This window comes from Burkholderia semiarida (genome assembly GCF_029268935.1).
Lineage (GTDB): Bacteria > Pseudomonadota > Gammaproteobacteria > Burkholderiales > Burkholderiaceae > Burkholderia > Burkholderia semiarida.
The window spans coordinates 553,097-1,475,842 of sequence record NZ_JAHLCL010000007.1; the positions used below are offsets into that span (position 1 = coordinate 553,097).

Here is a 922,746-nt window from a genome sequence, read left to right on the forward strand (position 1 = left end):
TCGGCCGTCGCGCGCTGCGCGTGCAGGACCTGTTCGACGCGAAGACCTTCGCCGATCGCCTGCGCGAAAACCTCGATTTCCACAATTTCGTGCTGACCCAGTATTTGGGCGGTGCGGCCGTCGACTTCCAGGCCACGCTCGACACGATGCTCGGCTATGCCGACCGCCTGAAGCCGATGGTGGCCGACGTGTCGCGCCGCCTGTACGACGCGAACAACGCGGGCCAGAACCTGCTGTTCGAAGGCGCGCAAGGCACGCTGCTCGACATCGACCACGGCACCTATCCGTTCGTCACGTCGAGCAACTGCGTCGCGGGCGCGGCATCGGCCGGCGCCGGCGTCGGTCCGCAGAAGCTGAACTACATCCTCGGCATCACGAAGGCGTACTGTACGCGCGTCGGCTCGGGCCCGTTCCCGAGCGAACTGTACGATGCGGACAATCCGCAGCGTCAGGACCAGGTCGGCGTCACGCTCGCGAACGTCGGCAAGGAATTCGGCTCGGTCACCGGCCGTCCGCGCCGCACCGGCTGGCTAGACGCAGCGGCGCTGCGCCGCTCGATCCAGATCAACGGCGTGTCGGGCCTGTGCATGACGAAGCTCGACGTGCTCGACGGTCTCGATGAAGTCAAGCTGTGCGTCGGCTACCAGGTCGACGGCAAGGACGTGGACATTCTGCCGCGTGGCGCGGTCGACGTCGCGCGCTGCGAACCGGTGTACGAAACGTTCGCCGGCTGGAAGGAAAGCACCGTCGGCATCAAGACGTGGGACGCGCTGCCGGCCAACGCGCAGGCTTACCTGAGCCGCGTCCAGGAAGTGGCTGGCGTGCCGGTCGACATGGTGTCGACGGGCCCGGACCGCGACGAAACGATCCTGCTCCGCCATCCGTTCAAGGTGTAATTCCCAAGATGACGCAGCAAATCACGATGACGGCGGCAGACTTGATGACCGATCCGCGCAACGACGACAAGAACCTGTGGGTAGGCTGGGACGAGTATCACCGTCTGATCGAGCTGCTCGCGCTCCAGGTGCATGCGTCGGGCTGGAAGTTCGACCAGATCCTGTGCCTCGCGCGCGGCGGCCTGCGCGTCGGCGACCAGCTGTCGCGCATCTATGACGTGCCGCTCGCGATCCTCGCGACGAGCTCGTACCGGGAAGCGGCCGGCACCCAGCAGGGCGAGCTCGACATCGCGCAGTACATCACGATGACGCGCGGCCATCTCGCGGGCAACGTGCTGCTGGTCGACGATCTCGTCGATTCGGGCGTCACGCTCGCGCGCGTGCAGGAGCACCTGAAGGAGCGCTATCCGGCGGTCACGGCCGTGCGTTCGGCCGTGCTCTGGTACAAGGGTTGCTCGAAGGTCAAGCCCGACTATCACACGCAGTTCCTGCCGACGAATCCGTGGATTCATCAGCCGTTCGAGGAGTGGGACACGGTTCGTCCGCACAACCTCGAGGCGTGGATCAAGCGCGGTCGCGCGCAGCGCGACGGTTCGGGCGCGTAAGCGGCCGGCCGATCGAAGGAAAGCCTGGTACGGCGCCGCTTGCGGCGCCGTTTTTATTGGTGCGCGCGTTGCGCCGCGCGGCCCGTCTTGCGCACCCCGATAGGCAGGCGGCGCGGTCCCGGCTATGATGGCAGCCCTGCCACAGGTGGCGCCGGATTGCATGCGCGGCGTGGATCACGTGGTTCCACGGCAACACGGCAGGGCGGCGTTTCACGGGGGCGCGAGTAGAATAGCGCTCGTTTTGTCCGACCCGGACCCGATTATTACGCTTCATATGAACGACACGACTCACGCGACCGACGCCGCACACGCGCCGCATTCGACGCAACAACATTCGATGCGGGCGCTAGCGATAGCAGCCATCGGCGTCGTGTTCGGCGACATCGGCACCAGCCCGCTGTATTCGCTCAAGGAGGCGTTCAGCCCCGCACACGGGATTCCGCTGACCGAAGGATCGATTCTCGGCGTGATCTCGCTGCTGTTCTGGGCCATCGTGCTGGTGGTCGGCGTCAAATACCTGCTGTTCGTGATGCGCGCCGACAACAACGGCGAAGGCGGCGTGCTCGCGCTGATGGCGCTGTCGCTGCGGCCGCTCGATTCCAAAACCCGTGTCGCGGGCGCGCTGATGGCACTCGGGATATTCGGCGCGTGCATGTTCTACGGGGACGCGGTGATCACGCCGGCGATCTCCGTGATGTCGGCCGTCGAAGGTCTCGAGATCGCGACGCCGCACCTGTCCCATCTCGTGCTGCCGATCACGATCGTGATCCTGATCGCGCTGTTCTGGATCCAGCGGCACGGCACCGCGCTGGTCGGCAAGCTGTTCGGCCCGATCATGGTGCTGTGGTTCGTCGTGATCGCGGCGCTCGGCGTGTACCACATCGTTCGCGTGCCGGGCATCATCGCGGCAATCAATCCGTATTACGCGGCGTCGTTCATGGCCGACCACCTGCTGCAGGCCTACGTCGTGCTCGGCTCGGTCGTGCTGGTGCTGACCGGCGCGGAAGCGCTCTATGCGGACATGGGCCACTTCGGTGCCAAGCCGATCCGCTACGCCGCGTACGGGCTCGTGATGCCGTCGCTCGTGCTGAACTATTTCGGCCAGGGCGCGCTGCTGATCCAGAATCCGAAAGCGATCGAGAATCCGTTCTTCCTGCTGGCGCCCGAATGGGGGCTGCTGCCGCTCGTCGTGCTGTCGACGGTCGCGACCGTGATCGCGTCGCAGGCCGTGATCTCGGGCGCGTATTCGCTGACGTCGCAGGCGATCCAGCTCGGTTACGTGCCGCGCATGAAGGTGCTGCATACGTCCGAGCTCGCGATCGGTCAGATCTACGTGCCGGTCGTGAACTGGCTGCTGCTGTTCGTGATCCTCTGTATCGTCGTCGGTTTCAAGAGTTCGGACAATCTCGCGGCTGCGTACGGTATCGCGGTGACGGCGACGATGGTGATCACGACCGTGCTCGCGTGCGTCGTGATGGTGAAGGTGTGGAACTGGAACCGGCTGCTGGTGGGCGCGATCATCGCCGTGTTCCTCGCGATCGACCTCGGCTTTTTCGGCGCGAACCTGCTGAAGGTCGCGCAGGGCGGCTGGCTGCCGCTCGGCATCGGCGCGCTGCTGTTCTTCCTGCTGATGACCTGGTACAAGGGGCGCCACATCGTCAAGGAGCGCACGGCGGCCGACGGTATTCCGCTGGAGCCGTTCCTGCAGGGGCTGCTCGCGCATCCGCCGCATCGGGTGTCGGGCACCGCGATCTACCTGACCGGCAACGACAAGCTCGTGCCCGTCAGCCTGCTGCACAACCTGAAGCACAACAAGGTGCTGCACGAGCGAACCATTTTCCTGACGTTCGTCACGCGCGATTTTCCTTACGTGCGCGACGACAAGCGCCTGAGCTCACGCGATGCCGGCGGCGGGCTGTACATCGTCAAGGCCGAGTACGGCTTCAACGAGACGCCGGACGTGAAGGCCGTGCTCGAGGAATTCGGCCGCTCGCACGACATGACGTTCGAGTTGATGGATACGTCGTTCTTCCTCGCGCGCGAAACGGTCGTGCCGACGCATCTGCCGGGGATGTCGATCTGGCGCGAGCGCGTGTTCGCGTGGATGCATCAGAACGCCGCGAAGCCGACCGACTTCTTTTCGATTCCGGCTAACCGCGTCGTCGAGCTCGGCACGAAGATCGAGATCTGACCGGTGCGGTGGGGCCGCGCATGCGGCCCATGCCGGCCAGGCTGCGCGTTTCGCCGAAGCAATAAAAAACCCGCCGGAAGGCGGGTTTTTTATTGCTTCGGGCGCCTTCGCGCGCTCAGCGCTTGAGCTTCGCGAATGCTGCGGCCATCGCGCCTGCCGGTTCCGGCTCGCGGGAACGCTGCGGGCGGGCGGCACCGCGCCCCGCGTTGCCGCGATCCTGGCCGCCGCGCGACGACATGCCGGGCGCTGCCGCGTCGTCGTCGAGGCGCATCGTCAGCGCAATGCGCTGGCGTTTCACGTCGACGTCGAGCACCTTCACCTTGACGACCTGGCCGGCCTTCACGACTTCGTGCGGGTCCTTGATGAACTTCGTCGACATCGCCGACACGTGCACGAGGCCGTCCTGGTGCACGCCGATATCCACGAACGCGCCGAACGCGGCGACGTTCGTCACGACGCCTTCGAGCGTCATGCCCGGCACGAGATCCGATACCTTCTCGACGCCTTCGCGGAACGTGGCCGTCTTGAATTCCGGACGCGGATCGCGACCCGGCTTTTCCAGTTCGGCCAGGATGTCGCGCACGGTCGGCAGGCCGAAACGTTCGTCAACAAATTCCATCGGAGACAGGCCCGACAGCGCTTCGCGGTTGCCGAGCACGTCGTCGATGCGCTTGTTGATCTTCGCGAGCATCCGTTCGACGACCGGATATGCTTCCGGGTGCACCGACGAGCGGTCGAGCGGATTCTCGCCGCCGTTGATGCGCAGGAAGCCGGCGGCTTGCTCGAAGGTCTTGTCGCCCAGGCGCGGCACCTTGCGCAGGTGCTCGCGCGACGGGAACGGGCCGTTCGCATCGCGGTAGTCGACGATGTTGCGCGCGAGCGTCGCGTTCAGGCCCGACACGCGGGCGAGCAGCGGGACGGACGCCGTGTTCGCGTCGACGCCGACCGCGTTCACGCAATCCTCGACGACCGCGTCGAGCGAGCGGGCGAGTTCGCGCTGGTTCACGTCGTGCTGGTACTGGCCGACGCCGATCGCCTTCGGCTCGATCTTCACGAGCTCGGCGAGCGGGTCCTGCAGGCGGCGGGCGATCGACACGGCGCCGCGCAGCGACACGTCGAGCTCCGGGAATTCCTTCGCGGCGAGCTCGGACGCCGAGTAGACCGACGCGCCGGCTTCCGACACGACGATCTTCTGCAACCGCAGTTCGGGGTGCTTCGCGATCAATTCGCTCGCGAGCTTGTCGGTTTCACGGGACGCGGTGCCGTTGCCGATGCTGATCAGTTCGGCCTGCGTCTGCGCGGCGATGCGCGCGAGTTTCGCGATCGAGCCGTCCCAGTCGCGGCGCGGTTCGTGCGGGTAGATCGTGTCGGTCGCGAGCAGCTTGCCGGTGCGGTCGACCACGGCGACCTTCACGCCCGTGCGCAGGCCGGGGTCGAGACCGATCACCGCCTTCGGGCCGGCCGGCGCGGCCAGCAGCAGGTCGTTGAGGTTGCGGGCGAACACGCGGATCGCCTCGGTTTCGGCCGTTTCGCGCAACTGCGTGAGCAGTTCGTTTTCGATGTGCGGCTGCACCTTCACGCGCCAGCACCAGCGGCAGACGTCGGACAGCCATTTGTCGGCCGGGCGATTCCGGTTCGCGATCCCGAAATGGCGCGCGATCATCGCTTCGCCGGGGTGCGGCACCTGCGCGTCGAGCTCCTCGCCGAGGCCGAGCTTGATCGTCAGCACGCCGGCGTTGCGGCCGCGAAACAGCGCGAGCGCGCGGTGCGACGGCACGGTCTTGATCGTTTCCGCGTAGTCGTAATAGTCGCGGAATTTCTCGCCTTCCTCGTTTTCCTTGCCCTCGACGACGGCCGACGACACCACGCCCTGGTTGTGCAGGTAGTCGCGCAGCTTGCCGAGCAGCTCCGCCGTCTCGCCGAACTGTTCGGACAGGATGTCGCGCGCGCCGTCGAGCGCGGCCTTCACGTCGGCGACGCCCTTGTCGGCGTCGACGTACGCGGCCGCCTCCGCCTGCGGGTCGAGCAGCGGGTTCGCGAGCAGCGCGTGCGCGAGCGGCTCGAGGCCGGCTTCGCGGGCGATCTGCGCGCGCGTGCGGCGCTTCGGCTTGTACGGCAGATAAAGGTCTTCGAGCACCTGCTTGCTGTCGGCCGCGTCGATCGCGGCGCGCAGTTCGTCGGTCAGCTTGCCCTGTTCGTCGATGCTCGACAGGATCGCGGCGCGGCGATCCTCGAGCTCGCGCAGGTACAGGAGGCGTTCCTCGAGCTGGCGCAGCTGCGTGTCGTCCAGGTTGCCGGTCACTTCCTTGCGGTACCGGGCAATGAACGGAACGGTCGAGCCTTCGTCGAGGAGTTGCACGGCCGCCGCGACCTGGCGCGGCTGGACGGACAGTTCGGTGGCGATGCGCTGTACGATCTTGAGTGCTACGGTTTCCGTCATGTCGTGGATGGTCTGTCTGCCTGCTGGAATCGCGGCGCGGGCCGGCAGGCCCGCAGCGGCGGACTGCACGGCGGGCCCGCCGGGGCAAGGCCGCGGGTGAATGGAGCGGGGCATTTTGCCATAAATGGCGGAGCGTCCAGCCGGGGGTGATAGAATTTGACACATGTCCCGCAGCTTTCCTACGACGTTGCCAACTTCCCGTATTTCTCTCGTCGCGCTCGGCGCAGCGCTCGCCGCGGCTTTGTCTGCCGGGTCTTCCGGCGCATTCGCGCAGGCCTCGGACGCCGCCGCGTCCGCGCCCGTTGCCGCCTCCGCCGCCCCGGATTTCGACGCCCGTCAAAAAGTGCTCAATCAGCGCTCCGCGGAAAACGATTATCGTTATGCGGTGGCGGAGCACGATTGCTACAGCAAATTCTTCGTCAATCACTGTCTCGGCAAGGCGCGCGACCGGATGCGCGAGGAGCGGGCGAGCATCCGCCAGGAGCAGCTCGCGCTCAACGACGAGCAGCGCGCGGTGCGGGCGCAGCAGCGCGACCAGCAGCAGGCGCTGAAGCAGGCGCAGAACGCGGCGGAAGCGCCGCAGCGGGCGGCGAACGACGCGGCGAACGCGGCTGCATTCCGCGACAAGCAGGAGCAGAATGCACTGAAGCAGGCGCAGCGCGGCGCGGAAGGGCCGCAACGCGCGGCGAGCAAGCAGGCATACGACCAGAAGCAGGCGGATTTCCAGCGCAAGCTCGACCAGGCGCACCAGCAGGCGGCGCAGAAGGCGCAGGAGCGGGCGGACAACGCCGCGCGCTACGAGCAGAAGCAGAAGGAAGCCGCGCAGCACAAGGCCGATGTCGAGCGGCGTCAGCAGGAAGCGGCCGAGAAGGCCAGGCAGCAGCAACAGCAGGGGCAGTAACGTGTTGAATTGATCGGGATCAGTCTCGGGCGCGTCGGCACGCCAGTCGTCGCGCTGCTTCGATGAGGAGGCAACTATGCAAAACCGTCACACGGAACAGCAGCAGGAATTGCACAACCGTTTGGCTGCATTGCAGGAGCAGCACCAGCAGCTCGCTCGGGAGATCGAGCTGAAGGAAGGACACTCCGACATCGACGACATCACGCTGCACCGCCTGAAGAAGGAAAAGCTGGCGGCCAAGGACAAAATCATTTTGCTGCAATCGCAGCTCGAACCGGATAAGCGCGCCTGAGCGCGGCCTGGCAAGCGCCGGCGCCGCCCGGGCGCTGGACACAGGAACGCTTGCCTTGAATTCACCGCTTGAAGCCACCCCCGATGCCCGGCGTGACACGACGTCCGCCGGGCGCGCTCGTGCGCCCGAAGGCACTTTCGAGCTGAGCCGCAAGCGCGTCGACGAACTCGACACGATCTTCGGCGAAGGCGGATTGCTGGCGCGTGCGCTCGACGGTTACCGGCCGCGTACGTCGCAGATCGAGATGGCGCGGGCGGTCGCGTCCGCGATGGAGGCATCCGCACGCCGGATGCCGGAGCCCGAGATCTTCGAAACCCGCAAGCGGCCGGCGCGCCGCCTGGGCGAGGCCGACAAGACGGCCGCGCCGACCGCGGACGACGCCGCGGCCGCAGAATCCGACCACGACGCAGGCGACAACACGCTGATCGTCGAGGCCGGCACGGGTACCGGCAAGACCTACGCGTATCTGGTGCCCGCGATGCTGTGGGGCGGCAAGGTGATCGTGTCGACCGGCACGAAGCACCTGCAGGACCAATTGTTCCTGCGCGACATCCCGACCGTGCGCAACGCGCTCGCGGTGCCGGTGTCGGTCGCGATGCTCAAGGGCCGCGCCAACTACCTGTGCCACTACTACCTGCAACGCACGGCCGACAACGGCCGGCTGCCGTCGCGGCAGGACACGGCCTATCTGCAGGAAATCGTCCGCTTCGCGAAAATCACGAAGAGCGGCGACAAGGCCGAACTCGCGAGCGTGCCCGAAAACGCGCCCGTGTGGTCGATGGTCACGTCGACGCGCGACAACTGCCTCGGCCAGGAATGCCCGCACTACAAGGAATGCTTCGTGATGCAGGCGCGGCGCGAGGCCCAGCAGGCCGACATCGTCGTCGTCAACCATCACCTGTTCTTCGCGGACATCATGCTGCGCGACACGGGGATGGCCGAACTGCTGCCGAACGCGAACACGATCATCTTCGACGAAGCGCACCAGTTGCCGGAGACGGCGACGCTGTTCTTCGGCGAGACGCTGTCGACGACACAGATTCTCGAGCTCGCGCGCGACACCGTGGCCGAAGGCCTGAGCCATGCGCGCGACGCGGTCGAGTGGGTGAAGCTCGGCGGTGATCTCGAGCGCGCGGCGCGCGACTTGCGCCTCGCGTTCGCGAACGACCAGATCGTGCGCATGTCGCTCGCGCAACTGGGCGACGATCACCCGATGTTCGGTGCGCTCGACGCGCTCGACGTCGCGCTCGATGCGCTCGCATCGGCGCTCGCGAGCCAGGCCGAGCGCGCGGAATCGCTCGGTGCGTGCCTGCGCCGCGCCCGCGAGCTGCAGGACCTGCTGGCCGGCTGGGTCGCGCCCGGCGCGGCGGAAGCGGCCGCGCAGGCCGATGCGGCAGCCGCCGGCGACAACGCGGCATCCGAAGGCGATCCGAACGAGAAGGTGCGCTGGGTCGAGGTGTTCGCGCATACCGTGCAACTGCACGAAACGCCGCTGTCGGTCGCGCCGATTTTCGCGAAGCAGCGTGCGGGCGTGCCGCGTGCATGGGTGTTCACGTCGGCCACGCTGTCGGTGCGCGGCGATTTCACGCACTACGCGGCGCAGATGGGCCTGAGCTCGCGCCGTTCGATGACGCTCGCCAGCCCGTTCGATTACCAGTCGCAGGGGCTGCTGTACGTGCCGCGCAACCTGCCGCAGCCGTCTTCGCCCGCGTTCACCGATGCCGTGTTCGATGCCGCGTTGCCGGCGATCGAGGCGTCCGGCGGCGGCGTGTTCATGCTGTGCACGACGCTGCGCGCGGTCGACCGGATCGCATCGAAGCTGCGGGACGTGATCGAATCGCGCGGCTGGAACACGCCGCTGCTCGTGCAGGGCGACGCAAGCCGCACGGAGCTGCTCGACCGCTTTCGCGCCTACGGCAATGCGATCCTGGTCGGCAGCCAGAGTTTCTGGGAAGGCGTGGACGTGCGCGGCGATGCGTTGTCGCTGGTCGTGATCGACAAGCTGCCGTTCGCGCCGCCGGACGATCCGGTGCTGGCCGCGCGGCTCGATGCGTTGACGAAGAAGGGGCTGAGCCCGTTTGCGGTGCATCAATTGCCGCAGGCCGTGATCACGCTGAAGCAGGGCGCGGGCCGGCTGATTCGTGCCGAGACGGATCGCGGCGTGCTGATGATCTGCGATACGCGGCTCGTCGACAAGCCGTACGGGCGCCGGATCTGGCAGAGCCTGCCGCCGTTCAAGCGCACGCGCGAGATCGCGGTCGTCCAGGATTTCTTCGACGAGCACCGCTCGGACAAGCGCGCGTGACCGCATGCGCGGCGCTGGCCGCGCGAACGCGCCGGCGCTGCCTGCATGCGGCGCCAATAAAAAACCCGGCTCGTTGGCCGGGTTTTTTGTGTGCGCGCCGGGGTGTTACGTCGCGCCGTGCTTCAGAACTGCCACCACGACTTCTTCGTACCGGGGCGCGAATGGCCCGTCACGTACGGGCTGTCGGGGAACGTGCCCGCAAGCACGCGCTTGGTGTCTTCGGCGAGTTCCGGCTGGTTCAGCTTGCCGTACGACAGGATCATGATGTGCAGCGCATCCTCGATCGCCGGCGCACCCTTGTAGTCCTTGATCGCGAGCTGCGCGCGATTGATGGCTGCGACATACGCGCCGCGGCGGTAGTAGTAGTCGGCCGCATGCACTTCGTGCGACGCGAGCGCGTTGACGATGTAGCGCATCCGCGCGGCCGCGTCGGGCGCGTACTTGCTCTTCGGGAAGCGGTCGACGACCACCTTGAACGCATCGTACGATTCGCGCAGCGCCTGCGGATCGCGCTCGCTCATGTCCTGGCCGGAGAAGCGCCCGAACAGGCCGAGATCGTCGTTGAAGTGGATCATCCCCTTCAGGTAGTACGCGTACGGGATATCCGGGTGATCGGGGTGGAGCTGGATGAAGCGATCGACGGCCTGGTCGGCCGCTGCCGCTTCGTTGTCCTTCCAGTTGCAGTATGCAACGTTGATCTGCGCCTGCTGCGCGAAATGGCCGAACGGATCGCGGCCCTGCAGCGATTCGAAATATTTCGCGCACTTGCCCCAGTCGCCGCCGGACAGTGCGTCCTGGGCCTCTGAGTATAATTTGTTGTTCGACCAGGTAGCCGTCTCGTCCTGCTTCTGCGGCAAGCCGTGGCAGCCGGCGATGAGGGCCGCGGCCGCTACCGCCGCAGCCCGGGCGGCGACGGTTCTGGCCGTGCGTTTGGTCGAATTCATCATGCTCGCATGTCCTAGCTTCAAGTCTCGGTGACCCAGTCTAAATGACCCGTTCAAGTTCGCAGAATGCCCAGCCGGGCACACCAAATCGCGAAGATTATAGCCCAAGCGATCGGCCCGCCGACGCTGCGTCGGGGGATTCCCTCGATGACGATCTGGCCGGCGACGCCATGCAGCCGCCCGTGGTGCCGTCCGCGGCGGGCGACGACGCGCCGCGCATCGTCGAAGTGCCGCTGTCGCTCGCCGGCGAACGGCTCGACAAGGCGCTCGCCCAACTGTTCCCCGAATTCTCGCGCAGCCGCCTGCAGAGCTGGATCGAGGCGCAGCGCGTGCTCGTCGACGGCTCGCCGGCGAAGATCCGCCAGCCGGTGCCGCTCGGCGCGAAGATCGCGCTCGTGCCCGACCTGCTGCCCGAGCAGCTCGCGTTCACGCCGGAGCCCGTGCCGCTCGACGTGATCTACGAGGATGACGCGCTCGTCGTCATCAACAAGCCGGCCGGCCTCGTCGTGCATCCGGCCGCCGGCAACTGGAGCGGCACGATCCTCAACGGTCTGCTGCACCGCTACGGTGATGCGGCGGCCGGCCTGCCGCGGGCAGGGATCGTCCACCGGCTCGACAAGGAAACTTCCGGCCTGATGGTGGTCGCACGCACGCTGGCCGCGCAGACGGACCTCGTGCGCCAGTTGCAGGCCCGCACGGTGAAGCGCCGCTATTTCGCGCTCGTGTGGGGCACGATGCCGGAGGAGGGCACGATCGACGCGCCGATCGGCCGCGACCCGCGCGAGCGTACGCGCATGGCCGTCGTCACGGGGGCGTCGGGCAAGCCCGCGCGCACGCATTTCCGCACGGTTGACACATGCCTGTGGCAACGTCAGCCGGTGTCGGCGATTCAGTGCGATCTCGAGACCGGCCGCACGCACCAGATCCGCGTGCATTGCGCGCACGCCGGGCACCCGCTGCTCGGCGATCCGGTCTACGGGCATGCGCGCGGCAAGCGTTCGGTCACGCCGCTGCCGGACGGATTCGCACGGCAGGCGCTGCATGCGTGGCGGCTCGGCCTCGTGCATCCGGTCACGGGCAAGGCGATGCAGTGGCGCTGCCCGCTGCCGGACGACATGAACGCGCTCGTCGCGGCGCTCGGCTTCGGGCAGGGCGACGAGGAATTCGACGACGACGACGGTGTCTACGACGATGACGATTTCGGCGGCGAGTATCACGACGACGAGCCGTATCTGGACGATGAGGAGGAGTGAGTGCCGATGACGAACCTGGCGCCGTTGACGTGGCGGGACTGCGTGCAGCCCGACTGGCAGGTGTCGCCGCGCGTGCGTGCGCTGATCACGACGCGCAACGGCGGTGTGAGCGAAGGTCCGTACGGGCGCTGGCAGGACGGCGCCGCGCTGCCGGGCGGGATGAATCTCGGCCTGCATACCGGCGACGATCCGGACCATGTCGCCGTCAATCGCGCGCGCGTGCTCGCGCTCGCGGGCCAGTCGAGCGCCGCATGGCTCGAACAGGTTCACGGCGCGCAGATCGTGCAGGCGGACGCGGTGATCGCCGCGGCGCCTGCCGCCACGGCGCCGGTGCAGGCCGACGCGAGCGTCACGGCCCAGCCAGGCGCCGTCTGCGTCGTGATGGTGGCCGATTGCCTGCCCGTGCTGCTGTGCGACGCGCAGGGCCGCGCGGTCGGCGCCGCGCATGCGGGCTGGCGCGGGCTCGCGGCCGGCATCGTCGAGCAGACCGCGGCGCGCGTCGCGGCGCTCGCGGGCGGCGCGGCGGACACGCTGCATGCCTATCTCGGGCCGGCGATCGGCCCGCAGGCGTTCGAGGTCGGCGCCGACGTGCGCGATGCGTTTCTCGACACGGCTCCGCAGTCGGAGCATGATGAAACCCGTCATGCGTTCGTCGCGATCGACGGCGCGCCCGGCAAGTTTCTCGCCGATCTCTACGCGCTCGCGCGCCTGCGACTCGCGCGTGCGGGAGTGGCGCACGTGAGCGGCGGGACGGCTTGCACGGTCGCCGAACGCACGCGCTTCTATTCGTATCGACGCGACCGCGTGACGGGCCGCATGGCCGCGGCAATCTGGCTCGCCGATTGATCGCATGCGCATGCGCGGGTTTTGTTGCGCCGCGAAATCGCTTTATCTCGATATTGAGGCGGCAATGCGGCGTTGCATGCGCGACTGAATGAAAAATCCCGACGTCAAGCCAGAAAAAATGTTTTATGTTTTGTCGGAACCCTTGTCCCGTCTGTTGTGCGAGGATTATCTCCGGGCAGAAATGTTCAGTGGTTTGATCGCGCATCACATGGGGAAAACGATAATGATAAAAATACCGCACTGCGGCAGAATCTGGAGACGCCTCTCCAGAGCATGACGGCCCGGCTCGCAGCCGGCACGCCGCGCGCGAGCAGGATTTCACGATTGACGCTCACGAATCACCGGTAAGGCAGGTAATGACAGCATCGAAAAATTCGTCGACGTCCGCGCATGCGGGCACTTCCGCGGGCAGCACCGGTTTCGATCCGGCTGCCCAGCCGATGCAGCAGATGTTCGAGTCGTGGTTGAACGCGTGGCGTGGTTTTGCGGATCCGGCGCGCGCCGCGACGGCGTCGGCCTCCGTCAATCCGTTCGCGACATTCCAGTTCCCGACGTCGTTTCCGTTCCAGATGCCGTCGATGCCCGACCTCGGCGCGATGGCGTCGCCGTTCGCGGGGCTGAAACTGCCGGTTGCCGCGATTCCGCCCGAACGGCTCCAGGCATTGCAGGCCGACTACGCGCGCGATTGCATGACGCTGATGCAGCAGGCGAGCGCCGCGAAGCTCGAGTCGCCGGAGTTGAAAGACCGCCGCTTCAGCGGCGACGCGTGGAAGGCGTCGCCCGCGCATGCGTTTGCGGCCGCCTGGTATCTGCTCAACGCGCGTTACCTGCAGGAGCTGGCCGACGCGTTGCAGACCGATCCGAAGACGCGCGAGCGCATCCGTTTCACGGTCCAGCAGTGGACGGCCGCCGCCGCGCCGAGCAACTTCCTCGCACTCAATCCCGAAGCACAGAAATCGATCCTCGAAACGCACGGCGAAAGCCTGCGGCAGGGGATGATGAACCTGCTCGGCGATCTACAGCGCGGCAAGATTTCGCAAACCGACGAATCGCAGTTCGTGGTCGGCAAGAACCTCGGGTGTACCGAAGGCGCGGTCGTGTACGAGAACGACCTGATCCAGTTGATCCAGTACACGCCGAAGACGGACAAGGTGTTCGAGCGGCCGCTGCTGATCGTCCCGCCGTGCATCAACAAGTTCTACATCCTCGATCTGCAGCCCGAGAATTCGCTCGTCGCGCACGCGCTGTCGAACGGCCATCAGGTGTTTCTCGTGTCGTGGCGCAACGCGGATGCGTCGGTCGCGCACAAGACGTGGGACGACTACATGAACGAAGGGCTGCTCGCCGCGATCGACGCGGTGCAGCAGATCAGCGGCCGCGAGCAGATCAACACGCTGGGCTTCTGCGTCGGCGGCACGATGCTCGCGACCGCGCTCGCGGTGCTGGCCGCACGCGGCGAACATCCGGCGGCGTCGATGACGCTGCTCACCGCGATGCTCGACTTCACCGATACGGGCATCCTCGACGTGTTCGTCGACGAGGCGCACGTGCAGATGCGCGAGCAGACCATCGGCGGCAAGAACGGCGCGCAACCGGGGCTGATGCGCGGCGTCGAGTTCGCGAACACGTTCTCGTTCCTGCGGCCGAACGATCTCGTGTGGAACTACGTCGTCGACAACTACCTGAAGGGCCGCACGCCCGCGCCGTTCGACCTGCTGTACTGGAACAGCGATTCGACGAGCCTGCCGGGCCCGATGTACGCGTGGTACCTGCGCCATACCTATCTCGAGAACAAGCTGCGCGAGCCGGGGGCGCTGACCGTGTGCGGGGAATCGGTCGACCTGTCGCTGATCGACGTGCCGACCTTCATCTATGGTTCGCGCGAGGATCACATCGTGCCGTGGCAGACGGCCTACGCATCGACGTCGATCCTCTCGGGCCCGCTGAAGTTCGTGCTCGGCGCGTCGGGGCACATCGCCGGCGTGATCAACCCGCCGGCGAAGAAGAAGCGCAGCTACTGGGTCAACGACGACCTGCCCGAATCCGCGGACGACTGGTTCGCCGCGGCGACCGAGCAGCCGGGAAGCTGGTGGCCGACGTGGGTCGAGTGGCTCGACGCGTACGGCGGCCGCAAGATCGCGCCGCCGGCCCAGCCCGGTTCCGCGCAATTCCCGGTGATCGAGCCGGCGCCCGGGCGCTACGTGTTGCAGCGCGATTGACGAAAACCGGACAGCGGCGCACGCTGTCCGGTGCACCGCAGTTTTTTTAACAGGGCCGGTAACGATGCGCCGTGTCGTGCGGGCCTGGAGGAAAGGGAAATGACGGACGTAGTGATCGTATCGGCCGCGCGGACCGCGGTCGGCAAATTCGGCGGCTCGCTGGCGAAGGTGGCGGCGCCTGAACTGGGCGCGACGGTGATCCGCGCGGTGCTGGAGCGTGCGGGCGTGAAGCCCGAGCAGGTCAGCGAAGTGATCATGGGCCAGGTGCTGACGGCCGGCTCCGGGCAGAACCCGGCGCGGCAGTCGCTGATCAAGGCGGGGCTGCCGAGCGCCGTGCCGGGCATGACGATCAACAAGGTGTGCGGCTCGGGCCTGAAGGCCGTGATGCTGGCGGCGAACGCGATCGTCGCGGGCGACGCGGACATCGTGATCGCGGGCGGCCAGGAGAACATGAGCGCGGCGCCGCACGTGCTGCCGGGCTCGCGCGACGGCTTCCGGATGGGCGACGCGAAGCTGGTCGACACGATGATCGTCGACGGCCTGTGGGACGTGTACAACCAGTACCACATGGGCATCACGGCGGAGAACGTCGCGAAGGAATACGGGATCACGCGCGAGGAGCAGGACGCATTCGCGGCGCTGTCGCAGAACAAGGCGGAAGCCGCGCAGAAGGCCGGCCGCTTCAACGACGAGATCGTGCCGGTGTCGATCCCGCAACGCAAGGGCGAGCCGCTGCAGTTCGCGACCGACGAGTTCGTGCGTCACGGCGTGACGGCCGAATCGCTGGCCGGGCTGAAGCCGGCGTTCGCGAAGGACGGCTCGGTGACGGCGGCGAATGCGTCGGGGCTGAACGACGGCGCGGCGGCGGTGCTGGTGATGTCGGCGCAGAAGGCGGCGGCGCTGGGCCTGACGCCGCTGGCGCGGATCAAGGCGTATGCGAACGCGGGCGTGGATCCGAGCGTGATGGGCATGGGTCCGGTGCCGGCCTCGCGCCGGTGTCTGGAGCGTGCGGGTTGGACGCCGGGCGACCTGGACCTGATGGAGATCAACGAGGCGTTCGCGGCGCAGGCGCTGGCGGTGCACAAGCAGATGGGCTGGGACACGTCGAAGGTGAACGTGAACGGCGGGGCGATCGCGATCGGCCACCCGATCGGCGCGTCGGGCTGCCGGATCCTGGTGACGCTGCTGCACGAGATGGCCAAGCGCGACGCGAAGCGCGGGCTGGCGTCGCTGTGCATCGGCGGCGGGATGGGCGTCGCGCTCGCGGTCGAGCGTCCGTGACCGGCCGTCCGTGACCAGCCGTCCGTAACCGGCCGTCCGTAACCGGCCGTCCGTAACCGGCCGTCCGTAACCGGCCGTCCGTAACCAGCCGTTCGCCATCGGCGAACCGAATCCGTGCGCCGGCCGATTGCGGCTTCGGCCGGCGTCACGTGAAGTCAGAGGGGGCTCCGGCAGCTCTCGAAACCAAAAAATGGAGTGAGATTTATGTCTCAGCGAATTGCGTACGTAACCGGCGGGATGGGCGGCATCGGCACCAGCATCTGCCAGCGTCTGTCGAAGGACGGCTTCAAGGTGGTGGCAGGTTGCGGCCCGAACTCGCCGCGCCGGGTGAAATGGCTCGAGGACCAGAAGGCGCTCGGGTACGACTTCATCGCGTCGGAAGGCAACGTCGGCGACTGGGACTCGACCAAGGCAGCATTCGACAAGGTGAAGGCCGAAGTCGGCGAGATCGACGTGCTGGTCAACAACGCGGGCATCACGCGCGACGTCGTGTTCCGCAAGATGACGCATGAAGACTGGACGGCGGTGATCGACACGAACCTGACGAGCCTGTTCAACGTGACGAAGCAGGTGATCGACGGGATGGTCGAACGTGGCTGGGGCCGCATCATCAACATTTCGTCGGTGAACGGCCAGAAGGGGCAATTCGGTCAGACGAACTACTCGACCGCGAAGGCCGGCATTCACGGCTTCACGATGTCGCTCGCACAGGAAGTCGCGACGAAGGGCGTGACGGTCAACACCGTGTCGCCGGGCTACATCGGTACCGACATGGTGAAGGCGATCCGTCCGGACGTGCTCGAGAAGATCGTTGCGACGATTCCGGTGCGGCGTCTCGGGGGGCCGGAGGAAATCGGTTCGATCGTCGCGTGGCTCGCGTCGAACGATTCCGGCTTCGCGACGGGCGCCGACTTCTCGCTGAACGGCGGCCTGCACATGGGCTGAGCGTCCGGGCCGCGCGGGCGGATGGTCGCGCGGCCGGGCGTTTTCCGAAGGCCCCCGCCTCCCGGATTCGGGCGGCGGGGATTCGTCACTTGCGCTACGCTGCACTCAAAGGCGTTACATGACTACTACAAAGAAGACGGCCGAACGGCTCATCAAGAAGTATCCGAACCGCCGGCTCTACGATACCGAGACAAGCACGTACATTACGCTGACCGACGTGAAGCAGCTCGTGCTGGAGCAGGAGGATTTCAAGGTCGTCGATGCGAAATCCAACGAAGACCTGACGCGCAGCATCCTCCTGCAGATCATCCTCGAAGAGGAAAGCGGTGGCGTGCCGATGTTCTCGTCGTCGATGCTGTCGCAGATCATCCGTTTCTACGGTCATGCGATGCAGGGCATGATGGGCACGTACCTGGAAAAGAACATCCAGGCGTTCATCGACATCCAGAACAAGCTCGCGGATCAATCGAAGAACCTGTACGAAGGGAACGCGATGAATCCGGAAGTCTGGTCGCAGTTCATGAACATGCAGGCGCCGATGATGCAAGGGATGATGACGAGCTACATCGAGCAGTCGAAGAACATGTTCGTGCAGATGCAGGAACAGATGCAGAACCAGGCGAAATCGATGTTCAGCACGTTCCCGTTCAAGCAGCCGGGAGCGTCGGAACCGGAGAAGAAGTAAGCGGCGATCCGGCGTGGGCGCGCAAAGTGTCGCGCCGGCATCGCGCGGGACGGCAACGGGCCGTTTCGCGGAACGATTGTCCGCACGGTGGCATTGCCCGCGAGTGCATGGGCGTTGTCGTACCGTGGCGCATCAGTGCAAATTAAAAAGGCCGACCGGCAAAGCCCGGTCGGCCGAATATCAGATAAAGCGCTGATTGTAAAAGATGCCGATGGCCGGATTTTCGGCCGGCTTATCGAACCGCGAAGCGGCTTGCCGCCGATCCGTTCGAGCAGTTGTTTCCGTAAATAAAGATATTTCTATTTTCGGAAAATGCCGAGTAGATGATCGGAAAAACTTCCTTTGCACTGAACGAATAAATGCCATCGTTGATGGATACGAGGAGATTGCCGCTCGTATCGGTTTCGATCTTGTCGATCTTGCCTGCCTTGCAAAGCGATTCCGCAGAGGCGTACGAGGATGCAGCAAGCATCATGGCCGAAACGAGGGCGGCCGCGAGTTTTCTCATGGTCTTTCCTTGGTGAATGGATGACTTGGTTGTGGTACGGGTAATGCGCGGTTCAGTGTTGCCAGGCTGAATAGGTGTCGAATATATTGGAGATTGATCGGGTGTTGGATGGGGGTGGCGGATTTGGAAATGATTTTTGTGGATTATTGACTATTTCAAAATATTTTTGTGAATTGTGTGTTGTGATGGTTTGCAAAGAATGCGGTGATTGGGTGGTCGTAAAAAATAAATTTATGGATTATTTCGAGTTGTGGTTTTGAGTCGTGGTGTGGTTTGGTGATTTTCATGTGGTTTGTTTTTCTATTTTTATTTTGTTGGTCGGATTTTTTGAATACGATTCATCGACAAACCCGAGGCCAGCGACGAGCGAGCCGCCGTGCCGGCCGATCGGTCGGGCAAGCGCTGATCGCGCTGGCGCGGGCCGAGCATCGGTGCTCGGGAAATAGACGGGCGGCCCGTTGGCGGGCTTCGACGTGAACGGCGACTTCGTACCGGGCGATGCGCGGGGTGCGCACGTTTCGTATGCGCGTTTCGGTACGCTACAGGCGATCGCGGGAAGAGTCGCCCGGCGGCGTGCTGCGACGCGCAGGCATGCGATAACGGTGGCGCACAGGCTGGGTGCGTGCGGGGACGGCCGATAGCGATAGTCGCGCGCCTGCGCCGACAACCGGCCGACCGCAACGCGACGTGGCGCTGTGGTCGATCGGCGATGGCGACGATGCGGTCTGGTTCAATCGGTGCTTGACGGCAGCAACGTATCCGGCGCGAGCATCGGAGCGAGTACGGGCCTGCTGCGGCGGATTTTTGGCGATTGCGTCACGGAACTGGAGGCGTCAAGATTCTGGATCGAACCCGTGTTCGTCATCCGACGGCGGTAGATCGAGAACGAGCTTGACCGCGCTGTAGTTCGCCTTGAGCGAGAACACGCGGCCGATCACGAGAAACGTCTGCCGGGAGTTTTCGAGCTCGACGAAGTCGCCCGGTTGCGGGACGTGCGCGCCCTGATCATACGAAAAGCTGGTGCTCGTTTGCTCGCCGATGGCTTCCGCCGCGTGCTCGGTGAATTCGATCGTGATGTGCGTGGTCATGCGAACCCCGTTGGGTCGATTGAAAAGGGTGGAGGGTTCGATTTTCGCATAGCGGCCGGCTGGGTTCGGGCCGATTTCGGTGTGGCATGTGGCGCCGATGGCGCGCCATGTCGCCTTTGCAGAAGGTGAAGCAGATCATCAGGCGGTGGCACGCATGAGAGAACAGGGTCGCCAGGAAGCGATGTATCCATGGCGCGTTAGCCGTTGTGCCGGGCAGAATCGCTCAGCGTGCTCGTCGCGCCACCGCCCGAATGTGGCGCGACGACACGCTGATGAATGGTTGCCGCCTGATCGGCGGTGTCGAGCGTGCCGGTCCCTGACAGGCGTGCCCACTCGACCGAAGCGAGCACGTGTCACGCAACGCGCACGCTTCGGCTCACAGCGCCAAGGTGGTGATCGTCGGATCCCATTCGTAGTAGCTATGGAACTTTTGCGTTTCCCCATCGGGCGCGAGCGTATACAACGCAAACCGGATCCAGAAACTCTCCGTTCCGTTTCCAATGACGCGCGTGTCGAAGAGCGAGAACGACCTCGGGACATGAATCGCATCAAGGCCGTCCTTCGTCTCCGGATTGGGCTCCGCGGCCCGCGCCAACGTATAGCCGCGGTGGGTCAGCCCGATTCCCGGGCGCAAATCCAATACGTTATCGCCGCTCTGATGGACAAGATCGTAGACAATGACGGCGTAGCGTGAATTGGTGTGAATCGTGGTTCCGGTAAAATTGACGGAATCGAACTTTTTTGCATAGAACTTGATATTCCATGCCCCTTGGTTTTCGGATGGGCGATAGGGGTCGTCGCATAGCAGGTACTGGTGATTGTGCCCGACCTGGACGGGGCGGCTTTTGTCGGACGACACTTTCCCATTCGCTTCTTCTATTACTTTTTCTGCATTAATAACCGAGAGTAACGTGATTTCCTGAATGCTGGCGTCAACGCTGGGTCCCTTGTACATTTCATTTCCTCGGTAAGTAGATGGTTCGCATTCCTGGTAGGCGCATATGGATTTGCGGCGTGCTGTTCGATGCTCACGCACGACAAACCGTACATGCTGGAAAACAGTCGATCCATTACAGCCAATTACGCGCGGACGGCATCGAAACGCAGCGCAATTACGAGAAGTCGAGGCGTCCCGATATTTCGACACATCGCCTTGTCGGCATAAACGGGAATGGCACCATCAGGAGCCGTGGTGTCGTGAAGATCTGGCCGAAGGTTTCGACCTCGCGCCAGCGCGCCCGGGGCCGGATAAAGCCCGCAATTTCGGTTTTCTGTCCCCATTAACACGCTTTGCCCGCGCCGTGAGGTGCGCGGGATGCGGACCGTCCGCCCCCCGACGCGATCGTCAATGACCGGCACGGAGCCGACGAGCACCCGGCATGGGCGCGCGCCGGCTAGCGCTGCGGGATTTTGCCTCGCGGTCCCTAAACGGCTGTAAACTCACGCTTTTGCCGCCACGCCCCCACACCCCAGATGTCTCAGTCCCCCAAAGTAGGTTTTGTCAGCCTCGGGTGCCCGAAAGCGCTCGTCGATTCCGAACAGATCATCACGCAACTGCGCGCCGAAGGTTACGAAATCTCCGGCAGCTACGACGGCGCCGACCTCGTCGTCGTGAACACCTGCGGCTTCATCGACGAAGCCGTGCAGGAAAGCCTCGACGCGATCGGCGAAGCGCTGACCGAAAACGGCAAGGTGATCGTCACCGGCTGCCTCGGCGCGAAGTCGAGCGCAAGCGGCTCGAACCTGATCGAGGAAGTCCACCCGAAGGTGCTCGCCGTCACCGGCCCGCACGCGGTGGGCGAAGTGATGCAGGCCGTGCATTCGCACCTGCCGAAGCCGCACGACCCGTTCGTCGACCTCGTGCCCGCGGCCGGCATCAAGCTCACGCCGCGTCACTACGCATACCTGAAGATCTCCGAAGGCTGCAACCACCGCTGCACGTTCTGCATCATCCCGTCGATGCGCGGCGACCTCGTCTCGCGCCCGGTCGCCGAAGTGATGCTCGAAGCCGAGAACCTGTTTAAGTCGGGCGTGAAGGAACTGCTCGTGATCTCGCAGGACACGAGCGCATACGGCGTCGACGTGAAGTACCGCACGGGCTTCTGGAACGGCAAGCCGATCAAGACGCGCATGACCGACCTGGTCGCCGCGCTCGGCGAACTCGCCGCGCAGTACGGCGCGTGGGTGCGCCTGCACTACGTGTACCCGTATCCGAGCGTCGACGAAGTGATTCCGCTGATGGCCGAAGGCCCGTTCAAGGGCCACGTGCTGCCGTATCTCGACGTGCCGTTCCAGCACGCGCACCCGGACGTGCTGAAGCGCATGAAGCGTCCGGCGAACGCGGAGAAGGTGCTCGAGCGCGTGCAGAAGTGGCGCGAGATCTGCCCGGACCTGACGATCCGCAGCACGTTCATCGCGGGCTTCCCCGGCGAGACGGAAGCGCAGTTCGAAACGCTGCTCGACTTCATCCGCGAAGCGGAACTCGATCGCGTCGGCTGTTTCGCGTATTCGCCCGTCGAAGGCGCGACCGCGAACGACCTCGATGGCGCGCTGCCGGACGAAGTCCGCGAGGAACGCCGCGCACGCTTCATGGAAGTCGCCGAGGAAGTATCGGCGAACCGCATGCAGCGCAAGGTCGGCAAGACGCTCAAGGTGCTGATCGATGAGGTGAGCGCAGAAGGCGGCATCGGCCGCACGGCAGCCGACGCGCCGGAAATCGACGGCGTCGTCTACGTCGAGCCGGCGGCGAAGGCATCGAAGCGCTACAAGGTCGGCGATTTCGTGTCCGTGAAGATCACGGGCGCCGACGGGCACGATTTGTGGGGTGAGGTGTAAGCGATGGCCGCCGCATTCCCGGAGATTCTCGCGCTCGGCGAGGCGATGATCGAATTCAACCAGTCGCAGCCGCGGCGTCCTGAATTCCTGCAGGGCTTCGGCGGCGATACGTCGAACTTCTGCATCGCGGCGGCGCGCCAGGGCGCGTCGACGGGCTTCGTGTCGGCGATCGGCGACGATCCGTTCGGCCGCCTGCTGGCCGACATGTGGGCGTCGGAACGCGTCGACACGACGTACGTGCGGATCGACCGTTCGGCGCCGACCGGCGTGTATTTCGTCACGCACGGCGCCGACGGCCATCAGTTCGACTATCTGCGCGCGGGGTCGGCGGCGAGTCGCTATGTAGCGGCCGATCTGCCGCTCGACGCGCTCGCGGCCGCGAAGGCCGTGCATTTGTCGGGCATCAGTCTTGCGATCAGCACGGCCGCGTGCGACGCGGCATTCGCGGCGATCGATCATGCGCGCAGCAACGGCGCGCAGGTCAGCTTCGACACGAACCTGCGGCTGAAGCTGTGGCCGCTGCCGCGTGCCCGCGCGGTGATGCGCGAGGCGCTGCGGCAGACGGACATCTGCCTGCCGAGCTGGGACGACGTCACGGCGCTCACGGGCGCGAACGATCGCGACGCGATCGTCGACGCGATGCTCGAACACGGGCCGCGGGTCGTCGCACTGAAGCTCGGCAAGGAAGGCGCGTATGTCGCGACGCCGAACGAGCGGCGCGTCGTGCCGGGCTTCGCGGTCGAGGCCGTCGACGCGACCGGCGCGGGCGACTGCTTCGGCGGCGCGTTCGTCGCGCGGATCGTCGCGGGCGACGATCCGTTCGCGGCCGCGCGCTATGCCAACGCGGCGGCGGCGCTGTCGACGACCGGTTACGGCGCGGTCGCGCCGATTCCGCACCGCGATGCGGTGGAACGCCTGATGCAGGGCTGACGCGAAACGCGCACGCCGGCGCATTGGCCGCGCCGGTTCGCGCGGCCACGCAGGAACCGGGTCTCGACCCGGCACGGTCCGCGGTTGTCGGGCGAATCTGAAGCAAGGAGCAACACAACGTGGGTCGATATTCGGAATGGCAACGGGCGCTCGTCGTCGCGGGTGCGCTGGCAGTAGGCGTCGCGATGCCGACGGTGGTCGCGGCGCAGGCGGTCGCACCGGGCGTGCAGCAGGATGAACCGGCGCCGGCGCGGCCGCTGAAGCCGAATCCCGAGTTCGCCCGCCTGCCGCGCTACGAAGGCACGCTCGGCGATCGGCCGATCGTCGTGCATCTCGGCCCGAAGACGGACGAGGAAGGCGTGCACGGCGAATACCAGTTCGCCGACACGGGCGAGGTCGTGCTGCTCGCCGGCGATCGCGACGGCGATACGCTCGAGATCGAGGAGTCGAACGACGGCACGAACATCACCGGCGTGTGGATTGGCCGCTTCGACGCCACGGGCGACCTGAAGGCCGACCGGATGAATTCGGACGAATCGGATCCGCAGCCGGTCGTGCTGCGTCTGGCGCCGGGCAAGCGCGCGGCGCTGCAGGTGCGCGACGGCCGTGTGAACGAAATCGAGACGGTGGGCGGCATCGTCAACCTGCGTACCGACGACTGAGCGCGTGCTGGCTCGGTGTGCGCGGCGCGCATTGTACCGGGCCAAGCGCGCCGATTTTGGCTACTCTAACGACATATTCCGCAACCGAACGGCCTCGTGCCCGGCTCCCCGTCATGACTGCATCCACTCCCAAGCGCGCGCTGCAAACCCGCATCGTTCAACCCGACGACGTCATTCCGGAAGGCTTCCGTTCGTTCGTGCCGCCGGTCGCGCGCGCGTCGACGGTCGTGTTCCCCGATCTCGCGACGATGCGCGCGCTGGTCTGGCACGACGACAACCAGTGGCGCTACGGGCTGCACGCGACGCCGACGTCGCTCGCGCTCGCGCAGCGGCTCGCCGAGATCGAAGGCGGCACGCACGCGCTGCTGCAGCCGTCGGGTCTCGCGGCGATCATGAACGTCTACTTCGGGATCGTGAAAGCGGGCGACGACGTGCTGATTCCGCATAACGTGTACGGCCCGAACGCCGATTTCGGCAACTGGCTCGCGAAGGATTTCGGCCTGACCGTGCGCTTCTACGATCCGCTGATCGGCGCCGGCATTGCCGGGCTGATCCAGCCGAACACGCGACTGATCTGGCTCGAGGCGCCCGGCTCGGTGACGATGGAAGTGCCCGACGTGCAGGCGATCACGGCGGCCGCGAAAGCGCGCGGCGTACTCACCGCGATCGACAACACCTTTTCGGCGGGGCTCGCGTTCAAGCCGTTCGAGCACGGCGTCGACATTTCGGTGCAGGCGCTGACCAAGTATCAGTCGGGCGGCAGCGACGTGCTGATGGGCGCGACGATCACCGCGAACGCGGAACTGCACGCGAAGCTGAAGCTCGCGCGGATGCGCTGCGGGATCGGCGTGTCGGTCGACGATTGCTCGCTCGTGCTGCGCAGCCTGCCGAGCATGCAGGTGCGCTTCGACGCGCACGGCAAGAGCGCGCTCGCGCTCGCGCAGTGGCTGAAGGCGCGGCCGGAGATCGCGGCGGTGCTGCATCCGCAGATCGCCGATTGCCCGGGGCACGCGTCGTTCATGCGTGATTTCACGGGCGCGGGCGGGCTGTTCTCGGTGGTGTTCGACGCGCGCTACAGCGCGGAGCAGGTCGACCGTTTCGTGGAGTCGCTCGAGCTGTTCGCGATCGGCTGGAGCTGGGGCGGCGCGTGCAGCCTCGCGATGCCTTACGACGTCGCGTCGATGCGTCCGGACTGGCCGCATCGCGGCACGCTGGTGCGTTTCTACGTCGGTCTGGAAGACGAAGCGGACCTGCGCGCGGACATCGAGCGCGCGATGCAGGCCGCCCTCGGCTGATTCCAGGCCGGCAACGTCCGGCAGAAAAACGAAACGCCGGCGCGATGCGATATCGCGCCGGCGTTTTTCATTGACGGTGCGGCGGGATCAGAACAGTCGCAGCAGCCCGTCGAGGCCGACATGGTCGAATGCGACGGTGGCGGCATCGCGCACGACGGGCTTCGCGTGGAACGCGACCGACAGCCCGGCTTCGGCCATCATCTTCAGGTCGTTCGACCCGTCGCCCATCGCGATCGCGCGGCTCGGCTCGAGGCCGAGCGATGCGCACGTCTCGCGCAGCAGGCGCGCCTTCACGTCCGCGTTGACGATTTCGCCGAGCACCTTGCCGGTGAGCTTGCCGTCGACGATCTCAAGCGTGTTCGCATGCGCGTAGTCGAGGCCGAGGCGGGCTTTCAGCCGCTCGGTGAAGAACGTGAAGCCGCCCGACACGAGCAGCGTCTTCAGGCCGGCGGCCTTCACGCCGGCCAGCATCGTCTCGGCGCCCGGTGACAGTTGCAGCCGTTCCTCGTACACGCGCTCGAGCGCGTGCGCGTCGAGCCCGGCCAGCAGCGCGACACGGCGCGTGAGGCTTTCGTTGAAGTCGCGGATCTCGCCGCGCATCGCCGCTTCGGTGATCTCCGCGACCTGCGTTTTCAGCCCGCAGAAATCGGCGATCTCGTCGATGCACTCGATCGTGATCAGCGTCGAATCCATGTCCATCACGGCGAGCCCGAAATCGCCGAGCGTGCGGCCGGCCTCGACGAAGCCGAAGTCGAGCGCATGCGTGCCGCAGTACGCGTCGATGTCGAGGCGTTGCGCCGGGTTCGCGTCTTCGATGCGCAGCGCGTGATCGTCGGTCTGCACGACGCGGGTGCCGCGCGACAGCGCGAGCAGCGGTTTGTGATGGGCGTCCGACAGCGGCGCAAGACTCTGGATGACGAGATTGTGGGTCATGACGAGTGGTTGGGAGGCGAATGAATGACGTGCGCGGCCCGCGGGCGGCCGCCTGCGAACGCGGGCCCCGTGCGGCTGCGGGCCGTTGCGTCGCGAACGCGCCATTGTAGCCGGTTGGCCGCGCAGGGCGGCCGGCGCCGGAGCGAAAACCGTGCGCGCAGCGGTGGCGCTCACCCGTTTGCTCGATCCCAGTACGGCGGCTCGCCGAAATGCTCAGCCAGGAACGTGATGAACGCGAGCGTTTTCAGCGGCACGTGCGCGCGGCTCGGATAGACGGCCCAGATCGCGACGTCTTCCGCGAACGGGTAATCGTCGAGCACGGTGACGAGCGCGCCGCTCGCGAGCAGCGGGCCGACGTCCCAGGTCGACTTGATCGCGATCCCGAAGCCGTCGACGAGCGCTTCGCGGATCGCCTCGCCGTTGCTTGCAACGAGCCGGCCGCCGACCCGCACGGTGAACGGGCCCTGCGGCGTCGCGAACGACCAGTCGCGCTGGTCGCCGAGGATCACGCACTCGTGCTGGGTCAGGTCGGCCGGATGGCGCGGCGTGCCGCGTTGGGCGAGGTAGGCGGGCGAGCAGCACAGCACGCGGCGGTTGACGGCGAGCTTGCGGGCGACGAGCGTCGAATCCTTCAGCGCGCCGAGGCGGATCGCGACGTCGTAGCCGTCGTCGACCAGATCGACGATCTCGTCGGACAGCCGCAGATCGAGCGATACGGACGGGTAGCGGCGCAGAAACGCCGGAATTACGGGCGCGACGTGCTGGCGGCCGAACGACGACGACATCGACACCTTCAGCCACCCGTACGGCTCGCTGCGGCCGCGGCCGACCGATGCGCGCGCGGCGTCGGCGGCCGCCAGCAGCGCGTCGGCGCGCGCCATGAAGATTTCGCCGTCCTGCGTGAGGCTGATGCGGCGCGTGGTGCGATGCAGCAACCGCGCGCCGAGCTGGCGTTCGAGCTGGGCGATGCGCGCGCTGGCGACCGCGGCCGACACGCCGAATTCTCGGCCGGCCGCGCTGACGTTCGCGAGTAGCGCCGCGCGCACGAACAGCGCGACGTCGAGCAGGTCGAGCGGCTTGTCGGGCGCAGGCATCGGATCGGACGTCATTATTCTGAAATTCCTGAAAATGTTTCAGGAAATATAGCGGTTTTCTCGAATGATCGGGGTGTCTACGATGGCACGCATGGAGGTTGCGCCGCAGCCTGTCCGAATTCCGTTGAAAGGAGTATCGAAATGAAAGCCGTTGGATTGACCCGTTATCTGCCGATCGACGACCCGCAAGCGTTGCTCGACGTCGAACTGCCGCAGCCCGTGCCGGGCCCGCGCGATCTGCTCGTGAAGGTCGAGGCGATTTCCGTGAACCCGGTCGACACCAAGGTGCGCGCGCCGAAGCCGCAGGTCGAGGAGACGCCGCGCGTGCTCGGCTGGGATGCGGCCGGCACGGTCGTCGCGGTCGGCGCCGACGTCACGCTGTTCCGGCCCGGCGACGAAGTGTTCTACGCGGGCAGCATCACGCGGCCCGGCGCGAACAGCGAATTCCACGCGGTCGACGAGCGGATCGCCGCGCTGAAGCCGCGCACGCTCGACTTCGCGGCGGCGGCCGCGCTGCCGCTCACCGCGCTGACCGCGTGGGAAGCGCTGTTCGACCGGTTGCGCGTGTCGCCGCAGGGCGCGGACGCCGGCAAGTCGGTGCTGATCATCGGCGGCGCGGGCGGCGTGGGCTCGATCGCGATCCAGCTCGCGAAGACGCTCGGCAAGCTGCACGTGATCGCGACCGCGTCGCGGCCGGCGTCGGCCGAATGGGTGCGCGCGCTGGGCGCGGATGCGGTGGTCGACCATTTCGGCGACCTGCCGGCGCAGTTGCGCGAGCTCGGGCATCCGACGGTCGACTACGTGCTGATCTTCAACGATACCGACCATCATTTCCCGGCCGCGGCGGAAGTCATCCGGCCGCAGGGCGGCATTTGCACGATCGTCGAGAACGCGAAGCCGGTGCCGGTCGAATTGCTGAAGGCGAAGAGCGCCGCGTTTCATTGGGAATTCATGTTCACGCGCGCGATGTTCGAGACGCCGGACATGATCGAGCAGCACCGGATCCTCGGCGAAGTCGCGCGGCTCGTCGACGGCGGCACGCTGCGCACGACGCTCGGCGAACAGCTCGGCACGATCAACGCCGAGAACGTGCGGCGCGCGCATCGGATGCTCGAGGGCGGGCGCGCGATCGGCAAGCTCGTGCTGAGCGGGTTCTGAGCCGGGTACGCGCGATTAAGGTCGCGGCGCCGCGAACGCAAGCGGGGTAACACCCGATGCGTTTGCGGCGCATTGCGTCCCGCTTGGCGGTAGACTGGCAGCGCATCATGCATCTAAAACCGCGCGGCACGCGCGTGCCGCCGCATGACAAGGAGGTCAGCATGAGCCAACGCAGCTTGTCGGTCGCCGCATCGTGGTCGGTCGTGTTCGCGGCGGCGTGCGCCAGCGCGAGCGTATTCGCGGCGCCGCCGGTCAAGGGCAGCCTGAAGGGCGGCGGTACCGGACAGCTCGAATACACCGTCAAGGTCGACTCGAAGACCTTCGGCAACACGCAGGAGACCCGCAAGATCCGCTCGGGCGAGACGGACGATTTCAACTGGAAATCGGTGCCGCCGAGCGGCGCGGTCGCGATGCCGGATGGCTGCCCGAACGCCGACAACCTGCCGCGCGACGCGAACGGCGCGATGGTGCGGCAGACCCAGGTGCGGCTCGCGCCGTCGGTCGACGCGAAGGGCGTCGCCAACGTGCAGTTGAGTTTCCAGGCGGCCGCACCGAAAGGCGCGCGCAGCGTGACGGCCGGCGGCAAGTCGCTGCAGTGTCCGGACGTCGTGTCGGTGAGCCAGGTGAAGTGGGTGTCGATTCCCACCAACGGCGGGTCGAAGTCCGTGACGATGAGCGACGGAACCAAGGTGACGGTGTCGATCAAGCATTGAGCGGTGCGCGCGAGCCGGGGCCTCTTCGGTGCGCGCGCAACCGGTTCGATTGGCGTGACGAGCAGGGCGGCGCGCGAGCAAGTCGCGCCGTGCCGCCGTTGCAATGCGTCCTGCTGCCCACTTCGCGGTACGGCTCGCGCCGTCGCCGCCGCGCGTCACTGCGTGCGCTCTTCGAGCCGCGACGCGAGAAAGCGGTGATCGGCCGAGAACAGCCGGCGATAGGTCATCAGCACCGCGCCGACGGTGCCGAGCGCGGACGCCGCGGCGATCAGGAACATGATCACGATCTGGTAGCGCACGGCCTGCAGCGGCGACTGGCCGGCGAGCACCTGGCCCGTCATCATCCCCGGCAGGCTCACGACGCCGACCACCGCCATCTGGTTCAGCGTCGGCAGCATGCCCGCGCGCACGGCCTGGCGTGCGGCGTCCTGCGCGGCTTCCCAGCGCGTCGCACCCAGCGCGAGCGCGGTTTCGACGCGATCGCGGCGTGCCGTGAGTTCTTCCATCATCCGCTCGACACCGAGCGAGACGCCCGTCAGCGTATTGCCGAGAATCATCCCGAGGATCGGGATCGCATACTGCGGCGCGTACCACGGATGGATGCGGATCACGACGAACAGGCCGACCGCCGCGACGAACCAGCTGCTGAACCAGATCGACGCGATGCTGTCGACGCGCTGGCCGCGGTACGTGCGCTTGCCGCGCCCCGCGCCGGCGAAGCCGGCGATCAGCGTCATCAGCGCGGTGAGCGGCAGCACGACGTACCAGTGCGGATGACCGAACACCCAGCCGAGCACGTAGCCGATCGCCAGCAACTGCACCACGGTGCGCACCGCCGCGAGCGCGAGCTTGCGGCCGAGGCCGAGCGACAGCGCCGCCGAGATCGCGCCGTTGACGGCGACGAGCGCGGCGGCGATGCCGACGTCGACGAGGCTCAGATCCTGCAGTGCCGGACTCATTGCGCGGCCTCCGTCGGGTTGGCCGCGTGCAGGACGCCAGCCTGCATCACGAGTCGCATCGTGCCGATCCGCGCGGCCTGGGCCGGATCGTGCGAGATCCACATGTAGGCCCGTGCGTCGGGCGCCGCGTCGAACCACGCGCCGACGAGCGCCTCGATCGCGCGCGCCGATTCGGGATCGAGCGCGGAGGTCGGCTCGTCCAGCAGCAGGACGTCCGGGTCGAGCTGCAGCACGCGCAGCAGCGCGGTAATCTGCGCTTCGCCGCCGGACAGGTCGCTCGCGCGCTTGTCGAGAAAGTCGGCGCCGCGGCCGGCCTGCGCGGCGAGCGCTTCGGCGCGCGCGCGATCGAACGCGACGTCGCGATAGATCGCGAGCGAGTACGGGTAGCGCAATTGCGATTCGACGGTGCCGTCCATCTGCGCCGGGCGCTGGCGGACATAGGCGATGCTGCGCCGGTAACGCGGGATCGCACTGCGCCGGATCCGGCGGCCGCGCCACAGGAGGTGACCGCCGTCGAGCGGATCGAGCAGCGCGAGCGCGCGCAGCAGCACGCTCTTGCCCGACCCCGACGGTCCGGTGATAGCAATTCGCGATCCCGCGGCGAGGCTGAAATCGGTCGGGGCGAGCAGCGTCTTGCCGCTGCTGGCGTCGCGCCGCGTGATGTGCCGCGCGTCGATGAGGCCGGTGGGGGAGGTCATGTCAAAAATGAAAAAAAGCGTTAATGGCGCCGAAAGGCCGCCATCTCGTGCGCCATAATACCGATTGAAAAGCCGCAGTTGTCGTGCGCCGTTCGTCCACGCAAGCGGCCCGGCATGGTGCGGCAACACTTCAGAACAACAACGGAACCGCCATGACGCTAGCCCGAACCATCGGCAAATCGGCTGCATGGATTGTCGGTATCGTCGCGGTGCTCATCGCGGCGGCCGGCATCTTTCTCTTCACGTTCGACTGGAACCGCGCGAAACCGTGGGTCAACGAACAGGTGAGTACGGCACTTGGCCGTCCGTTCGCGATCAACGGCGATCTCAAGGTCGGCTGGCGTCGTCCCGATGGCGAGACCGGCTGGCGCGCATGGGTGCCGTGGCCGAGCTTCTCCGCCACGCAGCTCGAGATCGGCAATCCCGACTGGGCGCAGGCGCCCAAGTTCGTCACGCTCGACGCCGCGCACTTCGACCTCGCGATTCTGCCGCTGCTCGCGCATGAAATCGTGATCCCGTCGATCGACGTCGTGAATCCCGCCGTCGATCTCGAGCGGCGCGCGGACGGCAGCAATACGTGGACGTTCCAGTTCAAGCAATCGTCGCAGCCGTCGCGCTGGAAGGTGCGGCTCGACAGTTTCGGTTTCGCGAAGGGCACCGTCACGTATCGCGACGCGATCACGAAGGCCGATCTGACCGTCGCGATCGATACGCTCGGCCAGCCTATCCCGCTCGGCGACGTGCTGAAGGAGCAGGAGCAGACGTCGCGTGCGGCCTCGGCGCAGCGCGTCGGCAAGCACGGCGCCGCGCAACTGGGCGCGAAGGTCGATGCGCAAGCCGCGTCGGGCGCGTCGGCGGCAAGTGCGGCTGCGGCCTCGGGTGCGTCGGCGGCGAGTGTCGTTGCTCCGGCTGCTGGCGGTTCGTCGGGGGCATCCGCTTCGTCCGCGCCTTCCGCGTCAGCGGCTGCCGCGTCCGGCGCGAGCGGGGCCGCGGCGCCCGCGAAGCCCGCCGGCCCGACCTATGCATTCGGCCTGAAGTTCGACGGCCGCTACAAGAACGTGCCGGTCAGCGGCACCGGCAAGGTGGGTGGCGTGCTGGCGATCGAGAACGCGACGCGGCCGTTCCCGCTGCAGGCCGACGTGAAGGCCGGCGATACGCGGCTCGCGATCGTCGGCACGCTGACCGACCCGAGGCATCTCGCGGCGCTCGACCTGCGGCTGTGGCTGCAGGGCACGTCGATGTCGCACCTTTACCAGCTCACCGGCATCACGCTGCCCGATACGCCGCCTTACGCGACCGAAGGGCGCTTGATCGGCAACTTCAAGCCGAACGCGAGCACGTTCCGCTACGAGAACTTCAACGGCCGCGTCGGCGGCAGCGATCTCGGCGGCACGCTCACCTGGGCGCAGCGCGAGCCGCGGCCGAAGCTGTCGGGCGAACTCGTGTCGAACCTGCTGCAGTTCTCTGACCTCGCGCCGGTGATCGGCGCCGACTCGGCCGCGAGCAAGAAGAAGCGCGGCGACACGACGCGCCAGCCGCCGGACCGCGTGCTGCCGGTGGCGACGTTCCGTACCGAACGCTGGAGCGCGATCGATGCAGACGTGAAGTTCACCGGCCGCAAGCTGATCAAGAGCGCGCAGTTGCCGATTACGAACCTGTACACGCACATCCTGCTGCAGGACGCCGTGCTGACGCTCGAGCCGCTGCAGTTCGGCGTCGCGGGCGGCACGCTCGCGACGAATGCGCATCTCGACGGTAGCCGCACGCCGCTCAAGGGGCACTTCACGCTGAGCGCACGCCACCTGAAGCTCAAGCAGCTGTTCCCGACTCAGAAGGTGATGCAGACCGCGCTCGGCGAGATCAACGGCGACGCGTCGCTGTCGGCGACCGGCAATTCGCCGGCCGCGCTCGCCGGGACGTCGACCGGCGAAGTGAAGGCGCTCATCACGAACGGCCGCATCAGCCTCCTGCTGATGGAGGCCGCGGGCCTGAACGTCGCGAACGTCGTCTACGAGAAGCTGTTCGGCACGCGCGACGTCAACATCAATTGCGCGGCGATCGATTTCGTCGCGAACGACGGCATGCTCGAGCCGAAGGTCTTCGCGCTCGATACCGACGATGCGCTGATCAACGTCGACGGCCCGATCAACCTGCGCGACGAATCGCTCGACCTGAAGATCCATCCGCACACGAAGGGCTTCCGGATCTTCTCGCTGCGCTCGCCGTTGTATGCGAAGGGCACGTTCAAGAACCCGAAGGTCGGCGTCGATGCGGGCGCGCTCGCGCTGCGCGCCGGCGCGATGGTCGGGCTCGGGCTGATCAACCCGTTCGCGGCGCTGATCCCGCTGATCGCGCCGAGCAACAACCGCGACGTGCCGTGCTCCGAGTTGTTCGGGCAGATGAAGGCGCAGGCCGCGCAGAAGGCGGCCAAGAAGGCCGGCAAGTGATGCTCAGCCGCCGGAGCGGCTTGCTCTGGTGCGCCCGGGGCGGTTGCGGCGCTCGAGCGCCCGCTGTGCGACGCCGCCGGGGGGCGTTCAGCGGCGCGCGCGGGCCCAGACGAGCACCGGTTCGACCTCCCGGCCGCCGATCCGGATCGGGGCGGTGGTGCCGAGTTGCAACCGGCCGCCGTCCAGGCTGACGACACGCTGCTGGACGTTGCCGATCCAGTTCGGATACAGGCTGACGTCCATTTCATGAGTCAACGTGCCGTCGTCGTCGACGTTGAAGGGGCCTGAATACGCAATGTAGCCGTGCGCCGCGGCCGCGCGCTCCTCGACGCTGCCGCCCTGCAGGTCGCCGTCCGCGTAAGGCGGGCGGCCGGCCGCCATCAGCTGCGCGGACATGTAGCCGTCGGGCGTATAGAGGATCCAGCCCCGCGCGTCGCGGCCGAGCGGATAGGTGATGGTCCCGCCGTCACGCGGGCGGATTTCGTAGGACACGAAGCGCCATGCGCCGACGAGTCGTTCGCGAAGCTGGCTGGCGAGCATGCGGGATTCCGGTAGGACGGCGGTGACGCGCGTGCCGTCGTGTTGACGGGCCGCCGGGCGGCCGGCTGGCGTGGCCGGAATGCGCTGCCGGGGCGGGGCGGTCGGCAGTTTCTCCGACACCTGCTAAAATACACGGTTTTCCGTCGATTTCTCTCTTACGGGACCTGCCGTGCTTTCTACTGCCAACATCACGATGCAATTCGGGCCGAAGCCCTTGTTCGAGAATATCTCGGTCAAATTCGGCGAGGGCAACCGCTACGGTCTGATCGGCGCGAACGGCTGTGGCAAGTCGACCTTCATGAAGATCCTCGGCGGCGACCTCGAGCCGAGCGCCGGCAACGTCGCGCTGGAGCCGAACGTGCGCCTGGGCAAGCTGCGCCAGGACCAGTTCGCGTACGAAGACGTGCGCGTGCTCGACGTCGTGATGATGGGCCACACCGAGATGTGGGCCGCGATGACCGAGCGTGATGCGATCTACGCGAACCCGGAAGCGACCGACGACGACTACATGCACGCGGCCGAGCTCGAAGGCAAGTTCGCCGAATACGGCGGCTACGACGCCGAAGCGCGCGCGGGCGCGCTGCTGCTGGGCATCGGCATCGAGGAAAAGTTCCACAACGGCACGATGGCCGACGTCGCGCCGGGCTGGAAGCTGCGCGTGCTGCTCGCGCAGGCGCTGTTCTCGAAGCCGGACGTGCTGCTGCTCGACGAACCGACCAACAACCTCGACATCAACTCGATCCGTTGGCTCGAGCACACGCTCAACGAGTACAACTCGACGATGATCATCATCTCCCACGATCGTCACTTCCTGAACTCGGTGTGCACGCACATGGCCGACATGGACTTCGGCACGCTGAAGGTCTGGCCGGGCAACTACGACGACTACATGCTCGCATCGGCGCAGGCGCGCGAGCGCCAGGCCGCGGCGAACGCCCGCGCGAAGGAGCGCGTGGCCGAACTGCAGGACTTCGTGCGCCGCTTCTCGGCGAACAAGTCGAAGGCGCGCCAGGCCACCAGCCGCGCGAAGCAGATCGACAAGATCAAGATCGAGGAATTCAAGCCGTCGTCGCGCCAGAACCCGTTCATCCGCTTCGAGTTCGAGAAGAAGCTGCACAACGTCGCGGTGGTCGCCGAAGAGATCACGAAGAAGTACGAGCGCACGATCTTCCAGAACTTCAACCTGTCGGTGCAGCCGGGCGAGCGCATCGCGATCATCGGCGAGAACGGCGCGGGCAAGACGACGCTGCTGCGCTCGCTGCTCGGCAACCTGCCGCTCGATCACGGCACGGTGAAGTGGGCCGAGAACGCGAATGTCGGCTACATGCCGCAGGACACGTACGAGGAATTCCCGGACGACATCACGCTGATGGACTGGATCGACCAGTACCGCAAGGACGGCGACGACGAAACGATGGTGCGCGGCACGCTGGGCCGCCTGCTGTTCTCGTCGGACGACATCAAGAAGTCGGTGAAGGTGCTGTCGGGCGGCGAGAAGGGTCGCATGATCTGGGGCAAGCTGATGCTCGGCCGCCACAACGTGCTGCTGATGGACGAGCCGACCAACCACATGGACATGGAGTCGATCGAGTCGCTGCAGATCGCGCTCGAGCAGTTCGAAGGCACGCTGATTTTCGTGTCGCACGACCGCGAATTCGTGAGCGGGCTGGCGAACCGGATCATCGAAGTGCGCACGGATGGCACGCTGTTCGACTTCGGCGGGAATTATGAGGAGTTCCTGACGAGTCAGGGGCAGGAGTAACTGTCCTGAGGTTTCCTCCGGGCGTGGGCCAGGTCGGGCATCACCGTACGGAGTGAACCGCCGGAAGTGCTACGGGCCCGCATCGACAGCCATGTCGATGCGGGCTTTTTCATATCCGCCGCGCCCGAACCCCGCCGTGCCGCGCATGCCGGTTTCCTCTGCTTGATCGACTTCGGGTAAATTACCCACCCAACACCCCCATCATTCCCCATTTCACCCGGTGCCGCCCTCGATGCAGGACCATCCTCTCCCGCTCGACCTGTCCGGCCTTGCGCCCAGCCTGTACGCGCAGGGCACCGAGGAGGGCATCCTGTCGCGCCTGATGGAGCGGATCGCGCCGACCCACCGCTTCTGCGTCGATATCGGCGCGAGCGACGGCCTGCGCAACAGCAATACCGCGCGGCTGCTGCGCGAACAGGATTGGGCCGGCGTACTGGTGGAAGGGAGCGCATACCGGTTCGGCAAGCTTGCCGCGCACTACGCCGGTGCGGAGCGCGTCCGCCTGCATCACGATCGCGTCCAGCCCGACACGGTCGATCAGTTGCTCACCGAGGCGAACGTGCCGACCGACTTCGACCTGCTGTCGATCGACATCGACGGCAACGACTACTGGGTGTGGCGCGGCCTGCAAGCGTTCCGGCCGCGCATCGTCGTGATCGAATACAACCCGTACTACACGCCGCCCGAGCGCTGGGTCATGTGCTTCAATCCGGACCACGAATGGGACGGCTCGACCTATTACGGCGCGAGCCTCGAATCGCTCGTGCATCTCGGCAGGCAGAAGGGCTATGAGCTCGTGTGCTGCGACGACATGGGCAACAACGCGTTCTTCGTGCGGCGCGACCTGTACCCGCTGCTCGGCATCGCGAACAACGACCCGTCGGTGTTGTTCCGGCCGGCGATGTACAAGCTGCGCTACGTCGGACACAACACGTTCCTGACCGGCCATCCGTATCGGCACGGGCCGGCCGAGCACATCTGAATGGATTCGCTCGCCGCCACCTTCGACGAGATTCGCGAAGCCTACGGGCTCGGTCGCGGCGGGCTGCCGACGCAGGTCAGCGAGCGGGTGTGGCATCTGCCGACCGACAGCAGCGCAGGCGTGGCGGTCAAGCGCTATGCCGGCGAACACCATGCGCGTGCGGTGAAGGAAACCGCCGTCCTCGCGCATCTGGAAACGCACCGCGATACTCGCTTCCATGTGCAGACGCTGAAGCGTACAAGGTCCGGCGCATCGCTTTGGTCGGGACAAAACTCCCACGCGATGCTGACGCGCTGGGAGGCCGGGCAATTCAAAACCTACGATACGTTCTCGACAACCGAATGGGATGCGCTCGGCGCCAGTCTGGCCGCGTTGCACGCGAGTCTCGAACAACTGCATCTGCCGTCGCTCGACACGATCCATGCGCGGCTGACCTCCATCGACGCGGATGCGGTACGCGGCAGCCTGCTGGAGGCACTCGATCGAGCCGATGCGAACGCTGCCGCCGCCGCGAACCTGCGCCGCTACGTCGATCTCGCGCTGCGCATGCTCGACCGCTACTATCCGGGCAGCATCGAAGCGTTTCCGGCCGACGACCCGCAGCATCCCATTCACAACGACTACAACCAGTTCAACTATCTGTTCACGGGCACGCTGCCGCCGCTGATCCTCGACTGGGAAGCATCGATCGGTGCGCCGCGCGAATACGAACTGGTGCGATGCCTGAATCATTTGCCGCTGGAGGCGCCGGACCGCGCGGAAGCGTTCGTGCGTGCGTACCAGCGAGTGCGGCCGGTGAACCCGGCAAACATCGCATGGGCGGTCGATGCCGCCTGCTTGCAGCACGCGCTGAAGCTGTGGGTCGTGCAAGGCTGGCTCGACGATCCGTCGCGCTTCGCGTCGCACCTGAACGGCGCGGTGACGATGGCGTCCGCGATGGTGGACGCGCGTGACCATCTGATCGATTTCTTTTCCCGTTGCGTGGAAGCAGGAAGCTGATGTGAGTACGAGCCCGAACGAGATCCCGAATCGGCCACGCGCCGGCGAGCGGCAGCACGTGTTTCCGCCGCCGCTCGATCGCGATTACCGCGTCGAGGACGGACGCGTCCAGACGCGCTCGCTGGAAGCGCATATCGTCGATCACTGCAACCTCACTTGCGCGGAATGCTGCTCGCTGTCGCCGCTCCTGCCCGAGTGGCATGCGAGCCCCGCATCGATCGAAGCCGATTTGCGCAAGGCCGCGAAGGTGTTGCGCCCGCGCATGTTCAAGCTGGTTGGCGGTGAGCCGCTGCTGCATCCGGCGCTCGTCGAAATCGTCGAGCGCGCGCGCGGCACCGGCATCGCGCCCGTGATCTCGGTCACGACGAACGGCCTGAAACTCGGCGAGATGCCCGACGCGTTCTGGCAAGCGGTGGATGCGCTGACGATCTCGCGCTATCCGAAGCCGGCGCTTTCCACCGATCTGGTCGCGCATGTCGAGCGCCAGGCCGCACGCTTCGACGTGCGTCTGAACTGGAAAGTGCAGGACGTGTTCACGACGATGAACCGCGCACAGCCGGGCACGGATCGCGACGAAGCCCGACGCCTTTATCACGATTGCTGGATCCGGGAGCGCTGCCATATGATTCGCGACGGCATGTTCTACACGTGCACGCGCCCCGCGCATTTCCATACGTTGTACAAGGGCGAGAAGGACTTTCAGGCCGACGGCCTGCCGCTGCGCGACGACGCCGGCATGCTCGACGCGATGCTCGCGTATCTGCAACGCGAGACGCCGCTCGAAGCATGCCTGCATTGTCGGGGCGGCAGTGCGCCGGTCGCGCCGCATCGCATCCTGAAACGCATTGAAGTGGACACCTTGAAGGCTCGTTATCCATGATCGTCGGCACGCGCGACCCGTTCGGTTTCGATCGGCTGTACTACCATCCGCGCAGCGGCGTGTCGGCATCCGGCATCCGCGCCGTATTGCGGGCGTCGGGGCAACCGGCCGGCGCGCCGGACGCGGCCGCCATCGCGGGCTACCTGAGCGGCGAGCGTCTCGTCGGCCGTACCGTGCTGCGCGACGTGCGCGCGGTGCCGCCCGGTCATGCATTGACCCGGTCGCCGCAAGGGCTGACGGTGCAGCCGGCGCCCGAGCGGCCACGGCGAGCCGATCTCGACACCGTGCTGCGCGCGTCGCTGCAGCGCGCGCTCGACAGCGGCAAGCGGGTCGCGCTGGCGCTGAGCGGCGGGCTCGATTCGGCGCTGCTGCTCGCGTTGCTGCGCGAACTCGGCGCGTTGCGGCACGTGACGGCCTACATCCTTGCGACCGACATGCCCGATTACTGCGAACGCGACGCGGCGCTCGAACTGGCCGCGCAGATGCAGGCGAACGTGACGATCGTGCGCGCGAACGAGGCCGATTTCGTCGCGGCGCTGCCGAGAACGACCCATGCGGTCGAGGAACCGATGTTCAACCTGCATCCGGTCGCGAAGCTGCTGCTGGCCGACGCGATGGCGGCGGACGGCGTCGAGGTGGCGATTACCGGCGACGGCGCGGATCAGGTCTTGCGCCGCGACCGCTCGGCCAACTATCTGCCGCTGTGCCATGCGCTGTTCGACGAGGCCTCGGTCGACCTGCATCCGCCGTTCGTCGATGCCGCCGTCGTCGCGCATCTGACGAGCATCGCGCCCGACCCGAACAAGCAGTGCCTGCGCGATCTCGGTGCGCGCCTGAACCTGCCGGACCGTCTCGTGCACGGCCCCAAGCGCGGGCGGCTCGCGCCGGCGATGAATCTCGCGACGCTGCTCGATCGCGGCCGCACGCAGGCACTGGCCGATACGCTCGGCCTTGCCGCGCCCACGTTGCAGGCGGATACCGAACGCGTGCTGTGGACGACGCTCACACTGCTTCTCGAGCATCTCGATCGCCTTCACTGCGATGCCGCGCATCGCCCAACCTGAGCCGCTCATGAAACGCATCCTGTTCTGCGTGGTGCCCGAGAAGGGCCACGTCAATCCGTGCATCGGCCCGGCCCAGCATCTGCGCGCCGCCGGCTGCGACGTCGCGTTCTATGCGCCGGCCGACATCAGCGCGCAGCTCGACGGCGCGGGCGACTTCGCGTTCGTCGGGCCGCGCGAGACGCCCGAGCGCCACGACCTGTCGCGCGGCGCGAGCTTCGCCGCGAACATTCGCGACGCCGACTGGCTGCGGCACTGGATCCGCACGCTGCTGATCGACCTCGCGCCCGCGCAGGTGGACGGCATCCGCGCGGTGCTGCGCGAATGGCAGCCCGACGTGGTCGTGATCGATCCGCTGCTCTATGCGGCGGCGATTGCCGCCGAGCTGGAAGGGCTGCCGTGGGTGTCGATGTCCAATTCGCTGAATCCGGTGCTGCCGGACGATCTCGATTCGGAACTGCTGCGCACGGTGCGATGGCTCGAGCCGGAACGCACGCGCCTGTTCGCGCGCTACGGTCTCGACGCGCGCTTTCGCGGGTGCGACGTGCTGTCGCCGCACCTGACGCTCGCGTTCACGACCGACGCGCTGGTCGGCGCGCCGCCGCCCGGCGTCGAGCTGGTCGGCCCCGCGATGCCGTCGGGCCCGCGCGGTGACGAGACGGTGTTTCCATGGGAACGTCTCGACGCGGATCGCCCGCTCGTCTACATGTCGCTCGGCAGCCAGCTTTACTACCATCCGGACGTGTTCGCGAAGGTAATCGACGCGACGCGTGCGACGGCCGCGCAACTGGTGCTGTCGGTGGGCGAACTGGTCGATTCGGATCTGCTGCCTGCCGGCGACGCACGCGTGATCGCGGTGCGTTACGCGCCGCAACTGACGCTGCTGCGGCGCACGCATGCGTTCGTCAGCCACGGCGGCGCGAATTCGGTGATGGAGTCGCTCGCGTGCGGCGTGCCGATGCTGCTGTCGCCGTTCTGCAACGACCAGTTCCATTCGGCGCATTTCGTCGAGCGGGCCGGCGCCGGATGCGTGCTCGATCTGCGGCAGGCCGGCGTCGCGGCCATTACCGACGCGCTCGAACGCCTGTTGCGTGCCGGATCGTTGCGCGAGCAGGCGGCGCGGATCCGCGACAGCTATGCCGCGTGCGACGGCTCGGCGCGAGCCGCCCGCCTGATCAGCGCACTCGCTTCAGGAAGCCGCCTGGCGACAGCGTCATGAGCACGCGGTCCTCGATGTCGTGGTCGACTTCGAACCGGTCGTCGCGGCCAAGAAATTCGCGCGCGGCCGTGGCCGGGTTGTTGCCTCGGCCGTACGGCTTGCCGTCGAACATCGACTCGGGCAGGTACTCCATGATCGTGTCCATCACGATCGCGTAGCTGCCGGGCGTCACGAACGGCGCATAGCATTCGAGTTCGCGCAGCACGTGCGTGTGCGTATGCGTGAGATCGAGAATCGCCATCACGCGCGCGCCGTCGCCGATCTGCGCGCGCACCGACGCGAGCGTGTCGGCCGCGCACGATTCGCCCTCGATCAGCACCATGCGGTGGGCGAGCCGGTGCGCGTGCAGGCGCTGGCGGACCTCGTCGCGCAGGCGCGGCTCGATCGCGACGACGCGGCCATCGGTGCCCGCCAGCTCCAGCATCGACGCGGTGAACACCACGCCGCCGCCCGCCGCGATGCCGGTCTGCACGATGCAGTCGGGACGCTCGCGCCAGATCAGTTCCTGCAGCGCGAGCATGTCGCCGGGCAGATGGAAGAAGCGCTCGCCGAGCCAGCGGGTCTGGAACAGATGGCCGAATTCGGCGGCGCGCGTCAGCCATTCGATGTTGATGTCCCGCATGCGGGCCGAAGGACGCTCTGACATGGTCGATGCAACGAGTAGGAGTGACGTGAAAACGCTGGAATCGTGGCTTCACCGGTACTGGAACACCGGGCCGGCGCGCCTGCAGGCGCTGGCGTCGGGCCATACTAACAAAACGTATCTCGTCGAGGGCGATGCGGGGCGCACGGTGCTGCGCGTGTCGTGGTCCGGCAAGCCGGTCGCGCAGATGCGGCGCGAGGCGTCGATACTCGCGCGTCTCGGCGAGGCGCGCACGGTGTCGACGCTGCCCGCGCTGCCGCGGCTGCGCCCGACCGTCGACGCGCAACCCGGCGTGCAGAGGCCCGACGGGAGCTGGTTGCATCTGTTCGACCATATCGACGGCCGTCCCGGCCTGCCGGACGACCCGCATGCGGGCGCGATCGATGCGATGCGCACGCTCGCGCATCTGCATGCGGCGCTGGCCGCGATACCCGCCGGCGAAGCGGCGCCGCTGGCGTGGCTGTCGGCCCGTCATGCGCGCGTCGCGGCGCGCGCGATGCCGTCGCTGCCGGCCGGCTTGAGCGACGACTACGGCACGGTGATCCGGCGGATCGGCACGCATCTCGACGCGGCGGCATCGTGGTTGACGGGGCCGGTGCATTGGCTGCACGGCGACTATCACGCGGGCAACCTGCTGTATGTCGGCAACGCGGTGAACGGCGTGCTGGATTTCGACGACGTGGGGCAGGGGGCGCAATGGCTCGAGGCGGCCTTTGCGTCGTTCGCGCTGTCGCGCGATGCGGGCCGGGACGATGGCTTCGTGTTCGACCGCGGGCGATGGACGGCCGGCCTGGAGGCTTATGCGGCGACGCGGCCGGATGCGGCGCCGGCGTGGCTGCGCGACAACCACGACGCGCTGATGACGCTGTTCTGCGCGGATCAGACGCTGATCCATCTCGAGGCCGCGCAGCGCGGGCTGTGGATGCCGGGGCCCGGGATCGGTTTCCTTGGCGGCTGGCGCCAGTTGCTGGACGGGGCGGTGCCCGCCGGTTAGCGGTGCGTCGCGTCGGCGCGCCGCCGGTTCAGGAACAGGCGCACGGCTTCGACCGTGTTGGGCCGCGCTTCGCCATGCCGCGACCCGTCATGCAGGCACAACAGCACGTCGCGCTGCCGCGCCGTGCAGGCGTCGACATGCGCGCACATCGCGTCGAACAGTGCCTGGGGTGACGGGGGCGGCCGCTGCCAGTCGTTCAGTATCGCGGTCCAGCCGGTGTGTTCGCGCCGCAGGCGCGCGAGCACGGCCGCGCGATCGTCGTGCGGCATCAACCCGTACGGAAGGCGCAGCGGGATCGTGCCGGGCGCGGCAAGGCCGGCGCGGCGGTAGACGTCGCGGATCAGCGCATCGGTTGCATCGATCTCGTCGATCAGTGCGGCGTCCGCGAGCGTGCCCGGCCTCGCATGCGAATAGGTGTGATTGCCGAGCCGGTGGCCTTCGCGCGCGATTCTCGTCGCGACATCGAGCGCGCCTGGCAAGTGCTGGCCGAGCACGAAGAACGTCGCCGCGCACGCGGCGTCGCGCAGCACGTCGAGCAGCGCGGGCGTCGACGGGCCGGGGCCGTCGTCGAAACTGAGGTGAATGGACGTCATGATTGCCAGGGTCGCTCACTGAACTGGCTCGACGGCCAGCGGGCAGGTGCCGACCGGACGCAGCCGGGAGCCGGTCCATTCGTAGAAGAAGCGGGCCGCTTTCGCGTGGCCGTCGCCGCAATCGTCGTTGAAGCAGCCGGCGACGATCAGCAGCCTGCTGCCGGCACGGAAGTCGACGCGCTCGTCGTCGTTGCCCATCACGCCCGAGATGGCCGTCACGCCGGGCATCGTGTACGTCGCGCCCGTGTTCTTGTCGAGGATCGCGAAGTTTCGGCAATCCGTTCCGCAACCCCAGATCGCGACGCGGTAGTGACCGGCAAAATTGGCCGGTTGCGCGAATGCGTCACGAATGACGGTGCGATACAGGCGCGCTTCGCTGCCGGCGAGCCGAGGCGCGGCAGCCGGCTTGCGCGGCGCGCGGATGGCGGCCGGCGCCGGATAACGGTCGAACGCAGGCGAGGCGCAGGCCGCGGCCGGCGAGGCCGCGGGTGCCGCACCGGCCATCGGCGCGATCGAGGCGCCGGCGATCAGCAGAAGTCGATGGGCGAGCGTCACGCGCGTGTTCTTCATGTTCGAGAGGGATGTCGGGCCGCAGCGGCCGAGCTGCCGGCGACGACGATTCTATGACGCTTCGCGCGGGGCGGCGACACGGAATGGCGGTCGTGCGCTTGCCGCCCCCGCGACGCCGCGCGGAATCGCTCCGTCGAGCCTCGTCAAACCGCCGCGATATCACGCTGCCTGACGTTTCATGCCGCCTTTGCGCGGCTCAATCGGCCAGCCGCTTGTCGGCGAGCGCCTTGCAGCAGTCCTCGTACACCCACTGCACAAGTTTGGCCCGATAGTCGAGATCGTCGGTATCGACGATTTCCTCGACCGCGTCGCGCGCCCACGACGCGTCGACGAAGCCTGCATGCCGCTTCGCGATGTCCTGCGCGAGCGCCGCGAGCCTGGCGACCGCGAGCCAGTCGGCCTGGCGATGATGGCGGTCGAGCCAGCGGTGCGCGGCCTGGACCTGGAACGCGGCGTCCGGCCAGGATTCGTTGAGGTAAAACGCGCCGAGGTTGCCGCAGGTGAGCCAGCAAAGCAGCTCCAGGCGGTCTTGCGAGCCGAGGGTATGGGATGCGTCGGACATGGCAGCGCTCACGAAGTGCGTCGATTCCGGGCGGCGCCGGCCGCAACGGGCCGATGCCGATAGTAAAAACATAGCACGATGCGGGCCCGGCCGCGCACCCGGGTGGACGCTGACGCGGCGTTGGCCGGACGAAGGCGCCGCCGGCCATGCGCGCGGGCGGCGGAGCACCGGCGCGGGGCCTCGCCGGTCCTTTCGGACGGCTGTCATTCGTCACACCAGCCACCGAAACGCTCGCTAGAATGGCGGCTTCCCTGGAGGCGGAACACGATGAAAATCTACGACCAGTTCTACATCGACGGCGCATGGCGCAAACCGGCCGGCACGGGCACGATCGACGTGATCGATTCGGGCACCGAAGCCGTGATCGGCCGGATTCCCGAGGGCGTCGCGTCCGACGCGCAGGCCGCGATCCGCGCGGCGCGCGCGGCCTTCGACGCGTGGGCGGCCACGCCGGCCGCGACGCGCGCGGGTTACCTGCGCAAGATCGTCGAGCATCTGCAGGCGCGCAGCGAGGAACTCGCGCAGTCGATCACCGGCGAAGTCGGCATGCCGATCAAGCTGTCGCGCGCGATCCAGGTCGGCGGTCCGATCTACAACTGGAAGGCGTATGCGAAGCTCGCCGAATCGTTCGAATTCGACGCGCGGGTCGGCAATTCGCTGGTGGTGCGCGAGCCGGTCGGCGTCGTCGCGGCGATCACGCCGTGGAACTACCCGCTCAATCAGGTCACGCTGAAGGTCGCGCCGGCGCTCGCGGCCGGCTGCACGGTGGTGCTGAAGCCGTCGGAAGTCGCGCCGCTGAACGCATTCATGCTCGCCGAAGCGATCCACGAGGCCGGGCTGCCGGCCGGCGTGTTCAACCTGGTGTGCGGGTATGGCCCGGTCGTCGGCGAGGTGCTGGCCAGCGATCCGGACGTCGACATGGTGTCGTTTACCGGCTCGACGCGCGCGGGCAAGCGCGTGGCCGAGCTGGCGGCCGCGGGCGTCAAGCGCGTCGCGCTTGAGCTGGGCGGCAAGTCGGCGTCGGTGATTCTCGACGATGCCGATTTCGCGACGGCCGTGAAGGGCACGGTCAACGCGTGCTACCTGAACGCGGGCCAGACCTGCTCCGCGCATACGCGGATGCTGGTGCCGCAAGCGCGCTACGAAGAGGCGCGCGAACTCGCGAAGGCGGCGGCCGAGTCGTACGTCGCGGGCGACCCGCGGCACGAGGCGACGCGCCTCGGCGCGCTGGCGTCGGCCGCGCAGCAGCAGCGCGTGCAGGCGTACATCCAGCGCGGCATCGACGAAGGCGCGGAACTCGTGACGGGCGGCACCGGATTGCCGGCAGGGCTCGAAAAGGGTTTCTTCGTGAAGCCGACCGTGTTCGGGCGCGTCGATCCGAAATCGACGATCGCGCAGGAAGAGATCTTCGGGCCGGTGCTGTCGATCATCACGTATCGCGATGAAGACGAGGCCGTGCGGATCGCGAACGATTCGCCGTACGGGCTCGGCGGTGCGGTGTGGGCAGGCAGCGACGAGCGCGCGATGCGCGTCGCGCGCCGCATCCGCACGGGGCAGGTCGACATCAACGGCGGCACGTGGAACGCCGCCGCGCCGTTCGGCGGCTTCAAGCAGTCGGGGTACGGCCGCGAGAACGGCGTGTACGGGCTCGAAGAGTATCTCGAGTACAAGTCGATACAGTTGAAGCCGGCGAAGCCGGCCTGAACGCCGCTCGCGGCCCGAATCGGAAACGGCACGCTCGCGTGCCGTTTTTTTCTTGACGGCCGTCAAGGTGCGCGGCGGTGGATCGTCGATCATCGCGGTTCCGATGTTCCGACGAGGTTTCAGATGACCGTACGCACTTCCTTTCCGCCGCTGACGATCCGCGGCCGCACCTTGCTGCCCGTCGTGCAGGGCGGCATGGGCGTCGGCATCTCCGCGCACCGGCTGGCGGGCAGCGTCGCGCGCGAAGGCGCGGTCGGCACGATCGCGAGCATCGACCTGCGCCACCATCATGCGGATCTGCTCGCGCGTTGCCGCGCGCAGCCCGATCGCGCGACGCTCGAGGCGGCGAACCTCGACGCGCTCGCGCGCGAGATCCGTCTCGCGAAAACGTACAGCGAAGGGCGCGGGATGATCGCGGTCAACGTGATGAAGGCGGTGAGCGCGCATGCGGACTACGTGCGGGTCGCGTGCGACGAGGGCGCGGACGCGATCGTGATGGGCGCGGGCCTGCCACTCGATCTGCCCGACCTCACGCAAGGGCGCGACATCGCGCTGATCCCGATCCTGTCGGACAGCCGCGGCATCGCGCTGGTGCTGAAGAAGTGGATGAAGAAGGGCCGTTTGCCCGATGCGATCGTGATCGAGCATCCGGCGCACGCCGGCGGCCACCTCGGCGTCACGCAGCTCGACGACATGCACGACGGCCGCTTCGATTTCGCGCGCGTGCTCGACGAGACCGCGCAGGTGATGGCGTCGCTCGGTGTCGCCCGCGACACGATCCCGCTGATCGTGGCCGGCGGGATCAACAGCCACGACACGGTGCGCGCGGCGTTCGTGGCCGGCGCGAACGGCGTGCAGGTCGGGACGCCGTTCGCGGTGACCGAAGAGGGCGATGCGCATCCGCGTTTCAAGCGGGTGCTTGCCGATGCGACGCCCGACGACATCGTCGAATTCGTCAGCGTGACGGGGCTGCCGGCACGCGCGGTGAAGACGCCGTGGCTCGATCGTTACCTGCGCAACGAGACGCGCATTCGCAACAAGCTCGGCGCGTTCAGGCAGCGTTGCCCGACCGCGCTCGAATGCCTGAGCGTATGCGGGCTGCGCGACGGCATCGAGAAATTCGGCCACTTCTGCATCGACACGCGGCTCGCGGCCGCGCTGCGCGGCGACATCGCGAACGGGCTGTTCTTCCGCGGCCGCGAAGCGTTGCCGTTCGGCCGCGCGATCCGCAGCGTGCGCGATCTGCTCGACCTGCTGCTGACGGGCAGTGCGACCGAGCCTGCGGCAAACCGTCCCACGTTTACGCTGGCTTGACCAATATCAAGATGACGAAAAGACCCTACAGGGAGAATGGAAACCATTCTTTGGGGGTCCGTACCATGCATAAAACGATTCGAACTTGTGTCACCACCGCCGCCGTCGCGGCAAGCGTCCTCGCGATGCCGTCGCTGTCGTACGCGGCATCGCCGGGGGACGGCATCAACCAGGGTGACGTACTGGTTCGGCTTCGCGCGATCAGCATCCAGCCGAACGAGCGCGCGAGCGACACGCTCGGCGCGATCAACACGGGCGTGAACAACGCGATCGTGCCCGAGCTCGACTTCACGTACATGATCCGCGACTACCTCGGCGTGGAACTGATTCTCGGCACGTCGCGGCACCAGATGACGTCGAGCCTCGGCAATCTCGGCGGCGTGGGCGTGTTGCCGCCGACGCTCTTGCTGCAGTATCACTTCAACCATGCGGGCAAGGTGCGTCCGTACGTCGGCGCCGGGTTGAACTACACGTACTTCTACAACAACGGGCTCAACGTCGGCGGGGAGGGCGTGTCGATCAACAAGAGCAGCTTCGGCCCCGCGCTGCAGTTCGGCGTGGACGTGCAGTTGACGAAGAAGGTGTTCATGAACGTCGACGTGAAGAAGATCTGGATGAGCACCGATGCGACGTTGGGCGACAAGGGCATCGGCACGCTGCACATCGATCCGCTGATCGTCGGCGTGGGCGTCGGGATGAAGTTCTAGACGCGACAGTAAAAGAACAGAGTTGGGGTTGGCGGCATGGCGGTCGGCATGCCGCTCTTTTTTTGTGCGCGCGGATTTACAGCTTGTCGTACTGGAAGCGCATCGCGGTGCCTTCGCGCGTGATGCGTTCCCACACCGCCCGCTTTTCGTCGTCGCTCAGGAACACCCAGTTCGAGACTTCGGCGGCCGTGCGGCCGCACCCCTTGCAGACTTCGTCGAAAAGCGTCGAGCACACGCCGATGCAGGGGCTGTCGGGGAGGTCGTGAAGATTGGAGGCCATCGGCAGGGTTCGCGCAGTTGAATCGTCAGCCGCCATTTTAATGCATCGCGGCGGCCCGGCCGGACGTTGCCGCCCGCATGCCGTCCCGGCGCGGGAGCGCGACAGTACGGCCCGGCGTTGCGCGCGGCCGTCGAACGGGCCGTGCGTCATGCAAACGCGGATTCTCCGTCGTCCGTTTTTGCCGGTGGACAACCGCCGATTACCCGATAGAATTCCCCCGGAACGCCCCGCTGCACGGGCGGCTCGACCGACCGGCGGCGGGAATCTGTTCCGTTTGCGCGACACCGGCATGATTTTTTTGTGACGGGGCGCGAATGATGGTAGTTTTCGGGGTTTTCGAGGGGCGGCGCGCCGGAATGCGCCGCCATGACGAGGCAGACGGCAGCCGGGCAATGCGTCCGGCCGAAGGGAGAACGGGATGAAAGCAAAGGTAGTGGGCCGGTTCGCGGCGCTCGCGCTGTGCGTGGGCGCATCGGCGGCAGCGGCGAAGGATACGCAGCTCAATGTCTATAACTGGTCGGACTACATTGCGAAGGACACGATCCCGAACTTCGAGAAGCAGACGGGCGTCAAGGTCCGCTACGACAACTACGACAGCGACGACACGCTGCAGGCGAAGTTGCTGACGGGCAGCTCGGGCTACGACATCGTCGTGCCGACCAGCAACTACGCGGGCAAGCAGATCGCCGCCGGCATCTTCGCGCCGCTCGACAAGTCGAAGCTGCCGAACCTCAAGTACCTCGATCCGCAACTGATGGCGCTCGTCGCCGGCGCGGATCCGGGCAACAAGTACTCGGTGCCCTGGGCGTACGGCACGACCGGTCTCGCGTACAACCTGACGAAGGCGCAGCAGGCGCTCGGCAAGGTGCCGCTCGACAACTGGGACATCCTGTTCAAGCCGGAAAACATCGCGAAGCTGAAGACCTGCGGCGTGTCGGTGCTCGACGCCCCCGACCAGATGTTCGCGGCGACGCTGCACTACATCGGCAAGGATCCGATGAGCACGAACCCGGCCGACTACAAGGCCGCGATGGACGTGCTGAAGAAGATCCGCCCGTACATCACGCAATTCAACTCGTCGGGCTACATCAACGACCTGGTCGGCGGCGACATCTGCTTCGCGTTCGGCTGGTCGGGCGACGTCGTGATCGCGAAGCATCGCGCGATCGAGGCGAAGAAGCCGTACAAGGTCGAGTACTACATTCCGAAGGGCGGCGCGCCGGTGTGGTTCGACGTGATGGCGATCCCGAAGGACGCGAAGAACAAGGAAGCCGCGCTGCAGTGGATCAACTACATCGAGGATCCGAAGGTGCACGCGGCGATCACCAACGCGGTGTACTACCCGAGCGCCAACGCCGAGGCACGCAAGTACGTGCGGCCCGACGTCGCGAACGACCCGGCCGTCTACCCGCCGGCCGACGTCGTGAAGACGCTGTTCCTGCTCAAGCCGCTGCCGCCTGAAATCCAGCGTCTGCAGACGCGTCTGTGGACCGAGTTGAAGTCGGGCCGCTGACGCGAGCCGAAGTGAACCCGCGGTCATGAAGCCCCTGGTGCCCCCGGGGGCTTTGTTCGTCTAACGCAGGAGAGAAGCAGCACATCATGAATAGCCAGTCGGGCGCGCCGGTTGCGGGCGCGCCGTTCTCCGTTTCCTCCTCCGGCGCCGATGCGCGCGCCGAGAACTTCATCCAGATCGTCGACGTCGTCAAGAAATTCGGCGACACCGAAGCCGTGCGCAGCGTCAACCTGACCGTGCGCCAGGGCGAGCTGTTCGCGCTGCTCGGCAGCTCGGGCTGCGGCAAGTCGACGTTGCTGCGGATGCTCGCGGGCCTCGAGACGGTCACGTCGGGCAAGATCCTGATCGACGGCGAGGACCTCGCGCAGATGCCGCCGTACAAGCGGCCCGTGAACATGATGTTCCAGTCGTATGCGCTGTTCCCGCACATGTCGGTCGAGTCGAACGTCGCGTTCGGGCTCAAGCAGGAAGGCACGCCGAAGGCCGAGCTGAAGGCGCGTGTCGCGTCCGCGCTCGAACTCGTGCAGATGGGCAAGTACGCGAAGCGCAAGCCGCACCAGTTGTCCGGCGGCCAGCAGCAGCGTGTCGCGTTGGCCCGCTCGCTGGTCAAGCGCCCGAAGCTGCTGCTGCTCGACGAGCCGATGTCGGCGCTCGACAAGCAGATCCGTCAGCGCACGCAGATCGAGCTCGTCAACATCCTGAACAAGGTCGGCGTCACGTGCATCATGGTCACGCACGACCAGGAAGAGGCGATGACGATGGCGAACCGGCTCGCGGTGATGAGCGAAGGCCAGATCGTGCAGATCGGCTCGCCGAACGAAGTGTACGAATACCCGAACAGCCGCTTCTCGGCCGAATTCATCGGCTCGACGAACCTGTTCGACGGCGTGACGGTCGAGGACGAGCCCGATCACGTGTACATCGAATCGCCGGAGCTGCCGAGCCGGCTGTACGTGAGTCACGGGATCTCGGGCCCGCTCGGGATGCCGGTCACGGTGTCGGTGCGCCCCGAGCGGATCGCGCTCACGCGCAAGCCGCCCGAAGGCGCGTTCAACTGGGCGCGCGGCCGGATCAGCAACGTCGCGTACATGGGCGGCTATTCGCTGTATCACGTGAAGCTCGACGGGGGCAAGACGGTGATCGCGAACGTGTCGAGCCTCGCGATTTCCGAACTCGACACGCCGGCGCTCGCCGACGAGATCTACGTGCGCTGGAGCGCGACCGCCGGCGTGGTGCTGACGTCATGAACGCGTTCAAGTCCCTGCTCGAGTGGCCGGTGCGGCGCTTCAACCTGACGGGCGCCACGGCGGTCGTGGCCGGCCCGTTCACGTGGCTCGTGCTGTTCTTCCTCGTGCCGTTCGTGCTGGTCGTGAAGATCAGCTTCGCGGAGCTGCAGCTCGGCATCCCGCCGTATACGGAACTCACGTCGTACGCGGACGGCGTCGTGCACATCGCGCTGAACCTGTCGCACTACGCGTTCCTGTTGACCGACAGCCTGTATTTCGCGACCTACGTGAATTCGGTGGTGGTGGCCGCGATCACGACGCTGCTGTGCCTGCTGCTCGGCTATCCGATGGCGTATTACATCGCGCGCTCGAACCCGGCCACCCGCAACCTGCTGATGATGGGCGTGATGCTGCCGTTCTGGACGTCGTTCCTGATCCGCGTGTACGCGTGGATCGGCATCCTGAAGAACAACGGGCTGCTGAACAACTTCCTGATGTGGATCGGGCTCACCCATGCGCCGATCGAGCTGTACCGCACGAACTACGCGGTGTACATCGGGATGGTGTATTCGTATCTGCCGTTTCTCGTGATGCCGCTCTACGCGCACCTCGTGAAGATGGACCTGCGCCTGCTCGAAGCCGCGTACGACCTCGGCGCGAAGCCGTGGAAGGCGTTCGTGCAGATCACGCTGCCGCTGTCGAAGAACGGGATCATCGCGGGCTGTCTGCTGGTGTTCATTCCGGCGGTCGGCGAATACGTGATTCCGGAGCTGCTCGGCGGCGCGAATACGCTGATGATCGGCCGCGTGATGTGGAACGAGTTCTTCAACAACGCGGACTGGCCGATGGCGTCGGCCGTGACCTGCGCGATGGTGCTGCTGCTGCTCGTGCCGATGGCGATGTTCCAGCACTTCCAGGCGAAGGAACAGGGAGGCCGCCGATGAAGCCGAATCGCTACCTGCAGTTCGCGGCGCTGTTCGTCGGCTTCGCGTTCCTGTACATCCCGATCCTCAGCCTGATCGTCTATTCGTTCAACGAGTCGAAGCTCGTCACCGTGTGGTCGGGTTTTTCGTTCCGCTGGTACGCGGCGCTCGTCGAGGATGACGAGTTGCTGACGGCTGCGTGGCTGTCGCTGAAGATCGGCGTGCTGACCGCGTTCGCGTCGGTGTTCATCGGCACGTGGGCCGGCTTCGTGCTCGCGCGGATGGGGCGCTTTCGCGGCTTCGCGCTGTTCAGCGGGATGATCAACGCGCCGCTCGTGATCCCCGAGGTGATCCAGGGGATCTCGCTGCTGCTGCTGTTCATCGAGCTCGCGAAGTGGATCGGCTGGCCGGCCGAGCGCGGCGTGTTCACGATCTGGCTCGGCCACGTGATGCTGTGCATTTCCTACGTCGCGATCATCGTGCAGTCGCGCGTGCGCGAGCTGAATCCGTCGCTGGAAGAAGCCGCGCTCGATCTCGGCGCGACGCCGCTGAAGGTGTTCTTCACGATCACGCTGCCGCTGATCTCCCAAGCCTTGATCGCCGGCTGGCTGCTGTCGTTCACGCTGTCGATCGACGACCTCGTGCTGTCGGCGTTCCTGTCGGGCCCCGGCTCGACGACGCTGCCGCTCGTCGTGTTCTCGCGTGTGCGCCTCGGCCTGAACCCGGAGATGAACGCGCTCGCGACGCTGTTCATCATCGCGGTGACGGCCGGCGTCGTGATCGCGAACTTCGTGATGCTGCGTCAGGAACGCAAGCGGATGGCGGGATTCGCCGCCTGACGGGCCGATTGCAGCCGTCATGAAAAACGCCCGGTGCCGACGACGAGTCGGGCCGGGCGTTTTGTTTGGCGGCGCGTCACGATCGCTGGCCCGTCGCCGGCGTTCATGCGCCGAACGCCGCCTTCGCCAGCAACCCCAGCGCGACGCACACGAGCACGGCCGCGAACCCGGCCTGCACGTGCCGCGCGGCGAGGTGGCGCGACGCGCCGCGGCCGATCGCCATCCCGATCGCGGTCGCGACGGTGAACCACAGCGTCACGTCGAGCGGCGCGCGCGTGCCCGACACGAGCGTGGCCAACACGCCGCCGGTGCCGACCAGCGCGATCACCATCAGCGACGTCGCGACCACCCCATGCATCGACACGTTCGTGAACTTGCGCAGCATCGGCACGATCACGAAGCCGCCGCCGACACCGAGCAATCCCGTCATCAAGCCCGTGACCGCGCCGGTCGACGCCAGCGCGATGCCCACGGGCCACGACCACACGAGCCGGCCCGTATCGGGATTCACGCGGCCGACGCACAGCGGCGACGCGTCCGCATCGGCCGCCTGCCGCCGCAGCGCCTGTCGCAACAGGCGGCCGGCGACGACCAGCATCGTCAGCGCGAACAGCGTGAGCAGCAGGCGCTGCGGCAGCACGTGCGCGAGCCGCACGCCGAGCGTGGTCAGCGGCACGCCGGCCACGGCCATCAGCAGCGCGGCGCGATAGCGCACGAGCCCGCGGCGAAAGCCTTCGAGCGCGCCGAGCGCGGCGCTGCCGGCCACCGCGACGAGCGCGACCGGCGTGGCCTGCTGCATCGGCCAGCTCATCCCGACGACGAGCGCCGGCACCGCGAGAATGCCGCCGCCGGCGCCGGTCAGGCCGAGCACGGCGCCGACGAAACCGCCGAGCACGAGGGAAATCAGCATGACGTCATCGCGCTCCGGTCAGCGTGCGATCGCGGGCTTCGCGAGCCATTCGCGGCCCTTGAGCATCGCCTTCCAGTAGAGCGGCGGCAGCACGCGCTCCTTTAGCAGCCATGCGAGCCGCGACGGGCGCTTGCCGTCGATCAGCCATGCGGGGAAGGTCGGCGCGACCTTGCCGCCGTACAGGAACTCGGCGAGCACGATCTTGCCGCGCTCGACGGTGAGCGGGCACGAGCCGTAGCCGTCGTACACCGCGTCGCCGTGCGCGCGGCCGAGCGACGCGAGCAGGTTGTGCGCGACGACGGGCGCCTGCTTGCGGGCGGCCGCGGCGGTTTTCGCATTGGTCGTGTTGGTGACGTCGCCGAGCGCGTAGATGTCGGCAAACTGCTTGTGCCGCAGCGTCGCCGGATCGACGTCGATCCAGCCGGCCGCGTCGGCGAGCGGGCTCGCGCGCACGAAGTCCGGCGCCTTCTGCGGCGGCACGACGTGGATCATGTCGAACGCGCGCTCGACGGTTTCCTTGCCGCCTTCCGGCAGCGCGCGCGAGAACGTCGCACGGCGCGCGGGCCCGTCGATCGCGACGAGGTTGTGGCCGAACGACAGCGCGATGTCGTAGCTTTTCACGTACTCCATCAGCGCGGGCACGTAATCGGCGACGCCGAACAGCGCGCCGCCCGCATTCAGGAATTCGACGTTCGCGGCCGCGAGTCGGCCCGTGCGCCGCCAGTGGTCGCATGACAGGTACATCGCCTTTTGCGGCGCGCCCGCGCACTTGATCGGCATCGGCGGTTGCGTGAAGAGCGCATTGCCGCCGCGGAACGCCCGCACGAGTTCCCACGTGTACGGCGCGAGATCGTAGCGGTAGTTCGACGTGACGCCGTTGCGGCCGAGCGTGTCGGCGAGGCCGTCGATCGCGTGCCAGTCGAGCTTGAGCCCCGGACAGACGACGAGCTTGCGATAGCCGATGCGCCGGCAGCCGTCGAGCACGACCGCATGCGCGTCGGGCTCGAAGCCCGCGACGGCGGCCTGGATCCGCTGCACGCCGCGCGGCAGCACGTCGGTCATTGGCCGCGCGGTGGTGCCGGGCTGGAACACGCCCGCGCCGACCATCGTCCACCCGGGCTGGTAATAGTGGGCGTCGGCCGGATCGATCACCGCGATGTCGAGCGACGCATCGCGCGCGAGCAGGCTCGACGCGACCGCGATGCCCGCCGCACCGGCGCCGACGATCACGATGTCGTGCCGTGCGTCCACCGTCGGCGCCGTCCGGCGGCCGCCTGGCGCGATACGCGAGGCGAGTGCGCTCAGATCGTAGCCAGCCGCGCCGGCGGCTGCCACGAGGTCGTCCAGCGGCCGCAGCCCGGCTTGCGACAGCGCCCACAGCGTGGCCGAACGCGTGCCGCTGCGGCAGTACGCGAGCACGGGCCCGTCGAGCGACGCAAGCAGCGCACCGAACTGCGCGGCCTGGTCGTCGGTTACCTTGCCGGTATCGACCGGCAGGTAATGCACGTCGATGCCGAGCGGCGCGGCGGCCGCGCGGATCTCGGTGACGGTCGGCTGGTCGGCGCCTTCGCCGTCGGGCCGGTTGCAGATGATCGCGCGGATGCCGGCCGCGTGAAGCGCGGGCAGGTCGGCCGCCGCGATCTGCGGCGAGACCGACAGCGTGTCGGTCAGCTTGCGGATGGTCATGTCGGGGTTCTCCGGATGGGCGGGGCGCGCGGCTCAGATCGCGTCGAGCGGAATCTTCAGGTAGCGCACGCCGTTGTTCTCGGGTTCGGGCAGGTGGCCGGCGCGCATGTTGACCTGCACGGACGGCAGCATCAGCACGGGCATGTCGAGCGTCGCGTCGCGCGCGGTGCGCATCGCGACGAAATCGTCCTCGGTCACGCCGTCCTTCACGTGCACGTTCGCGCGGCGCTGCTCGGCGACGGTCGTCACGAACTGCACGTCGCGGCCGCCCGGCTGGTAGTCGTGGCACAGATACAGGCGCGTGTCGGGCGGCAGCGCGAGCATGCGCGCGATCGAGCGGTACAGCGTGCGCGCGTCGCCGCCGGGGAAGTCGCAGCGGGCCGTGCCGTAGTCGGGCATGAATAGTGTGTCGCCGACGAACGCCGCGCGCTGTGTCGCATCGTCCACGCAGTAGGTCATGCACGCGGGCGTGTGGCCCGGCGTGTGCAGCGCGCGGATCGTCAGCGCGCCGAGCGCGAGCGTGTCGCCGTCGTCGATGAGCCGGTCGAACTGGCGGCCGTCTTCCGCGAAGCCGGGGCCCGCGTTGAACAGCGTGCCGAACACGTGCTGCACGCGACGCACGTGCGAGCCGATCGCGATCCGGCCGCCGAGCCGCGCTTTCAGGTACGGCGCGGCCGACAGGTGGTCGGCGTGCACGTGCGTTTCCAGCAGCCAGTGCACGGTCGCGCCGAGTTCGGCGACGCGCGCGATCAGCCGGTCGGCGCTGGCGGTGCGCGTGCGGCCGGATTTCGGGTCGTAGTCGAGCACGCTGTCGATCAGCGCGCACGCGCGGCTCGCCGTATCGAGCAGGAGATAGCTGACGGTGTGGGTCGCCGGGTCGAAAAATCCTTCGACCGACAGGGCGGGGGCGTGGCTCACGGGGTGTCCTCGATCGGGTTCTGCATCTGCAATCGCGGTCTTTGCTTCAAGAAGCGTGCCAACCTGCGGTGCAACGTCCACCGATGTGGCAAAGACTTGATTCGGCTCGGTTTTTCGGTGCATCGGCGGCCCGCCGAAGGCAGCGTCGACATCCGGTTGACGACGATGACTGCCACAACTGGCAGTGTCGTGGCAGAATTGGCAGCCTGCCTGGCAGTCCGTCCGGGCGCCCCTTCGCCGAGCGAGCCGCCGCATGAATCCGCACGACACCATTCCGATCGTCCCCGCCCCGCGCCACGACGCGATGCCCGACGTACGCGCACTCGTCGCGTATCTCGAGCAGGACCCGCAGCCGATGATCGTCGTCGATCCCGACTACCGGATCCTCGCGGGGAACGACGCGTACCGGCGCCAGTTCGGTGTGGCCGGCGTCGAGCACGTGGGCCGGCACTGTTTCCAGGTGTCGCATCACTACGACGTGCCGTGCGATCAGGCCGGCGAGCATTGCCCGATGAAGCAGGCGCTCGAATCGCGCGGGCTGAACCGCGTGCTGCACATCCATCACACGCCGCGCGGCCCCGAGCATGTCGACGTCGAACTGCGGCCGATCTTCGATGCGCACGGCAACGTGATCGCGTATGTCGAGCGGCTGACGACGGTGCGCAGCGCGTCCGCGCAGCCGAGCGCGGAAGGGCTCGTCGGCGGCTCGGACGCGTTCAACGCGGCGCTCGGCGCGCTGCAGCGCGTGGCGCCTTCGACGCTGCCGGTGCTGCTGCTCGGCGAATCGGGCACCGGCAAGGAACTGTTCGCCCGCGCGCTGCACGAGGCGAGCGACCGCGCGATGGGGCCGTTCGTCGTCGTCGATTGCTCGGGGATCGCCGAGACGCTGTTCGAGAGCGAGCTGTTCGGCTACGAGAAGGGGGCGTTTACGGGCGCGAACCAGCGCAAGCCGGGCCTCGTCGAAACCGCGCAGGGCGGCACGCTGTTTCTCGACGAGATCGGCGACGTGCCGCTGCCGATGCAGGTGAAGCTGCTGCGGCTGATCGAATCGGGGACGTTCCGGCGTGTCGGCGGCGTCGAGGCGCTGCGCGCCGATTTCCGGCTCGTCGCGGCCACCCACAAGCCGCTGCGCGAGATGATCGACGACGGCCGGTTCCGGCAGGATCTCTACTACCGGATCAACGCGTTTCCGATTCCGCTGCCGGCGCTGCGCGAACGGCGGGGCGACGTCGCGCTGCTGGCCGAATCGATCCTGCGGCGAATCGCGAACGCGCGCGGCAAGGCGGGCGACGCGAATGCCCGGCCGTTCAGTTTGACCGAACGCGCGCGCGCATGCCTCGACGCGTATGCGTGGCCCGGCAACATCCGCGAGCTGCGCAACGTGCTCGAACGCGCGTGCCTGTTCGCGGACGACGGGACGATTCGCGTCGAACACCTGCCGGCCGAGCTGGTCGCGGCCGCGGCCGCGCCGCACGTGCAGGCGGCGGACACGCGCGCCGTGTCGGACGCGGAGCTCGTGCGCATCGCGCGCGCGTTCGACGGCACGCGCAAGGCGCTCGCCGAGCGGCTCGGATTGAGCGAACGGACGCTGTACCGGCGGATGAAGGCGCTCGGTCTCGGTACGCGGGAGCGCTGAACGGCGGGTGTCGCGCGAGGCTGTCGGCGGCACGCGGCTTCGTCGATAATGGCGCGTTCGATTCTCACCCCGTCGCCGATGAAAATACGCTTCCTTTTGCCTGGCCTGTTTCTCACGGCGGCAGTGCTGTCCAGTCCCGTACAGGCGGCCGATTACACGTGGACCGACGCGGCCGGCGCGCATGCCGTGACGCTCGCCAGAACCGTATCCGGCGACGACGTCGAGCTCAAGGTATCCGCGACGCTCGACGGCCGCCCCGACTGGACGGTGCGCGACTACGTGAAGGATTGCCCGGTCGACGTGGTTCTCGACGTCGTGCCGAAATCGATCGAGATGCACGACCTGCTCGGCACCGGCCGCAAGCAGTTCCTGTTCGCGTACAAGATCGGTTGCCGCGGCGACGTGAGTGCCGATCAGGTCAAGTATTTCCTGATCGACGCGGGGACGAAGTACGTGCTGCGCGGCGAGGAAACCGTGACGGTCAACGGCAAGTTGGTCGACGGCGGCGCGGCGCCCGTGCCGAACGCGGACCTGAAGGCGCAGCCCGCGTTTCTGCGTTACATGACGAAGCGCTGGCGCGGGATCAGCATGCGCAGCGACTAGGGCGCGTTATTGGCGTGAACGGGCCCTGGCCGGACGCCCGGCCGGTGAGCGCGCGATACCGGCCGCCAATGGCGAAACGGGCGGCAAACGGGAAACCGCTCGCCGCCCGCCCGTCATGCGATCAACGCACCGGCGCCAACTGCGCCATCGCTGCGCGCATGAAACCGAGCAGCGTGTCGTCGGTCCACGAGTCCTTCGACAGCGCCGGCTCGTTCATCAACGCCTGACGGAATTTCGCGTGCGTGGCCGGATCGTCGCCCGCGTAGCTGCGGAACAGCTCGAGCCAGCGCTGCGCGAGCGCGCGGCCTTGCGGCGAATCGGGCGGCGTGCCCGCATCGATCGCGTCGCGCACGTCGGCCATCAGTTGCGGCCATTCCATCGCGCGTTCGGCGTAGTGCGCCCGCATGAAGCGGATCTCGTCCGGCGTGAGGTACTTCTCGAAGAGCCGCATCTTCGTTTCCGATGATGCGCGCAGCACATAGTCGCGCAACGCGGTCGAGATGCCGAACTTCGACTGCATCGACGGCTCCTGCTCGTGCATCAGGTTCAGTTTCGCGAGCAGCCGCGGATCGTTGTTCGTGTCGCGCACCAGCAGCGCCATCCAGCGCGCGGCGAGCGCACGGACGCGCTCGTCCTCGGCGGGCACGCCCGCCTCGTGCAGCGCACGAACTTGCGCGACGAGCGCGATCCATTCCGCGTCGCCGGCCTGGCTCTTCTGGTACATCGGCAGGCGCGCGAGTTCTTCCTCGGAGAAATATTTGTCGTACACGGTCATCAACTCCAGTGTGGTGAGCCAATCGGCCAGTTCCGGCTCGGTGCCCGCCGCGAGCTGCGCATGCAGGCTCGCGAGCCGCTCGCGCAGCTGCGCGGTTTGCGCGAGCTGGCGGTCGAGCGACGCGATCTGCTTCGCGACGAGATCGACGAGCGGGGTGCCGGGCTGGTTCAGGTAGTCGCCGATTTCGGCGAGCGACAGTCCGAAGCGACGCAGGGCCTGGATCTGGTGGAGCCGGGCGATGTCGTCGCGGTCGTACAGCCGGTAGCCGTTGTCGGCGCGCGCCGAAGGCGTCAGCAGGCCGATGGCGTGATAGTGATGAAGCGTGCGGACGGTCAGCCCGCTGCGTTTCGCCAGTTCTCCCACTTTCAGCCGCATTCGTTCCTCCGTTCGGTGCGCACACTGGAGTCTCGAACGTTACGCTACGTGAGGGTCAAGCGGAAGATCGGCGATCGGACGCGCGTGGCGGGTAGCCGCACGCGCGTCCGATCCGAGGGGGCCGGTTATTGCGCCGAAGGCGCGGCGTCGGGCGCGGCGGCGCGTGCTTCCTTGCCGGCGGCAGTGTCGCCGGCGGCGTTGCCGGCCTTGTCGGACGGCGCGTCCTTGCCGGCCGGCGGCGTGCCCATCGCCTGGTAAAGCCGCGCGGTATCCGCGAGCCGCGCACCGGTCGCGCGAATCTCGTCGAGCCGCGCATTGCGGTACTGCAACTCGCTCGCGCGCGCGGCCGACGGCGGCAGCGCGCCGAGCCGCACGCGGGCGGCCGCGTCGTCGTATGCGCCCCGTGCGGACAGCGCGGCGCGCGACGACGCGTCGAGCGCTTGCGCGTCGTGCTCGAGCGCCGCGAGCGAATCGGCGACGTTCTGGAACGCGCCGAGCACCGCCTGCTTGTACTGATCGACCGCGGCCTCGTAGGTCGCCTTCGCCGCGCGGCGCTGCGCGAGCAGCGCGCCGCCGTGAAAGATCGGCTGGCTCAGCGACGCGCCGACGTTCCAGATCGCGCCGGCGCCCGACAGCATCGCCGGCCAGCTGAAGCCGCCTTTGCCCATCGCCGCCGACAGCGACAGTTGCGGGAACATCTGCGCGGTCGCGAGGCCCACTTCGGCGGCGGCGGCCTTCAGCCCCGCATCGGCGGCCTGGATGTCCGGGCGGCTTTGCAGCAGGTCCGACGGCACGACGACGGGCACCTGTTCGGGCAGGTGCAGGTCGGCGAGCGCGAGATCGGCCGGCGGCCGGTCGGGCGTACGGCCGACCAGCACCGCGAGCGCATGGCGCGCCGAGTCGCGCTGCTGGCGCAACGCGGGCAGGCTCGCCGAGAACGTGTCGGCGCTTTGCCGGGCATTGAGCGCGTCGCTGCGCGATGCCGAACCGAGCGCGTAACGGCGCTCGGCGTCGTGCGCCTGGTCGTTCGCGAGCGCGACGAGCCGCTCGGTCGTGTCGATCTGCGCATTGAGCACCGACACGGTGATCGACGCGGTGACGATGTTCGCGGCCAGCGCACGCCGCGCGGATTCGAGCTGGAACGCGCTGACGTCGACGCGTTTCGCGAGCGCGCGGTTCCCGAAGCGCGACACGCCGAACAGGTCGACCGTGTAGCTCGCCTGCAGTTGCCCGACGAACGTGTCGTACAGCAGCGTCGGCGCGCCGAGCGCGGGAATCGGCACGCCGAGCGCGCGCTGGCGCGCGGCCTGGCCGACCGCGTCGATCGACGGCAGCATCGAGCTGCCGATCTGCCCGCGCAACTGTTCGCGCGCGGCATCGAGCGAATGCGACGCCGCGCTCAGCGTCGGGCTGTTGCGCAGCCCTTCGTCGACGAGCGCGTTCAGCGCATCGGAACGGTACTGTTTCCACCAGTCCGGCACCGGCTGTGCGCCGACCTCGAACTGCTGCGCGACGCCTTGCGCGGACACGGTCTGCTCGACCTGCGGCGCGGCGCCGTAGTGCGCGGGCGACGGCATCGCGGGCGGCTCGCCGCTCGGCGCGAACCACGCGCAGCCCGCGAGCGGGCCGGCGAGGCTCGCCGCCGCGAGCGCCCGAACGGTTTTCGTTTTCAGGGTCATCGATCGATTCATGGTCAGGTTCCCGACGGCGCGGCAGACGTGGCGCCTGGCGGCGGGCCGTCCCGAGGGTCGCGTTCGTCGCGCTTCACGCGGAACCACGTCGCGTACAGCGCAGGCAGATAGAACAGCGTCAGCACGGTGGCGCTCGTGATGCCGCCCATCAGCGCGGTCGCCATCGGCCCGAAGAAATTCGAGCGCAACAGCGGGATCAGCGCGAGCACGGCGGCCGCGGCCGTCAGCGTGATCGGGCGGAAGCGCCGCACGGTCGCGCCGATGATCGCGTCGACGCGGCCGTGGCCGACCGCGATGTCCTGCTCGATCTGGTCGACCAGGATCACCGAGTTGCGCATGATGATCCCGAACATCGCGATCACGCCGAGCATCGCGACGAAGCCGAACGGCTGGCCAAATAGCAGCAGCGTCGCGACCACGCCGATCAGCCCGAGCGGCGCGGTCAGCACGACCATCAGCACGCGCGAGAAGCTTTGCAGCTGGATCATCAACAGCGTGAACACGGCGATCGCCATCAGCGGCATCTGCGCGTTGATCGATGCCTGCGCCTTCGCGCTTTCCTCGACCGAGCCGCCGATGTTGATCTGATAGCCGACCGGCAACTGCGCGCGCAGCGCGTTCAGCTTCGCGTCGACCGCGTGCGTGACGTCGATGCCCTGTGCGCCGGCGCGCACGTCGGATTGCACGGTGATGGTCGGCTGGCGGTCGCGCTCCCACACGACGCCGTATTCGAGCGTCGGCGTGAAGCGGCCGAGCGAGCCGAGCGGCACGGGGCCGTTCGGCGTCGGCAGCGCGAGGCCCGCGAGCTTCGCCGGATCGACGCGGTCGGCGCGCGGCGCGCGCAGGTCGACGGCGATCAGCTTGTCGCGCTCGCGATACTGCGTGACGGTCGTGCCGGACAGCGTCATCGCGAGGAAGCTCGACACGTCCTGCGACGTGACGTTCAGCTCGCGCGCCTTCTTCTGGTCGAGCTCGAAGCGCACCGAGCGCTCGGCCGGCTCGTCCCAGTCGAACTGCACGTTGACCGTGCGCGCGTCGCCGCGCATCGTCGCCGCGACCTTCTCGGCGATCGAGCGGACCGTCGCGATGCTGTCGCCGCTCACGCGGAACTGCACCGGATAGCCGACCGGCGGGCCGTTCTCGAGCCGCGACAGCCGCCAGCGCACGGCCGGGAACTTGTCGCGCAGCGTGGTTTCGAGCCAGGCCGCGAGCTTCTCGCGATCCTCGACCGATTTCGCGGTGATCACGAACTGCGCGAAGTTCGGCAGTTGCAACTGCTGATCGAGCGGCAGGTAGAAGCGCGGCGCGCCGCTGCCGACGAAGTTCACCGCATGGTCGATCTCGGGACGCTTGTCGATCACCTTCTCGAGGCGCTCGGTCTCGCGCAGCGTCGCCGCGAACGACGCACCTTCGGGCAGCCGCAGGTCGACCAGCAGCTCGGGCCGGTCGGAGCTCGGGAAGAACTGTTGCGGCACGAGCGTGAAGCCCATCAGCGCGACGACGAACAGCGCGCCCGTGATCAGCAGCACGACGAAGCGCCGCTCGATGCACCAGTCGATCCAGCCGCGCAGCCGCCGGTAGAAGCGGGTGTCGTAGATGTCGTGCTCGTGATCGTCGGGCAGGTGCGCCTCGTGCGCGTGCCGCTTGCGCTCGGGCAGCATGTGATAGCCCAGCAGCGGGATCAGCACGACGGCCGCGAACCACGACGCGATCAGCGCGATCGCCGACACCTCGAAGATCGAGCGCGTGTATTCGCCGGTGCTCGATTTCGCGAGCGCGATCGGCAGGAAGCCCGATACCGTGACGAGCGTGCCCGTCAGCATCGGGAACGCGGTGCTGGTGTACGCGAAGGCGGCGGCGCGCGCGCGGCTGTAGCCCTGTTCGAGCTTCACGGCCATCATCTCGACCGCGATGATCGCGTCGTCGACGAGCAGCCCGAGCGCGAGCACGAGCGTGCCGAGCGACACCTTGTGCAGCCCGATGTCGAACAGGTACATGAAGAGGGCGGTGACCGCGAGCACGACCGGAATCGAGATCACGACGACCATCCCGGTGCGCAGCCCGAGCGACACGAGGCTCACGACCAGCACGATCGCGACCGCTTCGGCGACGGCTTCGAGGAAGTCGTCGACCGAGTGCGAGACCGCGTGCGGCATGCTCGATACTTCGGTCAGCTTCAGGCCGGCCGGCAGTTGCGCCTGCAGATCCTTCGATTCGGCGTCGAGCGCCTTGCCGAGCCGGATCACGTCGCCGCCCGGCTGCATCGTCACGCCGATGCCGAGCACCGCATGGCCGTTCGCGCGCATCTGCGTAACCTGGGGATCGTCGTAGCCGCGCCTGACCGTCGCGAGATCGCCGAGCCGGAACGTGCGGCCGTTGATGCGGATCAGCGTGTCGGCGATCGCGGCGACGTTGTCGAACTGGCCGCTGGGCCGCACGAACACGCGATCGTCGGCGGTCGTCAGCACGCCGGCCGACGAGATGTCGTTCTGCGCGTTGATCGCCTGCCCGAGCTGCTGCGGCGAGATGCCGAGGCGCGTGAGCTGCGCGTTGTTGACCTCGATGAAGATCCGCTGGTCGGGGTCGCCGAAATAGTCGACCTTGCCGACGCCCGGCACGCGCAGCAGCACGGTGCGCAACTGGTCCGCGTAGTCGTGTAGTTGCGCGGGCGTGAAGCCGTCGCCCTCGAGCGTCCAGATGTTGGTGTAGACGTCGCCGAATTCGTCGTTGAAGAACGGACCCTGCACGCCGGGCGGCAGCGTATAGCCGATGTCGCCCACCTTCTTGCGGATCTGGTACCAGGTCTCGGGCACGTCCTTCACGGGCGCCGAATCCTTCATCGTGAAGAAGATCAGCGATTCGCCCGGGCGCGAATAGCTGCGCAGGAAGTCGATGGCCGGCGTTTCCTGCAGCTTGCGGCCGATCCGGTCGGTCACCTGTTCCTGCACCTGCCGCGCGCTCGCGCCGGGCCAGAAGGTACGGATCACCATCACGCGGAACGTGAACGGCGGGTCTTCGGATTGCGCGAGCCGCGTGTACGCGAGGATGCCCGCGAGCGTCGCGAGCGCGATCAGGTAGACGACCAGCGCCTGGTGGCGCAGCGCCCAGGCGGACAGGTTGAAGCGGCCTTCTTCGTGGGAGACGCTCACGATGCGAAGTCCTCCGGATGCAGCGGCGCGATCGCGCGCACCTTCTCGCCCGCGCTGACCGTATGCACGCCCTGCAGCACGACGCGCTCGCCCGGCTGCAGCCCGCGCGACACGGTGACGGTGCGCTCGTTGAAGCGCGCGACGTCGACGCGGCGCAACTCGAGCGTGTCGTCCTTGGTGCGCACGACCCACACGGCCGGCTGCGCGCCGTCGTGGAACAGCGCGGTGGCGGGCAGCGTGATCGGCTGCGCGTCGCCGGCAACCGGCGCGCCGGCGAACGCGACGTCCGCGGTCATCCCGAGCCGGATCGCGGGGTCGGGCGTGCCGAGCGTGAGCTTCACGCGCCAGGTGCGGCTTTGCGGATCGGCGGCCGGCGCGATCTCGCGCACCTTCGCGGCGAACTGACGCCCCGGCAGCGACGGCAGCGTGACGGTGGCCGCATGACCGGGCGCGAGCGACGCGAGCGCGGCCTCGGGCACGTCGCTCACCACGTCGACGTCGCCCGACCACGCGAGCTGGTAGACCGGCTGGCCGGCCGACACGTTCTGGCCGGTGTCGGCCTGTTCGGCGGTGATGGTGCCCGCGTGATCGGCGACGAGCGTCGCGTAGCGGAGCTGGTTCTTCGCGAGCGCGAGCTGCTGCTGCGCCTGGTCGCGCTGCGCGAGCGCCGACGTGTAGCTGTTCTGGGTCTGTTCGAGCTGCGCGGTCGCGATCAGGTTTTCGCGGGCCTGCGCGCGATCGCGGTCGAGCTGCTGCTTCGCGAACGCGAGGCTGTGCGTCGCGGCATCGAGTTGCGCCTGCGCACTCGCGGCGTTCTTCTCGACGTCGGACGGATCGAGCAGCGCGACGACCTGGCCGACCTTCACCGTATCGCCGAGCCGCACCCGGCGCTCGATGATCTTGCCGGCGATGCGGAACGACAGCGGGGTGGCATAGCGCGGCTGGATGTCGCCGGGCAGCGTGCGCGCGGCCGCGGCGGTGTCGGCCCGTGCGGGCAGCGCGACGACGGGGCGCGGGGCGGGCGGCGCGGATTCTTTCGGATGACAGGCGGCAAGGACGAGCGCGGCGCCGATCAGCAGCGCGGCGCGGGAACCGGAGCGATTCACGAAACCCCCAGGTGAGGTGGAGCGGAACGAAGCCGGCAAGCGCGGCGGGCGCTTGCCCCAAAACGGCGCCGGCATCGGCGCACGCGGACAGACGGACAACATTGTCAGAAACTGTGGCGGATTCTAATACACACCTGTATCTGAATGCAAAGATGAATCTGAAAGGGAAAGGATGCTAGACTGCGCGCCATGAAACCACAGCGCTTAACTCGAGAGCAGAGCCGGGACCAGACGCGCGAACGTCTGCTGAAAGCCGCGCATCGCATTTTTCTGAAGAAGGGCTATGTGGCCGCGAGCGTCGAGGACATCGCGGCGGCGGCCGGCTATACGCGCGGTGCGTTCTATTCGAATTTCCGCAGCAAGTCCGACTTGCTGCTGGAGTTGCTGGAGCGCGATCACGAGGAGGTGCGGGCCGACTTCGAGGCGATTTTCGAAGGCGGCGGCACGCGCGAGCAGATGGAGTCGATGGCGCTCGCGTATTACCGGACGCTGTTTCGCGACGACGAATATTCGCTGCTGTGGGGCGAGGCGAAGCTGCAGGCCGCGCGCGACGCGAAGTTCCGCGTGCGCTTCAACCAGTTCCTGCACGGCAAGCGCGTGCAGATGGCCGAATTCATCGAGCGCTTCGCCGAGCGTTCGGGCACGCCGCTGCTGCTGCCGGCCGACACGCTCGCGTTCGGGCTGATGTGCCTGTGCGACGGCGTGCAGTCGTACTACACGGCCGATCCGCAGCACGTGTCGGCCGACGTGGCCGAAGCGGCGCTCGCGGGGTTCTTCGCGCGGGTCGTGCTGGGGCGCGCGCCCGACTGACCGGCGCGCGCGGTGCGGCGGCGCGCGTCAGCGCTCGCCGGTCATCCGCCGGTACGCATCGAGCAGCGACGTCTTGTAGACGACGCCCGCGAGCGTCGGCTCGGCTTCGCTCTCGATCACCGGCAGCCGTTCGCCCTGGAACGCCATGAAGCGTTCGAGCGCGGTCGCGAGCGGCATGTCGGGCGTGAGCAGCGGAAACGGCGTATGCGCGTAGTGCGCGGCCGTCTTGTCGGCCGTGTCGCGCTTGTCGAGCAGGTCCGACGTGATGTCCTTCAGCGCGACCGCGCCGCGAAAGCGCCCGGCGTCGTCGGTCACGTACAGGTACTTCACCGGATATTCGAGAAACACGCGCGTCATGTCGGCGACGCTCGCGGTGAGCGGCACGACCGTCTGCGCGGGCTGGATCAGCGTGCGCATCTGCGTGGTGCGCAGCCGCTGCCGCTCCTGCGCGTCCTGGTAGTGATGCTGCGTGATGTCGTACATCGACGTCGTGCCCGTCGCGCGCGCGACGAAATACGCGAACACGCACGACACCAGCAGCGGCAGCACGACCTGATAGCTCAGCGTCATCTCGAAGATCATCAGGATCGCCATCAGCGGCGCCTGCGTGGCGCCCGCCATGAATGCGCCCATCCCGACGATCGCGTACGCGAAATAGGCCGACGTATGGCCGGGCCACAGCGCGTCCATCGCGAGCCCGAACAGCGAGCCGAACACGGCGCCGACGAACAGCGTCGGCGTGAACACGCCGCCGATCGCGCCCGAGCCGGCGGTCGCGGCGGTCGCGATCACCTTGAACACGAGTACCGCGACGAGCGCCTGCCAGGTCCACGGCGAATGGAGGATGTGGTTCACGACGCTGTAGCCGTTGCCCCACACGTCCGGAATCCATACCGAGATCACGCCGACGACGAGGCCGCCGAGCGCGAGCCGCACGGGCAGCGGCACCGGCAGCCGCTTGAACTGCGTCTTCGACGCGTCGAGCAGGTGCAGGAACTGCGGCGCGAGCACGCCGCACAGCGCGCCGAGCACGACGAACGGCAGCACCTCGGCGCCGGTCACGGCCGGAAACACCGGCATCTCGTACGGCGGCCGGTAGCCGGCGAATTCGCGCATCACGATGTTCGCGACGACCGATGCGACGACCATCGGCCCGAAGCTCTCCATCGCGATCGTGCCGAGCACGATCTCCGACACGAAAAAGGCGCCGGCGATCGGCGCGTTGTACGCGGACGTGATGCCGGCCGCCGCCCCGCACGCGACCAGCAGGCGCAGGCGCGGCGGGTCGAAGTGCGCGAAGCGGCCGACGAGCGACGCGGCGAGCGCCGCAAGCTGCACCATCGGGCCTTCGCGGCCGATCGAGCCGCCGCTGCCGATCGTCAGCAGCGACGACACGCTGCGCCACAGGCTCTGGCGCACGGGCACGACGCCGTTGCCGAGCGCGACCGATTCCATGTAGTCGGTCTTGGCTGCCTCCTTGTCGCCGCGCGTCGCGAAGAGCAGCACGCAGCCGGCGAGGAAGCCGCCCGCGGCCGGCATCCAGAACCGCACGTACCACGGCAGGCTCCTGGCCATCTGCACGAAGCTGCCGCTGTGCCCCGAGATCAGGCGCTGCATCAGATCGATGCCTTCGCGGAACGCGATCGTCGCGAAGGCGCCGCCGACGCCGACGATGGCCGACCAGATCAGCATCGTATGGGCGTCCGACAGGCGGAGCAGCGTTCGGGCGCGAGTGCGCAGCTTCAGCAGGAACGAGAGCACGGCTGAAAGGGGGCGATGGAAAACGACGCGAAGCATAGCACCGCGCCGCGCCCGCGGGACTCTCCCGTCGGGCGCGGCGCGCGAACCGTCGCGGACGTGCGGCTCAGCCAAGCCAGTGCTGCACGGCCCAGGTGACGCCGTAGCCGCCGACGATCAGCCACACGTACAGGATCAGGCCGGTCATCAGCGCTCGCGGGCCGGCCGCGCGGATCTGCGCGACGCGCGTCTCGATGCCGAGTGCGGTCATGGCCATCGTCAGCGCGAAGGTATCGAGCACGTTCAGCGTGTGCGTGACGTCCGCCGGCAGCACGTTCAGCGAATTGACGATCACGAAGCCGAGGAAGCCGAGCGCGAACCACGGCACCGCCACCTTGCGCCTGCCTTGCGTGCCGCCGGCCGCGTCATGCGCCGACCGGGCGAGCCACCAGCCGAGCGCGAGCAGCACTGGCACGAGCAGCATCACGCGCGTCATCTTGACGATCGTCGCGACGCGCACGACCTCCGGGCTGATGTCGCTCGCCGCGCCGACCACCTGCGCGACTTCGTGGATCGTGCCGCCGAAGAACAGGCCGAGGCCCGCCGGATCGAGGTTCAGCAGACCGGCGTGATAGGCGAGCGGATACAGGAACATCGACAGCGTCCCGAACAGCACGACGCTGCCCACGGCCATCGCGCTCTGGTGCGGCTTCGACTGCAGCGTCGACTCGAACGCGAGCACGGCGGCGGCGCCGCAGATCGCGCTGCCGGCGGCGGTCAGCAGCGCGGCGTCGCGGTCGAGCTTCATCAGCTTCATGCCGACCCAGGTGCCGATCGCGAGCGTGCTGACGACGACCAGCACCGATACCGTGAGGCCCGGCAGCCCGACCTGCGCGATTTCCTGCAGGCTCACGCGCAGGCCGAAGAACGCGACCGCGATGCGCAGCAGCTTGCGCGCGGAGAAATTGACGCCGGCCGCCCAACTGGCCGGCATGCCGTCGCGCAACGCGTTGCCGTACAGCGCGCCAGCGACGATGCCGACGATCAGCGGCGACAGGCCGAGCCCCGCGATCGCGGGGAGCTCGGACAGGCTCGTGACGGCGGCGGCGAACAGCGCGACGAACAGCACGCCGTTCAACTGGCCGCGCATCGATGGCGCGGCATGGCTGAGATGGGGAGTCGGAGCAGTGGACATGGGGGCACCGTGATGGAGCGTGTGGCGATGGTGTAATCCTAATTTCGTTATATCGATATGAAAAATTGTGATTTGTGACGTAAACTATCCGGAAAGCCGATAATTCATCGCCATGACCCCGGATCAACTGATAACGTTCGCCGCCGTCGCCGAGCATTTGAACATCAGCCGCGCCGCCGTGGCGCTGCATCTGTCGCAGCCTGCCGTGTCGGGCCAGTTGCGGCTGCTGCAGGACGAGTTCGGCGAGCCGCTGTACCAGCGCGACGGCCGCGGCATCCGCCTGACGCCGGTCGGCGAACAGCTCGCGCAGTACGCGAAGGCGCAGCGCGACACGTTCGCGCAGGCGCGTGCGTTTCGCGACGCGGTGCGCGGGCTGGAAGCCGGCACGCTGCGCATCGGCGCGAGCACGACGCCCGCGAGCTACCTGCTGCCGTACCTGATCGCGGCGTTCCAGCCGCGCGCGCCGCGCGTGTCGATCCAGACGATGAGCGGCAATACGGCCGACGTGGTCGCGGCGCTGCCGTCGCTCGACATCGCGCTGATCGAAGGGCCGCCCGGCGAGGCGCTGCCGCCGGGTACGGCCGTGCACGCGTGGCACGAGGACGAGATCGTCGCGATCGTGCCGGCCGGCCATCCGCTCGCGGCGCCTGGCCACGACGCGGGCGTGACGCTCGATGCGCTCGCCGCGCATCCGCTCGTGCTGCGCGAGGCGGGCTCCGCGGTGCGGCAGCTCGTCGAGCGCGCGTTCGCGCACGGCGGCGCGCCGATGCGCGTCGCGTTCGAGATCGCCGGGGTCGAGGCCGTGAAGGAAGCCGTGCGCGCGGGAATGGGCGTCGGGTTCGTGTCCGCGATGTCGCTGCGTCACGAGGATGCGGCGCTCGTGCCGCGCTCGCTGGCGCCCGCGCCGCTCACGCGGCATTTCTCCATTCTCGTGCCGCACGGCGGCGCGCCGTCGCGAATCGCCGCGCAATTCCTCGAAATGAGCCTCGCGCAGGGCCTCGCATAGACGCTCGACGCTGCGCCGGGAACAGGTGTTGCATGCGTTCGGGCGCGTATTCGTGTGACCAGCGGGCCTTAGGGATTTCCTCTATGGCGTGGGTCTGAAGCGAAGCGCACCATCCGTCTCAAGCAAATGGAACCGGTTCCATTCCGGTTGAAAAAGGGCAACATGGCAGACATCGTGATCGTGGCGAGCGCATTCGGGATGGACTGGGTGCGCCAGGAGGGCCACAGTGCATTCATCGCGACCGTGGCGGCATCCGGTGCGACCGGGTTCGAGGTGCGGCGCGAACTGTTCGCGTCGGACGGCGACACGGCGCCCGGCGCGCTGGCCGCGCTCGGCGCGCAGATCGCCGGCCACGGACTGTGGTCGGTCTATTCGACCCCGGACTCGCTGTATACGGAAACGGGCGCGCTCGATGCCGACGCTTTGCGCGACGCGCTCGCGCAAGCCGATGCGCTCGGCGCGCGCTTCGTGAAATTGCAGCTCGGCGGCTTCGCGGGCGACGCGCACGCGGCCGAGATCGTCGCGCTGTCGCGCGGCGCGCGGGCTCGCGTGGTGGTGGAAAACGGCCAGCTCGAGGTCGGCGGCGCGCTCGAGCAGTTCCGCGCGCTGTTCGATGCGCTGGCCGATGCCGGCATGCGCGAGGCGCTCGGCATGACGTTCGACATCGGCAACTGGCTGTGGCGCGGCGAAGCGCCGCTCGACTGCGCACAGGTGCTCGCGCCGCACGTGGAATACATTCATTGCAAGACCATCGAAGGCGAGGGCGCGCGTCGTTTCGCCGTCGCGCCGGCGCCGGACGATGCGCTCGTGACCGGCGTGCTCGCGGCGCTGCCGCGGCATGCGCCGCGCGGCATCGAGTTCCCGTTCGACGCGGCCGACCTGGCCGGCGATGCGTGCCGGCGCGTCGCGTGGCTCGCGACCGCGTGACGGCAGCAGGATCCTGAGGAGTTCAGTCATGAAAGCAGCACTCGATGTCGTGACCTACGGTGAAGCGATGGCGATGTTCGTCGCGACGGAGCCCGGCCACCTCGCGCACGCCGGGCAATTCGCGAAGCGGATCGCCGGCGCCGATCTGAATGTCGCGGTCGGCCTGTCGCGGCTCGGCTTCCGGGTCGGCTGGATGAGCCGGGTCGGTAGCGATTCGTTCGGCCGCTACGTGCTCGACACGCTGGCACGCGAGGGCATCGACGCGTCGTGCGTGACCGTCGACCCGCGTTACCCGACCGGTTTCCAGCTGAAGTCGCGCAACGACGACGGCAGCGACCCGACCGTCGAATATTTCCGCAAGGGTTCGGCCGCGAGCCACCTGTCGTGCGACGACTACGTGGCCGACTACGTGCTCGGCGCGCGCCATCTGCACCTGACTGGCGTCGCGCCGGCGATCTCGGCGACGTCGTGCGAACTGGCATTCCGGCTCGCACGCGAGATGCGGGCGGCCGGCAAGACGATCTCGTTCGATCCGAACCTGCGCCCGACGCTGTGGCCGTCCGCCGACGTGATGGCGAAGACGCTGAATGCGCTCGCGACGCTCGCCGACTGGGTGCTGCCGGGCCTCGCCGAAGGGCGGCAGCTCACCGGGCACGACACGCCGGCCGACATCGCGGGCTTCTATCTCGCGCAGGGCGCGCGCGGCGTCGTGATCAAGCTCGGCGAGCAGGGCGCGTATTTCCGCACGGCCGACGGCCGCGAAGGCATCGTTGCCGGCGAGCGCGTTGAAAAGGTCGTCGATACGGTGGGCGCCGGCGACGGCTTCGCGGTCGGCGTGGTCAGCGCGCTGCTCGAAGGCCGCAGCGTCGAGCAGGCGGTCGCGCGCGGCAACCGGATCGGTGCGCTCGCGATCCAGGTGATCGGCGACTCGGAAGGGTTGCCGACCCGCGACGCGCTCGACCGGCTCGAAAATGTCAGCAATGACGCCGATCGCTTAGAGGAAACCATCACCGCGCAATGAGAGGCCGGACACGGCACAATCCGCGGATCCATTTCGTGCGCGACGCACAGCAGTTTTGTTCGAGGCCGGGCAGGCGCCAGCGCGTCCACTCCGGTCCATATACGGAGACACTCACATGGCAGCCAATCTCGCAGCCCGTCGGTGGTGGACGATCATGCCGATCGTCTTCATCACGTACAGCCTCGCCTACCTCGATCGCGCGAACTACGGGTTCGCGGCGGCGGCCGGCATCAACCAGGATCTCGGGATCAGCAAGGGCCTGTCGTCGCTGATCGGTGCGCTGTTCTTCCTCGGCTACTTCTTTTTCCAGATCCCCGGCGCAATCTATGCGGAACGCCGCAGCGTGAAGAAGCTCGTGTTCGCGAGCCTCGTGCTGTGGGGCGGCTGCGCGGCCCTGACCGGCGTGGTCAGCAACATCCCGTCGCTGATGGCGATCCGCTTCGTGCTCGGCGTCGTCGAGGCGGCCGTGATGCCGGCGATGCTGATCTACATCAGCAACTGGTTCACGAAGAACGAGCGCTCGCGCGCGAACACGTTCCTGATCCTCGGCAACCCGGTCACGGTGCTGTGGATGTCGATCGTGTCGGGTTATCTCGTGCATGAATTCGGCTGGCGCCACATGTTCATCGCCGAAGGCATCCCGGCCGTCATCTGGGCCGTGTGCTGGTGGTGCCTCGTGCAGGACAAGCCGGCCGATTCGCCGTGGCTCAACGCACAGGAAAAGCGCGACCTCGACGCCGCGCTCGCGGCCGAGCAGGCGGCGATCAAGCCGGTGCGCAACTATGGCGAGGCGTTCCGCTCGCCGGCCGTGATCAAGCTGTGCGCGCAGTATTTCTGCTGGAGCATCGGCGTGTACGGCTTCGTGCTGTGGCTGCCGTCGATCGTGAAGAACGGTTCCGACCTCGGGATGGTCGCGACCGGATGGCTGTCCGCGCTGCCGTACCTCGCGGCGACGATCGCGATGCTCGCCGCGTCGTGGGCGTCCGACAAGGTCGGCTCGCGTCGCGGCTTCGTGTGGCCGTTCCTGCTGGTCGGCGCGGCCGCGTTCGCCGCGTCGTACGCGCTCGGCTCGTCGCATTTCTGGATCTCGTATGCGCTGCTGGTCGTCGCGGGTGCCGCGATGTATGCGCCGTACGGCCCGTTCTTCGCGATCGTGCCGGAACTGCTGCCGAAGAACGTCGCGGGCGGCGCGATGGCGCTGATCAACAGCATGGGCGCGCTCGGCTCGTTCGTCGGCTCGTACTTCGTCGGCTACCTGAACGGCGCGACCGGGTCGCCCGTCGCGTCGTACGCGTTCATGAGCGCCGCGCTCGTCGCCGCGGTGATCCTCACGCTGTCCGTCAAACCCCAGGCGCGCGATGCGCATCCGCTCGCCGCGCCGCTGCAAGGAAAATGAAACGATGAAGCCCCGTATCGTCGCGTACAAGCCGCTGCCCGATGACGTTCTCGCGTACCTGCGCGAGCATGCGGACGTCGTGCACGCCGACGGCGCCGACGCGCTCGCCGCCGCGCTCGGCGACGCCGACGGCGCGATCGGCGCGAGCCTGAAGATCACGCCGCAGATGCTCGACCGTGCGCCGCGGCTGAAGGCGTGGTCGACGATCTCGGTCGGCTACGACAACTTCGACGTCGCCGATTTCACGCGGCGCGGCATCGTGCTCGCGCATACGCCCGACGTGCTGACCGAGTCGACGGCCGATACGGTGTTTTCACTGATCCTGGCCTCCGCGCGGCGCGTGGTCGAGCTCGCCGAGTGGGTGAAAGCCGGCCATTGGCATCGCAGCATCGGCCCCGACCTGTACGGCACCGACGTGCAGGGCAAGACGCTCGGCATCGTCGGGCTCGGGCGCATCGGCGGCGCGGTCGCGCGCCGCGCGGCGCTCGGCTTCCGGATGCAGGTGCTGTACGCGAACCGGTCCGCGCATGCCGAGGCCGAGACGCAGTACGGCGCCCGGCGCGTGACGCTCGACGAGTTGCTCGCGCAGTCGGATTTCGTGTGTCTGCAAGTGCCGCTGTCGCCCGACACGCGCCATCTGATCGGCGCGCCCGAGTTCGCGAAGATGAAGCGCGGCGCGATCCTGATCAACGCGTCGCGCGGGCCGGTGGTCGACGAGGCCGCGCTGATCGACGCGCTGCGTGCGGGGACGATCCGCGGCGCGGGGCTCGACGTGTTCGAGAAGGAGCCGCTGCCGGCCGATTCGCCGCTGCTGCGGATGAAGAACGTGGTCGCGCTGCCGCATATCGGCTCGGCGACGCACGAGACGCGCCATGCGATGGCGCGCTGCGCGGCGGAAAACCTGGTCGGCGCGCTGGCCGGCACGCTGCGCGCGAATCTCGTCAACCCGGATGCGCTGGCGCACGCCTGAGCCGCCTGCGATAACCGCCCTGCGCGGTTAGAGTCGATGGTCTTGGTGCCCGAGGGCTGGCTGCGTTATGATCGCCCGCGCTCGTCGCATCGACGGCCGGCCACGCGGCCGGCGGCGTCGCGCGACGGGCTTCCGCGCCAGGTCCGGTGCGGCCGACTGCTGTAACGCCATTGGCGGGCGCTGCTCGAGCGTGAAGCACCGGGCCGGCGCAGGCGCCGACGCGCCAGGACAGGGGAGGCCGCCGGCTGGCTTACGTTTCCAACAACAATGGTCCGTCTGCTCACGAAGCGGCGCGGATCGTACGTCGCGAGGCACGACAGTGACCGATTCGCAATCTTCCACGACGCGTCCGGCGACGATCAGCGACGTCGCGCGCGAGGCCGGCACGGGCAAGACCAGCGTTTCGCGCTACCTGAACGGCGAGACGCATGTGCTGTCGGTCGATCTGCGCCAGCGGATCGAGGCGGCGATCGCGCGGCTCAACTACCGGCCGAACCAGATGGCGCGCGGGCTCAAGCGCGGCCGCAACCGGCTGCTCGGCATGCTCGCGGCCGACCTGACCAATCCCTACACCGTCGAAGTGCTGCAGGGCGTCGAGGCCGCGTGCCATGCGCTCGGCTACATGCCGCTCATCTGTCACGCGGCGAACGAAGTCGAGATGGAGCGCCGCTTCCTGCAACTGCTCACGACCTACCGCGTCGAAGGGCTGATCGTCAACGCGCTCGGCGCCGAGGAAGACGTGCTGCGCCCGCTGCGCGGCGCGGGCATTCCGGCCGTACTCGTCGATCGGACGGTCGAGGGCTTCGAGGCCGACCTGATCGGCCTCGACAATACCGATGCGATCGAGACGGCGCTCGCGCATCTGGTCGCACAGGGCTTCGACGCGATCCATTTCGTCGTGCAGCCGTTCGAGCACGTGAGCTCGCGGCGCGTGCGCGAGGCCGCGTTCCGCGCGGCGCTGGCGGCGCGCGGGCTGGCGGTGCCGTCGACGGTCGTGCTCGACCTGAACGAGCCTGGCGCGGCCGCGGCGGCGCTCGCCGACGTCGATGCGCGCATCGACGATGCGGCTCGGCGCGGCGTGCGCGCGGCGCTGTTCGCCGCGAATGCGCCCGTCGCGCTGGCGATCGCGCGCCACCTGCGCGCGCGCTTCGGCGCCGCATGGCAGCAGCAGGCGGCGCTGCTGTCGATCGACGATCCGGAATGGGCCGAGCTGATCGGCATCACGACGATCCGTCAGCCGACCTACGAAATCGGCTACAAGGCCGTCGAATTCGTGCACGAGCGGATCGACGGCGCGGCGGGCGACGTGCGCGTCGCGATGCTGCCCGGCGAGTTGATCGCGCGCGCGTCGACCGCAAGCTGAGTATCATTCGGGGCACGCAGCGCGCCAGGTGCGCTGCCTCGAACAAGGAACTCCATGACTGTCGCTCCCGTCACGCTGGCGGCGCTGATCGCCGCCACGCTGATCATCGCGCTGCTGCCGCTCGTCCTCTACCGCATCCTGCGCAAGCCGCTCGTGCTCAATCGCCGCGACACGATCGTCGGCGTCGCCGTCTTCACGCTGTTTGCCATGATCGTCGAGCGCGCGTTCCACGGGCTCGTGCTGAGCCGCACGCCCGAGGACGGCTGGCTGACGCAGCCGCTCGCGTTCGTCGCGTACAGCGCGCTCGCGACCGCCGTATTCGAGGAAATCGGCCGCTATCTCGGCATGCGCGTGCTGAACCGCCGCTATGGCGCATCGGCCGGCGACGGCCGCGGGATCGGCTACGGGATCGGTCACGGCGGCGCCGAGGCGTGGTTCGTCGGCGTGCTCGTGTGGGGGCAGTGGTCGTATCTCGCGTGGCTCGCGAGCCGCGGCCAGCTCGAGACGCAGTTGTCGGACCTGCCGGTCGACACCGTGGTGCGGCTGCACATGATGCTCGCGACGCTGTCGGCCCAGTCGATCCTGCTGTTGCTGCTCGAACGCTGCGCGGCGTTCGCGGTGCAACTGGCGCTGTCGGTGCTGATGTGGCGCGGCGTGCGTGCCGGCCGCATCGCCGTGTTGCCGCTCGCGATCGTGCTGCATGCGCTCGCGGCGACGCCCACGCTGCTGTACCAGGTGCGCGTGCTGCCGGTCGCGTGGGTCGAGGCCGCGTATTTCGTGCTGGCCGCGATCCTGGTGGCTGTGCTGGTGAAGACGTGCCGGCCGTCGCGTGCGACGGCCTGACCGGAGAGACGCAATGGACGACTATCTGATCGAATGCCCGAGCGCGGAATTCGACGCGCTTGCGCGCGTGATCTGCGAACTCTTTCCGGAGCAGACGCGCTTTGTCGAAAACAGCGACGAACGCGGGCGATTCCTGTCCGTGCAGTGGCTCGCGATGCGTTTCGGCGCGACGCCGAAGCGGATGACGCTGGACATCCGGATCGTGCCGGCCGCGCTCGCGCGCTACCTGGCGCTCAAACCGATGCAGCGCGCGCGCAGCCATGCGGTGCTGCATGCGTATACGGAAGCGATGCTCGGCTCGCTCGAAGAGCGGCACGCGGCCGGCGAGGCCGTCGAGCGCGACGCGGAACTCGAACTCGACGAAGACTTTGCGTGAGCGGCGGCGCCGGCCGCGGGCCGGCGCGGTGCGTCACGCGTCGCGGTAGACCTGCGCGAAGCGCTGCGCCTGCACGACGCCGTAGTCTCCCGGCGCGTATTGCATCACCCAGTCGCCGGCGACGCCGCGCAGCGTGTCGCCGTTTTCCGAGCGGGCGATCGTGAACGGCTCGTCCATCCGGCGCGCGAGCACGACGGCCGGCCGGTTGCGGTAGGCGCCCGGCGTGCCGTGCGCGAGCGCCGGATCGGCGGGCAGGTATTTGGCGTCGAAACGTGCGCGCGACACGACCCAGCGGTCGCCGGTCGAGCCGGTGATCAATGCGTCGCCCGTCACATAACGGTTCGGGCCTTCGAGGCTCATCAGTTCGCCGTCGGCGTCCGCGAAGGACACGGCGACGGTTTCGTCCTTGACGACGCGACGGGCCTGCGGATCGGTACGCAGATCGAGTTGCTTGAGTTCGAGCATGGCGGGGAGGGGCGGGAAAGCGGGAAAAGCCGGGAGCTTATCCCGAATTCGGCGCGCCGTGTGACGCGCCGGTCGCCGATCGACGCGCGGCGCCGTTCGGCCCGGGTGGGCCGGCACGGCGCCGGCGGGGAAGGTGTCAGGGCTGCGCGCTCGCGGCCGGCGCGGCGGCTGCGTTGCCTTCCTTGCCCTTCGTCTTGCCCTTGCCGCGGTGCTCGCCGCCGTGGTGCAGCCAACTGCGGAACGTCGTGTCGGCCAGCGCCTTCTGCTCGGCCGGGAAGCTCTCGTAGAGCGGCGCGAATGCGTCGGCGAGCTTCTTCGCGCCGTCGGCGTTCGCCTGCGACAGTTCCGCGTACTGCTTCATGTCGTCGATCGCGGACACGTCGTGTTTGGCCATCCGTTCGCTGTAGAGGCGGCCCATCGTTGCGCCGTTGTCGCGCATCGTGTCGGCGAACGTCTTCCATTGCGGCTCCTGCGCCGACGTGATCTTCAACTGGTCGTGCAGGTACTTGATGCGCTGCTCGATGCGCGCTTCGTGGCGCGCCGCGCGCTGCTCGGCGCTCGGCGCCGACGCCGCGGCCGTCGTTGCCGGCGCTTGCGGCTGTGCCGGGGTTTGCGCGAAGGCGCTGGCTGCAACGGCGAGCGTAGCGAGGGTGAGCGAGATTTTCTTCATGGTTGGCTCTCCGGGGTGGTGTCTGGCGAGCGGGCGCGGCGGCCATCGCCGCCAGCGCGCCTCTCGCGTCGCCCGTTATTAGTAGCACGTTGCCTGCCGCGCGGCAGTGAATGCGACACTTGCTTACATCCGATACGAATCGAAATCGAAGGTGCGAATCCGGGCGATGCCGGTTGGGCGCGCCGGCGTTCGGCGCTATCATCGCGTCACTTTCCACTCCGCCGGCACATCGCGCGCCGGCTCAGCGTCATGCGTCCACCCCGTCTCGACCAACTCGACGATCTCGACCGGCAACTCGTCGCGCTGCTGCAAGCCGATGCGCGCGCCAGCGTCGCCGATCTCGCGCGCCAGCTCGACGTGGCGCGCACGACGGTCGTCGCGCGCATCGCGCGGCTCGAACGCACCAACGTGATCGCCGGGTACAGCGTGCGACTCGGGCAGGACGTGCTCGACGCGAGTATCTATGCGTACGTCGGCATCATCCTCACGCCGAAGTTCGGCAAGGACGTATTGCGCAAGCTCGACCGGATGCCGGAAGTCCAGCTGCTGTGCGCGGTGAGCGGCGAGTACGACTACGTCGCGTGGCTGCGCGCCGATTCGCCGGAGCGGCTCAACGACCTGCTCGACCAGATCGGCACGCTCGAAGGCGTCGAGCGCACGACGACGTCGATCATCCTGTCGCGCAAGATCGATCGCGGAACGATCGGCGGCTGACCTGTTGGATGCGGCGCCGCGCGGGCGTCGCTGCGTCACGGCTGCCCGGATTGAAGTCGAGGTACCTGCCCGCACGCATTCGTATCGGCCTTCGCTGTCCTTCGTGATCGTCACGGGCCCCCGCCGTTGTCCTTTCGCGCCTCGCGCGCTTCTTTCCAGAATCTCCTTTCGTATTCAGCTTCGACCGGCGTGTCGTACCCGATGCATGTGCGGTTCGTGCGTCCGGTGCGACGCCGTGCGTCGTCTTCATCCTCGCAATGCGCGGCCGCCAACGGCCGGCGTGCGACATCTGCTATACGCGATTTTTATGTGAATCGGTCGTTTCGACGAAATTTATCGTCATAACGTCGAAATTATCGGTCGTTTCGCATCATTCTTCGTCTTGGAACTGATTTTGCGCGTCCCTACACTGTGTTCATTGGCTCAACGCCGTTCACAACACCAAACCCATCATCAGGAGATAAGCGCATGAAAATCGCCATCGTCGGCGCAGGTCTGATCGGCCACACCATTGCTCACATGCTGCGCGAAACCGGCGACTACGAAGTCGTCGCGTTCGACCGCGACGCGGATGCGCTCGCGAAGCTGTCGCGCGAAGGCATCGCGACGCAACGGGTCGATTCGGCCGACGCGAACGCGATTCGCGAAGCGGTGAAGGGCTTCGATGCGCTCGTCAACGCGCTGCCTTACTACCTCGCGGTCAACGTGGCCGCGGCCGCGAAGGCGGCCGGCGTTCATTACTTCGACCTGACCGAAGACGTGCGCGCCACCCATGCGATCCGCGAACTGGCCGACGGCTCCGACCGCGCGTTCATGCCGCAATGCGGCCTCGCGCCGGGCTTCATCGGCATCGCCGCGCACGAACTCGTGAACGGCTTCAGCGAAGTGCGCGACGTGAAGATGCGCGTCGGCGCGCTGCCCGAATATCCGACCAACGCGCTGAAGTACAACCTGACGTGGAGCGTCGACGGCCTGATCAACGAATACTGCCAGCCGTGCGAAGCGATCCGCGACGGCCGCAAGCAGTGGGTGCAGCCGCTCGAAGGCCTCGAACACTTCTCGCTCGACGGCACCGAATACGAAGCGTTCAACACGTCGGGCGGCCTCGGCACGCTGTGCGAGACGCTGTCGGGCAAGGTCGAGACGCTCGACTACAAGTCGGTGCGCTACCCGGGCCACCGCGAACTCGTCCAGTTCCTGCTGGAAGACCTGCGCCTGTCGACCGACCGCGACACGCTGAAGTCGATCATGCGCCGCGCGGTGCCGTCGACGAAGCAGGACGTCGTGCTCGTGTTCGTCACGGTGACGGGCGTGAAGGACGGCCAACTGGTTCAGGACGTGTTCACGCGCAAGATCTTCGCGAAGGACGTGTGCGGGATGCACATGAGCGCGATCCAGATCACGACGGCCGGCGCGATGTGCGCGGTGCTGGATCTGTTCCGCGAAAAGAAGCTGCCGCAGAGCGGTTTCATCCCGCAGGAGAAGGTGTCGCTGAAGGCGTTCCTGTCGAATCGTTTCGGCAAGCTTTACGACGGCGGCACGATGGAGCGCATGCACGCGGTTGCCTGACCGCGGTTGCCAGACAGTAGTTACCAGACGATTCGCCAGACACTGGCACGAGGGCCGTACGACGCCGGGAGCGCAGCAGCGCTTCCGGCGTTGTTTTTTGGGCGAGAAGAGGAAGGGCGCCGGGGGCGCGCGATCAGGCCGGCAGCGGCGGGACCATCGTCGCCGGTTGCGGCGGCGGCACGATGCGGTACAGCAGCGCGTCGATGTCCGCGTCGGACGGCGCGGTGTTGTCGAACATCACGATGCCGTCGCATTCGCGGCCAGTCGGCACGAAGCGGCGCTGCCGGTATTCGTCCCAGTGCGCGAGCTTGTACGCATCGTTCGGGTTCGCACGCGCGACGATCCGCTGGTGCGCGACGTCTTCCGACGTATGGACCCAGACGACCGTCAGCGTGACGTCCGGCGCGATGCCGAGCCACGCGCGATCGAGGATGCGCCGGTCGCGCACTTCGCGCGACAGCGGGCCGACGACGAGCGCGCCGATGCCGAGCGCGAGATTTTCACGGGCCGTGTCGAGCAGGCCCTGGTATTCGGCATCGCGAAGGTGCTTCAGGTAGAGCGGGCTGTCGCGGTCGTTCGGATCGTCGGTGAGCGCCCCCATCGCGGCCGCACTGTAGCGGCCGTACAGCGTGTCCTTGTCGAGCAGGCAGAACGCTTGGCCGGTCGCGCGCATCAGCGGCCCGATGAGCCGCTTCGCAAGCGTGGTCTTGCCGGTGCCGGCGTGACCGCAGAAGAACACCAGGTGCGTCACGAATGCCGGCTCCCCGACCGCTGGCCGGACGTGTCGCCGCGCTTGTCGCCGCGCGAGAACACTTCCGCTTCCAGCCACATCGCGTTGATGATGCCGAAGCCGAGCGCCACGCCGATGCCGAGTATCCACGAGAAATACCACATAGGTCTGTCTCCTTGACGGTTGGGGCGCGCGGCCGTTGTGCAGTGCGCAATGCAGGCCCGGCGAGCCTGTCGAAGCGCCCGGGGCGCGTGCTGCGGTGCACGCAGCCCGATCATGACCAATATCGGCGTGCCGCGCAAGCGGGCCCGTCCGTGCAGCAAACCGGTAAACTGATGCGCAAACCGCAATATCGTGAACAACATGCTGATCAACTGTGCTGCTTACCAGGACGGCCGCAAGCTGGCCGATATCGACATCGACGCCATCAGCGATTACGTGTCGAAGCCCGAATGCTTCGTATGGGTCGCGCTGAAGGATCCGACGCCCGAGGAAATCGACCTGATGGGCGAGGAATTCGGGTTGCACGAGCTGGCGCTCGAGGATGCGCGCAAGGGCCATCAGCGGCCGAAGATCGAGGAATACGGCGATTCGCTGTTCGCGGTGCTGCATACGGTCGAACTCGACGAGGACGGCGAATTCAAGGTCGGCGAATTGAACGTGTTCGTCGGCCCGAATTACGTGCTGTCGATCCGCAACCATACCGAGCACGATTTCCGCGACGTGCGCAAGCGTTGCGAGCGGGAGCCGCATCTGCTGCGGGAGGGGTCGGCGTTCGTGTTCTACGCGTTGATGGACCAGGTCGTCGACCGGTATTTCCCGATCCTCGAAACGCTCGGCACCGAACTCGAGGAACTCGAGGACCGCATCTTCGCGAAGGCCACGCCGGCGTCGTCGCGCGCGATCATCGAGGATCTCTATTCGCTGAAACGCCGGCTCGTGCTGCTGTACCAGCACACGGCGCCGCTGATGGAGCCGCTCGCGAAGCTCACCGGCGGGCGTGTTCCGCAAGTCTGCAGCGGGATGGCGGCCTACTTCCGCGATGTGTACGACCATTTGCAGCGGATCGTGAAAACGATCGAAGGGCGGCGCGAGATGGTCGTCACGGCGATCCAGGTCAACCTCGGAATGATTTCGCTCGCGGAGAACGAGGTGACCAAGCGGCTCGGCTCGTTCGCCGCGCTGTTCGCGATACCGACGATGATCGCCGGCATCTACGGGATGAACTTCGCGAACATGCCCGAACTGCACCTGAAATACGGGTTCTACGGCTGCATCGCGGTGATGGCCGCCGCCGACCTCGCGCTGTGGTGGCGTTTCAAGCGGGCGGGGTGGCTGTAGGGCGGCGTCACGCCGGACGCGGCGCGTGCTTGCCGACCACGACGCGCCACGGCCGCACGCGCCACGATTTCACGAGGCCGTTCTGCACGTACGGATCGGCGCGCGCGAACGATTCGGCCGCTTCCGGCGAATCGCCTTCGAACACGAGCACGGCCTGGTCGGCCGGGTCGGCCAGCGCACCGGCGAGCACGAGTTCGCCGCGCTCGGTCGCCGCCTGCGCGAGCGCGAGATGCTCCGCACGAAGCGGTTCGCGGCGCGACAGGTAATCGTCGACGAGTTCGTAGATCAACTGGTAATGCATGATCGCTCCAGGAATCGGTTTCCGCCTCGGATAGTGGGCGGCCAGGTCAGTATAGGGCAGCGGGAAAGCCCTTGGCGGCGTGGTTTGCCGGCGGGATGGCGGGCATTGGGCGGGGGCGCTTCATGACCCGCGCATCCCGGCCGATATCCCGCTGGCTTCCTTAAAAACGCAACTAACGGTCGAGCTTCCAGACATCGGCGAATTGCCGGGCGCTTCGCGTCCACGGCCGATCCGCGTGGAATTCGTCTACAGGAAACGAGGAGGCGCCGGCCTATGCCGGGTCCGGATTTCGCATGCCGGCGAAGGCAGGGGAGCGGGTGAAAACGATAGGCGCCGGCCCGGGGGCGGGGGGCGTGCGAGGGGTGTTTCCATTGGGCCGGAATGCGACCTATGCTGAACGAATCCGGAGCGAACGCCGTTCGCCCGATTCGCCCAGACGAGGTGTGCCATGCCGGTCTCAGCCACCCTGCAGGATTGCCTGCGCCAGAAGTCATCGCGGTACGAAGTCGTGTACCACCCCTATAGCCATACGAGCATGGAGACGGCCGCCGCCGCGCACATTCCCGGCGATCGTCTCGCGAAAACGGTGCTCCTCGAGGACGCCGAGGGCTACGTCGCCGCCGTGTTGCCGACGACGCACGCCGTGCGTCTGTCGGATCTCTGGGTGAAGACGGGACGCCATCTCGTGCTCGCCCGGGAGGTCGAATTGCGCGACCTGTTCAAGGATTGCGACATGGGCGCGCTGCCGCCCGTGTGCATGGCGTACGGGATGAAGACGTTCCTCGAGGAACACCTCGCGCAGCAGCCGGAAGTCTATTTCGAGGCCGGCGACCACGAAGCGCTGATCCACATGATGCAGGACGAATTCCTGGCGCTGATGGAGACGGCCGAGCGCGCGCATTTCTCGCATCGTATGCAGGGGATGATGCTGTCCTGAGCGATGCCGGCCGTGCATCGATGACGCATGCGCGGGCATTTTTCCCACCGGGCCCGGTGAAGTGGAGATGCCCGTGCGCGCAGAGGGGCGGGCAACGAATTCACGCTGGCGCAGCGGTACCCGGTTTCGGAAAATAGGTTCGTTGTGCAGACGATTATTTCAACCATGCCAGTAGGAAGGTTTGCTTATTTTAATTTGGAATCCTTTGCAAAAATGCGGCGGGCAAATCCTCGGAATATCGCGTCAACGGGCCCTGGCTCCGCGTGACAACGGTCAATCGGCTTCCATCCTTGCATGAGACAACCAGACGCATCCGGCGGCGCTCATTCCAGACGCGCCAATGCAGTGCGCCGCACTAAATCGGTGATTATTTATGAGAGGCACTGAATTAGTGCGACAGCCTACAAAATAATTACCGAATTAATGGAAAATGTTTGTTGAAGCTTACTAACTTGTTATTCGAGTAAGGCCTCCAAACTTTGTATTTGGGTATCAAATAAAGTTTGACGCCCAAATTTTTTCCTTGCTATCTTCTGCACCCAAGACGAACGGCCTGGCTGACGTCGGCGTGTAACGAAGATTCAATCGTCATACGAGAACGTGCCTGCGCCGACGAAGCTGACAATTGCCTGAACGCGCTGGTGCGGGGCGGACGCCGGATAGGGCGGCTATCCCGCGGTGGTTGAAACGATTCCTTGAAATTGAATGAATTCGGATCCGAAATCGATGCTTTCGATTCGGATTACTAATTGCATTGAAAATGAAATTTCGGGTTGAGGCGGAGGCGGAACCGACCGGTTCCGGCGCCGGCCATCATCGCGAAACTGGGCGATTCGCTTGGGGGGATGGATAGTGGGCATGAAAGTCGAAGAGCATCTGGTTGCTTCGAACAGCGGACTGGCCACGCTCGGCCGTCCGCGGGAATTCGGCAAGAAGCAGCAGAATCCGGTGCGCCGTTTCGGCGGCATCGCAGTCGTCCTCCTGTTGCATGCAGTGCTGATCTACGCATTGCTCAACGGCCTCGCGACGAAAGTCGTGCAGGTGATCCAGCATCCGATCGAAACCCGCATCATCGAGCCGGTGAAGCCGCCGCCGCCCCCGCCGATGCCGGTCGTCAAGCTTCCGCCGCCGAAGTTCGCGCCCCCGCCGCCGCCGTTCGTGCCGCCGCCGGAAGTACCGGTGCAGGCGCCGCCGCAGGCGACGATCACGCACCAGTCGGCACCGGTGCCATCCGCACCGGCCGTGCAGGCGCCGGTCATCGCACCGCCCGCGCCGGCGGCCAAACCGGTCAGTCACGAAGTAGGTGTCGTCTGCCCGAATTCGGACACGATTCGCGCGTCGATGCAGTACCCGAAGGAAGCGCAGGAAAACAACATCACGGGTGACGTGACGATCGAGTTCGTCGTGGATGCGGAAGGGAACATCACGAACGAACGCGTGGCCCAGTCGGCCGACCCCGTGCTCGATCGTGCGGCCTACAACACCGTGAAGCGGTTCAAATGCGTGGCGCAAGGCCAGGCGGTACGGGTGCAGGTGCCGTTCTCGTTCAACCTGAATTGATGCAGTGGGCGGTCCGGCGGGAGCCGGACCGGTGAAAACCGGCTCGAACCTTAATCGTAAGTTCAACGAAAGAATTGGAGTGGGGTATGACGAAGCGTTCTCTGGCCGCGCTGGCGGCAAGCCTGTTGATGTCCGTCGCTGCAATCGACGGGCTCGTTGCACCGCAGCCCGCCTATGCGCAGGCGAGCGGATCCGCGGCGGCATCCGACGCGTCGCAACAGGCCGCGGCGCCCACGCAGGCGCCTTCCGCGGCCGAGCCGGCCCCGCCGCCGGCGCCTGCTACGACCGAAGCGGTCGAGAATCCGTACGGGCTCGGCGCGCTCTGGAAGAACGGCGACTTCGTCGCGCGCTTCGTGCTGATCCTGCTCGTGATCATGTCGATGGGCAGCTGGTACATCATGATCACGAAGTTCGTCGAGCAATTGCGCGCAAACCGCCGCGCGAAAATCGCGGACGCACAGCTCTGGAGCGCGCCGTCGCTGGCCGAGGGCGCGAAGCTGCTCGACGAGGCGTCGCCGTTCCGCTTCATCGCCGAAACGGCAATCGAGGCGGGCGAGCATCACGACGAGGCGCTGCTCGAAGCCGTGGACCGCAACACATGGATCGACGTGTCCGTCGAGCGCTCGATCACGAACGTGTCGAACCGCCTGCAGGACGGGCTCGCGTTCCTGGCGACGGTCGGTTCGACCGCGCCGTTCGTCGGGCTGTTCGGCACGGTCTGGGGGATCTATCACGCGCTGACGGCGATCGGGATCGCGGGCCAGGCATCGATCGACAAGGTCGCGGGCCCGGTGGGCGAGGCGCTGATCATGACGGCGATCGGCCTGGCGGTCGCGGTGCCTGCCGTACTTGGCTACAACTTCCTCGTCCGGCGCAACAAGTCGGTGATGGAACGCGTCCGCAACTTCGGCGCCCAGCTGCATACCGTGCTGCTGGCCGGCAGCAAGCGCGCGGTGCGCGCGCCGTCGCCCGCCGCGTCGCTCGTGAACTGACCGGCTGACGGAGGCGCGCGATGGGCATGAACGTCGGGCAGGACGAAAGCGACGAGGTGATCGCGAACATCAACACGACGCCGCTCGTCGACGTGATGCTGGTGTTGCTGATCATCTTCCTGATCACGATTCCGGTCGTCACGCACACGATCCAGCTGCAGTTGCCGAAGGAGATCGTGCAGCCGCTGCAGACCACGCCGAAGAGCGTCGAGATCGCGGTGAATCGCGACGGCGATTTCTTCTGGGGCGAACAACGGGTGGATGCGTCGGCGTTGCTCGCGAAGCTGAAGGGTGTGTCGCAGCAGCAGCCGCAGCCGAGCGTGCACGTACGGGGCGACCAGAACACGCGCTACGAGTTCATCGGCCGGGTCGTCACGATGTGCGAGCGAGCGGGTATCGCGAAGGTGTCGTTCATTACGGAACCGCCGGCGCGGGGTGGTTAGCCTTGCATGGGAACGGCATACGCGCCGATTCCGATTGACGACGACGCATGGGATCAGATCAGGCATCGACAGGAGCAGACGATGGGAATGAACGTGCCTTCGGGCGGGAGCGGCGGCGAGCCGGACGTGATGGTCGACATCAACACCACGCCGCTGATCGACGTGATGCTGGTGCTGCTGATCATGCTGATCATTACGATCCCGATCCAGATGCATTCGGTGAAGATGGACCTGCCGGTGGGCAACCCGCCGCCGCCCGCCACGCCGCCGGAAGTGGTGCAGATCGACATCGACTTCGACGGTACGACGACGTGGAACGGCGCGCCGGTGCCGGACCGCGCGGCACTCGAGACGAAGCTGACGGCGGTCGCGCACGAGCCCGTGCAGGCGGAGATCCATCTGCGGGCGAACAAGCTGGCGCCGTACAAGGACGTGGCGGCCGTACTGGCGTCCGCGCAGCGCGTGGGCGCGACGAAGATCGGCCTGATCGGAAACGAGCAGTTCATGCAATGACGGGACAGGCGGACCGATGAACCAGCGACGATGGAAACGGATGATGGCGCTGACGGCGCTCGGTGCGGCCTGCGTGCTCGGCCGGCCGGCGTGGGCGGCCGACGCGTTGCGGCCCGACGTGGCGAAGCCGCTGGCCGCGGCGCAGGACCTGTATCGCGCGCACAAGTATCGCGATGCGCTCGGCAAGATCGCGCAGGCGGCTGCCGTGCCCAACCGCACGCCGTACGAAACCTACATGGTGGAAGCGACGCGCGGCGCGGCGGCGATGGCGGCCGGCGATACCGGCGTGGCCGCGCAGGCCTACGAAACCGTGCTGAACTCGGGGCGCCTGTCGGGCGCGGACGAGCAGCGGACGACGGCGGCGCTCGCGGGAATCTACTTCCAGCAGAAGAACTATCCGCAGGCGATCCGCGTCGCCCAGCGCTACCTGAAGGCGGGCGGCACGGATCCGGACATGCGCACGCTGCTCACGCAGTCGTATTACCTGTCGAACGATTGCGGCCAGGTCGTGAGCCAGTTGAAGGCGAGCACGGAGGCACAGGCGAAGGCCGGCCACGCGCCGGACGAGGGCCAGCTGCAGATGCTGGCGACCTGTGCGCAAAAGAGCAAGGACGCCGTTGCCTATCGCAACGCGCTCGGCATGCTGGTGGCTTTTCATCCGAGCCCCGCGTACTGGGAGGACATGATCTCGGCCATTCGCGGCAGCCCCGGTTACCTGTCGTCGCTCGACCTCGACATCTACCGGTTGCGCAGGGCGACGGGCTCGCTGACGACGGCCGACGCCTACATGGAGATGACGCAGCTCGCGCTGGTGGCGGGAACGCCGGCCGAGGGCAGGCAGGTGATCGACCAGGGATTCGCGTCCGGCGTGCTGGGCAAGGATGCACAGGCGGAGCGCGAGAAACGGCTGCAGGCGCTGGCTGCCAAGCGTGCGCAGTCGGGTGCGGACGCCGCCAACCCGGTGGCGCCGATCGATGCCGGCATGAATCTGGTGTTCGCGGGCCATGCGGCGCAGGGGCTGTCGATGATGGAGCAGGTGATCGCGAAAGGCGGACTCGAGCATCCCGATGCCGCGCGGCTGCGGCTCGGCGAGGCGTACTACGTGGCCGGCCAGAAGGCGCATGCGGTCCAGGTGCTGCGCACGGTGAAGGGTAACGACGGGTCGGCGGATCTGGCGAAGCTGTGGACGGCGGTGGCGTCCCGGTAGCGCAACGCAAAGCCGCGACGGCATGCGACGCGCACGCAATCGACGAGCAGCGTGGCGCGATGGAAGTACAAGTCCTTGACGGTCGGACATGAAGAGAGACAGGGGAAATGTTGTTGATTAGTAACGCGAATGAAATAGGCGAAACACTCGCGGGCGCGCGGCGACGGTGCCGCGCCGCGTCGGCCGCGTCATCGCATCGGCCAAGGCTGGCCGACATCAAACCGGTTTCGACTGCGAGGCTCCGCACTTCCATGACTGTGCCCCCTGATGAGTCGGTTCTGGTCGCCGTATCGCTGGGCAGCAAGATCCGGGCGCTGCGCCAGCGCCTGAAGCTCACGCTTGACGAGACGGCCGGGATCGCGGGTATTTCGAAGCCGTTCCTGTCTCAGGTCGAGCGTGGGCGCGCGACGCCGTCGATCACGTCGCTGGTCCGGATCGCGCACGCGCTGGGCGTCACGATGCAGTACTTCATCGACACGCCGACGGAAGCGCGTTCGGTGTGCCGCGGGAACGCGCTGCAGTACTTCCAGTTCGCGAACTCGGCCAGCCTGTTCGCCAGACTGACGAACCTGGTGGATGGCCGCAAGCTTGACGCGATTCTCGTCAGGATGCCGGCGGGGCAGTCACCGTCCGAGATAACGACGCATGCGGGCGAGGAATTCGTCTACGTGATGCGCGGGCAGATCGCGCTGACGCTCGAGGATTGCACGTTCACGCTCAACGCGGGCGATACCGCGCACTACGAATCGACGATGCCGCATGCATGGCGCAACACGGCCGACGAAGAAGCGGTGATCGTCTGGGTCGGCACGCCGAGACTGTTCTAGCGGAGGCGGCAGGCGCCGCATGTCGAACGGGAAGCAGCAGGAAGTGCGCTCATGACATGTAGTAAGTATGACGAAGTAAATATAAAGAAACGGTGATGCCGGGCGGAACGGGTGCCCAAGGCCGATCCGTTCGAGTCGTGGCGGTCGGAAGGGTGGCTATTGCGGGTTCCGTTACACGGGCGCCCAGGACGCGCAAGGAATTCACAAGGTTCCGGCGTACAGCAGGTGGGGTCTTACTACGAGCGAGAGGGAACGAGATGAAGCAGAGAGTATTGGCGTTGGCCATCAAGAGGATAGTCTGGGCGGAACTGGCGCTGACGGCCGCGCTGGTGCCGCCGGCGTTTGCCCAGAGCCAGCCGGCGCCGGGCGCCGCATCGATCGCGGATGCGGTCGCGAATGGCGCACCCGTGACCGTTGCGCAGGCGAACGGTACGGCGGGCGCTGTCGCCGCCACGGGCGCCGCGGCATCCGGTGCGGCAGCCGAGGCGACGCCGGCCGCTCCCGGCGCGAACGGACAGGGCAAGGTCGCGCAGATCAAGCGGTTCGAAGTGACGGGTTCGCTGATCCGGCAGGCCGACAAGGTCGGCTTCAACCAGGTTCAGACCATCACGAGCAAGGACATCGAGAACAGCGGCCACACCAGCGTCGCCGACTACCTGCGCAGCACCTCGGCGAATTCGGCAAGCAGCTGGAGCGAAGGGACGACGAACAGCTTCGCGCCGGGCGGCGCAGGCATCGCATTGCGCGGCCTCAGCGAGAAGTACACGCTGGTGCTGATCGACGGCATGCGGGTGTCACCGTATGCGTTCGCGGTGAACGGCAGCGATCAGTTCTTCGACCTGAACACGCTGCCGCTGAACATCATCGACCGAATCGAAATCGTCAAGACAGGCGCGGTGTCTCAGTATGGTTCCGACGCAATCGCGGGCGTGGTGAACATCATCACGAAGAAAAACTTCCAGGGTCTCGAGCTGGGAGGCAGCTACGGCGGTGCGACGAACGGTGAAGGCGGCCAGGGCACGACGAAGTTCAGCATCCTCGGCGGCTTCGGCGACCTGAACGCCGACCGCTTCAACGTGACGGCGGCGCTCAGCTACTACAAGTCGAACGGCATCTCGATCGCCGATCGCGACATGACGCAGAACCAGGATTTCTCCAATTTCCCGGGCGGCCTGTCGAACCAGAGCGTGTCGTACTGGCGCAATCCGGCCACCGGCGCGAAGGTGCCGCTGAGCCCGTGTCCGAACGGCGGTCAGGCCGTGCCGGGCACCTCCGTCGCGCAGGTCAACGGTCCCGGCACGGTCTGCGCAAACAACACCGCGTACGCATCGTCGCTGTCACCGTGGACTGAACGCCTGAGCGCGAAGGTGCACGCTGACTTCAAGATCAGCGACGCGATGCAGGCGTTCGCCGATCTCTGGGAAAGCAACAATACGACGGTCACGAACAACTTCGTCGGCCGCCTCGGCAACAGCACGCAGACCTATGATCCGGCGACGGGCGGTCTCAACCCGATTTCGAACCTCGTGCCGGGCAGCAACCCGTATAACCCGTTTGGCGTGCCGGCCAAGCTGGTTTATGCATTCCCGGCCACGCAGGCCGTGCATACGAGCTCCAACTTCTGGCGTGCCGCGACGGGTGTGAAAGGATCGTTCAGCACGCCGCGCGTGGGTGACTGGGACTGGACGGCGTCCTACACGCATTCGCAGAACACGGTGTCGAACAACTATTCGAACCTGATCAACGCGGCCGCGCTCGAAAATATCGTCCAGAACGGCGTATTCAACTTCGCGAATCCATCGTCGACACCGAACGGGTTGAACGGGCTGTACGGAAGCACGTCGACGCAGGCCATCACGAAGCTCGACGCCGTCGATGCGACGCTGTCGACGCCGAACCTGTTCACGTTGCCCACGGGTAACGTCGGTCTGGGTCTCGGTACGCAATTCACGCACCAGAGCCAATACATCGGGACGGGCGCGGACTACGCGAACGGCACGCTCATCCAGCCGTCGCTGCAATCGGTCAACGGCGAGCGCAACGTCGCGGCGGTCTACTACCAGATCGACATTCCCATCCTGAAGAACCTGACGTTCAGCCAGTCGGGGCGCTACGATCACTACAGCGACTTCGGTGGCGCGTTCTCGCCGCGCTTCGCGTTGCGCTTCCAGCCGATCCGCGAGCTGACGATGTACGGTTCGTACAACCGTGGCTTCCGCGCGCCGACGCTGATCGAAAACACCTCGTCGAGGACCTACGCCGCGCAGGGCGCGGTCGATTCGAACGATCCTAACAATCCGAACGCATACAACCTCGTCGAGGAAGTGCAGGCCGGTAACAGCAAGCTGCAGCCGGAGCGGACCAAGAACTACAACATCGGCTTCCAGCTGTCGCCCACCCGCAATACCGATTTCGGCTTCGACTGGTACAAGATCCACATCGACAACGTGATCGGCACGGAAGACATCCAGACGGTGGTCGACCAGAACGATCCGTCGAAGGTGATCCGTAATCCGAATGGTTCGATCGCGTATGTCGTGCTGCCGTACATGAACCTGTCGTCGCTCGATACGGACGGCTTCGAGACCACCTTCCGCCAATCGGTGTCGACCAAGATCGGTACTTTCACGCTGTCGGGCGACTGGGCCTACGTGTGGCACTTCAAGATGCCGGTGGGCGGCGAGACGACCGACTTCGCGGGCAACAACGGTTCGCTGAACGAGCCGTTCGGCGGCAGCTTCCCGCGCTGGAAGGGCAACACGAGTCTGAACTGGAACTACCACAACCAATGGAACGCGACGTTGACGTGGATGTTCACGGGACCGTACAGCCAGGCCATCCTGTCGCCGGGCCAATATCCGAACATGCAGGACAGCGTGGCGTCGTACAGCCAGTTCAACCTGATGGTCAGCTACACCGGCTTCAAGCATTGGACGATCTACGCGGGCATCGACAACATCTTCAATCGTGCGCCGCCGTTCGACCCGGTTTTCATGAACGCGAGCTACCAGACGGGCTACGACACGTCGCTGTACACGTATGTCGGTCGATTCGCGCAGGTTGGCGCGACCTACAAGTTCTGATGCCGATTGCGATGCACGGATGGGCTTTAGACCGGCCGCTCCACGTCCACCTCCCCATTTTTTGGAGCGGCCCTTTTTCGCCTGGCGCCACGACGGCCTGCAACCGGGACGTGCGGCGATGCAGTTCGCAGGCGCGTTTTCAGCACGAACAACCAGTGGGATGCAGGTGGCACGCGGCATCCTGCACCGGCATCTACCGCGCGCAGGCATCACGCCCGCACGCTTTCGGACAGACCGACCATGAAACTGTTGAAATGGCGATGGACAGGCGTGCCGCGCGCGGCGCTGTTCGCATGCGTCGTGCTGCTCGTGTCGGGTAGCGCCATGCCACGTGCGGCGCTCGCGGTGTCGGCGATCGCGCAATACGATCAGCCGAAGTACCCGACCAATTTCGCGCATTTCGATTATGCCGATCCCGACGCGCCGGACACCGGCACGCTCAATTTCGAAAACTACGACACAGCGCAGAGCTACGACTCGCTGAACCCGTTCCTCGTGCGCGGCTCGCCCGCGCCGGACATCAAGAACCTGATGTTCGACACGCTGATGCAGCGCAGCTGGGACGAGCTCGCGTCCGAATACGCGCTGATCGCCGACGACGTCGAGGTGGCGCCCGACGGGCTGTCGGCCACGTTCCACATCAATCCGGCCGCGCGCTTCTCGAACGGCGACGCGATCACCGCGGCGGACGTCAAGTATTCGTTCGACACGCTGACGAGCCCGCAGGCGTCGCCGATCTACAACGCGCAGTTCTCCATCATCAAGCGCGCGGTGGTGATCGACCGGCACGCGATCCGCTTCGAATTCCAGCACGCGGAGCGCGACGCGGCGCTGATCGCGGGCGACCTGCCGGTGTTCTCGCCGAAGTGGGGGCAGCGCGCGGACGGTACGCGGCCGCCGTTCGACCAGATCGCGAACGTGCCGCCGATCGCGAGCGGCGCGTACCTGATCGAGCAGCGCAGGAACGACAAGCAGATCACGTACGTGCGCAACCCGCACTACTGGGCCGCGAACCTGCCGTCGCGGCGCGGGATGTTCCGCTTCGCACGCGTGTCGTTCAAGTTGTACCTCGACCAGTACACGGCGCTCGAGGCGTTCAAGGCCGGCGACGTGGACGCGCGGGTGGAGTACAGCTCGACGCAGTGGGCGCGCAAGTACGTCGGCAAGAATTTCCGCAACGGGCTGCTGAAGAAGGGTGAATTCCCGGATGGCCCCGCGCAGATGCAGGGTTTCCTGATGAACCTGCGCAAGCCGATGTTCCAGGACGTACGCGTGCGGCATGCGCTCGCGCTGGCATTCGACTTCGACTGGATGAGCCGGATGATGTTCTACGGGCAGTATCGCCGCACCAACAGCTTCTGGGACGCGAGCCCGTTCGCGGCATCCGGCATGCCGAGCGCGAAGGAACTCGCATTGCTGGAGCCGTTCCGGTCGACGTTGCCGCCGGAGGTGTTCGGCCCGATGGTCAAACAGCCGTCGACGCTGCCGCCCGGCTCGCTGCGCGCGAACCTCAGGCAAGCGCGCGACCTGCTCGCGCAGGCCGGTTGGCACTATCGCGACGGCGCGCTGCGCGACGCGAACGGCACGCCGATGACGATCGAGATCATCGACGACGAGCCCGGCATGGATCGTCTGATCCTGCCGTACACGCAGGCGCTCGCGACGCTCGGCATCCACGCGTACCTGCACGAGATCGACAGCGCGCTCCACCAGAAGCGGCTCGACAATTTCGAGTACGACATGACGACGTATATCTACTCGCCCGTGACGATCCCCGGCGCGGAGCTGACGCGCCGCTTCGGCAGCGCAGCCGCCTCGCAGCCCGGCTCGGAGAACTATCCGGGCGTGAAGTCGAAGGCCGTCGACGCGCTGATCCGCGCGGCGCTCGCGGCAGATACGCTCGACGATCTCGAGACGGCCACGCACGCCCTCGACCGCGTGCTGATCAACCTGTACGTGCTGGTCCCGCAGTACTACCTGCCGAACGCGCGGATCGCATACAAGACGACGCTCGGCCATCCGGCGGTCGTGCCGGCTTCCTATCAGTACGAGGACTGGATCGTCGACTACTGGTACGTGAAGAAGCCGGCCGCACGACCACAACCCGCTCCGGCGGCCTGACGGGGGAGCAACGATGCTGGCATACATAGTGAGGCGGCTGCTGCTGATGATTCCGACGCTGATCGGCGTCGTGACGATCACATTCGCGGTCACGCAGTTCGTGCCGGGTGGCCCGGTGGAGCAAATGCTCGCGCAGTTGCGCCACGGCAGCGCGCGTGGAGGCGACGCGGGCGGAGGCGGGGGCGGCTACCACGGCAGCCAGGGTGTCGATCCGCAGCAGATCGAGCAGATCCGCAAGCAGTTCGGTTTCGACAAGCCGCCGCTCGAACGCTACGCGCTGATGCTGAAAAGCTACGCGACGTTCGACCTCGGGCAATCCTATTTCGCGCACCGCAGCGTATGGGCGGTGATCCGCTCGAAGTTGCCGGTGTCGATCACGCTCGGGCTGTGGACGGTGATTCTCACGTATCTCGTGTCGGTGCCGCTCGGCATCGCGAAGGCGGTGCGCAACGGCTCGCGGTTCGACACCGTGACGAGCGTGCTGGTGCTGACCGGCTACGCCGTGCCGGGCTTCGTGCTCGGCGTGCTGCTGCTGATGCTGTTCGGCGGCGGCACGTTCTGGCAGGTGTTCCCGATGCGCGGGCTCACGTCGGACAACTTCGACGACCTGACGCTGATCGGCCAGATCCTCGACTATCTGTGGCACATCGCGATGCCGGTCACCGCGTCGGTCGTCGGCAATTTCGCGATCGTCACGATTCTCACGAAGAACACGTTCCTCGAGGAAATCGGCCGGCAATACGTGCTGACCGCGCGCGCGAAGGGCGCGCCGGAGCGCGACGTATTGTGGAAGCACGTGCTGCGCAATGCGGCGATTCCGCTGCTCACCGGGCTGCCGGCGGCATTCGTCGGCGCGTTCCTGAACGGCAACCTGCTGATCGAGACGCTGTTCTCGCTCGACGGGATGGGGCAACTGTCGTACGACTCGGTGATCCGCCGCGACTATCCGGTCGTGCTCGGCTCGCTGTTCCTGTTCACCCTGATCGGTCTGCTGACCAAGCTTATCGCGGATATCTGCTATGTCCTCGTCGACCCCCGTATCCAGTTCAGCCGGCTGGACCACTGATCCGGCCGCCGTCGCGTGCGCGGCGTCGCCGTCGCCGTGGCGACGCACGTGGCTGCGGTTTCGCGCGCAGCGGCTCGGCTACTGGAGCCTCGTGATCTTTGCCACGCTGTTCGCACTCAGCCTGCTGGCCGACGGATTGTCGAACGACCGGCCGCTCGTGGTGCGCTATGACGGGCACCTCTATTTCCCGATCGTGAAAGACTATCCGGAGACGCAGTTCGGCGGCGATTTCCCGGCGAAGACCAACTATCTCGATCCGTACATCCGCGCGAAGATCGAGTCGCACGGCAACTTCGCGATCTACCCGCCGAACCGCTACCGCTACGACACGATCGATTATTTCGCGTCGCGGCCGTACCCGGCGCCGCCGTCCGCGAGCAACTGGCTCGGCACCGACCAGTTCGGCCGCGACGTGCTCGCGCGGCTGCTGTACGGATTTCGGCTGTCGGTGCTGATGGCGTTCGCGCTGACGGTCTCGGGCGTCGCGATCGGCGTGCTGACGGGCGCGCTGCAGGGCTTCCACGGCGGACGTACCGATCTCGTCGGGCAACGCCTGATCGAGATCTGGAGCGCGCTGCCCGACCTGTACCTGCTGATCATCTTCGCGTCGATCTTCGAACCGTCGCTGTGGCTGCTGTTCATCCTGCTGTCGATGTTCGGCTGGCTCGTGCTGTCCGACTACGTGCGCGCGGAGTTCCTGCGCAACCGCGCGCTCGACTACGTGAAGGCCGCGCGCACGATGGGGCTGTCGAACTGGCAGATCATGTGGCGGCACGTGCTGCCGAACAGCCTGACGCCGGTGATCACGTTCCTGCCGTTCCGGATGAGCGCGGCGATCCTGTCGCTGACGAGCCTCGACTTCCTCGGCCTCGGCGTGCAGCCGCCGACGCCGAGCCTCGGCGAGCTGCTGCAGGAAGGCAAGAACTACCTCGACGCGTGGTGGATCTCGATCTCCGCGTTCTCGGCGCTGGTCGTCACGCTGCTGCTGCTCACGTTCATGGGCGACGCGCTGCGCAACGCGCTCGACATGCGCGCGCGCGGCTCGGCCTTCGGCGGGGAGCAACGATGACGACGCCATTGTTGGAGATCCGCCAGTTCTCCGCGCACTTCGGCGCGAAAGCCGCCGTGCAGGACCTTGACCTCGCGGTCGCGCGCGGCGAGCGCGTGGCGCTCGTCGGCGAGTCCGGCTCGGGCAAGAGCGTGACGGCGCTGTCGATTCTGCGGCTCGCGCAGCAGGCGACGCTGTCGGGCCAGATGCTGTTCGACGGCGAGGATCTGCTCGCGAAGACCGAGCAGCAGATGCGCGGCATCCGCGGCGCCGATATCGCGATGGTGTTCCAGGAGCCGATGACGGCACTCAACCCGTTGTATACGATCGGCAAGCAGATCGCCGAGAGCCTGCGGCTGCACGAGGGGCTGCGAGCGGGCGACGCGCGCGAGCGCGGCATCGCGCTGCTGCGGCGCACCGGAATTCCGGAGCCGGAACGGCGCATCGACAGTTTTCCGCACCAGTTGTCGGGCGGCCAGCGGCAGCGCGCGATGATCGCGATGGCGCTCGCGTGCCGGCCGCGGCTGTTGCTCGCGGACGAGCCGACGACGGCGCTCGACGTGACGGTGCGCCAGCAGATCGTCGACCTGCTGATCGAGCTGCAGGAGCAGGAGGCCGCCGCGCGCGGGATGGCCGTGCTGCTGATCACGCACGACCTGAATCTCGTGCGGCGCTTCGCGCAGCGCGTGGCCGTGATGGAGCGGGGCGTGCTCGTCGAGACGAACACGACCGGCGCGCTGTTCGCCGCGCCGCGGCACGCGTACACGCGCCGGCTGCTCGACAGCGCGCCGCAACGCGCGGTCGAGCCGGTCGCGGCCGACGCGCGGACGATCCTCGATGTCCAGCAGCTTGCCGTCGATTACCGCATCGCGGCGAAGGGTTGGCGCGCGGCGTTCGGCAAGACGGCGTTCCGGGCCGTGCACGACGTGAAGCTGAGCCTGCGGCGCGGCGAGACGCTCGGGATCGTCGGCGAATCGGGGTCGGGGAAATCGACGCTGGCGGCGGCCGTGCTCGGCCTGCAGCGGCCGGCGTCGGGCGGCATCGAGATCGACGGCATGCCGCTGGCGTCGCTGCGCACGACACGCGGCCGGCGCGCGCTGTACGGCCGCATGCAGGTCGTGTTCCAGGATCCGTTCGGCTCGCTGTCGCCGCGCATGACGGTCGAGCAGATCGTCGGCGAGGGGCTCGCCGTGCACCGGCCGACGGTGGCCGGCGCCGCGCGGCGCGCGCGCGTCGCGGCCTTGCTGCAGGAGGTCGGCCTGCCGGCCGAGGCAATGCTTCGCTATCCACACGAATTTTCCGGCGGCCAGCGCCAGCGCATCGCGATCGCGCGCGCGCTGGCGGTGGAGCCTGAGTTGCTGGTGCTGGACGAGCCGACGAGCGCACTCGACGTGTCGATCCAGAAGCAGGTGCTGAATCTGCTGACGAATCTGCAAAAGAAGTATGAACTGAGCTATCTGTTCATCACGCACGATCTCGCGGTGATGCGTGCGATGGCCCATCGGGTCATCGTGATGAAGGCGGGGCGCGTGGTCGAGGAGGGCGATACGCTCGACGTGTTGCACGCGCCGTCCCACCCGTATACGCAGGCGCTGCTCGCGTCGTCGATGCTCGCGCCGGAACCGGGGCCGCGGCAGCGGGAAGGGGACGCGGATGATTGACGTGAAGCGGGCGCGGCGCGCCCGCACCGTTCGCTGACGCACGCCGATGCCGTCGTTCTTCATCGACCGCCCGGTGTTTGCGTGGATCGTCGCGCTCGCGATCGTCGTCGCGGGCGTGCTCGCCATTCCGCAATTGCCGGTCGCGCAGTATCCGCGCCTTGCGCCGCCACGCGTCGTGATCACGGCGGCCTATCCGGGCGCGTCGACCGAGACGGTCGACGGCGCCGTCGGCAGCATCATCGAGGAAAGCCTCGACGGCGCCGACGGGCTGCAGTACTACGAAACGAGCAGCGACGGTCACGGCAATCTCGAGATCGACGTGACGTTCGCGCCCGGCACGGATCCGGACATCGCGCTCGTCGACGTCAACAACCGGCTGAAGCAGGTCGAGCCGCGGCTGCCGCAGCAGGTCGTGCAGCAGGGCATCGGCGTGTTCAAGGCCGCCAACACGTTCCTGATGCTCGTCACGCTGACGTCGACCGACGGCACGCGCGACTCCGCCCAGCTCGGCGACTATCTGAACCGTTACGTGCTGCGCGAACTGAAGCGTGCGCCGGGCGTCGGCGCGGCCCAGCTGTGGGACGCCGACGAGGCGCTGCGGGTCTGGCTCGATCCGAACAAGTTGCGCGAATACGACCTCGGCGCCGACGACGTGATCGCCGCGATCGGCGTGCAGAACGCGACGGTCACGGCCGGCGCGATCGGCGATGCGCCGTTCGAGCGCGGCCAGCAGCTCACCGCGACGATCGTCGTCAAGGGGCAACTGACGTCGCCGGAGGAGTTCGGCCGGATCGTGCTGAAGTCGAAGCAGGACGGTTCGGTGGTGCGTGTCGCCGACGTCGCCCGCGTCGAAATCGGCCGCGACGACTATTCGTTCTATTCCCGGCTGAACGGCCGCCCGGCGGCTACCGTCGGGATCCAGCTCGGCCCGCGCGGCAACGCGCTCCAGACGTCGAACGCGATTCGGGCGCGGCTTGCCGAGCTGTCGAAGACGCTGCCGCCGGGCGTCGCGGTCGAGATTCCATTCGACGGCGCGCATTTCGTGACGATCGCCCTTCGGGAAGTCGTGCTGACGCTCGTCGAGGCCGTCGTGCTGGTGTTCTGCGTGATGTGGCTGTTCCTGCGCGAGCTGCGCTACACGCTCGTGCCGACCGTCGTGATTCCGGTCACGCTGATGGGCGCGTTCGTCGCGATGTGGGCGTTCGGGCTGTCGATCAACGTGTTCACGATGTTCGGCCTCGTGCTGGCGATCGGCATTCTCGTCGACGATGCGATCGTCGTGGTCGAGAGCGTGCACCGCGTGATGGAGGAGGGCGTGTCGCCGCGCGAGGCGACGCGCCTCGCGATGAAGCGGATCGGCGGGGCGATCGTCGGCGTGACGGCGGTGCTGACGGCCGTGTTCGTGCCGATGGCGTTCTTCCCGGGCAGCGTCGGCGGCATTTACCGGCAGTTCGCGGTGTCGATGATCGCGTCGATGCTCGTGTCGTCGTTCATGGCGCTGTCGCTCACGCCGGCGCTGTGCGCGAATCTGCTGAAACCGGTCGGCCGTCGCGAAGGCGCCCACGTGCCGCGACGCAGCCTCGGCGCGCGCCTGGCCGACCGCTTCGGCGTCGCGTTCGCGCGGGCCGAGGCCGGCTATCGGCGCGTGACCGTGTCGGCGGTACGCCGCACGGGCACGGTCGCGGGCCTCTATGCCGCGCTCGTGGCCGTGTGCGGGCTGCTGTCCTGGATGATGCCGGGCGGCTTCCTGCCGACCGAAGACCAGGGGCAACTGCAGGTGATGATCCAGTTGCCGGCTGGCGCGACGCAAGCGCGCACGGTGGCGGTCGTCCAGCGCGTCGAGGCGATTCTGCGCGCGGAGCGGGCCGTCGCGAACGTGACGAGCGTGATCGGCTGGAGTTTCGCGGGCAGCGGACAGAACGTCGCGATGGCATTCGTCGAGTTGAAGGACTGGACGCAGCGCGACGTCGATGCGATGACGTTGCGTGATCGCCTCAACCGGCGCTTCGACGGGATTCTCGACGGCGACGTACAAGCGACGCTGCCGCCATCGGTGCCCGGCCTCGGTCACGCGGACGGCTTCACGTTCCGTCTCGAGGATCGTGGCGGGGTCGGGCTCGACACGCTGAAGGCCGCTCGCGAGCAGATGGCCGCGCGCGCGAAGGCGGACCCGGCGCTCGCGTCCGTGCATTTCGAGGACTTGCCCGATGCGCCGCGCATCGAGCTCGACGTCGATCGCGCGAAGGCGTATGCGCTTGGCGTGCCGTTCGAGCGTATCGCGGGGCTGCTCGGCGGTACGTTCGGCTCGAACTACATCAACGATTTTCCGGCGTCGGGCCGGATGCGCCGCGTGATCATCGAGGCAGATCCGGCCGCACGCGCGACCGACGCGCAACTGATGGCGCTGACGGTGCCCAACCGCACGGGGGACATGGTGCCGCTGTCGGCCATCGCCGCGCCGCACTGGACGGTCGGCCCCGTGATGCTGAATCGCTACGACGGCTATCCGTCGCTCGACGTCAGCGGCCGGGCGGCGACCCACACCAGTTCGGGCGCGGCGATGGCGGAGATGGAGCGGCTTGCCGCGATGCTGCCGGCCGGGATCGGCTACGACTGGGTGGACGCGGCGCGCGAGGAGCGGATCGCCGCGCGGCAGACGCCGCTGCTGGTCGGGTTGTCGGTGCTCGCGGTGTTCATGGCGCTTGCCGCGCTGTACGAAAGCTGGACGATTCCGTTGTCGGTGCTGACGATCGTGCCGCTCGGCATCGTGGGGGCATTGGCGGCGGCGCTCGCGCGCGGGATGCCGAACGACGTGTACTTCAAGGTCGGGATGATTACCGTGATCGGGTTGTCAGCGAAGAATGCAATTCTGATCGTGCAGTTCGCGCGTGAGCTCGTCGGGCGCGGCGTGCCGCTGCGGCAGGCGGTGGTGGAGGCGGCGGCTGCGCGGTTTCGGCCGATCGTGATGACGTCGATGGCGTTTCTGCTCGGCGTCGTGCCGTTGGTGCTGGCGACCGGCGCGGGTGCGGAAAGCCGGCGTTCGATCGGAATCGGCGCGTTCGGGGGCGTGCTGGCGGCGACAGTGTTCGGGCTGGTGTTCGCGCCGGTGGCGTTTCGGGTAGTCGTGTCCATAGGCCGGCGCGGGCGGCATGCGGCGGTGACGAAGCGCGACGCGCAGCGCGTGGAAACGCCCGGGAATCTGGAGACCGATTGATGGTCGCGACGGGTGTTCCACACGAAGGCTGTCAACTCGCCGGTGCGCGACGCCGCGCACGTGCGCGAAGAGCTGCTCCATCAAGAGTCCGATCTGTTCTCAGGATGAGTGCCCGCTCTTTGCTAAACAAAAAAGTTTTGGCTGACGAGTACCGGCCGTGTGCTCCATTGCGGCGCATTCGCGAGGGGGTGAAAAGCAGCCAAACAAGGAAGACAAGACAACGGTATCGGCTGGTGAACCATATCGCTTTCATTCGGCACCAACCGAGTGCGCTCAATGCACCTAAACAAAGTTATGTGGCATCAAATATTTTTTGACGCATAGATTCTGTCCTGCTATGTTCGCGTCCAACGTAAAACTTTGGTAGTGAACGGTAATGAAGATTCCGTGTATTAAGGCTTTCAAAGTGAAGGCGTAAAGCAGTCATTCAACGAGCGGCTGCCTTTCCTGGCAACGCGTACGGGCCAATTGACGAGGCGCCATGGTGCGAATGTTCCAGGGTGCAGCTTTTTTGCAGCCGTTCGATGCGCGGAAAGATCGAATCATGTAATTAGGTTTCCTAACTCAATAGGGATGCCGTTTCTTGTAATTCAAGTTCATTCGGCGTGGCAGTAGAAGAAATAACGTTGAAAGAAATGAGCGGGCGAACGGAATGGTTGCGATCGCCAGATGATGAATCAGGAAAGCGGGGCAGCGCTATTTAAAGGCCGGCGAATCTCCGTGCATACAAAAAGGTCAGGCCTTGCGACGACAGAGGGGTGTTATGAAACCAACGGCTTTGGGGTCGGCAATACGCAGCATCGTATGGGCTGAAGTCGCGTTGACGGCGGCTTTGGGTACCTCCGCTTACGCGCAGACAACGCCTGTCGACGGGAGCGTCGCCGCCGAGCAAACCGGCAGCGCTGCCGCCGCCGCGCCCGCGCCGGCATCTGGCGCCACCGCGGGCGGGCAGACCGTGAAGAAGCTCGACAAGTTCGAGGTGACGGGCTCGCTGATCCGCACATCCGACAAGGTCGGTCACACCGAAGTGCAGGTCATCACCGCGAAGGAAATCCAGCAAAGCGGATACACGACGGTCGCCGATTTCCTGCGTTCGACCTCGGCCAACTCCGCAAGCAGCTGGGGCCAGACGACGATGAACAGCTCGGCCCCCGGCGGCGCCGGCATGGCGTTGCGCGGGCTCAGCGAGAAATACACGCTCGTGCTCGTCGACGGCCAGCGCGTCGCGAACTATGCGCAGTCGGTGAACTTCACCGACACGTTCTTCGATGTCAACGCGATCCCGCTGAACATGGTGGAGCGCGTCGAGATCGTCAAGACCGGTGCGGTATCCGTCTATGGCTCCGACGCGATCGCGGGCGTCGTCAACATCATTACGAAGAAGAACTTTCAGGGCCTGCAGATCGACGGCCAACTCGGCAAGGCGCAGCATCCGGGCGACGGGCAGGGTAACTTCAGCGTACTGGCCGGCTTCGGCGATCTGAATTCGGACCGCTTCAACGTCACCGCGGCCGCCAGCTATTACCGCGATTCGGGCTCGACGCTCGGCGATCGCGACATGACGTCGGCGCAAGACTTCACGCAATATCCCGGCGGGCTGGCAGCGCCGCTCGGGCCGAACCAGCAATCGTACTGGTCGCTGGCGGACGGCTCCAAGGTGCCGCTTTCGCCGTGCCCGCCGGGCAGCAAGACGAGCGCGACCAATTGCACGTACAACCCGGCCGCGTCGACATCGCTCGTTCCGTCCACGACGCGCCTGAACGCGAAGGTGCGCGCCACCTTCAAGATCGACGACAACACGCAAGCCTATGCGGGCTTCTGGGTGAGCCGCGATGAAACCGTCCAGCTGCAGGGACCGGCCTCGATCTCGAGCACGACGAACGTCTACAACCCGGCGACCGGGTCCGTTTCGCCGCTGCCGCGCACCGTACCGGTGAGCAACCCCTATAACCCGTTCGGTGTGCCGACGGCGATCAACCTGACCTTCCCGGGCAACGTCGTGGGGGCGGACACGGTATCGACGTTCTGGATGGCGAACACGGGCGTCAAAGGTTCGTTCGATGCGGGCAGATTCGGCGCATGGGACTGGTCGGCCGATTACGGTCATTCGCAGAGCACGGTCGATACGACGTATCGCAACCGGATCAACGTCGCGGGCCTCGAGAACATGCTCGCGAACGGCACCTACAACTTCTCGAACCCGGCCGCCACGCCAAACGGCCTGAACGGCGTTTTCACGGACGACGATCAGCAGGCCATCTCGAAGATCGACAGCGTGACAGCCAAGGCCTCGACGTCGAATCTCTTCACGCTGCCCGGCGGCCCGGTCGGCCTGGGCCTGGGCACCGAGTTCCGCCACGAATCGTCGACGATCAACCCGCAGACGCTCGCGTCGCAGGGCGTATCCGCGCCCGCGAACGTGCAGACGGTGGAGGGGTCGCGCAACGTCGCCGCCGCGTTCTACCAGGTCGACATTCCGATCCTGCGCAACCTGACGTTCACGCAGGCGGGCCGCTACGATCACTACAGCGACTTCGGCGGGGCGTTTTCGCCGAGTTTTGCGCTGCGTTTCCAGCCGGTGCAGATGCTGACGACGTATGCATCGTACAGTCGCGGCTTCCGCGCGCCGACCCTCGTCGAAAACTCGCAGGCCGTCTATCTCTCTCACCAGAACCTCGTCGATCCGAACGATCCGAGCGGTGTGCCGACGAAGCACTTCACGACGGAGCAAGTCGCGGGCAATCCGAATCTTCAGCCCGAGCACACGAAGAACTACAACATCGGCTTCCAGCTTTCGCCCGATGCGATGACCGATATCGGCGCGGCGTTCTACAAGGTCCGCATCGACGGCGTCATCGGCACCGACGATCCGAACGCGGTGCTCGTCGCCAACGATCCCTCCCGCGTCGTGCGCAACGCCGACGGATCGGTGCGTTACCTCGTTCAGCATTTCGTGAACCTCGGTGCGCTCGACACCGATGGTTTCGATCTCAACTTCCGCAAGGCGGTGCGCACCAAGTACGGCACGTTCACGCTCGCAGGCGACTGGGCCTATGTGTGGCACTTCAAGCTGCACAGCCCCGGAACTGCACCGCAGGACTTCGCCGGCAACAACCTTGCGCTGCTGCAGCCGTTCGGCGCGAGCAACCCGCGCTGGAAGGGCAACACGAGCCTGAGCTGGGACTACCGGCAGCTGACCACCACGCTGACCTGGCAATACACGGGACCCTATACGAACGCCGTGGCCGCGGAATTCGGCGACGGCGGTACGGGATCGGTGGCGTCGTACAGCCAGTTCAACCTCATGTTCAACTATCGCGGCTTCAAGCATTGGACGATTTACGGCGGCATCACGAACCTCTTCGACAAGAAGCCGCCGTTCGACGTCGAGTGGCAAGCCGTGCCCGACATCACTGGCTATGACCAGTCGCTCTACACGGACCTTGGCCGCTTCTTCCAGATCGGGGCGACGTACCGGTTCTGACAGGGAGGAAACCGCCAGGCGGCAACCGGTCCCGGCGCGCGGCCCGCGCCGGGACGACGAGGAATGAGCTGGACTAGCAGGCGGCTTTACTCAAGGCAAAGGCGGAGGTGCAAGGTTCGAATGCGAGGATGCTTGGCTAGCAGCACGCCGTGCAGTCGACTTTATCGTATTTGACATAATCATAATTATCGATAGTTCACGTTGTAGCGGCTAGATAGAAATGTCCGCTTTTGGCTACATAGAGATGTCCGCATTCGGGCCGCGTAAGCTGACCGGCGGCCGGCTGGTCATCGGTTTCGTCGCGTCCCGTCAAATCGCCACTTCCGGCGGTGCCTGCCGAAACAGCCGCGTAATCCAGCACAGATACACGAGCCCGAGCGCGAACCACACGACGCCGAGCACGAGCGCCGTCTTCTCGAGGCTGACGAGCAGCCATATATCGGCCACCGCGCCGATCACCGGAAAGACGATGCCGCCGAGCACGCCGATCCTGCGCTCGCCGCCGTGATTGCCCGACAGGTACAGCCGAATCACGCACAGATTGACGGCCGTAAAGGCAAGGAACGCACCGAAGTTGATGAACGACGTCGACGTGGCGACATCCAGCTTCAACGCGATCAATCCGACGACGCCGGCCAGCGTGATGTTGATCGCGGGCGTCTTGAAGCGCGGGTGAATGAACCCGAAGATCCGCTTCGGCAGGATTTCATCGCGGCCCATCGCATACAGCAGCCGGCCGACGCTCGCCTGCGCGGAGATGCCCGATGCGAACTGCGCGAGGATCAGGCCTGCCAGGAACACCGTCACGAACAGGTCGCCGCCGATCATCCTCGCGACTTCGAATGCAGCCGAATCCGTGTCCTTGAACTCGACGCCGGGGTGTGCGAGCTGCATCGTGTACGCAGCGATCACGAAGATCGCGCCACCGATCAGCGCAATCAGCAGGATCGCGCGCGGCATGTTCTTTTTCGGATCGATCGTTTCCTCGGTCAGCGTCGATACGGCGTCGAAGCCGAGGTACGAGTACGCGGCGATCGCGGCACCGGCCATCGTCGCGCCGAACGGCACATGCGGCTTGAAGAACGGCTCCGCCATCGCGATACCGCCCGCGCCTGCCGCCGCCGACGCGTAGTGCCAGCACAGCACGACGAACATCGCGACGATCGCCAGTTGCACGATCATCAGCACGATGTTGAAGCGTGCCGCCAGTTCGATGCCGACGATGTTCAGGCCGCTCGTCAGCACGATGAACGCGACGATCCAGATCCACGTCGGCACATGCGGAAATGCCGCGTTCAGATAGGCCGCGCCGATCAGCCAGATCACCATCGGCAGGAAAAAATAGTCGAGCAGCGTCGCCCAGCCGATCATGAAGCCCAGATGCGGGTTGAACGTCTTGCGCGTGTATGTGTAAGCGGAACCTGCCGCCGGAAAGAGCCGTGCAAGCTTGCCGTAGCTGAGCGCGGTGAACGCAATGGCCACCAGAGCGAGCAGGTACGCGAGCGCGGCCGTGTCGTCGCTGGCCTTGGCGAGCACGCCGTACGTACCGTAGACAATCAGCGGCGCCATATAGGCGAGGCCGAACAGCAGCACGGAGGGCAAGCCGAGCGTGCGCTTCAGGCGCGCGGGTTCGTGGGATGACGACGCTTGCATGTTATCTCCTGGGCCTTCGAGGCCGATCGAGTGCCTGTGGCAGGCCTTTCAATGGAATGAGCCGGCACCGCCGGGCGTGACGCCCGTGCGATGTCGCAGAGGAACAGCGAGTGAGCCGGATTACCCGGTGCGGTGACGGCGCGCGCCGATCATCAGCGCGCGGCGTCCGTTCGGCTCCTCGATGGGCGCGAGACCGAGTGTCACGCGTGCGTCGTGCAGATAGCTGTAGTGTTCGCGGCTTGCTTCGAGACGCGTCAGATCGAGGCTCGTCTGCACGACGGCTTCGTCCCGGCCGAGCTCGAGCCTGCTCTCGCCGAACGGATCGACCAGTGCGGACTGGCCGGCGAATGTCAGGTCGTCATCACCGGAGCCGCAGCGATTCACCATCAGCGCGAACATCTGGTTCTCCATCGCACGCGCCGCGATGGCACGGCGATGCACGGGGCCGAACGGATCCATGTTGCCGTTGGTGACGATCAACAGATCGGCATCGAGCGCACCGATCGCGCGCGCCGTCTCAGGGAATTCGATGTCGTAGCAGATCAGCAGGCCCACCGTCAGGCCATTCCACGGACAGGTTACGAAACGGTCGCCCGGCGTGAATACGCCGACATCCGACGCCCACAGATGGGTCTTGCGATAGCGCAGCACGAGGTCGCCCTGATCGTCGACGAGCACCGTGCTGTTGTAGAACCGTCCGCCGTCGCGTTCCGCGAGGCCGACCGCGACGGCGACGCCCTTCTGTCGTGCCGCATCGCGTACCGCGGACAACGCGGGACCGTCGAGCGTCTGCGCGACATCGGCGACGTTGTCCCGCGTCGGGAAGCCCGACAGTGTCGTTTCGGGGAACACGACCAGCTTCGTGCCACCTGCCACATCGACGCGCCCGATCGTGTCGATCACCTTGCGCGTGTTGTGTGCGACGTCGCCGTCGACCAGCGCGAGTTGTGCGAGTTCTACCTGCATGAAGCCCACTCCTTCCAATACCCTTTCATTCGCGTGTCGTATCCATTGCATCGCGCATACGACGCTTCGTCGAGCAAAGCAGCCTCCACCGCCGCCTGCCGAAGTGAGGTCGATTATCGGGTTATTATTTTTGACCAGAAATTCCCCACCAGGGTTACCCTCACCGGAGCACACGATGGACCTCGAATGGCGAGATCTCGCTTTTCATCGGGAGATTGGTTCGGCCATCGACGCGCTCGATGGCCCGCATTTCTGGGCGCGCCTCACGCGCGTGCTCGAACGGCACCTGGATTTCGACAACTGGGTCGCGCTGCGTTTCGCACGCGATGGCGCGCCGCTCGTGCTCGCCGAACAGGCGATGCCGGACGGCAAGATCGACCTGATGTTCCAGGACTACCTTGCCGCGCTCTACCAGCTCGATCCGTTCTATCTCGCCGCATTCGAAACGCAGGCGTCGGGCTTCTACACGCTGGCCGACGTCGCGCCGGACAACTTCCGGATGACCGAGTACTACCAGCGCTATTTCAAGAAGAACATCGTCGGCGACGAAGTGCATTTCAACGTCGTGATCGATCGCGATCACACGCTGGGTTTTTCGCTCGGCAAGACGAGCAAGTACGACGAGCGCGAGATAGCCTTGCTGACGCTGTACACGCCGTGGGTGCTGTCGTTGATGCAGCAGCGCCTGCGCTTCGAGACGTTCGCCGCGAAGGAGGCGCCGCGTGCAACGGAAAGCGAGCTGCCCGATCCGCACGCGCGCTTCGGCACGCTGACCGGCAAGAGCGGACGCGGTGCGTTGACGACGCGCGAAATCGAAGTGGCGATGTTGTCGTTGAGCGGGTTCTCGTCGCGCGCGATCGGCGAGAAGCTGTCGATCTCGTTCGAGACCGTGCGTGCGCATAAAAAGCATATCTACGCAAAGCTCGGTGTCGGGTCGCAATCCGAGCTCTTTGCGTTGTTCTACGATCCGGCAAGAGCGGGTGAATCCACGTGATTTGCCGCGTGTCCTGACGGCCCGGATGCCTGCAAGCGCCCTTCGTCAGGCTCCCCAACGGTATCCAGGTCGAGCCGCAGATCCGTCACGAATGCACTCCCCGGCTGGCGCGACAGCGTGAATCCGACGGAACGCGCAAGGCCTTTCATCGCATCGTTCTCGGTCAGCATCGTGCCGACCATCTGCCGCATGCCCGAGCGCCGCGCGAGATCGATCAGGCTCGACAGCAGCATACGGCCGAGCCCTTGCCGCTGCCATGCGTCGTCGATCACGATCGCGCATTCGACGATCTCGGTTGCTCCATCGTCAATCGCATAACGTGCAACGCCGATCAAACGCTCGCGACCGCCGGCGCGGATCGTCGCGATCACCGCGCCTTCCCGCCGGCGATCGATGCGGGTCCATCGGATCAATTCGTCTTCGGTCGGCTTACGTGCGGACATCAGCCTCAGGTAGCGGCTGCGGCTCGACAGCCGGTCGACCAGTTCGCGTTCGATGTCGAGATCGCCGGGCTCGATCGCACGCAGGAGGATCGGCGTTCCGTCCCGCGCGTCCCAGACGCGCCGGACGCCGAGCGCCGGCGCATCCTGCCTGGCCGTGACGCAGGCCGCCCATTCGGGCGCCATCGTATCCATCGTGCCCTCCGCCTTTTCCTGCCGGTCGGGCGCGTCGCCACCGGATCGCAGCGTACGCTGCCCTGACCTTATGCATCGATTATCGGGACGGCCGCCCACCCGATAAATGCCTGGCGGAAGACTTCACAGTTGGTCGTGCGGAAACAATGGACCGGCAACGCGAAGCCGGCACGCCATGTGCCGGTGTCATCGCCGTCATTGGCGCGGCAACTACCACTACTGCCAGTACCTGCACTGTCCGTGCCCCCTTAACCTTGTCGTCATCGCTGGCGCGCCGTCGAAGGCCGCGCCGCTTCGACCGGAGACACGACAGATGCCATTTGACTGGACGCAGGAGCAGCACGCGACGCGGGCGCGGTTTCGCGACATTGGCGCCGGAATCGCCGCCGCCGTGGAACGCGACGGCCGCGCGCCCGCCGGATTCGACGAAGCCGGCTGGATGAAGCTCGGGCAGGAAGGACTGTGGGACATGATCGTGCCGCAGACGTATGGCGGCGACGGTCACGGCTGGTGGCACTTTTCCGCGGCGCTCGAAGGGCTTGCGTCATCGATCCGCCGCCCGGCGCTGCTGCTGTCGGTGATCGCGCAGGCCGGCATGGTGCGCGCACTCGAACGGTATGGCACGGCCGCGCAGCAGGACCGCTATTTCGGTGCGATCCTGCGTGGCGAACTGAGCGCGACCGCGATTGCCGAGCCGGGCACCGGCACCGACGTGCGCAGCATCGCGACGACGCTCGCCGAGCACGGCGACGGCTACAGGCTGACCGGCAGCAAATTCAATATCGCGCATGCGCCGCTCGCGCGTTTCATCCTCGTCGTCACGCGCATCGAAACGCCGGGCCGGCGCAACACCGCGCTCGTGATCGTCGATCGCGACCAGCCGGGCATCACGGTGAGCCCGCCCGACCGCAAGCTCGGCCTCGACGACCTGCCCACCGGCGCGCTGCATTTCGACGACTGTCCGATCACGCGCGGGCAGCTGCTCGGCGAACCGGGCGCCGGGCTCGGCAACCTGATCGACATCATCTCGCTCGGCCGGCTCTATTACGGCCTCGTCGCCGCCCAGGTGACGGCGCCCTATCTGCGCGACGCGATCGGCTATTGCCGCGAGCGACGCAGTTTCGACAGCACGATCGATGTCCACCAGTACGTGCAGCGCCGCCTCGTCGATTTGCAGATCGGCATCGAGCGCGGCACGTGGCTCGCGCGCGGCGCGCTCGCGCAATTGCTGACGGATCACCCGCACGCGCTGATGACATGCTCGATCGCGAAGCTCGTCGGCGCTCAGGATCTCGTCGACAGCGCGCTCGGCCTCGTGCGGCTGTACGGCAGCCTCGGCTACCAGGCCGGGCCGGTGGCCGCGTTCGCGGCGGACGCACTGGGCTTCATGAGCGTCGGCGGCACCGAGGAAATGCATCGCAAGAACATCTTCAACCAGATGATGCGCGCCGGCTGATCGCCCGCGCCATCGCCACGCGCACCGCGCGCCTTACAGGAAACCACGCATGACACCGACGAACCGACGCCCTTCCCGCCTGCGCCGCTCCTGGCTGTTTCTCGCCGGCGCCGATCACGATGCGCTCGTTGCCGGCACCGCGAGCGGTGCGGATGTGCTGATCCAGGAACTCGAAACCTTTACGCCGCCCGACCGGCGCCCGGCCGCGCGCGAACTGAGCGAGCGGGTGCTCGCGGGCTGGCGCGATGCCGGCGTGCTGGCGTCCGTGCGCGTGAATCCCCTCGACGCGGGCGGCATCGACGACCTGCGCGCCGCGATGCGCGGCCGCCCGGACATCGTGATGATGTCGTACGTCGCGACGCCCGAGCAGGTCGTCGCGCTCGACGAAGCCGTCACGCGCTTCGAGCGCGAATACGACATCGTGCCGGGCTCGACCGAACTGGTGCCGAACGTCGAGACGACGCTCGGCCTCGTGAACACGATGGCGATCGCGCGCTCGAGCCCGCGCGTGTCGGCCGTGCTCGTCGCGACCGAGGACATGGTGGCCGACATGGGCGCCGAGCGCACCCGTGCGGGCCGCGAGCTCGACTACGTGCGCTCGCGCTTTCGCGTCGAATGCGCGGCGGTCGGCGTGACCGCGATCGACTGCCCGTACAGCTATGCCGACAACGAAGGCGCGGAACTCGACATGCGCGTGTCGCGCGGCCTTGGCTACCAGGCGAAAGCGATCGTCAACGCGCAATTCGTGCCGGTCGTCAATCGCGTGCTGACGCCGACGGCCGACGAGGTCGCCCTCGCCCGCCGCGTGATCGACGCGTTCGATCACGCGCGGCGTACCTCCGGCGGCCGCCGCGTGGCCGCCGCCGTCGTCGACGGCTTCCTCGCGGAAGTCCCCGACTATCTCGCCGCGCATCGGCTGATCGCCCGCGCGACGCAATTCGGCATCGCATGAGTATCGCCATGGATACGATCGCCACGCGCCTGAAGGCGCTGAAAACCCTCGCGCATGCCGCGCCGCACGTGCCGGCCGACCACTGGGCCGACACGCCGCACGCGCAGTTCGAACGCTGGCTCGACGAGGCCGTGACCGCCGGCGCGCTCGAACCGCAGGTGACGACGCTGTCGACGGTCCGCCCGGACGGACGGCCCGATGCCCGTTCCGTCGTGCTGCTGAACGTCGACGCGCGCGGCTGGCATTTCGCGGCGAACGCACGCAGTCCGAAGGGCCGCCAGCTCGCGAACCGGCCGTTCGCGGCGCTGACGTTCTACTGGCCCGCGATCGCGAGCCAGATCCGGCTGAGCGGCCCGGTCGAGCGGTTGCCGGACGCCGAAGGCCATGCCGATTTCGCAAGCCGCCCCGAGCGGTCGCGCGCGAGTATCCTGGCCGGACGGCAAAGCGAACGGCTCGACGATCCGGCCGACCTGACGCGTGCGATCGACGCGCAGCTCGAACGGCTGGCCGCCGATCCGGCGCTCGTGTCGCCCGACTGGCACCTGTATGCGCTGGCCCCCGACGAAGTCGAGTTCTGGCGAGCCGACAGTTCGCGCCGTTTCGCGCGGCAGGCTTATCGTCGCGCGGGCGCGCGCTGGGAACGGTGTGCGCTATGGCCGTGAAGCGTGACGAACCGCCGCCGCCGCGCGACGGCGCGCATGACGGCCTGCACGACGACACGCGGCTCGCGCACGCGGGCCGCGACAGCGCCGCGTGGCACGGCTTCGTCAATCCGCCCGTCTACCATGCGTCGACCGTGCTCAGCCCGACGGTGTCGGATCTGCTGAACCGCACGCAGCCGTATATCTACGGCCGTCGCGGCACGCCGACGACGGACGCGCTCGAGCGCGCGGTGACGAGCCTCGAAGGCGGCGCCGGCGCGGTGCTGTGCCCGTCGGGCCTGTCCGCGTGCACGCTCGCGCTGCTGTCGTGCCTGAAGCCCGGCGACCATCTGCTGATGACCGCATCGGTCTACGGCCCGGTGCGTCACGCATGCGAAGGCGTGCTTGCGCGGCTCGGCGTCGAGACGACGTGGTACGACGGCAGCACGCCCGTCGCAGCCGCGTTTCGTCCGAACACGCGTGCACTGTACGTCGAGGTGCCCGGCTCCTACACGTTCGACATGCACGACATTCCCGCGCTCGTGCGGCTCGCGCATACGCACGGTGCGCTGGTCCTCGCGGACAACAGCTGGGCCACGCCGCTGTTCTTTCAGCCGCATGCGTTCGGGATCGACCTGTCGATCCAGGCCGGCACCAAGTATCTGGTCGGGCACTCGGATGCGATGCTCGGCATGGTGTCGGCCAACGCGCGCGCATGGCCCGCGCTGAAGCAACTGCATGGCGATCTCGGACTGTGCGCCGGCCCCGACGACGTGTATCTCGCGCTGCGCGGGTTGCGCACGCTCGGCGTGCGGCTGCGGCAGCATCAGCGCAATGCGCTTGCGGTCGCGAGCTGGCTCGCGACGCGCGCCGAAGTGCAGCGCGTGCTGTATCCGGCGTTGCCGGGCGACGCGGGCCACGCGCTGTGGCGCCGCGATTTCCGTGGCGCGTCGGGGCTGTTCTCGATCGTGCTGCAACCGGCTCCCGCGCACGCGATCGACGCGTTTCTCGATCATCTGGCGCTGTTCGGGCTCGGTTATTCGTGGGGCGGCTACGAGAGCCTCGCGTTGCCGTTCGAACTGGACGCGCACGGCCTCGCGGCGCGCTGGCCGGCCGGCAGTTGCGGCGTGCGCCTGCACATCGGACTCGAGGATGCGGACGACCTGATCGCCGATCTGGCGGCGGGCCTCGACCGCTACGCGGCATGCGCGTCGACCGCCGCCTGCGAGGATGCCGCGCGATGCTGACCGTCTGGGGCCGCCGCACGTCGTTCAACGTGCAGAAGGTGTTGTGGCTCATCGGCGAGCTCGGCCTGCCTTACCGGCATATTCCGGCCGGCGGCGAGCACGGCTCGCTGCAGACGCCCGCGTTCGCGGCGCTGAATCCGACCTGCCGGATCCCGGTGATCGACTGGGACGGCGACGTCGTGTGGGAGTCGCACACGATCCTGCGCTATCTGGCCGCGCGCGTGCCGAACAATCCGTTCTGGTGCCGCGACACGTTCGCCCGTTCGCGCGCGGAGCGCTGGATGGACTGGTCGCAGACCGCGCTCGAACCCGACGTGATGACCGGGTTGTTCTGGGCACTCGTGCGAACGCCGCCGGAGCGGCGCGACGATGCGATCGTGCGCGACAAGGCCGCGCGCAGCGCGACGCATTACCGGCTGCTCGACCGGCTGCTGTCGACCCAGCCGTTTCTCGGCGGCGCGACGCCGGGCCTGGCCGACATCCCGGCCGGCGCGACGCTGTTCCGCTATTTCTCGCTCGACGTCGAGCGGCCGCCGTTGCCGCACGTCGAGGCCTGGTACGCCCGCCTGTGCCGACGGCCCGCCTACCGCGAACAGGTGATGGTGTCGTTCGACGCGTTGCGCGGCCAGCCGGGCTGACCTTCTACCGACCTCACGACATGACGCATTCCGCCCTTCGCCCGATCCTGATCGTGCTGCATCGCGAACAGTCGAGCCCCGGCCGGATCGGCCGGCTGCTCGCCGCCCGCGGCCATCCGCTCGACATCCGGCGCCCGCCGCTCGGCGATCCGTTGCCGGCGACGCTCGCCGACCATGCGGGCGCCGTGGTGTTCGGCGGCCCGATGAGCGCCAACGACGGCGATCGCTGGATCCGCGACGAGATCGACTGGATCGGCGTGCCGCTGCGCGAGGCGGCGCCGTTTCTCGGCGTCTGCCTCGGCGCGCAGATGATGATCCGCCATCTGGGCGGTCGCGTGAACGCGCATCGCGACGGGCGCGCGGAAATCGGCTACTGGCCGATCGCCGCGACGCCGGCCGGCCGGCGGCTCGGTTCATGGCCGTCGCACGTGTATCAGTGGCATCGCGAGGGCTTCGAGCGCGTCGCGGGGCTCGAGATCCTCGCGACCGGCGAGCATTTCGAGAACCAGGCCGTCCGTTACGGGCCGCGCGCGTACGGTGTCCAGTTCCATCCGGAAGTGAGCTATCCGATGATGCGGCGCTGGAGCACGGCGGCCGCGCACAAGCTGGGGGTGCCCGGCGCGCAGGATCTCGCGACGCAGGCGAACGAAGGCTGCCGGCACGACCGCGCGACGGCCGCGTGGCTCAGCGCGTTTCTCGACCGCTGGCTCGACGGGACGCCGGCATCAGGTCTGCACGGTCACGTCGGAGATGCTGATCAGCCCCCACTCGACCGCGCGCAGCACGGCTTCGTGCCGACGTGACACGTTGAACTTGCGGCGGATGTTCATGAAGTGGAAGTTGATGCACGACTCGGTCACGTTCAGGATGTGGCCGATTTCCCACGAGGTCTTGCCGGCCGCATGCCAGCGCAGGCACTCGACCTCCCGTCGGCTCAGACGCGGCACGCTGTCGGGCGGTGCGTGGCAGCGCGTGCCGGCGATCGCTTCGCAGGCGATGTCGCGCAGCAGCGTGAGCGCCGCCAGATGCCGGTCGCAGCGCTCGCACGTGGTGGCGAGATCGTCCGCGCTCGCGCACGACAGCATGCCGACCTCCCCCTTCGGGCCGCGCACGGGCAACACGACGCCGCTGCGCATGCCGTACGCGGCCGCCGCCTCGTAGCATGGCCGTTGCCCGGGCAGCCCGAACAGCGCGCCGTCCCAGACGAGCGGCAGCGCCGAACGGAAGCAATGCTGCAGCATCGGGTCGATGCGGTCGAACTGCCGCTGCCGGTACAGCGCCGTCCAGCCCGGCACGCCGCTGCTCCACTTGCGCGCGAGATCGAACGATGCGCCGGCAAACGGCAGCACGATCAGCACGACCTTGTCGAACCCCATGCCGGCGGCCGCGTCGGTCATCCGCTGCCATGACGCGTCCGTGTCGCCGGGTACCAACCATTTCAGACAATCCAGTCCTTTCATACAAGCCACCCCGTTTATTAGTTGGAATCTGCAATCAGGCGGACTTGCGCAACCGGTTCGAGGCGTTGCGCGCGAACGGGCCGCGCTAGACCGCCTCGGTCAGACGTCGCCGACCCGCCTGCTTCGCGTCGTCGAGCGAAGCCGTCACGTCGAACGGGATCCCGAACGCCTTTTCGATGCCGGATGCGTTCGCGATGGCCGCTTCGCGCTCGTTCGGGTCCGGTTCGACCGACACGAGCGCGCGGCAGACCGCGGCGAGCGCGGCGCGGTTCTGCTTGAGCCACATGCCGCGCTCCTTGCGGTCGTCGTGCGGCTCGTCGGGGCGGGCCGGCGGAAAGATCATGACAAACGGCTCGCCGTGCCGCATCAGCGCGTGCATGTCGTCGAGCCAGCGCTGCGCGTAGCCGCGGGAGGCAATGGCGTCGTTGCGCACGACGACGAGCGGGAATTCCGTGACGTCGAACACGGCGAGCGCCGCCAGTGCGGACGGCGCGTTTCCAGCGTGGTGGGTAGGCATCGGGTCAGTCTCCATCGAGTTGAACAGCATGGGTCGGAACGGGCCGCGCGGCGCCCGCTTCATCGTTTCGCGGCAGCGCCGGGGCCGAACGGCGGGCGGGCGAACCACACCACCGCGATCACGGCGAGATACACGCAGCCGAGCGCGAACGACACGTCGTTGAACGAGATCTGGTACGCCTGCGCGTCGACCAGGTTGCCGAGCAGCGCTGCCGCGCGTTGCGGATCGCCGCCGCCCAGCTGCGCGAGTTCGGCGCGAACGGCCGGATCGAACCTGCTCAGGTGTTCGCTGAGCTGCGCGTGATGCAGGATCGCGCGCCGGTCCCACAGGAACGACGTGATCGACACGGCGAAGCTCGCGCCGAGCGTGCGCAGGAACGTCGACAGGCCGGAGCCCGCGGCGATCTCGTCCGGCTTCAGGTCGGACAGCAGGATGCTGTTGATCGGCATGATGAACAGCGCGAGGCCGAGGCCTTGCAGCAGCTGGATCAGCGCGATGTGCGTGAAGTCGACGTCGGGTACGAAGCCCGCGCGCAGGAACGACGACGTGCCGAGGATCGCGAACGCGCAGCACACGAGCACGCGCATGTTGAAGCGCGGCGCGTACTTGCCCATGAACGGCGTCATCAGCACGGGGATCACGCCCATCGGCGCGACGGCCAACCCGGCCCAGAACGCCGTATAGCCGAGCGTGCGCTGCAGCCACTGCGGCACGATCACGTTGACCGCGAAGAACGCCGAGTACGCGAGCACGAGCGTCAGCGTGCCGGCCGCGAAGTTGCGATGCGCGAACAGCCGCAGGTTCACGATCGGGTTCGGCTCGTTGAGTTCCCAGATCAGGAACAGCGCGATCCCGAACGCGGCGACCACCGACATCACGACGATGAACGTCGAATTGAACCAGTCGGCTTCGTTGCCCTTGTCGAGCACGATCTGCAGCGCGCCGACGCCGACGACGAGCGCGGCGAGCCCGACATAGTCGACGCGCGCGGCGACCGTCGTCTCGACGCGCGCGCGCATCTGCGCGAACACGCACATCGCGGCGAACACGCCGATCGGCAGATTGATCAGGAACGCCCAGCGCCACGAGTAATGTTCCGTCACCCAGCCGCCGAACACGGGGCCCGCGATCGGCGCGACGACGGTCACCATCGCGATCATCGACAGCGCGAAGCCGCGGCGCTGCGGCGGGTAGATCGACAGCATCAGCGCCTGGGTGGTCGGGATCATCGGCCCGGCCACGAGGCCCTGCAGCGCGCGGAACGCGACGAGCTGCGGCAGGTTTTGCGCGAGGCCGCACAGGAGCGACGCGAACGTGAACGCCAGCGTCGCCCACACGAACAGCCGGACCTGCCCGACACGCTTGACGAGAAACCCGGTCAGCGGCAACGCGATCGCATTGCTGACCGAGAACGTCGTGACGACCCATGCGCTCTGCGTCGTGCTGACGCCGAAGTTGCCGGCGATCGTCGGCAGCGAGACGTTCGCGACGGTGCCGTCGAGCACCTGCATGAACACCGCGAGCGCGAGGCCGAACGTCGTCAGCGCGACGCTCGACGGGCGAAAACCGGCGTCCGCGGCCGGCATCGGGCCGCTCATCGCACACGCTCCGCACGCACCGCCGCCGGCAGGTTCGCATGCACGACGTCGGCGATCAGGCTGTCGGCGCGCGCCAGCTCGTCGCGGTACACGTCGGTCCTGAACACCGGCGCGTCCTGCGCGCGGCGCGACAGCATCGCACCGCTGCGGTCGTGCTGGTCAACGCGCGCGTGCATCGACAGGCCGATGCGCAGCGGATGCGCGTCGAGTTGCGATGGATCCGTCAGTTCGATTCGCACCGGCAGGCGCTGCACGATCTTGATCCAGTTGCCGGTCGCGTTCTGCGCGGGCAGCAGCGAGAACGCGCTGCCGGTGCCGACGCCGAGGCTCTGCACGCGGCCCTTATAACGCACGGCGTCGCCGTACAGGTCGGCCGTCAGCTCGACCGGTTGCCCGATCCGCATGTGCTCGAGCTGCTTTTCGGTGAAGTTCGCGTCGACCCACAGCTCGCGCAGCGGCACGACGGCGAGCAGCGGCACGCCGGGCGACACGCGTTGCCCGACCTGCACCGTGCGCTTGGCGACATAGCCGGTGACCGGCGCGACGATGTCGGTGCGCGCACGGGCAAGATAGGCCGCGCGCAGCCGCGAGGCCGCGGCCTCGACGTCGGGATGCGACGCGACCGCGGTGTCGTCGACGAGCGCCTTGCTTGTCTGGTGCTGTTCGCTCAACGTCGCGAGCGCGCTTTGCGCGGCGGCGTACGCGCTTTGCGCGGACGTCAGCGTATCGAGCGCATGCGCGAGCTCCTCGCGCGAGATCGCGCCGGAGCGGCCGAGATCCTCGCGGCGCCGGTAGTCTGCCTTCGCCTTGTCGAGCGCGGTGCGCCGCGCGTCGAGATCGGCACGCGCGCCGTCGATGCTGTTCGCGAGCCCGCGCTCGTTGCTGTACAGGCCGCGCACCTTGCGCACCGTGGCCGCGAGGTCGGCCTGCGCGGCCGCGAGCGCGATCTGCGCGTCGCTCGCGTCGAGACGGACGAGCGGCGTGCCGGCGCGGACGAGGTCGCCGTCGTCCGCGTCGATCGACACGACGGTGCCCGTCACCTGCGGCGTCAGCTCGACGACGTTGCCTTGTGCGTATGCGTTGTCGGTGGACTCGTACCAGCGGCCGACGAGCCCGTACCAGATGCCCCAGCCGACGATGCCGAGCGCGAACGCGGCGACGAGCGCACGCACGAGGTGCTTGCGTCTTGCGGGCGGCGGCGTGGCCGGTGCGGCGCCGCCCGGTGCCGGTTGCGTGCGGGCGTCCGACCCGCCTGGCGCGCGCGGCGCGCCGGTGTGGTCGGCCGACGGTTGCTGGCGGGCGCTGGCCGGATCGGCGGCTGCGGGCCGCGCGGGAGTCTGCAGGGTGTTGTCGCTGCTCATGGTTCGATGTCAAGGACGGTGGGAAGGAGTGGCGGCGAGCGCGACGTCGTCCGGCTCGGCGCGGAAGCCGCCGCCGAGCGCGGCAACGAGCTGCAGCGACTGGTCCGCGCGCTGGGCGCGCAACGCGGCGACTTCGCGGCTCGCGATCAGGAGCTGCTGGCGCACGACGAGCGCGTCGAGGTAGCTGCCGACGCCCGCGCGGTAGCGCGCGTCCGCGAGCCGCCATGCATCGGTGGCGGAATCGAATGCGCGCTGCTGCGCATCGGCCTGCACGGCGAGCGAATGCAGCCGGTGCAGATCGTCGGCCACCTCGCCGATCGCGCCGATCAGCGTCTTGTTGTAGCTGGCGACCGCGACGTCGTATTGCGCGTCGCGCTTGCGCAGCACACCGCGCCGTTCGCCGCCGTCGAAGATCGGCAGGCTCACGGCCGGGCTGACGTTGTAGGTGCGCGACGCTGCCTGGAACAGCGATGCGCCGCCGCGCGTCGCGAGACCGATCAGCGCGGTGAGGCTCACGTCGGGCAGGAAGTCCGCGCGGGCGGCCGCGACGTTGCGACTCGCGGCTTCCACCCGCCAGCGTGCGGCGACGAGATCGGCGCGCCGGCCGAGCAGCGCGGCCGGCAGGTCGGCCGGCACCGCGAGCGCGGCGGTGGGCAGCGGCGCGGGCCGCGCGAGCGCGAGGCCGCGATCGGGGCCCGCGCCGAGCAGGATCGCGAGCGCGATGCGCGCGCTGTCGATCGCCTGCGCCGCGCGTGCCTGCTCGCGCATCGCGGCCGCGACTTCGCTTTCCGCCTGGCGCTGCTGCGCGACGTTGTCGATGCCTTTCGTGACACGCTGACGCGTCAGCGACAGTGCTTCGTCGGCCCGTTCGTATTCGGCCCGCGCGACGTCCTGCTGATCGAACGCATAGGCGAGATTCACGTAGGCACGCGCGACGTTGACGGACAGCAGCACGCGCGCGGCCCGTGCATCGATCTGCGCGGCCCGCGCTTCGCCGAGCGCGGCTTCCCACGCCGCGCGGCGGCCGCCCCACAAATCGAGATCCCAGCTCAGGCCGAGATTGATTTCGCGCGTGTGGCTGAAGACGCCGCCGCCCTCGCCTTTCGAGAACTGCGTGCCGGACGTGCGTTCCCCTTTCGCGCCCGCGCGGCCGACCAGATGCGGCAAGCGGGCAGCCTGTGCTTCGATCACGAGCGCCTGCGCCTCGCGCGCACGCGCATCGGCGGTCGCGAGATCGGGATTGCCGGCAAGCGCTTCGTCGATCAGCGCATTCAACTGCGCATCGTTCAGCGCAACCCACCAGTCGGCGGCCGGCCAGTCGGCGGCCGGCGCATGCGCGAGGCTGCGCGCTGCGGCGAGCGTATCGGCGCCGCGCAGCGTGCCGGCCGGCGTGAGCCCGTCGCGGCTCGCGCATGCGCCGAGCATGACGAGCGCCACGACTGCGGCCATGCGCGACAGGACGCGCCGCGCGACGGCATCGCGTGGCGAGGGAGCAAGTGCTGCGTGCATCGCGTTCCTCTGCTTCGTTTGGGTTTGAACACGACACGCATTGTTGGACGCTCCCGGGTAAAGCTGATAATGTTGTTTAGACAAAAAATAATGAATTCCGGCCATGCCCATCCGAGAAGCCTCTCCCGCCCGCGCGGCGCAACGCGCCGACGCCGATCCGAGCGAACGCGCGGACGGCCCATCGCTGATCGCCGTCTGGGGCGAGGACGACGGCAGCAATACCTACCAGCTCGGCACGCGCGAGGTCGACTGGCACAGCCATCTGCGCGGCCAGGTGTTCTGCGTCGAAAGCGGGTTCGCGCACGTGCGCACGCCGCACGGTTCGTGGCTGCTGCCGCCGCATCGCGCGGGCTGGATTCCGCCGGGCGAGCAGCACAAGGTCAGCATCAGCGGCGCGTTGAGCGGCTGGAGCGTCGTGATCGCGCCGGCCGCGAGCCGCCGCATGCCCGACCAGCCGTGCGTGATCGCGATCACCGATCTGATGCGCGCGCTCGTGCGGCGCGCGGTGTCGTGGGCCGACCAGGACCGGCTCGACATCGAACAGGCGCGCATGAGCGTCGTGCTGCTCGACGAGATGCGCCGCGCGCCGCACGAACCGCTGCACTTGCCGATGCCGCACGACCGGCGGTTGCTGCGGATCGCCAATGCGATCCTCGGGCAGCCGCACGACAGCCGCACGCTCGACGCGTGGGCCGAGTGGGCCGGGCTGTCCGCCCGCACGCTGAGCCGGCTGTTCGTCGCGGAAACCGGCACGAGCTTCGCGCAGTGGCGGCAACAGGCGCGGCTCACGCATGCGCTCGAACGTCTGGCGAACGGCGACAGCGTCGCCAACATCGCCGACGCGCTCGGCTATGCGACGCCGAGCAATTTCATCGCGATGTTCCGCCGCGCGTTCGGCGATTCGCCCGCGCATTACTTCGCGAAGCGCAAGCAGCCGTAATGTCGCGCGGCCTCGCACCGCCCCTATCACCCCTGCCAGTACTGCGCGCGCATCGACGTCGCTATAGTCGCCGTGCGACCGGCCGGTCGGTCGCCCAATGTGACCTGTGGAGGATGTCGATGTCGAACGCCGTCGGATCGGACAACACGCCGATCGTCTCCGAGCAGCAGCTCGCCGATCATCTGGCCGCCGGCTGCAAGCCGGCCGCGCAGTTCCGGATCGGTACCGAGCACGAGAAGTTCGTCGTTTCCCGCGCGACGCATGCGGCTGCGCGTTATGAAGGGCCGTCCGGCATCGCCGAGGTGCTGGCGCGGCTGCGCGGCGACGGGACGCCGATCGTCGATGCCGGGCAGACCGTCGGCGTGATCCAGCGCGACGGCGCCGCGATCTCGCTCGAGCCGGCCGGCCAGCTTGAACTATCGGGCGCCCCGCTCGATACGCTGCACGACACGCACGCCGAGCTGCACGCGCACCTCGCCGCGGCCCGCGCGGCATGCGATCCGCTCGGCCTGCGCTGCGTGCCGCTCGGTTTTCACCCTCACCTGTCGCGCGACGCGCTGCCGTGGATGCCGAAGCAGCGCTACGCGATCATGCGGCGCTACATGCCGCGGGTCGGCACGCGCGGGCTCGACATGATGCAGCGCACCTGCACCGTGCAGGTCAACCTCGATTTCGCATCGGAAAGCGACATGGCGCGCAAGATGCGCGTGTCGCTCGCGTTGCAGCCGGTCGCCACCGCGCTGTTCGCGAATTCGCCGTTCCGCGACGGCCGCCCGTCGGGCCTGCTGTCGACGCGCGCGCACACATGGCTCGATACCGACGAGGATCGCTGCGGCGCGCCGGCGCTGTTCCTGTCGCGCAGCTTCGGCTTCGAGCGCTACGTGAGCTGGCTGCTCGACAACGTGCCGATGTATTTCGTGCGGCGCGGCGATCGTTATGCGGACGCGACCGGGCACACGTTCCGCGATTTCATGCGGCGGCGCATTCCGCACCTCGAAGGCGAGACGCCGACGCTGGGCGATTTCGCGGACCATCTGACGACGGTGTTCACCGAGGTCCGGCTCAAGCGCTATCTCGAGATGCGCGGCGCCGATGCCGGCTCGCCCGACATGATGGTCGCGCTGTCCGCGTTCTGGACCGGCCTGCTGTACGATCCGGCGGCGCTGTCGGATGCCGGGACGCTGGCTGCCGAGATCGACCGCGGTACGCTGCTCGCGCTGCGTCGCGACGTGCCGCGTACCGGGCTCGATACGCCGGCCGGCGGCCGGTCGTTACGCGCGATCGCGGCCGATGCGCTCGCGATCGCGCATCGCGGCCTGCGCGCGCGGGCGCGCACGGATGCGGCCGGCCGCGATGAATCGATGTATCTCGCGCCGCTCGACGAGATCGTCGCCGGTGCGCCCACGCAGGCCGAGCACTGGCTGGCCCGCTATCGCGACGCGTGGGCCGGCGACGCGACGCGCATCCTTGACGAAGCCGCCATCTGAGCGTGTCGCGCCGGGCCGCTCACGCGCAGCAGGCGAGCAGCGGCTCGTGCGCGAACTCGGCGCCGAGGGGCAGCGGGTGGCCGCGTCGCCGCGTACGCACCGCGTGCGCGAGCGTCTCGAACAACTGCGCGGTATCGGCGAACGACAGGCACGCATCCGTGATGCTCTGCCCGTAGCGCGGCGGCACGCCGGGCACGAGATCCTGCCGCCCTTCGATCAGGTTCGATTCGATCAGCACGCCGACGATGCGCGTATCGCCGGCCGCCACCTGCGCGGCGACTTCCGCGCCGACGGCGAGCTGGTTCCGGTACTGGCGGCGGCTGTTGCCGTGGCTGACGTCGATCATCACGCGCGGCGCGAAGTGCGCGGCCGTCATGCGTTCGCAGGCGGCGTTCACCGCGGCCGCGTCGAAATTCGGTTCGCGTCCGCCGCGCAGCACGACGTGCGTATGCGGATTGCCGGGCGACGCGCTCGCGCATAGCCGGCCGCCTGCATCGATCGACAGGAACCGGTGCGCGTGCGCCGCCGCGCGCATCGCGTCGACGGCGACCTGGACATTGCCGTCGGTGCCGTTCTTGAAGCCGATCGGAACCGGCAGCGACGACGCGAGCTCGCGATGCACCTGCGACTCGACGGTGCGCGCGCCGATCGCGCCCCAGGCGATCAGATCGGCCAGGTAGCGCGGCGACAGCGGATCGAGCAACTCGGTCGCGGCCGGCATCTCCGCGCCGTTGATGTCGCACAGCAGCGCGCGGGCCGTATGCAGTCCGACGTCGATCCGGTCGCTGCCGTCCAGCAGCGGATCGTTGATCAGCCCCTTCCAGCCGACCGTCGTACGCGGCTTCTCGAAATACACGCGCATCACGATTTCCAGCTCGTCCGCGAAGCGCGCGCGTTGCAGCGCGAGCCGTGCCGCGTAGTCGCGCGCGGCGTCGGGATCGTGTATCGAACACGGGCCGGCGATGACCACGAGCCGGTCGTCCGCGCCGTCGAGCACGTCGACGATCGCGCGGCGGGTCGTATGAACGGTGCGCGACGCGCGCCACGCCGGCGGCAGCGCGCCGGCCAGATCCGCAGGGGACGGCAAGCGCAGCACGGCGTCGCGGTTTGTCGTCCAGGCGTTTGCATGCATGGGGACTGCCCTCCTGTCGATAATGAACGTGACTTTTTACTACAGCGCGACTGTATTGAATGGTGCTTTCGGCGCGCAACTAACATAGTTATCAGTTTCTAATTCATAACCTTATGAATGAGGTAAATAAGCGTCGGATTCGATAATTGAGGATCCTGTCGTCATGCCTGTTCGCGGGTGTCGAATGGAACGTTCATTGGGTTTTCGTTCGAAAATCAGGCTGTGATCTTGCAGCGGCGAATGCGTCCGCATGCGGCTTTCCGCCACGCTTCGCTATTCGTTCTGATAGTGGCGGCCCGATAGTCGTTCGATTAATTTTCGGATGCCCGACAGGCCATTCGGGCTCGAAAATATAAATCAACCCAGTCATTGCGGAGAGTCACCATGTCGAAACGGCATTACGAAACCCCCATTCACGTCAAGTATCGCGATACGGATTCGATGGGGCATGTGAGCAGCCCCGTCTATTACGACTATCTGCAGCACTCGTACCTCTGCTACATGTTCGATCTGCTCGGCCTGCCGCGCACCGAGAAACTGCCGCACATCATGGTGAAGACGCAGTGCGAGTACCTCGCACCGGCCCAGTTCGGCGACAACCTGACCGTCCGCTCGAGCATCGTGCGCTTCGGCAGCAAGAGCTTCGATCTCGAACACCTGATGGAGCGCGACGACCAGACCATCGTCGCGCGCGGCGTGTCGACGCACGTGATGTTCGATTACGCGAACAACACGACGCTGGCCGTGCCCGACGAATTCAAGACGCGCGTGCTCGAATTCCAGGGGTCGCTGTGATGCGTGCGCGCGCGCTCGGGAGCGACACGTGAGCTGCGCGGTGGCGCGCGCCCGGCGCCGCATCGGTGCGATCGTCGAGCGGCGGGACGATCGCGCGATCGTGATCGTCCGGCATGCGGCGCAGGCGCTGCTCGAGCCCGCCGCGCTCGAGCGGCACCGTGCGCTCGCGTGCCGCCACGAGGACGAGCTGGAAGTGCTGCTGCAGCCGTGCGGCGGCGCGCACGACGGCGTGCGGACGCTGCTCGGCCGGCTGCGGGATGCCGGCGTGGCCGTGGCGCTCGACGCGGCCACGGTTGCCCACGACGCGTCGCTGCTCGAATTCGCGAGCTGGGTCACACGGTGTACGACGGCCGACGGTCTGGCCGCGGCACCCGACGACACGGCCGTGCCGGGTGGTGCGCTGCTCTACGGGCTCGTCGTGCGATGGCGCGATCTGCACGGCAGGTGGCGGCGGCCCGAGCGCGACGCGGCGCCTGAACGCGCGCCGCGGACCATCGCGGCGGATGCGGCCGAGCACATCGCGGCCTGCGATCCGGACGAGCAGGTGCTCGGCGCGCTGCTCGACGCCGATGACGCGTCGACCGGCGCGGCGCTCGACACGCTGTCGGACGCGGTGCGCGCGCGACGGATCTGCCTGGCGACGCGGGCCGGCTGGTCGCTCGCGCGACGGTTATGAGCCCCGCCGTCGAGACGGCCGGCGGGCGCGCGTTTCTGGTCGGCATGATGGGCGCGGGCAAATCGACGCTTGGCCGCGCGCTCGCGGCTTCGCTCGGCTGGGCGTTCGCCGACAGCGACGACGAGATCGAGCGGCGCACCGGCCGCTCGGTCGCCGCGCTGTTCGACGTGGTCGGCGAAGGCGGCTTTCGGCTGCTCGAAGCGCATATCGTCGACGAGCTGACGCAGCGCGCGAACGTGGTCGTGGCGACCGGCGGCGGCTCGGTCCTGAATCCGCACACCCGCGCACGCCTGAGCGAGCGCGGCAGCGTGATCTATCTGCATGCGGATCCCGATGTGCTGTGGCGGCGTACGTGCGACGACACGCGGCGGCGGCCGCTGCTGCAGGCGGGCGAACCGCGGCAGACGCTCGCCGCGCTGTACCGGACGCGCGACCCGCTGTATCGCGAATGCGCGCATGCGCTGGTCGATACGACCGCACACGATGTCGCTCGCGCGACGGCGGAGGTGTTGACGCTGCTGTTTGCGCGGAGGAACGCGCCGGCGTGACGGCGCGGTCGCTTCCCTGCCCTTCGATTCGACGACGCGCTCGACGTCATACGCGTTTTTGAAGTGGCGAGTTTGGATTTTCGATAGTGCTATCGTGATAAGAAAAGTTATCCGGATAGAGGTATTTTCTTATCCAACCTCGTGTTTTCGTGGCAAACGAATCGACGCTTCAAGCTCCCGGAAAATCGGTCCATCAGGCACGATCCCGCCCCGCGCCGACATTCTCCCGTAGCGCACCGACTTGGCGAGCACCCGGCGCGGCGGTGTACCCGACTCCAGCGCGGCGATCGCCGCAGACCCTCGCCTTTCCCGTCATTTGTTCCCGCGACGCAAGACTGTTGCTCCATGGCGGGTGTTCGAAATCGTGACCGGCACGCCTACAGTCTGCCCATCGGATTCATCGATCCGGTCGGCATCGAGGCCGAACATCATTCACCCGTCGAGGTACATCATGAGCGCATCCAAAGTCATCATCGTCACCGGCGCATCGCAAGGCATCGGGGCGGAAACGGTCAACGCATTCCGGGCACGCGGCCATCGCGTCGTCGCGACGTCCCGTTCTATCGGCCCGTCGCACGGTCCCGATCTCGTCACCGTCGCGGGCGACATCGGCGATCCGGCCGTCGCGCACCGTGTGGTCGATGCGGCAATCGAACATTTCGGCCGTGTCGACACGCTCGTCAACAACGCGGGCATCTTCGTCGCAAAGCCGTTCACGCAATACACCGCGGACGACTATGCGCGGATCACGAGCGTCAACCTGAACGGCTTCTTCCACGTCACGCAGCGTGCGATCGCCGCGATGCAGAAGCACGGCACGGGCCATGTGGTCAGCATCACGACGAGCCTGGTCGATCACGCGAACAGCAATGTACCGTCGGTGCTGGCGTCGCTGACGAAAGGCGGATTGAATGCCGCGACGAAGTCGCTCGCGATCGAGTATGCGAAGGCCGGCATTCGCGTCAATGCGGTGTCGCCCGGCATCATCAAATCGCCGATGCATGCGGCCGACACGCACGCGACGCTCGCGTCGCTGCATCCGGTCGGCCGGATGGGCGAGATGAGCGATATCGTCGGTGCGATCCTGTATCTCGATTCGGCGCCGTTCGTCACCGGCGAAATCCTGCACGTGGACGGCGGTCAGAGCGCCGGGCATTGAGCGCCGGCGTCGAAGCCGCGAGCCGGCGTGTCTATCGCGATGCGCCGGCGCGTTTGCCGCGTGTGCCGGCTGTCCGGTTGGCAGGCGCCTGCGCGAGCTGTTCGACGAGAAAGTCGACGAACACCCGCACGCGCGACGACAGAAAGCGTGCATGCGGGTACAACAGCACGAAGGGCCGCGACCGGCCGCCGACGCTGGACAGCACTTCCACGAGCGTGCCGGCGCGCAGATCGTGCTCGACGATGAAGCGGTAGGTCTGGAACAGCCCTGCGCCGCTGCGCGCGAGCGTCACGCCGGCCAGGACGTCGCCCGACGTGCCGTAGCTGCCGGCCGTCGTGACGTCGATTTCATCCGCGCCGTCGTCGAACAGCCAGGGAATCGTCCGTCCGCTGCTCGGCAGCTCGAACTGGATGCATTCGTGCGCGTGCAAGTCGGCGATCGCGGTCGGCGTACCCGCGCGCTTCAGATAGTCGGGCGTCGCGACGACGACGAGTTCGGCGTCCTCCAGCTTGCGCGCGACCAGGCTCGAATCGGCCGGCGCGCGGCCGCGGATCGCGAGATCGTAGCCTTCCTCGGCGAAGTCGACGTTGCGGTTGCTCAGGTGAGTTTCGATGCGTACCGCCGGGTAGCGCTCGCGAAACGCCGGCAGCAGCGGCAGCACGCGATAGTGCCCGTACGGCGTCGGCATGCTGATCCGTAGCAGGCCGGCGGGCGTGGCCTGCTGGCCCGTGGCTTCGCGCTCCGCGTCGACGAGCTGCGACAACGCATCGCGACATTGCTCGAAATAACGCCGGCCGGAATCGGTCAGCCGGATCTGTCGCGTCGTGCGGACGAACAGGCGCACGCCGAGACGCTCCTCGAGCCGTGCGACCGACCGGCTGACCGCGGCGGGCGTGACGCCGGCCGCATTTGCCGCAAGCGTGAAGCTGCCGAGCTCGGCAGCCAGACAGAACAGCTCGATGCTGCCCAGCAGCAGATCGTCGAATTGTCGTTGCATGGGGCGATTCCTGCCGTCTCGGCCATGGGGGACGCGGTGAAGCAACGAGTGTGCATGAATCTCGTGCGGGAAACCAGCCGGTGCGGCGGGCGCGATTCGTTACATGACGTCCCGACTCAATTGCGCGGCCGGCATTTACCGGCTTCGGCCGCGTGACTACAGTGATTCACGGGCCATGCGGCCGCCCGATCCCTTTTACCGCAAGGAGCACGACATGAGCGTCGAACAGAACCTGGCCGAACTCGGCCTCGCATTACCGGAACCGCCGAGTCCGCTCGGCAGCTATACGGCCGTCGGCGAAGCCGGCAACCTGCTGTTCGTGTCGGGACAGTTGCCGCTCGCCGACGGCAAGCTTGCTTATACCGGCCGTGTCGGCGAGCAGTTGAGCGTCGACGACGGCAAGCATGCCGCGCGGCTGGCGGCACTGAACGTGCTTGCGCAAATCCGCAAGCATCTGGGCGGGTTCGATCGCCTGCGCAAGATCGTGCGCGTCGAGGGGCACGTGAGCTCTGCCGACGGCTTTTTCGGACAGCCGGCCGTGATCGATGGTGCGTCCGACCTGTTCGCCGCCGTGCTCGGCGCCAAGGCCGGACATGCGCGTTCGGCGTTCTCCCAGCACCAGTTGCCGGCCAACGCCGCCGTGATCCTGGTCGTGATCGCCGAGATCGAGGTGGCGTGATGACAGGCCGGACGTGTGGGGCGGCATCCGGTCCCGCAAGTGTTCTCGCGCGCCCTACCCGGCATCCGGCACGCACGTCGGCGCACCGTGCAATCGGGGGCCGGATCGTCTGAAAAGCTTGTCAGGAAAGGCGCTACACGATCCGGATACATTGAAATACAAAATATCGCATGCGATTTAATCGAATCCGCTTGACGAGAGAGGTCGTCAGGCGGAAACTGCGTCGCATGCGATCGAATCGCATCTGAGACAAACCAACCGACGGAGCAAATGATGAGCAAGATCGACAAGGTGCTGTACACGGGCAAGACGCATACGACTTCCGGCGGCCGCGACGGCGCGGCGCGCAGTTCCGACGGCCGCCTCGACATCCAGTTGTCGTCGCCGGGCAGCGCCGGCACCGGCACCAACCCGGAACAACTGTTCGCAGCCGGCTGGTCGGCCTGCTTCATCGGCGCGATGCAGCTTGCGGCGCGTGCCGCGAAGGTGACGCTGCCGGCCGACCTCGCGGTCGATGCCGAAGTGGATCTCGGCACCGCGGGCAACGCGTACTTCCTGCAGGCCCGGCTGAACGTGAGCGTGCCGGGGCTCGAGCGCGACGTCGCGCAACGCATCGTCGACGCCGCTCACCAGACCTGCCCGTATTCGAAGGCGACGCGCGGCAACATCGACGTCGACATCCGGATCGTCTGAACGTTGCATCGGGCGGCCGAGCGCCGCCCTCCCGAATTCCCGATTCCTTTTCCATCGAGGTGAATGATGAAAACCCAACTGATCGCTACCCTGCTCGTCGCTGTTTCGGCCGCTGTTGCCGCACCGGCGTTCGCCAACGAAACCACCGTGACGCGTGCGCAGGTGCGCGCCGAACTCGCACAGCTTCAACAAGCCGGCTATCCGCTGAACCGCGCGACCGACGCCACCTACCCGAACGATCTGCAGGCCGCGCTGACGCGGATCCACGCGGGCGACGCCGTCGCCGCCAACGCAGCGGGTGCCGGCTACGGCAGCGACGGCGGCGCCGCGACGCAATCCGGCCGCCGCGATGTCGCAAGCGTGGCCGAGCGTTCGGTGTACTTCGGTCACTGAGCACCACGCCGGTACGTGAACCCTGAGTCCTTTTATTCCTGATTCCATTTTGTCGAGGTGAATGATGAAAACCCGCCTGATCGCTGCCCTTCTCGTCGCTGTTTCCGCTTCTGCCGCCGCGCCGGCGTTTGCCGACGCAGCCGTGGTGTCCCGCGCGCAAGTACGCGCCGAGCTCGTCCAGCTGGAACAAGCCGGTTATCGGCCGGGACGCGCGAACGATCCGCATTACCCGGACGACCTGCAGGCCGCGTTGACGCGCATTCATGCGAACGACGCGGTGGCGGCCGACGCATCGGCATCCGGTTACGGCAACGATGCCGCTGCCGCGACGCAGTCGGGCAGCCGGCCGGCGATGCGTGTTGCCGAACGCTCGATCTACTTCGGTCATTGAACGAACGCGCGAACGGCGCCGATGGCCGGCGTGCGGTGCGCCCCCTGAATTCCTGAATCCCTGTCGAGGTGAATGATGAAGACCCAACTGATTGCCGCCCTGCTCGTTGCCGTGTCGGCCGCCGTCGCCGCGCCGGCTTTTGCCGGAGAAAGCACCGTCACGCGTGCGCAAGTGCGTGCCGAACTGGCCGCGTTGCAGCAAGCCGGCTACCAGCCGAATCGCCCCAACGATCCGCACTATCCGGACAATATCCAGGCGGCGCTGAAAAGGATTCGCGACGATGGCGCCGTCGCGGCCGATACGCAGACAGCCGGTTACGGCGGTGATGCCGGCGGCGCCACGCAGTCCGGCAGCCGCAGCGCGATCCACATGGCCGAGCGCTCGATCTATTTCGGGCATTGAGCGTGGTACGGCGAATTCTGTCGCTGAAGTCCATCATATAAAGCGCATGCGATGTAATCGCATGCGCTTTTATTTGCATTGCCGCAGCCTGCATTCCCGCCCATCCCGGATTATTCTGTGCGGCACCCCCATCTTTCACGAAGGAGCCGCCGATGCCGGATGCCATGACCGGAAACGCGACAAGCGATGCGCACGTGCTCGATCGCGTTGTCTGGAACGCGCTGACGGGCAAGCAGCACCGCTTTGCGCTCGGCAATGACCGCGCATGGCGGTTTCCGGTGGCCGTGGCGCCGTTTGCCGCGCTCGCCGACACGAGCCCGGCGTCGTTCGACGCGCTGCGCGCGCTGGTCGCCGCACACGGGCCGGCCGCGCTCGTCACGCCGGACGAGATCGCGCCACCGGCGGGATGGTCGGTGATCCGGCGCGCGACGCTGCTTCAAATGATCTGGCAACGGACGTTCGACCCGGCACATGAATCGGAACATGTCCCGCTCGGCGAAGCCGACGTGCCGGACATGCTTGCGCTGACCGCCGCCGCGCAGCCGGGCCCGTTCGGCCCTCGTACGTTCGAACTCGGCCGCTACATCGGCGTGCGCAGCGAAGGGCGGCTGGCCGCGATGGCCGGCGAGCGGATGCAGTTGGACGGCTATACGGAAATCAGCGCCGTGTGCGTGGATGCCGCGTTTCGGCGGCAAGGGCTGGCGGCGAGGTTGATCCGGTCGCTGATTGCGTCGATCGACGCACGATCGGACACGCCGTTCCTGCACGTGCTCACGACGAACCAGGTGGCGATCGAGCGCTATCTCGCGCTCGGTTTCGTCGTACGGCGCGACATGCACCTGCTGGTGCTGGGCGATGCGCACGCGTGACAATGCGGCCGGCGCGATTCACGCGCCGGCCGCTCGTCATGCCTGAGTGCCTGAGTGCCTTTATGCTTCGGTCGACCGGATCAGGTTGCCGCGCAGCGTGACGATCGCCTTCTGCACCTTCGCGAACTCGTCCGGCTTCAACCCGGTGGCTTCGACCAGGTTCATGTCGAGCCCCTTCTCGCGCACGCGGCGGCCGCTTTTCGTCAGGCTGACGAGCACCTGGCGTTCGTCGGACGGATCGCGGTGCCGCTCCAGGTAACCCATTGCCTCGAGCTTCTTCAGGATCGGCGTCAGCGTATTGGATTCGAGGAACAGCTTCTCGCCGAGCTGGCCGACGGTCTGGTTGTCCTGCTCCCACAGCGCGATGATCGTGATGTATTGCGTGTACGTGAGGCCGAGCTCGTCGAGGATCGGCTTGTACGCCTTGCCGAACGCGAGGTTCGCCGAGTAGATCGCAAAGCACAGGAACTCGGACAGCTTCGGCGCGGCGGGCGACGGGGTTTCGGTCGGTTTCATGGACTTCCTCCAGCGACGCGAACGGTCGCAGACAATCGCATTATATATCGCATACGATCTTATCGGAAGCATGATAATCGGGGTCGATGGGCTGGCGCGCGCCGCGCTCAGCCCGGCTTGCGGCGCTTGCCGGTTTGCTGACGGCTGACCGACAACAACGTGCACTGTACCGGATGCGCGATTTCGGTCGCGAGCCCGCCCGCGGCAAACAGCAGGATCATCAGCCAGCGTTTCATGCGTCCTCCACGACCGAGAGGCTCGCACCATCGGCCACCGTCGCGTCGAGCGTGTACGGATCGACGCCGTCGAGGCAACCGAGGTTGACGCGCCAGCAGGCCGGGTCCTTGCGGGTCTGGTGGAACGGATAGACGCCGCACCGGCTGCAGAAATAGTGACGTGCGGTGTGCGTGTTGAAGCGATAGCACGTCAGTGCGCCCTCGCCTTCGACGATCGTCAGGTTGGCGGCGGCGAACATCGGGCTCATCAGCGCGCCGCGCCGGCGGCACAGGCTGCAGTTGCAGCGAACGGCCGGCGCAATGGCCGTGCTGACTTCGAATTTGACGGCCCCGCAATGGCAGGATCCTTTGAACCGGGTGGCAGACATAACGGGCTCCGAAAGAGGTCACGCCTGCTTTATAGCGAAGCCGCGCGCGGGCGGTGTATCGCACTGTATCGGCCGTCGGGGCGGATACAGGACATTGCAAATCTACAGCGCGCGGCGACACGTATCGCATTTCCGGTTTCGGCCCTAGAATGGCGGCCGGAGAAACCGCATCCAGGGCCGTCAGCGCGCAGCGTTCGTCGAACGCTTCGCCGACATTCACGCGGTTCCGCCGAATAACGAACAACACCATTACAACATTCATGAAAAGAAGAACATTTCTCGCGCTGCCTGCCATGGCGGCGTCCGGCATGCTGGCCGGCTGCGCCGATTTCGGTCCCGTCACCAAGGAGTGGATGAAGGATTCGAAATACGACGAAACGTTGTCGACCTTCCTGATTACATCCGACGGCAAGCAACTCGTCGTGCTCGGCAAGCGGTATCACTACATCTTCGAAATGCCGCCGGGCCTCGCGACCGTGCTCACCGCGCCGTATCGCCCGAAGCTCCACACGGCGTTCAACGATTTCGAGGCGCATGGCGACACGATCACCGGTCATTACACGATGATGCTGGACTACGCAGATGCGCCGACCGGCTCCGACACGCGCCAGCGTGCGCTTGCGGACGGCTTCAGGAAGGACTCGGGCCACCTGGAGTCGGAAGGCACGATCAGCGGCAAGCGCTACCTGCCGAACGATGTCACGCCGTCGGCAGTCCCGCAGGCGTTCAATCATGCGTATGGCGTCACGGTGACGGAGAAGCTGTCGGCCGTCGGCAAGGGCGCCAAGCTCGCGCTGTCGCCGATCACGATGGCGGCGGACGGCGCGCTGGGCCTGCTTGGTCTCGCGCTGTTCCCGATCGCGCTGACGGTATTCATCGTGATGGCGAGCTAGGGTCGCCGCGTCAGACTTCGTAGCGCACCGCATGCGCTTCGGTCGGCAGCGGCAGATCCCAGCGCAGCAGCATCGCCTCGAGCGCACGGTTCGTCAACGACGTGTCGCGCCGTGCATTGCGGCGCAACAGCTCCGCGCGGGGCCGTTCGAGGTACACGAGCGTCACGTCGGCGCCGTACGCATACAGCAGGTCGAGCGTCTTCTTGCGCATCAGCGGCGACAGGTTCGTCGCATTCCACACGAACGGCCGCTGGTCGCGCAACAACACCTTCGCGGCATCGATCGCATGGTGCGCGACCGCGCCTTCGTTGCGGCCGTGACGCAGCCCCAACGCATCGCGCGCATCGTCGAACGACACGACCGGCAGATCCGGATGATGGCGCGCCACCCACGTGTTCTTGCCCGATGCAGGCAAGCCCGCCATCACGACGACCGACGAGCCCGGCGTGCGGAACAGCGGATAGTCGGGATGCACGTCCGCGCCGCGGAAGTAGCTGAGTGCGGTATGCGCGTCGGCGAATGCACGCGGCTGGCCGTAACAGCCGTCCTCCCGCGCCAGTTCGCGCCACAGCTCGATGTTGTCGAGCACGCGCTGCGTGTCGTGGCAGATGCGGCCGCGGATGTCGGCTTCGGCGAGCAGGCACAACAGCGGCAGGCTGACCTGCCACGACAGTTCGCGCGCGATGAACTCCGGCGTGCCGCGGCGCGCACCGCTCATCGCGAAGAACGGCACCTGATGCACGGCGATCATCCGGCAGATGGCCTCGCGCACCGCGAACGGCACGCCGGCATCCCATAATGCGATGCGCGCATCGATCGCCCCCTTGCGCGAGTGGCCGGGATGGCCGATCGCACCGGTGACGGGGTCGAGCACTGTCGTGCTCGACTTGGCGATGTCGTGCAGCAGCGCGGCCAGGAACACGATTTCCTGATCGGCGCGCGACGCTGCCTGATAACCGGGCAGTTCCAGCAGCGCATCGATCACCATCATCGTATGCGTCCATACGTCGCCTTCGCCGTGATGCGCCGGCTCTTGCGGCGTTGTTTTCGCATGTTCGAGCGCGGGGAACGCCGCGAGGCACGCGCGATAGTCCGGCTGTCGTCCGGGCGCAGGCACGAGCGCCTGCAAGTTTTCGTACTTCATGATCTGGACTCCTGTCGACGCGGCGCGCAGCCGCTTCGTATTCATGGGTTCGAATGCGCAGCCGGACACGACGCCCACGTCACCGTCGGGCGCGGCGCATACAGGTCGACACCCGGCGCGAGCAGGTTCGGGATGAACGGCTGCTCCGAGTGATGGCGCGCGGAATCGAGAATCGCCTGCACGAAATCGGGGCGCACCCACTTCAGGCGCGCGGTCGTCGTGTCGTCGGTCTCGACCTTCACGTAGAGCCCTTCGGAGCGCTCCGACTTGTCGCACTGCTGCCAGGCACGCGCGAGATCGAACCCTTGCCGCCGCACGGTGTGCTCGAATGCGCGGCGCCAGTCCGGCGTCTTCGCAAGCGACGGACCGAGCAGCGCCTTGAGGTCCGCAAGCCGCGCCGGCGCCACGCCTTCGTACAGCACGGGCACCGACAGCACGGGCCCGTCGGCGAGCAGTGCGCGCCGCGCGGGCGTCGACAGGAAGCGGCCCGTCGCGCGGTCGAACACGTCGAATTCGAAGAAATGATGCGGCAGCGCGTCGTAGAACACCGCGTGCTTCTTGCTCATCGTCTCGCCGTACATCACGTAGCGATCGCCGAGGCGCTCGAGCAGCCAGCCGGCATGGGCCGCTGCCCAGGTCTTCACGAAACCGAACTGCCGCTCGCGGCCGCCGCCGGCCAGATAGTGGCCGCGCGACTGCAGCAGCAGTTCGCCAGCCGGGCTGAAGCTGATGCCCGTGTTCGCGCCGTCGAGCTTTTCCTCGACGACGAGGTGCGCGCCGGCGAGCGTGCGATAGGGAACATGGTCGTGACCTTCGTCGCCGTCCTGCAGGCGTGAGCCTTCAAGGTGCGGCGTGCGCGGGTAGCGGGCGAGGTCGAACGATTGCGCGTAGGCGCGAAAATCCAGCGTCATGGTCTTTCTCCGGAAACAGGGAAAAAGCCGACGACGTGAACGAACGGATTGGAGTGCGTTGCGGTGTCAGTGCGAGTCCGGGCGCGGCCCTGCGATCACTGTTCCGACGCGATGGCGCAAACGGAAACGGGCAGGACGACACGCGGCCGGGACGGCAGTCGTCGGCGTATCAGGCGAAGGGACGAATGATTGCGGGCACTTGGATCACCGGTTCGATGAGGGTTCAGGGATGAAGCAGGCGGATGCTACGAAACGGTTTTTGCGGTGTCAAGCGCGACCGGGTGCGTCCATTGCGGCCTGCCGAACGCGTCGAACGCCTGCTGCGACGCGCCGCACCGGTGATCGATACATGAACGATCCGGAATCCTATGTGTGTGTTTTTCGCCACATCGCGCGCCGAATCGATCGCCGGCATCGCGTCGTCCGCTTGCTGCGCCGGTTGCGTGCATGCTAGAGTCGCCGCCATTCCGATCAACCCCTCACTCGCAAGGAGAAGAACATCATGACGTCACGCCAACGCTCCTCCCGTCGCGGGTCGTAGTTCGGGTTTTTCGCGTCCGCTCGTTTCATCGCTCACGCCACGCAGCACATCGCATCGCCGTCATCGCGATGCGCCGGATCGTTCCGGTCCGGTCGTGCCGCCCTCCTCCCGACTTCCGATGTCGGACAGCGCATGTGCGCTGTCCGCGCCATGGCCCGCCGTTCTTCCTTTTCATCGAACGGAAACCTCCATGGGCAATTCCATGCAATACCTGGCCGAGCGCATCACGCTGTGCGCTTGCGCCACCACCTGGATCGAAGGTGAGGCCATCCGGCAGCTCGAACAGGCTGCCACCCTCCCCGGCATGCGGCGCGTCGCCGGCATGCCCGATCTTCATCCCGGACGCGGCTACCCGGTCGGCGCCGCGTTCTTTTCGACCGGCCGGCTCTATCCGGCGCTGATCGGCGGCGATATCGGCTGCGGGATGGCGCTCTGGCAAACCGCGCTCGATGCGCGGCGCGTCGGTGCGTCGAAGCTCGCGAGCCGGCTCGGCTCGATCGACGCGACGCCCGATGCCGGCTGGCAGCCGCTGATCGCGGCTGCGGGCTTCGCGGATCATGCGTTTGCCGCGTCGCTCGGTACGATCGGCAGCGGCAATCATTTCGCGGAGGCGCAGCGCATCGACACGGTGTACGACGCCGAGGCCGTCGAGGCGCTCGATCTCGATCGCGACCGCCTGCTGTTGCTCGTGCACAGCGGGTCGCGCGGCTTCGGCCAGTCGATCCTCGAGCAGCACATGCGCGAGCATGGCTACGACGGCCTCGGCGAGTCGGACGCCGCATGCGCCGCGTACCTTGCGCGTCACGATGCGGCGTTACGTTATGCCGTGGCGAATCGCGACCTGATCGCGCGGCGCATGCTGGCGCGCTGGCGCAGCGATGGCCGCTGCGTGCTCGACGTGAACCACAACCTGGTGAGCCGCGCGACCGTCGACGGCGAATCGGGCTGGCTGCATCGCAAAGGTGCGACGCCGGCCGACGCGGGGCCCGTCGTCATTCCCGGCTCGCGCGGCGACTACAGCTATCTGGTCGCGCCGGGGCGGCCCGACGATGCGGCGAGCCTCGCGTCGCTCGCGCACGGCGCGGGCCGCAAGTGGGCGCGCGGCGATTGCAAGGGCCGCCTCGAGCGGCGCTTCACGCCGTCGCAGCTCACGCGCACCGCGCTCGGCAGCCACGTCGTCTGCGAGGATCGCGACCTGCTGTACGAGGAAGCGCCGCAGGCGTACAAGCCGATCGACAGCGTCGTCGACGCGCTCGAGGCGGCCGGCCTGCTGCGTCGGCTCGCTCGGCTCGCGCCGGTGCTGACCTACAAGACCTCCGGGGCGGGCGACCGATGCTGATGCAGATTTCTTCGGCACAGGGGCCACTCGAATGTCAGCTCGCCGCGGCGCATGCATTGCGGCGTCTGCAGGCGGAAGCCGATGCGCGGTGCGTGATCGTCACGGTGCTCGATGTGCAGCCGGGCGACCTGCCCGGCACGCTGCGTTCGGCACTGGTCGATCTCGACGGCGATGCCGCGCAGGCGCTCGCGCAGCGGTGGACGGGCACGCTGCAATGGATTTGCGCGAGTCTGTACCGGTCACGCCATCCACGCAAGAACTGGTTCATCGGCGTCACGCGCTGTGCGGACGCGCAGCCGCTGCCGGACAGCGACGTGCGGTTCGAAGCGATGCGTGCGCGCGGGCCCGGTGGCCAGCACGTGAACAAGACGAGCTCGGCCATCCGCGCGACCCATGTCGCGACCGGCCTGTCGGTACGCGTGGAAAGCGAGCGCAGCCAGCATGCGAACAAGCGTCTGGCGTTGCAATTGCTGCACGTGCGTTTGCAGCAGGAAGCCGATCGTCATGCGTCGGACGCGCGCCGGCAGCGGCGGATGCAACACTTTGCGCTGGCGCGCGGGAACCCCGTGCGCGTGTTTCATGGGACGGCGTTCGTGCCGGCCGATTGAGCACGACCGTGTGGTCGTCGGCGGCGGTTGCGCCGGCGGCCACGCCACCGGCGTCATGGTTTTCCCGGCCTCGCCGGATGGCGCGGGTGCGCATCGTTTTCGATACGCACTCGCCCGCCACGCAGGCTGCAACGGCCTGCCGCGCGAATCGTGTCCACCGCGCGCTCCCTACCCTTTCTGCTCGGGAAAGGATGCTTGAAACATCCTCAATTATCACGTGCCGCCGATTTGCCCACCATGTGTCGGACGATCGGCGCAGCCCGCATGGCCGCCTCTTGCACCTGCCCGGCGATGCCTGGCGTCGCATCGTGCGGCCGACGCGTGACGCCGGCTAAGAACGGCCAGCCCCGCGCCCCCGCATATCGATAATCAGGAGACACGATGAACAGCCAATCCCTCGACCTCGACGGCCACGCGGGCGCACGCGCATCCGCCCGCACGTCGGCTGCCTCCGCAGGCACCGGCGTCGACGCAACGACCCTCCCCGCCCGCCGCGTCACGCTCGGCGATTTCATGGACGATCTGCCGGTCGGTGCGTTGCACCGCTTCGTCGTCTGGGTGATCGGCATCGGGCTGTTCTTCGACATGTACGAGATCTTTCTCGTCAGTACGATCGGCTCCGCGTTGCAGCACGAATACGGGCTGAGCCGGCAAAGCGCCGATTTCAAGCTGCTGCTGGCGTCCGCGTTCATCGGCATGTTCGTCGGCGCGATGTGCCTCGGCAGCCTGGCCGACCGCATCGGCCGGCGCAAGGCGTTCCTGCTCACGCTCGGGTGGTACAGCGCGTTCTCGCTGGTCGGTGCGTTTTCGGTGAGTGCCGACATGCTCGTGGCCTGCCGGTTCCTGACCGGCATCGGCGTCGGCGCGATCTATCCGGTCGCCGACAGCTTCCTGTCCGAAATCCTGCCGAAGGACAAGCGCGGGCGGCTCGCCGCGTGGGCCTACACGACTTCGTATGTCGCGGTGCCGCTCGTCGGCTTTCTCGCGCTGTGGCTGAACCCGCTGCATGTGGCGGGCGTCGCGGGCTGGCGCATCATCCTCGCGGTCGGCAGCCTCGGCGCCGTGTACGTGCTGCTCGTCCAGCACCGGCTGCCGGAAAGCCCGCGCTGGCTGCTCGCGCAAGGCCGCACGGCCGATGCGCACGCGGCGCTGCGGCGTTTCGCGCAAAGCGCCGGCGTGCCCGTGCCCGAGCATTTCGCGGAACCGGTCCAGCCGCAGCGGCCGCTCGGGCTCGGCGAGCGCATCGCGCTGCTGCGTCGCCGTCCGTACGGCGCGCGCTACGTGATGCTGGCGATCTTTCACCTGTTCCAGGGCTTCGGCTATTACGGGTTCGGCACGCTGGCCGGCACCGTCGTGAAAAGCCGCGGCTTCGACGTGACGGACAGCACGTTGTTCATCGCGCTGTCGTTCATCGGCTATCCGATCGGCTCGCTGCTGTCGATTCCGCTGCTCAACTGGATCGAGCGCCGCACGCTCGTGATCGTGTCGATCCTGTCGATCGCGGTGTTCGGGCTGTGCTTCGCGTATTCCGGCAATACCGTGCTGATCGTCGGCTTCGGGTTCCTGACGACGTGTGCGTCCAACGTGTTCAGCAACGCGTATCACGTGTACCAGGCCGAGATTTTCCCGGCCGGCGCGCGTTCGACGGCGATCGGCAGCACCTATGCGCTGTCGCGCATCGTCAGCGGCGCGCTGCCGTTCGTGTTGCTGCCGGTGCTCGTCGACTACGGCGCGGGCGCGATGTTCGGCGTGATTTCGGTCGCACTCGGCATCGTCGCCGTCACGCTGCGCGTGCTCGGCCCGCTCACCACGCGGCGCAGCCAGGACGAGATCAATCCGGTTTGACGCGGCGATCGGCACGGGGCGCACGCACGCGTGCCCCGTGCGTCGCCGTTTCATCGCCTCATCGCATTCAGCGCGCCGACATGAAATCGAACAGCTTCGCGACGTCGGTCGTCAGCACCGCGCCGGCCTTCACGCCGACCCATAGCGTGCGCGTCGCCCACGCGTCGTCGAGCTTCACGACACCGAGCCGCGCCGCGCGCTCGCCGGTCACCGCATCGCGCGGCAGCACGCCGATGCCGAGCCCCGCCTCGATCATCCGGCTCACGCCGTCGAAATTCGATACCTGGATCCGCAGCTTCAGCGAGCGCTCGGCCGCGAACGCGGCGTCGGTCATGCGCGCGAGCAGCGAGCTGCCGTCGCTCAGGCCCACGTAGTCCTCGTCGAGCGTATCCGCGAAGCGGATGCTGTCGCGCACGGCGAACCGGTGCGCGCGCGGCACGAGCAGCACGAGCTCGTCGCGCCGGTACAGCCGCCGGTCGATGCCGGGCGCCGGCACGTTGTCGGCGAATACACCGAGATCGGCCTTGCCCGACGCGATCGCGTCGACGATCTCGTGGCTCAGCCGCTCCTCGAGACTCACCTTGATGCCGGGGTTGCCGGTGAGGAACGCGGCGAGATCGGCGGGCAGGAACTGGACGATCGCCGACGTGTTGGTCCATACGTGGATATGGCCGCGCACGCCTGCGACGTAGTCGCTCATCTCGTGCGCCATCCGGTTCACCTGCTCGATCACCTTCGCCGCATGATCGAGCAGCGCGCGGCCCGCGGGCGTCAGCTCGACGCCGCGCGCGTGCCGGACGAACAACGCGCTGCCGGTCACGCTTTCGAGTTCGGCGATGCGCTTGCTGACCGCGGACAGCGTGAGCTGGCCGTGTTCGGCTGCCTTCGTCAGGCTGCCGTGCTCGGCGACGAGCGCGAACACGCGCAGCGACTGCAGATCGAAATGAAGCGGGTTCACCATGTCGGGGGTCCTGGGAAGGCCGTGCGGGGGACGTCGTCATCGCGCCGGCCTGACGCCGATCATACGCCGGGCCGTGCGCATGCGATACGCACGATACGGCGCGGCTAGCGCGGCGCGATGGCGTGCAATGCGGCGAGCATCGCGCCGTCCGGCGTCGCGAGATCGTCGAGCACCGCGAAGTGCTGCATGCCGGGCAGCCACGCGCGGGCGATCCGCTCGCCGGCGGCTTCGCACGCCGTCGCGTATTCGTCCGCCTGCCGAACGAGTTCGGGCAGTTCGGCGTCGCCGACCGCCACGACGGTCGCCGCGCCCGGTCCGACATGGCGCAACGGGCTGTACGCGTCGACCTCCCGCGCGGTGAGCTGCAGCTTGTCGTTCAGGCAGCACAGCGCGATCGGTTCGAGATCGACGAGCGGACTGATCGCGAGTGCCGACACGACGGCCGGATGCGCGCGATGCATGGCCGTCAGATGGCCGCCCGCCGAATGGCCGCTCAGATGGATCGGCCGCCCCGCGATGCCGAGGCCGTCGCGGTCGGCCGCGAGATGGTCGAGCAGCGCGCCGATCTCGCCGACGATATCGGTCATCGTCGCGACCGGCGCGAGCGTGTATTCGGCGAGCACGACGTCGTAGCCGCACGCGAGCGGCCCGCTCGCCGCATACGCGAAATCCTCTTTCGTGCAGTGTTGCCAGTAGCCGCCGTGGATGAACACGAACAGCGGCGCGTCGGGCTGCCCGCACGGCAGCCAGTCGAAGCGCTGCGCGGGTTGCGCGCCGTAACGCAGGTCGCGGCGGCCGGGCGTCGCCGCGTACAGCGCCGCGCTGCGTGCCTGGCATGACGCGAGCAGCGCGGGGAAATCGGGAACAGCCCTCGTGTTCAGGTACGCGGCGTCGAGCGCCGCACGGTCCATGCCGCGATAGAGGATCGTCATTCGGGAAGCGTCTGGATCGGGTTGCGGATGCGCGCGGCACGTTTGTCCGTGCGCGCGGCGAAGGCGGCGGTCGGGCCGACGCCGTTGCGCCATTATCCGCGGCGCGGCCGCGCACGGCTATCCGGAATCGGCGGGCGCGGCGCGTGCCTGTCCGCTTTCGGCGAAGGACTGCGACGCCGTGCGCGCGGCGGCCGGCGCTCGCGCGGGCGACCGAGCCCGGCAAGTCAGATCGGTTCGGAAATCTCGATCAGGTTCAGGTCGGGATCGCGCACGTAGATCGAGCGGATCTTCTGCGTCGCGCCGGTGCGTTCGACGGGCCCTTCGACGATCCGCCAGTCGACGCGCCGCAGGTGCGCGATTACGTCGTCGAGCGGGACCGACGCGATGAAGCACAGGTCGAGCGCGCCCGGCACCGGCACGTGCGCTTTCGGCTCGAATTCCGCGCCGCGCACGTGCAGGTTGATCTTCTGGTTGCCGAAACGGAACGCGAGCCGGCCCGCGCCGAAGGTTTCGAGCTGCATCTGCAGCACCTCGGTGTAGAAATGCTTCGTCCGTTCCGGATCGACGCAGGTCAGCACGAGATGATCGAGGTGGTCGATCAGCGCCATGGCATTCGCTCCTGTTTATGTTTCTGTTGCTGTTCACGAGAACGCGCGTTGCGCGGGCTTGCCGCCGGCATCGGCGCGCGGCGGCGGATGAAGGTCCGAGCGGCGCCCGGCCTTCAGGATCTGGCTCGGCACGTCATGCCCGATCAGCGCGGGCAGCCGTGCGGCCGCGGCGAGCACGGCCGCGAGGTCGATGCCCGTATCGTAGCCGTCGAGTTCGAGCATGTGCACGAGTTCCTCGGTGCAGACGTTGCCGGTCGCGCCCGGCGCATACGGGCAGCCGCCGAGCCCGCCGAGCGACGCGTCGAAACGGTCGATGCCGGCGTCGAGCGCGGCGAGCGTATTCGCGAGCGCCATCCCGCGCGTGTTGTGGAAGTGCAGCGTGAGCTGCAACGCAGGGAAGCGCTCGCGCGCACGTCCGGACAAGTCGCGCACCTGCGACGGAAACGCCATGCCGGTCGTATCGCACAGCGTGAAGCCGTGCACGCCGAGATCCGCGAAGCGCTGCATCCATGCGAGCACGGTTTCGGCCGGCACGTCGCCTTCCATCGGGCAGCCCATCGCGGTCGACAGCGACACGTTGATCGCGACACCCGTGCCGCGCACCGCGTCGATCACGTCGCGCAACTGCGCGAACGACTGCTCGCGCGTCATCCGCAGGTTCGCGCGGTTGTGACTCTCGCTCATCGACATCACGAGGTTCACCTCGTCGACGCCGCACGACAGCGCGCGCTCGGCGCCGCGCACGTTCGGCACGAGCGCCGTATAGACGACGCCCGGCGCGCGCGCGATGCCGTGCATCACGGCTTCCGCGTCGCGCAGCGCGGGAATCGCCTTCGGCGACGTGAACGACGTGACCTCGATCTTCGCGTAGCCGCAGGCGCTCAGCGCGTCGACGAGCGCGATCTTGTCGTCGGTGTCGACGAACGCCGCTTCGTTCTGGAAACCGTCGCGGGTCGCGACTTCGTGGATGTGGAGTCGTTGCGGATGCGCGTTCATGTATTCGTCCCGGTGGCTGTTTCAGATCACGCCGCGCGTGCGCCAGTCGTCGCGCGTCGCCGCATCGATGCCGAGCGATTCGAGCACCGCGTCGGTATCCGCGCCCAGCGCGGGGGCCGGCCGCTCGATGCGCCCGGGCGTGGCATCGAGTTTCGGCACGATGCCCGGCACGAGCACGGGCGTGCCGTCGGGCAGCGCGGCGTCGACGATCATGTCGCGCGCACGGTAGTGCGGATCGGCCGCGATGTCGGCCACGTCGTAGATGCGTCCGGACGGAATGCGCGCGTCGTTCAGCGCGGCGAGCACGTCGTCGAGGTCGTGGCGCGCGCTCCATTCGCCGATCGCCGCATCGATGTGCGCGACCTGCGCGACGCGCCCGTCGTTGTGCGCGAGCGCCGGATCGTTGCCGAGATCGGGCCGGCCGATCAGTTCCATCAGGCGCCGGAAGATGCTGTCGCCGTTGCCGGCGATCAGCGCGTACCGGCCGTCGCGGCAGCGGTACGCGTTGGTCGGCGCGATCCCCGGCAGGCTGCTGCCGGCCGGCCCGCGCACCGCGCCGAACGCCGCATATTCGGGCAACAGGCTTTCCATCATGTTGAATACCGATTCGTACAGCGCGACGTCGACGACCTGCCCCTTGCCGCCCTGCTGCTCGCGATGCCGCAACGCGAGCAGCACGCCGATCACGCCGTGCAGCGCCGACAGCGAATCGCCGAGCGAGATGCCCACGCGCACCGGCGTGCGGCCCGGTTCGCCCGTGAGGTGGCGCAGCCCGCCCATCGCCTCGGCGATCACGCCGAAGCCGGGGCGGTCGCGATACGGGCCGGTCTGCCCGAAGCCCGACACGCGCAGCATCACGAGCCCCGGGTTGAGCGCGGACAGCGTGTCCCAGCCGAGCCCCCAGCCTTCGAGCGTGCCGGGCCGGAAGTTTTCGATCAGCACGTCGGTCTCCGCGACGAGGCGGCGCACGACGTCCTGCCCTTCGGGCGTGCGCAGATCGAGCGTGAGCGAGGTCTTGTTGCGCGACTGCACGGCCCACCAGACCGACGTGCCGTCGTGCAGCAGCCGCCACTTGCGCAGCGGGTCGCCGACGCCGGGCGGCTCGACCTTGATGACGTCCGCGCCGAATTCGGCGAGCATCCGGCCCGCGAGCGGCCCGGCGATCAGTTGGCCGAGTTCCAGCACGCGGATGCCGTCCAGGGGGCGTGTCATGACTGTCTCCGATGAAATCGCGTTGTCGATGACGGCGATCATGACGGCGTTCGCGCCCGGCGAAAATCGCTCGATGGTCAACCTGCCTTTCCGAAACGGAAAGGCGGGCGACGGCGCGATCGCGGTATCGGCCAAGCGGGACGCGCCAGCCTTTCCGTCCGGGAAAGCGCGCTCGCGCAACGGTCAAACGACGGCGCGCGCGCCGCCGGCAGAATCGGGGCCGTTCCGCGCCATCGGGCGCTTGCCAGCGAGACCGCCATGTTTTCCGTTTCTTCTCCCGCGAAGATCGTGTTTCTCGACCGCGCGACGCTGTCGCCCCAGACCGTGCTGAAACGATTTCCGTTTCCGCACGCCTTGCAGACATTCGACCGGACGGCCGCGCACGAGGTCGCGGCGCGCATCCGCGACGCGCACATCGTCGTGACGAACAAGGTGCGGCTCGACGCGACGGCCCTCGCCGATGCGCGGCAGATACGGATGATCGCGATCGCGGCGACCGGCACCGACATCGTCGATCTCGATGCGTGCGCGGCACGCGGGATCGTCGTGAGCAATATTCGCGGCTATGCGGTGCGCACGGTACCCGAGCACACGTTCGCGCTGATCTTCGCGCTGCGCCGCAGCCTCGTCGCTTATCGCGACGCGGTGCGCGCGGGGCGCTGGCTCGACAGCGGACAGTTCTGCTTTTTCGATCACCCGATTCGCGACCTGGCCGGTGCGACGCTCGTGATCGTGGGCGACGGCGTGCTCGGGCGCGCGGTGGCCGCCATCGCGCGGGCGCTCGACATGCGCGTGCTGTTCGCGGCACACGGCGACACCGCGCGCGACGGCCATGCACCGTTCGACACGCTGCTGCGCGACAGCGACGTGATCACGCTGCACTGCCCGCTCACGCCCGCGACGCGGCACCTGATCGACGCCCGCGCATTCGCGCGGATGGCGCGCCGGCCGCTGCTGATCAATACCGCACGTGGCGGGCTCGTGGACGAAAGCGCGCTCGTCGAGGCGTTGCAGTCGGGGCAGATCGCGGGCGCGGGGTTCGACGTCGTCACGCAGGAGCCGCTGCCGGCCGCGCATCCGTTTCACGCGATCCTGTCGCATCCGGCGTTCATCCTGACGCCGCATGTCGCGTGGGCGAGCGACGAGGCGATGCAGACGCTGGCCGATCAGCTCGTGGACAACGTCGCCGCGTTCGTCGGCGGCGAGCCGCGGCATGTCGTGTGACACGCACGAACGGAACGGCCCCGCTCGATTGCTCGAAGCGGGGCCGACTGAATGCGGGGCTGCTTGCGCCAGCGACCCGGCACATGAAGGGTTCGTGCCTCGGCCCTGTCTGGCGGCGGGTTTCCGACTATCTGATGGGCGCTACTTCAACGCGTTCAGACCGGCAAGGATGCCGATATCAGGCCAGTCCGAAAAGCGGAAAGCCGGCTCAGTAGGCGGACATCTCGACGCAAGGGTCGACCTTCGACGGCGAACAGATGACCGAGTACTTGGCGCTCTCGCGCATCAGCGCCTCGCCTTCGTGCAGCGCGATCTTGATCTCGGGGTGACGCTCGTACGCGAGGAAGGCCGAGCACACGACCGCGGACATCACGACGAGGGAAAACACAAATTTTTCAAGGGCTTGGAAACGTTCAGGCATGATCTTGACCTTTCTCTCAGCCCGGAATTATACCTTGAGATAAGGGTTTTCCCTATAACCCTGCCCGCATACCGAGGATGCGTTCAAATCAAGATAGGCGCGATGGTCGCGCCCTTTCATCAAAAACATGTCGCCGCGGCCCGCGCGGATGGGGCCGCATACACGAGGAAGGAGAAGAAGGTTCGCCGCCGGCGCGTCACTGCGGCGTCGAAGCGCCGCTCGCCGCATTGCCCGGCCACGCCTTGCCGATATGGTCGATCAGCGACTTCGCGGTGCCCGTCACGAGCGCCGCGTCGACGCCCGACGTCTGCCATGAGCCGTCGGCCGCCTTCACGAAGGTCAGGTTCGCGCGCGACGGCGAGTAATCGGCGTTGCGCCACGTGACCACGACGTCGCACGAGTACGTGCGATCGCCGAGCTTCTTGCAGTCGCCGTCGGGTTTCGCCGATACGACGTCGGCCGATACGGGCAGCGGCTGGCCGAACAGCGCGTTCAGCCCGCCGTGGTTTTCCGCTTCGAGCGCGCGGCGCACGGCGGCGTCGACGTCGCTCGATCCGGGACCGTCGTGAAGCAGGTTGCAGGCCGCCAGCAGCGTCGACGCGCCGGCGAGGGTCAGCAGCAGTTGAAACTTCATGGATATCCGTCGATCGGGGGAACGCCGCGTAGTCTGCAACGTCCGCGTGTCGTGCGCGGTATCCATTTGTAACCAATTGCACGACGGCTGGGCGGCACGGCGGCCGCGCGCGATCGTGCGACGCCCCCGCCTACTGCCGTTGCTGCTTCACGCGGCTCACGAGTTGCGTCGGGCTGACGAACTGCAGCGCGATCACGACCCACACGAGCGTGATCGCCATGTAGATCATCGCCATCGCGTCGATCGACTGCGGCGCGCGCACGCCGGTCGAGAACACCGCGTAATACAGCGCGACGACAAGCGTCTGCGTGCTCGGGCCCGCGGTGAAGAACGTCAGCTCGAACATCCCGATCGTGCGCACGAGCACGAGCAACCCGGCCGCGAGCATGCCGGGCACCAGCAGCGGCAGCAGCACGTAGCGGAAATAGCGCCACGTGTTCGCGCCGAAGATGCGCGCGGCGGCTTCGAGGTTCGGATCGATCTGCTCGATGAACGGTGTCATCACGAGGATCACGAACGGCAGCGCCGGCACGAGATTCGCGAGGATCACGCCCGGCAGCGTGCCCGCGAGCCCGATCTTGTACATCACGGTCGCCATCGGGATCCCGTAGGTGACGGGCGGCACCATCAGCGGCAGCAGGAACACCAGCAGCGCGAAGCGCTTGCCGCGAAACTGCACGCGCGCGAGCGCATACGCGGCCGGCACGCCGAGCGCGATCGACAGCAGCACGACCGCGCCGACGACCTCGACGGTCACCCACAGCACGCTCGCGAGCTGGAAATCCTCCCATGCCTTCGCATACCAATGCAGCGTGAAGCCCTGCGGCAGCGGCGTGCCGAACCAGCGCGTCGCGACCGAGTTCACCGCGACGGTCGCGATCAGCAGCATCACGTTCAGCAGGAAGAACGCCATCAGCCCCCAGACGAGCGCCTTCCATGCGCGGCCGGCGAGATTGCTTTTCATCCGATGCGGTTTCCTTGCATCGACGGGCCGCGCATCGGGGGCGTCGTGCTTCGGCGGCCACGTGCGAGCGGCATGATTGTCGGTCGCCATCAGCCCTTGCCTCCCGTTACCGCACCCGTGTAGAAGAAGCGGCGCGCGCCGAGCATCGACGCGACCACCAGCAACTGCGCGAAGCCCATCACGATCGCGATCGCCGATGCGAGCGAATAGTCGTAGCTTTCGAACGCGGCTTCGGCCGCCGCGATCGAGATCACGCGCGTCGGCCCGGCCGGCGCGCCGAGCAACACGGCCGACGGGAACACCGAGAACGCCTGCACGAACGACAGGCACGCGGCCATCGTGAGCCCCGGCACGAGCAGCGGCAGGTAGATCTGCCGGAACTGCTGCCACGGGTTCGCGCCGAGCGTCGCGGCCGCGCGCGCGAGCGTCGGGTCGATGCCGCTGATGTACGACAGCATCAGCAGGAACGCGAACGGAAAGCCCGACACGATCAGCGACAGCAGCACGCCCCAGTAGTTGTGCGTGAGGCGCACTTCGTCGGTGTACAGGTGCAGCCCCTGCAGCGCCTGCGGAAACCAGCCGTTCGGCCCGAAGTACGTGAGCATCCCGTCGGCGACGAGCACCGTGCCGAGCGTGACGGGAATCACGAGCAGCGTCGTGACGAACTTCTGGTACGGCGAATGGCGGCGCAGCGCGAACGCGACCGGCACCGCGATGCCGACGTTGAGCAGTGTGGCCGGCACCGCGAGCTTGAGCGTGACGAGCACGGTCGGCCACATCGCCGTGTCGGTGAAGAACTGCACGTAGTTCGCGAGCGCGCCGCCGCCGTTCATCGGCTGGAACGACAGCACGAGGCCGTACGCGAACGGATAGATGAACAGCGCGGCGATGAACGCGAGCGCCGGCGTGACGAGCCAGGCTTTCGCGTCGCGCGCCGCGCCGCCGGTCGCGAGCGTGCTCATGCGGCCTCCGGGCGGGACGCCGCCGAGCGCGCCGCGTGGCGCAGCCCGTTCATTGCCCGTCTCCCGCATAGACGAGCGTGCGCGCCGGCGCCACGCGCAGCCTCAAGCGCTCGCCTTCCGTGAACTCGCAGGCCACGCGCGCCCAGATCGCGCCGAACGGCGTGATCGCGCGGATCAGCGAGTCGCGCCCGCCGTACTCGACCGTCTCGACGGTCGCGTCGAATGCATTGTCGGCGCCTTGTTCCGCGCGCTCGATGTCGTCGGGGCGCAGCGCGACGACGACCTCCTTCGCGTCGAAGCCGGCCATCGGCACGCCCGCGAGGCGCACGCCGCCCGACGCGACGTTCACGTAATCGCCGGCCATGCCTTCGAGCGTGAACGGCAGCACGTTGCGATAGCCCATGAAACGCGCGACATGCAGATTGTGCGGGCGCGTGTAGACGTCCTTCGGCGACGCGACCTGCTGCACGACGCCCTCCTTCATCACGACGATACGGTCGGCCATCGACAGCGCCTCGTCCTGGTCGTGCGTCACGTAGATCGTCGCGCGTTCGAGCTGCGTGTGGATGCGGCGGATCTCCGCGCGCATCTCGATGCGCAGCTTCGTGTCCAGGTTCGACAGCGGCTCGTCCATCAGCACGAGCGGCGGCTCGATCACGATCGCACGCGCGATCGCGACGCGCTGCTGCTGCCCGCCCGACAACTGCCCGGGCAGCTTGCCTTCGTGACCGACGAGCTGCACGAGCTCGAGCGCCTGCTGCGCGCGCCGCCGCGTTTCCTGCTTCGGCACGCCGCGCATCTTGAGGCCGAAGCCGACGTTGTCGAGCACCGACATGTGCGGGAACAGCGCGTAGTTCTGGAACACCATGCCGAAGCCGCGACGCTCGGGCGGCAGCACGTCGATGCGCGTGTCGTCGAGCCAGATGCCGCCGCGCGTGAGCGGCTGCAGCCCCGCGATGCAGTTCAGCGCGGTCGATTTGCCGCAGCCCGACGGGCCGAGCAGCGCGATGAACTCGCCGCGCCGGATCTCGAGGTCGAGCCCGTCCAGCGCGGCGACCTGCGCGCCTTGCGCATTGGTGAAACTGCGGCACACGCCGTCGAGCCGCAACCGTTCGAAACTGTGATTCATTCCACGAACTCCATCGACGCGGACGCCGCGGCGCCCGCCGGTTCAGGCGTCACTTCGATTTCTGCGAACCGATCTCGCGATCCCATTTCTGGAACGCGGCGACCATCGCCTGCGCATTGAGCGGCTGCACGTGCGGACGATCGGCGAGCAGCTTCGCGTATTCGGGGCGGCCGAACTTGCGCACGACTTCCTGGCTGTGTGCTGGCGCCATCTCGAGCGTCACGCCCTTCACCGCCGGGCCCGGATAGAAATAGCCGTCGTCGTAGGTCATCGCCTGCTGCGCCGGTTCCAGCAGGAAGTTCATCAGCTTGAACAGCACGTCGAGCTTTTCCTTCGGCACGCCCTTCGGGATCACCATGTAGTGCGCGTCGTTGACCCACGTCATGTTGTCGAACGCCTGGATCTTGAATTCGGCCGGCACGATGCCGAGCGCGCGCGGGTTGAGATCCCAGCCGGTGACGGTCACGGTCATGTCGCGTGTGCCCTCGCCGAGCTCCTTCATCACCGCCGACGTGCCGCCCGGGTAGTACGGCACGCATTCGTTCAACTGTTTCAGGAACGCCCAGGTCTTGTCCCAGCCGTTGATCGGGTCCTGCGGATTCTTGTCGCCGAGCACGTACGGCAGCCCCATCAGGAACGTGCGGCCGGGGCCGGAGTTCGCCGGGCGCGCATAGATCAGCTTGTTCGGGTGCGCCTTGCACCACGCGAGCAGCTGCTCGGGCGTCTTCGGCGGGTCGCTGACCTTCGCCGGGTTGTATTCGAGCAGCGGGCCGGCCGGCATGTAGGTCACTACGAGGCCGAAGCCCTGCGCGAGATCCTGCATCTTGCGCGGGCCGGGCGCGTATTTGTCGAGCACGCCGGGGAGCGCGGCCGCGTTGTCGGGCAGCAGCTTCTGCCACAGGTTCTGTTCGATGCCGGCGGCCAGCGCGTCGGTGCCCGTCAGCACGAGATCGATGTCGGCGCGCCCCGCCGCCTGCATCGCCTTGATCTTGCCCGGCAACTGCGGCGCGGGTGCGTTCGTGAACGTGACGTTCGCGACGAGACTCGGGTTCTTCTCCTTGAACGCCTCGATGGCCTTCTGCGTGAGCTGCAGATTGCCTGCGACGTCGACGATGTTCAGCGATACGGGGGCGGCAACGGCCGCGGCGGCCGACAGCGCGAAGCCCAGTGCGAGTGCGATCCGGCGGACACGGCGAGCGATCGGGGTGGTGTTCATGTCTCCTCACTTCGGTCGGTGGATGGGACCGTTCTTGTCAGGAAATCATGACGGCGTTATACGATGTCGGTCAACAAAAAACCGCGGGATGCGGGGCGGGACTTTCCCTGACAAAAAGCTTCCGTGCGCCGACGAATTGTGCACCGCGCGACGGCGTCCGGCGTGGGCCCGCCGCTCGCGCAGGGTGTTAGGACGTCATATATCGAGGTGAGACGAACCGCGTTGGGCCGTATACGTTTCCCCCTGCCGCGCGAGAAGCGTTGCCGTCATGTCTTGCGGCACCGCGCGCGACGCCGGGCATGGCCGTCGCGCCGAACCACGGGCGGCTGCCTACGCCTGCATCGTTTTCCCGGATCGGCTACAGTGGGCGCTTTCGGCGCGCGCCGCCCTGCCGCCGCGAACCGTGCGCGAGCGCGGCGGCACGGGCGGAGCGCGGATCATTCACTTCGACGAGCGAACCTTCATGCCCGATCTGTCCGCCTTCCCGATCACGCAAAAGTGGCCGGCCCAGCATCCCGACCGCCTCCAGCTCTACTCGCTGCCGACGCCGAACGGCGTCAAGGTGTCGATCATGCTCGAGGAAACCGGCCTGCCGTACGAGCCGCACCTCGTGCGCTTCGACACGAACGACCAGTTGTCGCCCGAATTCCTGTCGCTGAACCCGAACAACAAGATCCCGGCGATCATCGATCCGAACGGCCCAGACGGCCAGCCGCTGCCACTGTTCGAATCGGGCGCGATCCTGATCTATCTGGCGGACAAGACGGGCCAGTTGATCCCGAAGGATCTCGCGGGCCGCTACGAGACGATCCAGTGGGTGATGTTCCAGATGGGCGGCATCGGGCCGATGTTCGGCCAGGTCGGCTTCTTCCACAAGTTCGCCGGCCGCGATTATGAGGACAAGCGTCCGCGCGATCGCTACGTCGCCGAATCGAAGCGCCTGCTCGGCGTGCTTGACGCGCACCTCGCGAATCGCCAGTGGGTGATGGGCGATACCTACACGATCGCCGACATCGCGATCTTCCCGTGGGTGCGCAATCTGGTTGGCTTCTATGAAGCGGGCGATCTGGTGGGCTTCAGCGAATTCCGCAACGTGAAGCGGGTGCTCGACGCGTTCGTTGCGCGGCCGGCTGTCGAGCGCGGGCTCAATATTCCGGCGCGGGGTTGATCCGCTGCGCGGGTACGCGCCGTGCGAGCCACGGCCCATGATTTGTGCCGCCCGCCGCCCGCCGCCCGCCGCCCGCCGCATTGCGCGGCGGGTTTTTTTTGACCATTGCCGATCTCCGGGGAACGCCGGGAGACCGTCGGTATTCGGCCATGAAGCATCATCGGCTTGCGTCGACGGCGAGACGTCGAGGCGTCCCGTTTGGTTCAGGGAACGGACACCCAAGTCATGCCATGAGACGTATTCGATCGCCCCTGGCCGACTCTTGGTCGGATAGATCGCAAAATGCAGCGCCTGCGCACCCCAACGAAGATCCGCGTCGGGACAGATCCCAACGCGAGCTGGCAGCCGAATTTCGCCGCTGTGTCTGCGCAAGCTTGCGGCCTAAACTCGTCTATCGACGCTGGTAGACAACGCCTTGAATCGAGACCTGATCTGGCTCCGGCTTCTCGTCAAAACGTTTATGCGCCTCGGCAATGGCGACTTGATTCTCGCTCGCCCAATTGACCAACGCCATGACAGGCTTCAACAGCGTTCTTCCCATGTCGGTGAGTTCGTAATCGACGCGAGGCGGAATCGTTGCATACATCGTTCGCGTTATCAGTCCGTCGCGTTCCAGTCCGCGCAAGGTCAGCGTCAGCATCCGCTGGGAAATGCCCTCGATGCGGCGCTTCAATTCGTTGAAGCGCCGCGGGCCGTCGGCCAGCATAGCGACAATGTAGAGGCTCCACTTGTCGCCGATGCGATCCAGGATTTCACGAGTTGCCAGGCAGCCGCCTGCGTCAGGGGCAGGCATATCGGCAGGCAGCTCGGGGGGACTAAGTGACATGCGTGTGCCTTCTTGTGGGGAAACGGCAGGAACCATACCATCCTTTGTATGAATTCATAAGTCAGGTCACTTAATCGACTTGGTTCTTATTTTATACTTGGGAGCCGCTATGAGCCACACTCTGCTTGTCACGTCCAGCCCGCGCGGGGCCGACAGCCTTTCCACCCGCTTTGCCACCGAAATCGCAGAGGGCATCCAAGCCCGCGCGGGCGGCCCGCTGACCGTGCGCGACCTTGCCGCGAATCCTCCGCCCCATATCGCACCGGCCTACATCCAGGGTCGGGTCACCTCGCCCGCGGATCGCACGCCGGAACAGGTCGAGGCGGTGAAGATCGCGCAAGAGCTGGTCGATGAGTTGAAGGCCGCCGATGTGATCGTGCTCGGTTCGGGCATGATCAACTTCAGTCTGTCGTCGCAGCTAAAGGCTTGGTTCGATCACGTCACCTGGCCGGGCGTCACCTTCGGTTACGGCGATATTGGGCCGAAGGGGCTGCTGACCGGCAAGAAGGTCTATCTCGTTACCGCTGCCGGTGGCGTGTTTTCGGAAGGTGCATGGGCACCGTTCGACTTTCAGACCAGCTATTTGCTGCACCTGCTCGGTTTCATCGGCCTGACCGACGTTGAAGTGGTGCGTGTCGAAGGCACGGTTTTCGGCCCCGATGCGGCGAAGGCCGTAATCGCCAACACCGAAACGGTCATCAAAGCCTTGTTGGCGAAGGCTGCGTGACCTCATGGCCCGGAAAAAACCTCGCGCCGTTCGGTGCTTCGGTGCAACCGGGCTGGCCTGAAGGCACATCATCGAGGAAGCCTTGAAGCTGGGCTACAACGTGTCCCGGCGACGACGTGAAGAAACGCGCGTCGTTCGCGGGAAGGGTCGAATCGTTGTCGGCGATCCGGTCACGAGAACAGGGTTATGCAAATAGACCTCTATACTGAAATCACATGCCCGTGGTGCATCGTCGGGCATCACCGTCTCGACAAAGTGCTGACGGAGCGTTTTCCCAACCTGATCGTTGACATTCGGCAGCATCCAGTCCTGCTGCTGCCAGATGCACCGTCAGGCGGTCTCTATATTCCCGATTTGCTGCGTTCGCGCTACGGCATAACCGATCCGAAGGTCGCCTTTGCTCGCCCCGAGGGAGAAGCTCGCGCATCGGGCTTCGACCTGGATCTTGGTCGCCAGCTCTGGGCCTATCCGACCCAGGCTGCTCATGCCGTGATTCTGGCAGCCGCTGGGCGTGACACGCAGCACAGGCTCGCCGTTGCAATCACCGATGCTTACTTCATCGCAGCGAAGAACATCGCCGATGCGGATGTGCTGGCTGACATTGCCGCCGACTACGGTTTTAACCGCGATCAGGCGCGTGCCATCGCTCTTGATCCTGAACAGCACCATCGCGTCGAAGCGGAGGCGTTCAAGTCAGCGAATGCCGGCGTTCGTTCGGTTCCTCATTTTGTCTTTGGGGAAAGCATTGCCATCAATGGGGGGCGCTGTGAAGACGAGATTGCTGCGGCAATACAAGCGGCTTCCGGCGCAATCCCTCTCTGACGCGGCTTCCTCAAATCCAATGACTCGGAAGTCGGCGTACGCCGCGTCGACAAGGTTCTGCGGCGCTGTTCACTGTGTTGGGCGATGCCCGACCAAAAAGACCGGCCGTCGGAAGACCGAAGTACTTCAAGAAGCGACGAAGGGAGCGTGATCTTACGACCGACCGCAATGGGCCGACACGCGACGTCCACGAGAATTCACGAAGAACTTTTTGCCCGCGCGTACGTTTCCATCACGCATTGTTCAACGCGAGTTCCCTTCCTCCCCTTCCGGCGTTCCGGCTTCCAACCCCGCCAGCAGCTTCCCCAACAGCCGCGACAACTGCGCCTGTTCGGTCTCTGACAACGCAGCCAGCACCGCCCGCTGGTTATCGATATGCGCGACGACCGCCTCGTCGATCAGCGCGCGCCCGGCATCCGTCAACGCGACGAGCGTCCCGCGCCCGTCGGCCGGATTCGGCCGGCGCTCGACCCAACCGGCCTTCTGCAGCCGGTCGATGCGCGCGGTCATCCCGCCCGACGACATCATCAGCGCGTCGTACAGCGCGGTCGGCGTCAGCGCGAACGGCGCGCCGCTGCGCCGCAGCGTCGCGAGCACGTCGAATTCCCCCGGCTGCATGCCGTAGCGCGCGAACAGCGGATTGAGACGATCGCGCGCGATCACGAGCGCGGCTTCCTGCAGCCGCCCCATCACCACCATCGACGTCGCGTCGAGATCCGGGCGCTCGACCCGCCATTGCGCGAGCGCATGCTCGGCTCGATCCATTAACCCTCCTCGGCTCACCAGTTATCTTGACGTCGAGATAAATCGACATATATCTTGATGTCGAGATACTTTACCTGAAAAACGTGCGGCGCCTGGCTGGCAGCCGCGCATCGATATCGAGGGCCTTGCAATGAATCGCTTCACCTCCCCCGGCTGGCGGCTCGCCGCGATCGTGCTCGTCGGGCTGAACCTGCGGCCGGCGCTTGCCGCGATCGGTCCGCTGCTCGACATGATCCAGCGCGCGACGGGCATCGGCGACGGCGCGGCGAGCCTGCTGACGACGATCCCGATCCTGCTGATGGGGCTCGGCGCGCTGAGCGCGCGGCGCCTGCAGTGCCTCACCGGGATCGCGGGCGGCGTGTGGCTCGGCGTCGCGTTGATCGCGCTGGCCTGCGCGTCGCGCGTCGGGGCGCAGCACGCATGGCTGCTGCTCGCGAGCGCGTGCTGCGCGGGCGTCGGGATCGCGATGGTGCAGGCGTTGCTACCCGGCTTCGTGAAGGCGCATTTCGCGACACGCATCGGCGGCGCGATGGGCGTCTATTCGACGTCGATCATGGGCGGCGCGGTGCTCGCGAGCGTCGTCGCGCCGTTCGCCGCGGTGCGCTGGGGCTGGCTCGCCGCGCTCGCGGGCTGGGCGTTGCCGGCGGCGCTGACCGCACTGGCCTGGCCGCTGGCCAGCCGGGGCGGCGACGCGCTTGCCTCCGGCCCGGTGTCGGTATCGGGTGCGCAGCCATCGCGTTCTCCGCGGGCGTGGCGGCTCGCACTGTTCTTCGGCATCGCGACGGGTGCTTACACGCTCGTGCTCGCGTGGCTGCCGCCGTACTACACACGGCTCGGCTGGTCGCCGACCGCGGCGGGCAGCCTGCTCGGCGGCGTGACGTTCGCGGAAGTCGTCGCGGGGCTGACCGTTTCCGCGACGATCGACCGCCTGCCCGATCGCCGGCCTGCGCTGCATGCGGCGATCGCGTCGCTGCTCGTCGGGTTACTGGTGATGCTGGCCGCGCCCGACGCGCTCGCATTGCCGGCCGCGCTGCTGCTCGGCGCGGGCATCGGCGCGCTGTTTCCGCTGTCGCTGATCGTCACGGTCGACCACGCGACCACGCCGGCCGATGCCGCGTCGCTGACGGGGTTCGTGCAGGGCATCGGCTATCTGATCGCCGGCCTGTTTCCGTTCGCGGCCGGCATCGTGCGCCAGCATCTGGCGGATCTCACGCCCGCGTGGATCGCGATGGCGTGCCTGTGTATCGCGCTGTTCGCGCTGGCGGCCGGCTTTGCGCCGAAGCAGATGCGGCAGATCGCGCGGGCCTGACGGGCCTGACGGCCGGGCGCGCCGATGCCAAGGCCGGCGCGCTCAGCCCGCGCTCGCGTAGAGCGTCGAATCCGCGAACCCTTCGGCGTCGAGCACGCGCCCGATCAGGATCAGCGCGGTGCGCTCGATCTGCGTGCCCTGTACCTTGTCGACGATGTCGGCCAGCGTGCCCGTCACGCGCTCCTCGTCGGGCCAGCTCGCGCGATAGATCACCGCCACCGGGCAATCGGCGCCGTAATGCGGCAGCACTTCGTCGACGATGCGCGCGAGATGGCGCACGCCGAGATGGATCGCGAGCGTCGCGCGATGCGCGGCGAGCGCGCCGAGCGCTTCGCCCTCCGGCATCGTCGTCTTGCCCGCGAAGCGCGTGAGGATCACCGTCTGCGCGACGCCGGGTAGCGTCAGTTCGACGCCGAGCGTGGCCGCGCATGCGGCCGTGGCCGTCACGCCCGGCACGATTTCGTATGGAATCCCGAGCGCTTTCAGGCGGCGGATCTGCTCGCCGATCGCGCCGTACAACGAGGGGTCGCCCGAATGCACGCGCGCGACGTCCTGCCCTTTCGCGTGCGCGGCGGCAAGCAGCGCGACGATCGCGTCGAGATCGAGTTCGGCCGTGTTGACGACCTGCTCCGCGCGATGACCGTCGAGCACGGCGGCCGGCACGAGCGAGCCCGCATACAGGATCACCGGGCACGTGCGCACGAGGCGCTGGCCCTTTACCGTGATCAGCTCCGGGTCGCCGGGGCCCGCGCCGATGAAATACACCGTCATCGAAATTTCTCCGTCAATTCGTGGGATGAGCCGCTGCGTTGCGTCACGCGCGCGCGGCCGGATCGAGTGCGTCGACGAGCGCCGTGACCGAGTCGAACGCGCGGTCGGCATCGGGCAGCGGCGGCCGGCGCAGCATCACGACCGGCAGCCTGCGTTCGCGCGCGACGTCGAGCTTGGCCTCGGTGGCCGCGCCGCCGCTGTTCTTGCTGACGACGACGTCGATGCCGGCCAGCGCGAACAGCGCGCGCTCGCCTTCGGGCGTGAACGGCCCACGCGCGGCGACGACCTGCGCGCGGGCGTTGCCGGGGTGCGCGTCTAGGCAGCGCACGAGCCAGAACTGGTGCGGCGGGATCGCGTCGAGATGCGCGAGCGGCTCGCGGCCGAGCGTGAACAGCGGGCGCCTGAACGGCGCGAGCGCGGCCTCGATGCCGGCCCAGTCGTCGACCATCCGCCAGTCGTCGCCCGGTTGCGGCGTCCACGGCGCGCGTCGCAGCGCCCAGAGCGGCACGCCCGCGGCGCGCGTCGCCGCCGCGGCGTTCGCGCTGATTTGCGCGGCATACGGATGCGTTGCGTCGATCACGAGACCGATGCCGGCGTCGCGAAGATACGCGGTGAGCCCGGCCGCGCCGCCGAAACCGCCGACGCGCACGTCGCAGCGCAGATCGTCTGGCGTCTTGCCGAGACCGGCGAGACTGTAGACATGATGCGGGCCGAGCGTGCGCGCGATCTTCAGCGCATCGCCGGTGCCGCCGAGCAGCAGGATGCGCGGGCTCATCGCGCCTCCCCGACGAAACGGCCCTGCCGGTCGATCGCGAACATCTCGACCGAGACCGACGGCGGCACGATGTCGCGCGCCACCCGCAACGCATGCGCGCAGACGAGATCGCCGAGCGGCACGCCGTCGGCCTGCGCGAGTTTCAACGCTTCCTGGCTCGTGTTCGCGGCGCGCATCGCGGCCTGCAGCGCATCGCTCGCGCCGGCCTCGGCCGCCCACTGCGCGAGCAGCGGCAGATCGATGCTCGAATGGCGGCTGTGCAGGTCGAGATGGCCGGCCGCGAGCTTGCTGAGCTTGCCGAAGCCGCCGCACATCGACAGGCGCGCGACCGGCGCGCGCCGCAGGTGCTTGAGCACCGCGCCCGCGAAATCGCCCATTTCGATGAGCGCCATGTCGGGCAGACGGTAGTGCGCGCGCATCGCGTCCTCGCTCGCGTTGCCCGTGCAGGCGGCGATGTGCGCGATGCCGTTCGCCCGTGCGACGTCGATGCCCTGATGAATCGACGCGATATAGGCCGAACACGAGAACGGCCGCACGATGCCGGTCGTGCCGAGGATCGACAGCCCGCCGACGATGCCCAGGCGCGGGTTCATCGTCTTCAGCGCGAGCGCCTCGCCGCCTTCCACGCCGATCGTCACGTCGAAGCCGCCCGCGTAGCCGTGTTCGGCGGCGAGCGCTTCGAGGTGCGTGGTCATCATCTGGCGCGGCACCGGGTTGATCGCCGGTTCGCCGACCGGCAGCGTCAGCCCCGCACGCGTGACCGTGCCGACGCCCGGCCCGGCATGAAAGCGCACGCCAGGCGCGGCCGCGAGCGCGACACGCGCGAAGATCAGCGCGCCGTGCGTGACGTCCGGATCGTCGCCGGCATCCTTGATCGTGCCGGCTTCGGCGCCCTCGGCCGTGGCGCGGCAGAATTCGAGCCGCATCATCACGCGCTGCCCCTTCGGCAGCACGATCTCGACCGCGTCGTCCGCGTGACCCGCGAGCAACAGCCGCGCGGCCGCGAGCGACGTCGCGGTCGCGCAGCTGCCGGTCGTGTAGCCGAAGCGTAGCGGCGCGGGCTGTTCGGGGGTTTCGTCGCGCATCACGCGTCCATTGGGTTCGACGTGTTCGACATATGCGACGAGCCGGCCGCGTCTGTCGCGTCGGGCTTGCGCACGTCGTACAGCGTGACGGGCAGCGGCTGCCGCCACGTGTCGAAGCGGCCGAGCGGCTCGGCATGCGCGAGCGACACGCGCGTGAGCGTGCCGCCATGCGCATCGCGCCACGCGGCGAGCGCGATCTCGCCCTGCAGCGTGACCGCGTTCGCGACCAGCCGCCCGCCGGGTTTCAGCGACGCCCAGCACGCGTCGAGCACACCCGGCGCCGTTGCGCCGCCGCCGATGAAGATCGCGTCGGGCGCGGCGAGCCCCGCGAGCGCAGCGGGCGCGCGGCCCGCGACGAGTTGCAGGCCCGGCACGCCGAGCGTATCGCGGTTGTGTTCGATGAAGCGCTGCCGCTCCGCATGCGCTTCGATCGCGATCGCCTGGCAGGATGGATGCGCGCGCATCCATTCGATGCCGATCGACCCGCTGCCGGCGCCGACGTCCCACAACAGTTCGCCGGGGGCCGGCGCAAGACGACCTAGCGTCATCGCGCGCAGGTCGCGCTTGGTGAGCTGGCCGTCGTGGCGGTATGCGTCGTCGGGCAGGCCGGGCGTGAGCGCGCGGCGCGGCGCATCGGGCCCCGCCTGGCAGTCCAGCGCGACGAGATTGAGCGCGGCGGTTTCGTCGACGTTCCAGTCCTGCGCGAGGCCGTCGATACGGCGCTCGAGCGGCCCGCCCAGATGCTCGAACACGCTGACGCGCGTCGGCCCGAAGCCGCGTGCGGCGAGTTCGGCCGCGACGGCGGCCGGCGTGCGGCCGTCGGCGCTCAGCACGAACAGGCGCCGGCCCGGCAGCAGGTGGCGCGCCAGCGTCGCGAGCGGACGCCCGACGAGCGACACCGCGCCGACGTCCTGCAGCGCCCAGCCGAGGCGCGCGGCGGCGAGCGACAGCGACGACGGCGCGGGCAGCACGCGCCATTCGTCGGGAGAAAGCTGGCGGGCGAGCGTCGCGCCGACGCCGAACAGCATCGGGTCGCCGCTCGCGAGCACGCATACGGGCGCGCCGCGGCGCGCGAGCAGCCCCGACAGGTCGAACGGCGACGGCCAAGCTTCGCGCGCGGCCCGCAGCCGGGCGGGCAGCATGTCGAGATGCCGTTTCGCGCCGACCACATGCGTCGCGTCGAGCAGCGCGCGCCGCGCGTGGCGTCCGAGCCCCGCGTAACCGTCGTCGCCGATGCCCACTACCGTCAGCCACGCCGTCATGCACCCTTCCCCATCGTTCGATTCCATCGTGTCGCCGCGCGGCCGTGAAAGCGCCGGTGCAGCCGTCCGCATTGCGAAAAACGGCATGGTACCGTGTTCCACCCGGCGTTTCATCCGCCGGCCCGCCAGCGCCCGATCGTTGCCCGCTTCGCCCGCCGCGAGCGGCCGGCCGGTCGCGAATCGCGGCCGAAATCGGGTATCCTACGGCCGTTCGTTCGCCGGTGCCCCTCGGGGCCGAAGAGGGAACACAGGGCGCCTCGAGCGCCGCTGTGGCTGCCCCCGCAACTGTAGACAGCGAGCCGATCTCCCCCTCATGCCACTGGTTTCACCGGGAAGGCCGGGAGCCGGCGCCGACCTGTCAGCCAGGAGACCTGCCGGCCAGAAAGTGCGTGCGTGCCAGTCGGCGTCGGGCGGGGTGTACCGATGCGTTGGCCGCGGCGCCACACTGTCCCGGTATCCCGTTGAATTCCGCTCCCGATTCGATTCCTGCGTCGCCCGCCGTGCGCCCGTCGGCTTGCCCGGGGCTCGTGCGCGTGGTCGCGGCCGTCGACGGCGGGCTGTGCCGGATCAAGCTGCCGGGCGGGCGGCTCGACGCGCGCCAGGCGCGCGCGATCGCCGCCGCCGCGCGCCTGTACGGCTCCGGTGCGATCGACGCGACCAATCGCGCGAATCTCCAGCTGCGCGGCATTCGCGACGGCGCGGCCGATGCGCTGGCGCACGCGCTGCTCGACGCGGGGCTCGGCCCCCGCGCAAGCGCCGACAACGCCACCGTCGATGCAGCCGCGCTCGCGGCGAGCGACGACGTCCGCAACGTGATGGTGAGCCCGCTCGCCGGGCACGACCCGGCCGCGCTCGTCGATAGCCGCGCGCTCGCCGAGTCGCTGCTCGACATGCTGGCGAGCGAGCCGCGCCGCGGCGAACTGTCGCCGAAATTCTCGATCCAGCTCGACGGCGGCGAAACGGTCGCGGCGCTCGATCATCCGCACGACATCTGGCTGGCGGCGTGGCGTCGCGGCGACGGTGCGATGCGTGTCGCGGCGGGGCTGGCCGGCTGTCCGCCGGTTGCGCGCGGCGACCGGCCGGCTTCGGTCGACGTATCGCCCGATCAGGCCGTCGCGCTGGTTCGCGCGCTGCTGCGCGCGTTCCTCGATCTCGCGCCGGCCGAGGTCACGCGGATGCGCGCGTTGCTGGAGACGTGCGACGAACGCACGCTGCTCGAACGCGCGCAGCACGACCTGCCCTTCCCGCTCGCGGCCGATCCGGCGCTTGCCGACTGGCGGCGCACGCGCACCGACCCCGCGTTGCGCTTCGGCGCCCGCCCGTCGCGCGACGCGGCGCGCTGCAGCATCGGCGCGCAATTCGCGCTCGGCCGGCTCGACGCGGCGCAACTGGAACGGCTCGCGGCGCTGGCCGAAGCCGACGGCGACGGCACGCTGTCGATGACGCCGTGGCAAGGCGTGTTCATGCACGGCGTCCCGAACGCGCGTGCGGCCGCGATGCGCGAAGCACTCGCGTCGCTCGGCCTCGTGTGCGCGTCGTCCGAACCGCTGGCGGCGCTCGTCGCGTGCACCGGCAGCGCCGGCTGCGCGAAAGCGCACGCCGACACGAAACTCGACGCGCGCGCGCTCGCCACGCGTCTCGGCCATCCGCTCGACGTGCATCTGACCGGTTGCGAACGCCACTGCGCGCTGCCGCACCCCGCCGCGCATACGCTCGTCGCGGTGGCGCCCGCGCACTACGACCTTTACCGGCGCGACGCGACCGCGGGCCTCGGCGCCCCGCTCGCGCGCCATCTGACGATTGACCAGGCCGCGGTCCGACTCATGGACGCGCGGCACACCCAGGACACCACCGATGCTTGACTACATTCGCGACGGGCAGGAAATCTACCGCCAGTCGTTCGCGACGATCCGCGCCGAGGCCGACCTGTCGCAGATCCCGCCCGATCTCGAGAAACTCGCGGTGCGCGTGATCCATGCGTGCGGGATGGTCGACATCGTGTACGACCTGCGTTTTTCCGCCGGCGCCGGCACGGCCGGCCGTACCGCACTCGCGGCCGGCGCGCCGATCCTGTGCGACGCGAGGATGGTCGCCGAAGGCATCACGCGCGCACGGCTGCCCGCGGCCAATCGCGTGATCTGCACGCTCGGCGAGCCGGAGGTGCCCGATCTCGCGCGGCAACTGGGCAACACGCGTTCGGCCGCGGCGCTCGAACTGTGGCGCCCGCATCTCGCGGGCAGCGTCGTCGTGATCGGCAATGCGCCGACCGCGCTGTTTCATCTGCTCGACATGATCGACGCCGGCGCGCCACGCCCCGCGCTGATCCTCGGCTTCCCGGTCGGTTTCATCGGCGCGGCCGAATCGAAGGCGATGCTCGACGCCGACAGCCGCGGCGTGCCGTACGTCGCGCTGCTCGGCCGGCGCGGCGGCAGCGCGATGGCCGCCGCCGCGGTCAATGCGCTTGCAACGGAGGTCGAATGACGACGGCGCGCGGACGGCTGTTCGGGGTCGGCGTCGGCCCGGGCGACCCCGAACTGATGACGATCAAGGCGCTGCGCGTGCTGCAGGCGGCGCCGGTGGTCGCGTATTTCGTCGCTAAAGGCAAGAAAGGCAACGCGTACGGCATCGTCGAGGCGCACCTGCTCGACGGGCAGACGCAACTGCCGCTCGTCTACCCGGTGACGACCGAGGCGCTGCCGCCGCCGCTGTGCTACGAGACGGTGATCGCCGATTTCTACGACACCGCGGCCGAGATCGTCGCCGCGCACCTCGATGCGGGCCGCGACGTCGCGGTGATCTGCGAAGGCGACCCGTTCTTCTACGGCTCGTACATGTATCTGCACGACCGCCTCGCGCCGCGCTACGACACCGAGGTGATCCCCGGCGTGTGCGCGATGCTCGGCGGCACGGCCGTGCTCGGCCAGCCGCTCGTCTATCGCAACCAGAGCCTGTCGGTGCTGTCGGGCGTGCTGCCCGAGCACGAACTGCGCGAGCGGCTCGCGCGGGCCGACGCGGCCGTCGTGATGAAGCTCGGCCGCAATTTCGACAAGGTGCGGCGCGTGCTCGACGAACTCGGGCTCGCGAAGCGCGCGCTGTACGTCGAGCGCGCGACGATGGCGAACCAGCGCATCGTGCCGCTCGACGAGGTCGATCCGATGGCGTCGCCGTATTTCTCGCTGCTCGTCGTGCCGGGGGAAAAATGGCAAGGATGACGACGCCGCCCGCGATCGTGATTCTCGGCGCGGGCGCGCTCGATACCGCACGGCGTATCCAGGCGCGTTACCCGGGCGCCCGCGTGCACGGGCTTGCCTCGCGCGTCGACGCCGACGTGTCGTTCGACGAACTCGGCGCGCACCTGCGCGAACTCTATGCACGCGGCTTGCCGATCGTCGCGTTGTGCGCGGCCGGCATCGTGATCCGCTGCCTCGCGCCCGCGCTCGCCGACAAGGGCGTCGAGCCGCCGGTGCTCGCGGTCGCGGAGGACGGCTCGGCCGTCGTGCCGCTGCTCGGCGGGCTGATGGGCGTCAACGTGATCGCGCGTGAAATCGCCGCATGCGTCGGCGTCGCGCCGGCGATCACGACGAGCGGCGAACTGCGCTTCGGCGCATGCGTGCTCAATCCGCCGGAAGGCTATGCGCTCGCCGACCTCGCGCAAGGCAAGCGCTTCGTGTCCGACCTGCTCGCGGGCGCGTCGACGCGCATCGACGGCGCCGCGCCGTGGCTCGACGGGGTCGCGTTGCCGCGCGATGCCGCGGCCGCGCATGCGATTCGCGTGACGCCCGATGCGTGGCGCGGCGCGCGCGACGAACTCGTGATTCATCCGCGCAGCGTGGTGGTCGGCGTGGCGGCGGATGCCGTGCATGCAGCGCAAGCGCTCGCCGTGCGTATCGAAGCCGCGCTCGACGCGCAAGGCCTCGCGCGGCTGGCGCTCGCGGCCATCGTCGCGCCGGCGTCGGCGATCGGCGACGCCGCACTGGAAGAAGCGGCGAGCACGCTCGACGTGCCGCTGCGTTTCGTCGATAGCGGTGGCGATCGTGACCGCGACGCGCCCGCGGACGCCGCCACGCTGCTCGGCCGCGCATTGCGCGTCACGCATACGTTGCATGACGCATCGAACGGTCTCGCGTGCGCGGTCGCATCGCAGCCGGTCGATCCGGCCACGCTCGGCCGCGCACGCGGCCGCCTGACGGTGCTCGGCCTCGGCCCGGGCGGCGCAGCATGGCTCACGCCGGCCGCGCGCGCGGCGCTCGCGGACGCGACCGACATCCTCGGCTACACGACCTACGTGAACATGGCCGGCCCGTTTCGGGCGGACCAGCGCGTGCACGGCACCGACAATCGCGAGGAAATGCAGCGCGCGCGCCATGCGTTCGAACTCGCGGCCGAGGGCCGCCGCGTCGCGGTCGTGTCGTCGGGCGACCCCGGCGTGTTCGCGATGGCCGCGGCCGTGCTCGAAGCGCTCGACGAAGCACGCGACCCGCAATGGGCCGCGGTCGACTTGCGCGTGGAGCCCGGCATCTCCGCGTCGCTCGCGACGGCCGCGCAGGCCGGCGCGCCGCTCGGCCACGATTTCTGCGCGATCTCGCTGTCGGACAACCTGAAGCCGTGGGACGTGATCGAGACGCGCCTGCGGCACGCGGCGCAAGCCGATCTCGTGATGGCGTTCTACAACCCGATCTCGCGCGCGCGGCCGTGGCAGCTCGACCGTGCGCTCGATATCGTGCGCGCGCATCGCGCGGCCGATACGGTGGTCGTGCTCGGCCGCGACATCGGCCGGCCGGGCGCGACGCTCTCGACGACGACGCTCGGCGCGCTGCGCGGCGAGCAGGTCGACATGCGCACGATGGTGATCGTCGGCTCGTCGACGACACGGCGTTTCGCGATCGGCAACACGCGCGAATGGGTCTATACGCCGCGCTGGTATCGGTGAACGCGGCTGCGCGCGGCGTGGCGCGTACCGCATCCGGGGCGACGCTCGCGTGAATGCGCATGCACGCGCGCCGGCGATCGGCATGCCGGCGCGTCGCCGGTTCGCTGGAACCGGTCCATGCGCACTGCGTCGCGCGACCGGTCGGAAAAAGTGCCCGCCCCGCGTTTCGAAACGCGAACGAATCGGCAAGTTCGTTACGTATCGGAAATCGAATAGCAAAAAGAAGAACACCTAAATTCCCTATTCGACGCGAATCCTCCAAGATAGGCACGCCGCCGGTGGGACACCTGCGTTGCCCGCCGGCGGCGATACGCAGGCCAGCGTATCCCTCTTCCACTTGGAGAACACAGAATGAACAACAATGTGTTGCCGCGTTTCGTTCCGCGTGCGTTCGCCGCGGGTTGTCTGCTCGCGATGGCGAGCGTGTCGCACGGTGCCGGCGTCTATGCACCGTATGTCGACGTGACGCTTTATCCGACACCGCTGGTCGACCAGATCGGCGTACGCCAGGGCATCCAGCAGTTCACGCTCGCGTTCGTGGTCGCGGGCAACGGCTGCGTGCCGTCGTGGGGCGGCGTGCAGCCGATCGGCAACGGCGCGAGCGGCGGCCTGCTGACCGCGCTGTCCACGTCGATCGCGAGCTACCGCGCGAAAGGCGGCGAAGTCGCCGTGTCGTTCGGCGGCGCGAACGGCACGCCGCTGATGCAGGCGTGCTCGACGGTTCCCGCGCTGAAGACTGCATACCAGACGGTGATCGATACGTACGGCCTCACGCATGTCGATTTCGACATCGAGGGTGCGTCGCAGCAGGATACGGCGGCGGTGGCGCGCAACTTCCAGGCGGTCGCGCAACTGCAGGCCGACTACGCGGCGAAGGGCAAGCCGCTGCACGTGACGCTGACGCTGCCGACGATGCCGACCGGGCTCACGCAGGACGGCGTGAACGTCGTCAACGCGGCCATCGCGAACAAGACCACGTTCGATGCGGTCAACGTGATGGCAATGGATTACGGCCCCGCGAACATCGACATGGGCGCCGCGGCGATCAGCGCCGCGCAGGCGCTGTATTCGCAGCTCGATACGGCGTTCAAGTCCGCCGGCCAGCCGAAGACCAACGCGCAGCTGTGGCAGATGGTCGGCGTCACGCCGATGATCGGCGTGAACGACGTGCAGGGCGAAACCTTCACGCTCGCGAATGCGCAGACCGTGCTGAACGCGGCGGTCGCGAACGGCTATGGCTTCTTCGGCAACTGGTCGGTCGGCCGCGATCAGGCGTGCCCGTCCGGCGGCACGTATGCGTCGCCGACCTGCTCGGGCGTCGCGCAGCAGCCGTACGCGTTCGCGGCGATCTTCAGGAAGCTCGACGGCAAGTGGGGCGCGGGCGTCACGCAGGACCCGAACTACGGCGGCGGCTCGGACGGCGGCACGCCTCAGCCGGGCGCACCGTGGGCGGCCGGCCAGGTCTATACGGCCGGCGCGACGGTCACCTACCAGGGCACGACGTATCAGGCGCAGTGGTGGACGCAGGGCGACGTGCCCGGCCAGGCCGCCGTGTGGAAACCGATCGGCGGCGGCACGCCTGCGTGGTCGGCGACGACCGCGTACCAGGGCGGCACGTGCGTGACGTATCAGGGCGCGAAGTATTGCGCGAAATGGTGGACGCAGGGCGACAACCCGAGCGCGGGCGGCGTGTGGGTGAAGTCGTGACGGTGCGGCGCGCTCGCGCGTGACGCGCGGCGGGCCGTTTTCGGCGTGGCAGGGCCGCACGCCGGCGACGGCCCGCAGCCGGCGCCCTACCCGCGCGCGTGCTCGGCCAGCAGCCGCGCCTTCGCGTCGACGAGCAGCGCCGCATGCGTGTCGCGATGCTGGCGGATCCGCTCGGTGGGCCCAACGATCGACAGCCCGTACCAGTCGCCGTCGAGCGTCAGCGCGACCGCGATCGCCGACAGTTCGGGCGCGCTTTCGCCGAAGTTCTCCGCCCACCCGAGTTCGCGAAACCGCGCGGTCTGCGCGACGAGCGTCGGCAGGTTGGCCACCGTCGCGTCGGTGAAGCGTTCGAACGGCAGTTGCGCGCCGAGTGCCTGCTGCGCATCGGCGGCGAGTTCCGCGAAGATCGCCTTGCCGATCGAATTCGCATGCAGCGGCCGCAGTTCGCCCGGCTGGCGCGTATAGCGGATCGCCTGCTCCGATTCGACGACGTCGAGGTACGTGACCGACGCGCCCTGGATCTTGCCGAGCACGGCCGTTTCGCGGCTCGCGTCGCGCAGCGCGACGAGGTGCGGATGCACGATGTCGACGACCGGATCGGTCGCGTCGATCGCGGCGGCGACCGTCTGCAGGCGCCGCGTCGGATAGTAGCCGCCGCGCTTGCGCACTTCGTACAGATAGCCGCGGCTCACGAGCGTGCGCGCCATCGCGAGGCAGCTCGACGCCGGCACGTTGAGCAGGCGCGCGAGTTCGGTGAGCGGCAGCGGCCGCCGTTCGGCGGCGAACAGCTCGAACAGGTCGAGCGTGCGGGCAACGAGTTTGACGTCCATGACGAGCGCTTGATTCGGAACGGGAACCCGCGCGCCGGGCGGGCCGCCGGGTCGGTACGGTCAGTACGACTTCGGCAGCCCGAGCACTTTCTCCGCGATGTAGCACAGGATCAGTTGCGGACTCACGGGCGCGAGCCTCGGAATCATACACTCGCGCAGGTAGCGCTCGACATGGTATTCCTTCGCGTACCCCATCCCGCCGTGCGTCGCGATCGCCGTCTGGCACGCCTGGAACGCCGCTTCCGCGCCGAGGTATTTCGCCGCGTTCGCCTCCGCGCCGCACGACTGGCCTGCGTCGTAGCGTGTCGCGGCCTTCATCACCATCAGCCACGCGGCCTCGAGCTGCATCCATGCCTGCGCGAGCGGATGCTGGATCGACTGGTTCTGCCCGATCGGCCGGCCGAACACCACGCGCTCGCACGCATACTGCGTCGCGCGGCGCAGCGCGGCCTGCCCGAGCCCGATCGCCTCGGCGGCGATCAGGATCCGTTCGGGGTTCAGCCCGTGCAGCAGGTAGCGGAAGCCGTCACCTTCGTTGCCGATCAGGTCGTCGCGCGGCACGCGCAGATTGTCGATGAACAGCATGTTCGAATCGACCGCCTTGCGGCCCATCTTCTCGATTTCGCGCACCTCGACGCGCGAGCGGTCGAGGTCGGTATAGAACAGGCTCAGCCCGTCGGTCGGTTTCGCGACCTGGTCGAGCGGCGTCGTGCGCGCGATGATCAGCATCTTGTTCGCGACCTGCGCGGTCGAGATCCAGATCTTGCGCCCGCTCAGCACGTAGTGATCGCCGTCGCGGCGCGCCTGCGTGCTCAGGTGCGTGGTGTCGAGCCCGGCGTCGGGTTCGGTCACCGCGAAGCATGCCTTGTCGCGCCCGGCGATCAGCGGCGGCAGGAAGCGCGCCTTCTGCGCATCGTTGCCGAACACCTGCACCGGATTCAGCCCGAAGATGTTCATGTGGACGGCCGACGCGCCGGACAGCCCGGCGCCCGACGCGCTGATCGTGCGCATCATCAGCGCCGCCTCGGTCATCCCGAGGCCGGCGCCGCCGTAGGCCGGATCCATCGCGATGCCGAGCCAGCCGGCCTCGGCGAGCGCCGCGTGGAAATCGGCCGGAAACCCGCCCGCGCGATCGCGTTCGAGCCAGTAGTCGTCGCCGAAGCGCGCGCAGATTTTCTCGATCGCGCTTTCGATCGCGCGCTGGTCGTCGGTCAGGTCGAACTGCATGGACTGCTCTCCCGGCAAGCGTGAACGGCCGCGCCGCTCACAATGGAAACACGCCCGTCGCGACCGCGGCGAAGACCATCAGCACGGTGGCGGCGAACAGGAACGGAATCGTGAATTTCTGGTGCTCGGCGAGCTCGACGCCGGTCAGACCGACGATCAGGAACGTCGCGGGCGTGAGCGGGCTCACCGGAAAACCCGTCGTCATCTGGCCGAGCAGCGCGGCCTGCGCCATCTGGATCGGTGGCACGCCGAGCAGCTTGCCGCTCTCCGCGAGCACCGGCAGCACGCCGAAGTAGAACGAATCGGGATCGAACAGCAGGCTGAGCGGCATCGACAGCAGCCCGAGCACGAACGGCATGTGGCGCGCGTGCTCGACCGGCACGTGCGCGACGACGACCTCGGCCATCGCCTTCAGCATCCCGGTGCCGGACATGATGCCGGTGAACGCGCCGGCCGCGAGCAGCACGCTCGCCATCATCAGCGCGGCCTTCGCATGCGCGTCGATCCGCTCGCGCTGCGCGTGCACGTCCGGATAGTTGATCACGAGCGCGGCGACCGTGCCGAGCATGAACATCACCATCGGGTCGACGATGCCCGACACCAGCGTGACGAGCACGACCAGCGTCAGCGCGACGTTGATTCCGAAGCGGCCCGGCCGGCGCAACGCGCGCTCGGCGTCGGTCAGCTCGCGCGGTGCGATCGCGAGCGCGGCCGCGCCGGCGCGGTCGAGCCCGAGCCGCTTCGCCTCGCGCACGCCGAGCACGTACGCGGTGCCGAATACGAACACGAGCCCGACCATCTGCACCGGAATCATCGGCATGAAGATCGCCGAGCCGGGAATGTGCAGCGCGGCCGACGCGCGCAGCATCGGCCCGACCCACGGCAGGAAATTGACGCCGGCCGCCATCGACGCGACGCACGCGAGGATGCGACGATCCATCCCGAGCCGCGTATAGAGCGGCATCATCGCGGGCAGCGTGACGAGAAACGTGACGGCGCCCGAGCCGTCGAGATGGATCAGCAGCGCGAGCAGCGCCGAGCCCATCACGATGCGCGGCGGATGGCAGCCGATCACGCGCAGCACGCCGGCGATGATCGGATCGAGCATCCCCGCATCGGTGAGGATACCGAAAAATAGAATCGCAAAAACGAACATCCCGGCGATCGGGCCGATGTTCTGTACGCCGTGCACGACGAACTTGCCGGTCTGCAATCCGAAGCCGGCCGCGAGCGACGCGGCCACCGGCACGACGATCAGCGCGACGAGCGGCGACAGCCGCTTCGTGATGATCAGGCCGAACAGCGCGACGATGGCGATCGCGCCGATCCATGCGAGCATGATGCGTCTCCTCTTCAGCCGGTGCGCGTGTCGGTGCGTGTCGATGCGCGGGCCGGCGTGATGTCCGAATTGTTGGTGTGCCGGCGCGCGCGGCCGTGCGCCGCAAGGCGGCACGGCCGACGGCGGCCAGGCCGGTCACGTCCGGCGGTTGTCGTCGTTGCCGTTGTCATCCGCAAACACCTGTGCCGCATGTTCGTTCAGCGCGGGCGGCGGCCGCCGGTACGTGGCCGGCGTGCGGCCGAGCTTGATCGGCGACGCGATGCCGCGATGCCGGCCCAGCTCGACCTTCATCTGCCGATGCGCGACATGCGGGTGGTCGAGCGCCGCGTCGAGCCCGAGCACGGGCGCGCACGGCACGCCGCGGTGCATCAGTCGCTCGGCGAGCGTCGCGCCGTCGTGCGCGGCCAGCGCCGTTTCGAGCAGCGTGCGCAGCGCGGCCCGGTTACGGCTGCGCGCGCGGTTGTCCGCGAAGCGCGGATCGTCGAGCCAGTCGCGCGTGCCGAGCACGTCGCACAGCGCGGCGAACTGCCCGTTGTTGCCGACCGCCAGGAAAATGTCGGCGCCCGCCGTCGGAAACCTGTCATACGGCGTGATGTTCGGATGCGCGTTGCCGGTGCGCACGGGCGCCTGGCCCGAATGGAAGAAGTTCGGCGTATGCGGATGGAGGATCGACAGCGCGCAGTCGAACAGCGTCGATTCGACGAATTGGCCGCGCCCGCTCGCATCGCGCTCGCGCAGCGCCATCAGCACGCCGAGCGCCGCGTTCAGCCCCGTGACGAGATCGACGATCGGCACGCCGACGCGCAACGGTGCGCCGCCGGCTTCGCCGTTGACGCTCATCAGCCCCGCGAGCGCCTGCACCGCCGCGTCATAGCCCGGCAGCCCGCCGAGCGGACCATCCGCGCCGAAACCCGACACGCGACAATAAACGAGGCGCGGAAACCGCGCGTGCAGCGCATCGAAACCGAGCCCCCAGCGCTCCATCGTGCCGATCTTGAAGTTCTCGACCAGCGCGTCCGCGTGTTCGAGCAGCCCGAGCAGCCGCTCGCGATCGGCCGGCTGCGTCAGGTCGAGCGCGATGCCGAGCTTGTTGCGGTTCACGCCGAGGAAGTACGACGCTGTGTCGCCGTCGAACGGCGGGCCCCACGTACGCGTCTCGTCGCCGGAAGGCGGTTCGACCTTGATCACCTCCGCGCCGTGGTCGGCGAGGATCTGGGTCGCGTACGGGCCGCCCAACACCCGCGACAGATCGATGATGCGCAATCCCGCCAGCGCGCCCTGCTGCTCGTGTTCCGCCATGCGTCTCGCTCCTGGTTCCGGTCGATCGGACTGCCGGTTCCGGTGGGCCGGCGCTTGCGCTCGGCCAGTCCGGATTCGATGAATAATTCTTGTGTGTGAATTTATATTCACACTCACGAATTATGTTGTCAAGCCCGGATGGACCCGCTTGCCGTCCGGATCACGCCGTCGCGTGCAAGTGGGGATGACACCGAACGCGCGCCGGTTGCGGTGGCGCCCTGCGCTTCGCTAAGCTGGCGGGCAACCTTCATCCCTATCCATACAAGGCAGAACATTCATGAAACGGTTGTGGCTGGCGGCCCTCGTGCTGGTGTCGTCGCTGGGCGTCGCGCACGCGCAGAACCAGACTTTCCACTTCGGCGAAGGACAAACCGGGATGCCGGGCGCGGCGCCGCATGCTGCGCGGCCGGCCGCCCGGCCCGCGCCCGCGCGCCGGCACGTCACCGCGCCGTCGCGTCATCACCGGCGTGCCGTTGACAAGCGCCGCCATTCGCGCCGGGCGAAACCCGCGCGCAGCGGGATTTACACGCACGCGTGAACTGTCGTCCGTGGGCGCGACCGCGGCGCATGGAACGGTCACGAACGGCCGGTCACGTCGGCGCTGCGGGCTGCATGCCGTCGCCGCCGGGCGGCGCACGACACGCCGCTCGAAGCCGCGCAGCGGGAGCTTGCGGAGGAAACGCGGCCGGAGGGGCTCGCACTCGACTACGTGGTGCGGTTCGGCGGCCTGACGAAGCTGCGTCACGTGTTGGTGGCCTGGCCGACGTGCCGGCGAACCTGACGCCGTGCGCGAGCAACGAGATCGCGCGCTGCATGTGATTCACCGTCGACCGGCTCGACACGCTCGGGCGAGCGTACCGACGCGCGAGATCATCGAACTGCCGCGGCTCGACTGTTTTTCAGAGTGCACGAGCGAGCCGCTTCGCCGAGCTCGACGCCGGCTCGGGCTCGGGTACCGACCGCGGCGATTACGCGCGCAGGAACGGGCCGGCCTTGCGTTCGAGTAGCGCGACGAGTTCGGGCTGCATGAACGCGTAGCGGTCGGGGATGTCGAGGCAGACGATCTTCCGGTGCTTCAGATGCGCGCCGAATTGCGCGGACAGTCGCGCCTTGTGTGCGCGCTCCATCACGAACACGATGTCCGCCCAGTCGAGCTGCTCGGCGGTGAGCCTCGCGTCCGCATCGGGCGCGAGGCCCGCGGAATCGGTTTCGATGCCCGGCCACGCGGCGAATACCGCTTCGGCCGTCGGGCTGCGCAGCCGGTTGCGGCTACAGATGAACAGTGCGCGCGTCATGTCGCTTCGCGGCCGCCCCGGGATGGCCCGCTCAGCCTTGCGGAATCGTGCCCGGCCGCACGTACGCGAGCATGTGCGGCACGTAATCGGCCTTGCCGAGCTCGACGCCGTGATGGCGCAGGATCGCGTACGCGGCGATCGCGTGAAAGTAGAACTGCGGCAGCGCCCAGTCGCGCGCGTACTGTTCGCCCGTCATGTCGAACGCGGTCCCGTTCGGCAGCTCGAGCGAGATCGGCAGCGCCGCGCCGCCGTCGAGCGCATCGGGCGCGAGTTCCCCGAGAAAGGCGAGCGTGCCGGCGATGATCGCCTGCGCGTCGGCCGGCGAGCCCGGTTGCGCATCGGCGTTCCAGCCGGCCTCGCGCAGCGCCAGCAAGGCAGCCGGCAGCGGCTCGCCACGCAGCCGGTGGACCGGCTCCATCGCCTGGAAACACGAGAAACGCACCTGGGCGGCGAGCGGATACATGTCGGGCGCCAGCCTCAGCGTCATCGCCGCGTCGGTTTCCTCGCCCGCGGCTTGCCGGTGCGCGACGGCCTTGTCGAGCCACGCGGACTGCGCGCGCAGCATCTGGGTGTACGTCGGAACGAGAAGTTGGGTCGGTGACACGCGTGCGCTCCTGTGCTGGGGGTTCGCGCCACACGATAGCAGCGTCGGCGCAAACCTGCATCCCGGCGGGGGCGCCGACGTGTCGTTACGGCTTGCCGTGCCGCGCCAGAAAACGGTCGAGCTGCGATGCAAATGCCTTGCCGTCGCGTGCGCTGAATGGCGCCGGCCCGCCCGTGTCGATGCCCGCGCTGCGCAACTGGTCCATCATCGCGCGCGTCGACAGGCGCTCCTCGATGTTTTCGCGGCTGAACCAGTTGCCGCGCGGGTCGAGCGCATGCGCGCCCTTGTCGAGCACCGCGGCGGCCAGCGGGATGTCGGCCGTGATCACGAGGTCGCCGGCTTCCGCCAACTCGACGATGCGCGCATCGGCCACGTCGAAGCCGGCCGGCACCTGCACGGCCTTGATGAACGGCGACGGCGGCGTGCGCAGAAACTGGTTCGCGACCAGCGTCACGCAGATTTCGGCACGACGCGCGGCGCGAAACAGCATGTCCTTGATGACGGCGGGACACGCGTCGGCATCGACCAATACTTGCATGGCGGGAGTTTCCAGGGAGCAGAAGCGGTGATCATAGCGCACCGCCGGGCGGCCATCAGCCCGCGAGATCCGTGCGAAGCGCGTCGGCCGTCACCCACTGCGCGCCCCACGCCGCGGCAAGCCGTGGGCCCTGCCCGATCCGCACGGCCGCATCGTCGAAGTCGACGAACACGACGTGATCGGCTGCCGCGGGTCTCGCCGGCATCTCGCGCGTGCGCCCGTCGGACAGCACCCACAGCCAGCGCTGCCTGGCCGGCTCGCGGCGCGCCGCGCGGGCGAGCAACTGCGCGGCGGCCGCGATGCCGTCCGCCAGCGGCGTGCCGCCGCCGCCGTTGACCGGCTCGAGCCAGCGCGCATTCCACCAGCGCGGCACGGCCGGGCCGAAGCGCCGCGCGGCGCCGTTGCCGCCGAAGCAGACCAGCGCGGTTTCGGCACGCTCACGCGCGGCCTGATCGAAATACGCGACGATCAGCCCCTTCGCGAGCGCGAGCCGCTCGTGCGACAGCATCGACGCCGAACAATCCAGCACGAAGCAATGCAGCGCGTGCGGCGTGCCCGCGCGTTTCGCGAAGCGCAGATGGTCGCGATGCAGCGGGCTCCCGCGTTTCGCGGCGAGCGTCGCCGGCCACGCGACGGCCGTGCCGGCACGCAACGTACCCGGCACGCGCGCCGCTGCGCCTGATTGCCATCGAGGACCGCGAATCGCGTTCGCGGCGGCGCCGGCTCGATGGCTCAGCGTTTTTTTAGCGGCAGCGGCACCACGCCTTTCACGTCGCGCAGCCCGGCCGGTTCGGGCGGCAGGTAGCCCCAGTCGCCCTGCGATGCCGACGCGCCGGCCTGTGTTTCGCCCGATCGGTCGCCGGGCCGCTGGCGCGTATCCGGCGGCGAACGATCGTCGCGTTCGCCGCCGTGTTGCGACGACTGGCGCGACGACTGATGCGGCGGCTCCGCATGGCGCCGATGCCGCAGGACGGCTTCGGCCACGCACTCCACGTGCGACACCGTCACCGCGTCGGCCTGCTCCAGCGCGGCCAGCGCGCGCGCGGCGCGCAGCATCACGAGATCGGCGCGCAACCCGTCGACGGCCGCATCGATGCACAGCGCGCTGACGCGTGCATGAACCGCGTCGTCGAAATCCAGCGCCGGCAGCCGCGCGCGCGCCGCGTGAATCCGGTCCGCGAGTGCGCGCTGGGCAGCCGCATGACGCGCGCGAAACGCGTCCGGATCGAGATCGAATGCAAGACGCGCCTTCACGATCCGCTCGCGCTGCCCAGCGTCGAAGCAGTTCTCGAGTTCGACCATCAGCCCGAAGCGGTCGAGCAACTGCGGGCGTAGCTCGCCCTCCTCGGGATTCATCGTGCCGACCAGCACGAATCGCGCGTCGTGCGCGTGCGACACGCCATCGCGCTCGACGATGTTCACGCCGCTCGCGGCGACGTCGAGCAGCGTATCGACGAGCCCGTCGGCAAGCAGGTTCACTTCGTCGACGTACAGCACGCCGAGGTGCGCGCGAGCCAGCAGGCCCGGCCGGAAGCGCACGCCGTTTTCGGCGAGCGCATGCGCGAGATCGAGCGTGCCCGTCACCTGCTCGTCGCTCGCCGACAGCGGCAGCGTGACGAACTGCCCTTCCGGCAACAGCTCCGCGAGGCCGCGCGCGGCCGTCGATTTCGCGGTGCCGCGCGGGCCGCTGACGAGCACGCCGCCGAGCGACGGGTCGATCGCGGCGAGCAACAGCGCCTGCTGCAATGCGTCCTGCGCGACGAGCGCCGCGAACGGAAAAACCGCGCGGGCGCGGTGCATCGTCGGATCGGTCATCGCCGTCCTCCTTCCTGGCGTTGTTCGCTGGCGAGCCAGACCGCTTCGATCCGCTCGCGATAAGGGCCCGGCTGCTGCCACAGCCCGCGCTGCATCGCTTCGACGAAGCGTTCGCAGATGCCGTGCAGCGCCTTCGGGTTGTGCCGTTCGAGGAACGCGCGGGTGGCGTCGTCGAACAGGTACGCGTCGGCGACGAGTGCGTACTGGTGATCGGACAGCACGCGCGCGGTCGCGTCATAGCCGTACAGGTAGTCGACGGTCGCGGCCAGCTCGGCCGCGCCCTTGTAGCCGTGACGCTTTACGCCGTCGAGCCATTTCGGGTTGACGACGCGCGAGCGGATCACGCGCGCGATTTCCTCGCGCAGCGTGCGCATCTTCGGCGCGACCGGGTTCGCATGGTCGCCGTGATAGATGCTCGGCTGCTGCCCCGACAGATGGCGCACGGCCGCCGTCATCCCGCCCTGGAACTGGTAGTAGTCGTTCGAATCGAGGATGTCGTGCTCGCGGCTGTCCTGGTTCTGCACGACGACGTCGATCGTCGCGAGCCGCTCGCCGAACACGTCGGCCGCCGCGTCGCCCGCGCTGTTCTGCGCGTACGCGTGGCCGCCCCATTGACGGTAGGCATCGGCGAGATCGGCGTCGGTCTGCCAGCGGCGCTGGTCGATCAGGTCCTGCAGGCCCGCGCCGTAACTGCCCGGCCGCGCGCCGAACACGCGCCAGCCGGCGCGGCGCCGCGCGTCGTCGGGCGCCACGCCCTGCGCGACCCACTTCTCGCGTTCGCGCTCGATGCGCGCGCGGATCGGGTTCAACTCCTCCGGCTCGTCGAGCGCGGCAACCGCCTGCACGGCCGCGTCGAACAGATGCATCAGGTTCGGAAACGCGTCGCGGAAGAAGCCCGACACGCGCAGCGTCACGTCGATGCGCGGCCGATCGAAGATCTCGATCGGCAGGATCTCGAAGTCGGTCACGCGGTGGCTGCCGTGCGCCCATTTCGGCCGCACGCCGATCAGCGCGAACGCCTGCGCGATGTCGTCGCCGCCGGTGCGCATCGTGGCCGTCCCCCACACCGACAGCCCGATCGCGCGCGGATAGTCGCCGTGATCCTGCAGATGGCGTTCGATCAGTTGCTGCGCGGATTTCAGCCCGAGCGACCACGCGGCTTGCGTCGGCACCGCGCGCGTATCGACCGAGTAGAAGTTGCGGCCCGTGGGCAGCACGTCGGGGCGGCCGCGCGACGGCGAGCCGCTCGGCCCCGGCGGCACGAAGCGCCCGTCGAGCCCGCGCAGCAGTTGACGCATTTCCTCGCGGCCGCACGCGTCGAGTGCGGGCAACAGCGTCGACCGCACGCGCTCGATCACCGCGAGCGTATGCGGCCATTCGCCGGGCGGCGGCACGTCGATACCGGAATTCTCCGAAGCGGTTCCGCACACAGTGGCCAGCCAGTGCTGCGCGAGCCGTTCGAGCCGCTCGCGCGTATCGCCCGCATGCCGCCACGGCGACGCGTCGAGCGTTTGCAGGATGGCCGGCCGCGGCCCCGTCCACGGCGCGGCCCAGTCGGCCGCGAGCGGATCGAACGCGTCGCCGAGCGCAAGATCGCGCGCGAGCGCGCCGATCAGCCCGGCCCGTTCGCCCTTGCCGTCGCCGACCGGAAAACGTGCGAGCGCGAGCAGCGTGTCGCGCCGCTGGCGCTCGACCGGCGACGCGCCGAACACGTGCAGCCCGTCGCGAATCTGCGCTTCCTTCAATTCGCACAGCCACGCGTCGACCCGCGTGAGCAGCGCATCCTCGTCGCCCGCATCGCGCGGCGGCGACACGCTCAGCTCGTCGTGCAGACGATGCTCGGCGATCGTCGCGAGGATCGTCTTGCGCAGCAGCTTCGCGCGCCGCGCATCGACCATCAGCGCTTCGTAGTATTCGTCGACCTGCCGTTCGAGATCCTGCAGCGGCCCGTAGTTTTCCGCGCGCGTGAGCGGCGGCATCAGGTGATCGACGATCACGGCCTGCGCGCGGCGCTTCGCCTGGCTGCCCTCGCCCGGATCGTTGACGATGAACGGATACAGGTGCGGCAGCGGCCCGAGCGTCAGGTCGGGCCAGCACGCGTCGGACAGCGCGACGCTCTTGCCCGGCAGCCATTCGAGATTGCCGTGCTTGCCGAGATGGATGACGGCGTCGACGCGATACGCATCGCGCAGCCAGAAATAGAACGCGAGATACGCGTGCGGCGGCACGAGGTCGGCATCGTGGTAGCTCGCGTAGTCGTTCTCGTCGCGCGAGCGCGACGGCTGGATGCCGACGAACACGTTGCCCGCGCGCCAGCCGGCGATCGTGAAACGCTGTTGCCGCAGCGTCGGATCGGCTTCGGGCGGCCCCCACCGTTCGTTCAGCGCATCGCGCACGGCGGCCGGCAGCCGCGCGAACCGCGCGACGTAGTCGGCCAGCGCGTAACTCTGAAATGCGGGACGCAGCGTACGCACGGCGGGATCGTTGGTGACGCCCTCGGTGAGCCGCGCAATCAGCGCGTCGCCGTCGGGCGGCAGGTCGGCCACGGTATAGCCCGCGTCGCGCAGCGCCGCGAGCACGCGCAGCGCGGAGGCCGGCGTGTCGAGCCCGACGCCGTTGCCGATCCGCCCTTCGCTTTGCGGATAGTTCGCGAGAATCAGCGCGATGCGCTTGTCGGCGTTATCCAGCGTGCGCAGCCGGCACCAGCCGCGCGCGAGCGCCGCGACGAACGCGATCCGCTCGGCATCCGGCTGGTAGCGCACGACGTCGACCTCGGTATGCGGGCAACGATACGCGAGCCCCTTGAAGCTCACAGCGCGCGTGACGATGCGCCCGTCGACCTCGGGCAGCGCGATGTGCATCGCGATGTCGCGGGCGTGCAGGCCCTGGCTGTCGGCGAGCCACGCGTCGCGATTGCCGCCGGACAGGATCACCTGCAGCACCGGCGCGTCGCCCGCGAGCACGTCGTGTTCGGGGCTGTCGATCGCGCCGGCCGCGAACGCGGTGGTATTCAGCACGAGCGCGACGCCATGCGTGTCGCACAGCTGCGTGATGACCTCGCGGCTCACCGCGTCCTTCAGCGACGTGACGGCGATCGGCAGCGGATTGAGCCGTTCGTGCACGAGCGCATCGGCCAGCGCGTCGAACACGGCCGTGTTCGCGGCCTGCCAGTGCGCGCGATAGAACAGGATCGCGACCACGGGTGCGCCCGGCGTCCAGCGCGCGCGCCAGTCGTCGACGCTCGCCGGGTCGCGCGCCGGGTGATACAGCGCGGCGGCCGGCAGCGGGCGCGGCGGTTCGGGCTCGTCGCCGAACCCGAGCGTGTGAAACGCGATGCTGCGCAGCAGCGCGTCGGCGTTGTGCACGCCGCCCTCGCGCAGATAGCGCCACCACAGCCGGCACAGGTCGGGCCTGACCGTGCTCTTCGCGACGAGGTTCGGGTCCTCCTGCAGGTCGCCCGAGAACATCGCGAGTTGCTGCCCGCGCTTCGACGCGAGCGACACGGCCTGCTCGATCCCGTACGGCCAGTATGCTTCGCCGCCGAGATGATCGATCACGACCGTCTTCGCGTGACGCAGCACGTCGTCGACGTAGAAATCGACCGACGCCGGCTGCCGCAGGAACGTGACGTTCGCGAGCCGCACGCTCGGAAATCCTTCGGGCAAGTGCGGCACGACGCTCGCGAGCAGCGACAGCGTCGTGTCGGCCGAACTCAGGATCACGATGTCGGCCGGCTGCTGGTCGATCCGGACGACGCCCTGCGTATCGTCGACGAAGCCGCCCGGCGTGGTGCGCAGCAGATGCATCGTGCGTTACGCCTGTTGCGGCTCGGCCGCGCACGCGGCGTCGAACGCGCGTTGCAGCTCGGCCGCGTCGAGATCCTCGCCGATCAGCACGAAGCGGCTCGCACGCGTTTCGCCGTCCTGCCAGCGGCGGTCGAAATAGCTGTCGAAACGGCGCCCGACGCCCTGGATCACGAGCCGCATCGGCGCGCCGGGCAGCGCGGCGAAGCCTTTCGCGCGATAGATCGTGTGCGCTTCGACCACACGCTGCAGCGCGGCGATCGTCGCTTCGCGCGTGCCGGCGTCGCCCGACACCACGACCGAATCGAAATCGTCGTGATGGTGATCGTGATCGCCGTCGTCGGCCGAGCCGTGATGGTCGTGACGCAGGTGGATCGTTTCCTCCGACGCCGATTCGAGGCCGAGCAGCATCGCGAGATCGAGCTCGCCGCGCGTCGCACGCACGATCTTCACCTGCGGCGGAATTTCTTCGCGGATCGCGGTTTCGATCCGCGCGAATTCGGCGTCGCCGACGAGGTCGGCCTTGTTCACGATCACGAGATCGGCGGACGACAGTTGATCGGCAAAGAGTTCGTGCAGCGGCGATTCGTGGTCGAGGTTCGGATCGGCGCGGCGCTGCGCGTCGACGGCCTGCGGGTTTTCCGCGAACTGGCCGCTCGCGGCGGCCGGCCCGTCGACGACGGTCACGACCGCGTCGACCGTGAAGCTGTTGCGGATCGTCGGCCAGTTGAACGCCTGCACGAGCGGCTTCGGCAGCGCGAGGCCCGACGTCTCGATCAGCACGTGATCGATGTCCGCGCGGCGCTCGACGAGCGCTTCCATCACCGGATAGAACTCTTCCTGCACGGTGCAGCACAGGCAGCCGTTCGCGAGTTCGTACAGCTGGCCCGCTGCTTCGCCCTGCGCGCCGTCGGCCTCGTCGCAGCCGATGCCGCAGCCCTTGAGGATTTCGCCGTCGATGCCGAGTTCGCCGAATTCGTTGACGATCACCGCGATGCGGCGGCCTTCGGCGTGCTGCAGGATGTGGCGCATCAGCGTCGTCTTGCCGCTGCCGAGAAAGCCCGTGACGATCGTGACGGGCAGCTTGCGTAGGGTCATGGTAGGTCCGGTGTCGAAGAGGGAATCAGGACGGGCTCGTCGCGTCGGTGGCGGCGCGGCCATTCACGGGACGGTACGCGCGAAGGTCGCCGCGCAGTCCGGCCGGACAGCCGCGGGACGGGCGGAACAACGAATCGGGCATGGTGCTTCCTTGCGAACGGTCGACATCGTGAATGCCAACACGGCTGCTGCCTGCCCCGCCCGCGTCGCGCCGTTCGCCGTGCCGGCCGGGCGCGTTCGCGCGCCGGCGGATCGGAGGTGACAGCGGGAAACACCGGGCGTCGGACCTGCTGCGGCCGTGGACGATGCGCCGCCTCCCCGCGGCGCTGAACCCCAATGTTTAGGCCGGTATCCGGGCTGACGAACACGCCGCTTCGCCTTCCCGGATGCGCGGCATCCAGTGGCGGTCGTCCGCATGCGCAGGGCATGCGGCGAAGCGGCGCTGCGTGGCGCTTGCGCGCGACGCGTTCGCTTACCGTTGCGGGGGCAGCACAGGTTGGCTCGACTGCGGTGCAGGCAGGCTCCCTGTTTCCCGTTTAACTGCGTGCGCCGGAGCGGCGCGCGCGAGCACCAAAACGCGTGCGAGTGTAGGCGGCGGGGCCGGGAGCGTCAAGGCGAGCGGTGCGCAGCGAACGCGAATGATTGTCGTTTTCAACTAAGCGAGATAAACTTCACCCGATAACAACGCAACCACCGCGCAACGGCAATGTGAGGCAATCACTCAGTCATCCTTAAATTTTCATGTCGAAACGACAGATATCCGGGCGGCGCTTTCCTGTGCTCGCCCTGTCGCTGTGCTCGATCGCCGGCGTTGCCTCCTTTCCTGCCCCGGCGGCCGAGTTCGACGACGAACTGCCCGCGCTCGAGGTGCGCAGCCGCCGTCATCCGAACGATCCGCGCGCCGAAAGCGTGAGTACGGCGACGCGCACCGCGACCGATCCGCGCGACGTCCCGCAAACGATCGACAGCGTGCCGGTCGAGGAAACGCTGTCCTATGGCGGCCGCACGCTGGCCGACGCGCTGGCCGGCGTGCCGGGTGTGTCCAATACGTCGGACACGCGCTTCGATTCGTTCCGCATTCGCGGCTTTTCCGCCGCGGGCGACCTGCTGCTCGACGGCATGCGCGACGACGCGCAATACGTGCGCAGTCTCGGCAACATCGAACGCGTCGAAGTGCTGAAGGGGCCGGCGGCGGCGCTGTACGGGCGCGGCAGCGGCGGCGGCGTCATCAACCGGATCACCAAGCAGCCGCTGCCGGAAAACTTCGGACATGTGTCGGCGGCGACCGGCAGTTATGGACGACTCGGCGCGTCGGTCGATCTCAACCGGATGCTGTCGGGCGCATGGAGCGTGCGGCTCAATGCCGGACGCGAACACGCGGGCAGCTTCCGCGACCACGTCGACGGCACGCGCCAGTACGTCGCGCCGTCGATCAAATGGCAGGACGCGCGGCGAAGCTGGCTGCTGCAGTTCGAATACGACACGTACCGGCGCGTGCCCGATCGCGGCATGCCGGCGTCGGTCGCCGCGGTCGATGCAGCCGGCAAGCCGCTCGCGTACGCGCTGCCGTCCGCGCCGCGCGCGACCTTCTTCGGCGCGGCGGGCCGCGACACCATCCGCGACGAAAACATGAACTGGCGCTCGGTCTTCACGCACGCGTTCGATGGCGGCTGGGAACTGCGCCATACGCTGGGCGTGCTGGATCTGCGCAGCACTTTCGACAACACCTACGTCACGCAAAGCTACGTCACGAAGCCGCGCGACTACCGGCGCGTGCAACGGGCGCGCTACCTTCAGGACATGACGCATCTGAACGTGCAGACCGGCGTCGAACTGGGCGGCAAGGTCGCGACCGGCCCGGGCGTGCATCACCTGCTGTTCGGCATCGAATACGGCTGGCAGAAACGCGCCCCGACGCTCTGGCAGGCCGACGCGGCGCCGGTCCCGATCACCGGACCGGATCGTCTCGCCCTGGCCGGCTCGACGCCGCGTCCGTATGCGATGAATCGCCACCGTGTCAGCGATTACGCGATCTTCGCGCAGGATCGCATCGACTTCGGGCGAGCATGGAAGCTCCTCGGTGGCGTGCGGGGAGAACGCTTCGACGTCGATTCGACCAACGCGCTGAACGATCTGCATGCACGGCGCACGACGACGGCGTGGAGCCCGCGGCTCGGCGTCGTGTGGTCGCCGGTGAGCGCGCACAGCCTGTATGCGTCGTACAGCAAGAACTTCGCGCCGGTCGGCGGCGACCTGATCGGCATCACGCCCGGCGCGCGCGGCAACGCCAACGATCTCGGCCCGCAATACACGCGTCAATACGAGATCGGCGTGAAAAGCGACTGGCGCGACGGCGCGCTGAGCACGACGCTCGCGCTGTTTCAGCTCGATCTGTACAACCGCCGCGTCGCCGACCCGGTTCGGCCGGGATTCTTCGATCTCACCGGCCTCGAGCGCAATCGCGGTATGGAACTGGGCGTCGCCGGCCGGCTCACGGGCGACTGGTTCGTCCGCGGCGGCATCGGCTGGCAACACGCGCGGGTGGTCGACGCCGAACCGAAGTACGCGGGCAAGCGGTCGGCGGGCGTGTCGGCGTCGAACGGCAGCCTGTTCGTCGGTCATGCGCCGCTGCGCGGGTTTTTCGCCGAACTCGGGCTCGTGTACGAAGGTGCGCGCTACGCCGATCGCGACAACCTGCTCGAACTGCCCGCCTACGTGCGCTGGGACGGCAAGGCCGGATATCGCACGCGCGACCTGGAGGTGACGCTGGCGGCCGTCAACCTGACCGATCGCGACTACTACGCGAATGCGACGAGCGTCGCGCAGATCATGCCCGGCGCGCCACGCACGTTCACGCTGACGGCGACGTACAAGTTCTGACCGCGTGCATGGTGCCGCCGCCCCGCGCCGCGGGCGCGCCGGGGCCGCTCGCGCGGCGCACGCGTGTGCTATCGTATGCGCCGCGTTCGGTGCTCGCATGCGCATTCCGTGCATGCAGTTAAACGGGAAACAGGAGGCGAAGATCCGCCCGGCCTGTGCTGTCCCCGCAACGGTACGCCGCCCGCGCAACGCGCTCAGCCGCGCGTGCGCCCAGGCCGCCCGCGATGCCACTGCCCTTCAGCCGGGCGGGAAGGCTGCGGCCTGGCAAGCGGCCAGCCCGGATACCGGCCGACGCAAGGGGCGAGCGCACTGCTCGCCGAACGCCCGATCCGCGGGGAACGGATCGGGTGCGCATTCCACCCGCGTTCGCGCGGGTTTCGCCCCGATCCGCCATGCACTGCCTGCCCGCCGGCCGCCGATGCGCCGCCCGCCTGCCCTGTTCCACTGTTTCGACACGGTGCGCGCCGTGCCGCGCGCGATGAGCCGCGCCTGGCTCGTCGGCGCCGGCCCCGGTGACGCCGACCTGCTCACGCTCAGGGCCGTACGCGTGATCGGCGCGGCCGACGTGCTGCTCGTCGACGATCTCGTGAACCCCGACGTGTTGCGCCATGCGCGCGCCGATGCGTCGATCGAGCACGTCGGCAAGCGTGGCGGCCATGCGTCGACGCCGCAGGAGACGATCGTCGCCGCGATGCTCGCGCACCTGCGCGCGGGCCGCAGCGTCGCACGGCTCAAGGGCGGCGATCCGTTCGTGTTCGGCCGCGGTGGCGAGGAACTGATCGCGCTCGGCGCGGCAGGTTTTCCGGTGGAAGTCGTCAACGGCATCACGGCCGGCATCGCCGCGCCGGCCGCGCTCGGCATCCCGGTCACGCACCGCGGCGACGCGCAAGGCGTGATCTTCGTCACGGGCCACGGCGCGGGCGCCGACGAGCCCGACTGGCGCGCGCTCGCGGCCACCCGCATGACGATCGTGATCTACATGGGCATCCGCCGGCTCGACGCGATCGCCGCGGCGCTGCGCGACGGCGGCCTGCCCGGCGACACGCCGTGCGCGGCGATCGAGAACGCCACGCGCGCCGAACAGCGCCACGTACTCGCGACGCTCGATACGCTCGTCGCGCGCATCGGCGAAACCGGCATCGGTTCGCCGGCGATCGTCGTGATCGGCCGTGTAGCCGCGCTCGCCGACGATCCGGCGGTGCGTGCGGCGTTCGGCGGCCGCGCATGATGCGCGTCGCGCTCGGCGTCGGCTTCCGCGCAGGTGTCACGCCCGCGCAACTCGATGCCGCGATCCGCGCCGCGCTCGCGCGCCATCCGGGCGCCGAACCGGCGCTCGTCGCGACGCTCGCCGACAAGGCGCGCGCCCGTGCGCTGCGCACGCTGTGCGCGCGCCGTGGCTGGCCGCTCGTCGCGTTCGATGCGGCGCAACTCGCGAGCCGTCCGGAACTGGCCGCGAGCGGTCCTTCCGACGCAGTGCTGGCGCGCTTCGGCGTCGCGGGCGTGGCCGAGCCGTGCGCGCGGCTCGCGGCGCCGCATGGCCGGCTGCTCGGCCCCAAATCCATCCGGGACGGCGTGACGGTCGCGCTCGCCGGCCCGCTTTGAACCCATTGTTTCGCTTTCGACAGGACGATTCCCGATGAAGACCGATTCCGAATCCCATCAGCGGATGGCCGAACGCCGCCGCGCCGGCCACGAGAAGAAGCAGGCCGCCGCCACGCAGGAGAAAGGCCTGCTGATCGTCCACACCGGCAACGGCAAGGGCAAGAGCACGGCCGCGTTCGGGATGGCCGTGCGCGTGCTCGGCCACGGCATGCGGCTCGGCGTCGTGCAGTTCATCAAGGGGGCGCTGCACACGTCCGAGCGCGACTTCCTCGGTGCGGTCGCGCAATGCGATTTCGTGACGATGGGCGACGGCTATACGTGGAACACGCAAAACCGCGACGCCGACATCGCGACCGCGCGCAAAGGCTGGGACGAGGCGCGCCGGATGATCGAAAGCGGCGACTACCGGATGGTGATCCTCGACGAGCTGAACACCGTGCTGAAGTACGAATACCTGCCGCTCGACGAAGTGCTCGCGACGCTCACGGCTCGACCGGAGTCGGTGCACGTCGTCGTCACCGGGCGGCACGCGCCCGATGCGCTGATCGATGCGGCCGATCTCGTCACCGAAATGCGACTCGTCAAGCATCCGTACAAGGAGCAAGGCGTGAAGGCGCAGCGCGGCGTGGAGTTCTGAGCATGCCGGCCTGCCCCGCGCTGTTCGTCAGCGCGCCCGCGTCGGGCCAGGGCAAGACGTCGGTGACGGCCGCCCTCGCGCGGCTGCACCGCCGGCTCGGCCGCCGCGTGCGCGTGTTCAAGACCGGGCCCGATTTTCTCGATCCGATGCTGCTCGAACGCGCGAGCGGCGCGAGCGTGCATGCGCTCGATCTCGGCATGGTCGGCGAGGCCGGCTGCCGCGCGCTGCTCGCCGAAGCCGCGCGCGACGCGGACCTGATCCTGATCGAAGGCGTGATGGGCTTGTTCGACGGCACGCCGAGCAGCGCCGATCTCGCGGCCGCGTTCGGCGTGCCGGTCGTCGCGGTGATTTCGGCGAAGGCGATGGCGCAGACGTTCGCGGCGATCGCCTTCGGGCTCGCGCGGTTCCGGCCGGGGTTGCCGTTTCACGGCGTGCTGGCCAACCGCGTCGGCTCGGCGCGGCATGCGGAGTTGCTGCAACAAGCGTTGCCCGGCGACCTGCGCTGGCTCGGATACGTGCCGGCCGACGCGGGCATCGCGCTGCCGGAGCGGCATCTCGGCCTGCATCAGCCGGCCGATATCGACGATCTCGATGCGCGGCTCGACCGCGCGGCCGACGTGCTCGCGCAAACCGCGCTCGCCGAGTTGCCGCCTGCCGTCACATTCGCGGAACCGGACGTGGCCGCGCCGCTGCCGCGTGCGCTGGCCGGCAAGCGGATCGCGGTGGCGCGCGATGCGGCGTTTTCGTTCATCTATCCGGCGAATCTCGCGTTGCTCGACGCACTCGGTGCCGAGCTGCGATTCTTCTCGCCGCTCGCCGACGAACCCGTGCCCGACGATTGCGACGCGCTGTTTTTGCCGGGCGGCTATCCGGAACTGCATGCGGCGACGCTTGCCGGGAATGCCGCGACCGCACGGACGATTCGCGCGCATGCGGCCGCCGGCCGGCCGATCGTCGCGGAATGCGGGGGGATGGTGTATCTGTGCGAATCGCTGACCGATGTGGATGGGTCGACGACGCCGATGCTCGGCGTGCTGCCGGGCCACGCGACGATGCAACGCCGGTTCGCGGCGCTCGGCATGCAGCAGCTCGATACGCGCATGGGGCCGATGCGCGGGCATACGTTTCACTACTCGCGGCTCGCGACGCCGCTGGTGCCGATTGCGAACGCCACGCGCCCCGACGGCACGCCGGGCGGCGGCGAAGCCGTCTATCGCAGCGGCGCCATCGTCGCGACGTACATGCACATGTACTGGCCGTCGAATCCGGATGCGGTCGTGGCGTTGTTCAGCGGGGACGTGCTCTGAACGGATCAATGCCGCGCCTGCATCGAGGCGGCATCCTGTCGGCTTTGAGCGTCGCTTTGTAGCGACTACGGCATTCGACGGGCGCGGCTACGGATGCCGTTCGATGTCCATTCGCTGATGCAGGAGCCGAATCACATCGATCGCGTCATCCGTTTCACGGTAAAACACAACGTGAGATCGAGCGGGGTAGCGAAAATACCCGTCGCGAACGACGCAAGTTCGCCCCGTTTTTTTGCCGCGCGCAGCGCTTCGATGGTGCCGCTCAGATCACGGTGATGGTGCTCTGCCTGCTCAGGAGACCCACGCTGTCTAGCCTCGTCCGTCACACCAGAAACGCCTCGGCCAACTTCACCCAGTACGACGCACCGGTCGGCAACGCCGCGTCGTTGAAGTCATAGCCGGGGTTGTGCACCATGCAGCCGCCCTCCCCGTCGCCGTTGCCGATGATCAGGTAGCAGCCCGGCCGCTTCTCGAGCAGGAACGCGAAATCCTCGCTGCCGGTGAGCGGCACCATTCCGTCGATCAGATTGGCTTCGCCGACCCATTCACGCGCGACGCCGCGCGCGAACGCCGTCATCTCCATATCGTTGACGAGCACGGGGTAGCGGCGCTGGTAGTCGATCGTCGCGGTCGCGCCGAACACGGCTGCCTGCGCATGCACGACCTCCTTGATGCGCGTCTCCAGCAGGTCGCGCACGTCGGGCTTCAGCGCACGCACCGACAGGCGCATCTGCGCGCGATCGGGAATCACGTTCGGCGCGTCGCCCGCATGGATCGCGCCGACCGTGACGATCGCCATGTCGAGTGGCGACACATTGCGCGACACGATCGTCTGCAGCGCCAGCACGATCTGCGCGCACACGACGACGGGATCGATCGCCCGGTGCGGCACCGCGCCGTGTCCGCCGCGGCCCTGCACGTCGATGACGACCGTATCCGACGACGCCATGAACGGCCCCGGCAGGAAACCGAACGTGCCGGTCGGGAAGCCCGGCATGTTGTGCATCGCGAAGATCGCGTCACAGGGAAATTGCTCGAACAGCCCGTCGTCGAGCATCTTCTTCGCGCCGCCGAGCCCTTCCTCGGCCGGCTGGAAAATCAGATTCAGCGTGCCCGAGAAGCGGCGTTCGCGCGCGAGGTGCTTCGCGGCCGCGAGCAACATCGCCGTGTGGCCGTCGTGGCCGCACGCGTGCATCTTGCCCGCGATCGTGCTCTGGTACGGCAGGCCCGTCGTTTCGTGGATCGGCAGCGCGTCCATGTCGGCGCGCAGCCCGAGGCGCTGCTGGCCGTCGCCCACTTTCAACTGCGCGACGACGCCAGTGCCGCCGAGCCCGCGATGCACGGTGTAGCCCCATGATTGAAGTTGCTCCGCGACGAGATCGCTCGTCGCGAATTCCTCGAAACCCAGTTCGGGGTGGGCGTGGATGCGATGCCGGATCTCGATCATTTCGTCGGCAAGGCCTGCGGGGATCACGCTGTGCGTCACGGTGTCGTCTCCTGTTGTCCAGTGGGGAACGTGCAGGCAAGGATAGTTCGTTGAGCAGCAACCGGACAGACAGAAAGTCGTCGCGGTGGCAACCGTTGATTGTCGGTCGATCGCAGGACGCGGGGCAAAGCGCGGCCGCCCGTATGGGCTATCCCATACGAACGACTGCCGCTAGCGACAGGCATGCCCGACACGGGGTGTTCCGGCTCGATTTTCACACGGAGGTTATCGTTGGCAGTCGCCCAACATCCCGGAATAATCTCTTTACATCAACGGGTTGAAATGATTTGTTCATTTTTTGACGGTTGTACATTTTTTGTGTACGCTGACAAAACAGTGAACAAGCGATTCTCCGTGATGCCCGCGAACGTCCCCCTCCCCATCTCGGAACAGCATGTGCTCGACGAGGCTTGTGCCGCGTTCGGACGCGCGACCCGGCGCTTCGCCGCGCGGCCCGTGCGCGTGCCGCAGGCGTACCAGGCGCGCGCCGACGCCATGATTCGCTTCGACATCGCCGGGCAGACCTTCGAGATGCCGGCAGCCGTGAGCGTCGGCGTCGAATCGCTGCAAGCAGCGCTCGCGGCGCTGCGTCGCCGCGGCGGCCCACCGGTGCCGGGCGAGCGGCCGCTGATGCTGGTCGCACCTTATTTTTCTGCCGAACTGGCCGCCCGCCTGACCGAGCACGACATCCCGTTTCTCGATACCGCCGGCAATGCGAGCCTGATCCAGCCGGAGGCCACCCTGATGATCGCCGGCCGACCGAAACCTGCGCGTACGCCGCGCCGTCAGGCGTCGCGCGCGACCACGCCGAAGGGGCTCGCCGTGATGTTCGCGCTCGCGACGCAGCCGGGCCTCGTCGCACAGCCGTACCGGGCGATCGCCGCCGCGTCGGGCGTCGCGCTCGGCACGGTCAATCTCGCGATGGACGACTTGATCGCGCGCGGCCTCGTCGCGCAGCGGCGCAACGGCGAAAGGCTGATGCCGGACTGGCCGCGCTTCCTGCAGGAATGGGTCGCGCTGTACCCGAGCCGCCTGCGCCCGAAACTGCCGGCCCGGCGGTTTGCCGCGATCGCACCCGACTGGTGGCGCGGCTTCGATTTCGCCGCCTTCGATGCGCGGCTCGGCGGCGAAGCGGCGGCGGATCTGCTGACGCACGACCTGAAGCCGGCGGCGATCACCGTCTATACGCACGGCGCCGTGCCGAACCGCCTGCTGCTGCAGGCGCGCCTGCGCCCGGACGAGCACGGCGACGTCGAGCTGCTCGAAGCGTTCTGGCCGCGCTCGCCGGCGCTCGACTGGGGCGAGCAGGATGTGCCGCTCGTGCCGCCGCTCCTGATCTATGCGGATCTCGTCTCGTCCGGGGACAGCCGCAACCTTGCTGCCGCCGAACGGATCCATGACCGATACCTCACCCACCCGCCCGCTTGAAGTCGAGGCGAGCCGGCCGCTCGAACCGGCGGCGGTCGCGCTGCTGCGAGCGGTCGGCACGACCTGCGCGCAACTCGACGCGGCCTTCGTCGTGGCCGGCGCAACCGCGCGCGACATTCTGATGTGGCATGTCCACGGCATCCGGCCGGCGCGCGCGACGCGGGACGTCGACGTTGCCGTATGCGCGGTGAGCTGGCCGTTCCACGCGCAGCTCGTCGATGCGCTCGTCGCGACCGGGCGATTCACGCGAGCACCGAAACAACAGCAGAAACTGCTGTTCGAAAGCGGCATGCCGGGCTTTCGCACCGAGCTCGATCTCGTGCCGTTCGGGCCGCTCGAAGCGCCGCCGGGCGAGATCGCGTGGCCGCCGGCCGGTGAATTCGTCCTGAACGTGCTCGGCTTCCAGGAAGCGGTCGACACGGCGCAGCCGGTATCGATCGACGCGCGGACCGTGGTGCCGGTCGCCCGTTTGCCCGCCCTCGCGCTGCTCAAGCTGCTCGCGTGGAAAGATCGGCGCGCGCGCCAGAACAGCGACGCGTACGACCTGCTGTTTCTGCTGCGCCACTATCATGACGCCGGGAATCGCGAGCGCATCTGGGACGCGGCGGCCGATCTGCTCGAGACACATGCGTTCCAGCCCGGTCTTGCCGCAGCCGGGTTGCTCGCGCGGGATGCGAAACGCATCGCCCTGCCGCAAACGCGCGACGCCATCCGCGCATTGCTGTCCGACGAAGCAACCTATGCGGCACTCCGCCAGGATCTGCTCGCTCGCGCGTTCGCGCTGCTGCCAGGCGAATTCAGCGACGACGCCGAACGGTATCTCGACGCGTTCCGCCGCGCGTTTCTCGTCGATTCGCCTGCGCCGCACGCATGATGCGCCAAGCAGCGGCGACGGCATCGCACTTGCAGCCCGACGTATTCATGCCGCCCAATCCTCCAGCGACAACCCCGCGACACGGCCGAATTCGCGGCCGTTGTGCGTGACGAGCACTGCACCGGCCGCGATCGCATGCCCGGCGATCGACGCATCGTTTGCGCCGATCGGCGTGCCGCGTACGGCGAGCGCCGCGCGAATCGCGGCCGTGGCGTCCACCGCCGCGGAATCCCACGACAGCACGCCATCCAGCCGGGAAACGAAGGCCGTCACGAGTTCCGCATGCTTCGGGGACGCTCGTTTGCCAACCGCGCCGAAGCGCATCTCGGCGTAGGTAACGGCCGACACGACGATCCGGTGCTGCGCGTTGACGCACGACTGCAACCGCGACAGCACGACGGGTGGCCGCTCGCGCATGATGAACGAACAGATGTTCGTATCGAGCATGTAGAGCGTGGTCACCGGTTGGACTCCGTCGGGGCGTCGGCGTCGCCGGACAGATCGAAGCGACCGGACTCGATGACGGCCGGGCGTTCGGCAAGGAAATCGGCATCGGCCAGCGGTTCGTTCGCGAACGACAGCCACGTGGGACGTACCGGCCTTAACAGCAGCGTATCGCCCTCGCGGCGGATCTCGAGTTCCGTGACACCCTCGAACTCCATGTCCTTCGGGATGCGGATTGCCTGGTTACGGGCGTTCTTGAAAATGGAAACGGTGCGCATGAGCCACTCCGTGGAAGTACGATGCGCCCATTCTAGACATATGTCGGCATATGTCAATTTGGCGGGTGGCGAACTCGCGGTTGCGTCCCACGTTGTCGAGGATGTCTGATTCATGCTGGCGGCCTGTCGTCGATGAGAGAAGTGACCCATTCTTCATGACGCAGGCCGCGCGGTCCATATACCGGACGGCCGATGCATGCGCATCGCAAGGCTGCGCGCACCGTCGCAGCGACGCCGCGTGCCCGGCCCCGTCAAGGCAACCGGAAAGTGTCAAAAAACGTATCGCGCTCGATCACGGTGAGCGCCGCGCGCTTGTGCGGGAAATCGAATTCCTTCAGCGTGTAGAACCCCAGCCGGTGCATGTACGCGATATGCCGCACGTGATCCACGCGCGGCTCGCCGACGAGCCGCTGCGTACGCGGCTCGTCGACGAACATGTAGTGCAGCACCCCGCTCCACCACGCATGCAGCTTGCCCGCGCTCTGGAAACGCGAATCGCCGATCAGCAGGTGCAGCCCGCGATCGTAGTCGTGCGCGTCGTAGAACGGCGCGAGGCGGTCCTCCTTCGCCCAGTAGAACTCGAAATAGCCGAACGGCGTGTCGTCGAAATAGCCGATCATCGGGTGCATGTGCGGGTCGGCCAGCCGTTCGGCGAGATACGCCGCATGCTCGTCGCGCGTGCCGCGCTGGTCCCAGAAATGCGCGACACGGTCGAGGTTCATCCAGCCGCTGAACAGGTCCGCGTGTGCATCGATGTCGACGGTGCGCAGGCTGAACGTCATCCCGACCTGCGGCATGTGGCGCGCATAGATCTCGCCGGCGGGCGACGGCGGCCGCACCGGATGCCGATGGCCGTTCGTGATCGCGTAGCGCAGCGGCATCCCGCCCGACGCGCTCGCCTTCAGCCACGGCCGCGGATTCTGCCAGAACGTCGTGCGCGACACGGTGAGCCGCAGCGTGTCGCCCGCGACTTGCGCGCCGTCGATCACGCCCTCGCGCACCGCACGCGCGACGTACGCCGCCACGGCCGCCGCATCGGCGCCGCCGCGCGGCACCGAGATCGTCGCCGCGTCGTACCGCGTGTCGGTGTTGAACAGCGCGACGAACGTCGCGAGCAGCGCGTCGGGCGCGTCGTTGGGCCGCCATGCGTCGAGCGCATGCTCGACGACGGCCCCCGCCTGCCCGTGCGCGGCGCCGTCGAGCGCGGCGGCCGCTTCACCTTCGACCGCGTCGGCGGCGCCGGCCGGTTTCGTCAGCGTGTCTTGCATCACAATGCTCCCGCGTCGTGGCGGTCGGCGAGGACGTGCAGCCCGCGCTCGAGCGCCGGAAACAGGCTGCGCTGGAAGTTGTTCCAGCGCAGTTCGAGAATCGTGTCGTCCGGCGCGATCGGCGTGTCGAGCACGTCGCAGATCACCTCGCCGGAATCGATACCGTTGTCGACGTAGTGGAACGACGCACCCGTCATCGTCACGGGTTCGACCGCCGACGTGGCGCCCGTGGCCCAGTCGACGCGTTCGCCGCGCGCGCCGTGCAGCGCGTCGAGCGTCGCCCACGCGCCGCGCCGCTGGTACTGCGAATCGTCGGCCGTGATGCCCGGGTGGATGTTCGCGATGCGCCGGTGAAAGCGCGCGCCCGGCCGCACGAGTTCGTCGAGGATCACGAGCAGCCCGTCGAGCACGACGATGTCCGCTTCGAGTTCGAGCAGGCGTTCGAGCAGGCGGCGCTCGAACGCCTGTTTGCCGGCCACGCGCTCGCGCGCGTCGCGCGGCAGCCGCCGGTACGTCGACGCAATCGTGCAGAACAGTTCGTCGACCGGTCTGCCCTGCACCGTCAGGCCTTCCGGCAGGATCCACGGGCGGCCCGGGGTGCGCGCGAAACCGTAGTCGGCCACTTTCGCGCGGTCGGCGGGCGAGCCTTCGTCGTCGTCGACGATCACGCCCTGGAGCGTGTAGCGTTCGCCGAGCGGCGAATCGTTCAGGCGCTCGACGAGGAATTCGAGCGGCGCCTTCATGTAGCGCGTGCCGCCCCGATAAGCGACCGGCTGGCCGGCACGATCGGCCGCGCCGTTGCGCAGCGACTGGATGTAGACGAGATTTTTCTTCGGCATGGATGCGTCGTGGAAAAGCGGACGAAGGCGCCGCGGCCGCCCGCGCCGGCCACGAAGGCCGGCCGGCGAGCCGCGGCGCGCGACGTCACCAGTTGTATTTCGCGGTCGCGATAACCGTGCGGTCGGTCCCGAAAATGCAGACGTTGTTCGACTGGCAACCGCTGATGTAATGGCGGTTGAACAGGTTCGTCCCGTTCACGGCGAAGCGCCAGTTACGCATGTCGTAATGCAGGCCCGCGTCGAACAGCGTGACGCTCGATACCGTCAGCGAGTTGTCGGCCGCACCGGCCGACGCGCTCTGGTAGCGAATGCCGCCGCCGAGGCCGAAGCCCGCGAGCGGCCCCGTGTGCCACGTCCAGTCGGTCCACAGCGACGCCATCTGGCGCGGCCGCGGGATATCGACCGGCCAGTTGTTCAGCGAGACGTCGTTGGCCTGCACGTTCTTCACGTCCTGATAGACGTACGACGCGATCACCGACAGGTTGCGCGTGACCTTGCCGGTCGCGCTCAGCTCGATCCCGCGCGAGCGTACCTCGCCCGTCTGCACCGACTTCGTGCCGGTCGGGTCCTGGCTCGGCAGCGCCGACGTGAGCACGTTGGTCTGGTTGATCTGGTAGATCGCCGCGTTCAGCATCAGGTTCTTGCCGGGCGGCTGCCAGCGCAGGCCGGCTTCGATCTGCTTGCCGCGCGTCGGCTGCGGCAGCCCGCCGCCGACCAGGTTCACGCCGATCAGCGGATTGAACGACGTCGCGTAGCTGACGTACGGCGACAGCCCGTAATCGCCCTGGTACGTGAGGCCGACGCGGCCCGTGAATGCCGTCACATCGGCCTTCGTCGACGTGCCGGCCGCGCGGTCGTCCTGCCGCAGGTTGACCCAGTCCTCGCGGCCGCCGAGCGTCAGCGTCCAGCGGTTCCACTTGATCTGATCCTGCGCGTACAGGCCGAACGTGTTCAGCGTCGTGTACGTGTTGGTGCGGATCGTCGCGTCGGGCGTGAACACCGCCGTCGTGACGGGCTGGTACACCGGGTTGTAGATGTTCAGCGGCGGCGCGGCGGCCAGCCATTCGCTGTCGGTCGCGGTCTGCCGGTTGTACTGGAAGCCGAGCAGCAGCGTGTGCTGGAGCGGGCCCGTGGCGAAACGGCCCTCGAGGTTGTTGTCGATGTCGAAGCGGCTGTAGTTCATCTGGAACACGCCGGCCCAGCGCGACACGTCGGTCGTGCTGCCGTCGACGAAGCCGTTGCCGAACACCGAACCGTTGTCGAGCGACAGGTGCATCAGCCGCGTATTCTGGCGGAACGTCCAGGCCGGCGTCAGGTTGCGCTCGAACTGGTAGCCGACCGACCACTGCTTCTTGCGGTAGTAGTTGAAATTCGGGTCGCCGCCGTAGACGTCCTTGTCGAGCTGCCCGTTCGGATTCGGCAGCACCGTACCCTGCGCGGGCAGGAAGTTCGACGAGATGTCGCCCCAGTCCTGCAGGTAGGTCGCGGACAGCGTCAGCGACGTATCCGCGTCCGGGCGCCAGCGGAACGACGGCGCGAGCGCGACGCGCTGGTCGTTGTTCGGGCCCGTCAGCGCGTTGCCGTCGCGCGCGACGCCGACGAACCGGTACGCATACTTGCCGTCCGGATCGAGCTTGTCGCCGACGTCGATCATGAACTGCTTGCGCGCGTAGTTGCCGATCTGCACGCCCGCTTCGCGCACGCGCTCGCCGTCGGCGAGCTTGGTGTGCACGTCGATGATCGCGCCCGGATCGCCCGCGCCGTACAGCACCGAGGTCGGCCCGCGCAGCACGCTGATGCTGTCGATCATGTACGGATCGACGCGCCAGCTCGCGAGGTTGATCGTGTTCGGCACCTGCAGCCCGTTCACGTAGGCGGTCGGCGTGAAGCCGCGCAGCGCCGCGTACCAGTCGGAGCGGTTGTCCGAGCCGTACGACGAGAAGCCCGGCACGTAGCGCAGCGCCGCGTTCACGTCGGTGGCGCCGGTCATCTCGATCTGCTGCGCGGTGACGACGTTGATCGTCTGCGGGATCTCGTTGAGCGGCGTGTCGGTCTTGGTGCCGGTCGTGCTGCGCTTCGCGACGAGCCCGACCGTGCCGTCACCTGCCGAGGCCGCGTTGACGGTGATCGCCGGCAGCGTGCCGTTTTGCGCGCTGGTCGACTCATTCGCCGTCGCGCCGTTTTGCGCACTGCTGGCCGACGCCGCGGCGCCCGCGTTCACGGCCGGCGCCGTCTGGGCGTATGCGTGCCCTGCCGCCGTACCGAACGCCACGCTTGCCGCGGCTGCGATCGCACGCAAACGCGTGCCTGTTGCCCACTCCATCTTCTTCTGCTCCACTTTTTCGTGCGGTCTCCGACCGCGCCTTTGTCAAAGAGCGAAAGCCATCCGGCCCGCGCTCACCCCGTTGTTCGGTCGTTTTTCTTGCGTTGCCCGGGCCGCGCCGTCGTCCTCGGCGAGCGCGATCCCGTCTTCGAGCGACGCGCAGATTTCGTCCGCGCGGCGCGCCAGTACCGACAGCAACGTGTCGGACAGGCCGTGGCTGTCTTCGCAGCAGCCTTGCAGGTAGATGCGCGGCGCGAAGTGCTCGGGCGTCGCGAGCAGGTAGTCGCGCGTCACGTCGCCGCGCGTGAGCGCATCGCCCAGATGCGGCGCGAGCCCTTCGAGCAGCGCCGAATGCGTGTCGCGGCGATAGCCGGTCGCGAGCACGAGCGCATCGAAACGCTCGACGCGCGTGGCGCCGCTCATCCGGTCGCGCAGCGTCAGCTCGATGCGGCCGTCGGCGGCGCGCACCGCGGCCTCGATCGCGCTGTTCGCGAGCAGCGCATGGCGCGGCGTGCCGTCGATGCGCTGCAGGTACAGCATTTCGTAGATCTGCTCGATCAGCGGCCGGTCGACCACCGCGTAGTTCGTGTCGCGATAGCGCTCGAGCAGCGCACGACGCGCGTCGTGCGGCTGCGCATAGACGACGTCGGTGAATTCGGGGCTGAAAATTTCGTTGACGAACGGGCTGTCGTCGGCCGGCTTCAACGCGCCGGCGCGCATCACGAGACTCGCGTCGACGTGCGGGAAGCGGCGCGCGAGGTCGATGAACACCTCGGCCGCGCTCTGCCCCGCGCCGATCACCGCGACGCGGCGGCGTTCGCCGTCGGGCGACGCGACGAGCCGGTCGATGTCGGCCAGGTACGACGACGAATGGATCACGCGGTCGCGGCCGAGCGCGGCGAATGCATCCGGAATCGCCGGCGTGCCGCCGACGCCGACCGACAGCGCGCGCGTGACGCGCTGGCGCTCGTGGCCGGCCGCGTCGCGCGACAGCACGCGCAGCGCGTCGATCTTCGCGCCGTCGCCGCGCACCGGTTCGATCCCCAGCACCGTCTCGCTGTAATGGACGCGGTCGTCGAACGCATCGGCGACCCAGCTCAGGTAATCGTGGAATTCGACGCGGGTCGGGTAGAAATTCTTCAGGTTGATGAATTCGTTCAGGCGGCCGCGTTCGAACAGATAGTTGATGAACGTGTAGCGGCTCTTCGGATCGCGCATCGTCACGAGATCCTTCAGAAACGAAATCTGCATCCGGCAGTCGTCGAGCAGCATCCCGCGATGCCAGCCGAATTCCGGCTGGCGCTCGATGAAGCAATGGGCGAGCGTGTGCGCGCCGCCGCGCTCCGCGAGGCGCACGGCCAGCGCCAGATTCGACGGCCCGAAGCCGACGCCGATCAGGTCGAATACGGTTTCTCTCTGCATGTCTCAGCTCCCTTGTCGGTGAATCCGGCCCGTCAGACGTGACGGCCGGAGAAGAACGTCTCGCGCAGCGTGCGCATCCACAGCGGCTGCGCGTCGGCCAGCGCGAGACGGCGCTGCCGCGCGAAGCCATGCCGCGCGAGATGGTCGGCAACCCGCGTGTGGCCGGCCGGAACGGCACAGCCGACCGCTTCGGTACGCAGGTCGTCGAGAAACAGGTAATGCACGACGGACGGCAGCCAGCCGGCCACGCGGTGCGCGCCGCGCCAGCGCGACTCCCCGACCAGCATCCGCAGCCCGCGGTCGTAGTCGCGCGCCGCGACGTGCGGCGCGAGCGCGTCCTCCTTCAGCCAGAACGCCTCGAAATACGCGAACGGCTCGCCGTCGAAACAGCCGACGAGCGGCGTCACGTGCGGATCGGCTTCCTGCGGGCCTTGCGCACCGCATTGGTCAGGCTGGGCCCCCGGCCAGCCGTCGCGCACGCGCGGCTCCGTGAACCAGCGCGCGAGCCGTTCGGCGTCCTCGGCCGGCTGCCAGCCGCGCAGCGTGAAGCGCACGCCGAGCGCCGGCAGGTCGCGCGCATAGACGTCGCCGCGCGGTGCGGGCGGCCGGCGCGGATGACGCCGGCCGTCGGTGATCGTCGGCAGCGTCGCGCACGGCAGAGCCGGGCCGACGCGCCACAGGTCGGCCTGTTGCGCCCAGCCGTCGCGCAGGCAGCGGCCGCCGTCGGCGAGGACGCCGCTCGCGCGCAACGCATCGAGCGCGACGGCCGGCCAGGCAGCCGGGTCGAGCCGGACCGCCGCGTGGCGCGCGCTGTCCGAAAACACCGCGGCCAGGGCGGCCAGCAGCGCCCGCCGCTGGTCGGCCGGCGCCGCGCGATGGTTGTACGCGACGAGGCGCAGCGCGCCGTCGTCACCGAGCTGCGCGCGCAGCAACTGCGCGCCGATGCCGTCGCCGTGCGCGACACGGATCTCCGCGCCGTCGCGCACGGCGAACAGGCCGTCCGCGAACGCGAGCCGGTAGGTATCGAGCATCGTGAATCCGTCCGGACGCACTTCAGCCAGCATGGCGCGCCTCCTGTCCCGTTTCCGCTCGCGCGTCGAGCCGCGCGGCGAGCGCCGCGAGCGTCGGCGCCGCGAACACGTCGGCGACCGTCAGCGCGTGACCGGCGCGGCCGGCCGCGTCGACGAAGCGCACGACGTCGAACGACGTCGCGCCGGCTTCGAACAGGTCGGCATCGGGCTCGGGCGCGGCCGTCGCGAACGTGTCGGACCACAGCGCGGCGAGCGCGGCGGCGGCATGCGACGGCGTTGCATCGACCGGCGCTGCCGCGTGAGCGTGGGTGCCGAACGCACCGTGCACGGCTGCGCGCGCCTCGGGTGCGCCGAGCGCCGCTTCCGACGCGCCGGCGAAACGCGCGACCTCGTCGTGATACAGCTCGACGAGCGCGTCGACGAAATCGCGCGCGAGCAGTTCGTCCGCATATGAGAACGCGGCGCTCACGCGGCCGTCCGGATGCTCGACGACGTCCAGCTCCAGCGTGAACACGACGCGATGGCGCGTCTCGTTGAATCCGGCCAGCGACAGGCCGGCCCAGTCGCGTGCGGCGGCGCCGGTCGGGCGCAGATAGTTGAACATCACCTGGAACAGCGGATTGGCCTGCGCGGCGCGCGGCGCACGCAGCGCGGCCACGACGTCGGCGAACGGCACGTCGGCATGCGCATACGCGGCGAGCGCCGTGTCGCGCACTTGCGCGAGCACGTCCGCGCGGCGCGCCGACGGGTCGATCCGCGTACGAACGACGACCGAGTTGATGAACAGGCCGAGCGCGGCGCGGGCCGCGTCGCCCGTGAGCTCGCGCGTCGACGCGAGCACGCCGACCGGCTGGTCGGCCGCGCCCGTCGCACGGAACAGCGCGGTGTTGAGCGCCGCGTGCAGCAGCATCGGCAGCGTCGCGTGCGAGGCCGATGCGGCGTCGCGCGCCGCGCGAATCAGTTGCGCGTCGAATTCGAACGCGATACGGGCCGCGCGCCATTGCGGCACGGCCGGCGCATCGGCGCGCTGCGGCAACACGCGCGACGGCAGATCCGCGAGCGCGTCGCGCCAGTACGCGACGCGCGCCGGATGGCACGGCGCGGGCAGCACGAGCGGGAGGGCCGGTCGGGCGGCTTGGTCGGCCGGCGCGCCGCTGCCCTGCACGCGGGCGACATAGCGGGCACGCACCGCGTCGAGCCACAGCTCGATCGATTCGCCATCCGACACGATGTGATGGATCGTCACCGACAGCACGTGGTCGTTCGCACCGAGCCGCAGCACACGAGCGCGCCACAGCGGCGCGTCGGCCAAGAGATCGAACGGCGCGAGCGCATCCTCGTCGGTCAGCGCGGCCGCGCGGGCCAGCGCATCGGCTCGGGCCGACAGGTCGATCACCGGCAGCGCGACGGCCACGTCCGCGTCGATCCGCTGACCCGGCAGCGCGCCGTCGCGGGCGACGAGCCGCGCGCGCAGCGCCGGATGCACGGCCGCCGCATCCGAGAACGCCGCGCGCAGCGCATCGACGTCGAGCGGGCCGCGCACGCGCAGCGCGACCGGAATGTTGTATGCGGCGCTGTCCGGCTGCGCGCGCCACAGGAACCACAGGCCGAGCTGCGCGGGCGACAGCGGCCACACGCCATGCGCGTCCGGTTTGGCCACGGCGATACCCGGCGCCGTGGCGCCCGACTGCGCGGCGCGCGGCGCGTCGGCCACCTGCAGCGCGTACTGGGCAAGCACGGGCGCCTCGAACAGCGCGCGCACCGGCACGTCGCGGCCGAGCCGTTCGGCCACGCGCGTCGCCACGCGCACGGCCGCGAGCGAATGGCCGCCGAGATCGAAGAAATGATCGCCGCGACCGACGCGTTCCAGGTTCAACACGTCGCACCAGATCGCCGCGAGCGCGGCTTCGTCGCCGTCGCGCGGCGCCTCGTACGCGCGTTCGACACGCACGGGCGCCGGCAGCCGTGCACGGTCGACCTTGCTGTTCGCGTTGCGCGGCAGCGCGTCGAGCACGATCAGTTGCGCGGGCACCATATAGTCGGGCAGCGTGCGGCGCAGATGCGCGTCGAGCGCCGCGGCTTCGACCGGCTGCGCGGCCGCCCGCGCCTCGGCGGTCAGCTCGACGTACGCGACGAGCTGCGCGAGCGCGCCCTGCCCGTGCACGACCGCACAGGCTTCGCGCACCGCGTCGTGCGCGGCGAGCTGCGCCTCGATTTCGCCGAGTTCGATGCGCAGGCCGCGCAGCTTCACCTGGTGGTCGACGCGGCCGATGAAGTCGAACACGCCGTCCGCGCGGCGCCGCACGAGGTCGCCGGTACGGTACAGCCGCGCGCCCGGCGCGCCGTACGGATCGGGCACGAAACGCTCGGCCGTCAGCGCCGGACGGTCGAGGTAGCCGCGTGCGACGCCGATCCCCTCGCCGCCCAGATACAGTTCGCCGATCACGCCGACCGGCAGCGGATGCAGTCGCGCGTCGAGCACGTGCGCGGTGCGCGCGCCGACCAGCGTGCCGATCGGCAGATACGCGGCGTCGCCGAGCTTCGCGAGATCGTCGCCGGGACGGAACATCCACAGCGTCGGCGTGATGACCGTTTCGGTCGGGCCGTAGCCGTTGACCACGCGCACGTTCGGCAGCGCGCGGCGCAGCATCGCGAACGCCTCGCGCGACGTCGCCTCGCCGCCGACGGTCAGCGAACGCAGCGTCGGCGGCGCGCCGTGCGCGAGCGCCCATTCGGCAAGCTGGGCGGCGCAGCCCGGCGGCACGTAGGTCATCGTCACGCCGTCGCGGATCATCATCGCGCAGGTCTGCGCGGGCGGCCACAACACGTCGGCCGTCACCGACACGGCGGCGCCCGACATGTATTGCGAAAACCAGCCTTCGTGCGCGCCGTCGAAATTGACCGACTGGAACAGCAGGAACACGTCGTGCTCGCCCGCGCCGTAGCGCTCGGCGATCGCCGCGCAGTGCCGCGCGAACGACGCATGGTCGACGATCACGCCCTTCGGCTTGCCGGTCGAGCCCGACGTGTAGATTGCATACGCCGCGTGGCCGGGCAGCACGTCCGGCAGCGCGACGTGCGCGGCTTCGTCGAGCGCATCGATTTCGTCCGCGCGCCAGATGCGCAATTCCGGCAATTCGGGCAGCGACGCGGCGCTCGCGGCGTCGGTCAGCACGTGCGCGATGTTCGCATCGCCGACGATCTGCGCGAGCCGCTCGCGCGGGTGCGCCGGGTCGAGCGGCACGAACGCGGCGCCCGACTTCAGCACCGCGATCAGCGCGACGAGCAGATCGACTGAGCGCTGCAGCGCGACGCCCACGCGCATCTCGGGCCGCACGCCGGCCGCCACCAGATGGCGCGCCAGGCGCGCGGCACGCGCATCGACTTCGCCGCGCGTCAATGCGCGATCGATATCGGCGACACCGCGTGCGTCGGGCCGCGCGTGCGCATGCGCGGTGATGCGCACGTGCACCGGCACGAAAGGCTCGGCATCGGTCGCGCCGGCCGGCGCGTTCCATGCGAAAAGCTGCGCGCGTTCGTCGGCGGGCAGCCAGTCGAGATCGCCGATCGGCATGTCGGGGCGCGCGAGCGCATCGGTCAGCAGCGTGACGAAGCGCGCGGCCAGCCGTGCGATCGCGTCCGCGTCGAACAGGTCGAGCGCGTAGATGAAGGCCGCGTCGAACGTGCCGTCCGGCGTCGCTTCGACGGATAGCGTCAGGTCGAATTTCGCGGACGGCGTGCCCGACGGCAGCAACGCGGCCGACGCCGCGCCGAGCGGCGGCAGCGCGCGGCGTTCGCCATACGCGGCCATCACCTGGAACAGCGGATGGTGACTCGCGCTGCGCGGCACGCCAAGCGCGTCGACCACCTGCTCGAACGGCACGTCCTGGTGCATCTGCGCGTCGACGAGCGCGCGCTGCGTACGCGCGACCAGCGACGAGAAATCGCCGTGCGCGGGCACGTCGACGTCGATTGCCAGCGTATTGACGAAGAAGCCGATCAGGCCGGCGACTTCCGCGCGCTCGCGGTTCGCGGCCGGCACGCCGACGCAGATCCGCGCGTCGCCGGTCGCACGCGCCAGCAGCGCGTCGAGCGCGGCGAGCAGCACCGCGAACGGCGTCGCGCCCGACGCGGCCGCGAACGCGCGCAACTGCGCACCGATGCGCGCGTCGAGCGAAAACACGTGACGCGCGCCGCGCGCACTGCGGCGGGCCGGCCGTGCGGCCGCGCCCGGCAGCGTCAGCACGCCGCGCTGCGGATCGAGCCGCTCGCGCCAGAACGCGAGCTGGCGGTCGCGCTCGCCGGCATCGAGCCAGCGGCGCTGCCACAGCGCGTAGTCGGCGTACTGGATCGGCAGCGGCGCGAGCGGCACCGGCTCGCCCGACGCATACGCGCGATAGAACGCCGCGAGCTCTTCCAGCATCACGCCCGACGACCAGCCGTCCGACACGATGTGATGCACGGTGAGCGCGAGCCAGTGATGCGTCGCGTCGAAGCGCACCAGGTGCGCACGCACGAGCGGCGCGGTACCGAGGTCGAACGGTTCGGCTTCGTCGGCCGCCGCGACGGCTTCGGCGCGCGGCACGCGCTGCGCGTCCGGCAGCGCTTCGAGATCGGTTTCGCGCCACGGGCAGCGCAGCGGCGCGTGGATCGTTTGCGCGACGCCGTCCTGCGCTTCGTCGAAAGTCGTGCGCAGCGCCTCATGGCGCGCGATCAGCGCATCGCACGCGAGACGCAGCGCATGCCCGTCGAGCGGGCCCGTGAGCGCCAGGCGCTCGGTGATGTGGTACGCGTCCGGCGCATCGATCAGCCGCGCATGCAGCCATAGCCGCGTCTGCGCGAACGACGCCGGCACGCGGTCGCTGCGCGGCGTGCGCGGCGGAATCGGCAGCACGCGGAAATCGATGCCGGCCGCGCCGAGCTTGTCGATGAAGACCGCGCGCTGCGCGTCGGGCAGTTGCGCGAAACGCGTCGCGAGCGCGAGCCAGTCGGGTTGAACCTTCGTCATCCGTCGTCCTTATTGGGTTTCCAGTTCGCCGAGCAGCGCGTCGATCGCGCTCGCCGCATCGGTCTCGCCGCGCGCCGCGCAGGCCGCGTCGATCGCTTGCGCGCAGCGCGCGAGCGTGCGCGTGTCGAACAGCGTGCGCAGCGGCAGCGCGAGCCCCCAGTGCAGGTTCGCCTGCGCGTGAGCCTGCGTCGCGAGCAGCGAGTGGCCGCCGAGCAGGAAGAAATCGCCGTCGCGGCCGATCGCGTCCACGCGCAACACGCGCTGCCAAATCGCCGCGAGCGCGCGCTCGGTATCGGTCGCGAGTTCGACGGCTTCGGCCGCTTCGCGCACCGGCGCCGGCAGCGCATGGCGGTCGCACTTGCCGTTCGGCGTGACGGGCAATGCGTCGAGCTCGATCAACTGCGACGGCACCATGTACGCCGGCAGTTGCGCGCGCAGCGCGTCGAGCAGCGCCGCACGGTCGAGCGCGCCCGCGTCGCCGCGCGCGACATAGCCGATCAGTTGCTCGTCGCGCACGATCACGACCGCATCGTTCACGCCCGGCGCCGCGCGCAGCAGCGCCTCGATCTCGCCCGGCTCGATCCGCTGGCCGCGCAGCTTCACCTGCGTGTCGACCCGGCCGAGGTAGTCGAGCGCGCCGTCCGCGCGCCGGCGCGCGAGGTCGCCGGTGCGGTACATGCGCGCGCCCGGCACGAACGGATCGGGCACGAAGCGCTCGGCGGTCAGCGCCGGCCGGCCGAGATAGCCGCGCGCGAGGCCCGCGCCCGCGAGATACAGTTCGCCGGTCGCGCCGGCCGGCACCGGCTGCCACGCGGCATCGAGCACGTGCAGTTGCAGGTTCGCGATCGGATGGCCGATCGGCACCGCGACCGCTTGCGCGTCGTCGGGGCCGCAGGTCCAGTGCGACACGTCGATCGCGGCCTCGGTCGGCCCGTACAGGTTCACGAGCGTCGCGTTCGGCAACAGGCGCGCCATCTTCGCGACGAGTTCGGGCGCCAGCGCCTCCCCGCTCGCGACGATCAGACGCACGCTGTCGCATTGCGCGGCGGCCGAGAAATCGTCGAGATGCGCGGCGAACGCGGCGAGCATCGACGGCACGAAATGCAGCACCGTCACGCCGTGCGCGTGGATCGCCGCGGCCAGACGCGCCGGATCGCGGTGGTCGCCCGGCGCGGCGATCGCGAGCGTCGCGCCGATCGCGAGCGGCCACACGAATTCCCACACCGACACGTCGAAGCCGAACGGCGTCTTGTGCAGCACGACGTCGTCGCGCGTCAGCCGGTATGCGTGCTGCATCCACGCGATCCGGTTCGCGAGCGCGCCATGCGTGTTGCCGGCGCCCTTCGGCTTGCCGGTCGAGCCGGACGTGTAGATCAGGTACGCGAGCTGCGCGTCGTCGACCGCGGCGGTTTCGCCACCGATATCGCCGGCCTCGTCGGCCAGCAGGTCGGCGACCGTCAGCAGTCGCGTATCGGCGCCCTCGCCCAGCGCGGCCTCGACCTGCTCGCGCAGATGCGCCTGCGTGATCGCGACGGCCGGCCGCGCGTCGCGCAGCAGGTACGCAATGCGCTCGGCCGGATAGTCGGGATCGACCGGCAGGTACGCGGCGCCGGCCTTCAGCACGCCGACGAGCGCCATCACCATGTCGAACGAGCGCTCGACGCACAGCGCGACCGGCGTGTCCGGCCGCACGCCGCGCCGGCGCAGCGCGGCGGCGATGCGCGACGTGGCGGCGTCGAGTTCGCGATAGGTCGCGCGCTGCACGCGGCCTTGAGCGTCCGCGTATTCGAGCGCGATCGCGTCGGGCGTCGCCCGTGCCGCGTCGGCGAATTGCAGGTGTAGCGGCTGGCGTCGTTCGATCGGCCAGACATGTGCGGTGTCGTGCGCGCGGGCCAGCGCGTCGCGGGTCGCATCGTCGGCGATCGACAGCGTGCCGAGCAGCGCGTCGGGCGTACGGGCCAGCGCGTCGAGCGCGCAGGCGAACGCGCGATGCCAGGTCTCGACCTGACGTGCGTCGATGCGGGCGGTGTCGTAGCCGTAGTCGATCGTCAGTTCGGCGCCGCTTTCGATCACGAGCGTCAGTGCGAAATCGGTCGCTTCGATGCTGCGTACGTCGCTCAGCGCCAGCGCGCGCGGATCGGCAACACGCGCCGTGTCGTCCACCGGATAGTTCTCGAACACGACCAGCGTGTCGAACAGCGCGCCGCCCGACCCGCGCGCCCAGCGCTGGATGTCGGCAAGCGGCGTGTGCGCGTGTTCGGCGGCCGCCGCGTTCTCGCGTTGCAGCGTTTGCAGCCAGTCGGCCGCGCGTTGCTGCGGCGCCGGCGCGGTGATGACCGGCAGCGTGTTGATGAAGAGACCGAGCACCGAATCGACGTCCGCGAGCGCATCGGGACGGCCGGCGACGGTCGCGCCGAACGCGACGGCCGGCTGGTGCGTCATCCGCTGCAGCGCGAGCGCCCACGCGCCCTGCACCAGCGTGTTGACGGTCAGCTTCAGCGCGCGGGCCGTCTGCGCGACGCGCGCCGTCGTGTCGGCGTCGAGCGTCGCGCGCCACGTGGCCATCTCGGCCTCCGCGCGATCGGCCGTGCGTTCCGCGATCAGCGTCGGTGCGTCGAGGCGCGCGAGGCGTTCGGTCCAGAAGCGTTCGTCGGCGTCGCGCTCGCGCGTGCCGAGCCATGCGATGAAGTCGCGATAGCGCAGCGCCGGGCGGCTCGCGAACGGCGACACGGCATCCGGGTCGCGATAGTCGCGCAGCACGTCGGCGAGCAGCCGCGCGGTGCTCCAGCCGTCGAGCAGCACGTGGTGGCGCGTCCAGACGACGCGCCACGCGTCGTCCGTCACGCGGATCAGCGTGAGCCGCATCAGCGGCGGCTCGCGCCAGTCGAAGCCGCGCGTGCGGTCGGCCGCGAGCCATGCATCGAAATCGGCGTCGAGCGTGTCGCCGCGCGTACGCCAGTCGAGCTGCTCGACCGGCATGCGCGCGTGACGATGCACGCATTGCAGCGGCGCGGCTTCGTCCGGCATCACGCTCGTGCGCAGGATGTCGTGACGCGCGACGGACGCGTCGAACGCGGCCGCGAGCCGGTCGGCGTCCAGCGCGGTCGCGGTCGCGACGAGCTGGTTCACGTAGCTCGCGTGGCCGGGCGCGAACAGCGCATGGAACAGGATGCCCTGCTGCATCGGCGACAGCGGATACACGTCGTCGATCGCGCGCCAGTCGAGCGGTGCGCGTTCGATCGCGGCCTGCGTGAGGCCGGCGGCCTGCGCGAGCGGGAAATCGCCCGGCGTCGCGCCGGCGCCGCGATGCGCGATGCGTGAAGCGCATGCCTCGACGAGTTCGCGCAGCGCGGTTGCGAAGCGTGCGGCGAACGCGTCGATCGTCGCGCGTTCGAATTGCGGCGCACCGTAGACCCAGTGCACCTTCAGCGTGCGCGCGCCGTCGCCGTCCGTGTCGAGGTACGCATGGATCGCGAGCGTATTGCCGAGCGGCCCGTTCGGATCGCGCTCGACGCCGGTGCCGCCGAAACGCGGGACGAGCGTCGCATCGCGCGGCGCGTCGAACTGGCCGAGATAGTTGAACGTGACGCGCGGGCGCGGCACGGCGGCCAGCGCCGTGCGCGTGGCCGCATCGCCGTAGTGCGCGAGCACGCCGAAGCCGAGCCCCTTGTGTGGCACCGCGCGCAACGTATCCTTGACCGCGCACAGCGTGTCGCGGGCCGTTGCTGCGACCGGCAGCGTCACCGGGTAATGGCTCGTCAGCCAGCCGATCGTGCGGCTGGCGTCCGCGTCGTCGAACAGCGCTTCGCGGCCGTGCCCTTCGAGTTCGATCCGGCACGACGCGGCGCCGCGCGCGCCGGCCAGCGCCAATGCGAGCGCCGCACCGAGCAGTTCGATCGTCTGCGTGCGATAGGCCGCGTGCGCGTCGGTCAGCGCGGCGCGGGTCAATGCCGGGTCGATCGTCTGCACGACGACGGCCGCATCGGCGTTCGTCGCTACTGCGTCGGGGTGATCGGGCACGATGTCGTCGCCCTGCGCCATGCCAGCCCAATAGATGGTTTCGCCCGAGAACAGCGACGCCGGTTCCGTTGCCGCGCGGGCGAGCCGTGCCGCCCAGGCGTCCGCACGCAGGCCCGGCTGCGACAGGCGAACCGGCGTGCGTTCGCATGCCGCGCGGTAGGCGGTGTCGAGGTCGTCAAGCAGGATGCGCCACGACACGCCGTCGACGATCGCGTGGTGAATCGCCAGATAGAGTCGCGTCGAACCGTCCGGCAGCCGTGCCGCGCACGCGCATGCGAGCGGCCCGCGGCCGAGATCGAGACGGCGTTGCAGCGCGTCGAAGCGGGCCAGCGCGTCGGCGTCGTCGCGTGCGGCGACTTCGACGAACGGCAGCGCGTCGTACGGCTTCGCCGCGTCGCTCGCGTGCCACGTGCCGTCGGCGCCGCGTGCGAAGCGCTGGCGGAATGCGTCGTGATGGGTGAGCAACGCGTCGAAGGCGCGTGCGAATGCGTCTGCGTCGAACGCACCGCGCACGTCGAACGACACCGACTGGTTCCAGTGGCCGCGGTGCGGAATATCGAGCGCGAAGAAGCGTTGTTGCGCGGGCGTCAGGATCGGCGTGGCAGCCGGCGTGACAGCCGTGGTCGCTGCCGCCGCGCCCACAGGTTGAGCGGCGCCGGCCGCGTCGTCCGTTTTCGCGACGCGTGCGAGTTCGGCGACGGTCGGCCCGTCGAACAGTTGCTTCGGCGTGAAGCGCACGCCGCGCTTGCGCGCCCGGGCGATCACCTGCAACACGAGGATCGAATCGCCGCCGAGCTCGAAGAAATTGTCGTCGCGGCCGACCTTCGGCGCTTTCAGCACGGCCTGCCAGACGTCGGCAAGCACCGTCTCGACCGCACCCTGCGGCGCATCGCCCGGCGCGGCCGCGACCGGCACCGCCGCCCGTTCGCGCAATGCCGCGCGATCGATCTTGCCGTTCGCCGTCACCGGCAGGCGTGCGAGCGCGACGAACTGCGCGGGCACCATGTAGTCGGGCAGCGTCGCGGCGAGTGCTGCGCGCACCGCGGCTTCGTCGAACGCCGCGCCGTCGCGCATCACGACGAACGTCGCGAGCCGCAGGCGGCCATCGTGCTCGATCGCGAGCGTTTCGGCCTGCGCGATCGGGCCGGCCGCGCGCACGGCCGCGCTCACCTCGCTCGGCTCGACGCGGTAGCCGCGAATCTTCACCTGATCGTCGATGCGGCCCAGGAACGCAAGGCGGCCGTCCGCGCGCAACCGCACGCGGTCGCCCGTGCGATACAGCCGCGCGCCGGGCGTGAACGGATCGGGCACGAAGCGCTCGGCGGTTTGCGCGGGGCGCCCGAGGTAGCCGCGCGCGACGCCCGGCCCACCGAGGTACAGTTCGCCCGTCGCACCGGCCGGCACGCACGCGCCGAACGCGTCGAGCACCAGCGCGCGCGCATTCGGCAGCGGCAGCCCGAGCGGCACACCGCTCGCGGGATCGCGCGCGTCGGCGGCGATCGACGCCGTATCGCACACGATCGCGCCGACCGTCGCTTCGGTCGGCCCGTAATGGTTGATCACGCGGCAGGCCGGCGCGAGCGCGGCCAGCCGCGCGACGAGCGCCCACGTGAGCGTTTCGCCGCCCGTCACGAGCGCGTGGCGCGGCAGCACGTCGGCCGGCACGCGCGCGTCGAGCAGCGCTTGCAGATGGCTCGGCACGATCTTCAGCACGCCCACTTCACGGCGGCGCATTTCGTTGGCGAACAGGTCCGGATCGAATGCGCACGCGGCCGGCAGCAGGTGCAGCGTGCGGCCCGCGCACAATGCGCCGAACAGCGTCGTGTGGCCGAGATCGGCCGCGACCGTCGAGACCATCGCGAACGATGCGTCGGGCGCGAACGCGAGTTCGTCGAGCATCCCCTGCACGTAATCGGCCAGCGCGCCGTGCGAGACGACGACGCCCTTCGGCGTGCCGGTCGAGCCCGACGTATAGATCAGGTACGCACCCTGCTCCGGGTGCGGCGCGACGCGCACGCCGGCCGCATGGGCGAGCGTCGCGTCCTGCGCGAGCGCGTCGACGTCGAGCGGCTGCGCGTCGATGCCGGCCGGCCACGCGGCCGGCTGCGCGACGAGCGCCCAGCGCGCGCCGCAGTCGGCCGCGGCCGCGGCGAGGCGGGCGGCCGGCTGCGCGGGGTCGAGCAGCACGGCCAGCGCGCCGGCTTTCAGCGCACCGAGCAGGCCGACGACGAAACGCGCCGAACGCTCGATGCAGACGACGACCGCCGCTTCGGCGGTCACGCCGCGTTGCGCCAGCGCGCGTGCGATGCGGTTCGACGCGTCGTCGAGTTCGGCGAACGTCAGCGATGCCGATGCGTCGGAAAGCGCGACGCGATGCGGATACGCGGCCGCCTGCCGTGCGAACGCGGCGACGATGTCGGCATGTTCGACGCGCAGCGCACGGCCGTCGCGCGGCTGACGCGACGCAGCCGACGCATCGCACGGCAGCGCGGCCGTCGTGGCGTGCGGTTCATGCGCGGCGGACGCGACGAGCGCCGCATAGCTGTCGAGCCACGCGCGCGCGGTATCCGCATCGATGCAGTCGGTCGCATACGCCGCGACCAGCTCGATCCCGTTCGCGTCGTCGGTGAAATCCAGCGCGAAGTCGAAGCGCGCGGCGAGATCCGGCCCCGGCGTCGCGACCGCGATCGCGCCCGGCAGCACGCTGTCGTGCCGCGCGTCGAACTGCTGCGCGAACTTCACGCGCAGCCATTCGTCGCCGCGCTTGACGGGCGGCTTCACCGCATCGACGACGCGCTCGAACGGAACGTCCTGATGCGCGACCGCATCGAGCGCCGCGGTACGCGCCGCATCGACGAGCGCGCGGAACGGCAGCGTCGGCGCCACGCGCACGCGCAGCGCGACCGTATTCAGGAAAAGGCCCAGCAACGCACGCGTTTCGGGGCGCTGGCGATGCGCGACCGGCACCGCGACGACGACGTCCGTTTCGCCGGTCACGCGCGACAGCCATGCGTCGAGCGCGGCCAGCAGCACCGTGAAGACGGTTGCGTGCGCGTCGCGTGCGAGTTGCCGCACGTCGGCCGCGACCGCATCGGGCAGGCGCACCGACACGCGCGCGCCGTGCAACGTACGCACGGCGCCCGGCTGGCGATCGACCGGCAGCGCGAGCGGGCCCGGCACGTCGCGCAACGCGCCGCGCCAGTAGTCGAGCTGACGCTCGCCCTCGCCGCCGGCCAGCATGTCGCGCTGCCAGTCCGCGTAGTCGGCGTACTGGATCGGCAACGCAGGCAGCGACGGTTCGCGGCCTTCGGCATAGGCGCGATACGCAGCCGACAGTTCGTCGAACGCGCAGCGCGAGCTCCAGCCGTCGGTGATCGCGTGATGCGCGGTCAGCAGCAGCCGGTGACGGTCGTCGGCGAGCACGACGAGCGTCGCGCGCAGCAGCGGGCCGCGCGCGAGGTCGAACGGCGCGGCCGCGTCGCGCTCGGCGAGACGCGCGGCTTGCGCGTCGCGGGCGGCCGGCGGCCGGTCGCGCAGATCGACGGCGGCGATCGACACCGGCAGATGCGCATGAATCCGCTGCATCACGACGCCGTCGTCGTTGTCGACCAGCGTCGTGCGCCATGCTTCGTGACGGCCGATCACGTGATCGAGCGCGCGCTGCAGCGCGTCGCGGTCGAGCGCCCCGTCGATCGTCCAGTGCGCGGCGATGTGATACGCGGCGCTCGCGTCGCGCGTCTGCGCGAGCACCCAGAAGCGTTGCTGGGCAAGCGATGCCGCGCGATCGACGTATGGCGCGCCCGATACGGCCGCATCGGCCGGCGTGCGGCGCGCGGCAATCGTGGCCAGCGGTTCGCCGGTCTCGCGCTCCGCGCGATCGACTGTTTCGGCCAGTTCGGCAAGCGCCGGATCGGCGAACAGCGTGTCGAGCCGAAGGTTCACGCGGATGGCGGCACGGATCGCGGCCTGCAACTGCATCGCGGCGAGCGAATCGGCGCCGAGCGCGAAGAAGCGATCGGCGCGCGATGGCGTGACGTCGAGGCCCAGCAGCGTCTGCCAGAGGCCCGCGATCTGCTGTTCGGTCGGCGTGCGCGGCGCATCGCCCGCGGCTTGCGTCGTGTCGCGCGCGGTGGCAACCCGCTGGGCGGCAATCCGCTCGCGCAGCGCGGCACGGTCGAGCTTGCCGTTCAGCGTGTACGGCAGCGCATCGCAACGCACGAACCGGTGCGGCTGCCACGCGGCCGGCAATTGCGCGGCCACGTGCGCCTTCAATGCGGCATCGTCGGCCGCCGCGCGCAGCGCGACGCACGCGATCAGCCGCGTCGGCCCGCTGGCGGTTTCGGCCAGCACGGCCGCGTCGGCCACGGCCGGGTGCGAGCGCAGGCATGCGGCGATTTCCGCCGGCTCCACGCGCACGCCGCGCACCTGGACCTGATCGTCGAGGCGGCCGAGATAGTCGAACGCGCCGTCGTCGCGCAGCCGTGCGAGGTCACCGGTGCGATAGACGCGCGCGCCGGGCTCACCGTCCGCATCGGGAATGAAACGTTCGGCCGTGAGCGCCGGGCGACCGTGATAACCGCGAGCGACGCACACGCCGCCGAGCAGCAGTTCGCCCACCCCGTCGCCGTCGGCGCCGTCGATGCGCGCGACGCGCGGGCCGATCGCGCGGCCGATCGGCAGCGACGCATACGCGTCGTCGGCGGCCAGCACCGGCGTCTCGCCCGGCTCCACCGGCCACAGCATCGGCGAAATCACGGCTTCGGTCGGCCCGTAACCGTTGATCAGGCGCACGGCCGGGAACGTGCGGCGCACGAATTCGAATGCCTGCTGCGGCAGCGCTTCCCCGCCGAACGCGAGCACGCGCAAGGCCGGCGGCACGCCGTCGCGCGCGGCGACGGCTGCGAACTCGCGCAGGTACGCAGGCGGAAATGCGGCGACGTTGACCGCTTCGCGCACCATCAGCGCATGCGCGGCGTCCGGCGCGAACGGTTGCGGCGGCGCCACGACGATGCCGGCGCCGACCGCGAGCGGCGCGAGCCAGCATTCGTGCGCGGCGTCGAAGTTGACCGACGCGAAATGCAGCAGACGGTCGCCCGCCTCGATCGGCAGCGCGGCCGCGAGCGCGTCGCAGTGCGCGGCAAGCGGCCCGTGCTCGACGACCACCGCCTTCGGCGTGCCGGTCGAGCCCGACGTATAGATCATGTACGCGGCCGAACGCGGATGCACGGCCACGGCATCGTCGTCGAACGCGTGAACCTGCGCGACGCCCGACGCTTCGGCCGTCACGTCGAACGCGTGTTCGAACGGCGTGCCGAGCGCCGCGCGGCCGGCGGCGTCGACGATGCCGTGCCGCAGTTGCGCATCCTGCACGATCCAGTCGAGGCGCGCGGCCGGATGGCGCGGATCGAGCGGCACGAACACGCCGCCGGCCTTCAGCACGGCCAGCAGCGCGACGAACAGTTCGCCGGAACGCTCGACGCACACGCCGACCCGCACTTCGGCGCCGACGCCGGCCGCGCGCAGTTGCCGGGCGAGTTGCGATGCACGTGCGTCGAGCGCACCGCGCGACAGGCGCAGGTCGTTCTGGAAAGGCACCGCGATGGCGGGTGCGTCGGGCGCGAGGCGCGCCAGTTCGCGGATTCGGTGATGCAGCGCAGTCGGGAAACTCGTCATGTGCGTGAAGTCCTTCGGTCCGGCCGCTTCGGCCAAGTCTCGGGGCCGCGAGGGGCGGCTTCACTGGTGTGACGAACGACGCAGCCGATTTTTTACCGTTTTGCGCGCAAAGTGCGTGCGACCGCTTTTTTTGACGATGGGACTAAATATTTGCGCGGCCCGTTCGTCTATCAGGGAGGAAAGCCGCAACGGGGCTCGCCCCGCCCGCCGCTTTCGCGTCAGATTTGCCGTTTTCGCGTTATTGCCTGCCCTCCCTTTACCGACGTTGCCGATGACAGCCGCCCACGAGCCTTCTTCCCCGCCGTCCCTCGACGCTTCCCCCGGCCGCCCCGCGGCGCGCCTGATCCTCGCGCTGCTGCGCGAAAGCCGCGTGTCGCTCACGCTGGCGCTCACCGCGTGCGTGCTGAACGGCGTCGCGAGCGTGCTGCTCGTCGCGACGCTGAACCGCGCGCTGTCGCAACCGGGCGCCGCCGACGCGGCGCTGGCGTGGCGTTTCGCGCTGTGCGCGGTGATCGCGCTCGTCACGCGGATCGTGTCGGGTACGCTGTTCGCCCGCCTGTCCCAGGACACGATGGCGCGGCTGCGCGTGCATCTGGCGCGGCGCGTCGGCGCGGCCGAACTGCGCGACATCGAGCGCATCGGCGCGGCGCCCGTGCAGTCGGTGCTGACCGACGACGCGACCAACGTGTCGATGCTGTTCTTCGCGCTGCCGAACCTGGTCATGCACGGCTCGATCGTGTTCGGCTGCCTCGGCTATCTGGCGTGGCTGTCCTGGCCCGTGTGCCTGCTGGCGCTGGCCGCGATCATCGCCGGCTCGCTCGGCTATCACACCGGCGACCGCCGCGCGATCGCGGCGCTCGAAGCCGCCGGCCAGGCGCAGGACCGGCTGTTCGGCTATCTCGGCTCGCTGTTTTCCGGCGCGAAGGAGCTGAAGCTGCACGATGCACGCGCCCGCCAGTTCGTCGACGGCCAGCTCGGCGCCGCCATCGGCGAGGTGCGCGACCACCGCCGCCGCGCGTTCAGCGCGTATGCGGTCGGGGTCGGCTGGATCATCTTCCTGTTCTACGTGTTTCTCGGCGTCGCGTCGTTCTGGCCGCAGCTCGGCGTGCATGCCGACCCGGCCGCCGCCGCCGGCTACGTCGTCGTGTTCCTGTTCATGCTCGTGCCGCTCGACGGCCTGCTGAACAACTTGCCGACCGTCAACGCGGCGCGCGTGTCGCTCACGCGGATCGAAGGCGTGATGGCCGAATTCGGCGCGCTGCGCACGGTGCCGCCCGCGGCCGATGCGCCCGACGTACCGCCGGCCGGCGCCGTCACGCTGCGCGGCGTCACGCATGCGTATTTCCACGAACGCGACGAACGGATGTTCAGCATCGGGCCGATCGACCTGACGATCGAGCCGGGCGAGCTCGTGTTCATCGTCGGCGGCAACGGCAGCGGCAAGACGACGCTCGCGAAGGTGCTGACGGGGCTCTACGAGCCCGAGCAAGGCACGATCGAGGTCGACGGCCGCACGATCGGCTGGCGCGAGCGCGCGGCCTACCGGCAGCGCTTCAGCGCGGTGTTCAACGATTTTCACCTGTTCGATGCGCTGCTCGGCATCGTCGACCCCGACGACCCGTCGCGCGCGCAGGCCGATGCGCGGGCCAACGCGCTCGTCGCGAAACTCGCGCTCGACCACAAGGTGAAGGTCGTCGACGGCGCGTTCTCGACGCGCGCGCTGTCGACCGGGCAGCGCAAGCGGCTCGCGCTCGTCGTCGCGTATCTGGAGGATCGCCCGTTCTACCTGTTCGACGAATGGGCGGCCGACCAGGACCCGTCGTTCAAGGCCGTGTTCTACGAACAACTGCTGCCCGAGCTGCGTGCGCGCGGCAAGGCCGTGATCGTGATCACGCACGACGACCGCTACTTCGATCTCGCCGACCGTCTGCTGAAGCTCGACAACGGGCGCATCGTCAGCGATACGCAGCCGGCGCGCCTGCGTGCGCAGGATGGCGTCGATGCGCTGAGCGCGTAACCCGACACGACCGTCGACGAGAAAAATCGCCGGCACGCTGCATTCATTGGCAGTGTGTCGGCGATTGTCGTTTCAGCGGGGAACGTTGCTGACGCGCGGTGAAAAGGAAAGGTGGCAACCGCGCGTCGTGAGGTCGGTCGCAACGCCCTGCCCGTCAAACGCAGCATCGTCCGCGGCTCGACGCGCGCCGCGCGCTCAACGCACGGCCGGCAGCTTCAGCATCGTATCGGTCATCACGTCGGCCAGCTTCAGCGCCGACATCGGGCCGCCGAACCCCCAGATGTTGCGCTCGATCAGCGCGATCCGGTGCGCCTTCAGCGCGGGCACGAAACGCCACACCGGCGAATCGAGTTTCGCCGACAGTGGCACGTCCACCCCCGACGCGGTCACGAACAGCACGGCCAGGTCGCGCTGCCGCAGCAGATCGGCCGACGTCACGTACAGCGTGCCTTCCCGCGTCGGCTTCTTCGGCCACGGATCGAGCCCGAGCGCGCGCGCGAGGCCCGCCGACGTGCTGTTGCCCGTATAGGCCCAGTAACGGTCGGGCAGGCCGAGATCCTGCAGCAGCGCGACGCGCTCGCCGTGGCGGCCCGCGGCCGCGAGCCGCGCCGCATTGCGCGCGATGCCGGCATCGAGTTGCGCTTCGACCGCCTGCGCGCGCGCGTCGCGGCCCGTGACCGCACCGATCGTCCGGAAGATCTGGCGCATCCAGTCGAGCTGCGTGACGGGCACGCCGCCTTCGGACACGTTCGGGCTGAACTGGAACAGGATCGTCGGTGCGATCCGGTCGAGCGCATCGAAGATCGGCGCATGCCGGAAACCGACGCCGATGATCAGGTCCGGCTTGACCGCCGCGATCGCCTCGAGCCCCGGCTCCTGCCGCGAGCCGATGTCGGTCACGTGCGCGAGCTGCTCGCTGCGATAGCCGAGCCAGCCCGGGTAGAACGCGGTATCGGCCATCCCGACCGGCACGAGGTCGAGCGCGATCACGCTTTCCGCGAACATGAAGTCGAGCGCGACCACGCGCTGCGGCCGCACGGGCATCTTCGTGCTGGCCTGCGACACGACGGGATTGCCGGCCAGCGACACGGCGCCCTGTGTACCACGTGCATCGCCGGCGACGGAAGCCGCAGCGGCCGATGCGGAAAACGCGCCGCAGCATGCGGCGCCGAGTGCCGCCGCGAGCGTGCCGAGCGCGTGACGGCGGCCGGCGTGCGTCACCGGCACGCGTCCTGCTCGGCCAGCGCCGCGTCGTCCATCGTCAGTAGCAGGGGGCAGCTTCCACACAGTTGCGTTTCTCCAGGAATTTCGTAGCGCAGGCAGCACACGCGGCGCGCGCGAAACGGCGTCGGCAGCAGCGGCGAGCGCGGCACCGCATCGCGCACGGGCTGGCGCAGCGGATTCGGTTCGCCGCGCACGCAGGTCGAACCGAACAGCCAGTCCGCATCGCGGACGGGATCCACCGCGCACGGCAGCGAACGATACGTATCGAGCAGATAATCGAGCAGATTGCCCGCGTTGCTCCACAGCACGCGCGGCGTGACGCGGCCCATCGCCGCGAGCCGCTCGATCACCGCGCCGAGATGCGCGATGAGCCCCGCATAGCGCGGCTCCGGTTCGTCGCACGGCGCGCCGAGCGCATCGTTCGCGAAATACAGCGCGGCCGGCATCCCGTCGTCGAGCGCGACGAACGTGCGCTCGGGCGTCATGTCGAGCGGCCGGCCGAGCGTCAGCGCGGCGACGACGCCGGCCGGCGCCGCGCGGCCGAAATAGTATTTGCTCCATTGCGACATCAGCGCGCGCGCATGCTGCGCGGGATCACCGCCGTAATGGTCGACCATCGCGGCGAGCACGGCGTCGCGATGCGCGGGCAATTCGGCGACGGGCACGACGATACGGCCCGGCGCATGCACGTGTGCATCGTCGGGCATGCCGAGCCAGACGACGTCGAGATGTTCGGCGAACGGTTGCGGCGCGAACACCGAAAAGCGCGTGGCGCGCGCACCGTCGAGCGCGGGCGTCATCGCCCCGCGCGCCGGGCGCGGCGCCCCTCGAGAATCAGCAGCCCGAGCAGGTACGGCGCGCCGATCAGCGCGGTCAGCACGCCGGCCGGCACTTCGCGCGGCGCGACGACCGTGCGCGCCGCGAGATCCGCGACGCCGAGGATCAGCGCACCGCACGCCGCCGCGAGCCACAGCCGTGTGCGATGCCGGCGCGCGCCGAGCATCGTCGCGACGTGCGGCGCCATCAGCCCGATGAAGCCGACCGGCCCGACCGCCGCGACGGCCGCGCACGCGGCGAGCGTCGCGATCGTCAGCGCGAGCGGCCGCAGCGCGGCCACCGGCAGGCCGAGCGCGGCCGCCTGATCGTCGCCGAGCGCGAGCATGTCGAGCGGCTTCGCGAGCCACGCGAACACCGGCACCGCGAGCACGCACCACGGCAGCAGCATCGACACCTCGCCCCAACTGCGGCCATACGTGCCGCCGACGAGCCACACGACGAAGCGCGCGGGCTGCACGCTTTCCTGCGTGATCAGCCATTGCGCGAGCGTGGTCCACAATGCGCCGATCACGATGCCGGTCAGCGCAACCGCGAGCGGCGCGTAGCGATGCCGGTGATTCAGCGCGAGCGTAATCGCGAGCGACAGCCCGCCGCCGACCAGCGCGGCGGCGGCAAGCGTCACATGGCCCATCAGCGGCCACGTCGACAGCGCGAACAGCGTGACGAGCCCCGCGCCCTGCGTGACGCCGAGCACTTCGGGGCCCGCGAGCGGATTGCGTACGACGCTCTGCATCGCGACGCCGCTGACGGCCAGCAACGCGCCGGCGAGCAGCGCGCACAGCAGGCGCGGCATGCGCAGGTCGATCAGCATGCGCGCGAGCGCATCGTGACCGGACAGCGCGGCCGACCAGCGCGCGGGCGACAGCCACTCGGGGCCGGCCGACACGCCGACGAAGACCGCCAGTACGCCCGCCACGACGAACAGCGCGGTGCGCAGCGGCCAGCCGAGCCGTTCGAGCCAGCCGACGAGCCGCGTCGCGCCGCCGCCCGCCGCGCGTTCGGCATCCGCGTGCAGCACGCCCGACCACGCGGCGCCGCGCCGGATCATCGCGAGCATCAGCGGCGTGCCGACCAGCGCGATCGCGACGCCGGTCGACAGCGTTGCGTCGAGGCCCGACGCGAGCACCGCGCTGTCGGTGACGAGCACGAGCGCGCCGCCGGCGAGCGCCGACAGCGGCACCAGCACGCCGAGCCGCGCCGCACGCGCGCCGCGGACCTGGCGCAGCAGATTCGGCGCGACGAGGCCGACGTACGACAGCGGGCCCGCGATGCTGACGGCCACGCTCGTGAACGCGACCGCGACGATCGTCGCGGCGAGCCGCGTCGCATCGACGCGCACGCCGGCCGCGGCCGCCGCGTCGTCGCCGAGCGTGAGCGGATTCAGCGGCCGGATCACGAACGGCAGCGCGGCGAGCGGCACGACGAGCCAGCGCGCGGCGAGCGCGAGGCCCGTCGCGCCCGGCTGGTACAGGCTGCCGTTGGTCCACAGCGCGGCGCCCGCGATGTTCTGCTCGAAGAACGCAAGCACGAGCGTCGACAGCGCGGCAAACAGCAGCATGCACACGCTGCCCGCGAGCACGAGCCGCAACGGCGTCGCGCGCCAGCCGCCCGCCGCGACGATTGCGCACGCGGCGGCAGCGAGCCCGCAGACGAACAGCAGCGGCACCGACGCGACACCGGCCAACGCCGGCACCAGCATCGCCGCGAGCAGGCCGAGCTGGGCGCCGCCCGTCACGCCGAGCAGGTCGGGCGACGCGAGCGGATTGCGCGTGAGCGATTGAAACAACGCGCCGGCGATGCCGAGGCAGCCGCCCGCGACGAGCGCGGCCGCGACGCGCGGCAGATTCAGGTCGAACAGGAACACGTGCGCGAGCGCGGCGGCATCGCTGCCGGGCGCCGCGTCCCACCACACGCGCAGATCGGGGGCGATCCGTAGCGCGGCGAGCAGCGCGATCAGCACGACGAGGCCGAGCGCAATCGCGCCGGCCCGCCCTGCGGTCGCCCGCTTGCCCGTCGCCGCGAGGCGCTTGCGCATCGCGAACGTCGTCATACCGCGAGATCCCGGTCGAAAACGCCGGCCGCCTGCGGCGCGCCGTCGGTCGACGGCCCGTAGGCCGGCACGCACATCGGCGCGCCCGTCTGCGGATGCGCGAGCTTCAGCATCTCGACGCCGAACGCCGCACGCAGCCGCGCCGGATCGAGCATCGCGTCGGGTGTGCCCTGCGCGACGAGGCGACCCGCGCGCATCAGCACGATCTCGTCGCTGTACGCGGCCGCCTGGTTCAGGTCGTGCAGCACCCACACGATCGTCAGCCCGCGCGCGCGGTTCAGCGCACGCAGCGCATCGAGGATGTCGAGCTGGTGATGGATGTCGAGGTAGGTCGTCGGTTCGTCGAGCAGCACGATCGGCGCCTGCTGCGCGAGCGCCATCGCGATCCACGCGCGCTGGCGTTCGCCGCCCGACAGCGCGCCGACGTCGCGCTCCGCGTCGCCCGCGAGGCCGCTCGTGTCGAGCGCCTCGTCGATCGCCGCATGATCGGCCCGCGACAGGCCGCGCAGGAAGCCGCCGTACGCATAGCGCCCGTACGCGACGAGCTCGCGCACCGTGAGGCCCGACGGAATCTGGTTGAACTGCGCGAGCATCGTCAGCTCGCGCGCGAGCGCGCGGCGGCGAAACGACGCGAGCGGCCGGCCGTTCACTTCGACATGGCCGGCACGCGCGGGCTGCAGGCCCGCCAGCGTGCGCAGCAGCGTGCTCTTGCCGCAGCCGTTCGGTCCGCACAGCGCGGTTACGCGGCCGGCCGCGATCGACAGGTCCAGCCCGTCGATCACGACATGGTCGCGATATCCCACCGACAGCCCGCGCGCGGCAAGCGCGGCGGTACTACGCGTCATCAATCCTCCGTTCGGTCGCGCGGGACCGTATAACTCTGCGCCATCGCGACGACGACCTTGCGCGGCCCCTCGAACGGGTCGCGCGCATGCGCGGTCAGCATGTTGTCGAGCATCAGCACGTCGCCGGTGCGCCACGGGAACACGATGCGCTGCTGGTCGAGCACGCCGCGGATCTGCGCGAGCACGTCGGCCTCGAGCGGTTCGCCGTCGCCGTAATACACGTTGCGCGGCACGTTCTCCAGCCCGACCGCGTCGACGAGCGCTTCCTGCATGTCGTCGTCGAGCGCCGACAGGTGAAACAGGTTCGCCTGGTTGAACCATACGCGATCGCCCGTGCGCGGATGACGCGCGACGGCCTGACAGCGTTCGCGTGTGCGCAGCAGCAATTCGCCGTCGTCGTCGGTGCGCCATGCGCATTCGATCCCGCGCGCCGCGCACATCCGCTCGACCTCGGCCGGCTCGTCGGTGCCGAACGACTGCTGCCACGGCAGGTCGAGGCCCTGCCCGAAATTGCGCACGTACAGCAGCTCGCGCTTCTCGAAGCGCGCGACGAGCGCGGGATCGAGCGCGCGATACACGGCGCGGCTGTCCGCGATCGGCGTCGCCCCGCCCTTCGGCGCGGCGAGCGCGCAGTGGAACCAGATGCGCAGCGGCCATTCGCGCGTGTACGACTGCTCGTTGTGCAGCGGAATCGCGCGGTGCGGCGGGTATTCGGTCGACGTGTAGACCGCGCCCTCGACCTGGCTGCGCGGCGTCGACGCGTATTCATAGCCGATCAGCGGATCGCCGAACGAGGCCGCGAATTGCTGGAATGCGTCGATCGACGGCACGCGAAAGCCCGTGAACAGCACGCCGCCCGCCCTCTCGAGCGTGTCGGCCGCGATCTCGCGCGCGAGCGGCGCGACCTCGTCGATCGACATCCCGTCGTTGCCGCGCGGCGACACGACGGTGGGCAGTCCCGGCTCGATACGCAGGTCGTCGAGCGTCGGCAACGAAAGCAGGGTCATGCAACGTCCTCTTCAGGTGGCGCGCCGCGCATGCGGCGCAACGGGTCACGACGCGCGCGTCGCGCGCTCGCCGTCCATCGCGCGGCGCAGGCTCGCGGGGCGCATGTCGGTCCAGACGGTCTCGATGTGCGCGAGACAGTCAGCCTTCGGGCCGCTCACGCCCACTTCGCGCCAGCCGGCCGGCACGGGCCGGAACGTCGGCCAGATCGAATACTGTTCTTCGTCGTTGATGACGACCGTATAGACGAGATCGTCGGTGTCGGCGGAAGGCGTCGGGGCTTGCGTCATGATCGGAAATCGCTGGGCGGTTGAAGGAGGCGGAGCGGCGAATTGGGCCGCTCCTGTCTGATAGACGGTTGGCCGGCGCGTTTTTTTACCGCCGCCGCGCGCGGCCGCCCAGGAACACCGGGCAGGCGACGCCGCGATGGCACGCGTCAAGGCATTCCGCGCAGTGGCGCTCCGCGTCGCGCACCATGAAATGCACGAGCGTCTGCGACACGTTCAGCGCGCGCGCCGCGGTCTGCAGCGTCTCCTCGCGCAGCCGCACCATCTCGAATGCGGCCCGGCTGCGCGCCGGCAGGTCGTCGAGCGCGGCCCACACGCGCCGCAGCGTGTCGCGCGTCATCAGCGCGGCTTCCGGCGTCGGCTCGGGCGACGGCACGTCGAAGCCGTCGTCCTCTTCCGTGTGATAGATGTTTTCGAGGCTTTGCCGACGGCACGCGTCGATCGACGCATTGCGCACCATCCGCGTCACGTACGCGACCGGCTGACGCACCGCGTCCTGGTTCGGGAATTCGACGAGCTTCACGAACACGTCGTGCACGACGTCCTCCGCGCGGCTCGCGCAGCCGACGAAGCCGCGCGCGACGTTGACGAGCATCGCGCGATGCGAGATCAGCACGTCGAGCAGCGCGCCCTGCGCACGGGGCTCGGCCGCCCGGCGCGCACGCGGCGCGGCGCGCGGCGGCAGGTCCGGATAACTGCCGAGGAACGGGTTCGCCGCTGCCGCCGCCGGTCGGTCGAGCACTTCCGCCATCGCCATCGATCTGCTCCGTCAAATTCCGAGATAGCGCAATTTAACGTAAACGCAAATCATTCTCAATCCGATTACAGGATGACCCTTCCGGTTGTCGGGATTTGTCTGAACAATCGACGGAATCCATGTTTTGACGGATGGGACGCATCCGGCCGCACCATCTGGCGGCGAGTTTGAAAAAACGCCGACACGCCGCCGTTTCCCTTGATCCGCGTGCCGCCGCTTCGGCCGTGCCCGCCGCCGTCCGCCGTCAGTAGATAAACAACCGAATCGTCGCCGTCGCGTCGAATCGTCCGATCTTCGGCGGACCGAACGACTTCAGCACCGCGTCCATCAACACGCTCTGATTCATCACGTTGGACGCGAACTGAGCCAGCGTGAACTGCTGGTTGAACGGAATGGCCCTGCCCTGGCTGTCCTCGATGCCGATCCCGAAATTGCTGTCCTTCGCCGGCACCAGCAAACCGTTCTGGACCGGAAAACTCGTTTCGAAATACCCGTCCACCCGCACCGCGACGTTGCACTTCTTGGTCAACGACAACGAGAACCGCTTGCGCGGCACCGCCGGCAGGAAGCCGCTACCCGCCGCCTGCACCTGTCCGAAATTGACGATGCCCGGTTCGGGCGTCACGAGCACGTCGACGAAGCACGGCGTCGGCTTGAGGTTGCGCAGGCCGCTCAGGCGGTACTGGAAGCTCGTGCCGAACGCATTCAGTCCGAACTCGCCGTCGAACTGGAACACCGTATAGATATCGCTCGGCGGCTGGATCCAGTTGCCCTTCTTGCGCACGACGACCTGGTAGTCGATGCTGATGTTCGTGCGCTGGCAACGGCCCCGATCGAAGTCGTACCGGCTGCACGGCGGCACCGCATACCCGGTAAACACCCCGCCGCCGCGATTGCTGGTCTTGTCGAAATAATCGACGCCCTTGTAGCGGATGCCGATCTCGAGCCCCCATGCGGCAGGGTCCGTGCGATTCGGATTCGCGTAGAAGTAAATGTTGTCGACGACCTTCAGGCTGCCGGCGTCACCCAGATCCTTGTAGCAATACCCCGACGTCGTGCGCACCGGCGACACCCAGATCACATAGCCGTCCGGCGCATCGGTCGGGTACGACGCCACGCCGCCGATCGGCTCGGTCAACGAAGTCGCGCCGCTGTTGGTCAGGCAGCGCAGCGCCCACGCCGGCTGCACCGCCGCGACCAGCAGCGCGAGGACGACCCAGCGCAACCATGCCGCCGGCGACACCCGTTGACGCATGCCCCCGCTCATCGCTTCACGCTCTTGCACACACCCGCGTCGCACGCATATTCGACCGCCACCTGGCCACCGTAATCGTCGATATGCGTGACGAACAGCGTCGACGGCGTCGCCGCCTTGAACGGCACGTCGGCCGTGCTCATCGGGCTCACCATCACCGGGTCGATCGGCACCGGCGTCTTCTGCGCGCCCGCGCTCACGTCGACGACCGTCACGTGGTACGGCGTCGGGTTGTCGAACACCAGCCTGTGCGCGGCCGCGTCGACGCGCAGCGTCATCGGCAGCGTCCAGTCCTCGTCGCGGGCGGGCTGCACGGCCTTCGGCCGGTAGAACAGCTTCATCTGCGTATGCAGCGCGATCTGCAGCGTGTTCGGCGTGTCGGTCTTCGGCGGCACTTCGCGGATGTTCAGATAGAACACCGTTTCGCGATCGGCCGGCAGCTCGGCGCCCGGCAGCTTCGCGATTCGCAGCACGTTGCGCTCGTTCGCCTCGATGCGCTGCAGCGGCGGCACGACCATCAGCGGCGACGTGACCCTGTTGCCCTTCGCGTCCTCCAGCCACGACTGCACGAGATACGGATACGTCGTGCTCTTGTTGGTGATCGTCACGATCGCGGCCTGTTCGCCTTCGTTGAAGATCACGCGCGTGCGATCGGGCACGATCGCCGCATGGGCGGCGCCCGCGAGCAGCGCGCCGGCGGTCGCGAGCGCGCACAGCGCGCGCCGCGGGAAAGAAAGGGCAAAGGAATTGTTCATCGCTGGATCCGTGAAATCATCGTTCGACGCGCGCGGCCGCCGCATGCGACTCGCCGGACGTCCGGCACGTCACCGGAATCGGCGTGCCTTCGAGTTGGAGCTGGCTCGGCAGTGCGTCGATCGTGCAGAGCGTCCGTTCGCCCGCCCGCACCGCCAGCGTGGATTTCGGCTGAACCTGGGTCAGGAACGCCGCACCGCCCTCGCCGACGATGCCGAGTTCCTTGCCGTTCGCCGCGTCCTGCACCGACGCGCCGAACGGCAGCGGCTTGCCGGCCGGGTCGGTCAGCGTCAGGTACAGATTGCTGCCGCGCGCGGTGGAGAATTCGACGAAGCCGATCGCGCCGTCGGTCAGCACCATGCGCTGGATCGGGTTCGTCACCTGCACTTCGAGCGGCAGCTTCTCGACGTTGACGGTCGCGTCGTACACGTTGTACGGCGAGATGCCGTCGAGCACCGCGTAGCCGCGCGAATCGGTATGCGCAAGCGTGCCCGACAGCGGCACGTCGGGCACGCCGTCGGTCGACACCAGCAGCCGCGTATCGCCCGCATTGCCGTTCGCGTGCGCGGACACGCCGTACTGCGTCGCGACGAACGAGCCGTCGACCTCGAGCGACGCGGCCGCATACGCATTGGCGAGCGTCGATGCCTGCGCGGTGAGCTGGTACGCCGACGTGCGCTGGCGGAAGCTCGCGTTCGCCGATGCACGCCCGTCGGTCTCGCCCGCATTGACCTGATACGTGCGGCCGGCCGGATCGTCGTAGATGTAGCCGGCGTTCACGCTGGTGCTGCCGCTGCCCGTCGTCAGGTTCGACGTGACGGTGTGGCGGCCGCCGATCGGCAGCGTCGCGGTGACCGAGAACTGATTGCCGCTCGCGCCCGCGCTCTGCGTGCGAAATGCCGACACGCTGACGTTCAGGTTGCGCAGCGTGCCGATCGAGAACGCACGCGTGAGCGTCAGGCCGACCCGCTGCTCGGATGCGCGCGCCCAGTAGGTCGTCTGGTCGTACGAGAAATAGGTCGACGTGTCGCCGAAGCGCTTCGACAGCGTCGCCGAATAGCGCTGCTTGCTGTTGGCGAGGCCGTACGCGGTCGGATCGCCCGAGAATTGCGCGAAGTTCGTGTACTCGCGCTCGGAGAAGCGGTAGCCGAAAAAGCGCACGTCGGCATCGAGCCCGTCGAAGTGCTTCGAATAGTTGACGCGATACGAGTTGCCGTTGCGTGTCGCGCCGTTCCACCACAGGCGCGCCCGAGCATGCGTGACGTCGGCCGACACCGCGCCGAACGCGCCGAAATCGCGGCCGACGCCGAGCGCGACCGACGTGTAGCCCGACGCGGCGATGAAACCGCCATAGGCGGTGATGTCGAACGGCAGCCCGTACGCGATCTCGCCGAAGCCGAAGAACGGCGCGATGCCGGCGCCGCCGAACAGGCGCGGCTTGCCGACCGCGGCCTTGTAGCGCAACTGCCCGGTGCGCGCGAGGAACGGCACGGCGGCCGTCGTCACCTGGAAGCGCTGCACGCTGCCGTCCTCTTCCTCGACCGCCACGTCGAGCGTGCCCTGCACGCTCGTATTGATGTTCTGCAGCGCGAACGCGCCCGGCGACACGCGCGTCACGTACAGCACGCGGCCGGCCTGCGACACCGTCACGGTCGCGTTGGTGCGCGCGACGCCCGAGATCAGCGGCGCATAGCCGCGCAGCGACGGCGGCAGCATGCGGTCGTCGCTGCGGATCGACGCACCCGTCAGCGCGAACGTGTCGAAAATGTCGGAGCTCAGGTAGTCGTCGCCGAACGTCACCGTCGATTCGATCGACGGCAGCGCGCGAAAGGCATACAGCCGGCTGAAGCGGAACGTGCGGTCCGCGTACGCGGTATTCCCTACGTTCGATTGCGCCTGGTAGTCGCCGCGAAAGCGCCACGCATCCCAGTTCGCGCCGACCGTCCCGTACGCCTGGATCGAATTCGTCTGGCCGCCGCCCGAGCCGAAGTTGCGGTTCGTGTTCGCGATCACGCGATAGTCGAGCATCGCACCCGGAATGCCTTCGGACCAGCGCGCCGGCGGCAGGTAGGTCGAATCGGTGAACTCGAGCGCCGCCTGCGGAATCGTGATCTTGAGCCGCCCGTCGCTTTTCAGGTAACGCACGGTCGCGCCCTCGATCGCGCCGAGGTCGACGCAACGCCCACCCTGGAAGCGCGGCAGATCCTTCACGAGCGACGGCTTCAGCCCGAACTGCGCGACGAGCTCCGGCCGCAGGCACGGCTTGCCCGCGCCTGATGCGTCGAGCGCGATGAACTCGATCGATTGCAGCCCGTAGAACAGGTCGTTGACCTGCACGTCGAGCATGTATTCGCCCGGCAACGTGAAGTCGGGCTGCGAGAACTGCGACAGGTCGACGTTGTTCGTACCGCCGATGTCGAGGAACGACGAATTGAATTCCGTCGCCTGGCTCTGGCTGCCGACGACCAGCACGGAGACGCAAAGGAAGGAATGTCTGATTCGCACGCGGCGCTACCGGGAGTCCAGGGAGAAGGAAAACGGGGGAAAGATGACGGAGGAAGGGATGCACGCCTCCCTCCTCCGGTACGGACGCTTACTGGTAGCGGACCGTGAAGTTCGCGACGCCGTCCGCGGTACCCGGCGTCACGCCGGCTGCCGTCGCTTCGTACATCGCCGCGAAGCGCGCGATGTTCGTGCCGTTCTGCAGCACCGTCGGCGCCTTCTGTTCGGCGCCGTTGTCGAGGTACTCGCCCGACGCGGCCTGCAGGCGGATGCCGACATTGGTTGCCGAACCGATCGTGGCGAGCAGCTTCGGCTGGCCGGCGCTCGACGTACCCGTGAACGTGAAGTACGCGTTCTTCGCGACGCTGGTGTCGCAATCGGTCAGCTTGATGTCGAAGTTGGTCGGCGTGGACTTGTCGCCGGCCTGCTTGAACACGTTGGTCGGCACCTTGCCGAGGTTCACGGTCTGGTTGACCGAGCCCGAGTCGATGCCGCATGCGCCCGCGACGATCTCGCCGGTGAAGTTGATCGTGCCGGTGCCCGCCGCGAAGGCCGAGGTGGACAGGGCCGCGAGTGCGACAGCGGTCAGGATGGGTTTTTTCATGAAGTTTCCCGTAAGGAGTGCAAATGGAATGGATGACGTGGCGGACGCAAACGGCAGCGTGTGGTGGCTCCCGTCCGTCACGAGGCGGCATTATCGAGATAACCATGAAAGATTTCTGTAAATCATTGTCAAATCCGCCTGACAATGTTCGATTTACCCCTCTAAACCCGCATTCTTTCCTTTCCATTTTCAATTATCGAATTTTCATCCGCAGTCCTTTTTTATTTTTCGGAACTGGTTGAAGATTAAGGGAATTTCTTGCCGATAATCGCTGTCGCGCCACCAGCCCTTGCCTGCATTGGTTTGCATGGGAGCGCCATTCAAAAGACAAAACATTGTCCAAAGCCGCCACCGTTGTCATATTGCAACGCGAATATCGCGCCATTTTCAACTGACAGGAAATTAACGACGGCACTCCATCGATATGGATTTATCGCGCAAACGATTGCGAAAAGCATACAAACGTTTTACCGCGACACTTTGTCGCCGCCATTAATTCCAATGCATTGATTAATTCGATCGTCAATTGCCGATCGTGAAACCGCATGCACGCGCGGCCGCTGGAACGCGGCTGGCATGCCGGATTGGGCGAAATGAAAAGCGCGGAGACGGTCCGCCGAACGGTGAAAGGAAGCGCCGACGACGATCGGCGGCACGGCGGGCGGTACGCCCTGTCGAAGCGGCGGCCGAACGTCGAAGCGCGTGGCCGCCGTGAAGTCGCCCGACACGCCGCGGCGTCGGGCGACGAATCGCACGTCACGCGGAAGCCGCGGCCTCCGCCGTTGCCGGCGCCCAGCCGCCGCCGAGCGCACGGTACAGCGCGATCGCGTTCGCGAGCCTGAGCTGCCTGAGCCGGATCTGTTCCTGCCCCGACTCGTACGTGCTGCGCTGGGCGTCGAGCAGTTCGAGATAAGTCGCGACGCCGCCCGCGTAGCGACGCTCCGCCAGCTTCAGCCGCGCGCCGTCCGCCTCATATACATCCTGCTGCGCGGCGAGCTGCCGGTCGATCCAGTCGCGCGCGGCGAACGCATCGGCCACTTCGCGAAACGCGGTCTGCACCGCCTTCTCGTATTCGGCAACGGCGATGTCCTTGCGTGCGTTGGCGACGTCGAGGTTCGCGCGATTGCGGCCGCCCGCGAAAATCGGCAGCGTGATGCGCGGCGCGAACGTCCACACGCTCGTGCCAGCCGCGAACAGGCTCGAGAACGCGTCGCTCACCGAGCCGTAGTCCGTCGTCAGCGCGATGCGCGGGAAGAACGCCGCGCGCGCCGCGCCGATGTTCGCGTTCGCGGCCTTCAGCCGTGCCTCGGCCTGCCGGATGTCCGGCCGCCGTTCGAGCAATGCGCTCGGCGCACCGGGCGCCACGGGCGCGATCGACAGCGCGTCGAGTGCGGTCGCGTCGCCGGGCACGCTGCGCGCGAAGTCGCCCGCCAGCAATTGCAGCGCCCGTACGGCCTGCGCATGCTCGCGCCGCAGCGCGGCCTGCGACGCGCGCGCGGACGCCACCAGCATCTCGGCCGAGCGCAGCTCGATCGCGTCGCTCGTGCCGGCCGCATAGCGGCGTTGCGTGAGCGCGGCCATCCGCTCGCGCGCATCGAGCGTGCGCTGAGCGAGCGCCAGTTGCTCGTGCAACGATCGTTCGGAAACGTACGCGCCCGCCACTTCGGCGATCACGCCGATGCGGACCGTACGCTGCGCGTCGGCCGTCGCGAAATATTCGGCGAGCGCCGCGTCGGACAGGTTGCGCACGCGGCCGAACAGGTCGAGCTCGTATGCGCTGACGCCGACGCCCGCGCGGTACAGCCCGCTGATCGCGCTTTCGCGCACGACCGGATCGTACTGGCGCGCGCGTTCATAGCCGAGATTCGCATCAACCGACGGCATCAGGTCAGCACGCTGCACGCCGTACAGCGCGCGCGCTTCCTCGAGCCGGCCGGCCGCGATCCGCAGGTCGCGATTGTTCGCGAGCGCCGCGTCGATCCACGCCTGCAGCGCCGGATCGGTGAAATACGCATGCCAGTCGTCGAGCAGCGCCGCATCCTGCGCCGCGGCCGACGCGCCGGCCGGTGTCGTATTGCCGTCGACCGGCGCATAGGTCGCCGGCACCGGCGCCGCCGGGCGTTCGTAACGCGGCGCGAGCGAGCACCCGGCGAGCGCGAGCGCGGCGGCGAGCGCCGCCGGAAGCCGCCGCGCGGCGCGTGCATTCAGCGCGAACATCATGGTTGCGAACCCTCCATCGTCGTCGGCTGCGCGCCGCCGCGCCGGCGCGGGCCGACGTCGAACAGGCGGCCGACGATCACGAAAAACAGCGGGACGAGAAACACCGCGAGCACGGTCGCCGTGATCACGCCGCCGAGCACGCCGGTGCCGATCGCCGTCTGCGCGCCGGACGCGGCGCCCGATGCGAACGCGAGCGGCAGCACGCCGACGCCGAACGCGAGCGACGTCATCACGATCGGCCGCAGCCGCAGGCGCGCGGCCTCGAGCGCCGCGTCGACGAGCGACATGCGCTGCGCGACGAGATCCTTCGCGACTTCGACGATCAGGATCGCGTTCTTCGCGGACAGCCCGATCGTCGCGATCAGCCCCACCTTGAAATAGATGTCGTTCGGCATCGCGCGCAGCGTGACGCCGAGCACCGCGCCGATCACGCCGAGCGGCACGACCAGCATCACCGCGAACGGAATCGACCAGCTCTCGTAGAGCGCCGCGAGCGCGAGGAACACGACCAGCACCGACAGCGCGAACAGCATCGGCGCCTGCGCGCCCGACAGCCGCTCCTCGAACGACTGCCCCGACCACGCATAGCCGATGCCGGCCGGCAGTTTCGCGGCGATCCGCTCGATCGCGCTCATCGCCTCGCCGCTGCTGTGGCCGGCCGCGGCCGAGCCGTTGATCGTGAACGACGGATAGCCGTTGTAGCGCGTGAGCTGCGGCGGCCCGAGCGTCCAGTGCAGCGTCGTGAACGCCGCGAGCGGCACCATCTCGCCGCGCGCGTTGCGCACGCGCAGCTTCTTCACGTCGTCCGGATCGAGCCGGTGCCGCCCGTCGGCCTGCACCATCACGCGCCGCACCTGCGTGCCGTGCATGAAGTCGCCGATATAGTCGGAGCCGAACATCACCGCGAGCGTCGTGTTGATCTCGTCCATCGACACGCCGAGCGCGGACGCCTTCGCGCGATCGATGTCGAGCTTCAGTTGCGGCGCGTCCTGCGTGCCCGCGAACATCAGATCGGTGAGCGCACGATCCTTGCCGCCCGCCGCGAGCAGTTGCTCGCGCGCGGCGCTGAACGTCGCGTAGTCGAGCCCGCCGCGGTTCTGCAGCCGGAAGTCGAAGCCGCTCGACGAGCCGAGATCGGGCAGCGCCGGCGAGTTCATCGCGAACACCGTCGTGTTCGGCGTGCCCGCGAAGCGTTCGTTGATGCGCGCGACGATCGCTTGCACGTGATCGCGCGCGGCCTTGCGCGCCTTCCAGTTCTTCAGCGTGACGAAGATCATCCCGCCGTTCGGCCCTTCGCCGTAGAGGTTGAAGCCGCCGAGCGCATAGGTATAGGCGGCCGGCTCGTCGCGGCGGATGGCCGACTCGACTTCGCGCACGCTCTGCATCGTTTCCGCGAGCGGCGTGCCTTGCGGGCGGATCACCATCACCATGAAGTTGCCCTGATCCTCGTCCGGCAGGAACGCGGTCGGCAGTTGCGTGAGCATCAGCGCGGCGGCCGCGGTCAGCGCGCCGTACACGACGAGCCAGCGTACCGGCTTCTTCAGCATCGCGCCGACCCGCGCCGCGTAGCGCTGCGTCGCCCGCGCGACGAAGCGGTTGAACCCGCCGAAGAAGCCGCGCTTCTCGTGATGGTCGCCGGACACCGGCTTGAGCAGCGTCGCGCACAGCGCGGGCGTCAGCGACAGCGCGAGGAAGGCCGAGAAGCCGATCGACACCGCGAGCGACAGCGCGAACTGCCGATAGATGTTGCCCACCGCGCCGCCGAAGAACGCCATCGGCACGAACACCGACGTGAGCACCACGGTGATCCCGACAATCGCGCCGCTGATCTGCCGCATCGCCTTGACGGTCGCGTCGTACGGCCCGAGCCCTTCCTCGACCATCAGCCGCTCGACGTTCTCGACGACGACGATCGCGTCGTCGACGAGAATGCCGATCGCGAGCACCATCCCGAACATCGTCAGCACGTTGATCGAGAAGCCGGCCGCGTACATCACGCCGAACGTGCCCGCGAGCGCGACCGGCACGACGAGCGTCGGAATCAGCGTCGCGCGCAGGTTCTGCATGAACAGGAACATCACCAGGAACACCAGCACGCCGGCCTCGATCAGCGTCGTGACGACCTTGTTCATCGACACGCGCACGAACGACGACGTCTCGTACGGGATCTGGTATTTCACGCCCGGCGGAAAGTACTTCGACAGCTCGTCCATCGTCGCGCGCACGCGCTTCTCGGTGGACACCGCGTTCGAGCCCGGCGCGAGCTTGATGCCCATCCCGGTCGCGACCTTGCCGTTCACGTACGACGGATAGTTGTAGTCGTTGCCGCCGAATTCGATGCGCGCGACGTCGCGCAGGAACAGCGCGGAGCCGTCCGGCCGCGCGCGCAGCGCGATCGCGCCGAAATCGGCCGGCGTCTTCAGCGGCGCGTCCGCGAACACGGTCGCCGCGATCGGCGCGCTGTCCGGCACCGCGCTGCGGCCGATGTCGCCGATCGTCACGCGCGCGTTGTGCGCGCGCACGGCCGACGCGATGTCCGACGCGGTGAGGCCGTGCCCGGCCAGCTTCACCGGGTCGGGCCAGATCCGCATCGCATATTCGGCGCCCCAGAACTGCACCTTGCCGACACCCTCGACGCGGCGCAGCGCCTGCACGACGTTCGCCGACGCGTATTCGCCGAGCTGCACGTCGGTCATCCGGCCGTCGTCGGACGTCAGCGACACGACGAGCTGGATGTTGTCGGCGGCCTTCTCGACCTGGATGCCGTCGCGGCGCACGGGCTCGGGCAGGCGCGCATCGACCGTCTTCAGCCGGTTCTGCACTTCGACGGCCGCGAGATCGGCGTTCACGCCCTGCTTGAACGTCAGGTACAGCGACGCCGCCCCGGCGCTGCTCGTCGCGGACGTATACAGCAATCCCGGCGCGCCGTTCATTTCGCGCTCGATCAGCGCGGTCACCGATTCCTCGACGACCTGCGCGGACGCGCCCGGGTACGCCGCATAGATGCTGACGACGGGCGGCGCGATGTCCGGGTACTGCGCCACGGGCAGCGCGCGGATCGCGAACAGGCCGCCCAGCATGATGAAGATGGCGATCACCCACGCGAAGACGGGGCGATCGATGAAGAAACGTGCCATGTTGGTTTGAACCGGTCAGGTTTGACGGGCGGCCGCCCGCGAAGCGGCCGCTGCCGGCGCCGCCTTCGACCGCGGCGCCTTTTCGACGGGCTTGACGGTGGTATCCGGCGCGAACTGCGCGGCGTCGTCGACGATCACGCGCTCGCCGCCCGCGAGGCCGCGCGTGATGCGCCAGTCGTGGCCGCTCATCTGGTCGGCCGTGACCTCGACGTCCTTGACCTTGCCGTTCGCGCCCACCACACGCACCGACGTACGGTCGGCGGTACGCAGCAGCGCGTCGCGCGGCACGAGGATCGCCCGCTGGTCGACCGCCGTGTCGAGCGCGATCCGCACATATGCGCCGGGCAGCAGCTCGCGCTCCGGATTCGGGAACAGCGCGCGCATCGCGACGGTGTCGGTGGTCGGATCGACCGCGAGATCGCTGAACAGCAGCTTGCCCTTCAGCGGATACGCGGTGCCGTCCGCGCGCAGCAGCGTCACCGCGATGTCGTGCTGCGCGATGCCCGTCGCGCGCCCGCTCTTCACCGCGCGACGCAATGCGTCCACGTCGGCGGCCGGCTGCGAGAAGTTCACGTAGATCGGATCGAGCTGCTCGACGGTCGTCAGCGGCGTCGCCTGGTCCTGGCCGACGAGCGCGCCCTCGGTCACGAGTGCGCGCCGTGCGCGGCCCGCGATCGGCGCGGTGACGGTCGCGTAGTCGAGCTGCAGTTGCGCGCGTGCGAGTTCCGCCTTCGCCGAAGCGACCTCGGCCTTCGCCTGCGTATCGGCCGCGACGGCCTCGGTGTGGTCGCGCTCGCTCACCGCGCGATCGCGCACGAGATCGTCGTAACGGCGGCGCTTGTCGGTCGCCGCGAGCGCGGCGGCCTGCGCCTTCGCGAGCGCGCCCTGCGCGGCGTCGCGGGCGGCCTTCAGCGGTGCGGGATCGATGCGGAACAGCACCGCGCCCTGCTTCACTTCCTGGCCTTCCTCGTAGGTGCGCGCGGTGACGATGCCTGCGACCCGCGCGCGGACTTCCGCCTGCCGGTATGCGTCCAGCCGGCCCGGCAGTTCGACGGTCATCGGCACCGCCGTCGGGCGCACCGTCACGACGGCGGCCTGCTTCGCGGCCTCCGGCGCGGCGTCCTCGTCGCCCTTTCCGCATCCACCCACCGCCAGCAGGGCCGCGAGCGCGAACGGCGCCAGCCGCGTGCGGCGCCACAGGGTGCGTTTGTTATTCATGTTCTGACCTCGGAACGTTCGCCGCCGATACAATGCGGCGGCTCAGGGTGGCCGATTATAATCAGTCATGTCTGATTAAATACAGGCTCCTTCAATCTGACCGACACACTGTCTCAATAAAACGACAGCGAACTGTAAGGAATTTCACGACATGGCCCGCAAGACCCGGGAAGAATCGCTCGCCATCAAGCACCGGATCCTCGACGCCGCCGAGCTCGTGCTGCTCGAGCGAGGCGTCGCGCAAACCGCGATGGCGGACCTCGCCGAGGCCGCCGGGATGTCGCGGGGCGCCGTCTACGGCCATTACCGCAACAAGATGGAAGTCTGTCTGGCGATGTGCGACCGCGCGTTCGCGCGCACGTCGGAAGGTTTCGACGCCGGCGACGGCCTGCCGCCGCTCGCGACGCTGCGGCGCGCCGCGTCGCACTACCTGCAGGAATGCGGCGAGCCGGGCCCCATGCAGCGCGTGCTCGTGATCCTCTATACGAAGTGCGAGCAGAGCGAGGAAAACGGCGCGCTGCAGCGGCGCCGCATGCTGCTCGAGCTGCAGATGCTGCGGATCACGAAGGCGCTGCTGCGTCGCGCGATCGCGGCCGGCGAAATCGCCGCCGATCTCGACGTGCATCTGGCTGCCGTCTATCTGGTGTCGCTGCTCGAAGGCGTGTTCGCGTCGATGATCTGGACCAACCGGCTGCGCGGCAACCTGTGGAACGACGCCGAGGCGATGCTCGACGCCGGTTTCGACGCCGTCCGCACGTCGGCCGCGCTGCGCCGGCGCGCGCAAAAATTGCCGGACTAACGAAAATCGTCGTAACAAATGCTGATTTAACCCGACTTACCGCACTGCGAAACGAATGAGCTGACCCTCTTTAAAATTTTTAACGTTTCGCGGAACATCGGTAGACTGACGCTGTCATCTTTCTTTAGCGTCTTCGTGATAACCGGGTTCGACCCGGCATGCACGCCGCCGTTCGAAGCGGGGCCCGCCCCGCGAGTTGGGTCGAACGGGAACGATACAGGCCCCTGGCGGGGCCTGTTTTGTTGCACGCCCGTCGCCCGCCATGTCGCCCCCCTGACGCATGGACCGCCGACGGCTCCTGCCCACACCTCTTTGAACCGCTTTCCTGGATGTGGACACCTTTGGTCAAGCCTGCCGCAACCCCTGATGCTTTCGCGCCCGGCCGCGCGCAGCGCCTCGTGCGCGCGCTCGTGCCGGCCGCCGTGCTCGGCGCCCTCGCCGCCTTCGGGCTCGCCGCCGCGCTGCCTGCCGTATCGCAACTGCCCGGCGCCGTCGACTCGGGCACGGCCGCGCTGCCGCAGCGCGTGCTGTCCGATACGCCGTTTCCCACCGCGCAGCATTTCGTGACGAGCGAGCTTGCACGCACGCTCGGCGAGCGCAACGACTACCTCGAGCGCAACGATCGCAGCCCGCAGCCGGGCCTGTTCGCGCCGCTCAGCGCGCATCGCAACGACATGCTCGGCTACGCGAGCCTGTTCCAGTTCGCGTCGCCCGATCACCGGCAAGGGATGCGCGCGGGCGACATCGAGCTCACGCTGTCCGATACGCTGAATCGTCTCGACGTGCCGCCCGAAGTGCGCATCCAGCTGGGCGATCTCGTCACCGGCAAGGTCGCGATGCGCGCGAGTGCGCAGCGCGGCGACTATTACCGCCTCGCGTTCGACACGCACGACGGCACGCCGCGCCTGACCGCGCTCGAGCTGCGCGTCGCCGGCCGCACGTTCGGCGCGATCTGGTTCCACGCGCCGGGCGCCGAACACGGTGCGTACTACACGCTCGACGGCTCGCCGCTCGAAGCCGCGGCGTTCACGATGCCGGTCAAGTGGACGCGCATCAGCTCGTTCTTCGGCGAGCGCATCCATCCGCTGTCGCAGGCGATGGCGTTCCATACGGGCGTCGATCTCGCCGCGCCGAGCGGCACGCCGGTCGACGCGGCGGCCGATGGCGTCGTGTCGTTCGTCGGCACCGATCCGGGCGGCTATGGCCGCTACGTGATCGTCGACCATGCGGATGGCTATTCGACCTACTACGCGCACCTGTCCGCGTACGCGCGCGGGCTGAAGGTCGGCGAAACGGTGAAGCAGGGCCAGCGCATCGGGTCGGTCGGGATGACGGGCGCAGCCACCGGCCCGCACCTGCATTTCGAGGTGCGGGTCGCGAACGATCCGGTCGATCCGCTCGTCACGCTCGCGAACGCGCAGACGGGGCTGTCCGACATGCAGCTCACCGCGTTCCGCCAGGAAGCCGCGCAATGGCGCTTCCGGCTTGCGTCGATCAAGACGACGCCGTTCGCGTTCGCGCAGAACGACGGGCCGCTGTGGGGCGATTTCGCGACCGGTCCGTCGACGCTGCGTGCGGTTTTCGATACGCACTACTCGGCGGAGCGAAGCTGATTCGGGGGCACACGATCCTGGTGGTTGCGGAAGAGCGTACGGTCAAGTGCTCCGCCACTCTTCTCTACACCGTCCGCTGGTCACGGGCTTGAGCCGATGTTTTGGCGCGGGGTAAAAGCAGACTTGCGCCTGATACCGAAGGCGGCTCGCACTACATCCCCTCGTGGTCATAGCGCCGGCGCAATACCGGATCCCGAGTGATTCGCAACCGAAAACAGTTCGGGCACCACGCACCGCGATTGACCACCGTGTTCGGCATCGAGTCCCAAACATGTCCGTGTGCGCATTGCCACGTCAATTTGACTCGATTGCCGTGATATTCGGTACTCAAGCATCGACCACCGCGCTCCGCGGCAATTGCCTGCATGTCCTCTATCGTTCGGCGTTTCGCGAGATTGGCGCAATGCCGACACCATGCCCCGCCGAGCACCAAATGCCCCCACGTCGTCCATTCATGTCCACGTGCGCATCGGAATCGGTACTTCGAATTTGTCACGTGATACTCCGTCGAGAGAAGCTGTCCACCGCGTAGTGCCGCTGCGGCCTGCAATCGCTGGAGCCCGTTCGGATCGCGTTGCTGTTCTCCATGCCTGATTCGAGCACAGTGCGGGCACCATCCGCCGTCGACGATTCTGTGAGCTACGGCTGTCCATCGATGGCCCTCGGCACACTCCCATTCGTAATGCGCGGCGATACCGATATACGTGTCAGTCAGACAACGACCGCCGCGCTCCGCCGCCGCCTCATGAAGACGTTCCAAGCCATCGGAATGTAGGAGACACGCGGCCAACTCGATTTTTGCGCATCGCGGACACCCGTGGCCGTCTAGAATCTTGCGAGCCTCGGTCGTCCATTCGTGTCCAGAACGACAGGTGAAATGTTGCCGCGCCGTTTGACCGAGATAGGTTCCTTCATGGCAAACAAGACCGCGTTCACTCAATAGTTCCTGAAAGCGGTGCTGCACGCGCACTTGTTCGCACTGGAGGCAGGTTATCGTGCCGCGCATCGCGACAGTGCCTATGCGCGTGAAGTCATGGCCCGATTCGCAGCGGAATTCATAGTAGGACTTCAGCCCTCGCCATTCGAGCGTTAGAAGCGTATGCCCCCGTTCGGCGGCAATCTCGACCAGACGGGCATATGCAACGTCGGGCTTGCGACGTGTACGTGTCGGAGAAGTACCTTGGCTCATTGTCTTCAGAACTGAGCAGTCACCTGAAAACCGAGCGTCACTCGCGCGGTCGGAAAACCCGACGGCTTGTAGACAGGCGTACCCGCGAAGAGATCGTAGCCGTATCCGCCGAACCGAGTCGCGACACTGCCCTTGAAGCCAATCACTGCACCGGCGAGCTGCGTGCCGACCAAGGCAACCGGCTCCGGTCCCCAGACCCGACCGTAGTCGAGACCTGCATAGGCCGATGCCCCGGTCTGCGCGATGGGTACCTGCAATTCGTTGCGCCAGTAGAACCCGCGTGATGCCGCCAGCAGCGTTTCACCGTCGAATCCCCGCACGGTATAACGACTGCCGATCGTGACGCTATCGAGGTATGAAACCGTGTTGCCGGTGTACTGACCATGAAAGGTCGTCACGTATTTGAACGGCTGCGCCCCAATCGCAAACGGTGTCGACAGATTCGCATCGAGCACGATCATCTTGAATCGGTACGTCTGCCCTCCCTCTGCCGCGAACATGCTATCGGTCGAGCCGAGCCAGCCCAAGCCCTGACGATAGGCAAGCGAGCCGTCGAACTGCGACGAGCCGAAATAGTGCCGGTCAGTCAACCCGAGTTCGAGAAAGGTCGCGTTCTGGTGCGACGACGGTATCGTCGTGCCTTCGATATAGCTGTCGCCGAAACGGCGCGTCAGGCGAACCTGTGCGCCGAACACATCGTTCCGGCTGCGCGTCAGCACACGATTGAGCCTGAAATCGATCGTCTTCATGTTGCCGCTCGCAACGAACGTCTGATTCACGGCCGCAAGTGGTTGAAAGTACGTGTTGGTGTAGGCGGAGAGCGTGCCGGTCCAGTAGCCCCAGGGGATCGAATAGAACGCGTTCCATCCGTGCGAGCCGAAGCGCTTGTCGCCGAATTCCAGATCCTGGTTGAAGCCGACGTTGAAGATGTCGTTCAGGCCCAGCGGGTTGTCGATGCCAAGCGATACGTTGCCTTGCAGTTTGCCCGTCGCACGCGTGCCGGAATTGTCGATGGAGGCGACGACGGTCCATGGCTTGCCGCGCTTCACGTCGAGTACGACATCGCTTTCGCCAGGCGTATCGCCCGGTGCGATCCGCATCGACACATCCTGGCTTGAGACGCGCTTCATCTGCTCAAGCCCTTGTTCGATGTCGCGCAGGTTCAACACGTCGCCGTCGCGCGTCGGGAATGCGGTCTTCCACGTTCCGCGTAGCTTCTCGTCCTCGAAACGCACGTGGCGGATCACGCCCGGAATCAGCGCAAGCTTCAATGTGCCGGTGGACAAATCCTGCTCGGGCACGAGTACGCGGGTCGTGATGTAACCGCGTGCGAGGATGGCCTGCGAGAGTCCCTTGACGATCAGGTCGACGCCTTGCTTGCCGACGCATTGGCCGGCGTAGTGCGCAAGCCAGTCGCGCGCAAAGGCGAAGCGATCCATCGGCAAGGCGGATGCGCCCTGCATCTTCGCGGCGACCGGTAACGAGTCGGGCACGTCGAGCGTAAAACGATCGATTCGGAAACACGACGTCTCAGTCGGCAGTACGGGGTAAGATTCTGGACGCGGCACATCGGAGCGCACGCCCGGCGCTTGCACGGTGGCTTCGCGCTGCTGGGCATCACGGCGCTGTTGCACCTGTTGATTCTGCTCGGCATTCGCGCGGGCGGCGGCCTGATCAGGCGGCGTCGGCGCTTGTTGTGCCTCCGCGACACACGAAATGAAGACAGAAAGCAAGCAAACCCAACACCGCTTCATATTTTTCATTTTTCGAGACAATCTATATTCAAAGCGGTTTTTGATGAATTTTCAACAACAACTCCCTCCTAAATTCATTAGGCGAGAATTCTCGTCCGGGATACAAATACCCAGCATCATCATAAACTTGACCACCAAACATCGATGCAATTGCCGATACAACAATCGCAGAAAATAAATCGTCACCGCGGCTTTCTATAGAACAGGAGTACGGATACCCATCAGAAATACTTTGCCCCGGCGGCCACTCAATTATATTGACCCAGCACCATTCGTCCTCCCGCCCTCCTCGCACGTATAGCGCCTCATTGCCTCCCCCATAATTTCTCGAGTCAATGATCGGGCACGAGCTTCCGAGTTCGAGAAATAGCATTTCAATGCATTTCGCCATTCGCTCGCCCGACGGACGTTCTTTCATATCCACCAAAGAGCTGTTCATTTGCTTCCTCCCGGGGGAGTGGTGATTGCAGATCTGGTCAAATTAACCCAGCCATTGAGGGTTTTAATGACGATATTGTTAACCATCCCCTCATTCAAAATATTGGAGACCGGGGTTCCGGGTTGAACCCACTTCGTCACATCTTGAATGTTGACACCAGCTTTTGTTGCGTCGACATAGATGTTTCCAACTTCACCGGCATTTTTCATTTGATTTGCACCGGTTACGATATTTCTCTGAACAGCATTCATTCCATTCCCGGTCACACTCTTCAGGCTTGCAGGAACTCCGTCTATCCAGCCATCAATGCCTGGATAGTTGTTGGTTGGTGCACCGACAAATTTCCCCCCCTGCATTGCAACAATGTCATTTGCTTGCGATACCTCGGTGGGGTTCATCGCATTTGCCACTACGATACCGGGCTTAGCGGCCGGCAGTAGCGCGGTAGCCTTCGCGCCTCCTGTTGCCTTACCGCCAGCGAACACACCCGCCACAGCAGTGGCCGGCACAGTTGTCAGTCCGTCCTCTTGGCGTTGCGTCAGATTGACTTGACCGATCATCGCGCGCTCTTTATCCAGCGCCTTCTTAAGCTCCGCGATTTCCTTCTGATCCTCGCCTCGGTTCTTGTCTTCGCTGGCATTGTAAAGCTCGACGTTCGATGCGGCGGCCGCTCCGGCGCTGCCGCCGACTAGTGCACCACCCACCGTTGCCGCCACGTTCGCAGCGATGCTGCCGACCAACGACGAGCCGGTCGTATCACCGACCGATTTGCTGATCCTCTCAGCCTGGTTCGCCAGCAGTGATGACGTGCCGGCCCCCGCTGCACCACCTATCGCCGTGAGCGCGCTGCCGCCGCCGAGCCCGCCGATCAGCGCACCACCGCCCATCTGCAATTCCGCGCGTGACGCCCCGCCCTCATCCCAGCTCTTCGCCTGGTCAATGTACGACTGCATCGCAACGAGGTCGCCGCGCTCGTAGGCGGCCTTGGCAGCGTCGATCGCGTCCTTGCGCTTGCCGTCAGCATACGCACCGATCGCCTGCGACACCGTCTGCCCGGCCGCCTGCGCCGCATTCATCGTATCGGCCTGCTGCGACAGCGTTTTCTGAACGTCGGGCGTCTTCGAAACGGTCCCGTTCAAGTTCGTCGCGTCGCGGTTCAGATTCGCGACATCCTGCGTCTGCTCACCCGGCTTCGTGATGTTGATCGTGCCGGCGCTCACCGCGCTCTTCGTCGTCGCGCTCTGGTCGCCGCTGTCGTTCTGGAACACCATCGGCGTGACGCCGCCCGAGCCCGATACCGACGACGGGCCGACTGCCTTGTTGCTCGACCCGACCGACGCGCCCGCGCTGAAGCCCGCGCTGTTCGCGCTGTAGTGCGAGTGGTTCTCGATGTCGCTCGTCGTGAGCGTGCCAGTCGTCAGGTTGTTCTTCGACGCGTCGGCCGTGCTGGCGATATACGCGCCCTTCAGGTCGGTATTGCCCTTCACGGCCACGTCGAACCCGCCAGCACCGGCCTGGATGCCCGCCTGCTCGTTCACGCCCGCATAGTTGCCGTCTGCATGGCCATTCTGCGCACTGAAACTCGCTCCGCCGCCGGTCTGGCTGATCGTGAAACCGCCGCCCGCGCTCGATTGATGCGCGGCGCTCACGGTCGTATCCTGAACGCTCGCCACGTTAAGGTTACCGCCCACGTCAGCCACAACCTTGTTCGCGTTCACGTTCGCGCCGATCACGTTCGTGTCGCCGCCGCTCACGATGGTTGCGGTCTGGCTCGCGTTGATATGCGTGTTGTTCTGGATCGCCGCGTCCGAATTGCCGTCGCCATGCGCACGCTGCATCGACGCGGACACGCCGATGCCGTTCGTGCCGATCGATACGCCGACGCTCGACCCCGACGACGAGTTCGAACTCTGTGTCTTGTCCGTATCGGTCGTGTTGACGAGATTGACCTGGTTATTCGCGATCAACGCAACGTTGGCCGCGTTCACGTTCGAACCCGCGATCGTGATGTTGCCGTCCTTCGGCGTACCGTTGCCCGTCGCGATCAGCTTCGCATTGCCGCCCGCGTTAATGCTGGAGCCGCGCTGAATCCTCTGGTCTTCGGACGACTGCATCGAACTATGGCTCGAACCGACGCTGACCTGCACGCCGATGCTCGGGGCCTGTGGCCCCTTTGCGCCGTTCAACAGCGCTGCGCCGCCCATGCCGCCGAATGCCACGTCTCCGGCCGCCGCGATGCTATGCAGTGCCGATGCGCGGCCGTTGCTGTCCTTCGCCGATTCGCGCGCGGCCTGCGTCTCGCCGATCGCGTTGTTGATCGCATCGCCTACCGAGCCCGACAGGCCGACCGTCAACCCGCTCTTGCTCGTCTGCTGCTGTTGCGCCTGATGCGTGGTGTCGGTGGCCGAATCGACGACGATGTTCGCCGCCTTCCCGGTCACGTCCTTGCCTGCAACCAGATCGCTGCCTTGCACATGCAGCGTATTGCCCGCGTTGACGGACAGATTGCCGTCGACCGAGCCGACCGTACTGGCGTTGTTCGTCACGCTCGACGATTGATTCTGCTGCGCAAGCTTGCTGTTGCCGACCGAGAACGACAGGCCGCCGCCCGACATCAGGCCCGAGTGCTGCTCCTGATAGGTGGTTGATGATTGGCTGGTGTCCTGCGACGTCGTGATGTTCACGTCGTGCGCCGCGTTCAGCGTCACGTCGTGTGTACCGACGACCGTACTACCCTGAACGTTGATGTCCTTGCCGCTACCAATTGACACACCGTCCGCCGAAATCAGGCTGCCGTTCGCGACAGTGCTGGTCGCGTCCTGGCTGCTGGCGATTTTCGTGCCGCTCACGACGCCGCTACGGCTATGCGTCTCGTGCGAGTTGTACACATGCGTTTCGGTCGCGGCCCCGACATTCACATCGCCGGCCGCCAGCAAGTTCGCATCGCCCTTGTTCAGGTCGATCGTGCTGCCGATGACATTGATGTCCTTGCCCGACACCACGTTGAGCGTATCGCCGCCCTTGACGGTCGTGCCCGTCAGCGCCTGGTCCGCCCCATGCCGGGTTTCCGCATAGCTGCGATTGCCTTGGTCGCCCGAACTGTTGGCGTTGATGGTCGACGTGGTGCTCGCCGCGCCAAAGGTCACGTTGCCCTTGGCCGCGACCGTGCCGCCCTGACCGAAGTTGAGTTGCGCACCCTGCGCCGTCAGGTCGCCGCCCACACCGATGGCCGACTTGCCACCGACGTTTACGGTGCTGCCGGTCGCGCTGTTGAGGTCCGTATCCGACACGCCGTTCGCTCGCTGCACGACCTTGTGCTCGCCGGTCTGCTGCGCGCCGAGGTTCCAGTTCCCGCCAATATTGGCGTTCAGATTCCCGCCGACGTTCAGGTTGCCCGCGTTCTGCTGGAAGTCGCCGCCGGTCTTGATCGACGCGTCGCCGACCACGTTCAGGTTCGCGGCCGGCCCGAGCGCCGTCTTGTCGCTCTTCGCGCCGTCGCGGCTGACCTGGTGCGTCGTCTGCGTCGCGGTATCCAGAATCAGCTTGTTGCCTGCGTTCAGTTCGAGGCTGCCGGCCTTCACGTTGGCCGACGTGAGATCCACGTTGCCTGTCGTATCGAGCGACATCAGCCCGCCGCTTTGCAGCGCACCGAATGCGTTGTCGATCTGCTTGCCCTGAAGCGCGAGCGTCGTATCCGCCTTCACGGTGCCGCTGTTCGTGAAGACCTGCGTGTTCTTCAAATCGATATTGCCGGCCGTGATCAGCGGACCGTTCGCATTTTGCTGATCGGCCTTCGCCAGATACACGACCGGCACGAGCACTTGTTGACCGCCGACCGTCTCGGTCTGCATGATGATCACGTTGCTCGTGAGCGCGGCCACCTGCTGCGCCGACAGGCTCATGCCGAGCGGCAGGTTCAGCGACTTCGACAATTCAGCGCCCGCGGCCATCAGCGACTGATACATGCCCTGAAGGTCCGTATACGGCCCCAATACCGCCTTGCCCGTCAGTTGCGTTACCTGGTTGCGCACGAGCTGCTGCTCGTAGAACCCGTCTCCGAGCCGCTTTTCGGTCGTCAGCGGATTCACGCCGATCTGCTGAAGGTAATAGTCGCTCGACAGGAAATTGTTCATCCGCGTGAACGCGGGGTTCGTCTCGATCAGGTACGTCGGATTCGGAGCCGGATTGGGCCGGTACAGGCCGCCCTGCGGAATCGTCAGGTTGTTCAACACGCTCACAGCGGTCGCGCTTGCGATCACCGGATCGACCCAGGTGGGCGTACCACCCTTGATCGCGGCGGCTCCGGATTGCGTGCCGCTCGCGTTACCGCTCACCGTGCCGATCGTCAGTCCCGGCACGGCCTGACCGGGCAGCAGGCCGAGCGACGGAATGGTCGCATTGGCCGCCGTGTTGTTCACGCTCACGCCATTGCCCGAGATCGCGCCGTTCGCGCCCCACGTCGAGCGATAGTCGGGCAAGCTGTATTGCCGCACGTCGGCCGGCGCCGCCTGCGTGTATCCACCCGGGCCGCCGACGAACGGCTTGTCGCCGAACGGCAAGGTCCAGTTGTGTTCGGTGTTGTCGTAGTTGTTGTAGTGGTAGTACCCGGAATACGTGACCGTCACGCCCGGCGCTTGCTGGCTCGTTGCGCCCCAGCCGTCCATGTCGAGACTCACGGGCTGCTTGATGTCGCCGGCCGCCGTCACGCTGCTCCAGTAGTTCTGGAACGTCTTGACCGTCGACGCGTCGAGATCACCGCCCGACGCGATCTGCGCGCCCGGGCTCAGCTTCGTCACGGTGTTGGCGGTCGCCTTGCCCTCGTAGGTCGTGTACTGATACCCGCTGTTCCACTGGCCGCCGTCCGGCGGAACGGTGAACACACCACCCGGCTGCAATTTGAGCGCGGCGATGATCGGCGCGGGATCGTAGCTGGGATCGTTGGGGTCGTGAAAGATGTTGACCCAGTGAACGTCCTGACCGCTACAGGCTGCCATGAAGTAAGCAGCGCACCCTGACATGCTGATGCCGAGCTGTTGCAGCAGCGCGGGATCGACCTGACTCGTGTTGCCCGAGGTCTGCATCACGCGCCGCGTGTTCGTAACCTTGTCGGCGTGCAGTTCCATCGAGCTACCCGACTGGATCGCTGCCGACGAATTGTTGATCAACGCCGCGTTCGTGTAGTTGCCGTTCGCGTCCTTGCCGCCCGCCAAAGCCACTTTGCCGAGCCCGAAGATCGTCGTGGTCGGCATCGAATCGCCCAGCGTCGTGTCGTCGCGGTTCTCGATGTCGTGTGCGAGGATTTCCAGCAGGCCCGACGTGTCCGATGCGCCGATCAACGCGACAGGGCCGAGGTTCGACACGGTACCGCTAGCCTGGATGGCGACGCTGCCGCCCACCATCGCGCCATAGTTCGTCAGGTCGCCCGAATGCGTCCTGAGCAAGCTACCGGCCGTGATCGCGCCCGTGTTGACGATGTTGCCGGCGTTGAGCGTCAGATTGTTGACCGATTGCAGGTTCGCGTTGTTCGTGAACGTGCCCGGCAACGCGAAGGTCAGGTCGTGACCGATGTTGAACTGCGTTTGCGGTGTGGTCGTGAAATCGCCTTGCAGGTTGATCGTCGCGTCGTGCGCCGCGCTGTATGTGCCACCGCCGAACAACGTCGAAGCCGCCACCGTCAGGTCGCGTGTCGAGCCGATCGAACCACCGGTGTTCGAGATCGCGCCTGTCGTGTTTACGTTCACGTCGCCCGCTGCATTCGCAACATTGCCGATCTGGCCTCCGGTGTTGTCCAGCGTATCGCCTTGAACCAGCAGGTTCGCGCCCATCAACTGGCCGCCCTGCGTGTTCGAGATCGAGGCCGCGCCGATCGTCACATCGCCTTGCCCTGTCATCTGCCCCATGCCGGCGACGCCGCCCGCGTGGCTGTTCACGATCTGGCTGCCGCCCCGCACGTTCATCGCGCCGCTACCGAAGTCGTGCACCGCACCGTCGGTGTTGTCGATCGACGCGGCCTGAATCGACAGCGTGCTGGCGTCACCCGCTTGGCCCGCCTCGATGTGCCCTTGCCGGTTCGACAACGCGCCGCCGCTGATCATCGACAGGTGCGCGTTCGAGCGCATCAGGCCCTGAGCGTTGTTCATTGCTCCGGCAATCATCGCAGACAGACCCAGCTTCGCAGCGATGACGCCGCTACCATTGTCCAGACTGCCGGCCTTCAAGATGGCTTGGCCGTTGGTGCCGATCGTGCCGCCACTGTTGTTCAAGGCCCCCGCGCCGTTACCGGGCATGAGCGTCAGCGTGCCGGTGCCGCCGTGCGTGAGGGTGCCTTTCGAGTTGTCGAGAACGGCTGGTGTGAGCGTCAGATCCGCACTGTTGGTCTGGATGACACCGCCATTCGAATTATCAAGCGTGCCGGAAATGGCGAGCGTGGTCGGCCCGTTCTGCCATTGCGAGATGCGGCCGCCCTCGTTTTTCAGGTTCGCGGCTGTCAATGCAAGCCGATTGGCTTCGATGTCGCCGTTCTGACTGTTGTCAATCAGGCCGGCGACGGTTGCCGCCAGCACGGGCGACGCGATTTTGCCGCCGAGGTTCGACAGCGACGCACCATGAATTGTCGTGGTCGCCGTCTTCGAACCGAGTTCGCCGCCGTCGTTGATCAGTGCGCCGCCGGCGTTTACGTCGACGTTGGCGTTCGACGTGAGCTTGCCGCTCGTATTCGTGATCGAGTCGGCCGCATTGACGCTCAGGCCCGTTTGGCCGGACGCTGAACCGGCCGAGTTGTCGATCGTCTTGCCCTGCAAGACCGTGCGGCCGTTGCTGGCGATGGCCCCCGCTTGGTTGTTGACCGTGCCTGAAGCGTTGCCGACCGTCAGCGCACCCGTGCCGACGTGCGTGATCGTGCCGCCGTTGTCGTTGATCAGCGTAGCAGGCGTGAGCGACAGATCCGTGCTGCGCGTCTGAATCAGACCGTTGTTCGAATTGTCCAGCGTGTCGGTAATCGCGACCGTCATCGGGCCAGTGCCGGTCTGCGTGACCGTACCGCCGTGGTTCAGCAGCGTCGAACCGTTCAGCGAGACTGTCTCCGCATTGATCGTGCCTTGGGAGTTGTCCAGCGTCGTGCCGTTCAACACGGCGCTTTGGCCCTCAACCCGGCCGTTCGCATTCGCAAAATGAGTGCCGGCTTCGACTGTCGCAGTCTGCCCGGCGTGCAGGATACCGTTGCCGTTGTCGACGCTCTGGCCGATCACGTGCAGGTTCGCGTCGGCCGACACCGAGCCGCTGTTCGTGACCGTGTTCCCCTGTACGGTCACGTCGCCCTTGCCGCCGATGACGCCGCCCGGATCGCCGCTCACATTCGCGCCGGCCGCGTTCGTGAGTGCGCCCGTTGCCGTCACCGACAGGCCGTCCGCGTTCAGGGAAATCAGCCGACCGGCGCTATTGTCGATCGATGCGCCCGCAATCGTTTGCTTGCCCGCGCTCTGAATCAGCCCGGCATTGTTCTGGATCGCACTCCCGAGAACGTCGACCGTGCTTTGCGAACTCAGCATGCCGTTTTGGTTCGACACGGTGCCGGCCATCTGCACGGACAGCGGGCCTTGCGAATAGGCGCGGCCGCCCTGATTCGACAGGTTGCCGCCGCCGAGCGTCATGCCCGCGCCGCTGGACAGGTTGCCCCGATCGTTGATGATCGTGCCAGCCGCATTGGCATTCACTGCACCTTTCGCGGTGACGGTCGAGCCCGCCAGATTCGCGTCGCCTGCCGTGGCGCTCACCATCAGGTTGCCGTTGGCGGCCGTCGCGCTGTGCGACAGATCCACACCGCTACCGATGAACGTCGCGTTGCCGCCCGCGCTGTTAGTCCCCGTCGCGGTTAGCTGTCCTGTGCTCGTCACGCTCAGATCGCCACTCGTGCCGACCGTGCTGTCGGCGTTGATGCCTGCGCCGAATGTGCCCGTCGAGTTGAGGCTGCCGACGTTGGCGGTCAGGTTCTGTTGGGCGGTCAACGCACCGCTGTTAGTCAGGTCCGCGCCGGTGTCGACCGTGACCGACTGTTTGCCGTAGGTGACCCCACTGTTCTGGATACCACCCGCGGCCGACAGCGACATATTGCCGGCCGCATTGGTCTGCCCCGACAGCACGAGACGACCGTTCGCGAGCAGCGTCAGATCCCCCGCTTGCGCGGCGATGTCGCCCGCATTGGCAACACCGACGCCCCTCTCTGAAGACACCAAAAACACCCTATTGGCGTACATACCGCCGAGCTGGCTGACATCGATCGCGATGCTGGGTGCTGCGCCGTTGCCGGCGATCGGCGTGGCGTTCAGGGTGGTGTAGTCGACCTGATTCGATCCGGCGACGACATTCAGCGTCTTCGCGTAAGCCTTCGCGTTGATCTGTACGGCGCGCGCCAACAAATCCACCTGATCGACATTGGCGGTATCGAGACCCGCGCCGGCCACGGTAATCAGACCCTGGTTCACGTTGAAGCCCGTGAGCGAACCGTCCGGCCCGAAGTTCGGATTGCCTGTTGTCAGCGTGGCTCGGCTCGTATTCAGGAAGCCGCCTCCATCCACGACCAAGCCGGCCTGGTTCGCGATCACGAGCTGCGCGGCTGCGCCTCCAATCTCGACCTTGCCGCGAATAAAGCTCGGGTTGTTGCTGTTGACCTGGTTGACGATCAGACGCGCGGCGTCGCCAGCGCGGTAATTAGGATTGCCGCCGATAACGCCGCCCAATTGAGTCTGGACGTTGATCGGGGAGTTATTGAGAATAATCCCGGGCTTGGGTACGTCGAACTGGTTGTACGTGTTCATCGACACGCCCGACGAGCCGGGACGGTTGATGTTCACCTGTTGAAGTCCGTTCTGTGTCTGGATTACCGATGGCGCATGCGCACCGCCCGCAACAACCTGGGCATTGGCCCATATCGGCACCACGCCGACTGCAACCAGTGCAGCGAGTGCTACCTGACGAAGCGCGCATCTTGCGAATGTGTGCGGCGAACGAATGGCGAAACCGATTTCGCCCCGCCCAGCGTTACCCGATGCACTTGCGGTTTCTTCCACCGCAACCAACATACCCCGCACGCGGCTGAATACCAGCCGATAATGGTTTTTGTTCATGATCCTGGTCTACTCGCGATTCGTCCGATCCGCTCTCACGGCCGTCGAACATCGCACGGAATCTAATCGAACAGCGTCAACAAGTGTCAAGCGTTGCCGAGAAGCGACGAGCCGGTGATCTCTTCACAGTCGTATTAGCGACGAACGCGCCGATCGGCGGCCCCAACCGTGCAGACTGAACAGTGAATTCGGTTAGTCGCAAATATTGACGGTATTGGCTACGGCAATTCGCGCGAATATTACCTCACCCATCATCTCAAAAATCCCTGACAGAATTGCGAGGGCGAATCGGCGCATGACCTGAAATTAGCCTTCTTTCAGCCACATATCAGCTTCCTCGGCGCGGCCAGATACGGCACCTCCGGCGATGCATTTCCGCATCGGCGCACTTACCACAGGAGTTTCCGCGATCGCTGCCCCCCACCATTGTGTCGATCGGGCTGGGCCTCGCGTTCATCGCAATGTTCACGGTGAGTTTCTATTTGCTCGCCACCGAGGACCGGCCGACACACCGACGCGCGCCTGTCGTTCGCTCACCGGTTTCTGGCACTGCCGTCCGGTGTTTCCTCGACTATCGCATTCGTGGAACGGGAGCAGGATCACTCGAATCGGCATGCGACCAGTAATCGGCTCCCTTGCAACCGCGTATCGGGATTACATCATCGGAGGGATTTGATCCGTTCAACCGCCGTGCTCTCGACACGCCGCCCCCGCGGCCGCCACGACAGCAACCACCGCGCCGCGCCGTCGAGCGACGTGCACAGCACCAGATAGATGACCGCGACGAACAGGAAGATCGGCGCCGGATACACCATCAGCCGGTTGTTCACCTGCGTTGCAACGAACGACAGTTCCGGCACGCCGACGATATACGCGAGCGACGTGTCCTTCACGAGCGCGACCCACTGGTTGACGAACGACGGCGTCATGATCCGGATCGCCTGTGGCAACAGCACGTAGCGCACCGTCTGCCAGCGCGTGAGCCCGAGCGACAGGCCGGCCTGCCATTGCCCGTCGCCGGCCGCGACGATCCCCGCATGCACGGCATGCGCGAGATACGCGCCACCGATCAGCGCCAGCGCGCACACGACCGTCGCGAGCCCCGGCACATCCATGTGCAGCAGCACCGGCATCAGGAAATACGTCCAGAAGATCAGCATCAGCACCGGAATCGCGCGAAAGAAGCCGATGAACGCGAGCAGCAGCACGCGCGCCGGGCCGCGTACAAGCGCCATCGCGACGCCGAGCACCACGCCGAGCGCGGCCGACGCGATCGCGGACGCGAGCGCCAGCACCAGCGACAGCGCGGCGCCGCCGAGCGGGCCGTCCGGAAACGCGCCGACGAGCAGGTACGGCAGATTCGAGAAAAGCAGCGAAAGATCCATCGTCAGCGCCCCGCTCCGAGCCGGTCGCGCCATTGCGTGGCCGCATACGCGCCGGCCTCGATCGCGGCCACCGCCGCGACGTACAGCAGCGTCGCGACGCCGAATGCGGCGAACGTCTTGAACGTCTCGGTCTCGACCTGCCGCGACGCATACGACAACTCGGCGACGCCGATCGCCATCGCGAGCGACGAGTTCTTCACGAGATTCATGTATTGGCCGAACAACGGCGGCAACGCGATGCGCACGGCCTGCGGCAGCACCACGTAGCGCAGCGACTGCATCGGCGTGAGGCCGAGCGCGGCCGCCGCATCGTGTTGCGCACGCCGCACGCCGCGCAGGCCGGCTTCGCATTCCTCGGCGACGAAGGCAGCCGTATAGGCGCTCAACCCGACCCACCCGGCCACGAATTCGAACGACGGCCACGCGAGCGTGAACGGGCCCACGCTCGCGGCATGGCGCGCATTGAGCCACGCCGTCCACGTATCGGGCAGCAACGACGCGACACCGAAATACCAGAACAGCAACTGCACCAGCAACGGCGTGTTGCGAAATGCAATCACGTACGCGGTGGCGGCCGCACGCGGCGCCCTGCCGCGCGCATGCCGCATCACGGCGAGCAGCAGCCCGCCGACGGTCGCGGCGACGGCCGACGCGGCCGCGAGGCCGAGTGTCAGCAGGAAGCCCTGCCAGAGCCAGGACAGATATTTGGGAGCCAACCCGAGCATGCTGGGAAGCGCGCACGAAGCGCGCGATCGGAGGTATGCGAACAACGCCGCGCGGCCGATCTTCCGGCCGGTCGCGGCGTGCGTGCGGAAGCGGTCAGGTCTTGTCGCCGATCCGGAAAATGCGCGTGAGCGGCGTCTTCGTCGTCGGCCCGAACCATGCGTCGTAGATCTGCGTGGCGCGGCCGCTCGCCTCGAGCCCCTTCAGCGTGTCGTTGACGAAGCCGAGCAGGCGCGTCTCGCCCTTCGGCACGCCGACGCCCATGTAGTCGTTCGAGATCGTGAACGCCGGGATCTCGTAGTTCTGCTTGTCAGGCACGTTCGCGAGCAGGCCGATCAGCTTCGGGCCGTCCTGCGTGATCGCCTGCACGTTGCCGGCGCGCAGCGCGGCGAATGCGAACGGCGTGTCGTCGTATGCGACGATCGTCGCCTTCGGGAATTTCTCGCGCAGCGTGATTTCGTTGGTCGTGCCCTTGTCCGCGCCGACGCGCAGGCCGTTCAGCTGGTCGGCCGATTTCAGCACGCCCTTCTTCGCGAGAAACTGCTGGCCCGACGAGAAATACGGGATGCTGAAGTCGACTTGCTTCGCGCGCTCGTCGGTGATCGTGAAATTCGCGAGCACGAGGTCGACCTTGCCGGAGGTCAGGAACGGAATGCGGTTCGCGGGGTTGGTCGGCTGCAGTTGCAGCTTCACGCCGAGCTTGTCGGCAAGCGCCTTCGCGTAATCGACGTCGAGACCGACGATGTGGTTGCTTTTCGCGTCGACATAACCGAACGGCGGGTTGCTGTCGAACGTCGCGACGCGCAGCACACCGGCCTTCCTGATGTCGTCGAGACGGTCCGCATGCGCGACGGTGCCTGCGGTAATGAGCGCGACCCCGACGAGCCACGTAGCGAGCGTGTTGATTTTCATGAGCACGACCTGATTTGTTATGAGGCCGCCGCGGATCGCGCGGCGGCACGGTTCGAAAAACATCGCGGCGAAGTGTGTCGTCGCGAAGCCGCTAACGTATCAGCGCGTGCGGCGAATCCGAACCAACAAATGGTGCTTTGCTCTGCGGGTTTCGTGATGAGACGCGCGAGCTACGAGAACACATTGCCGCCGCACAAAAAAACGCCCGCTGCAAGCAGCGGGCGCGAATCCCAGTCAAGGAGGTGTCACACGAACTACGGGTTCAGAGTAAGGAAATCGCCCGCAACAGGCAACGAATCGATTTCCATATCGATATGACGGCGTACGCTCATGCCCGCGCCTGTCCAGGCCCCGGCACCGGATCCCGACCGTGCGTCGCCCCGGCAGAATCGCGCGCACCAACGAAAACGTCCCGCCGGCTGGCGGGACGTTCGTCACGATGCACATGCGCGCACGGCGCAATCGATCACGGCTCGTGACGCAGGTACCCTTCCTTGCTCGGATCGCGCATCCGCCACGACACGATCAGCGAGATCGCGCACAGCACGGTCACGTACCAGTAGAAGGTTTCCTCGCTGCCGATCGACTTGAACCACAGCGCGACGTACTCGGCCGAGCCGCCGAAGATCGCGTTCGCCACCGCATACGACAGGCCGACGCCCATCGCGCGCACTTCCGGCGGGAACATCTCGGCCTTGATGAGGCCGCTGATCGACGTGTAGAAACTGACGATCGCCAGCGCGACCGTCACCAGCACGAAGGCGGCCACCGGGCTCGTCACGTCCTTCAGCGCATGCATCAGCGGCACCGTGCCGATCACCGCGAACGAGCCGAACAGGATCATCGACGTGCGGCGGCCGATCTTGTCCGACAGCGCGCCGAACACCGGCTGCATCAGCATGTAGACGAGCAGCGCGACGGTCATCACGTTGCTGGCCGTCTTCGCGTGCATGCCGGCCGTGTTCACGAGGTACTTCTGCATGTACGTCGTGAACGTGTAGAAGATCAGCGAGCCGCCGGCCGTGAAGCCGACCACCGTGAAGAACGCTCCCTTGTGCTGCCACACGCCGCGGATCGTGCCCGCGTCCTTCTTGTCGCGCGACGCGCTCGTCGACGTCTCGTCGAGCGACTTGCGCAGGTACAGCGAAATCAGCGCGGCCGCCGCGCCGACCACGAACGGAATGCGCCAGCCCCATGCCTTCAGCTCGCCGGCCGACAGCGTCTGCTGCAGGATCACGAGCACCAGCAGCGCGCACAGCTGGCCGCCGATCAGCGTCACGTACTGGAACGACGCGAAGAAGCCGCGACGGCCCTTGAGCGCCACTTCACTCATGTAGGTCGCACTCGTCCCGTACTCGCCGCCCACCGACAGGCCCTGGAACAGCCGTGCGACCAGCAGCAGCGCCGGCGCGAGCGCGCCGATCTGCGCATAGGTCGGCAGCACCGCGATCACGAGCGAGCCGCCGCACATCATCAGCACCGAGATCATCATCGCCGCGCGCCGGCCATGACGGTCGGCGATGCGGCCGAACAGCCAGCCGCCGATCGGACGCATCAGGAAGCCGGCCGCGAACACGCCGGCCGTGTTCAGCAGCTGCGTCGTCGTGTTGCCGCTCGGGAAGAATGCCGGCGCGAAGTACAGCGCACAGAATGAGTAGATGTAGAAGTCGAACCACTCGACGAGGTTGCCCGATGAGGCGCCGACGATGGCGAACACGCGCCGCCGGGTGTCATGCGCGGACAGCGCAGCTTGGTCGGTCTGGACGTCCATGGGTTGGTCTGTTCCTTTTAGTACTTTCTGGGCGAGACGGCCGGGGCCGCCGCGTGCGGTCGCGCGTGGCACCGGTTCCGGCGCACGGCGCTACGGGATTTTAGCGAAATGTAAAGTAACAGGCTTTGCGGGTTCGTCCGGATGTAGAAAATTTTTCTCCCGCCACCCGTTCGTCATATGAAAACGCCAGCCGGCAGGCTGGCGTCGGATGCAAACATGCTCGACCGCGACGATCACACGCGAACCTCCGGCGGCACGTAGCGGCACTCGTAGCGCTTGCGCACGGTGCCGGCCTCGTCGACGCTTTCCAGGTACACGTCGAACTGCCAGAGCCGCGCCATGTGCTTGAGCACTTCGTCGCTGTCGTTCGACAGGTGGCGGTTGTCGGTCATGAAGTGGCGCAGCGTGAGGCTGCGGTCGCCGCGCGTGTTGACGGCCCATACCTGGATGTTCGGCTCGCGGTGATGGATGTCGTACTGCCGCGACAACGCCTGCCGCACGTACTGATAGCCGGAATCGTCGTGGATCGCCGATACCTCGAGCGAATCGCGCATGTCGTCGTCGAGCACCGAGAACAGCCGCATCTCGCGGATCAGGTTCGGCGACAGGTACTGCGCGATGAAGCTCTCGTCCTTGAAGTTGCGCATCGCGTAGTGCATCGCCGGCAGCCACGGCGTGCCCGCGATCTCCGGAAACCACTTGTAGTCCTCTTCCGTCGGCGCTTCGCAGATCCTGCGAATGTCGCTCATCATCGAGAAGCCGAGCGCATACGGGTTGATCCCGCTGTAGTACGGCTTCGTGACGGGCGGCTGATAGACCACGTTGCTGTGCGAGTGCAGGAACTCCATCATGAAGCCGTCTTCCAGCTTCCCCTGGTTGTACAGCGTATTGAGCAGCGTGTAGTGCCAGAACGTCGCCCAGCCTTCGTTCATCACCTGCGTCTGCCGCTGCGGATAGAAATACTGGCCGATCTTGCGCACGATACGGATCACCTCCCGCTCCCACGGTTCGAGCAGCGGCGCATTCTTCTCGGCGAAATACAGCAGGTTCTCCTGCGGCTCGGGCGGATAGCGGTCTTCCTGCTCCTCCGTCAGTTCGGGCTTCTTGCCCGGCAGCGTGCGCCACAGTTCGTTGACCTGCGACTGCAGGTACGCCTCGCGCTCGCGCCGCAGCGCCGCTTCCTTCGACAGCGACGGCTTCTGCGGCCGCTTGTAGCGGTCGACGCCGTAGTTCATCAGCGCATGGCACGAGTCGAGCAGTTCCTCGACGCGATCGAGGCCGTAGCGCTCCTCGCATTCCGCGACGTAATTCTTCGCGTACACGAGATAGTCGATGATCGCGTGCGCGTCCGTCCACAGCCTGAACAGGTAGTTGCCCTTGAAGAACGAATTGTGCCCGTACGCCGCATGCGCGATGACGAGCGCCTGCATCGTCATCGTGTTCTCTTCCATCAGATACGCGATGCACGGGTTCGAATTGATGACGATTTCGTAGGCCAGGCCCATCTGCCCGCGGCGGTAGCTCTTCTCGGTCGCGAGAAAGTGCTTGCCGAACGACCAGTGACGGTAGTTGACGGGCATCCCGACCGACGCATACGCGTCCATCATCTGCTCGGCGCTGATCAGTTCGAGCTGGATCGGGTAGATGTCGAGCTCGTATTGTTCGGCGACCTGCGAGATGTGCGTGTCGTATTCCTCGAGCAATTCGAACGTCCAGTCGGACGGGCACGGCAGCGGCTTGCGTTCGGCAACGTTCATACGCGCTTCCTTTTGCCCGGAACCGGGCAAGTCGGCGGCCGGCGGCGGCTCGGCCTGCCCGGGTTGCTGCGATGCGGCAGGGCCGGCCGTGTCGTCGCCGGAAGGGCGCGGCTCGTAGCCGCGCGACTCGTTGTGCAGATGGCGGCTCGTCATGACATTTCCACCTGCTTTTCGAACAATTCGCGAAACACCGGGTAAATGTCCGCAGCCGATTCCACTTTTTTCATCGCGAGATGCGGTTGCGACAGGGCCAGTTGCGCGTATTCCAGCCACAGGTTCTGCTCTTCCGGCGCGACCTGGATATACGCGAAGTAACGCGTCTTGGTGAGGATATCCTCTTCCAGGATTTTGCGACACTTGGGCGAATCGTCAGTCCAGTTGTCGCCGTCGGACGCCTGCGCGCCGTAGATGTTCCACTCGGTCGGCGAGTAGCGCTCGTCCATTACCTTACGCATCAGTTCGAGCGCGCTCGACACCACCGTGCCGCCGCTTTCGGTCGAATGGAAGAAGGTGTCCTCGTCGACCTCCTCGGCGCGCGTATGGTGGCGGATGAACACCACTTCGATGCGCTCGTAGTTGCGCTTGAGGAACAGGTAAAGCAGGATGAAGAAGCGCTTTGCAAGATCCTTGCGCTGCTCGTCCATCGAGCCCGACACGTCCATCAGGCAGAACATCACGGCCTGGCTCGACGGCTGCGGCTGCTTCACGCGGTTGATGTAGCGCAGGTCGAAAGGGTCGATGAACGGAATCCGCCAGATGCGCCCTTTCAGGTGATGGATCTCGGCTTCGAGCGTCGCGATTTCCGCGCGGCGGTCTTCGGGGTCGCTCTTCAGCGCTTCGAGCTGCGCCTCGAGCTCGCGCAACTCGTTGACGAGCGGCGAGCCGAGCGCGATGCGCCGGCCGAGCGCGCTGCGCAGCGAACGCACGACGTCGATGTTGTTCGGCGTGCCTTCCGCCGACCAGCCCGCGCGCACGTTCTTCCAGCTCGGCACCGTCAGCAGGTGCGTCTTCACGAGGCGCGGCAGTTCGAGATCGTCGAAGAAGTACTGCATGAACTCGTCGCGCGACAGCTCGAACACGAAGTCGTCCTGCCCTTCGCCCTCGTTGCTCGCCTGACTGCCGCCGCCCCCCGAGCCGCCTTGCGGACGCGGGATCTTGTCGCCGCGCACGTAGTCCTCGTTGCCGGGGTGCACGTATTCACGACGCCCGCCCGGCGCGTGCCGGAAATTCGGCTCCGCGATGTCCTTGCGCGGGATCGTGATGCTCTGCGTGCTCTGGATATCCTTGATGCTACGGTCGCGCACCGCGTCGGACACGGCGCGACGAATGTAGTTCTTGACGCGACGCAGGAAGCGTTCGCGATTGGCGATGCTCTTGTTCTTGCCGGCCAGCCTGCGGTCGATGATTTGATGAAGCACTCCCGGTCTCCCGCTCGAAAGTCGATCTGCCGGGGCACTCGCCGCGCATGCCGTCTGCCGTCATGCGGGTGGCGCCTCTGAAAGTGCCCGTACGGACTCGCCGTACGGGCGCGATACCGCGCGTGTCATGACGACTTGCGCACGCGCAGGTACCAGTCACAAAGCAGCCTCACCTGCTTCGGCGTATAGCCCTTCGCGACCATCCGGTTCACAAAGTCCTCATGCTTGCGCTGCTCCTCCGCCGAGCCCTTCGCGTTGAACGAAATGACCGGCAACAGTTCCTCGGTATTCGAGAACATCTTCTTCTCGATCACGACCCGCAACTTCTCGTAGCTCGTCCACACGGGGTTCTTGCCAGCGTTCGCCGCCCGTGCGCGCAGCACGAAGTTCACGATCTCGTTGCGGAAATCCTTCGGATTGCTGATCCCGGCCGGCTTCTCGATCTTCTCCAGCTCCGCATTCAGCGCGGCGCGATCGAAGCTCTCGCCCGTGTCGTGATCGCGGAATTCCTGGTCCTGGATCCAGAAGTCCGCATACGTGACGTAGCGGTCGAAGATGTTCTGGCCGTACTCCGAATACGACTCGAGATACGCCGTCTGGATCTCCTTGCCGATGAACTCCGCATAGCGCGACGCGAGCACGTCCTTCACGAACGACAGGTACTTCTGCTCGGTTTCCGGCGGGAACTGCTCGCGTTCGATCTGCTGTTCGAGCACGTACATCAAATGCACCGGGTTCGCCGCGACCTCGCTCGTGTCGAAGTTGAACACGCGCGACAGGATCTTGAACGCGAAGCGTGTCGACACGCCGGTCATCCCTTCGTCCACGCCCGCGTAATCGCGATACTCCTGGTACGACTTCGCCTTCGGATCGGTGTCCTTCAGATTCTCGCCGTCGTACACCTGCATCTTCGAGAACAGGCTCGAGTTTTCCGGCTCGTGCAGGCGCGACAGCACCGAGAACTGCGACATCATCTTCAGCGTGCCCGGCGCGCATACGGCCTCGGCCAGCGACGAATTGCGGATCAGCTTCTCGTAGATCTTGATCTCTTCCGACACGCGCAGACAGTACGGCACCTTCACGACGAAGATCCGGTCGAGCAGTGCCTCGTTGTTGCGGTTGTTGCGGAAAGCCTTCCACTCCGACTCGTTCGAGTGCGCAAGAATCACACCGTCGAACGGAATCGCGCCGAAACCTTCGGTACCCTTGAAGTTGCCTTCCTGCGTCGCGGTCAGCAGCGGGTGCAGCACCTTGATCGGCGCCTTGAACATTTCGACGAATTCGAGCAGACCCTGGTTCGCGAGGCACAGGCCGCCCGAGTAGCTGTACGCGTCGGCATCGTCCTGCGCGTATTGCTCAAGCTTGCGGATGTCGACCTTGCCGACCAGCGACGAGATGTCCTGGTTGTTCTCGTCGCCCGGCTCGGTCTTCGCGATGCCGACCTGCCGCAGGATCGACGGATAGCGGCGCACCACGCGGAACTGGCGGATGTCGCCGTTGTATTCGTGCAGGCGCTTGACGGCCCACGGACTCAGGATGCTTTTCAGGTAGCGGCGCGGAATGCCGTACTGTTCCTCGAGGATCGGACCATCCTCGTCGTAGTCGAACAGCCCGAGCGGCGACTCGTTGACGGGCGAGCCCTTCAGCGCATAGAACGGCACGCGCTCCATCAGTTGCTTCAGGCGCTCGGCGATCGACGACTTGCCGCCGCCCACCGGGCCCAGCAGATAGAGGATCTGCTTCTTCTCTTCAAGACCTTGCGCAGCGTGGCGGAAGTACGCGACCACCTGCTCGATCACCTCCTCCATTCCGTAGAACTCACGGAATGCCGGATACACCTTGATGACCTTGTTCGCGAAGATCCGCGACAGGCGCGGGTCGTTGCGGGTATCGATCTGTTCAGGTTCCCCGATTGCTTCCAGCATGCGTTCACCAGCCGTCGCGTACGCGGATGGATCGTTCTTGCAGAGCGCGAGATACTCCTCCAGCGAGAGCTCTTCCTCTCGCGTTTTTTCGAAGCGGTTCGCGAAGCTGCTGTAAATATCCATGCTACCTCCCTCGCCTGAGTCTGAAGACGTGCCTGCCTTCGTATGACTGCGCAGAAGCAAGCGCGTTCGAATTCATCCTAAACCCTTTCTTATTTTTTTTCACGAACTCTTCGTATGAAGTTCGTCATTCTCGACAACACCGCTTGGACAACGCATTTCGTCGTTTTACAATCGATCTCCCGAGCCGCAGAAACTGCATCCGCCGCGTCTCGTCGAACACCGAAACGTCTCGTGCGTTGGACACCGCCGACGTCGCCACCTCCTCCCTTCATCCCTTTACGTTCGAGCGGCCGCGTGCGATGACACGCCGCGCGAACCGTTACAAATTTTTTTCGCAGTCCCTTACGGACATACCCGTACGACGAACGCGGGAACATGACGCGCACGCAGCGCATTCCGGCGAATCTCTCGGTGCGCGACGCTCGGCACACCTGCCGATGCGCGATCGACTCGTCCGCACCGTCACATTTCGTCCGCCGCAGAAACGGCAACGCCCGCGGATCGCGGGCGTCGTCACCAAATGGGGATAGATACGCGGCGCACGCGAATCAGAACGTCTCCCAGTCGTCGCCGCCGGCGGTCGCGGCGGCCGGCGCGGGTGCGGGGGCGGCCGACACGGCGGCGGGCTTGCGCGCCGGCATCGCGGCGCTCGCGCGTTTCGGCGCGGCCTCGCGCTCGACGCGCGCGGCAGCCGGTGCGGGCGCAGCGGTCGGCGCGGAAGGCGCACGCGTTGCATGACGTGCGGCAACGGCAACGACGGTGCCCGCACGTGCCGCCTCGTCGTCGAGCTGGAATACCGCCGCCGTTTCGCGCAGGCGGGCCGCCTGCTCCTCGAGCGACTGCGCGGCGGCCGCGGCTTCCTCGACGAGCGCGGCATTCTGCTGCGTGACCTCGTCCATCTGCGCGACCGCGCGCGCCACCTGGTCGATCCCGCCACTCTGTTCCTCGGACGCCGCCGCGATCTCGCCCATGATGTCCGTCACGCGCTGGACCGCGCCGATCACGTCGCTCATCGTGCGCCCCGCCTCGTCGACCAGCGTCGAGCCCGTCCGGATACGCTCCACCGACGCGTCGATCAGCGCCTTGATTTCCTTCGCCGCGCTCGACGAGCGCTGCGCGAGGCTGCGCACTTCGCCCGCGACGACCGCGAAGCCGCGGCCTTCCTCGCCCGCCCGCGCGGCTTCGACGGCCGCATTCAGCGCCAGAATGTTGGTCTGGAACGCGATTCCCTCGATGATCGCGATGATGTCCGCGATTTTCGCCGAGCTGTCGTTGATCTCACCCATCGTGCCGACCACCTGGCCGACCACCGTGTTGCCCTTGTTCGCAATTTCGGACGCATTCGCGGCCAGCGAGCTTGCCTGACGCGCATTGTCCGCATTCTGCTTCACGGTGCCCGTCAGTTGCTCCATGCTGGACGCGGTTTCCTGCAGCGCAGCAGCCTGTTCCTCGGTACGCGACGACAGGTCGATGTTGCCGGCCGCGATCTGGCGGGCCGCGGTCGCGATCGACTCGCTGCCGCCGCGCATGGTGCGCACCGTGTCGACGAGCCCGCGCTGCATCCTCGCGAGGCCTGCCAGCAACTGGCCCATCTCGTCGCGCCGGTCCACGACGATCGGCCGGCGCAGGTCGCCCGCGGCGATCGCGTCGAAATGCGACAGCGCATCGGCGATCGGGCGGCCGATCGCGCGGCTCAGCGTCAGCCACGACAGCACCGCGGCGCCGATACCGACCAGCAGCACGACGATCGACAGCACGCGCATCGTCTCGAACACCGATTCGGCCTGATCGAAGCGCGCTTGCGCATTGGTGAACTGGAAGCCGCGCAGCGCTTCACCGGCCGCGGCCAGCTCGGTATAGCGCGCCTGAAGCTGCTTGGCGCCGTCGCCGATCCGCTCGTGGTCGCCGGCCGCGACCGCGCTCGCGAACGCGTCGCAACTGCTCTGCAGCACCTTGCGCCGGGCGACGACGTCCTGTGCGAGCCGGTCCTCGTCGGCGTCGCGCGGCAGCGCAAGGTACTTCTGCCACCAGGCGTCCGATTGCGCCCGCATCGCGCGGCTGCGCTCGATGGCCGCCGCCGAGTCGGGCGTGCCGACCAGCAGCGCGGCACGGTCGAGCGCGAGGCGCTCGCGCGCGGCGAACATTTCCGCCATCGCCACGTCGACCGCGCTCGGCATCTGGTTCGTGAAAATCTCGCGCGTCGAATCGTTCGAACGCGTCATCCCGTGCAGACCGAGCACGCCGGTCACCGCCAGCAGTACCGCCAGAAACGCCATCGTGAAACCGATGCGCGCTCGAATCGTCAGGTTCCTGAACACCATCATCCATCCTGTGTTGCGTCGTCTTGAACGGGCCTGGCCCGTTGGCTCGAAGCATTGCTTCACTTGGTGCATTTACGACCGCACGACGCATAACTTGATGGTTTTAGCGTGTTTATTTCGAATTATTCGTCTGTTTATTTCATAAGTCTGAATAAATGACGGAATTCGGGTCGGGATGGGGAATCGCCAAAGGCCAGTGGAAACGCCAAGCATTGCGGGGCCGCCGCCAGCCGTCTCATGCGACGGACCGGCAGCGCGATGGAACCGGAAAACCGGGGATCCGGCCCTAGTCGGCCAATTCGGCGCGCGTCGGAATCGACGGCTGCGCGCCCGCGCGCGTGACCGACACCGCCGCCGCGCGTTGCGCGAAGCGGATGGCCGTGTCGACGTCCGCGCCGGCCGCGAGCCGTGCGGAAAAGCCGCCGATGAAGGTGTCGCCGGCCGCCGTCGTGTCGATGGCCTGCACGACGGGCGCCGGATAGTGGCGCGCGGCGCCGTCGGCCGTCAGCGCAAGCACGCCGCGCGCGCCGAGCGTGATCAGCACGTTGCGCGCGCCACCGGCCTGGAGCGCCCGCGCGGCGGTTTCGGCCTGCGCCGGATCGCGCACCGGCAGCCCGGTCAGCGCGGCCGCCTCGACCTCGTTCGGGATCAGGTAATCGACGAGCGGCAGCCAGCCGTCCGGCAGCGGCGCGACGGCCGGCGCCGGATTGAGCACCACCGTGCGGCCGAGGCGGCGCCCGGCCGACAGCGCCGCGAACACCGCGTCCGGCGGCGTCTCCAGCTGGCAGATCAGCACGTCGGCCGCCGCCAGCGCGGCCTCGTGCCGCGCGATCGTATCGGTCGTGACCTCGCCGTTGCCGCCCGCGACGATCACGATCGCGTTCTGGCTTCCGTCGTCGACGACGATCAGCGCGACGCCGGTCGACGCCGACGCGCTCGTCGCGAGCCCCGCGCAGTCGATTCCCTCGGCCTCGAGGCCCGCGCGCAGCGCGGCGCCGTGCGCATCCGCGCCGACGCAGCCGATCATCGCGACCTGCGCGCCGAGCCGGGCGGCGGCGACGGCCTGGTTGCCGCCCTTGCCGCCCGCCGCCTGCGCGAACGCATGTCCGGCGAGCGTTTCCCCCGGCAGCGGCAGCCGAGGCGCCCGCACGACGAGATCCATGTTGAGGCTGCCGACCACCGTCACGCGGCCGGCGCCCGTTACGCTCGCCGTCATGCGCGAGCGCCCGGCGCGGCCGGCTCGCGATAGACCGCCGTCGATTCGCGCAGCACGAGGCGCGGCGACACGACGCGGCGACGGCTTGGCACGGCCGTGGAACCGCCGCCGATCCGTTCGATTAGCGTCTGCGCGGCCATTTCGCCGAGCGCGCGCACCGACTGGCCGACCGTCGACAGCGCCGGATACGTGTAGCGGGAAAATTCGATGTCGTCGAAGCCGATGATCGAGCAGTCGTCGGGCACGCGCAGCCCGCGCTCGGCCGCCGCGCGCAGCGCGCCGACGCCCATCAGGTCGTTGCCCGCGAAGATCGCGCTCGGCCGCACCGATTCGAATAGCCGCGACGCCGCGTGATAGCCGCCCAGGCACGAAAAATCGCTTTCCGCGATCGCGCCCGGCACGATGTCGACCCCGCGCTCGGCCATCGCGCGGATGAAGCCGTGCACGCGCATCGCGCTGACGGCGGTGTCGGTCGGCCCGGTGATGCAGCCGATCTTCGCGTGCCCGAGCTCAAGCAGGTGGCGCGTCGCCAGGTACGCGCCGCGCTCGTGGTCGATCTGCACGAGATCGGCCGCGAGCCCCTCGATGTTGCGATCGACGACGACGAGCGGCGCATGGATATCGGCGAGCGTCTGCGCGAGCACCGCGTCCTCGCCCGCCGACGCGACGATCAGCCCGTCGATGCGCTTTTCCTGCAGCACGCGCAGGTAGTTGCGCTGCTTCACGGGATCGTCGTCCGAATTGCAGAAGAACACGCAATAGCCGTTGGCCGCGCACTGATCCTCGATGCCGCGCGCCAGCTCGGCGAAGTACGGATTCGTGCTGTTCGGCACGACGAGGCCGATCGTCGCCGTCGCCCGCGCCTTCAGCGAGCGCGCCACGGCCGACGGCACGTAATTCAGCTCGCGGATCGCGCCCTCGACCTTCGCACGCACATCCGCGGACACCGGCCGCGAATTGTTCACCACGTGCGAGACGGTCGTAAATGACACGCCCGCCATGGCCGCCACATCCTTGATCGTCGCCATTTCCCGTTTCTCTCTGGTCTGTTCTGTCTGTCTTTTTACCGCACGCGCGTACGCCGGCTGCGATACGTATCGAGCACGACCGCCACGACGATCACCGCGCCCGTGATGATCCGTTTGGTCGGCTCGTTCGCACCGATCTGCGCCAGCCCCGCGGCCAGCACGGAAATGATCAACACGCCGAAGAACGTGCTGATCACCGAGCCGCGCCCGCCCATCAGGCTCGTGCCGCCGATCACGACGGCGGCGATGACCTGCAGTTCGAGGCCCGCGCCCGCGTTCGGATCGGCCGCCTCGAGCCGCGAAATCTGGAACAGCGACGCGAGCCCCGCGAGCGCGCCCATCAGTGCGAATACGAGGATTTTATACGGCCGCGGGTTAACCCCTGCAAGTCGGACCGCTTCCTCGTTCGTGCCGATCCCGACCAGATAGCGCCCGAACACGGTGCGCGTGAGCACGAACTGGGCGGCGATCATCACCGCGACCGCGATCAGGAACGCCGGCGAGATGCCCAGCGCGATCGGGTTCGACAGGAAATCGAACGCGTCGCCGATATACGCGGTGCGCGAATTCGTCAGCTGGTACGCGAGGCCGCGCGCGGCCTCCAGCACGCCGAGCGACACGATGAACGACGGAATCCGCCAGCCGACCGTGACCGCGCCGGTCAGCGCGCCCGTCGCGGTCGCGACCGCGATCCCGATCAGCGCGGCCGGCAGCGGCCCCCACTGCCACTTCAGCGCGGCGACGCTGACCATCGACGCGGCGAGCGCGAGCACCGAGCCGACCGACAGGTCGATCCCGGCGATGATCAGCACGAAGGTCATCCCGACCGACATCACGACGAGATCGGGAATCTGGTTCGCGATCGTGCTGAACGTGTCGTAGGTCAGGAAATGCGAGCTCAGCGCCGAGAACAGCGCGATCATCGCGGCCAGCGCGCCGGCGAGCCCGAGATAGTTCGACAGGCCGAGCCGCGTGCCGGACAGCGTGCGCGCGCGGCGCCCGGTCACGTCCTGCTGCGCGCCTGCATCGGTCGGGGATACGGGAGGCTGGGTCATTGCTGTCGTCCTGTCGTCGAAGTGCCCGAAGCGGCGCCGCGCGCCTGCTCCGCGTCCGGATGCTGCATGGCGGCGGCCGGCGTCTCGCGGCCGAAGCCGGCGAATGCCGCGGCCAGCAGCGCATCCTGGGTCCAGTTGCCGCGCTCGAACACGGCGGTCATGCGCCCGGCCGACATCACGCCGATCCGGTCGCAGATCAGCATCAGCTCGCGCAGGTCGCTCGATACGACCACGAGCGCGCGGCCTTCGCGCGCGAGCGCGCCCATCAAAGTGTAGATCTCGAATTTGGCGCCGACGTCGATCCCGCGCGTCGGCTCGTCGAACAGCAGCACACCCATGTCGCGCGCGAGCCAGCGGCCGATCACGACCTTCTGCTGGTTGCCGCCCGACAGCTCGCCGACCGCCTGCGCCGCGCCGTGCGTGCGGATCCGCAGCGCCTCGATCTGCTGCTCGGCGAGCGCCGTTTCGCGTGCGGAATCGACGATGCCGCCGCGCGCGAGCCGGTCGAGCTGGCCGAGCGAAACGTTCGCGGTGATCGACTGCGACAGCAGCAGCCCTTCCCCCTTGCGATCCTCGGTGATCAGCGCGATGCCCAGCTTCACCGCCTCGACGGGCGACGCGATCCGCGCCGGCTTCAGCGGCTGGCCGACCGCGATCGTCCCGGCGTCCGGCGTATCGGCGCCGTAGATCAGCCGCAGCAGCTCGGTGCGCCCTGCGCCGATCAGCCCGGAGATGCCGAAGATCTCGCCCGCGCGCACCTCCAGCGACACGTCGCGCACGGCCGTCCCGCGCGTGAGGCCCGATACCGCGAGCCGCGGCGCGCCGAACCGGCGCTCGCCGAGATCGATGTGTTCGCCGATCTCGCGCCCGACCATCAGCGTGACGAGCCCGTCGGACGTCGTCGCCGCCATGTCGCCCGCATGCACGAGCCGGCCGTCGCGCAGCACCGCGACGCGCTCGGCGACGCGCGCGAGCTCTTCGAGCCGGTGCGAGATGTAGACGATCGCGACGCCGCGCGCCTTCAGCCGGTCGATCTGCTCGAACAGCAGCTCGACTTCGCGCGCGGTCAGCATCGCGGTCGGCTCGTCGAGAATCAGCACGCGGCAGTCGCCGATCAGGTTGCGGGCGATCTCCACCATCTGCTGGTGGCCGATGCCGAGCGCGCCGACCGGCGTATCGGGGTCGACCGCGTCGAGCCCGACCTGCGCCATCGCCGCGCGCGCGTCGTCGCGCAGCCGCGCGCGATCGATGATGCCGAAGCGGCGCGGCAGTCGGTTCAGAAACAGGTTTTCGGCGACGGTCAGCGTCGGCAGCAGATTCAGCTCCTGCATCACCATGCGCACGCCGAGCGCCTCGGCCTGCGTGCGGCTCGCCGGCGCATAGGCCTCGCCGCCGAGCTGCATCGTACCGGTGGTCGGGTCGACGAGCCCGCCGATGATCTTCGACAGCGTGCTCTTGCCCGCGCCGTTCTCGCCGGTCAGCGCGAGCGCCTGGCCTGCATCGAGCGTCAGCGTGACGTCGGCGAGCACGGGTTCGGCATAGGTCTTTCCGATGCCGGAGACGGACAGCACGGGGTGGGCTGAACGGGAGGGTTGGAAGGTCGGTTCCATCGCGATCCTGATTGCGGCCGCGCGCACGCGGCGCGCGGGTATGACGCTCACAAGTGCATGTGCATGCAGTGGCCGTGATCGCGCTCACACCGGATAACGGCCGCCGCGCCGGATTCTTGAGGCCGGCGGCCGGACCGGTGCGGCGTTACTTCGTCACGAGATCCACCGGCGTCTCGACCACGCCGGACATCTCGGCCTGCTTGCGATGCTCGGCAATGGCCTTGAGCGCCGTGTCGATGCCGAACACGGCCTGCTTCGCCGCGTACTGGTCGGCGGTCGCGAGCACGCGGCCGTCCTTCAGCATCGGCTTGATCGCGTTGATGTTGTCGTAGCCGACCACGAGCACCTTGCCCTGCTTGCCGGCCGCGCGCACGGCCGACACGGCGCCGATCGCCATGTTGTCGTTGCCGCACAGCAGCGCCTTCAGGTTCGGGTATTCGTTGAGCATCGCGGCGGCCACCGCATTGCCCTTGTCGATCTCCCATTCGCCCGACTGCACCGACACGACCTTCATCCCGCCCGCCTTCATCGCGTCCTGGAAGCCGGCCGTGCGCTGCTGCGCGTTGGTGGTCGTCGACACGCCTTCGACGATGCCGACCTGGTCGCCCGCCTTCAGCCGCTTCGCGAGGTAATCGCCGATCTTGCGCGCGCCCTTGCGGTTGTCCGGGCCGACGAACGGCACGTTCAGGTTCTTCGACTTCAGCACGTCGGGATCGAGCCGGTTGTCGATGTTCACGACGACGATGCCGGCGTCGACGGCCTTCTTCACGACCGGTACGAGCGCCTTCGAATCGGCCGGCGCGAGCACGATCGCGTCGACCTTCGACACGATCATCTGCTCGACGATGCGGATCTGGTTCGCGGTGTCGGTCTCGTCCTTGATGCCGTTCGTGATCAGGTCGAACTGGTTCGCGTTGTGTTTCTGGTATTCCTTCGCGCCCGTTTCCATGGTCAGGAAGAACTCGTTGGCGAGCGACTTCATCACGAGCGCGACCTTCGGCTTGGCCGCGGACTGCGCGTGGACAACCGGTGCCGCGGCCACCGCGACGGCGGCGAGCGCGGCGGTCAGGAAGCGACGGCGAAAGCGGACATTCATACACATCTCCTGGCGACGGCCCGAAGGCCGGATTGTTGTTTTAATGTGAGCAAACGTTTGCGCCACACTACCCGGGCAATGGCCATCGATGCTGCTGTCGGTACCACGGAATGGAAGCGAGGCAGACGGCCGACTGCCTGGCGCGTGCTGTCGTCGACGCGCCACCGCCGGCGGAACGCCGGCGGAGTGAAGGCTATGCTGTACCGATTCGCTTCGGCGCGCAACCTGTCTGATCAATATTTAAGGGTTTATTCGGAGCGCGCGAGCGGGCTTCGCGACGCGCAAATGCGACACTCGCGACGGCTGCTCGCCGAAGCGCTCGCTTCGCGGGCGGCGGCCGACGATGGCGCGGTTCGTCGTGGACAACGCGCTTTGCGCCGACGATATCGACGCGCGGCGCGCGGGCATTCGTCGTCGCGACCTGTCGCCGACCATGACGGAAGCGGCGAGTCGGACGGCGCTGTTGCGTGAATGGGGAAACTGCCGGTTCGTGTGCCGCGCCGAGGTTCGGCAGGTCGTTCCTGTTTTTCCGTTGGCGTGGGAACGTGTATCGATCGCCGTCTGGCGTGAAGCATCGGATCGAAAACCTCGGCCGAGGCTTCGATCGTGACGGCGCCTCCCCCTGCCGCCGCCCGGTGCGTCGGACGGCAAGGTAAGCGTGTCGCGCGGCATCCGCGGCATCCGCCCGGACGGCGCGCGACGCGCAATGGTCAAACGGCTTCGCGCAACAGCCCGGCGATTTCCGCTTCGTTCAGGTGCGGCGCGAACATTTCGATCAGCCGGTACGCATACGCGCGCAGGAATGCGCCCTTGCGCAGCCCGACCCGTGTCGTGCTCGCCTCGAACAGGTGCTGCGTATCGAGCGCGACGAGCCCCGTGTCGCGCTGCGGATCGTAGGCCATCGCCGCGACCACGCCGATCCCCATCCCGAGCTCGACGTAGGTCTTGATCACGTCCGCGTCGATCGCGGTCAGCACGACGTCGGGTACGGCGCCCGCCTGCGTGAATGCCTGGTCGATGTGCGAGCGGCCCGTGAAATCCTGGTCGTACGTGATGATCGGGTACTCGGCGATTTCCTCGAGCGTCAGGTTCTCGCGGCCGACGAGCGGGTGGCCTTTCGGCACGACGACCGTGTGGTGCCACGAATAGCACGGGAACGTGACGATGTCCGGATAGCGGTCGAGCGCCTCGGTCGAGATGCCGAGATCGGCCTCGCCGTTCAGGATCATCTGCGCGATCTGCTGCGGGCTGCCCTGGCGCAGCGCGAGATGCACCTTCGGAAACACCTCGGTGAACTGCCGGATCACCTTCGGCAGCGCGTAGCGCGCCTGCGTGTGCGTCGTCGCGACGACGAGGTGGCCGCTGTCCTGATCGGCGAACTGGCGCGCGACGCGCCGCAGGTTCTCGGCGTCGAGCAGCATTCGCTCGATCAGCTGGTGCACGGCCTTGCCGGGCTCCGTGAGCCCCGTCAGCCGCTTGCCGCGCCGAATGAAGATGTCGACGCCCAGTTCATCCTCCAGATCCTTGATCTGTTTCGACACGCCCGACTGCGACGTGTACAGCACGTTCGCGACTTCGGTCAGGTTCATGTTCTGGCGCACCGCTTCGCGCACGAACCGCAATTGCTGAAAATTCATGGGTATGCCTCTTAGGCTGTCGTTGTTTGATTGTCGAATCGGAGCGAATCCCGCCCTTTGCCCCACATTGCCTCGTCAACGCGCGGGAAATACCCGCACGGCACGCGGCACGGCCGTCGCGCCGTCGCCGACCTGCAGCGAGAGCGCCCGCCAGGCGTCGCGGTCGAGTTCCGCCTCGAGCGCGCCGCCCGCGCGTGCCTCCAGCTCCACGCGCACCGAACCGCCGAGCGGAATCACGCGCCGCACGTCCACCGCGATGCCGTCGCGGTGCCCTTCGCCCGCCGGCCACAGCTGCAGATCGTGCGGCCGCACGTACGCATTCGCGGGGCCCGCGAAATCGGCGTCGACCTCGATCGGCGCAGCCGCGCCGTCGGCGACGAAGCCGCGCCCGGCGACCGTGCCCGGCAGCCGGTTCGCCGCGCCGAGAAACTCGTACACGAACGCGCTTTGCGGATGATCGTAGACGTCCTGCGGGCTGCCGACCTGCTCGACGTGGCCGCGGTTCAGCACGACGATGCGATCGGCCACCTCGAGCGCCTCCTCCTGATCGTGTGTGACGAAGATCGTCGAGATGTGCAAGTCGTCGTGCAGGCGACGCAGCCAGCCGCGCAGTTCCTTGCGGACCTTCGCGTCGAGCGCGCCGAACGGTTCGTCGAGCAGCAGCACCTTCGGCTCGACCGCGAGCGCGCGGGCGAGCGCGATGCGCTGGCGCTGGCCGCCCGACAGCTCGGACGGGTAACGCTGCGCGAGCCAGTCGAGCTGCACGAGCTTGAGCAACTCGTGCACCTTCTCGCGAATCGCGGCTTCCGACGGCCGCTCGCGGCGCGGCTTCACGCGCAGCCCGAACGCGACGTTCTCGAACACGGTCATGTGGCGGAACAGCGCGTAGTGCTGGAACACGAAGCCGACCTGGCGGTCGCGCGCGCCGACCGACGCGACGTCGAGCCCCTGCAGCACGACCTGGCCGGCGTCCGCGTGCTCGAGGCCCGCGATCACGCGCAGCAGCGTGGTCTTGCCGCAGCCGGACGGCCCGAGCAGCGCGACCAGTTCGCCGGGCGGGAAGTCGAGCGATACGTTGTCGAGCGCCGTGAAATCGCCGAAGCGCTTCTGAAGGTTACGGACGGTGATACCCATTCTGGTTGCCTCTTTACGATTTCGACGAAACGGCGCCGACAGGGCCGGCATGTGCGGGAACGGCGTCGGCCAGTTCGGCGGCGAGATGACGCTCGGCGATCAGCTTCAGCGCGAGCGTGACGAGCGCGAGCAGCGCCAGCACCGACGCCACCGCGAACGCCGCCGCGAAGTTGTATTCGTTGTACAGGATCTCCACGTGCAGCGGCATCGTGTCGGTCACGCCGCGGATGTGGCCGGACACGACCGACACCGCGCCGAACTCGCCCATCGCGCGCGCATTGCACAGGATCACGCCGTACAGCAGGCCCCATTTCACGTTCGGCAGCGTCACGCGGCGGAAGATCTGCCAGCCCGATGCACCGAGCACGCGCGCCGCTTCTTCCTCGTCGGTGCCTTGCGCCTGCATCAGCGGAATCAGCTCGCGCGCGACGAACGGGAACGTGACGAAGATCGTCGCGAGCACGATGCCCGGCACCGCGAAGATGATCTGCACGTCGTGATCCTGCAGCCACGGCCCGAACCAGCCCTGCGCGCCGAACAGCAGCACGTACACGAGGCCGGAGATCACCGGCGACACCGAGAACGGCAGGTCGATCAGCGTCGTCAGCAGCGCCTTGCCGCGGAATTCGAACTTCGCGATCGCCCACGATGCGCACACGCCGAACACGAGGTTCAGCGGTACCGCGATCACGGCGACGGTCAGTGTCAGCTTGATCGCCGACCACGCATCGGGATCGGCCAGCGATTCGAGATAGAAGCCGACGCCCTTGCGCAGCGCCTCGACGAACACCGCGGCGAGCGGCACGACGAGGAAGAACGCGAGGAACGCGAGCGCGATGCCCGTGAGCAGCCAGCGCACGACGCGCGACTCGCTGACGGGGTCGAGCCGCTTCGTGGCGCGCACGGCGGACGACGGGGTTTTCAGCACGACGGTGGCCTCCTGGCTCATTGCTGGCCTCCTGCCGCGACGGCGTTGACGGTGGCGGGCGCCGGACCGCTCGCGCCCTTGCTCGTCCTGCGCTGCAGATACCACTGCAGCGTGTTGATCAGCAGCAGCATCAGGAACGACACCACCAGCATCACGACCGCCAGCGCGGTCGCGCCCGCGTAGTCGTACTGTTCGAGCTTCGTGATGATCAGGAGCGACGTGATCTCGGATTTCATCGGCACGTTGCCGGCGATGAAGATCACCGATCCGTATTCGCCGAGCGCGCGCGCGAACGCGAGCGCGAAACCGGTGAGCAGCGCCGGCAGCACGGCCGGCAGCACGACGCGGCGGAAGGTCAGCCAGCGCGACGCGCCGAGGCACGCGGCGGCTTCTTCCTGCTCCCGCTCGAAATCCTCGAGCACCGGCTGCACGGTGCGCACGACGAACGGCAGCCCGATGAAGGTCAGCGCGACCAGCACGCCGGCCGGCGTGAACGCGATCTTGATGCCGAGCGGCGCGAGATACTGGCCGACCCAGCCGTTGGTCGCGTAGACGGCCGCGAGCGAGATGCCGGCCACCGAGGTCGGCAGCGCGAACGGCAGGTCGACGACCGCATCGACGAGGCGCTTGAACGGGAACGTGTAGCGCACCAGCACCCACGCGACGAGAAAGCCGAACACGGCGTTGATCAGCGCGCCGCCGAGCGCGGCCGAGAACGTCAGCCGGTACGACGCGAGCACGCGCGGCGACGTGACGGCGGTGACGAACTGGTCCCACGACAGCGTCGCGGTCTTCAGGAACGTGGCGGCGAGCGGAATCAGCACCACGAGGCTCAAATAGGCCACCGTGATGCCGAGTGTCACGCCGAAGCCGGGCAGCGCGCTCGGCTTGCGAAAGGTATACGTCGTCATCGGATGCGCTTGCTGGGTCGATGCTGCTCACGGGTCCGACGCAAACGCCGGCGCAGTGCATCGCGCCGGCGGCCCGTCGGGGATGCGGCGCGCTGTCGTGGCGCGCCGCTTGGTCGTTATGGTGTGACTGCGTGCGTTACTGCGGCTTGTAGATCGAATCGAACACGCCGCCGTCCGCGAAATGCGTCTTCTGTGCATTCGTCCAGCCGCCGAACGTGTCGTCGACCGTGTACAGCTTCAGCTTCGGGAACTGCCTGGTCAGTTCAGCCGGCACGTTCTTCGAGCGCGGCCGGTAGTAGTTGCGCGCCGCGATTTCCTGGCCCTGCGGGCTGTACAGGTAATTCAGGTACGCCTCCGCCAGCTTGCGCGTGCCCTTCTTGTCGACCACCTTGTCGACCACCGCGACAGGCGGCTCGGCCAGGATGCTCACCGACGGCACGACGATCTCGAACTTGTCGGTGCCGAATTCCTTGACCGACAGGAACGCCTCGTTCTCCCATGCGATCAGCACGTCGCCGATCCCGCGCTGCACGAAGCTCGTCGTCGCGCCCCGCGCGCCGGAATCGAGCACGCCCGCGTTCTTGTAGAGCTTCGTGACGAATTCCTTCGCCGTCTGCTCGTTGCCGCCCGGCTTGTGCAGCGCGTACGCCCATGCGGCCAGGTAGTTCCAGCGCGCGCCGCCCGACGTCTTCGGGTTCGGCGTGACGATCGAGATGCCCGGCTTGGTCAGGTCGTCCCAGTCCTTGATCCCCTTCGGATTGCCCTTGCGCACGAGGAACACGATCGTCGACGTGTACGGCGACGCGTTGTCGGGCAGGCGCTTCTGCCAATCCTTGTTCACGAGCCCCTTGTTCGCGAGCGCGTCGATGTCGTACGCCAGCGCCAGCGTGACGACGTCGGCCTGCAGGCCGTCGAGCACCGAGCGCGCCTGCGCACCCGAACCGCCGTGCGACTGCTTGAAGTTGACGGTTTCGCCCGTCTTCGCCTTCCACTCCTTGCCGAACGCCTGGTTGAAATCCTGATACAGCTCGCGCGTCGGGTCGTACGACACATTCAGGAAAGTCGTATCGGCCTGCGCATGCGTCGCGACGCCCAGCGCCGCCGCCGCGCCCAGCGCGAATGTTGCGATCAGGCGGCCCACTCCGCCCACCAGCCCCGTGTTGCGCTTGCCCATCCTTGGTTCTCCAGTGTTGTCGGTATTGCGATGTCGGGCCAGTCTATCGAACGGGTTACATGATTAAAAATAATCCTTCCTCATTTTTTAATACTCAAAAGTGCTAACGCATACGGGACGGACGGTTGCGGCGGACAAACCGGCGTCCGGGCGTCGCGAAATCACGCCGGAATCGACGCAATCGCGTCGAACCTCAAGTAACACTTGAAATTCACGAAGTACTGTATAAAAATACAGCTCACTGTCTATCCATACAGTTGAGCCATGACCAAACTCACCGCCCGTCAGCAGCAAGTGTTCGACTTGATCCGCCGCGCGATCGAGCGCTCCGGATTCCCGCCCACCCGTGCCGAGATCGCGGCCGAACTGGGCTTCAGCTCGCCGAATGCGGCCGAGGAGCACCTGCGTGCGCTGGCGCGCAAGGGCGTGATCGAGCTGGCCGCGGGCGCATCGCGCGGCATCCGGCTGCTCGGCATCGACGACGCCCCGCATCAGTTCACGCTGCCGCACGCCGGCCTGATGCAACTGTCGCTGCCGCTCGTCGGCCGCGTCGCGGCCGGTAGCCCGATCCTTGCGCAGGAGCACATCTCGCAGCACTACGCGTGCGATCCCGCGCTGTTCACCAGCAAGCCCGACTACCTGCTGAAGGTACGCGGGCTGTCGATGCGCGACGCCGGCATTCTCGACGGCGACCTCCTCGCCGTGCAGAAGCGCACGGAAGCGAAGGACGGCCAGATCATCGTCGCGCGCCTGGGCGACGACGTCACGGTCAAGCGCCTGATGCGCCGGCCCGGCGGCCTCGAGCTGATCGCGGAGAACCCGGATTACGAAAACATCTTCGTCAAGGCCGGCAGCGCGGATTTCGCGCTGGAAGGCATCGCCGTCGGGCTGATCCGCTCGGGCGAACTCTGACATTCCGTCTCGCTAGGAGAACATCATGGAACGCCTTGCCCGCCTGCTGCCTTTCCGTCAATTCGGTCGCCTGCGTCATCTGCGCGGCCGCACGCCCTGCGCTCCGCTGTCCGCGGCGGCGCCCGTGCAAGAAGAAGTCGCAGTCGAACGGCAGGCGTCCCTGCTGCCGTCAGCGCTCCCCGCGTTCGCGCGCGTATCGCTGAACGCTGGCCTGAATCACGCGGAACCCGCGCGTCGCGCGCCGGTGCGCGTCTATCACGGTCGTTCGCGCCTGATCATGGTGGGCACGATCGACGCCGTTTGCCGGATGATCGATCGCTGCATCGCGGAGGAACGATCGGCCACGCCGGGCGGTCTCTGATTGCGGAACCTTCCCGCACCGGAGGCAACGTGACTGGTTCGTCGCGCCGTGCATGGCGACTCAAGCCCCTGTTGATCGTCGCGCTCGTCGTCGCTGTTATTGCGGCGCTCGGCTATGGGTACGCGTCGCCGTATGTCGCGCTCGGCCGCCTGAAATCGGCGATCGATGCGCGCGACGCGCAGGCGATCAGCGAATATGTGGACTTTCCGTCGCTGCGCATCAGCCTGAAGCAGCAGGTCACGGAAGAATTGATGCGCCGCGTCGACGCCGTAAAAAAGGACAATCCGTTCGCGGTGATCGGCGCGTTGATCGGGTCCGCGCTGATCGGCCCGCTCGTCGATGCGTACGCGACCCCGGAAGGCGTCGCCGCGCTGATGAGTGGATTGCCGCCGCGCGGCAATCCGGGCGAGCGTCCGCCTGACTGGTCGAATCAGCCGCCGGCGGGCAATGCGCCCGGCAACACGCCTGCCGCGCCACCCGCCCATCCGGCGCCGGCAAGTAACGGCGTACCGGGCGGCACCGCGGCCGCTTCGGCGGCATCGTCGCCGGCCCCCGCGCCGGCCGCACCGGCCAGCCCGAGCGAAGCAACGCAAGCGCCGCGCCAGCAACAAACCAGCGCGGGCTACCGAAATATCGATGAATTCGTCGTCACGTATCAGCGCGGCGCCGACGGCACGCGCTATGCGGCGATCTTTCACCGCTTCGGGCTGTTCTCGTGGAAATTGTCCGGGATCGACCTGCATGCATAGCAGGCCGCGCTGGACGCCCGCTCCGCCGATCCAGCGCGATGCCTGACCGGCATGCATCGCCAGTCAGGTCGTCATCCAGTCTTTAGATCATTGGCCGGTCGCCATGGCCGCCTCGCGCTCGCGCGCGATTTCGGCCTTCTGCTCTTCCGCCGACGAACACGCCACCAGAATGCTGCAGTTCACGCGATCGAGCAGTTGCGTATTGCCCGAGCCCATCCACCATCTCGACAATCCGCTGCGGCACCGGTGGCCGACGACGACGAGGTCGACCTTCAGCTCCGACGCGAGATTCGCGATTTCGTCGATCGGATAACCGAAGGCGAAATGGCCCTCGGCTTGCACACCGCGCTCGCGCAGCCAGTTCACGCCTTCCTGCAGGATTTCGCGCGCGGTTTCCTCGAAGCGGCCGCATGCGACATCGGTCAGCAAGCCGGCGCTTTGCGCAATGCTCGAACGCATGTCGACGACCGACAGCAAATGCGTTTCCGCCTTCAGGTCCATTGCGAGATTGGCTCCGCAGCGTAGTGCCTTGCGCCCTTCGAGCGTGCCGTCGTAACACAGCAAAATCTTGTTGTAGCTAGCCATGAAGCCTCCCTATCGCGACAACGAGCCGACGCATTCATCATGGTGCGCCGCAATTCAGGACGCAAGGGATGGAAAACGCTGATTCGCCCCGCGTCGCGCGTGCGCGATGATGCGGTGCATGATCGGTGCGCACATGCATCGCACCGGGCGGGCGTGCCCTGAAGCGACGCAGCCGATGCACTAGAATGGCCCATTCGTACACCAGCGAGCCGCGTCGCGCCGGCATCGTGCGCTTCGGTCACGCCCGTGTGACACGGATTCGTGCGATCCGTTCGGAAACCGGCCACGCACGGGGCAGCAGCACACGCCCGCTTACAACGACAAGCGCCCATGTCCGTCGCACCGATCGATTTCCGCAACGTCGAAAAACGCTATGGCGACAAGCTCGTCGTCAACGGCCTGTCCTTCCACGTGAAGGCCGGCGAATGCTATGGCCTGCTCGGCCCGAACGGCGCCGGCAAGACCACGACGCTGAAGATGCTGCTCGGCCTCGCGCATCCCGATGCCGGCACCATTTCGCTGTGCGGCGAACCGGTTCCATCGCGTGCCCGACATGCACGCCAGCGCGTCGGCGTCGTCCCGCAGTTCGACAATCTCGATCCGGACTTCACGGTCCGGGAAAACCTGCTCGTGTTCAGCCGCTATTTCGGGATGTCGGCGCAGGCGGCACGCGCGCTCGTGCCGCCGCTGCTCGAATTCGCGAAGCTCGAGAACAAGGCCGATGCGAAGGTGGGCGAGTTGTCGGGCGGCATGAAGCGTCGCCTCACGCTCGCCCGCGCGCTCGTCAACGATCCCGACGTGCTCGTGCTCGACGAGCCGACGACGGGCCTCGATCCGCAGGCGCGGCATCTGATGTGGGAGCGGCTGCGTTCGCTGCTCGCGCGCGACAAGACGATCCTGATCACCACGCATTTCATGGAAGAAGCCGAGCGTCTGTGCGATCGGCTGTGCGTGATCGAGCAAGGCCGCAAGATCGCCGAAGGCGCGCCGCATGCCCTGATCGCATCGGAGATCGGTTGCGACGTGATCGAGATCTACGGGCCCGATCCGGCCGCGCTGCGCGACGAGTTGTCGGCCTTCGCGAAGCGCACCGAGATCAGCGGCGAGACGCTGTTCTGCTATGTGACCGATCCCGAACCGCTCGGCGCGCGCCTCAAGGGCCGCACAGGATTGCGCTATCTGCATCGCCCCGCCAATCTGGAAGATGTGTTCCTGCGGCTCACCGGCCGCGAGATGCAGGACTGAACGACCATGGACGTCCGCAACTATTCCGCCACCACGCCGTCGGCCCCGCCGCGCGAATCACGCTTCGCGATCGCGATGCCGGCCAATGCAGGCAACTGGGTCGCCGTCTGGCGACGCAACTACCTCGTGTGGCGCAAGCTCGCGCTCGCGTCGATGTTCGGCAATCTTGCCGATCCGATGATCTATCTGTTCGGGCTGGGTTTCGGGCTCGGCCTGATGCTCGGCCATGTCGACGGCGTGTCGTATATCGCATTCCTCGCGGCCGGCACGGTCGGCTCGAGCGTGATGATGTCCGCGAGCTTCGAGTCGATGTATTCGGGTTTCTCGCGGATGCACGTGCAGCGCACGTGGGAAGCGATCATGCATACGCCGCTCGCGCTCGGCGACATCGTGCTCGGCGAAATCGTGTGGGCGGCCAGCAAGGCGATGCTGTCGGGGGGCGCGATCATGCTCGTCGCGGGCGTGCTCGGCTATGCACGCTTTCCGTCGATGCTCGCGGTGCTGCCGGTGATCGCGCTGGCCGGTCTCGCGTTCGCCAGCATCGCGATGATCGTCACGGCGCTCGCGCCATCCTACGATTTCTTCATGTTCTATCAGACGCTCGTGCTGACGCCGATGCTGCTGCTGTCGGGCGTGTTCTTCCCGATCACGCAGTTGCCACCGATCGCGCGGCATGCGGCGCAGGCGCTGCCGCTTGCGAATGCGGTCGAGCTGATCCGGCCTGCGATGCTCGGCCGGCCGGCGACCGACATCGCGCTGCACGTCGCGGTGCTCGCCGGCTACGCGGTCGGCGGATTCCTGCTGTCCGCGTGGCTGTTCCGGCGGCGGATGATGCGCTGACGGCCGGCGCGTCGGGCACCACGCACCGGCCGCCGGCCAAATGCGACGACGTTACTCGTCGTCGTCGCTCCACGGAATTTCGACGTCGGTCAGGAACGCGACGGTCGCGAGCGGGCCGCCTTCGTGGCGGCCGAGCTTGCCGTCCGCGCGATGCCATTCCACGCGGAACTGCGTGCCCGGATCGTCGGCCACCAGATACACCGTGCGCAGCTCTTCCTTGTCGGCTTCGTCCACCGGGCCGTCGAACGACACCAGCATCTTCTGCGGCCACAGGCCGTTGACGGGATCGTAAATGCGATCGCCCTGCGGAATGTCGATACTGGCCTCGACACCGATCGTGGCGGAGGCCTCGATGATCATCGTGCCGAGTGCGTGCAGCACGGCCGTCGCCCGCGCGGAATTGGCCTGACGAATCGCGAGATCGCCGCGCGTCAGCGCCTTTTCGAGTCGAGGATGAATCTTCGGTTGGGTCATGCGTTTTCCTGTTTGCTTCTTGTAAAGGGCGCCGCACGCATGAAGCGGCGGCGCCGGGTGAATACGACGATGGCGCGCGACGGGCGCGCCGTTGCGCGCGTCAGAACCCGAACGCGATCGCGAGCAAGCCGCTCACGATCCCGAATACGACGACGAGCGTCGCGACGATCGCCAGCATGTACGGCTTGAACGAACGCGCGAGCATCGCGAGCGACGGCACGCTGATCGGCGGCAGCGTCATCAGCAGCGCGGCGGCCGGACCGACGCCCATGCCGAGCGACAGCATGGCCTGGATGATCGGCACCTCGCCGGCCGTCGGAATCACGAACAACATGCCCGCGACCGCGAATGCGACGATCCAGCCGAGCTGATTGCCGATGTCCGGGCCGATATGCGGAAACAGCCACGCGCGCGCGGCGCCGAGCAGCAGCACGAGCACGATGTATTCGGGCACGAGCCGCACGGCCATGCGTGCGAGCAGCTTCATCCAGCGGACGAACGGATTGCCGGCCGCGGCCTGTTCGGCCGCCAGCGCGGCAAGCTGCGCATCGTCGATGCTGCGGTCTTCGGGACGTGCGACGCGATTCAGCAGATAGCCGATCCCGAACACCATCGCGATGCCGAGCACGAGGCGCAGCGCGCTCCAGTGCCAGCCGAGCACGAAGCCCATGAACACCAGCGCCGCCGGGTTCAGCACCGTGTTGCCGAGCCAGAACGCGACCGCGCCGCCCGGCGACGCATGACGCGCACGCAGGCCCGCGACGACCGGCGCCGCGCAGCACGTGCACATCATCCCGGGCAGCGACAGCAGCCCGCCCGCGGCGACGCTGCCGAAACCCGTGCGACCGAGCACGCGCGCCACCCAGTGCGCGGGCAGCAGCGCCTGCACGGCCGAGCCGAGCAGCAGGCCCAGCACCATCGCCTGCCAGATCGCCTTGCCGTATGCCCACGCGTAGTCGAGCGCCGCCTTCAGCGACGGCTCGGGCGCGGCCGCCGACGTGCCCATCAGGATCGACTGGCCGATCGAATGGTGCTCGGCGGCAACGAACGCCTTGTTGTAGTACGGAAACCATTTTACGTAGAACAGTCCCGCGACCGCGATCAGCAGGAAGGTCATCCAGCCGAGGGCCGGGTTGGGTTGGGTGCGTGTGGTCGTCATCGTGTGATGGTCGTCGAGTGGTTTTTATCGATTTCGGATGTCGTGCCGGCCGCAAATGCGGCCGATGCGGGCAGCCCGGCTTGCGCGAGTTCGGCCAGCAGCGTGCGCGCCTGATCGTGCACGTCGGCCGCGTTGGGCCGGAACGTGAACGTCAGCACCCGGTTCGGCTTGTTGTACGTCGCGCGGTAAGTGCGCGCATAGGCGGGATCGTAATGCCTGTCGATCAGTTCCGTGAACAATTCGGCTCGCGCGCCGGCATCGATCAGCCCCTTCCAGCGCGTCACCGCTTCGCGGCTGTGCAGGCCGATCAGCCGATGAAGCTGCGCCTTGAACGCGTCCGGCGCGTCGAACAGATGGGCGTAATCGTCGAGAAGGAACGCGATCCGCTCGTCGTGGGCGGCTTCGACCTGAACCCACGGCCCCGCGTGAAATGCCTCGATCAGCGCGATCGGCAACTGCACGAGCCCGATCCTGCGGCTTTCCGACTCGACGAACACCGGCCATTGGGGGTCGAAGCGTCCGAGCGCCTCGACGAGCCCCGAATCGAAGCCCTTCTGCGCCGGCTGCGGCTTGCCCGGCAGCGCGCCGAGCAGCGAGCCGCGATGACACGCGAGCGCTTCCAGATCGAGCGTCTGCGCGCCCACGTCGCCCAGCGCGTTCAGCAGGCGCGTCTTGCCGCAGCCCGTATGGCCGACGAGCGCGATGTAGCGAAAGCGTGTAGGCAGCGAATCGAGCGTCGCGCACACCGACCGGCGGTACGCCTTGTAGCCGCCGTCGAGCTGGCGCGCCTTCCAGCCGATCAGGTTGAACCAGGTCGTCATCGAGCCCGAACGCTTGCCGCCGCGCCAGCAGTAGATCAGCGGCCGCCAGTTGCGCGGACGGTCCGCGAACGTCGTGTCGAGATGGCGCGCGATGTTGCGCGCCACCATTGCCGCGCCGACGCGCGTCGCCTCGTACGGCGACACCTGCCGGTACATCGTGCCGACGAGCACGCGCTCCTCGTTGCCGAGCACGGGCGCGTTCAGCGCGCCGGGGATATGGTCCTCGGCGAACTCGAGCGGCGTGCGCACGTCGATGATCTCGTCGAACTCGCCGGCGCGATCGAGGGTGACAATCAGGTTCTTCAATTTGGCGTCGAACAGGGGCGATGCGGCTCGAGAAGCCGCATGGGCGCGGAAGGCGGATTGACGATTATCTCACGGGCCGGCGTCCCGGGCCTCGCGCGGCGGTCGGCGGCGACGAAGCGGCCTGCATCGCGTCGATCAGATGGTCGCGGAACGCGCGCACCGACGCGGGCAGATCGCGCCCCGCCATCGTCTGCACCTGGATGCTGCGTTCGCGCAGTTGCGGATTGGTCACGGGCACGACGACGAAGCCGTCCGCCTCGGAGCGGCCGCGCACCGACAACAGCCCCGTGAACATCACCGCGCCCGTGCGCCGCGCGTAGCCGTACATCGCCGCGGTATTGTTGCTCGTCAGCTCGGGCTCGAGCAGCAGCCCGTCGAGCGCGCACGCGATGTCGATCAGCTGCCGCACCGTCGTGCCGGCCTCGGGCAGCACGTGCGCGTACCGGGCGACATCGGCAAGCGACACCGCGTCGCGCGCCGCGAGCGGATGATCGTGCCGGACCAGCGCAAAGACCGGCGCGCGCTCGGTGTGGTCGACGCGCACGCCCTTCTCCGGCGCGAGGCTGAAGGTCAATGCGATGTCCGCATCGCCGTCGCGCACGCGCCGGGTCGCGTCCGCCGGCGACACGACCCACACGATGAAATCGACGCCCGGGTGGCGCGCCTTGAAGCTCGCGAGCACGCCGGGCAGGAAATCGATCGCGAACCCTTCCGAGCACGCGATCTTCAGCAGGCTGCCGTGCAGCGCGTCGAGCCCGCCGATGTCCTTCATCACGTGCTCGGCCTCCAGCAGGCTGCGCTGCGCGAACGCCAGCAACCGCTCTCCCGCCTCCGACAACGCCATCCCGCGCGGCCGCCGCTCGAACAGCGGCGCGCCGAGCCCGCTCTCCAGCTTCGCGATCTGGCGGCTGATTGCCGATACGGCCACGTGCAGCCGCGCGGACGCGTCGCTGATCGACCCGGTACGCGCCACCTCGACGAAATATCGCAATGCCAGGCCATGCAGGAAAGCCGCCATCGTTCTGTCTCCGCGCCGCATCCGGCCGCGCTGCTTTGCCTTTTCGGCAAAGAAAGGTTCGAAATTCGATCATTGTGACAAAAAAACCGGCTTTCTAGAATCGATCGCACTTCACGCTGCCTGCGCGCCCGCGCACGGCGAACCCGACCGAGGAGACCCGACTTGAGCCGTACCGCCGCCATCCAGCACGCGCTGAACCAGTTCGAATCCGGTGCGTTCTTCACGACCCTGAGCCGCCGCGTCGGCCTGCGCACCGAAAGCCAGGAAAGCGGCAGCGAAGCCGCGCTGCGCGCCTATCTGACCGACGAAATCGCGCCCGAGGCTGCACGCCTCGGCTTCACGTCGCGGATCGTCGACAACCCCGTCGCTGGCGGCGGGCCGTTCCTGCTCGCGTCGCGCCACGAAGACGACGCGCTGCCGACCGTGCTGATCTACGGCCACGGCGACGTCGTGCGCGGCTACGACGCGCAGTGGCGCGCGCCGCTGTCGCCGTGGACGCTGACGGCCGACGGCGACCGCTGGTACGGCCGCGGCAGCGCCGACAACAAGGGCCAGCACACGATCAACCTGGCCGCGCTGGCGAGCGTGCTCGAAGCACGCGGCGGCCGGCTCGGCTTCAATGCGAAGCTGCTGATCGAGATGGGCGAGGAAACCGGGTCTCCGGGCCTCGACGCGCTGTGCCACCAGGAGCGCGACGCGCTCGCGGCCGACGTGCTGATTGCGTCCGACGGCCCGCGCATTGCCGCCGCGCGCCCGACGGTATTTCTTGGCTCGCGCGGCTCGGTCAACTTCAAGCTGAGCCTGCGCGCCCGCGACGGCGCGCATCACTCGGGCAACTGGGGCGGACTGCTGCGCAACCCGGCGATCGTGCTCGCGCATGCGCTCGCGAGCCTCGTCGACGCGCGCGGCGCGATTCGCGTCGACGGGTTGCGCCCGCCGCCGATCCCGGCCGCGGTGCGCGACGCGCTCGCCGATCTTTCCGTCGGCGGCGGCCCCGGCGACCCGGCGCTCGACGCCGACTGGGGCGAGCCCGGCCTGTCCGCGGCCGAGCGCGTGTTCGGCTGGAACACGTTCGAGATCCTCGCGTTCAAGGCCGGCAATCCGGAGCATCCCGTCAACGCGATCCCGCCCGCCGCGTACGCGCACTGCCAGTTGCGCTTCGTCGTCGGCACCGACTGGGAAGCGGTGCAAGCACACCTGCGCGCGCATCTCGATGCGCACGGCTTCGCCGACATCGAGATCGACGTCGAACGCGGCGCACCGGCGACGCGCGTGCCGCCGGACGATCCGTGGGTCCGCTGGGCCGTCGCGTCGCTCGCGCGCACCACCGGCAAGAAGCCCGCGATCCTGCCGAATCTCGGCGGCACGCTGCCGAACGAGGTGTTTGCCGACACGCTCGGGCTGCCGACGCTGTGGGTGCCGCACTCGTACCCGGCGTGCTCGCAGCACGCGCCCGACGAGCACCTGCTCGCGAGCGTCGTCAGCGAGGGGCTGCAGATGATGGCCGGCCTCTTCTGGGATCTCGGCGAGAACGCGCCGCCCGTTCGCCGCGCGGCATCCGCCGCGGCCGGCGCCGCCCTGTAACGCGCTTCGCCCCTTTCACGGGACCTGCACACACGATGAATACGACCACCCTGACCTCACAGGACGCCGCGCGCCCCAGCGCCGCGCAAATCCGGCGCATCATCTTCGCGGCGTCGATCGGCAACGCGCTCGAATGGTTCGACCTGATCGTCTACGGCTTCTTCGCGGTGACGATCGCCAAGCTGTTCTTCCCGGCCACGAGCGAAGCGACGTCGCTGATGCTGACGCTCGGCACGTTCGGGCTGTCCTACCTGATCCGGCCGATCGGCGGCTTCGTGCTCGGCGCGTACGCGGATCGCGCGGGCCGCAAGGCGTCGCTGCTGCTGTCGATCGCGATGATGATGGCCGGCACGCTGCTGATCGCGCTGATGCCGACCTACGCATCGATCGGCATTCTCGCGCCGCTCGGGATCATGCTGTCGCGGCTGATGCAGGGCTTTTCCGCCGGCGGCGAATTCGCGAGTTCGACCGCATTTCTCGTCGAGCACGCGCCGCAGCGGCGCGGCTTCATGTCGAGCTGGCAGTTCGCGAGCCAGGGCCTCGCGACGTTGCTCGCGTCGGGCTTCGGCGCGCTGCTGACGGCCACGCTGACCTCCGCGCAACTCGAAAGCTGGGGCTGGCGCGTGCCGTTCCTGTTCGGGCTGGCGATCGGCCCGGTCGGGCTGTACATCCGCCGCTACGTCGACGAAGGCGTCGAATTCAAGACGCAGGCACGCTCCGAGGCGCCGGTGCGCGAGCTGTTCGCGGGCCAGAAGGTGCGGCTGCTGCTGTCGATCGGCGTGCTCGTGATCTCGACCGCGATCAACTACATGATCCTGTACATGCCGACCTATGCGATCAAGCAGCTCGGGCTGCCGGCATCGACCGGCTTCGCGGCGACGCTCGCGACCGGCTTCGTGCTCACGCTCGTCACGCCGGTCGTCGGCCATCTGTCCGACCGCACCGGGCGGATCCGCATGATGGCGGTCGCGGCCGTGCTGATGCTCGTGACCGTGTGGCCGACGTTCGCATGGCTCACGCGCCACGCGTCGTTCGCGACGATGCTCGCCGCACTGGTCTGGATCGGCGCGCTGAAGGCGATGTACTGCGGCGCGCTGCCGGCACTGATGGCCGAACTGTTCCCGTCGCAGACGCGCGCCACCGGGCTCGCGGTCAGCTACAACACCGGCGTCACGCTGTTCGGCGGCTTCGCGCCGTTCGTCATCACCTGGCTGATCAGCGCGACCGGCAACCGGCTGTCGCCGGCGCTCTATCTGATCGGATGTGCGCTGCTGAGCCTCGCCGCGCTGTTCGTCGCACGCACGCGGCTGAAGATGCGCTGACGCGAGCAACGACGGCGCGGCGCGGCGCCGTCGAAACCGCCCGATGCGGCCCGTCGCGGCATCGCTGCCGCGCGGGCCGCGCGCCGCTTACGGCGCCGGATTCGGCTGCCGTTCGTGCAACGCGTCGATCTCGGCGAGGATCTCGTCGGACAGCGTCACGTCGATGCTGCCGATGTTCTCCTTCAACTGCTCGAGCGACGTCGCGCCGACCAGGTTGCTGCGCACGAACGGGCGGCTGTTGACGAACGCGAGCGCCAGTTGCGCGGGCGACAGCCCGTGACGTCGCGCGAGCGCGACATAGCGCGACGTCGCCTCGACGGCCTGCGGCTTGCTGTAGCGCTGGAAACGCTCGAACAGCGTGATGCGTGCGCCGGCCGGACGCGCGCCGTTCTCGTACTTGCCGGACAGCCAGCCGAACGCGAGCGGCGAATACGCGAGCAGACCGACGCCGTCGCGATGCGTAAACTCCGACAGCCCGTTCTCGAACGTGCGGTTCAGCAGGCTGTACGGATTCTGGATGCTGGCGATGCGCGGCAGCCCGAGCCTTTCGGCCGCGCGCAGGAACTGCGCGACACCCCACGGCGTTTCGTTCGACACGCCGATCGCGCGCACCTTGCCGGCCTTCACGAATTCCGCGAGCACGCCGAGCGTTTCCTCGATCGGCACCGTGTACGCGTCGTCGACCCACGGATACGCGGGCCGGCCGAACGTGGTCGTGCTGCGATCGGGCCAATGCAACTGGTAGAGATCGACGTAGTCGGTCTGCAGGCGCTTGAGGCTGCCGTCGAGCGCTTCGGTCAGGTTCTTGCGGTCGAACTGGTTGCCCTCGCCGCGAATATGGCGTGGATTGTGCGGCTGCCGCGCCGGCCCCGCAATCTTCGTCGCGAGCACGATGCGATCGCGCTGCGCGCGATGCCGCGCGATCCAGGTGCCGATGTATTGTTCGGTGCGGCCTTGGGTGTCGGGCTTCGGCGGCACCGGATACATCTCCGCGGCGTCGATCAGCGTCACGCCCTGCCCGAGCGCGTAGTCGATCTGCTCGTGCGCGTCGCGCTCCGAATTCTGCTCGCCCCACGTCATCGTGCCCAGACCGATCAGGCTGACCTCGATACCCGAATCGCCGAGTGTGCGGTATTCCATGCTGTTCCTGTCGCGTCGGTGGAAAGCAGGAACGCTATCACATTGGAGCGACTGCTTCAGACCGGCGCGGCACATGCTTACAAGCGGCCTGCGGTGCCGCCCGGCACGCTCCTGCGCTCCTTCGCCCGCTCCGTCAAGCGTGAGGCCGCCCCAGGTTACTGCGGCCGCTGGATGAAGCAGGTCGCCGACGCATGCGCGACGATCTTGTCGTCCGGCGTCTTCAGCGTGCCCTCCGCGACGCCCAGCGAACGCGACAGGTGAATCACCCGCCCTTCCGCGATCAGATCGACGTCGCGCGGCACGGGCCGCAGCATCTTCACGTGCAGATCGACGGTGCCGTAACCGACACCCGCATCGAGCATCGAATGCACCGCGCACCCGGTGACCGAATCGAGCACCGTCGCGGCGAACCCGCCGTGCACGCCGCCCAGCGGATTCAGGTGCCGGCCGTCCGCCCGCGCCGAGAACTTCACGTAACCGAGCTCGACGTCGAGCGGACGCATCGGGATCGTCTCGGAAATCGACGCGAGGGGCGCGTCGCCCGACACGGCGGCACGCAGCAGATCGAGGCCAGACAAGGAAAGCGGATTCATCGGGTTGTCTCCGGGTTGAAAGCGCGTCGCCGCGCGAGTAAGTTCTAAATTGGAACTCATTATTGTCAACGACGCCGGCCGTTGTCAACGCGGCTGCGCCCGTTGCGACCGAAGGCGGGTTCTATAATCGAACCCGCTATTTCGCTGAACCGCCGCAAGACCGCCGCAAGAGGCAAGAGACTCGACGATGAAATGGGATGACGTCGGCACGCTGAACTGTTCGGTCGCCCGCACGCTCGCCGTGCTGGGCGACCGCTGGACCATGCTGATCCTGCGCAACGCCTTCCTCGGCTGCCGCCGCTTCGATGCGTTCCAGGCCCAGCTCGGCCTGACGCGCCACGTGCTGGCCGAACGGCTCGCGCGGCTCGTCGACGAAGGCGTGCTGGTCAAGCGCGCGTATCAGGAACGCCCGCCGCGCTTCGAATACCGGCTGACGGAAAAGGGCCTCGACCTCTACCCGGCCCTGCTCGCGCTGATGGCGTGGGGCGATCGCTGGAAGGACGATGGCCACGGTCCGCCGGTGCAATTGCGCCACCGGGCCTGCGGGCAGCTGATGCACGCGGTCACCGTGTGCTCGGCCTGCGGCGAACCGCTCGACGCTCGCGACGTGCAGCCCGAGCCCGGGCCCGGCTGGATCGCGTCCGACGAAGCCGGGGCGCGTGCAGCGGCGGATTGACGATGCGTTGCGTGCGGATGCCCGAGCGGCATGCCCGCCAGACGTACGCCTGAGCCGCGGGCCGCATTGATTGGGCGCCCGTCCGACCGGGCGCGCGCATTGCTCGCACGCGCGTGCTCGGCAACGGTACACGCAAAACGCACACAATCGTCGGGCCTACTCCTGTCCGTTGATCGCCGATCGCACACGGACCGAACAACGCAACTTTGCGTCACCCTTCTCCACCCCTACCGATCATCGCGTGGCCCGTCGCTTCGCATCCGCACGTGACCGGGCCGTCACGCGTGCGTTACACTCACGGCCCGCTGTCTCGAAATCATTCGCTGTCCAACATGTTGTCGCGCAATCGCCTCGCTGCCGCCTGTCTCGCCGCTTCCCTGCTCGCCACACCCTTCGCCGCCTTCGGCAAGACGCAAAGCGAATCGCTGCTTCAGCAGGCGATCGATCTCGTGTCGCGATGGTTGCCGGCTCCGACTCATGAAGCCCCCGCGACGCAGGTCGTCGAATCGGCCTTCTCGCCCGACGGCGGCGCCGAGGCGCTCGTGCTGAAAGCGATCGGGGCGGCGCGCAGTTCGATCCGGGTCGCCGCCTACTCGTTCACGTCGCCGCCCGTCGCGCGCGCGCTGCTTGCCGCCAAGCGCCGCGGCGTCAATGTCGCGGTGGTCGTCGACGACAAGGGCAACCGCGCGAAGAGCAGCAAGCAGGCACTGAACCTGCTCGTCAACGCGGGCATCCCGACCCGCACGATCGACGCCTATGCGATCCATCACGACAAGTACCTCGTGATCGACGCCGAGCACGTCGAAACAGGCTCGTTCAACTACAGTGCGTCGGCGGCCAGCCGCAATTCCGAGAACGTCGTCGTGGTCTGGAACAACCCGCAACTCGCGTCGCGCTACCTCACCCACTGGCAAAGCCGCTTCGATCAGGGCACGCCGTACCGCTCCAGTTACTGACGCGCCGCACGCCCTTTCGCCCGTCGGCGCTCGTCCGCTCGCCTTCCCGCCACCATGGTGCAGATGATCGACCAGCGCGGCGCGATGTTCAATTCGGCCGAATGGCCAGTGCACCGCCGCGCGAAGCGCCCGTCACGCGCGATGCCGCCATGCTCAATGGATCTCCGGCGCCCGGCCGGTCGCGACGCCGGCATGCGCGCTCGACGCACAGCGATTCGCATGTCCGTCCGCACCGCTCGCCGAATTCGCCGACAAGCCGTGGGCGCCCATCGGCAGCGCACTGCGCACGCAATCGGTGCTGAATGTCAGTGTGTTCTGAACCAGCGGGTAAAGGAAATACAGCGCGAACGCGAGATAGCCCGCGTACAGGATTCGAACCATGGTGCGATGGGATGAACGATTGGACTTGTCCTGTTTACGGCGCGGCGACGCGCGCCTTGAGGTTATTGCGTGTCCGATTCCGCAGCGGGACGAAACCCGGGCCGGTGACACGCGCCTTTCACGGCATCGTCACCGAATCTCACGAACCCGGTCACCGCCGCGGCGGAACATGCAGCGTGGCGATGCATCGACGAATGCGCGATACTGTTCCGCGTACGACCCATCACCGGCCCGACGGCCGGGACAAGAGGCAAGGCCCATGCAAATCGCACCGAAATCGGCCGACGAGGCGGCCCGGCTCGATACGCTTCATTCGCTCTCGATCCTCGATACGCCGCCCGAAGAGCGTTTCGATCGCCTGACGCGCCTCGCGCGGCGGCTGTTCGACGTCCCGATCGCCCTCGTCAGCCTCGTCGACGAGAACCGCCAGTGGTTCAAAAGTCATCCGGGCCTCGACGCCGCGCAGACGCCGCGCGACGTGTCGTTCTGCGCACACGCACTGCTCGCGCCCGATACGATGGTGATCCAGGACGCGCTGAACGACGACCGATTCCACGACAATCCGCTCGTCACCGGCGCGCCCGGCATCCGCTTCTACGCCGGCCGGCCGCTCGCCGCACCGGACGGCGCGCCCATCGGCACGTTGTGCCTGATCGACACGCGGCCCCGCTCGCTCGAACCCGACGAACTCGCGCTGCTGGGCGATCTCGCCCACATGACCGAGCGCGAGATCGCCGCGCTGCATTTCGCGACCACCGACGAACTCACGCAACTGACGAACCGGCGCGGCTTCGAGCTTCTCGCCCGCCACGTGCTGAGGCTGTGCGATCGCGTCGGCCGTCATGCCGTGCTGCTGTTCTTCGACCTGAACGATTTCAAGGCGATCAACGATCGCTTCGGCCATGCCGAAGGCGACCGCGCGCTCAAGGCGTTCGCCGAAACGTTGACGGGCGCGCTGCGCGACAGCGACGTCATCGCACGGCTCGGCGGCGACGAGTTCGTCGTGCTGTTGAGCGCCACCGATCCGGCCGACGTCGCCGAGCCCGTCGAGCGCGTCACGCAGGCGCTCGCGCAGCGCAACGCCGCCGACGCACGCGGCTACGCGATCCGGTTCAGCGTCGGGCACGTTGCCTACGATCCCGCACACCATCGCACCGTCGCCGACCTGCTGGCATCGGCCGATCGCCGGATGTACGAACACAAGCAGCACGGCAAGACGGCCGGCGCATGACCGCGAACGCGCCACGCGGGCCGCGGCGAGATCGCGCCGCCGCGCAGCGCGCTCGCCCACGGTCGTTCGACGCGGGCCGGTTCAACTGCCGCAAGGCGGCGCGCTGGCCATGGCATCCGCGATCTGCTCGGGTGTCAGATCGCGCTGATGCGTCGCCAGCGACCAGCGATGCCCGAACGGATCCTCGACCTGCCCGTAACGATCGCCCCAGAACATGTCCGCGGCCGGAATCGTGACCGTCGCGCCGGCTGCCACCGCCTTCGCGATCGCCGCATCGGTGTCCGGCACGTACAGATGCAGGCAGACGGGCGTGCCTTTCAGCGCCTTCGGCCCCAGCGCACCGTGCTCGGGCATTTCATCCACCAGCATCAGCGTCGAATCCCCGATCGCGAGGCACGCATGCGCGAGCCGGCCGTCGGGCATCGCGAGGCGGAATCGTTCGGTCGCGTCGAATGCGCGCTTGTAGAAATCGATGGCTGCGGTCGCGCCCGCACAGATCAGATGCGGGGTCAGCGTGCGCATCCCTTCCGGGATCGGCTTGACGGACGTGGGCATGGTGTCGCTCCTTCAGTCGGTTGTCGTATCGAAAATCGGGACGGACGCGCGTTGCGCACGCCTCCGATGCTACGACGGACGACTCCGGCGAAAATCGACATGGCGCCCGGGATTTTTTTGTTTGCTCGTGTGACAGGGGCGCGGGACAACGCGGCTTCGGGCGTCATCGGCCCGTTCGCTCGGCCTGCTCGTCCGGCAGGCCGAACTGACGACGGCAGGCTTCAAGCAACCCGGCCACCGCGCCGAGCGGAAAATCGGCAAACCGGGCGATCGGCAGCATCACGCCACCCGGCACCTTCGTGCGCGACGAATGCGCGGAGAACTGGTAGCCGATGTAATGATTCCCGGCGACGCTGACGATCCGGAATTCGGTGACGTCCCGCCACGGCGTGACGGGTTTTTCGCGCGCGGCGCCGATCAGCCGGAAGCCCGTCTCGTCGATCTGCAGCGCGAGCTTGCGCCGCGACGACACGAACAACGCCGCACTAGCCAGCCCAAGCAACGCGGCCAGCGCCGCCACCGGCCAGAGCGCCGGCGCGGCCACGTAACCGCACAGGCTCGCCGCGGCCAGCCCCGCACACACGATCGCCCTGCTTTTCAGGCTTCGGCTGTCGACTGCCAGCGTGACCGGCAACGCGCCGATGAACGTTTCCGCGTCGGGATCGACGCGCCGGCCGGAATCCGTTGGTTTCTGCTCGTCGATCATTGCACGCCCGCTCGTGCCGACGGCCGCCGGCCCATCGACGCGGCCGGCATGTGAGGATTCCGATACCGATGGCGCGGATCACGCGCCGCGGCGCCGACATCGGTCAATTGCATACGTTGACGGTACCGCTGGTCGTGCATTGACCGGTGGCCCGGTGAGTCTGCTCCGCCAACCGAGGCGCGAGGCCCATGCCGCGATCCGGCGCGGCCGCCGACGACGAGGCAGGATCGGTCGTCGACGCGGTCTCCGGCGACGGTTGCACGGGCGCCGGCCCGGACGCGGTCTGGCAGGCGGCAAGCGCCAGACACAGCGCGAATGCCGACGGGACGATGGAAAATCTGGACAGGGTCATGGACGCGCTCGCTCGATTCGTTTGGGGTAACGGCCCGCAGTCAGATCTGCGGCAGATCGCGCAACGTGCGCGACTCGCTCGTTGCATCGATGTCGAGCTCGATGCCTTCCGACGCATCGCGATACAGCACGCGTTTCAGCCTGGGCCCGATCGCGGTGGTATCCGATGCCGAGAAGATCGCGCGGACATCGTTACCGGACGCAAGCGCACGCGCCACGTCCGCCACCGGGGCTTCGCGCGGCGTCTCCGCCCACGAGCGATCGGCCGGGTTCACGGCCGCCCAGCGCACGTGCGTCACGCGCGCGCTGAGCGGATCGATCCGCACACCATTCACCGCAAACGTAGACATCGGCATCTCCTTTGAATTTTTGCGGCCTGCCGCCTGCACGCGGCAAGCGGCAAGCTGCTGACAACCGGATCTCGCGACCATGGCCCGCACGTGCCGGCGATCATGCGCGCTTGCCCGGCCAACGCGATTTTCGATGATACATTGGGACGCTTTGCAACCGTCAACAGACAATCGTGTACGGGAGAAACACATGAGCGACGCCTGGGGAACCTTCCCTGCCAGAATGGGCGACCATCAGGCTTTCATCAGCTTCAACCATGGCTTTGCGGAAATCGCCGAAGGCGATCCGCGCACGTCGCTGCTGAGCGTGCGCGTCCCGTTCGCGCGCCCGTCGCCCGAAGGCCTGCCGACCGGCGACGAATTCGCCGATCTCGCGAAGATCGAGGATCTGCTCGACGCGGCGATCATCGCAAAAGGCGGCGTGCAGGTCGGCCGCATCACCGTCGACGGCAACCGGGATTTTCTTTTCTACGTGCCGTTCGACGAGGAGGCAGCCGCGGAGATCGTCGATTCGCTGGCCGACCAGACGACCTATGCACTTCAGTACGCGCATCAGGACGACCCGGACAAGGCCACTTACTGGCAGACGCTCTACCCGACCGACGACGACTGGCAGATCATGCGCGACATGCGCACGCTGGATGCGCTGCGGCAGCAAGGCGATGTCCCCGACGTGAGCCGGCGCGTGATGCACTGGGCGTACTTCCCCGACCCGAGCGACGCGCACCAGTTCGCGGACTGGGCCGAAGCGAAAGGCTATCCGGTCGAATCGGTCGCGCCGACCGAAGACGGCAAGTCGGCCGTGCGGTTTTCGCACGAAGGCACGATGGCGCTCGCCGACATCACGCGCCATACGATCGCGCTCAATCGCGAGGTACGCGCGCTCGGCGGAAACTACGACGGATGGGAAACCAGCGTCGAACAGGCGGGGTGAGCGAAGCGCCATGCCCGTGGCGCGCGATGTGACGTCACGCCATCCGACGCAAAAAACATCCCGGCAGCGATGTTGCCCGCCGCCGGGATCAAGGCATCGCCGGCAAAAACCGGCGATGGGCCTGAGGGTTCGCTCAGGCACGAGGAAAGCGATTCGTACGGATCAGGCGAACGGATGTGGGGACGCGAACGAATGCCGTCGCGCAGCCCGCCGGACGCCTGTCCGGTTCCGCCGACGCAGCCTTCCGGCGTCGGGGGGCAAAAAGCCCCCGCTCCTGCGCGAGCGAGCGGGGAAACGGTTGACCGGGCCGGGGAAGAACGGTCAACCGGTCAAATTGTGATCGCGGGTCACGCGACGGTCTGTGCGGCAACTCACCCTTTGGTGACAATGTGACGATAACCGGCATGCTCGCGTGCCGACGAATACCTTCATGGTTCAAGCGCGACGCATTGCTTGTGGACTTCGCTGACGAAGAGCCGGCCGACAGCGTTCGCCTTCCCATCCAGCGGTTTATCCCGTCTTAATTCAATTCAATTTTTCAGCACCGAGCGCAGTTTCCGGTAAGTCGCCGGTATTGTCAAAGCAGGATTATTCTATTTTTTGACGCGAAGTGATTTTCGCTTCATTTTTTCGCGAGGAATTTCACGCACGCAATGATCTGCGTCACGAAAACCCGAGTTCGTCACTACAACGAGCCGCTGAAAAACCAGTCGGTAACCATATCGATCCAGTCGAGATTGCTGACGATCTCGACAGCGGCATCGCCGACGATCTCGATAGCGGCGTCGCCAACGATTTCGGCCGTCGACGAATCTGCCGCCACCGCGCCGGTCGCCACCGCGCTCGCCTTCGCAATCGCGGTCGATGCGACGGGCTTCGGATCGGCAAGTCGCTCCAGCCAGTCGATGATATTGGCGCGCGCGTCTTCCGCATCGGCGAAATCATTGCGCTCCAGAAAGCGATCGAACACGATCCACGCGAGCGTCCTGCTTCGCACCGCGGATTCGAGTTGCCTGTCGACAACGGCGGTACGGCCCGACGCCGTGATGTCGAGCGTTGCTGTGAAACAGTAATCGAGATATTCGATCTCGAGTTTCGACGACATGGCTTCTCCGCTCAATCCGCCCTCTCTATTTTTATGACGCCCGGCACCCGACGGGCTTCGCGGCACAATGTGAATCTTGCGTGAATTTAGCGCAGCGCTTCATTTTCACCGGCAGCATCACGATATTCTCGCAACCTGTCGATATCGACCGCAGCCATATGACCGCTCTCATTCCTTTTGCCCTTCCGATGGCACCGGAAGTTGCCCCGCCTTGCTATTTCCGTTGTCGACCTGCTCCGCGGCCGTCGTCGCGCTGCTAAACTCGGATCACAACGACCGCGCGCCACCAGAGGAAATAATGACGCTCGCTCACGCAAAACAAAGCGGCGTAGATGTCTGGATCGTCCAGCTTCCCGGACACGCCCCCTATACCTACACGCAGCTCAAGCGAGTATTCTCGTCCGACGACTCGCGGCATCGGGTCGTGACGGTCGACCTGAAGAAATTGCTGGCCTGCGCCGACCGCGACACCACCGACTACGTACTGCCGTCGGTTCAGTACTGGGCCCCTGGCAAAGCCGCCGGCATCCGCGAATTCCTCGATCCGAACCGCAGCAGGATCCCGGACATGCCGTTCATCACGTTTCGCGAGACGAGAACGCGAACGCTACTCGGTATTCCCGGCCTGTCGAAAATCGGCGTCGCGTCGTTCCGTAACGGCCAGCATCGCGCGCGCTATCTGGCCTATGCCGGTGCGACGACCTTGCCCGTCGAAATCCACGAGACCGAAGCCGATTTGCTTGTGCGGTATTGCGGCGAATGATAGCAATGTCCGTTCGGCTTTCCCCTCGCGCGATGCCATGGCGGCCGGGTGCCGCCGCCCGCGCCGAAGCCGCAAGCGTTCAAGCCTCGATCGCGTAAATCCGGTCAATGACTTCCGTTTGGCCGAGGCGACACGTTTCGACGCCGGCCAATCGCCAGCCGTTGTGTTCGTAGAACCCGATCGCGCGCACGTTGCCCTCCAGCACCTGCAGATGGACCTTGCCCACGCCGATCGACCTGGCCCACGCGCGAACGGCTTCGATGATGCGCTTGCCCGTGCCGCCGCCGTGATGCGAGGGATGAACGTGCAGGCAGTCGAGCAGCACGCCAAGCGCCGGATCGACGGGGCGCTCGGCGCTGACGAAGCCGACCGGCTCGCCGTGCGACTCGGCGATCAGCACGAAGCCCCACTCGCTCTCGTCGCGATCGAAATACTTGCGCCAGCGAACCGCGTGCTCAGTCGGCACCTCGTCGGTCAGATAGGCGGCCGGAAGGATATGGCTATAGGCGGTTTGCCAGCTCAGCGTGTGCAGGCGAGCAATGTGGTTCGCGTCGTGCGCCGTCGCGACGCGCAGTGTGGTCCGGGTGCCCGGCATCGGCGGCAACTCCTTGTGCTGGTTTTCGTGATCGGCATGCGTCATCGCAAAATATACCGTGCTTTGCGGGATGCATTTCATGCGGCGCGTTGTCGGGACCTCGGCGTGCGGGCAAAAAAAATCCCGACACCTTCATCGGTCATCGGGATCGAACGGCCCTGCAAAGCATGAGGGCACGAGGAAGGTCCTACATTACACGCATGCAAGACTGTTGCACTTTGTCGGTTTGCGCCAAGCCCCTGTTCGATTCCGCCAATCAGCCGGTTATGCGCAGCCGTAAACGAAAAAAGCCTGCTCGCGTTTGGCGCGAGCAGGCAAGAAAACGGATCAGCATTCGAGGCACGAGGGCTGTCCAGAGAAGATAACGGCACGGCGCGCGGGAACCTTAGGCGGGAAAGAAAAACGTCGTGGGCAAACGGGTACGAACGTTGTCAGCGCAACGACACGGAAGCGCGATACGAAACGGGCCCGGGGCCTCGTCGCCATCTCCGTCATCCCCGTCGGCGATGCGAGTCAAGCTGTGCTATCGGTCGATACCACGCACGATCACGCGCCCGATTTCAATACCTGCCCGTCTCGCCCACGATCTCATATTCGGCATCGAAGCCATATCGTCGGGGCGACTCGATTTACGCAACCGCACTTTCGAAGCGCACGAGCGCCGACATGGTATCGCGGTCGCTTCGTTGAATACGGGATGCCGTTTCGTTAAAGACGCCGCGGGCAAGACACGCCGAGGCTCTATCCGAACGCCGAAAAGCAAAAAGCCCGGTTCAACGAACCGGGCTTTTTGCTTGAATTTGTTGGGGTGGCTGATGGGACTCGAACCCACGACGACAGGAATCACAATCCTGGACTCTACCAACTGAGCTACAGCCACCACTGATACTGCTTGCTTCGTTTCGCTGTTTTGTTTCAGCAGCGAAGAACAAGATTATACGAAGTCTTTTGAATCTTGCAAAGCATTTTTTTCAAAAATTTCTTCGGCCGCGTTCAGATGCGCACGCGCCTCGTCGAACACGGCCAGATCGCCGCGTGCGAGCTTCTTGTTGTCGGACAGCACGCGACGCCAGCCGCGCGCGCCCGGCATGCCGCGATACAGCCCGAGCGCGTGCCGCACGATCGCGCCGAGGTAGGTGCCGCGCTTCAGCTCGGCCGCGCAATACGCGATCAATTGCGCCTCGGCCTCTTCGCGCGTCGGCACCGCCGAGGTCGCTCCGTAGAAGCGCGCATCGACCTCCGCCAGCACGTACGGGTTGTGATAGGCCTCGCGGCCGAGCATCACGCCATCGACGTGCTCGAGATGCCGCGCAACCTCATCGAGCGTCGTGATGCCGCCGTTGATCACGATCTCCAGCGACGGAAAATCGCGCTTCAACCGATACGCATAGTCGTACTTGAGCGGCGGGATCTCGCGATTCTCCTTCGGCGACAGCCCTTTCAGGATCGCGTTGCGCGCATGCACGACGAACGTTTCGCACCCGGCCTCGGCCACCGTGCCGACGAAGTCGCGCACGAACGCGTAGTCCTCGACCGCGTCGACGCCGATCCGGTGCTTGACCGTCACCGGCACCGACACTGCATCGCGCATCGCCTTCACGCAGTCGGCGACGAGCGGCGGCTCGTTCATCAGGCACGCACCGAACGCACCGCGCTGCACGCGCTCGGACGGGCACCCGCAGTTCAGGTTGATCTCGTCGTAGCCCCACTGCTCGCCGAGCTTCGCCGCGCGCGCGAGATCGTCCCGCTCGCTGCCGCCCAATTGCAGCGCGACCGGCGATTCGCTCGGCGTGAACGCAAGATGCCGCTGGGCGTCGCCGAACAGCAGCGCGCCCGTCGTGATCATCTCCGTATACAGCCACGTATTGCGCGTCAGCGTGCGGTGGAACGACCTGCAATGGCGGTCGGTCCAGTCGAGCATCGGCGCGACGGATACGCGGCGGGGAGGAAGCGAGGGTGGAACGGACATGGAATTCGGGTACAGGCCAGACGGCACGGAACAACCCGACATTTTACCGCAAGACCGGCCCTGCCCGCCCGACACGCGCACTACCGGCCGCCCAATTCAGCATCGACCGCGCGGCGCGCCTCGTCGAACACGCGCTCGATCACGCGCCGTTCGGTGAGCAGCATCCCGTCGATCTTGACCAGCCGCCAGTCGATCCGCACGGCATCGCCCTGCAGCACGCGATAGTGCGCCCGCTCGCCGTCCCAGACCTGCTCGGTCTTCACCTCGATCTCGAAGCCGCGGTACGGCTCGCTGAAATCGCCGAGGTCGCTCCCTCTCGGTTCCATCGCACGCTCCGTGGTGATGCCGCGCCAAGCCGCCCGCGCGGCCGGCGCCGCGCGCTCAATCGTATTCGTCGGACAAAAACGACCGGCCATCGGCCGTCAGATCGACCCGGTCGGCCGTCGCCTGATAGATCAGCCCGTCATTCAGCAACGCGTAGACGACGTCGTCGAACGCGGCGGGAACCGGCCGGCTGTCGCCGAACTGGTCGATCCATTTCAGCGCCTCGATGGCTTCGGGGGAAAGGATGGGGGTCATGCGTTGGCCTCCGGCATCGGTGTCGTTCCATCCTAGCACTTCGCCCGGAAGCCGAATACCGTGGCAAACGCGCCGCGCGAAATGCAATGCGGCGCCGGCGGGCACGCTGCCCGGCGGCGCCGCACCGAGGCGCGACCCGCGCGCTCAGAGACGCGCGATCGAGACTTCCGTCGACTTCACGAGCGCGACGACTTCGGCGCCGACCTTCAGTTCGAGTTCGTCCACCGAACGGGTGGTGATCACCGACGTGACGATGCCGAACGGCGTCTCGACGTCGACTTCGGAGACCACGGAACCGCGGATGATCTCCTTGACCTTGCCCTTGAACTGGTTACGTACGTTGATTGCAGTGATGCTCATCGGGATGATCGCTCCGAAGAAAAAAGTCTCAGAACGGGCGGCCGAAGCCGCCCGGAATTAAACGGCCCAGCGGATCTGCCCGACCGGTCGAACCTTGTCTGCTTCATGCGCCGCGTCGTGCTCGCCCGCGCCGGGGCCGCCGGCGAGCACGCGTTTCAGCACGCGGTCCTCCAGCGCCGCGAAGGCGGCCGACGCGCGGGCGCGCGGCCGGTCGAGCGGCACCGACTGGTCGAGCGCCACCCGCCCCTGCTCGATCAACAGGATGCGGTCGCCGAGCGCGACGGCCTCCTGCACGTCGTGCGTGACGAGCAGCGCGGTGAACCGGTGTTCGCGCCACAGGCGCTCGATCAGCGCATGCATCTCGATGCGGGTAAGCGCGTCCAGCGCGCCGAGCGGCTCGTCGAGCAGCAGCAGTTGTGGCCGGTGCACGAGAGCGCGTGCCAGTGCGACGCGCTGCCGCTGGCCGCCCGACAGTTGCGCGGGCCAGTCGTTCGCGCGTTCCAGCAGCCCGACTTCGTCGAGCACCGCGCGGGCCTGGTCGCGCGCGCCGCGGCCGAGCCCCAGCATCACGTTCTGCAGCACGGTCTTCCACGGCAGCAGGCGCGCATCCTGGTACATGATCCGCGTATCGAGCGCGCCGCCGCCCTCGCCGCGCGTCACGAGCGCGCCGCTGCTCGGTTGCTCGAGCCCCGCGACGAGACGCAGCAGCGTCGATTTCCCGCAGCCGCTGCGGCCGACGATCGCGACGAAGCTGCCGCGCGCAATGCCGAGCTCGACGTTGTCGAGCACCGTGCGGGCGCCGAAGCGCTTGCTGACGCCCGACAGCGTGACCGCGTCGTCGGGAGCCGGGCTGCCCGGGCGCCGCCGTGCCAGCGGCACGACCGATGCGCTGCCGTCGCGTTCGAGGATCGCCGCATCGCGCGCGTCGCCATCCGCGACGCGGGCCTGCGCGAGCTCGGCCTCGAGGTCTGCGCCGGCGAGCGGGCCGTAGGCGGCCGCCGAAGTCGTCGCATTCATGCCTTTGCTCCTGATTGATAGGCGGGGTGCCAGCGCAGCGTCACGCGCTCGATCGATTTCGCCAGCACATCGGCCAGCTTGCCGAGCACCGCGTACAGCAGGATGCCGACCACCACCACGTCGGTTTGCAGGAATTCACGCGCGTTCATCGTCATGTAGCCGATGCCCGACTGCGCGGAGATCGTTTCCGCGACGATCAGCATCACCCACATCAGCCCGAGCGCGAAACGCACGCCGACGAGGATCGACGGCAACGCGCCGGGCAGGATCACGTCGCGGTACAGCGCGAAGCCGCGCACGCCGTAGCTCTTCGCCATCTCGATCAGGTTCGCGTCGACCGAGCGGATCCCGTGATACGTATTGATGTAGACGGGGAAGAACACGCCGAGCGCGACGAGGAACAGTTTCGCCTTCTCGTCGATGCCGAACCACAGGATCACGAGCGGAATCATCGCGAGCGCCGGAATGTTGCGGATCATCTGGATCGTCGAGTCGAGCGCGACCTCGGCCGCTTTCGACAGCCCGGTCGCGAGCCCCAGCGCGAGGCCGACGCCGCCGCCGATCGCGAAGCCGAACAGCGCGCGCCACGTACTCACTTTCACGTTCGCCCACATTTCGCCCGACGTCACGAGCGACCACGCCGCGCGCACGACCGCCACCGGCTCGGGCAGCACGCGGGTCGACAGCCAGCCGGTGCGCGCACCGACTTCCCATACCACCAGCAACGCGAGCGGCACGAGCCACGGCGCGACGCCGCGCCACGCGCGGGCGGCCACGGCGACGCCCGTCGTCGAGGTTTTCGTTGTCATCGCAGGCCTCCGTCGCTCAGCTCTGGCTCGTCTTCGGCAGATAGTTGTTGCCGACGATCTCGCCGAACGGCCCCGACAGCGGGCCGGCCGCTCTCTCCACGCCCTTGCCCTTGATCAGCGGGAACACGAGCTCGGCGAAGCGATACGACTCCTCGAGGTGCGGATAGCCGGACAGGATGAACGTCTCGATGCCGAGCTCCGCGTATTCGCGCATGCGTTCCGCGACCTGCTCGGGATTGCCGACGAGCGCCGTGCCGGCGCCGCCGCGCACGAGCCCCACGCCGGCCCACAGGTTCGGATAGACCTCGAGCGCCTCGCGGCCGCCTCGCTTGCCGCCGTGCAGCGCGGCCATCCGGCGCTGGCCTTCCGAATCCATGTTCGCGAACGCCTTCTGCGCACGTGCGATCGTGTCGTCGTCGAGCCGGCTGATCAGCCGCTCGGCGTCACGCCATGCTTCGTCCTCGGTCTCGCGCACGATCACGTGCAGGCGGATGCCGAACTTGATCTTGCGGCCGCGCGCGTCGGCACGTGCACGGATGTCGGCGATCTTCTTCGCGACGGCCTCGGGCGGCTCGCCCCAGGTCAGGTAGGTATCGATGTGATCGGCGGCGATCGCGTGAGCGGCCGGCGACGAGCCGCCGAACCACAGCGGCGGATGCGGGCGCTGCACGGGCGGGTAAAGCGCCTTGCCGCCTTTCGACTGCAGGTGCTTGCCGATGTAGTCGAACCCGCCGTTGTCGTGCGACGCGGCAAGCAGCCCGCGCCAGATGTTCAGGAAATCGTCGGTAATCTCGTAGCGCGTGTCGTGATCGGCGAAGAGGCCATCGCCTTCCAGCTCGGCCGCATCGCCGCCCGTGACGACGTTGATCAGCAGGCGGCCGCCCGACAGGCGGTCGAACGTCGCGGCCATCCGCGCGGCGAGCCCCGGCGAAGCGATGCCGGGGCGCACGGCGACCAGGAACTTCAGGCGCTGCGTCGCGGGAATCAGGCTCGACGCGACGACCCACGCATCCTCGCAGGAGCGGCCGGTCGGCAGCAGCACGCCGTCGTAGCCGAGCGTGTCCGCCGCCACGGCGACCTGCTTGAAGTAATCGTAGTCCGCGGCGCGCGCGCCTTCGGCCGTGCCGAGATAGCGGCTGTCGCCATGCGTGGGGATAAACCAGAACACATTCATCTGCTGCTCCTGCTTGACTGTCACTGCCGAAATTTGAAAAAAACATCGCCCTGCTCGCGTCGCGGATGAGCGACGCATGCATGGTGTGCATTCGAATCGGGATGGCTCGCCGGTCACGCCGTGCAGCGGACGAGGACGCGATCGCACGGCTGTTTCTGGGAAATCAGTCTAGGGATCGGTACCAGGCTTTGGAACGATTTTTTTGAGCTTAGGTTTTCCGCTTTCGTGATTAGCACGACGCTGGAGCGAATATCGCCGCGGCCGGGCCCTATAATGGCGCACCTATCCGAATAACTCCGCGCGCCCGGCCCCGGCCGTGCGCGCCTGCGGTGCACTCATCGATGCAGAAAGTCATCCTGCCCTTCCTGTCCGGCTTCCTGGCCGCCCTGTTCTTCCGCGAGGCCACGCTCGCCCTTCTCCACACGGCCGACCTGATCGCCGCAACCGGTTTCTCGACACAACCGTTCGCGCCGCTCGGCATTCCTGAATTTGTCGCGAACGCACTGATCAGCGCGTGCTGCGCGATTCCGATGGCGTGGCTGTTGCGCGTCTCGCCCGAGCGCGAAGCATCGTGGATCGGCGCGCTGGTGTTCGGCGGTATCGTGCTGACGGCCGCCCGCGTGTTCGCGATCGATCCGCTGCGCGGCATCTGGCCGTCGGGCAACATGCTGCCCGTGCTCGCGGCCGGCTTCGCGGCGAATGCGGTGTGGGGCTTCGGCGCGCTCGTGTTCATGCGCGCGTTCATGTCGGACGACGCGGGCGACGAATAACGCCGGCGCGCGCGACGCGTCCTTCGCGACCAGCCGACTTCCATGAAAAAGGCCGCGTGCATCTGCACGCGGCCTTTGCGTTTCCGTGTCGCGCGCCGGTCGGCCGCGCGGGCCAGCCCGATCGGCGTCAGTCCTTCAGCTTGCGCAGCGGATGCGTGTCGGGCGTCCACGGACTGTCGAACATCGCGAGCACGTCGGCGCGCGCGACGTCGGCGGCCGACTTGAAGCGCCACACCGGCTGATGATCCTTGTCGACGATCAGCGCGCGCACGCCTTCGATCACGTCGCCGTGCGCGAAGGTCGAGCGCGTGAGGTCGAGATCGCGCCGCAGGCAATCGGCCATCGTCGCGCCGCGCGCGCGTTCGACGACTTGGAGCGACACGGCCATCGACAGCGGCGACAACTGCTCGCGCATCGCATGGGTCGCCTTCTCGACCCACCCGTCCACCGCCGCGCAATCGGGCTCGGCGTCGAGCGACGCGAGGATCGCGTCGAGGTCGGGTTGCGCGAAATGCCGGTCGATCCCGGCGCGCGCATCGGCAAGCGCCGACGTGTCGGGCGTCGGCACGACCTTGTGCGCGGCAGCCGCGTCGGTCACGCACGCGACGGCCTGCGCGCCGCTGTCGATGCGCGCGCCGCGCAGCGTGTCGAGCAGCGCCGGCAGCGCGGCATCGGGCAGATAGACGTCGGCGAGTTGCGCGTACAGCGCGCCGGCCGCGTCGAGCGTCGCGCCCGTCACCGCGAGATAGCGGCCGATCGCGCCGGGCGTACGCGCGAGAAACCAGCTCATCCCGACGTCCGGGAACAGGCCGATGCGCGTTTCGGGCATCGCCATCTTCGTCGAATCGGTCACGACGCGCAGGCCGCCCGTGTGCCGCGCCGCCTGCGAGATCCCCATGCCGCCGCCCATCACGACACCGTGCATCAGCGCGATGTACGGCTTCGGATACGTGAAGATCGCATGGTTCAGCGTGTATTCCTCGATGAAGAACGTGTCGACCGCGTCGCGGTCGCCGCGCTGCCACGCGTCGTGGAAGAAGCGCACGTCGCCGCCCGCGCAGAACGCGCGCGGATGCGGGCTGTGCACGACGACCGCGACGACGTCGGGATCGTCGCGCCACGCGTCGAGCGCCTGCTGCATCAGCCGGATCATGCCGACCGACAGCGCGTTCAGCGCCTTCGGCCGGTTCAGTTCGAGAAAGCCGATGCGGTTCGCGACATACGCGCGCACGTCGGGCTGGGCGGATTCGGCGGAAACGGCGGCGGAAGTGGAGTCGGTCATGAAGGTCGTCCGGCAAACGGCAGTCGCACGCTCAGTGCGCCTGCATCTTCGAGAACAGGTTCAGCACCACGACACCCGCGATGATCAGCCCGAGGCCGATCACCGCCGGCACGTCCGGCACCTGACGATAGAGCAGCATCGCGACGAGCGTGATCAGCACGATGCCGGCGCCCGACCAGACTGCATAGATGATGCCGACCGGCATCGTGCGCAACGTGAGCGACAGGCAGTAGAACGCAACGCCGTAACCGGCGACGACGAGCACCGACGGCCACAAGCGCGTGAAACCGTCCGCCGCGCGCAGCGCGGACGTGCCGATCACTTCCGCGACGATCGCGATCGCGAGCCATGCGTAGCCGGGCAATTGCATCGCTCAGCTCCTTGCGAGGGCCAGTACCGCGTAGTCGTGGCCGAGCTCGGCGCACAGCGCCTCGACGACGAACTCGTGATCCGCGCGCTGCGGCAGCCCGGACGCGGTGATCGAGCCGATCACGCCGGCGCCGGCGACGGTCAGCGGAAACGAGCCGCCGTGCGACGCATACTCGGCGACCGGCAATCCGTGCTTGTCCGCGAGCGTCGCGCCGGCCTGCTGCATGCGCAGGCCGATCGCGTACGAGCTGCGGCGAAAATGCGCGACGACGTTGCGCTTGCGGCGCACCCAGTCGGCGTTGTCAGGCGTGGCTCCGGCGAGCGCCGCGTAAAACAGCGGCTGGCCGAACGTGACGATGTCGATCGCGATCGCATGACCGCGCGACGTCGCGAGCGCATGCATCCGGTTGCCGAGCGCCCATGCGCGAGCCGGGTCGAAATGGGGAAACACGAGCGCCTGTTCCTGCGCGCCGATCGATTGCAGATCGTGAGCGATGTCCATGAATCCGTCGATGCAGTAAGGAGAGCCGCAACGGCGCCGATGCGATCGCGCCGGGCCGCTGCCGGGATGACGACACAAACCGCTCGATTCTAGCGCACGTGCCTGCCCGTACCGGCCCCACCAGCGCTCGCCATGCGATTGTCACAAAACACTTGCACGCATTCGGGATAGCCCCTATAATTCAATTCTTCGACGGACGCGGGGTGGAGCAGTCTGGCAGCTCGTCGGGCTCATAACCCGAAGGTCGTAGGTTCAAATCCTACCCCCGCAACCAACCGTCCAGAATTTCGCAGAAAGCCCGGCCTCGCGTCGGGCTTTTTGTTTTTGCGCGTCCGGGCGCCGCGCGCCCTTCGCTTGCGCACCCGCCGTTTCGCACGACACGCCGCCGCATGCGCAGGCGTTCAAGAATGCCGCGGCCCGGTGATACACTCGCATCACCTCGTCCCTTCCACTCGACATGAAATTCTGCTCCGTCTGCGGTCACGAAGTCCTCGCGCGCATTCCTCCGGGCGACAATCGTGAGCGCTTCGTCTGCGATCACTGCGGCACGATCCACTATCAGAATCCGCGCAACGTCGTCGGCACGGTGCCGGTCTGGGGCGACCAGATCCTGCTGTGCCGCCGCGCGATCGAACCGCGCTACGGATTCTGGACGCTGCCGGCCGGTTTCATGGAAATGGGCGAAACGACCGCGGAAGCCGCCGCGCGCGAAACCCTCGAGGAGGCCGGCGCGCGCGTCGAGGTGCAGAACCTGTTCACGCTGCTCAACGTGCCGCACGTGCACCAGGTCCACCTGTTCTACCTCGCACGACTCACCGACCCGGGCTTCGAAGCCGGCGAGGAAAGCCTCGAGGTGAAACTGTTCGACGAAGCGGACATCCCGTGGGACGAGATCGCGTTCCCGACCGTCAGCCAGACCCTGCGGTTCTTCTTCGCCGATCGCGCCGCCGGCGACTACGGCGTGCACACCGGCGATATCTTCCGCTCGCTGCGCAACGGCTGAGCCGCGCCCCATGGTTCCCTGGCTCGGCCCGGACGATCCGTTCCCGCCCATCGAGCGCGCGCTCGGCCCCGCGACGGGTGCGCCCGGGCTGCTCGCCGCGAGCGCCGACCTGCTGCCGTCGCGCCTCATCGACGCCTACCTGCGCGGCATCTTCCCGTGGTACTCGGACGGCCAGCCGGTGCTGTGGTGGAGCCCCGACCCGCGCATGATCCTCGTGCCGGCCGAATTCAAGGTGTCGCCTTCGCTGCGCAAGACGCTCAAGCGCGTGCTGCGCGAGCCTCAATGGGAAGTGCGCGTCGATCACGACTTTCCCGGCGTGATGCGCGCCTGCGCGCAGGCGCCGCGCCGCGGGCAGCGCGGCACCTGGATCACCGCCGAGATCATCGACGCCTATACGTCGCTCTACCGCTCCGGCAACGCGCACAGCATCGAGACGTGGCACGACGGGCGCCGCGTCGGCGGCCTGTACGGCGTGTCGTTCGGCCGGATGTTTTTCGGCGAGTCGATGTATGCGGACGTGACCGACGCGTCGAAAATCGCGCTGGCCGCGCTCGTCGCGCACCTTCGCGAGCACGGGCTGGAAATGATAGACTGCCAGCAGAATACGTCGCATCTAGCGTCGCTCGGCGGCCGCGAGATCGCACGCAAGGCCTTTGTCGCTCACGTGCGCCGCGCGGTAGCCGAACCGCCGATTCCGTGGCACTTCGACAAGCGCGTGCTCGCCGCGCTGACGAGCCCCGCCGAAACGGCGGCGCCCACCGGGACCGAGCGCTAGCGCGGCACTCCTTCCCTGCATCGAGAGCTGCCCATGACTCATCCGACTGAGCTGCCGCTTTCACCGCTTTCGGCGCTGCAATTCTATGCAACGGCGCCCTATCCGTGCAGTTATCTGGACGGCCGCATCGCGCGCTCGCAAGTCGCGACGCCGAGCCACCTGATCAATTCCGACATCTACACCGAGCTCGTGAAGGCCGGCTTCCGCCGCTCGGGCGTGTTCACGTACCGCCCGTACTGCGACGGCTGCCGCGCATGCGTGCCGGTGCGCGTGCCGGTCGCCGCGTTCGCGCCGACGCGCACGCAGCGCCGGATGTGGAAACGGCATCGCGCGCTGGTCGCGACGGTGTCGCCGCTGCACTACGACGAAGAACACTACGCGCTCTACATGCGCTACCAGTCCGCGCGCCATGCGGGCGGCGGCATGGACCGCGACAGCCGCGACCAGTACGAACAGTTCCTGCTGCAAAGCCGGATCAACTCGCGCCTCGTCGAATTCCGCGACCTCGACGCGCCGGGCGGCGAACCCGGCAAGCTGCGGATGGTCAGCATGATCGACATCCTCGGCGACGGCCTGTCGTCGGTCTATACGTTCTTCGAGCCCGACGACCGGCACACGAGCTACGGCACCTACAACATCCTGTGGCAGATCGAGCAGGCGAAGAGCCTCGGGCTGCCCTACGTGTACCTCGGCTACTGGATCCGCGAGAGCCCGAAGATGGCCTACAAGGCGAACTTCCATCCGCTCGAAGGGCTGATCGACGGCCGCTGGAAGACGCTCGATCCGGAACGGGTCGACCTGCCGCCCGTCGACGCGGCGCTCGCGCGCGCGCCGTTGCCGGGCGGGCATTCCGGGTCGAGCTGACGCGCGTCGCGGCGGCTACGAAGCGAAGCGCGCCCGTGCCGCGCAACTCCCGGTAAAATAGCGGGTTGTCATTCATTCCGGCCGTCCGCCCCATTCCCGTGTTCAGTTCCCTCTACCCGCTGGCCCGCGCATCCCTGTTCAAGATGGATGCGGAAGACGCTCACCACCTTACGCTGCGCGCGCTCGGCGCGGCCGGCCGTACGGGCCTCGCCTGCGCGCTGTCGGCGCGCGTGCCCGACGCGCCGCGTACCGTGATGGGGCTCACGTTCCGCAACCCGGTCGGCCTCGCGGCCGGCCTCGACAAGGACGGCGCGGCCATCGACGGCCTCGCGGCGCTCGGCTTCGGCTTCATCGAGGTCGGCACGGTCACGCCGCGCCCGCAGCCCGGCAATCCGCGCCCGCGGATGTTCCGGCTGCCGCAGGCGGAAGCGCTGATCAACCGGATGGGCTTCAACAACCACGGCGTCGACCAGTTCGTGAAGAACGTCCAGGCCGCCCGCTATCGCGGCGTCCTCGGCCTGAACATCGGCAAGAACGCCGACACGCCGATCGAGCGCGCGGCCGAGGATTACCTGTACTGCCTCGAGCGCGTGTATCCGTTCGCGAGCTACGTGACGATCAACATCTCGTCGCCGAACACGAAGAACCTGCGCCAGTTGCAGGGCGCGGGCGAGCTCGACGCGCTGCTCGCCGCGCTGAAGGACAAGCAGCAGCGCCTCGCCGACCTGCACGGCAAGCTCGTTCCGCTCGCACTGAAGATCGCGCCCGATCTCGACGACGAACAGGTCAAGGAAATCGGCGACACGCTGCTGCGCCACAAGATCGAAGCGGTCATCGCCACCAATACGACGCTGTCGCGCGCGGCCGTCCAGGGCCTGCCGCATGCGGACGAAGCCGGCGGCCTGTCGGGCCGCCCGGTGTTCGACGCATCGAACGAAGTGATCCGCAAGCTGCATGCGGAAGTCGGCAACGACGTGCCGATCATCGGCGTCGGCGGCATTTTCTCGGGCGAGGATGCCCGTGCGAAGCTGGCGGCCGGCGCGGCGCTCGTCCAGCTCTATACCGGCTTCATTTATCGCGGCCCGGCGCTCGTGTCGGAATGCGTGAAGGCGATCGCCAGCGAACGCGGCGCGTAATATAGCCATAAGCAAAGTATATTTAGCTATCGATAGCATTTTTGCTATCATCGCCGTATGACGAAAACCATTGACCCCACCAGGGCAAGGACACACACGATGAAATTTCCGCTGTTGAAGAAGCTGCTGGTTGCCGGCGCGATCGGCATGTCGTTCGCCGCGGCAACCGCGCATGCGGCCGACCTCCTCGACCAGGTCAAACAACGCGGCACGCTGCGCGTCGGCCTCGAAGGCACGTTCCCGCCGTTCAACTCGAAGAGCCCGCAAGGCGACCTCGTCGGCTTCGACGTCGACATCGCGAAGGCCGTCGCGGCGAAGCTCGGCGTGAAGGCCGAATTCGTGACGACCGAATGGAGCGGCATCATCGCGGGCCTGCAGGCCGGCAAGTTCGACGTGATCGTCAACCAGGTCGGCATCACCGACAAGCGCAAGGAAACGCTCGACTTCTCGCCCGCATACACGTACTCGTCCGCGCAGCTGATCCAGCGCAAGGACGACACGCGCGCGTTCAAGTCGCTGGAAGACCTGAAGGGCAAGAAGCTCGGCGTCGCGCTCGGCACGAACTACATGGACATGGCGAAATCGGTGCCGGGCATCGACGTGAAGACGTACCCGGGCGCGCCCGAGTACCTGCGCGATCTCGCGGCCGGGCGCCTCGACGCGGCGCTCAACGACCGCCTGATGCTCGCGTACCTGACGAAGAATTCGCAGCTGCCGCTGCGCCCGGGCGCGAACGTCGGTTCGGCGAACCCGTCGGGCATCCCGTTCAAGAAGGGCAACCCGAAGTTCCAGAAGGCGATCGACGACGCGATGGCGCAACTCGAAGCCGACGGCACGTTCACGAAGATCTCCGACAAGTGGTTCGGCATCGACGTGACGAAACCGCTCAAGTAAGCACGCCTGCATTTCCCGCCTGACGGCGGGCCGGAAAGGGCGGCATCCGCAACGATGCCGCCCTTTGTTTTATCGGTCCGGTTTATGATTGCGCTTTCGCGCACGCATTCGCTTCGTATTCCATGTCGACAACGTCCCTGCTCGTCCAATCGCTGCCGGTGCTCGCCCAGGGTGCCGTGCTGACCGTCAAGTTCGCCGTGCTGTCGATGGTGTTCGGCCTGCTTGGCGCCGTCGTGCTCGCGATGATGGGCATCCGGCAGAGCGAAGCGCTCGACGGCTTCGAGCGCATCTGGGTCAACGCGCTCGCGTGGCTGGCGCGCGCGTACGTGAGCCTGATGCGCGGCACGCCGCTGCTCGTGCAGATCTTCGTCATCTATTACGGGTTGCCGAGCCTCGGCATCTCGCTCGATCCGACGCCGGCCGGCGTCATCGCGCTCTCCGCGAACGTCGCGGCCTACATGTCGGAAAGCATGCGCGGCGCGATCAACGGGATCGCGCGCGGCCAGTGGCTCGCCGCGTACAGCCTGGGGCTGTCGTGGGGGCAGACGCTGCGCTACGTGATCGGCCCGCAGGCGCTGCGCATCGCGGTGCCGAGCCTGTCGAACAGCCTGATCAGCCTGATCAAGGACACGTCGCTCGTGTCCGTGATCACCGTGACCGAACTGCTGCGCAGCGCGCAGGAAGTGATCGCCGCGACCTATCAGCCGCTGCCGCTCTATCTCGCCGCCGCGGCCGTGTACTGGATCCTGTGCCAGATCCTCGAATGGGTGCAGCGCTGGTACGAAAAGCGCCTGTCGCTGCCGTCGCGGCACTGAGCCACGCGGTTGCACCGGGCCGGCGCTCGCCGGCCCGACGCCCGCTTTCCCGTCTTCCCGTCTATTCGCCCGAATAGCGCACGCCGAGCACGGCGCGCGCCGCATCCGTCATCGCGATCATCCGCCGCGAATGGTCGTGCGTCATGATCGGGCTTTCGGTCTCGCCCGCACGCAGCAGATCGCAGAAGTGCTCGGTTTCGTAGTTCAGCCCGCCGCCGTCGACCGGCGCATCGAGCTCGACGGTGCGCCCGTCCGCGTAGCGGATCGTCGCACGCGCGGGGTTCCACCACTTCTCGTGTATCGTCACGTGGCCGCCCGCCGCGGCGATCAGCGCGTCGCCGCGCCCCATCACGTCGAGACCGCAAAAGAGCTGTGCGATCCCGCCGTTCTCATGCACGCTGTTCAGGCTCGCGAACAGGTCGACGCCCGTCGCGCCGACGCGTCCGAGCGTCTGCACGTCGCGCGCCGCGCCGAGCCAGTCGACGGCAAGGAACGCCTCGTAGATGCCGATGTCGAGCAGCGCGCCGCCCGCGCGATCGAGCCGATAGACGGAATGCGCCTCCGGCACCGACGACGATGCGCAGCCCGCCCGCACGAGCCGGATCTCGCCGATCGGATCGTCACGCAGGTGCGCACGCAACTGACGGTACAGCGGAAAGAATGGCGGCTTCATCGCCTCCATGAAGAGCCGCCCGGCAGCGCGCGCCGCGTGCAGCACCGTGTCGAGTTGCGCGGCGTTCAGCGCGGCGGGTTTCTCGCACAGCACCGCCTTGCCGGCAGCCAGTGCGGCCAGCGTGTACTGCGCATGACTGTCATGGAGCGTCGCGATGTAGACCGCGTCGATATCGCTCGCGAGGAGCGCGTCGAGGCTCGCGGCAGGCGTGCCGCCGCATGTCTCGCAGAAGGCGGCCGTTGCGTCGGCGCGGCGGGCCCAGGCGCCGGCGAGCGTGGCGCCCGGCACGTGCGCGAGGCTTTGCGCGAAGCGGCGCGCGATGCTGCCTGCGCCGACGATGCCGAAGCGCACCGGGCGATGGTCGTTGTCGTTCATCCTGATCTTCCGTGTCGGTCGTATGGCGGTTGCCGGCACGCTGCCGGCCGGCCGTCATGATAAACGGCCCCGCGGCACACGGATGGACGACACGCGCGCCGTCAGGCCCGCACCGGCACGTCGACCGAGAAATCGCGCGAAATCTCGTCCGCGCTGAAATCGATCAGCGCGAGGGACGCTGCTTCGGCTTCTCGCGGGTCGCGCCGCTCGATCGCGTCGACGACGCGCGCATGCGCCTTCACCGCGATGTCGTGCGCGCCTTCCTTCTGCACGACGCGCGGATTCACGAGACGCACCGCCCCGCGCACGATCGCCGCCATCTGCTGGAAGAACTGGTTGCCGCTTGCCTGGACGATCCGCGTATGCAGCAACTCGTCCGCCGTGTCGTAGCCGGAATCGCCCGGCTGCAGCACCTTGAACGCATCGAACGCTTCGCGAATGCCCGCGATGTCGGCGGCCGTCGCACGCACGGCCGCCTGCGCGGTCGCGCGTGGTTCGATCAGCATCCGGAATTCGATGACGTCGCGCATGAACTGCGGATCGGGCTTTGCCCGAAATCGCCAGCTCACGACGTCTTCGTCGATCATCCGCCAGTCGCGCATCGGCCGCACGCGCGTCCCGACTTTCGGACGCACGTCGAGCATGTCGCGCGCAAGCAACATCGACAACGCCTCCCGCATCACCGTGCGGCTCACGTCGAACTCTTTCGACAGCACGTCCTGCGGCGGCAAGATGCCGCCGTACTTGTCCTCGACGATACCCGCGACAAGCCCATCCATCACTTTGGCGACCAGTGACCGGTCTTTGCCCTGCTCCATGACACCTCCCCGTGCGTCGATTTGCGAACACCTGCTCCGCAGTTCCGCCGGCCCTGGTTACTACTCTGTTCTTATGATCTATAAGTTGATGAGTTCGACGATATTTCGCTATCTGGTAAACACCTGACAGGGTTATCCCTCTTTTGAACGAGGTGATTTATACGGCTAAAAAAAAAGCCCGGGAAGCGCGCCGCGCCTGCCGGACCCCGGTTTCCACAAGATTTAACTATGCAATCCGTGACGACCGATACCGCGCCGTTACGGACTGCTTCTCATTCAGTTTCAGCCAGCCGGATAAGCGATCGTTTCAACGCCGTTTTCCGTGCCGAGCAAGCACAGATTCGCGCCGCGCTCCGCGAACAGGCCGACCGTCACGACGCCCGGCCATGCGTTCACCTGTGCCTCGAAACCGCGCGGATCGGCGATCTGCAGGCCCTTCACGTCGATGATCTCGTTGCCGTTGTCGGTGATGTAGGGTGCGCCGTCCTTCGTCACGCGCAGCACGGGCACGCCGCCGAGCGCGGTCACGCGCCGGCCGATCGCCGTGCGCGCCATCGGTACGACCTCGATCGGCAGCGGGAACGCGCCGAGCACCGGCACGCGCTTGCTCGCGTCCGCAATGCAGACGAACGTGTCGGCCACCGACGCGACGATCTTCTCACGCGTCAGCGCGCCGCCGCCGCCCTTGATCATCGCGCCGCCGGCGTCGATCTCGTCGGCGCCGTCGACGTACACCTGCAGCGAGTCGATCTCGTTCAGGTCGAACACCTTGATGCCGTGCGATTTCAGGCGTTCGGTCGTGGCGACCGAGCTCGACACGGCGCCGCGATAGCGCGACTTGACGGCCGCGAGCGCGTCGATGAAGCAGTTGGCGGTCGAGCCGGTGCCGACACCGATCACGGCGCCTTCCGGCACGTTCTGGATCACGTAATCGGCGGCGGCCTGGCCGACGAGGCGTTTGAGTTCGTCTTGAGTCATGGCGTGGTAATGCTGCGGGATTGCTGAAAACCGCCAGTTTACCGGAGTCGGCGGACGCCCCCGCGTTTTTCGGCGTGCAATGCGCCGCGCATTCAGCGCGTGTCGGCCACCGGAGCGGGAACCGCCGTTTGCGCGCCGGGGAAGTACTTGTCGAGCAGCGCCTGCGCGATCGCGTCGCTTTCCGCGTCCGGGTCGCCCGCGTAGTCGGACGGCCGGAAATGCATCTGGAACGCCGCGAACACGCGCCGCGTGCGCGTGTCGAGCACGCCGTCGGTCGGCACGTCGTAGCCGTAGCGCGCGAGCTTGAGCTGCAGTTCGCGCACGTCGACCGGCGCGTGCGGGTCGCGGCCGCCGAGCCGCGCGGCAACGGTGGCGTCGTCCGGCCACGCGCCGATGCCTGCTTGCGCGAGCGCATGCCACGGGAACAGCGGCCCGGGATCGATCTTGCGTTGCGGCGCGATGTCGCTGTGCCCGACCACGCGCGTCGGCGCAATCCCGTAGCGCGCGACGATGTCCTTCGACAGGCGGATCAGCGCGTCGACCTGTTCGGGTGGATACGGCTGCCAGGTGCGCTGCTGCGGGTCGAGCGGGCCGCGGTTCACGTTCTCGATGCCGATCGACACCGCGTTCAGCTCGGTCGTGCCCTGCCACTCGCTGACGCCCGCGTGCCATGCACGCCGCGCTTCCGGAACGAGTTGGTGGACGACGGGCATCCCGCGCTCGGTGGGCGGCCGCGGCGGAACGACGTAGTGCACGCTGACCGAATCGCCGGTCAACGTGCGCAAGGATTTCGTCTCGTCGCTTTCGGTGTAGTGCATCACGAGAAAGCGAATCCGCGAATCGGCGCCGCGCGCGTGCAGGCTCGTGTCGGCGTAGTAGGTGCCGCGCTCGACGAGCGACGGCGACGTGCAGGCCGCCAGCAGGCCGAGCACGGCGCAGGAGATGCCGGCACGAAACAGGGTCATCGGTCGCGGGTTCCGGGTAGCCGCGTGCCGCCTTGCATCGGGGCACGCGTCGCTTGGGTGATTCGACGCCCGCGCATCGCGCGCGGGACGGGCGGACCCGGGGCTCAGCCCTTCACGCGCCGCTGGCGCACGGCTTCGTACAGGCAAACGCCGCTCGCGACCGACACGTTCAGGCTTTCCACGCTGCCGGCCATCGGGATGCTCATCACTTCGTCGCAGGTGTCGCGCGTGAGCCGGCGCATGCCTTCGCCTTCCGCGCCCATCACGAGCGCGACCGGGCCGTCGAGCTTCGTTTCGTAGAGCGTCGCCGGCGCCTCGTCCGACGTCCCGATGATCCACACGCCGGCTTCCTTCAGCTCGCGCAGCGCACGGGCGAGGTTCGTCACGGTGATGTAGGGCACGGTATCGGCTGCACCGCTCGCCACCTTGGCGGCAGTCGCGTTCAGGCCGACCGCGCGATCGCGCGGCGCGATGACCGCGTGCGCGCCGGCCGAATCGGCGACCCGCAGGCAGGCGCCGAGATTGTGCGGATCGGTGACGCCGTCGAGCACGAGCAGCAGCGCAGGCCCGTTGATGCCGTCGAGCAGCTCGGACAGGTTCTGCGCGAGCGGCATGTCCTCGACGCGTGCGACGACGCCCTGGTGGCGCTCGGTATGCGCGAGACCCCACAGGCGCGTTTCGTCGGCTGCGATCAGCCGCACGCCCGCTTCCTTCGCGGCGTGCAGGAACTCCTGCATGCGGCGGTCGCGGCGCGTCTGGTCGTACAGCACCTCCGCCACCGTCGATGCATCGTGCCGCAAACGTGCGGTCACCGCATGAAAACCGTAAAGAACCTTCAGACGTGACATGACTGGAACAACCTTCGATCAAACAGGCGGCCGCGCGATGCGCGCAGCCGCGATCCATGGAAAAGGAAAGCGCCGCGTGGCCGGCCGATGGCCGATAACGCGGCGTCTCTCGATACTGCAGGGCGTGCGCACACGCCGCCCCGAACGCTCAGTACTTCTTGCGGGCGCGGGCCTTCTTCGCGGTCGGCTTCGCCGGCGCGCCGCCGCCACCGCCGCCCTTCTTCTTCGCGGCGCCACGTGCGGCGCGCGCTTCCTTCACCGCGACGCTCGGCGCGCTCGCGGCCTTCTTGCCACGCGGCACGGTGTCCTCCACCGGCGGCAGCGCACGCACGCGCGGGCCGCTGCCGTTGCGATCGACGCCGGCAGCAGGTGCGGGCGACGGACGCGGCGCCTTCACCGGCGTATCGCGCACGAGGCGGAAATCGATCTTGCGCGCGTCGAGATCGACGCGGCTCACCTGCACGCGCACGCGGTCCGACAGGCGATAACGGATACCCGTGCGTTCGCCGCGCAGCTCGTTCTTGATCTCGTCGTACTGGAAGTAGTCGGAGCCGAGCTCCGTCACGTGCACGAGCCCTTCGATGAACAGCGTGTCGAGCTGCACGAAGATGCCGAACGACGTCACGCCGTTCACCATCCCGCCGTACTCCTCGCCGAGCTTGTCGCGCATGAAGTAGCACTTGAGCCACGCCTCGACGTCGCGCGACGCCTCGTCCGCACGGCGCTCGTTCGCCGAGCAGTGCAGGCCGAGCTCCTCCCAGATCGCCGTGTTCGAACGCGAGCGGCCGCGCGCCTCGTCGTCGGCCTGCTGCATCGCGCGGGCGCGCGGCGACAGCGCGGTGTTCAGCTCGAAGCCTTCAGGCGCCTTCGGCACGTACTTCTTGCCGGACAGGATCGCGTAGATCGCGCGATGCGTGAGCAGGTCCGGGTAGCGGCGGATCGGGCTCGTGAAGTGCGCGTACGCCTCGTATGCGAGACCGAAGTGGCCGATGTTGTCCGGGCTGTAGACGGCCTGCTGCATCGAGCGCAGCAGCATCGGCTGCAGCATCTGCGCGTCCGGCCGGTCGCGGATCTGCGCCATCAGCGCCGCGTAGTCGCTCGCGTGCGGCTTGTCGCCGCCGCCGAGCGACAGGCCCATGCCGCGCAGGAACGCGCGCAGGTTCTCGAGCTTCTCCGGCGTCGGCCCCGCGTGCACGCGGTACAGGCCCGGATGCTTGTTGCGCTTCAGGAAATCGGCCGCGCAGACGTTCGCGGCCAGCATGCATTCCTCGATCAGCTTGTGCGCGTCGTTGCGCTGGCGCGGCACGATCTGCTCGATCTTGCCTTGCGAGTTGCAGACGATGTAGGTCTCGGTCGTGTCGAAATCGATCGCGCCGCGCTTTTGACGTGCGGCGAACAGCGACTTGTAGACGCCGTACAGATCCTGCAGGTGCGGCAGCAGATCCGCGCGGCGCGCGGCCTCCGGCCCCTTCGTGTTCGACAGCACGGCGGCGACTTCGGTGTATGTGAGGCGCGCCGCCGAATGGATCACGGCCGGATAGAACTGGTATGCCTTGATCTCGCCGCGCGCGGTGATCACCATGTCGCATGCGAGCACGCAGCGGTCGACCTGCGGGTTCAGCGAACAGAGCCCGTTCGACAGCTTCTCCGGCAGCATCGGGATCACGCGGCGCGGGAAGTAGACCGACGTGCTGCGCTCGAGCGCGTCGGCATCGAGGCCGCTGCCCGGCTGGACGTAGTGCGACACGTCGGCGATCGCGACGATCAGCCGGTAGCCGTCGCCGCGGCCGACCTTCACCGGCTCGCAATAGACGGCATCGTCGAAGTCGCGCGCATCCTCGCCGTCGATCGTCACGAGCGGCACGTCGCGCAAGTCGACGCGGAAACGCAGGTCGGCCGGACGCACCTTGTCGGGCAGCGCGGCGGCTTCGTCGAGCGCCGGCTGGCTGAATTCGTGCGGCACGCCGTACTTGCGCACCGCGATCTCGATTTCCATGCCCGGATCGTCGATATCGCCGAGCACCTCGACGACACGGCCGAGCGCCTGCGAATGGCGGCTCGGGAAATCGGTCAGCTCGACGACGACGACCTGCCCGACCTTCGCCTTCTTCACGTTCTGCGTGATCAGGATATCGTGGCCGATACGCTTGTCTTCCGGCGCGACGATCAGCGCACCGTTCTCGTTCAGCAGGCGGCCGATCACGCGCTTGTTCGCGCGCTCGGTGACTTCGACGACATGCCCTTCCGGGCGGCCGCGGCGATCGTAGCCGACGATCCGCGCGAGGACGCGATCGTTGTGCATCACCTTCTGCATTTCGCCGTTCGGGAGGAAGAGGTCGTCCTGGCCGTCGTCGCGGATCACGAACCCGTAGCCGTCGCGATGCCCCTGCACACGCCCCGCGACGAAATTCGACGGATGGGTCAACTGGTAGTGGCCGCGCTTGTCGAGGCGGATCTGGCCATCGCGCTCCATCGCGGCGACCCGCCGGAAGAACCCCTCGCGCTCCTGACGCTTGATCGACAGGGCTTCGGCGATGTCGTTGGCGGCTAGCGGCGCGTCGCTCGTACGCAGCACGCCGAGAATTTCTTCACGGCTCGGAATGGGGTACGGATATTTGCTCAAGGGTTTGTCGATGATTGTTCTCGTTGCGTTGACTGATGGTGCACGGCATCAACATAGAGGTGTCCGTCTGACAGTTCTATATTGACGGCGGCGGGTCATTCTATCACCCGCCCGTGTCGCCAAATGTCGGGAATGCCGCGCGCAGGCGCGGCGGCGGCCGGTTTGCGGTGCATCGCAAAAAAGTGTTGACAGGGATAATTGGGGCGCTATAATTTCGCTTCTTTGCAGCAAGCAGCTACTGCAAAACGTGCCCAGGTGGCGGAATTGGTAGACGCACTAGGTTCAGGTCCTAGCGGTGGCAACATCGTGGAGGTTCGAGTCCTCTCCTGGGCACCATCTGTTTTTTAAAAAGGTCGGCTTCTAGCCGGCCTTTTTTCATTTCAAGCCCAGGAAGAAAAGTGCTTCCTGCATTCAAAAAGGTCAGCGAAAGCCGACCTTTTTTCGTTTGCCCGGCGGACGCGGCCGGCCGTACCTACGCGGTCGCGCGCCAGCCCTCCCTTTCACCGGCTCAGGCGGCACGCGAGCAACCCGTTGCGTGTCGACACGAAACGCCAGACATCCGGCTGGTAATGAAGAGCAGCGAGCATCCGGCCACCATCGTGCACGGGATCACGACCGCGAAGATCCAGTGGAATGCACGGGAAAAGCGATCGTCGTTCTGGATCTTGAACTCGCCTTTGTTCGAGAGGGCCGCGGCCGGCAGCGACATCCCCGCGACGCGAATCGCCTGCAGCGCGACATGCGACAGTTCGTGGTCCGAATTGCCGGTCCGAGCCATGGATCGCGTCGATACGGGGCCACGGGCACCGGAACCTCGCCGCGCAACGTTTTAGGAGGTGCGAGCGGGCGATCGAGCGCGACTGAATATTTTGGGAGCTCCGATGAAATTGTGTTGACAGCCACTCGGGACCAGCTATAATTGCGGTCTTTCGCATCGCAGCAAGCGAAACGTGCCCAGGTGGCGGAATTGGTAGACGCACTAGGTTCAGGTCCTAGCGGTGGCAACATCGTGGAGGTTCGAGTCCTCTCCTGGGCACCATCTGTTTTTTAAAAAGGTCGGCTTCTAGCCGGCCTTTTTTCATTTCAAGCCCAGGAAGCAAAGCGCCTGCGCGCTTTGCACGAGGACTCGAAAGGCTGCGCTTGCAAGCGCAGCCGGGGTCGCGCATGGGTGACCGAGCCCTCTCCTGGGCACCATCTGTTTTCGAAAAGGTCGGCTTCTAAGCCGGCCTTTTTCATTTCAAGCCCAGGAAGCAAAGCGCCTGTCTTCGGCCCTTATGTCGGCCGCTCCGATCGATAGCAGAATTTATCGGTTATCAATCACCCTCTCCCGTTGTTACGTTAGCCGCCTCGCTTTCAACGCATCCAACGAGGAACCCTTCATGACGTCGATGAACCGCCGCGCATTCGCACGCGCAATGCTGGCCGCAGGCCTCGCTGCCGCCGGCGTCCGCGCGCACGCCGAGAATGCGCCGGGCACATTGCGCATCGGCTACCAGAAGTCGTCGACGCTGATCACGCTGCTCAAGACGCGCGGCACGCTTGAGCAGGCGCTGACGCCGCTCGGCCTGCGCGTGTCATGGCATGAATTCGCGAGCGGATTGCCGCTGACCGAAGCGCTCAACGTCGGCGCCGTCGACTTCAGTGCCGATGTGGCCGATACGGTCCCGGTCTTCGCACAGGCCGCGCATGCGCGTTTCGTGTACGTCGCGCAGGAGGCGCCTTCGCCGAAAGCGCAGGCGATCGTCGTCAAGCAGGACAGCGCGCTGCGCACGCTCGCCGATCTCAAGGGCCGGCGTATCGCGGTCACCAAGGCGGCCGGCAGCCACTACCTGCTGCTTGCCGCGCTCGCACGCGCGAAGCTCGCGCCCGCCGAGGTGGCGATCCATTACCTGACGCCCGCGGACGGCCGCGCCGCGTTCGAGCGCGGCAGCGTGGACGCATGGATCACGTGGGACCCCTATGTCGCGTCGGTCGACCGGAATCCCGACGTACGGATCCTGGCCGACGGCAACGGACTCGCGTCGTACCAGCGCTATTACCTTGCATCGAGCAGCTTTGCCGCCGCGCGCCCCGACGTCGTCCAGATTCTGTTCGACCAACTGTCGCTGGCCGGCGCGTGGCTGCGCGACCATCCGCAGGAGGCCGCGAACACGCTCGCACCGATCTGGGGGCTCGATGCCGCGACGATCGCGCGGGCGAATGCGCGACGCAGCTACCTCGTCCGCGCGGTGACCACGCAAAACTTCGGCGAACAGCAGAAGATCGCCGATACGTTCCTGGCGGCTGGACTGCTACCCGCCCGCGTCGATACGAGCCAGGCGCAGCGCTGGAATTTCGCCGCGAAGCGTGCGGAACCGGTCGGCGCGTGACGGGCTCGTGGCGCATTATTTTTACCGTCCCGAATGAAATTATGTTGACAGGCTCAATCAGCACGCTATAATTTCGGTCTTTCGCATCGCAGCAAGCGAAACGTGCCCAGGTGGCGGAATTGGTAGACGCACTAGGTTCAGGTCCTAGCGGTGGCAACATCGTGGAGGTTCGAGTCCTCTCCTGGGCACCATCTGTTTTTTTAAAAAGGTCGGCTTCTAGCCGGCCTTTTTCATTTCAAGCCCAGGAAGCAAAGCGCCTGCGCGCTTTGCGCGAGGACTCAAAAGGCTGCGCTTGCAAGCCCGCGCATGCAGGCCCGAGCGACAATCGCGACGCGCGGCCGGCCCCACATTCACCAGACAAATCCGAAATTCCCGGCCTCGCGGCGAGCCGCGCGTGCCCTGCCCGGCGCGCCTTCCCCCGCCGCAACCGGGATTTCCCTAGGCTGACAGGTCGCCGCTCACGCGGTTAAATAAATCAACGTGATTTATTTAATGCGCCGCCGCACGGCGCGCCATGGAAGGAGACGCCATGAGAAGCCCGCACTTCGGCCAGGGAAGCAATTCGGCCAACGTGCGCCGTTACAACGAGCGCCTGCTGCTGAAGACGCTGCGCCGCGCGGGCAGCGCATCGAAGGCCGATCTCGCCCGTCTCGCGAGCATGACGGGTACGGCGGTTGGCAGCATCATCGCATCGCTCGCCGACGCGAAGCTGATCCAATTCGCCGGCCGCACCGAAGGCCAGCGCGGCCAACCCGCTTCGCTGATCCGTCTCGATCCGCGCGGCGCGTTCGGCATTGGCGTCCATCTCGACCGCATGCGCATCGAGACGGCGCTCGTCAACTTCGCCGGCGACGTGCTCGGCCGCCGCTCGCACGACACGCTGCTGCCCCCGCCCGCCGACGTGCTCGAAATCGTGCGTCGCGACATCGACGCGATGCAGGCCCTGCTCCCCGACCATGAACGCGCGCGCCTGACCGGCGTCGGCGTCGCGCAGCCGTACAACCTCGGCGCGTGGATGCGCGAGCTCGGTCTCGCGCCGGACACGTTTCACGCCTGGGAAGACGTCGATTTCGCGGCCGACCTCGGCCGCACGCTGTCTCTGCCCGTGTTCGGCGAAAACGACGGCAACGCGGCCGCGATCGCCGAACTGTTCTACGGGTACGGCCGGCAGTGCGACGACTTCGTCTACCTGTTCATCGGGCCGGCGATCGGCGGCGGCATCGCGATCGACGGCGACTGCCTGCGCGGCGTGACCGGCAATGCGGGCGACATCGCGGTGATTCCGGTGCCGCCGAGCCGGCTGGCCTCCGCGCCGCCGCCGCGCGGCCCGTGGGACATCCTGCTCGCGCGCGCATCGCTGCATGCGCTCGTGCGCCACCTGCGCCATCACGGCGAGACGGTCGAGAACCGCGCCGATCTCGAAGCATGCATCGCCCGCGGCCTGCCGGCCGTCGACGAATGGATCGACGACTGCGTCGACGCGCTCGCGCCGGCGTTGCGCGCGGTCCTGTGCGTGATCGACGCACCGGTGGTCGTGATCGATGCCGACACCGACGCGGGCCTGCTCGACGCGGTCACGACCCGCCTGCGCGCTGCGCTCGTGGCCACCGCGCCCGAGGCGCGCGGCACGCCGGTGCTCGTACGCGGCACGTTCGGCGCCGACGCCGGCGCGATCGGCGCCGCCACGCTGCCGATGTTTTTCAACTTCTCCCCGCGGGCCGGCATCCTCAAGGGCGCCCGCACCGACTCGCAGGAGGTCAACCATGTCGCGATCTGAGTCGCCCCGTCCGCTGCTCGAAATGCGCGGGATCAGCAAGACGTTCCCGGCCGTACGCGCGCTCGACAACGTCAGCCTGACCGTCTATCCGGGCGAGATCCATTCGCTGATGGGCGAGAACGGCGCAGGCAAGTCGACGCTGATGAAGATCCTGTCGGGCGCATACCGCGCCGACGCCGGCGGCGAGATCCTGATCGACGGCAAACGCATCGACATCGACGGCCCGCTCGCCGCGCGCGATGCCGGCGTCGCGGTGATCTACCAGGAGCTGTGCCTGTCGCCGAACCTGACCGTCGCGGAAAACATCTACGTCGGCCGCGAACTGCGCCGCGGCAACCGGCGCTGGGGCACGATCGACCGCGCGGCGATGGCGCGCGGCTGCCAGGACGTGCTCGCGCGCCTGGGCGCGCCGTTCGGGCCCGACACGCTCGTCGACACGCTGTCGATCGCCGAACAGCAGCTCGTCGAAATCGCGCGCGCCGTGCACACCCGCGCCCGGATCCTCGTGATGGACGAGCCGACCACGCCGTTGTCGTCGCGCGAAACCGAACACCTGTTCCGACTGATCCGCCAGTTGCGCGAGGAAGGTCTCGCGATCATCTACATCAGCCACCGGATGGCGGAGATCTACGAGCTGTCCGATCGCGTGTCGGTGCTGCGCGACGGCACGTACGTCGGCACGCTGGAGCGCGCGGCGCTGTCGGCCGACCGGCTCGTCGGGATGATGGTCGGCCGCGACATCTCCGGTTTCTACAAGAAGGAACACGCACCGTACGATCCCGGCCACCTGCTGCTGTCGGTCCGCGACATCGCCGACGGCGCGCGCGTGCGCGGCTGCAGCCTCGACTTGCACGCAGGCGAGGTGCTCGGCATCGCGGGGCTCGTCGGCGCGGGCCGCACCGAGCTCGCGCGGCTGATCTTCGGGGCCGAGCCGCGCGTGCGCGGCGACGTGAAGCTCGGCGAGCGCACGTTCGGCGCGCACTCGCCGCGCGACGCGATCGACGCGGGCCTCGTCTACCTGACGGAAGACCGCAAGCGCCAGGGCCTGTTCCTCGACATGAGCGTGCGCGACAACATCAACATCTCGGTGTGCAACCGCGATGCCCGGCTCGGCGCGCTCGACCTCGCGCGCGGCGCCGAACGTGCGCGCGACGCCATCGCATCGCTGTCGATCCGCGTCCCGCACGCGAACGTCAACGTCGGCGCGCTGTCGGGCGGCAACCAGCAGAAAGTGCTGCTGTCGCGCCTGCTCGAGACGAAGCCGCGCGTGCTGATCCTCGACGAACCGACACGCGGCGTGGACATCGGCGCGAAATCCGAGATCTACCGGATCATCAACGAACTGGCCCGCGCTGGCGTGGGCGTGATCGTGATCTCCAGCGAGCTGCCGGAAATCATCGGCGTCGCCGATCGCGTGCTCGTGATGCGCGAAGGCGAGATCGCGGGCGAACTCGGCGGACACACGCATACGCCGATCACGCAGGAAGCGATCATCGCGCTCGCCACCGGCTCGCAGGCCGAACTGGCCGACGCGCACTGAGCCGCCCTTTTCATTTCACTCTTACCTTCAGGCTACCGAAATGATCAACCCGACCAAGCAGCGGAACCTCGCTTCCGCGACCGCCCAACCGGTCGCCAACCGCACGCCCCTGATGCGCGGCGCCGATCATCGCGCCCGCATGCAATCGCTGATCCGCACGGCCGGCATGCTGCCGGTGCTGCTGGTCCTGTGCGTCGGCTTCGGCTTCCTGACCGACGGCTTCTTCACGTGGCAGAACCTGTCGATCGTCACGCAGCAGGCGTCGATCAACATCGTGCTCGCCGCCGGCATGACGTTCGTGATCCTGACGGGCGGCATCGACCTGTCGGTCGGCTCGGTGCTCGCCGCCGCGGCCGTCGCGGCGCTCATCGCGTCGACCATTCCCGGTTGGGGCTGGCTCGGCGTGCCGTTCGCGCTCGCCGTAGGCCTCGTGTTCGGCGCGATCAACGGCGGGCTGATCTCGTTCCTGCGCCTGCCGCCGTTCATCGTCACGCTCGGCGCGATGACGGCCGTACGCGGCGTCGCGCGCCTGATCGGCAACGACACGACCGTGTTCAATCCGCAACTGCCGTTCGCGTTCATCGGCAACGGCTCGATCCTCGGCGTGCCGTGGCTCGTCGTGATCGCGTGCGCAGTGATCGCGATCTCGTGGTTCATCCTGCGCCGCACGGTGCTCGGGATGCGCATCTATTCGGTCGGCGGCAACCCGGAAGCCGCGCGCCTGTCGGGCATCAACGTGCGGGCGATCCAGATGTTCGTGTATGCGGCGTCGGGCCTGCTCGCCGGCCTCGGCGCGGTGATGTCGGCCGCGCGCCTGTATGCGGCCAACGGCCTGCAGCTCGGCCAGTCGTACGAGCTCGATGCGATCGCCGCGGTGATCCTCGGCGGCACGAGCTTCGTCGGCGGCGTCGGTTCGATCGTCGGCACGCTGATCGGCGCGCTGATCATCGCGGTGCTGACCAACGGCCTCGTGCTGCTCGGCGTGTCCGACATCTGGCAGTACATCATCAAGGGGCTGGTGATCATCGGCGCGGTCGCACTCGACCGCTATCGCCAGCGCGACTCGGCCCGTACCTGACACGCTTGCCTCACCGCGCATTCCTTACCGTTCCACCATCGCGGCGCAGGCAGGTCCTCCTGCGTCCGTTCGCCAACAGACCTCTCGGAGACACAACGACATGTTCAAGCACACCGCCGCCCTGACCGCCGTCGCCTGCGCACTCGCCTTCGGCGCCACCGCCGCCCAGGCAGCCGACAAGCCGCTGAAATCAATCGGCGTCACGGTCGGGTCGCTCGGCAATCCGTACTTCGTCACGATCGTGAAAGGCGCCGAAGCGCGCGCGAAGCAGCTCAACCCGAATGCGAAAGTCACGGCCGTATCGGCCGACTACGACCTGAACAAGCAGTTCACGCAGATCGACAACTTCATCTCCGCGCACGTCGACATGATCCTGCTCAACGCGACCGACCCGAAGGCGATCGAGCCGGCGGTGAAGAAGGCGCAGGCGGCCGGCATCACGGTCGTCGCGGTGGACGTCGCGGCGGCCGGCGCGAACGCGACCGTGCAGACCAACAACGTGAAGGCCGGCGAACTCGCGTGCGACTACCTCGCGAAGAAGCTGAACGGCAAGGGCAACGTGATCATCGAGAACGGCCCGCAGGTGTCGGCCGTGATCGACCGCGTGAACGGCTGCAAGACCGTGCTCGCGAAGAACCCGGGCATCAAGCTGCTGTCGAGCGACCAGGACGGCAAGGGCTCGCGCGAAGGCGGGATGAATGCGATGCAGGGCTACCTGACGCGCTTTCCGAAGCTCGACGGCGTATTCACGATCAACGACCCGCAGGCGATCGGCACCGATCTCGCGGCGAAGCAGCTGAACCGCCCGAACATCGTGATCACGTCGGTCGACGGCGCACCCGACATCGAGGTGGCGCTGAAGTCGAACACGCTCGTGCAGGCGTCGTCGAGCCAGGATCCGTGGGCGATGGCGCAGCAGGCCGTCAACGTCGGCTACGGGATCATGAACGGCCAGAAGCCGGCCAATCCGATGATCCTGATCGAGCCGACACTCGTCACGCGCGACAACGTGAAGACCTACAAGGGCTGGAGCTCCCCGCGCTGATCGCGGCGCCCGCGCCCGCCCGCCCGCGAGGCCGGGCGGTGCCGGGCCGCGTCTGCGCGCGCGACGGCCGGCACTGCCCGCCTGTTCAGATCAACCGCTGTACGGCCGCGTGCGATGCCGCGGCACAAGGTTTCCCCATGACGACGACGTTTCCCCGCCTGATCGTGTTCGGCGAAGCGCTGACCGACTTCATCCGCGACGACGCGCAGCACTGGCGCAGCATCGCCGGCGGCTCGTGCTGGAACGTCGCGCGCGTCGGCGCGCGGCTCGGCGCGCCGACCGCCTTTGCCGGCACGGTCAGCCGCGATACCTTCGGCGACGAGCTGATGCGCAAGAGCGCCGACGCGGGGCTCGACATGCGCTTCATCCGGCAGGTCGACCGCGCACCGCTGCTCGCGATGGTCGTGTCGAAGCAGCCGCCCCACTATTTCTTCATCGGCGAAAACAGCGCCGATCTCGCGTTCGATCCGGCCGACTTGCCGGCCGGCGCCTTCGACGCGGCCGACATCGTGCACGTCGGCTCGCTCGGCGTGGTGCGCGAGCCGCTCGCGTCGCGCCTGATCGAAGTCGCGCAGGCCGCGCGGGCGGCCGGCAAGCGGATCTCGTTCGATCCGAACTTCCGCGCGCCGATGGCCGCGCCGTCGTACCGCGACACGCTGCGCCGGCTGAGCGCGCTCGCCGACTGGATCAAGGTATCCGACGAGGACCTGCGCGGGCTCTTTCCCGAACTCGACGAAGCGGCCGCGCTCGCGCAACTGCGTGCATGGGCGCCCGACGCGACGATGCTCGTCACGCGCGGCGCAGCCGGCATGCAACTGCTGCATCGCGATACCGTGCTGTTCCAGCCCGCGTTCCCGACCGAGGTCGCCGACACGGTCGGCTGTGGCGACGCGAGCATCGGCGGCTGGCTCGCGAGCCAGCTCGCCCGGCCCGACGCGTCGGCCGCCGAGCATCTGCGCTACGCGGCCGCTTGCGCGGCCGTCGTCTGCGAGCATGCGGGCGCCTATGCGCCGACGGCCGCGGAAGTGGCCGGCATGATCGAGCGCACCGGCGCCAGCGTCGGCGCCGCGCTTTCGCAATAGACGGCGCCGACGCGCGGCGCGGGCGGTGCGTCGAGCGCCGCGAAATGATCGGGCTGCGGCGAGTCGGCGTCGGGGCGGATCGTCCTCGAGCCCCGTCAGCGCCTTACGCGTGATCGCGCGAGCCGTTAATCCGTCACGACCGCGATACGCATCCGGTTGACGATCTCCGACATCCGCCACGTGCGCGACGCCGCGCTACGCGCGCAAATCGTCGCGTTCGAGGCGATGACGAATGTAAGGAATGCCATCGTGCACGACGCTCACACGCCGCATGCCGAGCTTGCGCGCCACGTTCAGCGAGCCGCCGTTGGCCTCCGCGATATCGGCGATCACGCGCGGCAGGCGCAAGGTATCGAACGCGTGCCGCACGACGGCCGTCGCGGCCTCGCTCGCGATGCCGCGCCCCCACGTCGCCCGCACGAGCCGCCAGCCGATCTCGACGTCGCGCGAGCCGTCCTTGTAGTCGGGAATCAGCAGGATCCAGCCGACGAACACCTCGGGCGCGGCCTTCTCGAAGATCGACCAGTAACCGAGGCCCGGCGGATAATCGCGCGTGATCCGGTGCGTGACGAAGCGGCGATGCTCGACGGGGTCGTGCCACGGGCCCGCGATATGCCGCGTGACCTCGGGATCGCGATCCATCTCGAGGCATGCATCGAGATCGGCCAGCACACGTGGACGCAGCCACAGCCGCGCGGTTTCGAGCACGGGCAACGGGGCGGCGGAATGGTCGTTCATCCGGACTCCTGATTCGGTGACGATGCGCATCGAATGCATTACAGAACTGATACAAAAAGCCTTCCGGAATGATACAGGCACCTGACGCGTGCCTCGCGCGGTGCCGTTTCCGTTTCCGAAACAGTGCATTTCGTAGGGATTATTCCCGATTCGGGCGTATCGCGCCCCACGTCGCGCGGTGCGCAAGCCTACACTCGATCAGTGCGCCCGCACCGCGCGCGAGCGGGCCGGCATCCGCATGCCTGTCGCGAGCGCGCAAGCCAACGAGGAGACCCGGACATGAGCTGGACCCGCGAGCAACGCAACGTCACGATCGCCGCCTACCTTGGCTGGACGCTCGATGCGTTCGATTTTTTCCTGATGGTTTTCGTGCTGAAGGACATTGCCGCTGAATTCGCATCGACGATCCCCGCCGTCGCGTTCGCGCTCACGCTCACGCTCGCGATGCGCCCGCTCGGCGCGCTGATCTTCGGCCGGCTCGCCGATCGCTTCGGTCGCCGCCCGACGCTGATGGTCAACATCGCGTGCTATTCGCTGCTCGAACTTGCGTCGGGTTTCGCGCCGAGCCTGACCGCGCTGCTCGTGCTGCGCGCGCTGTTCGGCATTGCGATGGGCGGCGAATGGGGCGTCGGGTCCGCACTGACCATGGAAACCGTGCCGACCCACGCGCGCGGCGTCGTGTCCGGGCTGCTGCAGGCCGGCTATCCGAGCGGCTATCTGCTCGCGTCGGTCGTGTTCGGCCTGTTCTACCAATACATCGGCTGGCGCGGGATGTTCATGGTCGGCGTGCTGCCCGCGCTGCTCGTGCTGTACGTGCGCGCGCACGTGCCCGAATCGCCGGCGTGGAAACAGATGGAGAAGCGAGCGCGCCCGAGCCTCGGCGCCACGCTGAAGCAGAACTGGAAACTCACGCTCTACGCGATCGTGCTGATGACCGCATTCAACTTCTTCTCGCACGGCACGCAGGATCTCTATCCGACCTTCCTGCGCGAACAGCATCACTTCGATCCGCATACCGTGTCATGGATCACGATCGTGCTGAACGTCGGCGCGATCGTCGGCGGCCTGGCGTTCGGCGCGATCTCGGAGCGGATCGGCCGGCGCCGCGCGATCTTCATCGCCGCGCTGATCGCGCTGCCCGTGCTGCCGCTGTGGGCGTTCTCGAGCGGCGCGATCGCGCTCGCCGCCGGCGCGTTCCTGATGCAGATCTCGGTACAGGGCGCGTGGGGCGTGATACCGGTTCACCTGAACGAGATCTCGCCCGACGAAATCCGCGCGACCTTCCCCGGCGTCGTCTACCAGCTCGGCAACCTGCTCGCGTCGGGCAACGCGACGATGCAGGCGTCGCTCGCCGTGTCGAACGACAACAATTACGGCTTCGCGCTGGCGCTCGTGGCCGGCATCGTCGCCGTCGCGATCGCGGTGCTGATCCTGTTCAGCCGCGAACGGCGCGGCATCGACATGACGCAATCGGTCAATACGCGTAGCACGGTCGCGTGAACCCGCATGTTGCGGCACCGCATCATCGCTCGCGCCCCGCCCGGCCGCGAGCGGATGCCGCGCTTTCCGCACCTGCACATCGAACTAGAGGAATTGGTCCAGATTCCGCGCTTGCCCCCTCCACCCGCGTTTTTTTATCTTAATAAAAACGACTGTTTGAATCGAACAATCAAAATCACCTGTTCGCGGCCGGGAAACCGGCATGGGAGGCGGAACATGGCAGTAAGTCAGGAGGGGCGGCCATCTTCGGGACGGCCGTCCGGGGCACGGTCATCCGGCACGCGGCAGACCGGCGGGACGAAGGCCCGCATTCTCGATGCGGCCGAGGATCTGTTCATCGAACATGGCTTCGAGGCGATGTCGATGCGGCAGATCACGTCGCGCGCGGCGGTCAATCTCGCCGCGGTCAACTACCACTTCGGCAGCAAGGAGGCGCTGATTCACGCGATGCTGTCGCGCCGGCTCGATCAGTTGAACCAGGAACGCCTCGGCATCCTCGACCGCTTCGACGCGCAGCTCGGTGCGCACATCACCTGCGAGCACGTGCTCGGCGCGATGTTCATTCCGGCGCTGAAGGCGTCGCGCAACCCCGAACGCGGCGGGCCCGGGTTCCTGCGGCTGATCGGCCGCGCATACACCGACCCTTCGCCGTTCGTGCGCAACTTCCTGACCGCGCACTACGCGAGCGTCGCGGGCCGCTTCTTCGACGCCTTCCAGCGCGCGCTGCCGCACCTGCCGCGCACCGAGCTCGGCTGGCGGCTGCACTTCGCGATCGGCGCGCTGTCCGGCGCGCTCGCGGGCGCCGAAACGGAAAGCCTGATCGACGAATTCTCGCAAGGCCGCACGATGAACGACGTGCAGATGATCGCGCGGCTGTCGTCGCTGATCGTCGCCGCACTGAAGGCGCCGATGCCCGACAGCGCGCAACTGTCGATCTTCGCGGCCGTGCTCGACGACGCGGGCGCAAGCGAAGCGTTCGGGCTGCCGCAGTCGTGCGCGGCGACGACCGCCGAGACGGCCACGCTGCATTCCACGAACTGAGCGCGCGAGGCCAACGCGCGGCTGCCTGTTCGCGATTTGATTGATACGCGCGGTCAGGCGCGGCGTCGAGACGCCCGCGCCGGCCGGCCGCGAAGCACGGGGCATGGGCACGCGCTGACGCGCGGCCCTCGCCGAGAGCCAAGACCGGAGACACGTCATGTCATCTTCCGCAGCACCCACCTCGGCCCAGCTTCCGCCGAACACCGACGGCATCTGGTACGCGTCGTACCCGCCCGGCGTCCCGCACGAGATCGACGTCACGCAATACGCGTCGCTCGTGCAGTTCTTCGACGAATGCACGACCCGCTTCGCCGAGCGCGTCGCCTACGTGAGCGCCGGCGCGTCGATGACCTACCGCACGCTCGCGCGGAAGGTCGACGCGTTCGCGTCGTATCTGCAAAGCCTCGGCGTGAAGCCCGGCGACCGCGTCGCGATCATGCTGCCGAACACGTTCCAGTATCCGGTCGCGCTGTTCGGCGCGCTGAAGGCCGGTGCGATCGTCGTCAACGTGAATCCGCTCTATACCGTGCGCGAGCTCGCGCACCAGTTGAAGGACAGCGGTGCGCAGACGATCGTCGTGTTCGAGAACTTCGCGCGCACGCTGCAGGACGCGCTGCCCGAAACGCAGGTGAAGCACATCGTCGTCACCGCGCTCGGCGACCTGCTCGCCGACGGCTTCAACGCGAAAGGACGCCTGATCAATTTCGTGCTGAAGCACGTGAAGAAGCTCGTGCCGGCCTACCACCTGCCGCAGGCGATCCGGCTGCGCTCCGCCCTCGCGCTCGGCGCGCGCGGCAAGCCGCAGCCGGTGCCGACCACGCGCGACGATCTCGCGTTCCTGCAGTACACGGGCGGCACGACCGGCGTCGCGAAAGGCGCGATGCTCACGCACGGCAACCTGATCGCGAACCTGCTGCAGGCGAAGGCCTGGATCGCCGACCAGGTGTCGGGCGAGATCGAAACCGTGCTCACGCCGCTGCCGCTCTATCACATCTATTCGCTGACGGTGAACGCGTTCATCTTCATGGGGCTCGGCGGACGCAACATCCTGATCGCGAACCCGCGCGACATGAAGATGGTGATGAAGATCATCCGCCATGAAACGTTCACGGGAATCACCGGCATCAACACGCTGTACAACGCGTTCCTCGACAACGAGGAATTCCGCAAGCGCGACTTCTCGAAGCTCAAGCTCGCGATGGCGGGCGGGATGGCGATGCAGCGCGCGGTCGCGGAGCGCTTCCAGCAAGTGACGGGCCGGCCGGTGGTCGAAGGCTACGGCCTCACCGAATGCTCGCCGATCGTCACGATGAACCCCGTGGACCTGAACGACATGGCCGCGTTCAGCGGTTCCATCGGCCTGCCCGCGCCGTCGACCCTCGTGCGCTTTCGCCGCGAGGACGGCACCTGGGCCGCCATCGGCGAGCCCGGCGAGCTGTGCGTGCACGGCCCGCAGGTGATGCGCGGCTACTGGCAGCGCCCCGACGAGACGGCCAAGGTGCTGGATGCCGACGGCTGGCTCGCCACCGGCGACATCGGCGTGATGGACGAGCGCGGCTTCATCCGCCTGATCGACCGCAAGAAGGACATGATCCTCGTGTCGGGCTTCAACGTGTATCCGAACGAGATCGAGGAAGTGCTCGTGATGCATCCCGGCATCAGCGAGGCCGCGGCGATCGGCATTCCGGACGCGGTACAGGGCGAGCGGATCAAGGTGTTCGTCGTGCGCCGCGACCCGTCGCTGACGACCGAGGACGTGCTCGCCCACTGCCGCAAGAACCTGACCGGCTACAAGATGCCGAAATTCGTCGAGTTCCGCGACGCACTGCCGCAGACGAACGTCGGCAAGATCCTGCGCCGCGCGCTGCGCGACGAGGAACTCGCCAAACTCAATGCCGCGAAGCAGAGCTGAACGATCCATCGCTCCGGGAGACGCCGTCGATGAACGAAGGAATGAAACGCCGCGCGCGGCATGCCGCGGCGGCAGCCATCGCGGGCGTGCTGTCGCTCGCACAGGCAGGACTGCATGCACAGGAGACGGCAGGCGCCGCGAGCGCGGCACAGGAAGTCGCGCTGCCGGCAGACCTCGCGAAGGTCACGCACGAGCCGCTCGCGCAACAGGCGCGCTGGCTGCGCGCGGCGGCCCAGCGAGGCACGCTCGCGCAACTCGACGACGCGACGCTCACGGCGCTCTTCAAGGCGCTGGACCCGCTCGCCGTGCCGCTTTACATCCGCAACGGCCCGAACGGCTATCCGTCCTACCAGTTCACGATGGTGCGCCAGGAGCGCATCGGCGGAAAATGGTCCGACACGCCCGACCGCATGCTCGTGAAGACGACCCGCGAACCGCTGCGCGTGTATGCGAAATGGCTGCCGGGCGGCGCGCATGCCGGACAGGAGACGATCTACGATACGACCCAGCGCAAGGACGAGATGTATGGCCACCTCGGCGGCCTGCTCGGCAAGATTCCGCTATGGACGGCGATCGACGGCGCGCTGGCGCGCGCCCAGTCGAATCATCAGGTGAAGGACCTCGGCACCGAATTCATCGCGAACCTGTACCTGGCCGAAGGGAAGAAATACCTGGAAGCCGGCGTGCAGCGCCCGACGGATGTCGAAGCCAGGACGATCGGCGGCGTGCGCGTCGTCGCGCTCACCTACGAAACGCCGACCGGCCGGCCGCAGTTCTATGCGAAAAAGGAAGTGCTGGGGCTCGATCTGCACGCACCCTATTTCCGGACCGTCGAGTCCTATGACAACGACGGCAGAATCTTCGAGCGGATCGTCATCGAGAAAATCGCGCCGGCGCCGCTCGACGACACCGCATTCGACCCGAAAAACCCCGACTACGCGTTCTGACGCGCGCTGGCCGGCCGGTTTCGGGCTCAGTCGTCATCGTCGTCGTGGTGCCGATGCCGGTGCTTGTAGTAGTGCTTGCGCCACTTGCGGTAGCGATCGTCGTCGTCATCGCCGTAATAGCCGTACCCATAGCCCGGATAGGCGACGACGGCGGGTTGCGGCGCCACATAGACCGGCGCCGGCTCGACATAGACCGGCGCGACCGGTACGCCGATGCCGACCGACAGGTCCACATGGCCCGCCATTGCACTGCCCGAAACGAGCAACGCCATGCTCCCGATCACCCCTGCCACTTGCGTCTTGTTCATGCTCCGCATCCCTGATAAGCCGGCCCGCCCGGCTCGCGCGACCAATGTAAGCGCGGTGTGCGCGCCAAGGTGATACGGGGCGGCGAGAGTCGTAACGCGACGTAACCGAACGGCTTTCGCCGTTCGGCCGAATCGCGAAAATGCGCGGGAACGTCTATAGTGGGTTACGGTTCGACACAATCACGACTGCGCGCTTCCCTATCGAACAAGGTAGAATTCCGCCAAACACCATGTGGACGAACACGCCACACACACGCACAACATATTCTCTGACGCAGGCTCCTGCCGCACCTCAATGGCCAATCCCGCAGAATCCCATCCGCAAAACGACTTCATCAATTCGGCGCGCAAGGAACGTAAGCGTGTTGAAATCTATCTCGTCAACGGCATTCGTCTGACGGGGTGTATCGAGTCGTTCGACCAGTATCTGGTGATGCTGCGCACCCCCGTGGGTCTGCAAGGCATCTACAAGCGTGCGATTTCCACGATCCAGCTCGACACGGGCGGCTCGCGCCCGGGCGGCGGCCCCCGCGGCCCGCGCACCGGCGGTCGCCCCGGCGGCCGTGAAGGCGGCGGTCACAGCCCGTACGGCTCGCACGGCGGCCCGCGCGAATCGCGCGGCGACGGCGGCTACGGCTCCCGCGAGCCGCGTGAAGGCTACGGTTCGCGCGAACCGCGCGAGGGTTACGGCTCGCGTGAGCCGCGCGAAGGCTATGGCGCGCCGCGTGAACCGCGCGAAAGCTACGGCGCGCCGCGCGATACCGGCGACGCATCCGGCAACGCCGCACCGTCGGATTCCCGTGGCGGCAACGGGCCGGTCATCGTGACGCGCCGCCGGCGAATCGTGCCGGACGGCCAGTAAAACAAAAAGGGCAAGCCAACCGGCTTGCCCTTTTCACTTGTACGACCGGCGCGGCACGTCGCCGCACCGCCGCTACCGCGTTCAGCGTGCCGTCGTCGGCAGGCCCGCGTTGGCCTCGCGCTGCAGCGAACGCACCTGCTGCTGCAACGCCCGCAGTTGCGACTGGAGCTGGGCCTGTTGCGCCTGCAGCGCCGCCGTTTCGCTCCGCACGCTCTTCTGGCGATCCGCCACCGCCGCCTGCTGCTGCCGGGCGATCGAGATGTCCGCCTGCAGGCGCCGCGCGCGGTTCTGCGCGACTTCGATCTGCTTGTCCATCTGCGCCTTCTGCGATTCCAGCTTCGCCGCCCGCAGTTCGTCGACGGCCAGCCGCTCGGCCTGGCGCGAGAAATCGCGGTAGATCGCTTCCGCCCGTGTTTCGTCGTAAGTCTTGATCACGCGCCAGAACGCCTTCTGCTGGAACAACGCGACGAAGTACGCACCGTCCTTGACGTTGAACAGCAGGCTCGCGCCATAGCTGCCGTTGTAGCTCGTGCGCATTTCCGTCAGCGAATGCGCCTGGATCTGCCGCTGCAAGTCGTCGACCGTGCTCGGCCCAGTCGTCTCGCCGGCCTGCGGCTGCACCGACGTCTGAGCCTGCGAGTCGATCACCGGAATCGCGGCCACCGGCGCCGACGCCGGCTGCACCGCCGACGAATCGCTGCCTGCCAGCCCTTGCGCGAACGCGCCGTGCATGCCTCCCACCATCGCGAGCACCATGCTCACCCGCCCCAACCCCGTCATATGGCTCATGAAGTTTTATTCCCGCCCGAGTCGTTGTAATTCACCGCGATTTTATCTCATTAATTACTCGCTTTCGCGGGTCTCGGGCTCTTCGTCGAAGATCTGGTATTTGCGCATTTTTTCCCACAACACCTTGCGGCTGATGCCGAGCTGCTGGGCCGTGTCCTGACGCCGCCAACCATTTGCGTCGAGCGCCGCGATCACGCGATTGCGCTCGTTCATGTCCCACTTGCTGCGATCGACGAACACCTCGGCCGCGCTCTCCGCCGGCACCGGCTGGGCCGAACTGCGTGCGTGCGCGATCAGCCGCTGCAGCCGCGCGGCATCCCAGCCGCCCGTCTGCCGCACCGTCACGCCGACGCGCTCGGCGAGGTTGCGCAGTTCGCGCACGTTGCCGGGGAAGTAGCTGTCCGCGACCGAATCCGTGAGCCAGTACGGCAGATCGGACAATTCGGCGAGCCGCTCCGCGCCCACGACCTGCGCGACGAACGACTTGAACAGCGCGATCTTGTCCACTGCACCACGCTCCTCCAGCGACGGAATGCTCAGCTCGATCACCGCGAGCCGGTAGTACAGATCGGCGCGGAACAGACCGTCCTTCACGAGCTGCGGCAGTTTCTTGTTGCTCGCCGCGACCAAGCGGAAATCGACCTTGACCGGCGCCGTCGCGCCGACGCGCAGCACGGCGCCGTCCTCGAGCACGCGCAGCAGCTTGACCTGCTGGTACAGCGGCAGATCGCCGACTTCGTCGAGGAACAGCGTGCCGCCGGCCGCCTGCTCGAAATAGCCTTTATGCGCAACAACCGCGCCGGTGAACGATCCTTTCGCATGGCCGAAGAACAGCGATTCGAACAGGCCGTCGGGAATCGCGCCGCAGTTCACCGGCACGAATTCGCCGTGCCGGTAGCGTGAATGCTTTTCGTGCAGCAGTTGCGCGATGCGCTCCTTGCCGACGCCGGTTTCGCCGTGCAGCAGCACGTTGGTGTCGCAGTCGGCGAACGTATCGACTTCGTGCAGCAGTGCCTGCATCGATTCGGAGTGCGCGACGAGTTCCGACGGCTGCAACGTTTCGGCTGCGTGCGCGCGCAGTTGCGTGACGAGCTTGCCGATCATGCCGCGCAGTTCGGCGCACGTGAAGTCGAGCGGCAGGATGTGCGAATACTCGGGCGGATACTGCGACGCGTCGTGGTCGCGCGCGGCGCCGACCCAGACCACCGGCATGCCGATGTTGGCCTGCCAGTCGCGCAGGAATGCCGCGCCGCCTTCGATCATCGTCACGCTGATGATCGCCAGCGACCGCCGCAACGCGGCGCGCTCGGGCGAGACCGTCGCGTTGTCGGCACGGATCACTTCGACGTCGAAGCTCGCCATGCATCGGGCGACACGGTCGACGATGTCCGCCTTGCCTTCCCAGACGTACAGGTCGAGCTCTTCGATTGCGGGCGTGGTTCTCATGTTTCGGGTGCGGCTTCAGTAATTGACGGGTTGCGTGGCGCGGCGGACCAGTAGCCGGATGCAGGCGGCCATACCGCCTGCTTCGGTAACGGCACGTTCAGGTGTTCATTGAACCAGCATGGGATCGCCGCATTTGATCGAATCCGGTGTGTTGGTGACATAGGCATTCCCCAGGCTCAGGCCAAGGAGCCCCGTGACGGAAGTCAGGAGCGAATCGATCGGTTGCAGGAGCAGCGGAACGAGTGTGTTCCCGAGCGCGCTCAGAAGCGGACCTAGCAGCTTACTCAACACCTGACTCAGTACTCCGCTCAGATCGATGCCAACTGCCTTCAACGCCGCAAGCAGTCCACTGTCACCCAGCGTCAACGACACGGTCAGACCATTATTCGTGATGCCTGTCACTGCGGGCGGCAGAAACTGGTCCGTTCCGACGCCCAATGTGTACGGCGCCGGCGGATTCGGCGCAGCGGACGACTGCGGCCCGGGATACGAGAACAGCAACTGCGTCGGACTTTGGTTAGCGACGGGCACTGTCGTCATTTGCCCGGGCCGCAGGCCGATGTTGACCGAAATTGCGTTCAGGTCGACGATGCCGAGCGTCAGGGTCTTGACCAAGACCGCCAGCGTGGACGATAACCCGCCAAGGTTCAGCAGATTGAGCAGGCTGCTTAGATTGACGGACACCAGTTGAATCGGAGCCGCGCTGCTGTCGGGCGAATAACCCGACGGCGCAGAGAGATTGATCTTCGTACTTGAAGAACCACCGACATAGACGGCGACGACGCCGGTCTGTACGTTCACTGTCGCGCTTTTCGTACCGTTCGCAGAACAACTGACAGACGCCAAGCCGGCCGTGGCGGGCGCCACGTATGCCGTAATCGGCAATTGAACGGCGGCAAGCGGCGTCGCGCTACCCGACGGGCAACTGCCACCCGGAAAGACCAACCCGCCAGTAGGGCAGCTCGACAGCAGCGAGATCGACGTATTGAGGAACACGTTGCCCTGTGCGGTCGACGTGTTCGTTGTGCAATCGGATGTTCCGCAATTCGATGGCCCGGGCTGACCGCTCGCAGTGGACGGCGGATTGGCCCCCAACTTGACTGAACCCGAGACGGTCACGTTCAGCAGCGGTGACAGCACCGTAGGCGTCTGAACCGTGACGCTCGGAATGTCGACGGAATTCGTGCCGTTCGCGATCTGCAACGCCGTCGACAGCAAGCCGAGCGCATTGACGCTGGCGTTGACGGCGGAGCTTCCCGTCGCGGTCGCGGCGGAAACGAGTTGACCGAGCGCGATCTGCGGGCCGCCGCAGGCTCCGCCCGGACAAAGGGCGATGACCAGTGCGTTCAGCACCTTCAGGTTCGCCGCCGCCACGCCTTGCTGCGTCGCTGCCTGCACCGCGGCATTGGCCAGTTGACCGAGCGTCACGGTGCCGTTCAGCACGCCCGTACTGGTGCCGACCGGGAGATTGGCCAGAATGCCGGCCAGCTTCAAGTTGACTTGTGCGAGCCCCTGATAGTCGACCAGTTGAAGATTCAGCGCATTGTCGTTCGATCGGGTCAGCGCCTTGAGCAATTGGTTGGCCAATCCACCGTTCAACGCTGCAAGCGACGTGGTCAGCGTAAAAGTGTCGGTGGGTACGCTCTTGGCAATGGCAGATCCGCCAATCGTGACGCCACCGCGAAAAACCCCGTCGACCGGCTCGGTCACCGTGACGCAAACGGCGTTGATCGACTGGCCATTGACCGCTCCGGCCGACAGACCCGCGCACTGGTTTCCGCTGATCGGGTCACCCGACACCGGTGTGAACTGCGCGCTGCCACTGCCCTGGGGCGCGGTCCAGATGCCGCACGACACGGAAACTTTCGAACCCGCCGGCAATGCATTCGTCGCGGGGTTCGCGATTTGACTGGCTGCGGTCCTCGCCGCCTGACAAGTCGAGTCGGTCGTGACCTGAGAGACCGCCGACAACGCGGCCAGATCGGCCGCCGCTTGCATCCGGCGTCTTTCGGCATAGAAATGACCGACGTCGATCGCCCCCAGGATAATGATCGCGGCCAGCGTCCAGATCGTCGCCACGATCGCGACGCCACCGCGCTGGCGACTTCCGCCGGGACTGCCGGCGCTCACCCGCCGCCCCGCGTGCGATTGATCTGCGCGCATGGTCATCCCGCTTATTGCGCGCCCTGCCCGCCGCCCGACATGCCACCCACTGCGCCGAGCTGCGAACTCATCGAATCCGGAATCTTGTTCTTGAACGAATCCAGATAGCGCTGGTACGCAAGCGACGCGACGTCGCCGAATACGGGTTGCGTCGGGGCCGCCGCGCGGTTGTCGCGTTGCATCGCAAGCCAGTCTTTGGTCGAGCGGCCGACCTCGGACGCACCCAGTGTCACGGCGTCTTGACCGTATGCGGCAGCAGAACCCGTTACGATGCAGACGATAGCGGCCAGCGCCGCCATCCGCCCCGCGCGTGCGCTTCGATTGTGTGCGTTGTCGTTCATATCGTTCCCCGATAGCTGTTCATTGCGCAAACCGTTGCAGCAGCGGCACAGTCTGGTCGTAACCGAAGTTGTTCGCCATCGGCGTGATCGCCGTCGTCGCGCCGGGCCGCGACACCACCGGTGGCGTCGCGATCGCGCGCTGCTGCGCACGCACTGCCGCGGCAATCTTCGCGGCATCACCATTGATGTCCTTGCGAATTTCCGGCGGCAGATGCTGCTGGTTCATCAGCCGTTGCGCATCCTGCGCACGTCCTGCCGCAAACAGATACAGCACAAGGTTGCTGACGATTTTTGGATTGCGCTGATCGAGTTCGGCAGCTTTCATCAGCGGCACTCGCGCGCCGACGACGTCGCCGCTGCGCAACTTCGCATAAGCAAGGTCGGACAGTAGCGACGGATCCGTCGGGGCGAGCTCCGACGCTTGCGTCAGCGCCTGCACGGCACGGTCGAAATCGCCTGCGGCGCCCGCAAGCAACCCCAGCCCGCGATAGCCGCGTGCCGCAAGCGGCGTCTTCAGCAATTGTCCATACACAGCGGCACTTGCGGCCGGCTGGTCGGTCATCCGCAGCGCGTCCGCACGCAACAGGATCGATTCCGGCATGACACCGTATGTCTTGTCATATGCATCGATGTGCGCGAGCGACGCGTAATAGAGTCCCTGCGCTTGCATGCGCTGAATCAGACCGAGATACATCCCCGGCGTATCGGGCACGGACTGCTTCTGATCTGCTGCTTGCATCAGTGCCGCACGCTCGGTCTGCGCGCCGACGCCATACCCGCTTTCCTTGGTCGCGCATGCACCGAGCAGCAGCGCCGCCGCCAGCATGCCCGCCCGGGTTACCGCTTCGCCGATTCGCTTCATCGTCTGTCCTTCCATCCTTCAATGCTGCGACGACAACGCGCGCATCACCGCCAGCATGCCCGGTCCCGCCGTCACGATCAGCAAGGCCGGCAACAGCGTCAGCACCATCACGCCCGTCATCTTTACCGTCAATCTGCCGATCCGTTCGCGCAGCATCGCACGACGCGTCTCGCGCAAACGATCGCCGAACTGCTTGAGCGGTTCCTGCACCGCACCGCCATGCTTGTCGACCTGAATCATCAATCGCACGATCGCGCGCAAATCCTCGTTGTCGAATCCACTGGACAGCCGCTGCAGCGACTGCTCGCGCGTACGGCCCGCGGCGAACTGACGCTGCGCGATTCCCACCTCCGACGACAAGACCGGCAGCATCCCCCGAAAATCGTTCGTCACGACCTGCAGGCTTTGATCGAGCGACAGGCCGACGCCTTGCAGCAAGCGCAACATGTCGACGAGTAGCGGCAATTCGTCGACGACGCTCTGTCGCCGCGACGCGGCGCGGCGCTGCACGTAGAGTTTCGGCAGCATGAAGCCGAGCCCGAAGGCAGCGCACATGCCGACCATCCAGATGCTGCCTTTCATGCGCCCGCTCGCGAAAATCGCGAACAGCAGCGGCAACACGATCCCGCATGCCACCCGCGCGCTCAGAAACAGCCCACGCGTGCGTGCATCGACATACCCGCACTGCTCCAGCAGGCGACGATCCTCTTCCGCGACGGCATATTTGCCGAATCCGGTGTCCAGCCAGCGCATGCCTGCCGCCGACAGGCGATCCAGCCAACGTTCGACGCGCCGCCCGCGACGCGCGTTGGCTTTCGCCTGCGCATCGCCATCCTGCGCGGGCCGCGCTTTCGCCGCCTCCAGTGCAGCCATTCGCCGATCCAGCGCATCGACCAATGCTCGTTCCGCCCGCGCCGCGGCATTCGCACGTAACGTCACGGCCATCCCGAGGAGCAGCACCCCGAGCGCGCCCACGGCCAACGCAATCGCCCCGATCTGAGTTGCTGTCATAGCGTCACCTGAGCCGAGCCATTCGATACAACCATATGCTGCCGACCACTTGAGCCAGGAACGCGATCATGAGCAGCGACCGCCCGCTCGGATCGCCCCACATCCCGTACAGGTACTTCGGATTGGTCATCACGACAAAGCTCCCGATTGCGATCGGCAGCATGACGAGGACGAACGCGGACAGCCGCGTCTCCGACGACATCGCGGTCAATTCACGCTCGGCCTGCTCGAGATCGCGCATGAATACGGCCATCCGCTCGAGCATCACATCCGCACGACCGCCATATTTGACCGACAAACGCAACACCGACCCGACGAGCTCAAACTCTTCGGTCCGGTAGATCTTCGCGATGTGCATCATGGCGCGGTCGATCTCGATACCGCCGCGCAGCATCCGCGACACGACGTCGAGACAGCCGCGCAGCGGCTCCTCGGTCGTCAACAGTGACGACTGGAAAGCAGCCGGTACGCTGTTGCCCAGTGTCACGAGACGCACGATCCCATCGAGGAACGACGGGATCTGCCGGACGATCTTCAGCCGTCGCCGCTGGATCCGCGACGCGAGCCAGACACCGAGTATCGCGCTACCGCAAATAATCGCCGCGCAACACGCCAGCATGCCGCCGTGACTGCCGGCAATGACTGCAGCCGCAACGAGCACGGCCAGCGCGACGACCGCCTTGCCGCGCGCATCGTCTATCCCCGCACGACTTGCAAGGTTGGACAGATATTCGGATGCGGTCGCATACCAGTGCGCCCAAAAGGCATCCGACGATACCTTCCGTGCCGCCCCCGGCTGCTGTACGGCACGCACTGCACCAGCCGCCGGCGCACGCTTCGCCGGTGCGTCGACACGTGCGCCAGGCTCGAGCCGGCTGTCGATGAAACGCTTCGCGTCGGTCCGTACGCGCCGGGTCTGCGCGTGATGCCACAGCATCATCGCAGCCGCGACACACAGCATCGCGAGCGCCAGCGCCCATACCATCCCGCTATACATTGAAGCCCCCGCCGCCGCGGCCGAACCCGCCACCGCCAAAGCCGCCGCCACCGAATCCGGCATCGCCGAACCCACCGCTCGTCAGCGTCTGACGGAAGCGCGCAAGCTTCGGTGAATGCGGATGAATGCCCAGGGTTTCCCAGTGATCGACTTCCTCGCCCTCCGGCGTCACCCGCGCTTCATAGCGGTAAAGCTCCTGGGTCGCGATGATGTTGTCGGACAGCCCGGTCACTTCGGTGATCGACAGAATCCGTCTCCGCCCGTTCGACAGGCGTCCTATCTGCACGATGAAGTCGATGGCGTTCGCGATCTGCCGACGCAGGCTCGACTCGGTGCCCTGGAAACCTGCAAAACCGGCAAGCATCTCGAGACGGTACAGACACTCGCGTGGAGAACTCGCGTGCACCGTGCCCATCGAGCCGTCGTGGCCTGTGTTCATGGCCTGCAGCATTTCAAGCACCTCGCCGCCGCGTACTTCGCCGACGATGATCCGGTCCGGACGCATCCGCAACGTATTGCGCAGCAAGTCGCGAATCGACACGATACCGGTGCCGTCGAACCCGCCCGGACGGCTCTCGAGCCGCACGACGTGCGGGTGGTTCAGCGACAACTCGGCCGTATCCTCGATCGTCACGACACGCTCGATTTCCGGAATATGGAACGCGAGCGCGTTGAGCAGCGAGGTTTTACCGGAACTCGTACCGCCCGACACGAGAATGTTGCAGCGCGCCTCGACCGCCGCCTGAAGCAACGTGTTGATCTCTTCGTTGAATGTCCCGTTACCAAGCAGGTCGGACGGCTTCAGCGGATCCTTGCGGAATTTTCGGATCGACACGACCGGACCATCGATCGACAGGGGCTCGATCACGACGTTCACGCGGCCGCCGTCGGGCAGCCGTGCATCGACCATCGGATTCGACTCGTCGAGCCGGCGACCGATCGGCGCGAGTATCCGCCGCACGATGCGCAACAGGTGCGCGTTATCGGTGAAACGCACCGGCAGCTTGGCAAGAATCCCGTGACGCGACACATACACGTCGTTGTAGCCGTTGATCAGGATGTCCTCGACCGCCGGGTCCGCCAGCAAATCCTCGATCGGGCCGAAACCCGCGAGTTCCTTCGTCAGCGCCTCCGCGATCGTCCGTACCTCGTTTTCATTGAGCGGAATGCGGCGCAGGCGCACGAAGCTGTCGATCTCGAGATCGACGAACTGGTTGATCGCCTGGCGGGACCATCTGCCGAACTCGGCGCCCAATTCTTCGATGCGCGTCAGCAAGTGTTCGTGCGCGGCATTCTTGATGTCGTGGAACTGCTGAGTCTGGGAGAACGGCGCTGCGCCGTCGGCAAATTGAATGTCGTGTGCCATCGCTTACGACCGCTTGGACAAGGGTTGAATGAAACGCTTCAGCGCGGACAATCCAGACGCCGGACCGGGTGCCGCCGGACGAATCGACACGCCCGGCAGCCGCGCGGCGAGCGACTCGAGCGCGCGCACGTACGGATCGCGCTCCGCCATATCGACGATGAGTCGCCCCTGGTTTGCCGCATGACCGATCGCGACGCGGCGCGACGGCAACGTGCCGGCCAGCGACAGCCCTAGCCGCTCCGCGATCTGCCCGGGCGTCAGATCGAGCGCGGGGTCGTACTGGTTGACGACGAGCCGCATGCGATCGGTCTCGACACCCGCATCGCGCAGCCCGGTGAGCAAATCGGCCGCCGATACGATCGACGCGACGCCCTGATCGCAGACGAGCCATGCTTCGTCGGCGGAGCTCGTGATTTGTGCAACGAATTCGCGATTCGAAAAACCGCCGAGGTCGACGATCTGCTGATCGAAGAATGCGCGAAACCGGTTCAGCAAACCGGCGCACGACGCGTACGACACGTCGCGCAGCGCGCCAAGATCCGCCGGCAGCGTCGTCAACGCAACGCCGCTCTCATGCCGGGTCAGCGCAGTATTCACGAAGGTCCTGTCGATGCGGCGCAGGTTGTGAACCGCATCGATGAAATGGAATTCACAGCGCGTATTCAGGAACAACGCGCCATCACCCGCTGGTAACCCGAGGTCGACGAGCGCGGTCTGGCGACCGGCCGGCGTCCCGCCGTTCGGCACGCCGCTCCCGTCCGGGCTCACCGAGCGCTTCTGCAACCATACGGCCAGATTCGCCGCGAGCGTGCTCACCCCCATGCCCGCACGCGCGCCGAGCAATGCAACGAGCTTGCCGTGGCGGCTCGCCGGCTCGCCGACGTTCTCCAGCAACCCGCGCGTGGTGCGCAAAGCATCTTCCGCCGGAGCCGACACGTCGATGAAATCGCGGACGCCGGCGCGCAATGCAGCCAGCGTGCTCTCCGGCTGTGCGAGCGAACCCAGCGCGACAATGGGCAGCCCCGGATGCGTGGCGCGAATCGCAGCCGCGGCAATGCTCGCCGCCGCGCTGCCGTCGGAGAAATCGATAAAAACGAGCGTCGGATTGAGGCCCGTAATGCGTTGCGCCAGCACACCCGGATCGAGAGATGCGGCCTCGACCGCGCCGGCCGATACGAGCGTATCGGCCAGCCAGCGGACATGTGCCTCATGCTGCGACGCACAAACGAAATAGTCGGTCACGGCGGGTTCACACAAGGATTGAATTCGCGCATTCATGTCGAACACCCCCGATTACACAAGGCGTGGCGTTGCATCGCAAGCCGCGAGACATTCCACTCATTTCGAAAATCCGGGAGCAGCGTCGGGCGACGCAACTCCGCCCAGATACGATTTCCAGACCGGCCCGTCGCGCTGCTCGGACAACTCGCCGGGCGTCGCGGGCAACACTGCACCCTTGGCAATCGGCGCAACGAGATGCGGCGTCACGATGATCAGCAGTTCCTTGTCGTTCTGCTGATAGCTCAGATTCTTGAAGAAGGACCCGATGATCGGCAGATCGCCGAGCAACGGCACCTTGCTCACGTTCGACATCGTCTGGCGATCGATCAGCCCGCCAATCACGAAGCTCTCGCCGTCGCCCAGTTCGACGGTCGTATCCGCGCGGCGCGTCGTAATGCCGGGCACTGCGACGCCGCTGATCGTCACGCTGTTCACGAAGTCGAGCTGACTCGATTCGGGCGCGACCTTCAGCGCGATCCGGCTCGGACTCAAGACCGTCGGCGTCAACGAGAGCCCGACGCCGTATTGCTTCCACTGGATCGCCGTCGAACCGAGCCCCTGCGGCGATGGCACCGGAATCTCGCCTCCCGCGAGGAAGCTCGCGCTCTGCCCGGACAGCGCGACCAGTGTCGGCTCGGCCAACACGCGCGCGAGATTGTTCGCCTCCAGTAGAGACAGGTCGGCAAAGATGCCGCGTCCGGCCGCGTTCACGACCAGGTTGAATGCGGACGCGACTGGCGATCCGAGCGTGGGAACGTATCCCCCGGTCCCCGGGCCCGACCCGCCGCTATAAGATTGCACGCCACCCGGCGAGAACGATCCGAACGAAAAGCCGTTGCTTTGCTTGAAGAAATTGAACCCGACCTGCTTGAGCACCGAACGGCTGAATTCGACGACCCGCACATCGACTTGCACGACGCTCTTGCCGGGCACCGTCGAGCGGTCGATCACGGCGCCCTTGCCGCTCATGTTCTTGCCGACCGCGGCCGCACGCGCATGTGCCTCGAGCGACGCGGCCGAGCCTTGCAGCACGGCCGTGCCGCCGTATGCATTCACGCGCGGCGTAGCGCCGTCGAGCACGGCTTGCGCGGCCGCGTCGACCACCGCGACGTTCCAGATCCTTGGTTCATCGTTCCCGCGCTCCCACAGCATCACGTTGGTTGCGCCGGGAGCCTTCGCAGTGAGCAGCACGGAACCGGAGCGGCTACCCTTCATGATCAGCACGTCGGCAATTGCCGGATCACCGACTGCGACGCGCTGGAGGGTGCGACCCGCCGAAATTTGCCGTTGTGCGCCGACGGCGAGTTCGATCGTAGCGCTCGCGCTTGCGAACGAGGCGAAGGTCATGATCCAAATGGCAATCGCGAATGCAATCAGTGTGTTTTTCATCGTTTGGTAGACCGGCGCGCGGCCTTTTGCTTGTCGTCGCTGGTATCGATGGCCGTCGACCTGGTTCAATAAGCAACCGTTTCCGACCGGCCGCCGCGAATCACTTCGATGCCGCCCCCCCCGCTCGGCCGTACAGGCGGCGGCAGGTGCGACGGCAACGGAGGCAGGTTCGTACTGGCTACGGGCGTTCTCGGTGTGCCTGACAGTTGCTGCAGCGAGACGCCTGCTGCGGCCAGCGCCGACGGCGACAGCTTGTTATCCGTACGTACTGCGACCGTCTGCAGCGCAAGATCGTCGTCACGCGGGTTGCGCAATGCCAAGGTCAGGCGGCCGGTCGCCTCGCCGAGCGTCAGCGCATCGACCTGCGCGGTCGGCACCGCGAGCACCGCGATGCGGGCGCCGGTCGGTTGCCCATTACCACCGTTGTTGTTGCCGCTGTCGCGCTCGGCGGTCGCATCGCCGAACGACAGCACCCTGACCTTCGACAACAGAAGCCGCGCCTGTGTCTGCGAAACCTCGCCGTCAAGCATCGTGCTGCCGACTTCGCGTTTCAGGTTCAGGAACACGTCGACGAAATTTCCGGGCCGCAGGCGGTTGCCGACCGCGTTCGTTTCGTCGACCCGAACCGCAACCGCGCGCTCGCCGGGCTGCACGTCCTCGGCAAGCCCCGACACGAGTGCATCCGCAACGACCGGGGTCGAGGCCGGAATGTCGCGAATCGGCACGCGGCCAGCCAGCGCAGCGGGGTCGCTGAAGGCGCCTGCCGGTGCCGGCGCCGTCGCCTGGATCTTCAGCGCATCGGCCGGGATCGGCTGTCCACCGGACAAAGCACGCGTTGCAATGACGATCGGCACCGCCGTGGCCGCCACCATCGGCTGTGCCGGCGTGGGACTTGACACGCTGCGTCCAAGCACCCATGCATAGATTCCGAGCAGAACGGCGATCGCAATCAGCAGCCCCGCGATGATCTTCGTTATGTTGTTGGCCATGTTGTCGTATGGATGCCGGATTGAATCCAATCAGTTTCTTCTTGTCGCGCGATTTGCACGTGACAGATCTATCGCATCATGATGCCCAACTCACAGCATCGACTGCGGAATTTGCACCACTGCCGTACCCGTCAGTGGTTTGGTCATGATCGTCCCGAGGAACGGCATGATCGTCATCCAGCTATCAGGCGTATAGCTCACCGTGACCGTCAGGCAGTACAGCAACGGCGTAGGCGTTCCGTTGTAGTTGCACTGCTGCGCCACCACGTTGGGCGGACTGCTGTTCAGCCAACCTAGAACGTTCTGCGTGGTCGTCTTGGCGTTCGCGACGCGCGTCGAGAGGTCCGGTGCATAAGCCAACCCAGCACGCGCGCCCTCGCTTGCAGCCAGCGTCAAGCTCTGCTGAATAAGGAAAATCATCCCGAAACTCAGAATCGCGTAGAAAATCACGAAGAACAGCGGAAACACGATTGCAAACTCCACCGCTGTCGCTCCACGTTGCCGTCGCCATCTCCGGCATGCGTTCTGTCGTTTCATCGCACGCCCCCGATTGCGACCAGATAGACCAACCAGGCGGCAGCCGGCACCGCGAGGCATGCGGCATAAGGCGTCGCGCGATACCCGCCAACTGCCAGCACTGGCGCGCGCTGCCGCCACAAGCCTCCGAGCGACGTGCGCGACAACAGCATCAGCACGAGCGCGTGCAGCCCTGCAGCCAGACTGGCAGCCACCCAGAGCCAAAGCAGCGCATGCGCACCGCACCAGATGCCGAGCACGGCGAAAATTTTGACGTCTGCTGCGCCCATGACGCGCAGAAGGAAAAACGGCATCAATCCGATCAGGCCGATCAGCATGCCGACCACTGCCTGATGCACGGAAATGCCAAATGGACTCGCGGCCACGCATGCAGCGCCGACCCCGCCGATTAATCCGGCCACGACAAGGGTGTTCGAAATACGGCGGAAACGAATATCGCTGACCACGACCGAGCCGGCCCAGGTCAGAAATACCCCGCTAAAAATGAGATGTCCCATCGCACCACGATCCGCAGCAGATGCAAGGGCGGGCGGATTACCGAGGTAGTCCGCCCGCTACTGCGCCACGACGACTTCCGGAAAAGAAGAAGTCGGCTTAGCCCGCCGTGGTTGTCGGAGTTGCCCGAATCGCGGAGGCGGAACAGTTCGTAGACGAAGGAGACGACACGCACGTGCCGAGATTGGTGAACATGTTGCCGAGACTGCTGCCGATGTTCGTCACCCCGGCGACGATCGCGACAGCGATAAGACCCGCGATCAGCCCATACTCGATCGCGGTAACCCCGTCTTCTTCCTTAAGGAAACGCTTGATGATTGCTTTCATTTTATTCCTCGTGCCTGTATTTACGTTTTCTGGCCTTTTATACGTATACGTCCCCGCATATCTGGCCGTTTGCCCCGGACCGTTCGTCACATCTGCTGTAACGACAACCGGGTGCGCTTTCTTTATAGGTCGCCCCGAAGGGCATTGCTCACGATTTGATGCAAGTTAACATTCGCGATAGCGCTCCTCCTCGAACGTAGTGTACCGAACCGTACATACCCTTACATCTGCTCCGGATTCTATATCCGATCCTATTTGAATTCCAACCTCTTTTAACCACTCTGCCGGAAAAAAATGACCAGGAGCACGACGTATTTGTACGGCGTTTCGGTACGACTTACACATAGGATTTACGATAGGTTAGATGTGCACACCTAATCCACCAGTAAAACAATTGCCGCGTCCACCAAGCCCGTGTGGGCCCCGCGTTACGCCCCACGCGTAACGCCATTGTTGTGACGTTACGTTACGAAACGGGCGAAACCGTTCTCATTCCTCTGCACTTAAACAGATTCAACAATCTTTCAATTTCCGGAACTTCCTTTGCCGACAAGGAATTGCCTCGTTTAAAACCTGTTGCCGAACCGTCGGGCATCGAAATGGCACGACAGTTGCAGAGTAGTCCTCGCACCACTCAACACAACGCAGTTCACAACACACTTTTAATGCGAGGACGAAATGGACATTAAGGTTATCCCTCATGGCGTGTTCCGGACGACTCTGATCGCGGCCACCGTTGCAGCCATGCTTTCCCTCTCCGCATGCGGCGGCTCCGGCTCCATCAGCCAGGGCCTCGGCGGCGGCTCGAGCTCGGGCGGCGGCGATACGATCTCCACGTCGGGCGGCAATGGCTCGAGCGGCACGTCGGGCACGAGCGGTACGTCCGGCACCAGCGGCACCTCGGGCACGAGCGGCACGTCCGGCACTAGCGGGACCTCGGGTACGAGCGGAACGTCGGGCACCAGCGGAACTTCGGGCACGAGCGGTACGTCCGGCACCTCGGGTGTGTCGGCGAATCCAGTGGGAAATGTCCTCGCAAGCACCGGCAACATCATCACGAATGCCGGCGGCACCGTCTCCGGCCTCGGCTCCGTCATCGGCAGCCAGACGCTGCCGGGCGTCAATCCGGCCACCACGCAATCCGCGGGCGGCATCGTACAAAGCGTCGGCGGCGCGGTCACCGCCCTGGGCAACGGCCTCGGCAGCGGTCTCGGCCAGTTCGGCGCGACGAAGGATCCGGTCGGCACCACGGTTGCCAGCACCGGCGGCGTGGTCAATCAGCTCGGCGGCGCAGTCACGCAAACGGGCAACCTGGTCACGAGCCTCGGCAGCGGCCCGCTGTCGCCGCTCGCGCCCGTCACGGGCGCCGTCGGCGGCCTCGTCTCGACGCTCGGCGGCGCCGTGTCGAACGGCGGCACCACGCTCACCAACGCGCTGTCGACCGGCCCGATCCAGCAAGTCACGCAAACGGTTAGCTCGGCCATCACGCCGATCACGACGATGGTCGGCCAGACGACCCAGACGATCGGTTCGGCAACCGGCCTCGGCGCACCGGTCAACACGCTGCTCGGCACGGTCGGCAACGGCCTGAACCAGGCCGGCGCCCTGCTCGCATCGACGGGCGGCAACCCGGTCACCACGGGCCTCGGCAACACCGTCTCGTCGACCGGCAACACCGTGAAGGCGGTCGGCGGCCTGCTCACGGGCGGCACCGGCGGCGTGACCAACCCGCTCGCTCCGCTCACCGGCATCGTCTCGACGGTCACCGGCGCACTCGGCGGCGCAACGGGTGGCGGCAGCGGCCCGCTCGCGCCGGTCACGGGTCTCGTCTCCACGGTCACCGGTGCACTGGGTGGTGCAGCAGGCGGCAGCGGCGGCCCGCTTGCGCCGGTCACGGGTCTCGTGTCCACGGTCACCGGTGCACTGGGCGGCGCAGCGGGCGGCAGCGGTGGTCCGCTCGCGCCGGTCACGGGCCTTGTCTCGACGGTCACCGGTGCACTGGGTGGCGCAGCAGGCGGCAGCGGTGGTCCGCTCGCGCCGGTTACCGGTCTGGTCTCCACCGTGACAGGCGCGCTCGGCGGCGCAACAGGCGGCAGCGGTGGCCCGCTCGCCCCGGTTACGGGCCTCGTCTCCGCGGTTACCGGCGCACTCGGCAGCGTAGCGGGCGGCGGTAATCCGATTGCCGCCCCGGTCCCCGCTGTCACCAGCACGGTCAGCGCACCGGCACTGAGCGGCGGCACGGGTGCCGTCACGAACTCGGGTTCGTCGTCGAATCTGCTTGCGCCCGTCACGTCGCTGATCGGCGGCCTGCTCGGCGGCACGCACGGCAAGTAATCCGACATCCATTCATCGAAAAGACAGCGAGGAGTCCATCATGTCCCAGCAACGTTCCATCACGACCGCCGCCCTGCGCCAGTGGCGCGTGCCCCTCACCGCCTTTGCCGCGGCGTGCCTGCTGGCCGCCTGCGGCGGCGGCGGCGTCAGCTCGCCGCCGACCAGCAGCAACGACAACAACAACCCGAGCACGAGCGGCACGCCGGGCACGAGCGGCACCAGCGGCTCGTCGACCGGCACCAAGGGCGTCATCAGCACGGTCGGCCAGACGGCCAGCGACCTCGGCAGCACGGTCGGCAACATCAGCCTGCCGGGCCTCGGCGACGGCGTGACGAAGGGCGTCGGCAGCACACTGGCGAGCACCGGCACGATCGTCGGCGCGGCAGCCGACGCGGTGAGCAACGGGCTCGGGCAGATCGGCTCGACGAAGGACCCGGTCGGCACCACGGTGGCCGGTCTCGGCAACGTCGTCGGTGCGACCAGCAACACGGTGTCCGGCCTGAGCTCGACGGTCAAGGCGCTGGGCACGGGCCCGCTGGCACCACTCGCACCGGTCACGACGCCGGTCGGCACCGTGCTGGACACGGTCGCCAACGGCCTGACGGCCGCCGGCACGACGATCGGCTCGACGCTGTCGTCGGGCGCCGTGCAGCAGGTCACGCAGCCGATCAGCTCGGCGATCACGCCGCTCGTGATCACCGCCGGCCAGGTCACGCAGCAGGTCGGCACGACGACCGGCCTCGGCCAACCCGTGTCGGGCCTGCTCGGCCAGATCGGCGGCGCCATCAGCTCGGCCGGCAAGCAGGTCGGCGCAACGTCGAGCCAGCCGCTCGTCGGCGACGTCGGCCAGCTCGTGACCGCGGTCGGCAATACCGTGACCAACGCCGGCGGCCTCGTCAATCCGAACGGCCCGAACGGCGCGGCACCGATTCCCGGCCTGATCACGAGCCTCGTCGGTGGCTCGACGGCAACCGTCCAGAACGGCTCGTCATCGGGTTCCGGTTCGACGAACCCGCTCGGCGGCCTGTTGTCGGGTCTCGGCTCGACGCCGCTCGGCTCACTCACGGGCGCGCTCGGCGGCGCAACGGGCGGCTCGGGCAGCAGCCCGCTCGCACCGGTCACGGGCCTCGTCTCGACGGTCACCGGCACGCTCGGCGGCGCAACGGGTGGCGCAGGCAGTGCAAACCCTCTCGCGCCCGTCACCGGTTTGCTGAATACTGTCACCGGAGCAGTGGGCAGTGCGGCAGGGTCCGGGGGCTCGAGCCCGCTCGCGCCGGTCACGTCGCTGGTCGGCAGCGTGTCGGGTACGGCATCGTCCGGCAGCGGTTCGACGGGCCTGCTGGCGCCGGTCACGGGGTTGCTGGGTACGCTGGGTAGCGTCGGCAAGTAAGGAGGACGGTCGCGTCATCGCAGCCGGAGCGACTGACGCGGCCGTACCAACACGCCCGGCATAGCGGCACGCGGCGCGCGACACCCTGGTGTCGCGTGCCGGCATTACAAAGAAGACGAAAAGCAAGGCCTACGAGGAAGAACAATGAAATCCAGACTCGACAGATGGATGATGCTGCTCGCCATCGCGGCAGCAGGCACGGCACAGGCACAAACGCGCGTCGGCGGTAACCCGCTCGACTCCCTCCCCCAGATCAACGCACCGAAGACGGGCCCGAACGTCACCGTTCAGGTCGCGCCGCAGGCCCCGCAATTGCAGGAGCTGCTGTCGCGGCACCTGACGCCGAAGACGTTCCAGGTCGAAGGTGTGAAGTCGATACCGTTCGAGGAAATCACGCGCCGCTTCACGCCGCTCGTCGGCAAGGACATCACGATCGGCGAGCTGATCGAAACCGCCAACGGTGTGACGAAGCTGTATCAGGAACGCGGCTACGCGCTGTCGTTCGCGTTCGTTCCCGCGCAGACGTTCGAGAACGGCGTCGTGCGCATCACGGTGGTCGAAGGCTATGTGTCGGACGTCAAGGTCACCGGCAAACCCGGCGCGATGGAACCGAAGATTCGCGCGATTGCCGCGCACATCACGGCCGATCGTCCGCTGCGCCGGGCCACGTTCGAGCGCTACGTGAACACGTTCGGCCTGCTGCCCGGCCTCACGGTGAAAGCGAACGTCCCGCCGCCGCAAACCACCGACGGCGCGACGACGCTCGAGCTCGCAGTCGATCGCAAGCCATTCAACGTCAGCACGGGGGTCGACTTCAACCACCCGGGCGTCCAGGGCCTCATCACCGCGACCGAAAACGGCCTTACGCGGTTCGGCGAGCAGTTGAGCATCTCGGCGCTCGCACCGCCGGGACGCGACAAGCAGACCTACTTCGCGTTCAGCGGCGCGCTGCCGGTCGGCAGCAGCGGCCTGATCACGCGTCTCGATGCGAGCACGTATCGCGGCAAGCCGACCGACAACCCCGGCCTGCCGTCGTCAGTCGAGCGCACGGTCAAGAACGAGAAACTCGGTCTTTCGGCTTCCTATCCGATCTTGCTGAACAACCAGCGCAGCCTGCTCGGCACCGTGTCTGGCTATGCGTCGCACAACGAAGATCGTTACCAGAGCAAGATCAACGGCAACAGCATCGACACGCGCTCGCAAGTCCGCGTGCTGCAGATGCAGCTCGACTACACGAGTGTCCAGCCGAAACAGGTGCAGAAGCTGAGCGTCAACGTCGCGAAGGGCTTCAATATCCTCGGCGCATCGAAAGCGCAGGACATTACCGTCGGCACGACGACGACCTCGGTGGACAGCCCGATCTCGCTGACTTTCGTTCGCACCGGCGCGACGTTCACGCAGACGAACGAATGGCCGTTCCGGATCGGCACGTCGGTTTCGCTGACCGGGCAATACAGTCCCGACTCGCTGCCGACGTCCGAACAGATCTCGTTCGGCTCGACCCGTTACGCGCTCGGTTACCAGCCGGGCGAAACGTCGGGCGACTCGGGCTGGGGGATGTCGCTGGAAGTCAACCGCGGCTTCACGCCGGGCTGGACGTATCTGAAATCGATCACGCCGTACATCGCGTACGACATGGCCCGCGTGTATCTGCACGCGGGCACGCCATCGCCGAACCGCATGTCGTCGGTCGCCGTCGGCGTGCGGCTCACGGACAGCCGCTACTACAGCCTCGATCTGAACGTCGCGAAACCGGTGGGCGATGCGCCGGTCGAAAGCGCGTCACGCAGCCCGCGCATCAACGCCGCGTTCTCGTATCAGCTCAACTGATCGGTCACCCAAACCACGAAACGGCCGGCGCCATGCCGGCTGTTTCGATTAGAGTCCCCTCTATCAAACGTAGCGTGCTGTTTCACGTATTCTGGCGAAGCTCGCAACATGCCCGCCCCATGCAGACGGTCGTGCGAGCGAATCGAACAGACATGCAAAACAAGGAGGAAGACAATGATTCACCTGACCCGCCCGTTGCGTGCAATCGCCATCGCCGGCGCCCTGCTCGCGTGCGCAGCGCCCACGTTCGCGCAGGCCGACAGCCCGATCGGCATGTGGCAGACGATCGACGACAACACCCATCAACCGAAGGCACTGGTACAGATCGCCGAGGACGGCGACGGCTCGCTGACGGGCAAGGTCGTCAAGGGACTCGGCGCGAACGATACACCCGATCGCCGCTGCACCGCGTGCACGGACGAGCGCAAGGATCAGCTCATCAAGGGCATGACGATCATCAAGGCGATGAAGAAGGACGGCGACCACTGGGACGGCGGCAACATCCTCGACCCGGAGAACGGCAAGGTCTACAAGTGCAAGATGACGCTTGAAGACGGCGGCCAGAAGCTCGTGGTGCGCGGCTACATCGGCGTGTCGCTGCTGGGCCGGTCACAAACCTGGGTTCGCCAGCAATAACGCGGTACGCGCCCGAACGCGCGATTAGCACGACTCAATAAAAAATCGGCCTGCGACGACGTCGCTAGGCCGATTGCTTTTGGTGCGCGCACAACGGAAACCGATGGCCATCACGCTGCGTGCTTCATCGTATCCGGTGCATAGCTGCCCGGTGCGCGATATGCGGGCGCCGCGTTGCTGCGCGCCTGCGCCGCCTTCGATTGCGTGTGCTTGCGCATCCGCGCGGACAGTTCATTGCAAAGATTCATGCCGGCGTCGCCATAGAGCTCGCGCATCACGTTCATCAACGTGCCCGTTTCGTGCCATACCTTGAAGCGGCGATGACATGTTTGATACGACGGGTAACGGCGCGGCATGGCCGACCACGTTGCGCCGCTGTAGATCACCCACAGCACACCGTTCAGCACGGCGCGCGTATTGGCTAACGGCCGGCCGCGCAACTCGGTGCGCGGCTGCATTTCGGGCAGAAGCGGCGCGACGCAGCGCCATTCGTGGTCGGTCAAATCGCGATACGGTGTCATGGACATCTCCAGCCTTAATAACCATGACACCACAATATCGGCTCACCTCAACGATGAATATAAGACAAATCCGAAAATACCCGAAGATTGACGAAATTTAACCGAAATTGATGTTTAAACCCCGCCACTTTCCCGACCGGCAACCGGTTCAGGTCAACGACGTATCGACGATACGGCGCGGCGTTTCGAGATACTCCTTCGACTGCATCTCGACGATGCGCGAGACCGTACGCGCGAATTCGTTGGCCATCGGGCCTTCGACGTACAACGCCTCCGCCGGCACCGCCGCGGACATCAGCAGCTTGACCTTGTGATCGTACAGCACGTCGATGAGCCACGTGAAGCGGCGCGCTTCGGACGCCATCCGCGGCGACATCTGCGGCACCTCGGACAGCACGATCGCATGGAAGCGGCTCGCCAGTTCGAGGTAATCGTTCTGCGAACGCGGGCCGCCGCACAACGTCGCGAAATCGAACCACACGACGCCGTCCGCCTTGCGCAGCGCCTTGAGCTCACGCTTCTCGATATGCAGGATCGGGCTCTCGTCGGGCACGGCCGCGAGCTTGCCGAATGCATGGCGCAATTCGCGATCGGCGTCCGCGCCGAGCGGCGTGTGATACATCTTCACCTGCGCGAGCGTGCGCTGGCGATAGTCGACGCCCGCATCGACGTTGAGCACGTCGAGCTTCTCCTTGATCAGCGCGATCGCCGGCAGCATGCGGTCGCGATGCAGGCCGTCCGGATACAGGTCGTCGGGATCGTAATTGGACGTCATCACGAACTGCACGCCGTTGTTGAACAGGCGATCGAGCAGCCGGTACAGGATCATCGCGTCGGCGATGTCCGACACGTGGAACTCGTCGAAGCAGATCAGCCGGTAGCGCTTCGCGATGCGTCGTGCGAGTTCGTCGAGCGGATCGGCCTGCCCTTTCAGCTCCTCGAGCTCGCGGTGCACTTCGCGCATGAATTCGTGGAAATGCAGGCGCGTCTTGCGCTGCACGGGCACCACCGCGTAGAAGCTGTCCATCAGGAAGCTCTTGCCGCGGCCGACACCACCCCACATATAGACGCCGCGCGGGAGATCCGGATGATTGATCAGCTTCTTGAACGCGTTCGAGCGGCGCGCCTTGTACTCGACCCATGCGTCGAAACAGCGCTGCAGGCGATCGACGGCCGCGCGCTGAGCGGGATCGGACTGATAGCCGCGCGTGGTCAGCTCGCGCGTGTAGTATTCGGTGACGTTCATCGGGCAAACCGGAAAGGACGAAGGCGAGCGGGAAACCCCGCCCGCCTTCGTCATGAGACGGCTGCGCCGGCCGACGGCCGGCAGGCGCTACGCCGTGCTCAGCTGTTCAGCGAGCGCTTGTCGACGGCGAGCGCCGCTTCGCGCATCACTTCCGACATCGACGGGTGCGGATGGCAGATGCGGGCGATGTCTTCCGACGCCGCCTTGAATTCCATCGCCACCACGGCTTCCGCGATCAGGTCCGACGCGTTCGCGGCGATCACGTGCACGCCGAGCAGTTCGTCGGTCTTCGCATCCGCGATCATCTTCACGAAGCCGTCCGGCGCGTTCATGCCGAGCGCGCGGCCGTTGATCGAGAACGGGAACTTGCCCGTCTTGATCTCGCGGCCTTCCGCCTTCAGTTGCTGCTCCGTCTTGCCGACCCATGCGATTTCCGGGTACGTGTAGATCACCCACGGAATGCAGTTGTAGTCGATGTGCGGCTTCTGGCCGTCGATCACTTCCGCGACCAGCACGCCTTCGTCTTCCGCCTTGTGCGCGAGCATCGGGCCGCGCACCACGTCGCCGATCGCGTAGACGTTCGGCACGGCCGTACGGCAGTGGTCGTCCACATCGATGAAGCCGCGCTCGTTCGCCTTCAGGCCGATGGCCTCGAGGCCGAGGTTGTCGGTGTTCGGCACGCGGCCGACCGACACGATCAGGCGGTCGGCGTCGAGCGTCTGCGCATTGCCGTCCTTGTCCGTGTAGGCGATCGACACACCGTTCGCGGTCGTCTTCACGTCACCGATCTTCACGCCGAGATGGATGTCGAGGCCCTGCTTCTTGAACAGCTTGGCCGCTTCCTTCGCGAGCGCTTCGTCGGCTGCGCCGAGGAATGCCGGCAGCGCTTCGAGCACCGTCACGTCGGCGCCCAGGCGGCGCCACACCGAGCCGAGCTCGAGGCCGATCACGCCTGCGCCGATCACGGCGAGCTTCTTCGGCACCGAGTCGAACGTCAACGCGCCTTCGTTGTCCGACACGATCTTGTTGTCGACCGGAATGCCCGGCAGATGACGCGCCTTCGAGCCCGTCGCGATGATCACGTTCTTCGCGGTGACGACTTCGGCTTCGCCCTCGCCGCTCACTTCGATCTGCACGCCGGCATCGGTCTTGCCGGTGAACTTGCCATGGCCCTTCAGCCAGGTGATCTTGTTCTTCTTGAACAGGAACTCGATCCCGCTCGTCATCTTCTCGACGATCGCATCCTTGCGGCCGAGCATCTTCGCGACGTCGATCTTCACGCCGTCGACGGTGATGCCGTGGTCGGCCAGGTGATGCGACGTGTTCTCGAACTCTTCCGACGAAGCCAGCAGCGCCTTCGACGGAATGCAGCCGACGTTCAGGCAGGTGCCGCCGAGCTTCAGCGCGCCGGCCGGGTTCTTCCATTTCTCGATACAGGCAACGGTCTTGCCGAGCTGCGCGGCGCGAATCGCGGCGATGTAGCCGCCAGGGCCGGCGCCGATCACGACGACGTCAAATTCCTTGGACATGACAATCCTTTCTACTTGTACGCCTGCACGTTCGCGCGTGGGCGCGAACGTGCAGAACGGGTCGATGCAGTGAGACTCGGCTTACAGGTCGAGCAGCAGGCGTGCCGGATCTTCCAGCGCGTCCTTCATCGCGACGAGCGACAGCACGGCTTCGCGGCCGTCGATGATGCGGTGGTCGTACGACAGCGCGAGGTAGTTGATCGGGCGGATCACGATCTGGCCGTTTTCGACGACCGGGCGCTCCTTCGTCGCGTGCACGCCGAGGATGGCCGACTGCGGCGGGTTGATGATCGGGGTCGACAGCATCGAGCCGAACACACCGCCGTTCGAGATCGAGAACGTACCGCCCGTCATTTCCTCGATCGACAGCTTGCCGTCCTTCGCCTTCTGGCCGAATTCGGCGATCTTCTTCTCGATCTCGGCGAGGCTCAGCTGATCCGCGTTGCGCAGGATCGGCACGACCAGGCCGCGCGGCGAACCGACCGCGATACCGATGTCGAAGTAGCCGTGGTAGACGATGTCGTTGCCATCGATCGACGCGTTCACCAGCGGGAACTTCTTCAGTGCATGGACGGCCGCCTTCACGAAGAACGACATGAAGCCGAGCTTCACGCCATGTTCCTTCTCGAACTTGTCCTTGTACTTGTTACGCAGCTCCATGACCGGAGCCATGTTCACTTCGTTGAACGTCGTCAGGATCGCGTTGGTCTGCTGCGACTCGAGCAGACGCTCGGCGATACGCGCACGCAGGCGCGACATCGGCACGCGCTGTTCCGGACGGTCGTTCAGCCAGGTCGCTGCCGACGCCGGCACCTTCACTTCCGGCAGCGACGGCTTCGCGGCGGCGGTCTTCGCCGGTGCGGCGGCCGGAGCAGCCTTCGGTGCGCTGCCTGCCGCCAGCGCGTCGCCCTTCGTGACGCGGCCGTCGCGGCCCGAACCCGCGACGTCGCCCGTCGACAGGCCCTTCTCGGCCAGCAGCTTGGCCGCGGCCGGCGACGCGGCCGCCGAGCTCGATGCGGTGGCGGCAGCCGGTTGCGCAGCCGGTGCGGCCGCGGCGGGCGCGGCCGCCGGCTTGACTTCGGCGGCGCCTGCCGCGGCTTCGGCGGCACCTGCCTTCGCTTCGGTGTCGATCGTCGCGATCACCTGATCGGCGACCACCGTGTCACCGTCGTTCTGCAGCACTTGCGCGAGCACGCCCGCCGCCGGCGCCGGCACTTCGAGGACGACCTTGTCGGTCTCGAGTTCGATCAGGATTTCGTCCTGCGCGACTGCTTCGCCCGGCTTTTTCTTCCACTGCAGCATGGTGGCTTCCGACACCGACTCCGACAGCTGGGGGACTTTGACTTCTACGATAGCCATGTGATTTTCCTGGATGCTTAATCTGGGGTATGACGAGGTTCGTGCGATTCCTTCGGCCGGTGCGGCGCGCCACGCGCCGGCGGGCCAAAAGGAACGGGAAAGCGCCGTGCGCCTTCCCGTTTCGCTTGACGTCGGTTATTTCGCGATCGATGCGCTCTTCAGGCGGCCGAATGCACCTTCGATCAGGGCCTTCTGCTGCTCGTAGTGCTTCGCGTAGTAGCCAACCGCCGGCGAGGCCGAAGCCGGACGGCCGCTGTACGCCAGCTTCTGCCCTTCCTTCATGCCTTCCTTCAGGTGGTGCTCGACGTAGAACCAGGGGCCCTGGTTCTGCGGCTCGTCCTGCACCCAGACCACTTCAGTCGCGTTCTCGTACTTCTTCATTTCGGCTTCGAACTGCTTGTGCGCGAACGGATACAGCTGCTCGATACGGATGATCGCGACGTCGTTCGCCTTCGCTTCGCGGCGGTGCGCGACGAGGTCGTAGTACACGCGGCCCGAGCACACCAGCACGCGCTTGACCTTCTTCGCGTCGATGCCGCCGTCGATTTCGCCCAGCACCGGCTGGAACGAGCCCTTCGCGAGTTCCGACAGGTCCGACACCGCTTCCTTGTGGCGCAGCAGCGACTTCGGCGTCGCGACGATCAGCGGCTTGCGGAACAGGCGGATCATCTGGCGGCGCAGCAGATGGAAAATCTGCGCCGGCGTCGTCGGCTGGACGACCTGCATGTTGTGATCGGCACACAGCTGCAGGAAACGCTCGATACGCGTGGACGAGTGTTCCGGACCCTGGCCTTCGTAGCCGTGCGGCAGCAGCATCGTGAGACCCGACACGCGGCCCCACTTCACTTCGCCCGACGAGATGAACTGGTCGATCACGACCTGCGCGCCGTTGACGAAGTCGCCGAACTGCGCTTCCCACAGCACGAGCGTGTTCGGCTCGGCGGTCGAGTAACCGTATTCGAAGCCCAGCACCGCTTCTTCCGACAGCACCGAGTCGATCACCGTGAACTTCGCCTGGCCTTCGGCGATGTTCTGCAGCGGCACGTACGTGCCGTCGTTCCAGCGCTCGCGGTTCTGGTCGTGCAGCACCGCGTGACGGTGCGTGAACGTGCCGCGGCCCGAGTCCTGGCCCGTCAGGCGCACCGAGTAGCCCGATGCGACGAGCGACGCGAATGCGAGATGCTCGGCCATGCCCCAGTCGAGCGGCTGGTCGCCGCGCGCCATGTTGCGGCGGTCGTTGATCACGCGCTCGACGAGCGGGTGAACCTTGAAGTTTTCCGGGACCGTCGTGATGCGTTCGCCCAGGCGCTTCAGTTCGGCGAGCGGCACGGCCGTGTCGGCTGCGTCCGTCCACTTGCGGTTCAGGAACGGCACCCAGTCGACCGCGTACTTGCTCTTGTAGTTCGACAGGACCGGGTCGACGGTATGGTGGCCGTCGTCCATCGCCTTGCGGTACGCCTTCACGTAGTTGTCGGCGTCTTCGGCGGTGATCACGCCCTGCTGCACGAGCTTCTCGGCGTACAGCGCACGGGTGCCCGGGTGCTGCGCGATCTTCTTGTACATCAGCGGCTGCGTAACGGCCGGCGTGTCCTGCTCGTTGTGACCCAGCTTGCGGAAGCAGACGATGTCGATCACGACATCCTTGTGGAACTGCATCCGGTAGTCGATCGCGATCTGGATCGCGAGCACGACGGCTTCCGGATCGTCGCCGTTCACGTGCAGCACCGGCGCTTCGATCATCTTGACGACGTCGGTACAGTACAGCGTCGAGCGCGCGTCGCGCGGGTCGGACGTCGTGAAGCCGATCTGGTTGTTGATGACGATGTGCAGCGTGCCGTGCGTGCCGTAACCGCGCGTCTGCGCGAGGTTCAGCGTTTCCATCACGACGCCCTGGCCGGCGAAGGCCGCGTCACCGTGGATCTGCACCGGCAGCACTTGCAGGCCGTCCTCGTCGCCGCGGCGGTCCATCCGCGCCTTCGCGGAACCTTCGACCACCGGGTTCACGATTTCGAGGTGCGACGGGTTGAACGCGAGCGACAGGTGGACCGGGCCGCCTTCCGTCGACACGTCCGACGAGAAGCCCTTGTGGTACTTCACGTCGCCGGCCGGCAGGTCGTCGACGTGCTTGCCTTCGAATTCGGCGAACAGGTCGGCCGGCATCTTGCCCAGCGTGTTGACCAGCACGTTCAGACGGCCGCGGTGCGCCATGCCGATGATGATTTCCTGCACGCCGCTCTTGCCCGCGTGCTGGACGACTTCGTCCATCGCCGCGATGAAGCTTTCGCCGCCTTCGAGCGAGAAGCGCTTCTGGCCGACGTACTTGGTGTGCAGGTAGCGCTCGAGGCCTTCGGCGGCCGTCAGGCGATTCAGGATGTGCTTCTTCTTGTCGGCCGAGAACGACGGCGTCGCGCGGGTCGACTCCAGGCGCTCCTGCCACCAGCGCTTCTGTTCCGGATCGCTGATGTACATGTACTCGGCGCCGATCGTGCCGCAGTACGTGTCGCGCAGACCCTTGACGATGTCGCGCAGCGACGCCTGGTCGAAACCGAAGTACAGGTTGCTTGCGCTGTACGTCTGGTCGAGATCGCCCTCGGAGAAGTCGTAGAAAGCCGGTTCGAGCTCGGGGATGGCGGGACGTTCGCGGCGCTTCAGCGGATCGAGATTGGCCCATTGCGAGCCGAGGAAGCGGTAGGCGCTGATCAGCGACTGGACGTGCACCTGCTTGCGTGCGGTCGCGAGGTTGCTGGTGCTTTCGCGCGGGATGAAGGCATTGGCCTTCGCACGCTCGGCGAACGATTCGACGATCGGGAAGTGAGCGACGTCATTGGCGTTCGAGCCGTCCGTTGCAGGCACGTTCTGCAGCGCGTCGAAATACTCTCGCCAGTTCTCCGGCACCGACGCCGGATTGTTGAGGTATGCATCGTACAGTTCTTCAACGTACGAAGCATTGCCGCCGAACAGATAGGAGTTCAGCTGAAACTGCTTCATTACATCTGACATTTTACGCTCACCTTTCTTCGAGCTTCTCGAGAAATAGCGGGTTACTCAACCTTCCGCGACACGGCCTGACCGTTTAGCGGATTGCGAATCAAGTCTTGCTTGGAAGGACCTAAAACTTGCGTGCGCGCAGCATATCACAGAACCGATACCGGAGTTCGCGGCGAAATGTGCGTGAAAGCACCGCGCGACGGGGTTTTGCCGGATTGCGGCGGCCCGCGGGAACAGTGTTTTGCAGGCAATCCGGCTGCACGATGCGCGGATGCGAAAAAGGCTGCCCGAAGGCAGCCTTTTCGTCGTGCTCGGGAACGGTCGATGCTCAGTCGACCGCGCCTTCGCGGCTCGCGCGGCGACGCTCGTGCTCCTTCAGGAAGCGCTTGCGCAGGCGGATCGACTGCGGCGTCACTTCGACCAGTTCGTCGTCGTCGATGAATTCGACCGCGTATTCCAGCGACATCTGGACCGGCGGCACGAGACGCACGGCTTCGTCGGTACCCGACGCACGCACGTTGGTCAGCTGCTTGCCCTTGATCGGGTTCACGACGAGGTCGTTGTCGCGGCTGTGGATGCCGATGATCATGCCCTCATACAGCGCGTCGCCCGGCTTCACGAACATGCGGCCGCGATCCTGCAGCTTCCACAGTGCGTAGGCGACCGCTGCGCCGTCGTCCTGCGAGATCAGCACGCCGTTGCGGCGCTCGAACACCGAGCCTTCCTTGACCGGCGCGTACGAGTCGAAGATGTGGCTCATCAGGCCCGTGCCGCGCGTGAGCGTCAGGAATTCGCTCTGGAAGCCGATCAGGCCGCGTGCCGAGATCTTGTATTCCAGACGCGTACGGCCGCGGCCGTCCGACGCCATGTCCAGCATTTCGCCCTTGCGGCGGCCAAGCTCTTCCATCACGCCGCCCTGGTGTTCGTCTTCGACGTCGACCGTCAGCAGCTCGTACGGCTCGTGCCGCACGCCGTCGATCTCCTGCATCACCACGCGCGGACGCGACACGGCCAGCTCGTAGCCTTCGCGACGCATGTTTTCGACGAGAATCGTCAGATGCAGCTCGCCACGGCCCGACACTTCGAACACCGTTTCGTCGCCGGTATCCTTCACGCGCAGCGCGACGTTGTGGTTCAGTTCCTTCATCAGGCGGTCGCGGATCTGGCGGCTCGTCACGAACTTGCCTTCGCGGCCGGCGAGCGGCGACGAGTTGACGAGGAAGTTCATCGTCAGCGTCGGCTCGTCGACGGTGATCATCGGCAGCGCTTCCGGCGTGTCGACCGCGCAGATCGTCGCGCCGATGCCGACGTCTTCAATGCCGTTGATCAGCACGATGTCGCCCGCTTCGGCCGACTCGACCTGCACGCGCTCCAGGCCCTTGAACGACAGCACCTGGTTGATCTTGCGGTTCAGCACCTCGCCTTCCGGGCCGAAGCGCATCACGACCGGCTGGCCCGGCTTGATGCGGCCGCGCGTGATGCGGCCGACACCGATCCGGCCGACGTACGTCGAATAGTCGAGCGACGTGATCTGGAGCTGCAGCGGGGCTTCCGGATCGGCCGGGCGAACCGGCACGTGCGCGAGGATCGCTTCGAACAGCGGGCGCATGTCGCCTTCGCGCGTGGCCGGATCGAGCGACGCATAGCCGTTCAGGCCCGACGCGTAGACGATCGGGAAGTCGAGCTGCTCTTCGGTCGCGCCGAGCTTGTCGAACAGGTCGAAGGTCTGGTTGATCACCCAGTCGATCCGCGCGCCCGGACGATCGATCTTGTTGACGACGACGATCGGCTTCAGGCCGAGCGCGAGCGCCTTCTTCGTGACGAAGCGCGTCTGCGGCATCGGGCCTTCGACCGCGTCGACGAGCAGCAGCACCGAGTCGACCATCGACAGCACGCGCTCGACTTCGCCGCCGAAGTCCGCGTGCCCCGGCGTGTCGACGATGTTGATGTGCGTGCCTTCGTACTCGACCGCGCAGTTCTTCGCGAGAATCGTGATCCCGCGCTCTTTTTCGATGTCGTTCGAGTCCATCACCCGCTCCGCAATCTGCTGGTTCTCGCGGAAGGTGCCGGACTGGCGGAGCAGTTGGTCGACGAGCGTGGTCTTGCCGTGGTCGACGTGGGCGATGATGGCGATATTGCGAAGGGCGCGGGTCATAGAAACCTGGAAATCGTTTGAACGCGCAAACGCGCGCGCTCGTGTTTTTCACGGGCGCGCGCGTTGCAGCTTGGAAAGCCTCAAATTATAGCACGTGCGCGTGTCGAGAGCCGACCCGCCCGTTGCAACGCAGCAAAACGGGAGCGCCGCGCGGCGCTGCCGAACTGCTCAAAGGTCCGGCGCACCGGCACCGTGCGGCGAAGAAACCTTACCCGGACAAGGGACTCTCGCGGGACACAGCACGCGTTTTGCCGTTCGATTAACATTTGCCGCGGCAAGCAATTGTGCCTATACTACTGCCTAGTCAACTATTGCAGCTTCAGGGTTTTATGTCGGATTCTTCTACCCCACCGCCCGTTTCGCCGCTGTCTACGTATCAGATGAACGATAGCGTCGGTTATCTGATGTCCCGCGTGAAGTCGGTGATGACCAACCTCGTCACGCAGCGCACGCAGGAAGAACTCGGCATCACGGGCACGCAGGCGAGCATGCTGTTCATGATCGCGGTCGGCAAGTGCTCGACGGCCGCCGAACTCGCGCGCGAATACGGGATCGACGCCAGCGCGGTCACGCGCCTGCTCGACCGGGTCGAGAAACGCGGCCTGCTGTCGCGTGTGCGCAGCATCGAGGATCGTCGCGTCGTGCGCCTCGAGCTCACCGACGAAGGCCGTGCGCTGGCCGAACGGCTGCCGCCCATTTTCCGCAGCGTGCTCGACCAGGTGCTGGACGGGTTTACGCCGGAAGAAGTCGGGTTCCTGAAGAGCATGCTGCGCCGCATTCTCAGCAACTATTGCGAGACGGCCGGCGGTAGCGTCACGTAATAGTTGCCATAACAATTACTTTTGACAGATTAATGTAAGGAAATCCTTGCAGTGTCCATCATTCATTCCGAGTCAGGGGTTAGCGCGATGAAATCCTCCCCGTTGTCCGTGCGCGCCGGGTCGTGCCGCGCCGCCGTCGCCGCCGCGGTCGCCGCGCTGGCGCTCGCGGGCTGCGCGAATTACATCGGCATCAAGAGCGACAAGCAGATTGCCCCCGCGTCGCAATTCGAATCCGCCCAGAGCCTGCCGGCCCAGGGCGGCCAGTGGCCCGCGCTCGACTGGGCCAGCCAGTTCGGCGACCCGCAGTTGCCGAAGCTGATCGACGAAGCGTTGCAGGGCAACCCGTCGATCGCGCAGGCGCAGGCGCGCATCGCGAAGGCTTCGTCGTACATCGAGTCGTCGCGCTCGAACCTGATGCCGAAGGCCGAAGCCAGCTATTCGTGGACGCGCGAGCTGTACTCGTCGAACGCGCTGTTCCCGCCCCCGTACGGCGGCCAGTGGTACAGCGAGAACAACGCGCTCGCGAGCGCCTCGTGGGAACTCGACCTGTGGGGCAAGAACCGCGAACGCCTGCACACGGCCGTATCGCAGGAAAAGGCCGCCGAAGCCGACCTGCAACAGGCGCGCATCACGCTCGCGTCGTCGGTCGCGCGCACCTACAACTCGCTCGCGCAGCTCTATGCGCTGCGCGACATCGCGCAGCGCGAGATCACCAACCGCGAGACGGTCGGCAAGATCACCGACGGCCGCGTATCGGCCGGCCTCGACACCAACGTCGAGCGCCAGACGGCCCGCGGCAACATCGCGACGACGCAGGCTTCGCTGTCGGACCTCGACGGCCAGATCACGACGGTGCGCTACCAGCTCGCCGCGCTGCTCGGCAAGGGCCCGGATCGCGGGCTGCAGATCGCGGCGCCCGTGATGAACCCGAGCGGCGACGTCACGCTGCCCGGCAACCTGCCGGCCGACCTCGTGTCGCGCCGCCCCGACATCGTCGCCGCGCGCTGGCAGGTCGAAGCCGCGATGCACGACGTGAAGGAGGCGAAGGCCGAGTTCTTCCCCGACGTGAACCTCGCGGCCGGTTTCGGCTTCGATGCGTTCGGCTGGGGCAAATTCCTGAATTTCGCGAGCCGCCAGGCGCAGTTCGGGCCGGCGATCCACCTGCCGATCTTCGATGCCGGCGCGCTGCGCGCCCAGCTCAAGGGCCGCTATGCCGACTTCGACCTGTCGGTCGCGAACTACAACCAGACGCTGATCAGCGCGCTGAACGACGTCGCGACGCAGGTCGCGTCGATCCGCGCGGTCGATCGCCAGATGGGCGACGCCCAACGTGCGCTCGACGCGTCGACGCGCGCGTACGATCTCGCGGTCATCCGCTACAAGGCCGGCCTGTCGCCGCAACTGCAGGTGCTGACGGCGGACAGCAACCGCCTCGCCTCGGAGCAGACGGTGACCAACCTGAAGATGCGCCGGCGCGACATGCAGCTCGCCCTGATCAAGGCGCTCGGCGGCGGGTTCGACGCGACCGGCACGCCGCTCGCCGCACCCGATGCCGCCGCGCCGACCAAACAGGCCGCCAACTGATCCGGCGCCACCACTACGCAGACACTCGAAATAACGGACGGAGAAAATCGCCATGAGCGACCAACAAAACGCCGCCAGCGCGCAGCCGCAGAATAACGGCAAGCGCAAGCGAATGATGACGCTGCTCGTCGCGGTCATCGTGATCGCGGCCATCGCATACGGCCTCTATTACTTCCTCGTCGCTCGCTTCCATGAAGACACCGACGACGCATACGTGAACGGCAACGTCGTGCAGATCACGCCGCAGGTCACCGGCACCGTGATCGCCGTGAAGGCGGACGACACGCAAACGGTCAAGGCCGGCGATCCGCTCGTCGTGCTCGACCCGGCCGATTCGCAGGTCGCGCTGCAGCAGGCGGAAGCCAACCTCGCGCAGACCGTGCGCCAGGTGCGCGGCCTGTTCGTCAACGACGATCAGTACCGCGCGCAAGTCGCGCTGCGCCAGTCCGACCTGTCGAAGGCCCAGGACGACCTGCGCCGCCGCCTGGCCGTCGCGCAGACGGGCGCCGTGTCGCAGGAAGAAATCTCGCATGCCCGCGACGCCGTGAAGGCCGCGCAGGCATCGGTCGACGCCGCGCAGCAGCAGCTCGCCTCGAATCGCGCATTGACCGCGAACACGACGATCGCATCGCACCCGAACGTGATGGCCGCCGCCGCGAAGGTGCGCGACGCCTACCTCGCGAACGCGCGCAACGTGCTGCCGGCGCCGGTCACCGGCTATGTCGCGAAGCGCTCGGTGCAGGTCGGCCAGCGCGTGTCGCCCGGCAACCCGCTGATGTCGGTGGTGCCGCTCAATGCCGTGTGGGTCGACGCGAACTTCAAGGAAGTCCAGTTGAAGCACATGCGCATCGGCCAGCCGGTCGAAATGACGGCCGACATCTACGGCTCGTCGGTCACGTACCACGGCAAGGTCGTCGGCTTCTCGGCCGGCACGGGCTCGGCGTTCTCGCTGCTGCCGGCGCAGAATGCGACCGGCAACTGGATCAAGGTCGTGCAGCGCCTGCCGGTGCGGATCGAGCTCGACCCGAAGGATCTCGACAAGCATCCGCTGCGCATCGGCCTGTCGATGCAGGTCGACGTCAACATCAAGGACGAACGCGGCGACCAGCTCGTCAACGCGCCGAACACCGTCTACGAGACCAACGTGTTCGCGAAATACGGCGACGAAGCCGACGCCGAAATCGCGCGCATCATCGCCGAGAACGCAGGCGGCAATGCATCGGCGCCGGTCGCGGCGAAGCAGAGCACCGCCGCGAAAATGATGTAACCGTTCCGACTTCGGAAAGGCAACCGACATGGCACAGGCTCCCGCCTCCTACCCGCCCCTGCAGGGCGGGCAACTCATACTCGGCACGATCGCGGTGTCGCTCGCGGTGTTCATGAACGTGCTCGACACGTCCATCGCGAACGTCGCGATCCCGACCATCTCGGGCGACCTCGGCGTGTCGTCCGACCAGGGTACGTGGGTCATCACGTCGTTCGCGGTCGCGAACGCAATCTCGGTGCCGCTGACCGGCTGGCTGACCGACCGTTTCGGGCAAGTGCGCCTGTTCCTCGCGTCGATCATCCTGTTCGTCATCTCGTCGTGGATGTGCGGGCTGTCGCCGAACCTGCCGTTCCTGCTCGGGTCGCGCGTGCTCCAGGGCGCGGTCGCGGGCCCGATGATTCCGCTGTCGCAGGCGCTCCTGCTGTCGAGCTATCCGCGCGCAAAGGCACCGATGGCGCTCGCGCTATGGGCGATGACGACGCTGATCGCACCCGTCGCAGGCCCCATTCTCGGCGGCTGGATCTCGGACAACTATTCGTGGCCGTGGATCTTCTACGTCAACATCCCGGTCGGCGTCGCCGCCGCCGCCGCGACGTGGATGATCTATCGCAATCGGGAGTCGGCCGTGCGTCGCGCGCCGATCGACGGCGTGGGCCTCGCGCTGCTGGTCGTCTGGGTCGGCTCGCTGCAGATCATGCTCGACAAGGGCAAGGATCTCGACTGGTTCGCGTCGACGACCATCATCGTGCTCGCGCTGACCGCCGTCATCGCGTTCGCGTTCTTCGTGATCTGGGAGCTGACCGCCGAGCACCCGGTCGTCGACCTGTCGCTGTTCCGCATCCGGAACTTCACCGGCGGGACAGTCGCGCTGTCGATCGGATACGGCCTGTACTTCGGCAATCTCGTGCTGCTACCGCTGTGGCTGCAGACCCAAATCGGCTATACCGCGACCGACGCCGGCCTCGTGATGGCGCCGGTCGGGCTGTTCGCCATCCTGTTGTCGCCACTTACCGGGAAGTATCTGCCGCGCACCGATCCACGCTTCATCTCGACGGCGTCGTTCCTGACGTTCGCGCTGTGCTTCTGGATGCGTTCGCGCTACACGACGGGCGTCGACGAATGGTCGCTGACGCTGCCGACGCTCGTGCAGGGTATCGCGATGGCGGGCTTCTTCATCCCGCTCGTGTCGATCACGTTGTCCGGCCTGCCCGGCCACCGCATTCCCGCGGCGTCCGGCCTGTCGAACTTCGTGCGGATCATGTGCGGCGGCATCGGCACGTCGATCTTCCAGACCGCGTGGGACCACCGCAACAACTTCCATCACGCGCAACTGGTCGAGCAGGCGAACCCGTACAACCCGACGTTCAACCAGGCCGTCACGCAGATGGGCAATCTCGGGCTGTCGCAGAACCAGGCGCACGGGCTCATCAACAACATGGCCACGCAACAGGCCGCGCAGCTCGGCGTGAACGACCTGTTCTACATCTCGGCGGTGATCTTCGTGCTGCTGATCGCGCTGATCTGGATCACCAAGCCCGAACGCGCGGGCGGCGGCGATGCCGGTGCGGCGGCGTCGGCGGCACACTGAGCACTACCCGGCAGCGCATCACTGCGCGGTCACGCGAAACAAAAAGCCCGGTCGAAATCGACCGGGCTTTTCTTATTCCGCCGCGTGCAGTCATGCGCGCTGCTGCGTCATTGAGCCGTCACGACGAGCCGTTCCGGTGCGAGCACGCCATTCGCCTTGCGTGCCACGCCGAGCAACCGCGTTGCGTCGTACACGCGCACGCGCTCGCCCTCGGCCGCGTCGATCGGCTCCAATGCCGACAGCGGCAGGCGCTGGCCGTGCAGAAACCGCTTCGCGCACGCGTCGTCGAGCCGAACGGCGGGGAACGTCGACAGCAACGCATCGACCGGCTGCAGCCATGCATCGCGCGCCGCCTCGGCAGCGTCCGACAGCGCATCCAGCGTCACCGCATGCTCGAGCGTCAGCGCGCCGACGCCCGTGCGACGCAGCATCGTCAGATGCGCGCCGCAACCCAGCGCCTCGCCAATATCCTCCGCGAGCGTGCGCACATACGTGCCCTTGCTGCAGGTCACGCGAAACGTCACGTCGGGCAGCTCGCACGCAAGCAGTTCGAGCGCGTGGATCGTCACGTTGCGGCCTTCCCGCTCGACCGTCTGGCCGGCCCGCGCATATTCGTACAGCGGCTTGCCGTCGCGCTTGAGCGCCGAATACATCGGCGGCACCTGCACGATGTCGCCGGTGAAGCGCACGAGCGCCGCTTCCACCGCCGCACGATCGCATTCGACGGGCCGCGTGTCGATCACGTCGCCTTCCGCGTCGCCGGTGGCCGTGCGCTGGCCGAGACGCATCGTCGCTTCATAGGTCTTGTCGGCGTCGAGCAAATCCTGCGAGAACTTGGTCGCCTCGCCGAAGCACAGCGGCAGCAGGCCCGACGCCAGCGGATCGAGCGTGCCGGTGTGACCGGCTTTCTTCGCGAGAAGCAGGCGCTTTGCGCGAATCAGCGCATCGTTGCTCGACAGGCCGACCGGCTTGTCGAGCAGGAGAACGCCGTCCAGCACGCGCCGGGGCACGCGCGGACGTTGGGGTGCTGCATTCGTCATAGGCCGGTCGAGCTCAATCGTCCTTGGCAGGCGCATCGGCCTCGCCGTCGTCCTTCGCGCGCGTCGAGTTCGCTTCCTTGATCAGGCGCGACATTTCGACGGCCTTCTCGATCGTCTGGTCGTAATGGAAATGCAGCGTCGGCACCGTATGAATGTGCAGGCGCTTGAACAGCAGGTTGTGCAGGTGGCCCGACGCGTGGTTCAGCGCCTCCTGCGTCTTGTCCGGATCGCCGGTGAGCGCCGTGAAGTAGACCTTCGCGTGCGCATAGTCGGGCGTGAGTTCCACGCTCTGGATGGTCACGATACCGATGCGCGGATCTTTGACCTCGCGCATGATGAGTTCGGACAGATCGCGCTGAATCTGATCGGCGATCTGAACGTTGCGATTGGGGGAAGTACGTTTCCTGGACATGATCGATCCGTGATCCGTTTATCAGGATGAAGCGGCGGCCATTTTCGGCACGCCACCATGAAAATGGGCGGGACAGGCCCAAGCCTGCCCCGCCCATGAGCCGATACGCGACGATTACAGCGTACGCGCGACTTCGGTCACTTCGAAGACTTCGAACTGGTCGCCTTCGATGATGTCGTTGAAGTTCTTCACCGACATACCGCACTCGAAGCCTTGCTTCACTTCCTTCACATCGTCCTTGAAGCGCTTCAGCGATTCGAGTTCGCCCGTGAAGATCACGACGTTGTTGCGCAGCACGCGCACCGACGACGAGCGCTTGACGATACCGTCCGTGACCATACAGCCTGCGACCGTGCCGACCTTCGGTACCTTGAAGACCTGGCGCACCTCGACCATGCCGGTGACCACTTCGCGCTTCTCCGGCGCCAGCATGCCCGACATCGCCGCCTTCACCTCATCCACTGCGTCGTAGATGATGTTGTAGTAGCGGATATCGATGCCGTTCGCCTCGGCCAGCTTGCGCGCCTGTGCATCCGCACGCGTGTTGAAGCCGATGATGACCGCCTTCGATGCCGTCGCGAGGTTGACGTCGTTTTCGCTGATGCCGCCGACCGCGCTGTGCACGATCTGCACGCGCACTTCGTCGGTCGACAGCTTGAGCAACGACTGCACGAGCGCTTCCTGCGAACCCTGCACGTCTGCCTTGATGATGAGCGGCAGGTTCTGCACTTCGCCTTCGCCCATCTGCTCGAGCATGCTTTCCAGCTTCGCGGCCTGCTGCTTCGCGAGCTTCACGTCGCGGAACTTGCCCTGACGGAACAGCGCGATTTCACGCGCCTTGCGCTCGTCCGGCAGCACGATCACTTCCTCGCCCGCGCCTGGCACTTCCGACAGACCCTGGATCTCGACCGGGATCGACGGGCCGGCTTCCTTCGTCGGCTTGCCGTTCTCGTCGAGCATCGCACGGACGCGGCCGTAGGCCGTACCCGCCAGCACGATATCGCCGCGGTTCAGCGTACCGGACTGCACGAGGATCGTCGCGACCGGGCCTTTACCCTTGTCGAGCTTCGCTTCGATCACGATGCCCTTGGCCGGCGCTTCGACCGGTGCCTTCAGTTCCAGCACTTCGGCCTGCAGCAGCACGTTTTCGAGCAGATCGTCGATACCTGCGCCCGTCTTGGCCGACACCGGCACGAACGGCGAATCGCCGCCGTATTCTTCCGGCACGACGCCTTCCGCGACCAGCTCCTGCTTGACGCGATCGGGGTTCGCTTCCGGCTTGTCGATCTTGTTGATCGCGACGACGATCGGCACGCCACCCGCCTTCGCGTGGGCGATGGCTTCCTTCGTCTGCGGCATCACGCCGTCGTCGGCCGCCACCACCAGCACCACGATGTCGGTCGCCTTCGCGCCGCGTGCACGCATTGCCGTGAACGCTTCGTGACCCGGCGTATCGAGGAACGTGATGACGCCACGCGGCGTATCGACGTGGTAAGCGCCGATGTGCTGCGTAATGCCGCCCGCTTCGCCCGCGGCAACCTTCGCGCGGCGGATGTGGTCGAGCAGCGAGGTCTTGCCGTGGTCGACGTGACCCATCACCGTGACGACCGGCGGACGCGGCAGTTGCTCCGCATCGGTACCGGTTTCGCCCTCGACGAGCAGCGCTTCCGGATCGTCCAGCTTCGCGGCGACCGCGCGGTGGCCCAGCTCCTCGACGATGATCATCGCCGTTTCCTGGTCCAGCACCTGGTTGATCGTGACCATCTGGCCCATCTTCATCATCACCTTGATGACTTCGGAGGCCTTGATCGACATCTTGTGCGCGAGATCGGCAACCGACACGGTTTCCGGCACGTGCACTTCACGGACGATCGGTTCGGTCGGCGCCTGGAACGACGATGCGCTGTCCTGGTGACGGCCGCGACCCTTCGGGCCGCCGCGCCAGCCGCGGTCGACGCCGCCGCTCGAATCGCCGCGCGTCTTGATGCCGCGACGCTTCGCTGCGTCGTCCTGCCAGCCGCCCTTGCCTGCGCCCGGCTTCTTGTTGCGGTCGCCCGCGCCTGCCGGCGCCTGCGTCGCGGCCGGTGCCGCGGCGCCGGCCGGCTTCTTCACGGCCGGACGCGCCTGCGCACCTTCCGGCTTCGCCGGCTTGTGCAGCGTGCCCTTCGCTTCGGCCGGCTTCGCCGGTTCCGCCGGCTTCGGCGGCTCGACTGCCTTGACCACGGCCTTGCGCGGCGTGTTCATCATTTCGCGGATCGCGCGTGCTTCGGCTTCGGCCGCCGCGCGGCGCTTGCTGATCTCTTCCTGCTCGGCGCGCGCCTTGTCGGCCGCCTCGCGAGCAGCGTCCTCGGCCTTCTTCGCCGCTTCGCGCTGCGCCGCACGTTCCGCGGCTGCACGCGCTTCGTCCTGCGCGGACTGCGTCGGCGCCGTTTCCTGCTCGGCCGCGGCGGCCTGCCGGGCTGCCGCCTGCTGCGCCGCGGCGGCTTCCGCCGCTGCACGCTTCGCCGCCGCTTCTTCCTCGGCGCGACGGCGCTCGGCCTCGGCCGCTTCCTCGCGGGCGCGACGCTCGGCTTCCTCGCGTTCGAGGCGTTCCTGACGCTCGCGCAGCTCCTGCGCCTGCTTCTCGAGCAGTTCGGCCTCGCGGCGCGCCTCTTCCTCGCGACGCTTCAGTTCCGCATCGTCGTCCGCTTCGGCAACCTGCGCCTGACCCTGTTCCGCACCGTCGGCCACGTCGTCGCGCTTGACGAACGTACGCTTCTTGCGAACCTCGACCTGAATGGTGCGAGCCTTGCCCGTCGCGTCAGATTGCTTGATCTCCGACGTATGCTTGCGGGTCAGCGTGATCTTGCGCTTGTCGCCGTCGGTTGCGCCGTGCGACTTGCGCAAATGATCGAGCAGACGCGCCTTGTCCGCTTCGGACAGCGCATCGTCTTCACTCGCTTTCTGGACGCCCGCTGCCTGCAGCTGTTCGAGCAGCACACCAGCAGGCATTTTCAGTTCCGCGGCAAATTGGGCTACGTTGTTACTCGCCATTCATTCCTCTTAGTGCAAGGACCGATTCCTTGCGGTTAGCATCGGGTCAGGCCATACGGCCGCCATCAAATCAGTGCGCCATGGTCATTTCTCACTGGAACCAGTGTTCACGTGCTTTCATGATCAACGCCTTAGCGGCATCCTCTTCCATCCCGGTCATGTCGACCAGTTCATCCACAGCCAGCTCGGCGAGATCGTCGCGCGTCTGCACGCCATGTTCGGCCAGCTTCGCGAGCAACTCCGGCGTGATGCCGTCGAGGCTCTTGAGATCCAGCGCCGCGTTCTCGACCTTTTCTTCGTTCGCGATGGCCATCGTCAACAGCGCGTCGCGTGCGCGGTTGCGCAGTTCGTGCACGGTGTCCTCGTCGAACGCTTCGATTTCGAGCATTTCGTTGAGCGGCACGTACGCGATCTCTTCGAGGCTCGTGAAGCCTTCGTCGATCAGGATGTCGGCAACTTCTTCGTCGACGTCGAGACGCGCCATGAACAGTGCACGCAGCCGGTCGCGTTCTTCGCCCTGCTTCAGCGCGGATTCGTCCGGCGTCATGATGTTGATCTGCCAGCCGGTGAGCTCGCCGGCAAGGCGAACGTTCTGACCGCTGCGGCCGATCGCGACAGCCAGTTCGTTCTCGTCGACGACGACGTCCATCGAATGCTTTTCTTCATCGACGACGATCGACTGGACGGCTGCCGGCGCGAGCGCGCCGATCACGAACTGGGCGGGATCCTCCGACCATAGCACGATGTCGATGTTTTCGCCACCGAGCTCGTTGCGTACGGCCTGCACGCGAGAGCCGCGGATGCCGACGCAGGTGCCGATCGGATCGATCCGCTTGTCGTAGGCGATGACGCCGATCTTCGCGCGCACGCCCGGGTCGCGGGCAGCCGCCTTGATCTCGAGCAGGCCCTGCTCGATTTCCGGCACTTCCATCTCGAACAGCTTCATCAGGAATTCGGGCGCCGTGCGCGACAGTTCGATCTGCGGGCCGCGCGCGGTGCGGTCGACCTTCGCGATATACGCACGCACGCGGTCGCCCACGCGCAGGTTTTCCTTCGGGATCAGCTGATCGCGGCGCAGCAGCGCCTCGACACGGCCCGATTCGACGATGAAGTTGCCCTTGTCGAGGCGCTTCACCGTGCCGGTCATGATCTTTTCGCCGCGCTCGAGGTAGTCGTTCAGGATCTGCTCGCGCTCGGCGTCGCGCACCTTCTGCAGGATCACCTGCTTCGCGGCCTGCGCACCGATGCGACCGAATTCGATGGACGGAACGGGTTCCTCGACATACTCGCCGACTTCGACGTCGGGATTCTGCTCACGTGCCTCGAACAGCAGGATCTCTCGATCCGGCTCCTGCAAGCCTGCCTCGTCGGGCACGACGAGCCAGCGACGGAAGGTTTCGTGCTCGCCGCTTTCGCGATCGATATGGACGCGGATTTCGGCGCCTTCGTCGAACAGCTTCTTGGAAGCGGAAGCGAGCGCGGCCTCGAGGGCGCCCAGCACCACATCCTTGTCGACGTTTTTCTCGCGCGCCAGCGCATCCACCAGCATCAACACTTCGCGACTCATTATTTGCGGCTCCTAAAGTCAACTTGCGGAATCAGGCGGGCTTTGTCGATATCGGCCAGCGTGAAATCCAGCATGGCTGCCTCGCCCTTCTTCCCCTCAAATTCCAAACCGATCGTTTCGCCATTCGGCGCGTGCAGAATGCCCCGGTACGTCTTGCGCCCGTCCAGCGGCTTTTTCAAGGTCACGGAAGCTTCGCTGCCGGCGAAGCGCTCGAAGTCGGCCAGCTTCTTCAACGGGCGGTCGAGCCCCGGGGACGAGACTTCGAGCCGTTCGTAATCGATGTTTTCGACCGTCAAGACGTGCTGGAGCTGACGTGTGACCTTTTCGCAATCTTCGAGCGAGATGCCGGCAGGCTGATCGATATAGATGCAAAGCATGCCGCGCCCGGTGCGCTCGAGATCCACCAGCTCGTAGCCGAGCCCGGTGACCGTGGTTTCTATCAGTTCCGTCAGTTGCACAGTGTCCTCTCAGGTGTTCGCGCCCGCCGCTCGCGATTCACCCGCGGGCGCGCGCCTTAGCCGGCGCAGGAAGCGCTACCCGAGATGCCTAACCGTTTCAGCAAAAAAAAATGGGCGGAACGCCCATCTTCTTACTGGTGGTCGCACCTGAGCCGCACATTGAATCCGTACGCCCAGCGACTCCGCGATTATAGCGATTTTTGGCGCAAACGCCAAGCCAGCCGGTAAAAGCAGCGCGTCGGCTGCCTTTACGGACCGAAAATGCGAAATCGGGCTGCCCGATCGACCGATATCACCCTGCCGTACCGGTGATCGCCGTTGTCGCGGCACGCGACATCGATGCAGCCGAACCCCGTCAATACAATGCGTCGCGTCGACACAACCGGCCGGATGCCGGCCAGACCGACGAGCCGGCGGCTTTACGCCGCCGTACGACGCCAATCAACAGCGACTTAACGGCTGCGCGTGCGGCTGCGCTGCGGACGCTGGCCGCCGCGCGGGCCGCCGTTGCCTGCGCCGTCGGCACGATTGCCGCCCGGATTGCGATTGCCGCCGCCCTTGCCACCGCCGCGCTTGCCGCCCCCGCCATCGCGCTTGGGACCTGCGCCATACGACGCGCGATTGCCGTCGACATCGCGACCGCCGCCGGCGCGGTTGCCGTCGCGCCCCATGCGGTTGCCGTCGCGGCCGCCGCCCGTGCGATTGCCGTAGCCCGACGGCGCAACCGGCAGGCTGCCGTAGCCGCTCAGACCCGGCAACCCCGGGCCGCCGCGCCGGCCACCGCCGCGACGCGGCTGGTCGAGTTGCCCGTGCGTCGTCAGCACCGGCTCGCGGCTGATGAAGCCCATCGACGTCTGCATCGGATCGGGCTGGCGACGCTCGGCCGGACCGGCAGCGCCGCGCTTGCCCTTCTCCTCGGACGGCGCCTTCAGGCCGACGGTCGCCATCAGCTTGCGCACCTGCGCGTCGTCGAGCTCCTCCCAACGACCACGCTTCAAGCCGCGCGGCAGCGGAATCGGGCCGTGACGCGTACGGATCAGCCGGCTCACCATCAGGCCGACCGCCTCGAACATCCGGCGCACTTCGCGATTGCGGCCTTCGGCCAGCGCGACGTGATACCAATGATTCGTGCCTTCGCCGCCGCCATCGCGGATACGCAGGAAATTCGCCGGACCGTCGTCGAGCTCGACGCCGTGCAGCAACTTCTGCCGCATGCCTTCGGACAGCTCGCCGACGACGCGCACCGCGTACTCGCGCTCGACGCTGTAACGCGGATGCATGAAGCGGTTCGCGAGGTCGCCGGAAGTCGTCAGCATCAGCAGACCTTCGGTATTGAAGTCGAGGCGCCCCACCGCAAGCCATTTCGCCGTCTTCATCGGCGGCAGGCGGTCGAACACCGACGGACGGCCTTCCGGATCCGCGTGGCTGACGATTTCGCCGGTCGGCTTGTGATACAGCAGCACGCGCGGCGGCTTGTTCGGCAGCTTGCGCTTGACCGGCTTGCCGTTGATCCGCACCTGGTCGGTCGGCATGATCCGCTGGCCGATGTGCGCGGGCTCGCCGTTCACCGACACGCGGCCGGCGACGATCAGCTCTTCCATTTCGCGACGCGAACCCATGCCTGCTTCCGCCAGCACCTTGTGGAGCTTCGGCGCGTCGTCGTCCGGCGACAGCACGCGCTTGTTCGCCGGCTGGTTGCGCCCGCGCCGCAGCATCGGCGCACGGACGCCGCTACCGCCCGCGGAGTTGTCCGCATCGAAGGCGGGCGACGTCACGTACGCAAACAGTTCGTCCTGGGACGCATCGCCTTCAACGGGTTTCGCCAAGCCACCTTCTGCCTTCGATGCCCCGCGACGGCCCTGGCCGCCCTTGGCCGCGCCTTCGCGCTTGCCGGCCGGCTTGCGAGTGCCCTTGGCCGCGCCTTCCTTGCGAGGCGCACGCGCCGGCTGCGCATCGGCAGCCTCGGCCGGCTGCGCATCCGCGCCCTCGGCGCCCTGCTGCTCGCCTTCGGCGCCCTTCGACTTGGCCGCCGCGCGACGCCGCGCGATCAGGCTGCGCGGACCGCGCCGCAGACCGCGGCGGGGACGCTCGTCGCCACCCGCGGCCGAAGCATCCTGCTCCGGCGCATCGTCGGCACGCGCTGCCTGCACGGCAGGCGCGGACGATTCAATATCGTGGATATCTGTCAAAACAACCTCAAAATGTCAGGTCTCGCGCCCGGCGCGGGCGCGGCAAGAAGTTGGCCGCGATCAGGCGCGACGCTGTTCGGGTTCTGCTTCGTCGTCCGGCAGCGCGTCGGCGCCGATGGGCGCACTGGCGCTTCGTACGGCATCCGCGAGACTGTCGGACGTGTCGTCCAGCGTCTCGTCGTCCGCAGGACGGGAGCGGGGGGCGTCGGCCTGATCGGCCTCGCCGGGCGTGTCGCCGGCCGCTTCCGCTCCGTCTCCGGCAGCCGCTTCGGCGGCCGGCTTGCGATCTTCCTCGCTCGAATCCGCACGCTGCGGCTCGGGCTGCACATCGGTCGACACGGCTTCGGCGCCGACCTGTTCCGTCCGTTCCGCGTGCCCACGATCAGCATCGAGCGTATCGCGACTCGGGAATTCCTGCGTCGACGCGACGTCGGCCACGGCATCGCCCGGCACCTCGGCCGACTCGCCGGCGGGCACGTCATCCGCCTGCGCCTGCGGCACGTCGGCCGCAGCCTCGTCGGTCACCGGCACGTCGCCGTCGAAATCCATGGCCTGCTGCGCGAGCAGCGCGGCCTCGATGTTCGCGGCCGGCTCTTCGAGCGCCGGCAGGTCGTCGAGCGCCTTCAGGCCGAGATCGTCGAGGAATTGCTTGGTCGTCGCATACAGCGCCGGACGCCCCGGCACGTCGCGATGACCGATCACCTCGATCCAGCCGCGATCCTCGAGTTGCTTGACCACCTGCGTATTGACCGTGACGCCGCGAATCTCTTCGATGTCGCCGCGCGTGACGGGCTGCCGGTACGCGATGATCGCGAGCGTTTCGAGTACCGCGCGCGAATATTTCGGCGGCTTCTCGGGATGCAGCCGATCGAGATAATGACGCATCGCCGGCTTGCTCTGAAAGCGCCACCCGGTCGCCAGCGCCACCAGTTCGACACCGCGACCGGACCAATCCTGTTTCAGATCTTCGAGCAACGTGCGGACCGTGTCAGCCGACACGCCGTCGGCAAAGAGCTTGCGCAAATCGCCGAGCTTCAGCGGCTCCTGCGCACAGATCAAAGCAGTCTCGAGGACGATCTTCGCCTCTTGGGTATTCATGCAGCTAGGCCAGACCCTGTGGTCAAACGAACCGGATCAACAAACAGACGAAAGGAACGGAAGACGCGCTCGCCCGATTCTGATCGGTCATATTGATGGGAGCACGAACCGGGGGCGGCGAACCAACTTCAGGCCAGGCCCAAACCGGACGGAACAGCACGGCTCAACGACGGAACCGCGTGACTGAACGCCATATTACGCAAAATTGCCCGGTGCGTAAAGATGAGCGGAACAGGCCGCCGCCCAGGCCGCATGCCCGCTCCGGCCCCGCTTCAGCGAGCGCCGGCGCCGCGTGCCAGGAACCGGCGCAGCCGCTCCACGCCCGCGTCGAGTCGCGCCGGATCGCACGCATAGCACCAGCGCACGAACCCTTCCCCCTCGGGGCCGAACGCGCGCCCGGGCGCAAGGCCGAGCCCTGCCTCGCGCACCAGCGTCGTGCAGAACGCCAGGCTGTCGGCCGCGCCCGGCAGCCGCAGGAACAGGTACATCGCGCCCGGCGGCGGCGGCACCTCGACGCCCGGCAACGTCCGCAGCGCGGCGACCAGATGGTCGCGCGCGTCGCGCAGCGCCGAGACGAACGACCGCACGAACGGCTCGCCGTCGCGCAACGCGACCACGGCCGCGGCCTGCACGAAACCCGGCGCACACGACGTGTTGTATTCGACGAGCTTCGACAGCTCGCCCATCACCGACGTCGGCGCAACCAGCCATCCGAGCCGCCAGCCCGTCATCGCCCATGCCTTCGAGAAGGAATTCACGACCACGACGCGCTCGTCGCGCGACGCGATATCGAGGAACGACGGCGCACCGCCCTCGCCGAATGCAAGCCGCTCGTACACCTCGTCGGCGACCAGCCAGATGCCGTGACGACGGCAATGGGCGAGCACGGCCTGCTGATCGTCGCGCGACATCGTCCAGCCGGTCGGGTTGTTCGGCGAATTGATCAACAGCATCCGCGTATCGGGCGTCAGCGCCGCGAGCAACCGGCCGACGTCGAGCTGCCAGCCCGCGTCGCCGTAATCGAGCGGCACGCAGTCGACCCGCGCGCCGAGAATCTTCGGAATCTCGACGAGATTCGGCCACAACGGCGTGACCGCGACGACACGCTCGCCCGGCCCGACGAGCATCTGCGCAGCCAGCATCAGCGCATTCACGCCCGAGCTCGTCACGGCGACCGTGCCGGCCGCCGTCGCGCCGTGACGCGCGCTGACATAGGCCGCGATCGCGTCGCGCAGCGGCGCCGTGCCGAGATTGTGCGTGTAGAAGGTCGCGCCCTCGCGCAGCGCCGCCGCTGCGGCGTCACGGATGAAATCCGGCGTCACGCGATCGGATTCGCCGAACCAGAACGGCAGCACGTCCGGCACGCCGAAGCCGGCGTTCGCGACTTCGCGGATCAGCGACGGGCGCAGCGCGTGCACCGCGGCGCGCGCCGCAGGCTCATCGTTCACCGGGAAAAAACCTGCGGAATGCGTCATCGAGAACCACCGCCAACGAACACGATCCACGTAGTGTACCGGCCGGCAAGCCGGGCCGGCTCACGCCGATGCGCATCACTCGAGGTCCTCGGCCCGCGCCGGCATCTGCCGCACGAGCTCCCAGATCGCCTGCGCGGCGGGCGACAACGACCGGTCGCGGCGGCGCACCAGCTCGACGGTGCGTTCGGTGCGCGGCGTGAGCGGCCGCGCGACGAGCGTCGAGCCGGCGGGCAGCGGCAGCGACAGCCATGGCTGCACGCTCACGCCGACACCGGCCTCGACCAGCCCGAACACGGTCGCCGAATGCCCGAGTTCCTGCATGACCGTCGCGTTGACGCGATGCGTGGCCAGCGCCGCATCGATCAGCGGCCGGCTGCCCGACGCATGGTCGAGCAGCACGAGGCGCTCGCCGTCCAGCGCCGCCCACGGCACCTCGGACCGCGCCGCGAGCGGATGGTCGGCGCGCGCGACAAGGCAGAACGAATCGGTCATCAACGGTTCGCAGACGAGATCGGCGACCGTCAGCGGCCCGATCACGACGCCGAAATCGACTTCGCTCGACTTCACCTTGCGCAACACGTCGCTCTGTACGTCGTCGCGCAGGCCGAGCGTCACGAACGGGAACTGCCGCTCGCACGACGCCACCACGCGCGGCATCAGCCTGCATGCGATCGTCGGGCTTGCCGCGACGATCACGCGCCCGCGGCGCTGCTCGCCGATCTCGCGGATCTCGCGCAGCGTATCGTCGAGATCGTCGAGCAGGCGCGACACGCTCGCGATCAGATTCGCCCCGACATCGGTCAGTTGCACGTCCCGCGTCGTGCGGTCGATCAGCTTCAGCCCGAGTTCGGCCTCGAGCTCGCGCACGCAGCGGCTGACCGCGGACTGCGTGAGCCCGATCTCGTCACCCGCCCGGCTGAAGCTCTTGAGCCGCGCGACTTCGATGAACACGCGAAGCTGGCGCAGCGTAACGTTCATCCCCTGACCTCATCAATCGTCGATATCGATGCGCGATTTTAATGCGCGAAACCGGCTTCGGTGACGAATCCGGCGTCCCTCGCCCATGTTTCGCTGCGGTGCAATACGTTCGCAAACGCACGTGACATGGGCGAATTGCACAAGATTGGTGATTGTCCCGATTTGCTCACGGGTTATTTTGGCGTCTTATACGCCCCTAGCTGACTTAGCCGTTAGCTCGCTGCCAAGCGGCTCTCGAGGGATTCACCTCCGACATGGCACGCTTCGTGCATTACCTTGCGCACAGGGTGCAGGTTTCGTCGGACGGAAGAGCAGAAACACCGCTGCCGGCCAACCGGACGCCCCCACCCGGCACTCGACGATCGAGTGCTTGAAGAGTGCGCGGCGCAGGGCAGCGCACCGGAGTTAGCTTCGCTGAGGTGAGGACATGATGCTGTTCGACGATTTGAGAGATAACGAATGGGCGCTGGTCGAGGGTCTGTTTTGCTCGGAACCCGCACGGAGTGAGCGGCGCGGCCGTCCTCGCGTGGAGGCTCGTTCGGTGGTCAACGCCGTGCTGTGGGTGCTGTCGACGGGCGAAGGCTGGTCCAAACTGCCGGGCCGCTATCCGTCCCCGCCGACCTGCCGCCGCCGCTTCGACGAATGGCAGGCGGACGGTACGCTCGCCGAAATCGTGAAGCGACTCGGCACGAGCGGCCGGCAGATTTCGCTGCGTGGACGCATCGGCGCAAGCGCGGCGAAGCCACCCGCGCCGCCGAGCCGCGATCGGTTGCGCGGCGCCTTCTGGACCAATCCGGAATCCTGGCGCGCGCCCGTCAAGATGGCGTAACGAATGCTCGATCGGGCGGCTTCGGCCGCCCGGTTTCTTTCTGCGACGCGATCTTGTTGCGCCGCATGCATTGCAGTCGATTACCGTTGTCGTGCCGCGAAACATCTATTTACCAATATTTACAGCAAGCCTGCACTCCCACGCTTACCTTAGCGACATATCAACAGGCCGCACGGACGGCTTGAAGGGAGCCCCGCCATGAAAACAATGTCACTGCTCGTTGCATGCGGCATTGTCGTTTCCGTGGCGCTCGCCGCTCCGGCCCATGCCGACGATCGCGTGAAGCCGCCCCATCGCCAGCAGGATCACCGCAATACCCTCCGCCAGCCGCCGTCAGGCAACCCGTCCAGCCGGCAAACCGTGCCGCGCGGCGACTTGCGCGGCGACATCGCCAGCAACGCGCGGGCGCGGATCGGCTCTCAGTCGCCCGGCGTGCCACGCCATCCGTAGACGTCCTGCCGATTTCGAGATTTCGCGAAAGAAAATGTCCGCATCCGGGAACTGCGCCGCATGCGGCGGGTCAACATCGTTGCCATGAGCACAGCGTGGCAGCAGCAAAAGTATCCGGTACGCCCGTATCTTCGCGATACGGGCTTTTTTTGCGTCGCGGGCCCGCGTGGCGATGCACGGGGCGGGATGGAATACCGCTACAGACGGCTTTCGAGAATCGCCACGGCGCTCGCTTCGCTCAACGCGTAGTCGTCCATGCGGCGATCCGTCCAGGAAAGTAATTTCTCTTCGCGCTCGAGGCGCGAGAATTCGGCTCGACCGCTGTCGGTCAGTACGGCAATGTCGACCGGTGCATGGAAGCCCGGTGCGGGGGCAACGGTCTTCTGCCGGACCGTGTCCATCAGCCCGAGCGAACGGAGATACTCGAACACGCCCGGGCGGCGTGCCCACGGTACCTGGCGGTACTGCACTCGTCTCAATGCGTCGAGCACCGCTTCGTTGGAATACGTGGCCATCTCGATTCTTTCTTAAAGTGCAGCGACAATGCGAAGCGGCGCGCCGGGCGGGGTCTCCGCCCGCCCCAACCGCCACCGATTCTGGAGGCCGACGTTCTCCGGCGTCGCGTCAGGGCCAGATCGTCAGTCCTCCATAAAAAGACACCATACCCCAATCAAATTGATTCTGTTCGATTCATTTGTACTTCTCTTCATCGGTTTCATGCTCTGCCGCAAGCAGCGTAGAACCATTTCGATCGCCGCCGTCGCGCTGTTCTGGCTGCTGGCGACGGGCTGGCTTGCGGCGCCGCTGATCGCCTGGACCGAGGCCGGCGTCACGCCGGTCGAACATCCCGACATGCACGGGCGAACCACGCTGATCCTGATCGGCGCCGGCACGCGCCGCACCGACACCGGATTGCAGCCGCCGCCCGATGGCGTCGCGCGCATCCGCAAGGTTGCGGCGCTCTACCGCACGTGCCGGCAACAGGCCGAACGCTGCACCGTGGTGATGTCGGGCGGCGACCCGCAGCATCACGGCGACACCGAGGCGGCCGTCTACGGGCGCCAGCTCGTCGCGCAAGGCGTGGCGCCGGCCGATCTCGTGCTCGAACCGAACAGCCGCACAACCTACGAAAACGCGAAATTCACTGCATCTATACTACGCCCACAGTGTGACGACGCGCGCATTCTCGTCACGTCGTCGTACCAGATGCGCCGGGCCCTGCTCGACTTCCGCCATTTCGGCATCGATCCGCAACCTGTTTATGCGAATCGCCGACGCGCGCAAACGGGCTGGCTGCCGCGCTGGCGCAACGTGGCCAACGCCGAGCAGGCGTTGCACGAACTGGTCGGGATCGCGCAATTCCACGTATATCGTTGGCTCGGCTGGTTTTGACGACATCGTGAAAATCGGCGCGAAAATCGCGGCTCCACCCTCGATGGCCGACGCGTGACGAACTGCGCGGAGTGTTGCGCGACTTCAACGGGGCCTTGCATCGTGCGACGATCCGGTGCACATTGATCCGTCACTTTTGTTACACTCGACACGCACTCGATTGCAGTCGCCAGACAAAACGGCAACACTCGGGTTCATCACCACTTAGCGGAGGTAAAGCAATGAAGAAGACGTCCCTGGCTATCCTGGTAGCGATGTCGGCGCTGACTGGCGCAGCGTATGCGCAAGAGAGCACGCAGATCCAGACCATCACCGATCCGGCCAAGATCGCCGAGATCGAGCAGCGCGCCCAAGCGCTGCAACAGCAACAAGCGGCCGAAGCGGCTCAGCCGGCGGCGCAGGAAGAGCATCACCACGGCAAGAAGGCTGCGCATCACAAGGCAGCAGCGAAGAAGGCCGCCAAGAAGGCGAAGGCTGCAGACGCTGCCAGCCAGTAAGTTCGGCGGCACCGCTCCAGCGAAAAGCCGAATCCGGGCAACCGGGTTCGGCTTTTTTGGTTGCGGCGCCCGCGCGCTGTGCTAAAGTCGCGCACCGAAATTTTCCACCCGTGCGCACCCCGGTGCGGAGGACAGCATGAGCAACATTCAACTCGACATCGAGTGGACCGAAGCCGCCACTCGCAAGATCAAGCAACTGATGCCCCGCGGCTCGGACGACGCGTTCCTCGCGCTGCCGCCGATCGAGTGTCTGCCGATGGAGGGCGACGTGCTGTTCCTCGGCCCGCAAGGCAAGCAGCAGCCGTTCATCGTTGCCGAGCGCCAGTATCACCACGACGGCGACGCCGACTGGACGATCATCCTGATCCTCGACGTACCCGGCGCGTCACACTGACGCGCCGCCGCGACCGGACACGTCCGGTCGCCCCACTCCGCCGCACTCCGGCTCAGATGAGTTTCGACAGCACGCGGATTTCGGAACGCTCGATCCAGTCCGCGGCCGCTTCGCGATAGGCGAGAATGTGCGCGGAACGCGCATGAGCGGCCAGCGCCTCCTCGCTCTCCCAACGCTCGACGAATACGAATCGCGCGGGCTCCCTCAGATCCCGGTGCAGGTCATACTGCAACGCCCCCGCTTCGTTGCGGGTTGGTTCGACGATTCCCTCGAGCACGACGCGCAGTTTTTCCTCGGCGCCCGGCTTCGCCACGATCAGCGCCACGACTGCGATTTCCGCCATTCCCGCCTCCTTCATTCAAAAAGTCCGAGAATACGCGCATCGCGCACCAGCGACGCCGATAAGGCATGACGACGGCACAAAAAAAATAGCCCGCGCTTCAGAGAAGCGCGGGCGAAACCGTCGCCCTACGAGGATAGGCGACGGGGCCATCGAGATCCGCACGCTGGCGCGGATCGTCATCTGTTAACCGACGCTTGTCGCGACGGCATTTGAAAGGCGTCGATACCGTTGTTCAGGCGCTCGCGGCGCATTCCGGACTCTGACGCCATCCTCCCTGCTCTAACGATTCGAACATATAAAGCAGGTTGCGTGCCAAGCATCCAATCCACCTTCACCCCCTTGATTCATAAGGATAATTTTTATATCGGCGACAATGTGACACGTGTTCCGTCGTCGTAACGCGACGGATGTTACGTAACGTCACGAGGCGGGGCCGAACCACCCGAACGCGCGCCCGCGCTGGCGAGCGGCGATGAAAAAAGCCCGCCGAATGGCGGGCTTTCCAAGGGTGCGGGAAACGCCGGAATCAGCGGAGCTGATTCACGAGCAACCCCATGATCTGGCGAGCCGCCGACGACGTGTCGATCGCCCCCGAATCGTCGACGACCGCGACGCGCGTCTGATCGGCCGTGAGCGCCTTCACGTTGACGCGATACTGCTTCGCCTGCTTTTCCTTCTTGCCGTGGAACAGCTGGCTCCAGAAGCCCTGCTCGGCCGAGCTCAGATCCTTCGGATCGACATAGCGCACGAAATACAGGCCCTTCGAGCGATCGCGATCGTCGACCGTGAAGTTCGCGCGATCGAGCGCGAGACCGACGTGCAGCCACGACCGGTCGTACGGCTCGCCGAGCGTGACTTCGGACGGCACGGCTGCTTCCGCCGCGTCGTTGCCTTGCGCCGACGTGCGCGAGACGTTCTGCGCCGCAATCGCCGCGGCAGCCTTCGACGACGCGTCGGTATCCGCCTTCTTGTCCTTCGGTACCACGTTGTCCTTGATGTTCGCGATCGGAGCCTCGCCGTTCTTCGCGCGCTGCTCGTTCTGCGCGAGGACAGCCATCAACCGCTTCAGGTATTCCGTCTCGAGCGCCGGATCGTTCGGCTTCGGTTCCCACTTGCTCGAATCATTGTTCGCGCCGGTGATCGCCTCGCGCATGCCCTTCTGGCTGATGAACACATAGGTGCCGCCGTTCGGCGCCGAATCGAGACGCGTGCGGTACTTGTTGCGCTCGGCCGTCACGTACGAATTGCCCATCGCCTTCGAGATCACGCTGCGGATCAGGCCGTCGTTGATCTGCGGATGGGTTTCGTTCCAGTCGGTTTCCATCACGCCCTTGTCGCGCTGGTCGACCACGAGCAGGAAGCCCTGCTCCTGCCAGAAACGGCGAACCTGCGGCCAGATCGCGGCCGGCTGCTTGCCGTCGATCACGAGCCAGCTTTCCGTGCCGTCGCGCTGGATATGCATGCCGGCCACGGCCGGCGCGACGGTGTCCAGCGCAGGCGCGGCCTGCTGGACCTGCTGGAGCGCGGACAGGGAAGTCGCGCCGCCCTGGGGCGGCAGCGAACGCTGATCGGCCGTCTCGTCGAGCATGTTGGGCGGCACTGCGAGCGACGCTTCCTTCGATTTCGAATCGCTCTTGTAGTCCACTTTCGTGGGCGACGACGTACCGCAACCGGCGACGAGCGCGCCGGTGGCGAGCACTGCAGCGAACCGCATGGTAAGACGAAGATCAGTCATGTTCGGGGAATCCTCTTCCGCTAAATCACGGCGCTTTCCGTGGATCAACCTTGCATTTTACCGGGGCCGCGCTGCGATGTGCAAAAAAGCGACGGCCAAGAAAAAACCCGCGTCAGCCTGAGCTGACGCGGGTTCTTGTCTGGTCGGGGCGAGAGGATTTGAACCTCCGACCACCTGCACCCCATGCAGGTACGCTACCAGGCTGCGCTACGCCCCGAAAGAAAAAAATTATAACAGACAGTTTCCCGATTTAGAACGGGTCGCATGCATTTTGTGCGTGTTCCCGTGAAATTTTTTGGTTCGATGGCGCGCATGCAAGCGACCTGCGGCGGTGCCCCCGTCGCCGTCACCGCTTGCGCGCGACACAGATGACCGTCAGGCCGGCAACGCGATTGAAGCGGAACATCGGCAACTCGATGCGGCAGATCGTCTTGAGCAAGCCGTTGACGAACGGATGATGACGACGCAATTGCGACGCGGGCTCGCGCGGATGCGAACGTGCCCGCTCGCCGAGCCGCAGTGCGGCCGCGAGCGGAAACGTGAGGCCGAAATAATAGGCGCCGTGCTCGACGTCGAGCCCTGCACGCCGGACCACGTTCTCCAGCCCACCGAGCGTATACCTGCGCTTGTGCTCGAGGAAATCGTCGTGGCCGCTCCACAGGAACTGGAACGCGGGCACCGTGATCAGGAACCGGCTGCCCGAAGGCGCGCCCTGCACATACTGCGTCAGCAGTCCGACGTCGTCGTCCACATGTTCGAGCACGTCCATCAGCAACACGAGATCGGCATCGAATCGATCGACGGAGCGCCGAAAGTGAATGGGCTTGCCGGCCGCCTCGCCGTCGCTGTCGTCGGCATAGCTCGTATCGACACACCATGCTTCCGTCGCCTGCGTGCGTTCGAGCAGATGCTTCGAGAAAAACCCGGAGCCCGCCCCGACGTCGAGTATCCGGTTCGTGCCTGACGCGCCGAGGAACCGGCGAATCGCGCTCGCCTTCGACGCGTAGTACCAGTGATCGCCCACCCCCGCACCCAGTACGTCGACTTCCTTCAGGTCCATGGCGCTTCCCCGTGATGGCTGCCGTGTTGTGATGTCGAACCCGCCACTGATGCCGATCTTACCCCGCCGCCGTCGCCGATCGTATCCGTCGATGCCCGGGGCCGCGCCGCCTCTGCATCGGGCGAAACCCGTGCCGCCCAACGCGGGCCGCGAGTTTTCAGGATCGCTTCGAACGATAGCCACCGGCGGCCCGCACAAACCAAACGACCGTTTGATCCGGCCGTACCCCCGGCGCGAATCCGTTGTCTGGCCGCCCGCCGGCGCGGCGCGCCGGGGCGGCGGTTGTTTGGTGACGCCGCTCTAGCGCGCTATGACACACTGCACGGCATCGACGCTCTCGCCGGGCACTGGCGCGCCGCCGTCGATGAAGACAAGACATGGAGACAGACGATGCGGAATGCGGTCCGGCGCGGCCATCGCTCGCCTTTGGCAATTTTCGACTGGTTTTCCGGCCGGCGACGCACGGCCGCCCCGCGGTCGCACACGACATCCCGCCTGTTCGGCTGCGGCGCGCTGGTGCTCGCACTACTCTGCGCCGGCTGCGCGGAATCCGCCGCGCAGCGCGACAGCAACACATCCATCGCATCGACGAAGATCGAACGCGCCAAGGCCGAGCGCCTCGCGCGCGAACGGCAGCTCGCGCGCACCGTGCCGTCGCTCGCGTCGATCAGCCTCACGCAGCCGCGCCCGTTCACGCTGCGCGACTCGGGCCAGAACGGCGCGATGACGTTCCTGCGCGACGTCGATTTCCGCGTCGTCAACAATCTCGGCTTCTTCATCCACCAGTTGTCGGCCACGCTCGTGCCGACGCAAGCCGGCGCGCCGATCGTATTCGACGATCCGACCAGCTTCGAGATCGACGTGCACGAAGGCACGGTCACGCTCGACAACGCGAAGCTGACCGCCCTCTTCAACACCTACATCTTCGGCTATCGCAACGCGCCGCTGCGCAAGCTCGCGGTGTCGGCCGGCGACGGCGTGATCCATCTGCAAGGCGAGATGCGGCGCGACGGCTGGGTACCGTTCTCGCTGACCGGCACGCTCGCGGTCCGCAACGGCAGCCAGCTCGTGTTCCACCCGACCGGCGTACGCGTGTCGGGCCTCGACGCGCAGCCGGTGATGCGCGCGGCCAACGTGAAAATGGCCGACCTGTTGAAGGTGCAGACACCGATCGCGCAACTCGCCGGCGACGATCTCGTGATGGCCGTCGACAAGCTGATGCCGCCGCCGCGCCTGAAACTCACGATCACCGCCGTGCGCGTGACGCCGGCCGGCCTCGACCTGAAGCTCGACGACGGCACGCATGCCGGCTTCGCGATGCCCGCGAACGCGCCGCAGCAGGCGATGGTCATCCGCGGCGGCGACGTGAAATTCATGCGCTCGATGCCGATGAACGCAGACATCCTGATCGCGCCGGTCGACCCGTCGAAGCGCGACCAGACGTTCGTGTTCGACCTGTATCACTATCGCGACCAGGTATCGGCCGGCTACTTCAACTTCGACGAAAGCGGCGCGATGACGATCCGGATGCCTTCGTATACGGGCCCGGCCAGCGGCGCGGCGCTCGGCAACGCGGCCGCGCGCCTGAACGACAGTTTTCTCGCCGCGCAGCAGAATGCGCTGCGCGACGTGCGCCAGCACTGGGAAGCGTCCGCGCTCGCGGCGGACGCGACGCGGCCCGGCATGCAGAAGGTCGCGATGCGACGCACGTCGACGACGCCGTTCAACGAACGGTACGTGTCGAACCGCAACCCGACGATCCATCTGCGCAACGTCGATTTCAACCTGTCCGGTGACATCGGCTTTCATGTCGACGATCTCGACGTGGAACTCGTGTCGAAGCGCCCGGGCGAACCCGTCGATCTCGACGACCCGAACCAGTACGACATCCGCATTCTCGGCGGCACGGTCGTCGAGTCGTGGAAGGCGATGTCGGCGCTGTTCAACGACTACCTGCTCGACTATTCGCCGCGCTCGCTGAACGACCTGCAACTGAGCGCGGACGGCCAGGACCTGCGCGTCCAGGGCGGCATCAAGCTGTGGAATCACGTACCGGGTGTCTGGCTGCCGACCGACATGAAGGGCTCGCTGACGGTGCTCGACGACCGGCATCTCGCCTTCACGCCGTCGCAGGTGTCGGTGCTCGGCATCCCGCAGGCCACGCTGCTGCGCTCGCTCGGCATCGAGCTCGCATCGCTGACGCCGTTGCGGCGACGCGGCGCGGAACTGCGCGGCGACACGCTCGTGCTCGACCAGTACACCGTGTTCCCGCCGCCCGTGCTGAACGGCAAGCTGGCCCAGGCCACCGTCGAGCGCGATGGACTGCGTCTCACGTTCCGGCGCGCGGCGGGCGCGCCCGCGCCGAAGCGGCCGCAGATCGACGCGCCGAGCTACATGTGGATGGAAGGCGGCGACATGAAGATGTTCAACGTCCTCGAACTGAACGTGCGCGCGCTGATCCGGAATTCGGCCGAGGCCGGGCCGATGCGGTTCGACCTGTACGACTATCGCAGCCAGGTCGCGCAGGGCTCGGTGCGGATGCTGCCGGACGGCACGCTGGTCGTCGACATCGGACAGAAGAATCCGCTTGCGTCGCGCTGATCCGCAAGCAAGCACGGCCCGCATGAAAAAAGCCCGGTGGCAGATCGCCAACCGGGCTTTCCAATGCATCCTGCGCGGCGCGCACTCAGTCGTGTTTCAGTCCGTCGATCACGTCCAGCAACGCCTGCCGCAACGCGATGACGTCGACGTTTTCGCCGGGCTTGCCCGCCCCACGCGCATCGTTTGCCTGCGCGTCGGATTCGACCGGCTCCGCCGCGGCCCGCTCGCTGCCCGGCGAATCGAGCCGGTTGCGCGCGCCGTTGATCGTGAAGCCCTGCTCGTATAGCAACTCGCGAATCCGCCGGATCAGCAGCACCTCGTGATGCTGGTAATACCGCCGGTTGCCGCGCCGCTTCACCGGCCGCAACTGAGTGAATTCCTGTTCCCAGTAACGCAGCACATGTGGCTTGACCCCGCACAGCTCGCTGACTTCGCCGATCGTGAAGTAGCGCTTCGCGGGAATCGGAGGCAAAACGACTTTCTCAACCGTGGTGGTCATCGTCGGTTAACCGTCGGTAAGGGATGCGCGGGGCCGCGCAGGGGCGCCGGCGCGTGTTACTCCGCGCCGTTTTCGACCAGCGCCTTCAGTTTCTGGCTCGCGTGGAAGGTTACCACCCGGCGGGCCGCGATCGGAATCGCCTCGCCCGTCTTCGGATTGCGGCCCGGACGCTGCGGCTTGTCGCGCAACTGGAAATTGCCGAACCCCGACAGCTTGACGCTTTCACCGTTTTCGAGCGCGTCGCGGATCACTTCGAAAAACGCCTCGACCATGTCCTTCGCTTCACGCTTGTTCAGCCCGACGCTGTCGAACAACAGCTCCGCCAGTTCCGCCTTCGTCAGCGTCGGCGTCTCGGTGGACGCCGGCGCCGAAGCGTCGCGGTTCATCGCGCTGCGTTGCGCCGTCAGGAGGGCTTCGAATTCACTCGAGGTCATGTCGTTCATATCTGCCATACAGCGCGTTGAATCAAAACTTACGATGGAAAAAAGCCGCCCGCGAACGGGCGGGCCCTCTCCCTAGCCGCGCAGACGCGCACCGGCACGCGCCATCCGCTCGACCAGCGTCTGGATCGCCTGATCGACGACCTCGTCCTGCAGCGTGCCAGCCGCGTCCTGCAGCGTCACGCGGAAGGCAAGGCTCTTCTCGTTCGCGGCAAGGCCACCGGAAGTATTTGATTTTGCACGAAATTCGTCGAAGAGTACAACCTTCTGAACGAATCGGCAGGCGTCTTCCGCAAGCGCCTTCTTCATTTCGTCGAAAAGGGCCTGTACCTCGACCGCCTGATCGACGACAACGGCGATATCGCGACGGACCGGCGGGAATTTCGACACGTCGGTCGGCGCGGGCAGCGCACGTGCGATCAGCGCGTCCGCGTCGATCTCGAACATCACCGGCGCGTGCGGCAGCTCGTACTTCTGCATCAGACGCGGATGCAGTTCGCCGATCCAGCCGACCGCGCGGCCGTCGACCTCGATGCGTGCGCTGCGGCCCGGATGAAGGGCCGGATGCTCGGCCTTCACGAAGCGTGCCACCGCCGGCGCGAGCAGCGCTTCGAGATCGCCCTTCACGTCGAAGAAATCGACCGCGCGGGTCGCCACGCCCCACTGCTCGTCGAGTGCCGGACCGTACGCAAGCGCACCGACGCGCTTCGGCTGCGCATGACCCTCGACCGCCAGCTCGCCGGCCTTCACCGACGGATCGGCGACGAACACGCGGCCCGACTCGAACACGCGCACGCGATCGGCGCGCCGGTTCAGGTTGTGGCGCAGCACGGCGATCAGGCTGCCGAACAGCGTCGTGCGCATCACCGAAAGCTGGCTCGCGATCGGATTCAGCAGACGAATCGGGTTGTCGTTGCCCGCGAAATCGCGCTCCCACTCCGCATCGACGAAGCTGAAGTTGACGGTTTCCGCGTAGTCGCGCGCGGCCAGCGCGTGACGGATGTCGTGGATCGAACGCCGCGTCTCGTGGGTCGCGCGCATTTCGCTCGTCGCGACCGGCGGCCGCGCGGGGATCTTCTCGAAGCCGTAGATGCGCGCCACTTCCTCGATCAGGTCTTCCTCGATCTCGATGTCGAAGCGGTGCGACGGCGGCGTGACGAGGAACGCGTCGTCTTCACGCTCGAACGGCAGGCCGAGGCGCGTGAAGATGTTCGCGATCTCGTCGGCGCCGATCTTCACGCCGATGATGCGATTCGCGCGCGACACGCGCATCTTCACCGGCGCGCGCTGCGGCAGGTTCACCGCCTGATCGTCGACCGGGCCGGCCTTGCCGCCGCAGATCTCGAGGATCAGTTGCGTGATGCGCTCGACGTGTTCGACGGTCGTCGCGTAATCGACGCCGCGCTCGAAGCGATGGGCCGCATCGGTCGAGAAGTTGTACTTGCGCGCGCGGCCGCGGATGCTGTCCGGCCACCAGAACGCGGCTTCCAGGTAGATGTTGGTCGTATCGAGCGTGACGGCCGTGCTGTCGCCGCCCATGATGCCGGCCAGGCTTTCGACCTGACGGTCGTCCGCAATCACGCCGACCGTTTCGTCGAGTTCGACCGTGTTGCCGTTGAGCAGCTTCAGCGATTCGCCGCGCTTGCCCCAGCGAACCTCGATGCCGCCGTGGATCTTGTCGAGATCGAACACGTGCGACGGGCGGCCGAGCTCGAACATCACGTAGTTCGAAATGTCGACGAGCGCGGACACGCTGCGCTGGCCCGAACGCTCGAGGCGCTCCACCATCCACTGCGGCGTCTTCGCGCGCGCGTTCACGCCGCGGATCACGCGGCCCGAAAAACGGCCGCACAGATCCGGCGCGGCGATGCGCACCGGCAGCGTTTCGTCGAGCTCGACGTTCACCTGGCGGATGTCGACCGGCGTCAGCGGCGCGCCGGTGATCGCGGCCGTCTCGCGCGCGATGCCGAATACCGACAGGCAGTCGGCCTTGTTCGGCGTCAGCTTGATTTCGAAGATCGTGTCGTCGAGATTGAGGGTCTCGCGGATGTCCTGGCCGATCGGCGTGTCTTCCGGCAGGATCAGCAGCCCGCTGTGGTCTTCCGACAGCTTCAGCTCGCGCGCCGAGCACAGCATCCCCTGGCTCTCCACGCCGCGCAGCTTCGACAGCTTGATCGCGAACGGCTTGCCGCCCTCTTCCGCCGGCGGCAGTTCCGCGCCCACCAGCGCGACCGGCACCTTGATGCCGGGCGCCACGTTCGGCGCGCCGCAGACGATGTTCAGCGTCGCGCCGGTGCCGGCGTCGACCTGGCAGACATTGAGCTTGTCCGCATCCGGATGCTTGACGACTTCGAGCACGCAGCCGACGACGATCTTCGACGTCGGCGGCGCCGCCTTGCTCAGCGATTCGACTTCGAGCCCCGCCATCGTCAGCGCGTGCGACAGCTCGTCGGTCGTCAGCTGCGGGTCGACAAAGGTTCTCAACCAGGATTCAGGGAATTGCATGGATGTCTACGTTCGAAACAGGTTAGATCGGCGCCCGGGCCCCTTCGGAAACGTCCGGCGGGGGCATGCACGGGCACATGTCGGCGCGGCGAGCAGCGTTACGCGAACTGGCGCAGGAAACGCAGATCGTTCTCGAAGAACAGCCGCAGATCCTGCACGCCGTAGCGCAGCATCGTCAGGCGCTCGAGACCGCTGCCGAACGCGAAACCGATGTAGCGCTCGGGGTCGAGGCCCATGTTGCGGATCACGGTCGGATGCACCTGGCCCGAGCCGGAAATTTCGAGCCACTTGCCGGCGTTCTTGCCTTGCTCGAACATCATGTCGATCTCGGCCGACGGTTCCGTGAACGGGAAATACGACGGACGGAAGCGCACGAGGATGTCGTCGCGCTCGAAGAATTTTTTCAGGAAGTCGGTATAGACGCCCTTGAGATCGGCGAAGCTGATGTTTTCGTCGATCCACAGCCCCTCGACCTGATTGAACATCGGCGAGTGGGTCGCATCGCTGTCGACGCGATACGTGCGGCCCGGCGCGATCACCTTGATCGGCGGACGGCTCATGCGCGCATAACGCACCTGCATCGGGCTCGTGTGCGTGCGCAGCAGCAGCTGGCGGCCGTCGGCATCCTTGCCTTCGACGTAGAAGGTGTCCTGCATCGAACGCGCCGGATGGTTCTCCGGGCTGTTCAGCGCCGTGAAGTTGTACCAGTCGGTCTCGATTTCGGGGCCGTCGGCCACGTCGAAACCGATCGAGCCGAAAATCCGTTCGACCCGCTCCCACGTGCGCATCACCGGGTGCAGGCTGCCTGTGCCGGCGCCGCGGCCCGGCAGCGTCACGTCGATCGCTTCGGCGGTGAGGCGCTGATTCATCAGCGCGTCGGCCAGTGCCTGGCGACGGGCGGTGAGCGCGGCTTCAACCTGCTGCTTCGCGACGTTGATGCGTGCGCCTTCGGTCTTGCGTGCTTCGGGATCGAGCTTGCCGAGGCCCTTGAGCAACTCGGTCAGCGCACCCGATTTACCGAGAAATCGAGCTTTCTCGTTTTCGAGCGTGGTGATGTCGGCAGCCTGTTCGAAGGACTGCTGCGCGTCGGCGACAATCTGGTCCAGATCCATAGATCCCATCATTTCCAACGTCATTCGGTCTTGGCGAGAAAATCTACCCACCAAACAAAAAAGGGGCTCGGAAGAGCCCCGTTTTCGCTGCAGCGGCCGAGACTACCGGAACCTCGCTGCAACTAACCACGCAGTGCTAATTTCGCAATTAGGCTGCAACGGCGGCTTTCACCTGCTTGACGATCGCAGCAAAAGCAGCCTTGTCGAACACCGCCATGTCGGCCAGCACCTTACGGTCGAGTTCGATCGACGCCTTCTTCAGGCCGTTGATGAACACGCTGTAGGTCATGTCGTGCTGGCGAACTGCCGCGTTGATACGCGTGATCCACAGTGCGCGGAACACACGCTTCTTGTTGCGGCGATCGCGGTACGCGTACTGACCAGCGCGCATCACCGCCTGCTTGGCGATGCGGTAGACGTTATTGCGACGGCCGCGATAACCCTTGGCCAGGTTGATGATCTTCTTGTGGCGGGCCCGTGCGGTTACCCCACGTTTGACTCGAGGCATGTTTCTCTCCTTGGAGTATCAGTTGAGGGGTTACGCGAACGGGAGCATCGCGCGGACGGAGTTCAGATCGGAATCGTGAACTGCCGTTGCGCCGCGCAGATGGCGCTTGTTCTTCGTGGTTTTCTTGGTCAGGATGTGGCGCTTGAAGGCTTGACCGCGCTTGACGGTACCGCCCGGACGCACCACGAAGCGCTTTGCAGCGCTCTTCTTGGTCTTCATCTTAGGCATGACGAACAACTCCAGTTTATTAGATGGCGATGGGTGTGCGGTTGGCTTGCGCCCTTGACCCGCCCTTCGAAACCCAGTCCACTTGTGTACGGCGAACCGCTTGCGCAGCCGCCGTCGTTGCTGGCGCGCCGCCCTGACCGGGCAACGCGCCGAACCACTGTCGAACCTGCGCGCGATGCGCGCGGGCCCGTTACTTCTTTTTCTTCGGCGAGAGCACCATGATCATCTGGCGCCCTTCCATCTTCGGCATCTGCTCGACCTGGCCGACTTCGTCGAGATCCGTGCGCAGACGCTCGAGCATCCGCATACCGATTTCCTGGTGAGCCATTTCGCGGCCGCGGAAACGCAACGTGATCTTCGTCTTGTCGCCCTCTTCGAGGAAGCGCACGAGATTGCGGAGCTTGACGTTGTAATCCCCGTCATCGGTACCCGGACGGAACTTGACTTCCTTGACCTGGATGACCTTCTGCTTCAGCTTCGCTTCGTGCTGCTTCTTCGATTCCTGGTACTTGAACTTGCCGTAATCCATCAGACGGCAAACCGGCGGCACCGCTTGCGGCGCGATTTCCACCAGGTCAACATCCAGTTCTTCCGATTTACGGAAAGCGTCAGCGAGTTTTACGATACCGAGCGGTTCATTCTCGATCCCGACCAGGCGCACTTCCGGCGCAGTGATTTCACCGTTGATGCGGTGCGACGACTTATCAGTAGCGATGTTACGTTTCCTCTAAAAATTAAAAAAACGAGCCGCGCTGCCAGGGCGGTTACTTGAACGAGCGCAGGTCTTCCTGCAGACGCTCAACGAAGGCTTCGACCGGCATAACGCCAAGGTCGACGCCGCCACGGGCACGCACGGCTACCGTTTGCGCATCACGCTCCTTATCGCCCACGACGAGGAGATAAGGCACCTTTTCCAGCGTGTGCTCGCGTATTTTATAGCTAATCTTCTCGTTGCGCAAATCGGCCGCCACTCTAACCCCTTGTTTTTGCAACGATTGGGCCAGAGACTGCGCATATTCGGCCTGACTTTCGGCGATATTGAGCACAATTGCCTGGTACGGCGCGAGCCAAACCGGCATTGCACCAGCATGGTGCTCGATCAAAATGCCAAGGAAACGCTCCATCGAACCGACGATCGCACGGTGCAGCATCACCGGCCGGCGGCGGCTGTTGTCTTCCGCCACGTACTCGGCGCCCAGGCGCTCCGGCAGCACCATGTCGAGCTGCAGCGTGCCGCACTGCCACGAACGGCCGAGCGCATCCTTGATGTGGTACTCGATCTTCGGGCCGTAGAACGCACCCTCGCCCGGCAACTCTTCCCACGTGAGGCCACAGGCGGTCAGTGCATCGCGCAGACCCTGCTCGGCGCGATCCCACGTCTCGTCCGTGCCCGCACGCTGATCGGGGCGCAGCGACAGCTTGATGTCGATGTGATCGAAACCGAAATCCTTGTACACGCTCATGGCCAGCGTGTTGAACGCGATCGATTCCGAGATGAACTGGTCTTCCGTGCAGAAGATGTGCGCATCGTCCTGCACGAAGCCGCGCACGCGCATCAGGCCGTGCAGCGCACCCGACGCCTCGTTGCGGTGGCACGAGCCGAATTCCGCGTAGCGCAGCGGGAGATCGCGGTACGAGCGCAGGCCGTGCTTGAACACCTGGACGTGGCCCGGGCAGTTCATCGGCTTGATCGCGTAGTCGCGCTTCTCCGACTCCGTCGTGAACATGTTCTCGCGATAGTTCTGCCAGTGGCCCGACGCTTCCCACAGCGAGCGGTCCATGATCATCGGCGTCTTGATCTCGAGATAGCCGGCTTCGTTGACGCGGCGGCGCATGTACTGCTCGACCTGCTGCCACAGCGCCCAGCCCTTCGGATGCCAGAACACCATGCCCGGCGACTCTTCCTGCATGTGGAACAGGTCGAGCTGCTTGCCCAGCTTGCGGTGGTCGCGCTTTTCCGCTTCCTCGAGCATGTGCAGGTACTGGTCCTGGTCTTCCTTCTTCGTCCAGGCCGTGCCGTAGATCCGCTGCAGCTGCTCGTTCTTCGAATCGCCGCGCCAGTACGCGCCGGCGACCTTCATCAGCTTGAAGACCTTCAGCTTGCCGGTGGACGGCACGTGCGGGCCGCGACACAGATCGGTGAAGCCGCCGTGCGAGTACAGCTTGATTTCGTCGCTTTGCGGAATCGACTCGATGATCTCGGCCTTGTACTTCTCGCCGATGCTGCGGAAGTAACCGGCGGCCTCGTCGCGCGACACGACACGGCGCGTGACCGGCTCGTCCTTCTTCGCGAGTTCCTGCATGCGCTTTTCGATCTTTTCCAGATCTTCCGGCGTAAACGGGCGGTTGTACGAGAAGTCGTAATAGAAACCGTTGTCGATCACCGGGCCGATCGTCACCTGCGCGTCCGGATACAGTTCCTTCACCGCATACGCGAGCAAGTGGGCGGTCGAATGGCGGATGATGTCGAGGCCGTCGGCATCCTTGTCGGTGACGATCGCGAGCGACGCGTCGCGGTCGATTACCGTCGACGTGTCCACCAGCTCGCCATCGAGCTTGCCACCAAGCGCAGCCTTCGCAAGACCGGGACCGATCGAGGCCGCAACCTCGGCGACTGTCACCGGATGCTCGTATTGTCGAACTGAGCCGTCAGGCAAGCGTATCGAAACCATAGCACTCTCCGTGATGCCGACAGTGGGCGGCAGACCAGGTACGCGAGATCGAACTCACGCATGAAAATTTCGCGACAAAAAAAATGCGGCCCCGCTTTCGAGGGGCCGCATTCGATACTTCACTCAAACTGAAAGGGCGAAAACGTTCCTCGACTAGCGTCGCTCCGAAGTGGTTTCGGTCAACGTTCGCGGTGTCATAACCGTATTCGCCTTGTTCGCGTTGAGTTGTGTACTGCTTCGAACACCCGGAGGCCGGGCATTCTCAATTCGTTGGTAGGCTCGATTGGACTCGAACCAACGACCCCCACCATGTCAAGGTGGTGCTCTAACCAGCTGAGCTACGAGCCTAGAGAAGCTAAGATTATATGGGGCGGCGGCCGGCTTGGCAAGTGTTTTATGCGGCCGCAGCAAAATGACGCCGTTCCAACCCCATTACGACTTCCGCCCCGCCCGCACGACGCCCTGCACCTCGCCGAGCAGCGTGCACGCGCGCTGCACCTGCGCCGAATTCGATACCTCGACCGTGAACTGCATGAACGCCGCATTGCGGCGGCTCTGGGTCTTCACGCCCACGACGTTGATCTTTTCGCGCGCGAACACTTCGGAGATATCGCGCAGCAACCCTTGCCGGTCGCTCGCCTCGATCATCAGGTCGACCGGATAGACGGACGCGCCGCGCCCGCCCAGCACGTCGGCCGACCAGGTCGTCTGCAGCACGCGCTCCGGCGCGCGTTCGACCATCCGGCGAAACGTCGGGCAGTCGGTGCGGTGGATCGACATCCCCTTGCCGCGCGTGACGAAACCGCTGATCGGATCGGGCGGCGCCGGACGGCAGCAGCGCGCCAGTTGCGTCAGCAGCGCGTCGACGCCCACCACCAGCACGCCGGTCGACGCGCCGTGCGCGACGCTCGCACCGCTGCTGCGCTTCTCGAAATCGGCCGGCGCCTCGGGCGCCGGTTCCGGCGGCGGCGCATCGGACAGCGCGTGCTCGACGTTGCGCAGGCTGAACTCTTCCTTGCCGACGACCGAGAACAGTTCCTCGGGCGACTTGAAGCCGAGCTTCGCGGCGAGGTTGTCCAGGTTGACCGACGTCTTGCCCTCGCGCTGCAGCGTCTTTTCGACGAGCGCGCGGCCGTGCGCGACGTTTTCTTCCTGCTCGATCGAGTTGAACCACGCACGCACCTTCTGTCGCGCGCGCGAGCTCTTCAGGTAACCGAGCTGCAGGTTCAGCCAGTCGCGCGACGGCCCGCCTTCCTTCACCGCGACGATCTCGACCGTCTGGCCGTTGGCGAGCGGCGTGTTCAGCGGCACCATCGCCCCGTCGACGCGCGCGCCACGGCAGCGATGGCCGAGCTCGCTGTGCAGGTGGTACGCGAAATCGACCGGCGTCGCGCCCTGCGGCAGCGCGATCACGCGCGCCTGCGGCGTCAGCACGTAGATGTGGTCGTCGTCGAGCGACGTCTCGCGCAATTGCGCCCACGCCTGGTCGCCCGACACTTCGGCGCCGTCCTCGACGTCGTCCTTCCATGCGAGCAACTGGCGCAGCCACGCGATCTTCTCGTCGTACTTGTCGCTCGCCGAGAACTGGCCGCCATAGCCGCGCGCGCCGGCCTCCTTGTAGCGCCAGTGCGCGGCGACGCCGTACTCCGCGAAACGATGCATCTCCTGCGTGCGGATCTGCACTTCGAACGCGCGGCCGTCGTCGCCGATCACGACCGTATGCAGCGACTTGTAGCCGTTCGGCTTCGGCCGCGAGATGTAGTCGTCGAACTCCTTCGGCACCGGCTGCCACAGGTGATGCACGATGCCGAGCACCGCGTAGCAATCCTTGATGTCGGGCACGATCACGCGAAACGCGCGCACGTCGTACAGCTCGGAGAAATCGAGCTCCTTGCCGCGCATCTTGCGCCAGATGCTGTAGATATGCTTCGGCCGGCCGCTCACGTCGGCCTGGATGTGCGCCTGCGCGAGCTCGTGCTGCAGCCGCGCGATCGCCTGCGTGACGTACGCCTCGCGCTCGATGCGCTTTTCGTCGAGCAGCTTCGCGATCCGCTTGTAGGTGACGGGATCCTCGAAGCGGAACGCGAGATCCTCGAGTTCCCACTTCAGTTGCCAGATACCGAGACGGTTCGCGAGCGGCGCATAGATCTCGAGCGTCTCGCGCGCGACGTCGGGCGGCGGATCGAGCTTCGCGGCCGCGTAGTAGCGCAGCGACTGCAACCGCGACGCGAGCCGGATCAGCACCACGCGGATGTCCTGCGCGAAGGCGAGCAGCATCTTGCGCAGCGCCTCGATCTGCGTGCGCCGCTCCTCCGCCGCGTCGCGCCCGGCGTCGGGCTTCGCGTTCTGCGCGGCGCGCAGGCTGACGGTACCGAGCCGCAACAGCTTGCGCACGTCGGCCACGAGCCGCGCGACCTCGTCGCCGAAACGCTCGGTCAGCTCGCGCTCGGGGTCGCTCAGGTGCGGCGTCAGCACGAACAGCGCGGCGGCCTGCATCGCGTGCGGATCGACGTTCAGCGTGCGCATGATCGCCGCCGTGCCCGCCGAGTGATCGGCGAGCAGCTCGCCCGACGACAGGCGCGCGTCGCCGGCCCGCTCGCGCACGAACGCGAGCACGTCGTCGAACGACGGCGCCGCGACGGGAGAAGCGGAAACGGATTCGGTCATGGCACGGCCTGCCGGAATACGGTCATCGTCGGATAACGCTCAGCTCCGCTGCGCGGCGACGACCACGATCTCGACGAGCAGCGCCGGATCGGCGAGCTTCGCCTCGACGGTCGCGCGCGGCGGCGTGTTGCCCGGTGCGACCCATGCGTCCCACTCCGCATTCATGCCTTCGAAGTTCGCGAGATCCGAGATGTAGATCTGCACCGACAGCAGATGCGCCTTGTCGCTGTTCGCTTCGGCGAGCAGGCGATCGATGTGGCCGAGCACTTCGCGCGTCTGGCCGCGGATGTCCTGCGTGGTGTCTTCGGCGATCTGGCCGGCCAGATACACGGTACCGTTGTGGATCGCGGTTTCGGAGAGACGGGCCCCGACGTGGTGACGAATGACTGCCATGAAATGTTCCGGTCGTGATGGGTAAGGAATCGGGCGGCGGCACGGCCCACGTGCCGCCGAACCGCATATTATGACGCGTTTATGCGTCGCCTTCGACGAAAAACCGCCGCGCGAGCGCAATCTGGTCGGCGCTGACGAACGCCGGCGCGTGGCCCGCGCCCGGAATCTCGACCTGCGTCACATGCCGGCCGCGACGCACCATTTCATCCGCCGTCTCGCGCGACAGCAGGTCGGACGTCTCACCGCGCACGACGAGCAGCGTCGCGTCCGTCGTCTCGATCGCGCGCCACAGCGCGGCCTCGCCGAGCGCGGCCAGCTCGGGTGTCGTCGCCTTGAACGGCTCGGCGATGCGCGGGTCGTAGCGCATCGTCCAGCCGCCTTCGGGCAATTCGTGCAGCAGCGGCCCGTTGATCTCGCGCCACTCGTCGGCGCTCAGCGCACCGAACGGCAGCGACAGCGACGTCAGATAGTCGATTCCCTCCTGCTCGGTCGCAAAGCGCGGCTGCACGCCGAGGTACTCGCCGATGCGCGTCAGCGAATCGGGCTCGATGCGCGGGCCGACGTCGTTGACGATCATCCGGCGCAGCGGCGAACCCGGCAGCCCGGCGAGCGCCATGCCGATCAGCCCGCCCATCGACGTGCCGAACCAGTCGACCGATTCGACGTCGAGCCGTGCAATCAGCGTCACCATGTCGGCCACGTACTGCGGAATCGCATAGAGCCGCGGATCGGCCAGCCGATCGGACCGGCCACGCCCGGCGACGTCGGGGCAGACGACGCGATACGTATCCGACAGCGCAGCGGCAAGCCGGTCGAAATCGCGCCCGGACCGCGTCAGGCCGTGCACGCAGACGAGCACGCGCGGATTCGCGGGATCGCCCCACTCGGTATAGGCGACATGGTGAAGGCCGGCCGCGCTCGCGCACTGCACGCGCCGCTGGCGGGGAACCGCGGGATTCGCTGGGGTCGTTGGCATCGTTGGCATCCTGTCGAACGGGGGCGACGCGCAGGGCAACGCTTGCGGCGCCCGATGCAAACGATTGTAAACCGCTTCGGAATCACGAGGCGCCACGCGCCCGGCTCACCGCCCGGGACGGGTTCAAGCGTCGCGGCGCCACGCGTGGCGCAACTGCTCGCGCAGGAAATCGACGAACGTCCGCACGCGCAACGGAACATGGCGGCCGCCGGGATAGACGGCATGCAGCGGCGCCGCGGGCGCCTCGAAGGCCGGCAGCACGCGCACGAGCCGGCCGGCATCGAGATCGGCGCCGACGTCCCAGATCGACTTCAACGCAATGCCCGCGCCTTCGAGCGCCAGCGTGCGCGCCGCGCCGCCGTCGTTCGTCAGCAGCGCGGCCGTGACCTCGACCGCCACGCCGCCTTGCGCGCCGTCGAACCGCCATTCGGCACGCGGCTGGTCGCCCATCACGATGCATCGGTGCGCGCGGAGCTCGGCCGGATGAGCCGGCCGCCCGTGCGCCGCGAGATAGCCCGGTGACGCGCACAGCACGCGATGATTCGGCGCCAGCTCGCGCGCGATCATCGTCGAATCGGCAAGATTGCCGATTCGCACGGCGACGTCGATGTCGGCTGCGAGCAGATCGACGACCGCATCGGTCAGCACCAGCTGCACGGTCAATTGCGGATGTCGCTGCTGAAAGGCCGCCACGAGCGGCGCGATGCGCAGGCGGCCGAGCTCGCCGGGCGCCGTCACGCGCAGCACGCCGCTGACCGTGCCGCGACGATCGCGCATCAGCGTTTCGGCATGCTCGACCTCGGCCAGGATGCGCAGCACCTGCGCGTGAAACTGCGCGCCGTCGTCGGTGAGCGTTTGCTGCCGCGTCGTCCGGTGCAGCAGGCGCACGCCGAGCCGCGACTCGAGATGCGCGAGCCGCTTGCTGACGACGGACAACGACAGGTCGAGCTCGCGCGCCGCCGCCGACAGGCTGCCGGCCGACACGATCCGCGCGAAGGTATCGAGCGCCGGGAAATCGTCGATGAGCGTCATGGTGCCAGCCTCGCTTCAATCTTTCCTTTTTTCGAAGAATCCATTCGCCTTTTGCCCGTATTTGCATGTAGAACGGAAACCTACCATACCTGTTCCGCGTCGTCGCATGACGCTCTTCACAGGACCCTCGAAATCATGTCGATCCGCCTTCGTTCGGCCGCCCGCCCCGTCGCGCACGCATTCGCGGCAGCCGCTTGCGTCGTGGCACTCTGGCCCGCCGCGTCCCAGGCCGCCGATCTCGTCTCGCCGCACAGCCTGACCGTCGCGGCAGGCTTGCCGGCCGCGCAGGCTCGCGCGCAAATCCTGGCCGCGCGCCGCTACGGCAGCTTCTGGGATACCGGCGACCCCGCCCTCGCCCGCGCGGCGCTCGCCGACGACTTCACCGACCAAACCCTGCCGCCCGGCCGCGAACAAGGCATAGCGGGGCCGATCGCGGCCTCCGGCACGATGCGCGGCGCGATCCCGGACCTGCGCTGCGACATCGAACAGATGATCGTGGCTGGCGACCGGGTCGTCGTGCACCTGCATTTCCGCGGGCATTTCACCGGCGCATTCAACGGAACGGCCGGGCGCGGACAGGCAATCGACTTCATCGCGACCGATATCTACCGGATCGATCACGGCCGGATCGCGGAAAACTGGCACATCGAGGACAACCTGACGCTGATGCGTCAGCTCGGGCTCGTCGGCTGACGGAGAGGACGATGACTCACGATAACGACACGCCCGCGACACCCCTGCCGCGCCGCACGTTCCTGGCCCAGGCCGGCGCCGGGCTCGCTGCCGGCGTCGCGCTGGCCGCAGGCACGCCCCTGCCTGCCACCGCCGCGCCGACGCCGGCGCCCGCGGCGCCGGGCGCTACGCCGTTCTGGCCCGACGGCGCGCGGCTCGTGATCTCGATCTCGATGCAGTTCGAGGCGGGCGGACAACCGTCGACCGGCGCGGACAGCCCGTTTCCGGCCGTCGCGTTTCCGCCGTCGGTGCCGATCGATCTCGCGTCGGCCACCTGGTTCGCGTATGGCTACCGGGAAGGCATTCCGCGCCTGCTCGACCTGTGGGATCGACACGGCGTGAAAGTGACGTCGCACATGATCGGGGAAGCCGCGCGCCGGCACCCCGAACTGGCGCGCGAGATCGTGTCGCGCGGCCACGAAGCCGCCGCGCACGGCCCGACGTGGCGCGCGCAATTCGCGATGAACCGCGACGACGAGCGCCGCTTCCTGACCGAAGCGCGCGACATGGTCGAAGCGGTGACCGGCCAGCGCCCGACCGGCTACAACTGCAACTGGCTGCGGCGCGGGCCGCATACGTTGTCGCTGCTGCAGGAACTCGGCTACGTGTATCACATCGACGACGTCAGTCGCGACGAACCGTTCATCGAGACCGTCGATGGTCGCGATTTCGCGGTGGTTCCGTACACGCTGCGCAACAACGACATCCTGCTGATCGAAGGCCGCAACTACTCGCCGACGATGTTCGTCGAGCAAATCAAGCTCGATTTCGACCAGTTGTACGCGGAAGCCGGCCACAGGCGGCGGCTGATGTCGATCAGTGCGCACGACCGGATCAGCGGCACGCCGCAGATGGTCCGTGCGTGGGACGACTTCCTGCACTACGCGCGATCACACCCGGGTGTCGCTTTCATGCGCAAGGACGACATTGCGCGCTTCGCGCTGCATAGCCCGTCGACGCTGCGCGAAACCGAAACGATCTGACCGGATGCCGTTCAACTCATCACCCAGGAAAGACCTTCATGAATGATCCGCTCCACGGAAAGAAAGTACTCGTCGTCGGAGGAAGCTCCGGCATCGGCGCCGCCACCGCGACGGCATTCGCGCAACGCGGCGCGCGCGTGACGATCGCGTCGCGCGATCCGGGCAGGTTCGATATCGACGCCATACCGGGCGAGCACGTGCGAACCGAAACGCTCGACATCACAGATACGGCGAACGTCGATGCATTCTGCGCCCGCGCCGGCCAGTTCGACCACGTCGTGATTTCTGCCGCGAAGACGGCCACAGGACCGGTCCGCGCGCTGCCGCTTGACGACGCGCAGGCGGCGATGGACAGCAAGTTCTGGGGCGCCTACCGCATCGCCCGCGCGATCGATATCGCGCCCGGCGGTTCGCTGACGTTCGTGTCGGGCTACCTCAGCGTGCGGCCGAGCGCGTCGTCGGTCCTGCAAGGCGCGATCAACGCGGCGCTCGAGGCGCTCGCCCGCGGGCTGGCGCTGGAGCTCGCGCCGGTGCGTGTGAATACCGTGTCGCCGGGCCTGATCGCGACGCCGCTATGGGACAACCTCGCTCCCGACGCACGCGACGCGATGTATGCGGGCGCCGCGCAGCGGCTGCCGGCACGCAGGGTCGGTCAGCCGGAGGATGTCGCGAATGCGATCGTGTACCTGGCGGCAACGCCTTATGCAACCGGCTCGACGGTGCTGATCGACGGCGGCGGCGCGATTGCGTGACACATGCGGTCATGACAAAACGCCCCGCGTTCCGTCGGGAACGCGGGGCGTCGAGGATGACGCAACGAGGTAATGTCAGGCCACGGCACTGACGTCGAGCGGTGCGCCCGTCTTCGCCTGGATCTCGTCGACGCTCACGCCGTCGGCGAGCTCGAGCACCTTCAGCCCGGCCGGCGTCACCTCGATCACGCCGAGATCGGTGATGATCAGGTCGACCACGCCGACGCCCGTGAGCGGCAGGTTGCATTCGTCGAGGATCTTGTGCTGATCGCCCTTCGCGACATGCTCCATCAGCACGACGACGCGCTTCACGCCCGCGACGAGGTCCATCGCGCCGCCCATCCCCTTGATCATCTTGCCCGGGATCATCCAGTTCGCGAGATCGCCCTGCTTGCTGACCTGCATCGCGCCGAGGATCGCGAGGTTGATGTGACCGCCGCGGATCATCGCGAACGAATCGGCCGACGAGAAGATCGACGAACCCGGCAGCGTCGTGACGGTCTGCTTGCCGGCGTTGATGAGATCGGCGTCGACTTCGTCCTCGGTCGGCGACGGGCCGATGCCGAGCAGGCCGTTCTCCGACTGCAGCCACACCTCGACGCCTTCCGGCACGTGGTTCGCGACGAGCGTCGGCAGGCCGATGCCGAGGTTCACGTAGAAGCCGTCCTGCAGTTCCTTCGCCGCGCGCGCGGCCATCTGGTCACGATTCCAGGCCATGTCAGTCTCCTTTCGCGCGTACGACGCGTTGTTCGATGCGTTTTTCAGGCGTCGCGTTCAGCACGATGCGCTGCACGAAGATGCCAGGCGTATGGATGTGGTCCGGATCGAGCGCGCCGTTCTCGACGATCTCCTCGACCTCGGCCACGGTGATCTTGCCGGCCATCGCGCACATCGGGTTGAAGTTGCGCGCGGTGCGGCGGTAGATCAGGTTGCCGGACTTGTCGGCCTTCCACGCCTTGACGAGCGCGACGTCGGCCGTCAGCGACGGCTCGAGCACGTAGTGGCAATCGCCGAACTGGCGCGTTTCCTTGCCTTCCGCGATCACGGTGCCGTAGCCGGTATTCGTGAAGAACGCGGGAATGCCCGCGCCGCCCGCGCGCAGCTTTTCGGCGAGCGTGCCCTGCGGCGTGAATTCGAGCTCGAGCTCGCCGGCCAGATACTGGCGCTCGAACTCCTTGTTCTCGCCGACGTACGACGAGATCATCTTCTTGATCTGGCGCGTTTCCAGCAGCAGGCCAAGGCCGAAACCGTCGACGCCCGCGTTGTTGCTGATGCAGGTGATGCCCTTGACGGCCGAATCGCGCAACGCCGCGATCAGCGCCTCGGGAATGCCGCACAGGCCGAAGCCGCCCACCGCGAAGGTCTGTCCGTCGCGGACGATTCCCTCCAGCGCGGCAGCCGCGCTTGGATAGACTTTGTTCATCTGTTGTCCCTTCCTCTATGGAAACCAGCAAAACCGGTTCACGCGCCACGTGGCGCAAGCCCGCCGCACCATTCTATGCATGCGCGGCGATGCCTGCGTCGAAGCGCGCTGTTTTTATGTCGCGACACACCGCCGCGAGATGCCTGAAAGGGTACGATGTGACGCCGATGCGGCACAATACGCAAAAATACATAAGCATTTGCCTCCGCTTGCCTGCGCCATGCCCGAGCTCGATTACCAGACCGCCTTCCACCTCGCGCCGCTCGGCCTCGTGCTGTCGCGCGACCGGGTGATCGAGGATTGCAACGACGCGCTCGCGTCGATCTTCCGCTGCGCACGGGCCGACCTGATCGGGAAATCGTACGCGGTGCTCTACCCGTCGACGGACGAATTCCAGCGCATCGGCGAGCGCATCGCCCGCGTGATGGTCGCGAACGGCGTCTACTCGGATGACAGAATCATGAAACGCGCGGACGGCGAGCTGTTCTGGTGCCACGTGACGGGCCGCGCGCTCGACCGCACCGCGCCACTCTCGGCGGGCGTCTGGACCTTCGAGGATTTGAGCGCGACGCGCCGCGTCGCGGTGGAGCTGACCCCGCGCGAGCGCGAGATCGCCGCCCAGCTCGCGACCGGCAAGACCAGCAAGCAGATCGGGCGCGTGCTCGACATCAGCTCACGCACGGTCGACATCTATCGCGCGCGGCTGATGCGCAAATACGGGACGAACAACACGCCGGAACTGCTGCAGCGCCTGCTCGGGCAGTAAACGCGCATTGCATAGCATCGCGACGCGCGAATGACGATCGGCCGCGCGCGGCGGCCGATCCGGGGAAACATCGGGCACGGCGCGCCACCGGCGGCCTTGCGCAGGCCTGCCGGTATCCGCGCTCAGCCGACTTTCGTCGCGAGCGCGCGCTCGATCGTGTCGCGCAGCAGTGGCGGCAGCGGCACCGACTTGCCGAGCGCGTAGTCGACCCACACGCAGCGCGCGTTGCCGCGTGCATAGACATGCTGCGGATCGTCCGCGCGCGTGAGCTCGAAGCCGGTGTCGAAACTGCTTCGGCCGGGCTTTGCAGCCGACATCTTCGCGATCACGTCACCCGGATAGTGCAGTTGCTTCAGGAACTCCATCGACGCGGTGACGATGACGGGCCCCTGCCCCTCGCCGTTGCCGCCCGCAATGCCGAGCTGCTCGAACCACGAGATCCGCGCCTGCTCCATGTAGCGGAAATAGACCGTGTTGTTCACATGGCCGAACGCGTCCATGTCGCCCCAGCGGATCGGCATCGACATCTCAAAAACGGGAGAGTAATCGCTTGTTGCGCTCATTGCAGTCTTCTTTGTTGCGAAATGTCATCCGCTCACGCGAGGCCGAAGCCGTCGTCCGCGGAGATGATCGAGCCATTGATGAACTGCGACTCGTCGGCCGCGAGCAGCAACAACAGCCCGTCGAGATCCTGCGGCTTGCCGACGCGCCGGCGCGGCAGCATCGACTGCAGCTTCTGGCCCTGCTCGGTTTCCCACAGGTAATGATTGATTTCGGTATCGATATAGCCGGGACAGATCGCGTTCACGTTGATGCCGTGGCGGCCCCACTCCAGCGCCATCGCGCGCGTCATCTGCACGACCGCCGCCTTGCTCATCGCGTACAGCCCGATCTGCGGAAACACGCGCAGCCCGGCCACCGACGCGATGTTGATGATCCGGCACGGCGGCTTGCCGTTGCCGCCGCCGTTCGCGCGCATGATCATCCGCTTCGCGACTTCCTGCGCGACGAAAAACGCGCCGCGCGTGTTCGTATCGAACACGAATTCGAAATCCGCCGGGGTGACGTCGACGAGCTTCTGCATCGTCGACACGCCCGAATTGTTCACGAGGATGTCGATCGTGCCGGCTTCCGTCTCCGCATGCGCGACGGCCGCCTTGATGCTCTGGACGTCGGTCACGTCGAGCGACACGACGTGCGCGGCACCGCCCGCCGCCTCGATCTCCGCACGCAGCTCCTTCAGGCGCTCGACGCGGCGGCTCGCGAGCACGACCTTCGCGCCGGCCTGCGACAGCACCTGCGCAAAACGCTGCCCGAGGCCGCTCGACGCGCCCGTGACCAGCGCAACCTTGCCTTCCAGATTGATCGATCGACCCATTTGCACATCCCCTTTCGATGTCGTTGCGCCAGCCCGGGCTGGCACAGCCCGAGCGGCATTACCCTAGCACAAAAAATAGAACGATCGTGCTAATCTACCTGCATGTTGTTGCGGCAAGCGTTTCGTTTCGCAGACAATACGCTCCCGAATAAAAGCATTCTAACGGTTAGAGGAACGCCAATGACCCCCGCAAGCCTCATCGAGCAATACGGCCCGCGCGAATCGATGGAATACGACGTCGTGATCGTCGGCGGCGGCCCCGCCGGGCTGTCGGCGGCGATCCGGCTCAAGCAGCTGGCCGCCGAGAAAGGCGCCGAGATCGGCGTGTGCGTGCTCGAGAAAGGTTCCGAGATCGGCGCGCACATCCTGTCGGGTGCGGTGATGGACCCGCGCGCGATCACCGAGCTGTTTCCCGACTGGAAGGAACGCGGCGCGCCGCTCGACGTCGAGGTGACGGAAGACCGTTTCCTGTTCCTGTCCGAGAAGAGCGCGGTCACGACGCCGAACTGGGCGCTGCCCGACAACTTCAAGAATCACGGCAACTACGTGATCTCGCTGGGCAACGTCACGCGCTGGCTCGGCCAGCAGGCCGAGGCGCTGGGCGTGGAAATCTTCCCTGGCTTCCCCGCCGCGGAGATCCTCTACAACGACGACGGTTCGGTCAAAGGCGTCGCGACCGGCAACATGGGCGTGGGCAAGGACGGGGAGCCGACCGAGAACTTCCAGCTCGGCATGGAGCTGCACGCGAAGTACACGCTGTTCGCCGAAGGTTGCCGCGGCCACCTCGGCCGCCAGTTGATCGCGAAGTTCAAGCTCGACGCGAACGCGGATCCGCAGGCGTACGGGATCGGCATCAAGGAACTGTGGGAAATCGATCCGGCCAAGCACAAGCCGGGGCTCGTGATCCACACGGCCGGCTGGCCGCTGAAGTCCGATACGTACGGCGGCTCGTTCCTGTATCACATGGACAACAACCAGGTGGTGGTCGGCTTCGTCGTGGGCCTCGGCTACACGAACCCGTACCTGTCGCCGTTCGAGGAATTCCAGCGCTACAAGACGCATCCGTCGATCCGCGCGTTCCTCGAAGGCGGCAAGCGCGTGTCGTACGGCGCGCGCGCGATCACGGCCGGTGGCCTGCTGTCGCTGCCGAAGACGGTGTTCCCGGGCGGCGCGCTGATCGGCGACGACGCGGGCTTTTTGAACGCATCGCGGATCAAGGGCAGCCATGCGGCGATCAAGACCGGGATGCTGGCGGCCGATGCGGCATTCGACGCGGTGCAGGCCGGGCGTCAGTCGGATGAGCTGAACGCGTACCCGGACGCGTTCAAGCAATCGTGGCTGTACACGGAGCTGTACCGCGCGCGCAACTTCAAGCAGTGGATGGCCAAGGGCCTGTATCTGGGCACGCTGATGGTCGGGATCGAGCAGAAGGTAATGGGCGGCAACGTGCCGTGGACGCTGCATCACCAGCACGCGGACCACGAGATGCTGAAGCCGGCGTCGCAATGCGAGCCGATCGACTATCCGAAGCCGGACGGCAAGCTGACGTTCGATCGCCTCTCGTCGGTGTTCATCTCGAACACGAACCACGAGGAGAACCAGCCGGCGCACCTGACGCTGAAGGACGCGAGCGTGCCGGTGAACGTGAACCTGCGCACGTACGCGGGGCCGGAGGCGCGTTTCTGCCCGGCGGCGGTGTACGAGTTCGTGAAGAACGACGACGGCGGCGATCGGCTCGTGATCAACGCGCAGAACTGCGTGCACTGCAAGACCTGCGACATCAAGGACCCGACGCAGAACATCGTGTGGGTCACGCCCGAAGGCGGCGGCGGGCCGAATTACCCGAACATGTAACGACCGGAACGCGCCGCCACGAGCGGCGCGTTTTGCGTGGGTCACGGCATACCGCCGCAAACGAAACGGGGCGCTGCATCACGCAGCGCCCCGCTTGCATTCATCGTTTGCCGGACGAGGCGACACGCGCCGCGCCCCAACCTGCTTCGTATCAGGTCGCGCTGCCGGCGATCTTCGGCGTCGACGTCTCGACGTCGCCGCACTGCGCACGATGGCGCAGCGCATGGTCGATCAGCACCAGCGCGAGCATCGATTCGGCAATCGGCGTCGCACGAATGCCGACGCACGGATCGTGGCGGCCAAAGGTTTCGACCGTCGCCTCTTCGCCGGACTTCGTGATCGAGCGGCGCGGCGTGCGAATGCTCGACGTCGGCTTGATCGCGATCGACACGGTGATGTCCTGCCCCGTCGAAATCCCGCCGAGCACGCCGCCCGCGTGGTTGCCGACGAAGCCGGCCGGCGTCAGTTCGTCGCCGTGCACCGAGCCGCGCTGCGCGACGCTGTCGAAGCCCGCGCCGATCTCGACGCCCTTCACCGCGTTGATGCTCATCATCGCCTTCGCGATATCGGCATCGAGCCGGTCGAATACCGGTTCGCCCCAGCCGACCGGCACGCCCGACGCGACGACATCGATGCGCGCGCCGATCGAATCGCCGTCCTTGCGCAGCGCATCCATGTACGCCTCGAGCTCCGGCACGACCGCCGCGTTCGGCGAGAAGAACGGGTTCTCGTGCACATGCGACCAGTCGACGAACGGCACGTCGATCTCGCCGAGGGCGCTCATGTAGCCGCGCACCTCGACCCCGAAGCGCTCGCGCAGCCACTTCTTCGCGACCGCGCCGGCGCCGACGATCGGCGCGGTCAGGCGCGCGGACGAGCGGCCGCCGCCGCGGTAGTCGCGGATGCCGTATTTCTGCCAGTAGGTGTAGTCGGCGTGGCCGGGACGGAACGTCTCGACGATGTTGCCGTAATCCTTGCTGCGCTGGTCGGTGTTGCGGATCAGCAGCGCGATCGGCGTGCCGGTCGTCACGCCTTCGAACACGCCCGACAGGATCTCGACCTCGTCGGCCTCCTGCCGTTGCGTCACGTGCCGCGACGTGCCCGGCTTGCGGCGATCGAGTTCGACCTGGATGTCGGCTTCGGTCAACCCCATCCCCGGCGGGCAGCCGTCGATCACGCAGCCGATCGCGGGACCGTGCGATTCGCCGAAGGTCGTGACAGTGAAAAGCGTGCCGAGGGTATTGCCGGACATGATGGAACCGCCCAAAGAGAAATGGGCAAACCGATGCGCTGCCGGGGCCGCGGGCAGGTCGATCGTTTGCCGGTCGAAAAAGAGGTAAACCGCTATTATGCCAGCCGTCCCGGGCCCGCGGGCCGTGTGAACCGTTCAGATCACCCGGGCAGGCCGTGGCCGCGGCGTGGCCTGCGGTCGCTCGGCCGCACCGGGGCCGGGCAGGCCGTGCGGCTCGCCGCGCTCGTCGCTGCGCGGCAACCGGCAACCCGCACCCGGCCGCCCCGCCTACTTCCGCGCGCCGCGCAGCTCGGTCACTGCCGCCTGCAGCGCTTCGGGCGTCGCCATCGACGCCGGGATCGGCTCGCCGACCGCCAGCGTCAGCCGGCTCATCACGCCGCGCTTGATCGGCCGCGGCATCCGCGCATCGGCATGCCGCGAAAAATAGCTGCCCCACAGCCCGCGCAGCGCCATCGGGATCACCGGCGCCGGCGTGCGGCTCAGGATCTCGGTGATGCCGTGGTGAAACGTGTTGATGTCGCCCGTCTTCGTCAGCTTGCCCTCGGGGAAGATGCACACGAGTTCGCCGTCCTTCAGTGCTGCCTCGCACAGGTCGTACGCACGCGCGAGCATCGCGGCATCCTCGTGGCGCGGCGCGATCGGGATCGCCTTCGCGTGCCGGAATACCCAGCTCGCGAAACGCGTCTTGAAGATCCGGTGATCCATCACGAAACGAATCGGCCGGGGGCTCGCGGCGGCCAGCACGAGCGCATCGACGTAGCTCACGTGATTGCACACGAGCACCGCCGCGCCTTCCGCCGGAATCCGCTCCGCGTGCACGAGGCGGATCCGGTAGAACGTATGCACGAGCACCCACGCGACGAAGCGCAGCAGGAACTCGGGCACGAGCAGGTAGATATACGTCGCGACGACCACGTTCAGCAGCGCGGTGACGAGGAACAGCCCCGGGATGTCGACGCCGGCCTTGGTCAACCCCATCGCCATCACGGCCGACAGGATCATGAACAGCGCGTTGAGGATGTTGTTCGCGGCGATGATCCGCGCGCGGTGGGTCGGCGCGCTGCGGCTCTGGATCAGCGCGTACAGCGGCACGCTGTAGAAGCCGCCGAACATCGCGAGCAGGAACAGGTCGGCGAGAATCCGCCAGTGGCGCGCACCGGCCAGGAATTCGCCGACCGACAGCAGATGGCCGGGCGACGGCAGCGCGTGGCTCGCGAAATACAACTCGATGGCGAACACGCTGATGCCGATCGAGCCGAGCGGCACGAGGCCGATCTCGACGCGCCGCTGCGACAGCCGCTCGCACAGCAGCGAGCCGAGGCCGATGCCGACGGAGAAGGTCGCGAGCAGGATCGTGACGACGTCGGGGCTGGCGGACAGCACGTCCTTCGCGAAATTGAAGAACGACGTGAGGAACGTCGCGCCGACGAACCACAGCCACGAGATGCCGAGCAGGCTCAGGAACACCGTGCGGTTCTGGCGCGCGAGCTTCAGGTTGCGCCAGGTCTCGCTGACCGGGTTCCAGTTGATCACGAGGTCGGGCTGCGGCGCGGGCGTGGGCGGCACGCGCTGCGCGACGAGCCGCCCCGCCAGCGCGATGACGACGACGCTCACCGCGAGCACGCGTTCGCCGCTGCCTTCGATGCCGGCCGCCGCGCCGCCGATGATCGTGCCGATCAGGATCGCGATGAACGTGCCCATCTCGACGAGCCCGTTGCCGCCGACCAGCTCATGTTCGCCGAGATGCTGCGGCAGGTACGAATACTTGACGGGCCCGAACAGCGTCGAGTGCATGCCCATCATGAACGTGCACAGATACAGCAGCGTCGCGCTGTGCGTGACGAAGCCGGCCGCGCCGACCAACATCAGCACGATCTCGAACGATTTCACGAAACGCGTGAGAGTCGCCTTGTCGTATTTGTCGGCGATCTGGCCGGAGGTGGCCGAGAACAGCACGAACGGCAGAATGAAGATCGCGGAAATCAGGAATGCGGCCGTCTTCGCATCGACGCCGGAAAACCGTGCGGTGTGATACGTGACGAGCGACGTGAAGCCGATCTTGAAGACGTTGTCGTTCAGCGCGCCGAGGAACTGGGTCGTGAAGAACGGCGCGAAGCGGCGCTCGCGCAGCAGGTCGAACTGCGATGCGTGGGCGCGCCGTTCGTCGCGCCGCCCCGAAGTGGCTTGCGTGTGATCGCTCATGCGGAATACGCGCGCATCGTCTGGGCGAAGCTGCGCGGGCCTCGTGTCGTTGTTGAAAAAAAAAACGGCGCAGGCCATGCCTGCGCCGCCGCGTGCCGGATGGCGGCGCCCATGCATCGACGTGCCGGGCGCGGCGCGATTCACGGCTTGTGCGCTTCGGCTTCCGATTCCGGCCAGTCGCGGATGTATGCCTTCAGCATCCGGTTCTCGAAGCTCTGCGCCTCGACGACCGTCTTCGCGACGTCGTAGAACGAAATGACGCCCATCAGCACCTTCTTGTCGAGCACCGGCATGTAGCGTGCGTGACGCTCGAGCATCATCCGGCGCACTTCGTTGACGTCCGTTTCCGGCGTGCACGTGAGCGGCTCGTCCATCACCTTGCGCACCTGCACGTCGCCGATCGCGCCGCCATTTTCGCGCAGGCGCAGGATGATCTCGCGGAACGTCAGCATCCCGACGAGATCGCCGTACTCCATCACGACGAGCGAACCGATGTCGTGTTCGGCCATCGTATCGACCGCTTCGCGCAGCGGCTTATCGGGCGTCACGGTAAACAGCGTGTTGCCCTTCACTTTCAGAATATCGCTGACGCGCATCGTAGTCCCCTCATGCTTGAATGCAAAATCTCTTTCGATCCTATCGGAAAGCCTGCCAAAAGGAAAGCACGGGCCCGCGCGGCGGCCCGCCGCCGCTTGCGGACGCCGGCCGCCCGCCGCACAATGGCCTTGTGAACGGCGGCCCGAGGAGACGGCCATGGCGCATACGCATACGGAGCAATTCGCCAGCTTCGCTGACTTCTACCCGTATTACCTGAACGAGCACCGGAACCTGACGTCGCGGCGGCTGCACTTCATCGGCTCGCTCGGCGTAATCGGCTGCGTCGCGATGGCGGTCGCGACCGGCCACTGGCCGTGGCTGCCGGCGGCGGTCGTGTGCGGCTACGGGTTCGCGTGGGTCGGGCACTTCTTCTTCGAGAAGAACCGCCCGGCTACGTTCCGGCACCCGATCTACAGCCTGATGGGCGACTGGGTGATGTTCAGGGATATCTGCACCGGCAAGATCCCGCTGTAGCCGCCCGCCCCGCCTTCACGCAGGCCGCGGCGGCCGCGCGTGCGGATCGTCCACGCGCGGCGCCGGGCCGGCGCTCCCGGCCGGCTGCCCGCCCGCGAGCCGGTGCGCGGCGATCAGCGATGCGAGCGTCACGTCGAACCGGTCGCTCGACAGCACCGCGAGCAGCGCCGCGCCTTCGACGTGGCTGCGGCGCCGCTCCAGTTGGTAGGTCAACTCCGCGCGGTCGATCACCAGCACGTCGAACAGTTGCGCGAGCGTCAGTTGCTCCGGGTTCGCGAGCAGGATGTAGCGCGGCGTGGCCTCGTCGCCGCCCTCGAGCCGCGCGACCCATTCCCGCTCCTCCATCGTCGTCAGCAAGCGCTGCGCGGTTTCCATGTCGCAGCGCAGCATCGTCGCGAGCCGCATCGCCGTGTAGCCGCGCTTGCCGGCCGCGCGCGCTTCGGCGAGCCGCGCGAGCAGTTCGAGCGCGTCGAGCAGGTCGCTCCCCGGATAATGGATGCGGTGGAACTGGCCCACCCGAATCGCCGGCAGCGCCGACGCGACCATCGCGCCGAGCAGCGCGATGAACCAGCTCAAATACACCCACAGCAGGAACACCGGCAGCGCCGCGAACGCGCCGTAGACAGCCGTATATGTCGGAATGCGCCGGACGTAGTAGCCGAAGCCGCGCTTCGCGAGTTCGAACGCGATGGCCGCGAACAGCCCGCCGATCACTGCATCGCGCCATGCGACCGTGCAGTTCGGCAGGTACACGTACAGCAGCGTGAACGCGAGCACCGTCAACGGCAGCGACGCGAGCGCGAGCAGCCACTCGACGATCGACGTGGACGGCCCCGCGCCGGTGAACGCGAGCGATTGCGTGAACAGATACGACGAGATCGACAGGCTCACGCCGAACAGCAACGGCCCGAGCGTGATCAGCGCCCAGTACGCGAGCACGCGCTGCGCGAACGGCCGCGGCTTGCGCACGCGCCAGATCAGGTTGAACGCCGATTCGATCGTCATCATCGTCATCACCGACGTGACGACGAGCACGATCAGGCCGGCCGTCGTCAGCCCCTTGGCCTTCGATGCGAACTGGTTCAGGTACTTGAAGATCTGGATGTTGAACTGCGCGGGCATCAGGTGATCGGCGAGGAACCCCTGCAGCGAGATCTGGAACGACGCGAACATCGGGAACGCGGTGAACAACGCGAACGCGACCGTCAGCAGCGGCACGAGCGCCAGCAGCGTCGTGAAGGTCAGGCTGCCCGCCACCTGCGGGATGCGATCCTCGGCGCTACGCCGGGCCGCGAACTGCGCGAGGCGCTTGATGGTATCGAGATCAACGCTCAACTTCGGCAAACGGCTTCTCCTTCTTGATGCCGCGCGCGTCACGGCGCGCCGCCGCCGCGCTGCGCGACGGCTTCAGCCCCTATAATAGCTGCTCGATTCCAGCAGGGGCCGACTGCACCGGGCATGCGCGCGGCCGCACGCGGCTCCGTCGCCCATGAAAGACATTCTCGTCCTCTATTACAGCCGCCACGGCGCCACGCGCGATCTCGCGCTCGCGATCGCGAACGGCATCGACAGCGTGCCTGGCATGCAGGCGCGCATCCGCACCGTGCCGCCCGTGTCGGCCGTCTGCGAAGCCACCGCCCCCGACATCCCGGCCGACGGCCCGCCGTACGCGGAACTGCGCGACCTCGAGGAATGCGCGGGCCTCGCGCTCGGCTCGCCGACCCGCTTCGGCAACATGGCCGCGCCGCTCAAGTATTTCCTCGACGGCACGACGCCGCAATGGCTGTCGGGCGCGCTGACCGGCAAGCCCGCGAGCGTGTTCACGTCGACGGGCAGCCTGCACGGCGGCCAGGAATCGACGCTGCTGTCGATGATGCTGCCGCTGCTGCATCACGGGATGATGATCGTCGGGATCCCGTACACCGAATCCGCCCTCAGCACGACCCGTACCGGCGGCACGCCGTACGGCGCGTCGCACGTCGCGCAGCACGATCGCTCGTCACCCGGCGGACTGTCCGCGGACGAGAAGGCGCTCGCGGCCGCGCTCGGCGTACGGCTCGCGCGCGCCGCCGCGGCCCTTTCCAGCGCCCAGGCCGCCGAGGCGGCATGAACGCCCCCGCCCGCCCCGCCGTCGCGGCCCGGCCGCACTACGCGCTGGCTGCCGCCGCGTGTCTCGTCGCGCTGATCGCGCTGTCGCTCGCCTGGGAGCTGTGGCTAGCGCCGCTGCGCCCCGGCGGCTCCGCGCTGATGCTCAAGGCCGTGCCGCTCGCGCTCGCGCTGCCCGGCGTCTGGCGGCGTAACATCTATACGATGCAGTGGGCGAGCATGCTGATCCTCGTCTATCTTGCCGAAGGCATCGTGCGCGGCATGTCCGATCGCGGGCTGTCCGCGACGCTGGGCTGGTGCGAGACCGCGCTTGCCGTCGGCTTCTTCGTCGCGGCGCTGGCTTACGTCGCGCCGTTCAAGCGCGCGGCGAAAAAGCCGCGCGCCACGTCCTGACCCTTCCGCGACAAGGTGATGATGTCCTCCGAAGCTTTCGTTTCCGCGTGCCGCGACGCGATCGGCGCCGACCACGTGCTGACCGATCCGCACGATACCGAACCGTTCCTCACCGACTGGCGCCGCCGCTACAAGGGCGCGGCGTGCGCGGTGCTGAAGCCCGCGAACACGGCCGAAGTCGCCGCACTCGTGAAGCTGGCCAACGCGCACGGCATCGCGCTCGTGCCGCAGGGCGGCAACACGGGGCTCGCGGGCGGCGCGACGCCCGATGCGAGCGGCAGCCAGGCCGTGCTGAGCGTCGCGCGCCTGAACCGCGTGCGCGCGCTCGATCCGCACAACAACACGATCACCGTCGAAGCCGGCGTGATCCTCGCCGACGTGCAGGCGCGCGCCCGCGAGGGCGGCCGGCTGTTCGCGCTGAGCCTCGCGGCGGAAGGCAGCTGCACGATCGGCGGCAACCTGTCGACCAATGCGGGCGGCACCGCGGTGCTGCGCTACGGCAACGCGCGCGAGCTGTGCCTCGGGCTCGAGGTCGTGACGCCCCAGGGCGAAATCTGGGACGGGCTGCGCGGGTTGCGCAAGGACAACACGGGCTACGACCTGCGCGACCTGTTCATCGGCGCCGAAGGCACGCTCGGGATCATCACGGCGGCCGTGATGAAGCTGCATCCGCTGCCGGCCGCGCAGGTCACGGCACTGGCCGCGCTCGAATCGCCGCACGCGGCGCTCGATTTCCTCGCGCTCGCGCAGCGCGCGGCCGGACCGCTGCTGACCGGCTTCGAGCTCATGTCGGATTTCTGCATGCAGCTGGTCGGCAAGCACTATCCGCAACTGCGCTACCCGTTCGCGCAAACGCATGCGCAGACGGTGCTGCTGGAGCTGTCCGACAACGAAAGCGAAGCACATGCGCGCGCGCTGTTCGAGAAGCTGATGGAAGAAGCGTTCGAGGCCGGGCTCGTGGTCGACGCGGTGGTCGCGGAGAACCTCGCGCAATCGCGTGCGTTCTGGGACCTGCGCGAGCACATCCCGCTCGCGCAGGCCGACGAAGGGCTCAACATCAAGCACGACATCGCGGTGCCGATCTCGTCGATCGCGCGCTTCATCGACGAGACCGACGCGGCGATCCAGCAGGCCGCGCCGGGCGCGCGGATGGTCACGTTCGGCCACCTCGGCGACGGCAACCTGCACTACAACGTGCAGATGCCCGAAGGCGGCGATGCGAAGGCGTTCCTGGCCGCGTTCCAGGCGCCGATCAACCGGATCGTCTACGACAACGTGCACCGCCACCACGGCACGATCAGCGCGGAGCACGGCATCGGCCAGTTGAAGATCGACGACGCGCAACGCTACAAGTCGCCGGTCGAAACGGCGCTGATGCGCACGCTGAAGACCGCGCTCGACCCGCGCGGCCTGATGAATCCCGGCAAGGTCCTGCGCTGAAGCCGCCTACTCCGGAGCCAATCCCGTGAAAGTCCGCGTCCTGTCCGACCTGCATCTCGAAAGCAACCTGCCCGACGCGATCGCGCATGCCGACGCGGATCTCGTCGTGCTGGCCGGCGACATCCACAATCACGCGGAAGGCCTGCGCTGGGCCGCCGAGACGTTCGACCCCGCGGTGCCGGTGATCTACGTGCCCGGCAATCACGAGTACTACGACGGGGAATTCGGCGCGCTGGAAACGGCGATGCGCGACGCGGCGCACGCGCTCGACAACGTGCACTACTTGAACAACGGCGTCTACGTCGATCCCGCGCAACGCTTTCGCGTGCTGGGCACGACGCTCTGGGCCGATTTCTCGCTGTTCGGCCGCGACGAAGCCAGCGTCGCGCGCGCGATCGATGCCGCGCTGCGCGTGATGCTCGATTTCAAGGGATTGATCCAGGTAACCTGGCCGCACGACGCGGCGTTGCATGCGGCAGCGAGTGCGCCGGACGCACCGGACCGGGATTTCTCGCCGGCCGACGCGATCGCGCTGCACCGGCAAGGCCGCGCATGGCTGGAAGCGCAGCTGGCGGCGCCGTTCGCGGGCAAGACGATCGTCGTCACCCATCATGCGCCGCACCGGCGCTCGCTGGCACAACGCTATGCGGACGATCTGGCTTCGGCGGGGTTCGTGACGGATATGGCGGACCTGGTGCGACCGCCCGTGGATCTGTGGTTGCACGGCCACACGCATACGTCATTCGACTACGTGACGGACAGCGGCACGCGCGTGGTATGCAATCCGCGCGGCTACTTTCACCGGCGCACCGGCGAATGGGAAAACCCCGCGTTCGCGTGGGACAAGGTCGTCGAGCTCGGCTGAGCGCCGAGCCCGGCCCGCCGCGTGGCGCGGCCTGCCAGACCAGAAGCGTGACGGCGGGATCAGCGGCCGGGGCGGCGCGGCTCGCGCACACGGACCGGCACGGGCTTCATTTGCGCCTTCGCCTTCATCGCACGCAGCAGGTCGCGGCTCGCCGCCGCGGCGGCAACCGCGCCCAGCAGGACGCCAAGGCCGATCATCAGGTGCGTATCCATCGCTACTCCGGTGTGATGTATCTCGTTAATTCCAACAGTATCAAACTGTCCGACACACGTTCGTAAAAAAATGTTGCGTGAAGGACAAATCTCGTCAGATTGCGGCCCACCGCGCTGTCATGTCGCATGCGTGTACTGTTCGAGCGCCGCTTCGTCCGCTTCGAGCGTGACCGGCAGCTCGTCGCGCAGGAAATCGACCCAGGTCCGGATTTTCGCGTCGAGGTACTGCCGCGACGGATACAGCGCGTAGATGTTCATCACGTGCGACCGGTACTCGGGCATCACGCGCACGATGTGCCCGCTGCGCAGCCAGCCGATCGCCGAATAGAGCGGCAGCCCGCCAACGCCCATCCCTTCCCGCACGGCCACCGCGAGCGCCTCGGCGACGTTCACGCGAAACGGCGGCGCCTTGATCGGCACGACTTCGTCGCCGTTCGGCCCCGCCAGCGCCCATTCATCGAAGTGAAAGCCCGGCGCGACCATTCCGAGGCACACGTGCTGCGCGAGGTCGGCCGGCCGCTGCGGCACGCCGTGCGACTCGATGTAGCCGGGCGATGCGCAGACGACGCTGTAGCTTTCGCCGAGCCGCTGCGACACGAGCCCCGAATCGGGCAGATCGCGGCCGACGACGATCGCGACGTCGTACCCCTCGTCCAGCAGGTCAGGCATGCGCTGCGCGAGCGTGAGCTCGACGTGCACGTCCGGATAGCGCGTGCGGTAGCGCGAGATGGCCGGCACCAGGTAGTGCTGGCCGAGGCTCGTGAAGCAATGGACCTTCAGCTTGCCGGACGGGCGCGCATGCGCGTCGCCGGCCTCGGCTTCGGCCTGGTCGACGTAAGCGAGGATCTGTTCGCAGCGCTGCAGATAGCGCTCGCCGGCTTCGGTCAGTGCGATCCGGCGCGTCGTGCGGTTCAGGAGACGCGTGCGCAGGTGGGCCTCGAGATCCGAGACCGCGCGCGACGCGTAGGCGGTGGTCGAATTCATCTGCTGGGCGGCCGCGGTAAAGCTGCCCGCGTCGACCACGCGGACGAATACCCGCATGTTTTGTAACGTATCCATCCCACTACCCGTTTGAATGCGGAGGGATTGTTGCACATCCGCTAGCCAATATTATCCCAGGATTCGTAAAAATGAGTTTCGCCGTTGCCGGTTTATTCAGGAATCGCTGAAAAATATAATCCCCCCCGACCCATCTATGTCCGAAAGGGAGAAAATCGTGCAGTCTCGGGGAAAAACAGGGACGCTCGCACTGGCGGTTCTTGCAATCTCATTAATAATGGCCGGCTGTGCGAGCATGGGCGACAACCGGACCCAGTCCACGCGCATCGAAGCGAACGCGCTCGACGCCGGCGCGGCCATCCGCGCGGCGGACCGCGACGCGGGCTGGCCCGCCGCCGACTGGTGGCGCGCGTACCGGGATCCGCAGCTCGATGCATGGATCGCCGCCGCGCAGGCCGGCAACCCCACCCTGGCGGCGGCGAGGGCACGCGTGCGCGAAGCGCAGGCCATGGCGCGCGTCGCCCGTTCGGCCGAACTACCGCAGATCAACGGCAATCTGTCGCTGATGCGCGAGCACTGGCCGGACAACGTGTACTACGGCCCGGGCCCGCTCGCGAACGCCGACACCTGGAACAATACCGGCACGCTCGGCCTGTCGTACCACCTCGACCTGTGGGGCAAGGACAAGAACGCAACCGAACGCGCGCTCGACACCGCGCACGCGACCGCCGCCGACGCACGGGCGGCGAAGCTCGAACTTGAAGTGAACGTGGTGCGCGCGTATGTCGGCATGTCGATGAACTACGCGCTGCTGGATCTCGCGCATGAAACGTTCGAACGCCAGCGCTCGCTCGCCGATCTCGCGCGCAAGCGGCTGCAGGCCGGCATCGGCACGCAGCTCGAAGTCAGCCAGGCGGAATCGACGCTGCCCGACTACGAGCGCCAGATCGACACCTATGAAGAAGCGATCCAGCTCGCGCGCCACCAGCTCGCCGCGCTGGCCGGCAAGGGCCCGGGCGCCGGCGACGCGATCAAGCGGCCGCAGCTCGCGCTCGATGCGCCGGCCGGCCTGCCGTCGGCGCTGCCGGCCGACCTGCTCGGCCGCCGCCCCGACGTCGTCGCGGCGCGCTGGACGGTCGACGCGCAGGCGCGCGGCATCGACGTCGCGAAGGCGTCGTTCTACCCGAACATCGACCTGCTCGCGACGGTCGGCGGCTTCGGCGTGACCGCGCCGTTCACCGACTTCCTGCGCGCGATGAATGGCGGCTGGACGGCCGGCCCCGCGCTGTCGCTGCCGATCTTCGAAGGCGGCCGGCTGCGTGCGCAGCTCGGCGCCGCGAATGCCGGCTACGACCAGGCGGTCGAGCGCTATAACCAGACGATCGTCGGCGCGCTCAAGGACATCGCCGACCAGGTCGTGCGGATCCGCTCGCTCGATACGCAGAAGAAGGACGCCGCGCGCTCGGTGGCGGCCAACAATCGCAGCTATCAACTGTCGCGCGAAGGCTTCCGCCGCGGGTTGACCGATTACGTGAACGTGCTGGTCGCGCAACAGCAACTGCTGCGCGCGCAGGAGACGGCCGCCCGCATCGACGCGGAACGCCTCGCCGCGCACGCGCAGCTGATGGCCGCGCTCGGCGGCGGGGTCGAGACGGGCACGGATGGCCGGGGCGACCCACCGCCGAAGGACGAAGCCGCCGTCGGCGCCGCCGCGCCAGCCGCCGCATCGGGCACGAAGCCCGCGGCCCGCGTCGGCCGGCCCGCGCAGGTCGCAACCGCCGACGCGTCCGCCGCGCCGGACGCACGGTAACGCGGAGCGCCGCCATGTCAGCCTCCTCCCCCGCTTCCACGCCCGCCGGCGGCCCATTCGCGGCCTGGTACGCCGCGTTCGGCGACTGGGCCCGCACCGACGGCGCCGCGTGGCTCTACCTGTTCAAGGCGCTGCTCGCCGCGTTCATCGCGACCGGCGTGTCGATGCGGCTCGACCTGCCCGCGCCGAAAACGGCGATGACGACCGTCTTCATCGTGATGCAGCCGCAAAGCGGCGCGGTGCTCGCGAAGAGCTTCTACCGGGTCGCCGGCACGATCTTCGGGCTGATCGCGACGCTCACCTTCGTCGGGCTGTTCCCGCAGCAGCCGCAACTGTTCCTGCTGGCGATCGCGCTGTGGATCGCCCTGTGCACGGCGGGCGCCGCGCGCAACCGCAACTTCCGCAGCTACGGCTTCCTGCTGGCCGGCTACACGACCGCGCTGATCGGCCTGCCCGCGTCGCAGCACCCGGACGGCGCGTTCATGAGCGCGCTGACGCGCGTGGCCGAAATCATGGTCGGGATCGTGTCGGCCGGCGTCGTCAGCGCACTCGTGTTCCCGCAGTACACGGGCGAGCAGATGCGCACGACGGTACGCAAGCGCTTCGGCACCTTCGTCGATTACGTCGCGTCGACGCTTTCGGGCCAGCTCGACCGTGCGCATATCGAAACCATCCATACGCGCTTCGTCGCCGACGTGGTCGGGTTCGAGGCCGCGCGCAGCATGGCCGTGTTCGAGAATCCGGACACGCGGATGCGCAGCGGCCGCCTCGCGCGGCTGAACAGCGAGTTCATGAGCGCGTCGAGCCGTTTCCATGCGCTGCATCAGTTGATGAACCGGCTGCATGCGACCGGCGCGCAGGCCGCGATCGACGCGATCGAGCCGTACTTCCGCGAAATCGCGCCGCTGCTGCTGACGCCCGCCGGCGAACCCGTGCGCACGGCAACCGACGCGGCGCATACGGCCGAACAATTGCTCGCGTGGCGCGACGCGCTGCCGCGCCGCATCCGCGCGACGCGCGCGACGCTCGAAACGCAGCCGGCGTTTCCGCTGCTCGACTTCGATACGGCCGCCGAGCTGCTGTACCGCTTCATCACCGACCTGCGCGAGTACGCAGCGACCTACGCGTCGCTGTCGAGCGCGACGCACGAGCGCGAACGCTGGATCGAACGCTACGAGCCGCGCACCAACGCGACGGCGACGGCGATCGCGGCGATTCGCACCGCGATCGTGATCCTCGTGCTCGGCTGGTTCTGGATCGAGACCGCCTGGCCAAGCGGCGTGACGATGACGCTGACGGCGGCGTCGGCCTGCGCGCTCGCGTCGTCGGCGCCGCGCCCGACCGCGATGGCCGCGCAGATGGGCATGGGCACGGCACTCGCCGTCTGCACGGGTTTCCTGCTGATGTTCGGCATCTACCCGCACATCGACGGCTTCCCGCTGCTGTGCGTCGCGCTCGCGCCGCTGCTCGCCATCGGCATCTACATGTCGTTGAAGCCGAAGCTCGCGGGCTACGGGATGGGCTACCTGATCTTCTTCTGTTTCCTCGCCGGCCCGGACAACGTCACGCACTACGACCCGACGAGCTTCATGAACGATGCGCTCGCACTGGTGCTGTCGATGCTGGTGTCGGCGATCGCGTTCGCGGTACTGTTCCCGCCGACCGCGCCGTGGCTCAAGAAACGGCTGTTCGCCGATCTGCGCCATCAGGTCGTCGCGGCAGGCCACGCACGGCTCGCGGGCCTGCGCACGCGCTTCGAAAGCGGCGCGCGCGACCTGATGTACCAGGCGCATACGCTGTCGGCCGACCAGCCCGACGTGCAGCGCGACGCACTGCGCTGGATGTTCGCGGTGCTCGAAGCCGGCAACGCGACGATCGACCTGCGTCACGAGCTTGCGGCGCTGCCGCCCGACCCGCGCTATGCGAGCACGATGCCGTGGCGTCGCGCGATCGAGACGATGCGCACGGCGCTGTCGGCGCTGTTCTCGAAGCCGAGCGCCGCGCGCTTCGACGCGACGCTCGCCGCGACCAATGCGGCGATCGACGCGACCCGGCAAACGCTCGACGCGGTCGAGCCGTCGCGTGAAGAGCGCCACCGGCTGCAGCGCATCCTGAGCCATCTGCATTTCGTGCGGACCGCGCTGCTCGACCCGGAATCGCCGCTCGAGCCGCTCAACCGCAACCGCCCCGTGCGTCCCCAACCAGGAGCCTCGTCATGATGCCGCGTGAAATCGCCATTCTCGATGCCTACATGCCCACGGTGGTGCTGATGTTCGTCCTCGGCGCGATCGCGACCTGGGCCGTCGACCGCCTGCTCGCCTACACGGGCCTCTACCGTCTCGTCTGGCACCCGTCGCTGTTCAGGGCCTGCCTTCTCGTCTGCATTTGCGGCGGACTGAGTCTTGCCGTTTACCGTTGATTCCGAACCATCATGATGCTCAGAAAACTCTTCGGCTTCGTCGCGACCGCCGTCATCCTTCTCGTCGCGATCCTGATCGGGCGCTCGCTGTGGGTGCACTACATGGACGATCCGTGGACGCGCGACGGGCGCGTGCGCGCGGAGATCGTCAACGTCGCGCCGGACGTGTCGGGCGCGATCGTCGAGCTGCCCGTGCATGACAACCAGCTCGTGAAGAAAGGCGACCTGATCATGCAGATCGATCCGTCGCACTACCAGATCGCGGTCGAGCAGGCGCAGGCGGCGGTGGCCGCCCGCCGCGCGGAACTGCAGATGCGCCGCGACGATGCGGCCCGCCGCGCGGACCTCGATGCGCTCGTGGTATCGAAGGAAAACCGCGAGAACGCGGCGCACAGCGCATCGAGCGCCGAAGCACAGTACCAGCAGGCGCTCGCCGCGCTCGACGCCGCGAAGCTCAACCTCGAACGCACGCGCGTCGTCTCGCCGGTCGACGGCTACATCACGAACCTGCAGACCTTCAAGGGCAACTACGCGGTGGCCGGCCAGGCGAAGCTCGCGATCGTCGACAGCCACTCGTTCTGGGTCTACGGCTACTTCGAGGAAACCAAGCTGCCGCGCGTGAAGATCGGCGCGCCGGCCGAAATGCGGCTGATGAGCGGCGGCGTGATGAAGGGCCACGTCGAGAGCATCTCGCGCGGCATCTACGATCGCGACAACCCGCAAAGCCGCGACCTCGTCGCGGACGTGAACCCGACCTTCAACTGGGTGCGTCTCGCGCAGCGCGTGCCGGTGCGCATCAAGATCGACGAAGTGCCGGCCGACGTGGTGCTGTCGGCGGGCACGACCTGCACGGTCATCATCGATCCGGACAAGCAGAAGAAGCGGTAATCGGCGGGGCGCGCCGCACGCTCAGTGTGCGATGCGGAAGCGCCCGACCAGCGCCTTCAAGGCCTGCGCCTGCTCGTCGAGCGCGTTCGCGGCCGCGGCCGCCTGTTCGACGAGCGCCGCGTTCTGCTGGGTGCCGGCGTCCATCTGCGTGACCGCGCGGCCGATCTCGTCGATCCCCGCGCTCTGCACGTCCGACGCCGCCGAAATCTCGCCGATGATGTCGGTCACGCGCTTGACCGCACGCACCACGTCGTCCATCGTGCGGCCGGCGTCGTGCGCGAGCGCCGCACCGTTCGCCACGCGCTCGACCGACGCGCCGATCAGTTCCCGGATCTCCTTGGCCGCGGTCGCCGAGCGCTGCGCGAGCAGCCGCACCTCTCCGGCGACCACCGAGAAACCGCGCCCCTGCTCGCCGGCGCGCGCGGCCTCGACCGCCGCGTTCAACGCGAGAATGTTGGTCTGGAACGCGATCCCCTCGATCGTGCCGATGATGTCGCGGATGTTCTTCGCGCTGTCGTCGATCTCGCTCATCGTCGCGACCACGCGCCCGACGACTTCCCCGCCCGTCTCCGCCACCGCCGACGCATTGGCCGCGAGCGTGCTCGCCTGCCGCGCGTTCTCGGCGTTCTGCCGCACGGTCGACGTGAGCTGCTCCATGCTGGCCGCGGTGCGCTCGAGCGCGACGGCCTGCTGCTCGGTGCGCCGCGACAGGTCGAGGTTGCCGGTCGAGATCTCGCCGGACGCGGCCGCGATGGCTTCGGCGCTCACCGCGATCTCGCCCACGGTTGCCGCGAGCCCCGTCTGCATCTCGGCCAGCGCGCGCACCATGCTGTCGCGATCGTGCCGGCCGAGCGTGATCGGCCGCGTCAGGTCGCCGCGCGCGATGTCCGCGGCAATTTCCTTCGCGAGCGCGGGCTCGCCGCCGAGCTGCGACGCGAGGCGTCGTACGACGCGTTCGGCGATCGCGACGGCCAGCACGATCAGCGCGGCCGTCATTGCCGCGATCATCGCGAACGACGACGAAAAAATGGTCGCGGACGCATCGAGCGTCGCCTTCGACTTTTCGCCGCGCGTCTTCACGAGTTCGGCGACGAGTTTTTCGAGCTTGCTGGTTTCGACCAGCAGCGACACGTCCTGCGTGCCGACCTGCCAGTTCATCTGCGACAGGTCGAGCGGCTGCGCGCGCACCAGCGTGACGAAATCGCGCAGATGCGCGCTCCACGTGCCAACCGCCGTCGAGAACGCGCGCAGCCGCGCCGAATCGCCAGCGTCGGCCGGATCCGCATAGCGCTGCAGCGTGCCGAGCGCCTGGCCGATCGACGCGAGCCCCGCGCTCACTTCGGCGCCGAGTTCGTCACGCTCCTTCGCGGTGGTCGCGGTCAGCAGCATCTTCTGCGCGCGGCTCGCGCGCAGCACCTCGGCCCGCACCTCCGCCGCCGCCCGGCTCGCGACGTGGCCCTGCTCGTAGACCGACGCGATCGACGCGTTCAGCCGGCTGATCTGCCATAGCGAGAACACGCCGATCGCGAGCGTACCGGCCAGCAGGATCGCGAATGCGGCGCGCAACGTCGCCTTGACGGTCCACGGCCGGCGCTCTCGGCGCGCCGCTCGCGCGCGTCGCGTGACGCGACCGGCGGCGACGTCGGATGCGGCGGCTGCCGCACCGGGCTGTGGATGCAAAGATGCTGCTTTCATCGAACTATCCCCGTATGGATCACGCTGCCGGAAAGGTCGGTCCGGCTGTCCCGCGATGGCAGGCCATCCCGCGCGTCCTGCGCCCGCCCGGCGGGTAGCCGGCGCCAGGCGCGGCGCGCGTGTTGTCATTGGGTCGTTCTACGGCCGCCACCGCCGTTTCTTGAGTCCGGAAAAACACGCACCGGGCCCCGGCGCGGCCCGCCGAAGGGCGGACGCGCCGCCAGCGTTATACCCGTCCAAAAAAGCACGCAGCAGCCGATCCGTCCGACGAATGTCCGATTCGCGATAAAACTTGGCCTGACATTCTTGATACGCCACATTACACTTCATTGACGCATCAACGAATCAACCCACGCGCCGATCCCCAACAGAGCGCGCCTGCCACCTCAACTCGTTCAGTTCACATGGAAACCAGCCTCGACTCCCGGGCCGGCGCAGCCGCCGCCCAGCCGTCCGCACCACCCGTTGCCCGCACCGTCTACCCGGTGCTCGGCGCGATCAGCTTCTCGCACATGCTCAACGACATGATCCAGTCGTTGATCCTCGCGATCTACCCGATGCTCAAGAGCCAGTTCGCGCTGTCGTTCGCGCAGATCGGCCTGATCACGCTCACTTACCAGATCACCGCGTCCTTGCTGCAACCGCTCGTCGGCCTCTATACCGACAAGCGTCCGAAGCCGTATTCGCTGCCGGTCGGCATGGGCTTCACGCTCGCGGGGCTGCTGCTGATGTCGGCGGCGTCGAATTTCCCGATGCTGCTCGTGGCCGCCGCGCTCGTCGGCTGCGGCTCGTCGGTGTTCCATCCCGAATCGTCGCGGGTCGCGCGGATGGCGTCGGGCGGCCGGCACGGGCTCGCGCAGTCGGTGTTCCAGGTGGGCGGCAATGCAGGCTCCGCGCTCGGGCCGCTGCTCGCCGCGCTCGTGATCATTCCGCACGGCCAGCACAGCATCGCGTGGTTCTCGGCGGCCGCGCTCGTCGCGATGATCGTGCTCACGCAGATCGGCCACTGGTACAAAAAGCATCCGTCGATGAAGAAGAAGGCCGCGTCGGCCGGCCACCCGACGCTGTCGCGCGGCCGCGTGATGGGGGCGATCGGCGTGCTGGTGTTGCTCGTGTTCTCGAAGTACTTCTACCTCGCGAGCATCAACAGCTATTTCACGTTCTACCTGATCGACAAGTTCCATCTGTCGGTGCAGGCCGCGCAGATCCACCTGTTCGTGTTCCTCGCGGCGGTGGCGGCCGGCACGCTGATCGGCGGCCCGGTCGGCGACCGGATCGGCCGCAAGTACGTGATCTGGGTGTCGATCCTCGGCGTCGCGCCGTTCACGATGCTGCTGCCGTACGCGAACCTGTTCTGGACGAGCGTGCTGACCGTGATCATCGGCGTCGTGCTGGCGTCGGCGTTCGCCGCGATCCTCGTCTATGCGACCGAGCTGATGCCCGGCAAGGTCGGGATGGTCGCGGGCCTGTTCTTCGGCTTCGCGTTCGGCCTGGGCGGCGTGGGTGCCGCCGTGCTCGGCCAGCTCGCGGACGCGACGAGCATCCCGTTCGTCTACAAGGTGTGCTCGTTCCTGCCGCTGATCGGCGTGCTGACGGTGTTCCTGCCGAACCTCGAAGGCAGCGGGCGCAAGCAGGCATGACGACCGGCCGGCCGCGGCACACGCGCCGCGGCCGGCCGATTCGAATGGAGAAGGGTTCGACGGCGGCTTCAGGCCGCCGTCGTCGCATGCAGCGTCAGGAAACGCTTGAGGATGCCGGACGAGTAGCTGCCCGCGATCGCCGACAGGAAGTGCGAGAACGATTGCGTCGCGTGGTCGTCGGCCGTATCGGAGATCGTGCGCACGAGCGCGAACGGCACGTCGTGTTCGGCGCACACCTGCGCGATCGCCGCGCCTTCCATTTCGACCGCGAGCGCGTCCGGCAGCGCGTCGCGCAGCGCGAGCACTTCCCGCTCGCTCGACACGAAGCGGTCGCCGCTGATGACGAGCCCCGCGTGCAGCGCCGCGCCGGCGAGCCCGAAGCGCTCGGCGAACCGCGCGCCCTCTTCGTCGACGAACAGCGCGCACGCGGCCCGCAAGCGGGCCGTCAGCGCCGCGTCGGTCGCGAAACGCGTGATGCCGAGCAGCGGCACCTCGTAGCGCGGAAAGAGCGGCGATGCATCGAGATCGTGCTGCAGCAGCGTATCGGCCACGACGACGTCGCCGACGCGCACCGCGCGCGACACGCCGCCCGCGACGCCGGTAAACACCACGCCCGACACGCCGAACACGTGGATCAGCGCGCTGACCGTCGCGGCGGCCGCGACCTTGCCGACCCGCGCGAGCGTGACGACGCAGGCCGCGCCGTGCACGGTGCCGACGTGATAATCGCGGCGGCCGAGCGTGACCGTCTTCATCGCGCCGTCGGCGCGCATCGCGGCGATCAGGTCGCCGAGTTCCTCCGGCAGCGCGGCCAGAATGCCGAGCGGACGCGCGGCAGGCGCAACACCCAGGTCGACGTCCATCATTCCACCGCCTGCAGTTTCGCGACCGCGAGCGCGAGCCACTTCTCGCCGTGGCGCTTGAACTTCACCTGCGCCTTCGCATCGGTGCCGTTGCCTTCGAGCGCGGTGACCGTGCCTTCGCCGAACTTCGTATGGAATACCTGCTGGCCGACCCGGAAGCCGGCGTCGGCCGCGCGCTGCTTGTCCGCGAACGCGGGCAGCGGCGCGGACACGGCCGCATCGACGATCTGCTCGCGACTGCCGCCGCCGGGGCGCGCGAACCAGTCGCGCCCGTAACCGGCGTTGTCCGAGCGCCCGCCCCAGCGCGAGCCGGCCTCGACCTTCGGCGTGAGCCACTTCAGCACGTGCTCCGGCAGTTCGTCGAAGAAGCGCGAGCGCACGTTGTAGCGGGTCTGGCCGTGCAGCATCCGGCTTTGCGCGAACGACAGGTAGAGCCGCTCCTTCGCGCGCGTGATCGCGACGTACATCAGCCGGCGCTCTTCCTCGAGGCCGTCCGATTCGAGCACGCTGTTCTCGTGCGGGAACAGCCCTTCCTCGAGCCCCGTGATGAACACGGCCGAGAACTCGAGCCCCTTCGCCGCGTGCACGGTCATCAGCTGCACCGCGTCCTGTCCGGCCTGCGCCTGGTTGTCGCCGGCCTCCAGCGACGCGTGCGACAGGAAGCCGGCGAGCGGCGTCATCGTGTCGGGGTTCTGGGCGGGGTCGGCGGGCGACGCCGCATCGAGCACGTCGAGCGCCGGATCGTCGGTCGCCGTGCCCAACTCGGGCGCCGCGATCGCGCCCGCGCGCAGCGGGATCGAGCGAGCCGGCGTGTCGAGCCCGTAGCCTTCCTCGGCGATGAACGCGGTGGCCGCGTTCACGAGTTCCTGCAAGTTTTCGAGGCGATCCTGGCCTTCGCGCTCGCCCTGGTAGAAATCGGCGAGACCGCTCGCGCGCACGATGTGCTCGACGGTGTCGGGCAGATTCATATGCTGCGTGTCGGCGCGCATCTTCGCGATCAGGTTCGCGAACCCGCCGAGGCTCGTGCCGGCCTTGCCCGTCACGTACGGAATCGCGGCGGCCATCGAGCAGCCGTACAGGCGCGCCGCGTCGGCCAGTTGCTCGACCGAGCGCGCGCCGATTCCGCGGGTCGGGAAGTTCACGACGCGTGCGAATGCGGTGTCGTCGTTCGGGTTGTCGATCAGGCGCAGGTACGCGAGCGCGTGCTTCACTTCCTGCCGCTCGAAAAAGCGCAGGCCGCCGTACACGCGGTACGGAATGCCGGACGACATCAGCGTGTGCTCGATCGAGCGCGACTGCGCGTTGCTGCGGTACAGGACGGCCACTTCGCTGCGCGCCATCCCGGTATTGATCAGCGAACGGATCTCCTCGACGATCCAGCCGGCCTCCTGCGAATCGGTGCTGGCTTCGTACACGCGCACGGGCTCGCCATGGCCGGCGTCGGTGCGCAGGTTCTTGCCGAGGCGGTGCGCGTTGTTCGAGATCAGCTGGTTCGCCGCATCGAGAATGTTGCCGTGCGACCGGTAGTTCTGCTCGAGCTTGATCAGGTTGCGCACGCGGAACTCGTCTTCGAAGTCGCGCATGTTGCCGACGTTCGCGCCGCGGAACGCGTAGATCGACTGGTCGTCGTCGCCGACCGCGAAGATCGCGTTCTCGCCGCCTGCCAGCATCTTGAGCCACGCGTACTGCAGCTTGTTGGTGTCCTGGAATTCGTCGACGAGGATGTGCCGGAAGCGCGCCTGGTAATGCGCGCGCAGCGGCGCGTTGTACGCGAGCAGTTCGTAGCAGCGCAGCAGCAGCTCGGGGAAGTCGACGACGCCTTCGCGCTGGCACTGCTGGTCGTACGCCTGGTACAGCTCGACGAACTTGCGGTTGAAGTTGTCGGTCGCGTCGACCTTGTCCGGGCGCAGCCCCTGCTCCTTCGCGTTGTTGATGAAGTACTGGACGTTCTTCGGCGGGTACTTTTCGTCGTCGACGTTCGCCGCCTTCATCAACCGCTTGATCGCGGACAACTGATCGGCCGTGTCGAGGATCTGGAAAGTCTGCGGCAGGCCGGCGTCGCGCCAGTGCGTGCGCAGCATCCGGTTGCACAGGCCGTGGAACGTGCCGATCCACATCCCGCGCGTGTCGATCGGCATCATCGCCGACAGGCGCGCCATCATCTCGCGCGCGGCCTTGTTCGTGAAGGTGACGGCGAGCACGGTGGGCGGCGATGCGTAGCCCTGCTGGATCAGCCACGCGATGCGCGTGATCAGCACGCGGGTCTTGCCGCTGCCCGCCCCTGCGAGGATCAGCGCCGGTTCGTTCGGCAACGTGACGGCGGCGAGTTGTTCGGGGTTCAGATTGGCGAGCAGATCGGGCATGGAGCGGCAGCTGACGGGCGAGAAAAATGCGGACCCGACATTATAAGTCCGTCGCGTGCAATGCCGTGGCCGACCGATGTGGCATCGCGTCCCGACGATGCCACTTTCCTGCCGGCGACGGCTTCGGCGCCCGTCACCCGCGTTATTTCCTGGGCCGCCTGGCGGGTTTGTCGCCGATCCAGTCGGGATGTCGGACATACCGGCGAACTTGTTCGTCGAGCTCGGGGCCGTGATACAGGTCCAGGCATTTCAGCAGAGCAAATTCGGCCCCGGCGTAACCTTCCACGGGATTGCCGTAATCGCGGTGCAAATAGTGTTCAGCAAGGCGCTCGACCGCCGGATCGCCCTTCTCGTCATCGTAATAAGTCCATTCCAGGAACGCACTCTTGGTCATTTCGGCATCCTTGCCTGCCGGCGATCCTCGGTAAGCGATCGACAGGCAGGCCGCCAACGCCCTGTCCTTGTAATTCTCCGCATTGGTGCGCCGCACGGCCATGACGGAATCGGCCGCTTCGGCAGACAGTGCCGAACATAGCGCGACGGCGCAGACTGCCCGAAAAACGTTCATTTGAGCGTCCAGAAACAAGCGCGGCTAGTGCGATAGTTCGCCCCCGGCTCGTTGAAATAACAAGCGTCGTAGCGCTGGCGCCCATTGAACAGCGTCGCATGCCCGCTGGCGTCACTCCACCCATGCACCTCGAAAAGGCCCTACTTACATCCACAGCCAGACCCGCAAGTTAGCGCTCGCAACACGCGTCAGCAATTGGACACGTACGAACTGACCGCAGGCCGCGAACGGCTCACTCGACGCCTGGCGATTTATAATGTCGGGTTCAAGTCTCCAACACGCATTTTTCGGCAAATTTCCACCATGAGCGACAACACGCTGGCGAAGAGCTTCGAACCCCACACCATCGAGTCCCAATGGGGGCCCGAGTGGGAAAAACGCGGCTATGCCGCCCCGGCATTCGATCCGGCGCGCCCCGATTTCGCGATCCAGTTGCCGCCGCCGAACGTCACCGGCACGCTGCACATGGGCCACGCGTTCAACCAGACGATCATGGACGGCCTCGCCCGCTACCACCGGATGCTCGGCGAGAACACGCTGTGGGTGCCCGGCACCGACCACGCGGGGATCGCCACCCAGATCGTCGTCGAGCGCCAGCTCGACGCGCAGGGCGTGTCGCGCCACGACCTCGGCCGCGAGAAGTTCGTCGAGCGCGTGTGGGAATGGAAGCAGAAATCCGGCTCGACGATCACCGGCCAGGTGCGCCGCCTCGGCGCGTCGACCGACTGGTCGCGCGAATACTTCACGATGGACGACAAGATGTCGGCCGCCGTGCGCGACGTGTTCGTCACGCTCTATGAACAGGGCCTGATCTATCGCGGCAAGCGCCTCGTCAACTGGGATCCGGTGCTGCTCACCGCCGTGTCGGACCTCGAAGTCGTGAGCGAGGAAGAAAACGGCCACCTGTGGCACATCCGCTACCCGCTCGCCGACGGTTCGGGCTCGCTGACCGTCGCGACCACACGCCCCGAGACGATGCTCGGCGACGTCGCTGTGATGGTCCACCCGGAAGACGAACGCTACGCGCACCTGATCGGCAAGCTCGTCACGCTGCCGCTGACGGGCCGCGAGATCCCGGTGATCGCCGACGACTACGTCGACCGCGAATTCGGCACGGGCGTCGTGAAGGTCACGCCCGCGCACGACTTCAACGACTATCAGGTCGGCCTGCGCCACAACCTCGCGCCGATCGAGATCCTGACGCTGGACGCGAAGATCAACGACAACGGCCCCGAGCAGTATCGCGGCCTCGATCGCTTCGACGCGCGCAAGGCGATCGTCGCCGACCTCGACGCGCAGGGCTTCCTCGACTCGGTGAAGCCGCACAAGCTGATGGTGCCGCGCGGCGACCGCACGGGCGTCGTGATCGAGCCGATGCTGACCGACCAGTGGTTCGTCGCGATGACGAAGCCGGCGCCGGAAGGCACGTTCAATCCGGGCAAGTCGATCACCGAAACGTCGCTCGACGTCGTGCGCAGCGGCCAGATCAAGTTCGTGCCGGAAAACTGGACGACCACCTACTACCAGTGGCTCGAAAACATCCAGGACTGGTGCATCTCGCGCCAGCTGTGGTGGGGTCACCAGATTCCCGCGTGGTACGGCGAGAACGGCGAGGTGTTCGTCGCGCGCGACGAGGAGCAAGCGCGTGCGCAGGCCGCGGCGAAGGGCTATGCGGGCGCGCTCAAGCGCGACGAGGACGTGCTCGACACGTGGTTCTCGTCCGCGCTCGTGCCGTTCTCGTCGCTCGGCTGGCCGAACGAAACGCCCGAACTGCAGCACTTCCTGCCGTCGTCGGTGCTCGTCACCGGCTTCGACATCATCTTCTTCTGGGTCGCCCGGATGGTGATGATGACGACGCACTTCACCGGCAAGGTGCCGTTCCACACCGTGTACGTGCACGGCCTCGTGCGCGACGCGGAAGGCCAGAAGATGTCGAAGAGCAAGGGCAACACGCTCGACCCGATCGACATCGTCGACGGCATCGATCTCGACACGCTGGTCGCGAAACGCACGACGGGCCTGATGAACCCGAAGCAGGCCGCCACGATCGAGAAGAAGACGCGCAAGGAATTCCCGGACGGCATTCCGGCGTTCGGCACCGACGCGCTGCGCTTCACGATGGCGTCGATGGCGACGCTCGGCCGCAACGTGAACTTCGACCTCGCGCGCTGCGAAGGCTATCGCAACTTCTGCAACAAGCTGTGGAACGCGACGCGCTTCGTGCTGATGAACTGCGAAGGCCATGACTGCGGCGCCGACAAGCCCGAAGTGTGCGGCGCGGGCGACTGCGGCCCCGGCGGCTACCTCGATTTCTCCGCGGCGGACCGCTGGATCGTGTCGCTGCTGCAGCGCACCGAAGCCGACATCGCGAAGGGTTTCGCCGATTACCGCTTCGACAACATCGCGAGCAGCATCTACAAGTTCGTGTGGGACGAGTACTGCGACTGGTATCTCGAACTCGCGAAGGTGCAGATCCAGAACGGCACGCCGGAACAGCAGCGCGCGACGCGCCGCACGCTGCTGCGCGTGCTGGAAACGGTGCTGCGCCTCGCGCATCCGGTCATCCCGTTCATCACGGAAGCGCTCTGGCAGAAGGTCGCGCCGCTCGCCGGCCGTTATCCGCAGGGCAAGGCCGACGGCGAGGCGTCGCTGATGACGCAGGCCTACCCCATCGCGAACCTGCAGAAGATCGACGAGGCGTCCGAGCAGTGGGCGGCCGACCTGAAGGCGATCGTCGACGCGTGCCGCAACCTGCGCGGCGAGATGAACCTGTCGCCGGCCACCAAGGTGCCGCTGCTGGCCGCCGGCGACGCCGAGCGCCTGCGCTCGTTCGCGCCGTACGTCCAGGCGCTCGCGCGCCTGTCGGAAGTGCAGATCCTGGCCGACGAAGCGTCGCTCGACCAGCAGGCGCACGGCGCGCCGATCGCGATCGGCGGCCCGAACAAGCTGGTGCTGAAGGTGGAAATCGACGTCGCGGCCGAACGCGAGCGCCTGGCGAAGGAAATCACGCGCCTGACGGGCGAGATCGCGAAGTGCAACGCGAAGCTCGGCAACGAGGCTTTCGTCGCGAAAGCGCCGCCGGCCGTGGTCGAACAGGAGCAAAAACGCGTCGCGGAATTCCAGAGCACGCTCGAAAAACTGCGTGCTCAGCTCGATCGGTTGCCTGCGTAACAAAGGGTAAGGTCATTTGCGTTCACTATAATGCGGACGTGAACATAGACCGTCTGACAAGTCGATTACAGGAATAAAGGTTCGATCATGTTGAAAGTCACCAAGGCGGTATTCCCCGTGGCCGGTCTCGGCACGCGGTTCCTGCCGGCAACGAAGGCGAGCCCGAAGGAAATGCTGCCGGTCGTCGACAAGCCGCTGATCCAGTACGCGGTCGAGGAAGCGATCGCTGCCGGCATCACCGAGATGATCTTCGTGACCGGGCGCAGCAAGCGCGCGATCGAGGACCACTTCGACAAATCGTACGAAGTCGAGGCCGAACTCGAGGCGCGCGGCAAGGAAAAGCTGCTCGAGCTGGTGCGCAGCATCAAGCCGAGCCATGTCGACTGCTTCTACGTGCGCCAGCCGGAAGCGCTCGGCCTCGGCCACGCGGTGCTGTGCGCGGAAAAGCTGGTCGCCGACAATCCGTTCGCGGTGATCCTCGCGGACGACCTGCTCGACGGCAACCCGCCGGTGATGAAGCAGATGGTCGACGTGTTCGACCACTATCACAGCTCGGTGATCGGCGTCGAAGAGATCCCGCCGTCGGAGACGAAATCGTACGGGATCGTCGACGGCAAGGAATGGGAAGAGTCGATCGTCAAGATGTCGGCGATCGTCGAGAAGCCGGCGCCGGAAGTCGCGCCGTCGAACCTCGGCGTGGTCGGACGCTACATCCTGAAGCCGCGGATCTTCGAGCACCTGCGCGCGCTGAAACCGGGCGCGGGCGGCGAACTGCAACTCACCGACGCGATCCAGGCACTGCTCGCCGACGAACAGGTGCTGGCCTACAAGTATCAGGGCACGCGCTACGACTGCGGCAGCAAGCTCGGCTACCTGAAGGCGACGGTCGAATTCGCGCTGCGCCACCCGGAAGTCGGCGCGGAGTTCGAAACGTACCTGCGCACCCGCGACGGCGGCCAACCGGCCGTCTGAACGCGGCAAGGGCCTGCCCCGGCGGGCCCGCCCTCACGTTGCGGCCGGCGCCTTCAGCGCGCGTCGGCCGGCTTCACCGAGACGACGCCCGGCATGCCGCCCGCGTCGTCTTTTTTCGTCTTGACCAGCCAGCCGGTGCCGTCGCCGAATGGGACCTTCGCCAGCGCACTCTTCACGAGCGCTGGCGCGGCCTGCTGCGTGCCCGGATCGCGATCGCGCAGCGACGCCGACACGCGATAGACGTCTGCGCCCGATTTCGCATCGACGAACCGCAGCGTCAGCACGTGGCGGTACACGCGGCCCATGAACGGCAGCGCGAGCGGCGCGGGCCCGTCGACCGTCACGCATGCGCTGCTTGCCGCGCCGCAGCGCTCGGCGCTTGCCGCGACCGCCGCCGGCTGGGTCGCGTACGCGATCGACAACCGGTAACGCGCGTCCTTGAGCGGCTGCGCATCGAAGCCGCGGCGCGCGAGCTCGTCGCGCACGAGCGTCTCGATCTGCCGGTACTCGGCATCGCCCGCCTGCGCGGCCGTCCGCACGAAATCGTAGCCGTGCGCACCGGAAGCGAACGCATCCGACTGCCCGACCGCACTCACGCCGCTCGTGACGCCGGCGCAACCCGCCAACAGCGACGCCGCCAGCGCGGCCGCCGCCCATTGCTTTCTCATGGCTTTCCCCAAATGCCTGCCGTCGCGCCCGGCCCTGTCAGGCGGACGGCTCGTCGATCGCGGGCAGCGACACCGTCACCGCGGTGCCGACACCCACTTCGCTGTCGACCGACACGCTGCCCCCATGGCGCGTGACGACCGTCTTCACGAACGCCATGCCGAGCCCGGAACCCGAGATTTCGGGCCGCTCGCCGGCATGGAACCGCTTGAAACGCTCGAACAGATGCCGCTGATCTTCCGGCGCGATGCCGTACCCCTGATCGCGAATCGTACAGAACATCCGCTTCGTTGCGTGCTCGACCGTCAGCGTACACGTGATCACCGTGTCGGACGGACTGTATTTGACCGCGTTGTTCAGCAGGTTCACGAACGCGCGCGTGATCAGCGAGCGGTCCGCGCGCACCCAGCACATGTCGGCGCCCACGTCGGTCTCGATCCGGATGTGTTTCGCCTGCGCCTGCGGCCACACCTCGTCGCTCGCATCGATCAGCACGTCGACGAGGCTCGTCACCTCGAGCTGGTACGCCTGCGACTCGGCGCGCGCCAGTTGCACGAACTCGTCGGCGAGCGACAGCGCGCGGTGCGCATAGCGCTCGATCCGCGCGAGCAGCCCGCGCATCGCATCGCTCTCGACGCGGTCGCGCTCGATCTCGACCAGCGCGAGGATCGACGACTGCGGCGAACGCATGTCGTGCGACAGCAGGTGCAGCGCTTCCTCGCGCTGCCGCTCGGCCGCGTGCAGCTCGGTCACGTCGACGAGGCCGGCGATCCAGCCGGTCACGCGACCTTGCGCGTTCGTGCACGCGGCGTAGCGTAGCAGATGGTCGAGCCCGTCCCGGTCGCGCACCTCGATGCCGCGCGCCATCGCGTCGTGCTCGGCCTCGAGCGTCGGGTCGAGCGCGGCCGGCCAGTGCTCGCGGATCGCCGCGTCGTGCTCCGCGTTGCCGTCGACCGTCTTCATGAACGTCAGCTCGCCGAGCGCGATGCGCAGCGGCCGTCCTTCCGGCAGCGGCAGCGCGAGCCGCGACCCGTAGCGTTTGGCCGCATGATTCGCGATCAGCACGGTACCGGCGAGGTCGGTCACGAAGATCGGTTCGGGCATGCTGTCGAGGCTGTCCCACACGAAGCGCTTCATGTCCTGCACGCGCTGCGCGGCCTGCGCCATCAGCGCCATCTGCCGCTCGAGCACGTCGCCGCCGACGTTGCGCGTGCGCGGCGCCTCGGGCAGCAGGTGCGGCTCGTCGGCGAGCTTCTGCAGCTCGCGACGCAGATACGACATCGTCATTTCCAGCCGCCGCCAGTTCCAGATCGGGTAGACGGCGATCAGCCCGAAGATCGCCGGCGCCGGCGTCAGCCAGATGCGCGCCTCGAACAGCAGCGCCACGCTCGCGACCACGGCGAGCGCGGCCAGGCTCAGCGTCAGCAGCAGCGCGCGCCACGGCGACAGCATCAGGAAGCCGCCCAGCAACACGGCGAGCGGCAGCAGCGACGCGATGAACAATCCCGCGCGCGACGCGGGCGAGATCGCGCTGCCGGTCGCCAGCATGTCGAGCACGTTCGCATGGATGTACACGCCGGCGAGCGGACCGAACTCGCCGGACACCGGCGTCGCGAAGCGATCGTACAGCCCGGACGCGGTCACGCCGACGACGACGATCTTGCCGCGCAGGGCGTCGGGCTTCACGCGCCCTTCGAGCACGTCGTCGAACGACAGCGTCGGATACGCGGGCGTGTTGCGGCTGAACGGAATCAGGTAGCGGCCCTCGCCCGCCGCATCGCGCGACAGGTCGTGCGCGTTCGCGCCGGGCACGCCGCCGACCGGGTGCAGCCGGCCGGCCTGGATCGCGCGGTACACAGGCACCATCAGTTGCGGCCAGCGCACGCGGCCGTCGCTTTCGAACAGCGCGACGCTGCGAACGATCCCGTCGCGATCGACTTCGAGATTGATATGGCCGAGCCCCGTCGCGCGCGCGGCGAGCGCGGCGACCGGCGGATCGACGGAACGCGCGCCGTCCGCCTGCTCGGGGCTCAGCAGCACCGGCAGAAAGGTCGGCACGCGGCTCATCGCGTCCGCGAACGCGCGATCCTCGGGCGACGGTTCGGTAAACAGCACGTCGTAGACGACGGCGGCCGGCTGTGCGCGCGCGAGCGTGTCGAGCAGCCGCGCGTGCACGTCGCGCGGCCACGGCCAGCGACCGAGCGCGGATACGCTCTGGTTGTCGATGTCGACGACGACCACGTCGGGTGACAGCGGCAGGCTGCGCAGCATCAGCAGCCGGTCGTAGATCAGCCCGTCGACGCTCGACGACAGGCGGCCGAGCGCGCATGCGAGGATCACCGCGATCCCGAGGCAGCCGATCGCGATCCATTCGATCAGGAAGCGGCGGCCGAGGCGCCGCCGCGGAGAAACGGAGTCGTGTCTCATGCGCCGCGGGTCAGCGCGACAACGTGAACGCGCTGACCGGACTGGTCTTCTCGTAGAACCTGCCGCCTTCGAAATCCTCGACGGTCACGGCCCAGAAATAGTCGCCCGGCGGCAGGTGCGCGACGGTGATCTGGCGCGCGTGCAGGCCGACCTGATCGACGACCGGCGCGCTCAGGTCCTTCGAGCGCGACAGCACGAAGCGGTAACGCGCGTTCTTGCCCGAGCCATTCGGCGACCAGCGGAACTCGTAACCGCCCGCGCCCTGCGACGCGCTCGCGTCGAGCCCCATCACGCGGCGTTCGAACGCATAGGTGCGCGGCCGCCCCTCGAGGCCGTTCGCATCGATCGCGGCGATCCGCACGAAGTAATTCCCGTTCGGCACGTCGCGGAACACCGCGCGCGGCGAATCGGTACGCGTTTCGCGGAACAGGTCGAGCAGCCCCGCATCGTGCGCGAGCTGCACGCGATACGCATGCGCCTGCGCGAGCGGCGTGACGTCGAAGGCGACGTCGGGCTCGTCCTGCACCTTGTCGGGATGCGCGAGCGTTGGCGCGCCCAGCAGTTCGACGGGCGCGCCGACCGCGCCGGACGACGTCGCGACGCTGCCGAAATTCGCATGCACGAGGGTCGCGTCGGCCGGCCGCCGGCCGCCCGCGACGCCGACGGTGCCGTCGAGCACTTCGACGCGCGTCGTCGCATTGCCGGCCGCGTCGTAGTTCACGCGAAAGCGCGTGCCGCGCACGCCTGCCACGACCGACGGCGAGCGGATCTGGAAGCGGTCGTCGCGTTTCTTCAGGTGGGTGACTTCGCTGTCGACCGAGCCGCGCGTGAGCTCGAACTCGCGATCGAGCGTGCCGGTCAGCACCGTGCGGCGCAACGACTTCAGGTCGAGCTGGCTGTCGGGCGGCAGGCTCATGTGCGTGCCGTCGCTCAGCTCGATCGTCACGAAGCCGTTCGCGCCCGTGCGCACGCGGTCGCCTTCGGCGAGCGTCGCATCGTTCGCGAGCGGCGCGAAGGCGCCGCCGGACGCGCGCTCGGCCGTGCCCTGCACCGCGACCACGCGTGCGGTGAGCTTTTCCTTGCGCAGCCGCGCGACCGGCAGCTTCAGCGCGATGCCGGGCTGCAGGTGCTTCGGCGCCGGCACGCCGTTGATCTGCTGGAGCAGTTGCCAGTCGTCCGCGCCTTGCAGGTAGCGCGCGGCGACGTCGTACAGCGTGTCGCCCGCCTGCGTGCGATAGACGACCATCTTTCCCGCGGCGGCGGGCGGCTGCGCGACGGCGGGCTGCACGGCGAACGCCAACGCCGCCGCGCAGGCCGCTTGCAGCGCCGCCGTACGCAGGCTCGCCGTGCGCGGCGCGATTCGCGTGATCACTCCGGTTCCCCCTGGCCGACCCGTTCGAGCCGGTAGCCGTACCCGTAGATCGGCGCGAGACGGTAGCCGTTTTCGGGCCGCAGGCCGAGCTTGGTGCGCAGCATCGAAATGTGCGTATCCATCGTGCGCGACGGGATGTCGGTCGCCTGCTTCCACACGAGGTCGAGAATGTGCGCGCGCGACAGCGGCCGGTCGAGATGCTGGAACAGCAGCAGCGCGAGCTCGAATTCCTTTTGCGTGAGGCTCACGGCCTTGTCGCCGACGTACGCCTGCTTCAGGTTCACATCGAAACGGAACTGGTCGAACTCGCGAACGGTCGCCTCGGCGTTGACCGGATACGCGCGGCGCAGCAGCGAACCGATGCGCGCGCGCAGGATCGGGCCCGACACGGGCTTGACCACGTAATCGTCGGCGCCGGCGTTGAGGATCTGCGTGATACCCGCCTCGTCGTCGCGGCTCGTCATGAAGATGATCGGCAGGCTGTGCTCGGTCTGGTTGGCGCGCACCCACTTGAGCACTTCCTCGCCGGACATGTCGGGCACGTTCCAGTCGAGCACCAGCAGATCGAACGTCTCGCGCTGCAGGCGCTTTTTCAGGGCCTTGCCTTCCTTGAACGCGTAGCACGTGTGGCCGATGGCCGTCAGCGTTTGACTGACGAAATCCGTCTGGGCCGGATCGTCATCCAGTACAGCAATTCTCATAGCACCCCGCAAATCGAAGTCGGTTCGTCCATTCGGCTCCCGCGCCTGCCCCGGCCGCGCAGCATGCGCGCGGCGTTCCGGATACCGGCCGGCGAGCCGTCGTTCGCCGCTCGCGCCTCCTGCGCACCCCGGCGACCCCGGCTAAATATCTCAAAAACGGGGCACGGACGAACCGGCGATTTCATCATAGTAGTATGAAATTCGCCAAGAAATTGCGCGGACTATCGCCCTTTCTTCGAATAATCCCTTCTGTTGCGCAACCGGACGCCTATTCGGCGCCCGCGATGCCGGCCACCGGCTCGGCACAGTCGTCTGTCGGCACGCGCGGCGACGGCGGCTCCGCCAGCGGCCGTTGCGCAAGCATCCGCTGCAGCTGGTCGCGCACACGCTCCCACGCGCCGGCCGCGTAGTCGGGCTGGCCCGCCGCCCATGCCTGCGCCAGATCGAACACGCGCTCGATCGTCGCGCCGCAGTAGGTCGGGCCCGAGCCGTCGTCCCGCGCGGCATCGCGCAGCCGTTCGTCTAGCCACTCGGCCAGCCACGGCATCTCGGCCGCGGCCGAATCCGCATACGCCTCCAGCGCGGCACGCGCGTGGCGGTCCTGTTGCGGATCGAGCTCGATCCGGCTCAATTCCGACGTGCGCACGGGCGCAATGCTTTCCGCTCCGGACGGGCTTCCAAAGGTCCCTGGTCTGAAGGACATGTCCTCTCCCCGTTGTACGACGGTAGCGTCAGGCATGGCCCCCGAGCCCGCCGTGCGACGTACCGTGGCCGGCGCCTCCGCTGGGAGCGGACGACCGGCCGGCTCAGTATACGCAGCCGGTCGCGCGACGAGGTTTAAGAATTGTCAGAAAGGAGCGGCAAGACACGGCCGGCCGGAAGCCTGCCGCGGCGGGATGGGGAATGCGCGCCTTCAGCGGCGGCGCATCAGGAACACGAAGGTCTTGTCCTGCGTCGTCGATTCGACGATCTCGTTGCCCGTCTGCTTCGCGAACGCGGCGAAATCGCGCTGCGAGCCCGGATCGGTCGCGAGCACCTTGAGGATCTGCCCGCTTTCCATATCGGCAAGCGCTTTCTTGGCACGCAGGATCGGCAACGGGCAATTGAGCCCGCGCGCGTCCACTTCCTTGTGAATCTGCATCGGCTGTCGACCTTCGAATGACGCGCCACACCTGGCGCGGGAGGAAGCCGCGATTTTACCGCAGCGCCGCCGCGCCTGCCCGGGCGCCCACGGCCCGGCGCCCGCCGGCATCCGGCTCATGCGCCGGAGAAACCGCCCGCGAGCCGTTCGCGCAGGTGCCGCACGAGCGCGCGCACCGCGCTCGGCACGACGGGGCTGTACGGGCGGATCGCGAAAATATGGTCGCCGAACGCGCCCGACGGCCGCCAGCCGTCGAGCAGCGCGACGAGGCGGCCGGCATCGAGATCGCGCCGCGCGCTGAAATCGGGCAGCAGCGCGATGCCGAGCCCGCCGAGCGCGGCCTCGCGCATCGCCTCGCTGTTGTTCGCCGCGAAACTGCCGCGCACCGGCACGCTCACGCGCTCGCGCCGGCGGCCGTCCGGCTCGAAGCTCCACGCGGCCGGCTCGTTCTCGCGCAGGTAGCACAGGCAGCTGTGATCGACGAGCTCGCCCGGGTGGCGCGGCGCGCCGCGCGCGTCGAGATAGTCGCGGCTCGCGACCAGCAGCGAACGCGTGTCGCACAGCTTCCACGCGACGTGGGTCTGCGGCGCGGTGGTCGTATGGCGAATCGCGAGATCGAAGCCTTCCTGCGTCAGCGAGTGCAGGCGATCCGACAGGTCGAGCTCGATCTGCACGCCCGGATGCCGGCGCAGGAAATCGGGCAGGTGCGGCACGACCTGCTGGCGCCCGAGCGCGACCGGCACCGTCACGCGCAGCAGCCCGCGCGGCTCGCCGGCGAGATCCTTCACGCGCGCGAAATGCTGGCCGATCGACTCGAACGCGTCGCGCGTGCTGTCGACGAGTGTCTGGCCCGCATCGGTGAGCCGCACGCTGCGCGTGGTGCGGCGCACGAGCGGCACGCCGGCCGCCTTTTCGAGATCGGCGATGCGCTGGCTCATCGCGGCCTTGCTGATGCCGAGCCGCTGCGCGGCAGCCGTGAAACTGCCCGCCGCGGCCAGCACCGTCAGCGAATGGATATGCGGCCAGAGCGCCTGGACATTTTGCTGATTCATCCGCCGATTATTCAGAATTCTGAACAGTGAATCAAGTTTGGCGGACTTCTCCCGCCCTGCCGGTTTCCCTAGACTGGGCGCTGTTCGCCTTCATCCCCAGGAGACACGCATGACCACGGTTCCCGCGTATACGTCCGACGCCGACGTCGGCCACTACATCGACGGCGCGCCCGTCGCCGGCCGCAGCGGCCGCTTCCAGGACGTCCTCAATCCGGCGCTCGGTCGCGCGGTGCGTCGCGTGGCGCTGGCCGACGACAGCGAAGTGCGGCAGGCCGTCGCCGCCGCCCACGCCGCGTTCCCGGCCTGGGCCGACACGCCGCCGATCCGCCGCGCACGCGTGCTGCACCGTTTCCTGCAACTGATGAACGAGCACCGCGACACGCTCGCGGCGATCATCACCGCCGAGCACGGCAAGGTGTTCTCGGACGCGCAAGGCGAAGTCGCGCGCGGCATCGACATCGTCGAATTCGCATGCGGCGTGCCGCAACTGCTGAAGGGCGACTTCACCGACCAGGTCAGCACCGGCATCGACAACTGGACGATGCGCCAGCCGCTGGGCGTCGTCGCGGGCATCACGCCGTTCAACTTCCCGTGCATGGTGCCGTGCTGGATGTTCCCGGTCGCGATCGCGACGGGCAACACGTTCGTACTGAAGCCGAGCGAGCGCGACCCGTCGGCCGCGCTGTTCATCGCCGACCTGCTCACGCAGGCGGGCCTGCCGGCCGGCGTGTTCAACGTCGTGCAGGGCGGCAAGGACGCGGTCGATGCGCTGCTCGACCACCCGGACGTGCAGGCCGTCAGCTTCGTCGGCTCGACGCCGATCGCGGCGTACGTGCAGCAGCGCGCGGTGCAGTCGGGCAAGCGCGTGCAGGCGCTCGGCGGCGCGAAGAACCACCTCGTCGTGATGCCCGACGCGAACATCGAGCAGGCCGTCGACGCGCTGATCGGCGCCGCGTACGGCTCGGCCGGCGAGCGCTGCATGGCGATCAGCATCGCGGTGCTGGTCGGCGACGTGGCCGACAAGATCGTGCCGGCGGTCGCCGAACGCGCACGCAAGCTGGTGATCGGCGACGGGATGTCGCCGGAAGTCGAGATGGGCCCGATCGTCACCGGCGAAGCGCTCAAGCGCATCGAAGGCTATATCGAGCAGGGCGTGAACGAAGGCGCGCAACTGGTGGTGGACGGGCGCGGGCTGCGCGTGCCGGGCCGCGAGGCCGGCTTCTTCACCGGCGGCACGCTGTTCGATCACGTGCGCCCCGACATGCGGATCTACCAGGAAGAGATCTTCGGGCCGGTGCTCGGCTGCGTGCGCGTGAAGGATTTCGGCGAAGCGGTCGACCTGATCAACGCGCACGAGTTCGGCAACGGCGTTTCATGCTTCACGAGCGACGGCGGCATCGCGCGCGAATTCGCGCGGCGCATCCAGGTCGGCATGGTCGGCATCAACGTGCCGATCCCGGTGCCGATGGCGTGGCACGGCTTCGGCGGCTGGAAGAAGAGCCTGTTCGGCGACATGCACGCGTACGGCGAGGAAGGCGTGCGCTTCTACACGCGCCAGAAGTCGGTGATGCAGCGCTGGTCGTCGAGCATCGGCAAGGGCGCCGAATTCGCAATGCCGACCGCGAAGTAAGCCGGCCGGTGCGCAGCCCGTCGAGCCGTTCGGCGGGCGGTGCGCAGCCCGTCGAGATCAACCGGCTTTCGTGCCGTGCGCGCCGTCGGCGGTCGGCATATAGGACAGCTCGAGCCGGTACGCGAGCGCGACGAACAGGCTCTGCGCGAGGCCCATCGTCGCGGTCAGCGCGCGGAACCCGAACGTCGCGCTGTCCTGCACCATCAGCGTCACCTCGGCCTCCCGCGCGAGCGGGCTCATCCGGCTGTCGGTGATCGCGATCAGCCGCGCGCCGCGCTGCGCGGCCTGCTGCGCGACCTGCACGGTCTCGTCCGCGTACGGCATGAACGAGATCGCGATCATCACGTCGCCCTCGCGCACCGACCGGATCTGCCCGAGATGCATGCTGCCGAGCGCGCTGAACAGCCCGATGCGCTTGTCGGTGTGCTGCAGCGCATAGTCCAGATACACGGCGATCGGAAACGCGCGCCGCGACCCGGCGATCCAGATCGCCTGCGTATCGGCGAGCAGGTCGACGGCCCGCGCGAGCGCCTGCGAGTCGAGCGTCTGCCGCAACTGCTGCATCCCGGCGATGCTGCCCTTGATGAATTCGTCGGCGATCTGTTCGGGCTGCAGGCTCGACGAACCGGCTTCGATCACGTCGCGCAGCCGCAGGTTGTATGCGCGCCCCGGCGCGATCTGCTGCGCGAGCCCTTCGCGGAACAGCCGCTGCATCTCGGAGAAGCCGGAAAAGCCGAAGTGCTTCGCGAAGCGCACGACGGCCGACGGCTGGACGCCGCAGGCCTCCGCGAGCGACTGGATGCCTTCCAGCCCAAGCTGGTCCCGATGCGTTTCCACGTGGCGCGCGATCACCTTCAGGCGATTGCTGAGGCCGTCGTACTCCTGCGTCAGGTGCTGCAGGAACGCCTCGACGGTGGCGGGAGGTTTCTCGGATGAACTCATCGGATAGCGCGAAGTTGACGGCCCCGATGCGCGCGCGTGGCTGGCGGGCGCGGCCCGGGGCTCGACTGGATACATGCATGAAGGGCGAATTTAATCACGTTTGCGGCACGGCCCGTGCCGCGTGCTCGCTCCCACGCGCTCGATCATCACCAGGGTCTGTTGACGTACGCTCCACGGCAAGACTGGAACCGATTGTCCAACGCGCGCGCGGCGGCGTAAAGATCAGGGTGTGTACCGAGGCCGGCTGCCGCGGCGAAGCGCGGCGCAGCGGGCCTTGCCCGCTTCAACGATAGTCGATCCACACGCCGCCCGCATCGGCCGAACGCACGCAGTTCTCGACCCAGCGCACGCCCTCGACGCCCGCGTGCACGTCCGGAAAGCGAATGGTCTTCAATGCCGCCGTGTCGCCGCGATCGGCCGCGTCCATCGCGAGCGCGAAGCGCGCGTACAGGTTCGACCATGCGTCGAACAGCCCTTCCGGATGCCCGGCGCCGATGCGATCTTCGCGCAATGCGTGCGGATGCAGGTACGGCATTCCGCGATCGAGCACCTGGGCAGGCTGCCCCTGGATTTCGTAGCGCAACTGGTTCGGGTGCTCGTCCCACCATTCGACGCTCGCCTTCGAGCCGATCACGCGCACCTTCTGCCCGTGCATCGAGCCGGCGTTCACCGCGCTCGACCACACGTAGCCGATCGCGCCGGTGTCGTATTCCATGATCGTGAACGCGTTGTCCTCGAGCGGCGCGCGGCTCTTCACGAAGCTCTGCCGCGAACACATCAGCCGCCGGATCTTCAGCTCGGGCGCCATCACTTCCGAGATGTACAGCGGGTGCGTGCCGATGTCGCCGAGCACGTAGCTCGGGCCCGCGAACTTCGGATCCACGCGCCAGCGCGCGGCCGCGCTCGCGGCCTCGACGCCCTCGCTGTGGAAGCCGTGCGCGAACTGCATCTGCACAATGCGGATCTCGCCGAGGTCGCCGCGCGCGATCATCTCGCGCGCCTGCTCGATCATCTGGTATCCGGAATAACCGTACGCGACGCCGACGATCCGGTTCTTCTCGACCGACAGCCGTTGCAGCGCCTCGGCCTCCTCGGTCGTGAAGCACAGCGGCTTCTCGCAGACCACGTGCAGCCCCGCGTTCAGCGCGGCGCGGCAGATCTCGAAGTGCGTGTTGTTCGGCGTCGCGATCGACACCGCGCGGATGCCGTCGGGGCGACGCGCCTCGGCGTCGAACATCGTCGCGTAATCGGGATAGCAGCGCTCGGCCGCGACGCCGAGCTTCACGCCGAACTGGCGGCCGCGTTCGGGATCGATATCGAATGCGCCGGCAACCAGCTGGAAGCTGCCGTCGCGCAGTGCGGCCGACCGGTGGCTGTAGCCGATCTGGCTGCCGAGCCCGCCGCCGACCATGCCCCAGCGAATCGAATGTCCAAGCAGAATCTGTCCGTCAATCATGATGGTGATGTTCCTGGTGCGTGTTCATGGGTCATGCAAAACCGGCCGACGCGAGAAACGCGCGGCTCGCGGCGACGTCGCGCAGGCTCGTGCCGACGTTGCGCGGGTCGCGCTCCTGCTCGATCGTGATATAGCCCGCGTAGCCGATGGCGTCGAGCGCCTCGCGGATCGCGCGGTAGTCGAGCACGCCGGCGCCGATCGGGCACATCACGCCGCGCGCGCAGGCGGCGAAGAACGCGATGTGCTCGCCCATCACCGCGTCGTATACGGCCGCGTCAATGTCTTTGAAATGCACGTAGTCGAGCCGTGCCGCATGGCGGCGCAACCACGCTTCCGGGTCCATGCCCGAGTAATACAGGTGGCCGGTATCGAGACAGAGGCCCGCCGTCTCGGCCGGAATGTCGGCAACGATCCGGTCGATCTCGTCCGCGAATTCGATGTAGCCGCCCGCATGCGGATGAATCACCGCGCGCACGCCGAACTCGTCGCGCGCGATCGTCGCGATCTGCCGGATATGGTCGACCATCCGCGCCCAGCGCGTGTCGGACAGCCGCGGCGCGCGATCGCCGTGGCCGGCCGCGTAGTCGCGCTCCTCGTGGCCCCAGTCCATCACGACCAGGTACGGCGCCGCGTAGTGCTGGCCGTCCTGCGTCGGCAGCTTCGGCAACTGCGTGATCAGCGCACAGATGTCGCGCGTCTGGCGCAGCAGGTTCGGCAGGTTCTCCGGCGACACGAGATCGTCGAAAATCGTGCCGGCCGTGATGCTCAGGCGCTGGCGCTCGAGCTCGGCGCTCACCACGTCGAGCTCGAGCGGGATATAGCCATAGGGCCCGAGCTCGATGCCCGAATAACCGGCCTGCGCGGCCTCGGCGAGCACGTGCCGCCACGGCGGCAGATGCGGGTTCTTCACGTCGTCGACACCCCAGCAGCACGGGGCGCAACCTATCTTCATCGTCATCTCGGTCGGTCCGGCAGGTCAGCGGCGGGCGGTCGCTGGTCAGCCGCGATAGAACGCGGGGCGCTCGGCCATCGCGATCGGCTCGACCGCGCCGGTCTTCTGCGCCCGCACGCACGCGTCGGCCGCGACCGCCGCCGCGTAGCCGTCCCACGCGGACGGCCCGGTCAGCACGCCCTGCCGCACGCCGTCGATGAACGCCTGCAGCTCGACGTCGTACGACGCGATGAAGCGCTCCTTCCAGTCGGTCATGATCTCGACCGACTGCCGCGCCGCATGCTTGAGCCCGACGGCCGGCGGATCGGGCAGCTTCGCGATGCCCTGCTCGCCGACCACCTCGCACTGGATGTCGTAGCCGTACTGGCAGTTCACGAAGATCTCGACGTCGATGCGCACGCCGCTCGCGGTTTCGAGCAGCACGATCTGCGGATCGGCGAGATGCGCGGATGCATGGCGCGTCTTCTTCGGATAGACGACCTGCGCGCTCGTGTAATCCTCGCCGAGCAGCCAGCGCAGCACGTCGAGTTCGTGGATCAGCGTGTCGGTGATCGCCATGTCGGTCGTGTAGCGCTCGCCGACCGACTGGTTGCGGTGCGCGCAATGCAGCATCAGCGGCGCGCCGATTTCGCCGCTGTCGATCACGCGCTTCAACGCGCGATAGCCTTCGTCGTACGGCCGCATGAAGCCGACCTGCACGAGCCGCTTGCCGTGTGCGAGCTCGGCTTCGACGATCCGCATGCAACCGTCGGCCGTGACGGCCAGCGGCTTCTCGCAGAACACCGGCTTGCCGTGCGCGATCGCGTCGAGCACGAACGCTTCGTGCGTCGGCCCCCAGGACGTGACGAGCACGGCCTGCACGTCGGCGGCCGCGATCACTTCGTGGCCGTCGCCGTAGATCTCGGCGTCGAGCCCGTATTTCGTCACCGCGTCGCGCGCCTGCCGCGGATCGATGTCGTTGACGGCCACGACGCGCGCGCCGGACAGCGTGCGGGTCAGTCTGCGAATGTGGTCCTGGCCGATCGCGCCGCAGCCGATCACGCCGATTTGCAAGGTCATGCAGTTGTCTCCGGTGGTTCGTTCATCAGCGGCGCGGCCCATGCCGCGCCGGTCGCTTCCCTCTCGAATGCGGGCGGCCCGCGCGCTCAGCGGCGCGACTTCTTGTTGCGGTACTGGTCGGCGATCACGGCCGCGACGATGATCGCGCCCTTCACCATCTCCTGGTAATACGCGTCGATGCGGATGAACGTGAAGCCCGACGTCATCACGCCGAGGATCAGCACGCCGATCACGGTGCCCGTCACGCGGCCGAGGCCGCCCGACAGCGACGTGCCGCCGATCACGACGGCCGCGATCGCATCGAGCTCGTACATCACGCCCATGCCCGACTGGCCGGAGATCGCGCGCGCGGCCGTCACGGTGCCCGCGATGCCGCTCAGGAGGCCCGCGATCGCATAGACGAAGATCAGGTGACGCGTGACGTTGATGCCCGACACGACGGCCGCGTGGCGGTTCGCGCCGATCGCATAGGTGTACTTGCCGAAGCGCGTATAGCGCAGCACGACGTGGAAGATCGCGGCGATCACGACGAAGATGATCACCGGATTGGCGCCCGCGCCGATCGCCGCGAACGGGTCGGTCAGCATCGACACCGGCATCCCGTTGGTGAACCACTTCGCGAAGCCGCGCGCGGCGACCATCGTGCCGAGCGTCGCGATGAACGGCGGGATGCCCGTCATCGCGATCAGCGTGCCGTTCAGCAGGCCGACCAGCAGCCCGACGCACACGCCGGCCAGCACCGGCCAGATGACCGGCAGGTCGGTGAGGTGCGGAAACACCGCGCGCGGGAAGTCGGACACCTGCGCGAGGCTCGCCGACACGACGGCGGCGGCCGCGACGACCGACCCCGACGACAGGTCGATCCCGCTGGTGATGATCACGAGGTTCACGCCGACCGCGATGATGCCGATCACGGCCATCTGCAGCACGATGATCTCGAGCCGCTCGGCATTGAACAAGAAGCTCTGGCCGACGACGACCCAGCCGACGATCTCGAAGAACAGGCTGATGCCGACCAGCACGAGGAAGATGCTCAGTTCGGGCGGCCACTTCGCATGCCGCGACTTGAGTGTCATGGTCTGCGCATCCGCGACCGGGTTCAGGTTGCCCATTTCAGTTGTCTCCAATCTTGTTTCGGCTCAGCGCGACGCGAGATCCATGATGCGGACCTGGTCGGCGTCCTTGCGATCGACGATGCCGGTCATGCGCCCTTCGTGCATCACCATCACGCGATCGCTCATGCCCAGCACTTCCGGCATCTCCGACGAGATCATCAGCACCGCGACGCCCTTGCCGGCGAGCGCGCTGACGAGCCGGTGGATCTCGGCCTTCGCGCCGACGTCGATGCCGCGGGTCGGTTCGTCGAGGATCAGGATGCGCGGCTGCGTGAGCAGCCACCGGCCGATCAGCACCTTCTGCTGGTTGCCGCCCGACAGGTTCTGGATGGTCTCGTGCAGCCCGGGCGACTTCACGCGCAGCATCCGGCTCATTTCCTCGCAGTCGCGCTTCAACTGCGCGTGCTGCACGAAGTTGAACTTCACGTAGCGACGGCTGAGCACCGCCGCTTCCATGTTCGCGAGCAGGTCGAGATTCAGGAAGCAGCCGGAGTCCTTGCGGTCCTCGGTGAGGAACGCCATTCCGTGCCGCATCGCCTGCGCGGGCGTCGAAATGCGCACCGGCTTGCCGTCGATGCGGATCTCGCCCGACGTGGCCGGCACGACGCCGAACAGCGCCTCCGCGACGTTCGAGCGCCCGGAGCCGACGAGGCCCGCGACACCGAGAATCTCGCCCGCGCGCAGCTCGAAGCTCACGTCGCGGAACACGCCGTCGACGCAGAGATCCTTCACCGACAGCACGACGTCGCCGATCGGCACGTCTTCCTTCGGGAACATCTGCGTGATCTCGCGCCCGACCATCATGCGGATGATGTCGTCGCGCGTGACGTCGCTCGATGCGTGCGTGCCGATGTACTTGCCGTCGCGGAACACCGAGAATTCGTCGGCGATCTCGAACAGCTCGTTCATCTTGTGCGTGATGTAGACGATGCCCTTGCCCTGCTCGCGCAGCTGGCGAATGATCCGGAACAGGTGCGTGACTTCCCTGTCGGTCAGTGCGGAGGTCGGCTCGTCCATGATCAGCACGTCCGAGTCGAACGACACGGCCTTCGCGATCTCGACCATCTGGCGGCTCGCGACCGTCAGCGTGCGCACGTCGGTTTCCGGATCGATGTCGATCGACAGCCGCTCGAACAGCTCGGCCGTGCGGCGGCGCAGCTCGGCGTGATCGATCAGGCCGAAGCGGTTCTTCGGTTCGCGGCGGATCCAGATGTTCTCCGCGACCGTCATGTAAGGCATCAGGTTGAGCTCCTGATGGATCATCGCGATCCCGCGATCGAGCGCGTCGAGCGGCCCGTTCAGCACGACGGGCTCGCCGTTGATCAGGATTTCGCCCTGGTCGGGCGTGTAGACGCCCGCGATGATCTTCATCAGCGTGGACTTGCCGGCGCCGTTCTCGCCCATCAGCGCATGAACGGTGCCACGGCGCACGCGGAACTGCACGCCGTCGAGCGCGACGACGCCGGGAAAGGACTTGCCGACGCCGCGCACCTCGAGCACGCAGTCGGCCATGGGCGCACCGGACGAACCCGGCGCGGCGGACGACGCGGCCGGCGCGCTTTCGCTGGCCATCGAGCGCGCGATCCTGGCTGTAAACATGGACGTTCCTCGAAAGTCGCGCGCGAGCCCGGCCGCGCCGGGCCCGCGCAGTTCAGCGGGAAAACCGGTCAGTGCTTCGCGTACTGGTTCATGTTCTCCGGCGTGACGAGCTCGAACGGCACGTTCACGTAGCGATCGACCGGCTGCTTCTTCGCGAGCTTGAGCGCCGCGGCCACCGCTTGCGCGCCCTGCCCGGTCGCGTTCTGGTAGACCGACACCTTCAGCTCGCCGGCCTTCATCGCCGCGAGGCCGTCCGGCGTCGCGTCGATGCCGGCGACGACCGTCTTCGGCGTCAGCTTGCGCGCGGCCTTCAGCGCGTTGATCGCGCCGATCGCCATTTCGTCGTTGTTCGACACGATCGCGTCGAACTTCGTCCCGGAGCTCAGCCAGTTCATCGTGATGTCCTGGCCTTGCGTGCGGCTCCACTTGCCTTCGCGCTTGTCGACGATCTTCATGCCCGCGCAATCCTTCGTCGCGATCACGTCCTCGATGTCCTTGGTGCGGGCGCGCGCCGACTCGTTGGACAGCTCGCCCATCAGCACGAGGATGTCGCCCTTGCCGCCGAGCAGCTTGCACACCTGGCGCGCCTGCAGCGTGCCCGACTGCTTCTCGTCGGAGGCGACGACCGCGACGCCGGCCGGCAGCTTGTCGAAATCGACCGGCTTGCGGTTCACGTAGACGAGCGGGATCTTCGCGGCGGTCACCATCTTCGTGATCTTCGGCGTCGCGTCGGTATCGACCGCGTTCACGATGATCGCGTCGACCTTCTGCGCGATCATGTTCTGGACCTGGCTCAACTGCTTGCCGACGTCATTGCCGCCGTCCTCGATCTGCACGGTCACGCCGTCCTTCTTCGCCGAATCGGCAATGCTGTTGCGCAGGATGGTCAGGAACGTGTCGTCGAACGATGCCATCGTCACGCCGATCTTCTCGGCATGCGCGAGCGGCGCGGCCAGGATCGCGGCGGCCGCGACGGCCATCAGCTTGGTCTTCATGATCAATCTGTCTCCTCATCTCCGGGGGCGGAAGACGGCGCGTTGCGCGCCGCCGGGCCGAGTCCGATCTGGTCCGATCGGGACTGAAGCATCCGGATGAAACTGTAGATCACTTCCTCGAAAATTTGGAAATTTATTTCTACGTGATTTCACCTAGGGAACTGTATTTCCAAAAAGTCTAGACTCCGTTCCGTAGCCCGATTCCCGGCGGCAGGCAGCCTCGCGTCGTGCGGCACGTGCCGCGGACAGCTGCCGCTGGATCGGTCCCTAATCTGCCGGCAGCGCCGAACGCCGGCCGCGAGCGTGACACGTGATATGAGCCTGAACTTTCCGAGTGACCGCCCCATCGATCTCGCCTGCCTCGGCCGCGTGGCCGTGGATCTCTATGCCCAGCAGTACGGCAGCCGCCTCGAGGATGCGCGCAGCTTCCAGATGTATCTCGGCGGTTCGTCGGGCAACGTCGCGTTCGGCGTCGCGCGGCTGGGCCTGAAGACCGCGATGATTTCGCGCGTCGGCGACGAGCAGATGGGCCGCTTCCTGCGCGAGACGCTCGAGCGCGAAGGCTGCGACACGAGCCAGTTGCAGACCGACCGCGAGCGCCTGACCGCGCTGGTGCTGCTCGGGCTGAAGGATCGCGACACGTTCCCGCTGCTGTTCGTGCGAGAGAACTGCGCGGACATGGCCGTGCGCGCCGACGAGATCAGCGAGGACTTCATCGCCGGCTGCCGCGCGCTGGCGATCACCGGCACGCATCTGTCGACGCCGGGCACGCGCGAGGCGTCGCTGACCGCGTTGACGTATGCGCGCCGCCACGGCGCCGTGCGCATCCTCGACATCGACTACCGGCCGGTGCTGTGGGGGCTGACCGCGCGCGGCGCCGGCGAAAACCGCTATGTGCCGGACGCGCAGGTGACGCGCCAGTTGCAGCAGGTGCTCGGCGAATTCGACCTGCTGGTCGGCACCGAGGAGGAATTCCTGATCGCGGGCGGCGTGCCGCACGACCTGATCGCGTCGTTGCACGCGGTGCGCGCGATCACGAACGCGACGCTGGTGGTCAAGCGCGGCGCGCTCGGCTGCTGCGTGATCGAAGGCGACATCCCGGCGCGCATCGACGATGCGCCGACCTTTCTCGGCGAGCGGGTCGAGGTGCTCAACGTGCTCGGCGCGGGCGACGCGTTCCTGTCGGGCCTGCTGTCGGGGCTGCTGCGCGGGCGCGACTGGGCCGAATCGACGCGCATCGCGAACGCGTGCGGCGCGATCGTCGTGTCGCGCCACGCGTGCTCGGCCGCGATGCCGACGCCGGCCGAACTCGCGCACTGGTTCGACGGCGGCCGCAATCCGGCGGTCGATGCCGACCGCACGCTCGCGCACCTGCATCGCGTGACGGTGCCGCGCCGCGACTGGGACGACCTGTGCGTGATGGCGTTCGACCATCGCAGCCAGTTCTACGAGCTGGCAGTGCAGGCCGGCGCGGACGAAGCACGGATCAAGACGTTGAAGCGCCTGCTCGTGCGCGCGGTCGAACAGGTCGAGCGCGATCGCGGGATCGCCGGCCACGTCGGCGTGCTGATCGACGGCGGCGCATACGGCAGCGACGCGCTCGCGTCAGCCACCGGGCGCGGCTGGTGGGTCGGCCGCCCGGTCGAGCTGCCCGGCTCGCGGCCGCTGCGTTTCGACGACACGCGCTCGGTCGGCTCGTCGCTCACGCACTGGCCGACCGAACAGGTCGTGAAGTGCCTCGTTCACTATCACCCCGACGACCCCGTCGACCTGCGCGTCGAGCAGGAGCAGCGCGTGCTGGAACTGTGGGAAGCCACGCGCGCGAGCGGCAACGAGCTGCTGCTGGAAATGATTCCGCCGCGCGCGGTCACGCCGGCCGGCACCGAGGACGACGCGGTGCTGCGCACGGTCGCGCGCTTCTACAACCTCGGCGTGAAGCCCGAATGGTGGAAGCTCACGCCGCTCACCGCCGACGGCTGGGCGCGGCTCGCCGCGCTGATCGCCGAGCGCGACCCGTACTGCCGCGGCGCGGTGATCCTCGGCCTGAACCAGCCGCTGCAATACCTGGTCGACAGCTTCCGCTCGGCGACCAACCCGATCGTCAAGGGCTTCATGGTCGGGCGCACGCTGTGGGCCGATGCGTCGCTGAACTGGTTCGCGGGCCGGATCGACGATCAGGCGCTGATCGACGAAGTGGCCGGCAACTTCGCGCGACTGGTCGACGCGTGGCTCGGCCGCCGGGCCACCGCGCGGGCCGCCGCGGCCTGATGCCCCGTGTTCGTGACGACCACCCGACTCCTCTCTATCGATCGACGATGACCACCACCGTAAGACTGACCGTCAGCCAGGCACTCGTGCGCTACCTGGCCGCCCTGCGCGCCGAAGTCGTCCAGCCCGACGGGCGCACCGAGATCCTGCCGTATTGCGGCGGCGTGTTCGCGATCTTCGGCCACGGCAACGTGGCCGGTCTCGGCGAAGCGCTGCATGCGGAGAAGGACCGGCTGCCGACGTTTCGCGCGCACAACGAGCAAGGGATGGCCAACGCGGCCGTCGCGTTCGCGAAGGCGCATTTCCGCCAGCGAATGATGGCCGCGACGTCGAGCATCGGCCCCGGCGCGACCAACATGCTGACCTCCGCCGCGCTCGCGCACGTCGGCCGCTTGCCGCTGCTGTTGCTGCCCGGCGACGTGTTCGTGTCGCGGCTGCCCGACCCGGTGCTGCAGCAGGTCGAGGATTTCGAACAGGGCGACGTCAGCGCGAACGACTGCTTCCGGCCCGTCACGCGCTACTTCGATCGCATCACGTCGCCCGAGCAACTGCTCGTCGCGCTGCCGCGCGCGATCCAGGTGATGACCGATCCCGCGCAGTGCGGGCCCGTGTGTCTCGCGCTGCCGCAGGACGTGCAGACCTTCGCGTACGACTGGCCCGAGGATTTCTTCGCGCCGCCGGTGATCCGGATGCGCCGGCCGCCGGCCGACGCGCTCGAGCTCGCCGACGCGCTCGACGTGCTGAAAGCCGCGAAGAAGCCGCTGATCGTCGCCGGCGGCGGCGTGCTGTACAGCCAGGCGTGGGACGCGCTGCGCGCGTTCGCCGACACGCACGGCGTGCCCGTCGCCGAATCGCAGGCCGGCAAGGGCAGCCTCGCGTGGGATCATCCGCTGAACCTCGGCTCGATCGGCGTGACGGGCTCGCCCGCCGCGAACCGCGCGGCCGCGCAGGCCGACGTCGTGTTCGCGGTCGGCACGCGGCTGCAGGATTTCACGACCGGCTCGCACGCGCTCTACGGCGACGCGACGCTGCTGAGCCTGAACGTGCAGCCGTTCGACGCGGGCAAGAAGCGCGGCCGGCAACTCGTGGCCGATGCGCGCACGGGCCTTGGGCAGCTATCGGCCGCGCTGGCCGGCTGGCGCGCCGATGCGGCGTGGACCGCCGCGAACCGCGACCAGGCCGCCGCATGGAACGCGCGCGTGACCGAGCTGACCACACGGATTCCGAAGGACACGCTGCCGTACGACGCGGAAGTGATCGGCGCGGTGCGCGACTCCGCGGCCGACGCGGGGCGCGACAGCGCGCGCGACGATCTCGTCGTCTGCGCGGCCGGCACGCTGCCGGCCGAACTGCACAAACTGTGGCGCAGCGGCGTGCCGGGCAACTACCACATGGACTATGCGTATTCGTGCATGGGCTACGAAGTCGCGGGCGGCCTCGGCGCGAAGCTCGCGCGCCCCGAGCGCGAAGTGATCGTGATCGTCGGCGACGGCTCGTACATGATGCTCAACGCGGAACTCGCGACGTCGGTGATGCTCGGCCGCAAGCTGATCGTCGTGATCCTCGACAACCGCGGCTACGGCTGCATCGAGCGGCTGCAACGCCACTGCGGCGGCGCGAGCTTCAACAACATGCTCGACGACTGCGTGCCCGAAGGCGGCGAGCGCTCGACGATCGACTTCGCGATGCATGCGCGCGCGATGGGCGCCGAAGCCGTGCACGTGCGCGACGTCGGCGAATTGCGCGATGAAATGAAGCGCGCGCGTGCGGCGACGAAGAGCCAGGTGCTCGTGATCGACACCACGCACCATCGCACGACCGACGACGGCGGCGCGTGGTGGGAAGTCGCGGTGCCGCAGGTATCCGGACGCGCCGGCGTCGAAGCGGCGCACCGCGCGTATCTCGACGCGAAGACGCGCCAGCGACGTTGAGCGCGCCTGCCCCGCGCCTCTGCCGCACCGGTAAAACAACATTCGAACCAAGGAAGCACGTCATGAGCTGGAACGTTCGTATCGGTATCAATCCCCTGTCGTGGATGAACGACGACCTGCCGTCGCTCGGCGGCGAGACGCCGCTCGAAACGGCGCTGAAGGAAGGCGCCGAGATCGGCTATGCGGGCTTCGAGCTCGGCAACAAGTTTCCGAAGACGGGCCCCGAACTGAAGGCGAAGCTCGCCGAATTCGGGCTCGTGTGCGTGTCGGGCTGGTATTCGGGCTTCCTCGCGGAAGTCGCGCCGGGCATGACGGACGCCGACGCGGTGGCGGCGGAGATCGAGCGCTGCCGCGCGCACATGACGAAGCTGCAATTCAACGACGTGAAGGTCGTCGTGTACGGCGAATGCGCGGGCACGATCCAGGGCAGCATCGACACGCCGGTCGCGAAGCGGCCGCGTTTCGTCGACGACGAAGCGTGGCGGCGCTATGCGGCGCGCCTCGACGCGTTCGGCGCGCACCTGCTCGACACGTACGGCATCAAGCTCGCCTACCATCACCACATGGGCGCGTACGTCGAATCGCCGGCCGACGTCGACCGGCTGATGGCGCTGACCGATCCGGCGAAGGTGTTCCTGCTGTTCGACACCGGCCATGCGTATTTCGGCGGCGCGGCCGACCCGGTGGCGCTGCTGAAGAAGCACGTATCGCGCGTGGCGCACGTGCATTGCAAGGACGTGCGACCGCAAGTCGTCAACCAGGCGCGCAACGACGGCTGGAGCTTCCTGAACGGCGTGATCAACGGCACCTTCACGGTGCCGGGCGACGGCGCGCTCGACTACGACGCGACGCTGCGCACGCTGAAGGACGCCGGCTACGAAGGCTGGCTCGTCGTCGAGGCCGAGCAGGATCCGGCCGTCGCGCCGAGCTATCAGTATGCGAAGAAGGGCTACGACGCGCTGCGCGCGATCGTCGACCGGTTGAGCGCTTGAGCACGCGCGCAAGCGCCTGGGCGGTCGCGCCCCACCCTATTGCGGAGACCCATCTCATGACGATTTCTCCCCTCCTGGTCAAGGCATCCGCCGACCGCGAAATCTGCAACGTCACGCCCGAATCGGCCGGCTGGAAACACGTCGGCTTTCGCGCGCTGCGCCTGAAGGCCGGCGACACCGAGACGCTCGACACCGGCACGCGCGAACTGTGCGTCGTCGTGCTGACGGGCACGGTGCGCGCCGAAGTCGACGGCGAAACCCACGACGCGCTCGGCAGGCGCGACAGCGTGTTCGAGGACGTGTCGCCGGACGCGCTGTACGTGCCGGGCGGCAAGACGGTGACGCTGGTCGCGACGCGCGATGCGGAAGTCGCGCTGTGCACCGCGCCCTACGCGAGCGGCGACAAGCGCGTGCTGCGCCTCGACGGCGAGCGGATGCGCCGCTCGGTGCGCGGGCAAGGCACCAACACGCGCTACGTATGCGACATCCTGATGGGCGACAACCCGGCCGCCGACCGGCTGCTCGTCGTCGAAGTCGTCACGCCGGCCAGCCATTCGAGCAGCTATCCGCCGCACAAGCACGACCGCGACGCCGCGCCCGACGAAACCTCGCTCGAGGAAACCTACTATCACCGGATCGATCCGCCGCAGGGTTTCGCGTTCCAGCGCGTGTACACGGACGACCGCAGCCTCGACGAAGCCTGCGCGGTCGAGAACCACGACGTCGTGATGGTGCCGCGCGGCTATCACCCGGTGGTGGCGCCTCACGGCTACAACCTGTACTACCTGAACGTGATGGCGGGCCCAAGCCGTGCGTGGGCGTTCAAGAACGATCCCGCGCATGAGTGGATGCTGGACGCGGCGCCCCATCGTTGAAGCACTGAAACGCCGAAGCACCGAACGGAAGACGGGCCCGCGCGCGGCCCGTGACGATGCAACGCCCGGCACGCGCGTGCAGCGCCGGCAATGCGACGGAGCCGCCATGGTGACGCCCCCCTTTCGCCTCGAACCCCACGCCTTCGACGACGATGCGTCGAACCCGGCGCTGCCGCACTTCAATGCAGCCGTCGCGCGCCGCATCGGAGAAATCGCGGTCAACCTCGCGACGCGACGCGGACTGCCGATTGCGGTCGGCATCGTCGGCGGGCACGCGCCGCTGTTCTATTGCGCGCTCGACGGCAGCGACGCGCGCGACGGCGATGCGATCCGCCGCCGGCAGAACACGGTGCTGCGTTTCGGCCAGAGTTCGCTCGCGGTCGGCGCGTGCTTTCGGCGTGCCGGCTGGTCGCTGCGCTCGCAAGGCCTGTCGGACGACGATTACGCGCTCGACGGCGGCGGCGTGCCGTTGCGGCTCGTCGGCGCCGGCATCGTCGGCGCGATGACGATCGCGGGGCTCGGCTCCGAAGACAATCACGCGCTCGTCGTCGAATGCTTGCGGTGGCACGTCGGCGCGACCGCGCTGGCGATGAGCGCATAGCGGGCGTCGCACCAGCGCACGCAGGCCGTCACGAACGGCGCGTCGGCAGCGCGTCGAGCGTGCCGGCCGGCCGGTTCGCCACGGCCGAGTCAGCTTGCTCGTCCGGGATATCGTCGAGCGACCGGTTGTTGGTGCGCGGCCCGAACGCGCCGATCGACAGCATCACGATCAGCATGCTGCCGCCGATCAGCGCGAACACCGCGGACACCCCCGCGCGCTCGAGCAGCAACGCGACGATGAAACTGCTGGCCGCGCCGGTCAGGCGGCCGATCGAATGCACGAAGCCGAGCGCGCGCCCGCGGATCGCGGTCGGAAACAGTTCCGACTGGTACGCGGTGCCGTTGCTCGCGAGCACCGTGCTCGACAGCGTGACGAGCAGGCCGAACGCGATCACGAACGGCGCCTGCGCCGACGTCGCGAACGCACTGCCGAACAGCGCGACGCCGAACGCCGACGCGACGATCAACCACTTGCGCTCGATCCGGTCGGCGAGCAGGCCTGCGACGAGCGGCGACACCGGATACGCGAACGCGATCACGAATGCATAGCCGAGGCTTTTCGCGACGGTCGCGCCCTGCGCGGCGAGCAGCGTCGGCAGCCATTGGCTGAAACCGAAGAAGCCGATGCTCAGGAAGCCGTTGAACGCGATCAGCATCGCGGTGCGGCCGCGGTGCCGCGCATCCCACATCGACGGCGCGCGTGGCGCCGGCTGCACGTCGGCGGCCGGCGGCCGGACCGCCGGCAGCGGCCGCCCCGATTCGCGCGCGACGATCCGTTCGAGTCGCGCCACGATGCGTTCGGCCTCGGCTTCCCGGCCCACGCCGACGAGCCAGCGCGGCGACTCCGGCAGGCGCGCCTGCAGCCACCAGACGACCACCGCGCCACTTCCGCCGAGCAGCACGACCCAGCGCCATCCCGACCAGCCGAGCGGATCGCGCGGGACCCAGAGCCACGATACGAACGCGAGCACCGGCATGGCCAGATACCCGACGGCGAAGCAGACGGCAAATGCACGGCCACGCACCGCCTTCGGCACCAGCTCGGTCAGGAACGCGCCGATCGTGATCAGCTCCGCGCCGACGCCGCAGCCCGCGACGAAGCGGCACGCGAGCACGCCGATCGCGCTCCACTGCACGCACATCGCCAGGCTCGCAACGGTATAGAGCAGCAGCGCGCCGGTAAACAGCGCGCGACGCCCGTAGCGGTCCGCCAGGCGCGACACGAACATCTCGCCGACGAACAGCCCGATGAACGTCGCCGCGCCGAGCGCGCCCTGGTCGGACATGCCGAGCACGCCGCGCGCGCCGGTGTGAAAGATGCCGTCGCGAATCAGCCCGGGCGGCAGATAGGTCATCTGGAACAGGTCGTAGACCTCGAAGAAGCCGCCCACGCTCAGGAACAGCACGAGCTTCCAGATGCTCGCCGTGGCGGGCAGGCGGTCGATGCGCGCGGCGAGCGATGCCGCAACAGAGTCAGACATGGCGTGTCCTCGGTAGTCCGCCCGCGCGCCGCGCGGGACGTCGATCAACGCGCGGCGCGGGCCGCGCGGCAGGCAATCACACGGTGGCGACCGGATTGACCGGCGAGCCGACGAGCCCGCGCAGATGCAGCGGCGGCGCGGTCAGCAGGAAGCGGTTGCGACGGTGTTCGTGCAGCCAGTCCGCCAGCGGCGTCAGGTGCCACAGCTCGCCGAGATGGATGCCGAGCTTGAACAGGCACAGCTCGTGCAGCGGCATCAGCGCGCCGGGCCGCGCGCGCGGCGGCGCGTCGCGCGGGCGCTCCTCGACCGCGTGGTTGTCGGCCGCGAGCGCGGCGAGCCCCGACGCGTCGATCCAGTTCAGCAGACGTTCGTCGGCGCCGTCCAGCACGCAGCATGCTGGCGGCGCACCGGTCTCGCCGCGCGCGTCGGCGGCGAGCAGAAGGTCCGCGAAACCCGTGTGCAAGCAGACGATATCGCCGCGCTCGACGCTCACGCCGTCCGCGCGCAGCACCGCCATCCAGTCGTCGAAACCGATCTTGCGCCGCGCGTCGCCGAAGTGGCGGCGCAGGTCGACCATCACGCCGCGCCCCTGCACGCCGGTGCGCGCCATCACCTCGATGCCGAGCGCGTGCGCGCCGCCTTGCGCGGCGCCCGCTTCCGGCACGCGGATATGCTCGTCCATCCGGTAGCCGTTGTAGAACACGCGGGTCTTTTCGCCGTCGCCGGCCGGATCGAACAGCGAGCCGACGTGCGACAGCGCATCCCATTGCGTCGAGAACTGCGAATGCAGGCAGAACGCGTCGTCGCAGACGACATCCGTTGCGTTCGCAACCTGTTCGTCGGCGCGGTAGCCGAAGTACGGCTTGTCGCCCAGCAGCGCCGGCATGATCGCCGGCGGGCGCCGTCTCGCGTTCAGTCCGCCGCCGCGCGGCACGTCGAGCGGCAGGCTCAGCGAGAACACGCGGCCTTCGCGCACTTCCGCGACGCCGCGCAGCACGGCGTCCGGCGTCAGCCAGTTCAGGCGCCCCTTCTGGTCGTCCGGGCCGAAATCGCCCCAGTTCGAACCGGGCGGTCGGTGGGTCCAACGCGGATTCATGATGCCTCCTCCACTATGCGGTGCATCCGGTCTCTGCCGGTGCGCGGCCCGCTTACTGCGAGCGGATCACGCCCAGCGCGGCGAGCCGTGCGTATTCGTGCTCGCCGAGCAGCGGCTGCAGGATTTCGCGGTTGTGTTCGCCGAGCGCGGGCGCGGGCCGGCGGAAGGCGCCGGGCGTACCCGACAGGCGCGGCGTGACGTTGTGCATCGGCAGGCTGCCGACGTCGTCGTCGGGCAGCTCGACCAGCGCCTCGCGCTCGATCACGTAGCGATCGGCGACGATCTGCGCGATGTCCTGGATCGGCCCGACCGTCACGCCCGCCTCCTCGAAGAACGCGAGATTGGCGTCGAGATCGCGCGCGGCGATGAATTCGCCGACGATCGCATCGAGCGCTTGCGCGTGCCGCACGCGCAGTACGTTGGTCGCATAGCGCGGATCGTCGATCAGATCGGCGCGCCCGATCGCGCGGAACAGCCGCTCGGCCATCGCCTGCGTCGAACTCGACAGGCACAGCCACTTGCCGTCGCGCGTGCGATACGCGTTGCGCGGCGCGGTGTTCGTCGAGCGGCTGCCGGTGCGCGGCTTGATCTCGCCGGTCATCACGTAGTTCGCCGCGGCCGGCCCGAGGATCGACAGCAGCGGCTCGAACAGCGACACGTCGATCACCTGCCCGGCCGCCCGCTGCGCGCCGCGCGCATGCAGCGCGACCAGCACGGCGAGCGCGCCGGACATCCCGGCCGTCATGTCGGCGAGAAACATCGGCGGCAGCACCGGCTCGCGATCGGCGAACCCGTTGATCGCCGCGAAACCCGCATAGCCTTCGGCGAGCGTGCCGAAGCCCGGCTTGTGGCGATACGGCCCGGTCTGTCCCCAGCCGGAGATCCGCGCGATCACGAGTTCCGGGCGGATCGCGAGCAGGTCGTCGGGGCCGAGCCCCATCCGCTCCGCGACGCCCGGCTTGAAGCTTTCGACGAACACGTCCGCGTCGCGCACCAGCCGGCGCACGATGTCGACGCCCTCCGGCGTGCGCAGATCGACGCACACGCTGCGCTTGTTGCGCCCGTACACCTTCCAGTTCGTGCTGATGCCGCCGGCGCCGACCGCGCGCAACGTATCGCCGCGCTCGCTTTCGACCTTCACGACGTCCGCGCCGAAGTCGGCCAACTGCACGCTCAGCATGTTGCCGGCCATCAGGCGCGACAGATCGACCACGCGCACGCCGGACAGCGGCCCGGTGGCGTTGGCATCGAACGATTTCGGATGGATCGGGCCGGTGGACGCGCGACGATGCGCGCCGGCCGCGCGAGCGGCCTGCGGGTCGGGTACGGACATGATGTCTCCTGGTAGTTGTCGGTCAGTCAGGCATGCGCGCGTCGCGCGCCGGCGCTACTCGAGCAATACGCCGAGCCGGTCGGTCGCGGGAAACGCCGCACCCGTCGCGGGCAGATCGCCGCCGAGCGCACGCGTCAATTCCGCGGCGGCGGCCTGCACATGCGGCAGGTAATCGGCCAGCACTTTCTTGTTGAAGCGATAGCGCGGCACGCCGAGCGAAATCGCGCCGCTCAGCACGCGGCCGACACCGAACGCCGGGCACGCGATCGCCGCGCTCTCCGGATCGCGCTCGGCGATCGACACCGCATAGCCCTGCTCGGCCGTCTTCTCGTACTCGCCGCCGCGCGTGCCGGAAAACGCGAGCAGCACGCGCCCCGCCGCGCCGACGTCGAGCGCGAAGCGGTCGCCTTCGCGCAGATGCGTGCTCACCGCGCGCTGCGCCTGGATGCGGAACAGGCAGACACGCTGGTCGCCTTCGCGCACGTAGAACGCGGCGGTCTCGCCGGTCTGCGCCGACAGCGTCGACAGGATCGGCATCACGTATTCGCGCAACTGGAACGACTCGCGATACATCACGCCGAGCTGGAACACGGCCGGCCCCAACACGTAGCGCCCGTCGGGCAGGCGCTTGATGAAGCGGAATTGTTCGAGGGACTCGAACATCCGCAGCAGCGTGCTCATGTTGAGCCCCGTCGCGTCGCTGACCTGCGCGAGCATCAGCCCGCCGGGCGCGCCGGAGAAGGCCAGCAGCGCGGTCAACGCACGATTGACCGCGGCCACGCCGCCTTCCGCCTGATTAGTCGTCTCCACCTTGCTCATGTCCGCCTCGCGCTGTGCCGGGCGGCGCGAACGGCGCGCCCGGGCTCACACAAATTGAAAGTCACTTTCATTATACGCAGGATGGCCGTGACATCAACATGAATCCGCAGCGCTTCCTTCGTTCAACTTCTTTCAACTCCTCATAAATATAGGCGTTAACGATAATCTTGACGAATGGCCCCATCGATCACAAAAATAAAAGTGACTTTCATTTTTATAGAACAACGATGAATCCCACCTCCCAACCGGTCTGGCGCTCGCTGCTCTACGTGCCTGCCCACGTCCCCCGTTTCGTCGAGAAGGCCGCGACCAGCGCGGCCGATGCGCTGATCCTCGACCTGGAAGACAGCGTCCCGTTCGCGTGCAAGCGCGACGCGCGGGACGGCCTCGCCGACGCCGTGCCGAGGCTGCGGGCCGCCGGCCACGACGTGCTGGTCCGCGCCAACGGCCCGCTCGACCTGCTGGTGCCCGACCTGCGTGCGGCCGTGCAGGCGGGCGTGCACGGCGTCGTGCTGCCGAAGGTGCGCGGCGGCTCGCACGTCGAGGCGATCGACGAACTGCTGGCCACGCTCGAGGATAAAGCCGGCGCCGCGCCCGGCGGCACGCGCGTCGTCGCGATCATCGAGACGCCGCGTGCGTTCCAGGCGATGGAGCGGATCGCGCGCGCGTCGCCGCGCGTCGTCGCGATGATGCTCGGCGGCGCCGACTTCGCGCTGAACTGCGAAAGCGGCACCGGCGCCGACGTGCTGCGCGTGCCGAAGCAGTTGCTGATCATCGCCGCGCGCGCGGCCGGCATTTTGCCGCTCGGCCTGCTCGACGGCCTCGACGAACTGCGCGACCTCGATGCGTTCGAGCGCATCGCGCGCGCGTCCGCGGCATTCGGCTATGCGGGCGCGACCTGCATTCATCCGCTGCAGGTCGATGCGCTGAACCGCGCGTTCCGGCCGGACGACGACGCGGTGCGCGACGCGCGCGCCGTGCTCGCCGCGTACGACGACGCGCGCGCCAACGGCCGCGGCGCGCTGCGCATCGGCGGCCGGATGGTCGACGCGGCGGGCGTCGCACAGGCCACGCGCGTACTCGCGCGCGACGCGGCCGTGCGGGCCCGCGCACGCTGACCGACGATGCGCACGCCCGACCGCGTGACCCAGCCGCCAGGCGTCGCCCGCGTGCGCCGCGCAACGCACGCGAGCGGCCCGGCACGGCACGCGCCGTTCGCCTTCCGCCCCGGATAGCGACGCCGCGCCGCGCGGGCCGACCCGCGCGGCGCCCATGACGAACAACAACCCCAAAACAAGGAGACAGCCCCATGGGCAAGCGAATGTCCGCATTGTGCGGACTGGGCCTCGTATCGGCCGGCGCCTGCGCGCAGACCAGCCTCACGCTGTACGGCGTCGCCGACGTCTACACCGAATTTCTCACCAACCAGGCCGGGCCCGACGGCAAGTCGTCCGCGTCGCTCGCGCGGATGGCGTCGGGCGGCAAGAGCGGATCGCGCTGGGGCCTGAAGGGCGTCGAGGATCTCGGCGGCGGCTGGCAGGCGGCGTTTCGCGTCGAAAGCAGCATCAACCTCACCAACGGCGCCGGCGCCGGCGGCTTCGACCGCTCCGCGTGGGTCGCGCTGCAACACGAGCGCTGGGGCGCGCTGCGGCTCGGCCGTCAGTACACGACGCTGTTCGACATCATGGAGCGCTATTCGCCGACGGGCGCCTATTCGACGCTGTACGAGCCGGACGGCGCGATCGTCGGCATCAATTATCGCGAGAACAACGTCGTCAAGTATCTGGCGAAGCTCGGCGCGCTGACGCTCGAAACCCACTACGCGTTCGGCGGCACGGCGGGCGCGTTCCAGTCGAACGCCGCGTACGGCGCGGGCTTCGACTACGCGGGCAGCGCGTTCTCGTTCGCCGCGGCGTTCGACGACGTCCACACACCGCGGCCCGGCGGCTTCGCGCACTTCCGCCGCTACGCCGCTTCCGCGCTCGTGCCGCTCGGGCGCGCGCAACTGCTGGCCGGCGTCGAGCACGCGCACAGCGACATCGCCGCGCCGTCGGTCGTGACGAACTTCACGTTCTGGTGGGCCGGCGTCCGCTATGGCATCACCGATTTTCTGCAAGCGATCGGCGCCGTCTATTACGAACACATCCGCGCGCGGAATCCGGCGAATGCGCAAACGCCGGCATCGCAGCCCGTCAGTCCGCAGCAGGTCACGCTGCAGTTGAACTACTTCGTGTCGAAGACGGTGACGCTGTACCTGGCGGCCGGCTACGCGCACCGTGCCGCGCTCGATTTCGACAACGACAACTACAACTTTCTGCACTACTCGCTCGCGGCCGGCCGCTCCGGCAGCGCGGGCGTCGCGCTCGGCCTGCGCAAGGCGTTCTGACAGCGTCGCCCCTTCCCGCCCCTTAAACATTCGGAGACCGAACCATGAATCGCCGCCACTTTCTTTCCGCGCTGACCGGCGCCGCCGTCGCGCTGCCGTTCGCTCGCGCCCGCGCCGCCGCGACCGCCGACAGGCAGAACGCCGGCCAGCCGGAACTCGCCCGGCAACTCGCCGACTACGCAGCCGGGCTGCAGTATCGCGACCTCGACGAGGCGACCGTCGAAACGATCAAGGCGCATCTGATCGACGCGCTGGGCTGCGCGATCGCCGCGCACGATGAGGCGCCGGTACGGATCGCGCGCGACGCGGCGCTCGCGTCGCCCGGCGGCGTCTCGACCGTGATCGGCACGAACCGCCGCACGCGCGCCGATCTCGCCGCGTTCGCGACCGGCACGGCGCTACGCTACTTCGATTTCAACGATGCGTATGCCGGCAAGGAAACCGGCCATCCGAGCGACAACGTCGCCGCGTGTCTCGCGGTCGCCGAGGCGCGGCACGCGAGCGGCCGCGACCTGATCCTGTCGATCGCGATCGCGTACGAGATCGCATGCCGGCTGATGGACGCCGCCGCGGTCAGCCCGCGCGGCTGGGATCACACCTGCTACAGTCTGCCGGCCGTCGCGCTCGCGGCGGGCAAGCTGATGGGCCTGCACGCGCCGCAACTCGTGCAGGCGGTCAACCTGTCGATCAACAGCCATCTCGCGCTGAACCAGACGCGGGTGCAGCAGTTGTCCAACTGGAAGGCGCTCGCCGACGCCGACGCGGCGCGCAACGCGGTGTTTTCGACCGAACTCGCCGGCGCCGGCCTCACCGGCCCCGCGCCGATATTCGAGGGAGCGGCCGGGTTCTTCGCGCAGGTGTCCGGACCGTTCGCGCTCGACATCGCCACGTTCGGCGGGCGCGGCGGCGCGTTCCGGGTCGGCCGGTGCTTCGTGAAGTTCTATCCGGCGCAAGGGCTCACGCAAACGGCGATTCCGGCCGCGCTCGCGGTCGCCGCGCAGGTCGGCGACCTGCGGCGCATTCGGCGCATCGAGGTCCGCACGACCGAAGTCGGCTACGTGACGGCCGGCCGCGATCCGGAGAAATGGGCCCCGTCGACCCACGAGACCGCCGACCACAGCCTGCCCTACATCGTCGCGCGGGCGATGCTCGACGGCGACATCACAACCCGCAGCTATACGGGCCCGGCGTTGCGCGACCCGGCCTTGCACGCGCTGATCGGCAAAATCACGGTCGACGCGGACCCGGCGCTGACGGCCCGCTATCCCGCGCATGCGCCGAATCGCGTGACGGCCGTGTGCGACGACGGCGCGACCTATACGAAGCAGGTGGACGATCTGCCGGGCTCACCGACGCAACCGATGCAGCGCGCCGACTACGAAGCGAAGTTCACGAAGAATTGCCAGCGGCACGGAAGCGCGGCGCGAATGCGGGCCGCACTCGATTATCTGTGGCGACTCGACGAGCAGCCCGACGTCGCGACGCTGCCGCCGCTGCTCGTCGTCGGCTGACCGCGAGCGGCCCGCGGCGCACGACATCGCGCTCAGCCCACGCTGCACGCGTCCACCGTGACGTCGTCCACGACGGATTCCGCGGCCGCGAGGATCGCGCGGCGCATCCAGCCGTGCGCGTTGCTGCCGTCGTACCGGCGATGCCAGTACAGCGACCACGTGACGGGCTCCATCGCGAGCGGCAGTTCGCGGATCACGAGACGCGGATCGCCGAGGCTCAGCGCGTGCCGCTCCGACATGATCACGGCGTACGGCAGCGCATCGAGCATGTTCGGCACGACGAGCCAGTGCGGCACGTTGAGCACGATGCGGCGCGTACAGCCCATGTTCGCGAGCAGGTTGTCGATCAGGCTGTGGTCGACCGGGTTGATCGACACGTTGAGGAAGTCGAGCGCGAGGAACCGTTCGAGCGTCAGCGGCTTGTCCGCATCGGGATGGTTGCGGCTCAGCACGCACACCATCCGGTCGTGAAACACGGTTTCCGACGACAGCGAGCCGGAATGCTCGAGGCCCGCGCTGATCGCCATGTCGAGCCGCCCGGCTTCGAGCGCTTCGGCCGTCTTCGCCGCGCTCGGGTGCACGACATCGAGGCTGATATTCGGCGCCGTCGTGCGCATGCGCCGCAGCAAGGCGGGCAGCAAAAGCAGTTCGGTGAGATCCGACATCCGGATCGTAAAATGACGCTCCGACGTAAAAGGGTTGAATTGATAATCCGATTCAAATAATTCTTCGATTTGTTGCATGATTTGCCGCACCGGCGCGATCAACGCCTGCGCGCGCGGCGTCAATTCCATCCCGATCGTGCTGCGCGCCAGGATCTCGTCCTTGAACAGATACCGCAGGCGCGACAGCGCATTGCTGACGGCCGGTTGGGTCAGACCGACCTTCAGCCCGGCCCGCGTCACCTGTTTCTCCGTCAGCAGCGCATCCAGTATGACCAGCAGGTTCAAGTCGATCGAACGTAGATTCATGATTGTGACCATCCACTAAACGGGTTAATCGCCATCCCCGGTTCGCGATTATCGCAATGGGGAAATCCCCTGATATTTAGTGCAATAAATGAGAATAGTCCAATCTTGACGTTTCAATATTTTTTATATACCCCGCGCCATTGATTCTATTTTTCGATCTGAACGACCCGATTTTCAGTCATTTTTTCGATAATCGGCTCAATCGACGATCCCGGATCGACGCATGGAAACGGTTCCCGCTGGCCGGGCGCGCGCCGGCGCCCGCGGCCTGCGCGTCAAACGGTCGCGACCGGGTTCACCGGCGCACCGACCAGCCCCCGGATATGCAACGGCGGCGCGGTCAGCAGGAACCGGTTTCGCCGATGCGCGCGCAGCCAGTTCGCGAGCGGCGTCAGGTGCCACAGCTCGCCGAGGTGGATGCCGAGCTTGAACAGGCACAGCTCGTGCAGCGGCATCAGCGCCCCCGGCCGCGCGAGCGGCTGCGCATGCTGCGGCCGCTCCTCGATCGCGTGGTTGTCGGCCACGAGCGCCGCGAGCCGCGACTCGTCGATCCACTGCAGCAGCCGGGCGTCGCTGCTGTCCAGCACGCAGGCGCTCGCGACGGTCGCGGGCGAACCGTGCTCGTCGTTCAGCAGCAGATCGGCGAAACCGGTGTGAATGCAGACGATGTCGCCCTGCTCGACGTGCACGTCGTCCGCTTCCATCACGCGCATCAGTTGCGCGTAGCCCACTTTCGTGCGGGCGTCGCCGAAGTGATGCCGCAGGTCGATCAGCACGCCACGCCCCTGCACGCCGGTGCGCGCCATCACCTCGATGCCGAGCGCGAGCGCGCCGCCGGTGGCGTCGCCCTCCTGCGGCACCCGCAGATGCTCGCCCATCCGGAAGCCGTTGTAGAACACGATTTCGGGCACGCCGTCGTCGTCCGCGTCGAATACGCCGCCGACGTGCGCGAGACCGTCCCATTGCGTCGAGAACTGCGAATGCATGCAGAACGAATCGTCGCAGACGACGTCCGTGGCGTTCGCCACCTGTTCGTCGGCGCGATAACCGAAGTACGGCTTGCCGCCGAGCAGCGCCGGCAAGATCGCGGGCGGCCGACGGCGCGCGTTCAGCCCGCCGCCGCGCGGCACGTCGAGCGGCAGGCTCAGCGAGAACGACAGGCCTTGGCGCACCTCGGCGACGCCCTGCCGCACCTTGTCCGGCGTCAGCCAGTTCAACCGTCCCTGCTGATCGTCCGGGCCGAAATCGCCCCAGTTCGAGCCCGGCGGCCGCTTCTTCCAGCGTGGTGCGTTCAAGATGGCTCTCCTCCTTTCCGGTTCGGATGCACGTCGGACGTCAACGCCGCCAGCGCATCCAGCGGCGTGTCGTCGACGAGCGCCTGCACCGCGTCGCGCAGCTCGAGCGCACGCGGCGTGCCGATCGTCGAACTCGCGGCGAGCACGAACTTCGCGACGAGTTCCTGTTCGGTCAGCGGCCGCGAACGGGTGCCCTTGCTCGACTCGACGCGCGCCTCGCGCGTCTGCCCGTCGCGCAGCGTCACGCGCAGCACGGCAGGCAGGCTGTGCGGGAACCGCGCGTCGCACCACGGATCGGCGACGCAGCGCACCTTCGCGGCCAGCGCGCGGCGCGCGGGGTCCCGCACGAGCGCATCGTCGAAATCGTCGAACCAGACGCCGAGCCCGCCCCCGCCGAGCAGCGCGGCCGCGATCGTGTACGGCCCCGAGAACGCGGCCGCGTAACCGTTCGGCGGGCTGGCCTTCAATTCGGCAGGCTCGCCGATCGTGCGCAGCGTCGACGTCGCGACCCGCAGTTCGGCCGACACCACGTCGTCGGCCGTCACGCCCTGCGCCTTCAGTTGCAGCGCCGCGTCGATGCCCGGATGCGTGAAGTGGTTGCACGGATACGGCTTGAAGATGATCCGGCTCGTCTCCCAGTCGTCACCGAGGCCGCGCAGCACCGCGTCGACGTCGGCCAGCTCGCCGCACCATGCGTGAAAGAAGCCGAAGCGGCCTTCGAGCGCGGTCGGCGGCGCGGTCACGCCCGCATCCGCCAGTTCCGCCGCGCTCACGCCCGCATGCGCGGCCCAGCCGCAGTGAATCCGCTTCACGGAGCCGCCGGTGCGGTTCGCCTCGAGCAGGCCCGCGCCCATGCTCGCGGCAATCCCGAGCGCCGCGGCGATCCGCGCGGCGTCGAGCCCGAGCAGCATCGCCGCGGCCGCGGCCGCGCCCACTGTCCCGCAGATCGACGTCGCGTGCTGGCCGCGCTCGAAGAACACCGAATTGCCGAGCCGCTCGTTGTAGGCCGCCACGCCGAGCCGGATGCAGATCTCGGTGCCGACCGTGATCGCATCGAGCAGCGCTGCGCCCGATGCACCGCTCGCCTGCGCGGCGGCGAGCGCGGCCGGAATCACCGACGCGCTCGGATGCAGCACCGACAGCATGTGCGAGTCGTCGAAATCCATCGCATGCGCGAGCGTGCCGTTGACGAGCGCGGCGCTCGCGGCCGGCAGCCGGTCGGCCGCGCCGATCACGCTCGCGCGGCCGTGCCCGCCCCAGCGCCGCGCGACCTGCAGCACGGACTGCGCGACGGGTTCGTCGTGCGCGATCAGGCTGTTGCCGACGAGGTCGAGCACGCGGGCGGCGGCCTCCACGCGCAGCGTGCGATCGAGCCCGTCGACGCGCACCGCCGACGCGAAGCGGCCGAGCACGCCGACGATGCCGTCCGGATTCGTGGGCCTGGCGGCGACGGCCGGTGCGGAAAGCGTATCGGGCGCGCTCATGCCGCGACTCCATCGCGCCGCAGGTGGGTCGCCAGCGCCAGCGTCACGCGCGCGTTCGCGATCAGCGGCGGCGCCACCACGCGGCCATCGGGCAGCACGAACACCGACGATTGATCGTCCGCCGCATCGACCGCCTCCAGCACGCGCTCGGCCGCGCGGATTTCCTCGTCCGACGGCGTGAACACCGCGTTGATGACCGGCAGTTGCGACGGATGAATCGCGAAACGGCCGACGAATCCCATCGATTTCGCGCGCAACGTCGATTCCTTCAGGCCGTCGAGATCGCCGAGCGTGTGATAGACCGTCTGGATCGGCCCGTTCAGCCCCGCCGCGCGCGACGCCACCACGCAGCGCGCGCGGCACACTTCGAGCGTGAAGTTGTCGACGCCGATCCGCAGGTCGGCGCGCAGGTCGCTTTCGCCGAGCCCGATCCGTTCGAGCCGCGGCGACGCGGTCGCAAGCTGATAAGCGGTTTCCACCCCATAGGCGGATTCGATCAGGATCTGGATCCCGGCGTCGCTGCCGAGCGCGTCGAGCCAGCCCGCGACTTCCTGGATATGCGCGGGGAAATCGCATTTCGGCAAACGCAGCGCCTGCAATGCGGGCAACGCGATCGCCTCGACGTCGTCGCGGCACCACGGCGTCCCGATCGGGTTCACGCGTACGTAGGTCGGCTTCGGCGGGCCGCCCGCCAGGATGTCGGCGGCGGCCTTGCGGGCGTCGACCTTGTGGCTCGCCGGCACGGCGTCCTCGAGATCCAGCACGATCGCGTCGGCCTCGCTCGCGTAGGCCTTCTCGACCACCTGCGTCTTGTGCGCGGGCACGTACAGGTAACTGCGGCAGGTTGCACTCGGTTTCAAATCACACCTCGTTCGGTCAGGTCGGCGAGGTCCCGCGATTCCAGGCCCAATGCGCCGAATACTTCATCGTTGTGCGCGCCGCGCGACGGCCCGCCCCAGCGGATCGCGCCGGGGGTGTCGGACAGCCGGAACGGCACGTTGTGCGTGCGGAATGCGCCCAGTTCGGCGTCGGGCACCGATACGATCGAGCCGAGCGCCGCGTACTGCGGATCGCGCAGCACGTCGGCGACGTCGTAGATCGGCGCGACGGCCGCCTCCGCGCGCTCGAACGCGTCGATCACCTCGTCGCGCGTGCGCTGCCCGATCCAGCCGCCGACCGCCGCGTCGAGCTCGTCCGCATGCTTCGCGCGCTCGACGCCGCTCGCGAACCACGGCTGGTCGATCAGGTCCGCGCGGCCGACGAGCCGCATCACGCGCTCGGCGATGCTGTGCGCCGACGTCGACAGCGCGACCCACTTGCCGTCCGACGTGCGATACACGCCGCGCGGCGCGTTGTTCGGCGAGCGGTTGCCGGCGCGCTCGGGCACGCGCCCCGTCTGGTCGTAGCTCGCGACCTGCGCGCCCATCGCCGCGAGCATCGTCTCGATGATCGCGAGATCGACCACCTGTCCGCGTCCGGTGCGTTCGCGCGCCTTCAGCGCCGTCATGATCGCGAACGCGGCGGTGAGCCCCGCCACCGTGTCCGCGAGCGGAAACGACGGCAGCAGCGGCGGCCCGTCCGCCTCGCCGGTGGCGGCCGCCAGCCCGCTCATCGCCTCCGCGAGCGTGCCGAAACCGGGGCGGCGCGCATACGGGCCGAACTGGCCAAACCCCGTCACCCGCACCAGCACGAGCCGCGGATTGATCGCGGACAACACGTCGTAGCCGAGCCCCCAGCGCTCCAGCGTGCCGGGCCGGAAATTCTCGACCACCACGTCGGCCTGCGCGGCCAGCTCGCGAAAGATCCGCTGGCCGTCGGCCGTGCCGAGATTCAGCGTGACCGCCCGCTTGTTGCGCGCGACCACCTTCCACCACAACGGCACGTCGTCGCGACGCGCGCCGTACTTGCGCGCCGGATCGCCCGTCGGGTGTTCCACCTTGATCACGTCGGCGCCGTAGTCGGCGAGCATCGTCGCCGCGAGCGGGCCGGCAAACAGCGTCGCGGCGTCGATCACGCGAATGCCGCCGAGCGGCGCGCGGCTGGAGGTGTCCGACGCCGTGCCGGCGTCGACCTCCCCGGTTTCCACAGAGGCCATGGCGTTCTCCTGCCAGATAGGTTGCACGGCGCGCCATGCACCACCATCGTTTGCATGACTAATCATCATGCAACGATGCAGGCATGGCGCGCGACCGGCGGCTCAGACCGCGTTGATCCGATAGATCGGGAAATACGTCTCGATCTTTCCGTTCAGGTAATCGGACGCAAGCTTCGGCACGTCGTCGAAATCGAAGATTTCGGTCGGTTCCTGGCCGATCCAGCCGGTCGACTCCTGGAAGTCGCGGATCGTGATGCTGTCGTCGTAGCGCCACGCGTGCGTGTGGATGTGCAGGCGGCGGTTGATGCACTCCGTCGCGCGCAGGTTCCACAGGCGCATTCCGGTTTTCCAGCCGACCGTCGCGACGATGCCGGTGCGGCCCGTCACGCGCATCGTCGCGCGATACAGCGCGCCGCCGAGATTGTCGAGGAAGATCGCGACGCCGCGGCCGCCGCTCAGCTCGGCGATCGTCTCGGCGAAGACGCGCTCCGACTCGCGGTAGCGTGCCTGGTAGTCCGGATCGGCCCGGTAGCGCGCCTCGTCGTACGCGAGATCCGGAAACTTGCGCCGGTCGACCGGCGTGATGCCGAGCTTCGCGAGATCCTCGAGGCGACGGTCGTTGCTCGCCGTCATCGCGACGCGAAAGCCTTCGCGCTTCGCGAGCTGCAGCTCCGCCAGCGTCGTGCCGCCGCCCCAGCCGAACACCAGATAGTCGGCCGGATCGACGTCCGGCAGTTGCGAGCGCCAGCACGTCGACGCGACCTTCCAGTTGTCCCACGCGGTGAAGTAGCGGCCGTAGGTCGCCCATTGCAGCAGCGAGTGACGGCTGTCGGTCGGCACCGGCACCAGGTTGTCGGCGCGCATCTTGGTGCGTTGCGCCATCACGCCGATCGTGCCGGGCGCGTCGTACGCGTAGACGAGCTCGGCGAATCCGTATTCGTCGCGCTTGCCAAACGGCATCACCATGCAGATCTCGCCGTCCTTCAGCGCGTGGACCGCGCGTCCGCGCTCCACGACGCGCACCAGCGCGCCGTTGCCCAGCACGATCTTGTCCTCGCGGCGCTGGCGGCAGATGTCGACCGGATTGCGCGACAGCGCATGGTCGAGGTTCGCTTCCCACGATCCGTACAGCGGCTCGACGAGCACCTCGTCGGCTTCGAGCGGGGAAAATTCGAAGGTTTCGCGGCGCAGCTCGCCCGCGACGGGCGGCTGCTGGCGGGTCGGTTCCGGGCCCGCGTAGAGAACCCATGCATCGGTTTTGATCATCGTCATTCCTCGGTAAACGACTGGTATGTGAAAAAGCGCGCCGAACGAATCGCCGGCTTCAGCGCGACTGCGCCTGCTCGAGTGCCGCCTCCACGTCCGCCGCCGCGGCGACCTGCCCGAGCTTCGGGAAGATCTGGGTCAGCGCGAACGTCTGCGCATCGGCCGACGACGTGCTGACCGCATCGCTCACGATCACGACGTTGTAGTTGTTTTCGTATGCCTGGCGCGCGGTCGATTCCACGCCGATGTTGGTCGCGATGCCGGTCAGCACGACGTCGGTGATGCCGCGGCGACGCAGCTGCACGTCCAGGTCGGTGCCGGTGAACGCGCCCCACTGATGCTTCGTCACGACGATGTCGGACGGCGACACGCCGAGCGCCGGCGCGAACGCGCTCCATTCGGGATCGAGATTCGGCGGCTGCGACGGCGCATCCGTCTTCACCTTCAGCGCCACGCCGCCGTCCGGCAGGTAGCTCGTGTGCACGTAGATGACGGGCAGCCCCCGCGCGCGGAAAGCCGCCGCCAGCCCGACCGTCTTCGCGACGACCTGCGCGCCGGTATAAGGCGTGACCGGCAGCGCGACGATGCCGTTCTGCAGATCGATGGCGACGAGCGCGGCGGTGCGATTGAGCGTCGGAATGGACATGTATCACCCTCACTTTTGTTGTGGAACGGAAGAAACGGCGGCGTCGAGGTGCCGGCTCGATACGGCATTGAGCAACAGCAGCACGCTGATCACCGCCAGGACGACGGCAAGCGCGCGCAGGCCGCGGTCGCTCGCCGGATGGCCGAGCGCGAGACCGACGAGCGCGAACGACAGGCTGCCGCCGACGTACTGCGCGGTGCGGTACAGGCCGGACGCCGTACCGATCCGGCCGTGCGGCGTGCTCTGGTAGAGCGTGGCCTGATTGCCGAGATTGTTGAAACCATTAGGAATACCGAACACAACCGACAGCACAACGATCGCCGCGATCGGCAGGCTGCTCGTCAGCTGGCTCATCACGACGCTGCCGATGCAGAGCAGCGCGGAACCGATGACGAGCACGGGGCGCGCGCCGTGGCGGTGCACGATGCGGGTGGCGAGCATCGTCGTGACCGTGCCGATGCCGGCGACCGGCAGCATCACGAGGCCGGCGTCGGCGGCCGACAGTCCCCTCGCCTCCTGCAGCCACATCGGCAGCGCATAGAAGATCGCGTAGAACACCGCATAGGTGCCGACGCAGCGCAGATACGTGCCGAGCAGCGGACGGTTGTCGGCCAGCATCCGGATGTCGATCAGCGGCGCCGCGGCCCGGCGTTCGCGGCCGATCAACAGCGGCGCCAGCACGAGCGTCGCGGCCAGCAGCAGCCAATCGGGTTCGCGCGACACCGATTGCAGGAACAGCAGCAGGCTCGCGAGCGTCAGCACGAACAACGCCACGCCCGGCAGATCCAGTTCCGTCAGCGTGGCGCGCAGCGTGGTGCGCGCCTGTGCGTCGCGATAGGCCGGGTCGGCCGGGATCCACAGCCAGGCGAACACGAAGGCGGCCAGCACGATCGGCACGTTGATCCAGAAGATCGCGCGCCAGCCGGCGAACTGCACCAGCGCACCGCCGAGCGGCGGGCCGAACGCGACGGCCACCTGCGCCGCGATCGAGATCGCGCCGAGCCCGCCCGTCGGCGTCGCGCCGTTCGCATGCCGCTGCGACCACGCGCGGATCATCGCCATGCCGGCCGGATACGCGGCCGACGTGCCGATGCCGAGCGCGACGCGCGAGGCGACCAGCCAGCCGAGCGTCGGCGCGAACGGCGCGAGCGACGACGCGAACAGCACGATCGCAAGGCCGATGCAGAAGATCCGCTTCGCGCCGAAGCGATCGGCGAGGCGCCCCATCGTCGGCTGGCCGGCGGCCGTCGCCAGATACAGCCCCGACACGAGCCACAGCGTATCGATGCGCGCGTGCGCGGCGTCGGCCGGCGCGAACGCCTGCTGGATGCTCACGAGCGCGACCGCGATCATCGACGAATTCAGCGCGTTGAGCAGCGTGCCGAGCACGATCGGGCCCACCAGCTTCGCCGGCAGGCGCAGGCCTGCGTCGCGTCGGTCGCCGCCGCCTTCGGGCGCGCGGCCGGCGGTCGCACGTGGCGCGCGGCCGGCGGTCGCACGTGGCGCGCGGCCGGATCGATCGTGAGTCGTTTTCATGGCGTCTTCGCGTGATGAATGGGCATCGGTCGGTGAATATCGAACGTGCGTTCACCATACCGCTCCAATCGCCGCGAATGAAATGGATTGTTGCGATGCAAACATTCGCAACTTGAATGGGGAATGTGCGCGGCACGCATGCGAACGGCATACGACGAGCCGACCGCGCACGGCGGGATGCGCCCGTCAGCCTTGCGTGACAGGCGTATGCGCAGCATTCGGGAGGATGGTTTCGGTCGGCGCGGCGCGCGGCGCGCAGCGTCACCGCGCGCGCGGCATGACGGTTTTATGCCGCGCCGCGACACGGGATCAGAGGGGGGGCTCTACCGGGATCGCAGACGTGCCGTTCGTGCAGCGAATGCGAAGGCTGCGTGGCAATGGACGATACGCCGCGCGATCTGCCGAAGCAGATTCGACGCAGCGTGCGGGGATTTCGCTACCGCCGCGGTCCGGGCGGCGGCACGGTCCGGTCAGCGCAGCCCGCCGCTCGCGACGAGGCGCTCGCCGGTCAGCCAGCGTGCATCGTCCGACGCGAGGAACACGGCGACCGACGCGATGTCGTTCGGCTCGCCGAGGCGGCCGAGCGGCGTCTGGCCGAGCACTTGCGTTTCAAGCTCGGAGCCGATGATGCCCGCGCTGTGCGTGCCCTCGGTCACGACCATCCCCGGGTTGATCGCGTTCACGCGGATCTTGCGCGGCGCGAGCTCGAGCGCGAGCACGCCGGTGATCGCGTCGACCGCGCCCTTCGTGCCGCTGTATACGGCGCTGGCCGGCGGCGTGATGCTGGTCACGACCGAGCTGATGTTGATGATGCTCGCGCCTTCGCCGAGATGCTTGGCGGCCGCCTGCGTCGTCAGCAGTACGCCGAACACGTTCGTGTCGAACTGCCGGCGATAGTGTTCTTCGGTGATCGCTTCGATCGGCGCGAATTCGTACACGCCGGAATTGTTGACGACCACGTCGAGACGGCCATACGTGTCGATCGCGGTATCGACGATGCGTTGCACGTCGGCCGCCTTCGACACGTCGCCGCCGACCGCGACCGCGCGGCCGCCCGCTTCGGTGATCGCGCTCACGACCGCATCCGCGCCCGCCTTGCTGCTCGCGTAGTTGACGACGACCGCCGCGCCTGCGTCGGCCAGTGCCTTCGCGATGGCCGCGCCGATGCCCTTCGATGCGCCCGTGACGATCGCGACCTTGCCTGCCAGCTTGCTCATGATTTCATTCCTCAGTCAGAAGACCTTCGATGGATGGCGCCGGTCGCCGCGACGATGCGTCGATGCATCGATGCGTTGCGATGGCGACCGGCCTGACTGGCAATTTACGTTGCCGCACCGCAGCGATAAAGCGGCTCGACGCGAATTGACTGGCGGAGTTTGCCGAACAATCGACCGGGCGCCGTCAGCCCGCGCTCAGCCATGCGTGGACGACCTCGCCGTCCAGCCCGTCGAGCGCGCCGTCGTAGACGATCCGTCCCCGCCCCATCACCGCGACGCGCCGCGCGAGCCGCGGTGCGAGCTGCAGCCGCTGCTCGATCAGCACGATCGCGACGCCGTCAGCCTGCAGCGCGGCGAGGCACGCGCCGACCTCGCCGACCGCGAGCGGCGCGAGCCCTTCGGCCGGTTCGTCGACGATCAGCACGCGCGGGCGGCCGGCAAGCGCGCGCACCAGCGCGAGCACCTGCTGCTCGCCGCCCGACAGCCGCCCGGCTTTCACGTCCGCGCGCGCGGCCAGCAGCGGAAAACGCTCGAACAGGCGGTCGAGCGCCGTGCGTTCGGCTGCGCCGCTCGCGCCGCGCAAACCGAGCCGCAGGTTGTCGCGCACGCTCAGCAATGGAAACACGTCGCGGCTTTCGGCAACGTAAGCCACGCCGCGCCGCGCGATCTCGAAGGTGCGCGTCCCCGCGCATTCGGCACCGGCGACGCGCACCGAGCCGGCCGTGCGCACGAGCCCCATCACGGCCTTCGCGAGCGTCGAGCGACCCGAGCCGTTGCGGCCGAGCAGCGCGAGCGTCTCGCCCGGCGCCAGCGCGAGATCGACGCCGTCGAGCACGGGCTGCATCCCGTACCACGCGCGCAGCCCGCGAATGTCGAGCACGGCGCTCATGTCGCGCCCTCGCCCAGGTACGCGGCACGCACGCGCGCATCGGCGCGGATCGCGTCGGGCGCGCCGGTCGCGACCACCGCGCCGCGCACGAGCACCGTGATGCGCTCGGCGAAACCGAACACCGCGTCCATGTCGTGCTCGATCATCAGCACCGTGCGGCCCTGCGTCGTCGCGCGGATCAACGCGATCATCCGCGCCGCCTGCACGCGGCTCATGCCGGCCGTCGGCTCGTCGAGCAGCAGTGTACGCGCGCCGCTCGCAAGCGCGATTCCGAGATCGAGCGCGCGCTGCTCCGCATAGCTCAGTTCGCCGGCCGGCGTGTCGCGCCGCGCGTCGAGGCCGATATCGTGCAGCACGCGCGCGGCCGCGAGATCGACCGACGCCGATTCGCGCAGCCGGTTCCACCAGCGCCGCCGCTCGGCCGGCGCATGCAGCGCCGCGCAGCGCAGGTTGTCGAATACGCTCAGGCGCGCGAATACGCTCGTCTGCTGGAAACTGCGGCCGATGCCGAGGCGGCTCGCGACGACCGGTCCGCGCCCCCGCAGCTCGACACCGTGCAGCACGACGCGCCCGCGCGTCGGCCGCGTCGCGCCGGCGATCACGCCGAACAGCGTCGACTTGCCCGCGCCGTTCGGCCCGATCAGCGCGTGGCGCTCGCCGGCCGCGATGCTCAGATCGACACCGTCGAGCACGGTCTGCGCGCCGAAGCGCTGCACGACGCCGTGAAGCGCGATCGCGTTGCCGTTCATCGCGCGTTCTCCCGCGTGGCGACCGCCGCGCCGTGCCCGAGCCGCGCGCGCCAGCTCCACAGCAGCGTGCCGATGCCGGCAGCCGAAACCGCGACGGCCCAGCCGACCGGCGTATCGGCGTCGATGCCCCATGCGCCGAACGCGAGGCGTGCGCCGTCGTCCTGCGCGAAGCGCCATGCATAACCGAGCTCGGCCGCGCAGACGATCGCGACGCTCCAGAACGCGCACGCGGCGACGCCGCACAGCGCACGCCACCGCTCGACCGCCGGCGCGCCGCGCCGCAGCACCCGCGCGAGCGCCTGTGCCATACCCGCGATCCCGCCCGGCGCGGCCACGACGATCGCGACGAACAGCACGCCGAGATACAGCGCCCACGCGCGCGACACGCCGGCGACGCCGATACTCAGCGCGGTCAGCACGGCCGCGCCGGCCGCCGGCCCGAAGAATGCGCCGGTGCCGCCGATCACCGCGGCGATCAGCACGGTCGCCGAGCGCGCCATCGACACGCTGTCGGGCGTCGCGATCTCGACGTCGATCAGCGTCAGCGTGCCGGCGATACCCGCAAAGAACGATGCGCAGACAACCATCGCGAGCCGCACGCGACGCGGATCGGTGCCGAGCGCCGCGACGCGCGCCGGGTTGTCGCGCACCGCGTTCGCGAGCCGTGCGAGCGGCGTGCGCGTGAGCGCATGCATCGCCCACGCCGACACGACGCACCAAGCGGCGATCACCGCATACGCGTGCGCCGGCGCGCCGAAATACCCGTTGCCCCACGGCGCGCCGCCCGCACGGTCGATCGGCACGCCGCCGATCCCGCCGAACCACGCGGGCACGCTCCATGCGGCCGCCGCGACGCATTCGCCGAGCCCGAGCGTGATCATCGCGAACGCGGTGCCGGAACGGCGCGTCGCCAGCAGCCCGGCGACGCACCCGAAGCCCGCGCCGGCCACGCCGCCAACGAGCGGCAACAGCGGCAGCGGGCCGCCGACGCGATTGAACCAGTGCGCGGCCGCGAACGCGCCGAGACCCGCGAACGCCGCATGCCCGAACGACAGCAGCCCGGTCGTGCCGAGCTGCAGGTTGTACGACAGCGCGAGCACGACGAGCGCGGCCGTCTGCGCGAGATAGCCGAGCACCGCGCCGTGCGGCCACAGCCACGCGGGCAGCGCGAAGCAGGCGGCGAACAGCGCCCAGCGCGCGCATCCGGCCACTGCGCGGCTACGCATCGGCACGCTCGCCGAACAACCCGCGCGGCCGCGCGACCAGTACCGCGACGAGCAGCAGGTACGGCACGAGCGGCGCCAGTTGCGCGATCGACACGGCGGCCACGCTGTCGGGCAACGCGAGGCCCGTCCATTGCGCGAGGTCGCGCAGCGACGTGTCGCTCGCGGCCGCGAAGGTCTGCGCGAAGCCGACCGCGAGCGACGCGACGAATGCGCCGCCGAGCGAGCCGAGCCCGCCGATCACGACGATCGCGAACACGACCGACCCGACGGTCTCGGCCAGCGCCGGTTCGATCACCGCGAGCGGCGCGCCGATCACGCCGGCCAGCGCCGCGAGCGCGGTGCCCGCGCCGAACAGCGCCGTCATCACGCGCGGCACGTCGTAGCCGAGCGCCTCGACCGCGGCGCGATGCGTGAGCGCCGCGCGCACGACGAGCCCGAGGCGCGACGCGCGCAGCAACACGCCGAGCGCGATCAGCATCGTCGCGGACATCGCCATCATGAACAGCCGGTAACGCGGCAGCGCGAGGCCGAACACGTTCGCCGGCGCGCCGTCGAACAGCGGCGGCACGGGCGCCGGCAGCGGCGCGAGGCCCCACGCGAGTTTCGCGCCCTCGCCGATCAGGTACGCGAGCCCGAAGGTCAGCAGCAGTTCGCTCGTATGGCCGCGCGCCTGCACGCGGCGCAGCAGCACGCGCTCGCAGCCGGCGCCGAGCAGCCCGACCGCCAGCGGCGCGAGCACGAGCGCGGGCCAGAAGCCCGCATGGGCCGCGATGCCGTAGCCGACGTACGCACCGAGCATGTAGAAGCTCGCATGCGCGAAGTTGAGTACGCCCTGCACGCTGAAGATCAACGTGAGGCCGGCCGACAGCATGAACAGCAGCAAGCCGTAGCTGAGGCCGTTGAAGGCCTGGAGCACGAACTCGTGCACCGCGCGTCGTCAGGCGGCGAGCGGTTCGAGCGCGGCGCGCAGCGCGTCGGGCAGCGGCACCGGGCGGCGCGTGCCGCGATCGACGTACACGTGCACGAAATGCCCCTGCGCGGCGGGCGACGCATCGCCTTGCGCGAACAGCCCGACTTCGTAGCGCACGCTCGACGTGCCGAGCTTCACGACGCGCAGGCCCGCATCGACCGATTGCGGGAACACGAGCGGCGCGAAATAGTTGCACTGCGTCTCGACGACCAGGCCGATCGTCTGCCCGTGCTCGACGTCGAGTACGCCCGCGCGGATCAGGTACTCGTTCACGACGGTGTCGAAGTAGCTGTAGTAGACGACGTTGTTCACGTGCCCGTAGACGTCGTTGTCCATCCAGCGGGTCGTGATCGGCAGGAAGTGGCGATAGGCGTCGCGCGGACGCGGCTGCGGCTTGTCGGACATGGCGATGGCGCTCAGGACGATGGAAGCGAAGGGAACGATGCGGACGATGGGGACGACTGGAACGACGCGCGGCGGCCGAAGCACGCGGCGCGCCGGCCAGCAACGCCGTGCCGCGTCGCGATCGCGCGCGGCACGGCGAACGGCGCGCGGCGGGCAGGCCGGCCCGTCACTGCCCCGGCCGGTCGACGAATTCGAAATCGAGGCCGCGCGCGCGCATCCAGTCGGCGAGCGCGACGCCCGTGCCGGCGCGCCACGGGCGCAGCAGCGGCGGATCGACGAGCTTGTATTCGAGCAGTTCAGGCGACAGCGATACCGTGCCCGACGCCCGCACGTGGTACGCGATGATCAGCTCGTTCTTGCGGATGAATTCGTACACGCCGACGAGCGATACCTGCTCGGCCTTCAGCGCGGTTTCCTCGAACACCTCGCGCGCGATGCCGTCCTCGGGCGTCTCGCCGTTTTCGAGGAAGCCGGTGATCAGCGCGAACATCCCCTCGGGCCACGCCGCGTTGCGCGCGAGCAGGATCTTGCCGTCGAGTTCGACGATCGCGGCGACGACCGGCAGCGGGTTGTTCCAGTGCACGTAGCCGCAGGTATCGTCGGGGCAGGCCTGGCGAATGCGGCCGCCTTCGTGGTCGGGATCGGGCCGCTCGGTCAGCGGGCTCGCGCAGCGCGGGCAAAAACGGTAGTCGGCGGTGGTCATCGATGGGGCATGGCGAGCGCCGGACGGTAGCCTGCAGGCCGCGTCGGGCACCCGCTCGGCGCGGGAAAGGCTTCATTCTAGCGAGTTTGCCCGCGCCGGATACGATCCGGCCCCGCTGGCGTCAGGATGACCGGCGCCCACGTGCGGCGGTCGCCGCGAAACCGGCCGCACCCGCCAGCAGCGCGGCCGCCGCGACCCACAGCGCGGGCGTAAACGACCCGAAGCGCGCGGCCAGCGGCGCCGCGACGAGCGGCCCGAGTATCTGCCCGACGCCATACGACGCGGTCGCGTAGCCCATCAGTCCGGCCGCGCGCTCGCCGTGCAGGCGCCGCGCCTCGCGCATCGCGAACAGCGTGATCGCGGTGAACGGCAGGCCGAGCAGCGCGCTGCCGATCGAGAAACCGGCCGCGTTCGGCCACACGATCCCGGCCGCGATGCCGAGCGCCTGCGTCGCGCAGCCGGCCGCCAGCAGCAGCCGGTTGTCCCAGTGCCCGGGCAGCCGCGCGGCGGTGATCGCGCCGACGATCAGCGCCGCGCCGAACATCGGCCAGAACAGGTCGGGCCACGGCGAGCCGGCCGGCAGCGCGGCGCGCGCGATCACCGGCAGGAACGTCGCGGTGATGATGTAGCCGAAGCCCGGCGCGCCGTACAGCACGACGAGCCACGCGGCGTCCGCGCGACCGCTTCGCGTGCCGGCCGGCGCCGCCGGGGCGGCGGGTGCGCCAGGCGCCGCATGTGACGCGGCGGCCGGCGGCATGGCCTGCGCGCGCGGGGCCGCGGTCGAATCCGGCGCCGCACCGAACGTGCGCCAGATCGCGACCGACAGCACGGCCGACAACGCCGCGAAGCCCAGCCAGCCCACCGCCGCGCGCTGGCCGGCCAGCGCGCTGCCGATCAGCCCGGTCGCCACGATGCCGACGCCCGGCCCCGCGTAGATCACCCCGCTCCATTCCGGCGCATGCAGCTCGGCCAGGCGCCGCAGCCCCCATTGCGACATGAACACGAACGTCCACGCGCTGACGACGCCCGCGACGAAACGCACGACGAGCCACGCCGGCAACCCGTGGCCGACGCCCATCGCGGCGGTCAGCAGCACGGTCGCCGCGAGCCCGAAGCGCACCATCCGCGCGGGCGCGACGCGCAGCGCCGCGCAACTGACCGCGCCGGCGAAGTAGCCCGCGTAGTTCGCCGATGCGAGCCAGCTGCCAGCCTTCAGCCCGATCGAGCCGTCCGCGAGCATCAGCGGCAACAGCGGCGTGAACGCGAAACGGCCGACACCGAGCACGACGGCCAGGCCGACCATGCAGGCGAGCGCGGCCGCGCGGGCGCGGCGGTCGGCCTCGTCGGACGAAAACGCGCGGGCGGCGGCGGTCGAAGCATCGAAGCGGGACATGGCGGCATGGGCCGGCACGTCGCGCGCCGGCCGATCGGAAATCGGAATGGATCCATCCTAGCTTGACCAAACGTTCTCGAAAAATGAATAATTGAGAATCGACTCATCCTCTGGAGAGAATCATGGACCTGTCGGCGCTGGCGATCTTCCGGGCGGTCGTGCGCGAGAACGGCGTGACGCGCGCGGCGGCCAAGCTCAATCGCGTGCAGTCGAACGTCACGACGCGCATCAAGCAGCTGGAGGAGGAACTCGGCGCGGCGCTGTTCGTGCGCGACGGCCGCCGGCTCGTGCTGACGCCGGCCGGGCATACGCTGCTGCCGTATGCGGAGCGCCTGCTCGCGCTCGCCGACGAGGCGCGCGACGCGGTGCGCGAGGACACGCCGCGCGGGCGGCTGCGGCTCGGCACGATGGAAAGCACGGCCGCGAGCCGGCTGCCGACCATCCTCGCGCGCTACCACCACGCATGGCCCGACGTGTCGCTCGAACTGGTGACGGGCACGACGGGGTGCCTGATCGACCGCGTGCGCGACTTCGAGATCGACGCCGCGCTGTTCGCGCGCCCGCCCGAGCCGGACACGCTGCCCGACACGTTCGAGACGGCGCCGATCTTCCGTGAGGATCTCGTGCTGCTCACGCCGCGCGGCCATCCGCCGGTGCGTACGCCGCGCGACGTGATCCTGCCGACGCTGATCGCGTTCGAGCGCGGCTGCGCGTATCGCAAGTACGTCGAGCAGTGGTATGCGGCGCACGGCGTGAAGCCGGCGCGCGTGCTCGAGCTCGGCTCGTATCACGCGATCGTCGCGTGCGTCGCGGCCGGCGCGGGCATCGCGGTCGCGCCGCGTTCGGTGCTCGATCTGCAGCCCGAGACGGGCAACGTCGCCGCGCACACGATTCCCGAACTCGAAGGCATCGACACGCTGCTCGGGTGGCGGCGCGGTCATGCGTCGGCGGCGCTCGCCGCGCTGCGCGATGCGCTCACCGACGCCGCGTGGCGGCCCGGCGACGTGGCGCAGCCGAGCCCGACCGTGCCGGCGTGACCCGTGCGCACGCGCGCCGCCTCGAGCGACGCGCATGAGCCGCACAAACAAAACGACCCGACCGGCATCTGCCGATGGGGTCGTTTTTCGATTCACGCGATGCCGTCATTGCGACCGCATCGCGTCGGTCGTGCAACGATCAGAGCCGTTCCTCGATCCAGCCCTTCACGCCGGCCAGCGCGCCCGGCAGGTTCGCCGGCTCGGTGCCGCCCGCCTGCGCCATGTCCGGACGGCCGCCGCCCTTGCCGCCCACTTGCTGCGCGACGAAGTTCACGAGCTCGCCGGCCTTGACCTTCTTGCTCGCGTCCGGCGTGACGCCCGCGATCAGGCTGACCTTGCCGCCTTCGACGGCCGCCAGCACGATCGCCGCGCTCTTCAGCTTGTCCTTGAGCTTGTCGACCGTTTCGCGCAGCGTCTTCGCATCGGCGCCGTCGAGCGTCGCGGCCAGCACGTACACGCCGCCGATTTCGACGGCCTGCTGCGCGAGCTCGTCGCCCTGGCTCGACGCGAGCTTCGACTTCAGCGCGCCCAGCTCCTTCTCGAGCGACTTCACCTGCTCCTGCACCTGCGCGATGCGCTGCGTGAGTTCCGACGGCTGCGCCTTCAGCGCCGCTGCCGCTTCGTTCACGCGCGCGTCGAGTTCCTGCACGTAGCGCACCGCGTTGTCGCCGGTGATCGCCTCGACGCGGCGGATGCCGGCCGCGACGCCGCCTTCCATCACGATCTTGAACAGGCCGATGTCGCCGGTGCGGTGCACGTGCGTGCCGCCGCACAGTTCGCGCGAGAAGCCGAGATCGAGCACGCGCACTTCATCGCCGTACTTCTCGCCGAACAGCGCCATCGCGCCGCCCTTCACCGCTTCGTCGTACGGCATCACGCGCACGATGCCCGGCGCGTTGGCCAGGATCTCGTCGTTGACGATCTGCTCGACGCGACGGATTTCGTCGTCGGTCATCGGTGCGTTGTGCGCGAAGTCGAAACGGGTCTTTTCCGCGTCGACGAGCGAACCCTTCTGCTGCACGTGCGCGCCGAGCACTTCGCGCAGCGCCTTGTGCATCAGGTGGGTGGCCGAGTGGTTGCGCTGCGTGCGCGCGCGGCGATGCGCGTCGATTTCCGCGCGCAGCACGTCGCCGACCTTGAGCGTGCCCTGCTCCAGCGTGCCATGATGGCCGATCACGTCGGCCTGCACCTTCAGCGTGTCGGCCACCGAGAAGCGCGTCGCGGCGTTCGCGAGCACGCCCTGGTCGCCGACCTGGCCGCCCGATTCCGCGTAGAACGGCGTGTGGTCGAGCACGACGACCGCATCCTGGCCGGCCTTCACTTCGTTGACGGCCGAACCGTCGACGTACAGCGCGACGACCTTCGCGTCGTCGAACGCGATTTCCTCGTAACCGTGGAACGTGGTCTTCGCGCCCGAGTATTCGAGGCCCTGCGTGGCCTTGAACTTGCCGGCCGCGCGCGCCTGCTCGCGCTGACGCGCCATCGCGTCGTCGAATGCCGGCTCGTCCACCGTCATCCCGCGCTCGCGGCACACGTCGGCCGTCAGGTCCAGCGGGAAGCCGTACGTGTCGTGCAGCTTGAATGCGAGCTCGCCGTCGAGCACCTTGCCGCCCTTCGCGTCGACGTCGGCAAGCGCGGCCTCGAGGATCGACATGCCGTGCTCGATCGTCTCGAAGAAGCGCTCTTCTTCCTGACGCAGCACGTCGGTCACGCGCTGTTCGGCTTCCTTCAGCTCCGGATAGGCGGTGCCCATCTCGGCGACGAGATCGGCCACCAGCTTGTGGAAGAACGCGCCCTTGCGGCCGAGCTTGTAGCCGTGGCGGATCGCGCGGCGCACGATCCGGCGCAGCACGTAGCCGCGGCCTTCGTTGCCGGGAATCACGCCGTCGACGATCAGGAACGAGCACGCGCGGATGTGATCGGCGATCACCTTCAGCGAGTTGTTCGTGAGGTCGCTGATCTCGGTCACGCGCGCGGCGGCCTTGATCAGGTTCTGGAACAGGTCGATCTCGTAGTTGCTGTGCACGTGCTGCAGCACCGCGGCGAGACGCTCGAGGCCCATGCCGGTGTCGACCGACTGCTTCGGCAGGCGCGTCATGTTGCCCTGCGCGTCGCGGTTGAACTGCATGAACACGAGGTTCCAGATCTCGATGTAGCGGTCGCCGTCTTCTTCGGGCGACCCCGGCGGGCCGCCCCACACGTCCGGGCCGTGGTCGTAGAAGATTTCCGTGCACGGGCCGCACGGGCCGGTGTCGCCCATCGTCCAGAAGTTGTCAGACGCGTAGCGCGCGCCCTTGTTGTCGCCGATCCGGATGATCCGCTCGGTCGGCACGCCGACCTCCTTCGCCCAGATGTCGTAGGCTTCGTCGTCTTCCTGGTAGACGGTCACCCACAGCTTGTCCTTCGGCAGCTGGTAGACCGTGGTCAGCAGCTCCCACGCGAACTTGATCGCGTCCTGCTTGAAGTAGTCGCCGAACGAGAAGTTGCCGAGCATCTCGAAGAACGTGTGGTGGCGCGCCGTGTAGCCGACGTTCTCGAGGTCGTTGTGCTTGCCGCCCGCGCGCACGCTGCGCTGCGCCGTGGTGGCACGCGAGTACGGGCGCGGGTCCGTGCCGAGGAAGACGTCCTTGAACTGGACCATGCCCGAGTTCGTGAACATCAGCGTGGGGTCGTTACCGGGCACGAGGCTCGACGAGCGGACGATCGTGTGGCCCTTCGATTCGAAGAATTTGAGGAATTTCTCGCGGATTTCGGCAGCTTTCATGGCGTGCGGGGACAGTCTGGCAAAGACGGCTTCAAACGCCGGCGCCCCAGGCGGGGCGCGCGGCGGCATGGATTCGGAAACGATCGATTATACGGGATCGGGGCCGGCTTCCGGGCAAAGCGCCGGCGAGGCGGCTCGACCCTCCGGACGACCGGTCGGAGCCTGTTCCCGCTGATAACGGGCTTGCGCTGAGCACGTTATCAGCGGGAACAGGCTCCAGGCCACCCGCGCGGCCGATTCGCCTTAAGATGCTCGGCATGCCAATCGGCCTTGCCCGACAACGCAGGCCCGCCATGAAAGGAGACGATTCGACGATGGGTGCCCTGAGCCATATCCGCGTGCTGGACCTGACCCGCGTGCTCGCGGGCCCGTGGTGCGCGCAGACCCTTGCCGATTTCGGCGCGGACGTGATCAAGGTCGAGCGCCCGGGCGCCGGCGACGACACGCGCCACTGGGGGCCGCCGTACCTGAAGGACGCGGACGGCGCGGATACCGCCGAGGCCGCGTACTACCTCGCGGCGAACCGCAACAAGCGCTCGGTGACGGTCGACATCGCGACGCCGGAAGGCCAGCAGATCGTGCGCGAGCTTGCCGCGCAGAGCGACGTCGTGCTCGAGAACTACAAGGTCGGCCAGTTGAAGAAATACGGGCTCGACTATGAATCCCTTCGCGCGGTGAAGCCCGATCTCGTCTACTGCTCGGTCACGGGCTTCGGTCAGACCGGCCCGTACGCGCATCGCGCCGGCTACGACTTCATCGTGCAGGGGATCGGCGGCTTCATGAGCATCACCGGCGAGCGCGACGGCGAGCCGGGCGGCGGCCCGCAGAAGGCCGGCGTCGCGATCGCCGATCTCGCGACCGGCCTCTATTCGACGATCGCCGTGCTCGCCGCCCTCGCGCACCGCGACCGCACGGGCGAAGGCCAGTACATCGACATGGCGCTGCTCGACGTGCAGGTCGCGCTGCTCGCGAACATGAACACCAACTTCCTCGCGAGCGGCAAGCCGCCGGTGCGCTGGGGCAACGCGCATCCGAACATCGTGCCGTACCAGACGTTCCAGACGAGCGACGGCTGGATCATCGTCGCGGTCGGCAACGACGGGCAGTTCCGCAAGTTCGTCGAGGCGGGCGGGCGGCCCGAGCTGGCGGACGACGCGCGCTTCGCGACGAACCCGTCGCGCGTGCGCCATCGCGACACGCTGGTGCCGATCCTCGCGGAGATGGTGAAGGCGCGCGGCAAGGCCGACTGGATCGGCGCGCTCGAAGCGGCCGGCGTGCCGTGCGGGCCGATCAACGATCTCGGCGAGGTGTTCGACAACGAGCAGGTGGTCGCGCGCGGGATGCAGGTGTCGCTACCGCATCCGTGCGGCGCGGACGTGAAGCTCGTGCGCAACCCGATCCGGATGAGCGCGACGCCGCCCGACGCGCGCACGGCCCCGCCGCTGCTCGGCGCGCAGACGGAAGACGTGCTGCGCGACATGCTCGGCTACGACGATGTGCGGATCGCCGCGTTGAAGGCGAAGCAGGCGATCTGAGCGGCGCGGCGGCGGGCCGGAACGGGGGCGCCCGCCGTCCGGTCAGCGCCGGGCCAGCGTATCGCAGCCGCCGGCCAGCGCCGCAAGCGCCGCGCGCGATGGCGAACGCACAACTGCCGCGTAGCCACCGTGCCCGGCCCACAGACCGTCGACGGCGATGGCGACCGCGTCCGAATCCGCCGCGGCCAGGAAGACGACCGGCGGCGGCGGCTCGGACGCAATGCGATCACGGATATCCAGCCGCCCGATCTGCTGCGGAAATCCGCGCGCGAGGTCGGCCGGGTCGAGCTGCCGTTGCGCGACGATCGTCGAAAAGGACTCGAGGTGCGCGGCCAGATCCGCCGACGCCACGCATTGCCGGGGGGCACGCCCATCCGCATAAGTCACCTGCACCGCGAACCGCGCCGCGGGCTGTGAGCGCTGCGCGGTCAGCGTGAGCGCAGCGGTCGTATAGGTCAGCGACATCACTTCGTCGGGCAGCACGCTGAGCAGGTCGGTGCCGGGATCGATCCGTATGGGGCTGTCGGTCCAGTCGGCGACGCTGCGCCAGCCGAAACCGGCGAGCAGACCGATCAGCATCGCCAGACACGGGATCGCGAATCGCGTTGCCGATACGATCTTCACGATACCTGCACCGCGGTTCCCATCGGAGCCCAGTCGAACAGTTGCTTCGCGTCGGCCTCGCCTCGAGCCGCTCGACATGGCCCCTCCTTCCAATCGAATTGAACAGGCCGTCACTTTATCGGCCCGGCCGATCAGAAAGTCATGGGGTTGGTCACAACACGCAGTCGGTTGCGCGTCGCGCCCAAGACAATCGGACGCGCAGCAAGGCGCACGTCGCGCCGCGACGCATCGCATGAAATTCGCGCTTGGTTAAAAAATGTGTCCGATTCGGTGAACCACGACCGGCAGTCAGCCCGTCGTCCCCAGCGCCTCGAGCCAGCCGCGCGCTTCCGGCCATTCCCCGAGCCCGCTGTCCGCGTTGATGTGGCCGCGCGGGCCGAGGTCGTGAAAGGCGCTGCCCCACGCGTACGCGCAGCCGCGTGCGAACGCGAGCGAACCGTACGGATCGTCGCTGCTCGCGACGACGCAGGTCGGAAACGGCACTCGCTCGTGCGGCACCGGGCCGAAGCCGTGCGCGTCGGCCGGAAACGCCGGCCCGGCAGGATCGGGCAGCGCGACCAGCAATGCGCCGCGCACTTTCGCGAGCGCGGCCGGCCGCGCGTAGCGGGTCGCCCACCATGCGGTGGTCAGGGTGCCGAGACTATGGGCGGCGATGAGCACGGGCCCGCGCGCGGCTTCGACCGCACGATCGAGCGCGAGACACCAGCCATTGCGGAACGCGTGGTTCCAGTCCGGCATCGCAATCCGCACGAAACGCGGATCGGCGCGCTCCCAACGGCTTTGCCAGTGAAGCGAGCCCGAATTGGCGTAACCCGGCAAGACGAAAACGACGGAGTCGGTCATGGAAGGATTCGTCGACGAATGGAGTCATGTAGTAGCGTCGACGAAGTGTCGCACACCCGCCTCTCCCTGATGGTGCCTGTCAAAATCCGGGGGATGTGCTTGAACTTCGAGCGGGTCGTGACGCGTTCAGGCAGGCGCACGACCGCGGCCGGCGGTCAGGGCGCCCGCATCGCGGGCGCCTGCCGGCGTGGATCAGCGTACGCCGGCCCCGACCAGGCCGCCTGCCGCCGCGCCGGCCACCGTGCCGACCGGGCCGCCCGTGATCAGGTAGCCGAGCGCGCCGCCCGCGGCCGCGCCGATCCCGGCGTTACGCTGCGTATGCGTCATCGCGCATGCGCCGAGTTGCGACAGGGCCGCGACGATTACCGCGGTACGAACGAGAAAAGTGGTCTTCTTCATCATGGTTGTTGGCTTCCTTCCACCGCGCAAAATTGCGACCGGCGGCGTTGAATCGGTAGAGCCATCATAGGAAAAGCCGAACGGCGCGGGCAATCCGATTTACGTCGTGTTACAGCCGACACACACTCGATATATTGCGACACGCATCGCGACTGGACCGCGGCCGACCGGCGGGCCGCGCGGGACGGACCCCGGTCAGGTAGAATTACAGGATTAAACCGGCGCGACGCGCCGACACAACCCTGACGCCAACCGCATGAGCACCGAACGCAACGACGCCCCCGCGGCTTCCAATTTCATCCGCAACATCATCGACGACGACAACCGCACCGGCAAATGGGGCGGCCGCGTCGAGACGCGCTTCCCGCCCGAGCCGAACGGCTATCTGCACATCGGTCACGCGAAGAGCATCTGCCTGAACTTCAGCGTCGCGCGCGACTACGGCGGCGTGTGCCACCTGCGCTTCGACGACACGAACCCGGAAAAGGAAAGCGTCGAATACGTCGACTCGATCGTCGACGCGGTGCGCTGGCTCGGCTTCGACTGGCGCAAGGACGCGGTCGATCACCAGTATTTCGCGAGCGACTACTACGACAAGCTGTACGAGTTCGCCGAGCTGCTGATCAAGCGTGGCAAGGCGTACGTCGACAGCCAGAGCGCCGACGAGATGCGCGCGAACCGCGGCTCGCTGACCGAAGGCGGCAAGCCGTCGCCGTTCCGCGAGCGCACGCCGGAGGAAAACCTCGACCTGTTCCGCCGGATGAAGGCCGGCGAGTTCAAGGAAGGCGAGCACGTGCTGCGCGCGAAGATCGACATGGCTTCGCCGAACATGAACATGCGCGACCCGGTGATCTACCGGATCCGCTACGCGCACCACTACCGCACCGGCGACGCATGGTGCGTGTATCCGATGTACGACTACACGCACTGCATCTCGGATGCGCTCGAAGGCATCACGCATTCGCTGTGCACGCTCGAATTCGAGGATCACCGCCCGCTGTACGACTGGGTGCTGAACGAACTCGCGGAAGCCGGCGTGTTCACGCGCCCGCTGCCGCAGCAGATCGAATTCTCGCGGCTGAACCTCACGTACGCGATCACCAGCAAGCGCAAGCTGCTGCAGCTCGTCACCGAAGGCCACGTCGACGGCTGGGACGACCCGCGCATGCCGACGATCGTCGGCGTGCGCCGCCGCGGCTTCACGCCCGAGAGCATTCACCTGTTCTGCGAGCGGATCGGCGTGACGAAGATCGATTCGTGGATCGACATGAGCGTCTTCGAAGGCGCGCTGCGCGACGACCTCGACGACAAGGCCGCGCGTACAGTCGCGGTGCTCGATCCGCTGAAGCTCGTGATCGACAACTATCCGGAAGACCTCGAGGAAGCCTGCACGGCGCCCGTGCATCCGCATCATCCGGACCGCGGCGTGCGCACGTTCCCGATCTCGCGCGAACTGTGGATCGAGCGCGAGGATTTCGTCGAGAACCCGCCGAAGGGCTATTTCCGCCTGTTCCCGGGCAACAAGGTACGCCTGCGCTACGGCTACGTGATCGAATGCACGGGCTTCGACAAGGACGCCGACGGCAACGTGACGGCCGTGCACTGCAACTACTTCCCGGACAGCAAGTCGGGCACGGAAGGCGCGAACAACTACAAGGTCAAGGGCAACATCCACTGGGTCAGCGCGAAGCACGCGCAGCCGGCCGAAGTGCGGATCTACGACCGCCTGTTCAAGGAGCCGCATCCGGACGCGGGCGGCGCGAACTTCCTCGACGCGCTGAACCCCGATTCGAAGAAGATCGTGCAGGCGTACGTCGAGCCGGGCAACGGCGACATCGCGCCGGAAACGCGCGTGCAGTTCGAGCGCCACGGCTACTTCGTTGCGGATCGTGTCGATTCGAAGCCGGGCAAGCCGGTGTTCAACCGGATCGTCGGGTTGCGCGACAGCTGGGGCAAGCCGGCTTGACGGCCTGTTCCGCGCGGCGGCATGCGGATTCGCAAACCGCCGTTGCCTGATCATGAAAAAACCGGCTCCAGGGCCGGTTTTTTCATGTGAGTCGAAGCGAAACGCGGCAGCGTCCGTTCACGCACCCGACAACCGCCGATGCAGCTCCACCAGCGACAGCTTCGTGCGAAACAGCCGCGCGAGACTGCGGCTCGCATACGCATCGATGTCGCCCGGCACGGTCCAGCGATACGCATCCATCTCCGGAATCATCGAGCCGTCGCGGCGGCTCGGAAACAGCGACGTACACGTGCAGTGCGCGGGGTCGATCTCGCCTTCGGCCGCCAGCACCGCGAACAGGTGCAGGTCCTTGTCGTGCCGGTACGCGAAGCGGCCGAGATCGAGCAGCCGCGCGGCGTCCAGCTCGATGCCGGTTTCCTCCAGCAGTTCGCGCAGCGCGGCGTCGGCCGGCGTCTCGCCCGGCTCGCCCTGCCCCTTCGGGATGTCCCAGTGCGTGGTGTCGGTCGCGTGCGCGAGGAACACGCGGCCGGCCGCATCGAGGATCACGACGCCGCATGACACCGTGCGCGGCGCGCCGCCCCGCTTCGTCACGCGCGTGCTCAGCGCTTCTGCAACTGCCACTTGCCCGCGGCCGTCTTGCAGTAGACGGGCTTGAGCGTCATCGTCTGGCCCTTCGCCGTGATTTCGGTCGCGATTTCGCGGCAGGTCTTGCCGTCCGCCTCGGTCGTGCTCGGCGTGAGCTTCGCGTCGATCTGCGTGCCGCGGCCGCTGCTCTGCCACGTCGTGGTTTCGCCGTCCTTGCCTTCGTCGCGCGCCTGCACGACCGCCTTCGAGAGCGACGCGCGGTCGGCCTTGCTGAAATAGCTGATCGGCGTGTCGTTCAGGAAGTTCAGGTTGTTCTGCGCATGGGCGGGCAGCATCGCGGCTGCGCACGCGGCGCCGGCCAGCACGCGCGTGACGACGGAAAGGGATGCACGCATCGACATGTTTTTCTCCTTGGATGTTCGATCGAACGGCGCGGTGCATGCCGGCCTTCCGGCGGCCGGCGCTCCGGCACGCGCCACGCCCGTCAGCGAGCGAGCATAGCATGCGTGCTGCGATGAATGCCTTCTAGGGCTTGGCCGGTGCGCCCGTTTGCTGATATCCGTCAGTCAGCGTGCCAAGGAACGCGATCACGTCCTTGATCTCGGCCGCATTCAGCGCCGGCTGGTCGCCGCGCTTGCGGTCGAACGGCGGCTCGCGGTTGATGTTCGTCCAGTAGCGCTTTGGCAAATCGTCGTAAATCTGCACCTTGCCGTGCACGACCGGATAGAACTTCTCCGGATGGATGTCGCGTTCGACGTAGAAGCGCATCACGTCCTCGAGCGAGTGATACACGCCGTTGTGGAAGAACGTCTTGCGCAGCGCGACGTTGCGCAGCGACGGCGTGCGGAACAGCCCGCAGAATTCGTCACGCCCTTTCAGGTCGGTGCGCTCAGGCCCGCACGCGCCGAGATCGTAAAAGCGCGGGTCGCGATTGACAGGCAACGCGCGGTTGCGCGGCACCGCGATCGCGATCAGCCCGAAATCGCTGAACTGCGGCGGGCCGCCTTCGAGCGTGCGCTGGCTGATGTGGCAACTCGCGCAGTTGCCCTTCTTCTCGTCGTTGAACAGCTGCAGCCCGTGCAACTCCGCGGGCGTGAGCCGCGCGTGGCCGGCCAGATACGCGTCGTATTTGCTCGTGTACGGATCGAACAGCGCCGGCTGCTGCTGGAATGCGTCGAGCGCGCGCAGCACCGCATCGAACGTCGCGCGATCGTCGCCGAGCACCTGATCGCCGAACGCCTTGCGGAATGCGTCGGCATACGGCGCGGCGCGCACCGCCTTCGCCACGCGCGCGGGCGAGCTGCTCATTTCGAACGGCGACGTGAGCGGAATGCGCGCCTGCGCATCGCGCGTATCGACGCGGCCATCCCAGGTCAGCCCGCCGGTCGGACCCGCGTCGACGCTTTCGTCGCCTTCGTCCGGCGAATCGTGGAAGTGCTCGCTGAACGGCGGGATGCCGCGCAGGTACTTCAGCGACGGCACCGCGCGAAAGCCGGTGCGGTGCATGTCGTCGCCGCCGAGCTGCACCGACAGCGCATTCGGCGGCCCGAACGCATGCTCGGCGCTGTGGCAGGACGCGCAGGCCAGCTTGCCGGACCCGGACAGCGACGGATCGAAGAACAACTGCTTGCCGAGCGCCGTCATCTGCTTCACGCCCTCGAACACCTGCGCGCGCGTCTGCGGCTGGGTGGCCGGCGCGACCGCCGGGGCGGCCGGGGCCGCCTGAGCCGCCGGTACGACGGACGCGGCCGATGCGGTCGTGCCGGGCCGCGCGTCGCAACCGGCGAACGCCGCGAGCGCGCCGACCACCGCGAGCGTCGCCGCGGCGGAGATCAGCGATCGCGCGGACGCGCAGGATTTCAGAAGGGTGTGCATCGTCGTTGTTCTGGTAGCGGTGGGCAATCGGCCGGAGCTTATGTCAGTTCCGTGACCGTTCAATGACGTTCCACCGACAGTCAATTGAAAGCGCCCCTACACCCTGCTGTCAAATCGGTTCCAGATAATGCGCGCAGCCGGGCGATACCGCGAGGTTCGCGCGCCGGCCCTCCCGCCCCGGTTCCCACACGCGACCAACGACGAATGAGAGAGAACATCGCATGAAGAAGCACGCCTGGATTCGCTACACGCCGATCGCCCTCGCGGCCGCGCTCGGCCTGACCGCCTGCGGCGGCGACGACGTCACGCAGCAGGGTCTGTCGGCCGTCAAGAACGTCGTCGTGATTTACGCGGAAAACCGCAGCTTCGACAACCTGTACGGCAACTTCCCGGGCGCGAACGGCCTGCAGAACGCGACGGCCGCGAACTCGGTGCAGAAGGATCGCGACGGCTCGACGATGGCGACGCTGCCGAAGATCTGGGGCGGCCTGACCGCGACCGGCATCACGCCGGCGGTGACCGAGGCGATGACGGCGAACCTGCCGAACGCGCCGTTCGCGATCGACGACCCGAAAGGCTTCAACCAGTCGATGAGCATCGCGACGCGCGACATCGTGCACCGCTTCTACCAGGACCAGATGCAGATCAACGGCGGCAAGAACGACATGTACGCCGCATGGACCGACGCGGGCGGCCTGACGATGGGCCACTACACGGCCGATCCGTCGAAGCTGCCGCTGTGGAAGATCGCGCAGCAGTACGTGCTGGCCGACAACTTCTTCATGGGCGCGTTCGGCGGCTCGTTCCTGAACCACCAGTACCTGATCTGCGCGTGCGCACCGTACTACCCGAACGCCGACAAGAGCCCGGCGGCCGGCAAGATCGCCGTGCTCAATGCCGACGGCAAATCGCTGAAGGTGGCGACGAACTCGCCGGCCTCCGCGCTGAGCGGCCCGCCGAAGTTCGTCAACGACGGCGCGCTCACGCCCGACTTCTACGGCATCAATACGATGCAGCCGGCGTATCAGCCGAGCGGCAACAAGGCGGCCGCGGGCGGCGACCCGCTGCTCGCCGACCCGGCCAATCCGTCGACGATGCCGCCGCAGACGGCGACCAACATCGGCGACCTGATGACCAACGCGGGCGTGTCGTGGGCGTGGTATGCGGGCGCATGGGGCCAGGCGCTGCAGGCGAGCCAGAACGGCACGTCGAACGTGATCTACGGCGCCGACCTGTCGACGCCGAACTTCCAGCCGCACCACCAGCCGTTCAACTACTTCGCGAACCAGGCGCCGGGCACCGCGAGCCGCGCGCAGCACCTGCTCGACGGCGGTGCGAACGGCGCCGAGTTCATCAAGGCGATCGATGCGGGCACGCTGCCGCAGGTCACGTTCTACAAGCCGCAAGGCAACCTGAACGAACATCCGGGCTACACGGACGTCACGTCCGGCGACCAGCACATCGCCGACGTGATCGCGCACCTGCAGGCCAGCCCGCAATGGAAGAACATGGTCGTGGTCGTCACGTACGACGAAAACGGCGGCTTCTGGGATCATGCGACGCCGCCGAACGCCGACCGCTGGGGCCCGGGCACGCGCATTCCGGCGCTGATCGTGTCGCCGTTCGCGAAGAAGGGCTTCGTCGATCATACGCAGTACGACACGGGCTCGATCCTGCGCTTCATCACGCGCCGCTTCTCGCTGCCGCGCCTCGCGGGCCTGCAGCAACGCGACGACGCGCTGAAGGCGAACGGTGCGCAGCCGATGGGCGACCTGACGAACGCGCTCGCGCTGTCGCCGAACCTGTAATCGCATCGCGTCCACCGCGAACGGGCCGGTCGCACGGCCGGCCCGGACCCCGGACGAACGAAGGGCAGCCCCGCGGGGCTGCCCTTTTTCATGCCGCGTGCGGGTTGCCGCGCGCCGCCGTCACCACCCGTACTTCAGCTCGACACCGACGTAATCCGCGTTGTGCCCGCCCGCCTGCCGGATCGCGTCGCCGACCTGGAAGTGCACGGCCTCGACCGCGCCGATCAGGTTCGCGGCGATCGTCCAGTCCGCGCGCAACTGCACGTACATGCCCGTCCACAGGCCGCCCTTGCCTGCCGTGCCCGGCACGGGGATGTTCGGCTGCTGATAGACGGCGTCGCCGGTCGTCTCGCGCCACTGGAAGCCCAGCGCGCCGAGCAGCGACAGGTTCGCCGCCGGTTTCAGCGTCACGGACGGCTTCACGTGGATCAGGTTCGCGTAACTCGTATAGCCGGCCAGCGTGAAGTAATAGCCGTTCGGAAACAGCGGGTTGAACGTGCCGACGCGGCCGTCGCGCGAATGCCGGTCGCCCGATGCCGCATCGACCTGCAGCGCGATGCGCGGCGACCACGGCGCGTCGAGCCTGTAGCCGGCGATCGATCCGACGGCCCACGCGCCGATCGTGGCGTTGCCGACCGTGCCGGTCTGCAGCATCGTTTCGAGATCCCAGTCGAAGCGCCCGTGCGTGCCCGCGTAGCGAACGTCCCATACATCGCGATGCTCGGGGCCGCTCGCATCGAGGAACCGCGCATTGCGGCGGTTGTAGCGCGACCAGTAGCCGGACAGGTCGCCCGGCCCGACCGATTGCCGCTCGAAGCGCACGCCGCTGAACGTGAGATCGCGATTCGACACGTCGTCGAAATCGGACGCGTTGCGGTTCTGCACCGGCTGCGTCGCATAGCCGATGAAGCGCCACTTCCCGTATTCGTAATCGGCCCACACCGCATCGAACGCGAGCCGCACGTTCGGGCCGTCGCGCGCGGCGATGAAGCGCTGCAGGTCGAACGCCATCTCCTGCCGGCCGACGCGAAACTTGACCGTGCCGCCGCCGAGCGCGCCCGTGTAGGTCGCGAATGCCTGTTCGAGATCGAGCGGATTCCTGTCGACGGGCGACGCCGTGTTCTTGCCGAACGCGCGTGCGTCCTGCAATTGCACGAAGAACTGCCAGTGCGGGCCGAGATGCGCATCGGCATGCACTTCGACGCGCTGGATCACGTACGTATCCGATTGCGCGGAGCCGATGCCGAACAGCGGCGCGTCGTTGGTCTCGAGCCGCTCGCGCAGGTTCACGCCGAGCGACAGATAGGATTGCGGATCGTTGCCGAGCGGGAGGTACTTCAACCCGTCGAGCGGCTTGCGCGGCACGCACGGATTCGCGAGCACCGACCAGTCTTCCTGCCAGCGGTTGAACAGGACGGTCGGGCGTTTGACGGTGCAGGTCGGCGCCGACGACGTAGTCGAGGTCGACGCGGCTGCCGTTTCCGCAACCGCATCGGCGCCCGCGAACAGCAGCCCGGCTACGATCGACAACCGCGCGGCCCGCTCGACGCGTCGGCTGCAGGACCTCGTTCGCCTCCGCTCGATCATGCGCGCTCCGGGGTGGTCGTACCGGCCGCCCGCGACGCACACAGCGCAAGCACGGCCAGCGCACCCACGGGCGCGAGCAACGCCAGAAACCCGACGTAGCGGAACCCGAGCGCACCGCCCGCCGCACCCAGCGCGAACGCGACGATCGCCGGCAGCATCTTCGCGAAGCGCGCGCGCGCCGTTGCCCGCGCACCGTCGGCCGTGCGGGCGGACAGCATGTCGACGACGTCGAGGATCGCCTGCGTGACGTTGCCGGTCATCACCGTGTTCGGCACGCCGCCCGCACGCGCGATCACGCGCGGATGCGCGTTCTGCACGCCCATCGCGAACGTGCCAACGATGCCGGCCACCAGCGCCGGCAGGCTGTCGGGCTGCGTGACCGGCGTCGCCCACACGCCGGCCGCGCAGAAGCCGAGCAGCAGCACGGCCTGCACCGTGTGCAGCACGCGCATGCCCTGCCACGCGGGCCGCGCGGCCATCGACCGCGCGATCAGGCTCGCCGCGATCACGCCGCACACGAACGCCGGAAACACGCTGAGCTTCAGCACGACGCCCTGACCGAAGCCCGCGATGCCCGCGCCGATCAGCACGAAGTTGCCGGTCACGTGCGCGGTGAACAGCCCGAACAGCGCGACGAAGCTCAGCGTGTCGACGAAGCCGGCCACCGCGGCAAGGATCGTGTCCTCGTGCTTCATCGCGCCGCGCTCGCGTGAATCTCGGCGACGTAGCCGCCCGGGAACTGCACGAGCGCCGCGTCGCGCCCGTCCGACTTGAACGGCGGCACGAGCACCGTCACGCCCGCGGCTTCGGCCTGCTTCAGCGTCGCGGCGAGATCGGGCACTTCGTAGCCGGTCATCTCGCGCCCGAACGGGTACGGCAGGTGGCCGTCCGTCACCAGCACGGTCATCTTGCCGAAGCCCGACTCGATGCGAATGCGGCGGTACGTATCGTCCGGCCGGCCGATTTCGATGCCCGGCGCCTTCGGGTCGTCGGACACCACCTTGCCTTTCGAGAACTTGACGAAATCGTGCACGAACTTGCGCACGCTTTGCGGCGACACGTAGACGCGATTCTCGGGAATGGTCTGCAATGCATCGTAGTGCGGCGCCTGCGTGTGCCAGTACAACTGCATGTTCACGCCGCCCGCCCAAGCGATGATCGCGTCGCGGCCGATCGGGTCGGGGAACGTGTCGACGATCACGTCGGCGCCATGCTCGCGCGCCGACTTCACGGCCGCGTCCATGTCGGTCACGAGATAGCCGGTGCGCTCCGCGCAGAACGGATACGGAATCGGCGTCTTGAAGCCGAACACCGAGATCGTGCCGACCGGCGTCAGCACGAGCTGCGACATCGTCTGGCTCGGCGTCGGCGTGACCTGGAACACGCCCTGCTTCGACTTCTTGCCGCCGAACGTCGCGACGAAGCTGTCGGTGAAGCGGTCGAAGTCTTCGGGGGCGACGCACACGTGCGTCGTGTCGTACTGCGGACCGACGGCCACCGTGGGTGTGACTGCCGGCGGCACCGGCGGTTTCGCGAACGCCGTCGGCGCGCCGGCAAGACCGCCCGCGAACATCGCGGCGAGCAGCAGGGAACGAATGGACTTCATCAATGGATTTCCTGGTTGTTGCATCGTCATCGAATGGAACGGCCATCATCGGCCGATTGCCGCGCATCGTCGAGCACCGTCGCGAGCACAAGTGCCGCGATCAGCCCGAGATGCTCGAAAAAGCTGTTGAGCGCCATGAAACGCTCGGCGCCCGTCCGGTTCCAGAAATCGTTCGCCACGACCATCGCGACGAGCGTCAGCATACCGAGGCTGCCGGCGCCGAGCCACGTGAAACGGCGAAATACCACGCACAGCGAGCCGGCGATCTCGACCGCGATCGCGAGCGCCGCCCACAGCGCGGCCGGCCGCAGGCCGAAATGCGCCTGCTCCGCAACCGCGCCGTGAAAGTCGAGCGCCTTCGCGACGCCGCCGAGCAGGTAAGCGGACACCAGTGCGAGCCGCACGAGCGGCGGCACCCACGGCTGCGCGAGCAGCGCGCGGACCCATGCCGGGTTGCCGGCGCCGCCGCGATGGATCGGGGCCGCCATATCAGACCGCCCAGCACGAACAGCCGAACGCGCCCCAGAAACCCTTCGCGTCCGACGTCGGCAATGCGTTCGCCCATGCGCTCGCGTGCGCATGCTGGTGAACGTTGCATTCGTTCGCGCAGCCGCACATCGCGGCGGCCGCCGCACGCTGCAACGGCGCGCCGGCCCGCTGCGTCGCGCCCCAGCCGCCATAGCCGCCGAACTCGCGCACCGGCGACCAGTCCGGCATCGCCGGCGGGATCGGCGCGTCGTGCGACGCGAACGGCCCCGCGCCCCACACGATCTTCCCGTCGACCACCGTCAGCAACGCGGTCGTGCCGGCGATGTCGTCTTCCGCGCACGCGAAGAAATCGCGATCCGGGACCACGAGGTCGGCAAGCTGCCCCACCGCGATGCGCCCTTTCTTGCCTTCCTCGTTCGAGAACCACGTCACGTACTCGGTCCACATCCGCAGCGCGGTTTCGCGATCGAGCAGGTTGCGCTGCGGATACAGGCGCATGCCGCCGACCGTCTTGCCCGTCACGAGCCATGCAAGCGACACCCACGGGTTGTACGATGCGACGCGCGTCGCGTCGGTGCCGGCCGACACCTTGAGCCCCTTGCCGAGCATCTTCGCGACAGGCGGCGTCGCCTCGGCGGCCTGCGCGCCGTAACGCTCGACGAAGTATTCGCCCTGATACGCCATCCGGTGCTGCACCGCGATGCCGCCGCCGAGCGCGGCGATCCGGTCCATCGATTTCTCGGAGATGGTTTCCGCATGATCGAAGAACCAGTTCAGCCCGTCGAGCGGGATGTCTTCGTTGACCTTCTCGAACACGTCCAGCGCGCGGCTGATCGTTTCGTCATAGGTCGCGTGCATGCGCCACGGCCAGCGGTTTTCCGCGAGCACGCGCACGACGCCTTCGAGGTCGTCCTCCATCTGCGCGGGCAAATCCGGCCGCGCGACGCGGAAGTCCTCGAAGTCGGCCGCGGAAAACGCCAGCATCTCGCCCGCGCCGTTATTGCGGAAGTAGTCGGTGCCATCGTGGTACTTGACGCTCTTCGTCCAGTTCACGAAGTCTTCCTTCTCCGCGTTCGGCTTCTGCGTGAACAGGTTGTACGCGATCCGGATCGTCATCTCGCCCGCGTCGTGCAGCTTGCGGATCACTTCGTAATCGTCGGGATAATTCTGCGAGCCGCCGCCCGCGTCGATCACGCCCGTCACGCCGAGCCGGTTCAACTCGCGCATGAAATGGCGCGTCGAGTTGTACTGATACTCGAACGGCAGCTTCGGCCCCTTCGCGAGCGTCGCGTAGAGGATCGTCGCGTTCGGGTTCGCGAGCAGCAGGCCGGTCGGATTGCCCCCGGCATCGCGCAGGATCGTGCCGCCCGGCGGCTCCGGCGTGTCCTTCGTATAGCCGACCACGCGCAGCGCGGCCGCGTTCAGCAGCGCGCGGTCGTACAGGTGCAGGATGAACACGGGCGTGTCGGGCGCGACCGCATTGAGTTCGTCGATCGTCGGCAACCGTTTCTCGACGAACTGATGTTCGGTGAAGCCGCCGACCACACGCACCCACTGCGGCGCGGGCGTCACGGCGACCTGGCGCTTGAGCATCTCCATCGCGACCGCGAGCGACGGCACGCCGTCCCAGCGCAGCTCCATGTTGTAGTTCAGGCCGCCACGAATCACGTGGCAGTGGTTGTCGATCAGGCCCGGCAGCACGCCGCGGCCGCCGAGATCGACCACCTTCGTCGCGCGGCCCGCGAGCGGCATGACGTCCGCGTCGCTGCCGACGGCGACGAAGCGGCCGGCGGCAATCGCGACGGCCGTCGCGACGGGGTTTGCGCGGTCGAGCGTCGTGATGCGCCCGTTGTGCAGGATGAGATCGGGTTGAGTATCGGTTGCGCTCATGATTTTGTCCTCGATGCGGTCAGAAGCCGAGCCAGTGACGAACCGGCGCGATGGCCTGCGCGCCGACCAGCATGCCGGCGAGGCCCACCAGCGCGATCAGCGGCGGTGCCGGCGAGCGCACCCTGATCACGCTGTACACGACGCCGATCAGCACGCCGGCGCTCAGTGAAAGTAGATAAGATTCCATAACGATTTTTCTCCCGGCCGGATTAGAATGACCCGCATCGCATCGGCCGCATGCTTCGCCGCCCTCGCATCCCCTTCGCTTTCCCGTCATCCCGTCCGACCATGCAACACCTTCCTGATCTCGAAGCCTGGGCCATCTTCGCGCGCGTCGCGGAGACCGGTTCGTTCGCAAAAGCCGCGGAAACGCTCGGCGTATCGCAACCCACCGTATCGAAAGCGATCGCACGCCTCGAAAAGCGCCTCGGCGCGATGCTGCTGTACCGCACGTCGCGCAGGCTGTCGCTCACGCCGACCGGCGAACTGCTGCGCGACCGCGCGATCCGGCTGCTCGCCGATGCGGAACTGATCGAAAACGAAGCATCCGCGCAGGCGCTCGAGCCGCATGGCCTCGTGCGCGTGAATGCGCCGATGTCGTTCGGGCTGCGCCACCTGTCGCCGGTGCTGCCCGCGTTTCTCGAGCGCTATCCGCGCGTCGACATCGATCTCGTGCTGACCGACCACATCGTCGACATCGTGTCCGGCGGCTTCGACGTCGCGATCCGCATCGCCGAGCTCAGCGATTCGACGCTGCGCTCACGCCGCCTCTGCGCGGTGCGCCGGCCGCTCGTCGCGTCGCCCGCGTATCTCGACCGGCGCGGCCGTCCCACGCATCCGCGCGACATCGAACAGCACGTATGCCTGACGTACACGAACCTGCCGACGCCCGAGCACTGGCGCTTCCGTCATCCGGCATCGGGCGAGGATTTCGGTGTGAACGTGCACGGCCGCATTCGCACGAACAACGCGGACGTGATCCTCCCCGCGCTCGTCGGCGGTCATGGTCTCGCGCTGCAGCCCGAGTTCCTGGTATGGGACGAACTGCAGCGCGGCGAGCTCGAGGAAGTGATGAGCGACTGGAAGATCGCGGACATCAACGTGAACCTCGTCACGCCGCCCGGCATGCTGCGCGCCGCACGCGTGACGGTACTGCTCGATTTCCTCGCCGACCATTTCTCGCACGCGCCGTGGGCGCTGCCCGCCGCCTGAACGCGCGACGGCCGACGGCCGGCAATCACCGCATCCCGTCCGGCGATCGCGGCCGGCGGCCCGTTACTTCGCCGGCACCGGCGGAATCGACTCGTGCGGCGTCGCGGTGCGCTGCGGCGCCTTGTGGAGCATCGTGTACGCGTAGTCCACGCCCATCCCGTATGCGCCAGAATGCTCCTTCGCGATCGCCATCACCGCGTCGTAGCTGTCGCGGCGCGCCCAGTCGCGCTGCCATTCGAGCAGCACCTGCTGCCACGTGACCGGCACCACGCCGGCCTGCACCATGCGCTGCATCGCGATGTCGTGCGCGGCCTGCGACGTGCCGCCCGATGCATCGGCGACCATATAGATCTCGTAGTCACCTTCGAGCATCGCGCACAGCGCGAACGTCGTATTGCAGACTTCGGTCCACAGGCCCGACACGACCACCTTCTTGCGGCCATTCGCGGCGAGCGCATCGCGCACCTTCTGGTCGTCCCACGAGTTCATCGACGTGCGTTCGAGCGTCTTCTGGTTCGGGAACACGTCGAGCAGCTCGGGATAGGTGTGGCCCGAGAAGCTCTCGCTTTCGACCGTCGTGATCGTGGTCGGGATGTTGAAGACCTTCGCGGCCTTCGCGAGCCCGACGACGTTGTTCTTCAGCGTCTGCCGATCGATCGACTGCACGCCGAAGGCCATCTGCGGCTGCTGGTCGATGAAGATCAGCTGGCTGTTCTGCGGCGTCAGTACTTCAAGCTTCGGGTTGCTCATGGCGGATGGGTCCTGTGAACGGAAAAAGGGGGGCCTGCCTCGACCGTGACAACGGGAGGAGCCCGGAATGCATCGGCGCCGGATCGTCGTCATCCGGACCCGAACATTTAAGCCGCAAACGCGCGGCACGAACACCCAAGGAATGGAATCGATCCGATTCCCGAATGGATGGCCGTTCCGGGCCGCCCGCCCTTTTTTTCTTCACGCAAACCCGATACGCTCTCAAGACTTTGACGGCGCCGCTCCGGCGCCGCTCGGCCCTCACGAGGCGCACCCCATGAAACCGTATGTCCTCTCGCTGCTCGCCGGCATCCTCGCCGGCGTCATCTACGGCGCGATCGGCGTGAATTCGCCCGCGCCGCCGATCATCGCGCTTCTCGGCCTGCTCGGCATGCTGGCCGGCGAACAGATCCTGCCCGTCGCGCGCCGGATGCTGTCCGGCCATCGGCTGAACACCGCATGGCGCGACGCGCGGTGCAGCCAGCACATGTTCGGCGCGCTGCCGGGCGGCGCCGCGAACGACCGCAAGCCTTCTTGATCCACCCCTTCGCCGCCGGCCGCGCATGACCAACGTCGAGCTGTTCCATTACCTGTTGCTGTTGATCTGCGGCGCGGGCGCGCTCACGTGGCTCGCCGAACGCGTGTCGATTCCGCCGGCCGTCGTGCTGCTGCTCGGCGGCTGCGCGGTCGCCGTCGCCGGCAAGCGCGTGCCCGACATGGACCCGGCGCTGCTGCTCGCGGCCGTGCTGCCGCCGCTCCTGATGTCGAGCGGGTTCTACACCGCCTGGAAGGAATTCCGGCAGGAGCTCGCATCGATCGCGTCGCTCGCGCTCGGGGCCGTGGCCTTCACGACCGTCGCGGTCGCGCTCGCCGTGCATGCGGCGAATCCCGCACTGCCGTGGGCCGCGTGCTTCACGCTCGGCGCGATCGTGTCGCCGCCCGACGCGGTCGCCGCGAAGGCGATCCTGCAGCGCCACCCGCTGCCCGCGCGGCTCGTCGCGGTGCTCGAAGGCGAAAGCCTCGTCAACGACGCGTCGGGCCTGCTGCTGTACCAGATGGCCGTATCGGCCGCGCTCGCCGTGTCGATCACGGCGGCGAGCGCCACCGGCCTGTTCTTCTCGCTCACGCTGATCGGCATCGCGGTCGGCCTCGCGTGCGGCCACGCGATGTGCTGGGTGCTGCCGCGCCTGCGCGACCCGATGCTCGGCATCGTCGTGACCTTCGCGATGGCATGGGGCAGCTACGGAATCGCGGAAGCGGTCGCCGGCTCGGGCGTGCTGTCGGTCGTCACCTGCGGCCTCGTGCTCGGCGTGCGCCAGCATCGCGTGTTCGACGCCGACATGCGGATCAAGGCGAAGGCGACGTGGGAAGCGATCGTGTTCGTGCTCGACGCGCTCGTGTTCATCCTGATCGGCCTCGCGCTGCACGCGATCCTCGCGGGCGTGAACCACGAAGGCGCGGTGCTGATGGCCGGCCTGCGGGTCGCGCTGCCGGCGACGGCCGCCGCGATCGGCGCGCGCATGATGTGGGTGTTCGCCGCGATGTGGCTGCCGGGCCGCCTGCGCGCGCGGCGCGCGGGCCACGCGGCGTGGTCGTGGCGCGAAGCGGTCGTGCTCGGCTGGTCGGGCATGCGCGGCGTCGTGAGCCTCGCGGCCGCGATCGCGCTGCCGGCCAATTTCCCCGGCCGCGACCTGATCCTGTTCAGCACGTTCTTGCTGATCATCGCGACGCTCGTCGTGCAGGGCGGCACGCTCGCGCCGCTGATCCGCGTGCTGAAGCTGCGCCCGGCCGCGCGCCGCACGATGTCCGAGCACGCGGTGCGCGCGCACACGTTCGGCGCGGCGCTCGCCGAACTCGATGCGCGCGAACAACGCGGCGCCGGCCTCGAACGTGCATCGCTGGACCGGCTGCTGACCGAATACCGCAACCGCGTCGCGTTCAACGAGCGCGCACACCGCGACGGCGCGGCGCCCGCCGACGTGCGCGCGCGGATGCTGCGCGTCGAACTGGAGCTGGTCGGCGTGTCGCGCGACGCGCTGCTCGACCTGCATCGCGACGGCCGGGTCGACGACGCGGTGCTGCACCGCATAGAATCGGAGCTGGATTTCGAGGAGCTGCGGCTGCAGCGCCTGCTCGAACCGTAACGTCCGGCCCGCGGCATGCCCGGCCGGCCCGGCCCCTTTCCCCACCTGGAATTGCAATGAGCGAACTCACCGTCGAAGCGAGCATCGGCCCGGTCGATTACCTCGTCCACTTCACCGACGGCGTCCACCAGTGGCGCGCCGACGAACCCGCGTCGCTCGGCGGCGGCGATACAGCGCCGACGCCCGTCGCGCTGCTGCTGTCGAGCCTTGGCGCGTGCACCGCGATCACGCTGAAGATGTATGCGCAACGAAAAGGCTGGCCGCTCGACGAAGTGCACGTGAAGCTCGCGCACGAATCGGGCAGCGCGGGCAGCACGATCGTGCGCCGCATCACGCTCGACGGCGAGCTGACCGACGAACAGCGCGAACGCCTGCTGCAGATCGCGAATGCATGCCCGGTGCACAAGATCCTCACGCACCCGATCGCGATCGACACGGCGATCGCTTGAGTATTCCCGCCCCCGTCACGAGATTCCCGTCATGTCCGCCTCGATCAAGACCCTGCTCACGCCGCGCGAAAGCGACATCGGCAACCTCGTCGTGCGCCGCGTGCTGCCCGCGCGCGCCGCGCGCCTCGTCGGCCCGTTCATCTTCTTCGACGAGATGGGCCCGGCCGTGCTGCCGGCCGGCCACGGCATCGACGTGCTCCCGCATCCGCACATCGGGCTCGCGACCGTCACCTACCTGTTCGACGGCTCGCTGATGCATCACGACAGCCTTGGCTTCCGGCAGAAGATCGTGCCGGGCGACGTGAACTGGATGACCGCCGGCCGCGGCATCGTGCATTCGGAACGCTCGCCCGACGAGGATCGGCCGCGCGAGCAGCCGGTGCACGGAATCCAGACCTGGGTCGCGCTGCCGGTCGAGCATGAAGACACCGCACCCGCGTTCGTTCACCATGCGGCCAACACGCTGCCGTCGTTCACGCGCGACGGCGTGACCGTGCGCGTGATCGCGGGCACCGCGTTCGGGCTCGTGTCGCCGGTCGCCGTATTCTCGCCGACGCTCTATGCGGTTGCGGAGTTCGCGTCGGGCGGTACGCTCACGCTCGATGCGGAACATGAAGAACGCGGCGTGTATCTCGTCGACGGCGACCTCACCGTCGACGGCACGCCGCTCGCCCCGGCGACGATGGCCGTGCTCGAACCCGGCGCGAGCGTGGCGCTCGCCAGCGCGAACGGCGCACGCGTGATGTTGCTCGGCGGTGCGCACCTGCCGGGCGAGCGATTCATCGAATGGAATTTCGTGTCGAGCGAACGCGCGAAGATCGACGCGGCGCGGGCCGCGTGGGCCGATCAGACCTTCGGCAAGGTGCCGGGCGAAGAAAACGAATGGACGCGGCAGCCGGAACGCAAAGCGCAGTAGGCAGCCTGCCCCGACAAGGCGACGACGGCCGGCCATCATGCTGGCCGTCGCGCGTTTACCGCTTCAGCCCCATCAGCTTCGCGAGCACCGGCCAGCGATCGAGCGACGCGTCGAACGCGCGGCGCGCCTGCTCGTCGACGTAGCGCTCGGGATCGAGCGCGGGCAGATGCCGCGCGAGGCCGATCACGTCGTTCGGTTGCGACAGGCGATCGTCGTCGCCTTCGCCGGTAATCGTCACTGTTCGTCGATCCATACGCCATCCGGAGTTTTCACCGCGTAACCCGCGGCCGTCTGCATCGTCACCGTGCCCTCGTTCTCGCCGATCATCCGCGTGCGCGGCAAATCGGCCGCGTATTGCGCAAGCGTCGCGCCCGGCTTGAACGGGCTGTTCGACACGAGGTTCGACAGCAACTGCGCGAGCGCGAGGAAGCTGGTCGGCTGCTCGATCACGGTCGTCGCGCCGTGGTTGCCGGCGAAGCCGACGAGCCGCACACCGACCGGCCCGTGCACGATGCGCGGCGTCGGAATCTCGCGCAGCCCCGCGATCTGGTTCTTGTCGCCGCGCAACGCGGCGCCGTGCTCGGGCACGAACACGATCACCGCGCGGCGGCCCGATTGCGCGATCAGGTCGGCGAGACGGTCGAAGTCGGTCATCAGTTTCGTCGCGCGCTGCGGATACGAGTCGATGCTCGTCAGCGCGCTGCCGACGACGCGGTTGCCGTCGTGCAGGCTGATCGTGTTGTAGTACAGCGCGACCGGCCCCGGCACCGACGCGCGCTGCGCGTACCAGTTCGCGAGCGTCGCATAGTCGTCCTTGATCCCCGAGCCGTCGAACGCATGCATCGCGACGGGCGCGGCCGCGTTCGAGATCATCGGCGCATCGGCCACGCCGATGTTGTCGTGGATCACCTGCAGGAAGTTGTCGAAATGGCCGTCGTGGTTCAGCAGCGACTGCACCGTGTAGCCGGCGCCGGCCAGTTGCGAGAACAGGTGGCACTGCTGCGGCGCGGGTTTGTACAGGTCCGCATGCGCCTCCTGCCCGCAACTCGCGCGCAGCACGCGGATCGCCGCCGGGCCGCTGTAGCTCGCGGCCGTGCTGAAGTTCGTGAACAGGTAGTCGAAGTGGCTCAGCATCGGATGGTTGCGCACCTTCGCCGCATCGAGGTCGTCCCACGACAGCGAACAGACGTGCAGCACGATCACGTCGAACTGCGCGGCCGGGTCGCTGCCGAGATGACCGAACGCGACCTGGCGCTGCGATTCCTGCGCGCGGAACGTCGCGAGCGCCGCGTTGTGATCCTCGGGTGCGTCCACGCGCGTGGCGCCCGCCGCGTTCGCCTGCGGCTGGGCCGGCGCGACGACGCGCGCCATCAGCCCGCTGCCGGCCTGCCACAACGGCATGACAACGAGCACGGCCACCACGAACGTCGCGACGCGCAGCCAGCGATTGACGATGAAATAGACGATCAGTACACCGACGATCGTCAGCGCGAGCACGGGCGGCAACAGGCGCGGCAGCAGCTCCATCCAGTAGTCGAGCCGGAACGTGCTGACTTCGCGCGCGGCCTCCGCGAGACGGGCGAGCGGCGGCGCATGCAGCTCGCGCGCGAGCAGCGGCACCGCGATCGCGATCGCCACGACCTGCCGGACGATGCGCCATGCGCGCGACCGGATCGGCGCGCTCGCCACCAGCGCCACCGCGAACGCGAGGTTCGCGAGCCAGAACGGCTGCAGGCGCCCGGTCGCGAACAGCGCGAACTTCAGGATGAAATACAGATTCCAGAACGTCATCTAACCCACTCCATGATGCGCGCCGCGTCAGTCGCGCGCGCGATCGAGTTTCGGCGCGAGCATGGCCTGCACGCCGCGCGCCGCACCCTTCCACATTCGTACGTAACCGTCCAGCCCGATCCGCAGCACTTCCTTGAGCCCGCCGAGCGGCGTGTCGGGCCGCGCGCCCTCGTGCCAGTCGAGCCACGCATCCGCACGGCCGAACGTGCATTGCACGAGCTGACGCTCCTGTTCGAGCGTCAGCGCCTCGAAGCTCACGCCGACGTGGGTCGGCGTCACACGGGTCACGCGCACCGGGAACGGAAACGCGCGGTCGCCGCGCGTCACGCACACCGTCAGCGTGTCGCCGACCGCGAGCGGCAGCCCCGGCACGGCTTCAAGACCGAGGCCGCCGGTCGAGTAGTCGCTCGTGAAGCACGCGGCGGTCGAGCCGTCGGCGAGCAGCAGCATCGCCGGCACGCGCATCGCGATCCGGTGCGTGACGCGCACCTGCTTCGTCTCGCGCGCGACGGCCAGCGCCGCGCCGAGCATCGCGAGGTTGTACACGGTCCAGCCGAGCGTGATCAGGATCGTCGACGCCTCGTCGCCCTGGTCGGCCACGAGCCGCCACAGGCCGGCGACGATCGCGAGCACGTTCAGCGCGAACAGCACGAGATACGGCTTCGACGTCGACCAGTCGACGTAGCCTTCGTCGATCTTGCCGCCCTTGTCGGTCACGTTGAACTTGCCGTGCTTCGGGCTGAAGAACGCGACGGTGGTCGGCAGCGCGATGTACCACGCGAGCACCGATTCGTAGACCTCGGCCCAGAACGAATGCCGGTAGCGCCCCTGCATCCGCGAGTTCGCGATGTTCGCGAGCACGAGGTACGGGATCACGTAGCTCGCGAGCGCGAGCGACGACGCGTTGATGAAGTACAGGTGGAAGAACAGGTACGCGAGCGGGATCGTCAGGAATACCAGGCGCGGAATCCCGTAGAAGAAGTGCAGCATCGCGTTGCCGTAGCAGATCCGCTGGATGAAGCCGAGCCCGCGCCCGAGGAACGGGTTGTCGATGCGGAAGATCTGCGCCATCCCGCGCGCCCAGCGCGTGCGCTGCTTCACGTGGCCGGCGAGGCTTTCGGTCGCGAGGCCGGCCGCCTGCACGGTCGGCAGGTACGCCGACGTATAGCCGCGCCGATGCAGCTTGAGCGCCGTGTGCGCATCCTCGGTCACGGTTTCGACCGCGACGCCGCCGACCTCCTCCAGCGCGCTGCGCTTGAGCACCGCGCACGATCCGCAGAAGAACGTCGCGTTCCACAGGTCGTTGCCCGACTGCACGAGGCCGTAGAACAGGTTGCCCTCGTTCGGCACCTCGCGGAACGTGCCGAGGTTGCGCTCGAACGGATCGGGCGAGAAGAAATGGTGCGGCGTCTGCACGAGCGCGCACTTCGGGTCGCGCAGGAACACGCCCATCGTCGTCTGCAGGAACGAGCGCGTCGGCACGTGATCGCAGTCGAAGATCGCGATGTACTCGCCGTGCGTCTTCGGCAACGCGCGGTTGATGTTGCCGGCCTTCGCGTGGAGATTGTCGTCGCGCGTCAGGTAGTCGATGCCGGCCTCGGCCGCGAATGCCGCGAATTCCGGGCGCCGGCCGTCGTCGAGCAGGTACACGCGCAGCTTCGCGGCGGGCCAGTCGATGCTCTGCGCGGCGAACACGGTCGGCTTCACGACCGACAGCGGTTCGTTGTAGGTCGGGATATAGACGTCGACGCTCGGCCAGGTGTCCGGATCGTCGGGCAGCGGCACGATCGGCCGGTCGAGCGGCCATGCGGTCTGCACGAAGCCGAGCAGCAGGATCATCCACGTATAGGCTTCGGCGCCATACAGCAGGTAGCCGGCGACGGCCTCGATCGGGCTGCGGAAATCGAGCGTCTGCGTCGTGCGCCACCATACGTAGCGCACGGCCGCGAGCAGCGCGAGCGACGCGAGCGCGAGGGTCGGCAGATGGCCCGGCAGGCGGCGCAGCGCGAGCGCGAGCACCGCGACGATCGCGAAGAACGCGAACTGCGCGCCGGGCATCAGCGGCGACATCCCGGCCGCGGCCCACAGCACCGCGCCGGCCACGAGCAGCAGCGGCGCGAGCCAGCGGCGCCGGCCGACGCCGTTCGCGCGCGCATCGAGCCAGCCGCCCCAGCGCGCCCACGGCAGACGTTCGAGCATCGCGTTGATGCGCCGGCCGACCGCGCGCCCGGCCACGTAGACGGGCACCACGAACCTGTCGAACCACGCGAGCGGATCGCGCGCGGGCCGGCCGTCGGCCGCGCGCGGCGCGCGCACGATCGCGCGCCACAGCCATTCGCGCACGCTGAGCGGCTGCAGCACGCCCCAGTCGTGCGCGAGCTGCAGGAACGCGACGCGCACCCAGCGGCGCACATGATCGGGCCGCCCGGCCGGCGGCGCGTGGAAGAACAGCCGCACGAACCAGTCCAGCCGCGTGCGTTGCGCCGGCAGCCCGATGCCGCGCGCGCACCAGTCGGCCGCTCGACGGCCGAGCGCGCGCAGTCGCGACGCGAACGCGGCCTTCATCGCATGGCTCCCGCGCGGCCGGCGACGACCGCCTTCAGCCACGTATCGACCCAGTTCGCGACGCCGTTCAGGTCGTGCGACGCCTGCGAATACGGCGCGTCGTCGAAGATCCAGCTGCCGCGCGCGAGCGCTTCGGGCACGGCCGCGTCGACGTGAATGCGCTGCTCGAGCATCGACGCCGGCCCCGCGACCGCGCGCAGCATCGCCAGCGCGTCGCGCTGCATGTCGCGCGCCGGGTTCAGCCGGTTCACGACGATCCGCAGGTCGCCGCCGCCGGCCCGCAGCGCGCCGAGCCGCGCGGCCGTCGTCGCGCAGGCGACCGGCTCCGGCGGCACGACGACGAGCGTCAGGTCCGCGCATCGGATCGCCTGCTCGGCCTGCGGCGACGGATAGCGGGCGGTGTCGATCAGCACGACGCCGTCGGCCGGCAGCGCGATCTCGTGGAGCGCGCGCGCGAGCCACGCCGGATCGGCCACGAGCCGCGCATCGCACGCGGCCGCGCCGGCCGCGTCGACCTGCCCGTACGGCACGAACAGCACGCCGTCGGCGTTGCCCCACGTATGCGTGTGCCACGGTTCGGCGCCGCCCAGCAGGCCGTGCGCGAGACCGTGTTCGGCCAGCGTATCGAGGCCGAGCGCCGCGCCCATCAGGTTCTGTGCATCGAATTCGACGGCGACGACCGGCCGGCCGCGGCGCGCGAGCAGCACCGCGAGCGCGGCGGCGAGCGTCGTGCGGCCCGCGCCGCCCGTCGTCGATGTGAGGGCGATCGTCTTCATCGTGCCGCCTTGCTGTCGCGCGTGCCGCGCTGGTCGCCTTCATCGCCTCCGTCTCCGCCCGCGCCGGGCAGCAGGCGGCCGCGCAGCGCGACGGGCACGAGTTCGCACGGCACCGCGTCGCGCCGGTCGATGCCGCGCGGTGCATGAAAGCCGCGGCCGATGCCGAGGTGCTGCGCGACGATCCACACCGGCACCGCGATCACGATACCGACGATGAAGCCGATGACGAGTTCGGCGATCATGCGTCCTCCTGCTTGCGCAGCGGCATCGCGCTGCGAATGGCGCCGCGCGCACGCACGGCGGGAATGACGGGGTCCGGCGCCGCGGCGGCGTCGGCAGCCGGCGCGGACGCCTGCGGCACGCCGATCGCGTCGAGCGCGACGACGGTATCGATCGCATCGATCGCGTCGCTCACCTCGCTCGCGTCGGGCAATGCCGCGCCGGGCGCGACGGGCGTGGCCGCTGCGCGCGCGGCGCCCGGCGGCCGCGCCGCCGCGAACAGGTCGCTGTAATCGGCGATCGGCGCGCGCCGGTTCTCGGCCTTCAGCGCGTCGAGCTCGGTGTCGATGCTGCCCTGCCCGAGGCACACGACGCGGTCGGACAGCGTATCGACCGGCACGTCGAAGATCCGCGCGAGCGCGTCTTCGGCATCAAGCGGCTCGCACGCGAACAGGAACACGAACAGGTGCCCGGCATCGGCCGTCACGACGTCGCCCGCGCGACGCGGCCGGCAATGCCGCAACGCGTCGACGTGCGACACGCCCGGCAGCAGCGTGAGCTTCGCGAGCGTATGCGGCAGCGCGAGCACCGCGCCGCGATCGAGCACCGCGCGAATCCGCTGGCAGAACGCGCCGACCGGCAGGTAGCCGAGCACCGAATCGCCGAGCGCGGCCGCGAGCGCCGCGCGATAGTCGGCCGCGACGGGCCGCGCGTAGAGCTGGCCGTGCAGCGCGTGCACGGCGGCCTGCATCCGCGACACGGGCAGGTCGCGCGCGACGACGCGGTTCGCGCCGACGCTCAGCACGAGCATCTCGAACTGCTGGCGCAGCACCTCGCCGCGCTCGACGACCGCGATCTTCAGCGCGCCGCCGCACTGCCGGCGCAACGTATGCACGTCCGCGCACAGCGCTTCGAGCTGCGCATGCGAGCGGAACACCAGCACCGCGGTCGCGGCCTGTGCGTTCGCGCACGCGGCGACGACGGCCGCGTTGTCGTCGACGATCTCCCAGCCGTCCGGCACGCGGCTCGCGCCGTCGAGCACCGCGCGGCTGACCACCACGCGATCCTCGTCGCTCGCGAGCTTCATCCGGTGCGCCGGTTCGGTCGCGCCGCCATCGACGCTGGCGGTCAACCGGCCGCCCGGCGCGAAGCGCAGCGGCCGCACCTCGCCGGCCGCGAGCGTGTCGCCCGCGCGCCAGAAATCGACGACCCACAGCAATTCGCCGTGCGTGCGCTGCAACTGCGCGACACCCGAGCAGATTCCGTGGAAGGCGCTGCGCGGCGCGCGCTGCGCATCGCGCACGAGCGGCGCATCGTCGGCACGCGTGTCGCCGCCTGCCCGGGCCGCTTCCGGGTCGAGCAGCAGCACGAGCGCGATCCGGCGGGTGCGGCACCAGCCGGCCAGCGCGTGCGCTTCCTCCGCGAGCGCGACCGGATCGTCCCAGCTGAACCAGCGCTGCGCGCCTTCGACGAAATACAGCGACCGGGCATGCAGCCCGTAGCGCTTCATCGCGCGCAAGCCGCCCGTCAGCCGCGCGAACGGGCCGGGCGCCGCGCGGCCCGACGCGCCGCCGGCCACGCCGGCATCGGCGCCGGCGTCTGCAGGCTCGGCCGCCGGCGGCATCGCCAGCACGTTCAGGTTGCGCGGCCAGCCGGCCGGCTGCGCACCGCCCGCGAAGCCGAGCGACGCCATCTGCGCGGCGACGCTCGCCGGATCGCGCGCCAGCACGATCGTGACGTCGCGCGTGCGCGCCTGCCGCGCGCTTTCCCACACGAGCGCGTCGCACCCCGGCGTGCCGCCGGCCGCGTAGATCGCGTAAAGGCCGCCGGCGTCCAGTTGCGTCCAGGCGTCGGGCAGGCCGTCGATCGCGAGCCGGCTCGATGCGCCGGCACGGCCGCCCGCCGGCCCCATGCGCAACAGCGCGCGCACGCGATCGACCAGGCCGGTGGCGCCGGGCGCGAGGCGGGTAGCATCGAATTCCGTAGTCACGCGTTCCCCTAGTAATCCGAATACAGCCGCACGGGCGTAGGTGTCACGAGCCAGCTGCGCGGCGCGCGCGCATCGAACGCATAGCGCAGGTAGACGAGCGCCGAGCTCGGCGCATAGTCGTGCGACCGGTCGATGTGCAACTGCGCGCCGACGCTCAGGTGCGGGTTCACGCGATATTCAACGATGCCGTTCACGCCGTACGAGAACGACACGCCGCGCGTCGAACTGCCCGCGTACACGAACCCGGCCGCCACCTGCGCGGCCCGCTGTCCGGAGAGCGTCGGGTAATACAGCGAATCCTTCTCGTAGCTGTTCGAGATCCCGCCCGTGACGGTCAGGTCCCACGACAGCGCATCGTGCCGCCCCGCCCATTCGACCGGCACGCCGAGCGACAGGTAGCGCTGCGGGCTGTAGTAACCGCCCTGCCCGTACGTGTAGTAACGCAGGTTCTGCGCGTAGTGCCACGCATTGCCGACGAGCCCGGTGCTGACCTTCATCGTCGCGCGCTCGTACACGGGCACCGTGAAGCCGGTGCGCAGCGTGACTTCCGCATTGCGTTCGACGTTGCGGCCGGACAGCACGCCCGCGCCGAGTTCCGCGAACAGGTTCGTGCGGCCGACGTCGACCGACGCGCGCAGGTTCACGCCGTCGCGGCGCACGCCGCCCCACACCGCGCCCGTCCACGGGTCGCGCATCCCCGCGTACGACAGCACGCTGCTCGTTTCCGGCCGGCGCGACGCATTCACGGAGAAACTCGCCGGGCCCGCGTCGAAGCGATAACGCACGCCGCCGACGAGGTAATGCACCGGAAAGCCGAGCGGCGACGTGCCGAGATCGAAGCGCCATGCATCGGACAGGTAACCGGCACCGAGCGCGACCCCCGTCACCGACTGGTGCAACGAGCCCGACGGATTCGCGAGCAGCGCGGCAGCCTGCGGATTCGGCTGGAACGGCGGCGGCAGCCCGTTCGGCGCCCTGAGCCCCGCGTACGTGCCGAACGTCTTCAGCGAATACGCGTTCGGGTCGCTCGTATCGAGCGTGCCCGGGTCGAGATGCACGGTGTCGATCTGCGCGAATACGTGCCCGTCGTAGCGGACCGGCATCTGCATGTAGATCGGCACCTGCTGCGCGCGATACGACGAGATGCCTTCGTCGCCCGATTTGTACGCGGGTATCCAGCCGGTCTCGATCTCGGGATTGCGCCGCTGCGCCAGCTCCGCGAACGCGGCCTGCGCGGGTGTCAGCCCGTCGCGGCCCGGGCCTACCCCCGTCGCGCGCTCCTGCGACTGCGACAGCCGGTACAGCGACGCCGCGTCGTCGTAGCGGCCCTGCGCCTCGGCCACGCGGCCGGCCGCGACCGTCACGTCGGCGCGCGCCGGATATGCGGCCTGCAGCCGCCCGGTCACCTGCGCGGCTTCGTCCGGCCGGCGCAGCGCGTTCAGGCGCCGCACGGCCGACAACTGCGTGTCGACGTCGTCGTCCGGCGTGCGCGCCAGCACCGCCTGCACGCGCTCGCGGGCGGCCGCACGGTTGCCGCTGTCCTCGTCGATCCGGGCGAGCGCGAGCTGCGTATCGGCATCGTCGGGCGTACGCGCCACGACCGGCGCGAGCGCCTCGCGCGCCGCGTCGTAATGCCCCTGCGCGCGTTCGAGATCGGCGAGTTCGAGCGCATGGCGCTTGTCCGCGCGGCCGGCCGGGCTCGCGCGATCGAGCAGCGTGCGCGCCTGCGCATAGTCCTGTCGCGCGATCGCGTCGTCGGTCTGCCGCAGCACGAGCCGCAGCGACTGGTCCTCCAGTCGCGCCGTCTGCGCGGGCGTCAGCGCCGGGTCGCGGCGCAGCGTGTCGAGCCACGCGGCGAGCGCGTCGTCGCGCCCCGCGCGGCCGAGCAGGTCGCCGTAGCGCAGGCGCACGTCCGCATCGGCTTCGCGCGGATGCGCGGCGATCCAGTCGTGGAGCGGCGCGAGGCCGCGCTCGGGTTCGCCCGCGTCGATCCACTGCGCGCCGATCGCGGCGAGCATGTCGGGATCGTCCGGCGCGCTCGCCTGCGCGTGCGCGAGCGTGGCGGCGAATGCCGCGCGGTCGCCGCGTGCATGCGCGCCGCGCGCGTCGGCGAGCGCATTTTCGGCATCGAGCTTGCGCGCGAGCGCACGCATCCCGTCCGAACGGTGCGCATCGTCGACCGGCGCCAGTGCGGCCTGCGCGCCCGCGACATCGTCGAGCGAGTTGCGATACAGCGCGTTCGCGTAGCGCATCTCGGGCGTATCGCTCAGCGCGAGCCCGTCGTCCATCACCGTGCGGCCGAGCTGCGGCAGCCCCATGTCGCGATAAAGGCGCGCGAGCGCGAAGCGCGTCCACGGCGCGTCGGGCGTCGCGCGCACGGCCGCCTCGTAGCGTTGCGCGGCCGGCCCGCGTGCCCCCTTGTCGGCCAGCGCGCGCGCTTCCTTCGCGAGCAGGTCGCCGCGCAGGCCGTCGAGCGCGCGCCGATCGTCGGCGCCCGTCACACGCCCTTGCAGCGCGTCGAGCAACGGGCCGATCCGGTCCGCGCGGCCGGTGTTTTCATACAGCGTGGCCGTGTCGCGCACGGCCGACACGCTCGGCGAGCGCGCGGCGAGCAAACCGCGCAGCAATGGCTCCGCCTGCGCCCAGTCGCGCTGCGCGAGCAGCGCATCGGCAAGCTGAAGCTTCGCGTCCGGGTTGTCCGGCTGCATCGCGAGCGCCGCGCGCGCGGCGCGCTCGGCATCGCGCGGGCGGCCCGCACTGGCCGCCTCGCGGCCCTGGGCGAGCAGCCCCCAGAACTGCGCGGTACGCGCGAGGCCTTGCCATTTGCCGCGCTGGTCGGTCGCACGCGTCGCGGCCCGTGCGAACAGCGCGCGCGCTTCGTCATGCCGCCCTTCGCGCAGGCGCAGCAGGCCGAGCCCGCCCAGCGCATCGGCGTCGTCCGCCCGCGCCCGCGCGGCGCGCGCGAGCAGCGGGTCGGCGGCGGCCAGGTCGCCGCGCGCCAGCGCCTGCAGCCCGCGCTGCTGCGCGATGTAGTCGGGATCGCGCTCGAGCCGGCGCTGCGCATCGCGCTGCCGATCGAGGCCGGCCGCGCGATCGCGGAATTCGGTATCGTCCGGCGCGAGCGCGAGATACGCGTGCAGCGCATCGAGATACGCGGGATCGCTGCCGGCCGACTGCAGCACGCGCCGCCACAGCGCCATCGCTTCCGTATGGTCCGCGTCGGCGCGCGTCGCGAGCGACGACGCGATCCGGTTCGCTTCCGCGCGCGTGTCGTCGCGCTGGTTCAACAGCCGCGCGAGCGCGATCGACGCGCTCGTGTCGCGCGGATCGGCGGCGATCGCGCGGCGCAGCGCGGCGATCGCCGGCTCGCGCCCGCCCGGCGCATTCGACACGATCTGGTAATACTCGGCGCCGAGCGCACCCGACGGCGCGCCGTTCGGAAACAGCGCGACGATCCGCCGGGCCGCCTCGTCGGCGCGGCCGCTGCGCGCGAGCAGCCGGATCTGCGCCATCTCGCCGCGCGCGCTCGTCGCGACGCGGTATTCGTCGGCCACCCGCCGCGTGGCCGGCGCATTCGGCGACTGCGCCTGCAGCCGCGCCAGCGACGCCTGCGCGCCTTTCGCGTCGCCGAGCCGCAGCAGCACGCGCACCTGTTCGGCCAGCAGCTCGGTGTCTCCCGGCGCGATCAGCAGGCCCTTGCGCAGCGCATCGCGCGCGAGATCGTCGCGATGCTTGATGCCCCACATCCGCGCGGTGTCGAGCTCGCGCCGCGCATCGCCGGCAGCCGCGGTCGCCGGTGCCGCGGGGGTCGCCGCCGCGGCGCCCGGCGCCGCCGCGCACACCGACGACGCGAGCCACGCGAATCCCGCGACGTGCGGCGCGGCGCGCTTCAACGGGCGGCGCACGAACGGCCTCCCCAACGGGTGTCGAGCGTGCCGTCCGCTTCGAACCGGTAGCGGCCGTCGCGCCAGCCGAGCCCGAACAGCGTCAGCACGCTGGAGTAATAGCCGGGCGCCGACTGGCGCGCGAGCGTCTCGACGCGCGCCGCCTGCGCATCCGCGAGCGCGTGCTGGCCGCGCGCGTCGAGGAACGGCACGGCCGCCGCGGAGAAGCCGCCGTTGCCGTCGTTCGGGCCCGCGACGCCCGTCGTCGTATCGACCTTCTCCGGCGGCGCGCCATGCGCGGCGATATGGTCGGCAAACGGCGCGAACTTCGCGAGCAGCGGCGCGGCGAGCGGATCGGCGCGGTCGAGCATGCCGGCCCACAGGTACACGCGGATCGCGTTGTACGCGCTCTCCGCGTGCGTGTCCGGATCGGGCCCGAACCCCTTGCCCGCGCGATACAGCGCCCAGTCGGGCGAGAAGCCCTTCGGCGCGGTGTCGAGCAGCACGCGAGCGGTGCTGGATGCGAGCGCGGCCCAGCGACGGTCGTCGGGCAGCCGCGCGCCGAGCGCGCGAATCACCTGCGGCGGCGAATAGCTCGGATTCACGCGCCATTGGCCGTTGGCCAGCTTGAACCCGGTCGGCCCCGGCAGCAGCGTGAGGCCGAGGCCCGGCACGGTCGCCGTCTCGTCGTCGAGCACGCGCTTCGCGAGCAGCGCGCCGCGCGCCGTATAGCTGCGCTCGCGCCACAGCCGCCCGGCCTCGACGAGCGCATAGGCGATCCACAGGTCGGCGTCCGACGCCGCGTTCGCGTCGAGCACGCGCCATGCGCCGTCGGGCGCGCGGCCCCACAGCCAGGCCGGCAAGCGTGCGCTCAGGTCGCCCTGCGCGAGATTGTTCTCGGTCCACGCGAGGATCGTGTCGAACATGCGCCGGTCGTTCGCGACCAGCGCGAAGAACAGCCCATACGCCTGCCCCTCCGATACCGTGCGCGAATCGGCCGAGCCGACGTCGATCACGCGGCCGTCGGCCGAGATGAAATCGCGCTTGAACGCGTCCCAGCGCGGCCACGCGGCGCTGCATCCCGCGGCGGCGGCATCGGCTGCACTGGCCGGCGCGGCCCGCGCGTGCATGGCCATGCCGGCCGCCGCGCACGTCACCGCCACCGCCAGCGCGAGCGTCGCGCCGACACGCCGCGCCGGCTGCGTCGCCCGTCGCTTCGTCATTGCCCGCGCCATCCGTTACATCCCCCGTCGACGCGCGGCGATTCGCTGCAGCACGCTGAACACGCCGAGCGCGAGCAGCAGCCCCGCGACGACGCCCACCGCGCCGAGCACGACCGGATGCCGCGCCGCCTCCGTCCACACGCGCGCATACCACGGCACGAAGCCGACCACGTAAGGCTCGCCGACCCGCAGGCTGTCGACCTGCCCCGGCCGCACCAGCGCGAGGTCGCCCTGCAGTTGCGCCACGAGCCCCGCGTTCTCGAACACGTCGAGCAGATCGCCGAGGCGCGGCTGGTCGGTCGCCGTCAGCGCGACGACGCTGCGGCCGCGGCTGCCCGGCAGCTCGAAACCGGCGAGCGCGGCGAGCGGGCCCGTCTGTTCGATGTGCGCGCCGCCGTCGGCGACGCCCACGCCGTTGCGCCAGCGCTCCTTCACCGTGAACGCGACGCGCGTCGCGCCGCCGCCGCCCGCGCCGCCCGGCTCGCCGATCGCGAGCGGCAGCGACGCACGCCAGTTCGCGAGCAGCGGCGACGCCGGGGAGCCATCGATCACGAGCACATCCTTGTGCCCCGACAGCGCGGCGACGTCGCCGGGCCGCGCGACCTGCACGCGCAGCGCCGGGAAGCCGGTCCATTCGCCCATGTGGCCGAGCATCGTCAGGTACGCCTCGAGCTCCTGCGGCGAGGGCCGCTCGGGCAGCACGACGGCCGTCTGCGACAGGTCCGCGAAGCGCGTGAACGGAAAGCCGCTGTTCGCGAAGAACGCGAGGTTCGGCAATTGCGCGTAATGGACGAAGTGCGAGAAGTCGATCGTCGAATCCGGATCGATCGCCGCGCGCTGCGGCTCGGTGGCCGTGCTCGAGCACAGGCCCGTCTTCTGCGAATCGAGCGTGAAGCGGAATTGCAGCTGGTTGCCGCTGCCGACGCGAAACGCGGGAATGTCGACGTCGCTCGTCACGCGCCCTTCCGGCACCGACAGCAGCGGCAACTGCATGCGCCCGTGCGCGTCCTCCGCGTGGGCCGGCCCGAGCCGGTACGACTTCACGAGCTGGTCGTTGATCTCGACCGCGAGCGTCGAATTGTCCTGCACGGTCGGCGCCGTGTAGCGGTAGCGCAGCGTGATCGGCACGCCCGCGCCGTTCCACGAATGCAGATCGGCCGGCACACGCAGGTTCAGCCGGATCGCGTCGGGCGTCGTGCCGCGCACTTCGAGCTGGCGCGGGTCGTTCACGAGCTCGCGGAACGCGATCGGCCGGTTCACCGGCAGCCAGCGCGGCGCGTCGTACGGCTTGCGCGGCGCGCCGAGATCGACGTGCGCGACCGTCGCGGCCGGCCCGGACAGCGCCGCGCGGCCGAGCACGAGCGTCGCGACCGCGTCGTCGACCTCGGCCGCCGTGCGGCCCGTGACGATCAGCAGCTTGCGCCCCGGCGCGGCCGGATTGTCGGCGACCGCGAGCAGCGGACCGTTGATGGGCGGCAGCGCGAGACCGGCCGGCAGCGTCGCGGCCGTGCCGACCACGACGGCCTGGTCGTCGGCCGGCAGCGCGGCCGATACCGGGAAGCGCGCATGCCGGTAGTCGGCCAGCGCGCCGAACCACGACGCGAGCACGCCCGCGCTGCGCAGCGTCGCCGAATCGGGCGTGGCCGGCAGCACGAACGGCAGCCGCAGGCGGCCGTTGTCGCGCCGGTCGAAGAACGGCGCGGGCAGCAGCGCGAGATCGTTCGGCAGGCGCACCGGCGATTCGTCGAGGATCAGCTCGCTCGTCGGGCTCACGTCGGCCCACAGCGCCGAGTTCGCCGGATCCTCGCAATGGTCGAGCGTGTAGTGCGCGATCAGGCGCAGGCCGATCTGGTTGAAATCGGAAAAGTAGCGCGGATCGATCGGGATCTCCTGCGTGACCGTACGCCCGGCGCGTGCCGCATCGAACGGAACGGTCGCGATCACCTCGCCGTTCACCGACACCTTCAGGTGCGACAGCGGAAAGACCAGCGACGGCGAATACGCGTAGGTCAGGCGCAGCCGCGCGCCCGTGATCACGCGGTCGAGCCGCACGCCGGCGTTGATCGTGCGCGCGTCGTCGGCGCCGCGCAGGCGCAGCGGATCGAACGCGCCGAGCGATGCGAACGGCATGCGCACGGTCGTGGCCGGCAGGCCGGCGGCCGGCGCGCTGGCCGCCGTCGGCGCGGTAGCGGGCGTCGCGGCCGGCGCCGCGTCGGTCGCCGCCGCGCGATCCGCAGCGGACGTCGAAGCGGCGGCCGGCACCGCCGGCATCGGCGCGGCCGACAACGCAGCCGCGTGGAAAGCGCCGGTCATCGCGGCCGCGAGGACGAACAGCGACACGGCCGGCCTCATGCGCCGCTCTCCATCGTCACGATCGTCGGGTCCATCCGCGCGTCGAAACGGACGCGCGCAAAGCAGCTATGCCCGTGAGTGCACATCCCCTCTGCTTCCTCTCATCTATATGACCTGATTGCATTTGTCGGTACGACGCGGCGGATGCTTCAGCGGCCGGTTCGTCGCGTTGCGGCGCGCCTGGCACCGGCGCCCGCTCATTCGTCACACTATCTCAAAAATAGAACAAAACTTACCGTGATTCGCGACTGTGAAGCGAAAAAACCTCAATTCGGTCGGAAATGCCGCGCGGGAAGAGGGAATGGCAAGAATTGCGCCGTTGCCAGCGGGACGGCTGGAACGGCATACTGCCGGCGCGATACGGCTGGCCGGGGGCCGGGCACCGGCCGCGGTCCGTGGCGGACCGCCCCGCCACGCGCGCTGCCGCAGGCGGCGCGTATGCTACCGCAAGTACGTGTCGCGCGACGTACTTTCTTCATGGAAAACTGACTTGAATCAAACCGCCGACTCCGCCACCCCGTCCGCCGACACGTTGCTGCGCATCATCGCGGCACAAGCCGAAATCGCGAAACTCGGCATGGACCTCGGCAGCGTGATCGCGTACGTGGCCGAACAGATGCCGAAGCTCACCGGCGCGAGCGCCGCCGCGGTCGAATTCGCCGAAGGCGACGACATGGTGTACCGCGCCGCGTCGGGCACGGCGGCCGGCATGCTCGGCCTGCGGTTGCGGCGCTCGGGCAGCCTGTCGGGGCTGTGCGTGCAGCAAGGCGAGTTGCTGCGCTGCGTCGATTCGGAAACCGACCCGCGCGTCGATCGCGATGCGTGCCGCCGGGTCGGCCTGCGCTCGATGCTCGTGATGCCGCTCACGCATGCCGACACGACGGTCGGCGTGCTGAAGGTGATGTCGCCGGACGTCGACGGCTTCTCGCCGGCCGACTCGGCCACGCTGCGGCTGATGGCCGACCTGATCGCCGCCGCGATGTTCCACGCGGCGCGCAACGAAGCGAACGAGCTCTACCTGCGCGCGACCCACGACGCGCTCACGGGCTTGCCGAACCGCGCGCTGTTCTACGACCGCCTGCGCCAGTCGATGCACACGGCGCTGCGCGCGAGCGGCCGGCTCGGCATTCTCAACATCGACATGGACGGGCTGAAACCAATCAACGACGGGTTCGGCCACCGCGCGGGCGACGCCGCGCTGCGCGAGGTCGCCACGCGAATGCAGGCCGCGGTGCGGCGCTCGGATACGGTCGCGCGCATCGGCGGCGACGAATTCGCGGTGATCCTGCCCAATATCGGCACCCGCGACGATGCCCATGCGCAGAGCACGCGGCTCGCGCGGCAGGTCGGCGAGCCGTTCGAATTCGACGGACATGCGCTGCAGCTCGGCGTCAGCGTCGGCATCGCGGTGCTGCCGGACGACGGCACCGACATGAATGCGCTGATCGAGCACGCGGACCACGCGATGTACGAGGCCAAGCGCACGCGATCGCGGCGCTCCGCGCAAGCATGACGCGTCGCATGCGCCGGACGGGCCGTTCCCGCCGATAGCGCGCTTGCGCTGGCCCTAACCGATCGGCGACACCGCGATCGCGAGCCCGACGACGAGCCACTGCACGATCGCCACGAGCACCGCGGCCCGGCACAGCCCGACCGCGCCGCGCACGCGTGCGTCGAGCGTGCGTCCGGCCTTCGCCGCGTCGATCCAGCCCAGATCGGCGAGCGCACGGTCGAGCGCCGCGAGCCCGTCGTCGACCGCCCCGTCGCCTTGCGCCGCCCGCGCCAGCGCGGCAAACAGCCGCCGATCGATCTCGATGCGCACCGCGTACCACAGCGCCGCGATCCCCGATCCCGTGCTGACGACGGCCAGCAGTACCCGGGCGAGCGTCGCGGGCGCCCAGCCCGCCGCGATCCACCCGCCCGCGCCGGCCGCGGCCAGCGCGGCCGCGAGCGCCCATGCACCCGCATCGAGCGCGCCGCGCGCGGCGGCGATCCTGAACGGCGCGGACGGATCGCGCATCACACGCGCCCCGCGTCGCACCGGCGATCGATCCACTGCTGCAGCACGGCCACGCCGTCATCCGACCAAACCGCGCGCGGCCGAACCGCGCGCACCGCGGCCAGCGCCTCGCGCGCATCGGTGAACCCGCGCCGCGCGGCGAGCCACGCGGCCGCGCACAGCACGCTGCGCCCGTAGCCGAGCGCACAGCAGACCAGCACGTCGCGCCCTTCGCCGTGCAGGCGCTCGAGCGCCGCTACGGCCTGCGCGAGCTGCGCCGCCGTCGGCGCGACGAGGTCGAGCTGCGGCACGCACGCATACGCGAGCGATGCGTCGGCCGTCGCCCAGCGCGGCATCTCGGCAGTCAGGTCGACCAGCGCGGAGAAGCCGTGGCGCCGGATGTCGCGCGTCGTCGGCGTCCGGCCGATCGACACGCGTTCGTCGATCCGCACCGGCGCCGGCTGGCGGAACGTCCACAGCCGCGAATTGACGAACGCGCCGGCGATCGTCGGCGCGAGCAGCGCGCCGATGAAGACCGGAAACCGCCCGTGCGCGTCCTTCTGGAACGCGCCGGGCGCGCCGCGCCGGTAAGCCCACGCAACGCAGGCGAGCGCCAGCGCGACCCACCCCGCCGCCAGCGCCCCGGCCGGCGCACGCGGCACGCAGGCCAGCGCCGCGCATGCGACCAGCGCGGCGCCGAACGCATAGCGGCGCGCGAGCGCGCGGCCGGCCTGGCTCGGCGATGCATCGGCGCCCGGCCACCGGCCCGCGGCATCGCGCAGCGGAAACAGGAACAGCGCGAGACAGCCGACGGCCGCCCCGGTCGGCACGTCGATCGCGTGATGCTGGTAGGTCGTCAGCACCGACACGCCGATCACCGCGAACCACAGGTGCAGCACGCCGCGCGCGAACGTGCCGCGCAGGTGCTTCGCATAGACGGCCCACAGCACGACGAGCAACCCGATATGCAGCGACGGCGCCTGGTTGAACGGCTTGTCGAAGCCCATCAGCAGCGTGAACAGCGCGCCGGCCACGCCGCCCGCGTCGGGCCGCTCGAAGCCGAAGCGCAGCGGCCACGCGATGAAGCATGCGACCGACACCAGTTGCACCGTCAGCAGCCGTTTCACGTGATCGAGCAGATCGTCGCGGCGCGTCCAGAAGAAGAACGACAGCGCATACAGCAGGTCGATCGACCAGTACGGCACGATCGTCCACGGCACGAACGGGATCGCATGCTCCCAGCCGAACGCGAACGTCGGCACCGCGGCGCGTCGCGCGGCGAGCCAGTTCGCGAAGCCGTACGTCGAGAAGAACACGGCGCCCATCGCCGCGAGCCAGCCGAAACGCAGCGCGAACGACGCGCCGCGCGCGCCGGCCGCCGGCTCGGCCAGCCCGCCGCCCGCACCCGCGCCCGCGCCGCCGCCGAGCGCGCTCATGACGCGTCGACCCGCTGCGCGAGACTGACCGTGAAGATGCCCATCTCGTCGATCCGCTGGTCGAGCTTGCGGAAGCCGGCCCGCGCGACGAGCTCGTCCATTTCGGCCTGCGAACGGCGGCGCATCACCCACGTCGACTCGCCGCGGTGATTGTTCAGCGCGCGCGCGATGAATTCGAGCTGCGGATGCCACGGCTGCCCCGTGTAGACGAGATAGCCGCCCGGCGGCACGGCCTGCGCGAGCCCGCGCAGCGAGCGCTCGATCAGCGCGTTCTCGCCGAACAGCTCGTACAGGCCCGACACGATCGCCAGCGTCGGCCGCGGCTCGAGCGTCGCGAGCGACGCCTCGTCGAACGCGTCGCCGCGCTCGAAGCGCGCGATCGGCTCGAGGCCGCGCTGCGCGATCAGCACGCGCCCAGCCTCGACGTTCGGCGGGCTGTAGTCGCGCAGCGTGATGTCGTCGGGCGCCGCGCCGTCGCGCTCGGCGGCCATCGCGATCGCGTCGAGCACGTAGCGCCCGTGACCGGCCGCGATGTCGACGATCCGCACCGGCGTGCCGTGCGCGCGCAGCCGGCCGATCGCCGTGCCGATCAGCTCCTGCAGATGCACCTTGCGCTGGCGGATGCCGACCCAGCCCGGCGAATCGAGATACGTGCGGTCGATCAGCGCGCCGATGCCGAACCGCCCCTGCGCGCGGTTGCGGTACACGTAGTCGAGCGTCGAGCCCGAATCGAAGCCGAGTCGCAAGCCGAGCGCGATGCCGTCCGACAGCGCGCCGCCGGCTTTCAGCCCGGCGCGCGTGAGCGCCCAGTACGCCCGGGCGAACACGTTGGCCGGCGGCCGGCCGAGCGCCGCGTATTCGTCGTGGAACGCGCCGCGCCGGTCGGCATCGGCGAGCGACACGCGCGGGCTCGGCGCATCGAACTCGCGCAGCACGAACGCGCGCAGCGGCGCGAGCGCCTGGGCCCGATCGCGCTCGCCGAGCGTGTCGTGGTAGAAGCCCGGCAGCACGATGCGCTCCTTGCGCGCCGAGCCGAGCCGTTCGAAGAAGCGGTCCTGCGGGCCGCGATGCACGACCCAGTCGGCGCCCGAGATCAGCAACTGCGTCGGTACGGTGATCGCGGCCGCGTCGGCGACGATCCGCCGCGCGGTATCGTGCAGGTCGAGCAGCATGTTGACCGCGATCGGCCGCGTGATCAGCGGATCGGACGCGTAGCTCGCGATCCGTTCGGGATCGTGCGTGAGGAATTTCGGCTTCACGTAGCTGTTCACGTAGAACAGCCCGCGCAGCTTGTGCATCAGCCGCAGCCCCGGCCGCGCGAACGGCACGTAGAGCTTGATGTGGAATGCCGGCGACGCGACGACCAGCGCGCGGATCGGCGGCGCGTAGTCGTGCACCCAGGTCGCCGCGAGCACCGCGCCGACGCTCTGGCCGACGATCGCCATCTCCTCGATCGCGATACCGTGCGTGTCGCGGATATGCTCGACGAAGGTCTGCAGGTCGCGCACCGACGCGGCCGCGCTCGGGCTGTAGCCGCGCGCGCCCGGCGAGCGGCCGTGGCCGCGTGCGTCCCACGCAAAAAAGGCGAAATCCGGCAGGTCGAGCTCGTCGACGAGGTGCGCGACGCGCGCCGAATGTTCGTGCCCGCGATGCAGCAGCACGATCGCGCCGCGGCAGCGTGCGCCCGTCGCGGGCCAGTGGCGGTAGAACAGCGTCGCGCCGTCGTGCGTGATGAAGTCGGCCTCGCGGGCCGTGCGTGCGTTCATGCGATCTCTCTCGTTTCGTTATTCGAATCATGCGGCGCCGCCCTCCGGCGCCGGTCCCGCCCCGCGTCGACGGCCGATCAGCCGCCCGCTTCGGCGATCCCGGCCTGCACGCGCCGCACGGCCGTCACGATCGACAGCACGATCAGCAGCCGCCACAACCACGCGGCGGCGCCGCCGACCGGCAAGCCGAGGCCGATCCACAGCGCGAACGCGCCGAGGGCCAGCGCCCGGTCGCTCTTGCCGAACGGGCCGTCGTAGCGGCGCGTCGCGCCGACGAGCGGGCCGATCAGCCCCGCGCATTCGACGATCACCGCCGTCAGCGCGAACAGCCAGACGTCCGCCGGCGCGAACGCGGGAATGGCGAGGAACGGCAGCACGAGCGCGACGTCGGACACGATGTCGCCCAGCTCGTTCAGGTATGCGCCGAGCGTGCTCTTCTGCCCGTGCTCGCGCGCGAGCATCCCGTCGATCGCGTTGAGCGCCATCCGCGCGAACAGCCACAGCGGGATCAGCAGGAACAGCGCGCGGGCGAACACGCCGAGCCCGGCAAGCGCGCCGACGACGATCGAGCCGCCGGCCGCGAACAGCGTGACCTGGTTGGCCGTGACGCCGCGTTCGGCGAGCGAATTCGCGAACGGGCGCAGACGGTTCTGAAATTTGGGTTTGAGTGCGTAGAGGCTCATCGTTTCGTATTCGTATTATTCGCGCGGCACGGTCGGATAGTTTCCCGCCGCCATGCCCCGGGCGGCGAAACGGCCTTCGTCGGCCTGGATTGAACGGCCCTCATCGTCGCCGAGCGGCCTCCATGCGTCAAGCATGGCGGCGCGAACCGCCCGCGCGGCGGCAATCTGGCGTTTTTCGGCGAAACTCGCGATAATCCGCTGGCCCGATCGCGGCGAGATCCATTCGAGCGGCAGCGGGCACTCGTGCAACAGCCGATTATCACGCCGCCGACCGGCGCATTCGCCGCGACGCAGCAGCGTGCGACGGCGAATCGTCCGATTATCGCGGACCTGCGACAGGCAGCCACGAACTTTGAAAAAATTTAAACAAGAGCCGTCCGGCGCGCATCCTGCCGCGCCGGCATTCCGGGGTTCCGCCCACCGCGCGTGCGCGGCGGGCCGGGCATGCACGCAGGAGGCCGCGCGCCGATGAACATCCTCAACGTCTGGCAGCGCGATTTCCTGCTGTCCATCGTGCGGCTCGTCGCCGGCGCGTATCCGGTCTGGCATCAGGCGCCGCCGTCCCCGACGCAGAAGATCTATTTCTCGAACCATACGAGCCATATCGACACGCTCGCGATCCTCGCCGCGCTGCCGCGCGACGTGCGCGCGGTCGTGCGGCCGGTCGCCGCGCGCGACTACTGGGACAGCAGCGACCTGAAGCGTCACATCGCGCAGAAGCTGCTGAACGTCGTGCTGATCGACCGTCATCGCGAATCGGGCGGCGACCCGCTGGAGCCGGTACGCGACGCGCTGCGGCAGGGCCACTCGATCATCATCTTCCCGGAAGGCACGCGCGGCGCCGACGTACTGCCGCAGCCGTTCAAGAGCGGGCTGTTCCATCTCGCGACCGAATTCCCCGACGTCGCGCTCGCGCCCGTCTACCTCGAGAACCTGCAGCGCATCATGCCGAAGGGCGCGATCTGGCCCGTGCCGCTGATCTGCAAGGTACATTTCGGCGCGAACGAAGCGCTCGGCGCGCAGGAAGACAAGCCGACGTTCCTCGCCCGCATGCGCGACGCGGTCGTCGCGCTCGCGCCGCCGCAGCGGCCGGCCGGCTGAGCGCGCCTCCTTCTCCCTTTTCCGGATACCAACCATGCGAACCCTCTTCTGGGAACTGGTCGCGGGCGTCACGGGCGTGCTCGTCGTCGCGACCGTGATCGGCGCGATCCTCGGCGCGCGCAGCGGCGGCGCGAGCCCGACCATCGTCAACCTGAACCAGCGCATCCGCGCATGGTGGGCGATGATCGCGATCATGGCCGTCGCGATCGGCCTCGGCAACAACGTCACGTACCTGGTGTTCGCGCTGCTGTCGTACCTGACGCTGCGCGAGTTCATCACGCTCACGCCGACCACCGCGAGCGACCATACGACGCTCTTCATCGCGTTCTTCATCGCGATTCCCGTGCAGTACCTGCTGCTCGGCATCAACTGGTACGGGATGTACTCGATCTTCGTGCCCGTGCACCTGTTCTTCGCGATGTCGCTCGTGTCGGCGCTCACGCAGGACACGCGCGACTTCCTGAGCCGCAACGCGAAGATCAACTGGGCGCTGATGGTGTGCGTGTACGGGCTGAGCCACGCGCCGGCCGTGCTGATCCTCGACATTCCGCGCTACGCGGGGCAGAACGCGCTGCTGCTGTTCTTCTTCCTGTTCGTCGTGCAGATCAGCGACGTGCTGCAATACGTCGTCGGCAAACTGTTCGGACGCCGCAAGATCGCGCCGCAGTTGTCGCCGTCGAAGACGGTCGAGGGCTTCATCGGCGGCGGGCTGCTCGCCACGCTGTGCGGCGCGTCGCTGTATCGCGTGACGCCGTTCGGCTTCGGCGCGGCGTTCGGGATCTCGCTCGCGATCGTGATCGCGGGCTTCGTCGGCGGGCTCGTGCTGTCGGCCGTCAAGCGCTCGCTCGGCACGAAGGACTGGGGCTCGATGATCGCCGGCCACGGCGGCATGCTCGACCGCGTCGATTCGATCTGCTTCGCCGCGCCGGTGTTCTTCCACCTGGTGCGCTACCTGTACGTGTGAATGCGCGGGCGGTGCAATGCCGCCCGTTCCCGCGCGAAGGATCAGTACCCGTCGCGCAACGCCTTCGGCACGACGTAGCGGCCGCGCGCGGCGTCGAACTTCACCGTGTAGCGTGCATGGATGGCCTTGTCGCCGCGCGTACCCGTTTCCGTGACCGTTAGCGGATAGACGTCGCCCGTGCCGGCCGTGTCCGGCGCGATCTCGAAGCGGCGTTCCTCGCAGCGCGCGCGGGCGTTCGCGCATTCCGTCGACTCCGCGTTGTCGAGCGCCTCGTCGATGCGTGCCGCCGCATGCACCAGCGCATTACCGACCGGCAGCCAGATCGAGCGGAAGCGTTGCGTATAGCCTTGCCGCGTGTCGCTTTCGCCGATGACGAACCCGAACAGGTGCGGCCCGAGCCGCTCGATGCGCACCGTACCGGGTTCGCCACGCCCGCCCGATGCGATCTCCGTTTTCTTCGCGACCGGCTCGAGCGTCCTGCCGTCCGGCGAAGGCTTCAGCACGTACAGGTCGATCGCGCCCGGCGTCGCGTCCGAATCCATGGCCGGCATCCCGTTCTGCACCGCCGCCTCGGTCTCGCCGCACATCGCGAGCAGCGTGCGCGGGCCGTCCGCGGTCGCCACGCGCAGCACGCCGCACGGCGAATGGATGAAATCGTCGCCGTCCGCCTGCCAGCCCTTGCGGCTCGCGCGCCAGTTGCCGTACGTGTCGTGGATGAAGGTTTTCAGTTGACGGTCGGGCTGGGCCGGCTCGGCGGCATGAACGGGCGACGGCGCGGCGAGCGCCGTGAGTCCCGCGAGCGCGCCAAGGGCGGCGAGCGAAGCCAAGAGCGGCTTGAGACGTATGGTCGGGTTCTGGGCAGTCATGACGAGATCAGGTCGGATGGGTGTGCGGCGGATTGTTGCAGAATCGGCGGGTCCCCGTCGATCCTTCACACGTCGTCCGGGGCGGAAAAGAATGGCGACCGCCCGTTGCCGACGACGACGCGCCCTGCATCGTTGCCCATCACGTCATCGCCTCGTGCCTGCGCACATCGCCGGCGCGCGCATCGAGCACGCGCACGGGCCGCGAACTGCCGATTCCGTGCGCGCCCGGCCGCGTCCCGACCGCGACGCCCGCCGTCACGCCGGATCCGGCACCTCGATCGCCAGCAGCGCCGAACTGACCGACTTGCCGTGCGCATCGAGCGCGAGCGAGCGCGTCACGCCACCGCCGAGCGCATCGCTCAGCACGAAGTTGAACGCACCGAGCGTCGGCAACTCGTAGCGCACGACGTCGCCGTGCACGATGCCCGCGAGCCATGCCTTCACCGCCTGCGCATCGAGGTGCGTGCGCAGATGATCGTAATGACGCGGATCGCGGCAGATGACCGACACGTTCAGCGTATTGCCCTTGTCGCCGGTGCGCGCATGCGCGAGTTCACGCAGTTGCATCAGGCCTCCACGAATGAAAACGACGGCGTCACGGCCGCGCGCGGCAGCAGCACCGACTGCACGGCGATCACCTCGCGCGTCGACTTGAACGCGCCGCCGCCGCCGGCCGGCCCGTTCGTATAGAGCGTCTCGACTTCGTTGCCGATTCGCGCGGCCTCGGCGGCGTTCGCCGCGCGGCCGGCCACCCGCACGCGCACCTCGGCCGGCTCGCCGCGCACGGCCGGCGTCGCGTCGCCGTACAGCGCATCGACGCCGATCAGGTCGAAGCGCAACTCGCTCGCCGCGACGCCGGTCAGCGCGAGCCGCTCGCGAACGATGTCGAGCGCAAGACGCGCCCGCGCGAGCGCGCCCGGCCCGCCGTACGAGATCTGGCCTTCGCCGATCCAGCCGTCGACATACGCGACCGACACCTTCAGCGTGTCGGGCCGCGCGGCGCCGCGCCCGCCCGTCACGCGCACGCGATCGGTCGCCTCCTCCGCGACCGCCACGCGCGTGAAATCGGCCACGACATCGGGCTGCAGATACCGCGCCGGGTCGTGAATCTCGTAGAGCAGTTGTTCCTTGCAGGTCGCCGCGCTCACGCGGCCGCCCGCGTGCGGCACCTTCGTGATCACGACCGAGCCGTCGGCCGCGACCTCGCCGATCGGGAACCCGAGTCGCGCCAGATTCGGCACGTCCTTGTAGCCGGGATCGGCGAAATAGCCGCCCGTCACCTGCCCCGCGCATTCGAGCAGATGGCCGACGACGGTCGCCTGCCCGAGCGTGTCCCAGTCGTCCATCCGCCAGCCGAATGCGTGGATCAGCGGCGCGGCGAACAGCGACGGATCGGCGACGCGCCCGGTCAGCACGACGTCCGCGCCGGCCGCGAGCGCGTCGACGATCGGCGCGGCGCCGAGATACGCGTTCGCGGATACGATACGGTCGCGATACGCGGCGACCTCGTCGCCCGATTCCTCGAAACGGAACGCGCCGCGCAGCACGACGTCGAGCACGTCGTCGCCTTCGACCGCCGCGACTTTCAGCCCCGCGATGCCGAGCGACTGCGCGATCCGCGCGGTACGCCGTGCGGCCGCGCGCGGGTTCGCCGCACCCATGTTCGACACGATCCGCACGCGCTTGGCCGCCGCGACCGGCAGCACCGCCTGCATGCGCGCGTCGAGCAGCGGATCGTAGCCGAGCGCCGGATCGTTGCGCCGCGCTTGCTGCGCGATTGCGATCGTGCGCTCGGCGAGGCATTCGAAGACCAGGTAGTCGAGTTGCCCGTGTTCGGCCAGCTCGACCGCGGGCTCGATCCGGTCGCCCGAGTAGCCGGCGCCCGCGCCGATGCGCACGCGCCGTTCATGTGAAGGCTTTGCTGTCATGTCCGTACCGTCGTCCGGCGGAGCACGCCGCCGGGAAGAATCAAAAGACGCCGAGCACGACGCAGGCGATCGTCATCACGATCGACGCGCCGAACAACAGCGGAAACGTGAATTTCTGGTGCTCGGCGAGCTCGATCCCGCACAGGCCGACGACGAGGAACGTCGCCGGCGTGAGCGGGCTGACCGGGAACCCCGTCGTCATCTGGCCGAGCAGCGCGGCCTGCCCGACCTGCACGGCCGGCACGCCGAGCTGCCCGGCCACTTCGGCGATCACGGGCAGCACGCCGAAGTAGAACGAATCGGGATCGAACAGCATGCTGAGCGGCATCGACGCGAGGCCGAGCGCGACCGGAATGTGGCCGGCCATCGACGGCGGCACGAAGCCGACCGCCGCCTGCGCCATCGCCTTCAGCATCCCGCTGCCCTGCATGATCCCGGTGAACACGCCGGCCGCGAGCAGGATGCCGGCCATCATCAGCGCCGCCCGCGCATGCGCGTCGATGCGCTTCCGCTGCATGTCGACGTCGGGGTAATTCACCATCAGCGCGATGCACAGCCCGACCATGAACATGATCGCGGGCGGAATCTTCTCGCCCATCACGACCATCGTGCCGAGCACGACGAGCGTCAGCACGAGGTTGAACCAGAACAGATGCGGCCGACGCAGCGCCTGCTCGTCGGCCGTCAATTCGCGCCTGGGCAGCGGGATCGACGCATCGTCGCGCGACAGGCCGAGCCGCTTCTCCTCGCGCCGCCCGAGCCAGTACGCGACGCCGAACACGAACACGAGCCCGATCGCCTGCACCGGAATCAGCGGATTAAACAGCGCCGACACCGGCAGGTGCAGCGACGCGGACGCGCGAATCATCGGCCCCGTCCACGGCAGGAAGTTGATGCCCGCGGCCATCGACACGGCGGCGGCCAGCACGCGCCGGTCCATCTTCAGCCGGTCGTACAGCGGCAGCACGGCCGGAATCGTCACGAGAAAGCAGACGGCGCCCGAGCCGTCGAGGTGGATCAGCAGCGCGAGCAGCGTCGTGCCCATCACGATGCGCGTCGGCCGCGTGCCGACCGCGCGCAGGATCCGGTCGATGATCGGGTCGAGCGTGCCGGCATCGGTGATCGTCCCGAAATAGAGGATCGCGAACACGAACATCGCGACCACGGGCGCGAGACCCTTCAGCCCGTCGATGACGAACTTGCTGGTGTGCAGCCCGAAGCCGCCGATCAGCGACGCGGCGATCGGCACGATGATCAGCGCGACGAGCGGCGACATCCGCTTCGACAGAATCGCGGCCAGCAGCACGACGATCGTGCCAAGCCCGAGTAACGGCAGCATCCGTGTCTCCTACCTTGTCTTTTGTTGGAGACGAGCGTAAGGTCGGCGCAGCGATAGCACAATTGAAATGATTTGATTGTAGCAATCACGAATCGTTATGGATCTGAATCTTCGGGACATTCGCGCGTTCGTCACCGTCGCGCACGCCGGCAACTTCACGCGCGCGGCCGCGCGGCTGCACCTGTCGCAGCCGGCGCTGACCGTGCAGATCCGCCGGCTCGAGGAAATCGTCGGCGCGCGCCTGTTCGACCGCAACAGCCGCAGCGTCGCGCTCACGCAGACCGGGCGCGAGTTGCTGCCGCTGTTGCAACGCTCGCTCGACGACATGGAGCGCGTGCTGCGCGATGCGCGCGCGCTCGGCGAAGGCGCGAGCGGCACGGTGCGGCTCGCGTGCCTGCCGACCTTCGCATCGAGCATGCTGCCGGAGTTGATCCAGTCGTTCCGGCGCGACGTGCCGCGCGCGGGCTTCGAGATCCGCGACGGCGTCGCGAGCCTCGTCACCGCGCTCGTGCGCAACGAGGATGCCGATCTCGGGCTGACCGGCGGCGACACGTTCGATGCGTCGTTGGAAGTGCTGTATGTGGGCGCGGACCGGCTCGTCGCCGTGTGCCCGAAGGATCATCCGCTCGCGCGCAAGCGCCGCGTCGGCACCGCCGACGTCGCCGGCGTGCCGCTCGTGCTCACCGCGCAGGGCACGAGCGTGCGCAGCGTCGTCGATGCCGCGCTGGAAGCGGCCGGCTGCACGGCCGACATCGCGTGCGAGCCGACCTACATGATGACGGCCGTCGCGATGGTGCGCGGCGGCCTCGGCGTGACGATCCTGCCCGCGACCGCCCGCGATGTGCGCGCCGAGCCCGATCTGGTCGCGAAGCCGATCGACGATCCCGCGTTCGTGCGGCCGATCGCGCTCGTCGTCAAGCGCGGGCGCACGCTGCCGCGCGTCGCGCAGGCGTTCGCCGACCTCATGCTGGCGGAATTGAAAAAGCGCACGTGAAGCGCGGTTCCCACATCGGGACGGTTCGCGCGTCGCTTACTTACCGCGCGTCCGGGTCGACGTGCAGCGATTCGCCGATCGCATAGAAATTGCCGCCCGCGATGTAGTGCAGGCTGCGCAGCGCGGGATCGGCCGATTCGAAATACCAGTGGCCGTCGCGGAACACGCGCGTGTCGGACCACGCGGCGACCACCTCGCCGATGAACAGGTCGTAGGTCTGCTGGTTGTGCGGCTCCGGAATCAGCCTGCACGCGAGCCAGCCCGAGCAGCCGGCGACGAACGGCAGGTCGTGACCGTCGACGTCGAACAGCGTGACGCCCGCCTCGCGCAGCTTGTCGGGCCGCTCGGCCAGACTGTGGCTGCCGACCGCATGCGTGAGCCGCAGTTGCGCGGCCGTCGGCACCTGGATCACGAACGTGCCGCTGCGCTCGACGAGCTCGCGCGTCTTCGCGGATTTGTCGAGCACGACCGTCAGCTTCGGCGGCAGGAAATCCAGCGCGCACGCCCACGCGGCGGCCATCACGTTGTCGACGCCGTCGTGGCGGGCCGACACGAGCACGGTCGGGCCGTGATTGAGGAGACGGTAGGCTTTGTTGAGCGCCACCGGCGCGATGTGACTGTTCATACGGGCTCCCTGGAGAACGGCGCGCACGGACGGATGCCGTGCGGCGCGGCGCCGGCCGTCGCACCCGCGCGCGGCAGGATCCGAGGCCGCATTCTCGCACCCGATTTCGGTCGGCGCAGGCGCCGCGGCAAGTCACTTCGCGAACAGTTGGCCGATGTCGCGAAACGCCTTGAATTCGAGCGCATTGCCGCACGGATCGAACAGGAACATCGTCGCCTGTTCGCCGACCTGCCCCTGGAACCGCACGTACGGCTCGATCACGAACGTCACGCCGAACGAACGCAGCCGCTCGGCCAGCGCCTCCCAGCTTGCCCAGTCGAGCACGATCCCGAAATGCGGCACCGGCACGTCGTGACCGTCGACCGCATTCGTATGCGCGCTTTCCTGCGACGCGGTTTTCGGGTGTTCGTGGATCACGAGCTGATGGCCGTAGAAGTTGAAGTCGACCCACTGCGCGCTCGAGCGCCCCTCTTCCAGCCCGAACACGCGGCCGTAGAAATCGCGCGCGGCCGGCAGGTCGTGGACGGGAATCGCCAGGTGAAACGGGGAAAGACTCATGATGGCCTCGTGAAGGAGCGCTCGCAGGGCGCGAGGACGGCACCATGGTAGACAAGCCCGGACAAAAATTAAATCAATATAAAATTGGCTGATTCACAAACGGAATTGATGAATGATCCGCGAACTGAAAACCCTCGTCGCCGTCGCCCGAGAAGGCACCTTTGCCGCCGCCGGCAACCGTATCGGGCTCACGCAGGCGGCCGTGAGCGCGCAGATGCAGCGCCTCGAAGCCGAACTCGGCTTCGCGCTGTTCGACCGGCAAGGGCGATCGGCCCGGCTCAACGAGCGGGGCCATCACGTGCTCGACCAGGCGCAGACGCTGATCGGCCTGTACGAGAACCTGAGTTCGACCGCGGCCGGCTCGCCGGACGCCGTGCGCGTGACGATCGGCGCGATCGCATCGGTGCAGAGCGCGCTGCTGCCGGCCGCGCTGGCCGATTTCCATCGCCGGCACCCCGCATGCCGCACGCGCGTGATACCGGGGCTGTCGATCGAGCTGGTCAACCGGGTCGACGCGGGCGAGATCGACATGGCCGCGATCATCCGGCCGCCGTTTGCGCTGCAGAGCGACCTGCACTGGACGACGCTCGCACAGGAACCGTTCCGGCTGATTGTGCCGCGCGGCGTCAAAGGCAAGGACTGGGCCGCCCTGCTCGCGAGCGAGCCGTTCGTGCGCTACGATCGCGCGTCGTTCGGCGGCCGCCAGGTCGACCGCTTTCTGCGCAAGATGCACATCGCGGTGCGCGACACCTGCGAACTCGATGAGCTCGACGCGATCGTCAAGCTGGTCGAGAACGGCGTCGGCGTCGCGATCGTGCCGCAGACCGCCGTGTATCGCCGCTGGCCGGCCGGCGTGCGCGCGATCGACCTCGGGCATCACACGTTCCATCGCGACATCGGCCTCGTGCATCGCGCGCGGCGCACGATGTCGGAACCCGCGCAAACGCTGGCGCAACTGATCGAGGCGGCGTCGCGGCGACGCTCGCCGCCGCAAGCCGCGTGATCGACACGTGGCGGCTCGGCGCCGAATGGCAAGCAGCGATGCCGTCCACCCGACGCGAATCGCACGCCTTTATCACACTCATTCCGACTGAGCCAATTCAATCCATTAAATAACGATTTGACGAAACGTTAACAATGTTGGGAATGAGGCAATTCGCCCGAAAACTACCTCGAATTATCACTCGACACGCAAAACTCAACGACACCCCACCCAAACTCGGCCCCCTATTGATACGCAACGATCAATAATCCAAATCCCTCAATGATGAATTTCATAAAACAGGCCTGTCTGCCCCAGGCCACAATGGAGAATTTCATTTTTGCGGTTTTATCGCGGCTCTGTAGTCTCCTGCCATTCCGGATCACGAACCCACACCAATGCGCAAGGAGATGACATGAAACGCACGACCCTCTCGCTGATTTCGCTCGCGTCGTTCGCGGCGATGCCCGTCGCGCATGCACAGTCGAGCGTCACGCTGTACGGCGTGATCGACACGTCGATCACCTATGTGAACCATGCGCAAGGCAAGGACAACGCGTGGATGCTCGGCAACAGCAGCGCGGGCAACCTCGCCGGCAGCCGCTGGGGCGTGAAAGGCACCGAGGATCTCGGCGGCGGGCTGAAGGCGCTGTTCCAGCTGGAGAACGGCTTCGACCCGAGCAACGGCCGGCTGGGCCAGGGCAACCGCCTGTTCGGCCGGCAGGCCTTCGTCGGGCTGGCGAGCGACCGCTACGGCACACTCACGTTCGGCCGCCAATACGACCCGCTCATCGATCTCGTGCAGGGCATCACCGCCGACAACTATCTGGGCAGCGCATTCGCGACGCCGGGCGACGTCGACAACTACGACAACAGCTTCCGCGTCGACAACGCGGTGAAGTACACGTCGGCCGTCTATTCGGGCCTGCAGTTCGCGGCGATGTATTCGTTCGGCGGCATCGCCGGCAGCACCGGCGCCGCGCAGTCGTACTCGGCCGCCGTGTCGTACAACAACGGGCCGTTCAGCGTCGCGGGCGGCTACTTCCACGCGACCAACAGCCCCGCGTCGAGCGGCGTGCGCAACGGCTGGACGAGCTCGTCGGACGGCACGTTCGACGGCCCGATCAACAACGGCTACGCGAGCGCCCATTCGATCGGCATCGCGCGCATCGCGGGCCAGTACGTCGCCGGCCCGTTCACGTTCGGCGTCGGCTACAGCAACGCGCAGTACCGCCGCGACGCCAGCTCGGTGTTCGGCTCGAACGAGCACTACAACACGGGGCAAGGCTTCGTGAACTACCAGGCGACGAATGCGCTGCTCGTCGGCGTCGGCTACAGCTACACGCGCTCGGGCGGCGACACGTCGGCGACCTATCACCAGGTATCGGCCGGGGCCGACTACAACCTGTCGAAGCGCACCGACGTCTACCTGACCGCCGCGTACCAGCACGCGAGCGGCCAGACCGGCGACGGCAAGGGCGGCTCGATGGCCGCGCAGGCATCGATCGGCTCGTACGGTTATGCGGGCACGAGCTCGCAGACGATGGTCAACCTCGGCCTGCGTCACCGTTTCTGATCGCGATACGGCAGGACGGCCGGCCGCGCGCGGCGCGACCGGCCGAATCCGCATTGCGCAAACGGCGGCTTCGGCCGCCGATTTTTTATCGCTTTCCATCGCCCCGCCAACGGCCCCCGGCCGATTGTCCCTGTCGCGCCGCTTATCGCCGGCTTTACCACGCAGCTGACGCAGCACGTCAGGTTTCCGTCGCCGCCGTTGCATTCGCATGCGCGCAATTTCCGGCCATTTTTACCGATCATGCATCGTCCCGGCCGCTGATCCGGCGCGATAAAAATGCCCGGCGAACGCGCGGGCAAATGCAAAGGAAAGTTTGACGCGAACCATTTGCCCGCCTGCTATGGCACACTTCGCGTCTGCGTAATTTCCTTGCACCGGGCGGCCGGATTCCGCCCCATCCTGCCATGCCGCGTCATACTTCTCGCCCGCTCGGTCGCGCCACGCTGACCATCGCCTCGACGATCGCGCTCTCCTGCGCGCTCTGCGGCGTCGCGCGGGCCGACTGCCTGGACGACGCGGCCGCATTCCAGCACGTGAGCGTCAGCCTGATGCGCGGCATCGCGCAGGTCGAATCGGGAATGAATCCGAACGCGATCAACACCAATACCAACGGCACGGTCGACATCGGGCTGATGCAGATCAACAGCACGTGGCTGCCGACGCTCGCGCGCGAAGGCATCACGCGGGAAAGCCTGTTCGATGCGTGCACGAACGCGTATGTCGGCGCGTGGATCCTGTCGCAGAACATCCGCCAGCTCGGCCCCAACTGGAACGCGATCGGCGCGTACAACTCCGCGTCGCCCGACAAGCGCCTCGCGTATGCGCGCAAGGTCTATGATGCAATCCGGACCATGCCGGATTCGCCGGATACTCCCATGCCCATCCTTCCACCGTCCTTCACGCCGCCGCAACAGGCGCAGACGTACAACCCGTTCGCGAGCCTGAGCGTGTCGGCGCCGCCCGTCACGCGCGCACGCACGATATCGCCGGCCTCGCCGCCTCCGCCGCCGCAGGGTGGCCCCGCCGGCCCGGCCGGTACGTACAACTTCGGATGGACGGTCACCGGCGCCGACCAGGCCAAGCCGACCCAGGTGTTCGACGACGGTGCGCGGGTCTACGTGCAGTTCAGCGACATGAAGCACGTGCCGGCGATCTTCACCGAAACGTCGGCCGGGCGCGTGCTGATGTCGTGGGAGCTGCAGTTTCCGTATGCCGTCGTGACGCGTCCCGCGCAAACGTTGATCTTCCAGCTCGGGCCGTTCGAAGCGCGCGCGCAGCGGGGGGCGGCGGCCGCCGGCATGACCGCGCAGGCCGGGACGGCGGGCACGGCAACGGCCGGGGCATCGAAGAAATCGGCCAGTGCGGCCGCGAACGCGGCGACGAACGCGGCGCCCAATACGGCAGCGAAACGCACGGCCTCGGCCGATGCGCTGTGGTACGTGAATACGCCATCGACGTCGGGCACGGCGGCGGCCTCGCCTTCGACCGCGAATATTCCCGCCACGCTGCCGACGGCCATCACGTCGAACACGCCGCCGCCCGCGCCGGCTCAGGCACCGGCCGCTCAGCCGTCGCGCGCCAGCGCGGACGCGCTGTGGTACATCTCGAAGTGACGCGCGTCCGACCGCACGCGCATCGCAGCGATCATGGGCCCGCGGTCGGCCGCGGTTCGGGCGCGTTCATGTCGTCCACCCGTTGCAGCTCGGCCGTGCCGTTCTGCCTGAAATACACGCGCAGATAACGCGACGTCGACGATTCCGGCTGCGGAATCGTCACACGGCCTCACCCGCGCCGCACCCAGATCACCTTGCCGTCGCGAATGCCGAGATTGCGGCGCTCCTCGCGATAGTCCATCGTGCCCGGCAACGACTTGCCGTCGCGCTCGAGCACGCGCCACAGGCAACCGTCGAGCAGCGCGGCCGCATCGGTTTCGGTCTTGCCGACCAGCGCGTCGTCCGGCGTGGCGTCCGCCTTGCACGCCGGCGCGGCGCCCGGCTGCGCGGGAATCGTCGCCGCGCCGCCGGCGGTGGCGTTGCGGTGCTGCGTGTTCATGTCTGCACATCCTGCAAAAGTTGCGCTCGCAACGAGTGCGACGAGCATCGCGATCGTGTTCTTCATTGGTTTCTCCTTCTCTCGGCCCGGCGGTCCATGTGCGGCATTCGTGCACGACCGGGCACCGCATGCGTGATCGGTTCCGCACGCTGCCGGCCGTTTCCTGACGGAGCCGGCCCGCGAACGGCGGCCGTTTTCGACCTGGCCGAGCCGTCTCGGCGCACCTGCGTCGCGGGCCGGCCTGACGCCGGACCCGAGCGCATGTTACCGCACGCGGTTCGCGGCGACCGCGCGACGCCGACGCAACGCATGCGCCCGGCACACGCCGGCCCGCGTCGGCATCCGTTCAGAACTTGTAGGTGACGCCCGCGATGCCGTAGTAGTTGCTGCGCGACTGCACGATCGGGCTGTCGCCCGCGCGGCCGAGCAGCCGCGTCACGCCGCCGGTCGCGAGCACCGACCAGTGCCGCGACAGCGTCCAGTTCCATGCCACCGCCATCGACGCGCTGTCGATCCCGCCGCTCGCCGAATACGGCCGGAAGCGGCTCGTCAGCGACTGTGCATCGGTCACGCCGTAGAAGGTCTGCATGTAGCGTCCCGTGCCCGCGTGCACGGTGCCCGTCACGATGATCTCGTGCCGCGACGTCTTGAGCACCGGCACCGCGAGATCCACGTGCCCCGACACGCCGCGCGACGTGTGCGTCACCGGCGTATCGATCGTGACGCTCAGTTCCGCCGCATCGAAGAACGTCACGCCGGCGCGCACGCCGACGAGCACCGAGCCCGGAATCCGCCCCATTCCCTTCAGGTAGTCGGAGCCCGGCAGATCGAAGCGGTTCTCGTCCGCGCGGCCCGCGTCATAGCCCACCGCCGCCGACACGAACGCACCGTGCGGCAGGTTCAGCCGGTAGCCGGCGCCCTGCGTGCTGTCGATGAAGAAGCCGTTGCCGAACGTGGCGGAAAACGACGGCGCGACGACGCCGCGATACTGGTTGCTGCCCGCGTAGCGCGGTGCGAACCCGCCGCCGAGCGACAACGCATACTGGTTTTCCGCGTGGGCGGCGGCGGCGAGGGTCAGGCCGGCGAGCGGCATGCAATAGCGGTAGCGTCGAAGTAATGGGCGCACAATATTGAGATAAGAGTGACGAAGCCGGCAGTCTAGGTGCCGCCCTGCGCCGAGACTGTCCCGAATGTGCGGCGAATCTGTGCGCAATTGTGTTCGATTGTTCGAGATTGTCTCCCCGCTGCCCCGCCGGCCGATCCGCCGGATAGAATTCGCGTGCCGCGTCGCGCACCAGCCTGCCGGGTGCGAAATGGCGCGTGCGCTCTGAGGAGACCATGAACGAAGTTCCGCTCAAATACCGTGTGCTGCTGATCGAGGACGACGATCGCCTCGCGCAGCTCGTCCGCGAATATCTCGACGGCTACGAATTCGCGGTGACGGTCGTGCGGCGCGGCGACCTCGCTGTCGCGGGCGTCCGCGAGCACCAGCCGGCCCTCGTGATACTCGACCTGATGCTGCCGAATCTCGACGGCATGGAAGTCTGCCGGCGCATCCGCGCGTTCACCAACGTCCCGGTGCTGATCCTGACGGCGCGCGCGGACGTGTACGACCAGGTCGCCGGGCTCGAGACCGGCGCCGACGACTACGTGACGAAGCCGATCGAGCCGCGCGTGCTCGTCGCACGCGCCCGCGCGCTGTTGCGCCGCGCGCAGCCGGCCGCGGTGGAAGCGCCGGCCGTCGCGCCCGACGCACTCGTATTCGGCGAACTCACGATCTCGCCGCCGAACCGCACCGTCACGTGGCGCGGCGAGCCGGTCGAGCTGAAGACCGCCGAATTCAATCTGCTGCTGATCCTCGCGCGCGCGGCCGGCACCGTGCTGAGCCGCGACGACATCCTGAAGCAGTTGCGCGGGATCGAATTCGACGGGCTCGACCGCTCGGTCGATTCCGGCATCTCGAAGCTGCGCCGCCGCTTCGAGGACGCTTCGTCGGAGCCGCACAAGATCAAGACGATCTGGGGTCGCGGCTACCTGTTCAGCCCTTCCGCATGGGACGAGTGAATGCTGCGCCCGCTACTCCGGTTGTATCTCGTCGTGATCCTGTTCGTCGGCGCGTCGATCATCTTCATCCAGCTGTCGTTCGACCGGATCTTCTACGAGCGCGGCGCGCAGGCTCAGCGCGACTCGCTGACGACCTACTCGTTCGTGCTGAACGACTATCTCGAACGCCATCCCGGCGCGCAGCGCGAGCTTGCGTTGCGCGAACTCGCGCTGCACGGCCGCGAAGGGTTCGGCTTCATGTCGATGGCCGACGCGCGTGCGCAATTGAGCGGCGCGCCGCTGCGCGATCTCGATGCCGGCCGGATCGCGATCAGCTACAACGGCAAGGATTACTACATGCCGCTCGCGGACGGCTCGGTGCTGCATGCGCGCCCGATCGAGGCGCCGGACCTCGACATCCGCATCTATGCGTACATGCTGCTCGCGCTCGCGACGCTGCTCGCGGTGGTGCTGTGGATTCACTATCACTGGCGCGACATTCGCCGGCTGCAGGATGCCGCGCGCGCGTTCGGCGCCGGGATGCTGTCGACGCGCGTGAAGCTGTCGGGCAAGTCGAACATCTACGAGCTGTCGCAGCAGTTCAACGACATGGCCGCGCGCATCGAGGCGTCGATCAAGCAGCAGCGCGAAATGATGCACGGCATCTCGCATGAACTGAAAACGCCGCTCGCCCGACTCGAATTCGGGCTCGCGCTGCTCGCCGACGCCGACGAAACGGGCCGGATGCGCGAGCGCCGCGACGCGCTGCGGCGCGACGTGCGCGAACTCGACGAGCTCGTCACCGAGCTGCTGACGATCGGCCGGCTCGAACAGGGGGCGAGCGAACTCGCGCCGATGGAAGTCGACGTCGACGCGCTGATCGACAGCGTCGCCGGCAACGTCGCGGACGACATCGCCGATCGCGGCATCGCGCTCGACGTGTCGACGCTCGATGCGCCCGCGACCCATGTCTGCGATCCGAAGCTCGTCGCCCGCGCGCTGCTGAACCTGATTCGCAACGGCGCGCGCTATGCGTCGCGCAAGGTCGTGCTGGCCGCCACGCGAGACCGGTCCGGCGCGCTCGTGCTGAGCGTCGACGACGACGGCCCCGGCATTCCGGCCGCCGAGCGTGCCCGCGTGTTCGAGCCGTTCCAGCGGCTGGACTCGAGCCGCGACCGGCAGACCGGCGGCTTCGGGCTCGGGCTCGCGATCGTGCGGCGCGTCGCGCAGGTGCACGGCGGCGACGTGCGGCTCGAGGATTCGCCGCTCGGCGGCGCGCGCTTCGTGATCACGCTGCCCGTGCGCGCGCTGCCGGACACGCTCTTCGACGTCGCGCAGGGCGCGGCGAGCACGCATGCCGACGCGCGGCGCCGCAGCGGCGCGGGTGCGGTCATCCCGCTTCGATAAAACACGCGGCGTGCGTCGGCCTGCCCCGCCCGACCGCGCCGCCGCTCAGCGCCGGCGCAGCAGCGCGACGAAGAACAGGCTGCCGAACAGCGCGGTCACGATGCCGATCGGCAGATCCTCCGGCGCCGCGAGCGTGCGCGCGGCGACATCGGCCCATACGAGCAGGATCGCGCCCGCGAGCGCGGCGACCGGCAGCAGCCGGCCATGCTCGGCGCCGGCGACGCGACGGCACAGATGCGGCGTCACGAGCCCGACGAAGCCAATCGCGCCGCTTACCGCGACCATCGCGCCCGTCGCGAACGACGCGACGACGAACACCTCGCGCCGCATCCGTGCGCTCGGCACGCCGAGCGACGCGGCGGCGACGTCGCCCGACATCAGCGCATTCAGTTCGCGCCGGCGCGCATGGAGCGCGCCGACGGCGAGCACCGCGCACACGGCCGGCACCGGCAGCAGGTCCCAGCGCGCGAGCCCGACGCCGCCGAGCATCCAGAACAGCACCGACGATGCGGCGCGCTGGTCGCCGAGATACAGCAGCAGGTTGCCGAACGCGGCCATCATGAACGACACCGACACGCCCGCGAGCAGCAGCCGGTCCGATTCGAGCCGGCCGCTCCGGTAAGCGAGCGCGACCACGCACGCCGTGGCCGCGAGCGCCCCCGCAAAGGCGGCGGCCGACAGCGTGAACGGGCCGAACGCCGCGCCGGCCACCACCGTGACCGCGACCGCGCCGAGCATCGCGCCCGCGCTCACGCCGAGCAGGTGCGGATCGGCCAGGCGGTTCGCGGTCGCCGCCTGCAACGCGACGCCGACCGTCGCCAGCGTCGCGCCGACGATCGCGGCCAGCAGCGCACGCGGCATCCGGATCAGCCACACGATGCTGTCGTCGCCCGCTGCCGCGGCGAACGCGTCGGCGCCGCCGAACGCCGACGCGACGTGCGCGGCGACGATCCGCACCGCGGCCGGCATCGCGATCGGCGCCGGGCCGAACGCGGCCGACACGACGATCGACGCGATCAGCAGCACGGCCAGCGCCGGCAGCACCACGCGCATGCGGGGCCGCGCCACCTGCCCGCGCACGCTCATCGCGCCGCTCCGGCAAATGCGGCCGGATACAGCGCGCGTGCGAGCGTCTCGACGGCCGCGACGTTCTCGGGGCCCGGCGTCGCGGCATCGTACGGAATCACGACGAAGCGCCGGTCGCGGATCGCGGCCACGCGCGCGAGCGCCGGCTGGCTCGACAGGAACTGCTGCTTCTGCGCGGCCGTGACCGCCGAATAGTCGACGATCACGATCACCTGCGGATCGCGCGCGACCACGCTTTCCCAGCTCACCTGCGTCCAGCTGCGCGGCAGGTCGTCCATCACGTTGCGTGCGCCCGCCGCCGCGAGCAGCGCGGTCGGCATCGCGAGCCCGCCCGCCGTCATCGGCTTGTCGGTGCCGCTGTCGTACACGAACACGCGCACTGGCGCCGGGCGCCCGATCGCACGCGACACCGCCGCGAGCCGCGCGCGCATCGCGGCGACGACCTGCGCGGCGCGCGCATCGACGCCGAAGATCCGGCCGAGATTGGTCAGGTCGCGGAACACGTCGTCGAACGATGCGGCCGACTGCTTCATCACGTGCGAACACGATTCGGTCAGTTCGTACGTGCGGATGCCGAACGGCGCGAGCGTCGCCGGCGTCACCGGCCCGCCGACATGCATCCCGTAGTTCCAGCCGGCGAGATAGAAGTCTGCGCGCGCGGCGGCCAGCACTTCCAGCGACGGATACTGGCTCGCCAGTTCGGGCACGCCGCGCAATGCGTCGCGCACGCGCGCGGTGCCCGTCTTCCAGCCGCCGATGCCCGTATAGCCGACGAGCCGGTCCTTCAGGCCAAGCACGAGCATCATCTCGGTGAGGTTCACGTCGTTGCTCACCGCACGCCGTGGCGCATGCTCGAACGTCACGTCGCGGTCGCAACTGCGCACGGTGACCGGATAGGCGAGCGCGTGAACGGCCGCGCAGCCGAGCACGGCGGCGGCAAGCAGCCGGCGGGACACGAAGGACAAGAGAGTAAACGGCATGGCGGTCATTCCGGATGAAGCGGCGTGATGCGCGGGCGGCCCGTGACGGGATGGCGATCGACGAGCGCGGCGACGCCGAACACGTCGCGCAGCAGCGCTTCGGTCAGCACGTCGTCCGGCGCGCCGGACGCGACGACGCGGCCGTGCGCGAGCACATGGAGCCGGTCGCAATACGCGGCCGCGAGATTGAGGTCATGAATCGTCGCGAGCGTCGCGATGCCGAGGCGGCGCACGCGCGCGAGCAGTTCGAGCTGGTGACGCAGGTCGAGATGGTTGGTCGGTTCGTCGAGCAACAGCAGTTCGGGCTGCTGCGCGAGCGCGCGAGCCAGCAGCGCGCGCTGCTTCTCGCCGCCCGACAGCGACGCGAAACGCTGGGCGCGGCGCTCGACGAGGCCGACGTCGTGCAGCGCGGAATCGACGATCCGGCGATCGTCGGCCGATTCCCCGTCGAACGCCCGTTTGTGCGGCGTGCGGCCCATGCCGACCAGTTCGTCGACCGTCAGCCCGAAATCGTCCGGCGTTTCCTGCTGCAGCACCGCGATGCGCCGCGCGACCGCGCGCGGCCGCATGCGCCACACGTCCTCGGCGTCGAGCGCGACGCGGCCCGCGTCGGGGCGCGCGTAGCGGAACACGCAGCGCAGCAGGCTCGTCTTGCCGCTGCCGTTCGGGCCGACCAGCCCGACGAATTCGCCTTCGGCCACCGTCAGCGTCACCGAATCGAGCACGTCGGCCGCGCCGCCGGGAGACCAGCGCACGCGTTCGATGTCGAGCATGTGGGTGACGGCACGCATGTCGTGCCGGCCTAGAAGCGCATCGTCGCGACGAGCTCCGCCGAGCGCGACGGGCCGAGCAGCCATTGCTCGCCGCCGTTCGACGTCGTCGCCGCGTACGTGCGGTTCGCGAGATTGCGCAGCGTCAGCGCGAGCTCGGTGCGCGACGTCGGCTGCCAGCGCAGCGACGCATCGAACACCGTATACGACGGCACCTGTATGCGATTGGCGTCGTCGCCGTAGGTCGGCCCGACGTAGCGCACGCCCGCATTCGCCTGCCAGCGCTCGGCGAACGCCCAGCCGAGCCACAGGTTCGCGGTCCGCTGCGGCACGCCGGACGGCACGTTGCCGGCCCGCGACACCGTCGCGCCGCCGGCCGTCTGGTTGAATGTGTCGTAGCGCGCACGCAGCAGCGCGACGTTCGCATCGACCGTCCAGCCGTGCGGCAGCCGCGCGCCGCCCGTCAGCTCGACGCCGCGCGACGACTGCCGGCCAACCTGCTGGCGCAGCGCCGGATTGAACGGATCGGTGCTGAGCAGGTTGCGCTTCGTGATGTCGTACACGGCGAACGTCCAGTACGCGCGACCGTCGAGCAGCGTCTGCTTGAGGCCGGCTTCCCACTGCTCGCCGGTCGCGAGCCGGTAGCCCGCCTGCGACGCCGACAGCGTCAACAGCGAGCCGACGCCCTCCGCGCCCGTCGTGTACTGCGCATACGCGCTGAACGTCGGTGCGATGTCGAACACGAAACCGGTGCGCCAGCCGACGTTCGCGAATCGCTTGTCGAAGCGCGCGCCGGTCGCCGCCTGCTCGCGGCTGAACGCGATGTGGTCGTAGCGCAGGCCGCTCACCCACGCGAGCCGCGGCAGCACCTCGAGCCGGTTCTCGGCGAATACCGCCGCCTGCCGCGCGCGCGTGCTGAACTGCGGCACGGTCGGGTTCGGGCTCGTGAATACGCCGGGATCGAAGCCGTGCGCCGGTACCGTCGTTTCGCCGCCGTACGGCGAATTGTTGATGCCGTTGAACGTGGTCTGGCTGAATTCCGTGCCGACGACGAAACGGTTCGCGCGACCGAACAGCATGCCGTCGAAGCGCGCGCTCAGCCGGTCGCCGATCTGTCGCTGATGGTGGCCGATGTCGAGATAGTCGCCGCGCGTGACACGTCCCGTCGCGCGGTCAAGCACATACGATTCCGCGTTGCGCCAGTGGCGGTTCGAGGTCAGGTAGTAGAGCTGGTTGTCGATCGTCACGCCGGCCGCGGGCCGGTAGCTGGCCGACAGGCGCGTCCACTGGTCGTAGTACGAAATCGTCGCGTCACCGACCGTGTAGTTCAGCTTGCGCAGCGACGGATCGAGCACGCCGTTCGGCGCGGGCACGCCATAGTACGTCGCGGGCATCTGGCGCCCGTAGTCGTAGTCGAGCGTCAGCGTGAGCCGGGGGCTCACGTCGACTGTCAGCGCGCCGCCGATGGCCGTCGTATGCGTATCGGCCCGCTCGGCGAGACCGTTCGCGCGCGCATCGCTCGCGTAGAAGCGGTACGACAGCCGCGGGCCGAGCGCGCCCGTCGTATCGAACGCGAAGCGCTTCGCGCCGTCGGGGCCGATGCCGGCCTGCAGCGTCGTCTCGCGCGCGCGCCGGGGCCGCTTCGGCACCACGTTCACGACCCCGCCGATCGCCCCTTCGCCGTACAGCACCGATGCCGGCCCGCGCAGCACCTCGATGCGCGCGACCGACCACGTGTCGAACGGAAACGTGATCGTGCCGGCCGCCGGCATCAGCCGCACGCCGTCGAGCAGCATCATCACCGATTCCTGCCCGCTGAAGCCGCGCACGCTCGATGCGGTGCCACCCGTGCCTGGTGCGATCGCGCTCGCAAAGCCGGCCGTGCGCGTGACCGCGTCGAGCACGGTGCGATCGCCGCGTGCTTCGATCGTATCGGCCGTGACGGTTTCGACGCTCGCAGGCGTGTCGAGGCTCGCGAGCCCGAGCCGCGAGCCCGTTTCGAGCGGTTGCGTCAGCGGGTCGGCCGGTGCGGACGAAGCCGTGACGCTGATCGCCGGCAGCGCGTGCCGGTCGTCCGCCGCCGATGCGGCGGCTTCGGCGGCCAGCGCGCCGGTGGTCGCGATCGCGCAGCCGACCAAGGTCGTGCAACCGCGTGCCGCGCGCGTGCGCCAGGCGCTCGCGTTCCGGCGCGGCGCGGCATGGCGCCGCGCCCCGCGCGCCGGGGTGTGTCCGATTCTCGTCACGTCGTATCGATCTTCGCAGGATGTCGTCGCACACGAGCGGCCCGGGCAGCCCGCCCGGCCGGCGACGAAAACCTCGGATGATACAATATATCAACTTGATTCGTCAGGATTTTGACAGCTTGGGATGCCGCTCCGCGCGTCTGCGGCGGGAAACCGAACTGCATCCGCGGCTTGTCGGCCTGCGGCCGATTGCGTGCCGTGAACGCGTGCACCCGCACACGTACGCGCTTGCCGTGCGCGTCGTCGACGCTGCGCCCGACCTCGCGCGGGGCCGGCAACGCGGCCGCAAGCCGGTTGCACGCTAGCGCGTGTTCCCGCTCACCCGCCGGTCTTGAACGCCGGCAACTGCTGCCCGAGCCGTGCGCCCATTTCCGCGCCGAGCGCCTGCAGCGCATTGAACGGCCGGATCATTACCTCGAATTCGACGATCCGCCCGTCGTCGTCGAAGCGGATCATGTCGATCCCCTTCAGCGCCTTGTCGCCGACGGTCGCGTCAAACTCGAGCACGACGCTCTTGCCGTCGTCGGTCGCGAACTGGCGGTGATACGTGAAATTCTCGAGGATCGTGATCACCGTGCGCAGCGCCATCAGCAGCGCGGGCGCCGGCCCGTACGGCTTGAACGCCATCGGCGAACGGAACACGGCGTCCGGATGGACGATCGATTCCAGCGCGCCGAAATCCTTGCGCTCGACCATCGCGTGCCACGCGTCGAGCGATTTCGCGACGGCGGGATGAACATTCAGCAGTGAGTGCGTCATCGCGGTCTCCAGTAACGTTGTTGGATCGAATGGAAACGAGTCGGTATCAAAGCGTCGCGGCCAGCGTCGTGCCCTGGTGAATCGCGCGCTTCGCATCGAGTTCGGCGGCCTCGTATGCGCCGCCGATCAGATGCACGCGGCATCCGGCGGCTTGCAGTTGCTCCGCCAGCTCGCGCGACGGCTCCTGCCCCGCGCAGATCACGACGTTGTCCACCGGCAGCGTCTGCTCGACGCCGTCGATCGTCACGTGGAAACCGTCGTCGTCGATGCGGCGGTACGTGACCGCCGACGACATCCCGACGCCGCGCGCCTTCAGCGCCGCGCGGTGAATCCATCCGGTGGTCTTGCCGAGCCCGTCGCCGACTTTCGACGCCTTGCGCTGCAGCAGATGCACGTGCCGCGCCGCCGGCTCGGGCCGCGCGGCGCCGAGCCCGCCCGCGGTCGCATACGTGCTGTCGACCCCCCATTCGCTGAAGAAACGGTCGGCATCGACGCGCTCGCCGCCGTCGCGATGAACGAGATATTCGGCGACGTCGAAGCCGATGCCGCCCGCGCCGACGATCGCGACGCTGCGGCCGACGGCCATGCCGTCGCGCAGCACGTCGAGATAGCCGAGCGCCTTCGGATGGTCGATGCCTTCGATCGGCGGTGTACGCGGCACGATGCCCGTCGCGATCACCACTTCGTCGAATTCGCGTTGCAACAGCATCTCGGCGCTCGCACGCGTATTGACGTGCAGCGTGATGCCGCGCAGCTCGATCTGCCGGCGGAAGTAGCGCAGCGTCTCGTTGAACTCTTCCTTGCCGGGCACTTTCTTCGCGAGGTTGAACTGGCCGCCGATCTCGGCGCCGGCCTCGTACAGCGTGACCGCGTGACCGCGTTCGGCCGCCGTGACCGCGAAGCCGAGGCCCGCCGGCCCCGCGCCGACCACCGCAATCCGCTTGCGCCGCGGCGCGGGACGAATCACGAGCTCGGTTTCATGGCACGCACGCGGGTTCACGAGGCACGACGTGATCCTGCCGCTGAACGTATGGTCGAGACACGCCTGGTTGCAGCCGATGCACGTGTTGATTTCGTCCGCGCGCCCTTCCCGCGCCTTGCGGACGAATTCGGCATCGGCGAGGAACGGCCGCGCCATCGACACCATGTCGCAATAGCCGTCGGCGAGCAGTTGCTCGGCGACTTCCGGCGTGTTGATCCGGTTGGTCGCGACGAGCGGAATGCCGACCTTGCCCATCAGTTGCCGCGTCACCCACGCATACGCGGCGCGCGGCACCTTGGTCGCGATGGTCGGAATGCGCGCCTCGTGCCAGCCGATACCGGTGTTGAGGATCGTCGCGCCGGCCGCCTCGATCGCCCGCGCGAGCCGGATCACCTCGTCGAGCGTCGAGCCGCCTTCGACGAGATCGAGCATCGACAGCCGGTAGATGACGATGAACTTCGCGCCGACGCGTTCGCGCACGCGCCGCACGATCTCGACCGCGAAGCGGATACGGTTGTCGTACGCACCGCCCCACGCATCGTCGCGATGGTTCGTGCGCGCGGCGATGAATTCGTTGATCAGGTAGCCCTCGGAGCCCATGATCTCGACGCCGTCGTAGCCCGCATGCTGCGCGAGCGCCGCGCATCGCACGAAATCGGCGATCGTCTCGTCGACCTCGTCGCTCGTCAGCGCATGCGGCGTGAACCGGTTGATCGGCGCCTTCAGCGCGCTGGGCGCCGCGAGCGCGGGGTGATACGCATAGCGCCCGAAATGCAGGATCTGCAACGCGATCCTGCCGCCTTCCGCGTGCACCGCGCGCGTCACGACACGATGGCGTTCGGCGTCCGCTTCGGTCGTCAGCATCGCGCCGCCGGGCGCCGGGCGGCCACGCTCGTTCGGCGCGAAGCCGCCCGTGACGATCAGCCCGGCCTCGCCCCGTGCGCGCTCCGCATAGAACGCCGCCATCCGCTCGAAGCCGTTCGGCGCCTCCTCGAGGCCGACGTGCATCGACCCCATCAGCACGCGGTTCCGGAGCGACGTGAAGCCGAGTTCGAGCGGGGTCGTCAAATGCGGATAACGGGAGGTCATCGGGAGCGTCTCCAATTTTTATGCAACAAGTTGCACGGATGGTAGCTCGCCGCCCTCGTTTATGCAACATGTTGCATAAACAGGGTCCCGTCGTTTGTGCCGTGGCCCCGATATGGCAAGATGCAGGCCATTGCGCAGCCTCCTTCGATCCGACATGTCCCTGCCTCACGCGCTTCTCACCGCCCTCGCCGAACGTCCCGGTTCGGGGTCCGAGCTCGCCGATCGCTTCGATCGCTCGATCGGCTACTTCTGGCAGGCGACGCATCAGCAGATCTATCGCGAACTCGGGCGTCTCGAGGAAGCGGGCTGGATCGAATCGCTGCCGGCCGAATCCGGTCGCGGCCGCAAGCGCGCGTACCGGATCCTGCCGGCCGGCAAGAAGGAATTGCGGCGCTGGATCGCCGAACCGGAAGATCCGACGCCGTTGCGCGAAGCATTGATGGTGCGCCTGCGCGCGGAGGCCGTGCTCGGGCCGGCCGGCCTTGAGGACGAGATCCGGCGGCGCATCGCGCTGCATCAGGAAAAGCTCGACCTGTATCTGCAAATCGAGGCGCGTGATTTTTTGGCGGCCGGCGATCTGGCGGCCGGCGACCCGGCGGCCGGCGAGTCACGCACGAAGCGCCTGCAGCATCTGGTGCTGCAGGCCGGCATCGCGAACGAGCGGTTCTGGGTCGAGTTTTCGCAGCACGCGCTCGATACGCTGCGTCTGCCGAAGGATTGACGCCGCGGCGCGGCGGTTCGCTTCACCGCCGCTCGACATCGTGCGTCTGACTACATGGCGAGGATGCCTTTACAACGCTCGCCCCGCGCCCGTCGTCATGAAGAACCCGCCGCGCGGCCCGCGTTGAATCGCCGCGCGGCGAAACCGGATCACGCGTCCGGGAAAATCACCACCTTGCCCTTCACCTGCCGGTTCGCCATCCGCGCGATCGCGTCGGCCGCACCGTCCAGCGACACGCGCTCGGTGATCGCGGGCCGCACCTTGCCGGCCGCGAACCATTCGGCGAGCAGCCGCATGTTCGCGGCATGCTGCGCCGGATCGCGCCGCACCGCATCGCCCCAGAACACGCCGAGAATGTCGCGCTCCTTCAGCAGCGCGAGGTTCAGCGCGATCTTCGGAATCTCGCCGGCCGCGAAGCCGACCACGAGAAACCGGCCGCGCCACGCGGTCGCACGCAGCGCCGCTTCGCTGCATGCGCCGCCCACCGGATCGTAGACGACGTCGGCCCCGCGCCCGCCGGTCAGTTCGTCCACGCGGCGGCGCAGATCCTCGGTCGCATAGTCGATCGTTTCGTCGGCGCCCGCTTCGCGGCACAGCGCGAGCTTGTCCGCGCTCGACGCCGCCGCGATCACGCGCGCACCGAGCGCTTTCGCGATCTCGATCGCGGCGAGCCCGACGCCGCCGGCCGCACCCAGCACGAGCAGCGTCTCGCCCGCCTGCAACCGCGCACGCTGCTGCAACGCGTGCAGCGACGTACCGTACGCGAGCACGAGCGCCGCGCCCTGCTCGAACGTCATGCCCGGCGGCAACGCGGCGAGCTGGTGCGCATCGGCCACGCACTGCTGCGCGAACCCGCCGTGCCCGGTAAACGCCATCACGGAATCGCCGGGCCGCCATGCGGTGACGCCGTCGCCGACCGCATCGATCACGCCGGCAAACTCGGCGCCCGGCGAAAATGGCAACGCCGGTTTCACCTGATAGCGCCCCTGGACGATCAGCGCGTCGGGAAAATTGAGCGACGCCGCCTTCACCTGGATCCGGACCTGCCCGGCAGCCGGTTCGGGAATCGCGACGTCCTCGATGCGCAAGCGGTCGATCGGGCCGAATGCGGTACACAACAGGGCTTTCATGCGCTTCTCTCTCCTTGCGCGGCGTGGCCGGGCATCGGTATGGTTCGCGGGATCCGCCCGCTCGGCCGGTTCGCGACGCACGCACGATGGCCTTCGGCATCGGCACGATCGTCAGCATCCCGGCCGGCAGAAATTTAGCACGGTCGTTCGCAACCGACAACGACGCACACGCGAGTCCGCGCACCGGGAGGCGGGCCGGGCCGCGCGATGCGGCCCGGCGCCGCCGCCACGAACGGCCGTTGCGTCAACCCGCCCGCGGTTTCGCGAGCTGATCGGCCACCGGCAGGCTGCGGATGCGCGTGCCGGTCGCCGCGAAGATCGCGTTGGTCAGCGCCGGCGCGACGGGCGGCAGGCCCGGTTCGCCGACGCCGCCGAGCGGCGTCGAGTAGTCGTCCGGCGCGACGAGATGCACGCGGATCTCGCGCGGCGCCTCGTTCATCCTCAGCACCTGGAAGCCGTTGAAGTTGCTCTGCTCCGGGTGGCCGTCCTTGAACGTGATCTCCCCGTGCAGCGCGATGCCGAGCCCCATCACCACCGCGCCCTCGAGCTGCGAGCGCACGCGCTCCGGATTGACCTGCGGCCCGCAGTCGATCGCGATGTCGACGCGCGGCACCGAGATCCCGCCGTCCGCGCCGACCTGAACCTCGCACACGGCGGCCGTGTACGACACGAAGCTGCGATGCGCGGCGATCCCGAGCCCGTGCCCCTTCGGCAGCTTGCGGCCCCAGCCGGCTTCGCGCGCGACCGTCTCGACCACGCGCCGCAGCCGCCCCGTATCGACCGGATACAGCGCGGGATCCTCGCCGTAGTTCACGTTCTTCACCGTGATGTGCGGTTCGAAACGCCGCGCGGGCCCGATCAGTTCGAGCAGGAAATCCTTCGGATCGCGGCCGGCCGCATGCGCGAGCTCCGACACGAAACTCTGGTTCCCGAACGCATGCGGGATGTTGTACACCGAACGGAACCAGCCGATCCGCGTGTGCGCTTCGGCGGCCGGATTCTCGATCCGCACGTTCGGAATCGCGAACGGCAGATCCGCGATGCCCTGCGCGAGCTCGCCCGGCTGCTCGTGCACGACGCCGGCCCGGAACGTCGACTGGATCGACGGCGCGACCGTGCGATGCTGCCACGCGACGACCTTCCCCGACGCATCGATCCCGCCGTCGAACGCCTCGAGCGACACCGCGTGGAAGTAGTCGTGCGCGATGTCGTCCTCGCGCGTGAAGGTCAGCTTCACGGGCGCGCCGACCGCCTTCGACAGCAGCGCGGCTTCCACCACGTAATCGGGCTTCGACTTGCGCCCGAAGCCGCCGCCGAGCAGCGTCACGTTGACCGTCACGCGCTCGGTCGGCAAGCCGAGCGCCTTCGCGATCTCGTCGCGCGTGGTCTGCGGCGCCTGCGTGCAGGTCCACACTTCGCAACGGCCGTCGGCCACGCGCGCGACGGCCGCGGGCGGCTCCATCGTCGCGTGCGCGAGATGCGGGACGTAGTACGTCGCACGCACGCGTTTCGCGGCGCCGGCGAGCGCGGCCGCCGCGTCGCCGTCGTTGCGGATCACGTCGCCCGGCTGCGCGGCGGCCGCTTCGAGCGTCTTGCGATAGGCGGCCGAGTCGTAGCCCGCATGCGGCCCGCGCTTCCAGTCGATCTTCAACTGCGCGCGTGCCTGGATGGCCGTCCACGTATCGCGCGCGACGACGGCCACGCCGCCGAGCGGCTGGAAGCCGGACGGCAGCGGCGTCGACGCCAGTTGCACGACCTTGACGACGCCCGGCAGCTTCTCGGCGGCCGACGCATCGAACGACGCGACCGTGTCGCCGTAGGCCGGCGGTCGCGCGACGACCGCATACAGCATGCCGTCGAGCCGCGTATCGATCCCGTACTGTGCCCGGCCGGCGACGATGTCGCGTCCGTCGATCAGCGCCGTCCTGCCCTTGCCGATATAGCGGAATTCGGCCGGCGCCTTCAACGCGAGCGTCGTCGTATCCGGCACCGGCAGCGCGGCCGCTTTCGCCGCCAACTCGCCGAAGCCGAGGGCGCGTCCGGTCTTCGGGTCGACGACCTCGTGCACCGTCACCTTGACCTGGCGCACGTCGACGCCCCACTCCGCGGCGGCCGCCTGCGCGAGCATCGTGCGCGCGGCCGCGCCCGCGCGGCGCAGCGCGGCGAAGCTCTGGCGCAAGCTGCGCGACCCATCGGTGTTCTGGTTGCCGTAACGCGCCTCGTCGCCGACCGCTTGCGCGACCTTCACGCGCGCCCAGTCCGCGCCCAGCTCGTCGGCCACCACGAGCGCGACGCTCGTGCGCACGCCCTGCCCCATCTCGGAGCGGATGCAGGTCACCGTGACGGTGCCGTCCGTTGCGATCGCAACGAACAGGTTCGGATCGTCGCGCAAGCCGTGCGGCATGCCCGCGCCGCCATACCGCGGATTCGCGCTGACGGGCGGCTGCACCGGCGCGGCCGCCTGCGCGAGCGACGGCACGCCGAACGCGAGCAGCAGCCCGCCTGACGCGAAGCCGAGCAGCAGCGCGCGGCGGCTTTCGTTGTGGACGGAGAGTTCGGATGCGCTCATGCGGCACCTCCGCGGCGCACGGCCAGCCGGATCGCCGCGCGAATGCGCGTATAGGTGCCGCAGCGGCAGATGTTGCCGGACATCGCATCGTCGATGTCGGCGTCGCTCGGATGCGGATTCGTCTTCAGCAGCGACGCGGCCTGCATGATCTGCCCGGACTGACAGTAGCCGCACTGCGCGACGTTCAGTTCCTGCCACGCCTGCTGCAGCGGGTGCGTGAGGTCCGTCGACAGCCCCTCGATCGTCGTCACGCGCTTGCCGGAAGCCGCCGCGACCGGCGTGATGCAAGACCGGATCGCCACGCCGTCGAGATGGACGGTGCACGCACCGCACAGCGCCATGCCGCAGCCGAACTTGGTGCCGGTGTGGCCGAGGACATCGCGCAGATACCAGAGCAACGGCATGTCGGGATTGCCGTCGAAGTGCTGCTCGCTACCGTTGACGGTCAGCGTGATCATCGTTCACCTCCTGGTTGCGATGCCGGCCGGGCAGGCATCGGGTGGGGATTCGAACGGCGCGGCGCACATTCCGAACGATCAGGCAGGCGTGGCGCCGTTTCGTCGGCCGTTGCCCGTGCAGGCACGGCCGGGCGGATGCCGCGAACGATGCTGTCGGCCGTTGCCCGTGCAACCTTTCAACCGAACGCCGGCCGGCCGCTCGTCCGCATGGATCGCCGTCGGCATTATCGAACCATTTCGGATTTGACGTCGGATCGGGGCGATTCGGAGTTTTAGGCAAGCGGGAAGAAAACACGGCCGGGAACGGGGCGTGTCGGTGACGCGACTGGCGAATGCAACGGGACGATTCGTGCCGGGGCGCACACGTGCAAACATCCGGCCGACCTCGCGGCCGGACCGGATGCTCGATGGATGCGCGCGAACGCGTCGAAACGCGTTACCGCATGGTCTTCCTCACGGCGAGCGCAACGCCTGCAACCCGAGCGTGAGCGCGTTGAACGGCATTTCGGCGGCACCCATCGCGAAACTCGTCGTCTTCGTGGGCACGCCGGGCGTACGCATCAACGCGTGCACGATCCGCTCGCTCGCATGGCCGTCGCCATACGGATTGCTCGCGCGCGACATTTCCTCGTAAGCGCTCTCGCTGTCGAACAGCCGCGACGCCTCCCACACGATCCTGTCCTGGTCGGTCCCGACGAGCCGCGCGGTGCCGGCCTGAATCGCCTCGGGCCGTTCGGTCGTCTCGCGCGTGACGAGCACCGGCTTGCCGAGCGCCGGCCCTTCCTCCTGAATGCCGCCCGAATCCGTGATGATGAAATACGCGCGCGACATCAGGAATACGAACGAAAGATATTCCTGCGGCTCGATCAGGTAGATGTTCGGCACGCCGCCGAGCCGCGCGCGCGCCGGTTCCCTCACGTTCGGATTCAGGTGCAGCGGATAGACGAACTGCGCATCGGGATAGCGGTTCGCCAGCGTGCAGAGCGCGTCGCAGAAATTCCGGAACGGTTCGCCGAAACTTTCGCGGCGATGGCCGGTGATCAGCACGACGCGCCGCGACGGTTCGAGAAACGGGAAGTACGCGGCGATCCGGTCCGTTAGCGCGGCGGTGCGATCGAGCATGCGCTTGACCTCGTGCAACGCGTCGATCACGGTATTGCCGGTCAGCGAGACCGCCCCGCCCGGCACGCCCTCGCTCAGCAGGTTGTCGCGTGCCTGCCCGGTCGGCGCGAAATGCCATGACGACACCGCATCGGTCACACGGCGATTCAGTTCCTCCGGCCACGGCGACCAGATGTCGCCGCTGCGCAGCCCGGCCTCCACGTGCCCGACGGGCAGATAGCGATAGAACGCCGCGAGGCTCACCGCGAGCGTGGTCGTCGTATCGCCGTGCACCAGCACGACGTCCGGACGCAATTCGTCGAAGACCATGCCGATCGCCTGAAGAATGCCGGTCGTCACGTCGGTCAGCGTCTGGCCCTGCCGCATCAGGTTGAGATCGTAGTCGGGCTTGATGTCGAACAGCGTCAGCACCTGGTCGAGCATTTGCCGATGCTGCGCGGTCACGCATACCCGGGCGTCGACACCCGCCTGCGCCTTCAGCGCGCGCACCAGCGGCGCCATCTTGATGGCCTCCGGCCGAGTCCCGAACACAAGCAAGATCTTCTTCATCGTTGTCCTCGTTTAGCCGCTTCGCGCGTGGCGATCCTGCACGTGGCGCGAAGCATGTATTCGGGCGGCGCACCCCGTACTCGCGCGCGATCGACATGCCGTGGTGCTGCGGGGCGAGCGGGCCACCTCGTCCGCGCGGTCCGGGCCGCGCGAATCGTCGTACTACCGGCCGGTTGCGGTGGATCCATCACGTCATGAGCAGCTCCTCGCCGTGTCGAGCGTCAGGTCCTCCTGCTACAGCAATATTCAAACCAGCCGGCCCGCATCCCGGCCCGCTTCGTTTCACGGCGATCGTATGCACGCGGCGCGTTGCGGAATGTTTCACAACTGCTACGGGCGCCCGCATCGCCGCCCCCCGCGACAACGACAAACAGCGGGACGCACGCGCGATCCGTCCGACGACGTCGTCCGACGAATCGCGCATGCCTGTCGTCACGCGTGACGCATCGAAGCGCGCGCATCTTTCGACGCGCGTTGCGTCGTCTCGATTCGCCCCTTTCGTCGGTGCAGCGCGTGGCGCGCGCGCGGCCGTCGGTCGCCGTCGCGCGTACGGAATTTCTCCGGCGCAAGATGGTGCTTGCGTCACACGAATCGGTGCGCGGGAAATGTTGCGAATGTGTAACGCGACGCCGAATCCGGCAAATACATCGGAGTGCGCTCCATTTTCCTCATGCGAAACCGGCGCGCGTTTCGACCGCCATACCGCCGCCCACGCCCCAACGGACGGGACGAACCGGCCGCCACGCGAAATGCGCAACGCTTGCCGCCGGCGCCGCGCGGGCCGAATGCGATCCGTGCACGCTGATTCGTCAGTGAATCAAAACGCGCCGCCCACGCGCGTCCCGGATCCGCTTCCCCGGCACGGCGCCTTGCCGCACGGGGCATCCGGGCAGATGGCTCACGCCTTGCTTGATGTCGGACAGGTGTCCCGAAGCACTCGCACGGCAACAGACGGACGGGGACGCCAAGGCAACGAAGCCGGGAGGCGACGCAACGCGTCCGTCCGGGGCACCCGACCACGGCCCCTGCGCGACGAACGCGCCACCGCTTTCCATTGACATCCGCGCGATCCACGCAGCGCTTCGGCGCTCACCGGTCGTCGTTGCGGGACCGGGGACCAGACATGAAGAAAACGCGCACGGCGTCACTCTGCGAGCAAGGCATCCTGCTGCTGATCGTGCTTGCCTGCTCGCTGATCGTGCGCGACACCGACACCGCCTCGCAGGCAATTGCCGAACCCGCCCGGTTCGGCGCGCCCGCTGTCAACGCCGCGAACGCCGCACACATCGCGATCGCGGTGGAGCGCGCCGCGCTCGACAGCGTGACGCTGTCCCGCTCCGCGCAGGCGTCGCCCGATCCGGATGCGTCGCTCGCGCCGCCGCCCGCCACCCCGCCGGACCTCACGTTCGATCCCGAGTTGCTGCTGATGCCGTGCGTTGCCTACCTGTGGCTGTTCACGCTGCTGACGTGCGCGTATGCCGCACGGCACTACGTATTCAGCATCGACCGCCTGTTCAAGCCGCAGCATGCGCCCTACCGGACGATGACCCACGGCGATTGGCCGCGGCTCACGGTCTTCGTCGCCGCCCACAACGAGGAAACCGTCATCGTCGATTGCCTGATGGCGCTGCTGGCCACGACCTACCCGCGCGACCGGCTGACGATCATTCCGGTCAACGACCGCTCGACCGACAACACGCGCGCGCTGATCGAGGAAGTCCGGGCGCTCGCGCCCGAGCTGATCCAGCCGTTTCACCGCGAGACCGGCAAGCCGGGCAAGGCGGCCGCGCTGAAGGATGCGCTGCGCTTCATCCGCGGCGACATCATGGTGGTATTCGACGCCGACTACTTGCCGCGCCCCGGGCTGCTGAAGGAGCTCGTCGCGCCGTTCTTCGACCCGGAAGTCGGCGCGGTGATGGGCCGCGTCGTGCCGCAGAACGCCGACAGCAACCTGCTCGCGCGGCTGCTCGATCTCGAGCGCGCGGGCGGCTACCAGGTCAACCAGCAAGCCCGCAACAATCTCGATCTGGTGCCGCAGTATGGCGGCACGGTCGGCGGCATCCGCAAGAGCGCGCTCGACGCCGTGGGCGGCTGGTGCGACGACACGCTCGCCGAAGACACCGACATGACCTACCGCCTGCTGCTGAGCGACTGGCGCACGGTCTATCTGAACCACGCCGAATGCTACGAGGAAGTGCCGGAGCGCTGGGCCGTCCGCGCCCGGCAACTGACGCGCTGGGCGAAGGGCCACAACCAGACGATGCTGCGCTATCTGCTGCCGGTGCTGCGCAATCCGCTGATTTCGCGGCGCTGCCGGCTCGACGGCGCGCTGCTGCTCGGCGTATTCGCGATGCCCGCGCTGCTCGCGATCGCCTGGAGCGCCGCGCTCGCGCTCTACCTGTTCAACGGCGTGAACTCGACCGCGCTCGGTTTGCTGCTGTCGCTGTTCGCGCTGTTCTCGTTCAGCACTTTCGGCAACTTCGGCGTGTTCTTCGAGATCGTCGTCGCCGCGCGGCTCGACGGCCGCGCGACGCGCCTGCGGCTCGTGCCGGTCAACGTCGTCGGCTTTTGCGTGACGATTGCGGCGGTCGTCTCCGCGCTCTGGGGGCTCCTGCTCGACGCCGCGTTGCGCCGCGAACTGAAATGGGACAAGACCGAGCGTTTCCGCCGGCAACTGAAACCGGAGCGATGAGCGATGACGACCTTCAACGTGATGGTGCCGGTGGCCGGCGTGCTCACCCTGCCGTTCCTGCCGCTGCTGCATGAACTGATCCGGCGCAGCGACGTCGCGGCGCTGCCGATCGGCGACGGGCCGTTCGTCGATCAGGCGCTGCTCGCCGCGCGCTGGCACGACGCGCTGCGCGCGCACGTGGCCGGCACGCCGCCGGCGGAGGCGTCCGTCGCCCCGCCGTGGCAAGCGCTCGGGCTGGCCGTGCAGCACGCGGACGCGATCCACGTCGCACGCGACGCGCATCGCGACGACGTGCTCCACGCCGATCGCACGATCACGCTCGACGACGGCGCGCGGGCGGCGTACGCATTCGCCGACGAGCGCATCGACATCCGTGGCGGCGCGACGATCGGCACGCTCGCGCATGCGCCGCTGGTGGACGTCGACGGCGCGGTGCTGCGCGGCGTCGTGGTCGGCGGCACGGTGCGCCTGCGCGGCGCCGGTGGCTTCGCGTGCCTGTATGGCGAGCCGATCGTCTTCGGCGCGGCGCCGGACCCGCGGCCCGCGGACACGGCGGCCGCGCCGCGCCGCGCGATCTCGCTCACCCGCCACTTCGCGTCGCTGCCGCATCGCTTCCTGCACGGCCGTTACCTGCTGCCGTGCGACGTTCGCCTGCCCGCGCATACGGTCGTGCAAGGCAACCTGATCGTCGACGGGACGCTCGTCCTCGGCGAAGGCTGCGTGCTGCGCGGCAGCGTCAAGGCGCATCGCGTCGAGCTCGAACCTCATGCGTTGCTGCACGGCGCGGTGTTCGCGCGCGACGACGTATTGCTCGCCAGCGCGAGCTGCATCGACGGCGTCGTGTCGGCCGGCGGCCTGCTGCGGCTTACGGGTGCGCGCATCGGTGTCGCCGGTCATCCGGTCAGCGCGTGCGCGCGCGACGTGTCGATCGTCAATCATGCCTGCGTGCATGGTGACCTCGTCGCGTGGCGCAGCGGCTGGTTCCATACATCCCGTCAAGGAGCGCCTCATGTCTGATCGCCCCAGCCATCGCGGCCCGCGCGCGCCGGTTGCCACTCTCGCGATGCTGTGCGGCGTCGCCTTCGGCGCGCCCGCGGCGCTGGCGGAGCAGCCGGACGATGCCGCCGCCGTGCAGCCTCCGCCCCCCGCGACCGTCATCACGCCGCGCATGCGCGACGAGTCGATGTTCGTGCGTGTGGACGCCGAAGGCCTGCCGGACGGCGTGCTGCTCGCCGAATTCACGCCCGAGGATACGAACCGGCCGCCGCTGCCCGATGCCGTCGTCGCCCATGTGCAGGCGCCGCGGGAAACGCATACCGAACTGACGCTCGGCTATTCGAGCGCGCACCTGACGCACGGCTACGGCGACTGGTACGGCGTCCACCTGCGCGGCGTCTATCAGGATGGCGGCCGCACCATCCTCGGCGAACTGGCGCAACTGCACCGCTTCGGCGAGAACACGCAGCTCGGCGCGCTGACCTACGTGCAGGATCTCGGGCCGGACTGGTTCGGCGGGATCGGCTTTTCGGGCACCACGTCGGGCACGATCCTGCCGAGTGCGCGCATCGACGCGTCGATCAACCGCAAGCTGTTGCCCGATCGTTCGCTGGTCGTATCGCTCGGCGCCGGCTACGCATGGAACCGCAGCGGTCACCGCGATCAGCTCTATCACGCCGGGGTGATCTGGTACGCATTGCCGAAGTGGATTTTCGAGGCAGGTGCGAACTATACGGTCGATTCGCCCGGATCGGTGAAGGCGCCCGGCTACTACGGCGCCGTCACCTACGGCGAAGCCGGCAAGAGCGTGATCGTGCTGCGCGGCGGGGTCGGCCGCGAGGCGTATCAGGTCACCGGCTCGGGCACGCAGATCGCGGATTTCCGCAGCCACGAGATCACCGCGAAATGGCGCTACTGGTTCACGCGCAAGTGGGGAACGCAGCTCGAACTCGCCTATTACCACAACCCGTACTACTCGCGGATCGGCGGCGAGCTCAGCGTGTTCTATCGCTGGTAGGCGGGCGGACGCCGTGCACACGCATCCCGTCCGTCCTCCCGTCGATCGTTCTCTGCGCATCCACGCGCATCCGCAGCGCTGGCTGTGGTCGATCGCGCTGCTGACGCCCGCGATGTACGCGTCGCTGTGGTTCGGATTGCCGCTGGCGTGGCGCTACTGGCGCGCGGTCATGGCGTGGGGCGCGCGCGAGATCGATCCGGCGCTTCACGTGATCGTGATCGGTTATCCGCCCGACGCGCCCCGCGTGCCGCTGCTGTCGATCGACGTCGCGGCCAGCCTGCCGGGCGGCATGCTGCTGGCCGCCACCGCCGCGCTCTGTGCGATCGGTTTCGCCGCATCGTTCATCCGGCGCGCGAACTGGCTGCCTGTTGCATATCTGTTACGTATCGCGAGCTTCACCCAGTTGCTGATTTGCGCGTACTTCTGGCTCGCGCCGGGCACGTTCCCGTATGTCCCGCAACTGCATCTGCGCGACATGTTCGTGCTGCACGGCGCGGCGATCGCGCTGATCCCGCTGGTGATGGCCGCGCTGTACTACCCGCTCGATTTCTCGCTGCTGCAAAAGGCCGCCGCATCGCTGCTGGTGCTCGGCTACTTCGTGGTCGCGCTGCCGTTCGTGATGCTGCTGCATGCGACGATCATCCATTACGGCTCACTGCTGTTTCTGCCGTTCTGCTATTTCCTGCTCGGCGGGCCGCTGCTGATCGGGCTGCTGGTCACGCTCTATACCTACTGCGCGAGCTGGCCCGGCGCACTGACGCGCGATCGCGATTCCGTCTGCTGATAGTGCCGTCAAACGCGCCGTATCAGCGATGAAACGAATCCGCCGCGTTTGCGACCGCGCCGCGCGACGTGCATCGCAGGAAGCCAGCAGGACCGGGCCTCCTGCGCCAATGGCACGTTGTTCGCTTCTTTCAACGTGTCGCATCGAGTCCTCTCGTCGGCGAAGGCAGCGCCGCGCACCGACGCATGTGCGCGACCGGCTGCCGTCGACACGCACCGCTCGATACCCGACGAACCGGACAGCCGCACACACCTACGGGGCTGGATTGGTCGACCTGGCGGCACGCGGATCACGCTGCCGCACGCCCCCATTCCTTGAGCGAGGAGCACACCATGTTGGCAAAGTCAGGCAAGTTCTTGCGGATCCTGTTCGCGCTGTTCGCGCTCGCGTTCGCATTCAGTCCGGGCGGCGCTCAGGCGGCCACCAACCAGCTTCTGCTGTTGGTGCCCGACACGCTGACGCTGCCCGATCCGCGCGTATCCGCATGGCTCGACAGTGCGCAGGAGGAAGGGCTGCAGATCAAGGTGATGACCGACAGCCAGTTCATGGCGGCCGGCGCGTCGCTGTCGCAGTATCCGGGCCTGATCCTGCCCGATCAGGTACATACGACCGCGGCCGACTCGCTGGTAACGGCGATCCAGAACTATGCGCTGAACGGCGGCAAGGTGATGCTCGTCTACGATTTCGGCGTGCTGAATTCGGCCGGCTTCTACGTCAGCCCGAAATCGCGCTTCAGCAGCATGGTCGGCGTGGACTACGTGCTGTATGACCAATACGGCGGCAACATGATCGGCCTCGGCAACGTGACCGGCATGAGCAGCTGGCTGCGCACGCTTCAGGTGCCCCCCGGCAAGTCGATGCCGTGGACCACCGCTTCGTCGAGCACCACGACCGCGAGTGCGCTCGCATCGACGAGCACGTCGGGTACGTCGGGTACGTCGACGAATTCGACGTCGGGCACGGCACAGTTCCTGACCGCCAGCCGGTCGAACCCCGGTGGGCTCGCCAACTACAACCATGGCGCATGGTTCCAGTACACGACGCCATCCAAGGGCAGCGGCATGCTGAACCAGACGGCCCCCAAGCTGACCGGCACCGTGACCGGCAAGCTGAAGAAGACCACGACGTATACCGCCAATTCGCTGCTGAGCACGTCGACCGGCAACACGGCCAACACGCTCGCATCGACACTGGCCACCACCACCGACACGCTCGAAGGCATCTCCGGCTACGTGTACGGCTTCCTCACCTATCCGAGCTTCGTCACGCAGGGCACGTATACCGGCACGACCATCCTGACCTCGCCGACCTTCGGGCTGGTATCCGGCTACAACACGTACGGCAACGGCGGCGTGCTGTTCGTCAACCTGCCGCTCGCGTACCTCGACGGCCAGACCGACGGCATGCTGATCCACGGCTACCTGCATTATTTCGGCACGCAAATGCTGAACCTGCCGTCGCTGTCGCCGCTGCCGAAAGCGATGGCCGGCCTCGTATTCAACTGGCACTTCTGCGCGGGCGATCAGCTCCAGCCGGCGCTCTACCTGAAGAGCCTCGGCGTGTGGAACAACGGGCCGTTCTCGCTCGTGGTCACGGCCGGCCCCGATGAAGCGGCGTTCGGCGACGGTGGCGGCCTCAATCTCGCCAACAACCCGCCCGCGCAGAATCTCCTCAAGTATTTCGTGAGCAAGGGCCATCGCGTCGGCAGCCACGGCGGCTGGATTCACGACTACTGGGGCGCGAATGCGAGCGAAACGAACGCGAGCACGTTCACGCAGTACCTGGTGATGAATCACCAGGCCGTTCAGGCCGTGACGGCCCAGCCGGACGTCGAGTACGCGGCGCCGGAAGGCAATACGCCGACCTGGTCGGTCAACTGGCTCGAAAGCAACGGCTTCAACGGCTACTACTTCACCGGGCACACCGGCTCGGCGCCGACCCGCGCATACCGCAACGGCGCGCTGCTGAACCCGGGCCTGTGGGCCTACCCGGTGATGCCGTTCGGCAAGTACGCGACGTTCGAGGAGTTCCAGCAGTACGCGGTACCGACGGCCGACGTGAACAACTGGTATGCATCGCTGATGAACTTCGTCGTCGCGAACCGCACGAGCCGGCTGATCTATGCGCACCCGCTCGGCGCGTCGTCCTATACGTCGACGCTGTCCGCGATCTTCTCGCAAGCCAATACGCTGAAACTGACGGGTCAGTTCAAGTGGTACACGATGAGCGACATCACGACCTTTGATCGTGCACGCCTGAACGTCACGTGGTCGGCCACCGACACGGGCAGCGGCTGGGCGTTCGCCGCCAGCCACCCGACGAGCCTCGCGAACATGACGTGGCTGCTGCCGAAGAAGGGCTTCGCACTGCCGGTCATCACGCAAGGCTTCGGCAGCGTCGTCATCACCGACTCGACGTACTGGCTCGTGACCGCAAACAGCGGCACCAGTCTCAAGTTCACCAGCGCCAAGGTGCACTGAGCCGCGACATCGACATACCCGCCGGCGCGCGACGCGGCCAACGCCGCGCCCGGCGGGATTTGCGCAGGACCACCGCGCAGGAGCCCCCCATCATGAACCGGCCCGCGCTGTTCCCGGCCGCACGCGCACGCGTGACGGCCATCGCCCGGCTATGCCGCCTGTGGTGCGTCGCGTGCGGTGTCGCCGCGTGCGGCGTCGCGCCGCACGCGAGCGCCGCCGAACTCCAGCTCAACGGACTCTACCAACGCCCGGACGGCGCGATCACCGTGCGCCTGAACGGCGCCGGCATCGATCCTTACTTCGCGTCGAAGGCGCTGCTCGCCGCCGCCGACGCCGGGCTCGACGCCCATCAGGCCGCGCTCGCGTGGATCGCGTGGCTGTTGCCGCGCCAGCGTCCGGACGGCGGCTTCGATCGCTACTGCATGAAGAGCGGCCAGTACAGCGCATGCGCCGAAGCCGATGCCGACGACGCGATGATGGCGACCTGGATCGAACTGCTCGCCCGCTTCGCGCCGCCCGACGGCCTGCCCGCCGCATGGGAGCTCAGCCTGAATCGCGCCAGTGCGCATCTGGACACGCTGCTCGCCAAGCCCACGGGCGTCTATCAGATCTCGTCGACGCTGCGCGTCGCGCTGCTGATGGACAACGTCGAGGTGCACAGCGCGTTCCAGGCGCTCGCGGCGTACTACGTCCGGCATGCCGACTACGCGCACGCCGGCCCGTGGAGCCAGCGCGCCGACCGGCTCGCGTCCGCGATCCTGAAGGTGTTCTGGCGCGGCACGCAGTCCGGCTTTCGCGCGAGCACGCAGCGCATCAGCGACACGACGTTCTACCCCGCGAAAGTCGCGCAGATTTTTCCGCTGCTATCCGGAATTCAGGTTCCCGAACAATCGAACGACACGATCTACGCGCAGTGGATGCAGAAGTACGGCAAGACCTGGCTGCAACTCGCCGGCTCCGATTATCCATGGGGCTTGATCGCACTGGTCGCACTCAAGATGAACGACAGGAACACGGTCGCGTGCTGGCATGCACGATCGGGCCCGTACCGGCACGGCGCACACTGGAACGTACTGGAGGAAGCACTTTACCTGGCATTCGAAAGCCGGATGGCCGACCCGGTCGCGCCCGCTCAATGCGGCTTCACGACGGCGGCGACAACGGAGACCGCGTCACGCTGATCCACGCGTGCGCACGGTCCGGGGGAATCTACAGGGAAGGAGACGTGTCATGTGTGGCATCGTCGGCGCGGTCGCGCAACGGGACATCGTCCCGATTCTGATCGAAGGTTTGCGCCGCCTTGAATATCGCGGCTACGATTCATGCGGGGTGGCGACCGTCGTCAACGGCCAGGCACGCCGCGAGCGCAGCGTGTCGCGCGTCGCCGACCTCGACGCCCACGTGCGCAGCGCCGGCCTGGCCGGCAGCACCGGCATCGCGCACACGCGCTGGGCGACGCACGGCGCGCCGGCCACCTGCAACGCGCATCCGATCTTCTCGCGCGACGAGATCGCGCTGGTACACAACGGCATCATCGAGAACCACGAAACGTTGCGCAGGCAACTGGCCGACGAACACTACGAGTTCGACGGACAGACCGACACCGAGGTGGTCGCGCACCTGATCCACAGCAAGTATCGCGGCGACCTGCTCGCCGCCGTGCGCGACGCGACCTCGCAACTGCACGGCGCGTATGCGATCGCGGTGTTCAGCAAGCACGAGCCGCAACGGCTGATCGGCGCGCGGGCCGGCTCGCCGCTCGTCGTCGGCGTGAAGGACGGCGAATGCTTTCTCGCGTCCGACGCGCTCGCGCTCGCCGGCATCACCGACCGCTTCATCTTCCTCGAGGAAGGCGACATCGTCGAGCTGACGCCCGGCGGCGTACGGGTGCTCGATCGCAACGGCGCGCCGATCGAACGCGCGATCCAGACCGTTTCGTCCACGCAGGGCGTGGTCGAGCTCGGGCCGTACCGGCACTTCATGCAGAAGGAAATCTTCGAGCAGCCGCAGGCCGTGGCCGCGACCATTCCCGATGCCGGGCTGTTCGACCCCGCCGTATTCGGCCCGGACGCCGCGCGCGCGTTCGAACAGATCGACAACGTGCTGATTCTCGCGTGCGGCACGAGCCACTACTCGGGCCTGACCGCACGCCGCTGGCTCGAGACGATCGCGCGCCTCCCCGCGCAGGTCGAGATCGCGAGCGAATACCGCTACAGCGACGCGCTCGCGACGCCGAACACGCTGGTGGTCAGCGTGTCGCAATCCGGCGAGACCGCCGACACGCTCGCCGCGCTGAAGTACGCGCAGGCGCTCGGCCACATCGACACGCTGGCGATCTGCAACGTGCCGACCAGCGCGATGATGCGCCAGACCAGCCTGCGCTTCCTGACACGAGCGGGCCCGGAGATCGGCGTCGCGTCGACCAAGGCGTTCACGACGCAGCTCGTCGCGCTGTTCATCCTCGCCGTGACGCTCGGGCGGCTGCGCGGCTACGTAGACGACGCGCAGCTCGCGCGCTATGCGCTGCAGTTGCGGCGCCTGCCCGGCGCACTCGAGGACGTGCTCGGGCTGGAGCCGCAGATCGCGCGCTGGGCAGCGGAATTCTCGCAGCATGAAAACGCGCTGTTTCTCGGGCGCGGGCTGCACTACCCGATCGCGCTCGAGGGCGCGTTGAAGCTGAAGGAGATCTCGTATATCCACGCGGAAGCGTATCCGGCCGGCGAGCTGAAACACGGGCCGCTCGCGCTCGTCACGCATACGATGCCCGTTGCCACGATCGCGCCAAACGATGCGCTGCTCGAAAAGCTCAAGTCGAACATGCAGGAAGTGCGCGCGCGCGGCGGGCAGCTCTACGTATTCGCGGATGCCGATACGCGGATCGACAACGGCGAAGGCGTGTCGGTGCTTCGGATGCCGGATTACTACGGGCTGTTGTCGCCGATTCTGCACGTCGTGCCGTTGCAGTTGCTCGCGTATCACGCGGCGTGCTTGCGGGGCGCGGATATCGACAAGCCGAGGAATCTGGCGAAATCGGTGACGGTGGAGTGACGGGCGGTTGCTCGACGCGCGCGGGCCGGTGAAGATCGCCAACCGATCGAGCCGGCCCGCCCTGCACGATTCGCCGTCGATTCGTGCCTTGTCGAATCCCGAATACTTCGTACAATACTTAAACCCTATGCCGGCCAGTCCACCGTGGAAAGGCTGGCCGGGACCGCCTTCGCCCCGAATCGGGTAACCCCCGTTCGGCGAACGACAACGGAAACCTACCGCGCAACGCAGGCCGAATCTCTCCGGGGGCCGCAACGTGTCGACGCATGCCAGGAAGCCGCTGATATCGCTCGTCGTGCCTTTTCATGACGAAGAAGAAACGATCGACGCATTCTTTGCCGAAACGCTGCCCGTTCTGGAGTCGGTCGGCTCGGTGCGCTTCGAGATCGTCTGCATCAACGACGGCAGCCGCGACGGCACGCTGGACCGGCTGCTCTCGGTCGCCGCCGGCGACGGGCGCGTGCACGTCGTGGATCTCACCCGCCGCTTCGGCAAGGAGGCGGCGCTCACCGCCGGCATCGACGAAGCAGCCGGCGCGGCCGTGATCCTGATCGACGCCGATCTGCAAGATCCACCGGCCCTGATTCCCGCGATGCTCGAACGCTGGCACGCGGGCGCCGAGGTCGTCGCCGCGAAGCGCACCGACCGGATGTGCGATCCGCTGATGCAACGCGTGGCGGCCTCGCTCTACTACCGCGTGCACAACCGGCTCTCCGAAGTCGAGATGCCCGAAAACGTCGGCGATTTCCGGCTGATGGACCGCGAAGTCGTCGACGCGCTGCGCGCGCTGCCCGAGCGGCGGCGCTTCATGAAGGGGCTCTTCGCGTGGGTCGGCTTTCGCACCGAAATCGTCGAATACGCGCGTGCGCCGCGCAGCGGCGGCCGCTCGAAGTTCTCCGGCTGGCGGCGCTGGAATTTCGCGCTCGAGGGCATCACGAGCTTCAGCACGGTGCCGCTGCGCGTGTGGACCTACGTCGGCCTCGCGTTCGCCGCGCTGTCGTTCGTCTACGGAGCGTACATCGTGATGCGCACGCTGCTGTACGGCAACCCGGTGCACGGCTATCCGTCGCTGATTTCCGTCGTGCTGTTCGTCGGCGGCATCCAGCTGATCGGTATCGGCGTGATCGGCGAATATCTCGGCCGCATCTATCACGAATCGAAGCAGCGCCCCGTCTATCTCGTGCGGCGGCGCTACCGCGCCGAGCGCGATGCGGCCGCGCGACCGGCATCGAAGCTGCTGCAGTTCCCGCTCAAGCGCACGCACCCGGCACGCCGCCGGGCCGCGACGCCGGCGGCCGCGGGCATCGCCGCGCGCAAGGCGTCGTTCAAGTAAGCCCGGGCCACGTCAATTGGATATCCTCCGGCAATCGACGCGGCCGACGGCGCGGCCCGTCGCCGCGTGGCTGACGTCGCGACGCGTCGTCCTGTACAGCGCGCTGATGCTGGTGTCGTACGCGCTGTTCATGTCGATCTGGATCGCGGTCGTTCGTCACGCGTCCGGCAGCGGCGGCGTCATACCCCGCCCGGGGGCGGACTTCTCGGTGTTCTGGTCCGCGTCGTACGTGATGCTGCACGGCACGCCGTCGCACGCATACGATTTTTCCGCATTCTCGCGGCTGACGACCGGGCTGTTTCCGACCCTTCCCCGCGACGTCTTCGCACCGTGGCTGTACCCGCCCACCTATCTGCTGCTCGTGACGCCGCTGGCGCTGCTGCCGTTCGCGCTTGCTTATCCGCTGTTCGTCGCGTTCGGCGTGCTCATGCTCGGCCTCGCCGCGTGGTGCGTATCCGGCCTCCGCGCGATGCCCGGCGCATCGCACGCCGGCGCATTCGCGCTGGTTGCCGCGCCATGCGTGTTCGTCACCGCGACGCTCGGGCAGAACACGTTCCTGACCGCCTCGTGCGCGGCGCTGGCCGTTTACTGGGCCGATCGGCGGCCGATATATGCCGGCCTGTGCATCGCGCTGCTGTCGGTCAAGCCGCAACTGGCGCTGATGTTCCCGTTCGTGCTGGTCGCCGCGCGCGCATGGCGCACGATCATGTGGGCCGCGCTCGCGACCGGCGCGTTCGCCGCGTCGAGCGTGCTCGTCTGCGGCGTCGAGTCGCCGCGCCTGTTCGTCGCCAGCGCCGGCATCGCCCGCTCGATCGTCCTCGAGCATGGCGTCGGGTTCTGGCTCGCGTCGCCCACGCCGTTCGCGGCGTTTCGTCTCGCGGACGTGCCGCTCGGCGCCGCGTATGCCGCGCATGCGTGCATCGCCGCGATCGCGATCTCCGCCGCTTGCATCGTATGGATGCAGTCGCGCGACACCCGCGTGCGTGCGGCCGTACTGGCGGTCGCGACGCTCGTGGCGAACCCGTACGTGTGGCACTACGAACTCGCATGGCTCGCCATCGCGATCGCGTGCATGCTGTCGATCGGCTGGCGCGACGGCTGGCTGCGCGGCGAACAGGCCGCGATCGCGCTGATGTGGGCGCTGCCGATCGTCGAATACCTGAACCCGTGGCTGCAACTGCCGCAGATCGGCCCGGCCGTGACGCTCTTCGCGCTGCTGGTGCTGCTGCGCCGCGCCCGCCACGATGCTCGCAATAGTCACAACGCAAGCCGCGGCGGCACGTACACGCCGTAGTACGGCCCGACGCCCGTCGCGACGCCGGTCATCTTCACCCCGGCGACGAAGTGCCCCTGGATGTACTTGTATGCGCCGCCGAGCGACACGTCGATGTGGAACGCGGCAAATGCGACGATCGGCACGTAGGTGCTGCTCGACGTCTGCGTGACGACCGGCAGCACGACCGTCGCGCCGACCGGCACCGACGTGTAGAGCGTCGCCTTCACGCCGGTCGCGAGATAGATGCTGTCGCCGATATTGAGCGTCGTCGGGTTGCCGGTCACCATCAGGCCGCCCATCGTCGTCGTGTCGGTCGCGGTCGACTGGAACGACGTCCACTGACCGCCCATGCACAGCGCGCCATACGTCTGGCCGTTCGTGATCGAAAACTGGTACGGCAGACCCGTGAGCGGATTGATCAGCGGCTGGTTGGTCTGTGCGTTCCAGTACTGGTTGTACACGCACTGGTCGATCGCGATCGGAAACAGCCCGCCCGCCGCGACGCCGCCCGGCGCGGCGAGCACCGCGATCGCGGTCGCGCCGCCGGATGCGCCGGCGATGCCGAGCAACCCGCCGAGCAGCAGCGGAATCGAGCCGCCGTTGATGCCCGGCGCGCGCGACACGGTCACCTGCACCGCCGGCACGTCGTACGGGCCGGGCGTGATCGTGGTCGGCTGCATCGATGCGGGCGTGCGCGTCACGTTCCAGTAGCCGGTCGTCACGGTGCCGCTCGCGAGCCGCGCACCCGCCGCCGAATTCAGCGCGATCACGCCGTTCGCCGCCGGCGCGGCCTGCGACCAGTTCAGCGGCCCGCCCGTCGGCGACATCATCGCGTCGGCCGCGGCGAGCGCGGCCGCGTCCGCCGCATTCTGCAACTGGTTGCGCACCGTGGCGATCCACGCGATGTCGATCGCCAGCGCGCCGAACGACAGCAGCGGGATCAGGAACATCAGGAAGAACAGCGCGACGGAACCGCGTTCGCGCGCGGCGCCGATGCATCGCGTGCCGGCCGCGTCATTCATAGAGCATCACCGAGGTAGCCGAGATCGTCACGGGGCCGGTCAGCGCGCTGAACGCCGAACCGAGCACCAGCCCCGCATACGTGTAGGTCACCGTGACCGTCAGCGCGGTGCCCGCCGTCGTGCCGTTCGCCTGCGTCACGGTCACTGTCGGCGTCGTCGGCGTGCCGCCGGTGATCAGGCTGTTCTGCGTATAGCTCAGCGCGACGTTGGCGATCTGCGTCGGGGTCAGCATCGGCACGCGCAGCACGACGCCGGCCCGCGCGGCTTCGCGGCTCGCGTTCGTGATCACGGCCTTGTCGCATAGCAGCAGGCTCGTGTCGATGATGCCGATCAGCACCATCAGCAGGAACGGCAGCATCAATACGAATTCGAGGGATACGACGCCGCGCGCGTGGCGGGCGCCCGTCGCCCCGCGTGTCATTTTACGGCCCCCGCGGCGGGCGGCACGGCGCGCGGCTCGAGCGCGGCGCCCTTCGACGGCCGCGACGCATCGCCGACTGGACGCGCCGCGAGCTGCGTACGCACCGCCTGGTACACGCGCAGATTGTCGGCCACCGCCGACGCGGGCAGGTCCGCGGACAGCAGCTTCTTCGCCGAATCGGTGTTGCCGAGCACGCCGTACGCGAACGCGAGGTTCTGGCGCGCCTGCCACGGCGCATCGGGCAGCCCGGCCACGTCGAGCAGCACGTTCACGCCTTCGCGCGGACGATTGCTCAGCACGAGCGACAGCCCGAGGTCGACCCGCAGCCCCTGCGCGTCCGGATGCGCGCTCAGCGCGTCCCGGTACACGGTCTGAGCGTCCTCGTGGCGGCCCTGAAGATCGAGCACCGTGCCGAGCCCCTGCGCCGCGAGCGGCAGGTTTGGCTGCGCGGCAAGCAAGTCGCGATAGCGGCGCGCGGCCTCGTCGAGTCGCCGCTGTCGCAACGCGACGCGCGCGAGCCCGACCTGCGGGCCCAGTTCGGCCGGCGCAAGCTGCCGCGCCTGCTCGTACAGAATACGCGCGCGCTCCAGATCGCCGGCGCGATAGTTCACGTCGGCAAGCCCCAGTTGCGCGGCGAGCGAATCGGGATGCCGCGCCAGCACCTTCGCGTACAGCGTCGACGCGAGATCGACGTTGCCGCCGGCCAGCGCGCTGTCGGCGATGCGCAATTCGGCCTGCGGGTCGTCGCTCTTGTGCGACAGCGCCGGCCGCGTCTGGATACCCGGCGCGCAGCCGCCGGCGAGCAGCGGCAGCACGGCCGCGAAGGCGAACGCACGGAGCGCGGGGCCTGTCATTTGAACACCTCGAGCAAACGGATGGCCGCCGGGCCCGCCGCGATCAGGCCGACCGTCGGCAGGATGAACAGCATCATCGGCAGCGTGATCTTCGGCGCGAGCTTCGCGGCCTGCTCCTCGAGCGCGACGATCTGCTCGGTGCGCTCGCTGCGCGACAGCGTTCGCAGCGCCTGCGTGATCGGCGTGCCGAACCGCTGCGATTGCGTGAGCGTCGTGGCGAGCGACCGCGCCGACGCGAAGTCGACGCGGATCGCGAAATGCGTGAGCGCTTCGGACACGTTGCCGCTCAGCGTCAGCTCGTCCGCGCACACCGTCAGCTCGTCGGCGAGCGGCGGGCAGATACGCCTGAGTTCGCGCGCGACGCGCCGCACGCCCGACACGAGGCTGTTGCCGGCCATCGTGCAGATCACGAGCAGGTCGAGCGCATCCGGAAAGCATGCGGCGATGATCCGCCGGCGCCGCCGGATCATCGCGCCGAGCACGTATTCCGGCACGATCACGCCGACCACGAACGCGGCGACCATCGCCACCGCCCGGATCACGAAGTATTCGCCGAAGCGCGGAATATACGGACTGAACACCATCGCGACGCCGGCGAGCAGCACGCCGCAACTGAGCTTGATGCCGATCATCGACGACACCGCGCGCCGTTCGCGAAAGCCCGCGCGCGCCAGTTGCAGCCCGAGCTTCGCGCGCTGCATCGGATCGAGCACGGGCAGCCGCTCGCCGAGCTGCGCGAGCCGCCGCGTCAGGTCCCGACGCACGTCGCCCGGCTGCAGGCGCCCCGCTCCCAGCGCGGGCGACCGCTGTCCGGCGGCCTGCTGCACGCGCATGGCGATGCGCCGGCGCGTGCCGCCGCCCGGCGTCGCGAGCGCCGCCGCGACGCACGCGAGCAGCAGCAACAGTTCGAGGCCGCGGGCGGCCAGCATCGACATCGTCATCGTGCAGTATCCAGTTTCGAGATCTTGCGAATCGTCAGCAGTCCGATCGTCAGCAGCGTCGCGGCGATCGTCAGCATCACGCGTCCGGCATGCGTATCGAACAGCAGCATCACGTATGCGCGGTTCACGAGGAACAGCGCGCCGATCATCACGAACGGCACCGCCGAGATGATCTTCGTCGTGATCCGCCCCTCGGCGGTCAGCGCGCGCGTCTTCAGGCGGATGTCGCGGCGCGTGCGGATGATGCTCGACAACTCGTCGAGCGTCTCGCCGAGGCTGCCGCCGGTCTCGCGCTGCAGCAGCAGGTAGACGGTGAAGAACGAGAAATCCGCGATCATCAGCCGGTCCGCCGCGTGCGTCAGCACGTCCTTCAGATCCGCGCCGACGCGCAGGCTGTCGCCCATCGTGCGGAAGGTCGAGCGCACCGGCTCGGCGGCGCTGTCGCCGACCGTGCTGATCGCCTGCGTGACCGGAATGCCCGCGCGCACCGCCCGCACGATCAGGTCGATCGCGTCGGGGAACCCCTCCAGAAAGCGCAGCCGGAAGCGCTCGACCAGCGCGCGATAGCTCGCGCGCATCGCGATCAGCGGCAGCCCGACGTATATCGCCGGATGCGCCACACGCGGCAGCGCCACGAGCTTCACCACGACGATCCCCGCGATCGCGCCGGCGATCATGCTCGCGACGACGATCCGCAGCCCGCGCTCGCCGCCGACCGCGCGCACGCGCGTCACGTAGCGCTGCGCCCATGCCCGCACGCGGGTCTGCCGGCGCGGCAGGTTGAACAGCGCGACACCGGCCCCGGCTGCCGCACCGGCGGCCCGGCCCGTCAGCGATGGCGCAATGCGCTGCATCCGCGCGCGAATGCGCTGCTCCGGCGTCTGGCGCGCACGGTCCAGCAACGCCGACAGGCCGAGCCCCACCGCGAGGATGACGACGAAGGCGCCGAGGGCGAACAGGTCCGCGGTCCTCATTGCCGGAACGCCTCGTTAAGCGCGTCCTCGACGCCGTAATACGCGGCGCGCGGCGCGAAGGCGGGCCGCAGCGACGACGCCTCGAACACGCCCTTCACCGCGTCGCGCGTCGTGTCGCCTTCCTGGCGGAACGCGAACAGGTCCTGCGTGATCACGACTTCGCCTTCCATCCCGACGATCTCGGTGATCCGCGTCACGCGGCGCACGCCGTCGCGCATCCGCTCGACCTGCACGAACAGATGCACGGCGCTCGCGATCTGGCGCCGGATCGACAGCAGCTGCAGGTTCGCGTTCGCCATCATGACCATGCTTTCGAGCCGGCTGATCGCGTCGCGCGGCGAGTTCGCATGGATCGTCGTCATCGAGCCGTCGTGGCCCGTGTTCATCGCCTGCAGCACGTCGAATGCCTCCGCGCCGCGGATTTCGCCGAGGATGATGCGGTCGGGCCGCATGCGCAGCGCGTTGCGCACGAGATCGCGCTGCGAGATGCCGCCGAGCCCTTCCGTGTTCTCCGGCCGCGTCTCGAGGCTCACCACATGCGGCTGCAGCAGTTGCAGCTCGGCGGCGTCCTCGATCGTCACGATCCGCTCGTGCTCCTCGATGTGCTGCGACAGCGCGTTGAGCAGCGTCGTCTTGCCCGACCCGGTGCCGCCCGAGATCACGATGTTCAGCCGGCACGCGCATGCGATCTTCAGGACCTGCAGCATCCCGTGCGAGATGTTGCCCTGATGCGCCATCCGCGCGAGCGTGATGTCGCGCTTCGCGAACTTGCGGATCGAGATCGACGCGCCGCGCATCGCGATCGGCGGCAGCACCACGTTCACGCGGCTGCCGTCGGCAAGACGCGCATCGACCATCGGGCTGCTCTCGTCGACGCGGCGCCCGACCGCCGCCGCGATCCGCTGCGCGACGCTCGTCACGTGCGCGTTGTCGCGAAACTTCAGCGGCGTGAGCTCGAGCCGGCCCGCGCGTTCGACGTACACCTGGTCGGGGCCGTTCACGAGGATGTCGGACACGGTGTCGTCGGCAAGCAGCGGCTCGATCGGCCCGACGCCGAACATGTCGTTCAGGATCGCGTCGACGATCAGCACCTGCTCGCCCGTGGTGATCTTCAGGCGCTCGCGCTCGACCGTGTGCGCGGCCACCTGTTCGATGCCGGCCCGCACTTCGTCGCGCGTCTTCATCAGCGCGGCCGACATGTTCATCGACGCGAACACCGCCGAGCGGATCGCGTCGAACTTGCCGGAGCGGATGAGCGCCTCCTGGGTATCGGCCGCCGCGGCCGCACGCGCCGACGTGGACATGGACGCAGGCACCGGGCTTACGGCCGGCGCGGGCGCGGTGTCGTGCGGCGCGGTGCGAGAACCCGCCGGCGCAGGGTCCGGTGTCGGCTGCTTGCGGGTACCGAACGTCACGATCCCTTCCTCCATTTGATGAAGCGCGCATACCACGGCTCGGCGACGGCCATCGATTCGCCGGTGATGCCGTTCGCGAGCAGCCGGATCTCGTCCAGGAAGCCGCGGCGTTTCGAGCGTTCGATCGGCTCGCCCAGGTTCTCCGCGATCGCGAGCGACTGCGCCTCGTGCGGCAGCTCGCGCAATTGCACACCGCCGAACGCATCCTCGAAATCCGACTGCGCGACGCGCCCCTTGACCGGCTCGAGCGGATTGTTCAGCACCATCGACAGCAGCCGCTCGCCCGGCATTTCCTTCACGAAGCGCGCAAGCCGTGCGGCCTCGTACGCGGCGTGCACCGACCGGTCGGCGACGATATAGACGAGATCGGACGCCGTCAGCGCATCCTCGAACAGCTTGCCGGCGCGGTAGCCGACGTCGAACAGCACGTAATGGAAGCGGTCCTTCAGCATGTCGACGAGCTGCGCGATCGCATCGTCGCGCAGCAGCGCGTCTTCGCCGTATGCGAGTTCGGCCGACAGCACGTGCAGGCGGTCGCCCTTCGTGACGAACATGCGGTCGAACAGCGCGTCGTCGGGGCGCAGCTCCATGTTCAGCAATTCGATCAGCCCGTTGTTGCTCGACAGCCCGAGCATCGAGTTCGCGCCGCCGCCATGCAGGTTCAGGTCGACGTACGCGACGCGCCGACGCTTCTCCCCCGCCAGGCAGCGCGCGAGGCTGACCGCGATCGTCGTCGCGCCGACGCCGCCGCGCGCGCCGACGAAGCTCACGATCTTGCCGGTGCGCACCTGCACGACCGACTCCGTCGTGGTCAGCGCGCGCCGCATCAGCTCGACGGTCAGCGGCTTGACGATGTAGTCCTGCACGCCGATGCCGAGCAGGTTGCGGAACAGCCCGACGTCGTTCTGCGTGCCGATCGCGACGACCCTCACCGACGGATCGCACACGTCCGCGAGCCGCATCAGGTCCGACACCGGCAGCACCGAATCCGACACGTCGACGATCAACTGGCGCGGCGAGCGCTCTTGCTGCTGCAGCAATCGGATCGCGTCGTCGCAGTCGCCCGGGTGCACTTGGGCGCGCGCGATCGACAGATCCTGCGCGACGCGGCGGATCACGTCCTCGCTGCCCGCATCGGACACGACCGCGAGGAGATCCGCCGCTCCGGCGGAGGCGGCGCGCTTGGCGTTCTGGCGGTCGAGGACGTTCATGGGCGGCATCGCGATCGCATCGTGAGTGGGTCAATGACCGGGCGAGCCGGTCGTCGTCTGCGTCTTGCCCGGCGCGGGCTGCTTCACGCGGTCCTCGACGTAGCGGCGCACCGCGTCGGCCGCCACTTGCGCATCGGCGCCGCCGTACGGCACGGGCGCGACGAGGTCTTCCGGGCGCGCGAGCATCGTCGCGAGATTCGTGTAGGTCGCGCAGCCGAACGGCACGCCGGGCCGCCCGAACCCTGCATCGACGAGATGCGACGGCTGCATCAGCTTCGCGCAGTCGGGCGGCACCGCGCGCACGCCGTCGAAGCCGATCGCGCGCGCATCGGGCAGGTTGATCGGCGGCGGCGCCGACAGGCAGGCCGCGAGCGCCAGCGGCAACGGTGCGGTGAACAGGGTTCGAACTCGCATGCGCGCTCCTTGGCTCAGTACACGAAGCCCGCGGCGCCGACGAGACGCGGCGTGTCGCCCGACAACAGGTCCAGCCCGAGATTGCGCTGGATCGCGAACTCGAGGTCGCTGCTCGGCCGCGCGACGGTGTCGAGCGCCTGCTCGAGCTGGCCCGGCCCGGTCGGCTGCACGATGTAAGGCGTCACGATCACGACGACCTCGGTCTTGTGGTCCTGGAAGTTCTTCGATGAAAACAGCCGGCCGATGATCGGCAGCCGGCCGAGCCCCGGGACCTGCGACACGGTATCCGCGGTCTGGCTCTGCAGCAGGCCGCCGATCGCGAAGCTCTGCCCGCTCGACAGCTCGACCGTCGTCTCCACGCGCCGCACGGAGAGCCCCGGCACCGTGATGCTGCCAGTCGTCACGCTGTTGCTCGTATCGACCTCGCTCACTTCCGGGCGCACCTTCAGGCTGATCCGGTTGTCGGCGAGCACGGTCGGCGTGAAGTCGAGCGACACGCCGAACGGCTTGTACTCGACCGTGATCGCGCCGGTCGTGTTGCCGGCCTGCGCGACCGGAATCGGAATCTCGCCGCCCGCGAGGAAGCTCGCGGTCTGCCCGGACATCGCGGTAAGGTTCGGCTCCGCGAGCATCGTGATCAGCCCTTCCTGGTCGAGCGCATCGAGCACGACGTCGATCGACCAGCGCCCCGTATGGAAGCCGCCGAGCACCGAATACGCGCCGCTCGGCGACAGGTTGAACAGCTTGTTCGTCGGATCGAACAGCGTGCGTCCGTTGAACAGCCCGCCGACGAAGTTGCCTGCCGCGCCGAGCGAACTCCAGTTGATGCCGAGCTGCTGCGTGATGTTGCGGCTCACTTCCGTCACGCGCACGCGCAGGTTCACCTGGATCGGGCGCGACAGCGTGAGCCGGTTGACGATCTTTTCCTTGTCGCTCACATAAGGCGCGAGCGACTGCATCACGGCGTCCGCGTCGGCCGCGCTCGGCACCTTGCCCGACACCATCAGCGAGCCGGGCGCGCCGGACACCGACAGCTTCAATTGCGGGAAGCGGCTGTCGAGCACCGTCTGCAGCGATGCGGTATCGACCTGCACGATCACGGTCCGGCGCAGGATCGGCCGATGATTCGCGCCGAGCGCGATCAGCGAGGTCGTGCCGGCCTTCTTGCCGAACACGAACACGGTGCGCGGCGACGGCACCTGGATGTCCGCGATGCTGGGGTCCGCGACGAACATCGCGGTCGCCGGTTCCGGCAACGACAGCATCTCGCCCTTGCCGGTCGCGATCGACAGCGCCGCGACGGCGTCCGCCGCCTGCGCGCGCTGCGCGAGCGCGGCGCCCGGCGCGACGACGCAGGCCACGCACCAGAAAGCGATCCAACGAACCGTGCGCACCATTCGTGTTCCCGTCAAATGCCGGCCGCCGGGCGGCCGGTTCCGAATCGACACCTCGTCATCGCGTCACTGCGCGACCGCCGCCCGCGGCACCTGCGCCGTCGCGTCGGCGGCGGCAGTGCCCGCTGCGGGCGCAGCCGGCGCAACCGGCGTGCCCGGCCAGCCGGATGGCAACGGCGGAAGGCCCGGCGTACCGACACCACCGCCGCCGCCACGCGAGCCGTCATCCACCGATGAACCGCGATAGATCACCACCGTATTGCCCTGCGGTGCCGGCCGCGCGCCCGTGTCGGCTTTCGCGGACGGCGAGCGCGCCGCGTCGCGGAACGCGCGCGATACGTCGCCGGCCCACACCGGCGGCGTATCGGGCTCCTGTTCGGCGCCGCCCGCCGCATCGCGGCGGTCGCTCGTCGCGAAGCTGCGCAGCGCGAGCGACAGCGAACCGAGGCGCGTCGCGACCAGCACGACCTGCGCCGTGCGCGGCGCGACCTCGAGCGTGACCGTGCGCGCGCGCACCGGTGCATCGGGCGCGCTCGCGGGCGCCTTCGCGCGCTGGAATTCCGAGCCGACGGCGAGCACGCGAGCACGGCGCACGACCGTCTCCGCTTCGAACGTGCCGGGTGTCGTCGCGGACCCCCCGATCTGCTGCGTGAGCACGACGTCGACGAAGTCGCCCGGCTGGATCAGCCCTGCGTTGCCCGACACGTCGTCGACCGGCACCGAGATCGCGCGCATGCCCGGTTGCAGCGCGGCCGCGAGAAAGTCCGGCGCGCCAGCCGGAATCACGTTGTCCGCGCGGATCGGCGTACCGGCGTCGACGCGGTTGCGCAGCAGCGCACCCTTGAGCTCCGCGCCCGGCTGGGACTCGACGAATGCACCGGCCGGCACCTGCGCGCTCGGGATGCGCTTCCACGCGAGATCGTTGTCGCGCAGCAGCAGCCCTTCGGGCAGGTCGGCCGCCGCGACGCGCACGTTGACGTCGCTCGCCGCGCCGGGCGCCGCCGGCGTCGACGCGGCGACATAGAGCTGGCGCAGGACGAACGCACCGACGGCGGCAGCGATGATCAGCACGGCCATTCTCAGAGGTTTGGGCATGGCGGCGTGCGTCCCCGCTAGGTGAGCGAAACCGCGTGTGGAAACGGCGCCCAGACGGCCAGTGCGCCGCCGAGCGAAAGCGCGACGCCGTACGGCACGCCGCGCGTGTCGATCGTGCGCGCCGGTGCGATGCGCCAGCGCTGCCATGCGACGGCCGCGAGCACGGCGAGACCGCACGCCGCGCCGCTCGCGCCGACGATCGTCAGCACCGGCAGCGCGAGGCCCGGCCCGGCCCACAGGAAGACGGCCGCCGCCAGCTTCACGTCGCCGCCGCCGATCCAGCCGGCGTGACGCAGTCCGGCGAACAGCAGCAGCATCGCCGCCGCGGTCCCCACGTGAGCGGCGAGCTGCGCGAGCCCGTCGCGCGCGAGCGCGGCCGCGACGAAATACAGCATCGCGAACGTGAGCACCGTGCGGTTCGACAAGCGCCGCGTGCGCACGTCCTGCAGCACGAGCGACACCAGCACGAGCGTCGCCGCCGACTGTACGAGATGGAGCATCGGAGAGCCGTCCGTCGGCGCGCCCCGGCTGGATACGGTACCGCTGCGGATCCGTGTATTCGTCGGCGGCGCGCGGGTTCAGGGAGGTCAGATCAGCGCGGTGACCTTGTTCATCAGCGACGTGAACACGGCCGGCAGGCCACCGGTGTTGCTGCTCAGGATCACCCCGACCGCCGCCAGCGCGACGACCACGATGCCGGCGAGTACCGCGTATTCGAGCGAGCTGACGCCGCGTTCATCACGCAGCAGGGATTTGACGTAGTGCAGCATGCCAACCTCCGTGTGACGGGGTCGTTGATCGACCGTTGAATGTAAAGACGCGGTGTTGCTTCGGTGGCGCACTGCGTTCGCCCATTCATGACTCATGCGACAGCCTGGCAACGGGCCGTTCGCATCCCCCGGAATCCATTCGATCGCTGCAACGCGCGGACGTCGGCAACGGCCATTGCCAGCGCCCGCTTGTTGCGTGCCCGCATCGGCATGATGCGGATCAGCCTGATTCGTCTAGGGTATAGACAATTTTTTCGGCGTTTTCAAATAATTTAGCGTCGAAATGTATTTATGAAAATGCCCGTGCACAAGTGAATCCGGAACTCGACGCGCGGGGTAATTACTGCGCCCTCCATGATGTCATCGTGAGCCCGATTAAGAATCCTTACTGCTTCGGATGGGCGATTTCCGGAACCGGGAACAATTTACGCATTTGTTCAATTTTTGACCGCCGCGCAATCCTCCTTATTACCTGGGTATCGATCCTTGGCGATCGATCCGGGCACCACGTGCTGCTCGATCGGCGTCGCACGGCGTGATCCACGATTGCACTTTCCAGGTCCATTCACGTGCCGTCACGACTGCGGACAATAACGCGCGGCGGCGCCTTCCGGTCAAGGGCGATTGCGCGGTTCCGCCACGTCGAGAGACCGCGGCGGAGACCGGCGAATGCCGAGACGCGCCACCCCGAGATCCCCGCCGCTCAGCGACGTGTGCTCGAACCGCTGGAACGACTCGGCAATGTGCTTGCGCAGCAGCGCGACGTCCCATGGCTTGATCAGCAGCTTCTGAACGGACCCGTTGCCGGACGCGTCGGCGATCGACGCGCCGTCGCCGTAGCTGGACAGCAGGATGCGCACGATGTCCGGGTACAGCGCCTTGACCCGCTGCAGCAGGTCGAGCCCGGACACGCTCGACATCCGGAAGTCCGACACGATCACGCCGACGCGATGCTGGGCCAGCAGGTCGAGCGCTTCGTCGGGATCGGTGGTGTCGAGAATCTCGTAGCCGTCGCGGCCGAGCGCCTGCCGGAGCATCTGCAGCACCGCGCGGTCGTCGTCCACCAGCAGCAGCGTGCGGTGCAGCAGTTCGCGCTGCCGGCAGTGCTCGGGCAGCTCCGAGCCGGCGGACAGCATGTCGGCGATCTCGTCGCCGGTGACCGGATGGCTGAAGTAGTAGCCCTGCATCGCATGGCAGCGATGCCGGTTCAGGAACGACAGCTGGGCTTCCGTCTCCACGCCCTCGGCCACCGTCTCCATGTGCAGCGACTCGGCCATCGCGATGATCGAGCGCGTCAACGACGCGCCTTCCGCGCTGGTGGTGACGTCGCTGAGGAACGAACGATCGATCTTGACGACGTCGATCGGCAATTCCTTCAGGTAGGACAGGCTCGAATAGCCGGTGCCGAAATCGTCCAGCGACAGCACGACGCCGAGCGCCTTCAGTTCGCGCAGCGTATGGGCGATCGCATTGGAGTCCTCCATCAACACGCTTTCGGTCAGTTCCAGTTCGAGCGAGTCCGGCTCGAGACCGGTTTCCGCGAGCGCGGTGCGCACCAGGTGGGCCACGTCCTGCTGCCGGAACTGGCGCGCGGACAGGTTGACGGCAATCCGGATCGGCGGATGCCCTTCCCGGCGCCACGCGACGGCCTGGGCGCACGCGGTGCGCAACACCCATTCTCCGATCGGCAGAATCAGCCCGGTTTCTTCGGCGATCGGGATGAAGCGGTCGGGCGGAATCACGCCGATTCCCGGACGTCGCCAGCGAATCAGCGCTTCGACGCCGCTGATCTGGCCGGTCTTGAGATCGACCTTCGGCTGATAGTACAGCTCGAGTTCGCCATTCGACACGGCCTGGTGCAGCGCGTTTTCGAGGATGGCGTGCTCCTCGACGCGCGCGCCCAGTTCGCGCGTATAGAAGCTGTAGCAGTTGCGTCCGTGTTCCTTCGCGCAATACAGCGCGGCATCGGCCGTCTTCAGCAGCGTCTCCGCGTCGGTGCCGTCGGTCGGGTAAAGGCTGACGCCGACGCTCGTCGTCACGTGCAGGTCGTGGCCGTCGAGCACGAACGGCGCGACGAAGGTGTCCAGGATCTTGCGGGCGATCGCGTCCGCGTCCGACGCCGTCGACAGGTTGACCAGCATCACGACGAACTCGTCGCCGCCAAGCCGCGCGACCGTGTCGCCGTCGCGCACCGAACTCTTGAGCCGCGCGGCGACGACCCGCAGCAGCCCGTCGCCCGCCGAGTGGCCGAAGCTGTCGTTGATGTGCTTGAAGCGGTCCAGGTCGAGCACCATCACCGCGATCAGTTGCCCGGTGCGCCGCGCCTGCGACATCGCCTGCTCCATCCGGTCGCCGAGCAGGTTGCGGTTCGGCAGGCCGGTCAGCGCGTCGTGATTGGCGAGGTATTCGATGCGGCCCTGCTGCATCTTGCGCTCGGTGATGTCCTGGACGATGCCGCGCAGGATGATCGCGTGATTCGGATCGCGGCCGGACTCCGCCTGATGCAGCACGTAGCGCTCGGTGCCGTCCGCATGGATCAGCCGATGCTCGATCGAGAACGCGACGCCTTCGGTGCGCAGGCTCGCGTAGGACTGCACGAGGAGCGGCTGCTCGTCGGGCGGAACGGCCTGCACGAGGCGTTCGAACGTCGGCGGCGTGTGGGCGGCGTCGAGCCCGAGAATCCGGTACAGCTCCGGCGACCAGTAGCCGTCGGTCCGCCCCGCCTGGTATTCCCAGTTGCCGAGGTGCGCGAGCGCCTGCGCATGCGTGAGGCTGACTTCGGTCGTCGCCAGCTTTTCGACCGCCGCGGCCGCGCGCAACAGATAACGGACCCGATAGCCGAGCAGTTTCCACCGCATCGGCTTGGACACGAAGTCGGTCGCGCCGGCGTCGAACGCGCTGGCGATCGACGCGTCGTCGTCGTTGCCCGTGAGCATGACGATCGGCACGCGGCGGCCCTCGGGCAACGCGCGCAGCGCCCGGCAACAGTCGAATCCGTCGCCGCCGGGCATTTCGACGTCGAGCAGCACGACGACCGGACGATGACGCAGGAACGCATCGATGCCCGCCTGCGGACCCGTCGCTTCCTCGACGCGAAAGCCTTCCTGTTCGAGCGTTTCCACGACCAGCAGGCGCGTCATTGCATCGTCGTCGATGATCAGAATCGTCGGTACATCGGCATGCTCGTCGTTCACGACCGTCCTCCTGTTGTACTGCCGCGCGATCGTCATGGCGATCGGCCGGCGTCCCTTCAACCGTCCACGCGCTCCGCGATCAACGCCGCATGCGCGTGCCCGAACTCCGCTTCCGTGCCGGCGACCAGTTCCACCGCCGCGTCCACGTCGGCGGCGCGCGCGAGCCGCTCGATCTCGCGGCAACGCGCCGACAGCAAGTGCGCGCCGACGTTCGCGCTGCTCGATTTCAGCGTATGGGCGGCCAGCTTCAGCGCATCGGCGTCGCCCGCTTCGACCGCCGCATGCATGTCGCGGATCAGCCGTGGCGCATCCGCCGTGAATTGATCGATGATCCGCGTCAGGACATCGGGGCGGCCCGGCCGCTGCAGCGCGCGCAACGCATCGAGCGCCTTATGGTCGATCACGCTTGCTTCGTCATCCGGATCGATGGCGGCGCCCCCCGTCGCTTCCGGCTTCGCTTCGACGCCGCCGCCCGTCGTTGCCGCATCGGTTCCGGTAGCCGGCGCGCACGCCGCGCCGCCGACATGGCGCGCGAGCATCTGCAGCAACGCATCGCGGCGAAACGGCTTGCCGAGATAGTCGTCCATGCCGGCGGCCAGACAGCGCTCGCGGTCGCCGCTGAGCGCATTGGCCGTCAACGCGATGACCGGCATGCGCGGCGCGCCGGCTTCGGCTTCGCGACGGCGCAACTGCCGCGTCGCCTCGAAGCCGTCGAGCCGCGGCATCTGGCAGTCCATCAGCACGACGTCGAATACGTCGTCGGCCAGCCGATTCAGCGCCTGCTCGCCGTCGTCGGCCACCGCCACCTGATAGGCGGTGTCCTCCAGCATCGCGAGCGCGATCTGCTGATTCACGACGTTGTCCTCCACCAGCAGCACGCGCGCCGAAATCGCATCGAGCGGCCGGCCCGGGCCGGCGCCGGCGTCGGCGCCGGCGTCGTCGGATAGCGGTTCCGGCGAAGTCAGCCGCGGCGGCATCACGTGCATCGCCGACGCGATGGCCGTGTGGAGAGCGGCGCCACGAAGCGGCTTCGTCAGCCGGGCGGCGATGTCGAGTTCGTGCGCGACCAGGACGCTGTCCATCATCTCGAACGCGGTCAGCGTGATGATCCTGAGCGCACGCAACGACGGATCGCGGCGGATGTGCTGCACGAGCGAGATGCCATCCATGCCCGGCATCCGCACGTCGACGATCGCCAGATCGAACGGCGCGCCGTCGGCGACCGCCGCGCGCAACTGCGACAGTGCGTCGTCGCCGCCGATCGCCGTGGCGACGCACAGCTGCCATTCGATCGCGTGTTCGAGCAGCACGCTGCGATCGGTCTCGCTGTCGTCCACGATCAGCACCTTCAGGCCCGCGAGCGACGGTCGTGCATCGGCTGCTACGCCGACCTCGCCGGATGCCGGCTCGAACCGGGTCGTCACGGTAAATACCGAACCCTTGCCGGGCGTCGATTCGAGCGTGAGCTCGCCGCCCATCATCTCGGCCAGCTGGCGGGAAATCACCAGACCGAGCCCGGTTCCGCCGTATTTGCGCGCGATCGAGTTGTCGGCCTGCTGGAACGGCCGGAACAACTGCGCGGCCACCTCGGGCGCGATGCCGATGCCGCTGTCGGCGATCGTGAACACGATGCGGCCGTCGTCCGAATACGATGCGCCGAGCGCGACGTGCCCGTGCTCGGTGAACTTGATCGCGTTGCCCAGCAGGTTCGTGAGCACCTGGCGCAACCGCACCGGGTCGCCGCGCATCCACTCCGGAACGGTGTCGCCGCGCCGGAACTCGAGCGCAAGCGCCTTGCGCTGCGCGTTGGGCTCCAGCAGCGCGACGACATCGTCGAGCAATTGATGCAGATTGAAATCGATGCGCTCCAGCGTCAGCTTGCCCGCCTCGATCTTCGAGAAATCCAGAATGTCGTCGATGAGGACGAGCAGCGTCTGGCCCGATCGATACACGGTGTCGACGAACTTGCGCTGCTTCGACGTCAGCCGCGTGCGCTGCAGCAGTTCGGTCATGCCGAGCACGCCGTTCATCGGCGTGCGGATCTCGTGACTCATCCGCGCGAGAAACTCCGATTTCGCCGAATTCGCGGCTTCGGCCGTGGCGATCGCCGCCTGCAACGCGACGTCGCGGCGCTCGATTTCGTCGAGCATCATGTTGAAGCCGGCAATCAGCACGGCGACTTCGTCGCTGCCTTTGTGCGTCATGCGCAACGACAAGTCGCTGCCGCTGCGAATGCGGGCCATCGTGCGCGTCAGGTTCGACAGCGGCCGCGAGATCGACGTGCCGAGCCGATGGCTGATCACCAGCCCGCCGATCGCGAGCAGGAACGATACCCCCACGATCATCAGAATCGCGGTCGCCACGGCCCGGTAGACGTCCGATACGATGCCGCGCTGCTGAAGATCGACACGCACGGCTTCCTGCTCCGTGTAGGCCGCGAGGCGATTGGCCGTCGTGTCGACGTCCGCGACGATGCGCTGCATGGCCACGTCGTTGGACAGCATGTCGGACTTCACGGCGAGGATGCGGCGCGCGGATCCACCGAGCGCCGTGGTCAGCCCGACGACATCCTGCGCGCGCTTCGCGTTGCCCGGGCCGTCCGCGGCGAGCGCATCGCGCAGCGCGCCGGCGGATGCGGTCAGCGCGCCGATACTCTTGCGCAGTTCGTCGTCGGCGCGCTTCAGACGGTCGGCGCTGTCGCTTTGCGCGATCATGCGCAGGTCGAACGCCAATGCGTTGATGCCGCCGCTCACGACCGCCGACAGCGACGCAACCCGCGCGGCTCGCCGCCGGAATTCGATCGCGTCGTCGAGGCGCCATCGCGCCTTGACGATCTGCAACGCGAACGGGTCCGCGATCTCCGCGAGCTTCGCGTCCAGCGCATCGAGCGACTGCAGCACCCTGTCCTCCTTCGCGCGGTAGCGGGGCGCGACGGCGGATTCGGCGAACAGGGCGCCGCGCAGCGCGACGAGGCCGTCCTGGCCGTCGAGGATGTCGGCCGCCGCGCGCCCCAGCGCGCTCGTCACCCCCTGTGCGGTTGCGGCATCGAGGTTCGGCGCCGCGATCGCGAGCGCATTGCGTGCGCCGTCGAGCGACGCCTGCATGCGCTCGCGCAGCGGCGCGAGCCGGTACCGGTTCGGCGCGACGTCGACGCGGCCGGCGATCGTCATGATGTCCTTGACGTTCGTGCGAACCTGATCCAGTGCATGAATCGTCCGGTTGTAGGCGGTGTTGGCCGCGAGCGCGCCGCTCACCGCCGCATCGGCATCGTCGTCCAGCCGCTCGATTTCCTTGCCGATCTCGGTCAGCAGCGTGGCGCCCCGTGCCTGCAGGCCTTCGATCAGCCGGCGCTCGGCGACGAGCTGCGCATCGCCGCGCAGGCGCTTGTCGATCCCTTCGTTCATCGAACGGAACATCGTCCGCAGGTCGGTGGACGGTTCGGCGATGCCGTGCCCGTCGATCGCGCGCACGGCGGCCGTGATGCCGGCAATCCGCTGCAATTGCGTTTCGATCTCCGACGACGACTGCTGTCGCTCCGACGCATCCTGCGCGTGCTGGAGCCGGCCGAACTCCACCGCAAGTTCCGCATAGGCGCGCTGGAGTTCGTTGCTGCGCATCTGCAGCGGCAGCGATTCCGTCGTCAGCGTGCGCACGCCGGACGCGATGCCGTGCACCGCGATCAGGCTGGTCACCGAAATCGCCACCGCCCCCAGCAGCATCAGGCTGGTGCTGGTGACGAGTTTCGCCTTGATGTCCATGCAGCCTCCAGGATCGGGATGGCTCGGCGGCCATCCGTCCGCTCATTGCGCCGGCACGACGAGCGGCGTGACGCGGCCGTGCGCGATTTCGGTGAGGAACACGTCGTTCAGCGCCTGGTGATCGTCGGTGCTCAGATTGGCCACCAGACCGCCGAGATCGAGATGCCGGATCGACTCGAGCGCCTGCTTCAGCGTCGCCCGGGTGGGTGCCGGCCCCGCGCGTTCCAGCCCGATCAGCGCGACCTTCGCGTCGAGACAACCCTCGATGTGCACCACGCCGATGTGCTCGTCCGGAAAGCGCCGCGCGATCAGCCGTGCACAGTCCCGGATCACGGGGCGCTCGCTCTGCGGCAGCGGCACGACCTGCGAGATCACCGTGCCGTTCGCTTCGTCGCCGATCAGGCGCAACAGGTCGTCGGTGCCGACGAACGACACCGCCGCGAGACGGGCCGCGAAGCCTTCGCGGTGCGCCGCGCGAATGAATGCGGCGACCGGCGTATACGGGCCGACCATGACGACGACGTCGGGCCGCGCGTCGAGTACGGCAGCGAGCCCCGTGTCGACCGCCGTCGTGCCGCGGCGAAACGTGCCGGTGGCGACCACGTCGAGGCCATGGCGACGCAGGGCCAGTTGCGTGCCGGCCAGCACCGCGAGCCCGAAGCCGTCGTCCTGGTAGAACACCGCGAAACGCTTTGCGCGGTCGTGCGCGATCAAATGATCGACCAGCGCGCGCGTTTCGTCGTCATAGCTCGCCCGGATGTTGAAGACCTCCGGAATCACCGGCCTGCGCAGCGCCATCGCGCCGCTGAATGTACCGACGAGCGGGATGCCGGCGTCCCGGATCATCGGCAGCACCGCGGTGGTTGTCGGCGTGCCGACGTAGCCGAACAGCGCGAGGACGTTGCCCCGCTCGATCATTTCCAGCGTGTTGTCCACCGTCCGGTCGGGTTCGTAGCGGTCGTCGGCGACGACGAGATCGATTTTCCGCCCGTGCACGCCGCCGTGAGCGTTCGCGTCGTCGAATACGGCTTGCGCACCGATCAACAGCCCGCGCCCGAGGCCGGCGGAATTGCCCGACTGCGCGTTGACCATGCCCAGGCGGATCGTGTCGTCGGTCACGCCGGGTTCCGATGCAAAGCCCGCGCCCTGGCCGCTCAGTGCGGTGCAGCACGCGAACAGCACCAGCACGCGCCGGCCGCCGGGACACGCGAGCGCGTGCAGTACGTTCGAGAACCAGATGCCGGAACACATCCGTGCGACTGACACACCCTCGTCCATGTTGGGCTCCCGTTCGGCACCGGTTGTTCTGATTCGATGGTGCGCCCCGCCGCATGCCGCACCGCTGCCGTGGTACGAGTCAATTAGTCATATATATAGGTGGCATCCCTTGCGACTGCAAGCCAGAGGAGCGGATCGACGCCGTTTGTCGAGATCGTTTCGCTGGGGCGACGGAATGCGGGTGGACGCGGTCGGGCGGGATCGCCTTCCAGCATTTCGATACAGTCGTCAGTGCGGTGATTTGTTGCGGAAATCGATGCGCCAGGGCACGGCGCGGCGATCATCTCGCGCGTTGCGAGCATCGTGAACGTCGTGGCCTTGTCGTGTCCGGACCGCCCGAGCGGCAAGCGGATTTCGGGGGCGCCCGGTTCGATGTCGATGTCCTCGACAACTAGTGCGCTGTGCCGTATCCGTGACGATGGATGAATACGCGCCAGCGTTTCGGGTTGACTGCCGCGATTCGGTCCAGTTGGAATAAGCAAAGGAATGCAAAACAAATGGACGAGGCTGATGCGGTTCGTCCGTGCGGTGTCTATCGACCGATGGGATGATTTCCGGCACGACGGTAGCAATAGAGTCCATCTACCTTGGATATGACATCGGTTTCCGATGCAATCTCCCGCTCTCAAGCCGTGATCCTTCAACTCGTGCGTCAAGTTTCAGAGGCCGCGCGCTCCGCTTAATACTGATCATCGGCTTCCCCCGCACTCCGTCAGCCTACTCCTGGGATACAGACTCCTGGCCGTCATTCGCGCCCATCGGAATGGGCGCGAGCCGATCACACCAAGTCAGGCCTGCTTGATGTAGAAAGTGACCGTCGCATTGTCTCCTGAGCCTCCGTCGTAACCGACTTTGTAACCGGCAGCGCTCACGGTTATCGAGTATCCGTTTCCGCCGTAATACGGGTTGTCCCAGTAGATCCGCAAGTTTTCGATACCGCCACCGTCGGCAAATTGATATTGAAGCTTCCCCTCGGTTCCGGTCATGAAGCCGTCGGAATCGCTCTCCCATTCCCCCGTTTGTCCATTCGGGATCTTCTCCGGCGGGTACGTGACCCATTCGCCATGCAGCAGATTGATCGATGCCGAGTCCAGAAACAACGTGCTGCCCGAGTTGTTTTGCAGCTTCACAACAGTGCTTCGTGCGGACATTTCGTTCTCCACAATAAAGTGTGATTACGCATCGCAGCCGTTTTTGAATGCATACCCCGCAATGCATTTCAAACATAGAACGCGAACATCGGCACCGAAAGCTGATACTTATGACAGTCGAATTTTATGGAATAGTTGAAGAAATTATTCAAACAATTGTGACATCAAAAATCACAACGCAAAAACCACAAAAATAGAATCGAGCAGCATTTGATTCGCAAAATTAACCGCATTGCTTCCTTAAAAATCGCACGAAACACCACGGTTTCATGACAACGACACCGCGCCGCGTTGAGAGCATGGCACTTCAGGTGTCAAACGGTTCGCTGCGGGAGACCAACCGTGAATGGGCACTGGCAAGCGCTTGTGGCTGGCCCAGCTCCACTTTCGTGACAATCCCGCCCTGTGGATACGAAATCTGCGGCCCTGTCTTGGTGGTGTCGTGCGACCGGCTCGACATTGCGGCGTACGGCGCCATCAAAATAAGCATTTTTCAGTGAAAACTTCCGGTCTCACATGGATTTGTTGTGTTCCGGACTGACTGCAAACATCTACACGCTGCCTACAAGAGCATACCGACAGACGACGATGGGAAATTTGAAAGCCATCAGCCAACACGCTGATTTCATTGGCCCGCCCTACACGATTCGAACGTGTGACCTACGGCTTAGAAGGCCGTTGCTCTATCCAACTGAGCTAAGGGCGGTCGGGGAGAAAAGACACGGCCGGACACGGACCGGCATTCGGCATCGGGCTCTGAGTAACGAAGCAGCAGCAACACCGCCCACTGCCCCACGACAACTCAAATCCCGAAACCAAAACGGGCCCGGCACGAAGCCGAGCCCGAAATTATACCCGATCATCGCGCCGGATCACGCGATACCGGCGCCCGCCGCATCAAACCGGCTGCGGATGCAGCATGAACCAGCCGAGGCAGACTACCCCGGCGATCACGCAATACACGCCGAACGACGCGAGCCGGCCGCGCCCTTCGAAATAGCGCATCAGGAACCGCACGCTGAGGTACGCGGCGATCGCCGTCAGCACACCGCCGAGCAGCGCATCGGCGAGCTGGTCGCGCGCATGGAACAGCTTCGGCAGTTCGAGCACGCCCGCGGCAAAGATGATCGGCGTGCCGAGCAGGAACGAGAATTCCGCCGCCTTCTCCGCCGTCAGCCCGGCCGCGTTGCCGGCGATCATCGTCAGCCCGCTGCGCGAGAAGCCTGGAATCAGCGCGCCGATCTGCGCGAGCCCGACGAAGAACGCCTGCTTGAACGTCATCTTCTCGGGCGGCTGGTGCGCGCGGCTACGCTGGATGCGATCGCCGAGCCACAGCAACACGCCGTTGACGATCAGCGCGATCGCAACGATCCGCAGGTCGTGAAACACGCGTTCGATGCGCTTCTCGAGCAGCAGCCCCACGATGCCGGTCGGGATCGTGCCGATGATCAGCGCCCACATCAGGTGCCCGTCGTCGTTCTTGCGACCGCCGAGCTGCGCGAAGAAACCGCCGATCAGCGCGATCCACCGCGCGCGGAAGTACCACAGCAACGCCAACGCGGTACCGAGGTGGAGCGCGACGAGGAATGGCAACAGCTGCGGCGCATGCTTGTCGATGTGCATGCCGAACAGCGCCGGCACGAGCAGCGTATGGCCGAGGCTGCTGACGGGGAAGAGTTCGGTGACGCCCTGCAGGACGCTCAGGAATACCAGAAACCAGAGGCTCACGCGTCGGTCCTTTCAGTGAAGATTAAGCGGGAAGGAAGGCGGACGACGCGATGCGCGTCCTGAAAAACGCGCCCCGATTATGCCGAGCCAGGATTACCGCGCCAAGGCATTTGGCAGGATATTGCGGCAATGCACACAAACGCTTGCAATTTGTAAGCACTCAGAAAGCAAAAAGCCCGCCATTTGCATGGCGGGCCTGTCGGTTTCGGCAGAAATTGCCGTCAGCGGCCGAGCTGATAGAAAAATAGTACCGTGCTGCCGGTAAACATGCCGAACAGTGCGATTCCCATTGCCATTGCCAGATCCATGGCCCCCTCCACGAAGTGTCATGACCCGGCAACATCACCGGTTTAGAGGCATTATCCCGACGGTTGACAGCGTTAAAAACTCGCAATTTCCCGAGAAGGGTTTTCCCGGACCGCCCGCGGCCCGATAATGGAATGCACGTTGCTCCCCTCACCCGCCCAACCCGATTCGCCATGCCGATCTTCCAGCAACACGACATTCACGAACTTCATGCCGGCCCGTCGCTCGTCCGGGTCGCCCCACAATTCGGCGGCCGCCTGCTGTCCTGGCACGTCGATGGCGAACCGGTGATCTTCTGGCCGGAAACCGCCGACTGGAGCAATCTCGCCCGCGTGCGCGGCGGCAATCCGCTGCTGTTCCCGTTCCTCGGCCGCCACCGCGTCGACGGTGAAATCGGCCGCTGGCGCGATGCCGCCGGCGTGGTCCGCGACCTGCCGATGCACGGTTTCGCCCGCGATCTGCCGTTCGATGCACACCCGTCGGCCGACGGCGCCGCGCTGTCGATGACGCTCGACGCGAACGACGCGCTGCGCGCGAGCTACCCGTTCGATTTCCGGTTCGAAACGACCTACCGGCTGGCCGACGCGCATACGCTCGACGTCGCGCTGGCGACGACCAATCGCGGCGACACGCCGCTGCCTTACTACGCCGGCCACCATTTCTACTTTGCGCTGCCGCACGGCGAGCGGGCCGATACCCTCCTCGAATTGCCGCCCACCCACCGTTGCCACCAGCGTGCCGACGGCTCGATCAGCCCGCTCGAACCGGGCGAGGCCCGTTACCGTCTCGACGATGCGGACATCCTCGACCGCTTCCACTGCCTCGACGGCGAACCGTCCACGCCGGTGCGCCTCGTGATGCCGGGCCGCCGCCGCACGGTCGAGATCGCGCTGGACGTGCCGGGCTCGATCCCGTGGTACGCAGTCACGACGTGGACCGAAAAGCCGGATTCGGACTTCTATTGCGTCGAGCCGTGGCTCGGTCTGCCCGATGCGATCCACAACGGCCGCGGGCTGCGCATGCTCGCGCCGGGCGCGACGGAAACGGCGACGCTGCGGATCCGCGTGATCCCGTTCGCCGGCTGATTCGACACGCATCGGACCGGGGCCGCTACGGCCGCGCCCGCAGCCGAAACTGCGGCGTGCGGGTCGAACCCGTTAAAATCGGACGTTTTGTGTTGCCTGCCGCGTCACGCGCGGCAGGGTTTTGCGAGGTTCAATGTTCGGAACAACAACGAAGCGACTCTTCGCAGCCGCCTGCGCCGCCCTGCTCGTCGCGTGCGGCTCCGCACCCGTCGGCCCCGGGTTCTATCGCGTCGAGCGTGGCGACACGCTGTACAAGATCGCGCGCGCGAACCGCACGTCGGTCCAGAGCATCGTGCGCTGGAACCAGATGACGAACCCCGATGCGATCGAAGTCGGGCAGGTGCTGCGCGTCGCGCCGCCGCCCGGCTCGGCCACCGCATCGACGCCGTCGACCACCGGCACGGGCAGCGCGGGTCGCGCGCGGCCGGCTCCGTCCGCGCCGGTCGAATCGGCGGTGAAGCCGGCCACGAGCATTGCGCTGATCTGGCCGGCAGCCGGCAACGTGGTGCGTACGTTCGATGGCTCGAAATCGAAGGGCATCGACATCGCGAACTCGCCGGGCACGCCGGTGGTGGCGGCCGCGCCGGGCGTCGTGGTCTACGCCGGTAACGGGCTGCGCGGCTACGGCAACCTGATCATCCTGAAGCACAACGCCGACTACCTGACGGCCTACGCGCACAACCGCGCGCTGCTGGTGAAGGAAGGCCAGTCGGTCACGCAAGGGCAATCGATCGCGGAGATGGGCAACAGCGACAGCGATCGCGTCGCGCTGCATTTCGAACTGCGCTATGGCGGCCGCTCGATCGATCCGTCACGCTACCTGCCGCCGCGTTGAGCGCACGACAGACGACACACGATGCCGGTGCGCATCGCGTGTCGTCACGGCGAAAACGGAAAAAATCGAGTCAGCGCTTGCGCAGACGTCCGGTGAAACGGCCGGACAACGGATCGACGTGGCGGGCAAACGCCACCAGCCCGCCGATTCCAATCAGGCTGAACCCCGCAGCTATCAGAAGCAAATCCATGATCACACCACTGTTTTGTCTTGATCTTATGCGTCATTGTGGAATCGTGCACTGAGCCCCGCCTATTGGACGAGTCCGAACATTCCCTATCAGCAAACACCATTGTGGATGCGTCCGAGTGAAATCCTGATGTAAGCCGTTCACCCAGCGCCACGTTCGACACCCAGGAGACCATGCGATGCTGCCCGCCGCCGACCGCTACGACCTGCTCCTCTCCCGCTTCCGCTGGGACATTCCGGCGCGCTACAACATCGGCGTGGACGTGTGCGACAAATGGGCCGACGGCAGCGGACGCATGGCGCTGATCCACGAAACGGCGCAAGGCGACGTTTCCCGCATCACGTTCGACGAACTGAAGCATGCTTCTAATCGGCTCGCGAACAGCTTTGCGCGCGCGGGCCTGCGGCGCGGCGACCGGATCGGCATCTTTCTCGCGCAAGGCCCTGAAACGGCCGTCGCCCATCTCGCCGCGTACAAGTTCGGCGCGATCGCGGTACCGCTCTTCACGCTGTTCGGCGTCGACGCGCTGGAGTACCGGCTCGCGAACAGCGAGGCGGCCGCGCTCGTCACCGACGCGGCCGGCTACGCGAAGATCGCGCCGCTGCGCGCGCAGCTGCCGGCGCTGCATACCGTCTACTGCATCGGCGACGACGCGCCCGACACGCCCGGCGTGCTCCGCTACGACGCGGCGCTCGCCGCCGAAGCGCCGGATTTCGTGCCGGCGGATACGGCCGCCGACGATCCGGCCGTGATCATCTACACGTCCGGCACGACCGGCAAACCGAAAGGCGCGCTGCACGCGCATCGCGTGCTGCTCGGCCACTTGCCGGGCGTCGAGATGTCGCAGCAGTGCTTCCCGTGCGACGCACGCCTGTTCTGGACGCCCGCCGACTGGGCATGGATCGGCGGGCTGCTCGACGTGCTGCTGCCGTCATGGCATCACGGCGTGCCGGTGCTCGCACGTCGCTTCGAGAAATTCGACGGCGAAGCGGCGTTCGCGCTGATGGCGCGGCACGGTGTCACCCATGCGTTCCTGCCGCCCACCGCGCTGAAGCTGATGCGCACCGTCGCGGCGCCGCGCGAACGCTACGCGCTGTCGCTGAAATCGGTCGCAAGCGGCGGCGAATCGCTCGGCACCGAACTGACGGCGTGGGGCCGCGACGCGCTCGGCGTGACGATCAACGAGTTCTACGGGCAAACCGAGTGCAACATGGTGCTGTCGTCGTGCGCGGCGCTGTTCGATGCGCAGCCCGGCGCGATCGGCAAGGCGGTGCCCGGTCACACGGTCGCGATCGTCGATGCGGACGGCACGCCGCTGCCGCCGGGTGTCGAGGGCCGCATCGCGGTGCGCCGCCCCGACCCGGTGATGTTTCTCGAATACTGGCGCAACCCCGCCGCGACGCGCGACAAGTTCGCGGGCGACTACCTGCTCACCGGCGATACGGGCACCATCGACGCCGACGGTTTCGTGCGCTTCGTTGGCCGCGACGACGACGTGATCACGAGCGCCGGTTACCGGATCGGCCCGGGGCCGATCGAGGACTGCCTGCTCACGCATCCGGCGGTGCGGATGGCGGCCGTCGTCGGCGTGCCCGACGCGACGCGTACCGAGATCGTCAAGGCGTTCGTCGTGCTGAACCCCGGCCACGTCGGCGACGACGCCCTCGTGAGCGCGCTGCAGGCACATGTGCGCACGCGGCTCGCCGCGCACGAGTATCCGCGCGCGATCGCGTTCGTCGACAGCCTGCCGATGACCGCGACCGGCAAGATCGTGCGCCGCGCGCTGCGCGACGCATGAGCCGCCCGCCCGCGCTCGGCCCTCCCGACCGGATGGTTTATAGTGGCGCCACGCAGTCTTTCCAAGAAACCGATGTCCTCTGATCAACACCCCGCCGCGGGCGCGTCGCACAGCCCGCTCTACGCCAAACTCCTCGGCGAAACCGCCAAGATCGACTGGTGCGATCTCGAACGCTTCTTCGCGCAGGGCAAGCTGCTGTCGATCGCGCGCGACCTCGATCTCGTGAGCGTCGCCGAAGCAGTCGCCAACGACGATGCCGAACAGGTCACGCGCTGGCTGTCATCCGGCCTCGTCGCGCGCATGCCGGCCGAAACGGCTGCCGACTACGCCGCGCGCAATCCGGAGCTGTGGGCGGTCGTCGTCTCGCCGTGGGTGTGCGTGCAGGAACGCGCCTGACGCGTCCGCCATGTCCGGATCCGCGGTACCGCACGGGGCCGGCAGCGCGTCGGCCGCAGTCACGCATCGGCGCGTCCTCGCACTCGCGTTCCCGATCGTCGTCGCGAACCTGACCCAGCCGATCCTCGGCGCCGTCGACACGGCCGTCGCCGGCCACCTCGACGGCGCGCAGTATCTCGGCGGCGTCGCGCTCGGCGGGCTCTTCTTCAATTTCGTGTTCTGGGGCTTCGGCTTCCTGCGGATGGGGACGACCGGGCTCGTCGCGCAGGCGCATGGCGCCGGCGACGCCGCCGGGATCCGCCTGAACCTGCTGCGCGCGCTGATCGTCGCGTTCGCGCTCGGCGCCGCGGTGCTGGCGCTGCAGGTGCCGCTGCTGTCGTTCGCGCTGTCCGCGCTCGGCGGCAGCGATGCCGTCCGCACGACGGCGCTCGCATACAGCCACGCGCGGATCTGGAGCGCGCCGTTCGCGCTCGCGAATTACGTGGTGCTCGGCTACCTGCTCGGCGTGCAGCGCGTGCGGCTCGCGCTCGTCGCGCAGGTGTTCATCAACGCGGTGAACATCGGCGCCGTGCTGCTCTACGTGTACGGTTTCGGCTGGGGTATCGCCGGCATCGGCGCCGCGACCGCCACCGCGGACGCATGCGGCTTCGCGCTCGGCGCGTGGATGCTGTGGCGGCTGCGGCCGAGCGGCCTTGCGCCGCTCGCGATGCGCGCGCTTGCCGACCGCGTCGCGCTCAAGCGGCTGATCGCGCTCAACCGCGACATCTTCCTGCGCACGCTGTGCCTGCTCGGCGCCTTCGGGTGGTTCGCGCATCTCGGCGCGAAACAGGGCGACGCGACGCTCGCCGCGAACGCGCTGCTGCTGAATTTCCAGACGTTCATGGCGTATGGCCTCGACGGCTTCGCGCATGCGGCCGAGGCGCTCGTCGGCGCGGCGGCCGGCGCGCGCGACCGCCGCGCATTTCGGCAAGCCGTACGCGTCACACTGTTCTGGTCGGCACTCGGCGCGCTGCTGTTCGCGCTCGTTTACTGGGCGGCGGGTGGCTGGATCGTCGCGCGCCTGACCGATCAGGCCGAGATCCGCGCCGTCGCGCTGCGCTACCTGCCGTGGGCCGCGATCTCGCCGATCGTGTCGGTCTGGGGCTTCCTGCTCGACGGCGTGTTCATCGGGGCCACGCAGACGCAATCGCTGATGCGCGCGATGGTCGTGTCCTTGTCGATCTTCATCGTGGCCACGCTCGCCGCCGTCGGCCCGTTCGGCAATCACGGCCTGTGGTTCGCGCTACTGTTGTTCATGGCGGCGCGCGGTGCGACGCTCGCGCGCCACCTGCCGGCGCTGGTGCGGCGCATTGGCGCCGACCCGCCGGTCGCTTCCGCGGCCCGTGCGTGACGGCGGGGCCGCCGGCCGTTACTGCACCGGCTTCGGTGACGGCGCGTCGAGCATCGACGGCGGCGTCATGTCGGTCGGGACGCCGTGATAGTCGGCCGGGTCTTCCGGCGGGTGGCCACGGCGCGCCTGGCGCGGATCGCTGCTGCACGCGGCAAGGAGGGATGCGGCCAGCACGGCCAGCAGGAAACGGGTCATCAGGGAGGGCTCCGGAAAACGGCGCGCCCATCGCGCGCCGGAACCGCGCCGAGTCTAGCGGAAATCCGGTTTCGGGGTTGCGCCGCGCATGTCCTACTATGTACGCATGGCGCTGTGCCGTCGAAAGGAGGCTGCCATGTCGTCTGAGGAAATTGCGGGCCTGATCGGCCTGATCATCGGTCTGATGGTGCTGGTTGCCTTGTCGTACTTCGAGTCGCGCGAATACAAGCGCAGCCACGGAGGCGAAGGGATGATCCATCACTGGATGACGGAACACCACCTGCTCGACTGGCGGCGCAAGCACTGAGCGCGCCGCTGCCGCTCGGTCCCGCCTCGGGCCGTCGCGAACGTGCCGCTCTGCGGCACGGTGATCGTTGCGTGCCGCGGAAATTATCAGGGCCGGACATGCATGCATGGGCCGGACACACGAACGCCGTCGCGCGGCTAGCGTGCGACGGCGTTCGCTTGCGGGCGCCGCACCTGACCGGCGCGACGCGATTCGGACCGTTCAGCCCAGGAAGTGGCGGGCGTAGCGCGCGTTGATGTCCGACAGACGGAACAGCGTCAGGAAATCCGCGCAGTTGAAGTCGGGATCCCAGGCCGGGGCGCCGCAGATCTTCGCGCCGAGACGCAGATAACCCTTGATCAGCGGCGGCGGCGCGACGACGGTGCCCGTCTGCAGTTCGTCGACCGGCAACGCCGTGTGCGGGAACGCGCGATACTCGGGTGCCGTCAGCGCGCCTGCCGACAGCGACTGGTACAGGTTCGCCGCATAGTGGCCGCCATCGGCCATCGACACGCTCGCGCAGCCGAGCATCGTCTCGTAGCCGTTCTGCATCATGTACGCGCCCAGGCCGCCCCACAGCGCCATGATAACGGCGCCGCTCCGGTAGTCGCTGTGCACGCACGAGCGGCCGACCTCGACCATCTTGCCGCGCAGATGCGTGAGGCGCGACAGGTCGAATTCGCCTTCCGCGTACAAACGGCCGACACGGGCCGCCTGGTGCGGCGGCAGCACGCGGTACGTGCCGACGACTTTCAGCGTGTCGAGATCGCGGACCAGCAGATGATCGCAATACGCGTCGAACGGATCGACGTCGAGACCGGACGGTCCGCTGACCTGCGCGCCCATCTCTTCGGCGAACACGCTGTAGCGAAGGCGCTGGGCTTCGCGCAATTCGTCTTCCGTACGCGCCCATGCGGCGCGCAGGCGATACTCCGATGTGACGGTTTCACTGGCGCGCGGCAGATGGCGCCGCGACGTGTCCAGGGGCAGCGAGGCAAAAGGGAGCGTAGGCGTCGGCAGTTCTCGCATTAGGCTTTCCTGATCGTAAGGAATAGGACGACATGCCCGCCAATGTAGTAACCGGCCGTGACCGTTATGTGGCACGACCGTGTCCTTTCAATGACGTGTCGCCGAATTGACTTTAGCAGAAAGCTTGCAAAACCGTATGACCAATCCCTTCAAACCTGCTCAGTCGGGCTTTACACCAGTTCGGGCGTCAGTACCGCCCGCAGCACGGCCTGCGGGCTGCCGTCGCGCGTGCGGCTCGCCAGCCACACGATTCCGCCCTTCCTGACGCTCCAGCCGTCGCCGCCGCCGGCGACGAGCTGCGCGGCGACGCTGCCGAGCGTCGGCTGGTGGCCGACGATCACGACCGTCGGCGCGATGCCTTCCGGCCAGCCGGCCGCCGTGAGCACGTCGTCGACGCTGCCGCCCGGCGCGAGCGCGTCGACGGTCCGGTACTGGTCGGTCAGCGCCTCGACGGTCTGCACGGTGCGCGCCGCCGGGCTCGCGAGAATCACGGTATTCGTCTCGAGGCGGCCGCGCAGCCATTTGGCCATCGCCTGCGCGTCCTTGCGGCCGCGCACGGTCAACTGGCGCGCGAGATCGCTCGTCGCGTAGTCTTCGGCTTCGGCGTGGCGCCACAGGATCAGGTTCATCATGATGTTCTCCTTGCATCGGCAGGCGGCCGCGCGCGAATGCGTGAGGGGCGGCCGATCATCAAGGGAATTGTCGCAAATCGTGGCAGATTCGCCGCCGCGGCATTTACCCGCATATCGTGATTGACCGAATAGGTCGTTCAACGTTATTATCTCTGGCTCGTCGGAGCGTAGCGCAGCCTGGTAGCGCATCTGATTTGGGATCAGAGGGTCGAAGGTTCGAATCCTTTCGCTCCGACCAAGGGAATCAAGGGGTTAGCTGATGCTAACCCCTTTTTCTTTACTCGGTCCACGCTAGGTAACCCGATCCAGCCTAGGTCAATCTACATTGATCCATTTCGGCCCGGCCAATTTCCTCCCTGCTCTCCTCCTCTCGGAACGATCCAGCCAAGTTTTCGATGCGATTCCAGCGTTTATGGGGCCGGAAACTCCGATTGCCACCAGAGTGCAGTCCGGGGCTGCGACGCCAAAGATACTGACCGCAGATCATGCCGATGTGCCGCCACACGCATGGCCCGAGCGCCCCTTCGCCATCCTCGTCTTGACATGCCTGCGGATACGACGGCTCGCCGACGTATTTGGCTGGGATTAAACAACGGCCCCCGGCTCGCCACGCTGGAGCGAATAGCCGCGACTTCCCCACGTTGTCGTCCCGCACGTTCATCACGGTGCGCATGACGCCTGGCGTCTTGCCGGCCGCCCTGGCCGCTTCAATCCGCTCCTTCTGGATCGCGCGCGGCAGGAAGCCGAAGTTGGCGATCAGCGGCTTGAACTGGTCGTCTACGTAGCCGACGATCGGCACGTCGTAGTCCTGACGGATCTGCGGCTTCCACGGCGTCCAGTGGTACAGATCCCGAAAACTGTCGATCTTGATCGCTCTGGCCCGGATCCTCGCCCGGCGCTACCTAGTTCGCGCACATCCCGGAGATACCTCCAATGATCCGTGCCTTGTTCAGTAGCGGTCATACGAGACTCGATATCAGATGGCAGCCACACGTGGCGCGATGACCGTGACGCGCGATTGGAAGGCCGTCATCCATCATCGATCCGCCACCCTCTTCGATGACGTTGGGTGATACGTCAGGATGCCGAGGGCACGACACATAGTCGCCTTTTCGCGCGACGTAACGGCCGTCAAAAGACATTGTCGAAGAGGCTGTAATGACCTTGCCTTCGTGATCAGAGTCATCGTGAAGGCGGATTAAATTTATCATGATATTTCGTCGTGACGAATAAATGACTCTAATTTTCTGTTTTGCAAGAGGAGAATGAATTTGGGATGGCGACTATCTTAATATTGTCGTCGACAATGAATTTCCGCTGCCGGCACTCGGTAGGCTTTCCGTTTGATGCGTCGATATAGTATTTTGCGACAAGCATCTTACTCTCTGCCTTGCTTAGCAATTCGGCGATATATGATCTGCCATCCTGGGTTTTGTTCGGCGCTTTGCCGTTTGACGAAAACATATCCAGGGAGTTTAAATCCCTTCCCGTCGAAAGGTCTGATAAAGTGTAGTAACGACACTCCATGCCGCAACTATGGACCCCGATGTGATATTTTCCCGCGAAATTTATTACTGGAGGCCCCACTAGCTTGCCATCATCATCCCGCCAGCCGGAATCGGTTTTTTTGTAATACTTCGGTATATGGAGGGCACCTCGATAAAGAGTGGAAGGATGATTTGCGAAATCGACATCCTGCCCCCAGCACAAGGCATGGCTCATTGCTGCAACTACAATGGCAAATTTCAGTAAAATATCGCTCTTCATTGTTCGTTTTTTATTTAATCAAATCATCAAGACCACCAACAGGAACTGCAAGATCACTATTTCCCGCTAGCTCGTCCGCCACATATTTTTCAAAATGCTCCTTCACTGATTTGATGTTGACGCCGCCTTGACCATACTGATCGCCTGGCAGGCTGGCCCACTCGTTATTAGCATGATGCGTGAAGATTGCTCGCTCCAAATCAGCATTTTTCACGTCATCAAGACAATTTCTTTTGTATTTCATGATCGCAACAATATATCTATCTTGAGAAATTGGAGAGAAATCTTTAATCTTTGCCAATCTTCTGGTAAGCGCGTCACCAGCACCGTCGTGACGGAGTTATCGATTACCCCATCGATTGGTCGCGAGTCGCATCAACGCGGCGTTGGCAGCACGCAAATCGAATAGCTCCGGGTCGAATCCTGGGCCGACCCATTGACGATAGTTATCCGCTTCTTCGCTGTCAGGACTGTCGCGCAACGTGGTCAGGAACGTTTCATACCCTGGCGCACCGCCGACGTCTTCCGGTGGGCAAGCGCGAGCACCATCGATCACCCTGGACTCGCCCCACGACTCGTCTGCAATCGTCTCAACGCTTTCGACCACGATCTGGTGATCCCAGCCGTCTCCGAAGTCATAGCGGTAGAGAATGCGCGAGTCAGGTCGCAGGACTTTGTTCAGTTTGGTTTTCCGGTCGTCGAATGTCTTCGATCGATCCATGAACTCTAGTGCCGCATCGACATCGAACATGGCGTAGGTTTTGCCGTCGATCAGGAAGTCGTGCATGTGTGTGCTTTCCCATCCGAAGGCTGCTTGCAGAATGTGGTGTAACTTGCGCAGCGAGTCGGGTCCTTCGACTGTGATCCGGCGCCAGATAGGCGGTTGGATATACAGTAATTGCACGTGCAAGGTATAGCGCTGGAACGACTTGGCCATCTGATCTCCGAGGTCTGGGCATCAGTGGCATTATCCCTTCACGGCGTGGGAGGGGTCACCGTCCAGGGCAGCAGTTCGTCGATTCGGTTGATCGGGTGAGCGGCGATGCGCGCCAGGACATGACGCAGGTACGCCTCGGGATCGATACCATTGAGCTTGGCCGTGCCGATCAGGCTGTAAATCGCGGCCGCACGTTCGCCGCCGGAATCCGCGCCGGCGAACAGGTAGTTTCGTCGGCCCAGGGCAACGCCGCGCAGTGCCCGTTCGACCGGCAGATTGTCGATTTCCAATTGTCCGTCGTCACAGTAGCGAGTCAATGCTTCCCACCGGTTCAGGACATAGAGGATGGCCTGACTCGTGTCCGATTTGCGCGAGAGTGTTGCCAGCGCGGCGTTTAGCCACACATGGAACTGTTCGAGTAATGGTTTGGCGTTCGTCTGCCGGTGCGCTTGCCGCTCGTCTGGCGGTTTGCCCCGGATCGCTTCTTCGACCTCGTAGAGCGCGCCGATGCGTTCCAGCGCTTCCTTGTTCAGCGCGTTGGGCCGCGCCGCGTACAGATCGTAGAACTTGCGCCGGGCATGCGCCCAGCAAGCCGCCTCAAGTACCTTGCCGGTCTCGTAGATCTTCTGATAGCCGCCATAGGCATCGGCCTGCAGCGTCCCCTTGAACTTGGCCAGATGCTGTTGCGGATGCTCGCCTTTGCGATCAGGGGTGTAGGCGAACCAGACTGCCGGTGGCGCCTTGTCGCCCGAGTATCGGTCATCGCGCACATAGACCCACAGCCGCCCGGTTTTCGTCTTGCCATTGCCCGGCGCGAGCACCGGAACGGGCGTATCGTCGGCGTGCAGCTTCGTGGCTGCCATTACATGCAGGCGCAGCGCATCGACCAGCGGTTGCAGTAGCTTGGCACTGTGCCCCACCCATTTCGCCAGCAACGAGCGATCCAGTTCCACGCCTTCTCGGACCAGATTCGCATTCAGGCCGTGCTCCATTGCCAGGCGCGCGACCGACACGCCGGGCTCGCATGCCAGCCTGGCCATCTCGCGCCGGAATTCGAGCGGGTGATTCGGGATGCCTTTGCGGCCAATCCTCTTTGGTGCTTCTGTTGTCAAAGTAGTCCCCGCTACTTGAAGTGGTGGGGACTACTTTGGCAATTTCTGGTCAGGCCGTCGAGACGGTGCTGGAGACTCGCTTACTGCAGACCGGACGCCACACCGGATCGGGCTCGCACGCCTGCTCACGGTCCACAATCCGGCATGTAAATCCGAGCTAAGTCGATCACCGAGGTGACACTAGTCTCCGACCTGCGTAGCGGTGCTGCCAATCAACATGCAACCGCATTCGGTGTGGTGGCCATGTAGCGCCACACGCTCGCCGCCAATTGTCAATGTTGGATGTGCTTCAATGATCTTGTTAATGCCGTGCGATTTGCCATCGGGATATTTCTCTGGGCAGTCAACGAGATCATGCAGACGAGCAATCGCCTTACCTCCAATCGTATGGATATCCGAGCCGCTGATCACGCGCCCCCCATGCGATGTCATATCTCCGACCACGATGATAGCTAGTGCCATTTTGCACCTCAACAAAGTTGAGAACGAGTTTCTGCGTGTTGTCTGGACAGAGGTGCGCGTGCATCAATCACCTTCTTGATTGGATTCCTCGTCGGGATAAGACGGGTAGGCGTTTGCTATCCTACCTTTGATGTAGGCTATGCGGCCGTTATATGCTTTCATCAAACAAGCGTTATCACTACAGGAATTCCGTACTGTCCTGATCCAGTTGATTTGATTCAGTCTCACTGGATCTTGGTATGAAATTTCTTTCGAATTGGTCAGCATCATCGCAACGTAGCCACGATTGACGGTCGCATCGAGTTTAATCAGATCTGGATTCTTGCATATAAGGTGTTCGACATTCGTTGCGGCTTTACTGCAGTCGAAACTTTGCTCCGCATTTGCTGGCGCATGGGTCTGACGCGCGAAGGCGTACGCCCAAGAACCGTCGAGCAACACCATCTCGTCCTGCGATCGATAGATCATCGCGGATCGGAGGCCCGAGCAGAGCGGTGCGTCGACATCACCCAGAATATAGGTATCAGTCAGCGCCGCGCCTTTCGCATGGAACTTCGCGCTCAGAAAGGCATTGAATTTGTCTCTGGAACCGAACGAGTGAGAGATGACCGGGTCGACATAGAAGTTCATTTTCTTGTCGATCTTTACGTTGCAACTGTGCCCGGTGTAATGAAGTGCAAACGCACTGTCATCGAAAGTGAGAAAAGCTGCGGTCTGGGGATTGACCGGAAAGGGCAACTGGTGTGTGTCATGTCCTTGTTCGAACTGCGCTGCACCTATCATTCGATATATTTCCTCGGCCGATGCATGCGCCGGCCCAAAGACCACCGACATCAGGAGGATTAAGCTCAGTGTGATTTTCTTCATAAAAAAAGACATCGTTCGTTTAATGGTTTGAATTGTAAGTGCCAAGGCAAAACATGTCGTGCTCTCGTTCGCGGCGCGTCTTGTTTTCGATATCCAGGAATTCGACAGGTGCTCCAGTGTAGTCACCGTTGTTCAGTTTACGACACAGACTTGGCGCTTTGCTCAGACTGCCCATGTTAAAGGCGAGCGAGACCAGTGCATCGTACTCGTGCTGGTAGAGGGGTACACTGATCGCATTCTTGACACGACCTTCGATCACCGCGACATCGTTGTCAAAAAGTGTCTGAGCCTCAGCAACGGTTATCTTGCTCGACATTGCAATGTACCCGTTCGCCGCACAACTGCTTTCGGCAATCAGGTGACCCCAGCCAACCGTGCAGTAGCCCTTACTGTCGTTGTAATAGTAAGTATTTGCCTTCGCAGTGTCATAGTGCACACCCTCCCACCCCTTGATAAATGCCTTGCCTTGATCCGAAATTTTCAATTGCGCTATCGGGATCCGTTGACCAGTAGGCTTGAGCGGAGGGGCATCGAGAAATGTCGCCTTGTAGCCCTCCTGCAGAATCGCAAGCGAATCGATCAAGTCGCTGCGACGCTGGAACGGAGCGGCCAACGATGATCCGTTCAGTTTCGAGTGGGGATCGAATCCGAGAGCGCCCGAATACGTCTCGAAATGGAGCATCGACACATTTTCGCTTCCGACGACATGCAGCGGGGTACCGTTGCCCTTCAACAGCACTCCGCTGTTAGCAAGAACTTGCCCCTGGCTTACTGTGTCTCCGATTTTCACCTTTGTGGACGATGGATCGACTTCGCCGTACAAAGCGATAAACTCTCGGCCATCAGAGGTCTTGTGATGAATACTGATTTGCCAAGTTTGGCAATAGAAAAATTCGCATTTGATAACAACACCCGGTGCAATCGCTACGATCGGAGTGTGTGCCTGCACGTAAAGGTCGCGGGCCGCATGCTTCCGACCGCCAGCGCGATTCGCACCAAATCTTGCTTGATCATGACCACCGCCATGTAAAGGTTTGGTCCATGTATAGTCCGACGACGTCGTTCCGTATACGCCACCCTCGTCATTTAGCGGGCGGGTTTGTATCGGAAAAATTATAGGTGCAGCGCCCTGACGAGGTACCGAAGTCGGCGCTCCGCTATCGTTGTTCGGATGATCGTTCTGCGGTGGGCTACCCGGTGGATTTGGTTTCTTTGGCGTCGGCTCATCCGATTTCCGAGTCTCGGCCGGGGGGACCTTCAATTTTTGGCCTACGACGATGAGGTCTGATTTCAGTCCGTTCACCCGCTTGAGCAAATCAACGCTCGTATGATATTTCTTCGCGATTGTCGTCAGATTGTCGTGCGACTTGACAACGTAAGTGCCGCGCCAGTAATTGCCTTTCGCCGTATCGTCGACTTTGGTCGGCAACTCATGCTTGGTCTTCGGACTGGTCAGATTGAAGTAGGCCTGGGACAGAGACGCGTTCAAACGCGCGACTTCCTTCATCGTATCGCTAGTCCAACGCTTCACATGCACAGATAGCGCAGTGCCCATTTGAACCGAGAACCGGATGGCACCCTCCGCATTTGTCGATGCGGCGTGATAGACCTGATTCGCGCGGTCTTCCATACCCTTGATCTCGATTTTCAAATCCTGGATCGGTCGGCCAAAGTGATCCTTGAAATAGACCGTTACGGCGGACAGAGGATCAGTGTTGGTATTCGGGGCGGTCATGAATTTTCCGGATTGGCTCGAATGGCGTTCAGGCGCTGTGATTGACGTAATGGTCCGGATCGTCTGGAGTAGCTTCGCCGGAATCGCTGGACGATGGGGCTACCGATTCGACTAGCCAGGACCCTTGAGTGCCGACGAGTACCTGGAGGGTCTCGGGTTGGTCGGTCGTCAAGCGTGGCGTGCGACCATGCTCATCGAGAGTACCCTGAGCGACCACCTCACCATTCTCCCGTCGCGCCGTATATTCGACCTCGCCGAATTCTCTCTGCCAGTAGATATCATAGACATCGAGTCGGTTGCTGAATGCTTTGGGCATGTCAAAACCGGGTACGACGACAGGTAGCGACTTCGGGCCCGGCAGCGCATGGTTGCCTGCATAGGCGGTCCATTGCGCGGGCGTACCATGCTCGATTCCTGCACCGCTGATTCGGATATAGCTACCGCGCGCGTTGAGCAGGATTTCCTCGGCGGCGGTGATCTCGATCCGACGCTTTGCGCTGATCAGTTTCAGAACCTGATCGGCGATTATTTCGACATTATCCGACTGCGCCTGGATTTCTACCTTACCCTTTGCTGCGAATAGCTTCATCCCCGCATTCTTAACGAATAGGCTGACTTTTTCGGCCACGCTTGCGATCAATGATTTCCCTGCAGCCAGATGCGTGCTTTCACCGCTGACGATATTTACATGCTGGTCAGCCGTGATCTGCGTCGACTGTTGCGTTGATGTCGCGATACCGGCCGGGCTCGCGAACAACATGATCGGGGCCTTGAAACCGTTCGCACTGCCGGTACCGCCACCGGCGGTGCGACCTCCGGTAGAAGTGCCGGCAACACTTGCCTGCGTCGCGTCGGTAAATGCACGCAACGCATCATAGCCTGCGCTGAGACTCTCAGCGCGATGCCCTGCACTTGCATCAGAAAGCGACTGGACAACGCTTTCCGCATTGACGAGCTGGCTGGTCGCGTGACGCGCATCCATGGGCTGTTTGACCGATGCGTCGTAGCTTGAGACGAAAAGCCCCTGCGCCGCACGAATTGCGCCGTGAGCGTCCGATTTCAAATCGAAACCGCTGCCGAGATAGGGGCCGCGGGTGTTACCATCCTGATCGATGAGATAGCCGAGGTGGAGAAGCGTGTTCGAACTGCTGCTGAACAGCCGAACACGATTCTGCGCAGTAGCGTCGTCCAAGACCATCTCGTTGTAGCCAGCACCTGCATACTCTTTCGATCGGTAGCCCGACAGGATGCCATTGCTGTGCCATTGCGGCTGAACGCTCCCGTTGTAAACGCGATGCAGCACGATGGGTCTGTCACAGTCACCTCCGACATAGCCAACCAGCACTTCCTCTCCGACTCTCGGAACGTGTACGCTCCCGTAACCACCGCCCGTATCCGATTGTGCGACTCTCACCCAGCACGAGGCATTCGCGCCCCCCGAACTTTGGCGGTCCCACACGAACATGACTTTGACGCGGTTCAATGCGTCCGTATACACCTCTTCGCCCTGCGGCCCGACGACGATTGCCGTCTCCAACTCCATCGTCGGCTTCTTGTGTTCGAAGGGACTCCGATACGGAACTGTGACACGCTGCGCCTCGACTTCGACCAGATAAAAACCGGCCGAGCCATCTTCATGAGTGACGATCTCACCCGATTGCTCAAACTTTGCCTGTGCTAGTTCGCTCTGCAAGCTATATGGAAAGCTCGCTTCGTGATTCGATAGCGGCAGATTGTTTTCGACGTACCGACGCACTTTGATCGATGCGAATTCTCGGTGCCCGGCTTGATCACGATCGTGCTCAGGATGGCCAGTCAGTACGAAACGGCGGCCGGCATCAATGGCCCGAACGCCCCCCATACCAAGAAATCTCTTCGCTCTCGATTCCCATTCCTCTAGATGAATCTTCGAGAGATGTTCACCGCGATCCCGGTTCAGATACGTGTAGGCGCCGGTATATTCGTAGACTTCCGTCTGTTCCGGCAAATTTCCCTGACCGGCCATCGTCGGCAGCATCGTACCTTTCGGGTTGGCAATAGACGATGGTGCCTTGTAGTCAAACGTACGCGTCGTATGTACGGTACTCTGCAACGTCCGCGAGCCTGCCCATCGCGTAAAAGCATCCGTTTCGCCAGTCGCGCCCGATTTGGAGAACTCGACTGGATTGGGAGATACCTCATCAAGCGAGTAAATGTCATCGGTTACGATGAGCCTGTGTGACTTCCCCTCGTTGTCCTGGCGCCAAAAACCGAACAAGCCTTCTTCTTCCATCAATCGATGGACAAAATTCCAATCGGTTTCACTCTGACGGCAGTACGAGCGCGAGGGTAACGTCTTCAGCAAGGCGAATTCGAATTGTCCCCGCGCTTGTGGATGCGCATTGAATACATCGGTGAGGATGGCGTCAACGCTCTGGTCCTGCCAGTACCGCATATCGCTGCGGAACTTTAGGAAATGCATCCATGAAGCGAAGGCCAACTGATAGCTTGAAAGGCTTCCGTCAGCACCGAGTCTGCGAGCTGTATGAATGTATCCGTTGATCGGTAAATAAGACTTGTTCGCTTGCTGCAACCAAAGGGTCATCGGCTGAGCAATCAACGTTTTGAGCTCAATATCACCTGCTGTGGATACCATGTCGAGCGTGACACCGAAGTCACGGCCAAGCTCGGAGTAAGTCACCGCCCGACGCGGGACAAGCGCATTCTCCGGCAGCGATGGGATGCTCGTCTTGAGCAGGCGATCTTGCTGGATCAGGCCGCCACGAATTGCCTGAGCCACTTCGGTCATGTTCATGCGTTATCCATCTTGTTGTTTTTTGCAAGCCCCAATGGCCTGCGCTCTCACAGGAACGGCTTCCCGTTATGTCGCCGCAATTTTAGCGATACCGACAGGCCTTGAGAATGTATCTTGACCGTGAAAACAATATGATCTGACAAAAATTCATACACTCGTCTGCGAGAGGCCAGGCTTAATGCGCGTAGCGCCGCCATTTATTACTCATTCAACACAATTTCCTTTCATATACATTTCCAAATCGCGGTGTAGTCGAGTGTCCGTGCAATCATGATTCCGGCGGCCGCACCGGACAGATGCTAGTGATGCGGGGGCTCGCGTTTAGACGCAATCGGCGACAGTAAATCGTTAGTGAGAAATTCTCTGAGTCGCGCTTGAGCATCAGCAATAACGTAGGGCGGGGAATTCAGTAATTGCTCATCGCGGAATATGCCAATCGTATCCGTCGCGGCACGCCACGCCCTGTACGCGAAGGCGCGAATATGGGCGCGTCCGATTATCTTGGGACACGCGCACCGGACACCGATCGATGCCGTGGCGCTTGACCCGCAATGCGACTCGGTCGCCGCTCGCCGCTACCGATAAACGGCCCGTGGCTGCACTGGCGGGGCGACAACTAGCGTCCTTGCCCGCCCGCTGCTTTTTCTCGCTATCGCTCATCGTTCGACTCGGAATCAGAGAGCCACAGGTTCGAACCCTTTCGCTCCGACCAAGGAATCAAGGGGTTCCGGCTGTAGCCCCATTTACGTTTACGGGCGCTTTTTTCCTGGCCCTCGAATCGCACACCCGTTTTCCGTGTCCGCGGCAGTACGGCCCGGCACGGACCACCCGCCGCATCGACGCGCCCGCGCCTCCCCACCCAGGCCCGCGCACGGAACTTGCTGGAACACGCGATAATACGTGTGAACAACCCGCAACCGCGCATGAAAAACAACATTCTGGAAACCTCCCTGTGTGCGTCGCTACTCGTGCTTGCGACCACCGCCGGCACTGCGTCGGCGAAAGCGCTCGACGACGCGCTCGACTGCCATTCGACCGGGCACAAGTTCGTCGCGCCGCTGCTCGCCGCCGGCGACATCCAGTCGGAGCCGATGCACGTCGAGTCGAATTCGGTCAATGCATTCCGCACGAACCACCCGCTGACGGCGTACGGCTTCGGCGTCTATGTCGTGCTCGGCTATCAGGCGAACGACCCGATCTTCCGTCCGGGCGACGGCACGCCGATCGGCGACTGGGCCTACGGCGTCGTCGTACGCGGCACGAAGGGTTCCGTGGAGGAAGCCGTACGCAAGGCCGGCAGCGACGCAACCGTCAAGCAGGCGTTCCCGTTCCTGACAGCGATCGTCTGCTCGTCGGATTGAGCAAATCGGCAGCACGACCCCGCCCGCGCGCCTGACGAGCGCCGCCGCGGATCACCCACGACCACCGGGCCTCGAGCGCCTTCCGAGGCCCGCTATCGCCCCCTCACGCGCCGGTATACACCACCCGATACGGAATACCGACCTTCTCCCACTCCGCCGCCTCCTGGCTGAGGCTATAGTCGGTCAACGGGTTCTGCTCGACCCATGCGTTCGGCAAACGCACCTCGTACCCGCCCTTCTTCATCTGCGAAACCGAGATGTCGGGCAGCCCCGCATCGGTCCGGCGCCGGCACAGCAGCGCCGCGAGCCGCAGACAGAACAGCAGCGGCCACTCGACCTCGCGCGCCTGCGACAGCTTGCCGAGCTTGCCTGCATGGCCGAGCACGAGCGCCGCGAGCCGCGCCTGGTCGGTACGCGAAAAACCCGGCATGTCCGCATTGCTCGCGATATAGGCCGAATGCTTGTGATACGCGCTGTGCGAAATCGACAGGCCGATTTCGTGCAACGCGGCCGCCCAGCCGAGGAACATCCGCCCTTCCTCGCGCGCTTCCTCGTCACCTTCCTCGAGCTCGTCGTAGAAACGCACGGCGAGCGCACCGATCCGCTCGGCCTGCGCGCGATCGACGCCGTAGCGGCGCGTGAAACCCTCGACGGTCACCGCCCGCATGTCCTCGTGCTGCGTCCGGCCCAGCAGGTCGTACAGCACGCCGAGGCGCAGCGCGCCGTCGGTCGTATCGACGTAGTCGACACCCAGTTCCTCGAACACCGCCAGCATGATCGCGAGGCCGCCCGCGAGCACCGGCACGCGGTCGGGCTTCAGCGCGATCAGCTTCAGCCGGTTGACGTTCTCCGCCTTGATCAGCGCACGCTTGAGCCGCTCGAGGCCGCCGCGCGAAATGCCGTGCGTGATACCCGGATCGTTGAAGCCGTTCGCCTCGACGAGCTCCGCGAGCGCGCGCGCGGTGCCGGACGAGCCGATCGCCTGGTCCCAGCCGGCCTTCTTGTACTCGCTCGAAATGATCTGGATCTCGCGCTTGGCCGCGAGCTCGGCCTGCCGCATCGTGTATTCGTCGACGTTGCCGGCCGGGAAGAACGTGCGGCTATGGCTCACGCAGCCGATATAGAGGCTTTCCATCACGATCGGCGTGTAGTGCGAGCCGATGATGAATTCGGTCGAGCCGCCGCCGATATCGACGACGAGCCGCTTGCCGGCGCTCGCCGGCACCGAGTGCGCGGCGCCCGCATAGATGAGGCGCGCTTCTTCGCGGCCCGCGATCACTTCGATCGGGAAACCGAGCGCCGCCTCGGCCTCGCCGAGAAATTCGGCGGCGTTCTTCGCGACGCGCAGCGTGTTGGTCGCCACCGCGCGCACATGGTCGGGATGGAAATCGCGCAGGCGCTCGCCGAACCGCTTAAGCGCCTCCCAGCCACGCTCCTGCGACGCGCGGTCGAGCATCTTGTCGCTCGACAGCCCCGCGGCCAGCCGAACCGGCTCGCGCAGCGCATCGACGGGGTAGATCTGGCTGCCGGCCGGCGTTTCCTCGACGCGCCCGACGATCAGCCGGAAGCTGTTCGAGCCGAGATCCACGGCAGCCAGCAAGTGGGGAGTTGTAACCATCAGAAGGGGCTCCGTGCGCGTTCTTCCGCGGCAGCCGTTCCGGCAACCGAGGGCGGTCAATCAAAGGCGACATTTTAAGCGTGGAACGCTTGCCGTTGCCACGCTTGACGGGCATGCACGCCGCTCGATTCCATATAGCCGAAACATTTATGCGACGAAAGGGTTACGGCGTAGAATTTCCGGATATAAAGGCATTATTGTCATCAGCACGTCATCGTACCGTGAGAGTTTCCGAGCGTCTGTTCGAATCATCGCCTGAATTACCCTCTACCCTGCCGATGTCCGTCCGTTACCCGCTTCTCAATCGTGAACTCGGCATCCTCGGTTTCAACGAGCGCGTGCTGGCCCAGGCGGCCGACCCGCATGTCCCGTTGCTCGAGCGCCTGCGTTTCATCTGCATCACCAGCAGCAATCTCGACGAATTCTTCGAAGTCCGGATGGCCGGCCTGCAGGAGCAGATTCGCGACAACCCCGGCGCGCTGACGCCCGACGGCATGTCGTTGCAGCACGCTTACGATCTCGTCGTCGAGCGCGCCCAGCGGCTCGTCCATCGACAGTACACGATGCTGCACGAAACCGTGCTGCCAGCGCTCGAACAGGAAGGCATCTACTTCCACGCGAGCGACACGTGGAACGACGAGCAGCTCGAATGGGCGCGGCGCTACTTCCTCGACGAACTGCTGCCCGTGCTGACGCCGATCGGCCTCGATCCGGCCCACCCGTTCCCGCGCGTGCTGAACAAGAGCCTGAACTTCGTCGTCGAGCTCGAAGGCCGCGACGCGTTCGGCCGCCAGGCCGTGATGGGCATCGTGCAGGCGCCGCGCGCGCTGCCGCGCGTCGTGCGCATGCCGCACGCGCTGTCGGGTTTCGAGCACGGCTTCGTGCTGCTGAGCTCGTTCATGCAGCGCTTCGTCGGCGAACTCTTCCCGCAACTCGTCGTGAAGAGCTGCAATCAGTTCCGCATCACGCGCAACAGCGAGCTGTTCGTCGACGAAGACGAAATCACGAACCTGCGTGTCGCGTTGCAGGGCGAATTGCCCGCACGCCACCTCGGCAATGCGGTGCGCCTCGAAGTGTCGGCCGACACGCCGGCGCACATCGTGCGGCGCCTGCTCGACGAAAGCGAGCTCGGCGACAAGGACTGCTATCGCGTGGCGGGATCCGTGAATCTCGTGCGCCTGATGCAGATTCCCGACCTCGTCGATCGTCCCGACCTGAAGTTCACGCCGTTCACCGCGTCGACCCCCGCGGCAATCGCCAACGCGCCGACGATGTTCGACGCGATCGACGCCGGCGACATCCTGCTGCACCACCCGTACGAGAGCTTCCAGCCCGTGCTCGAACTGCTGCAGCAGGCCGCGAGAGACCCGAGCGTCGTCGCGATCAAGCAGACGATCTACCGCACCGGTACCGACTCGCCGCTGATGGACGCGCTGATGGAAGCCGCGCGCAACGGCAAGGAAGTGACCGTCGTCGTCGAGCTGCTCGCGCGCTTCGACGAGGAAACCAACATCAACTGGGCATCGCAGCTCGAAGCCGTCGGCGCGCACGTCGTATACGGCGTGGTCGGTCACAAGTGCCACGCGAAGATGATGCTGATCGTGCGCCGCGTCGTCGAGGGCGGCAAGGCATCGCTGCGCCGCTACGTGCACCTCGGCACCGGCAACTACCATCCGCGCACCGCACGCCTGTACACCGACTTCGGGCTGATGACGGCCGACCAGAAGATCTGCGAGGACGTTCATCACGTATTCCAGCAACTGACCGGGATCGGCGGCGAACTGACGCTGCACGAACTGTGGCAGTCGCCGTTTACGCTGCATCCGCGCATCATCGATTCGATCCGCGCGGAGATCGACAATGCGCAGGCCGGCAAGCGCGCGCGGATCGTCGCGAAAATGAACGCGCTACTGGAGCCGTCGGTGATCGCCGCGCTGTACGAAGCGTCGCAGGCCGGCGTCAAGGTCGACCTGATCGTGCGCGGCGTCTGCGCGCTGAAGCCTGGTGTGCCGGGGCTGTCGGAAAACATCACGGTGCGCTCGATCGTCGGCCGCTTCCTCGAGCACCACCGCATCTACTATTTCCACGCGGGCGGCGCCGAGGACGTCTATCTGTCGAGCGCCGACTGGATGGACCGCAACCTGTTCCGCCGCGTCGAAGTCGCGTTCCCGATCCGCGATCGCAGGCTGAAGCGTCGCGTGATCGCCGAAGGGCTGTCGGTGTGCCTCGGCGACAACCAGTCGGCCTGGCAGATGCACAGCGACGGTCACTATCGCCGCCGCCGCACCGGCAAGACGATCCGCAACGCGCAGCTCGGATTGCTCGCGAAGTTCTGTTCGTGAGCCGCCGGCGCGATGCGGGTCGCGCGTCGCGTCGGAATGAAAAAAGCAGCCCGCGGGCTGCTTTTTTCAACGCCGGGCCGCTACGCGATCATGCTTCGTAAGCGGCCGGCCGGATCGCGATGACGCGCGAGCCCGGGAACCGCGCGGTGAACGTACTGCCGCGCCCTTCCTCGCTCTGCACGTACAGATGCGCGTCGTGCCGCTGCAGCACGTGCTTGACGATCGCGAGCCCGAGGCCCGTGCCGCCCGTGTCGCGCGAACGGCTGCGATCGACCCGGTAGAAGCGCTCGGTGAGCCGCGGCAGGTCGGCGGCCGGGATCCCGAAGCCGCTGTCCGTGACGGAAAACACGCCCTGCGCGCCGTCGCGCCGCCACGACACGGCGATCTTGCCCCCGTCCGGCGTATAGCGGATCGCGTTCGTGACGAGATTCGCGAACGCGCTGAACAGCTCCGTCTGCGCACCGGTGACCCCGAGCGTCTCGTCGATCGAGAACGTGATGTCGTGATGCCCGTTCGACAGCGTGTTCGCATCTTCCTTCAGATGGTCGAACACCGCCCGCATGTCGATCGCGCGATCGACCGGCGGCTTGCTCTCGCCTTCGAGCTTCGCGAGCACCAGCAAGTCGGTCACGATGTGCCGCATCCGCGACGCCTGCTGCTCCATCATGTCGAGATAGCGCGCGCGATCCTCCTCGTTCAGCGGCAGCTCGCGCATCGTCTCCAGAAAGCCCGACAGCACGGTAAGCGGCGTCTTCAGCTCGTGCGACACGTTCGCGACGAAGTCGCGCCGCATCGCGTCGGTGCGCTCGAGCTCGGTGATGTCCTGCGTGAGCAGCAGCTTGCGGTTCTCGCCGTACGGAAACACCTGCACGGCCAGCACGTTCTGCCGCGAATCGCCCATGCCGCGCATCAGCAGCGTGTCCTCGTAGTGCTGCGCATTCAGGTAGCGGACGAAATCGGGATGACGCACGAGGTTCGTGATGTGCTGGCGCAGGTCACGCTTCGCATCGAGGCCGAAATGGACTTCGGCGATCGCGTTGCACCACTCAATCTGGTCGTGGTCGTCGAGCATCGCGACGCCGTTCGGCGACGCCTGGATCGCCTGGATGAAGCGCGAGTGCTGCTGTTCGACCTGCCGAACCTGCGCATGCCATTGCTTCGCGAGCTTGTGCAGCCGGTAGTAGATCTCGCCCCAGATGCCCGGCGCGCTCGGCACTTCTCCGTAGACCGGCGCATCGAGCAGCCGCCACAGACGCTGCGTATGGAAGGTGCTGAAAAAGCCCTGCGCGACCAGCATCACGACCACGAACACGAGGCCCGCGGTCGGGCCGGCGAACACGCCGACCAATACGCCGATCAGCACGAGCAGCACGAGCGACACCAGAAAGCGCGCCCAGATGATGTTCATGATTCAGCGTCCGAAAGAATGAACGGCATGCCGCGGCACACAGCACGCCCGAGTACGTTACGCGTGCTTGGCGAGACGGTAGCCGCTGCCGCGCACGGTTTCGATCATCGCATCGCAGCCGGCCGGTTTCAAGGCCGCGCGCAATCGCTTGATGTGGACGTCGACGGTGCGCTCCTCGACGAACACGTGGTCCCCCCACACCTGGTCGAGCAATTGCGTGCGGCTGTGCACGCGCTCCGGATGCGTCATGAAGAAATGCAGCAGGCGGAACTCGGTCGGGCCGAGATCGAGCTTGATCTCGCTGCCGTCCCCGTGCGCGGCGACGCGATGCGTGGCCGGATCGAGCCGCAGCCCGTTGATCGACACGACGTCCTCGGTCAGCTGCGGCGCGCGGCGGCGCAGCACGGCCTTGATGCGCGCCATCAGCTCCTTCGGCGAGAACGGCTTCGTCACGTAGTCGTCCGCGCCGATTTCGAGGCCGAGCACCTTGTCCTGCTCATCGCCGCGGGCGGTGAGCATGATGATCGGGATGTGCTTGGTCCGTTCGTTGTTGCGCAGGTCGCGCGCGAACGCGATACCGGACTTGCCCGGCAGCATCCAGTCGAGCAGCACGAGATCGGGCAGCACGTCGCTGATCAGGTTCTGCGCCTGTTCGGCGTTGTACGCGCGGATCGGGCAGTGACCGGCGTGCTGGAGATTCACCGAGATCAGTTCGGAAATCGCGGGCTCATCTTCAACGACGAGAATGTTGCTGGGCATCGGCACCTCTGTTCTTCCTGTACGGAGTCGATTAACTGTTGGCTTCGCGATCGAGCGTGTCGCGCGGCTGGTGCCGCACGTCGGTGCCCTTCACGATGTAGATGATGAATTCGGCGATGTTCTTCGCGTGGTCGCCGATCCGTTCGATCGCCTTCGCGATGAACAGGTATTCGAGGCCGACCGAGATCGTGCGCGGATCTTCCTGCATGTACGACACGAGCTTGCGCACGAACGCACGGAATTCCTGGTCGATCTCCTTGTCGTCCTTGACGATCTGCGCGGCGGCCACCGTATCGAGGCGCGCGAACGCGTCGAGCGCGCGGCGCAGGATCGTCACGGCCATCTCGCCCGACACCTTGATCTCGGCGATGTTGACCGTGCGCGCGGCCGGCTCGTCGATCAGGCGGCGCACGCGCTTCGCGATCTTCTCCGCTTCGTCGCCGGCGCGCTCGAGGTTCGTAATCGTTTTCGAAATCGACATCAAAAGACGCAGGTCACGCGCGGCAGGCTGCCTCCGCGCGATGATGTTGCCGCATTCCTGGTCGATCTCCACTTCCATCGCGTTCAGCGTTTCCTCGGCCGCGATCACCTTCTCGGCCCGCTCGCGATCGAATTCGTTCAGCGCGTGCATCGCGCCGACGATCTGCGACTCCACGAGTCCGCCCATTTCCAGCACTTTCGACGACACGGCATTCAGGTCCGCGTCGAACTGGCTCGACAGATGTTTATCCGACATGACTGTTGTTCTCCGTCATCAGCCGAAGCGGCCGGTGATGTAGTCTTCCGTTTCCTTGCGCACCGGCTTGATGAAGATCTTTTCGGTTTCGCCGAACTCGATCAGCTCGCCCAGGTACATGTAGGCCGTGAAATCCGAGCAGCGCGCGGCCTGCTGCATGTTGTGCGTGACGATCACGACCGTGTAGTCGCTCTTCAGCTCCGCGATCAGTTCCTCGATGCGGCCCGTCGAGATCGGGTCGAGCGCCGAGCACGGTTCGTCGAGCAGCAGCACTTCCGGCCGGATCGCGATGCCGCGCGCGATGCACAAGCGCTGCTGCTGGCCGCCCGACAGCCCGTAGCCGCTCTGGCCGAGCTTGTCCTTCACTTCGTTCCACAGCGCGGCCTTCGTGAGCGCCCACTCGACGCGGTCGTCCATTTCCGAACGCGTGAGCTTTTCGAACATCTTCACGCCGAACGCGATGTTGTCGTAGATCGACATCGGGAACGGGGTCGGCTTCTGGAACACCATGCCGATCCGCGCGCGCAGCAACGAGATGTCGCGCTTCGTCGTCAGCAGGTTCTCGCCGTCCATCAGGATTTCGCCTTCGGCGCGCTGCTCCGGATAGAGCGCGAACATCTTGTTGAACGTGCGCAGGAGCGTCGACTTGCCGCAGCCCGACGGACCGATGAACGCCGTCACCTTCCCTTCGGGAATGCGCAGGTTGATGTTCTTCAGCGCGTGGAACTTGTTGTAGAAGAAGTTGAGGTTGTTGACCTCGATCTTCGCGTTCAGCGGCGCGAGCGGACGGCCGTGCGCCGCGTCTTGCGTGCCGGCGGGCGCAGCAGTGCGCTCGACGGGATTCAGGTGGCTTTCTGCCATATTCATCGGATTGCTCCGCCGTTACTTTTTCGAGAAGATCGAGCGCGCCAGGACGTTCAGTCCGAGCACCCCGAGCGTAATCAGGAACACGCCCGCCCACGCGAGCGACTGCCACTCCGCGAACGGGCTCATCGCGAACTTGTAGATCGTGACGGGCAGGTTCGCCATCGGCTGGCTCATGTCGACCGAGAAGAACTGGTTCGACAGCGCGGTGAACAGCAGCGGCGCCGTTTCGCCGGCAATCCGCGCGACCGCGAGCAGCACGCCCGTCACGATCCCGCCGACCGACGCGCGCAGCGTGATCTTCAGCACCATGCGCCACTTCGGCGTGCCGAGCGCGACGGCCGCTTCGCGCAGCGCGTTCGGCACGAGCTTCAGCATGTTCTCGGTCGTGCGGATCACGATCGGAATCTGCAGCAGCGCGAGCGCGATCACGCCGGCCCAGCCCGAGAAGCGCCCCGACTTCGCGACGACGATCGCGTACACGAACAGGCCGATGACGATCGACGGCGCCGACAGCAGGATGTCGTTGATGAAGCGGATCGTGCTCGCCAGCAGGTTCTTCTGCCCGTATTCGGCGAGATAGACGCCCGCGAGGATGCCGATCGGCGTGCCGACCAGCGTGCCGAAGCCGCACAGCAGCAGGCTGCCGACGATCGCGTTCGCGAGACCGCCGCCTTCCGTGTTCGGCGCCGGCGTCGATTCGGTGAACAGTTGCAGCGACAGGCCGCCGACGCCGAGGTGCACCGTGGTGTAGAGAATCCACACGAGCCACAGCAGGCCGAATGCCATCGCGGCGAGCGATGCGGTGAGCGCGATCGCGTTGATGGCCTTGCGCTTGCGCTGCAGGCGGTTGCGCATCGCGTCGAGCACGGCGCCGTCCGGCCCCGGGAAATTCATGATGGGCTCGCTCATTTCTTGCCCTCTCCCTTCTCGAGACGAAGCAGCAGCAGTTTGGAGATGGATAGCACGATGAACGTGATCACGAACAGGATCAGCCCGAGTTCCATCAGCGCGGACGTATGCAGGCCCGGCTGCGCTTCCGCGAATTCGTTCGCGAGCGCCGACGTGATGCTGTTGCCCGGCGCGAACAGCGACACGCTGTCGAGCAGGTTCGTGTTGCCGATCACGAAGGTCACGGCCATCGTTTCGCCGAGCGCGCGGCCGAGGCCGAGCATCACGCCGCCGATCACGCCGGTCTTCGTATAGGGCAGCACGACCTTCCACATCACTTCCCAGGTCGTGCAGCCGATTCCGTATGCCGATTCCTTCAGCAGCACCGGCGTGACCTCGAACACGTCGCGCATCACCGACGCGATGTACGGGATGATCATGATCGCGAGAATCACGCCGGCCGCGAGGATGCCGATGCCGATCGGCGCGCCGGACGTCAGCGGGCCGAGCACCCACACGTCCTTGAGCAGGCGGCCGATCGGCTTCTGGAAGTATTCGGCGAAGATCGGCGCGAACACGAGCAGGCCCCACATGCCGTACACGATCGACGGGATCGCGGCGAGCAGCTCGATCGCGATGCCGAGCGGACGGCGCAGCCACACGGGCGCCAGCTCGGTGAGGAACAGCGCGATGCCGAAGCTGACGGGCACCGCGATGACGAGTGCGATCAGCGACGTCACGAGCGTGCCGTAGATCGGCACGAGTGCGCCGTAAATGTCCGAGTTGGGATCCCACTCGGATTGCCACAGGAAGCCGAGGCCGAACTTCTGGATGGTCGGCATCGACGCAATGATCAGGGAAACGATGATCCCGCCGAGCAGCAGCAGGGTCACGATCGCGGCGAGCCGCGCAAGGCCGCCGAACAGGACATCCCCGAGACGGCTCGGCGCGCGCTGCTGCGCGGTGTCGGGCGATCGTGAGGACGTGTATGAAATATCAGACATGGGTGCCTGCTTTGGATCGCCGGGCGCCGTAACGCCCGGCCTTACCGCACACACTGCCCGACCGGCGCAGCCGGGCAGCGAACCGCTGGATCGCTTACTCGGCGGCGACCGGCTTGCCCGAGGCGTCCGTCACCTTCGTCTTCCATTGCTTGCGGATTTCCGTCTCGACCGTCGCCGGCAGCGAGATGTAGTCGAGGCTGTCGGCAGCCTTCTCGCCGTTCTTGAACGCCCAGCTGAAGAACTTCAGCGTTTCCGCGCCCTGCTCCGGCTTGTCCTGCTTCGCGTGCAGCAGCACGAACGTCGCGCCGACGACCGGCCAGGCTTCCTTGCCCGGCTGGTTCGTCAGGATCTGGTAGAACGACTTCGACCAGTTCGCGCCTGCCGCCGCGGCCTTGAACGTCTCCGTCTTCGGCTCGACCACCGTGCCCGTCGAATTCTTCAGGGCCGTGTAGACCATGTTGTTCTTCTTCGCGTACGCCCATTCGACGTAGCCGATCGCGCCCGGCAGGCGCTGCACGAAGGCCGCGACGCCGTCGTTGCCCTTGCCGCCCGTGCCCGTCGGCCAGTTGACCGTCGTGCCTTCGCCGATCTTCGACTTCCACTCGTCGTTGACCTTCGACAGGTAGTTCGTCCAGATGAAGCTCGTGCCCGAACCGTCGGCGCGGCGGACCACGGCGATGTCCGTATCCGGCAGCTTGACCTTCGGGTTCAGCGCGGCGATCGCCGGGTCGTTCCACTTCTTGATCTTGCCGAGGTAGATGTCGCCGAGCACCGGGCCCGACAGCGTCAGTTCGCCGGCCTTCACGCCCGGCACGTTGACGACCGGCACCACGCCGCCGACCACCGTCGGGAACTGGAACAGGCCTTCCTTCGCGAGTTCTTCATCCTTCAGCGGAGCGTCCGAACCGGCAAAATCGACCGTCTTCGCGACGATCTGCTTCAGGCCGCCCGACGAACCGATGCCCTGGTAGTTGACCTTCGAACCGCCGGACTGCTGGTAGTCGGCAGCCCATTTCGTATAGATCGGCATCGCGAACGTGCTACCTGCGCCCGTGATGTCGGCAGCGTGGGCGGCGACGGCGAAAAGCGCGCCAGCCAGGCCGGCAATCGCGGTTTGCATCAATTTCATGAGACCTCCAGTGTGTGAGCGGATGACTACGGCACCGCGAAGGTTAGGGGCTGCTCATGACGGTAATGTGACAATCGATGAAACTGGCGTGACAGTAACATGACTGGTTGAAAGGGAGTATGGGGTGGCGCGCCGGCGGCGCAGCAGCGGTGATGGCGGCAAGAATTGCCTGCCTCGGAGGGCGGGACGGACGCCGTTTTCACCGGTGTGCGGGCGCGTCGTGGCGTGGCGTCAGCCGGGGCGGGAAGCCCGGTGCGGAGGCAGGCCGGCTTCCGGGGTCGGATGCGTGATTTGAGCGGAAGACTGCGTGGGCGGAAGGTCACCTCTATCAGTACGGCAAACCTTTGCGTCCGACAAAATTACGGCGCCCGAAGGCGCCGCATGCAAATTCGTCAGAGCCGGCGCGCGGGCGGTCGAACCGCCGCGCGCCGCTGACATGGATCAGCTCGTCGCCGCCCGCACCGCGTCGGCAATCGCCTCCGCATGGCGCGCCGCATCGGCCGCCTGCTGCGCTTCGACCATCACGCGCAGCACGGGCTCCGTGCCCGATGCGCGGATCAGCACGCGTCCGCTACCGGCAAGCGCGGCTTCGGCGGCATCGATCGCGGCGCGAATCGACGCGCTGCCCTTCCAGTCGGCGCCCGGCTTCATCCGCACGTTGATCAGCTTCTGCGGGAACAGCGTGACGCCGTCGAGCATCTGTGCGAGCGTGCGGCCGCTGCGCTTCAGCGCGGCCAGCACGAGCAGCGCCGACACGATGCCGTCGCCGGTCGAATGCCGGTCGAGCGACAGGATGTGGCCCGACCCTTCCGCGCCGAGCTGCCAGCCGTGCTCGCGCAACTGCTCGAGCACGTAGCGGTCGCCGACCGCCGCGCGGACGAACTTCACGCCCTCGCGCTGCAGCGCGACTTCGACGGCGAGATTCGTCATCAGCGTGCCGACCGCGCCGTCGACCTTGCCGTCGGTCGCGATCCGATCCTTCACGAGCACGTAGAGCAGTTCGTCGCCGTTGTACAGCCGGCCGGTCGCGTCGACCACTTGCAGGCGGTCGGCATCGCCGTCGAGCGCGATGCCGAGATCGGCGTGGTTCGCCCGCACCGCGCGCACCAGCGCGTCCGGCGCGGTCGCGCCGACGCCGTCGTTGATGTTGAAGCCGTTCGGCGCCACGCCGATCGGAATGACGTCCGCGCCGAGTTCGTGGAACACGTGCGGCGCGATCTGGTACGCGGCGCCGTGCGCGCAATCGATCACGAGCTTCAGCCCGCGCAGATCGAACGCGGCCGGGAACGTGCTCTTGCAGAATTCGATGTAGCGGCCGGCCGCGTCGTCGAGGCGGCGCGCCTTGCCGAGACCGTCGGACGCCGCGCATTCGAGCGGCTTGTCGAGCCACGCTTCGATCGCAGCTTCGGTGTCGTCGGGCAGCTTGTTGCCGTCCGCCGAGAAAAACTTGATGCCGTTGTCGTGATACGGGTTGTGCGACGCGCTGATCACGACACCGGCCGACAGGCGCAGCGCGCGTGTCAGGTACGCGACGCCGGGCGTCGGCATCGGGCCGGCCAGCATCACGTCAACGCCGGCCGCCGAGAATCCGGCCTCGAGCGCGGCTTCGAGCATGTAGCCCGACACGCGTGTGTCCTTGCCGATCAGCACCGTCGGACGCGAGCCCGCCGCGACGTCGGCCGAGCCGGCCAGTACCTTGCCGGCCGCATAGCCGAGACGCAATACGAAATCCGGCGTGATGGGCGCTTCGCCCACCGTGCCGCGAATGCCGTCCGTGCCGAAATATCGACGTCCCATGGGGTCCTTCCTCCTTCGTTTTTCTGACTTGCTTATCGTTGCCGCGCGGCTACGCGCACGGCATTCCAGACTTTGAGCGCATCGACCGTCGCCGCGACGTCGTGCACGCGCAGGATCGCGGCACCGCGCTCGACCGCGCACAACGCGGCCGCGACGCTCGCCGCGACGCGCTCCATCGGCGGCTTGCCGCCGATCACCGCACCGAGCATCGACTTGCGCGACATGCCCGCGAGAATCGGATAGGCGCGCCCGTCGGGGCGCGCGGGCGCCGTATCCGGCAACGCGGCCAGCAGCGCATAGTTGTCGTCGACGACCGCCTTGCCGAACCCGAAGCCGGGATCGACGCAAATGCGCTCCGCCGCCACCCCCGCGTCGCGCAGCGCCTGGGCGCGCGCGGCGAGAAAATCGCGCACGTCGGTCACGACGTCGCCGTAGTCAGGTTCGCCGGCCTGCATTGTCTGCGGCTCGCCGAGCATGTGCATCGCGCACAGCCCGCTGTTGCCCTCGCGCACCGCGTCGATCGCGCCCGGCTGGCGGAACCCCCAGATGTCGTTGATCAGGTCCGCGCCGGCGGCCAGCGCCGCACGCATCACGGCCGGCTTGTAGGTATCGATCGACAGCGGCACGTTCAGCGGCCGCAGCGCCTCGACGAGCGGAATCGCGCGCGCGAGCTCCTCGTCGAGCGGCACCGGCGGCGCGCCGGGGCGCGTCGATTCGCCGCCGATGTCGAGCAGGTCCGCGCCATCGGCGATCATCCGCTCGGCCTGGCGCAGCGCATCGTCGCGCGCGAGAAAGCGGCCGCCGTCGGAGAACGAATCGGGCGTGGCGTTGAGGATGCCCATCACGAGCGGGCGTTCGAACGTCAGTTCGAAACGGCCGCACCGGAGCGGCGCGGGAATGAACGGGGACACAGCGGAATCGGACACGAGCAACGGACGTGAATGAATGCAAAACGGGCCGGTGTGAAGCCACACCAGCCCGTATACGGCGCTAAAGCGGAGATTATGCCGCCGGCGACGCCGGCGCCGGCGCGGTGCCCGGCTTGACCTCGGCGGCGGCGCTGCCGCCGCCCGACGAATCGCCGCCGACAGCCGGCGAGCTCTTCGGCGAGCGCGGCGGACGACCTTCCATGATGTCGTTGATCTGATCGGCGTCGATCGTCTCCCACTCCATCAGTGCGGCCGTCATCGCTTCGACCTTGTCGCGGTTCTCTTCGAGCAGGCGGCGCGCGAGGTTGTACTGTTCGTCGAGCACGCGGCGGATTTCGGAATCGACCTTCTGCTGCGTCGCTTCGGAGATCGTGCGCGTGAAGCCGCGGCCGAACGGCGACGCATCGTTCTCGTCGTCGACGTACACCATCGGCCCGAGCGCGTCGGTCATGCCGAATCGGGCGACCATCGCACGCGCCGTCTGCGTGGCCTTGTTGAAGTCGTCCGATGCGCCGGTGCTGACGAGGTTCATGAACAGCTCTTCGGCCACCCGGCCACCGAACAGGATCGCGAGGCGGTCGAGCAGGTAATCCTTCGAATACGTCTCGTTGTCATGCTCCGGCAACTGCCACGTGACGCCCAGCGCGCGACCGCGCGGGATGATCGTGACCTTGTGCACCGGGTCGGCCTTCGGCAGCAGCTTCGCGATGACCGCGTGGCCCGACTCGTGATACGCGGTGGCGCGCTTCGCTTCCTCGCGGATCACGGCCGACTTGCGCTCCGGACCCATGAAGATCTTGTCCTTCGCGTCCTCGAAATCCTGCATCTCGACGATGCGCTTGCCGCGACGGGCGGCGAACAGCGCAGCCTCGTTCACGAGGTTCGCGAGATCGGCGCCGGAGAAGCCCGGCGTGCCGCGCGCGATGACCGCCGCGTCGACGTCGTTCGCGATCGGCACCTTGCGCAGGTGCACGCGCATGATCTGCTCGCGGCCGCGGATGTCGGGCAGCCCGACATAGACTTGGCGGTCGAAACGGCCCGGACGCAGCAGCGCCTTGTCGAGCACGTCGGAACGGTTGGTGGCGGCGATCACGATCACGCCCGAGTTCGCCTCGAAGCCGTCCATCTCGACGAGCATCTGGTTCAGCGTCTGTTCGCGCTCGTCGTTGCCGCCGCCCATGCCGGCGCCCCGATGACGGCCGACCGCGTCGATTTCGTCGATGAACACGATGCACGGCGCATGCTTCTTCGCCTGCTCGAACATGTCGCGCACACGAGCCGCGCCGACACCGACGAACATTTCGACGAAGTCCGAACCCGAGATGCTGAAGAACGGCACCTTCGCTTCACCCGCGATCGCGCGGGCGAGCAGCGTCTTGCCGGTACCCGGAGGGCCGACCAGCAGCACGCCGCGCGGAATGCGGCCGCCCAGTTTCTGGAATTTCTGCGGATCGCGCAGGAAGTCGACGAGCTCGGACACTTCTTCCTTCGCTTCGTCGCAGCCCGCGACGTCGGAGAAGTTCACCGCGTTGTTGTTCTCGTCGATCAGCCGCGCACGCGATTTCCCGAACGAGAACGCGCCGCCTTTGCCGCCTCCCTGCATCTGCCTCATCATGTAGAACCAGAACACGATGATCAGGATCGTCGGCCCGAGGTAGTACAGCGCGGACATCAGCGCGTTCGGCTCGTCGTCGGCCTTGCCGCTGACCTGCACGCCGTACTTCATCAGATCGCCGACCATCCAGATGTCGCCGGGCGACACGATCTGGTATTTCTGGCCATCAGCCGGAGTGACGGTGAGGTTGCGCCCCTGAACGATGACGTTCTTGACCTTGCCGTTCTTGGCGTCGTCCATGAACTGCGAATAGGACACGCCTTCCTGGACGCGGGGCTTGTCGAACTGCTTGAACACCGTAAACAGCACCAGTGCGATCACCAGCCACACCGCTGCCTTCGAAAACATATTGTTGTTCAAAGCACCACTCCTTCACTCGTAGACGAGCGCCTACATTTTCCTTGCGGCGCCCCTCGGTCATTCTAATCCAGTCCGACCACCCCTGCCATAAGCATTGACAACCGCCGCGATAGCGCTTCGCTTGTCCGGCAAGGGCCGGAGCCCGTTTGCGGCAGCGCCTGCGCGTCAGCGCGGATGCTTCAGCTGCCGACCCAAAATGAACGTTTCGGACGATTTGTCGCGAGATGCCTTGGGCTTGCGCGGCGCGACAACCTTAAACTGCTGTTTGAACTTCTCGACGATCTGGCTGTAGCCGCTGCCGTGAAAACACTTCACGAGCAGTGCACCGTCCGGCTTCAGATGGTTCTGCGCGAATTCGAGCGCCAGATCGCAGAGATGCTCGATACGCGCCGCGTCCGCCGACGCCACGCCTGAGAGGTTGGGGGCCATGTCGGAAATAACAAGGTCCACCGCGCGGCCTTCGAGCACCTCCTCGAGCCGGTGGAGGACGTCGTCCTCGCGGAAGTCGCCCTGCAGGAAATGGACGTCGGCGATCGGCTCCATCGGCAGGATGTCGAGCGCAACGATCGTGCCGTCGATGCCGCCCTCGCGCTCCGCGTCGCGCTTCTTGCCCTGCGCGAGCTTGTTGCGCGCATACTGGCTCCAGCTGCCCGGCGTCGCGCCGAGGTCGACGATCACCTGGCCCGGACGGATCAGCTTGTCCTGTTCGTCGATTTCCTTCAGCTTGTACGCGGCGCGCGCGCGATAGCCCTCCCGCTGCGCCATTTTGACGTACGGGTCGTTGATGTGGTCGTGCAGCCAGTGCTGGTTGAAGCGGTTTTTTGCCATTCGAGAGAGAGATTGCTGCCCATTGCTTCGTGAAGCCGCGCTTTTAGCGGATAATACGCGTCTTCTTCGCGCGGCTGCGGCCCCTTTTCAGGCCCAAGCCGCGATTTTACGTGGTTTCGGCGCACGGCTGACGCGGTATCGCCCCGCGATCGCTTTTCAGTCAGCGCGCCCTTATTTAGATTTCGACATTTCCATGCCCGCCCTTTCGCTTTCTCCCGCCGAGCGCTCCGCGCTGCGCTCCCAGGCCCATGCGCTCAAGCCCGTCGTGCTGATCGGCGCCGAAGGGCTGACCGACGCCGTGCTGAAGGAAATCAAGGTGCACCTCGACGCGCACCAGTTGATCAAGATCCGCGTGTTCGGCGACGAGCGCGACGAACGCATCGCGATCTACGACGAGATCTGCGACCGTCTGAACGCGGCCCCGATTCAGCATATCGGCAAGCTGCTGGTGATCTGGAGGCCGGAAGCCGCTGCGGCCCCGGCCCGCGGCCGCCGTGCCGGCGCGCTGCCGAGCGCGGCGGAAGCCGCCGACGACAAGAAAGGCCGCGCGCCGCGCACCGTCAAGGTCGTCAAGGTGTCGCCGAACGCGAGCCCCGTGCGCCGCCCGCGGCCCGTGAAGGTCACGGTGCGCGGCAACGAGCGTGTGACGGCGGGCGGCACCGTGAAGCGTGCGAAAAAGCGGCAGGCCAGCACCAAGCGGCCGTTCCAGGACAAGTAAGCCGCTTGCGCGGCACGGATGCCCGTGCCGCCCTGCCCCGTCGTTGCGCAACGCGCAACGACGGGCGCTCAGGCTTCGCGCGCCGGCAGGCGCCAGATCAGCATCAGCCCCAGCACGCTCTCGACGAGATAGAACACGCTCGAGACGCCGTGCAGCATCCCGAAGCGGCTCGCATACGGCGAATTCGCGATATCGGTGCCCGCGTCCATCGCGGCCACCCGCAGCGCGTTCATGAACGGCTGCAGCGCAAAATACCCGACCAGCACGCACACGACCATCGCGGCGACGATCCAGCGCACGCGGCGATACTCGTTGCCGCCCCGCCGCACCTGCTGGTTCGACAACGCGAGCAGCAGCACGCCGCACACGATGCCGACGATCGCCTCGATGCGGAACAGCTGGGCGGCGACCGAACCGGCCGTCATCCGCTCCAGCGTCTTGAACAGGACGGGCGCTACCGCATACCCGATCGTCAGCAGGCTGCCGACCCATACGGCCGACAGCAGACGGAACACGCGATGCGGCATCACGTCGCCCCGCTTCAGATGTAGCTGACCGAGATGATTTCGTACTCGCGCACGCCGCTTGGCGCCTGCACGGCCGCGACGTCGCCTTCGGACTTGCCGATCAGCGCGCGCGCGATCGGCGAGCTGACCGAGATCAGGCCGTGATCGATATCGGCTTCGTCGTCGCCGACGATCTGGTACTTGACCGTGTCGCCCGACTCGAGATCCTCGAGTTCGACCGTCGCGGCGAACACCACGCGGCCATCGGCGTCGAGCACCGTCGGATCGATGATTTGCGCGGCGGACAGCTTGGATTCGAGTTCCGCGATGCGGCCCTCGATAAAGCCCTGCTTTTCCTTCGCTGCGTCGTATTCGGCGTTTTCGGACAGATCGCCCAGTGCGCGGGCCTCCGCGATCGCGTTGATCACGGCCGGCCGCTCGACGGACTTGAGGCGCTGCAATTCATCGCGCAGTTGCTCCGCGCCACGCTTTGTCAACGGAATGGTGCTCATAAACGGCTCAATCGCTAAAAACGGCTATAAAAAAAATCACCGCGATTAAGCGCGCTTCCGATGCACTGGAAACACCGCCTAATCGCGGCACGTGTTGCTTCGACAGGTAACTGAACGCTTAGTTTAGGCGAGCGTGAAGACCTTGTAAATCATAGACTTCCAGATCCTTCAGGTAGCGCAGGCCCTCGACGGCCGCGCGCGCGCCCGACATCGTCGTGTAGTACGTGACCTTGTGCGCCTGCGCGCTCATGCGGATCGAACGCGAATCGGCGATCGCCTGGCGCGTCTCGTCGACCGTCGTGAACACGAGCGCGATCTCGCCGTTCTTGATCATGTCGACGATGTGCGGACGCCCGTCCTTCACCTTGTTCACGACCTTCACCGGCACGCCGGCCGCTTCGATCGCGGCAGCCGTGCCCTTGGTCGCGACGATCGGGTAGCCGAGGTCGTGCAGCATGCGCGCGACTTCGACGGCCTTCGGTTTATCCGCGTCCATCACGGTCAGCAGCACCGTGCCCGACTCCGGCAGGCGCGAACCGGCCGCGAGCTGCGACTTGAACAGCGCTTCGCCGAACGTGCGGCCGACGCCCATCACTTCGCCGGTCGAACGCATTTCAGGCCCGAGGACCGGGTCGACGGTCGGGAACTTCACGAACGGGAACACCGCTTCCTTCACGCTGAAGTACGGCGGCTCGACTTCCTTCGTCACGCCCTGCTGCGCGAGCTTCTGGCCGACCATCGCGCGCGCCGCGATCTTCGCGAGCGGCAGGCTGGTCGCCTTCGACACGTACGGCACCGTGCGCGACGCGCGCGGGTTCACTTCCAGCACGTAGATGATGTCCTGCTTCGAGCCGTCCGCCTGCGGCACCTGCTGGATCGCGAACTGCACGTTCATCAGGCCGACCACGTTCAGCGCCTTCGCCATCGCGCCCGTCTGCCGCTTCAGCTCGGCCACGGTTTCCTTCGACAGCGAGTACGGCGGCAGCGAGCATGCCGAGTCGCCCGAGTGGACGCCCGCCTGCTCGATGTGCTCCATCACGCCGCCGATGAACACGGCTTCGCCGTCGCAGATGCAGTCGACGTCGCATTCGATCGCGTCGTTCAGGAAGCGATCGAGCAGCACCGGCGAATCGTTCGACACCTTCACGGCCTCGCGCATGTAGCGCTCGAGGTCGCGCGGCTCGTGGACGATTTCCATCGCGCGGCCGCCGAGCACGTACGACGGACGCACGACCAGCGGATAGCCGATTTCGTCGGCCAGCGCGAGCGCTTCGTCCTCGGCGCGCGCGGTGCGGTTCGGCGGCTGGCGCAGGCCGAGGTCCTGCAGCAGCTTCTGGAAGCGTTCGCGGTCTTCGGCCGCGTCGATCATGTCCGGCGACGTGCCGACGATCGGCACGCCGTGCGCCTCGAGGTCGAGCGCGAGCTTCAGCGGCGTCTGGCCGCCGTACTGGACGATCACGCCGACCGGCTTTTCCTTGTCGACGATCTCGAGCACGTCCTCGAGCGTCAGCGGCTCGAAGTACAGGCGGTCGGACGTGTCGTAGTCGGTCGACACCGTTTCCGGGTTGCAGTTGACCATGATCGTTTCATAGCCGTCCTCGCGCATCGCGAGCGCCGCGTGCACGCAGCAGTAGTCGAACTCGATGCCCTGGCCGATCCGGTTCGGGCCGCCGCCCAGCACCATGATCTTCTTGTTGGTGGTCGGCTGCGCCTCGCACTCTTCCTCGTAGGTCGAGTACATGTAGGCGGTTTTCGTCGCGAACTCGGCCGCGCACGTGTCGACGCGCTTGTAGACCGGGCGCACGTTCAGCTCGACGCGGCGGCGGCGGACGTCTTCCGGCGTCGCGCCGAGCAGCTTCGCGAGGCGGCGGTCGGAGAAGCCGCTCTGCTTCAGGTAGCGCAGCTCGTCGAACGTCAGCGACGCGAGCGTGCGGCCCACGAGCGCCTTTTCCTTCAGGATGATCTGCTCGATCTGCTCGAGGAACCACGGGTCGATCGCGGTTTCCGCGAAGATTTCCTCGGCCGTCATGCCGATGCGGAACGCATCGCCGACGTACCAGATGCGGTCCGGGCCCGGCTCGTGGATCTCGATCGCGATCTCGTCGCGGTTGGTCGACTTCTCGTCGAGACCGTCGACGCCGACCTCGAGGCCGCGCAGCGCCTTCTGGAACGATTCCTGGAACGTGCGGCCGATCGCCATCACCTCGCCGACCGACTTCATCTGCGTGGTCAGGCGCGAATCGGCTTCGCGGAACTTCTCGAACGCGAAACGCGGGATCTTCGTGACGACGTAGTCGATCGTCGGCTCGAACGACGCCGGCGTCTGGCCGCCGGTGATTTCGTTCTTCAGCTCGTCGAGCGTGTAGCCGACCGCCAGCTTCGCGGCGACCTTCGCGATCGGGAAGCCGGTGGCCTTCGACGCGAGCGCCGACGAACGCGACACGCGCGGGTTCATTTCGATGACGACCATGCGGCCGTCCTTCGGGTTGATCGAGAACTGCACGTTCGAGCCGCCCGTATCGACGCCGATCTCGCGCAGCACCGCGAGCGATGCGTTACGCAGGATCTGGTATTCCTTGTCGGTGAGCGTCTGCGCGGGAGCCACCGTGATCGAGTCGCCGGTGTGCACGCCCATCGGGTCGAGGTTCTCGATCGAGCAGACGATGATGCAGTTGTCGGCGCGGTCGCGCACGACTTCCATCTCGTATTCCTTCCAGCCGAGCAGCGATTCTTCGATCAGCAGCTCGCGCGTGGGCGACAGGTCGAGACCGCGCTTGCAGATCTCCTCGAACTCTTCGCGGTTGTACGCGATGCCGCCGCCCGAGCCGCCGAGCGTGAACGACGGGCGGATCACGACCGGGTAGCCGCTGCCGCCCGTCTCCGCCATGATCTGCGCGTGCACCTGGATCGCTTCTTCCATCGAATGCGCGATGCCCGACTTCGCGGAGCCGAGACCGATCTTGGTCATCGCTTCCTTGAACTTCTGGCGGTCCTCCGCCTTGTCGATCGCTTCCGGCGACGCGCCGATCAGCTCGACGCCGAACTTCTCGAGCACGCCGTGGTGGTGCAGGTCGAGCGCGCAGTTCAGCGCGGTCTGGCCGCCCATCGTCGGCAGGATCGCGTCCGGGCGCTCCTTCTCGATGATGCGCGCGACGACTTCCCACGTGATCGGCTCGATGTAGGTCACGTCGGCCGTGTTCGGGTCGGTCATGATCGTCGCCGGGTTGCTGTTGACGAGAACGACCTTGTAGCCCTCCTCACGCAACGCCTTGCAAGCCTGCGCGCCCGAATAGTCGAACTCGCACGCCTGGCCGATGATGATCGGGCCGGCGCCGATGATGAGGATGCTCTTGATGTCTGTGCGTTTTGGCATGGCTTGTGAATTCAATAAGTAATCGTTGTCGTGGGTCGGCCGGCGGCGCTCAGCTCATGGTCGCGAGCGCCAGCTTCACCGAGAAACCGATGAACAGGCCGCCCACGCTGCTCGCCGCGCCTGCCGCGAGCTTGCGGCGGCGGCGGAAGTGCTCGGCGAGCCGCGCGCCCGCGAAGATCAGCGTGCTCAGGTACAGGAAGCTCGCGCATTGCGCGATCGCCCCGAGCACGACGAACGACAGCGCGGGATGCGGGAATGCCGGGTCGACGAACTGGATGAAGAACGAGATGAAGAACAGGATCGCTTTCGGATTCAGCAGGCTCACGATCAGCGCTTTCCGGAACGGTTTGTCGAAAGACCGCTCGCCGTCGACAGCCTGCCGGGCCTCGACCGGCGCATCGCCGCGTGCGCGCAGCTTGCTCCACGCGCTGCGCAACATCCCGGCGCCGATGTACAGCAGGTACGCGGCGCCGCCGTACTTGACGACGGAGAACAGCAGCGGGTTCGCCTTCAGCAGCGACGCGACGCCCGCGGCGGACAGCACCATCAGCACGGTATCGCCGACGAACACGCCGCAGGCCGCGCGATAGCCGGCCTTCACGCCGCGCTGCGCGGCGAGCGACAGCACGTACATCGAGTTCGGCCCCGGCAGCAGGATGATGAAGATCACGCCGAACACGTAGGTCCAGATATCCGTGATGCCGAGTGCGTGGCCGAACATGATGTGAATCTCCCGTCCTTCGGTTGCGTCGATGACGTTAAGCGGTGCGCTGCTTCGCCGCGTCCATCAGCGCGGTGAAACGGTCGAACAGGTAGCCGATGTCGTGCGGGCCGGGCGACGCTTCCGGGTGACCCTGGAAGCAGAATGCCGGCTTGTCGGTCAGCTCGAAGCCCTGCAGCGTGCCGTCGAACAGCGACACGTGCGTCACGCGCGCGTTGGCCGGCAGCGAATCGGCGTCGACCGCGAAACCGTGGTTCTGCGACGTGATCACGACGCGGCCGTCGCCGAGATCCTTCACCGGATGGTTCGCGCCGTGGTGGCCCGTCTTCATCTTGAGCGTCTTCGCGCCGACCGCGAGGCCCATGATCTGGTGGCCGAGGCAGATGCCGAAGGTCGGCACGCCGCGCTCGATGAAGGCCTTCGTGGCCGCGATCGCGTAATCGCACGGCTCCGGATCGCCGGGGCCGTTCGACAGGAAGATGCCGTCCGGATTCAGCGCGAGCGCGTCTTCCGCACTGGCCTGGGCCGGCAGCACCGTCACGTGGCAGCCGCGCTCGGCGAGCATGCGCAGGATGTTGTACTTGACGCCGAAGTCGTACGCGACGACGCGGTACTTCGGCGCTTCCTGCATGCCGTAGCCGCCTTCGAGGCGCCATTCCGTCTGCTTCCACTCGAACGGCTTGGTGGTCGACACGACCTTCGCGAGATCCATGCCGGCGAGGCCCGGGAACGAGCGCGCCAGCTCGATCGCCTTCGCTTCGTCGTCGGAACCCGTCAGGATGCAGCCGTTCTGCGCGCCCTTGTCGCGCAGGATGCGGGTCAGCTTGCGGGTGTCGATGCCGGCGATCGCGACGACGCCTTCGTCGCGCAGGTAGTCGCCGAGCGTGCGGTCCATGCGGAAGTTCGATGCGAGCGTCGGCAGATCGCGGATGATCAGGCCGGCGGCATGGACTTTCGTGGCTTCGACGTCTTCGGCGTTGACGCCGACGTTGCCGATATGCGGATAGGTGAGCGTGACGATCTGGCGCGAGTAGCTCGGATCAGTCAGGATTTCCTGATAGCCGGTGATCGCGGTATTGAACACGACTTCGCCGATCGTATGGCCTTCGGCCCCGATCGAATAACCACGAAAGACCGTGCCGTCGGCGAGTGCAAGCAAGGCGGGAGAAAAAGACGGCAACACGGGAGGCTCCTTGGGGAACACCCTGCTGCCGACCTGTTTACCCTGCCGCGCGAGCGCCGCGCTGCGTGGGCGCGCGCGGTCGCTTGCTGGACGCGGCCTGCGTTGTCGAGACGCGAACCCGGCGCGTGGCGCACGAGGCTTCGCGGCATCGCCCGGCTGGCGGCGTGCGGCGGATGAACGGGATGAATGAGGTAGGCGCTAGGGTGCGAGGTTGATCAGCACAAACTTTCAAATTATAGCCTGAAAATGGGCCTATCTTCAATTGATATGGCCGTCCGATCATGGGCGCGCCGCGCTCGGCGGCGCGGCGCGACGTGCTGCGGCCCCGTTTCCGCGGCCGCCCCACCCGTGAGCGTACCGCCGGATCAGTGCGCTTGGCCAGCGCCGCGCGCGGGCCACACGTACCAGACCGCGCTCGCGAGCTGCAGCGCGAGCAGCACGCCCCACGCGGTGAAGTGCGCGGCGGCCGGATAACGGCCGTCGACGGCCGGCCAGTGCGACAGCACGGCGCCGACGCCGATCTGGAACGCAAAGATCAGCAGGAAGATCACGAGCGTGAGCGTCGTGTTCGCGCGGCCGATCAGGTGAGCGGGAAAGTGGCCGGCCATCACCGCGTAGGTCAGGATGCCCACGCCGCCGAACATCCCGTAGGCGGCCCACAGCACGGCCGGCGGCAACGGCACGCGCGCGACGATCGCGAGCTGCGTCGCGACGAACAGCGCCATGCCGATGCCGCAGGTGGCGTAGACCGACACGCCGCGCCGCTCGAGCACGCGCGCCGCCGCACCGAAGCCGACGCAGCCGGCCATCATCGCGAAGCCGAGCACCGACACGAGGCGCGCGGCATGCGGCGCGTCGAATCCGCCGACGTCGCGCAGATACGGCCCGACCCACAGCGACTGCATCGCGTAGAACACGCCCTGCGTGACGACGGAGAACGACGCAATCTTCCAGAACGCGCCGCTGCCCAGGATATGCCACGTGCCCATGAACTGGCCGACGAGCCCGCGCTGATGGCGCGCCTGCTGCGCGTCGGGCGCGCCGATGCCGATCGACGCCGCGACGGCCACCGTCAGCACCGCGAGGCCGAAACAGATCGCACGCCAGCTCGCCCAGCCGAGCAGCCAGGTCAGCGGCGAGCCGACCATCACGCCGCCGAGGCCGCCCACGGCCATCACGAGGCCGTTGACGAGCGGCAGCCGGCCGACCGGGAAATGCTGCGCGAGCGCCTTGAACGCCGCGCCGAGACACACCGATACGCCGACGCCGATCAGCAGGCGGCCGACCATCATCGCGCCGATGCCGTGCGCCGTGCCGAACACGGCCGCGCCGGCGGCCGCGAACAGCAGCATGCCGGCCGTGACGCGACGCGGGCCGTAGTGGTCGAGCATCACGCCGGCCGGGATCTGCGCGCCCGCGAAGCCGAGGAAATAGAGACTGGTGAGCAGGCCGAGATCGGCGGCCGACAGGCCGAGCTCGTGCGTGACGAACGGCGCGAAGCCCAGATTGACGCCGCGAAACACATACGACATGAAATACCCGACCGAGAACAGCGCGAGCACCCTCACCTGCACCGACGACATCGCTTCCCCTTGTCATATGAAGACGCGCGACGCAGCGCCGCCGCGCCGCGCACAAACGAAAACGCCGTCACCTCGGTGACGGCGTTTCGTCGAATTCGTCGGATGATAGCGCAATCGTGCGGGCCTCACCGGCCGTTACGTCGCGCGGCAGCCGCGCTCACTTCGCTTACTTCTTCTTGCCCTTGTGCGCGGCGGCCTTGGCCGGCGCGGCTTTCGCGGGCGCGGCCTTCGCCGGCTTCGCCGACGACTTGGCGGCGCCGCCGCGCTTGCCGCCGTGCGACTTGCCGCCCACCGCCAGGCTCGCGCGCTCGATGCGCGCACCGCCCGTCGACGTCGCGATCCGCTCCGGACCGGGTTCCGCCGGCACCGCGCGGCCGACCGGCACGTGCAGCACGAGCGCCTGGCCCGGCATCGCGAGATCGCGGTGCGTACGGTTCCACGCCTTCAACTGGCCGACCGACACGCCGTAGCGGCCGGCGATCGCCGCCATCGACTGCTTGCGGCGCACGCGGATCAGCATCTTGCGCGTGTCGGGGACGTCCGGCTCCATCGCGAGCGCGCCGTTTTCGGCGACGTCGGCGCTGATGTCCTCGTCATCGTCATCGCCGCGCGGCACGACGATGGTCGAACCCGGCTTCAGGCGCATGCCGGCCGGAATCTTGTTGACCGACATCAGCGTATCGGCGTCGACGCCGATCTTCTCGGCGATCGCGGCCGGGCGCGCGCGTTCGCTGACCGTGTAGGTGGTCCACGACGACAACTGGCCGCTGTAGGCTTTCAGGTTCTTCTCGAACGCGGACGCGTTGTCGAACGGCAGCAGGATCTGCGGCTCGGTCGCGCCGAGGATCACCGGCTTCGAGAACGACGGGTTCAGCGAGCGGAACTCGTCGAGCGGCAGGTTCGCGAGCTTCGCGGCCACCGCCACGTCGATGTCGCGCGACGTCGTGACCGTCACGAAATACGGGTGGTTCGGAATATCCGGCAGCGCGAGGCCGTACTGCTGCGGGCTCGCGATGATGTTCTTCACCGCCTGCAGCTTCGGCACGTAGTTGCGCGTCTCGTTGGGCATCCGCAGGTTCTGGTAGTCGGTCGGCAGGCCGGCCGCCTGGTTGCGCGCGATCGCGCGCTGCACGTTGCCTTCGCCCCAGTTGTATGCGGCCAGCGCCAGATACCAGTCGCCGAACATGTCGTGCAGGCGGGACAGGTAGTCGAGCGCGGCGCTCGTCGACGCGAGCACGTCGCGGCGCTCGTCCTGCCACATGTTGCGCTTCAGGTTGTACGTGCGGCCGGTGCCGGGCATGAACTGCCACATGCCGGCCGCCTTCGCGACCGACAGCGCCTGCGGGTTGTACGCGGACTCGATGAACGGCAGCAGCGCGAGCTCGGTCGGCATGTGACGCGCCTCGAGCTCCTCGACGATGTGATACAGGTACTTCTGCGAGCGCTCGGTCATGCGCTGCACGTAATCGGGACGCTGCGTATACCAGGTCGTCTGCATGTCGACGAGATCGCTCTGCAGGTCGGGCATCTGGAAGCCGCGGCGGATGCGCGCCCAGAGATCGGAGTCTGCAGTGGTCAGGTCGCCGACGGATTGCTTGTCGACGTCGACAGTTTCTTTGGCGGTGGCTGATTTACGGAGGTAGTTGGACGTCGCCTGCGAATCGGCGGCGTTGTTGGCGACAGGGGGCTGGCTCGCACACGCGGCGAGTAGCAGTACCACCATCGCACTCAATATAAGTCGCATGAAAATCTCGGCTTCCGACGGCTGGAAATTGCAGGCGATACTACGGAAGTGCGTGCTTCACGTCAATAAAAACACCGAAAACTCAGCGAAATCCTACATTTGGAGCAATTTTTACAGATACCGCTTGAGCTTTGGAGTCCTCCGGAAAACGTCATCGGAACCGGTTTTTCCATTCGCGCATCAGCGTGAATGCCGTCAGACGATCCGTCACCGTTTCGTGCAGCTCGGCCTCGAGCGTCGCGTGGATCGCCGCGCTGTCGGCCCGCATGAACGGGTTGACGGCACGCTCGTGCGCGATCGTGGTCGGCAGCGTCGGCACGCCGCGCGCACGCAGCGCCTGCGCGTCGTCGCGCCACGCGGCCAGTGCCGCATTGCCGGGCTCGCACGCGAGCGCGAAGCGGATGTTCGACAGCGTGTATTCGTGTGCGCAATGCACGCGGGTGTCGCCGGGCAGCGCCGCGAGCGCGTCGAGCGACGCGAGCATCTGCGCGGGCGTGCCTTCGAACAGGCGGCCGCAGCCGCACGAGAACAGCGTGTCGCCGCAGAATACGTGCGGCACCGCGTTGCCCTGCCCGGCCGCGCGTCGACTTGCCGCGCCTTCGCCGGCCGCTTGAAAATACGCGATGTGACCGCGCGTATGGCCCGGCACGTCGAGCACGTCGAACGCGATGGCCGGCGCGTCGAGCGTCACGCGATCGCCGCCTGCAAGGGGCCGCGTGACCACGCCGATCGCTTCGGCCGCGGGGCCGTAAACGGGCAGCGGCGCATCGTCCGGTTGGCTATTGCGCAGCGCCTCGACACCGCCGACGTGGTCGGCATGGTGGTGCGTGAGTAAAATAGCGGTCAACCGCCAGCCTCGTTCGGCAAGAACCCGGCGTACGGGGGCGGCTTCACCCGGGTCGACGGCGATCGCATCGCGGCCGTCCGAGACGAGCCAGATATAGTTGTCTTCGAATGCCGGAACCGGCACGTATTCCAGCTCGTTCATGGGCGCGCAATCATCGTTATGTCTGACCGTCAAATTATAGACTGGCCCGCCTGGACCGACTCGCCGCCCGGCCGCTACGTGCTGGGCTGGGAACAGGCGCAGCTCGACCGGATCGTGTCCGACGTATTCGGATTCCACGCGCTGCAGCTCGGCCTGCCGCAGCTCGACGCACTGCGCGAGAACCGCATGCCGTATCGCGGCCTGGTGCTCGACCCGGCGAGCGGCGCAAGCGCGCCGTACCAGTATCCGTGGGCGGGCGAAGCGCACACGGCAGGCCATGCGCCCGCCGATCGCAGCACGACGTGGTGCGATCTGCTCGACCTGCCGTTCGAATCGCAAAGCGTCGACCTGATCGTGATGCCGCACACGCTCGAATTCACGTCCGACCCGCACCGCCTGCTGCGCGAGGCCGAGCGCGTGCTGATGCCGGAAGGCCAGCTCGTGATCACCGGCTTCAATTCGCTCAGCCTGTGGGGCATGCGGCAGACGTTCGGGCGCATGGCGAACCGCCCGTTCGTGCCGGCCACGCGCGACCAGATCGCATTCATCCGGCTGAAGGACTGGATCAAGCTGCTCGGTTTCGACCTCGAACGCGGCCGCTTCGGCTGCTACCGGCCGCCGCTCGCCACCGACCAGTGGCTGGCCCGCTACGGCTTCATGGAGGCCGCCGGCGACCGCTGGTGGCCGATCTTCGGCGCCGTCTACATGGTGACGGCCGTCAAGCGCGTGCGCGGCATGCGCCTCGTCGGCCCGATCAAGATGAAGAAGCCCGTTCTCGCACCGGGCCTGACGCCGGCGGCCTCCCCGACCACTCATCAAGAACGTTCATGACAACCGACACCATCGACATCTATACCGACGGCGCCTGCAAGGGCAACCCCGGCCCCGGCGGCTGGGGCGCGCTGCTGCGCTACGGCGACAAGGAAAAGGAACTGTACGGCGGCGAGCCGAACACGACCAACAACCGCATGGAGCTGATGGGCGTGATCGCCGCGCTCGAGGCGCTGAAGCGGCCGTGCCACGTGATCGTCCATACCGACTCGCAGTACGTGCAGAAAGGCATCAGCGAGTGGATTCACGGGTGGAAGAAAAAAGGCTGGGTCACCGCGGCGAAGACGCCCGTGAAGAATGCCGACCTGTGGAAGCGGCTCGACGCGCTCGTCGCGCAGCACGAGATCGAGTGGCGCTGGGTCAAGGGCCACGCCGGCCATCCCGAAAACGAGCGTGCGGACGCGCTCGCGAACCGCGGCGTCGAATCGCTGGCCGCCTGACGGCCGGCCGCCTTCTCCTGTTTTTGTTGCTTTTCCCGACATGCGCCAGATCATTCTCGATACCGAAACCACCGGCCTGAACGCCCGCACGGGCGACCGCCTCATCGAAATCGGCTGCGTCGAGCTGCTGAACCGGCGGCTCACCGGCAACAACCTGCACTTCTACGTGAATCCCGAGCGCGACAGCGATCCGGGCGCACTGGCGGTGCACGGCCTCACGACCGAATTCCTGAGCGACAAGCCGAAATTCGCGGAAGTCGCCCACCAGATCCTCGACTTCGTGAAGGACGCCGAGCTGATCATCCACAACGCGCCGTTCGACCTCGGCTTTCTCGATGCCGAATTCGCGCGGCTCGGCCTGCCGCCGTTCTCCGAGCATTGCGGCGGCGTGATCGACACGCTGGTGCAGGCCAAGCAGATGTTCCCCGGCAAGCGCAACTCGCTCGACGCGCTGTGCGACCGCTTCGGCATCAGCAACGCGCACCGCACGCTGCACGGCGCATTGCTCGACTCGGAGCTGCTCGCCGAGGTATATCTCGCGATGACGCGCGGCCAGGACAGCCTCGTGATCGACATGCTCGACGACGCGGGCGCCGACGGCGGCGCCGCGAACGGCCAGCGCGTCTCGCTCGCCGCGCTCGACCTGGCCGTGGTGGCCGCGAGCGACGACGAGCTTGCCGCGCACCAGGCTCAGCTCGACGAGCTCGACAAGTCGGTCAAGGGCACCTGCGTGTGGCGCCAGTCCGCCGCCGCGGATACCGCCGAAGCGGCCTGACGCACACGGCCCGCGCCGCGGCCGCGCTCACGCGCGCGGCTGCAGCGCGATGACGGCCATCCCGCCGAGCGCGAGCACCGCGCCGGCCACGTCCCAGCGGGTCAGCGCGACGCCGTCGATCACCCGCAGCCAGATCAGCGCCACCGCGATGTACACGCCGCCGTACGCGGCATACGTGCGCCCCGCCGCGCTCGGGTGCAGCGTCAGCAGCCACGCGAACAGCGCGAGCGACAGCGCGGCCGGCACCAGCAGCCAGGCCGGGCGGCCGGCCTTCAGCACGAGCCACGGCAGGTAGCAGCCGACGATTTCGGCCAGCGCGGTAGCGGCGAACAGCGCCGCGATCCTCATCAGTTCGGTCATCCGGTTCCTCGCGAATCAGCCCCGTCGCGACGGGCGGCACGGCCGCGCCGCGCGCCGCCGATCATACCCGAGCGGGCCGCGCCGGATGCCCCGCCAGGCGGGCGACCCACGGCAATTTGCACGATCATCCGTCATCGTGCTATCATGTCTCCCGTTTCAACATTCAATCTCTGTCTTTTCGATTTTGAGAGAAGTCCGTCCGCACGACGCGGGCCGGTGCCTCGATCGAAATTGCATCCACAGGAAAGCCCGCCCGACAGGCCCGCTTTTCTCGTTTCGCTGCCCCTCCGGGGCGTTGCCGGAAGCCGGACTCCTCGTCCGCACCGGCATCCGCCGCTTGCATCACGCGGCCCATTCTTCATGAGCGCACTGTCGCGACGGCCCATCGGGCCCGCGTCGAAGCAGCCCCTTGGCCCTTTGCTGCCCGCTGCGCAGCAACCGCTCGATGGTCTGCCCCGACGCGCAGCATGCGACACCGCGCTCGCCGGCAAACCGTGTCGGACGGCCCGCCCGTTCCGGCGCTGTCAAAGGAGTGCATGACCTTGACCGCAACACACGTCAGCCCGACCGCTGTCTCTTCCCCCGCTTCGCCGTCCGGCGACGCCCCGCTCACCGCGGACGACATCACCGTCGTCGACCAGAGCCTGCTCAAGCGCGCCGTCAGTGCGATGGCGATCGGCAATGCGATGGAATGGTTCGACTTCGGCGTCTACAGCTATATCGCCGTCACGCTCGGCAAGGTGTTCTTCCCGTCCAGCAGCCCGTCCGCGCAGTTGCTCGCCACCTTCGGCACGTTCGCCGCCGCGTTCCTCGTGCGCCCGCTCGGCGGCATGGTGTTCGGCCCGCTCGGCGACCGCATCGGCCGCCAGCGCGTGCTCGCCGCCACGATGATCATGATGGCCGTCGGCACCTTCGCGATCGGCCTGATCCCGAGCTATGCGTCGATCGGCATCATGGCCCCGATCCTGCTGCTCGTCGCCCGCCTCGTGCAGGGCTTCTCGACCGGCGGCGAATACGGCGGCGCCGCCACCTTCATCGCCGAGTTCTCGACCGACAAGCGCCGCGGCTTCATGGGCAGCTTTCTCGAGTTCGGCACGCTGATCGGCTATGTGCTGGGCGCGGGCGTCGTCGCGCTGCTCACCGCGTCGCTGTCGCAGGAAGCGCTGCTGTCGTGGGGCTGGCGCGTGCCGTTCCTGATCGCCGGCCCGCTCGGCCTGATCGGTCTCTACATCCGGATGAAGCTGGAGGAAACGCCCGCGTTCAAGCGCCAGGCCGAAGCGCGCGAAGCGCAGGACAAGGCCGTGCCGAAGGCGCGCTTTCGCGAGACGCTGTTCGCCAACTGGCGCGCGCTGCTGCTGTGCGTCGGCCTCGTGCTGATCTTCAACGTGACCGACTACATGGTGCTGTCGTACCTGCCGAGCTTCATGTCGTCGACGCTGCACTTCGACGAATCGCACAGCCTCGTGCTGGTGCTGCTCGTGATGGTGCTGATGATGCCGATGACGCTGTACGCCGGCCGCCTGTCGGACAAGGTCGGCCGCAAGCCGGTGATGCTCGCCGGCTGCGTCGGCCTGCTGGTGCTGTCGATCCCGTCGCTGCTGCTGATCCATGCGGGCACCACCGCGTCGGTGTTCGGCGGCCTGCTGATCCTCGGCGTGCTGCTGTCGTGCTTCACCGGCGTGATGCCGTCGGCGCTGCCCGCGCTGTTCCCGACCGAGATCCGTTACGGCGCGCTCGCGATCGGCTTCAACGTGTCGGTGTCGCTGTTCGGCGGCACGACGCCGCTGGTGACCGCGTGGCTCGTCGACGTGACGCACAACCTGATGATGCCCGCGTATTACATGATGGGCGCCGCGTTGATCGGCATCGTGTCGGTCGTCGCGCTCGCCGAATCCGCGCGCCAGCCGCTGAAGGGCTCGCCGCCGGCCGTCGCGACGCGCCGCGAAGCGCATCAACTCGCTCGCCAGTTGCGCGAGGAGGACGACGAATCGGAGGTCTACGGCGTCGCGACGCCGGCCCGCGCGTAAGCATCGCTCAATGAAAAAGCCCCGGCCGAAGCCGGGGCCCGATCGAAACCGATCCCGCCCGACCGGCTTGCGCCGGCCGGGCTTTTTTTCATTCGATCGACGCGAACGCGCTCATGCCCGCGCTTCGCAGTCACGGCAGAAGATCAGCGCGCGCGACCGCGACACGGCCGCCTGCGCACCGCGCGCCGCGACGATCAGCCCGACCTGGCCGAGATTGAAATCGCGCTCGACCATCAGTTGCGTCAGCGCGGCAAGCGGCAACACGACGGACGGGTGGTACAGGCTCGACTCGATCAGGGCTTTCATCATCGGCTCCATCTGGCAATGCGTGATTTGATGGAGTGGATTCTAGGGATCGGTCGACGCCGGATAAACAGCGCGAATGCGAAGTCACTTGTCAGCCGTCGAGAACAATCGGCTGCGGCTTGCCGGACAAGGCCGCGCGGCGGCCGACAGCGGTATGCGAGCGCCCGGCGGGCCGCTTCGAAGCCGAGGGCCCGTTCACGCCAGTAACGGGCTTGCGCCGGCCCTACGCGAGCGGCGTTTCGACGAACGCCGGCAGCGCTTCGGCGCGCGCGGAATGCGCGGCGAGCGCCGGATAACGGGCCGGATCGATCCGCGCGAGCACCGGGTAGTCGGCCGCCATGAACTGCGTGAAGCGCCACGCCACCGCGACCGTCACGTCCGACTGCAACGGTCGTGCGCCGCCGAACCAGCCGTCCGTGGCGGCGGCCAGCGGCTCCAGCGCGCCGTACGCGCCTTCGAGCTGGCTCAGCACGCGTTCGATCCATGGCTCATGCTGCCTGTCCGACGGGCGCAGCGCCTGCTCGTAGACGAGCTGCACGGTTTTCTCGGCCGCGGCGAGCGCGAACCCGATCGGCACCAGCGCGCGCAGCCGGGCATCGACGGCGTCGGGCAACAGGCGCCGCTCCGGCTCGGCCAGGTGGTCGAGATAGTCGACGATCAGCGACGAGTCGAGCAGCGTCGCGCCGCCGTCGGTCACGAGCGTCGGCGCCTTGACGGCCGGGTTGAGCGTCCTGAACCGTTCGAGATGACGGAACACCGAAATCGACTCGTGTTCGAACGGCAGGTCGAGCAGCTTCGCCGAAATGGCGACACGGCGTACGAACGGGGAATCCAGCATGCCGATCAGCTTCATCGCAAACGCTCCGTTTCGAGGGAATGGGACCGACGACTGTAGCAGCGTCGCGCGGCGGCGCCTAGCGCGCCCGTTCGCGTGATGCAGATCAGCCGCCCGCACATCCGGCTCCCGCTGCCCGGCCACAGTGACCATAATGCAGATTCACGCTCCTTCCGCCCCAGGGTCCGCCATGTGGTATGCCGTCGTCGAGCAGCAGCGGGAATGGATGCGCGCATGGCGCGCGGCGACGCGGTACGCGTTCGACGCATGGCCCGCGGCGTCGCTGCCGCATGCCGCTTCGTCGTGCTACGACGACCTGTTCGAGCCGCTGCTCGGCCCGCAGGCCGCGCCACCGGGCTTCGACCTCGCGTGGCCCGCCGTCGGCGAGCAGGTCGTCGCGCACACGCCGTTTTGCGACCTGCGGCGCTTCGCGCACGACGACGCGCGCCGCACGGTGCTGCTGTGCGCGCCGCTCGTCGGGCACGCGGCCGTGATGATGCGGGAAACCGCCGAAACGCTGCTCGCGGACGGCGACGTCTGCGTGACCGACTGGCGCAATGCGCGCGACGTGCCGCTCGCGGCGGGCCGTTTCGGGCTCGACGAGTACGTCGCGATGCTCGACGACTTCGTCGGCATGCTCCAGCGCGACGCCCGGCCGCTGCACGTCGTCGCCGTGTGCCAGGCGACCGTGCCGGCGCTCGGCGCCCTCGCGCTGCGTGCCGCGCGCGGGCTCGCGCCGCCCGCGAGCGTCACGCTGATCGGCGGCCCGATCGATGCGCGCCCGAACCCGAGCGCGCTCGGCGCCGCGGCCGCCGCCCATTCGCTCGACTGGTGCCGGCGCCACCTGATCGACGTCGTGCCGCCCGGCTTCGCCGGGCACGGTCGCCACGTGTTTCCGACCTATCTGCAACAGGGCGAGATCGCGCTGCTGTATCCACAACGCTTCCTGACGCTGATCGAGACCTACGCGCTCGCCGCTTCCCGCTTCGACATGACCGGACTCGCCGACGCACGGCGGGCGCTGCGCGAATACACCGCGCTGCTCGACATGCCGGCCGACTATTTCCTCGACACGGTCGACGTCGTGTTCCAGCGCATGCTGCTCGCGACCGGCGCGTGGCGCGTGCGCGGCCGGCGCGTCGAACCGGCCGCGCTGCGCGACGCCGCGCTGCTGACCGTCGAAGGCGCCTGCGACGCGGTCACGGGCGCCGGCCAGACGCATGCGGCGCTCGACCTGTGCAGCGGCCTCTGCGCCGACGAGCGCCATCGCGTCGACATCGACGATTGCGATCACTACGGGCTGTTTACGGGGCCTCGCTGGCACGGCAACGTCCATCCGGCGCTGCAGCGCGTGTTCGCGCTGGCGGAAGCCCGCCGACCGCGCCAGCGCCCGCGCCGAAGCCGTCGGACATGACCCCGTGTCAGGGGCGCGTCAGGTCGAGCAGCGCGCGCACCTCGTCGTCGCTCGTCTGATCGAAGCGCGCGTAGAACTGGCTGATCCCGAAGAACCGTAGCGGCTGCGACACCGCGACGAACGCGTCGGCCAGACCGTCGAACGCATGCGCGGCCCCCGCCGGCGCCACCGGCACCGCCGCGACGATGCGCGCCGGGTGGCGCTCGCGCAGCGCCTGCAGCGCGACACGCATCGATGCGCCGGTCGCGACACCATCGTCGACGACGATCGCGAGGCGCCCTTCCACCGCCAGCGGCGGCGCGGCGCCACGATACAGCGCTTCGCGGCGATGCAATTCGGCCGTCTCGCGCGCGATCACGTCGGCGAGTTGCGCGTCCGATACGTCCATCGCGCGGATCGTCGAGCGTTGCAGATGTGTCGCGCCGCCCGTCGCGATCGCGCCCATCGCGAGCTCGGGGTCGAACGGCACGCCGAGCTTGCGCACGACCAGCACGTCGAGCGGCGCGCGCAGCGCGCACGCGACCGGATACGCGACGGGCACGCCGCCGCGCGGCAGCGCGAGCACGACGACATCGCCGCGCCCCGCGTATTCGCGCAACGCGTCGGCCAACTGGCGGCCGGCCTCGGCGCGATCGGCAAAACTGGGTTCGGTCACGATCGCCTCCCTGCCGTTGCGCCGGATGCGCGCAACCCGCGCCGGCGCCTGTCAACGAGCATGGTTCATCGGGCGCACCGACGCAAGCCGGGTCAAACCGGCGCGCGACGCGCCGGAGGAAGGTCAGAGGCCGGCGGCCTGCCGGTACAGCCGCCAGAACGACTGCGCGTAGGACTGCGCCAGTTCGGGCGCGCGTCGGAACACGTTCACCGTGTCGGCCCGCTCGGCCGCGCCGTCGGACAGCGTCGTCAGCGCGACGCTGTCGTCGACGATCACGAAGCGCGACGCGGGGCCGCCGTGCCGCGAATCGATCGCGACGTCGATGCCAGCGGATTTCAGATAGCCGGCGCCGCTGGTCTTGCCCGCGCGCGGCGGGCGCACCAGCACGACGCGTACCTCGATCCCGCGCGCGCGGGCCGCGCGCAGCGCGCTCGCGACCGCCGGCGACACCTGCGTGTAGCCGGCCAGCAGCACGCGGCGCTGCGCCTGTTCGATCAGATCGACGGTCGCGTCGACCGCCGCGTTGTCATACGAAAAGTACGTGCCGACCGATGCGGCGTCGGACGGAATCTGGCTGGCGTGGACACTCGTCGCGCAGCAGAACGCGGCGAGCAGGATGGCGGCTGGTCTCATGGCGGGCGCCATTGTAGCGACGCCAATTCGCGTGGCAAGAGGCGGCCGCGACGCTGCTGCGCCGGCGCAACACACCGTGCGAAAGCGGTGCCCGACAGCTGGGTTTCAAGCCGGGTTTCGACCGGGTTTCGACCCGTCGGTCAGCCGCCGGCGGCGCGCGCGAGCCAGCTCGTCACGCCGTCGACGGAACGGAAATCCGCGAGGCTGCGCGCCGGCAGCGCGGGATATGCGCCGCCGGCCATCTCGGCCAGCGCGCGCCCCGGGCCGAGTTCGAGAAACGCCGTGGCGCCGGCCTCGACGCACGCCGCCAGACAGGCCGCCCATTCGACCGGCTCCGCGATCTGCCGCGCGAGCTTGTCGAGGCCCGTGTCGACGTCGAGCACCGACGCGCCGTCGATCCCCGAGAACAGCCGCGTGCCGGGCAGCGGCCGGCGCACGCGCGTCGCGGCCAGCGTCGCGCGGAATGCCGGCACGGCCGCCGCGAGCCGGCGCGTGTGCGACGCGATCCGCACGCAGACGGGCGCGACGCGCAGCGCACCGGCTCGCAGCGCGGCGTCGGCCACGGCATCGACATCGGCGTGCCGCCCCGCGACCACGAACGCATCGCCGGGGTTCGCGATCGCAATGGCCGCGTCGCGACCGTCGCACAGCCGCGCCAGCTGCGTGCGCGTCAGGCCGCGCACGAACACCATTCGCTCGTCGCCGCCGCTCGCGGCATCCATCGCGCGTGCACGCGCATCGGCCAGATCGAGCGCGTCGTGCGGGTCGATCATCCCCGCGACACTCCACGAGCCGACCTCGCCGACGCTGTAGCCGGCGACGCAGCGCCGGCGCGGCCACACCGCGTCGAGCAGTGAAGCCGCCGCGAGCGCGTGGAGCGTGCAGAGAATCTGCGCGGCGCGGTTTTCCGTCAGCGCGTCGGGCCCGGCCTGCCGGACCCACGTGCGCGGATCGTCGCCGAGCAGCCGGCCCGCATGCGCGAACAAAGCGTCGGCCTGCGGCGCCGCCCCGGTCAGGTCGAACATGTCGGCGCGCTGTGCGCCTTGCCCCGAACACAGGATGGCCAGCGTCATCGCACGTGCCCTTCGGCTTCGAGCACATCGACGAACACGCTCATCGCGAGCAGGTCAGCTGCCCCGCCGGGGCTCAGCCGGCGCGCGACGAACGCCCGATGCGCGGCCGCCGCGCGCAGCCGCCAGTCGCGCGCCCGCACGCCGCCACGCGCGACGAACGCACGGGCGGTCGCGCGGGCGAAATCGAGGCCGTCCTGCCCGCCCCGGTGCAGCAGATTCGTGTCGTCGAGCGCGGCGATCAGCGCGAAGCATGCGGCGACCCGCGCGGCTTCCGGATCGTCCGGCAGGTCGCGCCGGGCGCGGCGCAGCGCGGGCAAGCCGACCGCGTACACGGTCGGGAAGCCGTCGGCCGCCTCGCGACGCGCACCGCCGACACCGTAGCGGCGGCTCGCGCGCTCGCCGTGGCTGTCCGGCAGACGCGGGCCGCCAAGGATCTCGGCGCCCCAGCGACGCGATACGAACGCGCCGAGCGTCGTCCCGGCCGGCGCGCCCGGCAGCGCGCGCCGGCCGGCGGCCGCGCACAGCAGCCCGAGCCCGAAGATCGCGCCGCGATGCGTATTGACGCCGCCGGTCGCGGCGAGCATCGCGTGCTCGGCGCGCAGGCCGATCTTGCGCAGCACGGCCATGTCGGCGTCGCGTGCGCCGGCGTCGACGAGTTCCGCGAAGTACGGCCGCAGCACGGCGGCGCTGCGCGCGAACATTGCGGCATCCATGTCCGTATGACTGCCGGTGTCGACGTGACTGACGAGGCCCGGCTTCGGATAGGTATCGATCTCGAGCACGAGGCTGCGCTCGGCCAGCGCGGCGATGCGCTCGGCATCGGACGGCGCGGCGACGCGGCAGGCGGCTCGTGCGTTCACCGCGTGCCTCCGGTGAAGGCGTCGGCGCGCATCAGTTCGACGGCGATCGCCGTCTTCACCGCGACGTCGGGCATCCGCGCGTGCAGTTCGCGCCAGTTGACGCCCGCGCCGTCGTCGCGCAGCAGTTCGCCGTCGATGCGCATCGGCGCGCGCGCGTCGATCGCCGCGAGACCGTCGAGCAGCGGCGCGAGCGACGCGGCGTCCGGCAGCGGAAACACGATGTCCAGATCGGACGATGCGCTCAGGTAAGAGTCACCCGTCAGCGCCTGCCATGCAAGGCTGCCGAACACGCGCCCCTGCACGCCGCAGCGCGCGCCGAGCGCATCGAGCTCGCGCAGCAGCGCATGCCAGGCCGCGGGCGCGGCGGCGAGCACGTCGGTCAACGTGGGAAGCGGGCCGACCGTCGCGAGCGCGTCGGCGGTCACGTTCAGCGCGATGCGCCGCTTGCCCGCCGACGGCGGCAGCGGCAGGCCGAGCGGCACGCGGCCGGCGTCAGCTTCATCCGGCGACGCGCGACGCACGATCAGCGGTCGGCCGTGTTCGGCCCATGCGCGCACGAGCGGATCGCTCGCGAGCGCGGGGTCGCGGGCAAAGGCCGCGCCCCACCCGGCCGCCGTCAGCGTGACGAGCGTGTGGCGGCGCAGCGGCAGCTCAGCGTGCGGCACGCGCGAGTGCCTCGACGCGGGCGGCGACGTCGGTCGCGACCGGCCGGCCGCGCGCCGCGCGCCGATCGATGCGCTCGGCCGGCTTGCCGAGCCATTCGCCGACCTGCGCGTCGAGCGCGCGGGACGGATCGAGCACGGCGTCGACGGCGCCCATCTTCACGAGGTTGTCGAGCCCCGGCGCGAACACCGGCGTCGAACGCGCCATCTCCTTCAGCACGTCGATCGGCAGCTTGGTCACGCGCGACATCGACGGCAGGTCCATCACCTCCGGCTCGGCGCCCGGCACCGCGAGCAGCGTGCGCGTCGCGAGCGCGGTCGCGATGAATGCGCCAGCCGCCGTGTGGCCGTACAGCACGCCGATCGTCCGGTGTCCGGCGAGATCCGCGTGCATCAGGCATTTCGCGAGATGCGACAGCCCTTCGTTCAGGCCGAGCAGCTCGTCGCGCTTGCTCATCCGCTGGCTGTCGCTGTCGACCAGCACGAGGATCGGCGTGTCGCCGCCGCGCGCGACCGTGTCGAGCACGCGCGACGCCAGCGTCAGCGCCTCGTCGATGCCGAACGGCAAGCGATCGGCCACACCGATCACGTCGACGCGCGTACCGGCCAGTTCCGCGTGGCCCGTCAGCAGGCCGCCATGACGCGCAATCGAATGGCCGACGGGAAACAGCGCGTTCAGTACTTCATCGAGCGTCATGCCGGGCCTCCTGTAACTGGTCGGCGAGCTTCGCGAATTCCTCGTCGGGCATGCCGGGAATCGCTTCCGGCTTGTCGGCGCCGAGCGCACGCCACACGTCGAGCGCATCCTCGCAGCCGCCGAACCGTTCGATCCGCGCTTCGAGACGCGCCTGTTCCGCGCGCAGCATCGCCGCATCGAACGCCGGCGCGCGGCCGATCAGATCGAGCGCGGCCGCGCGAAACGCGTCCGGTGTATCGGCCACGTAGCGATCGGCGCCGCCGATCAGCCGCCGGTGCTTGCCGCCCATCGTGCGCCAGATCAGCGCGCGATCCTTCGAGTCGAATTCCTCGACGCCGCGATTGGTCTCGATCACTTCGGGGCCCGACACGCTGATGCGCCCCTGTTCCGACACCGCGAGCGCCGAACAGCACGCGGCGAGCAGCCCGCCGCCGCCGTAGCAGCCCGCGCGCCCGCCGATCAGCCCGATCACCGGCACGCCGGCCGCACGCGCGTCGACGAGCGCGCGCATGATCTCGGCGATCGCGAGCTCGCCCGCGTTCGCTTCCTGCAGCCGCACGCCGCCCGTATCGAACAGGATCAGCACCGGCTTGCCGACGTCGCGTGCGGCGCGCAGCAGCCCGGTGAGCTTCGCGCCGTGCACTTCGCCGAAAGCGCCGCCCATGAAGCGGCCTTCCTGCGCGGCGACGAACACCGGGCGGCCGTCGAGCCGGCCATGGCCGACCACCATCCCGTCGTCGAACTGCCGCGGCAGGTCGAACAGCGGCAGGTGCGGGCTCGTCACGCGCTCGGCCGGCCCGAGGAATTCGCTGAAACTGCCCGCGTCGAGCAGCCCGTCGATGCGCTGTCGCGCCGATGCTTCGTACCAGCTCGCCGCGTTCGGGACGAACGCCGGCGCGTCGTGGATCGCGTCGCTCATCATGCGTCTCCCTCGATCGCGCGCACGGCCTGCGCGAGCCGCAGCGACACCATGTCGGGCCGCGCGCCGCCGTCGTTGATCGACAGCTTCAGGCCGCCCGGCGTGCGCCGTTCGACGAAATCCGACACGACGGCCTGCCAGACCGCGCCGAAGCCGACGGCCGCAGTGCGGATGTCGATCTCGCATTCGTTGCCCGGCAGCACGCGCTCGACGAGCACCTCGAGATTGCCGGACGCGACCACGCCGACGAGCGCCGCGGCCTGCTCGCCCTTCGCGCGTTCGCGCGCGGTGAAGCGGTAGTTCAACTGTTCCATGCCCTCTTCCTCACCAGTTGCGGAACCGGGCCGGCGGCGCATAGAGCCCGCCCGACCAGTGCACGAGATCCTTGATCGAACGCGCGGCGAGCCAGCGGCGGTCGGCGTCGAGCGGATCGATGCCGAGATCCTCCGGGCGGCGGATCACACCGCGTTCACGCAGCCGCTCGACCATCCTCTTGTCGCGGCCACGGCCGACGTCCGTGTAGCCGGCCACGCCGCGAATCGCATGCTCGCGTTCGTCCTTGTCGCGGCACATCAGCAGGTTCGCGATCCCTTCCTCGGTGACGATGTGCGTGACGTCGTCGCCGTAGACCATGATCGGCGCGAGGTCGAGCTGCAGCTTGTCGGCGAGCTTCAGCGCGTCGAGCTTCTCGACGAACATCGGCACGTTCTTGTCGCCGAACGTCTCGCCGATCTGCACGACCAGCTTGCGGCCGCGCCGCAGCGCCGCCGGCGTGTCCGGGTCGGCTTCCGCGCCGGCCTTCAGCCACGGCTCGCTCGGATGGCGCCGGCCGCGCGCATCGCTGCCCATGTTCGGCGCGCCGCCGAAGCCGGCGATCCGCTCGGCCGTGACCGTCGACGAATGGCCGGACAGGTCGATCTGCAGCGTCGAGCCGATGAACATGTCGCACGCATAGAGGCCGGCCGTCTGGCAGAACGCGCGGTTCGAGCGCAGCGACCCGTCGGGGCCCGTGAACCACACGTCGGAGCGCGCGCGGATGTAGTCGTCCATCCCGACCTCGGAGCCGAAGCAGTGGATCTGCTCGACCCAGCCCGATTCGATCGCGGGGATCAGCGTCGGATGCGGATTGAGCGCCCAGTGCGTGCAGACCTTGCCCTTCAGCCCGAGCTTCGCGCCGTAGGTGGGCAGCAGCAGCTCGATCGCGGCCGTGTTGAAGCCGATCCCGTGGTTCAGGCGCTTGATCCCGTACGGCTCGTAGAGGCCCTTGATCGCGAGCATCGCGGTCAGGATCTGCGTCTCGGTGATCGCGGCCGGATCGCGCGTGAACAGCGGCTCGACGTAGAACGGCCGGCCGGCCTCGACGACGAAATGCACGCGGTCGCCCGGGATGTCGACGCGCGGCACCTTGTCGACGATGCGGTCGACCTGGGCGATCACGATGCCGTCCTTGAACGCGGTCGCCTCGACGACGGTCGGCGTGTCCTCGGTGTTCGGGCCCGTGTACAGGTTGCCGTCGGCGTCGGCGCTCACGGCCGCGATCAGCGCGACCTGCGGCGTGAGATCGATGAAGTAGCGGGCGAACAGTTCGAGATAGGTATGCACCGCGCCGAGCGCGATCTTGCCGCCGAACAGCAGCTTCGCGATGCGCTGCGATTGCGGGCCCGAATACGCGAAGTCGAGCCGCTTCGCGATCCCGCGCTCGAACACGTCGAGATGCTCGGGCAGCACGACGCCCGACTGCACCATGTGCAGGTCGTGGATCTTCGCGCTATCGACGTCGGCGAGCGCGACGGCGAGCAAGTCGGCCTGCTTCTGGTTGTCGCCTTCGAGGCACACGCGATCGCCGGGCCGCAGCACCGCTTCGAGCAACGCGACGGTGTCGCGCGCATCGACCCGCTTGCCCCGCGCGTAAGCCGCGCCGGCCGCGAGCCGGGCATCGCGCGCTTGCCGCGCGTGATTCCATCCGGTCATGAACAGTTCTCCGCTTCGATGGTTCAGCGGCATTCTAAGCCTGGCGCCGCTGTCGATTGATGATGTTGCCGAATGCGACTCAGAGGACGCCGCGATGGATGCGGCCCGCGCACGGGCCACTCGCATGGCCCCTCGCATGGCCTCACGCGCCGACCAGCGCGCGCGTCGTGAAGAACAGCACCGACGGCCCGAGCAGGCAGCCCACGCCGGTATGGAACGTCGCGACCAGCGCACCGTACGGGACGAGCCGGCGATCGGTCGCGGCAAGGCCGGCGCTCACGCCGCTGACGGTGCCGGCCAGCCCGCCGAAGATCATCGCGGAGCGCGGCGTCTTCAGCCCCATGAAATTGGCCGCGACCGGCGTGCCGACCATCACGATGATCGCCTTCACGAGCCCCGTCGCGATGCTGAGCGCGATCACGTCGGAGCTCGCGCCGATCGCCGCGCCCGTGACGGGCCCGACGATGTAGGTGACGGCGCCCGCGCCGATCGTCGTCATGCTGACCGCATCGGTATAGCCGAACGCACGCGCGACGCACGCGCCGACGATGAACGGCAGCACGGTGCCGAGCAGCAGCGACACGACGCCGACGAGCCCGGCCTTGCGCGCCTCGGTCGGCTGCACTTCGAACGCGGTCGCGACGATCGCGAAATCGCGCAGCATCGCGCCGCCCATCAGGCCGATGCCGGCGAACAGCTTGACGTCGGCCAGCCCCTTCTCGCCTCCGGTGAATGCGCCGCCGACGTAGGCGAGCACGAGGCCGATCACGATCGCGATCGCCGAGCCGTGCACGCGGCCGAACGTGAGCTTGCGCGACGCGATCGACGACAGCCACATGATCAGGCCGACCAGCGCGAACGACGCGACGAGCCCGTTGTGGGCGACGGTTTTTTCGAGCATCTGCAGCATGGCGGCCTCCGTTACCGTTCTTCGAATTGCGGCACGCCCGCGAAGGCCGTGTCGTCGCGGCCCGTGCGCGCGAGCACCGCGATGCAGCATGCGCAGATCGCGACCGCGCCGACGGCGGCCAGCAGCGCGACCGGCCCGCCCTTGAGCGCGGCGACGACGTTCTGGTTCGCGGCCATCGCGACGACGACCGGGATGTACATCGCCCCCCAGAAGCCGACGCCCGCTTCGGTCTCCTTCGGCAGCCAGCCGCGCCGGTGCAGCCACAGGCGCAGGCAGATCAGCAGCAGCATCGCGATACCGACGCCGCCGACGTTGGTCTTCACGCCGATCGCGCTGCCGAGCAGGTCGCCGAGAAACAGTCCGGCCAGGTGGCAGAACGCCAGCAGCGCGGTTCCATAGATGATCATGAGTCGTCTCCAGTCTCTTCGTGACGGGCGCCTGACGCGTGCGGGAGCCAGGCCCGCACGCCGATCCCGGGCGGACTGTGTGTCTCCTGCGGCGGGGCGCCGCGGCCCGGCGGCTCGTCGTGCGAGCGCGTTCTCGGGGTCGATGGGATGATGCGGTTTCGGGCCGGACGCCGGATGGCTTAGACTGATCGATGCAGCCGGCGGCGCGACACGGGCTACGCGTCCGGTGTCCCCCGTTTCGCGGAGGCCGCACGGGCGCGTGATCCGATACTAGCGCCGCAAAATCCGGCCATTTATGAAGTTGTCGAAACCGATTCAGTGGATTTAGCAATGCGTCCGTTACCGCCCGAATTGCTGCGCAGCTTCGTCGCCGTCGCCCAGTCCGGCAGCTTCACCGCCGCGTCCGAGCGCGTGAACCTGTCTCAATCGACCGTCAGCCAGCATATCCGCCGCCTCGAGGAGCTGCTCGACCGGCCGCTGTTCGAGCGCGACACGCGCAACGTGCACCTGTCGCAGCACGGCGACGCGCTGTTCCGCTACGCGGTGCGAATTCTCGAACTGATGGACGAGGCCGTCACGTCGGTATGCGGGCCGCCGCTGTCGGGCAAGGTGCGGCTCGCGATGTCGGAGGATTTCGCGTCGGCGCACCTGACGGCCGCGCTCGCGAGCTTCGTGCAGCGCAACCCGGACGTCGAGCTCGCGATCTCGACCGGGCTGTCGGGCGACCTGTTCGACGCGCTCGACGAAGGCCGGCACGATCTCGTGTTCGCGAAGCGCATCGCCGGCAGCCGGCGCGGCCGCGTGATCCGCAGCGAACCGCTGTACTGGTGCACCGGCCCCGATTCGCGGATCACCGGCCACGAGGCCGTGCTGCCGCTCGCGATGCATCCGGAGCCGAGCGTGTCGCGCCGGCGCGTGCTCGAATCGCTCGAAGCCGTCGGGCGGCCGTACCGGATCGCCGTCGTGAGCAGCAGCATCGCGGTGTTGCGGGCGGCCGCGAGCGCGGGGCTCGGCGTCAGCGCGTTCGCCGGCTACGTGATCCCGGCCGGGCTCGCGCGGCTCGACGCGGGGCTGCCGGAGCTCGGCGAACTCGAATACGTGATCGACCGCCCGGCGGCCGCGTCGCGCTCGACGCTCGCGCTGGAAGCCACGCTGATCGCGGCGGCGGCCGAGTTGTAACGGCACCGCACGGGGCGCGGTCGCGCCCGCACCTGACAGCGTTGCCCGGAACGCGTCATCGTCCGCGCAGCACGCGCTCGCGACAATGGGACCCAACGGAATGCACCGCACATCGCCGCGCGCATCCGCTACCCCGTCCCCTTGATCGGAGCCCGCCATGAACAACGCCCTGCGATTCGCCGTCGCGACCGCCGCAGCCGCCTTGCTGTCCCCCGCCTTTGCCCAGACCGACGCGTCGGCCCCCGCACAGGGCCTGACGCGCGCGGAAGTCATCGAGCAGCTCAAGCAGGCCTATCTCGACGGCGAACTGCCGACCAACGACGGCAACTATCCGCCAAACGCCGCGACGCGCGCACGCAACCGCGAACTCGTGCAGGCCGTGAGCCCCGCGTGGCTGGCCCACGTGCCGCCCGCCAGCCAGGGGACGTCGCAGCAATAACCGACGCCGCCGCGCGTGCACGACCGGACCAGGATCAAGGCAGGAAGCTGCGGCGCCGCGCGTCGATCAGCTCGACGAGCAGCCGGTCGCGCTCGGCCGCCAGCGCCTGCATCGAGCGCTCGCCCTGGATCGCGCGCAGTTCGTCGGTCAGCTTGCGATCGACCTCCGGATCGAACGACGGCGTGCCGAGGTCGTCCCACCAGCTCGCGATCGGCCCCGACAGGTGTTCGAGGAAGTGCGCGATCCCGCCCGCGCCGCCGCCGAGGTGATAGGTCAGGCACTGCCCCATCAGCCCCCAGCGCAGGCCGGGGCCCCACGCGACGGCCTTGTCCGCATCGGCGACGCTCACGACGCCTTCGCCGACGAGGTGATACACCTCGCGGAACAGCGCGGCCGCGAGCCGGTTCGCGACGTGGCCGGTCATCTCCTTGTTCAGCACGATCGTCTGCTTGCCGAGCGCATCGTAGAACTGCTTCACGCGCGCGATCACGTCGGGGTCCGTCGCATCGCCGCCGACCAGCTCGACGAGCGGGATCAGGTGCGGCGGATTGAACGGATGCGCGATCAGGCAGCGCTCCGGATGCTTCGCGCACGCGGTCTGGATCTCGGACATCTTCAGGCCCGACGAACTCGACGCGATCGGCACGTGCGCGGGCAGCACGTCGTCCATCTGGCGATAGAGCGCGCGCTTCAGGTCGAGTCGCTCGGGGCCGTTCTCCTGCACGAAGTCGACGCCGTCGAGCGCGCGCACGAGATCGGCGTCGAACGACAGCCGCGCGGCAAGTTCGGCGGCCCGCTCGCCGAGGAAGGCGGCGAGCGCGTCGCGCAGCCGCTGGTCGGCCTGCGGCGCCGGGTCGGTCGCGACGACGTCGAAGCCCTGCGTCAGGTAGAAAGCGGCCCAGCTCGCGCCGATCACGCCGGCGCCGACGATCGCGATACGTCGAATGTCCATGGTTGTCCCGTGTGGTTGGTCTGCGGATATGCCGCGGCGATTGTCGCATCGAATCCCGTGCGCATGCGTCGACGCGAGGATTGCACATGCCCTCTTGAAATGCGCGGCGGCGGCCACTAATTAAGCGTCGTCGGGCAGTGCCGCATCCAACGCACCGCCCCCGTTATCGACCCCGTGGAGCCCCCGTCGCGCCCGCCGCAGGCGTCGCGCGGTCACGTCTCCCGCGTTCCCTGTTCAGGAGGACCAACATGAGCGGTATCCATCACGGCTACGATCTGTTCGACGAATTCGCCCGCGTGCAGCGGCAGATGGCGAGCCTGCTCGGCGAGCGCCCGTCCGGCATCCGTGCGGGGCGCGCCGGCGCGTTTCCCGCACTCAACGTCGGCGCCACCGACGATGCGATCGAGATCGTCGCGTTCGCACCCGGCATGGCCGCGAGCGACTTCGACGTGTCGATCGACAAGGATCTGCTGACGATCAGCGGCGAGCGCAAGCCGGCGCCGCGCGAAGGCGACGACGTGCGCACGTATGCGCAGGAGCGCTTTCACGGCGCGTTCCGCCGCGTGGTCGAATTGCCGCGCGACGCGGACCCCGACCAGGTCGGCGCCCGCTACGAGAACGGCTGCCTGCTGATTCGCGTCGGCCGGCGCGAAGCATCGAAGCCGCGTGCGATCACGATTCAGTAATCTTCAGGATACCGACATGAACACGAACCCGACCCTGGCCGAACGCCACCCGAGCACCGTTCACGCTGCCGCCGCCGAAGCCGCGCGCCGGCCCGCGATCACGCCGTCCGTCGACATCGTCGAGGACGCGCGCGGCGTCACGCTGCGGGCCGACCTGCCCGGCGTGCCGCGCGACAACCTCGACGTGAAGGTGCACGACAATACGCTGACGATCGAAGCCGCGACGCAATTCGACGCGCCGGCCGACCTGCGCATGCGGCACGCGGAAGTACGCGCGACGCGCTATGCACGGTCGTTCGTGCTGAGCGCCGACCTCGACACGTCGCGGATCGACGCGAACCTGCGCGACGGCGTGCTGACGCTGACGATTCCGCGCCGCGAGGAAACGCGTCCGCGCCGCATCGACGTGACGGCCGGCCATGCGTAAGCATCGGCGCGTGTGCTGACGCGACGCGCATGAAAAATCCCCGCCCCGGCGCGATGCCGGGCGGGGATTTTTTACATCGGGCCGCGCGCGTTCGGGCACGCGAACCGCCGCTTCAATCGAAATCGAACAGGTCGAACACCGACTTCTTGCGACGCCGGCCGTCGTGCCGATCACGCTCGTCGTGCGAGCGGCCGTCGCGCCCCCAGCCGTCGTCGCGGCCGCGCGGCGCGGGCGCATCGTGTTGGGCCGGCGCGGCGTCGCGGCGAACCGGCGCGTCACCGGTTTCGCGGGCGATCAGCTTGTCGAGTTCGCCGCGATCGAGCCACACGCCGCGGCAGGTCGGACAGTAGTCGATCTCGATCGACTGGCGCTCGGCCATCAGCAGGTCGGGCGTCTTGCAGACAGGACATTTCATCGCGTTTCTCCTTTCCGTGCGAATTTCATCCGGATTCCGTATGAGGCGCGCGAGCCGGCCGCCGCGGCGGCCGGCATCCCGCGTGCCGCGTCAGTCGCGCGCCGCGTGCGCGGCCCGCTTCGCCTTCGCACGCCGCGCGAGCATGTTCATGCCCTCGACGAACGCCGAGAAGGCCATCGCCGCATAGATGTACCCCTTCGGCACGTGCGACCCGAACCCTTCGGCGATCAGCGTCATGCCGATCACGACCAGGAACGACAGCGCGAGCATCACGATCGTCGGGTTGCGGTCGATGAAGCGTGCGAGCGGCTGCGCTGCGAACAGCATCACGGTCACCGCGACGATCACGGCGACGAACATGATCGGGACGTGCTCGGTCATGCCGATCGCGGTCACGATGCTGTCGATCGAGAACACGATGTCGAGCATCACGATCTGGCCGATCGCGGCCCACATCGTCAGGCCGGCCGCGCCGGCGGCCCCGCCCGCGCCGTCGCCGTCATGCGACACGTGGTGATGGATCTCGGTGGTCGCCTTCCACACGAGGAACAGGCCGCCCGACAGCAGGATCATGTCGCGCCACGAGAACGCATGGTCGAACAGCGTGAACACGGGTTCGGTGAGGCTCGCGATCCACGCGACGCTGCCGAGCAGCGCGAGGCGCATCACCAGCGCGAGCGCGATGCCGAGGCGCTGCGTGCGTGCGCGCTGCGCTTCGGGCAGCTTGTTGCTGAGGATCGAGATGAAGATCAGGTTGTCGATGCCGAGCACGACTTCCATCACGACGAGCGTCAGGAGCGCGGCCCAGACGGCGGGGTCGGTGGCAAGCGTCAGCAGATAGTCCATGGGATGGGCGGATACGAAAGTGGAAAACCCGATGATATGCCGCTCCGTACTTCGGAAAAATCAGAGAGAATCTGACTTCAGGTTCGTTTTTTTCGATATATCGCGCGCCGATGCTGAATTTTCGCCATCTGTACTATTTCTGGGTCGTCGTGAAGGAAGGCGGTTTCGCGCGCGCGGCCGGCCGGCTGGACATGGCCGTGCAGACGATCAGCGCGCAGGTGCGCGAGCTGGAGAAATCGCTCGGGCACCAGTTGCTGCGCCCGGCCGGGCGCGGCGTCGCGATGACCGACGCCGGGCAGGCCGCCTTCGCGCGCGCGGAGGTCATCTTCGAGATGGGCCGGCTGATTCCCGACGACGTGCGCGCGGCGGCCAGCCGGCCGACCGTGCGGCTCGCGGTCGGCCTCGCGGACGGCATCTCCAAGCTCGCCGCGCACGCGATCCTGGCCCCCGTGCTCGACACGCCCACGCTGCGGCTGCTGTGCCACGAAGGCGAGCACGACGCGCTGCTCGCGGAACTCGCGCTGCATCATCTGGATCTCGTGCTGGCGGGCCAGGGCGCGCCGTCGGGGTCGAACCTGCGCGTGACGAGCGAGCGGCTCGTGGCCTCGCCGGTCGACTGGTACGGGCCCGCGGCGCTCGTCACGCCGGCCGCCCGTCAGCGCTTTCCGCAGTGCCTGACCGAGCTGCCCATGCTGCTGCCGACCGCGCATTCGGCATTGCGCGCCCGCCTCGACCAGTGGCTGGAAAGCGAACGGATCGTGCCGCGCGTGGCCGGGGAGTTCGAGGACAGCGCGCTGATGGCCGTGTTCGCGGCGCGCGGCCTCGGCGTGTTCCCGCTGAGCGAACTCGGCGCGAACGATGCGTCGCTGCTGCGCGGGCTCAGGCGGCTCGGGCGCGCGGGCGACGTGACCGAGGAGATCCACGCGATCCGCTCGCGGCGCGGCGAACATCATCCGCTGACGTCGCGATTGCTGGCCGCGGCGCGCGGCGCGCCGGCCGACTGAAGCGAGCCGCGACATCAAACGAAACTATAATGTCGCCCCGGCCATACGAGATGTGCGCGTGCGCCCATCCGGGCACCGCCCTTGCGCCACCTCTCGCCGAGCCTTCTGAAAGACGCCATGCACAACCGATTTCGCCTGTTTTCCGTTTCGTGCGCGCTCGCGGCCGCGACCGTGCTGGCGGCATGCTCGTCGCCGCCCAAGCCGATCTACCAGCAGGAACAGTTCGACGCGACCACCAGCCCGTATGCGCATACGTTCCACTCGAAATCCGACGCGGCCTGCGAGGCCGCGCGGCGCGCGCTGCTGAGCCAGGGCTACGTGGTGTCGTCGTCGCGCAACGACGCGGTCGACGGCAGCAAGAATTTCCAGCCGAGCAACGACATGCACGTCGTGATCGAGTTTCACGTCGTGTGCGCGGACGCGACCGCGGACGGCTCGTCGAGCATCGCGTACGTGAACGCGGTGCAGGACCGCTATACGCTGAAGAAGTCGAATACGTCGGCCAGCGTCGGCCTCAGCGTGTTCGGCTCGCTGTCGCTGCCGATCGGGTCGAGCGACGATGCGCTCGTCAAGACCGCGAGCGAGACGATTCCCGCCGGCGTGTTCTATGAGCGCTTCTTCACGCTCGTCGACCATTTCCTGAAGATCGACCCGGCGCGGCGCGACCGCGCGACCGTGAAGGCCGCCGAGAAGGAGCCCGTCGCGCCGCTGCCCGAACCCGCGCCGACGCCGCAGGGTGAACCGATGAAGATGACGACGCCGGTCGTGCCGACGCCGCCCGCGGCGCCCGTGCCGCTTTCGGTGCCGGGTGTCACGCCGGGGTCGGGCGCGAATGCCGTGCCGGCCGCGGCATCGGCCGTCGCGGCGCCCGCCGCGATGCGCGCTGCCGCGCCGGCGGCGGCGTCCGGGCCGGTGCCGGCTTCGGCTGCCGGCCCGGCGCCTGCATCGGCGCCTGCTCCCGCTTCGGCTGCCGCGCCGGCTTCGGCGCCGAAGCCGGGTTCCGGCCCGGCAACCGCGCCGGCACCTTCGCCGACCTCCGGTTCGACGGCCGCGCCGGTCTCCGCGCCCGCATCTGCCTCGGCTCCGGCGGCAGCGCCGGCCACCGCGACGCCGTCATCGGCCGCTCCCGCGTCTTCATCGGCAGCATCCGCGCCCGCATCGGCATCGGCGCCGTCGAGCGCATCGCCTGCAACGGCTACCGACAACCCCGTCGCATCGTCCGCGCCGTCCGGCGCGAGCGCCCCCACCGCGAACTGATCGCACTCCCGTATCGTCGCGCCCGGCCGCATGCGGCGCAGCGCGACGGCACGCCCGCCTTGCGCACCGTTCCTGAAGTCGTTTCTGCCTATCCGGCCGTACGCCCGCCGGCCGCACTTGGCCGTGCGGGGTTGACGGAAAGGCAACGTCGACGCGTCACGGCGAGCCACGTATGTCCCAGGCTCGCAGTCACCCCGCGAAAATCGCAAAACGATCCGTCGTCCCGCGACTGCGCGGCTCGCCGGCGCCCCGCCTACCGCAACGTCGCGCGCAGCGTCTGCAGATCCTCGACGGTGGCGGTCACGCCGCCGCAGACGATCACCGCGATGTCGGACGCCGACGCGAGCACCGGCACCGGCTGCTCGAGCACGGCCAGCGCAGCGCCGCACGCCGGCTCGACGACGATCCTGTGCTCATCGAGAAACCGCAGCGACGCAGCCACCGCGTCGGCATCGGACACGACGACCGGATGGATCGCGTGACGCGTCGCCCATTCGACCGCCGCGTCGCACGGCCGCTTCGCGCCGAGCGTCGTCGCGATGCTCGCGATCGCCGGCAATTCGACCGGGCGCCCCTGCGCGACCGAGCGTGCATAGCAGTCGGCGCCCGCCGTTTCGGCCGCGACGACCGGCACGTCGTGCCAGCCGTTGCGCGCCAGCCCTTCGAGCACGCCGCACAGCAGGCCGCCGCCGCCGACCGCGAGCACGACCGCGTCGGGCTTCGGGCCGACCGCCGCCATCTCGTCGATCATCGTCGCGTGGCCCTGCCACAGCACGCGGTCGTCGAACGGATGCACGAATGCATCGTGCCCGTCGAGCGTCGACTGCGCGAACGCGTTCGCCTCGGCCCAGCTCGCGCCGTGCACGACGAGTTCCGCGCCTTCGACGCGGATCAGTTCGCGCGCCCGGGCCGACGCGCTTTCCGGCACGACGACGCGCACCGGCACGCCGAGTTCACGGCCGCAATACGCGACAGCGATGCCCGCGTTGCCGCCCGACGACGACACGAACCGCCGCGCCCCGGCCGCATGGCGCGCCTCGCAGACAGCGCCGATGCCGCGCAGCTTGAACGAGCCCGACGGCTGCAACGCGTCGAGCTTCAGCCGGATGGTCCTGCCGAGCCGGCGGGACGCGATTTGCGAGCGGATGTAAGGCGTCGGGATATGAAGCGGCATGGGACGGAACGCAAGGAGAAACGGAGGAAACTCGCACGACTCGCGAGCCAGGAAGCGGATGCGGCAATGACGGTCATCGTACGGCAGGCGCGCCATGCTTTCCAATACCATCGAATGGCATTTGCTATGCTTACCAGACATATCAACGAACCCGACCGGACACCGCATGCGCCAGATCGAACTGCGTCACCTGCGCTACTTCGTCGCCGTCGCCCAGGCCGGCAGCGTGATGGCCGGCGCCCGCGCGGTGGGCATCGTGCAGCCCGCGCTGTCGAGGCAGATCCGCGAGCTCGAAGATGCGATCGGCACGCCGCTGCTGGTCCGTCGCGCGACCGGCGTCACGCTCACGGCGGCCGGCACGAGCTTCCTGCACGATGCGACCGGCCTGCTCGCGATGCTGCAGGACAGCCGCGAGCGCGCGTTGCGCAGCGCGGACGGCCAGCTCGGCGAACTGCGGCTCGGCGCGCTGCCGAACTGCCTGCCGCTGCCGATCGTCGCGAACGTCCTCAAGGCGTTTCGCGATGCGTGCCCGGATGTGAAACTGTCGATCGCGCCGATGCTGTCGGCCGAACAGGCGAGCGCGCTGACGCGCGGCCAGCTCGACGCGGGGATCATGGCGTGGCGTCGCGAGGAAGCGCCTCACCTGACGGGCGTGCGGCTACTGAGCGACCGCTTCGTGCTCGCGATGCCCGCGCCGCCGGGCAGCCGCTTCGTCGCACCGCGCGCGCTGGCCGACGTCGCGAACGAACCGTTCGTCTGGTTCGATGCGCAGCGTTCCGCCGCGCACCACCGCTTCCTGATGACGCAGTGCCAGCAGGCCGGCTTCACGCCGCGCATCGCGCAGGTCGGCAGCGACATCCCGACGCTGATCGGCCTCGTCGCGGCCGGCATGGGCTGCGCGTTCGTGCCGGAAAGCGCGTCGCCGACCTGCCCGCGCACGGTCCGGCTCGTCGCGCTCGACGAACTCGCGAGCCGCTTCGACATCGAGTTCGTGTTCGACGGCGCGGCGGCGGCCCCGTCGCCCGTCGTCGCGCGGTTTCTCGCGGCGGTTCGCGACGCGGCCGGCGAATCGGGCTGAGCGCATGCCGGATGCGGCGCGCGCTCCGGCGACACGACTTGCGGCGCCGGCCGACGGGCCGACGGGACGGAATCCGACTTCCGTCATCACGTCGTTTTTGATGCTGTAGCCCGGTGAACGACACAGCCGCATCATCGAAAAATCTTTCAGAACGCCGACGGACGACGCGACGACACCGCAATTCTCAAATTGACACCAAAAACGGCCGTTTAACGCCGATTCGAATCGTCATGGCCCGAAATATACTGCGCGCGCATCCAACCCTCGTGCCAAAGAGAGGATGCGTTTCCGCCCCGGCCATGGACCCCCTGTGGTCGGGGCTTTTTTGCTGCCGACGCTGGCAGTTCGACGCTTTCCAGCCCTTGTGCGATGCCGGTCCCGTCGAAGCACCATCCGAGGGCCACGGCGCGCACACCTCCCCGCGCGCTGCATTGTTGACATCAAATCAAGATAATTTCGTCCGAATGCGGCTTTTTCCGCAAAAGTAATGCAGGCACACTTCGGCTGTCCTCAATGGCTTCGTGCCGTTGTCCCACGATCACAGGAGTCCACCGCGTGAACCCCACGACTTCCTCTCCTTCCCGCCCCGGCGGCAGCGCCGCGCTGCCGCTGCTGGCGCTCGCCGCCGGCGCGTTCGGCATCGGCACGACCGAATTCTCGCCGATGGGCCTGCTGCCCGTGATCGCCGAAGGCGTGCACGTGTCGATTCCGCAAGCCGGCATGCTGATCAGCGCGTATGCGATCGGCGTGATGGTCGGCGCGCCGCTGATGACGCTGCTCCTCGCGCGCTGGTCGCGCCGTTCCGCACTGATCGCGCTGATGTCGATCTTCACGATCGGCAACCTGCTGTCGGCCGTCGCGCCGGACTACACGACGCTGCTGCTCGCACGTCTCGTGACGAGCCTCAACCACGGTGCGTTCTTCGGGCTCGGCTCGGTGGTCGCGGCAAGCCTCGTGCCGCGCGAAAAGCAGGCCAGCGCGGTCGCGACGATGTTCATGGGCCTGACGATCGCGAACGTCGGCGGCGTGCCGGCCGCGACCTGGCTCGGCCAGATCATCGGCTGGCGCATGTCGTTCGCGGCGACCGCGGGCCTCGGCCTGATCGCGATTGCCGGCCTGTTCGCCGCGCTCCCGAAAGGTGAAGCCGGCAAGATGCCCGACCTGCGTGCCGAACTCTCCGTGCTCACGCGCCCGGTCGTGCTCGGCGCGCTCGGGACGACCGTGCTCGGCGCCGGCGCGATGTTCACGCTCTATACGTACGTCGCGCCGACGCTCGAACACCTGACGGGCGCGACGCCCGGCTTCGTGACCGCGATGCTCGTGCTGATCGGCGTCGGTTTCTCGATCGGCAACATCGCGGGCGGGCGCCTCGCCGACCGCTCGCTCGACGGCACGCTGATCGGCTTCCTGTTGCTGCTGATCGCGACGATGGCCGCGTTCCCGCTGCTTGCGGCCACGCATGCGGGCGCCGCCGTCACGCTGCTGGTCTGGGGGATCGCGACGTTCGCGGTCGTGCCGCCGCTGCAGATGCGCGTGATGCGCGCGGCCCATGAAGCGCCGGGCCTCGCATCGGCGGTGAACATCGGCGCGTTCAATCTCGGCAATGCGCTGGGCGCCGCCGCGGGCGGCGCGGCGATCTCGGCCGGATTCGGCTACGCGGCGGTGCCGCTCGTCGGCGCGCTGATCGCGGCCGCCGGCCTCGTGCTCGTCATGCTGCAGATCACGCAGCGCCGCCGCTCGCCGGCCGCCGCGAATTCGTAAGCGCGGGCACGCCCGGGCCATCTGGAATCTTCCGCGTGCATGCTCACGGCCGCGCCATGCGGCCGTTTTCATTTTCGGCGTGCGATCGGTTCGACGGCCCGGTCAGCGCCGAGCGCCAAACCCGCCGAAAAACGCGCGCGCGTTCGCGTCGAGACTCTCGAGGTGATAGCCGCCCTCTTGCACGATCACCGTCGGCAACCCGAGCGCGCCGATCGCGCCGCCGAGCCGCCCGAACCCGTCGGTCGTGACCGCGACCTGCGATTGCGGATCGTCCTTGTAGATGTCGAAGCCGAGCGCGAGCACGAGCGCATCGGGCTGGAACCGCGCGAGCGCGCGCAGCGCGTCGTCGAGCCGCTCGAAGAACGCCGACTCCGGCGCGCCGTGCGGCATCGGCAGGTTGAGGTTGAAGCCGTCGCCGGCCCCCGTTCCCGTCTCGTCCTCGTAACCCGCGACGACCGGGTAGAAGTTGGTCGGGTCGCCGTGGATCGACACGTACAGCACATCGTCGCGGCCGTAGAAGATCTCCTGCACGCCCTGCCCGTGATGCATGTCGGTATCGAGGATCGCGACGCGCCGATGGCGGCCCAGCAGCGCCTGCGCGGCGATCGCCGCATTGTTCAGGTAGCAGAAGCCGCCGGCCGCGTCGCGGCGCGCATGATGGCCGGGCGGCCGGCACAGCGCGTACGCTTCGCGCGCGCCGTCGTTGACGTCGGCCGCGGCCGCCAGTGCGCCCTGCGCGGACCAGTACGCCGCGCGCCATGTGTTCGCGCCCACCGGGCAACTGCCGTCGGCCAGATAGCGCGCGGCTTTCGCGAGCACGCCGCGCAACGGATTCGGATCGCGCACGAACACGTTCGACATCACTTCGTCGCCCCAGTCGTCGGGCATCTGCTTCCAGTCGCGGTGCGCGTCCTCGAGAAAGCGCAGGTAGTTCATGTCGTGCACGGCCGCGATCGGTGCGGTGCCGCGGTCGGCCGGCTCGCGCACGTCGAAGTCGAGCGACCGGACGGCCGCGACGAGCCGCGCCGCACGTTCCGGCACTTCCTGCGGTTCGCGCATCCGGCCGCGCGACAGGTAGCTGCGCGGGTGGTGCAGCAATTGTTCGGGATGGAAATAGGTTTTCATCGGAATCCTCATCGATTCGCCGTTTCAGGCATCGTGCGTGGCCGCCGCCGCGTCGACGCGCGCCGCGATTCCCGCGCGCGCCAGCACCGCATGGAGCAGCACGTTCGTGCCGCGCGTCACGTCGTCGGGCAATGCATCCTCGGCTTCGTTGTGCGACAGCCCGTCGACGCACGGGATGAACACCATCGCGGTCGGGAAGCGGCGCGCGAGCAGGATTGCGTCATGGCCGGCGCCGCTCACGATCCGCTCGTGCGTGTAGCCGAACGCGGCAGCAGCCTGCGCGACCAGCCCGACACACTCGCGGTCGAACGGCGTCGCCGGGCTGCGCCAGCAGGTCTCGACCGACACCTGCACGCCTCGCGCGGCGGCCACGCGAGCGCAGGCGTCGCGCAGGTCGCGCTCCATCGCATCGACTTCCGCATCGTCGTGATGACGCAGGTCGACCGTGAACGTCAGGTCGCCGGCAATCGTGTTGCGCGACGCGTGGCGGATGCCAACCTGCCCGATCGTCGCGAGCCCGCGCGGCGCGTAACCGGCGACGATCCGCTCGAGTTCGAGCGCGATTTGCGCGCTCGCGAAATACGCATCCTTGCGATACGGCATCGGCGTCGTGCCCGCGTGCGCGGCCACGCCCGTCACCGTCACGTCGAGCCAGCGGATCGCCTGCCCGCCCGTGACGATGCCGATCGTCGTGCCGTTCGCTTCGAGCACGGGGCCCTGTTCGATGTGCGCCTCGAAATATGCATCGACCGCCCCGCCCGTGGCGCGCGTGCCGCGGTAGCCGCACGCGTCGAGCGCCGCGCCGAGCGTGACGCCGTCGGCGTCCTGCTTCGCGAGCGCATCGTCGAGCGGCAACGCGCCCGTGAACACGGCCGAGCCGAGCATCGCCGGCGCGAAGCGCGCGCCTTCCTCGTTGGTCCAGGACACGATCTCGAGCGGCTTGTCGGTCGCGATGTCCGCGTCGTTCAGCGTGCGCACGAGTTCGAGCGCGGCGAGCACGCCGTACACGCCGTCGAAGCGACCGCCTTCGGGCTGCGTGTCGAGATGGCTGCCGATCAGCACCGGCGCGGCGTGCGCATCGGCGCCGTCGCGCCGCGCGAACAGGTTGCCGACGGCATCGACGCTCACCGTCAGCCCCGCGTCGCGGCACCATTGTGTGAACAGGTCGCGCCCGCGGCGGTCGTCATCGGTGAGCGCGAGGCGCCGTACACCGCCGCGCGGCGTCGCGCCGACGCGCGCCATGTCGGCCAGGCTCCGCCACAGGCGGGCGCCGTCGATTTCCAGCAGGTCGTTCATAGGGATTCCGGATCGATTCGTGCGTTGAGGGTCAATGCGAGCCGAGCGCTTCGGCGGCGGCCGGCTGCGCGGCACGGCGCGCGTCGAGCGCGACGATGCAGAGCAGCGAAACGCCGGCGAGACACGTGTAGAACACCGCGAGCGGCCACCACTGGCCCGTGAAGCGATGCGCGAGCCACGTGCCGACGAGCGGCGTCAGGCCGCCCGCGATCGCGCCGCAAATCTGGTAGGCGAGCGAGATCGCCGAATAGCGCACGTGCGCGGGAAATACGTCGCTGACGAAGCCCGCGATCACCGAATAGAACCCGGCCATGCAGACGACGGCCAGTGCGATGCCGGCGATCAGCGACGCGGACGTGCCGCCCTGCACGAGCATGAACATCGGATACGGCGACAGCATCGCGAGCAGCGCCGCGAGCTTCAGGAAGCGCGCGCCGCCGATGCGCTCGGCGATCCACGCGGCGAGCGGCTGCGCGAAGAACTGGATGATCGCGACCGCGAACAGGCTGTCGAGGATCAGCGAGCGCGAGACGCCGACATACTGCGTCGTGTACGCGATCATGAACGTGTTCGTGAAATAGACGCCCGCGATGCCGATCGTGTTCGCACCGATGCAGAGCAGCACGAGCCCCGACGCGGAGCGGAACACTTCCGCGACCGGCAGCTTCACCGTGCGGTTGGCTTCCTTCACCCGCGCGAATTCCGGCGACTCGTTCACGCCGAGCCGGATCAGGATGCCGACCACGAGCAGCACCGCGCTCGCGAGAAACGGCAGGCGCCAGCCCCACGCGAGGAAGTCGGCCTTGTCCATCGACGTGACCGCGCGGAACGCGACCAGCGACAGGATCAGCCCGGCCGGGCTGCCGAGCTGCGCGAACGACGCGAAAAACGTGCGGCGCCCCTGCGGCGCATGCTCGCCCGCCATCAGCACCGCACCGCCCCACTCGCCGCCGACCGCGATCCCCTGCACGACGCGCAGTGCGACGAGCAGCACCGGTGCAAGGATGCCGACCTTCGAATAGGCGGGCAGCAGCCCGACGCACACGGTTGCGACGCCCATCATCATCAGCGTCGTCATCAGCGCCTTCTTGCGGCCGATGCGGTCGCCGAGATGGCCGAAGATCACGCCGCCGAGCGGGCGCGCGAAGAAGCCGACCGCGAACGTCGCGAACGATGCCATCGTGCTGACGAACGGGTCGTGCGACGGGAAATAGAGTTCGCCGAACACGAGCGCGGCGGCGGTCGCGTAGATGTAGAAGTCGTACCACTCGATCATCGTGCCGATGAACGCGGCCGTCGCGGCGCGTGCCGGCTGGCGGGCGGAAGGAAGGGACTGGCTCATGCGGGCTCCTGACGCGCGCCGCGGCGGGGCGGCACGCAATATCGTGACGACGGCCGTCTGTCGCGGCCTCGCGCCGCACGCTGCGGCGCCCCTCCTTTATCGGTGGCCGCAAATCATTAGTCAAATTTCAAGTTATTATTCTCCGTATAAATTCAACTAATGACTAGCCGCCGCCCTGTCCGGAGACCCGATGCGCCCCGATCTCGCCCCGTTCCTGAACGACCGCCTCGACTGGAACCTGCTGCGCACCTATCTGGTGATCATGCAGGAGCGCAGCGTGAGCCGCGCGGCGGCCCGCCTGCACGTCACGCAGCCGGCCGTGAGCCAGGCGCTGCGTCGGCTCGAGGAGACGCTCGAGCGCCGGCTGATCGAGCGGCGCGGCGCGCACTTCGCGCCGACGCCGGCCGGCGAAGCCGTGTACCGGATCGCGAGCGACATCTACGGCGGCATCTCGCGCCTCGAAACCGAAATCGACGACAGCACGGCCGACCTGACCGGCTCGATCCGGCTGCTGACGGTGAGCCGCATCGAATCGCCCGTCTACGACGAATTCCTCGCGGATTTCCATCGCGCGTATCCGCGTATCGATCTGCAGATCGAAGTAATGCGCTCGTCGGACATCCTGTCGTCGCTGCTGCAGAAAACGGCCACGGCCGGGCTCGGCCTGTGCCGCACGCCGCACGACAAGCTGGAGATGCGCTGCTTCCTGCGCCAGCGCTATGCGATCTACTGCGGCCGCCATCACCGGCTGTTCGGGCAGACGCAGTTGCGGATGGACGATCTGCTCGCGGAGAATTTCGTGTCGTTTACGAGCGACCAGATCGGCGACAGCCTGTCGCCGCTCACGGTGTTCCGCGACCAGAAGGGTTTTACGGGGCGCATCGTCGCATCGTCGCCGAGCCTCGACGAAGTGCGGCGGCTGATCTTCGCCGGCTACGGGATCGGCTGCCTGCCCGAGCACATCGTGCGCGACGACATCGCGCAGCAACGGCTGTGGCGGCTGCCGCCCGACGACGGGCTCGTCGACGTCGACGTGTTCCTGCTATGGCATCGCGACCGCAAGATGAATGCGGCCGAGCACGCGTTTCTCGACGCGATGGAGCGCTGCATGCAGCGCTACTCGCTCGCGGAGCGACTGGGGAAGTGACGGCCCGTGGGCAGCGCCCGGCCCGGCGCTCGAGTCGGCGGCGTGCCCGCCCGATGCGCGAGACGTGTCGTCAGTGGTGAACCTCGCCGCGTTCGAGCGGCAGAATCAGGCGTTCGGGAATGCTGCGTCGCGACGCGCGGGCGCCGACGTAATACAGCACGGCCGGCACGACGAGGCCGAGGATCCACGAGATGTCGGTGCCGCCGAGCGCGTCGACGAGCGGCCCCGTGTAGATGTGCGTCGACATGAACGGCAGTTGCACCAGGATGCCGACCACGTAGATCGCGATCGCCATCCCGTTCCAGCGGCCGTAGCGGCCGTCCGGATCGGACAGCGCCGGCACGTCGTAGCGTGAACGCGTGAAGCAGTAGTAATCGACGAGGTTGATCGCGCTCCACGGCGTGAAGAACGCGAGCAGGAACAGGATGAACGCGGTGAATTCCTTCAGGAACGAATGACGGCCCGCGAGCGCGATCAGCGTCGACACGCAGATCATCCCGAGGATGTACGCGAGGCGGCTCTTCGACGACACCGCGCCCTTGCCGCGAAAGCCGCTGACGATCGTCGCCATCGACATGAAGCTGCCGTACGCGTTGAGCGCCGTCACCGTCACCTTGCCGAACGCGATGCTGAAATACAGCAGCGCGGCCACGGCGCCCGTCGAGCCCAGGCCGACGATATACGACACTTCATGGTGCGCGAACTGGCTGCCGGCGAGCGCGGCCGCGAACACGCCGAACACCATCGCCGCCTGCGCGCCGATCACCGAGCCGAGGCCGACCGCGAGAAACGTCGCGACCGACGACGTCGCGCGCGGCAGGTAGCGCGAATAGTCGGCCACGTACGGGCCGAATGCGATCTGCCACGACGCGGACAGCGACATCGCGAGCAGGAAGCTCGCCAGCGAGAAATGCTTGTTCGCGAGCAGCGCGCCGACGTCGTGGTTCGCGAACAGTTGCACGAACATGTAGATGAACGCGACGATGCCGACCACGCTCGCGATCCGGCCGACGAAGTGGATCGCGCGATAGCCGAACACGGTCAGCACGACGATCACGGCCGCGAACAGCAGGATGCCGGCCGCGTCGTCGACGTGCAGCAGTTGCGCGACGGCCTGCCCGGCCAGCACCGAGCCGCTCGCGGAAAAACCGATGTACATCAGGCACACGAGCACGATCGGAATCATCGCGCCGTACACGCCGAACTGCACGCGGCTCGAGATCATCTGCGGCAAGCCGAGCTGCGGGCCCTGCGCGCCGTGCAGCGCCATCACCGCGCCGCCGACGAGCTGGCCGAGCAGCAGCGCGACCAGCGACCAGAACACGTCGCCGCCGAGCACGACCGCGAGCGCGCCCGTGACGATCGCGGTGATCTGCATGTTCGCCGACAGCCACAGCGTGAACTGGCTCAGCAGGCCGCCGTGGCGCTCGGCGTCGGGAATGAAGTCGATCGAGCGTACCTCGATCAGTCCGCCGGCTTTTCCACTGGAATTCGTTGACACGGGTCGATCTCCACGATACTCAGGACCACACATGGTTTGAACGGGACAGGAAGCTGCGCGCCACTCTTTCGGCTCCGCGAATGCGGGGCGCCGTGGATCGCCGGCATGCACCACGCACGCATGGTCCGCACGCTGGCGCGCAAGCGGCACGATGGGTGCCGACATTGCCAGCGGATGATCTTGTATATACAACTTACGAGATATCGGTGATTACCCGGAATCGACGGATTTTCGAAATCGTCCCAGCAATTGCGGCGCGCCCACGCAATTTCGGCGCGAGCCGGATGTCGGGAAAATGAAAATTTTGCTGGCCTGGGGTAGTCGATCGGGAGCAGCCGTCACTGCACGGCAAGCGCAGACGAATGGCCTGCCGAGCGCACCGCCCCGGCCGCGTCAGACGAGCCGGTCGGATGCGACGACCCGCACGCCCGGCCGTGCGTCGATCGCCGCGTCGAGCAAGGCGCGCGCAATCCGCGACGCGGGATTCACGCGCCACTTCGCCGGCAGCACCGGCGCGGCGGCGCTCAGCGCGAACACCAGCAGCCGTTCGCCGAATCGAAACTCGTCGCGGCTGCCGCCGATCAGGCCCGGTCGCCCGTACGTGAGCGAATCGAACCCGACGCCGGCGAGCGCCTGTTCGACCTCGCCCTTCACGCGGTTGTAGAAGATCCGCGAAGCAGCATCCGCGCCGAGTGCGGAATTCAGCACGTAGGTTGGCGTGCCGTGCCGGTGCGCGAGCCGCGCGACCGCGAGCGGATAGTCGTGATCGACGCGCCGGAAGGCCGCCTGCGAACCGGCCGCCCGCATCGTGGTGCCGAGCGTGCAGATCACGGCATCCGCGCGCCACCAGTCGGCCGCGTCGGGCAGATGGTCGAAATCGACTTCCAGCGCGCGCATCTTCGGATGCGGCGACAACGGCCGGCGCGCGAGGACGATCACCTGATCGACCCGCGCATCGGCCAGCGCGGCTTCGAGGACGTGGCGCCCGACGAGTCCGGTCGCACCGACGAGCAGCAGTTTCATGTCCGCTATTCCGTGTGGAGGGAGCCTGCGTTGGCGGACCCAGGCGGCCCGGTTTCCGGCTATCGACATGATCGTCGGCCGACGCGGCGGCGGCAACCCTCCCCTCGTCTCGAAAAATTACGGCACTGTCGGATGCGATCGAATGCGGCGCGGCCGGCGCTGCCGTTGCGCGCGTTCCCGACCCGGCGTGCGAGTACGGGCAACCGGATCGGCTTCGGGACCGGCGCGTGCCGATACCGATGAACAACATGAAGTGCATCAGACGCCGCGAGCGCCGCCGATACGTGCGTGACGCACCGGCGGCGCCCCGTCAGGCGATGACGTCAGACATGCAGCGCATGCCCGAGCGCACGCAACGCCGCTTCCTGGAGCGCTTCACCGAGCGTCGGATGCGCGTGGATCGTGCCGCCGATGTCTTCCAGCCGCGCGCCCATCTCCAGCGACTGCGAAAACGCCGCGGCCAGCTCCGATACACCGCGCCCGACCGCCTGCCAGCCGACGATCAGATGATTGTCGCGCCGCGCGACGACGCGCGCGAATCCGTCGGTCGCCTGCAACGTCATCGCGCGCCCGTTCGCGGCGAACGGAAACGACGCGCTCAGACAATCGACGCCGGCCGCGTGCGCGTCGTCCGGCGACCAGCCGGCCGTCACGATCTCGGGATCGGTGAAGCACACGGCTGGAATCGACGCGGGCGTGAACCGGCGGCGCCGGCCGGCGATCAGCTCGGCCACCATCTCGCCTTGCGCCATCGCGCGATGCGCGAGCATTGGCTCGCCCGCGACATCGCCGATCGCCCACACGTTGCGCATCGAGGTCCGGCATGCGTCGTCGATCCGCAGCGCGCGGCCGTTGCGATCGAGCATCAGCGTCTCGAGTCCGAACCCGTCGACGCGCGGCCGGCGGCCCACGGCAACCAGCACGCGGTCGGCCGGCAACGTCTGCTCGGCGCCATCGGCCGCCTGCACGCGCACCGCGCCGTCCTTGGCCAGCCCAAGCACCTTGTGGCCGAGCCACAGCCGCACGCCGAGCCGCGCGAGCGAATCGGCAACCGGCCGCACGAGTTCGGCATCGTACGCGGGCAGCACGCGCTCGGCCGCTTCGACGACGCTGACGTCGACGCCGAGCTTGCGATAGACGATCCCGAGTTCGAGCCCGATATAGCCGGCCCCGACGACGACCAGCCGCTTCGGCAGCGTCGCGGGCGACAGCGCTTCGGTGGACGACACGACGTGTCCGCCGAACGGCATCGACAGCAGCTCGACCGGCTCGGACCCGGTCGCGAGCAACAGATGTTCGCAGCCGATCCGCACCGTATGGCTGCCGGCGACCACTTCCACGGTCTTGCCGTCGATCACGCGCGCTTCGCCGTGCAGCACGCGCACGCCGTTCTTCTTGAGCAGCGCGCCGACGCCGCGCGTCAGCCGCTCGACTATGCCGTCCTTCCAGGCGACGCTTTTCGCGATGTCGATCTCCGGCGTGCGCACACGGATGCCGAGCGCCTCTTCGCCCGCGTGGCCGCACGCCTGTTCGAACGCGTCGGCCACGTGGATCAGCGCCTTCGACGGAATGCAGCCGATGTTCAGGCAGGTGCCGCCGAGCCGGTCGCGTTCGACGAGCACGGTCGGGATGCCGAGCTGGCCGGCGCGGATCGCGGCCACGTAGCCGCCCGGGCCGCCGCCGATGACGAGCAGTGTGGTGTGTTCGTTCTTCATCGGCTCACTCCACGAACAGCAGTGCCGGGCGTTCGAGCACCGCGCGCACGGCCTGGATGAATTCGGCCGCATCCGCGCCGTCGACGACGCGATGATCGAACGACGACGACAGGTTCATCATCTTGCGCGCGACGATCGCGCCGTCGCGGATCATCGGCCGCTCGACGATCCGGTTTACGCCGACGATGCCCACTTCCGGATGATTGATCACCGGCGTCGACACGATGCCGCCGAGCGCGCCGAGGCTCGAGATCGTGATCGTCGAGCCGCTCAGCTCGTCGCGCTGCGCACGGTTCGCGCGCACCGCGTCGGCGAGCCGCGCGATTTCCGCCGAGATCGACCACACGTCGCGCGCTTCCGCATGGCGCAGCACGGGCACCGTGAGGCCGCCGTCGGTCTGCGTCGCGACGCCCATGTGCACCGCGCCGTAGCGCGTGACGACGCCCGCCTCGTCGTCGAAACGCGCGTTGATCTGCGGGAAATCGCGCAGCGCGATCACCATCGCGCGAATCAGCAGCGGCAATGGCGTGAGCTTGCCGCGCGTGTCGCCGTGGCGGCGGTTCAGTTCCGCGCGCAACGATTCGAGCTCGGTCACGTCGATTTCCTCGACGTAGCTGAAATGCGGGATGCGGCGTTTCGCTTCCTGCATCTTGCGCGCGATCGCGCGCCGCAGGCCGATCAACGGCACGTCGGTTTGGTCATGGCGTTCGTCGTAGCCGCGCGGTTGCGCGCCGCTCGCGGTGCCGCCGGTACGCGCATACGCATCGAGATCCGCATGCAGGATCCGCCCGGCTTCGCCGGTGCCGCGCACGTAGCGCAGCTCGATACCCATGTCCCACGCACGCTGACGCACGGCAGGCGACGCGAGCGGCCGTTCGCCCGGCGCGAGCGCCGCGCGCGGCTGCGCGGCCGGTTCGTCGCGGCGCGGTTTCGCCGGTACGCGATGCGCCGCATGCGCGGGCGGCTCGGGCCGCTCGGGCGATTCGGACGGCGCGTCGGCCACCGGCTTCGACGTCGCCGACGCGACCGGTGCGGTTGCTACCTTCGTTTCTCGCACCGGTGCCGCCGCCTTCAGGTTGCCGTCGCCTTCGACTTCCAGCCGAATCAGCTCGCTGCCGACCGCCATCATCTCGCCGATCCGGCCGCCCAGCCCGATCACCTTGCCCGCCACCGGCGACGGAATCTCGACCGCCGCCTTGTCGGTCATCACGTCGGCGAGCGGCTGGTCCTCCTTGATCGTCTGCCCGACTTCCACATGCCAGGCCACCAGCTCGACCTCGGCGATCCCTTCGCCGATATCCGGCATCTTGATGACATGAATCCCCATCTCACGCCTCCATCACGCGTCGCAACGCTTCACCGACCCGCGTCGGCCCCGGAAAGTACGCCCATTCCTGCGCATGCGGATACGGCGTGTCCCAGCCCGTCGTGCGCTCGACCGGCGCTTCGAGGTGATAGAAGCAGTGTTCCTGGACCAGCGATACGAGCTCCGCGCCATAGCCGCAGGTGCGCGTCGCCTCGTGCACCACGACGCAGCGCCCGGTCTTGCGCACCGACGCGACGACGGTATCGAGATCGAGCGGCCACAGCGTGCGCAAGTCGATCACTTCCGCGTCGATGCCCGTCTCCTCGGCCGCGGCCAGCGACACGTGCACGGTCGTGCCGTACGTCAGCACCGTCACGTCGTTGCCGGGCCGCACGATGGCGGCCGTATCGAGCGGCACCGTGTAGTAGCCTTCGGGTACCGCGCTCGCCGGATGCTTGAGCCACGACGTGACCGGCCGTTCGTGATGGCCGTCGAACGGGCCGTTGTACAGCCGTTTCGGTTCGAGGAAGATCACCGGATCGTCGTTCTCGATCGATGCGATCAACAGCCCTTTCGCGTCGTACGGATTCGACGGCATCACCGTGCGCAGCCCGCACACCTGCGTAAACATCGCCTCCGGGCTCTGGCTGTGCGTCTGCCCGCCGTAGATGCCACCGCCGCACGGCATCCGGATCGTCATCGGCGCGGTGAACTGGCCGGCCGAGCGGTAGCGCAGCCGCGCGCCTTCCGACACGATCTGGTCGGAAGCCGGATAGAAATAGTCGGCGAACTGGATCTCGCAGACGGGCCGCAATCCGTACGCGCCCATCCCGACCGCCGCGCCGACGATCCCGCCTTCCGAGATCGGCGCATCGAACACGCGCGACTTGCCGTATTTGTTCTGTAGTCCTTCGGTACAGCGGAACACGCCGCCGAAATAGCCGACGTCCTGCCCGAACACGACCACATCGCTGTCGCGCCCGAGCATCACGTCCATCGCGGAGCGCAGCGCCTGGATCATCGTCATCGGCTGCGTCGCCGTATCCGTTTCGTGTCGCGCCATGATCACGCTCCCAGTTCCTGGCGCTGACGGCGCAGGTGCGCGGGCAGCTCCTTGTACACGTCGTCGAACATCGAGGCCGGCGACGGAATCCGGTCGTCGGCCAGCGTCCCGTATTTCTCGGCTTCCTTCTGCGCGGCGATCACCTCGGCCTCGAGCTCGGCCGTCAACGCGTCATGGGCGCTGTCCGACCAGATGCCCTTCACGATCAGGTGACGCTTGAAGCGCTCGATCGGGTCGCCAAGCGGGAAATGCGACCAGTCGTCGCTCGGCCGGTACTTGGTCGGATCGTCCGACGTCGAATGCGCGCCCGCGCGGTAGGTCACCCACTCGATCAGCGTCGGGCCGAGATTGCGGCGCGCGCGCTCGGCCGCCCAGCTCGACGCCGCGTAGATCGCGAGGAAGTCGTTGCCGTCGACGCGCAGCGACGCGATCCCGCAGCCGACGCCGCGCCCGGCGAAGGTCGTGCCCTCGCCGCCCGCGATCGCCTGGAACGTCGAGATCGCCCACTGGTTGTTGACGACGTTCAGCACGACCGGCGCACGGTACACGTGCGCGAACGTGAGCGCGGTGTGGAAATCGGCCTCGGCCGTCGCGCCGTCGCCGATCCATGCGGACGCGATCTTCGTGTCGCCCTTGATCGCCGACGCCATCGCCCAGCCGACCGCCTGGATGAACTGCGTCGCGAGGTTGCCGGAAATGGAGAAGAAGCCGGCTTCGCGATCCGAGTACATCACCGGAAGCTGGCGGCCCTTCAGCGGATCGCCTTCGTTGGACATCAGCTGGCAGATCATCCGTTCGAGCGGCACGTCGCGCGCGATCAGGATGCTCTGCTGCCGATAGGTCGGAAAGCACATGTCGCCGTCGCGCAGCGCCATCGCGTGCGCGGTGCCGATCGCCTCTTCGCCGAGGCTCAGCATGTAGAAGGAGATTTTCTTCTGGCGCTGCGCGATCATCATGCGCGCGTCGAAAATGCGGGTCTTGAGCATCGCGCGCAGCCCGGCGATCAGTCGCGCATCGTCGAGATCGGGCGCCCACGGGCCGACGGCCTTGCCGCTGTCGTCGAGCACGCGCACGAGGCTGCGGGCGAGATTGGCGGTGTCCGCCGCGGCTACGTCGATCGGCGGGCGCCGAACGGCGCCGGCCGGCGATAGATGCAGATAGGAAAAGTCCGTCTTGCAGCCCGGGCGCCCGGTGGGCTCCGGCACATGCAGACGCAATGGCTCTGACAGGCTCATCGTGTCGTCTCCACGCTCGATTGTGTCTCACGCTGGTTGGGAACGCGCGAGCCGGTTGCCGGCCCGCGCGTGAGCTGGCGCGCGGATAAGCGCGTCAACCTTGGAAATTTATGCCTGGCAGCGGCGGGCGTCGATGCCCAAGCCGCTCGTTCGTGGTGAGCAGATTTGCCATGGCGCGGTCGGCGGCTCGTGAGTGCGGCGGGCGGAGGCGGCGAAGGACGGGTTTGCTGCAGCGCATCGTCGCCGGGGCTGGGACGACGAGCGGGCATCGAGGAACGGACGGATCGGCACCGTCCCGATCATGTGAGGGTACGAAGCAAAAGACCCCGGGAGAAATCCTGGGATCTCCGCGGGGTCTTGCGTCTGGTTCGGGCGCTTGTACGCGCCGGTTGCCGGCTTACTGCGGCGCGCGATCGATCACGCGTCGGGACGGAACAGGTCGAAGCGGCTGTCGGGTTTCACGTGCACGTACGCCGACGGGCCGCCCGCACGAAGAATGATGCCCGCGCCGAACGTGTCGAAGATGCCGTCCTTCAGCAGGTCGTGGCGGATATGGACCGCGATGACCTCGCCCAGCACCAGCGTGGCTGGTGTCTCGACACCGTGATGATCGCGCAGCCGGATCACGTCGGTCACCTTGCATTCGAAGTTCACACCGCTTTCCGCGACACGCGGCACATTCACGAGACGCGACGGCACCGCGGTCAGGCCGCCGAGTTCGAATTCGTTCACGTCGTACGGCACGGCGGCGCAGGTCTGGTTCATCCGCTCCGCGAGATCGCGCGTCGCGAGATTCCACACGAACTCGCCAGTCTCCTGCACGTTGCGCACGCTGTCCTTCGCGGCGGTGCTCGAAAAGCCGATGATCGGCGGGCGGTAGTTGAACGCGTTGAAGAAGCTGTACGGCGCGAGGTTCAGCGTGCCGTCGCTGCCGCGCGATGAAATCCAGCCGATCGGGCGCGGGCCCACGATCGCGTTCAACGGATCGTGCGGCAGGCCGTGGCCTTGCGACGGTTCGTAATAGTGATGGGTCGAGTCGGTCATGACGGGTGGTCTGGCGAGAGGCAAACGATGGGGAAAAAGCGGTCGGGGGACGCGTTCGCCAGGGTGACGCTGGCGTACGCCGCGACGAGCGTGCCAGTATCACATGGCGCCGTTTTCGGCGCAGCGAAGCTCATCGCGAGCCACGCCGGCGTGCCGCCGCACATGCGTGCACGCAATAAAAAACCCGCGAGCGCTGCATTTCTCGCGGGTTTTTTACACCGTCATCGAATCGATCGCGTCGACGCAATCGATGGTGCCGGGGACCGGACTCGAACCGGCAAGCCAGTTAAGGCGGCGGATTTTCGTCACACTGCTTCTTTCAAAGCCGGCCTCGCGTGCGAGAACCGTTCGTGCGCTGGACTATGCCTTCACCGTCGCGCGCGGGCGTGACCGCTGCCCGTGCGCCTTAGGCGCCCCCCGTCTAGTCTCTACACCTTCCTCGCGGGTGCCGCGAGGCTTGGCTCGGCGTTGCCTCGATGCGCGCATCAGGGGTTTCGCCGAATTTGAAGGGTTCTGCACCGACCGTTTCCGGCCGGGCACTCAATCGTTTAAGTCCGCTATGTTTACCAATTTCATCACCCCGGCAAGAGGGCGGACGCGATTCTACCATTGCTTGGCGCATGCGTTCCCTTATTCCGCCGCGCCGCATCGCGACACCGGCCATCGTCGCACCGCCTCGGCCCGCGCATTCGATACCGACACCACGCCCGACGATTTCATCCCGCGCCGCCGCCTCCGTCGATACAATCGGTCGCGCGTCGTCCGACGCCGTCAACCGTCTGACGTTTGTGTCGTGCCGTTCGCGAAACAAGCGTCGCATGCGTCATCGCGAAGTCACAAACGTTTTCGATAATTCCCCGGCCGAAAACGTTTACATCGCATGACTTCATGACCTCGACCATCAAGGACGTCGCTGCCCTCGCGGGCTTCTCGATCGCCACCGTTTCGCGTGCGATCAACGCGCCGCATACCGTCAGCCCCGCCACGCTGCAGACGATCCGCACCGCCATCGACACGCTGCAGTTCCGCCCGAGTCCGCTCGGCCGGCAACTGCGCGGCGAACGCACGCGGCTTGTCGGCGTCGTCGTGCCGACGCTGTCGAACCCGGTGTTCGCCGACTGCCTGCAAGGCATCGACGCGCTCGCGACCGCGGCCGGTTTCAAGTTGATCCTGATGACCACCGAATACGATGCGGCGCGCGAACGTCATGCGATCGAGACGCTGCGCGAGCAGCGCGTCGAAGGGCTGATCCTCACCGTCGCCGATGCGGACACGCACCCGCTGCTCGACATGCTCGACCGCGACGGCCCGCACTACGTGCTGATGCACAACGACACGCGGCGCCGTCCGTCGGTGTCGGTCGACAACCGCCGCGCCGCCCATGACGGCGTGCAATTGCTGACCGCGCGCGGCCACCGCCGCGTGCTGATGCTGGCCGGTTCGCTCGCCGCGTCAGATCGCGCGCGCCAGCGTCATCTCGGTTATGCGCAGGCGCTCAAGGAAAGCGGCGTGGCCCCGCTGCCGCCCGTCGAGGTCGACTTCAACGCACCCGAACTGCCCGATGCGGTGCTCGCGCATCTCACCGCGCACGCCACGCGCCCGACCGCCCTCTTCTGCAGCAACGACCTGCTCGCGATGGTCGTGATGCGCGGCCTGCGCCGCGCGGGTTTCTCGATTCCCGACGATCTGTCGGTGCTCGGCTTCGACGGCATCGCGATCGGCGAGTTGCTCGCGCCGCCGCTCGCGAGCGTCGCGACGCCGAACCACGACATCGGCTGCCACGCGTGGCAGCGTCTCGTCGAATGCATCGGCGGCGCGGCGATCGACCGCACGTCGACGATCCTGCCGCATGCGGTGCGCGACGGTGCGACGATTGCGCCGCCCGCCACCGACCTGCAACTGCGCAAGGCCTGATCGCAACACGCACGCGCCACGCACACCGACCACCCTCCCACTCGCCCGGAGACCCACCGTGTCCTTTCGCCTGACCTCGCTGCTGCGCGCGCTTGCCGCGCCGCTCGCCCTTGCCGCGCTCGTCGCCGGCGCCCCCGCGGCTCATGCCGACGAAACGGCGATCTGCTACAACTGCCCGCCCGAATGGGCGGACTGGGCCGCGCAGATCGCGGCGATCAAGCAGAAAACCGGCATTCGCGTGCCGTTCGACAACAAGAACTCGGGCCAGTCGATCGCGCAATTGATTGCCGAGCAGAAGAGCCCGGTCGCCGACGTCGTCTACCTGGGCGTGTCGTCGGCGTTCCAGGCAAAGGACAAGGGCGTGATCGCACCGTACAAGCCCGCGCACTGGAACGACATTCCCGCGAACCTGAAGGATCCGCAAGGCTACTGGTTCGCGATCCACTCGGGCACGCTCGGCTTCTTCGTGAACAAGGACGCGCTCGACGGCAAGCCGGTGCCGCGCTCGTGGGCCGATCTGCTGAAGCCCGAATACAAGGGCATGGTCGGCTACCTCGATCCGTCGAGCGCGTTCGTCGGCTACGCGGGCGCCGTCGCCGTCAACCAGGCGCTCGGCGGCAGCCTCGACAACTTCAAGCCGGCGCTCGACTGGTTTCGCAAGCTGAAGGCAAATGCGCCGATCGTGCCGAAGCAGACCGCGTATGCGCGCGTGCTGTCCGGCGAGATTCCGATCCTGCTCGACTACGACTTCGACGCGTATCGCGCGAAATACAAGGACAACGCGAACGTCGAATTCGTGATTCCGAAGGAAGGCACGATCGCGGTACCGTACGTGATGAGCCTCGTGAAGGGCGCGCCGCACGACGCGAACGGCAGGAAGGTGCTCGATTTCGTGCTGTCCGACGAAGGCCAGAAGCTGTGGGCCAATGCGTACCTGCGCCCGGTGCGCGCGCAGGCGCTCGGCGCCGACGTCGCCGCGAAGTTCTTGCCGGCGAGCGAATACGCGCGCGCCAAGCCGGTCGACTTCGGCAAGATGGCGGCCGGCCAGCAGGCGTTCGGCCAGCAGTACCTGCAAGTGATGCAGTAAGCCGCGGGACGCAACCGATGCTCGACCTGACTTTCCCGCTGCGCTGGCGCATCGCGCTCGTCGCGCCGGCGCTCGCGGTATTCGCCGCGTTCTGGCTGCTGCCGATGGCGTCGCTCGTGCAGGTGTCCGCCGACGGCGCCTTCTTCTCGCACTACGCGGCGCTGCTCGGCAATGCGCGCTACATGAAGAGCCTCGGCGAGACGGTCGCGCTGTCCGCGGGCGTCACGCTCGCGACGCTCGCGCTGTCGACGATCTCGGGCCTGCTGCTCGCGCGCCGCGAATTCGCCGGCAAGCGCGTGCTGCTCGCGCTGCTCACGTTTCCGCTCGCGTTCCCGGGCGTCGTCGTCGGCTTCATGGTGATCATGCTCGCCGGGCGCCAGGGGCTGATCGGCATGCTGTCGGCGAAGCTCACGGGCGACAAGTGGGTGTTCGCGTACTCGGTTGCCGGCCTGTTCATCGGCTACCTGTATTTCTCGATTCCGCGCGTGATCGTCACCGTGATCGCGGCCGCGTCGAAGCTCGACGCGTCGCTCGAGGAAGCGGCGCGTTCGCTCGGCGCGTCGCCGTGGCGCATCTTCGTCGACATCGTGCTGCCCGCGCTCGCGCCGGGCCTGATCGCGGCCGGCGCGATCTGCTTCGCGACCGCGATGGGCGCGTTCGGCACCGCGTTTACGCTCGCCACCGACCTGAACGTGCTGCCGATGACGATCTACACCGAGTTCACGCTGAACGCGAACATCGCGACGGCGGCCGGCCTGTCGATCGTGCTCGGCATCGTCACCTGGGCCGTGCTCGCGCTCGCGCGCCGCTTCACCGGCCACACCGCCGCCGCCGCGGCCTGAGGATTCCTTCATGCAATCGCTTTCCGGCTCTTCCACGCTGTCGTCGGCGCCCGCTCCGTCGCATGCGAACGGCGTCGCACGACGTGCACCGCGCGTCACGGGCGCGCGCGCGATCGCCGCGCTGCAATGGAGCGTCACGCTGCTGCTGTGCGCGTTCCTGATCGTGCCCGTCGTGATGTCGGTGCTCGCGGGCCTCACCGTCAATTATTTCCGCGGGCTGTCGAGCGGCCTCACGCTGCGCTGGCTCGAACAGGTGTGGCAGCAGTATCACGGCTCGGTCGCGCTGTCGCTCTACGTCGCGTTCGCGACGCTCGCGATCGTGCTCGCGATCGGCGTGCCGGCCGGCTATGCGCTCGCGCGCAGCAAGAGCCGCGTCGCGCGTGCGATCGAGGAAGCGCTCGTGCTGCCGGTCGCGCTGCCGGGCCTGGCCTCGGCGCTCGCGCTGCTGGTCGTGTACGGCGGCTTCACCGCATTCCGGATGAGCCTGTGGTTCATCGTCGTCGGCCACGTCGTGTTCACGCTGCCGTTCATGGTGCGCGCGGTCGCGGCGGTTGCGGCCGGCGCCGACCTGCGCACGCTCGAGGAAGGCGCGGCGAGCCTCGGCGCGTCGTTCGTCACGCGCTTCGTCACGATCGTGCTGCCGAACCTGCGGCCGGGCATCGTCGCCGGCGCGCTCGCGGTGCTCACGCTGTCGATCGGCGAGTTCAACCTCACGTGGATGCTGCATACGCCCGACACCAAGACGCTGCCGGTCGGGCTCGCCGATACCTATGCGTCGCTGCGCCTCGAAGTCGGCAGCGCGTACACGATCCTGTTCCTGCTGATGACGCTGCCGCTGCTCGTCGCGATGCAGTGGCTCGGCGTCGATCCGTCCGGTACGCGTGCGCTGAAGAAGCGCCCGCACTGACCCTGTGCTGACTTTACCGATTCCATGAAACTCGATTCCACGCCCATCACCCTGACCGGCTGCGCGAAGACGTTCCGCGGCACACGCGTGCTCGAGCCGCTCGACCTGTCGATCGGCGCCGGGGAAACGCTCGTGCTGCTCGGGCCGTCCGGCTGCGGCAAGACGACCACGCTGCGCCTGATCGCGGGCCTCGACACGCCGGACGCCGGCGGCACGATCGCGTTCGGCGACGACGACGTGACCGCGCTGCCGATCGAGCGCCGGCAGGTCGGCATGGTGTTCCAGAACTACGCGCTGTTTCCGAACCTGACGGTGCGCGGCAACGTCGGCTACGGGCTGAAGATCCGCAAGACCGCGCCGCGAGCGTTGCGCGAACGCGTCGACGAACTGCTCGCGATGATGCGGCTCGACGCGCATGCGGACAAACCGGTCGATCAACTGTCGGGCGGCCAGCGTCAGCGCGTCGCGCTGGCGCGTGCGCTCGCGGTGCGGCCGCGCGTGCTGCTGCTCGACGAACCGCTGACCGCGCTCGACGCGAAGCTGCGCGACGTGCTGCGCCGCGACATGAACGCGCTGCTGCGCGCGCTCGGCGTGACGACCGTCTACGTGACGCACGATCAGGCCGAGGCGATGGAGCTCGGCGACCGGATCGTCGTGATGGGCGCGGGCCGCATCGAGCAGATCGGCACGCCGCGCGAGATCTACTACCACCCCGCGAACCGCACGGTCGCGCACTTCATCGGCACGCTGAACCGGCTGGCGGGCCAGTGGCGCGACGGGGCGCTCGCAACGACGGGCGGCGCGATCGTCACGCCGCATGCGGCCGACGAATGGTTCTTCCGCCCCGAGGACGCGCAACTCGCCGATCCCGCGCACGCGCCGCTGCGCGGGGCGGTCGGCGCATGCGCGTTCCTCGGCGAGCGCACGCGGCTCACGATCGAGGATGCGGCGCCCGACGCGCTCGTGATCGACGTACCGGGCCGCATCGCGCTCGCGCGCGGCACGGCGGTCGGTCTCACGATCGCGCCGGAAGGCCTGATCGCGCTCGGCGCGTAAGCCGCCGATCGGGCATCATGCATGCAGCCCCCCACGACGGCGCACGCCGCCGCGACAACAACCAGACGATTCCGAGGAACGACGATGCTGCTTGCTCAAATCAGCGATCTCCACATCAAGCGGCCGGGCCAGCTCGCGTACCGGCGCGTCGACACCGGGGCCGCGCTCGCGCGCTGCATCGCGAAGCTGAACGCACTCGTGCCGCGCCCCGACGCCGTGCTCGTCACCGGCGACCTGACCGACTTCGGCCACGATGAAGAGTACGGCAACCTGCGCGAGCTGCTCGCGGCACTCGAGATGCCGTACTACCTGATGATCGGCAATCACGACGACCGTGCCGGTCTGCGCCGTGCGTTCGCCGATCGCGCCGAGTTGCAGGACGGCAAATTCGTGCAGTACGCGCTCGATGTCGGCGCGGTGCGCGTGCTCGCGCTCGATTCGCAGGTGCCGGGCGCGAGCCACGGCGACCTGTGCGACGCGCGGCTCGCGTGGCTCGCCGCGCAGCTCGACGCCGCGCGCGCGCAGCCGGTGATCGTCGCGCTGCATCACCCGCCGTTCGTGTCGGGCATCGGCCACATGGACAAGCTGCGTCTCGCACCTGGCGCCGCGGCGAAACTCGATGCGCTGCTGCGCGCGCATCCGAACGTCGAGCGCGTGCTGTGCGGCCACGTGCACCGCACGATGTTCACGCGCTTCGGCGGCACGCTCGCGTGCGCGGTGCCGTCGCCCGCGCACCAGGTCGCGTTCGACCTGCGGGCCGACGCGCCGTCCGCGTTCCGGCTCGAACCGCCGGCGTTCGCGGTCCACCGTCATGCGCCCGATATGGGGATGACGTCGCATCACGTGTATATCGACGAAGGCGCGGGGCCGTATCCGTTCTACGAGCCGACGGGCGAGCTGGTCGACTGACCGATGTGAAGCGCGGTGACGGGCGAAGGCCGGCCCGTCGCGCCGGCTTGCCGCCGGCAGGATTCGCGTCGCTCCGGTATGATCGGCAGCCTCGACCGGCGCCCGGCCTGCCGGCGCATCCGACGCGTGCGCCGCCTGCCGCGCCGCCCCACTTCGTTGCCGCCGCCATGTCCACCGCCTCCACCGATCGTCCGACCGACGCCGCCTCGCCCCACTACTCGCGCAGCCTGCTGTTGCTGCTCGCGACGATCGCGGGCGTGTCGGTCGCCAACATCTACTACAACCAGCCGCTGCTCGACAGCTTCCGCGCGACCTTTCCGGACGGCGCGTCATGGATCGGCGCGGTGCCGACCGCGACGCAGCTCGGCTATGCGGCCGGCATGTTCCTGCTCGCGCCGCTCGGCGACCGTTTCGATCGCCGCGGGCTGATCCTGCTGCAGATCGCCGGGCTGTCGATCGCGCTGATCGTGGCGGCCGCCGCGCCGTCGCTGGCCGTGCTCGCGATCGCGAGCCTCGCGATCGGCATCCTCGCGACCATCGCGCAGCAGGCCGTGCCGTTCGCCGCCGAAATCGCGCCGCCGGCCGAACGCGGCCACGCGGTCGGCACCGTGATGAGCGGCCTGCTGCTCGGCATCCTGCTCGCGCGTACCGCCGCCGGCTTCGTCGCCGAGTATTTCGGCTGGCGTGCGGTGTTCGCCGCCTCGGTCGCGGCGCTCGTCGCGCTCGCCGTCGTGATCGTGCTGCGGCTGCCGCGCAGCTCGCCGACGTCGACGCTGTCGTACGGCAAGCTGCTCGGCTCGATGTGGCATCTGGCCGTCGAATTGCGGGGGCTGCGCGAGGCATCGCTGACGGGCGCCGCGCTGTTCGCGGCGTTCAGCGCATTCTGGCCCGTGCTCACGCTGCTGCTCGCCGGCGCGCCGTTCCATCTCGGCCCGCAGGCAGCCGGATTGTTCGGGATCGTCGGCGCCGCGGGCGCGCTCGCCGCGCCCTATGCGGGCCGCTTCGCGGACACGCGCGGCCCACGCGCGATCATCTCGCTCGCGATCGCGCTGCTCGCGCTGTCGTTCGTGATCTTCGCGCTGTCGGGGTCGAGCCTCGTCGGGCTCGTGATCGGCGTGATCGTGCTCGACGTGGGCGTGCAGGCCGCGCAGATCTCGAACCAGTCGCGCATCTATGCGCTGAAGCCCGACGCGCGCAGCCGCGTGAACACGGTGTACATGGTGTGCTACTTCATCGGCGGCGCGCTCGGCTCGTCGGCCGGCGTCGCCGCATGGCGCGCGTTCGGCTGGACCGGCATGTGCGCGGCCGGCCTGCTGTTTGCCGCGCTCGCCGGCTGGTCCCACCATCGCGGCGGCCGGCGCGGCTGAGCGGGATCGGCTGCGGCTGCTACGGCTGCGGCGGCGTCACGCGTCGGTGCGCGCGGCGGCCGGCTCGGCGGCGGCGGGCGGCGGCGCGAACGCCGGGGCCGGGTCGATCACCGCGCCGGGATCCATCACCGCGGCAGGCGTCGGTACCGCCAACGGGACGGCCGAAGGCGCGAGAATCGGCGCCGGATCGGGGGTCGCCATCGGCTCGGACGGCGGCGAAGCATCGCTTGTGAGCGCCTGCTCCACCGCCGCGGCCGGTGCGGCCGGTGCGGCCGGTGAAGTGGCGGCCGAGGCGGTGGCCGTAGCAGCCGCAGGCCGACGCGCCGGATCGAACACGAACGACAACCCGACGCTGCCGAGAATCGCGACGGTCGCAACGACGGTCGCCATCGTCACCGGTTCGCCCAGCAGTAGCGCACCGAGCGCGACCGCGACGATGGGATTCACGTACATGCAGCTGCTCGCGATGATCGGGCTCGTATGGCGGATCAGATAGCCGTACGCGACGTACGCGGCCATCGTGCAGAACACCATCAGGTACACGAACGCGAACACCGACCCGACGGCCAGTTGTTCGACGCGTTCGCCCAACAGCCACGCGACGATCGTCGACATCAGCCCGCCGAGGCCGATCTGCAGCGACGTCGACAGGAACAGGTCGGACGGCAGCTTGAGCCGCGTCGCGAGATGCGCGCCGCCCGCCCAGAACAGTGCGCCGGCCAGCACGCAGATCGTGCCGAGCGCCGAGTTCGCGGCGGCCGCGCCGCCCGAATTCAGCACGACGATGCCGACCATCCCGAGCGCGACGGCCGCCCATTCGCCCTTCGCCACCGGCCGCCCGGCGACCGCCGCGATCACGGTCGCGAACAGCGGCACCGTGGCCACCATCACCGCGGCCGACCCGCTGCTGACCGTGCGCATGCCGAGCGCGATCGTGCCGGACGACAGCGCGACGAGCATCGTGCCGACGATCGCCGAGTTGCGGATTTCCAGCAGCGTCGGCCATTCGGGCTTGCGCCGCAGCGCGAAGATGAACAGGCCGACCCCACCGAGCAGGTTGCGCAGCCCCGACAGCAGCAGCGGCGGAAACGACTGCAGCGCGAAATGCAGCCCGCTGTAAGTCGAGCCCCAGACGAAATAGATGAAGACGAGCGCCAGCGCCACGCGACCGCCGCGGCTTTGGGGCAGGCGGATCCGGAACGAAAATCGGGCGAGGAAATCGAGAAGGCGGTCGAGCGGTGTCATTGCGCTGCCCGCCCGCACGTCGCGTCGCGTGCTCCGCGGAAAGACGCCGGCAATGCCGGCAAACGGTCCAGGCGGAACCGGGAAGGCAGAGCAAACGTGCGGAACGACATGGCAGTGCGAACGGCGACGAAAAAGAACCGGCAAGCGGCGGCAGAGGGACAAAAAAAACGCGCGCAACCGTTTTCGGTTGCGCACGCTCGGCATTATGGCATCAAGGATTCGAAAGCATCGTCAGACCTATCCGAAAGGATCGGGAGTGACGTTTCGGCGCGACACCTGGCGTGCCGCGAGCCCTTCCCGTCTACCGCGCCAGTTCGACCTGCACGACCGCGCCGCTCTCGTCGGCCGACAGCACGGTGATCCGGCGTCCGGACACCGTATCGACGATCGACTTGCCCGGCATCAGCGGCGCGTCCTTCATGCCGTCCGCGCTGCCGGGCGTCGCATCGACGAGGGTGTTCTTGATGCTCACGGTGTTCGGGTGGCGCATGATCCGCACCGTCACGCCGTTGACGAACGGCGACGTGTCCGGCCAGTCCTCGAACGTGCCGCGCTTGCCCGCGTCGAGCTGCGGACGGCGGAATTCGAGCACCAGCGCCGAGCCGTCCCCACGCGGCAGCCGGTAGCCCTGCTTGCCCGGCAGCGTGCTCCACAACGGCGCGAGGCGATACGTGCCGGGCTTGACGATGGCGGGCACGTCCTCCTCGGAAAGCCAGCCGGTAAACAACTGGTAATCGACCGGATACATCCGCCGGCCGCCACCGCCCACGGTATCGGTCGGATCGTCGATGCCGCCCGTCACGCAGCCGTTGCCGATCACGACGGCGCCATCCTTGACCGGGCAGTGTTGCAGCGAATCGGGGTGGTGTACGCCGAGCCCGTGCCCGAACTCGTGCGTCCACATCCAGTACCCATGCCCGGAGCCGTTCGACAGGACCCACGCGCCCGGGCTCCCGGCCAGACCTGAAAATCTGCATTCGCGGTTCGACGGGAAATCGACGAACAACAAGTTGAACTTGCCGGCATCGACGCCGCGCGCCTTCGCCGCGGCCTTCGCCTGCGCGCGAATGGCGACCGAATCGCACCCCTTGGGGAAATCGCCGAGATCCACGTCGGTCAGCATTGTGCCTTCGATCCCGAACTTGCCGCGCGATGCCAGCTTGAGGTAGTGCGCGAGCGACGAAAAATCGTCGCCGTCACCGAATACCGCCTTGCGGATCGGCTCGGCGGGATTCGCCGTCTGGCCCGTAAAGCGGCCCGTTATCAGCAACACGCGATCGGTGCCGCCGACCCTTCGCATGAGGGTCGGCACCTCGCCTTCATAGGTCCAGCGCGCGGCGGGCTGGCCGGTTTCGGGCAGCATCGCGGGTGCGCCCTCCGTCGCCTGCAGCGTGTTCGTCGCGGCCCAGTGCTTGTTCAGCATCGTGAACATGCCGTTCGGATCGAGCATCGCCGCACGCCACAGCCGCGTCGCCGGGTAATCGGCGCCGCCGCACGACGACATGCTCACCGCGCCCGGCGCGGCAGGCGCCGCACGCAGGCAGACGTCGCGGCTCTGCGATGCGGCCAGCACGTTCTTCACCCTGAAGTTCTCGTTGTTGGCCCGCTCCATGCGCCAGCGCTGCGCGTCCGATCCCGAACAGGCCGCGAACCCGACGGACACGCCATCGACAGTCGACATCGTGAGGCAGCGCTCGCCGCCTTGGGCGAGGTTGCGGATGGCGAAGCTCGTGTCGATGGGTGCAGGCGGCGGTTCGACCGGGGGTGGTTCGACCGGGGGTGGTTCGACCGGGGGCGGCTCGACCGGCGGAGGCTCGACCGGCGGAGGCACAACCGGTGGAGGCACAACCGGCGGCGGCTCGACCGGGGGCGGCTCGACCGGCGGAGGCACAACCGGTGGAGGCACAACCGGCGGCGGCACAACCGGCGGAGGCTCGCCGGGCACCGCCTCGGGCAGCGTGGGCGGCGGATCGACCACTTCAACATCGCCCGGCTCCGGACGCGGGCTCGCGTCCTCGATCTGCACGACCTCGGACGAATCGTCACCGCCGCAGGCCGACAACGTCAAACCCGCCAGCAGACAAAATGCTCCCAACGGCAAACCACGCCGAAAAAATACACGACCCATGCTAATCGACTCACCGCGAATAGGAAAAAGGAAGGCGCAGCCGCACACGCATCACACCGTGCGCGACCAGCGTTACTCGACCTGTCATTCGCGATTCGAATAGCGAATAGGTTAAATTCCGCTGCTGCCAGATACATCCGTCAATCGGCGCCGATCTCCAGCGAGGAGACCTGGCGCGATGAGAAAATTATAAAATTCGATGCATCTGACAAACAATCGTACAAGTACTAAATTACCAGCCTCATTGACGCCATAAAATTCGATCTTTTCCGATCATTTTCGAGATGAGTCGCCGCCCCCTCGCGCGATGCGGCCCACATCACGATCCACCGAACCAGTTGTAGCCCTGATCGACCCAATAGCCGCCGGGGAACGTGTCCGTCACGAAGATTTCCATGATGTGCTTCGGGTTCTTGTAGCCGAGCTTGGTCGGCATCCGCAGCTTCATCGGGAAGCCGTATTCCGCCGGCAGCCGGCGGCCGTCGTACTCGAACGCGAGCAGCGTCTGCGGATGCAGCGCGGTCGGCATGTCGATGCTTTCGTAGTAGTCGTCCGCGCACTTGAAGCCGACGTATTTCGCCCGCGTGTCGGCGCCCGCGCGCGCGAGAAATGCGCCGAACGGCGTGCCGCCCCAGCGGCCGATCGCGCTCCACCCTTCCACGCAAATATGCCGGGTGATCTGTTCCGCATGCGGCAGTGCGCGAAGCTCGTCGAGCGTCCATACGCGTTTGCCCGTCACGCGGCCCGACAGCACGAGCCGATACGTCGATTCGTCGACGTGCGGCACGTCGTCGATTCCGTAGTACGCGTTGAACGGAAACGGCCGCGTGATGTCGGCCTCGGTGTAGGTCGGCGCGAGCTGGTTCGGGTTGAACAGCCACGCCTGCACGCGGTCGTTCATGCGCGACACTTTCTCGAGGAACGTGTTGACCGACGCGTCGTCCTGCAGCGTGCAGCCGGTCAGCATCGTGAGGCCGCCGAGCGTCAGCACGCGCCGGTTGAAGAGCCGTCGCGACGGCATCTCGAGTTCGCGGCGCACGTCGAGCTCGAGCGATTTCCGGTCGAGCGCCCAGCGCGGCTCGCCGCGGTTGTTTTCAGATTCCGACATGATGATTTCCTTCGCCCGCGGTGTACGGGTCAGCGGCCGCGCAGCATCGCGAGCAGCGAGCGCGGCACCAGCAACGCCATCGCGACGTGGACGACCACGAACGCGACCAGCAGCGACATCGCCCAGAAGTGCACGATGCGCGCATTGTCGTAACCGCCGAACAGTTCGCGCAGCAGCGGGAACTGCACCGATTTCCAGATCGCGAGCCCCGACAGCACCAATACGACGAGATCGACGATCGCGGTCAGATACGCGGCACGCTGCACCGCGTTGTAGACGCTCAGGTCGTCGTGCGACAGCCGCCCGCCGAGCGCGGCGCGCACGTCGCGCCACACCGACGCAGGTGTCACGGGCAGCAGCTTGCGTGCGAAGCGCCCCGTCGCGATCGACATCGCGAGGTAGAACAGGCCGTTGCCGACCAGCAGCCACATCGCCGCGAAATGCCATTGCAGCGCACCGCCGAGCCAGCCGCCGAGCGTGATGCCGTGCGCGAACGTGAACGACGGATAGATCGGCGACGCGTCATAGATGCGCCAGCCGGACAACGCCATCAGGATCGCCGCGAGCGCGTTGAGCCAGTGGCTCGCGCGCACCCACCGCGGATGGATCGTCGGCGCGGGCGGCGGCGCATTCGCGCGATCAGTGACAGGGACCGTTTGCATGATGAAGACTCCCGGGATGATGTGACGGGGCGCGACGCGCGCCGGTGACCGGCCGGTCGCGCCCCGCACGCATTCGTTAGTTCGACGGGCTCATGGCGTCCTTCTTCATCGCGTCGTCCTTCTTCATCGAATCGTGACCCATCGCGTCCTTCTTCATCGCGTCGTTCTTCATCGCCTGCTTCTTCATGCCGTCCTTCTTCATGCCGTCCTTCGCCATCGCACCGTCCTTCGACATCGCGTCGTGGCCCATCGCGTCCTTCGACATCGACATGCCGTCCTTCGACATCGCATCGTTCTGCGCGTAGGCCCCCGTTGCGATCGTGGCAAGTGCGGCGATACAGGTGGCGACGAATACTTTTTTCATGACATCTCTCCGATACATGGGTTAAGGAGCCGAATAGACGGAGCACGCGGACGGAAATGACAGCGATGACGAAAATTTTTTGCGCCTGAAAAAAGGGAACGGACTACTGCCCCGCTCGGCCGTTCTGTCCGGCCCTGCATCGCGGTTCGACCGCAGCGCTTGCTGCGGCGCAGCGTGCGCGCACCAGCGGCCGCGATCCGGCCATCGCCCGGCGCAATCCGATCCGCACCCGGTTGAAACCACCGCCAAGCCGGTGTATCGTGTGCGCTGCTAACGCGGGGGTCCTGCAATGCGTTCGGTCAAACAACCGGCATTGCGGGTGAGAAATACCCTTTGAACCTGATCTGGATAATGCCAGCGCAGGGAAGCGTACGGATTTCGCCGCCATCCCTCTGACGAAACCCGCCGCCTCACCAAGCCTTGTCTCCTGCTTAGCTCGAGCCCCACATTCGTCAAGGGCTCCGGGCAAGCGCCGAAGCGCCTGTCCGGCGCCCGCACAGGAGATTGCATGAACGCCAATCCGAAGTTTCTGTCTGCCGACGCCCACGTCGACGCCGCCGCCGTCGCCCCGCTGCCCAATTCGCGCAAGGTGTATGTCACCGGCTCGCAACCCGACATTCGCGTGCCGATGCGCGAGATCACGCAGGCCGACACGCCGACCGGCTTCGGCGGCGAGAAGAATCCGCCGATCTACGTGTACGACACGTCGGGCCCGTACACCGATCCGGACGCGAAGATCGACATCCGCGCGGGCCTGCCCGCACTGCGTCAGCGCTGGATCGAAGCGCGCGGCGACACCGAAGTGCTCCCCGGCCTGTCGAGCCGGTACGGCCTCGAGCGCGCGGCCGACCCGGCCACCGCCGACCTGCGTTTCCCGGGCCTGCACCGCAACCCGCGCCGCGCGCAGCCCGGCAAGAACGTCACGCAGATGCACTACGCGCGTCAGGGCATCATCACGCCGGAAATGGAATACATCGCGATCCGCGAGAACCAGCGCCGCGCCGAATACATCGAGAGCCTGAAGTCGAGCGGCCCGAACGGCGCGAAGCTCGCCGCGATGATGGGCCGCCAGCATCCGGGCCAGGCGTTCGGCGCCGCGGCCTTTGGCGCGAACGCGCTGGCCGAGATCACGCCGGAATTCGTGCGCGACGAAGTCGCGCGCGGCCGCGCGATCATCCCCGCGAACATCAACCATCCGGAATCCGAGCCGATGATCATCGGCCGCAACTTCCTCGTGAAGATCAACGCGAACATCGGCAACTCGGCCGTCACGTCGTCGATCGGCGAGGAAGTCGACAAGATGACGTGGGCGATCCGCTGGGGCGGCGACACGGTGATGGATCTGTCGACCGGCAAGCACATCCATGAAACGCGCGAGTGGATCATCCGCAACAGCCCGGTGCCGATCGGCACGGTGCCGATCTACCAGGCGCTCGAAAAGGTCAACGGCAAGGCCGAGGACCTGACCTGGGAAATCTTCCGCGACACGCTGATCGAACAGGCCGAGCAAGGCGTCGACTACTTCACGATCCACGCGGGCGTGCGCCTGCAGTACGTGCCGCTCACCGCGAACCGGATGACGGGCATCGTGTCGCGCGGCGGCTCGATCATGGCGAAGTGGTGCCTCGCGCATCACAAGGAAAGCTTCCTGTACGAACACTTCGAAGAGATCTGCGAGATCATGAAGGCGTACGACGTGAGCTTCTCGCTCGGCGACGGCCTGCGCCCCGGCTCGATCTACGACGCGAACGACGAAGCGCAGCTCGGCGAACTGAAGACGCTCGGCGAGCTCACGCAGATCGCGTGGAAGCACGACGTGCAGGTGATGATCGAAGGCCCCGGCCACGTGCCGATGCAGTTGATCAAGGAGAACATGGATCTCCAGCTCGACTGGTGCAAGGAAGCGCCGTTCTACACGCTCGGGCCGCTGACCACCGACATCGCGCCGGGCTACGACCACATCACGTCGGGCATCGGCGCCGCGATGATCGGCTGGTTCGGCACCGCGATGCTGTGCTACGTGACGCCGAAGGAACACCTCGGCCTGCCGAACAAGGACGACGTGAAGGAAGGCATCATCACGTACAAGCTCGCCGCGCACGCGGCCGACCTCGCCAAGGGTCATCCGGGCGCGCAGGTGCGCGACAACGCGCTGTCGAAGGCGCGCTTCGAGTTCCGCTGGGAAGACCAGTTCAACATCGGTCTCGACCCGGACAAGGCGCGCGAATTCCACGACGAGACGCTGCCGAAGGATTCGGCGAAGGTCGCGCACTTCTGCTCGATGTGCGGCCCGCACTTCTGCTCGATGAAGATCACGCAGGACGTGCGCGAGTTCGCGGCGCAGCAAGGCGTGTCGGAGACCGAAGCGCTGAAGAAGGGGATGGAGGTCAAGGCGGTCGAGTTCGTGAAGACCGGCGCCGAGATCTACCACCGCCAGTAAGCGCGCCGCGAGCCGCACCGCTCGCATCGCGCCGCGCGAAGCCCGCTTTCGAGCGGGCTTTTTTGCGCATGTCGCGTGCCTGCCGGCGCAGGGGAAACAATTGATTACGAAACCGCGCGAGCCTTAACAAGTCCTTACAGCAGCGCCGCAGGACGGCGCGTAGATTGGGGTCATGCGTGGCCGCCGGTCGGTCGCGCGCCTTCCGTTCACTACCACAAGGACAACGATCATGAATTCGATTCGGCGTTTTGGGGTATGCGCGCTCCTCGTCGCGACAGTGGCCAGCCTGTCGGCCTGCGATTCGATGTCGCGGCGCCAGCGCGATACGGCAATCGGTGCGGGTGTCGGCGGCGTCGCCGGCGCGGCGATCGGCGGCAACGCGCTGTCGACGCTGGGCGGCGCGGCGGCCGGCGGCATCATCGGTAACCAGATCGGCAAGTAAGCAGCCCGACTCCGGCCGGCCGGGCGTCATCCGGCCACGGCCGATCGGCTCAACGGCGCTTCCGCACCGCGGACGCGCCGTTTTTGCATGTAGCGCCGCAGGGCGTGGCCGCTGACCGGAAATGATCGGTTACCGTTTCTCATACCGTGTCACCGGTCCTCGGCCTAAGCTTCGAGTATCTGCCGATAGCCGGCTGCGCCGGAGACACATCATGAACAGGACCTTCGTCGCCTCGGCGCTTGCCTGCGCGACGCTTGCCGGCTGCTATTACCCATACGCCTACTATCCCGGAGGCTATTACACGGCGGCGCCGGCGCCGGTACAGCCCGCGCCCGTGTATGTCGATCCGGCCCCCGCCTACTACTATCCGGCGCCTGCGTATGGGCCGGCGTGGGGCGGCTATTGGGGCCCGGCACTGTCGCTCAATTTCGGTTTCGGCGGACGCGGCGGCTGGCGTCATCGCTGATCGGCCGCACCGCGCGTGGCCGCCCGCCGCCGGGCACGACCGGCGACGTTCCCGTTTCTTGTCGTTTCATCCGATCGTGAAACGACGGTGTGGTAACGCGGTGTAAGATCCTCGCATCCCGTCCCGCCCTCCCCGATCGATGTCGCCCAAAAACGCTTTCCTGCTGACCGTGCTCGCCGCCCTGTGGGGCGCATCCTTCCTGTTCATCCGGATCGGCGTGGTCGATTTCGGCGTCGCGCCGCTGATGGCGCTGCGCGTGGGCATCGGCGCGCTGTTTCTCGCGGGCTTCGCGCTGACGCGCTTCAAACCGGCCGATCTCGGCGCCCGGTTGCGCCGTCATGCGTGGCCGCTGTTCGTCGTCGGCGCGCTGAATTCCGGCATCCCGTTCTGCCTGTTCGCGTTCGCCGAATTGACGCTGTCGGCCGGCGTGACGTCGGTGATCAACGCGACGACGCCGCTGTGGGGCGCGCTCTTCGCTTATCTGTGGCTGAAGGACAAGCTGTCGCTGCCGCGCGCGCTCGGCCTCGTCATCGGGTTCGCCGGCGTACTCACGCTCGTGTGGAACCAGATCGCGACCGCGCACGGCGACACGGGCGCCGGCGCGACCGCGCTCGCCGCGGCGGCCGCACTGGGCGCGACGCTGCTGTACGGCGTCGCGGCCAACTATACGAAACGCAACCTCGGCGGCGTCGATCCGCTCGTCAACGCAGCGGGCAGCATGATCGGCTCGACCGTGCTGCTGCTGCCGTTCGCGATCGCGACGTGGCCGGCCGCGCCGATCGGCGTGCACGCATGGGGCGCGGTGCTCGCGCTCGGCGTCGCGTGCACGGGCATCGCCTATTTCATCTTCTTCTACCTGATCGCGCACATCGGGCCCGCCCGCGCGATTACCGTGACGTTCGTGATCCCCGTGTTCGGCCTGCTGTGGGGCGCGCTGTTCCTCGGCGAACACGTGTCGGCCGTGATGATCGAAGGCTGCGCGATCGTGCTCGTCGGCACCGCGCTCGCGACCGGCGTGATCAAGCGGATTCCCGGCGTCCGGCCCCGCGGCGGCGAAGCGGCCTGACGATCGGCACGCCGGGCGCGCACGGACCGTCGCAGGCCGCAGCCCAGTGGCCGCCGCGCGGCAATGCCGATGACGGCGCGCCGCGGGTTGGCCGACATGCCGCCGATCGCACCGCGGCGCGCGGCATTCGTCTCATTCGTCTGACAGCGGCGGCCGGCCGCCGGGATTTCCCGTATCGGGCGGCAACGACGCACGATCACGCCCTGTCGCGGGATGATCGCCCGCGGCCGCGGCGCGCTTCGTTTCGCGACGATCATGCACCGTACGCACGCATGCGGCGCCCGCGGCCGCGCCGCCGCCCGCGTGCCGGAATCGCGATGTAGCGTTTGCGTCTGGAGTTACCCTGATACGCGCGCCGCGGCAATCCCGTTACACTCGGGACACTTATCCGCAGAAGGCAGTCTCGATGCCCCACGTTCTTTCGCGTCCGCCTGCGCATGCGGCTGCATCGGCGTGGCGGAGTGTCGACACCCCGCCGCCCCCGCCTGGGCACCGTTGACATGAAGCCCACCCGCGACCTGTCGCTCGACGCCCTGCTCGAACGCCTCACGCCGACACCCCACGGCTGGCTCGCCACCTATCGCACCACGACCTTGCGCAGCGTGTTCCAGCCCGTGCTGTCGATCACGCACAAGCGCGTCGTCGGCTACGAGGCGCTGCTGCGCGTCGTCGACGGGAACGGCGCGCTGGCGTCGCCCACCGCCCTGCTCGACAAGACGCGCGGCGACGCCGACGCGCTGCTGCTCGACCGGCTCGCGCGCTGCCTGCACACGGCCAACTTCGTCGCGCAGGGCATCGGCGACGGCTGGCTGTTCCTGAACGTGACGCCGCGCGTGCTCGATACGGGCCTCGTGCAGCGCGAGTTCGTCGAGGCGCTATGCCGGCATTTCGCGCTGCCGCCGAACCGCATCGTGCTGGAAGTGGTCGAGCAGCCGGCGCGCGACGAAGCCGCGCTCGCCCGCACGATCGACATGATCCAGCATCGCGATTTCCTGATCGCGATCGACGATTTCGGCACCGGCTTCTCCAACTTCGACCGCGTGTGGCGGGCGCGACCCGACATCGTGAAGCTCGACCGCTCGCTCGTCGAGCGTTCGACCAGCTCGGCCGAGGATCGCCGCATCATGCATCACCTCGTGTCGATGCTGCACCAGGCCGGCGCGATGGTGCTGGCCGAAGGCGTGGAAAGCGACGACGCGTTGCAGGCGCTGATGGAAGCCGACATCGATTTCGTGCAGGGTTTCCGGTTCGGTCAGCCCGATGCATCGATCGCGCACGCGAGCGCGGCGGCGCCCGCGATGCTCGACGCCGCGTGGCGGCGCTTCATCGCCCGCCGGCACACGCCGGTGGCCGCCGGGCAGCCGGGCTTCGACGCGATCGAACGCCTCGTGCTCGGCGGCGCGGCCGCGTTTTCGGCGAGCGGCAACCTGCAGGACGCCGCACAGCGCGTATTCGCGGTGCCTGCCGCGCGTCGCGTGTTCGTCACGGACGAGACGGGCGAACAGTTCCTGCCGTCGATCGGCGCCCCGCTCGACGATAGTCAGGCGAGCGCGACCCGCCTCGCCCCGTTGTTCCCGGAGACCCACAGCAACTGGTCGCGACGCCCGTATTTCCAGCGCGCGATCGCCGCCCCCGGGCGCGTCGCGCTGATGGGCCCGCACTTTTCGCTGACGGAAGGCCGCGACTGCTATACGGCCGCCGTCGCGATCCGCGCGCAGAGCCGGCTCGTCGTGTTCTGCGTCGATTTCGTGCTCGACAGCGCCGGAACCGTGATGCGCTAGCGGGCCGCGCGCGGCGGACCTTCGCTCGCGACGAGCACCGGCCCGTCGTTCGTCAGTCGACCACCTTCCCTCGCCCCGACTTCACCACGCTGCGGCGCGACTTGTGTTCGAGCCGCCGTTCTTTCGACGCACGCGTCGGCCGCGTCGCGACCCGCGCACGCGGCGTGTACGCGACGCTGCCGATCAGCGTATCGAGCCGCGCGAGCGCCGCCTCGCGGTTCTTCTCCTGCGTCCGATATTCCTGCGACTTGATCACGACGATGCCGTCGCGCGTGATGCGCTGGTCGGACAGCGCGAGAAGCCGCTCCTTGAGCACCGGCGGCAGCGACGACGCGCGGATGTCGAAGCGCAGATGAATCGCGCTCGACACCTTGTTCACGTTCTGCCCGCCCGCGCCCTGCGCGCGCACGGCGGTCCATTCGACCTCGGCCGGATCGAGCGTGTAGCGGATCATCATCGCGAAACCTCCATGCGGCGCCGGGCGAGCGCCTCGTCGATGCGGGCCGCGAGCCCCGAATCGCGCTGCGTGCGCGTCGCGACTGCCTGCGCCAGCACGCGCCGCGGCCCGATCACCTGCACGCGCGTGCGGGCGCGCGTGACGGCCGTATAAACGAGCTCGCGCGTAAGCACGCGGCCGAACGACGCGGGCAGCACGAGCGCCGCCTCGTCGAATTCCGAGCCCTGCGATTTGTGCACCGTCAGCGCGAACGCCGTCTCGTGCGGCGGCAACGCGGCCGGCGACACCGCGCGCACGGTGCCGTCCGCGCGCCGGAACCACACGCGCAGCACGCCGTGCGCGTCGGGCAGCGCAATGCCGATGTCGCCGTTGAACAGCCCCAGCGCATAGTCGTTGCGCGTAACCATGATCGGCCGCCCGGTGAACCAGTGCGCGCCGACCGCGAGCGGCACGCGCGCCGCGTGCCGCACGTGCGCGGCCACCAGCGCATTGACGTGTTCCGCGCCACGCGAGCCGCCGCGGGTCGCGCACAGAATCCGGAACCGGTTGAGCGCGTCGAACAGCGGCAGCGGATCGGGCACCGGCGCGGCCAACGCGTCGCGCAATGCGTCGAGATAGGCGCCGAAGCGCCGCGCGAGCCGCTCGACCGTCGACGACGTCAGCGTGTCGCCCGCATCGTCATGAAACGACGCGGCGGCCGAGTCGTCGGCAGGCAGCGCATCGAGCGCCGCCTGCACATCGCCGCGGCGGATCGCGAGCGACAGACGTCCGATCGGCGAATCGAGACCGAACCGGTAATTGCGTTCGAGCCACACGACGCAATCCGCGAGCGGTGCCGGAGCGGACGTGCCGGCGGACGCGGCGGCGACTTCGCCGGTCAATGGCGATGCGGCGGCCGTCACCGACGCGAGCGCCGCATCGGCTGTGTCGAACGGCGGCAGCTCGACGGTGTCGAGCCACGCGAGTTCGTCGGCCTCGATCCACGCGGGCGCAGTGCCGCCCGATACGCTGACATCGGCCGGTGCCGACTCCGCGTGCGATGGCGGCGCGATGCCGGGCGACGACGCTTCGTCGTCCTGCGGTTCGTCGTCGAAGAGCGACGCCTGTCGCGCATCGACTTTCGGCCGAGCCGCCGGCTTGCGTGAAACGGGTACGGACGCCGATGGCGACGCCGAAGCCCGTACGGAAGCGGAAACCGGATGCGCGGCCGGAACCGCAGCCGGTGCGGCTTCGTCCGGCACCGGCAACGCCGCGACGAACGCCGCCTCGTCGATGCCCAGCGCCTGCGCGATGCGCGTGCGCGCCGCGGCCGTGAACGCCGGCCGCGCGCTCAGCTCCGCGAATACGGCGCCGGCCTCGACCGCGGCCAGTTGATCCTTGTCGCCCAGCAACACGAGCCGCGCGCCCGGCGCGAGCGCGTCGAGCAGATGCGCGGCGAGCGCGACGTCGATCATCGACGCCTCGTCGACGACGATCAGATCGTACGGCAACGGATTGTCGCGATGATGCCGGAAACCGCCTGCTCCACCGCCGCCCAGCAGCCGATGCAGTGTGTACGACGTGTCGGGCAGGCGCGCGGCGAGTTCCGGCGGCAGATCGCCGGCGCGCGCGTGCAGCGCCTCCTGCATCCGCTGTGCGGCCTTGCCGGTCGGTGCGGCCAGCGCGATGCGCAGCCCCGGGTGCGCGTCGAGCAGACAGGCGAGCACGCCGACGACGGTCGTCGTCTTGCCCGTGCCCGGCCCGCCGCTGACGATCGTCACGCGGCCCGTCAGCGCGACGATCGCCGCGACGCGCTGCCAGTCGACTTCGCCAGTGGCCGGCCCGAAGTAACGGGCGAGACTGTCGCGCAACCGGTCGGGCGACAGGCGTTCGTCCGGCGCGGCGACGCCGGCCTGCGCGACGAGCGCATCGGCGAGCCGCCGTTCGTAATCGAAATAGCGCGACAGGTACAGGTGATCGAGCCGGTCGACGATCAGCGGCCGCTCGTCGCCGCGCGCGAGCGTGCCGAACGCGACCACGCCGCTTGCGGCCAGCGCCGCGCGGACCTCGTCGAGCGGCGCTTCGTAGCGCTGCGCGAGCGCGCCAAGCGCGACGCACACGTGGCCGCCGGCGGTCGCGCGGCTCGTCGCGAACGCGGCGCGCGCCGCCCAGCGTGCCGCTGCGGGCGGCGCACCGGCACGCCGCGCGAGGTCGCCGATGCGGCGCGCGAAGCCTTCCGCGAGCGCGATGCCGAAATCGGCCGGCTCGGGCAGCCGCGCGACGAGGCCGCCGGTGAATTCGAGCATGTCGTCGGATGCGGTCATGCGCGGCTCCCTTCCATCATCCGGTCGAGTGCGTCGACGAGCGCGCGCGCGGGCCGCCGCGCATGCACGCCGGCCGGCTCGCCGCCGCTGCGCCAGCCGGGCCGCACACCGCGCACGAACAGGTACAGGTAACCGGCGATGTGCGTGTCGTAGTCGTAATCGGGCAGGCGGCCACGCAGGTAACGGTGCAGCGCGACCGTATAGAGCAGCGCCTGCAGGTGATACGCGTGATCGGCCATCGCGACGTCGAGCGCGCGCGGGCCGTAGGCATCCGGCGTCGTGCCGAGGTAATTCGACTTCCAGTCGACGATCCAGAAACGGCCGTCGTGTTCGACGATCATGTCGATGAAACCCTTGATGAAACCGGCGAGCGTACCCGCCTCCAGTGCAACGTCCGGATAGCCGTGCGCGACCAGCAGCCGGCGTAGCGCCGTCAGGTCGAGCGACGGCGCCGGAAACAGGAAGCCCATTTCGTCGAGCCGCTTCGCCGGATCGAGATCGGCAAGCCGCATGCCCGGCACGAGCTCGGTGTGCACGACGTCGTCGACGAGCCGCGCCATCATCGCCGGCAGGCGCGTCGCAAGTTCCGGCTCGGCCTCGACCGGCCGGTCGTGCAGCGCGCCGAGCGCGGCGGTGTGCCACGACTCGGGCTCGGTGAACCGGCTGAGCTCGAACAGGCGGTGCAGGCATTCGCCGGCCGCCGCGCCGCGCGGGAACATGAGGATGTCGTCGTCCGGCGGGCCGGCCGAGGCCGTATCGGCCAGTATCGGTTCGCCGTCGGGCGTCACCGCCGCAAGCGCATCGTGATCGGGCCGCAGTTCGTCGTCGGGCACGGCCGCGACGCCCGCCTCCTCCCGCGCCATCGACGCGGTCAGCGAGCTGAAGCTCGCCATCCGCCACGCATCGCGCAGCACGCGTGTCGCATGGCGCGCCGCGAGCATCTGCGACGCGTCGTGCCCGGCTTCGAGACGCTCGCGGCGCGCAGGCACCGGCAGCGGCGCGACGCTCACGGGGCCGCCCGCGAGCGCGTGCCACGCCGCGTCGAGCGCGGCTTCGTCGGGCGGCTCGTCGAGCCACGCATCGAACGCAGCGCCGGCCCCCGCGACGAGCCAGTTGAGCACGCTGCGCCGCGCTTCGCGCGTCGAGCGCGACGACAGGTAGGGCCCGGCGACGACATAGCAGCGATAGACCGCGCGCGTGAGCGCCACGTAGACGAGCCGCGCGCGTTCCGCGGCCTGCTCGCGCAGCGCCTGGCGCGCCGCGTGCGCGGCCGCTTCGTCGTCGCATCCGTAATGCAGCACCGCATCGCCCGCCTCGTCGTGATACTCGCGCGCATCGGGCAACGCGGACGACGGCGGCTCGCGCAGCCCGCCGTCGTTCAGGAACGGACAGAACACGATCGCGTATTCGAGCCCCTTCGACTTGTGCACCGTGACGATCTGCACGAGATTGCGATCGGATTCGAGCCGCAGTTGCGCTTCCTCGCCGCCGCCGTCGAGCCGTTGCGCGGCGAGCCAGCGCAGCGTCGGCGCGATGCCCGGCTGCGCGGATGCACGGGCCTGCGTCAACTCGGCCAGATGGTTGATGTCGGTCACGCGGCGCTCGCCGTCCGCACCGGCCATCAGCCGCTCGGCGATCCGCAGCTCGCGCGTGAACGTGCGCCACATCACCGCGAAACCGCGTTCGCGCCACAGCAGCCGATACCGCGAGAAGCGCTCGACCCAGCTCATCGCGTCGGCACCGTCGGCCGCCGGCGCGCCGGGTGGCGCGCCGCCGTCGCCCTGCTCCATGCGCCACAGCGCGCCGGCATCGAGCCCGAACCAGTCGGACGCGAGCGCCGCGCGCAGGCGCCGCAGGTCGCCCGGCGCATCGATCGCCGCCAGCACGCGTTCGAGCTGCTCGGCGTCGCCGGTCAAGAACACCGACGCCTGCGCCAGCTCGACGCTGCCGATGCCCCACGTCGCGAGTACGCGCTTCACGAGGCTGCCTTGCCGGTGCGTCTGCACGAGCACCGCGATGTCGCCCGGCGACAACGGCGTGTCTCCCAAGCGCACGCGCCCTTCACGCGCGCCGCGCATCAGCCGCGCGATCTCCGCCGCGCACGCCTGGGCGGCCTGCGCCTGCGCATCGCGCTTGAGCAGCGTGCGTTCGCCGCCCGGCAGCGCCCACACCCGGAAATCGCCGGCGGGGCCCGGATCGGTTTCGTCGACGAACGGCGCACGCACGCGCGTGCCGGCGCGCACCGCGTAATAGTCGAGCCCGTCGAGCACGAACGCGCGCGGATTCGACATGAACAAGCGGTTGCACGCGTCGACGATCGCGGGCGTCGAGCGCTGGTTGACCGCGAGCGTGTAGCACGCGCTCGCCCGTGCGCGCGCGGCGAGATAGGTATGCAGATCGGCCGCGCGGAAACTGTAGATCGCCTGCTTCGGATCGCCGACGAGGAACAGCGGGCCGCCCGGCGCGAAGATCCGGTCGAAGATCGCGAACTGCAGCGGATCGGTATCCTGAAACTCGTCGATCAGCGCGGCCGGATAGCGTGCGCGCAGCGCCTCGGCGAGCCACGGATGCGCGTGCAGCGCGTGATACAGGTTCGCGAGCAGATCGTCGAACGACACGACGCGCCGCGTGCGCTTGCGCTCGGCCAGCTCGCGCGGCGCCATGTCGAGCCATTCGGCGATCAGCGCGAGCCAGCGCGCGCGCTGCGTGGCCTCGGCCGCGGCCACGGCGGCCTCGAGCGCGTCGGCCACGTCGAAGAACGCGTGGGCGGGCGTCGCACCGCCTTTTTTCGTCGCCTTGGTCAGGGCGGTTTGCGTGAGCTTCAGCGCGGCTTTCGGCAGCGCGGCCGTCGCGTCGCCCTGCGCGAAATGCGCCGCCCACGCGGCGAGCGCATCGGCGAGCGCGTCGGGCTTGTGCGAGCGCTGATTGAGCGCGGGCTGCGCGGCGCGCAGCAGCGCATCGATCGCGTCGCGCTCGGCCGCCCACATCCGCGCGGCCTCCGCGAAGCATTCGGCCGCGGCCGCTTCGGCCGATTCGTCCGGCTCGGTCACGCCATCCCAGCGCAGCGCGGCAAGCGGCTTCTTCAGCCGGCGTGCGAGCTGCGCATCGAGCGCGGCCGGGCCGGCGCCCGATTCGACGAGCCACGTCGCGAAGCCCGGCCAGCGCGCGGCCGCCGGTTCGACACGCGTGCGCCAGAAATCCGCCGCGAGTTCGAAGCGCAGCGACGCATCGTCGGCCTCCATGTCGAACGCGAACGGCATCGCCGCCGCGAACGGCGCTTCCTGCAGCGCGCGCTGGCAGAACGCGTGGATCGTATGGATCGCCGCCTGGTCGAACGCGCGCAGCGCACGCCGGATCCGCTTCACGGCCGTCTCGGGATCGAGCGCGCCGTCGTCGCCGAGCGTGGTCTCCAGCAGGCGCGCGATGAACGGATCGCCGCCGTCGTCGCCCGTGTCGAGCGCATGCGCGAGCTGCGCGAGCCGGCCGCGAATCCGCTCGTGCAACTCGGCCGTCGCCGCTTTCGTGAACGTCACGACGAGGATCTCGTCCGCGCCGAGATCCTTTTCGAGCAGCAGGCGCACGTACAGCGCGCAGATATTCCAGGTCTTTCCGGTGCCGGCCGACGCCTCGATCTGGTTGACGCCGTCGAGCGGGCACGCGAATACGTCCAGTTCGAGCGCCTGCTGCTGCGCCCCGGCGCTCATGCGACCTCCTTCAGATGTTCGACGAGCGGCTCGAACACGAGCCGCGCGAGCGTGCCGAACGGCTCGTCTAGCGACGGATGCGCGCCGCGCCACGCGATCGCGATGGCCGGATCGTCGGCTTCGCTCACGACCCGCTCGTTGATCCACACGCTCGCGGCCTTGGCCTCGCCGTCGGACACCCGCGCCCATGCACTGCGCGGGAAAAACCGCAGCGGCATGCGCCGCCCCGCGCGGAACAGCGCGGCCAGCGGCGCGAGCCGTTCGAGCGGCGCCGCGACGGGCGTCAGCTCGAACGCGCCGCCGCTGCCGAACCACAGCGTGCGGCGCGGGCCGCCGGGCTCGATCGCACAGTAGACGAGATGCGCGAGCCACGCGGACAGGTAGTCGCGCGCGCTCGGCCGCGCATAGCGGTAGATGACCTGGCCGGCCGGTGTCAACCGGTTCAGCGTGCCGTGCAACTCGAGCGGCGCGCTCACCGCGTCGGCCGCCAGCATCGCGTCGTCGGCACCGAACAGCGCCTGTTCGGTGTCGGGCCATTTCGGCACGACGGCGAGCGAGAACGGCCGCCGCTCGATGCCGCCGGCCAGCGCACCGCGCACGTTCGACGCAAGCTGCGTCATCGAGCCGAGCGCCTGGTCGCGCCACACCGCGCCCGTCGCGCCGCCGGGCAGTTCGGGGCTCGCGTCCGCGATGCGCAGCGCGTGATCGTGCACGCCGCCCTCGCCCGCTTCGATCAGGAGCGGCAGCACGCGCTCGGCAAGCGCGTCGCTGCCGGCGAAGTCCAGCGCGAACGGCTCGGTATCGAGCAGTTCGGCCTGCGCGTCCGCCAGCACGATGCCGAGCCGGCCGCGCAGCAACGCGCGCGCCGGATGCCGCCAGAAACGTTCGAATTCGCTGAACGCGACGGGCTCGACCGGCTCGGCCGGCAGCGGCTGCGCGAAGAACGGCTGCTCGCGCGGCCCGCCGCGCGACGCTTCGGCGGCCAGCAGCGACGCAAGCGTCGCCCGCTCGGTGTCGTACGAAACGAGTTCGCTGCCGGGCTGGAAATACGCGGCCGCGAACGGCTGCAGCGGATGCTCGACGATGAACGCGCGCCGCGCGGCATCGACCGCATCCGGGGCGGCGCCGGGCCCCGCCGTGACGATCGCCAGATGATCGAGTAACTCGTCGACGAGCGCGGCGGGCGGCAACGGCGCATTGTCGCGGATGCTGCGGCCCGTATAGGCGATCAGCAACCGGTCGCGGGCAGCCAGCAGCAGGTCGAGAAACAGATTGCGCTCGTCGTCGCGGCGCTGCCGGTCGCCCAGCTTCGGCAGCACGGCCATCAGGTCGAATTCGTCCGCGCGCGCGAGGCTCGGCAGCACGCCGTCGTCCATCCCGAGCAGGCAGACGATGCGATACGGCAGCCCGCGCAAGCTCGTGAGCGACGAGAACGTGACGCCGCCCCACGGCACCCCGCCGCGGGCCGGATCGTCGAGCGCCGCGGTGAGCCCCGCGCGGACGACGGCCGCCGGCAGCGCCTCGTCGGGCGCGCCTTCCGTCATCGCGGCCAGCATCGCGTCGAGCGCGTCGCGCACGCCGGCCAGCGCGTCGGCATACGCGGCGCCCGAATCGAAGAAGCGCGCGAGCGTGTCGGCGAACAGCTCGCTCCAGCCGCGCGGCGTGTGCGACTGCGCGAGCCGCCGCGCGAAGCCGTCGAGATCGTCGGTGAAGCGTGCGAGCCGGCCGAGCAGTTCGGCCTCGCTGCCCGTGGCCGCCTCGATCGGCAGCCATGCACCGATCGGCGCCGCGCCTTCGGGCATCGCATAGCCGAGAAAGAGCCGCGCGAGCGCATCGGAGAACGTATGGCGCGGCGCGGGCACGGCCGCGTCGTCGCTCGCGCGCGGCGACAGCCCGCGCCGCGCGCCGGCGGCCGCGAGCCAGGTCTGCACCGTTTCGAGCGCGGCCGCGTCGATGTCGTAGCGCGCGGCCACCGCATCCACGCGCAGCCATTCGACCAGCTCCGGCGCGCCGACCTGCCGCTCGGGCAACGCGAGCCAGTCGAGCAGCACGCGCGCGACCGGGTTCGCCTGCGACGGCGGCAGGCCGGTGATCCGGTACGGCACCCGCGCGCCGCCGGCGCCTGCGGTGCCGAACACCGCGTCGATCAACGGCCCGGCCGCGGCGAGATCGGCGACCGCAACGAGCACGTCGGACGGCTGCAGGCTCGCATCGGCGTCGAACCACGCGAGCAGCCGGTCGTGCAGCACCTCGAGCTGGCGCGCGAGGCTGTGGCACACATGCACCTCGATCCCGCGCTCGAGCGGCGTGCCGCCGATGTCGGCCTCCGGCTGCAGTTCGAGGATCGCGTTCTGCACGCGCGCGAGCCACGTCGGTGCGGGATTCTCGACGAAACGCGACGCATCGCCCGACGCCGCGCTTTCAGTCAGCTCGTGCAGCATGTGCAGTTGCGCCTGCGTCTGCCTGCCCCATTCGGCGAGCAGCGGATGGCCGACTTCCTGGTAATCGCGCCGCCCGGCCGCATCGAGCGCCTCGGCGTGCGCGGCGGTCACGATGTCGAACCAGAATTCGCGGCACGGATTCAGCGCGTAGACGCGCACGTCGATCCAGCGCGACAGTTCGCGCAGCAGCGCGACGTGCAGCGGCGGCATCGTCGGCAGCGCGAACACGCTGACCGATTCGGGCCAGTCGGCGCGCGCGACCGTATCGGCATCGAGATGGCGCGCCTCGACGAGGAAACGGTGCGCCGGCGGCGTGCCGCTGTCGCTCAGCTCGGCGAGCAGCGCGCGCCACAGCGCGGCCTGCCAGCGCTCGTCGTCGCGCGCGGCGTCGCTGATCCCGCGCGGCGCGGCGTCGCCCGCGAGCACCGACTCGCCGGCCTGCCACGCGGCCAGCCATTCGGGGCGGTAGGTCAGGTAGTGATCGAGCACGGCCGCGACGCGATGGGCCAGCTCGTAGCGCATCGCATCGTCGGAGGCCGACAGATACGCGACCAGCCGCGGCGACGCGAGCCACGGCGCGTCGCCTGCCGCCTGCGCGAACAGCCGGTAGCAGCGCCACACGAGCCGGTCGGGCGCGAACGGCGAACGCGCGGGCACCGCCAGCACGCGGCCGATCTGCGCCCACAGCCACTGCGCGAGATACGTGAACTCGACGTTCGCGCACACGCCGTTGCGCGCGGCGATGTCGAGCTCGAGGCGGCGGCGCAGCGCCGCGCTCGGCACGATGACCTGTTGCGGCGCCCACGGGCCGTTACGGGCCGGGAACGCGGCCAGATCCTCGAGCAGCGCGTCGGCCAGCGTTTCGTGACGGTTCGAATAGAAAAGATGGAGCATGAAGCGGGCGTCGGAACCTCGGACCGGCGGGGCCGGGCGAACAGGATCACCAAGGATAGCAAATGGGCCGCCGCCGCGAACCTCGGCCGGAAAGCCAGCTTTTGCGAACCGCGAAATACGATAGACTCGTCGCCAGTCAATACGCCGCCCCCGGGCGTCTTCGTCTGCCATTCAGCCCATCGATGCGCTATTCGGTCGAAATCAGAAAGTTTTTCTACAGCCAGTACTTTTTCGGCGGCCTGCGCATCGCGGTCGGCGTGTCGCTGCCGGCCGTGTTGTGCCTGATCGTGTTTCACAACCGCGAGCTCGGCTTCACGATCTCGACGGGCGCGCTCGGCGCGTGCGTCGTCGACATGCCGGGCCCGCTCAAGTACAAGCACAACGAAATGCTCGCGTGCAGCGTGATCGGTTTCCTGGCGGCGCTCGCCACCGGCCTCGCGACACCGAACATCTTCGCGCTGTGGCTCACGATCGTGCCGCTCACGTTCGTGCTGTCGCTGATCGTCGTCTACGGCAACCGCTGGCCGCAGATCAGCTTCGCGACGCTGTTCATGATGGTGATGACGCTCGAGGAGAAGTTCACGCCGCTGCAGGCGTTCGTCAACGCCGGCTGGATTCTCGCGGGCGGCCTCTGGTACACGTACTGGGCCACGCTCGTGTCGCAGTGGCAGGCGCGCCGGATCGAGCAGCAGGCGCTGGCCGAAAGCCTGTTCGCCTGCGCCGACTACCTGCTCGCGCGCGCGCAGTTCTACGATCTCGACGCCGATCTCGACGAGTGCTACCGCAATCTCGTCGCCCGGCAGATCACCGCGGTCGAAACGCAGGAAACCGCGCGCGACATCGTGCTGCGCAACCTGCCGAAGCTGCGGCGCGGCAAGCTCGATCCCGGCCGCACGACGATGTACAACCTGTTCATCAACAGCGTCGATCTGCACGAGCTGTTCGTCGGCGCGCACACCGACTACCCGCTCGTGCGCAACACGTTCGGCGGAACGGACCTGATCATCTTCTACCGCGACCTGATCCGCAAGGCCGCGGCCGATCTCGAGGAGGTCGGCCTCGCGGTGCTCGAAAACCGCGCGCCGCATTCGCACATCAGCGTGAAGGCCGAGCTGCGCGCGATCGAGTACGAGATCGAGCTGATGCGCAAGAAGAACTTCGCGGCCACCCACGCGGAAGCCTATGCGGCCGTGGTCGCGACGTTCCGGCGCATCTGGAGCGCGACGCGCCTGATCGACCGGATGCGCCGCAACCTGTCGGGCCGCGCCGATCCGCAGCAAACCGAACTGAAGATCGACAAGGCGCTCACGCGCTTCCTGCAGCGCCGCCGCCTGTCGCCGCTGCTGATCTTCTCGAACCTGAACATGCGCTCGCCGAGCTTTCGCCACGCACTGCGCGTGACGATCGCCGTGGCGGTCGGCTTCTGGATCGGGCGCCTGCTGCCGCTCACCAACGCATACTGGATCGTGATGACGACCATCATCATCCTGAAGCCCGGCTACTCGCTGACCAAGCAGCGCAACGCGGCGCGTATCGTCGGTACGCTGATCGGCTGCGCGGCGAGCGTCACGCTGATCTACACGGTGAAGGACACGCACCTGCTGATCGCGATCATGTTCGGGTCGATGGTGATGAGCTACAGCCTGCTGCTGTTCAACTATGCGGCGAGTGTCGTGTTCACGTCGTCGTACGTGCTGCTGATGTTCCACCTGCTCGCGCCGGGCAGCATGCGGATCATCGGCGAGCGCGCGATCGACACGGTGGTGGGCTGCATGATCGCGATCGCCGCGAGCCGGCTGTTCCCGTACTGGGAATACCGGCTGATGGGCAAGCTCGTCACCGACATGCTGAGCTCCACCCGCAAGTATTTCGAGGCCGTGTGGCGCGCCGGGCGCGGCATGTCGCCGCCGACGGTGCCAGCCGCCGACGGTGCCGCCGTCGTCGCGGGCGTCGCCGCGGCGATCGAATCTCCGGCGGCCAGCCTCGACGACGACTACCGCTACCGGCTCGCCCGCAAGGACGTGCACATCGCGTTCGCGAACCTCGGGCAGGCGTTCCAGCGGATGATGATCGAGCCGAAGGCGCACCAGCGCTTCGTGCCCGAACTGAACGACCTGCTCGTGCAGACGCACGTGCTCGGCGCGCAGATCACGGCGGCGGCGCCGCTGATCCGCAGCGCGTGCGCGGCCGACGGCGGGCTCGTCCACGACGACGCGCTGCAGCGCGGCCTGGCCGCCGTGCTCGACAATCTCGAGAAGGCCGAAGCCGGCGAGCCGCCGCCGGCTGACCAGCTCGAAGCATCGAAGCAGATCACGCGCGATCTCGATGCGATGGTCGTGTCCGCGGAAAAATCCGATGCGGTCGGCGCCGAGCTCACGCACGACCTGAAGGTGCTCGCGCACCAGTGCAAGCAGATGCTCGCGTCGTCGCTGCTGATCCGCAAGGACGCGAGCGTGATCCGGCTGCCCGCCTGAGCGCGGATGTCCGTGTTCTACGCGCGGATCCGCCCGAAATTCGCGCCCGCGTCACGTTGACGCACGGCCGACCTGTCGATACGGCGCGCCGGTTTCGGCGCGCCTTCCGCTGACCCGGTTCCGCACGGCGCCCGTCGCACCGGAAGCCGCGAATCGACGCCGTTCGCCTGCCGCGCGCGCGACCCGAGCGGGCCGCGCACCGGCACGTCAGTGCGACGCCGCGCTCGCGGCCTCGGCCGGATGGGCCTCGTCGTACGCGTGCTTCTGCGAAATCGCGTTGTACAGGATCGTCCCGATCACGAGCAGCACGGCCACGACGATCAGGATGCTCACATTGCGGACAGGGTTCTTCTTGCGCTGATCGTTCATGGTCGGTGCTGCTCCGTCAAATTCCTCGAAGCGGGCATTCTACGCGCTTGCGCCCGCGCCGGGCCGCCCCGTTCGCCGGCCTCCGTCCCCGGCTTCTCCCCTGCTTTCCGCAAGCTTTCGTTTGGTAATCATTCCCATTTCGATTTAGAATCCAGAATCTTTCACTTTGTAATGTTCCGGGTCGCTCGGGCGGCAGGCGCGCCCCGGAACGCTCCCTCGTCCACCTGCCCCACCGGAGTCTCCATGTCGAATCCGCGCACCCGCCTGCTGCCGCTCGCCGGCGCCCTCGTCCTGGCCGCGGCCGCCTTCGCGCCGCTTGCCCAGGCAGCCGAGGAAGTGAGCCTGTACACCACCCGCGAGCCGAAGCTGATCCAGCCGCTCATCGACGCGTTCACGAAGCAGAGCGGCGTCAAGGTCAACACGGTGTTCGTGAAGGATGGCCTGCTCGAGCGCGTGAAGGCGGAAGGCGCGCAATCGCCGGCCGACGTGCTGATGACGGTCGACGTCGGCAACCTGCTCGACCTCGTCGACGGCGGCGTCACGCAGCCGGTGCGCTCGAAGGCGCTCGACGATGCGATTCCCGCGAACCTGCGCGGCGCGAACGGCGACTGGTACGCACTGTCGCTGCGCGACCGCGTGCTGTACGTCGAAAAGGACCTGAAGGTCGATGCGTTCCGCTACGAGGAGCTCGCCGATCCGAAATGGAAGGGCAAGGTCTGCATCCGGTCGGGCCAGCATCCTTACAACACGGCGCTCGTCGCGGCGATGATCGCGCATGACGGCGAAGCCGCGACCGAAAAGTGGCTGCGCGGCGTGAAGGCCAACCTCGCGCGCAAGGCGACGGGCGGCGACCGCGACGTCGCACGCGACATCCTCGGCGGCATCTGCGACGTCGGCCTCGCGAACGCCTACTACGTCGGCCACATGAAGAATGCGGAACCCGGCAGCGATGCGCGCAAGTGGGGCGACGCGATCAAGGTCGTGCGTCCGACGTTCGCGAATACGAAGAGCGGCGGCACGCACGTGAACATCAGCGGCGCGACGGTCGCGAAGCACGCGCCGCACAAGGCCAATGCGGTGAAGCTGCTGGAATACCTGGTCTCGCCCGAAGCGCAGGCGCTGTATGCGCAGGCGAACTACGAATACCCGGTGCGCGCGAACGTGAAGCTCGACCCGGTGATCGCGAGCTTCGGCACGCTGAAGGTCGACCCGCTGCCGCTCGCGGATATCGCGAAGCATCGCAAGCAGGCGAGCCAGCTCGTCGACAAGGTCGGCTTTGACAACTGACGCATCGCCTGCCCGCGCGGTGCGCGAGCCGCGCGGTCCGCGTGCGCGCCTGTGGCCGCGCGCGGGCAGCCTGTGGCTGATCGCGGCGCTGGCGATCGCCGCGGCGGTCGCGGCGCCGCTCGCGGTGCTCGTGGCCGCCGCGTTCGACGCCGATCTCGCGCACTGGCGGCATCTCGCCGAATTCGTACTGCCGCAGGCGCTCGTCAACACGCTGCTGCTGCTCGCCGGCGTCGGCACGATCGTGTCGATCGTCGGCACCGGCTGCGCGTGGCTCGTCACCGCGTACGATTTCCCCGGCCGCCGGATCCTGACCTGGGCGCTGCTGCTGCCGCTCGCGGTCCCCACCTACATCGTCGCGTTCGCGTATCTCGACCTGCTGCATCCGATCGGCCCCGTGCAAGGCGCGATCCGCTGGCTGCTCGGCTTCGACAGCCCGCGCCAGTTCCGCCTGCCCGACCTGCGCTCGCTGCCCGGCGCGATCTTCGTGCTCGGCTTCGTGCTGTATCCGTACGTCTATCTGAGCACGCGCGCGATGTTCGTCACGCAGTCCGTGAGCCTGCTCGAAGCCGCGCGCACGCTCGGCGCCGGCCGCGTCGCGACGTTCTGGCGCGTCGTCGTGCCGCTTGCACGGCCGGCGATCGCGGTCGGCGTGAGCCTCGCGCTGCTCGAAACGCTGAACGATATCGGCGCGTCGGAATTTCTCGGCGTGCAGACGCTGACCGTGTCCGTCTATACGACGTGGATCACGCGCTCCGATCTCGCCGGCGCCGCGCAGATCGCGCTGGCGATGCTCGCGATCGTCGTCGGCATGATCGCGCTGGAACGCTACGGACGCCGCCGCCAGCGCTACGCGCACGGCCGGCGCATGCGGCCGATCGCGCCGCGCCGCCTGACCGGCTCGGCCGCGCTCGCCGCCGCGGTGCTCGGCTGGCTGCCGGTCCTGCTCGGCTTCGGCGCGCCGGCCGCGTACCTCGCGGTCGAAACGGCCAAGCGGCTGCACCTCGTCGGCGGCGTATCCGCGCAATTGATGACGGGGCTCGCGAACACGCTGACGATCGCGACCGCCGCCACCGCCGCGACGCTCGCGTGCGGGCTCGTCGTCGCGTGGGCCGCCCGCGCGCAGCGCGACAGCGCCCGGGCAGGCCCTGCCCGCCTGTGCGCGCGGATCGCGAGCCTCGGCTACGCGGTGCCGGGCACCGTGCTCGCGATCGGCCTGCTGATGCCGTTCGCGGCGGCCGACCGCCTGTTCGGCGCGGCGCTCGGCCGCGACGCGCTGCTGCTGATGGGCTCGGCCACCGCGCTCGTGATCGCCTATACCGTGCGTTTCCTCGCGATCCCGGCCGGCGGCATCGAGGCCGGCCTCGCGCGCATTCCGCCGTCGCTCGAACAGGCCGCGCGCTCGCTCGGCGAGACGGCGGGCGGCACGCTGCGCCGCGTCCACCTGCCGCTGCTGCGGCCCGCGCTCACGACAAGCGCGCTGCTGGTGTTCGTCGACGCGATGAAGGAATTGCCGGCCACGCTGCTGCTGCGCCCGCTGAACTTCGACACGCTCGCGACCTGGCTGTATGCGGAAGCCGCGCGCGGCACCTATGAAGAAGGCGCGGTCGCCGCGCTCGCGATCGTGCTGGCCGGGCTCGTGCCCGTGATCCTGCTCGCCCGCACCCGCCACAAGATCGGAGCCTGACACCGTGAACCTGCTCGAACTCGACGACCTCTGCGTCGCCTACGACACGCCGCACGGCCGCCGCACCGTGGTCGACGGCCTGAGCCTCGCGCTGCCGCGCGGCGACATCGGCTGCCTGCTCGGCGCGTCCGGCTGCGGCAAGACCACCGTGCTGCGCGCGATCGCCGGCTTCGAGCCCGTGCGCATGGGACGCATCGTGCTGGACGGCACGCCCGTCGCGGCGCCGTCGCTCGACGTGCCGCCGGAGCGGCGGCGCATCGGCATGATGTTCCAGGATTACGCGCTGTTCCCGCACCTGAGCGCGGCCGACAACGTCGCGTTCGGCCTGCGGCGCATGCCGAAGGCCGAACGGCGCCTGCGCGTCGCGGAGATGCTCGACCTCGTCGGCCTCGCCGATTCCGGCGACGCCTATCCGCACGAACTGTCGGGCGGCCAGCAGCAGCGCGTCGCCCTCGCGCGCGCGCTCGCGCCGTCGCCGGAACTGCTGCTGCTCGACGAGCCGTTCTCGAATCTCGACGTCGATACGCGCGAGCGGCTCGCGTTCGAGCTGCGCGACATCCTGAAGCACACGGGTCATACCGCGATCCTCGTCACGCACAACCAGGCGGAAGCGTTCGCGATCGCCGACCGGATCGGCGTGATGAAGGACGGCCACCTTGCGCAATGGGATACGCCGTATGCGCTGCACCATCATCCGGCCAGCCCGTTCGTCGCGGATTTCGTGCGCCGCGACGCGCTGGCCGACGAACGCGCACGCGCGCTGGCGCGCGGCCGATGAAGCGGCGCCGCCGGCGCGGCGGCGCGCCCGTCAGGCGGGCTCGGCCAGATCGCGCACGGGCAGCGCGGTCGAATACTTGATCTGCTCCATCGCGAACGACGAGCTAACGTCGAACAGCGGCACCGTGCGAATCAGTTGCTTGTAGACGCGGTCGTAGTCGTCGATGCCGGCCACCACGACGCGCAGCAGGTAATCGGTCTCGCCGCTCATCCGGTAGACCTCGACCACTTCCGGCATGTCGCGCACCGCCTGCGTGAAGCGCTGCGCCCATTCCTCGGTGTGCTGGTTCGTGCGGATCGCGACGAACACGGTCGTGCCCACGCCGAGCTTGCGCGCATCGCACAGCGCGACCTGCGCACGAATCGCGCCGGTTTCCTTCAGCCGCTGCACGCGCTTCCAGCACGGCGTCTGCGACAGGTTCACGCGCTGGGCCAGCTCCGCGATCGGCAGCGTGGCATCCGTCTGCAGCAGCTCCAGCAGCTTGCGATCGATGGCGTCCATTTCTCCATTCCCTCGTCGATAGAAATTTATTCTATTCATCCTGCCCAACGGGGAACAATATGAAAAGTGTCCGGGCGCGTCGACCGGTGTAAATACCGACCCGTCACGCACTCACCGCGCCAAACGAAACAGGCGACGCCACCCGCGAAGCGTGGCGTCGCCTGACATCGCCGCGCGTCGCGGCTTGCCTGCCGCGCGCGGGCCCGCGCTCACACGTCGCCGCCGGCCGTCGCGCCGCTCAATACGCGACCGTCGCGATCTCGCGCACGAAGCTGTCCTGCTCGAGCGCATCGACGAACGCGACCGCGTAGTCTTCCGCCGAGATCTTGCTGTTGCCTTGCGCGTCGACGATCAGCTTGCCGGCGCCCGTGCGGAACGTGCCCGTGCGCTCGCCCGGCGCGATCAGCGCGGCCGGCGCGAAGAACGTCCAGTCGAGATCCGCGACCGTCTTCAGGTAGTCGAGCGCGTCGCGATGCGCGAGCGCGACCGCCTTGTACGCTTCGGGGAAACCTTCGGTATCGACGAGCTGCTTGCCCGGCGCGACTTCGAGCGAACCGGCGCCGCCCACCACGACGAGCCGCTTCAAACCGGCCTGACGCGTGCCGGCGACCAGCGCCTTCGCGACCGCGACGACCTGCGCCGCATCTTCCTGCTTCGGGCCGTACGCGCTTGCGACGACGTCATGCCCCGGCAGCGCGGCCGCGATGCTGGCCGCGTCGAACAGGTCGGCCGCCTTCGCGGTGATGCCGTCGCCGGATGCGCCCGGATGGCGCGACAGCGCGGTGACGCGGTGGCCGCGCCGCACGGCTTCCGCCGCGATGCGCGAGCCGATCATGCCGGTGGCGCCGAACAGCGCGATATTCAAAGAACGTTGCGTCATGTCGATTCTCCAGAAAAGAAAATATGTAACATAGTCAATTACATATAAGATCGAAAAAAACGGGGCGAAGCCCCCGTTGCGCCGACCGCCGCGCGTACGCGCCGTCCGGCTTCCTGCCCTGCCTGCCCGCGGTCACCCGCCGGCGTGCGCCGCCCGCTGCGTGCGCTGCTCCCGATCCAGCATGTCGGTCGTCACGTCGACCAGCGTGCGCGTGGCGAGCGACGCTTCCATCGCGCGCTGTGCGTCGCCGATATAGCCGGTCAGCGCGCTCTGGATGTGCCGCCCGACGAGACACGCCGGATTCGGCGCCTCGCGGTGCAGCGCGAACAGTTGCGCATCGTCGACCGCGCGATACACGTCGAGCAGCGTGATCTCGCCGGGCTCGCGCGCCAGCAGCGCGCCGCCGCCCGCGCCGAGTTGCGACGTGGTCAGCCCTGCTGCCGCCAGCATCGACAGCAGCCGGCGAATCAGCGCCGGATTCGTATTCACGCTGCCCGCGATGACGTCGGACGACAACGGCACGCCTTCCTGCATCGACAGCAAGGCGAGCACGTGAACGGCAAACGCGAACCGGCTGCTGGTATTCATTCCTGACTCACTCGGCGACGCCGGCCCGACCCGCAACCGGCGACATGTGTAACCATGATAATTACATTTTGCGGATCGTGCAAGCCCGCGTCATTCGCCGCTCGCGGGTTTCGCCCCGGCGGCGCTCTGCTGGCTCCACTGCTGGAGTTTCTTGCCGGCTTCGGCGATCTTCGCGCCCGCTTCGGAAGCCGCATGCGCGACGACCGCGGACGCCGCCGCGTCGATCTGCGCCTGCGCAGCCGACGCGAGGCCGCTCGCGGACAACGGCGGCACGGCCGACGCCGCGGACGCGATGCCGGCCTTCGCCGCGTTGATCTGTTGATTGACGGTGCTCGCCACCTGGTCGAGCGCCTTGGCCGCGTTGTTGGCGGCATCGGCGGCCGCGCTCGCGGCCGTATCGGGTTGCGCGGTGGACGTACCGGACTTCTCGCAGCCCGCGAGCAACAGCAGCGCACCGGCGGCCACGGCCGCCAGCACGGACCCGGGCACGCGACGCGCCCGCGATGTCTTCATGTTCATCAGCAATCTCCGGCCGCACGTGGCGCGACCTCGTGGTTGGACCGGTGTCGATGATACCGCCTGTGGAACAGGCCCAATGACGACCCGTTGTTAAAAATGCCTTTCAATTTCGGATTCGTCTGATTCAATCGAACGCGCCACGCCTCTAAAGTGGGCACGCCTCAATTCACTTCGTACGTGCCCCCTTTTTCTTCGTCATGGCTTTCCTCATCGATTGGTTCATCGTCCTGGCCGCGCTGCTTGCCGCCACCCTGTTCCTCTGCCTGCGCGCGCCGTCGGCGCGCCGTCTCGCCGAATCGGGACGTCCACGCCGCATCGCGTCCGCGCGCCTGCTCACCCAGGCCGTGATCGGTTTCTGGACGGCCGCGCTGATCGTCGCGCGAGGCATTCTCGGCGCCGATGGCGACGGCCAGTCGCTCGCGGGCTTCGCGGCGCTCGCAGTCGCCGCGATCGGGCTGTCGGCCGTCGCCCTCTACTGGTCGGCGTGCGCGCTGCGGCTGCGCCGGCCGCCCGTGCTGTTCGCGCGCCACTGACGCGCCAGATCGGTGCGTGAGCGGCGCACGCCGCGCACCGCTTCATTCGGCGTACGCACCAATTTCGTCATAATCGCACCACAAACGCGCATCCGGCGAACCGATCGGCGGCCGGCGGCCACGCCCCGATCCCGTGCACGATTCACCGGCATGCCGCATCGCACGGTACCCGGGCACCAATTTCACGCAGTCATTCACCAGCTTGGCTCGATACTTGCATTCCTCGCCCGTTTTTTGCGCAAGGAAGCCACGGCATGGATGGTCTGAAATCCGGCGTCGACACACTGTTCCTGTTGATCGGCGCCGTCATGGTGCTCGCGATGCACGCGGGCTTCGCCTTTCTCGAACTCGGCACGGTCCGCAAGAAGAACCAGGTCAACGCGCTCGTGAAGATCCTGGTCGACTTCTCGGTGTCGACGCTCGCGTATTTCCTCGTCGGCTACACGATCGCGTACGGCGTCGAATTCTTCGACGACATCGGCTCGCTGTCTCAGCACAACGGCTACGCGCTCGTGCGGTTCTTCTTCCTGCTGACGTTCGCCGCGGCGATCCCGGCGATCGTGTCCGGCGGCATCGCGGAGCGCGCGAAGTTCAATCCGCAGCTCGTCGCGACGCTGATCATCGTCGGCTTCATCTATCCGTTCTTCGAAGGGATCGCGTGGAACGAGCGCTTCGGCGTGCAGGCCTGGCTCGCGCACGCATTCGGTGCGCCGTTCCACGACTTCGCGGGCTCGGTCGTCGTGCATGCGTTCGGCGGCTGGGTCGCGCTGCCGGCCGTGCTGCTGCTCGGCGCGCGCCACGGCCGCTATGCGAAGGACGGGCGGATCGCCGCGCACCCGCCGTCGAACATCCCGTTCCTCGCGCTCGGCGCATGGGTGCTCGCGGTCGGCTGGTTCGGCTTCAACGTGATGAGCGCGCAGACGCTCGACAAGATCAGCGGCCTCGTCGCGGTGAACTCGCTGATGGCCATGGTCGGCGGCACGCTCGCGGCGTGGATGGCCGGCCGCAACGACCCGGGCTTCACGTACAACGGGCCGCTCGCGGGCCTCGTCGCGGTCTGCGCGGGCTCCGACGTGATGCACCCGATCGGCGCGCTGGTCACGGGCGCCGCGGCCGGTGCGCTGTTCGTCGCGATGTTCACCTGCGTGCAGAACCGCTGGCGCATCGACGACGTGCTCGGCGTCTGGCCGCTGCACGGGATGTGCGGCGCGCTCGGCGGCCTCGCGGCCGGCGTGTTCGGGCTGCCCGCGCTCGGCGGTCTCGGCGGCGTGTCGTTCCTGTCGCAGCTCGTCGGCACGCTCGGCGGCATCGCGATCGCGACCGCGGGCGGCACGCTCGTCTACGGCGCGCTGAAGGCGACCGTCGGCCTGCGTCTCGATCGCGAAGCGGAATTCGACGGCGCCGACCTGTCGATCCACCGCATCTCGGCCACGCCCGAGCGCGATTGACCTGCCGACGCACACTCGACGCGTCATTACGTTTTCGATTCAAAAAACTTTCATCTAGCGTCCTTACACTTCCGTCCAGTTTTCAATACGCCTTCGCGAAGCTTGTCGCCCGCGCTTCGCGAAGGCCATTCTTCCAACAACCGAAACTGGACTCCACATGCCCGCGTTGCCCAATGCTTCCCGTCGTCAGGCCCTGAAGATCCTCGCCGGCGCGCCGATGCTTCCCCTTTCCGGCCTCGCGCTGCCGGCCCTGCTGACGGGTTGCGGCGGCGACGACGATCCCGCGTCGACGCCGGTCGCCGCCGCCTATACGTCGGCGGCCTTCTCGGCGATGGCCGCGCCGACGCTCGACAACGCGGCCGCGATGGCGACGACGACGGTCGGCTCGACGCTGTCGGTGTCGTTCTCGGACGGCTCGTCGCGCAACTTCAAGCTCGCGTACAAGCCGTTCTTCGTGACGGGCGACATGGTGCCGGACGGCAAGGGCGGCACGACGCTCGCGGGCGGCTACTACGACATCAACAACCAGCCGATCATCGATCGCTCGGTGGCCGGCAAGGAGCGCCAGTTCTATTCCGACTGCCCGGACGGCAGCTCGCTGCTGACGCTGAAGAACGCGAACGTGCCCGGCGTGAAGGGCAACACGGTGTTCGCGGTCGTGCAGTTCGAATACACGACGCGCGACCTGGCGAGCGCGTCGCAGTACGGCCAGCTGCCGTCGCCGATCGCCGTGCTCACGCTCGACCAGGACCCGGCCACCGGCACGCTGAAGCTCGTGAAGTATCACAACGTCGACACGTCGAGCGCACACGGCCTGTGGATCACGTGCGGCGCGAGCCTGTCGCCGTGGGGCACGCACCTGTCGAGCGAGGAATACGAGCCGGACGCGACGAAGGCCGCGACCGACGCGCAGTTCAAGGCGTTCAGCAAGAACACGTTCGGCGACGAGACGAAGGCGAACCCCTATCACTACGGTCACCTGCCCGAGATCACCGTGAATCCGGACGGCACGGGCACCGTGAAGAAGCACTACTGCCTCGGCCGCATCTCGCACGAGCTGATCCAGGTAATGCCGGACCAGCGCACCGTGATGATGGGCGACGACGCGACCAACGGCGGCCTGTTCATGTTCGTCGCCGACAAGGCGGCCGACCTGTCGGCCGGCACGCTGTACGTCGCGAAGTGGACGCAGACGTCGTCGGCCGGCGCCGGCACCGCGACGCTCACGTGGATCAGGATCGGCCACGCGACCAGCAGCGAGATCGAAGCGCTCGCGAACACGCTGAAGGCGTCGGACATCATGGACCTGGTGACCGTCGACCCGAACGATGCGAGCTACACGAAGATCCACTTCGGCGGCAAATTCAACTGGATGCGCGTGAAGCCGGGGATGGAAAAGGCGGCCGCGTTCCTCGAGACGCACCGCTACGCGGCGCTGCTCGGCGGCAGCATGGCGTTCACGAAGCTCGAAGGCACGACCGTGAACGCGAAGGACAAGATCGTCTACACGGCGATGTCGCGGATCGAGACGTCGATGGTCAAGGGCAACGCGGTGTCGCGCGACGTCGCGCTCGACAAGAAGATCGCCGCGGGCGCCGTCTACGCGCTGAACCTGAAGGCGGGCCAGCGCGACACGACGGGCGGCGCGATCGACAGCGAATGGGTGCCGGTCGACATGGGCGCGCCGGCCGCGCTCGTCGGCGAGGATCTCGCCGCGGCCGACGCGCTCGGCAACCTCGCGAACCCGGACAAGATCGCGAACCCGGACAACCTGAAGTTCTCCGAAAAGCTGCGCACGCTGTTCATCGGCGAAGACTCGGGCATGCACGTGAACAACTTCCTGTGGGCCTACAACGTCGACACGAAGTCGCTCGCGCGCGTGCTGTCGTGCCCGGCCGGCGCCGAATCGACGGGCCTGCACGCGGTCGACGAGATCAACGGCTGGACCTACATCATGAGCAACTTCCAGCACGCCGGCGACTGGGAATCGCCGCTGCACGACAAGGTCAAGCCGACGCTCGACCCGCTCGTGCGCGCGAACTACAAGGACCGCTTCGGCGCCAGCGTCGGTTACCTGACGGCCGAGCAGACCAGCATCAAGCTCGCGAAGGGCTGACCGTCGCGCGCGGGGACGTTGCGCGTTGCAGGGCGCCCTGACCGGGCGTCCCTGACCGGGCGTCCCTGACCGGGCGTCCCTGACCCGGCCTCCCGGACCGGGCGTTCTTTCTTCGATCACCGTTCATTCGTCGGCGCTCCACGCCGTTTCATGCGCGATGCCCACTCCGGGCATCGCGCTTTTTTTTTTGCGTGAAGCGAGCGCGAGCGCGGCGCGCATCGCGCGTGCAGGCGGGCGCGATGCGACCGTGGACAGGCGTTTGCGGCGATCGGAGGATAATACGGGCCTGACGCGTCCGGGCGGACGGTCGGAAAGACAGGCAAAAAAAAGCGCCACGGAGACCGTGGCGCTAAAAAAGTTCTAGCCATTCCGAGGGCCGTGCTAGAACCTGAGAGACTGCGCGAAACATCGTTGCCGGTTAAACTCTTGAAACGATGTTTCGAAAACGTGAGACATTCTTTCCGTTTCCGCCCGACAAGTCAAGCGGTATTTGCACCGGCTCATGCACTTTCCGGCAACGCTCATTTGAGCGTTTTCCTAATAAACCAAGGGTGAACCCGTAAAATCTCATCCAATGACCGGTTCTCCCGCGGAACATGCATCCTTTGACAATAGTCCTACAATACCAACAAAATTGAAATCGAGTTTCGGAATTAGAGAGAATCCCTCGTGTCGACACCTGTAACCTCTCCCGCGTCGCGGGACCGTGAATCGTCGCCCGACGAGATCACCGCCCTCGCCCGCGGCCTCGCCGTGCTGCGCCGCATCGCGGCTGCCGACGCGCCCGTCAGCAACCGCGAGCTGACCGAATTGACCGGCATCCCGAAGCCGACCGTCTCGCGCATCACCGCGACGCTCGTCAGCGCCGGCTTCCTGTTTCAGTTGCCCGACAGCGAGCGCTTCGTGCTCACCGCGTCGGTCCTCGAACTGAGCCACGGCTTCCTGCGCAACTTCGACATCCGCGCGCGTTCGCGGCCGTTCATGATCGAACTGGCCGAACGCACGTCGCTGTCCGTGCACCTCGCGGTGCGCGACCGGCTCGACATGGTCGCGATCGACGTGATCCGCCCGCGCTCGGCCGTGCTCGTCACGCGCCTCGAGATCGGCTCGCGGATGGACATCGCGCGCACGGCCGTGGGCCGCGCGTATCTGGCCGCGCTCGAGGACGACGAGCGCCGCCTGCTGCTCGAGTCGCTGCGCACCACCGCCGGCGACGACTGGCCGCACGTGTCCGCCCGCCTGACGCCCGCCTGACGCCCGCGCTCGACGAAGCGATGCGCGACGGCCACGCGATCGCGATCGGCGAATGGCGCGAGGGGCTGAACGCGGTCGCGGCCGGTTTCGTCGGCCCGTCGGGTCAGCGCTATTCGGTGAATTGCGGCGGCGCGTCGCACCAGTGTCCGCCCGAATGGCTGCGGGAACACGTCGTGCCCGCGCTGCAGGAATGCATCGCGAAAATCACGCGCGAGATCGGCGGCGCGCCGGCCCGGCGCGTCGGCGTGTAATCGTTTCGTCATCGCCGTGTCGCGTTCTGTAACGACCGTAACCCGTTGAAAGATAGACCGCTGGACTGTAACGGGGACGGCACGTAGGATCATGCCCATCGTCGCGCCGCACTCGCGGTGCGCACCGCTCTTTCCCGTGCGGATCGGCGGGGCCCCGGACCGAGCCGGGCCGCCCCGTCGCGTCTTCCGCACGCCCACGCGCAGCCGAGCAGTCCGATTTCCGGCCCGCCGCGCCGTCTTCCTGACAGAACACGATGGATAACGAACAAAAGCCCACGCCCCCTTCGAAAGACCCCGCGCCCGCCGCCGCCCGGCGCCCGCGCCGCACGTTGCTGATCGGCACCGTCGCGGCCGTCGTCATCGGCGGCCTGCTGTGGTGGCACCCGTGGAACCGCACGCCGGCGGCAGGCAGCACGGCGAAAGGCATTGGCGCCAGCGCCGTGGGCGGCCATCGCGGCCGCGGCGGCCCCGCCGCGATGGCGAACGTTCCGCAGCCGGTGCAGGTCGCCACCGCGACGCAGGGCGAGATGCCGATCGTGCTGTCCGCGCTCGGCACTGTCACGCCGCTCGCGAACGTGACGGTCAAGACGCAACTGTCGGGCTACCTGCAATCGGTGTCGTTCCAGGAAGGCCAGATCGTCAAGAAAGGCGACGTGCTCGCGCAGATCGACCCGCGCCCGTATCAGGTCGCGCTCGAGAACGCCGAAGGCACGCATGCGCGCGACGCGGCGCTGCTCGCGACGGCCCGCCTCGACCTGAAGCGCTACCAGACGCTGCTGTCGCAGGATTCGATCGCGTCGCAAACCGTCGATACGCAGGCATCGCTCGTCAAGCAGTACGAAGGCGCGGTGAAGACCGACCAGGCCGCGATCGATTCCGCGAAACTCAACCTGACGTATGCGCGCATCACGGCGCCGGTCTCGGGCCGCGTCGGCCTGCGCCAGGTCGACCCCGGCAACTACGTGACGCCGGGGGACACCAACGGCATCGTCGTGATCACGCAGTTGCAGCCGATGAGCGTGATCTTCACGACGTCGGAAGACAACCTGCCGCAGATCCTCAAGCAGATGAACGCGGGCCGGAAGCTGTCGGTCACCGCCTACAACCGCAACAACACGGTGCCGCTCGAGACGGGCTCGCTCGCGACGCTCGACAACCAGATCGACACGAGCACCGGTACGGTCAAGCTGCGCGCGAATTTCGACAACAAGGAAGGCATGCTGTTCCCGAATCAGTTCGTGAACACGCGGCTGCTCGTCGACGTGCTGCGCAACGCGATCATCGTGCCGACCTCCGCCGTGCTCACGGGCTCGATCGGCCAGTTCGTCTACGTCGTGAAACCCGACAACACGGTGACGGTGCGCAAGGTCACGGTCGGCCCGGTCGACGGCGAACGCACGAGCATCGTCAGCGGCGTGGCGCTCGGCGAACGCGTGGTGACCGACGGCTCGGACCGCCTGCGCGAAGGCTCGAAGATCTCGATTCCGGCCGACAAGCCGAAAGGCGCGTCGGGCGCGCGCGGCGCCGGCGCGGCGTCGGGCGCATCGGCTGCGTCCGGTGCAGCCGGCCATCGCGGCGGACACAAGCACGGCGCGTCGCAGGCAGCGGCCCCCGCGGCCCAGTAACGCGCGGGCCGCTCGATGAATCCATCCCGCCTCTTCATTCTCCGGCCGGTCGGCACCGCCCTCCTGATGGCGGCGATCATGCTGGCCGGCCTCGTGGCGCTGCGCTTCCTGCCGCTCGCCGCGCTGCCCGAGGTCGACTACCCGACGATCCAGGTCCAGACCTTCTACCCGGGCGCGAGCCCCGAAGTGATGACGTCGTCGGTCACCGCGCCGCTCGAACGCCAGTTCGGGCAGATGCCGTCGCTGAACCAGATGTCGTCGCAAAGCTCGGCCGGCGCGTCGGTGATCACGCTGCAGTTCTCGCTCGACCTGCCGCTCGACATCGCCGAACAGGAAGTGCAGGCCGCGATCAACGCGGCCGGCAATCTGCTGCCGTCCGACCTCCCTGCCCCGCCGATCTACGCGAAGGTGAACCCGGCCGATGCGCCGGTGCTCACGCTCGCCGTCAAGTCGAAGACGCTGCCGCTCACGCAGGTGCAGGACCTCGCCGACACGCGCCTCGCGATGAAGATCTCGCAGATCGCCGGCGTCGGCCTCGTGAGCCTGTCGGGCGGCAACCGGCCGGCCGTGCGGATCCAGGCGAACCCGACCGCGCTCGCGCAGTACGGGATGAATCTCGACGACCTGCGCACGACGATCTCGAACCTGAACGTCAACACGCCGAAGGGCAACTTCGACGGCCCGACGCGCGCGTACACGATCAACGCGAACGACCAGCTGACGAGCGCCGACCAGTACAACAGCGCGGTCGTCGCGTACAAGAACGGCCGCCCGGTGATGCTGACCGACGTCGCGACGGTCGTCGCCGGCTCGGAGAACACCAAGCTCGGCGCATGGGTGAATGCGGACCCGGCGATCATCCTGAACGTGCAGCGCCAGCCGGGCGCGAACGTGATCGCGACCGTCGACGCGATCAAGGCGCAGTTGCCGAAGCTGCAGGAAACGCTGCCGGCCGCGCTCGACGTCGAGATCGTCACCGATCGCACGACGATGATCCGCGCGGCCGTGCGCGACGTGCAGTTCGAGCTGCTGCTCGCGGTCGCGCTCGTCGTGCTGGTGATGTACCTGTTCCTCGCGAACGTCTACGCGACGATCATCCCGAGCCTGTCGGTGCCGCTGTCGCTGATCGGCACGCTCGCGGTGATGTACATGGCCGGCTTCTCGTTGAACAACCTGTCGCTGATGGCGCTCACGATCGCGACCGGCTTCGTCGTCGACGACGCGATCGTGATGATCGAGAACATCGCGCGCTACGTCGAGGAAGGCGAATCGGGGCTCGAGGCCGCGCTGAAGGGCTCGCGGCAGATCGGCTTCACGATCATCTCGCTGACGGTCTCGCTGATCGCGGTGCTGATCCCGCTGCTGTTCATGGGCGACGTGGTCGGGCGCCTCTTCCACGAATTCGCGATCACGCTCGCGGTGACGATCGTGATCTCGGCGATCGTGTCGCTCACGCTCGTGCCGATGATGTGCGCGAAGCTGCTGCGCCATTCGCCGCCGCCCGAGAGCCATCGCTTCGAGGCACGCGTGCACCGCGCGATCGACTGGGTGATCGCGCGCTACGCGGTCGCGCTCGAATGGGTGCTGAACCGCCAGCGCTCGACGCTCGTCGTCGCGCTGCTGACGCTCGGGCTGACCGCGCTGCTCTATGTGTTCGTGCCGAAGGGCTTCTTCCCCGCGCAGGACACCGGCGTGATCCAGGCGATCACGCAGGCGCCGCAGTCGATCTCGTACGGCGCGATGGCCGAACGCCAGCAGGCGCTCGCGGCCGAGATCCTGAAGGACCCGAACGTCGCCAGCCTCACGTCGTTCATCGGCGTCGACGGCAGCAACATCACGCTGAACAGCGGGCGGATGCTGATCAACCTGAAGGCGCGCGACGAACGCGGCGAAACGGCCGCGCAGATCATCCGCGGCCTGCAGCAGCGCGTCGCGAACGTCACCGGCATTTCGCTGTTCATGCAGCCGGTGCAGGACCTGACGATCGACTCGACGGTCAGCCCGACGCAATACCAGTTCATGCTGACGAGCCCGAATTCGGAAGAATTCGCGACCTGGGTGCCGAAACTCGTCGCGCGGCTGCAGCAGGAGCCGTCGCTCGCCGACGTCGCGACCGACCTGCAGAGCAACGGCCAGTCGGTGTACATCGAGATCGACCGCGCGAGCGCCGCGCGCTTCGGCATCACGCCGGCAACCGTCGACAACGCGCTGTACGACGCGTTCGGCCAGCGCATCGTGTCGACGATCTTCACGCAATCGAACCAGTACCGCGTGATTCTCGAGTCGGAGCCGAAAGAGCAGCACTACGCGCAATCGCTGAACGACATCTACCTGCCGTCGGCCGGCGGCGGCCAGGTGCCGCTGTCGTCGATCGCGTCGTTTCACGAGCGGCCGTCGCCGCTGCTGGTCGCGCACCTGTCGCAGTTCCCGTCGACGACGATCTCGTTCAACCTCGCGCCGGGCGCGTCGCTCGGCGAAGCGGTCAAGGCGATCGGGGCCGCCGAGAAGGACATCGGCCTGCCCGGCTCGTTCCAGACGCGCTTCCAGGGCGCGGCGCTCGCGTTCCAGGCGTCGCTGTCGAACCAGCTGTTCCTGATCCTCGCGGCGGTCGTCACGATGTACATCGTGCTCGGCGTGCTGTACGAGAGCTACATCCACCCGATCACGATCCTGTCGACGCTGCCGTCGGCCGGCGTCGGCGCGCTGCTCGCGCTGATGATTACCGGGCACGACCTCGACATCATCGGGATCATCGGCATCGTGCTGCTGATCGGCATCGTCAAGAAGAACGCGATCATGATGATCGACTTCGCGCTCGAGGCCGAACGCGTCGAAGGCAAGCCGCCGCGCGAGGCGATCTACCAGGCGTGCCTGCTGCGCTTCCGGCCGATCCTGATGACGACGCTCGCCGCGCTGCTCGCGCTCGGCGTCGCGCTCGCGGGCCTGTTCGCGTTCATCAAGCTGCCGGTGTCGCCGCTGCCGCAGGTCGACTTCCCGACGATCTCGGTGCAGGCGTCGCTGCCGGGCGCGAGCCCGGAAACGGTCGCGACCAGCGTGACGAGCCCGCTGGAGCGGCACCTCGGCTCGATAGCGGACGTCTCCGAAATGACGTCGACGAGCACGGTCGGCAATGCGCGGATCATCCTGCAGTTCGGCCTGAACCGCGACATCGACGGCGCCGCGCGCGACGTGCAGGCCGCGATCAACGCGGCGCGCGCCGACCTGCCGGCCGCGCTGAAGAGCAACCCGACCTACCGCAAGGTCAACCCGGCCGATTCGCCGATCATGGTCGTGTCGCTGACGTCGGAGACGGCGTCGCCGGCGAAGGTGTACGACGCCGCGTCGACGGTACTGCAGCAGTCGCTGTCGCAGATCGACGGGATCGGCCAGGTCTCCGTGAGCGGCTCCGCGAACCCGGCCGTGCGCGTCGAGCTCGAACCGCAATCGCTGTTCCACTACGGGATCGGCCTCGAGGACGTGCGCGCGGCGCTGGCCTCCGCGAACGCCAACGCGCCGAAGGGCGCGATCGAGTTCGGCCCGCAGCGCTTCCAGCTCTACACGAACGACCAGGCGTCCCAGGCGTCGCAGTATCGCGATCTCGTGGTCGCCTACCGCAACGGCTCGGCCGTGCGGCTGTCCGACCTGTCCGACGTCGTCGATTCGGTCGAGGACCTGCGCAACCTCGGATTGTCGAACGGCAAGCGCGCGGTGCTCGTGATCCTCTACCGCTCGCCCGGCGCGAACATCATCGAGACGATCGACCGCGTGCGCGCGGCGCTGCCGCAGCTCACCGCGTCGCTGCCCGCCGACATCACGGTCACGCCGGTGCTCGACCGCTCGACCACCATCCGCGCGTCGCTGAGGGACACCGAGCACACGCTGCTGATCGCGATCAGCCTCGTCGTGATGGTCGTGTTCCTGTTCCTGCGCAACTGGCGCGCGACGCTGATCCCGAGCGTCGCCGTGCCGATCTCGATCGTCGGCACGTTCGGCGCGATGTACCTGCTCGGCTTCTCGATCGACAACCTGTCGCTGATGGCGCTGATCGTCGCGACCGGCTTCGTCGTCGACGATGCGATCGTCGTGCTCGAGAACATCTCGCGGCACATCGAGAACGGCAAGTCGCGGATGCAGGCCGCGTTCGACGGCGCGCGCGAAGTCGGCTTCACGGTGCTGTCGATGAGCATCTCGCTCGTCGCGGTATTCCTGCCGATCCTGCTGATGGGCGGGATCGTCGGGCGCCTGTTCCGCGAGTTCGCGCTGACGCTGTCGCTCGCGATCGCCGTGTCGCTCGCGGTGTCGCTCACGCTCACGCCGATGATGTGCGCGCGCCTGCTGCCCGACCAGCACAACCCGCAACGCGAGGGCCGCTTCGGGCGCTTCCTCGAACGCGGTTTCACGCGCATGCAGCGCGGCTACGAGCGCTCGCTGTCGTGGGCGCTGCGCCGGCCGCTGTTGATCCTGCTGACGCTGTTCGCGACGATCGGGCTGAACGTCTACCTGTACGTCGTCGTGCCGAAGGGCTTCTTCCCGCAACAAGATACCGGGCTGATGATCGGCGGCATCCAGGCCGACCAGTCGACGTCGTTCCAGGCGATGAAGCTGAAGTTCTCCGAGATGATGCGGATCGTGCAGGGCAACCCGAACGTGAAGAGCGTCGCGGGCTTCACCGGCGGCACGCAGACCAACTCGGGCTTCATGTTCGTCACGCTCAAGGACCGCACCGAGCGCAAGCTGTCGGCCGACCAGGTGATCCAGCAGTTGCGCCCGCGGCTGGCGGACGTCGCGGGCGCGCGCACGTTCCTGCAGGCGGCGCAGGACATCCGCGTCGGCGGCCGGCAGAGCAACGCGCAGTACCAGTTCACGCTGCTCGGCGATTCGAGCGCCGACCTGTACAAGTGGGGGCCGATCCTGACCGAGGCGCTGCAGAAGCGCCCCGAGCTGACCGACGTGAACTCCGACCAGCAACAAGGCGGCCTCGAGGCGATGGTGACGATCGACCGCGCGACGGCCGCGCGGTTCGGCATCAAGCCCGCGCAGATCGACAACACGCTGTACGACGCGTTCGGCCAGCGGCAGGTCTCGACGATCTACAACCCGCTGAACCAGTACCACGTCGTGATGGAAGTCGCGCCGAAATACTGGCAGAGCCCGGAGATGCTGAACCAGGTGTGGATCAGCACGTCGGGCGGCAGCGCGAACGGCTCGCAGACCACCAACGCGGCCGCGGGCACCTTCGTCGCGACCTCGGCCGGCACGTCGAGCGCCGGCACGGCCGCGCAGAGCGCCGCGGCGATCGCGTCCGACTCCGCGCGCAACCAGGCGCTCAACGCGATCGCGGCGAGCGGCAAGTCGAGCGCGTCGTCGGGCGCGTCGGTGTCGACGTCGAAGTCGACGATGATCCCGCTGTCGGCGATCGCGACGTTCGGGCCGAGCACGACGCCGCTGTCGGTCAACCACCAGGGGCTGTTCGTCGCGACGACGATCTCGTTCAACCTGCCGCCCGGCGTGTCGCTGTCGCAGGCGACGCAGATCATCTATCAGACGATGGCGGAGGTCGGCGTGCCGCCGACGATCGTCGGCAGCTTCCAGGGCACCGCGCAGGCGTTCCAGCAGTCGATGAACGATCAGCCGATCCTGATCCTCGCCGCGCTGCTGGCCGTCTACATCGTGCTCGGGATCCTGTACGAGAGCTACATCCACCCGATCACGATCCTGTCGACGCTGCCGTCGGCCGGCGTCGGCGCGCTGCTCGCGCTGCTGCTGTTCAAGACCGAGTTCAGCATCATCGCGCTGATCGGCGTGATCCTGCTGATCGGCATCGTGAAGAAGAACGCGATCATGATGGTCGACTTCGCGATCGACCAGACGCGCAACAACGGGAAGTCGTCGTTCGACGCGATCCACGAGGCGTGCCTGCTGCGCTTCCGCCCGATCATGATGACGACGATGGCGGCGCTGCTCGGCGCGCTGCCGCTCGCGTTCGGCAGCGGCGACGGCGCCGAGCTGCGCGCGCCGCTCGGGATCGCGATCGCCGGCGGCCTGATCATGTCGCAAGTGCTGACGCTCTATACGACGCCGGTCGTGTACCTGTACATGGATCGGCTGCGCGTGTGGGCCGAAAAGCGGCGCAATCGCCGCGGCAACAGCGGCGGGCCGGCCGTCGCCGGCGAGTGACGAAAGCGGCCGCCCTCGGGCGGCCGTCTTTTGCGCTTGATTGCCGGGTTTGATTGCAGGACTTGGTGGCCGGACGTGGTGGACGGACTTGTTTGCCGGCCGCGATCGGCTATCGTGTATCCATGCCCACCCCATTCCCGTCCCGGAATCTCGCCATGAACGTCCAGCTCAACCATACGATCGTCTGGTGCCGCGACAAGCATGCGTCGAGCCGCTTCCTCACCGAGTTGCTGGAATTGCCGCCGCCGACGCCGTTCGGCGCGATGCTGGTCGTCGCGCTCGACAACGGCGTGTCGCTCGATTTTTACGAACAGGCGGGGGAGATCCGGTCGCAGCATTACGCGTTCCTGATCGACGAAGCCAGCTTCGATCGCGTGCTCGCGCGCATCCGCGAACGCGGGTTGCCGCACTGGGCCGATCCGGCGAAGCGGCAAGCCGACGACATCTACCGCCACAACGGCGGACGCGGCGTGTACTTCGACGATCCGGACGGCCACTTCCTCGAAGTGATGACGCGACCGTATGCGCTGAACGGTTAGTGGAAGAAGGCCGGCATCGCGCCGGCGACGGGGCGGCGGGCCTCGCAACCGCGCTGCTTCATGCGAACGCGCGGCCTGTGCCTGCGCCCCATCCGGCCCGCACTTCGCGGCGGCGCGACGGATGGCGCTTCATCAGGCAGGTCCTTACTCGGCAGCCTCGGCCGTCTTGCGCGGCCGCCGCGCGCGCGGCGCCGCCTTGCGGGCCGGCTTCTTCGGCTTGGCCGGGGCCGGCGCGTCAGCGACCGCTGCGATCGGTTCGGCGTGTACGGGAGCATCGTGCGCGGGCTGCGCGACGGCATCGCCGCCGGTTTCACCGCGTGCCGGCGCCGCGCCGGCGGCTCGCCCGTCGTCATGTTGCGCGTCGCGATGCATCGCTTCGGCATGCTTGCCGCCGCCGCGCTTCGCGTCGCCCTGCGGGGCCTCGCCTTCCTCCACCGCCGCCTGCCGGCCGGCGCTCTTGCCGTCGCCGCCCTTCTTCGTACCGGCCTTCTTCGCGGGGGTCTTGCGAGCACGCTTGCGTGCGGTCTTCGCATCATCGTGCCCGCCCGCCGGTTCGCCGTGCGCGGCCGCGGCTTCGCCGACGGTCACATCGGCTTCGTCCGCGTCGGTGAATTCGACCGCCGTCTCGACCGGCTCGTTCTCCTGCACGAACGGCGTGCCGAACGGCGTGCCGAATGGCTCGCCAACCGGCTCGCCGTGCCGCCCGCGTCCGCGGTGATGGCGCGGCTCGCGCTCGGCCTGCACCGGCTCCGCCGGGCGCCGGCCGTGCTGGGCCGGTGCGTGTTCGGCCGCCACGGCGTGCTCCACGGCCGACTGGCGGGCCCGCGACACGAACGCGCCCGACTTGTCGTCGCGCCCCACTTCGAGCAGGCCGCGCGCCTGCGCCTCGTCGAGCAGGTTGCCGAACGCACGGAACCCGTAGTACGACTCGTTGAAATCCGGCTTGCGGCGCTTGATCGCGCTCTTGAGCACCGACGCCCAGATCTTGCCGACGTCGTCGCGCTCCGACGCGAGCGCGTCGAACGTCTCGACCGCCAGCGCGATCGCCTCGGCCTTGCGCGCCTCCATGTCGTGCTTGCGCGACGGCTCGTCGGGCCGCTTCGCGCCGCCGTTGCCCGCGCGCTGCTGCTGTTCGCGCTTCGCGAGCGCACGCTGCTGCTCGCGCACCAGATCGTCGTAGAAGATGAATTCGTCGCAGTTCGCGACCAGCAGGTCCGACGTCGATTTCTTCACGCCGACGCCGATCACCTTCTTCGCGTTCTCGCGCAGCTTCGACACGAGCGGGGAAAAATCCGAATCGCCGCTGATGATCACGAACGTATCGACGTGCGACTTCGTGTAGCAGAGGTCGAGCGCGTCCACGACGAGCCGGATGTCGGCCGAATTCTTGCCCGACTGGCGCACGTGCGGAATCTCGATCAGCTCGAAGCTCGCCTCGTGCATCGACGCCTTGAAGCCCTTGTAGCGATCCCAGTCGCAATAGGCCTTCTTCACGACGATGCTGCCTTTCAGCAGCAGGCGCTCCAGCACGGGCTTGATGTCGAATTTCTCGTACTTCGCGTCGCGCACGCCGAGCGCGACGTTCTCGAAGTCGCAGAACACGGCCATGCTGACGTTGTCCAAGGGTAATGCCATGTGTACTCCAACCGGTGGGCCGACGCGTTATTCACGCGTAGCGGCGAAAAATGCATCGCGCACATGATAGCCGGTCGGCGCGTCATTCCCGCATCCGGGCGAACGAATGCACGCCGGCATGCGTCGTGCCGGTACGCCCGCAGCCGGTCGCCCACGCCGGTACGCCCACGCCGGTACGCTCGCGCCGGTACGCCCGCGCCGGTACGCCCCTTATTACGCCCCCACCGCCGGGCCGATTCGACATTACACTTGAGTTATCGGTCGTCCGTCCCTATCTGCACGGATGACGCATCGAGCAAGGAGCGGTTTCATGACGACGAAGGTACTGCTGATTGGCGCGACCGGACGAACGGGCCAGGCCTGCGCGGATCTGCTGCTCAAGCAGCCGGAGTTCGAGGTCACGGCGCTCGTGCGCCGGCACGGCTATGCGCTGGCGGGCGCACGGGTCGTCGAGGCCGATCTGACGAACGATTTCTCGCACGCCTTCCAGGGCATCACGCACGTGATCTACGCGGCCGGCTCCGCCGAATCGGAGGGCGCGATCGAAGAGGAGCAGATCGACCGCGACGCGGTCGCCCGCGCGGCCGACTACGCGCTCGCGTTCAACGTGCAGAAGCTCGTGGTCGTCAGCTCGTTGTCCGCATACCGGCCGGAGCACGGGCCCGACGCGCTGCGCCACTATTCGCAGATGAAGCGCGAAGGCGACGACCGCGTGATCGCGTCGGGCGTCGACTACGTGATCCTGCGCCCGGGCCCGCTCACGGACGATCCGGGCGTCGGCAAGATCGCGCTGACCGACACGTGGCTCGATCCCGCGCCGCCCGTGTCGCGCCAGGACGTTGCATGGGCCGCGATCGAGGCGATCAAGCTCGGCATCTCACGCAAGATCGTCGGCTTCGTCGGCGGCGGCGTGCCGATCGAGCAGGCGCTGCGCGCGTAACGGCAACGGGCGGCCACGCACAGGCCGGGCGTTCCCGTGCCCGCGGCCCGCACGACGGGCCGTTTTCACGCGCGCGGGCAGCCGCCTACTGCTTCGGATGCGCGTCGGCCCACGCCTTCACGGCGGCGAGCGTGTTCTCGACGTGCTTGTCGGGCGACAGGCTCGTGTATTCGTAGAGAACCTTCCCTTCCGGCGAAATCACGTAGGACACGCGGTTCGCCCGGTCGAGCGCCGGCAGCTTCGCGTCGTATTCGCGGATGATCTTCGCGTCCGGGTCGGCCGCTACCGGGAACTTGCTGCGGCATTCGCTCACCGAGAACTTCGTCAGCGTGTCGATGTTGTCGGCCGACACGCCGATCACCGTCGCGCCGTAAGCCTTGTAACGGTCGACCGCGTCCGCGAACGCATGCGCCTCGATCGTGCAGCCCTTCGTGAACGCCGCCGGATAGAAATACAGCACGACCGGCCCCTGCTTCAGCGCGTCCGCGAGCGAGTACGTATACGTCTTGCCGCCCAGCGACGCCTGCGTCGTGAAATCGGGCGCCGCGGCGCCCGGCTTCAGTTGCGCCTGCGCCAGCAGCGCATGGCCGGCCACCAGCGCCGCCATGGCGCCCAGCAACAGTTTTCTCTTCATCTGCGTCCTCATTTCTTATAAAGTCAGCCTCGATGTAGGCCACGTGGGCGTTCGCCTGCCGAACACCGCATCGATGATCCGGACCCGCGGCAGCGCCGCGCGTGGCCGGCCCGTTAAAGATTTCTGCCAGTCTGCCGTTATTCCTTCCGGACAACCGGTTCCAGCCCTTCACGTCAGCGAGAAACATGGAAGCCAACAGGAAACAGACGTCACGCAAGGGCTCCTGGCGCAGCGCCTTGCATACGCTGCGCCGCTTCGCTCGGTCGGGCGGCGCGCTGATGCCCGCGCGCGCCGTGGCGCCGCGCCGCGACGACTCCGTGCGCGACTGGCTGGAACAGACGGTCGGCACGGTGGATTTCCTCGCCCATGTCGACCGCGAGCTGCGCTTTCTGTACGTGTCCGACGCGAGCCTGCGCTTCATCGGCTACCACCGCGACTACCTGCATACGCTGACGCTGCGCGACCTGATCGCCGAACAGGATACCCCGGCGCTCGAAGGCTTGCTCGCCCGCGCCGCACGCTCCGGCCAGGTCGAGAAGGCGACGATGTGCATCGTCAAGTCGCTCACCTACCCGCTGGACGTCGAGGTCCGCGCGTTCAAGAGCCGCCACCACGGCGTCGACGGCTTCGCGATCGCGGCGTTCGACGTGTCGTCGTGGCGCGCGCTCGAGGCACGCCTGACGTACGAAATGCACCATGACCCGATGACGGGGCTCGACAACCTGTCCGCGCTCGTGCCGGCGCTGATGCGCGCGCAGCAGACCGCCGACGAGGACGGCACCTGCGCCGCGCTGCTGCTGCTCGACCTCGACGACTACCAGCGGATCAACCGCGCGCTCGGCTACGACGCGGGCGACACGCTGCTGCGCGAAACCGCGCAGCGGCTGAAGGCGCTCGTCACGCCGAACGAGCAGCTCGCGCGCGTCGCGAGCGACAAGTTCGCGGTCGTGCTGGGCGCACCGGACCGCACGCAGGCGAGCCATGCAGCCGACGCGCTCGCGCGCCGGCTGCAGGCCGCCGTGCGCGAGCCGTACGTATTCCAGGGGCAGACCGTGCACCTGTCCGCGAGCATCGGCATCGCGCTCTACCCCGACGAACGTGCCGCGCCGCATCGGGCGCAGCATCACAGCCCGCTGCTGCGCCGCGCCGACCACGCGCTCGCGCAGGCGAAGGCCTCGGGCGGCAACGCGCTCGCGTTCCACGCGCCCGTCGACGATCCGGCCGACGCCGAACGGCTCAAGCTCGAAGCCGACCTGTACGACGGCGTGCGCAACGGCGAGTTTTCGCTCCATTTCCAGCCGATCACCCATAGCCAGTCGGGCGCGGTGGTCGGCGTCGAGGCGCTGATCCGCTGGCGCCATCCGGTGCACGGCCTCGTGCCGCCGGCCACCTTCATCCCGCTCGCCGAATCGATCGGCCTGATCAACTACCTCGGCAACTGGGTGCTGAAGGCCGCGTGCATGCAGCTCGTCGCCTGGGACGGCCAGGGGCTCGCGCTGCAATACGTGGCGGTCAACGTGTCGCCGCAGCAGTTCCGCGACCCGCGCTTCACGCAGAGCGTGCGCGAGGCGATCGCGCTGACCGGCATCGACCCGCGCCGTATCGTGCTCGAAATCACCGAAAGCCTGCTGATGCACGATCCCGCGCACGCGAAAATGCTGCTCGAGGAGCTGACCGATCTCGGCATCCGCTTCGCGATCGACGATTTCGGCACCGGCTATTCGAGCCTTGCCTATCTGCAGCGCTTCCCGCTCGCGAAGCTGAAGATCGACCGCAGTTTCGTCGAGAACCTGCTGACGTCGCGCAACGACCGCGCGATCGTGTCGGCGGTGGTCGGCCTCGCGCAGACACTCGATCTCGAGCTCGTCGCCGAGGGCGTCGAGACCGAGGCGCAGCGCGAGCTGCTGACGGAGATGGGCTGCAATCACATCCAGGGCTGGCTCGTCTGCCAGGCGCTGCCGTCCGAGGAGCTCGCGCGGCGCTTCGCGGCGCAGCAGCTGCACCTGCACGCCGCCGCCTGACGCGCGCGGCGAACCGGACGGATCCGTATGTCAATCACCGAACACCTGCCCCGCACCGCGCTGCTCGACAAGCTGTGGGCGCGGATGAACGAACGGGGCGATTTCCCGCTGCTGTCGGAATCGCTGCGCGCGACGATGGCCGCGATGAAGAACGACGATCTCGACTTCACCGCGCTCGTGCGCGTCGTGCTGTCGGATTTCGCACTCACGCAGAAAGTGCTGCGGCTCGCGAACTCCGCGATGTACATGGCGTTCGGCGGCAACATCACCACCGTGACCCGCGCGCTGATGGTGCTCGGCATGGATGCCGTCGGCCATCTCGTGGTCGGGCTCAAGCTCGTCGACCATTTCCATCAGAGCACGCCGCGGCGCATCGACGCGAAGCTGGAGCTGAACCGCGCGCTGCTGTCCGGCTGCGTCGCGCGCAAGCTCACCGAGCGCGCCGAACTGCGCGCGGGCGAGGAGGCCGTCGTCTGCACGCTGATGCGCCAGGTCGGCAAGCTGCTGGTGGTCTGCTATCTCGACAGCGAGTGGGACCGCATCCGCCGCCGCGCGGCCGAACTGAACGGCGACGAATCGGCCGCCTGCACCGACGTGCTCGGCGTCGGCTTCGACGAGATCGGTCTCGAGGCAGCCGCGCGCTGGCGGCTGCCCGACGTGATCCGCGCGGGGATGGCCGACGGCGACCACGCGGCGCACGCCGACGCATTCGACGACGAAGACGGCGACGCCCGCCACGCGGGCCCGGCCGCCGACGACGGCCCGGCAGAGCGCATCCGCTGGCTGCGCGCGGTGAGCCGCTGTTCGACCGACGTCGCCGGCGCGCTCGTCATGCCTGCCAGCGCGCAGCGCGACGCGCGCATCGCGGCGCTCGCGCAGCACTACGGCGCTGAGCTCGACATGGAATCCGAGGCGATCGTCGAGATCGCCGAGCGGCTCGCGCGCGAGGAAGCGAGCGACACGGTGATGCGCGAGATCGTCGAGCTGCGCGCGAACGCCGATGCGATCGCGCGCGCGCAGGCCGAACCCGAGGCATGCCTCGAAGCCGGTCTTGCCGACCTGCGTGCGCTGCCGTCCGAGCACGTGCTGACGCCGGTGCTCGCGCTCGCGTCGGAAAGCCTGCTGGCCGGCCTCGCGTTCACGCGCACCGTGATGTTCGTGCGTCACGACGACGGCACGTTCGCCGCGCGCCTGGGCTTCGGCCCCGGCGTCGATACGGCGCTCGACCGGCTGCGCTTCGACGAGCGCTTCGAGCCGGACGTGTTCCATCTCGCGATCACGAATTCGGTCGGCATCTTCATCGAGCAGGCACGGGAGCCGAAGATGGTGAAGCGCCTGCCTGCGTGGTATCTCGACGCGTTCGACGACACGCGCGCATTCGTGCTGCTGCCCGTACGCGTCGGCGCGACGAGCGTCGCGCTGCTGTACGGCGACTGGGCCGGCGCGCAGCCCGCGCGCAAGATCTCGCAGCAGGAGATGGCCGTGCTCAACGAGCTCGCACGCGAGCTGGGGCGGTTCTTCGCCGCGCAGCCGGGCTGACGGCCGGCCCGCCGCTGCCGTTTTCGCTGCCGAAAAGCAAACCGGCCGCATCGGCGGCCGGTTTTTTTACATCGTGCGCGCACGAAACGCTTACTTGAGCGTGACGGGCACGCTGAAGTACTTCTTCGCGAGGTTGTCGATCGTACCGTCGGCCTTCAGTTCCTTCAGCGCCTGATCGAGCGCGGTCTTCAGCGCCGCGTCGTTCTTGCGCAGGCCGAAGCCGACGCCCGAGCCGAGGATCTCGGCGTCGCTGACCGTGCCGCCCGCGAACCCGAAGCCCTGGCCTTGCGGCTTCGTCAGGAAGCCCTTCGAGCCGGCTTCCGAATCCTGGAAGGTCGCGTCGAGACGGCCCGACTTCAGGTCGGCATAGGCCAGATCCTGCGTCTGGTACGGCACGACTTCAACGCCGGCCGGCGCCCACTTCTTCTTCGCGTACGCTTCCTGGATCGTGCCCTGCAGCACGCCGACGCGCTTGCCCTTCAGCGCTTGCGGGGTCGGCAGCAGGCCGCTGCCCTGCTTCGCGATCAGCTGGTTCGGAATCGTGTAGATCGGATCGGTGAACGCGATCGCGTGCTTGCGCTGGTCCGTGATCGTCATGTCCGAGTTGATCGCGTCGAACTTGCGCGCCTGCAGCGCCGGGATCAGGCCGTCGAAGTCGTTCTCGACCCACACGCACTTCGTCTTCAGCTTCGCGCACACCGCGTTGCCGATGTCGATGTCGAAGCCGGTCAGCTTGCCGTCGGGCGTCTTGTATTCGAACGGGGCGTACGAGGCCTCGACGCCGAACCGGATCTCCTTCAGATCCCCGGCAAGCGCGCTGCCTGCCGCCACCGCCGATGCCGCCACCACCGCATGCGCGGCCACTTTACGCCAATCCAACTTCATCAGGTGTTCTCCTCGATACTCGAATGTTCCGAAACGACGGGCGCATCCATCATTGCAGGGTCGGATGACACCGGCAATGCCGACGCCGCGCCGTGATGCGGCGCAACAGCCGCAAGGCCGCGATTGTACCAATCCGCGCGGCCCGGCATGGCGGAGCGGGCGTCGGCGCGCGATGCTGCGCCGCGTGCCCGGCGGCCGCCACGCGACCCGCCGAACTTGCAAGACGGTGTCGCAAACCAGCAAGCGCGACGCACTCGCCGTCTGCGCGGCGGGCGGGCGTCATCGCCAAAATGAAGGGGCCGCGGGACGATGCGCGCCGCGCGTCGCCGCGGCCCGCACGATCGCGCCTCGATCAGACGAGTGCGGCCAGCGTCTCGCGCGTCGTGTCGATCACGAGCAGGCCCGCGCGCAGCCCGGGCTTCACGGTCGGGTTCGGAAACACGATCCGTTCCTCGTCGTGCGTCACCGTGTAGCGGTAGTCGCCGTCCCGTGCGAGCACGGTGCCGCGTGCGAATGCGGTGAAGTTCGCGACGTCGGCTGCGACGAACAGCTCGAGCGCGTCGCTCTGCTTCGTGATCTGGTCGATCACGGTGAACACGCGCGGCAGCGGCGGACGGCCGCCCTCGGCCGCGTCTTCACGCCGCTCGCCCGACACGAGCTTGCGCACCGCACGATCGGCCGGCGCGAAACGCGCGAGGTCGTTCTGGCCGAACGGCCGCACCTTGCCGAGCTCCAGCGTGCACGCGAGCGCACCGCACTGCTCGGCCGTGAAATGCGAATACGTGTTGCCCTTCGCGGTGTGCAGCAGCACGGCCGCGATGCGCGCATCGCCGAGCCATTCGACCATCGCGCGCGTGGGCGGCGTGCCCGTGTGCGGCAGCAGCGCGAACTGCTCGAATACCGACGCACGGATCGCCGTATGCATGTCGATGTGCCAGCGCGCGCCGCCCGCCGGCGCCGCCGCGAAGAAGGCGGATGCCGCCGCTTCGAGCCGCGCGGCGCGCGGCGCTTCGCGGCTCGCGGGCGCCTGCGCGTGACGGCCGCCGAACAGGCGGTTCAGGTCGTCGTCGAGATAGCGTTCGCCCGCGCGCATCGCCGGCACGTTGCCGAGCACGACGAGCAGCCGGCACGCGAGCGGCAGCGCGCCCGACGCGAGATCGCGCACGAGCATCGACAGCAGCTCGATCGGCGCGGTCTCGTCGCCGTGCACGCCGGCCGACACGAGCACGCTCGCGCGCGCCGCGGCGTCAGCGGCGGCAGGCTCGAACGCGATCAGCCCGTCGCCGAGCCATTGCCAGCGCACCGCGTCGCCCGCGCAGGCGCCGTGCGTTTCAGCCGGCGCATCTCCCGCCAGCGTGAACGCGAGAAAATCGTCGAGCAGCGCGGCGGCCGGCATCCGTGCCTCAGCGCTGGAAGTCATACAGCGAACCGACGCGCAGGATCTGCGTGAGCTCGTCGAGCGCCGTGCGCGATTCGTCGAGCAGCGCCGGATCGGCGAGGTCCTCCGGTGCGAGGCGATCGCGATAGTGCTTGTCGATCCACGCGTCGAGCGACGCGAACAGCGTGTCGTTGATCCACACGTTCGACGTGACGGCCGCGCGCTCCGCTTCGTTCAGCACGACGCGCAGGCGCAGGCAAGCGGGGCCGCCGCCGTTCTTCATGCTTTCGCGCAGGTCGAACACGAGCACGTCGCGGATCGGGCCGTTGCCGGCCGCGAGATGGTCGAGGTAGGCGGCGACCTTCGCGTTCTCACGGCATTCCTGCGGCACGACGAGCACCTGCGAGCCGTCCGCGCGCGACAGCAACTGGCTGTTGAACAGGTAGGACGTGACGGCATCGTTCACGCTCACGGCCGCGTCCGGCACCTCGATCACGTTCAGGCGCGCGCCGCGCGCGTCGAGCGCGGCGGTCAGCGTGTCGTAGATCGCCTGCTTGTTGACGAACGCGCGTTCGTGCGTGAACAGCGTGTCGCGGTTGCCGACCGAGATCACGTCGTTGTGGAACACGCCCGCGTCGATCACGTCCGGATCCTGCTGCGCGTAGACCGTCGCTTCCTCCGCAAGCCCGTGGCGATGCGCGACCGCGCGGCTCGCCTCGAACGTCTGGCGGGCCGGGAAACGCTTCGGCTCCGGCCCGCGACGGTATTCCGCGCGGCCGTACACGAAGAATTCGACGCCCGGCTTGCCGTACTCGGCGCAGAAGCGCGTATGGTTCGCCGCGCCTTCGTCGCCGAGCGCCGGCGTGCCCGTCAGCGCTTCATGCACCGCGAAGTGCGCGGGGTCCGCGAACAGCGTCGACAGCGTGCGGCGCGTCGCCTCATGCTCGATCGCGCGATGCAGCTTGCTGCACAGGTTCGCCGGCGTGAAGTGCACGCGGCCGTCGTTCGTGTCGGCCGACGGGCTGACGGTGGCCGCGTTCGCGGTCCACATCGCCGACGCCGAGCTCGCCGCGGCGAGCAGTTCGGGTGCCTGCTTCGCGGCCTTCGCGATCACGTCCGCGTCCTTGCCCGAGAAGCCGAGCTCGCGCAACAGGCGCAGCGACGGCCGCTCCTGCGGCGGCAGCACGCCTTGCGCGAAGCCGAGATCCGCGAGCTGCTTCATCTTGCGCAGCCCCTGCTTCGCGGCCGCCTTCGGGTTCGCGGCCGACTTCTCGTTGTTCAGCGACGCCACGTTGCCGAACGACAGCCCGGCGTAGTTGTGGGTCGGGCCGACGAGTCCGTCGAAATTGGCTTCTTGTGCGTTCATCGTCGCTCCCTCGATCAGAAATGCAGGCCCGGCGACAGGCTCGCGGGCAAGGTCAGTTGCGTGCTTTCCACCGACGCCATCGGATACGCGCAATAGTCGGCCGCATAGTACGCGCTCGGGCGATGGTTGCCCGAGCGGCCCGTGCCGCCGAACGGTGCGGCCGACGATGCGCCGTTGGTCGGGCGGTTCCAGTTGACGATGCCGGCGCGGATCGTGCGGCGGAAGTGCTCCCATGCCTTCGCGTCGTCGGCGAGCAGCCCGGCCGACAGGCCGAACGCCGTGTCGTTCGCGCGCTCGATCGCTTCGTCGAACGTCGCGTAGCGGACGATCTGCGCGAGCGGGCCGAAGTGCTCTTCGTCGGGCAGGTTCGCGACGCCCGTCACGTCGACGATCGCCGCATTCACGAAGCCGAGGCGCGGATCGCGCTGCGCCATCGCGATGATCGGCTTCGCGCCCTGCTCGACCAGGCGCGCCTGCGCGTCGACCAGCTTCGCGGCCGCGCGTGCCGAGATCACCGCGCCCATGAACGGCTGCGGATCGGCATCGAACACGTCGGCGGTGATCTTCGACGTGACGTCGGCGAAGCGTGCGAGGAAGCGGTCGCCGAACGCGCCCTGCGGCACGAAGATGCGGCGCGCGCACGTGCAGCGCTGGCCGGCCGACAGGAACGCCGACTGGATCGTGTGATGCACGGCCGCGTCGATGTCCTCGACCTCGCCGATCACGAGGGGATTGTTGCCGCCCATCTCGAGCGCGAGCACGATTTCCGGCCGGCCGCCGAACTGCCTGTGCAGCAGCGTGCCGGTATCCGAGCTGCCGGTGAAGAACAGCCCGTCGATCTGCCGATGGTTCGCGAGCGCGATGCCGGTGTCCTTCTCGCCCTGCACGAGGTTCAGCACGCCGGCCGGCAGCCCGGCTTCGCGCCACACCTCGACCGTCGCGCGCGCGACGCCCGGTGCGAGTTCGGACGGCTTGAACACGACCGTGTTGCCGGCGATCAGCGCCGGCACGATATGACCGTTCGGCAAGTGGCCGGGGAAGTTGTACGGGCCGAACACGGCCACGACGCCGTGCGCGCGATGACGCAGCACCGCGACGCCGTCGGCCATGTCCTGGCGCTTCTCGCCGGTGCGTTCCTGGTAGGCCTGGATCGAGATGGCGACCTTCGCGGCCATCGACGCGACTTCGGTGCGCGCTTCCCACAGCGGCTTGCCGGTTTCGCGGCCGATCGCGGTCGCGATCGCTTCCTTGCGCTCGGTGAGCAGCGCGGCGAAACGCTTGACGATGTCGCAGCGCGCGTCGAAGTCGAGCGCCGACCAGCCGGCGAACGCGCGGCGCGCGCTCGCGACCGCACGGTCGACGTCGGCCGCCGACGCGCTTTCGCCCTGCCATGCGATCGCGTCGGTGCCCGGGTTGCGCGAAGCGAAGACGGGGCCCGAGCCTGCGACCCAGGCGCCGTCGATGAAGAGTTCCGTCATGATTCGTTTATCCCTGTTTGACTTTGAGCGGCAGCACGCGAACCGGATCGCCGGCCTTCACGTCGAGCGCGGCGGCATCGTCGGCCGACAGCACGAACGCGCCGTTCGCGACCACGCCCGGCGCGACGCCGACGCGGAAATCGTCGAGCGACGTGTTCGACACGAGCGACTTCGGTACGTTGTCGGTTGCGTCCGGCGCGCCGATCGCGACCGGCACGACGACGCTCTCGCGCACCGTGCGCAGGTCGTTGACGTGGCATTCGAGCACGGGGCCCGCGTCGAAGATGTCGACGTGATTCTGGTAACGCAGCCCTTCGGCCTCGAGCATCTTGCGGGCCGGCAGCGTGTCGCGGTGCGTGAGGCCGACCGCGTCCTGCGCGTCCTGCGGCAGCAGGTCGACGTACACCGGGTAGCGCGGCATCAGTTCCGCGAGGAACGACTTGCGGCCGTGCGAGCTGAGGTAGTCGGCCGCGTTGAAATCGATCTGGTAGAAGTGCGAACCGACCGCACGCCAGAACGGCGACGTACCGTCCTCGTCGAAGTGGCCGCGCAGTTCCGCGCAGATGCGCTCCGGAAAGCGGTCGCGGAACTGCGCGATGAACATGAAGCGCGAGCGCGACAGCAGGCCGCCGACGCCGCCCGTGCGATAGCGCGGGCTCAGGAACAGCGAGCACACTTCCGCGTAGCCCGTCAGGTCGTGCGAGATGTTCAGCGCGGACATCCGCGTCCACACGCCGAGCTCCTGGCTCGCGTGCACGACCGTGCTCACGCGGTAGTTGTAGAACGGCTGCTCGAGGCCGACCTGCGTCTCGATCCCGCACACGCCCGCGATGTCGCCCGTCTTCGAATCTTCCATCACGAAGAAGTAGCCGGCTTCGCCCGGCGCCGCCTTGCCCTCCAGCGTGCGGCGCGAGCGTTCGATGCGCGCGGCGAGCGCGTCGCGGTCGGGCTTGAACGTGGTCAGGCCCGGCCCGGTTTCCTGCGCGAGCGACACGAGCGCGTCGACGTCGCCCGTTTGTACGACACGAACGACGATCATGCTGCGTCTCCCTTCGATTCTTCATCGTCGCGGCGATGCAGCGGCACGCAGCGCACGACATCGCCTTCCTTCACGTCGAGCGCCGCGCGCACGTCGCCGGCCAGCGGCGCCTCGGCGCCCCGCGCGTCGGCCGTCTCGCCCGGCAGGTCGGCCAGCACGCAGCGGAACGATTCGCCGCTGCCCGTCGACACCAGGTACGCGACGTCGCCCTGCTGATGCGCGGCCTCGCGCACGACGCGCTCCGCGCCGTGCTTCACGCACGCGGTGCGATCGACCTGCGCGGTCAATACCGGGCCCGCGTCGAAGATGTCGACGAAGCGGTCGGGCTCGAAGCCTTCCTCCAGATGGATGTCGTATGCGAGCAGCGCCGTTTCGTTCGGCTCGCCGAGCACGCGCTGTGCGGCTTCCGGCAGCAGCGGCACGTAGAGCGGATAGGCCGGCATCACTTCGGCGATGAACGTGCGGCTGCGGCCGCCCGATGCGATGTCGACGTCGGTGAAATCGCGGCCGAAGAACTTGCGGCCCACCGCTTCCCAGAACGGCGATGCGCCGTTGCCGTCGCTCACGCCGAGCAGCAGCGTGAATACTTCGGGCGTGAAGCGGCGGCGGTTCGCGGCGATGTACATCATCCGGGCGCGCGAGATCAGGTGCGCGGCCGCGTCGCCGCGCAGCGACGGATCGACGTAGAAGCCCGCGAGCCGGCTCTTGCCGGTCAGCTCGTGCGACATCGTGAGCGCATGGATCTTGCGGTTCACGTGCAGCTCGCGCGACGCGTGGATCAGCGCGTCGTTACGGAACGCGTAGAACGGTTCCGAGTAGCCGGCCGCGGCCACGATGCTCGCCGTGCCGAGCAGCTTGCCGGTCGACGAATCCTCGAGTACGAAGAGGTAGAACTCCTCGCCGGCGAAGTCGACGTCCGCGCGAAACGAATCTTCCGAGAGCGCCACACGCGCTTCGAGCGCCGCGCGGTCGTGCGGCAGCGAGTGCAGGACCGGCTGCGCGGTGCGCGCCATGTGCGCGAGCGCATCGAGATCCGTGAGTTTGCCGGGGCGAACAAATAGCATCGTCGTTCCTGTCTGCGATGGGGGCGCCGATCAGCGCGCGGTGGCTTCCTGGGCCGCGACCACCTGCTCGACTGCCTTCTCGAAGCGCTTCACGCCTTCGTCGAGCAGGTCGAACGGGATCACAAGCGACGGCACGAAGCGCAGCACGTTCGGGCCGGCGATCAGCATGATCAGGCCTTGCTCGGCGGCGGCGGTGACGAAGTCCTTCGCGCGGCCGTCGAATGCGGCGGTGAGTTCGGCGCCGACCAGGAGGCCCTTGCCGCGGATGTCCTTGAAGATGCCGAAGCGCGCGTTGATGCGTTCCAGCGCGCCCTTCAGGCGCACGCTGCGTTCGCGCACGCCTTCGAGCAGGGCCGGGTCGCCGATCAGTTCGACGACCTTGTCGGCGATCGCCGATGCGAGCGGGTTGCCGCCGTACGTCGTGCCGTGCACGCCGACCTTGAAGTGCGCGGCCAGTTCGTTCGTCGTCAGCATCGCGCCGATCGGGAAGCCGTTGCCGAGCGCTTTCGCGGTCGTCAGGATGTCGGGCGTGACGCCCGTGTCCATGTAGGCGTAGAACTGGCCCGTGCGGCCGACGCCCGTTTGCACTTCGTCGAAGATCAGCAGTGCGTCGTTCGCGTCACACGCTTCGCGCAGTGCCTTGAGGAACGCCGGATCGGCGGGAATCACGCCGCCTTCGCCCTGCACCGGCTCGACGATCACCGCGCAGGTTTTCGGGCCGATCGCGGCCTTCGCGGCTTCGATGTCGTTGAACGGCAGGTGCTTGATGCCTTCCGGCACGGGGCCGAAGCCTTCCGAGTATTTCGGCTGGCCGCCGACGCTGACGGTGAAGAACGTGCGGCCGTGGAACGACTGCACGAACGACACGATTTCGACTTTATCAGCGCCGTGGCGGTCGAAGGCGACGCGGCGCGCGAGTTTCAGCGCGGCTTCGTTCGCTTCCGCGCCCGAGTTCGCGAAGAATGCGCGGTCGGCGAAGGTCAGCGATTCGAGGCGCTTCGCGAGGCGCAGGACCGGCTCGTTCGTGTAGCCGTTGCCGATGTGCCAGAGCTTGCGGCCTTGTTCGTCCAGCACCTTCAGCAGTTCCGGGTGGCCGTGGCCGAGTGACGTGACCGCGATGCCGCACGCGAAGTCGATGTATTCACGGCCGGCCGTGTCCCATACGCGCGAGCCCTCTGCACGGTCCGGCACGAACGGCGCGGGAGAGAATACCGGCACCATCACTTCGTCGAATGTCTGGCGGGTCACGGTCGAGGTCGTCATGGTCGTTCCTTTCGGTTTCGTAAGAGGGTTCAACAGGATCACGTTTAGGTAAGGGCGACGCAAGCGTCTTGCGGAATTGCGACGGGTTCTATCGGAAGGTTTGGGTTTTGCCCTTCCGGGCAGGTCGGTTGGTTGATGTGGGTCGGTATTTTGCGGCTTTTTCTCGCTGTCTCGGGGGCGCTTCCGGGGTCGTGAAATTCCTGTGATCGTGTCGGTCTATTAGCGTCGCCCCTGCGCGGGGCAGCGGTCACTTTTCTTTGTCTTGCCAAAGAAAAGTAACCAAAAGAAAGGCGCTCAGATAACGCATGACTTACCGGTGCCATGGCGCCCCAGAGTGGTCCGCACAAAAGTGTCCGCGCCAGCCACGAACCCGGAGTGGTTCGAGCAATGGTTCTGACACCACTCGCTACCCCACGGAGTGGTATACCGTCCGCTAGCTCCATCCTCGCTGCGCTCGGCTGCAAGGTACTTCAGGGCGGGCGGTTGCGTTCGTGCTTCCTCCATCGGGCGTCGACGGCCAGGCACTTTTTCTGCTCTTCGCATTTGCGTATCCGAATCGTTTGACCATCGGTGTCTTCGCGAGACGATGTATTTGCGCCCCCATTTTTCTCGCGAGCAGAACGGCGAATTCCCGTTTATCGAAAGCACGTTGGGGCGCGTTGTCGGAATTGGTTGGGATGGACCTGTCGGCCGAGCGAAGCGAGGACGGAGCTAGCGGGCGGTATACCGCTCCGTGGGGTAGCCAGTGGTGTCAGAACCATTGCTCGAACCACTCTGGGGTCCTGACTGGCGCGGACACTTTTGTGCGATCCACTCTGAGTGCCATGGCACCGGGAGGTCATGCGTTTTCGGGCGCCTTTCTTTTGGTTACTTTTCTTTGGCAAGACAAAGAAAAGTGACCGCTGCCCCGCGGAGGGGCGACGCTAATAGACCGACACGATCACAGGTACTTCACGAGAGAGCAAACCGCACCACCGAACACCACCCCGAACATCACCCCCGGCCATCACCCCTTCTCGCGCTCGACGAGCGCCCCTCCACGAGGTTCACTGCCGCCGCCAGTCTGCTTCTCGAGCCACGCTCGCCGATCTTCCCGAGGCGTGACTCCGAACCTTTCGCGGTAAGCATTAGAGAAGTGCGCGGCAGAAGAGAACCCACAAGCGAGAGAAACCTGAACGACCGACTTGCTGGTCCGCTGCAACTGCGTCCGAGCCTTGAGCAGCCGAAGATTGAGGTAATACTTCGAGGGCATCGCCCCGAGATACTGCCGAAAGAGCCGCTCCAGTTGCCGGCGTGAAACGCCGACGAGCCCGGCGATCTCATCGGTCGTCAACGGATCTTCGATATTGGCTTCCATCAAAAGCAAAGCATCATTCAACCGAGGATGTCGCTCACCGGGCGCGGTAACAAAAGGAATCCGCTGCCGCTCCTCACCGCTGCGCAGCGTGCCGGCCCCAAGCGCATCGGCAATCCGCTCCGCGAGGTCCGCCCCATGTTCGCGGCCAATCATGGCCAGCATGAAATCGACGGTCGCCTGCCCACCGGCACAGGTCGCCCGATCGCGATCGATCTCGAAGATCTGCTGCGTGACGATCGACCGCTCGAACTGCTCGGCGAACTGCTGATACGTCTCCCAGTTCACGCTCACGCGATACCCGGAAAGCTGCCCGGCCATCGCCAGCCACCACACGCCGTGATGAATGCCGGTCACAACGGGCGTGCGCTGCCCGACCCGCGCGAGACTCGCGAGAAACAACCGATAATCGGCAAACTGCTGAAACCGCTCCGACACGACGATCAGCCAGTCGCACGCGATCGCATCGTTGAACGCCGCATCGGCATGCCACTGCGCGCCGCCCGCGAGCGGCACCGGCCGCCCATCCCACGAACACACCTGCCAGCGGTACAAAAGCCGCCCGTCGATCTCGTTCGCGAGATTCAGCGCATCGACGATCGGCCCCACGCCCGACATCGACACGGGCGGCAATGCAACGATCGCCACCTGCGTCGTGCGGGTGGCGCCTGCGGGACGAGACACCGGTACCACGTTGAAACCCGCCCTGTCGCGTTACTTGAGGCTGCCCGACAGGAACTGCTTGAGCCGCTCGCTCTGCGGACGCACCAGCACCTCCTTCGGATCGCCCTCTTCCTCGGTCCGCCCCTGATGCAGGAACATCACGTGGTTCGACACGTTGCGCGCGAATCCCATCTCGTGCGTGACGACGATCATCGTGCGGCCTTCCTCGGCCAGCTTCTGCATCACCTTCAGCACTTCACCCACCAGCTCCGGATCGAGCGCGGAAGTCGGCTCGTCGAACAGCATCACGTCAGGATGCATCGCCAGCGCCCGCGCGATCGCCACGCGCTGCTGCTGGCCGCCCGACAAATGCGACGGATACTGCTTCTCGACGCGCGGCGGCAAACCGACCTTCTCCAGATACTCGCGCGCACGCTCCTCGGCTTCCTTCTTCGAAATGCCGAGCACGTGCACGGGCGCCTCCATCACGTTCTCGAGCACGTTCATGTGCGCCCACAGATTGAAGTGCTGGAACACCATCGCAAGCTTCGTGCGGATGCGCTGCAACTGCTTGTGATCGGCGACTTCGAGCGCGCCGGCGCGGTCGGTCTTCGTGCGCACGGCCTCGCCGTCGACGACGATCTGCCCCGCATTCGGCCGCTCGAGGAAATTGATGCAGCGCAGAAACGTGCTCTTGCCCGACCCGCTCGCGCCGATGATGCTGATGACGTCGCCGGCCTTCGCGTTCAGCGACACGCCCTTGAGCACCTCGTTGTCGCCATAGCGCTTGTGGATATCGACCGCGGCAAGCTTGACGGAAGCGGACGCGCTCGTTTGAGTGATCTCGGCCAACTGGCTCTCCTCGAAGTAATTCAGTGACGGGCGGCCGCGAGATACGCGAGCCAGTGGCGCTCCGCGCGGCGAAACGCCGCGACGAGTGCGAACGATACCGCAAGATAGATCAGCGCGGCGATCCCGAATGACTGGAACGCCATGTAGGTCGCGGAATTGGCGTCGCGCGCGACCTTCAGGATGTCCGGCACGGTCGCCGTGAACGCGACGGTCGTCGCGTGCAGCATCAGGATCACCTCGTTGCTGTACAGCGGCAGCGCACGGCGCAGCGCCGACGGCAGGATCACGCGGCGGTACATCGTGAACGGCGACATCCCGTACGCGCGCGCCGCCTCGACCTCTCCATGCGGAATCGCACGGATCGCTCCGGCGAAGATCTCGGTGGTGTACGCGCAGGTGTTCAGCGCGAACGCGAGGATCGCGCAGTTGAAACCGCTGCGGAAAAACGCGTCGAGCAGCGAGTGCGAGCGCACGAACTCGAGGCTGTACATGCCCGTGTACATCAGCAGCAACTGCACGTAGAGCGGCGTGCCGCGGAACACGTACGTGTAGAACCGCACGGGCGTCGACACCCACTTGTTTCTCGACACGCGCGCGACCGCGAGCGGCACCGCGCACACGAAGCCGAGCGAAATCGATGCGACGAGCAGCCACAGCGTGACCGCGAGGCCGGACAGGCGCTGGCCGTCCCAGAAAAGGAACGCCTTGCCGAATTCCTGGAGGATCTCGATCATAGTTCTGCGTGCCGCACGCCCATGGAATAACGCTTCTCGAGCTGGATCAGCACGAGGTTGGAAACGGTCGTGATCGCAAGGTAGATCAGCGCCGCGACGAGGATGAAGAAGAACATGTTGAACGTGCTCTTGCCGGCGTCCTGCGCGGCCTTCACGACGTCCGCGAGACCGATGATCGACACCAGCGCGGTCGCCTTCACGAGCACCTGCCAGTTGTTGCCGATGCCCGGCAGCGCAAAGCGCATCATCTGCGGAAACATGATCCGCGCGAACACGCGCGCGCCGCTCATCCCGTAAGCCGCACCGGCTTCGAGCTGGCCGCGCGGCACCGACAGGAACGCGCCGCGAAACGTCTCGGTGAAGTACGCGCCGTAGATGAAGCCGAGCGTCAGCACGCCGGCCACGAACGGATCGATGTCGATCTGGTTCCAGCCGACGAGGTCGGTGAACTGGTTCAGCCAGATCTGGATGCTGTAGAACAGCAGCAGCATCAGCACAAGATCGGGCACCGAGCGGATCAGCGTCGTATAACCGGTCGCGATCGCTCGCAGCACCCGGTTGTGCGACAGCTTCGCCACCGCGCCGATCAGCCCCAGCGCCACCGCGGTGGCGAGCGACAGCACCGACAGCTCGATGGTCTGCACGGTGCCGGCCCAGAGGACGGGACCAAAGCCGTAAAGGAACACGCGCGTCTCCAGAGTTGAATGAATGCCGACGCGCATGCCTGTCCCGCGCCGGAGTGACGCGGATAGTCGCAAGCGAAATTATTTGCCTCAAATCACCATGCGCGCGATTGCTGCGTCGCAACAATTCGTCCCACCATTTCTGCACACGACCTACGCCGCTGTTTCAAAAGGAAAAAAACCGCTCCCTGACAGTCGGATGACATGCCGGGAAGCGGTTTTTTTGCAATTTTCCGGTCGCTTTTTCGATATAGCGCCGGACTGGCCATCGGGCCGAATGGGCAGGTCGGGACGTACACCACACAATCGCTTGCTCATGCCCGCGACGCGCTGCGCGCCGATCCGATGTCACTCGTGGCGGCCTCTACTTTTCGCATCCACAAAAATGGCTTGCCACTTCATGTTTTCGCATCCACAATTAGTCGAAATTCCGTTCGTTTTCGACGACGCCAAGGATCTGTCGAACCGGCTGAAACACGGCATCTCGCTGCGAATGGCGGAATTCGCCGAGTGGGAAGCCGTGCGCGCGTGGCCGGATACCCGCCGGGACTACGGCGAGGCGCGCTGGATCTGTCTGGTGCCGATCGGCCCGCGCCTCTACACGGCGATCGTCGTCCCGCGCGGCCGCACGCTGCGTGTCGTCAGCCTGCGAAAGGCCAACAACCGAGAGATGATTCGATATGAAGAAGGCCGTTAAATTCATCCGCAACACGCCCGAGGAAGAAGCGGCGATCGCCCGCGGCATCGCTGCCGATCCGGACGCCCACGAACTCAGCGACGAAGAAATCGACGCGATGGAGCCGTTCGTCGAGGTCGTCGCGAAGAAGTTCGGGCGCCCGAAGCTCGAGCACCCGAAGGAACAGGTCAGTATTCGCTACGACGCGGACATCCTCGCCGCGTTTCGGGCCGACGGCCCCGGCTGGCAGACGCGCATGAACGACGCGCTGCGCGACTGGCTGAAGAAGCGCCGCGCGTGAGCGTCACCGCCCTTTCAGGATGTCGGAGCGCGAAGTCGTGTAGACGAGCCCGTCCGGGCCGAAATGGACGTTGAAGAACGCGTCGGTGTTGACGCCGTCCTCGAGCCAGCGCCAACTCCAGACCGTCTCCGGCTTCAGCGGATACTGCGCGATGTCGCCCGGCTTGCCGAGCAGGCGTCGCACCTCGTCCTCGTCCATCCCCGGGCGCACTTTCGCGAAATTCTCGGCGGTCAGGACCTGCGTCGCGCCCGTGTAGCGCCCGTTCGCATCGAGATCGACGAACCAGGTCTGGTTGCCCATCGGGCCGCGCGGATATTCGAGACGCTTCGAGCCGTCGGTGAACGTGCGCTCGGTCTCGGGCTTGCCCATCGTGCCGCGCACGTCGGCCTCGGTCGATTCGCCGACCTTCAGCCCCTTCAGCAGCAGCGGCGCGGGCTTGATCGCGTTGAAGAAATCCCTGATACGTTGCACGTCGAGATGGCCCTGGTCGTCGCAACCGGTCAGCGCCAGCGCGGCGGCCAGCATCGTCACGGAAAGCAGCCGGAAACGGAAAATCATCGGAAGAATGGCGCGTGGAGAAAACACGCGGCAAGGATACCCGCGCGACGCCAAAAGCGCGAGACGGGCCGCGCGGGCCGTCCGCTGTTCAATGCGTCGTTTCGGTTTCGGTCCGGGTTTCGGGCGCCCGATTCGCCGGCGCCGTCGCGCGCGGCCCGGCCGGCGGCGCGCCCAGGCGGCGGCGCGTGCGCACCAGCTCGGCAAGCTGCCACGAGCCGAGCGCGAGGCAGCCGAACAGCACCTCGCGGCCGCGCTTGACCACCGCGAGCGACAGCGCGGTCTCGCGGTCGACGCCGAACATCTGCGCGAGCAGCACGACGGTCGCCTCCTGCACGCCGAGCCCGCCCGGCACCATGAACGCCGCATGCCGCACGGCCTGCGTCATCGCCTCGATCGCGATCGCGCCGCCGATCGACACCGGGTGGCCGAGCAGCGCGAGCGCCCAGTAGATCTCGAGCGCGCCGAGCACGTAGCCGGCCAGTTGCCAGAAGAACGCGCTGAACAGCAGGCCCGTGCGCGACATCAGCGAATCGATGTCGGCGTCGAGCCGGCGGCCGTCGACGCCCTGCAGCAGCCGGTGCGAATCGCCGAGCAGGCGGCCCGCGAAACGCTCGATCGCATGGAAGATGCCGCCGCGCCGCATCAGCACCACGCCGAGCACCGGCAACGGCAGCGTCAGCAGCAGCGCGAGGCCGATCGTGCCGCCGCCCATGTTGTCGGTCGTCGCGAGCAGCAGCACGAGGCCGAGCGCCGCGAACGCATACTGGACGACGATCGTCACGAGCACTTCGACGATCACCGACGCGGTCACACGGCTCGCGTCGGGCACCTGCCAGCGCGCGAGCCGGATGCCGACGATCTCGCCGCCGATGCCGACCACCGGCAGCAGCCGGTTCACCGCCTCGCGCACGGTCGCGATCCACCACAGGAACGGCAGCGAGCCGCGCCGGTCGAGCAGTTGGTGCCATGCGTACGCATCGAGCAACAGCGGCAGCGCGTGGAACGGCACGAGCCACAGCAGCGCGTAGCCGGCGCGCGCGAGCATCTGCGATACGTCATCGACGCCCTCGTGCAGCCCCAGCGCGAGCAGGATGCCGATGCCGATCGGCCAGCCGAGCCACTTGATCCACTTGCTCATGACGGCTGCGCTCCCGCTGCGCGCGACGCGTGCACGCCACGTCGTGCCGCGGGCCCGCCGAACACGTCGGCGAAGCCGCCGGTCGCGACGCCCGCCGCCTTCAGCGCGGCCGCGACGCGCGGCGACAGCAGCGCATCGAGTTCGTCGACCGGGCGATAGCCGGCCATCGTCGGCGTGATCGGGCCATCGCCCGCTTCGGCCGGATGGCAGTAGATCTCGCCGACGCCCGGCGGCAGCTTCGCGAGCGCGTCGAGCAGCACGGCCTCGTCCATCGCGCCCGTATGCTCGATGCCGACCACGTAGTCGTTGTGCGCGAGCCCCGCGCGGTCGAGCCGCGCGCGCACCAGCGCGATCCACGGCTTCAGCAGCGCGGGCGCGCTCGTTTCGTACGGCAGCCGTACCGCGCGCAGCCCGTAGTCGCGGCCGATCTCGACGATCATCGACAGCACGGTCGGATGCAGGTGGAAATGCTTGTGCGCGTTCACGTGGTCGAGCGGCAGGCCGCTCGCCGCGAACGCGTCGAACTGCGCACGGATTTCCCGGCGCAGTTGCGCGCGCACGTGCGGCAGGAAGAAGAAGCGACAACCGTCCTTCGCCATCGCGTCGCCGAAGCGCCCGTCGGGCCCGACGAGCGCGGGAATCTCATGCGCGGGCAGCGTGGCCGGGCCGTCCGCGAGCACCAGATGCAGCCCGACCGCGAGCGACGGCAGCCGCCGCGCGCGCTCGATCGCATCCTGCGCGGCGGGTGCGCCGACCATCAGGCTCGCGGCGTTCAGCACGCCGTCGCGGTGCGCGCGCTCGACCGCCGCGTTGACGCGCGGGTGCAGCCCGAAGTCGTCCGCGGTGAAGATCAGCGCCCGCGCCGCCCGCTGCGTCGCCACGGATCAGGCCTCGTGCGCGCGCAGGAAGCGGAAGAACTCGACGCCTTCGCGCAGGCGCCGCTTCATCATGTCCCAGCTCGTCAGCATCTCGCGCACGATTTCCCAGATCTTCGACGGACGGAAGTAGAACTCGCGATAGAACTGTTCGAGGTGGTGATAGATCTCGTCGCGCGACAGGTGCGCATAGCCGATCGCCGCGAGCTGCACGCCCTCCTTGCTGACGAGGTTGATCGTCTTGTTCTCTTCCATCCAGCCGTTTTCGACGGCCTGCTTGTACAGCGTCGTGCCCGGATACGGTGCGGCGAGCGACACCTGGATCGTGTGCGGGTTGATTTCCTTCGCGTACTCGATCGTCTTCTTGATGGTTTCCTTCGTCTCGCCCGGCAGCCCGAGGATGAAGGTGCCGTGGATCTTGATGCCGAGCTTCTTGCAGTCCGCGCTGAAGCGGCGCGCGAAATCGGTGCGCACACCCTTCTTGATGTTCACGAGGATCTGGTCGTCGCCCGATTCGAAGCCGACCAGCAGCAGGCGCAAGCCGTTTTCCTTCATGATCTTCAGCGACTTGTACGGCACGTTGGCCTTCGCGTTGCACGACCAGGTCATGCCGAGCTTGCCCAGGCCGATCGCGATGGCTTCGGCGCGCGGCAGATCGTCGGTGAAGGTGTCGTCATCGAACATCAGCTCCTTCACTTCCGGCATGTTGTCGCGGATCCACTTCGCTTCCGCGAGCACGTTCTCGACCGAGCGCGTGCGGTAGCGATGGCCGCTGACCGTCTGCGGCCACAGGCAGAACGTGCAGCGCGACTTGCAGCCGCGGCCCGTGTAGATCGACACGTACGGATAGTTCAGGTAGCCGATGAAGTAGTTGTCGATCTTCAGGTCGCGCTTGTAGACGGGCGCGACGAACGGCAGTTCGTCCATGTTCTCGAGGATCGGACGCGCTTCGTTGTGCTCGATCGAGCCGCCCTTCGCGCGCCAGCTCAAGCCCTTGATCTCGGCGAACGGCTTGCCTTCGGCGAGCTCCTTGCAGGTGTAGTCGAATTCCTCGCGGCACACGAAGTCGATGGCGTCGCTCGCCGTGAGCGAGTTGTGCGGATCGACCATCACCTTCGCGCCCACCATGCCGACCAGCATCGACGGCTTCATCTTCTTCAGATCCTGCGCGAACATCGCGTCGGTCGGGAATGACGGCGTGCTCGTGTGGATGATCACGAGGTCGTAGTCGTTGGCGATCTTCAGCGTTTCCTCGACCGACAGGCCGTCGGCCGGCGCGTCGACGACGCGGCTGCCCGGCACGAGCGCGGCCGGCTGCGCGAGCCAGGTCGGATACCAGAAGGAACGGATTTCGCGCTTCGCCTGATAGCGCGAGCCGGCTCCGCCGTCGAAGCCGTCATACGAAGGGGCCTGCAAGAACAGCGTTTTCATGAATGCTCCGGTAGCCTGCATAGTTCGTTTCGTTACAACGATTCAGTCAAAAAACCGCGGGCCGCCATGCCGGCGCCCGCCTCTTCGTCATGTCGCGCCGCGCGGCTGCGCCGTGCGACGCGTGTCGGCCCGCGGGCCGGGTCCGATCGCCAGCCCTAGCGGCCGTCCACTGCTTCCACGGCCGCCGTCGCGCGTTCGCCGCCGACGACCGTCATCCTCGCGCCGCGCCACACGACGTGGGTGCCGAACACGGCCGCGAGCCACTCCAGCGCGAGCAGCGTGTCGCGCACCGCGACGAGCGGCAGGTCGCGCCAGAACGCGCGCCAGCCGTCCTCGCCGCGCGCGTGCAGCACGAGCCGCCCGAATGCGCCGAGCGCGGCCGCCCCGCCCGCCAGCGTGCCGGCGAAGGTGCCGTCGAGGCGCCACGCGAGCGCCGCGCCGATCGCGAGCCACGGCGCGGTAAACGTGATGAACAGGAACGCGAAGCCGGCCGGGTTCAGCGAACGGATCGTACGCAGCCAGCGCGTCTCGCGGCGCCACAGCGGCCCGAACGACGGTTCGATCACGTCGGTCGCGACCTCGACCTCGGACAGCACGGTGCGCCGCCCGAGCCGACGCGGCAGCTCGGCCAGCCAGAAATCGTCTGCCAGTTCGTCCTTCAGTGCGAAGAGGCCGCCGATCCGCTCGAGCGTGTCGCGCGTGAGCGCGAGCGTCGCGCCGAAGCCGAAGCGGCTCGAGCGGCCGAGGTGCGTGATGCGCACCGACGGCGCGAACCAGGCGTCGACGAACTGCGCGCCGATCCGCGTCCAGAAGCCGCCGACGCTGCGCGCATGATACAGGCACGTGACGACCCCGACCGACGTGTCGGCGAGCGGCGCCGTCACGCGCTCCAGATAGTCGGGCTGCACCGCGATGTCGCTGTCCGCGATCACGATGCGTCCGTATTTCGCGCGCTCGGCGAGATTGATCAGGTTGCTGACCTTCAGGTTCTTGCCGTGCACGCGCGCGTCGACCACGAGCGTGATGTCGCACGCCGGATGAGCGGCGCGCAGCCGCTCGACGACGGCGATGGCCGGATCGGCCGGCGATGCGACGCCGAACAGCACCTCGTAGCAAGGGTGGCGCTGCGTGCAGAAGGTCGCGAGGTTGTCGTACAGGTGCGGCTCCGCGCCGCACAACGGCTTCAGCACGCTGACCGGCTCGAAGCCGTCGCGCACCGCCGTGCGCGGCGTGCGCGGCCGCGGCGCGAAGGCCGCGACGAGCGCATAGCCGGCCGCGGCGAGCGTGAACGCGATCAGGAGCCAGTCGAGCAGCGTGACGATCGGCGTCATGCGCGACGCCTCCCGGCGACCTGGGCGCCATGGCAAACGCTCGAGCGTGATTGAACGTGATGCGGTATTCCGACTACGACGAACGCGGGCACGACCCGACTCCTTGTTCCTGCAGCGTCTGTAATGGGGAGGCACGACCCGTCGTTCGGGTGCGGCCATGCCCGGCTTCGCGTGGCGTATCCCGGTGCAGCGCCCGGACGGCATGCGGGAAGACTCGAATGGCTCCATCGGCACAAGATGGGCAGGCGCCGGATTTTAACAGTCCGCGCCCCCCGGCGCTCGGCGTTCCGGGAAACGGACTAGTGCAATTCCAGCAAAGCTGAGCGGTCGACGAACCCGATCGGCCCGGCCACGTTCACGTTAGCGTAAGTACTTTGCAGGCGTATTGCAGTCTTTAAAATCAGACATTTCGTGCAAATTTGTATGTCGATGCGGTTTCATTTCCAATCGCCGTAAAGTTTGGTAATTAACCAGCGATTAGATTGATTTTTGCAACGATCATCGCAAGGAACCCTGCGTCCCTGTAAGGCGCATGGGTATGCGCGCGCCGCCAGCACGTTCCGGAACCCTTTGGCAAAATCGTTGGCGTTTGTTGCGTCAGCGCATCACCACGCCACCCGTTTCGAAGGTCTTCCGATGACACCGTTTTCCGTACTCGATCTCGCCCCCATCCCGGCCGGCGCCGACGCCTCGCAAGCGTTCCGCAACACCGTCGATCTCGCGCAGCACGCGGAACGCTGGGGCTACCGGCGCTACTGGCTGGCCGAGCATCACAACATGCCGGGCATCGCGAGCGCGGCCACCGCCGTCGTGATCGGCCACGTCGCGGGCGCCACGCGCACGATCCGGGTCGGCTCGGGCGGCATCATGCTGCCGAACCATGCGCCGCTCGTGATCGCCGAACAGTTCGGCACGCTCGCGTCGCTGTATCCGGGGCGCATCGACCTCGGCCTCGGCCGCGCGCCCGGCACCGACCAGACCACGTCGCGCGCGCTGCGCCGCGACCTGATCGGCAGCGCGGATTCGTTTCCGGACGACGTCGCGGAGCTGCAGCGCTACTTCGCGGAGCCGGTGCCCGGCCAGCGCGTGCGGGCGGTGCCCGGCGCGGGGCTCGACGTCCCGGTGTGGCTGCTCGGTTCGAGCCTGTTCAGCGCGCAGCTCGCGGCGATGCTCGGGCTGCCGTTCGCGTTCGCGTCGCACTTCGCGCCGGATTACCTGATGCGCGCGCTCGAGATCTATCGCGCGCAGTACCGGCCGTCGGCCGCGTGGCCGAAGCCGCATGCGATGGTGGGCGTCAACGTGTTCGCGGCCGAGACCGACGACGAGGCACGGCGCCTGTTCACGTCGCTGCAGCAGCAGTTCATCAACCTGCGGCGCGGCACGCCGGGCAAGCTGCCGCCGCCCGTCGACGTGCTCGAGGCGAACGAACTCGAACTCGCGACCGTCGCGCATTCGCTGTCGTTCGCGGCGGTCGGCTCGCGCGACACGGTGCGCGACAAGCTGCGCGAGCGCATCGCGCAGACGGGCGCCGACGAGCTGATCATCACCGCGCAGATCTACGATCACGCCGCGCGGCTGCGCTCGTTCGAACTGGCCGCGCAGATCCGCGACGAGCTCGCGAACGAGGCAGGCTGACCGCCCGACGGTGCGCGGCCGGCGGCGGCCTGCTCCGCGTCACTGCGGGCGCACGGCCTCCAGCCCGTCGAGCAGCGCCTTGTGGAACGCGTCGGGGTCCTGGATCTGCGGCGCGTGCCCGAGCGCCGGGAATTCGACGAGCTGCGCGCCGGGAATCGCGGCCTGCGTGCGCTTCGCGAGCTCCGGATAGCGGCCGAGCTTCGCATGCACGTCGGGCGGCGCGGCGTCCTTGCCGATCGCGGTCGTGTCCTTGTCGCCGATCATCAACAGCGTCGGCACGCGGATCGCGCCGAATTCGTAGACCACCGGCTGCGTGAGGATCATGTCGTAGATCAGCGCGGAGTTCCACGCGACCGCGTCGCGGCCGGCGCCGCGATACATCCCGGCGAGCATCTGCACCCAGCGCTCGTACGACGGCGACCACTTGCCCGCATAGTAGGTCGCCTGCTCGTAGCGGCGGATGCCGTCGGCCGTGGTCTTCTGCTCGCGCGCATACCAGTAGTCGACCGACAGCGGCGGCACGCCGAGCGCCTTCCAGTCCTCGAGGCCGATCGGGTTCACAAGCACGAGCTGGTCGGTCGCCTTCGGATACATCAGCGCGTAGCGGACCGCGAGCATCCCGCCCGTCGAATGGCCGATGATCGTCGCCGACTTCACGCCGACCGATTCGAGCAGCGCGTGCGTGTTGCGCGCGAGTTGCTGGAAGCTGTACTGGTAGCGCTCGGGCTTCGACGACTTGCAGAAACCGATCTGGTCCGGCGCGATCACGCGATAGCCGGCGCGGCTCAGCACGTCGATCGTGTCTTCCCAGGTCGCCGCGCAGAAGTTCTTGCCGTGCAGCAGCACGACGGTGCGGCCGTTCGGGTGCGCGGGCTGCACGTCGAGGTACGCCATCTCGAGGGTTTCCCGCTGCGACACGAACGCGTACACGTGCACGGGCGCCGGATACGCAAACCCTTCCAGCCGCGGGCCGTACGCGGGCCCGTCGTTGGCGGCGGGCGTCGCGGCAACGCCCGCAACGGGCAGCGCGCACGCGGCGGCGGCGCTCGCGCCGAGCACCGCGGCACGCGCGACGGACAACATCTTGCAAATCGAAAGCATGGCGATCACGGTGATGGGGGGACGCGCGCGGGCCGCCGGAGTGCAGCGGGACGGGCTCGCGCCCCGCGATTCTACGCGCTCGCGTGACGACGGCGCGCAACACTCCGGGGCCGCGCGACTTCCGCGCGTATGACGAACTCGGGTATCGTGTGACGTGACCCTGAAACGCGTGCAGGCGAATTCCCATGAAAAACGTCCTCAGCATTCAGTCGCACGTCATCTACGGCCATGCCGGCAACAGTGCGGCCGTGTTCCCGATGCAGCGCCTCGGCGTCAACGTCTGGCCGCTCAACACCGTCCAGTTGTCGAATCACATGCAGTACGGCCACTGGGCCGGCAGCGCGATCGATGCCGCGAAGATGGAACAGCTCGTCGACGGCATCGCCGCCATCGGCGCGCTCAAGCGTTGCGACGCGGTGCTGTCCGGCTTCCTCGGCTCGCCGCCGCAGGCGCGCGCGGCGGTCGAGATCGTGCGCTCGGTGAAGGCGATGAATCCGAACGCGTGGTACTTCTGCGATCCGGCGATGGGCCAGACGGGCGGCATCCGGCCCGAGCCCGGCGTCGAGGAATTCATCGTCCAGGAGGTGCCCGCGCTCGCCGACGGCATGTCGCCGAACCATACCGAACTGCAGAAGCTCGCCGGGCGGCGCATCGAGACCGTCGCCGAAGCCGTCGACGCCTGCCGCGCGCTGATCCGCCGCGGCCCGCAGATCATCCTCGTCAAGCACCTGCACGACCGCAACAGCCCGGCCGACCGTTTCAACATGCTCGCCGTCACCGAAACCGAAGCGTGGATCGGCCAGCGGCCGCTGTATGCGTTTCCGCGCCACCCGGTCGGCGTCGGCGACCTCACCAGCGCGATCTTCGTCGCGTGCCGGCTGCGCGGCGACTCCGTGCGCGCCGCGTTCGAACACACGCTCGCGGCCGTGCATGCGGTCGTGAAGGCCACCTACGACGCACGCCGTTACGAACTCGAACTCGTCGCCGCGCAGGACGAGATCGCCCGCCCGAGCGAATGGTTCGGCGCGTGGGTGACCGACGCCTGACGCGCCGGCACCGCGTTGCGCTGCTCCGCCGCGCTGCTTTCCTGCTTTCCCCGTTACACCACGACCGCCGGCGATGCGCATCCCGATACCGGTTCGCCGTCCATGCAAACGTTTCCGGACTTCACATGAATGACACCGATTCCTCGCTATGCTCGCGGCGGCACGCACCGACGCAGCCGCATCCTGCGATTCGGTGCGCGCCTTTCCCGCAGGTCCCGCCAATCGGCTCCCCCTTTACCGCACGATAACGACCATGACCCGATCGAACCGTCGTGACTTCCTGCGCGTCGCCGCCGGCACTGCCGGCGCCGCCGCGCTGAACCTGTTTCCGCCCGTGATCCGGGATGCGCTCGCGATTCCCGCGAACCGCCGCACCGGCACGATCCGCGACATCGAACACATCGTGATCCTGATGCAGGAGAACCGCTCGTTCGACCACTACTTCGGCACGATGCGCGGTGTCCGCGGCTTCGGCGACCCGCGCCCGTTGCGCCTCGCGAACGGCAAGTCGGTGTTTCACCAGCCGGTCGGCCCGGCCGAACTGCTGCCGTTCCACCCCGGCGCGGACAAGCTCGGCCTGCAGTTCCTGCAGGACCTGCCGCACGGCTGGCAGGACATGCACGCCGCGTGGAACAAGGGCCGCTACGATCAGTGGGTGCCGAACAAGGGCACCACGACGATGGCGTACCTCAAGCGCGACGACATCCCGTTCCATTACCAGCTCGCCGACGCGTTCACGATCTGCGACGCGTACCACTGCGCGATCCCGAGCTCGACCGACCCGAACCGCTACTACATGTGGACGGGCTACGTCGGCAACGACGGCACGGGCGGCGGCCCGGTGCTCGGCAACGAGGAAAAGGGCTACGGCTGGACGACGTATCCGGAAGTGCTCGAACAGGCCGGCGTGTCGTGGAAGATCTACCAGGACGTCGGCACGGGGCTCGACGCGAACGGCTCGTGGGGCTGGACGCAGAACCCGTACATCGGCAACTACGGCGACAACGCGCTGCTCTACTTCAACCAGTACCGCACCGCGCTGCCCGGCACGCCGCTGTACGACAAGGCGCGCACCGGCACCAACATCAGCGCCGGCGGCACGCTGTTCGACGTGCTGCAACAGGACGTGAAGAACGGCACGCTGCCGCAGGTGTCGTGGATCTGCGCGCCGGAAGCGTATTCCGAGCACCCGAACTGGCCCGCGAACTACGGCGGGTGGTACATCGAGCAGGTGCTGAAGGCGCTCGTGTCGAATCCCGACGTGTGGAGCAAGACCGCCCTCTTCATCACGTACGACGAAAACGACGGCTTCTTCGATCACGTGCCGCCGCCGTTCGCGCCGCAGTCGCGCGAGAACGGGCTGTCGACGGTCGCGACGACCAACGAGGTTTTCGCCGGCGACGCATCGCACATGGCCGGCCCGTACGGGCTCGGGCCGCGCGTGCCGATGCTGGTCGTGTCGCCGTGGACCAAGGGCGGCTGGGTCTGCTCGCAGACCTTCGATCACACGTCGCTGCTGCAATTCATCGAGGCGCGGTTCGGCGCGCAGTATCCGGTCACGGCCGCCAACGTGTCGCCGTGGCGTCGCGCGGTGTGCGGGGACCTGACCGCCGCGTTCGACTTCGCGACGGCCGACGCCGGCTGGCCGACGCTGCCCGATACGAGCGGCTACGCGCCGCCGGATCGCAATCGCCACCCCGATTACATCCCGGTGCCGCCGGTGCTGCAGAAGCTGCCGAAACAGGAAGCCGGGCTGCGCCCGGCGCGCGCGCTGCCGTACGAGCTGTTCGTGCACGGCCGCGTCGAAGCCGCGAACGGCCAGTTCCGGCTGACCTTCGCGAACACGGGCCGCGCGGGCGCCGCGTTCCAGGTCCAGTCGCGCAACCGCGTCGACGGCCCGTGGACGTACACGGTCGAAGCCGGCAAACGCATCGCCGATACGTGGAGCGCGGCCGCGTCGCTCGGCCTGTACGACCTCGACGTATACGGCCCGAACGGCTTCTATTGCCATTTCCGCGGCCCGTTCGCGACCGGCGTCGGCAGCGCGAACGTGAACCCCGAAGTGATCTACGGCTACGACGTCGCGAACGGCAACATCACGCTGCGCCTGATGAACCGCGGCCACAAGGCCGTGCGGCTCAAGGTCACGAACGCGTACGGCCACGGTCACGCGCGTACGTTCGATCTCGCGCCGGGCGCGCACGTCGACGATTACTGGGACCTGCGCGGCAGCCACGGCTGGTACGACCTGACCGTCAGCGACGGCCGGCAGCTCGGCTTCCTGCGCCGCTTCGCCGGCCACGTCGAAACGGGCCGCCCGAGCACCAGCGACCCGCTGATCCGCACGACCGCGTCGCACGACGACGCCGAGGCCGCCTCGGACGCCCTGTCCGACTGACGTCGGCCCACGCGCGGCGCGGCCCCGACAGGCCGCGCCGCGCCCTTGCCCCGCACCGCTCCCCCCTTCTGCGCGCCCGTTCCGTTCGCGACGGGAAACTCCCGATACCGGCCGTGGCCGGTCGCGCGGAAGCTATGCGCAAATCCGCATCGAATGCGCGGCAAATTTCCAAGACCCGCGCATATCGGCGACCTATATATCGAGGCAATCGGGGCTCTTCGCGGAGCCTGCCGGGAGATGTTTCCGAGGGTCACGATGCCGACCTCCCCGCCCGATTCCGAGAAGCGGTCGAACCGCCCGCCCGTCGCACGCGCCCGGGCCCGTCCTGGTGCGCGCGGTATCCACTCGCCGGTGTCGAACAAGAGGAACAACATGAAATTCCGTCATTCCCTGCTGTCGGTGTCCATCGCCTCCGCGCTTGCCCTCCTCTCGCAACAGGCCGCGCAGGCGGCCGACACAACCGACGTGAAGGTCGGCTTCGCCGCGCCGCTCACCGGCGTGAACGCCGGCTACGGCAAGGATCTGCAAAACGGTGTCCAGCTCGCGCTCGACGATGCGGTCGCGCAGAAGGTGCAGATCGCCGGCAAGCCCGCCCGCTTCAATCTCGTCGTGCAGGACGACCAGGCCGATCCGCGCATCGGCGTGCAGGCCGCGCAGGCGCTGGTCGACCAGAACGTGTCGGTCGTGGTCGGCCACTTCAATTCGGGGACGACGATCCCGGCGTCGGTGGTCTACGACAAGGCCGGCATTCCGGTCATCGACCCGGCCGCGACCAACCCGACGCTCACGTCGCGCGGGCTCGCGAACATGTTCATGGTGATCGCGACCGACGGCCAGAATGCGGGCAACGCGGGCAAGTACGCGGTCGAGGTGACGAAGGCGAAGCGCATTGCGATCATCGACGACCGCACCGCGTTCGGCCAGGGCGAGGCCGACGAATTCGAGAAGGCCGTGAAGGCCGCGGGCGGCAACCTCATCGGCCGCGAGTTCACCAACAACCAGGCGGTCGATTTCCGCGCGCAGGTCACGAGCCTGAAGGCCAAGAATCCCGACCTGATCTTCTTCGGCGGCCTCGATTCGCTCGCCGCGAACTTCATCAAGCAGATGCGCCAGCTCGGGCTGAATGCGCAGTTCGTCGGCGGCGGCGGCGTGAAGGACAACGAGTTCATCAAGATCGCGGGCCCGGCCGCCGAAGGCGCGATGGCATGGGAATACGGCCGTCCGCTCGACGAGTTGCCGCAGGGCAAGGATTTCGAGGCACGCTTCAAGAAGCGCTTCGGCGTCGACGTGCTCTCGTATGCGCAGTTCGGCTATGACGCGGCGTGGGCGGCGATCAAGGCGATGCAGGCGGCCAACTCGACCGACCCGAAGGCCTATCGCCCGGCGCTCAAGAAAATCGACTTCGAAGGCGTGACCGGCCGCATCTCGTTCGCGAACGACGGCTCGCTGAAGAGCGGGATGTCGACGCTGTACCAGGTGAAGAACGGCGCGTGGAAGACGATCGTGACGAAGGGAGGCTGATCGGAGACGGAGGCGGCCGGCGGCGGAAACGCCGCCTCGCCGCTGAGACCGGCGGGGCCCGCACCGATCTCGTATGACGACTGATGTTGAAGCGATTCGAGGCAGGCCCGCCGCCGCGCGGACCCCACGCCCCGGCCAGCGGTCAGCCGGCCTCGGCCTCCGCCGCCTCGTGCGCGCGGCGCAGCCGCTCGCGGCTGTTCGTAAGGTGCGTGCGCATCGCGGCGCGGGCCGCTTCCGGGTCGTGGCGCGCGATCGCCTCGTAGATGTCCTCGTGCTCGTGGTTCAGCCGGCCCACGTAACGCTCCAGGTCGTCGCCGGCAAAACGCGCCGAGTTCACGCGCGTGCGCGGGATGATCGACGTGCCGAGCTGCGTCATGATGTCGACGAAATAGCGGTTGCCGGTGGATTGCGCGATCTGCAGGTGGAACTGGAAGTCGAGCTGCGCGGTGTCGCGGCCGCCGCCCGCGCCCGTCGCGATCGCGTCGAGCGCGCGCCGCAGCGCGGCGAGATCGGCATCGTTCGCGCGCTGCGCGGCCAGGCTCGCGCACTCGCTTTCGAGGCTGATGCGCAGCTCCAGCACCGCGAGCACGTCGCGCAGCGTCGTGATCGTCGCGGGATCGATGCCGAGCGTCTGGCGGCGCGACGGCTCCAGCACGAAGCTGCCGATGCCATGGCGCGTCTCGACGAGGCCGCTCGCCTGCATCCGCGAGATCGCCTCGCGCACGACCGTGCGGCTCACGCCCTGCGCCGCCATGACTTCGGTTTCGGTCGGCAGCTTGTCGCCGGGACGCAGCGTGCCGTTTTCGATCTGCGCGGTCAGCGCGTCGACGACATCTTGTGCGAGGCTGCGTGCGCGACGGCGCGGCGCTGCGGGAAGCGTAGGCACGGACATGTGGCCGGTTCCTTTTTGAATGATCGTAATGTGAGCCGAGGGTTTACGCGGGGTTTGAGCGAAAGCCGATGATTCATTATACTGCGTCACAAGTCATCCGACGACTGATGATCGGCGCACGGATCTCCTGTCGACTCAGGTCGGCCGTTCAGCACCGCCCCGGTCCCGTGCGTGACAATCGGGCCGCGTTCGCGTTTCGCGCGCCGCCGGCCCGGTTGCCGCTTTCACCCCGTTTCGGGTTGCGTCGACATGCGGGCCTTGCGCGCCGCGCACATCGGTTGTCGAATGATCGCACCTCCCGCCGCGCGCGGCAAAGCTTTTGCCGCACGGCATCGCCCACTCTCTCGCCATCGCCGCCCATGAACGCCGTCACTGCCTCGCCCTCCCCCGACACGCCGCGCATCGTCGACCTGCAAGCGATTCCGGTCGCCGGCCACGACAGCATGCTGCTCAACCTGAGCGGCGCGCACGGCCCGTTCTTCACCCGCAACCTCGTGATCCTGAAGGACAGCGCGGGTCGCACGGGCGTCGGCGAAGTGCCGGGCGGCGAAAGCATCCGCCGCACGCTCGACGACGCGCGCGCGCTCGTCGTCGGCCAGCCGGTCGGCAACTATCACGCGGTGCTCAACGACGTGCGGCGCACCTTCGCCGACCGCGACGCGAGCGGCCGCGGGCTGCAGACCTTCGACCTGCGCACGACGATCCACGCGGTCACCGCGCTCGAGGCCGCGCTGCTCGACCTGCTCGGTCAGCATCTCGGCGTGCCGGTCGCCGCGCTGCTCGGCGAAGGCCAGCAGCGCGAGCGTGTCGAGATGCTCGGCTACCTGTTCTACATCGGCGATCGCACGAAGACGGCGCTGCCCTATCGCGACGGCCGCGGCGCGACCGACGACTGGACGCGCGTGCGCGACGAAGCCGCGCTGACGCCCGAAGCCGTCGTGCGGCTCGCCGAAGCCGCGCATGCGCGCTACGGCTTCAACGACTTCAAGCTGAAGGGCGGCGTATTCGAAGGGGCAAGCGAGATCGAGGCCGTGACGGCGCTCGCCGAGCGCTTCCCCGACGCGCGCGTGACGCTCGATCCGAACGGCGCGTGGTCGCTCGACGAGGCCGTGCGGCTGTGCCGCGACCAGCACCACGTGCTCGCGTACGCGGAAGATCCCTGCGGCGCGGAGAACGGTTACTCGGGCCGCGAGGTGATGGCCGAATTCCGCCGCGCGACGGGGCTGCCGACGGCGACCAACATGATCGCGACCGACTGGCGGCAGATGGGCCATGCGGTGCAGCTGCACGCCGTCGACATCCCGCTCGCCGATCCGCACTTCTGGACGATGCAGGGCTCGGTGCGGGTCGCGCAGATGTGCCGCGACTGGGGCCTCACGTGGGGTTCGCATTCGAACAACCACTTCGACGTGTCGCTCGCGATGTTCACGCACGTCGCGGCCGCGGCGCCGGGCCAGGTCACCGCGATCGATACGCACTGGATCTGGCAGGACGGCGAACGGCTGACGCGCGAGCCGCTGAAGATCGAGAACGGGCTGGTGGACGTGCCGAAGCGGCCGGGGCTCGGCATCGACATCGACATGGATGCGGTCGCGCTCGCGCACGAGCTGTACAAGCAGCACGGCCTCGGCGCCCGCGACGACGCGGCGGCGATGCAGTATCTGATTCCGGGCTGGACGTTCAACAACAAGCGCCCGTGCCTCGTGCGCTGAGCACGGACCGACCGGGCGGCAACGTCGCCCGGTCACGCCCGGGCGGCCGCCTCTAGCCGGGGATCACTGACCGGGCGTCCCTAACCGGGCGTCCCTAACCGGGCGTCCCTAGCCAGCCGCACCTAGCCGGCCGCACCGATCCCCCGCGCCATCCCCGACGCGGCGAACACGATGACGATCACCAGCACCGCCTGCCAGTGGCCGATCCGCACATAGGTGCGCGCACGGTCGATATCGGGCATCTGCTGCCGCCGCGCGGCGACACGCCAGCGGATCAACCCCAGCATCGGCACGACCTCGAGCAGCAGGATCAGCACGAGCGCGGTCATCTTCAGGTGAAAGAGCGGTTCGTGCAGGTAGTACGCGGTCCCTTTTTCGAAACCGCCGAACGCACGCGCGAGGCCCGTCGCGATCAGGACGAGCGCGGACAGCCCCCAGAGCGCATCCGCCTTGAACACGCCGGGCAAATCGGCCGCCTGCGCCGACGCGACGAGCCGGCGCAACGCGCGGTTACGCGCCGCGATCGCGGCAAACGCGACGCCGAACGCACTCAGGTGGATGGCAGCCAGCAACCAACGGACGATCATCGCGCCTCCTTGTCGCCCGCGTCCGTGCGCGGGCCGTGTCAGACGATTTGCTTGAGCGCCGCGTCGAGCGCGAGCACCGCGACGCGGTCGCCTTCGGTCGCGAGCGGCGTGCGCATCACGATCTGCCGGTTGTGGCCGACAGCCGCCGGCGAATCCCACAGCAGCTCCACCTTCGGTCGATTGAACAGGCTGCCGCGACGCGGCGGCACGACCGCCGGCTGCGCGCCTTGCTCGCCCTGTTCGCCCGCGGCGGGCGCCGCGCGGCCGGGCCAGCGCACCGACAGTTCGCGCGCGTCGTACTGGCCGACCTTGCGGCTTTCCATCCAGACGATCGCGGTGCGCGTCAGCATGTCGAGCGAGATCGCATACCGGCCGACCGCGAAGCGGCGCGCGGCCACGTTGGTCCGCCACAGCGGCCGCGGCCGGCAGATCCACACGATCGCCGCGTACAGCGCCGGCGCGGCGACGAGCCAGCCGTTGGTGGCCGTCACCGCGTGCAGCGCGCGGCGCCAGCCGGCCGCCCACGTGAAGGCGCCGATCGACCACACCGCGAACAGGAAACCGATCAGCGCGAACACGCGCAGCGCCTGGCGCAGCCACTGCGGCAGCGGATGGAACGGCCGCTCGGCCCGTGCGGCGGCACCCGGCAGCGCGAGCAGCAGGAAGATCAGGATGAGGTAGATGAATGCCCACGGCGACGACACCATCGCCGACAGCGACGAGCGATAGCCCATCTGGGACATCGAGAACAGCCAGCGCGCGAGCAGCACGAGACCGATCGCGCGCAACGCGAAGATCACACCGGCGCCGGGGGCCGGCGCTGCGCGCGTGGTTTTCGTTCTCGCCAAGACTGCTCTCCTCTGGATATTCGTACCGGGCCGGATTTCACGGCACGGCCATTATAGGGACATTACCGTCTGGACAGACGGCCGGATGGCGTGCCGGGCCGCTTCGAAGGCGGTTCGCGCCGCCGGGCGCGGCGAGAATACAACACATCCGCGCCGCGGATGTGACGACGCCCCGCCGGAAGACCCGGACGGGGCGTCGTACGGTCGCGCGCCGCCATGCGGCGGCGGCCCGCAATCAGCTCGCGTTGACTTCGCGGAGCACCGTGCGGCGCTTCTGGCGCAGCAGTTCCTCGTAGCCCTTCACGTAGTTCTGCGCCATCACCTTCGACGAGAAACGGGCTTCGAACGCGGCGCGAACCTTCTCGCGCGGCAGCGTATCGAGGCGCTTGAGCGCGGCGACGGCCGACAGTTCGTCTTCGACGACGAAGCCCGACACGCCGTTGTCGATCACTTCCGGCACCGAGCCGCGCTTGAACGCGATCACCGGCGTGCCGCAAGCCATTGCCTCGATCATCACCAGGCCGAACGGCTCCGGCCAGTCGATCGGGAACAGCAGCGCGTGCGCGTTGCCGAGGAATTCGGTCTTTTCGGCTTCGCTGATTTCACCGATGTACTCGACGTGCGGCAGCGCGAACAGCGGCTTGATCTTCTCTTCGTAGTACGCGCGGTCGGCCTTGTCGAGCTTCGCGGCGATCTTGATCGGCAGGCCGGCCTGCTCGGCGATGCGGATCGCGGTGTCGACGCGCTTTTCCGGCGAGATGCGGCCGAGGAACGCGAGGTAGCTCGGCTTCACGTTCGGGATCGGCGTCAGCAGGTTTTCCGGCAGGCCGTGATACACGGTCGACAGCCAGTTCGCCTGCGGCAGCGGGATGCGCTGGTTGTCGGAGATCGACACGACCGGCACGTCGCTGAATGCGTTGAAGATCGGCTGCAGCTCCGGCAGGTCGAGACGGCCGTGCATCGTCGTCAGATGCGGGACCGGCTGGCGCGAGAACAGCGAGAACGGGTAGTAGTCGATGTGGCAGTGCAGGACATCGAACTCTTCCGCGCGGCGGCGCACCTGCTCGAGGAGCAGCATGTGCGGGGCCATCACGTCGCGGATGGTCGGGTCGAGGCGCAGCGCCTGCGGCCAGCACGCTTCGAGCTTCGCGGAGGTCTGCGAATCGCCGCTCGCGAAGAGCGTGACGTCATGCCCCATCTCGACGAGTGCTTCGGTGAGGTAGGACACCACTCGCTCGGTACCGCCGTACAGTTTCGGGGGCACCGCTTCATGCAACGGAGCGATTTGGGCGATTCGCATGCGTAACTCCTAAAAAATCGGCAAAAAACCAGGTATGGGTCGGCAACCTGCCGGGGGCCGGGATGCATGTCGTCCGAAAGTCGGACGAATCAGCCTGCCGGGGCGTCGAACCCGCGCTGCTCAAGGAGCGTCGTCGACGCGACAGGCATAGAACGTTTGAAACGAAGACCCGTTGACAGGGGTTCGTAAAAAACCTGGAATCGAACCCGGAGCCGATTATCTAGGGTTAATCCCGATACGGCGCACGACATTTCAAACTCTTTACTTTGTTACAAAGGCGCAACACTTTGCAACCCGCGGACTCGGGCGTCCGTTCTAGAGTGGAAGGCCGTTTTGGCGATCCTCGTTAACCCGCAGCTGCCGGCAGCGTGATTCCGGCACACGCGGCAGGACGGGATGCCGGATTTTATCTCAAAATCGAACGCGAGCCCCTGGCCAAGGCAAGATTCGCGCAGCGCGACGCGCGGCCTTGTTTACAATGCCGGATTATTCAGTCCGAGCGCGCCGGCCTGCGATCCAGCCGCCACGCTCAATCACCGAATCACCGCACGCATATTTTGGAATCTCTCACCCCTGCCCAGCGCAACGCCCACAACGCGAAGCTGTCGAGCTACGCGCATCGGCCGATCGCGTTCCTGTTCCGCTACATCCGCCTGCACCCGGTCGCGCACCTGGTGGTGCTCTGCAGCGTGCTGGCCGCCGTCGGCTGCGCGCTCGGCTCCCAATATGCGATCAAGCACCTGATCGACGTGCTGGCGACCGGGCGGCATCATCCCGGCCCGCTGTGGAGCGCGTTCGCGCTGCTCGTCGGCCTGATCGCGGCCGACAACCTGCTGTGGCGCGTCGGCGGCTGGGTCGCCGCGCACACGTTCGTCGCGGTCACCGGCGACCTGCGGCGCGACCTGTTCCAGTACCTGATCGGCCATTCGCCGACGTATTACTCGGAGAAGCAGCCGGGCACGCTCGCCAGCCGCATCACGGCCACGTCGAACGCGGTCTACACGTCGGAGAACACGATGGCGTGGAACGTGCTGCCGCCGTGCATCGCGGTGATGGGCGCGATCCTGATGATCATCGTCGTCAATCCGCTGATGGCGGCCGGCCTGCTCGGCTGTTCGGCCGTGCTTTCCGTCATCCTGTTCAAGCTGGCCGGTCGCGGCTCGGCACGCCATCACGCATTCGCGGCGAAGGCCGCGGCGGTCGACGGCGAGCTCGTCGACGTGATCGGCAACATGGGCCTCGTGCGCGCATTCGGGATGACGCTGCGCGAACAGAAGCGCTTCAGCGCGACGGTGAAGGCGGAGATGGATGCGCGCCAGCAAAGCCTGCTCTATCTCGAAAAGCTGCGCCTGCTGCACGCGGTGATCACCGCGATGCTGTCCGCCGGCCTGCTCGGCTGGGCGCTGTGGCTGTGGGACCAGGGCCGCGCGACGTCGGGCGACATCGTGCTCGTCAGCTCGCTCGGCTTCACGATCCTGCACGGCACGCGCGACCTCGCGGTCGCGCTCGTCGACGTCACGCAGCACGTCGCACGCCTGTCCGAAGCGGTGAAGACGCTGCTCGAACCGCACGGGATGCCGGACCGTTCCGACGCGCAGCCGCTGTCGGCCACGGGCGGCCGCGTCGACTTCGAGCGCGTGACGTTCGCGTACCCGCACCGCCGCCCGATCCTCGACCATTTCGACCTCCATATCGAGCCGGGCCAGCGCGTCGGCCTGATCGGCAAGTCGGGCGCCGGCAAGTCGACCGTGCTGGCGCTCCTGCAGCGCTTCTACGACACGCAGGACGGTGTCGTGAAGATCGACGGCCAGGACGTGAAGGGCATCACGCAGGACAGCCTGCGCCATGCGATCGCGCTGGTGCCGCAGGACATCTCGCTGCTGCACCGGACGATCTACGACAACATCGCGTACGGCCGCCCCGACGCGACCCGCGAGGAAGTGCTCGCCGCGGCGCGCGACGCGCGCTGCGCGGAATTCATCGAGGCGATGCCGGAAGGCTATGACACGATCGTCGGCGACCGCGGCGTCAAGCTGTCGGGCGGCCAGCGCCAGCGCATCGCGATCGCGCGCGCGATCCTGAAGGATGCGCCGATCCTGCTGCTCGACGAAGCGACGTCGGCGCTCGACAGCGCGTCCGAGGAAGCGATCCAGAGCGCGCTCGACCGCCTGATGGTCGGCCGCACGGTGATCGCGATCGCGCACCGCCTGTCGACGCTGCGCAACTTCGACCGCATCATCGTGATGAGCAACGGCAAGGTGATCGACGACGGCCCGCCCGACGTGCTGCGCAACCGTCCCGGCCTGTACCGCGACCTGCTCGCGAAGCAGCACGGCCGCCATCACGCGGCGCCCGTCGACGGCAACACGCCCACCGGCGAACGCGTGGCCTGACGCGCCGGCATACCGCCGACGAAAAAGCCGCCTTGCTTGCGCACGGCGGCTTTTTCAATTGCAGCGGGGGCAATCCGGTCAGACCTGCTGCAGATCGCGCAGGAAATTGTCCCGCCACACCGACACGTTGTTCTCGCGAAGCTGCGCGATCATGTCCGCGTAGCGTGCGCGCCGCTCGGCGAGCGGCATCGTCAACGCCTGCGACAGCGCATCGGCCATCCCGTCGATATCGATCGGATTGACGATCAGCGCGCCGGTAAGCTCGCGTGCGGCGCCCGCGAAGCGCGACAGCACCAGCACGCCCGGATCGTCCGGATTCTGCGCGGACACGTACTCCTTCGCGACGAGGTTCATCCCGTCGCGCAGCGGCGTCACGAAGCCCACGCGCGCGAGCCGGTACAGCGCGGCCAGCAGCTGGCGGTCGTACTGGCGGTGAATGTAGAGGATCGGCGCCCAGTCGAGTTCCGCGTAGCGCCCGTTGATGCGCCCCGATTCCGCCTCGAGTTGCAGGCGGATGTCCTGGTATGCGCGCAGGTCCGCGCGCGTCGACGGCGCGATCTGCAGGAACGACACGCGGTTGCGAATCGACGCCTGGTGCTCGAGCAGCTTCTCGAAGGCCCGGAAGCGCTCGACGAGCCCCTTCGAATAATCGAGCCGGTCGACGCTCATGATCAGTTGCCGCCCGCGTAGCGACGTCGCGAGCGTACGCACCGCCTTGCCGTTTTCGCCCGCCTGCGCGAGCGACGCGATCTCGTCCGGATACACGCCGATCGGATAGGCGGCCGCGCGCAGCGTCTGGCCGAACGCATGCACGCTTACCGTATTCCCGTCGCGCTCGACGTCGCCGCCCGCCTCGAACTCGACGTAGTCGCAGAACGCGCGCAGGTCGGGCTCGGTCTGGAAGCCGAGCAGATCGAACGCGCACAGCGACTCGACGAGCTCGCGGTGCGGCGGCACGTTGACGAGCACCTGCGCGGCCGGAAACGGGATGTGCAGGAAGAAGCCGATGCGGTTCTTCACGCCGGCGTCGCGCAGCGCGCGCGCGAACGGAATCAGATGATAGTCGTGCACCCAGATCACGTCGTCGTCCTGCAGCAGCGGCACGAGCTGCTGCGCGAGCCACACGTTGACGCGGCGGTAGCCGTCGAATTCGTGGCGATCGTACTGGATCAGGTCCGCGCGGTAATGGAACGCGGGCCACAGCGTCGCGTTCGAGAAACCGCGGTAATACTGGTCGTAATCGCGGCGCGACAGCCCGACGGTCGCGAACGTCACGGGCCCGCGCTCCTCGATGCGGATCTGCGGCTGCGGCGCGCCGGACGCGACCACGTCGCCGCTCCAGCCGAACCACATGCCGCCGGTTTCCTTCAGCGCGTCGTAGACGCCGATCGCAAGGCCGCCCGCCGCCGGTTCGCCTTCCGAGATCGGCGCGACGCGGTTTGAAACGATGATGAGCCGGCTCATGCGTGAGGCTGCCCCGCGCCGAGCCAGCGTGCGATCTGCTCATGCAGGGCGTCGACCGAATCGAGCCGCATGCGCGCGGACGTCTCGCCCGCGCCGACCTTGATCGACAGGCCGCCGCGCGCATTGACCACCGCGAAGCCCTTCTCGTCGGTCAGGTCGTCGCCCGCGAACAGCGGCACGCGGCCAGCAAACGGCGGCTCGTCGAGGAACGCGGCCAGCGCGCGGCCCTTGTCGACGCCCTTCGGCTTGATCTCGAACACCATCTTGCCCGGTTGCAGCACGTACGCATCCGCATAGTCGGCGACGAGGCGCTCGGCCGCCTCGCGCGCCACCGCCTCGCGCTCGGGCGCATTGCGAAAGTGCAGCGCGACGGCCGCGCCCTTGATTTCGAGCAGCATGCCCGGATGGCGGTCGACCACGTCGGCAAGCTCGCGCTCGATGCGCAGCAGGCGTTCGTCGTTGAAGCCGATGCGCTGCGTGTCGCCGTTCGCGTCGCGGCGCTCCGCGCCGTGCAGGCCGGCGATCGGCAGGTCGGGCATCTTCAGGAACGTGTCGAGGTTGTCGATGCCGCGCCCGGACACGATCGCGACCGCGCCGTGCGAGCGGCGCGACAATTCGTCGAGCAGCGTCAGCAGCGACGGCGGAACGCGAATGCTGTCGGGCGTCGGCGCCAGCTCGACGAGCGTGCCGTCGAAGTCGAAGAAGAACGCGGTATCGGTCAGGGACAGGGAAGCCGGAACGGATTGCATCGATTCGATAGTCTGAGGGCGGCCGGCACACGCCGGCCGCCGCTGCGCGAATGGAGTTGTGCGCATCTTACCGCGCCTGCGCCCCCAGATGGGCGAAACCGGGGCAGCGCGAACCTCGCGCCGCCCCACCGCGTCAACTGCGACATATTGCCCCGCTGGCCGGCACCGTACCGGTTTCAAAAGGACGCAGGCGCGCGAATTGCGCTACAGTCGCAACCGCCTGCCGCGCGACGCATGGCATCGCGCCGGCCGGTCACCCATTTCGCCCGATCGAGCCCAGGATGCCGTCTCGCCTCTCCCGCCTCATCCGCAGGTCCGCGGCCCTCGCCGCCGCCGTGGCGCTCGCCGCGTGCACGCGCGACGAGCCGCGCTGGAACCTGACCAACGTCACCGGCCACCTGCCCGACCTGTCGTTCAGGCTGACGGGCGGCGACGGCCGTCCCGTCGACGCCGATGCGTTCCGCGGCCGGGTCGCGCTCGTCTACTTCGGCTACACGCACTGCCCCGATGTCTGCCCCGAAACCTTGGCGCGGCTGATGGACGTGCTCGCGAAGCTCGGCCCCCGGGCGGACAACGTGCGCATCCTGTTCGTATCGGTCGATCCCGCGCGCGATACGCCGCAGGCGATGCAGTCCTATGTCGCCGCGTTCGACCCCGCGCATGCGCGCGGGCTGACCGGCACCGACGGCCAGATCGAGTCGCTCGCCAAGCGCTATCGCGTCGCGTACCAGATGGAAAAACGCGATCCGTCCGGCGGCTACGAAGTCACGCACAGCTCGGCCGTCTACATCTTCGACGCGACCGGCCGCGCACGCCTGCTCGCGACCGATCGCGATTCGCCCGACGCCATCGCCGCCGATGTGCGCCGGATCATCGACACCGCCTCCACGACCTGAACCGCGCCATGAACACGAAAACGACACTCAAGACGCTCGCCCTCCTCGCCGCGCTGTGCGCCGGCGCCCACGCATATGCCTCCGGCGCGATCAGCGCGCAGAACGCGTGGGTGCGCTGGCTGCCGAACAAGCTGCCCGCCGGCGGCTACGTGACGCTCGTGAACACCGGCGACAAGCCGATCGACCTCGTCGACGTCGACAGCCCCGACTACGGGATGGCGATGCTGCACCAGACGGTATCGAACGGCTCGACGCAGAAGATGGAAATGGTCGACAAGCTGACCATCCCCGCGCGCGGCAAGGTCGACATCGCGCCGGGCGGCTATCACTTCATGCTCGAGGAGCCAAAGCACGCGATCAAACCGGGCGACACCGTGCACCTGCGCCTGAAATTCTCCGACGGCGAAACGGTCGATGCGCCGTTCGCCGTGAAATCGCCGGCCAAGGCGAAGTGATGCGCGCGCGATGAACCTCCTGTACTGGCTCGATCCGTGGGAACCGTCGCCGACCGTGGTCATCGCGGTGCTCACGGCCGCCGTGCTGTTCGCGCGCGGCGTGAAGAAGGCGAAGGTGTCGCCGCTGCGGCAGTTCTCGTTCTGGTTCGGGCTGACGGCGCTCTACATCGCGCTGCATACGCGGCTCGACTATTTCTTCGAGCACGAATTCTTCCTGCACCGCGCGCAGCACCTCGTGCTGCATCACCTCGGGCCGTTCTTCATCGCGCTGTCCTATCCGGGCGCGGCGATCCGGGCGGGCATTCCGTTCCGCTGGCGGCAGCGCTTCGTGCGTCCCGCGCTTGCGTGGGCGCCGGTACGGGCGACGCTCGACGTGGTGTTCCATCCGGTCGTCGCGGTCGTGCTGTTCGTCGGGCTGATCTATTTCTGGCTGCTGTCGCCGATCCACTTCATCGCGATGCTCGACTGGCGCCTGTATCGCGTGATGAACTGGAGCATGGTGATCGACGGGCTGCTGTTCTGGTGGCTCGTCGTCGATCCGCGTCCCGCGCCGCCCGCGCGGCTGTCGCCGGGCCGCCGGATCCTGATCGTCGTCGCTGCGATCCCGCCGCAGATCGCGCTCGGCGCGCTGATCTTCTTCACGCCGCACGAGCTGTATCCGATCTACTCGATCTGCGGCCGCGCGTTCACGTGGCTGAGCCCGATGCGCGACCAGCAGATCGGCGGCCTGCTGCTGTGGATTCCCGGCTCGATGATGAGCGTGATCGGCGCGCTGATCGCGCTGCGGCACTGGCTGCGGCTGTCCGCGCGCGGGCGCCTGATCGGCGAACGGGCCGCGCAGCCTGCGGACGAGCCGCCGGTCGCACGCGCCGCGCACTGACCGCCGCGGCGCGCGTCACGCGCGCGCGCTGCTCATCCACACGTGCGGAATGCCGTCCTCGTCGTGCACGTCCGAACTCGGCGTGAAGCCGAATGCCCCGTAGAAACGCTGCAAGTGGGCCTGCGCATGCAGGCTCACCGGCGTTTCCGGCCACTGCGCACGGATATGCTCGAGCGCGCGCGACAGCAGCCCGTTGCCGAGGCCCGCGCCGCGAAACGCGGCGGTCGTCAGCACGCGGCCGATGCGCACGTCGGTATGCTGCGCGTCGGGCAGCAGCACGCGCAGATAACCGGCCAGGCGGCCGGCCGGATCGAAGGCCGCCAGATGCCACGCGGCCTGATCCGCATCGTCGATGTCGCGATACACGCAGTTCTGTTCGACGACGAAGACGGCGCTGCGCGCTTCGAGGATCGAATAGATTTCGCGCGCCGTCAGCGCGTCGAAGGGTTTCCAGCGCCAGTCGAGATCGGCGGTGCTCGGAAGTGCGGCGGGTGCGGATGCGTTCATGTGGGGTCCTGATTCGGGCGCGCCGGCCGGCGCGCGGCAACCGTCGATTATGCCCCGAAGCGCGTATCCCGCGCGACTGCCTGCCCGCACGCGAAAAAAAGCCCCGCATCGCGCGGGGCCTGCTCGTCATGCCGGCATCCGACCGAAGCGGCCGTTGTTGAAGTCCTCGATCGCGGTGCGAATCTCCGCTTGCGAGTTCATCACGAACGGGCCGTAACCGACGACCGGCTCGTCGATCGGCTCGCCGCTCAGGATCAGCAGCTTCGCGTCGCCGTTCGCCTCGATCTCGACGTCTCGGCCGTCGCGGCCGAGTTGCACGAACTGCGCTTCGCGCGCCACCGTCTCGCCGTTCACCTGCACGGTGCCGCTCAGCACGACTACCGCGAGCGTCCGCCCTTCGGCGATCGGGAACCGCGCGTGGCCGCCTGCCACGAGCCGCACGTCCCACACGTCGATCGGCGTGTGCGTGCGGGCCGGGCCGCGCCGCCCGTCGAGTTCGCCAGCGATGATCCGCGCCCGCCCGGCGCCTTCCGGCAGCTCGACCACCGGGATATCGGCGTTCAGCAGCGTCTGGTAGCCCGGCGCGCCCATCTTGTCCGCGGCGGGCAGGTTCACCCACAGCTGCACCATCTCGAGCGGGCCGCCCCGCTTCGTGAACGCCTCCGAGTGGAATTCCTCGTGCAGAATCCCGCTCGCGGCCGTCATCCACTGCACGTCGCCCGGGCCGATCGTGCCGCCCGCGCCGGTCGAGTCGCGGTGCGCGACTTCGCCGTCGTAGACGATCGTCACCGTTTCGAAGCCGCGGTGCGGGTGCTGGCCGACCCCGCGCGGCGCCGAAGCCGGCTCGAAGTTCGCGGGCCCGGCGTAGTCGAGCAGCAGGAACGGGCTCAGATGCGCGCCGTGAGACTGATAGCTGAACATCGAACGCACCGGGAAACCGTCGCCGACCCAATGGCCGCGCGGCGCACTGTAGACACCCTGGATCTTCTTCATTGCCCTTCTCCATATTGCGGCGAAACCCGTGTTTCGCATCTTTGAATAACAATATAGAGATGGAACGATCCATCCGGTAGACTGCCGAAATCGCACTCAGCGTTCCATTTCATGAACGATAAAGCGCGGGATCTCAACGATCTCTACTACTTCGTGCAGGTCGTCGAACACGGCGGCTTCGCGCCGGCCGGACGCGCGCTGGACATGCCGAAATCGAAGCTGAGCCGCCGAATCGCGCTGCTCGAGGCGCGGCTCGGGATGCGGCTGATCCAGCGTTCGACGCGCCGCTTCACGGTCACCGACGTCGGCCAGACCTATTACGCGCATTGCCGCGCGATGCTCGTCGAGGCCGACGCCGCCGACGAGGCGATCGCGCTGCTGCACGAGGAGCCGCGCGGCATCGTGCGCGTCAGTTGCCCGATCGTGCTGCTCGATTCGCTGGTCGGCACGATGATCGCCGCATTCATGGCCGCCTGCCCGCGCGTCGAGATCCATCTCGAAGCGACCAACCGGCGCGTCGACGTGGTCGGCGAAGGGATCGACGTCGCGATCCGCGTGCGTCCGCCGCCGCTCGAGGACAGCGATCTCGCGCTGCGCGTGCTCGCCGAGCGCGGCCAGTGTCTCGTCGCGAGCCCCGCGCTGCTACGCGAGCACGGCGTGCCGGCCGTTCCCGCCGATCTCGCGCGCCTGCCGAGCCTCGATCACGGCGTGCCGCAGTCCACGCACGTGTGGCGGCTGCGCGGGCCCGACGGCGCGCAGGCGGAAATCCATCACCAGCCGCGCCTGGTGACGGGCGGCATGCTCGCGCTGCGCGCGGCGGCCGTCGCAGGCGTCGGCATCGTGCAGCTGCCGACGATGATGGTGCGCGACGAAGTCGCACGCGGCGAACTGACGACCGTCCTGCCCGACTGGGCGCCGCGCCGCGAGATCGTGCACGCGGTGTTCGCATCGCGTCGCGGGCTGCTGCCCGCGGTCCGGGCGCTGCTCGACTTTCTGGCGGAGCGGTTCGCCGCGCTCGAACCCGACTGAGCGTGCCGCCTCCCACCCCATCGTGCGCTGCAGACCGCCCGCGCGTGCCGTAGACTGCGGTACGCGCAGTGCGCCGTCAGTGCGCCTTTTGACAACCCCTATCGCTTTCCCGCCATGTTCACGCTGTCCAACGACCCCACCGCCTCCAAGGCCGATCAATACGCGACGCTCGTCGAGCAGGCCCGCGCGCTCGTCGAATCCGAACGCGACCTGACCGCCAATGCGGCGAATTTCTCCGCGCTTGTCTATCACTCGCTCGATCGCCTGAACTGGGCCGGCTTCTACTTCTTCGACGGCACCGAGCTCGTGGTCGGGCCGTTCCAGGGCAAGCCCGCGTGCGTGCGGATCGCCCTCGGCAAGGGCGTGTGCGGCACGGCCGCGCAAACCCGCGAGACGCAGGTCGTGCGCGACGTGCACGACTTCCCCGGCCATATCGCGTGCGATGCGGCGTCGGAATCGGAAATCGTCGTGCCGCTGGTGGCGGGCGACGGCACGCTGATCGGCGTATGGGATGTCGATAGCCCGGTCGCCGCGCGCTTCGACGACGAAGACCGCAAAGGAATGGAAGCGCTGTGCCGCGCGTTCGTCGAACACGCGTGGCGGAAGGCGCGCGGTTGACCGTCGCTGCGCGGCGGCGCCGGCCGCCGCGAACGACACGGGCCCCGCGAAGGGGCCCGTTTCATTGCAACGCCGCGCCGCCGGATGCGGCGCGCTGGCCGCATCAGGCCGCGTCAGGCTGCGTGCGCGCCGGAAGACGCGGCGAACGCCTGCGGCGTCGCATCCTCGGTCAGCACCTCGAAGCCCGTTTCCGTCACCACGACCATGTGCTCCCACTGCGCGGACAGCGAATGGTCCTTCGTGACGACCGTCCAGCCGTCGGCCAGCACGCGCGTATCGCGCTTGCCCGCGTTGAGCATCGGCTCGATCGTGAAGATCATCCCCGGCCGCAGCGGTACGCCGGTGCCCGGGCGGCCGTAGTGCAGCACCTGCGGCTCGTCGTGATAGACGTCGCCGATGCCGTGCCCGCAATACTCGCGCACCACGCTGAACCCTTCGCGATGCGCGACCTGCTGGATCGCGTAGCCGACGTCGCCGAGCGTCGCGCCCGGACGCACCGCGCGGATGCCGGCATGCATCGCCTCGTAGGTCGCCGCGACGAGCCGCCGCGCGAGTTCGTTCGGTTCGCCGACGAAATACATGCGGCTCGTGTCGCCGAACCAGCCGTCCTTGATCACCGCGATGTCGAGGTTCACGATGTCGCCGTCGCGCATCGGCCGCGACGTCGGAATGCCATGACAGACCACGTGGTTGACCGACGTGCACAGCGTCTTCGGATAGCCGTGGTAGCCGATGTTCGCGGGAATCGCACCCAGCTCGTCGACGATGTACTCGCGACAGCGCGCGTCCAGCTCGTCGGTGGTGACGCCCGGCTTCACATGCTCGGCGATCATCGTCAGCACCTGCGACGCGAGCTTCGCGGCTTCGCGCGATTTCGCGATTTCCGCAGCGCCGCGGATCGGGATTTCTCGCTTCGCCATTACGCCACCTGCTCGATGTGATGCGCGACCGGTTCCGCCGCCCTCGCGTCGCCGCCCCGCGCCTCGGCTTCGATCAACATCTTGCAGATGTCGCCGTAGGACAGCGCCGGGTTGAGTTCCGCCAGCATCCCGACGCGCAGCCAGTGTTCGGCCTGCGCGTTGATCGACCGGCTCAGCGCCGTGCTCGTCGAGCGCAGCCGTTCATGCATGTGCTCGGAAATCTTGATGATGCCCATATATCCCCAATTAAACGAAACGTAGCTGTTTCGTATATTACGCCGCACGCGACGCCCGGGCAAGCCATTCGACTCCCGCCTCGCTCGACGAGCCGCGGCGAATGCCGTTGACATCGAATTCCAGTTTGCTGGAAAATCAATCCATCATGAAAGAATCTGCGATCACCGCAGCCGACGATACCGGCATCAACGAACGCATTGCCCGGCGCGTGCGCGATCTGCGCACCGTTCGAGGCTACACGCTCGACGCGCTCGCCGCGCGCTCCGGCGTCAGCCGTTCGATGATCTCGCTCATCGAACGCGCATCGGCCAGCCCGACCGCCGTCGTGCTCGACAAGCTCGCGGCCGGCCTCGGCGTATCGCTGGCCGGGCTGTTCGGCGGCGACCGGAACGATGCGCCCGCCCAGCCGCTCGCACGGCGCGCGCAGCAGGTCGAATGGCGCGATCCGGCGTCCGGCTATGTGCGGCGCAACCTGTCGCCGGCCGGCTGGCCGTCGCCGCTCCAGCTCGTCGAGGTCGATTTCCCGCCCGGCGCGCGCGTCGCGTACGACAGCGGCGGGCGCGAAAGCGCGCTGCATCAGCAGGTGTGGATCATCAGCGGCCGCGTCGACGTCACGTTCGGCGACACGCTCCACGAACTTCACGAAGGCGACTGTCTGGCCATGCGGCTCGACCAGCCGCTGATCTTCAGCAATCCGTCGTCGCATGCCGCGCGCTATGTCGTCGCGATCTGCGATGCATCCGCCGCCGTGCGGAGCGCGTGATGCGTGCATCGCGTGCGCAAGCGGTTTAAAGCCAACAGGAAGGAACCCGCATGAATTCCCCGACACCGCGCGACGACGTGCGCCTGATCGATTGCAGCGAGGCCGAACACGCAGCGGCCATCCTCGAGATCCTGAACGACGCGATCCTGAACTCGACCGCGCTGTACGACTACCGGCCGCGCCCGCCGGAAGCGATGGTCGCGTGGTTCGCGACGAAGCGCGCGGGCGGCTTTCCGGTCATCGGCGCCGTCGACGCGGCGGGCACGCTGCTCGGCTTCGCGAGCTGGGGCACGTTCCGCGCATTTCCGGCGTTCAAGTACACGGTCGAACACAGCGTCTACGTGCGCCAGGACCAGCGCGGTCGCGGGCTCGGCGAACTGCTGCTGCGCGAAGTGGTCCGGCGTGCACGCGAAGCGCAGGTGCACGTGCTGGTGGGCTGCATCGACGCGGCCAATGCCGGCAGCATCGCACTGCATACGAAGCTGGGGTTCGTGCACGCAGGCACGATCGCGGAAGCGGGATTCAAGTTCGGCCGCTGGCTCGATGCGGCGTTCTATCAGTTGAAGCTCGAGACGCCGGCACAGCCGGTGGACGGGTGATCTCGCCTCGCGTGGCGGCCGTCGCACCCACCGCGACGCGGCAAAGGAAGTGCCCCGCGGGACTTTTCTCGTCCGTAAATGACAAGTCTTCGCGGAGTCACCGACGGCCCGAAACGAAAATAACTTCGACAATCCTCCGCGGGTGGGCCACCGTCAAACCGACGACTGAAAGCTGGAAACCTTGTTCCGACCGGTTGCCTTCGCGTAATACAACGCCTCGTCGGCCGCCTTGATGATCGCTCCAGGCTCGCCGTCCTGATCCGGCACCCAACTCGCCAACCCGATACTGGCGGTCACGCGCCCGTATTCGCTTCCCGCGTGCTCGAGCGCCAGTTCGTTGATCGCCGCGCGTATTCGTTCAGCAGTCTGGGCTGCCCCCGTCTCTGGTGTGTCAGGCAGCAGCACGACGAATTCCTCTCCGCCGTAGCGAGCCGCTGTATCGATCGGTCGGCGAATGTTGTCGCCGATGCAGCGCGCGACTGCAGCCAGCGCATCGTCGCCCGCCTGGTGACCATAGGTATCGTTGTAGGCCTTGAAACGATCGACATCGACGAACAGCAACGAGAAAACGGAATGGGCTCGCCGCGCACGGCGCCACTCCCGGTCCAGAACCTCGCCAAAGGTGCGGCGATTGTTGAGGCCGGTGAGCCCGTCGGTGCGAGCCAGCAGTTCGAGCTCGGATTCGGCGCGCATCCGACGCCGCAGCTGCGCGCTGAGAAATACGGATAGCGCAATGAAGGCTGCGCCGAATGTCGCGACGAGTAGACCGATCGTCGTGGCGCGGCGGCGCCACGCGGCATAAATGTCCTGCTCCGCCTCTGCGACCATGATGATCAGTGGCAGACTCGGAAAATTCTTGAAGTAGTAGAGACGGCGCACGCCGTCGATCGACGACGTTTCCGAGAACGAGCCATCGGGTGCGCGCCGGAAGCGCTGAAACGTTGCGGCCTTGCCGAGATCGCGGCCGATAGTCCGGACGTCGTACGGCTGCCGCATGATCATGATGCCGTCCTTGCCGATCAGCGATATCGAGCCATGTTGTCCCAATGACAATCCGGCGAACAGCTTGTGGAAATATTCGAGGTTGATCGCGATCAGCGCGATACCGGCAAACGAGCCATCCGGATTCGATATGCGCCGCGACAGCGCAATGCTGAGCATGCCGGCGCGCAAGCGCGACGCGAATGGGTCGCTGACATAGAGCCCCACGTTCGGGTTGTCGCGATGGACGGTGAAGTACTTGCGATCGGCAAAATTGCCCTTGCGCGGCACGTCGTTGGCCGAATCCAGAATGATGTTTCCGTCGGCATCGAGCACCAGTTGGGATCCGATGAATTGCGCCGTCATTGCATGATCGAACAACACGCCCCGCCGCAGCGCGGGCGCCGCTGCCATCACGTCGGGACGTTGCAGACCATGGATCAGCGCCTGCAAGGACAGATCGTAGAGTTCGAAGTTGCGCTCGATGTCGCGCTCGGCCATCAGGCCGAGATTGCGCGAGGTTTCGCTGGCCCGCTCCAGTGCGTCATGGCGGCTTTGGAACAGTTGCAGCACGCACAGGCCCATCAGCGCGCATGCGATCACGACACCGACTGCCACAACGAAATAAGGGGCTGCCGTCCGGGGTTGCATGAATCTCCTCGCTGCTCATTGTGCACGCCCGCACCGGGCGTGAGTGCGCATACAGGATCGGCTCGACGCATTGACGGGTGCAGCGCCAAACTGACCGAAAACCGGAAACGGCTAGAGTCTATCGAACGTGAAGCGCCGACAAAACAGTACCGGTGGCCCGCTCTTCCGAGATTATTAAATAATATGAGGAAACCATGTTCCCGACAGAATATGTGAGGCCCGCCACGGTCAGCCGGCCCGTGCGGCGACACATGCCGATCAGCGCATCATTGCACCACGCTTCCACCCTCGTGCAGTTTCGCTTCGCTGTATTTGCGGTGATCAGTTATGTCGGGACTAGCACCCGCAGGCGGGCGCCCATGCTCGGCGCACAAAAAGAAAAAGCCCTGATTTCTCAGGGCTTTTTCTTTTCTTACTTGGAGGCGCGAGCCGGAGTCGAACCGGCCTAAACGGCTTTGCAGGCCGTGGCGAAACTTGCAAATTCAATGATCTACGTTGATTAGCCACTCAAATTAGCCACTTTGCGAATGATCGGCGCAGCCCCCTAGAATGGGACGTCTACTACCGGCGAGTACTCCAGATCAACCCAATGGACGATTTGGGAAGCGCACACCGCCAACAGATCTGTTTCAGCAAGGCACCCGGCCACCGCCCATCATGCACCATCGCTGCGTCTCCTGTTGCGGAGGCGCATACGGTAGTCCGGTCCTCGGGTCGATGTGGTCATACTGCCCCGTGGGGTGTCGAGCCCTCCACGCGGCTTGGTCGGCATACTGTTGCTCGATCGCGGCTTGCTCTCGTGCCAGATCGGCCTTCTGCGCATCGTCGAGTTTCTTCGTCATGGTCACGAGCCGCGCGAACTTTGGATCGCGAACATCCTGCAGGGGCGGTAACGGTGGCGCAGGCGGCATGATGAGCACAGGGCCGGTGTATTTCGGTATCGGCAACTTGGATGGTCGCCCGAACTTTGCCGCCATATTCATCTCCCACAAAGCAGCGTCCATTCCGAGCACATGTTCGTAGTCGCGATTGACAACCGCCAGCGTGACCGGCCCCGACGGCGTCGGCAATGGCTGCAGGGAAGGTGGAAGCGTCTGTCGAGCCTCGGGATAAATGGTGCGGGCATAAGCGATTGCTGCGGCGGAGTACTGCTGCAGCACTGCCTCGTACGCTTCCAGTATCTGCGCTCGACCATAGCCGCCAGGATTCTCAAACATCGGCTTATATGCCAACACTTTCTGGCTATACAACGCATTTGCATTCCGCTGCTCTGCGGCAGATCGTTGTTGAGGATCCATCGGCGCAGACGCCGATAGGGGCGCACACCCTGAAAACACGCTGGCGACAAGCAATATCCCGACTGTCGCGCGCACAAGCAACGAGCGTTGACGCGACATATCCGCGATCATCTGGTTGACCAAGGCGAGCGGCGACGAGAGTCGTGGGTTTGAAGGTGTAATCTTGTGGGCCCCTGCCATGTGCGTCCGTCTTTGTGAGATGTTAGTCCGCAGAGTTTAGCGGAAAGGTTGCTCGTACCGATGTAGGGGAAGTCGCCCACTCGCCCCTGCAGCGGCCACCTACACGTTCAGCACGAATGTCCGCAAACGAAATAGTACGGCTGCTCAAATTCTATCTTTCAATGGCGGTTCTTGGCTGAAATGCGAACTTCGCGAGAGAAGATCTGGGCCGACGCGAGCCGCCAAAGTAACTTTTCGCCTGCACCATGACGATCCTCTCGCCCGATGCGATTGCCTCGCTCCGTCAAGCACTTCGCAGACAGACTGGCTCGCACGCGAGGCCCAAAAATCCACGGCAGGTCAGTGGTGCATGTCCGCCGAGCGCTGCGGCTCATGGAAAAAATGGTCTGCGCGGCCGAGCTGGAGCTGAAGAAGAACGGCTATCCCGATTCGTTCGCGCTTGACCAGCTCCGCCGCATGATCGACGGCGCTCGCTTCGATTGACAATAGTTGACTGAGCGCGAGGTGGCCAACGATCAGACGTTCCCCCGGAAATGGTAAATTCATACGAAAACCAAACCTACGAGAGAACATATGGCCAGAGCCATGATCTGCGTCGGCGATACGACGACGCATGGCGGCCGCGTGCTGGAGGGCAGCGCGACCTCGACCATTGATGGAAAGCCCGTTGCCGGCGTCGGACACAAGGTACTTTGCCCGCAGTGCAAGGGGGTCTTTCCGATCCTGCCGACGGGGCGGCAATACTCGCACACGTTCGACGGACGAGAAACCGCCGTCGAGGGCATGAAAACCGCGTGCGGAGCGACGTTGATCGCCTCGCAGTCGTCCGCGACATTCGACGACGTCGGATCAGGCGAAGCGACGTCGGGCGGCGCAGTCGCAGCTGTCGCAGCCGCGGCTGCAGCGCTTGCCCCCTCGCCGACGCTCTGTCTCGAATGCCTGAAAGCCGCGGCCGAGAATGCCGCGACGATGATCGCGCGCGGATAGCCCATGACCGGAAATTCGATCGAGGCTTACTTCATCAAGCGTCAACAGCAGTTGACCATGCAGGTGCATCTGTACGCCCTTGTCGATGGCCTTCTGTACGCTGATGCGGCCGGCGGTTCATCGCCCCAACGATCGCAGTCGGCCATAGCCGTATTCGACGGCACGCAGGACGCGTCACTCGCAGACGCTGGGCCATGGCTGTTTGCGTACGAGACGGCCGCTGGCAATATTCGGCGAACCCTCTCCACCATGGCCAGCAGCTCCACCGGTGTGTCGTGGCTGATCAGCGCATATCCGATCGAATCACTCGCTGACGAGCTGCGCGGCCGGCTCGACGTACGCTTGCCGGATGGAAGCACTGCCCTGCTCCGCTTCTACGATGCCCGAATCATGGCCGACGTGGCTTCGCTGATGGAATTCACGCAGCGCATGCAGTTCTTCGTGCCGACATTCGACTGGCTTGTCGAAGTAAATGGAATACTCAGGGGAGTACACCCGCATGCTTGAGCTGACCAGCGAACAGATCGCCGGCCTTGCCGAGATCGACGCGCGCGGATACGTCGAGCGCGTCAGGCAGGATCTTGTCAAAGCCGATCCCAAACTTGCCGACGACAACACTCTGTCAACGCGTCTATGGAACGCATACAACGCCGCGCGTCAACTCGGCATCCATGCAGATGAAAACGTGGAAGCGTTTCTGCGAATCGAAGCGTACGCGCCTAGCTTCTACACGAAGCCCGCCACGCACGCGTGGCTCACACGTCCAGGCCGATCACCAGACGAACGATTTCACGACTACTTGCGCGTCATAAAGTGGCGCGTCGAACATCCGGAATACAACGGGGGGTTTGAGCATGGGAGCAGCACTTCCACTACTGGAGGGGGTATTGGCGGAGCTTGGGCCGGTCTTGGCGCGCGCTGGCGCCGCCTTATTGGGAGGGATCGGACTGGCGGGAACGGCGAGCCTGTCTAGCGACACGACGAAGGATGAGAGCAAGGCCAAGACCGACGCCAAGGCTGTCCCGCGCACGGGGGAAAAATGCAAAAAATGCCCGCCTGAAGAGACTGGGGCCGCGGAAAACAAAAAGCACAACATGTCGCCTCGCTCCCGCAAGTATCAAGGGCGGATAACCGGGCGGCCGTACAGCATCGAAGAAGGATGGAACGAAGAGTGGGTTTGGCTCGGCACTGAGTTTGACGGGTTCGTACCAGCAGAATGCCTGCTTCAAGAAGCGAAGTCACACTATGCTCAGTTCCTTAGACGAAACGACGAAGGCGAGATGAAGGCGCAAACGTGGTTCGAGGGATACGAATCTCTGTTTAGCCAACTGAATACCCAAGCGAAGAAGGTGAATATGAACCCACCGGCCCGCTTGAAGTGGTTCTTCGAAGAAGCCGAATTGCGCGAGTACATGCTCCCAGCCTTGATCGAGAATAAAGTAGCATCCGTCTGGCAACCTTAACCGCGACGATCATGGATATCAGACTGAAATTCAAGGATGACTCACTTGAGCCGACCAACTTCGCTGAAGTCTTGTCACGCATTCAAGTCGTCACACATGCGCTCGCCGAGATCGAGCCGACGATCAATCAATGGTATGCACGCGGGCAGAGCCGAGAGGAAGCACGGCTATATCAGGCATTCGACGATGGCTCACCATCGACCGCCATTCTCGCTGTACTGAAACACAAGTTTGGCGATCATCCGGATGCAACATACGTGAGCCTTTGGGACGGTAACGAGGACATCAACGAAGGCACAACCATTTCGTGCCATCTCAACGAACCGGGCTACGTCAACACGTTCGAACTTTCTCTGTCGAACAAGACGATTCTCAGCAATCTGGATTCAGTGTTGAAAATCGTTCGTGCTGCTACGGCTGCATTCAAACCCGCATACGCCGCTGTCGGCCCGAGAAGCTACGCGGCACGACAGGTGTTTGACGACAAGCCCGGCGTCGGCTGGATGATCTACCTGCCCACCGTGATTACGCAGCAGCAGGTCCCCGAGGCACGCGAAGTGGTGGCCACGCCTGAGCCCGGAAAGAACCAAACCGGCACCATCATCGTCAGCACTACCGACGCACCGTTCTCGACGAAGAACCCCGAGCACATCGAAGCTGCTAACCGCATCGAGATCCGACTCGTGGAGCAAGATCTCCTTCCCGCTTTCGACGATCTGTAAGCGCGGTGTCGGCACGATGTTTCGCGCCGACACCTTCGACTAGAACAGACCCACGGGCTGCGCTGCGTCGTCCCAGTTGAAAATAATCAGTTCGTTTCGCTCGACACCCCTCCCACCGCCGACCGTGTATTGAATCGGCACGGTCTCGATGTGAAATCCGTCGAACACGCGCCGAATGTCCGGATGGTCATTGAGGCTCACGATCGCGCGCCCTTTGATCGACCGCAGCCGTTGCGCCATCTTCTCGTACTCGCCGAACGGAAACGGCACGCCATACCCTTCCGTCTCGTAATACGGTGGATCGAGGTAGAACAGTGTGTGCGGTCGGTCATATCGATCGATACACGCGGCCCAATCCAGCCTCTCGATATACGCGTTCGCGAGCCGCAAGTGAGCCGCCGACAATTCTTCTTCAAGCCGCAACAGGTTCAGGCCCGGCGGATGTTCGGTTCGCGTCCCGAAAGTTTGCCCCTCCAACTTCCCGCCAAAGCAACTTTTCTGCAGGTAATAGAACCTCGCAGCACGCTGGATATCGGTGAGGGTTTCCGGGATCGTCTGCTTCAACCACTCGAACACGCTTGGTTGCCATGCGCTAATGCGAACTCACCTATACGGCCAAAGAGCCGACTTAGGCGTGGTTACGCGTGTTTCTTGAGTGGTTAGAGGCGACTTTGTACCACTCTAGGCAACTCTATTACAAGAATGAAAGCGCCGCAGAAAAAAGAAAAGCCCTGATTTCTCAGGGCTTTATCTCGTTCTACTTGGAGGCGCGAGCCGGAGTCGAACCGGCCTAAACGGCTTTGCAGGCCGCTGCATAACCGCTTTGCTATCGCGCCAAAAGCGGACTGTCCGGATGCCGTGAGGCAAGCGACAGATTTTTATTCGAGGACCGGAAGTCCATCAAATAAAAAGGGAAGCGTGGCTTCCCATGACTTGGAGCGGGAGACGAGTCTCGAACTCGCGACCTCAACCTTGGCAAGGTTGCGCTCTACCAACTGAGCTACTCCCGCATTGTCCTGCATCTGCAGCGCTTCGCCGTACCACACGCTGCCGGAAAAATCTGGAGCGGGAGACGAGTCTCGAACTCGCGACCTCAACCTTGGCAAGGTTGCGCTCTACCAACTGAGCTACTCCCGCATGTGTCCTGCATCTGCAGCGCTTCGCCGTACCACGCGCTGCCAGAAAAAATCTGGAGCGGGAGACGAGTCTCGAACTCGCGACCTCAACCTTGGCAAGGTTGCGCTCTACCAACTGAGCTACTCCCGCGTATTGCTGCACTACTGCTTCTCCGTCACACATTCACTTCGTCGTGCAGCGGAGAAGCGAGATTATGTCGAAGGCACATTCGTATGTCAAGGGCTTTTCCAGCCCTTTTTACAAAAACCGCTGCCACCGAGACTGCGCGGAGGCAGACGCGCAGAGGCGACGCGGGTCACGCGCCGCCGCGCTCGCGAATCTGCGGCCACGCGAGCTTCATGTAGTACAGCATCGACCAGATCGTCAGCACCGCCGCGAGATACATCAGCCACTCGCCCCACACGCGCGTATCGATCGTCACGACGCCGAGCGGCAGCGGCCCGTAGAACAGCAGCATCGGAATCGCGACCATCTGGCACGCGGTCTTGAACTTGCCGAGCTGGTTCACCGCGACGCTCTTCGACGCGCCGATCTGCGCCATCCATTCGCGCAGCGCCGAAATCGCGATCTCGCGACCGACGATCACGAGCGCGATCGCCGCGTCGACCCGCGATATCTGCACGAGGATCAGCAGCGCGGCCGTCACCATCAGCTTGTCCGCCACCGGGTCGAGAAATGCGCCGAACGACGACGTCTGGTTCCACTTGCGGGCGAGGAATCCGTCGAACCAGTCGGTCAGCGCGGCGAGGATGAAGATCGCCGCCGCCGCGAGATTGCGGTGCGCGCCGCCCATCACCGTGTCCGGCAGATAGAACACGCCGACGACGAGCGGAATCAGCACGATCCGTACCCACGTCAGGAAAATCGGGAAATTGAACGGCATGGCATGCGGGACAGTAAAGGATTCGCAATTGTGCCGTGTCGACCGGCCTGCCACAAGAACGCTGGCAACGCCGCCGGCCGCACGGCCGCGTCAGTGAAGCTGCTTGTAGATCTGCTCGGCGAGCGCGTGCGAAATGCCTTCGACGCTCGCCAGTTCCTCGACACTCGCGGCCACCACGCCGCGCAACCCGCCGAAGCGCGCGAGCAACCGCTGCCGGCGCTTCGCGCCGACGCCCTCGAGCTCCTCCAGCCGCGACGTCTGGCGCGCCTTCGCCCGCTTCGCCCGCATGCCGGTGATCGCGAAGCGGTGCGCCTCGTCGCGGATCTGCGCGACGAGCATCAGCGCGGCGCTCTCCTTGCCGAGCTCGAGCGGCGCGCGGCCGTCCGCGAACACCAGCGTCTCGAGGCCGACCTTGCGCCCCTCGCCTTTCGCGACGCCGACCAGCATCGACGTATCGAGCCCAAGCTCGGTGAACACCTGCCGCGCGATCTCGACCTGGCCCTTGCCGCCGTCGATCAGCACGATGTTCGGCAGCAGGCTCGACGCCTCTGCCTGGCGCGTCGACTCGCCGTCGATGCCGGCCGCTTCGTCGGCGGCGGCCGCCTGCGCGGCCTGCTCGACCATCTTCTCGTAGCGGCGCGTGAGCACCTGCCGCATCGCCGCGTAATCGTCGCCCGGCGTGATGCCCGTGATGTTGTAGCGGCGGTACTCGCTCGACTGCATCTTGTGGTGGTGATAGACGACGCACGACGCCTGCGTCGCCTCGCCCATCGTGTGGCTGATGTCGAAGCATTCGATCCGCAGCGTCGCAAGATCGTCGCTGTCGTAGCCGAGCGTCTCCGCGAGCGCGCGTGTGCGCGCCTGCTGCGACCCTTGTTCGGACAGCAGCCGCATGAGCGCGATCCGCGCGTTCTGCTCCGCCATCGACAGCCACGCGCGCCGCTGCCCCTGCGGCTGCCGCACCAGCGACACCTTGTGGCCAGCCTGCTCGGACAGCAGCTCGAGCAGGTCGCGGCTCGCGGGCGCATGGCTGACGACGAGCACCGGCGGCACGCGGTTGCCAAGATAGTGCTGCGCGATGAACGCATCGAGCACCTCGGCCTCGACCGAGGCCGCCGCCGTGGCACGCGCGCCGCCGGCCTCTTGCGCGGGCTGGTCGGGCACTGCATCGGCCGGCGCGTCGATCGCCTCCGCCGGCTCGGCCTCTTCACCGAGCCCGCCTTCGGCGAGCGTCAGCGCGCTTTCGACGTGCGTCGGAAAATACGCCTTGTCGCCGAGATGCCGGCCGCCGCGCACCATCGCCAGGTTCACGCACACGCGTCCGCCCTGCGCGACGACCGCCAGGATGTCGACGTCGCTGTCGCTGCCGACCTCGATCGCCTGCTGGTGCAGCACGGTCGCGAGCGAGCTCATCTGGTTGCGCACGGCCGCCGCCTGCTCGAATTTCAGCTCGGCCGCGAACGCGTGCATTTTCTGCTCGAGTTCCTTCATCACTTCGGACTGCCGGCCGAGCAGAAACCGCGCGGCGTTCGACACGTCGACCGCGTAATCCTCGTCGGAGATCGCGCCGACGCACGGCGCCGTGCACCGCCCGATCTGATGCAGCAGGCACGGCCGCGTGCGGTTGTTGAAGACCGAATCCTCGCAGGTACGCAACTGGAACACGCGCTGCAGGATCTGGATGCTCTCGCGCACGGCCCACGCGCTCGGGAACGGCCCGAAATACTGGTTCTGCTTGTCGACCGAGCCGCGGTAGTAGGCCATCCGCGGAAAGCGGTGCGCGGTGAGCTTCAGGTACGGATACGACTTGTCGTCGCGAAACAGGATGTTGTAACGCGGTGCGAGCGCCTTGATGAGATTGTTCTCGAGCAGCAGCGCCTCGGCTTCCGAGCGCGTGACGGTCGTCTCGATGCGCGCGATGCGCGTGACCATCATCGCGATGCGCGGCGACAGCTGCGTCTTCGTGAAATAACTCGACACGCGCTTTTTCAGGTCGCGCGCCTTGCCGACGTAGAGGACGGCGCCCGCCGTGTCGTAATAGCGATAGACACCCGGCATGTGCGGCAACTGCGCAAGGATCTTCTTCGGTTCGAACGGAGTATCGGAGGCTTCTGGGGATGTCATGCGTGATCCGGGCGCCTTGTAACGCGGAACGGGTCTATTAGAATCGCCAGTTTAGAGCATTCACCGGCCCGCTTCGATGCCACGCCCCACCGCCATCCCCCTCCGCGCCGTCCCGCTCGCGCCGGGCGAACCGATCGCCTGCGACCTCTTCTGCACGGTGATCGACAACTTCGGCGACATCGGCGTGTGCTGGCGCGTCGCGCGCCAGCTCGCGCACGAGCACGGCTGGCAGGTTCGCCTGTTCGTCGACGACCTGCACACGTTCGCGCGCCTGCTGCCGCAGGTCGATCCCGACGCCGCGCGGCAGACGGTCGACGCGATCGTGATCGAGCACTGGCATGCGGACGTCGGCGACGCGCTGGACATCGCCGATGTCGTGATCGAGGCGTTCGCGTGCGAGCTGCCCGCTCCCTATCTCGCGGCGATGGCGCGGCGCGCGCGGCGCCCCGTGTGGATCAACCTCGAATACCTGAGCGCCGAGGACTGGGTCGCCGATTTCCATTTGCGGCCGTCGCCGCATCCGCGCTACCCGCTGCTGAAGACGTTCTTCTTCCCGGGCCTGTCGGCGGGCACCGGCGGCGTGCCGAAGGAGCGCGACCTCGACGCGCGCCGCACGGCCTTCGACGCCGATCCGGCAGCCCGCGCCGCGTGGTGGCGGCGCGCGACCGGCGGCGCGCCGCCGGCGCCCGGCACGACGGTCGTCAGCCTGTTCGCCTACGAGAATCCCGCCGTCGATGCACTGCTCGCGCAGTGGCGCGACGGCCCGTCGCCGGTGGTCGCGCTCGTGCCGGCCGGGCGCCTGTCGCCCGCCGTCGCGCGTTTTTTCGGGGCCGAATCGTTCGGCGCCGGCGCGCTCGCTCGTAGCGGCAACCTGACCGCCCATGGGCTCGCGTTCGTTCCGCAGGCCGACTACGATCCGCTGCTGTGGGTCGCCGATCTGAATTTCGTGCGCGGCGAGGATTCGTTCGTCCGTGCGCAATGGGCGCGCAAGCCGTTCGTGTGGCACATCTACCCGCAGGCCGACGACGTGCACCTGCCGAAGCTCGATGCCGCGCTCGCGCACCTGTCGGCCGGCCTCGCCGACGCGCCCCGCACGGCGCTCGAGCGGTTCTGGCACGCGTGGAACGGCGCCGGCACGCCGGACTGGGCCGATTTCTGGCAACACCGCGCCGCCCTGGACGCCAATGCGGCCCGCTGGGCCGACGCGCTCGCGGCCGTTGGCGATCTCGCCGGAAAGCTGGCGGAATACGCAAAATCTCAGTTAAAATAAGCGGTTATCCGACGGCTGGCCACGCAAGCGCTCGCGTTTGAGCTTTGGGCGCCCACCGGAACGCATCTGCTTGGCGCCTCACCCGTTGTGCACCGCTCAGGCACTTATTTATTTGATTTGATCAGGACAGTTTTTTTATGAAAACCGCACAGGAACTCCGCGTAGGCAACGTCGTGCAGATCGGCAACGATGCCTGGGTCATCGCAAAGACGGAATACAACAAGTCGGGCCGTAACGCCGCCGTCGTCAAGATGAAGATGAAGAACCTGCTGACGAACGCGGGCCAGGAATCGGTCTACAAGGCCGACGACAAGTTCGACGTCGTCGTGCTCGACCGCAAGGAAGTGACGTACTCGTACTTCGCCGACCCGATGTACGTGTTCATGGACGCCGACTACAACCAGTACGAAGTCGAAGCCGAAATGATGGGCGAAGCGCTGAACTACCTCGAAGACGGCATGGCTTGCGAAGTCGTGTTCTACAACGAGAAGGCGATCTCGGTCGAACTGCCGACGATCCTCGTTCGCGAAATCACCTACACGGAACCGGCCGTCAAGGGCGACACGTCGTCGGGCAAGGTGCTGAAGAACGCGAAGCTCGCGACCGGCTTCGAACTGCAAGTGCCGCTGTTCTGCAACACCGGCGACAAGATCGAAATCGATACGCGCACGAACGAATACCGCAGCCGCGCATAAGCGCCAGCGATATCCGCGTCGAACAAAGCGCCCTTCGGGGCGCTTTTTGTTTGTCTGGCGCCAACAGCTGCCGCAGGCAGCAACCATGCGCAGCACAAAAGCCACCGGTAAAGATATTCAATTTGTATCATCGGTAACTGTTTTATAGCGCCGGAGAAATAATGCGCGTGACGCGTTCGGCGGGGCATAAAATCAATCTTTAATCCGACATGCGGCTGCGGTCCGCTGGCCGACAGCCCGCCTCTCTTGACTCGACTCGCGTCCACCATGCCACACGCCCTGATTGTCGAAGACGATCCCAACAGCCTGTCAGGCCTCACCGCGCTGCTCGCCGCGGACGGCTTCTCGGTCGACACGGCCACGTCGCTCGCCGAAGCGCGCACGGCGCTCGGCCGCTCGATTCCCGACGTCGTGCTCGTCGACCTGAACCTGCCGGACGGCAGCGGGTTCGACCTGCTCCAGCACCTGCCGCAGCAACAGCCGAACGGCTCGCTGCCGGTGATCGTGCTGACGGGCAACGCGACGGTCGAGAGCGCCATCGAGGGCTTGCGCCACGGCATCTGGGACTACCTGCTCAAGCCGATCAACATTCCGCGCCTGCGCAGCCTGCTCGCGCGGATTCCCCGCCCGTACGAGCTGATCGACGAAGTACAGTCGCTGCGTGCGTCGCTGCGCCATCTCGGCCGCTTCGGCGCGCTGGTCGGCCGCAGCGACGCGATGCAGCACGTGTACGACATGATCGAGCACAACGCCCACACCGAAACGGCCGTGCTGTTCTCCGGCGAGGCCGGCACCGGCAAGAAGCTGGCCGCGCGCACGCTGCACGAGCTGAGCCGGCGCCGCAAAGGGCCGTTCGTGTCGTTCGACTGCCGCATGCTCGCACAGGCCGGCCGGCACGGCGCCTCGCTCGACAGCGTGCTGTTCGGCCACGAACGCGGCGCGTTCGACGGCGCCGAGCGCCGCGAATCCGGCCTGTTCGAACAGGCCGGCGGCGGCACGCTGTTCCTCGACGAAATCACCGCACTGCCGCTCGTGCTGCAGGAAGCGCTGCTGCACGCGCTCGATTCGCAGAACTTCATGCGGATCGGCGGCACGAGCTCGATCACCAGCGATTTCCGGCTGATCGCGGCCACGCGCCGCCCGGCGCGCGAAGCGGTGGCGAACGGCACGCTGCGCGAGGATCTGTGGCTGCGCCTCGACGCGGCGTCGATCACGATGCCGCCGCTGCGCGAACGCGACGGCGACGCACTCGCGATCGCGGATGCGCAGATCGACGAACTGAACCGCGAAGCGCGCGCGACCGGCCGCAGCACGACCGACAAGCGCGCGGCGCCGGGCTTCGTGCGCGAATGCCTGTCCTACGAATGGCCGGGCAACGTGCGCGAGTTGCGGGAACGCGTGCGCTTCGCGTACGACGCATCAGGCGACTTCATCGAGACGCTGCGCGCCGGCGAGGCCAGCTTCTCTGCTGGCGCCGCACTGAACGGCAGCAGCGTGCAGATCAAGGTCGGCACGCCGCTGTCCGACGTCGAGGATCTGCTGATCCGGGCAACGCTCGACGCGGTCGGCGGTACGCGCCACCGCGCGGCGACGCTGCTCGGCATCAGCCCGAAGACGCTGTACAACAAGCTGCAACGGATGAAGGTGAACTGAGCGGACGCGCCCCTGCATGCGGGCGCTGGTCGAGTTTTACCGTTAGTTGCATCAAAGCCCGCTCCGGCGACTGCCCGACTCAGGGCTGTCGCAACACGTAAAAAAGCCGCGCGACTGCGCGGCCTTTCGTTCGGGGAGACCGGAACGGCGCGACTCGCGCCATCCCTGCCCGCTTACGCGAGCGCGCTGTTCAACAGCGCCCGCGCCTGCCGATACTCGGGTTGCGCGATCAGCTTGTCCCACTTGAGCGCCTTGCCGCGCGCGCGCATCCGCTTGAGGCGCCGCACCGATTCGGCCGAGGCCCGCGCCTTCAGTCCGTTCAGCACGACCTCGGCCGCGTCCGGCTGGTTGCAGACGAGCACCATGTCGCAACCGGCGGCGAGCGCGGCGTCGGCTGCTTGCGTGAGCGTGCCGCCTTCGCGGGCGGCCTCCATCGACAGGTCGTCGCTGAAGATCGCGCCCGTGAAGCCGAGCCTGCCGCGCAGGATGTCCTGCAGCCACACGCGCGAGAACCCGGCCGGCCGCTTGTCGACCTGCGTGTAGATCACGTGCGCCGGAATCACCGCGGCCAGCGACAGCCCGAGCCAGTCGTACGGCGCGACGTCCTGTTCGAGGATCGCGTCGAGCGTGCGGTCGTCGGTCGGCAGCGCGACGTGCGAATCGGCTTCCGCGAAGCCGTGCCCCGGGAAATGCTTGCCGCAGTTCGCCATGCCCGCGAGCGACAGCCCGTGATTCAGGCTCTTCGCGAGCAGCGTGACGACGCGCGGGTCGCGATGGAACGCCCGATCGCCGATCACCTTCGAGTGCCCGTAGTCGAGGTCGAGCACCGGCGTGAAGCTCATGTCGATCCCGCATGCGCGCAGTTCGGCGGCCAGGATGTAGCCGACGGCAGTCGCGACCTTCGTCGCGAGCAGCACGTCGCGATCCCACAGTTCGCCGAGGCGGCGCATGGCGGGCAGCACGGTAAAGCCGTCGGTACGGAACCGCTGCACGCGCCCGCCTTCGTGATCGACGGCGATCAGGATGTCTTCGCGCACCGCGCGGATCGAGTCGGTCAGCGCGGTCAGCTGCGCACGATTCTGGAAGTGCCGCGCGAACAGGATCACGCCGCCGGTATTCGGATGCGCGAGGCGCCGCGCATCGTCGCGCGACAAGGCCGTGCCGACGACGTCGAGCATGACCGGGCCGGGAGTCGTTTTCATCAGAATTTGCTCCGAGAAACTCCGCCATTGATGGCGGGAAGGAAAGGGGTGCTGTTGACAGGCAGCTTCTTCCACGGGTTAGGATCACCTGCATGATCCTTGTCTACCGCTACCGCGTGAAGTCGCTCAACGGACTGCTACGTTCGAGGAAGTCGACGAAAGCGGTTCGACCCAGTCCTGTTCGGCGTGCGGGTCGCAAGGCAGCACGGCGCGGCCGAAAGGTATCGCGGGACTGAGAATAAGAGAGTGGGCCTGCAGTGGCTGTGGTGTCGTGCATGATCGAGATACCAACGCTGCGCTGAACATTCTCCGATGCGGACATGCATCGCCAGGTGTGGGAATCCACCGCCTTTAGGCGGTGGATGACGTCAACGAATCGGGAATTCCGTCAGGAGGAGGTTCGGGAAACAGGTGCAGGGGCACGCGCGGCGGCCGTTTCAGCGTCCGTCTCGGCGATCACGAACGACACCGCGTAGTCGCGTTCGTCGCTGACCGTCACGCGCGCCGTGATGCCGCGCGCGGCCAGCCAGTCGGCCAGCTCGCCCGATGCGACCACGTACGGCTCGCCGCTCGGATGATTGAGCGTCTGCAGTGCACGCCACGTCATCGGCCAGTGCATGCCGAGCCCGATCGCCTTCGAGAACGCTTCCTTCGCGGAGAAGCGCGTCGCGAGAAACGCGATGCCGCGCGCCTCGGAGCGCGCGCGCCGGGCGTGGAACACGCGTAGCTCGTCGGGGCCGAGCACCTTCTCGGCAAACCGGCCGCCCGTGCGCTCGAGCACGGCCGCGACGCGGCTCACTTGCGCGATGTCGGTACCGATACCGTAGATCGCCATGTCAGTCTCCGCGGGGGTGGCCCGGCGAGGCCGGGTCAAGAGCGTCGCGAACGGCGTGCGGGGCGCGGCAGCCTCGCATCGTCAGCGCGCGCCGCCGTGCAGCGCGGCGACGCGTGCGGCGACCATGATCGCCTTCATCTCGCGCACCGCGTTGTCCCAGCCCGCGAAGATCGCGTGCGCGACGATCGCGTGGCCGATGTTCAGCTCGACGATGCCGTCGATCGCGGCGATCTGCTGCACGTTCGTGTAGTGCAGCCCATGGCCCGCATTGACCTTCAGGCCCAGCTGCGCGCCGGTCTGCACGCCCGCGACGATACGCTCGTATTCGCGCTGCTGCTGCGCTTCGTCGTGCGCTTCGGCGTAGCGGCCCGTATGCAGCTCGATCACCGGCGCACCTGCTTCGTGGGCGGCGCGAATCTGCGTGTCGTCCGGGTCGATGAACAGCGACACGCGCACACCCGCGTCGGCAAGCTGCCTGCACGCCGCCCGCACGGCCTCGAAGTGGCCGGCCACGTCGAGACCGCCTTCGGTCGTCAGTTCCGCGCGCTTCTCCGGCACGAGGCACGCATCGTGCGGACGCACTTCGCAGGCGATGTCGAGCATCTCGGCCGTCACCGCGCATTCGAGGTTCATGCGCGTCTTCAGCAGCGGGCGCAGCTCGCGCACGTCGGCGTCGACGATGTGGCGGCGATCCTCGCGCAAGTGCAGCGTGATCGCGTCCGCGCCCGCCTCTTCGGCGGCGAGCGCCGCGCGGATCGGATCGGGATAGCGCGTGCCGCGTGCATTGCGCAGCGTCGCGACGTGGTCGATGTTCACGCCGAGGTCGATGGCGGTGGGCGTTGTCAGGAAGAAGCTCATAGGTTTTGCAGGTCGATCAGGATCTGACGCGTGGCGAGCGGCGTACCGCCGAGATAGGTGTTCAGCAGGAAGCGCATCAGCGTCTTGCTCTGCGCAACCGTCTGGGCTCGATGGTAATCGTCCTGCTCCATGTCGAGCAACGTCTGCCCGGTGATGACCGGCCAGTGCGACGGCACGTCGTCGTCCGCGTTGCGCACGCCACGCTCGGGATCGAACACGTAGCGCCGGTCGGGTTCGACCGCACGGCGGGCGACCGTGCGGTTCAGCGCCATCGCATAGCCGGTCTCGCGCAGCAGCACGCGCTCGAACGAGCGCAGCACCTGCACGGCGGGCTCGCCGTGCGCGAGCCGCGTGAGCGTCAGCACGTAATGATTGAACAGCGGCGGCTGGGGATCCTCGCGCGCGCAGAATTTCACGAGCAGCTCGTTCGCGTAGAAACCGCACAACAGCCCGTCGCCGCCGAGCGGCAGCATCCCGCCGACCCATTCGGCGCCCGTCAGCGTGCGCACCTCGGATTTGCCCGACCACGACAGCAGCAGCGGCTGGAAGGTCTGCAATACGCCGCGCAACGCGGAGTGCGGGCGCTTCGCGCCCTTCGCGACGAGCGCGAGCCGGCCGTGGTCGCGCGTCAGCACGTCGACGATCAGGCTCGTTTCCCGATACGGATAGCTGTGCAGCACGAACGCCGGCTGCTCGGCGACGCGGAAATCGGACGTGCGAGACGTCGCGCGCCGCGCCTTGCGCGGCGGTTCGGGCGGTGCCGGCAGCGGCGCGTCGTTCGCACCGGCCGTCACCGCGTCTTCGGTCGACGTCAGCGCGTCATTCGTACCCATAGGCACGCAGCCCCGCCTCGTTGTCGGCCCAGCCGCTCTTCACCTTCACGAAGGTCTCGAGGTACACGGGGCCGTCGAACAGCTTTTCCATGTCCATCCGCGCCTCGGTGCTGATCTGCTTGAGCTTCTCGCCCTTCTTGCCGATCACCATCGCCTTGTGCGAATCGCGCTCGACGAGGATCGTCGCGAAGATGCGCTTCAGGCGGCCCTCCTCCTCGAACTTGTCGATCAGCACGGTGCTCGTGTACGGCAGTTCGTCGCCGGTCCAGCGGAACACCTTCTCACGCAGGATTTCGGCCGCGAGGAAGCGCGAGCTGCGGTCGGTCAGTTCGTCCTCGCCGTAGATCGGCTCGCCTTCCGGCAGGTACGGCTTGATCGTCTCCAGCAGGCGCTTGATGTCTTCCGGCTTCTGCGCCGACAGCGGCACGAGCTCGGTGAATTCGCGCAGCTCGCTCACCTTCTGCATGAACGGGAACAGCGTGGCCTTGTCGTTCACGCGGTCGATCTTGTTCGCGATCAGCAGCGTCGGCATGCCGGGCGGGATCAGGTCGAGCACCTTCTGGTCGTCGGGCCCGAAGCGGCCGGCCTCGATCACGAACAGGATCACGTCGACCGACGTCAGCGTCGACGTGACCGCGCGGTTCAGCGAACGGTTCAGCGCGGTGCTGTGACGGGTCTGGAAGCCGGGCGTGTCGACGAACACGAATTGCGCGTCGTCGAACGTGTTGATGCCGGTGATGCGGTGGCGGGTCGTCTGCGCCTTGCGCGACGTAATGCTGATCTTCTGGCCGACGAGTGCGTTCATCAACGTCGACTTGCCGACGTTCGGGCGGCCCACGATCGCGATCATGCCGCAACGGAAACCGGTAGGAGCGGGAGTGTTCATATCGTTTGGGAGACAGGTTCGGAAACGGCCGCGCGGCGCGCGGCACGATCGATGGGCAATTCAGTGGTCGGCATCGGCCACGCGCGCCTGCGCGGCAGCAAGGCTCGCGCCGCCGGGTGGCGTCTCGGCGTCGGGCGCCGCGGCATCGCGTGCGCGCGCCGGCGTACGCACGGCGGAGTCGCCCCCCGCGGCAGGCTTGTCGGCCGGCGACGATGCCGGATCGGCTGCGTGGCCGGCCGGCTTGTCGGCTGCGCGAGGCGCGGCCTCGGCGGGCTTTTCCGCGGCCTTGTCGGGCCGCTCGGCCGGTTTGTCGGCAACTTTGTCAGCCGCCGGCTTCGCCGCCCGTTCGCCCTTGTCCGCCGCCGGTTCGACATGCGCCGCGCGAATCGCGGCCATCGGCGCGACGGCCGGTTCGGCGCCAGCCGTCGCAACCGTTACGGCCGGTACCGCGCCGCCCGCCCTCGCCTCGCGCGCCGCCGCACGCTCCTTCCGCTCGGGCGAGCGCAGGTCGAGCGCTTCCTGCACGCCCTTCACGCCCGGCACGATCTCGGGTTCGACATGCTTCGACCCGCGCGCGTTTTTCGAGCGCTTCGGCTTCGCGGCCAGCATCGGCGCGGCCGCCATCACCTCGTCGAGCGCCTTCTTCGCGGCGGCCTGCTCGGCCGCGCGCCGGCTCGCGCCGGAGCCCGATACCTTCACGTCCAGCTTCGGCACCGTGCATTCGACCTCGAACTGCTGATTGTGCGCCGCACCATGCGTCGCGACGACCGTATAGGTCGGCAGCGCGATCTTGTGCCCCTGCAGGTATTCCTGCAGCAGCGTCTTCGCGTCCTTGCCGAGCGTGCGGGGATCGATGTGGTCGAGAATCGGGATATAGAGGCGCTTGATGACCCCTTGGGCGGCTTCGAAGCCGCCATCGAGGAACACGGCCCCGATGATGGCTTCGAATGCGTCCGCGAGGATCGACGGGCGGCGGAAACCGCCGCTGCGCAGCTCGCCCTCGCCCAGCCGCAGGCCGTCCGAGATATTGAGGGCCTGAGCAATTTCATACAGCGACTGCTGTTTGACGAGGTTGGCGCGTACGCGCGACAGGTCGCCTTCGTCCAGCTTGCCGAAGCGCTGGAACAAAAGGGCGGCCACCGCGCAATTCAGAACGGAATCGCCGAGAAACTCGAGCCGTTCGTTGTGCGTGGCACTGTGACTGCGATGGGTCAAAGCCTGGCGCAACAATTCCGCATTGCGAAATTCGTAGCGCAGCCGGCTTTCCAACTGGGATAGGGGCATGTGCAGGAGTATAACGCGGGCGCCCGGTCGGGCCGAAACGGCACGGCCGGACACGAAAAGGCGTGACGAGGCGGTGTTACCGCCGGTTCTTAAAGTAGTTCGGCAATACGCGACGCGGCCCGTGCGTCGCGTAGTGCGTGTGAATCAATGCATCAGTTGAAGGAACCGATGCGCTTCAGGTCGCTGAAGTTCATCCAGATGAAGAACGCGCGGCCGACGATGTTCCGGTCCGGCACGAAACCCCAGTAGCGGCTGTCCGCGCTGTTGTCGCGGTTGTCGCCCATCATGAAGTAGTGACCGGGCGGCACCTTGCAGATCACGCCGCGGCTGTTGTACGTGCAGTTGTCGCGATACGGATAGTCGTATGCGCCCATCACGAACGGCGGCACGGCCGGGTTGTTGAGGATCGCGTTCTTCTTGTTGCCGATCGTTTCCTCGAACTGCTTCGCGTAATTCTGTCGCTCGTCGTCGAAGTAATCGGGCAGCGGCGCTTCGGGCACCGGCTGGCCGTTGATCGTCAACTGCTTGTCCTGATACGCGACCGTATCGCCCGGCAGGCCGATCACGCGCTTGATGTAGTCGACCGATTCGTCCTTCGGATAGCGGAACACGACGACGTCGCCGCGCGACAGCGGGCTGCCCTGCGTGATCTTCGTGTTGGTGACCGGCAGGCGCAGCCCGTACTCGAACTTGTTGACGAGGATGAAGTCGCCGACGAGCAGCGTCGGCACCATCGACCCCGACGGAATCTTGAACGGCTCGACGACGAACGAACGCACGACGAACACGGCCAGGATCACCGGAAAGAAACTCGCCGTGTACTCGAGCCACCACGGCTGACGCAGCTTTTCGTCACGCAGCTTCGAGCGCGTCTGCGCCGCGTTTTCGTCCGCGAAACGCTTGTCGATGCGCGACTGCTGGCGATCGAACTCCTCGATCGCCGAATCGGCCGCCTTGCGACGCCGCGGCAGGAACACCAGTTTGTCCAGCACCCACGCTACGCCCGTCACGACGACGAGCACAAAAAGAATCAGCGCAAAATTCATAAAAGGATCAGTCCTGTTATTTGTCTTCGACGCGCAAGATCGCGAGGAACGCCTCCTGCGGGATCTCGACCGAACCCACCTGCTTCATGCGTTTCTTACCTTCTTTCTGCTTCTCGAGCAGTTTCTTCTTCCGCGTGATGTCGCCGCCGTAGCACTTCGCGAGCACGTTCTTGCGCAGCGCCTTGATGTTCTCGCGCGCGACGATGTGCGCGCCGATCGCGGCCTGGATCGCCACGTCGTACATCTGGCGCGGAATGATCTCGCGCATCTTCGCGGCGACTTCGCGGCCGCGGTATTGCGACTGCGACCGGTGCACGATGATCGACAGCGCATCGACCTTGTCGCCGTTGATCAGCATGTCGACCTTCACGACGTCCGACGAACGGTATTCCTTGAACTCGTAGTCCATCGACGCATAGCCGCGCGACACCGACTTCAGGCGATCGAAGAAGTCGAGCACGATCTCGGCCATCGGGATCTCGTACGTGAGCTGCACCTGGCGGCCGTGATACTGCATGTTGATCTGCGAGCCGCGCTTCTGCTCGCACAGCGTGATCACCGAGCCGACGTAATCCTGCGGCATGTACAGGTTCACGGTGACGATCGGCTCGCGGACTTCGGCGATGCGGCCGGGCTCCGGCATCTTCGCCGGGTTCTCGACCATGATCGTCGAGCCGTCGCTCTGCACGACCTCGTAGACGACCGTCGGCGCGGTCGTGATGAGATCCATGTCGAATTCGCGCTCGAGCCGCTCCTGCACGATTTCCATGTGCAGCAGCCCGAGGAAGCCGCAGCGGAAACCGAAGCCGAGCGCCTGCGACACTTCAGGCTCGTACTGCAGCGATGCGTCGTTCAGCTTCAGCTTCTCGAGCGATTCGCGCAGCGCGTCGTACTGGTTCGCCTCGACCGGATACAGCCCCGCGAACACCTGCGGCTTCACTTCCTTGAAGCCCGGCAGCGGCTCGGCAGCGGCCTTGGTCGCGTGCGTGACGGTATCGCCGACCTTCGCGGCCGTCAGTTCCTTGATGCCGGCGATGATGAAGCCCACCTGCCCGGCCGACAGCGATTCGAGATTGCGCGACTTCGGCGTGAACACGCCGACGTGCTCGACCGGATACTGCGCGCCGGTCGCCATCATCTTGATCTTGTCCTTCGGGCGCAGCGTGCCGTTGACGATGCGCACGAGCATCACGACGCCGACGTAGTTGTCGAACCACGAATCGATGATCAGCGCCTGCAGCGGCGCGGCCGGATCGCCCTTCGGCGGCGGCACCTTCGCGATCAGCGCCTCGAGCACGTCCTCGACGCCGAGCCCCGTCTTCGCGCTGCAGCGCGTCGCGTCGGTCGCGTCGATGCCGATCACGTCCTCGATCTCCTCGATCGCGTTCTCAGGGTTCGCGGCCGGCAGGTCGATCTTGTTCAGCACGGGCACGACCTCGACGCCGAGCTCGATCGCCGTGTAGCAGTTCGCGACCGTCTGCGCCTCGACGCCCTGGCTCGCGTCGACCACGAGCAGCGCGCCTTCGCACGCGGACAGCGAACGGCTGACCTCGTACGAGAAGTCGACGTGCCCCGGCGTGTCGATCAGGTTCAGGTTGTAGACCTTGCCGTCGCGGGCGCGATACGACAGTGCAGCCGTCTGCGCCTTGATCGTGATGCCGCGCTCGCGCTCGATGTCCATCGAGTCGAGCACCTGCGCTTCCATTTCACGGTCGGCGAGGCCGCCGCATACCTGGATGATGCGATCCGCGAGCGTCGACTTGCCGTGGTCGATGTGCGCGATGATCGAGAAATTGCGAATATGATCCATTCAGTGCCGATCAAGCGAAAAAGGCGCGCTCGACGACTGCGGAGCACGCCTTGTGTAAGTCGGTGAAAAAACGGCTTATTTTAGCCGAAAAGGCTTACGCCGGGCGGGATTTCGGACGGCCCGCCACGCGGGGCGCCGGCGGGGCCGCCCGCCGGATCAAGCCCCATGCAATGCAGCGCCGGCCGGCGGCGTGCCAGCATCGCGCCGGGCTGCCAGCGCGTCGCGCACCCGAGCATCGTCGAACCGATGGCGGCACACTTGCGCGCCGTCCAGCAGCAGCACGGGCACGTCCTCATCATAACGCGCGACGAGCGCCGCATCGGTATCGATGTCGACGTAGTCGATCGCGACGCCGAATTCGGCCGCGACCGGCGCCAGTGCGTCGCGCATGTCGTCGCACAGGTGGCACCAGCCGCGGCCGTAGAGCGTGAACATCGGCGGGTTACTTCTGGCGCGGCCGCACGGGCACGAACTGCGTGTTGTCGCCGCGCCGCACGAGCACCGCGACCGCCTTCTGCGGGTCGAGCTGCGCGGTCACGTCGGCGAACTGCTTCGCGCTCGTGATGTCGGTGTCGCCGACGCGCAGCACGATGTCGCCGCGCTGCAGGCCCGCCCGGGCGGCCGGGCCGTCGACGCCGTCGATCTGCACGCCGTTCTTCAGCTTCAGCGTCTTCATCTGCTCCGCCGTCAGGTCGCTGACCGTCAGGCCGAGCGAATTGCTCTGGCGCGGCTTCTGCGGCGCGTTCTTGCGCTGCTCGGCCTTCGCCGTCGACTCGGCCGGCGTCTCGGCGATCGTAATCGGCAGATCGCGTGCCTGACCCTTGCGCCACACGCTGACCGTCGCCTTCGTGCCGGGCTTCGTGTCGCCGACCATGCGCGGCAGATCGGACGCCGCATCGACCGGACGGCCGTTGAACTTCAGGATGATGTCGCCCGGCTGGATGCCCGCCTTGTCGGCCGGACCGCCCGGCTCGACGCTGCTGACGAGCGCGCCCTCGGCCTTCGGCAGCCCGATCGAGTCGGCCACGTCCTTCGTCACCTCGCCGATCGCCACCGCGATCCGGCCGCGCGTGACCTTGCCCGTCGCCTTCAGCTGGTCGGCCACGCGCATCGCCTCGTCGATCGGAATCGCGAACGAAATGCCCATGAAGCCGCCGGTCCGGCTGTAGATCTGCGAGTTGATGCCGATCACCTCGCCCTGCATGTTGATCAGCGGCCCGCCCGAGTTGCCGGGGTTCACCGCGACGTCGGTCTGGATGAACGGCAGGTAGTCGCCCGTGTTGCGGCTCTTCGAGCTGACGATGCCGGCCGTGACCGTGTTGTCGAGGCCGAACGGCGAACCGATCGCGACGACCCACTCGCCGACGCGCACCTTGTTCGAATCGCCGATCGCGACGACCGGCAGGTTCGACGCCTGGATCTTGACGACCGCGACGTCCGTGCGATCGTCGACGCCGATCAGCTTCGCCTTGAATTCGCGCTTGTCGGTCAGCGTCACGTAGATGGTGTCCGCATCGTCGACGACGTGCGCATTGGTCATCACGTACCCGTCGGCCGACACGATGAAGCCCGAGCCGACGCCGCGGTTCTGCTCGGTGTCGGGCGGATTGTCCGGCGTCGGCGCGTTCTTCGGATTGCCGCCGTTGCCGGGCGCCTGCGGCAGCGGAATGCCGAAGAAGCGCCGGAAGAATTCCGACATGTCGCCGTTGTCGAAGCCAGGCGGGAGCACGCCGCGCGGGCCGGGTACCGGCACGTTCGCGGTAGTCCGGATGTTCACGACCGCGGGGCCCACCTTTTCGACGAGGTCGGCGAAATCGGGCAGGCTGGCAGCCGGAGGCGTGACAGCGACCGCGGTTTGCGGGACGAGCGGCAGGCAGGCACACAGCGCCGCCGCCGCGAGCACTTTGCGCAGCGTGAGTTTCGTCATGTCGGAAGCCGTAGCGTTACTTGGAAGCCTTGTATTCTATGGCAGACGCGAACTGCTGCAACGTTGCCGGCGGCACTTCGCCGAGCACGGTGACCCAGTAGTCGCCGCGACGCTTCACGAGAACGTGCGTCGCACCGGTGCTGCCCGCGCCTTCCTTGCGCGTATTTTTCTCGGCCGGCTCGATGAAGACCGAGACCGTCGCGAGGCCGTCGGTGAAAACGGCCTGATCGACCGGGATCGGCGGATCGCCCGCATCGCGCGCGGCCATCGGCCGGCGCACTTCACGAATCTTCTGGAAGCCGGCCACGCTCGGCGCGAGCTGCCAGCCCTGCGCTTCCATGTCGACCGTCGCGACCGGCGGGCGCACGACCGTCCAGCCGTTCAGGTTGCGCATGCCGGCGGCAATCGCGGCCTTGTCGCCGCTTGCACCGCCCGTCTGCAATTGCGAGAACGCGATCTGCTCGAGCACGTGATCGTTCGCGTCGAGCGTCTGCGAACGCAGCAGCAGCCCGGTGCGGGCGTCGGCCCACAGCTTGTACGTGAAACGGTACGCATCCTTCGGCACGAGCTCGACGACCTGCGCGTCGATCCCGGCCACGCGGTCCTTGCCGAGCGGCTTCGCATCGTAGACGGACATCACGTGCTCGCCGCTCGCGCCGAGCAGCGCCGGAAAGGAATCGCGCGTCTGGCGACGCTCGACCACGCACAGCTTGCGCTCGGGTACGAACGTGTACAGCTCGTCGTTATGCCGCAACAGCTTGCGCGGCTTGCCGTCGAGCGTCTCGATCCGCTCGAACTCGCCGTCGCGGGACGCGACGTGCGCAATGCGCGACGACTGTACATACCCGCCGCGCTGGTAGACGAACGTCCCTTCGTAGCTCTGCTGCTGCGCCGCCTGCTGGACGCGGTCGAGCCAGTCCGCGGCGCCCTTGCGGGTGGCGAGGGGATCGTCCGGTTGCTGGGCGCTGGCGGGAAGGGATTGAACGGACAACAGGGCGGCTGCGCAAAGCAGGAGGGCCGGCAGCCGCTTCCATCCGGAGATGGCGTGATTCAACTGCAATGTCCGCATCGGGTTTATTGGCCTGGCGTGGTGGTCACGGCAGCGCGGATCAGCGGCATCGAACCCGTGACGACGGGCTGCTGCGCGAATTGCTGGTGCGCTTCAAGGTATTGGTCGAGGCTGGCGTCGCGAATGATGTTGACGTCCTGCAGGCCCGGCTGGGCCGATGCCTGCGCAACCGTCACGCGCTGCAGGTTGCCGTTTTGCGGCGCGCCTGCCGACGCGACCTGGACGGCGCCCGGCGCACCGGCCGTCTGCATCTGCGGGACGACGATCCACGTCAGCGTGGCGGCCGCGGCGGCCACCGCGAACGCGGGCACGACACGGCGGCGCAGCGACAGCAGCTTGCGCGCGACCGGCGCGGCCGCCGGCGCCAGCAGGTGCGGCTCGCTTTCGAGCGCGGCCGACATGCGCGCGGTGAACGCGACGCTCAGCGCGGGCGGCAGCGCGAGCTCGTCCGAGCGCAGCGCATCGCCGATCAGGTGGTAATGGGCCCACGCAGCGCGATCCGCGCGGTCGAGCTCAGCCAGAAACTGCCCGTGATCCGGGCCATCGAACATTTCGCCGTCGACCAGCGCGGAAAGGCGCTCGCCGCGCGAGCACGCCTGCGATTGCGTATTGACCGACCCCATGATGCTCCCCATCTTGCACACCCCGTCGTGACTTCACGACTCTATCCGTAACTAGACCCCGACCCGCGTCGTTCCGCCCGTCGCGCTTACCAGCGCTTGCCTTCGGGCGTATCGAGCAGCGGACGCAATTTGGCAGCGATTGCTTCGCGCGCGCGGAAGATCCGCGAGCGGACCGTCCCGATCGGACAGCCCATCATTTCCGCGATCTCTTCGTAGCTCAGGCCCTCGATCTCGCGCAGCGTGATTGCCTGACGCAGTTCCTCGGGCAGCAGAGCCATCGCAGCGTTGACCGTCTCGGCAATCTGCTTGCTCATCAACATCGACTCAGGCGTGTTGATATCCCTTAGTTGGTCTGCGTCGGAGAAAGTTTCCGCTTCCTCCGCATCGGCCTCGGTGGAGGTCGGCGCCCGGCGGCCTTGCGTCGCAAGGTAGTTCTTCGCCGTGTTGACGGCAATTCGGTACAACCACGTATAGAACGCCGATTCGCCGCGGAATTGCGGCAGCGCACGATACGCCTTGATGAACGCGTCCTGGGCCACATCCTCGACCTCGGCGGGATCCCGCACGAGGCGCGAGATCAGCCGAATGATCTTGCGGTGGTATTTGGAGACCAGGAGTTCGAACGCCGCCTTGTCGCCCTTCTGTACGCGCTCGACCAGAGCCTGATCGATTTCTTTTTCACTCACCTGACAAATCCGTTAACTAGGGATGCAACGCGGAGCGTTATTGTAGCGTTCCGGCGCCGGCCGCTGGTTACGGTCGGTAACCATGCCGTCGTCATGTCCGCCCCGCCGCCCCGGCCGTTCTCGCCAGCACCGACAGCGCGCTGAACGACGCGGCATCGAGCGCGTCGGCCGGAATCAGCAGCGGCCGGGCGCGCCGGGCGCCCTGCCCGACCGACAGCACCAGCAGCAGGCTGCTCCAGTGCGCGTGGCCCGTCACGCGGCCGCGGGCCAGCAAGCGCCCGGTGCGGCCAAACGCCGCGATCTCCCCGAACGCATCGATCCGCAACTCCGCCGGCAGCCGGCGGGCGCAAGCCCGCACCGCGCATACGGCCAGCAGTGCAGCCGTCACGGCCGACACGCCCGCGCCGGCGGCAGCGCCCGCGCGCGGCGCCCAGAACAGGTACGCCGAGGCGGCAGCCGACGCGACGAACGCGGCCAGCACGAAATACGACACGGCCGAGGCCCGCAACGCAAAGCGCTGCGGACGCCCGGCCGGAGCATCGAATGGACTCGTCAAGCGATTCAGCGTCAGACGCGCTTGAACACCAGCGTGCCGTTGGTACCGCCGAAGCCGAAGTTGTTCTTCACGGCCACGTCGATCTTCATGTCACGTGCGGTGTTCGCGCAGTAATCGAGATCGCACTCGGGATCCTGGTTGAAGATGTTGATGGTCGGCGGCGACACGTTGTTGTGCAGCGCCAGCACCGTGAACACCGATTCGAGGCCGCCCGCGCCACCCAGCAGGTGGCCCGTCATCGACTTCGTCGAGTTCACCACCATCTTGTACGCGTGCTCGCCGAAGGCCGCCTTCACCGCGTCCGACTCGTTCTTGTCGCCCAGCGGCGTCGACGTGCCGTGCGCGTTCAGGTACTGAACTTCATCCGGGTTCACGCCGGCGTCGCGCAGCGCCGCGACCATGCAGCGGCGCGGGCCGTCCATGTTCGGCGCGGTCATGTGGTACGCATCGCCCGTCATGCCGAAGCCCGAGACTTCCGCGTAGATCTTCGCGCCGCGCGCCTTCGCCGCCTCGTACTCTTCGAGCACCATCACGCCGGAGCCCTCGCCCAGCACGAAGCCGTCGCGGTCCTTGTCCCACGGACGCGACGCGGTGGCCGGATCGTCGTTGCGCGTCGACAGCGCGCGCGCCGCCGCGAAGCCACCGATGCCGAGCGGCGACACCGTCGATTCGGCGCCGCCCGCGACCATCACGTCGGCGTCGCCGGCCTGGATCAGGCGCGCGGCGAGGCCGATGCTGTGCAGGCCGGTCGTGCAGGCCGTCACGGCCGCGAGGTTCGGGCCCTTCAGGCCGAACATGATGCTCAGGTGACCCGAGATCATGTTGATGATCGAACCCGGCACGAAGAACGGCGAAATCCGGCGTGCGCCGCGATCGACGTAGGTCTGGTGCGTATCTTCGATCATCGGCAGGCCGCCGATGCCGGAACCCACCAGCACGCCGATGCGTTCCGCGTTGGCTTCGGTCACTTCCAGCCCGCTGTCCCGCATGGCCTGGACGCCGGCGGCGATGCCGTAATGGATGAACGTATCCATGTTCCGGGCTTCCTTCGCCGGGATGTACTCCTCGGCGCTGAAACCCTTCACTTCGCCCGCGAAATGGCAGGCGAGGTTCGACGCATCGAACTTCGTGACGGTGGCGATACCGGACTTGCCGGCGACGAGATTGGCCCAGCCGTCGGCAACATTATTGCCAACAGGCGAAATCAGCCCCAGGCCTGTAACGACAACACGACGGCGGCTCACGGTAACCTCTTTTCCATTATTGGATGACAAAAACAAAAGCCACAGTGGCCACAGGAACCAGCCCTGCGAGCCCTGTGGCTGTTAGTCCGTCCGGCGCGAAGCCGGCAGGATGGCGCGTCAATCGCGAAGATCGCGGCGACGTGGCGGACAAGCGCGAAAGGCGCTTACGCCTTGACGTTTGCGCGAGCGTAGTCGATCGCTTGCTGAACGGTCGTGATCTTCTCTGCTTCTTCGTCCGGGATTTCCATGCCGAACTCGTCTTCGAGCGCCATCACCAGTTCGACCGTGTCGAGCGAGTCCGCGCCCAGGTCGTTCACGAACGAAGCCTCGTTCTTGATCTCGGCTTCCGCGACGCCCAGTTGTTCAGCGACGATCTTCTTGACACGTTGTTCGATGTTGTCCATTACCCCTCCGAGGGAAAGTTCAGATTTACAAGTGCGCGCATTTTATCAGGTTTGCTGACGCCAAAACGCGCGTTGGCTTGATGGTCGATCAAGCGCCGGTCCGCCTGAAAAACGGGATACGGCGCGGATGGTAAACGAAAACCGTTACGACATGTACATGCCGCCATTCACGTGCAGCGTCGTGCCGGTGATGTAACCGGCCTGCGGCGATGCGAGGAACGCGACGGCATGGGCGATGTCCTCCGGGCTGCCGAGTCGGCCGAGCGGAATCTGGGTCTTGAGCGCGGCCTGCTGTTCTTCCGGCAGCGTCTTCGTCATGTCGGTGTCGATGAAGCCCGGCGCCACGCAGTTCACCGTGATGCCGCGGCTGCCGATTTCGCGCGCGAGCGCGCGCGTCATGCCCGCGACGCCGGCCTTCGCCGCCGCGTAGTTGACCTGACCCGGATTGCCGGCCGAGCCGACCACCGACGTGATGTTGATGATACGGCCGCCGCGCGCCTTCATCATCGGGCGCAGCACCGCGCGCGACAGGCGGAACACCGACTTCAGGTTGGTGTCGATCACCGCGTCCCAGTCCTCGTCCTTCATCCGCATCGCGAGTTGGTCCTGCGTGATGCCCGCGTTGTTGACGAGCACGTTCAGCGCGCCGAATTCCTTCACGGTCGCATCGATCAGCGCCTCGGCGGCGGCCGCGTCGTTGACGTTCAGCACCGCGCCGCGGCCCGTGACGCCCGCTTCCGCGAACGCCGCGGTGATCGCGGCGGCGCCCGATTCGCTCGTCGCCGTGCCGATCACCGTCGCGCCCAGGCGCGCGAGTTCGAGTGCAATCGCACGGCCGATGCCGCGCGACGCGCCGGTCACGATCGCAACCTGTTTATCGAGAGTCTTGTCCATGAATCGAATATCCGTTGCTTGGGAAAAGGCGCCGCGTCAGGCGGTCGCGAGCTTGAGCGCTTCGTCGAGCGAAGCCGGATCGAACACCGACGCGCCCGTCAGGTTGCCGTCGATGCGCTTCGTCAGGCCGGCGAGCACCTTGCCCGGACCGCATTCGATCACGTGCGTGACGCCCGTTCCCGCGATGTGACGCACGCACTCGACCCAGCGCACCGGCCCCGCGGCCTGGCGCACCAGCGCATCCTTGATCGCGGCCGGATCGCTGAGCACGGCGACGTCGATGTTGTTGACGACCGGAATCTGCGGCGCCTTCACGTCGACGTTCGCAAGGTAGTCGCGCAGCTGGTCCGACGCCGGCTTGAGCAGCGACGAATGGAACGGCGCCGACACCGGCAGCGGCAGCGCGCGCTTCGCGCCCTTCGCCTTCGCGATCTCGCACGCCTTCTCGACCGCGGCCTTGCTGCCTGCGATCACGACTTGCGCGGGCGCATTGAAGTTCACCGCTTCGACGACGCCCGCTTCCGCGGCCTCGGCGCACACCGCACGCACCGTGTCGTCGTCGAGGCCCAGGATCGCGGCCATGCCGCCCTGGCCGACCGGCACGGCCGTCTGCATCGCCTGCGCCCGGAAGCGCACGAGCGGCACCGCGTCCTTGAATGCAATCGCGCCGGCCGCGACGAGCGCCGTGTACTCACCGAGGCTGTGGCCGGCGACGATCGACGGCGCCGGGCCGCCTGCCTGCTGCCACGCGCGATAGCACGCGTATGCGGCGGTCAGCATCACGGGCTGCGTGTTGGTGGTCAGGTTCAGCTCTTCGGCCGGACCTTCGGCGATCAGCTTGCCGAGATCCTGATTGAGCACATCGGACGCTTCCTGGAGCGTCTCGCGCACGACGGCCAGATCGGCGAATGCGTTGAGCATGCCGATCGCCTGCGAGCCCTGCCCCGGAAAAACGAATGCAAATTTCATATCGTCCCCAATTGAATCGATGCGGACGGCGCGCACGCGCGGCGCGCCGACGGGATCCGCGCGCGGCAAATCGCGCGCCGCGGATCAGAAACGGAAGACCGACGCGCCCCAGGTGAAGCCGCCGCCGACGCCTTCGATCAGCACGTGCTGGCCGCGCTGGATGCGGCCGTCGCGCACCGCGGCGTCGAGCGCCAGCGGAATCGACGCGGCCGACGTGTTGCCGTGCTGGTCGACCGTCACGACCATGCGCTCCTGCGGCAGGCCGAGCTTGCGGCAGGTGCTGGTCATGATGCGGATGTTGGCCTGGTGCGGAATCAGCCAGTCGATTTGCTCGGGCGCGAGATTCGCCTTCGCGAGCGCTTCGATCGCGACCTTTTCGAGCACGTTGACCGCGAGCTTGAACACGGCCTGCCCGTCCATGTGCAGGAACGCGCTGCCGTCGATCACGCCGCGATTGACGTTGCCCGGCGTGCACAGGATGTTCGAGTAACTGCCGTCCGCGTGCAGCGCGCTGCCGAGCACGCCCGGCTCTTCCGATGCGGACAGGATCACCGCGCCCGCGCCGTCGCCGAACAGCACGCAGGTCGTGCGGTCCTTGAAGTCGAGAATGCGCGAGAACGTCTCCGCACCGACGATCAGCGCCGTACGGTGCTGGCCGCTGCGGATGAAGCTGTCGGCCGTCGCCATCGCGTACGCGAAGCCCGAACACACGGCCTGCACGTCGAACGCCGCGCCGCCGTTCTTGATGCCGAGCTTGTTCTGCAGCAGGCACGCTGTGCTCGGGAACACGAAATCGGGGGTCGAAGTCGCGACGATGATCAGGTCGATCGACTGCGGATCGACACCGGCCGCCTCGATCGCACGACGCGACGCCTCGAGCGCGAGATCGCTCGTCGTGACGTCCGGTGCGGCGAAATGGCGCGCATGGATGCCCGTGCGCGCCACGATCCATTCATCGCTGGTCTCGATGCCTTCCTTCGCGAGACGATCGGTCAACTGCTGGTTCGTGACGCGGTCGGGCGGCAGATAGCTGCCCGTGCCGAGCACGCGGGAATAGAGAGTCGATTGGGCCATTTATGCTTTAGAGGATTGCGCAGCGGAAGGTTCGGCGTGATGGCCTGGGGCCGGGCTTGCATGGCCCGAGCCGCCCGCGTTGTGTTCGCCATCGCCGAGCGACACTGAATTATCCGCCATCGCGCGCGCGAGGCGCTCCAGCACCCCGTTTTTGACGGCATCATACCCGCGTTTGATCGCCCACTCAAACGCGTAGGCGTCGGCCGAACCGTGGCTCTTGATCACGAGGCTCTTCAGCCCCAGCAGCGCCGCGCCGTTGTACTGGCGGTGGTCGACGCGCTTCTTGAAACGCATCAGCACGGGCAGCGCGAGCAGCGCCATCAGCTTCGACATCAGCGAACGGCCGAACTCCTCGCGGATGATGTCCGACAGCATCTGCGCGAGCCCTTCGGACGTCTTCAGCGCGACGTTGCCGACGAAGCCGTCGCACACGATCACGTCGACGGTGCCCTTGTAGATGTCGTTGCCTTCCACGTTGCCGCGGAAGTTGAGCGTGCTGGCGCGCAGCAGCTCGCCTGCGCGCTTGATCGTCTCGTTGCCCTTGATGACCTCTTCGCCGATGTTCAAGAGGCCGATCGTCGGGCGCTCCTTGCCTTCGAGCGCGGCCACGAGCGCATGTCCCATCTCCGCGAACTGCAGCAGATGCTGCGGTTCGCAGTCGACGTTCGCGCCGAGGTCCAGCATCATCGTGTAGCCGGTCGGGTTCGGCAGCGCGAACGCGATCGCCGGCCGCTCGATGCCGGGCAGCGTCTTGAGTACGTAACGGGAAACGGCCATCAGCGCGCCGGTATTGCCGGCGGAGATGCAGGCCTGCGCCGCGCCTTCCTTGACCTGGTTGAGCGCGACGCGCATCGAAGAATCCTTCTTCTTGCGCAGCGCCACTTCGACAGGGTCGTCCATCGCCACGACTTCGGTGGCGGGCACGATGGTCAACGCGGGATCGTCGAGGGCTTTCAGCTTCTTGAGCTGAGCGCGAATCGCGCTTTCGATGCCGACGAGCATCAGGTGCGCATCGGGATGCGCGCGGACGAACTTGACTGCCGCGGGAACGGTCACGGACGGGCCGTGGTCGCCTCCCATGCAATCGATTGTGAGCTTTACGGTCATGGAATGCGACGAATTTCAGGCACAAAAAAGCGGCAGTTGAATGCCGCCTTCTTGTTGAGCCAGGAAAGTGTCAAGCGAACCAGTTGTCACGCGAACGGCGAACGTAGCGCGCAACGCGTGACTTGACGCTTAGTCGTTCTTCGTCTTGACGACTTTCTTGCCGCGATAGTAGCCGTTCGGGCTGACGTGGTGACGCAGGTGCACTTCACCCGTGCTCGGCTCGACTGCCAGCGGCGCTGCCGTCAGGAAATCGTGCGAACGATGCATGCCGCGCTTCGACGGCGACTTCTTGTTTTGCTGGACTGCCATGACTAACTCCTAAATAATTTTCCGGATTCTAACACAGCCCGATCCGGCGCTTAACTACCCTGGCCCAAAGCCCTTACGCCTTCCCGCGCCACGACTGCTTAGTGTTTCTTGGTGCCGTCACCGTCCTTCTTCAACGCTTGCAGCGCTGCGAACGGATTCGGCCGTTTGCCTTCGTCCCCGGCTTCGTCGGACGCCTCGTCCGTCTCTTCCGCGGGACCGCTCGCACCCGACACGAGGCTTTCGTGAACTGCCGGGCAAACCTCGTGCTTGGGCACGAGCGGCAACGAAAGCAGCAATTCCTCTTCGATCAAGTCGACGAGATCGAACTGGCGTGAGCCCACGATCACATCGGCTTCATCGTCGTCGAGCGGAAATTCCTCGGCTTCTTCTTCGGTCGCGACGATCCGGTACGTCATGTCAACGTCGAACGTCTGGTCGTACGGCGTCATGCAGCGCTGGCACGTGAGCCACGCATGGCCGTGCACCGCGAGGCGCAGATACGGCTGCTGGCCGTCGGTGCCGTCGTCCTGCAATTCCTTCTGCGTGAACCCTTCCGCCTGCCACGTAAACACCGTGTCGCGATCTGGCGCGTCCGCCGGCACTTCGTTTAACATGCGCGGCAGTTGCGACAGGTGCACCGCGCCAGCCGCCTGCCGCCCGCTGCGAGCGAACTCGAACAGGTCGACCGCGTGCGGATCGAGCGCCGCCGCAGGTTTGCCAGAAGAAGTGTTCATGCGCGCTCCTGCCTACAGGCTGACTTGCGGGATCCGGCCTGGCACCGGGCTCATCGAAGGATGACCCACTTTACTTCCGAAGACCGGCAGGCGCCACCACAACGAAAGCCTGCCGACGAAAAGCGGGAAAGCATACCTGTTTTACCTTTTGCGGTCAATCACTTAAGCTTGCGTCCGCGCAACGCCGCGCCACACCTGACGACTCACCGATCCAACCGACCATGCCGGATACCGTTTGCCGCCCGCCGCGGCTGATTCTTGCTTCCAGTTCCCGTTACCGCCGCGCGCTCCTCGAGCGCCTCGGCGTGCCGTTCGACGTCGTGTCGCCCGACCTGGACGAAACTCCGCTCGCCGGCGAAACGCCGGCCGCGACCGCGCTGCGCCTCGCCGGCGCGAAGGCACGCGCCGTGGCCGCCACGATCGATGCGCCGGACGGCGTACTGGTGATCGGGTCGGATCAGGTCGCGACCTTCGACGGGCATCAGATCGGCAAGCCCGGCACGCACGAGCGCGCACTCGCGCAGCTCATGTCGATGCAGGGCCGCGAAGTCGAATTCCACAGCGCGCTCTGCCTGTACGACAGCCGCACCGACGACGCGCAGGTCGAGGACATCGTGACGCACGTGCGCTTCCGTTCGCTGCCCGAGGCCGAACTCGACGCCTACCTGCGCGCGGAAACGCCGTACGACGTGGCCGGCAGCGCGAAGTCCGAAGGGCTCGGCATCGCGCTGCTCGACGCGATCGACTCGGACGATCCGACCGCGCTCGTCGGCCTGCCGCTGATCGCCCTCACGCGGATGCTGCGCGCCGCCGACTACCCGTTGTTCGCTACCACCCGAGGAGACCGCGCATGACCGCCGGCACGCTTTATCTCGTCCCGAACACGCTCGGCGAAGGCGACGAATCGATGCTCGCCGCCGTGCTGCCCGCCGCCGTGCAGGCGCGCGCCGGCACGCTCGGCTATTACATCGGCGAGAACGCGAAAACGACCCGCGCGTTTCTGAAGAAGATCGGTACGACGCGGCCGATCCAGGAAATCGAGATCAGCGAGCTGAACGTCAATACGCCGGCCGGCGCCATCGACCGGCTGCTCGCGCCCGTGCTGGCCGGCGCGGACGCCGGTCTCGTGTCGGAGGCCGGCTGCCCGGCCGTCGCCGATCCCGGCGCGCTGCTCGTGCGCCGCGCGCACGAGCGCGGCGTGAAGGTCGTGCCGCTCGTCGGGCCGAGCTCGATCCTGCTGGCGCTGATGGCGTCGGGCCTGAACGGCCAGAGCTTCGCGTTCAACGGCTACCTGCCGGTCGATGCGGCCGCGCGCGCGAAACGCCTGCGCGAACTCGAGCAACTGTCGCGCAAGGCGCGCCAGACGCAGATCTTCATCGAAACGCCGTACCGGAATCACGCGATGCTGGACACGCTGGTCGCGACCTGCGCGCCGTCGACGCAGATCTGCGTCGCGGCCGATCTGACCCTCGCGACCGAGACGATCGCGAGCCGCACCGTCATGGACTGGAAAAAGGCGCCCGCGCCGAATCTGCACAAGCGCCCCGCGATCTTCCTGCTGCTCGCGAACTGATGCCGCGACCGGCGATCGGCTGACTGAATGAAAGGCGGGCCATCGCGGCCCGCCGGGTACCGTCGATCGTCAGCGCAGGCTGACCGCCGCGCCGCCGGCCGTCAGCGCCTTCATCGCGGCGCCCCCGACGGCCGCGCCGAACTTGCGCGCGACCCGATTCGTCAGGCTTTCCTTCACCGTATAGTCGACCAGATCCGGCGCCTTCAGCACGTCGCGCGCGACCGTGTCGGTCGTGCCATAGCCGTCGGCGAGCCCGAGCTCGACGCTCTTCTCGCCGGTCCAGAACAGGCCCGAGAACATGTCGGGCGTCTCGTGCAGGCGCTTGCCGCGGCCATCCTTCACGGCCTTGATGAACTGCGCGTGCACCTGGTCGAGCAGTGCCTGCGCGTGTGCGTCCATCTTCGGCGTTTCCGGCGAGAACGGATCGTAGAAGCCCTTGTTTTCGCCCGACGTATGCAGGCGCCGCTCGACGCCGAGCTTGCCCATCAGCCCGGTGAAGCCGAACCCGTCCATCAGCACGCCGATCGACCCGACGATGCTCGCCTTGTCGACGAAGATCTTGTCGGCCGCGGACGCGATGTAATAACCGCCCGACGCGCACATGTCGGTCACGACGACGTACAGCGGCTTGTCCGGATACTTGCCGCGCAACCGCCGGATCTCGTCGTAGACCATGCCCGCCTGCACCGGGCTGCCGCCCGGGCTGTTGATCCGCAGCACGACGCCGACCGTGCCGTCGTCGTCGAACGCGGCGTCGAGCGCCGTGTTGATGTCGTCGGCGTTCGCGTTGACGCCGGCCGCGATCTCGCCGTCGATCGTCACGAGCGCCGTATGCCGCCCGCTCGACGAGAGCTTCGAATCGCCCGAGAAATCGATCAGCGCGAACGCGAACAGCACGAACACGCCGAGAAACGCGAAGCGGAAGAAGATCTTCCAGCGCCGTGCCGCGCGCTGTTCCTTGACGGCCGCGAGCGCGATCCGCTCGAGCGCCGCGCGCTCCCAGCTCGGTTCACGGCTGTCGGGACGGGCGGAGGAATCCGGGGAATTCGGTTGATCGGTCATGCAGTGGTGTCGTCAGTCGGTCGTGGCGGAAGTGGCGGGATGCAGATCGGCATCGGGCACCCAGAATACCGCACGGCCGTCGGGCGTGTCGCGCTCGTCGACCTCGACCGGCCGCAAGCGGCCGCCGCGGCACGGGCCGCCGACGCACTTGCCGGTATCCGGCGCGTAGATCGCACCGTGCGTCGCGCACATCAGATAGAGGCCCGACGACTCGAAGAACTGCCCTTCGGCCCAGTCGAGCTCCATCGGCACGTGCGCGCAGCGGTTCAGGTAGCCGTACGCGCGACCGTCGTAGCGCACGAAGAACACGACGGCCTGCTCGCCGCGCAGCGTCGCGTCGACGCGCACGCCGGCGCCGCCGTCGGTCAGCGCGCTCGATGCGCACACGCGCACGGCGTCCGGCGCCGCGCTCATGCGTGCTCCCGCAGCCATGCGGCCAGCGTGCCGACGTCCGGCGCGACGAAGCGCGGGGTGAGCGCCGCCAGCGCATCGGCCGTATGCGCGCCGTACGCCACGCCGACGCCGGCCGCGCCGGCGCTGGCGGCCATCTGCAGGTCGTGCGTGGTGTCGCCGATCATCACGGTGCGCGACAGGTCCTGCCCCAATTCCCGCGACAACTCGTGCAGCATCGCCGGATGCGGCTTCGAGAACGTCTCGTCCGCGCAGCGCGTCGCGTCGAACCAGCTCGTCAGCTTCGACTGGTCGAGCACACGATTCAGCCCGACCCGACCCTTGCCCGTCGCGACGGCGAGCAGATAACCCATGTCGCGCAGCTCGGCGAGCAGCTCGCGGACGCCGGCGAACAGCTCGATGCGCTGGTCGTCGAGCAGATAGTGATAGCGGTAGCGCTCGGCCAGCCGCGCGTAGTCGGACGGATCGAGGGTCGGCGCGGCGATCTGCAGCGCGTCGCGCAGGCCGAGGCCGATCACGTAGCGGGACGCCTCGTCGGACGGCGCGGGCAAGCCGAGATCGCGGCACGCGGCCTGGATGCTGTGCGCGATGTGCGCGGTCGAATCCATCAGCGTGCCGTCCCAGTCGAAGACGATCAGGTCAAATTGCTGTCGGGCCATGCGGTTCAGGCGGTATCGCGCAATGCGCTGAGTTGATCGAGGAAGCGCCGGCACTCGGCCGGCAGCGGCGCATCGAACTGCAGCGCCTCGCCGGTCAGCGGATGGGCGAGCTTGAGGCGGTGCGCATGCAGGAACATCCGTTTCAGCGACGGCTGCGCGTTCGCGCGCGCCAGCGCCTTGTTCAGTGCGAAATCGCCGTACTTGGCGTCGCCGGCGATCGGCAGGCCGAGATGCGCGAGGTGCACCCGGATCTGATGGGTCCGCCCCGTTTTGAGTTCCGCTTCGACGAGCACATAGTCGGACCAGCGGTCGACGAGGTTGAACACCGTATGCGACGGCAGCCCATCGTCCTGCACGCGCACGCGGCGCTCCCCTTCCGGGGTCGAATACTTGAACAACGGCGCCTTCACCGCGCGGCGGCGCCCCCAGTCGGGCTGCCATTCGCCGTGCGCGCAGGCGAAGTAGCGCTTGTCCATCCGGTTCTCGCGGATCTGCTCGTGCAGCCCGACGAGCGCCGTACGCTTCTTCGCGAGCATCAGGATCCCGGACGTCTCGCGGTCGAGCCGGTGCACGAGTTCGAGGAATTTCGCGCGCGGGCGCGCCTGGCGCATCTGCTCGATCACGCCGAACGCGACGCCGCTGCCGCCGTGGACCGCGACGCCGGCCGGCTTGTCGATCACGAGCATCGCGTCGTCCTCGTACAGCACGTCGAAATTCGCGGGCGGCACGACGGGCGTGTCGGCGCGCGCGAGGTCGGCCGCCGCCACGCGAACCGGCGGCACGCGGACGAGGTCGCCCAGCTCGAGGCGGTACTGCGCGTCGATCCGGCCCTTGTTCACGCGCACTTCGCCGCTGCGGAGGATCCGGTAAATATGGCTTTTCGGCACGCCTTTACAGACGCGCAACAGGAAGTTGTCGATGCGCTGACCGGCCGAGTTTTCGTCGATCTCGATCATCGATACCTGGCCGCTTGCGACCGAATTCTGGGATATTTTGCCTAACTCATTCATACTGAATATAATTTTGCCCAGCCTGACGTTGTGGGTGGCCTGACCGGCCGGCCCCGGCTGAATCGGGCAAGGCGCAAGCGCAAACCGCTATTTTACTTGCGCCGGGGGTCCGCTGCTCGCCCCTGATCAAAGAGATGCAGCAAGTTGCACGCACGGCGCCGCCCGTCGGCAAGGATCTCGCCCACAGGCGGATTCGGTCGGCAAGGCGCCGCGGTAACGGAAAGTTGGTTGAAAAGAATTCGATCGGCAGCCTGACGGCGCGAAGTGCGTCCGCAGGCTGCCGGTTGCGAAAATTACGGCGTTGCGCCCGATTTGGCCCCGCGAAGCGTGCGGGGCTTGGCGACGTCAAACCAGGGAAGTACACCCCAAGCGGGAAAGTCGGGCTGGATTCGATACTCCCCGCTGCGGCCCAAGCCGCAGCATCTGCCGCCCGTCGGCGCGCGCGACGCATTGCGCGCGCCCGTGGCGATGCCCGGATCAGGCTTAGCGCGCTTTTGCAGCGTGCGGTGTGTGAACGCCGTGCTTTGAAGCCGTATTCGCAGGTGCCCTATGGCCGCCGGCCCCGTCTTTCGGGCCCAAGCGCCTCTTCAGGCAATTCTCCCCGCCAGCGTTCCCGCTCCAGCGTGCTCGTGACAACACAACAAGGTGCGGCCTGCCGTCGTTCCCGCCCTCGCGCCTGACAACCGCGAGGCGTCGGCAGCGGAGCCGCCTGGAGCCGTTCATGAAACGCATGCTGTTCAATGCGACGCAGCAGGAGGAGCTGCGCGTCGCCATCGTCGATGGGCAAAAGCTCATCGACATCGACATCGAAACCGCCGGGCGCGAACAGCGCAAAGGCAATATCTACAAAGGGGTCATTACCCGTATCGAGCCGTCGCTCGAAGCGTGCTTCGTCAACTACGGCGAAGACCGCCACGGCTTCCTGCCGTTCAAGGAAGTCGCGCGCCAGTACTTCAAGGACGGTGTCGACATGCGCTCGGCGCGCATTCAGGACGCGCTGCGCGAAGGCCAGGAACTGATCGTCCAGGTCGAGAAGGAAGAGCGTGGCAACAAGGGCGCCGCCCTCACCACCTTCATCTCGCTCGCCGGCCGTTACCTCGTGCTGATGCCGAACAATCCGCGCGGCGGCGGCGTGTCGCGCCGGATCGAAGGCGACGAGCGCCAGGAACTGCGCGAAACGATGGCGCAACTGCAGATTCCGGACGGCATGAGCATGATCGCCCGTACCGCGGGCATCGGCCGCAGCGCCGAGGAACTGCAGTGGGACCTGAACTACCTGCTGCAACTGTGGCGCGCGATCGAGGCTGCCTCGCAAAGCGGCAACGCCGGCCAGCCGATGCTGATCTATCTGGAATCGAGCCTCGTGATCCGCGCGATCCGGGACTATTTCCAGCCCGATATCGGCGAAATCCTGATCGACACGAACGAAATCCACGATCAGGCCCGTGCGTTCATGGACATCGTGATGCCGGACAACGTCGCGAAGGTGAAGCGCTATCACGACGACGTGCCGCTGTTCTCGCGCTTCCAGATCGAGCACCAGATCGAAACCGCGTACTCGCGCACGGTGCCGCTGCCGTCCGGCGGCGCGATCGTGATCGACCACACCGAAGCGCTCGTCGCGATCGACGTGAACTCGGCCCGCGCGACCAAGGGCGCGGACATCGAGGAAACGGCCACCCGCACGAACCTCGAGGCGGCCGACGAAGTCGCCCGCCAGTTGCGCCTGCGCGACCTCGGCGGCCTGATCGTGATCGATTTCATCGACATGGAATCGGCGAAGAGCCAGCGCGAAGTCGAGCAACGCCTGAAGGACGCGCTCAAGCACGACCGTGCGCGCGTGCAGATGGGCAAGATCTCCCGCTTCGGCCTGATGGAGCTGTCGCGCCAGCGCCTGCGTCCGGCGCTGTCGGAAGGCAGCCACGTGACGTGCCCGCGCTGCAACGGCACCGGCCACATCCGCGATACCGAATCGTCCGCGCTGCAAGTCCTGCGGATCATTCAGGAAGAAGCGATGAAGGAAAACACCGCGGCGATCCATTGCCAGGTGCCGGTCGAGGTGACCGCCTTCCTGCTGAACGAAAAGCGTCAGGAAATCAACAAGATCGAGTCGCGCTTCAAGGTCGGCATCGTGCTGATCCCGAACAAGCACCTCGATACGCCGCACTACAAGCTCGAGCGCCTGCGTCACGACGACGCGCGCCTCGACGATCCGCGCGCATCCTGGAAGATGGCCGAGGAAGCGGCGCGCGAGCTCGAGTCGGAAACCGGCTACAGCAAGCGCGCGGCCGAAGTGAAGCCGAAGCAGGAAGCCGCGGTCAAGGGCATCACGCCCGAGCGTCCGGCCCCGAGCCCGGCGCCGCAGCGCCCGGTCGAGCCGGTTCCGGCGCCCGCGCCCGCGCCTGTCGCGGCGACGAGCGGCGGCTTCATCGGCTGGCTGAAGGGCTTGTTCGGCGTGTCGCCGGCACCGGCGCCCGCACCGGTTGCCACGCCGGCACCGGCGAAGGAGCAGGCAGCCCGTCCGGCTCGCGAACGCACCGAAAAGACCGAGCAGCGCGGCGGCGATCGCAATCGCAACCGTCGCGGCGGCGCCCAGCAGGCGCAAGGCGGCCGCGACCAGGCGGCTGCCGGCCGTGGCCAGCCGCAACGCCAGGAGCGCGAAGGCAAGGAAGTGCGCGAACCGCGTGAAGGCCGCGAGCCGCGCGAGGGCCGTGAGCTGCGTGAAGGTCGAGAGGGTCGCGACGGCCGCGAAGGTCGTGAAAACCGCGAAGGTCGCGAGGGCCGTGGCCCGCGCGAAGGCCGCGAGCCGCGTGAAGGCCGTGAGCCGCGCGAACCGCGTGAGAACCGCGAGCCGCGCGAGCGTGCCGAACAGCCGGAAGGCGTCGAAGCAGGCGGTCGTGGCGAGCGCCAGGAACGCGGCGAGCGTCGCGAGCGCGGCGAACGCCGCAAGCCGACCCAGCATGCGGCCACGCTCGAAACCGTCACCCGTGGCGAAAACCATCCGGAACCGGAAACCGACAAGGCCGCGGCAGAAGCCCTGCCCGGCGCGGACCTGGCAGCCGATGCGGAAGCCGGTGCGCGTGACGGCGAAGAACGCCGCCGTCGCCGTCGCGGCCGCCGCGGCGGTCGTCGCGAGCGCGAGGAAGACGGCGCGGTCGTCGACCAGGCCGAGCAAGGCGCAGATGGCGAAGTCGCAGCGCAAACCGTGACGGCGACCACACCGGTCGCAGCCGAACCGGCCTACACGGCCGCACCGGCAGTCGTCGCGGCCGTGGCCAGCGCGGTCGCCGTCGAAGCCGTCGCCGAGCAGCAGGCCGCACCGGCCGCCGTCGAAGCGCAGCCGGCTCCGGCACACACCGAAGCGGCACCGGCCGCGCCGGTTGAGCCCGTCGTCGCCGTCGAGGCAGCAGAACCGGCACCGGTCGCAGCACCGGTGGCCGCGGAAGCGGGCCCGACGCCGGTCGCGGTGTCCCCGACCGATGCGTTCGAAGTGCCGGCTGCCGCTGCGGCCGCTGTCGAGGCGCCGCAAGCCGCGCCCGTCGAGCCAGCCGCACCGGCCGCCGTGGCGATCGAAGCCGCGCCGGTGGCGGTCGAGGCGCCGGTCGAAACCGCGCCTGCGCCTGCGCCGGCCGAGGCCGTCGCCGCGCCGGCACCGGCACCGGCACCGGCACCGGCTCCCGCCCCCGCACAACCGGCAGCCGCGCCCGCGTCGGCAAGCCTGGATGTCGTGCTGGAGCAGGCCGGTCTCGTCTGGGTGAACACGGACGCCGACAAGTTCGCGGCCGCGCAGGAAGCCGCGTCGCGGCTCCCGCGTCCGGCCCGCGTGCCGCGCGAACGCAAGGTGCTGCCGCCGGTCGATACGGCCCCGATGCAGCAGGTCGAAACGACGCACCGTTGAACGGCGCATCGCCCGACCAGGAAAAGCCCGCCTTCCGGCGGGCTTTTTTACGTCCGCGCTGCGGGTTTCCGCTCACCGGCCCCGTCAGCCGGTTGCAGCTAAAATAGCGGTCTGGCTCGTACTTCTTTCAACATGTCCCGACGCATCATTCCTCTCGCCGACGTCAGCGGGATGCCGGACGTCTCCGGCGTCGCGCATGCCCCCGACGGCACGCTGGCCGACACGTTCGCCAGGCCGCTGCGCGATCTGCGCATTTCGGTGACGGACCGTTGCAATTTCCGCTGCGTGTACTGCATGCCGCGCGCGGTCTTCGACAAGGATTACCCGTTCCTGCCGCACAGCGCGCTGCTCACGCACGAGGAAATCGAGCGCGTGGCGCGGCTCTTCGTCGCGCACGGCGTCGAGAAGATCCGCATCACGGGCGGCGAGCCGTTGCTGCGCAAGAACCTCGAATTCCTGATCGAGCGCCTCGCGCGCCTGACGACGCACGCCGGCCGCCCGCTCGACCTGACGCTGACGACCAACGGCTCGCTGCTCGCCCGCAAGGCGCGCGCACTGAAGGACGCCGGGCTCACGCGCGTCACGGTCAGCCTCGATGCGCTCGACGATACGCTGTTCAAGCGCATGAACGATGCCGAGTTCGCGAGCGCCGACGTGCTCGACGGCATCTTCGCCGCGCAGGCCGCCGGCCTCGCGCCGGTCAAGGTCAACATGGTCGTGAAGCGCGGCACCAACGACAGCGAGATCCTGCCGATGGCCGAGCGTTTCCGCGGCACCGGCGTGATCCTGCGTTTCATCGAATACATGGACGTCGGGACGTCGAACGGCTGGAACATGACCGAGGTGCTGCCGTCGGCGGACGTCGTCGCGCGCATCACCGAACATTTCCCGCTCGTGCCGCTCGAGCCGCACACGGCGGCCGAAACCGCGCAGCGCTGGGGCTATGCGGACGGCCGCGGCGAGATCGGCGTGATCTCGAGCGTCACGCAGGCGTTCTGCGGCGACTGCACGCGCGCGCGGCTGTCGACCGAAGGCAAGCTGTACCTCTGCCTGTTCGCGTCGGCCGGCCACGATCTGCGCGCGCTCGTGCGCGGCGGCGCGAGCGATGCCGAGATCGCGACCGCGATCGCCCGCATCTGGCAGGCGCGCACCGACCGCTATTCGCAACTGCGCGGCAGCGCATCGGCCGCCGCCGCGCCCGACGGCGCGGGCAAGCGCGTCGAAATGTCGTATATCGGCGGCTGACGCACGCCGCCCCTTTCCGCCTTCGCACGATGCCCGCTCCCGCCTCCGCGTCGATCGCCGGCCTGCTGCTTGCGGGCGGACGCGCCACGCGCATGGGCGGCGTCGACAAGGGCCTGCAACTGCTCGACGGTACGCCGCTCGCGCTGCACGTGTTGCGCCGGCTGTCGCCGCAGGTCGACGAGACGCTGATCAGCGCGAATCGTCATGCCGATCGCTATGCCGAACTCGGTGCGCCGTTCGACGCGCGCATCGTCGCGGATGAAACTCCCGACTTCCCCGGGCCGCTCGCAGGCCTGCTCGCCGGCATGCGCGTGGCGCGCGCGCCGCTGGTCGCGTGCTCGCCGTGCGACACGCCCTATCTGCCCGCCGACCTCGTCGCACGGCTGCATGCGGCGCTCGACGCTCAGCAGGCCGACATCGCGATGGCGGTCACCGTCGACGCGCAGCGGATGCGCTCGCCGCAGCCGACGTTCGCGCTGCTGCGCACGTCGCTGGCCGACGATCTGGCCACCCGGCTCGCGGCCGGCGACCGCAAGGTGCGTGCGTGGTACGCACGCCACAAGACGGTCGAAGTCGAGTTTCGCGACGAGCGTGCGTTTTACAATGCCAACTCCTGGCAGGAACTCGCCGCGCTGGCCCGCCGCTGACGGCCCCGTGCCGTTCCCGCCCGGCGCCCGCCACACGCGACACCCGCGCCCAGGCACCCTCCTCGCGCCACCGGCCACGAACCCGATACGCCTCGCGGCGCAGTCCGACTGATGATCACGCAATCCTCGCCCGCCTCCCGAACCGCACCCGACCCCGACGCCCCGCTGTCGCTCGCCGACGCGCAGGCGCTCGCGTGCCGCTTCGTGGCGCCCGTCGACGCGTGCGACACGGTGGCACTGCGCGATGCGCTCGACCGCGTGCTCGCGGCCGACGTGAGCGCGCCGTTCGACATTCCCGCGTACGACAACTCGGCCATGGACGGCTATGCGTTCGACGGGAGCGCCACGGCGCTCGCCTCGGCGCAGGGCGAGATTGTGATGGCGGTCGCCGGCACCGCGTTCGCCGGCCATCCGTTCGACGGCGCCGTGGCGGCCGGTGCATGCGTGCGCATCATGACGGGCGCGCCGATGCCGGCCGGATGCGACACGGTGATTCCGCAGGAACGCGTGCGCGTCGACGGCGACACGATCCGCTTCGCCACGCACGACGTCACGCGCGGCGCGAACTGCCGCAAAGCCGGCGAGGATCTCGCGCGCGGCGCCTGTGCGCTCGCCGCGGGCCGCATCCTGCGGCCGTCCGATCTCGGCCTGCTCGCGTCGTTCGGCATCGCCGACGTCACGGTGCGCCGGCGCGTGCGCGTCGCCGTGTTCTCGACCGGCGACGAGTTGCGCGAGCCCGGCGAACCACTCGGCCGCGGCGCGCTGTACGACAGCAATCGCGGGATGCTGATCGCGATGCTCGAACGGCTGCACGTGGACGCGATCGACCTCGGGATCGTCCGGGACGACCCGGCCGCGCTTGAAGCCGCGTTGCGCGACGCCGTCGCCGCGCAGGCCGATGCGGTCATCACGTCGGGCGGCGTGTCGGTCGGCGAAGCCGACTTCACGCGCGACGTGATGGCGCGGCTCGGCGACGTGACGTTCGCGAGCCTCGCGCTGCGGCCCGGCCGGCCGCTCGCATGCGGCACGCTCGCACGCGCGGCCGACGGCGCCGGACACGCGCTGTTCTTCGGGTTACCCGGCAATCCTGTCGCATCCGCCGTGACGTTCTACGCAATCGTGCGCCCCGCGCTGCTGACGCTGGCCGGCGCACGGACGCCACCGCCGGCCATGTACACGGCACGCAGCACGCAGCCGCTGAAGACGCGTCCCGACCGCACCGAATACCTGCGCGGCATCGCGACGCGCGCCGCCGACGGCCAATGGCACGTCGCACCGGCCGGATCGCAAAGCTCCGCGTCGCTGAGCGGTCTTGCCGCCGCCAACTGTTTCATCGTCCTGGGCCACGATACCGCGGCAGTCGACGCGGGCGCCCCGGTCGACATCCTGCCGCTCGACGGCCTGATCTGAATTCCATTATCGGTATATTTCTACGGGGGCAATTCGCACATGAAGAAACAAATCTCGTCGATCGCCGCGGGGCAGACCGCGAAGGCGCTGATTCTCGTCTACCTGACGTTCAGCGTACCGATCGTGCTGCTCGGCATTCTCGTCGCGTACATCCGCTACGGGATGGTCGAACTGAGCACGATCCTGAGCGCGCTGTTGCTGAACGCGATCCTCGGCTTCGTGCTGCTGTGGATCGCGTGCCACGCGTACAACTGGGTCGCGTCGCGCTTCGGCGGCATCGAGATCGTGCTGTCCGATCCGCCGGAGGAAGCGTGAGCGGCACGCCGCTGATCCGCGCGGCCGACCCGCGCGACGTCGGCGCGATCCTCGCGCTGATGCGCGAGCTGGCCGAGTTCGAGCAGCTCACGGCGCTGTTCGTCGCGACCGAAGCCGATCTGGCCGACGCGCTGTTCGGCGAGCGCCCGGCCGCCGAAGCGCTGGTTGCCGAGCGCGACGGCGCGATCGTCGCGTACGCGCTGTTCTTTCACAACTATTCGACGTTCCTCGGCCGCCGCGGGCTCTATCTCGAGGATCTGTACGTACAGCCGTCGCAGCGCGGCACGGGCCTGGGCACCGCGATGCTGCGTCATCTCGCGGCGCTCGCCGTCGAGCGCCGCTGCGGGCGCTTCGAATGGTCGGTCCTCGACTGGAACCAGCCGGCGATCGATTTCTACGAGAAGATGGGCGCGACCGTGCTGCCGGAGTGGCGCATCGTTCGCGTGACGGGCGACGCGCTCGACACGCTCGCCGCGCAGTGAGCGCGAGCCGGCCGCGCCGGCGATCGCCGCAAAGGAAAACGGGCGCCGCAGCGCCCGTTTTCTCTATCCGACGGCTATCGACGACGTGCGTCACGCGTCGTCCGCATCCGCGCCGTCAGCCCCTTCCGCGCCGAGCAGCCCGGCCGCCGTCTCTCCCGGCAGCGCCTCGACCTGCTTCAACTTGCGGCTCATCACGCGCGTGCGCTGCTCGGCGGACTCGATCGAGCGCGTGACCGTTTCGAGCTGCGCCTTCGTGCGCGCGAGCACGTCTCCGAACTTGCCGAACTCGGTCTTGACCGCGCCGAGCACCTGCCATACCTCGCTCGAGCGCTGCTCGATCGCGAGCGTGCGGAACCCCATCTGCAGGCTGTTCAGCAATGCGGTCAGCGTGGTCGGCCCGGCGACCGTCACGCGATAGTCGCGCTGCAGCAGGTCGGTCAGCCCCGGGCGGCGCAGGATCTCCGCATAGAGCCCCTCGGTCGGCAGGAACAGCAGCGCGAAATCGGTCGTGTGCGGCGGCGCGACATACTTCTCGGCGATCGTGCGCGCCTCCATCCGCACCCGCGCCTCGAGCGCACGCGCCGCTTCCTCGACGGCCACCGCATCGGCACGCTCCTGCGCGTCGATCAGCCGCTCGTAGTCTTCGCGCGGGAATTTCGCGTCGATCGGCAGCCACACCGGCGGCGCGTCGCGCGTGCCGGCTTCGCGCCCCGGCAGCCGGATCGCGAATTCGACGCGCTCGGTGCTCTTCGGCACCGTCGCGACGTTCTTCGCGTACTGGTCGGGCGTGAGCATCTGTTCGAGCAGCGCCTCGAGCTGCACTTCGCCCCAGGTGCCGCGCGTCTTCACGTTGGTCAGCACCTTTTTCAGGTCGCCGACGCCGGCCGCGAGCGTCTGCATCTCGCCGAGCCCGCGATGGACCTGTTCGAGCCGGTCCGACACGAGCTTGAACGATTCGCCCAGCCGCTGCTCGAGCGTCGCGTGCAGCTTCTCGTCGACGGTGCGGCGCATCTCCTCGAGCTTCGCCGCGTTGTTCGTCTCGATTTCCTTCAGCCGCTGTTCGAGCGTCGCACGCACCTCGCCGATCCGGCGATCGTTCGCCTCGGTCAGTTGCGTGAGCTGCCGGTGCAGCGTGTCGCCGAACAGCCGCAGCGCGCCCGTCTGTTCCTCGCGCGCCTGCTGCGCCTGCCGCTGCAGGCTCTCGCGCATCGCGTCGAACTGCTGCGCATTGCCGGCGACGAGCTTGCCGAGCTGCTGCGCGAAGCCCTCGATCTGGTTGTTCTGCACGGTCGCCACGCTCGTCAGTTGCGCGGCGAGCGTCTGCTGCAACTGGGCGAAGCTGCCGGCCAGCTCCGTACGCGAGCCGCGCGCGCTTTCGACGATCTCGCCGCGCAATTCGCGTTCGAGCCGCTCGACGGCACGCGCCTGCGCATGCGCGGCATCCTCGATCTGATCGCCGAGCACGGCCGCATCGTCGTGGCGGCCGCCGCGCACGAGCGCGACGATCGCCACCGCGAGCGCGACGGCCAGCACGACGACCGCCGCAAGCAACAACGTCATCGTCATGCGCGCGGCTTCCCGATCACGTCAGGGTTGATCGGATTCGGCGGCTGCCCCGCACGCGGCCCCTCGCCCAGCGCGGCGATCAGGTTGTCGGCGGCGAGATTCGCCATCGCGCGGCGGGTCTTTTCGGTCGCGCTCGCGATATGCGGCGTCAGCACGACGTTCGGCACCTCGAGCAGCGCCGGATGCACGGTCGGCTCGCCTTCGTACACGTCGAGGCCGGCCGCGGCGATCGTCCCGTCGCGCAGCGCGGCGGCCAGCGCCGCATCGTCGACGATCCCGCCGCGTGCGATGTTGGTCAGCGTCGCCGTCGGTTTCATCTTCGCGAGCTCGGCCGCGCCGATCGTGTGATGGTTCTCCTTCGTGTATGGCAGCACGAGCACGACATGGTCGGCGCGCGCGAGCAGCGCCTCCTTCGACACGTATTCGGCATTCAGCTCGGCCTCGATCTCGGGCGCGACCCGCGACCGGTTGTGATAGATCACCTGCATCCCGAAGCCGCGCGCACGGCGCGCGAGCGCCTGGCCGATGCGGCCCATGCCGATGACGCCGAGCGTCGAGCCGTAAATGTCGGCGCCGAGGAAACCGTCGTACGCCCACTTCTGCCAGTGACCGGCGCGCAACCAGTGCTCGGATTCGGCGATCCGGCGCGCGGCGGCCATCATCAGCGCCCAGCCGAAATCGGCGGTCGATTCGTTCAGCACGTCAGGCGTGTTGGTGCCGAGCACGTTCGCCGCGTTGAACGCGGCCATGTCGAAGTTGTTGTAGCCGACCGCCATGTTCGCCACGACGCGCAGGCGCGGCGCCGCCGCGAGCGTCGCCGCGCCGACCGGGTCGCCGGCCGTCAGCGCGCCGTCCTTGTCGGCCAGGCGCGCGGCGAGCGCGTCGGGTGCGAGCGCGTCGCCATCGTTCCAGTCAACGTCGAAATACTGCTTGAGCCGTTCGATCACGTCCGGAAAGATCGGACGCGCGACCAGGATCTTCTGCATCGCCATCTCCGCATGCCGCGGGCCGATCGCGGCGCGCATCGCGCCGCCGGGACTGCCCGCGCTTGGTTGAAAGTCGTCAGGTTACGCCGGGAAGAAAATCACCGACGTCAGCAGGAACACGGGCACCAGGATAACGAGCGCCCAGCCGAGGTACGCGAAGAAGCTCGGCATCTTCACGCCGCGCGATTCGGCGATCGCCTTCACCATGAAGTTCGGCGCGTTGCCGATGTAACTGTTCGCGCCCATGAACACCGCACCGGCGGAAATCGCGGCGAGCGTCGACGCGCCGGCCGTCATCAGCGTCTGGGCGTCGCCGCCCGCGAGGTTGAAGAACACGAGATAGGTCGGCGCGTTGTCGAGGAACGACGACAGGATGCCCGTCGCCCAGAAGTACATCGCGTCGATCGGCTTGCCGTCGGCCCCCGTGACGAGATGGACGATCTGCGCGAACGCGCCGTCCGCGCCCGCGCGCAGGATCACGATCACCGGCGCGATCGTCACGAAGATGCCCGCGAACAGCTTCGCGACCTCCTCGATCGGCGCCCAGTTGAACGCGTTGCCTTCACGTGCGGAACGCGGCGTCAGCGCGAGCGACGCGAGCGTCACCGCCACGAGCGCGACGTCGCGCACGAGATTCTGCAGCGCGACGTGCGTACCCCACACGTCGAACGCGATGCCCGGCTTCCATACGCCGCTCATCAGCACGAGTGCGATCACGGCCGCCAGCAGCACGAAGTTGATCTTGCCGTCGATCGACAGCGCCGCGCCGTCGGGCGTCGGATCGAGCACGGCCGGCCGCTCCTCGCCGCCCTTCCGGTAGAAGTACGTATCGAGCGCGAAGAACAGCGTCAGCAGCACCACGCAGATGAACAGCATCGGCAGCGCGAGATGCGTGGTCGTCCAGAAAAAGCTCACGCCGTTCAGGAAGCCGAGGAACAGCGGCGGATCGCCGAGCGGCGACAGCGAGCCGCCCGCGTTCGCGACGAGGAAGATGAAGAAGATCACCACGTGCACGACGTGCTTGCGGTTGTCGTTGGCGCGCAGCAGCGGCCGGATCAGCAGCATCGCGGCGCCCGTCGTGCCCATCACGCTCGCGAGCAGCGTGCCGAGCGCGAGGATCGCCGTATTCAGCTTCGGCGAGCCATGCAGGTTGCCGTTCACGCAGATGCCGCCCGCGACCGTGTAGAGCGCGGTGAGCAGCACGATGAACGGAATGTATTCCTCGAGCAACGCATGCACGAGCGTGCCGAACGCGGCGCCGGCGCCGAACGCGACGGCGAACGGCGCGAGGAACACGATCGCCCAGCCGGCTGCGATCTTGCCGAAGTGGTGATGCCAGAACACAGGGGCGACGAGCGGGAACAGCGCGATGGACAGCAGGATCCCGGCGAACGGGATGCCCCAGAGCGCGGACAGCGTGGCTCCGTCGAGCGTGGCGGCCGATGCGAGCGCGGGCGCGGCGCCAAGCGCGATTCCCGACGCCATGCCCGCCCAGGCGGCATGTCGTTTCATGCAGAACTTCCTTGTTCGAGTAGCGATGGATGCGGCGGGTGCGTCATGCGCCCCGTACGACGATCGCGTGCACGCGGTACGGGCCGTGCGCGCCCAGAATGATCGTTTGCTCGATGTCGCCCGTGCGCGACGGGCCCGACACGAAATTGACCGCACGCGGCAGCTCGCCGCGCTCCGCGCGAATCAGCGCGAACGCGTCTTCATGACCGGCGACGATGCGCGACGCCGGCACGATCGCGATGTGGGTTTCCGGTAGCAGGCCGGCCGATGCATAAGTGTCGGGGCCGGACAGCAATACCAGCGACCCCGTTTCGGCGGTCGCGCAAAAGCAGCCGGTCAAGCCGACGAGATCGCCGTCGCGCGGCTTGCGGCACTCGACCGACAGGCCGGCGCCCGCCCAGTCGAAATCGGCCAGCGTGCGCCATGCGACGGCCTGCGTCGGCAGACCATGAGCGGCAAGATAACGGGCGGCGGCGGCAGGCACGTCGGCCAGCGTCGCGACTTCGTCGACCGTGGTCGACAGGCGTGCAGCCTCGTCGACGAAAGCGGCGACGAGATCGGCCGGCGCCGGCGGGCGCGGGCCCTGCGGATGACGGGCGAGATAGTCGGCGACGCCGTCGCGCTCCGCTGCATCGGGTTCGGCCGCGCGCCCCTGCGCCGCGCGAATGCGCGCGAGGATCTGGCGACGGGCAGCGGAAGTGTCCATGAACGGTCCTCGTGACGTTGGCGTGCAATACGTCGGATTATACCGGCCGCCCCTGCCGCGACGCACCTTCGGCCGAACGGCCAAAGCCTACTTCGACGCGTCTTCCTCGACCGGCTGCGCGATGCCGAAGACCTGCCGCAGGTACGCGAGATACGCCTTGTCGTCGCACATGCTCTTGCCAGGCGAATCGGACAGCTTCGCGACCGGCTGGCCGTTGCAGCGGACCATCTTGATGACGATCTGCAGCGGCACGTAGCCGAGATCGTTGGTGAGGTTGGTGCCGACGCCGAACGCGAGCTTGCAGCGGCCGCGGAACCGTTCGTACAGCTGCATGACCTTCGGAATGTCGAGCGCGTCGGAGAACACGAGCACCTTGGTGCGCGGGTCGCATCGGTTCGCCTCGTAATGGAGCAGCATCCGCTCGCCCCAGTCGAACGGATCGCCCGAATCGTGGCGCGCGCCGTCGAACAGCTTGCAGAAGTACATGTCGAAGTCGTTCAGGAACGCGTCCATGCCGTAGACGTCCGACAGCGCGATACCGAGATCGCCGCGATATTCCTTCGCCCACATCTCGAAGCCGTAGATCTGCGAATCGCGCAGCCGCGGGCCCAGCGCCTGGCACGCCTGCAGGTATTCGTGCGCCATCGTGCCGAGCGGCGTGATGTCGTGCTTCATCGCGTACAGCACGTTGCTCGTGCCCGCGAACTGCGGGCCGAGCCCGTCGCGCAGCGTGAGCGCGACTTCCTCGTGCCAGACCTTCGAGAAGCGCCGGCGCGTGCCGTAGTCGGCGATCTTGCAGTCGGCGAATTCGGGCTTCGCGCCGAGCAGCTTGATCTTCTCGCGCAGCCGCTCGCGGCCTTCGCGATAGTCGGGCTCGCGCTGCGTGTTGCGGAAATAGACTTCGTTGACGATCGCGAGCACCGGAATCTCGAACAGGATCGTATGCAGCCACGGGCCCTCGATCACGATGTCGATCTCGCCGTTGCCCTTCGGCGACGACGTGATCGAGATGTACTTCTCGTTCAGGTGGAACAGCGCGAGGAAATCGACGAAGTCGCTCTTGATGAAGCGCATGCGCCGCAGGTAGTCGAGTTCGACGTCGGAAAAGCGCAGCGAGCACAGGCCGCGCACCTCGTCGCGAATCTCGTCGATGTACGGGACGAGATCGACGCCGGGCGTGCGGCACCGGAAACGGTATTCGACGTTTGCGGCGGGGAAGTGATGCAGGACGACCTGCATCATCGTGAACTTGTAGAGATCCGTGTCGAGCAGCGAAGTGATGATCATGATGACGGCAGCGCCAATATCGTGACCGGCCCCGGCGCACCGCGCGCCGCCCGGTCTGTCGGTCATGTTACCCGAATGCGTGCCGGACCATCGTGAAACCGCCCCGCCGGCTCGCGCTTCGCGCCGCCGGTGCGTGTGCGGGTATCCGCGTTGCGCACCCCATAAACTAATCACGAAACGATATAAGCCGGATAGCCGACCACGACATGCGGGTTTTGCGCTTCAGTTACAATGCCGCTTTTGGCGCAAACGCCACCCCATATACCGCCAAGCAGGAGCGTTTTAATGACTCACGTTGTGACCGAAGGCTGCATCAAGTGCAAATACACGGATTGCGTGGATGTGTGCCCGGTGGATTGCTTCCGTGAAGGTCCCAACTTTCTCGCCATCGATCCGGACGAGTGCATCGACTGCGCCGTGTGCGTCGCCGAATGCCCGACCAATGCGATCTATGCCGAAGAAGACGTTCCGGGCGACCAGCAGCAGTTCACCGAGCTGAACGCCGAGCTGGCGAAGAACTGGCCGTCGATCACGAAGACCAAGCCGGCGCCCGCCGACGCGGACGAGTGGAAGGACGTGCAGGACAAGCTGCACCTGCTCGAGCGCTGATCGCGCGGCGGCCGCAAAAAATTTTTATGTGTCGCGGCTCCAAAGTATTGACAGGTTAGCGAACACTCCATACAATCTCGTTTCTCTGCTGTTGTTGTTTGTTCCCCGATAGCTCAGTCGGTAGAGCGCCGGACTGTTAATCCGTAGGTCCCTGGTTCGAGCCCAGGTCGGGGAGCCAAAAACGCAAAGGCCCGTTGAAAGTGGACAGGTTTTTTGTTGGAAAGCACAACACGCAGATGTACCGATTTATTCCCCGATAGCTCAGTCGGTAGAGCGCCGGACTGTTAATCCGTAGGTCCCTGGTTCGAGCCCAGGTCGGGGAGCCAAATAGCGAAAGGCCCGTCATTCGACGGGCCTTTTGTTTTTCCGGCCACCGTTCCGTCTTTCTGCTTTTCGTGGCCCGGCCATGCGCATGCTAGAGTCTCTGTCCCGCATTCGCATCCTCCGGTTCCGTCGATGAAGCATCGCCTCCTCCGTTTCGCCCCCGTCGCCCTCCTGCTCTCCGCCTTCGCCGCCGCACCGCTCGCGCACGCGGAGGAAGTCGGCAGCGTCAACACCCATTTCCGCGTCACGGGTTCCGACCGCGTGGTCGTCGAGGCCTATGACGATCCGGTCGTGAACGGCGTGACCTGCTACGTGTCGCGCGCCCGCACCGGCGGCATCAAGGGTACGCTCGGCGTCGCCGAGGATCCGAGCGAAGCGTCGATCGCGTGCCGGCAGGTCGGCCCGATCAGCTTCAAGGAGCCGCTCAAGCAGCAGGCCGACGTGTTCAGCGAACGCATGTCGTTCATCTTCAAGACGCTGCACGTCGTGCGCGTGGTCGACAAGAAACGCAACACGATCGTCTACCTGACCTACAGCGACCGTATCGTCAGCGGCAGCCCGAAGAACGCCGTCACCGCGGTGCCGATGCCGGCCGGCACGACGATTCCGCTCAAGTAAGCCCGCACCCGCCGGGCGCGCGAGCGATACACTGTCGGTTCGACCGCTCCCGCGCCCGATCATGCCCGCCACCCGCCTTCCCGATTCCGCACGCTACTGGCGCACGCCGCTCGTGCCGGACGCGGATCTGCTCACGGCCACCTACCGCGATCACGCGTTCGCGCCCCACTGGCACGACGCGTACACGATCCCGGTGATTCTCGAAGGCGCGGAACGCTTCACCTACCGCGGCACCGGTTATGTCGCCGAGACAGGCACCGTGCCCGTGATCAATCCCGGCGAAGTGCATACGGGCTCGCGTGCCGCCGACGAAGGCTGGTGCTATCGCGTCAGCTACATGCCGGTCGAATTCATCCGCGAACTCGCGAGCGCGATCGCGGGCCGCCCGCAGGATGCACCGTGGTTCGCCCCCGGCGTGATTCGCGACGCCGATCTCGCGGCGCGGCTCACGCGGGCGCACCGGATGCTGGAAGCCGGCAGCGAGCGCGCGCTGTCGTCGCATGCGCGTGCGCCCGGGCAGCCGGTAGACGATCCGGCGGCCGGCGATCCGCGCCCGTACGATCCGCTCGCCGCCGAAACGGCAATGCTCGACGCGCTGTCGACGCTGATCGCGCGCCACGCCGACGCGCGGCCGCGACCGGCGCCGCTCGCGGCCGACGAACCGCGCGTCGACGCGATGCGCGAGCGGCTCGCCGCCGATCTGACGAGCACGGTGACGCTCCACGACGTCGCACAGGCGGCCGGCCTGTCACCGTTTCACGCGGCGCGCCTGTTCACGCGCACGACCGGCATGCCGCCGCATGCGTGGCGCAACCAGTTGCGGCTGCAGCGTGCGCTGGCGCCGCTGCGCGCGGGCGTGCCGGTCGCCGATGTCGCGGCGGCCAGCGGCTTCGTCGACCAGAGCCACTTCACGCGGCATTTCAAACGGATGTTCGGCGTGCCACCCGGGCGCTGGCAGGCAAGCTGACGCGCGGCTTCCCGCAGCCGGCCACCACGCTGCAACTCGCTCCGGCCCTCACTCGGGCACCGGCCCCGCTTCGGCGAGCGCAAGAACATACAAGCCGGCCCGCCAGCGGCCCGCTATCCTCCCGCTCATGGAGGAGCGCTTCTTGAACAACACACCCGCATCGCCCCCGCGCCGCCCGCTCAACGAATGGCTCGACGGCGCGCGCGACACGATTCCGATGATGATCGGCGCCGCACCGTTCGGCGTGATTTTCGGCACGCTCGTCGGCGGCGGCCCGCTCGCCGCATGGCACGGCGCACTGATGTCGCTCGCCGTGTTCGCGGGCTCCGCGCAGTTCATCGCACTCGGCCTGATCGCCGGCAGCGCGAGCTTCGTCGTGGTGCTTGCCACGACGCTGATCGTGAACCTGCGCCACCTGTTGTACAGCGCGACGCTCGCGCCCTATGTCGCGCACCTGCCGCTGCGCTGGCGCGCGACGCTCGGCGCGCTGATGACCGACGAAGTGTTCGCGGTCGCCTACGGGCACTACCGGCACCACCCGCCCGGCACGATCGGCCCCCACTACTTCTTCGGCTCCGGGCTCGCGATGTACCTGAACTGGCAGGTCTGGACGCTCGCGGGCATCGGCTTCGGCACGGCGTTCCCCGGCCTGCAGTCGCTCGGCCTCGATTTCGCGATGGCGGCGACGTTCATCGCGATCGTCGTCCCGCAGCTCGGCACGCTGCGCTATTTCGCGGCGGCCGCCACGGCCGGCACGCTCGCGTACTTCTGGCAGAGTTGGCCGTACAAGCTCGGGCTGCTCGGCGCGGTCGCCGCCGGCGTCGCGATCGGCGTCGTGCTCACGCTGCGGCACGATCGCACGCGCGCCCGCTCTCGCCCGGAGGCCGCATCGTGAGCTACGCGCTGTTGATCCTCGGCATGGCCGTCATCACGTACGCGATCCGCTCGACGCTGTTCCTGTTCGGCGAGCGGCTGACGTTCCCGCCGCTCGTGCGCACCGCGCTCGGCTTCGTGCCGGTCACCGTGCTGACCGCGATCATCGTGCCGATGACCGTCTCGCCGCATGGCGGCACGGCCGAACTGACGTGGCGGAATCCGCAGCTCGTCGGCGCGCTCGCGGCCGTACTCGTGTCGGCCGCGACCCGCCGCCCGCTCGTGACGATCGCCGTCGGGCTCGGCGTGTTCTTCCTGTGGCAAGGGGTCGTCCTCCCGCACTGGCCGCCGGCCTGAGCGCACGCTCCACCGCGCGCGCTCAAGTTTCCGCCCGGCGCGCCGATATAGGAGAGGAAGACCCGCCACCGGCCCCGGCGCGCACCGGTCAGTCGACGCTGCGCCCGCTCCGGTGCGCCGTGCCGGCGCCGGCTTGCGCGGGCCGCCATCGAGACGATTCATGGGCCAGATCACCCTTTCCCTCAAGGACGACACGCTCGAGTCCCTGCGCAAGGACTACGACGCGTTCGTGCGCGTGTCGCTGAAACTCGACCCGCAATTCGCGACGCCGTCGTTCGAGGATTTCCTGCGCGCGAAGCTGCTCGACAACATGGTGCCGCTGACCGAGCACGCCGTGCAGCGAATGCTGCAGGGCGGCCAGTACGCGTGGGCCAAGCGCACGCTCGACAAGGAATTCCCGGACGTCGTCGCGATCCTGATGCGGCAGGCCGGCGAATTCGGCTTCGGCTTCGCGTCGCGCTCCGAATGGACGCCCGACGAACTCGCGAAGGCGTGCCGCGACTGGGCGAAGGCGATCGTCGCCGAAGCGCAGGGCGACGCGTCGCTGATCGACCCGCTCGCGTCGCAGATCAAGGGCGCGGCGCAGGACATCCAGACGCTCGAGGAACTGATGCAGACGCCTGCGTGGCGGCTCGCGGAATCGCTGCGGCAGCGGATCTACGAGGCCAAGCTCGCGTGCGAGATGAGCGTCGGCAGCACCGCGCGCGACAAGCTCGGCGAACTACGCGGGCTGCTGCGGCTCGGGCTCGCGCACGGCTCGTTCCAGAAGCAGGAAGCGCAGCAGATCATGGAATACCTGCGGCTGCTGAAACCGGAGATCTTCGTCGAGGAACCGTACGACGTCTTCGCGCGGCTCGCCGCGTGGCTGCGCAGCGTGTTCACGCCTGCCGCGGTGCGGCCGGCCCAGGGGCAGGGGCAAGGCCAGCGCCGGCCGTAAGCGCGTCCCGCCGACCGTCTTACTTACCCCACGAAAACGGCCCGGCTCGCGCGAAGCGAACCGGGCCGCCGGACGATCGCCCGTCGCGACGCGTCGTCCGAAGGCGAGCATCGCGACGGCGCCGCGCACCGCTTACTGCGTGGCGCCCTGGGCCGATGCACCGCCCTGCGTGCCGACCGATGCGCCGCCCTCGGTCGCGTCGTCGGCCTTCGCCTTCGCCTTGGCCGAACCCGCATGGCTCTTGGCCGACTTCGCCGCATGCTTCGTGTGCTTCTTGGTCGAATGGACGGCCGACGACGTCGTGTCCTTCGCGCCATCGGCTGCCGCGCCGACCGCATCGGTCGCACCGGTCGTCGCATTGCCCGACGCGTTCGCGCCGGCACCACCCTGCATGCCTGCACCGGCACCTGCCGCCGGCGTCTGCGCCTGCACGCCGGCACCGGCCGCGCCTTGCGTGGTCCCGCCCGTCTGGGCGAATGCGGCCGAAGTGGCGAACGCCGTCAGCGCGGCACCGATCAGCATCGTACGAATCTTGGACATGGCAATTCTCCTCAAGAAGTTGTGCGCCCGGACCACGGCGATGCGGTCCGTTGCATGCCCCGCCGCAACACGCGGCAGGTACGACAGAAGACCGGCGGCCCGCGCGACCGGTTCGCGAATCTCTCAGACTGTTACCCACCGTTTCATTTGCTGACGAATCGCTCACAGTCCTTTACATCCGCCGGCGACGACCCCGCGCTCGCGTGCCGACGCGCGGTGCCGTATGATGCGGAGCGTTTCCTTCCGCGCGTTGCGCACCTTCCTCGTCATGCCCAATCTGGATTTCACGCTGACCGGCGAATACGTCGAGTTGCACAACCTGCTCAAGATCACCGGTCTCGCGGACAGCGGCGGCACCGCGAAGCTGATCGTCGCGTCCGGCGCCGTGAAGGTCGACGGCGCGGTCGAGCTTCGCAAGACCTGCAAGATCCGCGCGGGCCAGGTCGTGCTGCTCGGCGACACGCGCATCGCGGTACGCGAAGCGTAGCGACCGCGGCGGTTCCCCTGCCCGTGACATGGCCATCGGCGCACGCGTTCGACACGGTACGCATAAAGCCGTAAGCTAGCCGTCTCTCAAAATAAATACACAGAGCGCGGGCCCGCACCCGCGCGAGCGCCCATTCCATGTCGCATTCCGGTCTCACGCGGACGGCCGCCGCGCCGCCGTCCCTGTCCAGTCATGCCGCCGATACCGCGCGCCTCGCCGCGCCGCTCGCGATCGCGCAACTTTCCCAGATGGCGATGAGCGTCACCGACACGGTGCTGCTCGGTTCGCTCGGCCCCGATTCGCTCGCGGCGGGCGGGCTCGGCGCGAACTTCTTCTTCGTGATCGTGACGATCCTGCAAGGCGTGCTGTCGTCGGTCAGCGTGAGCGTCGCACATGCGCGCGGCGCGCAGGCCGAGGACCGCGTGCCGCACATCTACTGGACCGGCTTCGCGCTGTCCGTGCTGCTCGCGATTCCGGCCATCGTCGCGCTGTCGCTCGCCGAACCGATCCTGCTGATGTTCCACGAGCCGCCGCTGCTCGCGCATCACGTCGGCGAATACACGGGCATCCTGCGCTTCGCGGCGCTCGGCAGCCTGATCGGCGTCGGGCTGATGCGCGCGTTCCTGCCGGCGATCGGCGCCGCGCGACGGCTGCTGTGGGTGTCGATCGGCGGCGTCGGCGTCAACGGCGTGCTGAACTACGGGCTGATCCACGGCGCATTCGGGCTGCCGCGCCTCGGCTTTCTCGGCTCGGCCGTCGCGACGACGATCACGATCTGGCTCACCGCGCTCGCGCTGATCTGGCTGCTGCACGGCCGGCAGCGCTTTCGCCATTTCGTGACCGCCGCGCGCCCGAAGCTGCCCGTGATGGGCGAGTTGATCGGCATCGGCTGGCCGGTCGCGATCACGTATGGCGTCGAATCGACGCTCTTTCTCGCCACCGGCCTCACGGTCGGCGTGCTGGGCGCGACGTCGCTCGCCGCGCACCAGATCGCACTGAACGTCGCGTCGGTGTCGTTCATGGTGCCGCTCGCGATCGGCCAGGCGGCGAACGTGCGCGTCGGCTACTGGGTCGGCGCGGGCTCGCCCGTCGCCGCGCGGCACGCGGGCTTCGTCGCGCTCGCGCTCGGCGTCGGCTTCATGTCGCTGTCGGGCCTCGTGATGATCGTCGCGCCGCATACGATCGTCGGCCTGTACCTGCACCTCGACGATCCGGCCAATGCGGCGACGGTATCGCTCGCCGCGTCGCTGCTCGGCATCGCCGCGGTGTTCCAGATCGTCGACGGGATGCAGACCGTCGCGTCGGGTGCGCTGCGCGGCCTGAAGGACACGCGCATCCCGATGCTCGCCGCGACCTTCGGCTACTGGGGCATCGGCTTCCCGACCGGCTACTGGTTCGCGTTCCACGCCGGCCTGGGCGCGCGCGGCCTGTGGTGGGGGCTCGCGGCCGGCCTCGCGAGCGTTGCCGCGCTGATGGCCTGGCGCTTTCACCGCAAGACCACCTCGCTCATCGCGGCGGCGCGCTAGCGCCTGTTTGCGCGCGCAACGCGCCCTGGGCGCGACACGACACGAAATCGCGGCCGGCGCTATCCTTGTCGGCTGAGCACCTCGAGACGCCGCGCAAGCGGCGCGACTGCCTCACGATACGTCTGATTACGTCTGACGCCGCGCGACGACGCGCGGCCTTTCCCCTTTCCAGGAGGAGTGCATCATGAACGAAGCAGTTCGGATGGAACGCGACACGTTCGGCGAGATCGCCGTGCCGGCCGATCGGCTCTGGGGCGCGCAGACCGAGCGCTCGCTGCAGAATTTCCGGATCTCGACGGAGAAGCAGTCGCCCGAGCTGATCCACGCGCTCGCGATCGTCAAGCGCGCCGCGGCGGCCGTCAACCAGTCGCTCGGCGTGCTCGCCGACGACAAGGCACACGCGATCATCGCGGCCGCCGACGAGATCATCGCCGGCAAGCATCCGCGCGAATTCCCGCTCGCGGTGTGGCAGACGGGCTCCGGCACGCAGACCAACATGAACCTCAACGAGGTGATCGCGAACCGCGCGAGCGAGCTGATGGGCGGCGAGCGCGGCGAGGCGCGCAAGGTTCATCCGAACGACGACGTGAACCGCGGCCAGTCGTCAAACGACGTGTTCCCGACCGCGATGCACATCGCGGCCGCGTATGCGATCGTCAACCACCTGCTGCCGGCGCTGCGCACGCTGCGCGCGACGCTCGACGCGAAGTCGAAGGCATTCGCCGACATCGTGAAGATCGGCCGCACGCACCTGCAGGACGCGACGCCGCTCACGCTCGGCCAGGAGTTCTCCGGCTATGTCGCGCAGCTCGACCAGGGCATCCGTCACGTCGAATCGGCGCTGCCGCACCTGTACGAGCTCGCGCTCGGCGGCACCGCGGTCGGCACGGGGCTGAACGCGCATCCGGCGTTCGCGGTGCGCGTGGCCGACGAGATCGGCCGTCTGACGAAGCTGCCGTTCGTGACCGCGCCGAGCAAGTTCGAGGTGATGGCGGCCGCCGACGCGCTGGTGTTCGCGCACGGCGCGCTGAAGACGGTCGCGGCGAGCCTGATGAAGATCGCGAACGACGTGCGTTGGCTCGCGAGCGGGCCGCGCTGCGGGCTGGGCGAGCTGTCGATTCCGGAAAACGAGCCGGGCAGCTCGATCATGCCGGGCAAGGTGAATCCGACGCAGTCGGAAGCCGTGACGATGCTGTGCTGCCAGGTGTTCGGCAACGACGTCGCGGTCAACGTCGGCGGCGCGAGCGGCAATTTCGAGCTGAACGTGTTCCGGCCGATGATCGCGCACAACGTGCTGCAGTCGGTGCGGCTGCTCGCCGACGGCGCGCAGAGCTTCAACGATCACTGCGCGGTGGGCATCGAGCCGAACCGTTCGCGGATCGACCTGCTGCTGAACGAATCGCTGATGCTCGTGACGGCGCTCAATCCGCACATCGGCTACGACAAGTCCGCGCAGATCGCGAAGAAGGCGCACAAGGAAGGCACGACGCTGAAGGCGGCCGCGCTCGCGCTCGGCTACCTGACGGAAGCGGAATTCGATGCGTGGGTACGCCCCGAGCAGATGATCGGGACGCGGTAACGGCGGGACGGCGGAACGACGGGCGCGGCGCGACGAGCGCGGCGCCCGCGGCACTCAGACGGTGCCCTTCGCGACTTCTTCCGGCTTCATCTCGACGATCTTGTCGAGCGCGGCCCGCACGTCGGCCGCATATTTCGCCAGTACCCGCTGCTCGTCGGTTTCCGGCACGAACGGCGGTACCGGCACCGGGTTGCCGTTCTCGTCGACCGCGACGAACACGACGAGGCAATCGGTCGTCTGACGCAACACGCCGCCCTTCGGATCGCCCGCGTGCACCGACACATGGATGTGCATGCTGGTACGGCCCGTCGCCACGACGCGCGCCTTCAGCTCGACCAGATTGCCGACCAGGATCGGACGCTGGAAGCGGATGTTGCCGACGCTGACCGTCACGCAATAGCGGCTCGACCAGACCGCCGCGCACGCATACGCGACTTCGTCGATCCACTTCATCAGCGCGCCGCCGTGCACCTTGCCGCCGAAGTTCACGGACGAAGGCTCGGCAAGGAAGCGGAATACGGTTTCGGTGCGGTCGAGGGCGGCCGGCACGGGGGACGGTTGGGGCATTGTTCTGGCTCCAGGCGGCAGGGGCGCTGTGATGGGGCCATTATACGTTGCACTGCGGCAATGCGTCGCGGCGGGCCCCGTGTGGCGGGGCTGCGGCGGCCATACCGACCGCGCGCGAACGTCAGCGGCGCACGGTGATGCCCTGGTCGATCGTCCCGTACATCTCGATACTGCCGCCGCGCGCTCCGGTCGCGCCCGCGCCACCGGGCGCACAGGCCGCGCAGAGGAGCGCGGCCGCCAACACACAGAAAATCGTCTTCATCTTCGCATCGCGTCACATGCGGCGGCCCGCTGCCGCCGCGTCCGGCCATTCTACGCGTGCCCTGCAACCGCCCGCGGCCGGTCCGCGCAGCGGCGCCGCCGCTGCGTTCGACATTTCATCCGAAAGCGAAACATCGAATGCGGGCACCGACTACACTGCCCCTCATCCCGCTCGACGAGACACGACGATGACCGATCAAGACGACCACCATTTTCCGGGCCTGAGCCGCATCGGCGCGCTGCTCGCCGATCCCGGCCGCGCCGCGATGCTGTGGGTGCTGATGGACGGCAGCGCGCGCCCGGCCGGCGAACTGACGATGATCGCGGGGCTGTCGCCGTCCGCGGCCAGCGCGCACCTCGCGCGCCTGACCGAAGGCGGCCTGCTGGCCCTCGACGTGCGCGGCCGGCATCGCTACTACCGCATTGCATCGGCCGACATCGCGGCCTCGCTCGAAGCGATGGCCAACGTCGCCCGCGCGGCCGCGCCGCATCGCCCGGTTCCGCCGCCGTCGCGCGCGGTCCCGGCCGAACTGCGCTATGCACGCACCTGCTACGACCACATGGCCGGCGAGCTCGCGGTGCGCATCTTCGACGGCCTCACCGCGCGCGGCTGGCTGCTCGCAAACGGCGACGCGATCGAGACCACCGAGCTCGGCACGCAGGCGCTCGCGCAATGGGGCATCGACGTCGCGCAGCAGCGCATGCGCCGGCGCCGCTTCGCGTGCGGCTGTCTCGACTGGAGCGAGCGGCGCTCGCACCTCGGCGGCGCACTCGGCGCGGCGCTGCTCGATAGCTTCTGTTCACATGGCTGGATCGAGCGTGCTGCCCGGCCGCGCGTGCTGCGCGTCACGGTGCGCGGGCAGCAGGTTTTCGATGCGTGGCTTACGTCCGCTTGACGCCGGCATTGCAACTGCACGACAACGGCGCGCGATGGAGAGGTTTTGTTACATCGCGTGCCACTCGACTTACAAAACACCGTGCCTTGAAACAGGCCAAGCGGATATTGTGAACTCGACGGCACGAATCGGCGCGCCGCCATCACGACAATGACGCTCACCATGGCCACCCTGTTCACGCTCAAGCGCACCGCCCGCTGCACGCTGCTCGCGTTCGTCGCGCTTGCGGCGCTGCCGCCCGCCTTCGCGCAATCGGTCGACGCGCCGCCGAATATGGCCGCGGCACGGCAACCGGGCGGCGATCCGCCCGGCCGCGTCGCGCGGCTCAATTACCTGTCGGGCGCCGTGACGACCGAACCGGCCGGCACCGATACGTGGTCGTATGCGGCGGTCAACCGGCCGCTGACGACCGGCGACCAACTCTGGAACGATGCCGGCGCGCGCTCGGAACTGCACGTCGGCTCGACCGCGGTGCGGCTCGGCGAATCGACGAGCCTGTCGGTGCTGAACCTCGACGATACGACGACGCAGCTGAAAGTGGGGCTCGGCACCGTGTCGACACACGTGCGCGATCTGCCGGCCGGCGGATCGTACGAAATCGACACGCCGAATCTCGCGCTCGGCATCACGGGCCCGGGCGACTATCGCGTCGATGTCGCGCCGAACGGCGCGAGCACGACGGTGACGGTGCGCAGCGGCAGCGCGACCGTCTACGGCAGCAACGGACAGTATCCGCTGTCGCCCGGCCAGCAGGTCGTGTTCACGGGCACCGACCTGCAGGTCGTGCAGCAATCGGCCGCACCGGCCCCCGACGCGCTCGACCAGTGGGCCGCCAGCCGCGACGCGGCCGAAGCGCGCTCGGTGTCGGCCCGGTACGTGTCCCGCGACATTCCGGGCTACCAGGATCTCGACGCGAACGGCACATGGCGCGAAACCCCGAATTACGGCGCGGTATGGGTGCCGAACAACACGCCGGCCGACTGGGCGCCGTATCACGACGGTCACTGGATCTGGCAGGCGCCGTGGGGCTGGACCTGGGTCGACGACGCGCCGTGGGGCTTCGCGCCCTATCACTACGGCCGCTGGGCGTACGTCGACGACAGTTGGGCATGGGTGCCCGGCCCGATGGTCGTCAGCCAGCCACCCGTCTACGCGCCGGCGCTCGTCGCGTTCGTGGGCGGCGGTGGCGGCGGCGGTTCCGACTGGAGCGTCGCGCTCACGGTCGGTGGCGTGGCCGCGGCCGGCTGCGCATGGTTCGCGCTCGGCCCGGGCGAGGCGTGGCATCCGGGCTGGGGCGGCTGGAGCCCGCACTACTACGACCGCGTCAACCGCAACATCGTGGTGAACAACGTCAACGTGAACAAGACCGTGAACGTGACGAACATCACCAATATCACCAACATCAACAAGACGTACGTGAACTTGCGCGCGCCGCACGCGATCACGGCCGTGCCGGCCGCCGCGTTCGTGCACGGCCAGCCGGTCGCGCACTTCGCGCAGCCCGTCGATCCGCGGCAATGGCGCAACGCGCACGTGATGCCGGGCACGCCCGGCATCGCGCCGGTGCGCCAGAGTTTCACCGGCGGGCTGCGCAATGCCGGCTACCGCCCGCCGGCGGCGATCGCGCAGCACCCGTTCGTGGCGACGCGCAATCCGGCCGTGCCGGCCGCGTATCGCGACCAGGCCGCCGCTCACCTCGCGCAGCAGGGCGGGCGCGTACCGGGGGCCGGTGCGCCCGTCGTGAAGACGAACGTACCGGCCGACTATACGGCTCGCCCGGTCCGCGTGCCGGGCAAGCCGGGCGGCGGCGCATGGGCGATGCACAACGTGCAGCTCGTGAATCCGCACGGCCCGGTCGTGCAGCCGGCCCGCGCGCCGCGCGAAGGCCAGCCGGCCGACGTGCGGGCCGGACAGCCGGGCGCACCGGCGCCGGGCATGCCGAATGTCGCGCGGCCGGCGAACGGCGAAACGCCCAACGCACCGCGTTTCGCCAACGGCGGCACGCCGCAGGCGCCCGGCAATCCGATGCCGCATCAGGCGTTCGCGCCCGGCAATGGCGTCCCGCATCCGCCGGGCGCGAACGACGTTCCGGCGCGGACGGGCGATGCGCACGTAGCGAACGCGCCGTCGCCCGTGTGGATGCAGCCGCACACGCCGATGGCGCATCAGCGCCCTGCTCCGCCTGCCGCGCTACACGCGGCGGGACAGAACGCGCTGTCGCCCGTGCGCAGCGCGGCGCTCCCGCATCCGGACGGCGTGCCGGCTCCGCAGGGTGGGCAATCCGGCGGGCGCAACGAAGCGCCTCGCGCACTGCCGCAACCGCAGTCCGACCATACCGCGCAGATTCCGCAACCACATCCGCGCCCCGATTTCCCGACGCCGGCCCGGCATGCGCAGCCGCAACCGGAGCGGGCCGCCCCCGCGCCGCAACCGCGCCCGGACTTCGCCCAACCGGCGCCCCGTCGCGAAGTCGCGCCGCCGCGCGTGAACGAGTACCGCCCGCCGGCGCCCGCGGTGCACGACATGCCGCGTCCGCAGCCGCAGGCGCCGCGCATGGAGCCGCGGCCGCAACCGGCACCCCGCATGGAACCGCGCCCGCCGATGCCCGCCCCCCGGATGGAAGCACGCCCGCAGCCGGCGCCGCACGTCGAGGCGCCGCGCCCGAGCAGCCCGCCGCCGCAAGGCGGCCACGAAGAGCGGCATCGCCAGTAAGTGCCGCGGACATGAAACAAAAGGCTCGACCGGCTGATACCGGTCGAGCCTTTTTGCGGCGTGCGGATCGATGAAACCGCGCGGCCCCGCCGCGCGATCAGACCGCCATCGGCGCGGTCAGCGGCTCATGGTGGCGATAGCCGACGAGCGAGAAATCGGACGGCTCGATCTGCTCCAGCCATTCCGGCGCATAGACGCCCGTCTTCGCGTACTCGGGCACGCGCTCGGCAATCTCGAGCCGCGGGCTTTCGTACGGGTCGCGCGTGAGCTGCCGTTGCAGCATGTCGAGCTGGTTCTCGTAGATGTGGGCGTCGCCGATGAAATACGTGAACCAGCGCGGCGTGTAGCCCGTCAGCCGGCCGACGAGCGACAGCAGCGCGGCGCCTTCGGTCAGGTTGAACGGCGTGCCGAGGCCGACGTCGTTACTGCGGATGTACAGGCACAGCGAGATTTCGCGCTTCGTCGCGTTCGGCAGGAACTGGTACAGCAGATGGCATGCGGGCAGCGCGATCTGGTCGAGCACGGCCGGATTCCACGCGTGAAACAGGATACGGCGATCGGACGGGTTCTCGATGATCGTGTCCAGGCACTGGCGCAACTGGTCGATCGCCTTGTACAGCAGCACCTTCGACGTGCCGTCCTCATCGAAACGCGTGACGATCCGGAAGCCGCGGCGCGTCGCATCGGCGATCTGCGCGTCGGCGCTCGCGTCGAGCACCTTGTAGCCCGGCCACTGGCGCCATTGCACGCCGTAGACGTCGCCGAGATCGTCCACGCCCTGGCGATACGGGTTCGCGAGCCACTGCGCGTTCTCGTTCGCGTTCGCATCCCACACCTTGCAGCCGAGCGCGCGGAAATCGGCCGCGCTGCGCGATGCGCGCAGGAAGCCGACGAGCTCTCCGATCGCGGACTTGAACGCGAGCTTCTTGGTCGTCACGGCCGGGAAGCCTTGCTGCAGGTCGAAACGCAGCATCGCGCCCGGCATGCTGATGGTGCGGATTCCCGTGCGGTTCTCCTGCCAGGTGCCTGTATCGAGAATGGTACGAACGAGATCGAGATACTGTTTCATGCGGGTTCCTTCGGCCGCGAGGGGCGGCCGCACCCGCCAATTTTAGCAAGCGTGGCGCGGAAGCTCCGGCAACGGCGCCGAAAACCCTGCCAGCGTGTCGCCGCGCTCGCGCATGCCGTGCGCGCACATCAGCCGGTAGAGCGTGACGCGCGACACGCCGAGCTCCCGCGCGGCATCCGCGAAACGGCCGCGATGGCGCAGCAGCGCCTGCTCGATCGCCTGCCGTTCGGCCGCCTCGCGCGCCTCCAGCAGCGACACCGGCGCGAGCGTCGCATAGTCGCTCAGTTCGAGGTCGGTCGCGGTGATCATCCGGCCTTCCGACATCACGATCGCGCGGCGCACGCGATTGATCAGCTCGCGCACGTTGCCGGGCCACGAATAGCCGTACAGCGACGCGACCGCGTCAGGGGAAAAACCGCGCAGGCGGCGATGCGCATCGCCCTTGAAGCGCTCGAGCATGTGGCGCGCGAGCACCTCGATGTCCTTGCCGCGCGCGCGCAGCGGCGGCTCCTCGATCTTCAGCACGCACAGCCGATGAAACAGGTCCTCGCGGAAGCGCCCTTCGCGCAGCGCCGCTTCCATGTCCACGTGCGTCGCGCAGATCACGCGTACGTCGACCGGCACCGACACGTGCGCGCCGAGCCGCTCGATCTTGCCCTCCTGCAGGAAACGCAGCAGGCTCGCCTGGCTTTCGAGCGGCAGATCGCCGATCTCGTCGAGAAACAGCGTGCCGCCGTTGGCGGCCTCGACGCGACCGATCTTGCGCTGGTTCGCCCCGGTGAATGCGCCGCGCTCATAGCCGAACAGTTCGGCCTGCAGCAGCGTCGACGGTATCGCCCCGCAATTGATCGCGATGAACGGCGCCTGCGCGCGCGACGACCGCTCGTGAATCGCGACCGCCGTCAGCTCCTTGCCCGTGCCCGACTCGCCGGAGATGAACACCGGTGCGTCCGTCGCCGCGACACGGCGGATCGTCCTGAATAGCCCGAGCATCGCATCGCAGGTGCCGACCATCTCGCCTTCGGTACGCCCGGCGCCGACGGGCGGCGCGACGGCATCGGTCAGTGCGATCATGCCGTGCGCATGGCCGACGGTCTCGACGATGCGCGCCGTTTCGTACGGCATCGTCACGTAGTCGAAGCAATAGTCGCGGATGAGATGGCGCAGCGTCGCGTCCTGCAACTGGCCGCGCCGCGTCGCCGCGATCCAGCCGATGTGCTGGATGCTCAGGCAGGATTCGAGTTCGCGCAGATCCGACGGCTTGAAGCCCGGCGAAAAATCGAGCAGGCCGGCGGTTGCCACGCCCTGCTGCACGACGCGCCGCACGTCGCGCACGGTCTCGGCAAGATCGACGCGCCAGCCGCATTCGTCGAAATGGCCGCGCAACGCATCGTTCGGTTCGCGCGAATAGTAGATCACGTGCCGCTGATCGGCTCCCATATCCTCACCCCGTTCATCAACCGTCTAACGATTGCCGCACACGTCAGGTCGCGTGCAAAAGGATCGAATCGGGTCAGCCCAAGGTGGCTCGATTCGCCATGCCGATGCGCGGCAACGACAATGCCTCGCATGATGGCGCTTATCTTGCGTCCAGTTATTTTGATCAAACAGCTTGTTACAGGCGCAGAATACGACAAGCCCGTTTCAGCGCCGATGGCGATCCGGCCCAATCGCTCAGGAGGTCGATGCAGATCAATCATCTGCACATAGCGCATGCGCAGGAAGGGTTTCGTCATCAACACACGCGCCGATTTTCATCCTTGAAGCGGGTTGGTTGAATCAGCAATATTCCCGAGCCCCCTCGTTTCAGGCCTGAAACATTTTCAGGCGTTTTCGGCCACAATTCTCAACGCTCGAGCGCGAATCGCAATGGCGGCAATGGTCCCGGTATCGTGGCATGTATTTCGCTGAATACGGAAACGACCGGAGACAGTCACCATGCGAAAAATCCTTTTACTTTCTTTCGTGCCGACGACGCTCCTGCTTTCGGCCGCCGGCCCGCCTGCACCCGCATGCGCGGACGAAGGCATGCGACCGGATCGCGCGATGCTGCTTGTCGAAAATGTGCCGGTCAGGCAGCACGGCAACGGGTTCGGTATCGTGACCGTGTCGGCGCCGCAACCGCTGCCGGCGCGCCAGGCCTCCGTGACGCTGTGGGACGAGATTCCACCGCCGCCCCAGTTGCCGATGCCGGCACCGCAACCGGGCAACATGCAGCATGCGATGGGAGGCAACGCGCGAAGCAATACGCATCCCTGATCATTTTCCGTCTAAATTCAATTAGGATTGCGTATCGAATCGACGATCCGGTCGGACGGGATGCCATCGACCGGAACCGGTATCGCCAATCTCGCGACGCAAAATGTTTTGGTGCTCCGTCCCCCGGCGGGCACTCTTTTTATTCGGACGGCCGCCGTGATGCGGGCATCCCGCGTCGCGGCGCACCGCGCAACACACGCCGATGCCCACGCGGGCAGGCGGAATCCGGCGCGCGCCGCCGTTCCGGTAAAATCGGCCCATTGCATGTTCCCTCTTCCCCGACCTTCATGACGACGTTGACCCTGATCGTCGCGCGTGCCCGCAACGGCATCATCGGCCGCGACAACCAGTTGCCCTGGAAACTTCCCGAGGATCTCGCGTTCTTCAAGCGCACGACGATGGGCGCGCCGATCGTGATGGGCCGCAAGACCCACGAGTCGATCGGCCGGCCGCTGCCCGGCCGCCGCAACATCGTCGTCACGCGCGACGCCACGCGCCGTTTCGAAGGCTGCGACACGGTCACGTCGCTCGCCGACGCGCTGGCGCTCGCCGCGCGCGACGGCGCGCCCGAGGCATTCCTGATCGGCGGCGCGCAACTCTATGCGGAAGGTCTCGCGTTCGCCGACAAGCTGGTCATCACCGAGATCGATGCCGACTTCGACGGCGACGCGTCGTTCCCGGCGCCTCACGCCGCGCACTGGCAGGAAGTCTCGCGCGACGCGCATCAGGCTGCCGCGCCGAACTCGTTCGGCTATGCGTTCGTCGTCTACACACGCAAGCGCGGCTGACGCCTTCTTCCGCACGATGAAAAAACCCGACCGGCTCACGCCGGTCGGGTTTTCGTTGACTGTTGTCGGCCTGCGCCGCGCGCGGCTTACTGCCCCGCGATCGTCATCTGCTCGATCAGCACCGAGCCGGTTTCCTTCGTACCGCGCACGATCGAATCCGCACCGATCGCGACGATATGACGGAACATCTCCTGCAGCGTGCTGGCGACGGTGATTTCCTCGACCGGATACTGGATCACGCCGTTCTCCACCCAGAAACCCGCCGCGCCGCGCGAATAGTCGCCCGTCACGTAGTTCACGCCCTGCCCCATCAGCTCGGTCAGCAGCAGGCCCGTACCGAGCTTCTTCAGCATCGCGTCGAAGTCGTCGCCCGCCTGCGTGTTCGAGCTGCGCAGCGCGAGGTTGTGCGAGCCGCCCGCGTTGCCGGTCGTTTGCGTGCCGAGCTTGCGCGCCGAATAGGTCGACAGGAAGTAGCCCTCCACGACGCCGTCCTTCACGACGCTGCGCGCACGCGTGCGCACGCCTTCCTCGTCGAACGGCGCGCTGCCCATCGCGCGCGGCACGTGCGGATCCTCGACGACCTGGATGTGCGGCGCGAACACCGGCTTGCCGAGGCTGTCGACGAGGAACGACGTCTTGCGGTACAGCGCGCCGCCGCTCACCGCCTGCACGAATGCGCCGAGCAGGCCGGCCGCGAGCGGCGCCTCGAACAGCACGGGCACCTTGCGCGTGTCGAGACGGCGCGCGCCCATCCGCGCGAGCGCGCGTTCGGCCGCGTAGCGGCCCACCGCTTCGGGCGCGGCGAGATCGATCGCGCTGCGCTTCGACGAATACCAGTCGTCGCGCTGCATGTGACGGCCGCTGCCCGCGATCGGTGCGCACGCAATGTAGTGGCGCGAGTACGGGTAGCCGGCGAGGAAGCCGCGCGACGTCGCGAGCACGAACTGCGAGTGCTGCGCCGACACGCTCGCGCCTTCCGAATTGCGAATCTGCGGGCTGACCGCGAACGCGGCGTCTTCCGCGCGGCGCGCGAGCTCGACGGCCTCGTCGGCGCTCAGCGCCCACGGATGGTACAGATCGAGGTCGCGCGGGTCGGTTTCGAGCAGCTCGGCTTCGGCAAGGCCGGCCGCTTCGTCCTCGGCCGTGAAGCGCGCGATGTTGTAGGCGGCGGCGACGGTATCCTTGATCGCGGCCGGCGAGAAGTCCGACGTGCTCGCGTTGCCGCGCTTCTTGCCGATGAACACGGTGACGCCGACCATCTTGTCGCGGTTGTGCTCGATCGTTTCGACTTCGCCGCGGCGCACCGACACCGACAGGCCGTCGCCCTCGGAGATTTCGGTCGCGGCGTCCGTCGCGCCGAGCGCCTTCGCATGGCGAAGGATGTCCGATGCGATTTCCTTGAGCTGGTCCTGCGTGTGCGGGAAATAGCGCGCTTGTACGTCGAGATTGGCTGCCATCGTCTTGGTATCCGGTGGCGGGCGGGCGCCCGCATGGTCAAAATGTTGCGTATCCCGCGATCATAGCAAGGTCCGGGGCCGCGCACAGACAAGCTTGGGGTGTCCGCGCCGCGATACAATGCGGCCCATGACACGCAAAACCCGAATCCAGCCGATCGAACCTGCCGTCGAGGACGACGACCATGGCTACGATCGCCCCAGCAAATCCCAGTTGAAGCGCGAAATGCACGCGCTGCAGGAACTCGGCCAGGCGCTCGTCGACCTGCCGAAGGATGCGCTCAAGCGCATGCCGATGCCCGAGGACCTCGCGGACGCCGTGCGCGAGGCGCGCCGGATCACCGATCACGAAGGCAAGCGCCGCCAGCTTCAGTACGTCGGCCGCGTGATGCGCTCGCTGACCGACGACGAAACGGCCGCGCTGCGCACCGCGCTCGACGCGCAACGCGGCGTGAACAAGGCCGCCACCGCCCGCCTGCACTGGATCGAGCGCACGCGCGAGCAACTGCTCGCGAGCGACGACGCGCTGACCGAATTCCTGCGCCAGCACCCCGACGCCGACATCCAGGAAGGCCGCACGCTGATCCGCAACGCGCGCAAGGAAGCGCAGCAAGGCAAGCCGCCGCGCTATTTCCGCGAGCTGTTCCAATGGATCAAGGCCGCGGGCGGCGCATCCGACAGCGACGACGAAGCGGCCGACGACGCCGGAGACGACCATGACGACGAAGCGTAACCATCCGGACGAGCTCGTGGTCGGCCTCGTGTCGATCAGCGACCGCGCGAGCACGGGGGTTTACGAAGACAAGGGCATCCCGGCGCTGCAGGAATGGCTCGCCGGCGCGCTGGTTTCGCCGTGGCGCGCCGAGACGCGCCTGATCCAGGACGACGCGCCGACGATCTCGGCCACGCTCGCCGAACTGGTCGACGTCGCCGGCTGCGACCTCGTGCTGACGACGGGCGGCACGGGCCCCGCGCGCCGCGACGTGACGCCGGAAGCCACGCTGGCCGCGGCGACGAAGGAAATGCCGGGATTCGGCGAACAGATGCGGCAGATCAGCCTGAATTTCGTGCCGACCGCGATCCTGTCGCGGCAGGTCGCCGTGATCCGCGAAACGGCCGACCATGCGGCGCTGATCATCAACCTGCCCGGCCAGCCGAAGTCGATCCGGGAAACGCTGGAAGGGCTGCGCGACGCCGACGGCAACTCGACCGTGCCCGGCATCTTCGCCGCGGTGCCCTACTGCATCGACCTGATCGGCGGCCCGTATATCGAGACCGACGCCGCGGTGGTCGCGGCGTTCCGGCCGAAAAGCGCGCGGCGCTGAGCGTTTGCCGCGTGCCGGCCTGCTCAGACGGCCGGCACGGAATCGCCTGCCGGCGCCGAGGCGGCCGGAATCAGGAAATGCTCGCGGTAGTACTTCAGCTCGTCGATCGACTCGTGGATATCGGCGAGCGCCGTGTGCATCGCCCGCTTCTGAAAACCCTTGTAGATGGCCGGCTGCCAGCGGCGGCACAGCTCCTTGAGCGTACTGACGTCGAGATTGCGGTAGTGGAAGAACCGCTCGAATTCAGGCATCCAGCGCGCCATGAAGCGGCGGTCCTGGCAAATCGAGTTGCCGCACATCGGCGACTTGCCCGGCGACACGTACTGCGCGAGGAACGCCTGCAGTTGCGCGGCGGCTTCCGCCTCGGTCACGGTCGATGCGCGCACGCGGTCGATCAGCCCCGAACGGCCGTGCGTCGACTTGTTCCAGTCGTCCATCTTCGCGAGCGTCTCGTCGCTCTGGTGGATCGCGAACACCGGGCCCTCGACCGCGATGTCGAGCGTGGAATTGGTCACGACGACCGCGATCTCGATGATGCGGTCGTTATCCGGGTCGAGGCCCGTCATTTCCATGTCGAGCCAGACGAGGTTCAACTCGTTGCGCACGAGCGCGGGCTGGCTGGCGGAAGCGGCGGTATCGGTCATGATTCATCCTGGAAAATGGCGGACCGGGCGCGCCGATGCGGCGCCGCCCGGGCGGCCGGCATCGCGTGAGCGGGGCCGGTCCGCAAGAACATATAATTCTCGCATAGAACCCTTTGGCGCCTTCGATGTCACCCTTTTCGTTCACCCTGCTGTTCGCGATCGCCGTACTCGCGATGGTCGTCACCAAGCTGTGGCTCGCGTCGCGGCAGATCCGCTTCGTCGCCGCGCACCGCAACGGCGTGCCCGCGCAGTTCAGCGCCACCATCCCGCTGACCGCCCACCAGCGCGCGGCCGACTACACGGTCGAGCGCACCCGGCTGACGATGTTCGAGATCGTCGTCAGCGCGGCCGTGCTGGTCGGCCTCACGCTGCTCGGCGGCGTCGGCGCGCTCGACACGCTGCTGACCGGCTGGCTCGGCCGCGGCTACGGGCAGCAGGTCGCCCTCGTCGCCGCGGTGCTCGTGATCACGGGCGTGATCGACGTCCCGTTCGAGTACTACCGCCAGTTCGGCATCGAGCAGCGTTTCGGCTTCAACCGGATGACGAAGCGGCTGTTCTTCACCGACATGCTGAAAAACACGTTGCTCGGCGCCGTGCTCGGCCTGCCGCTGCTGTTCGTCGTGCTGTGGCTGATGAACCAGGCCGGCCACCTGTGGTGGCTGTGGACCTGGATCGTGTGGGTCGCGTTCCAGATGCTCGTGCTGCTGATCTACCCGACCTTCATCGCGCCGCTCTTCAACAAGTTCGAGCCGCTGAAGGACGATGCGCTGCGCGCGCGTATCGAGTCGCTGATGAAGCGCTGCGGCTTCGCGGCCAAGGGCCTGTTCGTGATGGATGGCAGCCGCCGCTCCGCGCACGGCAACGCGTACTTCACGGGTTTCGGCGCATCGAAGCGGATCGTGTTCTTCGACACGCTGCTCGCGCGCCTGTCCGGCCAGGAGATCGAAGCCGTGCTTGCGCACGAACTCGGCCACTTCAAGCGCCGCCACGTGATGAAGCGGATGCTCGTGTCGTTCGTGCTGAGCCTCGTGCTGCTCGCGCTGCTCGGCTGGCTCGCGCAACGCACGTGGTTCTATACGGGGCTCGGCGTCACGCCGTCGCTCGACACCAGCAACGCGGGCGCCGCGCTCGTCCTGTTCTTCCTCGCGATTCCCGTGTTCCTGTTCTTCGCGACGCCGTTCAGCAGCCTCACGTCGCGCAAGCACGAATTCGAGGCCGACGCGTTCGCGGCCAGCCAGACCGACGCGCAGGATCTCGTCAGCGCGCTCGTGAAACTCTACGAAGACAACGCGTCGACGCTCACGCCCGACCCCGTCTACACCGCTTTCTATTACTCGCATCCGCCCGCGTCGCAGCGGATCGACCGCCTGCTGCAGCACGCATGAGCCGGCCGACCTCCCGCAAGCCGGCCGCGCGCGCGTCGGGCGCGCAACGGGCCGAAGGCCGCGTGATCGCGGCGCACGGCCGCCACTACATCGTCGCCCCCGACGACGGCGGCCCGATGCTGCAATGCTTCCCGCGCGGCAAGAAGAGCGACATCGCGGTCGGCGACCGCGTCGCGTACGAACTCGCGTCGGCCGACCAGGGCGTGATCGTCGAGATCGGCGAACGGCGCAACCTGCTGTACCGCTCCGACCAGTTCAAGTCGAAGCTGTTCGCGGCGAACCTCGACCAGTTGCTGATCGTGCTCGCGACCGAGCCCTATTTCAGCGAGGATCTGCTCGGCCGCGCGCTGATCGCGGCCGAAGCGAACGAACTGAAGCCGCTCGTCGTGCTGAACAAGATCGACGTCGAGGCCGCGCTGCCGGTCGCGCGCGAGCGCCTCGCGCCGTACCGCGCGCTCGGCTACGACGTGCTCGAGCTGTCGGTGAAGGGCGCGCCGGACGACGCACGTGCACAACTGATGCCGCACCTCGCCGGGCATTCGACGATCCTGCTCGGCCAGTCCGGGATGGGCAAATCGACGCTCGTGAACCTGCTCGTGCCCGACGCCGAAGCCGCGACCCGCGAGATTTCGGCCGCGCTCAACAGCGGCCGTCACACGACGACGTTCACGCGCCTGTACCCGCTGGAAGGCGGCGGTGCGCTGATCGATTCGCCGGGCTTCCAGGAATTCGGCCTCTACCACCTGACCGAAGGCCGTCTCGAGCGCGCGTTTCCGGAATTCCGGCCGTTGCTCGCGGACTGCCGTTTCTATAATTGTCATCATCTGCACGAGCCCGGCTGCGCGATCCTCGAAGCCGTCGCCGACGGCCGTATCGCGCCGTCGCGGCACGCGCTGTACGCGCAACTCGTGCACGAGGCGAGCCAGATCGTCCGCTGATCGCGCGACGTGCACGACGGCCGGCCGGCGCCACGCCGGCCTTCATCGACAGGAGCCGCGATGCGTTTCAAGGCACCCGACCTCGCGACCGCGCAGCATTGGGCCAACGTGCTCCAGGTGGCCGGCATCGGTTGCGAGCTGCACAACTGCTACGCGACCGGCGCGCTCGGCGGCCTGCCCGCCGACGCGTGCACGCCCGAGCTGTGGCTCGACGACGAACGCGACGATGCACTGGCCCGCCGGCTGCTCGATGCCGCGTCGCACGGCCCGTCGGCCGGCGCGGCACCGTGGCGCTGCCGGCAGTGCGGCGAAGCGCTCGAAGCGCAATTCACCGCGTGCTGGCAATGCGGCGCCGTGCGCGACCCGCTCGACGACTGAACGCACTGCGCCGACCCACAGCAAAAAGGCCGGCATCCAGCCGGCCTTTGTCTTTCATCGGGTACTGCGCTGCGCCGTCACGACACCCAGACGGCGAGCGTCAGCATCAGCAGCAGGATCATCCACAGGATCACCGCGCGCCACACGAGGCCGACTGCCGACTGCAGCGTGCGCGGCGTGCAATCGTCACCAACCGTCAACGGACCGCTGTCGCCGACCGCCAGCGCATCGAGGCTCGACGGTTCCGCGAGCGGCCCGGCGAGACGCGCACCGAGCGCCCCGCTGCCGGCCGCCAGCAGCACGCCGTCGTTCGGGTCGGGCCACTGGCGCGTATGGTTGCGCCATGCATAGATCGCATCCTCGAAATTGCCGACGATCGCGAAGCCGAGCGCCGTCAGTCGGGACGGAATCCAGTCGATCACGAAGAACGCGCGCTGCGCGAACGTCGAGAACGCGGCCGTGCGATCGTCGCCCGGCGTCGACCAGCTGCGCGCGAGGTATTCGGAAATCCGGTACAACACGGCGCCGGCCGGACCGATCGGCAGCACGTACCAGAAGAACACGCCGAAGACGTGCCGATGCGACGCGACGACCGCATGGATCAGCGTATGGCGGACGATTTCGCCGACCGGCATGTCGACCGTGTCGATACCCGTCCACTCATGCAGGATTTCGCGCGCGCGCGGCACGTCGTCGTTGTTGAGCGCGAGATGGATATCGGTGAAGTAGTGGCTGAACTGACGGAAGCCGAGCGTGAAATACACGACGACGACGTTCCATATGAACGCGAGCACGAAGCTCACCTTGTACAACAGGAAATAGACCAGCGCGACGATCAGCACCCACGGCAGCACGACCGCGAGCCATGCGAGGAGCCCGTGCTTCTGCTTGCCGGCGTCGAGGCCATGCGCGACGGTTTCCGCATGAAACTGGAACAGCGCGAACACCGGATTGCTCGGCGACAACGCGCGGACCTGTTCGATGATGAGGGCGAGGAGAACCGAAAAGAAAGTCATGCGTGGCGCCGTCTTCGGAGTTATGTCATTTTTTGCATAACGATAGCACAGCGTCAGCCGCGCATGGCTGCCGGCGCGGTCGCCGGGCAGCCGCTCGCGCGCGCCGGCCGGCGCGCCCGCCTAGCCGGCGGCCAAGAAGCGATACAGATTGCGAAACATGGCGGCAGTTGCGCCCCAGATGAAGTATTGCCCGCCCGCTTCGCCGTTCGGGTAAGGCATGGCAAAAAAACGACGCTCGCCGCCTTCCCACCGAAACACGCGGACCTGATGGTTCGCGGGATTCATCAAGAACGCGAGCGGCACTTCGAAAATCTCGGCGACTTCGAACGTGTCGGCCTGCACGGTGAACGGCGGATGCACGAGGCTGACGACCGGTGTCACGCAGAAGCCCGTGCCGGTCAGGTAGTCGGGCAGCACGCCGAGAATCTCGACGCGTTCGGCGGCCAGCCCGATCTCCTCTTTCGCCTCGCGCAACGCGGTGGCGGTCGCGTCTCGATCGAACGGCTCGCGACGGCCGCCCGGAAAGCTGATCTGTCCGGCATGGTCGTTCAGGTGATCGGCGCGCTGCGTCAGCAGTACGGTGAGGCCCGTCTCGCGTGCGACGAGCGGCATGAGAACGGCCGCACTGCGCGGATCGACGCCTTCCTGCAGCTTCGCCTCGCCGGGCTCGACGCTCCATTCGAGCGTGCGTGCGAAACGTTCGCGCAGGCCGGACGGCGTCATCAGCCGGGAATCGATGACAGGCAGGCCGGCGCCGGTGCCTTCGACCGGCAATACTTCGGGATCGATGATGGGGCGGCGATTCAATGGAGCTCTCGGGTTCGTGTCGTATCGAGCATATTGTCGCGCCAGAATGAAAAAAGCACCCGGTTGGGTGCTTTTTCCTTACAGCTCTTACTCTTGGGAAGCTGCTGCGGCGCGATCCTTCGACACCAGCTTTTCCTTGATACGAGCCGACTTGCCCGAACGCTCGCGCAGGTAGTACAACTTCGCACGACGCACGTCACCGCGACGCTTCACGACGATGCTTGCCAGCAGCGGCGAGTACGTCTGGAACGTACGCTCGACGCCTTCACCCGACGAGATCTTGCGAACGATGAAGTTCGAGTTCAGGCCACGGTTGCGCTTCGCGATGACGACGCCTTCGTAAGCCTGAACGCGCTTGCGGTTACCTTCAACCACGTTCACGTTCACGATCACCGTGTCGCCCGGGGCGAAATCGGGGATCGTCTTGCCGGCGAGCGCGCGCTCGATCTCTTCCTGCTCAAGTTTTGCGATCAGATTCATTACTGACTCCTTATGCCATCGTGTCGGCGTTCGTACCCGCCTGCTTCCAGGCTCGGCCCCGATAGAGGATGGATTCACATCAGGCGCCGCACACGCATGTACGGCACCGCCAATTCCCGCCCGCGCAGCCGCCTCAGGAGGCGTCCTTCGCTTCGCGTGCGAGGTTCGCAAGCCACGCCTCGTCGGCCCGGCTCAACAACTTCTCGCGGCGCGCCCGGGCGATCAGGTCCGGGCGCTTCCGCAACGTATTCCTCAATGCTTCCTGACGCCGCCACTTCTCGATCTCGGCATGATGCCCGCCGAGCAGCACGTCCGGCACGCGCACGCCCTCGTATTCCTCGGGCCGCGTGTAGTGCGGACAATCGAGCAGGCCGTCGGCGAAGCTGTCCTGCACGGCCGACAGCGAATCGTTCAGCACGCCGGGCAGCAGCCGCACGACTGCATCCATCAGCGCCATCGCCGGCAGTTCGCCGCCCGACAGCACGAAATCGCCGAGGCTGATTTCCTCGTCGACGTAACGATCCAGCAAGCGCTGGTCGATCGCTTCGTAGCGGCCACACAGCACGACGACGCCGGGTTCCTGCGCCATCCGCACCGCACGATCATGCGTGAGCGGCGCGCCTTGCGGCGACATCATCACGACGCGCGTGCTCGCGATGCCCTGCTCCGCCTGCGCCGCTTTCGCGGCGTCGATCGCGGCTTCGAGCGGCCTGGCCAGCATCACCATGCCCGGACCGCCGCCGTACGGACGATCGTCGACCGTGCGGTAGTTGTCCGTCGTGAAATCACGCGGGTTCCAGGTGCGCAACCCGAAGCGCCCCTGCTTCACGGCCCGGCTGGTGATTCCCCAGTCGGTCAGCGCGCGGAACATCTCGGGAAAGAGCGTGACGACGTCGAACTGCACCGCGCGCTCGGTAACCTGGTTCATTTCAGTAATCGGCTTCCCAGTCGACGACGATGCGACGCGCCGCCTGATCCACCGTTTTGACGTAGACGCCGACGAACGGAATCAACCGCTCGTCGGTGGTCGGCTGACCGTCTTTGCCGGTCGCCGGATACTCGACACGCATGATCGAATGCACGCCGTTGTCGATCATCCCGCTCACCTTCCCGAGCGCCACCGATTGCTCGTTGACGACGTCGAGACCGATCAGGTCGACCCAATAGAATTCGTCCGCGGCCAGTGCCGGGAAATCTTCCCGGCGCACGAACACGCGAAAGCCGCGCATGGACAGCGCGGCATCGCGGTCGCTGACGCCCGCGGGTTGCGCAACGACAGTGTCGCTGTGCGTCTTCGACTGCATGATGCGGACGGAAAGCCGCTCCGCACCGCGTTCCAGCCACCAGCGACGCGCGTTGAGCAGCGCGTCGCCACCGCGACCGGCATCGGCATGCGTCGCCACCTTGATCCAGCCTTTCAGGCCGTAGGCGTCGACCACCGCCCCGACCTCGACGGCATCGTCAGGCCAGGCTTGCGTCGCTTCGGGACTGCCTTGTTCGGCAGCCTGACCGGCGTTCGCGACCGTGTCGCGCTCGACCGGCTTGCGGACGAATGCGCCAAATGACGCACGCCCGCGCCTTGCATTACCGGAATCGTGACCCGCCATCAATGCACCTCACAGCCGGCACGACCGGCACACCGTGCCATGTCAGGCAGCCGGTTGCGCCTTTTGCGCTTCCTTCACGAGACGCTGGACGGTCGGCGACAGTTGCGCGCCAACGCCTTGCCAGTACGTCAGGCGATCCTGAGCGATACGCAGCGATTCGCCCTTCGTGGCGACCGGGTTGTAGAAGCCGACGCGCTCGATGAAGCGGCCGTCACGACGGTTGCGCGAATCGGTAGCAACGATGTTGTAGAACGGGCGCTTCTTCGAGCCGCCACGAGCCAGACGGATGATAACCATATGATGTCCTTCGGGAAAACCGGGTTCGAAACTACTGAAACACGCGATTATAGCCGGAAAGCAGAGGTACAACAAACACTTACGCGTAAAAATCCGCGGACGGCCCGTCCAGCAGGCATACAATCGGCGTGTCCACGACGCTCCCGACCGTCATGCCGCCCTTTCGCGCCGCCCCCGCGCGCCGCGCGCAGCACCGATTCGCGGCGCTGCTTGCCGGCCTTGCCTGCCTCGTCTCCCTACCGGCGTTTGCCGCGCCGTTGCCGGTGAACGAACTCGTCGTGCCGCCCGGCTTCCACGTGGAAGTGCTGACGGACGCAGTGCCGGCCGCGCGCGAAATGGCGTGGTCGCCACGCGGCATTCTGTATGTCGGCACGCGGGAAGGCCGAGTCCATGCCTTCGTGATGCACGAGGGTCGGATCACCGCGCGCTACGTGATCGCGTCCGGACTCGATATGCCAGTTGGCGTCGCCTATCGCGATGGCGCTCTCTATATATCCGCCGTGTCGCGTATCCTGCGCGTCGACCGTATCGACGACCGGCTCGCCAGACCGCCCGCCCCCGTCGTCGTGACCGACGCGCTGCCGACCGACCACCATCACGGCTGGAAATTCATCGCGTTCGGCCCCGATGGCAAGCTCTACGTACCGACCGGCGCGCCGTGCAATGCCTGCCTCGCCGATCGCAGCCGCTACGCGATCATTGCGCGAATGAACGCCGACGGCAGTGGGCGCGAAGTGTTCGCCCGCGGCATACGCAATACGGTCGGCTTTGCATGGCACCCCGATTCGGGGGAGCTGTGGTTCACCGACAACGGGCGCGACATGATGGGCGACGACGTACCCGACGACGAGCTGAACCGTGCGCCGCGCGCCGGCCTCGACTTCGGCTTTCCATACTGCCACGGCGGCGATACGCCCGACCCCGAATTCGGCAGCGCCGACGTCTGCCGCCGTTATGTACCACCCGTCCTGAAACTCGGCGCACACGTGGCGGCGCTCGGCATGCGCTTCTACACCGGATCGATGTTTCCGGCGTCGTATCGAAATAGTGTCTTCATCGCCGAACACGGCTCGTGGAACCGCAGCACGAAGGTCGGCTACCGCGTGATGCGCGTGGTCGCCCCCGCGGACGGCAGCCACGCACGTCAGACGCCGTTCATCGCCGGCTGGCTGCGGCCCGACGGCACGGTATGGGGACGCCCGGCCGACGTACTGCCGCTGCCGGACGGTTCGTTGCTCGTCAGCGACGATTACGCGGGCGCGATCTATCGCGTGACTTATGCGGCACCTTGACGCAGCCGAGGGGTGACCGGGCCCGACCGGGCATCGTAGAATGCGTGCCGGGCCGTGCGCCCGCGCCGGCTTGCCGGCCGCCCAAGCCAACGACAATACGCCGCCATCCATGTCCAGCAGCACCGCATCGCCCCGCCGCTTCCGCTCCAAGACGCTTACCGCCGCCCTCGCGTTCTTGCTCGGATCGCTCGGTGCGCACCGCTTCTATCTGTACGGCTTTCGCGACGTGTACGGCTGGGCCCACCTGCTCGCGACGATCGTCGGCATCCCGGGCTTCCTGCTGCTCGCGGCAACCCAGCGCAGCGCCGGCCTCGGCTGGTGGCTCGCGGTGCCCGGCGCAATCTCGCTGCTGGCGGCGTTCCTCGCCGCCCTCGTCTACGGGCTGCGCCCCGACGAAAAATGGGATGCGCAATTCAATGCGGACACCGGCAAGCACAGCCAGTCGGGCTGGACCGTGATCTTCGTCGTGATTTTCTCGCTGCTGATCGGCGCGTTCCTGCTGATGACCGCACTCGCGCTGTCGTTCCAGACGTACTTCGAATCGCAGGTCCAAGCGGCCAAGCAGATTTCGCAGTAAGGCCCGGCCAGCACGATCGATACGGGACACCGGCGACTACGTTGCTCGTCGGTCAGAACAGGCTCAACTGGATGTCGTCGCGCGACTTCGCGCCGGCTGCTCGAACCGCGACAGGCGGCGCCGACACCCCAGCGACCGGCGCGCCGCGGAATCGCGACAGATCCAGAATGCCGTTCGTGCGCTCGTTCAGCCCGAGCCGCTTGACGGCCTGACGGAAGCGTTGCCGCAACAGGTCGGCCCAGATCCCCTCGCCCTTCATCCGTTTCGAGAAGTCCGAATCGTAATCCTTGCCGCCGCGCATGTCGCGCACGCGGTTCATCACGCGCTCCGCACGATCGGGAAAATGCGCGGCAAGCCACTGCTTGAACAGCGGCGCGACCTCCCACGGCAATCTCAGGATGATGTAGCTCGCATGCGTCGCACCGGCTTCCGCGCAGGCTTCGAGCACGCGCTCCATGTCTGGCTCGGTGACGAACGGAATCACCGGTGCAATGCTCACGCCGACCGGCACACCCGCATCGCGTAGCGCCCGGATCGTGCGCAACCGCCGCGCCGGGGTGGCCGCGCGCGGCTCGAGCGTGCGCGCGAGCTCGGCATCGAGCGTCGTGATCGTGACCGCCGCCATCACCTGCCCGCGTTCGGCCATCGGCGCGAGCAGGTCGAGATCGCGCTCGATCAGCGACGATTTCGTGATCGCCGCGAACGGCAGCCCGCGATCGTGCATCACCTGGATCACGCTGCGCGTGATGCGCAGGTCGCGTTCGACCGGCTGGTACGCATCGGTGTTGACGCCGAGCGCGATCGGCTCGGGCACGTAGCGCTTGCGCGAAATCTCGCGCTCGAGCAGTTCGGCCGCGTTCACCTTCGCGTAGATGCGGCTTTCGAAATCGAGCCCCGGCGACAGCCCGAGATAGCTGTGCGTCGGCCGCGCGAAGCAGTAGATGCAACCGTGCTCGCAGCCGCGATACGGATTGAGCGACACGCTGAACGGAATGTCGGGCGACTGGTTGTGCGTGAGGATGCTCTTCGCCCGCTCCTCGAAGACCTGCGTGCGCAGCGGCACGGGGAAATCGGCATCGTCGGACTCGTGCGTCCAGCCGTCGTCGACCGCTTCGCGCTGCGCGATTTCATACCGCCCCTGCAGGTTGTCGACCGCACCGCGCCCCTTGCGGGGCACGGGCGGCGCTACCGGAAATTCGTTGTCGGACCGATCGTCCATGTGCCCACCCATTCGCCTGCGCCCAATACTGTACATTTATACAGTATTGGGCGCAGCATGCCAAGAGCGGGATAAAGGGCCCGACGGCCGGCCGCCGGTGCGTCACTCGCCGACGGCGATCGTCAGCGTTTCCTTGATTTCCTCCATTACGACATAGCTCTTCGACTGCACGGCGCCCGGCAACTGCAGCAGGATGTCGCCGAGCAGCTTGCGGTAGTCGGCCATCTCGCCGATTCGCGCCTTGATCAGGTAGTCGAAATCGCCGGAGACGAGATGACATTCGAGCACCTCGTCGATCTTCATCACTTCCCGGCGGAATTGCTCGAACATGTTGCCGCCCTTGTGGCCGAGCGTGATCTCGACGAACACCAGCAGCGCGGCGCCCAATTGCCCCGGGTCGACCCGCGCGTGATAGCCGGTGATCACGCCGTCGCGCTCCATGCGCCGCACGCGCTCGATGCACGGCGTGACGGTCAGTCCGACCTGTTCCGCGAGGTCTTTCATCGCCATCCGGCCGTCGTCCTGGAGCAGTTTCAGGATGCGCCGGTCGAGCTTGTCGAGCGAGCGTACGGGCTGACGTTGCGTTCTCATTTGTTTATGCTGAAAACCAGAAAAATACAATAACAAAAACTGCACATTCGACAATACCATAGCGCAAAAAACTAGATCAGCTAGAGGTAACACGGAGCCGCGGGTGCGCCCGGCCTCGACCTGATTCCTTCCATCTGGAGCAGCTATGCGAGTCGTCATTCTGGGCAGCGGTGTGGTGGGCGTGGCAAGCGCGTATTACCTCGCGCGCGCCGGCCACGAAGTCACGGTGATCGACCGGGAAGCCGGCCCGGCGCTGGAGACGAGCTTCGCGAATGCAGGCCAGATCTCGCCCGGCTATGCGGCGCCGTGGGCCGCGCCCGGCGTGCCGCTGAAGGCCGTCAAGTGGATGTTCGAAAAGCACGCGCCGCTCGCGATCCGCCTCGACGGCACGCGCTTCCAGCTCCAGTGGATGGTCCAGATGCTGCGCAACTGCACGGCCGAGCGCTATGCGGTGAACAAGAGCCGCATGGTCCGTCTCGCCGAATACAGCCGCGATTGCCTGCAGGCGCTGCGCGCCGATACCGGCATCCAGTACGAAGGCCGCACGGGCGGCACGCTGCAACTGTTCCGCACGCAGCAGCAGCTCGACGGCGCGGCGAAGGACATCGCCGTGCTGCAGGAAGCGAACGTGCCGTTCGAACTGCTGTCGCCGGCCGAGCTGAAAAAAGCCGAGCCGGCGCTCGCCGCCGTCTCGCACAAGCTGACGGGCGGCCTGCGCCTGCCGGGCGACGAAACCGGCGATTGCCAGTTGTTCACGACGCGCCTCGCCGCGCTCGCCGAATCGCTCGGCGTGAAGTTCCGCTACAACACGCCGATCGATGCGCTCGCGATCGCGGGCGGCAAGATCGCCGGCGTGCAATGCGGCAGCGAGACGGTGCGTGCCGACGCGTACGTCGTCGCGCTGGGCTCGTACTCGACGCGCTTCATCTCGAACCTGATGAAGATTCCCGTCTATCCGCTCAAGGGCTATTCGATCACCGCGCCGATCGTCGACGAAGCCGCCGCGCCGGTGTCGACCGTGCTCGACGAAACCTACAAGATCGCGATCACGCGCTTCGACCAGCGCATCCGCGTCGGCGGGATGGCGGAAATCGTGGGCTTCGACAAGACGCTGCGCGCCGCACGCCGCGAAACGCTCGAGATGTGCGTGAACGACCTGTTCCCGGGCGGCGGCGACACGTCGAAGGCCACGTTCTGGACGGGTCTGCGCCCGATGACGCCGGACGGCACGCCGATCGTCGGCCGCACGCCGGTGTCGAACCTGTTCCTGAACACCGGCCATGGCACGCTCGGCTGGACGATGTCGTGCGGCTCTGGCCAACTGCTCGCGGACCTGATCTCGGGCAAGATGCCGGCGATCCAGGCCGACGACCTGTCGGTGCATCGTTACCTGAAGGACGCGCCCGGCCAAGCGCGCCCGGCCTACGCGTAAATCGGAACGGCCCGCGGCGAGGCGGGCCCGTTGCATCGACGAGAAAAGCGCCCTTGGGCGCTTTTCCCGTTTCCGTGACTGCGAGTGCGAGTGCGAGTACCGACTCGGCGCGACGCTTCAGTCAACGTGCACATGCTCCCGTCGCACGGCGAGCGAACCGACGCTGCCCGTCGGGTGTACGCGACGATATGTTCGGCACGGCACAGCACGATCGCGGATCTTCCAGGCGAACGGCGCTCGCGCCGCTTCAGCCGACGACACAGCGAAAAAGGGGCGCTTATCGCGCCCCTTTTCTCGTGTGCTTACCGCTGAAGCGTCACGCCGCGTCAGCCGAGCTCGTTCACGAGCTCCGGCACGAGCGAGAACAGATCGCCGACGAGGCCGTAGTCGGCCACGCTGAAGATCGGCGCTTCGGGATCCTTGTTGATCGCGACGATCACCTTCGAATCCTTCATCCCGGCCAGATGCTGGATCGCACCCGAGATACCGACCGCGATGTACAACTGCGGCGCGACGATCTTGCCGGTCTGGCCGACCTGGTAGTCGTTCGGCACGTAGCCGGCGTCGACTGCCGCGCGCGATGCGCCGAGCGCTGCCGACAGCTTGTCGGCCAGCGGCTCCAGCACCTTCGTGTAGTTCTCGCCGCTGCCCAGACCGCGGCCGCCCGACACGATGATGCTCGCCGACGTCAGCTCCGGACGGTCCAGCTTCGTCACTTCACGGCTCACGAACTGCGACTTGCCTGCGTCGGCCGCTGCGTCGATCTTCTCGACCGCTGCGCTGCCGCCTTCCGCCGCCACCGGATCGAAACCCGTCGCACGCACCGTGATGACCTTGATCGGATCGCTCGACTGCACGGTCGCGATCGCGTTGCCCGCGTAGATCGGGCGCTCGAACGTGTCGGCCGAATCGACCGCCGTGATGTCCGAGATCTGCGCGACGTCCAGCTTCGCGGCGATGCGCGGCGCGACGTTCTTGCCGTAGGCCGTCGCCGGCGCGAGGATGTGCGAGTAGTCCTTCGCGATGTTCAGCGCGGTCGCCTCGACGTTTTCCGCCAGGCCTTCGGCCAGTTGCGGCGCGTCGGCCAGCAGCACCTTCGACACGCCCGCGATCTTCGCTGCCGCGTCGGCCGCCGCTTGCGCGTTGTGGCCCGCGACCAGCACGTGGATGTCGCCACCGATCTTCGCTGCCGCCGCCACCGTGTTCAACGTCGCGGCCTTGATCGACGCGTTGTCGTGTTCTGCAATCACCAGAATCGTCATTTCCTTGCGCTCCCTCTTACAGCACCTTGGCTTCGGTCTTCAGCTTCTCGACCAGCGTCTTCACGTCCGGCACCTTCACGCCGGCCGCGCGCTTCGGCGGCTCGGCCACCTTCAGCGTCTTCAGACGCGGCGCGACGTCCACGCCGAGGTCTTCCGGCTTCACGGTTTCCAGCGGCTTCTTCTTCGCCTTCATGATGTTCGGCAGCGTCACGTAGCGCGGCTCGTTCAGGCGCAGGTCGGTCGTCACGACCGCCGGCAGCGTCAGCGACAGCGTTTCCGCGCCGCCGTCGACTTCGCGCGCAACGGTTGCCTTGCCGTCGGCGATCGTCACCTTCGACGCGAACGTCGCCTGCGGCAGACCTGCGAGCGCGGCCAGCATCTGGCCCGTCTGGTTCGAATCGTCGTCGATCGCCTGCTTGCCGAGGATCACCAGTTGCGGCTGTTCCTTGTCGACCAGTGCCTTCAGGATCTTCGCGACGGCCAGCGGCTCGACGCTGTCGTTCGACTCGACGAGGATCGCGCGATCCGCGCCGATCGCCAGCGCCGTGCGCAGCGTTTCCTGCGCTTGAGTCACACCCACCGACACCGCGATCACTTCGGTCGCCACGCCCGCTTCCTTCAGGCGCACGGCTTCTTCCACGGCGATCTCGTCGAACGGGTTCATCGACATCTTCACGTTCGCGATGTCGACACCCGTGTTGTCCGACTTCACGCGGACCTTCACGTTGTAATCGACCACTCTTTTCACTGGCACCAGGATTTTCATGCACACGCTCCAAAGTTACGAATACGACCAGAGGCCATTTTAAGCGAGGCCTCATGACTGCGCGGCCAGGCGGACCCAACCATGATGGTTGTCGAGGATACCGCTTCTTGGCGACGCGCCAATGATAGCGAACGGTCGTTCTATTTTAAAAGAGAAAAAACCCGGACGCAAAGCCCGGGTTTTCGATCATCGACTCTAATCGCGCCGGGCGTCCCGTGCTGCGGCCGTTACCAGGCGGCAATGACCGCGCCGCCGAACTTGCCTTCGATGAACTGTTTCACGTCGGCCGAGTGATAGGCCGCAATCAGCCTGGCGACCCACGGCTTGTTCCGGTCCGCGTCGCGAATCGCGAGGATGTTCGCGTACGGGCCGCTCGGGCCCTCGATCGCGATCGCGTCCTGCTTCGGTTTCAACCCCGCTTCCATCGCGTAGTTGGTATTGATCGCGGCCGCGTCGACGTCGCCGAGCGAGCGCGGAATCTGCGCCGCATCGAGCTCGACGATCTTCAGCTTGCGCGGATTGTCGACGATATCGAGCGGCGTCGCCTTCAACCCCGCATCCGCGCGCAGCTTCAGCAGCCCCTGCTTCTGCAGCAACAGCAGCGCGCGGCCGCCGTTGGTCGGATCGTTCGGCACCGCGACGCGCGCGCCCGGCTTCAGCTCGGCCAGCGACTTCACGCGCTTCGAGTAAATGCCCATCGGAAACGTGACGGTATCCGCGACCTTGATCAGCTTGTAGCCGCGATCCTTCACCTGCGCCTGCAGATACGGATCGTGCTGGTAGCTGTTCGCGTCGAGGTCGCCCGACGCGAGCGCGGCGTTCGGCTGCACGTAGTCGGAAAATTCGACGATGCGGATCTCGAGCCCCTCCTTCGCCGCGACCTTCTTCACCACTTCCATGATCTGCGCGTGCGGACCGCCCGTCACGCCGACCTTGATGGTTTCGGCCCGGGCTTGCGCGCCCGCGAACAGTGCGGCCGCGCCCAGCGCCGCCGCGAATTTCAGCATGAAGCGTCGTTGCATCGTCTCTCCCCTATCGAAACGGTCTGATCTTATTTGTGGCTCAGCCGGCGCACCAGCCAATCGCCGAGCGATTGCACGATCTGCACGAACACGATCAGGATCGCGACGACCGTCCACATCACTTCCGGCAGATAGCGCTGGTAACCGTAACGGATCCCGAGATCGCCGAGCCCGCCGCCGCCGATCGCGCCCGCCATCGCCGAATAGCCGACCAGCGACACGAACGTGATCGTCAGGCCCGCGACGACGCCCGGCAGCGATTCGGGCAACAGCACCTTGAATACGATCTGCGACGTGGTCGCGCCCATCGATTGCGCGGCCTCGATCAGCCCGCGATCGACTTCACGCAGCGCGGTTTCGACGAGACGCGCGATGAACGGCGCGGCCGCGAGCGTCAGCGGCACGACCGCCGCGGCCGTGCCGATCGATGAACCGGTAACGAGCCGCGTGAACGGAATCACCGCGACCAGCAGGATGATGAACGGCGTCGAGCGGACCGCGTTCACGATGCCGCCGAGCACGCGATTGACCGCGAGATTCTGCAGCACGCCCTGGCGATCGGTCAGGTAGAGCAGCACGCCGAGCGGCAGGCCGACGAGCGCGCCGACCGCCCCGGAGATGCCGACCATGATCAGCGTCTCCCAGAACGACTGCACGAACATATCGAACATCTCACTCAACATACGAAAGCTCCTCTACCACCACACCTTGCTCGCGCAGGAACGCGAGCGCCTGCCCGACCTTGCCCGGCTCGCCGCCCGCGAGCACCGCGAGCGAACCGAATGCCTGCCCCTGGATCTCGTCGATCTGGCCATGCAGGATGTTGAAATCGAGTTCGTACCGGCGGATCGTCTCCGACAGGATCGGCTGGTCGACCCCCGAGCCCGTGAACGCGAGCCGCAGCAGATGCCCGCTGCCCGTCTTCAGCCGCTCGGCCACGCGCGCCTTCAGCGCGGGCGGCAACTCCTGCGCGATCACGTCGCCGATCAGCGCGCGCGTCACTTCGTGATGCGGCTGCAGGAACACGTCGATCACGCGGCCTTCCTCGACCACGCGCCCCGCATCGAGCACCGCCACGCGATCGCAGACCTGCTTGATCACTTCCATCTGGTGCGTGATCAGCACGATCGTCAGGCCGAGCTCGCGGTTGATGCGCTTCAGCAGGTCGAGGATCGAACGCGTGGTTTCGGGGTCGAGCGCCGACGTCGCCTCGTCCGACAGCAGCACCTTCGGCTGGCTCGCCAGCGCGCGGGCGATGCCGACGCGCTGCTTCTGCCCGCCGCTGATCTGCGCCGGATAGCGATCCTTCTGCGCGGACAGCCCGACCAGGTCGAGCAGCGGCAGCACCGCGGCTTCGATGTCGGCACGGCTCGCGCCGGCCAGCTCGAGCGGTAGCGCGACGTTGTCGAACACCGTGCGCGACGACAGCAGGTTGAAGTGCTGGAAGATCATGCCGATTTCGCGGCGCGCTTCGCGCAGCGCGCCGGCCGACAGCAGCGTGAGATCGCGCCCGCCGACGACGACATTGCCTTCGGTCGGCCGCGTGAGCAGGTTGATGGTGCGCACGAGCGTGCTCTTGCCGGCGCCGCTTCGGCCGATGATGCCGAACACCTCGCCCTGCGGGATCGTCAGATTGACGTTGTGCAACGCTTCGACCCAGCCGCCCGGGCCGGGGAAACGCTGCGAAAGATTGCGCAATTCGATCATGTAAACAAAACGGCGGCCGGCCGGCGAGTTGGCCCGCCAGTCGGCCGCCGATGCATCTGGAATAACCCGCGATTTTACCGCAAACCCCTCATTCCCCTTAATAATCGATTTCGATCTTTTCATAACCAAATGAAATTAGAGGGGCGCCGCTGGGGGCTCGCGAGAATCCCGCGACTATGATCCGGAACACCGACCAACGAACAGGGGACACGCCAGATGAGCACGACCACCACGCCGGCCGCCGCACCCGCCACCGCCGGATCGGCGCCCGCGCCGCGGATGGGTCGGCTGGGTACCGCCGACGGGCTCGAACTGGCGTCGTACCGCTGGCCGGCCGGCGACGGCGCCGCGCCGCCGCGCGCGACGATCGCGCTGGTGCACGGCCTCGCCGAACACGCGGGCCGCCATGCCGCACTCGCCGGCCGGCTGAACGCGGCCGGCATCGACGTGCTGGCGATCGATCTGCGCGGGCATGGCCACTCGCCCGGCAAGCGAGCCTGGGTCGAACGTTTCGACGACTACCTGAACGATGCGGACGCGCTGGTCGCCGAAGCCGCGCGCGGCGACGCGCCGCTGTTCCTGATGGGACACAGCATGGGCGGCGCGATCGCGGCGCTCTACGCGATCGAACGTGCACCGGTACGCGGCCACGCGCTGACGGGCCTCGTGCTGTCGAGTCCGGCGCTTGCGCCCGGGCGCGACGTGCCGCGCTGGATGCTCGCCGTCAGCCGCGTCATCAGCCGCGTGTGGCCCACTTTCCCCGCGATCAGGATCGATGCGGCGCTGCTGTCGCGCGATCCGGCCATCGTCGCGGCCAATCGCGCCGACCCGCTCGTGCATCACGGCGCCGTGCCCGCACGCACTGGTGCGGAGATTCTCGACGCGATGGCGCGCATCGAAAACGGCCGCGACACGCTGCGCGTGCCGGTGCTCGTCTATCACGGCACCGAGGACAAGCTGACCGAACCCGACGGCAGCCGCGCGTTCGGCGCACGCGTCGGCTCGCCCGACCGTACGCTGACGCTGTACGAAGGCGGCTTCCACGAAACGATGAACGATCTCGAACGCGATCGCGTGATCGACGCGTTGATCGCATGGATTCACGCGCGCGTGCCGGCACGCTGAGCGCGCCTCGGCCCGACCGGTCGAGCGAGGATCAGATCCCGGCCAGCACGCGCAGGTGCGCGACGACGCTGCGCCCCAGCGCGGACAGGTTGTAGCCGCCTTCGAGGCAGCTGACGATGCGGCCCTGCGCATGCCGGCGCGCCACCTCGACGATCTGCGCGGTCAGCCATTCGAAGTCGGCCTCGACGAGACCGAGATTGCCGATGTCGTCCTCGCGATGCGCGTCGAAGCCAGCCGACACGAACAGCATTTGCGGCTTGAACGCGTCGAGGCGCGGCAGCCAGAACATGTCGACGGCTTCGCGGATCGCCATCCCGTTGCTGCGCGCGGGCATCGGCAGGTTGACCATGTTCGGCGCCTGATGATCGACGCCCGAGAACGGATACAGCGGATGCTGGAAGAAGCTGCACATCAGCACGCGCTCGTCGTTCGCGAACGCCGCCTCGGTGCCGTTGCCGTGGTGCACGTCGAAATCGATGATCGCGACCCGTTCGATGCCGTGTACGTCCAGTGCGTGCCGCGCGGCGATCGCGACGTTGTTGAAGAAGCAGAAGCCCATCGCTCGGGCAGGCTCCGCATGATGGCCGGGCGGGCGGACGCCGCAGAACGCATTCGCATAGCGGCCCTCGATCACCGCGTCGGTCGCCGCGATCGCGGCGCCGGCCGCGCGCAGCGCCGCGCGCCATGTGTCGGGATTCATCAGCGTATCGGGATCGATCTCGACGTAACCGTCGACCGGCGTCATGCTGCGGATGTAGTCGATGTGCGCCTGCGTATGCACGCGGCCCAGCGCGACCTCGCTCGCGAACGGCGCGGTTTCGTGCACGATCAGGTCGTCGATGCGGCTCGCAATCAGTTGATCCTGGATCGCCGACAGGCGGGCCGGGCATTCCGGATGCCACTCCCCCATCTCGTGCAGCATGCAGTCGGGGTGCGTATAGAAAGCGGTTGCCATAAGCTGTCATCCGTGGCGCAGGGTGCGCCGCAGGTCTCCCTCAATGATGTCCATCGTCTGCCGCGAATTCGCCGCTAACTTACCACAACGGGGGCCCGCTTCGGCCCGGCGCGCCGGATGCGTCGGGTATACTGCGCCGAACACCATCGCCCTGTCCGCCCGCTTCGACATGAATTCCAGCAAGCCTGCCGCCCTTCTCCCCGCGCTGTTCCGCGTTCGCGCTCCGCTCGTCGCCGCTGCCATCGCCACGGCCCTCGGCACCGCGCCTGCCGTCGCGCAGACGCAGCCGGCGAAGCCCGCCGGCACGCTCGTCGCGCAGGCCCAGCCGCAGCAGCCGACGCCGCAAGGCCAGACTTTCGAAGAGGAAATCGTTCCGCAGCGGTACGCGAACAACGCGAAGGTCGACGCGTTCATCGACGAGATGGTGAGCCGCAACGGCTTCGATTCGGCGAGCCTGCATGCGCTGTTCTCGCGCATCAGCTACTCGGCGACGGCCGTCAAGCTCGTGCGGCCCGCGCCCACGCCTTCGGTCAAGAACTGGCGCGTCTATCGCTCGCGCTTCATCGAACCGATCCGCATCAACGCCGGCGTGAAGTTCTGGAAGGCGAACCAGGCGACGCTGCAGCGCGCGTCCGAGCAGTTCGGCGTGCCGCCCGAGGTGATCGTCGGCATCATCGGCGTCGAGACCATCTATGGCCGCTACATGGGCAATTTCCGCGTGCTCGACGCGCTGACCACACTGACGTTCGACTACCCGGACACGCCGAATCGCGACAGCCGCCAGGCCACGTTCCGCAAGAACCTCGAAGACTTCCTGGTCTGGACCCGCGACAACCAGCTCGACCCGACCACCGTGCTCGGCTCGTACACCGGCGCGATCGGGATTCCTCAGTTCCTGCCGAGCAGCATCCGCGAATACGCGGTCGACTTCGACGGTACGGGCCACGTCGATCTGCGCAGCAGTCCTGTCGATGCGATCGGCAGCGTCGCGAACTACCTGAAGCAGCACGGCTGGGAAACCGACCGCCCGGTGGTCTGGCAGATCACGCCCGACACGGGCAGCCTGGGCATCGCGCAGGCCGCCGCGGACGGCCAGCCCGAACCGCACTGGGCACTGTCGCAACTGCTGCGCGCGGGCATGACGTTGAACGAGCCGACGGTCAACATCACGGCCGAAGCCGGCACGCCGGTGACCGTGGTCGACCTGCCGACGCCGGGGCGCGCGACCGAATACATGCTCGGCCTGAAGAACTTCTACGTGCTGACGCGCTACAACCGCAGCTTCTTCTACGCGCTCGCCGTGTACCAGCTCGGCGAGGCCGTGAAGGCGCAGATGGAAGCCAATGGCGCGCTGCAACCGGCCGCCGACGACGCGCAGCCGCAGTAAGCGCTGGTCGCCCAAAGAAAAAGCGCCGCGGTTCACGGAACGCGGCGCTTTTTTTATCGACGCGCGAATCGCGCCCCGCTCTCGCTCAGGCGGGAAACACGCCCGTGGACAGGTAGCGGTCGCCGCGATCGCAGACGATGAACACGATCGTCGCGTTCTCGACCTGCCGTGCGATGCGCATCGCGACTTCGCATGCGCCGCCCGACGAAATGCCCGCGAAGATGCCTTCGACCGCCGCAAGGCGGCGCGTCATCGTTTCCGACGCCGCCTGGCTCACGCTTTCGACGCGATCGACACGGCTGCGATCGAAGATGGTCGGCATGTACGCTTCCGGCCACTTGCGGATGCCGGGAATACGCGAGCCGTCTTCCGGCTGCGCGCCGATAATTTCGATCGCCGGATTCTGTTCCTTCAGGTAGCGCGACGTGCCCATGATCGTGCCCGTCGTGCCCATCGCGGACACGAAGTGCGTGATGCGCCCTTCGGTATCGCGCCAGATCTCCGGCCCCGTTCCTTCGTAGTGCGCGACGGGATTGTCGGGATTGCCGAACTGGTCGAGGATCACGCCCTTGCCTTCGCGCTGCATCTGCTCTGCGAGATCGCGCGCCAGCTCCATCCCGCCCTTCACCGGCGTCAGGATGATTTCGGCGCCATAAGCGGCCATGCTCTGGCGGCGCTCGACCGACAGATCCTCCGGCATGATCAGCACCATCTTGTAGCCGCGGATCGCCGCGGCCATCGCGAGCGCGATGCCCGTGTTGCCGCTCGTCGCCTCGATCAGCGTATCGCCCGGCTTGATGCGCCCGCGCGCCTCGGCCTTGCTGATCATCGACAGCGCCGGGCGATCCTTCACGGAACCGGCCGGATTGTTACCCTCGAGCTTCGCGAGCAGCACGTTGTTGCGCGCGCGAATCTCGTCGTCCGGCAGGCGGACCAGTTGCACGAGCGGCGTATTGCCGATCGTGTCTTCGATAGTTTTGTAAGCCATGGATATACCGTGAGTGCGAGGCCGATCAATCGATCGATTGTAAACCAGCACCGGCACGCGCGCCGGCAACCCCATTACGACGATGGAATACGCGCGCCGCGCGGTTCGCGATCGTCGCGCAGCCCGCCGCACGCAAAAAACCCGCGGCATGCCGCGGGAAGCCGTCGCAACGACGGCGGCTGAAGGAGCCCTGTGTCGGGTTATGTGCGACCCGTTATTTCTGCGCCGTGCGGGCCGGTGCGGCGGGCTTTGCCGCCGCCGGCTTGCCCGCGGCCGGCGGCGTCGTACCCGTACCGGCCGCCGCACCGATCGTCAGCCCTTCCTGCTGAAGCCGCTCGACGGTATGCCCGCCCATGCCCTTCACGCGCGTGGCGAGATCGTCCGCATTCCTGAACGGACCGTGTGCGCCGCGCTCGTCGAGAATCGCCTTCGCCCGCGCCGGGCCAATGCCCTTGATGCCGACGAGCGCATCCTCGTTCGCGGTGTTGACGTCGACGGCCGCCCAGGCCGACGCCACCGCACCGAGCATGACCGCCGCGGCAAACCATTTCCTGATCATGTGCTGGATCTCCGAAGAAAAACGGCCGGCGGCTGCCGACCGTGAGACCCAGTCTATCGATGTGACGCGCCGGTTTAAACCTGGCCGGATAGCCAACGGACGTAGCGATCGACGCCTTCCTGCACGGTCAGGAACGGTGCGTCGTAGCCGGCCGCGCGCAGTTTCGTCTGGTCGGCCTGCGTGAAGCACTGATACTTGCCGCGCAGCGCATCGGGGAACGGCACGTATTCGATCAAGCCCTGCTCGACCTGCTGCGCGAGCGTCAGCGGCGGCTGGTTGTCGAGCGCGCGCAGCGTGTTCACGACCGTCGATGCGATATCGTTGAACGGCTGGGCGCGGCCCGTGCCGAGATTGAAGATGCCCGACTTCTCCGGATGATCGAAGAAGAACAGGTTCACCTTGGTCACGTCCTCGACCGACACGAAATCGCGCGTCTGCTCGCCCGGTGCATAGCCGTTGTACTCGCCGAACAGCTTCACCTTGCCTTCCGCGCGGAACTGGTTGAAGTTGTGGAACGCGACCGACGCCATGCGGCCCTTGTGGGTCTCGCGCGGGCCGTACACGTTGAAATAGCGGAAGCCCGCGATCTGGCTCTTCGCGCTCGGCAGCACGCGACGGATCACCTGATCGAACAGGAACTTCGAATAGCCGTACACGTTCAGCGGCGCCTCGACGTCGCGCTCCTCGACGAAACGCGTCGAGCCGCCGTAGATCGCGGCCGACGATGCATACAGGAACTGCGTGCCCTGCGCGAGGCAGGTATCGAGCACCGCGCGGCTGTAGCGGAAGTTGTTGTCCATCATGTAGCGGCCGTCGGTTTCCATCGTGTCCGAACAGGCGCCTTCATGAAATACCGCGCGTACCTTGCCGAAATCGCCGCGCGCGAAGCGTTCGACGAATTCGGTCTTGTCGAGATAGTCGTCGATCTCGCAGTCGACGAGATTGCGGAACTTGTCCGCGCGCGTCAGGTTGTCGACCGCGATGATGCGCGTCTCGCCGCGCTCGTTGAGCGCCTTGACGATGTTCGCGCCGATAAAACCGGCTGCGCCGGTGACGATGAGGGTCATGATCGTCCTGCCTGAAAAGTGCGAGCCATGCGTGCGGCGCGCTCGTCGCGCCGCCGAATGCGCTCAGTGAAACAGTTCGTCGTAATCCACGGTGGCCGTGCCGAGCTTGCCGACCACGATGCCTGCCGCGCGATTCGCGAGCACCACGGCGTCGACGAGCGGCACACCGGCGCCGAGCATCGTCGCGACCGTCGCGATCACAGTGTCGCCCGCGCCCGACACGTCGAACACCTCGCGCGCGAGCGCCGGCGCATGCAGTTCGCCGCCCGCGGAAAAGAGCGTCATGCCCTCCTCCGAACGCGTGAGCAGCAGCGCGTCGATGCCGAGCTCCGCACGCAGATTCGCGACGCGCGCGCGCAGGTCGTCTTCCGATTTCCACTGCCCGACCACCTCGCGCAGTTCCGCGCGATTCGGCGTGATCAGCGATGCGCCGCGATAGCGTGCCCAGTCGTCGCCCTTCGGGTCGACCAGGACCGCCTTGCCGGCCGCACGCGCCTTCTCGATCATCGTCGTCACGTGCGTGAGACCGCCTTTGGCGTAATCCGACATCAGCACGACGTCGTGCTGCGGCAGCAGCACGTCGAAGCGTGCGAGCCCCGCGAGCAGCACCTCGTGCGTCGGCATCGCCTCGAAATCGACGCGCAGCAGTTGCTGCTGGCGCGCGAGCACGCGCAGCTTGATCGTGGTCGGGAGTGCGGGATCGCGCTCGAGATGCGGCGTCACGCCGCTGCTGCCGAGCAGCTCGACGATCCGCTCGCCGGGTTCGTCGCAACCGACGACGCACAGCAGGCCGGCCTGACCGCCGAGCGTCACGGCATTGCGCGCAACGTTGGCCGCGCCGCCGAGCCGCTCCTCCTGGCGCTGCACGTGCACGACCGGCACCGGCGCTTCAGGTGAAATGCGATCGACGTTGCCGAACCAGTAACGGTCGAGCATCACGTCGCCGACGACGAGCACACGCGAGCGCGCGAGTTGCTCGCGCGGCACCGGAACGATTTCGCGAAGAGTATTCATCGTACGTTCAGCCACGGGAGGACGACTGGGGATCGACGTACGGCCGGCCGATCGCGTAATAGTCGATGCCCAGCTCGGCCATCGCGTCCGGCTCGTACAGGTTGCGCCCGTCGAAGATCACCGGCGCCTTCAGTTCGGCCTTCAGGCGCGTGAAATCGGGGCTGCGGAATTCCTTCCACTCGGTCACGATCACGAGCGCATCCGCGCCGGTGACGGCGAGATCCTGCGTGTCGACGAGATGCAGCCGCGCCAGTGCGTGCGCATCGTCGCCGAAATCCAGCGCGAACACGCGCCGCGCTTCGTCGACCGCGACCGGATCGTACGCGCGCACGGTTGCTCCGCGCTCGAGCAGCGCGGCGATCAGGCGGCGGCTCGGCGCCTCGCGCATGTCGTCGGTGTTCGGCTTGAACGCCAGGCCCCAGACCGCGAACTCGCGGCCCGTCAGGTCGGCGCCGAAGCGCTGCTCGATCTTGCCGATCAGCACGTCCTTCTGCGCATGGTTGGCGGCCTCGACGGCCTCCAGGATGCGCAGCGGCTGGCCGTTCTCGCCCGCGGTGCGGATCAGTGCCTGCACGTCCTTCGGGAAGCACGAGCCGCCGTAGCCAACGCCCGCGTACAGGAAGTGATAGCCGATGCGCGGATCGGAGCCGATCCCGCGTCGCACGGCCTCGATGTCCGCGCCGACCTTGTCGGCGAGATTCGACATCTCGTTCATGAACGAGATGCGCGTCGCGAGCATCGCGTTCGCCGCATACTTCGCGAACTCGGCCGAACGCACGTCCATGTAGATCGTGCGCTCGTGATTGCGGTTGAACGGCGCGTAGAGCTTCTTCATCTTCTCGCGCGCGGTCGTGCCGGTTTCGTCGTCGTCGACGCCGATGATGATCCGGTCCGGACGCATGAAGTCCTCGACCGCGGCGCCTTCCTTCAGGAATTCCGGGTTCGATACGACCGAGAAGCGATGCGCGACGCTGCCCGCGAGCCCGCGTGCGGCAAGCGCCTCGTCGACCACGCCGCGCACGCGCTGCGCGGTGCCGACCGGCACCGTCGACTTGTCGACGATCACCTTGAAGCCCGTCATGTGGCGGCCGATGTTGCGCGCGGCCTCGAGCACGTATTGCAGGTCGGCCGAGCCGTCCTCGTCGGGCGGCGTGCCGACCGCGATGAACTGGATCTCGCCATGCGCGACGCTCGCCTCGATGTCGGTCGAAAAGCGCAGGCGCCCCGCCGTGCGGTTGCGCGCGATGATGTCCAGCAGCCCCGGTTCGTGAATCGGCATTCCGCCGTTGTTCAGGATGTCGATCTTGCGCGGATCGACGTCGAGACAGAAGACGTCGTGACCGATCTCCGCGAGGCAGGCGCCCGTGACGAGACCGACATAGCCGGTGCCGATGATGGTGATTTTCATAGATGTTCCGGTACTTCCCGGTAATTGACTAACTTGGCCGCCGGGACGAGCCCGGCGGCAACCGCTGCGCGTTGGCTCCGCGCGCCGGGATCAGCCCGGCATCGCAGGTTCGACGCGGCGCGGCGCATAGGTTTCCCAGCCGCTGCAGCCGGGGCACTGCCAGTAGAAGAGCCGTGCCCGGAAACCGCAATTCTGGCACGTATACCGTGGCAGATTTTTCGTGCGCTGCTTGATCAGCGCACGCATCATTTCAAGTTCCTTACGACGCGGTTCGTCGGCCGCCGCGATCTGCGCATCGAGCAGGTGCAGCATCCCCGACAGGTTCGGCGACTTTTCCATCTGCGTGCGCGCGAGCGTGTGCGCGGCATCCTGGCCGCGCAACCCGGCGATATGCTGATAGGCGATGTCGAGCAGGTCGTTCGACGGATAACGATCGACGTACCCCATCAGCAGCTCCGCGCCTTCGACGTTCTTGCCGAGTGCGACGTACGCCTTCATCAGTTTGTCGGCGACGAGCGGCAGATACGCCGGATTCTGCGCTTCGACGCGCTTCCAGTACTCGATCGCGGCCGCGTGGTCGCCCGCCGCTTCCGCCGCATCGCCGGACAGAACCGTCGCACGGACGTTCTGCGGATTCACGGTCAGCGCAAGGCGCAGTTGCTCGGCCGCCGCTGCGGCATTCTTGCGCTGCAGCGCGTCCTGCGCGAGTTCGCAGTGAAACTGCGCAATTTCGATGCCGAGCGGCTTGTCGCTCATCGATTCGATGCGTTTGGCCGTGTCGATCGACTTGTTCCAGTCCTTCTCGATCTCGTAGATCGTCAGCAACGCCCGCTGTGCGCCGAGCGCGTAGTCGCCGTCCGCGAGCTTGTGGAACGCCTCTTCGGCGCGATCCAGCAGGCCGGCCTTCAGGAAGTCCTGGCCCAGTTCGTACAGCGCGTGGTCGCGCTCGTTGACCGGCAGATCGGTGCGGCTCAGCAGGTTCTGGTGCACGCGGATCGCGCGGTCGGTCTCGCCGCGACGGCGAAACAGGTTGCCGAGCGCGAAGTGCAGCTCGACCGTCTCGGGATCGAGCTTGGCCACCTCGATGAACGCATCGATCGCCTTGTCCGGTTGTTCGTTCAACAGAAAATTCAGGCCGCGAAAATACGAGCGCGGCAGGTTGGCACTCTCCGACAGGAGATTCTTCAGGTCATAGCGTGACGCCGCCCAACCGAGCGCGAATGCGACCGGAATCGCGAGCAACCACCAGAAATCCAGATCCATGCGAAATATCGAAGCAGAGACGAAAACCGCGCGAGGAATCGCGCGGCGTCCGTGTTAAATGACGGGCGGCATCGGCGGCTGGTCGATGACGGCGGGCGTTTCGCGCGCCGCACGCAGATCGCGCTTCAAACGCCCGTTCTCGAGACGCAGGCGGAAGATTGAAGGCAGCGCGGACAGCAGGCCGGCCAGCAGCCCCACGACGAAGAATGCCAGGCCGATCAGGATCAGCGGCGCTTGCCATGCGTAGCCGGCAACGAAATTCAGCGTCGCGGTTTGTGTATTGGCCAGGGCGAGCACCAGCAGCAGGACGAACACCAATACCCGGATCAGCCAGACGATAAACTTCATGAAGCCCTCTCTTTGTTGAGGTTTGCCGCGGCGCGCGACTCCCCTTCGTCGCACCGAATCGACCCGTATTGTAAAGGAAGCGTTTCCGCGGCTGCGCACATCCTGTGCGCCCGCGTTGCACACCCGTGGCCCGAAATGAAAAAAGCGCCCGCAAGGGGCGCTTTTCTTTTCAGCCTTCGCCGGACAGGTTCCGGGCACACCGAACGACGCTCAACGCTCGTCGTCCGGATCGTCAGCCTTCAGCGGTTCACCGGCGCGGCCGTCGACGCGTTCACGCAACTCCTTGCCAGGTTTGAAGTGCGGCACGAACTTCTCGGGCACCTGCACTTTCTCCCCCGACTTCGGGTTGCGTCCGACGCGCGCCGGGCGACGGTTGAGGCCAAAGCTGCCGAAACCCCGAATTTCAATGCGATGCCCTTTCGCCAGGGCGTCGGACATCGCATCGAGCATCGTTTTCACCGCGAAATCCGCATCCTTGAGGACAAGTTGCGGAAATCGCGATGCCAGCTGCGCGACCAACTCGGATTTGGTCATACTTCAGCAGACCTCGTAAGGCTTACTGGTTCTGGCCGTCGAGCTTCGCCTTCAGCAGCGCGCCGAGGTTGGTCGTACCGGTCGCGGCAGCGCTCGTGTCCGACTGCAGGCCGCGGATCGCTTCCTGTTGCTCGGCCGAATCCTTCGCCTTGATCGACAGGTTGATGCCGCGCGACTTGCGATCGATGTTGATCACCATCGCGTTGACCTTGTCGCCTTCCTTCAGCACGTTGCGTGCGTCTTCGACGCGATCCTGCGAGATTTCCGACGCACGCAGGTAGCCTTCGACGTCGCCCGTCAGCGTGACGACCGCACCCTTCGCATCGACCGTCTTCACGACGCCGTCGACGATCGAGCCCTTGTCGTTCATGGCAACGTAGTTGCTGAACGGGTCGCCTTCGAGCTGCTTGATGCCGAGCGAAATGCGCTCCTTCTCGACGTCGATACCGAGCACGATTGCTTCGACTTCGTCGCCCTTCTTGTACTTGCGAACGGCTTCTTCGCCGGCTTCGCTCCACGACAGGTCCGACAGGTGGACCAGGCCGTCGATGCCGCCCGGCAGACCGATGAACACGCCGAAGTCGGTGATCGACTTGATCGCGCCCGTGATCTTGTCGCCCTTCTTGAAGTTGCGGCTGAAGTCATCCCACGGATTCGGCTTGCACTGCTTCATGCCGAGGCTGATACGACGGCGGTCTTCGTCGATCTCGAGGACCATGACTTCGACTTCGTCGCCCAGCTGGACAACCTTCGACGGCGCAACGTTCTTGTTGGTCCAGTCCATTTCCGACACGTGGACGAGGCCTTCGATGCCCGATTCCACTTCGACGAATGCGCCGTAGTCGGTGATGTTCGTGACCTTGCCGAACAGGCGCGTGCCCGACGGGTAGCGGCGCGAGATGCCTTCCCACGGATCGTCGCCCAGTTGCTTGATGCCCAGCGAGACGCGGTTCTTCTCCTGGTCGAACTTGAGGATCTTCGCGGTGACTTCCTGGCCAACCGACAGGACTTCGCTCGGGTGACGCACGCGACGCCATGCGATGTCGGTGATGTGCAGCAGGCCGTCGATGCCGCCGAGGTCGACGAACGCGCCGTAGTCGGTGATGTTCTTGACCACGCCGTTGACGATCGCGCCTTCCTTCAGCGTCTCGAGCAGCTTCGCGCGCTCTTCGCCTTGCGTGGCTTCGATCACTGCACGACGCGACAGCACGACGTTGTTACGCTTGCGATCGAGCTTGATCACGCGGAACTCGAGCGTCTTGCCTTCGTACGGGGTCGTGTCCTTGACCGGACGCGTGTCGACCAGCGAACCCGGCAGGAACGCGCGGATGCCGTTGACCATCACGGTCATGCCGCCCTTCACCTTGCCGGTAATGGTACCGGTGACGAGCTCGTTGTTGTCGAGCGCCTTTTCCAGCGACAGCCACGATGCAAGGCGCTTCGCCTTGTCGCGCGACAGGATCGTGTCGCCGTAGCCGTTTTCGAGTGCGTCGATCGCGACGGACACGAAATCGCCCGACTGCACCTCAACCTCGCCCTGATCGTTCAGGAATTCCTCGATCGGAATGTAAGCCTCGGACTTCAGGCCTGCATTGACGACCACGAAGTTGTGGTCGACGCGCACGACTTCGGCGGAGATCACTTCGCCGGCGCGCATGTCTTGGCGGGTCAGCGACTCTTCGAACAGAGCCGCAAAGGATTCGGTATTCGGGTTGGAGGTTTGCAGGTCGGACATAAAAATCTGATTGTGCATGGCTCGCTATGCCACGCCGGCCGGAATGGCAGGCTGAAAGGGCCAGATCGAGGACCACACGGGGTTAAGGGTTCGAAACACGCTCCGCGCTTGCGACGCGAAGCACCTACCGCTGCCTGCCTTCTCAGGCCGGCTGGCCGAGTGCCCGGTACCACTGCAGCACCTGGTCGACGGCTTCATCGACCGAAAGTGCCGACGTATCGAGCAGCTTGGCATCTGCCGCAGGCTTCAGCGGCGCGGCCGCGCGATTGCTGTCGCGCGCGTCACGTTCACGAAGATCCCGGAGCAAGTCATCTATATTAGCAGAAAAACCTTTTTGCATCAATTGCTTATGCCGCCTGGTCGCGCGTGCCTCGGCGCTGGCCGTCAGGAACACCTTCAGCACGGCGTCCGGGAAGATCACGGTGCCCATGTCGCGCCCGTCCGCCACGAGGCCAGGCGTCTTGCGGAACGCGCGCTGGCGCGCGACGAGCGCGGTGCGCACGGGCCCGTGCACGGCGATGGCCGACGCGCGGTTGCCGACCGCTTCGGCGCGGATGTCGTTCGACACGTCGACGCCGTCGAGCTGCGCGCAACCTTCACGGAACGTGATGTGCAGGTCGTCGATCAGCTTCACCAGCGCGTCGACGTCTTCCGCGGCGATGCCGTAGCGCACGCTCGCGAGCGCCGCGAGCCGGTACAGCGCGCCGCTGTCGAGCAGGTGAAAACCCAGGTGCGCGGCGACGAGCGCCGCGACGGTGCCCTTGCCGGAAGCGGTCGGGCCGTCGATCGTGATGACGGGAGTCGGGTGAAAGGGTCGGGTGGATTTCATCGGAACAGTCGGGTCAGGCCTTGGCGAGCGCGGCGAAGCGGTCGAAATAGTCGGGGAACGTCTTGCCGACGCACTTCGGATCGTTGATCCGCACGGGCACGCCGCCCAGGCTGACGAGCGAGAAGCACATCGCCATCCGGTGATCGTCGTACGTATCGATCGCCGCATTCGGCGTGAGCTTTTCCGGCGGCGTGACGACGAGATAGTCGGGGCCTTCCTCGACGATCGCGCCGACCTTGCGGAGCTCGGTCGCCATCGCGGCGATGCGGTCCGTCTCCTTCACGCGCCAGCTCGCGATGTTGCGCAGCGTGCTCGTGCCGTTCGCGAACAGCGCCGCGACCGCGATGGTCATCGCCGCGTCGGGAATCAGGTTGAAGTCCATGTCGATCGGCTCCAGCTTGCCGTGATCGTGGCCGATGCCGCGCACGTCGATCCAGTCGTCGCCCATCGTCACGTTCGCGCCCATCTGCATCAGCGCGTTCGCGAAACCGACGTCGCCCTGGATGCTCGCGCGCCCCACGCCCTCGACCCGCAACGGGCCGCCGCCCAACGCGCCGGCCGCGAGAAAGTACGACGCGGACGACGCGTCGCCCTCGACCATGATCCGCCCCGGCGAGCGGTAGCGGACGCCGGCCGGCACGACGAAGCGCTGCCAGCCGTCGCGCTCGACGGTCACGCCGAAACGCGCCATGAGCCGGATCGTGATGTCGATGTACGGCTTCGAGATCAGCTCGCCGTCGACTTCGACGACGGTCCTGCCCTCCTTCGCCTTCACGAGCGGCAGCGTCATCAGCAGCGCGGTGAGGAACTGGCTCGACACGTCGCCGCGCACGCGGATCGGCGCGTCGACCGAGATCGTCGCCGGCTTGATCCGCAGCGGCGGGTAGCCGTCGTTGAGCTCGTAGTCGATCTGCGCGCCGATCTGGCGCAAACCGTCGACGAGATCGCCGATCGGCCGCTCGTGCATGCGCGGCACGCCGTGCACGCGATAGTCGCCGCCGTTCACCGCGAGCGCGGCGGTCAGCGGCCGCACCGCCGTGCCCGCGTTGCCGAGGAACAGGTCGGCCGTCTTCGCGGTGAACGCGCCGCGCGTGCCGGTGACGACACAGGTGTCGCCGTCGCGCGCGACCTTCACGCCGAGCTTGCCGAGCGCGTCGAGCATCACGCGCGTGTCGTCGGAGTCGAGCAGGTTGGTGATCGTCGTTTCGCCTTCGGCGAGCGCCGCGAGCAGCAGCACGCGGTTCGAAATGCTCTTCGAGCCGGGCAGGCGCACGGTGCCCGATGCGCTGGAGTATGGGCCGAGATCGAGATAGTCCATGGGAATCGTCCTGTTATTTCTTGACCGGTTCGGCAGCCGGCGTGCCGCCGCGTTCCTGCCATGCCTTGCGTGCGGCGCGCGAGCGCGTGAATACGGCTTCGAGCGCCGCGCCGTCGCCGGCGTCGATCGCCGCGCGCAACCGCGTGAGCACGCGCGTATAGCCGTCGAGCTCGTCGAGCAGCGCCGCGCGATTCGCGACGCACACGTCGCGCCACATTTCCGGGTTCGACGCCGCGATGCGCGTGAAATCGCGGAAACCGCCAGCCGCGTACGAGAATTTCAGTTCCGCGTCGGCTTCGCCGAGAATCTGCTCGACGAGCGCGAACGACAGCACGTGCGGCAGATGGCTGATCGACGCAAATACGCGATCGTGCTGCTCGGTGCTCATCGTGCGCACGTCGGCGCCGGTCGCGCGCCACATCGCATCGATCCGCGCCACGGCTTCGGGCGCGTTCTCCGGCAACGGGCAGAGCACGACGTTGCGGCCGACGTAGAGATCCGGCAACGCGGCCTCGACACCGCTCGATTCGCGCCCCGCGATCGGATGACCCGGCACGAACTGCGCGATGCGCGCGCCGAGCGCTTCGCGCGCCGCCGCGACGACATCGGACTTGGTGCTGCCCGCATCGGTGACGATCGTCGCGCGGTCGAGCCACGGCGCGACGCGCGCGAGCAACGGGCCCGTCTGCGCGACGGGCGCGGCCAGCAGGACGAGATCGGCGCCGGCCAGCGCGTCGCGCAATTGCGCGTCGTCGTCGAGCGCCGCCGCACGGTCGATCACGCCGAGCGACAGCGCGCGCTCGACCGACGCCTGCGAACGACCCACGCCGACGATCTCGCCCGCGCTGCCCGGCGCGCGCTCGCGCAACGCGCGCGCGAGCGACCCGCCGATCAGGCCGACGCCGAAGATGACCAGTTTGTTGAATGCAAAGCCTGACACGACAAGAGCCAAGTTACGCGCGCGAAACGACGCCCCGCACGCGGAATTCCAGATTCCGGGCAGCGGGCCCGCATCCGGCGCAACCTGCACCGGATACCGCCCGAGCCCGCCTTCGGCAGCGCCGACCGGCCTGCCCTGCCCGCCCGGCCACCACGCCTGCACAAGCGGGCGCCGGGCCGCAGCGCGTCACCGTGCGCGCGGATACGAGCCGAGTATCTTCAGGAACGCGGCCTTCTGACCGAGTTCCGCGAGCGCGGCCGCCACCGCCGCATCGTCGCGGTGCCCTTCGATGTCGATGTAGAAGTAATACTCCCACGTGCCGACGCGGGCCGGACGCGATTCGAAGCGCGTCATCGACACGCCGTGCCGCGCGAGCGGTTCGAGCAGCTTGAACACGGCGCCCGGCTCGTTCTTCACCGACACGATCAGCGACGTCTGGTCGTGACCGCTTTGGCCGGCCGGCTGCTTGCCGACGATTACGAAGCGCGTGCGGTTGTGCGGGTCGTCCTGGATCAGCGAGAACGCGATCTGCAAACCGTAGTGCGCGGCCGCGCGGTCGCCCGCGATCGCGGCGACGGTCGGATCGGCCGCGGCGAGGCGCGCGGCCTCCGCGTTGCTCGCCACGGCTTGCCGCTCGAGCTGCGGCGCATTCGCCGCGAGCCACTGCTGGCATTGCGCGAGCGCCTGCGCATGTGCGCAGACACGTTTCACGCCGTCGAGCGTGCCGCTCTGCGTGAGCAGGTTGTGATGGATGGGCAGCGCGAGCTCGCCGCTGATCACCAGCTGGGTCTGCAGCAGCAGGTCGAGCGTGCGCGAGACGGCGCCTTCGGTCGAATTCTCGACCGGCGCGATGCCGAACGCGGACGCACCGGCCTCGACCGAGCGGAACACCTCGTCGATCGACGGGCACGGCAGCCCTTCGATCGACTGGCCGAAATACTCGAGCATCGCCTGCTCGCTATACGTGCCGACCGGCCCGAGGAACGCGACGTGGATCGTCTGCTCGAGCGCGCGGCTCGCCGCCATGATCTCGCGCCAGATGGCGCTGATGTGCTCGCTCGCGAGCGGCCCGGCGCTCATGTCCTGCAGCCGCGCGATCACCTGCAGCTCACGCTCCGGCCGGAACACCGGCGCGTTGAAATGCTTCTTGACCTCGCCCACCTCCAGCGCCACCGCGGCGCGCTGGTTCAGGAGCGCGATCAGCTGCGCGTCGATCGCGTCGATGCGGTCGCGCAGCGGTTTCAGGCGGGAATTCAGTTCGTCGTCCATGCGTTTTGCCGTGCTGTTTGAACAGCGCCGCCGTCAGGCGCCGCGCCGCTCGAAGTCCTTCATGTACTCGACGAGCGCCTTCACGCCCTCGAGCGGCACCGCGTTGTAGATCGACGCCCGCATGCCGCCGACGGACTTGTGGCCCTTCAGCTGCAGCAGCCCGCGCGCCTTTGCGCCGGCAAGGAAGTCTTCGTTGCGCGATTCGTCGGCCAGGAAAAACGGCACGTTCATGCGCGAACGTGCTGCCGGCTCGACCTTGTTCAGATAGAAACTGCTCGCGTCGATCGTGTCGTAGAGCAGCTTCGCCTTTTCGGTGTTGCGGGCCTCGATCGCTTCGAGGCCGCCCTGCCGCTTCAGCCACTGGAACACGAGGCCCGCGATGTAGATCGCGTAAGTGGGCGGCGTGTTGTACAGCGAGTTGTTCGCGGCGATGGTCTTCCATTCGAACGCGGACGGACAGATCGACAGCGCGCGATCGAGCAGATCCTCGCGCACGATCACGACCGTCACGCCGGCCATCCCGATGTTCTTCTGCGCGCCGCCGAACAGCACGCCGTATTTCGCGACGTCCATCGGGCGCGACAGGATGTGCGACGAGACATCCGCGACCAGCGGCACGTCGCCGAGATCGGGGATCTCGAACGTCTCGACGCCGTCGATCGTCTCGTTGGTGCACAGATGCACGTAGGCCGGATCGTCCGACAACTGCCATTCGGCGCGCGCGGGCGCACGCGTGAAGCCGTCCTCCGTCTTGCCGGTCGCGGCCAGATGCGGCGTGCAGAACTTCTTCGCCTCGCCGAACGATTTCTGCGACCACGAACCCGTCACGACGAAATCGGCCGTCTTGCGCGAGCCGAGAAGGTTCATCGGCACGATCGCGTTTTCCGCGATGCCGCCGCCCTGCAGGAACAGGATCCGGTGGCTCGCCGGCACGCCGAGCAGGTCGCGCAGATCGGTCAGCGCGGCCTCGTGGATCGACATGAATTCCTTGCCGCGATGGCTCATCTCCATCACGCTCATGCCGCTGCCGTGCCAGTCGAGCATTTCGTCGGCGGCTTGCCGCAGCACTTCCTCGGGCATCGCCGCCGGGCCGGCGGAGAAATTAAAGACGCGCATCGTGAAAACCTCGGGAAGGACGCGACCGGCTTGCCGCCGGCAAAACGCGCCAGAAAAGAAATGGCCGCTTGCGCTCGCGCGCAAACGGCCATTATCGCACTGTCGTCAGGCTCCCGCCAAACCCGGCCGAACGGCCGGGGGCGCGCCCGGACGGCTTACTTGCCCGGCTTGACTGCTGCGACTTCCTTGTCAGCCTGCGTACGCGTTGCCTGGATCGCTTGCGGCATGTACTTCTGCATCAGGCCGTTGACCACGTCGCGACCGACCTGATCCTGAACCTGGATGAACTTGCGGCCCGTCGGGCTCTTGTAGAACGTCGTCAGATCCTTGATCTCCGACGTGCTGTAGTACTTCGCGTACGCGTCGTACTGCGCCGACATCGCATCGCTCTGGAACTGCTGCGTGCCGAACACCTTGCCTGCGCCGTCGACCAGCTTCGGCACCGCGTTCTTCTGCAGCGTCGGAACGGCAGCCTGCTTCTGCTTGTCGTTCAGCGTCTTGTTTTCCGACAGCGCGTCCGACAGGATGGCCGGTACGAGCTGCTTCGCCTGCATTTCGGCGCTGTTGCCGATTGCCGACACGAGCTTCGGCGCGTCGATCGCGTCGAGCAGATCCTTGATCGCAGCCTTCTTGTCGGCGTCGATCGGCGCAGCTGCCGCCGGAGCAGCCGGTGCGGAATTCGACAGCGCCTGCGCCATCGCGAACGTCGGCACCAGTGCAGCCAGCAGAACCAGTTGCTTGAATTGCTTTTGCATCATCACTCCCTTTTGGAAATATGAATGGTTGCTCGCCGGCCGCGGCGCTTTTCGCCCGCGGCGGCCAGAGTCTCATCCGTTCTTCAGGCTTCGCCGTCCGACGCCTCGTCGGCTTCGCCCTCTCCCTCTTCGGCCTCCGCGATCTGCTGCAGGCCAGAGAGCTTGGTACCCTCATCGAGACTGATGAGTGTAACACCTTGCGTGGCGCGCCCCATCTCGCGTATCTCGGAAACACGGGTGCGAATCAACACGCCGGCCGTCGTGATCAGCATGATCTGATCCTCGGCGTCGACGAGCGTCGCGGCCACGACCTTGCCGTTGCGCTCGGACGTCTGGATCGCGATCATACCCTTCGTGCCGCGGCCATGGCGCGTGTACTCGGTGATCGGCGTGCGCTTGCCGTAGCCGTTTTCGGTCGCGGTGAGCACGGTCTGCTCCTCGCTGCCGGCAACCAGCATCGCGATGACCTGCTGCCCGTCCTCGAGCTGCATGCCGCGCACGCCGCGCGCCTCGCGCCCCATCGGACGCACGTCGTTCTCGTCGAAACGCACGGCCTTGCCGGCGTCGGAGAACAGCATCACGTCGTGCGCGCCGTCGGTGATCGACGCACCGATCAGGTAGTCGCCGTCGTCGAGGCCGACCGCGATGATGCCCTTCTTCATCGGGCGGCTGAATGCCTCGAGCGGCGTCTTCTTCACGGTGCCGAGCGACGTCGCCATGAAGATGAACTTGTCGGCCGAGAATTCCTTGACCGGCAGCACGACATTGATCTTCTCGCCTTCCTGCAGCGGGAACATGTTGACGATCGGACGGCCGCGCGAGTTGCGCGAGCCCTGCGGCACTTCATAGACCTTGACCCAGTACACGCGGCCGCGGTTCGAGAAGCACAGGATGTAATCGTGCGTGTTCGCGATGAACAGCGTCTCGATCCAGTCGTCTTCCTTCATCTGCGTCGCCTGCTTGCCGCGACCGCCGCGCTTCTGCGCGCGGTACTCGGACAGCGGCTGCGACTTCACGTAGCCCGCGTGCGACATCGTGACGACCATGTCCTGCGGCGTGATCAGATCCTCGGTGTTCAGCTCGGTCGCGTTCAGCTCGATCCTCGAGCGGCGCGCGTCGCCGAATTCGGCCTTCACCGAGGTCAGCTCGTCGCCGATCATCGTCGTGATCCGCTCGGGGCGCGCGAGGATGTCCAGCAGGTCGGCGATCTGCGCCATCACGTCGCGGTACTCGCCGATGATCTTGTCCTGCTCGAGGCCGGTCAGGCGCTGCAGACGCATCTGCAGGATTTCCTGCGCCTGCGTGTCGGACAGGCGGTACAGCCCGTCGCCCTGCATCCCGAACGCCGGGTTCAGGCCTTCCGGACGGTACGCGGAACGGCCGCCGGCCGCCGCGTTCTCGCTCTCGGCGCGCGTCAGCATCTCGCGCACGAGCGACGAATCCCACGGCTTCGCCATCAGCTCCTGCTTCGCGATCGGCGGCGTCGGCGCGGCCTTGATGATCGCGATGAATTCGTCGATGTTCGCGAGCGCGACCGCGAGACCTTCGAGCACGTGGCCGCGTTCGCGGGCCTTGCGCAGTTCGTAGATCGTGCGGCGCGTCAGCACTTCGCGCCGGTGCGACAGGAAGCACTGCAGGATTTCCTTCAGGTTCAGCAGCTTCGGCTGGCCGTCGACGAGCGCGACCATGTTCATGCCGAACGTGTCCTGCAGCTGCGTCGCCTTGTACAGGTTGTTCAGCACCACTTCGGGCACTTCGCCGCGCTTGAGCTCGATCACGACGCGCATGCCGCTCTTGTCGGACTCGTCGCGGATGTCGGAGATGCCCTCGAGCTTCTTCTCGTTGACGAGCTCGGCGATCCGCTCAAGCAGCGAGCGCTTGTTCACCTGGTACGGCAGCTCGTCGACGATGATCGCCATCCGCTGGCCGCGGTCGATCTCCTCGAAGTGCGTGGCCGCGCGCATCACGACGCGGCCGCGCCCGGTGCGGTAGCCGTCGCGCACGCCGGCGACGCCGTAGATGATGCCGGCCGTCGGGAAGTCCGGCGCCGGGATGATCTCGATCAGCTCGTCGATCGTCGCGTCCGGGTTGCCCAGCAGGTGCTGGCACGCGTCGACGACTTCGTTCAGGTTGTGCGGCGGGATGTTGGTCGCCATGCCGACCGCGATGCCCGACGAGCCGTTGATCAGCAGGTTCGGGATGCGCGACGGCAGGACCGACGGCTGCATTTCGTTGCCGTCGTAGTTCGGCTCGAAATCGACCGTTTCCTTGTCGATGTCGGCGAGCAGCTCGTGACCGATCTTCGCCATGCGAATTTCGGTGTAGCGCATCGCCGCGGCATTGTCGCCGTCGATCGAGCCGAAGTTGCCCTGCCCGTCGATCAGCATGTAGCGCAGCGAGAAATCCTGCGCCATCCGCACGATCGTGTCGTAGACCGCGGTATCGCCGTGAGGGTGGTATTTACCGATCACGTCACCGACGATACGCGCCGACTTCTTGTACGCGCGGTTCCAGTCGTTGTTCAGTTCGTGCATCGCGAACAGCACGCGCCGATGCACGGGCTTCAGGCCATCGCGGACATCCGGGAGGGCACGTCCGACGATCACGCTCATCGCGTAATCGAGATACGAACGGCGCATTTCCTCCTCTAGGGAGGTGGGCAGGGTCTCTTTGGCGAATTGATCCATGTATCCGTATCGTTTCGGAGCGAAGACGGCGAACGCCTTTCGCGTGGGCGCTGCATGCGCAACGCAACGCGAGATTCTAACATGCGCCCATCAGCCGCCAATTCGCCTCCCCCTCTATATATAGATAGCGAAAATCGCGGCGGCGGCAAGCCGGACGCAACCGCGCGCCCGGCTCGGACCCGACATCGCGGACGACTGCGCGGCGCGCGTTTCATGCGCACGCGTAAACAACCGCACGCCGGCGCGCAACCTCACGCGCTCTTGACAATTTCTAAAAGTTGCGGCAGGCCGGTGTTGCGCATGCACCACAAAGTTGAAGCGATCTTGGGGTGGGGAGGATTTTTTTTCGTAGGAAGGGAACGATATGGCAAAATGCCAACGCACTGAAAGTTAGACGCTGCTCGAAGTCTACCTACAAGGAGCGGCGCCGCATTTTTGTGCCGCACCAATGTTATACTTCGAGCAATGTATGACTTGTCACCGTCAACAGGCTCGCAGTAAACCTGCGGTAATCTCAATTTCGAGAGGAGAAATATGAATAAACTTTCAAAGCTCGCGTTCATTGCAGCTACCGCAGTTATGGCTGCATCCGCTTCGGCACAATCGGTGCCGGCGTCGCGTCAGGCCGTCAATGACAACTGGGTGAACGGCACGGGCGAATGGGTGTGGATGAACGGCACGAACGAGCTCTGCTGGCGCGATGCGTTCTGGACGCCGGCCACCGCCAACGCCAAGTGCGATGGCGCACTGGTCGCCCAGGCACCGCAGCCGCCGGTCGCTCCGGTCGCTCCGGTCATCTCGAGCCAGAAGATCACGTATCAAGCCGACGCACTGTTCGACTTCGACAAGGCAACGCTGAAGCCGCTGGGCAAGCAGAAGCTGGACGAACTGGCTTCGAAGATCCAAGGCATGAACACGGAAGTGGTCGTTGCAACGGGCTACACGGACCGCATCGGTTCGGACAAGTACAACGACCGCCTGTCGCTGCGCCGTGCTCAAGCCGTGAAGTCGTACCTGGTCAGCAAGGGTGTGCCGGCCAACAAGATCTACACGGAAGGCAAGGGCAAGCGCAACCCGGTTACGACTGGCTGCAACCAGAAGAACCGCAAGCAACTCATCGCCTGCCTCGCACCGGACCGCCGCGTGGAAGTCGAAGTGGTTGGTACGCAGCAAGTGGAAAAGACGACCGTTCCGGCAAACTAAGCCGCGGCTCTCGACTGCTTCAAAGCCCCGCTCCGGCGGGGCTTTTTCATTGACGCCCGTCCAGGCGCTCGCTGGCCTCGTCGTTCGCCCGCTTATATACTCGGGGCTGACGCACCGAAGCACCGCCCTCCTCTCGTAGCCCGTTTGCCGACATGACCAACGCCGATCCGCACGAACTCCAGAAATTCAGCGACCTCGCCCATCGGTGGTGGGATCCGAATGCCGAATTCAAACCGCTGCACGACCTGAACCCGGTCCGGCTCGGCTGGATCGATGCCCATGCGCATCTGGCCGGCAAGCGCGCGCTCGACATCGGCTGCGGCGGCGGCATCCTGTCCGAATCGATGGCCGGGCTCGGCGCCCAGGTGAAAGGCATCGATCTGTCGACCGAAGCGCTGGGCGTGGCCGACCTGCACAGCCTCGAAAGCGGCATTTCGGTCGAATACGAGGCGATCGCCGCCGAAGCGATCGCCGCGCGCGAACCCGGCACCTACGACGTCGTCACGTGCATGGAGATGCTCGAGCACGTGCCGTCGCCCGGCGACATCGTGGCCGCGTGCGCGACGCTCGTGAAGCCGGGCGGCTGGGTGTTCTTCTCGACGCTCAACCGCAACCTGAAGTCCTACCTGTTCGCCGTGATCGGCGCGGAGTACATCGCGCAAATGCTGCCGAAGGGCACGCACGACTATGCGCGCTTCATCCGCCCGTCGGAACTGGCCGGCTTCGTGCGCGCGACGGATCTGCACATCGTCGAGATCAAGGGCATCACCTATCACCCGATCGGCAAGCGCTTCGCGCTGTCGAACGACACCGACATCAACTACCTCGTCGCGTGCCGCCGCGGCGCGTGACCCTCCGAACGGCATGACGACTCCCCTTTCGACCGCGCGGATCGCAGACGAACCGCGCCTGCTGCACTGCGATGCGGTCCTGTTCGACCTGGACGGCACGCTCGCCGACACGGCGCCCGATCTCGCGGCAGCCGTCAACATGATGCAGCGCGCGCGCGGCCTGCCCGAAACGCCGCTCGACGTGTTGCGGCCGCTGGCGTCCGCCGGCGCGCGGGGCCTGTTGGGCGGCGCGTTCGGCATCGATCCGCACACGCCCGGCTACGAAGCGATGCGCGACGAGTTCCTGATCAATTACGCAACGGATATCTGCGTACATACCACGCTGTTTCCCGGCATCGGCGACGTGCTCGACGAACTCGATGCGCGCGGCGTGCGCTGGGGCATCGTCACGAACAAGGCGATGCGCCTCACGGCGCCGCTCGCCGACCTGCTCGGCCTGTCGTCGCGCGCGGCCTGCATCGTCGGGGGCGACACAACGCCGCACTCGAAGCCGCACCCGGCTCCGCTGCTGCATGCGGCAGCGCAGATGGCGCTCGCGCCCGAGCGCATCGTCTATGTCGGCGACGATCTTCGCGACATTCAGGCCGGAAGCGCCGCCGGCATGGCGACGGTCGCCGCCGCGTACGGCTACTGCGGCGACGGCGCGGCGCCGGCTGACTGGCAAGCGCAGCATCTCGTCGGTTCGACGCAGGAACTGCGGCACCTGCTGCGCGATGTTGGGCTATAATGATCGATCTTATCCGCGGGGGCGACCTGGTTTCGACAGGGGTTGTGAAGCGGCTAGGGCATGTCGAGGACCCGTCACCTCGTTAATCAATGGGAAAATCGTAACTGCAAACGACGATACGTTCGCACTGGCAGCCTAAGGGCCGCCGTCCTCTGCCTAGTTCACTGACGGGCTAGTGTCGCAAGACCGGTAGCAATACCGCCAGAGGTCATTTACGTCAGTTAAGCCCTGTCGGCGTCGCGACGCCAGGGTCGAAAACCTAGCGAATCGCCGTAGTGCAGCGTGTTCGTCCGCGTCGCTGCGGTTAAATCAAAAGACCGAACTAAACATGTAGAACTAGTCGTGGAGCGCTTCTGGACGCGGGTTCGATTCCCGCCGCCTCCACCAAATTCCGCGCTCGTCGCACGAACCCCGCATGACGCCAGTCTGCGGGGTTTTTTGTTGCCGGCGACACGCACGCCGACTCCTTCCGAAAAAGCACCCAGCCCCGGACGGGCCGGGCGGAATGCCACCGGTGCTCCGGCGGCAGGAGGTGACGGATGTTCTGGCGCGGTCGCCCCATCAGCGATTGCGCCGCGCAGCGGCCGGCCCGCTGGTCAGGGTTTGGGCACGACTTGGGCCCCGACCGTGACCGGCGACGCGGGGCTCAACTGCCGCGATACAGCGACTTCATTTCGTCCGCGCTGGCCGGGCGCACGCCCATTGCGCGCGAACCCGACGCCGATGCGCCCTGTGCCTGCGCACCGTAGCCGCTGGCGTCGGCGCCTTGAGCTTGAGCCAGGGCGCTGCGCTGCTGCTCCGCGACACGCGCGGTTGCGGCCTGGATCGCTTCCGGATAATGCGGATCTTCGCCGCGGGCGGAGTTGTAACCGGCCTGCTGCAGTTGAACCAGTTCGGCACGGACCTGCGCACGGGTGATCGTCGAGCCCGACTGGGCGAACGACGCAACCGGGGCAACGAGAGCGGCAGCAACGACAACGGCTTGAACGAGCGACTTCATGATGACCTACCTCCAGATTTGTCTGATTCGGCGGTGAACACCCTTGATCAGCGCCGACAAACCGAAGTTTATGTAGGTGGATGCTTAAGAATAAGGCAGGTTTCAGGAAGACATCCTTCCTGATTTAAGGGTTAACCCTAGACCCCTGCCCGAAAGGCGATGCGGGCAAATCGCCGTTTCGTCTCCCGCGTTGCATGAAGGGCCGCGGAAAAGCACGAGCCCCGCAAAGCGCAGGCTTCGCGGGGCTCGAACAAAGCAGGATGGGGTGGAGCGCGGGTAGCAGGTCTGTCGGTTGATCGATCCGTGACGCAGAAGACAGCACCCCACTTGGGCACAGGCCAACTGCCTGCGCGCTACCGGGCATCCATCGGGCACTTCAGGTTGCAGCCGTTCGGGTCGCCCAGGTCGCCCTTGCGGCGCAACGCCGACTTCTTGCCGGTCTGGTATTTGTCCGACGGCGCCGATGCCGCGAACGGCATCTGCGGATGTTCGTTCAGTCGGAACTGTTCGCTCAGGATGCCGCCGGGCACGCCCGGGGAATTCTGCGCGAACGCAAACGGCGAAGCGACGACCAGCAACCCCGCGGTCAACGCTGCCGCGGCAAGGGGAACGGGAAATTTCATGGCGGGATGACGCCTGAACGGCGTGCTTGTTGGAACGTTGATCAAGCGGCAAGCGTAGCGCAAATCCCCCGCTGCTGCAGCGCGGTTCGATCGCGTCCTCGTTACCGGGAATTGCCGTCCGGCACGCTCGTGCCGTCGCCGCCGGCCAGCCCGGTCGCGATGCGCTCCAGCGCGCCGCACGCAGCCGGATCGTAGCCGTCGAGATGCGCGACGCGTTCGACGAAGCGTGCGTCGCGCAGCAGCGCCAGCACATCGGCGAGCGGCCGCACATCGAGCCGCGCGCGTTCGCATGCGAAGTAATAGTCTTCGTCGACGATCGGGATGAAGTCGAGCCCGAAGTGACGGGCGGCCGGCTCGACGCCGAAGCCGAGATCGGCCATGCCGCTCGCGACGAACGCCGCGATCGCCGAATGCGTGAGTTCGGCCGACGCATAGCCGTCGATGCGCTCCGGATCGATGCCGATCGCGCGCAGCGCGAGATCCAGCAGCATGCGCGTGCCCGACCCCGGCTGGCGGTTGACGAAGCGAATGTCGTCACGCGCGAGATCCACCAGCCCGCGCACCTGCTTGGGGTTGCCGCGCGGCACGAACAGCCCCTGCTGGCGGCGTGTCAGGTGGATCAACACGTGGCGCGTGTCGTCGAGCCACGGCCGGTAGATCTGCGCGCACTGCGCGCGAAACGCGCCGCGCGGCAAATGGAAACCGGCGAGGTCGCATTCGCCGCGGGCGAGCGCCTGCACGGCCTCGACGCTCTCGCGATACTTGATGTCGACGGCCGCCTGCGCATCGACGAGCGCGGAAACGAGCGTCGCGACCGCATAACCGTGCGACGCATGGATGCGCACGGCGCCGTCGCGCTGCGCGAGCCGCCGGTTCAGGTCGCTGGCCACCTCGGCCGCCAGCGCGCGCAGGTTCCCGTCGAGGCGACTATGCGCCAGACGCTGCGCATCGACGACCGCCCGGCCGAGCGCCGACAACGTCGAACCCTTGCCGCGCGCGGTTTCGATCAATTCCCCGCCGATGCACGATTCCAGCGCGCGTAGCATGCCCCACGCGTGCCGGTACGACAGTCCCTTGGCTTGCGCGGCCTGCGCGATGCTGCCCGTATCGGCCACGAGTTCCAGCAGCGGAGCGACGTCCGACAGACTGGCCGACCGGCCTTCCGTGTCGCGTACGGTCAGATACGCGTCGCATTCGACCCGAATCAATTATGCACTCCGATTTCCTATTGCGACCGCGAAATCTTCCGCTTATCGTGGGTGAAAATCAATCAGAACGAAGTCGCGATGCGCACTATATGAATTTCGAGCGCATATGAGGCTTTGGAGGAGCAAAACCGATGTCCCCGAATTCCCCTGCGCCCGACGTGCTCGTCGAGCGCCATGCGCGCGCCGGCCGCTCGCTCGTCGCGATCCTGCATGCGATCCAGGACGACGCGGGCTACGTGCCGGCGGGCTGCGTCGCGCCGCTGGCCAAGGTGCTGAACCTGTCGCGCGCGGAAGTGCATGGCGTCCTGACCTACTACCACCATTTCCGCACCGCGCCGCCCGCCCGCGTGACGATCCAGATGTGCCGCGCCGAAGCGTGCCGCAGCATGGGCTGCGAGGCGCTCGCCGCCCACGCGCAAGCCCGCACGGGCTGCCGGTTCGACGCCAAGCACGGCGATGCCGCCGCGGCCCGTACGCCGGACGACGTCGCGCTCGAGTCGGTCTACTGCCTCGGACTGTGCGCGCAATCGCCGTCGATGACGGTCAACGGGGTGCTCCACGCCAAGGTCACGCCGGAGAAGTTCGACGCGCTGCTGGCCGACGCGGTGGCCCACGCGCAGGAGGCGGCATGACGACCCGCATCTACGTTCCGCGCGATTCGTCCGCGCTGGCGCTCGGCGCCGACGCGCTCGCCGCCGCGATCTCGGCCGAGGCCGAACGGCGCGGGGTCGCCATCGAGGTGGTCCGCAACGGGTCACGCGGGCTGCTGTGGCTCGAACCGCTCGTCGAGGTCGGGACGGCCGCAGGTCGCGTCGGCTATGCCAACCTGTCGGCCGCCGACGTGCCCGCCCTGTTCGATGCCGGCTGGCTCGACGGCGGCGCGCACCCGAGCGGCGTCGGCCTCGTCGACGCGCTGCCCTACCTCGCCCGCCAGCAGCGGCTCACGTTCGCACGGATCGGCCTGACCGATCCGCTGTCGATCGACGACTATCTGCAACACGAGGGGCTTGCCGGCCTGAAGAACGCGCTGGCGCTCGACGGCGACACCGCATGCGAAACGCTGATCGAGTCGGGGCTGCGCGGCCGCGGCGGCGCGGCGTTCCCGGCCGGCATCAAGTGGCGTACCGTGCGGCAGGCGCGCGCCGCGCAGAAATACATCGTCTGCAACGCGGACGAAGGCGATTCGGGCACGTTCTCCGACCGCCTGCTGATGGAATGCGACCCGTACTGCCTGATCGAAGGAATGATCATCGCGGGCGTCGCCACCGGCGCGACGGTCGGCTACATCTACGTGCGCAGCGAATACCCGCATGCGATCGCCACGCTCGAAGCGGCAATCGTCCGCGCGCGTGAAGCCGGCTGGCTCGGCGAGCACGTGCTCGGCTCCGCGCACGCGTTCGAGCTGCACGTCGCGAAAGGCGCGGGCTCGTACGTATGCGGCGAGGAAACGGCGCTGCTCGAATCGCTCGAGGGCAAGCGCGGCGTCGTGCGCGCGAAGCCGCCGCTGCCCGCGCTCGCCGGCCTGTTCGGCCAGCCGACGGTCATCAACAACGTGATCACGCTCGCGACGGCGCCCGTGATCTTCGCGCGCGGCGCCGCGTTCTATCGCGACTACGGGATGGGCCGCTCGCGCGGCACGCTGCCATTCCAGCTCGCAGGCAACATCCGTCACGGCGGTCTCGTCGAGCTCGCGTTCGGCGTCACGCTGCGCGAACTGCTGTTCGACTTCGGCGGCGGCACGGCCAGCGGCCGGCCGGCACGCGCCGCGCAGGTCGGCGGCCCGCTCGGCACCTACCTGCCCGACCACCAGTGGGACGTGCCGCTCGACTACGAGGCGTACGCGGCGATCGGCGCGGTCGTCGGCCACGGCGGCATCGTGCTGCACGACGACACGTCGAATCTCGCCGAGCTGGCCGAGTATGCGATGAAGTTCTGCGCGATCGAATCGTGCGGCAAGTGCACGCCGTGCCGGATCGGCTCGACGCGCGGTGTCGAGACGATCGCGCGGATCCGCCACGGCGATACGTCGGAGCGGCAGGTCACGCTGTTGCGCGACCTGTGCGACACGATGCTGGCCGGTTCGCTATGCGCGATGGGCGGCATGACGCCGTACCCGGTGCTGTCCGCACTCGACCATTTCCCCGAAGATTTCGGGCTCGCTGCCGGCAAGGATGCCGCGTCGGGCCCGGTCAAGGCCGCGGCCTGACCCAGAAGGAGCCCTGCATGTCACTCGACACGAACAACGTCCGCCAAGGCGGCTGCGGCTCGGGCCAATGCGCGTGCAAGAGCGCGGCACAGGCGCGCGCCCGCGACCCGTTCGACGATACCGATTACGGCACGCCACAACGGCATGCCGATACCGACGTCACGCTCGAAATCGACGGCCAGCCGGTCACGGTGCCGGCCGGCACGTCGGTGATGCGCGCGGCGATCGAAGCCGGCGTCAACGTCCCGAAGCTCTGCGCGACCGATTCGCTCGAACCGTTCGGCTCGTGCCGGCTGTGCCTCGTCGAGATCGAGGGCCGGCGCGGCTATCCGGCGTCGTGCACGACGCCCGCCGAAGCCGGCATGAAGGTGCGCACGCAGTCGGACCGGCTGCAGTCGCTGCGCCGCAACGTGATGGAGCTGTACATCTCCGACCACCCGCTCGACTGCCTCACGTGCCCGGCCAACGGCGACTGCGAGCTGCAGGACATGGCGGGCGTGGTCGGGCTGCGCGAGGTGCGTTATGGTTTCGACGGCGCGAATCACCTGAAGGACACGAAGGACGAGTCGAATCCGTACTTCACGTACGACCCGTCGAAGTGCATCGTCTGCAACCGCTGCGTGCGCGCGTGCGAGGAAACGCAGGGCACGTTCGCGCTGACGATCGCCGCGCGCGGCTTCGAATCGCGCGTCGCCGCGGGCGAAAGCGAATCGTTCATGGCGTCGGAATGCGTGTCGTGCGGCGCGTGCGTCGCCGCCTGCCCGACGGCCACGCTGCAGGAAAAATCCGTCGTGCAACTGGGGCAGGCCGAACACTCGGTCATCACGACCTGCGCGTATTGCGGCGTCGGCTGCTCGTTCAAGGCCGAGATGAAGGGCACGCAGGTCGTGCGCATGACGCCGCACAAGAACGGTCTCGCGAACGAAGGCCACGCGTGCGTGAAGGGACGCTTCGCGTGGGGCTATGCGACGCACAAGGACCGCATCACGAAGCCGATGATCCGCGAGAAGATCACCGACCCGTGGCGCGAAGTGAGCTGGGAAGAGGCGCTCACGTACGCGGCGACGCAATTCCGCAAGCTGCAGCAGAAGTACGGCCGCGATTCGATCGGCGGTATCACGTCGTCGCGCTGCACGAACGAGGAAACCTATCTCGTGCAGAAGCTCGTGCGCGCCGCGTTCGGCAACAACAACGTCGATACCTGCGCACGCGTGTGCCACTCGCCGACCGGCTATGGCCTCAAGACGACGCTCGGCGAATCGGCCGGCACGCAGACGTTCGCCTCGGTCGGCCAGGCCGACGTGATCGTCGTGATGGGCGCGAACCCGACCGACGGCCATCCGGTGTTCGGCTCGAGGCTGAAGCGGCGCGTGCGCGAAGGCGCGAAGCTGATCGTGATCGACCCGCGCCGCATCGACGTCGTCGACGGCCCGCACGTGAAGGCCACGCACCACCTGCAGTTGCGCCCCGGCACCAACGTCGCGATCGTCAATGCGCTGGCGCACGTGATCGTCACCGAAGGGCTGGTGGCCGAGGCCTTCGTCGCCGAGCGCTGCGACACGCGCGCGTTCGAGCAATGGCGCGACTTCGTCGCGCAGCCCGACAATTCGCCCGAGGCGACCGCGGACGTCACCGGCGTGCCGGCCGAGCGGGTGCGCGAGGCCGCGCGCCTCTACGCGACGGGCGGCAACGCCGCGATCTATTACGGCCTGGGCGTGACCGAACACGCGCAGGGCTCGACGACGGTGATGGGCATCGCGAACCTCGCGATGGCGACCGGCAACGTCGGCCGCGAAGGCGTCGGCGTCAATCCGCTGCGCGGCCAGAACAACGTGCAGGGTTCATGCGACATGGGCTCGTTCCCGCACGAGCTGCCCGGCTACCGGCACATCGGCGACGAGGTCGTGCGCACGCAGTTCGAGCAGGCGTGGTCGGCCACGCTGCAGCCGGAGCCGGGGCTGCGCATCCCGAACATGTTCGACGCGGCGCTCGACGGCAGCTTCAAGGGGCTCTACTGCCAGGGCGAGGACATCGTCCAGTCGGATCCGAACACGCAGCACGTGGCTGCCGCGCTGTCGGCGATGGAATGCATCGTCGTGCAGGACATCTTCCTGAACGAAACCGCGAAATACGCGCACGTGCTGCTGCCGGGCTCGACGTTCCTCGAGAAGGACGGCACGTTCACGAACGCGGAGCGCCGGATCTCGCGCGTGCGCAAGGTGATGCCGCCGCTCGCGGGCTATGCGGACTGGGAAGTCACGCTGCTGCTGTCGCAGGCGCTCGGCTACGACATGCACTACGCGCATCCGTCGGAAATCATGGACGAGATCGCGCGGCTCACGCCGACTTTCTCGGGGGTATCGTACGAGAAGCTCGACGCACTCGGCAGCATCCAGTGGCCGTGCAACGAACACGCGCCGGAAGGCACGCCGACGATGCACATCGACACGTTCGTGCGCGGCAAGGGCCGGTTCGTGATCACCAAGTTCATTCCGACGCCGGAGAAGGTCACGCAGCGCTATCCGCTGATCCTGACGACGGGCCGCATCCTGTCGCAATACAACGTGGGCGCGCAGACGCGCCGCACCGAAAACGTCCGGTGGCATGAAGAGGATCGCCTCGAGATCCATCCGCACGACGCACAGGATCGCGGGATCCGCACCGGCGACTGGGTCGGCATCGAGTCGCGCGCGGGGCAGACGGTGCTGCGCGCGCTCGTGACGGAGCGCATGCAGCCGGGCGTCGTGTACACCACGTTCCACTTCCCCGAATCGGGCGCGAACGTGATCACGACGGACAGCTCCGACTGGGCGACGAACTGCCCCGAATACAAGGTGACGGCCGTGCAGGTGTTGCCGGTTGCGCAACCGTCCGACTGGCAGCGTGCCTATGCGCGCTTCAACTCGGAGCAGCTCGACCTGCTCGAGCGCCGCGCGGCCGCGCCGGCCGCCGTGACGACAGGCAAGTGAGGCAGCAATGGACAACGACCACCTGATCGACATGGCCAACCAGATCGGCGCATTCTTCGAATCGATGCCCGATCGCGACGAAGCGCTGGCCGGCATCGCCGAGCATATCCGGCGCTTCTGGGAGCCGCGCATGCGCCGAGCGCTGCTCGCCGCGCTCGACGATCCGTCGAACGCGGCCGGGCAACGCGCGACACCGATCGTGCGCGACGCGATCGCCGCGCACCGCGCGTCGCTCGTCCCTGCCGCGGCGCCCGCCTGACCGCGCGGCTACGCGGACACCGACATGCCCGCGAACCAGTTTTCGCAATGGCGCAGCAGCGCATTGGCGTCGGTCGCCGTGCGCCCGCGCGCGGCAACATAGCCGTCCGGCCGCAGCAGATAGAACGACGGCCGCGAGCGGCCGTATTCCTGCGCGAGCCCCGCCGCCCCGTCGCCTTCGGCATCGGCGACACGCCACACGCGCACCGCTTCCGGCATGATGCGCTCGAGCCCCTGCACGAGCCCCCGCGCATCGGCCGGGATCGGCGGCACCTCGCCAGCGTCGGTGTCCACCGGCTCCTCCAGCAGCAACAGCGTGAAGCTCGCCGGATCGTGAAGATCGTATAGCCGCGCCGTGCCGGGCGCACGACCGAGCGGCCCGTCGAGCACGTGCACGAGCGCATCGGGCGCGCGCTCGCCCGCGCGCGGGCCGCCGTCGAGCACGCGCTCGAGCGTGAGCGGACTCTTCCGGTACTGCACGCCGAGCTCGCTCACCGTGCGCCGCAGCGCGTCGCGCATCGGCCCGAACGACGCCAGCAGCGGCACGACGTGATCGCGCAGCAGCTTCATCGCGCCGCGCTCGGCTTCGACGACCTGCGTGACGAAACCGGTCTGCCGCAGCACGTCGCGCTCGATCGGATGGCGCTCCGCGTGATACGTGTCGAGCAACCGCTCGGGTGCGCCTGCGCCGAGGACGCGCGCGAGCTTCCAGCCCAGGTTGAACGCCTCCTGGATGCCGGTGTTCATGCCCTGCGCGCCGGCCGGGCTGTGGACGTGCGCGGCGTCGCCCGCGAAGAACACGCGGCCATGACGCAGCCGGTCGACCATCCGGCTGTGCAGGTGGAAATAGGACGACCACGCGAGATCGCTCGGCGAGATCGAGGCGCCGACGCGCGCGCGGATGATCGCGTCGCATTCCTCGAGCGACGGCGCCGGCGCGCCGGGCGACGCGTCGCTGCCGAGCGGCCGGTCCGCGACGAGCCGGTAACGGCCGCTCCCCATCGGAAACAGGCCCGCAATACCTTCGGGCGTCGTGAACAGGCGGATCTCTTCGTCCGGCCACTCGGGTATCGCCGCGAAATCGGCCAGCAGGAAAGTCTGTTCGAATGCATGCCCGGCAAAGCCCAGGCCGAGCAGATGCCTGACCGTGCTGTGCGCGCCGTCGGCCGCGATCAGGTACGACGGCGCGAACGACTCGTCGCGGCCATCTGCGCGGCGCAGCGTCACGTCGAGCGACGTGCCGCCCGCGTCGCACGCGGTCAGCGCGGTACCGCGTTCGACGGTCACGCCCATCCCGGCCAGATGCTCGGCGAGCAGCCGCTCGGTGATGCTCTGGTCGAGAAACATCAGATACGGATAGCGCGTTTGCAGCGGATCGAAATCGAGCCGCGCGATCAAGCGGCCGTCGGCATGCAGCTCGGCCGCATGCGCGCGATGGCCGAGCGCGAGAAACGGCTCGACCGCGCGATGCTGCTCCAGCAGCTCGAGCGTGCGCGCCTGGATGCCGATCGCGCGCGAAAACGGCGCGGGCGCGGCCAGGCGATCGATGATGCGCACCGGCACGCGGGCCCGCGCCAGGCTCATCGCCGCGGCAAGGCCGGTCGGCCCCGCGCCGACGATCAGCACGGGTGGGATATCGGACAGTGTGTCAGCCATGGAAACCTCGATGACACGCGACTCTGCAAGTCTACGCCGCTCCGCGTGACGGGGCCATATGCCGACCGGCCGATACGCGGCCCTACCCCGCGGTGTGGGAAAATACGCGCTTTCCGCCAGTTTTCGCGTCATGGATTCCGCATTCGACCGGGCGTACGCCGCACACCGCGCGGGCCGCCTCGCCGAGGCCGAGCACGGCTATCGCCACGCGCTCGCCTCCAACCCCGCCGACGCCGACGCGCTGCACCTGTTCGGCGTGCTGCGGCACCAGCAGGGCCAGCACGCCGAGGCCGCCGATCTCGTCGGCCGGGCCGTCGCGCTGCGCCCCAACGATGCCGCACTGCAGCTCAATCTCGGCAACGCGCTGAAAGCGCTCGGCCGGCTCGACGAAGCGATCGACCGCTTTCGCAATGCGCTGACGCTCGCGCCCGAATTTCCGCTCGCACACTACAACCTCGGCAACGCGTATGCGGCGCTGCAGCGTCACGACGATGCGATCGACGCCTTCGGCCGCGCGCTGCGGCTCACGCCGGACGACGCGTCGATCCACAACAATCTCGGCAACGCGCTGAACGCGCTCGGCCGCCACGACGACGCGCTCGCCGCGTTCGGTCGTGCGCTCGAGCTCCGGCCCGGGCATGCGGGCGCGCACAACAATCTCGGGATGGCGCTGAACGCGATGGGGCGCGCCGACGATGCGATCGCGCACTTCCAGGCCGCGATCGCCGTGCAGCCGCGTTTCGTCGCCGCGCATTTCAATCTCGGCAACACGTTCGATGCGCTCGGCCGGCATGCCGAGGCGGCGGCCGCGTTCGAAGCCGCGCTCGCACTGCACCCGCCGTTTCCGCTCGCGCTGTTCGGGCTCGCGAACGCGCTCTGCGCGCAGGCGCGCCACCGCGACGCACTGCCCTACTACGAGCGCGCCGTCGGGCTCGATCCGTCGTTCGGGCTCGCGTGGCTGAATCTCGGCAACGCGCATCACGCGCTCGGCGCGCACGAGATGGCGCTGCGCGCATTCGACCAGGCGCTGCGTGTCGCGCCCGATCTCACGCTCGCGCGGCTGCATCGCGCGGTCACGCTGCTGACGCTGCGCGACTTCACGCGCGGCCTGCCCGCCTACGAAGCGCGCCACGAGACGCCCGGCGCGACGCCGCTCGGCGCGCTGCCGCGCTGGCAGGGCGAGCCGATTGCGTCGCGCACGCTGCTGATCCGCGCGGAACAGGGATTCGGCGACACGCTGCAGTTCGTCCGCTTCGTGCCGCTCGCCCGCGCACGCTGCGCGCGCGTCGTACTCGAAGTCCAGCCGGAACTCGTCGCGCTGCTGACACCGGCCGCGTCGCGCTGGCGCGTGACGCTCGTCGCCCAGGGCGCCGCGAAGCCGCCTGCCGCGGATGTCGCGTGCACGCTGATGAGCCTGCCGTTCGTGCTCGGGCTTCAGCCGGAGGACATCGTCGGCGCGCGCTACCTCCACGCGCCCGACGGCGCCCGCCGGCGCTTTCGCGGCTCGCTCGGCGGGCAGTCGAAGCGCAAGTTCGGCCTGGCATGGTCGGGGCGCCGACAGGCACAGGAAAACCGCTCGATGCCGTTCGACGCGCTCGCGCCGCTGCTCGCACTGCCGGACATCGACTGGATCGTGCTGCAGCCCGCGCTCGACGACGACGAGCGGACGCGCATCGACGCGCATCCGCGCATGCATCGTCTCGACGGCCGGCTGAACGACTTCGGCGATACGGCCGCGCTGATCGAGCGCCTCGACGGCGTCGTCACGATCGACACGGCGGTCGCGCACCTCGCGGGCGCGCTCGGCAAGCCGCTCTGGATCATGCTGCCGTTCGCGGCCGACTGGCGCTGGTTCACCGGCGACGATTGCCCGTGGTATCCGCAGGCCCGGATCGCCCGCCAGCCTGCGCCGGGCGCATGGCTCGACGTGGCGGCCACGGTGGCCGACATGCTGCGCGAGGCATGATCGCAAACGAAACAGGGAGCGCATCGCGCTCCCTGTTTCGATGAGATGCGCGGCCCGACGCCGCGCGACATGCGGGTGGCCGTCAGGCCGACTTGTACTGATCGCGCGCGTCGGGTGTGCGGTACAGCACGAGCGTCGCGATCAAGCCGCAGATAGCGGCCACGCTCAACCACAGCCCCGGCGCCGCCTTGTTGCCCGTCTCGTGGATCAGCAGCGTCGAGATCGCCGGCGTGAAGCCGCCGATCGTCGTGGCCAGGCTGTACGCGAGCGAGAAGCCGGCCGTGCGCACGTCGGCCGGCATCACTTCGGTCAGCGCGACGACCATCGCCCCGTTGTACGACGCATACAGGAACGACAGCCACAGCTCGACCGCGAGCAGCCGCAGGAACGACGGATCGCCGACGAGCCACAGCACCGCCGGATAAGCCGTCAGCAGCGTCAGCACGGTGAACGCGATCAATACCGGACGGCGGCCGACGCGGTCGGACAGCGCGCCGGACAATGGCAGCCACACGAGGTTCGAGATACCGATGCAAACTGTCACGACGAGCGCATCGAGCGACGACAGGTGCAGCACTTCCTTGCCGAAGGTCGGCGTGTAGGCGGTGATCATGTAGAACGACACCGTCGTCATGATCACCATCCCCATGCCGGCTACCACGATACCCCAGTTGTCGAGCATCGAGCGCATGATCTCGCCCATCGTCGGGCGGTGACGCTTCGCCAGGAATTCGTCGGTTTCCTTCAGCGAGCGGCGGATCAGGAACAGGAACGGCACGATCAGGCAGCCGATCAGGAACGGAATGCGCCAGCCCCACGCGGTCATTTCCTCGACCGGCAGCGCGCGGTTCAGCACGACGCCGACGAACGCGGCGAACACGACGGCCACCTGCTGGCTACCCGACTGCCACGACGTATAGAACCCCTTGTGGCCCTTCGTCGCGATCTCCGACAGATACACCGACACGCCGCCCAGCTCGACGCCCGCCGAGAAGCCCTGCAACAGCCGGCCGAGCAGCACGAGCACCGGCGCGAGCACGCCGATCGTCGCATAGCCGGGTATCGCGGCCACCGTGAGCGTGCCGATCGCCATCAGCCCGAGCGTCAGGATCAACCCCTTGCGGCGGCCGTGATGGTCGATGTATGCGCCGAGCACGATCGCGCCGACCGGCCGCATCAGGAAGCCCGCGCCGAATACCGACAGCGACAGCATCAGCGACGCGAACGCGTTGCCGCTCGGAAAGTACGTTTTCGCGATGGCCGACGCGTAATACCCGTAGACCATGAAGTCGTACATTTCGAGGAAGTTGCCGCTGACGACGCGGAAGACGGTGCGGACTTTCGATTCCTGCGCGATGGCAGGCGATGCTGTGGACATGTTTTCTCGCTAAGCTCGGATGGCGCGAATTCCGCGCCGCATGAAACCGACGATGCGCGGCGCGCAGCGTTGGCACACGCACACGGGCATCGCTGCCCGCCGGCGGCGCGGCGCGTAACGGCGCGCCGCCAGCAAGATTCGCGCATCATGCCACGTCAAGCCGACATTTGCCTTGTGGTGCCCCATCACGGCCGTCACGGCGCCCGCCTCGTACAAGTCGCCCCGAAACGGGCACAAGAATCAGATCGATCTGATCGACCGACCCGCGCCGGCTGACCACAATGGCAAGATTTGCGACGACGTTTCCGCGCCGCGTCGGCACGGGCCTGTGTCGCACGGCGTACCGCTCTCATGACCCCATCGCCCCTCGTCCCGGTCGAAGGCGCGCTCGCCCGCCCTCGCGCCACTCCGCTCGATCACGTCCCGCCGTTCGGCCGCGAATGGCGGTTCCTCGGTGCGTCCGGCGCACGGCCCGGCAGCCACTGCCTCGCGACACTGACGACATCCTGCATCGATATCGACCGGCCGCACAGCGCGTGCCGATGGCAGCCGCTGCCGGTGGCGGCGGCACTGCCCCCTTCGGCCGGATTGCCCGTCACGCCGGCGGCTGGCGCCGGTCGGTACTTGCGCCGTTCCGTGCGCCCGCCTCGCGATCGGCGCGCGCGATACGCCGTCTGCTGGAGCATCGGCGCGCTCGGCATCATCGCCTGGCTGATCGGCGCGCACGAGCCACCTGCGGATTCCGTTCCCGCATACGCGATTCAAGCCGCCGGCGGCGCGCCCGCTCACATCGCGACATCGACCGACACCACACATGTCGCCGCGGCTGCACCGGTCACGTCGACGAACGCCATGCCGCAACCCAAGGTAGCGACGGCTGGCGCGCATACGATGGTCTCGCCGCCAGCCACGCACCGCGTCGCGCGCGGCCCCGCATCGCTTCACCCGCAAGCAACGCCCGACGTGCGGCATGCCGCTCCTGCCTCGCCACGTCCGGCAGCCGGCCAGCGCACGACGGAAGCGCCGCCCCGCACACCGGCCGTGCCACGGCTGGCTGCGCATCCGCCGATTCAGCACGACGCCACCAACACCGGCACGCGCGTTCGGCGCGCCCCACCGCCGCACGAGGCAGACACGCGTGTCACGCGCGACGCGCTCGACGATCCTGCCACGTTGATCGCCATGGCGAACGCGCTGCGCGCCACGCAGCCGGCCGGCCCCACGCACCCGCGCGCGGCCGGTTTCGACTGGACGTCGCAACTGTCGCACCGCCGCGTGACCGACGTGCCGGACGCGTTCGCGCATTGATGCCCGCGCAATAAAAAACCCGGCGAAGATCGCTTCGCCGGGTTTTCGCTCGTCTCGCTCCGTCCGCTCGACGGATCGTTATTTGTGCACGGGCAACCCCATCTCGGTCTGCTTCTCGAGTTGCCGCACCTGCTCCTGCAGATCGCGCAACTGCAACTGCGCCGCCCGCTTCTCGACCTGCAGCGCCTGCGCCTGCTCCTGCGCCGACTTCTGCCGTTGCGCGACTTCGGCCTGCTGGCTGCGCGCGACGCTCAGGTCGGCCTGCAGTTGCTGCGCACGATTCGCCTGCAGCGCGATCACGCGTTCGAGAAATGCCTTCTGCGCCTGCAGCTCGGTCCGGCGGATCTCGATATCGGCGAGTTGCGCCGTTTGCTGGACGAAGTTCGCATACACCATCTCCGCGCGATTCTTGTCCTGCGAACGGATCACGCGCCACAGATTCTTGTCCTGGAACAGCGCGACGTAATACGTCATCTCGCGCGGATCGAACATCAGGCTCGCGCCGTAGCTGCCGTTGTACGTCGTACGCATCTCGACGATCCGGCCGTCGTGCAGCATCTGCGTCAGCTCGGCAACGTTGCCTTGCGCGGCGACGTCCGTCGCGGCCGCGGCCGATGCCGCGGGCGACGCGCCGCCGCTCAGGCTCGTGACCGCCGGACGCGTACCGGCAGCGGGGGCGGTCGCGTCGGCGGACCAGGCCGCGCCCGCTTGCGCGCAGGCAGCCAGTGCAACGATCCACGTTGCGCATCGTGCAGGGGAAAAGTTTCGGAAAGCCAACGTCAGACTCCGGCGAACGAATCGGAACTCGCGATTATCGTTCAAAACGAAACGGCCGCATCTCGAATTTATCGGGATGCGGCCGGCCTGCGTTCAACACGAAAAATACGGCGGGCTACAGGCGCGTTTCGCGCGCGGCGCGCAGAAATGCATCGAGCAGCGGCGTGCAGTCGAGCAGCTCCGAGCCCCCCGCGCGATGGAACTCCGGATGCCACTGCACGCCGACGACGAACGGCGAACGCCGATGGCGAATGCCTTCGATGATCCCGTCGCCGGCCGACACGGCCTCGATGTTCAGATCGCGGCCGAGATCGCGGATCGCCTGATGGTGAATCGAGTTGACGATCGCTTCGCTGCGCCCCGGGAACATGCTCGCGAGCGTCGACGTGTCGGGAAAACGGATCGCGTGACGGTGCTGGTCGTAATGCTCGCTCACGTGCGCGTGGGCGGTCGGCACGTCGGTGGCGATGTCCTGGTACAGCGAACCGCCGAACGCGACGTTGATCAACTGGCAGCCGCGACACACGCCGAGCACGGGTTTGCCGGACTCGACGAATTCGTGCAGCAGCTCGAGCTCGTACATGTCGCGCACGCGATCGCCCGGCCATTCGGGTCGCGCATCCGACGCCGCGTAGGTCTGCGGCGACACGTCGGCGCCGCCTTGCAGCAGCAGGCCGTCGAGATGCTTCGCGTAGTCGCGCAGGCGGATGTTGCTCGGATGGATCATGCCTTGATGGCCGACGGTCGGAATCATGAACACGAGCACGTCGCGCGACATCACCCAGTGGGCGATTGATTCCTCGAGATACTGCAGCGTCTTGCCGCGCAGCCCCTTCGCGCCCGGCTCCGGATGGAAGATCCGCGCCGACACGCCGATGCGCAGCGTGCGCTGCGTGATGCGCTGGCCGGCGCGGTCGAACAGCCGCCGCGCGCGCGCCGCGACGATCCGGCCGAATACCGACCACGGGGTATCGCTCTGCTTCAGGTAGGCGGGCGGCGCATTCTGCGCGTTCGCGGGCGGCGGCCGCGGCGTGTCGAAATCGGGCTGCGCGCCGAATCCGGGCGGCGGCGCACCCGGCTTCGGCGGCGCGGCCGTGGCGGCGCCGTCCCCGATCGCGCCCGCCGCGCCGGGTGCACCGGGCTCGGATGCGGCCGTCACGGGCGACGCGCCGTCGTCGGCGGCGTTCTGCACGGCGGCCTGCGCATCGTGCGTTTTCGCCGGATCGGGACGCGGGGAATCGGAAGAAGCGGAAAAGGTGCCGGGCAGACCGGCCGGGGAAGGCGTGTTTTCGCTCATGACGATGGTCTGGTACGTCGCTCACGCGTATGAATAGACGAGGATTCATTATGCTTCAGTGCACGATCACGCGGCAAACCTGCAACATCCTGTCGATATTGTTGCAAGTCGGTGGCAGGGCCGCCGCGGCGGCATGCGGCCCCGTTCGCGCACCCGGCCCCCGCTGCCCGTGCCGCTCTTGGGCTGGACACCTGTGATATATCACAATAATATCCAGAGATCGCCCACGCTTCCCGAGCCCGCCGCGTCATGATCGCGCGCCTTCCGGCCCCGGTGCCGAACCCCATATGAGCACCCTGACCGACGTCACCCGCGACCGCCCAGCCGCATCGCCGGCGAGTCTCGCCGACCGCGCGTACGCGCTGATCCAGCGCGACATCGTCACGATGCGCCTGAAACCGGGCGCCGCGCTCAACGAAGCCGAGCTCGTCGCGCGGACGGGAATCGGCCGCACACCGGTGCACCAGGCCGTGCATCGGCTCGTGCTCGAGGGGCTGCTGTCGGTGATGCCGCGCAAGGGCCTGATGGTGCAGCCGCTGTCGCTCGACGACATCGTCGCGGTCATCGACGTGCGGCGCATCAACGAAGCGCACTGCGTCGAACTCGCCGCGCGCCATGCGACGCCCGACGATCTCGCCCGCCTGGCCGCGCTGCTCGACGACGGGCAGGCCTGCGTCGACGCACACGACGTCGAGGGCATGATGGAGCTCGACCGCGCGTTTCATCAGACGATCGCCGCGGCCGCGCGCAACGCGGTGCTGGCCGACATCCTGCGCGCGCTGCATGAACGCTCGCTGCGCTTCTGGTTCGTCACGCTGTCCGAACCGCACCATCTCGCCGACGTCCAGCACGAGCACCGCGCGCTGTTCGACCGGCTGTCCGCACGCGACGCCGCCGGCGCGCGCGCAGCCGTCGAAAGCCATATCGATTCGTTCCGCTCCACGCTTGTTCAACATCTTCGCCCCTGAGCCGCCATGACCACTTTCACGCCGTTCCCCCCGCTCGCCCAGCTCGCCGCCGACCTCGCCGCCGGCCGGACCACGAGCCGCGCGCTCGTCGACACCGCGCTCGACCGGATCGCCGATCCGTCGGGCCAGGGCGCCGTCGTCTTCACCGAAGTCGATGCCGACGACGCACGCGCCGCCGCCGACGCGCACGACCGGCTGCGCGCCGCGGGCACCGTGCTGTCGCCGCTCGCGGGCATCCCCGTGTCGGTCAAGGACCTGTTCGACGTCGCGGGCCAGGTCACGCGCGCGGGGTCCCGCGTGCTCGACGGCGCGCCGGCCGCGTGCACCGATGCGGTCGCCGTCGCGCGGCTCAGGCGCGCGGGCGCGGTGCTGGTCGGCCGCACCAACATGAGCGAGTTCGCGTTCTCGGGGCTCGGGCTGAATCCGCACTTCGGCAACCCGCGCTCGCCGTACCGCCGCGACGTGCCGGGCGATGCG

The 922,746-nt window shown here is 67.5% G+C and carries 807 protein-coding genes, 15 tRNA genes, 1 other RNA gene, 7 pseudogenes and 4 riboswitches (2 of these 834 only partly in view); of the genes and pseudogenes, 330 read left to right on the forward strand and 500 right to left on the reverse strand.

Annotation, left to right across the window (positions count from 1 at the left end; translation table 11 throughout):
- From KPB06_RS15590 to KPB06_RS15600, 3 genes are all read left to right on the forward strand, one after another.
- On the forward strand, positions 1-896 hold the 3' portion of the coding sequence (locus KPB06_RS15590) for an adenylosuccinate synthase (RefSeq protein WP_059585316.1). 451 nt of this gene lie to the left of the window's left edge; the window shows 896 of its 1,347 coding nt (coding positions 452-1,347); its start codon lies beyond the left edge, outside the window; its stop codon occupies positions 894-896.
- Positions 897-904: 8 nt separating this feature from the next.
- Positions 905-1,501 (forward strand): phosphoribosyltransferase, encoded by a 597-nt coding sequence (locus tag KPB06_RS15595; RefSeq protein WP_059585317.1) that lies wholly within the window; start codon positions 905-907, stop codon positions 1,499-1,501.
- A 274-nt stretch (positions 1,502-1,775) separates the two neighbouring features.
- Positions 1,776-3,692 (forward strand): potassium transporter Kup, encoded by a 1,917-nt coding sequence (locus KPB06_RS15600; RefSeq protein ID WP_059585318.1) that lies wholly within the window; start codon positions 1,776-1,778, stop codon positions 3,690-3,692.
- Between the two features lie 115 nt (positions 3,693-3,807).
- On the opposite strand, the gene KPB06_RS15605 is transcribed toward KPB06_RS15600, so the two are convergent.
- Positions 3,808-6,132: a Tex family protein gene (locus KPB06_RS15605; RefSeq protein ID WP_104012117.1), complete on the reverse strand. Its 2,325-nt coding sequence runs from the start codon at positions 6,130-6,132 to the stop codon at positions 3,808-3,810.
- A 163-nt stretch (positions 6,133-6,295) separates the two neighbouring features.
- Here KPB06_RS15605 and KPB06_RS15610 point away from each other — a divergent pair, with 163 nt between their 5' ends.
- The 3 genes from KPB06_RS15610 to KPB06_RS15620 all read left to right on the forward strand — a co-directional run bounded on the left by KPB06_RS15610 (position 6,296) and on the right by KPB06_RS15620 (position 9,630).
- Positions 6,296-7,033, forward strand: a complete 738-nt coding sequence (locus tag KPB06_RS15610; protein ID WP_104012118.1) for a hypothetical protein — start codon at positions 6,296-6,298, stop codon at positions 7,031-7,033.
- A gap of 76 nt (positions 7,034-7,109) precedes the next feature.
- Complete coding sequence (locus KPB06_RS15615) at positions 7,110-7,325, forward strand: HP1242/YdcH family protein (RefSeq protein WP_006478692.1); 216 nt, start codon at positions 7,110-7,112, stop codon at positions 7,323-7,325.
- Between the two features lie 55 nt (positions 7,326-7,380).
- Positions 7,381-9,630 (forward strand): DNA repair helicase YoaA, encoded by a 2,250-nt coding sequence (locus KPB06_RS15620; RefSeq protein ID WP_059585321.1) that lies wholly within the window; start codon positions 7,381-7,383, stop codon positions 9,628-9,630.
- A gap of 122 nt (positions 9,631-9,752) precedes the next feature.
- Here the strand turns inward: KPB06_RS15620 and KPB06_RS15625 are convergent, their stop codons facing one another.
- Positions 9,753-10,577, reverse strand: coding sequence for an outer membrane protein assembly factor BamD (locus KPB06_RS15625; RefSeq protein WP_046545840.1), 825 nt, complete (start codon positions 10,575-10,577; stop codon positions 9,753-9,755).
- 41 nt (positions 10,578-10,618) lie between these two features.
- On the opposite strand from KPB06_RS15625, the gene KPB06_RS15630 reads away from it, so the two are divergent.
- The 6 genes from KPB06_RS15630 (at position 10,619) to phaR (ending at position 17,803) form a co-directional block, all read left to right on the forward strand.
- Positions 10,619-11,827 carry an RluA family pseudouridine synthase gene (locus KPB06_RS15630; RefSeq protein ID WP_059585322.1) on the forward strand — a complete coding sequence of 403 codons (1,209 nt, stop codon included), beginning with the start codon at positions 10,619-10,621 and terminating at the stop codon, positions 11,825-11,827.
- 6 nt (positions 11,828-11,833) lie between these two features.
- A complete protein-coding gene (pgeF, locus tag KPB06_RS15635; protein WP_059585332.1) occupies positions 11,834-12,673 on the forward strand; it encodes a peptidoglycan editing factor PgeF in 840 nt (279 codons plus the stop codon).
- Positions 12,674-13,029: 356 nt separating this feature from the next.
- Positions 13,030-14,892, forward strand: coding sequence for a class I poly(R)-hydroxyalkanoic acid synthase (gene phaC, locus KPB06_RS15640; RefSeq protein WP_059585323.1), 1,863 nt, complete (start codon positions 13,030-13,032; stop codon positions 14,890-14,892).
- Between the two features lie 99 nt (positions 14,893-14,991).
- Positions 14,992-16,173, forward strand: a complete 1,182-nt coding sequence (locus tag KPB06_RS15645) for an acetyl-CoA C-acetyltransferase (RefSeq protein WP_089464802.1) — start codon at positions 14,992-14,994, stop codon at positions 16,171-16,173.
- Between the two features lie 204 nt (positions 16,174-16,377).
- Complete coding sequence (locus KPB06_RS15650; protein ID WP_059583517.1) at positions 16,378-17,118, forward strand: 3-ketoacyl-ACP reductase; 741 nt, start codon at positions 16,378-16,380, stop codon at positions 17,116-17,118.
- A gap of 118 nt (positions 17,119-17,236) precedes the next feature.
- The gene (gene phaR / locus KPB06_RS15655) at positions 17,237-17,803 is read left to right on the forward strand and encodes a polyhydroxyalkanoate synthesis repressor PhaR (protein WP_006485265.1); all 567 of its coding nucleotides are present in this window, start codon (positions 17,237-17,239) and stop codon (positions 17,801-17,803) included.
- 232 nt (positions 17,804-18,035) lie between these two features.
- On the opposite strand, the gene KPB06_RS15660 is transcribed toward phaR, so the two are convergent.
- From KPB06_RS15660 to KPB06_RS15670, 3 genes are all read right to left on the reverse strand, one after another.
- Complete coding sequence (locus KPB06_RS15660) at positions 18,036-18,311, reverse strand: hypothetical protein (protein WP_081059350.1); 276 nt, start codon at positions 18,309-18,311, stop codon at positions 18,036-18,038.
- 833 nt (positions 18,312-19,144) lie between these two features.
- Complete coding sequence (locus KPB06_RS15665; protein WP_059583515.1) at positions 19,145-19,399, reverse strand: hypothetical protein; 255 nt, start codon at positions 19,397-19,399, stop codon at positions 19,145-19,147.
- Positions 19,400-19,775: 376 nt separating this feature from the next.
- Positions 19,776-20,354: an inclusion body family protein gene (locus KPB06_RS15670; RefSeq protein ID WP_059583513.1), complete on the reverse strand. Its 579-nt coding sequence runs from the start codon at positions 20,352-20,354 to the stop codon at positions 19,776-19,778.
- Positions 20,355-20,413: 59 nt separating this feature from the next.
- Between KPB06_RS15670 and KPB06_RS15675 the strand changes: the two genes are divergently transcribed.
- The 5 genes from KPB06_RS15675 (at position 20,414) to KPB06_RS15695 (ending at position 25,121) form a co-directional block, all read left to right on the forward strand.
- Positions 20,414-20,683: a hypothetical protein gene (locus tag KPB06_RS15675; protein ID WP_146075193.1), complete on the forward strand. Its 270-nt coding sequence runs from the start codon at positions 20,414-20,416 to the stop codon at positions 20,681-20,683.
- 189 nt (positions 20,684-20,872) lie between these two features.
- Entirely contained in the window at positions 20,873-22,234 is a 1,362-nt protein-coding gene (rimO, locus tag KPB06_RS15680; protein WP_059583511.1) for a 30S ribosomal protein S12 methylthiotransferase RimO, read from the forward strand.
- A gap of 3 nt (positions 22,235-22,237) precedes the next feature.
- Positions 22,238-23,164, forward strand: a complete 927-nt coding sequence (locus KPB06_RS15685; protein ID WP_275906161.1) for a sugar kinase — start codon at positions 22,238-22,240, stop codon at positions 23,162-23,164.
- A gap of 119 nt (positions 23,165-23,283) precedes the next feature.
- Positions 23,284-23,826, forward strand: a complete 543-nt coding sequence (locus tag KPB06_RS15690; RefSeq protein WP_089464799.1) for a hypothetical protein — start codon at positions 23,284-23,286, stop codon at positions 23,824-23,826.
- Positions 23,827-23,939: 113 nt separating this feature from the next.
- Positions 23,940-25,121, forward strand: a complete 1,182-nt coding sequence (locus KPB06_RS15695) for a cystathionine beta-lyase (protein ID WP_059583506.1) — start codon at positions 23,940-23,942, stop codon at positions 25,119-25,121.
- Positions 25,122-25,208: 87 nt separating this feature from the next.
- On the opposite strand, the gene serB is transcribed toward KPB06_RS15695, so the two are convergent.
- Together serB and KPB06_RS15705 are read right to left on the reverse strand one after the other, a co-directional pair.
- Positions 25,209-26,054, reverse strand: coding sequence for a phosphoserine phosphatase SerB (serB, locus tag KPB06_RS15700; RefSeq protein WP_060966172.1), 846 nt, complete (start codon positions 26,052-26,054; stop codon positions 25,209-25,211).
- 170 nt (positions 26,055-26,224) lie between these two features.
- Positions 26,225-27,163, reverse strand: a complete 939-nt coding sequence (locus KPB06_RS15705) for a LysR family transcriptional regulator (RefSeq protein ID WP_275906162.1) — start codon at positions 27,161-27,163, stop codon at positions 26,225-26,227.
- A 126-nt stretch (positions 27,164-27,289) separates the two neighbouring features.
- Here KPB06_RS15705 and KPB06_RS15710 point away from each other — a divergent pair, with 126 nt between their 5' ends.
- Positions 27,290-28,306, forward strand: coding sequence for a zinc-binding alcohol dehydrogenase family protein (locus KPB06_RS15710; RefSeq protein WP_059583502.1), 1,017 nt, complete (start codon positions 27,290-27,292; stop codon positions 28,304-28,306).
- Positions 28,307-28,467: 161 nt separating this feature from the next.
- Positions 28,468-29,019 (forward strand): DUF6013 family protein, encoded by a 552-nt coding sequence (locus KPB06_RS15715; protein ID WP_059583526.1) that lies wholly within the window; start codon positions 28,468-28,470, stop codon positions 29,017-29,019.
- Between the two features lie 155 nt (positions 29,020-29,174).
- Here KPB06_RS15715 and KPB06_RS15720 read toward each other — a convergent pair whose 3' ends face one another.
- Positions 29,175-29,978, reverse strand: coding sequence for an ABC transporter permease (locus tag KPB06_RS15720; RefSeq protein ID WP_059583499.1), 804 nt, complete (start codon positions 29,976-29,978; stop codon positions 29,175-29,177).
- On the reverse strand, positions 29,975-30,676 hold the full coding sequence (locus KPB06_RS15725; RefSeq protein WP_099316450.1) for an ABC transporter ATP-binding protein: 702 nt from the start codon (positions 30,674-30,676) through the stop codon (positions 29,975-29,977). Before KPB06_RS15725 ends, KPB06_RS15720 begins: the two co-directional genes overlap by 4 nt.
- Positions 30,677-30,828: 152 nt before the next feature.
- Here KPB06_RS15725 and KPB06_RS15730 point away from each other — a divergent pair, with 152 nt between their 5' ends.
- On the forward strand, positions 30,829-33,123 hold the full coding sequence (locus tag KPB06_RS15730; RefSeq protein WP_275906163.1) for an AsmA family protein: 2,295 nt from the start codon (positions 30,829-30,831) through the stop codon (positions 33,121-33,123).
- Between the two features lie 87 nt (positions 33,124-33,210).
- On the opposite strand, the gene KPB06_RS15735 is transcribed toward KPB06_RS15730, so the two are convergent.
- Positions 33,211-33,663, reverse strand: a complete 453-nt coding sequence (locus KPB06_RS15735; protein ID WP_275906164.1) for a lipocalin-like domain-containing protein — start codon at positions 33,661-33,663, stop codon at positions 33,211-33,213.
- Positions 33,664-33,832: 169 nt separating this feature from the next.
- Between KPB06_RS15735 and KPB06_RS15740 the strand changes: the two genes are divergently transcribed.
- The 6 genes from KPB06_RS15740 (at position 33,833) to KPB06_RS15765 (ending at position 40,566) form a co-directional block, all read left to right on the forward strand.
- A complete protein-coding gene (locus KPB06_RS15740; protein ID WP_060318733.1) occupies positions 33,833-35,425 on the forward strand; it encodes an ABC-F family ATPase in 1,593 nt (530 codons plus the stop codon).
- Between the two features lie 232 nt (positions 35,426-35,657).
- Positions 35,658-36,407 carry an FkbM family methyltransferase gene (locus KPB06_RS15745; RefSeq protein WP_275906165.1) on the forward strand — a complete coding sequence of 250 codons (750 nt, stop codon included), beginning with the start codon at positions 35,658-35,660 and terminating at the stop codon, positions 36,405-36,407.
- Positions 36,408-37,406: a phosphotransferase enzyme family protein gene (locus KPB06_RS15750; RefSeq protein WP_275906166.1), complete on the forward strand. Its 999-nt coding sequence runs from the start codon at positions 36,408-36,410 to the stop codon at positions 37,404-37,406.
- A gap of 1 nt (position 37,407) precedes the next feature.
- Positions 37,408-38,286, forward strand: a complete 879-nt coding sequence (locus KPB06_RS15755; protein ID WP_059583487.1) for a radical SAM family protein — start codon at positions 37,408-37,410, stop codon at positions 38,284-38,286.
- Positions 38,283-39,350: an asparagine synthase-related protein gene (locus tag KPB06_RS15760; RefSeq protein WP_059583485.1), complete on the forward strand. Its 1,068-nt coding sequence runs from the start codon at positions 38,283-38,285 to the stop codon at positions 39,348-39,350. Before KPB06_RS15755 ends, KPB06_RS15760 begins: the two co-directional genes overlap by 4 nt.
- Positions 39,351-39,357: 7 nt before the next feature.
- Positions 39,358-40,566 (forward strand): glycosyltransferase, encoded by a 1,209-nt coding sequence (locus KPB06_RS15765; protein WP_059583483.1) that lies wholly within the window; start codon positions 39,358-39,360, stop codon positions 40,564-40,566.
- Here the strand turns inward: KPB06_RS15765 and KPB06_RS15770 are convergent.
- Positions 40,523-41,212, reverse strand: a complete 690-nt coding sequence (locus tag KPB06_RS15770) for a cephalosporin hydroxylase family protein (protein ID WP_059583480.1) — start codon at positions 41,210-41,212, stop codon at positions 40,523-40,525. The two genes, KPB06_RS15765 and KPB06_RS15770, sit on opposite strands and share 44 nt — an antisense overlap.
- Positions 41,213-41,237: 25 nt before the next feature.
- Here KPB06_RS15770 and KPB06_RS15775 point away from each other — a divergent pair, with 25 nt between their 5' ends.
- Positions 41,238-42,203 carry a phosphotransferase gene (locus KPB06_RS15775; RefSeq protein WP_059583479.1) on the forward strand — a complete coding sequence of 322 codons (966 nt, stop codon included), beginning with the start codon at positions 41,238-41,240 and terminating at the stop codon, positions 42,201-42,203.
- On the opposite strand, the gene KPB06_RS15780 is transcribed toward KPB06_RS15775, so the two are convergent.
- From KPB06_RS15780 to KPB06_RS15790, 3 genes are all read right to left on the reverse strand, one after another.
- Positions 42,200-42,796, reverse strand: a complete 597-nt coding sequence (locus KPB06_RS15780; protein WP_059583477.1) for a polysaccharide deacetylase family protein — start codon at positions 42,794-42,796, stop codon at positions 42,200-42,202. The two genes, KPB06_RS15775 and KPB06_RS15780, sit on opposite strands and share 4 nt — an antisense overlap.
- A 15-nt stretch (positions 42,797-42,811) precedes the next feature.
- Complete coding sequence (locus KPB06_RS15785; RefSeq protein WP_059583524.1) at positions 42,812-43,351, reverse strand: hypothetical protein; 540 nt, start codon at positions 43,349-43,351, stop codon at positions 42,812-42,814.
- Between the two features lie 211 nt (positions 43,352-43,562).
- Complete coding sequence (locus KPB06_RS15790; protein ID WP_027784520.1) at positions 43,563-43,928, reverse strand: hypothetical protein; 366 nt, start codon at positions 43,926-43,928, stop codon at positions 43,563-43,565.
- A gap of 267 nt (positions 43,929-44,195) precedes the next feature.
- Here KPB06_RS15790 and KPB06_RS15795 point away from each other — a divergent pair, with 267 nt between their 5' ends.
- The 3 genes from KPB06_RS15795 (at position 44,196) to KPB06_RS15805 (ending at position 47,653) form a co-directional block, all read left to right on the forward strand.
- Positions 44,196-45,632 carry an aldehyde dehydrogenase family protein gene (locus tag KPB06_RS15795; protein WP_059583475.1) on the forward strand — a complete coding sequence of 479 codons (1,437 nt, stop codon included), beginning with the start codon at positions 44,196-44,198 and terminating at the stop codon, positions 45,630-45,632.
- A gap of 123 nt (positions 45,633-45,755) precedes the next feature.
- The gene (locus tag KPB06_RS15800; protein WP_059583472.1) at positions 45,756-46,946 is read left to right on the forward strand and encodes an NAD(P)H-dependent flavin oxidoreductase; all 1,191 of its coding nucleotides are present in this window, start codon (positions 45,756-45,758) and stop codon (positions 46,944-46,946) included.
- 65 nt (positions 46,947-47,011) lie between these two features.
- On the forward strand, positions 47,012-47,653 hold the full coding sequence (locus KPB06_RS15805; RefSeq protein WP_059583469.1) for an OmpW/AlkL family protein: 642 nt from the start codon (positions 47,012-47,014) through the stop codon (positions 47,651-47,653).
- A gap of 76 nt (positions 47,654-47,729) precedes the next feature.
- On the opposite strand, the gene KPB06_RS15810 is transcribed toward KPB06_RS15805, so the two are convergent.
- On the reverse strand, positions 47,730-47,933 hold the full coding sequence (locus tag KPB06_RS15810; protein ID WP_006493160.1) for a DUF1289 domain-containing protein: 204 nt from the start codon (positions 47,931-47,933) through the stop codon (positions 47,730-47,732).
- Between the two features lie 418 nt (positions 47,934-48,351).
- Here KPB06_RS15810 and KPB06_RS15815 point away from each other — a divergent pair, with 418 nt between their 5' ends.
- From KPB06_RS15815 to KPB06_RS15830, 4 genes are all read left to right on the forward strand, one after another.
- A complete protein-coding gene (locus tag KPB06_RS15815) occupies positions 48,352-49,446 on the forward strand; it encodes a polyamine ABC transporter substrate-binding protein (RefSeq protein WP_059583467.1) in 1,095 nt (364 codons plus the stop codon).
- A gap of 86 nt (positions 49,447-49,532) precedes the next feature.
- Positions 49,533-50,693 carry an ABC transporter ATP-binding protein gene (locus KPB06_RS15820; RefSeq protein ID WP_059583465.1) on the forward strand — a complete coding sequence of 387 codons (1,161 nt, stop codon included), beginning with the start codon at positions 49,533-49,535 and terminating at the stop codon, positions 50,691-50,693.
- The gene (locus tag KPB06_RS15825; RefSeq protein WP_059583463.1) at positions 50,690-51,616 is read left to right on the forward strand and encodes an ABC transporter permease subunit; all 927 of its coding nucleotides are present in this window, start codon (positions 50,690-50,692) and stop codon (positions 51,614-51,616) included. Before KPB06_RS15820 ends, KPB06_RS15825 begins: the two co-directional genes overlap by 4 nt.
- Positions 51,613-52,434 (forward strand): ABC transporter permease subunit, encoded by an 822-nt coding sequence (locus KPB06_RS15830; protein WP_059583461.1) that lies wholly within the window; start codon positions 51,613-51,615, stop codon positions 52,432-52,434. Before KPB06_RS15825 ends, KPB06_RS15830 begins: the two co-directional genes overlap by 4 nt.
- Positions 52,435-52,537: 103 nt before the next feature.
- Here the strand turns inward: KPB06_RS15830 and KPB06_RS15835 are convergent, their stop codons facing one another.
- The 3 genes from KPB06_RS15835 to KPB06_RS15845 are packed head-to-tail and all read right to left on the reverse strand — an operon-like array spanning position 52,538 to position 55,948.
- Positions 52,538-53,344, reverse strand: coding sequence for a sulfite exporter TauE/SafE family protein (locus KPB06_RS15835; RefSeq protein WP_059583460.1), 807 nt, complete (start codon positions 53,342-53,344; stop codon positions 52,538-52,540).
- An 18-nt stretch (positions 53,345-53,362) separates the two neighbouring features.
- A complete protein-coding gene (locus tag KPB06_RS15840) occupies positions 53,363-55,030 on the reverse strand; it encodes a bifunctional protein tyrosine phosphatase family protein/NAD(P)/FAD-dependent oxidoreductase (protein ID WP_104012121.1) in 1,668 nt (555 codons plus the stop codon).
- A gap of 33 nt (positions 55,031-55,063) precedes the next feature.
- Positions 55,064-55,948 (reverse strand): MBL fold metallo-hydrolase, encoded by an 885-nt coding sequence (locus tag KPB06_RS15845; protein ID WP_104012122.1) that lies wholly within the window; start codon positions 55,946-55,948, stop codon positions 55,064-55,066.
- Between the two features lie 253 nt (positions 55,949-56,201).
- Here KPB06_RS15845 and KPB06_RS15850 point away from each other — a divergent pair, with 253 nt between their 5' ends.
- Both KPB06_RS15850 and KPB06_RS15855 read left to right on the forward strand, forming a co-directional pair.
- The gene (locus tag KPB06_RS15850; protein WP_104012123.1) at positions 56,202-57,584 is read left to right on the forward strand and encodes a sigma-54 interaction domain-containing protein; all 1,383 of its coding nucleotides are present in this window, start codon (positions 56,202-56,204) and stop codon (positions 57,582-57,584) included.
- Between the two features lie 78 nt (positions 57,585-57,662).
- A complete protein-coding gene (locus KPB06_RS15855; RefSeq protein WP_059583522.1) occupies positions 57,663-58,187 on the forward strand; it encodes a M949_RS01915 family surface polysaccharide biosynthesis protein in 525 nt (174 codons plus the stop codon).
- A 121-nt stretch (positions 58,188-58,308) separates the two neighbouring features.
- Here KPB06_RS15855 and KPB06_RS15860 read toward each other — a convergent pair whose 3' ends face one another.
- The 4 genes from KPB06_RS15860 to KPB06_RS15875 form a co-directional block, all read right to left on the reverse strand.
- Positions 58,309-59,337, reverse strand: coding sequence for a MerR family transcriptional regulator (locus tag KPB06_RS15860; RefSeq protein WP_059583452.1), 1,029 nt, complete (start codon positions 59,335-59,337; stop codon positions 58,309-58,311).
- Positions 59,338-59,462: 125 nt separating this feature from the next.
- Positions 59,463-61,028 carry an efflux transporter outer membrane subunit gene (locus KPB06_RS15865; protein ID WP_104012124.1) on the reverse strand — a complete coding sequence of 522 codons (1,566 nt, stop codon included), beginning with the start codon at positions 61,026-61,028 and terminating at the stop codon, positions 59,463-59,465.
- A gap of 2 nt (positions 61,029-61,030) precedes the next feature.
- Positions 61,031-64,177, reverse strand: a complete 3,147-nt coding sequence (locus KPB06_RS15870) for an efflux RND transporter permease subunit (RefSeq protein WP_060009807.1) — start codon at positions 64,175-64,177, stop codon at positions 61,031-61,033.
- Positions 64,174-65,283 (reverse strand): efflux RND transporter periplasmic adaptor subunit, encoded by a 1,110-nt coding sequence (locus tag KPB06_RS15875; RefSeq protein ID WP_059583447.1) that lies wholly within the window; start codon positions 65,281-65,283, stop codon positions 64,174-64,176. The genes KPB06_RS15870 and KPB06_RS15875 overlap by 4 nt, the downstream gene beginning before the upstream one ends.
- 189 nt (positions 65,284-65,472) lie before the next feature.
- Here KPB06_RS15875 and KPB06_RS15880 point away from each other — a divergent pair, with 189 nt between their 5' ends.
- Positions 65,473-66,093, forward strand: coding sequence for a TetR/AcrR family transcriptional regulator (locus KPB06_RS15880; RefSeq protein WP_059583446.1), 621 nt, complete (start codon positions 65,473-65,475; stop codon positions 66,091-66,093).
- 27 nt (positions 66,094-66,120) lie between these two features.
- Here KPB06_RS15880 and KPB06_RS15885 read toward each other — a convergent pair whose 3' ends face one another.
- On the reverse strand, positions 66,121-67,854 hold the full coding sequence (locus KPB06_RS15885; protein ID WP_196485203.1) for a ClcB-like voltage-gated chloride channel protein: 1,734 nt from the start codon (positions 67,852-67,854) through the stop codon (positions 66,121-66,123).
- A gap of 103 nt (positions 67,855-67,957) precedes the next feature.
- A complete protein-coding gene (locus KPB06_RS15890; protein WP_059583443.1) occupies positions 67,958-69,025 on the reverse strand; it encodes a YeiH family protein in 1,068 nt (355 codons plus the stop codon).
- 112 nt (positions 69,026-69,137) lie between these two features.
- Between KPB06_RS15890 and KPB06_RS15895 the strand changes: the two genes are divergently transcribed.
- The 8 genes from KPB06_RS15895 (at position 69,138) to KPB06_RS15930 (ending at position 76,927) form a co-directional block, all read left to right on the forward strand.
- Positions 69,138-70,031 carry a LysR family transcriptional regulator gene (locus tag KPB06_RS15895; RefSeq protein ID WP_059583441.1) on the forward strand — a complete coding sequence of 298 codons (894 nt, stop codon included), beginning with the start codon at positions 69,138-69,140 and terminating at the stop codon, positions 70,029-70,031.
- Positions 70,032-70,193: 162 nt separating this feature from the next.
- Complete coding sequence (locus KPB06_RS15900; RefSeq protein ID WP_059583439.1) at positions 70,194-70,958, forward strand: sugar phosphate isomerase/epimerase family protein; 765 nt, start codon at positions 70,194-70,196, stop codon at positions 70,956-70,958.
- A gap of 28 nt (positions 70,959-70,986) precedes the next feature.
- Positions 70,987-71,979 carry a sugar kinase gene (locus tag KPB06_RS15905; protein WP_059583437.1) on the forward strand — a complete coding sequence of 331 codons (993 nt, stop codon included), beginning with the start codon at positions 70,987-70,989 and terminating at the stop codon, positions 71,977-71,979.
- Positions 71,980-72,094: 115 nt separating this feature from the next.
- Complete coding sequence (locus KPB06_RS15910) at positions 72,095-73,375, forward strand: MFS transporter (protein WP_059583435.1); 1,281 nt, start codon at positions 72,095-72,097, stop codon at positions 73,373-73,375.
- Positions 73,376-73,379: 4 nt separating this feature from the next.
- Positions 73,380-74,345, forward strand: a complete 966-nt coding sequence (locus KPB06_RS15915; protein ID WP_059583521.1) for an NAD(P)-dependent oxidoreductase — start codon at positions 73,380-73,382, stop codon at positions 74,343-74,345.
- A 319-nt stretch (positions 74,346-74,664) separates the two neighbouring features.
- Entirely contained in the window at positions 74,665-75,708 is a 1,044-nt protein-coding gene (locus KPB06_RS15920; protein WP_059583434.1) for a LacI family DNA-binding transcriptional regulator, read from the forward strand.
- Positions 75,709-75,762: 54 nt separating this feature from the next.
- The gene (locus KPB06_RS15925; protein ID WP_059583432.1) at positions 75,763-76,551 is read left to right on the forward strand and encodes a YhfC family intramembrane metalloprotease; all 789 of its coding nucleotides are present in this window, start codon (positions 75,763-75,765) and stop codon (positions 76,549-76,551) included.
- A gap of 13 nt (positions 76,552-76,564) precedes the next feature.
- A complete protein-coding gene (locus KPB06_RS15930) occupies positions 76,565-76,927 on the forward strand; it encodes a DUF3022 domain-containing protein (protein WP_059583430.1) in 363 nt (120 codons plus the stop codon).
- Between the two features lie 33 nt (positions 76,928-76,960).
- On the opposite strand, the gene KPB06_RS15935 is transcribed toward KPB06_RS15930, so the two are convergent.
- Together KPB06_RS15935 and KPB06_RS15940 are read right to left on the reverse strand one after the other, a co-directional pair.
- Complete coding sequence (locus tag KPB06_RS15935; protein WP_059583428.1) at positions 76,961-77,392, reverse strand: PGDYG domain-containing protein; 432 nt, start codon at positions 77,390-77,392, stop codon at positions 76,961-76,963.
- Between the two features lie 136 nt (positions 77,393-77,528).
- Positions 77,529-78,062, reverse strand: a complete 534-nt coding sequence (locus tag KPB06_RS15940; RefSeq protein WP_059583427.1) for a Spy/CpxP family protein refolding chaperone — start codon at positions 78,060-78,062, stop codon at positions 77,529-77,531.
- A 249-nt stretch (positions 78,063-78,311) separates the two neighbouring features.
- Between KPB06_RS15940 and KPB06_RS15945 the strand changes: the two genes are divergently transcribed.
- Complete coding sequence (locus tag KPB06_RS15945; protein WP_006481526.1) at positions 78,312-78,776, forward strand: Lrp/AsnC family transcriptional regulator; 465 nt, start codon at positions 78,312-78,314, stop codon at positions 78,774-78,776.
- 468 nt (positions 78,777-79,244) lie between these two features.
- A complete protein-coding gene (locus tag KPB06_RS15950) occupies positions 79,245-80,345 on the forward strand; it encodes a saccharopine dehydrogenase family protein (protein ID WP_059583425.1) in 1,101 nt (366 codons plus the stop codon).
- Between the two features lie 133 nt (positions 80,346-80,478).
- On the opposite strand, the gene KPB06_RS15955 is transcribed toward KPB06_RS15950, so the two are convergent.
- Positions 80,479-81,096, reverse strand: coding sequence for a P-loop nucleotide/nucleoside kinase family protein (locus tag KPB06_RS15955; RefSeq protein WP_059583424.1), 618 nt, complete (start codon positions 81,094-81,096; stop codon positions 80,479-80,481).
- Positions 81,093-81,239 (reverse strand): cytochrome bd-I oxidase subunit CydX, encoded by a 147-nt coding sequence (gene cydX, locus KPB06_RS15960; protein ID WP_063892434.1) that lies wholly within the window; start codon positions 81,237-81,239, stop codon positions 81,093-81,095. Before cydX ends, KPB06_RS15955 begins: the two co-directional genes overlap by 4 nt.
- 199 nt (positions 81,240-81,438) lie before the next feature.
- Between cydX and corA the strand changes: the two genes are divergently transcribed.
- A complete protein-coding gene (gene corA / locus KPB06_RS15965) occupies positions 81,439-82,416 on the forward strand; it encodes a magnesium/cobalt transporter CorA (protein ID WP_059583422.1) in 978 nt (325 codons plus the stop codon).
- A 7-nt stretch (positions 82,417-82,423) separates the two neighbouring features.
- Here the strand turns inward: corA and KPB06_RS15970 are convergent, their stop codons facing one another.
- Complete coding sequence (locus tag KPB06_RS15970) at positions 82,424-82,717, reverse strand: YciI-like protein (protein WP_059583421.1); 294 nt, start codon at positions 82,715-82,717, stop codon at positions 82,424-82,426.
- A gap of 448 nt (positions 82,718-83,165) precedes the next feature.
- Here KPB06_RS15970 and KPB06_RS15975 point away from each other — a divergent pair, with 448 nt between their 5' ends.
- The 14 genes from KPB06_RS15975 to KPB06_RS16040 all read left to right on the forward strand — a co-directional run bounded on the left by KPB06_RS15975 (position 83,166) and on the right by KPB06_RS16040 (position 104,873).
- A complete protein-coding gene (locus KPB06_RS15975; protein WP_059583420.1) occupies positions 83,166-83,654 on the forward strand; it encodes an aminoacyl-tRNA deacylase in 489 nt (162 codons plus the stop codon).
- Between the two features lie 858 nt (positions 83,655-84,512).
- A complete protein-coding gene (locus tag KPB06_RS15980; protein WP_059583418.1) occupies positions 84,513-85,214 on the forward strand; it encodes an energy transducer TonB in 702 nt (233 codons plus the stop codon).
- Between the two features lie 86 nt (positions 85,215-85,300).
- Complete coding sequence (locus KPB06_RS15985; RefSeq protein ID WP_059583417.1) at positions 85,301-86,206, forward strand: MotA/TolQ/ExbB proton channel family protein; 906 nt, start codon at positions 85,301-85,303, stop codon at positions 86,204-86,206.
- A gap of 20 nt (positions 86,207-86,226) precedes the next feature.
- Positions 86,227-86,649, forward strand: a complete 423-nt coding sequence (locus KPB06_RS15990; RefSeq protein ID WP_059583415.1) for an ExbD/TolR family protein — start codon at positions 86,227-86,229, stop codon at positions 86,647-86,649.
- Positions 86,650-86,730: 81 nt separating this feature from the next.
- Positions 86,731-87,162, forward strand: coding sequence for an ExbD/TolR family protein (locus KPB06_RS15995; protein WP_059583519.1), 432 nt, complete (start codon positions 86,731-86,733; stop codon positions 87,160-87,162).
- 16 nt (positions 87,163-87,178) lie between these two features.
- The gene (locus KPB06_RS16000; protein ID WP_059583413.1) at positions 87,179-88,369 is read left to right on the forward strand and encodes a tetratricopeptide repeat protein; all 1,191 of its coding nucleotides are present in this window, start codon (positions 87,179-87,181) and stop codon (positions 88,367-88,369) included.
- Between the two features lie 251 nt (positions 88,370-88,620).
- Entirely contained in the window at positions 88,621-89,196 is a 576-nt protein-coding gene (locus tag KPB06_RS16005; protein ID WP_059583412.1) for a helix-turn-helix domain-containing protein, read from the forward strand.
- Between the two features lie 257 nt (positions 89,197-89,453).
- Entirely contained in the window at positions 89,454-92,279 is a 2,826-nt protein-coding gene (locus KPB06_RS16010; protein WP_059583409.1) for a TonB-dependent receptor, read from the forward strand.
- A 240-nt stretch (positions 92,280-92,519) separates the two neighbouring features.
- On the forward strand, positions 92,520-94,400 hold the full coding sequence (locus KPB06_RS16015; RefSeq protein ID WP_089464772.1) for an extracellular solute-binding protein: 1,881 nt from the start codon (positions 92,520-92,522) through the stop codon (positions 94,398-94,400).
- Positions 94,401-94,413: 13 nt separating this feature from the next.
- Complete coding sequence (locus tag KPB06_RS16020; RefSeq protein WP_059583406.1) at positions 94,414-95,466, forward strand: microcin C ABC transporter permease YejB; 1,053 nt, start codon at positions 94,414-94,416, stop codon at positions 95,464-95,466.
- Positions 95,420-96,535 (forward strand): ABC transporter permease, encoded by a 1,116-nt coding sequence (locus KPB06_RS16025; RefSeq protein ID WP_059583404.1) that lies wholly within the window; start codon positions 95,420-95,422, stop codon positions 96,533-96,535. Before KPB06_RS16020 ends, KPB06_RS16025 begins: the two co-directional genes overlap by 47 nt.
- On the forward strand, positions 96,532-98,175 hold the full coding sequence (locus tag KPB06_RS16030; protein WP_059583403.1) for an ABC transporter ATP-binding protein: 1,644 nt from the start codon (positions 96,532-96,534) through the stop codon (positions 98,173-98,175). The genes KPB06_RS16025 and KPB06_RS16030 overlap by 4 nt, the downstream gene beginning before the upstream one ends.
- 46 nt (positions 98,176-98,221) lie before the next feature.
- A complete protein-coding gene (locus tag KPB06_RS16035) occupies positions 98,222-101,389 on the forward strand; it encodes a multidrug efflux RND transporter permease subunit (RefSeq protein WP_059583401.1) in 3,168 nt (1,055 codons plus the stop codon).
- A gap of 763 nt (positions 101,390-102,152) precedes the next feature.
- A complete protein-coding gene (locus tag KPB06_RS16040) occupies positions 102,153-104,873 on the forward strand; it encodes a TonB-dependent receptor plug domain-containing protein (RefSeq protein WP_059583399.1) in 2,721 nt (906 codons plus the stop codon).
- A gap of 309 nt (positions 104,874-105,182) precedes the next feature.
- On the opposite strand, the gene KPB06_RS16045 is transcribed toward KPB06_RS16040, so the two are convergent.
- Positions 105,183-106,526, reverse strand: a complete 1,344-nt coding sequence (locus tag KPB06_RS16045; RefSeq protein ID WP_059585370.1) for an APC family permease — start codon at positions 106,524-106,526, stop codon at positions 105,183-105,185.
- Positions 106,527-106,646: 120 nt separating this feature from the next.
- Complete coding sequence (locus tag KPB06_RS16050) at positions 106,647-107,492, reverse strand: carbon-nitrogen hydrolase family protein (protein WP_059585369.1); 846 nt, start codon at positions 107,490-107,492, stop codon at positions 106,647-106,649.
- Between the two features lie 175 nt (positions 107,493-107,667).
- On the opposite strand from KPB06_RS16050, the gene KPB06_RS16055 reads away from it, so the two are divergent.
- Positions 107,668-108,486 carry a response regulator transcription factor gene (locus tag KPB06_RS16055; protein ID WP_059585368.1) on the forward strand — a complete coding sequence of 273 codons (819 nt, stop codon included), beginning with the start codon at positions 107,668-107,670 and terminating at the stop codon, positions 108,484-108,486.
- On the opposite strand, the gene KPB06_RS16060 is transcribed toward KPB06_RS16055, so the two are convergent.
- Entirely contained in the window at positions 108,453-109,220 is a 768-nt protein-coding gene (locus tag KPB06_RS16060) for a GNAT family N-acetyltransferase (RefSeq protein ID WP_124658034.1), read from the reverse strand. The genes KPB06_RS16055 and KPB06_RS16060 overlap by 34 nt on opposite strands.
- A 214-nt stretch (positions 109,221-109,434) precedes the next feature.
- Here KPB06_RS16060 and KPB06_RS16065 point away from each other — a divergent pair, with 214 nt between their 5' ends.
- Genes KPB06_RS16065 through KPB06_RS16090 form a run of 6 tightly spaced genes read left to right on the forward strand, consistent with a single transcriptional unit; the run spans position 109,435 to position 114,858 of the window.
- On the forward strand, positions 109,435-110,577 hold the full coding sequence (locus tag KPB06_RS16065; RefSeq protein ID WP_059585366.1) for an acyl-CoA dehydrogenase family protein: 1,143 nt from the start codon (positions 109,435-109,437) through the stop codon (positions 110,575-110,577).
- A gap of 49 nt (positions 110,578-110,626) precedes the next feature.
- Positions 110,627-111,529 (forward strand): HpcH/HpaI aldolase/citrate lyase family protein, encoded by a 903-nt coding sequence (locus tag KPB06_RS16070; protein ID WP_059585365.1) that lies wholly within the window; start codon positions 110,627-110,629, stop codon positions 111,527-111,529.
- 8 nt (positions 111,530-111,537) lie between these two features.
- Entirely contained in the window at positions 111,538-112,191 is a 654-nt protein-coding gene (locus KPB06_RS16075; RefSeq protein WP_059585364.1) for a pyridoxine/pyridoxamine 5'-phosphate oxidase, read from the forward strand.
- Complete coding sequence (gene metC, locus KPB06_RS16080; protein ID WP_059585363.1) at positions 112,182-113,417, forward strand: cystathionine beta-lyase; 1,236 nt, start codon at positions 112,182-112,184, stop codon at positions 113,415-113,417. Before KPB06_RS16075 ends, metC begins: the two co-directional genes overlap by 10 nt.
- Positions 113,411-114,055 (forward strand): glutathione S-transferase family protein, encoded by a 645-nt coding sequence (locus KPB06_RS16085; RefSeq protein ID WP_063892451.1) that lies wholly within the window; start codon positions 113,411-113,413, stop codon positions 114,053-114,055. The genes metC and KPB06_RS16085 overlap by 7 nt, the downstream gene beginning before the upstream one ends.
- Before the next feature lie 20 nt (positions 114,056-114,075).
- Positions 114,076-114,858: a glutamine amidotransferase gene (locus tag KPB06_RS16090; protein WP_063896780.1), complete on the forward strand. Its 783-nt coding sequence runs from the start codon at positions 114,076-114,078 to the stop codon at positions 114,856-114,858.
- On the opposite strand, the gene KPB06_RS16095 is transcribed toward KPB06_RS16090, so the two are convergent.
- The 5 genes from KPB06_RS16095 to KPB06_RS16115 form a co-directional block, all read right to left on the reverse strand.
- Positions 114,781-115,515, reverse strand: coding sequence for an autoinducer binding domain-containing protein (locus tag KPB06_RS16095; RefSeq protein WP_059608823.1), 735 nt, complete (start codon positions 115,513-115,515; stop codon positions 114,781-114,783). The two genes, KPB06_RS16090 and KPB06_RS16095, sit on opposite strands and share 78 nt — an antisense overlap.
- Positions 115,516-115,600: 85 nt before the next feature.
- On the reverse strand, positions 115,601-116,032 hold the full coding sequence (locus KPB06_RS16100) for a hypothetical protein (protein WP_059585360.1): 432 nt from the start codon (positions 116,030-116,032) through the stop codon (positions 115,601-115,603).
- A gap of 59 nt (positions 116,033-116,091) precedes the next feature.
- Entirely contained in the window at positions 116,092-117,630 is a 1,539-nt protein-coding gene (locus tag KPB06_RS16105; RefSeq protein WP_059585359.1) for a DHA2 family efflux MFS transporter permease subunit, read from the reverse strand.
- Entirely contained in the window at positions 117,627-118,991 is a 1,365-nt protein-coding gene (locus KPB06_RS16110) for an HlyD/EmrA/EmrK family protein (protein WP_081059345.1), read from the reverse strand. Before KPB06_RS16110 ends, KPB06_RS16105 begins: the two co-directional genes overlap by 4 nt.
- Before the next feature lie 9 nt (positions 118,992-119,000).
- On the reverse strand, positions 119,001-120,440 hold the full coding sequence (locus tag KPB06_RS16115) for an efflux transporter outer membrane subunit (protein ID WP_226093782.1): 1,440 nt from the start codon (positions 120,438-120,440) through the stop codon (positions 119,001-119,003).
- Positions 120,441-120,603: 163 nt separating this feature from the next.
- Between KPB06_RS16115 and KPB06_RS16120 the strand changes: the two genes are divergently transcribed.
- Positions 120,604-121,440, forward strand: a complete 837-nt coding sequence (locus KPB06_RS16120) for an AraC family transcriptional regulator (protein ID WP_059585357.1) — start codon at positions 120,604-120,606, stop codon at positions 121,438-121,440.
- A 119-nt stretch (positions 121,441-121,559) separates the two neighbouring features.
- On the forward strand, positions 121,560-122,927 hold the full coding sequence (locus KPB06_RS16125; protein WP_059585378.1) for a glutamate--cysteine ligase: 1,368 nt from the start codon (positions 121,560-121,562) through the stop codon (positions 122,925-122,927).
- Positions 122,928-122,946: 19 nt separating this feature from the next.
- Here KPB06_RS16125 and KPB06_RS16130 read toward each other — a convergent pair whose 3' ends face one another.
- Positions 122,947-124,059: a 3-deoxy-7-phosphoheptulonate synthase gene (locus KPB06_RS16130; protein ID WP_059585356.1), complete on the reverse strand. Its 1,113-nt coding sequence runs from the start codon at positions 124,057-124,059 to the stop codon at positions 122,947-122,949.
- 384 nt (positions 124,060-124,443) lie between these two features.
- Here KPB06_RS16130 and KPB06_RS16135 point away from each other — a divergent pair, with 384 nt between their 5' ends.
- From KPB06_RS16135 to KPB06_RS16150, 4 genes are all read left to right on the forward strand, one after another.
- Complete coding sequence (locus KPB06_RS16135) at positions 124,444-124,854, forward strand: acyl-CoA thioesterase (protein WP_059585355.1); 411 nt, start codon at positions 124,444-124,446, stop codon at positions 124,852-124,854.
- Between the two features lie 28 nt (positions 124,855-124,882).
- Positions 124,883-125,530: a hypothetical protein gene (locus KPB06_RS16140; RefSeq protein WP_059585354.1), complete on the forward strand. Its 648-nt coding sequence runs from the start codon at positions 124,883-124,885 to the stop codon at positions 125,528-125,530.
- Positions 125,527-126,078, forward strand: a complete 552-nt coding sequence (locus KPB06_RS16145; RefSeq protein WP_063892447.1) for a shikimate kinase — start codon at positions 125,527-125,529, stop codon at positions 126,076-126,078. The genes KPB06_RS16140 and KPB06_RS16145 overlap by 4 nt, the downstream gene beginning before the upstream one ends.
- 451 nt (positions 126,079-126,529) lie before the next feature.
- On the forward strand, positions 126,530-127,237 hold the full coding sequence (locus KPB06_RS16150) for an SDR family NAD(P)-dependent oxidoreductase (protein WP_059585353.1): 708 nt from the start codon (positions 126,530-126,532) through the stop codon (positions 127,235-127,237).
- Between the two features lie 31 nt (positions 127,238-127,268).
- On the opposite strand, the gene KPB06_RS16155 is transcribed toward KPB06_RS16150, so the two are convergent.
- The gene (locus KPB06_RS16155; RefSeq protein WP_059585352.1) at positions 127,269-128,234 is read right to left on the reverse strand and encodes a LysR family transcriptional regulator; all 966 of its coding nucleotides are present in this window, start codon (positions 128,232-128,234) and stop codon (positions 127,269-127,271) included.
- A gap of 214 nt (positions 128,235-128,448) precedes the next feature.
- On the opposite strand from KPB06_RS16155, the gene KPB06_RS16160 reads away from it, so the two are divergent.
- The 6 genes from KPB06_RS16160 (at position 128,449) to KPB06_RS16185 (ending at position 131,661) form a co-directional block, all read left to right on the forward strand.
- Positions 128,449-128,913 (forward strand): RidA family protein, encoded by a 465-nt coding sequence (locus tag KPB06_RS16160; RefSeq protein WP_059585377.1) that lies wholly within the window; start codon positions 128,449-128,451, stop codon positions 128,911-128,913.
- A 273-nt stretch (positions 128,914-129,186) separates the two neighbouring features.
- The gene (locus KPB06_RS16165) at positions 129,187-129,606 is read left to right on the forward strand and encodes an organic hydroperoxide resistance protein (protein ID WP_059585376.1); all 420 of its coding nucleotides are present in this window, start codon (positions 129,187-129,189) and stop codon (positions 129,604-129,606) included.
- A 66-nt stretch (positions 129,607-129,672) separates the two neighbouring features.
- Positions 129,673-129,999: a DUF4148 domain-containing protein gene (locus KPB06_RS16170; protein ID WP_059585375.1), complete on the forward strand. Its 327-nt coding sequence runs from the start codon at positions 129,673-129,675 to the stop codon at positions 129,997-129,999.
- Between the two features lie 64 nt (positions 130,000-130,063).
- Complete coding sequence (locus KPB06_RS16175) at positions 130,064-130,390, forward strand: DUF4148 domain-containing protein (protein ID WP_059585374.1); 327 nt, start codon at positions 130,064-130,066, stop codon at positions 130,388-130,390.
- A gap of 72 nt (positions 130,391-130,462) precedes the next feature.
- Positions 130,463-130,792 carry a DUF4148 domain-containing protein gene (locus KPB06_RS16180; RefSeq protein ID WP_059585351.1) on the forward strand — a complete coding sequence of 110 codons (330 nt, stop codon included), beginning with the start codon at positions 130,463-130,465 and terminating at the stop codon, positions 130,790-130,792.
- Positions 130,793-130,944: 152 nt separating this feature from the next.
- Entirely contained in the window at positions 130,945-131,661 is a 717-nt protein-coding gene (locus KPB06_RS16185) for a GNAT family N-acetyltransferase (protein ID WP_059585350.1), read from the forward strand.
- A 60-nt stretch (positions 131,662-131,721) separates the two neighbouring features.
- Here the strand turns inward: KPB06_RS16185 and KPB06_RS16190 are convergent, their stop codons facing one another.
- From KPB06_RS16190 to KPB06_RS16200, 3 genes are all read right to left on the reverse strand, one after another.
- Positions 131,722-132,177: a MarR family winged helix-turn-helix transcriptional regulator gene (locus KPB06_RS16190; protein WP_006482257.1), complete on the reverse strand. Its 456-nt coding sequence runs from the start codon at positions 132,175-132,177 to the stop codon at positions 131,722-131,724.
- Between the two features lie 107 nt (positions 132,178-132,284).
- Entirely contained in the window at positions 132,285-132,413 is a 129-nt protein-coding gene (locus tag KPB06_RS16195; protein ID WP_256122098.1) for a hypothetical protein, read from the reverse strand.
- Complete coding sequence (locus tag KPB06_RS16200; protein ID WP_059585349.1) at positions 132,410-132,781, reverse strand: GFA family protein; 372 nt, start codon at positions 132,779-132,781, stop codon at positions 132,410-132,412. The genes KPB06_RS16195 and KPB06_RS16200 overlap by 4 nt, the downstream gene beginning before the upstream one ends.
- Before the next feature lie 260 nt (positions 132,782-133,041).
- On the opposite strand from KPB06_RS16200, the gene KPB06_RS16205 reads away from it, so the two are divergent.
- The gene (locus KPB06_RS16205) at positions 133,042-133,674 is read left to right on the forward strand and encodes a 5-formyltetrahydrofolate cyclo-ligase (protein ID WP_104012126.1); all 633 of its coding nucleotides are present in this window, start codon (positions 133,042-133,044) and stop codon (positions 133,672-133,674) included.
- 10 nt (positions 133,675-133,684) lie between these two features.
- On the opposite strand, the gene KPB06_RS16210 is transcribed toward KPB06_RS16205, so the two are convergent.
- A complete protein-coding gene (locus tag KPB06_RS16210) occupies positions 133,685-134,818 on the reverse strand; it encodes an AAA family ATPase (protein ID WP_059585373.1) in 1,134 nt (377 codons plus the stop codon).
- A 41-nt stretch (positions 134,819-134,859) separates the two neighbouring features.
- Positions 134,860-135,729, reverse strand: coding sequence for an RNA ligase family protein (locus tag KPB06_RS16215; protein ID WP_060009568.1), 870 nt, complete (start codon positions 135,727-135,729; stop codon positions 134,860-134,862).
- 731 nt (positions 135,730-136,460) lie between these two features.
- Here KPB06_RS16215 and KPB06_RS16220 point away from each other — a divergent pair.
- The 3 genes from KPB06_RS16220 to KPB06_RS16230 all read left to right on the forward strand — a co-directional run bounded on the left by KPB06_RS16220 (position 136,461) and on the right by KPB06_RS16230 (position 140,062).
- Positions 136,461-137,609 carry an RNA ligase RtcB family protein gene (locus KPB06_RS16220; RefSeq protein WP_059585346.1) on the forward strand — a complete coding sequence of 383 codons (1,149 nt, stop codon included), beginning with the start codon at positions 136,461-136,463 and terminating at the stop codon, positions 137,607-137,609.
- Positions 137,609-138,217, forward strand: a complete 609-nt coding sequence (gene prfH / locus KPB06_RS16225; RefSeq protein ID WP_316252111.1) for a peptide chain release factor H — start codon at positions 137,609-137,611, stop codon at positions 138,215-138,217. The genes KPB06_RS16220 and prfH overlap by 1 nt, the downstream gene beginning before the upstream one ends.
- Positions 138,218-138,598: 381 nt before the next feature.
- On the forward strand, positions 138,599-140,062 hold the full coding sequence (locus KPB06_RS16230) for an MFS transporter (protein ID WP_104012128.1): 1,464 nt from the start codon (positions 138,599-138,601) through the stop codon (positions 140,060-140,062).
- A 67-nt stretch (positions 140,063-140,129) separates the two neighbouring features.
- Here the strand turns inward: KPB06_RS16230 and KPB06_RS16235 are convergent, their stop codons facing one another.
- From KPB06_RS16235 to KPB06_RS16255, 5 genes are all read right to left on the reverse strand, one after another.
- Positions 140,130-141,023, reverse strand: coding sequence for a LysR family transcriptional regulator (locus KPB06_RS16235; RefSeq protein WP_059585343.1), 894 nt, complete (start codon positions 141,021-141,023; stop codon positions 140,130-140,132).
- A gap of 104 nt (positions 141,024-141,127) precedes the next feature.
- Complete coding sequence (locus tag KPB06_RS16240) at positions 141,128-141,955, reverse strand: alpha/beta hydrolase (protein WP_059585342.1); 828 nt, start codon at positions 141,953-141,955, stop codon at positions 141,128-141,130.
- A gap of 224 nt (positions 141,956-142,179) precedes the next feature.
- Positions 142,180-142,563: a VOC family protein gene (locus KPB06_RS16245; protein WP_104012129.1), complete on the reverse strand. Its 384-nt coding sequence runs from the start codon at positions 142,561-142,563 to the stop codon at positions 142,180-142,182.
- 33 nt (positions 142,564-142,596) lie between these two features.
- Positions 142,597-143,559 carry a hydroxymethylglutaryl-CoA lyase gene (locus tag KPB06_RS16250; RefSeq protein WP_059585340.1) on the reverse strand — a complete coding sequence of 321 codons (963 nt, stop codon included), beginning with the start codon at positions 143,557-143,559 and terminating at the stop codon, positions 142,597-142,599.
- Between the two features lie 21 nt (positions 143,560-143,580).
- Positions 143,581-144,771 carry a CaiB/BaiF CoA transferase family protein gene (locus KPB06_RS16255; protein ID WP_275906167.1) on the reverse strand — a complete coding sequence of 397 codons (1,191 nt, stop codon included), beginning with the start codon at positions 144,769-144,771 and terminating at the stop codon, positions 143,581-143,583.
- Positions 144,772-145,029: 258 nt separating this feature from the next.
- On the opposite strand from KPB06_RS16255, the gene KPB06_RS16260 reads away from it, so the two are divergent.
- Positions 145,030-145,995 (forward strand): D-2-hydroxyacid dehydrogenase, encoded by a 966-nt coding sequence (locus tag KPB06_RS16260; protein ID WP_104012130.1) that lies wholly within the window; start codon positions 145,030-145,032, stop codon positions 145,993-145,995.
- Positions 145,996-146,203: 208 nt separating this feature from the next.
- Here KPB06_RS16260 and KPB06_RS16265 read toward each other — a convergent pair whose 3' ends face one another.
- The 6 genes from KPB06_RS16265 to KPB06_RS16290 all read right to left on the reverse strand — a co-directional run bounded on the left by KPB06_RS16265 (position 146,204) and on the right by KPB06_RS16290 (position 151,321).
- The gene (locus KPB06_RS16265) at positions 146,204-146,416 is read right to left on the reverse strand and encodes a hypothetical protein (RefSeq protein ID WP_059585338.1); all 213 of its coding nucleotides are present in this window, start codon (positions 146,414-146,416) and stop codon (positions 146,204-146,206) included.
- A gap of 196 nt (positions 146,417-146,612) precedes the next feature.
- On the reverse strand, positions 146,613-147,050 hold the full coding sequence (locus KPB06_RS16270) for a hypothetical protein (protein WP_059585337.1): 438 nt from the start codon (positions 147,048-147,050) through the stop codon (positions 146,613-146,615).
- A gap of 130 nt (positions 147,051-147,180) precedes the next feature.
- The gene (locus KPB06_RS16275) at positions 147,181-148,104 is read right to left on the reverse strand and encodes an ABC transporter permease (protein WP_059585336.1); all 924 of its coding nucleotides are present in this window, start codon (positions 148,102-148,104) and stop codon (positions 147,181-147,183) included.
- Positions 148,104-148,976, reverse strand: coding sequence for an ABC transporter permease (locus tag KPB06_RS16280; RefSeq protein WP_059585335.1), 873 nt, complete (start codon positions 148,974-148,976; stop codon positions 148,104-148,106). The genes KPB06_RS16275 and KPB06_RS16280 overlap by 1 nt, the downstream gene beginning before the upstream one ends.
- A gap of 49 nt (positions 148,977-149,025) precedes the next feature.
- Positions 149,026-150,105, reverse strand: a complete 1,080-nt coding sequence (locus KPB06_RS16285) for an ABC transporter ATP-binding protein (RefSeq protein ID WP_059585334.1) — start codon at positions 150,103-150,105, stop codon at positions 149,026-149,028.
- 49 nt (positions 150,106-150,154) lie between these two features.
- Positions 150,155-151,321 carry an ABC transporter substrate-binding protein gene (locus tag KPB06_RS16290; protein WP_059585333.1) on the reverse strand — a complete coding sequence of 389 codons (1,167 nt, stop codon included), beginning with the start codon at positions 151,319-151,321 and terminating at the stop codon, positions 150,155-150,157.
- Between the two features lie 463 nt (positions 151,322-151,784).
- On the opposite strand from KPB06_RS16290, the gene KPB06_RS16295 reads away from it, so the two are divergent.
- Positions 151,785-152,489, forward strand: a complete 705-nt coding sequence (locus KPB06_RS16295; RefSeq protein ID WP_059585371.1) for a glutathione S-transferase N-terminal domain-containing protein — start codon at positions 151,785-151,787, stop codon at positions 152,487-152,489.
- A gap of 391 nt (positions 152,490-152,880) precedes the next feature.
- Here KPB06_RS16295 and KPB06_RS16300 read toward each other — a convergent pair whose 3' ends face one another.
- Complete coding sequence (locus tag KPB06_RS16300) at positions 152,881-153,315, reverse strand: winged helix-turn-helix transcriptional regulator (RefSeq protein ID WP_059584039.1); 435 nt, start codon at positions 153,313-153,315, stop codon at positions 152,881-152,883.
- A gap of 109 nt (positions 153,316-153,424) precedes the next feature.
- Between KPB06_RS16300 and KPB06_RS16305 the strand changes: the two genes are divergently transcribed.
- A complete protein-coding gene (locus KPB06_RS16305) occupies positions 153,425-154,042 on the forward strand; it encodes an FMN-dependent NADH-azoreductase (protein WP_059584041.1) in 618 nt (205 codons plus the stop codon).
- 186 nt (positions 154,043-154,228) lie between these two features.
- Positions 154,229-154,864 carry a DsbA family protein gene (locus KPB06_RS16310; protein ID WP_226093778.1) on the forward strand — a complete coding sequence of 212 codons (636 nt, stop codon included), beginning with the start codon at positions 154,229-154,231 and terminating at the stop codon, positions 154,862-154,864.
- Between the two features lie 243 nt (positions 154,865-155,107).
- Here the strand turns inward: KPB06_RS16310 and KPB06_RS16315 are convergent, their stop codons facing one another.
- Complete coding sequence (locus KPB06_RS16315; RefSeq protein WP_226093777.1) at positions 155,108-155,629, reverse strand: MarR family winged helix-turn-helix transcriptional regulator; 522 nt, start codon at positions 155,627-155,629, stop codon at positions 155,108-155,110.
- Between the two features lie 130 nt (positions 155,630-155,759).
- On the opposite strand from KPB06_RS16315, the gene KPB06_RS16320 reads away from it, so the two are divergent.
- Positions 155,760-156,938 (forward strand): MFS transporter, encoded by a 1,179-nt coding sequence (locus tag KPB06_RS16320; RefSeq protein ID WP_226093776.1) that lies wholly within the window; start codon positions 155,760-155,762, stop codon positions 156,936-156,938.
- 42 nt (positions 156,939-156,980) lie between these two features.
- Here KPB06_RS16320 and cobM read toward each other — a convergent pair whose 3' ends face one another.
- From cobM to KPB06_RS16340, 4 genes are read right to left on the reverse strand one after another with little or no spacing between them, the layout of a single operon-like run.
- A complete protein-coding gene (gene cobM / locus KPB06_RS16325) occupies positions 156,981-157,709 on the reverse strand; it encodes a precorrin-4 C(11)-methyltransferase (RefSeq protein ID WP_060318563.1) in 729 nt (242 codons plus the stop codon).
- Positions 157,710-157,752: 43 nt separating this feature from the next.
- Positions 157,753-158,484, reverse strand: a complete 732-nt coding sequence (locus tag KPB06_RS16330) for a cobalt-precorrin-6A reductase (protein ID WP_226093775.1) — start codon at positions 158,482-158,484, stop codon at positions 157,753-157,755.
- Complete coding sequence (locus KPB06_RS16335) at positions 158,481-159,569, reverse strand: cobalt-precorrin-5B (C(1))-methyltransferase (protein ID WP_104012135.1); 1,089 nt, start codon at positions 159,567-159,569, stop codon at positions 158,481-158,483. The genes KPB06_RS16330 and KPB06_RS16335 overlap by 4 nt, the downstream gene beginning before the upstream one ends.
- On the reverse strand, positions 159,569-160,831 hold the full coding sequence (locus KPB06_RS16340; protein ID WP_059584052.1) for a bifunctional cobalt-precorrin-7 (C(5))-methyltransferase/cobalt-precorrin-6B (C(15))-methyltransferase: 1,263 nt from the start codon (positions 160,829-160,831) through the stop codon (positions 159,569-159,571). Before KPB06_RS16340 ends, KPB06_RS16335 begins: the two co-directional genes overlap by 1 nt.
- 202 nt (positions 160,832-161,033) lie before the next feature.
- Positions 161,034-161,224, forward strand: a riboswitch (cobalamin riboswitch).
- A gap of 68 nt (positions 161,225-161,292) precedes the next feature.
- On the opposite strand from KPB06_RS16340, the gene cobG reads away from it, so the two are divergent.
- From cobG to KPB06_RS16365, 5 genes are all read left to right on the forward strand, one after another.
- Entirely contained in the window at positions 161,293-162,693 is a 1,401-nt protein-coding gene (gene cobG / locus KPB06_RS16345; protein ID WP_226093774.1) for a precorrin-3B synthase, read from the forward strand.
- Positions 162,686-163,312, forward strand: coding sequence for a precorrin-8X methylmutase (locus tag KPB06_RS16350; protein WP_059584056.1), 627 nt, complete (start codon positions 162,686-162,688; stop codon positions 163,310-163,312). Before cobG ends, KPB06_RS16350 begins: the two co-directional genes overlap by 8 nt.
- The gene (locus tag KPB06_RS16355) at positions 163,309-164,043 is read left to right on the forward strand and encodes a precorrin-2 C(20)-methyltransferase (RefSeq protein ID WP_077218400.1); all 735 of its coding nucleotides are present in this window, start codon (positions 163,309-163,311) and stop codon (positions 164,041-164,043) included. The genes KPB06_RS16350 and KPB06_RS16355 overlap by 4 nt, the downstream gene beginning before the upstream one ends.
- On the forward strand, positions 164,040-165,761 hold the full coding sequence (gene cobJ, locus KPB06_RS16360; RefSeq protein WP_104012138.1) for a precorrin-3B C(17)-methyltransferase: 1,722 nt from the start codon (positions 164,040-164,042) through the stop codon (positions 165,759-165,761). Before KPB06_RS16355 ends, cobJ begins: the two co-directional genes overlap by 4 nt.
- A 351-nt stretch (positions 165,762-166,112) precedes the next feature.
- On the forward strand, positions 166,113-167,468 hold the full coding sequence (locus KPB06_RS16365; protein ID WP_060966103.1) for a chitinase: 1,356 nt from the start codon (positions 166,113-166,115) through the stop codon (positions 167,466-167,468).
- 86 nt (positions 167,469-167,554) lie between these two features.
- On the opposite strand, the gene KPB06_RS16370 is transcribed toward KPB06_RS16365, so the two are convergent.
- The 4 genes from KPB06_RS16370 to KPB06_RS16385 all read right to left on the reverse strand — a co-directional run bounded on the left by KPB06_RS16370 (position 167,555) and on the right by KPB06_RS16385 (position 172,163).
- Positions 167,555-168,298 carry an IclR family transcriptional regulator gene (locus KPB06_RS16370; RefSeq protein WP_104012139.1) on the reverse strand — a complete coding sequence of 248 codons (744 nt, stop codon included), beginning with the start codon at positions 168,296-168,298 and terminating at the stop codon, positions 167,555-167,557.
- Between the two features lie 60 nt (positions 168,299-168,358).
- Positions 168,359-169,525: an acyl-CoA dehydrogenase family protein gene (locus KPB06_RS16375; RefSeq protein WP_104012140.1), complete on the reverse strand. Its 1,167-nt coding sequence runs from the start codon at positions 169,523-169,525 to the stop codon at positions 168,359-168,361.
- Positions 169,526-169,562: 37 nt separating this feature from the next.
- Positions 169,563-170,864: a CitMHS family transporter gene (locus KPB06_RS16380; protein ID WP_104012141.1), complete on the reverse strand. Its 1,302-nt coding sequence runs from the start codon at positions 170,862-170,864 to the stop codon at positions 169,563-169,565.
- A gap of 135 nt (positions 170,865-170,999) precedes the next feature.
- Positions 171,000-172,163, reverse strand: coding sequence for a CaiB/BaiF CoA transferase family protein (locus KPB06_RS16385; RefSeq protein WP_104012142.1), 1,164 nt, complete (start codon positions 172,161-172,163; stop codon positions 171,000-171,002).
- A 277-nt stretch (positions 172,164-172,440) separates the two neighbouring features.
- On the opposite strand from KPB06_RS16385, the gene KPB06_RS16390 reads away from it, so the two are divergent.
- A complete protein-coding gene (locus KPB06_RS16390) occupies positions 172,441-172,701 on the forward strand; it encodes a hypothetical protein (protein ID WP_104012143.1) in 261 nt (86 codons plus the stop codon).
- Between the two features lie 99 nt (positions 172,702-172,800).
- Positions 172,801-173,089 (forward strand): annotated as a pseudogene (locus KPB06_RS16395) (NUDIX domain-containing protein); the annotation flags it as partial.
- 42 nt (positions 173,090-173,131) lie between these two features.
- Here KPB06_RS16395 and KPB06_RS16400 read toward each other — a convergent pair.
- The 7 genes from KPB06_RS16400 to cobW all read right to left on the reverse strand — a co-directional run bounded on the left by KPB06_RS16400 (position 173,132) and on the right by cobW (position 181,316).
- Complete coding sequence (locus KPB06_RS16400; protein WP_059584077.1) at positions 173,132-173,458, reverse strand: low molecular weight protein tyrosine phosphatase family protein; 327 nt, start codon at positions 173,456-173,458, stop codon at positions 173,132-173,134.
- A 31-nt stretch (positions 173,459-173,489) separates the two neighbouring features.
- Positions 173,490-174,062, reverse strand: a complete 573-nt coding sequence (locus KPB06_RS16405) for a DUF1993 domain-containing protein (RefSeq protein ID WP_104012144.1) — start codon at positions 174,060-174,062, stop codon at positions 173,490-173,492.
- 85 nt (positions 174,063-174,147) lie between these two features.
- Positions 174,148-174,600, reverse strand: a complete 453-nt coding sequence (locus tag KPB06_RS16410) for a YaiI/YqxD family protein (protein ID WP_021160082.1) — start codon at positions 174,598-174,600, stop codon at positions 174,148-174,150.
- A 55-nt stretch (positions 174,601-174,655) separates the two neighbouring features.
- Positions 174,656-175,264, reverse strand: a complete 609-nt coding sequence (locus KPB06_RS16415) for a vWA domain-containing protein (protein WP_124658009.1) — start codon at positions 175,262-175,264, stop codon at positions 174,656-174,658.
- A 68-nt stretch (positions 175,265-175,332) separates the two neighbouring features.
- Positions 175,333-176,415 carry a magnesium chelatase ATPase subunit I gene (locus KPB06_RS16420; protein ID WP_104012146.1) on the reverse strand — a complete coding sequence of 361 codons (1,083 nt, stop codon included), beginning with the start codon at positions 176,413-176,415 and terminating at the stop codon, positions 175,333-175,335.
- Positions 176,412-180,221 (reverse strand): cobaltochelatase subunit CobN, encoded by a 3,810-nt coding sequence (gene cobN / locus KPB06_RS16425; protein WP_104012147.1) that lies wholly within the window; start codon positions 180,219-180,221, stop codon positions 176,412-176,414. The genes KPB06_RS16420 and cobN overlap by 4 nt, the downstream gene beginning before the upstream one ends.
- A gap of 6 nt (positions 180,222-180,227) precedes the next feature.
- Positions 180,228-181,316: a cobalamin biosynthesis protein CobW gene (cobW, locus tag KPB06_RS16430; protein WP_104012148.1), complete on the reverse strand. Its 1,089-nt coding sequence runs from the start codon at positions 181,314-181,316 to the stop codon at positions 180,228-180,230.
- A 326-nt stretch (positions 181,317-181,642) separates the two neighbouring features.
- Positions 181,643-181,906, reverse strand: a riboswitch (cobalamin riboswitch).
- Positions 181,907-182,057: 151 nt separating this feature from the next.
- Here cobW and KPB06_RS16435 point away from each other — a divergent pair.
- From KPB06_RS16435 to KPB06_RS16455, 5 genes are all read left to right on the forward strand, one after another.
- Positions 182,058-184,196: a TonB-dependent receptor gene (locus KPB06_RS16435; protein WP_104012149.1), complete on the forward strand. Its 2,139-nt coding sequence runs from the start codon at positions 182,058-182,060 to the stop codon at positions 184,194-184,196.
- 69 nt (positions 184,197-184,265) lie between these two features.
- Positions 184,266-184,503: riboswitch (cobalamin riboswitch) on the forward strand.
- Positions 184,504-184,674: 171 nt separating this feature from the next.
- Entirely contained in the window at positions 184,675-185,424 is a 750-nt protein-coding gene (cobA, locus tag KPB06_RS16440; protein ID WP_104012247.1) for a uroporphyrinogen-III C-methyltransferase, read from the forward strand.
- Positions 185,421-185,798 carry a cobalamin biosynthesis protein gene (locus tag KPB06_RS16445; RefSeq protein WP_099316395.1) on the forward strand — a complete coding sequence of 126 codons (378 nt, stop codon included), beginning with the start codon at positions 185,421-185,423 and terminating at the stop codon, positions 185,796-185,798. Before cobA ends, KPB06_RS16445 begins: the two co-directional genes overlap by 4 nt.
- A gap of 34 nt (positions 185,799-185,832) precedes the next feature.
- Entirely contained in the window at positions 185,833-186,435 is a 603-nt protein-coding gene (gene cobO, locus KPB06_RS16450) for a cob(I)yrinic acid a,c-diamide adenosyltransferase (protein ID WP_059584089.1), read from the forward strand.
- 2 nt (positions 186,436-186,437) lie between these two features.
- Entirely contained in the window at positions 186,438-187,742 is a 1,305-nt protein-coding gene (locus KPB06_RS16455) for a cobyrinic acid a,c-diamide synthase CobB (protein WP_275906168.1), read from the forward strand.
- An 87-nt stretch (positions 187,743-187,829) separates the two neighbouring features.
- Here the strand turns inward: KPB06_RS16455 and KPB06_RS16460 are convergent.
- Positions 187,830-187,922 (reverse strand): annotated as a pseudogene (locus KPB06_RS16460) (type II toxin-antitoxin system RelE/ParE family toxin); the annotation flags it as partial.
- 142 nt (positions 187,923-188,064) lie between these two features.
- Positions 188,065-189,228 (reverse strand): M20 aminoacylase family protein, encoded by a 1,164-nt coding sequence (locus KPB06_RS16465; RefSeq protein WP_060318504.1) that lies wholly within the window; start codon positions 189,226-189,228, stop codon positions 188,065-188,067.
- 357 nt (positions 189,229-189,585) lie between these two features.
- Between KPB06_RS16465 and KPB06_RS16470 the strand changes: the two genes are divergently transcribed.
- A complete protein-coding gene (locus KPB06_RS16470; RefSeq protein WP_275906304.1) occupies positions 189,586-190,656 on the forward strand; it encodes a type IV toxin-antitoxin system AbiEi family antitoxin in 1,071 nt (356 codons plus the stop codon).
- Positions 190,625-191,530: a nucleotidyl transferase AbiEii/AbiGii toxin family protein gene (locus KPB06_RS16475; protein ID WP_104012151.1), complete on the forward strand. Its 906-nt coding sequence runs from the start codon at positions 190,625-190,627 to the stop codon at positions 191,528-191,530. Before KPB06_RS16470 ends, KPB06_RS16475 begins: the two co-directional genes overlap by 32 nt.
- Positions 191,531-191,575: 45 nt before the next feature.
- Here the strand turns inward: KPB06_RS16475 and KPB06_RS16480 are convergent, their stop codons facing one another.
- The 9 genes from KPB06_RS16480 to KPB06_RS16520 form a co-directional block, all read right to left on the reverse strand.
- The gene (locus tag KPB06_RS16480; RefSeq protein ID WP_081066539.1) at positions 191,576-191,992 is read right to left on the reverse strand and encodes a type II toxin-antitoxin system VapC family toxin; all 417 of its coding nucleotides are present in this window, start codon (positions 191,990-191,992) and stop codon (positions 191,576-191,578) included.
- Complete coding sequence (gene vapB / locus KPB06_RS16485) at positions 191,989-192,252, reverse strand: type II toxin-antitoxin system VapB family antitoxin (protein WP_059584333.1); 264 nt, start codon at positions 192,250-192,252, stop codon at positions 191,989-191,991. The genes KPB06_RS16480 and vapB overlap by 4 nt, the downstream gene beginning before the upstream one ends.
- 251 nt (positions 192,253-192,503) lie before the next feature.
- On the reverse strand, positions 192,504-193,520 hold the full coding sequence (locus KPB06_RS16490) for a GNAT family N-acetyltransferase (RefSeq protein ID WP_104012152.1): 1,017 nt from the start codon (positions 193,518-193,520) through the stop codon (positions 192,504-192,506).
- Complete coding sequence (locus tag KPB06_RS16495) at positions 193,520-194,359, reverse strand: formyltransferase family protein (RefSeq protein WP_275920498.1); 840 nt, start codon at positions 194,357-194,359, stop codon at positions 193,520-193,522. Before KPB06_RS16495 ends, KPB06_RS16490 begins: the two co-directional genes overlap by 1 nt.
- An 85-nt stretch (positions 194,360-194,444) precedes the next feature.
- Complete coding sequence (locus KPB06_RS16500) at positions 194,445-196,682, reverse strand: TonB-dependent siderophore receptor (RefSeq protein WP_104012249.1); 2,238 nt, start codon at positions 196,680-196,682, stop codon at positions 194,445-194,447.
- Between the two features lie 45 nt (positions 196,683-196,727).
- Positions 196,728-198,104 carry a lysine N(6)-hydroxylase/L-ornithine N(5)-oxygenase family protein gene (locus tag KPB06_RS16505; RefSeq protein ID WP_104012153.1) on the reverse strand — a complete coding sequence of 459 codons (1,377 nt, stop codon included), beginning with the start codon at positions 198,102-198,104 and terminating at the stop codon, positions 196,728-196,730.
- Between the two features lie 32 nt (positions 198,105-198,136).
- Positions 198,137-199,168: a GNAT family N-acetyltransferase gene (locus KPB06_RS16510; protein ID WP_104012154.1), complete on the reverse strand. Its 1,032-nt coding sequence runs from the start codon at positions 199,166-199,168 to the stop codon at positions 198,137-198,139.
- Positions 199,158-204,143: a non-ribosomal peptide synthetase gene (locus KPB06_RS16515; RefSeq protein ID WP_104012155.1), complete on the reverse strand. Its 4,986-nt coding sequence runs from the start codon at positions 204,141-204,143 to the stop codon at positions 199,158-199,160. The genes KPB06_RS16510 and KPB06_RS16515 overlap by 11 nt, the downstream gene beginning before the upstream one ends.
- A gap of 9 nt (positions 204,144-204,152) precedes the next feature.
- On the reverse strand, positions 204,153-213,836 hold the full coding sequence (locus KPB06_RS16520) for a non-ribosomal peptide synthetase (protein WP_104012250.1): 9,684 nt from the start codon (positions 213,834-213,836) through the stop codon (positions 204,153-204,155).
- Positions 213,837-214,107: 271 nt separating this feature from the next.
- Between KPB06_RS16520 and KPB06_RS16525 the strand changes: the two genes are divergently transcribed.
- Positions 214,108-215,853 carry a cyclic peptide export ABC transporter gene (locus KPB06_RS16525; RefSeq protein ID WP_104012156.1) on the forward strand — a complete coding sequence of 582 codons (1,746 nt, stop codon included), beginning with the start codon at positions 214,108-214,110 and terminating at the stop codon, positions 215,851-215,853.
- Between the two features lie 195 nt (positions 215,854-216,048).
- On the opposite strand, the gene KPB06_RS16530 is transcribed toward KPB06_RS16525, so the two are convergent.
- The 14 genes from KPB06_RS16530 to KPB06_RS16595 all read right to left on the reverse strand — a co-directional run bounded on the left by KPB06_RS16530 (position 216,049) and on the right by KPB06_RS16595 (position 234,547).
- The gene (locus tag KPB06_RS16530) at positions 216,049-217,074 is read right to left on the reverse strand and encodes an ABC transporter substrate-binding protein (protein WP_104012251.1); all 1,026 of its coding nucleotides are present in this window, start codon (positions 217,072-217,074) and stop codon (positions 216,049-216,051) included.
- Entirely contained in the window at positions 217,071-217,877 is an 807-nt protein-coding gene (gene fhuF / locus KPB06_RS16535; protein WP_104012157.1) for a siderophore-iron reductase FhuF, read from the reverse strand. The genes KPB06_RS16530 and fhuF overlap by 4 nt, the downstream gene beginning before the upstream one ends.
- Positions 217,874-219,964, reverse strand: a complete 2,091-nt coding sequence (gene fhuB, locus KPB06_RS16540; protein ID WP_104012158.1) for a Fe(3+)-hydroxamate ABC transporter permease FhuB — start codon at positions 219,962-219,964, stop codon at positions 217,874-217,876. Before fhuB ends, fhuF begins: the two co-directional genes overlap by 4 nt.
- On the reverse strand, positions 219,961-220,809 hold the full coding sequence (locus KPB06_RS16545) for an ABC transporter ATP-binding protein (RefSeq protein WP_059584107.1): 849 nt from the start codon (positions 220,807-220,809) through the stop codon (positions 219,961-219,963). The genes fhuB and KPB06_RS16545 overlap by 4 nt, the downstream gene beginning before the upstream one ends.
- On the reverse strand, positions 220,809-221,816 hold the full coding sequence (locus KPB06_RS16550) for a TauD/TfdA family dioxygenase (RefSeq protein ID WP_059584109.1): 1,008 nt from the start codon (positions 221,814-221,816) through the stop codon (positions 220,809-220,811). Before KPB06_RS16550 ends, KPB06_RS16545 begins: the two co-directional genes overlap by 1 nt.
- Positions 221,817-221,861: 45 nt before the next feature.
- Positions 221,862-222,104, reverse strand: a complete 243-nt coding sequence (locus tag KPB06_RS16555; RefSeq protein WP_006476052.1) for an MbtH family protein — start codon at positions 222,102-222,104, stop codon at positions 221,862-221,864.
- An 85-nt stretch (positions 222,105-222,189) separates the two neighbouring features.
- Positions 222,190-222,858, reverse strand: a complete 669-nt coding sequence (locus tag KPB06_RS16560; RefSeq protein WP_059584111.1) for an RNA polymerase factor sigma-70 — start codon at positions 222,856-222,858, stop codon at positions 222,190-222,192.
- A 244-nt stretch (positions 222,859-223,102) separates the two neighbouring features.
- Positions 223,103-224,125, reverse strand: a complete 1,023-nt coding sequence (locus KPB06_RS16565) for a fimbrial protein (protein WP_104012159.1) — start codon at positions 224,123-224,125, stop codon at positions 223,103-223,105.
- Positions 224,122-224,868, reverse strand: coding sequence for a fimbrial biogenesis chaperone (locus KPB06_RS16570; protein ID WP_099316629.1), 747 nt, complete (start codon positions 224,866-224,868; stop codon positions 224,122-224,124). The genes KPB06_RS16565 and KPB06_RS16570 overlap by 4 nt, the downstream gene beginning before the upstream one ends.
- Positions 224,869-224,884: 16 nt before the next feature.
- Positions 224,885-227,371 carry a fimbria/pilus outer membrane usher protein gene (locus KPB06_RS16575; RefSeq protein WP_456151267.1) on the reverse strand — a complete coding sequence of 829 codons (2,487 nt, stop codon included), beginning with the start codon at positions 227,369-227,371 and terminating at the stop codon, positions 224,885-224,887.
- An 88-nt stretch (positions 227,372-227,459) separates the two neighbouring features.
- The gene (locus KPB06_RS16580) at positions 227,460-227,972 is read right to left on the reverse strand and encodes a fimbrial protein (protein ID WP_099316384.1); all 513 of its coding nucleotides are present in this window, start codon (positions 227,970-227,972) and stop codon (positions 227,460-227,462) included.
- Positions 227,973-228,728: 756 nt separating this feature from the next.
- Positions 228,729-230,189, reverse strand: coding sequence for an efflux transporter outer membrane subunit (locus KPB06_RS16585; protein ID WP_104012252.1), 1,461 nt, complete (start codon positions 230,187-230,189; stop codon positions 228,729-228,731).
- Positions 230,189-233,329, reverse strand: a complete 3,141-nt coding sequence (locus KPB06_RS16590) for a multidrug efflux RND transporter permease subunit (protein ID WP_059584118.1) — start codon at positions 233,327-233,329, stop codon at positions 230,189-230,191. The genes KPB06_RS16585 and KPB06_RS16590 overlap by 1 nt, the downstream gene beginning before the upstream one ends.
- Positions 233,330-233,344: 15 nt before the next feature.
- The gene (locus KPB06_RS16595) at positions 233,345-234,547 is read right to left on the reverse strand and encodes a MexX/AxyX family multidrug efflux RND transporter periplasmic adaptor subunit (protein WP_099316382.1); all 1,203 of its coding nucleotides are present in this window, start codon (positions 234,545-234,547) and stop codon (positions 233,345-233,347) included.
- Positions 234,548-234,698: 151 nt separating this feature from the next.
- Between KPB06_RS16595 and KPB06_RS16600 the strand changes: the two genes are divergently transcribed.
- Together KPB06_RS16600 and KPB06_RS16605 are read left to right on the forward strand one after the other, a co-directional pair.
- The gene (locus tag KPB06_RS16600; protein ID WP_104012161.1) at positions 234,699-235,346 is read left to right on the forward strand and encodes a TetR family transcriptional regulator; all 648 of its coding nucleotides are present in this window, start codon (positions 234,699-234,701) and stop codon (positions 235,344-235,346) included.
- A 341-nt stretch (positions 235,347-235,687) separates the two neighbouring features.
- Entirely contained in the window at positions 235,688-236,959 is a 1,272-nt protein-coding gene (locus tag KPB06_RS16605; protein WP_099316381.1) for a M23 family metallopeptidase, read from the forward strand.
- A 1,194-nt stretch (positions 236,960-238,153) separates the two neighbouring features.
- Here KPB06_RS16605 and KPB06_RS16610 read toward each other — a convergent pair.
- From KPB06_RS16610 to KPB06_RS16685, 16 genes are all read right to left on the reverse strand, one after another.
- Positions 238,154-239,881, reverse strand: coding sequence for a ShlB/FhaC/HecB family hemolysin secretion/activation protein (locus KPB06_RS16610; RefSeq protein WP_410469509.1), 1,728 nt, complete (start codon positions 239,879-239,881; stop codon positions 238,154-238,156).
- A 49-nt stretch (positions 239,882-239,930) separates the two neighbouring features.
- Complete coding sequence (locus KPB06_RS16615; RefSeq protein WP_146075194.1) at positions 239,931-240,341, reverse strand: hypothetical protein; 411 nt, start codon at positions 240,339-240,341, stop codon at positions 239,931-239,933.
- Positions 240,338-249,463, reverse strand: coding sequence for a hemagglutinin repeat-containing protein (locus KPB06_RS16620; RefSeq protein WP_258048549.1), 9,126 nt, complete (start codon positions 249,461-249,463; stop codon positions 240,338-240,340). The genes KPB06_RS16615 and KPB06_RS16620 overlap by 4 nt, the downstream gene beginning before the upstream one ends.
- A 659-nt stretch (positions 249,464-250,122) precedes the next feature.
- A complete protein-coding gene (locus tag KPB06_RS16625; protein WP_059584345.1) occupies positions 250,123-250,848 on the reverse strand; it encodes an amino acid ABC transporter permease in 726 nt (241 codons plus the stop codon).
- A 2-nt stretch (positions 250,849-250,850) separates the two neighbouring features.
- Positions 250,851-251,573, reverse strand: a complete 723-nt coding sequence (locus KPB06_RS16630; protein WP_059584126.1) for an amino acid ABC transporter permease — start codon at positions 251,571-251,573, stop codon at positions 250,851-250,853.
- 94 nt (positions 251,574-251,667) lie between these two features.
- On the reverse strand, positions 251,668-252,483 hold the full coding sequence (locus KPB06_RS16635; protein ID WP_059584343.1) for an ABC transporter substrate-binding protein: 816 nt from the start codon (positions 252,481-252,483) through the stop codon (positions 251,668-251,670).
- 466 nt (positions 252,484-252,949) lie between these two features.
- Positions 252,950-254,254 carry an MFS family transporter gene (locus KPB06_RS16640; RefSeq protein WP_059584128.1) on the reverse strand — a complete coding sequence of 435 codons (1,305 nt, stop codon included), beginning with the start codon at positions 254,252-254,254 and terminating at the stop codon, positions 252,950-252,952.
- 233 nt (positions 254,255-254,487) lie between these two features.
- A complete protein-coding gene (locus KPB06_RS16645) occupies positions 254,488-256,164 on the reverse strand; it encodes a SpoVR family protein (protein WP_059584130.1) in 1,677 nt (558 codons plus the stop codon).
- Entirely contained in the window at positions 256,161-257,429 is a 1,269-nt protein-coding gene (locus KPB06_RS16650) for a YeaH/YhbH family protein (RefSeq protein WP_006476064.1), read from the reverse strand. The genes KPB06_RS16645 and KPB06_RS16650 overlap by 4 nt, the downstream gene beginning before the upstream one ends.
- Positions 257,430-257,554: 125 nt before the next feature.
- Entirely contained in the window at positions 257,555-259,477 is a 1,923-nt protein-coding gene (locus KPB06_RS16655) for a PrkA family serine protein kinase (RefSeq protein ID WP_027784391.1), read from the reverse strand.
- A 548-nt stretch (positions 259,478-260,025) separates the two neighbouring features.
- Positions 260,026-261,798, reverse strand: a complete 1,773-nt coding sequence (locus KPB06_RS16660; RefSeq protein ID WP_060010123.1) for a methyl-accepting chemotaxis protein — start codon at positions 261,796-261,798, stop codon at positions 260,026-260,028.
- 286 nt (positions 261,799-262,084) lie between these two features.
- Positions 262,085-263,014: a ribokinase gene (rbsK, locus tag KPB06_RS16665; protein WP_275920499.1), complete on the reverse strand. Its 930-nt coding sequence runs from the start codon at positions 263,012-263,014 to the stop codon at positions 262,085-262,087.
- On the reverse strand, positions 263,011-264,042 hold the full coding sequence (locus KPB06_RS16670; RefSeq protein WP_050012587.1) for a LacI family DNA-binding transcriptional regulator: 1,032 nt from the start codon (positions 264,040-264,042) through the stop codon (positions 263,011-263,013). Before KPB06_RS16670 ends, rbsK begins: the two co-directional genes overlap by 4 nt.
- 35 nt (positions 264,043-264,077) lie before the next feature.
- The gene (locus KPB06_RS16675) at positions 264,078-265,097 is read right to left on the reverse strand and encodes an ABC transporter permease (RefSeq protein WP_059584134.1); all 1,020 of its coding nucleotides are present in this window, start codon (positions 265,095-265,097) and stop codon (positions 264,078-264,080) included.
- Entirely contained in the window at positions 265,094-266,707 is a 1,614-nt protein-coding gene (locus KPB06_RS16680; RefSeq protein ID WP_059584136.1) for a sugar ABC transporter ATP-binding protein, read from the reverse strand. The genes KPB06_RS16675 and KPB06_RS16680 overlap by 4 nt, the downstream gene beginning before the upstream one ends.
- Before the next feature lie 145 nt (positions 266,708-266,852).
- Positions 266,853-267,803, reverse strand: coding sequence for a sugar ABC transporter substrate-binding protein (locus KPB06_RS16685; RefSeq protein WP_059584137.1), 951 nt, complete (start codon positions 267,801-267,803; stop codon positions 266,853-266,855).
- A 343-nt stretch (positions 267,804-268,146) separates the two neighbouring features.
- Between KPB06_RS16685 and KPB06_RS16690 the strand changes: the two genes are divergently transcribed.
- Positions 268,147-268,413: a hypothetical protein gene (locus KPB06_RS16690; protein ID WP_275906169.1), complete on the forward strand. Its 267-nt coding sequence runs from the start codon at positions 268,147-268,149 to the stop codon at positions 268,411-268,413.
- A 100-nt stretch (positions 268,414-268,513) separates the two neighbouring features.
- On the opposite strand, the gene KPB06_RS16695 is transcribed toward KPB06_RS16690, so the two are convergent.
- The 5 genes from KPB06_RS16695 to KPB06_RS16715 form a co-directional block, all read right to left on the reverse strand.
- The gene (locus KPB06_RS16695; RefSeq protein ID WP_034186954.1) at positions 268,514-269,440 is read right to left on the reverse strand and encodes a CysB family HTH-type transcriptional regulator; all 927 of its coding nucleotides are present in this window, start codon (positions 269,438-269,440) and stop codon (positions 268,514-268,516) included.
- Positions 269,441-269,515: 75 nt separating this feature from the next.
- Complete coding sequence (locus tag KPB06_RS16700) at positions 269,516-270,574, reverse strand: sulfate/molybdate ABC transporter ATP-binding protein (protein WP_059584139.1); 1,059 nt, start codon at positions 270,572-270,574, stop codon at positions 269,516-269,518.
- Between the two features lie 13 nt (positions 270,575-270,587).
- Entirely contained in the window at positions 270,588-271,523 is a 936-nt protein-coding gene (gene cysW / locus KPB06_RS16705) for a sulfate ABC transporter permease subunit CysW (RefSeq protein WP_059584141.1), read from the reverse strand.
- Positions 271,520-272,413, reverse strand: coding sequence for a sulfate ABC transporter permease subunit CysT (gene cysT / locus KPB06_RS16710; protein WP_046545642.1), 894 nt, complete (start codon positions 272,411-272,413; stop codon positions 271,520-271,522). Before cysT ends, cysW begins: the two co-directional genes overlap by 4 nt.
- Positions 272,414-272,549: 136 nt before the next feature.
- The gene (locus KPB06_RS16715; protein WP_059584143.1) at positions 272,550-273,587 is read right to left on the reverse strand and encodes a sulfate ABC transporter substrate-binding protein; all 1,038 of its coding nucleotides are present in this window, start codon (positions 273,585-273,587) and stop codon (positions 272,550-272,552) included.
- 264 nt (positions 273,588-273,851) lie between these two features.
- Between KPB06_RS16715 and lexA the strand changes: the two genes are divergently transcribed.
- Genes lexA through KPB06_RS16730 form a run of 3 tightly spaced genes read left to right on the forward strand, consistent with a single transcriptional unit; the run spans position 273,852 to position 275,609 of the window.
- Positions 273,852-274,499: a transcriptional repressor LexA gene (lexA, locus tag KPB06_RS16720; RefSeq protein ID WP_006476077.1), complete on the forward strand. Its 648-nt coding sequence runs from the start codon at positions 273,852-273,854 to the stop codon at positions 274,497-274,499.
- 25 nt (positions 274,500-274,524) lie between these two features.
- Positions 274,525-274,860 (forward strand): hypothetical protein, encoded by a 336-nt coding sequence (locus tag KPB06_RS16725; RefSeq protein ID WP_006476078.1) that lies wholly within the window; start codon positions 274,525-274,527, stop codon positions 274,858-274,860.
- 29 nt (positions 274,861-274,889) lie between these two features.
- Positions 274,890-275,609 carry a DUF2939 domain-containing protein gene (locus tag KPB06_RS16730; protein ID WP_059584144.1) on the forward strand — a complete coding sequence of 240 codons (720 nt, stop codon included), beginning with the start codon at positions 274,890-274,892 and terminating at the stop codon, positions 275,607-275,609.
- A gap of 87 nt (positions 275,610-275,696) precedes the next feature.
- On the opposite strand, the gene KPB06_RS16735 is transcribed toward KPB06_RS16730, so the two are convergent.
- Positions 275,697-276,194, reverse strand: coding sequence for a universal stress protein (locus KPB06_RS16735; RefSeq protein ID WP_059584146.1), 498 nt, complete (start codon positions 276,192-276,194; stop codon positions 275,697-275,699).
- A 330-nt stretch (positions 276,195-276,524) separates the two neighbouring features.
- Here KPB06_RS16735 and nodI point away from each other — a divergent pair, with 330 nt between their 5' ends.
- Positions 276,525-277,439: a nodulation factor ABC transporter ATP-binding protein NodI gene (nodI, locus tag KPB06_RS16740; protein ID WP_059584147.1), complete on the forward strand. Its 915-nt coding sequence runs from the start codon at positions 276,525-276,527 to the stop codon at positions 277,437-277,439.
- 6 nt (positions 277,440-277,445) lie between these two features.
- Positions 277,446-278,279: an ABC transporter permease gene (locus KPB06_RS16745; protein WP_059584149.1), complete on the forward strand. Its 834-nt coding sequence runs from the start codon at positions 277,446-277,448 to the stop codon at positions 278,277-278,279.
- A gap of 51 nt (positions 278,280-278,330) precedes the next feature.
- Here KPB06_RS16745 and KPB06_RS16750 read toward each other — a convergent pair whose 3' ends face one another.
- The 4 genes from KPB06_RS16750 to KPB06_RS16765 all read right to left on the reverse strand — a co-directional run bounded on the left by KPB06_RS16750 (position 278,331) and on the right by KPB06_RS16765 (position 282,057).
- A complete protein-coding gene (locus tag KPB06_RS16750; RefSeq protein ID WP_059584150.1) occupies positions 278,331-278,753 on the reverse strand; it encodes a hypothetical protein in 423 nt (140 codons plus the stop codon).
- Between the two features lie 100 nt (positions 278,754-278,853).
- Positions 278,854-279,912, reverse strand: coding sequence for a permease (locus KPB06_RS16755; protein WP_059584152.1), 1,059 nt, complete (start codon positions 279,910-279,912; stop codon positions 278,854-278,856).
- Entirely contained in the window at positions 279,909-281,039 is a 1,131-nt protein-coding gene (mnmH, locus tag KPB06_RS16760) for a tRNA 2-selenouridine(34) synthase MnmH (RefSeq protein WP_059584154.1), read from the reverse strand. The genes KPB06_RS16755 and mnmH overlap by 4 nt, the downstream gene beginning before the upstream one ends.
- Before the next feature lie 64 nt (positions 281,040-281,103).
- On the reverse strand, positions 281,104-282,057 hold the full coding sequence (locus tag KPB06_RS16765; RefSeq protein ID WP_059584155.1) for a LysR substrate-binding domain-containing protein: 954 nt from the start codon (positions 282,055-282,057) through the stop codon (positions 281,104-281,106).
- A gap of 162 nt (positions 282,058-282,219) precedes the next feature.
- Here KPB06_RS16765 and KPB06_RS16770 point away from each other — a divergent pair, with 162 nt between their 5' ends.
- Together KPB06_RS16770 and KPB06_RS16775 are read left to right on the forward strand one after the other, a co-directional pair.
- A complete protein-coding gene (locus tag KPB06_RS16770; RefSeq protein WP_059584157.1) occupies positions 282,220-283,641 on the forward strand; it encodes a M20 family metallopeptidase in 1,422 nt (473 codons plus the stop codon).
- Between the two features lie 35 nt (positions 283,642-283,676).
- Complete coding sequence (locus tag KPB06_RS16775) at positions 283,677-284,963, forward strand: MFS transporter (protein WP_059584158.1); 1,287 nt, start codon at positions 283,677-283,679, stop codon at positions 284,961-284,963.
- A gap of 87 nt (positions 284,964-285,050) precedes the next feature.
- Here the strand turns inward: KPB06_RS16775 and KPB06_RS16780 are convergent, their stop codons facing one another.
- Positions 285,051-286,103 carry an NADP(H)-dependent aldo-keto reductase gene (locus KPB06_RS16780; protein ID WP_059584161.1) on the reverse strand — a complete coding sequence of 351 codons (1,053 nt, stop codon included), beginning with the start codon at positions 286,101-286,103 and terminating at the stop codon, positions 285,051-285,053.
- Positions 286,104-286,258: 155 nt separating this feature from the next.
- The gene (locus tag KPB06_RS16785; protein WP_006484216.1) at positions 286,259-286,696 is read right to left on the reverse strand and encodes a PaaI family thioesterase; all 438 of its coding nucleotides are present in this window, start codon (positions 286,694-286,696) and stop codon (positions 286,259-286,261) included.
- A 187-nt stretch (positions 286,697-286,883) separates the two neighbouring features.
- Between KPB06_RS16785 and KPB06_RS16790 the strand changes: the two genes are divergently transcribed.
- Both KPB06_RS16790 and KPB06_RS16795 read left to right on the forward strand, forming a co-directional pair.
- Positions 286,884-287,372, forward strand: a complete 489-nt coding sequence (locus KPB06_RS16790; RefSeq protein WP_059584162.1) for a winged helix-turn-helix transcriptional regulator — start codon at positions 286,884-286,886, stop codon at positions 287,370-287,372.
- Between the two features lie 332 nt (positions 287,373-287,704).
- Positions 287,705-288,328, forward strand: a complete 624-nt coding sequence (locus KPB06_RS16795; RefSeq protein WP_027784365.1) for a phospholipase D family nuclease — start codon at positions 287,705-287,707, stop codon at positions 288,326-288,328.
- A 153-nt stretch (positions 288,329-288,481) separates the two neighbouring features.
- On the opposite strand, the gene KPB06_RS16800 is transcribed toward KPB06_RS16795, so the two are convergent.
- Entirely contained in the window at positions 288,482-288,709 is a 228-nt protein-coding gene (locus tag KPB06_RS16800) for a hypothetical protein (protein WP_059584164.1), read from the reverse strand.
- A 259-nt stretch (positions 288,710-288,968) separates the two neighbouring features.
- On the opposite strand from KPB06_RS16800, the gene KPB06_RS16805 reads away from it, so the two are divergent.
- Positions 288,969-289,940, forward strand: coding sequence for a GGDEF domain-containing protein (locus KPB06_RS16805; RefSeq protein WP_059584166.1), 972 nt, complete (start codon positions 288,969-288,971; stop codon positions 289,938-289,940).
- Between the two features lie 81 nt (positions 289,941-290,021).
- Here KPB06_RS16805 and KPB06_RS16810 read toward each other — a convergent pair whose 3' ends face one another.
- From KPB06_RS16810 to KPB06_RS16820, 3 genes are all read right to left on the reverse strand, one after another.
- Positions 290,022-290,495, reverse strand: coding sequence for a VOC family protein (locus KPB06_RS16810; protein WP_059584167.1), 474 nt, complete (start codon positions 290,493-290,495; stop codon positions 290,022-290,024).
- 163 nt (positions 290,496-290,658) lie between these two features.
- Positions 290,659-291,201 carry a hypothetical protein gene (locus tag KPB06_RS16815; protein ID WP_059584169.1) on the reverse strand — a complete coding sequence of 181 codons (543 nt, stop codon included), beginning with the start codon at positions 291,199-291,201 and terminating at the stop codon, positions 290,659-290,661.
- A 392-nt stretch (positions 291,202-291,593) separates the two neighbouring features.
- Entirely contained in the window at positions 291,594-291,902 is a 309-nt protein-coding gene (locus KPB06_RS16820; RefSeq protein WP_059584348.1) for a hypothetical protein, read from the reverse strand.
- Between the two features lie 190 nt (positions 291,903-292,092).
- On the opposite strand from KPB06_RS16820, the gene KPB06_RS16825 reads away from it, so the two are divergent.
- On the forward strand, positions 292,093-292,836 hold the full coding sequence (locus KPB06_RS16825; protein WP_059584173.1) for a DUF695 domain-containing protein: 744 nt from the start codon (positions 292,093-292,095) through the stop codon (positions 292,834-292,836).
- Between the two features lie 685 nt (positions 292,837-293,521).
- On the opposite strand, the gene KPB06_RS16830 is transcribed toward KPB06_RS16825, so the two are convergent.
- Positions 293,522-293,941: a hypothetical protein gene (locus tag KPB06_RS16830; RefSeq protein WP_059584175.1), complete on the reverse strand. Its 420-nt coding sequence runs from the start codon at positions 293,939-293,941 to the stop codon at positions 293,522-293,524.
- Positions 293,942-294,239: 298 nt separating this feature from the next.
- Here KPB06_RS16830 and KPB06_RS16835 point away from each other — a divergent pair, with 298 nt between their 5' ends.
- Positions 294,240-294,704, forward strand: a complete 465-nt coding sequence (locus KPB06_RS16835; protein WP_059584177.1) for a plasmid fertility inhibition factor family protein — start codon at positions 294,240-294,242, stop codon at positions 294,702-294,704.
- Between the two features lie 79 nt (positions 294,705-294,783).
- Here the strand turns inward: KPB06_RS16835 and KPB06_RS16840 are convergent, their stop codons facing one another.
- The 9 genes from KPB06_RS16840 to ssuD all read right to left on the reverse strand — a co-directional run bounded on the left by KPB06_RS16840 (position 294,784) and on the right by ssuD (position 301,207).
- The gene (locus KPB06_RS16840; protein ID WP_059584351.1) at positions 294,784-295,299 is read right to left on the reverse strand and encodes a GNAT family N-acetyltransferase; all 516 of its coding nucleotides are present in this window, start codon (positions 295,297-295,299) and stop codon (positions 294,784-294,786) included.
- An 804-nt stretch (positions 295,300-296,103) separates the two neighbouring features.
- A tRNA-His gene (locus KPB06_RS16845) sits at positions 296,104-296,179 on the reverse strand.
- A 54-nt stretch (positions 296,180-296,233) separates the two neighbouring features.
- The gene (gene dusA, locus KPB06_RS16850; protein ID WP_059584302.1) at positions 296,234-297,220 is read right to left on the reverse strand and encodes a tRNA dihydrouridine(20/20a) synthase DusA; all 987 of its coding nucleotides are present in this window, start codon (positions 297,218-297,220) and stop codon (positions 296,234-296,236) included.
- A gap of 128 nt (positions 297,221-297,348) precedes the next feature.
- Positions 297,349-297,594, reverse strand: coding sequence for a hypothetical protein (locus KPB06_RS16855; RefSeq protein ID WP_059584304.1), 246 nt, complete (start codon positions 297,592-297,594; stop codon positions 297,349-297,351).
- A gap of 55 nt (positions 297,595-297,649) precedes the next feature.
- Complete coding sequence (locus KPB06_RS16860; RefSeq protein WP_006484168.1) at positions 297,650-297,847, reverse strand: hypothetical protein; 198 nt, start codon at positions 297,845-297,847, stop codon at positions 297,650-297,652.
- Between the two features lie 144 nt (positions 297,848-297,991).
- Complete coding sequence (locus KPB06_RS16865) at positions 297,992-298,207, reverse strand: TOBE domain-containing protein (protein WP_006476104.1); 216 nt, start codon at positions 298,205-298,207, stop codon at positions 297,992-297,994.
- Positions 298,208-298,264: 57 nt separating this feature from the next.
- Complete coding sequence (locus KPB06_RS16870) at positions 298,265-299,224, reverse strand: ATP-binding cassette domain-containing protein (protein ID WP_059584305.1); 960 nt, start codon at positions 299,222-299,224, stop codon at positions 298,265-298,267.
- Positions 299,221-300,033, reverse strand: coding sequence for an aliphatic sulfonate ABC transporter permease SsuC (gene ssuC, locus KPB06_RS16875; RefSeq protein WP_059584307.1), 813 nt, complete (start codon positions 300,031-300,033; stop codon positions 299,221-299,223). Before ssuC ends, KPB06_RS16870 begins: the two co-directional genes overlap by 4 nt.
- A 16-nt stretch (positions 300,034-300,049) precedes the next feature.
- Positions 300,050-301,207, reverse strand: coding sequence for an FMNH2-dependent alkanesulfonate monooxygenase (gene ssuD, locus KPB06_RS16880; protein ID WP_059584309.1), 1,158 nt, complete (start codon positions 301,205-301,207; stop codon positions 300,050-300,052).
- A gap of 341 nt (positions 301,208-301,548) precedes the next feature.
- Here ssuD and KPB06_RS16885 point away from each other — a divergent pair, with 341 nt between their 5' ends.
- On the forward strand, positions 301,549-301,977 hold the full coding sequence (locus KPB06_RS16885) for a hypothetical protein (RefSeq protein WP_059584310.1): 429 nt from the start codon (positions 301,549-301,551) through the stop codon (positions 301,975-301,977).
- 127 nt (positions 301,978-302,104) lie between these two features.
- Here KPB06_RS16885 and KPB06_RS16890 read toward each other — a convergent pair whose 3' ends face one another.
- Genes KPB06_RS16890 through KPB06_RS16900 form a run of 3 tightly spaced genes read right to left on the reverse strand, consistent with a single transcriptional unit; the run spans position 302,105 to position 304,130 of the window.
- Positions 302,105-303,259, reverse strand: a complete 1,155-nt coding sequence (locus KPB06_RS16890) for an enoyl-CoA hydratase/isomerase family protein (RefSeq protein WP_059584312.1) — start codon at positions 303,257-303,259, stop codon at positions 302,105-302,107.
- A gap of 31 nt (positions 303,260-303,290) precedes the next feature.
- Entirely contained in the window at positions 303,291-303,623 is a 333-nt protein-coding gene (locus KPB06_RS16895) for a DMT family transporter (RefSeq protein WP_371090929.1), read from the reverse strand.
- 9 nt (positions 303,624-303,632) lie between these two features.
- The gene (locus tag KPB06_RS16900) at positions 303,633-304,130 is read right to left on the reverse strand and encodes a heme-degrading domain-containing protein (RefSeq protein ID WP_006476110.1); all 498 of its coding nucleotides are present in this window, start codon (positions 304,128-304,130) and stop codon (positions 303,633-303,635) included.
- Between the two features lie 197 nt (positions 304,131-304,327).
- Here KPB06_RS16900 and KPB06_RS16905 point away from each other — a divergent pair.
- From KPB06_RS16905 to KPB06_RS16935, 7 genes are all read left to right on the forward strand, one after another.
- A tRNA-Met gene (locus tag KPB06_RS16905) sits at positions 304,328-304,404 on the forward strand.
- Positions 304,405-304,587: 183 nt separating this feature from the next.
- Complete coding sequence (locus KPB06_RS16910; RefSeq protein WP_006476111.1) at positions 304,588-305,133, forward strand: NUDIX hydrolase; 546 nt, start codon at positions 304,588-304,590, stop codon at positions 305,131-305,133.
- A gap of 10 nt (positions 305,134-305,143) precedes the next feature.
- The gene (gene aat, locus KPB06_RS16915; protein ID WP_059584314.1) at positions 305,144-305,908 is read left to right on the forward strand and encodes a leucyl/phenylalanyl-tRNA--protein transferase; all 765 of its coding nucleotides are present in this window, start codon (positions 305,144-305,146) and stop codon (positions 305,906-305,908) included.
- Between the two features lie 33 nt (positions 305,909-305,941).
- Positions 305,942-306,772 carry an arginyltransferase gene (locus KPB06_RS16920; protein WP_059584315.1) on the forward strand — a complete coding sequence of 277 codons (831 nt, stop codon included), beginning with the start codon at positions 305,942-305,944 and terminating at the stop codon, positions 306,770-306,772.
- A gap of 98 nt (positions 306,773-306,870) precedes the next feature.
- Positions 306,871-307,908 (forward strand): quinone-dependent dihydroorotate dehydrogenase, encoded by a 1,038-nt coding sequence (locus KPB06_RS16925; protein ID WP_063892440.1) that lies wholly within the window; start codon positions 306,871-306,873, stop codon positions 307,906-307,908.
- Positions 307,909-308,007: 99 nt separating this feature from the next.
- The gene (locus KPB06_RS16930; RefSeq protein ID WP_059584318.1) at positions 308,008-308,802 is read left to right on the forward strand and encodes a cystine ABC transporter substrate-binding protein; all 795 of its coding nucleotides are present in this window, start codon (positions 308,008-308,010) and stop codon (positions 308,800-308,802) included.
- A gap of 122 nt (positions 308,803-308,924) precedes the next feature.
- Positions 308,925-309,617: an amino acid ABC transporter permease gene (locus tag KPB06_RS16935; protein WP_006484207.1), complete on the forward strand. Its 693-nt coding sequence runs from the start codon at positions 308,925-308,927 to the stop codon at positions 309,615-309,617.
- A gap of 61 nt (positions 309,618-309,678) precedes the next feature.
- Here KPB06_RS16935 and KPB06_RS16940 read toward each other — a convergent pair whose 3' ends face one another.
- From KPB06_RS16940 to rnr, 6 genes are all read right to left on the reverse strand, one after another.
- Positions 309,679-310,665 (reverse strand): Gfo/Idh/MocA family protein, encoded by a 987-nt coding sequence (locus KPB06_RS16940; protein WP_059584320.1) that lies wholly within the window; start codon positions 310,663-310,665, stop codon positions 309,679-309,681.
- Between the two features lie 101 nt (positions 310,666-310,766).
- Positions 310,767-311,483, reverse strand: coding sequence for a FadR/GntR family transcriptional regulator (locus KPB06_RS16945; RefSeq protein WP_059584322.1), 717 nt, complete (start codon positions 311,481-311,483; stop codon positions 310,767-310,769).
- 282 nt (positions 311,484-311,765) lie between these two features.
- Positions 311,766-312,461, reverse strand: a complete 696-nt coding sequence (gene rpiA, locus KPB06_RS16950; protein WP_059584323.1) for a ribose-5-phosphate isomerase RpiA — start codon at positions 312,459-312,461, stop codon at positions 311,766-311,768.
- Between the two features lie 92 nt (positions 312,462-312,553).
- Positions 312,554-313,426: an N-acetylmuramoyl-L-alanine amidase gene (locus tag KPB06_RS16955; protein ID WP_059584325.1), complete on the reverse strand. Its 873-nt coding sequence runs from the start codon at positions 313,424-313,426 to the stop codon at positions 312,554-312,556.
- A 104-nt stretch (positions 313,427-313,530) separates the two neighbouring features.
- Positions 313,531-314,274: a 23S rRNA (guanosine(2251)-2'-O)-methyltransferase RlmB gene (rlmB, locus tag KPB06_RS16960; RefSeq protein ID WP_006484150.1), complete on the reverse strand. Its 744-nt coding sequence runs from the start codon at positions 314,272-314,274 to the stop codon at positions 313,531-313,533.
- 148 nt (positions 314,275-314,422) lie between these two features.
- Entirely contained in the window at positions 314,423-316,897 is a 2,475-nt protein-coding gene (gene rnr / locus KPB06_RS16965; RefSeq protein ID WP_275906170.1) for a ribonuclease R, read from the reverse strand.
- A gap of 249 nt (positions 316,898-317,146) precedes the next feature.
- On the opposite strand from rnr, the gene KPB06_RS16970 reads away from it, so the two are divergent.
- Positions 317,147-317,233: transfer RNA gene (locus KPB06_RS16970), tRNA-Leu, on the forward strand.
- Between the two features lie 172 nt (positions 317,234-317,405).
- Here the strand turns inward: KPB06_RS16970 and KPB06_RS16975 are convergent.
- Positions 317,406-317,675, reverse strand: coding sequence for a hypothetical protein (locus tag KPB06_RS16975; protein ID WP_185723017.1), 270 nt, complete (start codon positions 317,673-317,675; stop codon positions 317,406-317,408).
- Between the two features lie 174 nt (positions 317,676-317,849).
- On the opposite strand from KPB06_RS16975, the gene KPB06_RS16980 reads away from it, so the two are divergent.
- The 8 genes from KPB06_RS16980 (at position 317,850) to KPB06_RS17015 (ending at position 325,788) form a co-directional block, all read left to right on the forward strand.
- Positions 317,850-317,936 (forward strand) — tRNA-Leu (locus KPB06_RS16980).
- Between the two features lie 340 nt (positions 317,937-318,276).
- Positions 318,277-319,266: an aliphatic sulfonate ABC transporter substrate-binding protein gene (locus KPB06_RS16985; protein WP_275906171.1), complete on the forward strand. Its 990-nt coding sequence runs from the start codon at positions 318,277-318,279 to the stop codon at positions 319,264-319,266.
- Positions 319,267-319,370: 104 nt separating this feature from the next.
- Positions 319,371-319,457: transfer RNA gene (locus tag KPB06_RS16990), tRNA-Leu, on the forward strand.
- A 338-nt stretch (positions 319,458-319,795) separates the two neighbouring features.
- Positions 319,796-321,043 carry an ROK family protein gene (locus tag KPB06_RS16995; protein ID WP_124657960.1) on the forward strand — a complete coding sequence of 416 codons (1,248 nt, stop codon included), beginning with the start codon at positions 319,796-319,798 and terminating at the stop codon, positions 321,041-321,043.
- A complete protein-coding gene (locus KPB06_RS17000) occupies positions 321,030-322,583 on the forward strand; it encodes a sugar ABC transporter ATP-binding protein (protein ID WP_275906172.1) in 1,554 nt (517 codons plus the stop codon). Before KPB06_RS16995 ends, KPB06_RS17000 begins: the two co-directional genes overlap by 14 nt.
- 40 nt (positions 322,584-322,623) lie before the next feature.
- Positions 322,624-323,661 (forward strand): ABC transporter permease subunit, encoded by a 1,038-nt coding sequence (locus KPB06_RS17005; protein WP_059575701.1) that lies wholly within the window; start codon positions 322,624-322,626, stop codon positions 323,659-323,661.
- A gap of 100 nt (positions 323,662-323,761) precedes the next feature.
- On the forward strand, positions 323,762-324,706 hold the full coding sequence (locus KPB06_RS17010) for an ABC transporter substrate-binding protein (RefSeq protein ID WP_059575703.1): 945 nt from the start codon (positions 323,762-323,764) through the stop codon (positions 324,704-324,706).
- Between the two features lie 137 nt (positions 324,707-324,843).
- On the forward strand, positions 324,844-325,788 hold the full coding sequence (locus KPB06_RS17015) for a carbohydrate kinase family protein (RefSeq protein WP_275906173.1): 945 nt from the start codon (positions 324,844-324,846) through the stop codon (positions 325,786-325,788).
- 195 nt (positions 325,789-325,983) lie between these two features.
- Here KPB06_RS17015 and KPB06_RS17020 read toward each other — a convergent pair whose 3' ends face one another.
- The gene (locus tag KPB06_RS17020; protein WP_275906174.1) at positions 325,984-326,526 is read right to left on the reverse strand and encodes a GNAT family N-acetyltransferase; all 543 of its coding nucleotides are present in this window, start codon (positions 326,524-326,526) and stop codon (positions 325,984-325,986) included.
- Positions 326,527-326,805: 279 nt separating this feature from the next.
- Between KPB06_RS17020 and KPB06_RS17025 the strand changes: the two genes are divergently transcribed.
- From KPB06_RS17025 to KPB06_RS17040, 4 genes are all read left to right on the forward strand, one after another.
- Positions 326,806-328,026 carry an MFS transporter gene (locus KPB06_RS17025; protein WP_060318309.1) on the forward strand — a complete coding sequence of 407 codons (1,221 nt, stop codon included), beginning with the start codon at positions 326,806-326,808 and terminating at the stop codon, positions 328,024-328,026.
- A 216-nt stretch (positions 328,027-328,242) separates the two neighbouring features.
- A complete protein-coding gene (locus KPB06_RS17030; RefSeq protein ID WP_059575710.1) occupies positions 328,243-329,067 on the forward strand; it encodes a TetR/AcrR family transcriptional regulator in 825 nt (274 codons plus the stop codon).
- 157 nt (positions 329,068-329,224) lie between these two features.
- Positions 329,225-330,979 carry an AMP-binding protein gene (locus KPB06_RS17035; protein WP_059638784.1) on the forward strand — a complete coding sequence of 585 codons (1,755 nt, stop codon included), beginning with the start codon at positions 329,225-329,227 and terminating at the stop codon, positions 330,977-330,979.
- 29 nt (positions 330,980-331,008) lie between these two features.
- Positions 331,009-331,926, forward strand: coding sequence for a DUF1571 domain-containing protein (locus KPB06_RS17040; protein ID WP_275906175.1), 918 nt, complete (start codon positions 331,009-331,011; stop codon positions 331,924-331,926).
- A 26-nt stretch (positions 331,927-331,952) separates the two neighbouring features.
- Here KPB06_RS17040 and KPB06_RS17045 read toward each other — a convergent pair whose 3' ends face one another.
- Positions 331,953-332,234 carry a hypothetical protein gene (locus KPB06_RS17045; RefSeq protein ID WP_275906176.1) on the reverse strand — a complete coding sequence of 94 codons (282 nt, stop codon included), beginning with the start codon at positions 332,232-332,234 and terminating at the stop codon, positions 331,953-331,955.
- Positions 332,235-332,529: 295 nt separating this feature from the next.
- Here KPB06_RS17045 and hfq point away from each other — a divergent pair, with 295 nt between their 5' ends.
- Positions 332,530-333,096, forward strand: a complete 567-nt coding sequence (gene hfq / locus KPB06_RS17050) for an RNA chaperone Hfq (RefSeq protein WP_012492570.1) — start codon at positions 332,530-332,532, stop codon at positions 333,094-333,096.
- 81 nt (positions 333,097-333,177) lie between these two features.
- Here the strand turns inward: hfq and KPB06_RS17055 are convergent, their stop codons facing one another.
- From KPB06_RS17055 to KPB06_RS17120, 14 genes are all read right to left on the reverse strand, one after another.
- Positions 333,178-333,885: a DUF2968 domain-containing protein gene (locus KPB06_RS17055; protein WP_059575718.1), complete on the reverse strand. Its 708-nt coding sequence runs from the start codon at positions 333,883-333,885 to the stop codon at positions 333,178-333,180.
- Between the two features lie 54 nt (positions 333,886-333,939).
- Positions 333,940-335,331, reverse strand: a complete 1,392-nt coding sequence (locus tag KPB06_RS17060) for a sigma 54-interacting transcriptional regulator (RefSeq protein ID WP_059575720.1) — start codon at positions 335,329-335,331, stop codon at positions 333,940-333,942.
- 105 nt (positions 335,332-335,436) lie between these two features.
- Entirely contained in the window at positions 335,437-337,500 is a 2,064-nt protein-coding gene (locus KPB06_RS17065; protein WP_275906177.1) for a pilus assembly protein TadG-related protein, read from the reverse strand.
- A 5-nt stretch (positions 337,501-337,505) separates the two neighbouring features.
- Positions 337,506-337,835, reverse strand: coding sequence for a DUF3613 domain-containing protein (locus KPB06_RS17070; protein WP_060965982.1), 330 nt, complete (start codon positions 337,833-337,835; stop codon positions 337,506-337,508).
- 19 nt (positions 337,836-337,854) lie between these two features.
- Entirely contained in the window at positions 337,855-338,697 is an 843-nt protein-coding gene (locus KPB06_RS17075) for a tetratricopeptide repeat protein (RefSeq protein WP_060318757.1), read from the reverse strand.
- Positions 338,698-338,715: 18 nt separating this feature from the next.
- Positions 338,716-339,708, reverse strand: a complete 993-nt coding sequence (locus tag KPB06_RS17080; RefSeq protein WP_060318302.1) for a type II secretion system F family protein — start codon at positions 339,706-339,708, stop codon at positions 338,716-338,718.
- Between the two features lie 4 nt (positions 339,709-339,712).
- Positions 339,713-340,705 carry a type II secretion system F family protein gene (locus KPB06_RS17085; protein WP_275906305.1) on the reverse strand — a complete coding sequence of 331 codons (993 nt, stop codon included), beginning with the start codon at positions 340,703-340,705 and terminating at the stop codon, positions 339,713-339,715.
- Entirely contained in the window at positions 340,698-342,071 is a 1,374-nt protein-coding gene (locus tag KPB06_RS17090) for a TadA family conjugal transfer-associated ATPase (RefSeq protein ID WP_059575728.1), read from the reverse strand. The genes KPB06_RS17085 and KPB06_RS17090 overlap by 8 nt, the downstream gene beginning before the upstream one ends.
- 3 nt (positions 342,072-342,074) lie before the next feature.
- Complete coding sequence (locus tag KPB06_RS17095; RefSeq protein ID WP_059575730.1) at positions 342,075-343,349, reverse strand: fimbrial protein; 1,275 nt, start codon at positions 343,347-343,349, stop codon at positions 342,075-342,077.
- A 60-nt stretch (positions 343,350-343,409) separates the two neighbouring features.
- Positions 343,410-344,741: a type II and III secretion system protein family protein gene (locus KPB06_RS17100; protein ID WP_060318753.1), complete on the reverse strand. Its 1,332-nt coding sequence runs from the start codon at positions 344,739-344,741 to the stop codon at positions 343,410-343,412.
- A 65-nt stretch (positions 344,742-344,806) separates the two neighbouring features.
- A complete protein-coding gene (gene cpaB, locus KPB06_RS17105; RefSeq protein WP_060318295.1) occupies positions 344,807-345,730 on the reverse strand; it encodes a Flp pilus assembly protein CpaB in 924 nt (307 codons plus the stop codon).
- Between the two features lie 90 nt (positions 345,731-345,820).
- Positions 345,821-346,267 (reverse strand): TadE/TadG family type IV pilus assembly protein, encoded by a 447-nt coding sequence (locus KPB06_RS17110; protein WP_059575733.1) that lies wholly within the window; start codon positions 346,265-346,267, stop codon positions 345,821-345,823.
- On the reverse strand, positions 346,264-346,764 hold the full coding sequence (locus KPB06_RS17115) for an A24 family peptidase (RefSeq protein WP_104012239.1): 501 nt from the start codon (positions 346,762-346,764) through the stop codon (positions 346,264-346,266). The genes KPB06_RS17110 and KPB06_RS17115 overlap by 4 nt, the downstream gene beginning before the upstream one ends.
- A 97-nt stretch (positions 346,765-346,861) precedes the next feature.
- A complete protein-coding gene (locus tag KPB06_RS17120; protein WP_060965977.1) occupies positions 346,862-347,089 on the reverse strand; it encodes a Flp family type IVb pilin in 228 nt (75 codons plus the stop codon).
- A gap of 678 nt (positions 347,090-347,767) precedes the next feature.
- Between KPB06_RS17120 and KPB06_RS17125 the strand changes: the two genes are divergently transcribed.
- From KPB06_RS17125 to KPB06_RS17140, 4 genes are all read left to right on the forward strand, one after another.
- Entirely contained in the window at positions 347,768-349,423 is a 1,656-nt protein-coding gene (locus KPB06_RS17125; RefSeq protein WP_104012240.1) for a collagen-like triple helix repeat-containing protein, read from the forward strand.
- A gap of 40 nt (positions 349,424-349,463) precedes the next feature.
- Positions 349,464-350,813: a collagen-like triple helix repeat-containing protein gene (locus KPB06_RS17130; protein ID WP_104012241.1), complete on the forward strand. Its 1,350-nt coding sequence runs from the start codon at positions 349,464-349,466 to the stop codon at positions 350,811-350,813.
- Between the two features lie 144 nt (positions 350,814-350,957).
- Positions 350,958-352,643 carry a ShlB/FhaC/HecB family hemolysin secretion/activation protein gene (locus KPB06_RS17135; RefSeq protein WP_059575744.1) on the forward strand — a complete coding sequence of 562 codons (1,686 nt, stop codon included), beginning with the start codon at positions 350,958-350,960 and terminating at the stop codon, positions 352,641-352,643.
- Positions 352,644-352,817: 174 nt separating this feature from the next.
- A complete protein-coding gene (locus KPB06_RS17140) occupies positions 352,818-353,279 on the forward strand; it encodes a DUF2147 domain-containing protein (protein ID WP_104012242.1) in 462 nt (153 codons plus the stop codon).
- A gap of 110 nt (positions 353,280-353,389) precedes the next feature.
- Here KPB06_RS17140 and KPB06_RS17145 read toward each other — a convergent pair whose 3' ends face one another.
- The 6 genes from KPB06_RS17145 to typA all read right to left on the reverse strand — a co-directional run bounded on the left by KPB06_RS17145 (position 353,390) and on the right by typA (position 363,077).
- Complete coding sequence (locus tag KPB06_RS17145) at positions 353,390-353,800, reverse strand: transposase (RefSeq protein WP_181035407.1); 411 nt, start codon at positions 353,798-353,800, stop codon at positions 353,390-353,392.
- A 148-nt stretch (positions 353,801-353,948) separates the two neighbouring features.
- A complete protein-coding gene (gene zapE / locus KPB06_RS17150; protein ID WP_275906178.1) occupies positions 353,949-355,046 on the reverse strand; it encodes a cell division protein ZapE in 1,098 nt (365 codons plus the stop codon).
- 98 nt (positions 355,047-355,144) lie between these two features.
- Positions 355,145-356,575 carry a dihydrolipoyl dehydrogenase gene (lpdA, locus tag KPB06_RS17155; protein ID WP_059638802.1) on the reverse strand — a complete coding sequence of 477 codons (1,431 nt, stop codon included), beginning with the start codon at positions 356,573-356,575 and terminating at the stop codon, positions 355,145-355,147.
- An 81-nt stretch (positions 356,576-356,656) separates the two neighbouring features.
- A complete protein-coding gene (gene odhB, locus KPB06_RS17160) occupies positions 356,657-357,934 on the reverse strand; it encodes a 2-oxoglutarate dehydrogenase complex dihydrolipoyllysine-residue succinyltransferase (RefSeq protein WP_059575753.1) in 1,278 nt (425 codons plus the stop codon).
- 135 nt (positions 357,935-358,069) lie between these two features.
- Positions 358,070-360,934 (reverse strand): 2-oxoglutarate dehydrogenase E1 component, encoded by a 2,865-nt coding sequence (locus KPB06_RS17165; RefSeq protein WP_059575755.1) that lies wholly within the window; start codon positions 360,932-360,934, stop codon positions 358,070-358,072.
- Between the two features lie 316 nt (positions 360,935-361,250).
- The gene (gene typA, locus KPB06_RS17170; protein ID WP_059575756.1) at positions 361,251-363,077 is read right to left on the reverse strand and encodes a translational GTPase TypA; all 1,827 of its coding nucleotides are present in this window, start codon (positions 363,075-363,077) and stop codon (positions 361,251-361,253) included.
- A 329-nt stretch (positions 363,078-363,406) separates the two neighbouring features.
- Here typA and KPB06_RS17175 point away from each other — a divergent pair, with 329 nt between their 5' ends.
- From KPB06_RS17175 to KPB06_RS17190, 4 genes are all read left to right on the forward strand, one after another.
- Positions 363,407-363,898, forward strand: a complete 492-nt coding sequence (locus KPB06_RS17175; RefSeq protein WP_059575757.1) for a MarR family winged helix-turn-helix transcriptional regulator — start codon at positions 363,407-363,409, stop codon at positions 363,896-363,898.
- An 87-nt stretch (positions 363,899-363,985) separates the two neighbouring features.
- On the forward strand, positions 363,986-365,482 hold the full coding sequence (locus tag KPB06_RS17180; protein ID WP_059575759.1) for an efflux transporter outer membrane subunit: 1,497 nt from the start codon (positions 363,986-363,988) through the stop codon (positions 365,480-365,482).
- A 52-nt stretch (positions 365,483-365,534) separates the two neighbouring features.
- On the forward strand, positions 365,535-366,749 hold the full coding sequence (locus KPB06_RS17185; protein WP_059575761.1) for an HlyD/EmrA/EmrK family protein: 1,215 nt from the start codon (positions 365,535-365,537) through the stop codon (positions 366,747-366,749).
- A gap of 28 nt (positions 366,750-366,777) precedes the next feature.
- A complete protein-coding gene (locus tag KPB06_RS17190; protein WP_059575763.1) occupies positions 366,778-368,337 on the forward strand; it encodes a DHA2 family efflux MFS transporter permease subunit in 1,560 nt (519 codons plus the stop codon).
- A 107-nt stretch (positions 368,338-368,444) separates the two neighbouring features.
- Here KPB06_RS17190 and truB read toward each other — a convergent pair whose 3' ends face one another.
- The 9 genes from truB to KPB06_RS17235 form a co-directional block, all read right to left on the reverse strand.
- Positions 368,445-369,377, reverse strand: coding sequence for a tRNA pseudouridine(55) synthase TruB (truB, locus tag KPB06_RS17195; RefSeq protein ID WP_059575765.1), 933 nt, complete (start codon positions 369,375-369,377; stop codon positions 368,445-368,447).
- Between the two features lie 13 nt (positions 369,378-369,390).
- Entirely contained in the window at positions 369,391-369,789 is a 399-nt protein-coding gene (gene rbfA, locus KPB06_RS17200; RefSeq protein WP_059575767.1) for a 30S ribosome-binding factor RbfA, read from the reverse strand.
- Between the two features lie 114 nt (positions 369,790-369,903).
- On the reverse strand, positions 369,904-372,822 hold the full coding sequence (infB, locus tag KPB06_RS17205; RefSeq protein WP_059575770.1) for a translation initiation factor IF-2: 2,919 nt from the start codon (positions 372,820-372,822) through the stop codon (positions 369,904-369,906).
- A 91-nt stretch (positions 372,823-372,913) separates the two neighbouring features.
- The gene (nusA, locus tag KPB06_RS17210) at positions 372,914-374,389 is read right to left on the reverse strand and encodes a transcription termination factor NusA (RefSeq protein WP_059499058.1); all 1,476 of its coding nucleotides are present in this window, start codon (positions 374,387-374,389) and stop codon (positions 372,914-372,916) included.
- Positions 374,389-374,847: a ribosome maturation factor RimP gene (gene rimP / locus KPB06_RS17215; RefSeq protein WP_059575772.1), complete on the reverse strand. Its 459-nt coding sequence runs from the start codon at positions 374,845-374,847 to the stop codon at positions 374,389-374,391. The genes nusA and rimP overlap by 1 nt, the downstream gene beginning before the upstream one ends.
- 452 nt (positions 374,848-375,299) lie before the next feature.
- Complete coding sequence (rluB, locus tag KPB06_RS17220; protein WP_275906179.1) at positions 375,300-377,036, reverse strand: 23S rRNA pseudouridine(2605) synthase RluB; 1,737 nt, start codon at positions 377,034-377,036, stop codon at positions 375,300-375,302.
- 60 nt (positions 377,037-377,096) lie between these two features.
- Positions 377,097-378,134: an SMC-Scp complex subunit ScpB gene (gene scpB / locus KPB06_RS17225; RefSeq protein ID WP_059575776.1), complete on the reverse strand. Its 1,038-nt coding sequence runs from the start codon at positions 378,132-378,134 to the stop codon at positions 377,097-377,099.
- Between the two features lie 272 nt (positions 378,135-378,406).
- Positions 378,407-379,609, reverse strand: coding sequence for a pyridoxal phosphate-dependent aminotransferase (locus tag KPB06_RS17230; protein ID WP_059575778.1), 1,203 nt, complete (start codon positions 379,607-379,609; stop codon positions 378,407-378,409).
- Between the two features lie 75 nt (positions 379,610-379,684).
- Positions 379,685-380,587, reverse strand: a complete 903-nt coding sequence (locus KPB06_RS17235) for a LysR family transcriptional regulator (protein ID WP_059575780.1) — start codon at positions 380,585-380,587, stop codon at positions 379,685-379,687.
- Positions 380,588-381,017: 430 nt separating this feature from the next.
- Between KPB06_RS17235 and KPB06_RS17240 the strand changes: the two are divergent.
- Both KPB06_RS17240 and KPB06_RS17245 read left to right on the forward strand, forming a co-directional pair.
- A pseudogene (locus tag KPB06_RS17240) lies at positions 381,018-381,413 on the forward strand (transposase); the annotation flags it as partial.
- A 201-nt stretch (positions 381,414-381,614) separates the two neighbouring features.
- Positions 381,615-381,866: a hypothetical protein gene (locus tag KPB06_RS17245; RefSeq protein WP_059608805.1), complete on the forward strand. Its 252-nt coding sequence runs from the start codon at positions 381,615-381,617 to the stop codon at positions 381,864-381,866.
- Positions 381,867-382,063: 197 nt separating this feature from the next.
- On the opposite strand, the gene KPB06_RS17250 is transcribed toward KPB06_RS17245, so the two are convergent.
- Positions 382,064-382,381: a hypothetical protein gene (locus tag KPB06_RS17250; protein WP_059575782.1), complete on the reverse strand. Its 318-nt coding sequence runs from the start codon at positions 382,379-382,381 to the stop codon at positions 382,064-382,066.
- A gap of 160 nt (positions 382,382-382,541) precedes the next feature.
- Here KPB06_RS17250 and KPB06_RS17255 point away from each other — a divergent pair, with 160 nt between their 5' ends.
- The 3 genes from KPB06_RS17255 (at position 382,542) to KPB06_RS17265 (ending at position 384,149) form a co-directional block, all read left to right on the forward strand.
- A complete protein-coding gene (locus KPB06_RS17255) occupies positions 382,542-383,258 on the forward strand; it encodes a YdcF family protein (protein WP_059575784.1) in 717 nt (238 codons plus the stop codon).
- A 221-nt stretch (positions 383,259-383,479) separates the two neighbouring features.
- On the forward strand, positions 383,480-383,755 hold the full coding sequence (locus KPB06_RS17260; RefSeq protein WP_059575785.1) for a hypothetical protein: 276 nt from the start codon (positions 383,480-383,482) through the stop codon (positions 383,753-383,755).
- A 136-nt stretch (positions 383,756-383,891) separates the two neighbouring features.
- The gene (locus KPB06_RS17265) at positions 383,892-384,149 is read left to right on the forward strand and encodes a hypothetical protein (protein WP_059575787.1); all 258 of its coding nucleotides are present in this window, start codon (positions 383,892-383,894) and stop codon (positions 384,147-384,149) included.
- A gap of 52 nt (positions 384,150-384,201) precedes the next feature.
- Here KPB06_RS17265 and KPB06_RS17270 read toward each other — a convergent pair whose 3' ends face one another.
- From KPB06_RS17270 to KPB06_RS17285, 4 genes are all read right to left on the reverse strand, one after another.
- Positions 384,202-384,492 (reverse strand): putative quinol monooxygenase, encoded by a 291-nt coding sequence (locus KPB06_RS17270; protein ID WP_059575789.1) that lies wholly within the window; start codon positions 384,490-384,492, stop codon positions 384,202-384,204.
- Positions 384,493-385,018: 526 nt separating this feature from the next.
- Complete coding sequence (gene bamC, locus KPB06_RS17275; protein WP_059575791.1) at positions 385,019-386,227, reverse strand: outer membrane protein assembly factor BamC; 1,209 nt, start codon at positions 386,225-386,227, stop codon at positions 385,019-385,021.
- A gap of 140 nt (positions 386,228-386,367) precedes the next feature.
- Positions 386,368-386,444, reverse strand: a tRNA-Pro gene (locus tag KPB06_RS17280).
- A 129-nt stretch (positions 386,445-386,573) separates the two neighbouring features.
- Positions 386,574-387,287: a class I SAM-dependent methyltransferase gene (locus KPB06_RS17285; protein WP_059575793.1), complete on the reverse strand. Its 714-nt coding sequence runs from the start codon at positions 387,285-387,287 to the stop codon at positions 386,574-386,576.
- A 390-nt stretch (positions 387,288-387,677) separates the two neighbouring features.
- Here KPB06_RS17285 and KPB06_RS17290 point away from each other — a divergent pair, with 390 nt between their 5' ends.
- Entirely contained in the window at positions 387,678-389,888 is a 2,211-nt protein-coding gene (locus tag KPB06_RS17290) for a hypothetical protein (protein WP_275906180.1), read from the forward strand.
- An 85-nt stretch (positions 389,889-389,973) separates the two neighbouring features.
- On the opposite strand, the gene KPB06_RS17295 is transcribed toward KPB06_RS17290, so the two are convergent.
- The 13 genes from KPB06_RS17295 to KPB06_RS17355 form a co-directional block, all read right to left on the reverse strand.
- Entirely contained in the window at positions 389,974-390,387 is a 414-nt protein-coding gene (locus tag KPB06_RS17295; RefSeq protein WP_059638816.1) for a MerR family transcriptional regulator, read from the reverse strand.
- A gap of 56 nt (positions 390,388-390,443) precedes the next feature.
- Positions 390,444-390,830 (reverse strand): integration host factor subunit alpha, encoded by a 387-nt coding sequence (locus KPB06_RS17300; RefSeq protein WP_006486093.1) that lies wholly within the window; start codon positions 390,828-390,830, stop codon positions 390,444-390,446.
- A gap of 72 nt (positions 390,831-390,902) precedes the next feature.
- A complete protein-coding gene (pheT, locus tag KPB06_RS17305; protein ID WP_059575800.1) occupies positions 390,903-393,332 on the reverse strand; it encodes a phenylalanine--tRNA ligase subunit beta in 2,430 nt (809 codons plus the stop codon).
- Positions 393,333-393,430: 98 nt separating this feature from the next.
- Positions 393,431-394,444, reverse strand: a complete 1,014-nt coding sequence (gene pheS / locus KPB06_RS17310; RefSeq protein ID WP_275906306.1) for a phenylalanine--tRNA ligase subunit alpha — start codon at positions 394,442-394,444, stop codon at positions 393,431-393,433.
- A gap of 148 nt (positions 394,445-394,592) precedes the next feature.
- On the reverse strand, positions 394,593-394,952 hold the full coding sequence (gene rplT / locus KPB06_RS17315; protein ID WP_004192938.1) for a 50S ribosomal protein L20: 360 nt from the start codon (positions 394,950-394,952) through the stop codon (positions 394,593-394,595).
- 30 nt (positions 394,953-394,982) lie between these two features.
- Positions 394,983-395,180, reverse strand: coding sequence for a 50S ribosomal protein L35 (gene rpmI / locus KPB06_RS17320; RefSeq protein ID WP_004191477.1), 198 nt, complete (start codon positions 395,178-395,180; stop codon positions 394,983-394,985).
- Between the two features lie 190 nt (positions 395,181-395,370).
- Positions 395,371-395,895, reverse strand: coding sequence for a translation initiation factor IF-3 (gene infC / locus KPB06_RS17325; protein WP_081066449.1), 525 nt, complete (start codon positions 395,893-395,895; stop codon positions 395,371-395,373).
- Positions 395,896-395,944: 49 nt separating this feature from the next.
- Positions 395,945-397,852, reverse strand: coding sequence for a threonine--tRNA ligase (gene thrS / locus KPB06_RS17330; protein WP_006486105.1), 1,908 nt, complete (start codon positions 397,850-397,852; stop codon positions 395,945-395,947).
- 271 nt (positions 397,853-398,123) lie between these two features.
- Positions 398,124-398,200: transfer RNA gene (locus KPB06_RS17335), tRNA-Val, on the reverse strand.
- 84 nt (positions 398,201-398,284) lie between these two features.
- On the reverse strand, positions 398,285-400,519 hold the full coding sequence (locus tag KPB06_RS17340) for a RelA/SpoT family protein (protein WP_104012259.1): 2,235 nt from the start codon (positions 400,517-400,519) through the stop codon (positions 398,285-398,287).
- Positions 400,520-400,558: 39 nt separating this feature from the next.
- On the reverse strand, positions 400,559-400,912 hold the full coding sequence (locus KPB06_RS17345; RefSeq protein ID WP_006486103.1) for a RidA family protein: 354 nt from the start codon (positions 400,910-400,912) through the stop codon (positions 400,559-400,561).
- A gap of 79 nt (positions 400,913-400,991) precedes the next feature.
- A complete protein-coding gene (locus KPB06_RS17350) occupies positions 400,992-401,888 on the reverse strand; it encodes an alpha/beta fold hydrolase (RefSeq protein ID WP_059575808.1) in 897 nt (298 codons plus the stop codon).
- A gap of 123 nt (positions 401,889-402,011) precedes the next feature.
- Positions 402,012-402,920 (reverse strand): LysR family transcriptional regulator, encoded by a 909-nt coding sequence (locus KPB06_RS17355; RefSeq protein WP_059575810.1) that lies wholly within the window; start codon positions 402,918-402,920, stop codon positions 402,012-402,014.
- A 135-nt stretch (positions 402,921-403,055) separates the two neighbouring features.
- Between KPB06_RS17355 and KPB06_RS17360 the strand changes: the two genes are divergently transcribed.
- Genes KPB06_RS17360 through KPB06_RS17370 form a run of 3 tightly spaced genes read left to right on the forward strand, consistent with a single transcriptional unit; the run spans position 403,056 to position 405,387 of the window.
- Positions 403,056-403,613 (forward strand): ester cyclase, encoded by a 558-nt coding sequence (locus KPB06_RS17360; protein ID WP_059575812.1) that lies wholly within the window; start codon positions 403,056-403,058, stop codon positions 403,611-403,613.
- An 11-nt stretch (positions 403,614-403,624) separates the two neighbouring features.
- Positions 403,625-404,635: a polysaccharide deacetylase family protein gene (locus KPB06_RS17365; RefSeq protein WP_059575814.1), complete on the forward strand. Its 1,011-nt coding sequence runs from the start codon at positions 403,625-403,627 to the stop codon at positions 404,633-404,635.
- A 38-nt stretch (positions 404,636-404,673) separates the two neighbouring features.
- The gene (locus tag KPB06_RS17370; RefSeq protein ID WP_059575818.1) at positions 404,674-405,387 is read left to right on the forward strand and encodes an SDR family oxidoreductase; all 714 of its coding nucleotides are present in this window, start codon (positions 404,674-404,676) and stop codon (positions 405,385-405,387) included.
- 75 nt (positions 405,388-405,462) lie between these two features.
- Here KPB06_RS17370 and KPB06_RS17375 read toward each other — a convergent pair whose 3' ends face one another.
- Both KPB06_RS17375 and KPB06_RS17380 read right to left on the reverse strand, forming a co-directional pair.
- Entirely contained in the window at positions 405,463-406,104 is a 642-nt protein-coding gene (locus tag KPB06_RS17375; RefSeq protein WP_059575820.1) for a CoA transferase subunit B, read from the reverse strand.
- 1 nt (position 406,105) lies between these two features.
- Positions 406,106-406,810 (reverse strand): CoA transferase subunit A, encoded by a 705-nt coding sequence (locus tag KPB06_RS17380; protein ID WP_059575822.1) that lies wholly within the window; start codon positions 406,808-406,810, stop codon positions 406,106-406,108.
- Between the two features lie 220 nt (positions 406,811-407,030).
- Here KPB06_RS17380 and KPB06_RS17385 point away from each other — a divergent pair, with 220 nt between their 5' ends.
- Positions 407,031-407,576: a LuxR C-terminal-related transcriptional regulator gene (locus KPB06_RS17385; RefSeq protein ID WP_059575823.1), complete on the forward strand. Its 546-nt coding sequence runs from the start codon at positions 407,031-407,033 to the stop codon at positions 407,574-407,576.
- A gap of 122 nt (positions 407,577-407,698) precedes the next feature.
- Here KPB06_RS17385 and KPB06_RS17390 read toward each other — a convergent pair whose 3' ends face one another.
- On the reverse strand, positions 407,699-408,139 hold the full coding sequence (locus tag KPB06_RS17390; protein WP_059575825.1) for an acyl-CoA thioesterase: 441 nt from the start codon (positions 408,137-408,139) through the stop codon (positions 407,699-407,701).
- 32 nt (positions 408,140-408,171) lie between these two features.
- Complete coding sequence (locus KPB06_RS17395) at positions 408,172-408,954, reverse strand: SDR family oxidoreductase (protein ID WP_011545236.1); 783 nt, start codon at positions 408,952-408,954, stop codon at positions 408,172-408,174.
- A gap of 180 nt (positions 408,955-409,134) precedes the next feature.
- Here KPB06_RS17395 and KPB06_RS17400 point away from each other — a divergent pair, with 180 nt between their 5' ends.
- Positions 409,135-410,808 carry an electron transfer flavoprotein-ubiquinone oxidoreductase gene (locus KPB06_RS17400; protein ID WP_089464717.1) on the forward strand — a complete coding sequence of 558 codons (1,674 nt, stop codon included), beginning with the start codon at positions 409,135-409,137 and terminating at the stop codon, positions 410,806-410,808.
- Between the two features lie 151 nt (positions 410,809-410,959).
- Here the strand turns inward: KPB06_RS17400 and aroC are convergent, their stop codons facing one another.
- The 3 genes from aroC to KPB06_RS17415 form a co-directional block, all read right to left on the reverse strand.
- Positions 410,960-412,060, reverse strand: a complete 1,101-nt coding sequence (aroC, locus tag KPB06_RS17405; protein WP_059575828.1) for a chorismate synthase — start codon at positions 412,058-412,060, stop codon at positions 410,960-410,962.
- A gap of 267 nt (positions 412,061-412,327) precedes the next feature.
- Positions 412,328-414,262, reverse strand: a complete 1,935-nt coding sequence (locus KPB06_RS17410; RefSeq protein WP_059575968.1) for an MFS transporter — start codon at positions 414,260-414,262, stop codon at positions 412,328-412,330.
- 140 nt (positions 414,263-414,402) lie between these two features.
- Positions 414,403-414,858, reverse strand: coding sequence for a CBS domain-containing protein (locus tag KPB06_RS17415; protein WP_034207093.1), 456 nt, complete (start codon positions 414,856-414,858; stop codon positions 414,403-414,405).
- Positions 414,859-415,015: 157 nt separating this feature from the next.
- Between KPB06_RS17415 and KPB06_RS17420 the strand changes: the two genes are divergently transcribed.
- Positions 415,016-415,333, forward strand: coding sequence for an Mpo1-like protein (locus KPB06_RS17420; RefSeq protein WP_059575830.1), 318 nt, complete (start codon positions 415,016-415,018; stop codon positions 415,331-415,333).
- A gap of 15 nt (positions 415,334-415,348) precedes the next feature.
- Here the strand turns inward: KPB06_RS17420 and KPB06_RS17425 are convergent, their stop codons facing one another.
- Positions 415,349-416,677 carry a YihY family inner membrane protein gene (locus tag KPB06_RS17425; RefSeq protein WP_275906181.1) on the reverse strand — a complete coding sequence of 443 codons (1,329 nt, stop codon included), beginning with the start codon at positions 416,675-416,677 and terminating at the stop codon, positions 415,349-415,351.
- A 145-nt stretch (positions 416,678-416,822) separates the two neighbouring features.
- Between KPB06_RS17425 and wrbA the strand changes: the two genes are divergently transcribed.
- Genes wrbA through KPB06_RS17445 form a run of 4 tightly spaced genes read left to right on the forward strand, consistent with a single transcriptional unit; the run spans position 416,823 to position 420,137 of the window.
- The gene (gene wrbA / locus KPB06_RS17430) at positions 416,823-417,443 is read left to right on the forward strand and encodes an NAD(P)H:quinone oxidoreductase (RefSeq protein ID WP_059640698.1); all 621 of its coding nucleotides are present in this window, start codon (positions 416,823-416,825) and stop codon (positions 417,441-417,443) included.
- Positions 417,440-417,832 carry a DUF2069 domain-containing protein gene (locus KPB06_RS17435; protein ID WP_059640696.1) on the forward strand — a complete coding sequence of 131 codons (393 nt, stop codon included), beginning with the start codon at positions 417,440-417,442 and terminating at the stop codon, positions 417,830-417,832. The genes wrbA and KPB06_RS17435 overlap by 4 nt, the downstream gene beginning before the upstream one ends.
- Positions 417,833-417,850: 18 nt before the next feature.
- A complete protein-coding gene (locus KPB06_RS17440) occupies positions 417,851-419,272 on the forward strand; it encodes an FAD-binding oxidoreductase (protein ID WP_059640694.1) in 1,422 nt (473 codons plus the stop codon).
- Between the two features lie 25 nt (positions 419,273-419,297).
- Positions 419,298-420,137, forward strand: a complete 840-nt coding sequence (locus KPB06_RS17445) for a metallophosphoesterase (RefSeq protein ID WP_059640693.1) — start codon at positions 419,298-419,300, stop codon at positions 420,135-420,137.
- A 59-nt stretch (positions 420,138-420,196) separates the two neighbouring features.
- On the opposite strand, the gene KPB06_RS17450 is transcribed toward KPB06_RS17445, so the two are convergent.
- Entirely contained in the window at positions 420,197-420,349 is a 153-nt protein-coding gene (locus KPB06_RS17450; RefSeq protein WP_167351608.1) for a hypothetical protein, read from the reverse strand.
- Positions 420,350-420,466: 117 nt separating this feature from the next.
- Positions 420,467-421,408 (reverse strand): LysR family transcriptional regulator, encoded by a 942-nt coding sequence (locus tag KPB06_RS17455; RefSeq protein WP_059575842.1) that lies wholly within the window; start codon positions 421,406-421,408, stop codon positions 420,467-420,469.
- 136 nt (positions 421,409-421,544) lie between these two features.
- Between KPB06_RS17455 and KPB06_RS17460 the strand changes: the two genes are divergently transcribed.
- Genes KPB06_RS17460 through KPB06_RS17475 form a run of 4 tightly spaced genes read left to right on the forward strand, consistent with a single transcriptional unit; the run spans position 421,545 to position 426,465 of the window.
- A complete protein-coding gene (locus tag KPB06_RS17460; protein WP_146075201.1) occupies positions 421,545-423,158 on the forward strand; it encodes an efflux transporter outer membrane subunit in 1,614 nt (537 codons plus the stop codon).
- Between the two features lie 14 nt (positions 423,159-423,172).
- Entirely contained in the window at positions 423,173-425,377 is a 2,205-nt protein-coding gene (locus tag KPB06_RS17465; protein WP_275906182.1) for an FUSC family protein, read from the forward strand.
- Positions 425,374-425,577 carry a DUF1656 domain-containing protein gene (locus KPB06_RS17470; RefSeq protein ID WP_006476212.1) on the forward strand — a complete coding sequence of 68 codons (204 nt, stop codon included), beginning with the start codon at positions 425,374-425,376 and terminating at the stop codon, positions 425,575-425,577. Before KPB06_RS17465 ends, KPB06_RS17470 begins: the two co-directional genes overlap by 4 nt.
- A gap of 12 nt (positions 425,578-425,589) precedes the next feature.
- A complete protein-coding gene (locus KPB06_RS17475; RefSeq protein ID WP_059575847.1) occupies positions 425,590-426,465 on the forward strand; it encodes an efflux RND transporter periplasmic adaptor subunit in 876 nt (291 codons plus the stop codon).
- A gap of 21 nt (positions 426,466-426,486) precedes the next feature.
- Here the strand turns inward: KPB06_RS17475 and KPB06_RS17480 are convergent, their stop codons facing one another.
- Positions 426,487-428,160 carry a methyl-accepting chemotaxis protein gene (locus KPB06_RS17480; RefSeq protein WP_275920500.1) on the reverse strand — a complete coding sequence of 558 codons (1,674 nt, stop codon included), beginning with the start codon at positions 428,158-428,160 and terminating at the stop codon, positions 426,487-426,489.
- Between the two features lie 404 nt (positions 428,161-428,564).
- On the opposite strand from KPB06_RS17480, the gene KPB06_RS17485 reads away from it, so the two are divergent.
- Positions 428,565-429,800, forward strand: a complete 1,236-nt coding sequence (locus KPB06_RS17485; protein ID WP_059640682.1) for an MFS transporter — start codon at positions 428,565-428,567, stop codon at positions 429,798-429,800.
- Positions 429,801-429,868: 68 nt separating this feature from the next.
- Here KPB06_RS17485 and KPB06_RS17490 read toward each other — a convergent pair whose 3' ends face one another.
- The 3 genes from KPB06_RS17490 to KPB06_RS17500 all read right to left on the reverse strand — a co-directional run bounded on the left by KPB06_RS17490 (position 429,869) and on the right by KPB06_RS17500 (position 433,594).
- On the reverse strand, positions 429,869-430,663 hold the full coding sequence (locus KPB06_RS17490) for a 5'-methylthioadenosine/adenosylhomocysteine nucleosidase (protein ID WP_373680922.1): 795 nt from the start codon (positions 430,661-430,663) through the stop codon (positions 429,869-429,871).
- Positions 430,663-433,026 carry a UvrD-helicase domain-containing protein gene (locus KPB06_RS17495; RefSeq protein ID WP_059575855.1) on the reverse strand — a complete coding sequence of 788 codons (2,364 nt, stop codon included), beginning with the start codon at positions 433,024-433,026 and terminating at the stop codon, positions 430,663-430,665. Before KPB06_RS17495 ends, KPB06_RS17490 begins: the two co-directional genes overlap by 1 nt.
- A gap of 142 nt (positions 433,027-433,168) precedes the next feature.
- Complete coding sequence (locus KPB06_RS17500; RefSeq protein WP_059575857.1) at positions 433,169-433,594, reverse strand: type VI secretion system amidase immunity protein Tai4; 426 nt, start codon at positions 433,592-433,594, stop codon at positions 433,169-433,171.
- A 303-nt stretch (positions 433,595-433,897) separates the two neighbouring features.
- On the opposite strand from KPB06_RS17500, the gene KPB06_RS17505 reads away from it, so the two are divergent.
- Complete coding sequence (locus KPB06_RS17505; protein WP_275906183.1) at positions 433,898-436,765, forward strand: valine--tRNA ligase; 2,868 nt, start codon at positions 433,898-433,900, stop codon at positions 436,763-436,765.
- A gap of 87 nt (positions 436,766-436,852) precedes the next feature.
- Positions 436,853-437,737 carry a UTP--glucose-1-phosphate uridylyltransferase GalU gene (gene galU, locus KPB06_RS17510; RefSeq protein ID WP_059575861.1) on the forward strand — a complete coding sequence of 295 codons (885 nt, stop codon included), beginning with the start codon at positions 436,853-436,855 and terminating at the stop codon, positions 437,735-437,737.
- Positions 437,738-437,790: 53 nt separating this feature from the next.
- Here galU and KPB06_RS17515 read toward each other — a convergent pair whose 3' ends face one another.
- The 7 genes from KPB06_RS17515 to KPB06_RS17545 all read right to left on the reverse strand — a co-directional run bounded on the left by KPB06_RS17515 (position 437,791) and on the right by KPB06_RS17545 (position 445,096).
- Positions 437,791-438,405: a DUF4136 domain-containing protein gene (locus tag KPB06_RS17515; protein WP_104012266.1), complete on the reverse strand. Its 615-nt coding sequence runs from the start codon at positions 438,403-438,405 to the stop codon at positions 437,791-437,793.
- Between the two features lie 37 nt (positions 438,406-438,442).
- A complete protein-coding gene (locus tag KPB06_RS17520) occupies positions 438,443-440,830 on the reverse strand; it encodes a CHASE2 domain-containing protein (RefSeq protein WP_104012267.1) in 2,388 nt (795 codons plus the stop codon).
- A gap of 10 nt (positions 440,831-440,840) precedes the next feature.
- Positions 440,841-442,202: a FecR family protein gene (locus tag KPB06_RS17525; protein WP_104012268.1), complete on the reverse strand. Its 1,362-nt coding sequence runs from the start codon at positions 442,200-442,202 to the stop codon at positions 440,841-440,843.
- Entirely contained in the window at positions 442,199-442,903 is a 705-nt protein-coding gene (locus tag KPB06_RS17530) for a response regulator transcription factor (RefSeq protein WP_027784223.1), read from the reverse strand. The genes KPB06_RS17525 and KPB06_RS17530 overlap by 4 nt, the downstream gene beginning before the upstream one ends.
- 268 nt (positions 442,904-443,171) lie before the next feature.
- Positions 443,172-443,606: a peptidase gene (locus tag KPB06_RS17535; protein WP_099316329.1), complete on the reverse strand. Its 435-nt coding sequence runs from the start codon at positions 443,604-443,606 to the stop codon at positions 443,172-443,174.
- Between the two features lie 210 nt (positions 443,607-443,816).
- On the reverse strand, positions 443,817-444,044 hold the full coding sequence (locus KPB06_RS17540) for a sulfurtransferase TusA family protein (RefSeq protein ID WP_006402122.1): 228 nt from the start codon (positions 444,042-444,044) through the stop codon (positions 443,817-443,819).
- 116 nt (positions 444,045-444,160) lie between these two features.
- A complete protein-coding gene (locus KPB06_RS17545) occupies positions 444,161-445,096 on the reverse strand; it encodes a LysR family transcriptional regulator (RefSeq protein WP_060965936.1) in 936 nt (311 codons plus the stop codon).
- A 109-nt stretch (positions 445,097-445,205) separates the two neighbouring features.
- On the opposite strand from KPB06_RS17545, the gene KPB06_RS17550 reads away from it, so the two are divergent.
- Positions 445,206-446,726 carry a CoA-acylating methylmalonate-semialdehyde dehydrogenase gene (locus tag KPB06_RS17550; RefSeq protein WP_060316271.1) on the forward strand — a complete coding sequence of 507 codons (1,521 nt, stop codon included), beginning with the start codon at positions 445,206-445,208 and terminating at the stop codon, positions 446,724-446,726.
- A 57-nt stretch (positions 446,727-446,783) separates the two neighbouring features.
- Here KPB06_RS17550 and KPB06_RS17555 read toward each other — a convergent pair whose 3' ends face one another.
- The 7 genes from KPB06_RS17555 to KPB06_RS17585 form a co-directional block, all read right to left on the reverse strand.
- A complete protein-coding gene (locus tag KPB06_RS17555) occupies positions 446,784-447,668 on the reverse strand; it encodes a MurR/RpiR family transcriptional regulator (protein WP_060316274.1) in 885 nt (294 codons plus the stop codon).
- A gap of 283 nt (positions 447,669-447,951) precedes the next feature.
- Positions 447,952-449,124, reverse strand: a complete 1,173-nt coding sequence (locus tag KPB06_RS17560) for a Gfo/Idh/MocA family protein (protein WP_275906184.1) — start codon at positions 449,122-449,124, stop codon at positions 447,952-447,954.
- A 31-nt stretch (positions 449,125-449,155) separates the two neighbouring features.
- Positions 449,156-450,082 (reverse strand): TIM barrel protein, encoded by a 927-nt coding sequence (locus tag KPB06_RS17565; protein ID WP_275906185.1) that lies wholly within the window; start codon positions 450,080-450,082, stop codon positions 449,156-449,158.
- A 39-nt stretch (positions 450,083-450,121) separates the two neighbouring features.
- Positions 450,122-451,135: a bifunctional inositol 2-dehydrogenase/D-chiro-inositol 1-dehydrogenase gene (gene iolG / locus KPB06_RS17570; protein WP_104012269.1), complete on the reverse strand. Its 1,014-nt coding sequence runs from the start codon at positions 451,133-451,135 to the stop codon at positions 450,122-450,124.
- An 86-nt stretch (positions 451,136-451,221) separates the two neighbouring features.
- Positions 451,222-452,247, reverse strand: coding sequence for an ABC transporter permease (locus KPB06_RS17575; protein ID WP_059575884.1), 1,026 nt, complete (start codon positions 452,245-452,247; stop codon positions 451,222-451,224).
- A gap of 27 nt (positions 452,248-452,274) precedes the next feature.
- Positions 452,275-453,849, reverse strand: coding sequence for a sugar ABC transporter ATP-binding protein (locus KPB06_RS17580; protein ID WP_275906186.1), 1,575 nt, complete (start codon positions 453,847-453,849; stop codon positions 452,275-452,277).
- Between the two features lie 68 nt (positions 453,850-453,917).
- Entirely contained in the window at positions 453,918-454,844 is a 927-nt protein-coding gene (locus KPB06_RS17585; protein ID WP_059575888.1) for a sugar ABC transporter substrate-binding protein, read from the reverse strand.
- Positions 454,845-455,159: 315 nt separating this feature from the next.
- On the opposite strand from KPB06_RS17585, the gene KPB06_RS17590 reads away from it, so the two are divergent.
- The 5 genes from KPB06_RS17590 to KPB06_RS17610 all read left to right on the forward strand — a co-directional run bounded on the left by KPB06_RS17590 (position 455,160) and on the right by KPB06_RS17610 (position 461,511).
- Positions 455,160-457,112: a bifunctional 5-dehydro-2-deoxygluconokinase/5-dehydro-2-deoxyphosphogluconate aldolase gene (locus KPB06_RS17590; RefSeq protein ID WP_275906187.1), complete on the forward strand. Its 1,953-nt coding sequence runs from the start codon at positions 455,160-455,162 to the stop codon at positions 457,110-457,112.
- Between the two features lie 47 nt (positions 457,113-457,159).
- A complete protein-coding gene (gene iolD, locus KPB06_RS17595) occupies positions 457,160-459,043 on the forward strand; it encodes a 3D-(3,5/4)-trihydroxycyclohexane-1,2-dione acylhydrolase (decyclizing) (RefSeq protein ID WP_060316294.1) in 1,884 nt (627 codons plus the stop codon).
- A 62-nt stretch (positions 459,044-459,105) separates the two neighbouring features.
- The gene (gene iolE / locus KPB06_RS17600; protein WP_059640651.1) at positions 459,106-460,035 is read left to right on the forward strand and encodes a myo-inosose-2 dehydratase; all 930 of its coding nucleotides are present in this window, start codon (positions 459,106-459,108) and stop codon (positions 460,033-460,035) included.
- A 56-nt stretch (positions 460,036-460,091) separates the two neighbouring features.
- Positions 460,092-460,910 (forward strand): 5-deoxy-glucuronate isomerase, encoded by an 819-nt coding sequence (iolB, locus tag KPB06_RS17605; RefSeq protein WP_059575895.1) that lies wholly within the window; start codon positions 460,092-460,094, stop codon positions 460,908-460,910.
- A 106-nt stretch (positions 460,911-461,016) separates the two neighbouring features.
- Entirely contained in the window at positions 461,017-461,511 is a 495-nt protein-coding gene (locus tag KPB06_RS17610; RefSeq protein WP_104012272.1) for a heme-degrading domain-containing protein, read from the forward strand.
- A 28-nt stretch (positions 461,512-461,539) separates the two neighbouring features.
- Here KPB06_RS17610 and KPB06_RS17615 read toward each other — a convergent pair whose 3' ends face one another.
- The 4 genes from KPB06_RS17615 to KPB06_RS17630 all read right to left on the reverse strand — a co-directional run bounded on the left by KPB06_RS17615 (position 461,540) and on the right by KPB06_RS17630 (position 466,239).
- Positions 461,540-462,991, reverse strand: coding sequence for an MFS transporter (locus KPB06_RS17615; protein ID WP_081066612.1), 1,452 nt, complete (start codon positions 462,989-462,991; stop codon positions 461,540-461,542).
- A 76-nt stretch (positions 462,992-463,067) separates the two neighbouring features.
- A complete protein-coding gene (locus KPB06_RS17620; RefSeq protein WP_059575899.1) occupies positions 463,068-464,087 on the reverse strand; it encodes a cyclase family protein in 1,020 nt (339 codons plus the stop codon).
- Positions 464,088-464,139: 52 nt separating this feature from the next.
- Positions 464,140-465,420, reverse strand: a complete 1,281-nt coding sequence (locus KPB06_RS17625) for a CaiB/BaiF CoA transferase family protein (RefSeq protein ID WP_059575901.1) — start codon at positions 465,418-465,420, stop codon at positions 464,140-464,142.
- Between the two features lie 54 nt (positions 465,421-465,474).
- Positions 465,475-466,239: an IclR family transcriptional regulator gene (locus KPB06_RS17630; RefSeq protein WP_059575903.1), complete on the reverse strand. Its 765-nt coding sequence runs from the start codon at positions 466,237-466,239 to the stop codon at positions 465,475-465,477.
- A 227-nt stretch (positions 466,240-466,466) separates the two neighbouring features.
- Here KPB06_RS17630 and KPB06_RS17635 point away from each other — a divergent pair, with 227 nt between their 5' ends.
- From KPB06_RS17635 to KPB06_RS17645, 3 genes are all read left to right on the forward strand, one after another.
- Positions 466,467-467,357: an HpcH/HpaI aldolase/citrate lyase family protein gene (locus KPB06_RS17635; RefSeq protein ID WP_275906188.1), complete on the forward strand. Its 891-nt coding sequence runs from the start codon at positions 466,467-466,469 to the stop codon at positions 467,355-467,357.
- A gap of 191 nt (positions 467,358-467,548) precedes the next feature.
- Positions 467,549-468,625 carry a porin gene (locus KPB06_RS17640; protein ID WP_275906189.1) on the forward strand — a complete coding sequence of 359 codons (1,077 nt, stop codon included), beginning with the start codon at positions 467,549-467,551 and terminating at the stop codon, positions 468,623-468,625.
- Between the two features lie 44 nt (positions 468,626-468,669).
- On the forward strand, positions 468,670-470,136 hold the full coding sequence (locus KPB06_RS17645; RefSeq protein WP_275906190.1) for an MmgE/PrpD family protein: 1,467 nt from the start codon (positions 468,670-468,672) through the stop codon (positions 470,134-470,136).
- 32 nt (positions 470,137-470,168) lie between these two features.
- Here KPB06_RS17645 and KPB06_RS17650 read toward each other — a convergent pair whose 3' ends face one another.
- The 16 genes from KPB06_RS17650 to KPB06_RS17725 form a co-directional block, all read right to left on the reverse strand.
- Positions 470,169-471,107: a LysR family transcriptional regulator gene (locus KPB06_RS17650; RefSeq protein ID WP_059575972.1), complete on the reverse strand. Its 939-nt coding sequence runs from the start codon at positions 471,105-471,107 to the stop codon at positions 470,169-470,171.
- Positions 471,108-471,382: 275 nt separating this feature from the next.
- On the reverse strand, positions 471,383-472,402 hold the full coding sequence (locus KPB06_RS17655; protein ID WP_124658942.1) for a cyclase family protein: 1,020 nt from the start codon (positions 472,400-472,402) through the stop codon (positions 471,383-471,385).
- Positions 472,399-473,886: an MmgE/PrpD family protein gene (locus KPB06_RS17660; RefSeq protein ID WP_059575915.1), complete on the reverse strand. Its 1,488-nt coding sequence runs from the start codon at positions 473,884-473,886 to the stop codon at positions 472,399-472,401. Before KPB06_RS17660 ends, KPB06_RS17655 begins: the two co-directional genes overlap by 4 nt.
- Positions 473,883-474,746 (reverse strand): HpcH/HpaI aldolase/citrate lyase family protein, encoded by an 864-nt coding sequence (locus KPB06_RS17665; RefSeq protein ID WP_059575917.1) that lies wholly within the window; start codon positions 474,744-474,746, stop codon positions 473,883-473,885. Before KPB06_RS17665 ends, KPB06_RS17660 begins: the two co-directional genes overlap by 4 nt.
- Positions 474,743-475,981: a CaiB/BaiF CoA transferase family protein gene (locus tag KPB06_RS17670; RefSeq protein WP_059575918.1), complete on the reverse strand. Its 1,239-nt coding sequence runs from the start codon at positions 475,979-475,981 to the stop codon at positions 474,743-474,745. Before KPB06_RS17670 ends, KPB06_RS17665 begins: the two co-directional genes overlap by 4 nt.
- Positions 475,982-476,083: 102 nt before the next feature.
- Positions 476,084-477,247, reverse strand: coding sequence for a zinc-binding dehydrogenase (locus tag KPB06_RS17675; RefSeq protein ID WP_059575974.1), 1,164 nt, complete (start codon positions 477,245-477,247; stop codon positions 476,084-476,086).
- A 58-nt stretch (positions 477,248-477,305) separates the two neighbouring features.
- On the reverse strand, positions 477,306-477,893 hold the full coding sequence (locus KPB06_RS17680) for a hydrolase (protein ID WP_059575920.1): 588 nt from the start codon (positions 477,891-477,893) through the stop codon (positions 477,306-477,308).
- Positions 477,894-477,902: 9 nt separating this feature from the next.
- Positions 477,903-479,429, reverse strand: a complete 1,527-nt coding sequence (locus tag KPB06_RS17685; RefSeq protein ID WP_275906191.1) for an MFS transporter — start codon at positions 479,427-479,429, stop codon at positions 477,903-477,905.
- Positions 479,430-479,899: 470 nt separating this feature from the next.
- A complete protein-coding gene (locus tag KPB06_RS17690; protein WP_059575924.1) occupies positions 479,900-480,646 on the reverse strand; it encodes a glucose 1-dehydrogenase in 747 nt (248 codons plus the stop codon).
- A 184-nt stretch (positions 480,647-480,830) separates the two neighbouring features.
- Positions 480,831-481,535, reverse strand: coding sequence for an ABC transporter ATP-binding protein (locus KPB06_RS17695; protein WP_275906192.1), 705 nt, complete (start codon positions 481,533-481,535; stop codon positions 480,831-480,833).
- Positions 481,532-482,284, reverse strand: coding sequence for an ABC transporter ATP-binding protein (locus KPB06_RS17700; protein WP_226232509.1), 753 nt, complete (start codon positions 482,282-482,284; stop codon positions 481,532-481,534). Before KPB06_RS17700 ends, KPB06_RS17695 begins: the two co-directional genes overlap by 4 nt.
- The gene (locus KPB06_RS17705) at positions 482,281-483,510 is read right to left on the reverse strand and encodes a branched-chain amino acid ABC transporter permease (protein ID WP_275906193.1); all 1,230 of its coding nucleotides are present in this window, start codon (positions 483,508-483,510) and stop codon (positions 482,281-482,283) included. The genes KPB06_RS17700 and KPB06_RS17705 overlap by 4 nt, the downstream gene beginning before the upstream one ends.
- The gene (locus KPB06_RS17710) at positions 483,503-484,438 is read right to left on the reverse strand and encodes a branched-chain amino acid ABC transporter permease (RefSeq protein WP_275906194.1); all 936 of its coding nucleotides are present in this window, start codon (positions 484,436-484,438) and stop codon (positions 483,503-483,505) included. The genes KPB06_RS17705 and KPB06_RS17710 overlap by 8 nt, the downstream gene beginning before the upstream one ends.
- Positions 484,439-484,447: 9 nt before the next feature.
- A complete protein-coding gene (locus tag KPB06_RS17715; RefSeq protein WP_027787751.1) occupies positions 484,448-484,885 on the reverse strand; it encodes an acyl-CoA thioesterase in 438 nt (145 codons plus the stop codon).
- A gap of 166 nt (positions 484,886-485,051) precedes the next feature.
- Positions 485,052-485,588 carry an NUDIX domain-containing protein gene (locus KPB06_RS17720; RefSeq protein WP_275906195.1) on the reverse strand — a complete coding sequence of 179 codons (537 nt, stop codon included), beginning with the start codon at positions 485,586-485,588 and terminating at the stop codon, positions 485,052-485,054.
- A gap of 121 nt (positions 485,589-485,709) precedes the next feature.
- A complete protein-coding gene (locus KPB06_RS17725; protein WP_275920501.1) occupies positions 485,710-486,981 on the reverse strand; it encodes a YbfB/YjiJ family MFS transporter in 1,272 nt (423 codons plus the stop codon).
- A 122-nt stretch (positions 486,982-487,103) separates the two neighbouring features.
- Between KPB06_RS17725 and KPB06_RS17730 the strand changes: the two genes are divergently transcribed.
- Positions 487,104-488,018 carry a LysR family transcriptional regulator gene (locus KPB06_RS17730; RefSeq protein ID WP_275906197.1) on the forward strand — a complete coding sequence of 305 codons (915 nt, stop codon included), beginning with the start codon at positions 487,104-487,106 and terminating at the stop codon, positions 488,016-488,018.
- Between the two features lie 139 nt (positions 488,019-488,157).
- Here the strand turns inward: KPB06_RS17730 and alaS are convergent, their stop codons facing one another.
- Entirely contained in the window at positions 488,158-490,782 is a 2,625-nt protein-coding gene (gene alaS / locus KPB06_RS17735; protein ID WP_124658937.1) for an alanine--tRNA ligase, read from the reverse strand.
- 314 nt (positions 490,783-491,096) lie between these two features.
- Here alaS and KPB06_RS17740 point away from each other — a divergent pair, with 314 nt between their 5' ends.
- Positions 491,097-492,317, forward strand: a complete 1,221-nt coding sequence (locus KPB06_RS17740) for a CaiB/BaiF CoA transferase family protein (protein WP_060010100.1) — start codon at positions 491,097-491,099, stop codon at positions 492,315-492,317.
- Positions 492,318-492,359: 42 nt separating this feature from the next.
- On the opposite strand, the gene KPB06_RS17745 is transcribed toward KPB06_RS17740, so the two are convergent.
- From KPB06_RS17745 to KPB06_RS17755, 3 genes are all read right to left on the reverse strand, one after another.
- Positions 492,360-492,941: a hypothetical protein gene (locus tag KPB06_RS17745; protein ID WP_275906198.1), complete on the reverse strand. Its 582-nt coding sequence runs from the start codon at positions 492,939-492,941 to the stop codon at positions 492,360-492,362.
- Positions 492,942-493,229: 288 nt separating this feature from the next.
- The gene (locus KPB06_RS17750) at positions 493,230-493,784 is read right to left on the reverse strand and encodes an RBBP9/YdeN family alpha/beta hydrolase (protein ID WP_060010103.1); all 555 of its coding nucleotides are present in this window, start codon (positions 493,782-493,784) and stop codon (positions 493,230-493,232) included.
- A 192-nt stretch (positions 493,785-493,976) separates the two neighbouring features.
- Entirely contained in the window at positions 493,977-494,186 is a 210-nt protein-coding gene (locus tag KPB06_RS17755) for an ornithine acetyltransferase (protein WP_006497729.1), read from the reverse strand.
- 253 nt (positions 494,187-494,439) lie between these two features.
- On the opposite strand from KPB06_RS17755, the gene KPB06_RS17760 reads away from it, so the two are divergent.
- Positions 494,440-496,149, forward strand: coding sequence for a glutamine--tRNA ligase/YqeY domain fusion protein (locus tag KPB06_RS17760; protein ID WP_060010106.1), 1,710 nt, complete (start codon positions 494,440-494,442; stop codon positions 496,147-496,149).
- A gap of 117 nt (positions 496,150-496,266) precedes the next feature.
- Here KPB06_RS17760 and KPB06_RS17765 read toward each other — a convergent pair whose 3' ends face one another.
- The 3 genes from KPB06_RS17765 to KPB06_RS17775 all read right to left on the reverse strand — a co-directional run bounded on the left by KPB06_RS17765 (position 496,267) and on the right by KPB06_RS17775 (position 498,609).
- Positions 496,267-496,740 (reverse strand): NUDIX hydrolase, encoded by a 474-nt coding sequence (locus KPB06_RS17765; RefSeq protein WP_059575946.1) that lies wholly within the window; start codon positions 496,738-496,740, stop codon positions 496,267-496,269.
- Between the two features lie 8 nt (positions 496,741-496,748).
- Positions 496,749-497,135: a hypothetical protein gene (locus KPB06_RS17770; protein WP_059575947.1), complete on the reverse strand. Its 387-nt coding sequence runs from the start codon at positions 497,133-497,135 to the stop codon at positions 496,749-496,751.
- Positions 497,136-497,259: 124 nt separating this feature from the next.
- A complete protein-coding gene (locus KPB06_RS17775) occupies positions 497,260-498,609 on the reverse strand; it encodes a cytochrome-c peroxidase (protein ID WP_059575950.1) in 1,350 nt (449 codons plus the stop codon).
- Between the two features lie 221 nt (positions 498,610-498,830).
- Between KPB06_RS17775 and KPB06_RS17780 the strand changes: the two genes are divergently transcribed.
- Positions 498,831-500,417 (forward strand): acid phosphatase, encoded by a 1,587-nt coding sequence (locus KPB06_RS17780; RefSeq protein ID WP_060010109.1) that lies wholly within the window; start codon positions 498,831-498,833, stop codon positions 500,415-500,417.
- A 120-nt stretch (positions 500,418-500,537) separates the two neighbouring features.
- Here the strand turns inward: KPB06_RS17780 and KPB06_RS17785 are convergent, their stop codons facing one another.
- Genes KPB06_RS17785 through KPB06_RS17810 form a run of 6 tightly spaced genes read right to left on the reverse strand, consistent with a single transcriptional unit; the run spans position 500,538 to position 506,176 of the window.
- Positions 500,538-502,004, reverse strand: coding sequence for an alginate export family protein (locus tag KPB06_RS17785; protein WP_275906199.1), 1,467 nt, complete (start codon positions 502,002-502,004; stop codon positions 500,538-500,540).
- On the reverse strand, positions 502,001-502,699 hold the full coding sequence (locus tag KPB06_RS17790) for a YoaK family protein (RefSeq protein WP_124658932.1): 699 nt from the start codon (positions 502,697-502,699) through the stop codon (positions 502,001-502,003). Before KPB06_RS17790 ends, KPB06_RS17785 begins: the two co-directional genes overlap by 4 nt.
- Positions 502,696-503,610, reverse strand: coding sequence for a VOC family protein (locus tag KPB06_RS17795; protein ID WP_275906200.1), 915 nt, complete (start codon positions 503,608-503,610; stop codon positions 502,696-502,698). The genes KPB06_RS17790 and KPB06_RS17795 overlap by 4 nt, the downstream gene beginning before the upstream one ends.
- Before the next feature lie 26 nt (positions 503,611-503,636).
- Complete coding sequence (locus tag KPB06_RS17800; protein ID WP_275906201.1) at positions 503,637-504,098, reverse strand: DoxX family protein; 462 nt, start codon at positions 504,096-504,098, stop codon at positions 503,637-503,639.
- Position 504,099: 1 nt separating this feature from the next.
- Positions 504,100-505,989 carry an amidohydrolase gene (locus tag KPB06_RS17805; RefSeq protein WP_275906202.1) on the reverse strand — a complete coding sequence of 630 codons (1,890 nt, stop codon included), beginning with the start codon at positions 505,987-505,989 and terminating at the stop codon, positions 504,100-504,102.
- Between the two features lie 19 nt (positions 505,990-506,008).
- Positions 506,009-506,176 carry a DUF1427 family protein gene (locus KPB06_RS17810; RefSeq protein ID WP_059573780.1) on the reverse strand — a complete coding sequence of 56 codons (168 nt, stop codon included), beginning with the start codon at positions 506,174-506,176 and terminating at the stop codon, positions 506,009-506,011.
- Positions 506,177-506,277: 101 nt separating this feature from the next.
- Between KPB06_RS17810 and KPB06_RS17815 the strand changes: the two genes are divergently transcribed.
- The gene (locus KPB06_RS17815; protein ID WP_059573781.1) at positions 506,278-507,201 is read left to right on the forward strand and encodes a LysR family transcriptional regulator; all 924 of its coding nucleotides are present in this window, start codon (positions 506,278-506,280) and stop codon (positions 507,199-507,201) included.
- 63 nt (positions 507,202-507,264) lie between these two features.
- Here KPB06_RS17815 and KPB06_RS17820 read toward each other — a convergent pair whose 3' ends face one another.
- Positions 507,265-507,951 carry a hydrolase gene (locus tag KPB06_RS17820; RefSeq protein WP_059573782.1) on the reverse strand — a complete coding sequence of 229 codons (687 nt, stop codon included), beginning with the start codon at positions 507,949-507,951 and terminating at the stop codon, positions 507,265-507,267.
- 277 nt (positions 507,952-508,228) lie between these two features.
- Here KPB06_RS17820 and KPB06_RS17825 point away from each other — a divergent pair, with 277 nt between their 5' ends.
- From KPB06_RS17825 to KPB06_RS17840, 4 genes are read left to right on the forward strand one after another with little or no spacing between them, the layout of a single operon-like run.
- On the forward strand, positions 508,229-508,489 hold the full coding sequence (locus tag KPB06_RS17825; protein WP_060318211.1) for a DUF1427 family protein: 261 nt from the start codon (positions 508,229-508,231) through the stop codon (positions 508,487-508,489).
- A 25-nt stretch (positions 508,490-508,514) separates the two neighbouring features.
- Positions 508,515-510,095: a cation:proton antiporter gene (locus KPB06_RS17830; RefSeq protein ID WP_059573784.1), complete on the forward strand. Its 1,581-nt coding sequence runs from the start codon at positions 508,515-508,517 to the stop codon at positions 510,093-510,095.
- A gap of 56 nt (positions 510,096-510,151) precedes the next feature.
- Positions 510,152-510,544, forward strand: coding sequence for an OsmC family protein (locus KPB06_RS17835; protein WP_059573785.1), 393 nt, complete (start codon positions 510,152-510,154; stop codon positions 510,542-510,544).
- Between the two features lie 31 nt (positions 510,545-510,575).
- The gene (locus tag KPB06_RS17840) at positions 510,576-511,460 is read left to right on the forward strand and encodes a pirin family protein (RefSeq protein ID WP_060011720.1); all 885 of its coding nucleotides are present in this window, start codon (positions 510,576-510,578) and stop codon (positions 511,458-511,460) included.
- A gap of 55 nt (positions 511,461-511,515) precedes the next feature.
- On the opposite strand, the gene KPB06_RS17845 is transcribed toward KPB06_RS17840, so the two are convergent.
- From KPB06_RS17845 to bcsB, 9 genes are read right to left on the reverse strand one after another with little or no spacing between them, the layout of a single operon-like run.
- Entirely contained in the window at positions 511,516-511,713 is a 198-nt protein-coding gene (locus KPB06_RS17845) for a hypothetical protein (RefSeq protein ID WP_059573787.1), read from the reverse strand.
- Positions 511,695-513,251 carry a cellulose biosynthesis protein BcsG gene (gene bcsG, locus KPB06_RS17850; RefSeq protein WP_059573788.1) on the reverse strand — a complete coding sequence of 519 codons (1,557 nt, stop codon included), beginning with the start codon at positions 513,249-513,251 and terminating at the stop codon, positions 511,695-511,697. Before bcsG ends, KPB06_RS17845 begins: the two co-directional genes overlap by 19 nt.
- Positions 513,252-513,278: 27 nt before the next feature.
- The gene (gene bcsA, locus KPB06_RS17855) at positions 513,279-515,816 is read right to left on the reverse strand and encodes a UDP-forming cellulose synthase catalytic subunit (RefSeq protein ID WP_060011719.1); all 2,538 of its coding nucleotides are present in this window, start codon (positions 515,814-515,816) and stop codon (positions 513,279-513,281) included.
- On the reverse strand, positions 515,813-516,592 hold the full coding sequence (gene bcsQ / locus KPB06_RS17860; protein ID WP_059640895.1) for a cellulose biosynthesis protein BcsQ: 780 nt from the start codon (positions 516,590-516,592) through the stop codon (positions 515,813-515,815). The genes bcsA and bcsQ overlap by 4 nt, the downstream gene beginning before the upstream one ends.
- The gene (locus tag KPB06_RS17865; RefSeq protein WP_060011717.1) at positions 516,589-516,834 is read right to left on the reverse strand and encodes a hypothetical protein; all 246 of its coding nucleotides are present in this window, start codon (positions 516,832-516,834) and stop codon (positions 516,589-516,591) included. The genes bcsQ and KPB06_RS17865 overlap by 4 nt, the downstream gene beginning before the upstream one ends.
- Positions 516,831-518,801 (reverse strand): cellulose biosynthesis protein BcsE, encoded by a 1,971-nt coding sequence (bcsE, locus tag KPB06_RS17870; protein ID WP_275906203.1) that lies wholly within the window; start codon positions 518,799-518,801, stop codon positions 516,831-516,833. The genes KPB06_RS17865 and bcsE overlap by 4 nt, the downstream gene beginning before the upstream one ends.
- A gap of 8 nt (positions 518,802-518,809) precedes the next feature.
- The gene (locus KPB06_RS17875; protein WP_275906204.1) at positions 518,810-522,706 is read right to left on the reverse strand and encodes a cellulose synthase subunit BcsC-related outer membrane protein; all 3,897 of its coding nucleotides are present in this window, start codon (positions 522,704-522,706) and stop codon (positions 518,810-518,812) included.
- Positions 522,691-523,920 carry a cellulose synthase complex periplasmic endoglucanase BcsZ gene (gene bcsZ, locus KPB06_RS17880; protein ID WP_059573793.1) on the reverse strand — a complete coding sequence of 410 codons (1,230 nt, stop codon included), beginning with the start codon at positions 523,918-523,920 and terminating at the stop codon, positions 522,691-522,693. Before bcsZ ends, KPB06_RS17875 begins: the two co-directional genes overlap by 16 nt.
- A gap of 3 nt (positions 523,921-523,923) precedes the next feature.
- Positions 523,924-526,260, reverse strand: coding sequence for a cellulose biosynthesis cyclic di-GMP-binding regulatory protein BcsB (gene bcsB / locus KPB06_RS17885; protein WP_226093753.1), 2,337 nt, complete (start codon positions 526,258-526,260; stop codon positions 523,924-523,926).
- Positions 526,261-526,750: 490 nt separating this feature from the next.
- Between bcsB and KPB06_RS17890 the strand changes: the two genes are divergently transcribed.
- Entirely contained in the window at positions 526,751-527,773 is a 1,023-nt protein-coding gene (locus KPB06_RS17890) for a sensor domain-containing diguanylate cyclase (RefSeq protein WP_275906205.1), read from the forward strand.
- 54 nt (positions 527,774-527,827) lie between these two features.
- Here KPB06_RS17890 and KPB06_RS17895 read toward each other — a convergent pair whose 3' ends face one another.
- The 5 genes from KPB06_RS17895 to KPB06_RS17915 form a co-directional block, all read right to left on the reverse strand.
- Positions 527,828-528,280: a hypothetical protein gene (locus KPB06_RS17895; RefSeq protein ID WP_059573796.1), complete on the reverse strand. Its 453-nt coding sequence runs from the start codon at positions 528,278-528,280 to the stop codon at positions 527,828-527,830.
- Entirely contained in the window at positions 528,280-529,695 is a 1,416-nt protein-coding gene (locus tag KPB06_RS17900; protein ID WP_089464707.1) for a phosphatase PAP2/dual specificity phosphatase family protein, read from the reverse strand. Before KPB06_RS17900 ends, KPB06_RS17895 begins: the two co-directional genes overlap by 1 nt.
- A complete protein-coding gene (locus KPB06_RS17905; protein WP_089464706.1) occupies positions 529,692-531,461 on the reverse strand; it encodes a bifunctional alpha/beta hydrolase/class I SAM-dependent methyltransferase in 1,770 nt (589 codons plus the stop codon). Before KPB06_RS17905 ends, KPB06_RS17900 begins: the two co-directional genes overlap by 4 nt.
- A 77-nt stretch (positions 531,462-531,538) precedes the next feature.
- On the reverse strand, positions 531,539-532,144 hold the full coding sequence (locus KPB06_RS17910; protein ID WP_059573799.1) for a CDP-alcohol phosphatidyltransferase family protein: 606 nt from the start codon (positions 532,142-532,144) through the stop codon (positions 531,539-531,541).
- A 15-nt stretch (positions 532,145-532,159) separates the two neighbouring features.
- A complete protein-coding gene (locus tag KPB06_RS17915; RefSeq protein WP_155634599.1) occupies positions 532,160-532,594 on the reverse strand; it encodes a hypothetical protein in 435 nt (144 codons plus the stop codon).
- An 18-nt stretch (positions 532,595-532,612) separates the two neighbouring features.
- On the opposite strand from KPB06_RS17915, the gene KPB06_RS17920 reads away from it, so the two are divergent.
- Both KPB06_RS17920 and KPB06_RS17925 read left to right on the forward strand, forming a co-directional pair.
- Entirely contained in the window at positions 532,613-533,245 is a 633-nt protein-coding gene (locus tag KPB06_RS17920) for a lysophospholipid acyltransferase family protein (protein WP_059574309.1), read from the forward strand.
- Positions 533,246-533,279: 34 nt separating this feature from the next.
- The gene (locus tag KPB06_RS17925) at positions 533,280-534,209 is read left to right on the forward strand and encodes a phosphatidate cytidylyltransferase (RefSeq protein ID WP_059573800.1); all 930 of its coding nucleotides are present in this window, start codon (positions 533,280-533,282) and stop codon (positions 534,207-534,209) included.
- Between the two features lie 41 nt (positions 534,210-534,250).
- Here KPB06_RS17925 and KPB06_RS17930 read toward each other — a convergent pair whose 3' ends face one another.
- The 4 genes from KPB06_RS17930 to KPB06_RS17945 all read right to left on the reverse strand — a co-directional run bounded on the left by KPB06_RS17930 (position 534,251) and on the right by KPB06_RS17945 (position 538,342).
- Positions 534,251-535,075, reverse strand: coding sequence for a topoisomerase IV (locus KPB06_RS17930; RefSeq protein ID WP_275906206.1), 825 nt, complete (start codon positions 535,073-535,075; stop codon positions 534,251-534,253).
- Between the two features lie 255 nt (positions 535,076-535,330).
- Complete coding sequence (locus tag KPB06_RS17935; protein WP_275906207.1) at positions 535,331-535,642, reverse strand: AtuA-related protein; 312 nt, start codon at positions 535,640-535,642, stop codon at positions 535,331-535,333.
- Positions 535,642-537,003, reverse strand: a complete 1,362-nt coding sequence (locus tag KPB06_RS17940) for an acyclic terpene utilization AtuA family protein (protein WP_275906208.1) — start codon at positions 537,001-537,003, stop codon at positions 535,642-535,644. The genes KPB06_RS17935 and KPB06_RS17940 overlap by 1 nt, the downstream gene beginning before the upstream one ends.
- 40 nt (positions 537,004-537,043) lie before the next feature.
- Positions 537,044-538,342: a CitMHS family transporter gene (locus KPB06_RS17945; RefSeq protein ID WP_060011700.1), complete on the reverse strand. Its 1,299-nt coding sequence runs from the start codon at positions 538,340-538,342 to the stop codon at positions 537,044-537,046.
- Between the two features lie 97 nt (positions 538,343-538,439).
- Between KPB06_RS17945 and KPB06_RS17950 the strand changes: the two genes are divergently transcribed.
- Complete coding sequence (locus tag KPB06_RS17950) at positions 538,440-539,336, forward strand: LysR family transcriptional regulator (protein WP_275906209.1); 897 nt, start codon at positions 538,440-538,442, stop codon at positions 539,334-539,336.
- 40 nt (positions 539,337-539,376) lie between these two features.
- On the opposite strand, the gene KPB06_RS17955 is transcribed toward KPB06_RS17950, so the two are convergent.
- Both KPB06_RS17955 and KPB06_RS17960 read right to left on the reverse strand, forming a co-directional pair.
- Positions 539,377-539,961: a flavin reductase family protein gene (locus KPB06_RS17955; protein ID WP_059640914.1), complete on the reverse strand. Its 585-nt coding sequence runs from the start codon at positions 539,959-539,961 to the stop codon at positions 539,377-539,379.
- Between the two features lie 132 nt (positions 539,962-540,093).
- Positions 540,094-540,519 (reverse strand): VOC family protein, encoded by a 426-nt coding sequence (locus tag KPB06_RS17960; protein ID WP_059573807.1) that lies wholly within the window; start codon positions 540,517-540,519, stop codon positions 540,094-540,096.
- 112 nt (positions 540,520-540,631) lie between these two features.
- On the opposite strand from KPB06_RS17960, the gene KPB06_RS17965 reads away from it, so the two are divergent.
- The 3 genes from KPB06_RS17965 to KPB06_RS17975 all read left to right on the forward strand — a co-directional run bounded on the left by KPB06_RS17965 (position 540,632) and on the right by KPB06_RS17975 (position 544,690).
- The gene (locus tag KPB06_RS17965) at positions 540,632-541,522 is read left to right on the forward strand and encodes a LysR family transcriptional regulator (protein ID WP_060011692.1); all 891 of its coding nucleotides are present in this window, start codon (positions 540,632-540,634) and stop codon (positions 541,520-541,522) included.
- A 394-nt stretch (positions 541,523-541,916) separates the two neighbouring features.
- Positions 541,917-543,077, forward strand: a complete 1,161-nt coding sequence (locus KPB06_RS17970) for a porin (protein WP_059640917.1) — start codon at positions 541,917-541,919, stop codon at positions 543,075-543,077.
- A 404-nt stretch (positions 543,078-543,481) separates the two neighbouring features.
- On the forward strand, positions 543,482-544,690 hold the full coding sequence (locus tag KPB06_RS17975; protein WP_104012286.1) for a lytic transglycosylase domain-containing protein: 1,209 nt from the start codon (positions 543,482-543,484) through the stop codon (positions 544,688-544,690).
- Between the two features lie 31 nt (positions 544,691-544,721).
- On the opposite strand, the gene KPB06_RS17980 is transcribed toward KPB06_RS17975, so the two are convergent.
- The 3 genes from KPB06_RS17980 to KPB06_RS17990 form a co-directional block, all read right to left on the reverse strand.
- Positions 544,722-544,853 (reverse strand): hypothetical protein, encoded by a 132-nt coding sequence (locus KPB06_RS17980; protein ID WP_258048561.1) that lies wholly within the window; start codon positions 544,851-544,853, stop codon positions 544,722-544,724.
- Positions 544,854-544,859: 6 nt separating this feature from the next.
- Entirely contained in the window at positions 544,860-545,195 is a 336-nt protein-coding gene (locus KPB06_RS17985; RefSeq protein ID WP_059573811.1) for a hypothetical protein, read from the reverse strand.
- A gap of 280 nt (positions 545,196-545,475) precedes the next feature.
- Positions 545,476-546,222, reverse strand: coding sequence for a MipA/OmpV family protein (locus KPB06_RS17990; RefSeq protein ID WP_099316294.1), 747 nt, complete (start codon positions 546,220-546,222; stop codon positions 545,476-545,478).
- 245 nt (positions 546,223-546,467) lie between these two features.
- Between KPB06_RS17990 and KPB06_RS17995 the strand changes: the two genes are divergently transcribed.
- On the forward strand, positions 546,468-547,193 hold the full coding sequence (locus KPB06_RS17995) for a response regulator (protein ID WP_059573813.1): 726 nt from the start codon (positions 546,468-546,470) through the stop codon (positions 547,191-547,193).
- Positions 547,194-548,579, forward strand: coding sequence for an ATP-binding protein (locus tag KPB06_RS18000; protein ID WP_104012287.1), 1,386 nt, complete (start codon positions 547,194-547,196; stop codon positions 548,577-548,579). It abuts the gene before it with no gap.
- A 45-nt stretch (positions 548,580-548,624) separates the two neighbouring features.
- Here the strand turns inward: KPB06_RS18000 and KPB06_RS18005 are convergent, their stop codons facing one another.
- The 6 genes from KPB06_RS18005 to KPB06_RS18030 all read right to left on the reverse strand — a co-directional run bounded on the left by KPB06_RS18005 (position 548,625) and on the right by KPB06_RS18030 (position 556,488).
- Positions 548,625-549,665, reverse strand: coding sequence for a FecCD family ABC transporter permease (locus tag KPB06_RS18005; protein WP_104012288.1), 1,041 nt, complete (start codon positions 549,663-549,665; stop codon positions 548,625-548,627).
- Entirely contained in the window at positions 549,662-550,654 is a 993-nt protein-coding gene (locus tag KPB06_RS18010) for an ABC transporter substrate-binding protein (protein WP_060011680.1), read from the reverse strand. The genes KPB06_RS18005 and KPB06_RS18010 overlap by 4 nt, the downstream gene beginning before the upstream one ends.
- Positions 550,651-551,436 (reverse strand): ABC transporter ATP-binding protein, encoded by a 786-nt coding sequence (locus KPB06_RS18015; RefSeq protein ID WP_099316290.1) that lies wholly within the window; start codon positions 551,434-551,436, stop codon positions 550,651-550,653. The genes KPB06_RS18010 and KPB06_RS18015 overlap by 4 nt, the downstream gene beginning before the upstream one ends.
- A gap of 11 nt (positions 551,437-551,447) precedes the next feature.
- The gene (locus KPB06_RS18020; RefSeq protein WP_059574310.1) at positions 551,448-553,538 is read right to left on the reverse strand and encodes a TonB-dependent receptor; all 2,091 of its coding nucleotides are present in this window, start codon (positions 553,536-553,538) and stop codon (positions 551,448-551,450) included.
- A 438-nt stretch (positions 553,539-553,976) separates the two neighbouring features.
- The gene (locus KPB06_RS18025) at positions 553,977-554,417 is read right to left on the reverse strand and encodes a nuclear transport factor 2 family protein (RefSeq protein WP_059573819.1); all 441 of its coding nucleotides are present in this window, start codon (positions 554,415-554,417) and stop codon (positions 553,977-553,979) included.
- Between the two features lie 46 nt (positions 554,418-554,463).
- Positions 554,464-556,488 carry an NADPH-dependent 2,4-dienoyl-CoA reductase gene (locus KPB06_RS18030; protein ID WP_059573820.1) on the reverse strand — a complete coding sequence of 675 codons (2,025 nt, stop codon included), beginning with the start codon at positions 556,486-556,488 and terminating at the stop codon, positions 554,464-554,466.
- Positions 556,489-556,642: 154 nt separating this feature from the next.
- Between KPB06_RS18030 and KPB06_RS18035 the strand changes: the two genes are divergently transcribed.
- Complete coding sequence (locus KPB06_RS18035; RefSeq protein WP_185723060.1) at positions 556,643-557,209, forward strand: PadR family transcriptional regulator; 567 nt, start codon at positions 556,643-556,645, stop codon at positions 557,207-557,209.
- Between the two features lie 149 nt (positions 557,210-557,358).
- Here the strand turns inward: KPB06_RS18035 and KPB06_RS18040 are convergent, their stop codons facing one another.
- The 4 genes from KPB06_RS18040 to wecB form a co-directional block, all read right to left on the reverse strand.
- Positions 557,359-558,339, reverse strand: coding sequence for an NADPH:quinone oxidoreductase family protein (locus KPB06_RS18040; RefSeq protein WP_059573822.1), 981 nt, complete (start codon positions 558,337-558,339; stop codon positions 557,359-557,361).
- 244 nt (positions 558,340-558,583) lie between these two features.
- Positions 558,584-560,908, reverse strand: coding sequence for a xanthine dehydrogenase family protein molybdopterin-binding subunit (locus KPB06_RS18045; protein WP_275906210.1), 2,325 nt, complete (start codon positions 560,906-560,908; stop codon positions 558,584-558,586).
- Entirely contained in the window at positions 560,905-561,366 is a 462-nt protein-coding gene (locus tag KPB06_RS18050; protein ID WP_059573824.1) for a (2Fe-2S)-binding protein, read from the reverse strand. The genes KPB06_RS18045 and KPB06_RS18050 overlap by 4 nt, the downstream gene beginning before the upstream one ends.
- A 453-nt stretch (positions 561,367-561,819) precedes the next feature.
- Positions 561,820-563,037 (reverse strand): non-hydrolyzing UDP-N-acetylglucosamine 2-epimerase, encoded by a 1,218-nt coding sequence (gene wecB / locus KPB06_RS18055; protein ID WP_059573825.1) that lies wholly within the window; start codon positions 563,035-563,037, stop codon positions 561,820-561,822.
- Between the two features lie 1,123 nt (positions 563,038-564,160).
- Between wecB and KPB06_RS18060 the strand changes: the two genes are divergently transcribed.
- The 9 genes from KPB06_RS18060 to KPB06_RS18100 all read left to right on the forward strand — a co-directional run bounded on the left by KPB06_RS18060 (position 564,161) and on the right by KPB06_RS18100 (position 576,682).
- Positions 564,161-565,729 carry a glycosyltransferase family 2 protein gene (locus tag KPB06_RS18060; RefSeq protein ID WP_059573826.1) on the forward strand — a complete coding sequence of 523 codons (1,569 nt, stop codon included), beginning with the start codon at positions 564,161-564,163 and terminating at the stop codon, positions 565,727-565,729.
- Between the two features lie 3 nt (positions 565,730-565,732).
- A complete protein-coding gene (locus KPB06_RS18065) occupies positions 565,733-566,746 on the forward strand; it encodes a bactofilin family protein (RefSeq protein WP_059573827.1) in 1,014 nt (337 codons plus the stop codon).
- Positions 566,739-567,743, forward strand: a complete 1,005-nt coding sequence (locus tag KPB06_RS18070) for a YaiO family outer membrane beta-barrel protein (protein WP_059573828.1) — start codon at positions 566,739-566,741, stop codon at positions 567,741-567,743. Before KPB06_RS18065 ends, KPB06_RS18070 begins: the two co-directional genes overlap by 8 nt.
- Positions 567,744-567,756: 13 nt before the next feature.
- Positions 567,757-568,527: a hypothetical protein gene (locus tag KPB06_RS18075; RefSeq protein WP_059573829.1), complete on the forward strand. Its 771-nt coding sequence runs from the start codon at positions 567,757-567,759 to the stop codon at positions 568,525-568,527.
- 332 nt (positions 568,528-568,859) lie between these two features.
- A complete protein-coding gene (locus tag KPB06_RS18080) occupies positions 568,860-571,007 on the forward strand; it encodes a polysaccharide deacetylase family protein (RefSeq protein ID WP_059573830.1) in 2,148 nt (715 codons plus the stop codon).
- A 92-nt stretch (positions 571,008-571,099) separates the two neighbouring features.
- The gene (locus KPB06_RS18085; protein WP_059573831.1) at positions 571,100-572,188 is read left to right on the forward strand and encodes a hypothetical protein; all 1,089 of its coding nucleotides are present in this window, start codon (positions 571,100-571,102) and stop codon (positions 572,186-572,188) included.
- Positions 572,189-572,237: 49 nt separating this feature from the next.
- Positions 572,238-574,055, forward strand: a complete 1,818-nt coding sequence (gene glmS, locus KPB06_RS18090; protein WP_060011658.1) for a glutamine--fructose-6-phosphate transaminase (isomerizing) — start codon at positions 572,238-572,240, stop codon at positions 574,053-574,055.
- A gap of 256 nt (positions 574,056-574,311) precedes the next feature.
- Entirely contained in the window at positions 574,312-575,388 is a 1,077-nt protein-coding gene (locus KPB06_RS18095; RefSeq protein WP_059573833.1) for a glycosyltransferase family 2 protein, read from the forward strand.
- Between the two features lie 16 nt (positions 575,389-575,404).
- Positions 575,405-576,682, forward strand: a complete 1,278-nt coding sequence (locus tag KPB06_RS18100; RefSeq protein WP_059573834.1) for a glycosyltransferase family 87 protein — start codon at positions 575,405-575,407, stop codon at positions 576,680-576,682.
- On the opposite strand, the gene KPB06_RS18105 is transcribed toward KPB06_RS18100, so the two are convergent.
- From KPB06_RS18105 to KPB06_RS18190, 18 genes are all read right to left on the reverse strand, one after another.
- Positions 576,646-577,686: a TadG family pilus assembly protein gene (locus KPB06_RS18105; protein ID WP_059573835.1), complete on the reverse strand. Its 1,041-nt coding sequence runs from the start codon at positions 577,684-577,686 to the stop codon at positions 576,646-576,648. The genes KPB06_RS18100 and KPB06_RS18105 overlap by 37 nt on opposite strands.
- Positions 577,679-578,107, reverse strand: coding sequence for a TadE/TadG family type IV pilus assembly protein (locus KPB06_RS18110; RefSeq protein ID WP_059573836.1), 429 nt, complete (start codon positions 578,105-578,107; stop codon positions 577,679-577,681). The genes KPB06_RS18105 and KPB06_RS18110 overlap by 8 nt, the downstream gene beginning before the upstream one ends.
- Complete coding sequence (locus KPB06_RS18115) at positions 578,104-578,961, reverse strand: tetratricopeptide repeat protein (RefSeq protein WP_059573837.1); 858 nt, start codon at positions 578,959-578,961, stop codon at positions 578,104-578,106. The genes KPB06_RS18110 and KPB06_RS18115 overlap by 4 nt, the downstream gene beginning before the upstream one ends.
- Positions 578,958-579,902, reverse strand: coding sequence for a type II secretion system F family protein (locus tag KPB06_RS18120; protein ID WP_059573838.1), 945 nt, complete (start codon positions 579,900-579,902; stop codon positions 578,958-578,960). The genes KPB06_RS18115 and KPB06_RS18120 overlap by 4 nt, the downstream gene beginning before the upstream one ends.
- Positions 579,899-580,876, reverse strand: coding sequence for a type II secretion system F family protein (locus KPB06_RS18125; RefSeq protein ID WP_059573839.1), 978 nt, complete (start codon positions 580,874-580,876; stop codon positions 579,899-579,901). Before KPB06_RS18125 ends, KPB06_RS18120 begins: the two co-directional genes overlap by 4 nt.
- Entirely contained in the window at positions 580,873-582,291 is a 1,419-nt protein-coding gene (locus KPB06_RS18130; RefSeq protein ID WP_059574311.1) for a TadA family conjugal transfer-associated ATPase, read from the reverse strand. The genes KPB06_RS18125 and KPB06_RS18130 overlap by 4 nt, the downstream gene beginning before the upstream one ends.
- Complete coding sequence (locus KPB06_RS18135; RefSeq protein ID WP_059573840.1) at positions 582,288-583,511, reverse strand: CpaE/TadZ family protein; 1,224 nt, start codon at positions 583,509-583,511, stop codon at positions 582,288-582,290. Before KPB06_RS18135 ends, KPB06_RS18130 begins: the two co-directional genes overlap by 4 nt.
- Before the next feature lie 21 nt (positions 583,512-583,532).
- Positions 583,533-583,916, reverse strand: a complete 384-nt coding sequence (locus KPB06_RS18140) for a CpaD family pilus assembly lipoprotein (protein WP_059573841.1) — start codon at positions 583,914-583,916, stop codon at positions 583,533-583,535.
- A gap of 14 nt (positions 583,917-583,930) precedes the next feature.
- Positions 583,931-585,313 carry a type II and III secretion system protein family protein gene (locus tag KPB06_RS18145; protein ID WP_059573842.1) on the reverse strand — a complete coding sequence of 461 codons (1,383 nt, stop codon included), beginning with the start codon at positions 585,311-585,313 and terminating at the stop codon, positions 583,931-583,933.
- Positions 585,314-585,376: 63 nt separating this feature from the next.
- Positions 585,377-586,405, reverse strand: coding sequence for a Flp pilus assembly protein CpaB (cpaB, locus tag KPB06_RS18150; protein WP_059573843.1), 1,029 nt, complete (start codon positions 586,403-586,405; stop codon positions 585,377-585,379).
- Positions 586,406-586,422: 17 nt separating this feature from the next.
- Positions 586,423-586,905 carry an A24 family peptidase gene (locus tag KPB06_RS18155; protein ID WP_059573844.1) on the reverse strand — a complete coding sequence of 161 codons (483 nt, stop codon included), beginning with the start codon at positions 586,903-586,905 and terminating at the stop codon, positions 586,423-586,425.
- A gap of 87 nt (positions 586,906-586,992) precedes the next feature.
- Positions 586,993-587,175, reverse strand: a complete 183-nt coding sequence (locus KPB06_RS18160; protein ID WP_059573845.1) for a Flp family type IVb pilin — start codon at positions 587,173-587,175, stop codon at positions 586,993-586,995.
- Positions 587,176-587,789: 614 nt separating this feature from the next.
- Positions 587,790-590,369 (reverse strand): EAL domain-containing protein, encoded by a 2,580-nt coding sequence (locus KPB06_RS18165; RefSeq protein ID WP_060011738.1) that lies wholly within the window; start codon positions 590,367-590,369, stop codon positions 587,790-587,792.
- Positions 590,370-590,425: 56 nt separating this feature from the next.
- Positions 590,426-594,127, reverse strand: a complete 3,702-nt coding sequence (locus tag KPB06_RS18170) for a response regulator (protein ID WP_275906211.1) — start codon at positions 594,125-594,127, stop codon at positions 590,426-590,428.
- A gap of 42 nt (positions 594,128-594,169) precedes the next feature.
- Complete coding sequence (locus KPB06_RS18175) at positions 594,170-595,405, reverse strand: ABC transporter substrate-binding protein (RefSeq protein WP_059573847.1); 1,236 nt, start codon at positions 595,403-595,405, stop codon at positions 594,170-594,172.
- A gap of 788 nt (positions 595,406-596,193) precedes the next feature.
- Positions 596,194-596,556, reverse strand: a complete 363-nt coding sequence (locus tag KPB06_RS18180) for an aegerolysin family protein (RefSeq protein ID WP_059574313.1) — start codon at positions 596,554-596,556, stop codon at positions 596,194-596,196.
- Positions 596,557-597,185: 629 nt separating this feature from the next.
- Positions 597,186-597,262: transfer RNA gene (locus tag KPB06_RS18185), tRNA-Arg, on the reverse strand.
- A gap of 191 nt (positions 597,263-597,453) precedes the next feature.
- The gene (locus KPB06_RS18190; protein ID WP_059644280.1) at positions 597,454-598,284 is read right to left on the reverse strand and encodes an undecaprenyl-diphosphate phosphatase; all 831 of its coding nucleotides are present in this window, start codon (positions 598,282-598,284) and stop codon (positions 597,454-597,456) included.
- A gap of 479 nt (positions 598,285-598,763) precedes the next feature.
- Here KPB06_RS18190 and KPB06_RS18195 point away from each other — a divergent pair, with 479 nt between their 5' ends.
- The 5 genes from KPB06_RS18195 (at position 598,764) to KPB06_RS18215 (ending at position 604,284) form a co-directional block, all read left to right on the forward strand.
- On the forward strand, positions 598,764-599,675 hold the full coding sequence (locus KPB06_RS18195) for an aldose epimerase family protein (protein WP_060011531.1): 912 nt from the start codon (positions 598,764-598,766) through the stop codon (positions 599,673-599,675).
- Positions 599,676-599,808: 133 nt separating this feature from the next.
- Entirely contained in the window at positions 599,809-600,510 is a 702-nt protein-coding gene (locus KPB06_RS18200) for a peptidoglycan DD-metalloendopeptidase family protein (protein WP_060011529.1), read from the forward strand.
- Between the two features lie 368 nt (positions 600,511-600,878).
- The gene (locus tag KPB06_RS18205) at positions 600,879-602,498 is read left to right on the forward strand and encodes an acyl-CoA synthetase (RefSeq protein ID WP_060011527.1); all 1,620 of its coding nucleotides are present in this window, start codon (positions 600,879-600,881) and stop codon (positions 602,496-602,498) included.
- 72 nt (positions 602,499-602,570) lie between these two features.
- Positions 602,571-602,894 (forward strand): DUF2288 domain-containing protein, encoded by a 324-nt coding sequence (locus tag KPB06_RS18210; RefSeq protein WP_059573853.1) that lies wholly within the window; start codon positions 602,571-602,573, stop codon positions 602,892-602,894.
- A 10-nt stretch (positions 602,895-602,904) separates the two neighbouring features.
- A complete protein-coding gene (locus tag KPB06_RS18215; RefSeq protein ID WP_104012304.1) occupies positions 602,905-604,284 on the forward strand; it encodes an MATE family efflux transporter in 1,380 nt (459 codons plus the stop codon).
- 18 nt (positions 604,285-604,302) lie between these two features.
- Here KPB06_RS18215 and KPB06_RS18220 read toward each other — a convergent pair whose 3' ends face one another.
- Complete coding sequence (locus tag KPB06_RS18220; RefSeq protein WP_181035414.1) at positions 604,303-604,479, reverse strand: hypothetical protein; 177 nt, start codon at positions 604,477-604,479, stop codon at positions 604,303-604,305.
- Between the two features lie 136 nt (positions 604,480-604,615).
- On the opposite strand from KPB06_RS18220, the gene KPB06_RS18225 reads away from it, so the two are divergent.
- Positions 604,616-604,786, forward strand: a complete 171-nt coding sequence (locus KPB06_RS18225; RefSeq protein WP_167351607.1) for a hypothetical protein — start codon at positions 604,616-604,618, stop codon at positions 604,784-604,786.
- Between the two features lie 201 nt (positions 604,787-604,987).
- Here KPB06_RS18225 and KPB06_RS18230 read toward each other — a convergent pair whose 3' ends face one another.
- Complete coding sequence (locus tag KPB06_RS18230) at positions 604,988-605,794, reverse strand: GNAT family N-acetyltransferase (protein WP_059573855.1); 807 nt, start codon at positions 605,792-605,794, stop codon at positions 604,988-604,990.
- A 170-nt stretch (positions 605,795-605,964) separates the two neighbouring features.
- Complete coding sequence (gene sixA, locus KPB06_RS18235; RefSeq protein WP_060011526.1) at positions 605,965-606,426, reverse strand: phosphohistidine phosphatase SixA; 462 nt, start codon at positions 606,424-606,426, stop codon at positions 605,965-605,967.
- 161 nt (positions 606,427-606,587) lie between these two features.
- On the opposite strand from sixA, the gene KPB06_RS18240 reads away from it, so the two are divergent.
- Positions 606,588-606,664, forward strand: a tRNA-Pro gene (locus tag KPB06_RS18240).
- A 72-nt stretch (positions 606,665-606,736) separates the two neighbouring features.
- Here the strand turns inward: KPB06_RS18240 and KPB06_RS18245 are convergent.
- From KPB06_RS18245 to KPB06_RS18290, 10 genes and pseudogenes are all read right to left on the reverse strand, one after another.
- Positions 606,737-607,225 (reverse strand): hypothetical protein, encoded by a 489-nt coding sequence (locus KPB06_RS18245; RefSeq protein WP_060011523.1) that lies wholly within the window; start codon positions 607,223-607,225, stop codon positions 606,737-606,739.
- 160 nt (positions 607,226-607,385) lie between these two features.
- On the reverse strand, positions 607,386-607,637 hold the full coding sequence (locus KPB06_RS18250; RefSeq protein WP_275906226.1) for a PAAR domain-containing protein: 252 nt from the start codon (positions 607,635-607,637) through the stop codon (positions 607,386-607,388).
- Positions 607,638-607,665: 28 nt separating this feature from the next.
- A complete protein-coding gene (locus tag KPB06_RS18255) occupies positions 607,666-608,193 on the reverse strand; it encodes a hypothetical protein (protein WP_230971915.1) in 528 nt (175 codons plus the stop codon).
- Positions 608,194-608,203: 10 nt separating this feature from the next.
- Positions 608,204-608,494, reverse strand: a complete 291-nt coding sequence (locus tag KPB06_RS18260) for a lysozyme family protein (RefSeq protein WP_275906227.1) — start codon at positions 608,492-608,494, stop codon at positions 608,204-608,206.
- Positions 608,495-608,533: 39 nt separating this feature from the next.
- A complete protein-coding gene (locus KPB06_RS18265) occupies positions 608,534-609,130 on the reverse strand; it encodes a plasmid pRiA4b ORF-3 family protein (RefSeq protein ID WP_060011521.1) in 597 nt (198 codons plus the stop codon).
- A gap of 38 nt (positions 609,131-609,168) precedes the next feature.
- Positions 609,169-610,107 (reverse strand): annotated as a pseudogene (tnpC, locus tag KPB06_RS18270) (IS66 family transposase); the annotation flags it as partial.
- A 315-nt stretch (positions 610,108-610,422) separates the two neighbouring features.
- A complete protein-coding gene (locus tag KPB06_RS18275) occupies positions 610,423-610,704 on the reverse strand; it encodes a PAAR domain-containing protein (protein WP_081066583.1) in 282 nt (93 codons plus the stop codon).
- 63 nt (positions 610,705-610,767) lie between these two features.
- The gene (locus tag KPB06_RS18280) at positions 610,768-611,571 is read right to left on the reverse strand and encodes a lysozyme inhibitor LprI family protein (protein WP_230951118.1); all 804 of its coding nucleotides are present in this window, start codon (positions 611,569-611,571) and stop codon (positions 610,768-610,770) included.
- A 19-nt stretch (positions 611,572-611,590) separates the two neighbouring features.
- Positions 611,591-613,306: a glycoside hydrolase family protein gene (locus tag KPB06_RS18285; RefSeq protein WP_059573859.1), complete on the reverse strand. Its 1,716-nt coding sequence runs from the start codon at positions 613,304-613,306 to the stop codon at positions 611,591-611,593.
- Between the two features lie 28 nt (positions 613,307-613,334).
- Positions 613,335-616,100, reverse strand: a complete 2,766-nt coding sequence (locus KPB06_RS18290) for a type VI secretion system Vgr family protein (protein WP_059573860.1) — start codon at positions 616,098-616,100, stop codon at positions 613,335-613,337.
- Positions 616,101-617,023: 923 nt separating this feature from the next.
- On the opposite strand from KPB06_RS18290, the gene KPB06_RS18295 reads away from it, so the two are divergent.
- On the forward strand, positions 617,024-617,461 hold the full coding sequence (locus KPB06_RS18295; protein WP_060011519.1) for a hypothetical protein: 438 nt from the start codon (positions 617,024-617,026) through the stop codon (positions 617,459-617,461).
- A 103-nt stretch (positions 617,462-617,564) separates the two neighbouring features.
- On the opposite strand, the gene ppx is transcribed toward KPB06_RS18295, so the two are convergent.
- Positions 617,565-619,079, reverse strand: coding sequence for an exopolyphosphatase (ppx, locus tag KPB06_RS18300; protein ID WP_060011517.1), 1,515 nt, complete (start codon positions 619,077-619,079; stop codon positions 617,565-617,567).
- Between the two features lie 278 nt (positions 619,080-619,357).
- Here ppx and ppk1 point away from each other — a divergent pair, with 278 nt between their 5' ends.
- The gene (gene ppk1 / locus KPB06_RS18305) at positions 619,358-621,421 is read left to right on the forward strand and encodes a polyphosphate kinase 1 (RefSeq protein WP_059573862.1); all 2,064 of its coding nucleotides are present in this window, start codon (positions 619,358-619,360) and stop codon (positions 621,419-621,421) included.
- 88 nt (positions 621,422-621,509) lie between these two features.
- On the opposite strand, the gene phoR is transcribed toward ppk1, so the two are convergent.
- The 11 genes from phoR to KPB06_RS18360 form a co-directional block, all read right to left on the reverse strand.
- On the reverse strand, positions 621,510-622,829 hold the full coding sequence (phoR, locus tag KPB06_RS18310) for a phosphate regulon sensor histidine kinase PhoR (RefSeq protein WP_059573863.1): 1,320 nt from the start codon (positions 622,827-622,829) through the stop codon (positions 621,510-621,512).
- A gap of 57 nt (positions 622,830-622,886) precedes the next feature.
- Complete coding sequence (phoB, locus tag KPB06_RS18315) at positions 622,887-623,588, reverse strand: phosphate regulon transcriptional regulator PhoB (protein WP_006750313.1); 702 nt, start codon at positions 623,586-623,588, stop codon at positions 622,887-622,889.
- A 31-nt stretch (positions 623,589-623,619) separates the two neighbouring features.
- A complete protein-coding gene (gene phoU, locus KPB06_RS18320; protein WP_059573864.1) occupies positions 623,620-624,324 on the reverse strand; it encodes a phosphate signaling complex protein PhoU in 705 nt (234 codons plus the stop codon).
- A gap of 18 nt (positions 624,325-624,342) precedes the next feature.
- A complete protein-coding gene (gene pstB, locus KPB06_RS18325; protein ID WP_060011515.1) occupies positions 624,343-625,191 on the reverse strand; it encodes a phosphate ABC transporter ATP-binding protein PstB in 849 nt (282 codons plus the stop codon).
- Positions 625,192-625,206: 15 nt separating this feature from the next.
- Positions 625,207-626,100, reverse strand: a complete 894-nt coding sequence (pstA, locus tag KPB06_RS18330; protein ID WP_059573866.1) for a phosphate ABC transporter permease PstA — start codon at positions 626,098-626,100, stop codon at positions 625,207-625,209.
- Positions 626,097-627,083 carry a phosphate ABC transporter permease PstC gene (pstC, locus tag KPB06_RS18335; protein WP_059573867.1) on the reverse strand — a complete coding sequence of 329 codons (987 nt, stop codon included), beginning with the start codon at positions 627,081-627,083 and terminating at the stop codon, positions 626,097-626,099. Before pstC ends, pstA begins: the two co-directional genes overlap by 4 nt.
- Before the next feature lie 94 nt (positions 627,084-627,177).
- Positions 627,178-628,212 (reverse strand): phosphate ABC transporter substrate-binding protein PstS, encoded by a 1,035-nt coding sequence (gene pstS, locus KPB06_RS18340; RefSeq protein ID WP_059644229.1) that lies wholly within the window; start codon positions 628,210-628,212, stop codon positions 627,178-627,180.
- 441 nt (positions 628,213-628,653) lie between these two features.
- A complete protein-coding gene (glmM, locus tag KPB06_RS18345) occupies positions 628,654-630,009 on the reverse strand; it encodes a phosphoglucosamine mutase (RefSeq protein WP_059573869.1) in 1,356 nt (451 codons plus the stop codon).
- Positions 630,010-630,041: 32 nt separating this feature from the next.
- Entirely contained in the window at positions 630,042-630,935 is an 894-nt protein-coding gene (gene folP, locus KPB06_RS18350) for a dihydropteroate synthase (protein ID WP_476695709.1), read from the reverse strand.
- Positions 630,936-631,011: 76 nt separating this feature from the next.
- Positions 631,012-632,913 carry an ATP-dependent zinc metalloprotease FtsH gene (gene ftsH, locus KPB06_RS18355; RefSeq protein WP_059573871.1) on the reverse strand — a complete coding sequence of 634 codons (1,902 nt, stop codon included), beginning with the start codon at positions 632,911-632,913 and terminating at the stop codon, positions 631,012-631,014.
- A gap of 165 nt (positions 632,914-633,078) precedes the next feature.
- Positions 633,079-633,741, reverse strand: coding sequence for an RlmE family RNA methyltransferase (locus KPB06_RS18360; protein ID WP_059573872.1), 663 nt, complete (start codon positions 633,739-633,741; stop codon positions 633,079-633,081).
- Positions 633,742-633,934: 193 nt separating this feature from the next.
- Here KPB06_RS18360 and KPB06_RS18365 point away from each other — a divergent pair, with 193 nt between their 5' ends.
- On the forward strand, positions 633,935-634,459 hold the full coding sequence (locus KPB06_RS18365; RefSeq protein ID WP_012328238.1) for a YhbY family RNA-binding protein: 525 nt from the start codon (positions 633,935-633,937) through the stop codon (positions 634,457-634,459).
- A 68-nt stretch (positions 634,460-634,527) separates the two neighbouring features.
- Here the strand turns inward: KPB06_RS18365 and KPB06_RS18370 are convergent, their stop codons facing one another.
- The 8 genes from KPB06_RS18370 to gloB form a co-directional block, all read right to left on the reverse strand.
- The gene (locus KPB06_RS18370; protein ID WP_059573873.1) at positions 634,528-634,986 is read right to left on the reverse strand and encodes a DUF4149 domain-containing protein; all 459 of its coding nucleotides are present in this window, start codon (positions 634,984-634,986) and stop codon (positions 634,528-634,530) included.
- Between the two features lie 14 nt (positions 634,987-635,000).
- Positions 635,001-635,477 (reverse strand): transcription elongation factor GreA, encoded by a 477-nt coding sequence (greA, locus tag KPB06_RS18375; RefSeq protein WP_275906228.1) that lies wholly within the window; start codon positions 635,475-635,477, stop codon positions 635,001-635,003.
- A gap of 118 nt (positions 635,478-635,595) precedes the next feature.
- On the reverse strand, positions 635,596-638,850 hold the full coding sequence (carB, locus tag KPB06_RS18380; RefSeq protein WP_059573874.1) for a carbamoyl-phosphate synthase large subunit: 3,255 nt from the start codon (positions 638,848-638,850) through the stop codon (positions 635,596-635,598).
- Between the two features lie 49 nt (positions 638,851-638,899).
- On the reverse strand, positions 638,900-639,571 hold the full coding sequence (leuE, locus tag KPB06_RS18385; RefSeq protein WP_059573875.1) for a leucine efflux protein LeuE: 672 nt from the start codon (positions 639,569-639,571) through the stop codon (positions 638,900-638,902).
- A 37-nt stretch (positions 639,572-639,608) separates the two neighbouring features.
- Positions 639,609-640,754, reverse strand: a complete 1,146-nt coding sequence (gene carA, locus KPB06_RS18390; protein ID WP_059573876.1) for a glutamine-hydrolyzing carbamoyl-phosphate synthase small subunit — start codon at positions 640,752-640,754, stop codon at positions 639,609-639,611.
- A 365-nt stretch (positions 640,755-641,119) separates the two neighbouring features.
- A complete protein-coding gene (locus tag KPB06_RS18395; RefSeq protein ID WP_275906229.1) occupies positions 641,120-642,337 on the reverse strand; it encodes an MFS transporter in 1,218 nt (405 codons plus the stop codon).
- A gap of 166 nt (positions 642,338-642,503) precedes the next feature.
- On the reverse strand, positions 642,504-644,081 hold the full coding sequence (locus tag KPB06_RS18400) for a transglycosylase SLT domain-containing protein (protein WP_060011512.1): 1,578 nt from the start codon (positions 644,079-644,081) through the stop codon (positions 642,504-642,506).
- 151 nt (positions 644,082-644,232) lie between these two features.
- Positions 644,233-645,069 (reverse strand): hydroxyacylglutathione hydrolase, encoded by an 837-nt coding sequence (gloB, locus tag KPB06_RS18405; protein ID WP_060011511.1) that lies wholly within the window; start codon positions 645,067-645,069, stop codon positions 644,233-644,235.
- Between the two features lie 18 nt (positions 645,070-645,087).
- On the opposite strand from gloB, the gene KPB06_RS18410 reads away from it, so the two are divergent.
- The 3 genes from KPB06_RS18410 to dnaQ are packed head-to-tail and all read left to right on the forward strand — an operon-like array spanning position 645,088 to position 647,115.
- A complete protein-coding gene (locus KPB06_RS18410) occupies positions 645,088-645,900 on the forward strand; it encodes a class I SAM-dependent methyltransferase (RefSeq protein ID WP_059573880.1) in 813 nt (270 codons plus the stop codon).
- Entirely contained in the window at positions 645,897-646,340 is a 444-nt protein-coding gene (gene rnhA, locus KPB06_RS18415) for a ribonuclease HI (RefSeq protein ID WP_059573881.1), read from the forward strand. The genes KPB06_RS18410 and rnhA overlap by 4 nt, the downstream gene beginning before the upstream one ends.
- Before the next feature lie 40 nt (positions 646,341-646,380).
- Positions 646,381-647,115 (forward strand): DNA polymerase III subunit epsilon, encoded by a 735-nt coding sequence (gene dnaQ, locus KPB06_RS18420; protein ID WP_059644208.1) that lies wholly within the window; start codon positions 646,381-646,383, stop codon positions 647,113-647,115.
- A 27-nt stretch (positions 647,116-647,142) separates the two neighbouring features.
- On the opposite strand, the gene KPB06_RS18425 is transcribed toward dnaQ, so the two are convergent.
- Positions 647,143-647,475, reverse strand: a complete 333-nt coding sequence (locus KPB06_RS18425; RefSeq protein ID WP_060011508.1) for a YnfA family protein — start codon at positions 647,473-647,475, stop codon at positions 647,143-647,145.
- A 536-nt stretch (positions 647,476-648,011) separates the two neighbouring features.
- Between KPB06_RS18425 and proP the strand changes: the two genes are divergently transcribed.
- Positions 648,012-649,502, forward strand: a complete 1,491-nt coding sequence (proP, locus tag KPB06_RS18430) for a glycine betaine/L-proline transporter ProP (RefSeq protein ID WP_060011506.1) — start codon at positions 648,012-648,014, stop codon at positions 649,500-649,502.
- A gap of 111 nt (positions 649,503-649,613) precedes the next feature.
- Here proP and KPB06_RS18435 read toward each other — a convergent pair whose 3' ends face one another.
- Together KPB06_RS18435 and KPB06_RS18440 are read right to left on the reverse strand one after the other, a co-directional pair.
- Positions 649,614-649,820 (reverse strand): hypothetical protein, encoded by a 207-nt coding sequence (locus KPB06_RS18435; protein WP_059573884.1) that lies wholly within the window; start codon positions 649,818-649,820, stop codon positions 649,614-649,616.
- 211 nt (positions 649,821-650,031) lie between these two features.
- The gene (locus tag KPB06_RS18440) at positions 650,032-650,661 is read right to left on the reverse strand and encodes a glutathione S-transferase family protein (RefSeq protein ID WP_060011504.1); all 630 of its coding nucleotides are present in this window, start codon (positions 650,659-650,661) and stop codon (positions 650,032-650,034) included.
- A 172-nt stretch (positions 650,662-650,833) separates the two neighbouring features.
- Between KPB06_RS18440 and KPB06_RS18445 the strand changes: the two genes are divergently transcribed.
- Entirely contained in the window at positions 650,834-652,057 is a 1,224-nt protein-coding gene (locus KPB06_RS18445) for a polyhydroxyalkanoate depolymerase (protein WP_060011501.1), read from the forward strand.
- 7 nt (positions 652,058-652,064) lie between these two features.
- Here KPB06_RS18445 and KPB06_RS18450 read toward each other — a convergent pair whose 3' ends face one another.
- The 11 genes from KPB06_RS18450 to madL all read right to left on the reverse strand — a co-directional run bounded on the left by KPB06_RS18450 (position 652,065) and on the right by madL (position 660,844).
- Positions 652,065-652,712 carry a phosphoribosyltransferase gene (locus KPB06_RS18450; protein ID WP_060011499.1) on the reverse strand — a complete coding sequence of 216 codons (648 nt, stop codon included), beginning with the start codon at positions 652,710-652,712 and terminating at the stop codon, positions 652,065-652,067.
- 123 nt (positions 652,713-652,835) lie between these two features.
- On the reverse strand, positions 652,836-653,357 hold the full coding sequence (locus tag KPB06_RS18455) for a phospholipase D-like domain-containing protein (protein WP_059573887.1): 522 nt from the start codon (positions 653,355-653,357) through the stop codon (positions 652,836-652,838).
- Between the two features lie 128 nt (positions 653,358-653,485).
- Positions 653,486-654,418, reverse strand: a complete 933-nt coding sequence (locus KPB06_RS18460) for an acyltransferase domain-containing protein (protein WP_060011496.1) — start codon at positions 654,416-654,418, stop codon at positions 653,486-653,488.
- Positions 654,415-655,278, reverse strand: coding sequence for a triphosphoribosyl-dephospho-CoA synthase MdcB (gene mdcB / locus KPB06_RS18465; RefSeq protein WP_060011494.1), 864 nt, complete (start codon positions 655,276-655,278; stop codon positions 654,415-654,417). The genes KPB06_RS18460 and mdcB overlap by 4 nt, the downstream gene beginning before the upstream one ends.
- Positions 655,275-655,943, reverse strand: coding sequence for a malonate decarboxylase holo-[acyl-carrier-protein] synthase (gene mdcG / locus KPB06_RS18470; RefSeq protein WP_060011492.1), 669 nt, complete (start codon positions 655,941-655,943; stop codon positions 655,275-655,277). The genes mdcB and mdcG overlap by 4 nt, the downstream gene beginning before the upstream one ends.
- Positions 655,930-656,637, reverse strand: a complete 708-nt coding sequence (gene mdcE, locus KPB06_RS18475) for a biotin-independent malonate decarboxylase subunit gamma (RefSeq protein WP_060011490.1) — start codon at positions 656,635-656,637, stop codon at positions 655,930-655,932. The genes mdcG and mdcE overlap by 14 nt, the downstream gene beginning before the upstream one ends.
- On the reverse strand, positions 656,624-657,559 hold the full coding sequence (locus KPB06_RS18480; protein WP_226093733.1) for a biotin-independent malonate decarboxylase subunit beta: 936 nt from the start codon (positions 657,557-657,559) through the stop codon (positions 656,624-656,626). The genes mdcE and KPB06_RS18480 overlap by 14 nt, the downstream gene beginning before the upstream one ends.
- Positions 657,556-657,870, reverse strand: coding sequence for a malonate decarboxylase acyl carrier protein (gene mdcC, locus KPB06_RS18485; protein WP_006485317.1), 315 nt, complete (start codon positions 657,868-657,870; stop codon positions 657,556-657,558). Before mdcC ends, KPB06_RS18480 begins: the two co-directional genes overlap by 4 nt.
- Before the next feature lie 10 nt (positions 657,871-657,880).
- Complete coding sequence (gene mdcA, locus KPB06_RS18490; RefSeq protein WP_060011730.1) at positions 657,881-659,527, reverse strand: malonate decarboxylase subunit alpha; 1,647 nt, start codon at positions 659,525-659,527, stop codon at positions 657,881-657,883.
- 142 nt (positions 659,528-659,669) lie between these two features.
- Positions 659,670-660,437, reverse strand: a complete 768-nt coding sequence (madM, locus tag KPB06_RS18495) for a malonate transporter subunit MadM (RefSeq protein WP_006476364.1) — start codon at positions 660,435-660,437, stop codon at positions 659,670-659,672.
- Positions 660,438-660,448: 11 nt separating this feature from the next.
- On the reverse strand, positions 660,449-660,844 hold the full coding sequence (gene madL / locus KPB06_RS18500) for a malonate transporter subunit MadL (protein WP_059573893.1): 396 nt from the start codon (positions 660,842-660,844) through the stop codon (positions 660,449-660,451).
- 330 nt (positions 660,845-661,174) lie between these two features.
- Here madL and KPB06_RS18505 point away from each other — a divergent pair, with 330 nt between their 5' ends.
- Together KPB06_RS18505 and KPB06_RS18510 are read left to right on the forward strand one after the other, a co-directional pair.
- Positions 661,175-662,023 (forward strand): LysR substrate-binding domain-containing protein, encoded by an 849-nt coding sequence (locus KPB06_RS18505; protein ID WP_059573894.1) that lies wholly within the window; start codon positions 661,175-661,177, stop codon positions 662,021-662,023.
- A gap of 157 nt (positions 662,024-662,180) precedes the next feature.
- Positions 662,181-662,462 carry a DUF4148 domain-containing protein gene (locus tag KPB06_RS18510; protein WP_060011486.1) on the forward strand — a complete coding sequence of 94 codons (282 nt, stop codon included), beginning with the start codon at positions 662,181-662,183 and terminating at the stop codon, positions 662,460-662,462.
- A gap of 34 nt (positions 662,463-662,496) precedes the next feature.
- On the opposite strand, the gene KPB06_RS18515 is transcribed toward KPB06_RS18510, so the two are convergent.
- Positions 662,497-663,414, reverse strand: coding sequence for a 3-hydroxyacyl-CoA dehydrogenase NAD-binding domain-containing protein (locus KPB06_RS18515; protein WP_060011485.1), 918 nt, complete (start codon positions 663,412-663,414; stop codon positions 662,497-662,499).
- 248 nt (positions 663,415-663,662) lie between these two features.
- Between KPB06_RS18515 and KPB06_RS18520 the strand changes: the two genes are divergently transcribed.
- Both KPB06_RS18520 and KPB06_RS18525 read left to right on the forward strand, forming a co-directional pair.
- Positions 663,663-664,100: an Hsp20/alpha crystallin family protein gene (locus tag KPB06_RS18520; protein WP_059573897.1), complete on the forward strand. Its 438-nt coding sequence runs from the start codon at positions 663,663-663,665 to the stop codon at positions 664,098-664,100.
- A gap of 16 nt (positions 664,101-664,116) precedes the next feature.
- A complete protein-coding gene (locus KPB06_RS18525) occupies positions 664,117-664,527 on the forward strand; it encodes an Hsp20/alpha crystallin family protein (protein WP_059644168.1) in 411 nt (136 codons plus the stop codon).
- A gap of 112 nt (positions 664,528-664,639) precedes the next feature.
- Here KPB06_RS18525 and KPB06_RS18530 read toward each other — a convergent pair whose 3' ends face one another.
- Both KPB06_RS18530 and KPB06_RS18535 read right to left on the reverse strand, forming a co-directional pair.
- Complete coding sequence (locus tag KPB06_RS18530) at positions 664,640-664,942, reverse strand: TFIIB-type zinc ribbon-containing protein (RefSeq protein ID WP_059573899.1); 303 nt, start codon at positions 664,940-664,942, stop codon at positions 664,640-664,642.
- Between the two features lie 90 nt (positions 664,943-665,032).
- Complete coding sequence (locus KPB06_RS18535) at positions 665,033-665,788, reverse strand: TerC family protein (RefSeq protein ID WP_059573900.1); 756 nt, start codon at positions 665,786-665,788, stop codon at positions 665,033-665,035.
- 110 nt (positions 665,789-665,898) lie between these two features.
- Between KPB06_RS18535 and KPB06_RS18540 the strand changes: the two genes are divergently transcribed.
- Both KPB06_RS18540 and KPB06_RS18545 read left to right on the forward strand, forming a co-directional pair.
- The gene (locus KPB06_RS18540) at positions 665,899-666,792 is read left to right on the forward strand and encodes a LysR family transcriptional regulator (RefSeq protein ID WP_059573901.1); all 894 of its coding nucleotides are present in this window, start codon (positions 665,899-665,901) and stop codon (positions 666,790-666,792) included.
- A gap of 117 nt (positions 666,793-666,909) precedes the next feature.
- Positions 666,910-668,049 (forward strand): DUF2242 domain-containing protein, encoded by a 1,140-nt coding sequence (locus KPB06_RS18545; protein ID WP_059573902.1) that lies wholly within the window; start codon positions 666,910-666,912, stop codon positions 668,047-668,049.
- A gap of 253 nt (positions 668,050-668,302) precedes the next feature.
- Here KPB06_RS18545 and KPB06_RS18550 read toward each other — a convergent pair whose 3' ends face one another.
- Positions 668,303-669,223, reverse strand: a complete 921-nt coding sequence (locus tag KPB06_RS18550) for a pyridoxal-phosphate dependent enzyme (protein WP_059573903.1) — start codon at positions 669,221-669,223, stop codon at positions 668,303-668,305.
- A 166-nt stretch (positions 669,224-669,389) separates the two neighbouring features.
- Here KPB06_RS18550 and KPB06_RS18555 point away from each other — a divergent pair, with 166 nt between their 5' ends.
- Entirely contained in the window at positions 669,390-670,301 is a 912-nt protein-coding gene (locus KPB06_RS18555) for a LysR family transcriptional regulator (RefSeq protein WP_059573904.1), read from the forward strand.
- Positions 670,302-670,856: 555 nt separating this feature from the next.
- Entirely contained in the window at positions 670,857-672,062 is a 1,206-nt protein-coding gene (locus tag KPB06_RS18560) for an MFS transporter (RefSeq protein ID WP_155634600.1), read from the forward strand.
- Between the two features lie 102 nt (positions 672,063-672,164).
- Here the strand turns inward: KPB06_RS18560 and KPB06_RS18565 are convergent, their stop codons facing one another.
- Genes KPB06_RS18565 through KPB06_RS18575 form a run of 3 tightly spaced genes read right to left on the reverse strand, consistent with a single transcriptional unit; the run spans position 672,165 to position 675,825 of the window.
- A complete protein-coding gene (locus KPB06_RS18565) occupies positions 672,165-673,187 on the reverse strand; it encodes a histone deacetylase family protein (RefSeq protein WP_059573906.1) in 1,023 nt (340 codons plus the stop codon).
- 24 nt (positions 673,188-673,211) lie between these two features.
- Positions 673,212-674,483: a Zn-dependent hydrolase gene (locus tag KPB06_RS18570; RefSeq protein WP_059573907.1), complete on the reverse strand. Its 1,272-nt coding sequence runs from the start codon at positions 674,481-674,483 to the stop codon at positions 673,212-673,214.
- Positions 674,484-674,514: 31 nt separating this feature from the next.
- On the reverse strand, positions 674,515-675,825 hold the full coding sequence (locus tag KPB06_RS18575) for an MFS transporter (protein WP_059573908.1): 1,311 nt from the start codon (positions 675,823-675,825) through the stop codon (positions 674,515-674,517).
- A gap of 190 nt (positions 675,826-676,015) precedes the next feature.
- Between KPB06_RS18575 and KPB06_RS18580 the strand changes: the two genes are divergently transcribed.
- On the forward strand, positions 676,016-676,972 hold the full coding sequence (locus KPB06_RS18580; protein WP_050015147.1) for a LysR family transcriptional regulator: 957 nt from the start codon (positions 676,016-676,018) through the stop codon (positions 676,970-676,972).
- A 70-nt stretch (positions 676,973-677,042) separates the two neighbouring features.
- Here KPB06_RS18580 and KPB06_RS18585 read toward each other — a convergent pair whose 3' ends face one another.
- The 7 genes from KPB06_RS18585 to KPB06_RS18615 all read right to left on the reverse strand — a co-directional run bounded on the left by KPB06_RS18585 (position 677,043) and on the right by KPB06_RS18615 (position 685,859).
- Entirely contained in the window at positions 677,043-678,473 is a 1,431-nt protein-coding gene (locus KPB06_RS18585; RefSeq protein ID WP_059573909.1) for a purine-cytosine permease family protein, read from the reverse strand.
- Positions 678,474-678,866: 393 nt separating this feature from the next.
- Positions 678,867-679,496: an NAD(P)H-binding protein gene (locus KPB06_RS18590; RefSeq protein WP_060011481.1), complete on the reverse strand. Its 630-nt coding sequence runs from the start codon at positions 679,494-679,496 to the stop codon at positions 678,867-678,869.
- Between the two features lie 323 nt (positions 679,497-679,819).
- Complete coding sequence (gene lpdA / locus KPB06_RS18595; RefSeq protein WP_060011479.1) at positions 679,820-681,211, reverse strand: dihydrolipoyl dehydrogenase; 1,392 nt, start codon at positions 681,209-681,211, stop codon at positions 679,820-679,822.
- Between the two features lie 4 nt (positions 681,212-681,215).
- Positions 681,216-682,538 (reverse strand): dihydrolipoamide acetyltransferase family protein, encoded by a 1,323-nt coding sequence (locus tag KPB06_RS18600; protein ID WP_059573912.1) that lies wholly within the window; start codon positions 682,536-682,538, stop codon positions 681,216-681,218.
- Between the two features lies 1 nt (position 682,539).
- Positions 682,540-683,580, reverse strand: a complete 1,041-nt coding sequence (locus KPB06_RS18605) for an alpha-ketoacid dehydrogenase subunit beta (protein WP_059573913.1) — start codon at positions 683,578-683,580, stop codon at positions 682,540-682,542.
- A 2-nt stretch (positions 683,581-683,582) separates the two neighbouring features.
- Positions 683,583-684,815: a 3-methyl-2-oxobutanoate dehydrogenase (2-methylpropanoyl-transferring) subunit alpha gene (locus KPB06_RS18610; RefSeq protein ID WP_059573914.1), complete on the reverse strand. Its 1,233-nt coding sequence runs from the start codon at positions 684,813-684,815 to the stop codon at positions 683,583-683,585.
- A gap of 417 nt (positions 684,816-685,232) precedes the next feature.
- A complete protein-coding gene (locus tag KPB06_RS18615; protein ID WP_059573915.1) occupies positions 685,233-685,859 on the reverse strand; it encodes a flavin reductase family protein in 627 nt (208 codons plus the stop codon).
- Positions 685,860-686,747: 888 nt separating this feature from the next.
- On the opposite strand from KPB06_RS18615, the gene KPB06_RS18620 reads away from it, so the two are divergent.
- The 7 genes from KPB06_RS18620 (at position 686,748) to KPB06_RS18650 (ending at position 693,941) form a co-directional block, all read left to right on the forward strand.
- The gene (locus KPB06_RS18620; RefSeq protein WP_060965807.1) at positions 686,748-687,773 is read left to right on the forward strand and encodes a LacI family DNA-binding transcriptional regulator; all 1,026 of its coding nucleotides are present in this window, start codon (positions 686,748-686,750) and stop codon (positions 687,771-687,773) included.
- A 58-nt stretch (positions 687,774-687,831) separates the two neighbouring features.
- Complete coding sequence (locus KPB06_RS18625; protein WP_059644129.1) at positions 687,832-688,860, forward strand: ABC transporter substrate-binding protein; 1,029 nt, start codon at positions 687,832-687,834, stop codon at positions 688,858-688,860.
- Positions 688,861-688,877: 17 nt separating this feature from the next.
- Positions 688,878-689,702, forward strand: coding sequence for an ABC transporter permease (locus tag KPB06_RS18630; protein ID WP_059644126.1), 825 nt, complete (start codon positions 688,878-688,880; stop codon positions 689,700-689,702).
- Between the two features lie 10 nt (positions 689,703-689,712).
- A complete protein-coding gene (locus KPB06_RS18635) occupies positions 689,713-690,609 on the forward strand; it encodes an ABC transporter permease (RefSeq protein ID WP_104012329.1) in 897 nt (298 codons plus the stop codon).
- Between the two features lie 24 nt (positions 690,610-690,633).
- The gene (locus tag KPB06_RS18640; protein WP_059573919.1) at positions 690,634-691,665 is read left to right on the forward strand and encodes an ABC transporter ATP-binding protein; all 1,032 of its coding nucleotides are present in this window, start codon (positions 690,634-690,636) and stop codon (positions 691,663-691,665) included.
- An 84-nt stretch (positions 691,666-691,749) separates the two neighbouring features.
- On the forward strand, positions 691,750-692,574 hold the full coding sequence (locus tag KPB06_RS18645) for a phosphodiesterase (RefSeq protein WP_104012330.1): 825 nt from the start codon (positions 691,750-691,752) through the stop codon (positions 692,572-692,574).
- A 167-nt stretch (positions 692,575-692,741) separates the two neighbouring features.
- Positions 692,742-693,941 (forward strand): MFS transporter, encoded by a 1,200-nt coding sequence (locus tag KPB06_RS18650; RefSeq protein WP_104012331.1) that lies wholly within the window; start codon positions 692,742-692,744, stop codon positions 693,939-693,941.
- Positions 693,942-693,977: 36 nt separating this feature from the next.
- On the opposite strand, the gene KPB06_RS18655 is transcribed toward KPB06_RS18650, so the two are convergent.
- From KPB06_RS18655 to KPB06_RS18675, 5 genes are all read right to left on the reverse strand, one after another.
- Entirely contained in the window at positions 693,978-695,186 is a 1,209-nt protein-coding gene (locus KPB06_RS18655) for an EamA family transporter (protein WP_104012340.1), read from the reverse strand.
- Between the two features lie 301 nt (positions 695,187-695,487).
- Entirely contained in the window at positions 695,488-696,867 is a 1,380-nt protein-coding gene (locus KPB06_RS18660) for an RICIN domain-containing protein (protein ID WP_181035416.1), read from the reverse strand.
- 766 nt (positions 696,868-697,633) lie between these two features.
- On the reverse strand, positions 697,634-698,422 hold the full coding sequence (locus KPB06_RS18665) for a molybdopterin-dependent oxidoreductase (protein ID WP_060965801.1): 789 nt from the start codon (positions 698,420-698,422) through the stop codon (positions 697,634-697,636).
- A gap of 29 nt (positions 698,423-698,451) precedes the next feature.
- Positions 698,452-699,084 carry a cytochrome b/b6 domain-containing protein gene (locus tag KPB06_RS18670; protein WP_060011466.1) on the reverse strand — a complete coding sequence of 211 codons (633 nt, stop codon included), beginning with the start codon at positions 699,082-699,084 and terminating at the stop codon, positions 698,452-698,454.
- A 76-nt stretch (positions 699,085-699,160) separates the two neighbouring features.
- Positions 699,161-699,448: a pentapeptide MXKDX repeat protein gene (locus KPB06_RS18675; protein WP_104012332.1), complete on the reverse strand. Its 288-nt coding sequence runs from the start codon at positions 699,446-699,448 to the stop codon at positions 699,161-699,163.
- A 267-nt stretch (positions 699,449-699,715) separates the two neighbouring features.
- A riboswitch (TPP riboswitch) is annotated at positions 699,716-699,832 on the forward strand.
- Positions 699,833-699,956: 124 nt separating this feature from the next.
- Between KPB06_RS18675 and thiC the strand changes: the two genes are divergently transcribed.
- The 5 genes from thiC to KPB06_RS18700 all read left to right on the forward strand — a co-directional run bounded on the left by thiC (position 699,957) and on the right by KPB06_RS18700 (position 705,643).
- Positions 699,957-701,888, forward strand: a complete 1,932-nt coding sequence (thiC, locus tag KPB06_RS18680) for a phosphomethylpyrimidine synthase ThiC (protein WP_059573925.1) — start codon at positions 699,957-699,959, stop codon at positions 701,886-701,888.
- Between the two features lie 229 nt (positions 701,889-702,117).
- A complete protein-coding gene (locus KPB06_RS18685; RefSeq protein ID WP_059573926.1) occupies positions 702,118-702,330 on the forward strand; it encodes a glycine zipper 2TM domain-containing protein in 213 nt (70 codons plus the stop codon).
- A gap of 211 nt (positions 702,331-702,541) precedes the next feature.
- Positions 702,542-702,796, forward strand: coding sequence for a hypothetical protein (locus tag KPB06_RS18690; RefSeq protein WP_059573927.1), 255 nt, complete (start codon positions 702,542-702,544; stop codon positions 702,794-702,796).
- Between the two features lie 139 nt (positions 702,797-702,935).
- Positions 702,936-703,862, forward strand: a complete 927-nt coding sequence (locus KPB06_RS18695) for a DMT family transporter (protein WP_059573928.1) — start codon at positions 702,936-702,938, stop codon at positions 703,860-703,862.
- Positions 703,863-704,362: 500 nt separating this feature from the next.
- A complete protein-coding gene (locus KPB06_RS18700) occupies positions 704,363-705,643 on the forward strand; it encodes a sensor domain-containing phosphodiesterase (protein WP_059573929.1) in 1,281 nt (426 codons plus the stop codon).
- A gap of 52 nt (positions 705,644-705,695) precedes the next feature.
- On the opposite strand, the gene arfB is transcribed toward KPB06_RS18700, so the two are convergent.
- Genes arfB through recC form a run of 4 tightly spaced genes read right to left on the reverse strand, consistent with a single transcriptional unit; the run spans position 705,696 to position 715,442 of the window.
- A complete protein-coding gene (gene arfB, locus KPB06_RS18705) occupies positions 705,696-706,100 on the reverse strand; it encodes an alternative ribosome rescue aminoacyl-tRNA hydrolase ArfB (protein WP_059573930.1) in 405 nt (134 codons plus the stop codon).
- Positions 706,097-708,403, reverse strand: a complete 2,307-nt coding sequence (locus KPB06_RS18710; RefSeq protein ID WP_059573931.1) for an AAA family ATPase — start codon at positions 708,401-708,403, stop codon at positions 706,097-706,099. The genes arfB and KPB06_RS18710 overlap by 4 nt, the downstream gene beginning before the upstream one ends.
- On the reverse strand, positions 708,400-712,107 hold the full coding sequence (gene recB / locus KPB06_RS18715) for an exodeoxyribonuclease V subunit beta (protein WP_059573932.1): 3,708 nt from the start codon (positions 712,105-712,107) through the stop codon (positions 708,400-708,402). The genes KPB06_RS18710 and recB overlap by 4 nt, the downstream gene beginning before the upstream one ends.
- Positions 712,104-715,442: an exodeoxyribonuclease V subunit gamma gene (gene recC, locus KPB06_RS18720; protein WP_059573933.1), complete on the reverse strand. Its 3,339-nt coding sequence runs from the start codon at positions 715,440-715,442 to the stop codon at positions 712,104-712,106. Before recC ends, recB begins: the two co-directional genes overlap by 4 nt.
- 182 nt (positions 715,443-715,624) lie before the next feature.
- Between recC and KPB06_RS18725 the strand changes: the two genes are divergently transcribed.
- Entirely contained in the window at positions 715,625-717,916 is a 2,292-nt protein-coding gene (locus KPB06_RS18725; protein ID WP_059573934.1) for an FUSC family protein, read from the forward strand.
- 207 nt (positions 717,917-718,123) lie between these two features.
- On the opposite strand, the gene KPB06_RS18730 is transcribed toward KPB06_RS18725, so the two are convergent.
- The gene (locus KPB06_RS18730) at positions 718,124-718,285 is read right to left on the reverse strand and encodes a hypothetical protein (protein WP_006476417.1); all 162 of its coding nucleotides are present in this window, start codon (positions 718,283-718,285) and stop codon (positions 718,124-718,126) included.
- A gap of 243 nt (positions 718,286-718,528) precedes the next feature.
- Between KPB06_RS18730 and KPB06_RS18735 the strand changes: the two genes are divergently transcribed.
- Genes KPB06_RS18735 through KPB06_RS18745 form a run of 3 tightly spaced genes read left to right on the forward strand, consistent with a single transcriptional unit; the run spans position 718,529 to position 722,034 of the window.
- Positions 718,529-719,572, forward strand: a complete 1,044-nt coding sequence (locus KPB06_RS18735) for a Fe(3+) ABC transporter substrate-binding protein (protein WP_060011463.1) — start codon at positions 718,529-718,531, stop codon at positions 719,570-719,572.
- Complete coding sequence (locus tag KPB06_RS18740; protein WP_060011461.1) at positions 719,562-721,256, forward strand: ABC transporter permease; 1,695 nt, start codon at positions 719,562-719,564, stop codon at positions 721,254-721,256. The genes KPB06_RS18735 and KPB06_RS18740 overlap by 11 nt, the downstream gene beginning before the upstream one ends.
- Before the next feature lie 4 nt (positions 721,257-721,260).
- The gene (locus KPB06_RS18745) at positions 721,261-722,034 is read left to right on the forward strand and encodes an ABC transporter ATP-binding protein (protein ID WP_059573938.1); all 774 of its coding nucleotides are present in this window, start codon (positions 721,261-721,263) and stop codon (positions 722,032-722,034) included.
- A 30-nt stretch (positions 722,035-722,064) separates the two neighbouring features.
- On the opposite strand, the gene KPB06_RS18750 is transcribed toward KPB06_RS18745, so the two are convergent.
- From KPB06_RS18750 to KPB06_RS18765, 4 genes are all read right to left on the reverse strand, one after another.
- Positions 722,065-722,535 (reverse strand): Lrp/AsnC family transcriptional regulator, encoded by a 471-nt coding sequence (locus tag KPB06_RS18750; protein ID WP_059573939.1) that lies wholly within the window; start codon positions 722,533-722,535, stop codon positions 722,065-722,067.
- 238 nt (positions 722,536-722,773) lie between these two features.
- Complete coding sequence (locus KPB06_RS18755; protein ID WP_060011459.1) at positions 722,774-723,415, reverse strand: NAD(P)-dependent oxidoreductase; 642 nt, start codon at positions 723,413-723,415, stop codon at positions 722,774-722,776.
- A gap of 132 nt (positions 723,416-723,547) precedes the next feature.
- Positions 723,548-724,003 (reverse strand): Rrf2 family transcriptional regulator, encoded by a 456-nt coding sequence (locus KPB06_RS18760; RefSeq protein WP_059573941.1) that lies wholly within the window; start codon positions 724,001-724,003, stop codon positions 723,548-723,550.
- A 90-nt stretch (positions 724,004-724,093) separates the two neighbouring features.
- The gene (locus KPB06_RS18765) at positions 724,094-724,522 is read right to left on the reverse strand and encodes a BCAL1086 family glycoprotein (RefSeq protein ID WP_059573942.1); all 429 of its coding nucleotides are present in this window, start codon (positions 724,520-724,522) and stop codon (positions 724,094-724,096) included.
- Positions 724,523-724,719: 197 nt separating this feature from the next.
- On the opposite strand from KPB06_RS18765, the gene KPB06_RS18770 reads away from it, so the two are divergent.
- From KPB06_RS18770 to KPB06_RS18800, 7 genes and pseudogenes are all read left to right on the forward strand, one after another.
- Positions 724,720-725,055: a hypothetical protein gene (locus tag KPB06_RS18770; protein WP_059573943.1), complete on the forward strand. Its 336-nt coding sequence runs from the start codon at positions 724,720-724,722 to the stop codon at positions 725,053-725,055.
- 254 nt (positions 725,056-725,309) lie between these two features.
- On the forward strand, positions 725,310-726,503 hold the full coding sequence (locus KPB06_RS18775) for an ammonium transporter (RefSeq protein WP_059573944.1): 1,194 nt from the start codon (positions 725,310-725,312) through the stop codon (positions 726,501-726,503).
- Between the two features lie 157 nt (positions 726,504-726,660).
- Positions 726,661-728,619, forward strand: a complete 1,959-nt coding sequence (locus KPB06_RS18780) for a PhoX family protein (protein ID WP_059573945.1) — start codon at positions 726,661-726,663, stop codon at positions 728,617-728,619.
- A gap of 669 nt (positions 728,620-729,288) precedes the next feature.
- Positions 729,289-730,124: pseudogene (locus KPB06_RS18785) on the forward strand (IclR family transcriptional regulator).
- Between the two features lie 254 nt (positions 730,125-730,378).
- A complete protein-coding gene (locus KPB06_RS18790; protein ID WP_059573947.1) occupies positions 730,379-731,749 on the forward strand; it encodes an MdtA/MuxA family multidrug efflux RND transporter periplasmic adaptor subunit in 1,371 nt (456 codons plus the stop codon).
- 15 nt (positions 731,750-731,764) lie between these two features.
- Positions 731,765-737,926 (forward strand): efflux RND transporter permease subunit, encoded by a 6,162-nt coding sequence (locus KPB06_RS34575; RefSeq protein ID WP_275920503.1) that lies wholly within the window; start codon positions 731,765-731,767, stop codon positions 737,924-737,926.
- 155 nt (positions 737,927-738,081) lie between these two features.
- Positions 738,082-738,465, forward strand: a complete 384-nt coding sequence (locus KPB06_RS18800) for a VOC family protein (RefSeq protein ID WP_059573950.1) — start codon at positions 738,082-738,084, stop codon at positions 738,463-738,465.
- Positions 738,466-738,609: 144 nt separating this feature from the next.
- Here the strand turns inward: KPB06_RS18800 and KPB06_RS18805 are convergent, their stop codons facing one another.
- Positions 738,610-740,100, reverse strand: coding sequence for an NYN domain-containing protein (locus KPB06_RS18805; protein ID WP_059573951.1), 1,491 nt, complete (start codon positions 740,098-740,100; stop codon positions 738,610-738,612).
- A 310-nt stretch (positions 740,101-740,410) separates the two neighbouring features.
- Between KPB06_RS18805 and KPB06_RS18810 the strand changes: the two genes are divergently transcribed.
- The gene (locus KPB06_RS18810) at positions 740,411-741,040 is read left to right on the forward strand and encodes an SDR family oxidoreductase (RefSeq protein WP_059573952.1); all 630 of its coding nucleotides are present in this window, start codon (positions 740,411-740,413) and stop codon (positions 741,038-741,040) included.
- Between the two features lie 85 nt (positions 741,041-741,125).
- Here KPB06_RS18810 and KPB06_RS18815 read toward each other — a convergent pair whose 3' ends face one another.
- Positions 741,126-741,674: a peroxiredoxin gene (locus KPB06_RS18815; protein ID WP_059573953.1), complete on the reverse strand. Its 549-nt coding sequence runs from the start codon at positions 741,672-741,674 to the stop codon at positions 741,126-741,128.
- Positions 741,675-741,952: 278 nt separating this feature from the next.
- On the opposite strand from KPB06_RS18815, the gene cdpA reads away from it, so the two are divergent.
- Both cdpA and KPB06_RS18825 read left to right on the forward strand, forming a co-directional pair.
- Entirely contained in the window at positions 741,953-743,695 is a 1,743-nt protein-coding gene (gene cdpA, locus KPB06_RS18820) for a cyclic di-GMP phosphodiesterase CdpA (RefSeq protein WP_196485201.1), read from the forward strand.
- A gap of 27 nt (positions 743,696-743,722) precedes the next feature.
- The gene (locus KPB06_RS18825; RefSeq protein ID WP_059573955.1) at positions 743,723-745,234 is read left to right on the forward strand and encodes an HDOD domain-containing protein; all 1,512 of its coding nucleotides are present in this window, start codon (positions 743,723-743,725) and stop codon (positions 745,232-745,234) included.
- 90 nt (positions 745,235-745,324) lie between these two features.
- On the opposite strand, the gene KPB06_RS18830 is transcribed toward KPB06_RS18825, so the two are convergent.
- The 11 genes from KPB06_RS18830 to KPB06_RS18880 all read right to left on the reverse strand — a co-directional run bounded on the left by KPB06_RS18830 (position 745,325) and on the right by KPB06_RS18880 (position 757,996).
- The gene (locus KPB06_RS18830; RefSeq protein ID WP_059573956.1) at positions 745,325-746,119 is read right to left on the reverse strand and encodes an ABC transporter substrate-binding protein; all 795 of its coding nucleotides are present in this window, start codon (positions 746,117-746,119) and stop codon (positions 745,325-745,327) included.
- Between the two features lie 352 nt (positions 746,120-746,471).
- Positions 746,472-747,515, reverse strand: coding sequence for a succinylglutamate desuccinylase (gene astE, locus KPB06_RS18835; RefSeq protein ID WP_059573957.1), 1,044 nt, complete (start codon positions 747,513-747,515; stop codon positions 746,472-746,474).
- A gap of 7 nt (positions 747,516-747,522) precedes the next feature.
- Positions 747,523-748,863, reverse strand: a complete 1,341-nt coding sequence (gene astB / locus KPB06_RS18840) for an N-succinylarginine dihydrolase (RefSeq protein WP_059573958.1) — start codon at positions 748,861-748,863, stop codon at positions 747,523-747,525.
- A gap of 14 nt (positions 748,864-748,877) precedes the next feature.
- Positions 748,878-750,341 carry a succinylglutamate-semialdehyde dehydrogenase gene (astD, locus tag KPB06_RS18845; RefSeq protein WP_059573959.1) on the reverse strand — a complete coding sequence of 488 codons (1,464 nt, stop codon included), beginning with the start codon at positions 750,339-750,341 and terminating at the stop codon, positions 748,878-748,880.
- Positions 750,342-750,348: 7 nt separating this feature from the next.
- The gene (gene astA / locus KPB06_RS18850; RefSeq protein ID WP_059573960.1) at positions 750,349-751,380 is read right to left on the reverse strand and encodes an arginine N-succinyltransferase; all 1,032 of its coding nucleotides are present in this window, start codon (positions 751,378-751,380) and stop codon (positions 750,349-750,351) included.
- Complete coding sequence (gene aruF, locus KPB06_RS18855; RefSeq protein WP_059573961.1) at positions 751,377-752,444, reverse strand: arginine/ornithine succinyltransferase subunit alpha; 1,068 nt, start codon at positions 752,442-752,444, stop codon at positions 751,377-751,379. The genes astA and aruF overlap by 4 nt, the downstream gene beginning before the upstream one ends.
- A 30-nt stretch (positions 752,445-752,474) precedes the next feature.
- Positions 752,475-753,707, reverse strand: a complete 1,233-nt coding sequence (locus KPB06_RS18860) for an aspartate aminotransferase family protein (RefSeq protein WP_059573962.1) — start codon at positions 753,705-753,707, stop codon at positions 752,475-752,477.
- A 1,006-nt stretch (positions 753,708-754,713) separates the two neighbouring features.
- Positions 754,714-755,754, reverse strand: coding sequence for a GlxA family transcriptional regulator (locus KPB06_RS18865; RefSeq protein WP_059573963.1), 1,041 nt, complete (start codon positions 755,752-755,754; stop codon positions 754,714-754,716).
- A 21-nt stretch (positions 755,755-755,775) separates the two neighbouring features.
- Complete coding sequence (locus KPB06_RS18870) at positions 755,776-756,576, reverse strand: ABC transporter ATP-binding protein (RefSeq protein ID WP_006488736.1); 801 nt, start codon at positions 756,574-756,576, stop codon at positions 755,776-755,778.
- 20 nt (positions 756,577-756,596) lie between these two features.
- On the reverse strand, positions 756,597-757,310 hold the full coding sequence (locus KPB06_RS18875; protein WP_059573964.1) for an ABC transporter permease: 714 nt from the start codon (positions 757,308-757,310) through the stop codon (positions 756,597-756,599).
- The gene (locus tag KPB06_RS18880; RefSeq protein WP_006488734.1) at positions 757,307-757,996 is read right to left on the reverse strand and encodes an ABC transporter permease; all 690 of its coding nucleotides are present in this window, start codon (positions 757,994-757,996) and stop codon (positions 757,307-757,309) included. The genes KPB06_RS18875 and KPB06_RS18880 overlap by 4 nt, the downstream gene beginning before the upstream one ends.
- A 397-nt stretch (positions 757,997-758,393) precedes the next feature.
- On the opposite strand from KPB06_RS18880, the gene KPB06_RS18885 reads away from it, so the two are divergent.
- A complete protein-coding gene (locus tag KPB06_RS18885) occupies positions 758,394-758,690 on the forward strand; it encodes a BrnT family toxin (protein WP_059573965.1) in 297 nt (98 codons plus the stop codon).
- On the forward strand, positions 758,674-758,970 hold the full coding sequence (locus KPB06_RS18890) for a BrnA antitoxin family protein (RefSeq protein ID WP_027783976.1): 297 nt from the start codon (positions 758,674-758,676) through the stop codon (positions 758,968-758,970). Before KPB06_RS18885 ends, KPB06_RS18890 begins: the two co-directional genes overlap by 17 nt.
- Positions 758,971-758,973: 3 nt before the next feature.
- On the opposite strand, the gene KPB06_RS18895 is transcribed toward KPB06_RS18890, so the two are convergent.
- The 5 genes from KPB06_RS18895 to hpnI form a co-directional block, all read right to left on the reverse strand.
- Positions 758,974-759,528, reverse strand: coding sequence for a hypothetical protein (locus KPB06_RS18895; RefSeq protein ID WP_006488732.1), 555 nt, complete (start codon positions 759,526-759,528; stop codon positions 758,974-758,976).
- An 88-nt stretch (positions 759,529-759,616) separates the two neighbouring features.
- On the reverse strand, positions 759,617-760,666 hold the full coding sequence (locus KPB06_RS18900) for a lysylphosphatidylglycerol synthase domain-containing protein (RefSeq protein ID WP_104012342.1): 1,050 nt from the start codon (positions 760,664-760,666) through the stop codon (positions 759,617-759,619).
- Complete coding sequence (gene hpnK / locus KPB06_RS18905; RefSeq protein WP_059573967.1) at positions 760,663-761,547, reverse strand: hopanoid biosynthesis-associated protein HpnK; 885 nt, start codon at positions 761,545-761,547, stop codon at positions 760,663-760,665. The genes KPB06_RS18900 and hpnK overlap by 4 nt, the downstream gene beginning before the upstream one ends.
- A 3-nt stretch (positions 761,548-761,550) precedes the next feature.
- The gene (hpnJ, locus tag KPB06_RS18910) at positions 761,551-762,993 is read right to left on the reverse strand and encodes a hopanoid biosynthesis associated radical SAM protein HpnJ (protein ID WP_316252114.1); all 1,443 of its coding nucleotides are present in this window, start codon (positions 762,991-762,993) and stop codon (positions 761,551-761,553) included.
- Positions 762,994-763,127: 134 nt separating this feature from the next.
- On the reverse strand, positions 763,128-764,303 hold the full coding sequence (gene hpnI, locus KPB06_RS18915) for a bacteriohopanetetrol glucosamine biosynthesis glycosyltransferase HpnI (protein WP_104012343.1): 1,176 nt from the start codon (positions 764,301-764,303) through the stop codon (positions 763,128-763,130).
- A gap of 636 nt (positions 764,304-764,939) precedes the next feature.
- Here hpnI and KPB06_RS18920 point away from each other — a divergent pair.
- Positions 764,940-765,938: an LLM class flavin-dependent oxidoreductase gene (locus KPB06_RS18920; RefSeq protein ID WP_059573969.1), complete on the forward strand. Its 999-nt coding sequence runs from the start codon at positions 764,940-764,942 to the stop codon at positions 765,936-765,938.
- A 39-nt stretch (positions 765,939-765,977) separates the two neighbouring features.
- On the opposite strand, the gene KPB06_RS18925 is transcribed toward KPB06_RS18920, so the two are convergent.
- Positions 765,978-767,039 (reverse strand): alpha/beta fold hydrolase, encoded by a 1,062-nt coding sequence (locus KPB06_RS18925; RefSeq protein ID WP_099316216.1) that lies wholly within the window; start codon positions 767,037-767,039, stop codon positions 765,978-765,980.
- A gap of 185 nt (positions 767,040-767,224) precedes the next feature.
- Here KPB06_RS18925 and pdxY point away from each other — a divergent pair, with 185 nt between their 5' ends.
- From pdxY to KPB06_RS18940, 3 genes are all read left to right on the forward strand, one after another.
- Positions 767,225-768,085 (forward strand): pyridoxal kinase PdxY, encoded by an 861-nt coding sequence (pdxY, locus tag KPB06_RS18930; protein ID WP_060313304.1) that lies wholly within the window; start codon positions 767,225-767,227, stop codon positions 768,083-768,085.
- A gap of 253 nt (positions 768,086-768,338) precedes the next feature.
- Positions 768,339-770,483 (forward strand): phosphocholine-specific phospholipase C, encoded by a 2,145-nt coding sequence (locus KPB06_RS18935; protein WP_275906230.1) that lies wholly within the window; start codon positions 768,339-768,341, stop codon positions 770,481-770,483.
- 372 nt (positions 770,484-770,855) lie between these two features.
- Positions 770,856-772,004: a branched-chain amino acid ABC transporter substrate-binding protein gene (locus KPB06_RS18940; protein WP_104012345.1), complete on the forward strand. Its 1,149-nt coding sequence runs from the start codon at positions 770,856-770,858 to the stop codon at positions 772,002-772,004.
- A 142-nt stretch (positions 772,005-772,146) separates the two neighbouring features.
- On the opposite strand, the gene KPB06_RS18945 is transcribed toward KPB06_RS18940, so the two are convergent.
- The gene (locus KPB06_RS18945) at positions 772,147-772,896 is read right to left on the reverse strand and encodes a FadR/GntR family transcriptional regulator (RefSeq protein ID WP_011544971.1); all 750 of its coding nucleotides are present in this window, start codon (positions 772,894-772,896) and stop codon (positions 772,147-772,149) included.
- 359 nt (positions 772,897-773,255) lie between these two features.
- Between KPB06_RS18945 and gudD the strand changes: the two genes are divergently transcribed.
- Positions 773,256-774,608 (forward strand): glucarate dehydratase, encoded by a 1,353-nt coding sequence (gene gudD, locus KPB06_RS18950; RefSeq protein WP_099316213.1) that lies wholly within the window; start codon positions 773,256-773,258, stop codon positions 774,606-774,608.
- A gap of 122 nt (positions 774,609-774,730) precedes the next feature.
- Here gudD and KPB06_RS18955 read toward each other — a convergent pair whose 3' ends face one another.
- The 3 genes from KPB06_RS18955 to KPB06_RS18965 form a co-directional block, all read right to left on the reverse strand.
- Positions 774,731-775,195, reverse strand: a complete 465-nt coding sequence (locus KPB06_RS18955) for a DUF2214 family protein (RefSeq protein ID WP_059638311.1) — start codon at positions 775,193-775,195, stop codon at positions 774,731-774,733.
- A 38-nt stretch (positions 775,196-775,233) separates the two neighbouring features.
- Positions 775,234-776,043, reverse strand: a complete 810-nt coding sequence (locus KPB06_RS18960) for a hypothetical protein (RefSeq protein ID WP_060965771.1) — start codon at positions 776,041-776,043, stop codon at positions 775,234-775,236.
- 235 nt (positions 776,044-776,278) lie between these two features.
- Positions 776,279-777,343: a glycosyltransferase family 4 protein gene (locus KPB06_RS18965; protein ID WP_034186533.1), complete on the reverse strand. Its 1,065-nt coding sequence runs from the start codon at positions 777,341-777,343 to the stop codon at positions 776,279-776,281.
- A 557-nt stretch (positions 777,344-777,900) separates the two neighbouring features.
- Between KPB06_RS18965 and KPB06_RS18970 the strand changes: the two genes are divergently transcribed.
- Positions 777,901-779,736 carry an ABC transporter ATP-binding protein gene (locus KPB06_RS18970; RefSeq protein ID WP_104012346.1) on the forward strand — a complete coding sequence of 612 codons (1,836 nt, stop codon included), beginning with the start codon at positions 777,901-777,903 and terminating at the stop codon, positions 779,734-779,736.
- A gap of 78 nt (positions 779,737-779,814) precedes the next feature.
- On the opposite strand, the gene otsA is transcribed toward KPB06_RS18970, so the two are convergent.
- On the reverse strand, positions 779,815-781,200 hold the full coding sequence (otsA, locus tag KPB06_RS18975) for an alpha,alpha-trehalose-phosphate synthase (UDP-forming) (RefSeq protein WP_059573978.1): 1,386 nt from the start codon (positions 781,198-781,200) through the stop codon (positions 779,815-779,817).
- Entirely contained in the window at positions 781,197-781,949 is a 753-nt protein-coding gene (otsB, locus tag KPB06_RS18980) for a trehalose-phosphatase (RefSeq protein ID WP_059573979.1), read from the reverse strand. Before otsB ends, otsA begins: the two co-directional genes overlap by 4 nt.
- Before the next feature lie 281 nt (positions 781,950-782,230).
- On the opposite strand from otsB, the gene KPB06_RS18985 reads away from it, so the two are divergent.
- Genes KPB06_RS18985 through KPB06_RS18995 form a run of 3 tightly spaced genes read left to right on the forward strand, consistent with a single transcriptional unit; the run spans position 782,231 to position 784,180 of the window.
- Positions 782,231-782,845 carry an SCO family protein gene (locus KPB06_RS18985; protein ID WP_059573980.1) on the forward strand — a complete coding sequence of 205 codons (615 nt, stop codon included), beginning with the start codon at positions 782,231-782,233 and terminating at the stop codon, positions 782,843-782,845.
- Positions 782,846-782,853: 8 nt separating this feature from the next.
- A complete protein-coding gene (locus KPB06_RS18990; RefSeq protein WP_104012347.1) occupies positions 782,854-783,300 on the forward strand; it encodes a copper chaperone PCu(A)C in 447 nt (148 codons plus the stop codon).
- Between the two features lie 10 nt (positions 783,301-783,310).
- On the forward strand, positions 783,311-784,180 hold the full coding sequence (locus KPB06_RS18995) for a cytochrome c oxidase assembly protein (protein WP_059638305.1): 870 nt from the start codon (positions 783,311-783,313) through the stop codon (positions 784,178-784,180).
- A 15-nt stretch (positions 784,181-784,195) separates the two neighbouring features.
- Here KPB06_RS18995 and KPB06_RS19000 read toward each other — a convergent pair whose 3' ends face one another.
- Together KPB06_RS19000 and KPB06_RS19005 are read right to left on the reverse strand one after the other, a co-directional pair.
- The gene (locus KPB06_RS19000) at positions 784,196-784,687 is read right to left on the reverse strand and encodes a GNAT family N-acetyltransferase (RefSeq protein ID WP_104012348.1); all 492 of its coding nucleotides are present in this window, start codon (positions 784,685-784,687) and stop codon (positions 784,196-784,198) included.
- A gap of 126 nt (positions 784,688-784,813) precedes the next feature.
- Positions 784,814-785,680: a pirin family protein gene (locus tag KPB06_RS19005; RefSeq protein ID WP_059638301.1), complete on the reverse strand. Its 867-nt coding sequence runs from the start codon at positions 785,678-785,680 to the stop codon at positions 784,814-784,816.
- A 111-nt stretch (positions 785,681-785,791) separates the two neighbouring features.
- Between KPB06_RS19005 and KPB06_RS19010 the strand changes: the two genes are divergently transcribed.
- Together KPB06_RS19010 and KPB06_RS19015 are read left to right on the forward strand one after the other, a co-directional pair.
- Complete coding sequence (locus tag KPB06_RS19010) at positions 785,792-786,709, forward strand: LysR family transcriptional regulator (protein WP_059573985.1); 918 nt, start codon at positions 785,792-785,794, stop codon at positions 786,707-786,709.
- 114 nt (positions 786,710-786,823) lie between these two features.
- Entirely contained in the window at positions 786,824-787,327 is a 504-nt protein-coding gene (locus KPB06_RS19015; RefSeq protein WP_104012349.1) for a GAF domain-containing protein, read from the forward strand.
- Between the two features lie 113 nt (positions 787,328-787,440).
- Here KPB06_RS19015 and map read toward each other — a convergent pair whose 3' ends face one another.
- The gene (map, locus tag KPB06_RS19020) at positions 787,441-788,247 is read right to left on the reverse strand and encodes a type I methionyl aminopeptidase (RefSeq protein ID WP_104012350.1); all 807 of its coding nucleotides are present in this window, start codon (positions 788,245-788,247) and stop codon (positions 787,441-787,443) included.
- Positions 788,247-788,483: a ParD-like family protein gene (locus KPB06_RS19025; protein ID WP_059573988.1), complete on the reverse strand. Its 237-nt coding sequence runs from the start codon at positions 788,481-788,483 to the stop codon at positions 788,247-788,249. Before KPB06_RS19025 ends, map begins: the two co-directional genes overlap by 1 nt.
- Before the next feature lie 146 nt (positions 788,484-788,629).
- Here KPB06_RS19025 and KPB06_RS19030 point away from each other — a divergent pair, with 146 nt between their 5' ends.
- Positions 788,630-789,247: a helix-turn-helix domain-containing protein gene (locus KPB06_RS19030; RefSeq protein WP_059638293.1), complete on the forward strand. Its 618-nt coding sequence runs from the start codon at positions 788,630-788,632 to the stop codon at positions 789,245-789,247.
- A 50-nt stretch (positions 789,248-789,297) separates the two neighbouring features.
- Positions 789,298-789,846 carry a GNAT family N-acetyltransferase gene (locus KPB06_RS19035; protein ID WP_060313268.1) on the forward strand — a complete coding sequence of 183 codons (549 nt, stop codon included), beginning with the start codon at positions 789,298-789,300 and terminating at the stop codon, positions 789,844-789,846.
- Between the two features lie 153 nt (positions 789,847-789,999).
- Here the strand turns inward: KPB06_RS19035 and KPB06_RS19040 are convergent, their stop codons facing one another.
- Positions 790,000-791,478 carry a sensor domain-containing diguanylate cyclase gene (locus tag KPB06_RS19040; RefSeq protein ID WP_099316208.1) on the reverse strand — a complete coding sequence of 493 codons (1,479 nt, stop codon included), beginning with the start codon at positions 791,476-791,478 and terminating at the stop codon, positions 790,000-790,002.
- Positions 791,479-791,672: 194 nt separating this feature from the next.
- On the opposite strand from KPB06_RS19040, the gene KPB06_RS19045 reads away from it, so the two are divergent.
- Positions 791,673-791,927 carry a hypothetical protein gene (locus tag KPB06_RS19045; RefSeq protein WP_059573992.1) on the forward strand — a complete coding sequence of 85 codons (255 nt, stop codon included), beginning with the start codon at positions 791,673-791,675 and terminating at the stop codon, positions 791,925-791,927.
- 180 nt (positions 791,928-792,107) lie between these two features.
- Here KPB06_RS19045 and KPB06_RS19050 read toward each other — a convergent pair whose 3' ends face one another.
- Positions 792,108-792,776 carry a hypothetical protein gene (locus KPB06_RS19050; RefSeq protein ID WP_179231716.1) on the reverse strand — a complete coding sequence of 223 codons (669 nt, stop codon included), beginning with the start codon at positions 792,774-792,776 and terminating at the stop codon, positions 792,108-792,110.
- Between the two features lie 753 nt (positions 792,777-793,529).
- Here KPB06_RS19050 and KPB06_RS19055 point away from each other — a divergent pair.
- Genes KPB06_RS19055 through KPB06_RS19075 form a run of 5 tightly spaced genes read left to right on the forward strand, consistent with a single transcriptional unit; the run spans position 793,530 to position 796,128 of the window.
- Entirely contained in the window at positions 793,530-793,943 is a 414-nt protein-coding gene (locus KPB06_RS19055) for a PAAR domain-containing protein (RefSeq protein WP_099316207.1), read from the forward strand.
- Positions 793,944-793,946: 3 nt separating this feature from the next.
- On the forward strand, positions 793,947-794,450 hold the full coding sequence (locus KPB06_RS19060) for a DUF4123 domain-containing protein (RefSeq protein WP_099316206.1): 504 nt from the start codon (positions 793,947-793,949) through the stop codon (positions 794,448-794,450).
- Positions 794,443-794,916: a hypothetical protein gene (locus KPB06_RS19065; protein ID WP_124657613.1), complete on the forward strand. Its 474-nt coding sequence runs from the start codon at positions 794,443-794,445 to the stop codon at positions 794,914-794,916. The genes KPB06_RS19060 and KPB06_RS19065 overlap by 8 nt, the downstream gene beginning before the upstream one ends.
- On the forward strand, positions 794,798-795,406 hold the full coding sequence (locus KPB06_RS19070) for a restriction endonuclease fold toxin 5 domain-containing protein (protein WP_104012352.1): 609 nt from the start codon (positions 794,798-794,800) through the stop codon (positions 795,404-795,406). The genes KPB06_RS19065 and KPB06_RS19070 overlap by 119 nt, the downstream gene beginning before the upstream one ends.
- An 11-nt stretch (positions 795,407-795,417) precedes the next feature.
- Positions 795,418-796,128, forward strand: a complete 711-nt coding sequence (locus KPB06_RS19075; RefSeq protein ID WP_104012353.1) for an immunity 52 family protein — start codon at positions 795,418-795,420, stop codon at positions 796,126-796,128.
- 39 nt (positions 796,129-796,167) lie between these two features.
- On the opposite strand, the pseudogene KPB06_RS19080 reads toward KPB06_RS19075, so the two are convergent.
- From KPB06_RS19080 to uvrC, 7 genes and pseudogenes are all read right to left on the reverse strand, one after another.
- Positions 796,168-796,704: pseudogene (locus tag KPB06_RS19080) on the reverse strand (DNA adenine methylase); the annotation flags it as partial.
- Between the two features lie 186 nt (positions 796,705-796,890).
- Positions 796,891-796,964: transfer RNA gene (locus tag KPB06_RS19085), tRNA-Cys, on the reverse strand.
- A 98-nt stretch (positions 796,965-797,062) separates the two neighbouring features.
- Positions 797,063-797,138 (reverse strand) — tRNA-Gly (locus KPB06_RS19090).
- A 51-nt stretch (positions 797,139-797,189) separates the two neighbouring features.
- Positions 797,190-797,265 (reverse strand) — tRNA-Gly (locus KPB06_RS19095).
- Between the two features lie 53 nt (positions 797,266-797,318).
- Positions 797,319-797,394 (reverse strand) — tRNA-Gly (locus KPB06_RS19100).
- A gap of 166 nt (positions 797,395-797,560) precedes the next feature.
- Positions 797,561-798,148 carry a CDP-diacylglycerol--glycerol-3-phosphate 3-phosphatidyltransferase gene (pgsA, locus tag KPB06_RS19105; protein ID WP_011544951.1) on the reverse strand — a complete coding sequence of 196 codons (588 nt, stop codon included), beginning with the start codon at positions 798,146-798,148 and terminating at the stop codon, positions 797,561-797,563.
- 90 nt (positions 798,149-798,238) lie between these two features.
- A complete protein-coding gene (uvrC, locus tag KPB06_RS19110) occupies positions 798,239-800,272 on the reverse strand; it encodes an excinuclease ABC subunit UvrC (RefSeq protein ID WP_059638288.1) in 2,034 nt (677 codons plus the stop codon).
- Between the two features lie 76 nt (positions 800,273-800,348).
- On the opposite strand from uvrC, the gene earP reads away from it, so the two are divergent.
- From earP to KPB06_RS19125, 3 genes are all read left to right on the forward strand, one after another.
- Positions 800,349-801,542: an elongation factor P maturation arginine rhamnosyltransferase EarP gene (gene earP / locus KPB06_RS19115; protein WP_104012354.1), complete on the forward strand. Its 1,194-nt coding sequence runs from the start codon at positions 800,349-800,351 to the stop codon at positions 801,540-801,542.
- 137 nt (positions 801,543-801,679) lie between these two features.
- Positions 801,680-802,237: an elongation factor P gene (gene efp / locus KPB06_RS19120; protein WP_059573996.1), complete on the forward strand. Its 558-nt coding sequence runs from the start codon at positions 801,680-801,682 to the stop codon at positions 802,235-802,237.
- Positions 802,238-802,504: 267 nt separating this feature from the next.
- Positions 802,505-803,890 carry a sigma-54-dependent transcriptional regulator gene (locus tag KPB06_RS19125; protein WP_059573997.1) on the forward strand — a complete coding sequence of 462 codons (1,386 nt, stop codon included), beginning with the start codon at positions 802,505-802,507 and terminating at the stop codon, positions 803,888-803,890.
- A gap of 173 nt (positions 803,891-804,063) precedes the next feature.
- Here KPB06_RS19125 and nagZ read toward each other — a convergent pair whose 3' ends face one another.
- Entirely contained in the window at positions 804,064-805,092 is a 1,029-nt protein-coding gene (gene nagZ / locus KPB06_RS19130; protein ID WP_059573998.1) for a beta-N-acetylhexosaminidase, read from the reverse strand.
- Positions 805,093-805,228: 136 nt separating this feature from the next.
- Between nagZ and KPB06_RS19135 the strand changes: the two are divergent.
- A pseudogene (locus tag KPB06_RS19135) lies at positions 805,229-805,447 on the forward strand (zinc ribbon domain-containing protein); the annotation flags it as partial.
- A gap of 33 nt (positions 805,448-805,480) precedes the next feature.
- Here the strand turns inward: KPB06_RS19135 and acpS are convergent.
- The 21 genes from acpS to KPB06_RS19240 form a co-directional block, all read right to left on the reverse strand.
- Positions 805,481-805,927, reverse strand: coding sequence for a holo-ACP synthase (acpS, locus tag KPB06_RS19140; protein ID WP_059573999.1), 447 nt, complete (start codon positions 805,925-805,927; stop codon positions 805,481-805,483).
- A gap of 81 nt (positions 805,928-806,008) precedes the next feature.
- On the reverse strand, positions 806,009-806,785 hold the full coding sequence (gene pdxJ, locus KPB06_RS19145; RefSeq protein WP_059574000.1) for a pyridoxine 5'-phosphate synthase: 777 nt from the start codon (positions 806,783-806,785) through the stop codon (positions 806,009-806,011).
- Positions 806,782-807,618: a DNA repair protein RecO gene (gene recO, locus KPB06_RS19150; RefSeq protein ID WP_059574001.1), complete on the reverse strand. Its 837-nt coding sequence runs from the start codon at positions 807,616-807,618 to the stop codon at positions 806,782-806,784. The genes pdxJ and recO overlap by 4 nt, the downstream gene beginning before the upstream one ends.
- Complete coding sequence (gene era, locus KPB06_RS19155; RefSeq protein WP_104012355.1) at positions 807,605-808,504, reverse strand: GTPase Era; 900 nt, start codon at positions 808,502-808,504, stop codon at positions 807,605-807,607. Before era ends, recO begins: the two co-directional genes overlap by 14 nt.
- 60 nt (positions 808,505-808,564) lie before the next feature.
- Positions 808,565-809,788, reverse strand: coding sequence for a ribonuclease III (gene rnc / locus KPB06_RS19160; protein ID WP_104012356.1), 1,224 nt, complete (start codon positions 809,786-809,788; stop codon positions 808,565-808,567).
- A 152-nt stretch (positions 809,789-809,940) separates the two neighbouring features.
- Positions 809,941-810,834 carry a signal peptidase I gene (gene lepB, locus KPB06_RS19165; protein ID WP_059574003.1) on the reverse strand — a complete coding sequence of 298 codons (894 nt, stop codon included), beginning with the start codon at positions 810,832-810,834 and terminating at the stop codon, positions 809,941-809,943.
- 16 nt (positions 810,835-810,850) lie between these two features.
- Positions 810,851-812,644, reverse strand: a complete 1,794-nt coding sequence (gene lepA, locus KPB06_RS19170; protein WP_021159691.1) for a translation elongation factor 4 — start codon at positions 812,642-812,644, stop codon at positions 810,851-810,853.
- A 156-nt stretch (positions 812,645-812,800) separates the two neighbouring features.
- Positions 812,801-813,079, reverse strand: coding sequence for a glutaredoxin family protein (locus KPB06_RS19175; RefSeq protein ID WP_104012357.1), 279 nt, complete (start codon positions 813,077-813,079; stop codon positions 812,801-812,803).
- A 7-nt stretch (positions 813,080-813,086) separates the two neighbouring features.
- Positions 813,087-814,571, reverse strand: coding sequence for a DegQ family serine endoprotease (locus KPB06_RS19180; protein WP_059574005.1), 1,485 nt, complete (start codon positions 814,569-814,571; stop codon positions 813,087-813,089).
- A 16-nt stretch (positions 814,572-814,587) separates the two neighbouring features.
- Entirely contained in the window at positions 814,588-815,640 is a 1,053-nt protein-coding gene (locus tag KPB06_RS19185; protein ID WP_059638278.1) for a MucB/RseB C-terminal domain-containing protein, read from the reverse strand.
- 5 nt (positions 815,641-815,645) lie between these two features.
- Positions 815,646-816,263: a sigma-E factor negative regulatory protein gene (locus KPB06_RS19190; protein WP_059574007.1), complete on the reverse strand. Its 618-nt coding sequence runs from the start codon at positions 816,261-816,263 to the stop codon at positions 815,646-815,648.
- A gap of 86 nt (positions 816,264-816,349) precedes the next feature.
- On the reverse strand, positions 816,350-816,949 hold the full coding sequence (gene rpoE / locus KPB06_RS19195) for an RNA polymerase sigma factor RpoE (RefSeq protein ID WP_006490873.1): 600 nt from the start codon (positions 816,947-816,949) through the stop codon (positions 816,350-816,352).
- Between the two features lie 91 nt (positions 816,950-817,040).
- A complete protein-coding gene (locus tag KPB06_RS19200) occupies positions 817,041-817,505 on the reverse strand; it encodes a hypothetical protein (RefSeq protein ID WP_104012358.1) in 465 nt (154 codons plus the stop codon).
- A gap of 11 nt (positions 817,506-817,516) precedes the next feature.
- Complete coding sequence (gene fabF / locus KPB06_RS19205) at positions 817,517-818,749, reverse strand: beta-ketoacyl-ACP synthase II (RefSeq protein ID WP_059574009.1); 1,233 nt, start codon at positions 818,747-818,749, stop codon at positions 817,517-817,519.
- Between the two features lie 164 nt (positions 818,750-818,913).
- Positions 818,914-819,153, reverse strand: coding sequence for an acyl carrier protein (gene acpP, locus KPB06_RS19210; RefSeq protein WP_004197638.1), 240 nt, complete (start codon positions 819,151-819,153; stop codon positions 818,914-818,916).
- Positions 819,154-819,297: 144 nt separating this feature from the next.
- Complete coding sequence (gene fabG / locus KPB06_RS19215; RefSeq protein WP_059574010.1) at positions 819,298-820,047, reverse strand: 3-oxoacyl-ACP reductase FabG; 750 nt, start codon at positions 820,045-820,047, stop codon at positions 819,298-819,300.
- A 36-nt stretch (positions 820,048-820,083) separates the two neighbouring features.
- Positions 820,084-821,016: an ACP S-malonyltransferase gene (gene fabD, locus KPB06_RS19220; RefSeq protein WP_059574321.1), complete on the reverse strand. Its 933-nt coding sequence runs from the start codon at positions 821,014-821,016 to the stop codon at positions 820,084-820,086.
- 84 nt (positions 821,017-821,100) lie between these two features.
- Positions 821,101-822,090, reverse strand: a complete 990-nt coding sequence (locus KPB06_RS19225) for a beta-ketoacyl-ACP synthase III (RefSeq protein ID WP_006476506.1) — start codon at positions 822,088-822,090, stop codon at positions 821,101-821,103.
- On the reverse strand, positions 822,091-823,197 hold the full coding sequence (gene plsX, locus KPB06_RS19230; protein WP_099316199.1) for a phosphate acyltransferase PlsX: 1,107 nt from the start codon (positions 823,195-823,197) through the stop codon (positions 822,091-822,093).
- A 129-nt stretch (positions 823,198-823,326) separates the two neighbouring features.
- Positions 823,327-823,506, reverse strand: coding sequence for a 50S ribosomal protein L32 (rpmF, locus tag KPB06_RS19235; protein ID WP_006051932.1), 180 nt, complete (start codon positions 823,504-823,506; stop codon positions 823,327-823,329).
- Positions 823,507-823,604: 98 nt separating this feature from the next.
- Positions 823,605-824,240, reverse strand: a complete 636-nt coding sequence (locus tag KPB06_RS19240) for a YceD family protein (RefSeq protein WP_059638276.1) — start codon at positions 824,238-824,240, stop codon at positions 823,605-823,607.
- 221 nt (positions 824,241-824,461) lie between these two features.
- Here KPB06_RS19240 and KPB06_RS19245 point away from each other — a divergent pair, with 221 nt between their 5' ends.
- Both KPB06_RS19245 and KPB06_RS19250 read left to right on the forward strand, forming a co-directional pair.
- On the forward strand, positions 824,462-825,094 hold the full coding sequence (locus KPB06_RS19245) for a Maf-like protein (protein ID WP_089464634.1): 633 nt from the start codon (positions 824,462-824,464) through the stop codon (positions 825,092-825,094).
- Positions 825,091-825,813 (forward strand): SAM-dependent methyltransferase, encoded by a 723-nt coding sequence (locus KPB06_RS19250; RefSeq protein WP_059574014.1) that lies wholly within the window; start codon positions 825,091-825,093, stop codon positions 825,811-825,813. The genes KPB06_RS19245 and KPB06_RS19250 overlap by 4 nt, the downstream gene beginning before the upstream one ends.
- Positions 825,814-825,882: 69 nt before the next feature.
- Here KPB06_RS19250 and KPB06_RS19255 read toward each other — a convergent pair whose 3' ends face one another.
- From KPB06_RS19255 to KPB06_RS19270, 4 genes are read right to left on the reverse strand one after another with little or no spacing between them, the layout of a single operon-like run.
- Positions 825,883-826,875: a S49 family peptidase gene (locus KPB06_RS19255; RefSeq protein WP_059574015.1), complete on the reverse strand. Its 993-nt coding sequence runs from the start codon at positions 826,873-826,875 to the stop codon at positions 825,883-825,885.
- A 12-nt stretch (positions 826,876-826,887) separates the two neighbouring features.
- Positions 826,888-827,289, reverse strand: coding sequence for a Rieske (2Fe-2S) protein (locus KPB06_RS19260; protein WP_059574322.1), 402 nt, complete (start codon positions 827,287-827,289; stop codon positions 826,888-826,890).
- Entirely contained in the window at positions 827,286-827,945 is a 660-nt protein-coding gene (locus KPB06_RS19265) for an HAD-IA family hydrolase (RefSeq protein WP_104012361.1), read from the reverse strand. The genes KPB06_RS19260 and KPB06_RS19265 overlap by 4 nt, the downstream gene beginning before the upstream one ends.
- Positions 827,946-827,950: 5 nt before the next feature.
- Positions 827,951-828,955: an RluA family pseudouridine synthase gene (locus tag KPB06_RS19270; protein ID WP_059574017.1), complete on the reverse strand. Its 1,005-nt coding sequence runs from the start codon at positions 828,953-828,955 to the stop codon at positions 827,951-827,953.
- A gap of 721 nt (positions 828,956-829,676) precedes the next feature.
- On the opposite strand from KPB06_RS19270, the gene KPB06_RS19275 reads away from it, so the two are divergent.
- The 6 genes from KPB06_RS19275 to KPB06_RS19300 all read left to right on the forward strand — a co-directional run bounded on the left by KPB06_RS19275 (position 829,677) and on the right by KPB06_RS19300 (position 836,952).
- A complete protein-coding gene (locus tag KPB06_RS19275; RefSeq protein ID WP_275920504.1) occupies positions 829,677-832,853 on the forward strand; it encodes an Rne/Rng family ribonuclease in 3,177 nt (1,058 codons plus the stop codon).
- Between the two features lie 132 nt (positions 832,854-832,985).
- Positions 832,986-834,098, forward strand: a complete 1,113-nt coding sequence (gene moaA / locus KPB06_RS19280; RefSeq protein WP_089464632.1) for a GTP 3',8-cyclase MoaA — start codon at positions 832,986-832,988, stop codon at positions 834,096-834,098.
- 29 nt (positions 834,099-834,127) lie between these two features.
- Positions 834,128-834,745 carry a molybdenum cofactor guanylyltransferase MobA gene (gene mobA, locus KPB06_RS19285; protein WP_104012363.1) on the forward strand — a complete coding sequence of 206 codons (618 nt, stop codon included), beginning with the start codon at positions 834,128-834,130 and terminating at the stop codon, positions 834,743-834,745.
- A gap of 111 nt (positions 834,746-834,856) precedes the next feature.
- The gene (gene moeA, locus KPB06_RS19290; protein WP_104012364.1) at positions 834,857-836,155 is read left to right on the forward strand and encodes a molybdopterin molybdotransferase MoeA; all 1,299 of its coding nucleotides are present in this window, start codon (positions 834,857-834,859) and stop codon (positions 836,153-836,155) included.
- Positions 836,156-836,194: 39 nt separating this feature from the next.
- Entirely contained in the window at positions 836,195-836,470 is a 276-nt protein-coding gene (locus KPB06_RS19295) for a hypothetical protein (RefSeq protein WP_006476519.1), read from the forward strand.
- Positions 836,467-836,952, forward strand: coding sequence for a GNAT family N-acetyltransferase (locus tag KPB06_RS19300; RefSeq protein WP_104012365.1), 486 nt, complete (start codon positions 836,467-836,469; stop codon positions 836,950-836,952). Before KPB06_RS19295 ends, KPB06_RS19300 begins: the two co-directional genes overlap by 4 nt.
- A 90-nt stretch (positions 836,953-837,042) precedes the next feature.
- Here KPB06_RS19300 and KPB06_RS19305 read toward each other — a convergent pair whose 3' ends face one another.
- The 5 genes from KPB06_RS19305 to pncB all read right to left on the reverse strand — a co-directional run bounded on the left by KPB06_RS19305 (position 837,043) and on the right by pncB (position 843,009).
- Positions 837,043-838,518, reverse strand: a complete 1,476-nt coding sequence (locus KPB06_RS19305; protein ID WP_060965740.1) for a DNA recombination protein RmuC — start codon at positions 838,516-838,518, stop codon at positions 837,043-837,045.
- Positions 838,515-839,504: a 2-hydroxyacid dehydrogenase gene (locus KPB06_RS19310; RefSeq protein ID WP_059638337.1), complete on the reverse strand. Its 990-nt coding sequence runs from the start codon at positions 839,502-839,504 to the stop codon at positions 838,515-838,517. Before KPB06_RS19310 ends, KPB06_RS19305 begins: the two co-directional genes overlap by 4 nt.
- A gap of 81 nt (positions 839,505-839,585) precedes the next feature.
- Positions 839,586-841,016 carry a sodium:proton antiporter gene (locus KPB06_RS19315; RefSeq protein ID WP_089464627.1) on the reverse strand — a complete coding sequence of 477 codons (1,431 nt, stop codon included), beginning with the start codon at positions 841,014-841,016 and terminating at the stop codon, positions 839,586-839,588.
- 43 nt (positions 841,017-841,059) lie between these two features.
- Positions 841,060-841,722 carry a LutC/YkgG family protein gene (locus tag KPB06_RS19320; RefSeq protein ID WP_059574025.1) on the reverse strand — a complete coding sequence of 221 codons (663 nt, stop codon included), beginning with the start codon at positions 841,720-841,722 and terminating at the stop codon, positions 841,060-841,062.
- 87 nt (positions 841,723-841,809) lie between these two features.
- Complete coding sequence (pncB, locus tag KPB06_RS19325; RefSeq protein ID WP_059574026.1) at positions 841,810-843,009, reverse strand: nicotinate phosphoribosyltransferase; 1,200 nt, start codon at positions 843,007-843,009, stop codon at positions 841,810-841,812.
- A gap of 285 nt (positions 843,010-843,294) precedes the next feature.
- Between pncB and fdxA the strand changes: the two genes are divergently transcribed.
- From fdxA to KPB06_RS19365, 8 genes are all read left to right on the forward strand, one after another.
- Positions 843,295-843,618, forward strand: coding sequence for a ferredoxin FdxA (fdxA, locus tag KPB06_RS19330; protein ID WP_011544919.1), 324 nt, complete (start codon positions 843,295-843,297; stop codon positions 843,616-843,618).
- Between the two features lie 102 nt (positions 843,619-843,720).
- Positions 843,721-843,796: transfer RNA gene (locus KPB06_RS19335), tRNA-Asn, on the forward strand.
- Positions 843,797-843,868: 72 nt separating this feature from the next.
- Positions 843,869-843,944, forward strand: a tRNA-Asn gene (locus KPB06_RS19340).
- 130 nt (positions 843,945-844,074) lie between these two features.
- Positions 844,075-844,560: a CreA family protein gene (locus tag KPB06_RS19345; RefSeq protein ID WP_059574027.1), complete on the forward strand. Its 486-nt coding sequence runs from the start codon at positions 844,075-844,077 to the stop codon at positions 844,558-844,560.
- 61 nt (positions 844,561-844,621) lie between these two features.
- Positions 844,622-845,527, forward strand: a complete 906-nt coding sequence (locus KPB06_RS19350) for an AraC family transcriptional regulator (RefSeq protein WP_059574028.1) — start codon at positions 844,622-844,624, stop codon at positions 845,525-845,527.
- Positions 845,528-845,654: 127 nt separating this feature from the next.
- Positions 845,655-846,422 carry an AzlC family ABC transporter permease gene (locus tag KPB06_RS19355; protein WP_059574029.1) on the forward strand — a complete coding sequence of 256 codons (768 nt, stop codon included), beginning with the start codon at positions 845,655-845,657 and terminating at the stop codon, positions 846,420-846,422.
- Positions 846,419-846,757: an AzlD domain-containing protein gene (locus tag KPB06_RS19360; protein WP_059574030.1), complete on the forward strand. Its 339-nt coding sequence runs from the start codon at positions 846,419-846,421 to the stop codon at positions 846,755-846,757. The genes KPB06_RS19355 and KPB06_RS19360 overlap by 4 nt, the downstream gene beginning before the upstream one ends.
- A gap of 160 nt (positions 846,758-846,917) precedes the next feature.
- Positions 846,918-847,694, forward strand: coding sequence for a DUF4088 family protein (locus KPB06_RS19365; protein ID WP_059574031.1), 777 nt, complete (start codon positions 846,918-846,920; stop codon positions 847,692-847,694).
- 132 nt (positions 847,695-847,826) lie between these two features.
- Here KPB06_RS19365 and KPB06_RS19370 read toward each other — a convergent pair whose 3' ends face one another.
- Positions 847,827-848,234, reverse strand: a complete 408-nt coding sequence (locus KPB06_RS19370) for a hypothetical protein (protein WP_059574032.1) — start codon at positions 848,232-848,234, stop codon at positions 847,827-847,829.
- Positions 848,235-848,502: 268 nt separating this feature from the next.
- Here KPB06_RS19370 and KPB06_RS19375 point away from each other — a divergent pair, with 268 nt between their 5' ends.
- The 3 genes from KPB06_RS19375 to fumC all read left to right on the forward strand — a co-directional run bounded on the left by KPB06_RS19375 (position 848,503) and on the right by fumC (position 851,826).
- Positions 848,503-848,721 (forward strand): RNA-binding S4 domain-containing protein, encoded by a 219-nt coding sequence (locus KPB06_RS19375; protein ID WP_006486208.1) that lies wholly within the window; start codon positions 848,503-848,505, stop codon positions 848,719-848,721.
- Between the two features lie 137 nt (positions 848,722-848,858).
- On the forward strand, positions 848,859-850,247 hold the full coding sequence (gene norM, locus KPB06_RS19380) for a multidrug efflux MATE transporter NorM (RefSeq protein WP_059574033.1): 1,389 nt from the start codon (positions 848,859-848,861) through the stop codon (positions 850,245-850,247).
- A gap of 184 nt (positions 850,248-850,431) precedes the next feature.
- The gene (gene fumC / locus KPB06_RS19385; RefSeq protein WP_059574034.1) at positions 850,432-851,826 is read left to right on the forward strand and encodes a class II fumarate hydratase; all 1,395 of its coding nucleotides are present in this window, start codon (positions 850,432-850,434) and stop codon (positions 851,824-851,826) included.
- 54 nt (positions 851,827-851,880) lie between these two features.
- On the opposite strand, the gene KPB06_RS19390 is transcribed toward fumC, so the two are convergent.
- Positions 851,881-852,393 carry an acyl-CoA thioesterase gene (locus KPB06_RS19390; protein ID WP_023475851.1) on the reverse strand — a complete coding sequence of 171 codons (513 nt, stop codon included), beginning with the start codon at positions 852,391-852,393 and terminating at the stop codon, positions 851,881-851,883.
- A 121-nt stretch (positions 852,394-852,514) separates the two neighbouring features.
- Positions 852,515-852,655, reverse strand: a complete 141-nt coding sequence (locus tag KPB06_RS19395) for a hypothetical protein (RefSeq protein WP_167351605.1) — start codon at positions 852,653-852,655, stop codon at positions 852,515-852,517.
- 187 nt (positions 852,656-852,842) lie between these two features.
- Between KPB06_RS19395 and KPB06_RS19400 the strand changes: the two genes are divergently transcribed.
- A complete protein-coding gene (locus tag KPB06_RS19400; protein WP_059574035.1) occupies positions 852,843-853,550 on the forward strand; it encodes an ArsR/SmtB family transcription factor in 708 nt (235 codons plus the stop codon).
- A 162-nt stretch (positions 853,551-853,712) separates the two neighbouring features.
- On the forward strand, positions 853,713-856,262 hold the full coding sequence (locus KPB06_RS19405) for a DUF6600 domain-containing protein (RefSeq protein ID WP_060011724.1): 2,550 nt from the start codon (positions 853,713-853,715) through the stop codon (positions 856,260-856,262).
- Between the two features lie 97 nt (positions 856,263-856,359).
- Here KPB06_RS19405 and KPB06_RS19410 read toward each other — a convergent pair whose 3' ends face one another.
- From KPB06_RS19410 to KPB06_RS19420, 3 genes are read right to left on the reverse strand one after another with little or no spacing between them, the layout of a single operon-like run.
- Positions 856,360-857,331, reverse strand: a complete 972-nt coding sequence (locus tag KPB06_RS19410) for a thymidylate synthase (RefSeq protein WP_059574036.1) — start codon at positions 857,329-857,331, stop codon at positions 856,360-856,362.
- A gap of 42 nt (positions 857,332-857,373) precedes the next feature.
- Complete coding sequence (locus tag KPB06_RS19415) at positions 857,374-858,771, reverse strand: sigma-54 dependent transcriptional regulator (RefSeq protein ID WP_059574037.1); 1,398 nt, start codon at positions 858,769-858,771, stop codon at positions 857,374-857,376.
- Positions 858,747-859,067: a hypothetical protein gene (locus tag KPB06_RS19420; RefSeq protein WP_155634601.1), complete on the reverse strand. Its 321-nt coding sequence runs from the start codon at positions 859,065-859,067 to the stop codon at positions 858,747-858,749. Before KPB06_RS19420 ends, KPB06_RS19415 begins: the two co-directional genes overlap by 25 nt.
- Before the next feature lie 310 nt (positions 859,068-859,377).
- Here KPB06_RS19420 and KPB06_RS19425 point away from each other — a divergent pair, with 310 nt between their 5' ends.
- Together KPB06_RS19425 and KPB06_RS19430 are read left to right on the forward strand one after the other, a co-directional pair.
- Complete coding sequence (locus KPB06_RS19425; RefSeq protein WP_226093723.1) at positions 859,378-859,590, forward strand: hypothetical protein; 213 nt, start codon at positions 859,378-859,380, stop codon at positions 859,588-859,590.
- A 287-nt stretch (positions 859,591-859,877) separates the two neighbouring features.
- Positions 859,878-860,378 (forward strand): dihydrofolate reductase, encoded by a 501-nt coding sequence (locus KPB06_RS19430; RefSeq protein ID WP_059574039.1) that lies wholly within the window; start codon positions 859,878-859,880, stop codon positions 860,376-860,378.
- A gap of 86 nt (positions 860,379-860,464) precedes the next feature.
- Here KPB06_RS19430 and pmbA read toward each other — a convergent pair whose 3' ends face one another.
- Positions 860,465-861,835 carry a metalloprotease PmbA gene (gene pmbA / locus KPB06_RS19435; RefSeq protein WP_059574040.1) on the reverse strand — a complete coding sequence of 457 codons (1,371 nt, stop codon included), beginning with the start codon at positions 861,833-861,835 and terminating at the stop codon, positions 860,465-860,467.
- Between the two features lie 127 nt (positions 861,836-861,962).
- Between pmbA and yjgA the strand changes: the two genes are divergently transcribed.
- On the forward strand, positions 861,963-862,565 hold the full coding sequence (gene yjgA, locus KPB06_RS19440) for a ribosome biogenesis factor YjgA (protein ID WP_275906232.1): 603 nt from the start codon (positions 861,963-861,965) through the stop codon (positions 862,563-862,565).
- A complete protein-coding gene (gene mog, locus KPB06_RS19445) occupies positions 862,549-863,157 on the forward strand; it encodes a molybdopterin adenylyltransferase (protein WP_081066587.1) in 609 nt (202 codons plus the stop codon). The genes yjgA and mog overlap by 17 nt, the downstream gene beginning before the upstream one ends.
- Positions 863,158-863,180: 23 nt before the next feature.
- On the opposite strand, the gene orn is transcribed toward mog, so the two are convergent.
- Positions 863,181-863,801 carry an oligoribonuclease gene (gene orn / locus KPB06_RS19450; protein ID WP_059574042.1) on the reverse strand — a complete coding sequence of 207 codons (621 nt, stop codon included), beginning with the start codon at positions 863,799-863,801 and terminating at the stop codon, positions 863,181-863,183.
- Between the two features lie 125 nt (positions 863,802-863,926).
- On the opposite strand from orn, the gene KPB06_RS19455 reads away from it, so the two are divergent.
- Genes KPB06_RS19455 through KPB06_RS19465 form a run of 3 tightly spaced genes read left to right on the forward strand, consistent with a single transcriptional unit; the run spans position 863,927 to position 866,502 of the window.
- Positions 863,927-865,186, forward strand: a complete 1,260-nt coding sequence (locus tag KPB06_RS19455) for a M48 family metallopeptidase (protein ID WP_059574043.1) — start codon at positions 863,927-863,929, stop codon at positions 865,184-865,186.
- Positions 865,183-866,124, forward strand: coding sequence for a ribosome small subunit-dependent GTPase A (gene rsgA, locus KPB06_RS19460; protein ID WP_059574044.1), 942 nt, complete (start codon positions 865,183-865,185; stop codon positions 866,122-866,124). Before KPB06_RS19455 ends, rsgA begins: the two co-directional genes overlap by 4 nt.
- Positions 866,125-866,184: 60 nt before the next feature.
- Positions 866,185-866,502 (forward strand): putative signal transducing protein, encoded by a 318-nt coding sequence (locus KPB06_RS19465; RefSeq protein WP_011351362.1) that lies wholly within the window; start codon positions 866,185-866,187, stop codon positions 866,500-866,502.
- Positions 866,503-866,579: 77 nt separating this feature from the next.
- Here KPB06_RS19465 and KPB06_RS19470 read toward each other — a convergent pair whose 3' ends face one another.
- The 6 genes from KPB06_RS19470 to rpsP all read right to left on the reverse strand — a co-directional run bounded on the left by KPB06_RS19470 (position 866,580) and on the right by rpsP (position 870,709).
- Positions 866,580-867,518: a CobD/CbiB family protein gene (locus tag KPB06_RS19470; protein ID WP_059574045.1), complete on the reverse strand. Its 939-nt coding sequence runs from the start codon at positions 867,516-867,518 to the stop codon at positions 866,580-866,582.
- Positions 867,519-867,638: 120 nt separating this feature from the next.
- The gene (locus KPB06_RS19475; protein ID WP_059574046.1) at positions 867,639-868,325 is read right to left on the reverse strand and encodes a CoA pyrophosphatase; all 687 of its coding nucleotides are present in this window, start codon (positions 868,323-868,325) and stop codon (positions 867,639-867,641) included.
- An 87-nt stretch (positions 868,326-868,412) separates the two neighbouring features.
- Positions 868,413-868,805 carry a 50S ribosomal protein L19 gene (gene rplS / locus KPB06_RS19480; protein WP_059574047.1) on the reverse strand — a complete coding sequence of 131 codons (393 nt, stop codon included), beginning with the start codon at positions 868,803-868,805 and terminating at the stop codon, positions 868,413-868,415.
- 133 nt (positions 868,806-868,938) lie between these two features.
- Positions 868,939-869,733, reverse strand: coding sequence for a tRNA (guanosine(37)-N1)-methyltransferase TrmD (gene trmD / locus KPB06_RS19485; RefSeq protein WP_059574048.1), 795 nt, complete (start codon positions 869,731-869,733; stop codon positions 868,939-868,941).
- A gap of 1 nt (position 869,734) precedes the next feature.
- Positions 869,735-870,412, reverse strand: a complete 678-nt coding sequence (gene rimM / locus KPB06_RS19490; protein WP_059638229.1) for a ribosome maturation factor RimM — start codon at positions 870,410-870,412, stop codon at positions 869,735-869,737.
- A gap of 42 nt (positions 870,413-870,454) precedes the next feature.
- Positions 870,455-870,709 carry a 30S ribosomal protein S16 gene (rpsP, locus tag KPB06_RS19495; protein ID WP_006476550.1) on the reverse strand — a complete coding sequence of 85 codons (255 nt, stop codon included), beginning with the start codon at positions 870,707-870,709 and terminating at the stop codon, positions 870,455-870,457.
- 152 nt (positions 870,710-870,861) lie between these two features.
- On the opposite strand from rpsP, the gene KPB06_RS19500 reads away from it, so the two are divergent.
- Both KPB06_RS19500 and KPB06_RS19505 read left to right on the forward strand, forming a co-directional pair.
- The gene (locus KPB06_RS19500; protein WP_059574050.1) at positions 870,862-872,001 is read left to right on the forward strand and encodes a PQQ-dependent sugar dehydrogenase; all 1,140 of its coding nucleotides are present in this window, start codon (positions 870,862-870,864) and stop codon (positions 871,999-872,001) included.
- 109 nt (positions 872,002-872,110) lie between these two features.
- Complete coding sequence (locus KPB06_RS19505) at positions 872,111-872,578, forward strand: NINE protein (protein WP_059574326.1); 468 nt, start codon at positions 872,111-872,113, stop codon at positions 872,576-872,578.
- A 52-nt stretch (positions 872,579-872,630) separates the two neighbouring features.
- Here KPB06_RS19505 and KPB06_RS19510 read toward each other — a convergent pair whose 3' ends face one another.
- Together KPB06_RS19510 and KPB06_RS19515 are read right to left on the reverse strand one after the other, a co-directional pair.
- The gene (locus KPB06_RS19510) at positions 872,631-873,809 is read right to left on the reverse strand and encodes a PA0069 family radical SAM protein (protein WP_059574051.1); all 1,179 of its coding nucleotides are present in this window, start codon (positions 873,807-873,809) and stop codon (positions 872,631-872,633) included.
- A gap of 90 nt (positions 873,810-873,899) precedes the next feature.
- Entirely contained in the window at positions 873,900-874,388 is a 489-nt protein-coding gene (locus KPB06_RS19515; RefSeq protein WP_012492860.1) for an Lrp/AsnC ligand binding domain-containing protein, read from the reverse strand.
- 145 nt (positions 874,389-874,533) lie between these two features.
- On the opposite strand from KPB06_RS19515, the gene KPB06_RS19520 reads away from it, so the two are divergent.
- Entirely contained in the window at positions 874,534-875,820 is a 1,287-nt protein-coding gene (locus tag KPB06_RS19520; protein WP_059574052.1) for a D-amino acid dehydrogenase, read from the forward strand.
- 326 nt (positions 875,821-876,146) lie between these two features.
- On the opposite strand, the gene KPB06_RS19525 is transcribed toward KPB06_RS19520, so the two are convergent.
- From KPB06_RS19525 to KPB06_RS19545, 5 genes are all read right to left on the reverse strand, one after another.
- Positions 876,147-877,082, reverse strand: coding sequence for an electron transfer flavoprotein subunit alpha/FixB family protein (locus tag KPB06_RS19525; RefSeq protein ID WP_059574053.1), 936 nt, complete (start codon positions 877,080-877,082; stop codon positions 876,147-876,149).
- 16 nt (positions 877,083-877,098) lie between these two features.
- Positions 877,099-877,848 (reverse strand): electron transfer flavoprotein subunit beta/FixA family protein, encoded by a 750-nt coding sequence (locus KPB06_RS19530; RefSeq protein ID WP_021157446.1) that lies wholly within the window; start codon positions 877,846-877,848, stop codon positions 877,099-877,101.
- Between the two features lie 227 nt (positions 877,849-878,075).
- The gene (locus tag KPB06_RS19535; RefSeq protein ID WP_059574054.1) at positions 878,076-878,870 is read right to left on the reverse strand and encodes a MetQ/NlpA family ABC transporter substrate-binding protein; all 795 of its coding nucleotides are present in this window, start codon (positions 878,868-878,870) and stop codon (positions 878,076-878,078) included.
- Between the two features lie 29 nt (positions 878,871-878,899).
- The gene (locus tag KPB06_RS19540; RefSeq protein ID WP_059574055.1) at positions 878,900-879,553 is read right to left on the reverse strand and encodes a methionine ABC transporter permease; all 654 of its coding nucleotides are present in this window, start codon (positions 879,551-879,553) and stop codon (positions 878,900-878,902) included.
- On the reverse strand, positions 879,543-880,577 hold the full coding sequence (locus KPB06_RS19545) for a methionine ABC transporter ATP-binding protein (protein WP_059574056.1): 1,035 nt from the start codon (positions 880,575-880,577) through the stop codon (positions 879,543-879,545). Before KPB06_RS19545 ends, KPB06_RS19540 begins: the two co-directional genes overlap by 11 nt.
- A 216-nt stretch (positions 880,578-880,793) precedes the next feature.
- Here KPB06_RS19545 and KPB06_RS19550 point away from each other — a divergent pair, with 216 nt between their 5' ends.
- Complete coding sequence (locus KPB06_RS19550; protein ID WP_059574057.1) at positions 880,794-881,702, forward strand: alpha/beta hydrolase; 909 nt, start codon at positions 880,794-880,796, stop codon at positions 881,700-881,702.
- Between the two features lie 31 nt (positions 881,703-881,733).
- Here KPB06_RS19550 and KPB06_RS19555 read toward each other — a convergent pair whose 3' ends face one another.
- Positions 881,734-882,657: a histone deacetylase family protein gene (locus KPB06_RS19555; RefSeq protein ID WP_059574058.1), complete on the reverse strand. Its 924-nt coding sequence runs from the start codon at positions 882,655-882,657 to the stop codon at positions 881,734-881,736.
- 43 nt (positions 882,658-882,700) lie between these two features.
- Here KPB06_RS19555 and mltB point away from each other — a divergent pair, with 43 nt between their 5' ends.
- Positions 882,701-884,044, forward strand: coding sequence for a lytic murein transglycosylase B (gene mltB, locus KPB06_RS19560; protein WP_081066588.1), 1,344 nt, complete (start codon positions 882,701-882,703; stop codon positions 884,042-884,044).
- 85 nt (positions 884,045-884,129) lie between these two features.
- Here the strand turns inward: mltB and cysM are convergent, their stop codons facing one another.
- The 16 genes from cysM to gyrA all read right to left on the reverse strand — a co-directional run bounded on the left by cysM (position 884,130) and on the right by gyrA (position 901,874).
- Positions 884,130-885,032, reverse strand: a complete 903-nt coding sequence (cysM, locus tag KPB06_RS19565) for a cysteine synthase CysM (RefSeq protein WP_059574060.1) — start codon at positions 885,030-885,032, stop codon at positions 884,130-884,132.
- Positions 885,033-885,246: 214 nt separating this feature from the next.
- Positions 885,247-885,591, reverse strand: coding sequence for a ComEA family DNA-binding protein (locus KPB06_RS19570; RefSeq protein ID WP_059574061.1), 345 nt, complete (start codon positions 885,589-885,591; stop codon positions 885,247-885,249).
- Positions 885,592-885,665: 74 nt separating this feature from the next.
- Entirely contained in the window at positions 885,666-886,658 is a 993-nt protein-coding gene (rfaD, locus tag KPB06_RS19575; RefSeq protein WP_006496538.1) for an ADP-glyceromanno-heptose 6-epimerase, read from the reverse strand.
- Between the two features lie 63 nt (positions 886,659-886,721).
- On the reverse strand, positions 886,722-887,672 hold the full coding sequence (gene rfaE1 / locus KPB06_RS19580) for a D-glycero-beta-D-manno-heptose-7-phosphate kinase (RefSeq protein ID WP_059574062.1): 951 nt from the start codon (positions 887,670-887,672) through the stop codon (positions 886,722-886,724).
- Between the two features lie 7 nt (positions 887,673-887,679).
- On the reverse strand, positions 887,680-889,080 hold the full coding sequence (locus KPB06_RS19585) for a UDP-glucose dehydrogenase family protein (protein ID WP_059574063.1): 1,401 nt from the start codon (positions 889,078-889,080) through the stop codon (positions 887,680-887,682).
- 90 nt (positions 889,081-889,170) lie between these two features.
- A complete protein-coding gene (gene lapB / locus KPB06_RS19590; RefSeq protein ID WP_059574064.1) occupies positions 889,171-890,343 on the reverse strand; it encodes a lipopolysaccharide assembly protein LapB in 1,173 nt (390 codons plus the stop codon).
- 54 nt (positions 890,344-890,397) lie between these two features.
- Positions 890,398-890,691, reverse strand: a complete 294-nt coding sequence (locus KPB06_RS19595) for a lipopolysaccharide assembly protein LapA domain-containing protein (RefSeq protein WP_034183038.1) — start codon at positions 890,689-890,691, stop codon at positions 890,398-890,400.
- A gap of 210 nt (positions 890,692-890,901) precedes the next feature.
- A complete protein-coding gene (locus KPB06_RS19600) occupies positions 890,902-891,225 on the reverse strand; it encodes an integration host factor subunit beta (protein ID WP_006486894.1) in 324 nt (107 codons plus the stop codon).
- A 22-nt stretch (positions 891,226-891,247) separates the two neighbouring features.
- The gene (gene rpsA, locus KPB06_RS19605; RefSeq protein WP_059574327.1) at positions 891,248-892,960 is read right to left on the reverse strand and encodes a 30S ribosomal protein S1; all 1,713 of its coding nucleotides are present in this window, start codon (positions 892,958-892,960) and stop codon (positions 891,248-891,250) included.
- A gap of 142 nt (positions 892,961-893,102) precedes the next feature.
- Positions 893,103-893,789, reverse strand: coding sequence for a (d)CMP kinase (gene cmk / locus KPB06_RS19610; protein WP_059574065.1), 687 nt, complete (start codon positions 893,787-893,789; stop codon positions 893,103-893,105).
- A 13-nt stretch (positions 893,790-893,802) separates the two neighbouring features.
- The gene (gene aroA, locus KPB06_RS19615; protein ID WP_059574066.1) at positions 893,803-895,107 is read right to left on the reverse strand and encodes a 3-phosphoshikimate 1-carboxyvinyltransferase; all 1,305 of its coding nucleotides are present in this window, start codon (positions 895,105-895,107) and stop codon (positions 893,803-893,805) included.
- Between the two features lie 13 nt (positions 895,108-895,120).
- Entirely contained in the window at positions 895,121-896,047 is a 927-nt protein-coding gene (locus KPB06_RS19620; RefSeq protein ID WP_059574067.1) for a prephenate dehydrogenase, read from the reverse strand.
- 186 nt (positions 896,048-896,233) lie between these two features.
- Positions 896,234-897,316 (reverse strand): prephenate dehydratase, encoded by a 1,083-nt coding sequence (pheA, locus tag KPB06_RS19625; RefSeq protein ID WP_034206715.1) that lies wholly within the window; start codon positions 897,314-897,316, stop codon positions 896,234-896,236.
- A 33-nt stretch (positions 897,317-897,349) separates the two neighbouring features.
- A complete protein-coding gene (serC, locus tag KPB06_RS19630; RefSeq protein WP_059574068.1) occupies positions 897,350-898,432 on the reverse strand; it encodes a 3-phosphoserine/phosphohydroxythreonine transaminase in 1,083 nt (360 codons plus the stop codon).
- 155 nt (positions 898,433-898,587) lie between these two features.
- Positions 898,588-899,187 carry a DUF2059 domain-containing protein gene (locus tag KPB06_RS19635; RefSeq protein ID WP_006486966.1) on the reverse strand — a complete coding sequence of 200 codons (600 nt, stop codon included), beginning with the start codon at positions 899,185-899,187 and terminating at the stop codon, positions 898,588-898,590.
- An 83-nt stretch (positions 899,188-899,270) separates the two neighbouring features.
- A complete protein-coding gene (gene gyrA / locus KPB06_RS19640; RefSeq protein ID WP_059574069.1) occupies positions 899,271-901,874 on the reverse strand; it encodes a DNA gyrase subunit A in 2,604 nt (867 codons plus the stop codon).
- Between the two features lie 534 nt (positions 901,875-902,408).
- Between gyrA and ompA the strand changes: the two genes are divergently transcribed.
- The 4 genes from ompA to ssrA all read left to right on the forward strand — a co-directional run bounded on the left by ompA (position 902,409) and on the right by ssrA (position 905,042).
- Positions 902,409-903,077 carry an outer membrane protein OmpA gene (gene ompA / locus KPB06_RS19645; RefSeq protein ID WP_059574070.1) on the forward strand — a complete coding sequence of 223 codons (669 nt, stop codon included), beginning with the start codon at positions 902,409-902,411 and terminating at the stop codon, positions 903,075-903,077.
- Between the two features lie 152 nt (positions 903,078-903,229).
- Complete coding sequence (ubiG, locus tag KPB06_RS19650) at positions 903,230-903,928, forward strand: bifunctional 2-polyprenyl-6-hydroxyphenol methylase/3-demethylubiquinol 3-O-methyltransferase UbiG (protein WP_023475819.1); 699 nt, start codon at positions 903,230-903,232, stop codon at positions 903,926-903,928.
- Between the two features lie 13 nt (positions 903,929-903,941).
- On the forward strand, positions 903,942-904,655 hold the full coding sequence (gene gph, locus KPB06_RS19655; RefSeq protein WP_059574071.1) for a phosphoglycolate phosphatase: 714 nt from the start codon (positions 903,942-903,944) through the stop codon (positions 904,653-904,655).
- 17 nt (positions 904,656-904,672) lie between these two features.
- Positions 904,673-905,042, forward strand: a transfer-messenger RNA (tmRNA) gene (gene ssrA, locus KPB06_RS19660).
- 259 nt (positions 905,043-905,301) lie between these two features.
- Here the strand turns inward: ssrA and KPB06_RS19665 are convergent.
- The 3 genes from KPB06_RS19665 to KPB06_RS19675 all read right to left on the reverse strand — a co-directional run bounded on the left by KPB06_RS19665 (position 905,302) and on the right by KPB06_RS19675 (position 907,486).
- Entirely contained in the window at positions 905,302-905,655 is a 354-nt protein-coding gene (locus KPB06_RS19665) for a DUF4148 domain-containing protein (RefSeq protein WP_099316180.1), read from the reverse strand.
- Between the two features lie 353 nt (positions 905,656-906,008).
- The gene (locus KPB06_RS19670) at positions 906,009-906,278 is read right to left on the reverse strand and encodes a hypothetical protein (protein ID WP_059574073.1); all 270 of its coding nucleotides are present in this window, start codon (positions 906,276-906,278) and stop codon (positions 906,009-906,011) included.
- 101 nt (positions 906,279-906,379) lie between these two features.
- A complete protein-coding gene (locus KPB06_RS19675) occupies positions 906,380-907,486 on the reverse strand; it encodes a substrate-binding domain-containing protein (protein ID WP_275906233.1) in 1,107 nt (368 codons plus the stop codon).
- A gap of 131 nt (positions 907,487-907,617) precedes the next feature.
- Between KPB06_RS19675 and KPB06_RS19680 the strand changes: the two genes are divergently transcribed.
- Genes KPB06_RS19680 through KPB06_RS19695 form a run of 4 tightly spaced genes read left to right on the forward strand, consistent with a single transcriptional unit; the run spans position 907,618 to position 912,920 of the window.
- Entirely contained in the window at positions 907,618-908,118 is a 501-nt protein-coding gene (locus KPB06_RS19680; protein ID WP_059574075.1) for an NAD(P)H-dependent oxidoreductase subunit E, read from the forward strand.
- Positions 908,115-909,692, forward strand: coding sequence for a formate dehydrogenase beta subunit (locus KPB06_RS19685; protein ID WP_059574076.1), 1,578 nt, complete (start codon positions 908,115-908,117; stop codon positions 909,690-909,692). Before KPB06_RS19680 ends, KPB06_RS19685 begins: the two co-directional genes overlap by 4 nt.
- Positions 909,693-909,709: 17 nt before the next feature.
- The gene (gene fdhF, locus KPB06_RS19690) at positions 909,710-912,661 is read left to right on the forward strand and encodes a formate dehydrogenase subunit alpha (RefSeq protein ID WP_275920505.1); all 2,952 of its coding nucleotides are present in this window, start codon (positions 909,710-909,712) and stop codon (positions 912,659-912,661) included.
- 7 nt (positions 912,662-912,668) lie between these two features.
- The gene (locus KPB06_RS19695) at positions 912,669-912,920 is read left to right on the forward strand and encodes a formate dehydrogenase subunit delta (protein ID WP_059574078.1); all 252 of its coding nucleotides are present in this window, start codon (positions 912,669-912,671) and stop codon (positions 912,918-912,920) included.
- Positions 912,921-912,928: 8 nt separating this feature from the next.
- Here the strand turns inward: KPB06_RS19695 and KPB06_RS19700 are convergent, their stop codons facing one another.
- Positions 912,929-914,575: an FAD-dependent monooxygenase gene (locus KPB06_RS19700; RefSeq protein WP_226093720.1), complete on the reverse strand. Its 1,647-nt coding sequence runs from the start codon at positions 914,573-914,575 to the stop codon at positions 912,929-912,931.
- A 130-nt stretch (positions 914,576-914,705) separates the two neighbouring features.
- Between KPB06_RS19700 and KPB06_RS19705 the strand changes: the two genes are divergently transcribed.
- The gene (locus tag KPB06_RS19705; protein ID WP_416046421.1) at positions 914,706-916,541 is read left to right on the forward strand and encodes a tetratricopeptide repeat protein; all 1,836 of its coding nucleotides are present in this window, start codon (positions 914,706-914,708) and stop codon (positions 916,539-916,541) included.
- An 82-nt stretch (positions 916,542-916,623) separates the two neighbouring features.
- On the opposite strand, the gene tcuC is transcribed toward KPB06_RS19705, so the two are convergent.
- On the reverse strand, positions 916,624-917,919 hold the full coding sequence (gene tcuC / locus KPB06_RS19710) for an MFS transporter (protein WP_059574081.1): 1,296 nt from the start codon (positions 917,917-917,919) through the stop codon (positions 916,624-916,626).
- 291 nt (positions 917,920-918,210) lie between these two features.
- On the opposite strand from tcuC, the gene KPB06_RS19715 reads away from it, so the two are divergent.
- Positions 918,211-919,227, forward strand: a complete 1,017-nt coding sequence (locus tag KPB06_RS19715) for a hypothetical protein (RefSeq protein WP_338027525.1) — start codon at positions 918,211-918,213, stop codon at positions 919,225-919,227.
- A 78-nt stretch (positions 919,228-919,305) separates the two neighbouring features.
- Here the strand turns inward: KPB06_RS19715 and KPB06_RS19720 are convergent, their stop codons facing one another.
- Positions 919,306-920,004, reverse strand: a complete 699-nt coding sequence (locus tag KPB06_RS19720) for a DUF2968 domain-containing protein (RefSeq protein ID WP_099316174.1) — start codon at positions 920,002-920,004, stop codon at positions 919,306-919,308.
- A 115-nt stretch (positions 920,005-920,119) separates the two neighbouring features.
- Complete coding sequence (locus KPB06_RS19725; protein ID WP_089464619.1) at positions 920,120-921,301, reverse strand: gamma-glutamyl-gamma-aminobutyrate hydrolase family protein; 1,182 nt, start codon at positions 921,299-921,301, stop codon at positions 920,120-920,122.
- A gap of 287 nt (positions 921,302-921,588) precedes the next feature.
- Here KPB06_RS19725 and KPB06_RS19730 point away from each other — a divergent pair, with 287 nt between their 5' ends.
- Positions 921,589-922,269: a GntR family transcriptional regulator gene (locus KPB06_RS19730; protein ID WP_059574086.1), complete on the forward strand. Its 681-nt coding sequence runs from the start codon at positions 921,589-921,591 to the stop codon at positions 922,267-922,269.
- Between the two features lie 6 nt (positions 922,270-922,275).
- Positions 922,276-922,746 carry the beginning of an amidase gene (locus KPB06_RS19735; RefSeq protein WP_275906234.1) on the forward strand. Its footprint extends 906 nt past the window's final position, so the window shows 471 of its 1,377 coding nt (coding positions 1-471); its start codon is at positions 922,276-922,278; its stop codon lies off the right edge, out of view.

Bases quoted from the DNA above. Each gene is read 5' to 3' on its own strand.
- KPB06_RS15595 (WP_059585317.1), top strand. From the start codon at position 905: ATGACGCAGCAAATCACGATGACGGCGGCAGACTTGATGACCGATCCG.
- KPB06_RS15600 (WP_059585318.1), top strand. From the start codon at position 1,776: ATGAACGACACGACTCACGCGACCGACGCCGCACACGCGCCGCATTCG.
- KPB06_RS15605 (WP_104012117.1), bottom strand. From the start codon at position 6,132: ATGACGGAAACCGTAGCACTCAAGATCGTACAGCGCATCGCCACCGAA.
- KPB06_RS15610 (WP_104012118.1), top strand. From the start codon at position 6,296: ATGTCCCGCAGCTTTCCTACGACGTTGCCAACTTCCCGTATTTCTCTC.
- KPB06_RS15615 (WP_006478692.1), top strand. From the start codon at position 7,110: ATGCAAAACCGTCACACGGAACAGCAGCAGGAATTGCACAACCGTTTG.
- KPB06_RS15625 (WP_046545840.1), bottom strand. From the start codon at position 10,577: ATGATGAATTCGACCAAACGCACGGCCAGAACCGTCGCCGCCCGGGCT.
- KPB06_RS15630 (WP_059585322.1), top strand. From the start codon at position 10,619: ATGACCCGTTCAAGTTCGCAGAATGCCCAGCCGGGCACACCAAATCGC.
- pgeF (WP_059585332.1), top strand. From the start codon at position 11,834: ATGACGAACCTGGCGCCGTTGACGTGGCGGGACTGCGTGCAGCCCGAC.
- phaC (WP_059585323.1), top strand. From the start codon at position 13,030: ATGACAGCATCGAAAAATTCGTCGACGTCCGCGCATGCGGGCACTTCC.
- KPB06_RS15645 (WP_089464802.1), top strand. From the start codon at position 14,992: ATGACGGACGTAGTGATCGTATCGGCCGCGCGGACCGCGGTCGGCAAA.
- KPB06_RS15650 (WP_059583517.1), top strand. From the start codon at position 16,378: ATGTCTCAGCGAATTGCGTACGTAACCGGCGGGATGGGCGGCATCGGC.
- phaR (WP_006485265.1), top strand. From the start codon at position 17,237: ATGACTACTACAAAGAAGACGGCCGAACGGCTCATCAAGAAGTATCCG.
- KPB06_RS15660 (WP_081059350.1), bottom strand. From the start codon at position 18,311: ATGAGAAAACTCGCGGCCGCCCTCGTTTCGGCCATGATGCTTGCTGCA.
- KPB06_RS15665 (WP_059583515.1), bottom strand. From the start codon at position 19,399: ATGACCACGCACATCACGATCGAATTCACCGAGCACGCGGCGGAAGCC.
- KPB06_RS15670 (WP_059583513.1), bottom strand. From the start codon at position 20,354: ATGTACAAGGGACCCAGCGTTGACGCCAGCATTCAGGAAATCACGTTA.
- rimO (WP_059583511.1), top strand. From the start codon at position 20,873: ATGTCTCAGTCCCCCAAAGTAGGTTTTGTCAGCCTCGGGTGCCCGAAA.
- KPB06_RS15685 (WP_275906161.1), top strand. From the start codon at position 22,238: ATGGCCGCCGCATTCCCGGAGATTCTCGCGCTCGGCGAGGCGATGATC.
- KPB06_RS15695 (WP_059583506.1), top strand. From the start codon at position 23,940: ATGACTGCATCCACTCCCAAGCGCGCGCTGCAAACCCGCATCGTTCAA.
- serB (WP_060966172.1), bottom strand. From the start codon at position 26,054: ATGACCCACAATCTCGTCATCCAGAGTCTTGCGCCGCTGTCGGACGCC.
- KPB06_RS15705 (WP_275906162.1), bottom strand. From the start codon at position 27,163: ATGACGTCCGATCCGATGCCTGCGCCCGACAAGCCGCTCGACCTGCTC.
- KPB06_RS15710 (WP_059583502.1), top strand. From the start codon at position 27,290: ATGAAAGCCGTTGGATTGACCCGTTATCTGCCGATCGACGACCCGCAA.
- KPB06_RS15715 (WP_059583526.1), top strand. From the start codon at position 28,468: ATGAGCCAACGCAGCTTGTCGGTCGCCGCATCGTGGTCGGTCGTGTTC.
- KPB06_RS15720 (WP_059583499.1), bottom strand. From the start codon at position 29,978: ATGAGTCCGGCACTGCAGGATCTGAGCCTCGTCGACGTCGGCATCGCC.
- KPB06_RS15725 (WP_099316450.1), bottom strand. From the start codon at position 30,676: ATGACCTCCCCCACCGGCCTCATCGACGCGCGGCACATCACGCGGCGC.
- KPB06_RS15730 (WP_275906163.1), top strand. From the start codon at position 30,829: ATGACGCTAGCCCGAACCATCGGCAAATCGGCTGCATGGATTGTCGGT.
- KPB06_RS15735 (WP_275906164.1), bottom strand. From the start codon at position 33,663: ATGCTCGCCAGCCAGCTTCGCGAACGACTCGTCGGCGCATGGCGCTTC.
- KPB06_RS15745 (WP_275906165.1), top strand. From the start codon at position 35,658: ATGCAGGACCATCCTCTCCCGCTCGACCTGTCCGGCCTTGCGCCCAGC.
- KPB06_RS15750 (WP_275906166.1), top strand. From the start codon at position 36,408: ATGGATTCGCTCGCCGCCACCTTCGACGAGATTCGCGAAGCCTACGGG.
- KPB06_RS15760 (WP_059583485.1), top strand. From the start codon at position 38,283: ATGATCGTCGGCACGCGCGACCCGTTCGGTTTCGATCGGCTGTACTAC.
- KPB06_RS15765 (WP_059583483.1), top strand. From the start codon at position 39,358: ATGAAACGCATCCTGTTCTGCGTGGTGCCCGAGAAGGGCCACGTCAAT.
- KPB06_RS15770 (WP_059583480.1), bottom strand. From the start codon at position 41,212: ATGTCAGAGCGTCCTTCGGCCCGCATGCGGGACATCAACATCGAATGG.
- KPB06_RS15780 (WP_059583477.1), bottom strand. From the start codon at position 42,796: ATGACGTCCATTCACCTCAGTTTCGACGACGGCCCCGGCCCGTCGACG.
- KPB06_RS15790 (WP_027784520.1), bottom strand. From the start codon at position 43,928: ATGTCCGACGCATCCCATACCCTCGGCTCGCAAGACCGCCTGGAGCTG.
- KPB06_RS15795 (WP_059583475.1), top strand. From the start codon at position 44,196: ATGAAAATCTACGACCAGTTCTACATCGACGGCGCATGGCGCAAACCG.
- KPB06_RS15800 (WP_059583472.1), top strand. From the start codon at position 45,756: ATGACCGTACGCACTTCCTTTCCGCCGCTGACGATCCGCGGCCGCACC.
- KPB06_RS15805 (WP_059583469.1), top strand. From the start codon at position 47,012: ATGCATAAAACGATTCGAACTTGTGTCACCACCGCCGCCGTCGCGGCA.
- KPB06_RS15810 (WP_006493160.1), bottom strand. From the start codon at position 47,933: ATGGCCTCCAATCTTCACGACCTCCCCGACAGCCCCTGCATCGGCGTG.
- KPB06_RS15815 (WP_059583467.1), top strand. From the start codon at position 48,352: ATGAAAGCAAAGGTAGTGGGCCGGTTCGCGGCGCTCGCGCTGTGCGTG.
- KPB06_RS15820 (WP_059583465.1), top strand. From the start codon at position 49,533: ATGAATAGCCAGTCGGGCGCGCCGGTTGCGGGCGCGCCGTTCTCCGTT.
- KPB06_RS15825 (WP_059583463.1), top strand. From the start codon at position 50,690: ATGAACGCGTTCAAGTCCCTGCTCGAGTGGCCGGTGCGGCGCTTCAAC.
- KPB06_RS15830 (WP_059583461.1), top strand. From the start codon at position 51,613: ATGAAGCCGAATCGCTACCTGCAGTTCGCGGCGCTGTTCGTCGGCTTC.
- KPB06_RS15835 (WP_059583460.1), bottom strand. From the start codon at position 53,344: ATGCTGATTTCCCTCGTGCTCGGCGGTTTCGTCGGCGCCGTGCTCGGC.
- KPB06_RS15840 (WP_104012121.1), bottom strand. From the start codon at position 55,030: ATGACCATCCGCAAGCTGACCGACACGCTGTCGGTCTCGCCGCAGATC.
- KPB06_RS15850 (WP_104012123.1), top strand. From the start codon at position 56,202: ATGAATCCGCACGACACCATTCCGATCGTCCCCGCCCCGCGCCACGAC.
- KPB06_RS15855 (WP_059583522.1), top strand. From the start codon at position 57,663: ATGAAAATACGCTTCCTTTTGCCTGGCCTGTTTCTCACGGCGGCAGTG.
- KPB06_RS15860 (WP_059583452.1), bottom strand. From the start codon at position 59,337: ATGCGGCTGAAAGTGGGAGAACTGGCGAAACGCAGCGGGCTGACCGTC.
- KPB06_RS15865 (WP_104012124.1), bottom strand. From the start codon at position 61,028: ATGAATCGATCGATGACCCTGAAAACGAAAACCGTTCGGGCGCTCGCG.
- KPB06_RS15880 (WP_059583446.1), top strand. From the start codon at position 65,473: ATGAAACCACAGCGCTTAACTCGAGAGCAGAGCCGGGACCAGACGCGC.
- KPB06_RS15890 (WP_059583443.1), bottom strand. From the start codon at position 69,025: ATGTCCACTGCTCCGACTCCCCATCTCAGCCATGCCGCGCCATCGATG.
- KPB06_RS15895 (WP_059583441.1), top strand. From the start codon at position 69,138: ATGACCCCGGATCAACTGATAACGTTCGCCGCCGTCGCCGAGCATTTG.
- KPB06_RS15900 (WP_059583439.1), top strand. From the start codon at position 70,194: ATGGCAGACATCGTGATCGTGGCGAGCGCATTCGGGATGGACTGGGTG.
- KPB06_RS15905 (WP_059583437.1), top strand. From the start codon at position 70,987: ATGAAAGCAGCACTCGATGTCGTGACCTACGGTGAAGCGATGGCGATG.
- KPB06_RS15910 (WP_059583435.1), top strand. From the start codon at position 72,095: ATGGCAGCCAATCTCGCAGCCCGTCGGTGGTGGACGATCATGCCGATC.
- KPB06_RS15915 (WP_059583521.1), top strand. From the start codon at position 73,380: ATGAAGCCCCGTATCGTCGCGTACAAGCCGCTGCCCGATGACGTTCTC.
- KPB06_RS15925 (WP_059583432.1), top strand. From the start codon at position 75,763: ATGACTGTCGCTCCCGTCACGCTGGCGGCGCTGATCGCCGCCACGCTG.
- KPB06_RS15930 (WP_059583430.1), top strand. From the start codon at position 76,565: ATGGACGACTATCTGATCGAATGCCCGAGCGCGGAATTCGACGCGCTT.
- KPB06_RS15935 (WP_059583428.1), bottom strand. From the start codon at position 77,392: ATGCTCGAACTCAAGCAACTCGATCTGCGTACCGATCCGCAGGCCCGT.
- KPB06_RS15940 (WP_059583427.1), bottom strand. From the start codon at position 78,062: ATGAAGAAAATCTCGCTCACCCTCGCTACGCTCGCCGTTGCAGCCAGC.
- KPB06_RS15945 (WP_006481526.1), top strand. From the start codon at position 78,312: ATGCGTCCACCCCGTCTCGACCAACTCGACGATCTCGACCGGCAACTC.
- KPB06_RS15950 (WP_059583425.1), top strand. From the start codon at position 79,245: ATGAAAATCGCCATCGTCGGCGCAGGTCTGATCGGCCACACCATTGCT.
- cydX (WP_063892434.1), bottom strand. From the start codon at position 81,239: ATGTGGTATTTCTCGTGGATACTCGGCATCGGCGTGGCGCTCGGCTTC.
- corA (WP_059583422.1), top strand. From the start codon at position 81,439: ATGCTGATCAACTGTGCTGCTTACCAGGACGGCCGCAAGCTGGCCGAT.
- KPB06_RS15970 (WP_059583421.1), bottom strand. From the start codon at position 82,717: ATGCATTACCAGTTGATCTACGAACTCGTCGACGATTACCTGTCGCGC.
- KPB06_RS15975 (WP_059583420.1), top strand. From the start codon at position 83,166: ATGCCGGTCTCAGCCACCCTGCAGGATTGCCTGCGCCAGAAGTCATCG.
- KPB06_RS15980 (WP_059583418.1), top strand. From the start codon at position 84,513: ATGAAAGTCGAAGAGCATCTGGTTGCTTCGAACAGCGGACTGGCCACG.
- KPB06_RS15985 (WP_059583417.1), top strand. From the start codon at position 85,301: ATGACGAAGCGTTCTCTGGCCGCGCTGGCGGCAAGCCTGTTGATGTCC.
- KPB06_RS15990 (WP_059583415.1), top strand. From the start codon at position 86,227: ATGGGCATGAACGTCGGGCAGGACGAAAGCGACGAGGTGATCGCGAAC.
- KPB06_RS15995 (WP_059583519.1), top strand. From the start codon at position 86,731: ATGGGAATGAACGTGCCTTCGGGCGGGAGCGGCGGCGAGCCGGACGTG.
- KPB06_RS16000 (WP_059583413.1), top strand. From the start codon at position 87,179: ATGAACCAGCGACGATGGAAACGGATGATGGCGCTGACGGCGCTCGGT.
- KPB06_RS16005 (WP_059583412.1), top strand. From the start codon at position 88,621: ATGACTGTGCCCCCTGATGAGTCGGTTCTGGTCGCCGTATCGCTGGGC.
- KPB06_RS16010 (WP_059583409.1), top strand. From the start codon at position 89,454: ATGAAGCAGAGAGTATTGGCGTTGGCCATCAAGAGGATAGTCTGGGCG.
- KPB06_RS16015 (WP_089464772.1), top strand. From the start codon at position 92,520: ATGAAACTGTTGAAATGGCGATGGACAGGCGTGCCGCGCGCGGCGCTG.
- KPB06_RS16020 (WP_059583406.1), top strand. From the start codon at position 94,414: ATGCTGGCATACATAGTGAGGCGGCTGCTGCTGATGATTCCGACGCTG.
- KPB06_RS16025 (WP_059583404.1), top strand. From the start codon at position 95,420: ATGTCCTCGTCGACCCCCGTATCCAGTTCAGCCGGCTGGACCACTGAT.
- KPB06_RS16030 (WP_059583403.1), top strand. From the start codon at position 96,532: ATGACGACGCCATTGTTGGAGATCCGCCAGTTCTCCGCGCACTTCGGC.
- KPB06_RS16035 (WP_059583401.1), top strand. From the start codon at position 98,222: ATGCCGTCGTTCTTCATCGACCGCCCGGTGTTTGCGTGGATCGTCGCG.
- KPB06_RS16040 (WP_059583399.1), top strand. From the start codon at position 102,153: ATGAAACCAACGGCTTTGGGGTCGGCAATACGCAGCATCGTATGGGCT.
- KPB06_RS16045 (WP_059585370.1), bottom strand. From the start codon at position 106,526: ATGCAAGCGTCGTCATCCCACGAACCCGCGCGCCTGAAGCGCACGCTC.
- KPB06_RS16050 (WP_059585369.1), bottom strand. From the start codon at position 107,492: ATGCAGGTAGAACTCGCACAACTCGCGCTGGTCGACGGCGACGTCGCA.
- KPB06_RS16055 (WP_059585368.1), top strand. From the start codon at position 107,668: ATGGACCTCGAATGGCGAGATCTCGCTTTTCATCGGGAGATTGGTTCG.
- KPB06_RS16065 (WP_059585366.1), top strand. From the start codon at position 109,435: ATGCCATTTGACTGGACGCAGGAGCAGCACGCGACGCGGGCGCGGTTT.
- KPB06_RS16070 (WP_059585365.1), top strand. From the start codon at position 110,627: ATGACACCGACGAACCGACGCCCTTCCCGCCTGCGCCGCTCCTGGCTG.
- KPB06_RS16075 (WP_059585364.1), top strand. From the start codon at position 111,538: ATGGATACGATCGCCACGCGCCTGAAGGCGCTGAAAACCCTCGCGCAT.
- metC (WP_059585363.1), top strand. From the start codon at position 112,182: ATGGCCGTGAAGCGTGACGAACCGCCGCCGCCGCGCGACGGCGCGCAT.
- KPB06_RS16085 (WP_063892451.1), top strand. From the start codon at position 113,411: ATGCTGACCGTCTGGGGCCGCCGCACGTCGTTCAACGTGCAGAAGGTG.
- KPB06_RS16090 (WP_063896780.1), top strand. From the start codon at position 114,076: ATGACGCATTCCGCCCTTCGCCCGATCCTGATCGTGCTGCATCGCGAA.
- KPB06_RS16095 (WP_059608823.1), bottom strand. From the start codon at position 115,515: ATGAAAGGACTGGATTGTCTGAAATGGTTGGTACCCGGCGACACGGAC.
- KPB06_RS16100 (WP_059585360.1), bottom strand. From the start codon at position 116,032: ATGCCTACCCACCACGCTGGAAACGCGCCGTCCGCACTGGCGGCGCTC.
- KPB06_RS16105 (WP_059585359.1), bottom strand. From the start codon at position 117,630: ATGAGCGGCCCGATGCCGGCCGCGGACGCCGGTTTTCGCCCGTCGAGC.
- KPB06_RS16110 (WP_081059345.1), bottom strand. From the start codon at position 118,991: ATGAGCAGCGACAACACCCTGCAGACTCCCGCGCGGCCCGCAGCCGCC.
- KPB06_RS16115 (WP_226093782.1), bottom strand. From the start codon at position 120,440: ATGGCCGCAGTCGTGGCGCTCGTCATGCTCGGCGCATGCGCGAGCCGC.
- KPB06_RS16120 (WP_059585357.1), top strand. From the start codon at position 120,604: ATGCCCATCCGAGAAGCCTCTCCCGCCCGCGCGGCGCAACGCGCCGAC.
- KPB06_RS16125 (WP_059585378.1), top strand. From the start codon at position 121,560: ATGTCGAACGCCGTCGGATCGGACAACACGCCGATCGTCTCCGAGCAG.
- KPB06_RS16130 (WP_059585356.1), bottom strand. From the start codon at position 124,059: ATGCATGCAAACGCCTGGACGACAAACCGCGACGCCGTGCTGCGCTTG.
- KPB06_RS16135 (WP_059585355.1), top strand. From the start codon at position 124,444: ATGTCGAAACGGCATTACGAAACCCCCATTCACGTCAAGTATCGCGAT.
- KPB06_RS16145 (WP_063892447.1), top strand. From the start codon at position 125,527: ATGAGCCCCGCCGTCGAGACGGCCGGCGGGCGCGCGTTTCTGGTCGGC.
- KPB06_RS16150 (WP_059585353.1), top strand. From the start codon at position 126,530: ATGAGCGCATCCAAAGTCATCATCGTCACCGGCGCATCGCAAGGCATC.
- KPB06_RS16155 (WP_059585352.1), bottom strand. From the start codon at position 128,234: ATGCAACGACAATTCGACGATCTGCTGCTGGGCAGCATCGAGCTGTTC.
- KPB06_RS16160 (WP_059585377.1), top strand. From the start codon at position 128,449: ATGAGCGTCGAACAGAACCTGGCCGAACTCGGCCTCGCATTACCGGAA.
- KPB06_RS16165 (WP_059585376.1), top strand. From the start codon at position 129,187: ATGAGCAAGATCGACAAGGTGCTGTACACGGGCAAGACGCATACGACT.
- KPB06_RS16170 (WP_059585375.1), top strand. From the start codon at position 129,673: ATGAAAACCCAACTGATCGCTACCCTGCTCGTCGCTGTTTCGGCCGCT.
- KPB06_RS16175 (WP_059585374.1), top strand. From the start codon at position 130,064: ATGAAAACCCGCCTGATCGCTGCCCTTCTCGTCGCTGTTTCCGCTTCT.
- KPB06_RS16180 (WP_059585351.1), top strand. From the start codon at position 130,463: ATGATGAAGACCCAACTGATTGCCGCCCTGCTCGTTGCCGTGTCGGCC.
- KPB06_RS16185 (WP_059585350.1), top strand. From the start codon at position 130,945: ATGCCGGATGCCATGACCGGAAACGCGACAAGCGATGCGCACGTGCTC.
- KPB06_RS16190 (WP_006482257.1), bottom strand. From the start codon at position 132,177: ATGAAACCGACCGAAACCCCGTCGCCCGCCGCGCCGAAGCTGTCCGAG.
- KPB06_RS16195 (WP_256122098.1), bottom strand. From the start codon at position 132,413: ATGAAACGCTGGCTGATGATCCTGCTGTTTGCCGCGGGCGGGCTCGCG.
- KPB06_RS16200 (WP_059585349.1), bottom strand. From the start codon at position 132,781: ATGTCTGCCACCCGGTTCAAAGGATCCTGCCATTGCGGGGCCGTCAAA.
- KPB06_RS16205 (WP_104012126.1), top strand. From the start codon at position 133,042: ATGAAAAGAAGAACATTTCTCGCGCTGCCTGCCATGGCGGCGTCCGGC.
- KPB06_RS16210 (WP_059585373.1), bottom strand. From the start codon at position 134,818: ATGAAGTACGAAAACTTGCAGGCGCTCGTGCCTGCGCCCGGACGACAG.
- KPB06_RS16215 (WP_060009568.1), bottom strand. From the start codon at position 135,729: ATGACGCTGGATTTTCGCGCCTACGCGCAATCGTTCGACCTCGCCCGC.
- KPB06_RS16220 (WP_059585346.1), top strand. From the start codon at position 136,461: ATGGGCAATTCCATGCAATACCTGGCCGAGCGCATCACGCTGTGCGCT.
- prfH (WP_316252111.1), top strand. From the start codon at position 137,609: ATGCAGATTTCTTCGGCACAGGGGCCACTCGAATGTCAGCTCGCCGCG.
- KPB06_RS16230 (WP_104012128.1), top strand. From the start codon at position 138,599: ATGAACAGCCAATCCCTCGACCTCGACGGCCACGCGGGCGCACGCGCA.
- KPB06_RS16235 (WP_059585343.1), bottom strand. From the start codon at position 141,023: ATGGTGAACCCGCTTCATTTCGATCTGCAGTCGCTGCGCGTGTTCGCG.
- KPB06_RS16240 (WP_059585342.1), bottom strand. From the start codon at position 141,955: ATGACGATCCTCTATCGCGGCATGGACCGTGCGGCGCTCGACGCCGCG.
- KPB06_RS16245 (WP_104012129.1), bottom strand. From the start codon at position 142,563: ATGGCGCTGATCGACCACCTCGATCATCTCGTGCTGACCTGCGTCGAT.
- KPB06_RS16250 (WP_059585340.1), bottom strand. From the start codon at position 143,559: ATGAACGCGCATCCGCAACGACTCCACATCCACGAAGTCGCGACCCGC.
- KPB06_RS16255 (WP_275906167.1), bottom strand. From the start codon at position 144,771: ATGACACGCCCCCTGGACGGCATCCGCGTGCTGGAACTCGGCCAACTG.
- KPB06_RS16260 (WP_104012130.1), top strand. From the start codon at position 145,030: ATGTTTTCCGTTTCTTCTCCCGCGAAGATCGTGTTTCTCGACCGCGCG.
- KPB06_RS16265 (WP_059585338.1), bottom strand. From the start codon at position 146,416: ATGCCTGAACGTTTCCAAGCCCTTGAAAAATTTGTGTTTTCCCTCGTC.
- KPB06_RS16270 (WP_059585337.1), bottom strand. From the start codon at position 147,050: ATGAAGTTTCAACTGCTGCTGACCCTCGCCGGCGCGTCGACGCTGCTG.
- KPB06_RS16275 (WP_059585336.1), bottom strand. From the start codon at position 148,104: ATGGCGACCGACAATCATGCCGCTCGCACGTGGCCGCCGAAGCACGAC.
- KPB06_RS16280 (WP_059585335.1), bottom strand. From the start codon at position 148,976: ATGAGCACGCTCGCGACCGGCGGCGCGGCGCGCGACGCGAAAGCCTGG.
- KPB06_RS16285 (WP_059585334.1), bottom strand. From the start codon at position 150,105: ATGAATCACAGTTTCGAACGGTTGCGGCTCGACGGCGTGTGCCGCAGT.
- KPB06_RS16290 (WP_059585333.1), bottom strand. From the start codon at position 151,321: ATGAACACCACCCCGATCGCTCGCCGTGTCCGCCGGATCGCACTCGCA.
- KPB06_RS16295 (WP_059585371.1), top strand. From the start codon at position 151,785: ATGCCCGATCTGTCCGCCTTCCCGATCACGCAAAAGTGGCCGGCCCAG.
- KPB06_RS16300 (WP_059584039.1), bottom strand. From the start codon at position 153,315: ATGTCACTTAGTCCCCCCGAGCTGCCTGCCGATATGCCTGCCCCTGAC.
- KPB06_RS16305 (WP_059584041.1), top strand. From the start codon at position 153,425: ATGAGCCACACTCTGCTTGTCACGTCCAGCCCGCGCGGGGCCGACAGC.
- KPB06_RS16310 (WP_226093778.1), top strand. From the start codon at position 154,229: ATGCAAATAGACCTCTATACTGAAATCACATGCCCGTGGTGCATCGTC.
- KPB06_RS16315 (WP_226093777.1), bottom strand. From the start codon at position 155,629: ATGGATCGAGCCGAGCATGCGCTCGCGCAATGGCGGGTCGAGCGCCCG.
- KPB06_RS16320 (WP_226093776.1), top strand. From the start codon at position 155,760: ATGAATCGCTTCACCTCCCCCGGCTGGCGGCTCGCCGCGATCGTGCTC.
- cobM (WP_060318563.1), bottom strand. From the start codon at position 157,709: ATGACGGTGTATTTCATCGGCGCGGGCCCCGGCGACCCGGAGCTGATC.
- KPB06_RS16330 (WP_226093775.1), bottom strand. From the start codon at position 158,484: ATGAGCCCGCGCATCCTGCTGCTCGGCGGCACCGGCGATGCGCTGAAG.
- KPB06_RS16335 (WP_104012135.1), bottom strand. From the start codon at position 159,569: ATGCGCGACGAAACCCCCGAACAGCCCGCGCCGCTACGCTTCGGCTAC.
- KPB06_RS16340 (WP_059584052.1), bottom strand. From the start codon at position 160,831: ATGACGGCGTGGCTGACGGTAGTGGGCATCGGCGACGACGGTTACGCG.
- KPB06_RS16350 (WP_059584056.1), top strand. From the start codon at position 162,686: ATGCTTGACTACATTCGCGACGGGCAGGAAATCTACCGCCAGTCGTTC.
- KPB06_RS16355 (WP_077218400.1), top strand. From the start codon at position 163,309: ATGACGACGGCGCGCGGACGGCTGTTCGGGGTCGGCGTCGGCCCGGGC.
- cobJ (WP_104012138.1), top strand. From the start codon at position 164,040: ATGACGACGCCGCCCGCGATCGTGATTCTCGGCGCGGGCGCGCTCGAT.
- KPB06_RS16365 (WP_060966103.1), top strand. From the start codon at position 166,113: ATGAACAACAATGTGTTGCCGCGTTTCGTTCCGCGTGCGTTCGCCGCG.
- KPB06_RS16370 (WP_104012139.1), bottom strand. From the start codon at position 168,298: ATGGACGTCAAACTCGTTGCCCGCACGCTCGACCTGTTCGAGCTGTTC.
- KPB06_RS16375 (WP_104012140.1), bottom strand. From the start codon at position 169,525: ATGCAGTTCGACCTGACCGACGACCAGCGCGCGATCGAAAGCGCGATC.
- KPB06_RS16380 (WP_104012141.1), bottom strand. From the start codon at position 170,864: ATGCTCGCATGGATCGGCGCGATCGCCATCGTCGCGCTGTTCGGCCTG.
- KPB06_RS16385 (WP_104012142.1), bottom strand. From the start codon at position 172,163: ATGGCGGAACACGAGCAGCAGGGCGCGCTGGCGGGATTGCGCATCATC.
- KPB06_RS16390 (WP_104012143.1), top strand. From the start codon at position 172,441: ATGAAACGGTTGTGGCTGGCGGCCCTCGTGCTGGTGTCGTCGCTGGGC.
- KPB06_RS16400 (WP_059584077.1), bottom strand. From the start codon at position 173,458: ATGACGCGCGCACTGTTCATCTGTAGCCGCAACCGGCTGCGCAGCCCG.
- KPB06_RS16410 (WP_021160082.1), bottom strand. From the start codon at position 174,600: ATGCAAGTATTGGTCGATGCCGACGCGTGTCCCGCCGTCATCAAGGAC.
- KPB06_RS16420 (WP_104012146.1), bottom strand. From the start codon at position 176,415: ATGACCGATCCGACGATGCACCGCGCCCGCGCGGTTTTTCCGTTCGCG.
- cobN (WP_104012147.1), bottom strand. From the start codon at position 180,221: ATGCATCTGCTGCGCACCACGCCGGGCGGCTTCGTCGACGATACGCAG.
- cobW (WP_104012148.1), bottom strand. From the start codon at position 181,316: ATGACCCTACGCAAGCTGCCCGTCACGATCGTCACGGGCTTTCTCGGC.
- KPB06_RS16435 (WP_104012149.1), top strand. From the start codon at position 182,058: ATGTCGAAACGACAGATATCCGGGCGGCGCTTTCCTGTGCTCGCCCTG.
- cobA (WP_104012247.1), top strand. From the start codon at position 184,675: ATGAGCCGCGCCTGGCTCGTCGGCGCCGGCCCCGGTGACGCCGACCTG.
- KPB06_RS16445 (WP_099316395.1), top strand. From the start codon at position 185,421: ATGATGCGCGTCGCGCTCGGCGTCGGCTTCCGCGCAGGTGTCACGCCC.
- cobO (WP_059584089.1), top strand. From the start codon at position 185,833: ATGAAGACCGATTCCGAATCCCATCAGCGGATGGCCGAACGCCGCCGC.
- KPB06_RS16455 (WP_275906168.1), top strand. From the start codon at position 186,438: ATGCCGGCCTGCCCCGCGCTGTTCGTCAGCGCGCCCGCGTCGGGCCAG.
- KPB06_RS16470 (WP_275906304.1), top strand. From the start codon at position 189,586: ATGCCCGCGAACGTCCCCCTCCCCATCTCGGAACAGCATGTGCTCGAC.
- KPB06_RS16475 (WP_104012151.1), top strand. From the start codon at position 190,625: ATGACCGATACCTCACCCACCCGCCCGCTTGAAGTCGAGGCGAGCCGG.
- vapB (WP_059584333.1), bottom strand. From the start codon at position 192,252: ATGCGCACCGTTTCCATTTTCAAGAACGCCCGTAACCAGGCAATCCGC.
- KPB06_RS16490 (WP_104012152.1), bottom strand. From the start codon at position 193,520: ATGCAAGACACGCTGACGAAACCGGCCGGCGCCGCCGACGCGGTCGAA.
- KPB06_RS16495 (WP_275920498.1), bottom strand. From the start codon at position 194,359: ATGCCGAAGAAAAATCTCGTCTACATCCAGTCGCTGCGCAACGGCGCG.
- KPB06_RS16500 (WP_104012249.1), bottom strand. From the start codon at position 196,682: ATGGAGTGGGCAACAGGCACGCGTTTGCGTGCGATCGCAGCCGCGGCA.
- KPB06_RS16505 (WP_104012153.1), bottom strand. From the start codon at position 198,104: ATGCAGAGAGAAACCGTATTCGACCTGATCGGCGTCGGCTTCGGGCCG.
- KPB06_RS16510 (WP_104012154.1), bottom strand. From the start codon at position 199,168: ATGCTGGCTGAAGTGCGTCCGGACGGATTCACGATGCTCGATACCTAC.
- KPB06_RS16515 (WP_104012155.1), bottom strand. From the start codon at position 204,143: ATGACGAAGGTTCAACCCGACTGGCTCGCGCTCGCGACGCGTTTCGCG.
- KPB06_RS16520 (WP_104012250.1), bottom strand. From the start codon at position 213,836: ATGACGAGTTTCCCGACTGCGCTGCATCACCGAATCCGCGAACTGGCG.
- KPB06_RS16525 (WP_104012156.1), top strand. From the start codon at position 214,108: ATGACAGCCGCCCACGAGCCTTCTTCCCCGCCGTCCCTCGACGCTTCC.
- fhuF (WP_104012157.1), bottom strand. From the start codon at position 217,877: ATGACGCCCGCGCTCGACGGTGCGCGCGCCACGCGCTTTTCGGTGTTC.
- fhuB (WP_104012158.1), bottom strand. From the start codon at position 219,964: ATGACGACGTTCGCGATGCGCAAGCGCCTCGCGGCGACGGGCAAGCGG.
- KPB06_RS16545 (WP_059584107.1), bottom strand. From the start codon at position 220,809: ATGACGCGTAGTACCGCCGCGCTTGCCGCGCGCGGGCTGTCGGTGGGA.
- KPB06_RS16550 (WP_059584109.1), bottom strand. From the start codon at position 221,816: ATGACCCTGCTTTCGTTGCCGACGCTCGACGACCTGCGTATCGAGCCG.
- KPB06_RS16555 (WP_006476052.1), bottom strand. From the start codon at position 222,104: ATGACGCAAGCCCCGACGCCTTCCGCCGACACCGACGATCTCGTCTAT.
- KPB06_RS16560 (WP_059584111.1), bottom strand. From the start codon at position 222,858: ATGGCGATGGCGGAAGTGCTCGACCGACCGGCGGCGGCAGCGGCGAAC.
- KPB06_RS16565 (WP_104012159.1), bottom strand. From the start codon at position 224,125: ATGAGCGGGGGCATGCGTCAACGGGTGTCGCCGGCGGCATGGTTGCGC.
- KPB06_RS16570 (WP_099316629.1), bottom strand. From the start codon at position 224,868: ATGAACAATTCCTTTGCCCTTTCTTTCCCGCGGCGCGCGCTGTGCGCG.
- KPB06_RS16580 (WP_099316384.1), bottom strand. From the start codon at position 227,972: ATGAAAAAACCCATCCTGACCGCTGTCGCACTCGCGGCCCTGTCCACC.
- KPB06_RS16585 (WP_104012252.1), bottom strand. From the start codon at position 230,189: ATGTTCGCGCTGAATGCACGCGCCGCGCGGCGGCTTCCGGCGGCGCTC.
- KPB06_RS16590 (WP_059584118.1), bottom strand. From the start codon at position 233,329: ATGGCACGTTTCTTCATCGATCGCCCCGTCTTCGCGTGGGTGATCGCC.
- KPB06_RS16595 (WP_099316382.1), bottom strand. From the start codon at position 234,547: ATGAATAACAAACGCACCCTGTGGCGCCGCACGCGGCTGGCGCCGTTC.
- KPB06_RS16600 (WP_104012161.1), top strand. From the start codon at position 234,699: ATGGCCCGCAAGACCCGGGAAGAATCGCTCGCCATCAAGCACCGGATC.
- KPB06_RS16615 (WP_146075194.1), bottom strand. From the start codon at position 240,341: ATGAACAGCTCTTTGGTGGATATGAAAGAACGTCCGTCGGGCGAGCGA.
- KPB06_RS16620 (WP_258048549.1), bottom strand. From the start codon at position 249,463: ATGAACAAAAACCATTATCGGCTGGTATTCAGCCGCGTGCGGGGTATG.
- KPB06_RS16625 (WP_059584345.1), bottom strand. From the start codon at position 250,848: ATGGATCTTTCGCTGCTTTTCTCGAATCTGCCGTACCTGCTCGTCGGC.
- KPB06_RS16630 (WP_059584126.1), bottom strand. From the start codon at position 251,573: ATGCTCGGGTTGGCTCCCAAATATCTGTCCTGGCTCTGGCAGGGCTTC.
- KPB06_RS16635 (WP_059584343.1), bottom strand. From the start codon at position 252,483: ATGAAAATCAACACGCTCGCTACGTGGCTCGTCGGGGTCGCGCTCATT.
- KPB06_RS16640 (WP_059584128.1), bottom strand. From the start codon at position 254,254: ATGGACGTCCAGACCGACCAAGCTGCGCTGTCCGCGCATGACACCCGG.
- KPB06_RS16645 (WP_059584130.1), bottom strand. From the start codon at position 256,164: ATGACGAGCCGCCATCTGCACAACGAGTCGCGCGGCTACGAGCCGCGC.
- KPB06_RS16655 (WP_027784391.1), bottom strand. From the start codon at position 259,477: ATGGATATTTACAGCAGCTTCGCGAACCGCTTCGAAAAAACGCGAGAG.
- KPB06_RS16660 (WP_060010123.1), bottom strand. From the start codon at position 261,798: ATGGTGTTCAGGAACCTGACGATTCGAGCGCGCATCGGTTTCACGATG.
- rbsK (WP_275920499.1), bottom strand. From the start codon at position 263,014: ATGACGGCGAGCGTAACGGGCGCCGGCCGCGTGACGGTGGTCGGCAGC.
- KPB06_RS16670 (WP_050012587.1), bottom strand. From the start codon at position 264,042: ATGGCGACGATCAAGGATGTGGCGGCCATGGCGGGCGTGTCATTTACG.
- KPB06_RS16675 (WP_059584134.1), bottom strand. From the start codon at position 265,097: ATGACCCAGCCTCCCGTATCCCCGACCGATGCAGGCGCGCAGCAGGAC.
- KPB06_RS16680 (WP_059584136.1), bottom strand. From the start codon at position 266,707: ATGGAACCGACCTTCCAACCCTCCCGTTCAGCCCACCCCGTGCTGTCC.
- KPB06_RS16685 (WP_059584137.1), bottom strand. From the start codon at position 267,803: ATGAATGTCCGCTTTCGCCGTCGCTTCCTGACCGCCGCGCTCGCCGCC.
- KPB06_RS16690 (WP_275906169.1), top strand. From the start codon at position 268,147: ATGGCGCGGTTCGTCGTGGACAACGCGCTTTGCGCCGACGATATCGAC.
- KPB06_RS16695 (WP_034186954.1), bottom strand. From the start codon at position 269,440: ATGAATTTTCAGCAATTGCGGTTCGTGCGCGAAGCGGTGCGCCAGAAC.
- KPB06_RS16700 (WP_059584139.1), bottom strand. From the start codon at position 270,574: ATGGGTATCACCGTCCGTAACCTTCAGAAGCGCTTCGGCGATTTCACG.
- cysW (WP_059584141.1), bottom strand. From the start codon at position 271,523: ATGAGCCAGGAGGCCACCGTCGTGCTGAAAACCCCGTCGTCCGCCGTG.
- cysT (WP_046545642.1), bottom strand. From the start codon at position 272,413: ATGACGACGTATACCTTTCGCAAGCCGAGCGCGCTGCCCGGCTTCGGC.
- KPB06_RS16715 (WP_059584143.1), bottom strand. From the start codon at position 273,587: ATGGGCAAGCGCAACACGGGGCTGGTGGGCGGAGTGGGCCGCCTGATC.
- lexA (WP_006476077.1), top strand. From the start codon at position 273,852: ATGACCAAACTCACCGCCCGTCAGCAGCAAGTGTTCGACTTGATCCGC.
- KPB06_RS16725 (WP_006476078.1), top strand. From the start codon at position 274,525: ATGGAACGCCTTGCCCGCCTGCTGCCTTTCCGTCAATTCGGTCGCCTG.
- KPB06_RS16735 (WP_059584146.1), bottom strand. From the start codon at position 276,194: ATGGCTAGCTACAACAAGATTTTGCTGTGTTACGACGGCACGCTCGAA.
- nodI (WP_059584147.1), top strand. From the start codon at position 276,525: ATGTCCGTCGCACCGATCGATTTCCGCAACGTCGAAAAACGCTATGGC.
- KPB06_RS16745 (WP_059584149.1), top strand. From the start codon at position 277,446: ATGGACGTCCGCAACTATTCCGCCACCACGCCGTCGGCCCCGCCGCGC.
- KPB06_RS16750 (WP_059584150.1), bottom strand. From the start codon at position 278,753: ATGACCCAACCGAAGATTCATCCTCGACTCGAAAAGGCGCTGACGCGC.
- KPB06_RS16755 (WP_059584152.1), bottom strand. From the start codon at position 279,912: ATGACGACCACACGCACCCAACCCAACCCGGCCCTCGGCTGGATGACC.
- KPB06_RS16765 (WP_059584155.1), bottom strand. From the start codon at position 282,057: ATGGCGGCTTTCCTGCATGGCCTGGCATTGCGATATTTCGTCGAGGTG.
- KPB06_RS16775 (WP_059584158.1), top strand. From the start codon at position 283,677: ATGAATACGACCACCCTGACCTCACAGGACGCCGCGCGCCCCAGCGCC.
- KPB06_RS16780 (WP_059584161.1), bottom strand. From the start codon at position 286,103: ATGGAATACCGCACACTCGGCGATTCGGGTATCGAGGTCAGCCTGATC.
- KPB06_RS16785 (WP_006484216.1), bottom strand. From the start codon at position 286,696: ATGAATCCGCTTTCCTTGTCTGGCCTCGATCTGCTGCGTGCCGCCGTG.
- KPB06_RS16790 (WP_059584162.1), top strand. From the start codon at position 286,884: ATGAAATGGGATGACGTCGGCACGCTGAACTGTTCGGTCGCCCGCACG.
- KPB06_RS16795 (WP_027784365.1), top strand. From the start codon at position 287,705: ATGTTGTCGCGCAATCGCCTCGCTGCCGCCTGTCTCGCCGCTTCCCTG.
- KPB06_RS16800 (WP_059584164.1), bottom strand. From the start codon at position 288,709: ATGGTTCGAATCCTGTACGCGGGCTATCTCGCGTTCGCGCTGTATTTC.
- KPB06_RS16805 (WP_059584166.1), top strand. From the start codon at position 288,969: ATGCAAATCGCACCGAAATCGGCCGACGAGGCGGCCCGGCTCGATACG.
- KPB06_RS16810 (WP_059584167.1), bottom strand. From the start codon at position 290,495: ATGCCCACGTCCGTCAAGCCGATCCCGGAAGGGATGCGCACGCTGACC.
- KPB06_RS16815 (WP_059584169.1), bottom strand. From the start codon at position 291,201: ATGATCGACGAGCAGAAACCAACGGATTCCGGCCGGCGCGTCGATCCC.
- KPB06_RS16820 (WP_059584348.1), bottom strand. From the start codon at position 291,902: ATGTCTACGTTTGCGGTGAATGGTGTGCGGATCGATCCGCTCAGCGCG.
- KPB06_RS16825 (WP_059584173.1), top strand. From the start codon at position 292,093: ATGAGCGACGCCTGGGGAACCTTCCCTGCCAGAATGGGCGACCATCAG.
- KPB06_RS16830 (WP_059584175.1), bottom strand. From the start codon at position 293,941: ATGTCGTCGAAACTCGAGATCGAATATCTCGATTACTGTTTCACAGCA.
- KPB06_RS16835 (WP_059584177.1), top strand. From the start codon at position 294,240: ATGACGCTCGCTCACGCAAAACAAAGCGGCGTAGATGTCTGGATCGTC.
- KPB06_RS16840 (WP_059584351.1), bottom strand. From the start codon at position 295,299: ATGCCGGGCACCCGGACCACACTGCGCGTCGCGACGGCGCACGACGCG.
- dusA (WP_059584302.1), bottom strand. From the start codon at position 297,220: ATGCTCGACTGGACCGACCGCCATTGCAGGTCGTTCCACCGCACGCTG.
- KPB06_RS16855 (WP_059584304.1), bottom strand. From the start codon at position 297,594: ATGGAACCGAGAGGGAGCGACCTCGGCGATTTCAGCGAGCCGTACCGC.
- KPB06_RS16860 (WP_006484168.1), bottom strand. From the start codon at position 297,847: ATGACCCCCATCCTTTCCCCCGAAGCCATCGAGGCGCTGAAATGGATC.
- KPB06_RS16865 (WP_006476104.1), bottom strand. From the start codon at position 298,207: ATGAGCATCACTGCAATCAACGTACGTAACCAGTTCAAGGGCAAGGTC.
- KPB06_RS16870 (WP_059584305.1), bottom strand. From the start codon at position 299,224: ATGAATGCGACGACTTCGGCGGCCGCCTACGGCCCGCTCGCCGGCGCA.
- ssuC (WP_059584307.1), bottom strand. From the start codon at position 300,033: ATGACAACGAAAACCTCGACGACGGGCGTCGCCGTGGCCGCCCGCGCG.
- ssuD (WP_059584309.1), bottom strand. From the start codon at position 301,207: ATGAATGTGTTCTGGTTTATCCCCACGCATGGCGACAGCCGCTATCTC.
- KPB06_RS16885 (WP_059584310.1), top strand. From the start codon at position 301,549: ATGCAGAAAGTCATCCTGCCCTTCCTGTCCGGCTTCCTGGCCGCCCTG.
- KPB06_RS16890 (WP_059584312.1), bottom strand. From the start codon at position 303,259: ATGACCGACTCCACTTCCGCCGCCGTTTCCGCCGAATCCGCCCAGCCC.
- KPB06_RS16900 (WP_006476110.1), bottom strand. From the start codon at position 304,130: ATGGACATCGCTCACGATCTGCAATCGATCGGCGCGCAGGAACAGGCG.
- KPB06_RS16910 (WP_006476111.1), top strand. From the start codon at position 304,588: ATGAAATTCTGCTCCGTCTGCGGTCACGAAGTCCTCGCGCGCATTCCT.
- aat (WP_059584314.1), top strand. From the start codon at position 305,144: ATGGTTCCCTGGCTCGGCCCGGACGATCCGTTCCCGCCCATCGAGCGC.
- KPB06_RS16920 (WP_059584315.1), top strand. From the start codon at position 305,942: ATGACTCATCCGACTGAGCTGCCGCTTTCACCGCTTTCGGCGCTGCAA.
- KPB06_RS16930 (WP_059584318.1), top strand. From the start codon at position 308,008: ATGAAATTTCCGCTGTTGAAGAAGCTGCTGGTTGCCGGCGCGATCGGC.
- KPB06_RS16935 (WP_006484207.1), top strand. From the start codon at position 308,925: ATGTCGACAACGTCCCTGCTCGTCCAATCGCTGCCGGTGCTCGCCCAG.
- KPB06_RS16940 (WP_059584320.1), bottom strand. From the start codon at position 310,665: ATGAACGACAACGACCATCGCCCGGTGCGCTTCGGCATCGTCGGCGCA.
- KPB06_RS16945 (WP_059584322.1), bottom strand. From the start codon at position 311,483: ATGGAGCAGGGCAAAGACCGGTCACTGGTCGCCAAAGTGATGGATGGG.
- rpiA (WP_059584323.1), bottom strand. From the start codon at position 312,461: ATGACTCAAGACGAACTCAAACGCCTCGTCGGCCAGGCCGCCGCCGAT.
- KPB06_RS16955 (WP_059584325.1), bottom strand. From the start codon at position 313,426: ATGACCCTGTTTCGTGCCGGCATCTCCTGCGCCGTGCTCGGCCTGCTG.
- rlmB (WP_006484150.1), bottom strand. From the start codon at position 314,274: ATGTCACGTCTGAAGGTTCTTTACGGTTTTCATGCGGTGACCGCACGT.
- KPB06_RS16975 (WP_185723017.1), bottom strand. From the start codon at position 317,675: ATGGCTCGGACCGGCAATTCGGACCACGAACTGTCGCATGTCGCGCTG.
- KPB06_RS16985 (WP_275906171.1), top strand. From the start codon at position 318,277: ATGACGTCGATGAACCGCCGCGCATTCGCACGCGCAATGCTGGCCGCA.
- KPB06_RS16995 (WP_124657960.1), top strand. From the start codon at position 319,796: ATGAGAAGCCCGCACTTCGGCCAGGGAAGCAATTCGGCCAACGTGCGC.
- KPB06_RS17000 (WP_275906172.1), top strand. From the start codon at position 321,030: ATGTCGCGATCTGAGTCGCCCCGTCCGCTGCTCGAAATGCGCGGGATC.
- KPB06_RS17005 (WP_059575701.1), top strand. From the start codon at position 322,624: ATGATCAACCCGACCAAGCAGCGGAACCTCGCTTCCGCGACCGCCCAA.
- KPB06_RS17010 (WP_059575703.1), top strand. From the start codon at position 323,762: ATGTTCAAGCACACCGCCGCCCTGACCGCCGTCGCCTGCGCACTCGCC.
- KPB06_RS17015 (WP_275906173.1), top strand. From the start codon at position 324,844: ATGACGACGACGTTTCCCCGCCTGATCGTGTTCGGCGAAGCGCTGACC.
- KPB06_RS17020 (WP_275906174.1), bottom strand. From the start codon at position 326,526: ATGAACGACCATTCCGCCGCCCCGTTGCCCGTGCTCGAAACCGCGCGG.
- KPB06_RS17025 (WP_060318309.1), top strand. From the start codon at position 326,806: ATGAGCTGGACCCGCGAGCAACGCAACGTCACGATCGCCGCCTACCTT.
- KPB06_RS17030 (WP_059575710.1), top strand. From the start codon at position 328,243: ATGGCAGTAAGTCAGGAGGGGCGGCCATCTTCGGGACGGCCGTCCGGG.
- KPB06_RS17035 (WP_059638784.1), top strand. From the start codon at position 329,225: ATGTCATCTTCCGCAGCACCCACCTCGGCCCAGCTTCCGCCGAACACC.
- KPB06_RS17040 (WP_275906175.1), top strand. From the start codon at position 331,009: ATGAACGAAGGAATGAAACGCCGCGCGCGGCATGCCGCGGCGGCAGCC.
- KPB06_RS17045 (WP_275906176.1), bottom strand. From the start codon at position 332,234: ATGAACAAGACGCAAGTGGCAGGGGTGATCGGGAGCATGGCGTTGCTC.
- hfq (WP_012492570.1), top strand. From the start codon at position 332,530: ATGGCCAATCCCGCAGAATCCCATCCGCAAAACGACTTCATCAATTCG.
- KPB06_RS17055 (WP_059575718.1), bottom strand. From the start codon at position 333,885: ATGAGCCATATGACGGGGTTGGGGCGGGTGAGCATGGTGCTCGCGATG.
- KPB06_RS17060 (WP_059575720.1), bottom strand. From the start codon at position 335,331: ATGAGAACCACGCCCGCAATCGAAGAGCTCGACCTGTACGTCTGGGAA.
- KPB06_RS17065 (WP_275906177.1), bottom strand. From the start codon at position 337,500: ATGACCATGCGCGCAGATCAATCGCACGCGGGGCGGCGGGTGAGCGCC.
- KPB06_RS17070 (WP_060965982.1), bottom strand. From the start codon at position 337,835: ATGAACGACAACGCACACAATCGAAGCGCACGCGCGGGGCGGATGGCG.
- KPB06_RS17075 (WP_060318757.1), bottom strand. From the start codon at position 338,697: ATGAAGCGAATCGGCGAAGCGGTAACCCGGGCGGGCATGCTGGCGGCG.
- KPB06_RS17080 (WP_060318302.1), bottom strand. From the start codon at position 339,708: ATGACAGCAACTCAGATCGGGGCGATTGCGTTGGCCGTGGGCGCGCTC.
- KPB06_RS17085 (WP_275906305.1), bottom strand. From the start codon at position 340,705: ATGTATAGCGGGATGGTATGGGCGCTGGCGCTCGCGATGCTGTGTGTC.
- KPB06_RS17090 (WP_059575728.1), bottom strand. From the start codon at position 342,071: ATGGCACACGACATTCAATTTGCCGACGGCGCAGCGCCGTTCTCCCAG.
- KPB06_RS17095 (WP_059575730.1), bottom strand. From the start codon at position 343,349: ATGAATGCGCGAATTCAATCCTTGTGTGAACCCGCCGTGACCGACTAT.
- KPB06_RS17100 (WP_060318753.1), bottom strand. From the start codon at position 344,741: ATGAAAAACACACTGATTGCATTCGCGATTGCCATTTGGATCATGACC.
- cpaB (WP_060318295.1), bottom strand. From the start codon at position 345,730: ATGGCCAACAACATAACGAAGATCATCGCGGGGCTGCTGATTGCGATC.
- KPB06_RS17110 (WP_059575733.1), bottom strand. From the start codon at position 346,267: ATGAAACGACAGAACGCATGCCGGAGATGGCGACGGCAACGTGGAGCG.
- KPB06_RS17115 (WP_104012239.1), bottom strand. From the start codon at position 346,764: ATGGGACATCTCATTTTTAGCGGGGTATTTCTGACCTGGGCCGGCTCG.
- KPB06_RS17120 (WP_060965977.1), bottom strand. From the start codon at position 347,089: ATGAAAGCAATCATCAAGCGTTTCCTTAAGGAAGAAGACGGGGTTACC.
- KPB06_RS17125 (WP_104012240.1), top strand. From the start codon at position 347,768: ATGGACATTAAGGTTATCCCTCATGGCGTGTTCCGGACGACTCTGATC.
- KPB06_RS17130 (WP_104012241.1), top strand. From the start codon at position 349,464: ATGTCCCAGCAACGTTCCATCACGACCGCCGCCCTGCGCCAGTGGCGC.
- KPB06_RS17135 (WP_059575744.1), top strand. From the start codon at position 350,958: ATGAAATCCAGACTCGACAGATGGATGATGCTGCTCGCCATCGCGGCA.
- KPB06_RS17140 (WP_104012242.1), top strand. From the start codon at position 352,818: ATGATTCACCTGACCCGCCCGTTGCGTGCAATCGCCATCGCCGGCGCC.
- KPB06_RS17145 (WP_181035407.1), bottom strand. From the start codon at position 353,800: ATGACACCGTATCGCGATTTGACCGACCACGAATGGCGCTGCGTCGCG.
- zapE (WP_275906178.1), bottom strand. From the start codon at position 355,046: ATGAACGTCACCGAATACTACACGCGCGAGCTGACCACGCGCGGCTAT.
- lpdA (WP_059638802.1), bottom strand. From the start codon at position 356,575: ATGTCCAAGGAATTTGACGTCGTCGTGATCGGCGCCGGCCCTGGCGGC.
- odhB (WP_059575753.1), bottom strand. From the start codon at position 357,934: ATGGCTATCGTAGAAGTCAAAGTCCCCCAGCTGTCGGAGTCGGTGTCG.
- KPB06_RS17165 (WP_059575755.1), bottom strand. From the start codon at position 360,934: ATGTCAGATGTAATGAAGCAGTTTCAGCTGAACTCCTATCTGTTCGGC.
- typA (WP_059575756.1), bottom strand. From the start codon at position 363,077: ATGACCCGCGCCCTTCGCAATATCGCCATCATCGCCCACGTCGACCAC.
- KPB06_RS17175 (WP_059575757.1), top strand. From the start codon at position 363,407: ATGTCGGATTCTTCTACCCCACCGCCCGTTTCGCCGCTGTCTACGTAT.
- KPB06_RS17180 (WP_059575759.1), top strand. From the start codon at position 363,986: ATGAAATCCTCCCCGTTGTCCGTGCGCGCCGGGTCGTGCCGCGCCGCC.
- KPB06_RS17185 (WP_059575761.1), top strand. From the start codon at position 365,535: ATGAGCGACCAACAAAACGCCGCCAGCGCGCAGCCGCAGAATAACGGC.
- KPB06_RS17190 (WP_059575763.1), top strand. From the start codon at position 366,778: ATGGCACAGGCTCCCGCCTCCTACCCGCCCCTGCAGGGCGGGCAACTC.
- truB (WP_059575765.1), bottom strand. From the start codon at position 369,377: ATGACGAATGCAGCACCCCAACGTCCGCGCGTGCCCCGGCGCGTGCTG.
- rbfA (WP_059575767.1), bottom strand. From the start codon at position 369,789: ATGTCCAGGAAACGTACTTCCCCCAATCGCAACGTTCAGATCGCCGAT.
- infB (WP_059575770.1), bottom strand. From the start codon at position 372,822: ATGGCGAGTAACAACGTAGCCCAATTTGCCGCGGAACTGAAAATGCCT.
- nusA (WP_059499058.1), bottom strand. From the start codon at position 374,389: ATGAGTCGCGAAGTGTTGATGCTGGTGGATGCGCTGGCGCGCGAGAAA.
- scpB (WP_059575776.1), bottom strand. From the start codon at position 378,134: ATGAATACCCAAGAGGCGAAGATCGTCCTCGAGACTGCTTTGATCTGT.
- KPB06_RS17230 (WP_059575778.1), bottom strand. From the start codon at position 379,609: ATGACGCATTCCGCAGGTTTTTTCCCGGTGAACGATGAGCCTGCGGCG.
- KPB06_RS17235 (WP_059575780.1), bottom strand. From the start codon at position 380,587: ATGAACGTTACGCTGCGCCAGCTTCGCGTGTTCATCGAAGTCGCGCGG.
- KPB06_RS17245 (WP_059608805.1), top strand. From the start codon at position 381,615: ATGAAAACAATGTCACTGCTCGTTGCATGCGGCATTGTCGTTTCCGTG.
- KPB06_RS17250 (WP_059575782.1), bottom strand. From the start codon at position 382,381: ATGGCCACGTATTCCAACGAAGCGGTGCTCGACGCATTGAGACGAGTG.
- KPB06_RS17260 (WP_059575785.1), top strand. From the start codon at position 383,480: ATGAAGAAGACGTCCCTGGCTATCCTGGTAGCGATGTCGGCGCTGACT.
- KPB06_RS17265 (WP_059575787.1), top strand. From the start codon at position 383,892: ATGAGCAACATTCAACTCGACATCGAGTGGACCGAAGCCGCCACTCGC.
- KPB06_RS17270 (WP_059575789.1), bottom strand. From the start codon at position 384,492: ATGGCGGAAATCGCAGTCGTGGCGCTGATCGTGGCGAAGCCGGGCGCC.
- bamC (WP_059575791.1), bottom strand. From the start codon at position 386,227: ATGACTGATCTTCGTCTTACCATGCGGTTCGCTGCAGTGCTCGCCACC.
- KPB06_RS17285 (WP_059575793.1), bottom strand. From the start codon at position 387,287: ATGGACCTGAAGGAAGTCGACGTACTGGGTGCGGGGGTGGGCGATCAC.
- KPB06_RS17290 (WP_275906180.1), top strand. From the start codon at position 387,678: ATGCGGAATGCGGTCCGGCGCGGCCATCGCTCGCCTTTGGCAATTTTC.
- KPB06_RS17295 (WP_059638816.1), bottom strand. From the start codon at position 390,387: ATGACCACCACGGTTGAGAAAGTCGTTTTGCCTCCGATTCCCGCGAAG.
- KPB06_RS17300 (WP_006486093.1), bottom strand. From the start codon at position 390,830: ATGAACGACATGACCTCGAGTGAATTCGAAGCCCTCCTGACGGCGCAA.
- pheT (WP_059575800.1), bottom strand. From the start codon at position 393,332: ATGCAATTCCCTGAATCCTGGTTGAGAACCTTTGTCGACCCGCAGCTG.
- pheS (WP_275906306.1), bottom strand. From the start codon at position 394,444: ATGGATCTGGACCAGATTGTCGCCGACGCGCAGCAGTCCTTCGAACAG.
- rplT (WP_004192938.1), bottom strand. From the start codon at position 394,952: ATGCCTCGAGTCAAACGTGGGGTAACCGCACGGGCCCGCCACAAGAAG.
- rpmI (WP_004191477.1), bottom strand. From the start codon at position 395,180: ATGCCTAAGATGAAGACCAAGAAGAGCGCTGCAAAGCGCTTCGTGGTG.
- thrS (WP_006486105.1), bottom strand. From the start codon at position 397,852: ATGGTTTCGATACGCTTGCCTGACGGCTCAGTTCGACAATACGAGCAT.
- KPB06_RS17340 (WP_104012259.1), bottom strand. From the start codon at position 400,519: ATGACCGAATCCGTTTCCGCTTCTCCCGTCGCGGCGCCGTCGTTCGAC.
- KPB06_RS17345 (WP_006486103.1), bottom strand. From the start codon at position 400,912: ATGGCAGTCATTCGTCACCACGTCGGGGCCCGTCTCTCCGAAACCGCG.
- KPB06_RS17350 (WP_059575808.1), bottom strand. From the start codon at position 401,888: ATGCCAACGACCCCAGCGAATCCCGCGGTTCCCCGCCAGCGGCGCGTG.
- KPB06_RS17355 (WP_059575810.1), bottom strand. From the start codon at position 402,920: ATGACGCTCATCGACGATTTCCCGGCGCTCGATACCTTCGCGCGGATC.
- KPB06_RS17360 (WP_059575812.1), top strand. From the start codon at position 403,056: ATGTCGATCCGCCTTCGTTCGGCCGCCCGCCCCGTCGCGCACGCATTC.
- KPB06_RS17365 (WP_059575814.1), top strand. From the start codon at position 403,625: ATGACTCACGATAACGACACGCCCGCGACACCCCTGCCGCGCCGCACG.
- KPB06_RS17370 (WP_059575818.1), top strand. From the start codon at position 404,674: ATGAATGATCCGCTCCACGGAAAGAAAGTACTCGTCGTCGGAGGAAGC.
- KPB06_RS17375 (WP_059575820.1), bottom strand. From the start codon at position 406,104: ATGGCCTGGAATCGTGACCAGATGGCCGCGCGCGCGGCGAAGGAACTG.
- KPB06_RS17380 (WP_059575822.1), bottom strand. From the start codon at position 406,810: ATGAACAAAGTCTATCCAAGCGCGGCTGCCGCGCTGGAGGGAATCGTC.
- KPB06_RS17385 (WP_059575823.1), top strand. From the start codon at position 407,031: ATGCCCGAGCTCGATTACCAGACCGCCTTCCACCTCGCGCCGCTCGGC.
- KPB06_RS17390 (WP_059575825.1), bottom strand. From the start codon at position 408,139: ATGAGCGCAACAAGCGATTACTCTCCCGTTTTTGAGATGTCGATGCCG.
- KPB06_RS17395 (WP_011545236.1), bottom strand. From the start codon at position 408,954: ATGGGTCGATCGATCAATCTGGAAGGCAAGGTTGCGCTGGTCACGGGC.
- KPB06_RS17400 (WP_089464717.1), top strand. From the start codon at position 409,135: ATGACCCCCGCAAGCCTCATCGAGCAATACGGCCCGCGCGAATCGATG.
- aroC (WP_059575828.1), bottom strand. From the start codon at position 412,060: ATGTCCGGCAATACCCTCGGCACGCTTTTCACTGTCACGACCTTCGGC.
- KPB06_RS17410 (WP_059575968.1), bottom strand. From the start codon at position 414,262: ATGAGCGATCACACGCAAGCCACTTCGGGGCGGCGCGACGAACGGCGC.
- KPB06_RS17415 (WP_034207093.1), bottom strand. From the start codon at position 414,858: ATGCGCGTCAGCGATATTCTGAAAGTGAAGGGCAACACGCTGTTTACC.
- KPB06_RS17420 (WP_059575830.1), top strand. From the start codon at position 415,016: ATGGCGCATACGCATACGGAGCAATTCGCCAGCTTCGCTGACTTCTAC.
- wrbA (WP_059640698.1), top strand. From the start codon at position 416,823: ATGAAAGACATTCTCGTCCTCTATTACAGCCGCCACGGCGCCACGCGC.
- KPB06_RS17435 (WP_059640696.1), top strand. From the start codon at position 417,440: ATGAACGCCCCCGCCCGCCCCGCCGTCGCGGCCCGGCCGCACTACGCG.
- KPB06_RS17440 (WP_059640694.1), top strand. From the start codon at position 417,851: ATGATGTCCTCCGAAGCTTTCGTTTCCGCGTGCCGCGACGCGATCGGC.
- KPB06_RS17450 (WP_167351608.1), bottom strand. From the start codon at position 420,349: ATGGATACGCACCTGATGATCGGCCTTGGCGTCCTGCTGGGCGCGGTT.
- KPB06_RS17455 (WP_059575842.1), bottom strand. From the start codon at position 421,408: ATGGATACGTTACAAAACATGCGGGTATTCGTCCGCGTGGTCGACGCG.
- KPB06_RS17460 (WP_146075201.1), top strand. From the start codon at position 421,545: ATGTCCGAAAGGGAGAAAATCGTGCAGTCTCGGGGAAAAACAGGGACG.
- KPB06_RS17465 (WP_275906182.1), top strand. From the start codon at position 423,173: ATGTCAGCCTCCTCCCCCGCTTCCACGCCCGCCGGCGGCCCATTCGCG.
- KPB06_RS17470 (WP_006476212.1), top strand. From the start codon at position 425,374: ATGATGCCGCGTGAAATCGCCATTCTCGATGCCTACATGCCCACGGTG.
- KPB06_RS17475 (WP_059575847.1), top strand. From the start codon at position 425,590: ATGATGCTCAGAAAACTCTTCGGCTTCGTCGCGACCGCCGTCATCCTT.
- KPB06_RS17480 (WP_275920500.1), bottom strand. From the start codon at position 428,160: ATGAAAGCAGCATCTTTGCATCCACAGCCCGGTGCGGCAGCCGCCGCA.
- KPB06_RS17485 (WP_059640682.1), top strand. From the start codon at position 428,565: ATGGAAACCAGCCTCGACTCCCGGGCCGGCGCAGCCGCCGCCCAGCCG.
- KPB06_RS17490 (WP_373680922.1), bottom strand. From the start codon at position 430,663: ATGGACGTCGACCTGGGTGTTGCGCCTGCCGCGCGTCCGCTCGGCATT.
- KPB06_RS17495 (WP_059575855.1), bottom strand. From the start codon at position 433,026: ATGCCCGATCTGCTCGCCAATCTGAACCCCGAACAACTCGCCGCCGTC.
- KPB06_RS17500 (WP_059575857.1), bottom strand. From the start codon at position 433,594: ATGAACGTTTTTCGGGCAGTCTGCGCCGTCGCGCTATGTTCGGCACTG.
- KPB06_RS17505 (WP_275906183.1), top strand. From the start codon at position 433,898: ATGAGCGACAACACGCTGGCGAAGAGCTTCGAACCCCACACCATCGAG.
- galU (WP_059575861.1), top strand. From the start codon at position 436,853: ATGTTGAAAGTCACCAAGGCGGTATTCCCCGTGGCCGGTCTCGGCACG.
- KPB06_RS17515 (WP_104012266.1), bottom strand. From the start codon at position 438,405: ATGAGAAAGCAATGGGCGGCGGCCGCGCTGGCGGCGTCGCTGTTGGCG.
- KPB06_RS17520 (WP_104012267.1), bottom strand. From the start codon at position 440,830: ATGAGACACGACTCCGTTTCTCCGCGGCGGCGCCTCGGCCGCCGCTTC.
- KPB06_RS17530 (WP_027784223.1), bottom strand. From the start codon at position 442,903: ATGAGAATTGCTGTACTGGATGACGATCCGGCCCAGACGGATTTCGTC.
- KPB06_RS17535 (WP_099316329.1), bottom strand. From the start codon at position 443,606: ATGTCCTTCAGACCAGGGACCTTTGGAAGCCCGTCCGGAGCGGAAAGC.
- KPB06_RS17540 (WP_006402122.1), bottom strand. From the start codon at position 444,044: ATGCAGATTCACAAGGAAGTGGACGCGCGCGGGCTCAATTGCCCGTTG.
- KPB06_RS17545 (WP_060965936.1), bottom strand. From the start codon at position 445,096: ATGAATCAGCAAAATGTCCAGGCGCTCTGGCCGCATATCCATTCGCTG.
- KPB06_RS17550 (WP_060316271.1), top strand. From the start codon at position 445,206: ATGACCACGGTTCCCGCGTATACGTCCGACGCCGACGTCGGCCACTAC.
- KPB06_RS17555 (WP_060316274.1), bottom strand. From the start codon at position 447,668: ATGAGTTCATCCGAGAAACCTCCCGCCACCGTCGAGGCGTTCCTGCAG.
- KPB06_RS17560 (WP_275906184.1), bottom strand. From the start codon at position 449,124: ATGATTGACGGACAGATTCTGCTTGGACATTCGATTCGCTGGGGCATG.
- KPB06_RS17565 (WP_275906185.1), bottom strand. From the start codon at position 450,082: ATGACGATGAAGATAGGTTGCGCCCCGTGCTGCTGGGGTGTCGACGAC.
- iolG (WP_104012269.1), bottom strand. From the start codon at position 451,135: ATGACCTTGCAAATCGGCGTGATCGGCTGCGGCGCGATCGGCCAGGAC.
- KPB06_RS17575 (WP_059575884.1), bottom strand. From the start codon at position 452,247: ATGGGCAACCTGAACCCGGTCGCGGATGCGCAGACCATGACACTCAAG.
- KPB06_RS17580 (WP_275906186.1), bottom strand. From the start codon at position 453,849: ATGTTTACAGCCAGGATCGCGCGCTCGATGGCCAGCGAAAGCGCGCCG.
- KPB06_RS17585 (WP_059575888.1), bottom strand. From the start codon at position 454,844: ATGAAGACCAAGCTGATGGCCGTCGCGGCCGCCGCGATCCTGGCCGCG.
- KPB06_RS17590 (WP_275906187.1), top strand. From the start codon at position 455,160: ATGAGCCTGAACTTTCCGAGTGACCGCCCCATCGATCTCGCCTGCCTC.
- iolD (WP_060316294.1), top strand. From the start codon at position 457,160: ATGACCACCACCGTAAGACTGACCGTCAGCCAGGCACTCGTGCGCTAC.
- iolE (WP_059640651.1), top strand. From the start codon at position 459,106: ATGAGCTGGAACGTTCGTATCGGTATCAATCCCCTGTCGTGGATGAAC.
- iolB (WP_059575895.1), top strand. From the start codon at position 460,092: ATGACGATTTCTCCCCTCCTGGTCAAGGCATCCGCCGACCGCGAAATC.
- KPB06_RS17610 (WP_104012272.1), top strand. From the start codon at position 461,017: ATGGTGACGCCCCCCTTTCGCCTCGAACCCCACGCCTTCGACGACGAT.
- KPB06_RS17615 (WP_081066612.1), bottom strand. From the start codon at position 462,991: ATGTCTGACTCTGTTGCGGCATCGCTCGCCGCGCGCATCGACCGCCTG.
- KPB06_RS17620 (WP_059575899.1), bottom strand. From the start codon at position 464,087: ATGAATCCGCGTTGGACCCACCGACCGCCCGGTTCGAACTGGGGCGAT.
- KPB06_RS17625 (WP_059575901.1), bottom strand. From the start codon at position 465,420: ATGTCCGTACCCGACCCGCAGGCCGCTCGCGCGGCCGGCGCGCATCGT.
- KPB06_RS17630 (WP_059575903.1), bottom strand. From the start codon at position 466,239: ATGAGCAAGGTGGAGACGACTAATCAGGCGGAAGGCGGCGTGGCCGCG.
- KPB06_RS17635 (WP_275906188.1), top strand. From the start codon at position 466,467: ATGAATCCCACCTCCCAACCGGTCTGGCGCTCGCTGCTCTACGTGCCT.
- KPB06_RS17640 (WP_275906189.1), top strand. From the start codon at position 467,549: ATGGGCAAGCGAATGTCCGCATTGTGCGGACTGGGCCTCGTATCGGCC.
- KPB06_RS17645 (WP_275906190.1), top strand. From the start codon at position 468,670: ATGAATCGCCGCCACTTTCTTTCCGCGCTGACCGGCGCCGCCGTCGCG.
- KPB06_RS17650 (WP_059575972.1), bottom strand. From the start codon at position 471,107: ATGAATCTACGTTCGATCGACTTGAACCTGCTGGTCATACTGGATGCG.
- KPB06_RS17660 (WP_059575915.1), bottom strand. From the start codon at position 473,886: ATGAGCGCGCCCGATACGCTTTCCGCACCGGCCGTCGCCGCCAGGCCC.
- KPB06_RS17670 (WP_059575918.1), bottom strand. From the start codon at position 475,981: ATGGCCTCTGTGGAAACCGGGGAGGTCGACGCCGGCACGGCGTCGGAC.
- KPB06_RS17675 (WP_059575974.1), bottom strand. From the start codon at position 477,247: ATGATCAAAACCGATGCATGGGTTCTCTACGCGGGCCCGGAACCGACC.
- KPB06_RS17680 (WP_059575920.1), bottom strand. From the start codon at position 477,893: ATGTCCATTCCGACGCTCAATCGCACCGCCGCGCTCGTCGCCATCGAT.
- KPB06_RS17685 (WP_275906191.1), bottom strand. From the start codon at position 479,429: ATGAAAACGACTCACGATCGATCCGGCCGCGCGCCACGTGCGACCGCC.
- KPB06_RS17690 (WP_059575924.1), bottom strand. From the start codon at position 480,646: ATGAGCAAGCTGGCAGGCAAGGTCGCGATCGTCACGGGCGCATCGAAG.
- KPB06_RS17695 (WP_275906192.1), bottom strand. From the start codon at position 481,535: ATGAGCGCCGTGCTCGACATTCGCGGGCTGCGCGCGTGGTACGGGATG.
- KPB06_RS17700 (WP_226232509.1), bottom strand. From the start codon at position 482,284: ATGAACGGCAACGCGATCGCGCTTCACGGCGTCGTGCAGCGCTTCGGC.
- KPB06_RS17705 (WP_275906193.1), bottom strand. From the start codon at position 483,510: ATGCGTAGCCGCGCAGTGGCCGGATGCGCGCGCTGGGCGCTGTTCGCC.
- KPB06_RS17715 (WP_027787751.1), bottom strand. From the start codon at position 484,885: ATGTCCGACAAGCCGCAGCCGCGTCCGCGCGACGCCTATCGCCACTTC.
- KPB06_RS17720 (WP_275906195.1), bottom strand. From the start codon at position 485,588: ATGACCACCGCCGACTACCGTTTTTGCCCGCGCTGCGCGAGCCCGCTG.
- KPB06_RS17725 (WP_275920501.1), bottom strand. From the start codon at position 486,981: ATGTCCCGCTTCGATGCTTCGACCGCCGCCGCCCGCGCGTTTTCGTCC.
- KPB06_RS17730 (WP_275906197.1), top strand. From the start codon at position 487,104: ATGGACCTGTCGGCGCTGGCGATCTTCCGGGCGGTCGTGCGCGAGAAC.
- alaS (WP_124658937.1), bottom strand. From the start codon at position 490,782: ATGAAAGCTGCCGAAATCCGCGAGAAATTCCTCAAATTCTTCGAATCG.
- KPB06_RS17740 (WP_060010100.1), top strand. From the start codon at position 491,097: ATGGGTGCCCTGAGCCATATCCGCGTGCTGGACCTGACCCGCGTGCTC.
- KPB06_RS17750 (WP_060010103.1), bottom strand. From the start codon at position 493,784: ATGACCGACTCCGTCGTTTTCGTCTTGCCGGGTTACGCCAATTCGGGC.
- KPB06_RS17755 (WP_006497729.1), bottom strand. From the start codon at position 494,186: ATGATGAAGAAGACCACTTTTCTCGTTCGTACCGCGGTAATCGTCGCG.
- KPB06_RS17760 (WP_060010106.1), top strand. From the start codon at position 494,440: ATGAGCACCGAACGCAACGACGCCCCCGCGGCTTCCAATTTCATCCGC.
- KPB06_RS17770 (WP_059575947.1), bottom strand. From the start codon at position 497,135: ATGTCGATGCGTGCATCCCTTTCCGTCGTCACGCGCGTGCTGGCCGGC.
- KPB06_RS17775 (WP_059575950.1), bottom strand. From the start codon at position 498,609: ATGCACACCCTTCTGAAATCCTGCGCGTCCGCGCGATCGCTGATCTCC.
- KPB06_RS17780 (WP_060010109.1), top strand. From the start codon at position 498,831: ATGAAGAAGCACGCCTGGATTCGCTACACGCCGATCGCCCTCGCGGCC.
- KPB06_RS17785 (WP_275906199.1), bottom strand. From the start codon at position 502,004: ATGATCGAGCGGAGGCGAACGAGGTCCTGCAGCCGACGCGTCGAGCGG.
- KPB06_RS17790 (WP_124658932.1), bottom strand. From the start codon at position 502,699: ATGAAGCACGAGGACACGATCCTTGCCGCGGTGGCCGGCTTCGTCGAC.
- KPB06_RS17795 (WP_275906200.1), bottom strand. From the start codon at position 503,610: ATGAAGTCCATTCGTTCCCTGCTGCTCGCCGCGATGTTCGCGGGCGGT.
- KPB06_RS17800 (WP_275906201.1), bottom strand. From the start codon at position 504,098: ATGGCGGCCCCGATCCATCGCGGCGGCGCCGGCAACCCGGCATGGGTC.
- KPB06_RS17805 (WP_275906202.1), bottom strand. From the start codon at position 505,989: ATGAGCGCAACCGATACTCAACCCGATCTCATCCTGCACAACGGGCGC.
- KPB06_RS17810 (WP_059573780.1), bottom strand. From the start codon at position 506,176: ATGGAATCTTATCTACTTTCACTGAGCGCCGGCGTGCTGATCGGCGTC.
- KPB06_RS17815 (WP_059573781.1), top strand. From the start codon at position 506,278: ATGCAACACCTTCCTGATCTCGAAGCCTGGGCCATCTTCGCGCGCGTC.
- KPB06_RS17820 (WP_059573782.1), bottom strand. From the start codon at position 507,951: ATGAGCAACCCGAAGCTTGAAGTACTGACGCCGCAGAACAGCCAGCTG.
- KPB06_RS17825 (WP_060318211.1), top strand. From the start codon at position 508,229: ATGAAACCGTATGTCCTCTCGCTGCTCGCCGGCATCCTCGCCGGCGTC.
- KPB06_RS17830 (WP_059573784.1), top strand. From the start codon at position 508,515: ATGACCAACGTCGAGCTGTTCCATTACCTGTTGCTGTTGATCTGCGGC.
- KPB06_RS17835 (WP_059573785.1), top strand. From the start codon at position 510,152: ATGAGCGAACTCACCGTCGAAGCGAGCATCGGCCCGGTCGATTACCTC.
- KPB06_RS17840 (WP_060011720.1), top strand. From the start codon at position 510,576: ATGTCCGCCTCGATCAAGACCCTGCTCACGCCGCGCGAAAGCGACATC.
- KPB06_RS17845 (WP_059573787.1), bottom strand. From the start codon at position 511,713: ATGGATCGACGAACAGTGACGATTACCGGCGAAGGCGACGACGATCGC.
- bcsG (WP_059573788.1), bottom strand. From the start codon at position 513,251: ATGACGTTCTGGAATCTGTATTTCATCCTGAAGTTCGCGCTGTTCGCG.
- bcsA (WP_060011719.1), bottom strand. From the start codon at position 515,816: ATGAAGGCCGCGTTCGCGTCGCGACTGCGCGCGCTCGGCCGTCGAGCG.
- bcsQ (WP_059640895.1), bottom strand. From the start codon at position 516,592: ATGAAGACGATCGCCCTCACATCGACGACGGGCGGCGCGGGCCGCACG.
- KPB06_RS17865 (WP_060011717.1), bottom strand. From the start codon at position 516,834: ATGATCGCCGAACTCGTCATCGGCTTCATCGTCGGTATCGTGATCGCG.
- bcsZ (WP_059573793.1), bottom strand. From the start codon at position 523,920: ATGGCGCGGGCAATGACGAAGCGACGGGCGACGCAGCCGGCGCGGCGT.
- bcsB (WP_226093753.1), bottom strand. From the start codon at position 526,260: ATGAGGCCGGCCGTGTCGCTGTTCGTCCTCGCGGCCGCGATGACCGGC.
- KPB06_RS17895 (WP_059573796.1), bottom strand. From the start codon at position 528,280: ATGCGCGATCCGTCCGCGCCGTTCAGGATCGCCGCCGCGCGCGGCGCG.
- KPB06_RS17900 (WP_089464707.1), bottom strand. From the start codon at position 529,695: ATGAGCGCGCTCGGCGGCGGCGCGGGCGCGGGTGCGGGCGGCGGGCTG.
- KPB06_RS17905 (WP_089464706.1), bottom strand. From the start codon at position 531,461: ATGAACGCACGCACGGCCCGCGAGGCCGACTTCATCACGCACGACGGC.
- KPB06_RS17910 (WP_059573799.1), bottom strand. From the start codon at position 532,144: ATGAGCCTCTACGCACTCAAACCCAAATTTCAGAACCGTCTGCGCCCG.
- KPB06_RS17920 (WP_059574309.1), top strand. From the start codon at position 532,613: ATGAACATCCTCAACGTCTGGCAGCGCGATTTCCTGCTGTCCATCGTG.
- KPB06_RS17925 (WP_059573800.1), top strand. From the start codon at position 533,280: ATGCGAACCCTCTTCTGGGAACTGGTCGCGGGCGTCACGGGCGTGCTC.
- KPB06_RS17930 (WP_275906206.1), bottom strand. From the start codon at position 535,075: ATGACTGCCCAGAACCCGACCATACGTCTCAAGCCGCTCTTGGCTTCG.
- KPB06_RS17935 (WP_275906207.1), bottom strand. From the start codon at position 535,642: ATGCAACTGCGTGAACTCGCGCATGCGCGCACCGGCGACAAGGGCAAT.
- KPB06_RS17940 (WP_275906208.1), bottom strand. From the start codon at position 537,003: ATGACAGCAAAGCCTTCACATGAACGGCGCGTGCGCATCGGCGCGGGC.
- KPB06_RS17945 (WP_060011700.1), bottom strand. From the start codon at position 538,342: ATGCTGCCGTTACTCGGGCTTGGCACGATCGTCGTGCTGCTGGCCGCG.
- KPB06_RS17950 (WP_275906209.1), top strand. From the start codon at position 538,440: ATGGATCTGAATCTTCGGGACATTCGCGCGTTCGTCACCGTCGCGCAC.
- KPB06_RS17955 (WP_059640914.1), bottom strand. From the start codon at position 539,961: ATGAACAGTCACATCGCGCCGGTGGCGCTCAACAAAGCCTACCGTCTC.
- KPB06_RS17960 (WP_059573807.1), bottom strand. From the start codon at position 540,519: ATGAGTCTTTCCCCGTTTCACCTGGCGATTCCCGTCCACGACCTGCCG.
- KPB06_RS17965 (WP_060011692.1), top strand. From the start codon at position 540,632: ATGATCCGCGAACTGAAAACCCTCGTCGCCGTCGCCCGAGAAGGCACC.
- KPB06_RS17970 (WP_059640917.1), top strand. From the start codon at position 541,917: ATGAAACGCACGACCCTCTCGCTGATTTCGCTCGCGTCGTTCGCGGCG.
- KPB06_RS17975 (WP_104012286.1), top strand. From the start codon at position 543,482: ATGCCGCGTCATACTTCTCGCCCGCTCGGTCGCGCCACGCTGACCATC.
- KPB06_RS17985 (WP_059573811.1), bottom strand. From the start codon at position 545,195: ATGAAGAACACGATCGCGATGCTCGTCGCACTCGTTGCGAGCGCAACT.
- KPB06_RS17990 (WP_099316294.1), bottom strand. From the start codon at position 546,222: ATGCCGCTCGCCGGCCTGACCCTCGCCGCCGCCGCCCACGCGGAAAAC.
- KPB06_RS17995 (WP_059573813.1), top strand. From the start codon at position 546,468: ATGAACGAAGTTCCGCTCAAATACCGTGTGCTGCTGATCGAGGACGAC.
- KPB06_RS18000 (WP_104012287.1), top strand. From the start codon at position 547,194: ATGCTGCGCCCGCTACTCCGGTTGTATCTCGTCGTGATCCTGTTCGTC.
- KPB06_RS18005 (WP_104012288.1), bottom strand. From the start codon at position 549,665: ATGAGCGTGCGCGGGCAGGTGGCGCGGCCCCGCATGCGCGTGGTGCTG.
- KPB06_RS18010 (WP_060011680.1), bottom strand. From the start codon at position 550,654: ATGACCGCCATGCCGTTTACTCTCTTGTCCTTCGTGTCCCGCCGGCTG.
- KPB06_RS18015 (WP_099316290.1), bottom strand. From the start codon at position 551,436: ATGCGTGCCGTCACCCACATGCTCGACATCGAACGCGTGCGCTGGTCT.
- KPB06_RS18025 (WP_059573819.1), bottom strand. From the start codon at position 554,417: ATGACGCACTCACTGCTGAATGTTCATCCCGCCGTCGCGAAATCGCTC.
- KPB06_RS18030 (WP_059573820.1), bottom strand. From the start codon at position 556,488: ATGACCTCCCGTTATCCGCATTTGACGACCCCGCTCGAACTCGGCTTC.
- KPB06_RS18035 (WP_185723060.1), top strand. From the start codon at position 556,643: ATGTCCCTGCCTCACGCGCTTCTCACCGCCCTCGCCGAACGTCCCGGT.
- KPB06_RS18040 (WP_059573822.1), bottom strand. From the start codon at position 558,339: ATGAAAGCCCTGTTGTGTACCGCATTCGGCCCGATCGACCGCTTGCGC.
- KPB06_RS18045 (WP_275906210.1), bottom strand. From the start codon at position 560,908: ATGAGCGCATCCGAACTCTCCGTCCACAACGAAAGCCGCCGCGCGCTG.
- KPB06_RS18050 (WP_059573824.1), bottom strand. From the start codon at position 561,366: ATGATCACGCTGACCGTCAACGGTAGCGAGCAGCACTTCGACGGCAAT.
- wecB (WP_059573825.1), bottom strand. From the start codon at position 563,037: ATGAAGAAGATCTTGCTTGTGTTCGGGACTCGGCCGGAGGCCATCAAG.
- KPB06_RS18060 (WP_059573826.1), top strand. From the start codon at position 564,161: ATGAAGAAAACGCGCACGGCGTCACTCTGCGAGCAAGGCATCCTGCTG.
- KPB06_RS18065 (WP_059573827.1), top strand. From the start codon at position 565,733: ATGACGACCTTCAACGTGATGGTGCCGGTGGCCGGCGTGCTCACCCTG.
- KPB06_RS18070 (WP_059573828.1), top strand. From the start codon at position 566,739: ATGTCTGATCGCCCCAGCCATCGCGGCCCGCGCGCGCCGGTTGCCACT.
- KPB06_RS18080 (WP_059573830.1), top strand. From the start codon at position 568,860: ATGTTGGCAAAGTCAGGCAAGTTCTTGCGGATCCTGTTCGCGCTGTTC.
- KPB06_RS18085 (WP_059573831.1), top strand. From the start codon at position 571,100: ATGAACCGGCCCGCGCTGTTCCCGGCCGCACGCGCACGCGTGACGGCC.
- glmS (WP_060011658.1), top strand. From the start codon at position 572,238: ATGTGTGGCATCGTCGGCGCGGTCGCGCAACGGGACATCGTCCCGATT.
- KPB06_RS18105 (WP_059573835.1), bottom strand. From the start codon at position 577,686: ATGAATGACGCGGCCGGCACGCGATGCATCGGCGCCGCGCGCGAACGC.
- KPB06_RS18110 (WP_059573836.1), bottom strand. From the start codon at position 578,107: ATGACACGCGGGGCGACGGGCGCCCGCCACGCGCGCGGCGTCGTATCC.
- KPB06_RS18115 (WP_059573837.1), bottom strand. From the start codon at position 578,961: ATGACAGGCCCCGCGCTCCGTGCGTTCGCCTTCGCGGCCGTGCTGCCG.
- KPB06_RS18120 (WP_059573838.1), bottom strand. From the start codon at position 579,902: ATGACGATGTCGATGCTGGCCGCCCGCGGCCTCGAACTGTTGCTGCTG.
- KPB06_RS18125 (WP_059573839.1), bottom strand. From the start codon at position 580,876: ATGAGGACCGCGGACCTGTTCGCCCTCGGCGCCTTCGTCGTCATCCTC.
- KPB06_RS18135 (WP_059573840.1), bottom strand. From the start codon at position 583,511: ATGCCGCCCATGAACGTCCTCGACCGCCAGAACGCCAAGCGCGCCGCC.
- KPB06_RS18140 (WP_059573841.1), bottom strand. From the start codon at position 583,916: ATGCGAGTTCGAACCCTGTTCACCGCACCGTTGCCGCTGGCGCTCGCG.
- KPB06_RS18145 (WP_059573842.1), bottom strand. From the start codon at position 585,313: ATGGTGCGCACGGTTCGTTGGATCGCTTTCTGGTGCGTGGCCTGCGTC.
- cpaB (WP_059573843.1), bottom strand. From the start codon at position 586,405: ATGCCCAAACCTCTGAGAATGGCCGTGCTGATCATCGCTGCCGCCGTC.
- KPB06_RS18155 (WP_059573844.1), bottom strand. From the start codon at position 586,905: ATGCTCCATCTCGTACAGTCGGCGGCGACGCTCGTGCTGGTGTCGCTC.
- KPB06_RS18160 (WP_059573845.1), bottom strand. From the start codon at position 587,175: ATGCTGCACTACGTCAAATCCCTGCTGCGTGATGAACGCGGCGTCAGC.
- KPB06_RS18170 (WP_275906211.1), bottom strand. From the start codon at position 594,127: ATGGACATCAAGGCGAAACTCGTCACCAGCACCAGCCTGATGCTGCTG.
- KPB06_RS18175 (WP_059573847.1), bottom strand. From the start codon at position 595,405: ATGGACGAGGGTGTGTCAGTCGCACGGATGTGTTCCGGCATCTGGTTC.
- KPB06_RS18180 (WP_059574313.1), bottom strand. From the start codon at position 596,556: ATGTCCGCACGAAGCACTGTTGTGAAGCTGCAAAACAACTCGGGCAGC.
- KPB06_RS18195 (WP_060011531.1), top strand. From the start codon at position 598,764: ATGCCGATCTTCCAGCAACACGACATTCACGAACTTCATGCCGGCCCG.
- KPB06_RS18200 (WP_060011529.1), top strand. From the start codon at position 599,809: ATGTTCGGAACAACAACGAAGCGACTCTTCGCAGCCGCCTGCGCCGCC.
- KPB06_RS18205 (WP_060011527.1), top strand. From the start codon at position 600,879: ATGCTGCCCGCCGCCGACCGCTACGACCTGCTCCTCTCCCGCTTCCGC.
- KPB06_RS18210 (WP_059573853.1), top strand. From the start codon at position 602,571: ATGTCCTCTGATCAACACCCCGCCGCGGGCGCGTCGCACAGCCCGCTC.
- KPB06_RS18215 (WP_104012304.1), top strand. From the start codon at position 602,905: ATGTCCGGATCCGCGGTACCGCACGGGGCCGGCAGCGCGTCGGCCGCA.
- KPB06_RS18220 (WP_181035414.1), bottom strand. From the start codon at position 604,479: ATGACCCGTTTCCTGCTGGCCGTGCTGGCCGCATCCCTCCTTGCCGCG.
- KPB06_RS18225 (WP_167351607.1), top strand. From the start codon at position 604,616: ATGTCGTCTGAGGAAATTGCGGGCCTGATCGGCCTGATCATCGGTCTG.
- KPB06_RS18230 (WP_059573855.1), bottom strand. From the start codon at position 605,794: ATGCGAGAACTGCCGACGCCTACGCTCCCTTTTGCCTCGCTGCCCCTG.
- sixA (WP_060011526.1), bottom strand. From the start codon at position 606,426: ATGATGAACCTGATCCTGTGGCGCCACGCCGAAGCCGAAGACTACGCG.
- KPB06_RS18250 (WP_275906226.1), bottom strand. From the start codon at position 607,637: ATGATAAATTTAATCCGCCTTCACGATGACTCTGATCACGAAGGCAAG.
- KPB06_RS18255 (WP_230971915.1), bottom strand. From the start codon at position 608,193: ATGAAGAGCGATATTTTACTGAAATTTGCCATTGTAGTTGCAGCAATG.
- KPB06_RS18265 (WP_060011521.1), bottom strand. From the start codon at position 609,130: ATGGCCAAGTCGTTCCAGCGCTATACCTTGCACGTGCAATTACTGTAT.
- KPB06_RS18275 (WP_081066583.1), bottom strand. From the start codon at position 610,704: ATGGCACTAGCTATCATCGTGGTCGGAGATATGACATCGCATGGGGGG.
- KPB06_RS18280 (WP_230951118.1), bottom strand. From the start codon at position 611,571: ATGAAGAAAATCACACTGAGCTTAATCCTCCTGATGTCGGTGGTCTTT.
- KPB06_RS18285 (WP_059573859.1), bottom strand. From the start codon at position 613,306: ATGACCGCCCCGAATACCAACACTGATCCTCTGTCCGCCGTAACGGTC.
- KPB06_RS18290 (WP_059573860.1), bottom strand. From the start codon at position 616,100: ATGAACATGACCGAAGTGGCTCAGGCAATTCGTGGCGGCCTGATCCAG.
- KPB06_RS18295 (WP_060011519.1), top strand. From the start codon at position 617,024: ATGAAAAACAACATTCTGGAAACCTCCCTGTGTGCGTCGCTACTCGTG.
- ppx (WP_060011517.1), bottom strand. From the start codon at position 619,079: ATGGTTACAACTCCCCACTTGCTGGCTGCCGTGGATCTCGGCTCGAAC.
- ppk1 (WP_059573862.1), top strand. From the start codon at position 619,358: ATGTCCGTCCGTTACCCGCTTCTCAATCGTGAACTCGGCATCCTCGGT.
- phoR (WP_059573863.1), bottom strand. From the start codon at position 622,829: ATGAACATCATCTGGGCGCGCTTTCTGGTGTCGCTCGTGCTGCTCGTG.
- phoB (WP_006750313.1), bottom strand. From the start codon at position 623,588: ATGCCCAGCAACATTCTCGTCGTTGAAGATGAGCCCGCGATTTCCGAA.
- phoU (WP_059573864.1), bottom strand. From the start codon at position 624,324: ATGTCGGATAAACATCTGTCGAGCCAGTTCGACGCGGACCTGAATGCC.
- pstB (WP_060011515.1), bottom strand. From the start codon at position 625,191: ATGAATATGGCAGAAAGCCACCTGAATCCCGTCGAGCGCACTGCTGCG.
- pstA (WP_059573866.1), bottom strand. From the start codon at position 626,100: ATGAGCGAGCCCATCATGAATTTCCCGGGGCCGGACGGCGCCGTGCTC.
- pstC (WP_059573867.1), bottom strand. From the start codon at position 627,083: ATGTCTGATATTTCATACACGTCCTCACGATCGCCCGACACCGCGCAG.
- pstS (WP_059644229.1), bottom strand. From the start codon at position 628,212: ATGAAATTGATGCAAACCGCGATTGCCGGCCTGGCTGGCGCGCTTTTC.
- glmM (WP_059573869.1), bottom strand. From the start codon at position 630,009: ATGGGACGTCGATATTTCGGCACGGACGGCATTCGCGGCACGGTGGGC.
- KPB06_RS18360 (WP_059573872.1), bottom strand. From the start codon at position 633,741: ATGGCAAAAAACCGCTTCAACCAGCACTGGCTGCACGACCACATCAAC.
- KPB06_RS18365 (WP_012328238.1), top strand. From the start codon at position 633,935: ATGCCCGCCCTTTCGCTTTCTCCCGCCGAGCGCTCCGCGCTGCGCTCC.
- KPB06_RS18370 (WP_059573873.1), bottom strand. From the start codon at position 634,986: ATGCCGCATCGCGTGTTCCGTCTGCTGTCGGCCGTATGGGTCGGCAGC.
- greA (WP_275906228.1), bottom strand. From the start codon at position 635,477: ATGAGCACCATTCCGTTGACAAAGCGTGGCGCGGAGCAACTGCGCGAT.
- carB (WP_059573874.1), bottom strand. From the start codon at position 638,850: ATGCCAAAACGCACAGACATCAAGAGCATCCTCATCATCGGCGCCGGC.
- leuE (WP_059573875.1), bottom strand. From the start codon at position 639,571: ATGTTCGGCCACGCACTCGGCATCACGGATATCTGGACCTACGTGTTC.
- KPB06_RS18395 (WP_275906229.1), bottom strand. From the start codon at position 642,337: ATGTCGTCGGTGCAGGTGAGGGTGCTCGCGCTGTTCTCGGTCGGGTAT.
- KPB06_RS18400 (WP_060011512.1), bottom strand. From the start codon at position 644,081: ATGCGACTTATATTGAGTGCGATGGTGGTACTGCTACTCGCCGCGTGT.
- gloB (WP_060011511.1), bottom strand. From the start codon at position 645,069: ATGAACGAGCTGGAATACGTGCCGGTTCCGGCATTCGAAGACAACTAT.
- KPB06_RS18410 (WP_059573880.1), top strand. From the start codon at position 645,088: ATGTCTGACCGTCAAATTATAGACTGGCCCGCCTGGACCGACTCGCCG.
- rnhA (WP_059573881.1), top strand. From the start codon at position 645,897: ATGACAACCGACACCATCGACATCTATACCGACGGCGCCTGCAAGGGC.
- dnaQ (WP_059644208.1), top strand. From the start codon at position 646,381: ATGCGCCAGATCATTCTCGATACCGAAACCACCGGCCTGAACGCCCGC.
- KPB06_RS18425 (WP_060011508.1), bottom strand. From the start codon at position 647,475: ATGACCGAACTGATGAGGATCGCGGCGCTGTTCGCCGCTACCGCGCTG.
- proP (WP_060011506.1), top strand. From the start codon at position 648,012: ATGACCTTGACCGCAACACACGTCAGCCCGACCGCTGTCTCTTCCCCC.
- KPB06_RS18435 (WP_059573884.1), bottom strand. From the start codon at position 649,820: ATGGAGCCGATGATGAAAGCCCTGATCGAGTCGAGCCTGTACCACCCG.
- KPB06_RS18440 (WP_060011504.1), bottom strand. From the start codon at position 650,661: ATGAAGCTGATCGGCATGCTGGATTCCCCGTTCGTACGCCGTGTCGCC.
- KPB06_RS18445 (WP_060011501.1), top strand. From the start codon at position 650,834: ATGTGGTATGCCGTCGTCGAGCAGCAGCGGGAATGGATGCGCGCATGG.
- KPB06_RS18455 (WP_059573887.1), bottom strand. From the start codon at position 653,357: ATGGCGCCCGCCATGAGACCAGCCGCCATCCTGCTCGCCGCGTTCTGC.
- KPB06_RS18460 (WP_060011496.1), bottom strand. From the start codon at position 654,418: ATGACGCTGGCCATCCTGTGTTCGGGGCAAGGCGCACAGCGCGCCGAC.
- mdcE (WP_060011490.1), bottom strand. From the start codon at position 656,637: ATGACGCTCGATGAAGTACTGAACGCGCTGTTTCCCGTCGGCCATTCG.
- KPB06_RS18480 (WP_226093733.1), bottom strand. From the start codon at position 657,559: ATGATGAGCGACGCGATCCACGACGCGCCGGCGTTCGTCCCGAACGCG.
- mdcC (WP_006485317.1), bottom strand. From the start codon at position 657,870: ATGGAACAGTTGAACTACCGCTTCACCGCGCGCGAACGCGCGAAGGGC.
- mdcA (WP_060011730.1), bottom strand. From the start codon at position 659,527: ATGACCGGATGGAATCACGCGCGGCAAGCGCGCGATGCCCGGCTCGCG.
- madM (WP_006476364.1), bottom strand. From the start codon at position 660,437: ATGCTGCAGATGCTCGAAAAAACCGTCGCCCACAACGGGCTCGTCGCG.
- madL (WP_059573893.1), bottom strand. From the start codon at position 660,844: ATGATCATCTATGGAACCGCGCTGCTGGCGTTCTGCCACCTGGCCGGA.
- KPB06_RS18505 (WP_059573894.1), top strand. From the start codon at position 661,175: ATGCGTCCGTTACCGCCCGAATTGCTGCGCAGCTTCGTCGCCGTCGCC.
- KPB06_RS18510 (WP_060011486.1), top strand. From the start codon at position 662,181: ATGAACAACGCCCTGCGATTCGCCGTCGCGACCGCCGCAGCCGCCTTG.
- KPB06_RS18515 (WP_060011485.1), bottom strand. From the start codon at position 663,414: ATGGACATTCGACGTATCGCGATCGTCGGCGCCGGCGTGATCGGCGCG.
- KPB06_RS18520 (WP_059573897.1), top strand. From the start codon at position 663,663: ATGAGCGGTATCCATCACGGCTACGATCTGTTCGACGAATTCGCCCGC.
- KPB06_RS18525 (WP_059644168.1), top strand. From the start codon at position 664,117: ATGAACACGAACCCGACCCTGGCCGAACGCCACCCGAGCACCGTTCAC.
- KPB06_RS18530 (WP_059573899.1), bottom strand. From the start codon at position 664,942: ATGAAATGTCCTGTCTGCAAGACGCCCGACCTGCTGATGGCCGAGCGC.
- KPB06_RS18535 (WP_059573900.1), bottom strand. From the start codon at position 665,788: ATGGACTATCTGCTGACGCTTGCCACCGACCCCGCCGTCTGGGCCGCG.
- KPB06_RS18540 (WP_059573901.1), top strand. From the start codon at position 665,899: ATGCTGAATTTTCGCCATCTGTACTATTTCTGGGTCGTCGTGAAGGAA.
- KPB06_RS18545 (WP_059573902.1), top strand. From the start codon at position 666,910: ATGCACAACCGATTTCGCCTGTTTTCCGTTTCGTGCGCGCTCGCGGCC.
- KPB06_RS18550 (WP_059573903.1), bottom strand. From the start codon at position 669,223: ATGCCGCTTCATATCCCGACGCCTTACATCCGCTCGCAAATCGCGTCC.
- KPB06_RS18555 (WP_059573904.1), top strand. From the start codon at position 669,390: ATGCGCCAGATCGAACTGCGTCACCTGCGCTACTTCGTCGCCGTCGCC.
- KPB06_RS18565 (WP_059573906.1), bottom strand. From the start codon at position 673,187: ATGAAAACCTATTTCCATCCCGAACAATTGCTGCACCACCCGCGCAGC.
- KPB06_RS18570 (WP_059573907.1), bottom strand. From the start codon at position 674,483: ATGAACGACCTGCTGGAAATCGACGGCGCCCGCCTGTGGCGGAGCCTG.
- KPB06_RS18575 (WP_059573908.1), bottom strand. From the start codon at position 675,825: ATGAGCCAGTCCCTTCCTTCCGCCCGCCAGCCGGCACGCGCCGCGACG.
- KPB06_RS18580 (WP_050015147.1), top strand. From the start codon at position 676,016: ATGCGCCCCGATCTCGCCCCGTTCCTGAACGACCGCCTCGACTGGAAC.
- KPB06_RS18590 (WP_060011481.1), bottom strand. From the start codon at position 679,496: ATGAAACTGCTGCTCGTCGGTGCGACCGGACTCGTCGGGCGCCACGTC.
- lpdA (WP_060011479.1), bottom strand. From the start codon at position 681,211: ATGAAGAACGAACACACCACACTGCTCGTCATCGGCGGCGGCCCGGGC.
- KPB06_RS18600 (WP_059573912.1), bottom strand. From the start codon at position 682,538: ATGGGGATTCATGTCATCAAGATGCCGGATATCGGCGAAGGGATCGCC.
- KPB06_RS18605 (WP_059573913.1), bottom strand. From the start codon at position 683,580: ATGGCGCGACACGAAACGGATACGGCGACGCAGCCGATGACGATGATC.
- KPB06_RS18610 (WP_059573914.1), bottom strand. From the start codon at position 684,815: ATGAGCCTGTCAGAGCCATTGCGTCTGCATGTGCCGGAGCCCACCGGG.
- KPB06_RS18615 (WP_059573915.1), bottom strand. From the start codon at position 685,859: ATGACCGACTCGACCCATCACTATTACGAACCGTCGCAAGGCCACGGC.
- KPB06_RS18620 (WP_060965807.1), top strand. From the start codon at position 686,748: ATGACCTCGACCATCAAGGACGTCGCTGCCCTCGCGGGCTTCTCGATC.
- KPB06_RS18630 (WP_059644126.1), top strand. From the start codon at position 688,878: ATGCTCGACCTGACTTTCCCGCTGCGCTGGCGCATCGCGCTCGTCGCG.
- KPB06_RS18635 (WP_104012329.1), top strand. From the start codon at position 689,713: ATGCAATCGCTTTCCGGCTCTTCCACGCTGTCGTCGGCGCCCGCTCCG.
- KPB06_RS18640 (WP_059573919.1), top strand. From the start codon at position 690,634: ATGAAACTCGATTCCACGCCCATCACCCTGACCGGCTGCGCGAAGACG.
- KPB06_RS18645 (WP_104012330.1), top strand. From the start codon at position 691,750: ATGCTGCTTGCTCAAATCAGCGATCTCCACATCAAGCGGCCGGGCCAG.
- KPB06_RS18650 (WP_104012331.1), top strand. From the start codon at position 692,742: ATGTCCACCGCCTCCACCGATCGTCCGACCGACGCCGCCTCGCCCCAC.
- KPB06_RS18655 (WP_104012340.1), bottom strand. From the start codon at position 695,186: ATGACACCGCTCGACCGCCTTCTCGATTTCCTCGCCCGATTTTCGTTC.
- KPB06_RS18660 (WP_181035416.1), bottom strand. From the start codon at position 696,867: ATGTCGACTGTCGATGGCGTGTCCGTCGGGTTCGCGGCCTGTTCGGGA.
- KPB06_RS18665 (WP_060965801.1), bottom strand. From the start codon at position 698,422: ATGTCGGAATCTGAAAACAACCGCGGCGAGCCGCGCTGGGCGCTCGAC.
- KPB06_RS18670 (WP_060011466.1), bottom strand. From the start codon at position 699,084: ATGCAAACGGTCCCTGTCACTGATCGCGCGAATGCGCCGCCGCCCGCG.
- KPB06_RS18675 (WP_104012332.1), bottom strand. From the start codon at position 699,448: ATGAAAAAAGTATTCGTCGCCACCTGTATCGCCGCACTTGCCACGATC.
- thiC (WP_059573925.1), top strand. From the start codon at position 699,957: ATGAACGCCAATCCGAAGTTTCTGTCTGCCGACGCCCACGTCGACGCC.
- KPB06_RS18685 (WP_059573926.1), top strand. From the start codon at position 702,118: ATGAATTCGATTCGGCGTTTTGGGGTATGCGCGCTCCTCGTCGCGACA.
- KPB06_RS18690 (WP_059573927.1), top strand. From the start codon at position 702,542: ATGAACAGGACCTTCGTCGCCTCGGCGCTTGCCTGCGCGACGCTTGCC.
- KPB06_RS18695 (WP_059573928.1), top strand. From the start codon at position 702,936: ATGTCGCCCAAAAACGCTTTCCTGCTGACCGTGCTCGCCGCCCTGTGG.
- KPB06_RS18700 (WP_059573929.1), top strand. From the start codon at position 704,363: ATGAAGCCCACCCGCGACCTGTCGCTCGACGCCCTGCTCGAACGCCTC.
- arfB (WP_059573930.1), bottom strand. From the start codon at position 706,100: ATGATGATCCGCTACACGCTCGATCCGGCCGAGGTCGAATGGACCGCC.
- KPB06_RS18710 (WP_059573931.1), bottom strand. From the start codon at position 708,403: ATGACCGCATCCGACGACATGCTCGAATTCACCGGCGGCCTCGTCGCG.
- recB (WP_059573932.1), bottom strand. From the start codon at position 712,107: ATGAGCGCCGGGGCGCAGCAGCAGGCGCTCGAACTGGACGTATTCGCG.
- recC (WP_059573933.1), bottom strand. From the start codon at position 715,442: ATGCTCCATCTTTTCTATTCGAACCGTCACGAAACGCTGGCCGACGCG.
- KPB06_RS18725 (WP_059573934.1), top strand. From the start codon at position 715,625: ATGCGCTATTCGGTCGAAATCAGAAAGTTTTTCTACAGCCAGTACTTT.
- KPB06_RS18730 (WP_006476417.1), bottom strand. From the start codon at position 718,285: ATGAACGATCAGCGCAAGAAGAACCCTGTCCGCAATGTGAGCATCCTG.
- KPB06_RS18735 (WP_060011463.1), top strand. From the start codon at position 718,529: ATGTCGAATCCGCGCACCCGCCTGCTGCCGCTCGCCGGCGCCCTCGTC.
- KPB06_RS18750 (WP_059573939.1), bottom strand. From the start codon at position 722,535: ATGGACGCCATCGATCGCAAGCTGCTGGAGCTGCTGCAGACGGATGCC.
- KPB06_RS18755 (WP_060011459.1), bottom strand. From the start codon at position 723,415: ATGACGCAACGTTCTTTGAATATCGCGCTGTTCGGCGCCACCGGCATG.
- KPB06_RS18760 (WP_059573941.1), bottom strand. From the start codon at position 724,003: ATGAATACCAGCAGCCGGTTCGCGTTTGCCGTTCACGTGCTCGCCTTG.
- KPB06_RS18765 (WP_059573942.1), bottom strand. From the start codon at position 724,522: ATGAACATGAAGACATCGCGGGCGCGTCGCGTGCCCGGGTCCGTGCTG.
- KPB06_RS18770 (WP_059573943.1), top strand. From the start codon at position 724,720: ATGGCTTTCCTCATCGATTGGTTCATCGTCCTGGCCGCGCTGCTTGCC.
- KPB06_RS18775 (WP_059573944.1), top strand. From the start codon at position 725,310: ATGGATGGTCTGAAATCCGGCGTCGACACACTGTTCCTGTTGATCGGC.
- KPB06_RS18780 (WP_059573945.1), top strand. From the start codon at position 726,661: ATGCCCGCGTTGCCCAATGCTTCCCGTCGTCAGGCCCTGAAGATCCTC.
- KPB06_RS18790 (WP_059573947.1), top strand. From the start codon at position 730,379: ATGGATAACGAACAAAAGCCCACGCCCCCTTCGAAAGACCCCGCGCCC.
- KPB06_RS34575 (WP_275920503.1), top strand. From the start codon at position 731,765: ATGAATCCATCCCGCCTCTTCATTCTCCGGCCGGTCGGCACCGCCCTC.
- KPB06_RS18800 (WP_059573950.1), top strand. From the start codon at position 738,082: ATGAACGTCCAGCTCAACCATACGATCGTCTGGTGCCGCGACAAGCAT.
- KPB06_RS18805 (WP_059573951.1), bottom strand. From the start codon at position 740,100: ATGGCATTACCCTTGGACAACGTCAGCATGGCCGTGTTCTGCGACTTC.
- KPB06_RS18810 (WP_059573952.1), top strand. From the start codon at position 740,411: ATGACGACGAAGGTACTGCTGATTGGCGCGACCGGACGAACGGGCCAG.
- KPB06_RS18815 (WP_059573953.1), bottom strand. From the start codon at position 741,674: ATGAAGAGAAAACTGTTGCTGGGCGCCATGGCGGCGCTGGTGGCCGGC.
- cdpA (WP_196485201.1), top strand. From the start codon at position 741,953: ATGCCCGCGCGCGCCGTGGCGCCGCGCCGCGACGACTCCGTGCGCGAC.
- KPB06_RS18825 (WP_059573955.1), top strand. From the start codon at position 743,723: ATGTCAATCACCGAACACCTGCCCCGCACCGCGCTGCTCGACAAGCTG.
- KPB06_RS18830 (WP_059573956.1), bottom strand. From the start codon at position 746,119: ATGAAGTTGGATTGGCGTAAAGTGGCCGCGCATGCGGTGGTGGCGGCA.
- astE (WP_059573957.1), bottom strand. From the start codon at position 747,515: ATGCCGGCCGCCGCGCTGCTCGACGATTTTCTCGCGTTCACGCTGGCG.
- astB (WP_059573958.1), bottom strand. From the start codon at position 748,863: ATGAACGCACAAGAAGCCAATTTCGACGGACTCGTCGGCCCGACCCAC.
- astD (WP_059573959.1), bottom strand. From the start codon at position 750,341: ATGACGGAACTCTTCATCGACGGCGCCTGGGTCGCAGGCTCGGGCCCC.
- astA (WP_059573960.1), bottom strand. From the start codon at position 751,380: ATGATCGTCGTTCGTGTCGTACAAACGGGCGACGTCGACGCGCTCGTG.
- aruF (WP_059573961.1), bottom strand. From the start codon at position 752,444: ATGCTATTTGTTCGCCCCGGCAAACTCACGGATCTCGATGCGCTCGCG.
- KPB06_RS18860 (WP_059573962.1), bottom strand. From the start codon at position 753,707: ATGACGACCTCGACCGTGACCCGCCAGACATTCGACGAAGTGATGGTG.
- KPB06_RS18875 (WP_059573964.1), bottom strand. From the start codon at position 757,310: ATGATCGAGATCCTCCAGGAATTCGGCAAGGCGTTCCTTTTCTGGGAC.
- KPB06_RS18885 (WP_059573965.1), top strand. From the start codon at position 758,394: ATGTTTTCGCATCCACAATTAGTCGAAATTCCGTTCGTTTTCGACGAC.
- KPB06_RS18890 (WP_027783976.1), top strand. From the start codon at position 758,674: ATGAAGAAGGCCGTTAAATTCATCCGCAACACGCCCGAGGAAGAAGCG.
- KPB06_RS18895 (WP_006488732.1), bottom strand. From the start codon at position 759,528: ATGATTTTCCGTTTCCGGCTGCTTTCCGTGACGATGCTGGCCGCCGCG.
- KPB06_RS18900 (WP_104012342.1), bottom strand. From the start codon at position 760,666: ATGAGCAAGTGGATCAAGTGGCTCGGCTGGCCGATCGGCATCGGCATC.
- hpnJ (WP_316252114.1), bottom strand. From the start codon at position 762,993: ATGCAGGCTACCGGAGCATTCATGAAAACGCTGTTCTTGCAGGCCCCT.
- hpnI (WP_104012343.1), bottom strand. From the start codon at position 764,303: ATGACGCCGATCGTCACGCTGCTCGACTGGCTCCTGATCGCGTTCACG.
- KPB06_RS18920 (WP_059573969.1), top strand. From the start codon at position 764,940: ATGACACCGTTTTCCGTACTCGATCTCGCCCCCATCCCGGCCGGCGCC.
- KPB06_RS18925 (WP_099316216.1), bottom strand. From the start codon at position 767,039: ATGCTTTCGATTTGCAAGATGTTGTCCGTCGCGCGTGCCGCGGTGCTC.
- pdxY (WP_060313304.1), top strand. From the start codon at position 767,225: ATGAAAAACGTCCTCAGCATTCAGTCGCACGTCATCTACGGCCATGCC.
- KPB06_RS18935 (WP_275906230.1), top strand. From the start codon at position 768,339: ATGACCCGATCGAACCGTCGTGACTTCCTGCGCGTCGCCGCCGGCACT.
- KPB06_RS18940 (WP_104012345.1), top strand. From the start codon at position 770,856: ATGAAATTCCGTCATTCCCTGCTGTCGGTGTCCATCGCCTCCGCGCTT.
- KPB06_RS18945 (WP_011544971.1), bottom strand. From the start codon at position 772,896: ATGTCCGTGCCTACGCTTCCCGCAGCGCCGCGCCGTCGCGCACGCAGC.
- gudD (WP_099316213.1), top strand. From the start codon at position 773,256: ATGAACGCCGTCACTGCCTCGCCCTCCCCCGACACGCCGCGCATCGTC.
- KPB06_RS18955 (WP_059638311.1), bottom strand. From the start codon at position 775,195: ATGATCGTCCGTTGGTTGCTGGCTGCCATCCACCTGAGTGCGTTCGGC.
- KPB06_RS18965 (WP_034186533.1), bottom strand. From the start codon at position 777,343: ATGCGAATCGCCCAAATCGCTCCGTTGCATGAAGCGGTGCCCCCGAAA.
- otsA (WP_059573978.1), bottom strand. From the start codon at position 781,200: ATGAGCCGGCTCATCATCGTTTCAAACCGCGTCGCGCCGATCTCGGAA.
- otsB (WP_059573979.1), bottom strand. From the start codon at position 781,949: ATGCAATCCGTTCCGGCTTCCCTGTCCCTGACCGATACCGCGTTCTTC.
- KPB06_RS18985 (WP_059573980.1), top strand. From the start codon at position 782,231: ATGCCGTCTCGCCTCTCCCGCCTCATCCGCAGGTCCGCGGCCCTCGCC.
- KPB06_RS18990 (WP_104012347.1), top strand. From the start codon at position 782,854: ATGAACACGAAAACGACACTCAAGACGCTCGCCCTCCTCGCCGCGCTG.
- KPB06_RS18995 (WP_059638305.1), top strand. From the start codon at position 783,311: ATGAACCTCCTGTACTGGCTCGATCCGTGGGAACCGTCGCCGACCGTG.
- KPB06_RS19000 (WP_104012348.1), bottom strand. From the start codon at position 784,687: ATGAACGCATCCGCACCCGCCGCACTTCCGAGCACCGCCGATCTCGAC.
- KPB06_RS19005 (WP_059638301.1), bottom strand. From the start codon at position 785,680: ATGAAGAAGATCCAGGGTGTCTACAGTGCGCCGCGCGGCCATTGGGTC.
- KPB06_RS19010 (WP_059573985.1), top strand. From the start codon at position 785,792: ATGAACGATAAAGCGCGGGATCTCAACGATCTCTACTACTTCGTGCAG.
- KPB06_RS19015 (WP_104012349.1), top strand. From the start codon at position 786,824: ATGTTCACGCTGTCCAACGACCCCACCGCCTCCAAGGCCGATCAATAC.
- map (WP_104012350.1), bottom strand. From the start codon at position 788,247: ATGGCGAAGCGAGAAATCCCGATCCGCGGCGCTGCGGAAATCGCGAAA.
- KPB06_RS19025 (WP_059573988.1), bottom strand. From the start codon at position 788,483: ATGGGCATCATCAAGATTTCCGAGCACATGCATGAACGGCTGCGCTCG.
- KPB06_RS19030 (WP_059638293.1), top strand. From the start codon at position 788,630: ATGAAAGAATCTGCGATCACCGCAGCCGACGATACCGGCATCAACGAA.
- KPB06_RS19035 (WP_060313268.1), top strand. From the start codon at position 789,298: ATGAATTCCCCGACACCGCGCGACGACGTGCGCCTGATCGATTGCAGC.
- KPB06_RS19040 (WP_099316208.1), bottom strand. From the start codon at position 791,478: ATGCAACCCCGGACGGCAGCCCCTTATTTCGTTGTGGCAGTCGGTGTC.
- KPB06_RS19045 (WP_059573992.1), top strand. From the start codon at position 791,673: ATGTTCCCGACAGAATATGTGAGGCCCGCCACGGTCAGCCGGCCCGTG.
- KPB06_RS19050 (WP_179231716.1), bottom strand. From the start codon at position 792,776: ATGGATCCTCAACAACGATCTGCCGCAGAGCAGCGGAATGCAAATGCG.
- KPB06_RS19055 (WP_099316207.1), top strand. From the start codon at position 793,530: ATGGCCAGAGCCATGATCTGCGTCGGCGATACGACGACGCATGGCGGC.
- KPB06_RS19060 (WP_099316206.1), top strand. From the start codon at position 793,947: ATGACCGGAAATTCGATCGAGGCTTACTTCATCAAGCGTCAACAGCAG.
- KPB06_RS19065 (WP_124657613.1), top strand. From the start codon at position 794,443: ATGCTTGAGCTGACCAGCGAACAGATCGCCGGCCTTGCCGAGATCGAC.
- KPB06_RS19070 (WP_104012352.1), top strand. From the start codon at position 794,798: ATGGGAGCAGCACTTCCACTACTGGAGGGGGTATTGGCGGAGCTTGGG.
- KPB06_RS19075 (WP_104012353.1), top strand. From the start codon at position 795,418: ATGGATATCAGACTGAAATTCAAGGATGACTCACTTGAGCCGACCAAC.
- pgsA (WP_011544951.1), bottom strand. From the start codon at position 798,148: ATGCCGTTCAATTTCCCGATTTTCCTGACGTGGGTACGGATCGTGCTG.
- uvrC (WP_059638288.1), bottom strand. From the start codon at position 800,272: ATGACATCCCCAGAAGCCTCCGATACTCCGTTCGAACCGAAGAAGATC.
- earP (WP_104012354.1), top strand. From the start codon at position 800,349: ATGCCACGCCCCACCGCCATCCCCCTCCGCGCCGTCCCGCTCGCGCCG.
- efp (WP_059573996.1), top strand. From the start codon at position 801,680: ATGAAAACCGCACAGGAACTCCGCGTAGGCAACGTCGTGCAGATCGGC.
- KPB06_RS19125 (WP_059573997.1), top strand. From the start codon at position 802,505: ATGCCACACGCCCTGATTGTCGAAGACGATCCCAACAGCCTGTCAGGC.
- nagZ (WP_059573998.1), bottom strand. From the start codon at position 805,092: ATGAAAACGACTCCCGGCCCGGTCATGCTCGACGTCGTCGGCACGGCC.
- acpS (WP_059573999.1), bottom strand. From the start codon at position 805,927: ATGGCGATCTACGGTATCGGTACCGACATCGCGCAAGTGAGCCGCGTC.
- pdxJ (WP_059574000.1), bottom strand. From the start codon at position 806,785: ATGAGCTTCTTCCTGACAACGCCCACCGCCATCGACCTCGGCGTGAAC.
- recO (WP_059574001.1), bottom strand. From the start codon at position 807,618: ATGGGTACGAATGACGCGCTGACGTCGACCGAAGACGCGGTGACGGCC.
- era (WP_104012355.1), bottom strand. From the start codon at position 808,504: ATGAACACTCCCGCTCCTACCGGTTTCCGTTGCGGCATGATCGCGATC.
- rnc (WP_104012356.1), bottom strand. From the start codon at position 809,788: ATGCCCCTATCCCAGTTGGAAAGCCGGCTGCGCTACGAATTTCGCAAT.
- lepB (WP_059574003.1), bottom strand. From the start codon at position 810,834: ATGAATTTTGCGCTGATTCTTTTTGTGCTCGTCGTCGTGACGGGCGTA.
- lepA (WP_021159691.1), bottom strand. From the start codon at position 812,644: ATGGATCATATTCGCAATTTCTCGATCATCGCGCACATCGACCACGGC.
- KPB06_RS19175 (WP_104012357.1), bottom strand. From the start codon at position 813,079: ATGTTCACGCTCTACGGCCGCGGCTGGTGCCACCTGTGCGACGACATG.
- KPB06_RS19180 (WP_059574005.1), bottom strand. From the start codon at position 814,571: ATGACGAAACTCACGCTGCGCAAAGTGCTCGCGGCGGCGGCGCTGTGT.
- KPB06_RS19185 (WP_059638278.1), bottom strand. From the start codon at position 815,640: ATGCGGACATTGCAGTTGAATCACGCCATCTCCGGATGGAAGCGGCTG.
- KPB06_RS19190 (WP_059574007.1), bottom strand. From the start codon at position 816,263: ATGGGGTCGGTCAATACGCAATCGCAGGCGTGCTCGCGCGGCGAGCGC.
- acpP (WP_004197638.1), bottom strand. From the start codon at position 819,153: ATGGACAACATCGAACAACGTGTCAAGAAGATCGTCGCTGAACAACTG.
- fabG (WP_059574010.1), bottom strand. From the start codon at position 820,047: ATGGACAAGACTCTCGATAAACAGGTTGCGATCGTGACCGGCGCGTCG.
- fabD (WP_059574321.1), bottom strand. From the start codon at position 821,016: ATGAAATTTGCATTCGTTTTTCCGGGGCAGGGCTCGCAGGCGATCGGC.
- KPB06_RS19225 (WP_006476506.1), bottom strand. From the start codon at position 822,090: ATGGCCCAATCGACTCTCTATTCCCGCGTGCTCGGCACGGGCAGCTAT.
- plsX (WP_099316199.1), bottom strand. From the start codon at position 823,197: ATGACCGTAAAGCTCACAATCGATTGCATGGGAGGCGACCACGGCCCG.
- rpmF (WP_006051932.1), bottom strand. From the start codon at position 823,506: ATGGCAGTCCAGCAAAACAAGAAGTCGCCGTCGAAGCGCGGCATGCAT.
- KPB06_RS19240 (WP_059638276.1), bottom strand. From the start codon at position 824,240: ATGAACACTTCTTCTGGCAAACCTGCGGCGGCGCTCGATCCGCACGCG.
- KPB06_RS19245 (WP_089464634.1), top strand. From the start codon at position 824,462: ATGCCGGATACCGTTTGCCGCCCGCCGCGGCTGATTCTTGCTTCCAGT.
- KPB06_RS19250 (WP_059574014.1), top strand. From the start codon at position 825,091: ATGACCGCCGGCACGCTTTATCTCGTCCCGAACACGCTCGGCGAAGGC.
- KPB06_RS19255 (WP_059574015.1), bottom strand. From the start codon at position 826,875: ATGACCGATCAACCGAATTCCCCGGATTCCTCCGCCCGTCCCGACAGC.
- KPB06_RS19260 (WP_059574322.1), bottom strand. From the start codon at position 827,289: ATGAGCGCGGCGCCGGACGCCGTGCGCGTGTGCGCATCGAGCGCGCTG.
- KPB06_RS19265 (WP_104012361.1), bottom strand. From the start codon at position 827,945: ATGGCCCGACAGCAATTTGACCTGATCGTCTTCGACTGGGACGGCACG.
- KPB06_RS19270 (WP_059574017.1), bottom strand. From the start codon at position 828,955: ATGAATGAGTTAGGCAAAATATCCCAGAATTCGGTCGCAAGCGGCCAG.
- KPB06_RS19275 (WP_275920504.1), top strand. From the start codon at position 829,677: ATGAAACGCATGCTGTTCAATGCGACGCAGCAGGAGGAGCTGCGCGTC.
- moaA (WP_089464632.1), top strand. From the start codon at position 832,986: ATGTCCCGACGCATCATTCCTCTCGCCGACGTCAGCGGGATGCCGGAC.
- mobA (WP_104012363.1), top strand. From the start codon at position 834,128: ATGCCCGCTCCCGCCTCCGCGTCGATCGCCGGCCTGCTGCTTGCGGGC.
- moeA (WP_104012364.1), top strand. From the start codon at position 834,857: ATGATCACGCAATCCTCGCCCGCCTCCCGAACCGCACCCGACCCCGAC.
- KPB06_RS19295 (WP_006476519.1), top strand. From the start codon at position 836,195: ATGAAGAAACAAATCTCGTCGATCGCCGCGGGGCAGACCGCGAAGGCG.
- KPB06_RS19305 (WP_060965740.1), bottom strand. From the start codon at position 838,518: ATGACGATGACGTTGTTGCTTGCGGCGGTCGTCGTGCTGGCCGTCGCG.
- KPB06_RS19310 (WP_059638337.1), bottom strand. From the start codon at position 839,504: ATGCAGAAGATCCTGGTCGCGCGTCCGATCTTTCCGGACGTGATCGAA.
- KPB06_RS19315 (WP_089464627.1), bottom strand. From the start codon at position 841,016: ATGAAACGACATGCCGCCTGGGCGGGCATGGCGTCGGGAATCGCGCTT.
- KPB06_RS19320 (WP_059574025.1), bottom strand. From the start codon at position 841,722: ATGGACACTTCCGCTGCCCGTCGCCAGATCCTCGCGCGCATTCGCGCG.
- pncB (WP_059574026.1), bottom strand. From the start codon at position 843,009: ATGATCATCACTTCGCTGCTCGACACGGATCTCTACAAGTTCACGATG.
- fdxA (WP_011544919.1), top strand. From the start codon at position 843,295: ATGACTCACGTTGTGACCGAAGGCTGCATCAAGTGCAAATACACGGAT.
- KPB06_RS19345 (WP_059574027.1), top strand. From the start codon at position 844,075: ATGAAGCATCGCCTCCTCCGTTTCGCCCCCGTCGCCCTCCTGCTCTCC.
- KPB06_RS19350 (WP_059574028.1), top strand. From the start codon at position 844,622: ATGCCCGCCACCCGCCTTCCCGATTCCGCACGCTACTGGCGCACGCCG.
- KPB06_RS19355 (WP_059574029.1), top strand. From the start codon at position 845,655: ATGGAGGAGCGCTTCTTGAACAACACACCCGCATCGCCCCCGCGCCGC.
- KPB06_RS19365 (WP_059574031.1), top strand. From the start codon at position 846,918: ATGGGCCAGATCACCCTTTCCCTCAAGGACGACACGCTCGAGTCCCTG.
- KPB06_RS19370 (WP_059574032.1), bottom strand. From the start codon at position 848,234: ATGTCCAAGATTCGTACGATGCTGATCGGTGCCGCGCTGACGGCGTTC.
- KPB06_RS19375 (WP_006486208.1), top strand. From the start codon at position 848,503: ATGCCCAATCTGGATTTCACGCTGACCGGCGAATACGTCGAGTTGCAC.
- norM (WP_059574033.1), top strand. From the start codon at position 848,859: ATGTCGCATTCCGGTCTCACGCGGACGGCCGCCGCGCCGCCGTCCCTG.
- fumC (WP_059574034.1), top strand. From the start codon at position 850,432: ATGAACGAAGCAGTTCGGATGGAACGCGACACGTTCGGCGAGATCGCC.
- KPB06_RS19390 (WP_023475851.1), bottom strand. From the start codon at position 852,393: ATGCCCCAACCGTCCCCCGTGCCGGCCGCCCTCGACCGCACCGAAACC.
- KPB06_RS19395 (WP_167351605.1), bottom strand. From the start codon at position 852,655: ATGAAGACGATTTTCTGTGTGTTGGCGGCCGCGCTCCTCTGCGCGGCC.
- KPB06_RS19400 (WP_059574035.1), top strand. From the start codon at position 852,843: ATGACCGATCAAGACGACCACCATTTTCCGGGCCTGAGCCGCATCGGC.
- KPB06_RS19405 (WP_060011724.1), top strand. From the start codon at position 853,713: ATGGCCACCCTGTTCACGCTCAAGCGCACCGCCCGCTGCACGCTGCTC.
- KPB06_RS19410 (WP_059574036.1), bottom strand. From the start codon at position 857,331: ATGAAACAGTATCTCGATCTCGTTCGTACCATTCTCGATACAGGCACC.
- KPB06_RS19415 (WP_059574037.1), bottom strand. From the start codon at position 858,771: ATGGGAGCCGATCAGCGGCACGTGATCTACTATTCGCGCGAACCGAAC.
- KPB06_RS19420 (WP_155634601.1), bottom strand. From the start codon at position 859,067: ATGACGAAACCCTTCCTGCGCATGCGCTATGTGCAGATGATTGATCTG.
- KPB06_RS19425 (WP_226093723.1), top strand. From the start codon at position 859,378: ATGCTGCTTGTCGAAAATGTGCCGGTCAGGCAGCACGGCAACGGGTTC.
- KPB06_RS19430 (WP_059574039.1), top strand. From the start codon at position 859,878: ATGACGACGTTGACCCTGATCGTCGCGCGTGCCCGCAACGGCATCATC.
- pmbA (WP_059574040.1), bottom strand. From the start codon at position 861,835: ATGGCAGCCAATCTCGACGTACAAGCGCGCTATTTCCCGCACACGCAG.
- yjgA (WP_275906232.1), top strand. From the start codon at position 861,963: ATGACACGCAAAACCCGAATCCAGCCGATCGAACCTGCCGTCGAGGAC.
- mog (WP_081066587.1), top strand. From the start codon at position 862,549: ATGACGACGAAGCGTAACCATCCGGACGAGCTCGTGGTCGGCCTCGTG.
- orn (WP_059574042.1), bottom strand. From the start codon at position 863,801: ATGACCGATACCGCCGCTTCCGCCAGCCAGCCCGCGCTCGTGCGCAAC.
- KPB06_RS19455 (WP_059574043.1), top strand. From the start codon at position 863,927: ATGTCACCCTTTTCGTTCACCCTGCTGTTCGCGATCGCCGTACTCGCG.
- rsgA (WP_059574044.1), top strand. From the start codon at position 865,183: ATGAGCCGGCCGACCTCCCGCAAGCCGGCCGCGCGCGCGTCGGGCGCG.
- KPB06_RS19465 (WP_011351362.1), top strand. From the start codon at position 866,185: ATGCGTTTCAAGGCACCCGACCTCGCGACCGCGCAGCATTGGGCCAAC.
- KPB06_RS19470 (WP_059574045.1), bottom strand. From the start codon at position 867,518: ATGACTTTCTTTTCGGTTCTCCTCGCCCTCATCATCGAACAGGTCCGC.
- rplS (WP_059574047.1), bottom strand. From the start codon at position 868,805: ATGAATCTGATCGCAAAACTTGAGCAGGAAGAGATCGAGCGCGCGCTC.
- trmD (WP_059574048.1), bottom strand. From the start codon at position 869,733: ATGAACCAGGTTACCGAGCGCGCGGTGCAGTTCGACGTCGTCACGCTC.
- rimM (WP_059638229.1), bottom strand. From the start codon at position 870,412: ATGGCGGGTCACGATTCCGGTAATGCAAGGCGCGGGCGTGCGTCATTT.
- rpsP (WP_006476550.1), bottom strand. From the start codon at position 870,709: ATGGTTATCATCCGTCTGGCTCGTGGCGGCTCGAAGAAGCGCCCGTTC.
- KPB06_RS19500 (WP_059574050.1), top strand. From the start codon at position 870,862: ATGCCGCCCTTTCGCGCCGCCCCCGCGCGCCGCGCGCAGCACCGATTC.
- KPB06_RS19505 (WP_059574326.1), top strand. From the start codon at position 872,111: ATGTCCAGCAGCACCGCATCGCCCCGCCGCTTCCGCTCCAAGACGCTT.
- KPB06_RS19510 (WP_059574051.1), bottom strand. From the start codon at position 873,809: ATGGGTGGGCACATGGACGATCGGTCCGACAACGAATTTCCGGTAGCG.
- KPB06_RS19515 (WP_012492860.1), bottom strand. From the start codon at position 874,388: ATGAGAACGCAACGTCAGCCCGTACGCTCGCTCGACAAGCTCGACCGG.
- KPB06_RS19520 (WP_059574052.1), top strand. From the start codon at position 874,534: ATGCGAGTCGTCATTCTGGGCAGCGGTGTGGTGGGCGTGGCAAGCGCG.
- KPB06_RS19525 (WP_059574053.1), bottom strand. From the start codon at position 877,082: ATGACGATTCTGGTGATTGCAGAACACGACAACGCGTCGATCAAGGCC.
- KPB06_RS19530 (WP_021157446.1), bottom strand. From the start codon at position 877,848: ATGAAAATCCTGGTGCCAGTGAAAAGAGTGGTCGATTACAACGTGAAG.
- KPB06_RS19535 (WP_059574054.1), bottom strand. From the start codon at position 878,870: ATGCAACGACGCTTCATGCTGAAATTCGCGGCGGCGCTGGGCGCGGCC.
- KPB06_RS19540 (WP_059574055.1), bottom strand. From the start codon at position 879,553: ATGTTGAGTGAGATGTTCGATATGTTCGTGCAGTCGTTCTGGGAGACG.
- KPB06_RS19545 (WP_059574056.1), bottom strand. From the start codon at position 880,577: ATGATCGAATTGCGCAATCTTTCGCAGCGTTTCCCCGGCCCGGGCGGC.
- KPB06_RS19550 (WP_059574057.1), top strand. From the start codon at position 880,794: ATGAGCACGACCACCACGCCGGCCGCCGCACCCGCCACCGCCGGATCG.
- KPB06_RS19555 (WP_059574058.1), bottom strand. From the start codon at position 882,657: ATGGCAACCGCTTTCTATACGCACCCCGACTGCATGCTGCACGAGATG.
- mltB (WP_081066588.1), top strand. From the start codon at position 882,701: ATGATGTCCATCGTCTGCCGCGAATTCGCCGCTAACTTACCACAACGG.
- cysM (WP_059574060.1), bottom strand. From the start codon at position 885,032: ATGGCTTACAAAACTATCGAAGACACGATCGGCAATACGCCGCTCGTG.
- KPB06_RS19570 (WP_059574061.1), bottom strand. From the start codon at position 885,591: ATGATCAGGAAATGGTTTGCCGCGGCGGTCATGCTCGGTGCGGTGGCG.
- rfaD (WP_006496538.1), bottom strand. From the start codon at position 886,658: ATGACCCTCATCGTCACCGGCGCAGCCGGTTTTATCGGCGCGAACATC.
- rfaE1 (WP_059574062.1), bottom strand. From the start codon at position 887,672: ATGAATACTCTTCGCGAAATCGTTCCGGTGCCGCGCGAGCAACTCGCG.
- KPB06_RS19585 (WP_059574063.1), bottom strand. From the start codon at position 889,080: ATGAAAATCACCATCATCGGCACCGGCTATGTCGGTCTCGTCACGGGC.
- lapB (WP_059574064.1), bottom strand. From the start codon at position 890,343: ATGGATCTGGATTTCTGGTGGTTGCTCGCGATTCCGGTCGCATTCGCG.
- KPB06_RS19595 (WP_034183038.1), bottom strand. From the start codon at position 890,691: ATGAAGTTTATCGTCTGGCTGATCCGGGTATTGGTGTTCGTCCTGCTG.
- KPB06_RS19600 (WP_006486894.1), bottom strand. From the start codon at position 891,225: ATGACCAAATCCGAGTTGGTCGCGCAGCTGGCATCGCGATTTCCGCAA.
- rpsA (WP_059574327.1), bottom strand. From the start codon at position 892,960: ATGTCCGACCTGCAAACCTCCAACCCGAATACCGAATCCTTTGCGGCT.
- cmk (WP_059574065.1), bottom strand. From the start codon at position 893,789: ATGAAATCCACCCGACCCTTTCACCCGACTCCCGTCATCACGATCGAC.
- aroA (WP_059574066.1), bottom strand. From the start codon at position 895,107: ATGGACTATCTCGATCTCGGCCCATACTCCAGCGCATCGGGCACCGTG.
- pheA (WP_034206715.1), bottom strand. From the start codon at position 897,316: ATGGACGACGAACTGAATTCCCGCCTGAAACCGCTGCGCGACCGCATC.
- serC (WP_059574068.1), bottom strand. From the start codon at position 898,432: ATGCGCGTCTTTAATTTCTCCGCCGGCCCGGCGGCGATGCCCGAGGAA.
- KPB06_RS19635 (WP_006486966.1), bottom strand. From the start codon at position 899,187: ATGCAAAAGCAATTCAAGCAACTGGTTCTGCTGGCTGCACTGGTGCCG.
- gyrA (WP_059574069.1), bottom strand. From the start codon at position 901,874: ATGGATCAATTCGCCAAAGAGACCCTGCCCACCTCCCTAGAGGAGGAA.
- ompA (WP_059574070.1), top strand. From the start codon at position 902,409: ATGAATAAACTTTCAAAGCTCGCGTTCATTGCAGCTACCGCAGTTATG.
- ubiG (WP_023475819.1), top strand. From the start codon at position 903,230: ATGACCAACGCCGATCCGCACGAACTCCAGAAATTCAGCGACCTCGCC.
- gph (WP_059574071.1), top strand. From the start codon at position 903,942: ATGACGACTCCCCTTTCGACCGCGCGGATCGCAGACGAACCGCGCCTG.
- KPB06_RS19665 (WP_099316180.1), bottom strand. From the start codon at position 905,655: ATGAAGTCGCTCGTTCAAGCCGTTGTCGTTGCTGCCGCTCTCGTTGCC.
- KPB06_RS19670 (WP_059574073.1), bottom strand. From the start codon at position 906,278: ATGAAATTTCCCGTTCCCCTTGCCGCGGCAGCGTTGACCGCGGGGTTG.
- KPB06_RS19680 (WP_059574075.1), top strand. From the start codon at position 907,618: ATGTCCCCGAATTCCCCTGCGCCCGACGTGCTCGTCGAGCGCCATGCG.
- KPB06_RS19685 (WP_059574076.1), top strand. From the start codon at position 908,115: ATGACGACCCGCATCTACGTTCCGCGCGATTCGTCCGCGCTGGCGCTC.
- fdhF (WP_275920505.1), top strand. From the start codon at position 909,710: ATGTCACTCGACACGAACAACGTCCGCCAAGGCGGCTGCGGCTCGGGC.
- KPB06_RS19695 (WP_059574078.1), top strand. From the start codon at position 912,669: ATGGACAACGACCACCTGATCGACATGGCCAACCAGATCGGCGCATTC.
- KPB06_RS19700 (WP_226093720.1), bottom strand. From the start codon at position 914,575: ATGGCTGACACACTGTCCGATATCCCACCCGTGCTGATCGTCGGCGCG.
- KPB06_RS19705 (WP_416046421.1), top strand. From the start codon at position 914,706: ATGGATTCCGCATTCGACCGGGCGTACGCCGCACACCGCGCGGGCCGC.
- tcuC (WP_059574081.1), bottom strand. From the start codon at position 917,919: ATGTCCACAGCATCGCCTGCCATCGCGCAGGAATCGAAAGTCCGCACC.
- KPB06_RS19725 (WP_089464619.1), bottom strand. From the start codon at position 921,301: ATGAGCGAAAACACGCCTTCCCCGGCCGGTCTGCCCGGCACCTTTTCC.
- KPB06_RS19730 (WP_059574086.1), top strand. From the start codon at position 921,589: ATGAGCACCCTGACCGACGTCACCCGCGACCGCCCAGCCGCATCGCCG.